At 41.6% G+C, this 922746-nt stretch carries 752 protein-coding genes, 15 tRNA genes, 3 other RNA genes, 7 pseudogenes and 2 riboswitches (2 of these 779 only partly in view); of the genes and pseudogenes, 297 read left to right on the top strand and 480 right to left on the bottom strand.

Annotated features, from left to right (window positions below):
- The 3 genes in view from recC to recD are tightly spaced (each overlapping or abutting the next) and all read left to right on the top strand, a layout consistent with a single transcriptional unit that may run on beyond the window.
- A protein-coding gene (recC, locus tag GUY17_RS07440) for an exodeoxyribonuclease V subunit gamma (RefSeq protein ID WP_162022759.1) crosses the window boundary here: on the top strand, positions 1-542 show its 3' end. 3274 nt of this gene lie to the left of the window's left edge; only the last 542 of its 3816 coding nucleotides appear in the window; its start codon lies beyond the left edge, outside the window; the stop codon is at positions 540-542.
- The gene (locus tag GUY17_RS07435; RefSeq protein ID WP_162022758.1) at positions 542-4405 is read left to right on the top strand and encodes a UvrD-helicase domain-containing protein; all 3864 of its coding nucleotides are present in this window, start codon (positions 542-544) and stop codon (positions 4403-4405) included. Before recC ends, GUY17_RS07435 begins: the two co-directional genes overlap by 1 nt.
- Positions 4399-6462, top strand: coding sequence for an exodeoxyribonuclease V subunit alpha (gene recD, locus GUY17_RS07430; protein WP_162022757.1), 2064 nt, complete (start codon positions 4399-4401; stop codon positions 6460-6462). The genes GUY17_RS07435 and recD overlap by 7 nt, the downstream gene beginning before the upstream one ends.
- 266 nt (positions 6463-6728) lie before the next feature.
- Here the strand turns inward: recD and GUY17_RS07425 are convergent, their stop codons facing one another.
- The 5 genes from GUY17_RS07425 to GUY17_RS07405 all read right to left on the bottom strand — a co-directional run bounded on the left by GUY17_RS07425 (position 6729) and on the right by GUY17_RS07405 (position 11938).
- Positions 6729-7040: a hypothetical protein gene (locus tag GUY17_RS07425; protein ID WP_182745001.1), complete on the bottom strand. Its 312-nt coding sequence runs from the start codon at positions 7038-7040 to the stop codon at positions 6729-6731.
- Between the two features lie 337 nt (positions 7041-7377).
- The gene (locus GUY17_RS07420; RefSeq protein WP_162022755.1) at positions 7378-7713 is read right to left on the bottom strand and encodes a hypothetical protein; all 336 of its coding nucleotides are present in this window, start codon (positions 7711-7713) and stop codon (positions 7378-7380) included.
- Between the two features lie 417 nt (positions 7714-8130).
- The gene (locus tag GUY17_RS07415) at positions 8131-8532 is read right to left on the bottom strand and encodes a hypothetical protein (protein ID WP_162022754.1); all 402 of its coding nucleotides are present in this window, start codon (positions 8530-8532) and stop codon (positions 8131-8133) included.
- A gap of 494 nt (positions 8533-9026) precedes the next feature.
- Positions 9027-9377, bottom strand: coding sequence for a hypothetical protein (locus GUY17_RS07410; RefSeq protein ID WP_162022753.1), 351 nt, complete (start codon positions 9375-9377; stop codon positions 9027-9029).
- Between the two features lie 995 nt (positions 9378-10372).
- Positions 10373-11938 carry a methyl-accepting chemotaxis protein gene (locus tag GUY17_RS07405; protein WP_302476624.1) on the bottom strand — a complete coding sequence of 522 codons (1566 nt, stop codon included), beginning with the start codon at positions 11936-11938 and terminating at the stop codon, positions 10373-10375.
- Positions 11939-12338: 400 nt separating this feature from the next.
- On the opposite strand from GUY17_RS07405, the gene GUY17_RS07400 reads away from it, so the two are divergent.
- Positions 12339-12950, top strand: coding sequence for a Yip1 family protein (locus GUY17_RS07400; RefSeq protein WP_162022751.1), 612 nt, complete (start codon positions 12339-12341; stop codon positions 12948-12950).
- Positions 12951-13599: 649 nt separating this feature from the next.
- On the opposite strand, the gene GUY17_RS07395 is transcribed toward GUY17_RS07400, so the two are convergent.
- The 5 genes from GUY17_RS07395 to GUY17_RS07375 form a co-directional block, all read right to left on the bottom strand.
- The gene (locus GUY17_RS07395) at positions 13600-13959 is read right to left on the bottom strand and encodes a lipocalin family protein (RefSeq protein ID WP_162022750.1); all 360 of its coding nucleotides are present in this window, start codon (positions 13957-13959) and stop codon (positions 13600-13602) included.
- A 251-nt stretch (positions 13960-14210) separates the two neighbouring features.
- Complete coding sequence (locus GUY17_RS07390) at positions 14211-15461, bottom strand: hypothetical protein (RefSeq protein ID WP_162022749.1); 1251 nt, start codon at positions 15459-15461, stop codon at positions 14211-14213.
- A 340-nt stretch (positions 15462-15801) separates the two neighbouring features.
- Positions 15802-16065, bottom strand: coding sequence for a hypothetical protein (locus tag GUY17_RS07385; RefSeq protein ID WP_162022748.1), 264 nt, complete (start codon positions 16063-16065; stop codon positions 15802-15804).
- 197 nt (positions 16066-16262) lie between these two features.
- On the bottom strand, positions 16263-16607 hold the full coding sequence (locus GUY17_RS07380; RefSeq protein ID WP_162022747.1) for a hypothetical protein: 345 nt from the start codon (positions 16605-16607) through the stop codon (positions 16263-16265).
- Between the two features lie 284 nt (positions 16608-16891).
- Positions 16892-17149 carry a penicillin-binding protein gene (locus GUY17_RS07375; protein ID WP_254439883.1) on the bottom strand — a complete coding sequence of 86 codons (258 nt, stop codon included), beginning with the start codon at positions 17147-17149 and terminating at the stop codon, positions 16892-16894.
- Between the two features lie 466 nt (positions 17150-17615).
- Here GUY17_RS07375 and GUY17_RS07370 point away from each other — a divergent pair, with 466 nt between their 5' ends.
- The 4 genes from GUY17_RS07370 to GUY17_RS07355 all read left to right on the top strand — a co-directional run bounded on the left by GUY17_RS07370 (position 17616) and on the right by GUY17_RS07355 (position 22958).
- Positions 17616-19220 carry an alkaline phosphatase gene (locus GUY17_RS07370; RefSeq protein ID WP_101087940.1) on the top strand — a complete coding sequence of 535 codons (1605 nt, stop codon included), beginning with the start codon at positions 17616-17618 and terminating at the stop codon, positions 19218-19220.
- A gap of 16 nt (positions 19221-19236) precedes the next feature.
- Positions 19237-21168 carry an alkaline phosphatase gene (locus GUY17_RS07365; protein WP_162022746.1) on the top strand — a complete coding sequence of 644 codons (1932 nt, stop codon included), beginning with the start codon at positions 19237-19239 and terminating at the stop codon, positions 21166-21168.
- A gap of 127 nt (positions 21169-21295) precedes the next feature.
- Positions 21296-22027: a hypothetical protein gene (locus tag GUY17_RS07360; protein WP_162021952.1), complete on the top strand. Its 732-nt coding sequence runs from the start codon at positions 21296-21298 to the stop codon at positions 22025-22027.
- Between the two features lie 481 nt (positions 22028-22508).
- Complete coding sequence (locus GUY17_RS07355) at positions 22509-22958, top strand: excinuclease (RefSeq protein ID WP_101087936.1); 450 nt, start codon at positions 22509-22511, stop codon at positions 22956-22958.
- A 109-nt stretch (positions 22959-23067) separates the two neighbouring features.
- On the opposite strand, the gene GUY17_RS07350 is transcribed toward GUY17_RS07355, so the two are convergent.
- Both GUY17_RS07350 and GUY17_RS07345 read right to left on the bottom strand, forming a co-directional pair.
- The gene (locus GUY17_RS07350; protein WP_162022745.1) at positions 23068-24975 is read right to left on the bottom strand and encodes a S9 family peptidase; all 1908 of its coding nucleotides are present in this window, start codon (positions 24973-24975) and stop codon (positions 23068-23070) included.
- Entirely contained in the window at positions 24972-25529 is a 558-nt protein-coding gene (locus GUY17_RS07345) for a hypothetical protein (RefSeq protein WP_101087932.1), read from the bottom strand. The genes GUY17_RS07350 and GUY17_RS07345 overlap by 4 nt, the downstream gene beginning before the upstream one ends.
- A 268-nt stretch (positions 25530-25797) precedes the next feature.
- Here GUY17_RS07345 and GUY17_RS07340 point away from each other — a divergent pair, with 268 nt between their 5' ends.
- Positions 25798-26121: a YkgJ family cysteine cluster protein gene (locus tag GUY17_RS07340; RefSeq protein WP_101088210.1), complete on the top strand. Its 324-nt coding sequence runs from the start codon at positions 25798-25800 to the stop codon at positions 26119-26121.
- A 92-nt stretch (positions 26122-26213) separates the two neighbouring features.
- Here the strand turns inward: GUY17_RS07340 and GUY17_RS07335 are convergent, their stop codons facing one another.
- Positions 26214-26690 carry a hypothetical protein gene (locus tag GUY17_RS07335; RefSeq protein WP_101087930.1) on the bottom strand — a complete coding sequence of 159 codons (477 nt, stop codon included), beginning with the start codon at positions 26688-26690 and terminating at the stop codon, positions 26214-26216.
- Entirely contained in the window at positions 26690-27862 is a 1173-nt protein-coding gene (locus tag GUY17_RS07330; protein WP_162022744.1) for a PepSY domain-containing protein, read from the bottom strand. Before GUY17_RS07330 ends, GUY17_RS07335 begins: the two co-directional genes overlap by 1 nt.
- A 260-nt stretch (positions 27863-28122) precedes the next feature.
- Between GUY17_RS07330 and GUY17_RS07325 the strand changes: the two genes are divergently transcribed.
- Both GUY17_RS07325 and GUY17_RS07320 read left to right on the top strand, forming a co-directional pair.
- Entirely contained in the window at positions 28123-30228 is a 2106-nt protein-coding gene (locus GUY17_RS07325; protein WP_162022743.1) for a TonB-dependent siderophore receptor, read from the top strand.
- 535 nt (positions 30229-30763) lie between these two features.
- Complete coding sequence (locus GUY17_RS07320) at positions 30764-31774, top strand: D-alanine--D-alanine ligase (RefSeq protein ID WP_162022742.1); 1011 nt, start codon at positions 30764-30766, stop codon at positions 31772-31774.
- Between the two features lie 80 nt (positions 31775-31854).
- Here the strand turns inward: GUY17_RS07320 and GUY17_RS07315 are convergent, their stop codons facing one another.
- From GUY17_RS07315 to GUY17_RS07285, 7 genes are all read right to left on the bottom strand, one after another.
- Entirely contained in the window at positions 31855-32442 is a 588-nt protein-coding gene (locus GUY17_RS07315; RefSeq protein WP_197708467.1) for a cytochrome c3 family protein, read from the bottom strand.
- A gap of 20 nt (positions 32443-32462) precedes the next feature.
- Positions 32463-32933, bottom strand: coding sequence for a nitrate reductase cytochrome c-type subunit (locus tag GUY17_RS07310; RefSeq protein WP_101087915.1), 471 nt, complete (start codon positions 32931-32933; stop codon positions 32463-32465).
- A gap of 11 nt (positions 32934-32944) precedes the next feature.
- Positions 32945-35434, bottom strand: coding sequence for a nitrate reductase catalytic subunit NapA (gene napA / locus GUY17_RS07305; protein ID WP_101088208.1), 2490 nt, complete (start codon positions 35432-35434; stop codon positions 32945-32947).
- Between the two features lie 2 nt (positions 35435-35436).
- Positions 35437-35694, bottom strand: a complete 258-nt coding sequence (locus tag GUY17_RS07300) for a chaperone NapD (RefSeq protein WP_011638005.1) — start codon at positions 35692-35694, stop codon at positions 35437-35439.
- A 33-nt stretch (positions 35695-35727) separates the two neighbouring features.
- Positions 35728-35886 carry a periplasmic nitrate reductase, NapE protein gene (locus GUY17_RS07295; protein ID WP_011638006.1) on the bottom strand — a complete coding sequence of 53 codons (159 nt, stop codon included), beginning with the start codon at positions 35884-35886 and terminating at the stop codon, positions 35728-35730.
- Positions 35887-36277: 391 nt separating this feature from the next.
- The gene (locus GUY17_RS07290; protein WP_162022741.1) at positions 36278-37186 is read right to left on the bottom strand and encodes a class I SAM-dependent methyltransferase; all 909 of its coding nucleotides are present in this window, start codon (positions 37184-37186) and stop codon (positions 36278-36280) included.
- A 40-nt stretch (positions 37187-37226) separates the two neighbouring features.
- Complete coding sequence (locus GUY17_RS07285) at positions 37227-38441, bottom strand: AI-2E family transporter (RefSeq protein ID WP_162022740.1); 1215 nt, start codon at positions 38439-38441, stop codon at positions 37227-37229.
- 158 nt (positions 38442-38599) lie between these two features.
- Here GUY17_RS07285 and folX (GUY17_RS07280) point away from each other — a divergent pair, with 158 nt between their 5' ends.
- Positions 38600-38965, top strand: a complete 366-nt coding sequence (gene folX / locus GUY17_RS07280) for a dihydroneopterin triphosphate 2'-epimerase (RefSeq protein ID WP_101087907.1) — start codon at positions 38600-38602, stop codon at positions 38963-38965.
- Between the two features lie 84 nt (positions 38966-39049).
- The gene (locus tag GUY17_RS07275; protein WP_162022739.1) at positions 39050-39949 is read left to right on the top strand and encodes a TIGR01777 family oxidoreductase; all 900 of its coding nucleotides are present in this window, start codon (positions 39050-39052) and stop codon (positions 39947-39949) included.
- Between the two features lie 45 nt (positions 39950-39994).
- On the opposite strand, the gene GUY17_RS07270 is transcribed toward GUY17_RS07275, so the two are convergent.
- Entirely contained in the window at positions 39995-40894 is a 900-nt protein-coding gene (locus GUY17_RS07270) for a LysR family transcriptional regulator (RefSeq protein WP_162022738.1), read from the bottom strand.
- A 369-nt stretch (positions 40895-41263) separates the two neighbouring features.
- On the opposite strand from GUY17_RS07270, the gene GUY17_RS07265 reads away from it, so the two are divergent.
- Positions 41264-41713 (top strand): hypothetical protein, encoded by a 450-nt coding sequence (locus GUY17_RS07265; protein WP_101087898.1) that lies wholly within the window; start codon positions 41264-41266, stop codon positions 41711-41713.
- 42 nt (positions 41714-41755) lie between these two features.
- Here GUY17_RS07265 and GUY17_RS07260 read toward each other — a convergent pair whose 3' ends face one another.
- Together GUY17_RS07260 and GUY17_RS07255 are read right to left on the bottom strand one after the other, a co-directional pair.
- Entirely contained in the window at positions 41756-42463 is a 708-nt protein-coding gene (locus tag GUY17_RS07260) for a pseudouridine synthase (RefSeq protein ID WP_162022737.1), read from the bottom strand.
- A 148-nt stretch (positions 42464-42611) separates the two neighbouring features.
- On the bottom strand, positions 42612-43475 hold the full coding sequence (locus tag GUY17_RS07255; protein ID WP_162022736.1) for a DUF4010 domain-containing protein: 864 nt from the start codon (positions 43473-43475) through the stop codon (positions 42612-42614).
- 498 nt (positions 43476-43973) lie between these two features.
- On the opposite strand from GUY17_RS07255, the gene GUY17_RS07250 reads away from it, so the two are divergent.
- Complete coding sequence (locus GUY17_RS07250; RefSeq protein ID WP_101087889.1) at positions 43974-44228, top strand: TIGR03643 family protein; 255 nt, start codon at positions 43974-43976, stop codon at positions 44226-44228.
- Positions 44229-44310: 82 nt separating this feature from the next.
- On the opposite strand, the gene GUY17_RS07245 is transcribed toward GUY17_RS07250, so the two are convergent.
- On the bottom strand, positions 44311-46794 hold the full coding sequence (locus tag GUY17_RS07245; protein WP_162022735.1) for an ABC transporter permease: 2484 nt from the start codon (positions 46792-46794) through the stop codon (positions 44311-44313).
- Positions 46794-47543 (bottom strand): ABC transporter ATP-binding protein, encoded by a 750-nt coding sequence (locus GUY17_RS07240; protein WP_162022734.1) that lies wholly within the window; start codon positions 47541-47543, stop codon positions 46794-46796. The genes GUY17_RS07245 and GUY17_RS07240 overlap by 1 nt, the downstream gene beginning before the upstream one ends.
- Positions 47544-47604: 61 nt before the next feature.
- Between GUY17_RS07240 and GUY17_RS07235 the strand changes: the two genes are divergently transcribed.
- Both GUY17_RS07235 and GUY17_RS07230 read left to right on the top strand, forming a co-directional pair.
- Positions 47605-48162, top strand: a complete 558-nt coding sequence (locus tag GUY17_RS07235; protein WP_162022733.1) for an arylesterase — start codon at positions 47605-47607, stop codon at positions 48160-48162.
- Between the two features lie 175 nt (positions 48163-48337).
- Positions 48338-49405 (top strand): DUF3083 family protein, encoded by a 1068-nt coding sequence (locus GUY17_RS07230; protein WP_101087882.1) that lies wholly within the window; start codon positions 48338-48340, stop codon positions 49403-49405.
- A gap of 87 nt (positions 49406-49492) precedes the next feature.
- Here GUY17_RS07230 and sohB read toward each other — a convergent pair whose 3' ends face one another.
- Together sohB and GUY17_RS07220 are read right to left on the bottom strand one after the other, a co-directional pair.
- Positions 49493-50503 carry a protease SohB gene (gene sohB, locus GUY17_RS07225; RefSeq protein ID WP_162022732.1) on the bottom strand — a complete coding sequence of 337 codons (1011 nt, stop codon included), beginning with the start codon at positions 50501-50503 and terminating at the stop codon, positions 49493-49495.
- Between the two features lie 122 nt (positions 50504-50625).
- Positions 50626-53115: a VolA/Pla-1 family phospholipase gene (locus GUY17_RS07220; RefSeq protein ID WP_162022731.1), complete on the bottom strand. Its 2490-nt coding sequence runs from the start codon at positions 53113-53115 to the stop codon at positions 50626-50628.
- A 259-nt stretch (positions 53116-53374) separates the two neighbouring features.
- Here GUY17_RS07220 and GUY17_RS07215 point away from each other — a divergent pair, with 259 nt between their 5' ends.
- Positions 53375-54112, top strand: a complete 738-nt coding sequence (locus GUY17_RS07215) for a YciK family oxidoreductase (protein ID WP_011638022.1) — start codon at positions 53375-53377, stop codon at positions 54110-54112.
- Positions 54113-54201: 89 nt separating this feature from the next.
- Here the strand turns inward: GUY17_RS07215 and GUY17_RS07210 are convergent, their stop codons facing one another.
- From GUY17_RS07210 to pspA, 6 genes are all read right to left on the bottom strand, one after another.
- The gene (locus tag GUY17_RS07210; protein ID WP_101087875.1) at positions 54202-54537 is read right to left on the bottom strand and encodes a helix-hairpin-helix domain-containing protein; all 336 of its coding nucleotides are present in this window, start codon (positions 54535-54537) and stop codon (positions 54202-54204) included.
- A 141-nt stretch (positions 54538-54678) separates the two neighbouring features.
- Positions 54679-55770 (bottom strand): TIGR01620 family protein, encoded by a 1092-nt coding sequence (locus tag GUY17_RS07205; RefSeq protein WP_101087873.1) that lies wholly within the window; start codon positions 55768-55770, stop codon positions 54679-54681.
- A gap of 35 nt (positions 55771-55805) precedes the next feature.
- Positions 55806-57248 carry a YcjX family protein gene (locus GUY17_RS07200; protein ID WP_162022730.1) on the bottom strand — a complete coding sequence of 481 codons (1443 nt, stop codon included), beginning with the start codon at positions 57246-57248 and terminating at the stop codon, positions 55806-55808.
- Between the two features lie 53 nt (positions 57249-57301).
- Positions 57302-57697: an envelope stress response membrane protein PspC gene (gene pspC, locus GUY17_RS07195; protein WP_101087871.1), complete on the bottom strand. Its 396-nt coding sequence runs from the start codon at positions 57695-57697 to the stop codon at positions 57302-57304.
- Positions 57684-57923: an envelope stress response membrane protein PspB gene (gene pspB / locus GUY17_RS07190; protein WP_174839632.1), complete on the bottom strand. Its 240-nt coding sequence runs from the start codon at positions 57921-57923 to the stop codon at positions 57684-57686. Before pspB ends, pspC begins: the two co-directional genes overlap by 14 nt.
- A 19-nt stretch (positions 57924-57942) precedes the next feature.
- Positions 57943-58626 (bottom strand): phage shock protein PspA, encoded by a 684-nt coding sequence (pspA, locus tag GUY17_RS07185; RefSeq protein WP_162022729.1) that lies wholly within the window; start codon positions 58624-58626, stop codon positions 57943-57945.
- A 192-nt stretch (positions 58627-58818) separates the two neighbouring features.
- On the opposite strand from pspA, the gene pspF reads away from it, so the two are divergent.
- From pspF to fabV, 7 genes are all read left to right on the top strand, one after another.
- Positions 58819-59898 carry a phage shock protein operon transcriptional activator gene (gene pspF, locus GUY17_RS07180; protein WP_101087869.1) on the top strand — a complete coding sequence of 360 codons (1080 nt, stop codon included), beginning with the start codon at positions 58819-58821 and terminating at the stop codon, positions 59896-59898.
- An 83-nt stretch (positions 59899-59981) separates the two neighbouring features.
- Positions 59982-61607, top strand: coding sequence for an ABC transporter substrate-binding protein (locus tag GUY17_RS07175; RefSeq protein ID WP_101087867.1), 1626 nt, complete (start codon positions 59982-59984; stop codon positions 61605-61607).
- The gene (locus GUY17_RS07170; RefSeq protein ID WP_101087865.1) at positions 61608-62639 is read left to right on the top strand and encodes an ABC transporter permease subunit; all 1032 of its coding nucleotides are present in this window, start codon (positions 61608-61610) and stop codon (positions 62637-62639) included.
- The gene (locus tag GUY17_RS07165) at positions 62626-63516 is read left to right on the top strand and encodes an ABC transporter permease subunit (RefSeq protein ID WP_101087863.1); all 891 of its coding nucleotides are present in this window, start codon (positions 62626-62628) and stop codon (positions 63514-63516) included. Before GUY17_RS07170 ends, GUY17_RS07165 begins: the two co-directional genes overlap by 14 nt.
- A gap of 3 nt (positions 63517-63519) precedes the next feature.
- Positions 63520-64527 carry an oligopeptide/dipeptide ABC transporter ATP-binding protein gene (locus GUY17_RS07160; RefSeq protein WP_101087861.1) on the top strand — a complete coding sequence of 336 codons (1008 nt, stop codon included), beginning with the start codon at positions 63520-63522 and terminating at the stop codon, positions 64525-64527.
- Positions 64508-65293 carry an ABC transporter ATP-binding protein gene (locus GUY17_RS07155; RefSeq protein ID WP_011638034.1) on the top strand — a complete coding sequence of 262 codons (786 nt, stop codon included), beginning with the start codon at positions 64508-64510 and terminating at the stop codon, positions 65291-65293. Before GUY17_RS07160 ends, GUY17_RS07155 begins: the two co-directional genes overlap by 20 nt.
- 105 nt (positions 65294-65398) lie before the next feature.
- Positions 65399-66601, top strand: a complete 1203-nt coding sequence (fabV, locus tag GUY17_RS07150) for an enoyl-ACP reductase FabV (protein ID WP_162022728.1) — start codon at positions 65399-65401, stop codon at positions 66599-66601.
- Positions 66602-66880: 279 nt separating this feature from the next.
- Here fabV and GUY17_RS07145 read toward each other — a convergent pair.
- From GUY17_RS07145 to GUY17_RS07090, 12 genes and pseudogenes are all read right to left on the bottom strand, one after another.
- Positions 66881-67246 (bottom strand): annotated as a pseudogene (locus tag GUY17_RS07145) (GyrI-like domain-containing protein); the annotation flags it as partial.
- A 27-nt stretch (positions 67247-67273) separates the two neighbouring features.
- Positions 67274-67786, bottom strand: a complete 513-nt coding sequence (locus GUY17_RS07140; protein ID WP_162022727.1) for a helix-turn-helix domain-containing protein — start codon at positions 67784-67786, stop codon at positions 67274-67276.
- A 122-nt stretch (positions 67787-67908) separates the two neighbouring features.
- Positions 67909-68532 carry a pentapeptide repeat-containing protein gene (locus tag GUY17_RS07135; RefSeq protein WP_162022726.1) on the bottom strand — a complete coding sequence of 208 codons (624 nt, stop codon included), beginning with the start codon at positions 68530-68532 and terminating at the stop codon, positions 67909-67911.
- Positions 68533-68609: 77 nt separating this feature from the next.
- Complete coding sequence (locus tag GUY17_RS07130) at positions 68610-70487, bottom strand: SurA N-terminal domain-containing protein (RefSeq protein WP_162022725.1); 1878 nt, start codon at positions 70485-70487, stop codon at positions 68610-68612.
- A gap of 220 nt (positions 70488-70707) precedes the next feature.
- On the bottom strand, positions 70708-70980 hold the full coding sequence (hupB, locus tag GUY17_RS07125; RefSeq protein ID WP_059745462.1) for a nucleoid-associated protein HU-beta: 273 nt from the start codon (positions 70978-70980) through the stop codon (positions 70708-70710).
- Between the two features lie 261 nt (positions 70981-71241).
- Positions 71242-73593: an endopeptidase La gene (gene lon / locus GUY17_RS07120; RefSeq protein ID WP_101087842.1), complete on the bottom strand. Its 2352-nt coding sequence runs from the start codon at positions 73591-73593 to the stop codon at positions 71242-71244.
- A 131-nt stretch (positions 73594-73724) separates the two neighbouring features.
- The gene (clpX, locus tag GUY17_RS07115) at positions 73725-75005 is read right to left on the bottom strand and encodes an ATP-dependent protease ATP-binding subunit ClpX (RefSeq protein ID WP_101087840.1); all 1281 of its coding nucleotides are present in this window, start codon (positions 75003-75005) and stop codon (positions 73725-73727) included.
- Positions 75006-75136: 131 nt separating this feature from the next.
- A complete protein-coding gene (gene clpP, locus GUY17_RS07110) occupies positions 75137-75748 on the bottom strand; it encodes an ATP-dependent Clp endopeptidase proteolytic subunit ClpP (protein ID WP_101087838.1) in 612 nt (203 codons plus the stop codon).
- 92 nt (positions 75749-75840) lie between these two features.
- Entirely contained in the window at positions 75841-77145 is a 1305-nt protein-coding gene (gene tig, locus GUY17_RS07105) for a trigger factor (protein WP_162022724.1), read from the bottom strand.
- 393 nt (positions 77146-77538) lie between these two features.
- Positions 77539-77614 (bottom strand) — tRNA-His (locus GUY17_RS07100).
- Positions 77615-77622: 8 nt separating this feature from the next.
- Positions 77623-77699: transfer RNA gene (locus GUY17_RS07095), tRNA-Arg, on the bottom strand.
- An 85-nt stretch (positions 77700-77784) separates the two neighbouring features.
- A tRNA-Pro gene (locus GUY17_RS07090) sits at positions 77785-77861 on the bottom strand.
- A gap of 291 nt (positions 77862-78152) precedes the next feature.
- On the opposite strand from GUY17_RS07090, the gene folD reads away from it, so the two are divergent.
- Positions 78153-79007: a bifunctional methylenetetrahydrofolate dehydrogenase/methenyltetrahydrofolate cyclohydrolase FolD gene (gene folD, locus GUY17_RS07085; protein WP_162022723.1), complete on the top strand. Its 855-nt coding sequence runs from the start codon at positions 78153-78155 to the stop codon at positions 79005-79007.
- 98 nt (positions 79008-79105) lie between these two features.
- On the opposite strand, the gene cysS is transcribed toward folD, so the two are convergent.
- The gene (gene cysS / locus GUY17_RS07080) at positions 79106-80488 is read right to left on the bottom strand and encodes a cysteine--tRNA ligase (protein WP_162022722.1); all 1383 of its coding nucleotides are present in this window, start codon (positions 80486-80488) and stop codon (positions 79106-79108) included.
- A 143-nt stretch (positions 80489-80631) separates the two neighbouring features.
- Between cysS and GUY17_RS07075 the strand changes: the two genes are divergently transcribed.
- Entirely contained in the window at positions 80632-81126 is a 495-nt protein-coding gene (locus GUY17_RS07075; protein WP_011638050.1) for a peptidylprolyl isomerase, read from the top strand.
- Positions 81127-81128: 2 nt separating this feature from the next.
- Entirely contained in the window at positions 81129-81854 is a 726-nt protein-coding gene (locus GUY17_RS07070; RefSeq protein ID WP_162022721.1) for a UDP-2,3-diacylglucosamine diphosphatase, read from the top strand.
- 65 nt (positions 81855-81919) lie between these two features.
- On the opposite strand, the gene miaE is transcribed toward GUY17_RS07070, so the two are convergent.
- The gene (miaE, locus tag GUY17_RS07065; RefSeq protein WP_162022720.1) at positions 81920-82687 is read right to left on the bottom strand and encodes a tRNA isopentenyl-2-thiomethyl-A-37 hydroxylase MiaE; all 768 of its coding nucleotides are present in this window, start codon (positions 82685-82687) and stop codon (positions 81920-81922) included.
- Positions 82688-83046: 359 nt separating this feature from the next.
- On the opposite strand from miaE, the gene GUY17_RS07060 reads away from it, so the two are divergent.
- Entirely contained in the window at positions 83047-83643 is a 597-nt protein-coding gene (locus GUY17_RS07060; RefSeq protein WP_011638064.1) for a Yip1 family protein, read from the top strand.
- A gap of 83 nt (positions 83644-83726) precedes the next feature.
- Here GUY17_RS07060 and glnS read toward each other — a convergent pair whose 3' ends face one another.
- From glnS to GUY17_RS06985, 15 genes are all read right to left on the bottom strand, one after another.
- The gene (gene glnS, locus GUY17_RS07055) at positions 83727-85397 is read right to left on the bottom strand and encodes a glutamine--tRNA ligase (protein ID WP_162022719.1); all 1671 of its coding nucleotides are present in this window, start codon (positions 85395-85397) and stop codon (positions 83727-83729) included.
- Positions 85398-85556: 159 nt separating this feature from the next.
- Positions 85557-87869: a Fe(2+) transporter permease subunit FeoB gene (gene feoB / locus GUY17_RS07050; protein ID WP_162022718.1), complete on the bottom strand. Its 2313-nt coding sequence runs from the start codon at positions 87867-87869 to the stop codon at positions 85557-85559.
- Positions 87862-88101 (bottom strand): FeoA family protein, encoded by a 240-nt coding sequence (locus GUY17_RS07045; protein ID WP_011638067.1) that lies wholly within the window; start codon positions 88099-88101, stop codon positions 87862-87864. The genes feoB and GUY17_RS07045 overlap by 8 nt, the downstream gene beginning before the upstream one ends.
- 199 nt (positions 88102-88300) lie before the next feature.
- A complete protein-coding gene (locus GUY17_RS07040; RefSeq protein ID WP_162022717.1) occupies positions 88301-88837 on the bottom strand; it encodes a GNAT family N-acetyltransferase in 537 nt (178 codons plus the stop codon).
- Between the two features lie 70 nt (positions 88838-88907).
- Positions 88908-89186: a peptidylprolyl isomerase gene (locus GUY17_RS07035; protein ID WP_101087820.1), complete on the bottom strand. Its 279-nt coding sequence runs from the start codon at positions 89184-89186 to the stop codon at positions 88908-88910.
- Positions 89187-89281: 95 nt separating this feature from the next.
- Positions 89282-91111 carry a DUF885 family protein gene (locus tag GUY17_RS07030; RefSeq protein WP_162022716.1) on the bottom strand — a complete coding sequence of 610 codons (1830 nt, stop codon included), beginning with the start codon at positions 91109-91111 and terminating at the stop codon, positions 89282-89284.
- Between the two features lie 790 nt (positions 91112-91901).
- Entirely contained in the window at positions 91902-93149 is a 1248-nt protein-coding gene (locus GUY17_RS07025) for a lipopolysaccharide assembly protein LapB (protein ID WP_162022715.1), read from the bottom strand.
- On the bottom strand, positions 93149-93769 hold the full coding sequence (locus tag GUY17_RS07020; RefSeq protein WP_101087814.1) for an energy transducer TonB: 621 nt from the start codon (positions 93767-93769) through the stop codon (positions 93149-93151). The genes GUY17_RS07025 and GUY17_RS07020 overlap by 1 nt, the downstream gene beginning before the upstream one ends.
- Position 93770: 1 nt before the next feature.
- Positions 93771-94175 carry a biopolymer transporter ExbD gene (locus GUY17_RS07015; RefSeq protein WP_011638073.1) on the bottom strand — a complete coding sequence of 135 codons (405 nt, stop codon included), beginning with the start codon at positions 94173-94175 and terminating at the stop codon, positions 93771-93773.
- A 13-nt stretch (positions 94176-94188) separates the two neighbouring features.
- Positions 94189-94716, bottom strand: a complete 528-nt coding sequence (locus GUY17_RS07010; protein ID WP_011638074.1) for a MotA/TolQ/ExbB proton channel family protein — start codon at positions 94714-94716, stop codon at positions 94189-94191.
- A complete protein-coding gene (locus tag GUY17_RS07005) occupies positions 94716-96071 on the bottom strand; it encodes a MotA/TolQ/ExbB proton channel family protein (RefSeq protein ID WP_101087812.1) in 1356 nt (451 codons plus the stop codon). Before GUY17_RS07005 ends, GUY17_RS07010 begins: the two co-directional genes overlap by 1 nt.
- Entirely contained in the window at positions 96071-96853 is a 783-nt protein-coding gene (locus GUY17_RS07000; RefSeq protein ID WP_162022714.1) for a DUF3450 domain-containing protein, read from the bottom strand. Before GUY17_RS07000 ends, GUY17_RS07005 begins: the two co-directional genes overlap by 1 nt.
- 384 nt (positions 96854-97237) lie before the next feature.
- On the bottom strand, positions 97238-98197 hold the full coding sequence (locus GUY17_RS06995) for a class I SAM-dependent methyltransferase (protein WP_162022713.1): 960 nt from the start codon (positions 98195-98197) through the stop codon (positions 97238-97240).
- A 101-nt stretch (positions 98198-98298) separates the two neighbouring features.
- The gene (locus tag GUY17_RS06990; RefSeq protein WP_162022712.1) at positions 98299-100905 is read right to left on the bottom strand and encodes a TonB-dependent receptor; all 2607 of its coding nucleotides are present in this window, start codon (positions 100903-100905) and stop codon (positions 98299-98301) included.
- A gap of 574 nt (positions 100906-101479) precedes the next feature.
- Positions 101480-103900 carry a DNA polymerase II gene (locus tag GUY17_RS06985; protein WP_254439882.1) on the bottom strand — a complete coding sequence of 807 codons (2421 nt, stop codon included), beginning with the start codon at positions 103898-103900 and terminating at the stop codon, positions 101480-101482.
- Positions 103901-103993: 93 nt separating this feature from the next.
- Between GUY17_RS06985 and dinG the strand changes: the two genes are divergently transcribed.
- From dinG to GUY17_RS06955, 6 genes are all read left to right on the top strand, one after another.
- Positions 103994-106069, top strand: a complete 2076-nt coding sequence (dinG, locus tag GUY17_RS06980; RefSeq protein ID WP_162022711.1) for an ATP-dependent DNA helicase DinG — start codon at positions 103994-103996, stop codon at positions 106067-106069.
- A gap of 8 nt (positions 106070-106077) precedes the next feature.
- On the top strand, positions 106078-106851 hold the full coding sequence (locus tag GUY17_RS06975; RefSeq protein WP_162022710.1) for a TSUP family transporter: 774 nt from the start codon (positions 106078-106080) through the stop codon (positions 106849-106851).
- Positions 106848-107510, top strand: coding sequence for a primosomal replication protein (locus GUY17_RS06970; protein ID WP_101087800.1), 663 nt, complete (start codon positions 106848-106850; stop codon positions 107508-107510). The genes GUY17_RS06975 and GUY17_RS06970 overlap by 4 nt, the downstream gene beginning before the upstream one ends.
- Before the next feature lie 9 nt (positions 107511-107519).
- A complete protein-coding gene (locus GUY17_RS06965) occupies positions 107520-108230 on the top strand; it encodes a DUF2057 domain-containing protein (protein ID WP_101087798.1) in 711 nt (236 codons plus the stop codon).
- Positions 108230-109171: a histone deacetylase gene (locus tag GUY17_RS06960; protein WP_162022709.1), complete on the top strand. Its 942-nt coding sequence runs from the start codon at positions 108230-108232 to the stop codon at positions 109169-109171. Before GUY17_RS06965 ends, GUY17_RS06960 begins: the two co-directional genes overlap by 1 nt.
- A gap of 80 nt (positions 109172-109251) precedes the next feature.
- A complete protein-coding gene (locus tag GUY17_RS06955) occupies positions 109252-109554 on the top strand; it encodes a late competence development ComFB family protein (protein WP_101087795.1) in 303 nt (100 codons plus the stop codon).
- 214 nt (positions 109555-109768) lie between these two features.
- Here the strand turns inward: GUY17_RS06955 and ffs are convergent.
- Positions 109769-109865, bottom strand: an RNA gene (ffs, locus tag GUY17_RS06950) — signal recognition particle sRNA small type.
- A gap of 607 nt (positions 109866-110472) precedes the next feature.
- On the opposite strand from ffs, the gene GUY17_RS06945 reads away from it, so the two are divergent.
- The 8 genes from GUY17_RS06945 (at position 110473) to panP (ending at position 124161) form a co-directional block, all read left to right on the top strand.
- The gene (locus tag GUY17_RS06945; RefSeq protein ID WP_162022708.1) at positions 110473-112647 is read left to right on the top strand and encodes an OmcA/MtrC family decaheme c-type cytochrome; all 2175 of its coding nucleotides are present in this window, start codon (positions 110473-110475) and stop codon (positions 112645-112647) included.
- 287 nt (positions 112648-112934) lie between these two features.
- Positions 112935-114896, top strand: coding sequence for an OmcA/MtrC family decaheme c-type cytochrome (locus GUY17_RS06940; RefSeq protein WP_162022707.1), 1962 nt, complete (start codon positions 112935-112937; stop codon positions 114894-114896).
- Positions 114897-114993: 97 nt separating this feature from the next.
- Positions 114994-115983: a DmsE family decaheme c-type cytochrome gene (locus GUY17_RS06935; protein ID WP_162022706.1), complete on the top strand. Its 990-nt coding sequence runs from the start codon at positions 114994-114996 to the stop codon at positions 115981-115983.
- A 12-nt stretch (positions 115984-115995) separates the two neighbouring features.
- Positions 115996-118083, top strand: coding sequence for an MtrB/PioB family decaheme-associated outer membrane protein (locus GUY17_RS06930; protein ID WP_162022705.1), 2088 nt, complete (start codon positions 115996-115998; stop codon positions 118081-118083).
- Positions 118084-118453: 370 nt separating this feature from the next.
- A complete protein-coding gene (locus tag GUY17_RS06925; RefSeq protein WP_101087786.1) occupies positions 118454-119611 on the top strand; it encodes a sugar diacid recognition domain-containing protein in 1158 nt (385 codons plus the stop codon).
- A 130-nt stretch (positions 119612-119741) separates the two neighbouring features.
- A complete protein-coding gene (locus GUY17_RS06920; RefSeq protein WP_162022704.1) occupies positions 119742-121100 on the top strand; it encodes a GntP family permease in 1359 nt (452 codons plus the stop codon).
- Between the two features lie 20 nt (positions 121101-121120).
- Complete coding sequence (locus GUY17_RS06915; protein ID WP_162022703.1) at positions 121121-122290, top strand: glycerate kinase; 1170 nt, start codon at positions 121121-121123, stop codon at positions 122288-122290.
- A gap of 230 nt (positions 122291-122520) precedes the next feature.
- Complete coding sequence (gene panP / locus GUY17_RS06910; protein WP_162022702.1) at positions 122521-124161, top strand: pyridoxal-dependent aspartate 1-decarboxylase PanP; 1641 nt, start codon at positions 122521-122523, stop codon at positions 124159-124161.
- A 264-nt stretch (positions 124162-124425) separates the two neighbouring features.
- Here the strand turns inward: panP and GUY17_RS06905 are convergent.
- From GUY17_RS06905 to GUY17_RS06865, 9 genes are all read right to left on the bottom strand, one after another.
- Positions 124426-124511: transfer RNA gene (locus GUY17_RS06905), tRNA-Leu, on the bottom strand.
- Positions 124512-124560: 49 nt separating this feature from the next.
- Positions 124561-124634: transfer RNA gene (locus tag GUY17_RS06900), tRNA-Cys, on the bottom strand.
- 41 nt (positions 124635-124675) lie between these two features.
- Positions 124676-124751, bottom strand: a tRNA-Gly gene (locus GUY17_RS06895).
- Between the two features lie 316 nt (positions 124752-125067).
- Entirely contained in the window at positions 125068-125616 is a 549-nt protein-coding gene (pgsA, locus tag GUY17_RS06890; protein ID WP_011638096.1) for a CDP-diacylglycerol--glycerol-3-phosphate 3-phosphatidyltransferase, read from the bottom strand.
- Between the two features lie 44 nt (positions 125617-125660).
- Positions 125661-127493, bottom strand: coding sequence for an excinuclease ABC subunit UvrC (uvrC, locus tag GUY17_RS06885; protein WP_101087778.1), 1833 nt, complete (start codon positions 127491-127493; stop codon positions 125661-125663).
- Positions 127494-127537: 44 nt separating this feature from the next.
- Positions 127538-128182 (bottom strand): UvrY/SirA/GacA family response regulator transcription factor, encoded by a 645-nt coding sequence (gene uvrY, locus GUY17_RS06880; protein WP_011638098.1) that lies wholly within the window; start codon positions 128180-128182, stop codon positions 127538-127540.
- A 250-nt stretch (positions 128183-128432) separates the two neighbouring features.
- Positions 128433-128852 (bottom strand): secondary thiamine-phosphate synthase enzyme YjbQ, encoded by a 420-nt coding sequence (locus GUY17_RS06875; RefSeq protein WP_162022701.1) that lies wholly within the window; start codon positions 128850-128852, stop codon positions 128433-128435.
- Between the two features lie 1154 nt (positions 128853-130006).
- Positions 130007-130315: a DUF962 domain-containing protein gene (locus tag GUY17_RS06870; protein ID WP_059747951.1), complete on the bottom strand. Its 309-nt coding sequence runs from the start codon at positions 130313-130315 to the stop codon at positions 130007-130009.
- Positions 130316-130384: 69 nt separating this feature from the next.
- A complete protein-coding gene (locus tag GUY17_RS06865; RefSeq protein WP_101087773.1) occupies positions 130385-131014 on the bottom strand; it encodes a GNAT family N-acetyltransferase in 630 nt (209 codons plus the stop codon).
- Positions 131015-131187: 173 nt separating this feature from the next.
- On the opposite strand from GUY17_RS06865, the gene GUY17_RS06860 reads away from it, so the two are divergent.
- A complete protein-coding gene (locus GUY17_RS06860) occupies positions 131188-131424 on the top strand; it encodes a DUF2789 domain-containing protein (protein ID WP_101087772.1) in 237 nt (78 codons plus the stop codon).
- A gap of 34 nt (positions 131425-131458) precedes the next feature.
- Here GUY17_RS06860 and GUY17_RS06855 read toward each other — a convergent pair whose 3' ends face one another.
- Entirely contained in the window at positions 131459-131842 is a 384-nt protein-coding gene (locus tag GUY17_RS06855) for a DUF3192 domain-containing protein (RefSeq protein ID WP_162022700.1), read from the bottom strand.
- A 160-nt stretch (positions 131843-132002) separates the two neighbouring features.
- On the opposite strand from GUY17_RS06855, the gene GUY17_RS06850 reads away from it, so the two are divergent.
- From GUY17_RS06850 to GUY17_RS06840, 3 genes are all read left to right on the top strand, one after another.
- Complete coding sequence (locus GUY17_RS06850) at positions 132003-132368, top strand: hypothetical protein (RefSeq protein ID WP_162022699.1); 366 nt, start codon at positions 132003-132005, stop codon at positions 132366-132368.
- Complete coding sequence (locus GUY17_RS06845; protein WP_162022698.1) at positions 132369-133142, top strand: Zn-ribbon-containing protein; 774 nt, start codon at positions 132369-132371, stop codon at positions 133140-133142.
- A gap of 89 nt (positions 133143-133231) precedes the next feature.
- Positions 133232-135871, top strand: a complete 2640-nt coding sequence (locus GUY17_RS06840; RefSeq protein ID WP_254439881.1) for a DEAD/DEAH box helicase — start codon at positions 133232-133234, stop codon at positions 135869-135871.
- Positions 135872-135973: 102 nt separating this feature from the next.
- On the opposite strand, the gene syd is transcribed toward GUY17_RS06840, so the two are convergent.
- Positions 135974-136624, bottom strand: a complete 651-nt coding sequence (syd, locus tag GUY17_RS06835; RefSeq protein ID WP_101087767.1) for a SecY-interacting protein — start codon at positions 136622-136624, stop codon at positions 135974-135976.
- A 54-nt stretch (positions 136625-136678) separates the two neighbouring features.
- Here syd and queF point away from each other — a divergent pair, with 54 nt between their 5' ends.
- Complete coding sequence (gene queF, locus GUY17_RS06830) at positions 136679-137536, top strand: NADPH-dependent 7-cyano-7-deazaguanine reductase QueF (protein WP_162022696.1); 858 nt, start codon at positions 136679-136681, stop codon at positions 137534-137536.
- Between the two features lie 74 nt (positions 137537-137610).
- On the opposite strand, the gene GUY17_RS06825 is transcribed toward queF, so the two are convergent.
- Positions 137611-138546, bottom strand: coding sequence for a LysR family transcriptional regulator (locus GUY17_RS06825; RefSeq protein ID WP_162022695.1), 936 nt, complete (start codon positions 138544-138546; stop codon positions 137611-137613).
- Positions 138547-138685: 139 nt separating this feature from the next.
- Here GUY17_RS06825 and GUY17_RS06820 point away from each other — a divergent pair, with 139 nt between their 5' ends.
- A complete protein-coding gene (locus GUY17_RS06820) occupies positions 138686-140677 on the top strand; it encodes an alkyl/aryl-sulfatase (protein ID WP_162022694.1) in 1992 nt (663 codons plus the stop codon).
- Positions 140678-140762: 85 nt separating this feature from the next.
- Here GUY17_RS06820 and GUY17_RS21280 read toward each other — a convergent pair whose 3' ends face one another.
- Positions 140763-141755, bottom strand: coding sequence for a 4'-phosphopantetheinyl transferase superfamily protein (locus GUY17_RS21280; protein ID WP_302476623.1), 993 nt, complete (start codon positions 141753-141755; stop codon positions 140763-140765).
- Between the two features lie 215 nt (positions 141756-141970).
- Between GUY17_RS21280 and GUY17_RS06810 the strand changes: the two genes are divergently transcribed.
- Both GUY17_RS06810 and GUY17_RS06805 read left to right on the top strand, forming a co-directional pair.
- The gene (locus tag GUY17_RS06810; RefSeq protein ID WP_162022693.1) at positions 141971-142954 is read left to right on the top strand and encodes an FAD:protein FMN transferase; all 984 of its coding nucleotides are present in this window, start codon (positions 141971-141973) and stop codon (positions 142952-142954) included.
- Between the two features lie 142 nt (positions 142955-143096).
- Positions 143097-143504 carry a GFA family protein gene (locus tag GUY17_RS06805; protein ID WP_101087761.1) on the top strand — a complete coding sequence of 136 codons (408 nt, stop codon included), beginning with the start codon at positions 143097-143099 and terminating at the stop codon, positions 143502-143504.
- Positions 143505-143615: 111 nt separating this feature from the next.
- Here GUY17_RS06805 and GUY17_RS06800 read toward each other — a convergent pair whose 3' ends face one another.
- From GUY17_RS06800 to GUY17_RS06785, 4 genes are read right to left on the bottom strand one after another with little or no spacing between them, the layout of a single operon-like run.
- A complete protein-coding gene (locus GUY17_RS06800; RefSeq protein ID WP_162022692.1) occupies positions 143616-145193 on the bottom strand; it encodes a general secretion pathway protein GspF in 1578 nt (525 codons plus the stop codon).
- Positions 145186-145326 (bottom strand): hypothetical protein, encoded by a 141-nt coding sequence (locus tag GUY17_RS06795; protein WP_162022691.1) that lies wholly within the window; start codon positions 145324-145326, stop codon positions 145186-145188. Before GUY17_RS06795 ends, GUY17_RS06800 begins: the two co-directional genes overlap by 8 nt.
- Positions 145327-145336: 10 nt before the next feature.
- Positions 145337-147775 carry a LamG domain-containing protein gene (locus GUY17_RS06790; protein WP_254439880.1) on the bottom strand — a complete coding sequence of 813 codons (2439 nt, stop codon included), beginning with the start codon at positions 147773-147775 and terminating at the stop codon, positions 145337-145339.
- Positions 147776-147777: 2 nt separating this feature from the next.
- Entirely contained in the window at positions 147778-149046 is a 1269-nt protein-coding gene (locus tag GUY17_RS06785) for a hypothetical protein (RefSeq protein WP_101087759.1), read from the bottom strand.
- A gap of 304 nt (positions 149047-149350) precedes the next feature.
- Here GUY17_RS06785 and GUY17_RS06780 point away from each other — a divergent pair, with 304 nt between their 5' ends.
- From GUY17_RS06780 to GUY17_RS06680, 21 genes are all read left to right on the top strand, one after another.
- Complete coding sequence (locus GUY17_RS06780) at positions 149351-152017, top strand: PD40 domain-containing protein (protein WP_162022690.1); 2667 nt, start codon at positions 149351-149353, stop codon at positions 152015-152017.
- Between the two features lie 57 nt (positions 152018-152074).
- Entirely contained in the window at positions 152075-152815 is a 741-nt protein-coding gene (locus tag GUY17_RS06775; RefSeq protein WP_162022689.1) for an outer membrane beta-barrel protein, read from the top strand.
- Entirely contained in the window at positions 152785-153447 is a 663-nt protein-coding gene (locus GUY17_RS06770) for an outer membrane beta-barrel domain-containing protein (RefSeq protein ID WP_254439879.1), read from the top strand. The genes GUY17_RS06775 and GUY17_RS06770 overlap by 31 nt, the downstream gene beginning before the upstream one ends.
- 77 nt (positions 153448-153524) lie before the next feature.
- Positions 153525-154028, top strand: coding sequence for a TlpA disulfide reductase family protein (locus tag GUY17_RS06765; RefSeq protein WP_162022688.1), 504 nt, complete (start codon positions 153525-153527; stop codon positions 154026-154028).
- A 4-nt stretch (positions 154029-154032) separates the two neighbouring features.
- The gene (locus GUY17_RS06760) at positions 154033-154293 is read left to right on the top strand and encodes a DUF4266 domain-containing protein (RefSeq protein WP_101087755.1); all 261 of its coding nucleotides are present in this window, start codon (positions 154033-154035) and stop codon (positions 154291-154293) included.
- Positions 154280-155434, top strand: coding sequence for a DUF3570 domain-containing protein (locus tag GUY17_RS06755; RefSeq protein WP_254439878.1), 1155 nt, complete (start codon positions 154280-154282; stop codon positions 155432-155434). Before GUY17_RS06760 ends, GUY17_RS06755 begins: the two co-directional genes overlap by 14 nt.
- A 54-nt stretch (positions 155435-155488) precedes the next feature.
- Positions 155489-156049, top strand: coding sequence for an AraC family transcriptional regulator (locus GUY17_RS06750; protein WP_162022686.1), 561 nt, complete (start codon positions 155489-155491; stop codon positions 156047-156049).
- Between the two features lie 6 nt (positions 156050-156055).
- Positions 156056-158302 carry a tol-pal system YbgF family protein gene (locus GUY17_RS06745; RefSeq protein ID WP_162022685.1) on the top strand — a complete coding sequence of 749 codons (2247 nt, stop codon included), beginning with the start codon at positions 156056-156058 and terminating at the stop codon, positions 158300-158302.
- Entirely contained in the window at positions 158302-161367 is a 3066-nt protein-coding gene (locus GUY17_RS06740) for a hypothetical protein (RefSeq protein ID WP_162022684.1), read from the top strand. Before GUY17_RS06745 ends, GUY17_RS06740 begins: the two co-directional genes overlap by 1 nt.
- Positions 161354-162148 carry a tetratricopeptide repeat protein gene (locus GUY17_RS06735; protein WP_162022683.1) on the top strand — a complete coding sequence of 265 codons (795 nt, stop codon included), beginning with the start codon at positions 161354-161356 and terminating at the stop codon, positions 162146-162148. The genes GUY17_RS06740 and GUY17_RS06735 overlap by 14 nt, the downstream gene beginning before the upstream one ends.
- A 1-nt stretch (position 162149) precedes the next feature.
- The gene (locus GUY17_RS06730; protein ID WP_162022682.1) at positions 162150-162503 is read left to right on the top strand and encodes a hypothetical protein; all 354 of its coding nucleotides are present in this window, start codon (positions 162150-162152) and stop codon (positions 162501-162503) included.
- A gap of 141 nt (positions 162504-162644) precedes the next feature.
- Entirely contained in the window at positions 162645-163298 is a 654-nt protein-coding gene (locus GUY17_RS06725; RefSeq protein ID WP_162022681.1) for a MotA/TolQ/ExbB proton channel family protein, read from the top strand.
- Positions 163298-163870, top strand: a complete 573-nt coding sequence (locus tag GUY17_RS06720) for a biopolymer transporter ExbD (protein WP_254439877.1) — start codon at positions 163298-163300, stop codon at positions 163868-163870. The genes GUY17_RS06725 and GUY17_RS06720 overlap by 1 nt, the downstream gene beginning before the upstream one ends.
- Complete coding sequence (locus GUY17_RS06715) at positions 163867-164400, top strand: biopolymer transporter ExbD (protein WP_101087747.1); 534 nt, start codon at positions 163867-163869, stop codon at positions 164398-164400. The genes GUY17_RS06720 and GUY17_RS06715 overlap by 4 nt, the downstream gene beginning before the upstream one ends.
- Position 164401: 1 nt before the next feature.
- Positions 164402-165388, top strand: coding sequence for an AgmX/PglI C-terminal domain-containing protein (locus tag GUY17_RS06710; protein WP_162022680.1), 987 nt, complete (start codon positions 164402-164404; stop codon positions 165386-165388).
- A gap of 377 nt (positions 165389-165765) precedes the next feature.
- Positions 165766-166647 carry a helix-turn-helix domain-containing protein gene (locus tag GUY17_RS06705; RefSeq protein ID WP_101087745.1) on the top strand — a complete coding sequence of 294 codons (882 nt, stop codon included), beginning with the start codon at positions 165766-165768 and terminating at the stop codon, positions 166645-166647.
- Complete coding sequence (locus GUY17_RS06700; protein ID WP_162022679.1) at positions 166631-174547, top strand: type I polyketide synthase; 7917 nt, start codon at positions 166631-166633, stop codon at positions 174545-174547. Before GUY17_RS06705 ends, GUY17_RS06700 begins: the two co-directional genes overlap by 17 nt.
- Positions 174544-176637: a PfaB family protein gene (locus GUY17_RS06695; RefSeq protein WP_162022678.1), complete on the top strand. Its 2094-nt coding sequence runs from the start codon at positions 174544-174546 to the stop codon at positions 176635-176637. Before GUY17_RS06700 ends, GUY17_RS06695 begins: the two co-directional genes overlap by 4 nt.
- Complete coding sequence (locus GUY17_RS06690; RefSeq protein ID WP_174839631.1) at positions 176634-182561, top strand: beta-ketoacyl synthase N-terminal-like domain-containing protein; 5928 nt, start codon at positions 176634-176636, stop codon at positions 182559-182561. The genes GUY17_RS06695 and GUY17_RS06690 overlap by 4 nt, the downstream gene beginning before the upstream one ends.
- 17 nt (positions 182562-182578) lie before the next feature.
- Entirely contained in the window at positions 182579-184207 is a 1629-nt protein-coding gene (gene pfaD, locus GUY17_RS06685) for an eicosapentaenoate synthase subunit PfaD (RefSeq protein WP_162022677.1), read from the top strand.
- Between the two features lie 63 nt (positions 184208-184270).
- The gene (locus GUY17_RS06680) at positions 184271-184528 is read left to right on the top strand and encodes a hypothetical protein (protein ID WP_162022676.1); all 258 of its coding nucleotides are present in this window, start codon (positions 184271-184273) and stop codon (positions 184526-184528) included.
- Between the two features lie 92 nt (positions 184529-184620).
- On the opposite strand, the gene GUY17_RS06675 is transcribed toward GUY17_RS06680, so the two are convergent.
- Entirely contained in the window at positions 184621-185313 is a 693-nt protein-coding gene (locus tag GUY17_RS06675) for a fumarylacetoacetate hydrolase family protein (protein ID WP_162022675.1), read from the bottom strand.
- 372 nt (positions 185314-185685) lie between these two features.
- Here GUY17_RS06675 and GUY17_RS06670 point away from each other — a divergent pair, with 372 nt between their 5' ends.
- Positions 185686-187722 (top strand): methyl-accepting chemotaxis protein, encoded by a 2037-nt coding sequence (locus tag GUY17_RS06670; RefSeq protein WP_254439876.1) that lies wholly within the window; start codon positions 185686-185688, stop codon positions 187720-187722.
- 106 nt (positions 187723-187828) lie between these two features.
- Here the strand turns inward: GUY17_RS06670 and GUY17_RS06665 are convergent, their stop codons facing one another.
- The 4 genes from GUY17_RS06665 to GUY17_RS06650 form a co-directional block, all read right to left on the bottom strand.
- The gene (locus GUY17_RS06665) at positions 187829-189412 is read right to left on the bottom strand and encodes a PAS domain-containing methyl-accepting chemotaxis protein (protein WP_162022674.1); all 1584 of its coding nucleotides are present in this window, start codon (positions 189410-189412) and stop codon (positions 187829-187831) included.
- Between the two features lie 491 nt (positions 189413-189903).
- Positions 189904-190917 (bottom strand): succinylglutamate desuccinylase/aspartoacylase family protein, encoded by a 1014-nt coding sequence (locus GUY17_RS06660; protein WP_101087738.1) that lies wholly within the window; start codon positions 190915-190917, stop codon positions 189904-189906.
- Positions 190917-191822 (bottom strand): 30S ribosomal protein S6--L-glutamate ligase, encoded by a 906-nt coding sequence (gene rimK / locus GUY17_RS06655; protein ID WP_101087737.1) that lies wholly within the window; start codon positions 191820-191822, stop codon positions 190917-190919. Before rimK ends, GUY17_RS06660 begins: the two co-directional genes overlap by 1 nt.
- Before the next feature lie 3 nt (positions 191823-191825).
- The gene (locus GUY17_RS06650; protein ID WP_011636685.1) at positions 191826-192257 is read right to left on the bottom strand and encodes a RimK/LysX family protein; all 432 of its coding nucleotides are present in this window, start codon (positions 192255-192257) and stop codon (positions 191826-191828) included.
- Between the two features lie 470 nt (positions 192258-192727).
- On the opposite strand from GUY17_RS06650, the gene GUY17_RS06645 reads away from it, so the two are divergent.
- Both GUY17_RS06645 and GUY17_RS06640 read left to right on the top strand, forming a co-directional pair.
- The gene (locus GUY17_RS06645; protein ID WP_101087736.1) at positions 192728-193399 is read left to right on the top strand and encodes a DUF2461 domain-containing protein; all 672 of its coding nucleotides are present in this window, start codon (positions 192728-192730) and stop codon (positions 193397-193399) included.
- Positions 193400-193842: 443 nt separating this feature from the next.
- Complete coding sequence (locus GUY17_RS06640; RefSeq protein WP_162022673.1) at positions 193843-195219, top strand: RsmB/NOP family class I SAM-dependent RNA methyltransferase; 1377 nt, start codon at positions 193843-193845, stop codon at positions 195217-195219.
- An 87-nt stretch (positions 195220-195306) separates the two neighbouring features.
- On the opposite strand, the gene GUY17_RS06635 is transcribed toward GUY17_RS06640, so the two are convergent.
- From GUY17_RS06635 to GUY17_RS06390, 50 genes are all read right to left on the bottom strand, one after another.
- On the bottom strand, positions 195307-195705 hold the full coding sequence (locus GUY17_RS06635) for a DUF2802 domain-containing protein (protein WP_059747932.1): 399 nt from the start codon (positions 195703-195705) through the stop codon (positions 195307-195309).
- Positions 195706-195799: 94 nt separating this feature from the next.
- Positions 195800-196294 carry a chemotaxis protein CheW gene (locus GUY17_RS06630; RefSeq protein ID WP_011636681.1) on the bottom strand — a complete coding sequence of 165 codons (495 nt, stop codon included), beginning with the start codon at positions 196292-196294 and terminating at the stop codon, positions 195800-195802.
- Positions 196295-196296: 2 nt separating this feature from the next.
- Positions 196297-197379 (bottom strand): chemotaxis protein CheW, encoded by a 1083-nt coding sequence (locus GUY17_RS06625; protein ID WP_162022672.1) that lies wholly within the window; start codon positions 197377-197379, stop codon positions 196297-196299.
- Positions 197363-198157 (bottom strand): ParA family protein, encoded by a 795-nt coding sequence (locus tag GUY17_RS06620; protein ID WP_162022671.1) that lies wholly within the window; start codon positions 198155-198157, stop codon positions 197363-197365. The genes GUY17_RS06625 and GUY17_RS06620 overlap by 17 nt, the downstream gene beginning before the upstream one ends.
- A gap of 45 nt (positions 198158-198202) precedes the next feature.
- Positions 198203-198667 carry a membrane anchored protein in chemotaxis locus gene (locus tag GUY17_RS06615; RefSeq protein ID WP_162022670.1) on the bottom strand — a complete coding sequence of 155 codons (465 nt, stop codon included), beginning with the start codon at positions 198665-198667 and terminating at the stop codon, positions 198203-198205.
- Complete coding sequence (locus tag GUY17_RS06610) at positions 198660-199856, bottom strand: chemotaxis response regulator protein-glutamate methylesterase (RefSeq protein WP_162022669.1); 1197 nt, start codon at positions 199854-199856, stop codon at positions 198660-198662. The genes GUY17_RS06615 and GUY17_RS06610 overlap by 8 nt, the downstream gene beginning before the upstream one ends.
- A gap of 30 nt (positions 199857-199886) precedes the next feature.
- Positions 199887-202100, bottom strand: a complete 2214-nt coding sequence (locus GUY17_RS06605; protein ID WP_162022668.1) for a chemotaxis protein CheA — start codon at positions 202098-202100, stop codon at positions 199887-199889.
- Between the two features lie 15 nt (positions 202101-202115).
- Entirely contained in the window at positions 202116-202853 is a 738-nt protein-coding gene (locus GUY17_RS06600) for a protein phosphatase CheZ (protein ID WP_101085377.1), read from the bottom strand.
- A 13-nt stretch (positions 202854-202866) separates the two neighbouring features.
- Entirely contained in the window at positions 202867-203250 is a 384-nt protein-coding gene (cheY, locus tag GUY17_RS06595) for a chemotaxis response regulator CheY (protein ID WP_011919599.1), read from the bottom strand.
- A gap of 44 nt (positions 203251-203294) precedes the next feature.
- Complete coding sequence (locus GUY17_RS06590) at positions 203295-204014, bottom strand: RNA polymerase sigma factor FliA (RefSeq protein ID WP_101085378.1); 720 nt, start codon at positions 204012-204014, stop codon at positions 203295-203297.
- Entirely contained in the window at positions 204007-204888 is an 882-nt protein-coding gene (locus GUY17_RS06585; protein ID WP_011636672.1) for a MinD/ParA family protein, read from the bottom strand. The genes GUY17_RS06590 and GUY17_RS06585 overlap by 8 nt, the downstream gene beginning before the upstream one ends.
- Positions 204889-204892: 4 nt before the next feature.
- Positions 204893-206278 carry a flagellar biosynthesis protein FlhF gene (flhF, locus tag GUY17_RS06580; protein ID WP_162022667.1) on the bottom strand — a complete coding sequence of 462 codons (1386 nt, stop codon included), beginning with the start codon at positions 206276-206278 and terminating at the stop codon, positions 204893-204895.
- Positions 206279-206307: 29 nt separating this feature from the next.
- Positions 206308-208407, bottom strand: coding sequence for a flagellar biosynthesis protein FlhA (flhA, locus tag GUY17_RS06575; protein WP_011636670.1), 2100 nt, complete (start codon positions 208405-208407; stop codon positions 206308-206310).
- Positions 208408-208523: 116 nt separating this feature from the next.
- On the bottom strand, positions 208524-209657 hold the full coding sequence (gene flhB / locus GUY17_RS06570; RefSeq protein WP_162022666.1) for a flagellar biosynthesis protein FlhB: 1134 nt from the start codon (positions 209655-209657) through the stop codon (positions 208524-208526).
- A 9-nt stretch (positions 209658-209666) separates the two neighbouring features.
- On the bottom strand, positions 209667-210470 hold the full coding sequence (fliR, locus tag GUY17_RS06565; RefSeq protein ID WP_162022665.1) for a flagellar biosynthetic protein FliR: 804 nt from the start codon (positions 210468-210470) through the stop codon (positions 209667-209669).
- A gap of 3 nt (positions 210471-210473) precedes the next feature.
- Entirely contained in the window at positions 210474-210743 is a 270-nt protein-coding gene (fliQ, locus tag GUY17_RS06560) for a flagellar biosynthesis protein FliQ (RefSeq protein ID WP_011636667.1), read from the bottom strand.
- Between the two features lie 12 nt (positions 210744-210755).
- The gene (fliP, locus tag GUY17_RS06555; protein WP_162022664.1) at positions 210756-211517 is read right to left on the bottom strand and encodes a flagellar type III secretion system pore protein FliP; all 762 of its coding nucleotides are present in this window, start codon (positions 211515-211517) and stop codon (positions 210756-210758) included.
- Positions 211517-211897: a flagellar biosynthetic protein FliO gene (gene fliO / locus GUY17_RS06550; protein WP_254439914.1), complete on the bottom strand. Its 381-nt coding sequence runs from the start codon at positions 211895-211897 to the stop codon at positions 211517-211519. Before fliO ends, fliP begins: the two co-directional genes overlap by 1 nt.
- Before the next feature lie 114 nt (positions 211898-212011).
- Complete coding sequence (gene fliN / locus GUY17_RS06545) at positions 212012-212395, bottom strand: flagellar motor switch protein FliN (protein ID WP_101085382.1); 384 nt, start codon at positions 212393-212395, stop codon at positions 212012-212014.
- Positions 212396-212406: 11 nt separating this feature from the next.
- A complete protein-coding gene (gene fliM / locus GUY17_RS06540) occupies positions 212407-213435 on the bottom strand; it encodes a flagellar motor switch protein FliM (protein ID WP_011636663.1) in 1029 nt (342 codons plus the stop codon).
- A 29-nt stretch (positions 213436-213464) separates the two neighbouring features.
- Positions 213465-213986 carry a flagellar basal body-associated protein FliL gene (gene fliL, locus GUY17_RS06535; protein WP_162022663.1) on the bottom strand — a complete coding sequence of 174 codons (522 nt, stop codon included), beginning with the start codon at positions 213984-213986 and terminating at the stop codon, positions 213465-213467.
- A 93-nt stretch (positions 213987-214079) separates the two neighbouring features.
- Positions 214080-215573, bottom strand: a complete 1494-nt coding sequence (locus GUY17_RS06530) for a flagellar hook-length control protein FliK (protein WP_162022662.1) — start codon at positions 215571-215573, stop codon at positions 214080-214082.
- A gap of 307 nt (positions 215574-215880) precedes the next feature.
- Positions 215881-216327, bottom strand: coding sequence for a flagellar export protein FliJ (fliJ, locus tag GUY17_RS06525; protein WP_011636660.1), 447 nt, complete (start codon positions 216325-216327; stop codon positions 215881-215883).
- Positions 216328-216332: 5 nt separating this feature from the next.
- Complete coding sequence (gene fliI / locus GUY17_RS06520) at positions 216333-217673, bottom strand: flagellar protein export ATPase FliI (RefSeq protein WP_162022661.1); 1341 nt, start codon at positions 217671-217673, stop codon at positions 216333-216335.
- The gene (fliH, locus tag GUY17_RS06515) at positions 217654-218865 is read right to left on the bottom strand and encodes a flagellar assembly protein FliH (protein WP_162022660.1); all 1212 of its coding nucleotides are present in this window, start codon (positions 218863-218865) and stop codon (positions 217654-217656) included. The genes fliI and fliH overlap by 20 nt, the downstream gene beginning before the upstream one ends.
- Positions 218866-219027: 162 nt before the next feature.
- A complete protein-coding gene (gene fliG / locus GUY17_RS06510) occupies positions 219028-220083 on the bottom strand; it encodes a flagellar motor switch protein FliG (RefSeq protein ID WP_101085394.1) in 1056 nt (351 codons plus the stop codon).
- Positions 220076-221755: a flagellar basal-body MS-ring/collar protein FliF gene (gene fliF, locus GUY17_RS06505; protein ID WP_162024302.1), complete on the bottom strand. Its 1680-nt coding sequence runs from the start codon at positions 221753-221755 to the stop codon at positions 220076-220078. Before fliF ends, fliG begins: the two co-directional genes overlap by 8 nt.
- A gap of 71 nt (positions 221756-221826) precedes the next feature.
- On the bottom strand, positions 221827-222168 hold the full coding sequence (gene fliE, locus GUY17_RS06500) for a flagellar hook-basal body complex protein FliE (RefSeq protein WP_162022659.1): 342 nt from the start codon (positions 222166-222168) through the stop codon (positions 221827-221829).
- Between the two features lie 242 nt (positions 222169-222410).
- Entirely contained in the window at positions 222411-223760 is a 1350-nt protein-coding gene (locus tag GUY17_RS06495) for a sigma-54 dependent transcriptional regulator (protein WP_162022658.1), read from the bottom strand.
- Positions 223753-225054 (bottom strand): PAS domain-containing sensor histidine kinase, encoded by a 1302-nt coding sequence (locus GUY17_RS06490; protein WP_254439875.1) that lies wholly within the window; start codon positions 225052-225054, stop codon positions 223753-223755. The genes GUY17_RS06495 and GUY17_RS06490 overlap by 8 nt, the downstream gene beginning before the upstream one ends.
- Before the next feature lie 383 nt (positions 225055-225437).
- Complete coding sequence (locus GUY17_RS06485; RefSeq protein WP_162022657.1) at positions 225438-226868, bottom strand: sigma-54 dependent transcriptional regulator; 1431 nt, start codon at positions 226866-226868, stop codon at positions 225438-225440.
- A gap of 726 nt (positions 226869-227594) precedes the next feature.
- Positions 227595-227999: a flagellar export chaperone FliS gene (gene fliS, locus GUY17_RS06480; RefSeq protein WP_162022656.1), complete on the bottom strand. Its 405-nt coding sequence runs from the start codon at positions 227997-227999 to the stop codon at positions 227595-227597.
- A gap of 6 nt (positions 228000-228005) precedes the next feature.
- A complete protein-coding gene (locus tag GUY17_RS06475) occupies positions 228006-228332 on the bottom strand; it encodes a hypothetical protein (protein WP_162022655.1) in 327 nt (108 codons plus the stop codon).
- Between the two features lie 14 nt (positions 228333-228346).
- Positions 228347-229711 carry a flagellar filament capping protein FliD gene (gene fliD, locus GUY17_RS06470; protein WP_162022654.1) on the bottom strand — a complete coding sequence of 455 codons (1365 nt, stop codon included), beginning with the start codon at positions 229709-229711 and terminating at the stop codon, positions 228347-228349.
- Positions 229712-229779: 68 nt separating this feature from the next.
- Positions 229780-230187, bottom strand: a complete 408-nt coding sequence (locus GUY17_RS06465) for a flagellar protein FlaG (protein ID WP_162022653.1) — start codon at positions 230185-230187, stop codon at positions 229780-229782.
- 124 nt (positions 230188-230311) lie between these two features.
- A complete protein-coding gene (locus GUY17_RS06460; RefSeq protein WP_162022652.1) occupies positions 230312-231130 on the bottom strand; it encodes a flagellin in 819 nt (272 codons plus the stop codon).
- A 224-nt stretch (positions 231131-231354) separates the two neighbouring features.
- The gene (locus GUY17_RS06455; RefSeq protein WP_162022651.1) at positions 231355-232176 is read right to left on the bottom strand and encodes a flagellin; all 822 of its coding nucleotides are present in this window, start codon (positions 232174-232176) and stop codon (positions 231355-231357) included.
- Positions 232177-232256: 80 nt separating this feature from the next.
- Entirely contained in the window at positions 232257-233459 is a 1203-nt protein-coding gene (gene flgL, locus GUY17_RS06450) for a flagellar hook-associated protein FlgL (protein WP_162022650.1), read from the bottom strand.
- Positions 233460-233469: 10 nt separating this feature from the next.
- On the bottom strand, positions 233470-235377 hold the full coding sequence (flgK, locus tag GUY17_RS06445) for a flagellar hook-associated protein FlgK (protein WP_162022649.1): 1908 nt from the start codon (positions 235375-235377) through the stop codon (positions 233470-233472).
- Positions 235377-236519: a flagellar assembly peptidoglycan hydrolase FlgJ gene (flgJ, locus tag GUY17_RS06440; RefSeq protein WP_162022648.1), complete on the bottom strand. Its 1143-nt coding sequence runs from the start codon at positions 236517-236519 to the stop codon at positions 235377-235379. Before flgJ ends, flgK begins: the two co-directional genes overlap by 1 nt.
- 17 nt (positions 236520-236536) lie before the next feature.
- Complete coding sequence (locus GUY17_RS06435) at positions 236537-237643, bottom strand: flagellar basal body P-ring protein FlgI (protein ID WP_101085423.1); 1107 nt, start codon at positions 237641-237643, stop codon at positions 236537-236539.
- 10 nt (positions 237644-237653) lie between these two features.
- Entirely contained in the window at positions 237654-238328 is a 675-nt protein-coding gene (flgH, locus tag GUY17_RS06430) for a flagellar basal body L-ring protein FlgH (protein ID WP_101085425.1), read from the bottom strand.
- A 9-nt stretch (positions 238329-238337) separates the two neighbouring features.
- Positions 238338-239126 carry a flagellar basal-body rod protein FlgG gene (gene flgG, locus GUY17_RS06425; RefSeq protein ID WP_123777077.1) on the bottom strand — a complete coding sequence of 263 codons (789 nt, stop codon included), beginning with the start codon at positions 239124-239126 and terminating at the stop codon, positions 238338-238340.
- An 11-nt stretch (positions 239127-239137) separates the two neighbouring features.
- On the bottom strand, positions 239138-239881 hold the full coding sequence (gene flgF / locus GUY17_RS06420) for a flagellar basal-body rod protein FlgF (RefSeq protein WP_101085429.1): 744 nt from the start codon (positions 239879-239881) through the stop codon (positions 239138-239140).
- A 282-nt stretch (positions 239882-240163) separates the two neighbouring features.
- A complete protein-coding gene (gene flgE, locus GUY17_RS06415; RefSeq protein WP_162022647.1) occupies positions 240164-241549 on the bottom strand; it encodes a flagellar hook protein FlgE in 1386 nt (461 codons plus the stop codon).
- A 60-nt stretch (positions 241550-241609) separates the two neighbouring features.
- Positions 241610-242395, bottom strand: coding sequence for a flagellar hook assembly protein FlgD (gene flgD, locus GUY17_RS06410; RefSeq protein WP_162022646.1), 786 nt, complete (start codon positions 242393-242395; stop codon positions 241610-241612).
- A 23-nt stretch (positions 242396-242418) separates the two neighbouring features.
- Positions 242419-242835 carry a flagellar basal body rod protein FlgC gene (gene flgC / locus GUY17_RS06405; RefSeq protein ID WP_101085435.1) on the bottom strand — a complete coding sequence of 139 codons (417 nt, stop codon included), beginning with the start codon at positions 242833-242835 and terminating at the stop codon, positions 242419-242421.
- A 2-nt stretch (positions 242836-242837) separates the two neighbouring features.
- Positions 242838-243236 carry a flagellar basal body rod protein FlgB gene (flgB, locus tag GUY17_RS06400; protein WP_162022645.1) on the bottom strand — a complete coding sequence of 133 codons (399 nt, stop codon included), beginning with the start codon at positions 243234-243236 and terminating at the stop codon, positions 242838-242840.
- A 136-nt stretch (positions 243237-243372) separates the two neighbouring features.
- Positions 243373-244206: a protein-glutamate O-methyltransferase CheR gene (locus tag GUY17_RS06395; protein WP_101085440.1), complete on the bottom strand. Its 834-nt coding sequence runs from the start codon at positions 244204-244206 to the stop codon at positions 243373-243375.
- A 72-nt stretch (positions 244207-244278) separates the two neighbouring features.
- Entirely contained in the window at positions 244279-245199 is a 921-nt protein-coding gene (locus GUY17_RS06390) for a chemotaxis protein CheV (protein ID WP_162022644.1), read from the bottom strand.
- Between the two features lie 369 nt (positions 245200-245568).
- Here GUY17_RS06390 and flgA point away from each other — a divergent pair, with 369 nt between their 5' ends.
- The 3 genes from flgA (at position 245569) to GUY17_RS06375 (ending at position 247255) form a co-directional block, all read left to right on the top strand.
- Positions 245569-246276, top strand: coding sequence for a flagellar basal body P-ring formation chaperone FlgA (gene flgA / locus GUY17_RS06385; RefSeq protein WP_101085442.1), 708 nt, complete (start codon positions 245569-245571; stop codon positions 246274-246276).
- Positions 246277-246350: 74 nt separating this feature from the next.
- Complete coding sequence (gene flgM / locus GUY17_RS06380; protein WP_162022643.1) at positions 246351-246680, top strand: flagellar biosynthesis anti-sigma factor FlgM; 330 nt, start codon at positions 246351-246353, stop codon at positions 246678-246680.
- A 101-nt stretch (positions 246681-246781) separates the two neighbouring features.
- The gene (locus GUY17_RS06375; RefSeq protein ID WP_162022642.1) at positions 246782-247255 is read left to right on the top strand and encodes a flagella synthesis protein FlgN; all 474 of its coding nucleotides are present in this window, start codon (positions 246782-246784) and stop codon (positions 247253-247255) included.
- A 219-nt stretch (positions 247256-247474) separates the two neighbouring features.
- Here GUY17_RS06375 and GUY17_RS06370 read toward each other — a convergent pair whose 3' ends face one another.
- The 3 genes from GUY17_RS06370 to GUY17_RS06360 all read right to left on the bottom strand — a co-directional run bounded on the left by GUY17_RS06370 (position 247475) and on the right by GUY17_RS06360 (position 251171).
- The gene (locus GUY17_RS06370) at positions 247475-248035 is read right to left on the bottom strand and encodes a chalcone isomerase family protein (protein ID WP_162022641.1); all 561 of its coding nucleotides are present in this window, start codon (positions 248033-248035) and stop codon (positions 247475-247477) included.
- Between the two features lie 80 nt (positions 248036-248115).
- Positions 248116-248595: a DUF2947 domain-containing protein gene (locus tag GUY17_RS06365; RefSeq protein WP_162022640.1), complete on the bottom strand. Its 480-nt coding sequence runs from the start codon at positions 248593-248595 to the stop codon at positions 248116-248118.
- Between the two features lie 116 nt (positions 248596-248711).
- On the bottom strand, positions 248712-251171 hold the full coding sequence (locus GUY17_RS06360) for a 6-hydroxymethylpterin diphosphokinase MptE-like protein (protein WP_162022639.1): 2460 nt from the start codon (positions 251169-251171) through the stop codon (positions 248712-248714).
- A 534-nt stretch (positions 251172-251705) separates the two neighbouring features.
- Here GUY17_RS06360 and pseB point away from each other — a divergent pair.
- Positions 251706-252707, top strand: a complete 1002-nt coding sequence (pseB, locus tag GUY17_RS06355; RefSeq protein ID WP_162022638.1) for a UDP-N-acetylglucosamine 4,6-dehydratase (inverting) — start codon at positions 251706-251708, stop codon at positions 252705-252707.
- Entirely contained in the window at positions 252704-253843 is a 1140-nt protein-coding gene (gene pseC / locus GUY17_RS06350) for a UDP-4-amino-4,6-dideoxy-N-acetyl-beta-L-altrosamine transaminase (protein ID WP_162022637.1), read from the top strand. The genes pseB and pseC overlap by 4 nt, the downstream gene beginning before the upstream one ends.
- A gap of 79 nt (positions 253844-253922) precedes the next feature.
- On the opposite strand, the gene GUY17_RS06345 is transcribed toward pseC, so the two are convergent.
- Together GUY17_RS06345 and GUY17_RS06340 are read right to left on the bottom strand one after the other, a co-directional pair.
- Positions 253923-255632, bottom strand: coding sequence for an acylneuraminate cytidylyltransferase (locus GUY17_RS06345; protein WP_162022636.1), 1710 nt, complete (start codon positions 255630-255632; stop codon positions 253923-253925).
- Positions 255629-257548, bottom strand: a complete 1920-nt coding sequence (locus GUY17_RS06340) for a glycoside hydrolase (RefSeq protein WP_162022635.1) — start codon at positions 257546-257548, stop codon at positions 255629-255631. The genes GUY17_RS06345 and GUY17_RS06340 overlap by 4 nt, the downstream gene beginning before the upstream one ends.
- 428 nt (positions 257549-257976) lie before the next feature.
- On the opposite strand from GUY17_RS06340, the gene GUY17_RS06335 reads away from it, so the two are divergent.
- The 5 genes from GUY17_RS06335 to GUY17_RS06315 are packed head-to-tail and all read left to right on the top strand — an operon-like array spanning position 257977 to position 263917.
- A complete protein-coding gene (locus GUY17_RS06335; protein ID WP_162022634.1) occupies positions 257977-258900 on the top strand; it encodes a bifunctional 2-polyprenyl-6-hydroxyphenol methylase/3-demethylubiquinol 3-O-methyltransferase UbiG in 924 nt (307 codons plus the stop codon).
- Positions 258901-258933: 33 nt separating this feature from the next.
- Complete coding sequence (locus tag GUY17_RS06330; RefSeq protein WP_162022633.1) at positions 258934-260145, top strand: methyltransferase domain-containing protein; 1212 nt, start codon at positions 258934-258936, stop codon at positions 260143-260145.
- A gap of 2 nt (positions 260146-260147) precedes the next feature.
- On the top strand, positions 260148-261926 hold the full coding sequence (locus tag GUY17_RS06325; RefSeq protein WP_162022632.1) for a 1-deoxy-D-xylulose-5-phosphate synthase: 1779 nt from the start codon (positions 260148-260150) through the stop codon (positions 261924-261926).
- Positions 261926-262678: an SDR family NAD(P)-dependent oxidoreductase gene (locus GUY17_RS06320; protein WP_254439913.1), complete on the top strand. Its 753-nt coding sequence runs from the start codon at positions 261926-261928 to the stop codon at positions 262676-262678. Before GUY17_RS06325 ends, GUY17_RS06320 begins: the two co-directional genes overlap by 1 nt.
- 3 nt (positions 262679-262681) lie before the next feature.
- Entirely contained in the window at positions 262682-263917 is a 1236-nt protein-coding gene (locus tag GUY17_RS06315; protein ID WP_162022630.1) for an ATP-grasp domain-containing protein, read from the top strand.
- Between the two features lie 90 nt (positions 263918-264007).
- Here the strand turns inward: GUY17_RS06315 and GUY17_RS06310 are convergent, their stop codons facing one another.
- Positions 264008-264874, bottom strand: coding sequence for an N-acetylneuraminate synthase family protein (locus tag GUY17_RS06310; protein ID WP_162022629.1), 867 nt, complete (start codon positions 264872-264874; stop codon positions 264008-264010).
- 537 nt (positions 264875-265411) lie between these two features.
- On the opposite strand from GUY17_RS06310, the gene GUY17_RS06300 reads away from it, so the two are divergent.
- Positions 265412-266589, top strand: a protein-coding gene (locus tag GUY17_RS06300) for an IS3-like element ISShfr6 family transposase (protein WP_162022464.1) whose coding sequence is annotated in 2 segments (ribosomal slippage) — positions 265412-265670 and positions 265670-266589 — 1179 coding nt in all. Because the reading frame shifts where the segments join, the coding sequence is not laid out codon by codon here.
- A 254-nt stretch (positions 266590-266843) separates the two neighbouring features.
- On the opposite strand, the gene GUY17_RS06295 is transcribed toward GUY17_RS06300, so the two are convergent.
- Together GUY17_RS06295 and GUY17_RS06290 are read right to left on the bottom strand one after the other, a co-directional pair.
- A tRNA-Arg gene (locus GUY17_RS06295) sits at positions 266844-266919 on the bottom strand.
- A gap of 175 nt (positions 266920-267094) precedes the next feature.
- Positions 267095-268303, bottom strand: a complete 1209-nt coding sequence (locus GUY17_RS06290; RefSeq protein ID WP_254439874.1) for a flagellar assembly protein FlgT — start codon at positions 268301-268303, stop codon at positions 267095-267097.
- Positions 268304-268572: 269 nt separating this feature from the next.
- Between GUY17_RS06290 and GUY17_RS06285 the strand changes: the two genes are divergently transcribed.
- Positions 268573-269283 (top strand): FlgO family outer membrane protein, encoded by a 711-nt coding sequence (locus GUY17_RS06285; RefSeq protein WP_162022628.1) that lies wholly within the window; start codon positions 268573-268575, stop codon positions 269281-269283.
- Positions 269280-269726, top strand: coding sequence for an LPP20 family lipoprotein (locus tag GUY17_RS06280; protein ID WP_011636625.1), 447 nt, complete (start codon positions 269280-269282; stop codon positions 269724-269726). Before GUY17_RS06285 ends, GUY17_RS06280 begins: the two co-directional genes overlap by 4 nt.
- A 162-nt stretch (positions 269727-269888) precedes the next feature.
- On the opposite strand, the gene GUY17_RS06275 is transcribed toward GUY17_RS06280, so the two are convergent.
- Together GUY17_RS06275 and GUY17_RS06270 are read right to left on the bottom strand one after the other, a co-directional pair.
- Positions 269889-270821 (bottom strand): DUF6268 family outer membrane beta-barrel protein, encoded by a 933-nt coding sequence (locus GUY17_RS06275; RefSeq protein ID WP_162022627.1) that lies wholly within the window; start codon positions 270819-270821, stop codon positions 269889-269891.
- 149 nt (positions 270822-270970) lie between these two features.
- The gene (locus GUY17_RS06270; protein WP_162022626.1) at positions 270971-271621 is read right to left on the bottom strand and encodes a TetR/AcrR family transcriptional regulator; all 651 of its coding nucleotides are present in this window, start codon (positions 271619-271621) and stop codon (positions 270971-270973) included.
- 244 nt (positions 271622-271865) lie between these two features.
- On the opposite strand from GUY17_RS06270, the gene GUY17_RS06265 reads away from it, so the two are divergent.
- The 3 genes from GUY17_RS06265 to GUY17_RS06255 all read left to right on the top strand — a co-directional run bounded on the left by GUY17_RS06265 (position 271866) and on the right by GUY17_RS06255 (position 278200).
- Positions 271866-272987 (top strand): efflux RND transporter periplasmic adaptor subunit, encoded by a 1122-nt coding sequence (locus tag GUY17_RS06265; RefSeq protein WP_162022625.1) that lies wholly within the window; start codon positions 271866-271868, stop codon positions 272985-272987.
- On the top strand, positions 272984-276049 hold the full coding sequence (locus GUY17_RS06260) for an efflux RND transporter permease subunit (RefSeq protein ID WP_162022624.1): 3066 nt from the start codon (positions 272984-272986) through the stop codon (positions 276047-276049). Before GUY17_RS06265 ends, GUY17_RS06260 begins: the two co-directional genes overlap by 4 nt.
- A 144-nt stretch (positions 276050-276193) precedes the next feature.
- Positions 276194-278200: a methyl-accepting chemotaxis protein gene (locus GUY17_RS06255; RefSeq protein ID WP_162022623.1), complete on the top strand. Its 2007-nt coding sequence runs from the start codon at positions 276194-276196 to the stop codon at positions 278198-278200.
- 245 nt (positions 278201-278445) lie between these two features.
- Here the strand turns inward: GUY17_RS06255 and GUY17_RS06250 are convergent, their stop codons facing one another.
- From GUY17_RS06250 to purL, 5 genes are all read right to left on the bottom strand, one after another.
- A complete protein-coding gene (locus GUY17_RS06250) occupies positions 278446-278895 on the bottom strand; it encodes a host attachment protein (protein ID WP_162022622.1) in 450 nt (149 codons plus the stop codon).
- Between the two features lie 363 nt (positions 278896-279258).
- Positions 279259-279369, bottom strand: coding sequence for a cytochrome bd-I oxidase subunit CydX (gene cydX, locus GUY17_RS06245; protein WP_011636618.1), 111 nt, complete (start codon positions 279367-279369; stop codon positions 279259-279261).
- Between the two features lie 17 nt (positions 279370-279386).
- Entirely contained in the window at positions 279387-280526 is a 1140-nt protein-coding gene (gene cydB, locus GUY17_RS06240; protein ID WP_162022621.1) for a cytochrome d ubiquinol oxidase subunit II, read from the bottom strand.
- 15 nt (positions 280527-280541) lie between these two features.
- Positions 280542-282098 (bottom strand): cytochrome ubiquinol oxidase subunit I, encoded by a 1557-nt coding sequence (locus GUY17_RS06235; RefSeq protein ID WP_162022620.1) that lies wholly within the window; start codon positions 282096-282098, stop codon positions 280542-280544.
- A gap of 1139 nt (positions 282099-283237) precedes the next feature.
- Entirely contained in the window at positions 283238-287119 is a 3882-nt protein-coding gene (gene purL, locus GUY17_RS06230; protein ID WP_162022619.1) for a phosphoribosylformylglycinamidine synthase, read from the bottom strand.
- Positions 287120-287474: 355 nt separating this feature from the next.
- Here purL and mltF point away from each other — a divergent pair, with 355 nt between their 5' ends.
- A complete protein-coding gene (mltF, locus tag GUY17_RS06225) occupies positions 287475-288905 on the top strand; it encodes a membrane-bound lytic murein transglycosylase MltF (protein WP_162022618.1) in 1431 nt (476 codons plus the stop codon).
- A gap of 315 nt (positions 288906-289220) precedes the next feature.
- Here the strand turns inward: mltF and tadA are convergent, their stop codons facing one another.
- The 3 genes from tadA to guaB all read right to left on the bottom strand — a co-directional run bounded on the left by tadA (position 289221) and on the right by guaB (position 293037).
- The gene (gene tadA, locus GUY17_RS06220; RefSeq protein WP_206780909.1) at positions 289221-289700 is read right to left on the bottom strand and encodes a tRNA adenosine(34) deaminase TadA; all 480 of its coding nucleotides are present in this window, start codon (positions 289698-289700) and stop codon (positions 289221-289223) included.
- Positions 289701-289888: 188 nt separating this feature from the next.
- On the bottom strand, positions 289889-291466 hold the full coding sequence (guaA, locus tag GUY17_RS06215; protein ID WP_162022616.1) for a glutamine-hydrolyzing GMP synthase: 1578 nt from the start codon (positions 291464-291466) through the stop codon (positions 289889-289891).
- Between the two features lie 104 nt (positions 291467-291570).
- Entirely contained in the window at positions 291571-293037 is a 1467-nt protein-coding gene (gene guaB / locus GUY17_RS06210; RefSeq protein WP_101085482.1) for an IMP dehydrogenase, read from the bottom strand.
- Between the two features lie 118 nt (positions 293038-293155).
- On the opposite strand from guaB, the gene xseA reads away from it, so the two are divergent.
- The gene (gene xseA, locus GUY17_RS06205) at positions 293156-294496 is read left to right on the top strand and encodes an exodeoxyribonuclease VII large subunit (RefSeq protein ID WP_101085484.1); all 1341 of its coding nucleotides are present in this window, start codon (positions 293156-293158) and stop codon (positions 294494-294496) included.
- Positions 294497-294748: 252 nt separating this feature from the next.
- On the opposite strand, the gene GUY17_RS06200 is transcribed toward xseA, so the two are convergent.
- Complete coding sequence (locus GUY17_RS06200) at positions 294749-295426, bottom strand: OmpA family protein (protein WP_162022615.1); 678 nt, start codon at positions 295424-295426, stop codon at positions 294749-294751.
- Positions 295427-295528: 102 nt separating this feature from the next.
- Positions 295529-296410, bottom strand: a complete 882-nt coding sequence (locus GUY17_RS06195; RefSeq protein WP_162022614.1) for a choice-of-anchor H family protein — start codon at positions 296408-296410, stop codon at positions 295529-295531.
- Between the two features lie 341 nt (positions 296411-296751).
- On the opposite strand from GUY17_RS06195, the gene GUY17_RS06190 reads away from it, so the two are divergent.
- From GUY17_RS06190 to GUY17_RS06175, 4 genes are all read left to right on the top strand, one after another.
- The gene (locus GUY17_RS06190) at positions 296752-297108 is read left to right on the top strand and encodes a PepSY domain-containing protein (RefSeq protein ID WP_254439873.1); all 357 of its coding nucleotides are present in this window, start codon (positions 296752-296754) and stop codon (positions 297106-297108) included.
- A 3-nt stretch (positions 297109-297111) separates the two neighbouring features.
- A complete protein-coding gene (locus GUY17_RS06185) occupies positions 297112-297795 on the top strand; it encodes a response regulator transcription factor (RefSeq protein ID WP_059747866.1) in 684 nt (227 codons plus the stop codon).
- Positions 297788-299116 carry an ATP-binding protein gene (locus GUY17_RS06180; RefSeq protein WP_101085491.1) on the top strand — a complete coding sequence of 443 codons (1329 nt, stop codon included), beginning with the start codon at positions 297788-297790 and terminating at the stop codon, positions 299114-299116. The genes GUY17_RS06185 and GUY17_RS06180 overlap by 8 nt, the downstream gene beginning before the upstream one ends.
- Before the next feature lie 179 nt (positions 299117-299295).
- Positions 299296-300816, top strand: coding sequence for a DUF3300 domain-containing protein (locus tag GUY17_RS06175; RefSeq protein WP_162022613.1), 1521 nt, complete (start codon positions 299296-299298; stop codon positions 300814-300816).
- A gap of 106 nt (positions 300817-300922) precedes the next feature.
- Here GUY17_RS06175 and GUY17_RS06170 read toward each other — a convergent pair whose 3' ends face one another.
- From GUY17_RS06170 to GUY17_RS06140, 7 genes are all read right to left on the bottom strand, one after another.
- The gene (locus GUY17_RS06170; RefSeq protein WP_162022612.1) at positions 300923-302326 is read right to left on the bottom strand and encodes an ATP-binding protein; all 1404 of its coding nucleotides are present in this window, start codon (positions 302324-302326) and stop codon (positions 300923-300925) included.
- 86 nt (positions 302327-302412) lie between these two features.
- Positions 302413-303072, bottom strand: a complete 660-nt coding sequence (locus GUY17_RS06165; RefSeq protein ID WP_162022611.1) for a response regulator transcription factor — start codon at positions 303070-303072, stop codon at positions 302413-302415.
- A 16-nt stretch (positions 303073-303088) separates the two neighbouring features.
- Positions 303089-303985 (bottom strand): FAD:protein FMN transferase, encoded by an 897-nt coding sequence (locus tag GUY17_RS06160; RefSeq protein ID WP_162022610.1) that lies wholly within the window; start codon positions 303983-303985, stop codon positions 303089-303091.
- A gap of 56 nt (positions 303986-304041) precedes the next feature.
- Positions 304042-305340 (bottom strand): DUF3570 domain-containing protein, encoded by a 1299-nt coding sequence (locus GUY17_RS06155; protein WP_162022609.1) that lies wholly within the window; start codon positions 305338-305340, stop codon positions 304042-304044.
- Complete coding sequence (locus tag GUY17_RS06150; protein WP_162022608.1) at positions 305331-305570, bottom strand: DUF4266 domain-containing protein; 240 nt, start codon at positions 305568-305570, stop codon at positions 305331-305333. Before GUY17_RS06150 ends, GUY17_RS06155 begins: the two co-directional genes overlap by 10 nt.
- Positions 305571-305574: 4 nt before the next feature.
- Positions 305575-306087, bottom strand: a complete 513-nt coding sequence (locus GUY17_RS06145) for a TlpA disulfide reductase family protein (protein WP_254439872.1) — start codon at positions 306085-306087, stop codon at positions 305575-305577.
- 116 nt (positions 306088-306203) lie between these two features.
- Positions 306204-306770 (bottom strand): cytochrome b/b6 domain-containing protein, encoded by a 567-nt coding sequence (locus GUY17_RS06140; RefSeq protein ID WP_101085505.1) that lies wholly within the window; start codon positions 306768-306770, stop codon positions 306204-306206.
- Between the two features lie 136 nt (positions 306771-306906).
- Here GUY17_RS06140 and GUY17_RS06135 point away from each other — a divergent pair, with 136 nt between their 5' ends.
- Positions 306907-307308 carry a hypothetical protein gene (locus GUY17_RS06135; RefSeq protein WP_162022607.1) on the top strand — a complete coding sequence of 134 codons (402 nt, stop codon included), beginning with the start codon at positions 306907-306909 and terminating at the stop codon, positions 307306-307308.
- Positions 307309-307324: 16 nt separating this feature from the next.
- Here GUY17_RS06135 and GUY17_RS06130 read toward each other — a convergent pair whose 3' ends face one another.
- From GUY17_RS06130 to GUY17_RS06090, 9 genes are all read right to left on the bottom strand, one after another.
- The gene (locus GUY17_RS06130) at positions 307325-307534 is read right to left on the bottom strand and encodes a DUF3565 domain-containing protein (RefSeq protein WP_162022606.1); all 210 of its coding nucleotides are present in this window, start codon (positions 307532-307534) and stop codon (positions 307325-307327) included.
- A gap of 109 nt (positions 307535-307643) precedes the next feature.
- Positions 307644-309110, bottom strand: a complete 1467-nt coding sequence (gene der / locus GUY17_RS06125; RefSeq protein WP_101085510.1) for a ribosome biogenesis GTPase Der — start codon at positions 309108-309110, stop codon at positions 307644-307646.
- Between the two features lie 103 nt (positions 309111-309213).
- Positions 309214-310449 carry an outer membrane protein assembly factor BamB gene (gene bamB / locus GUY17_RS06120; protein ID WP_101085512.1) on the bottom strand — a complete coding sequence of 412 codons (1236 nt, stop codon included), beginning with the start codon at positions 310447-310449 and terminating at the stop codon, positions 309214-309216.
- 12 nt (positions 310450-310461) lie between these two features.
- The gene (locus tag GUY17_RS06115) at positions 310462-311082 is read right to left on the bottom strand and encodes a tetratricopeptide repeat protein (protein ID WP_162022605.1); all 621 of its coding nucleotides are present in this window, start codon (positions 311080-311082) and stop codon (positions 310462-310464) included.
- A gap of 26 nt (positions 311083-311108) precedes the next feature.
- The gene (gene hisS / locus GUY17_RS06110; RefSeq protein ID WP_162022604.1) at positions 311109-312383 is read right to left on the bottom strand and encodes a histidine--tRNA ligase; all 1275 of its coding nucleotides are present in this window, start codon (positions 312381-312383) and stop codon (positions 311109-311111) included.
- A 95-nt stretch (positions 312384-312478) separates the two neighbouring features.
- Positions 312479-313594, bottom strand: coding sequence for a flavodoxin-dependent (E)-4-hydroxy-3-methylbut-2-enyl-diphosphate synthase (gene ispG / locus GUY17_RS06105; protein ID WP_101085518.1), 1116 nt, complete (start codon positions 313592-313594; stop codon positions 312479-312481).
- A 31-nt stretch (positions 313595-313625) separates the two neighbouring features.
- Positions 313626-314603 (bottom strand): RodZ domain-containing protein, encoded by a 978-nt coding sequence (locus GUY17_RS06100; protein WP_101085520.1) that lies wholly within the window; start codon positions 314601-314603, stop codon positions 313626-313628.
- Positions 314603-315388, bottom strand: a complete 786-nt coding sequence (gene pilW, locus GUY17_RS06095; RefSeq protein WP_101085522.1) for a type IV pilus biogenesis/stability protein PilW — start codon at positions 315386-315388, stop codon at positions 314603-314605. Before pilW ends, GUY17_RS06100 begins: the two co-directional genes overlap by 1 nt.
- Positions 315389-315419: 31 nt before the next feature.
- Positions 315420-316541 carry a bifunctional tRNA (adenosine(37)-C2)-methyltransferase TrmG/ribosomal RNA large subunit methyltransferase RlmN gene (locus GUY17_RS06090; protein WP_011636587.1) on the bottom strand — a complete coding sequence of 374 codons (1122 nt, stop codon included), beginning with the start codon at positions 316539-316541 and terminating at the stop codon, positions 315420-315422.
- 147 nt (positions 316542-316688) lie between these two features.
- Between GUY17_RS06090 and GUY17_RS06085 the strand changes: the two genes are divergently transcribed.
- The 4 genes from GUY17_RS06085 (at position 316689) to GUY17_RS06070 (ending at position 320752) form a co-directional block, all read left to right on the top strand.
- Positions 316689-317738: a CNNM domain-containing protein gene (locus GUY17_RS06085; protein ID WP_162024297.1), complete on the top strand. Its 1050-nt coding sequence runs from the start codon at positions 316689-316691 to the stop codon at positions 317736-317738.
- 221 nt (positions 317739-317959) lie between these two features.
- Positions 317960-319696 (top strand): bifunctional UDP-sugar hydrolase/5'-nucleotidase, encoded by a 1737-nt coding sequence (locus tag GUY17_RS06080; RefSeq protein ID WP_101085525.1) that lies wholly within the window; start codon positions 317960-317962, stop codon positions 319694-319696.
- A 174-nt stretch (positions 319697-319870) separates the two neighbouring features.
- Positions 319871-320173 carry a hypothetical protein gene (locus GUY17_RS06075; RefSeq protein WP_059747853.1) on the top strand — a complete coding sequence of 101 codons (303 nt, stop codon included), beginning with the start codon at positions 319871-319873 and terminating at the stop codon, positions 320171-320173.
- 57 nt (positions 320174-320230) lie between these two features.
- On the top strand, positions 320231-320752 hold the full coding sequence (locus GUY17_RS06070; RefSeq protein ID WP_162022603.1) for a GNAT family N-acetyltransferase: 522 nt from the start codon (positions 320231-320233) through the stop codon (positions 320750-320752).
- Positions 320753-320985: 233 nt separating this feature from the next.
- Here GUY17_RS06070 and GUY17_RS06065 read toward each other — a convergent pair whose 3' ends face one another.
- A complete protein-coding gene (locus tag GUY17_RS06065; protein WP_041413444.1) occupies positions 320986-321198 on the bottom strand; it encodes a DUF3820 family protein in 213 nt (70 codons plus the stop codon).
- Between the two features lie 748 nt (positions 321199-321946).
- On the opposite strand from GUY17_RS06065, the gene GUY17_RS06060 reads away from it, so the two are divergent.
- The 4 genes from GUY17_RS06060 (at position 321947) to GUY17_RS06045 (ending at position 324915) form a co-directional block, all read left to right on the top strand.
- Complete coding sequence (locus tag GUY17_RS06060; protein WP_162022602.1) at positions 321947-322693, top strand: AAA family ATPase; 747 nt, start codon at positions 321947-321949, stop codon at positions 322691-322693.
- Positions 322653-323075, top strand: a complete 423-nt coding sequence (locus GUY17_RS06055; protein ID WP_162022601.1) for a hypothetical protein — start codon at positions 322653-322655, stop codon at positions 323073-323075. Before GUY17_RS06060 ends, GUY17_RS06055 begins: the two co-directional genes overlap by 41 nt.
- Positions 323076-323435: 360 nt before the next feature.
- Positions 323436-324260, top strand: coding sequence for a M90 family metallopeptidase (locus GUY17_RS06050; RefSeq protein WP_162022600.1), 825 nt, complete (start codon positions 323436-323438; stop codon positions 324258-324260).
- 49 nt (positions 324261-324309) lie between these two features.
- Positions 324310-324915, top strand: a complete 606-nt coding sequence (locus GUY17_RS06045; protein ID WP_162022599.1) for a nuclear transport factor 2 family protein — start codon at positions 324310-324312, stop codon at positions 324913-324915.
- A gap of 173 nt (positions 324916-325088) precedes the next feature.
- Here GUY17_RS06045 and GUY17_RS06040 read toward each other — a convergent pair whose 3' ends face one another.
- The 6 genes from GUY17_RS06040 to GUY17_RS06015 form a co-directional block, all read right to left on the bottom strand.
- On the bottom strand, positions 325089-326543 hold the full coding sequence (locus GUY17_RS06040) for an HDOD domain-containing protein (RefSeq protein WP_162024296.1): 1455 nt from the start codon (positions 326541-326543) through the stop codon (positions 325089-325091).
- A gap of 523 nt (positions 326544-327066) precedes the next feature.
- Positions 327067-328383: an isocitrate lyase gene (aceA, locus tag GUY17_RS06035; protein ID WP_011636576.1), complete on the bottom strand. Its 1317-nt coding sequence runs from the start codon at positions 328381-328383 to the stop codon at positions 327067-327069.
- A gap of 90 nt (positions 328384-328473) precedes the next feature.
- Positions 328474-330126 carry a malate synthase A gene (gene aceB, locus GUY17_RS06030; RefSeq protein WP_162022598.1) on the bottom strand — a complete coding sequence of 551 codons (1653 nt, stop codon included), beginning with the start codon at positions 330124-330126 and terminating at the stop codon, positions 328474-328476.
- Between the two features lie 1333 nt (positions 330127-331459).
- Positions 331460-333205, bottom strand: a complete 1746-nt coding sequence (locus tag GUY17_RS06025; RefSeq protein WP_162022597.1) for a GGDEF domain-containing protein — start codon at positions 333203-333205, stop codon at positions 331460-331462.
- Between the two features lie 7 nt (positions 333206-333212).
- Entirely contained in the window at positions 333213-333425 is a 213-nt protein-coding gene (locus GUY17_RS06020; RefSeq protein ID WP_101085543.1) for a hypothetical protein, read from the bottom strand.
- A 313-nt stretch (positions 333426-333738) separates the two neighbouring features.
- Positions 333739-334575, bottom strand: coding sequence for an SAM-dependent methyltransferase (locus GUY17_RS06015; RefSeq protein WP_162022596.1), 837 nt, complete (start codon positions 334573-334575; stop codon positions 333739-333741).
- Positions 334576-334893: 318 nt separating this feature from the next.
- Between GUY17_RS06015 and GUY17_RS06010 the strand changes: the two genes are divergently transcribed.
- A complete protein-coding gene (locus GUY17_RS06010; RefSeq protein WP_101085547.1) occupies positions 334894-335403 on the top strand; it encodes an outer membrane protein assembly factor BamE in 510 nt (169 codons plus the stop codon).
- 115 nt (positions 335404-335518) lie between these two features.
- On the opposite strand, the gene GUY17_RS06005 is transcribed toward GUY17_RS06010, so the two are convergent.
- Positions 335519-335854, bottom strand: coding sequence for an RnfH family protein (locus tag GUY17_RS06005; RefSeq protein WP_101085549.1), 336 nt, complete (start codon positions 335852-335854; stop codon positions 335519-335521).
- Complete coding sequence (locus GUY17_RS06000) at positions 335847-336281, bottom strand: SRPBCC family protein (RefSeq protein WP_162022595.1); 435 nt, start codon at positions 336279-336281, stop codon at positions 335847-335849. The genes GUY17_RS06005 and GUY17_RS06000 overlap by 8 nt, the downstream gene beginning before the upstream one ends.
- Before the next feature lie 252 nt (positions 336282-336533).
- Between GUY17_RS06000 and smpB the strand changes: the two genes are divergently transcribed.
- The 6 genes from smpB (at position 336534) to GUY17_RS05970 (ending at position 340898) form a co-directional block, all read left to right on the top strand.
- Positions 336534-337022: an SsrA-binding protein SmpB gene (gene smpB, locus GUY17_RS05995; RefSeq protein ID WP_011636568.1), complete on the top strand. Its 489-nt coding sequence runs from the start codon at positions 336534-336536 to the stop codon at positions 337020-337022.
- Between the two features lie 145 nt (positions 337023-337167).
- Positions 337168-337523, top strand: a transfer-messenger RNA (tmRNA) gene (gene ssrA / locus GUY17_RS05990).
- 278 nt (positions 337524-337801) lie between these two features.
- Positions 337802-339040: an integrase domain-containing protein gene (locus GUY17_RS05985; protein ID WP_162022594.1), complete on the top strand. Its 1239-nt coding sequence runs from the start codon at positions 337802-337804 to the stop codon at positions 339038-339040.
- 8 nt (positions 339041-339048) lie between these two features.
- Positions 339049-339666, top strand: a complete 618-nt coding sequence (locus GUY17_RS05980; protein ID WP_162022593.1) for a hypothetical protein — start codon at positions 339049-339051, stop codon at positions 339664-339666.
- A 113-nt stretch (positions 339667-339779) separates the two neighbouring features.
- Entirely contained in the window at positions 339780-340049 is a 270-nt protein-coding gene (locus GUY17_RS05975; protein ID WP_162022592.1) for an AlpA family transcriptional regulator, read from the top strand.
- 252 nt (positions 340050-340301) lie between these two features.
- Positions 340302-340898 carry an inovirus-type Gp2 protein gene (locus tag GUY17_RS05970; protein ID WP_162022591.1) on the top strand — a complete coding sequence of 199 codons (597 nt, stop codon included), beginning with the start codon at positions 340302-340304 and terminating at the stop codon, positions 340896-340898.
- 38 nt (positions 340899-340936) lie between these two features.
- Here GUY17_RS05970 and GUY17_RS05965 read toward each other — a convergent pair whose 3' ends face one another.
- The 13 genes from GUY17_RS05965 to hsdR form a co-directional block, all read right to left on the bottom strand.
- Positions 340937-341293 (bottom strand): hypothetical protein, encoded by a 357-nt coding sequence (locus tag GUY17_RS05965; RefSeq protein WP_254439871.1) that lies wholly within the window; start codon positions 341291-341293, stop codon positions 340937-340939.
- 6 nt (positions 341294-341299) lie between these two features.
- Complete coding sequence (locus GUY17_RS05960) at positions 341300-342220, bottom strand: viperin family antiviral radical SAM protein (protein WP_162022590.1); 921 nt, start codon at positions 342218-342220, stop codon at positions 341300-341302.
- Between the two features lie 427 nt (positions 342221-342647).
- Positions 342648-343220, bottom strand: a complete 573-nt coding sequence (locus tag GUY17_RS05955) for a hypothetical protein (RefSeq protein ID WP_162022589.1) — start codon at positions 343218-343220, stop codon at positions 342648-342650.
- On the bottom strand, positions 343217-344146 hold the full coding sequence (locus GUY17_RS05950) for a hypothetical protein (protein WP_162022588.1): 930 nt from the start codon (positions 344144-344146) through the stop codon (positions 343217-343219). The genes GUY17_RS05955 and GUY17_RS05950 overlap by 4 nt, the downstream gene beginning before the upstream one ends.
- The gene (locus tag GUY17_RS05945) at positions 344136-346853 is read right to left on the bottom strand and encodes a CHAT domain-containing protein (RefSeq protein WP_162022587.1); all 2718 of its coding nucleotides are present in this window, start codon (positions 346851-346853) and stop codon (positions 344136-344138) included. The genes GUY17_RS05950 and GUY17_RS05945 overlap by 11 nt, the downstream gene beginning before the upstream one ends.
- A 113-nt stretch (positions 346854-346966) precedes the next feature.
- Positions 346967-348280, bottom strand: coding sequence for an McrC family protein (locus GUY17_RS05940; RefSeq protein ID WP_162022586.1), 1314 nt, complete (start codon positions 348278-348280; stop codon positions 346967-346969).
- The gene (locus tag GUY17_RS05935; protein WP_254439912.1) at positions 348261-350477 is read right to left on the bottom strand and encodes an McrB family protein; all 2217 of its coding nucleotides are present in this window, start codon (positions 350475-350477) and stop codon (positions 348261-348263) included. Before GUY17_RS05935 ends, GUY17_RS05940 begins: the two co-directional genes overlap by 20 nt.
- A gap of 61 nt (positions 350478-350538) precedes the next feature.
- On the bottom strand, positions 350539-351426 hold the full coding sequence (locus tag GUY17_RS05930; protein WP_162022585.1) for a TIGR02391 family protein: 888 nt from the start codon (positions 351424-351426) through the stop codon (positions 350539-350541).
- Between the two features lie 6 nt (positions 351427-351432).
- Complete coding sequence (locus GUY17_RS05925; RefSeq protein ID WP_162022584.1) at positions 351433-352500, bottom strand: hypothetical protein; 1068 nt, start codon at positions 352498-352500, stop codon at positions 351433-351435.
- Between the two features lies 1 nt (position 352501).
- Complete coding sequence (locus GUY17_RS05920; protein WP_162022583.1) at positions 352502-354001, bottom strand: AAA family ATPase; 1500 nt, start codon at positions 353999-354001, stop codon at positions 352502-352504.
- A complete protein-coding gene (locus GUY17_RS05915) occupies positions 353998-355770 on the bottom strand; it encodes a restriction endonuclease subunit S (RefSeq protein WP_162022582.1) in 1773 nt (590 codons plus the stop codon). The genes GUY17_RS05920 and GUY17_RS05915 overlap by 4 nt, the downstream gene beginning before the upstream one ends.
- Entirely contained in the window at positions 355767-357275 is a 1509-nt protein-coding gene (locus GUY17_RS05910) for an N-6 DNA methylase (RefSeq protein WP_162022581.1), read from the bottom strand. Before GUY17_RS05910 ends, GUY17_RS05915 begins: the two co-directional genes overlap by 4 nt.
- A gap of 53 nt (positions 357276-357328) precedes the next feature.
- The gene (gene hsdR / locus GUY17_RS05905; protein WP_162022580.1) at positions 357329-360745 is read right to left on the bottom strand and encodes a type I restriction-modification system endonuclease; all 3417 of its coding nucleotides are present in this window, start codon (positions 360743-360745) and stop codon (positions 357329-357331) included.
- 1044 nt (positions 360746-361789) lie between these two features.
- Between hsdR and prpD the strand changes: the two genes are divergently transcribed.
- The gene (gene prpD / locus GUY17_RS05900) at positions 361790-363280 is read left to right on the top strand and encodes a 2-methylcitrate dehydratase (RefSeq protein WP_162022579.1); all 1491 of its coding nucleotides are present in this window, start codon (positions 361790-361792) and stop codon (positions 363278-363280) included.
- Positions 363281-363770: 490 nt separating this feature from the next.
- Here prpD and GUY17_RS05895 read toward each other — a convergent pair.
- The 3 genes and pseudogenes from GUY17_RS05895 to GUY17_RS05890 all read right to left on the bottom strand — a co-directional run bounded on the left by GUY17_RS05895 (position 363771) and on the right by GUY17_RS05890 (position 366466).
- Positions 363771-364912, bottom strand: a protein-coding gene (locus GUY17_RS05895; RefSeq protein ID WP_162022578.1) for an IS3 family transposase whose coding sequence is annotated in 2 segments (ribosomal slippage) — positions 363771-364660 and positions 364660-364912 — 1143 coding nt in all. Because the reading frame shifts where the segments join, the coding sequence is not laid out codon by codon here.
- Between the two features lie 38 nt (positions 364913-364950).
- Positions 364951-365261, bottom strand: a pseudogene (locus GUY17_RS21185) (transposase); the annotation flags it as partial.
- A 320-nt stretch (positions 365262-365581) separates the two neighbouring features.
- The gene (locus tag GUY17_RS05890; protein ID WP_162022577.1) at positions 365582-366466 is read right to left on the bottom strand and encodes a LysR family transcriptional regulator; all 885 of its coding nucleotides are present in this window, start codon (positions 366464-366466) and stop codon (positions 365582-365584) included.
- Between the two features lie 174 nt (positions 366467-366640).
- Here GUY17_RS05890 and GUY17_RS05885 point away from each other — a divergent pair, with 174 nt between their 5' ends.
- The 3 genes from GUY17_RS05885 (at position 366641) to GUY17_RS21275 (ending at position 368878) form a co-directional block, all read left to right on the top strand.
- Positions 366641-367318, top strand: a complete 678-nt coding sequence (locus GUY17_RS05885) for a pirin family protein (RefSeq protein ID WP_162022576.1) — start codon at positions 366641-366643, stop codon at positions 367316-367318.
- Positions 367319-367473: 155 nt separating this feature from the next.
- Positions 367474-368013, top strand: coding sequence for an NADPH-dependent FMN reductase (locus tag GUY17_RS05880; RefSeq protein WP_162022575.1), 540 nt, complete (start codon positions 367474-367476; stop codon positions 368011-368013).
- A 736-nt stretch (positions 368014-368749) separates the two neighbouring features.
- Positions 368750-368878, top strand: a complete 129-nt coding sequence (locus tag GUY17_RS21275; RefSeq protein WP_302476622.1) for a hypothetical protein — start codon at positions 368750-368752, stop codon at positions 368876-368878.
- A 50-nt stretch (positions 368879-368928) separates the two neighbouring features.
- On the opposite strand, the gene GUY17_RS05875 is transcribed toward GUY17_RS21275, so the two are convergent.
- The 4 genes from GUY17_RS05875 to GUY17_RS05860 form a co-directional block, all read right to left on the bottom strand.
- Complete coding sequence (locus tag GUY17_RS05875) at positions 368929-369273, bottom strand: zinc ribbon domain-containing protein YjdM (protein ID WP_011636566.1); 345 nt, start codon at positions 369271-369273, stop codon at positions 368929-368931.
- 285 nt (positions 369274-369558) lie between these two features.
- Positions 369559-369750 carry a ribbon-helix-helix domain-containing protein gene (locus tag GUY17_RS05870; RefSeq protein ID WP_011636565.1) on the bottom strand — a complete coding sequence of 64 codons (192 nt, stop codon included), beginning with the start codon at positions 369748-369750 and terminating at the stop codon, positions 369559-369561.
- Positions 369751-369959: 209 nt separating this feature from the next.
- Positions 369960-371282: a leucine-rich repeat-containing protein kinase family protein gene (locus GUY17_RS05865; protein ID WP_254439911.1), complete on the bottom strand. Its 1323-nt coding sequence runs from the start codon at positions 371280-371282 to the stop codon at positions 369960-369962.
- Positions 371283-371522: 240 nt separating this feature from the next.
- Entirely contained in the window at positions 371523-372566 is a 1044-nt protein-coding gene (locus tag GUY17_RS05860) for an alkene reductase (RefSeq protein ID WP_162022573.1), read from the bottom strand.
- A gap of 145 nt (positions 372567-372711) precedes the next feature.
- Here GUY17_RS05860 and GUY17_RS05855 point away from each other — a divergent pair, with 145 nt between their 5' ends.
- Positions 372712-373308 (top strand): TetR/AcrR family transcriptional regulator, encoded by a 597-nt coding sequence (locus GUY17_RS05855; protein WP_101085568.1) that lies wholly within the window; start codon positions 372712-372714, stop codon positions 373306-373308.
- 101 nt (positions 373309-373409) lie between these two features.
- Here the strand turns inward: GUY17_RS05855 and GUY17_RS05850 are convergent, their stop codons facing one another.
- Positions 373410-373667 carry a TIGR02922 family protein gene (locus GUY17_RS05850; protein ID WP_101085570.1) on the bottom strand — a complete coding sequence of 86 codons (258 nt, stop codon included), beginning with the start codon at positions 373665-373667 and terminating at the stop codon, positions 373410-373412.
- 607 nt (positions 373668-374274) lie between these two features.
- Between GUY17_RS05850 and GUY17_RS05845 the strand changes: the two genes are divergently transcribed.
- A complete protein-coding gene (locus GUY17_RS05845) occupies positions 374275-375000 on the top strand; it encodes a YebC/PmpR family DNA-binding transcriptional regulator (protein ID WP_059746407.1) in 726 nt (241 codons plus the stop codon).
- A gap of 524 nt (positions 375001-375524) precedes the next feature.
- On the top strand, positions 375525-376577 hold the full coding sequence (locus GUY17_RS05840; RefSeq protein WP_162022572.1) for a GGDEF domain-containing protein: 1053 nt from the start codon (positions 375525-375527) through the stop codon (positions 376575-376577).
- Between the two features lie 332 nt (positions 376578-376909).
- Here the strand turns inward: GUY17_RS05840 and raiA are convergent, their stop codons facing one another.
- Positions 376910-377266 (bottom strand): ribosome-associated translation inhibitor RaiA, encoded by a 357-nt coding sequence (gene raiA / locus GUY17_RS05835; RefSeq protein ID WP_011636558.1) that lies wholly within the window; start codon positions 377264-377266, stop codon positions 376910-376912.
- A gap of 425 nt (positions 377267-377691) precedes the next feature.
- Here raiA and GUY17_RS05830 point away from each other — a divergent pair, with 425 nt between their 5' ends.
- Positions 377692-378342, top strand: coding sequence for a DsbA family oxidoreductase (locus GUY17_RS05830; protein ID WP_162022571.1), 651 nt, complete (start codon positions 377692-377694; stop codon positions 378340-378342).
- Positions 378343-378497: 155 nt separating this feature from the next.
- Here the strand turns inward: GUY17_RS05830 and GUY17_RS05825 are convergent, their stop codons facing one another.
- Positions 378498-378689: a hypothetical protein gene (locus GUY17_RS05825; protein ID WP_162022570.1), complete on the bottom strand. Its 192-nt coding sequence runs from the start codon at positions 378687-378689 to the stop codon at positions 378498-378500.
- Positions 378690-378995: 306 nt separating this feature from the next.
- Here GUY17_RS05825 and GUY17_RS05820 point away from each other — a divergent pair, with 306 nt between their 5' ends.
- Positions 378996-379433: an OsmC family protein gene (locus GUY17_RS05820; protein WP_162022569.1), complete on the top strand. Its 438-nt coding sequence runs from the start codon at positions 378996-378998 to the stop codon at positions 379431-379433.
- 124 nt (positions 379434-379557) lie between these two features.
- Here the strand turns inward: GUY17_RS05820 and GUY17_RS05815 are convergent, their stop codons facing one another.
- The 4 genes from GUY17_RS05815 to GUY17_RS05800 all read right to left on the bottom strand — a co-directional run bounded on the left by GUY17_RS05815 (position 379558) and on the right by GUY17_RS05800 (position 386398).
- On the bottom strand, positions 379558-382854 hold the full coding sequence (locus GUY17_RS05815; RefSeq protein ID WP_162022568.1) for a S41 family peptidase: 3297 nt from the start codon (positions 382852-382854) through the stop codon (positions 379558-379560).
- A gap of 203 nt (positions 382855-383057) precedes the next feature.
- Positions 383058-383906 carry a hypothetical protein gene (locus tag GUY17_RS05810; protein WP_162022567.1) on the bottom strand — a complete coding sequence of 283 codons (849 nt, stop codon included), beginning with the start codon at positions 383904-383906 and terminating at the stop codon, positions 383058-383060.
- Positions 383903-384520: a sigma-70 family RNA polymerase sigma factor gene (locus GUY17_RS05805; RefSeq protein WP_162024293.1), complete on the bottom strand. Its 618-nt coding sequence runs from the start codon at positions 384518-384520 to the stop codon at positions 383903-383905. The genes GUY17_RS05810 and GUY17_RS05805 overlap by 4 nt, the downstream gene beginning before the upstream one ends.
- A gap of 21 nt (positions 384521-384541) precedes the next feature.
- Positions 384542-386398 (bottom strand): VWA domain-containing protein, encoded by a 1857-nt coding sequence (locus GUY17_RS05800; RefSeq protein ID WP_162022566.1) that lies wholly within the window; start codon positions 386396-386398, stop codon positions 384542-384544.
- A gap of 304 nt (positions 386399-386702) precedes the next feature.
- Between GUY17_RS05800 and purE the strand changes: the two genes are divergently transcribed.
- Together purE and purK are read left to right on the top strand one after the other, a co-directional pair.
- Complete coding sequence (gene purE, locus GUY17_RS05795) at positions 386703-387194, top strand: 5-(carboxyamino)imidazole ribonucleotide mutase (protein ID WP_101085588.1); 492 nt, start codon at positions 386703-386705, stop codon at positions 387192-387194.
- Positions 387194-388279: a 5-(carboxyamino)imidazole ribonucleotide synthase gene (gene purK / locus GUY17_RS05790; RefSeq protein WP_162022565.1), complete on the top strand. Its 1086-nt coding sequence runs from the start codon at positions 387194-387196 to the stop codon at positions 388277-388279. The genes purE and purK overlap by 1 nt, the downstream gene beginning before the upstream one ends.
- A 280-nt stretch (positions 388280-388559) precedes the next feature.
- Here purK and GUY17_RS05785 read toward each other — a convergent pair whose 3' ends face one another.
- The 5 genes from GUY17_RS05785 to GUY17_RS05765 all read right to left on the bottom strand — a co-directional run bounded on the left by GUY17_RS05785 (position 388560) and on the right by GUY17_RS05765 (position 395104).
- On the bottom strand, positions 388560-389177 hold the full coding sequence (locus GUY17_RS05785; protein ID WP_162022564.1) for a hypothetical protein: 618 nt from the start codon (positions 389175-389177) through the stop codon (positions 388560-388562).
- 186 nt (positions 389178-389363) lie between these two features.
- Complete coding sequence (locus tag GUY17_RS05780; RefSeq protein ID WP_162022563.1) at positions 389364-389798, bottom strand: hypothetical protein; 435 nt, start codon at positions 389796-389798, stop codon at positions 389364-389366.
- Between the two features lie 2 nt (positions 389799-389800).
- Positions 389801-391420, bottom strand: a complete 1620-nt coding sequence (gene gshA, locus GUY17_RS05775; RefSeq protein WP_162022562.1) for a glutamate--cysteine ligase — start codon at positions 391418-391420, stop codon at positions 389801-389803.
- A gap of 345 nt (positions 391421-391765) precedes the next feature.
- On the bottom strand, positions 391766-394609 hold the full coding sequence (locus tag GUY17_RS05770) for a pitrilysin family protein (protein WP_162024292.1): 2844 nt from the start codon (positions 394607-394609) through the stop codon (positions 391766-391768).
- A gap of 66 nt (positions 394610-394675) precedes the next feature.
- Positions 394676-395104, bottom strand: a complete 429-nt coding sequence (locus tag GUY17_RS05765; RefSeq protein WP_101085598.1) for a YqaA family protein — start codon at positions 395102-395104, stop codon at positions 394676-394678.
- Between the two features lie 568 nt (positions 395105-395672).
- Here GUY17_RS05765 and GUY17_RS05760 point away from each other — a divergent pair.
- Positions 395673-396920 carry a dicarboxylate/amino acid:cation symporter gene (locus GUY17_RS05760; protein ID WP_162022561.1) on the top strand — a complete coding sequence of 416 codons (1248 nt, stop codon included), beginning with the start codon at positions 395673-395675 and terminating at the stop codon, positions 396918-396920.
- Between the two features lie 213 nt (positions 396921-397133).
- Here the strand turns inward: GUY17_RS05760 and sugE are convergent, their stop codons facing one another.
- From sugE to recA, 18 genes are all read right to left on the bottom strand, one after another.
- A complete protein-coding gene (gene sugE / locus GUY17_RS05755; protein ID WP_101085602.1) occupies positions 397134-397454 on the bottom strand; it encodes a quaternary ammonium compound efflux SMR transporter SugE in 321 nt (106 codons plus the stop codon).
- Positions 397455-397599: 145 nt separating this feature from the next.
- The gene (locus GUY17_RS05750; RefSeq protein WP_162022560.1) at positions 397600-398082 is read right to left on the bottom strand and encodes a DUF3465 domain-containing protein; all 483 of its coding nucleotides are present in this window, start codon (positions 398080-398082) and stop codon (positions 397600-397602) included.
- A 358-nt stretch (positions 398083-398440) separates the two neighbouring features.
- Complete coding sequence (locus GUY17_RS05745; protein ID WP_243756157.1) at positions 398441-399712, bottom strand: alginate export family protein; 1272 nt, start codon at positions 399710-399712, stop codon at positions 398441-398443.
- A 71-nt stretch (positions 399713-399783) separates the two neighbouring features.
- A complete protein-coding gene (locus tag GUY17_RS05740; RefSeq protein WP_162022559.1) occupies positions 399784-400656 on the bottom strand; it encodes an ABC transporter ATP-binding protein in 873 nt (290 codons plus the stop codon).
- A gap of 10 nt (positions 400657-400666) precedes the next feature.
- Complete coding sequence (locus GUY17_RS05735; RefSeq protein ID WP_197708419.1) at positions 400667-401599, bottom strand: ABC transporter permease; 933 nt, start codon at positions 401597-401599, stop codon at positions 400667-400669.
- A gap of 72 nt (positions 401600-401671) precedes the next feature.
- Positions 401672-403069 carry a CmpA/NrtA family ABC transporter substrate-binding protein gene (locus GUY17_RS05730; protein ID WP_217351072.1) on the bottom strand — a complete coding sequence of 466 codons (1398 nt, stop codon included), beginning with the start codon at positions 403067-403069 and terminating at the stop codon, positions 401672-401674.
- Between the two features lie 380 nt (positions 403070-403449).
- The gene (locus tag GUY17_RS05725; protein WP_162022558.1) at positions 403450-404580 is read right to left on the bottom strand and encodes a sodium ion-translocating decarboxylase subunit beta; all 1131 of its coding nucleotides are present in this window, start codon (positions 404578-404580) and stop codon (positions 403450-403452) included.
- Between the two features lie 9 nt (positions 404581-404589).
- Positions 404590-406368, bottom strand: a complete 1779-nt coding sequence (gene oadA / locus GUY17_RS05720; protein WP_101085614.1) for a sodium-extruding oxaloacetate decarboxylase subunit alpha — start codon at positions 406366-406368, stop codon at positions 404590-404592.
- A gap of 13 nt (positions 406369-406381) precedes the next feature.
- Positions 406382-406624 (bottom strand): OadG family transporter subunit, encoded by a 243-nt coding sequence (locus GUY17_RS05715; RefSeq protein ID WP_101085616.1) that lies wholly within the window; start codon positions 406622-406624, stop codon positions 406382-406384.
- A gap of 602 nt (positions 406625-407226) precedes the next feature.
- A tRNA-Arg gene (locus GUY17_RS05710) sits at positions 407227-407303 on the bottom strand.
- 73 nt (positions 407304-407376) lie between these two features.
- Positions 407377-407468, bottom strand: a tRNA-Ser gene (locus GUY17_RS05705).
- An 8-nt stretch (positions 407469-407476) separates the two neighbouring features.
- Positions 407477-407553 (bottom strand) — tRNA-Arg (locus GUY17_RS05700).
- Between the two features lie 29 nt (positions 407554-407582).
- Positions 407583-407659, bottom strand: a tRNA-Arg gene (locus tag GUY17_RS05695).
- A 27-nt stretch (positions 407660-407686) separates the two neighbouring features.
- Positions 407687-407763 (bottom strand) — tRNA-Arg (locus GUY17_RS05690).
- 22 nt (positions 407764-407785) lie between these two features.
- Positions 407786-407877 (bottom strand) — tRNA-Ser (locus tag GUY17_RS05685).
- Positions 407878-408920: 1043 nt separating this feature from the next.
- Positions 408921-409118 (bottom strand): carbon storage regulator CsrA, encoded by a 198-nt coding sequence (gene csrA / locus GUY17_RS05680; protein ID WP_011636538.1) that lies wholly within the window; start codon positions 409116-409118, stop codon positions 408921-408923.
- Between the two features lie 460 nt (positions 409119-409578).
- Entirely contained in the window at positions 409579-412203 is a 2625-nt protein-coding gene (alaS, locus tag GUY17_RS05675) for an alanine--tRNA ligase (RefSeq protein ID WP_162022557.1), read from the bottom strand.
- A gap of 809 nt (positions 412204-413012) precedes the next feature.
- Complete coding sequence (gene recA, locus GUY17_RS05670) at positions 413013-414077, bottom strand: recombinase RecA (RefSeq protein ID WP_059746422.1); 1065 nt, start codon at positions 414075-414077, stop codon at positions 413013-413015.
- A gap of 285 nt (positions 414078-414362) precedes the next feature.
- Here recA and mutS point away from each other — a divergent pair, with 285 nt between their 5' ends.
- Complete coding sequence (gene mutS, locus GUY17_RS05665) at positions 414363-416960, top strand: DNA mismatch repair protein MutS (protein ID WP_162022556.1); 2598 nt, start codon at positions 414363-414365, stop codon at positions 416958-416960.
- 358 nt (positions 416961-417318) lie between these two features.
- On the opposite strand, the gene rpoS is transcribed toward mutS, so the two are convergent.
- The 13 genes from rpoS to rlmD form a co-directional block, all read right to left on the bottom strand.
- Positions 417319-418290: an RNA polymerase sigma factor RpoS gene (gene rpoS / locus GUY17_RS05660; protein ID WP_101085622.1), complete on the bottom strand. Its 972-nt coding sequence runs from the start codon at positions 418288-418290 to the stop codon at positions 417319-417321.
- 78 nt (positions 418291-418368) lie between these two features.
- Positions 418369-419298, bottom strand: coding sequence for a peptidoglycan DD-metalloendopeptidase family protein (locus GUY17_RS05655; RefSeq protein ID WP_162022555.1), 930 nt, complete (start codon positions 419296-419298; stop codon positions 418369-418371).
- 102 nt (positions 419299-419400) lie between these two features.
- Positions 419401-420036, bottom strand: a complete 636-nt coding sequence (locus tag GUY17_RS05650) for a protein-L-isoaspartate(D-aspartate) O-methyltransferase (RefSeq protein ID WP_101086297.1) — start codon at positions 420034-420036, stop codon at positions 419401-419403.
- Entirely contained in the window at positions 420033-420782 is a 750-nt protein-coding gene (gene surE / locus GUY17_RS05645; RefSeq protein ID WP_162022554.1) for a 5'/3'-nucleotidase SurE, read from the bottom strand. Before surE ends, GUY17_RS05650 begins: the two co-directional genes overlap by 4 nt.
- A gap of 3 nt (positions 420783-420785) precedes the next feature.
- A complete protein-coding gene (gene truD, locus GUY17_RS05640; protein ID WP_162022553.1) occupies positions 420786-421859 on the bottom strand; it encodes a tRNA pseudouridine(13) synthase TruD in 1074 nt (357 codons plus the stop codon).
- Between the two features lie 27 nt (positions 421860-421886).
- A complete protein-coding gene (gene ispF / locus GUY17_RS05635) occupies positions 421887-422366 on the bottom strand; it encodes a 2-C-methyl-D-erythritol 2,4-cyclodiphosphate synthase (RefSeq protein WP_101085630.1) in 480 nt (159 codons plus the stop codon).
- A 61-nt stretch (positions 422367-422427) separates the two neighbouring features.
- Complete coding sequence (ispD, locus tag GUY17_RS05630; RefSeq protein ID WP_162024290.1) at positions 422428-423126, bottom strand: 2-C-methyl-D-erythritol 4-phosphate cytidylyltransferase; 699 nt, start codon at positions 423124-423126, stop codon at positions 422428-422430.
- A 61-nt stretch (positions 423127-423187) separates the two neighbouring features.
- Complete coding sequence (ftsB, locus tag GUY17_RS05625) at positions 423188-423490, bottom strand: cell division protein FtsB (RefSeq protein WP_101085633.1); 303 nt, start codon at positions 423488-423490, stop codon at positions 423188-423190.
- A gap of 100 nt (positions 423491-423590) precedes the next feature.
- Entirely contained in the window at positions 423591-424892 is a 1302-nt protein-coding gene (eno, locus tag GUY17_RS05620; protein WP_101085635.1) for a phosphopyruvate hydratase, read from the bottom strand.
- Positions 424893-425166: 274 nt separating this feature from the next.
- A complete protein-coding gene (locus tag GUY17_RS05615; protein WP_101085637.1) occupies positions 425167-426804 on the bottom strand; it encodes a CTP synthase in 1638 nt (545 codons plus the stop codon).
- 114 nt (positions 426805-426918) lie between these two features.
- Positions 426919-427740, bottom strand: a complete 822-nt coding sequence (gene mazG, locus GUY17_RS05610; protein WP_162022552.1) for a nucleoside triphosphate pyrophosphohydrolase — start codon at positions 427738-427740, stop codon at positions 426919-426921.
- Positions 427741-427831: 91 nt separating this feature from the next.
- A complete protein-coding gene (relA, locus tag GUY17_RS05605; protein WP_101085641.1) occupies positions 427832-430039 on the bottom strand; it encodes a GTP diphosphokinase in 2208 nt (735 codons plus the stop codon).
- Positions 430040-430223: 184 nt separating this feature from the next.
- Positions 430224-431603: a 23S rRNA (uracil(1939)-C(5))-methyltransferase RlmD gene (gene rlmD / locus GUY17_RS05600; RefSeq protein ID WP_162022551.1), complete on the bottom strand. Its 1380-nt coding sequence runs from the start codon at positions 431601-431603 to the stop codon at positions 430224-430226.
- Positions 431604-431705: 102 nt separating this feature from the next.
- On the opposite strand from rlmD, the gene barA reads away from it, so the two are divergent.
- The 6 genes from barA (at position 431706) to GUY17_RS05570 (ending at position 439493) form a co-directional block, all read left to right on the top strand.
- Positions 431706-434564: a two-component sensor histidine kinase BarA gene (gene barA / locus GUY17_RS05595; RefSeq protein ID WP_162022550.1), complete on the top strand. Its 2859-nt coding sequence runs from the start codon at positions 431706-431708 to the stop codon at positions 434562-434564.
- The gene (locus tag GUY17_RS05590; protein ID WP_101085646.1) at positions 434554-435150 is read left to right on the top strand and encodes a YjaG family protein; all 597 of its coding nucleotides are present in this window, start codon (positions 434554-434556) and stop codon (positions 435148-435150) included. Before barA ends, GUY17_RS05590 begins: the two co-directional genes overlap by 11 nt.
- An 84-nt stretch (positions 435151-435234) precedes the next feature.
- The gene (locus GUY17_RS05585; protein WP_101085648.1) at positions 435235-435435 is read left to right on the top strand and encodes a DUF3319 domain-containing protein; all 201 of its coding nucleotides are present in this window, start codon (positions 435235-435237) and stop codon (positions 435433-435435) included.
- 88 nt (positions 435436-435523) lie between these two features.
- Positions 435524-436492, top strand: a complete 969-nt coding sequence (locus tag GUY17_RS05580; protein WP_101085650.1) for an AEC family transporter — start codon at positions 435524-435526, stop codon at positions 436490-436492.
- A 128-nt stretch (positions 436493-436620) separates the two neighbouring features.
- Positions 436621-438279 carry a DNA repair protein RecN gene (recN, locus tag GUY17_RS05575; RefSeq protein ID WP_162022549.1) on the top strand — a complete coding sequence of 553 codons (1659 nt, stop codon included), beginning with the start codon at positions 436621-436623 and terminating at the stop codon, positions 438277-438279.
- 71 nt (positions 438280-438350) lie between these two features.
- The gene (locus GUY17_RS05570) at positions 438351-439493 is read left to right on the top strand and encodes a hypothetical protein (protein WP_101085655.1); all 1143 of its coding nucleotides are present in this window, start codon (positions 438351-438353) and stop codon (positions 439491-439493) included.
- 170 nt (positions 439494-439663) lie between these two features.
- Here GUY17_RS05570 and GUY17_RS05565 read toward each other — a convergent pair whose 3' ends face one another.
- The 9 genes from GUY17_RS05565 to glyA all read right to left on the bottom strand — a co-directional run bounded on the left by GUY17_RS05565 (position 439664) and on the right by glyA (position 447194).
- Positions 439664-440155: a phosphatidylglycerophosphatase A gene (locus tag GUY17_RS05565; RefSeq protein WP_162022548.1), complete on the bottom strand. Its 492-nt coding sequence runs from the start codon at positions 440153-440155 to the stop codon at positions 439664-439666.
- A gap of 10 nt (positions 440156-440165) precedes the next feature.
- Positions 440166-441122: a thiamine-phosphate kinase gene (thiL, locus tag GUY17_RS05560; protein WP_162022547.1), complete on the bottom strand. Its 957-nt coding sequence runs from the start codon at positions 441120-441122 to the stop codon at positions 440166-440168.
- 87 nt (positions 441123-441209) lie between these two features.
- Positions 441210-441614 (bottom strand): transcription antitermination factor NusB, encoded by a 405-nt coding sequence (gene nusB, locus GUY17_RS05555; RefSeq protein WP_101085664.1) that lies wholly within the window; start codon positions 441612-441614, stop codon positions 441210-441212.
- Positions 441615-441627: 13 nt separating this feature from the next.
- A complete protein-coding gene (gene ribE, locus GUY17_RS05550; protein WP_011636512.1) occupies positions 441628-442104 on the bottom strand; it encodes a 6,7-dimethyl-8-ribityllumazine synthase in 477 nt (158 codons plus the stop codon).
- 123 nt (positions 442105-442227) lie between these two features.
- Positions 442228-443331 carry a bifunctional 3,4-dihydroxy-2-butanone-4-phosphate synthase/GTP cyclohydrolase II gene (gene ribBA, locus GUY17_RS05545; RefSeq protein WP_162022546.1) on the bottom strand — a complete coding sequence of 368 codons (1104 nt, stop codon included), beginning with the start codon at positions 443329-443331 and terminating at the stop codon, positions 442228-442230.
- Between the two features lie 103 nt (positions 443332-443434).
- Positions 443435-444094, bottom strand: a complete 660-nt coding sequence (locus tag GUY17_RS05540) for a riboflavin synthase (RefSeq protein WP_162022545.1) — start codon at positions 444092-444094, stop codon at positions 443435-443437.
- 63 nt (positions 444095-444157) lie between these two features.
- A complete protein-coding gene (gene ribD / locus GUY17_RS05535; RefSeq protein WP_162022544.1) occupies positions 444158-445303 on the bottom strand; it encodes a bifunctional diaminohydroxyphosphoribosylaminopyrimidine deaminase/5-amino-6-(5-phosphoribosylamino)uracil reductase RibD in 1146 nt (381 codons plus the stop codon).
- A 73-nt stretch (positions 445304-445376) separates the two neighbouring features.
- Entirely contained in the window at positions 445377-445826 is a 450-nt protein-coding gene (gene nrdR / locus GUY17_RS05530) for a transcriptional regulator NrdR (RefSeq protein ID WP_011636508.1), read from the bottom strand.
- Between the two features lie 114 nt (positions 445827-445940).
- The gene (gene glyA, locus GUY17_RS05525) at positions 445941-447194 is read right to left on the bottom strand and encodes a serine hydroxymethyltransferase (RefSeq protein ID WP_162022543.1); all 1254 of its coding nucleotides are present in this window, start codon (positions 447192-447194) and stop codon (positions 445941-445943) included.
- 261 nt (positions 447195-447455) lie between these two features.
- On the opposite strand from glyA, the gene ettA reads away from it, so the two are divergent.
- From ettA to GUY17_RS05485, 8 genes are all read left to right on the top strand, one after another.
- Entirely contained in the window at positions 447456-449123 is a 1668-nt protein-coding gene (gene ettA, locus GUY17_RS05520) for an energy-dependent translational throttle protein EttA (protein ID WP_011636506.1), read from the top strand.
- A 285-nt stretch (positions 449124-449408) separates the two neighbouring features.
- Positions 449409-450641, top strand: coding sequence for a hypothetical protein (locus GUY17_RS05515; RefSeq protein ID WP_162022542.1), 1233 nt, complete (start codon positions 449409-449411; stop codon positions 450639-450641).
- A 323-nt stretch (positions 450642-450964) separates the two neighbouring features.
- Positions 450965-452002, top strand: a complete 1038-nt coding sequence (locus GUY17_RS05510) for an efflux RND transporter periplasmic adaptor subunit (protein ID WP_243756208.1) — start codon at positions 450965-450967, stop codon at positions 452000-452002.
- Positions 452002-455106, top strand: coding sequence for a multidrug efflux RND transporter permease subunit (locus tag GUY17_RS05505; RefSeq protein WP_101085681.1), 3105 nt, complete (start codon positions 452002-452004; stop codon positions 455104-455106). Before GUY17_RS05510 ends, GUY17_RS05505 begins: the two co-directional genes overlap by 1 nt.
- A gap of 17 nt (positions 455107-455123) precedes the next feature.
- Positions 455124-455597, top strand: coding sequence for an NYN domain-containing protein (locus GUY17_RS05500; protein WP_101085683.1), 474 nt, complete (start codon positions 455124-455126; stop codon positions 455595-455597).
- Positions 455598-455907: 310 nt separating this feature from the next.
- Positions 455908-459738, top strand: coding sequence for an EAL domain-containing protein (locus GUY17_RS05495; RefSeq protein WP_162022540.1), 3831 nt, complete (start codon positions 455908-455910; stop codon positions 459736-459738).
- 431 nt (positions 459739-460169) lie between these two features.
- A complete protein-coding gene (locus tag GUY17_RS05490) occupies positions 460170-460892 on the top strand; it encodes an ABC transporter substrate-binding protein (RefSeq protein WP_254439870.1) in 723 nt (240 codons plus the stop codon).
- A gap of 40 nt (positions 460893-460932) precedes the next feature.
- On the top strand, positions 460933-461367 hold the full coding sequence (locus tag GUY17_RS05485; RefSeq protein WP_101085689.1) for a thioesterase family protein: 435 nt from the start codon (positions 460933-460935) through the stop codon (positions 461365-461367).
- A 39-nt stretch (positions 461368-461406) separates the two neighbouring features.
- On the opposite strand, the gene GUY17_RS05480 is transcribed toward GUY17_RS05485, so the two are convergent.
- The gene (locus GUY17_RS05480) at positions 461407-462918 is read right to left on the bottom strand and encodes a bifunctional diguanylate cyclase/phosphodiesterase (protein ID WP_162022539.1); all 1512 of its coding nucleotides are present in this window, start codon (positions 462916-462918) and stop codon (positions 461407-461409) included.
- Between the two features lie 124 nt (positions 462919-463042).
- Positions 463043-463885 carry an HDOD domain-containing protein gene (locus tag GUY17_RS05475; protein ID WP_101085693.1) on the bottom strand — a complete coding sequence of 281 codons (843 nt, stop codon included), beginning with the start codon at positions 463883-463885 and terminating at the stop codon, positions 463043-463045.
- A 247-nt stretch (positions 463886-464132) separates the two neighbouring features.
- Between GUY17_RS05475 and yegQ the strand changes: the two genes are divergently transcribed.
- Entirely contained in the window at positions 464133-465497 is a 1365-nt protein-coding gene (gene yegQ, locus GUY17_RS05470) for a tRNA 5-hydroxyuridine modification protein YegQ (protein WP_101085695.1), read from the top strand.
- Positions 465498-465509: 12 nt separating this feature from the next.
- A complete protein-coding gene (locus GUY17_RS05465) occupies positions 465510-465761 on the top strand; it encodes a YfhL family 4Fe-4S dicluster ferredoxin (protein ID WP_162022538.1) in 252 nt (83 codons plus the stop codon).
- Between the two features lie 167 nt (positions 465762-465928).
- On the opposite strand, the gene GUY17_RS05460 is transcribed toward GUY17_RS05465, so the two are convergent.
- Positions 465929-466426 carry an SCP2 domain-containing protein gene (locus GUY17_RS05460; RefSeq protein ID WP_101085699.1) on the bottom strand — a complete coding sequence of 166 codons (498 nt, stop codon included), beginning with the start codon at positions 466424-466426 and terminating at the stop codon, positions 465929-465931.
- Between the two features lie 140 nt (positions 466427-466566).
- On the opposite strand from GUY17_RS05460, the gene GUY17_RS05455 reads away from it, so the two are divergent.
- From GUY17_RS05455 to GUY17_RS05440, 4 genes are all read left to right on the top strand, one after another.
- Positions 466567-467568, top strand: a complete 1002-nt coding sequence (locus GUY17_RS05455) for a peptidase U32 family protein (protein WP_101085701.1) — start codon at positions 466567-466569, stop codon at positions 467566-467568.
- A 9-nt stretch (positions 467569-467577) separates the two neighbouring features.
- Complete coding sequence (locus GUY17_RS05450) at positions 467578-468519, top strand: U32 family peptidase (RefSeq protein ID WP_162022537.1); 942 nt, start codon at positions 467578-467580, stop codon at positions 468517-468519.
- Positions 468520-468886: 367 nt separating this feature from the next.
- Positions 468887-470239 (top strand): YjiH family protein, encoded by a 1353-nt coding sequence (locus GUY17_RS05445; protein ID WP_101085705.1) that lies wholly within the window; start codon positions 468887-468889, stop codon positions 470237-470239.
- 157 nt (positions 470240-470396) lie between these two features.
- Entirely contained in the window at positions 470397-470762 is a 366-nt protein-coding gene (locus GUY17_RS05440; protein ID WP_101085707.1) for a PilZ domain-containing protein, read from the top strand.
- Positions 470763-470848: 86 nt separating this feature from the next.
- Here GUY17_RS05440 and radA read toward each other — a convergent pair whose 3' ends face one another.
- Positions 470849-472228, bottom strand: a complete 1380-nt coding sequence (gene radA / locus GUY17_RS05435; protein WP_101085709.1) for a DNA repair protein RadA — start codon at positions 472226-472228, stop codon at positions 470849-470851.
- A gap of 428 nt (positions 472229-472656) precedes the next feature.
- Between radA and GUY17_RS05430 the strand changes: the two genes are divergently transcribed.
- Entirely contained in the window at positions 472657-475041 is a 2385-nt protein-coding gene (locus tag GUY17_RS05430) for a PilZ domain-containing protein (protein ID WP_162022536.1), read from the top strand.
- A 150-nt stretch (positions 475042-475191) separates the two neighbouring features.
- On the opposite strand, the gene GUY17_RS05425 is transcribed toward GUY17_RS05430, so the two are convergent.
- Complete coding sequence (locus GUY17_RS05425) at positions 475192-476100, bottom strand: alpha/beta hydrolase (RefSeq protein ID WP_162022535.1); 909 nt, start codon at positions 476098-476100, stop codon at positions 475192-475194.
- A 118-nt stretch (positions 476101-476218) separates the two neighbouring features.
- Complete coding sequence (gene serB, locus GUY17_RS05420; RefSeq protein WP_162022534.1) at positions 476219-477205, bottom strand: phosphoserine phosphatase SerB; 987 nt, start codon at positions 477203-477205, stop codon at positions 476219-476221.
- Positions 477206-477367: 162 nt separating this feature from the next.
- On the opposite strand from serB, the gene GUY17_RS05415 reads away from it, so the two are divergent.
- Entirely contained in the window at positions 477368-478060 is a 693-nt protein-coding gene (locus tag GUY17_RS05415; RefSeq protein WP_162022533.1) for an AhpA/YtjB family protein, read from the top strand.
- A 76-nt stretch (positions 478061-478136) separates the two neighbouring features.
- Here the strand turns inward: GUY17_RS05415 and deoD are convergent, their stop codons facing one another.
- The 10 genes from deoD to pnp all read right to left on the bottom strand — a co-directional run bounded on the left by deoD (position 478137) and on the right by pnp (position 491317).
- Positions 478137-478847 (bottom strand): purine-nucleoside phosphorylase, encoded by a 711-nt coding sequence (gene deoD / locus GUY17_RS05410; protein WP_059746461.1) that lies wholly within the window; start codon positions 478845-478847, stop codon positions 478137-478139.
- Positions 478848-478949: 102 nt separating this feature from the next.
- Positions 478950-480167: a phosphopentomutase gene (locus GUY17_RS05405; protein ID WP_101085719.1), complete on the bottom strand. Its 1218-nt coding sequence runs from the start codon at positions 480165-480167 to the stop codon at positions 478950-478952.
- A gap of 12 nt (positions 480168-480179) precedes the next feature.
- Positions 480180-481511 (bottom strand): thymidine phosphorylase, encoded by a 1332-nt coding sequence (gene deoA, locus GUY17_RS05400; RefSeq protein ID WP_011636477.1) that lies wholly within the window; start codon positions 481509-481511, stop codon positions 480180-480182.
- Positions 481512-481638: 127 nt separating this feature from the next.
- Positions 481639-482412 carry a deoxyribose-phosphate aldolase gene (gene deoC, locus GUY17_RS05395; RefSeq protein ID WP_101085722.1) on the bottom strand — a complete coding sequence of 258 codons (774 nt, stop codon included), beginning with the start codon at positions 482410-482412 and terminating at the stop codon, positions 481639-481641.
- A 378-nt stretch (positions 482413-482790) separates the two neighbouring features.
- Positions 482791-483675: an outer membrane protein OmpK gene (locus tag GUY17_RS05390; protein WP_162022532.1), complete on the bottom strand. Its 885-nt coding sequence runs from the start codon at positions 483673-483675 to the stop codon at positions 482791-482793.
- A gap of 359 nt (positions 483676-484034) precedes the next feature.
- On the bottom strand, positions 484035-485297 hold the full coding sequence (locus GUY17_RS05385) for a NupC/NupG family nucleoside CNT transporter (protein WP_101085726.1): 1263 nt from the start codon (positions 485295-485297) through the stop codon (positions 484035-484037).
- A gap of 177 nt (positions 485298-485474) precedes the next feature.
- Complete coding sequence (locus GUY17_RS05380; RefSeq protein ID WP_162022531.1) at positions 485475-486236, bottom strand: TatD family hydrolase; 762 nt, start codon at positions 486234-486236, stop codon at positions 485475-485477.
- 268 nt (positions 486237-486504) lie between these two features.
- Entirely contained in the window at positions 486505-488085 is a 1581-nt protein-coding gene (prfC, locus tag GUY17_RS05375) for a peptide chain release factor 3 (protein ID WP_162022530.1), read from the bottom strand.
- A 76-nt stretch (positions 488086-488161) separates the two neighbouring features.
- A complete protein-coding gene (gene nlpI, locus GUY17_RS05370) occupies positions 488162-489073 on the bottom strand; it encodes a lipoprotein NlpI (protein WP_101085734.1) in 912 nt (303 codons plus the stop codon).
- 147 nt (positions 489074-489220) lie between these two features.
- Complete coding sequence (gene pnp, locus GUY17_RS05365; protein ID WP_162022529.1) at positions 489221-491317, bottom strand: polyribonucleotide nucleotidyltransferase; 2097 nt, start codon at positions 491315-491317, stop codon at positions 489221-489223.
- 398 nt (positions 491318-491715) lie between these two features.
- Between pnp and GUY17_RS05360 the strand changes: the two genes are divergently transcribed.
- Positions 491716-493752: a bifunctional diguanylate cyclase/phosphodiesterase gene (locus GUY17_RS05360; protein WP_162022528.1), complete on the top strand. Its 2037-nt coding sequence runs from the start codon at positions 491716-491718 to the stop codon at positions 493750-493752.
- 1128 nt (positions 493753-494880) lie between these two features.
- On the opposite strand, the gene rpsO is transcribed toward GUY17_RS05360, so the two are convergent.
- From rpsO to rlmE, 14 genes are all read right to left on the bottom strand, one after another.
- The gene (rpsO, locus tag GUY17_RS05355) at positions 494881-495150 is read right to left on the bottom strand and encodes a 30S ribosomal protein S15 (protein ID WP_011636467.1); all 270 of its coding nucleotides are present in this window, start codon (positions 495148-495150) and stop codon (positions 494881-494883) included.
- Positions 495151-495292: 142 nt separating this feature from the next.
- Entirely contained in the window at positions 495293-496246 is a 954-nt protein-coding gene (truB, locus tag GUY17_RS05350; protein WP_101085740.1) for a tRNA pseudouridine(55) synthase TruB, read from the bottom strand.
- Positions 496246-496677: a 30S ribosome-binding factor RbfA gene (gene rbfA / locus GUY17_RS05345; protein WP_101085742.1), complete on the bottom strand. Its 432-nt coding sequence runs from the start codon at positions 496675-496677 to the stop codon at positions 496246-496248. Before rbfA ends, truB begins: the two co-directional genes overlap by 1 nt.
- Before the next feature lie 66 nt (positions 496678-496743).
- Positions 496744-499389 carry a translation initiation factor IF-2 gene (gene infB, locus GUY17_RS05340; RefSeq protein ID WP_162022527.1) on the bottom strand — a complete coding sequence of 882 codons (2646 nt, stop codon included), beginning with the start codon at positions 499387-499389 and terminating at the stop codon, positions 496744-496746.
- A 25-nt stretch (positions 499390-499414) separates the two neighbouring features.
- Positions 499415-500914: a transcription termination factor NusA gene (nusA, locus tag GUY17_RS05335; protein ID WP_101085745.1), complete on the bottom strand. Its 1500-nt coding sequence runs from the start codon at positions 500912-500914 to the stop codon at positions 499415-499417.
- 31 nt (positions 500915-500945) lie between these two features.
- Positions 500946-501401, bottom strand: a complete 456-nt coding sequence (gene rimP / locus GUY17_RS05330) for a ribosome maturation factor RimP (protein WP_041413431.1) — start codon at positions 501399-501401, stop codon at positions 500946-500948.
- Between the two features lie 169 nt (positions 501402-501570).
- Positions 501571-501646, bottom strand: a tRNA-Met gene (locus GUY17_RS05325).
- 81 nt (positions 501647-501727) lie between these two features.
- Positions 501728-501814: transfer RNA gene (locus GUY17_RS05320), tRNA-Leu, on the bottom strand.
- 13 nt (positions 501815-501827) lie between these two features.
- On the bottom strand, positions 501828-502163 hold the full coding sequence (secG, locus tag GUY17_RS05315) for a preprotein translocase subunit SecG (protein ID WP_162022526.1): 336 nt from the start codon (positions 502161-502163) through the stop codon (positions 501828-501830).
- Between the two features lie 4 nt (positions 502164-502167).
- On the bottom strand, positions 502168-502950 hold the full coding sequence (gene tpiA, locus GUY17_RS05310; protein ID WP_011636460.1) for a triose-phosphate isomerase: 783 nt from the start codon (positions 502948-502950) through the stop codon (positions 502168-502170).
- A gap of 139 nt (positions 502951-503089) precedes the next feature.
- Entirely contained in the window at positions 503090-504427 is a 1338-nt protein-coding gene (gene glmM, locus GUY17_RS05305) for a phosphoglucosamine mutase (RefSeq protein WP_011636459.1), read from the bottom strand.
- 54 nt (positions 504428-504481) lie between these two features.
- Positions 504482-505315 (bottom strand): dihydropteroate synthase, encoded by an 834-nt coding sequence (folP, locus tag GUY17_RS05300; protein ID WP_162022525.1) that lies wholly within the window; start codon positions 505313-505315, stop codon positions 504482-504484.
- A gap of 69 nt (positions 505316-505384) precedes the next feature.
- Positions 505385-507358, bottom strand: coding sequence for an ATP-dependent zinc metalloprotease FtsH (gene ftsH, locus GUY17_RS05295; RefSeq protein WP_101085752.1), 1974 nt, complete (start codon positions 507356-507358; stop codon positions 505385-505387).
- Between the two features lie 45 nt (positions 507359-507403).
- Complete coding sequence (gene rlmE / locus GUY17_RS05290) at positions 507404-508033, bottom strand: 23S rRNA (uridine(2552)-2'-O)-methyltransferase RlmE (RefSeq protein WP_101085754.1); 630 nt, start codon at positions 508031-508033, stop codon at positions 507404-507406.
- 90 nt (positions 508034-508123) lie between these two features.
- Here rlmE and yhbY point away from each other — a divergent pair, with 90 nt between their 5' ends.
- Positions 508124-508423 carry a ribosome assembly RNA-binding protein YhbY gene (gene yhbY / locus GUY17_RS05285; protein ID WP_011636455.1) on the top strand — a complete coding sequence of 100 codons (300 nt, stop codon included), beginning with the start codon at positions 508124-508126 and terminating at the stop codon, positions 508421-508423.
- A 67-nt stretch (positions 508424-508490) separates the two neighbouring features.
- Here the strand turns inward: yhbY and secF are convergent, their stop codons facing one another.
- The 12 genes from secF to dnaK all read right to left on the bottom strand — a co-directional run bounded on the left by secF (position 508491) and on the right by dnaK (position 524783).
- A complete protein-coding gene (secF, locus tag GUY17_RS05280; RefSeq protein ID WP_162022524.1) occupies positions 508491-509414 on the bottom strand; it encodes a protein translocase subunit SecF in 924 nt (307 codons plus the stop codon).
- A gap of 4 nt (positions 509415-509418) precedes the next feature.
- Positions 509419-511230 carry a protein translocase subunit SecD gene (secD, locus tag GUY17_RS05275; RefSeq protein WP_162022523.1) on the bottom strand — a complete coding sequence of 604 codons (1812 nt, stop codon included), beginning with the start codon at positions 511228-511230 and terminating at the stop codon, positions 509419-509421.
- A gap of 136 nt (positions 511231-511366) precedes the next feature.
- The gene (locus tag GUY17_RS05270) at positions 511367-512023 is read right to left on the bottom strand and encodes a hypothetical protein (protein WP_162022522.1); all 657 of its coding nucleotides are present in this window, start codon (positions 512021-512023) and stop codon (positions 511367-511369) included.
- 458 nt (positions 512024-512481) lie between these two features.
- The gene (greA, locus tag GUY17_RS05265; RefSeq protein WP_101085763.1) at positions 512482-512958 is read right to left on the bottom strand and encodes a transcription elongation factor GreA; all 477 of its coding nucleotides are present in this window, start codon (positions 512956-512958) and stop codon (positions 512482-512484) included.
- 231 nt (positions 512959-513189) lie between these two features.
- Positions 513190-516411 carry a carbamoyl-phosphate synthase large subunit gene (carB, locus tag GUY17_RS05260; RefSeq protein WP_059746481.1) on the bottom strand — a complete coding sequence of 1074 codons (3222 nt, stop codon included), beginning with the start codon at positions 516409-516411 and terminating at the stop codon, positions 513190-513192.
- Positions 516412-516434: 23 nt separating this feature from the next.
- A complete protein-coding gene (carA, locus tag GUY17_RS05255) occupies positions 516435-517592 on the bottom strand; it encodes a glutamine-hydrolyzing carbamoyl-phosphate synthase small subunit (RefSeq protein ID WP_101085765.1) in 1158 nt (385 codons plus the stop codon).
- 174 nt (positions 517593-517766) lie between these two features.
- Complete coding sequence (gene dapB / locus GUY17_RS05250; RefSeq protein WP_101085767.1) at positions 517767-518579, bottom strand: 4-hydroxy-tetrahydrodipicolinate reductase; 813 nt, start codon at positions 518577-518579, stop codon at positions 517767-517769.
- 83 nt (positions 518580-518662) lie between these two features.
- Entirely contained in the window at positions 518663-519280 is a 618-nt protein-coding gene (locus GUY17_RS05245) for an FKBP-type peptidyl-prolyl cis-trans isomerase (protein WP_101085769.1), read from the bottom strand.
- Positions 519281-519359: 79 nt separating this feature from the next.
- Positions 519360-520166, bottom strand: a complete 807-nt coding sequence (locus GUY17_RS05240; RefSeq protein WP_162022520.1) for a M48 family metallopeptidase — start codon at positions 520164-520166, stop codon at positions 519360-519362.
- A gap of 122 nt (positions 520167-520288) precedes the next feature.
- Positions 520289-521521 carry a DEAD/DEAH box helicase gene (locus GUY17_RS05235; protein ID WP_162022519.1) on the bottom strand — a complete coding sequence of 411 codons (1233 nt, stop codon included), beginning with the start codon at positions 521519-521521 and terminating at the stop codon, positions 520289-520291.
- A gap of 103 nt (positions 521522-521624) precedes the next feature.
- Complete coding sequence (gene dnaJ / locus GUY17_RS05230) at positions 521625-522755, bottom strand: molecular chaperone DnaJ (RefSeq protein WP_011636444.1); 1131 nt, start codon at positions 522753-522755, stop codon at positions 521625-521627.
- 111 nt (positions 522756-522866) lie between these two features.
- Complete coding sequence (dnaK, locus tag GUY17_RS05225; RefSeq protein ID WP_101085774.1) at positions 522867-524783, bottom strand: molecular chaperone DnaK; 1917 nt, start codon at positions 524781-524783, stop codon at positions 522867-522869.
- A gap of 630 nt (positions 524784-525413) precedes the next feature.
- Between dnaK and GUY17_RS05220 the strand changes: the two genes are divergently transcribed.
- Positions 525414-525749, top strand: coding sequence for a hypothetical protein (locus GUY17_RS05220; RefSeq protein WP_101085776.1), 336 nt, complete (start codon positions 525414-525416; stop codon positions 525747-525749).
- A gap of 82 nt (positions 525750-525831) precedes the next feature.
- On the opposite strand, the gene GUY17_RS05215 is transcribed toward GUY17_RS05220, so the two are convergent.
- From GUY17_RS05215 to GUY17_RS05200, 4 genes are all read right to left on the bottom strand, one after another.
- On the bottom strand, positions 525832-527106 hold the full coding sequence (locus GUY17_RS05215) for a glutamate-5-semialdehyde dehydrogenase (protein ID WP_162022518.1): 1275 nt from the start codon (positions 527104-527106) through the stop codon (positions 525832-525834).
- Positions 527107-527116: 10 nt separating this feature from the next.
- Positions 527117-528226: a glutamate 5-kinase gene (gene proB, locus GUY17_RS05210; RefSeq protein WP_162022517.1), complete on the bottom strand. Its 1110-nt coding sequence runs from the start codon at positions 528224-528226 to the stop codon at positions 527117-527119.
- 281 nt (positions 528227-528507) lie between these two features.
- Positions 528508-529797 carry an NCS2 family permease gene (locus GUY17_RS05205; protein ID WP_101085784.1) on the bottom strand — a complete coding sequence of 430 codons (1290 nt, stop codon included), beginning with the start codon at positions 529795-529797 and terminating at the stop codon, positions 528508-528510.
- A gap of 912 nt (positions 529798-530709) precedes the next feature.
- Positions 530710-532251, bottom strand: a complete 1542-nt coding sequence (locus GUY17_RS05200) for a leucyl aminopeptidase family protein (protein ID WP_162022516.1) — start codon at positions 532249-532251, stop codon at positions 530710-530712.
- 182 nt (positions 532252-532433) lie between these two features.
- Here GUY17_RS05200 and GUY17_RS05195 point away from each other — a divergent pair, with 182 nt between their 5' ends.
- Positions 532434-533897 (top strand): aminoacyl-histidine dipeptidase, encoded by a 1464-nt coding sequence (locus GUY17_RS05195; RefSeq protein WP_101085788.1) that lies wholly within the window; start codon positions 532434-532436, stop codon positions 533895-533897.
- Positions 533898-534006: 109 nt separating this feature from the next.
- On the opposite strand, the gene dinB is transcribed toward GUY17_RS05195, so the two are convergent.
- From dinB to GUY17_RS05100, 19 genes are all read right to left on the bottom strand, one after another.
- Positions 534007-535086 carry a DNA polymerase IV gene (gene dinB, locus GUY17_RS05190; protein ID WP_162022515.1) on the bottom strand — a complete coding sequence of 360 codons (1080 nt, stop codon included), beginning with the start codon at positions 535084-535086 and terminating at the stop codon, positions 534007-534009.
- Between the two features lie 135 nt (positions 535087-535221).
- Positions 535222-535689, bottom strand: a complete 468-nt coding sequence (gene bfr / locus GUY17_RS05185) for a bacterioferritin (RefSeq protein ID WP_059746496.1) — start codon at positions 535687-535689, stop codon at positions 535222-535224.
- A gap of 12 nt (positions 535690-535701) precedes the next feature.
- Positions 535702-536172: a bacterioferritin gene (bfr, locus tag GUY17_RS05180; RefSeq protein WP_101085791.1), complete on the bottom strand. Its 471-nt coding sequence runs from the start codon at positions 536170-536172 to the stop codon at positions 535702-535704.
- 233 nt (positions 536173-536405) lie between these two features.
- Positions 536406-536630, bottom strand: coding sequence for a (Na+)-NQR maturation NqrM (nqrM, locus tag GUY17_RS05175; protein WP_011636430.1), 225 nt, complete (start codon positions 536628-536630; stop codon positions 536406-536408).
- Positions 536631-536700: 70 nt separating this feature from the next.
- Complete coding sequence (locus GUY17_RS05170) at positions 536701-537714, bottom strand: FAD:protein FMN transferase (RefSeq protein ID WP_101085793.1); 1014 nt, start codon at positions 537712-537714, stop codon at positions 536701-536703.
- 122 nt (positions 537715-537836) lie between these two features.
- Positions 537837-539084, bottom strand: coding sequence for an NADH:ubiquinone reductase (Na(+)-transporting) subunit F (gene nqrF, locus GUY17_RS05165; RefSeq protein ID WP_101085795.1), 1248 nt, complete (start codon positions 539082-539084; stop codon positions 537837-537839).
- Positions 539085-539130: 46 nt separating this feature from the next.
- Positions 539131-539739: an NADH:ubiquinone reductase (Na(+)-transporting) subunit E gene (gene nqrE / locus GUY17_RS05160; protein WP_101085796.1), complete on the bottom strand. Its 609-nt coding sequence runs from the start codon at positions 539737-539739 to the stop codon at positions 539131-539133.
- A gap of 5 nt (positions 539740-539744) precedes the next feature.
- Positions 539745-540377, bottom strand: coding sequence for an NADH:ubiquinone reductase (Na(+)-transporting) subunit D (locus GUY17_RS05155; protein ID WP_101085797.1), 633 nt, complete (start codon positions 540375-540377; stop codon positions 539745-539747).
- Entirely contained in the window at positions 540377-541162 is a 786-nt protein-coding gene (locus GUY17_RS05150; protein ID WP_101085798.1) for a Na(+)-translocating NADH-quinone reductase subunit C, read from the bottom strand. The genes GUY17_RS05155 and GUY17_RS05150 overlap by 1 nt, the downstream gene beginning before the upstream one ends.
- Entirely contained in the window at positions 541155-542357 is a 1203-nt protein-coding gene (locus GUY17_RS05145; RefSeq protein ID WP_162022514.1) for an NADH:ubiquinone reductase (Na(+)-transporting) subunit B, read from the bottom strand. The genes GUY17_RS05150 and GUY17_RS05145 overlap by 8 nt, the downstream gene beginning before the upstream one ends.
- Positions 542357-543691: a Na(+)-translocating NADH-quinone reductase subunit A gene (locus GUY17_RS05140; protein ID WP_101086299.1), complete on the bottom strand. Its 1335-nt coding sequence runs from the start codon at positions 543689-543691 to the stop codon at positions 542357-542359. Before GUY17_RS05140 ends, GUY17_RS05145 begins: the two co-directional genes overlap by 1 nt.
- Before the next feature lie 458 nt (positions 543692-544149).
- Positions 544150-546225, bottom strand: coding sequence for a TonB-dependent receptor (locus tag GUY17_RS05135; RefSeq protein WP_162022513.1), 2076 nt, complete (start codon positions 546223-546225; stop codon positions 544150-544152).
- 201 nt (positions 546226-546426) lie between these two features.
- Complete coding sequence (luxS, locus tag GUY17_RS05130; protein ID WP_011636421.1) at positions 546427-546936, bottom strand: S-ribosylhomocysteine lyase; 510 nt, start codon at positions 546934-546936, stop codon at positions 546427-546429.
- Positions 546937-547023: 87 nt separating this feature from the next.
- Positions 547024-548148, bottom strand: a complete 1125-nt coding sequence (locus tag GUY17_RS05125; RefSeq protein ID WP_162022512.1) for a TRAP transporter substrate-binding protein — start codon at positions 548146-548148, stop codon at positions 547024-547026.
- Positions 548149-548311: 163 nt separating this feature from the next.
- A complete protein-coding gene (locus GUY17_RS05120) occupies positions 548312-548611 on the bottom strand; it encodes a BolA family transcriptional regulator (protein ID WP_101085802.1) in 300 nt (99 codons plus the stop codon).
- Between the two features lie 119 nt (positions 548612-548730).
- Complete coding sequence (locus GUY17_RS05115) at positions 548731-550152, bottom strand: DASH family cryptochrome (RefSeq protein ID WP_162022511.1); 1422 nt, start codon at positions 550150-550152, stop codon at positions 548731-548733.
- A gap of 377 nt (positions 550153-550529) precedes the next feature.
- A complete protein-coding gene (locus GUY17_RS05110) occupies positions 550530-551108 on the bottom strand; it encodes an alpha-ketoglutarate-dependent dioxygenase AlkB (RefSeq protein ID WP_194956155.1) in 579 nt (192 codons plus the stop codon).
- Between the two features lie 111 nt (positions 551109-551219).
- Positions 551220-552188 carry a magnesium transporter CorA family protein gene (locus tag GUY17_RS05105; protein ID WP_162022509.1) on the bottom strand — a complete coding sequence of 323 codons (969 nt, stop codon included), beginning with the start codon at positions 552186-552188 and terminating at the stop codon, positions 551220-551222.
- A gap of 38 nt (positions 552189-552226) precedes the next feature.
- Complete coding sequence (locus GUY17_RS05100; RefSeq protein ID WP_101085806.1) at positions 552227-552553, bottom strand: winged helix-turn-helix domain-containing protein; 327 nt, start codon at positions 552551-552553, stop codon at positions 552227-552229.
- A gap of 252 nt (positions 552554-552805) precedes the next feature.
- On the opposite strand from GUY17_RS05100, the gene GUY17_RS05095 reads away from it, so the two are divergent.
- From GUY17_RS05095 to GUY17_RS05085, 3 genes are read left to right on the top strand one after another with little or no spacing between them, the layout of a single operon-like run.
- Positions 552806-553537, top strand: a complete 732-nt coding sequence (locus GUY17_RS05095) for a PH domain-containing protein (protein ID WP_162022508.1) — start codon at positions 552806-552808, stop codon at positions 553535-553537.
- Positions 553530-555212, top strand: coding sequence for a PH domain-containing protein (locus GUY17_RS05090; protein WP_162022507.1), 1683 nt, complete (start codon positions 553530-553532; stop codon positions 555210-555212). The genes GUY17_RS05095 and GUY17_RS05090 overlap by 8 nt, the downstream gene beginning before the upstream one ends.
- A gap of 4 nt (positions 555213-555216) precedes the next feature.
- Positions 555217-555777 carry a DUF924 family protein gene (locus tag GUY17_RS05085; protein ID WP_162022506.1) on the top strand — a complete coding sequence of 187 codons (561 nt, stop codon included), beginning with the start codon at positions 555217-555219 and terminating at the stop codon, positions 555775-555777.
- A 41-nt stretch (positions 555778-555818) separates the two neighbouring features.
- Here GUY17_RS05085 and GUY17_RS05080 read toward each other — a convergent pair whose 3' ends face one another.
- A complete protein-coding gene (locus tag GUY17_RS05080) occupies positions 555819-556250 on the bottom strand; it encodes a universal stress protein (RefSeq protein WP_101085810.1) in 432 nt (143 codons plus the stop codon).
- A gap of 257 nt (positions 556251-556507) precedes the next feature.
- Here GUY17_RS05080 and GUY17_RS05075 point away from each other — a divergent pair, with 257 nt between their 5' ends.
- Both GUY17_RS05075 and GUY17_RS05070 read left to right on the top strand, forming a co-directional pair.
- Positions 556508-557929, top strand: coding sequence for a coniferyl aldehyde dehydrogenase (locus GUY17_RS05075; protein ID WP_162022505.1), 1422 nt, complete (start codon positions 556508-556510; stop codon positions 557927-557929).
- A 179-nt stretch (positions 557930-558108) separates the two neighbouring features.
- Complete coding sequence (locus tag GUY17_RS05070) at positions 558109-558696, top strand: TetR/AcrR family transcriptional regulator (protein WP_162022504.1); 588 nt, start codon at positions 558109-558111, stop codon at positions 558694-558696.
- A 9-nt stretch (positions 558697-558705) separates the two neighbouring features.
- Here GUY17_RS05070 and GUY17_RS05065 read toward each other — a convergent pair whose 3' ends face one another.
- Positions 558706-559017, bottom strand: coding sequence for a DUF1289 domain-containing protein (locus tag GUY17_RS05065; RefSeq protein ID WP_162024289.1), 312 nt, complete (start codon positions 559015-559017; stop codon positions 558706-558708).
- Between the two features lie 238 nt (positions 559018-559255).
- On the opposite strand from GUY17_RS05065, the gene GUY17_RS05060 reads away from it, so the two are divergent.
- From GUY17_RS05060 to GUY17_RS05050, 3 genes are all read left to right on the top strand, one after another.
- Positions 559256-559789 carry a DUF4136 domain-containing protein gene (locus GUY17_RS05060; RefSeq protein ID WP_162024288.1) on the top strand — a complete coding sequence of 178 codons (534 nt, stop codon included), beginning with the start codon at positions 559256-559258 and terminating at the stop codon, positions 559787-559789.
- 157 nt (positions 559790-559946) lie between these two features.
- Entirely contained in the window at positions 559947-560591 is a 645-nt protein-coding gene (locus GUY17_RS05055; protein WP_162022503.1) for a DUF2913 family protein, read from the top strand.
- A gap of 51 nt (positions 560592-560642) precedes the next feature.
- The gene (locus GUY17_RS05050; RefSeq protein WP_162022502.1) at positions 560643-561386 is read left to right on the top strand and encodes an ABC transporter substrate-binding protein; all 744 of its coding nucleotides are present in this window, start codon (positions 560643-560645) and stop codon (positions 561384-561386) included.
- Positions 561387-561404: 18 nt separating this feature from the next.
- On the opposite strand, the gene GUY17_RS05045 is transcribed toward GUY17_RS05050, so the two are convergent.
- The gene (locus GUY17_RS05045; RefSeq protein ID WP_162022501.1) at positions 561405-561977 is read right to left on the bottom strand and encodes a DsrE family protein; all 573 of its coding nucleotides are present in this window, start codon (positions 561975-561977) and stop codon (positions 561405-561407) included.
- A gap of 115 nt (positions 561978-562092) precedes the next feature.
- Between GUY17_RS05045 and GUY17_RS05040 the strand changes: the two genes are divergently transcribed.
- The 4 genes and pseudogenes from GUY17_RS05040 to GUY17_RS05025 all read left to right on the top strand — a co-directional run bounded on the left by GUY17_RS05040 (position 562093) and on the right by GUY17_RS05025 (position 564018).
- Positions 562093-562587 (top strand): GNAT family N-acetyltransferase, encoded by a 495-nt coding sequence (locus tag GUY17_RS05040; protein WP_162022500.1) that lies wholly within the window; start codon positions 562093-562095, stop codon positions 562585-562587.
- A 324-nt stretch (positions 562588-562911) separates the two neighbouring features.
- Positions 562912-563211 (top strand): annotated as a pseudogene (locus tag GUY17_RS05035) (DMT family protein).
- Between the two features lie 15 nt (positions 563212-563226).
- Positions 563227-563481 (top strand): DUF2960 domain-containing protein, encoded by a 255-nt coding sequence (locus GUY17_RS05030; RefSeq protein ID WP_011636402.1) that lies wholly within the window; start codon positions 563227-563229, stop codon positions 563479-563481.
- Positions 563482-563508: 27 nt separating this feature from the next.
- On the top strand, positions 563509-564018 hold the full coding sequence (locus GUY17_RS05025) for an RDD family protein (protein ID WP_101085820.1): 510 nt from the start codon (positions 563509-563511) through the stop codon (positions 564016-564018).
- 145 nt (positions 564019-564163) lie between these two features.
- Here the strand turns inward: GUY17_RS05025 and lptG are convergent, their stop codons facing one another.
- Both lptG and lptF read right to left on the bottom strand, forming a co-directional pair.
- Complete coding sequence (gene lptG, locus GUY17_RS05020) at positions 564164-565222, bottom strand: LPS export ABC transporter permease LptG (protein WP_101085821.1); 1059 nt, start codon at positions 565220-565222, stop codon at positions 564164-564166.
- Positions 565219-566331, bottom strand: a complete 1113-nt coding sequence (gene lptF / locus GUY17_RS05015) for an LPS export ABC transporter permease LptF (RefSeq protein ID WP_162022499.1) — start codon at positions 566329-566331, stop codon at positions 565219-565221. The genes lptG and lptF overlap by 4 nt, the downstream gene beginning before the upstream one ends.
- Before the next feature lie 273 nt (positions 566332-566604).
- Here lptF and pepA point away from each other — a divergent pair, with 273 nt between their 5' ends.
- Positions 566605-568113: a leucyl aminopeptidase gene (pepA, locus tag GUY17_RS05010; RefSeq protein ID WP_011636398.1), complete on the top strand. Its 1509-nt coding sequence runs from the start codon at positions 566605-566607 to the stop codon at positions 568111-568113.
- A 110-nt stretch (positions 568114-568223) separates the two neighbouring features.
- Here the strand turns inward: pepA and punR are convergent, their stop codons facing one another.
- Positions 568224-569126: a DNA-binding transcriptional activator PunR gene (punR, locus tag GUY17_RS05005; RefSeq protein ID WP_162022498.1), complete on the bottom strand. Its 903-nt coding sequence runs from the start codon at positions 569124-569126 to the stop codon at positions 568224-568226.
- 210 nt (positions 569127-569336) lie between these two features.
- Between punR and punC the strand changes: the two genes are divergently transcribed.
- From punC to GUY17_RS04970, 7 genes are all read left to right on the top strand, one after another.
- The gene (punC, locus tag GUY17_RS05000) at positions 569337-570620 is read left to right on the top strand and encodes a purine nucleoside transporter PunC (protein ID WP_162022497.1); all 1284 of its coding nucleotides are present in this window, start codon (positions 569337-569339) and stop codon (positions 570618-570620) included.
- A 266-nt stretch (positions 570621-570886) separates the two neighbouring features.
- Entirely contained in the window at positions 570887-571594 is a 708-nt protein-coding gene (locus tag GUY17_RS04995; RefSeq protein ID WP_162022496.1) for an ABC transporter substrate-binding protein, read from the top strand.
- 234 nt (positions 571595-571828) lie between these two features.
- The gene (locus tag GUY17_RS04990; RefSeq protein ID WP_162022495.1) at positions 571829-572521 is read left to right on the top strand and encodes a hypothetical protein; all 693 of its coding nucleotides are present in this window, start codon (positions 571829-571831) and stop codon (positions 572519-572521) included.
- Positions 572522-572987: 466 nt separating this feature from the next.
- Positions 572988-573437, top strand: coding sequence for a DNA polymerase III subunit chi (locus GUY17_RS04985; protein WP_162022494.1), 450 nt, complete (start codon positions 572988-572990; stop codon positions 573435-573437).
- A 33-nt stretch (positions 573438-573470) separates the two neighbouring features.
- Positions 573471-576377 (top strand): valine--tRNA ligase, encoded by a 2907-nt coding sequence (locus GUY17_RS04980; RefSeq protein WP_101085828.1) that lies wholly within the window; start codon positions 573471-573473, stop codon positions 576375-576377.
- Between the two features lie 219 nt (positions 576378-576596).
- Positions 576597-576935, top strand: a complete 339-nt coding sequence (locus tag GUY17_RS04975) for a PBPRA1643 family SWIM/SEC-C metal-binding motif protein (RefSeq protein WP_011636389.1) — start codon at positions 576597-576599, stop codon at positions 576933-576935.
- A 282-nt stretch (positions 576936-577217) separates the two neighbouring features.
- A complete protein-coding gene (locus GUY17_RS04970; protein ID WP_162022493.1) occupies positions 577218-578753 on the top strand; it encodes an MFS transporter in 1536 nt (511 codons plus the stop codon).
- Between the two features lie 745 nt (positions 578754-579498).
- Here the strand turns inward: GUY17_RS04970 and GUY17_RS04965 are convergent.
- The 3 genes from GUY17_RS04965 to GUY17_RS04955 form a co-directional block, all read right to left on the bottom strand.
- Positions 579499-581895: an OmcA/MtrC family decaheme c-type cytochrome gene (locus tag GUY17_RS04965; protein WP_101085830.1), complete on the bottom strand. Its 2397-nt coding sequence runs from the start codon at positions 581893-581895 to the stop codon at positions 579499-579501.
- A gap of 335 nt (positions 581896-582230) precedes the next feature.
- Entirely contained in the window at positions 582231-583187 is a 957-nt protein-coding gene (locus GUY17_RS04960) for a LysR family transcriptional regulator (protein ID WP_101085831.1), read from the bottom strand.
- A gap of 64 nt (positions 583188-583251) precedes the next feature.
- On the bottom strand, positions 583252-583965 hold the full coding sequence (locus tag GUY17_RS04955; RefSeq protein ID WP_101085832.1) for a 16S rRNA pseudouridine(516) synthase: 714 nt from the start codon (positions 583963-583965) through the stop codon (positions 583252-583254).
- A gap of 81 nt (positions 583966-584046) precedes the next feature.
- Between GUY17_RS04955 and glnD the strand changes: the two genes are divergently transcribed.
- Both glnD and GUY17_RS04945 read left to right on the top strand, forming a co-directional pair.
- Positions 584047-586695, top strand: a complete 2649-nt coding sequence (gene glnD / locus GUY17_RS04950; protein ID WP_162022492.1) for a [protein-PII] uridylyltransferase — start codon at positions 584047-584049, stop codon at positions 586693-586695.
- 147 nt (positions 586696-586842) lie between these two features.
- Entirely contained in the window at positions 586843-587343 is a 501-nt protein-coding gene (locus GUY17_RS04945; RefSeq protein ID WP_162022491.1) for a YcxB family protein, read from the top strand.
- Positions 587344-587434: 91 nt separating this feature from the next.
- Here the strand turns inward: GUY17_RS04945 and GUY17_RS04940 are convergent, their stop codons facing one another.
- Positions 587435-588022: a uracil-DNA glycosylase family protein gene (locus GUY17_RS04940; protein WP_242445096.1), complete on the bottom strand. Its 588-nt coding sequence runs from the start codon at positions 588020-588022 to the stop codon at positions 587435-587437.
- Between the two features lie 120 nt (positions 588023-588142).
- Here GUY17_RS04940 and GUY17_RS04935 point away from each other — a divergent pair, with 120 nt between their 5' ends.
- Entirely contained in the window at positions 588143-588388 is a 246-nt protein-coding gene (locus tag GUY17_RS04935) for a hypothetical protein (protein WP_162022490.1), read from the top strand.
- A gap of 147 nt (positions 588389-588535) precedes the next feature.
- Here the strand turns inward: GUY17_RS04935 and GUY17_RS04930 are convergent, their stop codons facing one another.
- Complete coding sequence (locus tag GUY17_RS04930) at positions 588536-588919, bottom strand: MAPEG family protein (protein ID WP_101085836.1); 384 nt, start codon at positions 588917-588919, stop codon at positions 588536-588538.
- A 394-nt stretch (positions 588920-589313) separates the two neighbouring features.
- Between GUY17_RS04930 and GUY17_RS04925 the strand changes: the two genes are divergently transcribed.
- The 3 genes from GUY17_RS04925 (at position 589314) to GUY17_RS04915 (ending at position 591647) form a co-directional block, all read left to right on the top strand.
- Entirely contained in the window at positions 589314-589772 is a 459-nt protein-coding gene (locus GUY17_RS04925) for a hypothetical protein (protein WP_101085837.1), read from the top strand.
- 124 nt (positions 589773-589896) lie between these two features.
- On the top strand, positions 589897-590835 hold the full coding sequence (locus GUY17_RS04920; protein WP_101085838.1) for a DUF692 domain-containing protein: 939 nt from the start codon (positions 589897-589899) through the stop codon (positions 590833-590835).
- A gap of 2 nt (positions 590836-590837) precedes the next feature.
- The gene (locus GUY17_RS04915; RefSeq protein WP_162022489.1) at positions 590838-591647 is read left to right on the top strand and encodes a DNA-binding domain-containing protein; all 810 of its coding nucleotides are present in this window, start codon (positions 590838-590840) and stop codon (positions 591645-591647) included.
- 496 nt (positions 591648-592143) lie between these two features.
- Here GUY17_RS04915 and GUY17_RS04910 read toward each other — a convergent pair whose 3' ends face one another.
- Together GUY17_RS04910 and GUY17_RS04905 are read right to left on the bottom strand one after the other, a co-directional pair.
- Positions 592144-592464 carry a hypothetical protein gene (locus tag GUY17_RS04910; protein ID WP_254439869.1) on the bottom strand — a complete coding sequence of 107 codons (321 nt, stop codon included), beginning with the start codon at positions 592462-592464 and terminating at the stop codon, positions 592144-592146.
- A gap of 76 nt (positions 592465-592540) precedes the next feature.
- Positions 592541-592990: a hypothetical protein gene (locus GUY17_RS04905; protein ID WP_162022488.1), complete on the bottom strand. Its 450-nt coding sequence runs from the start codon at positions 592988-592990 to the stop codon at positions 592541-592543.
- Between the two features lie 1042 nt (positions 592991-594032).
- On the opposite strand from GUY17_RS04905, the gene ltrA reads away from it, so the two are divergent.
- Together ltrA and GUY17_RS04895 are read left to right on the top strand one after the other, a co-directional pair.
- Complete coding sequence (ltrA, locus tag GUY17_RS04900) at positions 594033-595505, top strand: group II intron reverse transcriptase/maturase (protein WP_101087243.1); 1473 nt, start codon at positions 594033-594035, stop codon at positions 595503-595505.
- Positions 595506-596197: 692 nt separating this feature from the next.
- A protein-coding gene (locus tag GUY17_RS04895) for an IS3 family transposase (RefSeq protein ID WP_162022487.1) occupies positions 596198-597339 on the top strand; the annotation gives its coding sequence in 2 pieces (ribosomal slippage) (positions 596198-596444 and positions 596444-597339; 1143 coding nt in all).
- 359 nt (positions 597340-597698) lie between these two features.
- On the opposite strand, the gene GUY17_RS04890 is transcribed toward GUY17_RS04895, so the two are convergent.
- The 11 genes from GUY17_RS04890 to GUY17_RS04840 form a co-directional block, all read right to left on the bottom strand.
- The gene (locus tag GUY17_RS04890; RefSeq protein ID WP_162024286.1) at positions 597699-599054 is read right to left on the bottom strand and encodes a PAS domain-containing sensor histidine kinase; all 1356 of its coding nucleotides are present in this window, start codon (positions 599052-599054) and stop codon (positions 597699-597701) included.
- Positions 599055-599056: 2 nt separating this feature from the next.
- The gene (locus GUY17_RS04885; RefSeq protein ID WP_162022486.1) at positions 599057-600460 is read right to left on the bottom strand and encodes a sigma-54 dependent transcriptional regulator; all 1404 of its coding nucleotides are present in this window, start codon (positions 600458-600460) and stop codon (positions 599057-599059) included.
- A 184-nt stretch (positions 600461-600644) separates the two neighbouring features.
- Positions 600645-601853, bottom strand: coding sequence for an ABC transporter permease (locus GUY17_RS04880; RefSeq protein ID WP_123777219.1), 1209 nt, complete (start codon positions 601851-601853; stop codon positions 600645-600647).
- A gap of 30 nt (positions 601854-601883) precedes the next feature.
- Entirely contained in the window at positions 601884-603197 is a 1314-nt protein-coding gene (locus GUY17_RS04875) for an ABC transporter permease (RefSeq protein ID WP_162022485.1), read from the bottom strand.
- Positions 603198-603207: 10 nt separating this feature from the next.
- Complete coding sequence (locus GUY17_RS04870) at positions 603208-603906, bottom strand: ABC transporter ATP-binding protein (protein WP_123883845.1); 699 nt, start codon at positions 603904-603906, stop codon at positions 603208-603210.
- Between the two features lie 140 nt (positions 603907-604046).
- The gene (locus GUY17_RS04865; protein WP_101085844.1) at positions 604047-604268 is read right to left on the bottom strand and encodes a hypothetical protein; all 222 of its coding nucleotides are present in this window, start codon (positions 604266-604268) and stop codon (positions 604047-604049) included.
- A 77-nt stretch (positions 604269-604345) separates the two neighbouring features.
- Positions 604346-605605, bottom strand: a complete 1260-nt coding sequence (locus tag GUY17_RS04860) for an efflux RND transporter periplasmic adaptor subunit (protein ID WP_101085845.1) — start codon at positions 605603-605605, stop codon at positions 604346-604348.
- Between the two features lie 1126 nt (positions 605606-606731).
- Positions 606732-607052 carry a hypothetical protein gene (locus GUY17_RS04855; RefSeq protein ID WP_162022484.1) on the bottom strand — a complete coding sequence of 107 codons (321 nt, stop codon included), beginning with the start codon at positions 607050-607052 and terminating at the stop codon, positions 606732-606734.
- 686 nt (positions 607053-607738) lie between these two features.
- Positions 607739-609373: a hypothetical protein gene (locus GUY17_RS04850; protein ID WP_101085849.1), complete on the bottom strand. Its 1635-nt coding sequence runs from the start codon at positions 609371-609373 to the stop codon at positions 607739-607741.
- Between the two features lie 824 nt (positions 609374-610197).
- The gene (locus GUY17_RS04845) at positions 610198-611016 is read right to left on the bottom strand and encodes a cobalamin-binding protein (RefSeq protein WP_277949082.1); all 819 of its coding nucleotides are present in this window, start codon (positions 611014-611016) and stop codon (positions 610198-610200) included.
- A 248-nt stretch (positions 611017-611264) separates the two neighbouring features.
- Positions 611265-612302, bottom strand: a complete 1038-nt coding sequence (locus GUY17_RS04840; protein WP_162022483.1) for a DUF2235 domain-containing protein — start codon at positions 612300-612302, stop codon at positions 611265-611267.
- A 131-nt stretch (positions 612303-612433) separates the two neighbouring features.
- Between GUY17_RS04840 and GUY17_RS04835 the strand changes: the two genes are divergently transcribed.
- The 3 genes from GUY17_RS04835 (at position 612434) to GUY17_RS04825 (ending at position 615371) form a co-directional block, all read left to right on the top strand.
- Positions 612434-612976, top strand: a complete 543-nt coding sequence (locus GUY17_RS04835) for a hydrolase (protein ID WP_059746537.1) — start codon at positions 612434-612436, stop codon at positions 612974-612976.
- Between the two features lie 58 nt (positions 612977-613034).
- Positions 613035-614063: a sulfotransferase gene (locus GUY17_RS04830; RefSeq protein WP_162022482.1), complete on the top strand. Its 1029-nt coding sequence runs from the start codon at positions 613035-613037 to the stop codon at positions 614061-614063.
- Between the two features lie 111 nt (positions 614064-614174).
- The gene (locus tag GUY17_RS04825; protein WP_162022481.1) at positions 614175-615371 is read left to right on the top strand and encodes an aspartyl/asparaginyl beta-hydroxylase domain-containing protein; all 1197 of its coding nucleotides are present in this window, start codon (positions 614175-614177) and stop codon (positions 615369-615371) included.
- 127 nt (positions 615372-615498) lie between these two features.
- Here the strand turns inward: GUY17_RS04825 and GUY17_RS04820 are convergent, their stop codons facing one another.
- Positions 615499-617073, bottom strand: coding sequence for a sulfotransferase (locus tag GUY17_RS04820; RefSeq protein WP_162022480.1), 1575 nt, complete (start codon positions 617071-617073; stop codon positions 615499-615501).
- Between the two features lie 180 nt (positions 617074-617253).
- Between GUY17_RS04820 and GUY17_RS04815 the strand changes: the two genes are divergently transcribed.
- The 4 genes from GUY17_RS04815 to GUY17_RS04800 all read left to right on the top strand — a co-directional run bounded on the left by GUY17_RS04815 (position 617254) and on the right by GUY17_RS04800 (position 621892).
- Positions 617254-618576, top strand: a complete 1323-nt coding sequence (locus tag GUY17_RS04815; protein WP_162022479.1) for an AarF/ABC1/UbiB kinase family protein — start codon at positions 617254-617256, stop codon at positions 618574-618576.
- A 65-nt stretch (positions 618577-618641) separates the two neighbouring features.
- Positions 618642-619025: a VOC family protein gene (locus GUY17_RS04810; RefSeq protein WP_101085857.1), complete on the top strand. Its 384-nt coding sequence runs from the start codon at positions 618642-618644 to the stop codon at positions 619023-619025.
- 266 nt (positions 619026-619291) lie between these two features.
- Complete coding sequence (gene bla / locus GUY17_RS04805) at positions 619292-620077, top strand: subclass B1 metallo-beta-lactamase (protein WP_162022478.1); 786 nt, start codon at positions 619292-619294, stop codon at positions 620075-620077.
- A 90-nt stretch (positions 620078-620167) separates the two neighbouring features.
- Positions 620168-621892, top strand: coding sequence for a pseudouridine synthase (locus GUY17_RS04800; protein ID WP_162022477.1), 1725 nt, complete (start codon positions 620168-620170; stop codon positions 621890-621892).
- A 110-nt stretch (positions 621893-622002) separates the two neighbouring features.
- Here the strand turns inward: GUY17_RS04800 and GUY17_RS04795 are convergent, their stop codons facing one another.
- The 3 genes from GUY17_RS04795 to GUY17_RS04785 all read right to left on the bottom strand — a co-directional run bounded on the left by GUY17_RS04795 (position 622003) and on the right by GUY17_RS04785 (position 625464).
- Positions 622003-622584, bottom strand: a complete 582-nt coding sequence (locus GUY17_RS04795; RefSeq protein WP_162022476.1) for a hypothetical protein — start codon at positions 622582-622584, stop codon at positions 622003-622005.
- Positions 622585-623164: 580 nt separating this feature from the next.
- Positions 623165-623959, bottom strand: coding sequence for a 2OG-Fe(II) oxygenase (locus tag GUY17_RS04790; RefSeq protein WP_162022475.1), 795 nt, complete (start codon positions 623957-623959; stop codon positions 623165-623167).
- A gap of 137 nt (positions 623960-624096) precedes the next feature.
- Positions 624097-625464: an aldehyde dehydrogenase gene (locus GUY17_RS04785; protein WP_162022474.1), complete on the bottom strand. Its 1368-nt coding sequence runs from the start codon at positions 625462-625464 to the stop codon at positions 624097-624099.
- Between the two features lie 110 nt (positions 625465-625574).
- Between GUY17_RS04785 and GUY17_RS04780 the strand changes: the two genes are divergently transcribed.
- Together GUY17_RS04780 and GUY17_RS04775 are read left to right on the top strand one after the other, a co-directional pair.
- Positions 625575-625931 (top strand): helix-turn-helix domain-containing protein, encoded by a 357-nt coding sequence (locus GUY17_RS04780; RefSeq protein WP_101085863.1) that lies wholly within the window; start codon positions 625575-625577, stop codon positions 625929-625931.
- 148 nt (positions 625932-626079) lie between these two features.
- Entirely contained in the window at positions 626080-626850 is a 771-nt protein-coding gene (locus tag GUY17_RS04775; RefSeq protein WP_162022473.1) for an ABC transporter substrate-binding protein, read from the top strand.
- Positions 626851-627006: 156 nt separating this feature from the next.
- On the opposite strand, the gene cobO is transcribed toward GUY17_RS04775, so the two are convergent.
- The 8 genes from cobO to GUY17_RS04735 form a co-directional block, all read right to left on the bottom strand.
- Positions 627007-627645 (bottom strand): cob(I)yrinic acid a,c-diamide adenosyltransferase, encoded by a 639-nt coding sequence (gene cobO / locus GUY17_RS04770; RefSeq protein WP_101085867.1) that lies wholly within the window; start codon positions 627643-627645, stop codon positions 627007-627009.
- Positions 627642-629213: a cobyric acid synthase gene (locus GUY17_RS04765; protein WP_162022472.1), complete on the bottom strand. Its 1572-nt coding sequence runs from the start codon at positions 629211-629213 to the stop codon at positions 627642-627644. Before GUY17_RS04765 ends, cobO begins: the two co-directional genes overlap by 4 nt.
- Positions 629213-629743, bottom strand: coding sequence for a bifunctional adenosylcobinamide kinase/adenosylcobinamide-phosphate guanylyltransferase (gene cobU, locus GUY17_RS04760; protein WP_162022471.1), 531 nt, complete (start codon positions 629741-629743; stop codon positions 629213-629215). The genes GUY17_RS04765 and cobU overlap by 1 nt, the downstream gene beginning before the upstream one ends.
- The gene (locus GUY17_RS04755) at positions 629743-630528 is read right to left on the bottom strand and encodes an adenosylcobinamide-GDP ribazoletransferase (RefSeq protein WP_011636351.1); all 786 of its coding nucleotides are present in this window, start codon (positions 630526-630528) and stop codon (positions 629743-629745) included. Before GUY17_RS04755 ends, cobU begins: the two co-directional genes overlap by 1 nt.
- 9 nt (positions 630529-630537) lie before the next feature.
- The gene (cobT, locus tag GUY17_RS04750) at positions 630538-631593 is read right to left on the bottom strand and encodes a nicotinate-nucleotide--dimethylbenzimidazole phosphoribosyltransferase (RefSeq protein WP_162022470.1); all 1056 of its coding nucleotides are present in this window, start codon (positions 631591-631593) and stop codon (positions 630538-630540) included.
- 142 nt (positions 631594-631735) lie between these two features.
- A complete protein-coding gene (locus tag GUY17_RS04745; protein WP_162022469.1) occupies positions 631736-632842 on the bottom strand; it encodes an iron ABC transporter permease in 1107 nt (368 codons plus the stop codon).
- A complete protein-coding gene (locus GUY17_RS04740; protein WP_162022468.1) occupies positions 632835-633644 on the bottom strand; it encodes an ABC transporter ATP-binding protein in 810 nt (269 codons plus the stop codon). Before GUY17_RS04740 ends, GUY17_RS04745 begins: the two co-directional genes overlap by 8 nt.
- Before the next feature lie 78 nt (positions 633645-633722).
- A riboswitch (cobalamin riboswitch) is annotated at positions 633723-633856 on the bottom strand.
- Between the two features lie 170 nt (positions 633857-634026).
- Entirely contained in the window at positions 634027-634770 is a 744-nt protein-coding gene (locus GUY17_RS04735; RefSeq protein WP_162022467.1) for a histidine phosphatase family protein, read from the bottom strand.
- Positions 634771-635053: 283 nt separating this feature from the next.
- On the opposite strand from GUY17_RS04735, the gene metH reads away from it, so the two are divergent.
- From metH to GUY17_RS04720, 3 genes are all read left to right on the top strand, one after another.
- Positions 635054-638770 (top strand): methionine synthase, encoded by a 3717-nt coding sequence (metH, locus tag GUY17_RS04730; protein WP_162022466.1) that lies wholly within the window; start codon positions 635054-635056, stop codon positions 638768-638770.
- Positions 638771-639324: 554 nt separating this feature from the next.
- The gene (locus GUY17_RS04725) at positions 639325-639834 is read left to right on the top strand and encodes a DUF6795 domain-containing protein (RefSeq protein ID WP_162022465.1); all 510 of its coding nucleotides are present in this window, start codon (positions 639325-639327) and stop codon (positions 639832-639834) included.
- A 362-nt stretch (positions 639835-640196) separates the two neighbouring features.
- Positions 640197-641374 (top strand): IS3-like element ISShfr6 family transposase gene (locus tag GUY17_RS04720; protein ID WP_162022464.1). Its coding sequence is split into 2 segments (ribosomal slippage): positions 640197-640455 and positions 640455-641374, totalling 1179 coding nucleotides; the frame shifts between segments, so codons are not numbered across the junction.
- Here GUY17_RS04720 and GUY17_RS04715 read toward each other — a convergent pair.
- The 8 genes from GUY17_RS04715 to GUY17_RS04680 form a co-directional block, all read right to left on the bottom strand.
- Positions 641367-641645, bottom strand: coding sequence for a hypothetical protein (locus tag GUY17_RS04715; RefSeq protein WP_162022463.1), 279 nt, complete (start codon positions 641643-641645; stop codon positions 641367-641369). The two genes, GUY17_RS04720 and GUY17_RS04715, sit on opposite strands and share 8 nt — an antisense overlap.
- 69 nt (positions 641646-641714) lie before the next feature.
- A complete protein-coding gene (locus tag GUY17_RS04710) occupies positions 641715-642857 on the bottom strand; it encodes a lipase family protein (RefSeq protein ID WP_162022462.1) in 1143 nt (380 codons plus the stop codon).
- Positions 642858-642899: 42 nt separating this feature from the next.
- On the bottom strand, positions 642900-643553 hold the full coding sequence (locus tag GUY17_RS04705) for a DUF6795 domain-containing protein (protein ID WP_162022461.1): 654 nt from the start codon (positions 643551-643553) through the stop codon (positions 642900-642902).
- A 241-nt stretch (positions 643554-643794) separates the two neighbouring features.
- Positions 643795-644217 carry a thioredoxin TrxC gene (gene trxC, locus GUY17_RS04700; protein WP_162022460.1) on the bottom strand — a complete coding sequence of 141 codons (423 nt, stop codon included), beginning with the start codon at positions 644215-644217 and terminating at the stop codon, positions 643795-643797.
- Between the two features lie 326 nt (positions 644218-644543).
- The gene (locus tag GUY17_RS04695; protein WP_162022459.1) at positions 644544-646247 is read right to left on the bottom strand and encodes an amidase; all 1704 of its coding nucleotides are present in this window, start codon (positions 646245-646247) and stop codon (positions 644544-644546) included.
- A 95-nt stretch (positions 646248-646342) separates the two neighbouring features.
- Entirely contained in the window at positions 646343-647455 is a 1113-nt protein-coding gene (gene aguA / locus GUY17_RS04690) for an agmatine deiminase (RefSeq protein ID WP_162022458.1), read from the bottom strand.
- Between the two features lie 732 nt (positions 647456-648187).
- Positions 648188-649474, bottom strand: a complete 1287-nt coding sequence (locus tag GUY17_RS04685) for an acetyl-CoA hydrolase/transferase family protein (RefSeq protein ID WP_101085884.1) — start codon at positions 649472-649474, stop codon at positions 648188-648190.
- A 360-nt stretch (positions 649475-649834) separates the two neighbouring features.
- Positions 649835-651463 carry a methyl-accepting chemotaxis protein gene (locus GUY17_RS04680; RefSeq protein ID WP_162022457.1) on the bottom strand — a complete coding sequence of 543 codons (1629 nt, stop codon included), beginning with the start codon at positions 651461-651463 and terminating at the stop codon, positions 649835-649837.
- A gap of 908 nt (positions 651464-652371) precedes the next feature.
- Here GUY17_RS04680 and GUY17_RS04675 point away from each other — a divergent pair.
- The 3 genes from GUY17_RS04675 to GUY17_RS04665 are packed head-to-tail and all read left to right on the top strand — an operon-like array spanning position 652372 to position 657064.
- A complete protein-coding gene (locus tag GUY17_RS04675; protein ID WP_162022456.1) occupies positions 652372-655245 on the top strand; it encodes a xanthine dehydrogenase family protein molybdopterin-binding subunit in 2874 nt (957 codons plus the stop codon).
- The gene (locus GUY17_RS04670) at positions 655242-655778 is read left to right on the top strand and encodes a (2Fe-2S)-binding protein (RefSeq protein ID WP_101085887.1); all 537 of its coding nucleotides are present in this window, start codon (positions 655242-655244) and stop codon (positions 655776-655778) included. Before GUY17_RS04675 ends, GUY17_RS04670 begins: the two co-directional genes overlap by 4 nt.
- Positions 655775-657064, top strand: a complete 1290-nt coding sequence (locus tag GUY17_RS04665) for a cytochrome c (RefSeq protein ID WP_162022455.1) — start codon at positions 655775-655777, stop codon at positions 657062-657064. Before GUY17_RS04670 ends, GUY17_RS04665 begins: the two co-directional genes overlap by 4 nt.
- A gap of 117 nt (positions 657065-657181) precedes the next feature.
- Here the strand turns inward: GUY17_RS04665 and GUY17_RS04660 are convergent, their stop codons facing one another.
- The 7 genes and pseudogenes from GUY17_RS04660 to pbpG all read right to left on the bottom strand — a co-directional run bounded on the left by GUY17_RS04660 (position 657182) and on the right by pbpG (position 663190).
- Complete coding sequence (locus GUY17_RS04660) at positions 657182-657670, bottom strand: hypothetical protein (protein WP_162022454.1); 489 nt, start codon at positions 657668-657670, stop codon at positions 657182-657184.
- A 380-nt stretch (positions 657671-658050) separates the two neighbouring features.
- Positions 658051-658599: a type II secretion system protein gene (locus GUY17_RS04655; protein ID WP_101085890.1), complete on the bottom strand. Its 549-nt coding sequence runs from the start codon at positions 658597-658599 to the stop codon at positions 658051-658053.
- 170 nt (positions 658600-658769) lie between these two features.
- A complete protein-coding gene (locus GUY17_RS04650) occupies positions 658770-659120 on the bottom strand; it encodes a HopJ type III effector protein (RefSeq protein WP_162022453.1) in 351 nt (116 codons plus the stop codon).
- Positions 659121-659373: 253 nt separating this feature from the next.
- Positions 659374-660672, bottom strand: a complete 1299-nt coding sequence (locus GUY17_RS04645; protein ID WP_162022452.1) for an MFS transporter — start codon at positions 660670-660672, stop codon at positions 659374-659376.
- A gap of 99 nt (positions 660673-660771) precedes the next feature.
- Positions 660772-661355 (bottom strand): annotated as a pseudogene (locus tag GUY17_RS04640) (FMN-binding negative transcriptional regulator).
- A gap of 111 nt (positions 661356-661466) precedes the next feature.
- Positions 661467-662111, bottom strand: a complete 645-nt coding sequence (locus GUY17_RS04635) for a cupin domain-containing protein (RefSeq protein ID WP_162022451.1) — start codon at positions 662109-662111, stop codon at positions 661467-661469.
- A gap of 170 nt (positions 662112-662281) precedes the next feature.
- Entirely contained in the window at positions 662282-663190 is a 909-nt protein-coding gene (gene pbpG, locus GUY17_RS04630; protein WP_101085895.1) for a D-alanyl-D-alanine endopeptidase, read from the bottom strand.
- 346 nt (positions 663191-663536) lie between these two features.
- Here pbpG and GUY17_RS04625 point away from each other — a divergent pair, with 346 nt between their 5' ends.
- The 3 genes from GUY17_RS04625 to rpiA all read left to right on the top strand — a co-directional run bounded on the left by GUY17_RS04625 (position 663537) and on the right by rpiA (position 666449).
- Positions 663537-664901 (top strand): ATP-binding protein, encoded by a 1365-nt coding sequence (locus GUY17_RS04625; RefSeq protein WP_162022450.1) that lies wholly within the window; start codon positions 663537-663539, stop codon positions 664899-664901.
- Between the two features lie 11 nt (positions 664902-664912).
- On the top strand, positions 664913-665725 hold the full coding sequence (locus GUY17_RS04620; RefSeq protein WP_101085897.1) for a mechanosensitive ion channel family protein: 813 nt from the start codon (positions 664913-664915) through the stop codon (positions 665723-665725).
- A 64-nt stretch (positions 665726-665789) separates the two neighbouring features.
- The gene (gene rpiA / locus GUY17_RS04615; RefSeq protein WP_011636324.1) at positions 665790-666449 is read left to right on the top strand and encodes a ribose-5-phosphate isomerase RpiA; all 660 of its coding nucleotides are present in this window, start codon (positions 665790-665792) and stop codon (positions 666447-666449) included.
- A 167-nt stretch (positions 666450-666616) separates the two neighbouring features.
- Here the strand turns inward: rpiA and GUY17_RS04610 are convergent, their stop codons facing one another.
- Positions 666617-668479 (bottom strand): methyl-accepting chemotaxis protein, encoded by a 1863-nt coding sequence (locus GUY17_RS04610; RefSeq protein WP_162022449.1) that lies wholly within the window; start codon positions 668477-668479, stop codon positions 666617-666619.
- Between the two features lie 299 nt (positions 668480-668778).
- Here GUY17_RS04610 and GUY17_RS04605 point away from each other — a divergent pair, with 299 nt between their 5' ends.
- From GUY17_RS04605 to GUY17_RS04595, 3 genes are read left to right on the top strand one after another with little or no spacing between them, the layout of a single operon-like run.
- Complete coding sequence (locus tag GUY17_RS04605; protein ID WP_162022448.1) at positions 668779-669276, top strand: RNA polymerase sigma factor; 498 nt, start codon at positions 668779-668781, stop codon at positions 669274-669276.
- Positions 669273-669899, top strand: a complete 627-nt coding sequence (locus GUY17_RS04600; protein WP_162022447.1) for an anti-sigma factor — start codon at positions 669273-669275, stop codon at positions 669897-669899. The genes GUY17_RS04605 and GUY17_RS04600 overlap by 4 nt, the downstream gene beginning before the upstream one ends.
- Positions 669896-670834 (top strand): DUF4097 family beta strand repeat-containing protein, encoded by a 939-nt coding sequence (locus GUY17_RS04595; protein ID WP_162022446.1) that lies wholly within the window; start codon positions 669896-669898, stop codon positions 670832-670834. Before GUY17_RS04600 ends, GUY17_RS04595 begins: the two co-directional genes overlap by 4 nt.
- A gap of 183 nt (positions 670835-671017) precedes the next feature.
- Here GUY17_RS04595 and rsuA read toward each other — a convergent pair whose 3' ends face one another.
- Positions 671018-671707 (bottom strand): 16S rRNA pseudouridine(516) synthase RsuA, encoded by a 690-nt coding sequence (gene rsuA, locus GUY17_RS04590; RefSeq protein ID WP_101085902.1) that lies wholly within the window; start codon positions 671705-671707, stop codon positions 671018-671020.
- Positions 671708-672000: 293 nt separating this feature from the next.
- Between rsuA and GUY17_RS04585 the strand changes: the two genes are divergently transcribed.
- From GUY17_RS04585 to GUY17_RS04570, 4 genes are all read left to right on the top strand, one after another.
- A complete protein-coding gene (locus GUY17_RS04585) occupies positions 672001-674088 on the top strand; it encodes a M13 family metallopeptidase (RefSeq protein WP_101085903.1) in 2088 nt (695 codons plus the stop codon).
- 214 nt (positions 674089-674302) lie between these two features.
- Positions 674303-675082, top strand: coding sequence for a GTP pyrophosphokinase (locus tag GUY17_RS04580; protein ID WP_162022445.1), 780 nt, complete (start codon positions 674303-674305; stop codon positions 675080-675082).
- Between the two features lie 175 nt (positions 675083-675257).
- On the top strand, positions 675258-675659 hold the full coding sequence (locus tag GUY17_RS04575; RefSeq protein WP_011636316.1) for an SMI1/KNR4 family protein: 402 nt from the start codon (positions 675258-675260) through the stop codon (positions 675657-675659).
- 91 nt (positions 675660-675750) lie between these two features.
- Positions 675751-676251 carry a DUF4447 family protein gene (locus GUY17_RS04570; RefSeq protein WP_162022444.1) on the top strand — a complete coding sequence of 167 codons (501 nt, stop codon included), beginning with the start codon at positions 675751-675753 and terminating at the stop codon, positions 676249-676251.
- Between the two features lie 62 nt (positions 676252-676313).
- On the opposite strand, the gene GUY17_RS04565 is transcribed toward GUY17_RS04570, so the two are convergent.
- Positions 676314-676946 carry a glutathione S-transferase family protein gene (locus GUY17_RS04565; protein ID WP_162022443.1) on the bottom strand — a complete coding sequence of 211 codons (633 nt, stop codon included), beginning with the start codon at positions 676944-676946 and terminating at the stop codon, positions 676314-676316.
- 95 nt (positions 676947-677041) lie between these two features.
- Positions 677042-679609 (bottom strand): TonB-dependent receptor, encoded by a 2568-nt coding sequence (locus GUY17_RS04560; protein ID WP_162022442.1) that lies wholly within the window; start codon positions 679607-679609, stop codon positions 677042-677044.
- A gap of 223 nt (positions 679610-679832) precedes the next feature.
- Here GUY17_RS04560 and GUY17_RS04555 point away from each other — a divergent pair, with 223 nt between their 5' ends.
- The 4 genes from GUY17_RS04555 to GUY17_RS04540 all read left to right on the top strand — a co-directional run bounded on the left by GUY17_RS04555 (position 679833) and on the right by GUY17_RS04540 (position 684517).
- Positions 679833-680372: a PH domain-containing protein gene (locus GUY17_RS04555; RefSeq protein WP_162022441.1), complete on the top strand. Its 540-nt coding sequence runs from the start codon at positions 679833-679835 to the stop codon at positions 680370-680372.
- Positions 680373-680384: 12 nt separating this feature from the next.
- Positions 680385-681650, top strand: a complete 1266-nt coding sequence (locus tag GUY17_RS04550; protein ID WP_162022440.1) for an Nramp family divalent metal transporter — start codon at positions 680385-680387, stop codon at positions 681648-681650.
- A 429-nt stretch (positions 681651-682079) separates the two neighbouring features.
- Positions 682080-682544 (top strand): DUF1456 family protein, encoded by a 465-nt coding sequence (locus GUY17_RS04545; protein ID WP_101086303.1) that lies wholly within the window; start codon positions 682080-682082, stop codon positions 682542-682544.
- Between the two features lie 284 nt (positions 682545-682828).
- A complete protein-coding gene (locus GUY17_RS04540; RefSeq protein ID WP_101085910.1) occupies positions 682829-684517 on the top strand; it encodes an NAD-dependent malic enzyme in 1689 nt (562 codons plus the stop codon).
- 156 nt (positions 684518-684673) lie between these two features.
- On the opposite strand, the gene GUY17_RS04535 is transcribed toward GUY17_RS04540, so the two are convergent.
- Positions 684674-685108, bottom strand: a complete 435-nt coding sequence (locus GUY17_RS04535; RefSeq protein WP_101085911.1) for a DUF3069 domain-containing protein — start codon at positions 685106-685108, stop codon at positions 684674-684676.
- A 422-nt stretch (positions 685109-685530) separates the two neighbouring features.
- On the opposite strand from GUY17_RS04535, the gene GUY17_RS04530 reads away from it, so the two are divergent.
- Together GUY17_RS04530 and queG are read left to right on the top strand one after the other, a co-directional pair.
- Positions 685531-687414: a GGDEF domain-containing protein gene (locus GUY17_RS04530; protein ID WP_162022439.1), complete on the top strand. Its 1884-nt coding sequence runs from the start codon at positions 685531-685533 to the stop codon at positions 687412-687414.
- 40 nt (positions 687415-687454) lie between these two features.
- Positions 687455-688684, top strand: coding sequence for a tRNA epoxyqueuosine(34) reductase QueG (gene queG / locus GUY17_RS04525; RefSeq protein WP_162022438.1), 1230 nt, complete (start codon positions 687455-687457; stop codon positions 688682-688684).
- Between the two features lie 12 nt (positions 688685-688696).
- Here queG and GUY17_RS04520 read toward each other — a convergent pair whose 3' ends face one another.
- On the bottom strand, positions 688697-688909 hold the full coding sequence (locus GUY17_RS04520) for a dodecin (RefSeq protein ID WP_041412796.1): 213 nt from the start codon (positions 688907-688909) through the stop codon (positions 688697-688699).
- Between the two features lie 300 nt (positions 688910-689209).
- On the bottom strand, positions 689210-691501 hold the full coding sequence (metE, locus tag GUY17_RS04515; protein WP_162022437.1) for a 5-methyltetrahydropteroyltriglutamate--homocysteine S-methyltransferase: 2292 nt from the start codon (positions 691499-691501) through the stop codon (positions 689210-689212).
- Between the two features lie 154 nt (positions 691502-691655).
- On the opposite strand from metE, the gene GUY17_RS04510 reads away from it, so the two are divergent.
- Positions 691656-692558 (top strand): LysR family transcriptional regulator, encoded by a 903-nt coding sequence (locus GUY17_RS04510; RefSeq protein ID WP_101085914.1) that lies wholly within the window; start codon positions 691656-691658, stop codon positions 692556-692558.
- Here the strand turns inward: GUY17_RS04510 and GUY17_RS04505 are convergent.
- From GUY17_RS04505 to GUY17_RS04480, 6 genes are all read right to left on the bottom strand, one after another.
- Entirely contained in the window at positions 692541-693281 is a 741-nt protein-coding gene (locus tag GUY17_RS04505) for an HDOD domain-containing protein (protein ID WP_101086305.1), read from the bottom strand. The genes GUY17_RS04510 and GUY17_RS04505 overlap by 18 nt on opposite strands.
- A 120-nt stretch (positions 693282-693401) precedes the next feature.
- On the bottom strand, positions 693402-695381 hold the full coding sequence (locus GUY17_RS04500) for a TonB-dependent receptor (RefSeq protein WP_162022436.1): 1980 nt from the start codon (positions 695379-695381) through the stop codon (positions 693402-693404).
- Positions 695382-695521: 140 nt separating this feature from the next.
- A riboswitch (cobalamin riboswitch) is annotated at positions 695522-695736 on the bottom strand.
- 312 nt (positions 695737-696048) lie between these two features.
- A complete protein-coding gene (locus GUY17_RS04495; protein WP_101085916.1) occupies positions 696049-696714 on the bottom strand; it encodes a hypothetical protein in 666 nt (221 codons plus the stop codon).
- Positions 696715-696840: 126 nt separating this feature from the next.
- A complete protein-coding gene (locus tag GUY17_RS04490) occupies positions 696841-697176 on the bottom strand; it encodes a DUF3622 domain-containing protein (RefSeq protein ID WP_101085917.1) in 336 nt (111 codons plus the stop codon).
- A gap of 194 nt (positions 697177-697370) precedes the next feature.
- A complete protein-coding gene (locus GUY17_RS04485) occupies positions 697371-699284 on the bottom strand; it encodes a U32 family peptidase (RefSeq protein ID WP_101086306.1) in 1914 nt (637 codons plus the stop codon).
- A gap of 175 nt (positions 699285-699459) precedes the next feature.
- Positions 699460-700026, bottom strand: a complete 567-nt coding sequence (locus GUY17_RS04480; RefSeq protein WP_101085918.1) for a phosphoribosyltransferase — start codon at positions 700024-700026, stop codon at positions 699460-699462.
- A 347-nt stretch (positions 700027-700373) separates the two neighbouring features.
- Here GUY17_RS04480 and GUY17_RS04475 point away from each other — a divergent pair, with 347 nt between their 5' ends.
- Positions 700374-701033: a DNA-J related domain-containing protein gene (locus GUY17_RS04475; protein WP_254439868.1), complete on the top strand. Its 660-nt coding sequence runs from the start codon at positions 700374-700376 to the stop codon at positions 701031-701033.
- Positions 701034-701595: 562 nt separating this feature from the next.
- Positions 701596-702252 carry a thiol:disulfide interchange protein DsbA/DsbL gene (locus GUY17_RS04470; RefSeq protein WP_162022435.1) on the top strand — a complete coding sequence of 219 codons (657 nt, stop codon included), beginning with the start codon at positions 701596-701598 and terminating at the stop codon, positions 702250-702252.
- Positions 702253-702310: 58 nt separating this feature from the next.
- On the opposite strand, the gene GUY17_RS04465 is transcribed toward GUY17_RS04470, so the two are convergent.
- Both GUY17_RS04465 and GUY17_RS04460 read right to left on the bottom strand, forming a co-directional pair.
- A complete protein-coding gene (locus GUY17_RS04465; RefSeq protein ID WP_162022434.1) occupies positions 702311-704110 on the bottom strand; it encodes an alpha-amylase family glycosyl hydrolase in 1800 nt (599 codons plus the stop codon).
- Positions 704111-704344: 234 nt separating this feature from the next.
- Positions 704345-705316 carry an aldo/keto reductase family oxidoreductase gene (locus GUY17_RS04460; RefSeq protein ID WP_162022433.1) on the bottom strand — a complete coding sequence of 324 codons (972 nt, stop codon included), beginning with the start codon at positions 705314-705316 and terminating at the stop codon, positions 704345-704347.
- Positions 705317-705460: 144 nt separating this feature from the next.
- Here GUY17_RS04460 and GUY17_RS04455 point away from each other — a divergent pair, with 144 nt between their 5' ends.
- Entirely contained in the window at positions 705461-706348 is an 888-nt protein-coding gene (locus GUY17_RS04455) for a LysR family transcriptional regulator (RefSeq protein WP_162022432.1), read from the top strand.
- 89 nt (positions 706349-706437) lie between these two features.
- Here GUY17_RS04455 and GUY17_RS04450 read toward each other — a convergent pair whose 3' ends face one another.
- From GUY17_RS04450 to GUY17_RS04430, 5 genes are all read right to left on the bottom strand, one after another.
- Positions 706438-706953, bottom strand: coding sequence for a cytochrome b/b6 domain-containing protein (locus GUY17_RS04450; protein WP_162022431.1), 516 nt, complete (start codon positions 706951-706953; stop codon positions 706438-706440).
- A 3-nt stretch (positions 706954-706956) separates the two neighbouring features.
- Entirely contained in the window at positions 706957-707478 is a 522-nt protein-coding gene (gene hemG / locus GUY17_RS04445; protein WP_162022430.1) for a menaquinone-dependent protoporphyrinogen IX dehydrogenase, read from the bottom strand.
- Between the two features lie 464 nt (positions 707479-707942).
- A complete protein-coding gene (locus tag GUY17_RS04440) occupies positions 707943-709571 on the bottom strand; it encodes a di-heme oxidoredictase family protein (protein WP_162022429.1) in 1629 nt (542 codons plus the stop codon).
- 142 nt (positions 709572-709713) lie between these two features.
- Positions 709714-710877, bottom strand: coding sequence for an imelysin family protein (locus GUY17_RS04435; protein WP_162022428.1), 1164 nt, complete (start codon positions 710875-710877; stop codon positions 709714-709716).
- A gap of 56 nt (positions 710878-710933) precedes the next feature.
- Entirely contained in the window at positions 710934-712337 is a 1404-nt protein-coding gene (locus GUY17_RS04430) for a hypothetical protein (protein WP_162022427.1), read from the bottom strand.
- A 196-nt stretch (positions 712338-712533) separates the two neighbouring features.
- On the opposite strand from GUY17_RS04430, the gene GUY17_RS04425 reads away from it, so the two are divergent.
- Positions 712534-713757: an MFS transporter gene (locus GUY17_RS04425; protein WP_162022426.1), complete on the top strand. Its 1224-nt coding sequence runs from the start codon at positions 712534-712536 to the stop codon at positions 713755-713757.
- Positions 713758-713823: 66 nt separating this feature from the next.
- Positions 713824-714657, top strand: coding sequence for a TIGR03899 family protein (locus tag GUY17_RS04420; RefSeq protein WP_101085930.1), 834 nt, complete (start codon positions 713824-713826; stop codon positions 714655-714657).
- Here GUY17_RS04420 and GUY17_RS04415 read toward each other — a convergent pair.
- The 4 genes from GUY17_RS04415 to GUY17_RS04400 form a co-directional block, all read right to left on the bottom strand.
- On the bottom strand, positions 714647-715246 hold the full coding sequence (locus tag GUY17_RS04415) for a hypothetical protein (protein WP_101085931.1): 600 nt from the start codon (positions 715244-715246) through the stop codon (positions 714647-714649). The genes GUY17_RS04420 and GUY17_RS04415 overlap by 11 nt on opposite strands.
- Before the next feature lie 223 nt (positions 715247-715469).
- Positions 715470-716090: a glutathione S-transferase family protein gene (locus GUY17_RS04410; RefSeq protein ID WP_162022425.1), complete on the bottom strand. Its 621-nt coding sequence runs from the start codon at positions 716088-716090 to the stop codon at positions 715470-715472.
- Between the two features lie 130 nt (positions 716091-716220).
- Positions 716221-716898, bottom strand: coding sequence for a type 1 glutamine amidotransferase domain-containing protein (locus GUY17_RS04405; RefSeq protein WP_194956143.1), 678 nt, complete (start codon positions 716896-716898; stop codon positions 716221-716223).
- A gap of 43 nt (positions 716899-716941) precedes the next feature.
- The gene (locus tag GUY17_RS04400; protein ID WP_162022424.1) at positions 716942-717970 is read right to left on the bottom strand and encodes an NADP-dependent oxidoreductase; all 1029 of its coding nucleotides are present in this window, start codon (positions 717968-717970) and stop codon (positions 716942-716944) included.
- A 204-nt stretch (positions 717971-718174) separates the two neighbouring features.
- Here GUY17_RS04400 and GUY17_RS04395 point away from each other — a divergent pair, with 204 nt between their 5' ends.
- The gene (locus GUY17_RS04395; RefSeq protein ID WP_162022423.1) at positions 718175-718621 is read left to right on the top strand and encodes a MarR family winged helix-turn-helix transcriptional regulator; all 447 of its coding nucleotides are present in this window, start codon (positions 718175-718177) and stop codon (positions 718619-718621) included.
- Positions 718622-718824: 203 nt separating this feature from the next.
- Here GUY17_RS04395 and GUY17_RS04390 read toward each other — a convergent pair whose 3' ends face one another.
- Together GUY17_RS04390 and GUY17_RS04385 are read right to left on the bottom strand one after the other, a co-directional pair.
- Positions 718825-719790, bottom strand: a complete 966-nt coding sequence (locus GUY17_RS04390) for a GGDEF domain-containing protein (protein WP_162022422.1) — start codon at positions 719788-719790, stop codon at positions 718825-718827.
- A gap of 385 nt (positions 719791-720175) precedes the next feature.
- Positions 720176-721489, bottom strand: a complete 1314-nt coding sequence (locus GUY17_RS04385; RefSeq protein WP_162022421.1) for an amidohydrolase family protein — start codon at positions 721487-721489, stop codon at positions 720176-720178.
- Between the two features lie 131 nt (positions 721490-721620).
- Here GUY17_RS04385 and GUY17_RS04380 point away from each other — a divergent pair, with 131 nt between their 5' ends.
- From GUY17_RS04380 to GUY17_RS04365, 4 genes are all read left to right on the top strand, one after another.
- Positions 721621-722586: a 2-dehydropantoate 2-reductase gene (locus GUY17_RS04380; RefSeq protein ID WP_162022420.1), complete on the top strand. Its 966-nt coding sequence runs from the start codon at positions 721621-721623 to the stop codon at positions 722584-722586.
- Positions 722587-722790: 204 nt separating this feature from the next.
- Positions 722791-726084, top strand: coding sequence for a winged helix-turn-helix domain-containing protein (locus tag GUY17_RS04375; protein WP_162022419.1), 3294 nt, complete (start codon positions 722791-722793; stop codon positions 726082-726084).
- Positions 726085-726107: 23 nt separating this feature from the next.
- On the top strand, positions 726108-726479 hold the full coding sequence (locus GUY17_RS04370; protein WP_162022418.1) for a DP-EP family protein: 372 nt from the start codon (positions 726108-726110) through the stop codon (positions 726477-726479).
- 539 nt (positions 726480-727018) lie between these two features.
- On the top strand, positions 727019-728164 hold the full coding sequence (locus GUY17_RS04365; RefSeq protein ID WP_174839630.1) for a sensor domain-containing diguanylate cyclase: 1146 nt from the start codon (positions 727019-727021) through the stop codon (positions 728162-728164).
- Positions 728165-728217: 53 nt separating this feature from the next.
- Here GUY17_RS04365 and GUY17_RS04360 read toward each other — a convergent pair whose 3' ends face one another.
- Both GUY17_RS04360 and GUY17_RS04355 read right to left on the bottom strand, forming a co-directional pair.
- Complete coding sequence (locus tag GUY17_RS04360; protein WP_174839629.1) at positions 728218-729375, bottom strand: alkane 1-monooxygenase; 1158 nt, start codon at positions 729373-729375, stop codon at positions 728218-728220.
- 10 nt (positions 729376-729385) lie between these two features.
- Positions 729386-729715 carry a 2Fe-2S iron-sulfur cluster-binding protein gene (locus GUY17_RS04355; RefSeq protein ID WP_162022416.1) on the bottom strand — a complete coding sequence of 110 codons (330 nt, stop codon included), beginning with the start codon at positions 729713-729715 and terminating at the stop codon, positions 729386-729388.
- A 141-nt stretch (positions 729716-729856) separates the two neighbouring features.
- Here GUY17_RS04355 and GUY17_RS04350 point away from each other — a divergent pair, with 141 nt between their 5' ends.
- Positions 729857-730861: an AraC family transcriptional regulator gene (locus GUY17_RS04350; RefSeq protein ID WP_162022415.1), complete on the top strand. Its 1005-nt coding sequence runs from the start codon at positions 729857-729859 to the stop codon at positions 730859-730861.
- A gap of 151 nt (positions 730862-731012) precedes the next feature.
- Here the strand turns inward: GUY17_RS04350 and GUY17_RS04345 are convergent, their stop codons facing one another.
- Positions 731013-731894 (bottom strand): bile acid:sodium symporter family protein, encoded by an 882-nt coding sequence (locus tag GUY17_RS04345; protein ID WP_162022414.1) that lies wholly within the window; start codon positions 731892-731894, stop codon positions 731013-731015.
- Positions 731895-732030: 136 nt separating this feature from the next.
- Entirely contained in the window at positions 732031-732846 is an 816-nt protein-coding gene (locus GUY17_RS04340) for a class II aldolase/adducin family protein (RefSeq protein WP_162022413.1), read from the bottom strand.
- A gap of 91 nt (positions 732847-732937) precedes the next feature.
- On the opposite strand from GUY17_RS04340, the gene GUY17_RS04335 reads away from it, so the two are divergent.
- The 4 genes from GUY17_RS04335 (at position 732938) to GUY17_RS04320 (ending at position 740807) form a co-directional block, all read left to right on the top strand.
- Complete coding sequence (locus GUY17_RS04335; protein ID WP_162022412.1) at positions 732938-733843, top strand: LysR family transcriptional regulator; 906 nt, start codon at positions 732938-732940, stop codon at positions 733841-733843.
- Between the two features lie 164 nt (positions 733844-734007).
- Positions 734008-734724, top strand: coding sequence for an oxidative stress defense protein (locus GUY17_RS04330; protein ID WP_162022411.1), 717 nt, complete (start codon positions 734008-734010; stop codon positions 734722-734724).
- Positions 734725-735180: 456 nt separating this feature from the next.
- Complete coding sequence (gene fdhF / locus GUY17_RS04325) at positions 735181-739407, top strand: formate dehydrogenase subunit alpha (RefSeq protein ID WP_162022410.1); 4227 nt, start codon at positions 735181-735183, stop codon at positions 739405-739407.
- A 240-nt stretch (positions 739408-739647) separates the two neighbouring features.
- Positions 739648-740807 (top strand): IS3 family transposase gene (locus GUY17_RS04320; protein WP_162022409.1). Its coding sequence is split into 2 segments (ribosomal slippage): positions 739648-739906 and positions 739906-740807, totalling 1161 coding nucleotides; the frame shifts between segments, so codons are not numbered across the junction.
- Between the two features lie 231 nt (positions 740808-741038).
- On the opposite strand, the gene GUY17_RS04315 is transcribed toward GUY17_RS04320, so the two are convergent.
- The 3 genes from GUY17_RS04315 to GUY17_RS04305 all read right to left on the bottom strand — a co-directional run bounded on the left by GUY17_RS04315 (position 741039) and on the right by GUY17_RS04305 (position 744319).
- Positions 741039-741893, bottom strand: coding sequence for a universal stress protein (locus GUY17_RS04315; protein ID WP_162024283.1), 855 nt, complete (start codon positions 741891-741893; stop codon positions 741039-741041).
- Positions 741894-741925: 32 nt separating this feature from the next.
- Positions 741926-743416, bottom strand: a complete 1491-nt coding sequence (locus tag GUY17_RS04310) for a SulP family inorganic anion transporter (RefSeq protein WP_101085950.1) — start codon at positions 743414-743416, stop codon at positions 741926-741928.
- 681 nt (positions 743417-744097) lie between these two features.
- Positions 744098-744319, bottom strand: a complete 222-nt coding sequence (locus GUY17_RS04305) for a hypothetical protein (RefSeq protein ID WP_162022408.1) — start codon at positions 744317-744319, stop codon at positions 744098-744100.
- Between the two features lie 310 nt (positions 744320-744629).
- On the opposite strand from GUY17_RS04305, the gene GUY17_RS04300 reads away from it, so the two are divergent.
- Positions 744630-745472 carry a sulfotransferase domain-containing protein gene (locus tag GUY17_RS04300; protein ID WP_162022407.1) on the top strand — a complete coding sequence of 281 codons (843 nt, stop codon included), beginning with the start codon at positions 744630-744632 and terminating at the stop codon, positions 745470-745472.
- A gap of 109 nt (positions 745473-745581) precedes the next feature.
- On the opposite strand, the gene lgt is transcribed toward GUY17_RS04300, so the two are convergent.
- On the bottom strand, positions 745582-746358 hold the full coding sequence (gene lgt, locus GUY17_RS04295) for a prolipoprotein diacylglyceryl transferase (protein WP_101085954.1): 777 nt from the start codon (positions 746356-746358) through the stop codon (positions 745582-745584).
- Positions 746359-746539: 181 nt separating this feature from the next.
- Here lgt and GUY17_RS04290 point away from each other — a divergent pair, with 181 nt between their 5' ends.
- Together GUY17_RS04290 and GUY17_RS04285 are read left to right on the top strand one after the other, a co-directional pair.
- Positions 746540-747385 (top strand): RNA pseudouridine synthase, encoded by an 846-nt coding sequence (locus GUY17_RS04290; RefSeq protein WP_162022406.1) that lies wholly within the window; start codon positions 746540-746542, stop codon positions 747383-747385.
- A 95-nt stretch (positions 747386-747480) separates the two neighbouring features.
- Complete coding sequence (locus GUY17_RS04285) at positions 747481-748191, top strand: DUF2057 domain-containing protein (protein ID WP_162022405.1); 711 nt, start codon at positions 747481-747483, stop codon at positions 748189-748191.
- A gap of 338 nt (positions 748192-748529) precedes the next feature.
- Here the strand turns inward: GUY17_RS04285 and ybaK are convergent, their stop codons facing one another.
- Both ybaK and GUY17_RS04275 read right to left on the bottom strand, forming a co-directional pair.
- On the bottom strand, positions 748530-749003 hold the full coding sequence (ybaK, locus tag GUY17_RS04280) for a Cys-tRNA(Pro) deacylase (RefSeq protein ID WP_162022404.1): 474 nt from the start codon (positions 749001-749003) through the stop codon (positions 748530-748532).
- A 10-nt stretch (positions 749004-749013) separates the two neighbouring features.
- Entirely contained in the window at positions 749014-749982 is a 969-nt protein-coding gene (locus GUY17_RS04275; RefSeq protein ID WP_162022403.1) for a TDT family transporter, read from the bottom strand.
- Between the two features lie 216 nt (positions 749983-750198).
- Between GUY17_RS04275 and GUY17_RS04270 the strand changes: the two are divergent.
- The 3 genes and pseudogenes from GUY17_RS04270 (at position 750199) to GUY17_RS04260 (ending at position 753915) form a co-directional block, all read left to right on the top strand.
- Positions 750199-751101, top strand: a pseudogene (locus tag GUY17_RS04270) (LysR substrate-binding domain-containing protein).
- A 763-nt stretch (positions 751102-751864) separates the two neighbouring features.
- Positions 751865-752614 carry a lysozyme inhibitor LprI family protein gene (locus tag GUY17_RS04265; RefSeq protein WP_162022402.1) on the top strand — a complete coding sequence of 250 codons (750 nt, stop codon included), beginning with the start codon at positions 751865-751867 and terminating at the stop codon, positions 752612-752614.
- A gap of 155 nt (positions 752615-752769) precedes the next feature.
- Positions 752770-753915, top strand: coding sequence for a lysozyme inhibitor LprI family protein (locus GUY17_RS04260; RefSeq protein WP_162022401.1), 1146 nt, complete (start codon positions 752770-752772; stop codon positions 753913-753915).
- A gap of 638 nt (positions 753916-754553) precedes the next feature.
- Here GUY17_RS04260 and GUY17_RS04255 read toward each other — a convergent pair.
- Positions 754554-755192, bottom strand: a complete 639-nt coding sequence (locus tag GUY17_RS04255; protein WP_162022400.1) for an NAD(P)-dependent oxidoreductase — start codon at positions 755190-755192, stop codon at positions 754554-754556.
- 203 nt (positions 755193-755395) lie between these two features.
- On the opposite strand from GUY17_RS04255, the gene GUY17_RS04250 reads away from it, so the two are divergent.
- From GUY17_RS04250 to GUY17_RS04235, 4 genes are read left to right on the top strand one after another with little or no spacing between them, the layout of a single operon-like run.
- On the top strand, positions 755396-756910 hold the full coding sequence (locus tag GUY17_RS04250; RefSeq protein WP_254439866.1) for a cryptochrome/deoxyribodipyrimidine photo-lyase family protein: 1515 nt from the start codon (positions 755396-755398) through the stop codon (positions 756908-756910).
- Positions 756900-757040 carry a DUF2256 domain-containing protein gene (locus GUY17_RS04245; RefSeq protein ID WP_011636257.1) on the top strand — a complete coding sequence of 47 codons (141 nt, stop codon included), beginning with the start codon at positions 756900-756902 and terminating at the stop codon, positions 757038-757040. The genes GUY17_RS04250 and GUY17_RS04245 overlap by 11 nt, the downstream gene beginning before the upstream one ends.
- 11 nt (positions 757041-757051) lie before the next feature.
- Positions 757052-758638: a cryptochrome/photolyase family protein gene (locus GUY17_RS04240; protein ID WP_162022399.1), complete on the top strand. Its 1587-nt coding sequence runs from the start codon at positions 757052-757054 to the stop codon at positions 758636-758638.
- A 28-nt stretch (positions 758639-758666) separates the two neighbouring features.
- A complete protein-coding gene (locus GUY17_RS04235; protein WP_162022398.1) occupies positions 758667-759566 on the top strand; it encodes a LysR family transcriptional regulator in 900 nt (299 codons plus the stop codon).
- Positions 759567-759762: 196 nt separating this feature from the next.
- Here GUY17_RS04235 and GUY17_RS04230 read toward each other — a convergent pair whose 3' ends face one another.
- Entirely contained in the window at positions 759763-760557 is a 795-nt protein-coding gene (locus tag GUY17_RS04230; RefSeq protein ID WP_162022397.1) for an alpha/beta fold hydrolase, read from the bottom strand.
- A 43-nt stretch (positions 760558-760600) separates the two neighbouring features.
- Positions 760601-761620, bottom strand: a complete 1020-nt coding sequence (locus GUY17_RS04225; protein WP_162022396.1) for a DUF2817 domain-containing protein — start codon at positions 761618-761620, stop codon at positions 760601-760603.
- A 245-nt stretch (positions 761621-761865) separates the two neighbouring features.
- Here GUY17_RS04225 and GUY17_RS04220 point away from each other — a divergent pair, with 245 nt between their 5' ends.
- The gene (locus GUY17_RS04220) at positions 761866-763080 is read left to right on the top strand and encodes a 4Fe-4S binding protein (RefSeq protein WP_101085971.1); all 1215 of its coding nucleotides are present in this window, start codon (positions 761866-761868) and stop codon (positions 763078-763080) included.
- A gap of 79 nt (positions 763081-763159) precedes the next feature.
- Here GUY17_RS04220 and GUY17_RS04215 read toward each other — a convergent pair whose 3' ends face one another.
- The 3 genes from GUY17_RS04215 to GUY17_RS04205 form a co-directional block, all read right to left on the bottom strand.
- Positions 763160-764629, bottom strand: a complete 1470-nt coding sequence (locus GUY17_RS04215; protein ID WP_162022395.1) for a carbon starvation protein A — start codon at positions 764627-764629, stop codon at positions 763160-763162.
- Positions 764630-765231: 602 nt separating this feature from the next.
- Positions 765232-767814 carry an acylase gene (locus GUY17_RS04210; protein ID WP_162022394.1) on the bottom strand — a complete coding sequence of 861 codons (2583 nt, stop codon included), beginning with the start codon at positions 767812-767814 and terminating at the stop codon, positions 765232-765234.
- Positions 767815-768358: 544 nt separating this feature from the next.
- Positions 768359-768874 carry a VF530 family protein gene (locus GUY17_RS04205; RefSeq protein WP_011636249.1) on the bottom strand — a complete coding sequence of 172 codons (516 nt, stop codon included), beginning with the start codon at positions 768872-768874 and terminating at the stop codon, positions 768359-768361.
- Between the two features lie 319 nt (positions 768875-769193).
- On the opposite strand from GUY17_RS04205, the gene GUY17_RS04200 reads away from it, so the two are divergent.
- From GUY17_RS04200 to GUY17_RS04190, 3 genes are read left to right on the top strand one after another with little or no spacing between them, the layout of a single operon-like run.
- The gene (locus GUY17_RS04200; RefSeq protein WP_101085974.1) at positions 769194-771257 is read left to right on the top strand and encodes a TonB-dependent siderophore receptor; all 2064 of its coding nucleotides are present in this window, start codon (positions 769194-769196) and stop codon (positions 771255-771257) included.
- A gap of 53 nt (positions 771258-771310) precedes the next feature.
- A complete protein-coding gene (locus tag GUY17_RS04195) occupies positions 771311-771796 on the top strand; it encodes a YfiR family protein (RefSeq protein WP_243756235.1) in 486 nt (161 codons plus the stop codon).
- A gap of 4 nt (positions 771797-771800) precedes the next feature.
- Positions 771801-773846, top strand: coding sequence for a bifunctional diguanylate cyclase/phosphodiesterase (locus GUY17_RS04190; RefSeq protein ID WP_162022392.1), 2046 nt, complete (start codon positions 771801-771803; stop codon positions 773844-773846).
- 223 nt (positions 773847-774069) lie between these two features.
- Here the strand turns inward: GUY17_RS04190 and GUY17_RS04185 are convergent, their stop codons facing one another.
- Together GUY17_RS04185 and GUY17_RS04180 are read right to left on the bottom strand one after the other, a co-directional pair.
- Positions 774070-775053, bottom strand: coding sequence for an MDR family oxidoreductase (locus GUY17_RS04185; RefSeq protein WP_162022391.1), 984 nt, complete (start codon positions 775051-775053; stop codon positions 774070-774072).
- Between the two features lie 46 nt (positions 775054-775099).
- The gene (locus tag GUY17_RS04180) at positions 775100-775744 is read right to left on the bottom strand and encodes a TetR/AcrR family transcriptional regulator (protein ID WP_254439865.1); all 645 of its coding nucleotides are present in this window, start codon (positions 775742-775744) and stop codon (positions 775100-775102) included.
- 1038 nt (positions 775745-776782) lie between these two features.
- Between GUY17_RS04180 and putP the strand changes: the two genes are divergently transcribed.
- The 4 genes from putP (at position 776783) to proC (ending at position 781559) form a co-directional block, all read left to right on the top strand.
- Positions 776783-778279: a sodium/proline symporter PutP gene (gene putP / locus GUY17_RS04175; protein WP_101085979.1), complete on the top strand. Its 1497-nt coding sequence runs from the start codon at positions 776783-776785 to the stop codon at positions 778277-778279.
- Between the two features lie 14 nt (positions 778280-778293).
- On the top strand, positions 778294-779400 hold the full coding sequence (gene proB / locus GUY17_RS04170; protein WP_101085980.1) for a glutamate 5-kinase: 1107 nt from the start codon (positions 778294-778296) through the stop codon (positions 779398-779400).
- On the top strand, positions 779397-780644 hold the full coding sequence (locus tag GUY17_RS04165) for a glutamate-5-semialdehyde dehydrogenase (RefSeq protein ID WP_101085981.1): 1248 nt from the start codon (positions 779397-779399) through the stop codon (positions 780642-780644). The genes proB (GUY17_RS04170) and GUY17_RS04165 overlap by 4 nt, the downstream gene beginning before the upstream one ends.
- A 75-nt stretch (positions 780645-780719) precedes the next feature.
- Positions 780720-781559, top strand: coding sequence for a pyrroline-5-carboxylate reductase (proC, locus tag GUY17_RS04160; RefSeq protein ID WP_101085982.1), 840 nt, complete (start codon positions 780720-780722; stop codon positions 781557-781559).
- Positions 781560-781649: 90 nt separating this feature from the next.
- Here proC and GUY17_RS04155 read toward each other — a convergent pair whose 3' ends face one another.
- Positions 781650-782183, bottom strand: coding sequence for an NUDIX hydrolase (locus GUY17_RS04155; protein WP_101085983.1), 534 nt, complete (start codon positions 782181-782183; stop codon positions 781650-781652).
- Positions 782184-782519: 336 nt separating this feature from the next.
- Between GUY17_RS04155 and GUY17_RS21180 the strand changes: the two are divergent.
- Both GUY17_RS21180 and GUY17_RS04150 read left to right on the top strand, forming a co-directional pair.
- A pseudogene (locus GUY17_RS21180) lies at positions 782520-782702 on the top strand (AGE family epimerase/isomerase); the annotation flags it as partial.
- 163 nt (positions 782703-782865) lie between these two features.
- On the top strand, positions 782866-784059 hold the full coding sequence (locus GUY17_RS04150) for a GGDEF domain-containing protein (protein WP_254439864.1): 1194 nt from the start codon (positions 782866-782868) through the stop codon (positions 784057-784059).
- A gap of 40 nt (positions 784060-784099) precedes the next feature.
- On the opposite strand, the gene GUY17_RS04145 is transcribed toward GUY17_RS04150, so the two are convergent.
- The 7 genes from GUY17_RS04145 to GUY17_RS04115 all read right to left on the bottom strand — a co-directional run bounded on the left by GUY17_RS04145 (position 784100) and on the right by GUY17_RS04115 (position 790204).
- Positions 784100-785329 carry a dicarboxylate/amino acid:cation symporter gene (locus tag GUY17_RS04145; protein ID WP_162022388.1) on the bottom strand — a complete coding sequence of 410 codons (1230 nt, stop codon included), beginning with the start codon at positions 785327-785329 and terminating at the stop codon, positions 784100-784102.
- Positions 785330-785581: 252 nt separating this feature from the next.
- Positions 785582-785986, bottom strand: coding sequence for a VOC family protein (locus tag GUY17_RS04140; protein WP_162022387.1), 405 nt, complete (start codon positions 785984-785986; stop codon positions 785582-785584).
- Positions 785987-786489: 503 nt separating this feature from the next.
- On the bottom strand, positions 786490-787383 hold the full coding sequence (locus tag GUY17_RS04135; protein WP_162022386.1) for a hypothetical protein: 894 nt from the start codon (positions 787381-787383) through the stop codon (positions 786490-786492).
- An 11-nt stretch (positions 787384-787394) separates the two neighbouring features.
- Entirely contained in the window at positions 787395-788150 is a 756-nt protein-coding gene (locus tag GUY17_RS04130) for a hypothetical protein (RefSeq protein ID WP_101085994.1), read from the bottom strand.
- Positions 788147-788674, bottom strand: a complete 528-nt coding sequence (locus tag GUY17_RS04125; protein ID WP_011636233.1) for a hypothetical protein — start codon at positions 788672-788674, stop codon at positions 788147-788149. The genes GUY17_RS04130 and GUY17_RS04125 overlap by 4 nt, the downstream gene beginning before the upstream one ends.
- A 7-nt stretch (positions 788675-788681) precedes the next feature.
- Positions 788682-788966, bottom strand: coding sequence for a J domain-containing protein (locus tag GUY17_RS04120; RefSeq protein ID WP_059745623.1), 285 nt, complete (start codon positions 788964-788966; stop codon positions 788682-788684).
- Positions 788967-789304: 338 nt separating this feature from the next.
- Entirely contained in the window at positions 789305-790204 is a 900-nt protein-coding gene (locus GUY17_RS04115) for a LysR family transcriptional regulator (RefSeq protein ID WP_101085995.1), read from the bottom strand.
- A 134-nt stretch (positions 790205-790338) separates the two neighbouring features.
- Here GUY17_RS04115 and fdhD point away from each other — a divergent pair, with 134 nt between their 5' ends.
- Positions 790339-791154: a formate dehydrogenase accessory sulfurtransferase FdhD gene (fdhD, locus tag GUY17_RS04110; RefSeq protein ID WP_162022385.1), complete on the top strand. Its 816-nt coding sequence runs from the start codon at positions 790339-790341 to the stop codon at positions 791152-791154.
- Complete coding sequence (locus GUY17_RS04105) at positions 791147-793492, top strand: FdhF/YdeP family oxidoreductase (protein ID WP_162022384.1); 2346 nt, start codon at positions 791147-791149, stop codon at positions 793490-793492. Before fdhD ends, GUY17_RS04105 begins: the two co-directional genes overlap by 8 nt.
- 49 nt (positions 793493-793541) lie before the next feature.
- Here GUY17_RS04105 and GUY17_RS04100 read toward each other — a convergent pair whose 3' ends face one another.
- Positions 793542-794189: a DsbA family oxidoreductase gene (locus GUY17_RS04100; RefSeq protein ID WP_123777318.1), complete on the bottom strand. Its 648-nt coding sequence runs from the start codon at positions 794187-794189 to the stop codon at positions 793542-793544.
- A gap of 166 nt (positions 794190-794355) precedes the next feature.
- Complete coding sequence (locus GUY17_RS04095) at positions 794356-794898, bottom strand: carboxymuconolactone decarboxylase family protein (protein ID WP_162022383.1); 543 nt, start codon at positions 794896-794898, stop codon at positions 794356-794358.
- Between the two features lie 523 nt (positions 794899-795421).
- Here GUY17_RS04095 and GUY17_RS04090 point away from each other — a divergent pair.
- The gene (locus GUY17_RS04090; RefSeq protein WP_368039260.1) at positions 795422-796507 is read left to right on the top strand and encodes a PepSY-associated TM helix domain-containing protein; all 1086 of its coding nucleotides are present in this window, start codon (positions 795422-795424) and stop codon (positions 796505-796507) included.
- Between the two features lie 78 nt (positions 796508-796585).
- Here GUY17_RS04090 and GUY17_RS04085 read toward each other — a convergent pair whose 3' ends face one another.
- Positions 796586-797755, bottom strand: coding sequence for a lipid-transfer protein (locus GUY17_RS04085; RefSeq protein WP_162022381.1), 1170 nt, complete (start codon positions 797753-797755; stop codon positions 796586-796588).
- Between the two features lie 414 nt (positions 797756-798169).
- On the opposite strand from GUY17_RS04085, the gene GUY17_RS04080 reads away from it, so the two are divergent.
- The gene (locus GUY17_RS04080; RefSeq protein WP_162022380.1) at positions 798170-799372 is read left to right on the top strand and encodes an ammonium transporter; all 1203 of its coding nucleotides are present in this window, start codon (positions 798170-798172) and stop codon (positions 799370-799372) included.
- Between the two features lie 74 nt (positions 799373-799446).
- On the opposite strand, the gene GUY17_RS04075 is transcribed toward GUY17_RS04080, so the two are convergent.
- Positions 799447-799695 (bottom strand): hypothetical protein, encoded by a 249-nt coding sequence (locus GUY17_RS04075; protein WP_162022379.1) that lies wholly within the window; start codon positions 799693-799695, stop codon positions 799447-799449.
- A 136-nt stretch (positions 799696-799831) separates the two neighbouring features.
- A complete protein-coding gene (locus GUY17_RS04070) occupies positions 799832-801235 on the bottom strand; it encodes a hypothetical protein (protein ID WP_162022378.1) in 1404 nt (467 codons plus the stop codon).
- Positions 801236-801523: 288 nt separating this feature from the next.
- Between GUY17_RS04070 and GUY17_RS04065 the strand changes: the two genes are divergently transcribed.
- Positions 801524-803011, top strand: a complete 1488-nt coding sequence (locus GUY17_RS04065) for a CotH kinase family protein (RefSeq protein ID WP_162022377.1) — start codon at positions 801524-801526, stop codon at positions 803009-803011.
- Positions 803012-803098: 87 nt separating this feature from the next.
- Here GUY17_RS04065 and GUY17_RS04060 read toward each other — a convergent pair whose 3' ends face one another.
- From GUY17_RS04060 to GUY17_RS04045, 4 genes are all read right to left on the bottom strand, one after another.
- On the bottom strand, positions 803099-805285 hold the full coding sequence (locus tag GUY17_RS04060) for an OsmC domain/YcaO domain-containing protein (protein WP_162022376.1): 2187 nt from the start codon (positions 805283-805285) through the stop codon (positions 803099-803101).
- A gap of 712 nt (positions 805286-805997) precedes the next feature.
- The gene (locus tag GUY17_RS04055) at positions 805998-807014 is read right to left on the bottom strand and encodes a hypothetical protein (RefSeq protein WP_101086007.1); all 1017 of its coding nucleotides are present in this window, start codon (positions 807012-807014) and stop codon (positions 805998-806000) included.
- A gap of 546 nt (positions 807015-807560) precedes the next feature.
- Positions 807561-807791 (bottom strand): hypothetical protein, encoded by a 231-nt coding sequence (locus tag GUY17_RS21175; protein ID WP_162022375.1) that lies wholly within the window; start codon positions 807789-807791, stop codon positions 807561-807563.
- A 309-nt stretch (positions 807792-808100) separates the two neighbouring features.
- A complete protein-coding gene (locus GUY17_RS04045; RefSeq protein WP_011636218.1) occupies positions 808101-808313 on the bottom strand; it encodes a cold-shock protein in 213 nt (70 codons plus the stop codon).
- 884 nt (positions 808314-809197) lie between these two features.
- On the opposite strand from GUY17_RS04045, the gene GUY17_RS04040 reads away from it, so the two are divergent.
- Complete coding sequence (locus tag GUY17_RS04040) at positions 809198-809773, top strand: porin family protein (protein ID WP_162022374.1); 576 nt, start codon at positions 809198-809200, stop codon at positions 809771-809773.
- Positions 809774-810125: 352 nt separating this feature from the next.
- Here the strand turns inward: GUY17_RS04040 and GUY17_RS04035 are convergent, their stop codons facing one another.
- Positions 810126-810512 carry a ribosome recycling factor family protein gene (locus tag GUY17_RS04035; protein ID WP_162024281.1) on the bottom strand — a complete coding sequence of 129 codons (387 nt, stop codon included), beginning with the start codon at positions 810510-810512 and terminating at the stop codon, positions 810126-810128.
- A gap of 316 nt (positions 810513-810828) precedes the next feature.
- On the opposite strand from GUY17_RS04035, the gene trmH reads away from it, so the two are divergent.
- Complete coding sequence (trmH, locus tag GUY17_RS04030) at positions 810829-811530, top strand: tRNA (guanosine(18)-2'-O)-methyltransferase TrmH (RefSeq protein ID WP_101086009.1); 702 nt, start codon at positions 810829-810831, stop codon at positions 811528-811530.
- Between the two features lie 218 nt (positions 811531-811748).
- Here trmH and GUY17_RS04025 read toward each other — a convergent pair whose 3' ends face one another.
- Positions 811749-812552, bottom strand: coding sequence for a polysaccharide deacetylase family protein (locus GUY17_RS04025; RefSeq protein ID WP_162022373.1), 804 nt, complete (start codon positions 812550-812552; stop codon positions 811749-811751).
- Positions 812553-812878: 326 nt separating this feature from the next.
- Here GUY17_RS04025 and GUY17_RS04020 point away from each other — a divergent pair, with 326 nt between their 5' ends.
- On the top strand, positions 812879-813505 hold the full coding sequence (locus tag GUY17_RS04020; RefSeq protein ID WP_162022372.1) for a protein-disulfide isomerase: 627 nt from the start codon (positions 812879-812881) through the stop codon (positions 813503-813505).
- 116 nt (positions 813506-813621) lie between these two features.
- Here GUY17_RS04020 and GUY17_RS04015 read toward each other — a convergent pair whose 3' ends face one another.
- Positions 813622-814266, bottom strand: coding sequence for a LysE family translocator (locus GUY17_RS04015; RefSeq protein ID WP_101086012.1), 645 nt, complete (start codon positions 814264-814266; stop codon positions 813622-813624).
- Positions 814267-814609: 343 nt separating this feature from the next.
- Between GUY17_RS04015 and GUY17_RS04010 the strand changes: the two genes are divergently transcribed.
- From GUY17_RS04010 to GUY17_RS04000, 3 genes are all read left to right on the top strand, one after another.
- Positions 814610-815185, top strand: a complete 576-nt coding sequence (locus GUY17_RS04010; RefSeq protein WP_254439863.1) for a hypothetical protein — start codon at positions 814610-814612, stop codon at positions 815183-815185.
- A complete protein-coding gene (locus GUY17_RS04005; protein WP_162022371.1) occupies positions 815182-815775 on the top strand; it encodes a hypothetical protein in 594 nt (197 codons plus the stop codon). The genes GUY17_RS04010 and GUY17_RS04005 overlap by 4 nt, the downstream gene beginning before the upstream one ends.
- Before the next feature lie 146 nt (positions 815776-815921).
- Positions 815922-816254 carry a hypothetical protein gene (locus GUY17_RS04000; RefSeq protein ID WP_123776478.1) on the top strand — a complete coding sequence of 111 codons (333 nt, stop codon included), beginning with the start codon at positions 815922-815924 and terminating at the stop codon, positions 816252-816254.
- A 251-nt stretch (positions 816255-816505) separates the two neighbouring features.
- Here the strand turns inward: GUY17_RS04000 and GUY17_RS03995 are convergent, their stop codons facing one another.
- A complete protein-coding gene (locus tag GUY17_RS03995; RefSeq protein WP_011638562.1) occupies positions 816506-816754 on the bottom strand; it encodes a DUF3297 family protein in 249 nt (82 codons plus the stop codon).
- Between the two features lie 332 nt (positions 816755-817086).
- On the opposite strand from GUY17_RS03995, the gene GUY17_RS03990 reads away from it, so the two are divergent.
- The 3 genes from GUY17_RS03990 to GUY17_RS03980 are packed head-to-tail and all read left to right on the top strand — an operon-like array spanning position 817087 to position 819879.
- Positions 817087-818208, top strand: a complete 1122-nt coding sequence (locus GUY17_RS03990; protein ID WP_162022370.1) for a DUF2157 domain-containing protein — start codon at positions 817087-817089, stop codon at positions 818206-818208.
- Positions 818201-819343: a DUF4401 domain-containing protein gene (locus GUY17_RS03985; RefSeq protein ID WP_162022369.1), complete on the top strand. Its 1143-nt coding sequence runs from the start codon at positions 818201-818203 to the stop codon at positions 819341-819343. The genes GUY17_RS03990 and GUY17_RS03985 overlap by 8 nt, the downstream gene beginning before the upstream one ends.
- Positions 819343-819879 carry a GDYXXLXY domain-containing protein gene (locus GUY17_RS03980; protein WP_254439862.1) on the top strand — a complete coding sequence of 179 codons (537 nt, stop codon included), beginning with the start codon at positions 819343-819345 and terminating at the stop codon, positions 819877-819879. Before GUY17_RS03985 ends, GUY17_RS03980 begins: the two co-directional genes overlap by 1 nt.
- A 73-nt stretch (positions 819880-819952) precedes the next feature.
- Here the strand turns inward: GUY17_RS03980 and GUY17_RS03975 are convergent, their stop codons facing one another.
- From GUY17_RS03975 to GUY17_RS03960, 4 genes are all read right to left on the bottom strand, one after another.
- Positions 819953-820567: a hypothetical protein gene (locus tag GUY17_RS03975; RefSeq protein ID WP_162022368.1), complete on the bottom strand. Its 615-nt coding sequence runs from the start codon at positions 820565-820567 to the stop codon at positions 819953-819955.
- A 295-nt stretch (positions 820568-820862) separates the two neighbouring features.
- On the bottom strand, positions 820863-821195 hold the full coding sequence (locus GUY17_RS03970) for a hypothetical protein (RefSeq protein ID WP_162022367.1): 333 nt from the start codon (positions 821193-821195) through the stop codon (positions 820863-820865).
- Between the two features lie 102 nt (positions 821196-821297).
- Positions 821298-823559, bottom strand: coding sequence for an ATP-binding protein (locus GUY17_RS03965; protein WP_162022366.1), 2262 nt, complete (start codon positions 823557-823559; stop codon positions 821298-821300).
- Positions 823546-824355: a phosphate/phosphite/phosphonate ABC transporter substrate-binding protein gene (locus tag GUY17_RS03960; protein WP_162022365.1), complete on the bottom strand. Its 810-nt coding sequence runs from the start codon at positions 824353-824355 to the stop codon at positions 823546-823548. Before GUY17_RS03960 ends, GUY17_RS03965 begins: the two co-directional genes overlap by 14 nt.
- Before the next feature lie 433 nt (positions 824356-824788).
- On the opposite strand from GUY17_RS03960, the gene katG reads away from it, so the two are divergent.
- Positions 824789-827062 carry a catalase/peroxidase HPI gene (gene katG, locus GUY17_RS03955; RefSeq protein WP_162022364.1) on the top strand — a complete coding sequence of 758 codons (2274 nt, stop codon included), beginning with the start codon at positions 824789-824791 and terminating at the stop codon, positions 827060-827062.
- A 415-nt stretch (positions 827063-827477) separates the two neighbouring features.
- On the opposite strand, the gene GUY17_RS03950 is transcribed toward katG, so the two are convergent.
- A complete protein-coding gene (locus GUY17_RS03950) occupies positions 827478-828227 on the bottom strand; it encodes a putative porin (protein WP_162022363.1) in 750 nt (249 codons plus the stop codon).
- A gap of 582 nt (positions 828228-828809) precedes the next feature.
- Here GUY17_RS03950 and GUY17_RS03945 point away from each other — a divergent pair.
- Positions 828810-830003 carry a serine hydrolase gene (locus GUY17_RS03945; RefSeq protein ID WP_254439861.1) on the top strand — a complete coding sequence of 398 codons (1194 nt, stop codon included), beginning with the start codon at positions 828810-828812 and terminating at the stop codon, positions 830001-830003.
- Positions 830004-830202: 199 nt separating this feature from the next.
- On the opposite strand, the gene GUY17_RS03940 is transcribed toward GUY17_RS03945, so the two are convergent.
- The 3 genes from GUY17_RS03940 to GUY17_RS03930 form a co-directional block, all read right to left on the bottom strand.
- On the bottom strand, positions 830203-830628 hold the full coding sequence (locus GUY17_RS03940) for an HPP family protein (RefSeq protein ID WP_162022362.1): 426 nt from the start codon (positions 830626-830628) through the stop codon (positions 830203-830205).
- Between the two features lie 262 nt (positions 830629-830890).
- On the bottom strand, positions 830891-833092 hold the full coding sequence (locus tag GUY17_RS03935; RefSeq protein WP_162022361.1) for a malate synthase G: 2202 nt from the start codon (positions 833090-833092) through the stop codon (positions 830891-830893).
- Between the two features lie 312 nt (positions 833093-833404).
- The gene (locus GUY17_RS03930; RefSeq protein ID WP_101086026.1) at positions 833405-834355 is read right to left on the bottom strand and encodes a LysR family transcriptional regulator; all 951 of its coding nucleotides are present in this window, start codon (positions 834353-834355) and stop codon (positions 833405-833407) included.
- A gap of 109 nt (positions 834356-834464) precedes the next feature.
- On the opposite strand from GUY17_RS03930, the gene GUY17_RS03925 reads away from it, so the two are divergent.
- The 5 genes from GUY17_RS03925 to GUY17_RS03905 all read left to right on the top strand — a co-directional run bounded on the left by GUY17_RS03925 (position 834465) and on the right by GUY17_RS03905 (position 839712).
- Positions 834465-836045 carry an isocitrate lyase gene (locus tag GUY17_RS03925; protein WP_162022360.1) on the top strand — a complete coding sequence of 527 codons (1581 nt, stop codon included), beginning with the start codon at positions 834465-834467 and terminating at the stop codon, positions 836043-836045.
- Between the two features lie 496 nt (positions 836046-836541).
- The gene (locus GUY17_RS03920) at positions 836542-837444 is read left to right on the top strand and encodes a nuclease-related domain-containing protein (RefSeq protein WP_162022359.1); all 903 of its coding nucleotides are present in this window, start codon (positions 836542-836544) and stop codon (positions 837442-837444) included.
- 135 nt (positions 837445-837579) lie between these two features.
- Positions 837580-839025 carry an SIR2 family protein gene (locus GUY17_RS03915; RefSeq protein ID WP_162022358.1) on the top strand — a complete coding sequence of 482 codons (1446 nt, stop codon included), beginning with the start codon at positions 837580-837582 and terminating at the stop codon, positions 839023-839025.
- A gap of 2 nt (positions 839026-839027) precedes the next feature.
- Positions 839028-839495 (top strand): TIR domain-containing protein, encoded by a 468-nt coding sequence (locus tag GUY17_RS03910; RefSeq protein WP_162022357.1) that lies wholly within the window; start codon positions 839028-839030, stop codon positions 839493-839495.
- Positions 839496-839514: 19 nt separating this feature from the next.
- On the top strand, positions 839515-839712 hold the full coding sequence (locus GUY17_RS03905; protein WP_162022356.1) for a hypothetical protein: 198 nt from the start codon (positions 839515-839517) through the stop codon (positions 839710-839712).
- A gap of 24 nt (positions 839713-839736) precedes the next feature.
- Here GUY17_RS03905 and GUY17_RS03900 read toward each other — a convergent pair.
- A protein-coding gene (locus tag GUY17_RS03900) for an IS3 family transposase (protein ID WP_162021994.1) occupies positions 839737-840896 on the bottom strand; the annotation gives its coding sequence in 2 pieces (ribosomal slippage) (positions 839737-840638 and positions 840638-840896; 1161 coding nt in all).
- A gap of 668 nt (positions 840897-841564) precedes the next feature.
- Between GUY17_RS03900 and GUY17_RS03895 the strand changes: the two genes are divergently transcribed.
- Positions 841565-842008 carry a TIR domain-containing protein gene (locus tag GUY17_RS03895; RefSeq protein ID WP_162022355.1) on the top strand — a complete coding sequence of 148 codons (444 nt, stop codon included), beginning with the start codon at positions 841565-841567 and terminating at the stop codon, positions 842006-842008.
- Between the two features lie 145 nt (positions 842009-842153).
- Here the strand turns inward: GUY17_RS03895 and GUY17_RS03890 are convergent.
- Together GUY17_RS03890 and GUY17_RS03885 are read right to left on the bottom strand one after the other, a co-directional pair.
- A pseudogene (locus tag GUY17_RS03890) lies at positions 842154-842320 on the bottom strand (IS256 family transposase); the annotation flags it as partial.
- Between the two features lie 43 nt (positions 842321-842363).
- Positions 842364-842933 carry a cysteine hydrolase family protein gene (locus GUY17_RS03885; protein WP_162022354.1) on the bottom strand — a complete coding sequence of 190 codons (570 nt, stop codon included), beginning with the start codon at positions 842931-842933 and terminating at the stop codon, positions 842364-842366.
- A gap of 135 nt (positions 842934-843068) precedes the next feature.
- Here GUY17_RS03885 and GUY17_RS03880 point away from each other — a divergent pair, with 135 nt between their 5' ends.
- Entirely contained in the window at positions 843069-843995 is a 927-nt protein-coding gene (locus tag GUY17_RS03880) for a GlxA family transcriptional regulator (RefSeq protein ID WP_217351064.1), read from the top strand.
- Positions 843996-844134: 139 nt separating this feature from the next.
- On the opposite strand, the gene GUY17_RS03875 is transcribed toward GUY17_RS03880, so the two are convergent.
- From GUY17_RS03875 to GUY17_RS03835, 10 genes are all read right to left on the bottom strand, one after another.
- Entirely contained in the window at positions 844135-844548 is a 414-nt protein-coding gene (locus GUY17_RS03875) for a hypothetical protein (protein WP_162022353.1), read from the bottom strand.
- Between the two features lie 200 nt (positions 844549-844748).
- A complete protein-coding gene (locus tag GUY17_RS21090; protein ID WP_174839628.1) occupies positions 844749-844916 on the bottom strand; it encodes a hypothetical protein in 168 nt (55 codons plus the stop codon).
- 382 nt (positions 844917-845298) lie between these two features.
- Positions 845299-846462 carry a hypothetical protein gene (locus GUY17_RS03870; protein ID WP_162022352.1) on the bottom strand — a complete coding sequence of 388 codons (1164 nt, stop codon included), beginning with the start codon at positions 846460-846462 and terminating at the stop codon, positions 845299-845301.
- Positions 846463-846548: 86 nt separating this feature from the next.
- Entirely contained in the window at positions 846549-848060 is a 1512-nt protein-coding gene (locus GUY17_RS03865) for a Fic family protein (protein WP_162022351.1), read from the bottom strand.
- Positions 848061-848524: 464 nt separating this feature from the next.
- Complete coding sequence (gcvP, locus tag GUY17_RS03860; RefSeq protein ID WP_162022350.1) at positions 848525-851413, bottom strand: aminomethyl-transferring glycine dehydrogenase; 2889 nt, start codon at positions 851411-851413, stop codon at positions 848525-848527.
- A gap of 175 nt (positions 851414-851588) precedes the next feature.
- On the bottom strand, positions 851589-851978 hold the full coding sequence (gene gcvH / locus GUY17_RS03855; RefSeq protein ID WP_101086035.1) for a glycine cleavage system protein GcvH: 390 nt from the start codon (positions 851976-851978) through the stop codon (positions 851589-851591).
- An 82-nt stretch (positions 851979-852060) separates the two neighbouring features.
- Complete coding sequence (gcvT, locus tag GUY17_RS03850; RefSeq protein ID WP_162022349.1) at positions 852061-853155, bottom strand: glycine cleavage system aminomethyltransferase GcvT; 1095 nt, start codon at positions 853153-853155, stop codon at positions 852061-852063.
- 235 nt (positions 853156-853390) lie between these two features.
- Complete coding sequence (locus GUY17_RS03845; protein ID WP_162022348.1) at positions 853391-854611, bottom strand: FAD-dependent oxidoreductase; 1221 nt, start codon at positions 854609-854611, stop codon at positions 853391-853393.
- Positions 854612-854635: 24 nt separating this feature from the next.
- A complete protein-coding gene (ubiH, locus tag GUY17_RS03840; RefSeq protein WP_162022347.1) occupies positions 854636-855910 on the bottom strand; it encodes a 2-octaprenyl-6-methoxyphenyl hydroxylase in 1275 nt (424 codons plus the stop codon).
- Positions 855911-855938: 28 nt separating this feature from the next.
- Positions 855939-856514, bottom strand: a complete 576-nt coding sequence (locus tag GUY17_RS03835) for a UPF0149 family protein (RefSeq protein WP_101086039.1) — start codon at positions 856512-856514, stop codon at positions 855939-855941.
- A gap of 212 nt (positions 856515-856726) precedes the next feature.
- Between GUY17_RS03835 and GUY17_RS03830 the strand changes: the two genes are divergently transcribed.
- The 6 genes from GUY17_RS03830 to GUY17_RS03805 all read left to right on the top strand — a co-directional run bounded on the left by GUY17_RS03830 (position 856727) and on the right by GUY17_RS03805 (position 864382).
- Positions 856727-857026, top strand: coding sequence for a cell division protein ZapA (locus tag GUY17_RS03830; protein ID WP_101086040.1), 300 nt, complete (start codon positions 856727-856729; stop codon positions 857024-857026).
- Between the two features lie 52 nt (positions 857027-857078).
- A non-coding RNA gene (gene ssrS / locus GUY17_RS03825) (6S RNA) lies at positions 857079-857260 on the top strand.
- Between the two features lie 331 nt (positions 857261-857591).
- A complete protein-coding gene (locus GUY17_RS03820; RefSeq protein ID WP_162022346.1) occupies positions 857592-859049 on the top strand; it encodes a glycerophosphodiester phosphodiesterase family protein in 1458 nt (485 codons plus the stop codon).
- Positions 859050-859100: 51 nt separating this feature from the next.
- Positions 859101-861563, top strand: a complete 2463-nt coding sequence (locus tag GUY17_RS03815) for a carboxypeptidase-like regulatory domain-containing protein (RefSeq protein ID WP_162022345.1) — start codon at positions 859101-859103, stop codon at positions 861561-861563.
- Between the two features lie 69 nt (positions 861564-861632).
- On the top strand, positions 861633-863525 hold the full coding sequence (locus tag GUY17_RS03810) for a hypothetical protein (protein ID WP_162022344.1): 1893 nt from the start codon (positions 861633-861635) through the stop codon (positions 863523-863525).
- A gap of 161 nt (positions 863526-863686) precedes the next feature.
- Positions 863687-864382 (top strand): 5-formyltetrahydrofolate cyclo-ligase, encoded by a 696-nt coding sequence (locus GUY17_RS03805; protein WP_162022343.1) that lies wholly within the window; start codon positions 863687-863689, stop codon positions 864380-864382.
- A 478-nt stretch (positions 864383-864860) separates the two neighbouring features.
- On the opposite strand, the gene GUY17_RS03800 is transcribed toward GUY17_RS03805, so the two are convergent.
- From GUY17_RS03800 to folX (GUY17_RS03785), 4 genes are all read right to left on the bottom strand, one after another.
- Positions 864861-866153, bottom strand: a complete 1293-nt coding sequence (locus GUY17_RS03800) for an O-acetylhomoserine aminocarboxypropyltransferase/cysteine synthase family protein (RefSeq protein WP_162024276.1) — start codon at positions 866151-866153, stop codon at positions 864861-864863.
- 144 nt (positions 866154-866297) lie between these two features.
- Complete coding sequence (folM, locus tag GUY17_RS03795; RefSeq protein WP_162022342.1) at positions 866298-867026, bottom strand: dihydromonapterin reductase; 729 nt, start codon at positions 867024-867026, stop codon at positions 866298-866300.
- A 274-nt stretch (positions 867027-867300) separates the two neighbouring features.
- Positions 867301-867969 carry a GTP cyclohydrolase I FolE gene (folE, locus tag GUY17_RS03790; protein WP_101086046.1) on the bottom strand — a complete coding sequence of 223 codons (669 nt, stop codon included), beginning with the start codon at positions 867967-867969 and terminating at the stop codon, positions 867301-867303.
- A gap of 21 nt (positions 867970-867990) precedes the next feature.
- On the bottom strand, positions 867991-868353 hold the full coding sequence (gene folX / locus GUY17_RS03785; protein ID WP_101086047.1) for a dihydroneopterin triphosphate 2'-epimerase: 363 nt from the start codon (positions 868351-868353) through the stop codon (positions 867991-867993).
- 179 nt (positions 868354-868532) lie between these two features.
- Between folX (GUY17_RS03785) and GUY17_RS03780 the strand changes: the two genes are divergently transcribed.
- The 3 genes from GUY17_RS03780 (at position 868533) to GUY17_RS03770 (ending at position 870880) form a co-directional block, all read left to right on the top strand.
- The gene (locus tag GUY17_RS03780; protein ID WP_162024275.1) at positions 868533-868922 is read left to right on the top strand and encodes a thiol-disulfide oxidoreductase DCC family protein; all 390 of its coding nucleotides are present in this window, start codon (positions 868533-868535) and stop codon (positions 868920-868922) included.
- Positions 868923-868938: 16 nt separating this feature from the next.
- Entirely contained in the window at positions 868939-869772 is an 834-nt protein-coding gene (locus GUY17_RS03775) for an SDR family NAD(P)-dependent oxidoreductase (protein WP_162022341.1), read from the top strand.
- Positions 869773-870079: 307 nt separating this feature from the next.
- A complete protein-coding gene (locus tag GUY17_RS03770; protein WP_162022340.1) occupies positions 870080-870880 on the top strand; it encodes a 3-hydroxybutyrate dehydrogenase in 801 nt (266 codons plus the stop codon).
- A 114-nt stretch (positions 870881-870994) separates the two neighbouring features.
- On the opposite strand, the gene GUY17_RS03765 is transcribed toward GUY17_RS03770, so the two are convergent.
- Together GUY17_RS03765 and GUY17_RS03760 are read right to left on the bottom strand one after the other, a co-directional pair.
- The gene (locus GUY17_RS03765) at positions 870995-871927 is read right to left on the bottom strand and encodes an alpha/beta hydrolase (protein ID WP_162022339.1); all 933 of its coding nucleotides are present in this window, start codon (positions 871925-871927) and stop codon (positions 870995-870997) included.
- The gene (locus tag GUY17_RS03760) at positions 871927-873099 is read right to left on the bottom strand and encodes a CynX/NimT family MFS transporter (RefSeq protein WP_162022338.1); all 1173 of its coding nucleotides are present in this window, start codon (positions 873097-873099) and stop codon (positions 871927-871929) included. The genes GUY17_RS03765 and GUY17_RS03760 overlap by 1 nt, the downstream gene beginning before the upstream one ends.
- A 168-nt stretch (positions 873100-873267) precedes the next feature.
- On the opposite strand from GUY17_RS03760, the gene GUY17_RS03755 reads away from it, so the two are divergent.
- On the top strand, positions 873268-876774 hold the full coding sequence (locus GUY17_RS03755; protein ID WP_162022337.1) for a PAS domain-containing hybrid sensor histidine kinase/response regulator: 3507 nt from the start codon (positions 873268-873270) through the stop codon (positions 876772-876774).
- A 154-nt stretch (positions 876775-876928) separates the two neighbouring features.
- Here GUY17_RS03755 and GUY17_RS03750 read toward each other — a convergent pair whose 3' ends face one another.
- From GUY17_RS03750 to mdh, 4 genes are all read right to left on the bottom strand, one after another.
- On the bottom strand, positions 876929-877606 hold the full coding sequence (locus tag GUY17_RS03750) for a response regulator transcription factor (RefSeq protein ID WP_162024274.1): 678 nt from the start codon (positions 877604-877606) through the stop codon (positions 876929-876931).
- A gap of 116 nt (positions 877607-877722) precedes the next feature.
- A complete protein-coding gene (locus GUY17_RS03745) occupies positions 877723-880002 on the bottom strand; it encodes a TonB-dependent receptor (protein WP_101086055.1) in 2280 nt (759 codons plus the stop codon).
- A gap of 218 nt (positions 880003-880220) precedes the next feature.
- Positions 880221-881183, bottom strand: coding sequence for a PHB depolymerase family esterase (locus tag GUY17_RS03740; protein ID WP_254439860.1), 963 nt, complete (start codon positions 881181-881183; stop codon positions 880221-880223).
- A 282-nt stretch (positions 881184-881465) separates the two neighbouring features.
- Entirely contained in the window at positions 881466-882401 is a 936-nt protein-coding gene (gene mdh, locus GUY17_RS03735; RefSeq protein ID WP_011638612.1) for a malate dehydrogenase, read from the bottom strand.
- Between the two features lie 531 nt (positions 882402-882932).
- Between mdh and GUY17_RS03730 the strand changes: the two genes are divergently transcribed.
- Positions 882933-883382: a GNAT family N-acetyltransferase gene (locus tag GUY17_RS03730; protein ID WP_101086056.1), complete on the top strand. Its 450-nt coding sequence runs from the start codon at positions 882933-882935 to the stop codon at positions 883380-883382.
- Positions 883383-883476: 94 nt separating this feature from the next.
- Here GUY17_RS03730 and GUY17_RS03725 read toward each other — a convergent pair whose 3' ends face one another.
- Together GUY17_RS03725 and GUY17_RS03720 are read right to left on the bottom strand one after the other, a co-directional pair.
- The gene (locus GUY17_RS03725) at positions 883477-884265 is read right to left on the bottom strand and encodes a ribonuclease H family protein (RefSeq protein WP_162022336.1); all 789 of its coding nucleotides are present in this window, start codon (positions 884263-884265) and stop codon (positions 883477-883479) included.
- 174 nt (positions 884266-884439) lie between these two features.
- Positions 884440-885243, bottom strand: a complete 804-nt coding sequence (locus GUY17_RS03720; protein WP_101086058.1) for a hypothetical protein — start codon at positions 885241-885243, stop codon at positions 884440-884442.
- A 278-nt stretch (positions 885244-885521) separates the two neighbouring features.
- Here GUY17_RS03720 and yjjX point away from each other — a divergent pair, with 278 nt between their 5' ends.
- The 6 genes from yjjX to GUY17_RS03690 all read left to right on the top strand — a co-directional run bounded on the left by yjjX (position 885522) and on the right by GUY17_RS03690 (position 890924).
- Complete coding sequence (gene yjjX, locus GUY17_RS03715) at positions 885522-886094, top strand: inosine/xanthosine triphosphatase (protein WP_162024272.1); 573 nt, start codon at positions 885522-885524, stop codon at positions 886092-886094.
- Positions 886087-886608 carry a GNAT family N-acetyltransferase gene (locus GUY17_RS03710; protein WP_101086060.1) on the top strand — a complete coding sequence of 174 codons (522 nt, stop codon included), beginning with the start codon at positions 886087-886089 and terminating at the stop codon, positions 886606-886608. The genes yjjX and GUY17_RS03710 overlap by 8 nt, the downstream gene beginning before the upstream one ends.
- A gap of 143 nt (positions 886609-886751) precedes the next feature.
- Positions 886752-887792, top strand: coding sequence for an NADP(H)-dependent aldo-keto reductase (locus GUY17_RS03705; protein ID WP_162022335.1), 1041 nt, complete (start codon positions 886752-886754; stop codon positions 887790-887792).
- Positions 887793-887904: 112 nt separating this feature from the next.
- A complete protein-coding gene (locus GUY17_RS03700) occupies positions 887905-889209 on the top strand; it encodes an aminotransferase class V-fold PLP-dependent enzyme (protein ID WP_162022334.1) in 1305 nt (434 codons plus the stop codon).
- 65 nt (positions 889210-889274) lie between these two features.
- Complete coding sequence (locus GUY17_RS03695; RefSeq protein ID WP_162022333.1) at positions 889275-889730, top strand: SufE family protein; 456 nt, start codon at positions 889275-889277, stop codon at positions 889728-889730.
- Between the two features lie 27 nt (positions 889731-889757).
- The gene (locus GUY17_RS03690; protein ID WP_162022332.1) at positions 889758-890924 is read left to right on the top strand and encodes a membrane dipeptidase; all 1167 of its coding nucleotides are present in this window, start codon (positions 889758-889760) and stop codon (positions 890922-890924) included.
- A gap of 275 nt (positions 890925-891199) precedes the next feature.
- On the opposite strand, the gene cysC is transcribed toward GUY17_RS03690, so the two are convergent.
- The 5 genes from cysC to cobA are packed head-to-tail and all read right to left on the bottom strand — an operon-like array spanning position 891200 to position 896895.
- On the bottom strand, positions 891200-891823 hold the full coding sequence (cysC, locus tag GUY17_RS03685; protein WP_101086067.1) for an adenylyl-sulfate kinase: 624 nt from the start codon (positions 891821-891823) through the stop codon (positions 891200-891202).
- Positions 891824-891868: 45 nt separating this feature from the next.
- Positions 891869-893593: an SLC13 family permease gene (locus GUY17_RS03680; RefSeq protein ID WP_101086068.1), complete on the bottom strand. Its 1725-nt coding sequence runs from the start codon at positions 893591-893593 to the stop codon at positions 891869-891871.
- 3 nt (positions 893594-893596) lie between these two features.
- Positions 893597-895039: a sulfate adenylyltransferase subunit CysN gene (cysN, locus tag GUY17_RS03675; RefSeq protein ID WP_101086069.1), complete on the bottom strand. Its 1443-nt coding sequence runs from the start codon at positions 895037-895039 to the stop codon at positions 893597-893599.
- A 60-nt stretch (positions 895040-895099) separates the two neighbouring features.
- Positions 895100-896008, bottom strand: a complete 909-nt coding sequence (gene cysD / locus GUY17_RS03670; protein WP_101086070.1) for a sulfate adenylyltransferase subunit CysD — start codon at positions 896006-896008, stop codon at positions 895100-895102.
- A 53-nt stretch (positions 896009-896061) separates the two neighbouring features.
- Complete coding sequence (gene cobA / locus GUY17_RS03665) at positions 896062-896895, bottom strand: uroporphyrinogen-III C-methyltransferase (RefSeq protein WP_162022331.1); 834 nt, start codon at positions 896893-896895, stop codon at positions 896062-896064.
- 284 nt (positions 896896-897179) lie between these two features.
- On the opposite strand from cobA, the gene GUY17_RS03660 reads away from it, so the two are divergent.
- Complete coding sequence (locus tag GUY17_RS03660) at positions 897180-898070, top strand: phospholipase A (RefSeq protein ID WP_242445105.1); 891 nt, start codon at positions 897180-897182, stop codon at positions 898068-898070.
- A 152-nt stretch (positions 898071-898222) separates the two neighbouring features.
- On the opposite strand, the gene GUY17_RS03655 is transcribed toward GUY17_RS03660, so the two are convergent.
- The 4 genes from GUY17_RS03655 to GUY17_RS03640 all read right to left on the bottom strand — a co-directional run bounded on the left by GUY17_RS03655 (position 898223) and on the right by GUY17_RS03640 (position 905172).
- The gene (locus tag GUY17_RS03655) at positions 898223-899947 is read right to left on the bottom strand and encodes a hypothetical protein (protein WP_162022330.1); all 1725 of its coding nucleotides are present in this window, start codon (positions 899945-899947) and stop codon (positions 898223-898225) included.
- Positions 899948-900826: 879 nt separating this feature from the next.
- Positions 900827-901618 (bottom strand): phosphoadenylyl-sulfate reductase, encoded by a 792-nt coding sequence (locus GUY17_RS03650; RefSeq protein ID WP_101086074.1) that lies wholly within the window; start codon positions 901616-901618, stop codon positions 900827-900829.
- Entirely contained in the window at positions 901611-903302 is a 1692-nt protein-coding gene (gene cysI / locus GUY17_RS03645; protein WP_101086075.1) for an assimilatory sulfite reductase (NADPH) hemoprotein subunit, read from the bottom strand. Before cysI ends, GUY17_RS03650 begins: the two co-directional genes overlap by 8 nt.
- 79 nt (positions 903303-903381) lie before the next feature.
- Entirely contained in the window at positions 903382-905172 is a 1791-nt protein-coding gene (locus GUY17_RS03640) for an assimilatory sulfite reductase (NADPH) flavoprotein subunit (protein WP_101086076.1), read from the bottom strand.
- A 466-nt stretch (positions 905173-905638) separates the two neighbouring features.
- On the opposite strand from GUY17_RS03640, the gene GUY17_RS03635 reads away from it, so the two are divergent.
- From GUY17_RS03635 to GUY17_RS03605, 7 genes are all read left to right on the top strand, one after another.
- Positions 905639-907168: a Re/Si-specific NAD(P)(+) transhydrogenase subunit alpha gene (locus tag GUY17_RS03635; protein ID WP_162022329.1), complete on the top strand. Its 1530-nt coding sequence runs from the start codon at positions 905639-905641 to the stop codon at positions 907166-907168.
- 11 nt (positions 907169-907179) lie between these two features.
- Positions 907180-908664, top strand: a complete 1485-nt coding sequence (pntB, locus tag GUY17_RS03630; RefSeq protein ID WP_101086078.1) for a Re/Si-specific NAD(P)(+) transhydrogenase subunit beta — start codon at positions 907180-907182, stop codon at positions 908662-908664.
- A gap of 103 nt (positions 908665-908767) precedes the next feature.
- A complete protein-coding gene (locus GUY17_RS03625; RefSeq protein ID WP_162022328.1) occupies positions 908768-909784 on the top strand; it encodes a sensor domain-containing diguanylate cyclase in 1017 nt (338 codons plus the stop codon).
- Positions 909785-910130: 346 nt separating this feature from the next.
- A complete protein-coding gene (locus GUY17_RS03620; protein WP_162022327.1) occupies positions 910131-912290 on the top strand; it encodes a TonB-dependent receptor in 2160 nt (719 codons plus the stop codon).
- Between the two features lie 57 nt (positions 912291-912347).
- Positions 912348-914405, top strand: a complete 2058-nt coding sequence (locus GUY17_RS03615; protein WP_162022326.1) for a hydantoinase/oxoprolinase family protein — start codon at positions 912348-912350, stop codon at positions 914403-914405.
- A 17-nt stretch (positions 914406-914422) separates the two neighbouring features.
- The gene (locus tag GUY17_RS03610; RefSeq protein ID WP_162022325.1) at positions 914423-916135 is read left to right on the top strand and encodes a hydantoinase B/oxoprolinase family protein; all 1713 of its coding nucleotides are present in this window, start codon (positions 914423-914425) and stop codon (positions 916133-916135) included.
- A gap of 40 nt (positions 916136-916175) precedes the next feature.
- Positions 916176-917327: an MFS transporter gene (locus GUY17_RS03605; protein ID WP_162022324.1), complete on the top strand. Its 1152-nt coding sequence runs from the start codon at positions 916176-916178 to the stop codon at positions 917325-917327.
- A gap of 30 nt (positions 917328-917357) precedes the next feature.
- Here the strand turns inward: GUY17_RS03605 and GUY17_RS03600 are convergent, their stop codons facing one another.
- Positions 917358-917885, bottom strand: a complete 528-nt coding sequence (locus GUY17_RS03600; RefSeq protein ID WP_162022323.1) for a peptidylprolyl isomerase — start codon at positions 917883-917885, stop codon at positions 917358-917360.
- A 147-nt stretch (positions 917886-918032) separates the two neighbouring features.
- Between GUY17_RS03600 and GUY17_RS03595 the strand changes: the two genes are divergently transcribed.
- Both GUY17_RS03595 and GUY17_RS03590 read left to right on the top strand, forming a co-directional pair.
- On the top strand, positions 918033-918530 hold the full coding sequence (locus tag GUY17_RS03595; RefSeq protein WP_174839627.1) for an Lrp/AsnC family transcriptional regulator: 498 nt from the start codon (positions 918033-918035) through the stop codon (positions 918528-918530).
- Positions 918531-918773: 243 nt separating this feature from the next.
- On the top strand, positions 918774-919472 hold the full coding sequence (locus tag GUY17_RS03590) for a DUF3581 domain-containing protein (RefSeq protein ID WP_162022322.1): 699 nt from the start codon (positions 918774-918776) through the stop codon (positions 919470-919472).
- A gap of 236 nt (positions 919473-919708) precedes the next feature.
- Here the strand turns inward: GUY17_RS03590 and GUY17_RS03585 are convergent, their stop codons facing one another.
- The 3 genes from GUY17_RS03585 to hldE all read right to left on the bottom strand — a co-directional run.
- Positions 919709-920176: a TetR/AcrR family transcriptional regulator gene (locus GUY17_RS03585; protein WP_162022321.1), complete on the bottom strand. Its 468-nt coding sequence runs from the start codon at positions 920174-920176 to the stop codon at positions 919709-919711.
- A 227-nt stretch (positions 920177-920403) separates the two neighbouring features.
- Entirely contained in the window at positions 920404-921390 is a 987-nt protein-coding gene (locus tag GUY17_RS03580; protein WP_254439859.1) for a hypothetical protein, read from the bottom strand.
- A gap of 3 nt (positions 921391-921393) precedes the next feature.
- Positions 921394-922746, bottom strand: the 3' portion of a protein-coding gene (gene hldE, locus GUY17_RS03575; RefSeq protein ID WP_101086086.1) for a bifunctional D-glycero-beta-D-manno-heptose-7-phosphate kinase/D-glycero-beta-D-manno-heptose 1-phosphate adenylyltransferase HldE. Its footprint extends 78 nt past the window's final position; 1353 of the gene's 1431 nt are visible here — the last part of the coding sequence; its start codon lies off the right edge, out of view; its stop codon occupies positions 921394-921396.

The following is a 922746-nucleotide window of genomic DNA, read 5'->3' as shown; positions in this document are numbered from 1 at the left end:
CCGGCACTGCCCACGGACGAGATTTTATTCGGGTGTACTTACGTCATTTATGCATCAACGCCATGGCCAATTCGTCCACCTCGGGCATGGGTAAAAATCAATTCAGTTACTTACTCGACATTGGCCATTTTCATGCATTTTCGCCTATTACTGCTGAACAAGCGCAGGCACAACTCATGCGCTTTATCAGTGGTTTTATTCAGGGGCAAACTCAACCCTTGTGCTTTATGCCTAAAACGGCTTTCGCCTATGTTGAAACCGATGGCGACCATGAAGAAAAGCTGCTTAAAGCCCAGCAAAAATGGGATGACGGCCAAAACCAATTCGGCGAAGGGCACGATCCACATAACCAGCGTTTATTCCATTTCCCAGAAGACTTTAGCGAAGCTCGGTTTGGGGCATTAGCCATCCATTTGCTGCAACCCATGTTAAGCCAGTATCACAAAGATAAATTGGCAGAATTAGACACTTTTGTCAGTGGCACCGCGGTCGATATTCAAGCGCAACTCATCGCCAACGCAGCTAAACTAGGAGCGCATTAATGGACGCTATTACCGTGACACCGCTTAATGCCCTCACCTTACCTTTTAGCGGTTCCAGCTTAATTGAAGCCAGTGCTGGTACAGGGAAAACCTATACTATTTCCGGTTTGTATTTACGTTTATTGTTAGGCCATGGTGGTAAAGCACCGTTAAGTTGTGAGCAAATTTTGGTGGTAACCTTCACCAACGCCGCCACCGAAGAACTCAGAGACCGAATTCGTAAACGGATTAACTTAGCGTTTAAACGCTTTTTAGGTTTAGCCGTAAACGATGAGTTTATTGAACAGCTTTACCAAGACATCTCGGAAGATGAACGTCCTATTGCGTTAAGACGCTTAGACTTAGCGTTAAAGTCGTTAGATGAAGCGGCCATTTTTACTATTCACGCCTTTTGCCAACGCGTGTTGTCAGACATGGCATTTGAGTCGTCATTGCTATTTGAGTCCGAATTTACCCTCGACGACAGTGAGTTTTTACACCATGCAGTGCGCGATTTCTGGCGTGAAGTCTGTTATCCATTACCGCCCTTTTTAGCCCAAGCCATTAGTGATGTGTTTGCCGAACCTGACGTGTTAGCGCAAAAGCTGCGACCGTTATTAGGTGCAAGCCAAGCGGTGTTGTCAAAGCAGCCTCTGGCCTTTGAAACCCTGCAACAACAGCTAAGCCAAAGTATCAGCCGCTTTACCTTATTGTGGCAAAGCCTGCACGACAGCACCCTTGAATTATTGCAATCGCTGCCATTAAACGGTCAACGATTTGGTAAAGGCGCCGACGGCTACCCTAAACTTAGCCAACTGTTTGATAGCATTAGTAACTGGGTGAAATTCGGTCAAGGATTACCGCCAATAAAAGCGCTGGAGCAATTGGCATTATCAGAGCTTAAACTCAATAAAGGGGGCGTTATCCCCAGTGCTGCTGAAGCGCCGTTACTTGAGCATATTGAGCGCTTACTTGAGTTGATTAATCAGCTTATTCCGTCATTTTTAGTGCGCGCCCGTGAGGGAATTCGCCAACGCTTTGCTGGCCAAAAACAGCAACGCAATTTAATGACACCCGATGACCTATTGCTCAGCTTAGCCATGGCGCTCAGCCAAAATCCAATCACCCTAGCCCATGCTATTGCTAAGCGTTTTCCGGTCGCATTAATTGATGAGTTCCAAGACACCGATCCACTGCAATTCACCATTTTTAATCAGGTGTATCAACAGCCGTTAGCATCACAGCTGGACTTAGCCGCTGATACCACTGTGCACAGCCAAAATGATGACAGTAAAAGTAATGACGACATTGGTAATGACAACAACGATGATGATGCTAACAAGGGGCGCTTAAGTTTATTAATGATTGGCGATCCTAAGCAGGCTATTTATGCTTTCCGTGGCGCCGATATTTACACTTATATTGCCGCGCGCCAACAAACACAGGCCCATTATAATCTTGACACCAATTACCGCTCATCGACTCAATTGGTCAATGGTGTTAATCAGCTTTTCAGCCAACACCAAGACCCGTTTATTAGCCAAGCTATCCCCTATGATATTGTTAAAACCCCATCATCGGCAGCCAATAAACACCTGAGTGAAGCCACAACCAATCCAGCGGCGTTGCGGATCCGCTTATTAGCCGAAGACGATGTAAATGGCTTAAACAAAACTACCGCAAGACAACGCCTAGCAGCTGATGCTGCCAGTGAAATAAAGCGCTTACTCACCGAAGCGCAACAGGGATTATGCCGAGTTAATACCAGCCTTGAACAGGAAGCTAAACCGCTCATTGCCAAAGACATTGCCATATTGGTGCGCGACCGTAACGAAGCGGCCGTGATGAAAGCGGAATTATCAGCACGTAAAATTGGTGCGGTATTTTTAAGCCGAGACAGTGTATTTAACACCATTGAAGCCCGTGAAATGGCTATTTTATTGTATGCCTTAGCCACGCCTAAAAATGAACGTGCTATCCGCGCCGCGCTGGCCACTGAGCTTGTTGGTTTTAATGCCCAGCGGATCCATCAATTTAACCAAGATGAAGAACAACGTCAGCAGGTATTAGATCAATTCACTCATTGGCATCAGTTGTGGCAACAACGCGGCGTTATGCCTGCGCTGCTTAACTTTGCCAGCGAAACTAAACTGATCCATCGTTATCTGTCGCAATCTGTCACGGCTGACATCAATAGTGTTGATAAACATAACGCTAATGCTCACCGTGATAGCAGCAATAATGACAACAGTTATAGCAGCAATAGTGACAACAGCTTTAATGATGCTGATGACGACAACGCAGCAGATCTTAAAGCCTCAGGAGAAAGACGCTTAACCGACTTTAGGCATTTAGCCGAATTACTGCAGCAAAAGGCCACTGAGCTAGATGGTAGCAGCGCCCTTATCAATTGGTACGAACAACAACTGATTGGTAACAATGGCGGTGATGAGCAGCAATTGCGCTTAGAAAGCGAACAGAACTTGGTGCAAATTGTCACTATTCATAAAAGTAAGGGCTTAGAATATCCGGTCTGTTTTGTGCCGTTTGTCAGCTTAGCCCGCGGCAATAAAAAACGCCCTGCGCCGATGATGTACCATAAAAATGAGCAGCTCATTTGGGATATCGACGCCACCGACGAAGGCTGGGAACAACTCAAACAAGAAACCCTCGCTGAAGATTTACGCTTACTGTATGTAGCGTTAACACGGCCGGTTTACGTGTGTTATTTGTATATTGCCAACCAAAGCCGCCAATTAAAGGCGGGGATCAGCAGTCAATTGCATGAAACAGGTATCGGTTATCTGTTGGGTATTACCGACAAGAAAACCGACTTTGCTCTTATTCAAGCCAAAGTGAATGCCATTGCCACCTTACCAGCGATGAGTGTGGAATGTTTAAGTAATGATGTTGACGATTCAGTGCTCGCCGATATTAACGACAATAATGACATTCTAGCGGCCAAAAAAGTCACTCGAGTACAGAGCCTTGCGTGGCGAGTGGGCAGTTATTCTGGCTTGGTGAAACATCTGCCTCACGAGAGAGTCGCACCCGGTGCCGACGATGAAGACTTCACCGATGAGTTAATCCAATTACAGTTACAAGATGAACTCACCAGCGAACCCGTACTTGATCGCTTTACCTTCGAGCGCGGTGCCAATGCCGGTAGTTTTATGCATTTAGTGTTAGAACTGTTTGATTTTACCCAAGCAGATACTGAACTGACGCCTGCGCTAACAAAAGCCATGAAACAATATGGGTTTGACGAAGCCCTATGGCAACAACCGCTAATGGACTGGTATCAGCAAATATTGGCCGCGCCGCTGTTTATCAAGCCATCGTCAGAGGACACATCACTGATATTAAGCCAATTAGGCATGAAGCAAAAAATGGTCGAAATGGAGTTTTACTTGCCTATTTCAACCTTACAAGCATCGCAATTAAATCATATTTTGCAGCAGCACGGTTATGTCGCCGGACTCGACTTTGATACCTTAAAAGGCATGTTAAAAGGCTTTATCGATTTAACCTTTGAGCACCAGGGCCAATTTTATATTGCCGATTATAAGTCTAACCATTTGGGCGATAACTATAGCGACTACACTCGCTCAGCCATGGCTAAAGCCATTGATGCTCATCGCTATAATTTACAATACATCTTGTATACCTTGGCGTTGCATCGTTACTTATCGCTTAGATTACCAAACTACAATTATCAGCAACATATTGGCGGCTGCTATTACCTGTTTTTACGCGGCATGCATCCTGAGCATCCTGGCGCGGGGGTGTTTTATGACAAACCACCGCAAGCATTAATCGAACAACTCGACCGCTTATTTTCAGGTAATACAGACAATCGTGCGCCGGAGACGTCATCATGCTAATACTCACCCATCCAATCACTGAGTTATTGCACCTTTGGCAAGAACAGCGGCTCATTACAGCACTCGATCGTCATTTTGCTTTAGAGCTGGCCAGTATTGAAACCATCAATAACGATCCCGCAATAAGCGAACAACAGCCGCAACTGTTCTTGCTTGTTTGCGCCATGCTTAGCCAGCAATTGTCGAATCAGCACAGTTGTTTAGTCATCGAGCAAATTGATTTAGCCAATCCCATGGCAGAAGACAACCGCGGCAACGCTGAAATCAATTGTCGGATTGAGCTTAACCATCAACAATTAATTGAACAAATCGCGCTATTTGATGCCGTCGGCCAGCCTGGTGACAATAAACCGATGATTTTTGAACATGGACGCTTATATTTAAATAAGTACCACTTCTTTGAAACTCAAGTGGCGGCTAAGTTGACCCAATTAGCCAATCAACAGATTGAAATCGACCTAGCTAACAGTAATCTGCCGCAACTCATTGAATGTTTATTTACCGCAGAAGACAGCAATAGCAGCCCGTTTAACTGGCAAAAAATAGCCACTGCAACAGCGTTGGCCAAAGCATTAGCGGTGATCACCGGCGGCCCAGGAACCGGTAAAACCACCACAGTAACTAAACTATTATTGTTACTGTTAACCCAATCGCCGCTAACCATCCGTTTAGTCGCGCCCACAGGTAAAGCTGCAGCAAGGCTGAGTGAATCGATCAAGGCGTCTAAACATCGTTTACTGCAACAGCTAACCCAAGTGAGCGACCCTGCATTGGCGAAAGTATTAACTGATTCGCTAAAACAAATACCTGAAGAAGCCTCAACATTGCATCGATTATTGGGGGTTATCCCAAACTCGTATCAATTTAGGCATCATCAGGATAATCCGTTGCGCTTAGATTTACTGGTGGTTGATGAAGCATCGATGGTCGACTTACCCATGATGTATAAATTACTCAGCGCCCTGCCGTCTCATGGCCGTTTGATATTGTTAGGCGACCAAGATCAACTCGCATCAGTAGAAGCTGGCGCAGTGCTGGCGGATATTTGTGTTGGCTTAAAACAAGCTAATCAGCATGAGGCATCGCCATGGTCAATGCGTTACAGCGCAGCACAGGCAAAGCTCATTGAGCAATTAACCCAACAAGATGTCAGTCAGTTTATTCATCAACAGCCTAAAATTGGTGACAGTTTGTGTATGTTGATGCACAGCCATCGTTTTAAAGGCGATGCCGGTATTGGGTTATTAGCCAATGCGGTTAATCAATCAAATGTGCATGCGATTCGTCAAGTATGGCAACATGATCATGCCGAATTGAATTGGTTTGAACATCAGCATAATGCCCAGGGAGATAACACAGGTAAACAAGCGTTACTGGTATTATCGGTACAGGCTTATGGTGAGTATCTAAGTTTGGTACAAGAAAATCAGCAAAGGATAAATCAACAGACCATTATCGATCAAGCGGATCGACAGGACAGCGCCATAACATTGCCGCATTCTGAACAAACCATCATCGACAGCTTTAACCAATATCGAGTCTTGTGTGCCATGCGTGCTGGAGAGTTTGGGGTTGAGGGCATGAACATCGCCATCACCGACAGCCTTAAACACGCCAAACTGATTAATCCTCAAAATGAGTTCTATTTAGGTCGACCCATCATTATTCAAAGTAACGATTACAACTTAGGCTTATTTAATGGCGACATTGGTTTAATCTTGCAAGACAGCACTAAGCCAAGTCGCTTAATGGCCCACTTTGTTATGGCCGATGGCAGCCTGCTTAAAGTATTACCCGCACGCTTACCAAGCCACGACACTTGCTACGCCATGACAGTACACAAAAGCCAAGGCAGCGAGTTTGATAAAGTCAGCTTTGTATTGCCACATAAACCCAGCTCCGCCCAATGGCAGCTACTCAGTAAAGAACTGCTTTACACCGCCATCACCCGCGCTAAAAACCATTTTTATTGTTTAGGCACGAGCATGATATTTGAAAAAGCCAGCAAACAAGCCACATCGCGCGCATCGGGGCTAGCTTGGAGATTGTGGGGCTGATTGTGAGAGAAGTAATATGAGCGCTATTTCAGGGTAAGCAAGTGCTCAATAACAAACAGATAATGACGACATAATATTGATGAAAACGGGAAACTCATAGTGCCGATGATTAAGCGAGACGCTGGCGGTTGATTTTCAAAATCAGCTTCCATGTGAGCTTAGCCAAAACATCCATGTTTTGGATACTCGCTAACTCATCGGCATCTATCATTTTATTATCTTCGATTTGGCTTTTTGTGACTAACTTAGGTAATTTGTTATGCTCCTTACAAGCTAGTGTAGCTATCATTAACTTCAACGTTGATATACCTCTGCTTATTATCCAATACAATTGAAATAGTAATAGCATGTAAGCTTGAGCTTTCATCTCGAATTATGCCCTGAAATCTATTGGTGTATTTGTCATAAGTGAAAAGGATATTTTGGGCGTTAAGATAATTCTCAATAGCTTTAGCATCACCTCCAACTTTCAAGCTTTGAACAATATTTCTCTCAACCTGTTCCGAAGTTGATTCAGCTTTTTGTCCACATCCAAATAAAGAAGCGATAAAGAATAAGACGATGTAATAATTACGCAAAACTTGAGCCTCTCTTTGGCACATAACGTTTTAGCATTTGTGCGATGCGCACTTTGCATGCCGCAAACAGCTTGGTAGACTTGCCCTATGCCGAGTCAAGGTTAATTGATAAGTTTTATACTAAAGGAGTTTTCTTTTTTGATATCGGCTCTGGGCTGAAGAGCAATTTTGAATTGATTACAAGGCTTGATTTGTACTTATTTCATTGAAATTCCCTTGCCATTGTGGTGTTCCAACACATCTTTTCTAAGTCTAGTTAATTCAATAACTGTAGTTCAATCTATTGAAGTATCATTTTGCTCCGCGCAACAGCTTAGTTCAACACCAAATTATGTTGCTAGTTTGAAGAAACATACATAGCCCAAGATCCAAGAGCAAAAATACTGCCAAAAATAGTTAGTATTGAACAAATTTTAGCTAAAAAAGACCATATTTTTTTCCCTTGATATGTACTCGCAGACTTCCAGACAGCAATACTAATCAAGATAAAATAAACGGACTTTAAACAATCTCCGATAATTAGCGACTCTACCGTTGTTAATTTTGAAACAATTAAACTAATAATTACACTTATTAAAACGAATCCAGCCCAAAAGACATCAACTAATCTAAAACTACCGGAAAATAGTTTTTTAACAAAATGTTGTTTTTCTTCTAATGCAACATCATTCATTTCGAATCTTCCTTTTGCAACAAGGCAAATCTATGCCATTCATTTTTAAGACAATTAACATAACTGCTTTTAGCGTTGATTGCGATAGCTTTCTGACTATTCAAATGTAAAAATTGAACGAAAATCATCAACAAACTGAAGAATAGTGGGAAATGGTGAGCAATGAGGTAAACCCAACGCAGCACTAGCTGTGCTTAATTGATATTAAGCGGGAAAAAATATTATTGTTTTAGTGCTAGATCCAACAATTATGAGTGGCCATTCTTTAGTACTCTTATGTCTAAATACACGACGAATTGACTGCTAACCAGCATACGAAGTAGGTGGATTTGTTGATTGATTTAAATTTGACTGCAAAAGCAGCCAAATAAGCTAAGCTCGCCTATTGAATGGCGGGAGGCTCATATATGTTATATTTTAATTTACTTTAGTTGCATTAATAACGATTGAACTACAATCACCAGTAACATATGGGCCAAGAACAAACTTTAACGATGAAAAATGATACTCTAAATCACAATATTCATATATTGATTCCAGCTGTGAATTTTTTGTATAAAACCGTGCAACAATAAGTTTTTCATTTTGTTGAAGAACTAAAGCTGAATTAGACAATAAAGAACTTTTCACATCTTCTTGTTGTGTCCCAACCTTAGGTTTTGGTGCTTTAACAAAAGTGGCAATTAAAGCATCTTTTACCTTTAAAGGGTTACTTTGCTCAGCTTTCATCACTTCTTTGACTTCAGGCTCGCTGATAGATGAACATGCACTGATTAACAATATCAATATCGTCGCCAATCCAACTCTACTTTTTTTCACTGAACGCTCCTTAAAATATAACGTTTTAGTATTTATGCGTTGCGCTGTTTGCAAGACATAAATCGCTTGTTGGACTTGGCCGATGACTAGTCCAAGTTAATGGGCATGCTTCATGCTATAGGAATTTGCTTTTTTTGATGCTAACTCTGGGCTACAGAGCAGTTTCGAGTCAATTGATATCGAGTAGTAGATAAGTTTTTCATTGAAATTCCTTTTCATCGTATTTTCATACATCTTTAAGCTTGGCTGGTTCAATGAGGGTTATACACTCAATTGAAGGCTCCGCGCAACGGCTTAGTTCAACAGTTTTTTGACAAAAATCAATCAAGCCACCCATTTTTATTGCAAATAATCGGGTGGCTTTTTTTGCTTCCATTCTTGATCTGTTATTTAGTGGATAAAGAGTAATATCCCAAGTATTAAGGCTGGTTCAACACTTGGGATAAGGACGCAGCTTAACGCAGCCGATCCCTATTTGTTAGGTTGTTAGGCTTTTAAAATAACCAACCAGTAGGGTTCTCAATTGGTTTTTCCAGTTCAAGTGCTTTCATGCCCTTGAGTGAGCGAATTATTAGCCAAACCGCCCAGAATAAGAGTACAAACCACCCAATGATAACTAAGGATAAAATTGAGCCTAAGAAGATATAAATAGCACCAATCCAAAAAGTCCTAATTTGAAACTGATAATGGGTTTTTAACCACTCAGGGGCATCACCTTTATTGATGTAAGCCATTACTACACCGATTATACCTGTAATACCAAACAGTAAACCTACCATGTAAAGTAAGTAAACTATTTTGGCTTGTTCCTTAGTCGTTGGAACATTTTCTACTACTTCACTCATCTATTTTATCCTTTAATTGTGATGAGTTTTATAATTGATTCTTCAATATTTGCTGAACAAGAAACTATGCCTCTCATTTTTAAGACAATTAACATAACTGCTTTTAGCGTTGATTGCGATAGCTTTCTGACTATTCAAATGTAAAAATTGAACGAAAATCATCAACAAACTGAGTGGCATATGGAAACTGATGAGCAATACGGTAGAGTTAAAGCATTCGCGGCTTGGTTGATATCAAGCACAAAATGAGGTTATTGTTTCAGTCTGAGCTCTAGTTTTAAAGGTTAAGTCTTAAGCACACAACCCGCGTTGGCAGTTCGATGATCCTTGTGCTCGCTTTCGCTCTAGATGTTCGAAATATTCTGTTAAAGCTGGTAATGCCTCGAAAAAAACTTTAAATAATGAGCCAAACTCAGTGGTGATTTTTAGCCCGTTTTAAGCGGAAATATTAAGTCTATTGAGAATGTCTTGGCTACCTGAGCTAATTGCACTGCGCTTATCCTCTCGAATGATTCGCCCTGTATTATCTACCTGCACAATATAATCGTTAACGCTGAGCACCAATCCTTTAGGCATATCCTGACGTTCATTACTGACACAAGCCAATAAGCCTGCTGGTTGTTTACCTTTTATCGCTGAGTTAATTCGGCGTTAAATACAGGTGTAATAAGATATTTCTACTATGGTAGTCATCTTGAGCCGGATGTGCCTTTCTGTTAGTGAATAGATCTCGACATAAGCCATAAAGCCCACCCTGCCGCTTCATCTAATAACGCTTGGTTTTTTATAAAGGAATAGGTAAATCTGCCCTCCCACAAATTAGTCGGGAACGAGTAAAATCTGCCAGTGCACTTATCTTATTTATTGGCCATTGGGGCAAGCGGCTCATTCAAGAAACGCATAAGCCAACTCATTCCAAGCCCACTCATTAAAGTGGGCTTCTATTATAAGTCTTTTGAACAAATTATAGGCAACTAGAGCGAATTGAGCTCAACTTATTCACTTAAAAAAGAAGCTAACTCATCAACATGAGATTGAGTTTCATTGATGAGTAGGCCAATTTGAACCGCGGCGTCATTTGACGTTTTCGCAAGATTACGAACTTCGTCCGCAACAACGGCAAATCCACGTCCGGCTTCACCCGCTCTTGCTGCTTCGATGGCTGCATTGAGGGCTAATAGGTTTGTTTGATCGGCGACCGCATTAATAGTCGTTACCGTATTTTGAATTTTACTCAACACAGTAGACATCGCATTGTGCGTTTCGGTCACTAACTTATTACGAGAAGAAACATTACTGCCAAAAACAATATACTTAGAAATATTTCCATTCAAATCCGTAATTGAAGAAATAACACAATCTAAAATCACTTCAGTGCCTTGATGAATCAGTTTCATCATGACTGCTGTCGGTTCGCCTCGTTGGATCATCTGCGTACGAGAATGGTCTAAGTGGTCTTTTAAATTTCCCACTACAGTTTGCATTTTTACATCGTCGTGTAAATTTAACTGCTTTTTAGTATAGTCATTAGCTGAAATAAACTGACCACTTTGGTTAAACTCTAACACAGCCGAATGACTGCTTATTGCATCTCTTTGATTAATCTGTTCTAACACAATACGTTTGATTTCACGCACATCAGAGCTCACACCAACAAAGCCTGTGTGCTCACCTTTTTCATTAAAAATCGGATTTACTGCCAATACAATCCAATATGGCACCCCATGTTTATCAAAATTCAATATCTCCTCATAGAAGGCTTGTTTTGCTTTGAGCTTTTGAGATATGCGCTTAATCGTCTCTTTGTCGGTTTGTTCACGTTGCAAAAGTATACCGGGCTTTTTTCCCTTAACCTCTGCAAGGGTCAAGCCTGACAGTTTTTCAAAACCCGGGTTTACATATTCGACTAAACCATATTTATCAGTGATCAATACACTAGTGCTAGTATTACTTACCACCTTTGATAACATTTCGAATTGCTTTATATGCTGGTTTTGCTCTTGATGGGATAATACATAGACTATAAGTTTTTGATTACCAGAATCAATTTTGTGGCGCGCCACACGAAAATAGACCTTATCTTGCTCAGATAAACAAAGTAGTTGATCTTTACTGTTAAGCCCGTTTTGTAACGTTTTCTGTAAATTTATATCTGCTTGATTTAAATAAATAAAATCAGTGTTTACGGGATCCAGATTAGCTGTTACTAACTTTTCATTGTTATCAAATACAACATAGGCCTTGCCACTAAAAGCTAATAACTCTTGCCACACACTTTCATTTAATAACGGTGTTAATACAGCATCAAACGTATAAAGTGAGCAAGACTCTAAGTTTTTATAAGTGAGTGAGATAACTTGCTGACTAATGTGTAAGTTTTCATCACAGCGAATAGTTTTGCTACTACTGTCATAACGAGTAAGTAACAAATTAAAGGTTTGATTATGACCAGCTTGTTTTAAGCGCTGGCTTAATTGGTTAAAAGCATCATTAACGGCAATAATATTCTGCTGAGCATCGACCACAACAGCAGCTGACTGATGCGTGGTAACTAGCTGCAATGCCAGCGCTTTCCTACTAATTTTTGAACTAAACCACATAATAGATCTCTAATAAAAAATTAACAGCGTCAATACGTTAGTCGAGCGCTAATCGATCACTATTTAGGACTCAGTAATTGGGATCATCGCAATAACTGGTTTGGTCTTTAAATTATTAGATTAAATATATAACGGGTAATAAATATTACTCCGCGTTGAGAAAAGAAACCAAGCCAGCCATTTTTATGATAGTTGAGCAGTACACTCTAACTGTAGTTGCCACTCACTACCGGATAACAAAATACCGCCGCACAAAGCAAATATCCGCTTACCTCCTATACTGATATCTAAGACACACAGTCGTGTGCCAGTAACCTTAGGTTTTATAAAAAACTGTCGCTTGAATAAGCGAGGAGGAAGCATGATTAATCACGTTTGGGGACTTGTACATCATCCTGATAAAGAATGGCGCGACATAAGTAATGGACATGAAACAGTCAGTCATTTGTACAAAAATCATGTACTGTGGTTGGCGGCGATTCCAGTGGTCAGTACCTTTATTGGTACCACACAATTTGGTTGGACTTTTGGTGGTGAAGACACAATCAAGGTCTCAATGGAGAGTGGTTTAGGCCTGGGGATTTTATTTTATGCGTTAATTTTAACGGCAGTGACAATAGTCGGTAGTTTGATCCATTGGTTGGCACGTAAATACCCTAACTGCCCAAGCAGAAATGAATGTATTGTCTTTGCTGGTTACATGGCTACACCGATGTTTTTAAGTGGCTTGTTTGCTATATACCCTATGATTTGGTTGTGCACACTCGCCTGTATTATGGGCATCTGTTATACCGGCTATTTACTCTATAGCGGTACACCAAGCTTTTTAGGCATCAGCAATCAACAAGGTTTTATTATATCAAGCACAACGCTAGCCATTGGTGTATTAGTTCTAGAGGTTTTACTGGCCGCCGTTGTGCTGCTGTGGAGTCTAGGTGCAGACAATACCATTATCTGGAACCTGTTCAGATAGGCCATATTTTTTGAGCCCATCGACGGAAAACGCCTTAACAACTTGACCAAAGATACGTGAGCCGTTCAGTATTAAGTCATCAGGAGATGAAAACCTGCTATTCATTTTTATGATGATATAGTTAATAGGGCGAAACAGCTGAGGTTTTAGGCTTGTGCAACACTTGAGATAGGACGCGACTTCGCGCGGCCTATCTTACTTAGCCAAGGAAAGCCCCAAAAAGTGGTTATTATTGCATGCGTCAGTAAAGATGGTAGTCATCCTTAATTAGATGCTAAGAGATGGTTTTATTTTTAGTTTAGAAGTTAAACCTTAAGTACACAACTAGCGCTGGCAGTTTGATGCACCTTGTAGTTGTTTCGCTCTAGATGCTCACAGTATTCTGTTAAGACAGGTAATGCACTGACAACACATTTGAATAATGATCCAAACTCAATTGTGATTTTTAGCCAGTTTTCAGCTGAGATGTTTAGTCTATTTAGAATATAATCTCTCAAAAATGAGCATAGTTTTTTTGATTGCTCAGCATTTATAGTAGATTTGATTTATATCTGGATGCTTGTACAGTCTGAGGTTTAAGGTGTTGAACCTATTCAGGCGCTAAACTCAACATATTGCTCAAAAGTAGTTGACCACTACAACATAGCCTCTAGCGCTTTAATATATAAACACCTATTGGGGTTTTTAGATGCAAATTCAAACTATCTAATGATTGTATTTTCCATTCAATAATTTCATCACCTGAAGTCACATAAAGGATATTATTATCCCTATAATAACTATAAGCTTTACGACTTTGATTTGAGAAAATTTCGATTATTCTAGTATCTTCAATGACGACAACATTACCACCGTCTAAAAAGTTAGAACTATCATCTTCGTACTGCACTTTGGTTAATTGCCATTTGCCATTAATTTCATCTTTATTTGCTGAAGACTTAGGTATACAGCCCAGAGTAAAAATTAAAAACAAAAAAGTAACACTTAACATTTTTAGGATATATTTCATTTTATAAAAAATCCGTTGAAGTTATTTTAGATGGGGCACTTGCAAGCATTCGACCTAAACCATCAGGCAGTTTGAACAATTGATACAATTAATCAGCCATCCATTTTTATGATACTAAGCTGACAATAGTTTGTCTTTATCTAGCCATCTTCATTTTTAGCATGAGCAATTAAAGCGTAGTGGAGTGCCCAATGTTCATTCAGTTAAGATAGTCATATTATTTTTTTCGTTTATGATCACATCTACCGTTACTAATGATTTTTTGTTGGTCCTTTAAAAACTTGTTCTCCGTGTTCATTGAAACCAAATATAATAGATTCATGAGAAGGTAAACGCAGTACGATTTTTTCGTTTGGCTTCTGCTCAATACGTAGTCGATCAAATGGTACAGCGTTCAATTCATTTTCCCTTCTGATTTCAATAATGCATGGATATTTATCTCTACACCATTTGCCTTCAAATGAGATTAAGTCGTAATTTTTAATATACCAATCTGGTCGAGTATTGGTGTATGTCGTTCTCGGCCAAATGACATCAACATCGTGCTGCCCTGGCATGGTTGACCATACGGCCCCCAAATTATCAGTTAAAATGGTTGGATTTATCGGGTTAAATTTGTTTAAAATTTTATTATAAATCGGATTTTCAAATTCTAACGTTTTCGATTCCATTAAATTAGTTTGACTAATGGTAAGCGGATTGACACCGGTAAGATTAGCCAATTCGTTTGCTAGCCAGATTCTTTTGTCTTTAAGATTTTTTTCTAAAATATGACTATAGCCGCAATGAATTATAACTTTGGCATTTTTATTAATAGAAAATGACGCGTTATATATTTTTTTAGCTGCTACCTTCTCTCTTTCATTACCCGAAGAATCATCATACGTTATAATTTGATAACCAAGTTTTTTAGCTGTTCTGATCATTTCGGCATATACGGGTTCGTTAGAATATGTGCCAGAGCGTTCGATAGCATACCCTCGAATATTGATGTCAACATCTCTCTTTGATAGAGTTTCAATTGCTAAGTAACGATACCCACTACTCCATAGCTTTTGCAGTAAAGATTTTGTTAAAGTACGATGAAGAGCGATGTGGTGCGCCTCATTTATCATGACAATTTGAGTTTCTTTGGACATTGTTAGTATTTTGTCTACTGCCGATATTGGAACAAGGCTTTCAATAAGATCTTCGGTAATAAGTGGATCATCAGTAGGAAAACTAATTGCCTTTTCATACTGTCCTACATATGAATATAACGTTGTTAACGGCTGATTTATGGCAAACTGGCTTTGTAGGTCGCCTTTATATTTATCTTTCACTTCAATGACTTTACTGATTGCATCATTATATGATTTATTTTTTGGCGCATCGATGACTTGCTTATACAAAAAACCTAACTCACTAGGTTCATTAGCATATAAGTGATTTGTATAAACCAGCAATACAAAGGCCGACAAGTAGATATTTCGCATTATAAGTAACTTATGTTTTATGCACATGTGAATATATCCTTCTAAAATTTTTAAGTGGTGGTAAAATTTAAAATATGTATATTTACACATGAATCAGTAAAAATTCAATGATAACATTCGAGCTTGGCCGGGATCATATTTTGTTAATGATAAGGGATTATAATCATGGCCATGTTATTGATATGAATGGCGTTGACTAATACCAGTATGAATACTATTTTTTCAATTTAAAAACATGACATCCTTGTACATAATGCAATAATTATCAAGCACTATAACATTTAACTAAAGATTGTAATAACAGAGCAAAGCCAAACATCTTGTAGACTTATTAAATACAATTGTTATCTCACGATTACGAGTGAACCTAAATAACACCTAGAACAAGCCCCACTACAAATATTATCCAGAAAGTAAATGTGTCTCTGAAGCGATCGAGTAACCAAAAATAAATAAATGCTAACACGCCTGAAACTGCCGTACCAATTATTACATCGATAAAACTAACATCAACTATTAAGCTGAAAATGAAAACAATTGCGGCATAAATACCAGCACACAAGCCTGGACGTTCCGTTTTGAGTAAAAGTTGCATCAAGCCAATTAACAACAAGATTTTAAATGCGATCATTTATACTTTCCTTAGTAATATAACGCACCGTTATATGCGTTTAATTCCAACATTCACTGCAGTTTCAGCCACAGATTTTAGTATTTAACAGTTTTCCAAAAATGGCTAAAGCAAATTTCCTGCATTTTAATAGTTAGTATTATATGAGTTAACAACATAAATCCAAACCAACTGTTTTTGTCCTTGTTTATTGATTCTTAGGTTTTTGTCAGTTCATATGCACGGGAGATAACTAAAGGAAAAAGATCTCCTTCCAAAATAACAGCCCATTGACCATCACCAAAACGTTCAACCCTATTAACATCCATTAATACATTACACAGATCATCAGCAGATGCTGTGGTTATGTTGGACATAATATTCTTTATTTGTCGAGGATCGTAATCAATTTTCCCCCATGGAGGGCAACAAAGAGCCCTCATAAATTTAGAGATAACTGCTGGATAGTTGGGATAACCACTAGATCTATCAATATCAGGTAATGCCTGTTTGGCTAGCATATAGCCCTCTTCAAGTTTTTCTACATCATTTTTTAAAAACATACTTACTCCATAAAACCTACACCACAGCAACTGGCTAAGTATTCATAGCTAAAATAGTGAGTAACGAATGCTCGCCAAATGTTACTTGTTAACAGTGTATTGATTAACATAAAATTCAGGTAAAAATGACGCTGTAGCAGCGTCAAATAAAAACGTCGGCATGGTGGATTAAACATATAAAAGCATATCTTTGCAACAAGAGCCGTTTACTGGCCATGAGGTTTTAAAAAGGCAAGTGATCCATTTTTATCACGCCCTAACAGACATTCACTACACTCACTCAATCAATAGGTTGAGTTGGGCGTACTCTCAGGGTTAACTTCACCATAAACTTCTTCAGGATCAACATCATTAATCAGTAATATTTCCCTAACGGTTTCTATGTGATCTAATATTTTTTGGTAGCTGTCGCCATACTCATATTTAGTCACTTCAATTGATTTAGGCATGTAGGTAAACGCGATTTTCAATGCGTTTAAAGCAGACTCACTCATTTTGTCACTGTTTACTTCACTATTTGCTTCACTCATCTCTTTACTCATAACTTCCCCCATACAAACAGTCCTGATTTAATAGTTTTAATTAATAACATCTTACTCAACTATTCTGCCATAAGGTAGGGCTGCGATTGATTGAGTCAATAAACACACGAGCAAGGTAGGAGTACAACGATGCCCCTCTGTTATAGCTAATCAACTTAACCTCTTTCAACTCAGATTACGGTAGGATTTATAATTATTTACTCATAAAATATAATTTAATCATAGTGTTGCTATTAATTACATTCCGAACATTGAGTAGTATAGCGACCAAACAAACTTATTATTCGGTAATAACACCAATACAGAGATCATTATTAAATAACAATAAAATCAGCAGCTTGATTATATACACATAAAACCCAAACGCTCTTGTAATCAAATTGTAATCGCAGTGTTACTTAACGTTCATTGTAAACCTCTATGTTATGGCCAGGTTCTCAAATAACTTAACTACAACATAGGTAATATGAATATGCTCAAACAAGGCTTATCAGTGGTTATCGCTAGTATATTGTCTTCGGCAACATACGCAGGTTCTGCAACCGCAGCGACAACGACTGACACACAACTCAATAATGCTTGGTATAAAGACGGCCAAGCAACCATCACAGAAAAATTACAACAATCAAGATCAACAAGGGCAAAAAATGTCATCTTGTTTGTTGGCGATGGCATGGGGATTTCCACACTTACCGCAGCTCGGATTTTAAAAGGCCAATTAGCCGGTAATTCTGGTGAAGAAGGTTACTTAAGCTTTGAAACATTTCCTTATTCAGCTCTGGTTAAAACTTACAATGTAGATGCACAAACACCAGATTCAGCAGGCACCATGACAGCCATGATGAGCGGCTTAAAATCAGACGCCGGGGTTCTGGGTGTTGATGAAGACGTCGTTCGTGGTACTTGTGCCTCAGTCAAAGGCAATGAAGTAGTAACCGCCTTAGAGTTAGCCGAAATAAAAGGCTTATCGACGGGTGTGCTATCAACCGCACGTATTACTCACGCAACGCCAGCCGCCACTTATGCAAAATCAGCAGACCGTAACTGGGAAGATATCTCAGACATGGATATTGACAATAATGCTGAACGTGCAGATTGCGAAGATATCGCATCACAACTGGTTAACTTTGAAAAAAATCTAGAACAACGTTACACCGGTGTTGATGTAGACGGCATTGATGTTGTGATGGGCGGTGGTCGTCGTCATTTTTTACCTAAAGATGCCGCATTTAATAGTGTCGATGCCGTTAGCGCTATTGAAGGCGACCGTACCGATGGCCGCGATTTGACCGCAGAATGGAGTGCTATGTATCCAAATGGTCAATACGTTATTGACCAAACTGGATTTGATGCCATTGATACAGAATCCACTGAACGTGTTTTTGCTTTATTCAATGAATCGCATATGCAATACGAAGCTGACCGAGCCAATGATATTGCAGGCGAACCCAGCCTGTCTCAAATGACAGAAAAAGCCATTAAAATACTTGATAACAATCCAAAAGGTTACTTCTTAACGGTTGAGTCTGGACGAATTGACCATGGCCACCATGCTGGCAGTGCAAGCACAGCGCTTAATGATGCCATTGAATTTTCAAATGCTGTTCAAGCGGCATTAGACGCAACAAATGATGAAGAAACACTAATCATTGTCACGGCTGATCACAGCCATGTATTTACCATTGCAGGCTATCCAAAACGTGGTAATCCTATTTTGGGTAAAGTGGTTGGTATTGGTGCGACTGAGCCTAGCGAAGATTCAGCTGGTAATCCTTACACCACATTAGGGTATAGCAATGGACTTGGTTTCAGAGACTTAGGGGCTGAAACAGATGGCGATGCATCTTATGCTGCTGCAGCTGTCGCTGGCCGTCAAGACATCACCGCAATCGATACAACAACCTCTGGTTATCACCAAGAAGTGACGGTGCCATTAGATAGCGAAACTCACGCGGGAGAAGATGTGGCTATTCATACATCAGGCCCAGGTGCGCACTTAGTTCAAGGTACAGTTGAACAAAGCGTTGTATTCCATTTAATCAATCGTGCTCTTGGTTTAGTTGGTCAATAGACCCTATAAGGTTTTTATGATGAATAAATTTATATTATCAACATTAACAGTTTCTTTGGTTTTGGCATTATCAGCTTGTGGCGATAACGGTGACAATGGCACCGATGGAACTAACGGCATCAATGGATCTGATGGCTCAAATGGTACTAATGGTACTAATGGTACTAACGGAACCAATGCATTAATTACCCAAACCCCCTTAGCGGTAGGTAATGCAAATTGTCTCAATGGTGGTGTGCAAATCGACTCGGGTATCGATGCAAATGCTGATACCGTTTTAGATGCGTCTGAAATAACATCAACTCAATATGTATGTTCACCTGCTGCGACGGCAGTAAACGATACCGAACTGCTAAGCAGTTTAAATAACTCATGGTTTAAACAAGGCGCTGCCGAAATAGAAACGGCAGACGATGTTTGGAATAAAATTGATAGCCAATTAGCAAACAATGCCAACGTATCGATTGCAACTGCATCTACCGCAGCAGAAATAACCGCACTTAAAGGCTCAGCTAAAAATGTGATTTTATTTGTTGGTGACGGTATGGGTGTTTCAACGGTAACCGCAGCGCGTATTTTAGATGGTCAGAATAAAGGCATGATGGGTGAAGAAAACCAATTAAGCTTTGATAAGTTTCCATTTTCTGGTTTAGCAAAAACCTACAACGTTGATGCACAAACACCAGATTCTGCAGGAACAATGACAGCGATGATGTCGGGCGTTAAAACAGATGCTGGCGTGTTAGGTGTTGACGAAGATGTGGTTCGTGGCAATTGTGCTAGCACTAAAGGTATTGAGATGATCACTGCCTTAGAATTAGCTGAGATTGCAGGTAAATCAACGGGTGTTATCTCTACCGCACGTATTACCCACGCGACACCTGCTGCAACTTATGCAAAGTCAGCAGATCGTAATTGGGAAGATATCTCAGATATGGACATTGCCAACAACCCTGAACGCGCTAATTGTGAAGATATTGCATTACAGTTAGTCAATTTTGAAGCCAACTTAGAAGCTCGATATGCCGGTGTAGATGTTGATGGTATTGAAGTGGTTATGGGTGGTGGTCGCCGTCATTTTTTACCTAAAGATGTAGCATATAACAGCAATGACGCAGTCAGTACCATTGAAGGTGACCGTACTGATGGCCGTGACTTGACCGCCGAATGGCAAGCTCAATACGCAACAAGTGCTTATGTATTTGACCAGACTTCATTTAATGCTATAGACACTGAAACAACACCGCGGGTATTTGGTTTATTTAACGAATCGCACATGCAATACGAAGCTGACCGTAAAAATGATATTGCCGGTGAACCTAGCTTGTCAGAAATGACCGCCACTGCCATTAAGGTGCTTGATAATAACGACAAAGGTTTCTTCTTAACGGTTGAATCTGGTCGAATTGACCATGCTCACCATGCCGGCAATGCTTATAACGCGCTAAATGACGCTATTGAGTTTGCTAAGGCTGTGCAAGTCGCGGTTGATGCAACAAGCCAAGAAGACACCTTAATTATTGTTACTGCTGATCACAGCCATGTATTTACCATTGCAGGCTACCCTAAACGCGGTAACCCAATCTTAGGTAAAGTGGTTGGTATTGGTGCGACTGAACCAAGTTTAGCCTCAGACGACATGCCTTATACCACAGTAGGTTATACCAACGGCCTTGGCTTTAGAGATTTAGGCACACAAACCGATGCCGATGCCAGTTATGCAGCTGCTGCAGTAACAGGCCGCGTTGACTTAACCGATATTGATACATCAACTGCAGGGTTCCACCAAGAGTCGCTAGTGCCACTCGATAGTGAAACGCATGCGGGTGAAGACGTTGGTGTTTTTGCTGTAGGACCTGGCGCTCACTTAATTACAGGAACTAACGAGCAAAGCTTAATATTCCATGTGATGGACTACGCTGGCAATCTTTCTGGTACCCCCCAGTAAAGTCAGCTAAATAACCTGAACGTGAGATAAATAAGTAAAAAGTCATCAATAAAGAATAGGGGCTTGCCCCTATTCTTTAACTTTTAGCTCGCGCCTTGATACTTGACCAGCCAATAAGACAAAACACATGAAAACTCTATTGTTACTAACCGCTATCACTTTCCCGTTATTTGCATCAGCAAGTGACACTTGCCAATCAACTGCTTTCATGGCGACCTATAACATTGAACAAACGACTCACGATGCAGCATCAAACAAACAAAACCAACTGGTATTATTAAGAGCCCAAAATTCTGTATTTCACATCAACAATCAACAAGTCGCAACACAATGGACCACACTGCCACATAATCACATGAAAAAAACCTCATACTTCATCGATGACAAACGCGCCATTGAATATGAAGCAACCAAAACGATATCTAATCAAGCATGGCAATATCATGCACAATTACTCCATCCATTATTTCAAAAGCAGTCAACACTCATTGAAACTACTGGACAAGGTTGCGATAAACTAGAACATTATCAACAACAAAAAAATACAAAAACGGTTGATATATGGTGGTTTCCAGCAAAAAAACTAGTACAACGCATTAGTACTACATTGTCAGATAAAACTGAATCTGCAGATAAAGCCGTAAATTGGCAATTAGCCGAAGTAACATACGACAACAAAATGATTCAACAACAGCTAGATACATTCTCTGCGTACCAATCTACTGACTTTGCTGATATTGGCGATAATGAATCTGACCCGTTTTTTAGAAAAATGATCAACTTAGGTTTTATTGAACACAGCGCTTCAGGATTTTATGACAGCGAAGGAAATTCATTATCGTCAGCACATCAGCATTAACATTGGCCATCGTACTGATGAACTTATGGGCTTCATTTATCTCCGATCTCCCCGCTTCTATATAAGATAAACAAAGCAATAGCCATGTTATTTTGTCTCGCCATCACAGGGAAGTGAAGCGTTACCCTTAATGAAGCTGATTAAGCGTGAGCCATGGCAAAGTGATGAGCTAAGGCTTACTCACTCACATGTTGACCACATTTTCTAGAAGTTGCGATGTTAATGAACAAGCAAATATGACCCCATCACTGTTTGTGTTTGTGCAATGTTTATCACTGCATAGACATTATTTTACCCCAAATATATCAACACACTTGATTGCATCTGCTAATACCTTATGGTTTCTACCCAACTTTATCACCTGCCGAAAAATTGAATATTTCTCATTGATAGGTGTAAAATCAGTGAGTTAATGTTATTTTGCTTCGCACAAAGGATTTTCACCGTAAAAGCCAAACCAATTAAAAGGATGTTTCTTAGTATGAAAAACAATAGTACGAAAAACAAAATCATCGCATTATCTCTGGCACTCGCTATTGCCCCTTCTGTTTCTTATGCCCGCGACGATGTCGGCAGTTATTCGGTAGCAGATGCGCTGAGTACAGAACACGCAAAAAATAAACTTGGCAGCAATGTAGCCTTTTATTTTGGTGATCAAGCTTATTCTGAGCCAGTAAAAATTATCGGTGAATTCAGTGCTAATAAAAAGACTAATGCTTTTAATAAATCTGATATCGAAGCTTGCCATTGGGTATTTCTATCGGCAATGATCGCGCTAAAAGAGCGAGCGATTAAAGAAGGCGGTAATGCTGTTGTTGAAATCAAATCAAATTATAAAAACAATCTTACTAGTAGCAATGACACTTTCCAGTGCGGTGCTGGCAATATTGTTGCAGGCGTTGCACTAACTGGTAAAGTGGTTGAATTGTAAACATCTATTTTTTCGTAAGTTTTTCATTCACAGAGCCAGATAGGGTTTAATACTATTAACTGGCACTCAAAGCCACTGAATTACAGTGGCTTTGATTAACTGTTTAAGATTATAAGGATGAAGCGATTTCACTTTGAGCAAAACTTTTCTGCATGAATTTATCAATACTATTGTATAGCGCTTGTTGTGTAATGATGTAGTTAAATCCATGTACTTCATTTTCAAAAAACATAGACTCATACGACTTGCCTAATTTATCTAACACATATTTCAATCGAAAATAATGTTCCGAATCGACTACGCGGTCCCTCCCGCCTTGAGCAATAAAAATTGGAATAGATAATTCATTCATTCTATACACCGGTGAATACTCAATTAAGGTATCCCAAGATTCATTTGGGTCACCAAGAATATCGATCAAAACTCGCCGAGAATCATCTTTTTCAGAAATATTATGATCAGAAAACAGTAATGGTATGTCTGTCACACCGGCATAAGAGATGGCACATTTATATAAATCTGGTCGTCTTATAGCACTGATTAATGCAGAGTACCCACCATAACTGATCCCAAACAGACACACTTTTTGGCCGTCAATATCATCTCGAGCAATGACTTTGGTAACGGCAGACTCAATGTCATCTTCTATTAGTCGGCCCCATTGACGCTTGCCACTATTAAGAAATTTTTTGCCAAAGCCTGATGATCCGCGATAATTTGGGGTTAATACTGCATAACCTTTTTGAACAAAATAATGTACATCAACTGAAAAGTGTCTCGTATCATTAACACCTAACGGTCCACCATGAGGCATCACAAGCAAGGGGACGTCTTTAGCGGCAGAATTGCTTGGCATCGTTAAATAAGATTCAATTTCAACACCATCGGAAGAAGTCGATTTAATCACTAAACTTTTGCCTAATGAGTATTGATTTAACCAAGGTCGCTCTTCACCTATAAGCTGGCTTTTACCTGTTTCGGCATCGAATAAATAATAAGCAGAAGGTGAATCGATCGATTGGCTAATCGTCACTATTTTTTGGTAATCTTGATCAAAGTGAATAACATAATTGTCTTCTTTATCTCCTTTACCCTCAGATGTACCAGTATATGTTGACAACTTATTGTCATAATTTTGAACTAACACTCCACCGAGCATATAGGTGTAACCTATGATGCTGCTGTCGTAAGGGTTTTGAATAATGCCGACAATATCACGCCCTGGCAGACTGTAAACTTCACCAGTAAAAGTCTTAGACTGAACATCATATCGAGATAAGCTTTGATAACCATTTTGCTGTTCGGATAACACTAATAATTCATTTTTAGCATCATCAAACCATACTGGTATAAATTTAGTTTGATCATCTTGCCGCCAAACTTGTTGCCACTTACGACTGTCAGCTTTTTTAACATGAACCTCTGTTACGCCCCCTTTGCTAATAAAATTAACGTTAGGTTCACCAAAAGGATTAAGTAACCATGCTCCTTCAGGAAATGGGCCTATTGATATACTCTTTTTACTGCGAAACTGCGCTTCAAAAGCATCATCAGTTACATTAATAGTAAATAAATGTGCTTTGCCATTTTTATAGCGCTGGGCGATAAAAATATCGTCAACCGCGAGTAATGGATCAAATAAGTAAGTTTGTTTTAGTAAAGCAACCTGAGTGACGCTATTGGCTGCATCAACTTTGTAAATCAATAACTGGATACCAGAATGGCGATCAAATGTCGTGACACTAAAATACTCTTTACCTAACCAGCCAAAATCACTAATGGACCTTCTAGATTGCTGGCTAAAACTAATCACCTTGGTATCCCAACTAAAATCTGTGCCAGCAAGTATCACTGTATAATTGTTATCGACCAGTTTTTTATATAGTAAATGTTGCCCCTGCGGACTTAACTTCGGTGCAACGACATCTGGATTTCTGAAGAAGTCGTCTTCAAGGCTTGCTGCGACGGTCATCGAGAAAAACGATAATGCAATAAGAATACATTTAATCAGCTTCATAATTGATTCCCTTCAATTGCTTTAGCATATTCAAAAAAGTGGTCTTTTTCTTTGCCGGTGTAGTTCAAATTATATTGAGCCAATACTTCAGGATAGCTAGATTCCATGTATTCCAGGGCTTGGCTGGCTTTGTTATTAAAATAGAACCTAGCACCACCAATCAAGTAATTTAAGCTGCCATTCATCTCGGTATACATTGAAAGATGGCCTGCATAATTGATTTTCCCGGCCTCAACATTAATCACGTACTTCTGATCCGCTAAGTCAATATAAGTCTGTTTTCCTAGGTACACGCGATTCCAAGTGTAGCTGCCTGCATCTACCACTACGAGCCAGTAATTATAGTTTGACTTAAGTTTTTCAAACCTTAAGTCCGACAACCATCCTTCACTGTCTAACGTAATATGACTCGGTACGTAACCTTGCTCAATTTTCATAGCAACAAGAATATATCCCTCATCTTTACTCAGTTCGGTTAGGCAATAACCCAATGTTGAAACGCAACATAAAACCACGCAAAATGCGCTTTGCAGCAATCGTCGATATCCTTTCACACAACAACTCCTTGTTGACTTGTTATTCTTATTAATGAAATGAGTAAACAGCTGATTTCACCATTACTTTCAACCTTTTCACCTCAAAAATATAACAAATAAACTATTGAAATAAAATATAAATTCTGACTACTGGAGTAATTTGGTTGTCATCACAAATTAAATATCACCTCTATTTGAAGTAAATTTATCTTTCATGAACAAATTTACGCTATCCTTAGCCCAAATGTTCAACTGCAGCCCTTAAATGCCCACCAATATCATTACCATGTTCCCTGAGTCGTCCGATAAATCATCGACTCCCGCAACAATAAACTCTGTAGAGCAACCGGCTGTGACCTGTTCAAATTGCCAAGCCTGTTGTTGCCGTTTAGAAGTGATGTTAATAACCGAAACCGGTGTGCCTAAAGTGTATATAGCCAAAGATAATTGGGGCGGAGAAGTCATGCGCCGACTTGATGATGGTTGGTGTGCAGCACTAGACCGAGACACGATGATGTGTTCGATTTATGAAGTTCGGCCACTGATTTGTCGTGAATTTGAAATGGCCGAATACGAATGTGTCTCTGAACGCGAAGCTTTCGGAATATAAACCCTAAGACATTGATGTTAACTGTAATGCCATTACAGTTAACATCAACAAACTGCTCAATGAAATTAAGCCGTCCCAAAAGCTACAATGCTTTAGTTTGATGACTGATAAAATGCATCAGGTAACTTCCAGCTAATGACTTGCTGTTGCCCCTGCCAATTTTCAATGGTTAACCAAGCCTTGTGTTCTGCGGTTAATACTTCTGGCGCAATAGCATGAACTTCTTGTCCATGCTGACTGCCATGCAAGATACCTGCATCGCCCATTTGCAGTGTTTCTAATGGTAGAGGCTCTGTGCCAATGTTTAAATATGCTTGACGGATTTTGTTTACCTGCCCCTGACTAAACAATAATAAAAAATCTTTAGTGTAGGTACCATCGTGAAGATATGGCGGATCAAGATTATACGGCATAGGTGTTATTTCAAAAGCGCCAACCGCTTGAGTTTCCCATGCATCAGGGAATTGCGGGAATAGAGACTGATATAGAAAATAACAAACTAGCACTAACATTAAGCCATTTATTTTATACTTGTAACGATTCCATATGGTATTTTTAATGCGGGCCATTAGTTACCTTCCTGCTCGACTAGCTGTAGATTATGCATTGCCAACGGATCATCCTGGTCGGTTCTGGCGGCTTTTACGGTTCGACTTCCCCACATTAAAAAACCTGTGATAGACATCCCCGTTAGAAAAATGCCGAAGATAAACCAAATCACTTTGGTCCACAAACCACCTATTGTGCCGTAATGCAGTGGATCAGCAATATGCGATAGGGTTTGTAAGGTTGTCATTGCCACTGGCGATCTTTCACTTTCAATGGTGCCACTCCATGGATTCACTGTCACACCATAAGCATACTGGTCGTAGAAAATATGATCTCCTTGGCCATACACTTTATAAGTGTCTCGATTGTGCTCTGGAAGCATAATGTAGGTACTTTTAAAGCCCGGGAATTTTTGCTCGGCTACTTGCAGCGCATTAGATAACGTATATGGTCTAATAGGAGCATCATTTGCTGATGTAGGCACTTGGCTTGCTTCAATTAATGGCGCATGTGGCTCCAAATCTATGTGGTTGTGCCACATAATCGCTTGGGTTAAATACCATAAACCGGTAATGCTCATCAGCATTAAAAACCACATTGACCACACACCGGCCAATCGATGTAAATCGGCTAGCAATGTTTTTTTACCTTGATTGAAACGTAATTTAGGCTGGATAAATGAACGCCAGAACTTTTTATAAATCACCAGTCCAGATATCAACGCCCCCAACATAACGATGGCCATAAAACAGACAATGTAATAGCCGACACTGTAATTAACATGCCATGGAAACAGTAACCAACCGTGTAATGAGCGCATAAAATTAGTGAAGGTCATGCCAAGATTAATTGCTTGTATTTGGCCGGTGTATTGATTGACATAAGCAATGGCAAAAGGCGCATCGCTATCGTTAAAAATAACCGCATTAACCAGATAAGATTCAAAGCTCATCACTGTGGTGATGTTAGCTGTTGGGTGCGCTTGTTGCACAATTTCAACGAGTTCTGACATCGGTTTTTCTGCCAGATTTTGCGGGTTACTTGCACGAGCGTCAGGATTAGTGAGCCAGGTTAATTCATGGCTTATCACTGAAATTGTCCCCGTTAGGCACACAAAACAAAAAATTATCCATACGGGTAATGAAAACCAGCCATGAAGCTTAAACCAAAATCGATTACTACGTTTTGCCATCTGATGTCCAAATTTGTCCGCTGTCTTTATAGATATTAATTTTCCACACATGCTAATACGATTGATAACCAATCTCAACAACTATTGAGTGATAATTATTATCAATTGTAAATTTTGCGTTAATGCTCACATTTTAATCAATCTAGCCTCGATCGTGGTTGCTAATGATAATCATTAGCAATAACATTAGCGTCTGATAAGCGCTATGGTTCGCCGTTAATAATATTCATCATTAGAAAAAGACACAGATAAGGCACAACATGAAACCTAAACATACCTTTGCACTTTCATCATTAGTTTTGGCAATGAGCTTTCTAGTACAGCCCATTGCCCTTGCAGCAGAACAACAACAAAATGCTGACAACAATGATCAAAACATAGAAAAAATTCAAATCTTGGGTGTTCGTTATAAACGCGTTAGCCAAGGCGCTACTGGGTTAACTATGGAGATTGATGAGACACCGCAGTCAATCAGTGTGGTTTCCAACGAGCAGATAACTAATTTTGGGGCCAATAACCTTAACGACGTACTTCGTCTTGCGACAGGTATTAATGTTGAAGAATGGGAAACAAACCGCACACAATATACTTCTCGCGGCTTTGAAATTAAAAGTACCCAAATTGATGGCGTCGGTTTGCCCAATGACTGGGGGATCGTCACTGGTGCAATGGAAGCTTATGGTTATGAAAAAATTGAAGTTATTCGTGGCGCTAACGGGCTACTAACCGGAATAGGTAATTCTGCTGGTACCATTAATTATGTGCGTAAACGCCCGACTAACGAAAATGAAGGTGAAGTAGGCATCTCATATGGCTCAGATGACTTTAAGCGCGTACAAGCTGATTACTCTGCCCTGTTAACAGAAAGCGGTAGTTGGGCTGGTAGAGTTGTTGCGGTAGTAGAAGACAAAGGATCATACTTAGATGGCCTAGAAAACGATCGTGGTTATATTTACGCTGTCGTTGATGGCCAATTAACAGATAACTCAACGCTAACATTAGGGTTTTCATACCAAGATGCCAACACAGACGGTAATACCTGGGGCGGATTAGTATTTAACTATACTGACGGCACCCAAGCAGAATGGGATACCAGCGCTAGCACCACACAAGAGTGGACTATGTGGGACACCATCAATACAACCGCATTTGTTGAGTATACTTACATAATGCCTAACGATTGGGACCTTAAAGTTGCCTATAATCATCAAGGATTAGAAGATGAAAGTAAGTTATTTTATGCTTCTGGAACCATTGATAAGGACACAGGCTTAGGATTAAATGGTTGGCCTGGTCGTTACGACACTGAGTTTTCAGCCGATATTTTGGACATCACCACAATTGGTCATTATGGCTTATTTGGTCAAGATCACGAACTGACCTTAGGGTTAAGCGGTTCTCAAAGTAAAAAATACATGTACCAACACCCATTTGATTTTGCAGCGACTCCTGCATATGGCCCAACCCCAGCCTTCCCTTACGATCTCAATGCGATCCCTGAGCCTGAATGGGGCGATAAAGTGGAGTACTCTGACATCGATGTAAGCTTACTTCGCGCCTATGGTTCGACTAAGTTCAATATTAATGACAGCCTATTCGTAGTTGCAGGCTTTAATGCGATTAAATATACCCGCGAAGGTATTAATAGCGGCGTTGATATCGACAACGACGAAAGCGAGTTTAGCCCTTATGCTGGTGTGGTTTACAGCATCACAGAGGATATCAACACTTACTTCAGTTATTCAGACATTTACCAACCGCAAGAGCAGTATGATTACGATGGGTATTTTTTAGACCCCACTAAAGGCGTCAATTACGAACTTGGGCTTAAAACCCTATGGCTTGATAATGATTTAATGGCTACCTTTGCACTATTTAGTGCTGAGCAAAATAACCTCGCTAGCTACGCCGGCCTTAATGCCAACGGAAATTACTATTATAAAGGTGCCAATGTCGAATCGAAAGGCTTTGAAGTTGAAGTCACTGGACACATAACAGACAACCTCAATGCCGTATTAGCTTACACGCTGCTAGATGTAGAAGATGAAGATGGCGCTGAGGCAAATGAATGGGCAGCCCGAAACGTTGTTAACTTTTCGATGGGTTATACCATCCCACAATTGCCAGAAGTAAGCGTTGGATTAGGCGGCAGATGGCAATCTGAAACCAAAAATGTTGATTCTAATGTAGAACAAGATGCCTATTTAGTCGTTAACGCTTTCGCAAGTTGGAATATTTCTGAAGACCTAAATCTGAGAGCTAACATTAATAACCTCACCGATGAAAAATACATTAACAGCTTGGCCACTATCGGTTATTACGGCGCGCCTGTGAATGGTTCGGTGAACTTAACTTATCGCTTCTAGGTAAGATTAAAATATTACACCGCAGAGACTAAGATTGAAGCAATAAGCTTAAGTATTCTACTGTCATACGTTTGTTAGTACATCAATATAATCAATGTAGTTGACCACGATAGCAGACATTATATTGATTGATTAAAAACCTCTTTTTTATGAAAATAAAAAGAGGTTTTTCTTTTTTACGGCTGATGCAGAAAAGATAACGCTGAGATTGTCGACAACAAAACGACAGAGTATGACTCCACCCAGCATATTATGGCCACTTAGAACGGATGTGACTAACCAAGACGGATGCCACTAACGCTTATGACATTGCCAATTAATACAATCGCTTCGTGAGGTAATGGAGATGTGATAACTGTTTATTATCTCGTTGAGGTTATTTAATCGCATTAACGTCGGAAATAGACATAAATAGCTGAAATATTATTAACTCTTACTTGCACTGTATGGCTGTGGGTCTTTATCATAAGCATTACTTTTTTAGGGCTAATCTAATTCAAATTTAGCCCACTTTTTGGGTCTTTCAGGAGCAACCATGCCAAAGATTAATCTGCTGTTATTGTGCGGCGGTGGCGGTGCAGAACACGATATTTCGTTAATGTCTGCACGTTTTTTTGAGTCATCACTGGCAAAGTCAGATAAATTTTCGGTACTTAAGTTAGTACTCGATAAACACGGTCATTATCACACTGAAGACGGTAAATTATGCGACCTGACTAATCGCCGTGAAATTCGTTTTGAAGATAACAATACGCCAGCATGGTCAGTTGATTATGTGATCCCGTGTATTCATGGATTTCCGGGTGAAACCGGTGATATTCAATCGTACTTTAACTTAATCCAACTGCCCTACTTTGGTTGTGAATCTGAAGCCTCAAGCAATTGCTTTAATAAAATCACCGCTAAAATGTGGTTTTCAGCTTTAGGCGTACCAAACACGCCTTACATCTTTTTGCACCAACTAGATGATGATGCAATCAAGCAAACTGAAACGGCATTTGATCATTGGGGATCTGTTTTTGTAAAAGCGGCATCACAAGGATCGTCTGTGGGATGCTATAAAGTCGATGTTAAAGCCAATATCGCTAACGTACTTAAAGATGCGTTTAGTTATGCTCCATATGTGGTTGTTGAGCAAACCATCCATGCGCGTGAATTAGAAGTCGCCGTATACCAATACCAAGGGGAAGTGGTAGCTACCTTACCGGGCGAAATTATTTGCGACAGCAATACCTTTTATTCATTTGATGAAAAGTACGCTAAAAATAGTAAGGCCCGTACCGACGTTGTTGCTGATAACCTCAGCCCTGAGATCAGTCAGCTGATCCGGGATTACGCAATAAAAGCCTTTAAAGGGATGAAATTACGTCACTTGTCGCGCATTGATTTCTTTTTAACTGATGATAATCAAATCCTCTTGAATGAAATCAATACCTTCCCTGGGTTAACGCCTATTTCAATGTTTCCGAAAATGTTGCAAAACCATGGCCATGATTTCACTAAATATTTAATTGATGTGATTGGGCAACAGGTTGATTTAACATAAACAACTTTAGTTCGAAATGCATAAAACAAAAGGCCAGCAAATTTGCTGGCCTTTTCTATACACTTACAATATTAACCGGTTTAGAACCCTTCTACACCCGCCATATCAGGTAATTGGTGTGCAATACCTTTATGACAATCGATACAGGTTTTTTCGCCGCTAGCCAGTGATGTTGAATGCATTTGTGATGCACGCTTAGACTGACGAGTGAAATCCATATAGTCGAAGTTATGACAGTTACGGCACTCTAACGAATCGTTAGCTTTAAGGCGTTCCCATTCATGTTCCGCCAGCTCGCGACGTTTACCTTCAAACTTTTCTCGCGTGCTAATAGTACCGAATATTTTGCCCCACACTTCCTTAGAAGCTTGCATTTTACGAGCAATTTTATCGGTCCAGTTATGTGGCACATGACAATCAGGACAGGTTGCACGCACACCACTTCGGTTAGTGAAGTGAATAGTCGTTTGCAGTTCCTGATAAACATTGTTTTCCATTTCATGGCAACCAATACAGAATTGCTCGCGGTTAGTCAGTTCCAAGGCGGTGTTAAATCCGCCCCAGAAAATCACCCCAGCGATAAATCCACCAATGGTTAAGAAGCCAAGACTGTAATGGACACTCGGACGACACAGCACTTTCCACACTATTTTTAGTTGCTCAAACAATTTTGCAATCATAGTGACTCCTAGTGCTTAACTGGGGCTTTCGCCTTCATTAAGTGATCAATATCGACAAAGTCATTTTCAACTAATAACTTGGCATCTAACTGCGGTGCATGGCACTGAGTACAAAAATAACGACGTGGTGATAAATCAGCCAAGAAATTATTATCACGGTCCATATAGTGAGTCACGCTCACCATTGGAGCCTGTGAATGACCAGTACTAGTACGGGCATGACACTGAATACACTTGTTCACTTTAAGATCGATTTGGTAACCATCAATCTTGTGCGGGATCACCGGTGGCTGCATTGGGTAATTACGTACCTGCTTAACATCGGTATTGATCACCGCTTGCATCGCAGGCGGTGTCGGTTCTACATTAATTGGCGCTAAACGTAATGTGTCGATTTTGTCTTCAGGTATGCTGGTAGCCATTACACTTACAGAGAAACCTAATAACGCGATAATCGATAATAATTTACCTGTTTTCATGGTCTGTCTCCTTAAGCCTTAACAATCTTTACAGCACATTTTTTATAGTCAGTTTGTTTTGACAAAGGATCTGTCGCATCTAACGTCACTTTATTAATGAGCTGGCTGGCATCAAACCAAGGCACAAACACTAAGCCAACAGGCGGCTTATTACGTCCTCGTGTTTCAACACGGGTTTTAATTTCACCACGACGAGAAACAATTCTAATTTCATCACCACGACGTAAACCACGCTTTTTAGCATCTTCAGGATGCATAAAACACACTGCATCAGGGAAGGCTTTATAAAGTTCAGGTACACGTTGTGTCATTGAACCAGAATGCCAATGTTCAAGCACACGACCTGTTGATAACCAAATATCAAACTCTTCATCTGGTGACTCTGCAGCAGGCTCGTAAGGCAATGCGAAAATAACTGCACGGCCATCTGGCTTACCGTAAAACTCAAATTCTGTACCCGCTTTAACGTAGGGGTCTGACCCTTCACGGAAACGCCATTTGGTTTCTTTGCCATTAACCACCGGCCAACGTAAACCGTGCTCTTTGTGGTATACATCAAAGTCAGCTAAATCATGACCATGACCACGTCCAAAGGTGGCATATTCTTCAAATAAACCTTTTTGAACGTAAAAACCAAAATGCTTAGCTTCATCATTTAAGTATTTTTGATCAGCATCTGCCAATGGAAATTTATCAACATTGCCATTGAGATAAAGCACTTCATATAAGGTTTTACCTTTAAACGAAGGGTTAGCAGCTAACACTTCTGCAGGCCAAACTTCGTCAGTAGTGAAACGCTTAGAGAATTCCATTAACTGCCATAAATCAGACTGTGACTCGCCTGGTGCTTTAACCATTTGATGCCAAAATTGAGTACGACGTTCAGCATTACCGTAGGCACCTTCTTTTTCGACCCACATTGCTGTTGGTAAAATTAAATCGGCGGCTTGGGTGGTAACAGTTGGATATGCATCAGACACTACGATGAAGTTTTCAGGATTACGGTAGCCCGGTAAACCTTCTTCGTTAATATTGGCGCCTGCTTGGATATTGTTGTTCACTTGTACCCAGTAACAATTTAAATCGCCATCTTTTAAGCGACGGTTTTGCTCTACTGCATGGTAACCAGGTTTTGGTGGAATAATACCACTCGGAATATGCCAAATCTCTTCGGCGCGCTTTCTGTGTTCAGGGTTAGTCACTACCATGTCCGCAGGTAAACGATGTGAGAATGTACCCACTTCACGTGCTGTACCACAAGCAGACGGTTGACCCGTTAATGAGAATGGACTGTTACCTGGAGTAGAGATTTTACCGACTAACAAGTGAATGTTATAAATCAGATTATTACACCACACACCACGAGTATGTTGGTTAAAGCCCATGGTCCAGAATGAAGTCACTTTACGATCTGGATCTGCATAAAGCTCTGCCAACTCAATAAGCTTATGTTCTGGTACACCAGACAACTTACTGACAGATTCAACATCATAGTCAGCCACAAATTTAGCAAATTCGTCAAAATCAATCGGGGTAGAGTCACCTGCAGTGGCAACGTTTTTGGCTTTCATTTCTAATGGATGCGTTGGACGTAAACCATAGCCAATGTCTGTGGTTCCCTTGCGGAAATTAACATGCTTTTTGATGAAATCTTTATTCACTTTGCCATTTTGGATAATGTAATTGGCAATAAAGTTAAGCATTGCTAAATCGGTTTGTGGCGTGAATACAATGGGCAAATCAGCAAGGTCGAATGAACGATGTTCAAAGGTAGACAACACGGCGACTTTAACGTGTGGCGCGCTTAAACGGCGATCGGTTACACGAGTCCATAAAATAGGGTGCATTTCTGCCATGTTTGAGCCCCAAAGCACAAACGCGTCAGCCGCTTCCATATCGTCATAACAACCCATTGGCTCATCAATGCCGAAGGTACGCATAAAGCCACCTACCGCAGATGCCATACAATGACGAGCGTTTGGATCGATGTTATTTGAACCAAAGCCAGCTTTCATTAACTTAACCGCTGCATAACCTTCCCATACGGTCCACTGACCAGAACCAAACATACCGACTGCTGTTGGACCTTTGGCTTTAATGGTCGCTTTCCAACGCTCGGCCATAGTGTCGAACGCTTTTTCCCATGTAATAGGAGTGAATTCGCCATGTTTGTCATATTTGCCATCAGTCATACGCAACATTGGCGTTTGCAGACGATCACGACCGTACATAATTTTAGAAAGGAAATAGCCTTTAATACAGTTTAAGCCACGGTTAACTTCGCTGTTGGCATCACCATGAGTCGCAACAACTTTACCGTCACGGGTGGCTACCATCACTGAACAACCTGTTCCGCAAAAACGACAAGGTGCTTTGTTCCATTCTAATTTGGTTTGTTCTGAGCTAGTGATCAGGTTGCTTGCACTTGTAGGTAGTGCTAATCCTGCAACACTTGCCGCTGCGATAGCGGCATTGGCCTTCATAAAATCGCGTCTATTCATTTTCATACTTCACCCTCTTCAAGCTCTTCACTTTGGTGATACACCATGGTGGCAGTCAACACACCCGGAATGGCATTAATAGTTGATATATCATCCATCAACGATCGTTGGCTCGGACCTTCAACGACAACAACTAACTTAACGTCATTATTAGCTGACAACTCAGCATTTTTGATGGCCATAATTTTTTGTCTTACTTCAGCCATTTGCTCAGGGTGTACTTGGACAATTAGGCTGGTTACGTGAAGTTCATTGCTCATACATCGTTCTCACATTGTTTATTATTTTTAGGATTAGCCCGCGCCTGGAGGCCCAGTTAAAATTTGGCTAAACCAGATAGTAAAACCTAGTGCGCTAACCAGTAATACAGATAAAATTGGGGCTAGAAAGACGGTCAAAAAAATAAAAATCTTTAGCTCTAAACCCTTTTTGCTTTCGGTTTCATTACTCATGGACCCTCCAAGAGTGGGGATAAAAACAATAAATCATCATCGCTTTATTGCTTCTTTATTACGACTCGGTGAATTTTATCGTTAATGCAGTAACAATCTATATACTCACAAATTGGTAAAACAAGGTTAATATGATCTAGATCATCAATTTTAATAAATCATTAGCTAGATCAGGGTTATCGGTCATAAATACCGATTAAAAGAAGGATTATTTAACGATTTTTTGAACAGGTATTTCCTTGGTTAGCATTAAGTATAAGCCACTAAAAACAACTTGCGCGGCTAAGATGTCATTAAGGGGTTAATCGTGAGGTATGTCTTGGCATTTTTTACAGGCATAAAAAAACCGACAGCCACATGACTGTCGGTTTATTTGTAACGCGTTAATAAATTAGCTCATGCAGTAACGTAATACTTTTAATGATTTCTGTTCATCTATATCGGCAAAAACGGACGGATTAACAATTCGCTCAACATAAGTTAATTGTGGCGCAGTATTAGCCACTTGTTGCATCAAAAAATCACAACCAAGCTCTGGGGCATTTAAGCACAGCAACACTTCACCTTGTGGTGCAAGTAAGTCAGGCAGACGTTTCAATAAGCGCTCATAATCTTTAGTGGCCACAAAACTGCCACGTTGATTACTCGGTGGATCGGCCACAATCAAATCATACGGTCCAAGCTTGGTTAATTTACCCCATGATTTAAAAATATCGTGGCCTAAATAACGCGCTCCTGCGGGTAAGTCATTTAATACATGGTTTTGCTTACCAATGCTTAACGCACCTTTACTCATGTCCATATTGACCACTTCATCTGCGCCGCCTTGCAAAGCCACTACCGAAAAGCCGCAAGTATAAGCAAATAAATTAAGTACCTTTTTATGTTTTGCGTGTTGTTTCACCCATGCTCGGCCGTTGGCCATATCTAAAAATAAACCGTGGTTTTGTCCGCGTAATAAATGGACTAAAAAGCGCGCACCATTTTCGGTCACAATATGCTGTTCTGGTACTTCACCATGCAATAACTCACTGAATGTTTGGCCACCTTGACGATATTGGTAAACCAAATTAAGTGTTTCAGTTGGTCGTTGTTGCTGCCAAAGTACCTTTACTGCAATCACTAATTCATTCAGTTGCTCGGTTTCAAGCATCTTAAAACTGGTGAGCAATAATACTGGTTTATACCAATCCAAACACAGGTGTTCATCGCCAGCGAATAAGCCGCCACGGCCATGAAATAAACGGCAAACATCATCACCGAACGTCAAATTTGGAACTATTTGTAAAAAACCTTTCATACACTCTCTTAACTCAATAAACTAAATACAATCAATAGGGTTATGCATTTGTGGTTGATGACTTAGCTTTAGTGTCACTGCCCACGCAATGATCATTATCTACGTCGCTACTGACTCCACTATTAACGTCATTATTAACCTGTTCGTCATCGTCGTCTCTGTGGCAATCTTCAGCTGCAATTTCGGCTTCTGCTTTAACATTATTGGCAGATTCATTGGGTGAGTCATCATTATCATCCGACAATAAAATTGCCAGCCAATTGCCCGAGTCGCTCGATTCAAGACCAATTTTAACAATCATGGTTAAGGGTACCGACAGCAACATGCCGACAGAGCCAAGCAGCCAACCCCAAAAAATCAATGATAAAAAAACGACTAAGGTAGACAAGCCTAAACCTCGGCCCATAAAACGCGGTTCAACCATATTACCCATCACCATATTGGTACCCACATACAATAAACCAGTAATACCTGCAGCCCCTGGGCCCATTTGGATAAAAGCCAATAACACAGCAGGAATAGCGGCAATAATAGAACCAATATTAGGAATATAATTAAACAGAAAAGCGATGACTGCCCATAACAAAGCATAATCAACGCCAATGATAGTCAAACCGATACCAACAACCACTGCAGTCGCTAAACTGACAAGGGTTTTAATCACCATATATTGATTAACCGACTGCAAAAATTTGTCGATTTGCTGTAAACGCTTATCTGGAGCATCAAGGGCTAAATGAAACTTTCTTGGCATTGATTGCGCTTCAAATAACATGAATACGATAGTCAAAATAATCAGGAATAAATTAGCCATCACATTACCAACACCAGACAACATATTAGTGGTCATGGATAACGCCATGCCGGGGTCAAAATAATCGAGCACCTTTTGTTTAGAAATCTGAATATTAAAGTCTTGCAGTTTTTCAAGGGTCCACGCAAATTGTTCAATCAATTGCTCCCGATACTTGGGCATTTCTTTCGAAAACTCAGTTACCGAACTGCCCACTAAACTGGCCAGCCATAAGCCCATTAACACAATAAATCCCATCAATAAGATGATCGATAACCATTTAGGAATGCGATAGCGCGTCATCAATACAATGGCTGGATTACAAATTACCGCTAAAAATGCAGATAATACAAAAGGCACCACAATTGGGCTGGCCGTTTTGATTCCCGCTAGAATGATCACCACACAGGCCATCACCACAAAACTACGGACAGCCATAGGCGATTGTTGTAATCCTTTCATAGAACTAAAAATCCTTATTATTGCTTATTAAAATGATTCTGTATGCTAAGCTAAACTCAGTAACATATTGCAAACTAAGTTAAATATTTTTGTCGATTCACATATAAGTTGATGACAATATTGGCTTACAACAACTTTTAGGGATCCACTCACTCAATATGAAACCAGAAACCGCTATTATACGCATTAAAAACTTACGTTTACGCACCTATATCGGCATTAAAGAAGATGAAATCAATAACCAACAAGATGTCATCGTCAATGTGGTGATCCATTATTGTGCCGACAAAGCGCGAAACAGCAACAATGTCACTGATGCGTTGAATTATCGCACCATTACTAAAAATATCATTGCTTTGATTGAAAATAATCGTTTTTCATTACTCGAAAACCTAACCAATCAAACTCTCGCCATTGCCAGCGAACATGATTGGGTTGAATTTGCCAGTGTCGAAATTGATAAACCCCATGCACTTCGCTTTGCAGACTCTGTGTCGATGGAATTATGCTATCAAAAGCCGTAATAACAAGTATGTTGCGTGCAGAATTTGTGATCATTTCTTAAGGTTACCATCGTATATTGTTCTACTGAGTAGAAGGGAGTTTAGATGAGAATATTAATCACTGGTGCAACGGGGTTTGTTGGCAAACGCTTAGTTAAATCGCTTAGCGAACACCAACTGATCATATTGACGCGAAATATTAATAACGCAAAAAATAATCTTGGCAGTCACCATCAATACTGGCAAACCCTTACTGATAAACCACACCTTAACGACATAGATGCCGTAATTAATCTTGCAGGCGAACCGATAGTCAGTAAACGTTGGAGCAACAAACAAAAAAAACTAATATGCGACAGCCGTTGGGACATCACCACGGAATTAACTCAGCTTATTAGTAAAAGTACTACGCCGCCACATACGTTTATTAGCGCCTCAGCGGTGGGTTACTATGGTCGACAAGACCAGAGTCCAGTCGATGAGACAAGTGGATTTCATACTGAATTTAGCCATGATATATGCCAGAAATGGGAAGACCTCGCACTTCAAGCCCAGTCACAACAGACCCGAGTGTGTATTACTCGAATAGGTATTGTGCTCGGGAAGAATGGCGGCGCATTAGCAAAAATGCTACCTCCATTCAAACTTGGTTTAGGCGGCCCAATAGGCAGTGGCGAGCAAGGTATGAGTTGGATTCATGTTGATGATTTAATTGAACTGATTAACTATTTGCTGAACAACACCAACTTACAAGGTATTTACAATGCTACTGCACCTCAGCCTGTTAGCAATGCAACATTTGCTAAAGCATTAGGCAGTGCGTTAAATCGTCCGGCCAAAATAACCACGCCACCATTAGCGCTAAGACTGGCAATGGGTGAAATGTCAGAGTTGCTCACTACCGGCCAATTTGTACTACCCACAAGGACTTTAGCGGCTGGCTTTGAGTTTCAATTCACTGATATCAACAGTGCATTACAACACATTATTAATTCTAAGAGCTAACTCAGAGCACTAAACCACCGAGAAAATTCACCGGGCTAACAGGCATCACTTCACCAACTGTTTAATTTTATTGATTATCGGTCCATAGCGACGCGCAAGTGGCCGATGTTTTTTGTAAATGATAAACAATGGCTCACTGACCACCACATTGTTGGCTTGCTCGGTGGCAAAAGATGCTATGCGGATATGCTGTTGTTGAGCAAAATTATCAACTGCAAATTGTGGTAGCACAGCAAATGCCAGCCCTTTAGCCACGGGAACAAGAATTTGGTTCAATTGGTTAACGTAACTGCGAATAGGCACCTGCAACGCTAACACCTGTTTTTCAATAAAATACTGGCCGACTATTTGCGACCAATAATGCATCGCATCTGGATGGCTCACCATTCCAAGTTCCATGAGTTGTTCAAATGTAACCGATTGATGTGGGTACGACTGCGGTAACACCAGACACAGAGACTGTGCAGCTAATGGGGTCACCACCAGCTCATCCATGTTAATCGGCTGCGTAATGATGCCCACATCAACGGTATTGGCCATAACACTATCAATAATGCGTTTATTAGGCGCCGCTTCCAGATGGATTTGTAATTGACTATATGGCAACTGATAGTCAATAAGGTGAGGATATAAAAGCAACGCCATCGATCCCGAACACGCTAAACGACAAACGCCTACATGCTCATCATCAACCGCTAATTGCGACAAAACTTGTTGCTGTTGCTGCTGCCAAACTAATGCTTGTTGATGTAACACAATTCCAGCTTCAGTTAGCTCAAAGCTTTTTCCTATTCGAATCAGTAAATCAACGCCCACTTGCAGCTCAAGCTTTTTAATGTGTTGACTCACGCCAGGTTGCGTCATAAAAAGCTGCTCTGCCGTGTGAGTAAAATGCCCTACTTCGACAAGTTTAATAAATGTGGTTAACCATTGTTGATTTAACATGCTGCGCCTCTATTATGCACTGAACACTTCATTGCATCGACAATGAACATCTCTTATACGACATCGATTATGGGGATACTAACGTCACCGCCGATAATGGCACAATGATAACAAAAAGTTATTGTTTTATGTGTTTTTAATAACCTTACCCACTAACGTTAGCTAAAAGGACAATATAACCAGAACGGTGTCATTCCAGCTCAAACCCGTGGTTAATACGATTTACTTTTTGCCATCCTCATACACTCCCGTAGAACGGCCAGGTTAACATGCCGCATTGTAGAGTGACTTGACTCTACCTGATTCCTTATTATGATTAAATTGTACAAAAAACGAACAAAATAATTAATTATTAAAAAGGATAATAAAATGAAAAAATTATTAATTACATTAGCTTGCGTTGTATTTAGCTCCGCATTATTTGCCAAAGATAGATTGGAGATTTACCAAGATTACGATCTCGGTACTGAAATAATGGTAATGACTACCGTTAAAGTAGATCCTAATATGGCGGATATATATTTGGCAGGTTTGAGTAATAGCTGGGTTAAAGCGGTTAAAATTGAAAAGGAACTTGGTTATATCAAAGACTGGAAAATCTATGCAAGTGATTTACCAGTGAGTGGTGATTTTAACATGTTATTAGTCGTTACTATGGCTAATGGCGCAGACATGGAGCCTAACAAAAAGAAGTATGAAGCGTTCATGAAAAAGTGGAGCGAGGCTGATAAAAAAATGTCTAATGAAATTTCAGCCAAATACCCTGAAGTAAGGACATTAACGGGTGAATATCGCATGCGTGAGGTCATGATAAAATAATCAATAAAGCGCTTTTTACACAAATACTAAGGGGCGCTGAATTTAAAGCTTATTTAAAAGTATATGACTAAATGAACCAATTTCTACATCGGTTAAATAACGCCATTCACCTATTGCTACATCCAGTTTAACCGCACCAATACTTTCTCGATGCAGCGACACCACTTTATTACCTACGGCAGCAAACATGCGTTTAACTTGATGGAACTTACCTTCAGTTAAGGTCAGTAATACTTCTTGTGGTGTGATAATTTGCAACTGTGCCGGTAATGTCAGCTCTTGCTCCCCTTGCAAAGCAATGCCTTGTAAAAAAGACTCTCCGGCATCTGCTGCTATCGGCTTAGCTAATTTAACCCGGTAAACTTTATGGCATTGTCCAGACGGGGACGTGATAGCAAATGTCCAACGACCATCATCGGTAATAAGCACTAATCCGGTTGTGTCGGCATCTAATCGTCCGGCAATATGCAACTCAGATGGTCGTTCGGCGTCAATTAATGAGAATAGCGACGGATAGACACCATCGACATTCGAACAAAGGGTATTGGCAGGTTTATTGATTAACATATAACGAAACGCTCGAGCAGCAAGATTTTGACCGTTTAAGCTGATGTCATTATTTTCATGAACTTGAACAGCTTCATCCCTGACAACTACACCATTAACGAGCACAGCCCCGTTATGGATATGTTGAATAACCTCATACTTTAATAATTCAGTACTTTTACAAACAAATCGATCAAGACGCATAAATAACCTTAACTTGGGATAATCATTTATTATTGGCTACTTAAGCGGATATTATGCTTTGTCTCGTCAGATATGCAGTCAATGGTGGGGGGTATTATGCCACAGACGTAAAGTGCAGTTTGTATTATTAGAGAGAATAGCAAACACATTACTCAAGCAAAAAAGAGCAAAAAAACGTAGCACCGACACTTAATGCAAACCCCACAAACATCATCGCAATAAAAATCCATTTGTGAGAAAAATTGCTTCCTTTAAACATCAAGTACGATTTACTGATGGTGTTACCGAGTAAAATTAACAACAATAAATTTATTAAATCAATATCCTGTGGATTCATAGACCATTCGCTCATCACCGATACAAGAATGGCATGAGCTTCAAAAAATGATACCAGCAAAGTACTGATCCCTCGCGATAAACCAAGTTCACTGCCGATAAAATGCATGGCATATACAAGTCCGAGGATAAAAATAGATAGCTTAGCAACATTTTTCCAATTTATCGGGTGATCAATTAATAGCTCAATATCAACTGTTGGTTGCCCTGACTGGTTACTTAAAAAAAGTAAATTGGATTGCATCTGCACATATATTATCGCCGTAATAAAAAACAATAATTGCGTGACAAAGGGGATATAAAAAATAAAGGCTAATTGGTCTGCCAAAAAAAAGATAATAAATAGACATTCCAGTAACATAGAACATAAAGCAAACAACAATGTCAGTAGCAAGTCACGTTCACTTGTTGATGCAAATTTTTTATCATTTAATATTTGTAAAAAAACTGCCGTACTGGAAATAAATCCTCCCAGAAAGCCCTGTAACTGGAATCGACTGCGTTTTGCTAGTAAGTGAAAACTAAAAAAGCTGAATAACTCTAGACAGGCAACTAAAGGCACAATTTTTAATAGAGGAACGTAGGCTGCAACAACAAACAATGCTGCAAGCATGGTCATGTCAAACCATATATGTTTGTCTTTAAAATGATATGAGAGTGGTGTTTTATGCTCCATCGACAATATTTGCCTCTATAACTATGTATCCTGGTGGACTAAATCATAAATTATTCAGAACTAACACTTTTCATCACAACATTAACCACTACATTTATCGTGATCGGCACCGAGCACTTTTTAATATAGCTTAATTATACAGCAAGCCAACTTAAAACGATTTAGAGAGTAGACAAATGCTTGTCCAATCTCGTAATCGACAGCTAAGGTGGCTTGATAAATTTTATAGCACGACTTGGCAGGGGGAAATAATATTAAATGTACCGCACTCATCATTGGTAATGAGCACTCACCCTGTGGTGCCGGCATTTAACCGTCCGCCAATAGGATGATCAGATAATTGTTCAGCATCCACTAATGAAAAAAATATAGGCCAATAAAGCTTGTCTCTATATTTTAACGTATTCATCTGCCTTAAACACAAATCCTTAATACACTAATCTAAACGCAGATAACTAACGTATTAGAGCGCAAACCCAATAAACATTATCAAACTCAATGCTATCACCGCACGATACCTCAAGGATCATTGAAATGGCATGGGAAGACCGCACGCCATTTGAAGCTATTGAACACCTTTATGGCTTAAACGAATCAAATGTGATTAAACTCATGCGCTCATCACTCAAACCCAATAGCTTTAAGTCTTGGCGAGCCCGTGTTAGTGGCCGTAAAACCAAGCACCTTAAATTGCGACCTGAAGGTATTGATAGAGCGTATTGTCCAACCCAATATAAAATGCGTCAAAAGTAATCACATCAGTGATCAACTAAGGTAAAAAGGCAACATAAAAAAGGGAGATGACAATGCATCTCCCTTAATATTTGTAAGTACTTTAGCCCTCTTTTAACATGTCACTGCACGACTTATTGAGTAACTGACGACAACGCCAAATCCCTAAGATTGCAACAATTAGCGCGCCTGCGATTGGAGTGATGCCCCACCATGGCCAATGCATGTATACCACTAACTCAAACACTTGAGTTTTTAACATGTATAAAGCAAACTCAGCCACTATCACCGCTAATAAACCAGCAATTGCACCAAGCAAAGCAAACTCAATTCCAGTAGAAGCACGAAGTAACCAACCGGATGCGCCAAAAGTTCGCAACACTGCGAGTTCTCGTTGTCGAGTCGCCATGCCTGCCTCAGTTTGCGCAATCAACACCAAGGCACTGGCCAACAACACTAATGCCAACACTAGTGATAGTGATAATGACACTTGATCGATTATTTGCCGTAGCTGCTCAACCATCGCCCCAACATCAATAATCGATATCGTTGGAAATTGTTGGATCAGTTGCAATACCACTTGATTGGCGCTCAGCAAGCTACCATCCGCCGCTAATTGCGCATCATTAAGGTGAAAACTGGCCATCGAGGTATAGGCAAATGGCGCCAACGCTTCAGGGGTAAAAATCATGAAAAAGTTAGGTTGTAGGGTTTCCCACTGAACCTGTCTAATACTGGCAACCTTCACCGAAAAGGATTGATTATCGATGCTATAAGTGAGCTTGTCGCCAAGTATAACGCCTAGTCTATCTGCGACACCGGACTCAACCGAAACATCATCCGCAGCTTGATTAAACTTGCCCTCAAGCAGCTTATTATTTGGCGGTAAAGTATCTCGATAGGTTAAGTTTAATTCGCGAGAAATCCCCACTCGCCCTTCAGCTCCGTTTTCAGCTTGTTTGCCCGAAATCAACTCCTCGTCGTTAATATGAGTGAGTCGGCCACGCACCACAGGATAAATATCGGTAGCGTTAATATGATTTAGGCTTAAAAAGTCATTTAATGGCTTAGCATCCTCAGGGGCTATATTCACTAGAAAGTAGTTAGGTGCATTTTCAGGTAACTGCTTTTGCCATTCATTAAGTAAATCTTGACGCAAGGCCAAGATGGTGAGCAATAATACCAATGCACTGCTAAATCCAACCAATTGCACAGCATTTTGACGAGCACGACGGCGAAGCCCAGCTAATGCTAGTTGGAAAGGATTGGTGGTTTTCATGCCAATGCCATGACCGAAACGGATCATCACAAAGCCCAGCACACTGAGTAAAAAACCTAACAACAGCACCGCAAGTACCACTGTCATCGTCAATGCTAAACTTCTTGAATACAAATACCCCAACAAGGCCATCGCGGCCAAGCTTAATAGTAAATGGAGCCACATGCCCAGCTGCAGGCCTTCTAATTGGCGCTGCAATACTCTTAACGGCGGAATGGCTAACAGCCGCATTAACGGATAAGCAGAAAACATAAATGCACTGATTAGCCCCGTGCTTACACCTAATAAAATAGGGCGTAAATACGGTGGAGAATAAGCGGCTATCTCTGGTGGTAAAAATGCCGTAATGCCAATGTCGAGCAATAACCCGCCCAATAAACCCAGTGCAATACCCAATAAGGTCACTAACGACAAATGCAGTCCGAATAACACCCGAATTTGCTTGCCTGAAGCGCCAAAGGTTTTCAGCATGGCCACAACATCATAGTGGCGTTGACAGTAACGCTGCGCTGCAATACCAATCGCGGCGCACGCTAATGCAATACCGAGTAAACTGGCTAGCAGCAAAAAGCGCTCCGCACGTTGCACAGCTGAAGCTATCGGGGAATCTCCCGATTGCACATCTACCCAACGCTGGCTGTTATTGAGCAAAGGTTTAGCTTGCAGTTCAAAGGCCGTTAGCTGCTCTGCATCACCAGTAAATTGGTATAAATACGTCACCCGACTACCAGGTTGAATAATACCTGTCGCCGCCACATCATCTAAACGGATGAGTAATACTGGTGAGGACGCAAACGGATTAAACCCTGCATCCGGTAAACGACTAATCTCTTCGGTTAGCGATAACTCACTATTGCCCAACTCAATGCTTTTTGGGTAGCCAAGCAAACCACCTAAACGATTTTCAAACCATGCTTGCCCCTTGCTTGGTAATGCTCGAGTGACACCGTTACTCAGTTCTATATCGCCTTTTAACGGATAGCCATCACCTACCGCTTTAACGGTCACTAATTGAAATTTATCGCCCGAATACACCATCGAGTTAAATTGCATGTTAGTGACGTGGGCAAGGCCTAACTCATTGGCAACAGTAAGGACTTGTGCATCAAGTTCAACCGGTGAGTCGATAATACGGTCGGCGGCAATAAAGTTAGAGGCTTCGCCATTAATGGCCACTTGTAAACGCTCACTAACCCGCGCTAGCCCGGTCACGGATAACACCGCTAACGTAATAGCCAACACGATAAGAATTAATTGTCCTTGAGCGAGTTCACGTTTAAACAATCTCCACGCAATTTGCCACTCCATTAATTAACCTCCGCAACAGGTTCCGCGCTCACATGGGCAGCCTTAAGATTATCTGCGTATGGTTCTGATAAATGGCCATTTTCCATCACTAATTGGCGTGCGCAACGTTTTGCTAAATGTAAATCATGCGTCACTAACACCAACGTGGTGTCACTTTCTTGGTTTAACTCAAACAACATATCAGCAATTTTATCACCATTCACACTGTCTAAGTTGCCTGTTGGTTCATCTGCAAACAGCACTTTGGGTTCACAAATAAAAGCTCTGGCAATAGCCACACGTTGCTGTTCACCACCCGATAATTGTTTAGGCAAATGATTTAATCGATGAGATAAACCAACGCGATTGAGCATGGTTTGGGCTTTCTGCTTGGCATCTTTCACCCCTGCAAGCTCTGCGGGTAGCATAACGTTTTCAAGCGCTGTTAAGGTATCAACCAGCATAAATGACTGAAAGATAAAACTGACTTTTTGCTTACGAAGCGCTGCTTTTTGCTCTTCATTTAATCCGGATAATGCCACCCCATCCAACACTATCTCACCAGAGGTAGGTGTATCTAATGCTGCAAGTAAACCCAATAGTGTCGACTTACCTGAACCTGATGGTCCCAAAATGGCGATACTGTCTCCTTGCTTGACTTCTATATTAATGCCGTTGAGGATAGTCAACTCTCCCTCTTGGGTCACGACAGTTTTATTGAGGTTAGTTACAGTAATGGCACTGGTATTTCGATCGATATTATTAGACATACAATCCTTCTTATATTCGTCACTGAAACGCGTGCTTACCAGCGTGTTTATACTGATAGTTATGAGTGTACCGACCTATGCTGCCACGATTTTGATATTAGGTGATAGCTTAAGTGCAGGCTATGGCATGCCAGAAGATCAGGGATGGGTACAATTATTACGTAACCAGTTGCCTCAGCATCAGATAATTAATGGTTCTGTTAGTGGTGAAACAACGGCGGGAGGATTACGTAGACTCCCGAGTTTACTGGCTTCAAGCCAGCCAGACCTGATTGTCATTGAGCTAGGTGGTAATGATGGGTTGAGAGGTTTTCCACCAAATAAACTGAAATCAAATCTTACAAAAATCATTACCCTATCGCAGCAACAAGGCGCCAAGGTGTTATTAACTGAGATTATGGTACCACCGAATTACGGCCCGAGGTATGCCAAATCTTTTACTCAGATTTATCATCAGTTAGCCGAACAATATACTATTAAGTTAATCCCTTTTTTCATGCAAGATATTGCCACCGACAAAACGCTTATGCAGCGCGATGGCATTCATCCGAATGAACAAGCTCAAGACACTATTACGCAGTTAATGTTACCTTGGATCACACAAGTTTTATCCGAGTAAACACTTAAATTTGAACAATTTTTGTTCGACATGTTAAAAACATTTTAATAAAGTGATCGAAAGTCATTTTAATTTAAGCATCAATGTTTAAAATGGACACTCAGCAAGCGCATTAAATAAGCATAAACATATAACGATAAACTTTAGACAACAACTAAGGCAATAAGGAAATAATATGTCCGTCAGTCGTCAAAAAAAAGTATACTTGCCAACAGCAACACGTAAAAATCAATACATTACCATTGGTTTTCCGTTAACTGATGAATATCTTAATGCATACAGTGATTTAGAAACTTGTTACGATGAATTTAGCAAACTCGTCTATCAACTAGCCGAAAAGCAAGAATTGTACAACGTGCACGTTGTCACTACCGATAAATTGCCTATGGTACGCTTCCACAGTGAAGCTTATTGCTTAACCACAGATGAGCAATTACGTTTTTTCTATAACCCAGCCCACCATGAGGCTAACCGTTTACACAGCGTTGCAGGCTTTAGAGCTAGAAAACTTAGAATTGTATTTTTAGCCACTGGCAATGACCTTCGCAGTAATTCGGCTGAGTTTCACTCTCATGTACAAAAATTTATAGCTGAATTAAAACCATTATTACCCGTTAAAAATGTGCCAATTAAAGTCCGTGACCACCAGCATATTTCTTATGATTTCTTTGCTAAAGCAAAAGGACTAAAAGAAACCTACGGTTATAAATTACGCGCTGTTGATAGTCGCTATCACCGACGTCATTGCGAGCTACCAGAAAATGTCAGCACGCTCAATTATGTCACCATAAACATTCCAGTTGACCGCCGCATCAAAAAGCAGTTACTCGCAAATGATACCACCGACTTTACCAGTGTTTATCAAAAGGTATGTGACAAGTTTATCGAAGCGACTAAAAGCAAACAGCTTAATCGTGTTGCGGTGGTTGCCAACGGCAAAATACCACTTGTACGTAACAGTAAGTATGAGCAATTAACCAGTACTAACGAATTTCAGATGGTTGGGTTTGATCCTCATGCAGAATCACCAGAGCCGATTTGCCACTGGGATGCGAACAAGCTTGTAGACGTTTTCCGATTTGTGATTGTCGCAGGTAAAAGCGATGAAACAGACGAAGGCTATGGTCGTTTTATGAATCAAGTTGAAGAAGCTATACGTGTATTTACCAATGAGTTCGACATTGATAAAGAACACGCCGATGTCATTTTACGTTTCCATCAACACATCAGTTACAAAGCTTAGTCACTCATAAGCTTTACAGTATAAAAAACGACAGCCTAGGCTGTCGTTTTTGTTTTTAATCAATTGCGTTGTAGTGATGTTGCTGTACTACACCGATTGATTACGCTCCGCAAAACGATTCATCATAGTGGTCACTGATAGTGAAACGCCATGAGCAATTTTATCTGCTAGCTTTTTCTTCATTTGATATTGAATTTTAATCACTTGATGGGTGTTAACCAAGTCTAAAATTACATCATCGCTGGTAGAAACCGCATCGATAAGCCCTAAGTCAATTGCTTGCTGGCCATACCAATGTTCGCCAGTGGCAACTTTAGCAATGTCCATATTAGGACGATAACGGCCGACAAACTCTTTAAAAAGCACGTGAGTTTCTTCTAATTCCTGTTGGAACTTAGCTCTGCCTTCATCAGTGTTTTCACCAAAAACGGTTAAAGTACGTTTAAAGTTACCTGCGGTGTGCTGTTCATAATCAATATCATGATTTTTTAACAAACGATTAAAGTTTGGTATTTGCGCAATCACCCCAATTGAGCCCACTATAGCAAACGGTGCGGCGTAAACCTTATTAGCCACACACGCCATCATATAGCCACCACTTGCAGCCACTTTATCCACGCAAATCGATAATGGGATATTAGCTTGACGCAAACGATCTAACTGACTTGACGCTAGGCCATACCCATGAACCATACCGCCACCACTTTCAACATTGACCAATACTTGGTCATCTTTATCTGCGATGGTTATAATAGCAGTCACTTCTTCGCGTAATGACGCGACTTCATTGGCATCTATACTGCCTTTAAAATCAATAACGAATACTTTGCCTTTGGTTAAGTTTTGTTTCTCAGCCGCTTTTTCGGCTGCTTTCACTTGCTTTTCATAGGCTTTAAATTGCTTTTTAGGCAGTAACTCTTCTTTCAACTGATGCTTTAACTGCATAAGCTCATCTGAAATATCAGTCAGTCTTAGCTCACCTTTATCAGATTTGTTTTTCATGCTTGCTGCCAGCACAAATATTACTACCGCTAAAATAGCGACAACAATGGTTACCGCTTTTGCTAAAAACAGGCCGTATTCATATAAAAATTCCAAAACTCGCTCCATACAGGGATGACAATCTTGCGGTATTTTAACAGTAATAACCGACAAGTAGACAATAAAAAACCCAGCTAATTGCTGGGTTTCTTAAGATATTGCGTACTAAATAGTAAACATTAGTTACAGCTTTGGATCACATCGCTGTTACTCACAACAATCGTAGCTTGTCCTAAACCTGCTGTTTTTGCAAAACCAGCAACTTGAGACTGCATTTCAACAGTCGCAGCAAGAGCCATTCCGTCTGTTACACCATCTACTTCACCTGGGCTAACAATCGAACTGTGATGGCCTTTAGAGAAGCGTACAGCACCAGAACCTGGCGTTGTAGTATCAACACATCCTAGCGCTAGCGAGGTAATTAACGGTTCAGTACCCGATAATGGGAAACCTTCAACGCTGTTAGGTAATGTTTGGTCACCTAAGTTGCCTGCCCCATCGCCAACCACTTCAATTAAATGCACTGGTAAACCAGTAGCCGCTAATTTTTCGCCATGGTTAATTGGGTCAGCAGAATCGACAGCTGTTTGCACTGCAAAAGCAAATGTTGGTATAAACTCAGCATACACTGCTTGAACTAAAGCAGCATACTCGGCACTACCGTCCTCATAACCTGCAGTATTTGCAGCAGTAACGAGAGCGGCAAACGTACTAGACGCGGTGACATTGGCGAATAACTGTGGACCAAATGCAGCAGAACCCGCAAATGCACCAGCTAAACCACCAGCAGGCGCCACTAACGATGTTGCATTAATAGCATAAGCGTTAGGTAAAGCATCACCCGTCATAGGATTAACTAATCCAGTACTAGCATAAGTAGAGAATGTAGTGCCAACAATGCCACCTAAACTCAAACCTTGTGCACTGATTTTAGACACATCAAATACTTGAGGTTGATTTGCCGCAGCGAGTTGTTGCGCCATTCCAGTCAATAATAATCTTAACCCTAATTGGTCTAAGGTTGCTTGACGGAAATTGTCACGCACTGTCAATGTGCTGGCGATGTTAACAAACACTAATGGGTTACCATTGGTGAACGCATTAGGCTTACCGACTACAGGACCAAAAGCTGGGGCTGTTGCAGATATCTCATAAGTGCCGTCTTTGTCTAAATCAAATGAACGAGCACCGTGCAATGGCATATCAATCGCAATAGTGGCAACACCAGCTGCAGCGTATGTACCCGCATAAGCTAGTGCCATTTCTTTACCACCACCTAAACCATGCATTGCGATTGTGGTTGGCCAACCACTTGTTGGAGGCACAAAAGTTCCACCTTGAGCAGCGGTAAATGCGGCAAGCTTAGCCGCATTCGGTAAGGTAATTTGAACTGAAACAGTTTCATAACCTTTGATAGCCGGAATAGGGTTAAACTTGGTTAAATGTTTCGTTTTATCTGCAGCAGTACCGTCATCAAGTTTCCACTGTTTACCTGCAAGCAATGCTGGGTTACTTAATGCAGCTTGAGGGTCAACACCATTAACAGATGCTTGAGCAAAAAAGTTAGCTTGGCTTAATGTACCCGCCTGTAAAGCTAGCAATACCGACACAGGACTGTCACCTTGAGCAAACCAACGGCCATTAGGTGCTGTTGGAGCACCATCGACGATTGGGATCACACAGCCAGCTGATGAACAATCACCGTAGATTGGCAGTTTAATTTTGGCTGTATAAAGATCAGCCATATCGGCGACTACATAGGCTGCACCCGATGCTGGCGTTAACCCAGCAGCCTGAGCAACTGTCAATCCAGTTGGCGTAGGAGTTTGCACAAATGAAGGTGTGTAAGCAGGATTAGAAGCCATCAATAATTTAGTGGTTTCATACACATCAGCGACTGACTGAGTGGTGAATAAACCTGAAAAACTAATCGATTCAGGATCAACACCGTGTGTTTCAGCAACACCTTTTTCATAACTGTTGACCAGATACTGCAGCATTTTTTGTTGTTCTGTTTCAAGCTGCTGTGTTTCAAAATCTAACTTTAACAGACCATAAGTTGTTGACGGAGCAATAGCACGGCCTAGCGAGTCTTGAATAAGATCGGTAGTCACATAGATATAAGACTGACCAGCTTTTAATGGTTTAATCGGTACTATGGCAACTTTATTGCCTGATGCTTTTGATACAAAATCAACACCAAATTGAAGCTCTTCACCTACTTTACAAGCTGAAACTGAAGGTGCTGATTTACACTCAGCATCACTTGATAATGCTCCGCCCACCGTCGCTTCAAACATACGCACCGCACCAGGTTGAAACACAGAAGCTGCATCTAACGTTAATGCATTGCCCTGTAAATCATTAGCAAGTTCGACAGTAATTGAAATTGGTGAACTAGTTGACCATCCATCTAATGCACCTAATGCAATTTGAGGATCAGTATAGTTACCGCTGGCTTCGCCAGGGATAGATAATGTGCCATCAGTGGTTCCACTGAAGAGTAAGTCGTTTGGTAATGGTACTTTGCTATTAGCAGGATCAAACTGCATATGTGAAACAGGCACTAACGGCTCAGCATTATCTACTGCTTCGTTAAAACTGTCACCACCACATGCTGTCAAGCCAAGAGCAGATGTTATTGCAACACCCAAAATGAGTCTTTTCATCTTTTTTCCCCAAATCTTGTTTTAATAATTTTGTTTTCCCCAAGAATTGGTCACAATAGTCCTATCATGCGACCATAAGGACTTATGTTAGTCCTTAACTATTCTCAAGTTAACGTAAAATTATTGAGTTAGCTACAAGTTTGTTACATGCAAATGACCTATTCTCATACAATTATTAATCATTTGTTTCAAACGGTCGTTTATTTTTTATCCGGTACTAGATTTGACGGGCGATTGCGCTAAGAGGAAATAATCAATCATGTTGGAATATCAAGCTGCAAAAGATTTACTCAATAACAAAACAATCTTGGTTACGGGCGCTGGAGACGGTATTGGTCGTGCAGCATCAATCGAATTTGCCAAACACGGCGCTACGGTAATTTTGCTCGGTAAGACCGTTAAAAAACTCGAAAACGTATACGATGAAATTGTTAATGCCGGTTATCCAAAGCCAGCCATTGTACCGTTAGATATGAAAGGCGCGACCGAACAGAATTATATTGATATGGCAGACACCATTGCCGAGCAGTTTGGTCATTTAGATGGTTTATTGCATAACGCATCTCAGTTGGGGGCATTAGGTCCATTTGAGCATATCGATTTAACCTCGCTTGAAACCATTTTGAAGGTCAATGTCACGGCTCAAGCCATCATGACCAAGTCATTATTGCCTATTATGCGTAAAGCCGAGCATGCTTCAATTGTGTTTACTTCTAGCGGTGTTGGACGTAAAGGTCGTGCTTATTGGGGACCTTATGCATTTTCTAAATTTGCCACCGAAGGCATGATGCAAGTATTAGCTGATGAATGTGACAATACCTCTGTAAGGGTTAATAGTATTAACCCAGGCGCGACTCGTACAGAAATGCGTGCAAAAGCTTATCCTGCTGAAGATCCACAAACACTAAAAACAGCTGAACAAATTATGCCGACTTATTTATTCTTAATGGGTAATGAATCTATCGACACCAATGGCCAAGCACTTAATGCACAATAGTTAACCTGGATTAGTTAACCTGCATTTGGGTTCGCTGAAATAGAAAACGGAAGCAATTGCTTCCGTTTTTGTATTAATAAGCGTCTCAGTTAGAAACTCATATTCTCGGTATTCTGGCTGACTAACTTTTCACCAATTCCTGTCACCATGGTTAACTGTTTCAGATCGGTAAATTTGCCGTTTTTGGTTCGATAGTCAACAATCGCTTTTGCTTTGGCTTGCCCAATACCTTTCAGCGCTTGTAATTCTTCAGCGCTGGCTTTATTGATATTGACCTTTTGCATAGCCGTTGACTTTTTCTCCATCGATTTTGTGGCTTGTTTTGTGGGCTCTGCCATTGTCTTTACCGTTTCAGCGGCGTAAGAATGACTACTTAACAAACAACATAAACCCATTAATAATGCAGTTAATGACAATGATTTCATTAGATTCTCCTTTCCTTCCTTAGTTTGCTGGTATGCGTCCTTCTCCATTACCAAGCTCGAACGATTCAGAACGCTATACGTTTTCCGAATCGGAGGCTAACTGTAGTCAACAAAACTGAATTGTACAAAAAAAACACTAATTTATTCGCTATTATCAGCTGACTGAGTTTGTTTCTGTTTATTTTTAGACATCATTGACGAAGTAAACTGCTTTAATTCACCGAGTAAATGTTGATGAACGTGGGATAATTTAGGCTTGTTGTGTTTGTTAAATGCAATCGGCCGGCACAAGCTCATGGCTTGATAACCTAACCTTGCGGTAAGTAAACCACCACCAAGTCCTTGTGCAATCCGAGCAGACACCTTGCCGGTCATTTCTACTGATAATAATTGGGTACCTAAATCGGTAATCACCTCGGTACTGCCAGCATAAATAATATTCGTCACAATACTACGAATCAGTTTTATGCGGCTCCAGTAACCCAGCTCCACGGCATAAATGGCAGCGACTTCATTAATCATTTTTTGATTTCGCCACAAGATAATAGCCATATCCAGCGCAGCTAAAGGGCTTGCGGCTAATAATAATGCCGACTCAGCAGCAAAGCGGTTAACGCGTTTCTTGGCCAGTAAATCGCGCTCGGATAACACGATATCTTCGAATAACAACACGATTTCTGCATCATTATGTTCATGGCTACAGGCTTGTAAATATTGTTGTTTAGCCTGATTATTTGGGTATTTGGCTAATATTGGTGCCAAAAACGTTTTGGCTTCGCCCATTTGCATGCTTTGGGATAATCGTTCAGCTGTGCTTTGATGATCACTGACTTGTTTAAGATTAACCAACTTACGCCATTCTTTAATCGTAATGACCGTGGCCCATAAGCTAACAATGGATAACACAGAAGCATAAAAACCAAATAACCACGGACTTTGTTGAAAAGAGTCAAGTAACCCCATCACGGTTTGTACGATAACCAATAACACCAAACCAATTACCGATAATATAGCCAATAACGACCAACGCTTAGCCTTTGCAGGTTTAATGCTGTCTTCCATTGCTGCTGGCAATTCTGTTAGCGATTGCTCACAAATAAAGTCAACTTCTTCAAATGATTTAGTCGGCTTAATTGCTTCTTCAGCCGATTGAATCTCATCTGTCACAATAAGATCTGACTCGGTAAATATTTGCGATTTTTTTATCGGCGAATTACGTGTAGGTTCATTCATAACTAATGCTCACATTTATTCTCAAAATAAAACCATTAAGACAATTTATCGCCTAATAGAAACTCCAAGAGATGGTCGAGACGAATGTGTTCGAATTGCGGATTGTTATCGTGGATATGGCTCAAATTGGGCGGTAGAAAAGCACTAAAGCTAAACCCTTGTTGTTGCCAAAACTCTGCATCGGGTAATGATGTGGGCACATCTCCTGGGTATACGGTGACTTGCTTACCATCAAGCCCAGTGCCTTTTACCACTTCTTGTTGAACACCCTCTATATTAACCATCCCGTGTTGAGTAGCCTTAATCGCACTTATCGCCATGGTTTCAACTTCACTGCCTTCAAAGTTGGCATAATGCTGGCTTTGTTGCAGCATTGCGGTTAACAAACTAAGCACATGGCCTTGCTGATCACGGGTCACTCTGTCTACTTGGCTGGCAGCAAATAACACTTTGTCTATCCGCGGTGAAAATAAACGTTTAATTAAGCTCGACTGGCCAAACTGAAAACTTTCCATAATGCTGTTTAATGCGCGCCCCATGTCATTAAACTGTGCCTGACCATGATTAAGTGCGTTTAAACAATCAACCAACACTAGTTGGCGATCAAATCGAGAAAAGTAGTCGCGGTAAAATGGCTTAACAACTTGTGATACGTACTGCTCATAACGGCGCTTAAGGACATGATAATTTGAATCGCTTGGGCTTGCTGATAATTCTGAGTGCTGAATTGGGCTTAAGGTAAGCAATGGGAAAAATGTCAATAACGGGGTATTTTCGTATTCGCCCGGTAACAACATACGCCCTGGTTGAGCGTGATAAAATCCCTGTTGTCTAACCAAGTCGACCAATAAAGTTTGATACAAGTCAGCAATGTACTTAAGGTGCTGTTCATCAGCTAATTGGCTTAACTCTAATTTCTCTAAAGCTTGATTGAATGCGCTAAATAAGGGCGAGTGACGTAAACATGTCACATTAACCTGTTGTGATAAACACCATTGAGTAAAATCTTGTTTAAGCATCGGTAAATCAAGTAACCACTCACCAGGATAATCAACAATATCTACGTACAAGGTTGCGGTATCTGTTAATTTAGCTAACAAACCTTGTTGAGGCTGATACTTAATGGCTAAACGTAATTCGGTAATGTTTTTGGTTGAAGCAGGCCAATAAGGAGGCGACGAACATAATGCATTCATTGCACCTTGATAATCAAAACTGGCAATGTCTAAATCAGGTTGCATAGCGCGATTGACAGCAATTAACCGACCTTCGCGTGCCACTTGCCATAATGGTAAAGGATTGTGCTTGGCGCCTTTTCCTGCATGCAATAACTGATTTACTAAGCCACTAATAAAAGCGGTTTTACCTGCACCGGATAACCCAGTGACGGCTAATCTGACATGACGATCGGTACTGCGGTTAACAATAGACTGAGCGGTTTGGCTGACTTTAAACAAGGAACGATCTAAAAATCTCATGATGGCTGATGGCTCCCAAAAAAACACGGGCGGATAACCGCCCATTAGAAGGATTAAAGACTATTGATTTGGCGTTTAAGATCAAAGTTGTCTGAGGTGACATGTTCTTCGAGTCGTCTTAAACGGAGTTCTAATCCGTTAAATTGACGATTAACATCAAACAACGCTTGCTTTGCAGGTTCACCTGCTTGCCAAATTTTCTTTTTAATTTCAATATCTTTGTGATTTTCTTTGTTGTCTAAGTTTTGTGGTTTGATGTCTAATATCATCCATAAGGCAATATAAACAACAAACACAATCCCTGTTCCACCGAGTAAGAATATCGACACAGCAATGACTCGCACTAGCCATGTTTCAAAGTTAAAGTAATCTGCAATACCTGAACACACCCCAGCCACTTTACCATTTTTTGGGTTGCGGTATAGAGTACGACCATTAGATGGGACCATGTTTTGCTCTCCATTCTGGTGATTCAGTATCTAAAATCGCTTCTAATGTTTCAATGCGACCGCTCATTTTTTCAGCTTTCGAAATGAGACCATTAAGCTGGTTAAATTCTTCCTCGGTGAGCCCCTGGCTCACTTGTCGCTTACTGCGATAATGAAGAACCAACCAGATAGGTGCCACAACAACCATAAAGATGATAATTGGTGCAATAAGAAGATCCATATCCATAACTCACCTCTGAATAAATTTACGCTTTAGATTTAGGTTGTGCTTTCGCACTCATTTTTGCTTTTAATGCTGCTAATTCATCATTGACAGAATCTTCTGCTTCTAATGCTGCAAACTCGTCAGCTAGAACGTTCTTTTTACCTAAATCATATGATTCTACTTGTGCCTCAAGTCCTTCAACTCGGCGCTCGTATTGTTCAAACTTCATCATTGCATCATCGATTTTGCTTGAATCAAGCTGCTTTTTGACTTCTAAACGTGAAGTGGCAGTTTGCTTACGCATAATGATGGTTTTTTGACGAGCACGAGCATCATTCAATTTTTCTTGAAGTTGAGCGATTTCATCTTTTAAACGAGCGACATGCTCTTCAACAACTTGCAGTTCCATCTCAAGTGCTTGCAATAAACCAACCGTTTTTTGCTTTTCACTCAACGCGGCTTTGGCTAAGTCTTCACGATCTTTGGATAACGCTAACTCAGCTTTATTCTGCCAATCTTGAACTTGCTCTTGAACACGAGCAATCCGGCGAAGTAATTCTTTTTTCTCTGCCAATACTTTAGCGGAGGTTGAACGTACTTCAACAAGTGTGTCTTCCATTTCTTGAATGATAAGACGGACCATTTTTTCTGGATCTTCGGCTTTATCAAGTATTGCGCTGATATTTGAATTAACGATATCTGCGAAGCGAGAGAAAATTCCCATAATGTGTTCCTCAAAATTAACGTGGATGTCGCAGTAGGTATTACACATTACGTGCCAACATTTACAAATGCAACAACATCATATACTTAAACAAATATTTAACTTTTGCTTTCTTTTAACACTCAAGCCATTTATTATGATTTTCACCAATTATTAGTCTAATTCACTAACAATTTTGCGAGTAAGCTAACTGTGAGCAAACAATTCCAGCAAGACAATCTCATCGGCCAATCTAATGCACTGCTTGAAGTATTAGAACATGTGTCTAAAGTCGCGCCATTATCTAAGCCGGTGCTCATTATTGGTGAACGCGGTACGGGTAAAGAATTAATTGCCGAACGACTACATTACTTATCCCCTCGTTGGGATCAAAGCTTTATTAAACTCAATTGTTCTTCATTAAGTGAAAACTTACTCGAAAGTGAACTCTTTGGCCATGAATCTGGTGCATTTACGGGTGCGAAAGGACGACACGAAGGCCGTTTTGAACGCGCCGATGGCGGAACACTGTTTTTAGATGAATTAGCCAACACTTCTGGATTAATCCAAGAAAAGTTATTACGTGTCATCGAATATGGTGAATTTGAACGAGTCGGTGGCAGTAAAACGGTTCAATCTGATGTGCGACTGATTTGTGCCGCCAATGAAGATTTACCTACCTTGGCTGACAATGGTGAATTCCGAGCGGACTTACTCGATCGTTTAGCCTTTGATGTGATCACCTTGCCACCATTAAGACATAGAACCGAAGACATTATGCCATTGGCCGAACATTTTGCTATTAGCATGGCAAGGCAACTATCACTGGAATATTTTAGTGGTTTTAGTCCGTTGGCGGTAGAACAATTAATGATGCACAGCTGGCCAGGAAATATCCGAGAATTAAAGAATGTCGTCGAGCGAAGTGTTTACCGTGAAGGCGCTGATGGCCAAGAGATTGATCATATTATTTTAGATCCTTTTGCATCTCCCTATCGTCCTGTAAATCGTGTCAAAACCCGCGAACGTCAATTAAATCAAATAGAACATGCACCAACACCAGTGACGGAATCGGCTGAGTTAAATATTAAAACGGAAACATCTGTGGTGCTTAATAGCATCGAATTCCCGATAGATTTTAAAGAATACACCGAAAACAGCGAAATAGAACTATTGCAACGAGCATTAGCTGAAGGCCAATATAATCAGAAAAAAACCGCCGATTTATTGGGCTTAAGCTACCATCAGCTTCGAGGTATTTTGAAAAAGTACAATTTACTCGACAAGAGCTGAATCAAGCTTGGATATGCTCATTGCCCCAATGCAATGAACACTGTTAAAATACCCACTCAAAGTCGATAAAAAATGATCACACTATGCCTGTTATAGTAAAACGCTGGTATCAGCAGATGTCTTTATGTCTCTCCAGCATCATGCTGGCTGCATGCGGACAAGTGCAATTGCCTTCTGGCCTTGTGTATTGCAGTGAAGGTAACCCTGAAAGCTTTAACCCTCAGCTTGTTACATCAGGCACCACTATTGATGCAACTTCACATCAAATTTACAGTAGACTCGTCAATTACAGCCAAGAAAAAGCCGAAATCACACCTGGTTTGGCGACATCATGGCAGGTGTCCGATGATGGTTTAAATTATCTATTTACTTTACGTCAACATGTGAGTTTTCATAAGACCCGCCATTTTACTCCTGCAAGAGACTTTAATGCAGATGATGTGTTGTTTTCGTTTAATCGGATTATTGATCCACTGCATCCCTATCACTTAGTCAGTAGAACCGGTTACCCATTTTTTCAAAGCATTGGTTTTGCTGATTTAATTGGCTACATTGAAAAAGTAAACGACTACCAAGTTATGTTTCATTTAACTCGGAAAGACGCTTCTTTTTTATCTAATTTGGCCACTGATTTTGCCGTAGTGTTGTCGGCAGAATATGGTTATCAACTGTTAGCGCAAGGCACACCTGAAGATATCGATTATTACGCGGTAGGCACAGGACCTTTTCAGCTTAGCCAGTATGTGAAAAATGAATATATTCGCTACAAAAAGAATCCAGTTTATTGGGGCCCTAAGGTCGAGCTTGATCAATTAGTGTTTGATATCACCCCCAGAAGCACCGCACGTATTGCTAAATTAATTACCGGAGACTGCAGCGTTTCAGCATTACCTAAAGCTGGTGAACTGGCAGTGCTTGACCAACATAAAGATATTATTATCGATGCAAAACCTGGATTGAACGTCGCATTTTGGGCATTTAACACTCAAAAACCGCCATTAGATGATGTTCGTGTAAGACGCGCACTTGCGCATGCTATCGATAAAAATAATATTCTAGACGTGGTATATAACGATACCGCTGTCGAAGCGACAGGCGTTTTACCTCCGGCATCTTGGGCTTACAGCAAAAACTTATCTCCAAATGAATATAACCCTGAAAAAGCCAAAGTATTACTGCACCAAGCAGGTGTATCTAACTTATCCATTAATGTGTGGGCCATGCCAGTGGCGCGAATTTATAATCCGAGTGCATTGAAAACAGCGGAGCTCATTCAAGCCGATCTAGCCCGTATTGGCGTAAAACTGAATATCATTAGCTATGATTGGAGTGTATTCACTCAGAAGTTAGCCAGTTCCAATTATGATTCAGTGCTTATTGGTTGGAATGCGGATAATAGCGATCCTGATAACTTTTTCACTCCACTATTAAGCTGCGCCGCATTAGCTTCTAATAATAATCGCTCTCGTTGGTGCAACAAAGACTTTGAACATCTGTTAACCCAAGCTCAGAGCGTATCGACTCAACCTGAACGTAAAGCATTTTATCAATCAGCAGAAGCTATTATTAGCGATCAAGTTCCGCTAGTAACAATCGCACATGCCAAAAAAGTGGTATTGAAAAAGAGTAATATTACCGCCATGCAAATTAGGCCTTATGGCGGTATTTCCTTCGCCAAAACAACTCAAGCAATAGAGGGAACTGAATAAATGTGGCGTTATCTTTTTAGTCGCATAACCCTGTTTATGGCCACGTCGCTAGTCATGGTGGCCGTACTCTTTATGGCATCGGGACAGTTTCCTGTCAGTAAAGCATATTCTCTGTCTGGGGTTCAATATCCCACGCTTGAACAACAACAGCAAATAGAGCAAGACTATCAACTAAATGATAACCAATTACTGCAGTTTACCGCCTACTTGCGCCAGCGCTTATCGGGTAACTTTGGTATTTCCAGTAACTCACAGCAAGAGGTATTGGAGGAGCTTGAAGCAGTACTACCTGCGTCTTTTGAATTATCATTATTTTCTGGTTTTATTGCCGTGTTTTTTGGCGTGCCCATTGGCGTGCTAGCCGCATTAGGTAATAACAAAGCACTGCAACGCAGTATTTTAGCCATCACCTTAACAGGCTATTCTATCCCGGTATTTTGGCTCGGCTTGACCTTATCTATGTGGTTTGGGGTTAATCTCGGCTGGCTGCCTATTTCAGGGCAAATCAATTTACTTTATGAAATTGAACCTGTGACAGGTTTTATGCTGGTCGACACTTTATTATCCGATTCTAGTTATCGCATTCCGGCGTTTCATGATGCTTTATTACACTTGATTTTACCGGCGGTCACTTTAGCGGTACTTCCTTTTACATTGGTAGTGAGGATCACCCGGCAAGCCATTTTAAATGTGATGAATCAAACCTATATCCGCGCCGCTGAAGCTCGCGGTTTACACACGGCTAAAATTCTACTCCGTCATGTTTTGCCCAATGCCTTAATTCCGGTAATAAAAAGTATTGGTTTAATGCTGGGATCATTTGCCAGTTATGGCATTGTGGTTGAAGTGATATTTTCGTGGCCAGGGGTTGGCAGTTGGTTAGTGTCGGGCATTTACCAGCGTGACTATACTGTTATTCAAGCGGGTATCTTATCTGTTTCATTATTAATTATTTTCTTAAGCATTTTGATTGATTTACTGCATACCGCAATCAATCCAATGAGCAGAAAGGAATTGTATGCCTCGAATTAAAATATACCAAGAAGACCATATAGCCTCGCCTATGTGGCGAATGTGGCAAACATTTTCTGCTAACCCATTTGCGGTGATCGGTCTATGGGCAGTTATTTTTTTATTAATATTAACTATTTTCGCCCCGTTTATAGCGCCTTATTCAGCAGAGATGCAAGACCAACAAGTATTACTTTTACCGCCATCATGGGATCCAGCAGGTACTGTAGAACACTTCCTTGGAACTGACGATCTAGGACGAGATATTTTTAGTCGAATCTTACACGGGGTACAATTAACCTTTGGCATGTCATTATTAATTGTTACTGCATCGCTGATATTTGGTTTTATTATTGGTTCTCTTTCAGGAATGATGCACGGCATAAAGTCGAGTGTGTTAAGCCACTTGCTAGATGCATTATTGTCTATCCCATCGTTATTAATGGCTATTCTAGTGGTTGCTGTCATGGGACCTGGGCTTAATAATGTGTTTTGGGGCGTTGGGATTGCGATGGTTCCACAATTTGTGCGTGCTATCCATCTAGCGGTTCATGAAGAGCTTCAAAAAGAGTATGTTACCGCAGCCAAATTAGACGGTGCCAACTCGTTACAAGTTTTTTGGTATGTCATCATGCCCAATGTATGGGATGTGGTGATTATTCAGGTCACTATGGCAATATCTGCCGCAATACTCGATATTGCCGCTCTCGGTTTTTTAAACCTTGGTGCACAAGCACCGAGTCCAGAATGGGGTGCAATGGTCGCACAAGGGCTTGATAATTTACTGCTTGCGCCTTGGACCGTTACTATCCCAGGTGTCGCGATTTTGTTTACTGTATTATCGGTCAACTTAGTCGGCGATGGTTTACGTTCTGCGCTTGCACCGATAAGAAATTAACCTATGCCTTTACTCGATATTCGTAATCTCACCATTGAATTAGATACACCTGAGGGCACTGTGAAAGTGCTCGAAAAAGTCAGTTTGACTATTAATCCAGGTGAAATCCATGGACTTGTTGGCGAATCTGGCTCTGGGCGCAGTTTATTGGCCAAAGCGATTCTAGGCGTACTAGGTCCTAATTGGCATATTATTGCTGACCGTATGATGTGGGATGGAAAAAACTTATTAGAAATGAGTTCGAAGCAACGACGCTGCCTGATGGGCAGTGAAATGGCGATGATTTTCCAAGACCCTTCTGGCAGTTTAGATCCGGTTAAAACCATTGGCAGTCAATTGATTGAAGCTATGGTACCCAACAAAAATATTCCTTTTTGGCGACGTGGAAAGGCGACCTATTTAAACGCGCAGAAATGGCTCCACAAAGTCGGTATAAAAAAACCAAAACAACTGATGAAGTGCTATCCATGGGAATTGTCTGAGGGCGAATGCCAAAAAGTGATGATTGCGATGGCTGTGGCGAATCATCCTAAATTGCTGATTGCCGATGAGCCAACCAACTCAATGGAGCTCAACACCCAAGCGCAAATTTTCAGACTATTGTCGCAACTCAATCAACTGCAAAACGTGTCTATTTTATTGGTTAGCCATGAGTTAGAAACCATGGTGCACTGGTGTGATAACTTAACGATTTTGTACAGTGGTCAAGTTATGGAATCAGGCCCTGTTAGCGAAATGGTAGCAATGCCTTATCATCCTTACACACGGGCATTATTAAAAAATCTACCTGACCATACTGAAAAAATGCGTCATAAAGCTAACTTACCCACACTGCAAGGCTCTTCGCCGTCGATGCAGCATTTACCTGCCGGTTGTCGGCTTGGTCCACGTTGCCCAGAAGCCCAACGCCAATGTGTAAAACAGCCTAATCTTGAACATATTAAAGACCGCTATTTTGCCTGCCATTTCCCTTATAAAAGTGAGCAAGAAGATGACGATGCCATTGCTTAAAGTAACCGACTTAAGTAAACAATACTTAACCGGTTATAAGCATTTTAAACCTCAATATTATCAGGCTCTCTCTCCGGTTTCATTTGAACTCGGTCGTGGTGAAACCTTGGCTATTGTGGGGTCGGTTGGTTCGGGTAAAAGTACCCTCGCCCGAATTCTAGTGGGTGCTGAACAACGCAGTGGCGGCGACATATTTTTTGAAGGTGAAGCTTTAGAAACACGTAATTTAAAACAACGGTGTCGGTTGATCCGGATGATTTTCCAAGATCCGACAACCTCGCTTAATCCACGTTTATCGATTGGTAACTTACTTAAAGAACCGTTACGGTTTAATACCCAATTAAGTTCAACTGAACGAAAAACATTGGTGATTGAAACCTTAAGAAAAGTCGGCTTATTACCTGAACACGCAGAGTTTTATCCACACATGATTTCCGAAGGCCAAAAACAGCGTGTCGCGGTTGCACGTGCCTTAATGCTTAACCCTAAAATTATTATTGCAGATGAAGCACTAACGGCTTTAGATTTATCGGTCCGGTCTCAGATTATTAATTTGCTATTAAAGCTGCAAAAAGAGATGGGATTATCGTATATTTTTGTATCACATAATCTGAATATTATTCGTCATGTTAGCGATAAAATTATGGTGTTGCAAAATGGTCATATGGTCGAGAAATCTACTACTGAGGCCTTATTTACTTCACCACAACATGAATACACCCAACGACTCATTCAAGAGCAAAGTCAATTTATGCAAAAGCGCTAAACTGCTCCAACCACTGTGGTTTTGAGGGCGTTTTAGAAAAAATCAGTGCCAATTGGCCGTCGAACTATTTATCCTAGAGCCAATGTTAAAGGAAGAAGCTTAAATATGATTATTAAACCTAAAATTCGTGGCTTTATTTGTACCACTACTCATCCAGTAGGTTGTGAAGCCAACGTTAAAGAACAAATCGAACTCATTAAGGCCAAAGGCAAAATTGCTAATGGGCCTAAAAAAGTATTAGTGGTCGGTTCTTCAAGTGGCTATGGCCTTTCATCTCGTATCACCTCAGCATTTGGTAGCGACGCTGCCACTATTGGTGTGTTTTTCGAAAAACCAAGCTCTGAAACCAAACCCGGTACAGCGGGTTGGTACAACACCGCGGCATTTGATAAGTTTGCTAAAGCAGAAGGCTTGTATTCAAAAAGCATTAACTGTGATGCATTCAGCCATCAAGCAAAACAACAGGTGATTGAGCTTATCAAGCAAGATTTAGGTCAAATCGACATGGTGGTTTACTCACTGGCTTCTCCAGTACGTAAAATGCCTGACACCGGTGAAGTTATCCGTTCATCACTTAAGCCAATTGGCCAAACATATATTGCCACGGCTGTTGATACCAATAAAAACACCATTATCGACACTTCGGTAGAGCCTGCGACTGAGCAAGAAATTGCTGATACCGTCACTGTAATGGGCGGCCAAGATTGGGAATTATGGATGAGTGCGCTAAGCGACGCTGGCGTATTAGCTGACAATTGCAAAACGGTTGCTTATAGTTACATTGGTACCGAATTGACTTGGCCTATTTATTGGCATGGCGCTTTAGGCAAAGCCAAAATGGATTTAGATCGTGCAGCTCACGCCCTTGATAGCAAATTATCAGCTACTGGTGGCTCAGCTAACGTTGCAGTGTTAAAAAGTGTCGTGACTCAAGCGAGCTCAGCAATTCCAGTAATGCCACTTTACATCGCCATGGTATTTAAGAAAATGCGCCAAGAAGGCTTACATGAAGACTGTATTGAACAAATATACCGTTTATTCAGTGAACGCCTATACCGTGTTGATGGCCAAGCACCAGCTGTTGATGGCGAAAATCGCTTACGCCTTGATGACTGGGAACTTCGCGAAGAAATCCAGCAGCATTGTCGTGATTTATGGCCGTTAGTGACCACAGAAAATTTAAGCGAACTCACTGACTATGATGAATACAAACAAGAGTTTTTAAAGCTGTTCGGTTTTGGTATTGATGGTATCGATTACGAAGCAGACGTGAATCCTAGTGTAACGTTTGATGTTATTGAGCTATAAGCCTAATTTCAACAAGTGTTAACGTAAAACCATAATGCACTGCATTATGGTTTTTTTATGAGCGATACATTGTGAAGATTCATATTTATAACAGTAAAGTCTGTAAAAATGCGGCGAGATTAGCTAATTAACATACCGTTATTGCTAAGCCGTGCTAAAACAACCGTCTTATTATCTGAAATCGGGCCTGAAGTATTTCGAGTTGAATTCAGCGACATCATTTTATCATACAAATAAATGTAACTCAGCCATGAGTTCATCAAGGCTTAATAACTTAAGTTAAACAACGGGTAAATAAATGAGTACCTGTTGTGGAGATAACGCTTGTCTTGGCTCATGTTGCGCTAACTTATTATCATTAATGTCGAGTCGTTCTAAAAACAACGGGTAATTTCGTAGTGTAATATCATTTGCATTAACCCAATCGCGATACAGGTAATCTATTGCCGCTGTTAGACCATTGTCATCACCACTGTATTTAATCATCGCACATCGTCCCTGAGGGATTGATTTGAGCTTAATCTGGCTCGACTCAGACACTATAGCTTGTGTCTCGGCATTTAACGATACACCAATATCAATTCGATATTGCGTTTTAACAGATAACTCAGGGGTTGAGTAAAGCAGGTTAAAGGTTCTGCAACTTGTAGGAAATAAGCCAAACTGTCGACGTCATTCAATAAATCTCGCAATGGTTTGAGGTAATAAAGCCGGATCACCATGATGTTCCATCACCGCTAATGCCTGCGCATCAAACGATACAATATCAACAGAGTAAGATTGCTTATCTTGATGATTAGCATCTACTCGAAATGATTTAAGCGGTTGTTGCTTCGCAAAAAAATTGCCCCAATCAGGTGCTTGCTGAAACGATTCAGGGCTTTGACCTATACTGCGAGTAAACGATTCGATAAAGTGCTGTTCGTTACGATACGCTAATTTAGCCGCTATTGTGGCCAGAGAAACTTGCTTGCCAAAACCTAATAAATGGGCAGCTTCTAGGCTTTTGAGCAATTCAGCATAAGCGTCAATAGACATATGGTACAGCGCAGTAAATAATGGGTCGAAATGACATAACGGGATGTGGGCAATATCGGCCAACACTTGTCGATCAAAAGGCTCATTTAAGTGTTGATCTAAATAGGCTAATGCACGTTCAAATGCCTGATCAAGTCTGTGGCTCATGCCCTCTCCTTATGGATTAAATTATTAAAGCCAATTATTTATCATAACTAATATAAATTAACGGGTTATTTAAACACATGCAATAAAACACACTTTTTGCATTAAAAATGTGGCAATGTACGCTAGTCGACTAATTGAATATCCAAACCTTCTAGTAAACTTAAGGCTTCGAACCGACTGAATATGGCTTGCTTAACGTTATTAGCGGTAATATCAATTTGGTAATTCAATGCATCGGTAAAATTGGCACCCGTTAAATTGGTATGACTAAATTGGCTTAAATTAAAATCGGTCATACGCAAATCTGCTTTGCTTAAATTAGCTTCTCTAAAGTCGACATCATGGGCGCGGCAATCAACGAGTGAAAACTCGGGCAAATGCAGCGAATAAAAATTACTGCCATTGAGCATACATCGTTCAAACTTAATCGTGGTTTGAGTCATAAATTGCGGCCACTCAGCTTTAGTCCAATCAATACCTATGGCTTTACAGCCGCTAAAAGTCACATCATCAAACTCTGTAGCAACAACTGACATTACACTTAAATTACATTGACTAAAAACACATTCGATAAAATGGCAATGATAGAAATCACTTTGACTAAAATCACATTGGGTAAAATGGCATCGCTCAAAAGTAATATTTTTGAATTGTAAAGCCACGCCCTTAATCGATTCGAATAAGTCATCGCTGTAGTGCGATAACCCAAACAATTCACTAGATTGTGTATTAGAGATGGTCTTCATGGCTTAATACCTTATAAACAAAAAGACCTAGACGTGAGCCTAGGTCTTTTAGTATTTCATCTGTTGCGACGACTTAACTAGTCGGCAACTGGATACTCAATTTCAGCATCAGCTTTAAGTGAGGCAACCACTGCTCGATAATCAGCTTCGCTGTATTGAGGCGCAATACGTTGTTTAAGCGTATTTATGAGGTTGTCATTAATGCCTTCAGCTTTATTGACTTTATCAACCACAATAACCGCATAACCTGTCGCTAACGCTGCAGTATCAATTGTGACACTATTTTCAGCAGGAGCGGCAATTTTGAAGGCTTTATTGGTGATAGCTTGATCAATATCCTGATTAAAGCGACCTAGTTTAGCTAATGTCGTCAATGAAGCATCTGTTAGCGTGTTATTACCCGCTTTTAACTGTGCCATATATTCCGCAGCTTTGTCACGAGCACCATCATTCGCTTTATCTTGCTGTAAACGTTCAACAATACCAGCTTTTACTTCAGCAAATCCCATAACGCCAGCTGTCTGATGTTTTTTCATGCGAATAACCACTACATGGTTTGGCGCAAGTTCAATCACATCGCTGTTTAAACCACTTGCTAACACTTGGTCAGAAAATGCGGCTTTGATAAATTCAGGATTGTTAAATTTAGCCGGTACGTCATCACGCGAGAATAACTGCGTTGATTGTACTTTTGCATTAACCGCTTGCGCAGTTTCAGCTAAAGTATCAGGGATTTCGTAACTGGTATCAGCCAACTTAGTTTGTAAGCTATAAAACACATCTAAGGCTTTCTTTTCTTGTAGCTGAGCAACAATTTTCGCTTTAACGTTTTCAAAAGCGGTTGCTTGGCTAGCTTGTAAATCAAGCAGCTTAATAATGTGGTAACCAAATTCACTTTTCACAATTGACGAGACTTGATCTTTTTGTAATCCAAAAAGTGCTTCATCAAATGCAGGGTCCATTACGCCTTGTTCAAACCAATCTAACTTACCGCCCTGTTGAGCACTAAGCTGATCGTCAGAATCAGTTTTTGCTAACTCAGCAAAATCTTCACCCGCGGTTAACTTGGCTTCAATAGCATCAGCTTTGGCTTTATCTGCGCTGTCATCGTCAGTTGCGGCGACAAAAATATGCGCAGCAAGACGTTTTTCAGCCGTTTGATATTGCTTTTGATTCTCTTCGTAATAAGTTTTCACTTCTTCATCAGAGGTTTCGCTGTTTTTAGCCATGTCGGCAACATTCAATTCAACATACTCAAGGCTGACTTTTTCAGGGCTCATGTATTGCGAAACATTAGCATCGTAATAAGTTTGAGCTTCTTCATCAGCGACAGAAACAGTTGATAAAAACGGTGTTGAGTCGACGACTAAGTAGCGAATATCACGGGTTTGGCCTTGAACTTCTGCAAGCTGTTTAGCTTCACCGTCCAGCACAAACTCACTACCAACAAGCGCATTTAATAACTGACGACGGGTCATATCTACACGCATCATGTTTCTAAAGCTTGTGGTTTGATAACCTAGTTGACGCAATACTGCTAGGTAGCGTTCGTTATCAAATTGACCGTCGGTTTGAAATGCAGGCTCTTCGATAATCGCTTTCTTGATTTGCTCATCTGATACACGTAAGCCCAACTTGTTGGCAGCTTGATCAATGAGCTTATCGGCAATTAAACGATCCAATACACCTTGCTTAATTCCGTTCATGTAGGAGTCGTCAGCCGCTAATGCAGTAAACATTTCGCCTAGCTGTTGCTCAATACGCGAGCGTTCATTTTGAAAAGCCTGTTCAAGTTCGTTGGCGCCAATTTCGTCACCATTAACAACTGCAGCAGGTACACCCGTGTTTGAGCCTAAATAACTGCTCACACCGGCAAAAGCAAAAGAAAGTATCACAAGTACTAGAATTGTTTTAGCAACAATCCCCTGTGATCCTTCACGAATTTTTTCTAACATCTGAATTCTCGCTTGTTGCGATTAATAAAATAAAAAGGCGCATCACCTTGTGGATGCGCCTTATTGTAAATTATATGGAGTTATCAGACGCTACCACGGGTATGACCCAATACTCCCAATATGTATTATGCTTTGCATAACAATATTGCTTTTCGTAAAAAGCACCGCCTAAGCAGTGCTTGTATTACGAATGCCTTACAAAGGCCACGTTATTAACTATTTAGTTAACAGCGTCTTTTAGCGCTTTGCCAGCTTTGAACGCTGGAATGTTCGCAGCAGCAATTTTAATTTCTTTACCCGTTTGTGGGTTACGGCCAGTACGTTCAGCACGTTGACGTACTTCAAATGTACCAAAACCAACTAGAGAAATCTTATCGCCATCTTTAAGACCTTCCGTTACCGCAGCGATAAAAGAATCTAGTGCGCGGCCAGCAGCAGCTTTAGAAATATCAGCACCAGATGCGATTTTCTCGATTAGTTCAGATTTGTTCATGTCATCCCCTTGAATGTTATTGTCGCGCCGCAACCAAATCTATGTTTAGAGCGGTCTGCGGAGGCTTTATTTTATAAGCTTGATAACACACCAAACTTAGTACGAAAACCAAAAAATGAAATTGGATACTGCTCAACGCCAGATGCCCCAAGGGCTTGGTGCGTCTGACTATCCACAAACCTAGGCTACCACAGGTCAGCGTTTTGTTAAGCCCCTTTTTTCATTTTTTTCATGCTCTACAGCAATTTTTTAACTAACAAGCTATTTTTTAACCACTTCAAAGCCTTCAACTGGTCGCTCAAGCGCCAATTTCAACACTTCATCTATCCAACGCACTGGATGAATGATTAAATCAGCAATCACATTTGCAGGAATTTCTTCCAGATCGCGTTCATTTTCTTGAGGAATTAATACATGCTTAATTCCACCGCGATGGGCTGCTAATAGCTTTTCTTTTAAACCACCAATAGGCAATACTTCGCCACGTAGAGTAATTTCACCTGTCATAGCTACATCACTACGTACAGGGTTACCGGTTAAACTAGACACTAACGCTGTACACATTGCCGCACCCGCAGATGGACCATCTTTTGGCGTCGCACCTTCTGGTACATGCACATGAATATCTCGTTTTTCATAAAAATCATTGTTAATGCCAAGATTTTCAGCACGAGCACGTACTACGGTCATTGCCGCTTGAATCGACTCTTTCATCACATCACCCAGCGAACCGGTATAGGTTAATTTACCTTTACCTGCTACTGAGGTGGCTTCGATTGTTAATAAATCGCCACCAACTTGAGTCCATGCAAGACCGGTTACTTGACCGATTTGGTTATTCGATTCAGCTTTACCGAAGTCAAAACGTTGCACACCAAGGAATGACTTTAAATTTTCCTGGTTAACTTCAACCATTTTGACCGTTTTATCAAGCAAGATATGCTTAACCACTTTGCGACAAATCTTCGACAATTCACGTTCTAATGAACGCACACCCGCTTCACGAGTGTAATAGCGAATAATGCCTAAAATAGCGCTGTCATCAACCTTGATTTCTTTTTCTTTAAGGCCGTTACGCTCAATTTGCTTAGTCAGTAAATGCTTCTTAGCAATATTGAGCTTTTCATCTTCGGTGTAACCCGATAAACGAATAACTTCCATACGGTCAAGTAAAGGGCCAGGAATATCCATTGAGTTTGACGTAGCAACGAACATCACATCTGATAAGTCATAATCAACTTCAAGATAGTGATCGTTAAAGGTCGCATTCTGTTCAGGATCGAGCACTTCTAATAACGCTGACGATGGGTCGCCACGCATATCAGAACTCATCTTATCGATTTCATCGAGTAAGAATAATGGGTTTTTAACCCCTACTTTAGCCATCTTTTGAATGACTTTACCTGGCATAGAACCAATGTAGGTACGACGATGACCACGAATTTCCGCTTCATCACGTACGCCGCCTAAAGCAACACGAACATACTTACGGCCGGTTGCTTTGGCAATCGACTGGCCCAATGAGGTTTTACCCACACCTGGAGGTCCGACTAAACACAAAATAGGCCCTTTAAGCTGCTTAACTCGGCTTTGAACCGCTAAATACTCAAGAATACGTTCTTTGACTTTTTCAAGCCCATGGTGATCGGTATCGAGTACTTCTTGCGCCTTGGCTAAGTCACGCTTTATTTTTGAGCGCTGCTTCCAAGGTACCGCAGTCATCCAGTCAACATAGCTGCGCACAACTGTGGCTTCAGCTGACATAGGTGACATCATTTTGAGTTTGTTTAACTCAGCAGTGGCTTTTTCTTTGGCTTCAACTGGCATGCCAGCTTCTTCAATCTTACGCGCCAATACTTCAAATTCGTCGTGGCTTTCGTCAATATCGCCTAACTCTTTTTGAATGGCTTTCATTTGCTCATTCAAATAGTATTCGCGTTGACTTTTTTCCATCTGTTTTTTAACACGAGTACGGATTCGTTTTTCGACATGAAGCAAGTCAATTTCCGATTCCATCATCGCCATTAAATATTCCAGACGCTCACCGACATTGATCATCTCAAGGACAGATTGTTTGTCTTCAAGCTTCAATGGCATATGTGCAGCCATGGTATCTGCTAAACGAGCGGCTTCATCAATCCCCGACAATGAAGTTAATACTTCAGGTGGGATTTTTTTATTTAACTTGATGTAGCCTTCAAATTGACCGATAGCACTGCGAACTAACACCTCTTCTTCTTTATCACTTAATTCTTCAGACTCGAGGTATTCAGCTGTTGCGGCAAAGAATTCTTCTTCTTGGGTGTATTGCTTGATTTTGGCACGCTGGCCACCTTCAACTAATACTTTTACCGTGCCATCTGGTAATTTAAGCAACTGTAAAATAGAGGCAACAGTACCAATATCGAAAATATCGTCTTTGGTAGGCTCATCAAGATCTGCATCTCGCTGAGCGACTAATAAAATTTGCTTGTCTTGTTCCATTGCCGATTCTAGGCAACGAATAGATTTTTCCCGTCCCACGAATAGCGGAATTACCATATGCGGGTAAACTACCACGTCTCTAAGTGGTAACACGGGGAGTTCGATATGCGCTTCACGCTCTTTAGTCATGGCTCGATTCCGTTTAATGAAATTGACTTATTACTGAGTATATTGGGGTGATGTTATCAGTTTCAATGGCTAATACGAAAAAAGGAGCCCAATGGACTCCTTATTTTTCAACTTCCTGACTATCAGTGCAATTATTGCTCGCCTGAAGCAGCCTGTGTCTCAGTGTTTTCATAAATCAAAATAGGGGCTGACTCGCCTTTCACTACTGATTCATCAACAACGGCTTTAATCACGCCTTGTGTCGACGGAATATCATACATTGTATCGAGCAAGATGCTTTCAACAATAGAACGTAATCCACGTGCACCGGTTTTACGTGACATTGCTTTTTGAGCGATGGCTTGTAATGCATCATCACGGAATTCAAGTTCGACATTTTCCATCTCAAATAATGCACTATATTGTTTAGTTAATGCATTCTTTGGCTCAGACAGAATCTGTACTAATGCAGCTTCATCTAACTCAGTTAGCGTAGCAACAACAGGTAAACGACCAATAAACTCAGGAATTAAACCAAACTTCACTAAATCACCAGGCTCTACTTGGCTAAGGATTTGTGAAATAGTCGCTTTATCCGCTTCGCCTTTTACTTCGGCACCAAAGCCAATTCCGGTTCCGGTGTGTGCACGTTGCTCAATGACTTTTTCAAGTCCAGCAAACGCACCACCACAGATAAACAGAATTTTAGACGTATCCACTTGCAAGAATTCTTGTTGTGGATGCTTACGTCCGCCCTGTGGAGGAACAGAAGCAACGGTGCCTTCAATTAACTTAAGCAACGCTTGCTGAACACCTTCACCCGATACATCACGAGTAATTGAAGGATTGTCAGATTTACGACTGATTTTGTCAATTTCATCAATATAGACGATACCGCGTTCCGCTTTCTCAACGTCGTAATCACATTTTTGCAGTAGCTTCTGAATGATGTTTTCAACATCTTCACCCACATAACCAGCTTCGGTTAATGTGGTTGCATCTGCCATAGCAAAAGGGACATTAAGTGAGCGAGCTAACGTTTCAGCCAATAAAGTTTTACCGCTACCGGTTGGACCTAATAGTAAAATGTTACTTTTACCTAGTTCAACGCCATCTTTAATAGCGCCATTACGTAAACGCTTATAATGATTGTATACCGCTACGGCTAACACTTTCTTAGCCTGATCCTGACCGATTACGTAGTCATCAAGATGTTTGCGCAATTCATGCGGTGTCGGCAATTTGTCTTCATCACGTTTGGGTGAAATCTCTTTGATTTCTTCACGGATAATGTCATTACATAAATCAACACATTCGTCACATACATAAACTGATGGACCAGCAATGAGTTTTCTGACTTCATGCTGACTTTTTCCGCAAAAAGAGCAGTACAGCAGTTTGCCGCTGTCACCGTTATTTTTGTTATCGCCCATTATTCTACCTCTGTTTACAACTTAGGTTGAACCTAAGCTCTGCTTGTAGATACTTATCATAACCACATTGATGACTGAACGCCTTTCAATACAGAATACCTGAAAGTATCTAGAAAATCAGCTACCAGTTTTTAGCCGCGACTCGTGAGTAATGAATCGACAATACCATATTCAACAGCTTGAGTAGCACTCATGAAGTTATCACGGTCGGTATCACGTTCAACAACCTCTAACGGTTGACCAGTATGGTCCGCTAACATTTGGTTTAATTTATTCTTAATACCAAGAATTTCTTGTGCATGAATGGCGATGTCGGATGCTTGACCTTGGAAACCGCCTAATGGCTGATGGATCATCACTCGAGAGTTCGGTAAACAATGACGTTTACCTTTAGCGCCACCGGCTAACAAGAATGCGCCCATACTCGCGGCTTGTCCCATACATACGGTACTCACATTAGGCTTAATGAACTGCATAGTGTCATAAATAGCCATACCTGCTGTGACAGAGCCACCAGGAGAGTTAATGTACAAATAAATATCTTTATCTGGGCTTTCTGACTCAAGGAATAATAATTGAGCAACAATAAGGTTAGCCATGTGTTCTTCAACTTGACCAACTAGAAAGATGACTCGCTCTTTTAATAGACGAGAGTAGATATCATAAGAACGTTCACCTTTAGCTGTTTGTTCAACAACCATAGGTACAAGAGCATTGAGTACTGATTCTGGTGCTTTATGCATTATTCATTTCCCTAAAATAAAAATGGCCCGCATGAGAGGAACCTCATACGAGCCATTATAAATGGCGAACGGCTTGTTAAGTCAAGCTTAGCTTACGCTCGTCCGGTAGCCTTGTTCATAAATTCTTCAAAAGCGACGTCTTTAACGGTTACTTTTGATGATTTTAACAATGCTTCCACCGCTTGCTCTTCAAGCGCTACGTTGCGCATGTTTTGCATGAGTTCTTTGTTTGAGTTGTAGTATGAAACAACTTCAGATGGATCTTCATACGCTGAAGCCATAGATTCGATCAATGTATTAACACGATCATCTTCTGCTTTTAGTTCGTTTGTCTTGATCACTTCGCCTAATAGCAAACCGATTTTAACACGACGTTCAGCTTGTTCAGTGAAAAGTTCAGCCGGAAGTTCAGGCATATTTTCAGTTTGACCACCAAAACGCTGCATAGCTTGTTGACGAAGTACATTCACTTCACCCTCAATAAGCGCTTTAGGAATAGCGATGTCGTTTGCTGCAAGTAAACCAGTAATAACCTGTTCTTTCACATTCGCTTTTAACGCTTGCTCTAGTTCACGAGTCATGTTTTTACGGATTTCAGCTTTAAGTGCATCTAAGCCACCTTCAGCAATACCAAACAATGAAGCAAATTCATCATTCACTTCTGGCAGATTAGCCGCTTGAACTTCAGTTAAAGTAATAACGAACTTAGCCGCTTTACCTTTCAAGTTTTCAGCGTGGTAATCTTCAGGGAAAGTCACTTCGATTTCGAATTCATCACCTGCTTTATGGCCTACGATACCGGTTTCAAAACCAGGGATCATACGGTTGCTGCCTAATTGAAGTTCGAAATCATCAGCTTTTCCGCCTTCGAATTCTTCGCCGTCAATAGAACCGATAAAGTTCATTTTAACTTTATCGTCAGCAACTGCTGCACGTTCAACAGCGGCAAAAGTGGCATGTTGCTTACGTAATGTTTCAATCATAACATCAACGTCAGCATCATTAACTTCAGCTTTAGGCTGTTCAACTGCAATGCTATCTAAACCCGTTAGAACAACTTCTGGGTAGATTTCAAATGTTGCAACGAATTCAAAAGAATCACCTTCAGTTGAACCAGGAGTAAATACTGGTGCACCTGCAGGATTTAACTTTTCAGCTACGATTGCTTCAATAAAGTTGCGTTGCATCACTTCACCAGTGATGTCTTGACGAATGGCTTTGCCATAACGCTTGTTGATTTCGCCGATAGGCACTTTACCTGGGCGGAAACCTGGAAGACGCGCACGCTTAGCTTCGCGCAATACATTGTCTTTAACCAATTTCTCGATTTGCTCAGCAGGTACAGAAATAGTTAGGCGACGCTCTAGGCCTTGAGTTGTTTCAACAGAAACTTGCATTGTTTTACCTCGAAATATGTCTGACGTTCTTTGTAATGGTCGACAACTCAACCATTAGATATTCGTTTCTTGACCATGGATTTAGCTCTGAAACCCAGCACAGCGATATTATTGATGCTGAAGACGCTGTTGGTACAGGTAGCTTATTTTTGATATTTATCAAGACGCGACATTATAGCTACCGTTTTTAACAGAGTCGAGCCTGAAAAGGTCGATTTACATGATAAAAACGCTGACTTATGTTCAATTTTGACGTGTTTGCACGTTTAATGTGCGAAATGAGTTTTTGACTTACGCTCAAAAGGACTAGGAGCAAATAATTATCGTGACCAAATCAAACTTATCTGTACCCGTTAAAAGGGTTATACACGATAGTTTGATTTAATCAGAAAATGGGGTGACTGATGGGGCTCGAACCCACGACAACCGGAATCACAATCCGGGACTCTACCAACTGAGCTACAATCACCATTGAAATGGTACACCCGGCAGGATTCGAACCTGCGACCACCCGCTTAGAAGGCGGGTGCTCTATCCAACTGAGCTACGGGCGCATGGTTACAGTTAGATACTGCATCCTGTCTGGCTGAACAAGTTTACTTGTTCCGTTACTCACTGCAAGAGCAAATAACATTAATTTGGTCGGTGATAGAGGATTCGAACCTCTGACCCTCTCGTCCCAAACGAGATGCGCTACCGGGCTGCGCTAATCACCGAAAATATTGCTTTGTTTTCGAGGCAGAAATTATCTATAAACAATAACGATGTTGTCTCGAGAACGGAGCGCATATTAACGAGTCACCTAGCTATCGTCAACGATTTTTTTAACCCTTATTGCTATATGACGAATTTAGCAGCAAATATCGTGATTAGCATCATAGCGCGAATAGTTTATTCACTGTATTTTCCACGTCTAGCAAATGACACTCTTCAATACGCCTGCTAGAATAACGGCCGATCGACCATTGACTTCAACACCTGTGTCACTCAAAGGAAACTCTATAGCCATGACTGCTCAAATTATTGACGGTAAAGCCATTGCACAATCTATTCGCACCACACTAAAACAAAAAGTAACACAACGTAGACAAGCTGGATTCCGCGCACCAGGACTTGCTGTTATTTTAGTGGGCAGTGATGCCGCATCTCAAGTCTATGTTGGCAGTAAACGCAAAGCTTGTGAGGAAGTCGGTTTTGAATCTCAATCTTTTGACCTTGACACCAATACAACTGAAGCAGAGCTTTTAGCGTTAATCGATGAATGTAATGCCAATCCAAGCATTGATGGGATTCTAGTGCAGCTGCCTTTGCCCGCCCATATTGATGACTCCAAAGTCATTGAACGTATTCGCCCAGATAAAGATGTTGATGGATTTCATCCCTATAATGTCGGCCGTTTAGCTCAACGTATCCCAGTGCTTCGTTCTTGCACGCCGATGGGCATTATGACGTTAATAAAATCAACCGGTATAGATACCTATGGCCTGGATGCAACTGTGGTTGGTGCATCAAACATTGTTGGCCGACCAATGACACTAGAATTATTATTAGCAGGTTGCACAACGACAACCTGTCATCGTTTTACCAAAAACTTAGAACAAAAAGTGCGTCAAGCAGATTTATTAGTCGTTGCCGTTGGCAAACCTGGGTTTATTCCTGGTGACTGGATCAAGCCAGGCGCGATTGTTATTGATGTTGGTATCAATCGTTTGGAGAACGGCAGTTTAGTGGGTGATGTTGAATTTAATGTTGCCGCTGAAAAGGCTGCATTTATTACGCCGGTTCCTGGTGGAGTTGGCCCAATGACGATTGCAAGTTTATTAGAGAACACCCTATACGCATGCGAGCAATATCATAGTTAACTAAATCTCAGATAAGTAAATCTCAGATAAGTAAATTATGCTGATTAATAACAAAAAAGCCTGCTATTGCAGGCTTTTGTTTTTATGCGCTAAATAAACTACTTTTTACGCCATGTGGTGCCGCTTGGGCCGCCATCTTCTAACTCAACGCCTAACTCGTTTAAGCGATCGCGGGCCACATCCGCAGCAGGCCAATCTTTTTCAGTACGGGCGCGGGTACGCTCAACGATAAGCGCTTCAATTTCTGCCACTTCATCGTCACTGCCCTCCCCCTTAAAGAAAGCTTCTGGCGTTTGGCTGATAAGGCCAAGCACATCTGCTAATTGCTTCAAGCTGACACCTAATGCCGATGCCGCTGCCATATCGGTTGTTTTAAGACGATTGATTTCACGTACCATCTCAAATAACACGGAATAGGCTTCAGGAGTATTAAAGTCATCATCCATTGCCGACTTAAACTTGGCTACAAACGGTTCAGCAGGCGCAGCATCAACAGTTAAGTCTAAACCTTTAAGTGCTGTATATAAACGCTCTAGTGCTGCACGAGCTTGCTTTAAATTGTCTTCAGAATAATTTAACTGACTACGATAATGACCGGATAATAAGAAGTAACGTACCGTTTCAGCATCATAATGCTTAAGCACATCTCGGATGGTAAAAAAGTTGTCTAATGATTTAGACATTTTTTCACGGTCAACCATCACCATTCCGGTGTGCATCCAGTAATTCACATACGGAGTATCGTGAGCACAGCAAGACTGCGCAATTTCATTTTCATGATGTGGAAACTGTAAATCAGAGCCGCCACCATGAATATCAAAATGTAAGCCTAAATGCTTGCTGTTCATGGCAGAACATTCAATGTGCCAACCTGGACGACCAGGACCCCAAGGTGATTCCCAGGTTGGTTCACCCGGTTTTGACATTTTCCATAACACAAAGTCCATAGGATTGCGTTTAGCATTATCTATCTCAACGCGAGCACCGGCTTGAAGCTGGTCTAGGTTTTGACCTGACAACTGTCCATACTCAGGGAATGAGGCAACACTGAATAATACATCGCCATTGCTGGCTACATAGGCATGGTCGCGATCGAGTAAACGCTGAACCATATTAATAATTTCTTCAATATGTAACGTTGCTCGAGGCTCAAAATCTGGACGTTTCATGTTCAAGGCATCAAAGTCTTGGTGCATTTCGGCGATCAAACGCTCAGTAAGCGACTCACAAGATTCGTTGTTTTCAGCGGCCCGTTTGATAATTTTGTCATCAACATCGGTAATGTTACGCTGAAAATTCACCTCATAACCGATATAACGTAAATAACGCACTATCATGTCAAACGAAACAAAGGTACGCCCGTGACCAATATGACATAAATCGTAAATGGTCACGCCACAGACGTACATTCCGATTTTACCTGGATTTATTGGTTTAAATTCTTGTTTATCACGGCTAATACTATTGTAAATCTTTAACATCGATTGTTCTCTTTTACACTAATTTATAACGGGAAATGTTAATGCTGAGTTTAGCATGATGTCACCTGTTTTGAACACTGCACTTTATGCGGCAGTTAAGATAAGTTAGAATCGCGCAAATTATTATTTTCAAGTGAGACAACATGATTACTTTACATACCAATATGGGCGATATTACTTTACAGCTAAATGAAGAAAAAGCGCCAATTACCGCGGCTAACTTTATGCAGTATGTTGAAGATGGTTTTTTTGAAGGTACTATTTTTCACCGTGTTATTGACGGCTTTATGATCCAAGGTGGTGGTTTCACTGAAGATATGAGCCAAAAAAGTGTTAAAGCATCAATCAAAAATGAAGCCAACAATGGTTTATCTAACCGTAAAGGCACTGTTGCCATGGCACGTACTTCTGATCCGCATTCAGCGACAGCACAGTTTTTTGTTAACGTGAAAGACAATACTTTCCTTGATTTTAAATCAGAAACTTCACAGGGCTGGGGTTACTGTGTATTTGGTGAAGTGGTTGAAGGTTTAGACATTATTGAAACAATCAAAAATGTTGCCACTGGTAATAATGGTATGCATCAAGATGTACCATTAGAAGCCATTGTGATCAAAAGCGTTAGCGTTAAAGCGTAATTTTGAAGAAAACAATCTTCGTAGGCGATTTGCACTTAAGTGCAGATCGCCCAGATATTACACAAGCCTTCATCTATTTTCTAAACCATGGTTTAGACAATACTGAAGCGCTTTATATCATCGGTGATCTATTCGAAGTTTGGATGGGTGATGATATTGCAGAACCCTTTACCATTGCCATTGCTGAAGCAATCAAAACAGTATCGAACTCAATACCTGTATATTTTATTCATGGTAATCGTGATTTTATGGTTGGCAAACAATTTTGCCTACGAGCAGGCATGAAAATATTACCTGAAGTCTATTGTATCAACTTGTACGGTGTTAATACTGTGATTTTACACGGTGATAGCCTTTGTACCCTTGATATTGCTTACCAGCGATTCAGGCGCTTTAGAAGTCTTGATTTAGTTCGTTGGGTTTACTCTCACCTACCTAAAAAGACACGCTTAAACATTGCCGCAAAAATTCGTCAAAAAAGTGTTCAAGGTAATCAGCAAAAACATTATGAAATCATGGATGTTGAGTCAAGTGCGGTAACCGCGCTACTGGCTCGTACTGATTGTCAAAGAATGATCCATGGTCATACTCATCGCCCTGCTATACATCAACTCACTGCACAAGAACAACGTGTTGTGGTCGGTGATTGGTATACTCAAGGCAGCGTGCTAAACGTCAGCGAGAACGGTTGCGAGTTAGTAACATTACCCTTTTCCGAAACAAACTAGGCTCACTAAACAGTATCAAAGTTGATATCATCAGTGAGTCTTGGTTTATATCTCGCAATTGTTGGCTATTGTGGCGGTAAACCACTGTGAAAACGAAACTCGCTATCTTCTGTCAAAATTAATTCCATTTCTTTTTCGCGAAAATAATCAATGCGTTCACTGATATCTTCACCGGCAATATCCTCAGCAAGAGCCAAATAATCTTGAAAATGCCGCGCTTCTGATCGAAGTAATGAAGTATAAAACTTAGCGAGTTCATCATCTAAATGCGGCGCAAGTTTGGCAAATCGTTCACATGACCGCGCTTCAATAAACGCGCCAATTATTAACTTATCAATTAACGTAAGTGGCTCATGAGTCCGCATATGAATAATTAACTGTTTGGCGTAACGACCGGCACGAATATTACTGTAATCAATACCACGCGCAGTCATAATCTGTAAAACTTGTTCGAAATGATGAAACTCTTCTTTAATCAAACGAACCATTTTACTCATTAAATCAGTGCTGTTAGTGAGGTTTTTATTGGCTATTAATTCACTAGTGATGTCGTTCTTTTTACTGTCGCGGGCTAAAAACTCGAGGGCATTACGGTCTTGTTGATAAACAAAATCTTCATAAGGCTTGGCCCAGGTCTTCAATAGATGTGAACTACTCTTGTCAATCGCATATTTGCGGATTATTAACATTGCAGTTTGCGCAGCTTTAAGCTCACAGTTGCAATGGTCAATCAGCAACGCGGTGAGTTGTTCGGGTTGTTTAGCTTGTTCGACCCAACGGTTTGGTGTCTCACAACCTAAAAAGTCGTAAATAGGGACAAGTAATTGCTGCATAAAATGGATAATCCTCTCAAAAATCTATGTTCATTTTACCTTTAGAGCGATCTTTTCTGAAACCAAAAACGTAATACAACTTGACGAAAGTCTATTTATGTTCAATAAATAAGCTGAGCATCTAATTTAACGATTTAATAACAGATGCCATCGATCACCTTAACTGATGATTCTAAATTGGGATAGAGTCATAACTTAACAACATAGATGTTGGCAATAGAACGATCTCAGTGTTATGCCAACACCATTCCCCTGTTGATAAGTAGATGTGGACTGATTAAGGCGATTGGTAAAAAGCTGTAGTCAGTTCGTCGTTGTTTGGCGAGCTAGGTCAAAAATGCTAAACAAGGATAACTATAATGGTATTGAATCACTTAATGGGACTTTACACTCATCCAAAAAAAGAGTGGCACACAATTGAAAAGAATCACGAAGCGCTAAAGAGCAGCTTGAGTCATGTATTGCTTATCGCGCTGATCCCTGCAATTTGTGCTTATTTTGCAACCGCACACATTGGTTGGCATCCCGGAGCTGGAGAACTTCTATTCCTAACCTCAAAAAGCGCACTATTCATGTCAGTTGGGATGTATTTCGGCTTAATTATTGGTGTTATGGCTCTCGCGTATTTAGCATATTGGATGGGCAAAACATTTGATGCGGATCCAACTTATACTCAAGCTCTCGAATTAGCGTCTTATACTGCAACCCCATTATTTATGGTTGGTTTGGCAGCACTCTACCCCGTGTTATGGTTCATTATGATCGTCGGCTTGATTGGCTTGTCTTATTCGGTTTACCTGCTGTATGCCGGTGTCCCTATTATTATGAATATCCCGGAAGAAAAGGGTTTCATTTACGCTAGCTCAGTGGTTACTGCGGGACTTGTTTTATTAGTTGCGCTGATGGCCAGTAGTGTTATTTTATGGAGCATTGGTTTTGGGCCAATGATGCAATAATTTATTGATTATTGATTATTGATTATTGAAAAAATAAAACAAAAAAGGCGCATTCAGCGCCTTTTTGTTATTCATAATGCTGATTACGCAAAGGTATCTCTTAACGGTACCGTTAAGTTAAACACTAAATGTTCAGCGCTTGAATCTTTACTGTCTGCACAGAAATAACCTTCTCGCTCAAATTGAAACGCTTTCTCAGCCGGCGCATTGACTAAGCCAGGTTCAACGAGTCCCTTCACTACTGTGAGTGAATTGGGATTTAGCACTTCATCAACAGTTTCAAAAGCTGCAGGATTTTCACTGGTAAATAAACGATCGTACAAGCGAAACTCAGCAGGTTTCGCTGTTGAGGCTTCAACCCAATGAATCACCCCTTTAACTTTACGTCCATCTGCAGGGTTTTTACCTAATGTATCAGCATCGTAAGTACAATAGACGGTGGTAATATTACCATCTGCATCTTTGTCACAACGTTCAGCTTTGATGATATAGGCATTACGTAAACGGACTTCTTTACCTAAAACAAGTCGTTTAAAATGCTTATTAGCTTCTTCTTTAAAATCTTCAACATCAATGAATAACTCACGTCCAAATGTCAGCTCACGAGTGCCCATGGCTTCATTGTTTGGATGAGCTGCAGCAATAATGGTTTCGGTTTCAGTATCTGAATAGTTCTCAATGATAACTTTTATAGGTCTTAACACGGCCATCGCACGAGGTGCATGTTCGTTTAATTCTTCACGAATACACGCATCTAACATGCCGACTTCAATTAAGTTTTCTTGCTTGGTAACACCAATACGTAAGCAGAACTCGCGAATAGAAGCTGATGTGTAACCACGACGACGTAACCCAGCGATAGTTGGCATACGGGGATCGTCCCAGCCATCAACCAGTTTGCGTGTGACTAAATCGTTTAGTTTACGCTTAGACATCAAGGTGTATTCAAGATTTAAGCGTGAAAACTCATATTGACGAGTGCGATTTGGTGCTTGGAAATCATTTAAATGATCTAATACCCAGTCATATAAACGACGGTTATCTTGAAACTCTAAAGTACAAATCGAATGAGTGATATTCTCAATAGCATCAGAGATACAATGAGTAAAATCGTACATTGGGTAAATGCACCACTTGTCGCCTGTTTGATGATGATGAGCAAATCGAATACGATAAATAATAGGATCGCGCATACACATGAAAGGTGATGCCATATCAATTTTGGCACGCAGTGCACACTCACCTTCTTTGAACTCACCTTTACGCATTTTCTCAAATAACGCGAGGTTTTCCTCAACACTGGTGTCACGGTATGGGCTGTTTTTACCTGGCTCTTTTAATGAACCTCGGTACTCTCTGGTTTGTTCGCCATTTAAGAAACAAACGTACGCCAACCCTTTGGTAATGAGCTCAACTGCATATTGATGTAGTTGATCAAAATAGTTTGATGAATAACGGATATCGCCAGACCATTCAAAGCCTAACCAACGCACGTCTTCCTGAATAGACTTAACATAATTGATGTCTTCTTTTTCAGGGTTTGTATCATCAAAACGTAAGTTACATTGACCTTGATAATCTTTTGCAATACCAAAATTTAAGCAAATAGATTTAGCATGGCCAATATGTAAATACCCGTTAGGTTCTGGTGGAAAACGTGTATGTACTTGGCTGTGCTTACCGCTTTTTAGGTCTTCGTCTATGATATTACGAATGAAGTTACTTGGACGTACTTCGGTGTCCACATGACTCATGGAATTCCTCTTGGCGCACAATGGCAATATGAATAAAAATAGATGATCCTACAGATCTTAAGTAGTTACAACTGCTAGCACTGAAAAAGTTAGCTTGTTAAAGCAAATAAACCCAGCAAAGCCGGGTTTATTGTTTAAATCAATCATCAATACGGTTAACTATTCCGTGACAATACGTATTCCAGGAATAATTTGTTGTGCTTTGCGACCTTTCTTATTCAACCAGAAATAAAACACAACCAAGGCCGCGGCAAAGAAACAGATCCAACCAGCAGACTGCACCGGATGCTGAGTAAATGTAGCCCCCTGATAAACCACCGTTGCAGAACCATAGGCTAATGAAAATGTCCAAATAGCAGCAAAACGGGCCCACTTAGCACCAAACTCATGTACCAAAGCTCCCATTGCTGCCACACAAGGCGTATAAAGCAAGATGAACAACAAGTATGAGAATGCGGCGATCTGGCTTTTAAAGCCTGTTTGAAGCGCACTGAAGGTAGAGGTATCAACAGATAACTCCATTGCTGCTTCATCTAAATCTGTGATACCTGCTATCGCAATTGATAATGGGTCACCAGGTTCAATACCTAATAAGTTTGTTGGAATTGTCGCTAAGCCGACTTTAACACTGTCCCAAATAGACAATAACTCTTCATCATCACCTGCTGAGGTGCTGTATAAACTGTTTAATGTACCGACTACGGCTTCTTTAGCAAAAATGCCGGTAATAATACCAACCGTTGCAGCCCAATTGTCTTGTTCTATTCCCATAGGAGAAAACAGCGGTGTGATTTGTTGGCTAGCAACACTGAGCAAAGACTCTTTACTGTCTTCATGACCGAAAGATCCATCTGTGCCAATAGCATTAACAAAGTTAAGCAGTGTCACCACAATAATGATGGTTTTACCGGCGCCCATAATAAAGCTTTTAGTTCGTTTAGTCGTACGAGACAACACAGCTTTAGACTTAGGCATTTCGTAGCTTGGCAATTCCATAACAACGGCACTGCTTGTGCCCGGCAATACCGTTTTGCGCAGTAGCAAACCGGTGCCAATAGCGGCAAAAATACCAATGATGTACAGTAAAAACACCAAATTCTGGCCTGATTGAGGGAAAAAGGCCGCTGCAAATAAGGCATAAACAGGCAATCGAGCACTACAAGACATGAAAGGCGCCATCATACCGGTAACGATACGTTCACGCTCACTGCCTAATGTTCTGGTTGCCATAATGGCAGGAACCGAACAACCAAAACCAACAATCATTGGCACAAAGGCTTTACCTGGTAAGCCAATACGGCGCATCAAGCCATCAACCACAAATGCTGCACGAGCCATGTATCCAGATGCTTCTAATACTGAAAGGGCCAGAAATAATGCAGCGACAACAGGAATAAAGGTCGCGACAGTTTGGATGCCCTGTCCAACACCGCCAGCTAAAATAGTCACCAGCCAATCAGGCGCTCCAATTGATGACAACAAGGCGCCAAAATGGTCAACAAAAATAGCTCCAGCGGTAATATCGAAGAAATCGATAAAAGAATTACCCACGTTAATACTGAATAAAAACATTAGGTACATAACAAATAAGAAAATAGGAATACCCAACACCGGGTGTAACACTACTTTATCAAGCCTATCTGTGGCGCTTATGTGTTTACCTTGATTTACTGATGCCTCAAACACCTTTTGCACAAAATCGTATCGGGTTGTGGCGATCATAATATCGATGTCTTCGCCGGCTTGCTCTACTCGTAAAGTGCACTGCTTTACTGTGTCGTGTAATTGTACTTCACTTGTTCCACAGCCATCTCCATGGCTATTGGCTAAAATAGCAAGTGCCTGCCCACGGCTCAGCTCAGTAAGACCTTGGCTATCATTTTGCATCTGCAGTGCAGTTACACTTGCTTCAATATCAGTGTGGTACTGCAACATTAATGATTGTACAGAGTCACCTTTTTCCAACAGTGACATTAATTCAGCTTGTAGTTGTTCTACATCGGCTTGATTTCGTGAGCAAATTGCAACAACAGGACAACCTAAACGTACTGACATGTCGTCAACATTAATGTTGATCCCCAGCTTTTTAGCTGCATCAATTTTATTAATAACAACAATAATCGGAATACCTAACTCACGTAATTGGGTGGTTAAATACAGATGACGTTCAACATTTGTGGCATCAACTAGGTTGATGATTGCATCGACTTGTTGATTAGAAAGATAAGCTTGAGCAATTTGTTCGTCTAATGAACAATCGCAGCTATTGCCTGCGGGAAGTAAATCGTAAATGCCAGGGAGATCGGTAAGAAAAATATCCGTCCCTGAATAATTTATCTTACCCGTTTTTTTTTCGACGGTAACACCCGACCAATTGCCAACCTGCTGGCTTGCACCAGTAAGTGCATTAAAAAGAGTCGATTTACCAGCATTGGGATTACCAACGGTGACACAATGAAATTGTTTAGTCATTTTTGAGCACTACCTCGATGATATCGGCTAAATCACAACGCATACATAATTTACTGCCACGTAAATCTAATTCAACACCCGAGCCCATAGGGGCTCTTCGTATAAAATGAAAACGAGTATTGGGTGTAATGCCCATGGATAACAATTTACGTTTAACAGTTTGCGGTAACGTTAATTGACCTATTTCAGAGATAATCGCCTGATCACCAGGCTTAAGTTCACTCAGCTTCATGTAACACTACCTTCAACAACATTAATAACGTTAAAAATTTTATCGGAACTAAACAAGTTAAACTCAAATCTAGATCAAAGTTTCACTTGTTAACGAGAATAGTTTTCAGTTGTATTACGTATTATGTGACAAATGCCCGTTAGAATATAGTGCGACAAAGATTTTATTTTGTTTTGAGGCTAAACGGACTAAAAATTGGTCACGTTCTCTGTGCGGTCAACAACCCCATGTAACAATCATCGGTCCATTTACCATCTATACAGTTATTCTGTTTTAGCACCCCTTCCAAAACAAACCCCACCTTCTCTAATACATTACGTGAAGCAATGTTTTCTTGAGCACAAAGGCCAATGTATTTATGCATACTGAATTGTAGAGCACCCCAATCAGTTACCGCGCGTAAGCTTTCACTAGCGAACCCTAATCCTTGCTGTTCTGGCGCAATGAGATAGCCTACTTCTGCCCGCCTTAGCTGTGCATCATCACATCTAAAACCAATAAGTCCCACGGCCTGACTATTATCAATTCGCTCAATAACAAGCGTTAACCAATCTCCTGACTCAAAAAGCCATACCGCTTTACGCTGTTCAAATTTAGCAACAATATCTGATTCAGATTCAATGTTTCTAATATGCTGATTAACACCTTTATCAAGATGTAAACGTAAAAAAAATGCCCAATCTCTACTGTGCAAATTTCGTAATTTCAGCCGATCACTATAAAGATTTATGTCCATATACCCTCTAGTTTTTTTCAATAAAAATGGCAGCCTAAGCTGCCATTATTTATCACGGACTCAATAATGACTAGCCGCGACTGGTCACTTCAAGTAAATGAAAACCAAATTGAGTTTTTACTGGGCCTTGAACAACATTTAATGGTGCACTAAATACCACTTCGTCAAATTCTTTAACCATCATGCCTGGTCCAAAAGAACCTAACTCGCCACCCTGCGCACCAGATGGGCAAGAAGAATTTGCCTTGGCTACGTCAGCAAAATCAGCACCAGCTTCGATCTGTTGCTTGAGTGATTCGCATTGTTCCTGAGTGCTTACGAGTAAGTGTCTAGCAGTTGCTTGTACCATAATTTGGCTCCTAAAATATAATATAAAATAAAAATGTAACACTAACATAATGACAGAACGATGACATACATAAGTCACCGTCCTTTTTACGGCATTTATTTGGCTAGTTCAGCTTTTATCCAATCAGCAATTTTGTTTTCCATCACCGCCATTGGTAATGATCCTGACGTGAGTAATTGATCATGAAAACCTTTTAAATCAAATTTTTCACCCAGGGCCTTTTCTGCATCCGCTCGTAAGCGCAAAATAGTTAACTGACCGACTTTGTAAGATAGTGCTTGGCCTGGTATGGCCATGTAACGCTCCACTTCTGCAACAATATCAGACTCCGCCATTGGAGAATTGTCTTTCATGTATTGAATAGCTTGTTCACGACTCCAGCCTTTCGCATGAAGTCCTGTATCTACGACTAAGCGCATTGCTCTTAACATTTCATCAGATAACTTGCCGAAATACTGATATGGGTCGTTAAATACGCCCATCTCAATCCCTAAGTACTCTGCATACAACGCCCAACCTTCTTCAAATGCAGTGTAACCCTGGAAGCGCTGAAACTGTGGAACATCAGTTAACTCTTGCTTAATGGCAATCTGAAAATGATGACCGGGAGCAGCTTCGTGCAATGACAAGGTTGTCATACCCCATTTGGGTTGTGCTTTTAAGTTGTAAGTATTGATATAAAAAACACCTGGGCGTGAACCGTCAACTGCTGGTGATTCATACGATGCGCCAGCGGCAGATTTCTCACGAAAACTCTCTACAGGCTTAACAATATAATCAGCTTTGGGCATCACATTAAAATACTGAGGCAATACTTGATTTATATGTTCTTTAATCGTCATATAGCCATCAATTAAATCTTGTCGGTCAGTAAAAAAGTACTGCGGCTCTGAAGATAAAGAAGCAAAAAATGCAGTTAAATCACCTTTAAAACCAACTTGTTCTCTGACCTTGTCCATCTCAGATAGAATGCGTGCAACCTCAGAAAGACCAATTTGATGAATTTCATCCACTGACAAAGTTGTTGTTGTATGGCTATTAGCTAAATGTTGATACCAATCTTTACCATTTGGCAGTCCCCACCAACCATCTGAAGCACGAGAATTGGGTAAATATACATCTTTTACATAGTCTCGTAACTGAGTCAATGCAGGTAATAGTTCAGAATCAATAAGTTGCGAGTATTCAGTGGTTAATTGTGTTTTTTGCTCAGCAGTAAAGCTTTCTGGCAGTAAATTAATTGGGGAATAAAACAAACTACTCTGTGCATCTGTAACAAGTTGAGCGTCTAACTGAGGAATAATCCGCTCGACAAGCACTCGAGGTAGTACAACTTTACTTGCTATACCTTCATCCATACGTTGCTGTGCAAGTTTAGTCCAGTTAATAAACCCACGTAAGCGGCCTAACCAATTTTGATAATCTTCAACAGTCTTAAATGGTTGAGCACTTTCACCACTGCCCAACTGGACCATAGTAAATACTGTGCTATAAAACTGATTAATAGGTAAGAAGTACTCTGGATAAGTTTCGCCAATAAGCTCCATATTACGATCATAAATAAACATGTCGTAACTCAACTTAAGTGATGCAGGAAGCTTATCAACATCAATCGTTTTTGCTTGACTAAAGTAACGGCTATTTAAATTATGACGAGCCTTTAAATACTCTTCAGTTAATGCTCCACCGAATTGGTCGTTATAGTCATTAACTCCCACAAAGGTGGCGTAAATCGGCTCAAGCTTTAATTGATCATTAAAAAAATTATCAACCATTGTCAAATACTGCTCTGAGGCAGATTGAGGCATAACGGCAGCACTAGGTTCGGCGGGGGTTTCAGGCGTAGATGAGACAGTAGTCGCTTCAGAACAACCTTGAGCGACCAATAATAAGGACACAGTCAATGCCAGCAATGTTTTATTCATTTTTATTATTCCTTAACACAATTTAACTCACGCCTTATTAGCGTGTCGATTTATCTCGATGTAACTCACCTGAGCTCAGGATAAAAAACAGTTATCAAACGCTCCTTGTCTGGCTAACTGTTTTATATCGACTTGCAATAGGCTAGCTATTGACGCGTCAATACGCCTTGTTAGCAAAACAAATGACCAGTTTGATATGACATAGGATAAATGTTGTCATTCTGCCTTACTTATCCAATCTCTTAACCCGAGTCGAGGTTAACTATTTAATCTCGATAAAAATATGATTTAGTTATTACGCTTAAAAAAACCAGGGTATGGGGGTTTCATTACCACGTATGAGTATCCTAATTAGAAGTGAATTTATCTCACGCCCAATCACCACTACTCTACACCTGAGAATATTATTAGATAGCACAACATAAGCTCTCACTAACAATGCACGACCTTGTCTACTTAAGTGTATAAAATACACTTACAATCAGGCTTACTCGTTCTGGATAACGTATTTCTAATATGTAATATCGTTACTATATGCCATACATGACTAAGCAGACATCATCATTTCACTTATTGTATCTTTGCATGGCGGTACATGAAACTAAACTTCATCAAATACACACTATCTAACAATTTATTGATTTCGAATATCAGTCAATACGTTAATTGAACAAGATTCGAGCCATTAATACAGCAAAATTAATAACCTAAATACAATAAGAATGATGAGAGCATTTTCATGAGAAAATAAAAAAGCCCCTAAAAAGGGGCTTTTTAAATCAAGCTTAGATTAAAGCGTTACGTTGTGAATCCGAGCTTTTTCTTTGATATAAGAAATATAGCTCTTAGCACTGCGTTCAGTCTTTTTATCATTAGCGGCAAGAACTGCACGGTTATAAGCAGACTTATACTTTTTAAGGCTCAAGTATGCTAAAGCTAGCTCAAATTGAGCTTCACCCGGGTTATCAATACCAGCATCAAGTGCTTTTTTAAGCACCGGAATAGCTTCATTGTATTTTTGTTCTAAAGCAAGAATACGACCTTGTTTTAAATACAGTTCACCCTTATTACTAACTGCAGCAGCTTTGCCATAATAGTAAGCAGCTTCTTTTAGCTCTTTAGCATTATGATAAAAACCAGCGAGTGTAGTTAAACTCTTCTCGCTTTCAACAACTAAACCAGACTTCATGTGCTTTTCAAAAATGGTAGCAGCTTTATAAGGCGAACCTTTTTGCGCTAACAATTGAGCCAAACGAGTAATATTACTGTCCGTCTCTAAAAAGCCATTTTTATATGCTAAATCATATGTTGCTAGTGATTTATCATAGTCTTCAGTCATCAAGTAAAACTGAGCTAACTGAACCCAGAGACGTTTATCGTCTTGGAACAAAGGCACCATAGTTTCTAACACTTTTACGGCTTCTTTGTACTTTTTCTGGTTGAAGAAAGCGGTTAACTTCATTTGATACAAGCCTTTATCAGGCGATTCAGCTAAAGTTAAACCTTTGTCAGCAACTTGCAGTACTTTATTCCAATCTTTTAACTCAGTGTAGGCAATACCAATTCGACGATACATTTGCGCATCAGCCTTACAGGTAAAATCCATCCACTTGTAATAATATGGAATCGCTTCTTTAAACTGTTTCTCTTGTAATAACAAATCAGCATACAAACGCATTGTTGCAGCATGATCTGTACCACCAAGAATGTCAGCATCAACAGCAGTCTTTAAATATTTGATTGCTGTCTTCATCTGACCTTTTTCAGCATAGAAGTTACCTAACATACGATCGACATACGCTTTGTCGAAATCGTTTTTAGCATTAGCCTCAAGCAAAATTGCAATCGCTTGGTCTAAATTCCCTTCGGTATATGCTTCAAAAGATTTTTGAACTTTTTTTGCAGCGCTTTCGCCAACAGCACGAGATTGACGTTTGTCAATCTCACACTTTTCCGCAGCAACTACAGAGCTAGACAATAATGCACTTCCGCAGACTGAAAGTAATAACGCTGTAGCGATACTAGTAACTTTACGCATTATCTACCTCCCTTCTCTAGTGTGAAGTCCAGTTGTACTGTCATACCACTTTGTCTTAATGGCTTGCCATCGACAATCTTTGGTTTGTATTTCCATTTTTTCAATGCGCGAATCGCTTCACGATCGAATAAACGCTTAGGTTCAGCTTTGATAACAGAAACGTCATCAACACCACCTAGTTCGTTAATTGTAAAGGTAAGTTGAACCCAACCCTCTTTACCATCACGAGCAGCAGCAATTGGATACTGGGGCTCAATACGAACGATAGGGGTAGCATCACCATCACGGGTCATCATGTTACCAAGCTTGAAACCAGTACTTGGTCCACCAGATTCGATTCCACCCATATTGAACGCCATATTAGTGTCAATATTAGATGATGAATCAGGCGGAGTAGTATCCGGCTTCGGTGGCTGCTCCGGTGGTGGAGGTGGCTTAGGTGTAACCCTTGGTTTTTTCTGTGCCTTCGAATCCTGTTTATCCATCGTAATTTCAATAACAGGGGATTCCACTGAGTCGCCGTTGCGTTGTGCGCCGCCGCCGACCAGGAAAGCCATGAAAGCAAACAGCCCAAAAGTCACTGCAGCACCAATGATTATTGATACGAGTGCTCTTAGCATATTACTCATTCCCCGCTGATACTGAAATTTTATCGATACCTGCAGCTTTAACGTTATCAAGCACTTTAACGACTAAACCATGTAAAGCGTCTTTGTCTGCTTGAATCAGTACGGCTGCTTCAGGTGCTTCCGCCAACATACGTTCTACGTTTGCAGTTACACGTTCGATATCAACCTGACGGTTTTCCATCATAATGACACCAGTTTTACTGATACCAATAAAGATGTTCGCCGAAGGTTTAGACGTAGCCTGTGACGCTTTAGGCTTGTTATAGTCTAAGCCTGATGGCTTAACAAACGATGTTGTTACAATAAAGAAGATCAGCATGATAAACACGATGTCTAGCATCGGGGTCATATCAATTTGCGCTTCCTCTTCCATAGTGGAATGCTTCTTACGTGCCATGTTCAATCTCTCTCTAGTGGTGAGGCATGCTGTCTTTTAGCTTTTCTAAACTGATTCTCATTTTTGAGTCTAAACGTGTGCTAAAGAAAACACCCGATAGAGCTGCAACCATTCCTGCCATTGTCGGCATTGTGGCCATAGAGATACCAGCGGCCATTAAACGAGCATTACTCGTCCCCTGAACTGCCATCACATCGAATACTGAAATCATACCGGTTACAGTACCTAATAGACCAATCATTGGACAAATGGCTACTAGGGTTTTGATTAACAGCATACGTGCATTCAAATCTTGCTTCGCTTGGGATACCCAAGCTTCACGGATACGGTGAGCATGCCAAGAAGTTGTTTCTTCTCTTGCTTCCCATGAGGCGATAACGGCTTGATGTTGTTTTGGAGATATCCAATTTAGATACCAATAACGTTCAAGCATTAACACCCACATTAGGAATAGCACAGCTGCAACCAGCCAGAGGACATCGCCTCCGGAGGCCATGAAGCCCCTGACGGAATCCCATACGTCCATCAGGATTAGCATCATTAGTCAGCCCTCTTCTCAGCATGTTCTGCAATGATACCGGCACTTTGTTCTTCAAGAACTTGAACAATAGACTTACTACGAGCAACTACGATTGCATGTAATAACATTAGAGGCAATGCAGCGATAAGACCTTGAACAGTCGTAATAAGCGCCATAGAAATACCGCCAGCCATCAATTTAGGGTCACCAGTACCGAATAATTGAATAGATTGGAAGGTTGCGATCATACCGGTAACCGTACCCAATAGACCCATCATAGGAGCGATAGCTGCAATAACTTTGATGATTGAAATACGAGCTTCTAAAGCTGGTGTTTCTTTTAAGATAGCTTCATCAAGTTTTAGCTCAAGCGTTTCAACATCAACATCTTTATTTGACTGGTATACTTTAAGAATACGACCTAAAGCGTTGTTACCAGGGTTTTCGATGTTTTTACGTTGGCTATTAACTTTAGTACCAATGATAGTCAGAGTCACTAAACGCTCAACCGCAATCAACATACCTAATGCTAACAATGCAAGAATGATGTAACCAATCGTTCCACCGGCTTCTAAACGATCTTCTAAACTAGCTTTGTTAGTAAAGATGTTTAGTAACACGCCACGAGCTGGATCGATATAGAAAGGAGCAACACCTGAAGTAGTATTTTCCCACGTATCAACGGCACTAACCTGGTAGCCTTCTGGTTGCTGTGATAATTGTTGAATTAAACCAAGTTCAGGTTTGTAAACAACATATTTACCTTCAGCAGTTAAGTTGAAAGGACCTACACGGTGAATTGCAGTATTTACTACATTGCCATCGATAGCAGTAACATCACCATCAAATTTAACAACTTTACCTGACTCAACCATTTCAAATAACTGTGCTTCCCAAAATTGTTCTAACTCTTCAATTTTAGGCAGTGATTTACGTGCACCCAATTCAGCAATAAAGGTGTCACGACCAGGAAACTGAGCACTGATGTTAGACGCAGCTAACTTACCAGCGAAATCACCGGCTTCACCTTTAACAACACCAAACATTTCACCCAAGTCACCTTGAGCAGTTTTTAAGTCTTCTTCTAACTGAGCAATTTTACGCTCGTTGTCCAAGAATGCTTGGTTCAAATCTTTGCCACGTTGCTTTTCAGCAGACAGGGCATTTTTTTCACGCTTAAGTAATTCAGCTTTATCGCCACGTTCCGCTTGAAACTCTCTTTCACGCTTAGCGTTTGTCTTACCTTCGTTAGCTCGGTCGGCTTTAACTTGCTGTAACAGTTGACCGATAGTTTTTGGTGCATCTGCAGCAGAAACCATACCAGCTGTTAAAGAGAAAGTTGCAGCTACTAGCACTGATGTAATTAACTTCTTCATTATTGTGCAGTCTCCGCAGCAGGAATTGGTAATGCGAATAGGTCTAGAGCGCCTTGCTTACGAGCAATGCGGATACCTTTAGTAATATCACGTAGGTAGCTATCGTCTAACTTATTCCAAGACTTCGCATCTGCGTCGTACATCCATGCTATTTTCTGATCCAAGCTCTGTGCATAAAGTGCAACGCGGCCTAAATTGAAGAAATCAACTAGCACTTCTTTACCGTCTAGATTTAACTTACCGGTATGAACTGCTACAAAGCTACCATACTCACGCTCAATGCTATAAGCATCAAGGATTAGACGGTATTTTTCTGCCAATGTAACTTCCGCAGTATCAAGGATATCTTTTAAATTCTTAACACGATTCTGACGAGTCTCAATGTTAAATGGTAAATCTAAATTTACGAACTGCTCTAAAGCGTCAACCATTTTAAACATTAATGGCACAACACCCTGACGAAGTTTATCCACGCCGTTGATATCAGTTTGAATTAAATCAAGTGAATTTTGTTGATCAGCTACCAAGCCTGCAACGTAATCATTATATGCTTTCAATGACTCACGCTCATCAGCTACGCTGCCATACTCAAAAAGCATGTCTTGTGCTTGGTCAAAATATTTGTCGACTTTCTGTTGTGACGCAGCTGAAGCAGCATTAAGGCTGCTATCTGCTTTTTGAACGTCAGCTAGAGGATCTGCAACAACGAAGTTGCTACCAGCTAAAGCCAGAGCGCCAACAAGTGCAGTAGCGATTTTTGTTCTATTGCTTACCTTGGACATAGTTCCCAACCAATTTGAAGTGAATTAAAAAGTTCAACTTTGCAAAATAACGATGATCTAAAATTGTTAATCAATGTTACTTCAACTAAGCACGTCTTTTTCTTGTGATTGTTAGTTTTTCTTCCCTTTTCTACACCTATTAAAGCGTAGACCCGTTGGCATCATTTCACAAAATGTTGACCTATGTCAACATTTGCAAAGTTTAAAAACTTGTGGAAAGAGCTGTTAGAGGCGTTAATGTTGTCGAAAGGTTAATAAATAAACGTCTTCAACATAAATGTGTCGTAATTTAATGCTAAGAGAAAAATATTACTTGTTTTTATTCAATTAGTTATAAAACGCTGTCAATTCAATAATACAATGTATTTAGCCTTTTCCTCATTACTAAATAAATTTTGAACCATGTAAATACCAGCCTAAGACTTCATTTTGTTCATTATTTAATACTTTGAGTTCATTTAATATCATATTATTTTGGTGAAATTTAGCTATAAATGTTGCCAATTTAGTTTCATCAAATGAAGCGTTCACTAACTCAGCTAACCGTAGTCTTAACGTATCCATTTGTATTGTAATAAATTCAATAAATTCTAACTTTTTTGCAACAGACCAAAATAATCCAGCTTTAAAAAACTGAGCCACGAAACGCATTAAATCACAATCCTGAGCGGCCGACTCATCAAACATGACTAATAATTTAATCAAGCGATTAATTTCTGCTCTAATTTGCTCACATTGAAGGTCTTTCTTAATTCGCTCAACATCTTCTTGATTGCTGATATTGCCCATGGCATTTGCCATTTTAGCTAAACAATTAATTAATAAATTGACTTCTTCTTTATCAATTAACGTCAAAATCCTTCTATTACGGTTAAGGATCATTGAACGTTTATGATGACAAACAATAACAAATTGGCCATCGTCCTTTAATACTCTAGCCGCTTCTTCAAGTGACTGCTCGACATTTGAATACTCAAAACCAAATTGAGATATATAAAGGTCAACAGAGTTGGGTTCAAAAGGAAGTTGTTCGCAGCGAGTATTAGACATTAAGGCTATGTCTATATTTTGATTGTTGTTACTTACTGAGTTGGCTAAAGTAACCTCTGCTAAATCAACACCAATAACCTTACCCGTTAACTCACCTTTTGATAACCCATCTCGTAATAACAGCGGTAACGAGCCATTACCCGTGCCAACATCAACTACCAAAAAGCCTTCTGTCAGAGCGCTAAATACCGGTTCCCATATACTTTTTAATACTCCTTCGTAATTACCAGATAAAGCCTCACCGAATGAAGTTGTGTGTCCTTGCTGCCAATATTCACTCCAGTGACTATTCATTTACACTCCCCTCTTAACCACAACATATTGCTACATAATATACCAAGTAAAAAGGCTCCCGAGGGAGCCTTTCTTATATCTAATTAATAACTAATCAGAATTTAGAACTTAAGTGTATAACTTGCACGATATTCACGACCGTAGTTGTTATACAACTCTGGATTCGTATAGTCACCAGAAGATGTTAACACTGGGTCTTCATCTGTCAAATTGTTAATGCCTAGTAATATTGAACCGAAATCACCTGCATCATAAACATAACTTAAGTTATGAATTAACCAAGAATCTAAATTACCAGTTTCTTTGTCTTCATATGTAGAGTCAGTGTAGTTCATGTTCCAAGAAAGTGAGTGGTCTGAAACACGATAAGTTGTTGTTAGGACTGATTTCAATTCAGGTTGACCATTCCAACCTGAAGTATCAACACCATTTCCACCACCTTCAACTTCTTCAATATAATCCAATACGAAACTGTTATTCCAGTTTATACCAAAATCACCAATTGAAGTTTCAAACTTAGCGTTTAAAGCAACGTCAATACCAGTAATTTCAAGTTTATCACCGTTACCATAGCCGGTACCTACTTCGTACGCTTGACCTAAAGAACCACCAGTACCAGGAGCACGCTTGACATAGAAAGTATTCGAAGTGGCTAAGCTGCCAGAAGCAATACCTTCCATTACGTTGCTAATAGTCCTACGAGAAATTACATTGTCAATGTTTAAGTTAAAGTAATCAACTTTAACACCGAAATCATCAGTAATATCCCATGCAACACCAAAGTTAAGATACTCGGAAGTTTCTGGACCTAAATCTTTGTTAGCAGTGATATATGTATCATATTGAGTTTCTAAACAGCTAACTTCATCAATTCCATTTGATGCACAGTAAGCATAGTCAGTACCATCGTCGGCACTAAATGTTGTTGCTGCGTATAACTGGTCTAAAGAAGGTGCGCGGAATGCTTCTGAGTATGATGCACGTACTACTACGTTCTCAAGTGCTTGCCAGCGAATAGAAGCTTTTGGCGCTACGTTGTCACCAAAATCACTGTAATCATCGTAACGAGCCGCAAGGTTTAATTCAATGTCATCTGTTAACGGTAAAACCGCTTCATAGAACATTGCCCATACTTGACGATCACCAGCTGCAGAGTTACCGGCACTACCACCAACTAAACCAGCTTCTGATTGTGCGTCATACACTTCGCTAAACTGTTGGTCGAAATATTCCATACCTACGTAATGCGCAACTGCACCACCTGGTAATTCGAATGCATCAAAACCAATACCTGCACTATATTGATCAAATGTTGCACGACCTTGAGTTAAGGTTGTGGCTTTCATGTTATTGATACCGGCTTCAGAGCCTAAATCAATACCATTTGCTTGGTTATAAGCAAGACCAGAATAGCTTAGGTAGTACTCACCGATAGACTTGTTATCGGCGATATTGTGATGGTAGTAAACTTCCCACTCAGCATCGTTCAGCGCGCTAATATTACCGCGTAAACCAGTTAAGTAATCTTGGTTGTAGTCATCAACGTTGCCGTCACGGGTACCAATACCAACCCAACGCATAAAGCCTGTCGCGCCATCTTCACCATATGGATTATGTGGGTTGTCCGCGCTCATATTTGACCAAGCAGCAGCAGGAGGTGCATAACGACCGAATGAATTGTTTTGTGTAATCATTGTACGGCCAAACCATACTAAATCTTCAGCAATTTCATAGTTAGCGTCAACATAGACAGTATTTCGATCTACTGAAGCTTTGTTGTATGAAACGTTAGCATATGCATAACCACAATATGTATGCCCTGCACCAGATACGTTATCAGCTTTGATTGTTTGAAAAACATCTGATCCATATTCAGCTTCTAAATCATCACACAACAATGATGCCATTTTTGTTGTTTTGTCTGGGCTGCGAATTGTTGCGCCATATTGACTCCAACCAATAGCCTCTTCGAACTGGATCTCGCCATCACCATTTTGGTCATTTAAACTAGCTGCAGTATAATCTCTATCTGCATCAGAAATACCTTTGCGGTCTTGGTGGTCAAATGCGAAGGTGATGTTACCTTTGTCCATTTGATAACCAGCGACAACCGAGAATTCTTTACTTGTTAAACCGCCATCACGGTCGCGAGAACCACCACCAACGTTAAATTGAATACCTTGATAGTTCTTCTTCATGATGATGTTAACAACACCAGCAATTGCATCAGAACCATAAGTAGAAGATGCGCCGTCAGTAAGAATGTCGATACGTTCTACTGCAGCCATAGGAATAGCGTTCAAGTTAGCAGATGCACCACCTAGTGTTGGTGAACCTGGGAAACGCTTACCATCAATAAGTACTAAAGTTCGGCTTGAGCCTGCACCACGTAAATTGATAGTCGCTTGAGATTGTGCAGAACTACCTGAACGCTCAGAGAATGAACCAAAAGAGTTCAAGTTACTGTTACGAAGTGCGTCAGCAACTGTAAAGTTACCTTCCATCTTCATGTCTTCAGTAGTAATAGTCGTAACAGGTGAAGCGCCTTCAAGGTCAGAACGCTTAATACGCGAACCAGTAACCTCAATACGTTCTACTTTTGCGCCATCTTCATCAGCAGCAAAAACTGCTGGCGAAGCAAATGCAGCTGCTGCTGCACCACTGATCAGTGCTAAACGCACCGACTTAGCTAATACGTTCTTATGCATTGTCTATCTCCCTGGACTTTTTTATGTCTTTCTTATAATGCTAACAACCTTTTTAGGTGTTAGTTCAATGAGGGGATGCAACAAAAAACAATCACAACCTCTCAACTACAGGTGCAATAAAATCACATTTGAAACAACTAATCAACATTTGAAGTGTCGTAAGCGCAAAAGTTAATCAAATGTAACAACTTTAACTGTTAAGAAATATGAACAGGTAATTTTTTTTAACTTTATAAACAATAAGTTAAAGTTGTTTAGTTATTGTCGAAATAACATACCAAGTCTAAAGTTAAAAAATTAACCTATTGTTTTAAATAACTATTAATCTGGAGAAGGTAGTTTTTTATTACTTCTGGTAAACATAAAAATGTTAAGTGTTAATAAATAAGGCTATGTAAGTAATTGCTTAACATTAATCGTCTGGATAAATCTTCGTAGATTGGGTTTGCGAGGTTTGTGCGTCATCAAATAATGCTTGATTGCCTTTACTGAATTAAGAACGTAAGGACACGAAGAAAAACAAGCAATGTTAATTAACATTGAAAACTTAAGATTGGGGTGTTGGTAAGTTAACTTATAACAATAGAAGTTGATTATTCACCAGTGAGTCAAAGCTATGGCCACACAGTTGCAGAATGGGCTCCGCGATAGGTTGAATTTGTTTACAAATATAGTATTCATAATCAATATTTTGTGGTTTTGCTTCTATGGCTTGTGCACCAGTGAGTGTCATTATATATCGAATCTGTTGTCCTTTTCGGGTAACACTTACGTCACCGAGTAGTTCGGCAAGCTGTTTTGCGGCTTTAACATGGGGTGACGACTTTGCGGTATAATCTTCAACATTGCGTCTTAATCGCTTTTTAAAAATAAGTTCATTATCTCGAGCACCGCACTTAATTGCTGCGATCTCATTACTCAAAAAATCAATAACATCCTCGCCCTTGAAAAACAATTCATATAAATGGTACTGCATCCTTCTTGCAATAGGGCTCCAGTCACTCCTCACCTGCTCCATACCTTTAAAGGTTAGAGTTAATTGTTGCTGATCATTTGACACCGCGCCGACATAACGCTTTTTACTGCCTTCATCCGACCCCCTCAAGGTAGGCATAATAAATTGTTCAAAGTGGGTTTCAAACTCCAGCTCAAGATAACTGTCTAATTGATATTCTTCTGCACACCATTGAAGCCAACGTTCGGTTATTGATACTGATAGTTGTTTACCAACCGCTTGAATATCTTTAATCCCATGATTATCTCCTAACCAGACAAAGGTAGAATCGGTGTCACCATAAATCACTTGATAACCGCACTCTTCTATCCATTGCTTAGTGAGTTTCATAATTTGATGACCGCGCATGGTAATCGAACTGGCTAACTTAGCATCATGAAATACACAACCTCGAGAGCCTAATACGCCATACAATGAGTTCATAATAATTTTTATCGCTTGCGATAACGGCGCATTTTTATCTCGTTTGGCCAGTTCTCTTTGCTCTGCAAGGCTGGCAACTAATGCAGGTAAAATAGGCGATTGCCGACTAAATTGAGCACCTAAATATCCAGCCACTGTCGTTGCATCATCTTTTACTTCACTCGCGTAGAGTCCTTCAACTAAGCCTTTAGGATCGATAAGAAATGTCCTAATAATCGACGGATATAGACTTTTAAAATCTAATACTAAAACATCTTTATAATAACCCGGTATAGAGGACATAACATATCCGCCTGGGCTTTCTAAACCTTGGCTCGCGGGTTGTGCGGGGGCGACAAAGCCACTTCGATGTAAGTGAGGTAAATACAAATGATAAAATGCCGCAATCGATGCACCCACGCGGCCGAACTCCAAGCCCGTTAACTTGGCGCGTTCAAGAGCAAAATCTAACAACTGTGTTTTTTCAAAAATATCCCACACTAGTCGGCAGTCGGTAATATTATAAAAAGCCAATGCATTTTTATCTTGTTCAAATAAATGAGTAATTTCTTGGCCACGATTTTCAACATGATCAATGGCTTTACCTTCGGCTAATAACTGTCGCGATACCGATTCTAACGAAAAACTATCAAACTGATAAAACGCCGCTTTAAGCCAATCAATACCATCCAAAACCACACGCCCAGGTAAAGATAATGTTTCCGGCCGATATTTGTCAGCCACTTTCCAGCTCAGTTCGCTATCACCTCTACCAATTAATAATGGAATTTGATGTAAAACACAGCGTTTGAACAACAAGGCTAAATCAAAGGTCACTACTGCCCAGCCAATAATAATATCGGGGTCATAGTCGCTAAACCACGCTATTAAATGATGTATCAGTTCAATCTCATTTTTTACCCAAACAATGAAGTCATGACATTCTGCTTGCGGTTCGCCCACCATATACACACATTGATAATCGGTACCATATAAACCAACCGAATAAAGTTCACCCGTAAAACTGCACTCAAAATCCAGTGAAACCATCTTCAAAGGGATATCAACAAGTTCGTTGGCGGGCATTTTTCTAGCCCGATTAATCGATAACAAAGGAATCGTTGAAGTTGAATTACGCTGTTGATAATGCCCTGAACACTCAATATCTAAGGCAATAAAACGTTCTATAAGGTAGCGTTGCTCAGACCTAATATCGGCTTCAAATAAAGTAATACCGATATCATTAGCTATGCGACTGAGTAATTTCAATTGGGTATTTGATTTAAGATACAAGGCACTGATAGGTTCATGTGCAAAGCTCATCAATGATATCGACTCAGCCTTAAGGGTAAAGCCGACTTTTTGACTTAATTGATTAACATCTTGCTGACGGCAGAAACAGATCACTTCACTGTGATACAGCTCTGCTAATACAGGTCCTTGAGCGGTTTTAATATAATATTGAAGGACTAATTGTCCATGCCGATAAATAGCATGACGAGTTAATACTCGTCCCTTTACATGATTATTGGTCGTTGGATTATCTGTCGGCGTCACAACGGGTTTGAATTCCGGCACAAGTTTACTCAATTTGATTTATTACTTCGTGGCATGCTAATTCACTGTTATTATGTACAGCATAATTCAGTCTATGTAGAAATCATACTTCCTATGCTACCGGATAACATAAAAAGTCAAATTCGCACCATTTATAAAGAAATTGCCGCATCTATGCCGCAATTTCGTTCTCGTCGCGAACAAAACTATATGGTAGCGGAAATATCAAAAACCTTAGCAGGCGAGTATGACAAAGACCGTCGTATCATTGTGGTTGAAGCGGGTACCGGCATTGGTAAATCTTTGTCTTATATCTTAGGGGCAATCCCTTTAGCCATCTCGAGTAAAAAGAAAGTCTGTATTGCCACCGCAACCGTGGCACTTCAAGAACAATTACTCCACAAAGATCTACCTCATTTTTTACAACAGTCTGGTATTGATTTTAAATTTGGTTTGGTAAAAGGTCGTCAGCGTTACGTATGTTTAGCCAAACTTGAAGCCATGATAGGGGCACAAGACAGCTCACAAATAGCCATATGGCAAACTAAACCCGACCAAAGTCAAATTAACGAATTACAAAAATTGCATCAAGATTTTCATCAAAAACGCTGGAATGGTGAAATTGATACTTTAAAACACCCTATTCCTGATTTCTTGTGGCAACAAATTTACTGTGATAAACACAGCTGTCATCGTCAAGTATCGGCACACCATAATTGCCCGTTTCATAAAGCTCGTGAAGATGTGGACACTTGGGATGTACTCATTGTTAACCACAGTCTGTTATTTGCCGATTTAGAACTTGGCGGCGGCGTCATTTTACCAGAACCAGAAGACATGTTTTATGTTATCGACGAAGCTCATCACTTACCGATAGTTGCCAGAGATTTCTCCAGTGCTCAAGCCACACTTCGAGGAGCATGTGATTGGTTAGAAAAAGCATCGAAAACCTGTTCTAAGTTACAAAATCAACTCAAAACCACTCATATCATTGCCCCTGTACAGGCAATGCTTGACCACACCACAGAGTTAACCAATTTACTGACCCAGGTTGCTCACTTTTGTGATACCCAACCACAGTTATTCGCTAACCCTGAATCCAGACTTCGTTTTGAACATGGCCAATTACCACAATCGTTATTAATACAGGCAGAAAATCTGGCCACTGCATCAGGTTCCGCGGTAAAGCAATTTAATAAAGTGGTATCAGTGTTAAATGAAGCAATCAAAGATGGTGAAGTGCCTAAACATCAGTCGGAAGGGTTGTTATCAGAAACAGGTTTTATTTTACAGCGGCTAGATAACTTACATAAGTTATGGAAGATGATGGCCAAAGAAGACAGTAAAAAAGGCGCACCCATGGCGCGTTGGGCTGAATTAATTACCGGTAAACAACAAGATTATTTATTTTGCTCATCGCCTATAGAAGTTGGCTTTATGCTTGAATCTATGTTGTGGCAAAAAGCCGCTGGCGTGGTGTTGTGCAGTGCAACGCTTCGAGCCTTAAACAGCTTCAACCATTTTGCTCATCAAGTAGGCCTGTCAATGAATGATGGCAGCCGATTTTTAGCATTATTATCCCCTTTCGATTACGAAAATAATGCGACCTTATTTATACCTCAAATGGTTTGCGAACCTACGGACGAAAATTACACCACCGAACTTGCACAACATATTGTGACACTTATCGATGGTGAAATGGCCACATTAGTGCTGTTTGCCTCATATTGGCAAATGGATAAAGTGGTTGAGCTCGTCGAAGGTAAAATTCCCAAAGACCAGCTTTTTGTTCAAGGCGCTATTCCACGTCAACAAATATTAGAACAGCACAAAAAACGCTGTGATGAAGGTCTACCCAGTGTCATTTTCGGTACTGGTAGCTTTTCTGAAGGCCTCGATTTACCGGGCGATTACTTAACAAACTTAATCATTACCAAACTTCCGTTTGCTGTCCCGACCTCACCAGTAGAACAAGCTCACGCGGAATACTTAAAAGTAAAAGGCGGTAATCCATTTTTACAGCTGACAATTCCTGATGCTTCACGTAAATTAGTCCAAAGTTGTGGCCGACTGTTACGAAAAGAGCAAGATTATGGCCGAGTGACCATTTTAGACCGTCGTTTGGTCACTAAACGTTATGGCAAATCATTAATTGATGCCCTTCCTCCTTTTAGACGTGTTATTGAATAGGTATTGAGTTGGATTTATTATTAGACCCTAGCCATTGGGCTATATTAGCGGTCATAGGTATATTTGCGGGTTTTATTGATGCCATAGTTGGCGGTGGTGGGCTTCTGTCTATTCCAGCATTACTCACCGTTGGTATTCCGCCACATTTAGCATTAGGAACCAATAAATTAGCAGCTTGTTTTGGTTCTCTTACTTCGAGTTACACCTTTTATAAACAGCATTTATTTAACCCTGCATTATGGAAAACGTGTTTTTTTGCCACCTTGGTTGGGTCGATTGCAGGTTGTGGTTTAGTATTTCTGATTGACCCACAATGGTTAGACAAAATATTACCACTACTCATAATTAGTATCGCTGTTTATACCTTATTTAGCCCCAAAGCGATGGGTGACAAAAATATAATGGCCCCAAAATATCGTTCACCAAAATACAAACAAATTAGCCAAGGATTTGTTTTAGGTGGATACGATGGTTTTGCAGGACCAGGTATTGGTGCTTTTTGGACGGTATCGTCTATCTCGCTGTATAAACTCCCTCTGTTGCACAGCTGTGGATTAGCGAGAGTCATGACCGCGGTGAGTAACATCACCGCACTCATTATCTTTGCATCCATGGGTCAAGTACAATGGATGCTCGGCTTGTGGATGGGGGTATGCATGATGGCAGGTTCATTTATCGGCGCCAGAAGTGCGATTCGATTTGGGATACCTTTTATTAAACCAATATTCATTATTATGGTATTGTCGATTGCAGTCCATCTTACGTGGAGTGCATGGGTATGAACACCCAACAATTGCTATCAATGTTAAAACAACAGCTCGCTAAACTGGAGCAAGACGCATTAATACACGACCAGAATTTGGCGCCTTCGCAACGACAGTCTTTACAAGAAATTGAACGATTTAACAGTCAGCTATTTGCCCAACAAGGAGCCCAACTAAGCCCTTGTATCACTCAGTTACGTCAAGATATTAAACAACTCGAAAAACAACTTTACCTTAAGTTGGGCAGTAACGTTATCCAACTCAGTTGCGATCGTATTCAAGACCGATTTAGTGCATTACGCAGAGCATTGCTAACCACTCACATCAACCTTAAATCCGAACAACAGCGCAAAGCCAGTAATCGAGCCCGATATGCAAAAAAACAACAACAAGCAATACAAGACAGCGGATTTGGTTGGATAGCCAGCAATGTGATGCAAAATAGCCATCAACTCTACGCTGAACTCAATAAACATTTAAATTGGGCAAAAAAAATAGAGCAAAAAATACAACAAATGGAAGCAACTCTTGAATTCTGTCATAGTGATGACAAAATAAAACTGCAAAATGATATTCTGTCTATGCATCGCCGTTTAGGAAAGTGCAAACAAGCAACCAGTTATATTGAAGAGCGTATTCAACTTTTTGAAAGACCTCGCCAAAGTTACCCACGTTAAGGAGCAACAATGAAATCTTTATTTACCACAAGTGCGCTTTTGGCATTTTTAACATCATCATCAGTCTTAGCAGCGAATTTAACCATTCCAATGTCTTTTGAGTACCTAGCGCTTGATGGTGCAGAAGTTGAAACCAGTATGTTCAATCATCAATCGGATTTAGCGTTAACCAATGGCACCCATAAAATTGCAGTCCGTTATCATGATGTGGTTGATGATTCCTTTAGTGACAGTCAATCTTTTGTAAAATCGACACCTTTAATTGTGACGTTAACGGTTGATGGCGATCATCAATATCTATTACAACCCGCTGACGGTGACGTTATCAAGAATCCAAAAGCATTCGCTAAAAAACCACAAATCAACATTAAACGCCAAGATAATGCAGCGGTAACTTACAGTGTAGAACAAACTAATTTTACTGAAGAGTCATTTATTACTAGCCTGTTTAACAATAAAAACCAACATGATATTGAAACCTTATCGGCTTCAGCTACAGGTAACGGCAGTCAACCAATACAAGCATTAGCAGTCAAATCAGATATTGAATCTGCTACGATGAGTGCACCAGTTATTGCAACTGTACCAGTAACGGTGCCAGCAACAACGGCGCAAAAACCGACTCCAGCACAAGCAGAACAAATGCTGCAATATTGGTGGTTACAAGCCGATGACAAAACGCGTAAAGAATTTATGGGTTGGGCAATAAAGCAACTTTAATGTCCGTGTCGATCCCTTTTGTTTACCACGCCAGCTATTCACAGCTGGCGTTACCTAGCACCCATCGTTTTCCAACCACTAAATATCACAATTTATACCAGCACGCGCTCAAACAACAATTGTTGTTTGAGCAATATCGCCATACGCCTACGCCAATATCGAAAGATTCGCTCTATACAGTGCATTGCCCGCAGTATGTCGAGCAATTTATCAATGGCACCTTAGACCATAAAGCCCAAAGACGTATTGGTTTCCCATGGAGCACAGCGCTAGTCACCCGCACCTTACACGCCGTAAATGGTACCCGTTTATGTGCTGAATTAGCGCTTAAACATGGAATTGCAGTTCACTTAACCGGTGGTTATCATCATGCGCACTATGATTTTGGCAGTGGTTTTTGCATTTTCAATGATTTAGTTATCGCGGCGAGATCAGCCATTGACTCAGGTAAAGCGGATAAGGTACTCATTTTTGATTGTGATGTTCATCAAGGTGATGGAACCGCGACACTCACTCAAGGCAGCCCAGATATTATTAGTTGCTCGATCCACTGTGCACAGAATTTCCCGTCCAGAAAGCAACAATCTGATCACGATATCGCTCTGGATAAAGGGTGTACCGATAAACAATATCTTGAATACATACAACAAATATTACCTTACTTGATACGCATCCATCAGCCAGATCTGATCATCTATGATGCTGGGGTCGATATTCATCAACATGATGACCTTGGATATTTCGCCATTTCGAATCAAGGTATTCTCGCTAGAGATAAACAGGTAATATCGATAGCACAAATGCATAGCATCCCACTTGCAGCAGTAATAGGGGGAGGCTATAGTCGTAATGAAGCAGAATTAACCATTCGACATAGCCAATTGTTAATTGCTGCCAATGAAATCTGGTCACCACAGTGTCAGGCAATGCAAAACCAATAACACTGCGTCACTAAATTAAACAAACATCTCGACATTGAAGCATATGTCGATAAAACAAACTGTCTCAATGGAGCGTAATAATGCAATTAGAGATCCGAAACTATTATGAAGTTCTATTAATGGAAATGCTGCGAGATGAAGGTCTAATGGAAGAGTTGCCAGAAGAATACTTAGCGGATTTATGCTGCGTCACGCTGAATCAGTTACCCGTCAGGTACATTCGCCATTTAGTTGATACGTATTTCTTCGAAAATTATCAAGAATTAAAACAGATGAAAACAGAGATAAGCGAAGCACTAGAACGTTCGAGACAATTCCTCAAAGCAAATTTGCAAAAACGCTTAAAAGAAGAAGCTGAAATCGCAGCAGAACAACAACAGTAATTTCACCGGCATTAGCTGATGCTTGCCATTAACTGATGTTTTGCCGGATATTGAATGAATATATTCTAGTAAGCACTGGTTATGGTAATTCCATGAATAATTTATTCATACAATACGGCTGTTTTTTGATTGGAATTTTTTGGTTAAAATATTTTGGTTGCAATACTTTGTTGGAATTAATGCGGTGAAAATCATACGGGGAATATTGGAGGTTCCCCTAGAGCCACACCCCGGCACACGAGTCACTTGCTGCGGTTGCTCCCTTCCAGGCCTGGCCGAGTTCACAAGTTATCGTTGCGGGGGGACCCTAGGGTCACCATTGACTTCTGAACCATATAATACAAAGCTTATGTCTCAGAACGGGGCGATTATCCCCTAACCCATTGGCTGGATCAAGCCTTTATCCTAATAAGTTTTCAATCCTCTACCTAACTGCGCAATACTTAACCTTAACAGGGAATACTAGATGGGATAAGGGATGGGTTAACCGACATAAATCGATCTATTCACAAGCCAAGTATGCCAAACACACTATTTATGTTGCCCATAATACGAATTCAGACGTGAATCATTAATCTATTGAACATAAATACATAGCCAGATGAAATAGAAAAACAGTGGTGAGATAATCGTTTATGACGTCGAGCACAAGTCACTGATGCAGGTTCACATCACTTAGCGTATTCAAGAATATGCTAATAACGGTATTAACACTTTGGAACTATCCTATTTATTTCAGTAATACCGGCAAATCTTCATCAAACAACGTTACCCATAAAGGAATAGTCAGATCTCAGTCACAACTCTAGACATAATTCAATGAGTAAGTGGCCAAGGTTAGCTAACATTAGATTTGAATAAAATCCGCACACTTATAACCAGTAGTGAATGCGAGATAACAAAAAATGCAGGGAATACATGATGAAGACAATAACAGTTAGTCCCGCTGCAAAAGCGGTATTGAGTGCAGGGCTTATTGCTCTAGCGCTATCGGGTTGTGGAGGCAGTGATGGTACTAATGGCGAAGATGGGCCAGATGGTATTATTGGTGTAAACATAGATGCGACATCAACCCTAAAAGCGACCTTTACCGATGCAACCGTAGTCGATGGAAAAGTCAGTGTTGACTTTATTCTTAAAAATGCCAATGGTGTTGCGGTATTGGGACTAACAAAAGATCATGACCTTCGTTTTGGTATCGCTCAATTAACCCCGGTTACTGAAATGGTCGGTGCCGATGGCGCTAAAGTCGAAGTCGACCGTGGTTATCAATGGCAGTCTTATATCAATACAACCAAGCAACCTAATGCAAGTTGGATCCCTGCTGATGAAACAAATATTGCTCCTTCAGCACAATTTCAGGCTGACGTTGAGGCTGCTTCAAAATGTACCGATTGCTTAGTTGATAATTTAGATGGCTCATACTCATACACATTTCAAACCAATATTGCTCAAGTCATAGAGCCGTTAAGCATCACTTACCAAGCTGATGACACCCAGCGCATTACATTGGAATTAAAACAGCCGTTAATTACAGCTAATGCTCATTACGATTTTCAACCGTCTACTGGCTTAACCGAAGATATTGCATCACGCGACGTTGTCTCGATTAATGCTTGTTATACCTGCCATCAACCAGAAAGCTTAGCATTGCACGGCGGTCGTCGAATCGATCTTGAAAACTGTGCATCATGTCATACCGCAACATCTGGCGATCCTGAAACCGGTAACAGTGTTGATTTCACCTACATGATCCATGCCATCCATAAAGGCCAAGACCGCGTAACCAGCACTGTTGATGGCGATGTAGCCGCACCTTATAAAGTGATTGGCTATGGTGGTGGAGTACATAATTACGGTAACGTGATGTATCCGCAAAAACCTGCTGCCGATTGTAGTGCATGTCACGTCGAGGGCACAAACGCTCCCAAAGATGCCGCGCTGTTTAATGCCAATAAAAGTGATACCGCTTGTATTGCGTGTCACACAGAGTTAGCGTCTCAACAACATGTTGGTGTCGGCACAAATTGTACGTCATGCCATGTTGAAGAAGGCTATGGTCGCAGTGCAAAAGAAGCGCATGGCGATGTGATGAAAGCCTATAACGAAACCCAAGCGATGAACGCCGTATTCAGCGACGTAATAGTTACTGCTGATGGGAAATTCAGTACTACGATTAAATTTACCGATGCTTCAGCTAATGTTATTGCAGCAGAATTTATCGACCAAGGTAGCCGTATCGTTATGGCATGGGACAGCGACAAAAACTACCCAACGTATCAAGATGCCAGTTACAGTAATCGTCGTCTTAAATTAAGTGAAGGTACCGCCAACGCAGATAATAGCTGGACCTTAGTTTGGGATAAGATCACCTTACCAACAGATTATGTGGGTAAAACATTTGAACTATGGTCAGCAGTCACAGCCTGTTTTAATCATGGTGGCTACGGCAGACCGGAAGTTAAACTAACGGCTTGTAGTACTGATGATGTCCAGAAAGTGGAAATTAAAAGTAGTCCATACCATTTTGTTATGGCTGCAAGTGCAATAGACACTAGCCAAACCACTGCTACACGTAGAAACATTATCAACACAGAAAGCTGTCAAGGTTGCCATAACCAAGAAGTGTATCACTATGACAATGGTGTCAATTGCCAAACCTGTCATACCGCTGATAAGACACTTAAAAATGACGATACTTACCCTGGTGGCAAAAAATCGACTAGCTTTGCCTTTAAAGCACACAGCGCTGAAGGTCATTACCTCAAATATGCCGGTGTTGAATCTGGAACCGTGTTGAAAACCGATTGTAAAACCTGTCATACCGCTGATGGGATCCAACTTGGTAGAGCCACTGACAGAGTATGGCGTTATGGCGATATCGATACTGGAGCCGATGTATGGATGTCATCAGATACTGGAGCATGTTTAAGCTGTCATCAAAAGTATCGTACTGATGCCACCGTGTCGCATATTGAATCTAATGGCGGTATTGTTGATGGGATCAGTGAGGACGATGCTCGTAATCGTGCATCAGAAATATGTTCTACCTGTCATACCGTAGACCGCGTCACTAAAACACATGGTTTTTAAACAGTAAAAAGAAACAACCTTGGCGTTTTATCCATCAAAGACCTTAGTTTATAACTAAGGTCTTTTTGTTATCCGAACAATCCTCCCCCGTTAAACTGCGCATTTTACATACCTCTTTATTAATAGGCTGATCATCATCACACAATTACGTTCGTTTTAAAGACGAGTTGCTGTTTGTAACGTAATCTTAGTGTTGGGAAAATTAATTCCAACATCAACTTAACTGAATAAGATAATTGCAGAACATACTGCCAGTGAGTTAGATGGATGACCTTTGCAGGGAAAATATGATGAATAAAAAATACACAAAAATGGCATTGTTACTTGCTATGTCAGCATCAATGACACTGGTCGGTTGTGGCGGAGGCGATGATGGTGAAGCTGGTAATCCAGGAAACCCTGGTGGCGAGCCTGCTGAAGCAATTAAAACGCTAAACTTAGATATCACTAAAGTCACTTATCAAGATAGCAAACCGACTATTGAAGTATTTGCGACCAATGAAAAAGATCTCCCTGTAGCGGGTCTTAAAGACTTTGAAATTAAAAAAGTCGTCCAACTCATTCCAGCTGGCGCAAGTGGTGCAGGTAATTCAGCCCAATGGCAATTTATTGGTTCCGAAAAAGCCTTTACCGACCATGGTAACGGTAATTACAGTTTTACCGTCAATGTTGAAGGCTTTAACCCAGAGCTAACCCAACGTTACAATGTGATTGCAAGTGCATCAACCTTGCAAGACGGCGTTACCGGAGTGCCGCGTACTGAAATTACCAAAGATTTTGACGGTGAAGGATTTGAAGCTAAATACACTAAAAACATCGTCAGTGGCGCTACTTGTAATACCTGCCATGCAAAGGGTGAAAGTATTTATCATAGCTACACTGATTTAGAAACCTGTACATCTTGCCATACCAACGAAATGGCCATTGAAAAAGACAAGGTTCAAGTTGAGTTCAGTCACTTAATTCATAATGTTCATAACAATGCCAAAATGTATGGCCGCAACTTGGACAAGAGTGCAGAAGCAGCGCATGCGATAGTGCAAGATAATTGCACCACTTGTCATGTTGATTCTGAACAACTGAGCGAATCGAACAACTGGTCTCGAATTCCAACCATGGAAGCCTGTTCAAGTTGCCATACCGATATTGACTTTAAAACGGGTCAAGGTCATCCGCAACAAGTGGATAATTCAAATTGTATAGCTTGTCATAATGCAAGTTGGACAGAAGAATTACACACAACTTCGTATACTCAGAAAAAAGCATTTATCGATTTATACGGCATGACAGCAACACTAACGGCTAATAAATCAAGCACTGAAGACAAGTCAGCTACCCTATCGGTAACGATTTTAGATGCTAATGGTACGGCCATTGATGCTGCAAGCTTAGTCAGCAAAATTCAACGAATTGAAACCATCACTAACGTCGGACCTAACTTCCCAATTATGGGATATAACCCTAGCCCAGGAAGCGGTTTAGCCAAAATCAGCAAGGACTTTATCAAAGCGGGTCTGTTACAAGCCGATGTAGTCATTGAATCAGGTAACTTAGTCTATAACATTGCATCACTGCCATTTGGCGCAGGCGACACAGATACCGCCTTTAGCTTTATTGGTCTTGAAATGTGTAACGATGGTATTCAAGCCATTGATTGTGTCGACGGCGTAGCAACTACCAGCATGAAAGCCGAGTTCACAGTAGGCACTTTCTCTGGTAATGCGCCTAGCTATCGTCACACTGACTCGGTCAATTTTGGTTCATGTGATAATTGCCATGGAGATACTTTTGAGTTGCATAAAGGCCACCATGCTGGTTTTGTGATGTCAGAACAATTAGCTCGTGAGCTTAATGGCGAAGTCACCATAGGTTTGGATGGTTGTGTAGCTTGTCATACGCCAGATGGCACTTATGCTTCTGGTGCTAATCAAGGCGCCATTGAAATGAAATTGCACAGTGTTCATAGTGAGCAAGGCATTATCAAAGACTGTACTCAGTGTCACAACGACTTTAATCTTGATACATTCAAAGTTAAAGGTGCACTTGCTACGTCGCAAGGCCTTTATACAACACCTATCACTGCAACGTGCGCATCTTGTCATGGCTTTGACACGATTTCGCAGCATGCACAAAGTCAAGGTGCGGTTGTTAATGGTAGCTATCAAGAAGCCAATGATGCTGCGCAGTTAGAAACCTGTTTCTTCTGCCATGCACCCACCATTGAAAACCACACACAAGTGAAGCTTTAATTTGTCCATTGAGAGAGAAGCCCTGCTTCTCTCTCATGCTATGGCTTACGTAATCAACTTGTTGATCATCAAAATGGACAAATTAGGAAGTCTACTTATGAAGACCACACATTCAATAAATACCTTATTTTTAGCCCTGCTCTGCCTTACTGCATCGACGCTGTTTATGTCGAGTCATGTACAGGCGGCAAAGTGGGATGCCAGCATGACACGGGCAGAAGTTGAAGCAACACTCGATAAAAAATTCGCCGAAGGAAAATACTCACCAAAGGGTGCCGACACTTGTTTGATGTGTCATAAAAAAACAGAAAAGGTCATGGATTTATTCAAAGGTGCTCATGGCGCAATTGATTCATCAAAAAGTCCAATGGCTGGATTACAGTGCGAAGCGTGTCACGGCCCACTAGGTTCACATAATCGTGGTGGTAAAGAGCCAATGATTACCTTTGGCCCAACTTCAACACTCGCTGCAGACAAGCAAAACAGTGTGTGTATGAGCTGTCATCTCGACGACAAACGCGTGGCATGGGACAGTAGTCATCACGCCAATGCCGATGTGGCATGTGCATCTTGTCATAGCATACATGCTGAACATGACCCAATACTGTCAAAGCAAACAGAAGTCGAAGTATGTACCACTTGTCACACCAGACAAAAAGCTGACATGAACAAGCGCACCAGTCATCCAATGAAATGGAATCAAATGACCTGTAGCGACTGTCATAATCCACATGGCAGTTTGAGCGATTCAGATCTTGTTCAGCCAACAGTCAATGAAACGTGTTATTCATGTCACGCTGAGAAACGCGGCCCAAAGCTGTGGGAGCATGCACCCGTCACCGAAAATTGCGTCAATTGCCATAATCCACACGGTTCTGTGAACGATGCAATGCTCAAAACTCGTGCGCCACAACTGTGTCAGCAATGTCATGCGAGTGACAATCACACAAGCAACGCTTATCTAGGTAACACTGATATGGGTTCAACAGTAAATGGTAATGCCTTTACTGGTGGTCGCAGCTGCTTAAATTGTCATAGTCAGGTGCATGGTTCAAACCATCCGTCTGGTAAGTTACTGCAGCGCTAAGGAGATTATATTATGAATACCAAATTGAACCTCATTACCTTAGCGTTACTCACTAGTACCAGCTTTAGCCTGATGGCTGATGGTTATGGCCTAGCCAATGCTAAAACCGACAAAATTAAATATGATGCTTGGAATTGTAAGGCTTGTGCTGTCGAAACAGGTACCACAGGAACTGTCGGGGTTGGTATTGGTTACAACAGCGAAGACGATATTCAATCAGCCAACGCATTTAATAGCAGTAATCAAACAGCGGGCAAAGTGGATGCCGATATAAAGTATCGAGGTGACAATGGCTACCAAGCAAAAGTCGTCGCAAATAATATGGGCATGGACAATGGCCGTATGGAAATAGATGTCGGTAAACTTGGATTGTATCGCCTCAATCTAGGTTATCGCTCCATCGCTACGTATCAGAGCAATAATGCCTTAAGTCCTTACCAGAATATCGGCAGCGATAATCTTACTTTAGCGGATAATTGGGTAACGGCAGGTTCAAGCTCAGACATGCCAATGCTTTATAGCAGTTTAACCCCATTTGAATTGTCGCTTAAACGTGAACGTGCCGGTCTAGGATTTGAATATCAAACAGAATCACTGTTCACAACCTACGTTAATTTTCAGCGTGAAGAGAAAACCGGAACCAAAGTTGCCTCTGGCAGTTTTTTCAACCAGTCAATGATGTTAGCGGAGCCGGTTGATTACACCACCGACATCTTAAACGCTGGGATTAAACTCCGTGGTGATCACTGGTTTACCAGCATAAACTACAATGGTTCAGTGTTTAGCAATAACCACCAGCAGCTTGGTTTTGACAGCGCCTTTAACCCTACGTTTGGGGCGCAAAGTCGTGGTTATATGGCGCTAGACCCAGATAACGAGGCCCATACTATTTCGCTAATGGGCCAATATAACGATTCCATTACCAGCTTAAGTGGCCGTTTACTCATGGGCCAAATGACCCAAGATCAGCAATTAACTAGCATAGGTTATGGCTATTCATTACCGGCAGATTCTATTGATGCAAAAGTTGATATCACCGGCATGACACTTAAAGCGGTGACTAAGCTCAGCCGAGCATGGCGTCTCACTGGCAGTTATGATTATAACGACAGAGAAAACAACACCCAAATCGAACAATGGACTCAAATTAGCATTAACGATGTTACCGGCAAAGTGCGGTATAACACGCCATACGATCTCACTACCCATAGCGCTAAATTATCCACTGACTATCGTATCAACCATGGTTTAAAACTAGATGCGGGTTATGATTTCAAACGAGATGAACGCAGTAATCAAGGCAGAGAAACCACTGACGATAATAACGTCTGGGCACGTTTACGCGTCAATAGTTTTGACATGTGGGATATGTGGCTTAAAGGTAGTTTGAGCAAGAGAGATGGTTCAGAATATAAAGCATCAGAATCGTCATCTGCAGAACAAAATCCGTTGCTACGTCGATACTATTTGGCCGACCGTGACCGCACTCAAATAGAGGCGCGTGTTAATCATAGCCCTATTGATAACTTAAACGTCGATTTTGGGGTTCGCTATGCATATGATGACTATACAAATACGCAAATAGGTTTAACTGAATCAAAAGACACAAACTACGATATTAATCTGAGCTACATGATTAATGACGATATGAATGTTAATACATTTTATAACCATCAAATCATCAAATCTGCTCAATCTGGCAGCGCCAATTTAAGTATAGCGACTTGGCAAGCCGATATTGAAGACACTGTCGATGTTGTTGGCGCAGGCTTAAGCTACAACAATTTAATGGACAGTCGTTTGCGCTTAGGTTTGGATTATACCTACTCAGACTCAGACAGTAACACCCAAGTAAGACAAGGTATTAGTGGCGATTACGGTGACTATTTTGCCAAAGTGCATAACATTAATGTGTATGCACAATATCAAGCCACCGAAAAAATGGCCTTGCGTATAGACTACAAAATGGAAAAATACCTTGATAATGATGACGCCAATGATATTGAGCCAGATACCATTTGGAATGTCATGAGTTTAGGTAATTTACAGCATGACTACACTGCACACATGATCATGCTCAACGTGAGTTATAGTCTGTAAGTGATATCACGGTAATATAACCAAGTCGATCACATTAAAAATGACGCCAACCTTATCTAGGTTGGCGTTTTTATATCATTTGATTTAATGACCTTTAGACACAAAAACGGTCGCTAGCATCCTATTGTATAAAAAACTTGCAATTACACCGGATTTAACATTATATTAACAAGGTGAATAGCTTGTGATTGAAGTTTGGGCAAATGGATGTGCCCCCCATTTTATGTTGCTCATCTTTCCTCCCCTATTGCTTGTTAAAGACCATTGCTTGTTTTTTAAATTTCCAATGCATTTAAGCACCAACCTCCTCCCAATACTTAGCTAACATCAGGTATCATTCAGTACCGATATTGATTGCCCAGAGAAATTCATGTTTCAAATTGATACACTAATTGCCACTAAAATTGTCGACCGAACCATGAAAATTATTGGTCATAATATCAATGTTATGAATGCTCAAGCAGTGATATTAGGTTCAGGCGATATAGATCGGATTGGCACTGTACATGAGGGGGCACTATTAGCTATCAGCCAAAATCGCAATGTTGAAATAAGCCAAGCCATCGCTTCAAATTTACATGGCGTCAAACCTGGGCTAAATTTGCCATTGCATTACCAAGGTCAAGTGGTTGGCGTTATCGGTATCACTGGCGAGCCAGACACATTAAGCCATTATGGTGAACTGCTTAAGATGACAGCAGAGATGATTGTCGAGCAAGCAAATTTGCAAGAGCAATTACAGTGGCAGAATCGTCAAAAAGAGGAGTTTATTTCGCAACTCATTCATGCCAATGAGCAAGACTTGCCTTCTTTACAACAATGGGCATTGCAATTAGGTGTCGATTTAAGCGTACCGCGAGTGGCCGCCATTATCGAACTTGATAACAAAAACCCATTATATCAACAAGACAATCAAGCATTAAAACAAGTACTGTATTTATTACAAAATCCTGTACGCGATAACTTAATTGCGATGACCTCACTAACTCAATTAGTTATTTTAAAGCCGGCTTTTTTAGATGGTAAGCAATTTGACCCTGAGCTTGAAAACCAACGCATCAACAAATTACTCAAACGCTTACCCGCCAATATGCAACTTAGCCTGCATATTTCATTGGGGCATTATTTCAGTGGTGAATTAGGCATTAGTTACTCCTATCGCACCGCCAAAGAAACGTTAGATATTGGAAAAAGATTACATCCAACAAAAACCAAATATTTATACCAAGACTACAGCTTACAAGTACTGTTATCAGGGTTACGGCACCACTGGCGAGGTAATGCGCTTGCTGGGCCTTACATGAAACTGATTGCAGTTGACAATAACCAACAATTGCAAAAAACACTTGCCGCTTATCTAGAACACATGGGAGACATCCAAGCCTGTGCTAACAGTTTGTTTATCCATCGAAACACACTGCGTTACCGATTAGATAAAATTCAAACTATCACCAATATTGATTTACACAGTTTTAATGGATTACTGAGTTTATATTTAGGTCAGTTAATCCACCAACCTAGCACTTAATTGTGCGTCAGCACAAAAATAGTATTAACTCGTAGATTTATTAGTGCAAGCGCACAAAGTAATTTATAGGTAATGGTTTACTATGATGAATACTAAACCACCCCCTACAATAATAAATAACGAGTACTCTATGGGACTAATATTGATCTTAATCGGCGTGATAGCCTTTATCGTCATCGCCACCTCTAAATTTAAACTGCACCCTTTTTTAACCCTCATTTTAGCCTCATTTCTCACCGCATTTGCCTATGGTTTACCCAGCAATGAAATTGCCAAAACCATCACTGGCGGTTTCGGTGGTATTTTAGGTTACATCGGCTTAGTCATTGTGCTCGGTACGATTATCGGCACCATTCTCGAAAAAAGTGGTGCAGCCATAACTATGGCAGATGTGGTCATTAAACTGTTTGGCCAACGATTCCCAACGTTAACTATGTCAATGATTGGCTACTTAGTGTCGATCCCTGTTTTTTGTGATTCAGGTTTTGTCATTTTAAATTCATTAAAACAGTCAATGGCAAACCGGATGAAAGTGTCTCAAGTTGCCATGAGCGTCGCCCTAGCAACTGGGTTATACGCAACTCATACCTTTGTGCCGCCAACCCCAGGCCCTATCGCTGCGGCGGGTAATCTTGGCCTTGAATCACAGCTTGGACTCGTGATAGCTGTCGGTGTGTTTGTTGCTGCCATTGCCGCTTTTGCCGGTATGTTGTGGGCCAATCGTTTTGCCAATGAGCAGCCAGACGGCGAAGGCGCCGAAGAACTGAATCTGCAGCAAGAAGATTTTGATGATCTAAAGAAAACCTATGGCGAATTACCTAGCCCTACCAAAGCATTTGCGCCTATTTTTGTACCTATCATTTTAATCTGCTTAGGCTCGGTGGCTAACTTCCCTTCAAAACCATTAGGTGAACAAGGCTTATTCGATTTATTAGTGTTCTTGGGCCAACCTGTTAACGCCTTAATGATCGGCCTATTTCTGTCGTTATCGCTGTTAAAAAGCAACCAAAAAATCAAAGAGTTTAGCGATCGTATCAGCCAAGGTTTAGTGGTATCAGCGCCTATTTTATTGATCACCGGTGCTGGCGGTGCATTTGGCGCGGTATTAAAAGCCACTGAGATTGGTGCATTTCTGGGTAGTAGCTTGTCCGCTTTAGGTGTGGGTATTTTTATGCCGTTTATCGTGGCCGCGGCACTCAAATCAGCACAAGGTTCATCTACGGTGGCATTAGTCGCTACCTCAGCATTAGTGGCACCATTACTAGGCGATATTGGTTTAGCCTCAGAAATGGGCCGAGTGTTAACCGTAATGGCAATTGGTGCGGGTGCGATGACAGTCTCACATGCAAACGATAGCTTCTTCTGGGTGGTGACTCAATTTAGCCGCATGAGCGTCAAACAAGCGTATCGGGCCCAAACAATGGCCACCTTAATCCAGGGAGTCACGGCGATGATTACCGTTTATCTACTAAGCTTATTTTTACTGTAAATTATTAATTAGAGTCTTATATGAAAATTGTTATTGCACCAGATTCATTTAAAGAAAGCCTAAGCGCCCTAGAAGTGGCTAATGCCATTGAGAATGGATTTAAACAGGTATTCCCAAACGCGCAATATTGTAAGGTGCCAATGGCCGACGGCGGTGAAGGTACAGTACAAGCGATGGTCGATGCCACCCAAGGACAGATTATTAATCTCACTGTCACAGGGCCTTTAGGTTTACCTGTTAACGCATTTTATGGCGTGCTTGGACAACTTGATGAGGATGGAAACCAAACGGCAATAATCGAAATGGCTGCCGCATCAGGTTTACATCTGGTGCCATCCACTCAACGTAATCCATTATTAACCACCAGTTTTGGTACTGGTGAGTTGATTGCCGATGCATTAGACAGAGGCATAAGACACATCATTTTAGGCCTAGGTGGCAGTGCAACTAATGATGCAGGCGCAGGCATGATGCAGGCCTTAGGAGTCCAACTAAGTGATATAAACAATACTCCATTACCTTTTGGTGGAGCTGCCCTCGCCGAATTACATTACATCGACATGCAATCATGCCATCCAGCCATTAAGGAGTGCGTAATTGAAGTTGCGTGCGATGTCGATAATCCATTATGCGGGCCACGAGGCGCCAGTGCTATTTTTGGTCCACAAAAAGGGGCTACTACTGAGATGGTTGAGCAACTTGATCTCGCTTTGGGGCATTTTGCTCATATCATTAACCAACACCTTAACCAGCCAATTGATGGACACTGGCAATTACACCCTGGGGCTGGGGCTGCTGGCGGTATGGGATTTGGCGTAATGACAATGTTAAATGCAACCTTAAAACCTGGGGTCGATATTGTCACTAAAAGCGTTAAGTTGGCACAACATTGTCTCAATGCTGATCTGGTTATTACCGGTGAAGGTCGAATAGACGGTCAAACCGTGTTTGGTAAAACCCCTATGGGAGTATTGAATGTCGCCAAACAACTTAATATTCCGGTTATCGGTATTTCAGGATGCCTTGGTGAAAATGCAGATGCTATTCTAGCCGAAGGCATGCATGCTATTTTCCCTATCATTCCTGCGTTGCAGCCCTTAGAGCAAGTATTGTCTGAAGCTCAGGTTAATCTAACCAATACCGCACGCAACATTGCGGCAATGATGTCACTTTCATTTGCAGACAAATAATCTAATCCAGCACAAATACCTTACCGCATTTGTGCTGGATTATTCATATCAACATCATTCATATTCTGAATTAACGCAGCTAATCCGCAGTAATAACACGATAAATACTTGAAGCGAAACCAGCCATACAGTAAAGTTAGCACCCTCATTTCATCCTGAAGGTGTAGCGTTAATCGTAAAGCACCCGTCAATGCTATCAGGATGAAGTTTTCATCATTACGGCAAGCAAAATGACCTCGAAAATCACCCGTCAAGCAAACGCTTCAGAAGACAGCTTACTGCGAATTTTTACCGCCCCTGAAGATTCAACCTCGACGTTGAGCATTATTGAGCAAAAGCTGTCTCAAGACCTCGCAGGTTTTTTAGGTAACAGCATCGCCGCACTGGAAAAACCACTGTCAGAAATAGAAACTGACTTTAGCACCTATCAGATACCGACCGATCCCAAGTTCGTTTCTGATTATGCCGACGAAATCATGCAAAACCTAGTCGCTCATTCAGTCCATACTTCAGCACCCAGTTTTATTGGACACATGACCTCGGCCTTGCCTTATTTTGTGTTACCACTGTCAAAAATGATGGTCGGGCTAAACCAAAATTTAGTCAAAATTGAAACATCGAAAGCTTTTACCCCATTAGAGCGCCAAGTGTTAGGCATGATGCATCATTTGGTGTATCAGCAATCTGATGATTTCTATCACCAATGGATGCACAGTGCTAACCACTCACTCGGGGCATTTTGCTCAGGTGGCACCGTTGCCAATATCACCGCGCTGTGGATTGCCCGAAACCGGCTGTTACAACCTTGCGGCGAATTTAAAGGCGTCACCCGCGAAGGAATGACGAAAGCATTGCGTTTTTATGGCTATGATGACCTTGCTATTTTAGTGTCCGATCGCGGTCATTACTCTTTGGGCAAAACCGCCGACTTGTTGGGTATTGGCCGAGATAACATCATTAGCATCCCAACAGATGAGCATCATAAAGTCGATGTTGCAGCCATGCGTGATGCAGCAGAAAAGCTGGCACAACAAAATATTAAAGTCATGGCCATTGTAGGTATCGCCGGTACAACTGAAACAGGCAATGTGGATCCCTTAACTGAATTAGCAGTGTTAGCCAGCGAGCTAAATTGTCATTTCCATGTCGATGCGGCATGGGGCGGCGCAAGTTTATTGTCCAAAAAATATAGCCATTTACTAAAAGGCATCGAGTTAGCTGACTCCGTTACTATCGATGCCCATAAGCAAATGTATGTTCCAATGGGCGCCGGTATGGTGTTATTTAAAGACCCTGAACTGGCGCAAGCCATAGTGCATCATGCTGAATATATTCTACGGGTGGGTTCAAAAGACCTAGGCAGTCAAACGCTGGAAGGTTCGCGACCTGGAATGGCAATGCTCGTGCATGCTTGTCTTCAAATTATTGGCCGTGATGGCTATGAAATCCTCATTAATAACAGCCTAGAAAAAGCCCGTTACTTTGCCTCAATCATCGACCAACATCCTGATTTTGAGTTAGTCACTGAGCCTGAGTTATGTTTGCTGACCTATCGTTATGTACCAAAAACGGTGCAAGCCATACTTACTACAGCTCTAGCCAACCAAGATAGCGTTTTAGTTGCATCAATCAATGAACTACTCGATGGACTGACGCAATTTATTCAAAAGCATCAACGCGAACAAGGCAAATCGTTTGTGTCACGCACACGTATTAAGCCAGCAAAATACTTACGTCAACAAACGACAGTATTTCGCGTGGTACTCGCCAATCCGTTGACCAGTCATCAAATATTGCATGATGTGCTCACCGAACAAATCGATATTGCAGCTTTAGACAGCGAATATTTACCGCAGCTGTTGGCGTTGTAGAGCACAGACTCATCAATAACTTCGATGTTTATAGCTTGTTAGCTACCTTCTCGTCATCCCGGCAGTGTTTTTAAGCCGGGATCCAGGTGTTTTCTTTGTACTTTTGTACTCATGGCCGTAGGCCATATCCACAAAAATGCCACGTCTGATGTTCAACAACAGCGTCAGGGATTTCATCTTTATTCTTTATCATTAAATTTCAGATATAAAAAAGCCCCAACTAATGTTGAGGCTTTTTTACACCATACTTACGTATGTAAATAATGGTACCCGAGGCCGGACTTGAACCGGCACGCTTATTCAGCGAGGGATTTTAAATCCCTTGTGTCTACCGATTCCACCACTCGGGCAAAGTGTTGTTTTAACCGTTACTTAACGTAACCATTAAACGCAATTTTGTGGAGGCGCGACCCGGAGTCGAACCGAGATAGACGGATTTGCAATCCGTAGCATAGCCATTCTGCCATCGCGCCATCTTTAACCAAATTCGAATCCATCGGATAAGATAAGAAATTGGAGCGACATATCGGGTTCGAACCGATGACCTATACCTTGGCAAGGTATCGCTCTACCAACTGAGCTAATGTCGCTTATTCAATCGTTTCAACGCTTTATTAAATCTGCGAGAAAGGTATCGTCTTTCAACCTATCCAACTGAGCTAATGTCGCGTATTCAATCATTTTAATGCTTTATTATATCAGCAAGAAAGGTATCGTCTTTCAACCTATCAAACTAAACTAATGTCACATTAATCGTGTTAGTTAACATAAAACCCTAAGGCTTGTTGTTGACTCATCACTTGTCTACGGGGAGGCATTCTACCGAATTAACCTCGTGTGTCAATTATTGATTTACGCAATTTTGACTGTTTGCGCACTAAATAATCTTATTGAACTATTATTACGCTATTCTGCCGTTAAATCTTTCCAAGCTGCTGAAATGTAACTCATCATCGACCAGAACGTCAGTGCAGCTGCAATATAAAACAAGCCGTAAGCGACATCAGTTAGCCAAGGTGTGGGTTTCCAAATCAATCCAATAATTGCGATCATTTGCGTGGCAGTTTTATATTTACCAATCCAAGACACGGCAACTACGCCACGTTTGCCTATTTCGGCCATCCATTCACGCAAAGCTGAAATAACAATTTCGCGACCAATCATAAATAACGCTGCTAAGGTTAAGTACACATTGTCATTTTGTTGAACCAACAGCACTAATGCGGTCGACACCATGACTTTATCTGCAACTGGATCCAAAAAAGCGCCAAATCGGGTTAGTTGACCAAGTTTACGCGCAGCATAACCGTCTAACCAATCGGTCAAAGCGGCCAACCAGAAAATAAATGCCGAAACAAATGGTGCCCATGGATATGGTAAATAAAATACCGCTATAAATACGGGTAACAAAGCAATACGGAATAATGTCAGTGCAATAGGTAAGTTAAACGGCATAAAAAGACCAATTTGTCAGAAGCAGCGCCAATCTTGCCTTAATTTTAGCCCCCTCGCAATGCATCATGAATTGTTTGTGCCATTTCTAAGCTAATTCCGGGTACTTTTGTCAATTCAGCCACGCTAGCGCCCTTCACTTCTTGAATTCCGCCTAAATGTTGCAACAAAGCCTTACGCCTTTTAGGGCCCACACCTGCGATGGATTCTAAGGTAGAAGTATTGCGAGTTTTCTGACGTTTATTACGGTGTCCGGTAATCGCAAAGCGATGTGACTCATCGCGAATGTGCAACATTAAGTGAAATGCAGGCGAATCACTGGGAATATCGAAAGCTTGTTCACTGCCACCAACAATAAAGGTTTCAAGGCCTGCTTTGCGACCCTCACCTTTAGTCACGCAAATGAGTAATGGTGGATTATCAATATTGACACACTTTTCATCGACAATCGTTTGCGCCACTCTTAACTGGCCAATACCACCATCAATGAAGACTAAATCAGGCACTTTGCCATTGTTGTCGATTTTATCAAATCGACGGCTTATTGCCTGTTCCATCGCGGCATAATCATCACCACCGGTAATACCGGTAATATTGTAACGGCGATAATCGGCTTTATGCGGCCCTTCTCGATTAAACACCACACACGATGCCACAGTGCTTTCGCCCATAGTGTGACTGATATCAAAACATTCCATCCGCTTAATCGGTTCATTAAGTTCAAGTGCTTCTTCAAGTAATTGAAAACGTTGTTCAACAGTATTCTTATGTGACAGTCTGGTCGCGACGGCATTACTGGCGTTAGTCATGGCAAGACGTAAAAAATTAGCTCTGTCGCCTCTTACTTGCGTTTTTAACTCAAACTTTTTATCTAATGCGTGTTCTATCGACGCTTCTAATTCTTTTATACCGTCAAAGTGATGGCTGAGAATGACTTCTTTTGGAATGGTGCGCTGAATATCGGCATTAAGGTAAAACTGGCCCAAGAATGATGACAACACTTCTTCAATTTCAGTTTCTGCGGGTACTGAAGGATAATAGCTGCGACTACCAAAAATTTTACCATCGCGAATAAACAATAGATGAAAACAGGCAATACCAGAGGCGTAATCGACGCCGATGACATCCATATCGCCTTTATGATTTGACACTTCCTGCTGTTCTGCCACGCGCCTTAATGCGGTAATTTGGTCACGATACTGTGCCGCACGCTCGTATTCCATATCAATTGCAGCGGTCTCCATTTTGGCCACCAGCTGTGATATGACTTGTTTGTCTTTGCCGCGTAAAAATAAACCGGCTAATTTGACCTGTTCGCTGTATTCCTCATCACTGACAATCCCCACACAAGGCGCACTACAACGATCTAATTGATACTGTAAACAAGGCCGAGATCTGGATTTATAATATAAGTCATCGCATTGGCGGATTGGAAACAGCTTTTGCATTAAATGCAAACTCTCACGGACTGCACCACCATTAGGGTATGGGCCAAAATAATGACCTTTTTCACGTTTTGGACCACGATGATAAGCAAGTCGAGGGTGCTTATGGCCGCTCAACAGAATATACGGATAAGATTTATCATCACGCAGCAGCACGTTGTATTTGGGCATGTACTGTTTGATGTAATCGTTTTCGAGCAATAGCGCATCTGTTTCGCTGTGCGTAACGGTCACGTCAATATGATCGATATGCGAAACCAGCGCCTGAGTTTTAACATTGGCGATATTGACTCTAAAATACGAGCTTAAGCGTTTTTTGAGATCTTTGGCTTTACCAACATAAATAACCTGTTGGTGTTTATCGTACATTCGATAAACACCAGGCGCTGAGGTGACATGTTTTAAAAAAGATTTGGCGTTAAAACCACTTGGCATGATTAAAGCTACTTAATGCGTTGCGAGGAATACATTATTCCTGACTAGAATGAACCTGTATCGAGCATTTTGTAACGGATAGCTAAACGGGTCAACTCAACGTCACCGCCGATCCCCAGTTTGGCAAATAGTCGATAACGATAGCTATTGACAGTTTTAGGGCTTAAATTTAATTTTTCAGAAATATCATTAACCTTTTCACCATTGGTTATCATCATCATAATTTGCAATTCTCGCTCAGACAAACTGCTAAATGGATTCTCGTCAGAGTGGTTGAATTGGCTTAGTGCCATTTGCTGGGCAATTTCTGGTGACAGATAACGTTGACCACGAGCCACTTGAGTAATGGCACGCAATACTTCTGGCGATGTGGAACCTTTAGTCAAGTAGCCAGAAGCACCAGCCTGCATCACTTTGGTCGGAAAAGGGTCTTCTGTTTGTACGGTTAACACAATAATTTTAGCGTCTGGCTGATAGCGTAAAATCTTACGGGTGGCTTCTAATCCCCCCATACCAGGCATATTCATGTCCATTAAAATGACATCCGCTTCATTTTGTCGAGACCACTGTACGGCTGTTTCTCCATCAGGTGCTTCACCGATGACTTTAATACCGCGTTCATCTTCCAAAATGCGACGAATACCCGTTCTCACGAGTTCATGGTCGTCAACCAAATATACAGATATCACGTAAACCCACCTATTATTATGCGTAATTCATTTTTGAATTTTAGGGCCGTTTTTATATATAAAACATTTATATGTAAAATCTTATCGTAAAAAAACACCAGTAACATTGCATATTTTACACATCTCATTTATCTGCTTGAATTTAGCATCTTTACATTTACTGACACAAGCAAAGTCAATTATTAACGTGAGAAATGAATGTAAAATAGGCAATTTTGTTACCTTAGTATTGCAATTTAACCTTTTTAAATCATTCACCCTGCAAGGTGATAATAATTGTGCGCGCCGAAGCATGGTCCCGATGCTCACATAAATATAAACCTTGCCAAATACCCAAGTTCAAACGCCCATGGGTAATCGGAATTGACTGACTAGAACCAATCAGGGTCGACTTGATATGCGCAGGCATATCATCGGCACCTTCATAAGTATGCTGGAAGTATGGCGCACCTTCTGGTGCGAGTACATTAAAATGCCGTTCCAAATCGCCACGAACAGTAGGATCAGCATTTTCGTTTATCGCCAGCGATGCTGAAGTATGCTGAATAAACACATGCAATAAGCCAACATTGATACCTCCTAGCTCTGGCAGCCGTGCTATCACTTCATCAGTAATTAAATGAAATCCTCGTCTTTTAGAGTTAAGTGTCATCTCTCGTTGTAACCACATCAAATAAATCCCTCTTCAAGCGACACGCACAGATGAATAAACCATTAAGCAACAACATGCAGAACGAAATACAAAGCATACATCAGAGCAGTGTTAAGACTGAAAAAAATGAGGCTATTGTCACACAATTTACTCACTATTTACCGAACAATTAACCGATTAATATCAATTTCACTGTTCATAGAGTAGTTACATCCTTAGCAATATAAGAACATCTAAAAGAATATCCAAAAGAACATCATTAGATTTAACAATTATTACTTTACAAACAATAATATAGGGAAATTTATTTTTGTATACTTTTGGATTGATTATGAAATGTAGATAATAAAGGCTAGGTTTGCAAAGATTTAAACGGTCTATATATATTCACCATTAATGCTAACTAAACAGAAAAATGATCATAAATTGGCATCTGCATAACTTTAAGCACTGTGCTTTAAGGGTAACGAAGCATACATCATCGTAACCAATACATTATTCTAAGGCTGGATAATTTCCGCCAGAAAGCAAAAAGGCACAACCTTAAGTTATAAGGTTGTGCCCGTTAACACTTTTGTCAGCAATCCGGCTGAAATTTGCTCCCTGCACCATCCATGTAAACATGCTTCCTGCAGTCCTTTTCCCTGTTCTCATTTCCTTGTCTATTTGTGTAACACAAACAAACGCATGAGTTTCATTCCGTTGAACAGCCTATCCGTTGACTGAGCGGTAAATCTATTCAATCCGTTGAATTATCCCAGCTGCATCCTGCAGCCCTATCCTTTTTTTCCTTGTGTCGACTATTTACTGTCTTCACCCATCCTTGATTCGGCTATCCATTTGCCGAGCTTATGCCCTAATCCGTGAGCGTGTCCTAGTATCATCCTTAATATTCTTAAGCATCATTAGTCTTATTTCTCATCCTAAGAAAACCAACTGATGACCCGCCTTCGATAACTACATTCTAGCCAAAATAAACGCCGATAAAAGTCACTCAACTCCATTTAAATACACATCCCACATGTCAGTAAATCGTTAGAAAAATGTAATTACCTGATTTTAAAAGATTAACAATAATTTATAACGTTAAACACTGACAACTTTAGATAAGATCCCTTACACACTTGTAGGATATTGCTTACAAAAGCGTGAGCAAGTTAATACTTCCAGGGTTATTTGCGCCATAAACGCCTTATCATTTGACCAAACATGACCCAATCTGCCCATAAGCTGTATAGCGGATAAGTGAATGTTGCGGGGCGATTTTTTTCAAATATAAAATGCCCTAACCATGCAAAACCATAACCGACTACCGGCAACCACAATAACTGCCACCAATGTTGGTTAATCAAAGTGTTAATAATGATCACTAAAATAATGCTACTGCCAATGTAATGCAGTCTTCGACAAACGGGATCTTGATGTTGCGACAGATAAAATGGATAAAACTCTGCAAATGAAGAATAACGCTTAGGTTCCATTACTCACTCCTTATTAACAACTCGCTAATGGTATGCTCTGTTAGTATTAGATTATTTTCATTTTAGACACTATGCCTTACTGTAAAACAATATTTCACCTTCAATATTGCCAATACTCACAGTGGCAATGCTGACAAATTCTTGTTTCACGAATGCTTGATGGTGCGAAGAGTTACTCACAAATACCCCAATGCCATCAAGCCCAGGTTGCTCATCACACCAACTCAATACCGCTTGAATTAACTTGGCACCATAACCTTTTTGCTGCTCATTGGGGGATAAGGCAATAAATTGCAAAACCCCGCATTTTTGCGAAGGAAGATGTTCTAAAATGCAGGTCTCTTTTTGCATTAACCCTTGAGTTGATTTCCATCCTGTACCCAACATCATTTTAAAACGCCAATGCCAATAACGCCCCTCACCCAAAGGTACTTGTTGCGTAATCACACAGGCAACTCCAATTAAACGGTCACCGTCAAATAAGCCAATTAAAGGTTGTTCTTGTTGCCACAGTTCATTTAACTCTTCACGAATCGCCGCGCGAAGTTTCTGTTCGTATTGTTGATTGTCATCTTGCCCAAGTACCTCGATAAAATAGGGATCATCATGATAAGCGTTATAAAGAATAGAAGCTGCGACTCGTAAGTCTTCTGCCGTCAAATATACTGCACGTAAAGTTTCCAAGGTGTTATTGTCCATTATTATTCCTTGTTGGTTAACTCGCTAAACTTAACTTAACAAGTTTGAAACATTGTACAAGTTTTGTTTACCCATTTTGCCTGTTAGCGATTGTGAGTGTCAGTTGTTTGCAATTTATCTCATCAAGACGGATACTAAAATTGTTTATCTAACCATCATAAGGAATGCGCCAAATGGACACTACATCAAATGATTTAAGTCACTTATTTAAGCAATTAGGTTTGCCTCACGATCAAGAGGGAATCGACGACTTTGTTATCCAAAACAAACTGGATAAACACACATTAATTACTGATGCCGATTGCTGGAATTCAGGTCAAAAAGCATTTTTAAAAGAGGCATTATTACAAGACGCCCAATGGTCAGAAGTGATTGACCAATTGGACGTGATGATGCGAGCTAAATTGTAATTAACACTTAATGTCGGATAACCTCACTCGGCAATTAGTGCTGTCTGTAGGCGGTATCACCCCAGCCCACTAAAACGTCATCTTTGAACACAATTGGCGTGCATTCATCTTTGGTTGTTTTACCATCGCCTTCTGCCCATTGGGTACGATAAAACAACACTTTGATGGATTGCTCTGCATTATTTTGAGCCGACTTGGTATAAGCTTCACTAAAATCAGCCGTTCCCATTAAGGTTGTGACTTGATCACTGCTCATTCCCATAGACAATTTGCTCAACAGATCACGATTTTTATCTTGTTGCACTTGCCAATAATCAGCACTTTTACCCGATTCATGGTCTCCGACACTAATAACACAACCACTTAATCCTAGTGATGTAGCGCCAATTAATGCCGCTGCGATAAGTTTTAATTTCATGTTGCATCCTTTTTGTTAAAATAAAATCCGCATTGTATTTACAGATCCTTTAAGCCAAAATCGTGCCATAAAATAATATACTGATTTATATAGCTTTATGTTTTAACTCAACAAGAAATTAGTTAATCTCACTATATGGAATTAAGGAATTAAACCAACAATGAGTCCAATTGAACAAGTACTTGCCGCAGCAAAATCAATTGCTAACAATGGGCATACGCCCAGCTTGGCCCTGATAAAAAGTCGTTTAGGCAATAGCATTCCGATGCCTACCCTTATCCAAGGTTTACAACAATTTAAGGCGCTGCCTAAATCTGAGTGGCAACATTTACCGGAATTAGCAGACATTCCATCAATAGCCGATGTCCCATCACATGATCAACCCGATCTTACTCAAGTGATTCAACAGGTTATGACCCTACAACAACATATTAGTCAGCTAACCCAACGAGTTACTGAGTTAGAAAACCAATTACAAAATAATATGGCTCAAAGCAACATAATCAATAATAAGGCTGACCAATAGATGTTTGTCACCGAACTACGCTTTGAATGTTTTGCCGATACGACTATTGAGACGGTAGAGAAAGCCATTAACGCTTTTCTTGAAGCCTTACGAGCTAATGGACAAATTTTAGGACGTGAATTTGCGGTCGCCTTTAATGATGGTGAATTTAGAGTTCGTCTGCTGCTACCTGAAAAAACCAGCTTAGCAAACCGTCACAGTAGCCCATGGGTAAAAGTGACCTTAGCAGGCTTAACCGCAGCCAAACTATTGGCCCCTAGAGAAAAGTTTATCGGCCAAGACATTAATTCAGAAGCTAGTAATACCGACACGCCTTCATGGCAACTGCTGTATACCAGTTATGTGCACATGTGTTCGCCACTGCGTAATGGCGATAACCTGTTACCAATACCTCTTTATCAACTGCCTGCTACTTTTAATGGCGATCACAAACGCATCATAAAATGGCAAACAGAGTGGCAAGCATGCGATGAACTGCAAATGGCCGCAGCCACTAAAGCAGAGTATGCAGCTTTGGATGAGATCACTCGAGCGGACAGTGACTTATTTAGACGCGGTTGGGATTTACGTGGCCGGATAGAATATTTAACTAATATCCCCACCTATTATTACTTATACCGTGTGGGCGGCGAATCATTGCAAGCAGAGCTAGCTCGCCCCTGCCCACGCTGTGGATCTAAAGATTGGAAGCTAGATGAGCCACTTTTAGACATGTTTCATTTTCGCTGCGAGCCTTGCCGTATTGTGTCTAATTTGTCTTGGGATCATCAATAAATGGAATTGTGCCATTGAGTTATCAGCAGATTATTTCCTATTACAAAGATTGTTATAAGGAAGATAGCGCCTCCATCAATCTTTGGAATGTGAACAAGTTTAAACAAGAAGATCGTCTCATTCTTGAAGGGCAAGATGAGCTAGGGACAGGTTTTTTACCTCGTTTTCCTATCCCGCAAGAATTTGCTGAGCCAATGCTTAAGCGAGTGGCAATGTACCAAAGAGAAAGAATACTGCTGTACGCACGATATCTATTTGTCGGTAAAGTCACTATAAAAGGTGAGCTCAAAACGGTTGTCTCACCGCTGCTGTTTAATGAAGCCACCATTGAACAACAAAACAATAATTTCTATTTTTCAGCCCAAACAGAAGACACTGAAATCAATGAAGCCCTGCTGCAACAATTGCTACCAGAAGATAATGAGCTTTCAGAAGATCTCATCAATGAAGATATACATTCACCATCTTTTTGGACCTCATACTTTAGCAGTAATCAAATTGACATAAACTCACTAGAGTTATTGCAATATCCCAAGCTTGCTGGGCACCAAGATATTAAAAAAGCATTAACCCAAGAAACACCCCGCTTATTACCTATTTCGATGCTACTTTTTGTCGAGAGGTCATCGAGCAGTCGCGGTGTACTTCACGAATTAGAAAGTATCATTAGCGCTAACGAACAATCAGCTCCTATTTGTAAACTGTTTAACCAAACGTTTGAAAAACGTGCTGTAAGACTCAGAGCCCCAACACTTAAATATGACTTTTTACCGGGGTTATTATCGACGCCACAAAAGAAAGTTATTCATATCTCTGCCAATGCCGATTTAGGCTGCGTATCTGGTCCGCCAGGAACGGGCAAGAGCTACACCATTGCTGCTGTTGCTGCCGAACATATGGCGCGCGGTGAGTCGGTGCTTATTGTGGCAAATAATGACGTAGCCCTTGATGTGATTGCAGATAAATTGGCGAGTAATTTTAACTTGGGCGACGTGTCTATTCGCGCAGGACAAAAAGCATTTTTAAAACAATTAAAAGACTATACCGCCGACTTACTCGCAGGATACTTTAGCGATGACTTAAGCCAAAACCCACAAGCATGTGAAGACGAACTGAATAAGCTGCAACGATTACTGATAAAACTGGAAAAACGTTTCCTGGCGTTCAGTCGCAGGTCTATTCGCCGTGGTTTGCACCTACATAAACTTCAAGCACAACAATCAACATGGCTAAAACGGGTTTATTTGTTTTTTACCCAAGGGTCAATAAACCAATGGCATCATCAATGGGATGCGTTAAACACCATTAATAAACACACTGTTACGCGGGAAACACTGGCAGCTGAATATCTTAATGCACTAAAAAAGAATAACTTAAACACATTAGTTAATCAGCACCGTAAATCGCTACAGGCTTTTAACCAAGCGATTCGCAGTAGAACGTCCAGTAAACAACTCGCGCTATTTGAAAAAATAGAATACGCCACATTATTTGCCGCATTTCCCATCTGGCTAGCAAGCTTAAACAGCCTACACAGGGTATTGCCACTTAATCGTGAAATGTTTGATTTAGTGATTATTGACGAGGCAACACAATGTAACATTAGCAGTTGCTTACCTGCGCTATACCGTGCAAAACGTGTATTGATTGTTGGCGACACGAAGCAATTAAAACATTATTCCTTTTTAGCCAGAAGCAAACAAACTCAATTGCTTGCCAAAAATAATGTGCCCGAAAACAGCCCAGGAGCCATCAGTTATCGAGATAACTCCATCTTAGATTTAGCGTTAAAAACATTAGCTAGCGGGCAAGAGTTGGCCTTTTTAGATGAACACTTTAGAAGTAAGCCTGAGCTTATTCATTTTAGTAACCAGTCTTTTTATCAATCTAAATTAAAAATCATGCAACACCGACCCTGCACCAGTTCAGGCCATTTGCACCTTCATCGTATCGCCGGTACTCGTGATACATCGGGCGTTAACCAGCAAGAAGCCCTAAGTCTATTAGCAGAGATCCAACATCAAATAACACAAGATGTCCAAACAGGCATCACTCATAGTATTGGGATTATCTCGCCTTTTAGCGCACAGGCTGAATATATCGCCACATTGATTGAGCAGAAGATCCCTCAAACAGATGTCATTAAACACAGCATACGTGCAGCCACGCCGTTTGGGTTTCAAGGCGAAGAGCGAGATATCATGCTGATTTCGTTTGCGATTGATAACGACAGTAAACGTGCGGCTGCTTATTTAAATAAAGCGGATGTGTTTAACGTCACCATTACCAGGGCACGTCAAAAGCAGTTGATATATTTGTCTATGGACGACTCGTTATTACCAGAACACAACCTGTTACGCCAATATGTTACTTCTATAACAACCTTTAATGCCAAACACAGCGTGACCTCAGAGATAGACACATTTCAGCAAGAGCTTATTGAGGCGTTAACACAGTACAATATTGATACTTGGCCTGGGTATACCATTGCCGGCACCGAAATAGACCTATTGTGTCGTTATGCAGACAAATACCTTGCGGTTGACCTTATTGGTTTTCCTGGGCCTTGGGCTAACTTTTTTGAGCTAACAACCTACAAATTATTTAAACGGGCTGGCGTTGAAGTATTACCCATAAGCTACGGATTGTGGATTGTTGATAAACAAGCGTGCATAGACAAAATAACTCAAACACTAAAGTGTAGGGTCAATAACCTAAGCGAAGCATAAAAGAGGCAGTTGTTACGAGGTAAATGAGTGTTTGAATGCTCGTGTTTGAATGCAATGAACGCATTAAAGCACCATAAAATGGCACTTCAATGCTTGATGCGGTTACTTTTTGCGTAACAAATAATCCCACATGGTTTTAATGCGTTGCCAAATACCTGGATGGTCTACCGTATGAGGTAATTCCTCGACGGGTTTTGATGGCGGTTTGATCATCGGCGATATTTGCTCTAAAAACGCCGTTAATGATTCGGCTAATTTAGTGCGCTGTTTTTCACCTGGAATTTCAATCCACACGCTGCCATCATCATTGTTTACCGTTAGCATTTCGTCGTCATCACCTAGCACACCGATAAACCAAGTTGCTGGTTGTTTGAGCTTTTTCTTCATGATCAAATGACCAATTACATTTTGTTGCAAATTTTCGAAGTCATCTTGATTCCATGCTTGGAGTAATTCACCGTCGCCAAATGATGCAGTAAACGGTAATGGCGCGGAAAAATACTGGCCATAAAATGCATGAATATCTTGGTGTAATTGAATATTTAATGCATGCTCCACGTTACTAAAGTCAGCGACATTGTCACGTTTAATGGGCTGCCAGAACACAGTATCATCAGTGTCCGCATTAAAGGTGCCTTGAATACATATTGAGTCTTCGCCCAAAGGATAATAGCGCGGAAATTCAGATAGCGTATCTTGATAAGATTTAAGATAGTTTTTTATAAAGCAATCTAATGCAGATGAACAAGACACTTAAGCCACTCGTAGTTTATAATAAAACCATATTTTGACACGGAAACCGATTAGATGACACACAATCACGACCCTTATAGTGATGCAGCAGCATTAAAAGGCCTAACATTAGGCCAAGCAACTGCTTATCAAGCTGAGTATGACGCGTCACTGCTGCAAGGGGTTCCACGTAAACTTAACCGAGATGCTATTGAATTAAGTGGTCAACTCCCTTTTCACGGTACCGATATTTGGACCGGATATGAATTGTCTTGGCTTAATGCTAAAGGCAAGCCTGTTGTTGCCATTTTGGAAGTTCAGTTAGATATCAACAGTGTCAATTTGATTGAATCTAAATCTTTTAAACTGTACTTAAATAGTTTTAACCAAACTAAGTTTGACAGTGTCGAAGCCGTACAAGAAACGTTAAGCCGCGATTTAATCGCTTGTGCCCAAGGTGACCTGACCGTCAAAGTCATCGAACCAAAGCATTTTAATCTTGAACGTATTATTGATTTACCGGGTACTTGTATTGATGACTTGGATATTGAAGTCGACGAATACGCATTTAATCCCGATCATTTAATCGGTGGTACAGATCCTGACAAAAACGTGGCTGAAACACTGAATTCAAATTTATTGAAGTCTAATTGTTTAATCACCTCTCAGCCAGACTGGGGCAGCGTGATGATCCGTTATCAAGGCCCTAAAATTGATCGTGAAAAACTGCTGCGCTATTTAATCTCTTTCCGCCAGCATAACGAGTTTCACGAACAGTGCGTTGAGCGTATTTTTGTCGACTTAAAAAAATACTGCCAGTGCACTAAGTTAACCGTTTACGCACGTTATACGCGTCGTGGTGGCTTAGACATCAACCCGTACCGCAGCGACTTTGAAAACCCACCGGAATCAAATCGCCTCGCGAGACAATAATTGCCATCACATATAGCGATATTAACAAAAAGCCAATCTCTCTAAGATTGGCTTTTTGATTAATGTTCCCTGCATTATGAACAACCATATGCATCATGCATCAGTTTTTCAATTATTTCCCTTAACCAAATACATGACTTATCTAATGCATGTTTTGTCGGCCAAATGCTGTATAAATTTATTGGCCGAGTCTTAAAAGGTAATTCAAGCAAGGTTAGTTTAAACAGTTGCGCATAGCTTTGGGTAAAAGTATATGGCGCTATGCCTATGGCATTCGACTTACTGATTAACGACAACATACTCAAAATAGACGACTGCTCACTGTATAAAGTGCGCTGCGGTAATGGATCATTAGAAATGATATCTGCAACACGCATATTATCGCGATGTAGACGATACATAACGTGCTCGGCGGCAAAAAAATCATCGCTGCTGACATGGTTTTTTATCACTGGATGATGTTGACGTACCACACAAATAATCCGCTCTTGGGCGACCTTTTTAAAACTAAACATTTTTAGTTTTGGCGGCATAATATCCACTACCAAATCTACTTTTTGCATTTGTAAGTCTTGAAACTGTTCCGCCTCTAATACTGGTGAATTACGTAGCACCACTCTGACAGACAAATTAGCTAATGCTGTATCTAATTGCGGTTGTAATAAATCGATAACTGCTTCATTGGCATAAATGGTAAAAACTCTTCTAGAGGTACTGGGATCGAACGCTTTAACTCCCATCAAAGTTTGTTCAATGGTATCTAGCATTGGCTGAACAGTATTAAATATATGTAACCCTGTTGCTGTAGGTTCAATACCACGACCAACACGAATAAATAATTCACAACCCAGTGTGTTTTTAAGACGGCTAATCGCATTGCTCACAGACGACTGCGTCAACCCTAACTGTTCTGCTGCGCGGGTGATTGATGATTGCTGGCATACAGTACAAAAAACTCGCAGTAAATTTAAATCCAATGCTGGCAATTTATTGGCAAACGCATCGCTCATACTCATTCCTTTTAGGTCAAATACATTCATAGAAAAAATGTTTTATCACCATTTCACTATAGTTATTTTTTGGTATTTAACCACTAAGATAGTTTCATCAACGTTAAAACATTTATCTTTAACTATATGAGGACTTACCATGAAAAAATCTATCATCGCACTATCAATGATTTCGACCCTGTCACTCAATGCTTTAGCCGCTCAGCATGAACACGACCACTTAAGTGTCGATTACCAGGGAAAAGAAGCGACTCCAGCAACGGCAGCCCACAATGCCGAGGTAGCCAAAACGCTTAACTTTAATGACAAAAATGCGTTCACCCGTTTCAACCAAAATAGAATTGCCGAGTTTGATCAAGCCACCGCAGATATTCTGCGTGCAGAATTTAGCTTTATCAGTGATAAATATCCTGACTCCGTTAACCCGTCGCTATACCGCCAAGCACAGCTTAATATGGTCTCGAACGGATTATATAAAGTCACTGATGGCATATATCAAATTCGTGGTACTGACTTGTCAAATATGACCTTAATTCGCGGTAAAACCGGTTGGATTGTTTATGATGTGTTATTAACCAAAGAAGCGGCGCAGCAATCTATCAAATTTGCTTTTGAACACCTTCCTGAAGGGAATACATTACCGATTGTTGCAATGATTTATTCACATAGCCATGCTGACCACTTTGGCGGAGCCCGAGGGATTCAAGAGCTATATCCTGATGTAAAAGTGTACGGGTCAAACAATATTACAACCGAAGTGGTTGCCGAAAACGTACTCGCAGGCAACGCTATGAGCCGTCGAGCCAGCTACCAATATGGAGCAACTTTGGGCAAACATGATCATGGTATCGTTGACGCTGCGCTTGCTAAAGGTTTATCCAAAGGTGAAATTACCTACGTAAAACCCGACTACGAACTTAATCAAAAAGATAAATGGGAAACCTTAACTGTCGATGGACTTGAAATGGTGTTTATGGATGCCTCAGGAACAGAAGCAGCCAGCGAAATGGTCACTTATATTCCTTCAATGAAAGCCTTATGGAGCGGGGAATTAACCTACGATGGTATGCACAATATCTATACTTTACGCGGCGCAAAAGTACGCGATGCATTAAAATGGTCAAAAGACATTAACCAGATGATCAATTCATTTGGTCAAGATGTTGAAGTGCTATTCGCATCGCATTCAGCACCCGTATGGGGTAACAATGAAGTTAATCAATACCTTAAAATGCAACGCGACAATTATGGTTTAGTTCATAACCAATCACTGCGATTAGCTAATCAAGGCGTAGTATTACAAGATATTGGTGACGCCATTATGGACACCATCCCACAGCAAGTAAAAGATCAATGGTACACCAATGGTTATCATGGCACTTACAGTCATAATGCTAAAGCTGTTTACAACATGTATTTAGGCTACTTTGACATGAACCCAGCTAACTTAAACCCATTGCCAACGCAACAAGAAGCGACAAAATTTGTCGAGTACATGGGCGGTGCCAACAACGTTGTCGCAAAGGCCAAAGCAGACTTTAGCCAAGGTGAATACCGTTTTGTAGCTACAGCGCTTAACAAAGTGGTTATGGCAGATCCAAGTAACCAAAGTGCTCGAGATCTACTAGCCGACACCTACGAGCAACTAGGTTATCAAGCTGAAGGGGCTGGTTGGAGAAACATCTATTTAACCGGTACTCAAGAGTTAAGAATAGGAATTCAGCCAGGTACACCTAAATCAGCCTCTGCAGATGTATTGAGCGAAATGGATATGCCGACTTTATTTGACTTTTTAGCCGTAAAAATAGATAGCATTGCCGCAGATAAACTGGGCGATATTAGTTTAAATGTGGTGACTAAAGCCGATAAGACGGAAGTTGAAAGCACCATATTTGTAGAGCTTAGTCATGGTAATTTGAACAATATTGTTGTTAATAAACTTCAAAAAGCTGATGCAACGTTAACCATTGCCAAAGCGGATGTTGTCAGTATTTTATTAGGTCAAACCACGTTAACGCAATTAATTGAACAAGGTGATGCCAGTATGACTGGCGACAAACAAGCCTTTGGGAAAATTGCCTCGACCTTAGTACAATTCAATGACAAATTTGAAATTGTACCGTTAAAATAATTACCAGATCGTACCATCTCTTGGTCTTGATCTTGGCTTTAGTCTTAGCCGAAGCATTGCTTCGGCTAAGTCATCAACGGTTCCATCAACCCAACAAATCATCAAAGCTTAATCGGGCACACGATAAGGTGTTGTAAATGGAATAAGGCTCAATTACCACGTTAGAAACAGCTGAGTTAGCCAACCCCAAAGTCACCGCAAAACGGTATTCATTATCGAGTCTTCCCATCACCGTTTGCCAACTAAAATCGGTTGCGACAGGCTGTTTGCTATCGGTAAAATTCAGTTTTACCGGCTTAAGTAACTCAATTGACTGACTGTGATTATCAGCCCGTTGCAACGGGGTATTGCATTGCTCTGCCTGGCTAAAATCAACACTAAATGACTTGAGTGATAACGCTAATCCCAGTCCGCGTGCTTTTATGTAGGATTCTTTTACAGCCCATAAATCAAAAAATCGTTGTCGTTGTAATGCCTCGGGCAATTGCAATAAGGTGTTGGTTTCTGTTTGAGTAAAATAGTGATTCAAAATGGGCACTATGTCGGTACTGCTTCGCTGTCGTTCAATATCGACACCAAAGCAAATATCTTGCTCAGGATTGTATACCCACTCGTTAATCGCTCCATCAATCGTTGGCTCATTTTTTTCTTCAGCATTGGGTGCTATCAATACTCCAATCATTAGCCATTGACCACTGTGGCTTAAATTGAAATGCAGCCCAGTTTGCGCCAACAAATCTTGTGTCAGTGCAGGCTTACCTTTAGCGCCGTAAATAAAACGCCATTGTTGAGGCGTTAATGCACTGTGCAGCGATAATACAGCCCGAAGCGCAATACGAACTTGCAACGCATTATGACGCGCCGACACGCTTATATAACGACCAACTTTGGCCAGTTCATCATCACTTAACCAACCTAAGGCTAAACCCACTTCATAATCAGCAGGTGATAACGCCCCATTAAGTGGCACAAAATAAACATAAGGCTGAGAAAGCCCAGTTGATCGAGTGGCTGGTCGAGTGGCTGGTCGAGTAGCTGAATGATTAGTGAGTTGAGTTATTGAAGACATGACCGACATAAAAAACACATAACACTCTGTTAAACGATAATACGGCTAAACTACCTCAATAAGCTCGATGCCGCGAGAATTTTGTCAAATATCACCCATGTAGCGAGTGATGCAAATAAGCATTTTCAGCATCAAAAAAGTTATTTTCGCTTTTACTGTTGATGATTGGCACTAATTCATCAACAATCACCGCTATCACCACAACATAGAAAGCTTATACATTCATGCGCACAGTCAGCCTAGTTATCATATTATTGTTATCGGTACTCAGTTCAAATGCTGCGTTTGCTCAATGGCACCAAAAGAGTTTTGATGTCATGGGAACGCTGGCACATGTTGAGTTTTGGCTACCTGACAATGCCGAAGCATCAACGGCAGATAGCTTAATTGCCGCGGTAGAGCAAGAAATGCAGCGCATTGATCAAACCATGAGTCCTTATATCGCCGCCAGCGAACTCAGTATCATTAACCGCGATGCAGCCAAAAAACCCGTGACCATCAGCCCAGAGCTATTTGATTTACTCGCCGACGCGCAAGACATTGCCAAATTAACCAATGGCATGTTTGATATCACCTACGCCTCAGTAGGTTACCAATACGATTATCGTAAGCATCAAAAGCCCGACCAAGCAGCCATTAACACCGCATTAAAAGCAATAAACTACCAAGCAGTAATACTCGATAAGTCCACCTCTTCAGTTCGTTTTGCTAATGCTGATGTCAAAATTGATTTAGGCGGCATAGCCAAAGGGCATGCGGTTAAAAATTGCATTGCTATATTGAAAGATTCAGGCATAGAACATGCTCTTATCAGCGCTGGCGGCGACACCACATTACTCGGCGATCGCATCGGACGCCCTTGGTTTGTCGGCATAAAACACCCTCGCGCAGACGATAAAACCGCGGTGCAATTACCACTTAGTAATGAGTCGATTTCAACCTCGGGCGATTACGAACGCTACTTTATCGAAGACGGCGTGCGCTATCATCACATTATTAATCCCAAAACCGGCGACTCAGCACGCAATGTTGTCAGCGTGTCAATTATCGGCAAAAATCCAACTTTTGTGGATGCCCTGTCCACCGCCATCTTTGTCATGGGATTACAACAAGGCATGTCGTTAATCAATGAGTTACCAGAATACGAAGCGATCATAATAGACAATCAACAAACGTTACATGTATCGACGGGATTACAGCAAGACTAAATTTATTGGTTCTTGGTTATTGGTTATTGGATTATTAGCTGCGAGACTTAGAGAGCTTAAAAAGTCTTTACGCTTCAGCATTTATAAAATATATACTGTTATGAATCATGAATTTTTTGATACAAAAATAGGATGTTAACGGATGAAAGATAAACTAATAGGCAGCTGTTTTTGTGGTGAAGTTACATTCGAAGTTGTTGATAGTTTTAAAGCCTTTTATCAATGCCATTGCCATCAATGTCAAAAACTAACAGGGACTGCTTTTGCGTCAAACTTAATTACCGATACTGTAAATATAAAATGGATTACAGGGCTCGATTTTATTTCGACTTACGAACATCCTCAAAGATCATTCTCTAAAGCATTTTGCAAATCTTGCGGCGCAGCAGTGCCATTTATTAATAAAAGCAAAACGTCATTGATTGTGCCCGCAGGCTCATTAGATACAAGCATAACGATGGCGCTTGAAGCCAATATTTTTGTATCTGAAAAAGCATGTTGGTCAACTGCAGAGTCTGCTATAAAACATTACTCGCACTACCCTGAGTAATCATTTATTAGTCTAGGCAGTTGTTTGCAAATAGATTCCCCCCTTTAAAGCAATTAGGTTTTCTCGTAAGCAACAAGAAAACCTAATTATCAACGCTAGCAACAACAAGATCTACACTATTGGTTGAAACGCAGTTAACGAATCAAGCATAGTGGCATTACCTAATCCTTGTTCTGGGGCAACTGAGGTAAATTGGCTTTGTTCGCCATGTAGAGCCATATAATTTAGCAATACGGTTTCTACCAACAAGTTAACGTTATTGGCCGACGGGGCTGACGCGGTATCAACGGATGCATCAGATCGCATAAAACCAATTTGTTGTTTTCTGGCCATTTGGTCGGCGCTGCCTCCCATTAATTGTGGTTTGCCAGACGGATTGTAAACCAAAAAGAATGACGCGCCTGTTGATGAGTTATCGCCAGTCCATTCGCCTTTACCACGCCCTTCCATGGAGTCATCGATACGGCCATTACTGGCAACAGAGCCATCACTGAATACGTATAACATTAACGGCATATTACGACGTGAAGCATATTCTAAACACGCGCCCATGCAGCGACCAGCTCGTAAGTCTCTTAACTCACCTGTGGCACGCTCGCCTGTGTGATAGTCAAACCCACCCATGGTGACCGTGCCCGCACCAGAAAAGCCATTAACCACTAACTTCATAATGGACGCGGTTTTTTGGAACTCAGACTCAGAGTCAAATTCATTAATCCCAAAAATGCCACCAGGACCGACAATATCAGGGTCTAACAATGGGTTTAATGTTGATGGGTCGCCAAAACGGTCGGCAAGGTCAGCACTTTTAACATAACCACAATTAACCAAATCTTTAATCACATCACCGCGGGTAACTTGCGTGTTCACTGCCGCCATTTTTTGCGCGCTAATACGTTGAATACTTTCCATCACGGCCACAGCATCACGTTGCGACAATAAACTGAATAAATCACCTACATCCACTAAACCCGTTACGTCTGAAGGGCGATCAATTTTAGTGGGACGTTTGCTTAAATCGATAAAGTTGGTGGGCGCCATTGAATTGCCGCCGGAATCTGAATTACGCGACCCCACTAACGGCATTAACGAACCGTTCGCCCCTGCTGCCGCGATGGCATACATAGGATTGTGTGGATTATTACCCGTGTCATTATCTGAGCGATTGGGGATCACAGCACCGTTGATACGTGATGCGGTATCAGATGATACTTTCTCTAAAATTCCGCGTAAAAAAGCCGAGTCAGAGTGAAATGCCAATCCTAAATCAGTATTAATAAAATCAGACATTCCCGCATTGGGATTAGCAATTGACGGAGCCATATCACCAGGTAAACCCAGCTTGTTATAACCGGCCGTAGATAAGAAATCTTGCTGGCCACCTGCGCCGCCAACCAACACATTAGAACCCGCAATATTGGCACCACCGGCTAAATCGAAACTAATAAACGGAATTTTGCCCGCCCCTTGTACGCTTATGCCGCAAGAGTCTCTTAGTGCTTCAAGAGCGGGTGATAGCGCCGCATGAGCATTGTTAGGGTTAGCAAACAGGCTAAATAACGATAAACCAGCAACTGCGGCGCCGCCTTTGTACAAGCCTGTCGAAATAAAATCTCGCCTAGTCATCGGCTTACTATGGTCAGCAAATAACAATGGACTGTCTGGATGAAGGTGCTTAGGTCTAGTCATTGTTGAATCCCTTTTGTGCCCGTATTACGGCTATATCAGTTGCATGGGTTAATCGCGAAATAGTCAGTCCAACAACCGTTTGCCTAAGCTGCTGCGCGGTTAATGCTATCAATCGCTGTAAATATCGTTTCATACTGTCGCCCCTATTGCACTAGCATCACGGCACTGGCCAATACGGCAGCACAACTAGACTTAGCGATAGTACGGGTGCGCTCTGCAGTACAGGTGCCACTACAAACCGACAGACCGCTCACTAAGCTATCAAGTTCATTGTAAACCGAACTTTGACTTGGCTGACTGGCTAACGATAACGGCATAAGTTGGTTAATTAACGGGTTCAATAAATTGGCGCGTTCAGTGGTATTTAACGCCACACTAGGTACGGCAGTAAAGTCCACATCTGGGAACCAATTACTGCGAATCGTGTTGTCTTCAATCGCAGTATCACAATAGGCAATGGCAAGCTGGGTAATGCCCATTTGCTGCGCAGAGATAAAGGTTTCGATATTTTCAAGACTCGGTAATTGACGTTTAACTAACTGATAGGTGTTAAATACTTTAGTCGATTGTTGGTCAACGCCCGTGAGCATACTCATACTGTGATTGATTTCAGCAAAGTTACGCACACCGACTTGAGCCGATTGAGTGGTTGCTGGCACCTCGGCAGGGGTAACAAATACCCCAGGTAACACTACATTGGTGTGTTCGCCTAATTGTTCAAAGGTTAAGAAAAACTCATCCAGATTAGCGCCTTTTTCAAGGGCGATAATAGTACCCAATGCTGAGATAGAAAACGGCTCTGCAATCGCTTGAGCTGCCGATACTGATAAATCGAGATTCGCGTATGACTGGCCTTGAGCACTTTCTTTACCGTTAATACCGATACGTAAGCCTTTTAACGCAAAGCTGTCTGCTACTGGCGTACCGTCAATGTTGACAATAGCAGCATTACTAAACAAATAGCTGTAGTTATCAAACTGACTGACTTCAAACATGACGTAGGTATTGGGAAGGTCAATTAAATGACTTATCGAGAATAGTAAAAAGAATTTTTCACCCACTCCAACATTATAATTTTGCTGTACTTGCTCAGGTGCGAGTACCCGATTATAAATGGCTAATAAGCGAATATCGCCTTGCCATACATGCTGGTTTGACGCTTCTCTACCCAAAATAAGCGCGAAGCTGTCGTCCCAATTGGCAAGTGGCGCAATGTCTTCATCGACCACATCAATCAATTGACCATTAACGTAAATACTGCGGCCAGTGGTGGCATTGTAAGTCATCACTACATGCTGCAATGTGGCTTGTAATACCTCATCCGCGTCTGGTGTACTTAATGCTGGCTCGCCATTGGTACTAGATGCTTGAGTGCGCAGCATAAAGTCATAGTTATATTGAGTTTGGCCTAAGGTAAAATTACGTGCGCTATCTCCCGCAGAATAGGTCACTATTCTGGCTGGACCTTCTTGAGTTACATTATTAGGTGTCACCCAAGCCTCAACAGAAAACTCACCTGTTGCGGTAATTAAATCATGCAGTTTTTTGCTGTTAGCGGTACTCGCCTGCGCTTTACCGTTAGTAAACGACAAGCCCCAACTGCCCAACCAATCTACATCACCGGTTAAGGTCAAATTAGCGGCTGGAGATATGCCTGAGGTGTCATAAGCAATGCTGCCCTCACCTGTTTTAAATTGATATAAAGCAATTACGTCAGTTTCAAAACGGCCACCACTTGAGGCGGTAATGCCATCGGTTAAACGTAATGACTTTGACACCACCATGTCTGGTGAAATCTCATCAAGTTCAATGCCATCACTGAGCGCCATAATGGCATCGCGCATTTCAATGCTGTCGTCTGCACAATTGCTCCAGCAGTTATGAAACTCCGAACCTAAACGCACCACAAGCCTTGATTGCGCTGGGTCGTCTAAGTTAATGACTCCTTTGGCGGCTTCATAAGCTTGGCTCACATCGGTGCTGGCAAAAAATGGCGACTGGGGAGATTGTGCTGCTTCATTATGGCAAGACACACAATATTGATTCACGATGGGATAAACGTGCTGACTGAATAAACTGCTGTCATCAGGGAAGTTTTTACTAGAACCTGGATCACGAATAACCGGTGCAGTCAGCTCAATAGTATTGACCGTACTAACACGCTCATCGGCCCATAACTTGATCCATTGGGTCATGGTTTCACCACAAGCTGAATCACTTGCGAGCCAACAATTGTGTCCACCAGCGACTTTACTGACTAAACGTGAAGCTTTAGGGTCGGTTAAGTCAACCAATGGATTCGTGGCAGCATAAGCATCGTTAACGTTATTTCGACTGGCAAAATAAGGCGCTTGATTACCTTCTGTATGGCATGCACCGCATTTGTCTTGGGTTGAGATGTTATCCCACAACGATGCTTTGTATTTTTGAATATCAGCCGTTGCTGCTGCAGGGCCGGTATACACGTCAGATTGTGGCGTTTGTTGCGCAGGCGGATTCTTTTCAACATCCCCGCCACCACAAGCAGAAAGCCCGATGATTAATGAGGCAATAACAAGGCCTTTAGCCATTAAATATTTCACGGTTATTCTCCCATACAGTAGTTGCCAACTTCAGCAAAAACGCGCTTAAGTTGGTAAGAGTGCTGTTTAAAAGAAGCCGTAGTAGCACTAATTTGTGCAATATCAGCTTGGCTTTCTGCATCTCGTAAACACACAGTTTTAAACACCTTTTTAACTTGGCATTGGGCGAAGGCATTACTGTTTGCCAGCTCTTGGCCTAAGGATTTAGCCCCACTACCTTGACCAGACAAACTGTTATCCCAACCCAATTTTTGATTAGGGCCTTCGCGCCAGTAATTGTTCCATCTATCGTTTGGTGTGGCATAGCCAAAAGGAAAACTGGTTGAATTGATATGATACTTACCTTGCACTCGTGTGCCGGTGGCGGGGTCGGTTTGACCGCTGGTGTTGTAAGCTATTGCTCCAGCTTCACCCGTTGGATCTTGGTCACGATTAAACTCATATTCATAAAAAGCAAACGCTTGCGCCAGTGGATCCATACCACTGTGACAACTTGAGCAGTTATTGATAAATAAACGGCTGTCTCCACCAGGGCTGCGGCTGACATCTTGTCGAATACGATCGGTTGGGCGGGTGTTGTCTTTTAATGGCTCTAAATCGGTACACAAATGATTCATTAAGGTAAAACGAAACATCGCGCGGTTAGTGCCTAAATAGAAAAACTCTTTCGCAGCGGCGCGGCTAGTTAACACCCCTGCAGTTGCATCTGCAGGTAATCCATTCACACTCGATTGAGTGGTGCGCTCTAAGCCATCTTTTAAATCAATAAATTGGTCTTCTAATGCCTGATAATGGTCATTATTGTTGCGATTGTAGCCGGGTAAATTTAAACTATTCTTACCCACATATACCATGTCTGCTTGCAGAATATCTCTAAAATCAACATCGTCTCTAACCGCACCAATCACAGTGGCTGAATAGTCATTTAACGGCGCAAAAATGTCTTGATCAATATTGGTCCACGGCGTGGCGAATAATTTCAACGTCGTAGAATAAAATGCCGGTGTTTCCATTGCGAGGTATGCCGCTTCGATGGGTTTGCCGTCATCAAGTAATGCTGCCATATTTTGCAATGTGGTTTCGGAAGCTGGAACCCCAGCTATACGGTCATGCAGTTGTTTTGCTTGCTCTAAGCTGGCAGCAACCACATTGGCCGATAAAAGGCTCAATACACCAAGTGCTAATACACTCATAAACGGCTTAAAATGCATCGTTTTTCCATAATAAGATAATAAGCTGAAGCTTTTTACCGTACGAAGTCGTTGCTTCATACTGTCTCCTTGTTAGCACTTGACTGCCTGGTATTGAGCTGAAATTGATATTTGGACATGATAAAAATCGAATGGTGCTGATTAAATCATTCAACGGCTCACATTAAAAGTTTTTATTTTGTTAATTTTTTTGACACTTGCAGCCAATAACTTGGCGCCAAAAAAGCGTCTTGCCGTGTCAAAATAAAGTATTCAAATATTTAATAAAAAATGTTGAAACACTGGGCCTAGAAAGCAATAATGTCAGCCGCAATAGGGTTTTTCTATGATACTCACAAAAATAATAAATCGTTAAGGAAAACAAATGAGGCCGACTTTGGGCTATAACATTATGATGTTTACGGTAATTACATTGTTATTGGGATGTAACACCGAAACAGCAATTAAAGATCAACAGCCTGATCCCGTTCTTGTTGAATATCCTGTGGCTTATATTGAGCGTAATTTAACTGCGGTCGATCAAAATCCTGCACAACCTGCACAATTTGAAGCTCTTAATCCAGGCCATTTTAATCCTGGCGCGCAACTGCTCATTAAACGCAATGCCTTCGCTGATTCACCTGCGACGAATTTAACAGCCTCCTTATTTGCTGAAGATCAGTTGATTGATATTCGCGATTTGTCGGTGTCAGATGATGGCCAACAACTGCTTATGGCCATTCGCGCACCTGAAATCGACGGTGTTGACGACGATGAACAACCTAAATGGAACATCTGGCGTTATACGGTAGCAAGCCAAATCTTAGAACGAATCATCAGCAGTGACATAACGGCAGAGCAAGGCGATGATTTAATGCCGGCGTTTTTGCCCGATGGCAGAATTATATTTGCCTCAACCAGGCAGCGTTTATCTCGGGCAATTTTGCTTGATGAAGGTAAACCACAATACACAGCATTAGATGAAAGCCGTGCTAATGAAACCTTTAACATCCATGTAATGGACCCAGACGGCAGCGCCATTAAGCAGTTAACCTTTAACTTAAGCCATGACTTTTACCCATTGGTTCTGCAAAGCGGAAAGATTTTATACAGCCGCTGGGATCGAATGGGCGGCGACCACGGAATTAACCTGTACCGTATGAATCCAGACGGAACAGAAAACGAATTAGTATTTGGCTGGCATTCGCATCAATTGACCCTTGACGGCCAAACCGAAGCGATTGATTTTATCAAGCCACAACAATTAGCTAGCGGCGAAATATTGATGTTGCTTTCATCACAGGACGACACCAGGATTCAAAAACGTCCGGTGCTGATTAATATTGACGACTACATTGATGCCCAGCAAGCCACTGCCAATTCTGGCGCGCAAGGAGTAGCGATTACAGACGCCACGTTATCAGAATTTAACTTCTCATTTTCTGCCGCATTATCAGAAACAGGTAGAATCAATCATTTATACCCACTACCCGATAACAGCCAGCGCTTTTTAATGAGTTGGGATTTGTGTCGTGTTGTTGTAAATGACATCGTCCGCGCCTGCGGTCAACTCACCGCGGAGCAACTCGCTGACGATAATCTGATTCAAGCCGATCCCTTATACGAGCTATGGCTACTCAACAATGCCAACAACACCCAACAATTGGTGGCCACAACAGCTCAAGGGACGGTGCTAACCGAATCGGTGGTGATGCAACCTAGCGCACAACCAAAAACCTTTATCGCGGACAAGGTCGTCGGCAACGAACTTGATTCACAGCTAAGTCAAGAATTGGCTGGTTCTATCCACATTCGCAGCGTATATGACTTTGATGGTATCGACACCACTGCCAACGTAGGTGGTATTAGCCGTTTAAGTGACCCATCGCAAACACCCGCAGCCAACTTACCGGCTCGCTTTTTACGGATTGTGCATGGTGTTCCCATGCCACCCGACGATGTTAGAGACATTGCCAATACCGATTTTGGCCGCAGTAATAACCAACTCATGCGCGAAATTGTCGGTTATAGCCCAATTCAACCCGATGGTTCAGTCAAAATAAAAGTGCCTGCTAATGTCCCATTGGCCATCAGTGTGTTAGATATCAATGGTCAGCGTATTGGCGGACGCCACAATCAATGGATCACCTTAACGCCGGGTGAAACCCTAGAATGTACCGGCTGTCATACTGCTAACAGTCAACTGCCTCATGGCCGACTCGACGCCCAAGCCCCTAGCATTAATACCGGAGCCGCGGGTGGTTCTGCCTACCCTAATGCCACGAGTAATATCATTCCTGCGCAAGGACAAACCATGGCCGAAGCCAATGAAATGGTCAATGGCCTTGCCGAGCTTAGCGACAGTATTAAATATCAAGATATTTGGACTAACCCAGTATTGTCTGCCGTTAATCCAAATGTTGAATACAGTTACAGTAATTTGGCCACACCGGCGCCTAATGGCAGCGAATGCTTTGACAATTGGACTCCCTATTGCCGCATTCAAATCAATTATGTTGAACATATTCAACCGCTGTGGGACTTAGCTCGACCCGTTATAGACGCAACAACTCAAATAATCGTTGCCGATAACACTTGTACCAATTGCCATAATATCGTCGATGCCGATGGCGCGGTGCAAGTGCCTGCGGGACAGTTGTCGTTAATCAATTCACCTTCAAGCGATCAAGCTGCACACTTAACCTCATACCGTGAACTGTTTTTTAACGATGTTGAGCAAGAAGAAGTCGATGGTATTTTAATCGACAAATTAGTTGAAGTGCTTGATGCCGATGGCAACGTAGTTTATCAAGTAGACAGTAATGGTGAGCTTATTCTTGACGCTGACGGTAACCCTATCCCGGTGTTAACCACAGTCAATGTGCCGGCAATTTTATCGACTAATGGCGCGCATTCAAGTAACACATTTTTTGAGGTGATGAATAACACCACCCATCAAAATATGCTGTCGGCCGATGAGCTCAAATTACTTAACGAATGGTTAGACATTGGCGCGCAATATTACAACACGCCATTTTACTCACAGGACTAACAAAGCATGCCACAAGCAAAACCATAGGTTTGCTTCATGACTTTGCGATAGGGAATTATGCAAACATATTTACGAAACACCTTTTTGCTACTGACAATACTGTGTTTAAGCCCCGTATTACAGGCCGACGACAACCCAAGTTTGCGGATCGATGTGCCCTTTATTGAGCTGCATTCAGGGCCAAGTGATGGCTATCCGGTGGTTTCAGTTATCGAGCAAAACGAAATGGTAACTGTGTTGCTTAAGCGAACGTCTTGGTTAAAAGTACTAAACAAACGTGGAGTTGAAGGCTGGTTTCATGAAGATAACCTAAAGGGTTTATCCCAAGATGGCCAAGCTATAAATGCTAACTTGATAACAGAACAAGACGTCATCAATCGCCAAATTGAAGCCGGTGTCATGTACGGCGATTTAGAAGGTGCCAACTTCTACAATATTTATGCGGGCTATGCATTTACCCCAGTATTTAGCGCTGAAATATCAGCAGGTAAAGCACTGGGGAGTATTTCAGACAGTGACGTATTTGAAGTCATGCTGTTTAGCCAACTTTTACCCGAGTTAATTGTCGTGCCATACATTGGCGTTGGCGCGGGGATCATTAATACCGAACCCCATAGTGTGTTAGCCGACACCGAAGCGCGCCGCAGCACCATAATGAGTGCGGCAGCTGGCATTAAATATCACCTTGCACGTAACTTTTTATTACGGGCCGAATATAAACTCTCGTTAGCCTTAACCGACCGAGATGAAAATGAAGAGATCCAAACATGGAAAATAGGATTCAGCGTATTTTTTTAGTGCCTTTGTTCACTGCTAGTACTTTAGCGTTGACCGCATTAATGCCAAGCTCAGCAGCATTTGCCGCAGACGATGCCCCTAATACCGTCAAAGCCGATGTAGAACGTCGCACTGTGCTTGATGATGTTATCGATACTGAAAACGTTGAAGTGGGTATTCAAGGCGGTATTTTGTCGATTGAAGATTTTGAATCAAACCCTTGGATAAGTGCGCATGTGGGTTACCACATCAGCGAACATTTTTATGTCAAAGCGCGTTATGCCCAAGCCAAAGCGGGTGAAACCAGTTTTGAAAAATTGTCTAATGCGGCGCCATTGTTAACTGATGCTGAGCGCGAGTTAACTTATTACGGCTTAAACATTGGTTATAACCTACTGCCTGGTGAGATCTTTTTCAGCAAAGACACAGTGTTTAACAGTGTCTTTTCGGTTGAATTAGGTGGCGGCAGTACCGAGTTTGCCGGTGACGAGCAATTTACCGTCAACCTCACAGCAAACTACCGAGTATTTTTAACCGACTGGATAGCATGGGATTTAAGCATGAGTGATTACCTGTTTAATACCGAGGTTACTGGCGCGTCTAAAACAACCCATAATCTGAATTTTGCCACGGGTGTGTCGTTCTATTTTTAATCCACCTCGATAGTGGTCGTTAAAAGAGACCATAGAATATTCGAGTAGCAAAAGTGAAAAACCAATAAGGAAATACAATGTTGTTCAGTCGATTTAGTGGTAAATGTCTTATTGCATTAGGTGCAATATTGTTATCGATGCAGGTACAGGCGCTCACGCTTGGCCAAGCTGCACCCGACTTCACCTTAAAAAACCAGCAAGGGACTAACCTCAATTTAGCCGAGCAACGTGGCGAGATTATCTTGATCAATTTTTGGGCATCTTGGTGTGGACCATGTCGTAAAGAAATGCCGGTTTTGCAAAAATTACAAGACAAGTATCAAGACCTCGGCGTTCAAGTCTGGGGCATAAATGTTGAACAAGAAAACCAAGCAGGCAAAGACTTTTTAGCCGACCTTGATTTACGTTTCCCAATATTTTTCGACCAAACCAATTCTTTGTCTAAGACCTATCAAGTTGAAGCCATGCCAACCACAGTGATTATTGATCGCGATGGTAATGTGCGCTTTGTATTTCAAGGCTATAAAGACGGCTTTGATAAAAAGTATGCTGCCGCTATTAAACAGCTGATTAGGGAGTAAATTGATGAAAAAAACCTTATCTCCTCGTATCACTGCTTTATCGCTTAATTGCATTGCGCTATTAAGCTTAATTAGTTTGAGTGGCTGCACGAGTATGGGCATTGAGCCTTGGGTTAAACCTTACGAGCGTCAAAATTTAGCCGACCCTATCATGCGCTTAAATCGCCATCCAAGTGCCAGCATGCATATGGCTCACGTACTTGAAGGTCGTGAATCGGCCCGTGGCGCTGAAGGAACCGGAGGTGGTGGTTGTGGCTGTAACTAATTTGCTCAATAAAAGCATTAAGCTATTCACGGCATTACTTGTCAGTATGACGTGCCTGTCTGCCCAAGCTGCAGTGCTCGATCCTGATCGCGCTGACGTGTTGTATCACAGCTACGAAGGCGGCGGCATGACCATTGATGGCCCGTCAGTATTACTCAGGAAAAAGACTTCTGAATCGGTCGCATTTACCGCATATTATTATTTAGACAGTATTTCATCCGCATCGGTAGATGTTATCAGCACTGCCAGTGCGTACACAGAAAAGCGTAACGAAGGACAATTGGGGGTTGAATACCTGCATGACAAAACCTTGATGTCGTTTAACCTGCGTCAAAGTGATGAAGACGATTATTTAGCCCAATCATTTAGCATCAATGTGTCACAAGACACCTTTGGCGATTTAACCAATTTAAATCTGGGTTTGTCTTATGGCGATAATGAGATTCGCCGCAATGGTGACGACCAGTTTGAAGAGCAAAGCGAGCAATATCGGATTCGCGCTGGCATCAATCAAGTGTTAACCCGCAACCTTACAGCCAGCTTTAACGTTGAAGCTATAGCAGACAGCGGCTATTTAAATAACCCATACCGCACAGTGAGATACATAGACAACAGCGTTCCATCTGGTGTGGCTTATCAGGCAGAAGTGTACCCAGAAACCCGCAACTCGTTTGCAGCAAAGTTCTCGGCCAGTTACTTTTTACCTTATCGCGCAGCCTTGTTTTTTCATTACCGCCACTTTAACGACAGCTGGGAAATCACCGCCAGTGATGTAGAGCTTGGATATCGACATCCACTAGGCGACAGTATCGAATTAGAATTTAAAGTGCGTTATTACCAGCAAACTCAAGCTGAATTTTACAGTGACTTGTTTCCTTATCGCGACGCGCAAAACTACCTTGCACGCGACAAAGAACTCAGTGACTTTAGCGACATCACTTACGGGATAGGCATTACCTATCAATTACCCGCCTCGGTATCGTTTGGCGACACGCGTTCAGAAGCATCGCTGCAATGGGATTATATTGACTTTCAATACAATAACTTTAGAGACCCTACCGCAGATGGCGGAGTGGGCAACGAACCGTTTTATGGGTTCTCTGCCAATGTCATCCGCGCTTTTGTCAGCGTATATTTTTAATTGATCGCCCTAAATATTGATACTTTTAACAACGTAATTGCCAAGGCCATAACTATGACTACCGACCGTAAATGGGGTTCTTTTTTAACGCGGTTATTCGCAGCAACGTTACTGATTGCTGGTTTATTTGCATTACCAGCCCAAGCTGAAGATACCAAACAAGGCAATGGTGCATTAGCCAGCGAGCTTGAAGACATTAAAAGCCAAGTACTAAAACTCAATCGCGATCTATTTATTTTAGAAGAAGATTTATTGTTTCCTGCCAGCACCCAAATCGCGGTTTTTGTGTCGGTTGATGTGGGCCGATTTCTCAAACTCGACAGTGTTGAGTTAAAAATTGACGACAATAATGTTAGCGGCTTTTTATATACCGAACGTCAACGTAAAGCATTAGAACAAGGCGGAATTCAGCGTATTTACCTGGGTAATCTTAAAATGGGCCCTCACCTGCTAACCGCAATATTTACTGGCAATGATGCCGAAGGTCGTACAGTGCAACGGGCCATTAGCCATAATTTTGATAAAACCGATGAAACAGTAATGATAGAACTCAAAGTCGAAGACAGTGAATCAAGCTATCGGGCTGATATCAAAGTCGAACAGTGGGTATTGTAAACAACAATGGCCGTTAACACTCAATCATTTAGCCTTATGCTAGCTCACATCGGTAACCAACTTACACGAGTTTTGGGCTGTGCAGCCATGCTATGCAGTTGCTTAACCCTCTTGCACACTACCGAGCTTCAAGCGGCAGAAAAATCAATAAAAAACTCTGTAAGTGTATCTGCGCCTAAAACCGATCTAGAAGATAAATTTTACCGCCAAGCATTGTACTTTTATTTTGCTGGCGATTATGGCGCAGCATTGAGGCAAATTAGCCTCAACCGTCAACGCAAAGAGATCTATTCTGATCGCAGCCAATTGTTCGAAGCCGGACTACAAGTGTCGATTGGCTTGCACGAGCAAGCCACCCAAACCTTGGCACAATTTGAACAACAACAAGCAAATACTTCGACCCAAACCACAGCGAATAACAGTACTAATACCAATAGCAGCAAAACAAAGTCAGCCACATCGCCAACTGAATTATTATTAATCGCTTTGTTACAGCTCAGCGAACAACAAATTGAACACGGCGACATTGATACAGCCAAACTTACGCTAGGCAGAATTACCACATTACTGACCGATTATGTCGAGCAGTATCATGTGTTAAATCAATTAGCTTATTGGCCAGATGCGCCGCCGTTAACCGCGCAAGTACAGCAACAATCAATATCAGAAGATGACCAGTCACCAACAAGTTCATCTGCCGCTTACATCGCATTAAACCAGGCGTTGTTGCACATGAAGCAGCAGCAATACAGTGCGGCACAACCTATATTAATTGAGCTTAAAAGCCAACAATGGCAGCCACCCAAAATTAATTTTTGGCAGCAATTGTTTAACCCTTTTGTAGAGCCCGACATTTTTGACGATAACGATGAGTTATTGCCAGAAGTTAAAGACGCCTTGTTGCAACAACAAGCCATCAATGATTATGCAAAGTTACTGTTGGCACAGTTGTATGTCGCCAATAAACAATACGATTTAGCCTATAACGAACTGAGCGATTTTCCTGAGCAAAGTCCTTATGCTGAATCCGCTTTGTTTTTATTTGCCTACTCGGCCCAGCAACAACAGCACTATGACATGTCGTTTAAGTTGCTATCGCTATTGCAGCAGCAATACCCCTACTCAAATTTAGCCTGGCAAGCCGCGTTGTTAACTGCAAAACAAGTCAGTGAGCAGCAATCTTTAGCACAAGGATTAACCTTGTATCAGCAAGCTGAACAACTGTATTTACAAAAAATTGTCGAGATAAAAGGATTTGCAGAAACAGTTAGCACCATTAGCAATGTTACCGACTTTGCCAGTAAGACAGTAGATCAACAAACACCTTCCTTGGCAACCAAGTCTGACGCGTTAGAGCTTATCCTTACCGAGCGTTTTAGCACTGATTCGCCTTGGCTAAAAAAAGCCTTAAATGACCCGCAATTAGCGACCGATTATCAAACCCTATTAAGCCTAGATTTACTTAGCGACAATGTGCAAAAACAACAGATTAACAGTCAATGGTTAAAGGACACTTTAGCCCTCAACACCCAGCGCCAAGCCCGCGTCATTGAACAACAAAAACAGCTCGCCTACACAGAGATGATTAACGCTCTCACAGAGCAAAAACAACGTATTGCCAAGATTATTGATCAAGCAGAAGCTGAACAAAATGCCCAAGTGTTTGCCGACCCAAGTCAGCAACAATGGATAGACCGTATTGATGCCAGCCAAGCCAGGTTAACTACATTGGCGACTCAACGTAATATCGACGACGAACAACAACGACTTGATAGGATTAAAGGGGTGTTGCAGTGGCAATTACAGCAAACATTGCCACAACGACTTTGGCAGCATAAAAAAAGCCTGAAGCAATTAACAACACAACTTGAACAGCTTGAACGACAAGCCAATCGATTTAGTGCATTGTCGAGTAACACCCGCTTGTTATCTGACTTTGAGTTACGTCAACAACAAACCCAAACCGACATTAACAGCACGAACGTTAATATTACCGGACTGCGTGATAAAACCGACCGAGATATTCGTGGCAAAATGAGCATTTTTATCCAGCAACAACAATATACGTTACAGCAACTACTGCTCACCACTCGCCACCAAATGGCCAATGTATTAGAACAAATGTCACAAGCAGACACTGCGCCAATCAATCCCTTCTCAGCAAACGAATCGGCGGTAAATGAATCGCCGGTAAACAAATCGGCTGAAAGTGATTCCACTGTAGTTGAGTCAGCTGCACAAGGAGCGCGCTAATGTCAGTATCGGCTTATTTATCAGGCGCATTAATCTTAATCAGTGGTATTGCATTATCGGGGTGCTTTAGCAGTGGGCAGGCTGATTATGCTCAACAAGCTAAACGCACTAGCTTAGGCGATTTGGCCAACAAACGCAGCAGCGAAACGGTAGCGAGTGTTGAAATGAGCCAAACTCAACGCAGTGCCAAGTTGGCTAATATTTATCAGCAATTGCTGACACTTGAACCCGATCCTGAAATCCGGACGCACGTTGAATATCGCTTAGCGCAAATCAATACCGAATCATTTGAAGCCCAGTCTTATGCAGACCTCGATGATGAGTCGCAACCAGACAGTCAAGTGCTAGCTCAGTTGACTCAAAACGATGCGGCACTGCAAAAATTAGTTAACGAATATCAACAATTATTGCAGCGTTATCCGCAACGACCTGAAAACGAACACATACAATATCAATTAGCTAAAGCGCTCGATTTACAGGGTAAATTGGATGCGAGTTTGGCTGAAGTTGAATCATTACTGCGACACTATCCGCAGACAATGTATCTTGCCGAGCTTAACTTTAGACGCGGTGAAATCTATTACAACTTACAGAATTACTCGGCAGCCATTACAGCATATCAGCAAGTATTAACCGCTAATGATAATCAAAAATACCAACTGAACAGTTTATATATGCTCGGCTGGTCCGAATTTAAACTCAATCGACTTGCCAATGCCGACAAAGCATTCTTGCAAGTGTTTGAAGCCTTAGTGGCCGGCCAGCAAAGTAATCGTGATATTGCAAACTTAACCTCCGACAACTTTGCTTTTGAAAAGCTCGGCAGCCGCGCGCAAAATTTGGCGATTGATACCCAAAGAGTCTTGAGTATTTCACTAAGCCAGCAGCTTCAATCTCAGTCGTTGGTGTCTTTGGTTAAAGACAATCAATCGCTGCCTTATCTTGATTTGTATCAGCATGTATTATTTGCCAATTTGGCCCAATTTTTACTCGACAAAAAACTCGACTACGATGCAGAACTAACTTATCAGGCATACATCGATTTGGCGCCAGACAATATCTGGGCAGCTCGCTATTCGCTAGATTTGCTCGACCTTTATCAGCGTCAAGGCAAGTTTGCAGCCATGCATCAGCTGAAAAATGACTATGTTAATCAATATGGTCTTAGCAGCACTTTTTGGGTAAATGCCAGCACAGCGCAGCAAGCAGAGTTATTACCACAACTGCTTAGCTTTAGTGACGAGCATAGCCGCCGTTTGTATGCCGATGCACAAACTCAGCAAGGTGCACAACGAATTAGCGCTTTCGCACAGGCTGCCAGCGCATTAAAGACCTATTTACAATTGGCCAAATTACCTCAAGCCAGCACGTTACTCACTAAAGATATTCTTAATGACGAGTACTTGTTTGCTGACGCCAATTTTGAAGCCAAACAATATCAGCAAGCGCTTGCCAGTTATTACGCCATTGCCTATGACACCACAGCAACGTCGGCAGCCTTGCGTAAGATACAACAGCAATCGGCTTACGCAACAACCGTCACCATACGCGAAATCATTTCGCAACATGATCAAAGCCAACAAGGTCAGAACCAACAAAAACAAAGTGGTCAAAGTAATACTGATGATTACAATAAACTCATTTCACAACGTAATCAGCTAGATAAAGACTTTATCAATCAGTATCCATCTGACGAGCGTGCCTTACAGCTCGCCAGTAACGCCGCCCAATATTCGTTTGATGCTAAAAACTACATCGACCTTAAATACTTTACTGATTTTGTATTACAAGCCCACGGCATTCACACGATCAATAATGCGGCAAGCTCAGTGCAAACCGCTACGCCGTTGTCAGACTCTGCCCGTAAGCAAGTGCAGTTTGTTAGCCAGCTTTATGCCAATAGCTTGTATCAGCAAGAGCAATACGCACAGGCTGAAGAGGGTTACATTTTAGCGCTGCAATACACAGACAAGAGCACAGACTCATGGTCTGAAATGCGTAATCTGTTAGCTTCTAGCATTTACTCCCAAGCTCAAGCGGTTAAACAAACACAACCAGAATTAGCCGTAAGCCAGTTATTACGCGTTGCTCAGGCAGTGCCTGAATCAAAATACGCGGTTAATGCCGAACTCGACGCTGCAAACTTATTGCTTGAACAACAACGCTGGCAAGAAGCGGTCGACGTATTAAAACCGTTTCAGCAACGTTATCCAAACCATGAGTTTAGCGCGGTCATTCCAGCTAAATTAGCTCAATCCTATGAAGCTCTAGCCCAATGGGATTTAGCCGCCGAGCAGCTTTTGATCATTGTCGCCAATGAAAAGCCCGGCGCATTAAAGCGTGAAGCTCAATACACTGCGGCGGAGTATTATTTAAAAGCAGGCGATAACAGTAGCGCACTCAGCACCTTTAGAACTTATGCTAAAACCTACCCACAACCGTTTGATGTAGCACAAGAGGTTCGCTTTAAAATGAGTGAGTTTTACCGCCAAAGCGGTGAAGCTAATAAGCAATATTACTGGTTTAGACAAATCCTTAGCTATGATCACGAACAATTACAGCAAGATGCAAATGCTATTCAAGCTCGCCAAATTGAACTCGCCTCTATCGCAGCATTTTCCTTGGGTGAAGCTGAACAACGCAGTTTTGCGGCAATTAAACTCAACGCACCTTTGCAAAAAAGCTTGAAGCGCAAACAAGATACGATGAAAAAAGCCATTGGTTATTATCAACAAGTGCTCGACTTTCAATTAGCCAAATACGTTCCCCATGCAACATACAACCTTGCAGAAATGTATCGCCAACTTGCGAGCGACATGATGAGTTCACAACGCCCTGGCGATTTAGATGAATTAGCCTTGGAAGAGTACGAGATTTTACTCGAAGAGCTGGCTTATCCATTTGAAGAGAAAGCCATCGAAATTCACATCAGCAATACCCAAAGAGCATGGGATGATATTGTTGATCAATGGATTGAAAAAAGCTTTGAACGCTTGGCACAAATGTCCCCTGCCCTTTATCAAAAACAAGAGTTAACGCATGAGGTTATCGATGCTATCCATTAAGTCATTATTTACCTCATCGACACCGAAACTGGCACTATTCGCGCTAGTAAGCCTTATGCTGTTACCCGGTTGTAGTACATCACCTAGCGGCACTAACGCCAACAAGCAAACCACTACGGACCCAAGCCTAAAGGGCATGGACAAAGACATTGTCGACTTAGTTAGCCTCAATACAAAAAGTGTCAATAACAGCACCAGTATCAGTGCTGGCTCAACAGATAACCGTAATATGTATCTTGAACAAGCCTCACAGCGGTTAGCCGATGTGCCCACATCGGTATTGAGTCAATATCAGCAAGCCATTAGCCAAATGAAAAACCAGCAATGGCAAGCGGCGAATAGTTTGTTTGATAAAGTGATTGTTGCAGAGCCTCAATTGTCGGGCGCCTATGTCAATAAAGCCATCATAGCGATAAATCAGCAGCAATTAGATCAAGCCGATGCACTGCTCGCAAAAGCTATTGCGGTTAATAACAGCAATCCTTATGCGCACCAAATTAAAGCTAATATAGCAAGGGTACAAGGCCAGTATGCTCAGGCTGAGCAAGGTTATTTAACGGCGCTAACTCTGTGGCCACAATACCCGCTAGCGCAATTAAATTTGGCGATATTATTAGAGTTATATCGCGGTAAGCTGTTGCAAGCCCGCCAATACTACCTGGCGTATTTGGCTAACCAGCCAAATGATGAACAAGCCAAGCGTTGGCTCGCTGGCGTAGAAATAAAAATTCAACGCGCAGGATTAACATTACCACCCGACAATGCTAATGGAGCAGGCTAAGATGACCATGCTAAAAGTGTTTCAAACAACGCGTTGTCTTGGCATATTGCCGCTGTTTTTAGCCACTTGTTTACTGAGTGTCTCAGCTCAGGCTACGGCCAATGATGACACTGAAAAGCAACAAGCGGTGAAACCTGCGAGCAACAAACCTGTCGTCATTCAAAGCCAAGTGACGGGCTCACAAGAGCAACCCAAAGTGCTTTATATTATGCCATGGCAAGGGATCAATAATCCGATAGACATTAACAACGAAGGCATGCGACTGACGCTGCCTGAGTTTAGGCCTATCAATCCAAAAGTATTTCGACAACAAGTCAGGGATTTTGCCAACGGCACACCAGAAAATAATCAATAAACACCCTGTAATAAGCTTTTAAATAAGCCATTAAATAAACAACATGCTAGCCAAAAACTGAGTAATACCTAACAAAAACAATTGAACACCTGTAGCCATTAACGCCAGTGTTCAATACGACAATAAGAGAAGGAACATCACATGAGTTTTACCGACCATATCATTGCGTTTTTACAAAATGGCGGCCCATTTATCTACCCTATCGCCTTAGTGTTAGTGGTCGGTTTGGCCATTACCATTGAGCGCTGGTTATATTTAAGCTCTGCACATCGTAGTAACCAGCAAGCTTTTGCGCTGATTAAAAATGCCTTAAAAACAGGTGACATCAATACCATTAGTCAGCATGCACAAAACCATAAAGCGCCTGTGTTTGACGTGTTGCAGTCTGGTATTGCCCGAATATCAAGTGCAAGTCGCCGTGAAGACGTAGAATACGCCATGGAAGAAACCGTGATGGAATACATGTTACGCCTTGAAAAACGCACCCCCTTTATTGCTACGCTCGCTAACATTGCCACCTTATTGGGTCTATTAGGTACCATTATGGGCTTAATAGCAGCATTCTCGGCAGTGGCTAGCGCCGATCCAGCTGAAAAAGCCAACTTATTGTCTTCTAGTATTTCGGTTGCGATGAACACCACCGCATTTGGTTTGATCACTGCCATTCCGCTGATTTTATTTCATTCAAGCCTACAAACTAAAACGGCAACCATCGTTGACTCTATTGAAATGGCAGGCATTAAACTGCTCAATTCATTGTCATTTAACAAGCAAACGGATAACAACCGAGGCTAATGAGTATGAGACGCCGTCGTCGCCCTAATACCCAAGACGCAGAACTGGATATCACCTCATTCATGAATTTGATGATTGTGTTAGTGCCAGTACTTCTGCTGAGCTTGGTGTTCTCACAAGTGCGTATTTTGAATCTGCAATTGCCAGTATTGTCTGAAGCAGAACAAGCACAAGATGATCAAGAGCCCAAAATACTCGAACTAGTGATTACCCCTGCGCGCTTAGCACTAAACTACCCAGCAGGCATGTCACTTAAACATTTTGAACTGACTGATAAAGGTTATGATTTCGCCGCGTTGTCTGTTTATCTACAAGACTTAAAGCTGACATTTCAACAACAAGGTATTGAAAAAAATGACATCGTATTGTTACTCGACCCAGCGGTTGACTATCAAACCATCGTGTCTGCCATGGACACGGTGCGATCATTTAAAGCGGTAGTGGCAGCCAATTTAGTTGATGCTGAATTGTTTCCGATGATCTCATTAGGTGATGCGCCTGCCGTTAATGATGCAGACATCGCCACACCGGCGCAGACCACTATTGGAAAACCAGTAGGAGCTAAGCCATGATGAAGCAATCGGCAAGAAGCCGCAGATTAGCTAAACACCACAAACGCTTAAAAGCTGGCAGTAAGCTCAACCTTGTTGCATTAATGGATATTTTTACCATTTTGGTGTTTTTCTTAATTGTGAATCAATCTGAAGTGCGAGTACTGCAAAATATCGAAAAAATCAGTTTGCCCGTGTCTGTTGCAGATGTACTGCCAGTTGAAAACCTGGTGATTACAGTGTTTACCGACACCGTATTAGTGCAAGAGCGCCCTATATGGCAAAAAGGTACTGATGAAATAGGCTTAACCGAACAACAAAATCCTGAGTTTATTAATGCCTTAACCAACGAACTGACCTATCAAGCCAGTAAACGCAGCGAGCTTAGCGAAACCGAGCAACAAAATGGCCGGGCAGTAACCATTATTGGTGATGCATCCACGCCTTATGTTGTTCTTAAGCAAATTATGGCTGCTTGTGCTGCAACCGGTTACCGAGATATTTCGTTGGCGGTTGAACAACAAGCAAAACAAGCTAATGGTGAGGGCTAATATGACAACAGCAACCTTACACCATCACCAAACCAATCAGAGCTTTAATGATTTAGGCGACTTATTTAAACCCAGTAAACAAGACAAACTGTTTAAACAGATTTTGTGGTTGTTGCTGTTAGTTTATGTCGTCTTTGCGGTCGTAGTGCCCATGCTTGAACAAATTGAACTTCCACGTGAAGTAAAAGAGCAAGTACCACCGCAATTAGCCAAAATCATCTTGCAAGAAAAGCAATTACCTCCACCAGTCAAACCTGAGGTGAAACCGCCTGAACCATTGCCTGAACCGGAGCCTGCACCACCAGAAGAAAAGGCACCCGAAAAACCTGTTGAACAAGCTGTAAAACCTCAAGTTGTTCAACCAGTAACACGTGACGCTGCAAAAGAGAAAGCCAGCACATCAGGCTTAGCGGCGATGAAAGATGAGCTTTTTTCAATGCGCGAAGCCTTTGATATTAAACCTACAGCGCAACGCAAACTTGACCAAACCACGTCTCAAGAAGTCAAAGTAAAACGTGATTTATTAGCTGGTGCGGCCAATAAACAAACTGACAGCTTGGCAAAATCAACTATCAGTAAAACTGTTGCTGCTGGGTCGTTAACAGGCAACGAAACCCAACAAATTCGCTTAGCAAAAGAGGAAGTATTGGCAAGCCAAGGGGCCGTTTCTGAAAAAGCCAGCCAAGCGAGCCAAAATGGACAACGTTCAGAAGCAGCATTAAGACGAACATTAGAGGCCAATAAATCGCGGCTTTATTCGTTATACAATCGTGCACTTCGAAAAGATCCGTTTTTAAAAGGCAAAGTGATGTTTGAAATTGTCATACTACCCAATGGCAATATCAGCAAGGTAACGATTAAATCAAGCGAACTCAATAACCCCAAGTTAGAGCGTCAATTAACCTTGGTATTACGTTCAATCAGCTTCCCAGCAGAAAAAGTCGCGCTAATGACTACTATCTGGGCTATCGACTTCTTCCCGAGTTGATGGGCATAAACCTTAGCATGTCGATTGATCAAAAAAAGCAGGTAATGAGAAAACTCGTTACCTGCTTTTTATTTGGGGGCAATATATCAAATGATTAACTGACAAAATAATCGCCAAAACAAGGTAAATTCAGTGCAATTTTAGATCTAGAGATGCCTTGACATATTTCTCAGATAATCATTTTTTACACCTCATATCTTGTTTTCAGTCTCGGGTGATTGTATCGGAGTGAAACCTCAGGTAATCTGCTTTGTGTTAAAAAAAGCATAAATGGATATTTAGACTAATTTTTTATCTTCTTTAAGTATGACTTAAGTAAGTATCGGTAAGTTTAAATGCGCTAAAGTCCCAATAGATTATTTGGAATCCCGGTCTAGATGACAAAAAAGATAACCACACATTTAGAATCTGGTCTATTTAAGGGTAAGCCTCGCCCAAAAACGGTCCAACACCGTAATGCGACGACAACACCTGAAATGCGTCAATTTATTCAGCAATCCGATTACAGCGTCAGTCAATTATCCAAAATCCTCAATATCAGCGAAGCTACAGTACGTAAGTGGCGTAAACGTGACTCAATCGATAACACCCCAAATACCCCGCACAAACTCAACACCACACTATCTCCGATGGAAGAGTACGTGATGCTGGGTTTGCGTTATCAATTAAAAATGCCTTTAGATAGGCTATTAAAAGTCACCCAAGAATTTATCAACCCCAATGTCTCTCGCTCCGGTCTTGCCCGCTGCTTAAAGCGTTTTGGGGTCTCTAAACTAGACGAATTTGACAGCCCTTTTGTGCCAGAAAAATTCTTCAATCAGCTGCCTATTACTCAAGGCGCCGATATTCAAACCTATACCGTTAACCCGCAGACATTAGCCGACACTTTAGCCCTGCCGAGTCCAGATCCAGACAACGTAGTGCAAGTAGTGTCGTTAAGTATTCCGCCTCAATTAACGAAGCAGCAAGCCTATTCTGTTTTGCTTGGAGTCGATTTTAAGTCTGACTGGGTTTACCTCGATATTTATCAAGACAGCCATACCCAAGCGAGTAATCGCTATATAACGCATGTCTTAAAGCACGGACCATTTCATTTACGTAAGTTATTGGTTCGCAATTATCACACTTTTCTTGCTCGATTTCCTGGAGCAGGTCAACCAGCCGCAGTATCCACTAGCACCATTGATGCAGCTGGATCCCAACACCAGATAACTGAACCTCAGTTATCAAACGGAGACTCATATGAGCCAATCCAGTAATAAAGATAAGCGTTTAAACAAACGCTTAAAAGACATGCCTGTCGCGATTGTCGGCATGGCGAGTATTTTTGCTAACTCACGTTACCTAAACAAGTTTTGGGATTTAATCAGCGAAAAAATTGATGCGATTATCGACGTTCCAGAAAGCCATTGGAATGCTGAAGATTACTACAATGCCGATAAATCAATGGCCGACAAAAGTTACTGTAAACGCGGTGGTTTTTTACCTGAAGTCGATTTCAATCCAATGGAATTTGGCTTGCCCCCTAATATCCTCGAACTAACAGACACCTCACAACTTTTATCGTTAGTGGTCGCCAAAGAAGTGCTAGCTGATGCAGGTATTGATGCACAGTACGATACCGATCGCATCGGTATTACACTAGGCGTCGGCGGTGGTCAAAAAATTAATCACAGTCTCAGCGGTCGCTTGCAGTACCCAATACTCAAAAAAGTATTTAAAAATAGTGGTCTAAGTGATGAAGACACTGAGATGTTGATCAAAAAGTTTCAGGATCAATATATTCACTGGGAAGAGAACTCATTTCCAGGTTCACTCGGCAATGTGATTGCTGGGCGTATCGCTAACCGCTTTGATCTAGGCGGCATGAATTGCGTGGTTGACGCAGCTTGTGCAGGTTCTTTAGCGGCAATGCGCATGGCGATTACAGAGTTAGTTGAAGGCCGCAGTGACATGATGCTCACTGGTGGTGTGTGTACCGATAACTCGCCATCTATGTACATGAGCTTTTCAAAAACACCGGCATTTACCACTAATGACACCATTCAACCTTTCGATATCGATTCTAAAGGTATGATGATTGGTGAAGGTATTGGCATGATGGCGCTTAAACGTCTTGATGATGCTGAGCGTGATGGTGACCGAATTTATGCTGTTATCAAAGGTATTGGCTCATCATCAGACGGTAAGTTTAAAAGTATCTACGCACCGCGCCCAGAAGGCCAGGCAAAAGCATTAAGACGCGCTTATGACGACGCAGGTTTTGCGCCGCACACTGTTGGCTTAATTGAAGCCCATGGTACTGGTACTGCAGCTGGTGATGTCGCAGAGTTCAATGGTTTAAAATCAGTGTTTGCCGACGGTAATGACACTCAACAGCACATTGCTCTTGGGTCAGTTAAATCACAAGTTGGCCACACTAAATCAACAGCAGGAACCGCTGGTGTGATTAAAGCAGCTCTGGCTTTGCATCATAAAGTGTTGCCACCGACCATTAACGTCAGTAAGCCGAATCCTAAATTAAACATTCAGGACTCGCCATTTTATTTAAATACCGAAACCCGTCCATGGTTGCCAAGAGCAGACAATACACCGCGCCGCGCGGGTATTAGTGCCTTTGGTTTTGGTGGCACCAACTTCCACATTGTGTTGGAAGAATATCGTCAAGAACATGTTCGAGGCGATAAGTATCGTCAACGTTCAGTGCCACAAAGTCTATTGATCTATGCTGAAAACAAAGCCGCATTACAGGCTCAATTAACCGCACTGCAAACTGAAATTAATGCTGTTGATACCACACAGCAAAATCGCCAAGAAATTGTATTAGCCGATTTTGGTAAACGTTTTGCCTTAAATACTATTGCCCCTAACGCGGCACGCATAGGCTTAGTCGTTGCTTCATTAGCAGACTTAACCATTCAGCTGACTCAGGCGCTGGCGCAGTTAAGCTCAAATACTGCCGACAGCTGGCAGTTGCCTTCTGGCACCAGTTATCGCGCGGCTGCATTGATTCATCCTGAAGCGGCAAGCCATAAAGTGGCAGCACTATTTGCCGGACAAGGGGCGCAATATCTGAACATGGGCGCCGATTTAGCCTGTTTGTATCCAGAAATGCGTCAGCAACTGATGCAAGCAGATAAGGTGTTTGCCCAACATAAACAAACACCACTATCGCAAATTATGTACCCAAATCCTGCTTTTGAAGCCGAAGATATTGCCGCGCAACAGGCAGCATTAACCAATACCGCCAATGCCCAAAGTGCTATTGGTGCGGTGAGCATGGGCCAATATGCATTATTGACTCAAGCAGGTTTTAAAGCTGATATGGTTGCCGGCCATAGTTTTGGTGAACTGTCAGCATTATGTGCGGCAGGCGTTATTAGCCAAGCTGATTATTATCAATTGGCCTTTGCTCGTGGCCAAGCAATGGCGGCGACACCTAAAGATCAAGACGCTGGGGTAATGTACGCCATTATTATCCCCGCTCAATCTGTTGACAACGGTGTTGAAAAGCTTGAACAGTGCATTAGTGCATTTGAAGGCGTCAAGGTGGCTAATTACAATGCACCAACCCAATTGGTTATTGCAGGGCCAACAGCGTCATGTACCTTAGCGGCACAAGCAATCACTACTGAACTTGGTTTTAAAGCAATCGCCCTGCCGGTTTCTGGCGCGTTCCACACTCTATTAGTAGCCCATGCTCAACAACCTTTTGCTGCGGCAATCAATAAGATTAAATTTGCTAAGCCAAAACTAAGCCTTTATGCCAATGGCACAGGTAAAGCACATCCTAATGATCCAAAAGCAATCCAAGCAGCATTTAGTGAACATATGTTGCAATCGGTTCGTTTTAGCGAGCAACTAAACGCCATGTATGATGCGGGTGCTCGAGTATTTGTTGAGTTTGGCCCTAAAAACATCCTCCAAAAATTGGTGGAGGCTACCCTAGGCAATAAAGCAGAATCAGTCAGTGTAGTGAGCTTGAACCCAAATCCTAAAGGCAATAGTGACACTCAACTGCGCCAAGCAGCGTGTCAGCTTGCGGTATTAGGGGTGGCATTAACTGAGGTTGATCCTTACCAAGCGCCTATCGCTGAGCTTGCCAAAGTGTCACCGATGAACGTTAAGTTAACCGCGAGTAATTATATTAGTCCGGCCACTCAAGCCAAAATGCAAAAGTCATTGCAAACCGGCACCGTTACCAGCCAGACAGTGGAAGTGCCTGTCGAGAAAGTTGTGGAAAGAATTGTGGAAAAAGAAGTCATTAAAACTGAATATATTGAAGTGCCAGCAACATCCGCACCAGCTCAAGCGCCAGCATCTGCAACAGCGGCACCTTTAACGGCAACAGCTCCTATCGCTAAAGCTCAACCGGTTAGCTCAAGTGTGTCAGCGTCGACCGATAGTATCGGTGCATTTTTTGCTGCGCAACAACAAACCGCTGAATTACATCAGCAGTTTTTAGCCATACCACAGCAATATGGCGACACGTTTGCTCACCTGATGACAGCCCAAGCGCAAATGGCGTCATCGGGATTAGCCATTCCAGAAAGCTTGCAACGTTCGATGGAGATGTTCCACCAGCATCAAGCACAAACATTGCAAAGTCATACTCAATTCTTAACGTTGCAAGCACAAGCAAGCCAAACTGCGTTAGCCATGTTGCAAGGGCAAACACCAATGCCAATGGCGGCTTCTGCACCTGTATCGCTACCTGCTGCATCAGTACAGCCTGCGTTTGTGCAGTCAAACCACATAACTCAAGCAGCAATACCTTCGCCAGTGGTAGCTCCCGTTGCTCCAGCTCAGGTTCAAACAGCTCAAACCGCTCAAACAGCTCAAGCGGTTCAACCTCAACCGACAGCCAGTATACCTGTTCAAGCTCCTGTGGCTCAGCAAGTTAGCTCAGCAGCGGTTTCTGCACCAACAGCCGGACTAACACAGCAACAAGTGTTAGACACTATGCTCAATGTGGTCGCAGACAAAACCGGTTACCCAACAGAAATGCTTGAACTTGGCATGGACATGGAAGCAGACCTTGGTATTGACTCAATCAAGCGGGTAGAAATTCTCGGCACAGTCCAAGATGAGCTTCCAGGTTTACCAGAACTGAGCCCAGAAGATTTAGCCGAGTGTCGCACCCTGGGCGAAATCGTTAGCTACATGCAAACTAAACTGCCTGCGGCAAACACAACTACTATAGCGTCAACAGGATCAACATCGGTAGTTACTGCAGCACCAGCATCAACGGGCTTAACCGCTGAAAACGTTCAGCGCACCATGCTCGCTGTGGTTGCCGACAAAACCGGTTACCCAACTGAAATGCTTGAACTTGGCATGGACATGGAAGCAGACCTTGGTATTGACTCAATCAAACGTGTAGAAATTTTAGGCACAGTACAAGATGAGCTTCCAGGCTTACCTGAACTGAGCCCTGAAGATTTAGCTGAGTGTCGCACCTTGGGCGAAATCGTTAGCTACATGCAAACCAAATTACCAGCGGCCAACTCGGTTGCTGTAGCGTCAACGGGATCAACATCGGCAAATGCTGCTGCACCGGCAGCAACGGGCTTAACCGCTGAAAACGTCCAACGCACCATGTTAGCTGTAGTTGCCGATAAAACTGGTTACCCAACGGAAATGCTTGAACTGGGCATGGACATGGAAGCAGACCTTGGTATCGACTCAATTAAACGCGTTGAAATTCTCGGCACAGTGCAAGACGAGCTACCAGGTTTACCTGAACTGAACCCAGAAGATTTAGCCGAGTGTCGTACCTTGGGCGAAATCGTCAGCTACATGCAGACTAAACTGCCAGCAGTCAGCACTGCGGCTCCAGTAGCAACTGTATCTGCAACGTCAACAACGGGCTTGAGTGCTGATACAGTATTAAGCACCATGATGTCAGTAGTAGCCGACAAAACCGGTTACCCTGCAGAAATGCTTGAACTGAGCATGGACATGGAAGCCGACCTTGGTATCGACTCAATCAAACGTGTTGAAATTCTAGGCACAGTGCAAGACGAACTACCCAGTTTGCCTGAACTGAACCCAGAAGATTTAGCCGAGTGTCGTACCTTGGGCGAAATCGTCAGTTATATGCAAACAAAATTGCCTGCAACTAACACTGTGGCTCCAGTATCTGCACCTGCAACAACTGGCTTAAGTGCTGATACCGTATTAAGCACCATGATGTCAGTGGTAGCCAACAAAACCGGTTACCCTGCTGAAATGCTTGAACTGAGCATGGACATGGAAGCCGATTTAGGTATCGACTCAATCAAACGCGTTGAAATTCTAGGTACAGTGCAAGACGAACTACCAGGCTTACCTGAGCTGAACCCAGAAGATTTAGCCGAATGTCGCACCTTAGGTGAAATCGTCAGCTACATGCAAACCAAATTGCCTGCAGCAACCGCTATTGCGTCGGTCGCACCAGCATCAACTGCAAACAAGGCTGACGTTAACACCGCGGCATTACCGCCACACAGCGAGGTAGCGCTAAAAAAGTTACCAGCGGCGGATAAACTCGTAGATTGCTTTTCAACAGACTCTTGTATTGTCATCACAGACGATGGCCACAATGCAGGTTTACTGGCTGAAAAGCTAAATGCAAAGGGATTAACCGTCGCCGTTATTCGTAACCCACAAACCATTAGCGTGGCACATTCACCATTAAGCAGCGATATTAAAAGCTATACGTTGAGCAGCATTGATGATGCCCAAATTGCACAAGTCATTGCCGATATTAAAGCCGATTTGGGCGCTGAACATGCCATTGCAGGCTTTATTCATTTACAGCCTCAAGCTACCGCTAACAGCAGCGAATTAATGTCGTGCACTGTTGCAGCAAAAGCCGCTGTCGACAACGCGTTTTTATGGGCTAAGCATCTTCATGCTGAATTTGCTAAACCAGCTCAAGGTTCGCGCTTATGCTACTTTACCGTGAGCCGTTTAGACGGCGGATTTGGTTATCTTGATAATACTCAGCTAGCAACAGCAGAGCTTAACCAAGCAGCCTTATCTGGTCTAAGCAAAACCCTAAGCCATGAATGGCCTCAGGTGTTTTGCCGCGCATTAGACATTGCCAACAACATTGATACAGCAAACTTTGCCGATGCCATCGTTGCTGAGTTATTTGATATCAATGGTGCCAATGCTAGCGCGGACCGCATTAATGAAGTGGGGATCAGTAATCAAGGTCGAGTAACCTTAGTTGCCGGCAACGCTAGCGAACAGTTTGCACCAGCAAGCCTAAACAAAAATGACACTATTTTGGTCACCGGCGGTGCAAAAGGCGTAACGTTTGAATGCGCCCTCACCTTAGCCAGTCAATGCCAATCACATTTTGTGTTAGCAGGTCGTAGCCAACATTTTGGTAGCGACTTACCGGCATGGGCACAAGGCAAACAAGCTTCAGAATTAAAAGTCGCCGCCATCGCTTATATTCAATCTCAAGGCAATAAACCAACGCCAAAACAGATTGATGCACTCGTGTGGCCAATCAGCAGTAGCCTAGAAATCGATGCTGCGTTAAGCGCTTTCAGTAAAGTTGGTGCCAGTGCTCAGTATGTCTCGATGGATGTCAGCGACGCCAAAGCAGTAGCTGCCAGTCTTAAAAGTCTGACTAATGCCAAGGGTGGCTCATTAACCATTAATGGGGTTATTCACGGTGCTGGCGTATTAGCCGATAAGCACATTCAAGATAAAACCTTGGATGAACTTAACCGCGTATACCACACTAAAGTAACTGGGCTTGCCAGCATTATTAATGCACTCGACCCACAACAGATTAAGCTGATTGCACTGTTTTCATCGGCGGCCGGTTTTTACGGTAATACCGGACAGAGTGATTACGCTATGTCGAATGAAATCCTTAATAAAACCGCACTGAAACTAGCGCACACCTTACCGCAAGCTAAAGTAATGAGTTTTAATTGGGGCCCTTGGGATGGCGGTATGGTCAGTTCAGCATTAAAGAAAATGTTTGTTGAACGTGGCGTTTACGTTATTCCGCTACAAGCGGGTGCCGAGCTATTTGCTCACAGTTTATTAAGCCCACAAGGAGCACAACTGCTTATTGGCTCTGATATGCAAGGTTCATCAGAGCAGGACAACGCTGTAAAAAAGCTTAATGCGGACGCTTTGCTTATTGCCAAGGGTTCGCTGACATTTGCTACTAATACACTTGTGACTAAAGCATTTACGGCTAACGCAGTTACGACTAAGACAGTTACGACTAAGACATCGGCTGCTGATATTATCAGTCAGACGGTGACTCGAGTATTAACCCCGGCTGAAATGCCTTTTGTCAGCGACCATTGCATTGCTGGTAATCCGGTATTACCGACGGTATGCGCCATGCAATGGATGCGTGATGCGGCAGAAACCTTATGTCATGTGCCTGTCAGTATTGCTGAATACAAATTGCTTAAAGGGGTTATTTTTGACACCAATGAGCCACATTTGTTGCAACTGGCACTAACGCAAACTGACGCAGGGCTCAGCGCGCTGATCTCCTCTCGTTTGGTAAACGATCCAAGCGCAGCCATGAAACCGCAATACCAAGCTCAATTGGTGATCAATCATGTGATATTGGCAGCTGATGTTGCTAAACCGACTGTTAGCGACAGTAGTTTGGCTCATTGGGCTAACATGACGCCATTGTTCTCAGGGGCCGAGCTATACCAAAACGGAACCTTATTTCATGGCCCACGTTTGCAAGGTATTGCTCAAGTGTTGGCATTTGATGATGCTCAGCTACTGTGCCGAGTGCAATTGCCGCAGATTAATGCCGCAGACTGCCAAGGTTTTATCCCGTCATCGGTATTAGGTGGTAGCCAAGTTTTCGCTGAAGATTTGCTACTACAAGCCATGCTGGTATGGGCAAGACTGAAATACGATGCCGCAAGTTTACCGGCATCAACCGGTGAGTGTGTTACTGCTTGGCCATTTGCAAATGGTGATAAAGGTTATATTCAACTTGATGTAGTTAAGCACAGCGGCAGAATGCTCGTGGCTAACGTGAGTTTATATCATCAAGACGGCCGCCTGAGTTGCCAAATGCTCAATGCTAAAGTAACCATTAGTAAGAGTTTGAATGGGGCATTTATTCCACATCAAGCTTCTGCAGAACTATCACACAAGGACACAGTGTGACAGCCACAGATAACATGCCGCTAAAATCCATTAGTGAGCGTATTTTGCAGCAACAAACCAAGCCAATGCGCTTGGCTTTGTTGCTCAGCAAACCCAATATCAACTCGGTTAATGAGCACAAGGTTGCAATTGATACTCAGCATAGCGACGGTTTTGAACTGGCGTTATTACACAGCATAGAGCGGCTATCATCCACTGCAGATGAAATGATCAATCTTGCCGATCGGTTGTGGATAATGCCGGGGCTACTTGCTGCGAAACATGGCGTTCATGCGCACGCTTATCTCAATGGTGTTGCACTTGGTAGCAATCAGGCTGAAGCAATAACACTGGCGCTAAGCCATGCAAAACGTTTACATACTCAACCGCAGATTGTCGCGCTAGATAGCAATGCAAAAACCAATACGGCTAACAATGCACAAAACGCATTAGCAGCAATGGTTACCCTAGTAGAGTCTATCGCCAGTCGTTGTATACCAACACAGGACAAGGTCAACAGTCAGTATTGGTTTAGCCCACTTCACCAAAGTCGGGTTGCAGCCTTATGTTACCAAACTGGCGACGATGTTCAGGCAATGATCTTGACCCAAGGACGTGCATTAGTCGCCTCAAAGCAACTGGTTAATCCCCAACGTTTATGGCTGCCACTGTGTGCCACTTCATTGGCACAATTGCACACTAAGCTAATGGCTTTTTCTGCACAGGTCAATTCAGCGACAGACGATTTAAGCTTACTTACACTTATCAAAAGTACATTGGCCGATTATCAAACTGATGCACCCCTAGCCTTAGTGTTAATGGCGCAGGATCGTAGCGGATTAATCGTAGAAGTTAGTGCGATGTTGGCAATGATGTCGACTCATCTAGAGCCTGACGTTAGCGATAAGCCGCCGATAGAATATAAAACCCCAGCTGGCAGTTGCTTCTATTCTGCACCGCTTGGTGATCATGGCTTGAGTTTTGTCTATCCCGGCGTCGGTACTGTGTATCCAAACATGCTCAGTCAAATGGGATTAGTGTTCCCCAATGTGTATGCCGAACTCGAAAGCCAAGGTGACATGCAGTCGATGTTACAAACAGAGTTTATTTACGCGGCAGATAAAAACCGTGCCACACAGATGAGCTTAAGCCAATTAGCCATTGCCGGTGTTGGCGCCAGTTATATTTTAACCAAGCTGTTGCAGCAAGAGTTTGCCATTGAGCCCAGGTTTGCCTTAGGTTACTCCATGGGTGAGGCGGCCATGTGGGCGAGTTTAGATGTATGGCAAGCGCCACACACTATGATTGAAGCAACCCAAAACAGCAGTATCTTTACCCAAGATATTTCTGGAGAGCTTCGCTGTGTTCGCCAGCAATGGCAATTAACCGATGACGAACCCATTGTCTGGAACAGCTTTGTGACTCGAGCCAGTATTGATGAACTCACGCCCCATTTAACGGATTATCCACGCGTTTATATTGCCATTATTCAAGGTGATACCTGTGTTATCGCAGGTTGTGAATCCAGTTGTAAAGCATTGTTAAAGCAAGCAGGTAAACGTGGTATTACAGCCAATCGAATTACCGCAATGCATACGCCAGCCGCGCTAAATATTGTCGACGATGTACGCCAGTTTTATCAGCAACCGCTGCTGGAAAATTTACCCAAGCAATTGCAGTTTATCTCGGCGGCTCAAACAGCACCTGTCACGCTAGACTCGCACGCTATTGCACAATCGATTGCCGATACTTTCTGTCATCAGTTGGATTTTACTCAGTTAATCCACAATGCTCGAGAGCAAGGCTGCCGATTATTTGTAGAAGTCGGAGCCGATAGGCAAACCACCACCTTAATAGACAAAATCAATGCTCAGAGTGGTAACACGTCCCCAGCGATGGCGATTGCTGTTAATGCCAAGGGCGGCGACGATGTCAGCAGTTTACTCAAGTGTTTGGGACAATTAATGGCGCATCGCGTGCCGATGTCATTAACGCCCTTTTTTCGCAGCCTTGACGATGCAATTAACTCATTATCTCAGCAGACGGCAATAGCCGGCGGCTCACCACTGTCTCGTTGCAGTGAAACATCATTAGAAGGAGAACCTCATTGAGTTCTCAAGCCACCCCTAAAATCGCCATTGTCGGTTTAGCCAATCAGTATCCCGACGCGGATACTCCGGCTAAATTTTGGCAAAACTTATTAGACAAAAAAGATTCGCGCAGCCAAATCAGTGCGAGCAAACTCAATGCTTCACCGAGTGACTACTTGGGTGTACAAGGCGAATCAGACCGTTTTTATTGTGATAAAGGCGGCTACATTCAAGACTTTCAATTTAACCCTCAAGGGTATCGTATTGAGCCCGACGCATTTACTGGTTTGGATGACAGTTTCTTGTGGGCAACCGACACCGCGCGAAATGCGTTAACCGACGCGGGTATAGACCTTAGCAATAACGTGCTGCAACGCACCGGCATTGTCATGGGCACTTTATCGTTCCCTACAGCCAAGTCTAACGAGTTATTTGTACCGCTCTATCACAGCGCGGTCGAAAAAGCCTTACAGATTAAACTCCAGCAGCCAAACTTTAATCTGCAATCGTTTAATCAAGCATCGCAAAACAATACCGCAGAAAATGCCAATAACAATAATAATGTAGCGCCTAAAACGGTTAACTTACGTAATGGTGCCATTGCCCATAACGCCTCTAAAATTGTTGCAGATGCTTTGGGATTAGGTGGTACGCAGCTAAGTTTAGATGCCGCCTGTGCCAGTTCGGTTTACGCATTAAAATTGGCCTGCGACTACTTGCATACCGGCAAAGCAGACATGATGCTGGCTGGCGCGGTGTCGGGAGCAGATCCGTTTTTTATCAATATGGGCTTTTCGATATTTCATGCTTACCCAGACCACGGTATTTCCGCCCCATTTGATAGTAACAGTAAAGGTTTGTTCGCTGGTGAAGGTGCAGGGGTATTAGTGCTCAAACGCCTTGAAGATGCCGAGCGTGATGGCGACCATATTTACGCTTTGGTCAGTGGCATTGGCTTGTCGAACGATGGTAAAGGCCAGTTTGTGTTAAGCCCAAACAGCAAAGGCCAAGTGCAAGCATTCGAGCGCGCTTATCGTGATGCCGCCGCAATCGACCCAAGCATAACCCCTGCCAGCATTGAAGTGATTGAATGTCATGCTACGGGGACACCATTAGGCGACAAAGTTGAATTAACCTCGATGGAACGTTTTTTTGAAGATAAACTTCAAGGTAGCGCCACGCCATTAATTGGTTCCGCAAAATCCAATTTAGGCCATTTACTCACCGCAGCAGGCATGCCTGGGATCATGAAAATGATTTTTGCGATGCGTGAAGGCGTGTTGCCACCGAGTATTAATATCAGTGCCCCTATCGCCTCACCTAATGGCTTATTTGGCCAAGCGACTTTGCCAAATGCTGTGCTACCTTGGCCCGATAAAGTAGGCAATAAAGCCCGCCATGCTGGCGTATCAGTATTTGGTTTTGGCGGTTGTAACGCCCATTTATTACTCGAGTCGTACCAAGCTAAAGCTAAAACAGTGACACACAGCCCTCTGAATAATACTCAAAACAATAACGCCCAAACTCGCAGCACAGCGTTAGTTGATGCAGAAACGCCGATGCACATTACCGGCATGGCTGCGCATTTTGGTCAATGCAGCAGTATTGATGCACTGGCGAAAAAAATCATCGCCAAACAAGCCATCTTTAGCCCGCTACCCACTCAGCGCTGGAAAGGCTTAGACAAACATCCTGAACTATTAGCCCAATATGGCATCACTGAAGTACCACAAGGCGCGTATATCGATCAATTCGATTTTGATTTCTTGCGGTTTAAAGTGCCACCCAATGAAGATGATCGCTTAATATCGCAACAACTACTGTTGATCAAAGTTGCCGATGAAGCTATCGCCGATGCCAAGCTAACACCAGGCAGTAAAGTCGCGGTATTAGTCGCCATGGAAACCGAACTCGAACTTCATCAATTCCGCGGTCGAGTTAACTTACATAGCCAAATAGCTCAAAGCCTTAACGCTCAAGGTATTCAATTATCTACAGCGGAATATGACAGCCTTGAAACCATTGCGATGGACAGTGTGCTCGACGCCGCTAAGCTTAACCAGTACACCAGCTTTATTGGTAATATTATGGCGTCACGGATAGCCTCATTATGGGATTTCAACGGCCCGGCATTTACCATTTCTGCAGGCGAGCAATCAGTTAACCGCTGTATCGATGTGGCGCAAAACTTGTTTGCGTTAGGCTCGTTACAAGAGCCATTAGATGCAATCATTATTGCCGCTGTAGACCTGTCTGGCAGCATTGAAAATATGTTGTTCAATACCGCAAAACTTAACGCCAAAGGATTAAGTTCAACAGATTGGTTAGTGGGTGAAGGGGCTGGCGCACTCGTGCTGCAACAAACCAATGCAGCACACACTCAGCTTGACAGCTATGCCAGTATCGACAGCGTTAACTTTACGCCATTGTCACAATTACCAACACAATTACCAGCCGAATTATCAGCAGATGTTGTTGAGTTAAACCAATCACCTGAATGTATATTAACAACTCAAGGCCAACAGTTTGCCCAAGAATTAACTGATGCTGCAATCGCGGTCAGCTCAGCGCCGTTATTGAGTAAAGCTCATGATATTCTCGGTCATACATTTGCTGCTTCTGGCATGGCCAGTTTGCTGCACGGTTTAGTGCAAACTCGTCACATCGATAAACCGTCTATCAATGCCAGTGTATTCACCAGCAGCGACAATCAATACTCACAAGTTAATCTGTCTGTTTCTGCGGCGCAACAACACGCATTGCACGCTAGACTGGGCAATAATTTAACTCAACAACTGGCTACGGGCAGTAAGTTAAGCTTAATTAAACAAGTCAGTTTAGGTGGTCGCGATATTTACCAACACATTATCGACAGCCCACTTGATGCGCTCGACAGTATTATCAATCAATGTGCTGATATCGCCCCAACGGTGGTCAACACCATTGAAAGTAAGCAACCAACTATTCGTGATAATAGCCCTCTTAGCGTCAATAATAGCGAGAATATCGCCGAGCCTCTTATGTCAGAAAATATCCCCGATAAAACAATTCCAAAGCAACCAAGGGTTGCCAGTATGACAAATCATGCTATTCCACCTGCACATTTAACGGCATTTCAACAAAATCAGTGGTTAGCACAACAAGCGCATTTAGCTTATTTGGCCAGCCGAGATGCAGGCTTGAAAGTAGCCGACAGTTTATTACGATCTCAATTGGCTGGTTTTAGCCATCAGACAACTGCGACTCAAGTCGCGTCTCCGGCTGCTAATACTTATGCGGTTCATGCTGCAGTACAAACCGCGGTTAAGAGTGAAACCATTAGCCCTGCCAGGTTAATCCAACCTAATCATGCTTGTGTGCCCGCTTACACTGCACCTATTCCAGCGAATAAACCGTGTATTTGGAATTACGCTGATTTAGTTGAATATGCCGAAGGCGATATCGCTAAAGTATTTGGCTCAGATTACGCCATTATCGACAGTTACTCGCGCCGAGTTCGCTTACCGACCACAGATTATTTATTGGTGTCACGCGTCACTAAACTCGATGCCACCATGAATCAATACAAACCGTGTTCAATGACTACAGAATACGACATCCCCGTCGATGCCCCGTATTTAGTGGATGGTCAAATCCCTTGGGCTGTCGCGGTAGAATCGGGCCAGTGCGATTTAATGTTGATCAGTTATTTAGGTATCGATTTTGAAAACAAAGGCGAGCGGGTTTATCGCTTATTAGATTGTACTTTAACCTTCTTAGAAGATTTACCCCGTGGCGGCGACACTCTGCGTTACGACATTAAAATCAATAACTTTGCCAGCAATGGCGACACGTTATTATTCTTTTTCTCTTACGAATGTTTCGTAGGCGACAAGATGATCCTAAAAATGGATGGCGGTTGTGCAGGCTTCTTTACCGACCAAGAACTGGCCGATGGTAAAGGCGTTATTCAAACTGAAGATGAAATAAAACATCGTCAACAAGTGCTCAACAATCCGAATAAACCAACCTTTACCCCATTACTCCATTGCAGCCAAACGGCATTTGATTATGGTCAAATTCATCATTTACTGACCGGTGATATTGGCAGCTGTTTTGGTGGCGACCATGTCGCGCATCAGCTACAAACTGGGGTGCAAAAATCGCTTTGTTTTGCCTCTGAAAAGTTCTTAATGATTGAGCGAGTGAGTCAATTACAAACACAAGGTGGTACGTGGGGCTTAGGCTTACTCGAAGGTCATAAACACATTGCGCCAGACCATTGGTATTTCCCTTGTCATTTCCAAGGCGACCAAGTGATGGCAGGCTCGCTAATGGCAGAAGGTTGTGGCCAGCTATTACAGTTCTTTATGATCCACATTGGTATGCATACTCTAGTAGAAAATGGTCGATTCCAACCATTGGAAAATGCTTCGCAAAAAGTTCGCTGTCGTGGCCAAGTGTTACCACAAACGGCTGAGCTGACTTATCGCATGGAAGTGACTGAAATCGGTATTCATCCTCGCCCTTACGCTAAAGCCAATATTGATATTTTACTCAATGGTAAAGTCGTGGTCGATTTCCAAAACTTGGGTGTGATGATTAAAGAAGATGCCGAATGTGCTCGTTATCCGCTTATCTCGTTAAACACAGCCAACACTAGCCCTACCGTTGATTCAAACGCTAGCAGTAAAGTGATTACCAACAAAGCCCCGTTAATGGCGCAAGTTCCAGATTTAAACGCCCCGAGTAACAAGGGCGTTATTCCACTAAAACACGTTGAAGCGCCCATAGTCAGTGCCGATTCAAAGTACGCTAATCGCGTGCCTGATACCGTGCCATTTACCCCATACCATATGTTTGAATTTGCTACTGGCGATATCGAAAAATGCTTTGGTCCTGACTTTAGTATTTACCGCGGACTTATCCCACCGCGCACACCTTGTGGCGACTTACAGTTAACCACTCGCGTGGTTGAAATTAACGGTAAACGCGGCGAATTGAAAAAGCCATCATCATGTATAGCAGAATACGAAGTGCCAGCAGATGCTTGGTACTTTGCAAAAAACAGCCACCAAGCGGTAATGCCTTATTCGGTGTTAATGGAAATTTCATTACAACCCAATGGCTTTATTTCTGGCTACATGGGCACCACCTTAGGCTTTCCTGGGCAAGAGCTATTTTTCCGTAACTTAGACGGTGGCGGAAAATTATTACGTCATGTCGATTTACGCGGCAAAACTATCGTCAATGATTCAAAGCTATTATCAACCGTCATTGCTGGCAGTAACATTATTCAAAGCTTCACCTTTGAGTTAAGTGTCGATAACGAGCCGTTTTACACGGGTAGTGCGGTATTTGGTTACTTTAAAGGTGATGCGCTCAAAAACCAGCTCGGCATAGATAATGGCAAAATTACTCAGCCATGGCATATTGATAATAACGTCGCGGCAGACATCAGCGTTAATTTATTGGATAAACAGTCACGGGTGTTTAATCCGCCAACTAGCCAACCGCATTATTGTTTAGCGGGCGGCCAGCTTAACTTTATCGACCAAGCCGAAATTATTGAAGCAGGCGGCAAATACGGTAAAGGCTATCTTGCTGCGTCACGCACTATTGACCCAAGTGATTGGTTCTTCCAATTCCACTTCCATCAAGATCCGGTTATGCCCGGCTCATTAGGTGTTGAAGCCGTGATCGAGTTGATGCAAACTTACGCCATCAGTACAGACCTAGGTAAAGGTTTCACTAATCCAAAATTTGGCCAAATATTGTCGGATATTAAATGGAAATATCGCGGTCAAATTAACCCACTTAACAAACAAATGTCACTTGATGTACATATCAGTGCAGTAAAAGATGAAGACGGTAAACGCATCATAATAGGCGACGCAAACCTCAGTAAAGATGGTCTGCGCATTTATGAAGTCAAAGATATCGCCATCTGTATTGAAGAAGCTTAGGCCAAAAAGGAATAATAATGACAACTCAAGTGCATAACGAAAAGCTTTCTCCTTGGCCATGGCAAGTTAGCCAGCAACACGTCAGTTTTGACCCTGTAGGCATGGATAAGAAGCTTAAAGATTTATCACAAGCGTGTTATGTGGTTAACGACACACAACAAGGCTTAGGGGTTGCTCAGCAAGCCCAAGTCGTAACCGATGCTATTACTGCAGCAAATGCTCTGCCAGTCAGCGCATTTGCCCCTGCCCTTGGCACCCAAAGCTTAGGTGACAGTAATTTCCGCCGCGTGCATGGAGTAAAATTCGCCTATCATGCTGGCGCAATGGCCAATGGTATTTCTTCTGAAGAACTGGTTATTGCGTTAGGTCAGGCGGGTATTTTATGTTCATTTGGCGCAGCAGGGTTAATTCCATCTCGAGTTGAGCAAGCGATTAACCGCATTCAAGCCGCGCTGCCAAACGGGCCTTATGCGTTTAATTTAATCCACAGCCCAAGTGAACCCGCACTTGAACGTGGCAGTGTCGAGCTATTTTTAAAACACAAAGTGCGTACTGTTGAGGCATCTGCCTTTTTAGGCTTAACCCCACAAATTGTCTATTACCGCGCAGCAGGCTTAAGCCGTGATGCACACGGTGATGTGCAAATAGACAATAAAGTAATTGCGAAAATCAGCCGTACTGAAGTGGCGATTAAGTTTATGCAACCTGCGCCCGTTAAAATACTGCAACAGTTGGTGGATGAAGGACTTATTAGCGCAGAACAAATGGAACTGGCTCAATTAGTGCCTATGGCTGATGATATTACTGCTGAAGCAGACTCTGGCGGTCATACAGACAATCGACCATTAGTCACTTTACTGCCGACTATTTTGGCATTAAAAGATGAAGTACAAGCACAGTACAAGTATAAAACCCCTATTCGGGTTGGTGCCGGTGGTGGTGTTGGCACGCCTGACGCAGCACTGGCGACTTTTCATATGGGCGCAGCCTACATTGTTACCGGTTCAATCAACCAGGCTTGTGTAGAAGCGGGAGCCAGCGAGCATACTCGTAAATTACTGGCCACCACAGAAATGGCTGATGTGACGATGGCACCTGCTGCCGATATGTTCGAAATGGGCGTTAAGCTGCAAGTAGTAAAACGTGGCACCTTATTTCCAATGCGCGCCAACAAGTTATACGAAATTTATACCCGCTATGATTCGATTGAAGCCATTCCAAGCGACGAGCGTGAAAAACTTGAAAAACAAGTATTCCGCTCAAGCCTGGATGATATTTGGGCTGGCACGGTAGCGCATTTTAATGAGCGCGACCCAAAGCAAATCGAGCGTGCTAAAGATAATCCTAAACGTAAAATGGCGCTGATTTTCCGTTGGTATTTAGGTCTGTCTAGCCGTTGGTCAAACACTGGTGAGCTTGGTCGCGAGATGGATTATCAAATCTGGGCTGGTCCGGCACTCGGCGCATTTAACGCATGGGCTAAAGGCAGTTATTTAGATGACTACACCCAGCGTCATGCAGTAGACTTAGCCAAACACTTAATGCATGGCGCAGCTTATTTGGCCCGAGTTAATTTATTAACAGCACAAGGTGTTAGCCTTCCGGTAGCATTACAACGCTGGCGCCCAGTTGATCAAGTAAAGTGATCGACCAAGTGAATAGATTGATCTCGCTTTATTGCGAGCTCAACGAGATAGACAGGAACCGACATGAGCGATACACAGAAACTCGATTTTTCAGCGATTAATGAACCGACATTGGCATCCTTTAATCAACAAAAAAATCTGATAAAACGCATGCTCAAAGGCAACAGCGCAACTTGCAGCGACTGTAATAAACCACTAACACTGCAATTACCGCCTAATACTAAAAAGGCACCAAAAAACGCTAAAGCCCCAGGGATTTATTGCGCTAAAGGTTGCACTGATATCGAGCTAGACATGGAAGCCGTAGCGTTAATGCAATAGCATTAATACCCATTTAATGTCTTCATAAAAAAATGACCCTCTTTAGTAAGAGGGTCATTTTTTTCGAGTATTCTTTATTGCACGGCCTAACGTTATTTAGCCAGCCATTGCTTAACGATCTTTGGGTTACCACAAAGCTGTTCAATCGGTTTTTCCCCCGACAGCGCAGCCTCAAATACAGTAAATGGTACATTTGCCCATAAGCTCAACTCAAAGGTAGTATTTTCCGTCACCACGCCTACGCCTTTGGGTGTCCCTGTCATCACAATGTCACCATCATTTAAGCTCATAAACTCACTGACGGCGTTATAAATAGCGTGTGGCTGGTACATCATTAATTGCTGATGACCTAATTGCGTCACGGCATTATCAATGGTTAATTGAAAGCACCAATCTTTGATGTCTGGCGTTATAGCAATAAATTCGCTGAATAACGCCGAACCATCAAAAGCTTTAGAACGCTCCCACGGTAAGCCTTTAGTTTTTAAATTGGTTTGCAGCTCACGCTTAGTCATATCAAGCCCAACACCAACTGCACTAAACTGACCATTATTTACCATAAAGCATAATTCGGCTTCATAATGTAAAGGCTCACCTAAGTGACTACACAAAGTAGTGGTAATGGCTGAGTTTGGTTTAAGGAACACTACCATATCATCAGGAATTTCGTTACCGAGCTCGTCAATATGCTCAGCATAATTACGCCCAATACAAATGATTTTTGATGGCGAGACGAGGCGTACTTGGCCATTTGATTGCGTTAGCGAAACGGATTGTAAACTCACATTAACCTCGAATAATTGAAATAGTGATAAGAGTAATCCTTCTAACAATAAAGCGAATTATTTCAAAATAGAACAACGACTCTTTTTAAATCATACCCAAAGCATTATCGTTTGCCTATTAGATTGTGAATGGTTCAATGATATTGCTCATTAATCATAATCAATTGGCACACATGCTCAATACCTATTTGGATTGAAAAAGTAAAATATAACTATAAAAACAAAGGTATATTTCTATTTTCACACAATGCCATTTACATTATTTTAACAACCAACTACTCTAGAGTTTGTCACTATTAGACAAAAATCATGCTTGATTAAGTATTAATACAGTAAGAATGACGTCAAAAAAATAACAATATGAGAGACTAAATGACAATATTCGAATTGACAATCAAACAAAAAATAGCATTAGGATTTGCCTCAATTGGCTTATTACTGCTTGCTGGAAGTAGTTTTTTTTATCATTCCTTGAGTAAAATTCAAACAGCCAATATTAATATCGAAACGTTAGCAGTACCGGTACAAAACCAGTCAAATGCCTTACAAATTACCTTATTAAAAATGGCTAAAACCGGCAGTTTAGCTTATTCACAAATCGATAATGACAATATTGACCTCAGTTATAAGCAGTTCAAGCAATTGCAACTAGAGTTCAGAGAGGTATTAAAGACATTATCTGCAAAAGTTGCTGATCAACCCACAATGCTTCAGTCATTAACGCAAGCTCAAAAATCATACCAGCAGTACGAACAGCAATCGCACATCATGTTCAGCGCTAAACTTGAAATAGGACAAAACCGCGACAGCTTCAGCGCGTTAAAACAACAATTTGATAATGTTCGAATTAATGCCAGTAACAATATGATTGATTTAGAACTGATAGAAGCCCCGTCGGGCGAGCAGCAGTTATTAAACGAAGTCATTGGCGGCGGAGTACGCATCGACGACATGCTGTTTACTCTGGGCAATACCATGACAGAACTTGGCCGATTAACCTCTGTTGATGCCGTTAATATTCATAAACAAGATGTGGCCATGTTATTAGGTAATATTACGGTTAATGGCAACTACTTAACCCAACAAGCAGAGCCATTGGGTGCAACTACGCTTTTTGTCGACTTTGGCACTAACTTGCAAGCCATTAAACAGTTCACCGACACCCCTGGGACCTTATACCTCGCACAAGCAAATGTCGTCAATCAGCAGCGCTTAGCCGAAAATAGTAACCAGCAAGCTAACACCTTTTTTGATGCCACCAACACTCAGTTAGATCAATTGGTCAAACTTGCCAATGAAAGATTCCATCAATTACAAATGGTTGCGATTGATGAAGTAAGTACCGCACAAACTTTTGCTATTACAATGGCAGTGGTGTTTGTGTTAATGGCGATGTTTATCTATTACTTTACCTCAAAAGCCATGTTAGGCCCTCTACAAGCCATTAACAGTGCATTATCGCGCATTGCCAGCGGTGATTTATCTCGGAGATTAACCAAACGAAATAATGATGAGTTTGGCGAGCTGATGGATAACATCAATAAACTGTCTGACGATCTAACTAATTTATTGCAAGCCATTAGTCGTGATGCACACTTGCTAGATGAATCCGCTCTTCGCTCGCAAGCGCAAAGCGAGACAATATCTCATTCGGCCGCCGGACAAATTAACAATATTAATCAAGCTAAGCAGCTTGCAGAGCAAATACATCACAGTTCAAATCAAGTCAATGAGCAAGCTTCAGAATCTGAACAACATGTTAAATTAGCCTCTTCGCAAGGAGTACAAATAAAAACCATTGCTAATGATAACCGTTTCCGTATTGAAGCCTTATCAACCAGCTTGCGCGACTCAGTCGAGACCATGGCAAAGCTCAGTCAACACAGTGATAATATTGGTGGGATTTTAACCACCATCAGTGCGATTGCCGATCAAACTAATTTGTTGGCCTTAAATGCTGCTATTGAAGCCGCTAGGGCCGGTGAGCATGGGCGTGGATTTGCCGTTGTTGCTGATGAGGTGCGTTCATTAGCCTCTAGAACGCAATTAGCAACCGCCGAAATTCAAACCATGATTAGTGCCTTACAACAAGAAACAACCTATGCCGTGACAGCCATCTCACAAGGGCAAAGACAAGCCAGTGAATGTGTAGAACAAAGCCAGTCGTTGCATGATGCAATCGAACAAATAGAGGCGGCGCTTAGCACCATTAATGGCATGAGCCAAAGCATTACTCATGCAGCCAATGAACAAGTAAGCCATAGCCAACAAATAGAGCAAACGATGACTCAAACAGCCGATTCAGCAGAACAAAATGCCCATGAGTCAGCTTCAATGACACAGCAAAGCCAGCAATTAAATCAATTAGCTCACTCACTTACCACCTCTGTTGAACGCTTTAAACTCTAATCAGTAGCGTAATAAAATCTTTAATAAGAGACACAATAAAATAGGCCAGTAATCGCAATGATTTCTGGCCTATTTTGACGCTGAAAAAGATGCTGTGGTATATCGTCTATTTCTTACCTAAGGTCCCTACAGCAAAGCGCCTGATAATAGATCGAACCATTAACACTGACTGGCCCAATTCACTACTGTTATGTAGCGATTTTTCTGATGAAGCTTTAGTAATTTCTGCAGAATCAGCAATATCAATAATTTGCTGATTAATATGCTCAGCAACAGCACTCTGCTGCTCTACCGCCGCGGACATATCTAAAGTAAGTTGGGTGATTTGTTCAACGGATTGGTTAATCGACGCTAATGCATTACGTGTTTTATCAACAATTTCAACACCTTTACTGGCCGCTTGTTCACCACTAACCGACACTTGAACGGCATTACTGGCTCGCTTCGTTAATACGCTCACAATGCTGTGAATTCTGTCGGTGGATTCGCGGGTTTTCAGTGCTAGGGAGCGCACTTCATCTGCAACAACGCTAAAGCCACGACCTTGTTCTCCCGCCCTTGCTGCTTCAATCGCGGCATTTAAGGCCAACAAATTGGTTTGGTCGGCAATACTCGAAATCAGGCTGGCGGCTTGTCCTATCTCACTTGTAGATTCAGATAACTCGCGTACTGTTTTGGCGATATCCGCGACAGAGAGATTTAACTCATCAATAGATTGCTTAGCTTCATTAGCCAGTTGAGCCCCTGCATTAACATTGTCTAACGCTTCTTTTGCGCTATAAGCATTACGTTCAACGTTCGCGGACACTTCTTGGATAGCAGTGGACATTTGGGTAATTGCCGAGGCAATTTGTTGTGTTGCTCCACTTTGTAAGCTCACCGCTTTAGCCGTTGACTCAGCCTCTATTTGGGTGTGTTCGACAATGCCATCTAATGATTTTGCAGCATCTTCAATCCGCGTCATCGCAGTACGACAACGGGCAACTTCGCAACCCAACGCTAATTTTGCCTGCGCTTTGGCGCCAAAGTCAGCAAAATAGGTTTCTGCAACAATGAGATCTGTAAACGAATTAGGATTTAGTTGGACCACTTCATACCAATCTTGTTGCTGTTTATAGCCCAACCATGCCGTTGATACTACAAGCGTGAATAACCCTATTGCACCAGGGAGAACACCCCAAAATTCAGTTAATACAAGGGACAAAATAAACATGGGTAACCAAGCCGGTAATAATTTAATGACTTGATGTTTTATTTTTGCATGAAGTGGTCTTGGTGACTTTTTAGCTTTTATTCTGGCATAAGCCGCTTCAGCACGGGCAATTTCGCTTGATAATGCAGTCACCCTAACGGACTCGTAACCGGCGACTTTATTATTATCAAATACTGGCGTAACAAATGCACTAACCCAATAATAATCACCATTTTTACGGCGATTCTTAACCAGCCCCATCCACACTTTACCACTAGAGATACATGCCCACATATCCTTAAATACTTCACCTGGCATATCAGGATGACGCACAAGATTATGTGGCTTACCAATCAATTCATTTTTGTCGAAGCCGCTGACGTCAACAAAAGCATCATTGCAGTAGATAATATGACCGCGCAGATCGGTTCCTGAAATTAAACGAACATCATCATCGAAGTGGTATTGATTAAGGGTAATGGGTTGATTATTGCGCATAGGCACTGACATCCTTGTCTCGGTATAGTGAATAAGAACACTCATTAATGCTATCTGTTACACCAAAGGTGCATAGACAGAACTTCCATTTAATAAGGGGGTGGAGAAATGTCATCACTATTGTGAGTGTGCCATATCCCTATTTATTATAAGTCATTATAGTTTGATATGTATTTGAAAATTGTCAATTAAATAATTAATTTTACCCTAATACTTACCACTCGCACAGTGATATAGATAAATTCTGCTAAGACGTTTCTATCGATTTACCCAAGCGACTACCCAGGGCAGAACTTAACAGGTTAACTGCAAAAGTGAGTTATTTCTTAAGGGGATATAGTGGTGAAGGCTTAATATGTGAGGCAATGTATTGCCCCACATATTAATTTGACGCTCAAATGATCCAAGTTGTGCTCTCAATCAGCTAACAATATTCAATTTGAGCAGCAACAGGGCCATTTACACAAAACAAACATCAATGTACAAATGTATTAAGCGTATTCTTGCATAAAATCGTCAAGGTTATCGTTGATGATTTCTATCTCGTCACCGCTAAATTGCGCAATATGAAACAAGGCTTCGCCTTCATTGGTCACGGGAATATTACTGTTGCCAATAATAATTCCGTCTGTCGGCGCTAGCAATGGCAATGGTTCACCACCCAAAGGGTTAACGATATTGGCTAACACCTGCCCTTTAGAGACGCGCTCACCCAATTTAAGCTTAATATTTACTAATCCATCAGACTCACTACGGACCCAATAACTGCGGCTGGCATTGACGCTGGTACTTTTAGTTTTAATTTTGCCTTTAGTCATACTTAAACAGCGCATCACATTGATAACACCATTAACGCCAGATTTAATCGACATATCACTAAAGCGCAGTGCTTCACCTGCTTCATATAAAATACAAGGAATATTCAGGCTGTTGGCATAACCACGCATTGAACCCTCACGTGCTTTTGATGACATTATCACCGGAGCACCAAAGGCATTTGCCATGTCGAGCATCACTTCATCGTCGGTGTCACAACGGATCTGCGGTAAATTATCGCGATGGATAGCACCAGTATGCAAATCGACAATGTGGGTTGCACGTTTCACTAAAATACTGCTGAATAAATGGGCTAAACGACTCGCTAGCGCACCTTTAGCAGAGCCCGGAAAACAGCGATTTAAATCGCGACGATCCGGTAAATAACGAGATTGTTGAATAAAACCAAACACGTTAACGATGGGAACAATTAATAGGGTTCCCGTTAAGGTTTTAGCATTAACACGACCGAGCAAACGTCGACATATTTCAATGCCATTTAACTCATCACCATGGATTGCTGCACAAACCAATAAAACAGGTCCCGCTTTAGTGCCGTGAAACACTTCAACGTGCAAATCCATCGGTGTATCGTTATACAGTTTTGCTGCGGGCAATTTGACACTTTGTTGAGTGCCTGCCGCTACGCTAACATCACCGATAACAAACGGTTCATGCTTTTTTACCATTAACCAACACCTTTCGTTTTTGAACTTGTGGATTTAACGTTTTTCTCAATAAACTGAATGATTTTTTCAGCAACATCAATGCCGGTAGCTTTTTCGATACCTTCAAGACCAGGAGATGAGTTAACTTCCATCACTAATGGACCGTGTTTAGAACGTAAAATATCTACGCCAGCAACATTTAAACCCATTGTTTTAGCGGCACGTAACGCGGTTGAGCGCTCTTCAGGCGTTAATTTAACAATGCTAGCAGAACCACCACGGTGTAAATTAGAACGGAACTCGCCAGGTAATGCTTGGCGTTTCATCGCGGCAATCACTTTATCACCAATAACAAAACAACGAATATCTGCACCACCGGCTTCTGCGATATATTCTTGCACCATGATATTAGCTTTTAGGCCCATAAAGGCTTCAATAACAGATTCAGCCGCTTTGCGAGTTTCAGCTAAGACAACACCAATACCTTGGGTTCCTTCAAGTAGCTTAATCACACAAGGGGCGCCACCGACCATGTCTAATAAATCGGGGATGTCTGCCGGTTTATTGGCAAAACCTGTTACTGGTAAACCAATATTTTTACGTGATAATAGTTGCAATGAACGTAACTTGTCACGTGAGCGAGTAATCGCGACCGACTCATTTAATGGATGTGTTCCCATCATCTCAAACTGGCGCAATACCGCGGTGCCATAAAAGGTGACAGATGCGCCAATACGCGGAATAACCGCATCAAATTTTGGCAGTTCTTCACCGCGAACATGGATGCTAGGCGCATTCATGTTGATGTTCATATAACACTTTAATGGGTCAACAATATTGACAATATGACCACGAGCTTCAGCAGCTTCTTTTAACCGACTTGTCGAGTATAAATTCTTATTTCTCGACATTATTGCAATATGCATTTGTTATTCTCCTGCTAGAAATGATTCTGCTGAATTAACCAAAAAACGCCCTTCTAATGCGCGGCGTCCCAATAACATTCTAAATTTCATGTGATCTCTATTGGTTAACGTCAGTTCGATGTCAAAAAGTTGATCACCGATTAAGATCGGCGTTTTTATCACGTAGCGTTTCGTTACATGACCACCAGAGTCACTAACATCTCGGCGATCAAATACATGAAATTCACAGACGACTTCACGATCTGAACCTTGGTCAGGATGAAGCCAGACTCGAACCCATTTTTGGTTTTCTTTTTGAAACGGTTTTATTTTGAACGCATGTAAACAAGATGTTTTTGCGCCAGTATCCACTTTGATTTTGACTCTTTCGTTGCCAATATCAGGAAAAGTGCCCCATTCACGCCAACCCACAATACCGAGGGAATGTTCAGTCATGGTCAATCCTTTCTTGTAGAGGAATTATTCATTCCAAAGTGTTATCTTTCTATAAATTCAATATTTGAGCAGACGCCACAATTAAGTTTTTGATTGCACTGCTCAACGTATACGCTTTGTTAACCAAACGTTAACCGACAAAGTTTTTGTCAAAAATATAGCCTTCAAAACAATTTTAACACCAACACTTTATTTATATCAAACTAACATTAACAACATATCTAAAAAAAATTTCTATGTCAGTAAGTTACAACAACAACACGACCATACCTAAAGCGCCAAAAACTAACGTTTACCTTGTTTTTTAATACAAAAAATACAGAGTTAACATTTAAATGTTCAAATAACGTGCACAATATTAATGGCTTAAATCAACCCTAGCTATTTCACTCAGAGTAGACATTGTTTAACATGATAGCCAAATTATAACATTAATATCTGCATCGCTATTGTAAAAAAAAGGTACCGTCATGTTCAGTCAGCATAGTTTCGATTTTTTAAACAGTCTAGCAGTTAACAACGATAGAGAATGGTTTAAAGCCAACCAACAGCAATACGAAGATCAAGTGAGAACGCCAGCTTTACAGTTTATAGAAGCCATGCAAGGGCCTATTTTAGGTTTGTCGCCACGATTCATCGCCGTGGCTAAAAAAGTTGGCGGCAGTCTAATGCGCCCACAACGCGACAGTCGCTTTAGCAAAGATAAAACGCCTTATAAAACCAATGTCGGCATTCAGTTTAAACACTTTCAAGCCAAAGATGTCCATGCTCCGGGGTTTTATGTTCACATCGCTAATGATGAATGCTTCATTGCCGCGGGTATTTGGCACCCAGAATCAAAAGATCTCAATGCCATTCGTCATTGTATTGATGAAAACCCTAATGCTTATCAAAAAGCATTAACTCAACTATCACAAGCAGGATTTGAATTAACGGGAGATAGTTTAATTAGACCTCCACGAGGATTTGATAAACATCACCCAATGATTGCCGAGCTCAGGCGAAAAGACTTTATTGCCATCAAACCAATTAGTTCAGAACAAGTATGTCAGGCTGATTTTGTTGAATTTTGTGCACAAGAATATCAACATACCCGCGCGCTAATGGCCTATCTATGTTTTGCATTAGATTTAGACTTTTAGTGAGAGTGAATCATAACATCATCATAGAAGCGTCGTTTCGACGACGTGAATAAGCGTATTGAACCTGAACTCGGGATAAGGAATTAACTTAGCTATTTAAAATCAGCATGTTAACCAAGCTCACTTTCAAGCTTGTCATTTGTTATGCTAACAAGGCGAATTGACGCGTCAATAGCTAGCCTATAGTAAGTCGATTCAACACAGTTAGCAGGACAAAGGGCTGCTTGAAAGGCGTTTATTATCCCGAGCTCAGGTTATTTAACACAGAACGCGGGTGATAACCTTTGAGAATTATTTATTATTACAAGATTGTCGCTAAGGTATGATGTCATTTTGGCCAACATAGTTTTAGCTCATCATTTAGATAAGCCGTGTTAAACTAGCAAGAAATAGTCCCCTGTACAGCATCGGTTATGTGCTGTGCGGCAATATCAGGTCAATTCATGAGTCATAATATTCCCGCCATGTCTAACGCAACCACATCAGACGAGACACATGCGCAAGAAATAGCTGCGACGACACCAGCACAAAAGCGAGCCCTAAGTTATTCAACCACTATTGAGACACTGTTTAATCAGGTTATGAGTACCAACATGCCTGCCGATCGAATCATTGGCCAATATTTTCGTGAACATAAAAAACATGGGTCAAAAGATAGGCGAGTGATCCGCGAAAGTTTGTTTGGTCTATTTCGCTGGTGGGGCTGGTTAAAGCAATTAAATTCAAGCCAAAAACACACTACATGGTTTCAACAGCTAAGCACATGCGCGATGTTGGAACAACATGAATGGAATGACGTTACTACTGCCTGGAATGACTTCGCAAGTTGGCCTCAAACCCGCCCGGACCAGGTTGAACTGATAAATACCCCTTCATTAAATGACAAATTAACCGCCTTTATTAATGTAAGTGGCATTGATACCTGTCAACTAACCCAGTTGTTACCACAATGGTTTTGGCAACTTTGCCCTATTGATGATGTTAATCAATATGCTGTTGTTAATGCAATGAGCAGTCGACCTCCGATCTGGGCTCGTGCACAAACATTATCAACAGAAAAAGTGATCGAATCTCTTCGACAAGCGGGCGTTGAAGCAAAAGCGAATAGTTACTTTTCTGATGCCATAAATTTAGGTCATAAAAGCATTAATCTAAATGAAATAAATGTTTATAAACAAGGTTATCTTGAAATCCAAGATTTAGCCTCGCAAGTAATTGGTCAAATTTGTCAACCAAGTAACCATGAAAAATGGTGGGATGCTTGTAGTGGTGCTGGCGGCAAAACACTGCAATTATATTCATTAATGTTGCAGCAAAGCTCTGCCTTAACGGGCAGTATTATTGCATCTGATATTCGAACTAAACCGTTGGAAGAGCTACGCAAACGTGCCAAACGTGCAGGTTTTGATAATATTAGTGTTGCACCTTGGAAAGGCGAGGTATTGCCCGTAGATGCGAATACCTTTGACGGAGTGTTAGTCGATGCACCCTGTAGCTGCACAGGTACTTGGCGTAGAAATCCAGATATGCGATGGCTTGATGATGCCAGTGCAGTAACAGATAAACCGATGCTACAGCTAGCCATTTTACGACGCAGCGCAGTGGCAGTAAAAGTAGGCGGTAAATTGGTTTATGCTACGTGCTCTTTATCACCTAGTGAAAATGAACAAATTGTAAAAGACTTTTTATCAGAAACAGCCGAGTTTGAACTTGAACCGGTCATCCATCCTTTTACTGGGCAACCGTGTAATATGCTGACAATTTGGCCTCAGCAAGCCAATAGTGATGGCATGTTTGTCGCAAAAATGCGCCGCAAATAGTACGCCTAGCCGAAAGAGAATTAAAATTCCCCACTAAAAAGCCATCATATCGATGGCTTTTATTATTGCGAGCTTATGGGTAACGGGCTATTTTCGATGTAGGCGTAATATTAATTCAGCTTCTGCTTTAGGTAACTCACACTCTTGCATTAACTCTTCAATACCGGCCCCCAAACCCACCATTTTTACTGCCCTAGAATATAATTTGGCTTGAGGGTCTTGCTGGCTAGCTTCTTCCAACATGTCAAATTGCTTGGAGAGTTTTTTCTCTAATTCGACAACTCGCCTTCCTACACCAATAGTACCACTGCGCAATTCGTGTAGTTCACGTTTAACAGCTTCCCGCTGACGGTCGCTTTCTTTTACTAGCACTGTTAGGGCATTAACTTTAGTTTTTAATTTACTCGACTGTTTTTGTAAGTAAAGTACCAAACCAAGACATGCAATAACGTACACTAAAGCTGCAATTAGAAATTCATCACCCATTAACATACCTTTGTTGCTTCAACCAAAAAAACAAAATTAAAGCCAAAACAAAAAGCCAACAGTAATTCGGTTGGCTTTTTTCATCAGATTACGATTAAATTTGTGTTAACTCTACCCACTCATCATCAGATAATAATTTATCCAAGTCGACTAGAATCAATAATTCGTTATCGCGGTTGCTCACGCCTTGAATATATTTAGCGCTTTCTTCAGTGCCCACATTCGGCGCGTTATCAATTTCTGAGCGACGTAAATAAACCACTTCAGCTACACTATCAACTAAAATCCCGATCACTTGTTTTTCAGCTTCAATAATAACCACTCGAGTAGAATCATCCAGTTCGGCTGATGGCAAACCAAAACGTGAACGAGTATCGATAACCGTTACCACGTTTCCGCGTAAGTTAATAATACCTAAAACATAATCTGGTGCACCTGGTACAGGAGCAATTTCGGTGTAACGTAATATTTCTTGAACTTGCATTACGTTAATACCGTAGGTTTCATTATCTAGCTTAAATATAACCCATTGTAATACTAAATCGTCTTTAGCTGCAGTAGCCGCTGCTACACTTCTAGAATTGCTCATAGTTAACCTCGGTCAATCGAATCCTGACAACCTAAACCTGCATCAAGCATTTTGATTAATGCTTGAACATGTAAAATGCCACACATTTGTTGTTTTACTACCCCAGCAAGCCAAGGACGCTTACCCGGTTTCTCACGCCAATTGACGTGTGATTTATCTATTTTAACGGCGTTAACTAACGATTCGCACGTTAATCCCCACTGACTATCTTCAAGCATAACAAGATATTGATAATTTACTGTCTGTGCTAATTCTGGAGTATATTTTTCAGGCATCACCCACGCGCACGTATCAACCACATTTATTTTAGTATCTCGGTGGGTTTGCACCCCTTTAAACCAAGATGGCCTACCGATAAGATGGCTTATCTTCTCTATTTTTATAATCCCACCCAAACTCACTAATGGCACAGCGAGTGTTAACCCTGCTACATTGAAGAATAACACCTGAAATTCATCTTCAAGTAACTCTTGCAAATCATGAGTAATACTGGGCGGTTGGTGTCCAATCTGAGTCTGTGGCGCATTGTGCTCTTGCGTCGGCGAATTCTCTACCAACTGTTCATGCTTAATAATAGCGTCTTTTATATCAGCATGTGAACTTTCGTTATTGTTTATATCGACTAACGGCTTGATTTCTTTATTCGTTAATTCTGTTTGTTGTATTTTTGCACGACTAATGCCAACTTCAGGCTCAATATGAGTGATAGCCTGACGAACTCGTTCTGCACTGGCTTTAATCTGTTGCGTTAAATCGGTTTCTACTCTGGGTTTAGACACAGCAGATAATAATTTTTCAAGTGCCTGTTTATCGACACTGGTAGTTGGCTCTGCATATTGCCTAGCAATGACAGGAGAGGCTTTAGATGATGTTAGTTGTGAATAATGTGCCGATAACGTCATTTCAGCCGACATACGAGTCGGTTTGTCGTCGTTAATAATGGACACTTTATCGGTGATGTCATTAACGGAATTAACAGAAAGACTTGGTTTTACCTCAAGGCTTTGCTCAGTAATCGGTTTAGGCGATTCCTGTAATAAAAGACTGAAATAATCAAAAACAGTTTCATCAACCGATTTTGACATGAGTAAACTCCTGAGAAAATAAAAAATCCAGCAAACGATTATATGCTTTTACACCCCGGCTACTGGCTGAATAATGTGATGCGGGTAAATGAGCCAAACTTGCATCTCTAAATTTTGTATCTACAGGTATTACATCATTGGGCCACAGTGTTGAAGCATATTTATCCTGCAAAAATTGTAACGCTATTGGGGACGCTTTAGTGCGCTTGTCATACATTGTAGGTAATACGGTATAGCTATAACGGGTTTTCTTAGAACGCCCCATTATTTCCATGGTTTTCACCATACGTTCGAGTCCTTTTATCGCCAAAAACTCAGTCTGAACAGGAATAATAATGTGATGACTTGCTGCTAATGCATTAACCATTAACACCCCTAATACTGGCGGACAATCGATAATAGCAACATCATATTTATCTTCAAGCAATGACAATAAGTTACGTAACACCAACCCCATTCCTTCTTGATGACCTAGTGACCTATCAAGTGTCGCTAACGCCATATTAGCCGGAATGATATCAAGCCCTTCAATTTGAGTTGGAAGCACATTTTGTAAAATAAAATCTTGGGTCAGTGTTTGATGATTCAAAAAAACATCATAAAGCGAGCAAGGCACTTCGTCTGAATCAATACCTAAGTAATAGCCCAATGAAGCATGAGGATCGGTATCGATTATCAACACTCGTTGTCCACGTTTAACCAATGCTCCGGCTAAACTGGCTACTGTGGTGGTTTTACCTACCCCACCTTTTTGGTTAGCTACCGTCCATACTTTCAAAGAAGCCTCTCAACTCATTATAATGATATTGTTATGGTAAATTGACTACTGCTTGTGTTGTTTATCATCGCGGGTTGTTACACGGATGCCACCATTAGGTAAACGGATCACTTTAACCCCCTGAGCATCTTCTGACACTATGACTTCTTGATCATTTTGTTCAGCAGAAACATCAGTATCGTGCTCTACCTTATCAATATCAGTAAGCGGTGCATCATCTAAAGAACCCGGACCAAACAGCACACTTTGTGCTTGTTTTTTTCCTGCTGACGCTATGATTGCTTGAGTTTGTTCAGGATGTTGAGTTAACCAATTAGCAATATTAGCGGCCTGATCATCGGGTACCATCAATAACACTTGAGACGCCGTTAATCGTGCTACATCCTGCTCTAATAAAGTCACTTTTTGATCAGCGTCAATATACAAACCCGCTAATACTACTATGGCAATAAAGGACAAAAAAAATCCCAGTTTTTGCTTGGTCTGCAATGAGTATTCTGGCTTAGCCACGACTAGACTCTTTTAAAATAGCTTCAGCCATATTATCTAATGAAATAGAGTGAGTTGCGATACCGGTTGATGCTACAGCTTGAGGCATACCATATACCACGCAGCTTGCTTCATCCTGCGCCCAAATAGTGGCACCGACAGACTTTAACATTCTGGCACCTTCTCTACCGTCTGCGCCCATTCCCGTTAATACAACCGCTAAAACATCACCGCCAAAAGCTTTGGATGCTGATGCAAAAGTAATATCAACACACGGCTTATAGTTCATTTCTTGGGTTCCGGAAATGACTTTAAGTCTTCCAGAAATACCGCTTCGCTCAATCATGAGCTGCATGCCTCCGGGCGCCAAATAGGCACAACCAGGGCGCATGGCATCACCATTTTCGGCTTCTTTTACCTCAATTTTACACAAGGTATTTAAACGAGCTGCAAAGGCTGGAGTAAACGCCGCAGGCATATGCTGTATCAACACTATGGGATGAGGATAATTTGCAGGAAATGCAGTTAATACTTTCTGTAATGCTACTGGCCCACCGGTTGAAGTCCCGATGAGTAACAATTTATAGTGCTTACCACTGGCCCGAATAGACGATATTGTAGACGTTGTCGGATTAGCGCTCTGACGATCTGCTAAGGTTGTGGATAAACTGGAACGAGTCGCTACAGGCGTTGTTGTGGAAGCTAAACGACTGCTTAGCGGACGACGAGGCGTGTTGATATCTGGAGCCGCAATCGTTGAACGACGAGATTCTGGTAATGAAGTAGGTGTTAACGAACTTGGCCGATATATCCTACGTCGACCTAATGCTTTAATTCGTTGCTGTAACAAAAGAATCGCATCGTCTTTATTGGTTGCTATATCTTCAAAACGTTTTGGCAAAAAATCTAATGCACCTGCTTCTAACGCATCAAGTGTCGCTTTAGCACCATCATGAGTTAACGATGAAAACATTAAAATGGGAGTAGGATTATTAGCCATAATTTCACGGACAGCAGTTATACCGTCCATCACAGGCATTTCAATATCCATCGTAATGACTTGAGGCTTTAACTTTGCAGCCATATCAACAGCTTCTTTGCCATTAACAGCAACGGCAACGACTTCGAGATCAGGATCTTGATTGACAATCTCACTGACTCGACGTCGAAAAAAGCTAGAATCATCTACAACTAGTACTTTTATGGCCATTTAATTCCTTAAATAATGGAACTTTTATTCTTATTTTATTTTTTTGCTTTTAGCGTAATGTTTTAGCAGTCCTGGCACATCTAAAATCAGTGCAATACCACCATCGGATGTAATTGTCGCACCCGCCATACCTGGAGTACCTTGTAACATACTGCCAAGCGGTTTAATTACCACTTCTTCTTGTCCAATCAATGCATCTACAACAAAACCAATTTGCATAGTGCCAAGCTGAACAATAACCACATGACCATGCTTCTTATCACCATGTTTAAATGTTGATTTTTTACTGTGCAGCCAATGTTCTAGGTAAAATAATGGCACGGCCTTATTACGGAAAATCACCGTCAATTGACCATCGACTATATTGGTTTTTGTTAAATCTAAATTAAAGATTTCATTCACACTTGATAATGGTAGTGCAAAAACTTGATTAGACACATCAACCATCAATGTCGGCATAATAGCCAAGGTTAATGGCACTTTAATTTCGAGAACAGTACCCTTACCTTTCATTGAGTCAATATAAACAGTACCGTTAAGTTGGTTGATGCGGGTTTTCACCACATCCATGCCCACTCCACGGCCTGAAATATCTGAAATTTCAACTTTGGTTGAAAACCCTGGGGCAAAAATCAAATTGTAAGCTTCGTTATCGGTCATTCTCGAGGCGGTATCTTCATCAAGCACACCACGACTTATCGCAATTTGTTTTAGCTTCTCAGGGTCCATTCCCGCGCCATCATCCTCAATTTTAAGCAGGATGTGGTCACCTTCTTGGCTAGCCGATAAGGTAATGGTACCGGTTCGAGATTTACCGCTAGCTTCACGAGTTATCGGCATTTCGATACCGTGATCGACTGAGTTTCGAACCAAATGGACTAAAGGATCGGCTAACGCTTCGACTAAGTTTTTGTCAAGATCGGTTTCTTCACCAATCATGATTAAATCAATTTCTTTATTTAAGGTACGTGCTAAATCACGAACAACACGCGGGAAGCGACCAAAAACTTTCTTAATCGGTTGCATGCGGGTTTTCATCACCGCACCTTGTAAATCAGCCGTAACCAAATCCAGGTTTGCTAGCGCTTTGGACATCTCCTCGTCTTCACGATTAATGCCTAAACTAACCAATCGGTTACGCACTAACACTAACTCACCAACCATATTCATGATTTGATCTAAACGAGCAGTATCAACACGAACCGTTGTTTCACCTTGTGGGACAGACGCCGCTTTAGCAGGTGTTTTGTCTTTTACAGGTTCAACCTTTGGAGCAACTACAGGGACTGATGTCGCTACTGGTTTAACAACAGGAGCTGGGCTAACTTTTGCTGCTTGCGGAGGGGCAACGGCTTTAGTAGGTTGAGCTGGAGGAGGCGTTTGCGATTTAGCAACTGGCGCAGTACCTTTTCCGTGTAATTCATCTAAAAGACGCTCAAATTCATCGTCAGTTATTTCATCAGAATCAACAAGGGGTTCAACAATAGGCGTTGCAGCAGGCTTAGTTGGAGCTGCAGGTTTGGTTTTAGCTTCAAATGAACCTGAGCCATGTAACTCATCTAATAATGCTTCAAACTCATCATCAGTGATTTCATCGCTACTACTTGCGGCAGGCTTTGAATCAATATTGTCTTTTTTTACTTCAGAAGGTTTAGCTGCAACAGGACTTTTACCCGGACCATGTAAGGCATCAAGCAACGCCTCAAATTCTGACTCATCAATGTCATCAATACTGCCAGTGTCAGATACTTCCGCTGAGGGAATGCTAATATCTTCGACATATTCAGGATCACTGAATTCAACAATATTTTCAATTGGTTCTGGCTCATCTGCCGACATTTCTGAAGGTAATGGCGCTCCTGAACTTAATAATTTGAGTTTAGCAAGTAATGCAGAATCAGCAGGGTCTTGTGATTCTCCCTGTTGAGTTTGAGCAAACATGGAATTAATCGCGTCGACCGCTTGCAAAATAATATCCATTAATTCTGCATTTACGCCACGTTTACCGGTGCGTAATAAATCGAACGTGTTTTCAGCTTCATGACACACGTCAACCATCGGTTTTAGACTTAAAAAACCAGCCCCACCTTTAACAGTATGGAATCCACGGAAAATAGCATTGAGTAAATCACTGTCATCAGGATTATTTTCAAGAGCAACTAGCTGCTCCTGTAGAAGCTCTAAAATCTCGCCAGCTTCAATTAAAAAGTCCTGGAGTATCTCTTCATCAACATCAAAAGACATTAAATTGACTCCTAATTAGAAACCCAGACTTGATAGCAGATCGTCTACTTCATCTTGACCTGTCACCACATCTTCACGCAGTTCAGCATGCATGATGGGACCTTCTGCTTCTATTTTATTTTCGTTTATAGTTGGCAATGATTCGGTAGTATGATCTCCGAATACCGTTAGCATTGAGACCAGATTACTTTCTACTTCACGAACTAAATCAATCACTCGACGGATCATTTGCCCCGTCAAATCTTGGAAGTCTTGCGCCATCAAAATTTCATTTAATAACTCGCGAAGACGATTAGAATCATTTTCACTATGTAACATAAACTGCTGAACATCATGACAAAGTGACTTAAACTCACCCATTTCTATGTCACGACGCATCAATTTATCCCACATTGGCGTCACTGATTGTATATTGCTAATGATGGTATCGGCCAAAGGTAGACATTCTTCAACTGCATCCATGGTTTTATTTGCAGCTTGTTCTGTCATGTCGATAACATAGTTCAATCTTTCTTTAGCATCTGGTATTTCGGTATTGGCTAATTCAGATAAACGGTTATCAACTTGAAAATCTTTTAGTGCACTATGGAGTTGTCGAGTTAGCTTACCGACTTCTTCAAAAAGCTCACGCTGCAATGGCGTTGCAAGCTCTCTGATCATTTCATCGGCTTTATCTTGTTGACCCAAGGTAAGCAATTCAACAAGTTCTTGGGCCTGTTCGAGAGTGATTAACCCCGATATTGATGCCTGCATGACTTATCCTTGCTTATGCGAGTCGTTCAAAGATTTTGTCTAACTTTTCTTTTAACGTAGCTGCGGTAAAAGGTTTTACGACATAACCATTTACACCGGCTTGCGCTGCAGCAATAATCTGTTCACGCTTAGCTTCTGCAGTTACCATTAGCACAGGTAAATGCTTTAACGAATCATCTGCACGGATTGCTCTAAGTAAATCAATACCTTGCATTCCAGGCATATTCCAGTCTGTTACCACAAAATCAAAATCGCCTTTTTGTAACATAGGTAGGGCTGTTGAGCCATCATCTGCTTCTTGGGTATTATTAAATCCCAAATCTCGCAACAAGTTCTTAATGATACGCCTCATTGTTGAAAAATCGTCAACAATAAGAATCTTCATATTCTTGTCCAAGGTTTCCTCCGGTGAGCTGACACTCGTTTGCTCTAGATAAGTTATTATTCTTGTGTCCAATGCTTGAGTTTCGCTTTTAATCTGAGCATTGCCTGACTTAATATCTGGCTTACTCGCGATTCGCTAACTTCAAGGATGGCACCGATTTCTTTTAAATTTAATGCTTCGTCGTAATACAACGACAACACTAATGCATCTCTTTCTGGCAATGTCTTAATTGCTTCAACCAATGCAGATTGGAATTGAATTTCAGCAAGCGAGTCAAAGGTTTCATCTGGCGTTTCGTTGTCTGTGATTAACACATCTTGCGACACGCCAAGGTCTTCTATGCCTATGATTTTACCAACAGAAACATCATTTAAGATATGATGGTATTCATCGAGAGACATATCAAGTTTTTCAGCAATTTCTGTATCATTGGCATCTCTTCCAAGCAGTTGCCCCAATTCATCAATTGCATGTGCTACTAGACGATTATTACGATGAACTGAGCGCGGAACCCAGTCACCACGTCGAATTTCATCTATCATTGCACCACGAATTCTGATGCCTGCAAAGGTTTCAAACTTAGCCCCTTTACTGTTATCAAATTTAGATGAGGCCTCAAGTAACCCCATCATCCCAGCTTGTAATAAATCATCAAGTTGCACCGATGCTGGTAATCTTGCCAGCATATGATGAGCAATTCTTTTTACCAACGGTGCATACTGTTCAACAATAGACGTTTTGTTATCGAACTGAGTATACGCGGCGGCTTTATTCACTCGTTCTTCCTTCTTGTATCGGCTTACGTTGTACAAGACGTTCAACAAAAAACTCTAAATGACCACCTGGCTGTTGTGGAACTGGCCAAGTCATAATTTTATTGGCTAATCCATGATAAGCAATAGCTGAAGGCGACTTAGGATACGCTTCAACAACTAACTTTTGCTTACGAACAGCTTTACGTAAATTTTCATCGAATGGTATTGTTGCCACTAATTCTAAAGCAACATCTAAAAATCTATCCGTCACTTTACTGAGTTTAGCAAATAATTCCATACCTTCTCGTAAACTACGTACCATATTTGCCACAATTTTGAAGTGGAACACACCATGTTCACGACTTAAAATTTTAATCAGCGCATAAGCATCAGTAATTGATGTTGGTTCGTCGCAAACGACTATCAATACATCCTGTGATGCACGAGAAAAACTCAGCACCATGTCTGATATACCAGCAGCAGTATCCACAATTAAAATATCGAATTGAGTTCGCATTTCACTAAATGCACGGATAAGTCCAGCATGTTGTGCTGGCGACAACTCAACCATCGCTTGAGAACCCGATGTGGCAGGAACAATACCAATACCTTTAGGTCCACGAACAATGATGTCATCTAATTCGGCATCTCCGGACAAAACATGAGATAAATTTTTCTCAGCACGTATCCCAAGCATGACATCGACGTTGGCTAAACCTAAATCGGCATCAAGCACTAATACGCGTTTGCCTTTTTCAGCTAGTGCTACCGCAGTATTAATTGACACACTGGTTTTACCCACTCCGCCTTTACCACCGGATACGGCAATTACTTTAACTTTATCGTTATTTGGTTGATTCATCATACGTAAACCACTTGCTTGATCCCGAGTCATATCTTTACTCAAATGCATAGGCTGTGTCATTAGACCACACTGTGTCTTGTGACGATTGTTGTTCTGTTTCATTTAACGCCGCGAGAGCCTTTTTAGCCAACTCTAACGTATCTGCTACTTTCATGTCCTCAGGAACACGTTGACCGTCAGTAACATAGCTTAATGGTAACTCATTTTGAATCAATACGCTCAATGCACCTGCAATTGATATCGATTCATCTAACTTTGTTAAAATCGCACCCGCTAATGGAATTCGTTTAAAATGTTCTACAGCATCTTGTAACACACGACGTTGACCAGTCGCAGATAAGACTAAGTAGCTCCGAATTGGGATTCTACTATTTGCTGTTAAATTATCCAGTTGCTGATATAAGCGCATATCTCGCTGTCCCATACCTGCGGTATCAATTAATACTAACTTACGATTTCTAAATTGATATAGAATTTGTTCTAATTCGGTTAAATCATGTGCTTGCTTAACCGGACAGCCCATTATTTTGCCATAAGTCGCTAATTGCTCATAGGCACCAATACGATAATGGTCGGTGGTAATTAATGCTACCTGCTCTGGGCCATGATGGGCTGCAAAGCGAGCGGCTATTTTAGCTAAAGAAGTTGTCTTACCTACACCGGTTGGACCAACAAACGCCACAACACCACCACGTTTAACTATATCGTCGCCTTGATTGTCGAGTAAATTGGCTAAACTTTGTGGTAATGCTCTCACTAAATCGGCTGGGGTGTAGTGTTGACTTAGCCCCGCTAGTTTAGCAGCAACGGCTGGAGAAAACTCTGCTGCAATCAATTTACTTTCTAGCATTGCGCCAACAGGATCGGTACGCTTTTTTTGATCTTTCATCAACGATGAAACTTGATGGGTCAATAAGTTACGCAATGAAGCCATTTCTTCGCGCAGAGCATCCATATCAGCAGATTGATTTTTATTGGTTTTTTTAGCTTGCTCTGGTGCCGCTTGCGATTGAAAAGTTGATGCTGGTTTAGCAGACTTTGCCCCTTGTAATTGGCGGGCCCATTCTGGTAAATCCGGTTCATCTTGGCTGACAGACATTTGTTGTGTCATGCGATTATGTTGTTTTTGAAGTAAGGCTTGTAAAGAGTCGGCCTCAGGAGGTGGGTTCACCTTTGATTGAGCTTTCATCACAGGCTTAGCGCCTAATGACACCCTATCGTCACTAACATCCATAAAACCGGTAGTCGGCGCTTGTGATGCGATGGCGGCTTTAGGTTCATCATAATCTACAGCAGCGACAATTTCGATTCCGCCAGTGACTTTTTTATTTGACATAATGACAGCGTCAGAACCTAAGGTTTCTTTTACTTGAGCCAATGCAGCGCGCATATCTTTGGCAAAAAATCGTTTAATTTTCACTTATGCACCTCTATAAACAGACGTTATCACTATTGGCCTACTGCAGAAACAATTCTAATTTGTTTCTCGTCCGGGATTTCCTGATATGAAATCACTCGTAAATTTGGAATAGTGTATTTAACAAATCTTGACAGCGTTGACCTAAGCATACCCGATGTCAATAAAATGGCTGGTTGTCCTACCATTTCTTGCTTCTGTGCAGCGTCTAATAATGACTGCTGCATACGCTCTGCAAGACCAGGTTCAATATTAGGTCCTTCACCGCCAGTCGCCTGCATAGACTTATGCAACATCTGTTCCAACTCTGGCGCCAATGTTATGACAGGGATTTCGAGTTCTGGTCCAGAGATTTCTTGTACGATCATACGTTTTAACGCTATACGCACTGCTGCCGTTAATACTTCAGTGTCATTGCTCTTAGTACCGTACTCTAATAGTGTCTGCACTATGGTGCGTAAATCTCGTACCGATACCCCTTCGTTAAGTAAGTTCTGCATCACTTTAACAACTGATCCCAGAGGCATGACATCTGGTACAAAACCATCCACTAATTTAGGAGAGTTCTTAGCAAGCATATCCATTAACTGCTGGACTTCTTCGTAACCTAATAACTTAGCAGCATTATTACTCAGTAACTGGCTTATGTGAGTCGCTACAACCGTTGCAGTATCAACGACGGTATAACCTAAAGTTTGTGCATGTTCACGTTGCTCTGGCGCTATCCAAACTGCCTCTAAACCAAAAGCTGGGTCGCGAGTTTCAATACCGTCTAGTTTACCGTAAACTTGGCCAGGATTAATGGCTAATTCACAATCATGCCTAACTTCAGCCTCACCCACTACGACACCCATTAACGAAATTCGATACGCATTGGGTGATAAGTCTAGATTGTCACGAATATGCACCGCTGGCACTAAAAAACCTAATTCTTGTGACAGTTTTTTACGTACGCCTTTGATCCTGCCTAATAATTCACCACCTTGAGACTTATCAACCAGCGGAATTAAGCGATATCCGACTTCAAGACCAATAGTATCAACATGGCGCACATCGTCCCAGCTTAAATCTTTAGGTTCTTTATCCTTGCTCTCAACAGGCCCTTTAGTTGCTAACGTTAGTGCAGCTTGCTTTTTGTCAACGTTACGCTTGTAAATAAAGTACGCAGCACCAGCGGTAATAAATGCAAATGTCAAAAACGCAACATGAGGCATACCAGGCACAATACCCATAATAAAGAGTAACCCAGCTGCAATGGCTAATGATTTATGACTGTCAAACATCTGACTGAACATCATTTGGCCCATATCGCCTGACTCGTTTTGACGCGTCACCATTAAGGCCGCGGCAATAGACAGCAATAAACCGGGAATTTGCGCAACTAAACCATCACCGATGGTCAGTAAGGTATAAATTTCAACCGCGCTAGAAAAGTCTAATCCATGCTGGATCATACCAATCACAAATCCACCAATCATATTGATGACTAGGATCATGATCCCTGCAATGGCATCACCTTTAACAAACTTTGAAGCACCGTCCATCGCACCGTAGAAATCGGCTTCACGAGTTACTTCAGCACGGCGGATCCGCGCCTGATCTTGGGTTAATGTGCCAGCATTTAAATCAGCATCAATGGCCATTTGCTTACCCGGCATTGCATCTAAGGTAAAACGAGCACTCACCTCAGCAATACGCCCCGCACCTTTAGTTACCACTGCAAAGTTAATGATAATAAGGATAATAAACACCACTAAACCAACGGCATAATTGCCGCCAATAACCACAGAACCAAAAGCCTCAATGACTTTACCCGCAGCGGCACCACCATTATGACCTTCAAGCAATACAATACGGGTAGAGGCGACGTTTAGAGCGAGTCTTAGTAACGTTGCAATTAATAATACGGTAGGGAAAGCAGCAAAATCGAGTGGTCTGTCAGCATAAATAGCAACTAAGAGTACAACTAAAGCCAACGCAATATTGAATGAAAACAGAATATCTAGCAAAAAAGCAGGAATAGGTAAAACCACCATTCCTAACGCAGCAAGTACTAATAAAGGCGTTCCGATCCCTTTAAAAGTAGATACTTTCATTTGTTTCATTTGGCCAAAAGCTGCTTTTGCATCCATATTAAGATGAACCCTTTATGTCAGATCACGGCGTCAATGGACTGTTATTTGACGCGAATAAACATACAAAGCAAAAATTAAGCCATAAATGTTATCTATCTAAAATAGATTAATTATTAGTGCTTTAAATCATCTGGTATGGGTTGTTTAAGCGGGATAGGTTTTGGCCTACGACCTTTACCTTTTTGATATTGCCTAAGCTGGAATACATAAGCCAAGACCTGCGCAACAGCAGTAAATAAACCTTCTGGCACTTGTTGATCCACTTTAGTCGTGTGGTAAATAGCACGAGCCAACGGCGGGGCCGATACAATAGCAACGTTATGCTCTCGAGCTATTTCACGTATTCTAAAGGCTACGTCATCGACACCTTTAGCGATTAGAAAAGGGGCTGATGATCGGCTTACATCGTATTTAACTGCTACTGCATAATGTTCTGGGTTAACCACAATAACATCCGCATTAGGCACCTCGGTCATCATGCGTCGTTGCGCCATCTCCTGCTGCATTTGTCTTATGCGGCCTTTAACCTCAGGTTTACCTTCAGTATCTTTATACTCGTCTTTGACTTCCTGCTTGGTCATTTTTAACTGTTTATTGTGATTCCAAATTTGAAATGGCACATCAATAATAACGATTAATAACATCGAGCTGCAAAGTAAGATGAACATCCAAATAAGTAAATCTAGAGCATGGTATACATTACCCGGGAGATGATCACTGGACAGAGTCAAAATATCGTAGAAATAAAATTTTAATAAAAAATAAGCCGATAATGCTACCACCGAAAACTTAGCAATACCCTTAGTAAGCTCAACCAATGCCTGGGTGCCAAACATACGCTTAAAACCGTTCATGGGATTTAACTTACTGCCTTTAGGCATAAACGCTTTGACTGAAAAAGACATGCCACCTAACACAATATTGCCTAGGAAAGACACAAACGCCAGCAAAGCAATAAAGCTAATTAATGGCCCTGCAAGCTCATTGCCGACGACCCCCCATACTCGGAACATGGAGTTAGTATCAAAAATCTGATCGCGCTCCATGGAAAGTATCTGCTCCATAATGGTATAGAGGCTTTTGGCAATAGCCGGACCTGTCATCGAAAACCCAACAGATGCAGCAAGCAAAACCGCTGCGGTACCTAACTCTTTAGAGCGGGCGACTTGACCTTTTTCTCGAGCTTGTTCAAGTCGCCTTCCTGTGGGTTCTTCAGTGCGTTCTTGACCGCTGTCACTTTCTGCCATATGTGCCCCTTAAAATACCACTGAGCCATTAAGTTGACATTGAAGTTGCAAAACGTCACACATAAGTAATTGCGCAGCCATCCATACTTCATCAAAATGCGCCATGATAGGTGCTAACGTTAACCACAAAATCAACAAACCACTAACCATAGTGACAGGGAAGCCAATAGAGAAAATATTCAACTGAGGCGAGGCTCGAGTCATTACACCAAAGGATAAATTGATTAATAACAACGCCACAATGGCCGAAATCGACATTGTTAATGCCGAACCAAACATAAAGCTACCCCAATCAGCAAGCGCACGATAATTGGCGATTGATATACCTTGATTTGAAATGGGAATAGTTTCAAAACTGGCCACCAGCATACGTAACATTAACAAATGGCCATCAACAGCTAAAAAGATAAGTGTTGCCAATAATAGAAAAAAGTTACCCACAACAGGCGTTTGTTCACCAGAACCGGGGTCGACCATGGAGGCAAAACCTAAACTGGTTTGCATACCAATTATTTGCCCTGTTAATACAAAAGTTTGCATCACCATTAAGGTCACAAATCCCATGGTGACGCCAATTAAAATTTGCTGAGCAATGACAAAAACTGAACTCAATGCCAGTAACTCGACATTTTCAATAGGAGGTAAAATAGGCGCAACGGCCATCGTTATCGCCACGGATAACATCAATCGAACTCGAGCGGGAGTCGTATTGGCGCCAAATACTGCCATCACCATGAGCATGGATGAAATACGGAAAAACGGCAAAAGATATGCGGCAATTGTTTGACTGATTTCATCAAACAAAATATCCATGGCTTAACCTATAACCTGTGGGATGAGATTAACCATCTCAAAGAAAAAATCCATCATGGTTTGTACTAGCCAATGGCCTAAAAACATCAACGCGAATAACGTCACCAATAAACGTGGTAAAAAGCTTAAGGTTTGTTCGTTAATAGATGTCGCGGCCTGAAATACCGCCACAATTAAACCGATGAATAAGCCTGGTAAAATAATCGCTGACACAATCAGTACGATAACTGACAGTGCTTCTCGAAAGATATCAATGAGCGATTCTGGAGACATAAATACGCGGCCTTATATTCCGAAACTATTCGCTAATGTGCCCATCACTAAGCCCCAACCATCGACGAGTACAAACAACATAATTTTAAATGGCAGTGACACAATCATCGGTGACAACATCATCATACCCATGGCCATTAGAATACTGGCAACGACCAAATCGAGTACTAAAAAAGGCACAAACAGCATAAAGCCAATTTGGAACGCCGTTTTAAGTTCACTGGTAATAAACGCTGGGATCACCACGCTCATTGGTGCTTGCTCAGGAGATTGAATGTCTTTGTAACCAGAAATTTCAATAAATGTTTGTAAGTCTGTGGTACGCACTTGCGATAGCATAAATGTTTTAATGGGTTCTTTACCAACATCATAAGCTTGCGTTAAGGTCATGGTTTCATTGATATAAGGCTCTACAGCTTCAGCATAAATCTTATCAAAAACCGGTGCCATAATAAAAAACGTCATGAACAAACTGATGCCAATTAATACTTGGTTAGAGGGTGTTTGTTGTAAACCTAACGCTTGTCTTAATATCGATAGCACCACAATGATGCGGGTAAATGAAGTGAGCATTATGACCATTGCAGGAATAAAACTCATTGCTGTCATCAGCAATAAAATCTGCATTGTTACCGAATATTCAGTTGTTCCGTCTGCAGCTGTTGTAACCGTTAACGCAGGTAACACCCCATCTTGAGCCAGTGCTGAAGGCGATAAAACCATTGCCACTAGCGCCATCATCGCCAATACTAATGCTGTTGTGTACTTATTCATTATTGCTGTTCCTTGGCTTGTTTTAGACGGCTAGCAAACGAAGAAATGGGAACGTCGACGGGGGTGGCTAACTTATCAATCAGATTAATCTGTTGCGAGGTTACACCAAGTAGATATTGCTGGCCATTGACCTCCACCAATACCACTTTTTCACGTTGACCGATGGGAGTTACTGCAATCGTTTTAATCACACCGCCATTAGATGGCACTAACTTAAGACGTTTTACAATATAAGCTAACAAAAAAATAAGCGCTAATACGACAATTAATCCACCAACCATGTTGGCTAATGTTGCCACATTAGACACTTCAGCGGGATGAGCAGAGGTATTTTTAGCCAGAGTACTAGACACTTCAGGGACGCTTAACGCCTCACTCATAATGCTCAGCATTAGTATCATATTCGCCACTGCTATTCCTTGTTTGTGCAACCAACTTAGCAAAGCTCAACACACGCCAATCTTTGCTATATTATTGTTTATTATATTTTTTAGTTATTTAAGTTTTTTGATACGTTCTGTTTGGCTAATAACATCCGTTAAGCGGATACCAAATTTGTCATTCACTACCACAACTTCACCATGAGCAATCAGGGTTCCATTAACCATAACGTCTAAAGGCTCACCGGCTACACGATCAAGTTCGACCACCGAACCTTGGTTGAGCTGGAGTAAATTACGGATACTAATAAAACTGCGACCCACTTCCATGGAAATCGTTACCGGAATATCTAGAATACCGTCTAACTTGGCAGCTTCTTCTTTCGTGATAGGTCTGGAATCATCGACTAATTCATCAAGCTCTACTTGTTCTGCTTCTTCTAAAGCCTGCTCCGCCATTGCTGCAGCCCAGTCATCGCCTGTATCTTCTGTGCTCATTCTACTTCACCTTATAAATCTGAAATATCACGCGACTTGCCTTTGCGAGTCACTAATTGCATCTCTGTTTTAACCGTTTCTGGCCGCGGAATTTTCTCACTGATTTTTAATGCTAAATTATCGCGCGATTTACCCATTTTACAACGATAAGTCGGTAAACCTTCAATTCGCATCATAATGTGTTCAGGTAAATCTATCGGGATAATATCCCCAGCTTTAAACCCCATCACATCACGTAATGTCACTTCATGTTCAACAACATTGACATCAAAACCGACCTGCACGTCCATGATTTCATCACGTAATGCTTGCGACCAGCGCATATCAGTATCTTGTTTATCACTTTGAACACCGGCATCGAGTAATTCACGAATGGGCTCAATCATCGAATACGGCATGGTAATGTGGAAATCACCACCGCCGCCATCAACTTCGATATGGAACGAATTAATCACGACCACTTCTGTCGGGCTGACAATATTCGCCATTGCAGGATTCACTTCAGAGTCGAGGTACTCAAACTCCACATCCATTACTGGTGCCCATGCTTCTTTATAATCTTCAAAAATAATTTTAAGCAACAACTGTACAATACGGCGTTCTGTTGGTGTAAATTCACGGCCTTCAATTTTGGCATGAAAACGACCATCACCACCAAAGAAATTGTCTACCAGAATAAAGACTAAACGTGCTTCCATGGTGATTAATGCAGTGCCTTTAAGTGGACTGAAACGCACCATATTTAAACTGGTTGGCACAAATAAAGTATGTACATACTCGCCAAACTTCAGCATTTGTACGCCATTGATCGACACTTCGGCTGCGCGACGCATCATGTTAAACATACTGATGCGTAAATGCCGTGCAAATCGCTCATTTACGATTTCAAGCGTGGGCATACGGCCACGCACAATTCGATCTTGAGAAGAGAAATCATAAGAACGCGCATCAGCGCTGTCCTCTTCTATCTCATCATCATCAACATCATCAACACCATGCAAAAGCGCATCAATTTCATCTTGGCTTAATAAATCACTCACATCATCGCCTTAGCAGTTAATGCTTTTGGTTATTGCATTACAAAACCAGTAAACAAGACTTTTTCAACAACTTTCTTACCTGTTATTGGTTGCAGCGTATTTTGAACATTGAGTAACGCTAACTGACGTAGCTCATCTTTACCGGCTTGGGTACTGAGTTTTTGTACGTCAGCAGCACTAAAAGTAGTTAGTAATGCATCTTCAATCAATGGAATATGTTTTTGTGTAAGCACACTATCATCACCACGCACCATTAATTGAACTTTAATTTCAACCAGTCGAGCTCGGTCAACGCCGGGCAAATTAAATAGGAAAGGTCTCGGCATACCGACATAATTAGCTTCTTCCATCGACATAGGTTTGGCATCTGTAGATGTCTCTGTTTCTGTCTGAGAGTCAGTATTTTCAGGTTCATCAGAGCCCATAAAAAACCACACGCCGCCCCCAATAAGCAAAGCCAACACTAAACCAATGCCACCAAAGATGACTAATTTTTTGCTTTTTTTTCCGCCTTCAGCGGCTTCATTCAATTCTAATTCTTGTTCAGGCATTCTGGTTCCTAATCAACATTGTGATTAATATTGAAACTTAGTTAAGTAGTCAGCTTTTATTGAAAAGTCATATTATTGCTATAGGTTACCTGCTTAAGCATAATAATCTATAGCTGAATGTAAACTCCTTGATGGATTTGTCATCAAGCTGACCTCTTGTGCTGAAATTTCATCCAACTGACTGTCTCCCCCACCTTGATTAGATGATTGTTCATGCGGTTGTTCACTACCACCATCACCTTGGGACACTTGGCTGTCTGTCAGTTGCAATCCTTCTTGAGCCAGCATATCGCGTAATCGAGGCATAGCTTGTTCAACTATATCGCGGGTTTGCGACTGCGCTACATGAAACTGTACTTGAGTTTGATCGCCCTGGATTTGAATTTTAACCGTTAAATGTCCAAGTTCTGGTGGATCAAGACGAATTTCAGCTTGTTGAATACCATTACTGACCATGGTTATTAACTGCTGTTTCATTACAGGAGAAAAACGCTGGATCATCTCTTGCATCTGAGCACCAGGCTCTCCCTGTGGTCTTAACGATAGCTGAAATTGTGGAACATCACTTTTATGAACCGAGGTAAAGCTACTCTGATTTTGTAACGCCTTACTGTCAGTGTCACCGATGTCAGCCAGAGTATCTAATCCAAAACTAGTTTGATTTACAGCGGTTGAAGGATCACCGGAGGCGCGTTTTGCCGCTAAGGAATCTAGGACCACCGAAAAATCAGCTTTTGCGAGTACTTTGGCATTGTCAGTGTCTAATTGGATGTTGCCATCAATACGAGTTTTGTCACCTAAAATGGTCTCAGGGTCAATTGTCATCGCTGATGTAGCTGCAGTTAACGCTGCAGAACTGCTAACGCCAGAAGCAACAGTTTTATCGACTTTAGCGGTTGCTGAACTCTGGTTTGTCGCACTGACTTGGCCTTGAACAGCTACACTTGTGGCAACTGATTTATCAATTTGGCTCTGTTCTTCACTATTAAGCACACTATCAGGCGATTCATTACTGCTAGTCATAACCTGTGCTTGTAAATTGAAGTCACTAAGTAATTTGCTTAAATCTTGATTGTCTAGAGCTTGTAAATCTTGTGCAGATAAATCAGCAAATGCCATTAAGTTGTCGAGTTCTTCTGGACTAAGCTGAGAAAGAACATCTTTAATAGAAGAAACATCAGCTTCAAGCTCAAGAAGATCTACATCTACGGTATTGCTTTTAGATTCTGTGGAAACTGCTGCGTCCAAATAAACGTCGGATTTATCGACATGCGGCAATTCATTTCCGCCAGAGGAATGACGTTTATTAAATGAATCTGCCATATTAAGTTGAGCAAAAATCAATTCCGCATCAGCATTTTCTTCGGTAGACAACTCGTTTGCTAAGGCAACACTGGTTTTGTCCACTTCAGCATCCATTGACACCTGCGCTGTATTACCACTGCGCCGTATAACAAGATCGGATTCACTCGCCTGATTGAAAGCAGATAAGAATGATGTATTTTCAACATCTTGTACATTCCCCTTCGTACTCACATCGGCAGATTTACTGCTATTGCCAAGTAAGATATTGCTCATCTGCTGCATAATCTACTCCACTCAATCAAACAAGGTTAAGTTATTGGTCATCTAAAAAATTGCTCAGTATTCAAACCTTATGCGTCATATAACGGTTTATTTCGCTATATCAATAAGGTCATCATGAAAACCTTATAAATAGGAATTCACTGTCGCTTCGCTGACGATTTTCATTTCAATTATTGATATTAAGCAATTTAAATGCCAACACTCATTAACTGGTTAATTTTTCGGTGGATTAAATAAACAAAAAGAGTAATGAGAAAAGTTAACCGTAAAACGATATTAGGACTAGAGAGTCATTTGGCAGGTAGTGTTATTTAAGATTTCGGCGAAAATATTGCTGCATAGCAAATTCATCCGACATTTTTTGTTCGCGCTTAGCTTCTATCACCATAGCTTTAGTTGCTTTTTGGCTTAATAGCATCTCTACCGCTTTGCGTTTTTGTTGTTTTTCTTGCCAATGAATTTGACGATAACCGACTTGTTTTTCAGCATCTTTAACCGCGGCAACTTGCTGGGTAATAGCGCTATCGACTTGGCGAATAAATTGATGAAATTGATGGTATTGGTTAGCACGTAATGTAGTCCCTGTGTGCCCTTCCATCTGCTTCATATAATCTAAACGATAGTTGTTTAGCGCGTCCAACTGCCCCTGGCGTTTTTGTTTTTCAAATTGCGCAGACTTAAGCTGTAATGCCGCTTGGTCTTCTGCTGCGGTAGCTAACTTCAATACCGTCAGTAGTGGGTCAGTTCGAGTCATTGATATTATCCCTGACACTGTGCGGCAATTTGAGTCAACATGACTCGGCTTTCTTCAAACGTCACCGGGTCTTTAAACCCCTGCCGCAAAAAGGCATTCATTGCAGGTTGTAAGCGTATGGCATTATCAATCCTAGGATCGCTGCCTTGTGAGTAGGCCCCAATTGAAATCAGATCGCGATTTTGCTGATACAGCGAATACATCTGTTTAACTTTACGCATCGCTTCTAAATGTTCTTCACTTATCACCATTGGCGCGACACGGCTAATCGATGCTTCTACATCAATAGCGGGATAATGGCCCGAATCAGCAAGCTGACGAGATAATACAATATGACCATCTAAAATTGCTCGAGAAGCATCGGCGATAGGATCTTGTTGGTCGTCACCTTCGGTTAATACCGTATAAAAAGCGGTAATTGAACCTTGTCCGGCTCCGCCATTACCCGCTCGCTCGACCAGACGAGGTAACTTAGCGAATACTGAAGGTGGATAGCCTTTGGTTGCAGGTGGCTCGCCGACAGCAAGAGCGACTTCTCGTTGTGCTTGTGCGTAACGCGTTAAACTGTCCATCAGCAATAATACATCGTAACCTAAATCTCTAAAATACTCGGCGATACGCGTGGAAGTTTCACAGGCTCGTAAACGCATTAACGGGGACGTATCCGCTGGTGCCGCCACAACGACTGAGCGCGCACGGCCTTCTTTACATAAAATTTCTTCGATAAACTCTTTAACTTCACGACCACGCTCGCCCACTAACCCCACCACAATAATGTCGGCTTTCGATCCTCGTGTCATCATGCCAAGCAGGACACTTTTACCCACACCAGAACCAGCAAACAAGCCCATTCGCTGCCCTTTACCAACCGTTAACATCGAGTTGATGGCACGAACGCCGACATCTAACGGTTCAGTAATCGCTCGTCGAGATAATGGATTAATATAAGGACCATGACGCGATGCATGTTGATCTGTATTAAGCGGGCCTAAACCATCTAACGGCACGCCGCTACCGTCTAATACTCTGCCTAATAATGATAAGCCTACATTTAATCCTGATTGTTCACCTAAAGGCTTTACACGGGCACCTGGTAAAACGCCTCTGAGCTCTTCAATAGGCATTAAATACAGTAATTTGTCATCAAAGCCGACAACCTCAGCAACCAACTCGCCAACCATGGTTTCAATAGAGCATAAACTACCAACAGGCGCGCGGCATCCAGTCGCTTCAAGCGTTAAACCAACTACCCTAACTAACTGGCCGCTTGCAACTGGTCGCAGCGGTAACACGTGTTTATGATGTACCGCGAATTTGTTCAGTAGTTTATGTTGACGAGTGCTCATCGGTATTTCCTTGAGATAGGTCTTTCGTCTGTTGCTGAGCATCAACCATTTTACCAGCTGTTGAGGTATCGGCTTGTGCATTTGAATTAAGAGGCGCACTTGTATTGAACGTCGTGCTTGTATCGAGAGTTACACCGGCATCAGAATCAACAACATCAGAGTCTTCAGCATCGATTGACGCAGCCGAAGAAGTATCAATTTGTTGAACTAACGGTTCAGTAACCGCATCAGCACCCAGCTCTGACTGATGATCTGTAAAATGATCTTGGCCAATATCTGCTTTATCAGCTCGACTAGTACTATCGGTTCTACCAGCAAGTTCAGCTGCTTGCTGATGTTCATTGAAATTATCGACTGCTGTGGTTTGATATTGTGGATGAGTTGATTTTTGCTGCTGCACATTTTTTGCTAACTGATTTGATTGAGCGTCTAATTCACTAAACACTTGGTTAATACGCTGTTCTACACGTAAATCGACAGCAGAACGAACGCTTTCAATCATACAGTCACCATTAGATAACGTCGGATCGATATCGATTTGCCACTGATTTTTTTGCAGTTGCTCGGCACTGTAACATTGGTTTACGAGTTCAGCATCAGCCTGGTTAAAGCGTAGTTTAACTAACTGTTCTTTTAATGGAAGTGCGTCAACGCCTTGGCGTAGCGCCGATAATATATGCTCTGGATGAGTCTTAAGCTCATGGCCGATAACCGATTTGGCTAAACTGATTGTCATGGCCAACAATTCCGCTTCAATTTCATTATCTAAGATGGATAATGGCAACTCGAATTGGGAAATAATGTGGTTAAGTTGTGCTATAAGCTCATTGGCTTTAATTTGCCCAGCGTCTAATCCTTGTTGCTCGCCTTGAGTAAAACCTTGTTGATGACCTTGCTCTAGTCCTTCTAAACGCCCTTGCTCTAATCCTTGTTGATGACCGTTTTGCTTACCCTGTTCAAACCCTTCTTGCTCAGCTGCAGCACGAATCTCTTCAATTTGCGCCATCGTCGGTGGCGCCATAGACTTCTCAGCCCCAGTAACAGGACTAGGTGTGTGAGCTTCAGCGAAATGTCCAAAAAAATTTGAAGGTTCTAGACTGCTATCTTTGGTAATATCAGGTAGCTGCCAATGACTAAATTCAGCCTCGCTATCGGTAGTGAGTGCATCTTTAGGCGGTTTTGATTCAGGCATAATTCATCACTTGTGTTGTTAAAAACATTGGCTCAAAACAAAAATATTAACAGTAGTACACAATATTAAGAGTACTACTAACAACCTAATAATACAGATAGCTGACAGATATCCAAATAGAAATACCCGCCAGTACTGTCACACTAATGAATATGCGCATGGTTACAAGAACTCGTCACCACCGCCGCCGCCTAGCATAATCTCACCACTGTCACTGAGTCGACGGGCAATAGACAGAATTTCTTTTTGTGCCACTTCAACTTCACTAATACGGATGGGTCCCATAGCTTCTAAGTCGTCACGGAGCAATTCAGCTGCACGTTTAGACATATTACCCAAAATTTTCTCTTTCAACGCTTCGTCCGCACCTTTGAGTGCTTTCATCAGCACATCTTGCTGTACTTCTCGTAACAATGCCTGAATACCGCGGTCGTCAACGTCAATGAGGTTTTCAAACACAAACATCATGTCTTGTATTTGCTGCGCCATTTCTTCATCTGACTCACGCATGGTTTCCATGATTTGACTCTCAACACCGGTATCGAGGTAGTTCATGATATTAGCAGCCGCTTTTAGGCCACCCATTTTAGCCGCTTGCGCACCGCCTTGACCCGCAAATTGTTTTTCCATAATGTCGTTTAATTCTTGCAATGCAGCAGGCTGAACTTCTTCAAGATTGGCAATACGCATCATCAAATCTAAACGGGTATTTTCAGGGAACTGACTAAAAATCTCAGCAGCTTGATCGGGTTCTAAATACGATAATACAATTGTTTGAATCTGCGGATGTTCATTTTGAATAATGGTGGCCACTTGACGTGCATCCATCCATTTTAATGAATCCAGACCTTTAGCTCCGCTGCCCATGATAATTTGTTCAATTAAATTACCGGCTTTATCTTCACCCAATGCTGCAGTTAACGCTTTACGGACGAATTCTTCACTGTTAAAACCAATAGAAGAAAACTTTTGAATATCGTCTAAAAATAATTGGTGAACGCCAATGACCTTTTCTTGACCAAAGTCATCCATTGCTGCCATCGCCATACCCACTTTTTGCACTTGCTTAGGCTCTAAGTGTTTTAAAATTGACGCCGCATCTGCTTCACTCAAGCTGAGCAGCAAAATAGCCGTTTTTTCAACACCAGTAATTAACTCAGGGTCAAATGCTGTTGATTTCTCTGCTTTAGCTGCTTTATCTTTTTTTTCATTAGCCATTGTCTTGTAACCAGTTTTTAATCACTTGAGTGGAAAGCTCAGGCTCATTTGCCACTAACGCTCTAATTGCTTTAATCATATCATCATCTTTATGCAAATTAGGTATTTGAATTGACCCATCATCGGCATAACTGTATTCCGCCTCTTTGGTATTAAGCATACCTAAGGTATCTGCGGCATACTGATCTTCAATTTCAGCTAACTCATGTCCTGGACGAATATCGTCAGGCATGTTGATGCCATTGGGATTGGTTAGCTTCTTAAGCATAGGTCGAACTACGGCCAGAATGAGTACTAAAATAACAATTGCACCTAATGCCAATTTAATCGCGCGCCAGAACCAAGGCTGCTCCCACATATCTGGCTCAGGTAACACTTCAATTAACTGGTCCATAAACGGAACCGTTACCACTTCTAGCGCATCACCACGCTGGGTACTAAAACCTACCGCGCCTTCTAATAAGCGGCGAATATTAGTTAATTCTTGTTCTGTTCTCGGCACGCGAGTGACTTGGCCGTTCTCATCGACTTGGCCAGGTTTAAAATTAATCGCAACAGACACACTAACACGACGAACGACCCCAATTTGTTGACGGGTATGGCTAATGGTAGTGTCTAATTCATAATTACGCGTGGCTTCTTTTGATGAGTCACCAGACATGGTTGAGGTTGTTGCTTCACCTGCCACTTGCGGAATATCAGATTCCATCGGCGGTTGATTACTTAGCGCACCTGGAATACCGCCAGAGTTTTGACCAGACGAATTTCTCTCAATGATCATTTCACTGCGAATCGCCGGTAAATCAGGAGAGAAACGCTTCGCGGTTTGCTCTACTGCGGTAAAGTTCATATTCACATCGACTTGAGAAGTAAAATTCTCAGGTCCTAAAATTGGCATTAAGATTGATTCGATTTTTTTACGGTATTCAGCCTCTTGCTGTTGTACGAGCTCTTGCTCGCGACGTGCTCTAGAAGACGCGCCATCTTGACTACCTGAATTGAGTAAGCGCCCATTTGAATCGGTTACCGTCACACGAGTAGGTTCAAGCCCTTGAACAGCAGAGCCTACGATATCAACAATGGCATCAATCTCTTCCTGGCCCAAACCACCACGACGCACATTAACGACCACTGTGGCACTGGGTTTAGATGCATTTCGGGCAAAAACATTTTCTTTTGGTAATGCTAATATCACTTTCGCACGACTAATGCTTTTTAACTCTTCAATGGCTCTGGCTAGGTTTTGTTCTTGGCTTTGTTTTAAGCGTGCTTGTTCCATACGCTGACTGACACCAAAACCACTATCTTGGTTTAAGTAATCATTTGCTTGAGTACTACTTTGAATACCGGCACGGCTGAGCAGTAATTTAACTTCTTGATACTTATCTTCAGGCACTTTAACCACATCGACGTTAATTTGATAATCGATTTGGTTTTTATCAAGCACGTCTAAGACTAGGATCATCTCAGCGGTTTCCATTTTACCAAGTGGGCGATAATCAGGCTCTTGAGCCCACATCATCACAAAAACAGCCATAGCAAGGCATATTGCTAATGCCAGAATCATGATGACTTGACGCATCATATCTGCACCACCAACGCCACCAAGAAGTCCAGATTTGTTCTCTTGTTGGACACCGCCATCGGCTGTTGAACCCGAACCTACCATAATGTCTGTGCTCACAATACGTACCTGCTATATCTAATGTTGTTATGTTATTTAGTGCTCAAAACCGTCTGCGACTAAACAGGCATACTCATAATTTCTTTATAAGCATCGACGAGCTTATTACGTACTTGCACCGTTGCTTCAAAGGCAACGCCGGCTTTCTCTCGCGCAATAACGGTATCAGACAACGTCACCGTGGTGTCGCCCATGTCTAAACGAGTGGCTAAGCTTGATGATGCTTGTTGCAGCTCATTGACGCTACCCACCGCTTGAGACAATAGCTGACTGAAATCAGCTCCAGTGGTGTTATTGACTTGCTGGGTAAGGTTAGGACGAATAGATGAACCAATAGAAGGGGCTATTTCGCCGCGAAGCGATTGCATTTCTTGCATTAATTGATTTGCGCTAATCTGCATGGTGTAACTCCCTTTCGTCGACTTTTTGACGACAACAATAACTGATAAGGAGTTAAAGCAATTTAGGTGCCAGTATTACAATTAGTGGACGATTAGTAGATAACAGGAGAAATAACCTACGCAAAAGTAACCGCTCCATTAAATGAAACAGGTTACTTTTGCGTAGGTTAACAATAAAAAAATAGACTTAATTAAACTATTAAATCATAACGTTAACTAACGAATTGCTGACAACATTTGCTCTAAGCAGGTAATTGAATACCCATATCACGCATTTTGGCCATTTTATAACGTAGCGTACGGGCGCTTATACCAAGCTTTTCAGCGACCATTTTTCGACTGCCCTGACATTGATTTAGAGTTTCTAAAATAATGACATGTTCCTGGGCTTTTAGTTCGTCACCTAAACCGTCAACTTCGGCTGGCTTATCCGCATCAACACATTCAGTTGCAACTAACTTCACATCGGCACAATCTAAAATAATGTCATTGACACCAATATCATCATTAACCCGTAATATTAGCGCTCGTTGAATAACATTATCTAACTCACGCACGTTACCCGGCCAACGATGAGTTAATAAACGCCGAGTGGCAGCATCATCAAGCTTAGGCACAGAAGCCATATTAAATGCTTTAGCATGTTTAATCAGCAAATGGCGCGCTAGCGGTAATATATCTGCAGGACGCTGATGCAATGCAGGCCACGTTAACGGAAACACATTAATTCGATAGTATAAATCTTCCCTAAACTCACCTGATGTTGCCATCGCTTTTAAATCTCTGTTTGAGGTTGCCAACACTCGAACATCAAGTTTAATGGTTTTACGGCCACCTAAACGCTCTACTTCACGCTCTTGTAATACCCTGAGCAATTTAGCTTGTAAGCCAAGTTCCATCTCAGATATTTCATCAAGTAATATAGTGCCGCCTTGAGCCTGTTCAAACTTGCCTGGACATGCTTGATAAGCGCCAGTAAATGCACCCTTTTCGTAACCAAATAAAGTGGCTTCTAACATATTTTCAGGTATTGCTGCGCAGTTAATCGCAATAAAAGGCTGATCATGGCGTTGACTATGTTGATGAATATAACGCGCTAACACTTCTTTACCTGAGCCACTAGGACCCATGATCATTACCGATGCATCTGAAACAGCTACCCGTTGAGCCAGCGACAACAGTGCTAAACTTTTCTCATCTGCTACCACGGGTTTATCATGATTTTGTTTTAAAGGTAAATAGCGTGACACCTGATTCAATAACACTTCAGGCGCAAACGGTTTAGCAAGATAATCCACCGCGCCTAATTTCATCGCACTCACGGCACTGTTAATAGTGGCATAAGCGGTCATTAACAATACTGGCAATTTAGGTTGGTTTTGTTGTAAATAGCTTAACAAGCCCATGCCACCAATACCGTCCATTTGCACATCGCTAATCACCAAATCAAATTGGTTGGCTTTTAGGACCAAAATGGCCTCTTCAGCGCTACCTACATCAATACAGTCGTAATGGGCAAGCATGAGGGTATCAAGCAATGCCTCACGTAAATCAGCATCATCTTCAACTAATAGAATATTTGCTTCAGCCACGCTTCACCTCCTGATGACTTGCTTTGTTCATGTGTGGAAAGCTCAATCTAATATGGCAACCCATACCCGGCTTACACGACAATTGAATTTGTCCACCATGGTTACGCACTACCGACTGCACAACCGCTAAACCTAACCCTGTACCCTGGCTTTTAGTGGTAAAAAAGGGTTCAAGGATTTGTTGTTGCATTGACGGCTCGAGCCCTTTGCCATTGTCGATGACATCTAACAATAGCCCATCAGGTGTCTCGCTGGCACTGACCTTTATTTTTGTGGCGCCCGCTTCAATACTATTCATCACTAGATTATTAACGGCAGAACTAAGTGCATTAGCATTGGCAAGCATCAATGAATGTGAAGTATCTTCAACAACAAGCTGGCAATGTTTTTTATCGGCAATCGGTTCGCAGCTAGCCATCACTTGGTTAATGATTTCATCCATTGAGACTGATTCAGCCATCCCATCTTGACGTCCCCTTGCCATTAGCAACATGTCATTAACTTGACGTTCTAGCTCATTAAGCCGGTCGACCAATTTAGATTGAAACTTAGACCTGGCAGAATCAGATAATTTAGGGCTAGCAAGATTAGAGGCATACAGCAAAGCGGCAGACAATGGGGTGCGCACTTGATGTGCTAATGTCGCCACCATTTTGCCTAATGCCGATAAACGTTGTAAATGAGACAAGTTTTTCTGCAATAAACGGGTTTCAGTGAGATCGGTTAACACAATCAACTGCCCTGGTTCAGGCGCTAATGGCGTAATAGCCAATTTTACCCGTCGACCATTTTTAAGCGACACTTCATGGCCGTCATCATCTTGTGGGGCAAAAGCGCGATGAATAATATCAAACCAACGAGCCCCCTGCAGAGGTCGTCCTAATAGTTCGGTTGCAACTGGATTGGCTAACGTAACCACACCGTCACCATCAAGGATCACCACACCAGATGGCATGGCTTGAAGAATATGCGCCATTTGATTTGACATATTGGCGGCCTTACTAGAATAAGTACTGATAACGGGAGTGGCAGAATTAGTGGCTAAGTTAGTGACTGAGTTAGTAGCTAAGCTGGTAGCAAAGCTGGTAGCAAAGCTGGTAGCAAAGCTGGTAGCAAAGCTGGTAGCAAAGCTGGTAGCAAAGCTGGTAGCAAAATTCACATTACGCTGCTGTACTGAATTAGCCCCAGTAGATGGCGACTTAGCCGCTGTATCAGTTGTAGTGATAGACGAAGCTGACGCAGGTAACTCATAGTCTGAATGATCTGTATGTGTTAACGCTCGTGCTAAATACATGGTCGCTCCGTCAAAAAAATAACATTTGACTAGCTTTATGCATTTACTGTGCCAAGCAATTTCTTATAGTAATAGAAGCGTCGGCAGACCGTTTTTAAGCCAATGATAAAGCAACATACTTATGAGTTTAGTTCATTGGACCTACCACATTTTACAAAACCAATATTTCGGCCAGTTTTCAATAAAACGACTTAATCACACTCCTTAATCACAATATTATCTAGTGGTAACAATATATTACTTCTCAAGTTAAAAACATTTGCTGTGCTAAGCTATTATCTGAAGCACTAGAAACATGAGATCATTAATTTTTCAGTTACTGATAAAACGAAAAAACACACCTGAGGGTGTGTTTTTATAAAATCCAAAATTCAGATAATGGTCTAGTCTTTACTCAAACCATATTTACGCATTTTTTCGACTAATGTTGTACGACGAATACCCAACATTTCAGCGGCTCTTGCTACAACACTATCTTGCTGCTCAAGTGCTTGACGGATCATGTCAATTTCTAATTCAGCGAGTAAATCTTTTAAATTAACCCCTTCTGGCGGCAATTCACTAGGGAAACGCGTTTCAGGTATTTCTACAGGCTCTTCATCACTGAATATTGAAGCTAAAGCATCGCGCTCTAATTGTTCTTCACTGATTTCAACGCAATATTCAGGTACCTCTATATAACGGTACTTATGCGGTAAATCATTAACGTCGACTAATCCACCAGGGAATAAGATGGTTAAACGCTCGACCAAGTTTGATAACTCACGCACATTACCAGACCAAGGGTGTTCTTTTAACGATTCAATCGCGCGTTGAGTGAAACGGACCTTACCGCGGCCTTCATTAAACACTCGGCTAACTAATTCGTGCAACAGTAGCGGCACATCGTCACGACGCTCACTTAAACCTGGCATCTCAATTGGGAACACATTGAGTCGATAATATAAATCTTCACGAAATGTGTTATCCACAATCATGGTTTCAAGGTCACGATGCGTTGCGGCAACAATACGCACATCGGTAGCAATTGTTTTGCTGCCACCGACACGTTCAAATACCTTTTCTTGCAACACACGTAACAACTTAACTTGCATTTGCAGCGGCATATCGCCAATTTCATCTAAAAATAGCGTGCCACCTTCTGCCAATTCAAAACGGCCTTTACGAGATGATATCGCCCCAGTGAAAGAGCCTTTTTCATGGCCAAACAATTCACTTTCAAGTAATTCAGCAGGAATCGCACCACAATTGACCGGAATAAAAGGTCCATCACGTCGTTCAGATAAATAATGAATATTACGCGCTACAACTTCTTTACCGGTACCCGATTGACCCAATACTAATACTGTCGCATCAGAGCTTGATACTTGGTTAATCAAATGGCGGACTTTAGCAATGCCTTCACTGCGCCCGACTAAGCTTCGGAATAGTTTGGTTTGGTTGCCACTGGTTAAAGTGTGTTCTCGCTTGGCCTGGCCAAAAACTTGGCAAAAATGCAGCAGCTCTGTCAATTGCGGATAATTTATCGGCTCTTCAATTGTTCCGAGCATATTGGATAAATTGATATCGGTATCGCCTAATAACAACATCGGTTGCCAAGGCACTATAGCAGCTATGTTTTTGATACTCTCGACGCTAATGTTTTCATCAACAATGACAACAGCGCGATACCGAGATTGCTCGATCAGGGCTAAAAAAGATTCATTAGAGACAATTTCGCACTGCTCGCCTAGGAATTCGAAAATGCAGCACAAACGAGTCACGCGCTCTGATGGGGTACCGACAATTAAAATTCTTTGTTCTATTTGCATCATTCAGAAGGCCAAAAGCTCTTGTTATAGGTATTGATTCGGGATGATTATGCCGCATATCGCCACATAAACCAAAGTACATTGCCGTCATAAAAACTAACAGCACTGCCATTATTCTAGCATTATTCCTAAAACAGGATCGTTAATCCGCTAAATACAGTGAAGAAAAACGAACTCAATGGTAAATAACCTCAGCTAGGGATAATAAATGGTTATCAAACAGCCCTTTGTCTCGCTAACTGTGTTGCATTGACTTGCAATAGGCTAGCTATTGACGCAACTAGTAATAAGAGACTGCGCCTTGTTAGCAAAACAAATGACAAGTTTGATATGAAATAGGCCGCATGCTGTCATTTTGCCTTACATAACCCACATCTTAACCCGAGTTGAGGTTAAATATTGTATTATCAGCCCACTATAAGCAAGCATCAGTTACATTTTATCTACAACAGATAGCATTTTATGTTGAAAATGGTGATTTTTCATTCAAAAATTCTAATGGAGCAAGTTTTGTTTTGATGGTGAGGTTAAATATAGACTTGACCAGGTCAACTCTCAAGAAACTCTCTCACGGAAAATAGATGATGCTAATAAATTAGCTTAAATTAGGTATTTAACATTGATACATGAATTGCAGGTAATAAAATTATTTACAGGCTCAAAAACTAAGCCAGACAGCAAAAAAGACGCTAAGCGTCTTTTTAGTTTAAATACAGTATGCTATAACGATTAATTTACTTCAGATGTTAAATGATGTTTATCTTGCGGAATAGCATCCCATCCTTCTTTGAGTGTTCTTAAAACAGCAACAGCATCATCGATAGCTTGAGTATCATTTTTCAAATTTGCTTCGGTTACTTTCATAATAATAAAATCATACAATTGACTAAGGTTCCCAGCGATTTCACCGCCTTCATCCATATTTAAACTATTATTCAGGCCGTTGACAATGCCTATCGCTTTACCAATAAACAGACCTTTATTATTCATATCTCGGTTCTCAATGGCATAGCGACTTTGAGCAAGCCTCTCGAGACCACCAGCAAACATCATTTGAATAATACGGTGCGGCGAAGCGACTGATATTTCGCTGTCAAGCGAAACCTTACGATATGACTGTAAAGAACTTCTCATAATAACCTACCTGTTAGCATCAATGTTTTGATAAACCTTAATTTGTCGTTGATGAGCGCGCTTTATATTTAATAAATTTTGTCGATGAAACATTACTTTTGAAGCCCTATCTTTAAAACTATTCGTCAATATTAACTGTTCGGATAGTAAAGTAGCGAATGTGTCATCGACAGCACTATTAATCAGTGAAACGATATATAATTGACGCGCGCCTATAGAATCAAGCAATAATGAGACCAACTTGTCTGATTGTTCATTTTCTGCAGGAATTTTCTCAATTTGATTTAACGTATCTTCAATAGTTTCGTTAATCAGTTTAAGTTCAGCATTCAATCAAAGTTTTCCTTTTACTCTCTAACCACGCCAGGTAAGGAAGCCAGACTATTTGTCAGACTAGAGCTTTGTGTATTTAGCTGGGCGACAATTAAATCCATCGCATTAAATTGCTTCAATAAACGAGCCTCCAACTTCTCCATTTTCAAAGTAAATGCTTCTCTTTGATCAGTTATTCGACTAGTTGCTGAAGTATAGGAATTATTACGACTATCAATCACACCACCAGACTTAGTATAACTCTTAACTAAATCATCAAATTGGTAAGCTAACCCTGTGTCGCTTGTTGAAAATATACCTTCAACGAGAGACATATTATTAGTAACAGCTTCACTTAGCTTAGTATCGTCTATTGAAAGTTTTCCTGAACTATCAGTCGAGATGCCAAGTTCATATAAAGCGGACTCAATACCATCAACGCTAACCCTTTCGCTGACCGTTTTTCGAAGTTGCGACTCTAAGGAACGGATAATCGAATCGCCTTGTAAAGCCGATGCAGTCTTTTTATCAACATCAAAAGAGGATAACTTGTCCATTGAAGTTAATAAGGCATTATAAGCACTGACAAAATTCTCAATATTACTCTTTACTGTGTCAGTGTCCTGAGCAATTGTGAGTGTAGACGTGGAGCCAATATCTGCTTTTGTTAGAGATAATGTAACCCCGGTAATCGCGTCATCAATATTATTACTTTGTGATGTTAGTTTTTGCCCATCGACATAAATAATAGAATTTGCAGCACTTTGAAGGGTTTCGATATTCCCTCCGTTAAACATGTCAGATAAACCAGTACCACTAGAATCTGTTGCCGTCATAGTAATTTGGTTATCTGTTCCTGGATTTTTTGCGGTAAAAACGAGTCTGCTCCCAGCATCACTTTTAATGATAGTTGCTGTAACACCAGAGTTGTCTGATGAACTATTAATTTTAGTTGCTATAGCTGAAAGACTATCAGTAGATTCGATGGCAACAGAAAAACTATCACCATCAATAGAGAAATCTAAACTTCCTTGCCCAACGCCTTGTGAAGGGTCAACCACATTTGCCCCAGCTAACTTTTGTGATTGAGCAAGCTGCTCGACCTTGATAACATAACTACCAGGCTGAGCATACTGATCTGCTTTAGCATTAAAAAAAGCACTATCTCCTGTGGTAACCGTACGTAAATTTAATAACTCACCACTTTGGAGTTTTTTGGAAGCATCTTGAAATGTTGATAAACTACTTTTTAATGTTCCGATAGCAGAGACTTTGGCATTTATTTTGGTTTCTTGTTGAGTAAACAGAGCCTCTTTAGGGTTTTTTTCTGCGGCTACTAGCACGCTGACGATATTTGAAATATCTAGCCCAGAACCTATTCCCGTTGCTGTTAATGCCATAACCTTGCTCCTGTATACTAGTAACAATAATCAAAGCAAATATTATGCCGATTAAGTTAATATTAGAATCAAACTTCTATTTTCATTAAAATCCCTGACACTTCACTTAACTTTTCTGCCAACTTTAGTGCTTCTTCACTAGGAATTTGTCTAATTATATCACCAGAACTCACATCTTGAACTTTAATTACCTGCTTACCTGACTCTTCATCAACTGAAAATTTAAGTCCCTTTTGCATGACCGCCATCATTTCAGTAAGTTCATTGGCAACTTGTATTAAATTTTCATTTTTTTTCTGTGTAGCTTGTTGTGTTTCTTCAGCATCTTGAGCGACTTGAATTGAAGACTCTTTATCAAGTACTAACTGATTCGTCTCTGATATATTGTCTGTTACCTGACTCTTGTTCAAATCAACGTTTGTTGATTCAACTTTATTAATAAAGTTAGTACTGCTGGTAATAGTTTGAATGTCCATGATGCACCTCAACTTACCTAATTAGATAGCAATAACAACACGACTATCCACTTTTAATACGATTATCTTTACAACAAAGGGAGATCCGTGCCCGAATCTCCCTTTGTCTAACTCAAAAATAATTCTATAATAATGACAAAGCAATCTGAGGTAACTGGTTCGCCTGAGCTAACATCGCTGAACCCGTTTGTTGTAAAACCTGGTTCTTAGTCATTGTTGCGGTTTCTGAGGCAAAATCAACATCAACAATACGACTTTTCGCATCTGCAACGTTTGCTTGAGTATTGGCGCTGTTGCTTATGTTATAAGCTAAACGATTTTGTTTGGCACCTAAGTCTGCACGTTGACCATCAATTGTTTTTATTGCCTCATCAATAGCGGCTAAAGACGTAGTACGGTCCCCTGCAGAGGCATTTAATAATGCCGCCACGGATAATGAGGTTGCATCTGATTTTTGTACAGAAATGGTAATGTCTTCACCATCTTGATGGCCCACTTGGAAATTTTTCCCAGTAGCAAAAGTACCATCTAATAGCTTCGTGTCACCAAAAGCGGTATTGGTACCAATCTCAGTAATTTCTAATGCTAACTCATCCATTTCAGCTTTAATTGCTATATTGTCTTCAGCACTGTTTGCACCGTTTGCAGATTGTACGGTCAAATCACGCATACGCTGAAGCATATTAGTTTGCTCTTGCATGGCGCCTTCTGAGATTTGTGCGATAGATATCGCATCATTTGCATTGCGCATTCCCACAGCTAAACCATTAACCTGTGAGCTCAAACGGTTAGAGATAGCCAAACCTGCTGCATCATCTTTGGCACTGTTAATACGCAAACCACTTGATAGACGCTCCATAGAAGTTGCAAGAGCACCACTTGACGAATTTAAATTTTTCTGTGCTTTCATTGATGTTACGTTAGTGTTTACTGTGATAGCCATGATTGCTTCCTCATATTGATTCTGACTTGAGATATGCCTGTTTGCTTTATGTCAAGTCAGACAGGTTTTGCTCGTTACAATATATTTAACGGCTGCAATATTCCTAACTTTAGCTTTTTTTATCTTTTTTTATCTTGTATTAAGAAAGTCATCTTTTGTTAGTATATTAAAGAAAACTAAAACGGCTTCTAAATAGAAGCCGTTTTTCATTATAATACGTTGAGTTAGCCTAAAAGTGACAGTGCGACTTGAGGTAACTGATTAGCTTGAGCTAACATCGCTGAACCCGTTTGTTGTAAAACTTGGTTCTTAGTCATTGTTGCGGTTTCTGAGGCAAAATCAACATCAACAATACGACTTTTCGCATCTGCAACGTTTGCTTGAGTATTTGCGCTGTTGCTTATGTTATAAGCTAAACGATTTTGTTTGGCACCTAAGTCTGCACGTTGACCATCAATTGTTTTTATTGCCTCATCAATAGCGGCTAAAGAGGTAGTACGTTGCGTTGCAGTAGAGTTTTCTAATGCTGCCACGGATAATGAGGTTGCATCTGATTTTTGTACAGAAATTGTAATGTCTTCACCATCTTGATGGCCCACTTGGAAACTTTTCCCAGTAGCAAAATCTCCTGTTAATAATTTTGTATCACCAAAAGCGGTATTGGTACCAATCTCGGTAATTTCTAATGCTAACTCATCCATTTCAGCTTTAATCGCTTTATTATCGTCAACACTGTTTGCACCGTTTGCAGATTGGATAGTCAAATCACGCATTCGCTGCAACATGTTGGTTTGCTCTTGCATAGCACCTTCAGAAATTTGTGCGATAGATATCGCATCATTTGCATTTCGCATACCCACTGCTAAACCACCAATTTGCGAGTTCAAGCGGTTTGAAATAGCTAAACCTGCGGCATCGTCTTTAGCACTGTTAATACGTAGACCACTCGATAAGCGCTCCATCGACGTCGATAATGCTTGGCTCGATGTATTTAAATTCTTTTGCGCTTTCATTGACGTAACGTTGGTATTTACTGTAATAGCCATAAATAATTCCTCATTCCTAGTTTTGTTGCCAAGACTGTGGAGCTTGGCTAAATTTTACAATTTAACGAGATTGCTTTTTGTTAGATGTAATCAAACAATGAAAGCGAACCCACTTTACTAAACACACTCGATACAGCATTAAGTGCAAGTTGTTGCTTTTCAAATTCTGTAATAGCTTCGGCATAATCTAAATCTTCGAGAATAGATAGCGTACTGGTATTGATAATTTTTTCTTCCAAATGGTTTGTCGAAATGCTCTCTAAACCTTTCAAATTGTTACCCGCGATTCCTCTTGCCGTACTGACTTGATTTTGACCACTATCGATATCATTCAATAGTTGTGCCAACTGCGACTTTCCTTGAGAGGTATTTGTTCCTTCCGGCGTTTCCAATAAAGCAAGTGCTTTGCTAAATGAATCGAAAATACTAATTGTTTCAATAGGCTCGATAGTAAATGAGTCACCTGCTGTCGGAGTTCCGCTTAATTTAACATCTATGCCGTTAAAGGAAACCGCATTAGTAGGATCAAAGTTAGCAACTGTTTTGACTGTTGCCCCACCCGAACTTAATACTTCAAGATCAACACCAGTGCCATTTGCAACAAAATTAAATCTATATGTATCAGATATATGAGGTATAGAACCTGTTATTTTGGCGCTGGCAACGGTAAAGTCACCTTGCTGACTAGACAAATAATTGACGCCATAATCACCTAAAGGATTAGCAGCATTCATAAAGGCTGTATCACCGGGAATGTTTGTTGCCATAGCAATTCCTGAAGCCACAACACTTTTTCTAACGCCAGAATCACCGCTGTAAACAATTTCACCATTAGTATTAAAAGCAAAGGGTTGAGAATTGGTTTTATTACCCGCAAACATATAATTGCCAGATTCATCCTGGCTATTGGCAATAGACTGTAGCTCTTCTAAACTCGATCTCATTTCATCGGCAATCATTTGCCGTTCAACAGAACTAAGACTGCCGTTTGCCCCTCTAAGCAGTTGTTCACGCATTGATGAAATCAATGTCTCAGCACTGCCAATTTTGCTTTCACTAATGGCTAAACGGTTTGTCGCATAATCAATGTTTTTTACAAATTGGTCCACCAAAGCATTTTTTTGCTTTAAGTTATCAATACCAATAGCAGCAACAGGGTCGTCACCAGCGGTATTAACCCTTTTGCCGCTAGATATTTGCGCCATGATAGTGTTAGTGGCAGATTGCTTTTCTAATATGCTATTAGTGTTTTGCTGAAACATCTGTCCGGTAGAAATTCTCATGATGTATCTCCTAGCGAACCGAGCTTAATAAAGTATCGAAAATGGTTTGCGCTGTAGTCATAATTCTGGCGGCTGCTTGATAAGATTGTTGAAAACGCAATAAGTTTGCAGCTTCTTCATCAAGGTTGACGCCAGATTCGCTTTGCACCCGGGTACTCGCTTGTTGATATATTGCCGTCGCTGAGCCCACGCGCACTTCAGCAGACTTAGTTTGGCTACCGATATCCAATTTAGTATTTTCAAATACGCTGGTTAAGGTACCGGTACCGTTATTCATTAATTTAGTGTCTGATAACTTGGCCATTTCAACTGCGTTGCTGTTGTTGCCTTCGGCAAATGCTAAATCAAACGTGAAGCTATTAGAGGTACCAGAACCAGTAATATCAAAGTCCATACCAAAAGCATTAATATTATTACCTGTGTATGTGGCGCTTGGGCCTAATGAAACACCTGCACTAGTAAATGCTTGATAAGTATTTAATGTAGTGTCGAGCTTGAAAGTAATCGTTGAACCAACCTGGAAACCCGCTACAGTTGAATCCATGCTGTTTAAGCTAACTGAAGTGTTGCCTAAATTAGTTGAGGCCGATGTTAACGTTGGCCCTGCAGCGGCAATGCCTTTAGGGTCGGTCATCACTACTTTTAAACCTGCAGCAGCACCAGCCGTTGGACGAATTTCAAACTTATCACCATCCGCTATTGGGCCGCCGGCAACATTAATGCTAAAACCTGCACTACTTGTTAATTGAGTACCCGATAATGTTAAGTTTGATACTTTTCCGGTTTGATTATCTGTTAATTGATAACCATTCGCTGTGGTAAAACTCAGTTGGTAGGTGCTTCCTGACAATGCGCCAACATCGTCAATATTGACCGACATGGCTGCCGTACCGCTATTAGTAGAATTACTTCCCGCACGGCCAGATGCCATTAATGGGTCGTTAATATCACGAAAAATATCGCTACCAACGTCACCGTTTAAATCAAAACCTTTGGATTGCATATCATTAAAGGTGTCTGCTATGCCTAACGCTAATTGGCCGAGTTCAGTACTGGCCGGTAATAAGGTGTCGTCCCTAAATGAAAATAATGCGCCAAGTTGACCGCCCAATTTAGACGGATCAATGTTAAGGGTTTTATCGCCAATAGAGGCATTAATGCGTGGTTCATTTGGGTAAGGATCGCCGGTACTCATGCCCATCGACATCGACACTTCACCTGACACCAACATTACTGAGCCGCCCAGCATTATTGACTTTGCGCCGGTATCTAACGGAATAACATTAACCTGCGCATACTGGCTGAGCTCTAAAATAAGTGCGTCTTGCTTGTCTAATACTTGGCTATCTTGGTCTTGAGATTTCATCAACTCTAAATTGATGTTGCCTAATTCTTTGCTTATCTCATTTATACGAGTGGTAATGGATTCTATTTGGCTATTGGTTTGTTTCACCTGGCCATCTAGTTGTGATTGCATTTGATTCAGACCAGCGGCTAACTGTTGCGCAGAACTTAAGCTGTTAGTGCGAATACCAAGATCTGTTGGTAAATCGGCCACACTATTGATGCTTGCAAAAAAGTTGTTTAGATTTTCTGGCACCATTTTACCAATTTGAGAATAAATCTGGTCTAGCTCACTTAACTTACTGTAAGACGTTTCAGCCGCACTCATGCTTGTTTGACCGATGCGTAACTCACGCGCAGCAAATTCGTTATAAACACGTTTAACATCGGACACATACGTGCCGGTGCCATAAAAATTATTGCCCAAGCGTTGTGATTCTAATGATGACTGGGTAGCAACTTGTCTGTTGTAACCTTCAGTATTGGCATTGGCAATGTTATTACTGGTCACACCTAACTGAGCTTGAGATGCTTGAACGCCTGTGCGAGCGATATTGAGTAAGTCAATCGACATTATTTAGTCTCCACAGGTAATATAGATTTAAGGCCTTCTTTTACCGACTTCATCACATTGATGACTTTATTGGCATATTGAGGGTCGGTGGCGTAGCCGGCTTTTTGCAATGCTTTAATAAACTGAGTTGGCTCGCTGGCAACTTTACGTGCATCCTGATAACGATCGCCTTGGCTAATAAACGACACAAAGTCATTAAAGCTCTGTTCAAGGTTGTCATACATTCTGAAATCCGCTTTTTGTTGCACCGCAATGCCCTTTTCAAATTCCAATGTATTGACTGAGGTTTTATCACCTTGCCAACGCTTGTCTGCTTTAATATTAAACAGATTATGACTCATAGTACCGTCGTTACGGCGTACCACTTTTTGGCCCCAACCGGTTTCTAATGCCGACTGGGCAATTAATACCTCAGCTGAGGTTCCTAACGATTTAGCCGCTTTTTCAGCATGGGGATACAAGACTGAAATAAAATGTTCTGGGCTAGTAAATTGACTCACTGCAATGCCTTTAGCTTTAGGAACTGCAAAATCTGTTTGCGGCAATACCTTGCCTACTTGTACTGCTTGACTGGCTAATTGCTCACCGCGTAATACGCTGTTTAACTGTTCACCGTCTAGCACATTAGTAAGTTGGGCTGACATTGGTCGCATCGATTCGGCGCTATCTATAACAGAATGTCCGATAATAGAATGCGATGCGGCTATTTGATCTTTTGGCGCAATAATATCGAGAGTGTCTTTATCTAATTCTGTTGCTGGAGCAACAAACATACTTGGGTTAACTTTATAATCACTATTGCCACGCAATACTGAAGCTGGCGTAATGGGGCTATCATCTGGGTCTAGTTGCTGCACCATCATCTCAGCCAAGCCCAACATGCCTTTATTAGATAAATCGACTGACATTTGCTGATCGCGCATTTGTTCAAAAAACGCAGTAGTTTCACTGTTCATTGGATTGTCTGACTTAAACGCAGCATTAGCATCTCGCATGCTTTTCATCAGCATTTGAATAAAAATACCTTCAAATTGCTTTGCTGCTTCTTTAAGTGCCCCCTTCTCGTCTTTCTGGGCTTGGACACGAAGTGAATCTAGTCCTCCTAGATCCAGAAAGTTCGATGAAGCTGACAACTTTTCCATAGTCATTCCGACAATTATTAGATAATGATAAGTTCACCATGCAAAGCGCCTGCCATTTTTAACGCTTCGAGTATGGCAAGTACGTCTGATGGTGCTGCACCCACTAAATTCACGGCTCTTACAAGCTCATCAAGTGTGGTACCAGGATTAAACATAAACATACGACGATCTTTTTCTGACACATCAATCGTACTATTTGTGGTAACAACCGTATCACCACCGGCTAATGCGTTGGGTTGTGATACTTGGGTGGCTTCAGCAATGGTGACGGTTAATCCGCCATGAGTGACAGCAGCGGGTAATAACTTGACGTTTTGGCCAACGACAATGGTGCCAGTACGTGAGTTAACAATCACCTTGGCTGATTCTTCCGCCGGTATGACTTCAATGTTTTCTAATACCGATAAAAACGACACCCGCTGTGATGCATCGCGTGGCGCGCTCACTTGAATAGAAGTGGCATCAATAGCCTTTGCCATATCCGGACCCAGTAAATCGTTAATCGCATCTGCGGTGCGTTTGGCGGTTGAAAAATCTGAGCGACGTAAATTAAACGTAAGGTAATCACCGCTAGCAAACGGACTAATAACACTGCGCTCAACAATGGCACCACCTGGAATGCGGCCAACGGTTGGGGTATTTTGGATCACCAATGAGCCATCAAGTCCTTCGGCACTAAAACCACTGACAATTAAACTGCCTTGAGCAATGGCGTACACATTGCCATCGACCCCTTTTAGGAAGGTTTGCAATAAAGTACCGCCACGTAAACTTTTTGCTTCGCCTAAACTGGACACGGTAATGTCAAGATTTTGACCCGGTTTAATAAAGGCAGGCATTTCGGCATGCACCGCAACGACAGCGACGTTCTTTGAATTAGGACGAACAGAGTCTGGTAAATTAATGCCGAAATTTTTGAGCATGGTTCTGAAGGTTTGTTCGGTATAACGGGTTTTCTCCCCAGTACCTGGCAAACCGACCACCAAGCCATAACCGATTAATTGGTTACTTCGCACCCCTTGAATACTGGCGATGTCTTTAATCCGTTCTGCATGTGCAGGTGCGGTTAGCATTAGTATTGATGCGACTATAGATACAGCCGACGTAATCAGTTTAATTTTCATGCATTACTCCTTAAAAAGGCCACCAGTCACTCATAAAGAATGAACTCAGCCAACCGACTTTTTGGGAGTCAGCAAACGTACCGGTACCGCTATACTGAATACGAGCGTTAGCCACTCGTGTCGAATCGATTGTATTGTCTGGATTAATGTCTTCGCTGCGGATCATTCCGGTGACACGAATAAACTCATCACCGTTGTTAATAGAAATCCATTTTTCACCGCGGATCACCAAGTTACCGTTACTGAGCACTTGGATGATATTGGCCGAAATACTGCCATCTAAACTGTTAGATTGATCGGCGTCAGATTCGCGCTTGGTGTTCATGCTGTCGGAGTAACCCAAATCAATTGGGACACCACTGATGGAAATATTTTTACCGCCGGCATAAATGGGCTCTACACTTAAATCTGAGCCTTTTTTGATTTCGTTATTGGCACTTTTCGACGCTTGAGTAGACTCTTTTAAGGTCACGGTAATAATGTCGCCGACGCGATGCGCACGAATATCGGAATACAAGCTTGATGCTTGGCTATCAAGATAAATAGATCCCGTTGGCGCCACCTGCGTCGGAACGGTATCTGGGTATACCGGCGCATAAAATGGGTCATCAGCAATCGGTTTCTTGGCAGTAGAACTACAGCCAGCCAATAACACTACTGAGGCTAACGCAATGTATTTAATCATGTTAGCTCCTTAGAGATTCTGATTAATATAAGACAACATCTGATCAACTGCTGAGATAACTTTAGAGTTCATCTCGTAAATACGTTGACCTTGAATAAGGTTGACCAACTCTTCTGTTACATTCACGTTAGAGGTTTCTAGTGCTCCTTGGCGAATAGAACCTAAGCCGTCTTGCGACGCAGTACCTTGAATAGGTGTGCCACTTGCACCCGTTTCGGTATACAAGTTTTGTCCTAACGGATCTAAACCTGCCGGATTAATAAAATCGGTCATGGTTAACTGGCCAATAACTTGACTGGCTGCGGTACCAGGGGTTTGCACTGACACTTCGCCCGATGCCGATACCGTAATACTGGTGGAATCATCCGGGATGGTAATTGGCGGTTGCACCACATAACCTGAACCCGGGGTTACAATCTGACCAGTATCATCTAAGCTGAACTGGCCATTACGCGTGTAGGCTGCTGTGCCATCTGGCATTTGCACTTCAAAAAAGCCCGAACCTTCAATCATTAAATCTAATGAGTTATCGGTAGTCAGCATGTTGCCTTGGGTAAACATTTTTTGGGTAGCAACAACTTTAGTACCCGCACCAATGTTTAAACCATTGGGTAACTTGCTGTTGTCTGAGCTAATACCACCGGCTTGATTAACCGTTTGATAAAGTAAGTCTTCAAATACCGCACGACTTTTCTTAAATCCGACAGTACTGGCGTTGGCCACGTTATTTGAAATAACGGCAATGTTAGTTTGCTGGGCATCGACACCGGTTTTACTTATCCATAACGCTGGATGCATAATAATTACTCCTAACTAATTCTCATCAAGGAAGTGGACGCCCGATCAATTTCTTCAGCGTTCTTCATCATTTTGACTTGCATTTCGTATTGACGTTGAATATCAATCATGGCGACCATTTCATGCACTGAGTTCACATTACTGCCTTCAACCGCGCCGCTTTCAACTTGAACGCCGGGGTCGTTTGGTGCATTGCCACCCGCAGTTAAGCGAAACAACCCATCTTCACCGCGCATTAGGTTTTCGTTACCAGGATTAACTAATTTAATCCTCGCGACCTCTTCTATCACTTCAGCGGTTGCTCCTTGCGGACGTACTGAAATAATACCGTTGGCGGAAATTTCTATTTTCTCAACCGGAATGGGTAACACAATAGGACCCGAAGCTCCCATTACCGGACGGTTACTGCTATTTAACAACAAACCTGTACTGTCAATTTTTAAACTGCCCGCACGGGTGTATCCTTCAGAACCATCTGCCGCTTGCACTGCAAGCCAACCATCACCCTTAACCGCAATATCAAGGTCACGACCAGTGGTTTTAATCGGACCACCGTTAAAATTACTGCCAGGGCTTTCCATCATCGAAAATACCCGTGTAGGCAAGCCTTCACCAAATGCCTGCATTGAACGGGCTTGGACCATGTCAGCTTTAAATCCATCAGTATTGGCGTTAGCAAGATTGTTCGCACTCACTGCTAGGGCATTCATCCCCTGCTTTGCGCCACTCATGGCAATATAAAGAAATTTGTCCATTTTTTGCTCCGTCAAACTTTCTGCAAAAACACTATATACACAGAACAAGCAAGCATCATGCCAATGAGATTTAAGTTGTGTTGTAAGGAGGTAACTACATGAATCGGTTAATCAATAAAATTAACGAATAACGCGTGAGTGTCAAAAAAGCATCTATCAACACTAGTGAGGTAATAACAAGGAGTAGCGAGGAGTAACAATAACAAGGATAAAGGCAAGGTGTTGCCGTAAACGGCAACACCTATTATCACGTAAACATAAATTGATAAGGTAAAGGTAAACTTAACGGATTTGTAATATGGTTTGATTTAAGGTGTTGTTGACTTCAAGCGTACGCGAGTTAGCCTGGAAGTTACGCTGAGCCGAGATTAAATCAACCAGCTCTGTGGTTAAATCAACGTTTGATTGCTCAAGGGCAGATGAACGAATACTACCAAATGTACCGCTATTGGCTTCTCCCGCTAATGCAGCACCTGAATCGATACTGGCTTTCCAAGATGTATTACCCACCTGTGTAAGGCCTTGTTCATTAGCAAAGCGTACTAATGCCACGCGCGCTAACGGAACCGTTGAGCCATTACTGTAACTAGCGGTAATTAAACCATCGGAACCAATACCAACATTGGTTAATCGACCGACGGTAATACCATCTTGAGTCAATTCAGTCACTTCAAACGGAGATGCATATTGAGTCGGATTATTAAATTTTATCGTAAGCGCTTGAGTACCATCGGCCCCAGGACCTAAAGCACCTGCACCAGCAGCACCTAAAGCCTCAGTGGTAATAGTGGTAGGGTCACTGATAGTATAAGCACCAACAGAGTTAAACTTAAGCACCGCACCTGACCATGTGCCAACACCACTAGGGTTGGCAGCTGATGCGAGCCCTGTTGCATCCACGAGACCATCACCATCAGTGTCAGTATCGGTATCAGTAATATATTTTCCAGCAGTTGTTACATCGACAGGATCACCATCAACAGCATAAAAAGCCACCCAATTACTTTCGCCAGTATGCGAACCACCAGTGGGTTTAACAAAGTAAGTGGTCATAATATGCGATTCACCTAACGAATCATAAATCGTCACCGAGGTGGAATTATTAAATGTATCAGAATCTGCAGGATTAAAATTAATTGGATCTAGGGCTATTTCACTCACATTGAGATTCATCTGCAAACCAACATTTTCAGTTTGCACTGGGCTACCCGCCGTGTCAGGAATCTTAATCGGTTGGGTTGTGGTTAAACTCACCGAGGTTGAGTTACCGTCTTCATCCACCGGGAAACCTTGTAAAAAATTCCCTGCTGAGTCAACCATATAATTGGCCGAATCAACTTTAAACGCACCCGCACGGGTATATGACTGATCTTGCGAACCTAATTCAGAAGAGGTAACAAAGAAACCACCACCACTGATCGCCATATCCAATGAGTTACTGGTAAATTGCAAGCTACCTTGATGAAACTGCTGCGCAACTTGTGTAGTAGTTGTACCGCCACCCACAGCCGTTTTACTGTTAGAAAAAATTGAATTGGCGTAAACGTCAGCAAATTCAGCTCGAGACTCTTTAAAACCAATAGTATTGACGTTAGCGATGTTATTCGCGGTTGTATTTAAATCTTTTTGCGCGGCAGCGATACCACTCAATGCGATGTTAAATGACATATTACACCTCTCACAATTAATTCATTTATGATGACAACTAACGATTCGTTGTTAGCCGTACTATGTTTCAGATACTGCGAGTACGTCAGATAACTTAATTCCACCTACTCCACGCAAATTCAAAATTGCTCCTGTTGCTACAGTGCCTAATGACACACTGGTAACATGAGCGTAAGTCGATACGGCTAAATCTTGTGACGTTCCATCGACTTTACCACTGGCCTTAATGGCATAATTACCCGCTTTAGCTGGGTTACCACTTTTATCTAGACCATCCCAAGTCACATCAACATTGCCGCCTTTACTGCCGTCAACATTAAAGCTCTTAATAAGCTGACCCGACTCGTCTTCAACCCTTACCGTAATCGTTTCAATTGCTGACGGCGTACTGATCACCCCTTTTATCTCAGAGCTTTCGGTAGAGATAGCGCCGGTATCAGAAGGAATGAGCACTTTGCGGCCAACCAAGCCTGAAGCTTGTAACGCCTGGCTAGAACTCATCACAGTATTAAGGTTAAGGATTTCATCATTAAGATTTGAAATACCATCGACTGTAGAAAACGATGCCATTTGGGCAATCATTTGATCGTTATCAACCGGTTTAAACGGATCTTGCATCGACAATTGCTGACTGAGTAAAGCAAAAAAATCTTCTTGCTTTAACATCTGATCTTTTGATTCAGGGATAGCGCTTTCTTCAGGCAAACGAATTCCGTCAAGGAAAGGATTACCCGTAGTCGTGCTGGTCGTATTTGTCTGTACAGAACTTTTCGTTGTAGCGCTAGTATTAGATGCACTACTGGATTGTTGCGGTAAAGACTGACTGTAAGAATTAACGAGGCTCATTGTTACCTCCTTGAATAATCATACTATTTACCCATCCTTAATGTCTGTTGCAACATAGACTTTGTTGCATCAGCCACCTGAACGTTCATTTGATAAGAACGCGATGCAGAAATCATATCCGCCATTTCTTCCATCACATTGACATTAGGTTTATAGATAAAACCATCACCATCCGCCATGGGATGGTCTGGCGAGTATTCTTTTAATAATGGCTTATTACTTTCGACAATGCCTTTAACGGTTACGCCAGGCGAACTGTTTTGCTGGCTATTGGCTTTTAGCATTTCGGCTTCAAAAACAGGATGACGCGCGCGATAGGTTTTATCGACACTGCTAGACACAGAATCAGCATTGGCAATATTACTGGCGGTGGTATTCAAACGCACTGACTGCGCAGACATACCTGAACCAGAAACATTAAAAATATTAAATAAACTCATAATTAATCACCTCGCAATGCTTTACGCATGCCACTAAATTTACTTTCAAGAAAGCCTAATGACATTTGATATTCGAGCGCATTTTGCATAAATGCTGCTTGCTCTTTCTGCGTATCGACAGTATTACCATCGCCAGTATCAGCTTGATTTGGCATACGATATTGAACATGCTGTTGACTTAACGCCGTTAAATCAAAATGTTTCTCTGTGGTTTGGCTCATACTCAAGCCTTTCTGATGCGAGCTTGCCGCTTGCATAGCAGAAGCAAAATTGACATCTTGAGCTTTATAATGAGGAGTATTGGCATTGGCGATATTACTTGAAATCACTTCTGCTCTTTGAGCTCGAATGCCCAAAGAGTATTGGTGAACACCTAATGCATTATCGAAATTAATCGCCATAAAATTGCCTCCATCAGCTAACTGGTAGAAATAAAGCAAAGGTTATGCCAACAATTTAATTTATGAGGGAATAAAAGATAAAAACAAACATGCCGACGAATGCCGGCATGATAAATAGATTAAGCTATTATATTATCTAGGTTTTCTTTTGATAATAAATTCCAGGATTACAGCGAACCATATTAAATTCTTCGGTTAATCCCGCAAGAGATTCTGACGCACCCAAAAATAAAATACCTTTAGGATTAAGTGCGGCAGCAAATTGCCGCAAAATTTTAGCCTTTGCCTCAGGAGCAAAGTAAATCAACACATTGCGGCAAAAAATAATATCGTATTTACCTAATAGGCTATAACTTTCAAGTAGATTATGGGCTCTAAAGTTAACTAATCGCTTCACATTATCTTTAACTTTCATGTTACCCGAAGGTAAAGCATCAAAAAACTGACGTTTACGTTCTTCAGACAAACCACGAGCAAGTGCTAAACCATCATATTCAGCATTTTTACAACGATCTAGCATAGAAGGTGATAAATCTGTTGCCTGAATTGTCGCGCCTCCTGGTAAAGCACCAGGTTTACGTTGTTGATATTCCAACACCGTCATGGCCAACGAATAAGGTTCTTGACCTGAAGAGCACGCAGCCGACCAAATTTTTAATGGTCTGCCAAGCTTACTGTATTCAGGCAATAGAGTATTGTGCAGTAATTCAAATGGGTAACGGTCTCGAAACCATAACGTTTCATTGGTGGTCATCGCATCTATCACTTCAGCGCGCAGTTGTCGTTCTATCGGTTTCATCGACTTTTTAACTACCTCAGACAAAGAAGGCAAATTATGCTTCCCCATCAAAGGCGCTAAACGACTGCGGACTAAATATTGTTTGTTCTCACCTAACACAATACCGCTATGCTGTTCTAAAAACAGCCTAAATTGATTGTACTCTGCTTCAGCAAGTGATTTATCTGTCACATTATCTTCCTAATAGGTAAGCCTATGAACTCAACCTCCAATATTTTGCAATCTTTTGCAATAATAAAAGGTTTATAAACTTAAATGTTTGTTAACCGCTGCGGCTAACTCATCGGGGTTAAACTTAGCAATAAAGTCGTTAGCCCCTACTTTTTGTACCATCGCTTGGTTAAATACACCACTTAATGATGTGTGCAATACTACTTTGATATTCTTTAATTTTGGATCATTACGAATTTCAGCCGTTAAGGTATAACCATCCATTTCAGGCATTTCAATATCAGAAATGATTAACGGAATTTCAACTGAAACATCATCCATTTCTGCGGCAATACTTTTCAGTTTTTCCAGCGCCTCTCTACCATCTTTAGCGGTATCGATTTGCAGATTTAATGACTCTAACGAACGAATAATTTGTTTACGTGCTACAGCAGAATCATCAATAACCATAATATGATAATGCTGTTCTCTATCAATAGTTAATGCTTCATTAAGCTCTTTACTGATAGAAGTCTTAACCGGTGAAATTTCATCAAGAATTTTTTCAACATCTAGAATCTCTACCAACTCACCTTCAATCTCTGTCACCGCAGTTAAATAAGAAGAGCGGCCAGAACCTTGCGGTGGAGGCATAATCGCTTCCCAATTCATGTTGATAATACGTTCAACTGAACTGACTAAAAAGCCTTGAATACTACGGTTATATTCAGAAATGATAATAAAGCAATTTTCTGTTGATGTCAGTGGGCGTCCACCCGTTGCGGCACTTAAATCGATAACGGAAATGGTTGAGCCACGAATATGAGCAACACCTTTAACAAAACGGTTTAATTTAGGCAATGTAGTCAGTGGTGGGCATTGCAAAACCTCTTTCACTTTAAACACGTTAATGCCAAACCGTTGACGGCCGCTAAGCCTAAACAATAGCAGCTCGAGTCTGTTTTGCCCGACAAGTTGGGTACGTTTATTTACTGAATCTAAAATGCTCGACATAACAAGGCCTTGTAGTTAACTGTCACCCAAAAGGATAAAAATTGTTCTTTGAAATTATAGTAAACCTTGGTTTAGCATAATACGGTTAGTACATATTTTACTGATGGTCACTCAATTTGAGTGTAAACCATCACCAATGTAACAAATACATCTCAATTTAATGAATCAAAAAGTGGGCATGCAACTTGCTTTAATTTTGTATAAATTAGCTCGCACTGTGAACTGACACTTTTTTGACGAAGGGATAATGTTATTCTTATGTCCCCTAGCCCATTTATTTTAGCTTATTGTGTATGCAGAGATTACTCGCATATTTTTCGTTTTTCAAAGTATAGGTGCATTCTGGCAAAACAAGCTAGTATCTTCATTATGAAAGTATTTTTTTTATGTTTTTTGTGTTCAATAACATTTTCTTTGCCTGCAATTGCTAGCGAAGAAATTATCACACCTTCACTATCGACCATTTATGCGTTAGCTAAAGAGGCGGTAGCCAAAAAAATTGATGCTGACTCAAAAGCTAAAGTGCAAATAACCCCACAAAACCTTGAGGGCAGAATCAGTCCACCAGCCTGTTACCCACCGATTAATGTCGAACTTGCCAGTGAACGGGCTATTAGTCGAAATAACATGGTAAAACTCAGTTGTAATAGCCCTGACTATGACTATCCATGGCAAATGTATCTCTCTGTTCGAGTCGAAATCCAATACCCTGTTGTGGTGGCCAACCAACTATTGTCCCCTGACCAAATTATTGGCGAACATCATTTACAAGTCATGTATGTTGACCAATATAGCTTAAAAGGTCAGTTTTTTTCCGACACCACGACATTAATCGGCTCGCGGGTGAAACGTCGGGTAGCGAAAGACTCTCCAGTATTAAGTAATAACCTGTGCTTTGTTTGCAAAGGTGACACTGTTTCTATTTATGCTAAAACCACTAATGTAGAAATAAAAACCCTTGGGGAAGCATTGCGTGATGGCAATATCGATGAGGTTATCAGAGTAAAAAACAGTAACACTAGCAAACAATTCGATGCGGTTGTAATTGGCGTTGGCGAAGTTGAAGTAAGAATGTAAAATAGCGTTAAAGTTTTTTCCTGGGGTGCCGATAGCCTAATTGGAAAACCTGATTCATTACGCTGGAGCCTCCCATGGCAATTGATATTAAGCATAACACTGCTACCAATACACAAATGCGCACTGCACGTGACACGCAGTCTGCTACGCAATCTACAACTACTGCAGCCCCAAAATCAGCTGCACCGGTTAAAACAGATTCCGTTAGCATTACCTCTCAAGCTCACCAGCTTCAGAGCGCGCAAACAAAAATGGCATCGTTACCAGAAGTAGACCAAAAAAAGGTCGCTGAAATTAAGCAAGCAATCTCTGAGGGACGATATAAAGTCGATCCAGAAAAGCTTGCAGCGAATATTGCCAGCTTTGAAGCAGAGCTAGGCGGTTTATCGTTTGACAGAGAGTAACCGTTAAACGTTACTCTTTAACTTGTTTTAACGACACACAGATAATAGGTGCAAACTTGCACCATAGATAAGTGTTAGTTAAAAAAACCTAAGAGTAATTTATGACAGAGTTAAACCAGCCATTACACAAGCAAGCAAGCGAAGATCAACGCAAAGAGCTACACCAACTGCTTGATAGTCAAAATCAGACATTAACGCAGCTGAAATCGCTTATTGTTGAAGAGAAAGCGGCATTATCCAAACAAGATGCCGACAAACTGCTGGCGCTTTCCAAAGATAAAACCCAGTGCTTATTCAATATGAAAGCCACTGACGAAAAACTGGCAAGCCACCCACAACACAATCTGCTCACCACCGATACTGAACTGGCACAACAAGTCTCACGAGCTAAAACTATTCTCGCCGAGTGCAAAGACATCAACAGTCAGAATGCCAGCTTGATTGAGCTCAATATCGCCAGCCTCAATCGATTTGCCCAGGCATTACAAGCCAGCCGCAATGCCTCAAGCTTGACCTACAATGACAAAGGTAAAACCTCTACCATTTCAACACTGGGTAATGACTTTTCAGCCTAATAAAACTTAGCAACAGCCTAGAGCGCTGCGCTGCTAGATCGCTTCGCGGCTAGAGACTATAAAATCTTAGCGACAGCCTAGAGCGCTACGCTGCTAGGACGCTTCGCGGCTAGAGGCTATAAATCTTAGCAGCGAAGCTGTCCCTAGAAGCAAAGCGACCCTAGCAGGACGTAGTCCGCCCTAGAACCTAGTAGTCTGCCCTAGAACCTAGCAGGTGATTTATTGAGCTAGCATAGCTTGGCGTAAACTTTGTTGTACCGGAGTTTCACCTAACCAAATCTTAAGTAAAGCCTGACGAAATGCCTCTCCAGCAATATCTCCCTGAGCATTACCATTTTTGATACTGCTCACGCCCTTGCCTTTTTGGGTGACAAAAGTAAATTGATCACCGTCGACAATTTCATCTGCAAACAATTGGGTAAAATGTTCAATATCTTTGGCAATTGAGTGCGTGTCATTGTCGGTAGCAGCTTCAAAACCTTCAGTAATGGCATCACGCATTTTGTTTGAAGTGATCATCCCAGAAGTAATCGTTAGCTGGATCACCGCTATCGGCTGAGTAAGCACATCTTCTAGAGTGTGCACTTTTGTCGGCAGATATAAACTACCCACATATAAATCCATAAAAAACTTACTGCGTACACCAGCGCCATTCAATATCAATGGCTGCTCTGCTACTGTAATTTGCTCTGCTACTTCAACATCTGCAATCATGCTAGCTTGCGCCAACAACGGCATCATTAACGATAAGCTCAATCCAATTGAAGCTAATAATTTCATATAAACTCTCTAAAAAACTGCAATATCAACGACTACACCATCAGCCGTTTAACCAACAACCGCAACTCAAGTCGGGTAATTTAACCGCGAACGCCTAATTTATATTGGCCATTCTGTAGAAACATCAATGCTTGCTTGTGCTTTGGCGAGATTAAAATTGGACCATCATCAAAAAATAAAAAGCACTTCCAATTACGCACAAACACATCCCAGCGAGTTTCAACTATTTGGTATTTTTCATAGCAAAAGTACACCACCGCATCATCAGGCCATTGAATATGCGCAATAATTGCTTCAGGCATTGCATTATCATTAGAATCCCATGCCGACTGCCAATGCTCCGTTGCCGCCCAAGCATCTTGCTTTATTGGCCAATCACCTTTTTCAAACAGCTCTGCACGACTGCTCTTATTGCTTATCCACTTATCCCACACTTCCATGGCACTTTTATCGGTCAGCGGTTTAATAAAGGCCTTATCATCATCTGATACAGGCAAATCTTTATGGTTAAAAATCCACTTACGGCGGTATGTTTCTAAAGATATATAGGTGTGCGCCAAAAAAATCTCCTAGGATATGTAGATGAGCAATACTGAAACGAGGCTAATTATACGGTCTAAAGGGTAATAGTGAAATCACCGAACATAAATCTTCGAGTTCAGTGATCTTGAGCCAGCTATTGTGGGATATTCATTAATCTTGTAAGTTCAGACAAGTGATCATGTGCCACCTTATTATTAGGTTCAGCATTAATTGCATTAGAAAATGCAGTATACGAAGCTTCTACTTGATTGATTTCAAACATGAATAAGCCAAGCTTAATCCACGTCTTAGTATCTAATGGATACTTTTCTAGGTAATCGAGATAGACATTAACTGATTCTTGAATCTTACCTTGGAGTTTTAAAATATTAGCATACTGAGGTATATACTCATCACTATGAACCAACATTTTGACCAGAGTAGATGAAGCTAGAGAAAGGTCCCCTAGTTTAAGAGCTAGTAAAATAATATGTTTCAACTCAATTTCTGTACTTAGATCTTCAGGCAGAGCAAGTAAAGCATCTAATGCCTGCTGTGGCTCTTGTTCAAGACTGAGTTGGAATGATAATGCGAGGTGATATAGTCTTTTAGCTTCATTGTCAGATTCAATTAAAGGAAGTAAATTTTGGACTGTAAGTGATAATCCATAACTATTTTTATTAGAGTTTAGTACCATAATTTTTTTATAGACGTTTTCCATTTTAGAAGCTTTATTTAGCACATCAATATAAGCTTTTCGTACTTGAGTAATATCTTCTTTAAATTTTTCATTCAACTGTTCAAAGATTTCATTCTCATGCGAGTCCGATAATGGAGCTTTATGGTTTTTACACCATAAGAAAACTCTACCTGGCTGACTATTTTCTAACCACGTAGGTGCAAGCGGTATTAATGAGTTAGCATTAACTTCTAGTATTCTAAATACTATTTTTTCATAGGACTTTATCACTAATTTAAGAATGTTGTAGCAAGTTTGATTAAATGCATCATAGTAACTTATTGTCATTTCATTAATATGTGACTGAGTCCAGCTTTCTGTTTCTCTTGTTGTTAAAAATTTTGAAAACTCAAAATATCCATACATTTTAATTAATCTTGTTAGCTCTGGATACTTTGAATTTATACTTTTTTCGATCTTATTGACTTCGTTAAGTATTACATCAGAACTCAATGAGTTTAAATTTAGTTTCTTAGATAAAGTTAACGCATTTTTTGTTAGCTTTAATAGTTTAGTGAGATCATCTTTAGCTTTTTGACATTCATTTAATGATTGTTCTAAATCTAGCTTTTTATTTTCAGTGTTACACATATCTAAACTAGAGATTATTTTACTACCAAATTCATCAAGAATAATTTTTTCAGTAGAAAAATGAGATACTCCTTCTATTTTTGCAGCACTGTTTGACAAATTTATAAAATCAACATTTGGATATTCTTTCACCTCAGATGCAAGTGATGCCATTGCATGGACAAGCTGTATTGGAGCTTCAGCTTGGTAGCCAGCATAGGTTTCAACCCATTTGTTACTATGTCCTAAACTTGGACCAAGATTGGCTTCAACCGTTCCGTTAGCGTGGGAGTATCCAGTTCTGGAGTAACAATAATCAACACCACTTAATAGTATTCTGTTGAATCCCATTTCAATAGCTAAGCGAACCGAGCTATTAGTAACTGTCGGTCCGATAGTAATAATGTTATCGTGATCATTCTTGCTACTCCATGGATATCGTTGACCTAGATATACACTTTGTCCTTGCCATTGTGAAAGTACTTTTGGACTAATATGGTAAGAGTTTACTAGAAGTGTATTTTCACTCAATGCAAAAATTTCTCGGCTAACATCAAAACTAAACTCTTGTGGATCAACACAAGTGATAATATCAACTGAAATAGACTTTTTAGCTAACTTACCTGCAATACGCGACACTGCGATAATGAAAAGATTGTCATTATTCTTTACTATCCAATCAATTTGCTCATCTAATGAAGGACCACCAGCAACGACCAAGCAAGTCTTTCCTTTAAATTGATTTCTTAAATACTTTGCAGGTGTATGATTATCTGGAACATTCTCTAGCTGAGTCTGAAAGAATACTTTTTGATTCAATGAACTTCTATGGTTAAAGTGTTCATCTTGCACCTTGTCCTCTATTCGGCTAAATAGTGAGCTATAGGCTTCTAGGTGTTGGGATGTGACACCTAGAGAAGCGTAGATTTCATACGCTCCTTTAGCGATATATATTCTTATTTCCTCTTGTTCTAACAGATCTAAAAAATCAGTTTCATTTACAATTTTAAAGTTTTTTTTCTTAGCTAACGGGACATCTATTATTAGTAATGACAGCACTTCATCTAATTCAATAAAAATAAATTTAGACCCTAAAGCAATTTCCTGCTCTAATGCATAACTAGCTAGCAGACCAGAATCCATTCCAATAACAATATTAAGCTTATCTTTAAACGAAAAATCCTTTTTAAACTTATGATTATAAATTGTTTTTGAGTCAATATTTTCAAAAGTATAGCGATTTACGCTAGGTAAATAGTATTCATTAAATCGACTTATTGCGAAGTTATTCAATATATTATTCATTAGTTATACATTCCTATTCGTCGGCAAGTAAGTCAATACAAGCTTTTATCTTACATTACAAAGTAAAGATTTACTCAGGTAGAATGCAATAAATGCACCATGTTATTTTTTGACAGTTTATATTTACATTTAGCTACATGATGTTGCAGGGCGAGATCGTGAACATTTTTCATACAGATTAAGTATTTTTTTAGAACTATATTTGTTCAGTACGTTATCACTTCATGAATGATTGGAAGTGATTCAGTATTGAAATTATTCATAGTGCTCAAAAAACGCACACTCATGCGGTCGCCCTGATGGGATAGCTAGAAAAAGCCGGTTTGATGCAATAAAGCCGAAATTAGTCTATATAATAATATAAACTTTACTAGTAACCACATATACTAATAGAGCTTTATTGTTGAGTAAACTACGTTCAAGCATTGATTTTACGCCTTATTGGCTCAATTTTTGCCTTAAATGATCAATATTACAAGTTGCTAGGTTACATTATATAGATGCAAAGCTAAATTGAGCCACTGGGGAGGCCCTATGTTTGATAACAAAACAATTTTAATTACTGGTGGTACAGGCTCATTCGGTCAAAAATATACTAAGACAATTTTAGCGCGTTATAAACCCAAGCGGTTGATTATTCTCTCTCGTGATGAGTTAAAACAATACGAAATGCAGCAGATATTTAATGCTCCCTGCATGCGTTATTTCATTGGAGATGTTCGTGATGCAGACCGCTTAATGCAAGCATTTCAAGATGTCGATTATGTTATTCATGCTGCGGCTTTAAAACAAGTGCCTGCTGCAGAGTATAATCCAATGGAATGTATCAAGACGAACATTTATGGTGCAGAGAATGTTATCAAGGCCGCTATTGCCAACAAAGTAAAAAAGGTGATCGCCTTATCGACAGATAAAGCTGCGAGTCCTATTAATCTTTATGGCGCGACAAAGTTGGCTTCTGATAAGTTATTTGTTGCAGCAAATAACATCGTTGGCTCAGGAAAAACACGCTTTGCTGCCGTCAGATATGGGAATGTGGTGGGTTCTCGTGGTTCCGTCGTACCTTATTTTAAACAGTTGATTGCTAATGGTGCTTCATCTCTTCCCATTACCCATCCTGATATGACACGCTTTTGGATTACACTCCAAGATGGTGTAGATTTTGTCCTTAAAAATTTCTCTAGAATGCAAGGTGGAGAAATTTTCGTACCTAAAATCCCTTCAATACACATTACTGAACTAGCGGATGCTTATGGTAAAGGCTTACCACACGAAATCGTGGGTATTCGTCCTGGAGAAAAAATGCATGAAGTTATGTGTCCAGGTGATGATTCTCATCATACGATAGAATTCGATGATCATTTTGTTATCACACCATCAATAAAGTTTTTTGGTCGTGAAAGCGATTTTACTGTTAATGCTTTAAATGAAACTGGCACTTTAGTTAATTCGGGCTTCGAATATAACTCCGGTAGCAATTCTCATTTTTTAACAGTTGAAGAAATATTAAAACTAGATGAGGAATCATGTTTATGATCCCATATGGAAAGCATGATATTGTCGCTGATGATATTGCAGCCGTTGTTGAAGTGTTACAATCCGACTTTTTAACTCAAGGCCCTAAAGTTCCAGAGTTTGAAAAGGCCATTTGTGATTATACGGGAGCCGCATTCTCTGTAGTTGTTAATAGTGCAACTTCTGCCCTACATATTGCTTGCCTTGCTTTGGGTGTTGGTCCTAGAGATTTAGTATGGACATCACCTATTACCTTTGTTGCATCGGCAAATTGTGCTTTGTATTGCGGTGCTGAAATTGACTTTGTCGATGTCAACTCAGAAACTGGTAATATGTGTCCTATTGCCCTTGCCGATAAATTACGTAATGCTAAGCATTTACCTAAAGTAATTATTCCTGTTCATTTAGCTGGCCATAGCTGCGATATGCAAGCAATTGGTGATTTAGCTAAACAATATGCTGTGAGTGTTATAGAGGATGCTTCTCATGCTATAGGAGGAAGCTATCAAGACCAAAAGATAGGCGCATGTCAGCATTCCGATATTTGTGTATTTAGTTTTCATCCGGTAAAAATAATCACTAGTGCAGAAGGAGGTGTTGTTACTACACAACAATTCGACTTAGCTAAACGTATGGCTCAATTTCGTAGCCATGGAATAGTTAAAGATCCTGCTGTCATGCTCAGGACGGATGAAGGTGATTGGTATTATGAACAACACGAATTGGGATTTAACTATCGCATGACAGATCTGCATGCGGCGCTGGGATTATCACAGTTAAATAGGCTCGACCAATTTGTTGCAGAGCGTAATCGTTTAGCTGTCATCTATGATAAGCAGTTAAATGGTCTATCGTTAACTCCTGTAGATCCATTAACTAAGTCTGTCAGCGCTCGCCATCTTTACATGATACGTTTACACCAGAGTGATCAGCGGCGTAGGATATTCGATTGCATGCGCGCTAAGGGGATTCAAGTGCATGTGCATTATTTTCCGGTGCATTTGCAGCCTTATTATCTTGACCTTGGCTTTAAAAAGGGTGACTTTGTTAATGCTGAGTCATTTTATCAACATATTTTAACCCTCCCTCTTTATCCTTCCTTAAGTGATAATGGCCAACAACAGGTTATCGACGAGCTATATTCTTACCTTGCCTAGCTTAACTCGGTATCGTTAGGCGCAGGCCAATTAGATCGTTATATTGACTTTTTATTGGATATAAATTTAGCTATAAAGATTAAATTTGACTATCTTTCATCAGTTGTGTGATGTCGTCAATAAGCTGTGTTATCCCTTTATGATCCGCAAATACCTTTTTAGCCTTTTTTTTCAAAGTGTTTCTTGCTGTTTCGCTAGCAACTAGATCAACCAATTGAGTGCAGGCATCGGCTAGAGACTTACTTATTAGGCAACATTTCTCTTCCGAAAGATTTTGTAATTCTTCATCATCACAAAGATGCTGTGGCGGTAATAATAAAGTGGCAGCGTTAGAAAAGATCGATTCAAATAGGGATAGACCATAACAAGATAAAACTATTTCTGATTCAGCGATGAGTCCGTAAAGGTTTTGTGGATCTTTTAAAACCTTTATGTTTGCACCCTGTCGGATTATTGGAGGCTTAGCCAAGGGGCCTTGAATCCAGATTATAGGCCAATTTAACTGCAAATTTTCCAGCATGGAGGGGAATTCATCGCCATAGTGTAAAGCGTCACTGCCACCAGTTAGTACCAAAATTTGATGTTGTTTATCTCGTTTAGGCATGGTCTTAAATAAGTAGTTTTTCCAGCCTGTAGATATTTTTTCACCTCTTAAGGTTGTATTAAAACTTGGAATGAATAACCAATCTAGCGTAGGAAGCAATGAAGCTAATTTATCTATGCCAATAAGCTTTGCTCCTCTTTGTTTAGGGGGTAATAAGGCCTGAGTGAGTTCGACAAGAGATATAAACTTTGGATGAAAGTCGAGGAGTAATAGTGGATTACTATCTGATGTAATGACTTTTAGCAGTTGAGCTTCAGTTTGATACCATTTTATCTTAGAATCGCCATTTGCCAATGACTTACCATCGTGTAGAACATGAATAGTGCAACCGATGCTAAGATATTCCTGCAGTGCATCGGCGATTAATTTTATACGTCTAAAATGTCCTAAGCCAATATTTTCGCCTAGGTGGCAATATAGGCTAGCTTTAGCATATTGCTTATCGGCGGCTTTTTGAGCGACATGAGTGTTGATATTGGCCAGTAGAGAATCAGTAATAAGCTGTTGTTGTACCCAGGCTAAACTCACAATGGAATTGGTAGGATGGCAATCATACCAACGTTGATATACCTCAGCCATAAAGAGATAGTCGGCTTGGGTATCTACCGATATTCTGTGGTCAATTTTAGAAAAATCGCTACTGTCATTGATGCTCTCTTTATTTAACACTGGTGTCAGTGTGTCAGCGTATCCTACGTGTTCGCGCGACATTATACACTGGCTTGCCGTCATCAATTTTTCCCATCCATGGCGGCTATAAAAAGATATTCCTTCATGCAGTGTCTTAACCCCCTCCCGCAATGTGATGCTATCCTTACCTGAAGCCTTTAAGGTGCTGAGGCCGTGGTCGATAAAGCCCGGATCAATCAAGGGGCAATCACCGCATATATAGAGAATATAGGCCGGTGCTTCTCTTTGAATGATCTTATCTAGTCTAGCCATAAGGTCGTTAACATCACCATAGAAGGGATGACAGTTTATCTGATGAATGTTAGCCCAATCGATCAGCGGTTGGTTAAAACTGTCGGCTGTGGTGGCAAGCTCCGTGCTGTCTACTTGGCTACACAATTTTAGACGACGCCAAATATGCCCAATCATGGGTTCGTCGGCAAGTGAAAGCAGGTGCTTCTTCGCGAGACGGCTTGAATTAAGCCGTGCACCCACAATAGCAAGCGTCTTAGTCATACTAGAGACTCCCTTGGGGTAATACAAAATTCAAAATCAAGCAGGCTACCGCCAGATTTTAAGGTCTCATCGGCTTCGGCGAGTGAGAACCAGAGACGATTTAAATACTGAGAGCCTATTTGTTTAGAAGATATCATAGGTAAGGCAGCACAGAGGGCTGGATCCCAGCTAACTTGTACGCCCCTATTTTTATTACCAAAACTGATTGAACCGTCTGTAGCCCCAAGTGCACTAGTACTAGATACGATAGAGGAAATTGGTGCTCCTTGGTCCATATCTTGACTAATTTGAAAAGATTCCGCGTCTATACCGCCCAAATGTGTCTGATACCAAGCTCTTGCTTCACAATCTAGCAGCGTTAAGAAACCTAGCCTTATTGAGGCCTCTGGTCTAAGCGTATCTTCAAAATGGAATCCAGTGTGCAAAATTTCACCATTGAGACGATACCATTTTAGTAACAATCCACTTTTAAGCGACTGACGACAGTAGATGATTAGTCCACCATCTTGCTGTGCAAGTTCATAATTTACTCTGTTGAGATCGGTAACTCTATCGCGGTTTAGAAATCGCTCAATTAATAGGTGGTTAGTATAAAAGTCGACGCCATGATTAATATGATCAAAGTATCCCTGAGGTAAAGTGCCAGTTATTGGAACAAAATCATGGCTAGAAAAAGCCAGTGAGTCAATCGCCAAACCCCGGTTACAGTTGAGAGTCAATGCTATCTCTTGGGTATTTATCTGTAGCCTTCGGCGCTCATTGTCATATTGAATCCTAATCTCGGCTTTATGCTCCCATGGTGTAAAGATTGGCTCATTACTCCTATGTGATTTTATATGTAGTGCTTCATATCGGATTTGTGTTAAATGCGTCCTTAAATCGCTAGCCCAAAGACGGCACAGGTTGCGCCATTCTTCATCGCCACTTTTCTGGTCATTTAGTTCCTTGAATCTTTGATAGCATAGGGTGTTGAGTAATAAGTCATTGCGACCACTTAGCCCCCAGCGACATATATTATACTTTGCCTGCTTTTTTACTGCTACAGGGTGTTCAGCATTGGTTAGCTTTAGAGGGGAATCTTGACGCCACAAAGATAAAAGTTTGGATATTTTTATCCAATTATATTTCTTGTTTGTCTCTAGTGCTTTAAACAACTGCGTTATGCGTTCCCACTCGCCTCTTATTTGAACCTCTTCTGTATGGTAACGCCCAGGACGAAAATCAAAGACTTCAGCGTCGCTACCATACACTGGAAATGCAAGGGTATCAGGTTGTATAGCCTGTTCTAAATAGTCGCTATAGTCACCTATAGTAAGCTCACTGTGAACATAACGCTGAAACCTCTGGAAGGCAGTAGCATGGTTCCAAATCACCTTAATTTGTCTGCCACTCGCACTCAATAAAGATTGCGGTCTATTAAGCATCTTTAGTTGCCAGTCAGGACTGTTCGAGTATGGGTTATCCCACTCAATTACAACTGCTTCAAATCCTGCATCGATATAAATATCTAAAATGCTCGCTGAAACAGTTTGTTCATTCAGATAGGCAATCCGAGGGGTCGCACCTAGGAGATTTTGGTAAGATTGTTGTCCTAGTCTGAGATTCTCTTGATTAACTGTAGCTGGAATTAGTGGGCCAATGATCTGACTATAGCCACTAGCAATAAGATCGCAGCGATCATCTTTCAGTAAAAACTTAAGCTTGCTAACCCAATTAGGGTCTATAGCTTGAATACATTCTAAAGTATAACCAGTTAACTCAATACCTATAGGTATACCTTCGTTTACGATGGTTTGCAGTATAGGCCAATAGCAATCCTCTATGACTCTTCTATGATCGCTACTATCTATAGAGGAAAAAGCGAGATTTAAATGAAAAATAGCATAAATATTATGGCTTTGGGTATAAATAGGCATAAGCACTCTTAGCGAGAATTAACTTTGTGTTGTTATGAAAGCATCTGTCAATCTGCTTTAAATATTTAAGTTTAAGTATAAATCAAGGGATACTCAATCAATAGTCTATTTAATATATTAAGATGGAGTTTATTGAGAGTTATCGTATCTCAGATATGTGCATAATAATGAACAAAATTAGGTTTACGCACGTAGCAGCAACTCAATTGTATAGAAAGTTTAATTAATCAATTGGTCTTTCGCAAAAGGTTATCAACATGCCATAATCACATGTGTTCATCCATTTATTTGTTCAGTCCGATGCTTTTACTCATATTATTATAATTAACTGAAGTAAAACTATTTATTTTAAGAGTATCCTTAACGTCAAAAATATAACGGCATATATTTTGCTTTACATTTGCGAGTTATGTATAGGAGAAGTTAATATGGCTGACATAAACAGCGGATTCCATTTGCACAGTGGTAAAGTCATCGATTCTCGTCATGGTTATGATGTTATCGATTGCAAAGAGTGTGGTTTTAAACATGTGATGCCTATGCCGACTCCAGAAGAGTTAGAGCAAGTTTATCGCGAAGAGTATTATACTAAAGATAAACCACTATTTTTGAGCCAAAGTAATGAAGATGCAGCATGGTGGGAACGAGTTTTCTCCGACCGATTCGACACTTTTGAAGCCAATTTGCCTCAGAAAAGTAGAAGAGTATTTGATGTCGGCGCAGGCCCTGGTTTTTTCCTTCACCATGGGTTGCAGCGTGGTTGGACAACACAAGGCATTGAGCCATCAAAGCAAGCAAGTGAGCATGCTAAAGAACTTGGCGTTGATGTCGTCACCGACTTTTTAAGCCCAACCAGCGTTGCTAATTTTGAGCCCTTCGATGTGGTTCATGCTTGTAATGTATTGGAGCATATCCCCAATCCTATTGAGCTATTAGGTTGTATAAGCGAGCTGATAAAGGATGAAGGGCTTTTGTGTATTTCGGTACCCAATGATTATAACCCTTTTCAAAAGACAGTAAGAGAGCTTGATGGCCTTGAGCCATGGTGGTTAGCGCCGCCACATCATCTTAATTACTTTGATGTAAGTTCATTGACACAATTGCTCAATAATTCTGGATTCGACGTCTTTTTAAAGGAATCTAGCTTTCCTATCGATATGTTTTTATTGATGGGGGATAACTACGTCGGTAATGACGAGTTAGGCAGAGCTTGCCATAAGAAAAGAATGAAGTTTGAAATGAGCCTAATTGAATCTGGCCAAAACGATTTAAAAAGGGCGTGGTATCAATCGATGGCTGAAGTAGGGATTGGTCGAGAGATCTGCCTATATGCTCGTAAGCGCAGCAAATAAAGCAAAGTAAACCCGCTCTAATAGGAATAGAAAATGATAAAAACAAAAGTACTAGTACAAGCCAGTTCGCGTTCATGGGCGGGTGGTGTCGATATCTGCATGGGCATGGTTGAAGACGAAATAGCCGTTGTTCGTACTATTCGACGCGTTTTGTGCCACTTTGCTGGTTTTGATGTAGTGTTAGTTGCGCCTGAATTTGATCGTGGCGGCGAGCTGGATGATATAGTTAAACTTATTGATGACCAACGTTTGTCTCTTTATTACGGTCATAATGCCAGTCCGCTTAACCGAATGATCGAAGCGAGCCATGACCTAAGTGACACCGACTTCGTGGTCCGCGTTGATGGTATTCATTTTTGCTTCGACCCACAAGCGAGCTTGAGTATGCTCGATATAGCCATCAGTAAGCAGCTAGACTGCATAAAACTACCGGATGATTTTCCGGTGCATTTCACTTCAGAAATCTTCCGTGTGGGCGCGCTTAAAGCGATAGACGCTGAACTAACACAAGCTGAAGATGCAAAGTATCGTGTGCACCCTAAGTACTATTTCTCAATGAATGCCCAGCGTTTTAGCGTCGAGTTTTTAGCTGACTTACCTTGCTATAGTGATGAATACCTAGCCGAGTGTCGCCGCTTGGCAACACAAATTTATGCTATTCCGCGCCAAGAGGTAAACGAGCATCGAATCGTTTCAGGTGACAGGCTTGGATTCCATTACGAGCTCGCACTGCAACACCTTAAGCCTGATATGAAGATTATCGACATTGCCTGCGCCGATGGCTACGGCGTGAATATAATGTCTAGTCACCTGAAAGAGGTGCACGGAGCCGATTTAGACGAACTCAGTGTTGAATTTGCAAAGCAGAACAACAGTGCGGCTAATACCGAATATTTTGTCGAAGACATTACTAAGTTGTCATTTAGCGATGAGTCTTACGATGCGGTCACCAGCTTTGAAACCTTAGAGCATGTGCCTGAACATGAGTGCTTAAGTGAAATTAAGCGCGTACTGAAACCCGGCGGTGTATTAGTGCTAAGCACTCCTCAAAACAGCATTGGTCATATCCCTGTTAACTCATGTCATTTAATCGAATACTCACTAAACGAGTTACTGGCATTAGTGAATCAATACTTTATTGTCGTTAAAGTGATCGGTATTAAAGCTGGCATTATTTATGATGAAACAGACCCTTACGGCACCAATACTGTGCTTATCTGCGTAAAGCCTAATAACAAGGATTGATTATGAATACCCATCAATTAATTGTGCCGACCCTTGATGCGCTCAAGCAACAATCTAGCGCACAATTAACGCAACTAGCCGAAGATATTAGACAATTTTTGATCTGTAATATTTCGGCGACAGGTGGCCATATTGGCGCTAACTTATCAGTGGTTGAACTTACCATAGCGATTCATGCAGTGTTTAATTCACCTACAGATAAGATTATTTTCGACACTGGCCATCAAGGCTATACCCATAAGATTTTAACCGGCCGAGTTGATAACTTTGCTACTTTGAATCAATACCGCGGCATGAATCGTTTTGTGGCCCGTAATGAAAGTGAGCACGATGCTATTGACGCCTCACATGCAGGTACTTCTTTATCTATCGCATCGGGTTACGCTAAAGCACTTAAGCTCACATCGCCCGCTAACTATGTGGTATCAATGATTGGTGATGGTTCACTGGTTGAAGGTATGGCATTTGAAGGGCTGAACTATTGCGCCGAAGATAAAGACAACAAACTTATTATTGTGATTAATGATAACGAGATGGCGATTGCTAAATCTGTTGGCGGTATGCGTAACCTGACTTCAGGTGAAAACTGGCAGCAAAATAGCCGCGCATTTTTTGAAGGCATGGGGTTTGGTTATTTACTCGTAGAAGATGGTCACGATATCGCCTGCTTACTTAAGCAGTTGGCAACAGCTAAACAGTTAGCTCGCCCTGTTATTGTGCATGTTAAAACAGAGAAAGGTAAAGGCTTAGCTTGCGCTAAAGATCATCCATACAAGATGCACTTTTCTATGCCTTTTGATGCTCAAACTGGTAAAGGAGCCGCCGCAACTGTTGTTGGCCGCACTTATGCTGTGGTTGCGGCAGAAGCATTAAAGCAAAAGATGGCGACCGATGAGGATGTGTTTGCCATGACACCTGCAACGCCTTATGCATCATCAATGGATGAATGTCTAGCACTGTATCCAGATCGTGCTCTTGATGTGGGCATGGCCGAGCAACAAGCGGTTGGCATGGCTTGCGGTTTAGCATTAGGCGGTAAAAAACCCGTAGTATGCATGCAAACTACGTTTATGCAGCGCGCATATGATCAGCTTATTCATGATGCTTGTTACATGGACTTACCTGTAACGATATTTGGTGTCAGAGCTGGTTTTTCAGGCTATGACGGTGCCACTCATCACGGTATTTATGATATCCCTTACTTACGCTCATTCCCTAACATGCAAGTGATGTATCCCGTCAGTTCTGACGACTTAACGGCATTAATTGAGAAACGCCTTGCTAACCCGCAAGGGCCGATGGTGATTTTGTATCCGTATGAGCCTATCCCAAGCCCAGAACCTGACGCTGGTGTTGTTGAGCCTTGTGGCTTATCTGTGGCGGCAAAGGGAAGTGATGGCTACTTGGTGTGTTTGGGTAATCGTTTAGCGGCAGCATATGAGCTTAAAGCATTACTCAAAGTACAGGGAAAAGACTGCGGTATCATCTGTGTTCAGTCGATAAAGCCATTCCCAGCAGCACGATTTATTGAGCTAATTGAACACACTAAGCATCTAATCACACTAGAAGAAAGCGTGCTTAATGGCGGCTTTGGCTCTCTGATCCTTGAAACACTGGCTGACGCAAACATGTCAATCCAAGTACTTAGAAGTGGCGTCAATGATAAGTTTGTGCTCCCAGGAAACAAAGATGAGTGCAGCACTGAATGCGATATGATGCCCGTGCAGATCATTGAGCGATTAGCACTGCAATGGCCAGATTACTTAGGAGTAAACAAGTGATGCGTTTAGCGGGGAAAGTTGCCGTTATTACGGGGTCTTCCAGAGGTATTGGGGCTGCGATTGCACAAGAATATTGCGCTCAAGGGGCCAAAGTCGTAATTAACTATGTTCATAGCACTGAGCAAGCTCAGGCGTTAACCGATAAGCTTAACCTCCATGGGAAAAATGCTATAGCGGTCAAAGCCGACGTATCAGTGCGTTCAGAAATAAAGCAGCTGTTTGAGCAAGCTGTTTCGGCCTTTGGCAAAATAGATATCTTGGTTAATAATGCGGGGATCAACAAACGCGGCTGGTTTGATGAAGTCACCGATGAAGCTTGGGATGAAATAATGGGGGTTAATCTGAAAGGTCCCTTTATTTGCTGCCAAGAAGTTTTTCCGTATATGCAAGCGCAACAAGGCGGCCGCATTATTAATATTTCATCGGTGGCGGGACAATATCATGGGCCTAAAACTGTTCACTATGCAGTGTCTAAAGCAGGACTAAACAGCTTAACAAAAGTGATTGCAAGATACGGTGCAGAACACAATATTTTAGTCAATGCCGTTGCTCCAGGCATAGTACGTACTGACCAAACTGCCGACGAGATAGATAGCCCAGCCGGTCAAAAGGTGATTGATATGACGTTACTAAAAAAAGCAGCTCGCATGGAGGATATTACCAGTGCCTGCGTCATGCTGGCCTCTGAAGAGCAGCAATATATGACAGCTCAAGTATTAGCTGTGAGCGGCGGCGCCATTTTAGGAACTTAATGCATGTCGGTAATACAAAATCAAAAAACGGTATTGTTACTCGGTGGCAGTCGCGATCAGTTATTTCTGATTAAAACGGCCAATCAAATGGGCTTATACACAGTCGTTGTGGATGGCAATCCAGCATCAGCTGGGTTTGACCTTGCAGACGATTATAGGGTTGTCAGCACCATGGATCTCGATGCGCTAAAGGCCTTTGTCGATGAGTATCGAAGCCAGCAGCGTAAAATTGATGCGGTATGCGTGATGGGCAGTGATATATCGCAATATGTGGCGCAACTGGCAGCCTATATCAACGTGCCACACATACCGATTGAAGCTGCAAATATTGCCACCAATAAGCTTAAAATGAAGCAATGCTTTCAACAAAGTGGGGTTGCTATTCCATGGTTTAGCTTATTAGCATCAGCCAACCATTTGGCTGATATCGTTGCACAAAGGGGCCTGCCACTCATCATCAAGCCTCTTGATCGTTCTGGGGCTAGAGGCGTGTTTCTACTAACTGAAACGTCAGATTTAAACGCCTTATATAATAAAGCCAAATCGGAGTCTTTTTGTGGCGAGGTGATGGTAGAAGAGTATTTAGCGGGGCCACAAATTAGTACTGAAACTATCATGTATCAAGGGTGCGCTTATACTCCTGGGTATGTCGATCGCAATTATGAAATGCTCAGCCGCTTTGCACCGAATATTATTGAGAACGGTGGTTGGCAGCCTAGCTTAATCCAAGGTGAACAGAGGAAAAAAGTCGAAACCTTAATTAAACAAGCGGCACTCGCGTTAGGGGTAACCAATGGCGTGATTAAAGGCGATATTGTTTACACGAAATCGGGCCCTAAGGTTATTGAGGTTGCAACCCGCTTAAGTGGCGGTGACTTTTCAGAAAGCCTAGTGCCACTAGGTTTGGGCATTAACTACGTGGAGGCAGCACTAAAAATAGCCCTTGGTGAGCAGCCTGAACTCGATAAATTAACCCCTGTTATTAATACCGCTGTCGCCAATCGCTACTTTTTCCCTGCACCAGGTAAGATTATTTCAATCTCTGGTATTGAGACGGTTCGCGCAATGGATTTTGTTAAAAAGCTCGACATTTGGTATCAAGTGGGTGATATCGTGCCAGAGACCACAAGTCATGCTAATAGATTCGGCGTGTTTATTGTCACGGCGGATAATCGACAACAGCTAGAGCAAAGAGTGAAATGGGTATACGATACGCTTAAGATTGAAACTAGCGTTTAATTAGTTTTGAGCGGCCTAAAGTGAAAGCCCTTTAAAATGAATTAAAAGGGCTTTTTTGTTTGTGTCGAATGATGGCAATTAATACTAAGACTATCCTTGAAAGCTTGCTCTAATCTTCTTTAAAGGTCGAAGGCCATCAATCGGATCAGCTCGCCACTCTCTATCTGACGTTTCACAGGGTACAAACTGTTTAATCGGATTACCATCGATAGACTCAATTATCTTAGCACCACGGATCACTGGCGCAATCTGTTGTGGCAACCAACAATGTCCAGAAGCATATTCATCGCCCTTCTCATCTAAATCTAAATGAAACTCTATAACATCGGCTTGCCATTTGTGGACAGCTCGGTTGAGTACGGCACTCGAAACGGTATGATCAGACCAGCCAACATTAACTTGATAGCGATTTCTAAAGCTTTCTAATACCGCAAGATTACATTCATTCTCAGGTGTTGGGTATGCAGATACACAATGGAGTAAGGTTATATCTTTAGCACCATTTTCTTTTAATGTGAGTACTGCTTTATCTATCTCTTCTAAAGTGGCCATGCCAGTTGAAAGAACAACCGGCAATCCAGTTTTTGCACAGGCTACCAGTAGATCAGTCCATAGCAATTCGTAGGAGGCTATCTTATAAAAATCAACATATGGAGCAAGTTCTGCCACTGCATCTAAATAGAAGGGGGTGCAAGAAAACTGAATACTATACTCATCACAACTTTGTTTTAATTCAGGCAAAAAACTGACAGGGAGTTCCCAATCTTTGCGCTTTCGATGCGTTTCACTTTTAGCCAGAATCTCGGGAGCGAAAAGTTGCTCTATTTGAAAAAGCTGAAACTTTACGGCATCACAACCAATGTCTGCAGCGGTTTTAATAAACTCAATACAACGCTGTAAGTCTCTATGATGGTTACTAGAGACTTCAGCGATAAAAATAGGTGAATGTGTAGTCATAGTTACTCGCAAATGGCTGTGTATAATCTATTAACGGCAAGTTCCTAGGAACCTTGATGCTCTAGTATTTTTGCCTTGTTCAGACTAATTCTATTAGTTCATATTCTAAATAATTGGCAAGGCTTAACCAATCGTGTTGCTCTTGTGCCTGCAGCATAGAAGGTAATATTTGCTGAAAAGTCGTATTAAGGACAAGTTCTGGGCAGTTTTATCTATTGTATCAAGACATAACCGTAAATCAACTGAGGCCTTTGCTTCTTTAGCAAGTCTAAATAAAGATGCCGTTATTCGCAGTGAATCTTGTAGACTTATACTCATTATATAAGGTCCTTATACTGAGAACCGCGAATTTTAGCGCCTGATAAACTCGCTTGGTAAAACTTTACTTCTGGATGCTTAGCCATGTAAAGTTCTAAGTGTCTGAGATATGCTCTTAGGTTGAGATCCGTCGCAACCCTCTGACTGTAGTGGCATAGTTATTTTGGCCACCTAAATAGAGGTGATATTATTACCTCGTAAATTACTTTAGGTGAACACATGAGATCGACAACCCGAAAAACATTTAGTGCTGAATTCAAACTTGAAGCAGCCCAATTAGTTCTAGATAAAAACCATAGCATCATCGAAGCTGCAAAGGCGATGAACGTGGGTAAATCAACCATGGATAAATGGGTGAGACAGTTAAAACTAGAACGCCAGGGTGGCACGCCAAAAGCCTCTCCCATTACCCCTGAACAAATTGAAATCCGTGAACTGAAGAAACAGGTAGCCCGTCTTGAGGAGCATAATCTTATTCTAAAAAAGGCTACCGCTCTCTTGATGTCAGACTCGATGAACAATTTACGCTGATCAGCGCACTCAAGCAGAGCCACTCTATTCTCACAATTTGTAATGCATTCAAAGTGCATCGAAGTAGCTATAAATATTGGCTAAAAAGAAAAGAACATATCGATGCTGATTTTACAATTTTATGCAGTGAAGTGAAGGCCGCGCATCGTATTAGTAATGGCTCTGCCGGTGCTCGAACGATAGCGCAATTAGTGACTAACAAAGGGATTAATCTCAGTCGTTATCGAGCCCGTAATCTAATGAGAAAGCTTGGATTATTAAGCTGTCAGCAACCTAAGCATTCTTATAGGAAAGCTGCACAAGAGCATGTAGCGATCCCAAACACGCTTAATCGACAGTTTGCAGTAACTCAACCAGATCAAGTGTGGTGTGGTGATGTGACGTATGTTTGGGTCGGTAATCGTTGGGCATATTTAGCCGTTGTTTTAGACTTATTTTCCCGCAAACCTGTTGGGTGGGCTTTGTCATTATCGCCTGACAGCGAGCTGACCTCTAAAGCCTTGAAAATGGCATTTGAGTTAAGGGGGAAACCTGAGAATGTGATATATCACAGCGACCAAGGTTCACATTACACAAGCTTGAAATTCAGACAGTTATTATGGCGTCTTCAGATTGAGCAAAGCATGAGTCGTCGCGGGAATTGTTGGGATAATGCACCAATGGAGCGTTTCTTTAGAAGTTTGAAATCTGAATGGGTACCCGCAAGTGGCTATGGGAATTTTACAGAAGCAGACAAAGCGATCACAAATTACATCACTGGATATTACAGTGAAACTAGACCCCATCAATATAATGGTGGGTTAACGCCAAATGAGTCAGAACGTTTATATTGGAATGACTCTAAAACCGTGGCCAATATTACTTGACCACCACAATTGGTAGGGGAAAAGATGGATTTTCTTGGCTCATTACAGACGACGTCTATTTAATCTATAAATATGGAAATCTATTATAAATAGAGCGAAAAGTCTACAACTGAGGTTAACTGAGTGAAATGGGCATTATTCGAAATGGTTATAACAAAAAGTGCTAAAAAAGCACATTCCTGTGGTGGCACAGGGGCGGCACAGGATTTCAGCAAACCCGTAACCCATTGAATTAAAATCACAAATAGCTCTATTGGTCTCCCCACAGGGACTCGAACCCCGATCGGCCGCTTAGGAGGCGGCTGCTCTATCCTGTTGAGCTATAGAGAGACCCAGTGATTATACTGAGTTTATAATCGAATTAAACCTTTTATATTTAATTGCTTGATTAACAACCAACTAATTCATAATCGACTTACTCTTATCGACTTACTCTTATCGATTAGCACTTAGCTCTTAGCTCTTAGCTCTTGAGTCTGAATTATTAATTTCTTAGAGCTAATCATTAGTTCTTAATCGCAATATCATTTACTTGAATATTATCTGCACTGTCGATGCCGTCAAATATTGCGGTTGAGCTGTCTTCGGTAACTTGTTCGATAACCACATTGGCACGACTTTTAGTGGCGATGGCACGCATGGAATTAAATCTGTCTGGGATATTTTTTTGTAATACGATTTGAAACTTATCACCCATTTTAACGCCATTTTTACGGCCTAAATTGATGATAATACGATCCCCTTGCCTGGCAACAATTTGGCCTAGTAATGGACGACAGTTTAACTGCTTATCCAGCGACATAACGCTTTGCTGTAAAATATCGCTGATCGCCTGACCATAAGATGATCGCCAAAACCGCTGGTTAGCAGGTGAGACGATTTCTTGTCTTTCAAATTCCCAAGGCGCTGAGGTGGCGAACGATTCTGACCACACCACTTCACCGCTGATCCCGTGGTAAAGGGTTAATTTAAATATAAACTGTCTTAACGGATCATCCTCGACAAAGCCCATATAACTACTTTGAGCAGGTTCGGTCGAAATATCAATGATTTCAGGTTGCAGCAGATATTGGCTGTCGGTAATTTCGCCTAACCAACTGGGAATACGATATCCTTTAAAGTTGACCAGTTGATTGGTGTTATCAATTTTTTCATCTGCATGTAGTCGTGCAAAACTGTATCGCGACTGCGCATTGATAGCTTTACCTAATTGCTCGGTGATTCGCTCTTCAAAGTGAGCTAATTGGCCATAACGCAACTGTTCGCGTTCTTGTAAATAGGCTTGTGGCAACATAATCGCGGCCTTGAGAGACTGGCTTTTACATTGAGCGTTAGGTTCTTGTTCGCTGAGTTCAAGCTGTAACACCACGGTAATGGTGTGTTGGCTGATCATTTCACTCATTAATTCAACGTTATTGGCCGATCCCATCCGCTGAATTTGAAAGGTATCTTGAGTAAGCCGACCTTGGTTGATTTGTTGTTCGCTGGAAAAGTTAACCCCGGCTTTTAAGCTGGCATAATTTAACGCTTGGCTTATGGCGTCTTCACGGGCTTTATCTATATCGCCATTAACGATTTTAGCCTTACCAGTCACTTCAATTTGTTCAGCCAATACCGACGGAGTAACACACCATGCACTTACACATAGCATTGCCATTACAGCAAGGTGATTGAAGGTTTTAGTTCGGTTAGCAGGGCTGTGTCGGATCAACATACAATGTCCTAATGTCAAAAAATCGTCTATTTTTCACAATTTTGTAAATTCAATTTACTCTATTTTAATCAAAGCAAAAATTGTGCCGACTCACTATATTAGTGGTTATTTTCTATGTTGCACTATTACAGTAAAGCTTTTAACGCATTTGCCGATATAAAGACACCAACAATAAAGAGTACATAATTGGCCTTAGTTATCGATGTACATGGCGATTAAATGACTCATTTATACCAAGACTAGCGGCATTATATGTTAGAGGAATTATTATGATTAACAGGCTTTTTATCTCCACGGTCATGCTTGCGTCGTTATCGCTAGCTGCATGCACCCAAACGCCTAATGCTGCTAATAACCTTGCCTTTAGTAATAACGGTAAATTTGTCAAAATCGTCGACGAAGATGAGGTTTATCACGATAAGCTGGCTTATGATATTCAGGCTGCGGGAATATCACCTAAAGGCCAAGTGAATGTGTGGGCAGAAAAGTTAGTCAACGAGTTAGTGTTACAAAATGACGCCTTGCGCCCAGATCAACCACTGCTAATTTCTACGCCAGTGATGACCAGCAATTTTAATGCGACCAATGAATTAGCATTGCAGTTACAACAAGGGTTACTCGCAGCGTTCCACGCTCATGAATTTAATTTAGTCGATTTAAATGTGGCGACAAATTTGCGCGCCACAGAACAAGGCGAGTTTATGTTGAGCCGCAACTGGGAACTGTTGCGTGCAGATTTGCCGGTATCGCATGTATTAGTGTCAACCATGACCCTCACCCCTGAAGGTATTGTGTTTAACGGCCGAGTGATTAATGTGACCAATAATCGCGTCCTTTCAGCGGTGCAATCATTTGTGGCAGCATCGAGCTTATCAGGTTATTTACAGCATTCTGAAATGGTTGAGTCACGCAATGGTTTACTGTATCGCCACGAGAATAAGGGCGACAGTCGTTACACCGTATTAGGAGATAAGCTATGAAGTCGTTGATGTTAATTATGCTATTGTTGCTCACTGGCTGTGTGAGCAAAGATAAATATGTTCAGTGGGAAACCGAAGCGCCAGCCTCGTTCCCAACGCTAACGGCAATTGGTTATGCCCCGTTGGCGACCCAGCCCAGTAAAGAGCCATCACATCGTATTTTAATGGCGATGCAAGCTTCAAAAATTGCCGCTTACCGTGAGTTGGCTGAACAGGTATATGGACAAAAAATTTCGGCTAATAGCGACGTAAGTGAATGGTTACTAACTGACGACAACGTTAAATCTAGCGTGAGTGGTATTATTCGCGGCGCTAAAGTGGTTAAGACCTATCCTTCTGGTGAATTTTATGTCACGGAGCTAGCTCTGGACTTTAAACAAGTATGGCAGTTGTACGAACAACAAAATCGCCCTAAACGAGTAAAAGAAGTTACTTACTTTTAATTGAACGTTTACGAGATCTTGTGGCTAAATTGGAACATGTCGATTGATCGTTATTAATTACCGATTATTGATTGCTGGTTAACAGTTAACGCTACCTTGTTGATATAAAAAATGCCGCTGACATCAGCGGCATTTTTTATTGTATGACATTAACTCTTATCATTAAAACGTCAATTTGAACACTAAACCGAATGCGGCTTGGTTTTCCATGTCTTCAGTAACGTCTGGATAACTTAACTCCATTTCGCCACCAAAATAATAACCAGCATATGCATTAAGACTAACATTAGTCGTTGCTTGCCAGCCTGCGCGAGCAAAGCCTACCCATTCTTCTACTTCAATGGTTTTGTCATCGTCTGCAATTAAAAAACGTTCAGTTCGCTTTGAACTCCCCACACCGAAACTCCAGTCACGGTTATACTGATAACTTAACTCTAATCCTGCAGGACCACTAAAACCAGCTTGGAACGGGTTAGCAAGTACCCACTTATCGTTTATCTGCCAACGTACGGCTAAATAAGGTACGGTGCGCACTTCTGAAATATCATTTAAGTATGCAACACCAAAGCCCAGCATATTGCCGGAATCAAAGCGGTACATGCCCGAGGCAACTACACCATAACTTTGCGCATTTGAAGATGATGCTGTATCGGCATAGGCGTATTGCAGTTTGGGGGCTATAAGAAACATCCAATGATTATCAAGACGGTAAGACAACGATAAACCAGCACTGTACTGATGTATGGTTGACCAAGGTTCAGTACTGCTGCGTAACAGGGTGTTTTGGTTCATATCCCAGTCGTAATCGAGATTATCGTAGCCTAGATTTGCCCCAATTGACCACTGACGATTGAGTGGCATGCTGGCCGAAAAACTGGTCTTCCAAGCATCACGCTGTAACTGATTAGGATTATTGCTATCAGCCCCAACATTAGCGGTACCCGTTGATGTACGAGCCACAGTGAGCGAAAATGGTGAACGTTCTGGCGCTGCTAAAGCATGCTGACTTAACAACAGTCCCGATGCTAGCAAAATTGAAAAAGCTGATGTACTCAATGATTTTGGCTGAATTACGTTAACGTTATAAAGCGTCATATCAATCTGCTTCCCTTCAAATAATGAGATAAGTTAGCTATTATCTTGGCTTAACTGCACCTTGGCTTAATAGCACGTTGGGTTAATAGCACCTTAGTTTAATTACGATAATACTGTTATCGCGCCAATTAAGTTCAAGTTTTATTGGTTTATTTTACGTCAACTTGATGAGCTCGCAAAAACATCTCGGCAGTATCTTGCAAGTATTGTTGTCTGGTTGTCAGTAAATCACCTATCTCTAAGCCTAACTCTAGGCGTAATTTTAGTTCGCCAAATAACATTAAACACAATCTAACTGCGCTTTCGTGCGGATTTTCAAAAAAGTATTCGCCATGCTCATTAACCTTTTTTAAGTAATTTCTAATCAGTCCGAGCACATGCTTGGGGCCTGCGTCATAAAACAATCTAGACACTTCTGGGTGAGTGTCGGCTTGAGCTACGCAAGTTTTAAATACTGTCATGGTTTCTTTGCTAACAATCATTTCACCAAATTGCAGAGCAAACTGCAAAATAACCCGTTGTGGATTTGCAGCATCAATTAAAGCTTCGCCAGTGAGTTGATGCACCACACATTTAGACTCAATCGCAGAAACAAACAAATCATCTTTGGAACCAAAGTGAGAGTAAACGGTTTGTTTTGATACACCGGCATGTTTTGCCACTTCGTCCATGCTGGTATTAGGAAAACCCTGATGGCAAAAAAGGTCAATCGCAGACTCAAGTACTTGAGCCCGCTTTTGCTCACTGCGGCTCAAACTAACCTGTTCAATGTTATTAAGCGATGTGTGTGTTTTTGTCATGTTGGTTCCGTAAATTAACCCATTAAGCACAATCGAGTGTCAGCGTTACTACTCATTATTTAGCGTTATAGTAACTAAAAATAGACTGGACAGTCTAGTTTTATAAAACTAGACTACTGAGTCTAGTTAACATCTAATTTACAAGTCACAATTTGCGGTTAATGAGTTCGCTTATTGTTATTAACACTGGTTTTTAAGATAAATCAACATTGGCACAATATATTGCTTTGCAAGGAATAAACTTATGTACGCGTCAAAGACATTCACCCCAATCATTCGATACTGGGCGCTAGGTTTAAGCTTAATCTCATTAGGCGGTTGTGGCTCTGAGGTAAAAGAGCATTCACAAACAACTGAGTATCAAACGGTATTGTCACAGCCTTTATCATTAAGCGACCGTTATCAACACATGCAAACTTATACGGGTACGATTCGCTCGGCCAATACCACCGGAATTGGCTTTGAGCTTGCGGGTAAACTCAATAATATCCTGGTTGATAGTGGCGATACGGTGAGTAAAGGACAAATATTAGCGCAGCTGGATACCGATTTATTAACTGCAGAAAAGCAGCAATTACAAGCCAGTTTATTACAAACTCAAGCGGATATAGATTTAGCAAAAAGCACCTTAGTTCGTACTCAGAAATTGAAAAAACAAAACTATGTGTCTGAACAGCAACTCGATGAAACCCAACAACAAGTTATCAGCTTACAAGCTAACCAAAAGCGTATAGAAGCCAGCTTAAGTGCGACTAATTTGAAAATTGAAAAATCAACCTTACTGGCCCCATTCAATGGAAAAATCAGTCAACGTTTTCATAATGTCGGTGAAGTGATTGCGCTAGGAAGTCCGGTTTTCACCTTAGTTGGTAACAGTCAGCCTGTGGCTTATATCGGTGTACCCATAGACATCGCACGGCAGTTAACCGCCGAGCAGATGGTAGATGTCCGTGTAGGTAAGCAAACCTTTATCGCTAAAATTGCCGGTATTAGTGCCGAGGTCAATACCATTAGTCGCACGGTTCAGTTGCGTATTCATTTGCCCGACTCAGCCAGAGTGATCAATGGCGAAATAGCTTATTTGGCGTATCAACAAGACGTGCAAGCACCTGGTTATTGGGTGCCTATGTCGGCATTAACCGATGGAGTGCGCGGATTATGGAACGTGTTTGCCTTAGTTGAGGCTGAGCAAGGTTTTTATACCATTGAGCGCCGCGATGTAGAGATTATCTATACCAATGAACAACAAGCGTATATTCAAGGTGCCATAAAACCAAGCGATTTAATTGTATCGCAAGGATTACATAAATTGGTCGTTAACCAGAAAGTCACTCTCGCTCAAGCTGAGAAAGCGGGGGCATTATGATTAAAGCATTTTTAGAAAATGGCCGCTTAACCAGTTTATTTATCGCATTATTAATTGTTGCCGGATTAGGGGCGATTTCAAGCCTACCGCGCACCGAAGATCCACATATTACGAACCGATTTTCATCTGTTATCACTCAATATCCTGGTGCATCTGCAGAGCGGGTTGAAGCACTCGTGACCGAGGTGTTAGAGAATCAATTACGCCGTTTAGAAGATTTAAAGCTAGTCCAGTCGACTTCTCGCCCCGGGATTTCGGTTATCCAGCTAGAATTAAAAGACACAGTCACAGAGACGGATCCGGTGTGGTCACGCGCTCGCGATCTTATCGCCGACAGTAAATCATTGTTGCCAGTAGAAGCACAAAATAGTGTATTAGATGATCAACTAGGTTATGCCAATACCGCCATTTTAGGACTTGTTTGGGCTGACGATAGCCCTGTAAGAACCGATATTCTTAATCGTTATGCCAAAGAATTACAAAGCCGTCTAAGACTGCTCAATGGTACTGATTTTGTTAAACTTTATGGCGCACCACAAGAAGAGATTTTAGTTGAGCTAGATGGCAATAAAATCAGTCAATTGCATTTAACCCCCGCCAGTATTGCTGCTATTTTAAATAATGCCGACAGCAAAATTTCAGCCGGTGAAGTTAATAACAGCCAATTTAGAGCCTTAGTTGAAGTCTCTGGTGAATTAGATTCGCAGAATCGTATCCGCCAAGTGCCGTTAAAAGTAGACGACTATGGTCAAATTATTCGCTTAGGGGATGTGGCCAATATTAGCCGCCAAGCCAAGACTCCGGCATCGAGTATCGCTTTAATCGACAGTCAGCAAGGCGTATTAGTCTCTGCACGCATGCTCAACAATAATCGAGTAGATGTGTGGCAACAGCATGTAAGCAGCGCCATAGATGATTTTTCAGTTAATTTACCGACCAATATTAAGGTGCAATGGTTATTCGACCAACAAAGCTATACCAGTGACCGATTAGGTGACTTGGTGATTAATCTGCTACAAGGATTTGTGATTATTTTAGTGGTTCTGATGCTGACATTAGGACTGAGAAATGCAGTGATTGTGGCGATATCATTACCATTAACCGCATTATTTACCCTCACCTGCATGAAATATACTGGACTACCGATCCACCAAATGTCAGTAACAGGTTTAGTGGTTGCGCTGGGGATTATGGTCGATAACGCGATTGTGATTGTTGATGCCATTGCGCAACGCCGTCAACAAGGTATGAGCAAACTTGAGGCAGTTTCAAAAACCTTACACCATTTATGGCTACCACTAGCAGGGTCGACTATTACTACCATGCTAGCCTTTGCACCTATTGTATTAATGCCTGGAGCTGCGGGTGAGTTTGTGGGTGGCATTGCCATTTCGGTCATGTTCGCCTTACTTGGCTCATATATTATTTCTCATACCATTATTGCTGGCCTTGCGGGTCGATTCAGTCGTAGTGAAAAACCAACGGCTTGGTATCAACAAGGGATGGCATTCCCAAGAATTAGCCAAGCATTTACCGCCAGTTTACAGTTTGCGTTATCTCGGCCAATACTGACCGCCATCGTAATTGGAATATTACCGATAGCTGGCTTTTTTGCCGCGGGCAAAATGACTGAACAATTTTTCCCTCCGTCTGATCGCGACATGTTCCAAATTGAAGTCTACCTGGCACCTCATGTCAGTATCGATAACACTCTCGAGCAGGTCAAACTGATTGATAAAAAGCTGCAACAGATTGACGATATTATCGCAGCTACATGGGTTGTTGGCGGTAATACGCCCTCTTTCTATTACAACTTAACTCAACGGCAACAAGGGGCAACCAATTACGCCCAAGCGATGATTAAAGTGACCGATTATGCCGCCGCCAATCGGTTAATTTTACAATTACAAAAAGAGTTTGATGCCCAATTTCCACAAGCACAGATTTTAGTGCGAAAACTGGAACAAGGGCCTCCCTTTAACGCTCCGGTTGAGCTGCGAATTTATGGCCCTAATCTTGATACTCTGAAAACATTAGGTGAGCAAGTACGCGGCATTTTAGTCGCCACACCAGATGTGATTCATACTCGTGCAACCCTCAGTTCTGGCGCTCCAAAAGTGTGGTTACAGGTGAATGAAGACGCCAGCTTAATGAGCGGCCTAAGTTTGAGCGACATTGCTAATCAAATTCAAATGGCGACTACCGGGATCATTGGTGGCAGTATTTTAGAGCAAACAGAATCACTGCCAATACGGGTTCGCTTAGGCGACAACAGCCGCGAACAAGCCACTCGTTTAGCCGAGATTAATCTGGTGTCACCATCGGGGTCAGGCATTCCACTATCGGCATTATCTTATAACGAAATAAACGTAAGTCGTGGTGCAATACCGCGCAGAAATGGCGAACGCGTTAATACTATCGAAGCTTATATCACCAGTGGAGTATTACCAGCACAAGTACTCAACGAGGTTAAAGATACTATTGCTAATTTGTCTATTCCTGCGGGATATCATCTCGAAATAGGTGGTGAAAGCGCAAAGCGTAATGAAGCAGTAGGGAATTTACTGTCTAATATTGTGTTGGTTGTAACCTTACTATTAGCAACGGTAGTGCTGTCTTTCAACTCGTTTAGATTAACCGCCATCATTTTACTCAGTGCTTTTCAATCGGCCGGTTTAGGCTTGTTATCCGTGTATGTATTTGGCTATCCGTTTGGGTTTACCGTCATCATCGGTTTATTGGGGTTAATGGGTTTAGCCATTAATGCAGCCATTGTTATTTTGGCAGAACTTGAGGATATTCCCGAGGCGCGCGATGGCAATTTAGCACTCATTATTAGCACGGTGAGCTGTTGCGGGCGTCATATTGGCTCAACCACTATTACCACAATAGGTGGCTTTTTACCGCTAATTATCGCCGGTGGTGGCTTTTGGCCGCCCTTTGCTATCGCTATTGCCGGCGGTACGCTATTAGCCACCATGTTGTCACTGATTTGGGTGCCGGTAATGTATACCTTGTTGATGAAGCCGAAAGGTATACTGGCTAATCACTCAGTCGCGTAAAGATATAAATTTCATCAGAATTTATCATTACTTATCACTTTTTCGTACTAAATAACGGGTAATTAATAGTCCTTAGATGTACATTTAAACTCGTATACCTACCTATTGAAAATTAATTGTCATAATAATTATGGAATAGTGCATATGAATTATAAAAATTGGCCTATAGCAAAACAAATTGGCTCACTTGCCATATTGTCTTCTATCGTTATCTTTACCGCTATGTCTTGGTTTTCCTATCAATCGGCATCCACTGTATTGCATGACAAAGCAATTCAAGCGATTAAATCACAAATGCACAGTAATACTCATTTAATTGAACTGCAGTTCAACAGTATGCTGGACTTAGCTAAACGAAATGCCGATGTTCTGCGTACCTTATATCCAGGACAATTCTTGATAGAAGATCGCACCGTTGAGGTGTTAGGAATTAAGACCCCTGTACTAGTCCATGATAATGAGCAAATTAACAATTCAAATAATAACGTAGATCACTTTTCGAAGCTTACAGGCGGAGTCGCTACGATATTTGCTCGCGATAATGATGATTTTGTTCGTGTATCAACATCACTTAAAAAAGCAGATGGTAATCGTGCATTAGGGACGTATTTAGGTATTACACATCCCGGTTATCAGCGTTTGGTTAAAGGCGAAGAGTATGAAGGCTACGCCAAGCTTTTTGGTAAAGACTACATGACAATTTATCGCCCAGTAAAAGATCCCAATGGCAAAGTTATCGCTATTCTTTTTATCGGTTTTGATATCACCCGATCTGTTGCACAAATCCAAAACTCACTTAAACAACTGACTCTTGAAGAATCAGGTTCGTATGTCATCATCCGAAACTCTGATCAACAGATTATCTCTCATCGTGAGTTAACATCAGAAGAACCATATAATGAAACATTGCTCGATGGCCTATCGCTTGAACAGGCACTCACAGATAAAGGGAGTTGGGTTTACAGGTCCTTGTCTAATCAAGAAATGTATTCCTATTCCGTATATATTCCCGGTTGGAATTGGACTTTGGTCGGTTTCGTTCCTGAAAAGGAATTGAGTGATGAAAGCTTAGGCATGTTAAAAATTAACGCCATATTGGCATTGCTAGGCGTAGTTATTATTTCCGTTTTACTTTTTAATGTCATTAATCGTGCAATTAAGCCATTAAAGAACCTACAGAGGCAAATAGCTAAATTAGGCCAAGGGGATCTTTCACAAACTTTCGAACAATGCCCTCAAGACAGCCACAATGAAGTTGATCACATCACCATAAGTGTGGCCCAAACGGCTGCAAGTTTAGCAGGATTAATTGAGTCGTTAAAACAATCTGTCAGCAGCTTAGAAAGCCAAGCAATTCTTAGCCAACAAACATCAAAATTGAATGGTAATGAGGCAAAATCACTGTTAAACCAAACAGAACAGATTGCGACAGCTATCGAAGAAATGTCTTCTTCTATTAAAGATGTAGCGCAGAATTCGAGTCAAGTTGCCCAGCAGGCGCAAGAAATTGATGGCGCATCAAACCAAGGACATACACAGTTAACTCAGGCGGTTACAGAACTACAATCCTTGCGTGAACAACTTATTCAAAGTCAAAAAAATATTGAAAGCGTCAACAATGAAACTCAAGCCATCAGTCAGGTTACTGAAGTCATTAACGGCATTGCAGACCAAACTAATTTACTCGCCTTAAATGCCGCAATTGAAGCAGCCAGAGCGGGTGACCAAGGTCGTGGCTTTGCTGTTGTTGCTGATGAAGTTCGCTCATTAGCACAAAGAACACAACGTTCAATTAGTGAGATAGGTACGACTATTAACAAATTACAACAGCAGGTAGAACACACAGCAACACAAATGATCCAGTGTCAGCAACTGGGTGAGTCCTCAGCGGTACAAGCTGATACAGTTAATAATCAACTCACACTGATTAATCATAATATCGGCGAAATGGCAATATTCTCATCTAGTATTGCCAGTGCCACCAAACAGCAAAGTACAGTCGCAGATGAAGTGTCACGCAGCTTACATACTATTTCTACACTTGCACAAAATAGTGATGAACGGGCAACAAAAGCGGTAAGTGATTCAGAGCAATTAACCAAACTTGCGCACAGTATCAAACAACAAATAGGTGTATTTAAAGTGGTTTAACTAAGTGGGATTTTAGCAGACCAGTACTCAATCTACTGAGTGCTGGTTAATTATCTTAATCGCTTAGTTGAGCAACGATAATCGTCACAACGAGGATTTGCGACTTAGGTAATACAGGTTCATGCTTAATGTTATTTCACGACAGTAGTTTACGACAAAAAAACAAAAATACCCCATTAAGCTGCCGACATACGAGTAATGATGATGACAGCTTAATAAACGAACCTAATTATCTAAATTTCAGCTTATGTGGCTAAGCTAGGTAAGATAATTGGCAGCTGACCTCTAATCGAGTCGATGTCCTGCTTTACAATATCTTTGTCTATTTCCAGCGTAACAACTTTAGTGACGTTAGTGCTCATTTCTTTGCGTAAGTTACCTAGAAAATGAGGCGCGGCAACAACAATCAATTGGCTAAATTTGTGCGCATTATATTCAGTCTCAAGGTATCGACAAATCTCCCTGGCAAATTCGACAGCCTCATTCTTTTTAGGCTCTGTTTTCCCCCCGACAGAATGATGACTATTGGTTGCTCCTCCAGCCTGACGGCCTGGTAGATCTGAGGTTAGTTCCTGTTCATGCTGCTGTGCTTCGGGATGGATCATGCTCTTAATCTCAATTAATGTAGATTTTGCTGTTTCTGCATTAAATAGACGTGCATGTGCGCTATCCGCGACTAAAATCCAACTGCTCATTATATATCTCCCGTTAAGTGCATTATTAACAAATTACCATGTTCAAAAAACAAACAATTAGCGTTAATTAATTATAGACAATATTTCTGTTAACACTTGGGAATTGAGCTGTATTTCCTGGTATCTTTGAATAAAAATCTTACTTAGCAGTGGCGAGTGTACTACATATTTTTTGGGCTTTTTAAAAGGCGGCGACTGAGCATAAAATTGGCTTTGTTAACAGCCACTAAGTAACAAGCTAATGAGTGCTAGATTGAGTCATAAGTTAAAACCGGTCGATTTTAGTTTTGTAAACAAGATGAGTAGCCAATAAAAAACCGCTTTATTACTAAAGCGGTTTTTTTATATCAAACGATATAACGTTTATAGTTCGTTGTTACGATCCATATTTTCAGTATTCTCAAGCCATAACGCGTTGATGATACCGAATGAACACGCTAACAATACCCCTAAAATCCACGCAAAATACCACATAGACGTTGCTCCTTAATTTAGTAAAGTGAGCTTTTGTTGTTTTCAACATACTCACGATTTAAGCGGCCGTACATCTTGTAGTAAGTCCAAATGGTGTAACTTAATACTGTAGGTACGAAGATAATAGCAGCAAAGGTCATCACTTTAAGTGACATTTGGCTGGCTGTAGCATCCCACATTGTTAAGCTGACATTAGGTTCTAATGATGAAGGCATAACAAATGGGAACATTGCTGCACCACAGGTTAAAATGACACTAGCAACCGCAAGCGAACTGAAAAAGAACGCAAATCCACTACGATTTAAACGACTGGCAAAAATCACCAATATTGGCATTAATAATCCTAACACCGGGAATAACATGGTAAGAGGATATTTATCATAGTTGGTTAACCAAGCACCCGCTTCAACCGCCACTGTCTTAGTAGTTGGATTTGACGGGCCAGCAAGGTCGAGGGCTGAGGTAATAACATAACCATCAATACCGTTTACAAGCCAAACCCCAGCAGCACCAAACAGAACCACTAATAGACCACCACAAATTTGCGATGCTTTAGCGCTTCTAACGCGCAGCTCTCCGTCGGTCTTCATTTGTAACCATGTAGAGCCTTGCATTATCACCATAGTGACACTCACAAGACCGGCTAATAAGCCAAACGGATTCAATAAACCCAACAGACCGCCATGATAAGTGGCCCGTAAATATTCATCAAAGTTAAATGGTACGCCTTGAAGCAAGTTACCAAATGCCACACCAATGATTAACGGTGGTACAAAACTGCCGACAAATAATGCTCTATCCCATGACTTACGCCATCTTGGATCTTCAATTTTAGAGCGATAATCAAAACCGACTGGACGTAAAAACAATGCAAATAGTACTAGCATCATTGCCACATAAAAGCCCGAAAACGATACCGCGTAGACCATAGGCCAAGCAGCAAATAATGCACCACCCGCCGTCACTAGCCATACTTGGTTACCGTCCCAATGTGGTGCGATAGTGTTAATCATAATACGGCGTTCAGTATCATCTTTACCAATAACGGGTAACAATATACCTACGCCCATATCAAAGCCATCTGTCACGGTAAAACCAATAAACAGCACGCCGATTAACGCCCACCAAATAAATCTTAATACTTCATAATCAAACATAATCAGGTCCTCAGATTAAGCATCTTGGGTTTCGAAATGGTAACGGCCGGTCTTTAAGCTGCTTGGACCAAGACGAGCAAACTTATACATCAAGTAAGCCTCTATCACCAACAGGATGGTATAGAACACCGTAATCGAAATAATACTGAACCAAAGATCCGCCGTCGTTAAACTAGACGCCGACATGAATGTTGGCAGCACTTCAGAAATGGTCCAAGGTTGGCGACCAAACTCTGACACAAACCAACCAGCTTCAATGGCTACCCATGGAAGTGGCAAACTGTAAAGAGCAGCACGAAGTACCCACTTTTTCTCGGCGATTTGATGACGAGTGCTTTGCCAGAAGGCCGCAGCAAACACCAATAGCATTATCATCCCAGAGCCAACCATTAAGCGGAAACTCCAGAACATAGGCGCCACGGTAGGAATTGAGTCATAAGACGCTGCAATAATTTGCTCTTCAGTCGCATCCACCACTTTGTCGGTATAACGCTTAAGCAAGAAACCATAACCTAGATCGATTTTAGTTGCTTCAAATTGCTCTCTAACCTCAACCGATTTATCACCAGCACGTAATTTTTCAAGTAAAGCATACGCAACCATACCGTTACGAATTCGTACTTCGTGATCTTTAATAAGATCCTTAATACCGGTTACTTCTCCATCTAAAGAACGTGTCGCAATGATACCCATCGCATATGGGATCTTAACGGCGTAATCCGTGTGCATAGTTTCTTGGTTAGGGAAACCAAATGCAGTAAAGGCTGCTGGTGCAGGTTCCGTGTGCCATTCAGCTTCAATTGCGGCTAATTTAACACGTTGGACTTCACCGACTTCATAACCTGATTCATCGCCTAACACGATGACCGATAAAATAGATGCCATACCAAAACTTGCTGCAATAGCAAATGAACGACGAGCAAAAGGTAAATCTCGGCCTTTCAATATGTAATATGAGCTAATGGCAAGTACAAACATGGCACCGGCAACATAACCAGATGCGACGGTATGAACAAACTTAACTTGCGCGACGGGGTTAAATACCACTTCGGCAAAATTGGTCATTTCCATACGCATGGTTTCGTAGTTAAACACCGAGCCCACTGGATTTTGCATCCAACCATTGGCGATCAAAATCCATAAAGCTGACATATTAGAGCCAAGAGCGACAAGCCAAGTGACGACTAAATGTTGGCGTTTGCTGAAGCGATCCCAACCAAAAAAGAACATCCCGACTAACGTAGACTCAAGGAAGAACGCCATTAAGCCTTCAATCGCCAGAGGCGCGCCAAAAATGTCACCTACGTAATGAGAATAGTAGGACCAGTTAGTACCAAACTGGAACTCCATCGCTAAACCCGTTGTTACGCCTAAGGCAAAGTTAATCCCAAACAACTTACCCCAAAATTTAGTCATGTCTTTATAAACTTGCTTATTGGTCATCACATACAGTGATTCCATAATCGCAAGAATAAAGGCTAAACCTAGGGTGAGTGGAACAAATAAAAAATGATACATGGCTGTCAGCGCAAATTGAAAACGCGATAGCTCAACGACCTCTTCGATAATCATTGGCGACTCCTTACTTCAGTACAACCAAATACGACATAGCAACACTCGGTTACCATAATGATGATGTTATACCTGAAAACGGTAATATTGAAGCAGTGGACAACTCACCAAAGAGTGAAAAATGATAAATTAACCTGTTTGCCTATGTTTTCAAGCCCAATCCTAAACGCCCTATATCTTACGGCAAATTCACTTTGTAGATCATATTTTTTAGTCAATTATGTGACCAGTATTAGATTTGGTGCATGAAGAATGTTTTATTTCTGTGAATCAGTTCTTTAGCGTAAAAGGTGTCACATATCTCTGTGTATATTTGCCGTCAGGTTGATCACAATCATAAATGAACTTGCGATATTCAGAGAGATAACATTTGAACTCTAATTTGCAACCCTCTTGAGGTATTGACAAAAAATGGATAATTGCTAGGAATAAAGAGCAAGTATGTATTATTTTTGACAAAACACCCTACTCATTCAGATTGTTAATAAAAAGTAGTTAAATACACAAAAAATTAATATTAGATAAATATTTCTATAATTAACAATGTAACACGAAATAGATAAGACACTGTTTATATTTATTATATTTAAATTTATTTAAATAATTAAATTTAAATAACACAATGATTCATTAAATAAACTAATGTCAAACATCATTTTTTCTCGTTTGAGCATACATTAGTTCAATTGTATAATTTGCGCACAATTAAGAAGGCGAACACTAAGTAGTGCAATGAGTCGTTGTCTTAATACCAGTGACCTAACCTAGAGAGAATGTGCTATGACTCAATTATTCGAACATATTGCCAACTTGTACAAACGTGTTTTTACTGAAATGTTTACTGCTAAAGAAGTGAAATAAGCAAGCTCACGTTTTTATCTATACCGTGTTTAGTGAATGTTTTTGTTAGCGCAGAAATAATATTAAGCGGTAATCGTTATGATCCAAGGATAACGAATCAGAAAACCCCATAGAATAAATCTATGGGGTTTTTCTTTATCACGACAACATGAAATCAGCAGCGCTAAACAAATTGAAACCAGTAAAAAAGGCGACTCAAAGGAGTCGCCTTTTGCTTTATAAATTAAGTGTTTTAGCTAAATCAAGTGCTTTAGCTAAACTAAAAATTTAATTTGCGATTAGCCGATTTTCACTCGTGCATTACGGAACATGCGCATCCATGGGCTATCTTCACCCCAGTTATCTGGATGCCATGAATTAGCAACAGTTCTAAATACTCGTTCAGGATGCGGCATCATAATGGTTACGCGACCATCAGTGGTACAAATACCCGTTAAGCCATTGGCTGAACCATTTGGATTTTCTGGGTACTGGGTCGCAATTTGACCATGGCCATCAACATAGCGCAGTGCAATAGTGCCCGATGCTTCTGCATTTGCTAACGCTTGAGCATTAGCAAATTCCACTAAGCCTTCACCATGCGATACAGCTATAGGCATACGAGAGCCAACCATACCGTCAAAAAATACCGATGGATTTTGCTGCACTTCAACCAAACTGAATCGAGCTTCAAAACGCTCTGAGCGGTTACGCACAAAACGCGGCCAATGCTCACTTCCTGGAATAATTTCTTTCAGATTAGATAACATCTGACAACCATTACACACGCCAAGGGCAATGCTTGAATCACGTTCGAAGAAACGGCTAAACTCATCGCGAGCACGGTCATTAAACAGAATCGACTTAGCCCAACCTTCACCAGCACCTAACACGTCACCATATGAGAATCCGCCACAAGCCACTAGGCCTTGGAATTCTTCAAGGCTAATACGGCCAGATAAAATGTCCGACATGTGCACGTCGCGGCTTTCAAAACCGGCACGATCGAAAGCGGCTGCCATCTCAACATGAGAGTTAACGCCTTGCTCACGTAAAATAGCCATTTTAGGGGCGGCGCCTTTAAGAATATAAGGTGCAGCCACATCTTCACTTGGATTAAAGCCTAATTTAACCGTTAATCCTGGCGCATCAGCTTGTTGTTTAAGATCATACTCTTCACGCGCGCATTCTGGGTTGTCACGTAGCGCTTGCATGCGATAGGTCGTTTCTGACCACAAAGTGCGCAGTGCTGTACGACTATCAGCAAATATCACTCGCTCGCCATCGTTAATGCTAATCTTGTCTGCCGCTTGTAAGCCACCAATGTGATGACACGTGACACCTTTAGCCTCAAATTGTGCGGCAATGGCTTTGGCATCAACAGCACTGACTTGAATTACAGCACCAATTTCTTCGTTAAATAAACGTTCTAAATCAGTACCATTCAAGCTGGCTAAATCAATCATTAACCCGGTATTACCGGCAAAGGCCATTTCCACTAAGGTGGTAAATAAACCGCCGTCGCTACGGTCGTGATAAGCCATAACCGCTTGCTCGGCGACTAACTGCTGCATCACTTCAAAAAAGCCCGCTAAGTTGGCGGTTTTATCTAATGTGGGTGCAATATCGCCTAACTCACTGTAAACCTGCGCTAAACAAGAACCGCCTAAACGATTTTGGCCATTGCTTAAATCCAGCATTAATAATGCACTGTCACCTTTATCATCACGAAGTTGTGGGGTTACCGTTTTACGAATATCTTGCACCACACCAAAAGCGGTGATGACTAACGACATAGGCGATGTGACAGTTTTCTGAGTACCATTTTCTTCCCACGCGGTTTTCATCGACATGGAGTCTTTGCCAACAGGAATCGTGATACCGAGTTCAGGACAAAGGTCTTCACCAATCGCTTTAACCGCTTGGTATAAACCCGCATCTTCACCAGGGTGACCCGCTGGAGACATCCAGTTAGCAGAAAGTTTAATACGCTTGAACGAGCCAATGTCAGTACCAGCAATGTTCATAATCGATTCGGCAACCGCCATACGGGCTGAGGCGTCAAAATCGAGTAATGCTAACGGAGTACGCTCACCCATCGACATCGCTTCACCGCAGTAGCTGTCATAACTTGATGCGGTTACTGCACAGTCGGCAACAGGAACCTGCCATGGACCCACCATTTGGTCGCGATTAACTAAACCAGTGACGGAGCGATCACCTATGGTGATAAGGAAGGTTTTGTCAGCCACGGTTGGCAAGGTTAAAATGCGCTTAACTGCATCGTTTAGCTCAATTTTAGTTTGATCTAACGCTGGCGATACTGCTTTGGCTGTCACCACATCACGGCTCATTTTAGGCGCTTTACCTAATAAAACTTCAAGCGGTAAATCAATCGGCTTGTTATTAAAGTGACTGTCGGCAAGCGTTAAATGCATCTCTGCAGTCGCTTCACCAACCACCGAAAATGGTGCACGTTCACGGGCACAAATATCAGCAAATTGTTGTAAGTTCTCTGGTGCAACCGATAACACATAACGCTCTTGAGATTCATTACACCAAATTTCAAGCGGGCTCATGCCTGGCTCGTCAGAAGGAACATTACGTAAATTGAATACCCCACCGCGATCAGCATCATTCACTAACTCAGGGAACGCATTAGATAATCCACCTGCGCCCACATCGTGAATAAATTGAATTGGGTTGGTGTCACCTAACTGCCAGCAGCGGTCGATAACTTCCTGACAACGACGTTCCATTTCTGGGTTTTCACGTTGTACAGAGGCAAAATCTAAATCTTCGCTAGACTGACCAGACGCCATAGAAGATGCGGCGCCGCCACCTAAGCCAATGTTCATTGCCGGTCCACCAAGCACAATAAGCTTAGCGCCAACGGTAATCTCACCTTTTTGAACGTGTTCTTCTCGGATATTGCCTAAGCCACCGGCAATCATAATCGGCTTATGATAACCACGCACTTCAACGCCATTGTGGCTAGAGACTAATTGCTCGTAGGTGCGGAAATAACCGGTAATGGCAGGACGACCAAATTCATTGTTAAATGCTGCGCCGCCTAGAGGGCCTTCGAGCATGATTTCTAACGGAGTGACGATACGATCAGGCTTACCGTAATCCCCTTCCCATGGTTGTACAAAACCAGGAATTTTCAAGTTAGAAACAGTAAAACCAGATAAACCCGCTTTAGGTTTAGAACCTCGGCCAGTAGCACCCTCATCGCGAATTTCACCACCAGAACCAGTAGCAGCGCCAGGATATGGGCTAATAGCGGTAGGATGATTGTGAGTTTCTACTTTCATCAATATATGCATTGGTTCGGTGTGATAGTTATAAACACCATCGGGATCAGGGAAAAAACGACCCGCTACCGGACCCGTCATCACTGCGGCATTATCTTTGTAGGCTGATAACACGTAATCTGGCGTGACTTCAAAAGTGTTTTTAATCATTTTGAACAATGATTTTGGCTGTACTTCGCCATCGATTGTCCAATCTGCATTGAAAATTTTGTGGCGACAATGTTCCGAGTTTGCTTGAGCAAACATCATTAGTTCGATGTCGTTAGGGTTACGCTTCAAACGAACAAAATTTTCAATTAAATAGTCAATTTCATCATCGGCAAGGGCCAAGCCTAGCTTAATATTGGCCACTTCTAAGGCGCGGCGGCCTTCAGCAAGAATATTCACACTGCTAAATTTTGCTGGTTCTGTACGAGCAAATAATATTTCAGCAGCTTCAAACGCCGGCAGCATGACTTCGACCATGCGGTCATGCAATAAACCTTGCAGTAGTTTTTGCTGCTCGGCTGTTAATACTGACGCTTCAACATAATAAGCAATACCACGCTCAAGACGGTTAACTTTGCCTAAGCCACAGTTGTGGGCAATATCAGTTGCTTTAGAAGACCAAGGAGAAATAGTGCCAGGACGAGGAGTAACAAACAGTAAAGTGCCTTGTGGGGCATGAGACTCAATAGCTGGGCCATAAGTAAGAATAGTTTCTAACTGTAGACGTTCATTATCATCTAGTGGTTCACTCAAATTGGCTAAATGTACATATTCAGCATAAATTTGCGATACAGGAAGCGCTGCGTTTTCGCAAGCCTCCATGAGTTTTTGAACTCTAAATGCAGATAGTGCTGGGGCTCCGCGAATGATTTCCATCACGTCTATTCACCTTTATAATATAGGAGGATCAGAATTGGCGCTATTATAGGGAATTGCACACTACAAATCACCTTCAAGCGCAGGTGAAAACAGTGTTTCCTGATAGGGAAAATATCCCATTCAAGTAATGCTAAAATGAATAACATAAACACTTTACCTTTTAACAAAAAACAACCACTAAATGCTGCTTATTTACTCAACTATAGGCGTTTAGGAAAACTACTGATAAAGTAAGCAAAAAATAAGCTAACTCCCCTACATATTTAAAGGCTATTCAACCGGTATTTCATTCGTTTTTACACATCACTCTGATGACATTAACGAAACAACTTAAGATAACCAATTAATAAATATGATCAAAACCTTATTCATAATCTTACTTTGCGGGATATTATCCGCCTGTCAACCTGTTGATATTCAAAATGTTGATATTGCTGCCCCCGCACCTAAGCGTACCGTATTAAAGGTAGGGACATTATATGGCCCGCAGATTTATCTTAATTCAGAACAGGGTGAAAGCGGATTCGACTTCGAAATGGCGCAGCGCTTTGCTGACTATTTAGCCGTTCCTTTAGAAATGATCCCGTACACCAATCGCAAGCAATTATTCGCGGCATTAAAAGAAAACAAGATTGATATTATTGCGGCTGGCATCGCTAAAACCCCTAACCGTAGTCAACAATTTAAGCTCGGACCCACCTTATATAAAGTCAACCAAGTGTTGGTCTATAAGGAGGGTACTCCGGAACCCAAAGATATTAGTACTCTGTCAGGTGAAATTACTGTCATGGCTAACTCATCTTCAGTCAATACCTTAACCAAATTACAAAAAGACTATCCTGAGTTGATGTGGAATCAAGTCAACGACAAAGACAATGAAGAACTGTTTGCATTAATTGCCAACGGTGAATTGAACTACACCATTTCAGATTCAAATAGTTTATTGATCAATCAGCGTTTTTTACCTGAACTACGCGCGGGGATGATTTTAGAAGAAAAGGTCGAAGTGGTGTGGCTATTACCGCCGAATAACAGCGACCGTTTAATGAGTAAACTATTGGCTTTTTGGCATAAAGAAAGACGTGCGGGTACGCTGGAGCATTTAAACGAGAAGTATTTTGGCCATGTTAAGCGTTTTGATTACGTTGATACTCGTGCCTTTATCCGCGCAATTGATAACATTCTGCCCGAATATCGTAGTTTTTTCGAGCAGTATTCTGGAGAGTTAGATTGGCGTAAATTAGCGGCTGCTAGTTATCAAGAATCACACTGGAACCCGAGTGCTCGCTCACCTACTGGGGTGAGAGGTATGATGATGCTAACCCAACCTACAGCGGCTTATGTTGGTGTAGATGATCGCTTAGATGCAGAACAAAGCATACGTGGTGGGGCATTTTATTTAAAAGACATGATGGAGAGATTGCCTGACACCATCTCTGAAGCTCAACGGATCTGGTTCGCACTGGCTTCCTATAATATCGGTTTAGGTCATGTTGAAGATGCACGACGATTAACTGAATCAATGGGAATGGATCCTAGCGCATGGCGTGATGTCAAAAAAGTATTACCTTTGCTGCAACAATCTAAATATTATAAACAAACTCGATATGGTTATGCCCGTGGTAGCGAAGCTGTTCATTATGTTGACAGTATTCGTCGTTATTACGACACCTTAGTGTGGATCGATAATCAAACCCAAAAGTTGGAGATTATTGAAGAACCTCAACAAATTGAAATCATTGCTGAAGACGCTTCAAAAAATATCCATGAAGCAGCACACTAATTTTTGTGCTGACACGATTATCGTCATAAACCTGACCGATAATTGTCACGAATATAAGGTACTATGGTGCTGAATTTATCGTAAGAAAGCATTCTGCTAAAGTATGCGGTTTATCAGTAACCTCGATGAGGTTAGCCAATATTAAGGGATCACGGTATGAGAAGAAGAGCTATAAGCAACACCATGTCACGTCGTCGCGTCATGCTTAAAGTACATAAAAGCCGCATTCAAAATCGTCAACGAGCTCATTTTTTATTGGTACAAACTGAAAATTAATCTTCCGTTAACCACATAAAAACCAGTCACTCAATCAGTCTATTTTATAGCTAACTGTTTGAGTGCTTTTTTTTCTGCTCTACGTCGTTGAAAAAATGCACTTAGCTGCGCACCACACTCTGCTGCCAACACACCTGAACTGACTTCAAGCTGATGATTAAAAACTGGATGTTGTAATAAATTAATCACGCTACCTGCCGCGCCAGTTTTTAAATCATCTGCACCATAAACAACCCGCGCAATACGACTGTGCACCATGGCACCTGCGCACATAGTGCAGGGTTCTAACGTGACATATAAAGTCGTGTCGAGCATACGATAATTCTCTAACACCTTGCCGGCTTGACGAATACATTCCATCTCGGCATGAGCGGTTGGATCGTGATTCACAATACTTAAATTACAACCACTAGCAATCAATACATCGTCTTTAACCAATACGGCACCCACTGGCACTTCGCCTTTTAGCTCGGCTTGCTCGGCAAGTTGCATCGCTAATCGCATCCACTTTTCATCAATGGCGCGCTGAAGCTGATTCGATTTCTCATTGTGCGCATTAGAAAGTGAGCAAGTATCGCTGGAAACGTGTTTTTGTGTGGTATCTGTCACTCTATAAAACCTAGGTAATTGTCATACGCGGCTATTCTAGCAAATAAAAAAGACGCCGCAGCGTCTTTTTATTTAAAGTAAGGAGTCACGCTACAGCGTTATTCCCATTCAATTGTTGCAGGTGGCTTACCTGAAATATCATAAACCACACGTGAAATACCATCGACTTCATTGATAATACGGTTTGAAACGCGACCCAAGAAATCATACGGTAAATGTGCCCAATGCGCAGTCATAAAGTCGATAGTTTCTACCGCGCGTAACGATACAACCCAATCATACTTACGACCATCACCCATTACGCCTACCGAACGAACAGGTAAGAAAACGGTAAATGCTTGGCTGACTTTATTATACAAATCAGCTTTATGCAGTTCTTCAATAAAGATAGCATCGGCACTGCGCAATAAATCACAATACTCTTTTTTGACTTCGCCAAGTACACGAACACCTAGACCAGGTCCTGGAAACGGATGACGATAAAGCATGTTGTAAGGCAAGCCTAACTCTAAACCGATTTTACGCACTTCATCTTTAAATAATTCACGTAATGGCTCAACTAAACCCATCTTCATATTGGCAGGTAAACCGCCAACATTGTGATGCGATTTAATCACATGCGCTTTACCTGTAGCACTGCCCGCTGATTCAATTACGTCAGGATAAATGGTGCCTTGAGCTAACCATTTAGCATTAGCGCATTTCTTTGATTCTTCGTCGAAAATCTCAACAAACACACGGCCAATGATTTTACGTTTGGCTTCTGGTTCTGCTTCGCCAGCCATCGCATCTAAGAAACGGTTTTCAGCATCGACGTGAACAATTTTGAGTCCAAAATGATCGCCAAACATTTCTAATACTTGATCCGCTTCATTCAAACGCAGCAAACCGTTATCAACAAACACACACGTTAGTTTATCGCCAATCGCACGATGTAATAACATCGCCACAACCGATGAATCTACCCCGCCAGATAAACCCAGAATAACTTCGTCATCACCAATTTGCTTTTTTAAACGCTCAATAGCATCTTCAATAATTGATGATGGCTTCCAATTGGCTTTACAGCCACAAATGTCTAGCGCGAAATGCTCTAGCATACGCTGACCTTGGCGAGTATGCGTCACTTCTGGGTGAAACTGTACGCCGTAAAAACCTTTCTCTTCATTGGCCATAGCGGCAAACGGACAAGTTGCCGTTTTCGCTACGGTCACAAAACCTTCAGGGATAGCAGACACTTTATCGCCGTGGCTCATCCACACATCAAGCAAAGGTTTGCCTTCTTCGCTAACGGCATCTTCAATGCTTTTAAACAAAGCTGATGTGGTTTGCAATTCAATTTGTGCGTAACCAAACTCACCTTCGCCAACGCCTTGAATCACTTTGCCACCCAGCTGCTCTGACATGGTTTGCATGCCGTAACAAATACCCAATACCGGTACACCAGCAGTAAACACATATTCAGGGGCACGCGGTGAATTGTCTGCTGTGACACTTTCAGGGCCACCGGCTAAAATAATACCATTTGGGGCAAACTCACGAATTTGCGCTTCGCTCACATCCCACGCCCATAACTCACAATACACACCAATTTCACGGATACGACGCGCAATAAGTTGAGTGTACTGAGAACCAAAATCGAGGATTAGAATCTTATGATCGTGAATATTACTCATGAATAACCTTTACATATTAATTAAGTGTAATAACTCGCATCCAATTGATGCGGTCAAATTAACGCTAATAAAACGAGGGCGACATAACGTCGCCCTTATCATAATTATGAACGATAGTTTGGTGCTTCTTTGGTAATGGTCACGTCATGAACGTGTGACTCACCCATACCTGCTGAAGTCACTCTTACAAACTGTGCTTTTTCATTTAACTCTTTAATCGTGGCACAACCGGTTAAGCCCATGCATGAACGCAAGCCGCCCATGTGTTGGTGAATGATCTCTTTCAACTTACCTTTGTACGGCACGCGACCTTCAACACCTTCAGGTACGAGTTTGTCTGCTGCGTTGTCACTTTGGAAGTAACGGTCAGATGAACCTTGAGTTTGGCCCATAGCGCCCAGAGATCCCATACCACGGTATGACTTATAAGCACGACCTTGGTAAAGTTCAGTTTCACCCGGCGCTTCTTCAGTACCAGCAAACATAGAACCCGCCATGATGCATGATGCACCTGCAGCTAATGCTTTAGCTAAGTCGCCAGAAAAACGAATACCGCCATCAGCAATAACAGGAATGCCTAAGGCGAGTACTGCTTCAGCAGCATCAGATACCGCAGTGATTTGTGGTACACCGACACCCGTTACAATACGAGTGGTACAAATTGAACCAGGGCCAATACCGACTTTAACGGCGTTAACGCCCGCTTCAACTAGCGCAATTGCACCAGATGCGGTGGCAACGTTGCCGCCAACAATTTGTAAATCAGGGTATTTGGCTCTAGTGTCACGAATACGCTGCAATACGCCTTCTGAGTGACCATGTGATGAGTCAATCAATAACACGTCAACACCGGCTTTTACGAGCGCGTCAACACGCTCTTCATTGCCAGGACCCGCGCCAACTGCAGCGCCCACACGTAAACGACCTAATTCGTCTTTACATGCGTTTGGTTTGCGTTCAGCTTTTTCGAAATCTTTAACGGTGACTAAGCCTTTAAGTTTAAAGTTTTTATCAACCACTAAGACTTTCTCAATACGATGAGAATGCATTAGTTTTTGTACTTCATCTAACTTAGTACCTTCAGTTACTGTGACTAGACGATCTTTAGGGGTCATCATGTCGGCAACGGTTTTGCTCCAATCAGTCACAAAACGCACGTCACGACCTGTAATAATGCCCACTAGTTCGTGTGCATCATTGACTACAGGGTAACCAGCAAAACCATTATGTTCAGTTAATAAACGTAAATCAGTTAAGCTTGTGGTAGGTGTAACAGTAACGGGATCTTGAACAATACCGGCTTCATAACTTTTAACTTTACGGACTTCTTCGGCTTGTTGCTCAATACTCATGTTTTTATGAATAAATCCTAAACCACCTTCTTGCGCCATCGCGATCGCAAGACGAGATTCAGTCACAGTGTCCATAGCAGCAGACACAAGTGGAATATTTAATTCGATTTTAGTCGTTAAACGAGTTTTAAGAACAGCGGTATTAGGGAGTACGGTCGAGTGGGCAGGAACCAACAACACATCATCAAAGGTTAGTGCATCTTTCAGTAAACGTAGCATGGCAACATCTCCCTAGTAAGTAGGATTTGAGGTGAAATATTGCGGCGAGATTATACCTTGCATATTGCAGTTGGTAAATGGAAAATGGATTTTTATTAACGTTAGAATGAGAACTCTCATGAGTGCCACAAAAAACAATGTTTATAGTGTTTCGCAATTAAATAGCGAAGTGAGGCATATTCTTGAAGGTCAAATCGGCAAAATTTGGCTAAATGGTGAAATATCAAACTTTTCGGCCCCAAGTTCAGGGCACTGGTATCTCACCTTAAAAGACGCTCATTCACAAGTTCGCTGTGCCATGTTTAAGGGCCGTAATCAATCTGTGCGCTTTAAACCCGTCAATGGTCAACAAGTGTTGATTAAAGGCGCCATCAGTGTTTACGAGCCTCGTGGCGATTATCAGCTGCTACTTGAGTCAATGTTGCCAGCAGGTGATGGACTACTCGCACAAGAATTTGAAGCATTAAAACTAAAATTGGCCGCTGAAGGCCTATTTTCCCTAGAAACCAAACGCCCTATTCCAACTAATATCCAACGAATTGGTGTCATCACATCGGCAACGGGAGCGGCGTTGCGAGACATCTTGCATGTATTAGCACGCCGAGATCCCTCAATCGAAGTGGTTGTGTACCCCACTCAAGTTCAAGGTGCTACAGCCAGTCAATTAATCTGCCAAGCCATTGTTACTGCCAATCAACGCATGGAAGTTGATGTACTGTTGCTTACACGTGGTGGTGGCTCGTTAGAAGATTTATGGTGCTTCAACAGCGAACATTTAGCCCATGCGATTTACAACAGTGCACTGCCTGTTGTGAGCGCTGTTGGCCATGAAATAGATACCACTATCAGTGATTATGTTGCCGATGTACGCGCCCCTACGCCGTCAGCCGGTGCTGAATTATTATCGAAAGACAAAGGCAATAAAGCTGAAAAGTTGGCGCTATTGCTATCGCGTTTACAGCAAGGGATGAAACATTACCAATTGCAGCAGTATGGACGATTAACTCAGTTATCTCACCAACTCCAACGCCATGAGCCGCAACATAAACTGCAGCAATTTGAACAACGATTTGACGAAATGCAAATGCGCTTAGAAAATGCCTTACAGCATAAACTCAGTCGCCTAACCTTACGCCACCAGCAATTACATAATCGCTTGCAACAACGTTCACCAATTAATACCTTAACCATAGAAAAACAACGGCTTGGGTATTTAATTGAACGCTTTAACGACGCCAGTAAAGATTATTTTAAACAGGCTGAATCACGAGTTTCACAGGCCGCCCATAAACTTGATACCGTCAGCCCGCTGGCAACCTTGAGCCGAGGTTACTCAATCACAAGTACCAATGAGCATGTTATCGAAAATGCCAATCAATTAAGCAATGGTGATGTAATTCATACTCGGTTAAAGCAAGGAAGTGTCACCTCCACCGTGACAGATGTTTCAACTAAATAACAAGCATGATTTCGATGATAGAAATGTGGCAAAAGGACGTAACGTGAAACGGATAGATTATCGATTATATATGCTTGTTATTTAGATCACTTACCATCCATATATACCAAATTATCTGTGCCAAATACATGTAGTCATCTAGATTATTGTTCACTAACTCCGTTATCGGTTAAGCAAAAAAAGCCATCTTTCGATGGCTTTTTTATTTACAGATCAACAAGCATTGCTTGTTAACCACACTCACGGCTAAAACTATTTACCCATTGGTGTTAATACAATTTCTACACGACGATTTTGCGAACGACCTTGCTCGGTAGAGTTGCTGGCAATTGGGCTTGACTCGCCCATACCAGTTGAAGATACCCGTGAACCGCTAACCTTCTGGCTCGTCATATATTGCGCAACTTCACTCGCTCGTACTTGTGACAAACGCAGGTTATAAGAATCTGAACCCGAACTGTCGGTATAACCAATCACATTTAAGCGAGTGTCATCATATTCTTTAGCCACTAATACAACACTGTTTAACACTGATTTAGCGCGTGAACTTAAGACAGTTTGATCAACCGCAAAAGTCACTTCATTAGGCATGTTCAGTACAATATTGTCACCGTTGCGCGTCACACTCACGCCAGTTGATTTTAACTGTTTACGCAATTCTGCTTCTTGCACATCCATGTAATAACCAATACCACCACCAAGAGCCGCACCAGATGCTGCACCAATTAATGCACCTTTACCGCGGTCGCTTTTGCTTGATGAAAGTACACCAATGGCTGCGCCTGAAAGACCACCGATAATAGCGCCATTTGTGGCTTTAGCATTTTCTGATTCGCCCGTATAAGGATTAGGTAATTGGCAACCAGACAACAACAGCGCCGAACCGATTAATGAACTGCATAACAATGATGCATTTAACTTTACTGACATACACACTCCTAACTACTTATCCCATATGGATAAGTAAAAACTGACAAAATCAAAAATCGTCATTCTAACGTAGATCTAAGGTACATAAGCATAAATTTTACGTTATATTTTATTAATCAAACGTCGACGAAACCCAATCACTCCGGCGAGTAAGCCAATACTTAACCAAGATAACGCCCCGCCTGAATGTTCAGTTTCAATATAAATTTCTTCCACATAAACCGCATCACGGTCGCTACTTTCAAGTGGCAACGCGTACAAGGCATTCGACTCATCACTACTTATTGTCGCAACCGGATCGGCATAACCTAGCTCATATAAATCGATCAACACATCATAGTGATCGGCTTGATAACCACTGGCTAACGTAGTGAGCACTTCGTAATCATCATTACTAGAATCTGCGTGGAGGGTGAATACGTCTGTTGAGTAATAATGGATCCACGGCCCACCATCTTGGCTTAAATATAACTCGGCAAATACATCAGCCTGAATGTCGCCCGCACTGCTGGTAATATCAGCATCAAAGGTCACACTAAAGGTTTGATAAAAACCATCATAATCATAGTCATCAAATAAACTTGAATCTGCACCGTAGAAAGAAAAGTCGTAATAAACAACTTGATTTTGCTGCGCCAACGCTCGTTGTTGCTGGTTGGCCGTTGTCGCAGCAGCTTTTTGATTTTTAGCCATCACTTGTTCACGGGTGACTTTTTTATTCAGGGTTGCTACAGTACTTTGCAACTTAGCTTGCTCATGTAAAGCGATCACCCTAGCCTGCTTATTCGCTTCAGTTTCTGGCGTTTGCGGATTGATGACTCTTGCTTGACTGTATGTACCAAAAGCTTGTTCAGAGATCCGCTCGGCGCCTTGTACTGTTGGCGAACTTAACCAGAGTGCACTGGCAACACATAAACTTACGCCCCATTTTAGCTGGGTATTAATTGTCGATAGATTGGCTGTCTTGGCAGTATTATGTTTCATGTTAGTTCCTCACAGTCTTGATATTGAGGCCATTTAACCCTAATCAAAATGAACGTAAGCTGAACATAGTAATAAGGTAGACTTCCGATATCGCTAACCTTTAGTGCCACTGTTATAAATCAATACCGCGAAAACGTCCCATAGACGTAAACCATTCAGTTAATGTTCATCTGCTACCCCTTATACTGCCAAGTCAAATCATCGATACATTGGCATTTACTGATATCTTACGGGCGTTTATGTTTCGCTTACGGCAATTTACTCAATAAGATTAAGTAGATGTTTCTATATAGAAAGGGATCTTTTACACTGGCAATAATGAGGTTATTAGGGAACACAATATGCAGCGTATGCTCAACGTAAATGCCACCATGTTAGGCCTGATGTTAGCGGTACTTTCACTAGCGTGCTCGGTGCCGTCCTATGCTACTGCATTACATTCATCAGCAGGTGCTCAGTTCTCCCCTGGCCCCAATAATAATCGTCAAAACAATAACCAGCAGAACAGTAATCTGGTGGTTAATAGCGCTCAACAAGCTGTACAAATGGCACAACGAAGTTATTCAGGTAAAGTATTAAAAGTGCAATCAGCTAACGTCAATGGACATCCTGGTTATCGAATTAAATTACTCACCAATGATGGAGTCATTTTTTATGTGTTAGTCGATGCCACCAATGGCTCGGTTACAAGGAACTAGCTCATGAGATTATTACTGGTCGAAGACGATTTAGCCCTACAAGCAAACATCAAACAGCACCTTATCGACGCGCAATATACTGTTGATGTCGCCAGCGATGGTGAAGAAGGCTTATTTCAAGCTCAAGAATATCAATACGATGTCGCCATTATCGACGTCGGTTTGCCTAAGCTTGATGGCTTATCATTAATCAGTAAGTTACGTGAGCAAGACATTAGCTACCCGATCATTATTTTAACCGCTCGAGACAGTTGGCAAGATAAAGTGGTCGGTTTAGATGCCGGCGCAGACGATTACTTGAGTAAGCCGTTTCAGCTTGAAGAACTTGTCGCACGAATTAATGCATTAATTCGCCGCTCCGCAGGTAAAGCCAGTCCAGTGATTCAAAATGGTCCCTTTAGCATTAATACCCGCAGTTTAGAAATTAAAAAGAGCCTGCAAATAATTAACCTTAGTGGTTCTGAGTACAAACTATTTGAATACCTGATGCTGCACCCAGGGTCGGTACATTCCAAAAGCAGTTTAATTGAACACATTTATGATCAGGATTTTGATTTAGACTCCAACGTGATTGAAGTGTTTATCCGTCGTTTACGTAAAAAACTCGACCCCGACAATCAATATCAATTAATTGAAACACTGCGTGGTCAGGGCTACCGACTGCGTCAATTAGACCCTGATGCGTAAACTACTCAGCTCGCTTAAAGTCCGCATTGTGATCAGTGCGTTATTACTGATTTTGGTATTATTGCCCATTATCGGCATAACCGTTAATAACGCCTTTGAAACCCAAATTAATGTCGCGGCAAAAAACCAGTTAAAAGCCTATGTTTACTCTGTTTTAGCCATGGCAGAAGTGGAAGATAACCAATTACAAATGCCGTCTCATTTACTTGAAAACCAATTCAATGTGATTGGTTCAGGGCTTTATGCGTTAATCACCACCAAAGATAATCAGCTACTGTGGACCTCAAACTCATTTCTCGGCCTCAACACCCCGATTAACTTACCCAAGCCCGTAACCGGTAGAAGTACCTTCGACTCGATATTGATTAATGACAAGCCACAGTTGATATACAGTTTTAGCGTGAGTTTTGCCACCAGCGAACAGCCTTTTACCATGACGCTGCACATTATAAAAAACCAACAAGAATACCTACAACAAATCCAAAAGTTTTCTAACACCTTATGGACTTGGTTGCTAGTGTTAACCGCCTTATTGGTTATTGTACAGCTCAGCTGGTTGCTATGGACCCTAAAACCTTTAGGCCAATTTAGCCAAGAACTCAGTGCGGTAGAACAAGGCACATCAATGCAACTCAGTACCCGCTACCCTGTGGAATTGCAAAAAGTAGCGCAACAGTTAAACACCTTATTACAAACCGAACAAAATCAACGTAAACGCTACCGTAATGCGTTAGCCGATTTAGCCCACAGTTTAAAAACACCTTTAGCGGTAATCCAAACTCAAGCTGATTTAAGCGACGCCTCGATGGAACAAATTAACCGTATAAACCAAATTATTGCTTACCAACTAAAGCGGGCACAAAGCGCGGCTGGCAGTGCTTGGCACTTAGGGGTTAATGTTGACAGTATTGCCGTTAAATTAGTCAGAACCTTAAGTAAGATATACCAACATCAAAACCTCACCATTGAGTATCACCCCAACGAACAAGCCCGCTTTAAAGGCGATGAAGCAGACTTAACAGAAATGCTTGGTAATGTGCTCGACAATGCCTGCAAAGCCGCGAAAACAAAAGTGACATTAACCCTTACACAGCAAGATAGTCAGCTGTGCATGACAATTGAAGATGATGGAGAAGGTATTCCGAAAGATAAACAGCAACATATTTTTGAACGGGGGATCCGTGCAGACACTTACACTCAAGGCCACGGGATCGGACTGGCAATCGTTAGAGACCTTGTCGACAGTTATCACGGTAAACTTACTGTTGGCCAATCGGCATCATTGGGTGGCGCTCAATTTGAGTTTACTTTCCAACAATAAACGCCTGCTTTAGATTGCCGTTATATACTATTTGTTTAGTTTATCTATCTAGCTTATTGCTCTTGCTTACTCCTCTCGCATAGTTCTAGCTTATTAACTTCCGTTATGAGCTTTCAGCTTATGTTCATCTTCGGCCCGTTATGATGAACCTAACAGTCATCAATGACGCTGGAGATAACATGAAAAAAGCCATTCACGTACCCGCTAAGGCATTGCTCGCCTTAGCCTTGGTCTGTATGCCATTAACCAATGTACACGCGGCGCAACCAACTAATTCATACACTTATACAGCAGAAGATGATGTGGTGAGTGATGCTGAGTTGGCACAAATGCTCGCGCCAATAGCGCTATATCCAGACAGTTTATTAACCCACATATTAATTGCGTCAACGTACCCATTAGAAATTGTCCAAGCCAAACGCTGGTTATCAAACCAAGGTAACCGCGACACCAACCAAATTATGACCGAGGTAGAGTCGCAAGACTGGGACCCAAGCGTGAAAGCATTGGTAGCATTTCCCAATGTATTGCAGCGTTTAAATGATGATTTAGCGTGGACTCAAAGCGTAGGCGATGCCTTTTTGCAAGATGAAGGCCGCATGCTAGACACCATTCAATCATTAAGACAACAAGCTGATGAAGCCAACAACTTAGCCGACCTTGAGCAAGTAAAAGTGTCGCGGGTTGAGCGCCGGATTATTATTGAATCAGTTCGCCCAGAAATTGTTTACGTGCCTTATTACGACAGCCGTATCGTTTATGGCAACTGGCGCTGGAATCGTTATCCACCGGTTTATTGGAATGCACCTGCTTATGTACATTATCGCCCTAACCACAGTGCTATTTACTGGGATAGCGGAGTACGTATTAGCTTTAACTTCTTTTTTAGTGGTTTTCATTGGCATGATCGCCGTGTAATTGCGGTACCAGTACGTCAAAACTACCGTTACTACACACCACGAAAAATAAGCTACAGCCATGGTGCCCAACATTGGCAACATAAACCTAAGCATCGCAAAGGTGTGGCTTACCACAGCCAAGTGATCAGCAAACGTTATAATGGCCATTATGAGAAACGTAACAAGCAGGTAAGTTATTCACGCGAAGCCAAACGCCAGCAAGCCAATGAACCTCGTCATTATTCCACCAAGGTGAATGATCAGCGTAAAGACATAAACCATAGCAGCAAGCAGGATAAGCGTAGTGACAAATCAACGTTAAGAAGTGTAGGCCGCAATGAGCCGATTGAGCACAAAAGTAGCCAGCTAAAACGCGAGTTAAGCCAGCAACGTCAACCAGCAGCACAAGTAAAATCATTTGAGCGCAAAGGTGAGCCGATGAAGTCAAACTACAGTCGCCAACGCGATGTGGCCCAAACTAAGCCTAAGTATGAGACAAAACCAGTGGCGAACATAACAAGCAAGCCGCGCAATCAAGAATTACAACAAGCTCAACGTAACACTCGAGTTGAAACATCGCGCCAGCCGCAAGTTAACGCGATGCGCAATCCACAACAGCAAGTGAAACAAATACGCAGGAGTGAACCACAAAAGCAGCAAGTTCGCGAAACAACTCGATCCACGCCTCAGCAAGCTTCGCGATCAATGAGTCAGCAACGTGATAATGCATCATCACGCCGTGCAAGCCAATCGAGAGACACCGGGCCTTCAAGAGAAAAACCGTCAAGAGAAAGACAGTAAACAGTAAAAAAAAGCCGCGAACTACAACAAAAAACAACATGAGTAGGTCTTGTCTCTCATGTTGTTTTTTGTCTATATAAAATCAATAAAATTGCCAGTATTCACGCTAAACCTGAGCATGGGGTAATACAATACAGACATTTAAGCCATGAGGTTCTACTCGGCTAAAAGTCAATTCACCATGATGTAAACTGATAATATGCTGACAAATTGATAAGCCTAAACCCGCACCATGTGAAGCGTTTTCATCAACACGATAAAAGCGGTTTTTGGCTAAGCTGATTTCCTCATCTGACATACCCCGGCCTTGATCAAGCACATAAATTTTTGTCTGTTGCTCGTCCTGAGTAACCTTAATGGTTATTAAGGATTCTTTAGGACTGTATTTACAGGCATTTTCGATAATATTTTTCAGTACTAATTCGATGTAAAACGGATCGGCATTAATGTTCATATCTTTAGGAACAACGATATACCACTCGTAATCGGCAATGACGTGTACTAGCTGATTTATCACATTCTCAATAATATCTTGTAGCTTACAATCGGTTTTATTTAACGCCTCTATCGCATCCACTCGTGATAACAACAACAGCTGCTCCACTGTATGGCTAATGCGGTTTACACCCTCGCCTATGGCTTCTATATATGGCAACGTTGCCTGCTGAATTTGTGGCATTTGGCTAGACAATACATCGCTTAAGCCATCGCTGTGTAACTTAATAATCGCTAATGGCGTTTTAAGTTCATGGGCGGCATCGGCACTAAAACGACGTTCACGGATCATCGTCTCGCTAATGCGCAGCAAGAAGCCGTTAAGGGCTTTTTGCGTTGATGCTAACTCCTTCGGTAAAGTGAAATTGATAGGAGTTAGGTCTTGGGCTGAGCGGTTATCTAAATGACGTTCTAATAACTTAACCGGTTTAAATAAGTAATAAGTTAACAACAACATGAAAAACATCATAATGGGAGTAATGATTAACGGCGAGCGCCAAGTGTTGCTGATAATTAATGACACGATCTCTCGTCGAACATCATCACGCTGTGCGGTTACAATCCATACCTGATGCGACGATGAGAAAAAGCTGTACACATGCCATAACTCATTATCGATGCTACGAGTGTCATAGCCTTGGATGAAATTGGTTAGTTGTTGCTCGCCAGAACTATCAGAATACGCGAGTAACTGCCCCGAGCGGGACAGTAATTGAAATGATAATTTATGCTCATAAGACAAGGTGACAGGATTAGATTGATCAGCAAAGGTTTCTATTTTTGAATCCGCAACATGGAACAAACTTGGCTGCTGGAGCAATTGTGCCAGTTGAGCTTCTGTTAAATGTTCGACATAAAACTGTTCCAACATTTTGGCGGTTTGCACCATCTGCGCATCAAACAATTCTTCGACTTCATGCATAGCATCACGCGTACTGAGTATGCTCGAAAAAGTTACCGTAAGAACAATCCCCACCAGCATAATCAAACTTAATAATAATCGTAATGAAAACATAATATCCTTATTGTATTAAGTGTAATTAAGTCGCTGTTTGGCTGCCCAGCATTTACTTCATCTACCCTATCTAGCTCATAATAAAGCTATACCGTTTCAGTTAAAATATAGCCTATACCGCGCACGGTTTTGATCAGCTCAGTGGCCGTTTTTTTACGTAGATGATGAATATGCACTTCAATCGAGTTGCTGCCCACTTCATCCCAGCCATAAGTTAGCTGTTCAAGTTGATTACGGGTTAATACGCGACCTGCTGATTGAGCAAATTCGAGTAACAATTGATATTCACGGCGTGAAAGCGACACTAACACATCGCGAAAATGCACTTCACAACGGGCAAAGTCGATGTTGAGAGCACCATAGCTAAATTGGTTATTATCTAGGCCATGTTGGCGTCGAATAATCGCCTTAAGCCTAGCAATTAATTCCCTCACATCAAAAGGCTTACTTAAATAATCATCGGCACCAATATCTAAACACATTAAGCGGGTGTCGAAATCAGTGTTGGCTGTTAATACAATAATAGGTAATGAGATACCATTTTTACGCCACTGTTTTAATAAGTCTGCACCATTGCCGTCGGGTAAACTTAAATCGAGAATAATGGCGCTAAAATCTTCATTTCCTAAGGCGATTTGGGCTTGATTATATGATGCTAAATGATCGACCTGAATACCTGATTTAGCTAAGCTCATTACGATGCCTTGTGCTAACAACTTATTATCTTCTACTAATAACACCCGCATTCAGTACCCTTATTCATTAACGAAACACCTTAAAATCGACACCTTGTTGCTGTAAAAAACCTTCAGCATCAGCTCCTTTTAGCATCGACATTGTGGCCAACATTCCTGCCATAACACAATTGGGCGCCAGCACAGTGACCGATAATGGCGCTTGCTCTACAGGGTAACCCTTTTTAGGATTAATAATATGCCCATAACGTTTACCGTCCACCTCTATATAGCGCCGAGTAGTGCCGCTAGTGGCTAACGCCCCCTGGCGAATGGTTAACAGTGCCGCAGCGTTATCAAGCTTATGAGGGTTTTCAATCCCCACCTGCCAGCCATCGCTTTTGGTGATCGGGCAAGCAATATCACCACCAAAGTTGACTAATACCGATTGCTTTGGCCAACGACTCGCTAATATTTGTGCAGTGCGATCCACCGCATATTCCTTACCGATACCGCCAAAGTCGACACTCATGTCTGCAGGCATACAGACGGTCTTATCCGTCAATGCAATGCGATCAAAACCCACCTTAAGCAAAGCGGCATCAATATCCGTTTGTAACGGCACACGATGGTTACCATCAAAACGCCATAACGCCATTAATGGACAGGCACTGATATCAAATGCTGATTCACTTAATTGAAAACATTGTTGAGCAAATTGCAATAAATGCACTGTCTCGGCATCAATTGGGGTCGTTTCACCTTGGGCATGATTTAACTGCCACACCACGTTAGCTTCAATAAAACGGCTGAATTTATGTTCTATACGCTTTGCTTCGTCATAAGCAATAGTCAGCATTTGCCTCGCAATATACTCGTCATCAACTGCCATTAATAATTCACATGGGCTAGCCATAGCATTAAATGAACCTAAAAAGCCCCAAGGACGAGGCTGTAAGCTCATCACTTTTGGGGCTTTTGACATTGTTGTTAGTGGTTCAAGCAAGTTAAACTACTCTGTTTATTGATGATACATTCATCTTAAAACGAATAACTCACTTGAGCTACTATCGCTTTCACCGCTGGGAATAAATCGTAGTTTTGTAGCTGACCAGGTATCTCAGTACCATTATTTTCAGGATTTTGCTGATAATACTCAATACGATAACTTAATTCATGGCCACCCGATAAACGCTGGCCAAATTTAAGTCCTATGGTGTAAGCCGTCATATCACCAATGCGATAATCGGCGCTGGCATACTCAGGTATTGCATCGCCACTCATCAAGAATGGTTGATAAAACTCAGCGGCTTGCTGCTGGTAATAACGTAAGTGCAATTGTGCGTACATAGTTGGACTGAAATTATATCGGTAATGCGTTTCTAAAGTATGCGATTGAATATCCCAATCATCAGTACTATAGCGATATGAAAAATCGACTACGCCAGAATCCAATGCACCTTTGGTGAGTAAAAACACACTGTGCTTAAGGCGTGAGTCTGGACGATTTTCGTAACGGTAAGCTTGTGTTTGACCGTTAACATCGACCTCACTAAGGATCTTATACGGGTCGGTCATGTAACCTGACACACTTGATAAACCATAGTTAGCTTGCATCAACCAATTACGATTAATAATCTGAGTCACACCAAACATGATATCACTGGTTTGTTTAGTATCATCACCCGCTAAACGCGTTTGATCAAAGGCTGCTTGATAATCGGCATCACTGGCATAATCGCCACGAAACACCATTTCTGACATTGCCACAGGACGACCGCCAACAGGGTCAACCACATCATTGGTAAATGCCCCCGATAACGACAACGTAGTGTTATTTTTATTAAAACTACGTTCAAGACCCGCGTTAATGCCCATCGAAAGATAATCAAACTCTTTTGAACCGTACACACCTACGTTACCGGTCCAATCTTGATTAAGCACTTCTTGCCAGTTAGCGCTAAGCTGAACACGAGTATCATGAAAGGTATCATCCAGCGGTGTTTCGCCAGCACTGACAGTATATTGGCCATCACCTGACGGACGCGTGAAAGTTTGACTGTCACTTTGTGCCACTGCACCAGAAGCTGATGCACCGGTTAAACTGTCGACCACAATTTTAAGGTCCAATAACGAACTGTCACCAAAGGCTTTTTGTACATTACCAATCGCTTCTGCAGCTTGAACACGGTCTTGCTCGCCATAATACATAATGGCAGCATCGACCTTCCAATCATCATTGGCAGGAATCGGTTCTGCTGCACTGGCCTGTTGGCTTAATAAACTACAGCTTGCTAATGCCAACGCACTGGCAATACTTTGCTTAGATGTTAGTTGCATCCACAACCTCCGCCCGCTAATGAGCGACCACCACTAGTACCTTCTTTACTAAAATAAATATGGTCATCTAACGCGAGATCAAGTTTTTCGCTGTTCAACGCCATATCAGCACGAGCTAATTGATCTTTTTCCCAAGGTTGTACACCTAAGTTCGAACAGCCAACCAAACTACTGACAATGGCTAATGCCACCACAGCTTTGGCAAAGGGTTGATAAAATGCTTTTGTCATCAATTTACTCCTGTAACAACATTTGGATTTCTTGTTCATAGGCGGGAATGTTTTCGGTAAAAAAACCCATGTGAGTTTGCACTAATTCACCTTTACGATTGAACAAAAAGCTACTTGGCATACCTTGTAACTCAAAGGCTTGGGCAATATCACCTTCAGGGTCAAAACGAAGATTAAATTTTGCCGGCAGTTTGCTCAAAAACTCATGGGCTAATGCGGTATCAACATCAAGGTTAATTGCGACTACCTCTAAACCTTGTTGTTGATATTTAGCCTGGATGGCATTCATCCACGGAAATGATTTACGGCATGGAGCACACCAAGACGCCCAAAAATCGACATAAACCACTTTGCCAGCAAATTGTTGCAGACTGACACTTGCACCTTGTTGATCTAACACATCATGTTCTAATGACGGAGCAGCTTGAGCTTGGGCATTAACACCTAACCCTATCGCTAAACTTAACGCTATAAACTTAATGTTACGAAAATGACCAAATAACCCAATTGACATCATATTTTCACCTAATAAACATATTGCAAACAACATAGTCCACCAATCTTAAGATTCACTTAAGCATTGTAAAGATATCGTAAAGACAATTTATGCCATTAAAAAAAAAGAAAATAACATTAGCCTCCAATCATTTTCGACACGATGCCTTTATCGTTACCAGACTCGGCCACTAAAATCCCTGCTAAATGTAAACTTATAAAAGGGATGAAATACCACAGTGCCAACTTATGAATTGTTTCAGCCTGTTCTTCTATTGCCTCTGGACCAAACTTGAGTAACAAACCTGTTATTACAGAGAACGCTATGCCAGCATAAAATACCCAATACACCCATGCCTGAAACTTTTGCTTTGTCGTAGCTTGGCGCGAAAAAGGCGACGGATAATGCAGACCAAATTTAGCCATATAAACAAACCGAGCAAAAACAAATACGCCTACCGCATAGCCAAAATAAATATGCCACTGGAACATAACGCCACGAATACTTTTAGCAATGCTCACCGCTTGTTTATCGGTAATAATGACATCTAATTTCGCTAAGCCTTGGTGAATTATGGCGGCCATATGGTTTTTTTCCATCCACCCAAGCCTTAGTAATACGGTTAATAACATCACCATCATGGTCAAGGCCAACCCCCAATGAATAAGACGATGGAATAATGGATAAGTTGTCTGTGTTTGCATATAAACCTCGGTAGGATTGCGATGATGGGGCCATTATCACGCCGGAATCTTAACAATCACTTATGGATAACAATAATCGAAAAAGAATCTAAAACATGACACTATGGCGATAAAATAACTTTGAACGAACTCACACATGACTCATTTTCTGCACAATACCCGACAAATGGCGTTATTCCTTGCAGGTTTAGGAACTTCATTGGGCGGACTTTATACTTTATTCCCACAGTGGGCTGTCGAAAACCTTAACCAGTTAACCTATCACTCCAGTGACACAATATTTATTCAGCATTGGGGATTTATGGTATTAATGGTTGGATGCAGTTTTTTTATTGCGATGGTCCGTTCAACTTGGATACAACCACTGTTTTGCATTGCGCTAATTGAAAAGCTATTTTTTATTAGCCTAGTATTGAGCAATGCCAATCAATCTTTTGTCGATGGCTTTTGGCTATCAATGGTAATGGACAGTATTATATGTGCTTACATCGCCGTTTATTTATGGTTTTGTCGAACCACTTCAGATTTAACGTCTTGAGCTAAGCAAACGTAATCTAGCCAAGACTATCTGGCAGTGCCGCGACATCGCATTTTTTACAAATAAGGATCATCCCTAATTGCTGTTGCCGACCTTCTACTGTTATTACCCAAGGGCGAACAGTCCAAGGTGGATTATGCCGAACATGTTGAAAATGGCCGCAACCTAATTCTGCCACCCAATGATGTTCTTCATCCAAATGATAACCGGTAATTTTTTGCTGCATCCTAGTTCACCCAATCTTTAATACCAATTCTAATAGACGGTAAACACCTACAAAAAAGCCTGAACAAGTCAGGCTTTTTGAGTAATAAGTAACTTAAATAACAACGAGGTTACTTAGTACGATCGCGAATGTGGCTCATTGCACGCTTACGACGACGCTCTTGACCCACGGTCAACTTCTCAGTTCTACCTTCAAACGGGTTAGAACCTTCATGAAAACGTAACTGAATTGGCGTACCGACTACTTTTAATGAACGACGGAAATAGTTCATCATATAGCGCTTATACGAATCAGGTAGTTTCTTAACTTGGTTACCATGAATAACCACGATTGGTGGATTATAACCGCCAGCGTGAGCATATTTAAGCTTCACACGACGACCATTCACCAATGGTGGTTGGTGATCATCTTGCGACATTTGCATAACGCGCGTTAGCATTGATGTACTTACGCGACGTGTCGCACTGTCGTAGGCTTCTTCAATTGACTCATATAAATGACCAACGCCAGTGCCATGTAATGCCGAAATAAAGTGAATACGAGCAAAATCGATAAAGCCTAAACGGCGATCAAGTTCGCTTTTAACACGGTCTTTGACTTTTTGATCAATACCGTCCCACTTGTTTATCGCAATCACCAATGCACGGCCTGCGTTTAAGGTAAAACCTAATAAACCAAGATCTTGCTCTGCAATACCTTCGCGTGCATCGATAACTAATAATACTACGTTAGCATCTTCAACCGCTTTCAAGGTTTTAATTACCGAGAATTTCTCGATAACTTCATTTACTTTACTGCGACGTCGAACACCAGCAGTATCAATTAACACGTACTCTCTACCTTCGCGTGACATTGGAATGTAAATACTGTCACGAGTGGTACCTGGCTCGTCATAAACGACGACACGTTCTTCGCCGAGGATACGGTTAATCAGTGTTGATTTACCCACGTTAGGCTTACCAATAATGGCGAGCTTAATCGGTAAGTTTTGTAGGCGTTCTTGTTCTGCTTCCGCTTCTTCTTCAGTATATTCACGTTCAACTTGCTCGCCTTCTTCGTCGAGTTCGCGAACAATACCCATAGCTTCGGCATAAGGCGTTAGTGCGTAGTCAATCATGTTGGTTACACCACGACCTTGCGCGGCAGCCATTTGATAGACTTCACCTAAACCTAGAGACCAAAATTCACCACAAGCTGAATCGGCATCAATACCATCAACTTTGTTGGCAACCACAAAAGTGACTTTATCACGGCTACGTAAATGCTGAGCAATCGCTAAATCGGCAGCGGTCATACCAGCACGAGCATCGGTCATAAATAATACGACGTCAGCTTCTTCAATCGCGGCCAATGACTGTTCAGCCATTTTGGTTTCGATCCCTTCTTCGCTGCCATCAATACCGCCAGTATCAACAACGATAAACTCGTAGCCAGCTAAAAATGCACGGCCGTACTTACGGTCACGTGTTAAACCTGGGAAATCAGCGACTAACGCATCACGAGTACGAGTAAGACGGTTAAATAATGTCGATTTGCCGACATTCGGTCGCCCTACAAGGGCCACAACAGGGATCATGATTTTGCCTCTAAAAAACTTTTCAATAAAAAGCCCCCGGAACGCTTCCAGGGGCTCTAGTAAGGACATTATACCTTAATTAACGCAAAAATAGTGCTATGACTTATTCCGCATCAGTTTCAGTATCTTCCTCAACATTCATTTGCTCTTCTTTGTTCAACGTAACAATCGCGACTTTGCCGCTACGGCCTTGAACATAGATTTTGTCACCCACCACTAAAGGTTGGGCATATAATCCATCACTATCAACTTGAACTCGGCCAACTATATCGCCGCTGTTACGGTCAATAAAATGCAAGTAACCTTCAAAGTCACCGACAACAATATAATTATCAATTACTGCAGGGGCTGTTAACTCACGGTTTTTAAGGACTGAAGTGCTCCATAACTCTAAACCATTACGGCGATCGACAGAGTAAATACGGCTATGATCATCGACCAAATACAGGCTAATACCTGCAGCGGCTAAATCATTAAAGCTTGAATATTTACGCGACCAAACTACGCGACCGCTACGAAGTTCCATAGAGACTAAGTTACCATTGTAACTAGCAACATACAGATTTTCGCCCAGTATTAATGGCGTCATATCAATATCAGCCATCCGGGTAAACTCATTTGCACCGGTTGGACTAAAAACGGCTTGTTCCCAAGCAGCTTGGCCATTACTTTTAACGACAACTGCGACTTTACCGTCAGCTGTTCCCAAAAAGAAACCGCCCGCTTCATACGCAGCAGAACCTGTACCTCTTAAGGTAAGATTTGGCAGTTGCATTTCATAGGTCCATAACTTTTTACCGTTATCGATATCAAATGCTTCAAATGCGCCTTTACTGGTATTTACCGCGACAACATCTTCTGCCACTGTTGGTGCCGATAATAACTCGCCATTTGCTTGCGCAGACCACACAACGTCACCCGTTGCTTCGTCAAGCGCAACCAATAAACCGGTTTCGCCACCAACAAACACTTTATTACGTGCAGCGGTAACACCTGCAGCTAAAAGAATACCCTTGGTTTTGGTTTCAAGCTTATCTTCAAAGACATCATTGAAGTCTTTTTTCCAAAGCTCATCACCGGTTGTTTCATCAAAGGCAACCACAATACCGCTACGATCGGCGACAAACACCTTGCCGTAACGAACAGTAGGACGAAGTTGAGAGTAATAATCCCCTACACCGTCGCCGACACTGGTATCCCAAGTAATCTCAGGAAACACGGTTGCTTGTATATCAACTAATTCACTCACTGGCTCTTCTTCAACATCACTTGAAGAACAAGCAGACATAAGAGCAACACTTAACCCAACGGCAAGTAGATTTTTACACCACGACTTCATCGGCTAAATTCCTTATGCCTTGTTTAGATTGTCTAATTTCATGGTCAGCGCTGGACTGGCTAATGCGCCACCATTATCCACTGCTGTTTGATAAGCTGATTTGGCTTTATCCAAATCACCTTGACGCACTAAAAAGTCGCCTTTCAATTCTTCACGTTGTGAAGCAAATGCTTTATCAGTCACTTGATCTAACGTCGCTAACGCCATGCCTATATTGTTTTGTTCTGCTTGAATACGTGCTAAACGAATCATCGCTACCATACCCAAACCAGAACCTGGTTGGGCAGCAATTATCTTAGTAAATGAGGCTTCAGCTTTAGCTAAATCACCCGCTTCAACCGCTGACTTTGCTACCATCAATTCAAGCAATGCTTGATAACCTTGCTGATCATGTTCTGATGCAAAGCTTTCTGCCTGAACCAATAACGCAGCAGGGTTAGCCGACTGTGTCACGATAGACTGAAACGACTCTGAAGCTTCTTCAGCCGCCGTCACTTTCATGTCTGAATATTCGTTCCAACCATATAGACCGCCAAGGCCTACTACGGCACCCACAATAATTGAGGTACCATAATCTTTCCAGAACTGCTTGATAGCATCTACTTGTTGTTCTTCTGTGCTATAAATTTCCACTTGCACTTCCCCTTTAAAATCTGTTCTTAAATCAGTTCTGCAATTTTAGCTACGAGTTCACTACGCGTAACCAATTGTTGTTCATCGTTTGTTCTTAGCGGTTTAATAGCGACTTGGCTATTAGCCATTTCGTTTTCACCAATAATTAACGCAAACTGAGCACCACTTTTATCGGCACGTTTCATTTGCTTTTTAAAGTTGCCACCACCGCAATGGCTCATGACTTTAAGTGTTGGTAACTGTTGACGCAACTCTTGAGCCACTTTAATGGCTTCAACGACGCAATTTTCACCCATTGCAGTGACATAAACGTCAACTTCTGGGGCAATATCACTGGTTAACTCAAGTGTTTCAAGCAATAGTACAATACGCTCAAGGCCCATTGCAAAACCAACAGCTGGGGTATCTTTACCACCAAGTTGGCCGACTAAGCCGTCATAGCGCCCACCCGCCAATACTGTACCTTGAGAGCCCAGGCTAGTGGTAACCCATTCAAATACAGTGCGGTTATAATAATCTAAACCACGGACTAAACGCGGATTAATGGTGTATTGGATACCAACAGCGTCTAAGAGTTCACATAAAGTTGAAAAATGTGTCTTGGTCTCTTCACCAAGATAGTCCATCAATGCGGGAGCATCAGCTAAAAGAGCCTGCACTTGCTGATCTTTACTGTCTAGCACTCGCAATGGATTGGAATACATGCGACGTTGACTATCTTCATCTAACTTGTCTTTGTGCTGCTCTAAGAATGCAATTAAGGCATCACGGTAAGCTGCACGTTCAGCCGGATCGCCTAAAGTATTAAGCTCAAGTGCCACGTGTTCTTTAATGCCTAACAAGTCCCATAAACGGGCAGATAACATTAATACTTCAGCATCAATATCGGCGCTAGCAATGCCGTAAACTTCAACGCCAAACTGGTGGAATTGACGGTAACGACCTTTTTGCGGGCGCTCATGGCGAAACATGGGTCCCATATACCATAAACGTTGTTCTTGATTGTAAAGCAGACCATGTTCGTTACCCGCACGCACTGTTGAGGCTGTGCCTTCAGGGCGTAAGGTTAAGCTGTCACTGTTACGATCTTCAAAGGTGTACATTTCCTTTTCAACAATATCGGTCACTTCACCAATAGAGCGTTTAAAAAGATCGGTACTTTCTACAATAGGAGTACGAATTTCACTGTATCCAAATGCACTAACTGATGAGCGCAATACAGCTTCGACTTTTTGCCATAAAGGACTTTGAGTAGGCAGAATATCATTCATTCCACGAATAGCTTGGATTTGCTTTGCCACTGTTAACGTGTCCACTTCTTGATTAGCTTGCGCTAATAAAATGTAAATATACCCTCAACATCGGCAACTCTTGGTTGCCATGCACAGGATTAAGATTATTCAGTTTTATCGATTATCGCGATGCGATTAGCCATCATGCTGGCTTTAGCGCGGATTTTTGCTTCTAAACCATCGACAATATTTTTATTGTCAAAGCGCTCTTTTTGACGCACTCCGTCATCATAATAACCGCTCTTAGCATGGCCGCCAGTTAAGCCGATATCAGCCACTAACGCTTCACCTGGACCGTTGACTACGCAACCAATAATAGACACATCCATTGCAGTGGTAATGTCCTCAAGACGACGTTCGAGTTCATTGACGGTACTAATCACATCAAACTCTTGGCGCGAACAAGAAGGACAAGCAATAAAGTTAATGCCACGGCTACGAATACGTAGCGACTTTAAAATATCAAAACCAACTTTAATTTCTTCAACCGGATCGGCCGCTAACGAAATACGTAAAGTATCACCAATGCCTTCAGCTAATAACATGCCTAAACCGACAGCTGATTTAACTGAACCCGCACGCATCCCACCGGCTTCGGTAATACCTAAATGTAACGGTTGACGAATTTGTTTAGCCAGCAGACGGTATGATGCGACAGCCAGGAATACATCTGACGCTTTAACGCTGACTTTAAATTGATCAAAATTCAAACGGTCCAAAATATCCACATGACGCATCGCTGATTCAAATAATGCTTCAGGCGTTGGTTCACGATATTTGTCCATTAAGTCTTTTTCAAGCGAGCCACCATTCACTCCGATACGGATGGGAATGTTTTTATCGCGGGCGCACTCAACCACACTGCGAATGCGTTCTTCATTACCAATATTACCTGGGTTAATACGCAGGCAATCTGCACCGTATTCGGCCACTTTAAGCGCGATACGATAATCGAAATGAATATCGGCCACTAATGGCACATTGACAGACTGTTTGATAATTTTAAAGGCTTCAGCATCATCCATTGTCGGTACTGAAATACGTACAATATCAGCGCCCACTTTTTCTAATGCTAGAATTTGCGCCACGGTGGCCGCAACATCGGTAGTTTTAGTATTCGTCATCGATTGAACAGCAATCGGTGCACCATCACCAATAGGGACATTGCCCACATAGATACGTGTTGATGGTCTGCGAATAATTGGGGATTCGTTATACATGCAAATATGCTCTACTGCTGTTGCTAAAGCATTATGACGCTTTAGGCAGGGTTAATCTTGCAACTCGACCGTTGGCAAACTCAGCTAAACTGACATTATTGCCATCGAGGCTGATGCTGGCTACTTGAGGAGCACCCAGAATCACTTTAAAAGGTTTTATTCCACGAACTTCAATTCGTTGTGCCGAATTCTTCACGCCATCAACCATCACTTTGCCGTTTGCATCAGTCACGTTAACCCAGCAATCACCGGTAAGCTCAATGGTTAACACACTTTCGCCACTGGCTAAACTGGTGTCGGTTGTTGATGAAGATTCAGTACTAGCAGTTGTAACACTGCTGCTAGCCGCTAATTGTTGTGCAGTACTGGCTGCATCTTGTGCCGTTTGAATCAGCTTATCTTCGGCTTCTATTGCTGCCTTGTTAGCCGAATCTGTTGCACTATCATTGCCTTCGTTACCTACATCATTAGCAGTAGATTGCACTGAGCCACTTCGAATGATCTGTTGCGGTTCAGGCATGTTGCTTTCAGCAGCAATCTCTTCAACGGTAGGCTGCGATAAATCAACATTGGTTAGTAACGATGATTTCTGTACCCACCACAACACTAACATGGCAATCAATACGGCAACGATAAGATAAGTCACTAAATTAAGACGACTATTACGAGCTTGATGAGTCGTTTTACGTGAAAAACTTTGCATTGCAGGCGCAACAATTTCAGGCAACTGATGGCTTAAGCATTGTTGAATTTGGTTAATGTCAGCACTCACAACACGGGCATAATTTTTAATATAACCTCTAACATATGTGGTGGAGGCAATATTAACAAAAATGTCATTTTCAAGATCATTGATAATCTTGGGACGTAAATGCAATTGGGTTGCTACGGTCTCAATTGAGAGTCCCTTTGCTTCGCGAGCCGCTTTTAAAATGGCGCCAGCAGTAACAACATCCTTTAACAATGACGTTTCTTCTACGTCTTGTTCTACTTCGAATTCTTTAGTCATTAATTCAAGTTAGCTCTATAATTTTTGGCTTGTGGAGATGCAGGAAACTTAGCAATAAGTAAAATGCCAAATCGTTTTACGGCTTCTATATCATTCGCCGCCCGCTCAATCTTAATCCCTAAGGCTAAACTTTCTGCTGATTCGCTAGCAACTCGATGGTATCTTGCGAGTTGTTCGCGCGCATTGCCGTAGTCAGCATCTTCCATGGCTAACTCGGTTAATTCTAATAACGTTACTTTACGTCTTTGATCATACTTTAACGCCATATTAAAATACTGTCGCGCTTTTTCTTTATCACCGGCTTTACGGCTGCATACGCCTAAGTTTTCATAACTCGATGCGGTACGGGTATATTTAGGTGTTTCAATCGCCGCAAGAAACATTTTCTCAGACTCAACAAAATTATTTTGCTGACACAAAAACACCCCAAAGTTATTCCGTGCATCACCAGTAACATCACTCAAGCTAATGGCTTTTTTATATGACTCTTCTGTTCGCTCTATATCACCAACTGTTTGATAATAATAAGCCATTGCCATATGAACTTCACTGATATTCGGTGCATATTCAACAGCTTTATTTAAATTGTACTTGGCTTGTTCACTATTTCCACGATTTAGATAAGTTAACCCAAGTTGCATTCGTTCTCTAGCGGCCCCCTGCTTATCAAACCGACGCTCTGCTACAGGGGTATCAGTACCACTGTAAGTACGCTCAGTAACACAAGCAGTGACGGACAAAGCCACTAAAGTAATCAGAACAACCTTTTGCATTCCGTGCTTCATTTATAAGCCTATTATCTATGCAAACAACGAGTTATTCCATTGTGACTGAAATCTGATTCTGTTGCATTTGTTTTTTTGCTAAACGCTTTGTTCTATCACGAATATCGCCAGCTAGTTGGCCACAAGCAGCATCAATATCATCACCACGAGTTTTACGAACAATCACAGTTAGGCCGTGTTCCATCAACACTTTAGAAAAACGATCTATGCGTGAGTTAGATGAACGACCGTAAGGAGAACCAGGGTACGGGTTAAACGGAATTAAGTTAATCTTACATGGAGTATCTTTCATTAGAATCGCAAGTTCATGCGCTTGGTCTGTGCTGTCATTAATATGATCAAGCATGACATATTCAACCGTCACGCGGCCGCGATTTGCATTAGACTTTTCTAAATAACGACGAATACCCGCTAAAAATTCTTGTAATGGATATTTTTTATTAACTGGAACCAACACATCGCGCAGTTCATCATTTGGTGCGTGAATACTTACCGCTAATGCGACATCAATGGCGTCACCTAATTTATCAAGTGCAGGTACTACACCAGAGGTTGATAACGTCACTCGACGTTTAGATAAACTAAAGCCAAAATCATCCAGCATAATATCCATCGCAGGGATCACGTTAGCAAGGTTCAGCAAAGGCTCACCCATCCCCATCATCACTACGTTAGAAATTGGTCGATCGCCAGTGTCTTTATGGAAACCTAAAAATTGCGATACACGCCAAACTTGGCCAATAATTTCAGATACCGTTAAATTACGGTTAAAACCTTGTTGGCCCGTTGAGCAGAAGGTACATTCTAAAGCGCAGCCGACTTGTGACGATACACACAAGGTCGCGCGGTCTTCTTCAGGAATATATACGGTTTCAACTTCTTGGCCTTGGCCAACATTGATAGCAAATTTAATAGTGCCATCATTCGACTTTTGAAAACTCGCAATTTCAGGCGCAACAATTTCACACTTCGCTGCAAGTTTGGTACGCAACACTTTGTTTATGTTGTTCATTTCTTCAAAGTCAGTAACACCAAAGTGATAAACCCACTTCATTAACTGATCGGCACGAAACGGTTTTTCGCCCATCTCACTGAACAACGCCCGTAGTCCTTTACGATCAAGATCTAATAAATTGATTTTCTTTACACTCATTCGCCTAACCTCAAAACACCAAAACCTGTAACAGGGCGGCGAATTATACAGTTAGCATCACGTTTTAGCCAGTATATCTGCATCTAGTGATATGTTAGTATTACTGCAGGCTATATGGCCTTCTACGAGGAAGTTTTTACTCACACTATGTTAACCCTTTTATTGATTGTTTCTTTTGCTATTTTGATTTCCTTTTTGTGTAGTATTTTTGAAGCAGTTCTCTTATCTGTCACTCCAAGTTATATCGCAACCCTAAAAGAAACTAACCCCTTTATTGCTGCGCAGCTCGATAAGCAAAAGCAAAATATTGACTCTCCTTTAGTGTCTATCCTAACGCTAAATACCATCTCACATACCATGGGTGCTTCTATTGCTGGCGCACAGGCGGCTATTGTGTTTGGTAGTCAAATGCTTGGGGTATTCTCTGCTGTTCTAACTTTTTTAATTTTGTTCCTCTCAGAAATCATACCTAAAACATTAGGGGCTAATCATTGGCGTAAATTGGCGCCATCGGTATCGGTATGCCTATTCTGGATGGAAAAAATGACCATGCCTTTAATTTGGATGTCTCAAAAAGTCACCAATCTGTTAGGCAAAGGTAATAACGGTCAATACATTCGTCAAGAGCTCGGCGCGATGAGTAAAATGGGTAAAGACAGTGGTGAGTTAAGTGAACAAGAATCACAAATTTTAACCCAAATGTTATCGATGAAAGACATGCACGTCAGCGACATCATGACCCCCAGAACGGTAATATTTAAATTATCGACTCACATCACTCATGCGCAATTTATCGACCAATATTTGTCGAGCCCGTTTACTCGTTTTCCGATTTACCAAGGTGACCGAGATAATGTGATTGGTTATGTCAATCGTAATGACATTATCCTTCAGTCTCGACAAGCACCAGATACCGAAATTGGTACTCATTTAAAAACGTTACTTGTAGTCCCCTCTTCCGTAAGAGTATTGCCACTGTTTCAATTAATGATAAAACGTAATGCTAAAATGGCATTAGTAGTTGATGAATATGGCTCAAGTGAAGGGATAGTGACAATTGAAGATATCATCGAAACCTTAATTGGTTTAGAAATCGTTGATTCAAAGGATTTAGCTCCCAACATGCAAGCTCTGGCGCGTAAGCTGTGGCAACGACGAATCAAGAATAAAGGGTTAGTTATATACGATGATAATTAACTTGGTTAATTAAGCCACTTGCGCACGGATACATAATCAAAAAATCAATTATTAACATTCTGTTGGTCGCATTTTTTAATACAAACTGTATTGGCTATATCCAGCCAATTAGTACCATCATTTCCGTTGTTTGAGCTGCAATATAAAGATCACAACAACGCGCAGTGATGACATGTTTAGCTAAATTAGTATAAGATGGTGACATTATATTGAGGAAAAAAATGTCACATATTTATCGTTTATCTATAGCTCATATTAATGACACTCATTCTAACTTCGAACCTAGTCCAGTCCAGTTTAGCCTGACAGCCCAGCAACGCACTTATACACTTGAAGGCCATTCAGGTGGCTATGCGCGTTTAGGTTACCAAATTGAACAAACAAGGCAGCAAGCCGCAGCCGAGCAAACTCCATTTCTATTTTTACATGGCGGCGATAGCTTTCAGGGCACTTTATATTTTAGAGAGTTTCAAGGTGCCGCCAATGCACACCTTCTTAACTTACTCAAACCTGATGCCATGGTGTTGGGTAATCACGAAATCGATGCAGGTAATAGCCCTGTGCAGGCCTTTTTAAACCGTATCGACTTTCCGGTATTAGCCGGAAATATGGATTTAAGCGCAGAAGATAGGCAGAAAACAGGTCGATTATACGGCCACCCGATGTTGTACGACTTTGATGACAGTACCGGGACAGCAAAAGTATTGATAAAGCCATTTCACGATATTCAAATGGCTATTATTGGTATTACCTTAGATCAAATGCATTTAATTGCTAGGCCGGATCCCGATACCCACTTTGTTAATGCTATCGACACTACCCGTAAAACAGTTCAAAAACTGAAACAGCAAGGCATTAATCATATTATTGTACTAAGCCACCTAGGTTTAGACCAAGACCAAGAACTTGCTGCCTGTGTCGACGGCATAAGTCTAATTGTCGGCGGACATTCTCATACTCTCCAAGGTAATATGAGCAACATTGGCTTAAGCGATATTCCTTACGCAGAAACCATAAACTCAACGCCTATTTTGCATGCCGGAAAATATGCAGAAACGCTGGGTATTGCTCAAATCAATTTTGATTCAAATGGCAAAGTAACCGAACTTATCGGTAATAACTATTTTATGCTTGATGACAATATTCATGTCAGCACTAAAGACGGACAGCCTGCCGATAGTGCTATTGCCGCAGATTTAATCGAGCAGTTGTTCAATCACCCAAGCATAAAAGACGCTAAGCATGATGATGCTATTCATCAGGTGATTCACAGCCAATACCGCCCATCATTAGATGCGCTAGAAAACCAAATACTGGCTCATATACCTCGAAACTTTGTCCACACTAGGTTGCCCAGCAAACAGCTGCCTCATGGCAGTGAAATAGCCCCTTGGGTGAGTCGTAGCATGTATAAAGCGGCTAAATATATTGAGCCAAATATCGATTTTGCACTCCATAATGCGGGAGGTGTAAGGCAATCACTCAATAAAGGGCAATTATCACTTGCCGATGTTATTGGCCGCATTTTGCCATTCGAATTACCCCTAACCTTGTATCAAATTATGGGTAAACATATTATTGAAGCTTTAGAATCGTCCATCAATAGCGCGACCAATAATGGTATTGTCGGCACAGGTGCGGGCAGTTTCCCCTACCCCTATGGATTACGCTACTTCTATGATGGTAAGCGAGTTAAAGGCCAGCGGATCACTCAAATTGATATCTACAAGCAGGATCAATGGCAAACTCTTGAATCTAATAAGTTGTATATTGGCGTATCAAGTTCTTATACCGCAGCGGGTAAGGAAGGTTATGATGCGTTATTGCATGCCCACTGGCAGCAACCGATGAGCAATCAAACGCTGCCAGAAGCCTTCATCGATTTTGTTAGTCAACATGGCCATCTCATTACGGGACAACTGTTTACAAATGTACATTACATTAGCCATCGCGATTAAACGGCAACTTCATATATTTAGAAGACAATACCTAAAAGAAACCACCTAACAGCAGATAGAAGACAATAATTCGCGGTAGATCACAGACCATAATGAGCAGAGATGGTTAAATAGTTCAAAGGTTGAATTAAAATCCTCATTAATTATCATTTTTGGCAAAATAGGAATACATACATGAAAGCTAAATTAATTGCATTTGCTGCCGCTGCCACTTTGGCTATGGGTGTTTCTTCTGTATGGGCACAAGGTGCTTTGCATCAAGGCGAAGTACTCGACACCATGAATGGTGGCGGTTATACCTACGTTCAACTAAAAGAAGCTGACAAAACATATTGGGCTGCGGGTCCGCAAACTGAAGTGGCTAAAGGCGATAAGGTAGAAGTGTCTGAACAAATGTGGATGAGCGACTTTAAAAGCTCAAGCCTAAACAGAACCTTTGATAAAATCATGTTTGTTGGCAATATTAATAAAAAATAGTACGTTTTATCGTAAAAAACTTACATAATTGGCCAATCTTATCGATTGGTCTTTTTTATGAAAAACTCAATAAATCAACCTCATCAAATCGTTGATTTTTCTGCATCCTATGCAACTCAAATAAGTGAATTATACCATACGGCTGTACAAGGCATTATTCATCCAAGATACCCGACCTTAAAACTCAATGCGTGGTCATCAGCGCCCCGTTCGGCTAAATTTTGGCAACTACGATACAAACGAAATAAAGCCTGGTTAGCACTTGATAACCAACAGGTCACTGGTTTTATTAGTCTAGAAACTCATTTTAAACACCAGGGGTATATTGACTGCTTATACGTTCACCCCGACTATCAGCAGCAAGGCATCGCCCGCGCACTCTATAAACACTTACAACATTGGGCTCTTCAGCAACCATATCCTTATCTCAGTGTTGATGCGTCATACTTATCTAAACCGTTGTTTGAAGCTATGGGATTTGTTTTGCAACAAACAAGCTATCAACAAAAGTGTGGCCAAACGTTTACCGGCTTTTACATGAAAAAACGGTTAATAGACTCGCTACTAGGGCGGGCTTAGTCCTGCGAGAACGCTATAAAAGCGATAACGAGCGTTAAAAGCCTAGGTGCTAGGACGATAACGAGCGAACGCTTTGACCGCTTTATTTAACAGCGTAGCGATCTAGCAGGACGCAGTCCGCGCTAGCCTCTAGGCTGTTACGTTCGTCACCGCTTGTCATCGCTTGTTACCAGCTTCATCGCTTGTTACCAGCTTCATCGCTTGTTACCAGCTTCATCGCTTACTACCTAGCTTCACCGCTTTAACAGAGGTTGTAGCATTTCTTCCAATCCATTGAGCTTCACTTCATACATTAATGCTAGTTGCTCACCAAGTTTGCCTTCAGGAAAACCTTTAGAGTGAAACCAAACCAAGTAAGGTTCTGGTAACTGCAGTAATTTACGACCAGCATATTTACCAAATGGCATGGTTTGATTAATCGCTTCTAACAATTGCTGCTCATTCATCACTTATGGCTCCACGCCTTTGTTTATCGATTAGGTTAATGTAATACCGATTACATTAACTATTTTATCAGTTCAAAGCCTTTATCAAAACTGCTTTAAGTTAAGCAAAGTGAACTGACAATGCACGCGATTGACATTACGGGCCATCAAAAAAGTACAACGAGTGAAATGCACAATGAATTGATACTGGGTTAATTAATGAGAGGTTAGCTACTCATTAATCAACCAACCCTGAGTAAACTCATGCTGAATGAATCGTCGCCTCGATTCAAAATCGCCCCAGGCTCAGTTCAAAAGCGATTGTAACTGACTATATCGGACAATAATAAGACCACTGGTTAGCGTAAAATAACCGATTGAATCAAATTTAAGCTTAAAATAACTCGTTTTGCTGCATCCCTAAAATATATCAATTAGCTATATCAAAATAGATTTATAGTCATTTAATGCATATGAAACACGTATTCATATTTTATATACATTGAAAACACCTCATAAAACAATGATGTTATTTGCACATAACAGCTGCAAGTCATTATTAAATTTAACCTTTCACTAACATTGGCGGATGCAAACCTTTGCTGTCAATTTTCCGCCTTTATGGTCAAAACAGTCAAATTATCGCCTCAAAGACATTAATAAAAAACCGTCAAAAATCAGCTAATTGACTAAATCTATAACCATAATTACAGTGTAGTATCAATTACATTTAACGGTGTAAGTTAGTCATATTGAGAGGGCAATATCCATGATCATATTAGTTGGTGGTGAAAAAGGGGGGAGTGGTAAAAGCTGCCTTGCGCAAAATATTGCAGTCTTCCTAACCAATGAAGTTCAAGCCAGCGTGATTATGGTCGACTGCGATCCGCAAAGAACCACATCAGACTGGATCCAAGCTCGGAACAACAACCCAAAACTGCCGGCCATTAACTGCGTGCAACTGTATGGCAAAATTCGTAATGACTTGCTCAGCTTAGAGCAACATTATGACTATGTTATTGTCGATTGTGGTGGCCAAGATAATCTAGCGCTTAGAGCAACCATGTCAGTTGCATCCTATGTATTAATGCCATTGCGCCCAAAACGACGAGATTTAAAAACCGTCAGCCATATGGACGATATCGTCTCAACTTGTTTGATGATAAACCCAAAAATGAAAGCATCATTTGTGATCACTCAATGCCCAAGTTTACCGAACCAGGCAAGCAGAATTACTGAAGCAAAAGATGTCTGTCGTACCTATGACATTAATGTATTAGATGCCGTTAACTACAGTCGCAATATTTACGACGACAGTGAAGAATCTGGCTTATCAGTATTTGAGTTAGAACCCCAAGGTAAAGCTGCAGAAGAAATGCGCAGTATTGCCTGTGAATTACTCGACATTACTGATGCAAAGCAACTCATTGAACAGCGCAATACTGCATCGAACGTGACCACGATGAGAGGAAATTATGGGACTAGCCGATCTCAAGAAAAACGCTTCGTTATGTAAAAGCACCAATAACATTGCAGTATCAATTGATGACTTTATTGCAGCAGCCGATTTATATGCTGCTGGCCAAGACCGCCCTCAACATGAGGAAAAGCAAACGCTAATGACAAGCGATGCAGGTAAGCAAAACAATATAATCGATTTTTTACAACGAAAATATCCACAGCATGTAGAGCCAATAAAATCGGTCAACAAAAGTAAACAGCAACCTTTTAGACGTTGTACCTATACCTTAAGTGAAACGGCAATAAGCCAGCTCGCATTACTCAGTCAGCAAGGAGGAATAGCAAAATCAAAACTTATCAGGCAGTTGATTTCACAATATTTTAGTCTATCTCCACAACAACAAAAACGGTTAGATGTTAACTTTACAGACCAATAGTTAATTTTGCAGACAAATAGTTAATTGAACATAAATTTAACCAAACACAACGACGACCACTTTATCCCCGCCCTTTCACTGGCAGTAAATATGAGACTAATATTTGCTAGCCAGTGCTTTTATTTAACCAAAATCCCAACCTACACGTTAAGCAAACTACGTTATCACTTATGGCTCCCACTGCTATTTAGTTTTTCCTAAAGCTTGAATTTGCTAACAAACTGCCCCATTAAATACTCATGGAATTAAACAGCGACTAGCGAATGAAATAAATGAGCCATGCTAAAAATTGCAAGCTCAGATAATACATAAGCTTAAGATAACAATCTTAACGCCCTCTTCGACTACCAGGACACTTCTATGATCGCGATTGTAATATTACTCGTTATATCAATAACAGCTGTGGCATGGATTGTCAGTAGCCAATGGCGCCTCAACCGTCAACGTAGCATTGTCGCCAGCAAACCATTTCCCACTCAATGGCGTCATATATTAAAAAAGCGTTTTCCTTATTTCAAAGCCATGCCGACGGATTTGCAACTTCAACTCAAAAAGCATATTCAGATATTTATTGATGAGAAACAATTTATCGGTTGTGACGGATTCGAAATCAATGACGAAGTAAAAGTGACGATTGCAGCCCAAGCGTGTTTATTATTACTCAACCGTAAAACTGACTATTACCCAAAACTTAAACAAATCTTAGTCTATCCAAGCGCGTTTATCGTTGAGAAAAACCGCACGGATCTCGCAGGGGTACAATCAAGCCAACGCAATGTGTTGCTGGGAGAGTCTTGGGAATATGGCAAAGTCGTATTGTCATGGAACAGCACTATAGAAGGCGCTGCCGATCCGTTTGATGGTAGCAATGTTGTTATACACGAATTCGCTCACCAGCTTGATCAAGAAGATGGAACAGCTAATGGTGCACCACCACTGCGCGATATCACTTCATATCGCTCATGGTCTAGCACATTGGGGCAAGAATTTAAGCAACTTCAGTATTGCGCTCAACACCATATCCCGTCATTATTTAACTATTACGGCGCGACCAACCCGGCGGAGTTTTTTGCGGTGATAAGTGAAACGTTTTTTGAACGACCCGTGGAGTTTTACCAACAGCATCAACAATTGTATAAAGAATTGAGCCAGTTTTATCAACTAGATCCAATAAATTGGCATTAAAAAAGTATTAAAACACATAATAATAATTTACTAGGTTAACAGGAATACTATGCAATCAATCATTCACCGACTCGGTTTTATTGCCGTGTTAATGACGACAGTGGCAGCCTTCGATTTACATGCAACTGAAGCCGAAGAATCAACACTTGAACAGAGCCAAACTGAGCCTAAAAACAAACAAGTTAGTCAGCAAGTGAGCTCCGAAAGTGAAGCTGTTATAAAAGACATTAGCCAAAAAAATGAGTTAATTGATAGCCAAGGCTTATCAGAAAAAGACAACCAAGAAGTCAGCGCCTTGTTAAATTTATTACATGAAAGTGCAGCTGCTGCTGACTGGACCACTTATTTTAGTCTTTATCATCCACAAGCGGTGTTTATTGGTACCGATGATTCAGAGCGTTGGAATATGGTTGAATTTGAGCATTATGCCAAACCCACTAAAGGCTGGCGTTACGATTTAAAGTCACGTCACTTGTTACAAATTGACGATACCATTGTATTTGACGAGCAGCTCTATAGCCCGGCGTATGGTATCAGCCGGGGTACAGGTGCGTTGGTACAAACTTCTGAAGGATGGAAGATAGCGCAATATCATTTGAGTTTTCCAATTCCAAACGATAAAGCCAAACGTATTACCAGCTTAATTATGCAATAGCCATTAAACAATATGGTGGCCATTGTCGAGTATGATGACCGCCATAATAGTGAATAGTTAACGCTTCACTATTCACTATTCACTATTCACTATTCACTAGACACTAGACACTAGACACTAGACACTAGACACTAGACAGATTGTAGCTAATTGGAAACTATTCAATAGCCACCTTATGTCATCGACACCCCAAAACACACGTTAGCGAGTTCACTAAAGTGAGTAAAACTGTCGAAATCCTCTTGCTCAAAACAACGTCCAGATCCCTGCCTATCCGCATAAAATAATCCCAACACTTTATGGCCAACAAAGAGTGGTGCTAATAAAAAGCCATTTTGAGAAAAGCGTTCAACTAGCACATCATCAATTTGTACTTTGCATTCTTTACTGGTGGGAGCATTGACCCACACACTCTTTTTTTGCCCAATACATTGAGTGAAAACCGATCGAGGATCGTCTAGTTCAATCACAAAGGCTTGTTTCAACAATTCAGCGCCATCCCCCATCATCACCCTAGGTTGTAATAATTTACGGCTTGGAGAGAGTAACAGTACACCACAACGGTCTAGGCCAACTCCGGTTAACATCCCTTCTAATGTGGTTTGCATTATTTGATTAAAATCAGTTTTAACCACTGCATAGTGGGTTAATTGTCTCAATTTACTTAACTGATAACCTTGATTGGTTAGCCGAATTTCAGTGGGCTCAACAGGAGAATCGACATGTTCTAATACGTCTGCGGTATTCGGTAAATAAGACACTATGGCTTTGGCACCATATTCAATGGCTAATTTATGGGTTATTTTACTGCAATCGATAAATTTTTCAGTAAATTCATCCACACTGATGTCTAACATTTCTGCGGCTTGAGATAGGCGCTTATGCAGTTCTTCAGGGTTAACTTTAGGCTGCGACACAATTTCTGATAACTTATCGGCTAAAAAAATACAACGGATCTCAGGCATGCGCTCATCGGGTTGTGCTAAAGACTTAATCAGCACTTCACCTAAGCCCCAGCTTCTGGCAATACTTTGGGTCAGCTGGGTAAAAGAGGTGCCTAGTTCAGCTCGAATCAATGAGTTTTGTTCAATTTTATTGTCAATGGCTAACAACTTATTATCAAGCTGTTCGGTCAATTCACCGCCCATACTCCAAAAAGCGCTTTCGCCTATTCGATACAATAACGAGGCAATAAACACCTCTTCACGTAGCGATTCTCCACGGTCGCTCATCATCATTCTGGCGAGCATCGCCGCTTGAAAAGATTGCGCCATCAGTTTTAATAAACGTTGATAGACACCTTCACTCAGGTGCTTATTTTCAAGTAAACTGGTGAGTAGTTTTGCGGTAATGCATATATTGCGGATAGTATCAAAACCTAATACTACCGCTGCACGGCTAACGGTCGAAACAGGATTAATACCTTTATTGTAAGTGGCGCTGTTTGCCACTCGTAAAATACGCGAGGTGAGTGCATTGTCGTGCATGACACTTCGACCTAACAAAGATAACGAAGACACATCGTCTTTTGCCAACTTTTCTAAATCACGCACAGTTGAACATAATGCAGGCATTTCTTGATCACTAATCCGCTTGGTCCAGTAATCTGCCCCTTTTTGCTGAGTCATCGCCTTCAAAAATTAACCTAAATATAACAAACATTGTTTTCAGTATACTCAATTTCATCACAGTGTCTTGTAGATATTGCTATTCGCTCAAGCTAGCTCACGTATCAAAGCAAAACAACAATACTCATATCCTAGCGCCTACTGGTTAATGAATTAATCTCACTGATGCTAGTACAATAAGTAAGCGACATGTTACATCGCTATTACATCACTTTATTCAGGAATAGCGATTTTTGAGCAAGTGTGGTTCGAGATAAATGGGATTCATCTGGGCGCAAAAGTGACATCTACATAAACGATAAATATTGGGCAAAAAAAAACGGCTCACAAGAGCCGCAATCACAATAATGTGGTTGGAAAAAACTTACGGGTAGGAAGTATCCAAACAATCAGGTTTAACAACTAAGCATTCGCTTATAAACCATCATATGAGGATAAAAATCCCGTACGACCTGTAGGTGAGCCGCACGGGGTTACAACAGTCACAAAGTGACCAAACTTGTAAAACGGTTGGGACTAACGATTAAAACTGTTCTTCTTCAGTAGAGCCCGTTAGCGCTGTTACTGACGATTTACCGCCTTGAATACACGTTGTCACTTGATCAAAGTAACCTGTACCCACTTCTTGCTGGTGCGATACGAAGGTATAACCTTTCTTAGCAGCAGCAAATTCAAGCTCTTGTACTTTTTCAACATAATGCTTCATGCCTTCACCACGTGCATAGTCATAGGCTAAATCGAACATGTTGTACCACATGTTATGAATGCCTGCTAACGTGATGAACTGGTACTTGTAGCCCATGTTAGACAACTCTTGCTGGAACTTAGCAATAGTGACGTCATCTAAATTCTTCTTCCAGTTGAACGAAGGTGAACAGTTATAAGCAAGTAGTTGATCTGGGTACTGTGCATGAATGGCATCAGCAAATTTCTTCGCTTCTTCAAGACAAGGTTTAGCTGTTTCACACCAAATTAAATCAGCATAAGGAGCATAAGCAAGACCACGTGAAATAGCTTGGTCTAAACCAGCTCTAACGCGGTAAAAACCTTCGTTAGTACGTTCACCAGTAACAAACTCACGGTCATATTCATCACAATCTGAAGTCATCAAATCTGCAGCATTGGCATCAGTGCGTGCAATAACCAAAGTATCAACACCACTAACATCTGCCGCTAAACGTGCAGCAACTAACTTTTGCACCGCTTCTTGGGTTGGCACTAAAACTTTACCGCCCATGTGACCACACTTCTTAACAGACGCTAATTGGTCTTCAAAGTGAACACCTGCAGCACCAGCATCAATCATCGACTTCATTAGTTCAAATGCATTCAATACACCACCAAAACCGGCTTCTGCATCAGCAACAATAGGTAGGAAATAGTCAGTGTAATTGTCATCACCAGGATTTACTTCTTTGCCCCATTGAATCTGGTCAGCACGGCGAAATGAGTTATTAATACGGCTCACAACAGCAGGTACTGAGTTTGCTGGGTAAAGTGATTGGTCTGGATACATAGTGCCCGCTAAGTTAGCGTCAGCAGCAACTTGCCAGCCTGATAAGTAAATCGCTTCTATTCCCGCTTTTGCTTGCTGTACCGCTTGACCACCAGTAAGTGCGCCCAGTGAGTTTACGTAGCCTTTTTTAGCGCCGCCGTTAACCAGTTCCCACAATTTTGCAGCACCCATTTTAGCAATGGTATTTTCTGGCACAACAGAGCCACGTAATGCAACAACTTCTTCAGCAGTGAAAGGACGCTTAACCGATTTCCAACGTGGATTTTCAGCCCAATCTTTCTTAATTGCATCAACCTGTTGCTGACGAGTTAGTTGTGTAGTCATAGTGTCGCCCCTTCCTGTATGAGGGTGGCAAAGTGAATCATTCAACTTTGCCTAATTCAGTAGTGTTGTAATTAATATCGTTATCCGACATTACGCCGTTAACAGTTCATATCCTGGTAATGTTAAGAAATCGACTAGCTCATCAGAGGTAGTAATTTGTTCAAATAATGTTGCCGCTTTGACGAACTCACCTGCTTTAAAGCGCTCTGCACCAAGTTCCTCTTTCACGTTGGCCATTTCTTCTTTCAACATGTCTTTAAACAATGCTTTAGTGACCAGTTTGCCGTTGGATAAACTTTTACCATGCTGGATCCATTGCCAAATAGAAGTGCGCGATATTTCAGCCGTGGCAGCATCTTCCATCAAACCGTAAATCGGTACGCAACCATTGCCCTGGATCCACGCTTCGATGTACTGCAACGCAATACGAATGTTCAAACGCATGCCTGCTTCAGTTCGCTCGCCTTGACAAGGCTCAAGTAACTCGCTGGCTAAAATGGGTGCATCGACATCACGAGTAATGTGTAATTGATTGGTTCTATCGCCACCGATGTAATCATTGAAAATTTTCATTGCGGTGTCGGCTAAACCAGGATGTGCGACCCAAGTACCGTCATGGCCATTGCGAGCCTCTAACTCTTTATCGCCACGCACTTTTTGCAGTACCAGTTCGTTAGTCGCTTCATCTTTAGCAGGAATAAATGCTGCCATACCGCCCATGGCTAATGCGCCACGTTTATGGCAAGTTTTTATCAATAGACGTGAATAAGCACTTAAAAATTTAGTATCCATCGTTACCGCTTGACGGTCGGGTAGTACACGGTCCGGATAGTTCTTTAAGGTTTTGATGTAGCTGAATATATAATCCCAACGACCACAATTCAGCGCGACAATGTTTGAACGAAGTTCATAAAGAATCTCCTCCATTTCAAATACCGCAGGTAATGTTTCAATTAAACAAGTACATTTAATCGTGCCAGGCTGTAAGCAAAAACGCTCTTCTACAAAGGCAAACATTTTTGCCCACCAACGCGCTTCTATATGGCTTTCTAACTTAGGAATATAAAAGTAAGGTCCAGAGTTTTTAGCTAACAGCTGACGATAATTATGATAAAAGTACATAGCAAAATCGACTAACCCACCAGGAATAGGTTTGCCTTTGTATTCAATGTGCTTTTCAATAAGATGCAAACCACGTACACGAGCAATTAACACTGCAGGGTCAGGGTTTAACGAATAATGCTTACCGGTTTCAGGAACGGTTAGTTCAATATCGCCACGAACGGCATCACGAAGGTTAATTTGTCCTTCGACAATTTTTTGCCAACTCGGTGCTAATGAATCCTCAAAGTCGGCCATAAACACTTTTACATTGGCGTTTAAAGCATTGATGATCATTTTACGGTCAACGGGGCCAGTAATTTCAACACGTCTGTCGGTGAGATCATCAGGCATGCCACGGATAGTCCAATCACCACCACGTATTGCACGAGTTTCAGGTAAAAAATCAGGCAACTCACCATTATCAATACGAGCTTGTTTTTGTTTACGCTTAGCTAATAGCTCAGGTACTTCATCAACAAATTTTGCACATAACGAATCAAGGAAAGCCACAGCGCCAGAGTTAAAAACGTCTTCTTGACCGTTGACAGTGGGACCAATAAACGTGAGATCGGTTTTAATCGAATCATCAGCATTTGCTGTGGACTTACTGTATTGAGCTACTAATTGTTCTGCCGTCATAATAATGGCTCCCTAAATGCTGTCTGTTTTGATATCGGTTGTCATGCTTCACTGTGTAGTGACGTTATCTACTGTCTACTTATCACGCTTATCTATACCAACTCATCGGCGTATATATTCGCGTTCAAATAAACCATTTCTAATAACATTTAACTGAAGCTGACTGTTTACCAAAAACTTTCAAATGTCTGTTTCGTACTAAAAACTAACCAAAAACGTTTGTAATTGCAACAGTCTTCACTTTACCAAAACGACTTAAAAACCAGTGTTACAGATCATATAAAATGGTCTTACCAACCGAGAAAAACAGACTTAAACAATTGATATTAAACGCAATAATAAGATAGAGCTTATACTTTAAATTGGCCATCTGAAATTCATCTTACCAATTTACCGGTAAATGATTATGGTAAAAAAGGATGTAATATAATTACTTGATGTAAAATTATGTTTACTAAACTTTAGTCTATGCCATTGAATTAAACAATTTTGTAACGTTTCTAGCTTACCTACACGTAACAAGGTTTTAATCTTTAAAAACAGATAGTTAAAACTAGGTAATCAACTACCAAATTTAAACAACTGTTTTAAATTTACGTTTACGTAAACGAAATAAAATAAGCCGCCGCAACGGCTTAAAATGTGAGTTACGTCACCCGATCAACAAGCTCAAGTAGATTGGTTTTTTTTAAATAAAATTCAATTTTTTTAAAAATAATTGAAAGAACTTCATAAATGGGGCAATAGAGAACCAAAATGGTGCAGCAACAAGTAACAAACGGTGATCTGCTCTGGGCGGAATATGCCAATAATAACCAAGCTTCGCTCACAGTATGTTAATTGTCGTTTATTGATAAATAGTTAATGATTCAGCTCTAGCTCAAATAGAGTGGCCAACAAGGTAACGCAAACGGTGATGAGTATATGGAGTTAACACATGTTGTAAGTGATAAATGAGACGGACATAGCGTTAGCATTTGTAGCGGAGGATTTTACCTTGAAGCAATTTGGTACAGACCATAAATGCATAATATTAACTCAGAATAAAAGATGGGGTTGCGCGATAAAAAGAGATTGTTTCAAATCTGCACTATCCAACTTACTCGTTGCTCGACTAACAAGGCGCACTTATAGCGTGTCTGTGATAAATTAATAGCGCAAATTACGCTGATAAAAAAGCTTTGATTAACTTTCCTTGTCCAGTGCACTGTAACGTTCACAACTGCCGTAGTGTCAGCGTTTAGCTGCTATCACAAGCTGGTTTAGCATATGTTGATTTACTTTACTCAAGGTAATACACGGGAGGGATATACAGTCAGCTAGAGGGTTATCGTTATTTGATGGCGTCGTTATAACAGATGACGCAATTTCGACCGTTATGTTTAGCCTTATAAAGCGCTAAATCGGCACGGCGAATTAACGGGTCGAGGCTTAGGTCATCCTTATCGACGCTACTCACACCACAACTCACTGTGACAGTAAAATCGTGCCCTGAGAAACGGGTGTTAATATTGGCAACGGCATGGCGAACCTGTTCGGCAAATTCAACCGCGATATCTTCAGTTTGCTTTGGCATAAAAATAGCAAACTCTTCCCCACCCATTCGGGTAAATATATGGGTCGGCTTTAACATTTCACCAATCACATGTGTGACCTTTTTTAATACCCAATCGCCCGTAGCATGACCATATTGATCATTAATATTTTTAAATAAGTCTAAATCCATCAACAGCACAGAAAATGACTCGCCAAGCATTTGAGCTTGAATAAATTCATTTTCTGCCATTTCTTGCCCTGTACGGCGATTAAAGATACCTGTTAATCCATCTCGCTGCGCTTGCTTCATAAATTGATTACGCTGCATCCAAGCAGATATTAATAACAATAATAAACCAACAGAAAGCCCAACTAATAATGTTGAAAACATAATCGATGAACTTTTCTCTTTCATGAATAAATCTTTTTGTTTCATCAAAAGTTCATGGTCTTGAATTAAGCTGGTATTCTCACGATTTTTTTCAACGCTATCAAAGCGGGCCATTTGGTAGGCATTTTCTTTTACTTTCTGTTCATCAAGTAATTGCTGACCAAGTGCAGAAGCAACAACTTGATATTGGTATGCTTTATCGAACTGACCACGTTTACCCGCAATTAAAGACAGTATTTCGCTAACACGTTTTTTTACCTGCATATTACTGGGCTTATTGGGTAAAGCATTAACTAACTGCGCAAACATATCGGCTTGCTGATAATCACCCAAATGGAAATATATCGAGCTCAAATAAGACTGTATTTCGTTAATCTCAATTTGAAATTTAAACTTCTGGTAGCGCTCTAAAGCCACTAGATAAAATGGTTCTGCTTCAGCATATAAGCCCTTATCAAACAAAACATTACCTTGCCCCTTAATTGACATAATCTCAATCAATGGAAAACCATGATTTTTACAATAAAGTTGAGTGTCTTTAAAGAACGTCTCGGCTTGATCAAAGTGGGCTAGCTTTAAATGAGCAACTGAGTGATATAACATCGAAAAACATTCACTTTTTGGGTCTTTACCTTGGTTTAGACTCAGTGCTAATTGCGCGATACGTAGCATTTCCTCATAAGCGTTAAGCTGTAAATACACATTCATCAAGCGAATATAGGACATTATTTTGATACTTTGATCTTGATAACTGTCGATACGAGAAAGGTTATCCTCTAAAAGAGCAAAAGCTTTTTGATAATTACTCAAGCCGATATTTGCAGTGATTTTCAATAAATAAATATTGGTGAGTTCTTCACCAAGTGGTCCGTATGTCAGTGCTTTATCGAAAGCTTTATCTGCTTCGACAAAATGACCTAAATAAAGATCTTTTGTACCTAGCAACATATACAGACGGCTATGCTGTGGTGAGGTGAGTAACGATTCAGAGGATAACGCGGTATCAATCTTTTCAATGGCATAACCAATATCAGTCTTCAAAGATTGTTCAATAGTGTCGAGTTCTTTATCATAATCGATGTTGTCAGCTATCGCCGCGCGGCTAAAAAGCAACACGATGATAATAAAAAAATACATCAATATTTGAGGCAAAAAATAATTACTCTGTCGGATTACTTATAATCATATACATGGCCATTTCTTTATCACCAGACAACTGACTAACACGTGCTTTATCTCCTGACATCACAGCTTCAATCTCTTCTTGTGTTAATCCATTTGATTTCATTACACCACGTGGATCAAGCTTATATGCTTCCAATAAAGCGGCGTCCGTTCCAAGCTTAGTAAAAAATGTATTCATGTTAGACATATCGTAACCTTATATTCTAGATTATATTTGTAATTAGCGACTTAAATTTACATCTATGTGATTATCATTTGTAACAACTTTAACTTTACTGGGTCGTTCCGTCGACAAAAAACGTCGTAACCAATTGTTTTATTGCAAATCTCTACACAAAATTGCCCATTAACATCTTTTTATCAATAAAAACTATATCAATTTCGCTAAGATTGAATCATTTACATCCAATAATCACCATTAATAGCTTGTCGATAAAAGTACGGCGGTTTAAAACATACTATTACTTTATTACCTCATTTGTGAACAGCCATAAAAATACTTAGCCAATATCTGCTTCGGCGATACCTAATTTGGCTAACATCTCATGGTTAAGCGTCATTGGACGCGCTGGAGGAATTAACAATGTGCTAATCGTCGTTAGTTTAGCCTCTGGCAATACATATAACGGCATGCGCTCTATAACAGGTGATTGAAATGGCAAATTTGCTGCTTCATATATAATCACTTCATGATTCAGCGGATACCACTGATTTAAGTGTTCAACCAAAATCTGTAATTTATCTTTAGTGCTACTAAATTGAGTTAAGGTATGTTCACCCGCAAGAGCAATCTGCCAAAGTAAAAGATGCGTTGTAGGATCCGGAACGTGGTGATAAAGCATGAACTGAGTCGCTTCAAAGCTTTGATGACCACTATTGCCTGGGTCAATGCCTAAATCAGCCCACAAACAAGCTTCAGCTGAAATACCCGGTAACATGCTAGCGTCCAAACCTTCACTACGGGCCTGTTTAATCGACCAATGCGCTACGCAAGCAAATACCCCAGGATGGCCATATAAGGCACATACAACTAACTTGCCTAAGCGAACTTCGTCTAAGATAGCATCAACCATTTCGGCATAAGTATCACGACGATTTTTTACCTCATCGTGTTGAGCATAATAAGGTTGAAGCGAGCGAACATCTGAATTAAGCGACATTAACCAACGTTCAGAAAAACCATCGGGCACTAACGAAAAGACCACATCAGCATGCTCTATATAACTCAAACTTAATGCACCTATTTGCCCTGCAAGCTGTAATCCCGTGCCAACACAAACAAGGTTACCTTTCTTTGCACTGGTTAATGTTGCTATCGGTGATTGTTGTCTCGTCATCGTGGTTTCTTATTTTGAAATAATTACAACGCAAAATAAAAGCATAAAATAAAATTATCAATAACTTATGCATTAATAGCACTTGACATTATTAAACGTTAACTAGGGCATCTAAATCATAAATTGAGCAACATCCTACCAACATTTTTTGTACAATGTTAAATAAAAATGAAAATTTACTCTAAATTTATTTATCGAAGAAAATGGAACTTCAACCGCTAAATTGACTCAAAACCACAACATCTTCTAATAGACCCTTGTCAGCATAGGGACTGCTTGGGTATGATGACCGACAGAATTTAGGAAGTAGCGCAGACAATGATAAACAAAAAACAAAGTCTTACCCTTGTAAGCGCAGTAGCGCTTTCATTATCTCTTAGCGGATGCAGTGTGTTTGATTGGTTGATTTACAAGCCAGATGTGCCACAAGGCAACTACATGGAAACACAGCAAGTTGAAAAACTTCGTGTCGACATGACTAAAGAGCAAGCAGAATATATTTTAGGTCGTCCAGTATTGCGCGACAGCTTCTCCGATGACACTTGGTATTATGTGTACCATTTTAAAAGTGGTCGAGATGCTAGTATTACTCATAAAGAGTTGATCATTCACTTTAATGGCGACAAGATTTCAAGTGTTGCTGGTGATTATGACCTAAGTGCAGAATTTAATACTCCACTTGATGAAAGCTCGTTGCCGTCAGTTAACGAACAGGATCTTAAGCCTTTATTACCAGAAGTTCGTCCAGATGCGAAACCTTTAGTTGAAGAGCTACGTCCTGCGTTAAAAAACCAGGCCGAAAATGATAATGATAATGCACCAACATAAGCCACACGATAACATGTGATTTATGCCAATAAAAAAGCAGGACCTCTAACGAGAGTCCTGCTTTTTTATTATATAACCACCTAAAAACTTAATCCATCACCTTACTAATGGTAAGTTAATTGACTTTAGCACCGGTGATTTTATTAATACGACCTTCATCTTTGGCTTTTTCGGCACGTTTGCGACGAACATCTTTAGGATCTGCAATTAACGGGCGATATATTTCAACACGTTGCCCAGGAACGAGTACCTCATCATGTTTGGCCTGGCGACTAAACACCCCAAGCTTAACCTCTTCAAGGTTAATCTCCGGAAAAAATTTAACAATATCACTTTGCTTAACGGCTTCAATGAATGTAGTGCCTGGCGACACCATCACCGAAATAATTTTCTGCTGTTTTGGCAATGCATAAATAACATCTACCGAGAACTTTTCTGTTTCATTAATCACGATAAATCACCTTTGCCCTGTCAGTAAATGCCATTACCATCGACGACATCAAATCTTTAAACACTTTGCCAAACGCCATATCAACCAGCATGTTTGAAAATTCGAAGTCTAAATCAAATTCAACTTTACAGGCATCTTCGGTAAGCTCAGTAAATTTCCACAAGCCATGCATATACTTAAACGGGCCATTTTCCAATTCAAGTGAAATCGATTTAGCTTGGATCACTTGATTGCGGGTGGTAAATGTTTTACTGATCCCCGCCTTACTAACATCAACCGACGCCACCATGGTTTGACCATCAAACTCAAGCACCTTACCACCGACACATCCCGGTAGAAAAGCATGATACGATTCAACATCATTGACTAAATCATACATCTGTAAGGCACTAAATCTAACCAGCATACTTTTGGAAATCTTGGGCATCTGACATCACTATCGTTAATACAATAGTGCGATTTTATCACGTTAAATAAAAAAGGCATCTCCGAGAGCGTTAAATCACGTTGGAAATAACACAATCACCAAGAAACTGGGTATAATCGTTGAAATATCAAAAATCTCCCCCATATCTATTAGTTAATAGTATTAGCATAATAGAGTTTATCAAATGGGCTCACTGCGGGTTGTCCAGCACCATCCTTCAGGTCAATAACGGCAATCAGAACGGTAATAATAATGGTAAAAAAGAAATCAGCAAACGCCTCAGCGAGCATCGCACGCAATAAACGCGCGACCTTTGAATACCGCATAGAAGACAAAATCGAAGCGGGATTACAACTTATGGGCTGGGAAGTTAAGTCCATTCGCATGGGTAAAGTAAATTTATCTGATTGTTATGTCTATATTAAAGAGGGTGAAGCCTTTATGCATGGTTGTACTATTCAACCACTTAATACCGCTTCAACCCATGTAATATGTGATCCAATCAGAACCAAAAAACTGCTATTAAAGCGCAGTGAAATTGATAAACTTGCCGGCCTAATTGAGCGTCAAGGCTACACCCTGGTACCATTATCAATGTACTGGCGCAAAGGTGCCTGGGTAAAAGTCGAAATTGGCTTAGGTAAAGGTAAAAAAGATCACGATAAACGTGAAGATACCAAAGAACGTGAGTGGAAAATTGAAAAAGCTCGCGTAATGAAAAAAGACAAAGAAAACGCTTAATCTCGTTAGTAGGCCACTGAAACGATTAAAATTGATAAGTTGTTATTGAACATAGGCCTATAACGAACAGATAGTGAACAAACGATTATATTTTGTTAATGGATACTAGGTATTCATCTAACAAAGCGTTATAGTTAACTCAATTGGGGGCGATTCTGGATTCGACAGGATTCACGAAACCCAAGGAGCATGTCGAGGGGCGGTTGGCCTCGTAAAAAGCCGCACCGTTATAGTTGCAAACGACTCTAACTACTCTCTAGCAGCTTAGGCTAGCTAGCCATCAACCACACGTTTCGCACGTGGACAGTGGATCCTGATGGTCATATTACAGTGTGCTAGCGAGGGAACTCCGTCCGGGGGTGAACCGCGAAACAGTACCGGACTCACCAAGTAGCATCCTGTCTTTCGGAGACTGCTTGGTTAAATAAAAGAGAGACTAAACATGTAGTGCCGAGGATGTAGGCTTTCTGGACGCGGGTTCAAGTCCCGCCGCCTCCACCAATTAAAGGAACGAAGACGTCTTAGGACGTCTTTTTTTCTGTCTGTAAAATACATAAATCAATGACTTACGTTAAATCCAGCTCCATTTGTGTACGATAACGTTTGTTGAAAACCGGAACTTTTAGTAACATCAGAAGTAACATCGGCAAATACATAGCCGTTTCGATGTTACTAAAACCACAATTTAGGCCTATAACTGTCAATAATTTATAGGTTTACATTTATTTAGTAACATCGCTTTAATCACTCAGGTCAGTGTTACTAAGGATGGTGTTACTATGGCAAGACTCGCAAAGCCCCTTTCAGATACAGAAATCAAAAGTGCTAAAGCAAAAGACAAAGAATATAACCTGGCAGACGGTGCGGGGTTGCAGTTAAGGGTAAAGCCTAACGGTTCTAAGCTTTGGCTTCTCAATTACGTCAATCCAATTACCAAGAAAAGACAAAACCTAAGTTTTGGCTCATATCCTGATATTTCTCTTGCTGATGCACGTAAACTCGCACAAGAAGCTAGAACGCTCATCGCGTTAGATACTGACCCCAAGCAACATAAAGCTGATGAGCTAGCTGCAAAAGCGGCACTCACTGAACATACTTTTGAGATAGTCGCTCTGCAATGGTTTGAAGCTAAGAAAGAATCCATAACTCTGGACCATGCTGATTCAACATGGCGCTCTTTCAAGCTGCACTTACTCCCTGCTTTAGCTAAAACGCCAATCAGCCATATCACTGCGCCGATGGTTATTAAAGTATTAAGGCCTGTTGAAGCAAAAGGTAATCTCGAAACTGTTAAGCGATTAAGCCAACGCATAAACGAAGTCATGATATACGCCGTCAATACGGGCCTTATTCATGCAAATCCTTTATCCGGTATTAAGTCGGTATTCAAAAAACCACGCAAAGAACACCTTGCAGCATTAAAACCAAATGAATTGCCTGAGTTAATGCAGGCTATCGCGAACGCCAGTATAAAAAAAGTCACCCGCTTTTTAATTGAATGGCAATTGCATACCATGACTCGGCCAAATGAAGCCGCAGCAGCACGATGGGATGAAATTAATTTTGATGACCGGTTATGGTCAATTCCGGCAGATAAAATGAAAATGCGCCGTGATCATGTTATCCCCCTTACCGAGCAAACGATTGTGCTACTTGAAACGATTAAGCATTTCAGCGGTCACAGAGAGTACATTTTCCCTGCAGAAAGAAACCCTAAAACACATTGCAATGTGCAAACAGCAAACGCTGCATTAAATCGAATGGGGTTAAAGGGCCGTACCACCGCACATGGCCTCCGTTCGCTAGCAAGTACAACACTCAATGAGCAAGGGTTTGATGCAGATCTTATTGAAACAGCATTAGCACATATTGATAAAAATCAGATACGTAGTGCTTATAACAGAACCGACTACTTAGAACGCCGTAGAGTAATGATGATCTGGTGGAGTGACTACATTATCCAAGCTGCTAATGGTAACGTTAGCTTAATTGGTATGAAAAATCTCAGAGTAGTTTAGGAATTAATATGATTCTAGATAATAAAAAGTGGCTGAACTCAAAAGGTTTTAGCGATACTGACATCGATTCAATAATTAAATATTGCCAGAACTATCCAGCAGGTGAGAAAACATATAACGAACAACTTAAACGTCTCAGAACAGCAAAAAAACACTTTCAAGATGGCCTTACTCAAATTAAGGCTGTTGCAAACTCATTTCCAATCATAATGTCTGATATTGATGTGATTTATACTCAATTAGCTAACGGTAATAATAAAAATAATCTCAGAGTAAACGCCCCATTAATACTTGATGACACTAAAAATGATGAATTACAAAGCTTGATTGTTAAATTAGAGCAAGTCATACAATCCATATCTATTGCAGCAACGCCACCGAAGAGTGCTTTAATCGGCAACTGTACTGAGCCACCAATAGAGCTAAAACTAACAACAGGAAAAGGCCAACTAATTAATCAATTACACAATGTATGGCTTCAAAAAAATAATAAGATAACCATTAGTGATACATCAGATTTTGTGACTTTTCTGGCCATAGTTTTTGACGACAAGATGGAAAATGCATCAAAATGGAAAAGTGCCTTCGACAGAATATGCTTAAATAAATTTCCAAAGTTAGAATAACTCAAGTTTGAATTGACTAGATAAAAGCGATCAATTCAAACCTCTAATTTACCACTAGAACTTCCAATATAGCCCTGTAATAACCAATTAACACTTTTACAGGAATCTATATTATGAACACATCAAAAAATATGCGTATCATTCGCAAACCGGAAGCCCTCTCTATCTTAGCAATCAGCAAAAGTACGCTTCATGAAAGGATCAATGAAGGGCTACTTCCACCACCAATCAAGCTCGGGAGTAGAGCTGTTGGATGGTTTGAGTACGAAATACATCAAACTCTCAAAGCAATGGCTGCTGGTATACAAGATGATTTACTTGCTGACTATATTGACACACTAGTAAAGGCTCGAAAAGAGGCTTGGGATGAGCTGAGAAGATAGATAATAGGTATCTATTTAAGTGGTGAGGGTGCTCCCCTCAACCACTTGAATATATTACTAAAAAATTATAACAGACAATACTGGAAAATATTGATAGGTTTTTAACCCCCTAAAATGAAAATAATATGAGCAGAAAAGTCAGGCCGCATATGTTGTTGCAGCTAAACTGGCCCTGAATATTAGGGGGGGATCTTAATAATATCTGTCTTTCTTTTTAATTAAGAAATTGAATCAAGCCTCTGGTAAAAACATATGCACATATCTATAGCAGACTTTTACTCATACAAAGGAAATCAATGGAAAGTAAATAATCGACCATCAGGCTGTTATACACCAATACTTAAATCATCATTTGAACAAATCTTTAACTTTCAAAGTCATCATTTAAAATTAATGGCCATTCGCTATGATCTTCACCAACCAAGCTATGTCCTGCTTAATAAACAAATTACTGTTTTCTTCAGACGATTATCAAAGCAACTCAAAGCAAAGTACAAAATACACCGTTTAGGTTATATATGGGTACGCGAGCAAGAAAAAGCAAAGTCACCTCACTATCACATCGTGCTACTTTTAGATGGTAAAAACATCATGTACCCAGGCTGGGTTAATATTATCAGCAAACGTATTTGGTCTGAACTTGGTGGTTTTATTTATTATCCAAGACATCAATATTACAAAATACAACGTGGTGATAATAAAAATATGGCAAAACTATTGTATAGGGTTAGCTATTTCGCAAAAGCGAGAGGAAAAGGAAAAAAGCCCGCACAAACCAAAAACTATGCGGCAAGCCGCATAGTTTTTAATCCTAAACCCACCAGCAAAGAGTTTACAGGCTATTACTAGACTTTCACTAAGGTGTACTAGCTCATTACCTGTACCATCTAAAACTGACTCTTCGTCAAGTGCCATCCAAAACCATACTTACATTTATAGACTCGTAAGCTAATACCTTGTTCATCATAGATAATATCAGCTCTTAAACGTGCCTCGAGTTTGGAGCGATATGATTCTTTTTCAACGCCATAGCCCCCAGTGCAACGATTACATTTTTGACTGGGAGTTTGTCTACTCTTAGGTGACAAATGCCATAAATCACATTTACTGCAATGATACGGACTTAAATCATCACCATAAAATTCTTTGGAGTAATCAGCGGCTCCTTGAGCCTCTTCTTCATCATAATATTGTGTTAATGGTTTACCTGAGGTTTTTCCAAAACAAGTTTCACTTTTCATCATTTCCCCCTAAGACTCGATAACATCGATATCAATTTGACGATATCTTGATAAAAATGTTTTAGGGTTAAACGCTATCTGAGCAAGTGCGCTTTCCACACCACACTGATTGATACTGTCACTGTACTTGTAACCAATAGAACTTACAGAGTTTTGATAGAAGCGGCCTAACGGGTCAATCATCAAATATGACTCTGTCATCGTTGAGTTCGACTCAGAAAATAGTGGGAGTCCTAAGCCACTATGACGCACTACAAACTGGTTAAACTTTTCTTTTGAGATCAGTAAATCATCAGCACCATACGGCATTACTTGTAAGACTTTCCATTTATAAGGCTTTAACTCACAAATCAGTGATGAAAAGTCCTCTTCATTATTTAAGCTATTCACAACTGTATTGATCTTGGTTTTGATGCCTTTTTGAGTTTCTATTAACCCCTCTAATGCGATTTTTAAATCCTCAGCGCTCAGCGAATTGCCTTTACGATCAACTCTGCCTATTTTTTCTCGAGTACTTAAATCTTGGCTATCAAAGCTAATACCAACCATATCCAACACATTCTTAGGGAAATCCAAGCGGCTATTTACTAGGTAATGCCCATTAGTAATGATTGAGGTTTTAAAGCCTTTTTGTTTCGCCAGCATCAGTACGATAAAAAATGTACTGCCAAGCATCATTGGTTCTCCGCCAGCTAAATTAAGACGAACGGTTTCGTAACCGAGCTCACTCTTTAACGTTGAATTACCTTTGATAAAATATGAAGCTAAGTAATCAAGCAACTTTTCAATTTCCTCAAGAGAACGATGTAGTTCTTTAGGTCGTCCCCATTTTGCAAAGCAGTACTTGCAGTCATAATTGCACACTTCAGTGATGTGCCAGTTGATGACTAATTCTTTAATATTTTTATGTTCTACATGGATAAATTTCATGACTCAGCCTCCTTAACATTCAACAGTTAATGAACTGAACTTTTTATTAAAGTTTCGCTCATAATTTTGACGGTTAAATAGTTGAAAAACGAAATTCGTTGAAGTGCGGTTCAAGATAAGCCGATGATTTCGGCCTATGCGAAAACGAACAAGGGAGTTGTTACATTTGACTTTTCGACCGCCTAAAAACGGATAAGGTTTACCTGATGTAATCTCATTTATCAGGTTTATAGTTTGGATCTGTTGATTGGAAGATAGACTTTGCCAAACTCTAGAGTTAATACGACACATTAGCGATGAAATCGTATTCGCTTGTGTAGACTGATCTGTGAAGGGGAAAACATATTGTAATGTTGACATTTTGAAGCACCTTTTTTGTTATTGGTGCTTCTATACGCTGGTGAATTTACTTTTTTTCGCTTTTTATTTATGAAGGTAGCAGTACAACACTCCCAACTGATTTGGCATGGTTTAAAATAGATTCAAAATCATTGCTTAAACACTCACCTTCAACAAAAGTGAGCAATACAGCACCTTCGTCAAGCTTAAAGGCCCACGAGTCATCTATACCAATGACCCCATCACCACCAATAAAAGAATAATAAACATTAATATCTCTGTCCGCATTGAAGTTAATGAGAATATCTTTATCTAGCTCCACTATCTGGTGTTTCCCCCATTTAACCTCAATTAAAAAGGCTTGTTCTTCATCTGATATACTACTCAAAGCAGCACTAAATGGTTGGTGGCTAGGACTAAAAAGATTAATTTGTGGGGCGTTGATACTTTTTTTAGTAAAAGATTTTAATTTTTTATATTGAAGAACTATCGCAGGCCATCTTGCCGCTAGACGGCAAAACGCATTCAAACTTTCCCGACGCTTAACGGCTTCAGACCAAACCCTTTCAGCGTCAGGATGCTGTAACAGCTGAACCCAGTTTTCATCAGCACTCTCTACACCTTGGACCATTTCATCAAGCAATAACTTATCAAGTGTCATGATACTTGCTCCAATAATGTAGATGGTTTAGCTTTTAGTTGTATTATTTTTTGAGTGTAATCAGAATAATATGGCTCATTTTTGCTTATCTCATACACATCAAGCACTGCTTTTTTGGCAATAGATTTAAACAATGCACGAATAAGAACATCATTATCACCAGTCTCTGTAAAAATTGCATGAAATCGATTGATTATTTGTTTAATTGTCTGCCTAACTTGATGCTTAGTTTGATGAGTTTCTGAATTACCTGCGACATATTGAGGACGATTAAGGCCTTTCACAAAATATTTATTTTCATAACGTTCAACAGTATCTATGTGTTCTGCAATATTGAGGAACAGATACAAGTACCTAAAAGAAGCATCCACCTTATAGCGAGTTTTTTGAGTATCAGACACATCATTTTCTATTTCGACAACCTGCGAGAAATCTTCAAATGTAGGTAATTCATTTAGCAGTTTTTTATTAGCTTGCAACCAATATCCAATCAAATCAGGTGCAACATGTTGATTGAGTTTTTTTAGATTCTTTGATAATACTTGCAAATCCAAATCGATATTTGCCACTTTAGATTCGGACAGGCCCTGCTCACTTTCAACTAAAGCCTGCTTACGGGACTCACTCCCGACATGTACATGTCCAGCGGTTTTATACCTAACCCAGAATGCCAGCTGACTGAAAAGTTTGATATCTTTGGGTATAGCTGTAGGCAAGCGATCAACACAAAAATGACTAAGCAAAAATAGGTCTATAATCTTGGCGACCGAGCTAGCTTGACGACCAAATGCTACAGATATGGTTTTCTCATCAAAATCCTCAAGCGCTTGCTCAATGACCAATTCAATAACTAATCGATTTTTATCAACATACTTTTGCCTTCCAATAAAAGACCAATCGGTAATGGGTAAGTAGTTATCTCGCATTTTTTACAAAGCCTGCCTGTAAATCCATTTGTAAAATTAAAGTACTCAATTGCTGTAGTTGAGCTGATGACAACTCGACTCTAGGAATAAAAATATTTTGCTGTTCGCTTATACCGCAAAAACGCATGCCTGACCATGCTGAAGGGTGCTTAAATGAACTCTCCAATACACTTACATCAAACTTGGATTTATTAGCACTACTTGCAAGTACAGGCCCCATCAGTGATTCCATCGCTTGATTTTTTGTATAATGGCAACCAAGCGTCCTTAGGTACTCTTTTTCACCAATGGTAGTGATTTTACTTAACTCCTCATCAGCACCTCTTTCAACCCACCAACGTTGAGCACTAAGCAGTGCTTCAGATGCCCCTAAACCGCTTGTAACAAGCTTATCGTATTTTGCTTTTATATGTGCCGTAACTAACTCAGGAACAGCCCACAGAGAACCTATAGCGGTTTTAGCACCGTACTCTAGCATTCTCATATCCATACCGAAGGCTTCATTCACCTGGCTAGGCAAAAAATGTAGAGGAATATTCGAACCACTTTGACACGCCCACAATTCGATGCGTTCAGCTCCTCGTACGCCAAGACGCATCTCAACATCTCGAATAACATAATCTTTAAATAATAATGAAGGTCTGTCTGGATGTTTATGTTCACAATGACCATAAAAACTAAAAACGCTAGAGTGGGTTAACTGATTAACAACTTCATCCATAGATTGAGTAACACTAGCTTCTGTACAGGCTTGTACCGCGAGTTTTTCAAATAAAGTATCACCACCACATAGGCTAGTCAGCTGGCTTTTTTCATCTGAGTATTTAACTTGTTCGTATAAATACATTAGTGAAGGTAGCCAATTTATCTCGCTGACTAATTGATACAGCTTTTCTCCCGCTTTACCGGTTGCAGTCCAAGGTATATGCGAAGCAAAAAATGAAGGTAGTATCGAAATTTTACCTAAGTGACTTGGAAGCATCCTTTTCCAATCGATAAAATCAAAATCCCACTCGGTAGTGGCCTCTTTGTTGTTAGCCACAAATGCTGCAACATCGTTGATAAGATTTTTAGGTAAGTTGAAAGAATAACCGTTAGCAATTATTTCGTTATTTTGCAGATAAGCAACGATAATCAAAGCATCATCATAGTGATCTTCAATGTCTATCTTAACGAGTACTTGCTCGGGATGAGCATGAACGGCCTCGGTTAAATTATCAAAAGTAATTTGTTGAGTTCGGAACCTAGCCTTAAGGTAATCAGGGTCTAATCTGTCTGTATATTCACCTAGGGTTTTGAAATCATCTAAACATAGGTTTGCCTGTTCGTGTAAATAACTGATAGGGTCTCTGGCTCGACTCGCCATTTCGACAATTTTGGCATATTGATTATCATTGAATATATTTTCATCAAAATTGGTTATTTTTAAGGGAGCTTGTGACTTAAGTAACTTAGCACTCTCAGCAAGAGATTGATCTAATTTACTCTTATCCACAACTGTTAACATCAATGCAAGTTCATTCAACCCATAATATGCACCACCTAACTTTCTTTTAGTCTCGAATATCATTTGTACCACTGGATTTTTAGCATAAAACCAGCACAAACTCGCATTCTCACAAAAACGCATTCCACTGGTATTTTCAAGCGTGATGAATGCTTGTAGATATTCTTCTTTCTTCACTAATATACGAGCTAAGCCTGAACTTGCCTGTTGAATTAGCACACTGACCCTATCAGACTCTTGGTCCGTCTCTGTAGACTGTCTACTCACCATTAATGAGTGAACTTTAGCTGATAACTTTTCAATATTAGCAGCAGTGCTGTTTCTCTCAGCCCCATTTACAAGTTGCTTAATTTCATCAATAGGGTTTGATATATCTGCGAATGGATTAACTCTCATAAAATCTAAAGGGTCGAGGCCAAACGACGGTGCTATTTCTCCAATAAAATTACAAAGCTGTTTGTGCTCTTTATTATTGGAAAAGTGGCTCAATCGAGCAACAGTAAGAGGCAATATTTGATCTGGTTTCAAGGACATATAGCCCTCTAAACCTTTGTTAGGAAAATTAGACTGAGCCCACTCAATAGCATCAATAAAACACTGAAACGCTTTCGCTTGAGCATCGCAAGCTTCAACAATTTTGTTAGCGTCGAGCAGAGTAGCAGCTAAATTAAAAGATATGATGGATTGGCTGTTTAAACGAATAAAAATAGGAATATCGCCATCTAACACTCTTAACGCCGCCTCGTGCAGCTGCTGAGACTTTGATAGACAATCCTGCCGACTTAAGGGAAATAAATGCTCATTGGCTGCCCTTCGATATGTTGCCCCTAACTGCGACAAACTTGATGCATGTTTATCTGGAAATTGTTGTCGTTGCTTGCTTTCAATTGCACGAGAAAAGAATGAAACCGCTTTATTCAAATTTGATTGTGGCGCACCAAGTAGGTGAGCAAAGTGAGTAAAATAAAACACCCCTAACTCATGGTATGCAGAAGCTCTGGTATATTCATTTTTAGATGCTAACGCCAAAGCCTTTTCAAAGCACCGTAACGCTTTTTTCAATGAATCCTTGTCATCATAATCCGTAAGCCTTCTGCCTTCGGTATTGTATTTGTGATAATTTGGTTTTACATTTTTGGTAGTTACTTCGTTTTGTAATCGAGCATAATTAGCAAAATCCATTTGAGCTTTAACATCCATTTTTAATTTACCTTAACAACATAAACAACATAAACAACACTCACTTTGCCATGGGCTTCTATATCACCTAATCCAACCATGGATAATTATCCTCTCTAAATATTTAAAGCTGTTTAACAGGCCTTATTTGGGAGTGAATAACTCAAATCAAACTCAGGCAAATAACAAAGGTCAGTTTCAAGATCATAAGGCACCACATTCAGCCTTAACCCTGGTTTAAATTCGAAGTTTGCCAGAGGTTCAATAAAGCCAATATGTTTGGGATAAATCAAATAAAGCTCACCTTTGCCTTGCAGGTATTTTTCACCGTAAGCAAACAACTGGTACAAATCTGACTGACTCAAGTTGTACTTATGCTTTGTCGTATTAAGTGAAGCATCAAGAAGCTTCCACTTGGTATCCATCACAGTAACCACTTTTGATTTATCATAAACCACAATGTCAGGTTTTAGCCTAAACCAATCATTGCCGTTATGGTGGGTTAAGCAGTGGCTAGACACCTGCTCTCTTAACTTTAAATGTGTAGGTAACTGACGTTTTAGCTGCTTGGCTACATAGCGTTCAAACAATTGTTCCATCGGAAATAAAAAAGATAAACCATTATTATTTCCAACCATAGCCACTGGTGATTGATAGCTCAAAATAAGCTCGCACCATGGTTTAAGGGGCCGATAATGTGCAAGGCTTCTGTTATCTGTCCAAAGCCTAAAGTCATGAACAAAATCTGCAGACTCTTTAATGTCGCTAAATACCAATAGTAATTCTCTTGCTAGACGTTGATTTGTACTCGTTCTGGCCCACTTAAAAACTTGTTTCAAAGATGAGTGTAATAAACGGTTTTCTGCGCGATTAGCGTGATATATGTCGTGAGATACTTGAAAGTAATGCTGACGCCCTGGTCGCTGTCTTAGTTGCTTAGCAACAAGTAACTGGCCTTTTAAAAATGAGGACTCGCGTTCTATACGCTGGTACTCACTTCTTATACCTTGCTTTACCAACTTAGCGACAGACTTTAAAAAGTAAGCAATCAACACTTCATAGAGAGGTTGTTTTAATAACTGTAAATGTGACTGTTGAAAATCCTCTAATTTAAGTTTATCTACGCTAGCCAGCATTTTAAGCAAAATTTTACGCGCTATTTCAGGATTGCATTCATCTGTCGTTGTCTTAGGTAAAATCTCTATGCGAGTTCTACATGGCGTTTCAAGCACACCAACAAAGTTAACTACCTGCAACGCAATTGATTTACCGTAACGTTTAACCTTAACTAGCTCCCGCTGCTTTTCACCACTGCTTACTCCATTAGCAAGCAGCCACTCAAACGCAGACTTGGGTATTGAGTGACAATCAATACTCCTGTCATCACCCTCATTAGTTAAAAGAGCAAACTCTCTAACGGTAACATCACTACTTTTGAGGCGAGTCATAAATACCTATGTACGCTTCTGAGTTCGTAAATACAGCAATATTGCGCTTATATGGGCGAATACCATCTTGCGCCCAGTCTTTCCCCATCAGCTCTGATACTGAAGGTTCAGTATCAGTACCAGTAAACTTCTCTTTAATAAACTTTAACTCTGGATTAGCCTTCTTAAAATGATCCCCAAGCACTTGGCCAACACGCTCCCAATCTTCGAAGAAGTACTCCTCTAGCAAAGGTAATATTTCTAGCTCAAAGATACGTGCCAAACGTCCAATGGATTTATCATCTTTTAACGGTAAAAAGAAGCTATGACCAATAGTATGTTCACGGTCATATAGCAGCTCAATGCGCTGATTGATGGTTTTAAGCATCTTCGCAACATCAATGCCATCGATCACAATACCTTCAAGCAACTCATGTTTAGGCATCATTTCTACAAATTCAAAACGACGACGCAGCGCAATATCCACTTGAGCCAATGATTTATCCGCAGTATTCATAGTGCCAATAATATGCAGATTAGAAGGAACGGAAAACGGTTCTTTCGAGTAAGGTAATTTGACTGTCAGCGACTCAATACCACCAGCACGCTTACTTCGTTCAATCAGCGTAATCAACTCACCGAAAATGTTTGAAATATTGCCACGATTAATTTCATCAATAATAAGTACGAACGGCTTAACGGGTGAATGGGGTGATTGAGATAGATAATTTTTTAAACCACAATCGCTTTTTAAATAACGAAGAACACCATCAACATAAGATGGATTATATATCCCTTTCTTACTGCCTGTTCGATATAACTGTCTTACAAGAGTCAGACTGGCAGAATAGCCCTGTTTTAGTAATTTATTGCTTTTGGGATAAACTAATAGCGTGCTTCCACCACTATACTCCACCTCAAATTCTTTTCCTGTAATCGTCTTTAATGTCATTAAGCCATCGTGACTGGCTAAAGCATCTGTAAAAATAGTTAGCGCTTGATCAAAAGGATCATCGGTCTCGGTTACGCCTTCATTGGCACGTTCACATATCTGTTTAAAAATCCCAGACTCGACCTTATAATTTAACTGGCCATTTTCAGATTCTGCCCTCAATCCCTCAACAAAATCTTCATAGCTAAAGCTTTGATGAAAAGTTGTAAAAACGATCTGTCCTGATAACACAAATAGGTCAAATTTAGATTTCAATTCGGCTCTAGACAAATTACCCTGCAACGATTCTGGATCTACAATTGCCAACGCTTCGTTAATGGTGTGGTAAGTTTTACCAGTACCTGGTGGGCCATAAAGGATTTGATTTAAGCTGATGGCTGATTGTTTGCTCACAATGTAATCCTCTTTAGACTCCTTTACATGACTAACAGCATCAGTGCCTGCATTCTTCCAAATTGTGCTTAATGGTTCCGCATAGTAATCAATTTCAGCAGTATCAAACTTCTGCTCAAACTTTTGACGCAACGTTAACAGCGCGGCATCTCTTTCACGGCATTTCATTTTGTTATATTGGCTTTTGGTGATGTCAGTAAGGCTAACTAAAATTGAGCATCTGTCTGTATTGCCAAAAATACGTTCGTTAAAATCAGGGAAGAATAAAAATAGGAGCATATGGCGCAATTGGCGACTTTCATTTTCAGGCAATTGTTCTAGCCATTCTGAAAAACGAAGATGATCACTCAGTAAATCTATTTTTTCTTGTTTATTTAACTTCAAGAATGCTGCTGTGAAACGCATTAAATAAACTAACTCACGCCAACGACCAGTATTATAAGCCGTTCCTGCACTACCAATACCTGTTAATGAATGATCTGAGAGATATTCATCTTTTAATGCTGGAGTCATTTGTAACCCACTCCAAGCAAATACTCTCTCGATACTTACTCGTTTTGATTCTGGTCCAGTGTTACTAGGACATAGGAACATCAACCACAGCATTTCTGCCGCGAGTACTTTAGCATTAGCTGATGTGGTAACTAGCTGAGTTTCTAATTTTTCAAAAAAATCACCATTACCAGCATCAGGCTTATTAACAAAATTAATGATAAGTTCATTACAGTTTTCACCGGTCCAAACCACCTCGTTCGTAAATAGTGATTTACCTTGAACTAAGCACGTTTCTTTAAACCTTCTTGCATTTGCAATAAGTAATTCTGAGTTTCTGTCACCACAATACCTAGCCATTAGTACCTCATTAACCCACATCAAACCTAAAGGACTTTAAAATCTTAAACTTTAAGTTAGAGCAGATTTAAACTTCCTGTGTTTAATTAGATTCTAAGATTTCTTGTTTTTGAGCTTCGAATTCAAGAATAAACAATTGGTTTATCATTAAAAACTCTCTGATAGCATCATCGATCGTTGTTAAGTTTTCTTTGTGTGCACGGCTATTTCGATAGGCCATATAAACACCAGTAAAAAGCGCGGCTCGACCTTTTGCCTCTGCTTCAGGTAACTCAGGCCAATACAGTGGTGCATTACTGCTAAGAAATGCCTGAGAAAATAACTTGGAGCCACTTTCACCATCCAAACCTGTCCTCTTTCTGATAATGTCTTCTAAGCGTCGATAGCATGTCATTAGATTGGCATCTGGATTGTTTTGCAGATCAATGGCCAGATCCATGATGCGGTTATCAATAAGCGAGAATGGGACGTTTTTTACAAAGAGCGATTTGACCAAATTGTCATCGTACGAACGTAAATCATCTCTAAGCAAAATGTAATCGTAATAACGAATGGGCCTAATTGGTCGCAGTTTCTCGATAAACACCAGATCGGATTGTGTCAAACATGAGCTATCTGCTCTTTGGATAAAACTTGCATCGACAGCATATTCTTCAATATCGATATTGTGACGAATAAGGATCTGCATCGCACTGGATAGTCCTCTTGGACCTTCACCAGGATAACCTGAAGCAAAACCAGATTTAATAACTATTGGGTCGCTAGATTCTGGCCACAGTAAAAAACAATGCGTTCCGCACTTCGAGCTGCTATCAACGTCTGAAAGCAAAAAGGCTCTTAATATGGCGTCATCACCAGCTTGAATCGCCATTGTCAACGCAGTTAAACAACGGGCAGTAATCCCTGCGCTTCCGTAGTATTCAATTCCGGCGAGGTCTGCTATTTTCAGTTTTTTTATATTAATAACCATACTCCTTTAAAGGCCTGCGTTGAATGGAAGCATGTACTTACCGATGAATGCATCATCTGCATAGCGGGCAACAAATACAAAAAAAGAGGTTTTCAAAAATGACTTAGGAGCAAGTTTTTTTTCAAAAAGCTTTTTGTGCACACGAGCTCTTGATATCATGAAGCGTCTAAAGCCATTTGTGTCTACAAATACGGTCCCCCTTTCTAACAATTCTGTCATTATCCAATTATCATGTTCCGCCGCGATCTCATTTTTATATCTCCGAGTTATCCCATAGATCCGAACCCAGTTTTCGACCTGTTTTAATTCTGCCGCAATTTTAGGAGTAATATGAATATTCCAGGCATCTGGCGTTTTATTATCAAAACCAATATTCAAATTAACCTTTAAATTAACTCCTCCAATCTTCCTATAAGGGTAATAAGCCTCGGTTCTTACTCCAGCATCAAACAAGACATCTTTAGTTTTCTTGTAATCCTGATTACATTCAGAGCAAGTAGGTACTAAATTCCACATGTTTGCTGCAGCAAATGGATATTTCCCTTTGAACAAGTAATGATCCAAATCCTCACGCCTTGACCCGAATACATTTTTATAAGCATTTAGGCCACAAAAAGGGCATATACCGCCATTCTTTATTATAAATTCCTGATAAAAACTATGCGTAGGTTTGAGACTACTGTCAGGCCTTTTGAAAGGTGAAAGATCTAGCTTTGTCTCGTAACAATTTAATAAAAAACCATTGAGTCTTACGCCTATAATATCAGTCCATCGAATATAGCTTTCTGGTATAAATCCTTTTTCTAAGCATAAAGCTTCGATTGAGTTATTGTTTACGAATTGGCTATATAGTTTTTGCTTCTTAGCTTTATTAGTTGGCAGGCTGTGAACCAAGTCATCCAATGACTTTTTAAATGCCTTCCCATGTCCATTAATATATTTTTTGGAAAAAATGTTACGAAAAACAACATCAGAGAAATCTTTATCTGATACATATTCAAAGAACAAATTCTCCAACAAATCGTGCATCTTGAAGCATGGATGGTCTTCAATAGCTTTTAGTCCATACAGCATTCTAGGCGTCCTTTCGAAGTTCTAAACTTTCACCTTGACGTAGAATTGCTTCGTATAAATCTCTTTTATCTGGCGATTCTGCAAAAAAAGCCAAAGCTAGCTTCATTTTCTCAACATCATCAGATTTTATAATTTTTTCTATTGACGCTTTTGAGTGTTCTGAGATTGGGGTGATTACCTCAAATAATTCTTTAAGCAAGCTATCGAATGTGCCACCATATGTTTCTTTTTTGGGTTGAGAGCATAATATTTTTCCATTGTCTCTTTTGAATATCGTTACGTTTTTACTTTTACATGCTGAGACAAGGTATGGCGAATGGGTTGATATTAAAAACTCGGAACTCTTTTGCTTGGCAGTAAGCAAATCCTCCATTACGAGGACAAATTTGGCTCTCCAAGCAGGGTTGAAATGGCTTTCAGGCTCATCTAATAAGAAAATAGAATCTTGCTTTGCAAAATATGCTAATGATGTAAACACTTGAATAAATTGATGTTCGCCATCACTTAGATTCAAATATTCCGTTTCTGCATCAGGGCTCTTAATTAATACTTTCAATTCACGTTCAGGGATACTAAACACTTGGTGAGTTTTGTTCTTGCTACTAGAAATTAGATTTAAACTATAAAGCTCATAAAGTTGCTCAAAGAAATCTTGAGCCGTCCCAAACTCTTTAACAAATGCCTTTTTGCTTTGCTCACACAGTAAGAAATCCATTTCGTAAATTCGATCTTTCCCTTTTTCATTACTATTAATCATTAACGCGCATCGCTTCAGCCTTTCTAACACTTGTTCCATAGGCTGTGAAAGAATTATTCGTCCTGAATCTGTATCAATAACTATTTGGAACGACGTCAATTGCTTTAATCGGATAAAATCGGCAAAAGTTTTTAATAATTTATTTGATGACTGAACACTCGGAAGACCATCGCGACCATTTTTACCAGAAAAAATATACGCTGTAAGTAAAAGTAGCTTGGTCGAATCGCGGTCAAGAAACAATGTGCGAGAAAGCTTCCTGCGGCCTTTATCCCCCTCATTAACTTCCTTAAGCACTCGGCCAAACTCCCGTTCGCGAAGTTCGTGAAACAGTGTGCTAATCGTCTCGTTATGACCTGATGAGTAGCCAACAATATTTGATGGCATCACAGACTCCAGAGCTTCCGATTCTAATACATTACCATCTGCCCTAACTATCAGAGGTTTACCAACACGCCCTTCGATTATTACCTCTTTGTATTTTCGTGATGGTAATAGATGATACTCAAAACGGAAATTTGCACTTACCGTAGGCTTCGTTTTGTTGGTGTTGCGCCACAGTTTATCCAGCTCAAAAAAAATCTTTGCTAATATTTCCAGCAACTTGGACTTACCAGAACCGTTTAACCCAACAAAACACAGAGGCTCGAGCGCATTTGATTCGTGACGATCATTGTCAAAATTAAAATCATAAGCCTGCAATGAATTTGCTGGGTCACTGTACTGTAGGCTGATTAGCTTCATTTTTGATCAACCAAGCGCATCAAATAATCACCACTTTTTTCGTCCCAACTCTCAATCTCTAGGATAGGTTCACTTATACCTGAGATACCTTTTAACAAATTCATGATCAACGCCTTTAAAGCCTCGTAGTCACCCTTAAATTCAGTCACTGAGCGAAATTGCTCAACACTGAACTTTGCATCAAGTAGTGAATCTTGTGCTTTTCTAATCTCAGACTGATAACGGGTTCGCAAACTATCGGTTGCTTCATGCTTTTCAGCATCCAAATCAACATTAAAAGTTTCTTCAAACTGTTCGGATAACTTAGTAGCAACTTGTTTAGTGATTTTGGGTTCAGTTGTTGTAGCGGCTATTCGTTTTGGTGAAGCTTTTTTCTTTGGTTTACTCTCAACTTCTGAAAACTTAATACGTTTCAGTAATTCACTCGCTGGTTCATCATTTGAATCTTGTGGCACCAATTCGCCTCGAAAAGCTTTCGCCAGTACCGATTGGGTTAAGCGATCAACCCTTGATTTCATTTCTTGATAGTTTTTTTCAACATTTGCCGCATAAGAAAATAACACCTCAACACGGCGTACAATTTCTTTTTGTTCATCTAAAGGTGGTAGTGGAACAGGCAAAGTATTTATTCTTTTTAATGCAAGTTTTCCTTGAGCGCCGGATTTAATCTCTAATTGAATTAATTGTTGCAACTTTTCACTTCTAAGCCAAAGTGATAAAAAACTAGTGTTAATCAAGCTTTTTAAATCAGTAATTTTCGCAGCATTTTCTGTCAAATTAGCTAAGTGTAGAGCTTTAGGTATAATGCCCGCATCGCCAATAGATGCACCGACAATGGTCAAATACGCATCACCTTCATTTACTGTATATCTTTTTATCTGCGCCTGAGTTTCGGGCTGTAGGAACATTTGTTTGTTCCTGGCATTATCGCCTTGGATAACGGTTCCATTTTTTAATTGCCCTGCTCTTATATATGGAAGGCCGGTATCAACTTCTGTTAGCACTTCTCCCTTTGGGAGTCTCTTGCCTCCCTTAACAACACCAATCTCTTCAATATTTGAATATTTCCATTCAATTGGGATGAAAAAATCTGGTATCTCCGTTTCAAAACTCTCATCTTTCCCACGCCACTCTCTAGTTAACTCACCCGACGTGGCGGCGGCGAGGACGGATTGGCGGAAACGTTTTAGGATATGGGGGATTTTTTCAAGGCGCGCTTGGGCTTGATCGACTTTGGCTAAAATCGAATCGAGTTTGTCAGCAATGCGAATTTGTTCGTTTAAAGGAGGTATAGGAAAATTGAATAAAGCCAGTTTCTTTCTGGTTATTCTACGACGTGTAGAACCAGATGCCTGCATATCAATTAAATTACGTATCTGGGGCGAATTCACCCAGTACATAAATAATTTATTTATCAATGCTGACTGTTCTGTAAAGCGAACTAAACATACATCAACGACTGTGACAGCGTCATTTGCTAAACAGGGGAAAAGACAAGCACGTCCAAGTGGATCTGGCATTCGTGCGATTAGCACATCTCCCTCCCTTAAAAAGGTACAACGAAGCCTCGTAGTCTGTTCATCATTCATAAAACGATCAGATTTATTTAGGAAAATACCGTCGCCAATATCAGCAAGCTGTATTAATCTCACCTCACCGTTAGTGTCCTGATCTTTTGATTCGACCCAATCACCATCAGATATAATTCCATCTTCAGAAAGAATTTCAGACAAATTAGCTAAAGACCATCCCTTAGGAAGCTCACTCACAGCATCACCTCATCTGATTCATCAGCAGAACCAAGCTCAACCAAAATGGCTTGCAGCTCGCGCATGGCACCAGCCATCTCTTCTAAGGCTTGGTTAATCAGCACATCAGGCTCAGGAAGGTTAGCGCTATCCTCTGAACTGTCGTCACGGATCCAGGCTAAATCAAGCGAGTCATCTTTTTTGGCAATTTCTTCACGGCTAAAGCAACGCAAGCGGCAGGTATCTACATTGCCAATTTCACTGCCATGTTTATGATTTTTAATAAAGGCATGGCGTGCTGCGTCATCGACTTGAGTCAGGTCGCTACCCACGGCTTGATAAAACTCATCAAAATGGGCTTTGGTTAATACCGTACGTTTACCAAATTGCGGCATGTTCGAGCGTAAGTCATACACCCATACATTTTTGGTTTGGCCTTTATCTTTCTTTAGGTCCTTTGATTTGGAGAAAAACAGCACATTGGTTTTAACCCCTGCGGCGTAAAAAATCCCTGTTGGCAAGCGCAGAATAGTGTGCAAGTTACACTTTTCCATTAAGTCTTTGCGGATAGTTTGTCCGGTAGAGCCTTCAAATAATACGTTGTCTGGCAACACGACAGCGGCACGTCCACCTGGTTCAAGCATTCGAAGATACATTAAGTGCAAAAAGGCTAATTGCTTGTTACTGGTGTAAGTGATTAAGTCGTCGCGGGTTGGGATACCACCGCCCTGCTTAGTACCAAAAGGTGGGTTCGCTAAAATCAGGCTTGCAGGTGGTAGCACTTTACCTTCGTTAGATAGGGTATCACCAAATAAAATGCCGGAGTTTACATCATCAACCGCTAAGTCGTGCAGCATCAAGTTCATCATTGCTAAGCGACGAGTGTCTGGCACTAACTCCATGCCGAAAAAAGTTTCATGTTGATACTTGTCGTAGGCGCCTGGCTCTAAAGCTTGTACGTCGTGATGCTCTTTTAGGTAATGATGCGCACTAATTAAGAAACCGCCAGTGCCTGCTGTTGGGTCAACAATCACGTCATCAAGGTTTGGCTTCATTAATTCGACCATGGCATTGATGAGCACACGCGGCGTAAAATACTGGCCTGCACCAGACTTTTTCTCACCTGCGTTGATTTCTAGTAAACCTTCATACATATCGCCCAAACCTTCGGTTTTAGCGCTGTACCAATCAAGTTTATCTATCTCGCTGACTAGCTTGCTTAAAGTGGCAGGTTTACGGATAACGGTGCTGGCATTAGCATAAATTGCATTGGTGATTTGTGAACCATGCGTACCTAAATGAATGAGCAGCTTTTTATATTCTTCAAGGCGAGTGGCCGAATCGTACTTTTCTAAATCAGCCCAACGGTAACCAACGGGAATATGCTCTTCTCGGCCAGTTTCTTCTACCATTTTAAGAAAGACCAAATAGGTCAACTCATTTATGTATTCATGGTAAGTGACGCCGTCATCACGAAGAAGGTTACACAGGTTCCATAGTTTGGCGACCAGATCTTGAGTGCTCATGTTTTTACCTAATTTTGCTCATTGTTTAAAATGAATTGCTTATAAAAATATACTTATGCAGATTTACTCATATCAGCTTGCCAAAGGGCCTTATTAAACATGAGTAGTACATTGGATACGGGTTGTTCAAATAATTTGTTCGCGCGCTTTGTTCCGCCTTGGTGTAAAAATATACCCTGGTCTAGCGCGGCTTCGTCAACAATGGTGGTAGCCTTCATTTGTTTGGCTATAGTATTGAGCCACTGTATTTGCGGTGTTTTCCAGTCTTGACTTGCTAGTATTCGCTTAAGAGCTTGATCAACTCTTTGTTCAAATGGAATTAACGCTTCACCAATAGCGGCTTGTCGAATAAAGCCGATGATACGCGCAGCAATGTCTTCACTTTTAACTTCTTTCCAAGCGACCTGCAGATCTTGTTCTCTAAACTTGTTTTGTTCAAGCACTAATGCCAGTTCTTTTAAGCTTTGACGGGTTAATTCCCATGGCGCTTGCACGACTGTTTGAATTGCGAGCATACGATTGCTGTTGGCATTAACAAAGTCGTTAAAAGAGCTTAAATAATCCTCAGGTTTTTGGCCATCGCCATAACCTGTGGTGGTTTTAGTAAATTCATCTTCATGGTCTGAAATATATTGTGTGTTACCGCCACCAGCACCTTTAACTTTTTCGTCTAGCAGCTCACCTAGACCAGGGTGCCGAGTAAACCATTCGGCTATCTTTTCAACAGGCATTGCTTTCAAGTCTTTAATAAATTCAGCTGGTGGCTGACCAGTCAGCGTTTCAAACTTATCTTGTTGTTCTGGTGAAAGGTGACGTCGTTTTACTTGTAACTTAGCGATAAACTGATTTTTAGCCAGAGATTGTAGATCTTCGTTCGCAGCATCTGCCATTTCACGCTCTAACTCTGTAAAGCTGATATCAACATTAGTGACTACCGGCTTCATGGTATTGACGTTTTCTAGCTGCTTATAAATATCAACCGCATCGTAGATTTTAAATGGCCCTTTACCAATTTCAGGGCATAACCTAGTTGCACGCCCTAACATTTGCTCGAATAAGATTCGGCTGTTCACTCGACGTAAAAAGACTAAATTACAAATTTTGGGCACATCAATACCCGTTGTAAGTAAATCAACGGTAACAGCAACATTTGGAAGGCGGTCATTTTTGTATAAGCGAATTTTTTCTAGCGGTTTATCTGTAGCGCCTGTGATTTTTTGAATAGCATCGTCTTCAACTTCACCGTGATAATCTTCACAGGCTTGTTTTAGCGCTTCCACTACTTCATCAGCATGCTTATCCGTTACGCAAAAAATGAGTGTTTTAGCTTCTGAATAAGGATTAATTGAATCGCTTTCGATTAACCACTTAGTGACGACTTTGGTAAAGCTAGGAGCAATAACTTTTTTGTTAAACTCTGATACATCAAAATCGAGCTCATCTGGGGTGTTATAAATTTTGATGTCATTATTCTCGACATCATATACTTTCACTTCCTCATTCACTTCGTAATGTATGCCTTGCTCTGAAAGTTTGGTATGAATACGAACAGGCGGCAGATGATCATTTAAATAACCATCAAGCACGGCTTCAGTGTAGCTATAGCTATATACGGGCTCTCCAAAAATATCAACGGTGTGAAGTGCTGGCGTTGCGGTTAGACCTATTTTAAATGCATCAAAGTAATCTATTACTGACCGGTACTTTGATTGGTAATCCTTTTGGTCGCGAAATAGGATTTCAGTATCGCTAAGCTCTCTATCCAGCAAATAACCGCGATGACATTCGTCAACCACAATACAATCATACTGGCCAACACCAGGTTTAATATCGTTATCACTCGGATATAAAATACGTTGCACGAGCCCTTGAACCGTTGCCACATGGACCTTGGTACTGTCATCAGGTCTTTTATCATCTAAATCCATTAGGTCAAAGGTATCGGCAAAGGTTTGCAAATTCTCTAACCGCACTTCTTTAAAGTCGTTAGCCGCTTGCTCACCTAGCGCTGAGCGGTCAACTAAAAAGAGTATTCGCCTAAAACGTTCAGATTTAAGTAAACGATATACTAACGCGATACAGGTTTTTGTTTTACCTGTGCCTGTTGCCATAGCGACTAAAGCTCGGTCTTTGCCATCTTTAATGGTTTGCTCTACGGCCTTAATTGCATCAACTTGGTAGTCACGCAATTTGAGGTCGTAATTAAAATCCATTGCATCGAGTTTTTGTTCTGCTTGCTGTGGAGTTTGCTTCAGCAATAATTTTATTTCAGTTGGCGTATACCAACCTTTTAATGCTTTACGCCTATTTGCGTTATCTCTTACATCAAGAAACCAAATGCCACTTTCTTGCTCGAGTTGCTTAAGATATGGGCGGCCATTAGTTGCAAATGTTAACGGAACTTTGTACTCGCCCCATACGGTATCAATAGTAAATGAATTTTTGGGTTTGAGTCCTTTTGCATACCGCTTTGCTTGATCTATTGAGCTATAAACGTTCTTGGCAGTCTTTTTAGCTTCAACAACAGCAACAGGTATAAGGCCCATAAATAATACATAATCTGCTGGGCCTGATTCTGTTGGCCATTCAGCTATAGCACGATTTTCATTGGGTACTGGGCGAACATTCTTGGAGAATCTGAGGTTAACACTATCGGCTTTCCAACCAGCGTCATTCAGTTGCTTATCAATAATGATGCGTGTTTCAGCCTCATCCATATGAAATGGCAGTTTCTCAATACGTTTGATTTCTGTCGTTTTGCTTTTCTGATCTTTAGCCTGGAAGTTAATCAGTAATTCTTGATTAGCCGCTTCCATCTTCGCTCTATATTCGTTTAGCTGCGCTTCTTGTTCAATTGCAACCTCTTCCCATACTTTGCTTTCGGCAAGCATTTTTTCAGAGCGTTTTCGCTCGGCTTCAGCTTTTTCGGTGGCTAATTGATTAATAGATTCAGCAACAGCTAATCGTTCTGTCGTCCGTTGCTGTTTGCGTTCAAGCTCAAGCATTTTCTCTTCGAGCATTCGAACTTCATCAGAAGGGTCTTTGGGTTTGATATAGGGCCCAGGCTTAAATCCTTTTGCTTTTTCTCCACCATAAAGCTGGTGGTACCAAACACTTAGAGCATAACCAATTTGCAGAGACTGCAAGGCATCTCTATGACTATTGGAAGTAATATCGTGGTTAGCGTTATTGCCTAGTTTTCTAATGGTATGAAATGCATCTTTGATTCGTTGATCAAGCCTTAAGGAGTAATCAAGATTTTTGAGTAAATCGATCTGCTTAATATCTTTGCCGGAATCAACACCTACACGAGCCGCAATGTTCTTGGCTAACTCTTCACCTAACTGACGCATCTTTAAAAGCGTAGTGTTAGGATCTGGCGCAAAGCATGACTCAGCTGTTAGCGCTAAACGAAATAACAACTCGTCGTGGTGCTTAAGAAAATCGAAGTTATTAAAACTGCTTCCCATCAGTGATCCCTTCCATAGATAACTATCAACTTCTAACCCAAACAATTAAATCATAAAAGTTTAAACTCGAGTTTGCCACAAAGTCTTTAACTAGCATAGAGTTAAGAACTAGAATGTAGATAAACGTTTATGATTATTAACTCTAGCCCTTTGAAGCCCCTTTGAAGCCCCTTTGAAGCCTCTTTGAAGCCTCTTTGAAGCCTCTTTGAAGCCTCTTTGAAGCCTCTTTGAAGCCTAGTAAGTAAAAACCAAGCTCTATTAATGGCAAGATAATTTTATCACTGAGCACTCAAGACATACCGGTCGATGTAGTAATGCGCATACATTGAGTGATCACTGTTGATTCAGTGAATGCTCAGTGAAAGCTCAGTGAGTAATCATTGTTTATGACACCCAGGGTTAGTTAACTTAGTTACTGGTTTACAATAAGCTTCAAGCGAGCTTAAAATTATGATGAACTCGATTCACAAAAAACAGTGCTGGTTTACGCTGGATTAGCGCGGATATGGTCGGAGCTTATTTTGTAAATATTTCAACTAGAGATAACTTTAGTTGTAGGCGTGGAAATTATTTTTAGTAACACCAGAAGTAACATCGATAACAATCAACTTAACAATAATCATTTATAAACAAGATATTGAAGCACCAATTCAGGTGACGCCGCCACATCTGAACCGGTTATTGTTGTTCCAAAAGTATATTTTTTAGTAATGCCCGAACGCATGCTTACCCAGTTGTGCTCCCCAAGTGCAATCACTTCCGCGACACGCTGTTAACCCATCAATCCATGCTATTGATTTTATAGCCTCCAGTCTCCAGTCTCAGAGCGTCTTAGCAACGCAGCGCTCTAGGCTCTTAGTTTGTCATCGCTGGTATAGGGGCAGCTTCGCTGCTAAGATTTTATAGCCTCTAGCCGCGTAGCGTCCTAGCAGCGCAGCGTTCTAGGCTATTGATTTTATAGCCTTCTAGCAGCGCAGCGTTCTAGGCTATTGATTTTATAGCCTTCTAGCAGCAAATAACAAATCAAACGAATAAGGATTCAAAATGAGTAGTAATGTAGATATTAACAATCGTCCCGATTACGACCATGTCATCCAAGATATCGCTGATTATGTATTAACGTTTGAAGTCTGCAGCGAAGAAGCTCTCGACACCGCTCGTAACTGTTTAATGGACACAATAGGTTGTGGGCTGCTCGCGCTGCGCTTTCCTGAGTGCACCAAACACCTCGGACCTATCGTACAAGGCACATTGGTGCCAAATGGCGCCCGAGTGCCAGGAACATCGCTGACTCTCGATCCGGTAAAAGCCGCGTGGGACATTGGTTGTATCATTCGCTGGCTCGATTACAACGACACTTGGTTAGCAGCTGAATGGGGGCATCCATCGGATAATTTAGGCGCCATTCTGGCCGTGGCGGATCATTTATCTCAAGTTAGACTGTCAAATGGCGAGCCGCCTCTCATGATGCGAGAAGTACTTGAAGCGATGGTCATGGCACATGAAATTCAAGGCGTGATTGCGCTAGAAAACTCGTTTAATCGGGTTGGTTTATGCCACGTATTATTAGTACGAGTGGCCTCCACTGCGGTTGTTACTAAAATGATGGGCGGCAACAGAGAGCAAATCATGGCGGCAATATCTCAAGCTTGGGCCGACGGTGGTGCACTGCGCACCTATCGTCACGCACCAAATGCTGGCTCTCGTAAATCTTGGGCTGCGGGCGATGCCACCTCACGAGCGGTTTGTTTGGCCAACATGTCAATGCGCGGTGAAATGGGTATACCAAGCGTGTTAACCGCGCCACAATGGGGATTTTACGATGTCTCCTTCTCGAAAACCAATAAAGACCAAGCGCTCAAACCCCAGGCTGAACGTCAGTTTTCATTTTCCCAAGATTATGGCTCTTATGTGATGGAAAACATCTTGTTTAAGATTTCCTTTCCTGCCGAGTTTCACGCGCAAACCGCCGCAGAAGCGTCGGTTATACTACATCCTCAGGTAAAATCTCGTTTGGCGGAGATTAACAAGATTGTGATCCGCACCCACGAGTCAGCCATTCGAATTATTTCAAAAACGGGTTCGCTTGCCAACGCTGCGGACCGCGACCATTGCTTGCAATACATGATTGCGGTTCCGTTGGTGTTCGGCAGTTTGACCGCCGACCATTATGAAGACGAATTTCACGGCGCACATCCCATCATCGATGAGCTGCGTGACAAAATGGAGATTGTCGAAGATAAGCGCTTTACGGCAGAGTATTTAGAAGCGGATAAACGCTCTATCGCCAATGCGATTAAGGTTTTCTTTAACGATGGCAGCAGTACAGAAGAAGTGGTTGTAGAATACCCAGTGGGTCATCGCCGCCGTCGTAAGGAAGGAATGCCGCTATTGGAGCTGAAATTCAAAGCGAACTTAGCATCACGTTTCCCAAACCAGCAGTGCCAAACGATCTTCACTGTGTGTAAAGATCAAACCACGCTAGAGGCCACGCCAGTAAACCGCTTTATGGACTTATTTGTTATCGGGTTCTAGGTGCTAGATTCTAGGAAATCGCAGGCTCGCCAGAGGGCGTGACTTCGTCACTGCTAGAGCGGACTTCGTCCTGCTAGGATCGCTGCGCGACTAGGCTGTTGCTATTGATTGTATAGCATCTAGTCGCGTAGAGTCCTAGGCTCTTAGATTGTCATCGCTTGATATCGCCCGCCACCGCTTGCCATCTAGCCGAAATTAACCATGCCACCCATTTTATGATAATTAACATAACTGCTTTTAGCTTTAGTTGCGATAACCTTCTGGACTATTCAAATGTATAAATTATATGGGAATTATCAATAAACTGAGCGCTAGATGGAGAATGGTGAGCAATGCGGTAGATCAAACACAGCACTAGTGGCTTGATTGATATCAAGCTGGAAATCAGGTTTTAGTTTTAGTTTTAGTTTTAGTTTTAGTTTTAGAGATTAAGCCTTAAGCGCACAGTGATGTGGTCAACTAAATCTGTACACCAACAGGAGTTGCGTCTTTACGCTGCCATTTCGGCTGCTGTTGGCGTCATATAATTGTTATAACTATGACCCCGTTTTATATTGTAGTGCTTCAATATATAATTCAGCACATCATGCTTTGCTTCATCAAAACTGTTGTAGCCATACTTAGGCATCCATTCTGTTTTAAAGCTTCTAAAAAAACGTTCCATTACCGCATTATCCCAGCAGTTTCCTCGTCGGCTCATGCTTTGAGTTATCTGATATTTCCAAAGCATTTGTCGATACTGAAGGCTACTGTAGTGACAACCCTGATCAGAGTGAAACACTACGTTTCTTGGACGCCCACGGCTTTCAAATGCCATTCTTAATGCTGCACAAGTCAAATCAGTATTCGGACTGTCAGAGCATGCCCAACCCACAATCTTTCTCGCGTATAAATCCATTACCACCGCTAAATAGAGCCATTTGGTTCCAGACCAAACATAGGTCACGTCACCACACCAAACCTGATTTATTGCTTCAACGTTAAACTGCCGCTTTAACAAATTAGGGGCTATTTTAGATTCATCATTTGCTATCTTGTAACGATGCTTTCTGGGTTGGTTACTGATTAGCCCTGCATCTCTCATTAAACTCGCGGCCTTATAACGGCCAACATTTTCACCTAATTGATTAAGCTGGCCTGCTATCGTTCTTGCCCCTGCAGAGCCACGACTATCACGGTGGATTGCAATCGCTTGCTGGCGCAGTTTTCCTAGTTCAGGCTTCACTAATCCACGATGTTTGAGATGATAATGGTAGCTGCTTCGCGGTATTTCAAATAAATGGCAAAGCTGTTTGACGATGTTCTGCTCTCTCGATAACGATTCAATTAACGCTATCGTTTGATGTTGTCTTGCATTAAGAGAGCGGTAGCCTTTTTTAGGATGTCTTTCTCCCATTCAATCTTCTTAATTTGCGCTTCAAGCTCTTGAATTCGTTTTTGCTCAGGAGTGATGGCATGAGATGATGGGGTAATACCTTCAAATTCTTGCCTAAGTTGAGTCACCCAACGTCTAATCGCTGTTGGACCTGCCCCCGTAGCCTTGGAAGCTTCACTCGTAGTGTAACCTTGTTTAATAACGAGGTTTGCAGCATCTATTTTAAATTCTGTTGAGTAAGTTGGTTGAGTTTTCATTACTTTTTTACACCGTTTTATCTTAAAGGAAGTTTACCTCAATCGGTGTACAGATTCATTAAGCCACAATACAGCCAGCGCTGGCAGTTTGAAGCGCTTTGCGTCGTTTTCGCTCTTGATGCTCACAATCTTCTGTTAAGGCAGGTAACGCCCCGACTGCACCTTTAAATAAGGCACCAAACTCTGTGGTGATTTTTAACCAGTTTTCAGCGGGTATATTCAGTCTATTGAGAATATCTTGGTTACTTTAACTCATTGCCCATCGCTTATCTTGACGAATAATTCGCCCGGTATCTTTAACCAGCACTATGTAGTCTTTTACACAGAACATTAAACCATTAGGTATGTTTACACCTGTCTTGGACTAGCCATCATTCATTACCTGCAAGTAAATATAGATAACTAAAGACTAGAGTGATGGTTAAATATTCGCCAATAATTTGGAGTGGCCTTGTTATTAAGGTTCAATCTCGCCGTAAATAATTCAAAGGTTTACGGCAGGAAATCCGATATTGCAGCCATTAACCTTTTAGATAATTTAAATGAAATAGAATCTTATTCTTAACTAAAAGCAGTCTAGTGAAGTGGATGAAATGCATGATTTTTAGGCTACTGACCACTTAATTTAGCCTAAAAAAGTTATGAATTTACTTCTTTAATATGTGCGTGTTATTTATTACATTCACGAAATTTATCGATGAACCATCTTATTGCCCTGCCTTTGTTATTTGTTCTCCAGCCAATGAACAGAGGAGTTAATGGTGCATCTTTAGCGATCTTAAGGGAAACCAGCTCCCCAGTTTCAAGGTGATTAGTAATACGATGCGTTGGTAAAAAACCAACTCCTAGCCCTCTAATTTGAGCTGATATCTTTTGCTCCATCGAGGCAACTCGTAACACTGTTTGCTTCTCAAATATCCTATGAGTCATGGCGGGGGACCTTTTTGAAGAATCTTTAATGATAATTGAATGAAATGGCTTGATATCATCTTCTGATAAAGGGAGATCGTATTCGAGTAAAGGGTGATTTCTCCCTACCACAAATTGCCAATCTGCTACTTTAATTTCTTCAAACTTAATTCCTTGAGTGTTTATTTCTGGGTGGGGTGCACCGATGACTAAGTCAGCTCTATTTTCAATAATTGCATCCCAACTCCCTGCTAATACTTCTTCAGTGATATTAACTTCAACACGGGTTTGAAGTTTATAAAACTCTTCAACGACATTATATAACTCTTCAATATCATAAATAGTATCGAGTGCTATAGTGATATGAGATTCCCAGCCACTGTCTACTTGTTTTGCTGTTTCTACAATACTTTGAGCTGCTTTTAGTAACTCTCGACCTTGATCAAGTAGCACTTTACCCGCAGGCGTTAAGATTGATCTTCGACCTTCTCGTCGATAAATCATAATCCCTAAATCTTCTTCTAATTTCTGTACCGTATAAGTAATTGTGGACGGTACGCGATATAGAGCGGCTGCGGCTGCGGCAAAGCTGCCTTTTCTGTCTATCGCATCCAACACCTCACAAGCTTCTAAAGATAATTTCACTAGCCACCTATTGATACTTTGATACTGATATTAATGTACAGTCAATTCGAACATATTTGTCAGTATTACTTTATTTTAATCAAATATTTTAAATATATAATAGCTTTACAGTTCGAAAAGACCAAACAGTAAGTTGATTTTTGTTATCAGCTAGTAATGAAAGAGGAAATTAAAATGCAGTTATTAAGTAAAGATTCATTACACAGAGGTGGATTTGCAGGATTAAAAGAAACCCGTCTTGTTGTTGATAACAAAATTGGCGGACAAAACGATACATGGAATGGACTTGGCAACTTTATATATTTAGCTGATGCGCGTTTTACGCCTAAAGGTCAAACGGGCATGCACCCACATAAAGAATTGGATGTCATTTCGGTTATGCTTGAAGGAAGTATAGAGCACCAAGGCTCTATGGAAAACGGCAAGTCAATGCAAGCCAATCAAGTGCAAGCACAACGTGCTGGTGGTGAAGGTTTTGTACACAATGAAATTAACCCTGATAATGTAGAAAACAGAATGCTCCAATTATGGGTCTTACCTGAAGCGGCCGGTGAGCCTGCAAGTTATAAATTTCATGATCTTAAAAAAGACCAAATGATACGTGTTTATGGTGGCAATAAATCACAAAGTGTCACACTTGATAGCGAAACTGTTATTGAAGTTGGTTTGCTCAGCAAAAATAAGAATGTCACCCAGGAGGGCGAGTTTATTGCTTATGTCACTGGTGGTGAAGGTGTTCTTAATGGTGTTGAAGTAAAAGATGGTGATTTGGTACGTGATGAAAAATTAGATTTTACTGCGCTCAGCGAACAAGTTCATCTAACACTTATTTATTTAAATAAGGCGAATTAAATATGTTATTACTTAAGGTTATCACTGCTGAGAGAACGGCTGGAGATTACGCTTTATTAGTACTAAATTAGCTATAACTAAAAAATTAATTTAAAAACCAAAAGGATTAATTGTTAATTCAACAATCAATCTTTCATAATATAGGAAATTTAATCTTGACAAAAATACTCACCGTATCAGCAAGTAACAGTAAAAACTCTATCAATAGAATGCTACTAGAGTTAGCGTCGAGCAAAATTGAAGGGCATGACGTTGCCATGCTAGATATTCGAGATTATCCAATGCCTTTCTTTAGTTTAGATAGAGAAGAAAGCGAAGGCCATCCTGAAACGGCTCAACAAGTACGTGCGTTATTTGCTGAATATGATGCTTTCATCATTGCTTCTCCAGAGCACAATGGTGGAATACCTGCAGAATTTAAAAATTTAATCGACTGGGTTTCTCGTTTAGGCGATTTACAAAATCCAATGTTTGCAACGAAGAAACCAGTATTGTTACTTAGCACTTCTCCAGGCCCTAATGGTGGTGCTACTAACCTTCAAACATTATCGCAATTAATGCCGTGGTGGGGAGCCGATATTAAAGGTACGTATAGCTTAGGTCGTTTTTATGATTACTTTGTTGATGGTAAATTAAATGCTGAAAAAGATCAGGAGCTTACAAACGTTGTAACAGCTTTTGTCAGCGCAGTTTAATATCCTTTCAGGTCTAGGCATTATTTTGTGATACTCAACTCTTTTTTGTAGTCCAAACGTCAACAATAAGGGGTTCTGGTAAGGCCTGGGAACGCTAGAAACATTTGGATTAGAGTTAAGTAGGTCATTCCATCTTCAATTCCTCGAAACTGGCGAGTCTAAGCAAAATGAAATGGGGAGAAAATGATTTGCATACCTTGCTTGCAATTGGCGTGATTCAACTCTGAACTTGATGACGTTGAAGACTCTTTACAACAGAATGCATGAGCTGATCCATAGTTTCAGGCTTAATAACAATTGAGGCCGTTGAAGACTCTTTACAACAGAATTCGTGAGTCTGACAGGCCTTTCTCGCACATCTGATCTATATGGATATTGGAAATGTCATTATGATGTCGGGAACATCATTGACCATGTGCTATAAGGCATCCTACCTATTAGATGCCTATCGGAAACGTTAGCATTTTCACTTTTTACTGCAAGATGGGCCGAAGCAAGATTCAAACGAAGTTAAAAGCTGGATCTATCCCCATGACGACCTTTTCGCAGCTGTTGTTTAATCCATTTGGAAAATGTTGTGGGACGGCTTGTAATGGCCAATTCTTGAGCAAAGAGCAAAGAGCAAAGAGCCAAGAGGGAATAGCCGTTGATTTCCTCTTGGCCGGGTGTGGGCAAAGCGCCACGACGTTGATGTTAGTTTAAAAATGAAGTTAATGTATAAAGTTACCATGCAAAAATGGACAAAGAAAAAGGGCTTAGCATTGCTGCTAAGCCCTTCTATAAATTGGTGGAGGCGGCGGGACTTGAACCGGTGACCATAAAAAAATCCCCGCTGGCATTGCTGCCTGCGGGGATTTTTTGTTAATCAGCCTAAAGCTGATTAATGGTCACTTATAACGACTAGTTCAATCGTTATTAGCTTTGTTTTTTAACAAACTTCGATTTCAGCATCATTTGGCCGTTGCCATCGACTTTACAATCGATGTCGTGGTCGCCGTCGACAAAGTGGTTGATCACTGCTTTAGTGCCGACTTTAAGCACGAGTGATGAACCTTTTACTTTAAGGTCTTTGATTAAGGTGACTTTGTCGCCTTCTGCTAATAAGTTGCCGTTGGCATCTTTTAAAATGATGGCGTCTGGATCAACCACTTCTTCATTTGGGTTCCATTCATTGGCGCATTCTGGGCAAATTAACAATGTGCCGTCTGAATAAGCGTACGGAGACTCACATTTTGGGCATGGCGGGATTACATCACTCATATCTTTACTCTCTGTGTTCTTGGCAGTTGTCGAACACGTTAACAGCGCTAATACGCAGTTCGACAGGCTTTATCGATTGGCGTGAGATAGAAAAGTATCTATCCTGCCGAATATTGTAATGACATTATAATGCCATTATCACAAATTGACTACCCTAGGGTGGTAAACCAGTTGATCCACTTGCCCGCTAATGTAACGGCTAGCGTAACGACTAACGTAACAATTTGCATAGCCACTAGGTGACTAATAGTGTCACCAATAGCCTAACAATTGGTGAATTAAAGCTTAGCTTTTTACCTGTGGATTAGGGCGACTTTGATTGTCACCAAAACTCACATCATGCTTTTCGAGGTATTCGCGAATAAGCTGACGGGTGACTTGTGATGGGGTGAGATCTTGCGCAGCACACAGTTGTTCAAATGCCTGCTTTTTTAGCGGGTCCATTAATACAGTAAAACGTGCAGTTTTATTTTCCACAGTGGCTAGCCTTTCATTACAACATGATAATTTGATTATAATCCAGTGTGTGGCTAAAGACCATATTCTGGATTTTTTATTCGCCGTACTATTATTGCTAGCCTTTCACTCGAACTATTCACTCAGGTCATTAAATAGAGCTATTCACTCGAGCTAAACAACTAGGCTGGTTAAACCTAATGATGCCTTAGCCCGAGTGTGTTTATCTGTTAAGCAATGCTCGCTAAACGTGGTAACAGCGCTTTAAAACTCGGTCTTGTTGATGAACTATGCTGCAAGCAATCTTGCACTAACTGGCGCAACATTGCCGCTTGTGGTGTGTTTGGGTTATCGATGAGGTTTAGCATGTCATCGACCAAATAACCAAACGCCCTAACCTCAATCGCTTGCATTAATTGCAAATGCTGTGGGGTAAACTGCTTTAAATTTGAGGCGGCACCAAAGTCACCAAACAACACGTTATCGTGGGTATTTATCATGATGTTGTGGGCATAAATATCACCATGGCTAATCCCATTTTGGTGTAAATGAGCCAAAATATCAGCCATTTGGCTGGCAATATGAGTAATGCGCGCCCAGGTAAATACCGTTTGTGCTTCAAAAGTGTCACGGCTACAGGTTTGCAACGACGGCGGTAAACCTAAATTACCGTAGCTTGGTGGAATAAGTTGCATCACTAAACCCAGTTGTTCTGGTTTATTAATTTGTGCCACCACATTAATCAGATTAGGGTGCTCGCCAGCGGTTAAGCAACAATCAAGCTCATCTGCTGGATAACCATCACTGGTCACCATGCCCTTAAACAACTTAATTGCGACATCAGCGTCGCAGCTAAAGTTTGCCTCAACTGAGTTTTCTGTATGGTGAGTCGCTTGATAAATCAATCCTGATGCACCCTGCCCGAGTAACTGACCTAAGGTAAACTGGGTTAATGGCACGATAGGTACGCGAGTATTATCGCAATGTTCTACATGACTAAACGCGTTACCTGCAAAAGCCAACCAGGCTAAGTTAGGTAGCTCAAATAACCAATGTGGTAAGGCGGTAAGCTGGTTAGCCGATAAACGGATAAGAGCCAATTGATGACAATTAGCCATGCTATTAGGCAGTGCGGTTAATCGGTTACCCGCTAACGCGAGTTTTTCCAGACGATGACATTGGCCTAAACTGTCTGGCAACTGCTCAATGTGGTTATCGGTTAATATTAACCAACGAGTTTGCTTTGGAATGGATGCTTCGGGTACGGTGCGAATTTGATTAGCTTTAAAACCTATCATTTCGAGCTTTGGACACTGGCCTAATACTGCTGGCAGATGATCAAATAGGTTATTCGACACAAACAAGATTTTAAGTTGATGCAAGTCAGCAAAGTTATCGGGCAATGACGATAATTGGTTATTGCCAAGATCGAGCACTTCTAGGGTATCGGCTAACTCAAACAGTTTTACAGGAAATTCCGTGAGTTGTTCTGCGATACTGACCCGTTGATAACCCAGTAACAAACCATCATTTAATTGTTGCAGTGTTTGCATCATGTTTCTCTTTGCCGAAAATTGTCGACATAGTAATAGAGTGCACTCACTGAGACAAATTTCTGCCAAAAAAAAGACCACAGCAAAAGCTGTGGCCAAGACGGATGCTAAAAAATACAAATTGGGGTTGATAGTTTTAGCGCCATTTCTAGCATAGAAAATACTGCTTAGAAATGGATTCCTACAAACTACGTTTTACTAACCTCTGCTGAAATCAGTAACGTAAAACAACAAACTAGGTTAAATCAATTCCGTTAACATGGTGTCGGCGTATGCCACTAATTCGCCGCCATCACGCACTTTTGCCACATAATCTGGATTAGCAATAAATGGACGGCCAATCGCCAACAAATCAAACTTATTGTCGCTAATGGCTGCACTGCCCGTTTCGGCGGTATAGCTACCCACACCCACTAACGTGCCAGTGTAAACACTGCGTAGGTAGGTCGATATGCTGCCACCTAAGTAATCAAACTGCATTGAGTCGTCAAAAATACCGCCATGTAAAAATGCTAAATTGCGTTTAGCCAACTCAGGTAATAAATAGTCAAACACGCCACGGTCGCGAGGATCGGCTGCCATATTAAAATAGGCACCAGGAGATACTCGAATAGCGGTGCGATCTGCGCCAATTCTAGCCACAATAGCGTCAACCACTTCTAAGGCAAAGCGTGACATATTTTCAGGAGTTTGGCCGTATTCGTCTTCACGACGGTTACTGTCATGATGTAAGAATTGGTCAATCAAATAACCATTTGCAGCATGAATTTCGACGCCATCAAAACCAGCATCAATCGCATTTGCAGCGGCTTGAGCATAGTCAATCACTAACTGCTTGATATCATCTAACGTGGCAGCCTTTGGCGTTTGGTAAACTAATTCGCGCATTCTAGGCACAGTACCTTCTACAGCTTGAGCAGAAGCAGATAACACGTCGCCACCATCAAAAAAGTGTGAGTGTGCTACACGGCCAGTGTGCCAAAGCTGAGAAAAAATTTTGCCATCATTTTTGTGCACTGCATCGGTCACTACGCGCCAGCCGTCGATTTGAGCTGGAGTAAATAAACCAGGGGTATTTGGGTAGCCTTGCGCATCTGGACGGATAATTGTCGCTTCACTGATTATTAAGCCTGCTTCAGCACGGCGAGCATAATAGTCTGCAATAGCTTGAGTAGGAACAAGATCATCATCCGCCATACAACGCGTTAATGGTGCCATTAAAATCTTGTTTGATAATGTTAGGGTGTCATTGAGTTTGTATGGTGTAAATAAACTTGCCGTCATGTGACGATCTCCTTTCTTGAATATACATTCAAGATTAATCTTAATTGAATACACATTCAAGTATTTTTTGAATAATCGATCAAATTTAGTTAGACTCGAGCGTTATGAGTTATCACGCTTTGATGTTGACCAGAAGTGACCAGATATGAGACACGCTGAATTTAATAGAGAAACGGTTTTACGTGCTGCCATGAGCACCTTTTTAGTGAATGGATACGCTAAAACCAGCATGCAAGATCTCACTAAAGCAACGGGGCTACATCCGGGGTCAATTTATTGCGCTTTTGACAATAAAAAAGGCTTGTATATTGCGGCTATTGAGCAGTACCAACAAGATCGCAATGAACAGTTTCAGCAATTGTTTGCTAATGACCGTTCAGCAGTAGACAACTTAGGGGCTTATTTAGCCTTAATTGTACAAGAATGCTTAAGTTGTGATGCTACTCAGGCGTGTTTACTGACCAAGTCACTCAGTGAGATGGGCGAGCAAGATGAGCAAATTAAACAAATGACTTGTCAGTTTTTGCAGCTATGGCAGCAGTCATTAGTAATGGTGTTCGATACAGCAAAAGCGCAGAAGCTAATAGCTCAAGACTGTGACAGCCAATTTTTAGCACAGTATTTAGTGATGGGAATTTACGGTTTACGAACGGTAGCTCACACCCAGCCTCATGAGCAAGTATTACAGCCTTTAGCAGATAAACTGTTGGCCGACTTATTACGCTGCGAGTCGCTAAACTAGCATGCCTAACTCTTGCCGTTAGCTCATGCGTGAAAGGCAACACATACAAAAATTACAAAAAAAAAGACACTTTACGTGTCTTTTTTTTACATAAGGTTCATTTAATTGTCTATTTTGCTCATAACTCGTTGCGAATACACTCGCTCACCCAGTGAGTTAAGTATTTTGCACTCGCCTTCTAATACCGCAATAATAGATTTACCTCGACGAAATGATTCAGGGATCATTACACGCCCAGTTTGGCTGATTTGCAGATCGGTCATCACAGCATTATGCATTTCTAAACCCACAGGGGCTTCGTAATACAAAATAGTCACCGTCGCATTTGACGTTTGACCTTCAGCAGATTCAGATTTCATATTTGGACTCTCATTTCTAGCATACTAATTAAGTGTAGAAATGATATTGATCATCTAACTCATCAATTCATCTCAGGATAAAATGGATCAAACTATGGACTTTCAATATTGAGTTAACCCAATATTGAAATCCTTTTTCTTATTTTTATATTTAGGCTTTATACGCTAATACTCTACTAAATTGTATTATCGATTGAAGCTTCATGATACATAAACTTAACACATCTGATGTGTAAATATGAATACTTATGTCCTGTAAGTGCGAAGCACTAGCGCTTTATTTTACCGTATTTACAATGTAAACAAACCGACTAAACCTCATCTCGGGATGATAAATAGGCCCGTTCAAAAAGTCAGATGATTTCAAGTAGATCATCGACATCGTTTTTGTTGTCTTACAAACAGTGCAAATTTACTTGGCAAAGGCAGGTCTATGGTAAGTGAATCCAACTAGTGACTAGGGCAAAGGACTGTTTGATAACCTTTTATTATTTTGCTAAAAGATTATTTATGCAAAATTTAGAACCAGCACCTAAACAGCACAACTTATTCCTGCTAGAATCGATGACAATTTTTAGCCTTAAACATTTAATAAAACGAGATTAAGATGGGCAGAGCATATCAAAATAAAAAAGAGTCCATGGCGAAAACCGCTGGCCAAAAGACACGAATTTACTCACGTTACGGTAAAGAGATTTATATTTGCGCTAAAGGTGGCGTCGACCCAGACGGCAACCTAGCACTACGTAGCTTGATTGCCCGCGCGAAGAAAGATCAAGTTCCGGCACACGTTATTGAACGTGCCATTGAAAAAGCTCGTGGTGGTGGTGGTGAAGATTATGATACCGCCCGCTATGAAGGTTTTGGTCCTGGCGGCTGCATGGTGATTGTTGACTGCTTAACAGACAACGGTAACCGTACCTTTACTCAGGTTCGCCAAGCATTTGTTAAAAATGATGCCAAGTTAGGTAGCCCTGGTACTGTTGGCCATATGTTCGAACATCAAGCCGTTTTTGTGTTTGAAGGCGAAGACGATGAAGCTATTCTTGAATTGCTTATGATGGCTGATGTCGACGTTGCCGATGTAGAGCTAGAAGATGGCATCATCAGTGTATTTGCACCCGTATCAGAGTTTAACAATGCGCGCACTGTGTTAACTGAAGCCTTTCCAGAGATTGATTTTAAGGTAGAGAATTTAGCATTTGTGCCTCAAACCATGACTGAACTTACTGGTGAAGATATTGAAAGTTTTGAAAAGTTCTTAGCCGCTCTTGATGATTGTGATGACGTTCAGAACGTTTACCACAATGCAGATATTAACGACGACGAATAACTCAAACTTAGGCTGTTAAAGTGTTCTAAGCCTACGTACTAGAACACTTTTCAGCTTGTTTCTATTAAAGCCGTCACGTCTTTTTTTCACTCTCAAGATCCACAACCTAAACGCCTCAATGTTAAAATGCCAAGACGCTTCGCTGATAAATTCTATAAAAACGATAATGCTGAAACGCTAAAAGTTCAACAGTCTAAAACAATCCCCTTCCCGCTTTATGTTGCTATAGCTTTATGTTGCTATAACTTTTTAGTGATCGACGTATAAGTGAAGCATGCGCTTTTCATCGTTGTTATCTGCCTAATAATGCACCGAACACTTTATTAGCAATGCATTAGGGGTTATCACCCTTACCGATGTTACCGCTTTGATTACTTTAAGCATGATCAAAAAAGATCATTGGATAATAGCTCATTTCATGTCACTCTAAATAATACTCTTTATACATGTTATTTTTGAATAGCTAACATCGCTAAAATCAATTCAAATGTCATATCGGCACCAAACATTTAAAGGATGACCCATTGCTAACATTCATTAAAAATGAAAGTAAAAGTAACGGAGAACTTCAGCAAACTCACGTTATATCCCTGTTTTCATTGGTCGGAATGTTGATGACTTTTGTGATGGGAGTAATAAGCTTATTTAACAGTAATTATGTATTAACCATCACTCTATTTGTCTCCAGCATTATTTATTGTTTGGCTTACGTGGCGCTAAAAAAATACAACAAGCTTAACCTGAGCTCTTTTATTATCATTTACTCGTTATATTTACTGATGTTCTATTTGGTCTTTACTGGCGGGGTGGAACAAACCGGTCCACTGTGGATATTTATTGTGGCGCCAGTTTCCGTTTATGTACTGGGGTTAAGTTATGGTCTGATTAACCTGCTATTTTTCATAAGTGTTGTCGCTATTATTATGTTTTCACCGATAGAGATGCCTCAATATGCAACCTATTCAACTGAGTTTAAAGTCCGGTTACTATTGTCATTTTTAACCACCACCTTTCTCTCTGCGTTATATGAATACTCAAGAATGTTATCCTACAATAGTGCGCTGAAGCTCAGTAAAAAATATCAACAACTCGCGTTATCAGATCCATTAACGACACTGGCTAACCGACGTAATGCGTTAACTATTTTACAGCAGGAAAAATCAAGAGTATCAAGAAACAACGAATCATTATCCGTTTTGCTGTGCGATCTTGATCATTTTAAAATGGTCAATGACAAATACGGTCATAATTGCGGAGATATCGTGCTTACCGAGCTAGCGCAAGTGTTTAAACAAAGTGTGAGGCAACAAGATTGCGTTGCACGCTGGGGTGGCGAAGAGTTTCTGTTTATTCTGCCGCAAACCTCGGCGGAACAAGCTTTTATCATTGCTGAAAAAATTCGTACTAATGTACAACATCATAAGGTGCTTTTTCATAAGCAAGAGATTAGCCTAACCATCAGTATGGGTATTTCACAGTTAACCGATAACCAAACTATTGATGAGCTTATCAACAATGCCGACAGATATTTGTATCAAGCGAAAAAGAATGGCAGAAACCAAGTATATCCTCAGTAAGCAGGCTCTATCGACCTATGAGCCGATTGGAGTGTTTTCCATCACATAAATGTTGTACTGTTTTATATCCAACAATAAATGCTAAATGCTAGAACGCTTCGCGGCTAGATTCTATAAAAGCGATAGCGCAGATGCTTTACAAACTTAACAAGCTGCAACGAATGTATTGATACTTTACTGCGCTTAGCTTTTTAGCAATGCAGCGTTCTAGCAAGTTGAAGTTAGCTTTAGTTGCTAGGTTGTTATGACTGGACAAGGTTAGTTTTTATGATGCTTTAACAAAAAACGCAGCCTAGGCTGCGTTTTGGATATCGTTGAATAAACGACTAGGGTTAACGTAAGTCCATTTCTTGAACTTTTTCGTAAGCGATTTCAGGTGCAGTTACATCTGGTTTTTCATGTAAATCTGCTTTTAATTGGCCTTTACGATGCTTTAGTGCCGCATCTAATTTTTTAGCGGCGCTCGTGATAGCGGGATACATGACTAAGTCAGTACCTTTGGCAGCAATGCGAGTTCCTTCATAGTTAGTTCTAATTTCAACATCATATTCACCATGCTCTTTAGCTATGATGATATCTAGCGAGATAAGCGTCGGGAAATGGCTAGCTATTTTAGCGAATTTTTCATCTACGTGTTGTTTGACAGTATCAGTAACATCAACATGGTGACCAGAAAGATTTATTTTCATAGATTATCCTTAAAAGAATTTACTTGCCAAATGTATTGCGTATTACAATTGCATGCTGACATAAATAGTGTTGTTGTACAAATGCAGGCTGACATATTTAGACATGGAACGTGTGCTTTGTATCACAAGTACTCAAGCCTATAATGTGTTTTATATCTACTTGTATACTTTAACAGCGACAACATTGATAAACGTGCATGGGGTATATCTAATTGACCTAACCCTTACATTGATTAAACATCAGATTACTGATTAAGTATAGACACAATTTAGTCCCAAAGGTTGCAACTTTTGTGTTGTTTACACAAGTGATGGTAAACCAATCAATTAACCGCTAAAAACAGTTAATTTATAAGCAACTATACTCATTTTATTTTTGTAGACTTAGCTAAATTAAGTCGAATTAATCATTAACAGGAACATTTATGACGACTAATCAGCTCCAAATTGACATTATTTCCGACGTAATGTGTCCGTGGTGCATTGTCGGTTATCGCCGACTTGAACAAGCATTGAGCAAATTTGATGATTTAGAAGTTACATTGCAGTGGCATCCGTTTGAGTTAAATCCAGCAATGGGGCCTGAAGGGCAACATTTAGGCGAGCACATTGCTGAAAAATACGGTTCAACACCTGAGCAAAGTGCTCAAAATCGTCAACGGTTAACCCAAATGGGTGCCGATTTAGGCTTTGAGTTTAACTTTTCCGACTCATCACGTATTTACAACACGTTACTGGCCCACCAGCTACTGTATTGGGCTGCCGAGTCTGGTAAGCAAACTGACTTGAAATTGGCGCTGTTTAGCAGCTATTTTACTGAGCAGAAAAACCCAGATGACATTGAAGTACTCATTGAAGCTGCAACAAAGGTAGGGTTAAATGCTGATGAGGCTCGTGCTGTGCTCACCGACAAACGCTTTGAAGCTGCTGTAAAAGAGGAAGAGCAACTGTGGATCAGCCGCGGAATTCAAGCCGTACCTGCCATTGTGTTTAATCAACAATATTTAGTCTCTGGCGCACAAGATCCCGACACTATTGCTGAGTTGATTACCAAACTGACTACAGAAGAAGCTTAAGCCGTTTTCATTAAACAAACAAAACCCAGCTTTAGCTGGGTTTTGTTTTTTACGAGGCAATCACTTAAGCCTAGTTCAACTTGGTAACTAATAAGGTTGGCGATTCAGTGCTTGAACCTGTCACCGTATAGCAATAGGTACCGGCGCTTGTGGCATTAAAGCATGTTGGCGCCTTTTTCCACTAAGGTTTTCAACACCCCTTCAGTCACAGCGTCATCACCAACTATTGCGCCAAAGTCAATTGTCGACCAATCTGCTGTCGCTATTTTAAATTCATTATCATCGGTAGCTAACGCAATATCGACGTGGTAGATGGCATAACACAGCGCATATGCATTGATTACCAATAGATAGTCTTTCGTTGTTTTAAAACAGATAGTTAAATAGCAATAAATCCATCTAAAAAGCTGATTTAAATGGTATTTAAATCGCTTCAATGGAAAAGGCTTTATCAATTTTGTTTGTATCGATTTCGCCACATGTAGTGGTCGTTTCGGTTTGACTATTTAGCTCAAATTAATGGACATTAAGGTACGCCTAGTGTTGAATCAATAGAGATGTGTTACCGTTTGGTGAGTGACCGCTTTTCAGGGTAATACACGCTAAATTAAGTTGTTATAAACACCACTTTCATGTGGTTTGGGGAGTACAAAATGGGCTTTAAATTAACGGTAAATTGGCAGTCCTCACCAAGTGAGGAAGGTGAGTTTAATCGCGACCATGAGGTTAAGTTTGGTACAGGGCAAACGATTCAAGCGTCATCAGCCCCTGAATACAAAGGCAATGCCGATAAAGTGAATCCAGAAGAAAGCTTACTGGCTGCTTTGTCTTCTTGCCACATGTTGACCTTTTTAGCGATTGCCCATTTAAAGCGACTGCCTGTTGCCAATTATGTTGATAATGCTACTGCTGATTTAGGTAAAAATGAAGCAGGTAAAGTCGCCGTGGTTAAAATGACATTAGTGCCTAAAGTGACGTTTGCAGAAGGGATTGAAGTTGACGCAGAAACGTTAGCGAAGATACATGAAAAAGCCCATGCAAATTGCTTTATTGCTAACTCGTTAGCATGCGAAGTTGAAATAAAGCACTAAGCTGTTTTACTGTTTTACTGTTTTACTGTTTTAAAGTATTAAAATTTTTAAGTTTTAATAATAACCCTCTCAACATGACGCTGAGAGGGTTATTTTTTATTGGTTTACTGAAGCCAATTTAAAGTTATTTGGCTTTTATGTCAGCTGCTTTACCTATTTTTGGCATTGGCAAGCCTTGTAATGGCGCAATAGGTTGTTGTACTAGTTCATCTTTCAAATAACTGATAGCAGCATCAAGTTGTGCATCTTTACCGCTAAAAGTGGCATAAGGTAAGTTATCGACTTCAATGTCTGGCTCAACCCCGTGACCTTCAACAACCCAACGCCCATCGATGGCATATTGTGGGTATTCTGCCACTCGTGCCATGCCTTTATCGGTCACCGAATTGCGACCCGATAACCACACTCCAGCGCCCGCAGTTTGCTTACCGATAATAGGCGCAATGTTTAGCGCTCTAATTCCGGCAGAAAAAGTCTCACCATCTGAGTAGGTCATTTGATCGGCTAATATCACTAAATGGCCTCTAAAGGTTTGCTGCATGTTTGCGTTGGTGCTGCCATGAGTTGGCTGCCAAAATGCCCATGCACGGCGTAACAGTTTTTCGATAATCCAACTGTCGATATTGCCACCACGATTGCGACGAACATCGATGATTAAGCCATCTTTGTCGTAATTGGTATAAAACTCGCGAGCAAAGCTTTCGACATCACCGCTGCCCATGGCATACAAGTGTAAATAACCAATATTCCCTTTAGAGGCTTTGGCCACTTTGTCGCCGTTATGCTCAACCCAATCAAGGTAACGTAGCTTGGCATCGGTACCAATATCATGGGGAGTGACTATGGTATTGATGACTGTTTTACCACGGACTAAACCGAGCAACACCTGCTTGTTGCCTTGGTTTCGCAGTAGTTGAGTCACATCGGCAATGTTAGTGATTTTCTTACCATTGATACTCGCAATCACATCACCTTCTTTCGCATCAACCTCAATGCGTGCCAATGGGGATGCCGACAACGGCAACTCAGGGTCGGTTTGATAAATATGGCTTATCACCACACCTCTATCGGTTTGTGTCAGCCTTGCCCCTAATGCAGCGGCTTTGGCTGCATCGGCATCTTGGGCAATATCGCCACCTCGTACTTGTGAATGTAATGAGTTCAGTTCACCCATCATTTGGGTGAAAATATCATTCAGCTCATTACGATCGGTCAGTCTGTCTACCAAAGGTTGATATTTAGCTTTAGCTGCTTGCCAATCTACGCCGCGCATTTTTGGATCAAAAAACGAATCGCGATGCATTAACCACGCATCTTCAAAAATTTGTTGCCATTCTTGCTGCGGAGAAATACTTAATTGCCATTGGTCGGTGCTGACTTTGGCGCGCGATACATCGCTGGGCAGTTTGTCACCGGCATCGACAATCATAAGGCTTTTAGGATCAGACTGTTTGCGCAGCATGATTTTACTGCCATCTTTTGATAACGAATATTGGCCGACATCTTCACCAAAGGTGTCGACTTTAATATTGAGCGGGTCAAACTTAATCAGTTTTAGCTCGCTTTTATCTTGGCTGCCATCTAATAAATACAGCTTATCTTTGGTTGCGGTTAAGCTATTGTAGTTACCTGCATCAACTGGCACTTGCCATAAGCGTTGGTTTAATCCGTCCCACTCTACTTTGACTTTTGCTGGGGTGTCTTGGTCTTTACTGTCAGCTTTTTTAGCGTCTTTGTTAACGGTAAGCTCGGTTGGTTTGGCAAACGGAAATGATGCTTTAGCATCTAATGCTAAGGCAAACACTTGAGTGCGTTTATCAAATATCGGCCCCATGTTACGGTCGCCCCAAGGCGAACCAGGGTTGGCTTTAAATTCGCGGTTAGACAAGAAATACAACCATTTACCGTCGTGGCTAAAACTAGGCGAAAAAGACTCGTATTTGTCTGTAGTCAAGGTTTGTGATTTTGACTCGTTAATGGAATACAACACAATTTGCGGACGTTGTTTGCCAATCTCAGCCTTGGTTAGCGCAATAAATTGACTGTCGCCAGACCATTTTATGTCTTGGTAAGGGCCTAAACCTTCGCCATTTTTAATGATTTTTTGGTTATTGTTGCGGCTTAAATCAAGTAACCACACATTACCCATGTAATCGTCATGCACTAAATAACGGCCATTTGGTGATAACGATAAACTGGTGCGTAAAGTGCTGCCATCTTTAGTAAGTTGCTTAGCACCGGCAGAACCGTCGGCAGGATATTGCCAAATTTCTTGTTCGCCAGACGCATCGCTAATGCCATAAACCCATTTGCCGTCATCACTTAATAGTGCATCACGTACACGACTATCGGCGGGTGAATCTATTTGCACTAAACGACGACCGTCTTTGCTGGCAATAGCTACATGGCTACGGGCCGTTATGACGACGTTATCGCCTTGATGAGAAAATACTGTCGAGGTGGCGTAATCCATTGGGTCGTTAACCCACTGCTCGCGGCGATGAGTAAAGTCGCTGGTAAGCTCTATGGCTACTGTTGATTCCGCAAGATCGGCTAGATTAAGTAACTTAATGTCGGCGCCCTGCTGAAACACAATACGGCCATTATTAAGCTGGGCGTCACGCACTTGCCAGTCGGAATATTGAGTGTGTTGCTTAATGTCTTTGCCATCTAGGGTCATTGACCAAATGTTGTCATTGCCTGATTGGTCACTGACAAAGTAAACACGTTGGTTCCATAGCATTGGCTGTTTAACCGAGCCTTCGTGGGCGTTGGTTAACTGTTGTGCTTCTTGTTTACTGCCTAACTTATAACGCCAAATTTCGCCTTTAGCGCCGCCGCGATACACTTTGACATTGTCGCCGCTAACTTGCAGACCAAATTGGGTAAAATAAACATATTCACCTTTATCATCAATGGTGCCTTCGACTGCGTCAGCTAACGGTAAATCGGTAATGGTTAAGGATTGTGGGTCAACGGTTTTAAGCACCCAAAAGTTAGCCGGACCAAAGGCGTTGTCGGTTGAATACAATACTTCGCCAGATGCCGTCCAACCTTGCAGACGTACTCGGCTGTTTTCAAAGCTCACCCGTTTAGCTACGCCGCCTTGAATCGGCATAACATACACTTCGGTAGCGCCTTCATAATTGGCAGTATATGCCACCCATTTACCGTCTTTAGAAATGGTTGCGTCCAACTCTTCAGCAGCTAAACTGGTTAAGCGGCTGGCTTTAGTTTGGTTATTGTTTTGACTGAGTTCAGTGGTCCAAAGATCGCCTTCGGCAGTAAACACTAAGGTTTGATCGTGTAATGCAGGAGCGCGGTAATAGCCTTGATTAGAGGCGTTGGCGAATATCAATGATGAACACGCTAAAGTGCCTAGTGCCAACATACAATGCGCAACGGAGCGACGAAGTTTCATGGTGAGGAGCTTCCTTATAAAGTCGATAATTAGAGATAACGCGTTATCGAGTAGGCTATTTTTATTGATTGATTCACGTTATCAGAGTTATGCCAATTGTTGCAGTACAAAAATGTAACGAACCTCTACAGGGAACAAAAAACGGCTAAGCAATAATTGCTTAGCCGTGGGTATTTTACCGTCTTAGTATTCTGGTATTTTGCTTACTGCGAAGTCAGTTGCAGTACAATTTTATGGTATTGCTCATAAAGTGGATGCGACGGATCTGATAACTCAGGAAAGCGTTGATCTATGGTGATCATATAACGCTCAGCTTGAATCAGTTTATTGTCGACCATTAATACTTTTAAACGAGCCAAGGCAACATCAGCAGTATCTAACTCAATGTCCCCTTTTAACGAACCATTAAATGACTGTTTCACTTGCTGTACCTCCTTGGCATTACTGCGTGATTGCAGCTCTAATGCTTTCTTTTGTGCTTCTGTATTTACTTTGGCAGGTGCTGGCGCGGCACTCATTACCGCGGACGATGTATCTGCCATTTGAGATTCAATAGATCCATTGCTATCAGACCGATTGTTATCAGATGCTTCACTGACTACATCGCGATTTCTTGACTGATTATTTACAGGTGCCGATTTCATCGACAATCCCTGCACTGCAACGGATTCTGCTGCTGCGGCATCTTCAACTGGTGATTCAGTTAGTTTAGGTACATCCGATGTCGATTTGGCCTGCTTAAATGGTGGCTGCTGAGCAGGTACGCTTTGCTCCGAGTCAGTACCAAGGTTTTTTTGCAAACTTGGATTTAATATAAATAATCCCGCCACCAGCAACACTGAGGCAGCACTTGAGTACACCCATGCATTGCGTTGCCAGATTGATTTTTTAGCTGAACTGCCTTTAGATACATTAGCCTCCGAACGCGCCTTGGTTAATATGGCTTCATCAAGTTCTGCAGAAGGTTGCTCTAATGGTTGTTGATGATAAGCATCTTTGATTTCAGTTTGTAATGCAGTGAACTCTGCATCATGATCTTGTTGCTGACTCATAATGTTGTCTCCTGCCTTTGATTAGCAACACATTGCTTAATACTATGATATGCATAACGAATACGACTTTTAGTTGCTTCTAAAGTCACATTAGCAATGTCGCTTATCATGGCGGCGGTCATGCCCATTTCAATGTTGAGCAAAAAAGCTTCTTTTTGCACTGGCGGCAACTTGGCAATGCAGCTTTTCATCATATCGGCTTGTTGCTGTTGCTCAACTTGTGGCTCGGGCGAAGCTTGATCGTCGGCTTGTAAGCAGTCCATGGTTTGATCTTCGCCAAGCGGGGTCACTTTATCGAGAGGCTTAACGGCTCGCACATGGTCAATCAATAAGTTATGGGCAATTTTATATAACCAAGTGGTGAATTTGGCGGTGACTTGATATTGCCTCGCCGCATTAATCACCTTACCCCAGGTGTCTTGATACAAATCTTCGGCGAGCTGCTGGTCATGTAATTGACGCACAAAATAACGATATAAAGGGCCTTTGTGTTTAAGGTATAAGGCCTCGAACGCGCGGACGTCGCCCGCTTGGTAGTCGAGCATCAGTTGCTCGTCACTTCCCACTTGGGGAATTAACGACTCATCCTTAGGGTATATTGATGTTTGCACCATTTTATCCTTTTTGTGACGCATTTATTGGCTAACCCAACGAGTATCAGGTTCAGTCATCAAAACCTGCTTATCAAGTACACTTGCAGTTTTTAACATTTGCACAAACTCATGACGATAGCCAAATCGGTCATGACCCATTGCAGACTCAGCAAGTGTAATTAACTTAGCATAATCAGTATCGTGGACATAATTATTCTGGTTAAGCAGCTGACCAAATCCAGCGACTGCCGCGGCAAACCTAAAGTCATCGCTGGCTTGATGCAAATGAGTCAGCTGCTGCTCACGACTAATAGGATAGGCGATTAATTGACTGGTTTGTTCGCCAATCGCTTTATAACGCAGCTTTAAATAAGCCACTTCATTTACAGTGTGTTGATGAACTTTAGCATCATCTATTTGCGTTGATTCCGTGGCGGTATAACGCAGCGGATCAACTAGGCGATTATGGCTGTCGTTATAACGGATTTCGTACAGTGCAGTCACAGTATGACCCGCACCAATCTCGCCTGCATCAACGGCGTCGTTATTAAAGTCACTACGATTTAACAAGCGATTTTCGTAACCAATCAATCGATACTCAGACACCACTGCGGGGTTAAATTCAATTTGCACTTTAACATCGTGGGCAATAGTTAACAGTGTGGCACTGAGTTGATCAACTAGCACTTTTCGTGCTTCATTTAAGGTGTCGATAAAGGCATATTGACCGTTAGCTTTATTCGATAATTGCTCCAACAAATGGTCGTTGTAACTTGCAGTACCCGAACCTAGACCAAAACCAAGCGTTGATAAGCCAATACCCTTTTTGCTTTGACTGGCAACGAAATCGACCAATTGCTGATGATCTGTTATTCCCAAGTTAAAGTCACCGTCGGTAGCTAATATGACTCGGTTACTGCCGTTTTCGATAAAGTGTTTTTGCGCTAATTGATACGCTAACTGAATACCTTGGCTGCCGTTAGTGCCACCTTGCGCATTTAACTGACTTAGGGCTGTTTTAATGGCAGTAAAGTCATTACCTGCGACACCGTCAAGCACTACACCGCTGGCACCGGCGTACACCACAATCGATACTTTATCTTGCGCCGATAACTGCTGACTCAACATCAGCATGGCTTGTTTCAATAATGGCAATTTATCAGCAGATGACATAGAGCCTGACACATCAAGCAGTAACACCAAATTACTCGCACCAAGCTTATCAGGCGCAACATCAAAGCCTTTAATACCAATGCGTAATAACTGAGTATCAGCATTATACGGTGATGGTGCTAATTCAGTATTAACCCTAAATGGCTGCTCAGTGGTTGTCGGTGCTGGGTAGTCATAACTAAAGTAGTTCACTAACTCCTCTACCCTAACGCTATTCTTTGCCGGCAGTTGGCCTTGACTGATTAATCTGCGCGTAGTGCTGTAACTGCCAGTATCAACATCAATTGAAAACGTCGATACCGGTGTTTCGCCTGCTACCATATTGCCGTTTTGTACTAGCGACTCAAATTTGTCATTAACATTAGGTGCTAATAACAAGCTGCGATCGCTTGCGCTGACATGCTGAGGACTCACAATACGCTGCGCCATTGACGATGCCATGACTTTAGCGCTGAGATGCACCTCCTTTGAGCCTTGGTATAAATCAGCTTGTGGCTCAGATGCCATCACTAAACCTGCTACCTCATGCAACTCGGGATTTTGTTGTCGAGTTGAATGAGTTTCACTAGTGGATTGAGTTTTAGAAGTGGACTGAATTGTAGAGATAGATTGTGGCTGACTTTGTTTCGCACTGTCTTTGGATTCTTGCGCACAACCACCGATAATAATCGCACTAATCACGATGGCTAATACACTGCGAGTGAGTTGCTTATGGGTATTGTTCATGGTTATTTTCCTCATCTATCGACTGATTCTTCATTTTGGTCACGTCAACAAAGTGACTTTGCATACAGCTAATAACGAGCGCGATGAGCAAAAGGGTTATTGATATAAAATGTGTTTAAGTAGTTTTCGTATTTAGAAACTGAGTGTTAGCCTCAAGAAACACTGAAATGAAGCCAACAGAGCATGGCTTATGCTATTATCTAGCACCTTTTTTATCGCCTTAATATTGACGTTAACCGCCGCTGTACTCTAGTGAGCAAATTAACTAAATATACTAATAGAATAAGTACGTTAAGGAGTTAACATGCAAGCCCTAGTTGCTGTTGTAATGGGTTCGAAAAGTGATTGGCCTACAATGGAAGCCGCCGCTGAAATTATGGATAAGTTACAAGTGCCTTATCATGTTGAAGTTGTTTCAGCTCACAGAACACCAGACAAGCTAATGGAATTTGCAAGTTCTGCTGCAGATAAAGGCTATAAAGTCATTATTGGTGGCGCAGGCGGAGCAGCCCATTTACCAGGCATGATCGCCTCTAAAACGCGTTTACCAGTGTTGGGTGTCCCAGTACAAAGCAAGGCGCTATCTGGTATGGACAGTCTATTGTCTATTGTACAAATGCCTAAAGGGATTGCTGTTGGCACCTTAGCCATTGGTACTGCCGGCGCGTTTAACGCAGGTTTATTAGCCAGCCAAATTTTGGCGATTAGCGATGCCGCTTTGGCTGAGCGTTTAGAAGCATTTCGTGATGAGCAAACTCGCTCGATCCTTGATAATCCCGATCCGAGAGAAGACTAATGACGTTGCCAAAAAATCTTTGGGTATTGGGTGACGGTCAATTAGGTGCCATGCTCAGTCATGCTGGTCAGCCGTTAGGCATTAATGTGCGCCCAGTCGATATTATGACGCCATCAGATGCACAATTACCGCTAGAAGCTGACGACATCATTACCGCTGAACGTGAACAATGGCCTGAGTCGCAGTTAAGTTTACAACTCAGCCAACACCCACATTTTATTAATGGTCCTGTGTTTGGCCGTTTAGCGGATCGTTTTAGCCAAAAAAGTCTACTCGATGAATTAGCGGTCGCCACATCACCATGGCAATTAGTTGATGACAATACCAGCACTGAAGCGTTACATAAGGCTTATGGTGAACGGGTATTGTTAAAACGTCGCACCGGTGGTTATGACGGTAAAGGTCAACACTGGCTTAAACAGGCTGAAGCAACAACCATCCCTGCCGATTGGCGCAACGAAGCCATTGCAGAACAAGCGATTAACTTTGATGAAGAAGTGTCGTTAGTCGGCGTGCGCACCCAAAATGGCCGCTGCTTATTTTACCCACTAGCACTTAACCTGCATCAAGACGGTATTTTAATGGCCTCTATCGCGCCATTAAGCCGCTTGGCACCTTTGCAAGCTGAAGCTGAAGACATGTTAAGCAAGGTCATGCATGGCCTTGAATACGTGGGTGTGATGGCAATGGAATGTTTCCGTGTTGGTGAACACTTAATGGTAAATGAGTTAGCGCCACGGGTGCATAATTCTGGCCATTGGACTCAAGCAGGTTGCCACATTAACCAGTTTGAATTGCACTTACGTGCCTTATGCAATTTACCTTTGCATCAACCACAAGTGAACTTTCAATGTGTGATGGTTAACCTAATTGGTGTTGATAAAGACGACCGTTGGTTAAGCCTGCCAAATGCTGAACTGTTTTGGTACAACAAAGACGTTCGTGTTGGTCGCAAAGTGGGTCACTTGAACCTGTCAGTGCATAATAAAACGATGTTAGATGACAGTATTAGCCAACTAAAAGCGTGGATGCCACAGCAATATCAAGCACCATTAGATTGGATTTTGGCAGAGTTTGCCCAATAGCTGGGTTAAACAGGCTGATTAAATTAGTTTGTAAAATCAATTAAACAAGTCATCAAATCTGTTTATTCGGACGTTACCTAAAGACACACGAAAAAAGGAGCCTAGGCTCCTTTTTTGTTATTGAGTTTTTGTGATTTATTTTTTGTGATTGAATACTTTCTTGTGACTGAATACTTTCTTGTCATTGAATAGCTAGGGCTTTCGCTTAAAAATCGCTAACCACGTCAAATGTGTTCGCAGTGGTCAGTAAGCCGCTGCACAAAGCGACTTATACTTAAGCTTAATCAAAGAATACTCGCCATAACCAAGACGAATCTAAATCTTCTTTACATTGATGATATTGCGCAGCGTAGCGTTTTGAACGTTTGTCGACTTTATTGGCTACAGGCGTTAACCATTTTTTGGCTTTATAGCTGCCACGTTTATAACCGCCCCAGCCTTCGTGATAATTTAAGTATTGGTTTTTAGCATCCCACTTAGACACACCATTAATTTTATGGGTTTTGTAAATAAACCAGCCCATAAAGTCCATCGCATCATCAAAATCACTGCGGCTAGACCAATTGTTACCGGTTTCGCGAACGTAATCGTCCCACGTCATGGTTTTAGCTTGTGCGTAGCCATAAGCATCGCTGGCTCGTCCGGTGGGGATAAAACCTAAAAAGTATTCCATTGGTGGTGCGGCATTGTGTTTGAATGAACTTTCTTGGTACATCATCGCTAAAGGGACATGTACTGGAACGCCCCATTTTTCACGGGTATCTACTGCGGCTTCATACCAAGAACGGTGTTCTTTAAAAATAGCACACAGATTATCAGGCTCTTTCGGAGGCGAGGTGGCACAACCTGCTAATGACAGTAATACAATTGCGCTAACGACACCTAAAAAAAACTTCATAACACCTCTACCAGCACCTAAGATATTGATTCTGGGCTCAGTTTTACATCAATTAAAAACCAATGCAATTATCGTTACATTTTTTATTGCATTGTTTTATAAAGGAACACCCATTATTTCAACAATGCGCCTCAAACTGAAAAGACTGAGTGACTCTGATTGAGCACATAATGAATGGAGTTGGTATTATCGTTTCATTTCACATTGATGAGATTCTGTTTGCCAAATGATTGGCTGCCAGTAGTCCTGATTCTGACCAATATAGATTTTATCGGTGTTGAATTGAGCTGCTATATGATAACGCTGATCGAGTTCAACATTAACAGTCAACACTTTCACTTTACGGGCCGATAATGACACTTTTAATTCTGGTGAGTTAATCAGTTCTGCCACTGTAAATGCATGCTCACCTGGCGATAATAGGTAATTGGGTCTTGAAATAACCGCCACGCCATCTAAGTGAGTGACCACGACACGGTATAAGTTGGCACTGTTATCAGGTGCTAAATAACTCGACACAGTACCGCACTCTACCATTTCATCTGGCGATGAAGCACAGCCATGTAAAGCTAATGCCGCTACCGCTACAAGCAGTGCTCGCCAAGATGAATAAGCTTGCATGATTACTTCGCCTCGAAAGTGCCTGCAGGAACAAGATCATTAAAATAGTGAGCGAGGAAAGTCGCAAAATTATCTTGTGGTTGAGCCTCTAAACTGTACTGCTCAAGCAAAGATTTTTTAGCCTCGTTTTCATAGCTTTGCTCGACTTCATCACTTAATGGGTAATGGCTTAAAAATTCATGATAATCATTTGCCAGTTGTTTAACCCACACGCTATGGTCGGTGCCTTTAACCACGACTTCGTTGATCACTCGCCCTGATAAGGTTTTATCTGGATCATCGATAGCTTCAGACCAAGTGCTTAAGGCTGTTTGGTAAGCATGGCTGTCATCACCGTCGAGTAGCTTCGCGATTGTGTTTAATTGTCCAAATAACTCGTGCATCCATTGCGTTAAGCTAATGGTCTTACCGTTACGTTGTAATTCAAGCCCAGGTTTACGGCCTTCTAATACGACGGCTTTCAAGTTAGCGGCAATCTCTGCGTCGCCGACGGCATCGGTATCTTCAGATGGCGATAATAAGCAGTACAATAAAAATAGGTCTAGGAAACGTACTTGAGTTGCATCTATCCCAACAGGGCTAAATGGATTAACGTCTAAGGCACGTACTTCAATATACTCAACACCTGCACGTGCTAAAGCTTGTGAAGGTTTCTCGCCTTTTTGGGTGACACGTTTTGCACGGATTGGCGCGTAAAATTCATTTTCAATTTGCAAAATATTACTATTGAGTTGGCGGTATTCACCGTCCACATTGATACCAATTTCTTCAAACTTTTTCGATGGCATTTTAATTGCCGCGCCAACGCCTTCAAGATAATCAGGCAATGAGTTATAGCTAATATTAAGCGTGTCTTGTTCTTTGTTGGTATAGCCTAGATCACTCATGCGCAATGAGGTTGCATAAGGAAGGTATAAGGTCCCTTTACCGGTTTTTTTAAATTCGAAATCAACGTCTTGATCTTTTATAAATGAACTGCATAATGCTGGCGTTGAACCAAATAAATACGGTAACACCCACACTAAACGACGGTAGTTACGGATCAGTCCAAAATAAGATTCTGAGATAAAGTCTTCAAAGCTGATATTTTTACTGCAACAAGCGGCACCGTTGGTCATCTTGTCATCATACAAACGTTGCCATAAATCTTGCGACACCGAAAAGTTAAAATGAACCCCAGAAATGATCTGCATTAATGCACCATAACGATGGGTTAACCCTTTACGATATAAGGTTTTCATTTTACCGTTATTGGAGCTGCCATATCGTGCGACAGGAATATCACTGACTTCACCTACGTAACATGGCATGCTGACAGGCCACAATTTTTGGCCGTTAAGGTTACGCACACTGTAAGCGTGGGTTTGCGTTAACCCCTCGAGCAAATCATCAATACTGTGACAGACTGGCGTAATAAATTCTAATAAGGCTTCGCTGTAATCAGTGGTAATGCGCGAATGGGTCAGAGCAGAACCGAGCGCTTCTGGGTGTCCGTCTTGTGCTAAATGGCCGTTTTCATCAATACGCAATGCTTCACGTTCAATACCACGTAACATGCCCAATAAAGCCTCACGGCCTTGAGTGTCGCTTAAGTGTTCGACTTTTTCATTGAAAGACTTCAATTTACTACTCTCTTTTATGGATTCGCATTGCGAGTAAACAGCTAGACCTGATAATAAACGAGATTATTACTGAAAACGCGAAAAAAAATGTAACTCAGTATAATTAGCGTGTTTATGGGTGTTAAATTAAAAAACGGCAACACAAGTTGTCACCGTTGATAGAGCCTTAAACATTATCTTTTATTTGCAAAAATAACCAACACCGTATGGTATTACGATTAAAGCACATAATTTAGCTCAACCTATATTTATAATAGACTGAGCTAAGTATACATCTCATGTATATGAGGTTAACACTAGCTTATTTCAAGGCTAGTGTTAACCCTTGTAGTAACAAGTGTTCAACTAGTCGGCAAGTGTCATCATTTCAATCTGATACCCAAGGGCTTTTAATTGAGGTACAACGGTGGTTTTATCACCCACCACCAGCATTACCATATCATTGATATTTAATAACTTACTGGCAAGTTTATTTAACTCATCTGTCGAAATGTTTTTCACAATTTTGTCTTGCTTAGCCGTAAAGTTTTTATCGAGCTGATAACGTTGGATCATTCTTAGAAAACCGGCTTTTTGATACGGGGTTTCATATTCTAATGCCTGGCTTTGCGCAATCGAACTGCGCATAAAGGCACTTTCTTCGTCGGTCATACCCGACGCTTGGTATGCATTAATTTCGTTAACAAACTCAGCTAATGCTAACCCTGTTACATCGCTTCTTACGCTAGCATACGCCATAAACTGACCGGTATCTTCTGCGCCACCAAACTGAGTACGCGCACCATAGGTGTAACCTTTATCTTCACGCAGATTAAGATTAATACGGCTATTAAACGCATCTCCTAATGGGTAGTTCATCAAATAAGCTTTAAAGTAATCGCCTGTTGCATCATACGGTAACGACACTTGGCCGATATTAATCACCGACTGTGCTGCACCAGGTTTATCAATCAAATAAATGGTGTTTTTAAGGTGTGTTGGTAATGCAGGCAGTGCTGCAAACTGAGTCGCCTCACCTTGCCATTCATTAAATATCGACAACTTAGGCATTATTTGTTGTTGATTTAAGTCTGATACCACAACCATCTGAGCATTACCTGCACGGTATTGCTGTTGGTAAAATTGCTTTACGTCATCTAGCGTTAATGCCGATATTGATTTAATCGTACCATCACTGCTGATCCCTAATGGACTATTGTTGCCATATAACAAGGCAGCAAAACCACTACGGGCTAGATAGTTAGCATCGGACATTTGATGTTGCAAACCTTGCAACTGCTGTTGCTTGACTCGTTCAAAGTCTGCAGCAACAAAACCGGGACTGAATAAACGCTCTTTAACGATAGCAAGCGTGGCATCTAGGTTTGCCGTTAAACTGGACACTTTAAGGTAGCTTTGTGAATCGCTGGCGCCAAAACTAATCGACGAGCCCAGCATATCAAGCGCTCCAGCTAAATCTTCGCTGCTGCGTTGCGCACTCGACTCATTAAGCATAGATGCGGTTAACTCAGCAAGACCCGCCTTATTATTGGGCGTTAAACGATGGCCGCCATCCAAATAAATAAGCAATTCAACCGTTGGTGTTTCGTCACTTTCAGTGCCCATCACTTTAATGCCATTTACCAGCTTGCTGTCCCATAATTGCGGCACTGTCAGTATCGGCGCCGCGGCTGATGCCGGTATTTTATTGCGATCAAATGAAGATTTAGCGAAAGTGATATCAGATAATCCGGTTACCGCTTCTTGCGCGATAGGCAAAGTAGTCGGTTCAAAATTATCCGCATGGGCGATTAACTGTGTTTGTCCTTCTGGCACAATACTCATCACCACCATTGGCTTATTTTTAATGTAGGTATTAAATACCCGCATTACATCGGCTTTGGTGACATTAGCATAACGGGCTAAATCCGCTGCCACCATGTCTGGCTTACCAAAAAAGGTTTGATTAGCGGCAAGTGTAGAGACTTTACCGGCGACACTTTGCATGCCAAAAATAGTGTTGGCTTCGAACTGTACTTTGACTTTTTGCAAGTCATCGTCGGTTACGCCACGTTGTTCAAACTCACTGATAGTTTGATTTATTTTAGTTTCAAGATCAGCAAGACTGCCACCTTTACTCGGGTTCGCGACAGCGTAAAGAGATAACTGACAAGTAAGCTCTTGGCATGGATGACTCACCGCAGCTTGGACCGCATAACCATCTTTGACCAAATTTTTATAGATAAGTGACGTTTTACCGCCACCGAGAATATTAGCGAGCAAATCGAGTGCAGCTTCGTCTTTATGTTGCGCGTAAACAGTGGGGAATCCCATGTAAATTAGCGGTAAATGTACTTTGTCTTCCATCGATATATAACGGGTTTTATCCAATGTCACCATGGTTTTAGCTTCAGGCTTAACCGTAGGCCCGGCTGGAATTTCACCAAAGTATTTATTTACCCATGCCAGCGTTTGCATCTCATCAAAGTCGCCACCAATGGTTAAGGTCGCATTATTAGGCCCATACCAACGTTGAAAGAAATGTTTCACATCATCAACTGTGGCGCGGTTTAAATCATCTGGCCAACCAATAACAGGCCAAGAATATGGATGACCCGCTGGATAAAATGCTTGGTTAAAACGTTCATTTAAACGGCCATAAGGACGATTATCAATCCGTTGTGCACGTTCATTTTTAACGGTTTCACGTTGTACTTCGAATTTTTCACTCGTGAGGGCGGGCAGTAAAAAGCCCATACGGTCAGACTCTAACCAGAGCATCTTCTCTAATTGATTACTTGGCACGGTTTCAAAATAATTGGTTCTGTCGGTATTGGTGGTGCCGTTTAATGTTCCGCCCGCTTCAGTAACCACTTTAAAATGCTGTTCATCACCAACGTGTTGTGAGCCTTGGAACATCATGTGTTCAAATAAATGTGCAAAGCCACTGCGACCGGCTAATTCACGGGCTGAACCGACATGATAGGTCACATCGACATGAGCTAATGGATCTGACTTATCTTGATGCAAAATCACGGTTAAGCCGTTGGCTAACTGATATTTTTTATAAGGAATGCTAACTTGATTTTCTGTCGGGGCCGCGGTTTCAATTAAGGTAACGCCTTGGGGCAAACTCGACGACTGATACGCGTCATAGGCGCAACCACTTAATACAGCACTGATGGCCGCTGCTAACATCCATTTATTCAAATTTAGTTTCAAAATCGACTCCTTCCTTAAAACAAAAATAACCATCGTTGCAAGAGCAACGCGGTATCAATACTCAAACGTATACGTCATCAGCAATACAATGACGCTATAACGTAATAATTTACCCATAAACATAAATAATGAGGCTGGTAAGATAGGTATTTTTAACCATCCAGCCAGTAAACATAGCAAATCACCGATTATCGGTAACCAAGATAATAATAGGGCCCACATACCATATTTTTCTATCCATGCGAGTGCATAGCGGTATTGTCGACGTTGAATATCTTGTGGATTTTTGGCTAACCGCCCTGCTCGACCAAGACCATAACTGGTTATCGCACCAAGCGTATTACCAATAGTGGCCAGTATCAATAATTCGAACCATAAAGATGGCGTTTGATTAAGTAATGCCACCAGTAACACTTCTGAGCCGCCAGGCAACAGTGTTGCAGCGAAAAAGGCGCCGCTGAACATTAACCATAAACTCGTCATCGATAGATCTTAATGTGCACTAGCATATTCATTCCAATGACTATTCATTTTATTTTTATCGTACCTTCACAATGAATATCTGCACAGCACAATATGAAGATATTGAACGCGGTAACCCCTAAAGACCACTCACGATTATCTCAATCGCAACTTAGACATAATGTCGATACAGTTCATTGTTACGTAAATATGCAAGGTTACCCCAACTCAATATACAAAAATTGAGCAACAACAGCGCGAATTCGTTAATAAATAGTAAAAAAATTTAAAGTTATAATAACAAACTCAGTTATTCATATAAGTTATAATAAAATAACGTTGTTTGTCATTCGCTCACTTCATACAATGCGATTAATATTTATTAACCTCAGCGGGTTTATTAAGGCATTATTTAGCGTAAATACCACGCATAGCCATAAGAAACTAAACCGAAATACCGCAACACATCGCCATTGTAGGGTTTAGCTTTTAAGTAATTAATCACTCATTAATGAACATAATGAGTTACGTACAACGATGTTGCCTAATCAGATTTAGCGACGTCACAATGACATAATTTGGAACTTTCATGATATTGCAAACGCTCAAACGCATCCCTTTTTGGCAGAAAGTCATTGCAGGTTTTGTTTTAGGAACGCTCACCGGCGTCGGATTAGGCGAGTCAGCCGTGATGTTAAAGCCTCTTGGCGATCTGTTTATCAGTGCCATTAAAATGCTGGTTGCCCCTTTGGTATTTTGTGCCATTGTGGTGAGCATTACCTCGCTGGGCTCACAAGGTAATTTAAAGCGCTTAAGTTTTAAAACTTTAGCCATGTTTATGTTTACCGGCACCATTGCTTCATTTATTGGTTTAACTGTCGGCAGCCTTATCGACATGGGCGGTAACCTAGCCTTAGCCACATCGGAAGTTCGCGAACGTGATATTCCAGGCTTTGCTCAGGTATTACTCAATATGATCCCGGTGAATCCGTTTGCCTCATTAGCCGACGGCAATGTGCTTCAAATTATTGTCTTTGCCGCGTTAATTGGCATTGCCATTAATGCTGTGGGCGAGAAAGCAGCACCGCTTAAAAACGTGATTGAAGCTGGCGCTGAAGTGATGTTTCAACTAACGCGTATGGTATTAAAACTGACACCTATTGGTGTATTTGGTTTAATGGCTTGGGTTGTGGGCGAGTATGGCTTAAGTACATTATTACCATTGGGTAAGTTTATTATTGCGATTTATATTGCCGCGTTAATTCATATTATCTTTGTGTATGGCGGTTTAGTTAAATTTGCTGCGGGTTTAAGTCCACTGCAATTTTTCCGTAAAGCCATGCCGGCTCAAATTGTGGCCTTTAGTACCGCATCAAGCTTTGGTACTTTACCTGCCAGCACACGTAGTACTGAAGCAATGGGCGTATCGAAACGTTACAGTGCTTTTGTACTGCCACTCGGCGCAACTATGAACATGGACGGTTGTGGCGGTATTTATCCTGCTATTGCGGCCATTTTTATTGCGCAAATTTACGGTATTCCGCTTGATATGACGGACTACATGTTGATTGCGGTAACGGCAACGGTAGCGTCTGTCGGCACAGCAGGAGTTCCTGGTAGTGCGATGGTGATGTTAACCGTGACTTTGGGCGTGATAGGCTTACCACTAGAAGGTATTGCCTTTATCGCAGCCATTGACCGTATTATTGATATGATCCGCACGGCAACTAACGTGACTGGCGATATGATGACTGCGGTTGTGATTGGAAAATCGGAAGGCCAATTGGACGTAGAGCAATTTTACTCAGATGAAAAACCGGTTGAGCAAACCGCTTAACAATATTTTCATTGTATGGTTTGACCTAAAATACCTTGATCATTTTTAAACAAGCCAGCACTTTTTAGTGCTGGCTTTTTAGTGTCAATCGTCAAAAAAGATAAACGCCCATAAATGAGTGAAGGCTATTGAGCTAACGCTGGAATGACTTAAATTGGAAAAGTGTTCCACATCCAAAAATCTAGGTCAACAGTCGTCTACATCAGAAACGATCTACGTTGAACCCGACAGTTTCAATCCGATAATGCCAATAACAATTAACAGTAGACTCACTAATCGAATCAATGTGACTGACTCATTAAACAATACCATTCCTAGTATTGCAGTCCCTACCATTCCCACTCCAACCCAAATAGCATAAGCCGTTCCAACGGGCAACGATTTCATCGCAATGCCCAGTAGCCCAACACTAATCAACATGGCGACAATAGTACCGACGCTTGGCCATAAACGAGTAAAACCTTCGCTATATTTAAGTCCTATCGCCCATACAATTTCAAATAATCCCGCTACCACCAAAATAAACCAAGACATACACACCTCTGTGTTACGGGGCCGTCCCCGGATGAAATAGAGAGGTAAGGTCGTCCTCACGTCACATAAACAGATATCAGTATCACAAAAACAACCTAAGCCATTATCTTGTGATTAGGGCATTCACTGAGTAGGTTGCGATCTACTATTGGTACGTTTTACCCTGATGCATCAACCAACCATTAAGGTGGCGGCCATTAGGATCGTCATGAGTCCAATGCACTACGCCGCCTTTGTTATTCCATTCATACACACCGTAAAATTGTATCTCATCACCGACCGATATCGCATCAATCCGTGGCGCCAAATCAATATTATGTGCAATTAATACGGTGATCGAAGAAGATATCTTAACAATTAATCTTTGATGTCTAGCGCCTTTATTGTCATCTGGTAGCAGTTTAACCACGGTTCCCAGACCTTGTACCTGAACATTTTCCTGTTGGTGATCAAATGCTTGCTGGATGAGTGCATTGTTATTTTGGGCTACAGAATATTGCACTGTGGAGTTAGATTTGAGTGCGGTGGTTGATGTATCGGTGAATGATTCAGCCACACTATATTGCGGTAAAACGAACCATTGATATGACGAAAAAATTATAACGAGTAACGCGAGCCATTTTTTCATGTGTTGTGCTTTCCTTAGCCTAATTAACAAGATAGTTAAACAGATATTATACGATAACAACCCAAAAGGAACACAAGATAATGATGATGACGAGTATACAGGATGACTACAAATCTTTAGATTACAAATTGATTATGCAGGCAGTGAATTTTATCTAATCCAGTCTAATTTAGCACCGTTAGAGACCACGGATTAGCAGCAATTTTAGGCTCTACATAAGATAGTAGCAGGAATAGTTAACTGACTTGGTTGAGCTTAGGAGGGTAAATAGATTTCAAAACTGGACACAAAAACGCAATGTAAAAAAAGATTAAAGCGAGTATCAATTGATACTCGCTTTTTTCACTAGCTTGCCAAATTAGAACTTCGCGTTTGCCCAAAGCCACACTTTATCAGTATCAACTTTACCGGCTCCAGCATCGCCTGCTGAATAAGCGGCGTATTTAACACCTACGGTATAATTTTTATCAATTGGTAAACTGAATACGGCGTCAATTTCGTCGCCTAAATCGTTTACCGTAGCGCTAGATTCGTCAGCTTCAAAATCATGGTAAACCAACGCCCAATTACCACCAACAATACTACCACCAATAGACACATAGGTATCGGCTAGCCCTTGGGCTGGCGTCCCTAAAAATTGATCAGACCAACCATTAAATGCGTGTAAAGTGGCAAGCGGTGTTGCAAAACCATATTCACCATTATCAGACCCAAGCAGCTCGTATCCTAACTTGACGGTCAGCCCGCTAAAACCTACGCCAACTTCGCCCAATAAATAATCAGCAGAATAAGATGTGGTTGCGGTATCGGCATCTTGTGTGGCGTATTCTACCGTATAAAGTAGTTTGATTTTGTCGATATCTTTAGCACCAGCAAAGCGCACGCCATAAGTGTCAACGCCGTTATCAAGGTTGGTATCTTCCTCAAGCAGATAGCCGTAAGCACTTAGCTTACCCAAGCCTAAATTATATGATGCATTGATGATGTGATCTTTTGAATCTATGTCTTTTATTTCTGCAAAAATACGGTTGCGCTTGTAGATATAGCCATAGTCAACGCTAAAGTCATTCATTGCATATTGCATAGTAACGGCATCGAATGTTTGGCGATCTTGACGCCAGCCAACATGGCCGATAAAACGTTGGTTATCGATAGCAATAACTTGACGCCCAGCTTTAGCAGTAAAACCATTACGCTTGTATTGTAAGAAAGCCTGGTCTAATTCAGTTGTTTCAGGGTCTGCAATCACAGAGTAATCAGCATTGTTGCCAATCGCGTCATTATAATCATTAACCCCTGCTAAGCTGCGTGAATCCTCAAACTCAACTAAAGCTGTTAAGCCGTAATATTCAGCGGTAGCAAAGGTTAAACGAGTCCGAAGTGTCAATGCATCAGCATCTTTTAACGCATTGTCTTGATCGACAGATTCATAACGCAAATTCAAATCTACATTTGCTGTTCCCTGAGTCACTGCATCAGCGATTGATGTGACTTTAACATCCGCTGCAGAAGCATTTCCCATAGCCAGTAATAGTGAACAACTAAGTACCGATAAGGCACATTTTTTTGTAAAGGCAGAATTTAGGCAAGCCTTATCCGCAACTTGACTCGCAAGCAGTTTTTTATTCATCTTACATCCCAAATAGTTATTTTAAGTTAAGTTATCAACACGCTGTAAAGCGTAACAGTGCGACTAGCAAACTAACTGTTGCTTACTTTAACGGCTTCATTAATTGGTGTCTGTGATTTATCTTGCATTTTAAATACTTGTTTTGTTGCTGACAGTGATTCTATCTTGCGTTGTTTTTCATACAGGAATTTAAGTACCTCAGAACGCAGTCGGTTGTACTCAGTATCTTGAGCTAACGCTAGGCGGTTTCTTGGCCTTTGAAGGTCGACTGTTAAAATTTCACCCACTGTGGCTTCTGGACCATTGGTCATCATGACAATTTTGTCAGACAACAACACCGCTTCGTCTACATCGTGGGTAATCATAATCACGGTATTATTTAACTGACTTTGGATCTCCATTAACGAGTCCTGCATGTGTCCTCGTGTTAACGCATCTAATGCTCCAAATGGCTCATCCATCAGCAACACTTCCGGTTGCATAGCAAGCGCCCTTGCAATACCGACTCGTTGTTTCATTCCACCAGAAATCTCTCCTGGACGTTTATGCATAGCATGATCCATCTGCACTAATTGCAGGTTATGTTCAATCCACTGTTTCATTTCTGTTTTGCTCATCTTGCCAGCAAACACTTGTTTTACAGCAAGCTCAACGTTTTGATAGGCACTTAACCAAGGGAGTAACGAATGATTTTGAAATACCACCGCCCGTTCAGGTCCTGGCGCTTTAACTTCAGTACTTTTTAAAATGACCCCACCAGAGCTGGCTTGGTATAAACCTGCAACAATATTCAGTACGGTCGATTTGCCACAACCAGAGTGACCAATCAAAGAGATAAACTCGCCTCTATTTATCTTCAAATTCACGTCTTTAAGCGCTGTAAAAGATCCTGTAGGCGTGGGAAAAACCATATCAACGCCGCTAATCTCTAAAAATGTGCTCATGTTGTTACCCTCATTGATCCCAAGATACCCAATGCTGTAAGGCCAGAATGCCTCGGTCTAATAAAAAGCCAATAAAGCCAATAACAACCACCGCGGCCATAATTCGCGCTAATGAATCAGAACTACCATTTTGAAATTCATCCCAAACAAATTTTCCAAGCCCCGGATTTTGCGCCAGCATTTCCGCGGCAATCAATACCATCCACGCGACCCCTAGGGATAAGCGCATACCGGTAAAAATCATTGGGATAGATGCTGGTAAGACGATTTTTTGCACATGGGTTATTGCCGATAACCGCAATACTTTGCTGACATTGATGAGGTCGCTGTCGATACTCGTCACGCCGATTGTAGTGTTGATAATCATTGGCCAAACACTGCACAAGGTGACCGTGAGCATGGAGTTAATAAATGATTTAGACACTAGCGGATCCGGCGAGACATACAGCGCACTGACCACCATGGTAACTAAAGGCAACCAAGCGAGTGGCGATACGGGTTTAAAAATTTGAATAATGGGGTTAATTGCTGCCTGCAAACTGCGACTTAACCCCATCCAAATCCCCAATGGAATAGCAATAATGGCCGCTAAGATAAAACCACTCATGACGGTAATTAGACTAGTGACAATTTGATCCCAAAAAGTTTCTTTACCTGTGTAAGCACGTACTTTGGCGACATAACTTGGATCGTTAGCAACACGCGCCTCATTTCGTGTTTCTTGACGTTGATAAAAAGCCTCGGCCTTTTCGCGCTCAGTTATATGCTCCTGATACAAATTGTCAAATTGCGACACGACAGCAACCGGTCCCGGAAACTTACCTAGAGAGGTTTCAATACTATTAGCTGTCACCGCCCACAGAGCTAAAAATATCGCAATGCCGATAAACGGTAATAGTATCGCCCTACTTAACTCGGCTATTTTCAGCATAACAACTGCCATGTTGCCTCGTTCAATTAAGCGATTTTGTGCAATAGAATAAAGACTGTTCATCCAAGACTCCTTAACGGGTTGTTACAGCTTGTCGCCTTGCTTTAATCCAATTACAAATGAATTAATGTAAGCATTAGGCTTGCTGCCGTCATAAACTAAGTTATCAATAAAGTGAGTTTGCGGTGCTTTGAAACCGGTTTCTTTACTGAAATCTGGAAAGTCAGCTGCGGGGATGAGCTTATCGTCGATGAGTGATTGCGCGGCTTTAGCATAAATATCTGGACGATAGACTTTTGCGGCGATGTCTTTATACCAATCGTCAGATTTATCTTGTTCAATTTGGCCCCAACGGCGCATTTGAGTTAAATACCAAATCGCATCTGAGTAATATGGATAAGTTGCGTGATGCCTAAAAAATACATTGAAGTCTGGAACCGCGCGCTTATCGCCTTTTTCATATTCGAACGTACCCGTCATACTATTAGCAATCACCTCATAGTCAGCACCAACATAATTAGATTGAGACAGTATTTTTACCGCTTCTGGGCGGTTAGCATTGTTATTGTCGTCTAACCATTTAGCGGCGCGGATCAACGCACGAGTAAGGCGTATAGTGGTATTTGGATATTTTTCGGCAAACTCGGCTGTAATACCAAACACTTTTTCAGGATTATCTTTCCAAATTTCATAATCGGTCACCACAGGTACACCAATGCCTTTAAACACAGCTTGCTGATTCCAGGGCTCACCAACGCAATAGCCATTAATTGTGCCCGCTTCCAGTGTCGAGGGCATTTGTGGGGGCGGAGTTACCGACAGCAAAGCTTGTGCATCAATCTGCCCTGATGTATCTCCTTTATGAGGTGCGTAAAACCCAGGATGAATCCCACCAGCGGCTAACCAGTAACGCAATTCATAGTTATGTGTAGAAACCGGAAACACCATACCCATATTAAATGGCTTACCAGCCGCTTTAAATTCTTCTACTACGGGCTTTAATGCATCAGCTTTAATGGGATGAACGGGAAAACCGTCTGCCTGTTTAGCAATGTGCGGCTTCATTTTGGCCCAAACGTCGTTTGATACCGTAATTGCGTTACCATTTAAATCCATCGAAAATGGGGTAATAATGTGCGCTTTAGTACCGTAACCAATTGTTGCAGCAATAGGTTGACCCGCTAACATGTGGGCCCCATCTAATCGACCATCAATCACACCATCGAGTAACACTTTCCAATTTGCCTGCGCTTCAATCGTGACGTATAAACCTTCTTCTTCGAAATAACCTTTTTCATAAGCAACCGCAATAGGTGCCATATCAGTTAATTTGATAAAACCAAACCTGAGCTCTTCTTTTTCAGGAAAGCCCACTTCGGCACTTACAGTGTTGATACACAAACTTGCCCCAATACTGACCCCCAGTAATAAAGACTTAATCTGCTGAGTTAACGATATTTTCCAGTTCATATTTTTCCCCATTATGAAAATTGACAATAAAAAAAGGCGCTTCGGATATCCATTTAGGAATATCTCGATAGCGCCTTTGCTAAAATTGAATTTATTAAATATTATTTATCAGTCAGTTAGTTGTAAAATTGATAACCTGTACTGTCTAAAAAGACTTGATATGGCTCATCAAATATACAACCTTTGCTATCCATTTTTCATGCCAAAACATTAACAGGTTGATTTTAAATAACTTTAATTTTAACAATTAAGTAACGTAATGCTACGACAGTGCAATAAAACAGTTTAAGTGCACCAATATGCATCAAAAGAGGTATAAGTAATTTTGTACCAGTAGATAAAAACAAAAAAGCCAACGCAAAGGCATTGGCTTTTGAATCATCTGGTAAGTTTTAGCCTAGTACTGCCAGCAAAACACCTGCAGCAACAGCACTGCCTAGCACACCTGCTACGTTAGGTCCCATAGCATGCATGAGTAAGAAGTTTTGGTTGTTAGCCTCTAAACCTACCTTATTCACTACTCGTGCAGCCATTGGCACAGCAGAAACGCCTGCTGCACCGATAAGTGGGTTAATTTTTCCGCCAGAGAGCTTACTCATTAATTTAGCCATCAATACCCCAGAAGCAGTACCAATACTAAACGCAACCGCGCCAAGGATTAAAATACCTAGCGTTTCGATACGCAGAAATTGATCTGCTGATAGCTTAGACCCAACAGCAAGACCTAAAAAGATAGTCACTATGTTGATTAACTCGTTTTGCGCCGTTTTCGATAAACGATCCACTACGCCCGATTCGCGCATTAAATTGCCCAAACAGAACATGCCAATTAATGGGGTTGCTGCAGGTAAAAATAAAATGGTTAATCCTAGCACCATCAGTGGAAAGATAATCTTCTCTTTCTTACTGACTTCACGCAATTGTTCCATTTTAATTTCACGTTCGGCTTTAGTGGTTAGCAGTTTCATGATCGGCGGCTGAATTAATGGCACTAACGCCATGTATGAATATGCAGCAACAGCAATCGCCCCTAACAATTCAGGCGCTAGTTTAGAGGCTAAGAAAATTGCCGTTGGACCATCTGCTCCACCAATAATGGCAATAGCTGCAGCATCTTGCATACTAAACTCAAACCCAGGTACCCAATTTAAGGCAATAGCACCAAGTAAAGTGGCAAAAATCCCAAATTGCGCCGCAGCCCCTAACAATAGTGTTTTAGGGTTAGCAATTAGCGCACCAAAATCAGTTAATGCACCCACCCCCATGAAGATGAGCAATGGGAATACCCCAGTCTCAATCCCGACATGGTAAGCGTAATACAGTAAGCCACCTTCATCGGTAAAACCTGCATTAGGAATGTTGGCTAATATGGCGCCAAATCCGATAGGTAATAACAATAACGGTTCAAATCCTTTAATTACCGCTAGAAATAACAATAAACAACCAACAGCCATCATTAGCAGTTGGCCACCAGTAAAGTTAGCGACACCCGTTTCAGCCCAAAAAGCCAATAATCCTTCCATTTCGACCTCTTATGCTAATGACAACAATGTTGAACCTACAGTTACACTGTCACCCTGCTTAACCGCTAACTGAGTTACAACACCATCTTGTTGAGCACGAATTTCGGTTTCCATTTTCATCGCCTCCAGGATAATGATCACTTCACCGGTTTTAACCGCTTGACCATTACTGACTAACACTTTGAAAATATTTCCCGATAACGGCGCGGCCATGGTGCACTTAATCTCACCCGTAGGCGCTGAGGCGACCGTTGCAGACGCTGCCGTAATAGGTGCAGCTGATGCTGGCGCGATGTGACCAATCTCACCACCTTCACTCACTTCGACCACAAAATGTTGACCATCGACATCGACGGTATAGGTTTGTGGGCCTTTATCGGCTTTCACTTGTAAATCATCTGCACTTGGGACAGGTTCAAACGCATCCGGATTGCCGCGATTTTTAAGAAACTTAAGACCAATTTGATTGAACAACGCATAAGTCATTACATCGTCATCTGATTCTGCAGCTAAACTAAAGCCCTGCTCTTTGGCGGCTTCGGCAAGCTCGACACGTAATTTATCTAATTCTGGTGCAATTAAATCGGCTGGGCGACACGTAATTGGCTGTTCGCCTTTTAGCACTCTGGCTTGTAGTTCTGCATTAACTGGCGCTGGCGTCGCACCATATTCACCTTTTAGTACACCTTCGGTCTCTTTGGTCATCGACTTGTAACGCTCACCCATCAGCACATTGATCACCGACTGTGAGCCAACAATTTGCGATGTTGGGGTAACGAGAGGTAAGAAACCAAGATCTTCACGTACCCGCGGGATCTCTTCAAGCACGGCATCCATTTTGTCTGCTGCGCCCTGCTCTTTTAATTGATTTTCCATATTGGTTAGCATGCCGCCAGGTACTTGAGCACGTAAAATACGTGAATCAATGCCTTTTAGTGCACCTTCAAAACGGACGTATTTTTTACGCACTTCACGAAAATAGGCTGCTATCTCTTCTAGCAACACCATATCGTAACCGGTTGCCCTGTCGGTATCTTCAACCATTGCCACTAACGTTTCGGTAGCGCTGTGGCCGTAGGTTTGGCTCATTGAAGATATTGCGGTATCAAGCACATCAACGCCCGCTTCAATCGCTTTTTGATATGTAGCGCTGCTTAGGCCCGTTGTAGCATGACAATGCATCGACACCATTAAGTCCGTTTGTGATTTTAAGCGGCTAATGAGGTCATAAGCTTGCATTGGCTTAAGTAAACCCGCCATATCTTTAATACATAAAGAATCTGCGCCCATGTCTTCTAGGCGTTTAGCCATATCAACCCAAGTATCAATGTTGTGAACAGGGCTAGTGGTAAATGAAATGGTGCCTTGGGCATGGCCGCCCACGTTTTTAACCGCTTTAACCGCGGTTTCAAGATTACGGACATCATTCATTGCGTCGAAGATACGAAATACATCAACGCCATTGGTATGAGCTCGTTCTACAAAACGCGTAACGACATCATCAGCATAATGTCGATAACCTAATAAATTTTGGCCTCGAAGCAACATTTGTTGCGGGGTATTAGGCATGGATTTTTTCAATTCGCGAATACGATCCCATGGATCTTCGCCTAAATAACGAATGCATGAATCAAAAGTTGCGCCGCCCCAAGACTCAAGTGACCAGAAGCCTACTTTATCTAATAACGGTGCTATAGGTAACATATCGTCAATACGTAAACGTGTTGCCAATAATGATTGGTGTGCGTCACGCAGGACGACATCGGTTAATGCTAATGGCTTGCTCATAATGACTCCAAATTTATTTCGCGCGGTATTGATGTATCGCAGAGGTAATAGCGGCAACCAACTTAGGGTCTAAGACGGTATGTTTAGGCACATTAGCACTTACCGTTGCTAGCGTAGGAACCTCTACTGGGGCCGGAAAAAGCTTGGCAACAATGCCAATACCGATGATTAAGATACTCAAAAAAATAAATACTAAGCCCATGCCCATTACCATAATGCCTAGCGCATCGGATAACTGCTCAGATATCGATGTCATGTGTCCTCACTTTATCTGTTAAACATCAAACCAATACGTTGACTATTCTGTACCGTCCCTCAATGTGCTATCACGGTGCAATGTCACAAAACGTGCACCAAGACAACAACATCCTTAACGACTACAGACATAACTTGACTACTCAAGAAGCATAAATATTCAAACTCAACACTTATTCAATGAAGTTGTATTTCATGGTAAAAACCGCAAACTGAGTTTGTAAACCTAAAATCCTGTCACAAAATATAAACAATTTACACCAACAATGCTATCTTTTTGTAAATTGGTCTTACCAAAATAGAGAGAGCCAATTAAAAAAAATCAATAAAATATAAAAAAAATGATAATAACCTGATGAATCATCAATAAAATCACTATATTCACTTTAAAATTAACAAATTCATAATTCAATGATAAAAATCACTCACACTTTATTGGTTTAACAAATTGATGAAATAGATGATTAAACATGACATGAGTAATAAGTGAATAAAGATGTGAAAATCAAATTTTTATGAGATAAAGCGGTTGCAGTAAGATGAGAAAGACAATGAAAATTAAGCAAAAAAAAAGCCCTGCATTGATGCAGGGCCTTTTTATTATGGTGCGCGTGGGAGGAGTCGAACCTCCGACCGCCTGGTTCGTAGCCAGGTACTCTATCCAGCTGAGCTACACGCGCAAAATCGGTAAAACAAGCCATTCATAAATAATGCTATCGTCTGCACTTCATGTGCGTGACGTTATTTAATGAATGGCGGAGAAGGAGGGATTCGAACCCTCGATGGGATTTAAAGCCCATACTCCCTTAGCAGGGGAGCGCCTTCGGCCACTCGGCCACCTCTCCGCAATATATGGTGCGCGTGGGAGGAGTCGAACCTCCGACCGCCTGGTTCGTAGCCAGGTACTCTATCCAGCTGAGCTACACGCGCATAAATTGGGTTTTTAGTGAAACATGAAATGGTGCGCGTGGGAGGATTCGAACCTCCGACCGCCTGGTTCGTAGCCAGGTACTCTATCCAGCTGAGCTACACGCGCATTCATGTTTAACACTTTAATAAATAATGGTGCGGATGGGAGGAGTCGAACCTCCGACCGCCTGGTTCGTAGCCAGGTACTCTATCCAGCTGAGCTACATCCGCATCGTATATCTATTGTAAGAAATGGCGGAGAAGGAGGGATTCGAACCCTCGATGGGATTTAAAGCCCATACTCCCTTAGCAGGGGAGCGCCTTCGGCCACTCGGCCACCTCTCCGTTTCTTGGCGCACATATTACTGTTTGATGAAAATAAGTCAAACCCTTTTTAGGAAACCTAACTTCATTTGGAGTGTTTTTAAGCACATTGGAGATAATAGACTCAAATCCTGATGAAAACAGTCGTTTTTTGATGAATATTCTTTTTAATTTACAGACATAATCTCATTAAACCTCTGTTCGTCCGACAAGCATTTTAAGGTTTTTAACCAAAGATATAATTAAACACATCGTTGATTTAAACAACCTAGCCTAGTCATTGGGTGATTTATACTCACTATTACAATTCAACATCATATTAACCAATATCGACAATAGCCGCATAATGCCATTTAGGAAGGTTAATTTGCTATAGCTTGCACGAGATTACGATGGGATTTGTATTGATCAACGATTCCCATTACAACGCTATAATCAAGATGAATTAAGCACATTTAAATAATGACTCGTTAAAAAAAATGGTTTGATACCAATTGTTAGCTACAAATAGCATCCAGTGATAATTCAACACGAGTAAAATAAATACGTTAGTCAGATGGTAAATAAATGACGACTCATTTATGGATGCGTTTAACAAACTGAATCAGTGTGTTAAAAAGTGCTTTGTGAGAGCCTCATTCATTCCACTTCAGTCTTGTATCAACTTAAGGGGAAATTGTCCTGCTTACACCAACAACCTTAAATTGGAGCTGTGAGGTACTCTACGCTAGAGCTAATGTAACCTCAACGCAGAATAACAGATGGGTAAATTGATAAGCGTAGAATGTTTACTGGTCACTCATATTTAAATTGACTCGTTATTATTTGAATTTGGTTCTAAATTTAGCTCTGTATTTGGGTTAACCCAGCGAAATGACACGTAACTAGCGGGTCTTTTAATTGAAGCAATCGCATAAACAAATGACCGTTTGATGACAGTGAAAATTCCGAGCAGAGGTTAACGAATAAGGGCTGATTAAACTAAAGCGGTAATGCCACTGCAATACAAAAACAAAAAAGCCAGCAAATGCTGGCTTTAATGATATCGACATCATCTGTCGAAATTAGTAATTACCACCTTCAGAAGGGGTACCTGACTTCTCAGACTGAATACGTTGGTAGATCTCTTCACGGTGAACAGATACTTCTTTAGGTGCGTTAACACCAATACGTACCTGATTACCTTTAACACCTAACACAGTAACGGTGACTTCATCACCAATCATTAATGTTTCGCCTACTCGACGAGTCAAAATTAGCATTCGATTGCTCCTTTAAGTTCAATCTGCATAACACGCTTTGTCCGTAATATGCGCTCATTATAAGGTCTGCTTTACATAAAATCATAGTATCAATTGGTGAATACATCAGTTTATAAAGCAAATTCTCTTAGGAAATCATAAAACTTGACGATTAGTCGTCTTTTAAAAACGAGATCAACCGTAAATTATTCATATTCACGATATAAGACTCCGTTACTAAACAATCCAATACGGCAAACCAATAACAAAAACGATAGGAATTGAAAACCAATACAACATTAGAGTACTACATATAAGTACAATAATAAGCATTGCCCAACGCTAGCAACCCTTTTAAACGCTTTTACTGTTAGCAAGTTAGTTCACTATGCCAAATCTATTCATAGCACTCAAGTCATAAAGTCGCATATCTTAGACTTTATGACTCAATTGCCAAAAAAACGCTAATCTACAGATTTTATTAACTTAAACGTTCGTTTACCCAGGGCTCTACAAGGGCTAATGCTGCGGCTAGATTCTCAGGTTGAGTACCGCCAGCTTGTGCCATATCAGGACGACCACCGCCCTTACCGCCAACATGCTGTGCAACCATTGCGACTAACTCACCCGCTTTGACCTTCTTGGTTAAATCGTTGCTGACTCCAGCAATTAAATTAACTTTACCGTCTTTAGCAGTACCTAGCACAATAATCGCAGACTTTAGCTTTTGCTTCAGCTCATCCTGTAAACCACGAAGTGAACCTGGGTCAATACCATCAAGTTGTTTAACTAAAAGTTTAACGCCATTGATTTCTACTGCATCACCGGCCATATCAGCACTGGCCGCAGCAGCTAACTTATCTTTTAATTGAGATAAATCTTTTTCTAATTGCTTCACTTTATCTAGCTGAGCTTTTAACTTAGCGACTACCGAAGCACTATCTGATTTTAGTAGTTGTGCAGCCTCATCTAACATGGCTTGTTGATCAGCAATATAAGCCATTGCAGCAATACCTGTTACAGCTTCAATACGACGCACACCGGCAGCAATACCATTCTCAGAAGTGATTTTAAATAAACCGATATCTCCAGTGCGGCCAACGTGAGTACCACCACACAGTTCGATAGAGAAATCACCCATAGTGACAACACGTACTTGGTCATCGTATTTCTCACCAAATAGTGCCATTGCACCTTTTTCTTTGGCTTCATCAATGCCCATTTCAGTGGTACAAAGTTCATGGTTACGACGAATTTGGGTATTAACTAAATCTTCGACAGCCTTCAATTCTGATGGCTTAACCGCTTCAAAATGAGCAAAGTCAAAACGTAAACGTTCAGGATTAACAAGTGAACCTTTTTGAGACACATGTGAGCCTAACACTTGACGTAATGCAGCATGCAATAAGTGAGTAACAGAATGATTTAATTGCGTACGATGACGTAAGTTTTTATCCACTTTTGCGGTTAACTGCTGGCCTATGACTAACTGACCTTGAGCTAATTGACCTTGGTGACCGGTAGCTGGACCAAACTTTTGAGTATCGGCAACGGCAAATACTACGCCTTCAGCTGTCAACTGGCCTTTATCACCAACCTGCCCACCAGATTCAGCATAAAATGGTGTGTTGTCTAATACTACGACAGCATCCTGACCCGCTATCACGGTATCAACCGCTTTACCGTCAACATATAAAGCAATCACGTTTGGCTGACCAGTTAACTCGGTATAACCGCTAAATGAGGTTTCTGCATCGATAATTAATTGGCTATTATAATCAGCGCCAAAGTTGCCTGCAGCTTGTGCACGGCTTCTTTGTTCAGCCATTGCTGACTCAAAGCCAGCTTCATCAACGTTAATATCACGTTCACGACAAACATCTGCAGTTAAATCGACAGGAAAACCATAGGTGTCATACAGTTTAAATAAGGTGTCACCATCTAAAGTATCACCTTGCAAGCTATTCAACGCGCCGTCTAAAATAACTAAACCGCGCTCAAGAGTGCGAGCAAACTGCTCTTCTTCCGCTTTTAAGGCTTTTTCAACAATAGCTTGAGTTTGTTTTAAACCAATGGCGGCATCGCCCATTACGCTTATAAGCGTTGGCACAAGTTTGTAGAAGAATGCGTCATTAGCACCCAGCTTGTTACCATGACGAACTGCACGACGAATAATACGACGCAACACATAACCACGACCTTCATTTGATGGCATAACACCATCAGCAATTAAAAATGCACATGAACGAATATGGTCAGCAATAACACGCAGAGATTTATTTTCTAAATCGGTTACACCGATAATTTCAGCTGTTTTGGCAATAAGTTGTTTAAAAATATCGATTTCGTAGTTTGAATGCACGCCTTGCATAATCGCAGCAATACGCTCAATACCCATACCAGTATCAACAGAAGGTTTTGGCAATGGCAACATTTCACCGTCGGCCTGACGGTTGTACTGCATAAATACAATGTTCCAAATTTCAATAAAGCGGTCACCGTCTTCTTCAGGCGTGCCAGGACGGCCACCCCAAATATGATCACCATGATCGTAGAAAATTTCACTACAAGGACCACAAGGACCAGTGTCACCCATCTGCCAGAAGTTATCTGACGCAAAATCCCCGCCTTTGTTATCACCTATGCGGATCATATTTTCCGCTGGCACGCCTATTTTTTGAGTCCAAAGATCATATGCTTCATCATCGGTTTCATAAATAGTGACACATAAGCGTTCTTTTGGCAGTTTGAGTGTTTCGGTTAGGAAGGTCCATGCAAAACGAATTGCATCTTCTTTGAAATAATCGCCGAAACTAAAGTTGCCTAACATTTCAAAAAAAGTATGGTGACGAGCGGTATAACCCACGTTATCTAAATCGTTATGTTTGCCACCTGCGCGCACACAACGTTGTGAAGTTGTCGCTCGGGTGTAATTGCGTTTATCCATGCCGAGAAACACATCTTTAAACTGGTTCATACCCGCATTGGTGAATAACAGTGTTGGGTCATTTGTGGGAACAAGCGAGCTGCTATCAACAACCTGATGTCCGTTATCTTCAAAGTACTTTAAAAAAGCGCTTCTTAACTCTGCTGTAGTCTGAAACATGAAATGGCCCTGAATATAGAAAATACGAAAGTAACGAGCTTGGCATGCAAGCCTGTAAATGTAAGCATTATATACTGAATTTAGGTCAACATGCGAGATGAGTGGCTCGATTATCCTCTGAGCATAAACCGATAATAATAGTTATTGATAAGCGATCTCACCGACTAAGGTTAACTAAGCTCAACTCGAGGTAATAAACACCTCCCGAACAGCCCGTTACCCAACTAACGACGTTAAATTCACAGGCAATTGGCTCGTTGCTGGCGGTAAGACTGCCTTGTGAGTAAGCAAATGGTCAGCTTGAGATTGCAGATTAATAACAAACCTTTGTTGTCGAGTGTTCGGTCTGTTATCCACATTTGAAGTGAGCTCAATGCCCTCTAATTTAACCAGATAAACCTCCGCTATCACGATAAAAAGAGCGTGGTTAGGAGTAACACATTAGCTTTTAAACCAATTGAAGAAGGTAACTGCAGAACTAATAGATTTTTTGGCAAATAGTGTGATTTAAAATGCTAAATAATTCAGAACTAAATCATTAAAAGTATGGGCATTAAAGCTATGTGGGATTATTCAAAGTAACGCAGAGTAGCGGATATGACTCAATAACCCTGAGATTGACAATAATCGAGTACTTGAGATTTTTCACATATCAACGTTTTTAACGTTGCAGTTTTTAGAGTTATAATTTTTAGCGTTATCGTTTTTAGGGTTATCGTTTTTAGGGTATAACAACAGGGGCTTTTAGCGGGGGAATATTCGCGGCGCGCAAGATGCGCTACCGCGATAGATGTAACTGACTGACTAGCTTAGAATACTTCACCCGTTTCAAGGTCAATATTCTCATCACTTTCTGTTTTAGAATCTGATGCATTAGCACCACCATTCAATAACATCGCACGTAAAGTGGTATTAATTTCACTGGCAATGACGGGGTTTTCAGTCAAGAATTTACCTGCATTAGCACGGCCTTGACCAATTTTCTCGCCTTTGTAGCTATACCAAGCACCCGCTTTATCAACTAACTTGTGCGCAACACCTAGATCGACTAACTCACCAGTACGGTTAATACCTTGTCCATAAAGGATTTGGAATTCAGCTTGCTTAAATGGAGCCGCAATTTTGTTTTTAACCACTTTAACGCGGGTTTCATTACCGACAACTTCGTCGCCGTCTTTAATGGCACCGGTACGACGAATATCTAAACGTACTGAAGCGTAGAACTTTAGTGCATTACCACCGGTAGTTGTTTCTGGGCTACCAAACATCACACCAATTTTCATACGAATTTGGTTAATAAAAATAAGCAAAGTATTTGATTGCTTAAGATTACCAGCCAGCTTACGCATAGCTTGGCTCATCATACGAGCGGCAAGGCCCATATGTGAATCACCAATTTCACCTTCAATTTCAGCTTTTGGCGTTAACGCTGCAACAGAATCGACCACAATAACGTCTACAGCACCAGAACGAGTTAACGCATCACAAATTTCTAGCGCTTGTTCGCCAGTATCTGGCTGTGAACAAAGTAAGTTATCAATATCTACGCCTAACTTTTTCGCATAAATTGGGTCAAGAGCATGTTCAGCATCAATAAACGCACAAGTTTTACCTTCGCGTTGCGCTGCGGCAATCACTTCAAGAGTTAACGTCGTTTTACCTGATGATTCTGGACCGTAAATTTCAACGATACGTCCCATTGGCAAACCGCCCGCACCGAGTGCGATATCCAATGAAAGCGAACCGGTAGAGATAGTTTCAACATCCATTGTGCGATCTTCGCCCAACTTCATAATTGAGCCTTTACCAAATTGCTTTTCAATTTGGCTTAAAACGGCGGCTAGTGCTTTCTCTTTATTTGGATCAACCTTCATTATAAAACCCTCTTAAGGCATTCAATACGTTTAGTAAAATGCTATTTCGACTTAGGTGAAGTGACGTGAATCATTTCAATATGTTCATCAGTATACTGTATAGTCATACAGTATCAAGTGCTGAGCTGATTTTTTTTTAAACCTTTGAGAATTGATCATTTACATCAATATTTTATCCTCATAAAATTTTTTGTTTGAATCTATTTATACGCTGGGGGCAAATATTGTTAAGATTAGCCTCATAAGATTTACGTCCTACGATTGATTAATAGTGAAGTGTTCATAATGACAGTGATTGATACCAGCGATTTAGAAAAACACACCCCGATGATGCGCCAGTATTTGGGCTTAAAAGCGGCCCATCCTGATATGTTATTGTTTTATCGAATGGGTGATTTTTATGAGCTGTTTTACGATGATGCTAAACGCGCTTCTGAAATGCTGGGTATTTCACTGACGGCTCGTGGAAAAAGCGGCGGTGACCCGATTCCCATGGCAGGCATTCCATATCACGCTGTCGAAGGCTATTTAGCAAAATTAGTTAACATTGGTCAGTCTGTAGCCATTTGTGAGCAAATTGGTGATCCAGCCACATCAAAAGGCCCTGTTGAGCGCCAAGTGGTGCGCATTGTTACCCCTGGCACCTTAACTGACGAAGCTCTACTGCAAGAAAAACAAGACAATTTATTGGCAGCACTGTATCAGGGTAAAAGCGGTTTTGGTTACGCGACTTTAGACATTTCGTCTGGTCGTTTTGTTGTTGCAGAATTACCCACTCGTGAAGCTTTAGAAGCCGAATTACAGCGGACTAATCCAGCAGAGTTACTTTACAGTGAAGATTTTGCTGACATGTTATTAATCAATAACATGAAAGGCATCCGTCGTCGCCCAGAGTGGGAGTTTGATTACGACACGTGTATTAATTTACTGCTCAATCAATTTGGTACCAAAGATTTGCACGGTTTTGGTATTACTGATGCACGATTGGCGTTACAAGCTGCAGGTTGTTTAATGCAGTATGTAAAAGATACCCAAAAGATGGCGTTACCACATATCAACTCGATTGTGCGCTTTAATCAATCTGAATCTATTATTTTAGATGCCGCAACTAGACGTAATTTAGAGTTAACTCAAAATTTATCTGGCGGGCGAGAAAATACCCTCTCATGGGTGTTAGATAATACCGCAACCCCTATGGGTAGCCGTATGTTACAACGCTGGATCCATGAACCATTACGCAATCGTCAAACTATTCAATATCGCCATAGCGCAGTCAGTGAACTCATTGAACAAGACTTATATCAAACCTTACATGAGCAACTAAAAAGCTTAGGTGATATCGAACGTATTATGGCTCGTTTAGCACTACGCAGTGCCAGACCACGTGACTTTTCACGTTTAAAGCAAGCACTAACGCTTCTGCCTGAAATCCAACAAACATTAGCAACATGCCAACAACCTCGATTAAATACGTTAGTGCAATTACTGGGTGAATTCCCTGAACAACATGATTTATTAGAACGCGCTATTGTAGACAACCCTCCCATGTTAATTCGTGATGGTGGCGTTATCCGTACTGGCTATAATAATGAGTTAGATGAATGGCGTAAGTTGAGTGAAGGCGCCAGTGATTATTTAGTCGAACTTGAAGCTCGTGAGAAACAACAAACGGGGATTAACACCTTAAAAGTCGGCTATAACCGAGTTCATGGTTACTATATTGAAGTTAGCCGTTTACAGTCAGATAGAGTGCCACTGAGCTATCAGCGTCGTCAAACACTCAAAGGCACCGAACGATATATCACCCCAGAATTGAAAGAATACGAAGAGAAAGTACTGTCTAGCCAGGGCAAAGCACTCGCGCTTGAAAAACAACTGTGGGAGCAACTGTTTGACTTGTTGTTACCTAAACTACAAGAATTACAGCAGTTTGCAACGGCTGCTGCCGAGTTAGATATATTAAGTAACTTTGCCGAACGAGCACAATTATTTAATTATCAATGCCCACAAATGACCCACGACATTGGCATTAATATTGAAGCGGGCCGCCATCCTGTCGTTGAGCGAGTTAGCCAAGCAGCGTTTATTGCTAACCCAGTTGCATTAACGCCACAGCGCCAAATGCTTATTGTCACAGGCCCAAATATGGGCGGTAAATCAACCTATATGCGCCAAGTAGCATTGATTACATTAATGGCACATATCGGCTGTTTCGTTCCAGCAGACCATGCTCAAATTGGTGAAATCGACCGGATTTTTACCCGTATTGGTGCATCAGATGATTTGGCATCAGGCCGGTCAACTTTCATGGTTGAAATGACCGAAACAGCTAATATTTTACATAATGCTACTGCAAACAGTTTAGTGTTAATGGACGAAATAGGTCGCGGCACCTCAACCTATGATGGTTTAGCACTCGCTTGGTCTGCTGCTGAATATCTAGCCAAAAACGTCAGTGCCCTGACATTATTTGCTACTCATTATTTTGAATTAACTCAATTGCCCGAGCTGTTACCGTCAGTGATTAATGTGCATTTAGATGCAATAGAACACGACGACACAATTGCCTTTATGCATTCGGTACAAGAAGGTGCGGCAAGTAAAAGTTATGGTCTACAAGTTGCGGCCCTAGCGGGTGTGCCGGCCTCCGTCATTAAAGCGGCAAAACATAAGCTTCATCAACTAGAAAACCGAGATATGACATTATCTCAACAGAATCCAACTCAAGTGAGTATGAACTTATTACCTCCAATTCCAGAGCCATCACTAGCACTGAAAAAGTTAGCCCAAATTAATCCAGACGAATTGACACCTAAACAGGCGTTAGATTATTTATATGAGTTGAAGCGATTAAGTCACACGAACACCGAGCTACGAAAATAACTGGCCAAGTGAATTTTTGAACTGTGGAAGCCTGCAAAGGCTTCCATTTCAATGACGTATTAGGTGTTACATCAAACGAGTAACGCCCCTGAAATACGATGAAATGAACCAACAGTATTAAAACACCAGCAGTAATACCTAGGTTATATCGTCAAGTTGCCACTACACAACGCTTAAATTAAGTTGGCGATTAGTAGGATAAACCTAAGCGCATGAGCAAAATTAAAATGCTCATATAGGTCTTAACCCTAATATCGCAATACCTTAATTGACCTTATTGACACATTAATGATGACATATCATTTGTGTGTTGATCATAGTCAACCGCCTAATATTCACAATAAACGTTCACTGTCCATTAATCTCTGAATAATGCTTCAACCGACAGTCCTTGCGCCCCAAGTAAGTCTTTTAAGCGTTTAAGCGCTTCGACTTGAATTTGACGTACACGCTCACGTGTTAAACCAATTTCGGCACCGACATTCTCTAATGTTGAAGGTTCATATCCGAGTAAACCAAAACGTCTTGCTAACACTTCGCGTTGTTTAGTGTTTAATTCGTTTAACCAGCCCACTATCGAATTAGATAAATCTTCATTTTGTACCCGATAATCAGGGCCAACGGAATCATCATCAGCAATAACATCTAATAATGCCTTCTCATTATCGCCACTCAGAGGCGAGTCTACCGAAGTAATTCTTTCGTTTAACTTCAGCATACGGCTAACATCACCGGTCGACACATCTAACTTTTCGGCGATTTCTTCTGCGGTCGGTTCGTGATCAAGTTTTTGGGCAAGCTGTCTTGCTGTACGCAAGTACACATTTAATTCTTTTACAATATGAATTGGTAGACGGATAGTGCGAGTCTGGTTCATGATCGCCCGTTCAATGGTTTGTCTGATCCACCACGTTGCATAAGTGGAAAAACGGAAACCACGCTCAGGATCAAACTTTTCAACCGCTCGAATTAAGCCTAAATTGCCTTCTTCGATCAGATCGAGCAGCGCTAAACCACGATTGTTATATCTTCTGGAAATTTTAACAACAAGACGGAGGTTACTTTCTATCATGCGGTTGCGAGACTTTTCGCAGCCTTTGAGGGATTTACGTGAAAAAAACACTTCTTCCTCTGCTGTCAGTAGCGGAGAAAAACCTATTTCACCTAAATATAATTGAGTAGCGTCTAAATTTTTTTGTAAGTCATCTTGGACTTTTTCTTCAATATCAAGTTGTTGCACCAAATCGCGTTTACCGGTTGCAACTTCTGGTGGTTGTTTAGCTAGATCGACAAGATATTCTGCTGAAGCAGTATTATTTTTGCGGCTCATAATTGCTCTCCCAAACCTAATTTGTGGTATTTAATCTACTTCACTTGCTTATCCTCCGTTATTTATGTTGCTAAACAATTACTGTTTAGGTAGATATCGTAATGGGTTGACAGACTTACCATGAAATCGTACTTCAAAGTGAAGCATAACTTGGTGTGTCCCGGTACTGCCCATTTTTGCAACTGTTTGTCCTGCACTCACATATTGCTTTTCTTTAACCAATATCGTGTCGGCATGCGCATAAGCACTTAAAAAATCATCATTGTGTTTGATAATAACTAAGTTGCCATACCCGCGCAGTGCATTACCGGCATACACGACTCTCCCATCTGCTGCGGCTTTAATAATATCGCCGCGATTACCAGCAATCTTTATACCTTGATTGCCTTGTTCTGATGCCGAAAAATATCCAACTATTCGGCCTCTAACTGGCCAGTGCCATTGCTGAACTTGCTGTGGCAAATTAGCGACAGAACCACTCGCACTTTGGTTAATTGTTTGTTGGGTAGTTGTTACAGAATACGCAGGCTTCACTTTGTGATCAAGATCTTTTTTCGTTCTGACTGAAACGACTGCTGGGACTGGGTTTGGCGCAACCGTAGGTTTGATTGTTTTTAATATAGAACTATTCGAACTCGAAATATAGGGTTTAGTAACGGCTTGGGTTTGTACTGAATTAACAGAAGGTTGGGATGCTCGAGCAGGTGCCGATTGACTATTATTTGTAGTGGCTAAATTAAGCGTTTGCCCAGGATAAATAGTATAAGGAGCCGATAAACGATTCAAACGGGCAACTTCGACAAAATTACGTCCAGCCCCCCAAGCTATTGAATAAAGTGTGTCACCTTTCTGTACTTTATATTTATCGGTTTTTAATGAGCCTTTATGATACCGAGGACCATGATTTTTTGACGATAAGCTGTCTACCGGTGCGGGACGATCAGCTTGAAAGCTGCATCCAGTGAGCATGATTGCTAAGACCACAAAGTTGGGCCAACCGGTATTCATCAAACAAAGTCCTTAACGGGGAAATAGGTGATTGTTAAGCTAAATAAGCTTACTCCAAACGAAAATATCAATAATGGATAAAAATCATTTGTATCGTGTTAACTAAGCCAAATCTCCATTAATGAGAGGAACAAATTTAACGGCCTCTATTATCTCAGATTTGAATGTCTGTCCGATGCGGGTAATTTTGAGTAATTGCTGGGTGTCTTCTCCTACCGGAATAATCAATACTCCATGTTCGGATAATTGTTCAAGCAATGCTTGAGGTACTGTCGCAGCAGCAGCGGTCACCATTATGCCATCAAATGGTCCACGGTTTGACCACCCTTGCCAACCATCACCATATTTGAATGCGACATTATGTAAATCTAGACGTTTTAGTCTTTGACGAGCTTGTATTTGTAATGCTTTTATACGCTCAATTGTGAATAACTCTGGAATTAACGATGCTAAAACAGCGGCTTGGTAACCTGAACCAGTGCCAATTTCTAACACTTTTTGAGGATTATGTTGCAGCAACAGTTCAGTCATTCGAGCCACAATATAAGGCTGCGAAATTGTCTGTCCCTGCCCGATAGGTAATGCCGTATTCTCATACGCCTTATGAGCTAATGCACCATCAAGGAACAATTCACGTGGTGTTGTTGCTACAGCATGCAATACCGCAGGATGTCGAATCCCTGCCTCGGCCAGTTTTTTGGCCAAATTCATTGCTGATGTAGAAGCTACACGAGTCATATTTTTATTATCCAATCGGCTAATCCATCAAGTTGATTGTATGCCGTTAAGTCTACCGTGAGTGGCGTTATAGATACATATCCCGCAGCTACAGCACCAAAGTCAGTCCCTTCACCGGAATCTTGTTCACTGCCAACAGGACCAAGCCAGTATATATCTTTACCCGCTGGATCTTGGGTTTTTATCATACCTTCGGCTTTATGTCGCGCTCCTAAACGGGTAACTTTAATCCCTTTAATTTGTGCTAAAGGTAAATCTGGAACATTAACATTCAAAATTTGATCACGACTAATAGGATGTTGCAGCAACCCTTTTACAATTTTGGCTGCGTAAACAGCTGCTGTATCGTAATGGATTAATGATTTTCCAACCAGTGACACAGCAATGGCAGGTAAACCTAAAAAACGTCCCTCCATTGCCGCTGCAACAGTGCCTGAATATAAAGTGTCATCCCCCATATTCGCCCCGGCATTAATACCAGAAACGACAATATCAGGTTCGGTTTGACACAATTGCCTAATCGCGAGATGCACACAATCTGTCGGTGTACCATTAACCGAAACATAGCCATTTTCTAAGTTATTAATTCTTAATGGATTAGTCAAGGTTAATGAATTGCTCGCACCAGAGCAATTACGATCCGGTGCGACAGTTAATACTTGCGCAAACTCACTCAATGCGTGGGTTAATGCAATGATGCCGGGGGCTCTCACGCCATCATCATTACTGACTAAAATATTAATCATTAATTAACACTCTTCATTTTTTTGTGCTTGTTGCTCGGCAACCATGACTTTTCGTTGCGACTCTTGGACATCTTGGTAATCAGCGAGCTCGCGTAGCACCGAGGTGGCATAACTCCCTGCAGGCAACACAAATTCAAGTGTGAGCGTATCAGCATCAAACTGCCATTTCATTCCTTGAGGCTCAAGTAATAATGGCCGTCTCTCTTGCGATAAACCCGCTTCTTCGAGTCCCTGTAAATCGGCCGATAATTCAGCTAATGGCGTTAACTCTAAAGCTAATGCCTCACCTTGTGCTAATGGTGTTCCCCGTCCCCAAAGAGGAGCTGAAAGTTGAATATCTTTTTCAGCTAAGCGGCTGTTGAGAACATCATCCCATACTTCGGCGGTAAAATAGCTTTTACTGCCAGCTAACATCACGCAATCGCCAGCGACGGTATCGACCTGATGATTAGCTAAACGAAATGACACTACCTGATTGAATATATTGGAACGCACGGCCGATAAATACATGCTGCGCTTATGGCGATCTTTTATGTTTCGACCACCACTGAGCATTTGTCGACCTAAGATCAGGTTTTTACCATCATGGCCAAAGCGTTGCTCACCAAAATAATTGGGGACACCGAGTTTGGCTATCTGCTGTAAACGAGATTCGACATCGGCAGTATCATTGATATTACGCAATGTCAGTACAAATCGATTTCCAAGTAAAGCGCCAATACGCAATTTTTTACTGTGACGACTGCTCGACAGAATGGTTAATTTATCGTCATTTAGCTCTGTCCACTCTGGCGTTTCTTTACCAGGAATACGTATGCCGAACCATTGTTCAGTAATAGCATTTTTGTCTTTCTGACCGGCATAGGTCACTTCTTTGGGATGCACTTTAGCAAATTTAGCTAATATTTCAGCAACATATACGGTATTCATGCCATTTTTACGTACATGAAGCATATGATGCTCGCCTTCCCCTGTTGGGGTAAAAGGCAAAATTTCTTTAACAATAAAGTCGCTGTTATTGGTACGTAAATCAGCTTGGCTTATTGGTTTACCAAATAGATAATGTAATTCTTTCATGTGACAGAACTCTCTATATTTTGTAGGTTATTGGCTCTTCATCAACACAACAGCTTCAACAGCAATGCCTTCTTTACGTCCAGTAAAACCGAGATTTTCGGTAGTCGTCGCTTTAACATTAATATTATCGATATCTGTTTGTAAGTCAGCACTTAAGCACTGACGTATGGCTTCAATATGGGGTGCCATCTTAGGTGCTTGAGCAATAATGGTGACATCTAGATTACCTAAAACAAACTGCTTTTGCAGTGCAAGTTGATAACAGTGTCTTAATAGCACTCGACTATCAGCACCAGCAAAATTAGCATCAGTATCAGGGAAATGTTTACCTATATCACCTAACGCCATCGCCCCTAATATCGCATCACTAATGGCATGCAGTACAACATCACCGTCAGAATGGGCAATCAGTCCACAGTCATAAGGAACAGTAACACCACCTAAAATCAATGGGCTATCACCGCCAAATTTATGTACATCAAAACCATGACCGATACGAATATTCATTTAAAAACCTTATCTTAACTTGCTTTGAACTAATATTAACGAGTGTGGTTATTTCAGTTAATTATTGTTGCGCCAGAAACAGAGTTGCCAACTGTAAATCATCTGGATGAGTCACTTTGATATTATCCATTCGGCCATTAACCAATCCCGGCATAATACCAGCCCATTCCATGGCACTGGCTTCATCAGTAATAGGTACCTGCGCCGCTAATGCTGCCGATAAGTGGGTTCGTAAAATCGAGACCGGGAAATACTGCGGCGTTAATGCATGCCATAGCAACGAGCGGTCGACAGTATGAACAATATGACCACTGGCGTTACTGCGCTTCATGGTGTCGCGAACGGGTGCAGCAAGAATGGCACCCTGAGGATGAATAGCTACCGACTCAATCAATTGGGTAATATCTTGGTGGGTTACACAAGGTCTTGCCGCGTCATGAACAAGAGCCCACGCATCTGGATTATGACTATGCGCATAGTCTAACGCAGCTAAAACAGAATCAGCACGCTCTCCACCACCAACAACTTGGGTTAACTTAGGATGTTTAGATTGTGGCAATTGGCTAAAATAATTATCTTGTGGATGCAATGCAACAATAACCTGAGCTATATCAGGGTGAGCTAACAATGTATCTAATGTATGGCCGAGAATGCTTTGTTGGCCAAGCATTAAATATTGCTTAGGTTTGTCAGCCCCCATGCGACTGCCAACACCTGCAGCAGGCACAATTGCAATAATGGAACGAGGATTGTTTGACATATATGCAGTACCAATATTTAAAGTAATATGACTGAGGGTTAAACCTGCTGTGCAACCTGCGTTAACGATTAAATGGGTTCCGTTCACGTAGTTCGCTACCCACGACCCGATAAAACGTTTCGCCGTCTTTCACCATACCTAATTCGTTACGGGCACGTTCTTCAATGGCTTCTGTGCCACTTTTCAAATCGATAATTTCTTCTTTAAGAATTTGATTTCGAGCGACAAGCTTGCCATTACTTTGTTCTTGGCCTGCTATTTGGGTTTGCAATAAGACATATTCTGACAAATTGTTATCGCCCAACCAAAGCCGGTACTGTAAAAGTGACAATAAACAAATCAGTAAAAATATTAGTTGCTTCATAATATTAACTTATGTCGAAGTAATCCTTAGAAAATATGTCCGTTATAGTACAACAAAAAAGGCCACCGAGTGGTGGCCTTTTTAAGCTAAAGCAAAAATATTATCCTTGGCCTTTCACTTCTTTAAGACCGTTGTATGGTGCTTTTGAACCTAGAGCTTCTTCGATACGTAGCAATTGGTTATATTTGGCAACACGGTCACTACGGCTTAGTGAACCCGTTTTGATTTGGCCAGCCGCGGTACCAACAGCTAAATCAGCAATCGTTGAATCTTCTGTCTCGCCACTACGATGAGAGATAACAACAGTAAAACCTGCATCTTTAGCCATTTTAATTGCAGCCAATGTTTCGGTTAAAGTACCGATTTGGTTGAATTTAATCAAAATAGAGTTAGCGATGCCGTTGTCGATACCACGCTTAAGGATTTTAGTGTTTGTTACGAATAGATCGTCACCCACTAATTGGATTTTATCGCCCATTAGTTTAGTTTGGTGAGCAAAACCATCCCAGTCAGACTCGTCCAGACCATCTTCGATAGAAACAATTGGGTAGCGTTCAGTAAGACCTTGTAAGAAGAAGTTAAATTCTTCAGAAGTAAACTTCTTGCCTTCACCTTTAAGATCGTAGATGTTGGCTTCTTTGTCGTAAAATTCAGAAGCAGCACAATCCATCGCTAACGTGATGTCTTTACCTAGCTCGTAACCGGCGTTGGCAACAGCAACTTTGATTGCAGCAAGTGCAGCTTCGTTAGATGCTAAGTTTGGAGCAAAACCACCTTCATCACCAACCGCAGTTGAGTGACCGTCAGCTTTAAGTACTTTAGCAAGGCTGTGGAATACTTCCGCGCCCATACGTAGGCCTTCACGGAAAGTTTTAGCGCCAACAGGTTGGATCATAAACTCTTGAATATCAACGCTGTTATCGGCGTGCTCGCCACCATTGATGATGTTCATCATTGGAAGAGGCATAGAGTAAACACCTGGTGTACCGTTTAGATCAGCAATATGAGCATATAAAGGGACGTGTTTAGCAGCAGCGGCAGCTTTTGCAACTGCTAGAGAAACAGCAAGAATGGCGTTAGCGCCAAATTTTGCTTTGTTTTCGGTACCGTCTAAGTCAATCATGATTTGGTCAAGTTCAGCTTGAGCCAATGCATCTTTACCTTTAAGTGCTTCAGCAATTGGGCCATTAACAGCAGCAACCGCTTTAAGAACCCCTTTACCTAAGTAACGTGCTTTGTCGCCATCACGCAGTTCTAATGCTTCGCGACTACCGGTTGATGCGCCAGATGGTGCCGCAGCCATACCAATAAAACCGCCTTCTAAATGCACTTCTGCTTCTACAGTTGGGTTACCGCGCGAATCCATAATCTCGCGACCAATCACTTTAATGATGTTAGCCATAATTCCCTCGTACTTTGTGTAAGTAAATTAAAAAATTAAAAGAAATAAAAAGTTAATACCAATAAAAATACATAACAGACTTAAAAAAGCAGATTTATTGGTATATAACTTTCAATTTAGTAATTTTAAATCGGTTAGTGCTTAGGATAAATCGAATTAGACTTTGCATCAACTTAGTTTTCACTGCAGTTACACGCCATCAATGCGATTATATGATCTAACGCAAGTATCTTGAATAAAAAAGCCGCTAATGGATACATTAGCGGCTGATTCATTAATCGATATCGCGTTTTTGATACGCATAAGAAGCGGCTATGAACCCTTCAAATAATGCATGACCGTCGCGCGGTGTTGAGGTGAATTCCGGGTGGAATTGACTCGCAACGAACCATGGGTGATTAGGCAATTCAATCATCTCAATCAGTTTACGATCAGATGATAAACCACTAAACACTAAGCCGGCCTTTTCTAGGCGATCGATGTAGTTGTTATTCACTTCGTAACGGTGACGATGACGTTCAACACAGGTTGCAGAATCATAGGCTAATGCCGCTTTTGTGCCTTCTTTTAAATGACATAGCTGAGCGCCTAAACGCATAGTGCCACCTAAATCTGAAGACTCATGACGCGTTTCGACATCCCCTTCTTCATTAATCCACTCAGTAATTAAACCCACTACCGGATAAGGTGTCTGTGGATTAAACTCAGTTGAGTGCGCACCTTCTAAACCTGCTACATGGCGAGCAAATTCAATTAATGCTACTTGCATACCTAAACAGATACCAAAGTACGGAAGATTGTTTTCACGAGCAAATTTGGCAGCAAAAATCTTGCCTTCTACGCCACGTTCGCCAAAGCCGCCTGGTACTAAAATACCGTCTAGGCCTTGCAATACTTCTTCGCCTTTAGCTTCAACTGTTTGTGAATCAATGTACTTAATGTTCACTGTTACACGGTTTTTTAAGCCTGCATGCTTTAATGCTTCATTCACCGACTTGTATGCATCAGGGAGTTCAATGTACTTACCTACCATACCAATAGTGACTTCACCATTTGGATTGGCTTCTTGATAAATAACGTTTTCCCACTCAGACAAATCAGCTTCGTTACACGCTAAATTAAAACGTTTGATGACTAAATCATCTAATCCTTGCGAGCGTAATAACGCTGGGATTTTGTAGATGCTATCAACGTCTTTTAATGAAATAACCGCACGTTCTTCTACGTTGCAGAATAACGAAATTTTAGCTTTTTCATTGGCAGGAATTGCACGGTCGCCACGACAAACCAGTACATCCGGTGCAATACCAATTGAACGCAACTCTTTAACAGAGTGTTGCGTCGGCTTGGTTTTAATTTCGCCTGCAGCGCCTAAGAACGGCACTAAGGTTAAATGCATAAATAGTGTACGTTCGCGTCCTAATTCAGAACCTAACTGACGAATAGATTCAAGAAACGGCAATGATTCAATGTCACCTACCGTGCCACCGATTTCTACAATCGCGACATCATGGCCTTCACCACCAGCTAACACTTTTTCTTTAATCGCGTTAGTAATGTGTGGAATAACCTGAATGGTTGCGCCTAAATAATCACCACGACGTTCTTTACTAATCACTTCTTCGTAAATACGACCAGTAGTAAAGTTATTGCGACGATTCATTTTAGTACGAATGAAACGTTCGTAATGACCTAAATCGAGATCGGTTTCAGCACCATCTTCAGTCACGAAAACTTCACCGTGCTGAGTTGGGCTCATGGTACCCGGATCGACGTTAATATAGGGGTCAAGTTTCATAATGGTTACATTGAGGCCACGCGCCTCTAAAATTGCCGCGAGCGAAGCTGCTGCAATGCCTTTACCTAGTGATGAAACAACGCCACCAGTAACGAAGATATACCTTGTAGTCATGCTGAACCTGAGAAAATGTGTTGGAAAAAACGTGCTTGTAAGAAAGCACTAGGACGGGGCGATATTATAGCAAAGCCACCTCGTTTCGACAAACTTAAACGCGCTAATTTTAGCTTAATTTATGTTTTCGTGTTGTTTTACCACATTCCAGTAGTGGTCTAATTCTTCCAAGCTATGCTGTTGTATCGGTTTTCCACTATTGTCTACACATTGCTCAACCCCTCTAAATCTACGTTCAAATTTATGATTGGCTTGACGTAGTGCTTGTTCAGGATCAACGTTTAAATGACGAGCAAGGTTCACTACAGCAAACAATAAATCGCCCATTTCATCAACAATTCTCGGTTGATAAAATTCAGGGTCTTGATGTCGTAGATTAACTTCTACCAGTACTTCATTCATTTCTTCATGTATTTTGGCAACAATAGGCTCAAGCTCGGCCCAATCAAAGCCAACTTTAGCCACTCGATGTTGAATTTTTCGTGCTCTAGATAACGCGGGTAATGCTTGAGGGATATCATCTAACGCTGAGTGCAATTTTTTTTGCTGACGTTCATTGGCTTTTAACACATCCCACGCTTGGCTTAAATCGCGTGTATTGGTGATGGCACCAACAACGTTGTTTTCTGACTGAGCAAATACATGTGGATGACGGCGAATAAGCTTATCGCTAATTCGCGCCACTACCGTCGAAAAATCGAACTTACCTTGCTCTTGCCCTAATTGGCAATAAAACACTATCTGAAACAATAAGTCGCCCAGTTCATCAGGTAACTCTTCCCATGCTTGTCGCTCAATAGTATCAACAACCTCATAAGCTTCTTCTAAGGTAAAGGGCACAATACTGGCAAAATCTTGCGCTTGATCCCAAGGACAACCAGACTCGGGGTTGCGCAATTGCTGCATGATGGTCAGTAACGATTGAATATCTGCCACAGAAACGGTCCTCTATTGTAAAGATAAAATCTAATGAAAAAGGCACCTAACAAGTAGATGCCTTCAAGATAAGTCCATGATGTTAATTACGTTATAATCGACGCGACTCAATCACACCATCAACAAGCGACAGTTTACCGAGAATCCGTGATAAACCATCTAAATTATACAATTCAAGTTCAAGCTCTACGGTGGCCGTTTGGCTTTTAACATCAGAAGATGAACTCATGGCCATCACATTGGATTTCTCTGCCGCTAGCACTGTGGTTAAATCTCGTAATAAGCCACTGCGATCATGGGCAAGTACTCTAACGCGAATACGATAACCACCAGAGTAGTTTTCACCCCAAATCACATCGACACTGCGTTCTGGGTGGGCACGCATTAATTCTTTCACTTGCTCGCAATCACTACGGTGCACAGAAATACCCCGTCCCATAGTAATATAACCAAAAATTTCATCGCCGGGAACGGGTTGGCAACAACGCGCAATGTGGCTCATTAAATTACCAACACCATTAACTTCGACTTGGCCTTTACTCGACTTTTTAGGCTTATGCGACGCTTTCTTTATAATGTCTTCAAGTAAGTTTTCGTCAGTGTCTTCTACTTTGCGAATTTTGGTATCGGTAAAATTAACCACTTGATTTAAGCGTAAATCGCCGCCACCGATAGCCGCCAGCATGTCATCCATAGAGTTTAAATTAAAGCGCTCTACCGCCACTGCCGCATCTTTAACTTTAAGACCCACTCGGGCTAATTCAGACTCAAGCATTTCTTTACCCGCGGCAATATTTTTATCGCGGTCTTGTTGCTTAAACCAATGTTGAATTTTTGAACGCGAACGTGACGACTTGATATAACCTAAATTAAGATTGAGCCAGTCACGTTTTGGATTGGGTGTTTTTGACGTGATAATTTCAATGCGCTCACCCGTTTCAACTTGGTAAGTGAATGGCACAATGCGGCCGTCGACTTTTGCACCAATACACTTATGACCCACTTGAGAGTGAATATAATAAGCAAAGTCGAGTACGGTAGAACCTAAAGGTAAGTCAACGACCTCACCACTTGGGGTAAATACATAGACTCGGTCTTCAAATACTTGGCTACGGACTTCGTCAACCAAATTACCACTTTCAGCGACATCTTCTTGCCACTGTAAAATTTTACGCAACCAGTTAATTTTTTCTTCGTAACCGGTTTGTTTGGTATTGCTGGCACCTTCTTTGTATTTCCAGTGCGCGGCAACCCCAAGTTCAGAATCTTGATGCATCGCCTCGGTACGAATTTGAATTTCTACGGTTTTGCCTTCAGGACCAACAACTACGGTATGAATAGATTGATAGCCGTTCGGTTTTGGATTTGCAACGTAATCGTCAAACTCACGCGGAATGTGGTGCCAAAGGTCATGCACAACCCCTAACGCACCATAGCAATCTTGTAATCTTTCGGTGACAATACGTACAGCTCGGACGTCAAAAAGCTCATCAAACTTGAGATCTTTGCCCTTCATTTTTCGCCAAATACTGTAAATGTGCTTAGGTCGGCCGTACACTTTGGCGCGAATATCATCGCTATCTAAACGCTGCTGCAACTGAGTCACAAACTTGTCGATAAACACTTCGCGGTCGACACGTTTACCATCAAGCTGTTTGGCAATGTCTTTGTAAACAGTTGGATGCAAGTAGCGAAAAGAAATATCTTCAAGCTCCCACTTTAATTGACCAATGCCTAAGCGATTTGCTAATGGCGCATAAATATCAGCAATTTCTCGTGCTAATAATACCCGAGTTTCTTCATCGGCGTTTTTTACCGCACGCAGTAAGCATACGCGTTCGGCTAATTTGATCACTACGGCACGAACATCTTCAACCATGGCCAATAACATTTTTCGGATGTTATCTATTTGAGGTTCGGCATCGCGCGAATTTTGACTGACTTTTAATGCGCCAATGGCATTCATGGTCACAACGCTGGCAACTAACCTTGCAAGGTTTTCACCGTATTGCTCTAGGATTTGTTCGTCATTGAGAACGCCAGCATCGAATAGCAAAAATAATACTGCGGCTTGTAGCGTTTCGATGTCCATATTCAGCGGCGCTAAGATTTCGATCATTTCGCGAGCACGCGCAAGCAGCTCAGTATGGGCCAGTTTGTTTTTAACCGGTAAGGCCTCAACTTGCTGGATCAATACCAATAACTTCTGAGCATCATCTTTGTCGTCGAGATAACGAGCGACCCACTCATCTAATTGGAATACTTGCGTATTAAAATGTGCTTCGCGAACAGATACCATGAACCCTTCCTTAGCCGCATGACCGACTGACATCCAACCATATGCACATGGCATAGTGTGCATATATGGTGTTAACACCAACTGAACAACCTATCTTGAAGCGCAATATTATTTTGTCAATTCAATAGCGTTCAGTTGGCCAAATTTTTAGCATACCTATCGTAAGCGGCTAAAAAATCGTTGTTTAAATATTTAATTCAAATAACACCATGGCTTCAATATGATGCGTCTGCGGAAACATATCGACTAATCCTACTTGGGCAATTCGATATCCACTGGCTAATAATACACTACTGTCACGCGCTAAACTTGCCGGATTACATGAAACATACACCACTTTTTTAGGTTGCATTTTCTGTAACCATTGTAAACTTTCAAAAGCACCTGCTCGAGCAGGGTCCAGCAACAGTTTATCAATTTTGCCTAACCATGTTTGTGTCGATAGATCAGCACTTAAATCCGCATGATAGAAAGTCACATTATCCAATTGGTTGTCGACAGCGTTTTGCTTGGCTTGTTGCACCATTTCAGGCACACCTTCAACACCAATGACTTCTGCTGCCTTTAATGCCAACGGTAAACTGAAATTACCCACACCGCAGAATAGGTCTAAAATACGCTCACCTGGTTGAGGGTCTAACCATTGGATGGCTTGATCGACCATGGCCTGATTAATAGCACCATTAACTTGGACAAAATTACCAGGAGTGAATGAACAACGAACAACCTCCTGTGCAAGATGATAATAAGGTAACGCGACAGCTTCATCACCCGCGGCATCAACAACAGGCAGCAAGGGGAACAATTGGGTTAATTGACCAGCATCATCTTGCAATAATAAGTTAAGCTGGTGTTTTTCGGCAAAGCCCGTTAACCAGCGAATATCGGAAGCCGGTAATACTTTAGTCACTCTTAGTACCGCAAAATTACCGTTATCAGCTTGGGTGAGTTCAACGTGCCCTAAACTGGCCTTAGCTTTAAGTTGATTTAAATTAGCCGCTAATGGAGTAATCAAAGCAGACAATGACTCAGATAACACTGGGCACTGCTGAATGGAAACAATTTTATTGCTATTTCCGGCGCGAAACCCAAGTTGTAACCGCTGAGTATTTTTATCAAATAATGTGGCCAATCTTGCTCTTCGGCGATAATGCCAGGCCTCACCCACTATAGGGTCAGCGATAATATCAGCATCAATGGCTTTAGCAGTCGACAGCTTGCTGATTAAATCAACCAAGGCGGTTTGCTTATGCTCGCGTTGCGCATTAGTGTCCATGTGCTGCAAATCACAACCGCCACATTGTTGATAATGTGGACAATGAGGTTTGATTCGATTAGCCGATGCAGACTCAATAGTGATGAGCTTGGCTTTAGCGTAGCTTTTCTTTTGTTCGACAAATTGCACCGTAGCGGTCTCTCCCGGTAACACTCCCGGAATAAACACTATTTTGCCTTGATGTTGCGCTATGCCTGCACCTAAATGGTCAAGTTGAGTGACACTGAGGCTTAACTTTGCTGATAATTGCTTAGATTTGTTCGGTTTTGCTTGGAAAAATTGTGCCATTTCGGCCTCAGGTATTGAATAAAAAACTAGTCAAGAGTGCGCCATATCTGGCAGTCTAGACGGAATAACAGCGATTTAGTAACAGGGATATACCTAACAGCCATGAAAAGTGCCAACAATATGACCAAATACAGCCTACGCTCTTGGGTTCTGGTACTTGCGTTAGCGCCCACTATTGTAGTGGGTATTCTACTTGGAAGTTATTTCACGATAAACCGCTTTTATGAATTGGAACAAACCTTAATTGAAAAGGGCAGCAACATTGTTGAGCCATTAGCCATTGCCAGTGAATTTGGTATTATCACTCAAGACCGTGAATCAACTAAACTTTTACTCGCCGCCTCACAGATAAACAATGCATCGCTAATCTTATCTATTGCTGTTTTTGATGCCGAAAACCAACTCTTTGTCACTTCGCACTACCACAAAGATTTTGAAACGATGCGTTACAAACAAACGCTGGCAAACTTAATCGGTACAGAACATGAAACGATTGGCGATACCTTAGTCATTCGTGTGCCAATAATATCCCATACTGGGTTAGAACAAAAACATGTTGCCAGTATAAATCGTCAAAGTAACAGCGACATCGATAATAATGCCTCTACCAATGGTGTCGTTGCGCCAATTTACAATAATCAACAAGAGCGAATATTAGGCTACATATCAGTATTACTAAATAAAGAGAACGCCTTGCTCGAACAACATCGAGCGGCTATAGCGGCGTTTATTATCGTATTAATCGGCGTGCAATTTAACCTATTTTTTACCTTCCGCTTAGTCAAACACGTGAACTACCCCATTACCGAAATGGTGCGAGTGGTAGCCAAAATTCGTGAAGGTAAACTCGACACTCGCCTAGAAGGCAACTTGATTGGGGAACTGGATCTACTCAAACGAGGGATCAACGCAATGGCAAGTTCATTGTCAGAATATCACGATGAAATGCAGCAAAATATTGATCAAGCAACCTCTGATTTACGCGAAACCCTCGAGCAGATTGAAATTCAAAACGTTGAGCTCGATATCGCCAAAAAACGCGCGCTTGAAGCGAGTCGGATAAAATCAGAATTCTTAGCCAACATGTCACACGAGTTACGTACGCCACTCAATGGTGTCATAGGATTTGCAAGACAGTTATTAAAAACACCACTGCATACTAGCCAGCTCGACTACATAAAAACCATTGAACGCAGTGCCAGTAACCTACTGGGTATTATTAACGATATTCTCGACTTCTCTAAACTGGAAGCCGGTAAAATGATATTAGAAAAAATGCCATTTGCACTGCGAGAAACGCTGACTGAAACCCTGACTATTATAGCCGGTAGTGCGCAAGAGAAAGGCCTAGAACTGGTTATCGACATTGATGCTAATGTGCCAGAAAGTGTCAGTGGCGACGCGATGAGAGTCAGCCAGATTATTACTAACTTAGTTGGTAACGCTATTAAATTTACCGACAAAGGCAGTGTCATACTTAAAATACACTTAGTGGGTCAGGACGAAGATAACATTACCCTGCGCTGCGAAGTTATTGATACCGGTATTGGTATTGATGAGAGTCAGCAAGAATATTTATTCCAAGCATTTGGTCAAGCCGACTCATCCATTTCACGTCGCTTTGGAGGCACAGGATTGGGCTTAGTGATTACTAAACGCTTAATCAACCAGATGGGTGGCCAGATAGGCTTTACCTCGGCCCCCAATAAAGGCTCAAATTTCTGGTTTATTCTGCCACTTGGGATCAGTCAATTTGAAATTGGCGAAGTGTTGCCGGTTGATGCATTGCAACATAAATCAGTCTTATTATATGAACCACGGGAATTAACCCGCGATACATTAAATCGCCGCTTAGTGTCGTGGCAATTAATTATCACTAATGTGGCCAATCCAGAAAATCTCACCTCCGTGTTACAAACTAAAAACAGCAAATTTGATTACATCATCATGAGCTGCCATGGTTTTGCCGACAATGCGTCTTTTATCCATTTATTACAGCAAGCCAAACAACATACCGACTGTCTGATTTTATTACATGACTGTCTAGACCAAGACATGATAATCAATGTGCTAAAAGTCAACGCAGATGTATTGCTCAGCACCCCAGTGAGCGATTTTACCCTAGCGCATCATTTAATATATCCACCAGTACCTTCTACTTTTGTCAGTTTACCTGAGCAAATAAATCTTGATGTAACACAACGCCTCAATGCATCAGTATTAGCCGTTGACGACAACATGGCCAATCTAAAGTTAATTGATACTTTGCTCAAAGAACTAGTCGACAATGTGGTGACCGTTAATAATGGCGCGGATGCGATTCAACAAGCTAAAAAACAAGCATTTGATCTAATCTTCATGGATATTCAAATGCCAGGAACCGACGGCATAACCGCAACCCAGCAAATACGTTCAGAATCACTCAACCGTAATACGCCGATTATTGCAGTAACGGCACATGCTATAGCAGAAGAGCGTGAGAATATTTTAGCTAGCGGTATGGATGGTTTCCTACCTAAACCGATTGATGAATTATCACTAAAAAGCGTTATCAGCCGCTGGATAATTAAACCTCAATTTACTCATTTCGACACCCATGTTCTCAATTGGGATTTATGTTTAACCCAAGCAAACCAGAAAACCGATTTAGCCTTAGACATGTTAAAGATGTTAGTTAATTCATTACCTGAAACAACCGCAACTATCGATAAAGCATTAATAGCCAGAGATGCTGAGACACTGTTGCAGGCAGTGCATAAACTGCATGGTGCAACATGTTATTGCGGTGTACCGACAACACAAAAGCTCTGCCGGGATATTGAGTCAGCATTAAAGCATAAAATTGACATCGATGACCTAGAACCTGAAATACTAGAGTTACTTGATGAGTTAACTAAGGTAGAATCAGCTGCAAATCAAGTGATAAACCAGCTATCAGTGGATGTTCCCAATGACCAGTAAAACCGGTTTTTTTAAACGCCTAAAGGCATTGTCGTTACCTCAGAAGCAACTTTTTGCACTCGCACTGTGTCAAAGAATGCTCCCAAACTATCAATTATTTTCTGAAGTATGTGAATTTGGCCAACCGCAGGTATTAAGTACTGCGCTAGAGTTATTATGGCAAAGCCAATATGACAAAAAGCTTAAGTTCAATATTGATGTGCATTTACAGCGCCTCGATGAAAACACCCCTGATCCTAGCGAGTTTGAAGCCTATGGTGCTTATCCCGCCATGGATGCGGCTGTAGCCATTGCCACCTTAATGGGTGCGATAGATGGAAAAATTGAAGAAGATATTACTAACATCAGTAAGTTATCATCAAGTACTGTCGCCAATTATATTGAAGCTATTAGCGATGAGTCATTAATGGATGAAGAACTCGATGAGTTTGTTTTTTCGCATCCAGTAATGGAACAAGAAAAAGAATTACAAGGCATGTTACTCGACATTGTCGAAGCTAATCCAGACATAACCAGCGAACTGGTTAAAGGTTTACGTAAAGATATTATCGAAGCCGGTGTGTCTAATATTGGTATTAGCCTGTAGCAAAAACTTGTAGCACGGATCGGTTACTGCCAATAAACGTCATTTAGCCTGAAATTATTCAGGCTTTTTATTAGGTGTCGCGCCATGAGAAGAATTTTTTATCAAGGTTTCACTTTCAGTAACACCAATGGTAAAACTGATAACTGGACGCTAGTGATTGGCAATCAAGTACGAGTGGGTTCGTTATTTGAGTTAAGGCGGCAAGTGCATTTTTTTTCTGAACTTGGAATATTACCTCCACCGAAAATATCAAAAGCAAATTTAGCCTTAAAATCTGACAAATAATCACTCGTTTAACTTTAGCCTAATTGCATCCGCCTATCGAAAAGCAGTAAAGTGACCTTATTATCATTTTGCTAAGGAATTGCGAGGGATGTCCAGTATTCTTACCCCGCTAATCGCTGTATTTATTATTATGCTGCTCGGCAGTATTGTTCAAAAAATGCGACTGTTGCCAGCAGACACCGATTTGATCCTCAATCAGTTTGTTTATTACATTGCTTTCCCCGCTATATTACTGATTGTGCTAGCTGAAACGCGCATTGAAGACATTATTCAATGGGGCTTTATCGGTGGGTTTAGTCTGGCGATGATCATCACTTATGCTTTAGTGATTGTTGTATCACTAATTCGCACACCTAAAAAACAAGCAGTTGCCGCCATGCGCGCATTAAATGCTACGTTTGGTAATACCGCATTTATTGGCATTCCATTGCTGAGTTTATTATTCCCAGGTCATAAAATGGCATTAGTCGCTGCAGCGATTGCCAGCTTGTTGTCGGTGTTCATGTTTGCTTTTGCTTTAGTATCAATTGAGCTAGCCAGCCGTGATAAACAATCAACTGACCATGCCATCGTCATCATGGCTAATGCCCTGTATAAAAACCCAATCGTGGTTGGCAGTGTTATTGGCATCGGTTTATCAGCACTGCATATTACCTTACCGGATAGTTTGGCCTTAATGCTACATCAGGTGGGAAATACCTCTAGCCCATGTGCACTGTTTGCTATAGGAATGGTACTTGCCAAAGCATTAAGACATCAATCTGGCACAAAAATGTTCAGTGTTGGTTTGATTGCGGAACTGAATTTAATCAATTTACTCAAGCTAATTATTCAACCTTTAATTGCCTTTGGTTTACTCAAACTGTTCGGCGTAGAAAAGGAATTACTGACCATGGGAGTCATTTTGGCAGCGTTACCGACAGCAGCAAGTGTGTACCTTTTGGCCGACCGCTACCAAATTAACGCCAATGTCAGCGCCCAAGGTATTTTATATGGCACATTAATCACTTTTATCAGTTTGCCGATAATAGAAACACTTTTAAAATCCATTGCTTAATGATCAATCAAATCTAGATGATAAAATAGTCAGCGATAATTATTCCTCAACCACTTTACTGTATATAAAATCAGTATATACTGTTTATCAATACAGTGGTTTGGTAGTTTCATTGACAGGAATTTATTATGCTTTGCCAACTCAGCATCAACAATTTTGCTATCGTGCGTTTTTTAGAGCTCGACTTTAAAGCCGGTATGACAAGCATCACCGGCGAAACAGGTGCAGGCAAATCGATTGCTATCGATGCGCTTGGGTTATGCCTTGGTAATCGAAGTGATGCCAACACTGTCAGGCCTGGAGCCTCCAAAACCGAAGTGAGTGCAAGGTTTACCCTTCATGATGTACCTTTAGCCAAACGCTGGCTTGAAGATAGCGATCTTGATGCTGAAGATGAGTGCATATTACGTCGAACCATTAACAGTGATGGCCGCTCAAGAGCCTACATTAATGGTAATCCTGTGCCCGTGACGCAATTAAAAGCCATCGGTCACTTATTGATTGGTATTCACGGCCAGCATGCTCATCACGCAATGCTTAAAAGCGAGCATCAATTAAACCTACTCGACCACTATGCTAACCACAAAATACTGCTCGATAGCGTTAGCGCTAGCTATCAACGCTGCAAACAAGTGGAAAACGAGCTAAAGCATCTTGAACAAGCTCAGCACGAACGTATTTCGCGTCAACAGCTACTGCAATATCAAGTAGAAGAGCTTAATGAGTTCAACTTAGGCTTGGAAGAATTTGATGAAATAGAACAAGAACACAAACGCTTAGCCAATGGCACAGATTTAATTGAACGTTGCCAAGCAGGTTTGCATTTATTGACCGAAAGTGATGAAGGCAATATAGAATCTCTGCTTAATAAAGTGGCCAGTATTGCTGATACGCTTCAAGGCTATGATGAATCCCTTGCTCCTATCAGCACTATGATCAGCGATGCGTTAATTCAAGTACAAGAAAGCGCTAGCGAAATTGAAAGTTATTTAAGCAGTTTAGAGCTTGATCCAGAACATTTTGCCTATTTAGAAAAACGTCTTTCAACGGCAATGCAATTGGCGCGCAAACATCATGTGAGTGCTGATAAGCTGGCGCTACATCATCAAGCATTGATGAGTGAATTAGCCGAACTTGCTGACGACGAAACTAAATTAGATGGTATAAGACAACAACTTGAAGCCACCAGAAATGCCTACTTAACCAATGCACAAAAACTGAGTCAAAGTCGTAGCCGTTATGCTAAAGAATTGGACAAGCTAGTCACCCAGTCTATCCATGAGCTCAATATGCCTAAGGGTAAATTTACCATTCAGATTAATCATAATCCGGACAACATTTCAGTTAATGGCTGCGATAGCATTGAATTTATGGTGACCACAAACCCTGGGCAACCATTACAACCGATTTCTAAAGTTGCCTCTGGCGGTGAGTTATCGCGTATTGGATTAGGGATTCAAGTGATCACGGCTAAAAAAGTCGCCACTCCGACACTGATATTTGATGAAGTTGATGTGGGTATTTCTGGACCAACAGCATCGGTAGTCGGTCGTATGTTACGCTGCCTTGGCGAATCAACTCAAGTATTGTGTGTCACCCATTTGCCGCAAGTTGCAGGTAATGGTCATCAACATATGTTTGTGAATAAATTTAATAAAGGTGGCAACACCGAAACGACCATGCAGACGTTGGATAAAGATCAACGGGTGAATGAACTTGCGCGCTTATTAGGTGGTGATGTCATTACCGAAAATACCTTGGCGAATGCCCGTGAGTTGTTGCAATAATCGTTATGCACTTATAAAAAGCAAATCAATATGTTAACGTAAAGTTAAAATAGATTTACGGATAAATCATAATGATGAAAGTAATAAAGGGCTTGGGTATTTTTGTCGGGCTAATATGTAGCTTACTGGTATTTACCGTTGTCTGTTTAGTGGCCATTAATGCAACAGACAGAACAAAGTCACCTAACACTCTTTTAGTTGAAAACTGGCTAAAACAGCAACCTATCGACCCTAGCGAAAATGGCTATGAGTATGCAATTACTATCGTAGGCACAATAGGAGACGATAAAACAAATGATAAAAAGCCATTAATCAGCTTCAGCGAGCAAGAAGTTGAGTTAACTGACAACTTTAAAACGGCTTGTTATCAAACGGATTTGATAATATGCAGTCAATTTATTAGCGATAATAGCGATAGTATTAGAAATGTCATTGGCGCTCATAATGCCAATATACAACAATATAATACATTATTAGATATGCCTTATTGGCAAGAAGAACCACAGTCTTTAACCCCAAACAATCAAGCTCATTGGGGTCTGCTTTTTAAGTTAAGAGATGTTCGTCAGCTTGCTGCGATAATAAGTGTAGATACATCTGACAACAAACTTGACCAACAAGCTACAGTGGCATTTTTAAACAAAGATGCACATTTTTGGAATATGGTTTATCACTCATCTCGCACAACACTCAATCATATGATTGCCGTTAACATGATCAAATATCAGCTTAATTTAGCTAGCACCTTAGCTAAAACCACTGATGCAGCTGTTGCAACCAAAGTCACAGCTTGGCAAACATCTTTCGAATTAACTGATAGTGATTTTGAACGGATATTTTCTGGAGAATGGCTTTTTGCCCATAACGTTACAGAACAAATGTTAATTGAAGTGCAGTCTGATAGCGTGGCTTTTTATGAGAAATGGTTAGCCTATGCGTTGCTTAAGCCAACAGACAGTGACAATCTTATGGCTGAGTATATTGTCAGCTTAGTAAAGGAACCAGTTTCAACGACCTCGATGCACACGCTCAAAGAACCAAATTATTGTGCTAACGACAATTATTTTCAGCAATTATGGATGTTACGCTACAATCCGATTGGTAAACTATTTAATTGCACTGTTTATGGAACAGATTACAAACAACGTTTAACCAATATGAATACAGAGTTAGAGCAATTGCGGACGAATCTACTTACCGCAAAATCATCCTAGTAAGTAGCTGCAACTGATTTAGTATGAGTATTATCGACAAAAAAGAGCACAAATGTGCTCTTTTTATGTATTTAGGTACCATTTATAAGTGCATTTATAATTCTTTGCTAATCGTTGATTATGATCAGCTACTTATAATCAGGTATTGATAATCAGTTATAGATAATCAGTTATAGATAATAGACCACAAGCTGCACACCTATTAACGAGAAGATTCCCGCCAATACATCATCAATCATAATCCCAAAACCGCCATGCACTTTGGCATCAAGCCAGCGAATAGGCCATGGTTTGACGATATCAAAAAAGCGAAATAGTACAAAACCAAGTGCTAACCACATAAAACCTAAAGGCGCTGCAATCATGGTGATCATCAACCCAACCACTTCATCCCACACAATAGCACCATGATCATGTACGCCCATATCTTTAGCTGCTTTGCCACAAATATAAAAGCCAGCGAGCATGCAAATACAGGTAATGGTCAGGTAATGAGTTAAGCTTAACTGTTGCATGAGTAACACTATGGGCACCGCGGCTAAGGTACCAAAGGTACCCGGTGCTTTTGCCGCTTTACCGCTGCCAAAGCCTAATGCCAAAAAATGAATTGGATGGGCTAAAGACAGCTTTTTTACGAATTTATCTTGGGTTAATAATCTCATAGTACTTCAATTAAAAATGCACAAAGCCACGTGAAATCGGGTTAAATTCCAACCCATTTTCGACTAGTTTTAATTTATCACCTGCACAGATTTGACCAATTTTTACAAATTTGACACCAGCATGAATTAACGCGGTATCAATTGCGCCGCGTTGTGATTCTGGAACCGTAAACAATAACTCGTAGTCTTCACCACCCGTGAGTGCATAGCTTAATGCATCTTCATGACTAAGATTGGCTTTAATTGAGTTTGATAACGGAATTTGATTCACATCGATGATGGCACCCACTTTCGATGCCGTTAATATATGTCCAATATCAGACATTAAGCCATCAGATAAATCGATAGCACTGGTGGCAAGTGTACGCAGAGCTTGGCCAGCTAAAACACGAGGCGTTGGATAATAATGACGATTAATCAGATATTCTTTATCTTCAGTGTTAACCGTTTTAACGCCTCTGAGGATATCAAGACCTAAAGCTGAGTCACCTAAAGTGCCGGTGACATAGACCCAATCACCAATTTTTGCACCATCACGAGTTAATGCAGTACCTTTAGGAACTTGGCCATTAATCGTAATACTGATACTGCGAGGTCCACGGGTAGTATCACCACCAATTAAGGCAATACCATAATATTCTGCAATCTCGAACAGGCCTTCACTAAAATGTGCTAACCAAGGCTGGTCAACATTGGGGAGCGTCAGTGCTAAGGTAAACCAGGCTGGTTCAGCTCCCATGGCGGCGAGGTCAGAAAGGTTAACCGCTAACGATTTATAACCTAAAGCATGAGCAGGAATGCTTGCTAAAAAGTGGACATTTTCAACGAGGGTATCACAAGAAATCGCTATCGATTTATTGTCGGCAGGATTCACTAACGCACAGTCATCGCCGATGCTTAACTCTACATCGCGCCTTTTTAGGCCTTTATTGCGGAAGTAATGTTCAATGAGTTGGAATTCTTTCACATTCAGTCTGGTACGGTAAACCGTCCACCTCAATTTTGAAACAATTAATAACAAATGAAAACGGTATCCGAAGATACCGTTCTGGTGTTACTTATGCTTCACTAACTTATCAAGCAAGCCGTTGACAAATTTGTGACTATCTTCAGCACCAAACGCTTTCGCTAACTCGATACCTTCGTTAATCGCCACTTTAAACGGCACATCTTTACGGAAGGTCAACTCATAAGTTGCCAGACGCACAATGGCTTTTTCTACTGGTGACACTTCTTCAAAATTACGATCAAGATGCGGCTTTAACAGCTCATCAATTTGCGATGTTTTTGATGCTACACCAGTTAACAACTCACGAAAATAAGCGACATCAACACCGTCAGTGTTCTGTTCAGTTAAAAACTCATGTTCTACGTCAGCAACTTTGTTTTTACTTAACTGCCATGAATAAATGGCTTGAACGGCTAAACGGCGGGCCTTACGGCGCTCTGAAGGTTTCATACTTTTCCTACTATTACAGCTGTTGTTCTAGTTGTTGCAGTACATTAACCATTTCAAGCAAACTAAGGGCTGCTTCGCCACCTTTATTGCCTGCTTTAGTACCCGAGCGCTCAATAGCTTGCTCAATGGTATCAGTAGTTAATACACCGAATGAAACAGGAAGATCATACTCTAATGCAACTTGTGCAAGACCTTTGTTACATTCACCAGCAACAAATTCAAAATGAGGTGTACCGCCACGAATGACAGCACCTAATGCAATGATACCGTCAAACTTTCCACTTGCTGCAACACGTTTTGCTGCAAGCGGTAATTCAACTGCACCAGGTACGCGAACAACAGTAATGTTGTCGTCACTGACCTGGCCGAAACGCTTTAATGTGTCTATTGCACCATCAAGCAGACTTTCAACTAAAAAGCTATTGAATCGCGATATTACGATCGCCACTTTGGCATTTTTCGCTTCGATATTACCTTGAACTACGTTCATTCTATCTTACCTAAATTAGCTAAAGCACCCAGCTCGGGGCAAAAAGAGGCGTTATGATATCACAGCCAAAAGCCCTGAGCGCTATGCAATTAATGAATTTGTTAAATTTACCACAAGCCAAAATTATTCAGCTATATAATCAGTCACTTCTAAACCAAAACCAGACAGTGAATGATAACGTTTTGGCGAACTGAGTAAACGCATAGTGCTGACACCTAAACTCGACAGAATTTGTGAGCCTACGCCAACACGACGAGATGTTCCTTGCCACATTGCTGGCGCAGGAGATTGACCATTATCTTCAGCTTCAAAGGCTTTTACTTTGGCCAATAAATTACTTGTATGTTCATCATTACCCAGTAGTACTAAAACGCCACCTTCGGAAGCAATCCGCTCCATGGCTTTTTCTAATGGCCAACTGCGCTTTTGATCACGTTCAGAATGCAGCAAATCATTAAAGGTGTTTTGCAAATGCACACGCACCAAACAATTCGGTTTTACTTCATCTTTAACCAAGGCGTAGTGTAATTGATTATCGATAGTGTCTCTAAACGTCACCATAGTAAATTCACCAAAACGAGTGGGTAATTTACACTGAGCTTCACGTACAACAGTAGTTTCGTTAGTGTTACGGTATTCGATTAAATCGGCAATAGTACCGATTTTAATCCCATGTTTTTCACTGAATTTTTCTAAGTCTGGACAGCGCGCCATGGTGCCATCTTCGTTTAAAATCTCAACAATGACGCCTGAAGGTTCACAGCCAGCTAAGCGCGCTAAATCGCAACCCGCTTCAGTGTGGCCAGCGCGGGTTAATACTCCGCCCTCTTGTGCCATCAACGGAAAAATATGTCCAGGTTGCACTAAATCAGAGGCTTTGGCGTCTTTGGCAACGGCAGCTTGTACGGTCACTGCACGGTCATGAGCAGAAATACCTGTTGTGACTCCGGTCGCTGCTTCAATTGATACGGTAAAATTAGTCGAAAACTGGGCATTATTATTGGTAACCATTAAAGGCAAATTAAGCTGCTGACAACGCTCTTTGGTCATTGTTTGGCAAATTAATCCACGGCCATAGGTTGCCATGAAATTGATTGCTGCTGGCGTCACTTTATCAGCGGCCATGATCAAATCACCTTCATTCTCTCTGTCTTCATCATCCATCAAGATAACCATCTTACCTTGACGAATATCTTCAATGATTTCTTCTATGCTATGTAGCGCCATTGTCAGACCTTTATTTAGTAAGTGTTTGATTTAAACCTTAGGCATTAAATCTATTGGTATTGCATATTATGTATAGGGTACAAATGGTATTTTACTGTCGCGATTAACGTAAAAAACCTGATTTAGCGAGTAACTCCATGGTCACGCCCGATGCAGGCTGCACATGGTTAGTTTCCGGTTGCATTAAACGTTCTAAATAACGCGCGATTAAATCGACTTCGATATTGACACTATCGCCTACTTTTAAATCCACCAGCGTGGTTTCACCTGCAGTGTGAGGTACAATCGTTAATCTAAAACGAGCACCATCGACTTCATTAACAGTCAGGCTCACACCATCGATGGTGATCGAACCTTTGTGAGCAATATAGCGACTTAATTGGGCCGGTACCGATAACCAAAACTCTAGTGATTTACCTCTGTAAGCGCATTGCTCAACTTTTGCAATGCCGTCGACGTGTCCACTTACCATGTGTCCACCTAATCGAGTGGTTGCCGTAACCGCTTTCTCAAGATTAACCTTTTGACCGACCTGATAACGACTAAAGCCAGTTAAGTCAACGGTTTCAGCTGATATATCAGCAACGTAACCATCACCTAAACGCTCAACAACGGTCAAACACACGCCATTGGTTGCTATACTGTCACCTAGCTTTACATCCGTTAAATCCAGCTTACCGCTGGCAACTGTTAAGCGGATATCGTTACCTTTGCGATCAATTTTACGTAATGTGCCAAGGGCTTCGATTATTCCAGTAAACATAATACTCACTTTTTGCAGTTAAACTTTGCTGTTGTTCAGGTTTTGGACTGAACAACACGCACATTAATAGGGTTGATTATATCTGAGGATATAACGCTTATCTTGTCCAACGTTGCGTTCATCAATTAATTGCAGTGCCGGCGTTTGCTCCATTGTACTGTAATTAGGTAACTGCAACATATTACGTCCGTGGCTACCTAATAGTTTAGGCGCCTGGTAAAGCACAATATCATCAACGAGCCCTTGGGCGACAAATGCTCCGGCTAAGGTAGCACCGGCTTCAACTAAAACAGAATTAGTATGCTGACCTAAATATGTTAGCAAAGCTAACAATGGGATTCTGCCTGACGAGTCACACGTTAACTGAAGAAATGATACGTGATCTGGAAATGCAGCTTTGGTGCTTTCGGGATAATGACAGCCAGAAACCAGTAAAATAGGACTTTGAATTGAAAATAATTGCTGTGTTGCTGTTAATCTTGCGCGACTGTCGAGCACAACCCTTAGAGGTTGGAAGATTTCATCTTTTGTATGGCGAGTGGTTAACTCACCTAACGCCTCATAGCGCACATTAAGGCTTGGGTCATCGACAAGAATGGTTTCAACACCAGTGATTAATGCACAATGGCTAGCGCGGTATTTTTGCACATCAGCTCTTGCTGCACTGCCAGTAATCCACTTCGACACGCCATTAGACAGAGCCGTTTTACCATCTAAACTGGCTGCTATCTTTACCGTTATCCAAGGAAGTCCTGTTTTCATCCGCTTCATAAAACCCAGATTAAGGTCATAGGCTTGTTCGCTGAGCAATCCAACATCAACGTTAATACCAGCCTCACGTAACAGGGTTATACCGCGACCAGACACTTGTGGATTTGCATCGGTCACCGATACCACAACTCTGGCAACTTTGGCATTAATTAAGCCTAAAGCACAAGGTGGTGTGCGGCCATAATGACTGCAAGGTTCAAGAGTGACATACGCCGTGGCACCTTCAGCAGACAAGCCATTATCATGCACCATTTTCAGCGCATTAACTTCGGCATGTCCTTGGCCAGCACGTTGATGATAACCCTCACCAATAATCTTATTCTGATAAACAATGACACAACCGACACAAGGATTTGGCCGAGTGGTATAACGGCCTTTCTCGGCAAGCGCGATGGCACGGCTCATCATTTGGGTGTCAAAGGTGGACCAGTTAGACATGGGAGATAATCTCTTATTGCTTAAATGCCATTAAAACCATTAAAACCATTAAAACAGATATTATTAAGCAGCATTACTTTTGCAATTTAGCAATGGCTTCACCAAATTGGGATACATCTTCAAATGCGCGATAAACCGATGCAAAGCGGATATATGCCACTTTATCAAGGCTCATCAATTGTTCCATCATCAGATTACCAATCATTTCAGAATTCACCTCACGCTCACCTGTCGCGCGCAGTGTTGATTTGATTTTAGTCAATGCTTGTTCAATTTCATCAATTGAGACCGGGCGTTTTTCGACCGCACGTAGCATGCCGCCACGCAATTTTTCTTCATCGAATGGTTGTCGAGTGCCGTCACGTTTGATGACTCTAGGCATGACTAACTCTGCGCCTTCAAACGTGGTGAAACGTTCATGACATTCGGTACATTCCCGGCGGCGACGTACTTGGTGACCATCAGCCACTAATCGAGAATCTATAACTTTGGTATCGGTCGCGCTACAAAAAGGGCAATGCATTGAACCTCCTGCAGAAAAAAACAAAATGGCCGCTAACAATTAGCGGCCATTAAAGTTTATCCTATTTGTTGAGCAAGGTTAACCTAAACCTTTTCAACAGGCATCAAGTGACGATTAACCGTATACAGGGAATCGGGCACATAATGCCAACACTTGACCTTTCACTCGTTCAGCCACTTCGGCGTTAGATGCATCATCAAGAATGTCACAAATCCAACCGGTCAATTCTTTCGCTTCTGCTTCTTTAAAACCACGACGAGTAATTGCTGGCGTTCCAATACGAACACCAGAGGTGACAAACGGTGAACGTGGATCATCAGGTACTGAGTTTTTGTTGACGGTAATGTTGGCATTGCCCAATGCAGCATCAGCTTCTTTACCGGTTAAATCACGACCAATTAAATCAACCAACATTAAATGGTTTTCTGTACCGCCAGAAACAATTTTGTAACCGCGAGCTAAAAACACTTCAACCATAGCTTTAGCGTTTTTAACAACTTGCTGCTGGTATACCTTAAACTCTGGCTCTAATGCCTCTTTAAATGCAACCGCTTTACCTGCGATTACATGCATTAAAGGGCCACCTTGGCCACCAGGGAATACCGCTGAGTTCAACTTTTTATACAACACTTCATCATCGGCAGCAGAGATAATAATCCCGCCACGTGGACCCGCTAATGTTTTATGAGTTGTTGAGGTGACCACATGTGCATGTGGGACAGGGGTTGGATAAACACCTGCAGCCACTAAGCCTGCAACGTGAGCCATATCAACAAGCAAATAAGCACCAACTTTATCGGCAATCTCACGCATTTTAGCCCAATCGACTATGCCTGAAAATGCCGAAAAACCGCCGATCATCATCTTAGGCTTGTGCTCAATGGCTAAACGTTCCATTTCGTCATAATCAATTTTGCCAGCTTCATCGATACCGTAAGGAATGATGTTGTAAAGCTTGCCTGAAAAATTCACTGGTGAACCATGGGTCAAATGACCACCATGAGCAAGGTTCATCCCTAAAACAGTATCACCAGGTTGTAACAACGCCATAAACACTGCGCTGTTTGCTTGTGAGCCTGAATGAGGCTGTACGTTGGCATAAGTTGCACCAAATAATTCTTTTGCGCGTTCAATAGCCAATGTTTCAACAACATCAACGTATTCGCACCCACCATAATAACGCTTGCCTGGATAACCTTCAGCATACTTGTTAGTTAACTGAGAACCTTGCGCTTCCATCACACGTGGACTGGTATAGTTTTCAGATGCAATCAATTCAATGTGTTCTTCTTGACGACAAGTTTCATCTTCAATGGCTTTAAATAATTCTGGATCATAATCCGCAATATTCATCGCTTTCTTCAACATGGTAGCTCCAACATCATTATCTATATAGTAGGGTTGCGCGGTATTCTACTCTGCAACGATAATGATTTACAGTACAAACAACATGAAATTCACTGTGTTCTGAATACAAAACGATTCATGTTGATAACACCAAGCTAGCAGATTGTTTAGCGAATTGAGTCTAAAAAGCACGCTAGATAAAATCACACAATTGCCTGTTGAGTTCAGCACATAATACAGTAGAATTATCACCATCTTTGTTGACAATTAGACAGTATAATTATGGCTCAATTTGTATACAGCATGCTTCGTGTGGGTAAAATTGTCCCACCCAAAAAGCAAATATTAAAAGACATTTCATTAAGCTTCTTTCCTGGCGCTAAGATTGGTGTGCTCGGGTTAAACGGTTCGGGTAAATCAACATTGCTGCGCATCATGGCGGGAATAGATACCGAAATTGAAGGTGAAGCACGCCCAATGCCTGGGTTAAAAATTGGCTACTTACCGCAGGAGCCGCGCTTAAACGAACAACAAACTGTGCGCGAAGCCGTCGAAGAAGCCCTAAGCGAAGCTAAAAATGCACTAATACGCTTAGACGAGGTCTATTCTGCTTATGCTGAGCCCGATGCAGACTTCGACGCACTTGCAAAAGAGCAAGGCGAATTAGAAGCCATCATCCAATCTCAAGATGCGCATAATCTTGATCATATTCTTGAACGTGCAGCTAACGCATTACGTCTGCCCGATTGGGATGAGAAAATTGCCGTACTCTCTGGTGGTGAACGACGCCGAGTGGCCATTTGTCGCTTATTGCTTGAAAAACCGGAAATGCTATTACTCGACGAACCAACCAACCATTTGGATGCAGAGTCAGTGGCGTGGTTAGAGCACTTTTTACAAGAATATAACGGCACCGTGGTGGCGATTACCCACGATCGTTACTTCTTAGATAATGCTGCTGGCTGGATTTTAGAACTTGACCGCGGTGAAGGTATTCCATGGGAAGGTAACTATTCATCTTGGCTTGAACAAAAAGATGCGCGCTTGTCCCAAGAATCGTCCACAGAAAGCGCCCGCCAAAAAACCATTGCTAAAGAATTAGAGTGGGTACGCCAAGGTGCTAAAGGTCGTCAATCAAAAGGTAAAGCCCGTATGGCTCGCTTTGAAGAATTGAACACCAACGATTACCAAAAGCGTAACGAGACCAATGAACTGTTTATTCCACCAGGGCCTCGTTTAGGCGACAAAGTCATTGAAGTGACTAATTTAACCAAGTCATATGGTGACCGCGTACTGATTGATGATTTGACATTCACGGTTCCTAAGGGCGCTATCGTCGGCATTATTGGTGCTAACGGTGCGGGTAAGTCAACCTTATTCAAAATGATCTCAGGCGAGGAACAACCAGACAGTGGCTCTATTTCTGTCGGTGATTCGGTTCAAATTGCGTCGGTTGATCAGTTCCGTGATTCGATGAATGACAAAAACACCGTGTGGCAAGAAATTTCAGGCGGCCAAGATATTATGCGCATCAACAACACTGAAATTTCTAGCCGTGCTTACGTAGGCCGCTTTAACTTCCGTGGTGGCGATCAGCAGAAAATAATTGGTTCATTATCGGGGGGTGAGCGCAACCGAGTTCACTTAGCTAAGTTATTACAAGCCGGTGGCAACGTATTATTACTCGACGAACCCACCAACGACTTGGACGTTGAAACTTTACGAGCGTTAGAGGAAGCGTTATTAGAGTTCCCTGGTTGTGCAATGGTTATTTCCCATGACCGTTGGTTCCTTGACCGTATTGCGACCCATATTTTGGATTACCGTGATGAAGGTAAAGTGAGCTTCTATGAAGGTAACTATACTGAGTACTCAACTTGGTTAAAAGCCACCTTAGGCACCGATGTAGTAGAACCGCATCGATTAAAATACAAGCGTTTAAATAAATAATTCGTCTGCAATAAAGTGTTGAATAATAAAGCAGAGCCTCAGCGCTCTGCTTTATTATATTAGCCATTATTTAAAAGGTTATTACAAAACTAACGATCGAAATCTCGACAAGTGTCAAAAATTTGTCAATTTATTGTGAGCAATGCACCACAATCTGTTTGTAAAGCCAAAATAACTTCAGTATTATAAATTATTAACGGATTATTTTACTCTTTGCTGATTACACTCAGCGCAATACAGAGTGTCGATGGTTCCAGCTTGTAGAGAAATTTAATGGAGATATCAGTGAGATACGGTTCAATTAGCCTTGCTTTATTGTGCTTATACGCAAGCAACTCATTTGCGGCACTCGAAGTCATTACCACATCAGAAAAGCAGACTCTCAATAAAATTGAAAATCAATACGATATCGATTCTCTGCTAATCACTGTTAATGACAAATTCTCACAGCTTAATAAAAAAGCCTATGACGTTGAAGGTCTGAAAAAAACAATTGTTTCAGAACAGCAGCGCTACGATGAGCTTATTACAGAATTACCTAAGGTTATTCGGGCTAAAACAGGGCTTCCAGAAACCTATAAACAAATTGAAGAGTCTGTCAATTTAGTCGATGAATTAACCCTAAAGGCAGAAGAAGACAGTAAACGCCTTGAAACTGAAAAAGTTGAAATATTAACTGAATATGAGGCGATAAATAAAAAACGTGCCGCTAAAAGTCAGCAACTATTTAAACTCAAAACTGATATTACTAATCGTTTAATTGCAGATTTATCTAAATCAAGCAGCACACTGCCAGTCAATATTAATGGTTCGACTGAGTGTTCAAAATATCAAACTATCGCAGATTGTTTGAAAGAGTCTAAAAGCAGCATTTTATCCAATACTCGTAATGAGTCGCCGTTTTTAAATGACAAAAGTGTTTTATTGTCATATGAAGTTATCGACGCCAATATGAATATGAGAGGCGATTTGCATTATAAAGTGGCAATGAACTTTAAGCCTTCTTATAACGATAAAATTGACTCAATGTTAAATGAAGAATTAGGCCTTAAGTCGGCGATGGTTACCTTAATCAGTAACGTACCAGCAGATTGGTATATCAATGGCACCAAAGTAGGCACGGGTAAAAAACTTTTTCACGAGATCCCTTTAGGGAAACACGGCATTTTAGCGTCTTACCAAAATCAAGATAAATCAAGCGTCGAAAATGTTGAAGGCAATGGTGTATTTAATTATAAATTTGCCAATGTTGCTTCGTCTAACAAAGCCAGCAACCAAGCTAAAGCAGTGACAGCAGAAGTCCCAAAAGGCATTCTTAAACCATCAGCTAAACCGCAGCCTGTAGTCCAAAAAACTAAGGCTAAATACACCTTATTTTCAGACCAAACCAGTATTAAGTTAAGTGATGATGATGCCAAAAAGAAATCATCAGATAAAGGTTATGAATACTTTATGGGTGTTACACCTGTCAATAAAAAGCAAAACATTGAATTTACTAACGAGCCTATCGAGAAGTAATGTTTCAACCAGTGTTTTAACATAACTATTTGTTCAGCCTGGCTGACATAAATCAAAGCCATATCTTCGGATATGGCTTTTTTGTTGCTATAGCATCATCAAAACCCACTATTGATATGCGCCTTGTTACAAAGAAAATTAAAAGATTTACATTACTTTACGCTTGGTTAAGCAAATATAATTACAATAAGCTTGCATCAATCACGGGCTAGTCGTTAGCCAATGTCGTCTTGTAACGACATCATCAATTATTGCTTATAGAGATGTGTACTTAAATGATCAAAAAACTTAGCCAATGTCTTTTTTCGACTACCGTATTGATGATGGGATATGTTGGGTTTATTTCCAATGGTGTTGCCGCGCCCACACCTCCTCGCGCTGAAAAAGTGGTTCCTGTCGTCACCGCCACCGTTGAACAACATGAGCTTTCGCAATCAATTACCTTAATAGGAAAACTGGCGGCAACTCACTCGGTAATGATCGCGCCACAAGTCGCAGGAAAAATAGACAGCATAGCAGTCACATCTAACCAATACGTCAATAAAGGCCAAGCACTACTGACACTTGATAACCGCAAAGCAAAAGCCAGCGTAACCGAAGCGCAAGCCTATTATCAAGATGAAGTGCGTAAGCTTAATGAGTTTAACAAGTTGATTCACGTTAACGCCATCACTCAAACAGAAATAGAAGCTCAAAAGTCCAGTGTTGATATTGCTTTCGCTCGCCTTGAATCAGCCAAAACAGATCTGGATTACCATACTCTAGCCGCGCCATTTTCCGGAAACACTGGTTTGGTTAACTTCAGTCGCGGCAAGATGGTCAGTATCAATGAGTCACTATTATCACTTGATGATTTATCCGTGTTACAGCTCGATTTACAAGTGCCGGAGCATTATCTCTCTTTGTTAAGTACAGGAATGTCGGTAAACGCTTCCAGCAGAGCATGGAATAAAACCATTTTTACTGGCAAGATTATCGCTATTGATCCACGCGTCAATTCACAAACACTCAATCTCAATATTCGCAGTCAGTTTGATAATCAAAAGGGTCAATTAAAGCCCGGTATGATGATGTCAGCGACACTGGTATTTCCAAGCGTGTCTTCCCCTATTGTTCCGGTACAAGCACTTGAATATTCTGGTACCAAACGTTATGTCTACGTAATCAACCAGGACAATATCGCCACACGCACCGAAGTGATGTTAGGCGCCAGAATTGACGATCAAGTGTTACTGGAATCTGGCATAAACATCGGCGACCACATCGTCGTTCAAGGGCTGGTAAATATGCGTGATGGTGTCAAAGTAAAAGACTTAGCTAAGCAAGCTCAAACAAGCCCTGTTAAACAGGAGCAACAATAATGTGGCTAAGTGATACGGCGGTAAAGCGCCCTGTAGTTGCGATTGTATTAAGTTTATTACTGTGTGTTTTTGGCTTAGTGTCGTTCTCTAAACTGTCGGTTAGAGAAATGCCCGACGTACAAAATCCGGTAGTGACCGTCATGACCACTTATAGCGGTGCATCTGCCACTATTATGGAAAGTAAAATCACTAAGAGCCTTGAAGATGAATTAACTGGCATCAGCGGTATTGATGAAATTACCTCAACCACTCGAAATGGCATGTCACGTATTTCAATCGAATTCGAACTAGGTTGGGACTTAACCGAAGGCGTCAGTGACGTACGAGATGCCGTTGCCAAAGCACAACGTCGCTTACCCGATGAAGCTGATGATCCGATTGTATCTAAAGATAATGGTACTGGTGAGCCGTCGATTTACGTCAACTTAAGCTCTGAAAATATGGATCGTACTCAACTCACTGATTACGCCCAGCGGGTATTAGAGGACAGATTTAGCTTAATTACTGGGGTGAGCTCAGTCAATATTTCTGGTGGCTTATACAAAGTCATGTATGTACAACTAAAACCGCAATTAATGGCCGGTAGAAATGTAACTACCAACGACATTATTAGTGCGTTAAATACCGAAAATCTTGAAACACCCGGTGGCGAAGTCCGTAACGACACCACCGTCATGTCAGTCAGAACAAAACGGCTATATTACAGCCCAGAAGACTTCAACTATTTAGTTGTCCACACTGCTGACGATGGCACGCCTATTTATCTTAAAGATGTCGCTAGCGTGTTCATTGGGGCAGAAAATGAAAACTCGACCTTTAAAAGTAACGGCATCGTTAACCTAAGCCTAGGCATAGTGCCGCAATCTGATGCCAATCCATTAGACATATCACTGCAAGTACAACAAGAAGTCGACAAAGTGCAGAGTTTTCTGCCAAAAGGAACGCAGTTGGTTGTCGATTATGATGCCAATGTGTTTATTGCGCGCTCGATTAATGAGGTTTACAACACCCTATTCATTACTGGGGTATTGGTTATTCTTGTGCTGTACATTTTTATCGGTCAAGTACGGGCAACACTCATTCCTGCAGTCACAGTACCAGTATCATTAATTGCCGCATTTATGGCGGCATACAGCTTAGGTTACTCCATTAACTTATTAACCCTAATGGCGCTTATTCTCGCCATTGGTCTAGTGGTTGATGACGCCATCGTTGTGGTTGAGAATATCTTCCACCATATTGAACAAGGTGAAAAACCGATACTTGCGGCCTACAAAGGGACTCGCGAAGTCGGTTTTGCTGTGATATCAACTACCCTAGTACTGGTGATGGTATTTTTACCTATTTCATTTATGGATGGCATGGTCGGGTTATTGTTTACTGAGTTCTCCGTGATGCTGGCAATGTCGGTGCTGTTTTCATCCCTTATCGCCCTTACCCTTACCCCAGTGATGAGCAGTAAACTATTAAAAGCCAATGTGAAGAAAAATCGTTTTAACATTGCGATCGATAATGGCTTTAATCGTTTAGAGCAACGGTATCGTAGTATGGTCAAATGGGCATTGCACTGGCGCATGGCAGCACCATTCATTATTATCGCCTGCATCGGTGGTAGCTATTTACTCTTGCAACAAGTCCCTTCTCAACTCTCACCACAAGAAGACCGCGGGGTATTATTTGCGTTTATTAAAGGCGCCGAAGGCACCAGTTATAATCGCATGGTTGCCAATATGGACATTGTTGAAAACCGATTAATGCCACTATTGGGTCAAGGAGTAGTGAAATCATTTAGCGTTGAAGCGCCAGCATTTGGCGGTCGAGCGGGAGATCAAACCGGATTTGCGATTATCCAGTTAGAAGACTGGCAAGATCGTGATACCGATATTAAACAAGCGTTAGCGTTAATCAGCCAAACGTTAAAAGACATTCCCGATGTAATGGTACGGCCAATGTTGCCAGGATTTAGAGGCCAATCAAGTGAACCGGTTCAATTTGTACTGGGCGGCTCTGACTATGCTGAGTTATTTAAATGGGCTCAAGTACTACAACAAGAAGCCGATGCAAGCCCTATGCTGGACGGGGCTGATTTAGATTACGCAGAGACCACACCAGAACTTGTTGTGACGGTAGACAAGCAACGAGCTGCAGAGTTAGGCATTAGCGTTGCAGAAATAGCGACAACCTTAGAAATCATGTTGGGCGGCCGCAGTGAAACAACCTTTGTTGAACGTGGCGAAGAATATGATGTGTACCTTCGCGGTGATGAAAACAGCTTTAACAGCGTCACAGACCTCAGTAAGATTTACTTTAGAAGCAGCAAAGGCGAATTAATCACCCTTGATACCGTCACTAAAGTTGAAGAAGTTGCCTCGCCGCAACGATTAAGTCATACCAATAAGCAAAAATCGATCACCATCAAGGCAAATTTAGGCGAAGGTTATACCCTTGGCGAAGCCCTCGACTTTTTAGAACAACGCGCAATAACATTACTGCCAAACGATATTTCAATTGCCTACACGGGTGAGTCAAAAGACTTTAAAGAGAACCAAGCTGGGGTGCTCATTGTATTTGCTTTAGCACTGCTGATTGCTTATCTGGTATTGGCGGCTCAATTTGAAAGTTTTATCAACCCTGCAGTGGTGATGTTTACCGTTCCCATGGGGATTTTTGGTGGCTTTATTGGCTTAGTGCTCACTCATCAAGGGATGAATATTTACAGCCAAATTGGCATGATCATGTTAATTGGTATGGTAACTAAAAATGGTATTTTAATCGTTGAGTTTGCTAATCAGCTACGCGACAGAGGCTTATCGCTCGACAATGCCATTATTGACGCATCGGCTCGTCGCTTAAGACCCATTTTAATGACAGCCTTTACCACGCTTATTGGTGCCATTCCATTAATCGTATCAACCGGCGCGGGGAGTGAAAGCCGTATTGCGGTAGGAACTGTGATATTCTTCGGCATGGCATTTGCGACCGTTGTCACCCTATTGGTGATACCCGCAATGTACCGACTTATTTCTTCGTCAACTCACTCTCCAGGGTTTGTTGAAGCACAACTTAATGACGCCATTGCCGCTCAAAAAGCGCAACAGCCTTAATCTTCACAGGTGTAATAATGACAACGCTTGCCGTATTTGTAGATGTGCAAAATATTTATTACACCTGTAAGCAAGGTTTTGGCCGTTCATTCAATTACCGAGCTTTATACAAACATTTGTCGGCACAGGGCACTATTAGCCACGCAATAGCTTACGCTATAGCACCAGCCGATGACGGTCAGGTTAAATTTCAAGATGCACTAAAACATATTGGTTTTACGGTTAAAACCAAACCTTATATCCAGCGCAGTGATGGTTCCGCCAAGGGAGATTGGGATGTTGGGATTACCATCGACATGCTAGAGATAGCGCCCACGGTAGATGAGGTTATTTTACTGTCTGGTGATGGTGATTTCGATTTATTACTCAAAAAAATCAACCAAACGACCACATGCTATACCCATGTACTAAGTGTTGAGCGCCTCACTGCAAAATCATTAACCGATCAAGCCCAGCAATTCACTGCCATCGATACTTCTCTTCTTATTTAAATACAAACAATGACAATAATCACCCACTTTAAGCACAAGCGACAAAGCTAACACATACGACAAAAACATCGCTAAGATAGATACCAACAGAAATTAGTTTGATTTATTCCTCAGCCATTCAGCCTTCATTTACACAAGTTTCTTCTCATCAATACGGTTTAAATTTGATGAGAGGAAGATGAGTAGATCCCAAATTCACAAACAATGTTATTATTTTGTTGTGTAAAATAGTGACTGTATTTACAATATATCATCCTGTTATTATAGGTATCAAAATCAGTTTTTTATAAAAATAATAATAAGGTCTCTGATGGTGTTCTTTTTCCAAAGATGGTTATGCTCGCTGTTATGCTTACTTCTTTCAGTTGCCTTTATTTCAGCCACAAACGCAGAACAGTTTCAAATAGATAGGCTCAATATTGCTGACGGTTTACCGTCAACCATGATCACCTCTATCTATCAGCAAAAAAATGGATTTTTATGGTTTGCAACCGATGCTGGTGTGAGCCGCTATGATGGCCAAGAGTTTATAAATTTTCAGTTTTCACCGGGATCCAAAAGACATATATCGAATAACTTTGTGACAGATATTATCGAAGACGCTCAAGGCAATATCTGGTTTGCTACTGAAGACGGTCTTAATCAACTCACCGTCGATGATGAACTTAACACCTACCCCACCTCACAACAGCCTTTCGCTCAAAACACCAATTGGATAATGCGTTTATACTTGGATTCAAAACGCCAGCTATGGATAGGTACTGGCAGTGGGTTACAATATAAAACAGAGCATGGAACCGATTTCATCTCGGTTCCATTATATTTAAACCAACAAGATACTCCTGTAGAAACATCTATTTACAGCATAGTAGAAGACACTCAACACCGTATTTGGGTAGGGACCGACCATGGTCTCGCATTATTAGAACCCAACAGTACAACAATGCAGCTATATCAATCAGATAAAGCACAAGCAATATCCACTACAGGTTCAGCCGTTACTACGGCAGATTTATTTAATGATTACATTCTGACGAGTCAAATAGATAATCATGGTCAACTTTGGTTTGGTAGCCAACATTTTGGCTTAATTAAATTTATGCCTAACGACAACACATTCCAGCATTTTTTTAGTCCAAAACAACCAAAGGTTGGACAAATTCCCAGTAACTACATCTCCAGCATAGCGATTGAAGACGATCAACATATCTGGATTAGTACCGATAAAGGTGCGGCAAATTTAACTGTCGCATCCGAACATTTTGACTGGTTAACCTCACAAACGTTTAATCAACAATCATTACCGACCAATGATGTTGATGATGTATTTATCGACCATTCAGGAGTCATTTGGTTTGCGACTAACCAAGGTGTGGCCTTTTACACGCCATTGAAAAAATCAAGTCGACTGTATAAACCCCTTGCCAGCCAATCAGAGCTATCAGGAGGCAATGTTTACGCAATAGCCTTAACGCAATCAGGTGATGCCTGGGTAGCAACAAATAAGGGTATCGATAAGATAAACATCGATAATAAAACGGTTGAATTAGGACCTTTAAAAGATAAAACCACTCCATCATTAATAAACAATATTTGGAACGTAACAACAGACAAAGATAATAATCTGTGGTTTTCTGACGCTGAAGGCCTGAGTTTTTATGATCAACGCTCCGACACTGTGCAACACTTTAGTAATAAAGTGAATAATCCCTATGGCTTTCCTAATACTGATTTCTATACTGTTAACCCAGACCAAGAAGGCAATGTGTGGATCACTGGCTATTTAGACGCTGGCGTAATGCTATTTAACCCGCAAAAAGGTTTAATAAAACATTATTTTAACGATGCGGATAATCTTTATACTTCAGGTGGGAATTTCACCTTCGACAGTTTAATCGCTACCCAAGGTGAGTTATGGTTAGCCACTACCAATGGTATTTTCATTATCGATCCTAAAACGGATATCACCTCACACTTAAGCTTAGGTAATGAAAGAGAGAACATCCGAATAGGCGGTATTTACCAAGATAAACAAGGCATTATATGGGCAGCAACCCAAGGTCTCGGGTTAGCAAAAATAATTCCAACATCAAATGTACCTCAGGGATTTACCATTGAATACATTACACGTCAGCAAGGCCTACCAGATAACCGTTTAAAAGCCGTCATTGGTGATGACCAAGGTAATTTATGGCTAACGAGCCAGCATACGTTGATCAAATATACCCCCCAAACCGCTAAAATAAGTGTTTATCCCAGCGTGATTAACACCGACAACTTAACCTTTAATGAAGCCGCAATAGCCATTTATCAACACCAGTTACTATTAGGTACTAATAAAGGGGTGATACAGATAGATATCGACACTATTAGCCAAAATGATTTTGCGCCTCCGGTGCATATCACTTCGGCAAAAATAGCCAATAAATCGTATATTAATATTAACAGCCATAACCCTCCCCCGAAGCCGATACTTGATTACGACAACAACATGATCCAGTTTTCATTTGCATCATTAGACTATACCGCCCCTGAACGGAATCAATATCGATATATGTTAGCCGGGTTCGATCAGGATTGGCTGACCACATTACTACCTCGGGCGATGTACACTAATTTAGCCGCTGGTGATTATGTGTTTAAAGTACAAAGCACCAATAGCGACGGTATATGGAGCAACCAACAGGCAGAATTTGCATTTAACATTAAAAAAGCCTGGTGGTATTACGCATTAATTGCTTCGGGCACCATGATTATATTGATTATGATTTTGTTTGCGTTATCTCGAATCAAACAAATGAGAGAGCTCAGTCGCCGGGCTAACTTTGACAGCTTAACGGGATTGGCAAACCGGTTTCATTTTAATCAACAACTGTCATTACTTATGTCTAATCCATACAACACCGCCGCTGTGGTGTTTATCGATTTAGATCACTTTAAAGAAGTTAACGATTCTATGGGCCATGACGTAGGCGATGAGCTCATTATCCAAGTTGGTAAACGGCTTCAGCATTGTTTAAGCCAACAAGATGTATTGGCTCGACTCGGCGGAGATGAATTTGCCTTAATCATTCCATACGAGCAAGTTGCGGCCGACGTGAACCGAGATTTAGTTAATATCATTGAACGAGTTCGTCAAACGCTCAACAAAGGCTATCAAATTAATCAATATTGGCTAAACAGTTCTGCCAGTATTGGTGTGGCATGCTTCCCGGAAGATGGTAAAGATGCCAAAACATTATTAAAACATGCTGATACCGCCATGTACGCAGCTAAACAGAATGGGCGAAACGGAAGTTACTTTTTTAACGAAACATTATCCACGGCACTATTAGAAAGATTATTGATTAAAGATCAGCTAAATAATGCCATGTCAGATGCGCAACTTGAAGTGCATTACCAGCCAAAATGTTGCGTTGATACACATGAGATTGTCGGTTTAGAGGCGTTGCTTCGTTGGAATCACCCTCAACACGGGATGATTTCTCCTAGCCGCTTTATTGATCAAGCTGAAGACAGTGGCTTAATTATCGATATTGGATTATGGGTACTTGAACAAGCCTGTCAGCAAGGATATCGCTGGCTTCAACAAGGGATACTGAGAGGTAATATTTCGGTTAATATTTCACCGGTACAATTATCACAACCGACTATTGTTGATGACATTGCTGCCATTTTAGAACGAACCGCCTTCCCGGCTCATTATCTTGAACTTGAAATAACCGAGTCATTACTCATTAAAGATTTAAAAACAGCACAAGACGTTCTATTAGCACTCAAACAATTACGCGTACGTATTGCCCTAGATGATTTTGGCAAAGGTTATTCGTCATTAAACTATTTGACCCAGTTCCCCATTGATACTTTAAAAATTGATAAGGGGTTTTTAAGCAGTATTTTGCCTGAAGAAACCAGCAATATAGTATTACGAAACATCATTACCTTAGGTAATGAGCTGAAATTAGATGTCATTGCAGAAGGCGTCGAAACTCATGCTCAGCTGCTTAAATTGAAACAGTATAATTGTAAAATAGTTCAAGGTTTTTTATTCAGTCATGCCCTTGATGTCACTCAATTAGAAGTATGTCTTCTACATAACAAGTTAACCTTATGTGAATATGTTGAAGTTGAAAACGAATAATGAGAGCGGCAACTTATTAGCGATTCATGCATAAGCAGCACCCAAACTGTTAACGACTTACTGCGACGTCTGCAAACACACATAACCTTCACTAACGATGCTGTTACCTATCAATCTGTATTCTAAACTAACCCTAATAAGGTGCCTTAAACTCTCGTTATTGATGCGAAGACACATTCATTTCAAGGCAGATAATTACCTGTGAAATGCTTATTCATATCGCATTACATTGTTATTATTTAAATCAATAATGAGAGGGCTCACATGATTGGGAATATCACTTTATTTGCAAAAGTGTTATTCTTGCTGGGCCGTAGCAGGACACTTCTATAAAGGATTATATGTCGTTAATACGTTACAAAAAACTAATTTTTGATTACATTCCCATGCCCAAACGAGCTCGTTTATTCATCCAATTGATATTCATATCAGTGGGAGTTTTATATACATTTAACTCGACCATCGCCGTGGCGGAACCACTAAAAATCACTTTAGCGGCAGAAGATAGTTGGCCTCCTTTTGCCGATGAAGTGGGTAATGGTATTTCCCATAACCTTATTAGACAGGCTTTTAAGCAAGTTGATGTTGACGTTTCTACTATTGTCGTACCCTATACTCGTGGTTTGATTATGACCGAGCGAGGTTCGGTTGATGGCGTTTTTAATGTGACAAAAGAGCAAAGCACTATTAACCGATTTATATTCGGTAATGAACCTTTGTTTACAGTAACAGCTTCTTTTTTCTTTGCCAAAGAACACCCTACCATTGCGGATAATAAATGGCAGATCCCAATAAAAAGCACGATTGGTATTGTGAGTGGTTATGAGTACGGCGACGAATTTACGACGCTTGTTGAACAGCTGCAGTTACACGTCATCACGGTAAATAGCCAGCGCCAATTAATCAATTTATTATTAGTAGGCAGAATTGATACCGCCATTATGTATGACCTTGTTGCTGATGTTTACATCGAACAGATGGGTGTTAGCCGTAATATAAAAGCTAAGTTTAATAATCATACCAGTAAAATTTTCGTCGCATTTTCTAAACTTAACCCTCAAGCAGAGCACATTAGCCAATTACTCGACAAAGGGCTGCTAACGTTACAAAGACAAGGTAAGTACCAACAGCTGCTTCTGCCTTCAAATGATTAACGACATAACCACAATATCAATAACATAAGGTCATAGTGTAATGAGTCACCCCTCTGTAGAGCACAAGTACAGCCCAGTTCACTCTTTTTCTGTACAAATTTATTATGAGGACACCGACTTTTCTGGTGTGGTATATCATCCTAACTTCTTAAAATATTTCGAGCGTGCGCGTGAACATGTCATCGGCGCAGATGTACTCAGCCAACTTTGGCAGCAACAACAATTGGGTTTTGCCGTTTATCGCAGCGATATGTTATGTCACGATGGGGTTGAGTTTGCAGATATTATTGATGTGCGCACACAATTTTATTTTGAAAGTAAATATCGTACCGTATGGAAACAACAAATATGGCGGCCTAATGCTAAAAAACCTGCAGTAACCGCTACAATTGAAATGGTCTGCATGAACCAGAAGCGTCAACTTGCACCTATGCCTGTAGAATTAATCGCTCATTTATCAGCAGGATTTAAGTAATTAACCACCAGACACAACGACATTTAACGTTGAAGAGAGTTAACTTTTAGGATCACTAAAGTGTGGATTATTAATTTTTTGATAATTAAGTTGCGGATAAAGATGTTCAAACTCACTGGCAGTCAATGGTTTAGCAAAGTAATCACCTTGAATAGTGTCTACTCCAAAAAGATGTAATGCATCTAAAACAGACTTAGATTCAACCCCTTCAACCGTCACTTCAAAACCTAAATTTTTAGCCAGCTCGATACTGGTCTTAACAATTTGTTTCGCCGCTTGAGATGTTTCAAATTCATCTAAAAAGGCTTTATCAATTTTCACTTCATCAACGGGTAAATGACGCAAATAAGCTAAAGAAGAATGACCAGTACCAAAATCGTCAATCGCAAGTTTGACTCCAATATCACGTAATTGATTTAAGGTAACAATCGTTTGCTCGAGCGATTTCATTAACACACTTTCAGTAATTTCAATGGTAATGGTTTCGGCAGGAACCAGATACTGGGATAGTTTGGTGGCGACATCGGCAGCAAGGTTTGGATTATCTAAATCAGTAGATGACAAATTAATGGCTACATTAACGTAAACCCCCATATTTCGCCATTTGGCTTGTTGAGCCAATACGTTATCTAACACCCAACTACTCAGAATATCGATCATTCCGGTCTGTTCCGCTAATGGAATAAATTCATTTGGAGAAATTAATCCTAAGCCTTCATGTTGCCAACGAATTAACGCTTCAACCTGCTTACATCGGCCGCTTTTTATGTCTAGCTTTGGTTGAAATACCATAAATAATTGACCTTGCTTTAACCCTTTAGGCAAGCCATTAATAATCAACAATTCTCGGTATTGTGCTTTATCATCATCTTGATCGTAAAAAGCAATCGGCTGTTTTAATGCTTTGGCTTTCTTCAGTGCTAAATCTAAACGGCGCAGCATCAAACTGACATCGGCATGATGCTCATTGAGCGACAATACTCCGAGCTGCATTTTGATACTGATTGGCTGTTGTTCTATTTCAAATGGACTTTGTAAATCATTTTTTATCGTTTGCAACTGCTCGACAGTCAACGGTTGCTGGAAAAACAACAAAAATTCATTACCGTTCATACGTGCGATGAACTGTGCTTTACAGTTCAGGTTATCTATCCGCTTGGCAAAAGCTTTCAGCAATTTGTCACCAAATAAAAAACCAAATAAATCATTCACAAAACGAAATTGTCGAATATCCACCAGCACTAACATACCTTCTGAAATAGGCATTTTTGACAACATTTTACGTTTAAAGCCGACACGATTAGCTAATCCGGTTAACTTATCTCGTTCGGTGCTAAATAAGCTTGATTGATGTAAATGATGAAGGACATTAATGAGCGGTTTTAACGATTTGGCAGGAGAATCTATGTTAAATGAATCTTGATTGAGTAATTGTAATTCTAACGAGTGAGTTAATTGTTTAATAAAACGATGCTGACGCCAATGGAGAAATGCAATGGTGCACAGCATAATCACAATCATAAATAACACTGTTATTAGCAAATAATTCATTAAGTATTCATCATGTTACAGTTTTAGTCATCGGTTATTTAAACATCAAAAAAATCTCACTTAGATATTAATCATTTAATGTTAACTCATTGATTAATATCCGTGAAACTCACTTAACATAGCATTATTCGTAACTTTGCTTAATTGAATGGTACATATCAATAAACTCATCACTAGCAAGATCTTCTGGTGTTACAGGTAAACCTCGTAGGACAAAGACACCTAACCTTTCTTCTAACTCTTCACCGGCTCTAAGTTCACCAGTATAAAATGCCGCAGAACGAATAAAGTCGAGATAAGTCACTTTTTCAGGCATATAATGAAGATCAGCCCAACGCTCAACCACTTCCATAACTTCTGGGGCAAAGTCCCAGGTTTTTAATACCGCACGACCAATCGGCCCCTGCATTTTACGTACGAGACTTCGTAAGTCATCAATTCGGCTAAACAATTCTGGGTGAACTTCTGCTTCGGTTAATACTGGTAATGCACCAATATTATGTACCAATCCCGCAAGGGTAAGCGTATCACGGTCTAGTTTTTTAGTGGGATGACGTTTGTTATACATTTCAAGCATCGCACAAGATGAAGCTGTCACTTCAATAGAGGTCTTCCATACCTCATCCATCACCTCCCACACCATTTCGTTGGTTGAGATAAAGAGCTGTTCCATGGCAACTGACGTGGTAATGGATTTAATTTGCACTAAACCAATACGATTAACGGCGGCATTGATGCTTTCTGCTTTATTACCACGAGAATATAAAGCGCTGTTTGCCACTTTAATAATACGGGCTGAAATAGCCGCATCTTGTCCAATAATATCTGCTACTTGTTTAAGGCTCGAATCTTGACGAGATACCACTTCTTGAACACGCATGGCCACTTCAGGTAATGTTGGTAAAACTAAAGCATCATCTTTGAGCTTTTTTAATAGTCCAACCAAGAGTTGATGTTCCGTAGACATGGGTTCTCCATAAATAAATAGTCTCTAATGTTGGATTATATACCCAAAACGATAACGTTTGCGATTACTCAACTGACGACAACTCAATTATTTATATCTTTCTGTGCTGATTTAACAGTTATAAATTCCTTCGATACAATAAAAATACAACCAACCTCACAAATACCAAGGCTATATTTGTCCTCGCTAATATCCTTAAGTAAGCTTCGACCCTTTCATCACACAATGTTCAATTAGGTCAAAAAACATGTTTAAACCTGAATTATTATCTCCTGCTGGTACGCTTAAAAATATGCGTTACGCCTTTGCTTATGGTGCTGATGCTGTTTACGCAGGCCAACCTCGTTATAGCTTACGAGTTAGAAATAATGATTTCAAAATGGAGACACTTGCCAGCGGTATTGAAGAGGCTCACGCCCTCGGTAAAAAATTGTATGTGGTGAGTAATATTGCCCCACATAATGCCAAGCTAAAAACCTATATTAAAGACATGCAACCGGTGATCGCGATGAAACCTGATGCGGTGATCATGTCTGACCCTGGGCTTATCATGATGGTCCGCGAAGCGTTTCCTGAACAAGTGGTTCACTTATCGGTTCAAGCAAATGCGATTAACTGGGCATCGGTTAAATTCTGGCAACAACAAGGCATCAAGCGAGTAATTTTATCGCGTGAATTATCATTGGATGAAATTGAAGAAATTCGCCAACGTTGTCCAGATATTGAATTAGAAGTGTTTGTGCATGGCGCACTTTGCATGGCGTACTCTGGCCGTTGCTTGCTCTCTGGTTACATGAATAAACGCGATCCTAATCAAGGAACCTGTACCAACTCATGCCGTTGGAAATACGATGTGCACCCAGCACAGCAAACAGAGACTGGCGATATCATCCCTGTGGCTCCAACCGTACAGTTTGAGAGCCCTACATTAGGTTCGGGCCAACCTAGTAGCGACATAGTGCTACTGCAAGAAGCTGGTCGTCCTGGCGAGTATATGCCTGCGTTTGAAGATGAACATGGCACCTACATTATGAACTCAAAAGATTTACGGGCTATTCAACATGTGGATCGTTTAACCAGAATGGGGATTGATTCATTAAAAATTGAAGGTCGTACCAAATCTTTTTACTATGTCGCGCGCACCGCACAATTATATCGCCAAGCAATTGAAGATGCCGCTACAGGCAAAGACTTTGATCGCACATTAATGAACAACCTTGAAGGTTTGGCGCATCGTGGCTATACCGAAGGGTTTTTACGTCGTCACGTTCATGACGAATATCAAAACTATCAATATGGCCATTCTGTGAGTGATAGCCAGCAATTTGTTGGTGAATTCACCGGTAAACGAAATGCTGAGGGTTTGGCTGAAATTGATGTAAAAAATAAATTTTCAGTCGGTGACAGTGTTGAAATAATGACAACTGAAGGTAATTTTGTTATCACTATTGAATGGTTAATAAATCGCAAAGGCGAATCGATTGACTCTGCTTTAGGCTCAGGCCATTTTGTGTTTCTAGCGCTTCCAGCAGCTATTAATATCGACAAAGCCATGTTAATGCGTAATTTACCTGAGGGAATGGATACCCGAAACCCTCATCAACCAGCTTAAATTAAGGTTTTTATGGCACTAATCATCGACGATAGCTGTATCAATTGTGATATGTGCGAACCCGAATGTCCTAATGAGGCCATTACTATGGGTGAAGAGGTGTATGAAATCGATCCCGCGTTGTGCACCGAATGTGTCGGTCATTACGACAAGCCAACTTGCGTGTCTGTTTGTCCTATAGATTGTATCGATCCCGACCCAAAAAATGTCGAGTCACATGATGCGCTATTACTAAAATACGCTGCTCTCACGGGCAATGTGTAACCTCAGGATTGAGCAACTAAGAGCTAATATATAGTGCCTAGGTACCTAGTATCTAGTATCTAGTATCTAGTATCTAGTATCTAGTATCTAGTATCTAGTATCTAGCATCTAGTATCTGCAAAAACGGCGCTTAATGCGCCGATTTTTATAGTCAAATAACACCATCACTATTCACTGGCTGTTAATGTTTGTAATACTTTTGCCAGTTGCTCAATGCCGATCCGAGCGGGTTTGGGTAAGTTATCTAACTCTATAGACAACAATAAATTTTTAACCTCTAACCCCAACTCTGTATCCCCTTCTATACGTAATTTACGCTGAAAAAATAGCGTGTCGGGATCTTCTTTGCCTGCTGCAACCAAAATTAACTCAGGCACATTGGCACTTAATGTCACATCAGGCTGAGTAAAAGCACGCACTCGTAGTTGTTGTTCGACACCCACCTCAAAACGCAAACCAATATCATCAACACAAATGCCTACCCACTTTTGTTTGAGAAAATGGAGTTCATCTGCCTTCAATTGTTCCGCTAACACTAAATTAAGCAGCTTATTAATGACGATTATTTTTAACGCTTCAGGCATCAAGTTCAGCGAGCGACGGCTTACTTGAGGCGCGAAATGTAACAAGTGCGCCGATAATTGTTGTGTAAATGCTTGAGCCATCGAGAGTACCTACTTGTAAATTGAACCAATAATCAAGTCAGTTTACTGGCAATTTATCTAACGAAACCTGTTTTAAATCAAATCATGTTAACTCAATCACATTTACACTCCTGTTCTTTGAAAAAAATGAGAACACCAACATGGAACTCTTATGCCCTGCAGGTAATTTAGCGTCGCTCAAAGCCGCTCTGAACGCTGGCGCTGATGCGGTTTACCTCGGACTAAAAGATGACACTAATGCGCGCTCGTTTGCAGGTCTAAACTTTTCTGCAGTACAACTGGCACAAGCGACAAAACTGGCCCAAAGCCAAGGGCGAAAGGTATTTTTAACCCTAAACACTTTTCCGAAACCCGGCGAAGAACAGCGCTGGTATCAGGCCGTTGATTTAGCCGCACAATTAGAAATGGATGCCCTCATCGTAGCTGACTTATCATTACTCGATTATGCCCACCAGCATTATCCGCACCTTCCGCTACATTTATCGGTACAAGCCAGCGCCACAAACTTAGGGGCTCTGTCATTTTATCAACAAGCTTTTAATATCGAACGAGCAGTATTGCCACGAGTGTTGTCGATTAAACAGGTTAGAGATTTAGCTAAAGTGAGCCCTGTTGAGCTTGAAGTATTTGCTTTTGGTAGTTTATGTATCATGGCTGAAGGACGCTGCCATTTATCATCATATGTAACAGGACAATCACCTAATACCGGCGGCTCATGTTCCCCGGCTAATCATGTGCGCTGGCAAGATTCTGGCAGCGATAAATTGACCCGACTCAATAATGTATTAATCGATAAAGCTGATGCGAACCAACAACTGGGTTATCCAGTGGTCTGTAAAGGCCGTTATGTTGCTGAGTACGATCATGATGCAAAGTATTTACTGGAGTCACCTACCAGTTTAAACACCTTAAGCTTGTTACCCGAGCTCGCCCAAGCGGGAATTAAATCACTTAAAATAGAAGGACGTCAGCGAAGCCCTGCTTACGTCAGCCAAGTCACCCACGTTTGGCGTAGCGCTATCGACACTTATTTAGCCAACCCCGAGTCTTTTTGCGAGCAACCACAATGGTCGCAAGCGTTAGCAAAAGTATCCGAAGGACAAATCACTACATTGGGCGCTTATGAGCGTCAATGGCAATAAGGTTTTACAATGAAAATATCTCTCGCTCCAATTAGTTACTGCTGGTCAAAATCTGACGTTGAGCACTTTTATCAGCAAGTAGCATTGAGTAACATCGATACCGTTTATTTAGGTGAAACCGTATGTAGCCGCCGCCGTGAACTGAAGTTTAACGACTACCTAGATCTCGCCAATATGCTTAAGTCTCATGGCAAACATGTGGTGTTATCAACCATGGCTTTGATAGAAGCGCAATCTGAGCTTAATGAACTGAAACGAGCTATTAATAATGGTGATTTTAGTATCGAAGCGAATGATATGGCTGCAGTACATTATGCGCACCAAGCGAAAGTCCCCTTTGTGTGTGGGCCAACAATCAATAATTACAATCGGACCAGTCTTGATTTATTGCACCAAAAAGGGATGTACCGTTTTGTCATGCCTTGTGAATTATCACAGCAGTGGTTAAACACCGTCATTAATCAAGGCGATAAACCCGCTTTTGAAATAGAGGTGCTCGGTCACGGCTATTTACCCTTGGCACATTCTGCACGCTGTTTTACCGCCAAACATTACCAATTGCCAAAAGATAAGTGTCAAACTATTTGCCAACGCCATAGCAAAGGCTTACTGGCTCAAACTCAAGAGTCACAACCGTTACTCCGCTTAAATGGCATTCAAACTCAATCTGCGGCGCAGGTAAACCTGATTAACCAAATTCCACAAATGATAGACATGGGGATTGATTATTGGCGTATATCCCCCAATAAATTAGCCGATATAACGATGGGTTCAGAACTTGCTGATGTATTAACACAAATAACAGAAGAGCCGCTTAATAGTAAATCGCTAATTAATAAACAGTTTAACGACAATAAACAGGCATCGATTATCAATCATCATTGCAATGGCTATTGGTTAGGGTTACCGGGCATGGACTATTCCCTTGAGCCCAATACTCCAGCGCGTTAACCTTATAAACGCTACTTGATAGCCATTAATAAAAGTGGTCATGAACCGTCATCATATCCATGTTTATTAATGGCATACAAACCATAAAAAAGTGCTAGATCCAAAGATAACACACACCCGCAACAAAGTTTCAACAGGCTGATTAAATTAGATTTTAACCATATACCCCGACACTTTCTTAAAGTAAATATCTACTCACATTTAACTAATATCTATTCGATTAAGTTATCATTTTACATAAAGCAAATAAGGGGGTAACCTTGCCTACCCAAAAAAACAACTGAATGGACATTCAATTTTGGTCCATAATAAACAGTTGGGTAGCACAGCTGGCCAACTTAGAACACATAAGTAAGGTGTATTTAACGTGACACATAAAAAACATAACATTAAAACAATTCTCACCTTTATTATTCCGTCACTGATTGGCTTGTTACTGTTTATGACGCCTATCAATGTCGAAGGTTCGATTACCATTCCGATTGCAATCATCTCAAAAGCGTTGCAAAGCCAAATGGGCAGTTCGATTCAGCTTATTGTTACCTGCATTGTAGTATTAATGGCATTGGCCTCGTTACTCACACAGCTCATTAATCCTAAATTCGTGCGTAAAAGTACTTTTTTACGCACTTTACTGAAAGTGAATTTATTTTGGTTAGCGGTGCGCATTCTAGGCGCAATTTTTATCGTCATGGTTTATTTGCAAGTGGGTCCCGAAGCGATTATTTCATCGGCCACGGGTGGCTTAGTTCTGAATGATTTAGTACCTGTACTATTTTCAGTATTTATTTTTGCTGGCATGTTATTACCGCTATTGCTCAATTTTGGTTTATTGGAGTTTTTTGGCACATTATTAACCAAAGTAATGCGCCCAATATTCAATTTACCTGGTCGCAGTGCTATTGACTGCATGGCATCTTGGTTAGGCGATGGCAGTGTGGGCATTTTAATGACCACTAAACAATACGAAACCCGTTTCTATACTGCACGCGAAGCTGCTGTTATTGGTACAACCTTTTCTGCCGTGTCGATAACCTTTAGCTTAGTGGTGATATCACAGGTCAAACTTGAGCACTTGTTTGTGCCGTTCTATCTGACAGTGTGCTTAGCTGGTTTTGTTGCTGCAATAATAGTCCCTAAATTACCGCCGCTATCATGGAAGAAAGATCTGTATATTGATAATACCCCTCGCCATGAAGATGACGAAACGATCCCAGCCAATCATGGTGTGTTTTCGTGGGGATTTGATCAAGCAATGCAACGCGCATCTTCTGCAGGCGGCATTAAGCATGTGCTAACTGAAGGGATTAAAAACGTTGTCGATATGATATTCGGGGTTATCCCTGTTGTTATGGCTATTGGTACCGTTGCATTAGTGTTGGCTGAGCATACGCCTATTTTTAATTACTTAGGTATGCCATTTATTCCGCTGTTAGAACTGCTGCATATTCCCGAAGCTACCGAAGCCTCGAAAACGATTGTGGTAGGGTTTGCCGATATGTTTATCCCATCCATTTTGGCCAGCTCTATAGAATCAGATTTGACCCGTTTTGTTATTGCTGCTTTATCGGTTACTCAGCTTATTTATATGAGCGAGGTAGGTGCTCTTTTAATTGGTAGTAAAATACCGGTTAACTTTTTTGAGCTATTCGTTATCTTTATTCTACGAACCTTAGTAACACTACCGATTATTGCATTAATGGGTCATTTACTCATTTAGTTAAAGTCAGTATATATAACCACTCAAAATAACCAGGGAGCGCAATGCGCTCCTTTTTTAAACTAAATATTCTCAGCGTAATCGAGATAAATCGAGTATGCTTAAACAATAAACACTGACTATGTGTCTTTGCGATATTGATTACTAAGGGCAAACTATGGACGACAGACGTAAATTTTCTCGTATTTTTTTTGCAGCCAGTGCTCATCTCGCGCAAACAGAACAAACTTGGCGCACTAAAATTTTAGATTTAAGTCTTAACGGTGCATTAGTAGAATTACCATCTGGGTATACAGGTCAACTCAATAGCATTTTAACCTTAGAGTTTGTGTTACCCGACTCTGATATTGAACTCAAAATGGAAGCGGCAATTGTCCATAAAACCCCAGAACACCTGGGCTTAAAGTGTACTCACATTGACGTTGACAGCATTACCCACCTGCGCCGAATTATTGAACTCAACATAGGCGATGCTGAGTTATTAGATCGTGAGCTTACGTCGTTAATCACTCCAGCGCCTTAAGCTTTCAGATATACCGAAAAATGCAAAAAAGGTAAGTCAATGACTTACCTTTTTTATGCTCAAGTTTTGCTTTTAGCAACCGAGGGTTAATTAATTAACTCAAGCAGCTCATGGATAGTTTTCACTGGAATAATTTTTGCCCCAAGCCCTTCCATGGTTTTGTGATAATTACGAAATGGGATAAAAATCTCTGTAAAACCATGTTGTGCAGCTTCTTTGACTCTCGGCACACCACTATCAATTGGGCGCACATCGCCATTCAAACTCAACTCGCCCATAATACAAGTGGTTCTTGGCACGACAAAGTCATTTAAACTGCTCAGTAATGCCGTAACAAGCGCTAGATCGATGCAGGTTTCTGACTCATCAATTTTTAAACCGCCCACTATATTAAAAAATGTATCATGAAAAATTTTGGTTTTAGTATGCTTACGTAAAATACCGGTTAACATTTTAATCCGATTCATGTTTAAGCCCACACACACTCGTTGTGGAAACTCAGATTCAGTCTCGGTGGTTAAACATTGTATTTCCAATAGTAAATTACGGTTACCTTTACGAATACAAGTGATGGTCGAGCCCGGCGATTCGGTGGTTGAACCCGATAAAAATATTTCACTTGGGTTATCAACACTGATCATACCGCGTTCACTCATGCGGAATATCCCCACGGTATCAACATCACCAAAACGGTTTTTATTGGCGCGCAAGGTACGAATTTGCCCGTCGTTGGTGTCGATATGTAGCAATGAATCTACGATATGAACCAAGGTTTGCGGGCCTGCTATTTCGTTATTTTTATTTACGTGAGCAATAATGAACATGGTGACATTATTTTTTTTACAATATTGAGTAAATGCTTGAGCCGCCGTTTTAACTTGTGAAGGCGACCCCGGACTGCCATTGGCCGCATCAGTGACAACCGCTTGAATAGAGTCAATGACAGCAAACTTGATTTGCTTGGCTTCTAATTCTTCAATAATGGCTTCTACACTGGTTTCAGACAGCAGAAACAAGTTATCTTCGTTATAATTAAGCTTTAAACGATTAACACGGTTTTTGAACTGAGATAATGATTCTTCTGCAGTACAGTACAGTGAAGCCATAGATTGTGACATCCGAGCGACCAAATCAGACAGTAATGTTGTTTTACCAGCTCCTGGGTCACCGGAAATAATATTCACCGATCCCGTCGTTAAACCACCACTGAGCACTCTATCTAATTCACCGATTTCAGTCAGTCTTTTTTCGGCATCTTGTGATTCAACTTCACTGAGTTTTTTAGAGCCCCCCCCCACAGCACCAGCGTATCCCAATACCGATGAACGTGAAGTTGAACTCTTTGAGGCCGACAGTTTCATTTCCACCAAAGAATTCCACGCACCACAACGACACTGTCCCTGCCAACGCGGATAATCCAGGCCACAATCGTCACAAACAAATGCCATTTTTGGAGCTTTCGCCATGTTAGTTCCTAGGTTGCAAATCAATTAGTACTTTTATGACCCATGTCACTCAGTCTACGAATCAATAAAGCATCATTGTTAGAAATTTCTTTACTGCCTAAACCTCACATCGAACGAATCAAATATGACGGTTTAGGCAACTCATAAGTATAATAATAACAACGATCTTTAGTCAGAGTCTTGCCAATGATTAAAATATTGTCCACACTCATGTAAACAAACTGTAAAAATCAATAAACAAACGTTACATCAATACAGCATTACCATTAATACGCTATGTTAGTCTTCGTTTCAGAGTAATTAACAACGATATCATTTGTGCATACCTATCGAACAACATTGAAATGTATATTACTATAAAGATCAGCACTTTCTTGCCGATAAAATTATCAGCCAGGCTCACAATAAGCATTTAAAACGATAAAATAATGAGTTTAGATAACCACAGGGCATTAATCGAACAACTAAAACCACTGATCATGGAACCTGATTTTCAGGACGTATTTGAACAGTTAACTGTTGACGAATCTAATTCAACCCGTTTTCTATTGAAAATGGAGCTAAACCGTATCTCATCTTTATGTACACGAATTATAGATTTACGAGATAAAACGGAACTGCCATGCGAAGAAGTTGTCATCGCTAACCAAAGATATTTTCTAGACGAACCCGCTAAAGAAGCACTGCTACAAGCACTACCATTATACCGCAACAAATATACCTTAGGTGTATACGAGCACGTTATAAAAGCGCATAAACTGCGACGCCTGAAACTCAGAGAAAATGTTTCAATTGAGGTTGTCGACGAGGAAAATCCATTTTTAGTGCCTGGTGTTGTACTTGGCAGCTACTTTAATCGCTGTGAAGAACGAATGAATTATAGCATTCGAATTATGGTTTCTCAGCAAGGCATAACCGAAGTCAATGGCGCAACGCTAGATTTATCTGTCGGCGGCGCTCGCATTAAGTTGCCATTAAAACATCATTTAGACCAAGATAAACCTTTGCGAGTAAAACTACTTGAACTCAGCGATGAATTTTATCTAGATGATCTAAAGCATGGTGTTGAATATCAAATAGTGGATATTCAAAACAAAGATGATAGTGCTATTTTTAGATTGAAAAGATTGGGTGGTGGAGAAGCATTAGACACTTTGTTATCACAGCTTATCCGAGGTTATAAGTTCCGTTATAAAGTCGATGTCAACGACGTCATCGTTACTGCTACCGGATTAGGTTATGAACGTCATTACTTACCACTATTAACGCATCTTCCTTTATTTGTTTCGATTGTCGATGGTAAACCACTCGTAAACTACGAATTATTGGGTAGAGGCAACAAACCAATCCAACATTACTTTCAAGATGAAAATGAAATAAGTCAGTTACCGAGTTTTATTAATACCCGTCGCTTAACCCAAATGATTAAAAACACAGATAATAATGAACATTGTTATTTATTCAGTTTTACACACAATGCTAATGGTAAATTACATTTTTATTCTGCTACCTTAGCAGAGCTTAAAGCAACCAAAAATATACATCTCTTTTTAGGTTTTGCGTCGACAAAAACCAGCTGGCGCGTATTTAAAATTGTAATGCAGCCTATTGATCATAGCAAAAACTATAAAACATCCACCTTACCGGGGGATGATGCACGTTATGCGGCCCTCACTGAGCAACAATTAGCTCAATTTAGTCATACTTTACAACTTATTGATTTAACCAACGAGGAAGCTCGTAAAGACTATCAATGCTGGTTTGATCAATCTGATGTGAATGGCTTAAAGATTTTCTCTCAAGCAAAAATAAAACAACACAGCATCAAAAAAGTATCAATGCCATTTAGTGAGCGGCGCCATGAGGCTCGATTCGTCTTTAAAACCTTAGTCACAATTCAACAAGGTGATAAACAGGCCACTGGTATTACTCATGATATATCGAGTCGAGGTTTACAACTGACTCTAGATAAATCAGCTAATTTCAACGAACCGGGTCCGGTTACATTATCATTTCCACGCCTGCAAGCCGCTGCTGGAAAAACTAATTTATCGAATTTACCTTATCAGCTAATTCGCAGCCGGATGAATGGTGCAACTTTGCATTTGAGTGCCATCATTGGCCACTCCCCGCATGAAGGCGTTGAGTTTTTAAGTAAATTAATTGCTCACAATAAACAAAAACTCGAGCAATTATCAGATAATGAAGGCCAGAAAAAAGAACTGGCTGATGGTATGAAAAATCTCGTGATGCGCCAATTGCCAGGAGTGCCATATTTTATCGAAAAAACAGTAAAAGCGGCACAAATGGCTTACATAGGTATTGGTACCACGACTGATGAAATAAGCCATTTATTTGCTCAAGACAGCGATAAGGTACTGCAATACAATTTAAAGCCACTACTAGACAACAATGTATTAAAACAACATATTATAGACCCTATCAAGTTAATGAAACCCACTCATGATATGGCCTTTTTTGAAGTGTTTATGCAACTCACCCGCCACCCTAGAGGTACAGTACAGATCCAATGTAAACTTAAATCAGAACTGGGTAATAGAGAACAACAAATTCAATTTATTACCCAAAGTAAAAAAGTGGGTCGCTTCATGGCGTTAAGGGTGTATATAGGAGCAACTGAAAAGCCCGATATGAGTTATATTCGACGCGAGCTAGAATATATCCACATTCATGCTAATCACCGTGCAAAGCAATTAGAAGAACAATTATGGAGAGTTATCGGTTCGGGTGAGCTATTAGATATTACTACTGAAGTTGAAATCCGTTTTCCAAGCTTAATGATACTAGCCTAAGCAATCTTTCAGAAACCGCTACTCGTAATAAGCTATGGCATAAATCGATAAGAAGGATTTAGTTCAAATCTGCATTTTTTGCTAGTCAAAGATTAAATAACCAGAGAATAGGTTAATAACCACTTACTATTCCCATACAGCTAACTTGGCTCACATTGATAAATACCACTGTTTAATTTGTACAAAGTGATCTTGCTCGGCTTGTCGTTCAGTCAACATACCAGCATGATTATAATCCAGTAAATTGCCCTTTTCTTTGGCGAGTAAAGTGTACTTAACCTGGCTAAAACCACATTCATCAATCATATCGCGTACATCTGACGGATTGCCTAATACGTGATCATTTTTACCAGCGATAAACCATGCCGGTGGCCATACCGCTTTAGTTGCGGCTTCTGCATAGTGAAAATTATCATCATGATCAACCCAATCACCTCGCACCCAATCAATCGTTTGTAATAATGATGCACTGCTCTCATTATCCATACCAACACGGAGTCGACAGGCATCAAAGTAGCCTTGTCTGCCAATATAAAAAGGCGCAAAACGATTCCAGAAAAAATCGACCATAAGCCATTTTTTAAATGACTTCACTTTGATAGTACGTTTGGAACCAAAGGTTAATAACGATGCAACACTAGACTGTAAATGACTATAACGAGCCAAACTACTGGCCATTAACACCCCGCCCCATGAATGGGCACACCAATGTACTTTATTAACCAAAGGATGACGCTGTAGAATAAACTGCTGCACTAGTGGCAATTGTTCACGGATGACTTCTCCTTGTCCCAACGTAAAGTCACGGTGAATTTTAGGCTCGCTTAAGCCTCGTCCTGCGGTATCCATCACATAAACATCAAAACCAGCGTTAGCTAAAAAACAGCCTAAACCACGGCCAGAACTGCTATAAAACACTCTTCCATTAGACATAGCCCCATGCAACATCAAAATAGGAATACCTAGGGCTGTCGGCAATGAAGGACGAATATGCCGAAGGTGCAATTGACCATCTCTGTATGGTATAAAAAGTGAATCTTGGAGGAGTTCGATAGTCAAAATAGGCAGTTATGTTAGTGATTATAAATATAAAACTAACATTACTACCATGAAATACAACTAGAATAGAGTAATAATTCTATATTTAGCCTTGTTCATAAAGGTAAACATCAAAACGTTATAGTTGTAGGCAAAACACTAATGCTCGTAAATCGACATTTTGTATCGATGCATCAGCAGCAGCAATTAATTTAGGTTTAGCATGAAATGCCACACCTAAATCTGCAGCTTGGATCATCGGAATATCATTAGCGCCGTCACCAATTGCCACTCGCTGACCTGATGGAATGCCCCACTGTTCAGCACATTGACTAATCACATTAGCTTTGTATTGAGCATCTACTACTTCACCTGTCACTTCGCCACTTAGCTTACCATCAACAATAACCAGCTCATTGGCAAACGCCGCATCAAGATTAAGTAATGTTTTTAAATGGCCCACAAATGGTGTGAATCCACCAGAAGCGACAACCAGTTTCCATTGATGCGTTTTTAACTCGGCTAACATCACTTCAAGACCAGGCATTAAAGGCAAGGTATCGCACAACTGCTGAATAATAGAGGCATCAGCACCAGCAAGTTTACTGACTCGTTGTCTTAAAGACTGTTCAAAATCCAATTCACCACGCATAGCACTTGCCGTAACTGCTGCGACCTCCTCACCCACGCCAGCCATAGCGGCGAGTTCGTCGATACATTCAATTTGAATGGCAGTAGAATCCATATCCATCACTAATAAACCGGGTTGGTTTAACCGTGCTAATGGCTGTTGAATGAGTACAATTTCTGCGGGTATATTTTGAGGAAATGACGCGACCCACCCATCATTAGCAGTTTGAGCCGACAGTTCAAAACCAAATAAATCGTTTTGCCTGTCAAGCCTTGCGATATGAGTATCACTTGATATTGAAGATAACCAGGCTTCTATCTCTGTTGAGCATTGCGCACTAAAAATAACTCGACAACGATACGGTAAGTGAGATTGTAAGTTACGTAAATAATCTGACTCTTGATAACGATATAACACACAGCCTAAATGTTGATATGTCTCACAAGTATCTGAAAATAAAAAATTTAGTAAAACATTATCACGTTGTTCAAGCATCAATACGGCCTCTTAGTATGTTACGACTATCTACTGACAAATTTTTCGATTAGTATAGCTTTTTGATAATTCTCTGTAATTGGGTTAGCACAGAATGGTTGCTCGGTAAAAGAACTCCCTAAAACAGCCTCCAATTAAATAGAAAAAACACTGAGGATTAAAGTGATTTTTGTTAAAGGTCTTAAGAAAAGGCAAAAAATTAGCAGAATTGTGCAAATCATTGTGGCAATAGCACTGATCTTCGGCCTAATGTACTTGTGGCAATCAAGTTTACGTAATGGTCAAAAATTATTAAATTCACAAACAAAAGTGATGGCAAGGCTATTAGCACAGCAAGCCGCTAATGGTGCGGCTCCAGCAATGTTTTTACAAAATGATGAGCAACTGCAATGGTTAGCATCAGCACTTGCTGCTGATCCTAAAGTGATGTCGGTGAATATCTATAATTCACAAGGTGTAAGGCTAGCCTTTGCCCAAAGTGTGTCTTATGAAAACTTAGAAGCCGACTCTGAAATATTAAAAGGCTTATTAAAACCATATCCCCCCCTGATTGAGAACGTTGTTCAAGACGACAACAATTTAGGTTACGTTGAAGTACGTTTAAATCTTGATATATTTTTCGACGAAATAAAAATATTGCATGAACAGAACATGCAATTACAGCAGATGATGTTAATTGTAGCTGGCTTTATTGGTTTACTATTATCACGGGCACTTTCATTTAAACGTGCCGATTTTGACCGCCGAAAAGCCCAAGCTAAATTACGTAAAAAACCTAAAAAATCGGCCTTGCTCGCTTCAAACGAAACGCAAGCAGACGAGTCAGAAGATGTAAAACAAGATCCTCCTGCCTAGAGAGATTGCTGACAGAAATGACAAACATAAAAAATGGGCACTCAATGAGTGCCCATTTTTATGACTAACGATTAAATTACAGTGTTAACGCTGCATCTAAAGTCATGATGATCATGTCGCTGAATGTTGTTTGACGCTCATCAGAGGTCGTCTTCTCACCGGTACGAATGTGGTCTGATACCGTTACAACACATAACGCTTTGGCGCCTAATTCATGTGCTACACCGTATAAACCAGCTGCTTCCATTTCGACGCCAAGAATACCCATTTTTTCCATAACATCAAACATTTGAGGATCTGGAGTATAAAATAGGTCGGCAGAGAAAACGTTACCTACACGGATTTTAGTGCCGTGCGCTTTCGCTGAATCAACAACAGCACTTAGCAAGCTGTAGTCTGCAATTGCAGCAAAATCGTTATCTTTAAAACGTAAACGGTTCACTTTAGAATCAGTACATGCACCCATACCGATAATCACATCACGTACTTTTACGTCAGTGCTGATTGCGCCACAAGTACCAACACGGATTAAGTTCTTAACACCGTAGTCTTTGATAAGTTCGTGTGCATAGATTGAACAAGATGGGATACCCATACCTGAACCCATAACAGAAATACGCTTACCTTTATATGTACCGGTAAAACCTAGCATGTTACGTACATCAGTCACTTGCTCAACATTTTCTAAAAATGTCTCAGCAATATATTTTGCACGTAACGGATCGCCTGGAAAAAGTACCGTTTCAGCAAAAGCACCTTCAACAGCATTAATATGTGGTGTAGCCATGTTATAACCCCTATGTTTCTATTTTATTTTGTATTGCTTAGTCATGTTTACAGTTTAGCAAAGCCATTAAACTTTATATAGAACCGTCGTTTGAAAATGTGACTAATTAATAAAAGATTCACCATAATTCATCGGTTCTAACTCAAAATAACTCGCAATAGACTGGCCAATATCAGCAAAAGACTTACGACGGCCTAGCGAGCCTGCAGATAAACCTGCACCATAAGCGAGTACCGGCACACGTTCACGAGTATGTTCAGTGCCAACCCAAGTAGGATCACAACCATGATCAGCAGTGAAAACCACTAAATCTTCAGGCTGTAAAATCGCTAATAATTCCGGTAAACGAGAATCAAAGTACTCAAGTGCTTTAGCATAACCGGCAGTGTCACGGCGATGACCATAATGAGAGTCAAAATCAACAAAATTGGTAAACACAATCGTGTTATCGCCAGCACGTTTAATTTGCGCTAAGGTTTCGTCAAATAACTCTTCAAGACCAGTCGCTTTAAATTGTTGAGTAATACCGCTGTGCGCATATATATCAGAAATTTTACCGATACTAACCACTTCACCGCCAGCATCTTTAAGCTTATCTAATACCGTAGGCGCTGGTGGTAATACCGCATAATCATGACGGTTACCAGTACGAGCGAAATCAGCAGCGCCAGTGCCAACAAACGGACGAGCAATTACGCGACCAATGTTATAAGGCTCTAACTCTTCACGCGCTATTTTGCACAAGTTGTATAGATTTTCTACACCAAAACTTTCTTCATGACATGCTATTTGGAATACAGAGTCAGCAGAGGTATAGAAAATAGGCTTGCCTGTTTTCATGTGCTCTTCGCCTAACTCTTCAAGAATTTGAGTCCCTGACGCATGGCAGTTACCTAAAAACCCATCTAAACCAGCGCGTTCAAGGATTTTATCTGTGAGTTCTTTCGGAAATGAATTGGTTAGGTCACTAAAATAACCCCACTCATAAAGGACAGGAACACCCGCCATTTCCCAGTGACCACTTGGAGTGTCTTTGCCTGAACTTAATTCGTCAGCATGGCCATAAGCACCGATGAGTTCGACATTATCAGCAAATCCAGCAGCAAATTTACCCGTACTTTCAAAACCAGCATGGCCTAGACCAAAGCGAGCAAGATTAGGTAATTTCAATGGACCTTGACGGCCGATATCCGCTTTGCCGTCAGCACAAGCTTGCGCGATGTGACCAAAAGTATCAGAGCCAACGTCACCAAACTTATCGGCGTCGGTAGCAGCACCAACACCAAAAGAGTCGAGCATTAAGATAAAAGTACGTTTCATTATTTGTTTCCTTTATAAATCTGAAGCGCGAATATAACGATATATTTCAGGCGTTTTCTCAGGCGCGCTATCACCAATAATAATGGCTTGCTGAATAGCAGCGGCAGCTTCGGCGAAAGCATCTTCAGATTGAGCATGGATCATCGCTAACGGAACATCTTTGTTAACTTCCTGACCCAATGCGCATACTTGAGTTAATCCAACACTGTAATCCAGTGCATCACCTGGTTTGCGACGTCCACCACCTAAGGTCACTACGGCTAAACCAAGTTCTCGTGTATCCATTTTGTAAGCAAAGCCAGATGTATTGGCATATACAGGTCGTACAATTTTCGCATGAGGTAAATACTTATCATATGCCTCAACAAAATCTGTTGGGCCACCTAAGCCAGACACCATTTTAGCAAATGCCTCTGCTGCTTTACCATTATCTAATACAGTATTTAGTTTATGACGAGCTTCTGCTTCATTCTGTGCAATACCACCCAAAATTAGCATTTCTGCACATAATCCCATGGTGACAGCATATAAACGTGGATTACGATATTGACCAGTCAAAAAGTTTATCGCCTCACGAACCTCAACCGCATTACCTGCACACGAAGCCAATACTTGGTTCATGTCAGTTAACAATGCCGTTGTTTTAGTTCCTGCGCCATTAGCAACAGCAGTAATGCTGCGAGCTAATTCTTCAGATGCTTCGTAAGTAGGCATAAATGCACCGCTGCCGACTTTGACATCCATTGCAAGAGCATCAAGCCCCGCGGCTAACTTTTTAGATAAAATAGATGCGGTGATAAGTGAGATAGATTCAACGGTGGCGGTATTATCACGAATCGAATAGAAACGCTTATCAGCAGGGACTAAGTCACCGGTTTGACCAATAATGGCAACACCAGCATCTTTAACCACTTTGCGGAATAATTCACTTGAAGGCTCAGTTTGATAGCCAGGAATAGCATCAAATTTATCTAACGTACCACCGGTGTGACCTAAGCCACGACCTGAAATCATTGGTACATAACCGCCACAAGCTGCAGCCATAGGGCCAAGCATTAGGCTGATTACATCGCCAACACCACCAGTGCTATGCTTATCGATAATCGGGCCATTGAGGCCGAGAGAATCCCAATTTAGTACGGTTCCGGAATCGCGCATTGCAATCGTTAATGCAATCCGTTCGTCCATATTCATATCTTTGAAATACACTGCCATGCCGAACGCAGCAATTTGGCCTTCTGAAACCGTGTTATGAGTAATGCCATCAACAAAGAATTGAATTTCTGCAGTGCTTAATACATCGCCATTACGTTTTTTGCGTATAATTTCTTGAGCTAAAAACATGTTACGTCTCCCTTTAGGCAACCCATCACCTTTAGGGTCGCCTTTAATAATAGGATGCTATCAAGTGATAGCGCCTCAGTACGACAATGATCCAAGGCCATACTGAGATTTTTGACTATCTATGCGATTAGTAACCTGAAGTAGGCTTAGGGGTATCAACTAATTCTAATGTATGTAATAAGCTATTTAATAAGCTAGATGCACCAAAACGGAAAGTTTGTGGGGTAACCCAATCAGCACCCAAAATGCGCGCAGCCAAGTCTAAAAACTCTGCTGTTTGTGCTGCATCACGAACACCGCCGGCAGGCTTAAAGCCTACATTGCGATTTTTCTCACTGATTACAGTTAGCATAATTTCAGCCGCTTCAAGTGTGGCGTTCACCGGTACTTTACCCGTTGATGTTTTAATAAAATCAGCACCGGCATCGATAGCTAATTCTGATGCTTTACGGATCAAAGCTGGATCTTTCAACACACCAGATTCGATGATAACTTTTAAAATCGCATCATCGCCGCACTCTTCCTTACAGGCTTTAACCAATTCAAAACCGACGGTTTCGTTACCTTCCATTAATGCACGGTATGGAAACACAACATCGACTTCATCAGCACCATAGGCAACTGCGGCACGAGTTTCTAGTACTGCGATGGCAATATCATCATTACCGTGTGGAAAATTAGTTACGGTTGCAATTTTAATGTCTTCACAATCAAGTTCATTTAGTGTTTTACGTGCAATAGGAATAAAACGAGGATAAATACAAATTGCGGCAGTATTACCTGCTGGAGACTTGGCTTTATGGCACAAATCGATGACCTTTTGATCAGTATCATCGTCATTTAAAGTGGTTAAATCCATTAATTCAATACCACGTTGTGCCGCTTTTTTTAAATCAGTCATAATTGCTCTCCGAAACGATAAATCAAAGTTGATAAATTTTTTTCAGGCAACACTATGTAGCTGGCATATGATTATAATTATGGCCGGGCCTTCAGTATTGCCAGTAAATCTTACTACTATTTACTAACCTAAGTATTCAATCTGATAACGAGTACCACGACTTGAATCCTTGAAGACCGGAAAAGATAAAACAAAGATAATTGTTTCAACTGTTCCGCGAAAAATCCATTTTAGCGCGTAAAAATAAAACTTTGTAGGGTACAAACTTTTATATAAAAACACTCTTATTAGACAATGATTTTAAATGAAAGTTCGATATTTTTTTATTGTAAAATTTGGAGCCGCTAATGCGGCTCCAACAACTCATATACAAAAAAACTAGATTTTGTAAGTTGCGGTTAGGAAGTGAGTCCAACCTGTTGTATTCAAACCATCAAAGAACTGATTCTTAAATGCATTGTCATTTAAGCCGTATGAGTGGTAGAAGTATTTAGCACCATAACCTAAAGCAAAACGGTCTGTATGGTAGTAAAGACCTAAGAAACCAGCGCCACCGTGTTCAGTGTTGTTATAGTTACCATCACTGTTTTGGCCTGAATATTCTTCGTCCATGTCAAATTGGTAATCAACATAACCTTGGAAAGATAAAAAGCTCTTGTCATCGAAGAAAACAAATGGCTTGAACCAGTTAGCTGAGAATTGGTAACCATTCCAGTCTTTACGGTTAATATCATAACTAGCGAACATGTTCATGCCAGTTTTACCTAACCATGGAACCATTACATCCGCACCAACACCCCAGAAAGACATGTTAACATCGCCAGCACCATTACCATCGGTATTGATAGCGCCGCCACCCCAGTTAAATAGAGTAGATAAATATACTTCTTGAACTGGGCCGAAAGATAAATCTTTACCAGTAATAGCATCAAGAGAAAAACGAGGAGCTAACTTCATGAACATTTTGCTCGCGCCGTCAGCTTTATCGCCTGAATCACTGTTGCCTAAGTTGAAAACATCAACATAACCATATAGGTCAACAAAACCAGAACGTCCACCAAACTCCATCTCTAAATAGTTATGGGTAGCTTCATCTTCGTTTGCAATTGGATGCTCATCGATTGCGTACATAATGTTAAACTGCATCCACTTATAATCATTAGCGTGAATGTCACCAGTTTGTTCAGCAGCAGAAACAGTAAATGCAGAGCCCGCTAGTGCAACGGTACTTGCTAATACTAAAGTATTTAATTTTTTCATCATCAACCCCATGTATATTATTTAACTATCTTCTTGGATAGCACTTCTTTTTAATCATTCGTATTTTACCGTTACTGATATAAATCTCAATATTTAATCGATAAAAAACGAATACAAAATTCTTTTTTGTGAACAATGTCGCGACTTTTTGTCCACACATCATTAACAATTTGACATTTCAATCTTGACTAGAGAATTTAATGCATCCTCTTTTGCAATCACTAAAACAGCATAACTTCGTATTGGGAAACGGTGGATTAACACAAAAATCAATAACAACTTTATTACAAAACTGGGTCTCTAATAATTATTAAAGTAAAGACCCAGCTGTAGGAGGTATTCCCCCTGGAATTACTCTTAACTTAGATAGCTAAGAATAAACCGGCTAATGTCGCGCTCATTAAGTTAGCTAATGAACCAGCGATAACAGCACGGATACCTAGTTTTGCAAGGTCATGGCGACGTGAAGGAGCCATAGCACCTAAACCACCAAGTAAGATTGCAATAGAAGATAAGTTAGCGAATCCACACAATGCGAAAGAGATAATCGCTTTAGTACGGTCTGACATCATTGCGCCAGTTTCAGCTACTACTTTAAAGCCTTCAGCAGATGCATCAAGTAGATACGGAGCGAAGTTTAAGTAAGCAACAAATTCGTTAACAACAATCTTTTGACCGATGAAAGAACCAGCAACAAGCGCTTCGTTCCAAGGTACACCGATTAAGAAAGCTAGAGGCATAAAGATATAACCAAGGATAAGTTCTAGCGTAATACCCTCTAAACCGAACCAACCTGTTACGCCACCGATAATACCGTTGACCATTGCAATTAATCCAACGAATGCGATCAACATAGCACCAACGTTCAATGCAAGGTGCATACCTGATGCAGCACCTGAAGCAGCAGCATCTAACACGTTTGCTGGCTTATCAGGATCATCTGGTAAATCGTCCATTTCATTGATAGCCGCTTCTGTTTCTGGGTGCATCAGTTTAGCCATTAATAGGCCACCTGGTGCCGCCATGAATGACGCTGCAACTAAGTATGCAATTGGAACACCCATTTGCGCGTAACCCGCTAATACAGAACCAGCGATTGATGCTAAACCACCCACCATGATGGCGAATAACTCTGATTGAGTCATAGTAGCAATAAACGGACGCACAACTAGCGGTGCTTCAGTTTGACCAACGAAAATGTTCGCTGTTGCTGACATTGATTCAGTGCGGCTTGTGCCTAATGCTTTTTGTAGACCGCCACCAATAATGCGGATGATCCACTGCATAATGCCTAAATAGTAAAGCACTGCAATTAAAGAAGAGAAGAATATAATGACAGGTAATACGTTGATGGCGAAAATAAAACCAACTTTAAAGTTAGCTAAATCACCAAATAAGAAGCTAGTACCTGCTTGTGCATAACTAATCACACTTGATACTGCGTCAGAAACACCTTTCAGAATATCTTTACCGATTGGAACATATAATACGAAACCAGCGAAGAATGCTTGAATTGCTAAAGCACCACCAACGGTACGTACACTAATTGCTTTTCTATTATTTGATAGTGCAAAACCTATCAATAGTAAGGTGACCACCCCTACTAAACTCATTACTATATCCATTAATCATCACCCTTTTGTTAACAGTTTTTTTGAATGTTGTTAACTCACCTAATTTCCGCTGATGATTATAACTGAGCGTGAAACGAAAAGCGTCGTTTTGATCAAGTTTTTAAAGTTTAATTTCAAACCCTTACGACATTAAAAACAATTTATGTCTCTATGTTCATTAAAAAACAATTAAAGCTCAAACAGTTGCAATGCATTTTTATTCAACTGTTCTAATATACAAACAGTCGGCTTTTTCTTTAAAAATGCGATTTCGGACACAATTCGAGGAATAATAAGAGGGGTATTACGTGATTTAGGATGATCAAAAGGAGGCATACTTGGTGAATCAGTTTCCAATAAAAAGTGTTCCAAAGGTAAATTAACCACTGTTTCTCGAAGCTTTTTCGCACTTGGATTGAGTATTAAAGCACCAACACCTAATTTAAAACCGAGTGAAATATAACGTTTCGCAATTTCACTATTGCCATAGAACCCATGCACTACGCCGCCTTTAGGCAGTCTAATATGTGCCAACATTGACAATAATTCTTGGTGAGCTTTAACGGCATGTAAAATGACGGGTAATTGGTAAACTTGAGCAAGCGATAACTGTTTCTCAAGTAACAACAATTGTTTATCCGACCAATGGTGCAATTTATCCAGCCCACACTCCCCAACAGCAACCAAACGCCTATTCTTGCTATATTGTTGTATCGTTGCTTCAAGCTTAATAATGGCAGCATCAATGTCCTCAGGCACGTACCACGGATGAATACCAAGGGAGAAATAACAATTAAACTGCTGTGCTATTAGAATTTGCTTTTGCCATTTATCAACCGACACACCAGGTAAAATAGCAGAGCTAATACCATGGCGATGCATGGCATCAAATAATTGTGTTCTATCATCATCGAACTCTGACATGTCGAGATGGGCATGAGTATCAATCATAAGGTTGCTCTTTTTTATTGCCATTCTGATTTATGACGGGCTCAGATGTCGATGCCTCATTTGTAGGTTCGCTCAATCGTGGTACACAGCTGCGTTTATTTTCTAGGGTTAACCCCATCTCATCACACCATAAAATGTACCTTTGCCAGGGTTTTACAATAAATAGCCTAAAAATAGCCTTAATCATCTTAATTCCCTGTTAAAAATAATAATAAAAAAGGCGGCACAGCCACCTTTTTTAACATATCTGTAAAAAACTTCTTAACATTTAATGTTCGCGTGTTTTGGCAAACTCAACATCAGGGTAGCGTTCCATCGATAAGTTTAGATTCACCATAGTAGGAGCAATATAGGTCAAGTTATTACCGCCATCTAGGGCTAAATTTTGACTACATTTACGTCGAAACTCTTCTAATTTACGCTCATCTTTGCAATACACCCAACGTGCGGTACTCACACTGATACCTTCGTAAATAGCTTCTACGTTATATTCACTTTTTAAGCGTCCAACAACTACTTCAAACTGTAGCACACCAACCGCACCTACGATTAAATCGTTAGAATCAATTGGTCTGAAGACCTGAACAGCTCCCTCTTCAGATAATTGCACTAACCCTTTAAGCAGCTGCTTTTGTTTTAGTGGATCTTTTAAACGAATACGACGGAACATTTCAGGTGCAAAGTTTGGCACCCCAGTAAAGCGAAGTTTTTCGCCTTGAGTAAATGTATCACCAATTCGCATGGTGCCATGATTATGCAATCCAATAATATCGCCTGGGTACGCCACTTCAGCACGACTTCGATCACCAGCCATAAAGGTCAAAGCATCACTGACATTGACATCTTTACCGATGCGAACATGGTGCATTTTCATACCTTGTTCATATCTACCCGAGCAAACACGCATAAAAGCAACACGGTCTCGATGTTTTGGATCCATATTGGCTTGTATCTTAAAAATAAAACCAGAAAACTTTTCTTCATCAGGCGTGACATTTCGTACATCACTTTCACGGGGAAGCGGCTTTGGAGCCCATTCCACGATACCATCCAAAATATGATCCACACCAAAGTTACCTAAGGCTGTACCAAAATATACTGGCGTAAGCTCGCCATTTAGAAAAGCTTCTTGATTGAATTCATTTGAAGCGCCAGCGACCAGTTCCATTTCATCACGTATTTCAGAGGCATACGATCCAAGAACTTTATCTAATTCAGGATTATGTAATCCTTTGATAATACGCTCATCTTGAATTGTATGACCCATACCGCTCTGGTATAAAATGATTTCATCACGCAGAATATGATACACACCTTTAAATTCCTTACCTGAACCAATTGGCCAAGTAATCGGTGCACAAGCTATTTTTAAGATGTCTTCTACTTCATCCATCAATTCAATGGGATCACGAATATCGCGGTCACATTTGTTCATGAATGTCACAATAGGTGTGTCACGCAAGCGCGTCACTTCCATAAGCTTAATAGTACGATCTTCGACACCTTTAGCGGAGTCGATAACCATTAAACATGAATCTACTGCGGTTAGTGTACGGTAGGTGTCTTCCGAAAAGTCTTCGTGACCAGGCGTATCAAGTAAATTGATGAGCGCGCCACCGTAAGGGAATTGCATCACAGAGGTGGTAATCGAAATACCACGATCTTTTTCCATTTCCATCCAATCAGATTTAGCATGTTGACCAGACTTTTTGCCTTTTACCGTGCCAGCCTTTTGTAAGGCATTTCCGAATAAAAGCACTTTTTCGGTGATGGTGGTTTTACCCGCATCGGGGTGCGAAATGATGGCGAAGGTACGACGCTTGTCGACCTCAACTTTATTGCCTGACATGTTAACCTTGCACTAGCCGCTAAAAAAGGCGCAAATTATAGCGCCTATCGATAGAATTGGCTAGGCAAAGTGTTTTTTAGCTCTTAGATGACAATTCGTTAGATTGTTGAATCATATTTTTCATTCTGGCTAATTCAATTCTCGCATAACGATGCTCAACAAAATCATAAATATTGGTGGCTAACGTTAAACGATAGAAATTAGCCGCTTGCTGATATTGACCATTTTCAGCAGCATGTTTCGCTAAGTAAAAATAGGCTTCACATAAACGTTCTGCATATTCTTTAGGCTGAGACAAACCTTCTTTTGCGGCAGCAAATACTTGTTCTTGATTTATCTTACCTAAGTAAAAATCGACTAACACACTAGACCAGTCTTTATCCTTTAACTGCTGACGCTGTATCGCAAGGTCTGCCAAAGCAGGCTTACTATCGATTGAGGAAGACATCAAATACAACCATAAAGCTCGATAACCGTCACTTGGGTCACGATCATAGAATGCTTTCATATCATCAACGGCTAATTCGTAACGTTCGCCATAATATAATGCAATACCACGATTTAAAAAGGCATAGTCATAGTTTGGTGACAGTTCGAGTACACCATCAAATGCTTCATAAGCACTATCAAACTCGCCTTCTTGAGTGTAATAAATACCAAGAAAGTTATATGCATCGGCTAGATCAGGTTGTAATTTTAATGCTTGATGAAAATCGATTCTGCCAAGTAGACGTAATCCGACACTGTCATAAATGACCCCTCGATCGTAATGAAAACGTGCACGTTGTTCGTCAGTTAACTCCATGGTAGCTAAAATTTCATTTAGCTTTGCGAGTGTCACTTCTAATTTATAATCAGGCATAACCGGCGCGACAATCATCTGCCCTGCAATATTATCATTTGAACCTAACGTTGCAGCACACCCTGACAACAACATACTTGCACCGACAACAACGGCAACGATTGTGGTGCGTAGTTTACATTCCATCCGCTTTACCTTATCAGGTTCTATTAATATTCAATATCATAGCAATCTGGCAATCTAAGAGCCATGCACATTACAGATTATTTTTTTATAGATAAAAAAAAGGAGATCAAATGATCTCCTTTTGTGTCGTTAAGCCTTTAAATTACATTACTCAGCAGTTTCTTTCGCTTGAGCTTCTTTAATTGATAGTCTTACACGACCTTGACGATCCACTTCCATTACTTTAACAGCAACTTCTTGGTTCATCTCTAAATGGTCTGACACGTTAGCAACACGCTCATCGCTAATTTGCGAGATGTGAACTAAACCGTCTTTACCAGGAAGAATGTTAACGAACGCACCAAAATCAACGATACGAATAACTTTACCGTTGTAGATACGGCCCACTTCAACTTCTGCAGTGATTTCTTCAATACGACGGATTGCTTCTTTAGTCGCTTCACCGTTTGAAGAGGCAATCTTCACAGTACCATTATCATCAAGCTCAATCGTAGTACCCGTTTCTTCGGTAAGCGCACGAATTACCGCACCGCCTTTACCAATAACGTCACGGATCTTCTCAGGGTTAATCTTGATGGTAGTGATTCGTGGAGCATGGGCAGAAATATCGTCACGATGTGAACCAATAGCTTGATCCATAACGTTTAGAATATGAACACGAGCACCATAAGCCTGTTGCAGTGCGATATCCATGATTTCTTTAGTGATACCTTCGATTTTGATATCCATCTGCAATGCAGTAATACCATCACGAGTACCGGCTACTTTAAAGTCCATATCGCCTAAGTGATCTTCATCGCCTAAGATGTCAGAAAGCACAACGAAATCGTCGCCTTCTTTAACTAGACCCATTGCAATACCCGCAACAGAAGTCTTGATTGGTACACCTGCATCCATCAATGCTAATGAAGTACCACATACTGAAGCCATTGAGCTTGAACCGTTAGATTCAGTAATTTCAGATACAACACGAATGCTGTACGGGAATTCTTCAGCTGAAGGCATCACGGCATTCATACCACGCCATGCTAACTTACCATGACCGATTTCGCGGCGCTTAGGTGAGCCAACCATACCTGTTTCACCAACAGAATACGGAGGGAAGTTATAATGAAGCATAAAGCGATTAGTACGTTCGCCCATGATGCTATCAATCTTCTGCGCATCACGTTCAGTACCTAAAGTACAGGTTACTAATGCTTGAGTTTCACCACGTGTAAATAATGAACTACCGTGAGTACGTGGAAGTACACCCGCTAAAACACTTAACGCGCGGATCATATCTGGTTCACGACCATCGATACGAGGCTTACCACTGATAATACGGCCGCGAACAACGCTTTTCTCTAAACTACCGAGTAAGTTGTCTACTTCACGAGTATCAACATCTGGATTCTCTGCAACTAGTGCAGCTTTAGCAGTAGATTTAACAATACCGACTTGTACATAGCGGTCTTGTTTAACTTCAATTTGGTAAGCTTCTGTCATGCCAGCTTCTGCAAGATCTTTGATTTTAGCAACTAACACTTGATCTTGAACTGGTGCAATCCAATCCCATGTTGGTTTGCCAGCTTCAGCCTTGAACTCGGCAATAGCATCAACAACAACTTGTTGTTGATCATGTCCGTAAGTTACCGCACCTAACATGATTTCTTCTGCAAGCGCTTTAGCTTCAGATTCAACCATAAGTACAGCAGCTTTAGTACCCGCAACCACTAGGTTTAGTGAACTTGTTGCAAGCTGATCAACTGTTGGGTTAAGTACATATTCATCGTTGATATAACCAACACGCGCAGCACCTAGTGGGCCACTGAAAGGAATACCAGAAATAGCTAACGCTGCTGAGGTACCAATCATCGAAACAATATCTGGCTCGATTTGTGGATCAACAGAAACCACAGTGATGATAACTTGAACTTCGTTTTTAAAACCGTTAGGGAATAAAGGACGAATAGGACGGTCAATTAGACGCGCAATCAGAGTTTCATCTTCTGATGGACGGCCTTCACGCTTGAAGAAACCACCAGGAATTTTACCTGCAGCATAGGTTTTTTCTTGATAGTTAACAGTTAGCGGGAAGAAGTCACGGCTTAAATCCGCTACTTTTTTACCAACTACAGTAACTAATACTGTGGTATCGCCCATGCTTGCTAAAACTGCAGCATCAGCTTGACGTGCAATAACACCTGTTTCTAAGGTGACTGTATGTTGACCATACTCAAAACTCTTTACAATTGGATTCACGTGACCCATTCCTTAATTTAATGACCTTTAATTACGCGCACAAGTATACTTCAATTAGACCGAATAGTTAAATAGACGCGAGTTACAGAATGTGAAAATCTTTAAAATAATCATTTTCCTACATGAGATCATCGTATTAACAAATGATTTAGACGTTATTAAGCAAAAAACTTTACGATTAAGTGACCTGAGGTTTGCTATTTGATTTGATTATTGATGACAAGACAGATGAATTTGACTAAAGTTGTAGCTAATAGTGTCAATTTTTGTAAGGGTTAACTAATTAATTAGCCACGTTAAGATTGATTTAATAGAACCTATAAATCATGAGTAACTTTAGCATTTTAAAATGCTAAAACCAACGTAGAATTAGTCACTTATATGACATGGAATAATACATGACTGCCCGTTTTAAGTCTCTTACATGGAAACAAACTAACTTAGTGGTATTTACTGCTTTGTTTTTTGCAATTGCCATCTTTATCGTAGAAATTGCGTTAGTTGTTATAACGACTAAACAACAGCTTACAGCAGCACAGCAAGAACTACTCAATTCCGTCGAGCAAACCACTACGAATGCGGTATGGTCGTTAGATGACAAACTTGCTAGTCAAACACTCGAAGGCATCATCAAAGTAGATAACGTCGGTTCAGCGGTCATTGAGCTTGATGATGGTTCGCTATTTGTATCTGTGGCCAATGAATCTGATGAGTTTTCCAATAACTACATATCGTTAAGTAATCGTCTTTTTGGTAATTTGAAAGAAATTTCCCGTTCGCTGTATCGTCCGTTCTACTTTGAAGGCAACAAACAACAGCAACTCATTGGCACATTGACCATTTTTTACGACACCCAAAAACTGACGACTAAACTCTTCAGTCAGCTACAACTTGGGCTAATAGCGACATTGGCTCGCGCACTATTGCTCACTTTAGTATTAACAGTGGTGTTTCATCGTTTTTTAACACAACCCATCGCACGTATTAGTGAAGCTATTGATAAAATTGATCCAGACTATCCTGATGAAAACTTGTTGCCGATGTCTCAAGCCCATAAAGATGATGAATTAGGCCTAGTGACCAGTAAATTTAATCAAATCTTATTACAATTCAGCCAAACTCAAAATAAACTGCGAAAAATGGCGACACGTGACCCATTAACAGGGCTACCGAATCGAACCTTATTGTTAGAAACACTCAATGTGACAATTCAACGTTCACGTGTTCATAAGCGAAATTTTGCACTACTTTTTATAGACTTAGATCGTTTTAAAAACGTCAATGACTCTTTAGGTCATGCATTAGGAGATCAATTCCTCGCCCGAATCGCACGTATTTTAGAAAGAGTGGTAGGTGATCGAGGTAGCGTAGCGCGCTTAGGCGGCGATGAATTTGTAATTTTAGCCGATGAAATTCAAACCCCATCACAAGCAGCTGATTTTGTTGATAAGTTGCTGATCCAATTAAATACTCCAATTCAGCTAAACGAACATGCTATTCACCCAGCGGCGTCTATCGGTATATCGATATATCCCGAAGATGGTAACACCGCAGAGGATTTAATTCGTCATGCAGATATTGCCATGTACAGCGCTAAAGCCGCTGGTTCTAATCAATGGTCGTTCTTTAAACAACAAATGACCGAACGTGCTGCAGTGAGATTACGTACAGAAGCCTCGTTACACGATGCTTTGAAAAACAACGAGTTTTTATTATATTTTCAACCTAAATTTGACTTAAATACCAATAAAGTCGTCGGATGTGAAGCTCTTATTCGCTGGCAAAAAGACGGCCGATTAATAAGTCCTATGTCATTTATCCCTGTAGCCGAAGAAACCGGTATTATCATCCCTATTGGACGTTGGGTTATCGAGCAAAGCTGTAAAGTCATCAGGGAATGGCAACGTAAATATAATTATGCTATCCCTATTGCTGTGAATGTGGCCTCGCAACAATTTGCAGATGCCAGTTTAGTACCTGATATTAAGCAACTGGCGATCCGTTATCAAATACGTCCGGAATTACTTGAAATAGAAATTACAGAAACGTCACTGATGAATGATGTTGAACAAGCAATTACCAAATTAGAACAACTCAAATCAGCGGGTTTTGGTATTGCGGTCGATGATTTTGGCACAGGATATTCTTCATTATCATATCTACGTCATTTGCCGATTACCACAATGAAAATTGACCGTGCATTTGTTAGCGATCTTCCAGAAGATAGCGCAATTGCGTCAACTATTTTAATGCTCGGGCGCCAGCTTGATTTGACCATTGTTGCTGAAGGTATTGAAAACATTCAACAACTTGAATGGTTAAAAGAAAATCAATGTGAAATCGGTCAAGGTTTTTACTTCAGCCAGCCATTACCCATAGAAGAATTTGAAGAAAAATATATTGCCTGCAATACCGCGAAAATAATGCATGTTTAACGGCAACAAACGCAAGCCTAAATCAGACATGCCAAAGAATTCATTAGCGGCCAATTATGAATAAAGCTTGATCGTAAGAGTTGGGTTGGTCTGTGGCGAGTTCGTCACAATAAAGCGGTATTATCTAAAGGTGGCTGTCTTAACCTTCGGCAGGTTATATATTACCTCATCTAAAGAGCTTAATTGTTTCGGCAAAATTGTAAGCATTCTCTATTCTCTATTCTCTATTCTCTATTCTCTATTCTCTAAACAATCCTAGCAGCACTCTATTGCAATATGGTCATCAAACTTAGTACATTGCCGTAATTGTTTGAGACAAATGTAGGGTTCAAATTGTTGTTTTATTTACTCACTCACTAGAAGTTGCCGATGGCAGGATATTATGTTGTCAAAGCCCATGCATTGACTATTAAGTCCCTGAGCAAGTGATTAGCACTTTCTTGGCTACTGCATAATTGTTGGTGTGATTGTACTAGATAACGACTCCTGCGAGCCCTAACGCCTTTAATCCTGCAATCTCTAGTCTACATTCAATGTTAAATCATATAAGAGTGCTCACACCTATGTTTATGGAACAACTTAAGTATTCAATTTACTGTGTTGGGTATGATGTTAAAAGATGTTGCAGATGAATAATAACCTGAAGATTATGCTGAAACATAAATGCTTAGACAAATAAATAGCTTATATCTTTAATCAAATGGCCATATAGTTTCTGAATCAAGATCTTCTGAAATAATGAAATAAAATATTCAGAAATCATGATGACTATGAAAGATCGAACCGTAAATTAGTCATAGTCAATTAAACGATAAATATCGATGAAATTAGCTAGCAGGGTGGGATTAAGCGAGTATAAACAATGCAAGAACAAAAACAGCGGTTCTTGTCCAGCAAAACATCGTACAACAACTTAGATTGGGATATTTAGCCATTAGAATAGCCTGAAGATATAAAAGACTACCAAGATGATACTCCCATATATTGGGGAGATAACGCCAAGACAACTGGTAGGTACGAGATTGGCAATATTTTGAGGCGAGTTCATTATTTTAGGCAATAAAAAAAGGAGGCTTATGGCCTCCCTCTTTACGGTTAAACTACTTACAAAAGTAAGCAGATGTCGAATTAACGACGTAAACCTAACTTCTGGATCATAGCAGTATAACGAGCTACGTCAGTACGCTTTAAGTAAGCTGAAAGCTTACGGCGTGCACTAACCATACGTAATAAACCACGACGAGAGTGGTGATCATGGATGTGCTCTTTAAAGTGACCTTGAAGGTGATTAATTTGAGCAGTTAACAAAGCTACTTGAACTTCAGTTGAACCAGTATCGTTTTCGCAGCGACCAAAATCAGCCAAAATTTTTGCTTTTGTTTCAGCACTTAGTGACATGTGTATCTCCAAAAAAAGTAAATGTATCTCTAGCCGATCACTAACTCAGCCAGAGTGAGCGCGATATTCTAACCAGATTGTTAGTTAACCGCAATAAAATTCGATTATTTATCTGAAAAAGCCAACGACGAAACCGACTCGACTACTCAGCAGTATCATTATCGTGGATTACAATCAAACGTTTTGGCGCTAATAAACCATCATCATTCATGATACCCATACCAACAAATCGACGTTCATCGCCAATAGTGATACGAACTAACTCATCAGGCTTAAGTCCCGCAGCTTGAATTGCTTGTCCTTGCATGACGTAATATAACATCGCCTCAGGCAAGTTAATTTCAGCGAATTTAGCCACTGCAGTGTCCATTGGTAACAATAACGGATCCATTAGGGTCTGAGGAGCAACATCTTGTCTATGAGCTTGTTCAAGTAGTGCTTCTAATTGCGCTAAGGTAACCATTTTTTCATAAGGATATTCGGCAACTTGAGTACGACGCAACATAATAACATGTGCTCCACATCCAAGCATTTCACCTAAATCATCAATAATGGTACGTATGTAAGTCCCTTTAGAACAATGAATGTCTAGGGTTAGTTCATCACCTTCAAGCTTAATAAAATTTAGCTCAAATACGGTAATTGGGCGTGACTCACGTGGAACTTCAATCCCCTCACGGGCATATTTATACAAAGGTTGACCTTGGTATTTTAATGCCGAATACATTGACGGTATTTGCTGAGTGGTTCCTCGAAAAAACGCGAGCTTTTCATCTAGTAATGCTTGAGTCACATTCACAGGGCGCGTTTGCACGACTTCCCCATCAGAGTCACTCGTATCAGTACGTTGACCCAATTTAGCGGTCACCAGGTAGCGTTTATCCGAATCTAATAGATGCTGAGAGAACTTAGTCGCTTCTCCGAGGCAAATAGGCAACATACCTGTTGCTAACGGGTCTAAAGCACCTGTATGGCCAGCTTTATTGGCATTAAAAAAACGCTTCACTCTTTGCAGGGCAAAATTAGAGCTCATGCCAGTATCTTTATCGAGTAATACGATTCCGTCGATGAAGCGACCTTTAGGGCGACGAGCCATTAATCTTGCTCCTTTTCACCATCAACAGACTCGCTGTTATCAGGTGCGTCAGGCGTAAATTGCTGCTGTTTGGCTTTATCTTTATTTATGACTTGTGTGACTAGGTTAGACATACGCATGCCTTCTACTAGCGAACTATCATAAATAAAACGTAATTCAGGCATAACACGTAATTTCATACGTCCAGCAACTAAAGTACGTACATAAGGCGCGGCTACAGTCAGCGCATCAATTTTTTGTTGAACAAGTTCAGTGTCTTCTTCAAAAAAAGTCACATAAACTTTTGCATAACTTAAATCACGAGAGACGTCGACGTCATTTACTGTGACAAAACCAATGCGAGGATCTTTCATATCGCGTTGCAACACCATTGCCAGTTCTTGCTGGAGTTGTTGTGCAATACGGCGGGTACGACTAAATTCTTTTGCCATGATGATATGCCATATCGTTAGGTCTACAATCAAAAAGGGCGGCTAAAGCCGCCCTTCCATTGGTACTTATAAGCTGCGAGCAATTTCGACTATTTCGAAGACTTCAATTTGATCGCCCACTCGGACGTCATTGTAATTCTTCACACCGATACCACATTCCATACCATTACGGACTTCTTGTGCATCGTCTTTAAAGCGGCGTAATGACTCAAGTTCACCTTCGAAGATAACCACGTTATCACGTAGTACACGAATTGGTGCGCTACGTTTAACAATACCTTCGGTAACCATACAACCAGCGATAGCGCCGATTTTAGGTGACTTAAACACATCACGAACTTCTGCAAGGCCGATAATTTCTTGTCTAAATTCAGGCGCTAACATACCTGTCATTGCAGCACGAACTTCATCAATTAGATTGTAGATGATGCTGTAATAACGTAAATCAACACTTTCTGAATCAATGGTCTTACGAGCCTGTGCATCAGCACGGACGTTGAAACCAACAAGAATCGCATTTGAAGCTGCTGCTAATGTTGCGTCGGTTTCGGTTAATGCACCTACACCACGAGCAATAATATTCACTTTAACTTCATCTGTAGACAGTTTAGCTAAAGATTCGCAAATCGCTTCAAGAGAACCTTGAACATCAGCTTTAAGTACGATATTCAGCTCTTGTACTTCGCCTTCTTCCATGTTCGCAAACATGTTTTCTAGCTTAGACTTCTGCTGACGCGCTAACTTAATGTCACGGAATTTACCTTGGCGATACAATGCAACTTCTCGAGCTTTACGTTCATCACGTACAACTGTCGCTTCATCACCAGCTAAAGGCACACCAGAAAGACCTAAAATCTCTACTGGAATAGATGGACCAGCTTCGGTAATAGCGTGACCGTTTTCGTCTTTCATCGCACGGATTTTACCGTACTCTAAACCACATAAAACGATATCACCTTGGCGTAACGTACCTTCTTGAACCAAGACAGTAGCCACTGGGCCACGACCTTTATCAAGTTTTGATTCGATAACAACACCCGCTGCCATACCATCACGTATTGCTTTAAGTTCTAATACTTCAGATTGAAGTAAGATACCTTCTAACAATTCGTCAACGCCCATACCAGTTTTGGCTGAAACGTGAACGAACATGTTATCTCCGCCCCAATCATCTGACATGATGCCATGTTGAGACAGTTCGCTCTTAACGCGCTCTGGATCAGCATCTGGCTTATCCATTTTGTTAACAGCTACGATTAACGGTACGTTACCCGCTTTAGCATGTTGAATCGCTTCAATCGTTTGTGGCATTACGCCATCATCGGCAGCAACAACCAAAATAACAATATCAGTCGCCTTAGCACCACGAGCACGCATTGACGTAAACGCCGCGTGACCAGGAGTATCAAGGAAAGTGATCATGCCGTTTTCAGTTTCAACGTGGTATGCACCAATATGCTGAGTAATACCACCGGCTTCGCCAGCAGCAACTTTCGCACGACGGATATAATCAAGTAATGACGTTTTACCATGGTCAACGTGACCCATGATAGTCACAACTGGAGCACGAGACTCTAGTTGGATATTGTCATCGCGATCTTTCAGTACTTGATGCTCAAGTTCGTTTTCACGAATAAGCACCACTTTATGACCTAATTCTTCAGCAACCATTTGGGCTGTTTCTTGGTCAAGTACTTGGTTAATCGTTACCATAGTGCCCATTTTCATCATTTGCTTGATGATAACAGTGGCTTTAATTGCCATTAAATGCGCTAATTCTGATACGGTTACGGTTTCACCGATACGCACATCACGACTAACAGCTGCAGCAGGTTTATTAAAACCGTGTGCCATAGATTCAGGTGCTGTACTGCGGTTACGCATGTGTTTTTCACGACCGTCACGAGCATCTTTTCCGCCACGTTTTTTATTGGCGTTTTTGTTGCGCGCACGACGACCACGTTTTTCATCATCAGCATCTGAACTGTCTTCTGCTGCACGAGCAACTTTAGAGGTTGTGATGTGGTGATCGCCATTCTTTTCAGCATCTAAACGTTGGCGTTCTTCTTCAGCCCAACGCTTTGAGTTTACTTCAGCAAGGAGACGTGCAGTTTCAGCTGCTTTAGCGGCTTCATCTTTTTGCTTTTGAGTAAGCACTGCTTCTTGAGTCGCTTTTAAACGATCTGCTTCAACTTTTGCTGCTGCAGTTTCTGGGTCAGCAACTTTAGTTACTTTAGGTTCAGACTTTACTTTTTCTGATTTCAATTTGGCTTCTGCTTCCGCTTTTTTCTTCGCTTCTGCATTAGCTTTCGCTTCTGCAGCTGCTTTTGCTTCAGCTTCCACTTTTGCTTGGGCTTCAGCTTCTGCTTTGGCTTTTGCTTGAGTTTCTAATTCAGCTTGTTTTGCTAATTCTGCATCATCGCGCTTAACAAAAGTACGTTTTTTACGTACTTCTACCTTCACGTCTTTCGACTGACCGCCAGTGCTTGCAACACTTAACGTAGACACCGTTTTACGTTGCAATGTCATTTTAGTCGGAACTGAATCTGCACCATGCTGTTTTTTTAGATAATCAAGAAGTTGTTGCTTCTCTTTTTCTGAAACAGTATCGAGTTGTTTTTTGTTCATACCAGCTTGTGAGAATTGCTCGATTAATCGATCAACCGATTTACCCACTTCCGCTGCTAATTTTTCTACGCTTGTATCTGCCATCAATTAGATCCCCCTGTTGATCGACTTATGCTTCTTCGCCAAACCAACAGATATTGCGGGCAGCCATGATGAGCTCGCCTGCTTTTTCTTCTGTTAATTCTTCAATATCAATTAAATCGTCAATACCTTGCTCGGCCAAGTCTTCTAAAGTCACTACGCCTTTGCTCGCAAGAACATAAGCTAAATGTCTTTCTAATCCTTCCAATGCTAGTAAATCATCACTTGGCTCTGCACCATCTAACGCTTCTTCCGACGCTAATGCTCTTGTAGAGATTGCCGCCTTTGCACGTTCACGTAATGCTTCAACGATTCCTTCGTCGAAACCTTCTACTGCTAATAGTTCAGATTCTGGGACATAAGCAATCTCTTCTAGCGAAGTGAATCCCTCATCAGCCAATACGGCTGCAAAATCTTTATCTACATCCAGATAAGCTACAAACAAATCAATCACTTTTGCACTTTCGGCTTGGTGTTTTTTGTTCATGTCTTCAACTGTCATTACGTTTAGTTCCCAACCAGTAAGTTGAGTGGCTAAACGTACGTTTTGGCCATTACGACCAATAGCCTGTGCCAAACTGTCAGCTTCTACAGCAATATCCATCGAGTGGTTGTCTTCATCCACAATGATAGATGCAACATCAGCTGGCGCCATGGCATTGATCACATATTGTGCAGGATTATCATCCCACAACACGATATCGACTCGCTCGCCACCTAATTCGTTTGATACGGCTTGTACACGTGCGCCACGCATACCAACACAAGCACCAATAGGGTCAATGCGACGATCATTTGATTTCACAGCGATTTTAGCACGAGCGCCTGGATCACGAGCGGCACCCATTACTTCGATTAATTCGTCGTAAATTTCTGGTACTTCAACCCGAAACAGTTCAATTAACATTTCAGATTTACTGCGGGTTAAAAATAACTGCGCACCACGTGCCTCTGGACGTACAGAGTACAATAATGCACGCACACGGTCACCAGGACGGAAAGATTCACGGCTGATTAAATCTTCTTTAAATAACACGCCATCAGCATTGTTACCTAAATCAACAACTACGCTTTCACGGGTGCTTTTCTTAACAACACCAGTAACAATCTCACCTTCACGTTCAATAAATTGTTCAACAATTTGTGCACGTTCAGCTTCACGTACTTTTTGTACGATAACTTGTTTCGCGGTTTGTGTGGTGATACGGTCAAATGCAACTGAGTCGATTTGATCTTCAATAAACTCACCCACTTGAATCTCTGGTTCTTCATAACGAGCGGCTTCAAACGTAATTTCGCTGTATGGATTTTCCAAAGCTTCGCCTTTATCGTCAACTACCATCCAACGACGGAAAGTGTCGTAATGGCCTGTTTTACGATCAATAGCAACGCGAACTTCGATATCGCCTTCATATTTTTTCTTTGTTGCGGTAGCCAGTGCAATTTCTAGCGCTTCGAAAATTTTCTCGCGCGGAAGGCCTTTCTCATTGGAAACCGCTTCTGCGACTAGCAGGATCTCTTTATTCATTTGGTCTTGCCTCGTTCTTCACCTGAAACTATCAAAACTTAGCTATAACGTTGCCTTTACGGATATTATCCAAAGCAACAATCAAGTCTTTACCATCAACGGTGATAGTGAGCATTTGCCCATCAACACTACTGATGACGCCTTTTAAATTACGACTACCGGCAACAGGCATAGTCAATTGTACTTTTGTTTCTTCACCTATATAAGCTCTATATTGCTCGGCGGTAAATAACGGTCTATCTACGCCAGGTGAAGATACTTCTAATGTGTATTCTGTAGAAATAGGGTCTTCAACATCCATAACTGCGCTAACTTGACGACTGGCTTCTGCACAATCTTCAATATTGATGCCATTCTCGTGATCAATAAACACACGAAGAATTGAGTGACGACCAGCTTGAATATACTCAATGCCCCATAGTTTAAAGCCTAGAGCTTCAACAGGTACTGTTAACATTTCAACTAGCTTGGATTCTATTGTTGCCAAAAATGACCCCCAAAAAAACAAAAAAAGGGCTAATAGCCCCATTGCAACCCGCCTCTAACACGGATATTTAAAAGTTCATATAACAAAAAACCCCGTAATCACGAGGTTATTTTATTATAAAACCTGTAAATTGTGATTTATTTTCTTACGAAATTAAATCACAAGGAGCTGGTTGCGGGGGCCGGATTTGAACCGACGACCTTCGGGTTATGAGCCCGACGAGCTACCAACTGCTCCACCCCGCGTCAACTGATGCAAGTATATTGATTTACACTATATCTTGCAATAACTAATCAAACTCAATCCATGATTTGTTAGTTTAAATCTGGTGCCGAGAGCGGGACTTGAACCCGCACGTCCGTTAAGACACAGCCACCTCAAGGCTGCGCGTCTACCAATTCCACCACCTCGGCGACACCTGGTATACTAGTCAGGAATTTTCGTTTCTGACTGTTCGATCTGAACAGGCGCATCATCAATGATTTGCTCTGCTGCTGGACCTAAATCTTTCCACTGATCATTTTGCTCAGTGTGATTAGCACTTAAATTACCAATCACTAAACTTAATGCAAAAAAGCCAATGGCTAATACTGCAGTACTGCGAGTCAGGAAATTACCTGATCCACTTGAGCCAAATAAAGTGCCTGAGGCACCGGCTCCGAAAGATGCGCCCATATCGGCACCCTTTCCTTGTTGAATTAAAATTAAGCCAATAAGACCTAAAGCTACCACCAAGTATACAACTATCAGAACTTCGTACATATAATTACGCGCTCATTGCTATGGTACATAAACTTAAAAACTCACTTGAGTTCAAACTTGCACCGCCAATCAGACCACCATCAACATCAGGCTGGGCAAATATATCTGCCGCATTGCTTGGGGTGACGCTACCACCGTATAGAATTCTGATATTCTCACCAATAAAGGGAGATACTTCAGAGAGGCGACTGCGAATAAACGCATGTACTTCTTGTGCCTGTTCTGGTGTTGCGCTTTTACCTGTCCCTACAGCCCATAAAGGTTCGTAGGCGATAATTGCGTTATCAAAAGCCATGGTACCGTTTTTTTCAATTACTATATCAAGCTCTTCCGCAATCACCTCAAAGGTACGTCTTGCTTCACGAGCTGGCCCTGATTCACCTACGCATAAAATCGGTGTCAGACCATATTTTTGTGCTGCGGCAAACTTCTCTGCCACGATATTACTCGTCTCTCCGTACATACGGCGACGTTCGGAATGGCCGATAATAACATATCGACATCCAGAATCTTTTAGCATCTGCCCGGATATTTCGCCGGTATATGCACCAAAATCATGTTGACTAAGATTTTGTGCACCCATTCTAACAAGCGCACCATCTAAGGTTTGCTTATTGGCTTCAAGCAGCTGCCTAACACTTTCAAGATAAATTGAAGGCGGGCATAAAACCACTTCAGCGGAATCATTTTGGAGCTTTGTAGCAAACTTCTTAAATAGTTCTTCTGCTAGTGCTGAATTACCATTCATTTTCCAGTTGCCAGCGACCATAGGACGTCTGAGTGCCATTCACTGTCTCCTCTGAAAGCGGCGTGAATAATAGCGAACCACTTATCAAGTTACAAGAGCTAAAAGGGGAATATTTCACATAAAGTGTCGAAGCGTCTACTTTTTAAGCGAGCAACAACATATCTGAATATTCAAATGATTAACATGCTGCCTTTACCGCGTCAGCAATACGATTTGCATGTGCAAGCACTTGCGGATGATCATCACCTTCAACCATCACTCTGATTAACGGTTCGGTACCCGACTTTCGTAATAAAACCCGTCCGCGAGCACCTAATTGCAACTCAACATCGGCTTGCGCAGATTTCACCGCATCGGTATCTAACGGATTAGAGTCCCCTTCAAAGCGGACATTAACCAATACTTGAGGCAACATCTTCATCGGCTCTGTTAATTGTTCAAGCGACGCATTTTGACGACGCATCGCTGCTAACACTAAAATACCTGCAACAATACCATCACCGGTAGTACCATGATCTAGGTTGAGAATATGACCAGAGTTTTCACCACCTATACGCCATTCATTCTCCCTCAGCATTTCCATGACATATCTGTCACCGACTTTAGAGCGAACAAAAGGAATATCAAGTGCTTGCAACGCTAAATCTAAACCTAAATTAGACATTAAGGTGCCGACCACTCCACCTTTTAAAATACCACGTTTTTGAGCATCTACCGCTAAAATATACAGGATCTGATCGCCATCGACTACTTCACCATGACGATTAACCATCATAATACGATCACCGTCACCATCTAATGCAATCCCTAAATCAGCTTTTTCAGCCAATACAGTCTCACAAATCTTAGCCATTGACGTTGCGCCAACTTTATCATTGATATTGAGTCCATCGGGTTTATCGCCAATAGCAATCACGTCAGCACCTAATTCACGGAATACATTAGGGGCAATATGATACGTTGCACCATGAGCACAATCGACGACAATTTTTAAGCCCTCAAGAGTTTGGTCGGCAGGAAAGTTCCCTTTACAATATTCGATGTAACGCCCTGCAGCATCTTCAATTCGACGAGCTTTGCCTAATAAGTGGGACTCTACACACACTAACGGCTTTTCAAGTTCAGCCTCAATTTCTAATTCAATTGCATCATCAAGCTTACTGCCATCGGTAGAGAAGAACTTGATACCGTTGTCATAGTAAGGATTATGCGAAGCACTAATTACCACACCAGCTTCTGCACGAAAAGTACGAGTTAAATAAGCCACTGCAGGGGTCGGCATTGGGCCAAGTAATAACACGTTTAATCCAGCAGCTGATAATCCAGCTTCTAACGCCGATTCAAATAGGTAACCTGAAATACGGGTATCCTTACCAATAATCACTTTTTGAGTGCCATTTCGAGACAATACTCGTCCAGCAGCCCAACCGAGCTTCAATGCCAGTTCAGGGGTCATTTTACCCGCCCCGACTCTGCCGCGAATACCATCGGTTCCAAAAAATTTTCTTTGTTTCACAGATCCCTACTTAAGTGATTTCACTGTACTTATAACGTTATTGTGCCGCTGCCACTACAAGTAGGCCATTGTTTCTGACATCACTTTAAGTACATCGACAGTTTCGGGTACATCATGGACACGTATAATATGCGCACCTTGCTGAGCAGCAATCAATGCCCCTGCGAGACTACCCGCAAGACGTTGATCGGTATCACGCGCTAACAGGTCACCCATCATGCTTTTACGTGATAAGCCCACCAGTAAAGGTAAGTGAAACTCATGCAATTTTGGCAACGCAGCTAACAGGCGGTAATTATGCGCTAAAGTTTTGCCAAAGCCAAAACCTGGATCAAGAATTAAACGTTCGCGCTCAATTCCGGCTGCTTCGCAGTAAGCAATACGCAATTCAAAAAAAGCGGCAACCTCATCAATCACATCCTGATACTCAGGTTTATTTTGCATTGTTTTTGGCTCGCCCTGCATGTGCATCAAGCAAATTGGCACATCTAACGTCGCAGCCATTGCTAAAGCCCCAGGCATTTGTAATGCGCGCACATCATTAATCAAATTAGCACCGGCATTTACCGCCAGTTCCATCACTTCAGGTTTGCTAGTGTCTATCGAAATCCATACGTCGTGTGTTTTTGCAGTATATTCAATAATAGGAATAACCCGTGCGAGCTCTTGCTCAACAGAAACCTCTGCTGCCCCAGGGCGAGTAGACTCACCGCCGACGTCTATAATTAATGCACCTTGTTCAACCATATAATCAACATGTCGACAAGCTTGTTCGAAATCGATGTATTCGCCACCATCAGAAAACGAATCTGGTGTCACGTTTACAATTCCCATTACTACAGGGGCTGACAAGTCGAGCGTTTTATTGGCATGAGTTAATTGAAACAATGGTATTTTCCTACAGTAGATTAAAAACAAGAAAACCCCTTGCGGGGTTTTCTTTATTCACTAAATTATTTATTTAGCTGGTGATTCATCCGCATCATTAGTATCGGCTTTATTATCGACTTTAGCGTCGGTTTTAGCGTCATCCACTGGCGTTTCAATTTCAGATTTAGGCGTGGTATTGCCATTATCTTTATCGTCAGATGATTCATCTTTTTGCCATTCAGCTGGCATACGCACTTCACGGCGATGCATTAAATCGTCAATTTGCAACGAATCAATCGTTTCGTACTTCATCAGTGCGTCTTTCATCGCATGTAAGATATCCATATTTTCTGTCAACATGGTTTGTGCACGTTGATAGTTTTTATCGATAAACATTTTGATTTCTGAATCAATTAATGACGCTGTATCACCTGACATAGCCTTTGATTTACCCATACTGCGACCTAAGAAAACTTCGTTTTCTTCTTCTGCATAGAGTAAAGGACCCAACTTGTCAGAGAAACCCCATTGCGTAACCATGTTACGTGCAATTGATGTCGCGTATTTAATGTCTTGCGAAGCGCCGGTAGAGACTTGTTCGCTTCCGTAAATAAGCTCTTCGGCTAAACGTCCACCGTAAGCAACTGAAATCTGTGATTCTAATTTGCGACGGCTTTGACTAACAGCATCAGCTTCAGGTAAGAAGAACGTCACACCTAATGCACGACCGCGCGGAATAATGGTCACTTTATGTACAGGGTCATGTTCTGGCACTAAGCAACCAACAATAGCATGTCCGGCTTCATGATAAGCCGTCATCTCTTTGTCCGATTCAGACATCACCATAGAACGGCGCTCAGCACCCATCATGATTTTGTCTTTAGCACGCTCGAACTCTTCCATACCGACTACACGACGATTACCACGAGCAGCAAACAACGCAGCTTCGTTAACAAGGTTTGCTAAGTCTGCACCAGAAAATCCTGGGGTACCACGGGCAATAACACTTGCTTTAACATCGTCTGACAAAGGTACTTTACGCATGTGTACTTTAAGGATTTGTTCACGACCACGCACGTCTGGTAAACCGACGACGACTTGGCGGTCAAATCGACCTGGACGAAGTAATGCAGAATCGAGTACGTCTGGACGGTTAGTTGCCGCAATGACAATAACGCCTTCATTACCTTCGAAACCATCCATCTCAACCAGTAACTGGTTTAATGTTTGCTCACGCTCATCGTGACCACCACCAACACCAGCGCCACGTTGGCGGCCTACAGCATCAATTTCATCGATAAAGATGATACAAGGAGAAGATTTTTTAGCTTGTTCAAACATGTCACGCACACGAGATGCACCAACACCGACAAACATTTCGACAAAATCAGAACCTGAAATAGTAAAGAATGGCACCTTAGATTCACCAGCAATAGCCTTCGCTAGCAAGGTTTTACCTGTACCTGGTTGCCCAACCATTAACACGCCCGTAGGAATACGGCCGCCTAATTTTTGGAACTTAGTTGGGTCACGCAAATAATCAACCAGTTCTTTCACTTCTTCTTTTGCTTCATCACAACCAGCGACGTCTGCAAAAGTGGTTTTAATTTGATCTTCGCTCATCAATTTGGCTTTACTCTTACCAAATGACATTGCGCCCTTACCGCCACCACCTTGCATTTGACGCATGAAGAATATCCATACTCCAATTAGCAGTAACATTGGGAACCATGAAATAAAGATTTGAGTTAAGAAACCAGATTCTTCAGCTTCTTGGCCTTTATAGTCAATACCTTTAGTTTGAAGATCATTGATTAAATCTTGATCATATATAGGCATAATTGTGGTGAACTTCTCGCCGGTACGTTTAGTCCCTTCAATAGTTCGTTGATCGCTTTTTATTTCGACCTTGTTAACTTGACCATTTCGAACATTGTCCAAAAAGGCGGAATAATCCATCTTCTGCGAATTCGAAGAAGAGGGGGAATAACCCTGGAAAACTGACATCAGCACAACAGCGATGACAACCCAGAGTATTAAATTTTTAGCCATGTCACTCAAATTACTCGACCTCTTAACAGTCCTGCGATTATTAACTTTAGACTACTACAACTTGTAACCAGTCGCCACTAGATAGACTTCTCGAGAGCGCGCTCTAGAGGAGTCTGGTTTACGGGTTTTTACTACTTTGAATGCCTGTTTGACTGTTTTTATGTAGTCGTCAAAGCCCTCCCCCTGAAAGACTTTAACAGCAAAACAGCCGTTAGGCGTCAACACTTGATGACACATATCTAGCGCCAATTCAACTAAATACATAGCTCTTGGCTGATCTACAGCACCCGAACCACTCATGTTCGGAGCCATATCTGATAGTACCACATCCACTTTATCTTGACCTACTCGCTCAAGCAATGCCTGCAGTACTTTATCCTCTCTAAAATCACCTTGAAGAAAATCAACGCCAACAATAGGATCCATCGGTAAAATGTCACAAGCAATCACTTTACCTTTGTCGCCAGTAAGTTTAACAGCCACTTGTGACCAACCACCGGGAGCAGCACCTAAGTCAACTACTGTCATACCCTGTTTTATTAAGTGATCTTTTTGTTGGATCTCTTCTAACTTGAATGCTGCTCGTGAACGTAAGCCTCGTTTTTGGGCTAATTTCACATAGTGATCATCAAAGTGTTCTTGCATCCAGCGAGTTGAGCTCGCCGTACGTTTTTTGGTTGTCATTTAAATTCCGCAACGATTCAGAGTTACATAAGCTCTATATAAGGGTAGAATACCCGTTTTTCAACAGTAACTCAGCAAAAGTTGGTACAAATGAACTTAACAACCAAACAAAAACAGCATTTAAAAGGTCTGGCGCACAGTCTAAAACCAGTGGTGCTGCTTGGTGGCAATGGACTAACTGAAGGTGTTCTGGCTGAAATTGATAGCGCTCTTACACATCATGAATTGATTAAAGTGAAAGTAGCCTCTGCAGACAGAGAGCTAAAAAATGCCATCGTTGACGCCATTGTACGTGAAACCCAGTCTACGAAAGTGCAACTTATCGGTCATGTGTTAGTTATTTTCCGTCATTCGGCTGAAATGAAAATTGCTTTGCCTAAAGCCAAATAATTTCGCACCCTTTTATAAAAAGCCGCTGAATACAGCGGCTTTTTTATTGGAGATGAATTATCGTTAATCAGGGATGATCAGGTATTGGGATAACTTGATAATGCTCTGCCTTTAAGCCTAGAAACTCAGGCAAGGTAGCACCAATTGAAATCGATGACCAAGTACCGGTTAAAATACCAATAAACATCGCGATAGAAAAACCTTCAAGCGGTGCCCCACCCAGAATCCATAAAGCCACAACCGTTATCAATGTAGTTCCTGAAGTGACCATAGTTCTGGAAAAGGTTGATTTAATTGCTAAGTTGTTAATGTCAGTTATATTCCACTGTGGTTTAGCCACTAACTGCTCCCGGATCCTGTCCGCAATAATAATTGAATCATTGAGTGAATACCCCAAAATCGCCATTATTGCGGCTAATACAGTTAAATTAAATTCCATTTGGCTTAACGCAAAAAAAGCCAACACAAATACCACATCATGTACCAAAGCAAACAGTGCACCTGACGCTAAACGCCATTCAAAGCGAAAACTTAGATACCCCATAATACATAGCATGGCGACTAATAAAGCTAAACTGCCTTGTTCAACCAACTCTTGGCCTACTTGTGGTCCGACGATACTGCTATTTAACACGTTGATGTCAGTCTTTAATGGCGCCAATACTTCACCCAGTTCTGGGCGTTGATTCTCATCAGGTATATTGGCATATCGTAATACCCAACGGCCTGGTTCACTGGCTGAAATAACACTGACCTCTTGTTGATATGCTGCAGTCATTAATGGCTGTATTTCACTGGCAGTGATGTGATGATCCACTTGAATCTCTGTGACCACACCGCCGGTAAAATCTAAGCCCCAATTAAACCCTTTTATTCCTATCGCGGTTAACGATAACAGCATTAATACAATCGAAATCAGACTCGATGCATAACGCCACTTAGTTAAGTATTTGAGCTTGTCTGTTGAATAATTTGTTTGAGTTGAGTTCATAAAATTACACCTTAATAGCGCGACGAGTGTCACGACCATAAACTAAGTTGATTAATGCGCGTGAAGCAAAAATACCGGTAAACATACTGGTTAATAACCCCAAACCTAAGGTCAACGCAAAGCCTTGAATAGGGCCATTACCAATCGAAAATAACACCACTGCGGTGATCATCGTGGTGAAGTTAGCATCAAAAATGGTTGAAAACGCACTATCAAATCCCACATCAATCGCATTGGCAAAGCTACGACCTTCCGCAAGCTTTTCTTTTATTCGCTCAAAAATAAGTACGTTAGTATCGACTGCCATACCGACAGTAAGCACTAACCCGGCAATACCTGGTAAGGTCAATACCGCTCCAGGAATGAGCGCTAACAATCCAAATAACATCACCAAATTGGCGATTAATGCCACATTTGCAACCCAACCTAAACGGCGATACCAACAAGCCATAAACAGTAATGTAGCCGATAAACCTAAGGCTAGAGCAGCAAAACCATTAACAATATTCTCGGCCCCTAAACTAGGCCCAATAGTACGTTCTTCCACTATGGTTACAGGTGCAGTCATAGAGCCAGCTCTTAATAACAAAGCTAATTGCTGCGCCTCTTGATGGCTACCTGCTCCAGTGATTTCAAAGCGGTTACCGAGTTGACTCTGAATGGTTGCAACACTGATAATTTTAGTGGTTTGTTTGGCTTTACCTTGTTCATCACGGCTGTATTCGCTATAAGCTGTTGCCATAGGTTTACCGATATTATCTCGCGAAAAATCTGACATTAACTTGCCACCTGCCGCATCAAGACTGATATTGACTTTCGCCATACCAAAATCGCCAGTAGTGGCTCGAGCATCAATAATGTGATCACCACCAAGTACTGGTTTTTTTGACACATAGACAGGCTTATTCTGCTCATCATTCATCACAACAGCATAAAGAGAGTCAGCTTGCACCACTGGATAAAATGCCAAACTAGCGGTTGCACCGATAACATTTTTAGCGGTGGCAGGATCTTGCACTCCTGGTAACTCAATCCTAATCCGGTTCTCTCCTTGACGTTGAACTAGCGCTTCGGTAATACCAAGTTCTTCAATACGGCTGCGCATAATTTGCAAGTTTTGCTGTACAGTTAAGTTGGTTAATTTGAGCTGTTCACTTTGGGAAAGATTGATACTCAAAGTTTGTTGATGGCCTGTGACTTGCCATTGAGGGTACTGCTGACCAATAAATTGTCTTATTTGACCACGAGCATCATCACTGGCGCTGTTAACCGTCAGTTCCGCTCCAGTGCCAAAACGCACCATTACACCACTGATATGTTGTTCTCTGACAAATTGCTTTACAGCATCACTCACTAATACTGCTTGGTTTTGAAACACTAAATCAAGATCCACATCCAGTAGAAACTGCACTCCACCGCGTAAATCTAAACCAAGTTTAATCGGTTTAACGCCTAAATTTAATAACCAATCTGGGGCCGCTGGAGCTAACGCTAAGGTCACTTGAGCCTGATGTTCAAACTCTTGTACTAAGGTCTTTTTAGCTTGGGTTTGCATATCGGGATCATCTAACACCACAAGTAAATTATCTTGTTGCTGCTCGATACGCTTACTATTTATGCCCGCTTGTTGTAGCACATGGTGAATTTGTTCCACTGTTAGTGATTGAGTCGGTTTAACGGCAAGTTGTACGGCAGGGTCTTCACCATACCAAGATGGCAAAGCACTCATAAATAAGATTATGAGTGTGCTAATTAATAGCCAGTATTTCCACTGAGCATATTGATTTAACGGTTTGGTATTCGATTTTGATTTCATAACACTTGATCTCACTACATCGGGGTAAAACCTCGATAAAAATGTACGTGAGTGATGATAGGTATTGACCCCATTCATCTACCCACAGCAAAACTCATTAGCAAGGCTAATGACATTTTTAATCAATATAATGTAGTTAACAGGTGTGAGTGTGAACGAAAAGTAGATTAGAGTCTTTCCAAGCGGAAAGTCTTGAAGGGGCTGAAGCCGTTGATAATACCCAGTCCAATTGCGGACTAAAGTTAATTTGATAGCCTATGGTTAAACTTGGTACTGGCGGAGAAACAAATTCATAGGCCAATAGATAATTAGGTTTTGATTCATCCGATTGATATTGAACAATACTGAGGTAACGCGCTGAATAGGTAGGAACAAAATGAATATCGTTTGAACTAGAATTCTCAGAAACAGAACGTTCAGAGACAGATTTTTCAGAGACTGGGTTTGTTGATGAAGGTTCGCCGACGTAGCCCAACAATGTGCTATTAACATCAATAAGCGTATTGGTTAACGCAGTTAGTTGATTTGAATCTACTGGACTGTTAACTAATGTGTCTTTTGAGCTGTCTACTGATTTAACTGACGCCAAGGTGATATCAATAGGGGTTGAACTTATTGGTTGTTCACAAATTCGATCATCTGTCAGCGAATCCACATTATATGAACAAGAATAAGAAGTAGACGCAGCAAATGGCATCGATGCTAAAACTAACACACGGCTATTGAGGAGGAAGATTGAACACAACCCCACAATTACCAGCATTAGTAGTATACGAGCCCATGGAAACGTCATAATGACCTTATTTAATCAAGCTACACAATTTCTAAAATTCAAAATTCTAAAATTAACATGTCAAAAACACTATCTAATAAAATCATCTAACAACACTGTCTAATAAAGTAATCTAACAAATTAGTTTTTAAACGATTTTCTAACAGATTGTTCAAAGAATATTGTTGCTCATACGGTAAAATGTAACAACAATGTAAACTTAAACGATAATATCTATTGCACCTTTAATCTGCAAATGAATTTTTTTACATGTTCTATCATATCTAGCACATGCATTAACTCTACGATGGATATAAAAAAGCACTAAACAGTATTCTATTTAGTGCTATATCTGGCTAGTGGCCATCATATCGGTATTGGGTTGTGCATAAAAGTATGATAAATGCTTAAGCAGTTAGTTTAATACAATAACTAAAACAAATGGTTAAGAAAAAGGCACACTCGATTATTCACAATACTTAAAGATATTTAACCGTTATGATTTCATAATCAGTCAATCCACCTGGAGTGGTAATCGATACTTCATCGCCCTCACTTTTACCAATTAATCCACGTGCAATAGGTGAATTAACAGAAATTAAATTTTGCTTAATATCCGCCTCGTCATCACCGACTATGCGATACGTTACTTCAGCATCTGTATCTATGTTCAAAATAGTTACTGTTGTACCAAAAATGACTCGGCCAGTATTTTCTAACTTTGTGACGTCAATAATTTGAGCGTTAGATAACTTGCCTTCGATGTCACGAATACGTGCTTCACAAATGCCTTGATCTTCACGGGCTGCATGATATTCAGCATTTTCTTTTAAATCGCCTAATTCGCGTGCTGAAGCAATTGCTTCAGTAATTTTTGGACGGCGATCGAACTTTAACAATTCAAGTTCTTTACGTAATTGATCAGCGCCAACTACAGTCATTGGGACCTTACTCATAATGTCTTTGTCTCCTTTAAAAACAAAAGCATCCCGTGCTGACGATAAGTCAACACAGTAAAAATTCAGTTGGAAGTACGCAATCGACTTAGCGTGCGTATCTAGGATGCATCTTTTCGATGATGGCAGACAGCTTACCTAAGCTTTTACAGACTTGCTAGTCATCCATCATCAAAATGTCATAAAAAAGGTCGCCAAAAGGCGACCTTAATCGTTAACGCACCATAAAAATTAGCTTTTGATACGTTTGTGTAACTCTTGTAAAGACGTCACCTTGATACGATCATCTGCAGAATGCGCTAAACACGTCGCAAAGGCAGCATTTAATGTCGTAGTGTAATTCACTTTATAGCGCAATGCTCCACGACGGATCTGACGTGAGTCTTCAATTGCTTGACGACCTTCAGTGGTGTTAACAATGTAGGTATATTCACCATTTTTAATACGATCAAGAATGTGTGGACGACCTTCATGTACTTTGTTAACTAAGCGAGGATTAATCCCTGCTTCACCTAAAATAATCGCGGTACCATGAGTGGCATCAATTTCATAACCTAGCTCAATCAACTTAGAAGCTAAATCGGCAACGCGTTTTTTATCACTGTTACGCACAGATAATAACGCACGGCCCGATTTAGGCACTTCAGATGTAGCACCAAGCTGTGCTTTGGCATAGGCTTCAGCAAAAGTATCACCCACGCCCATGACTTCACCGGTTGAGCGCATTTCTGGGCCTAATAGCGGGTCAACACCTGGGAACTTATTAAACGGTAATACCACTTCTTTTACCGAGAAATATGGTGGAATCACTTCTTTAGTAAAGTTTTGCGAAATTAAGCTTTGGCCAGCCATCACTCGAGCTGCAATTTTAGCTAACGGCACGCCTGTCGCTTTAGACACAAATGGTACTGTACGAGCGGCACGCGGGTTAACTTCAATCATATAGATTTCGTTATCTTTTACCGCAAACTGCACGTTCATTAAACCGATCACGCCTAATTCAAAAGCCAGTTTAGACACTTGGTCACGCATTCTGGCCTGAATATCAGCACTCAAGGTGTAAGGTGGTAATGAACAACCTGAGTCACCAGAGTGAACTCCTGCTTGTTCAATATGCTCCATAATGGCGCCAACCACCACAGTTTCACCGTCACACACTGCATCGATATCCACTTCAATCGCATCATCTAAGAAGTGATCAAGTAATACTGGTGATGCATTAGATACTTTAACCGCTTCATTGAAGTAGCGTAGTAAATCTTGCTTGTCGTATACGATTTCCATCGCACGTCCACCCAACACATAAGACGGGCGTACAACCAACGGATAACCTATTTTTTCAGCTTCTATCACAGCACTTTCAACTGTTGTCACTGTCGCATTTTCTGGCTGCTTCATGTTCAAACGTTGAATGGCTTGTTGGAAACGTTCGCGGTCTTCTGCACGGTCAATCGCATCAGGGCTGGTACCAATAATCGGTACGCCTGCGGCTTCTAATTCGCGCGCGAGTTTAAGCGGAGTTTGGCCACCGTATTGGACGATTACACCTTTTGGCTTTTCGATACGCACAATCTCGAGTACGTCTTCTAGCGTTACAGGTTCAAAGTATAAGCGGTCAGATGTATCGTAGTCGGTTGATACCGTTTCAGGGTTACAGTTAACCATGATGGTTTCATAACCGTCTTCACGTAATGCTAATGCAGCATGGACACAGCAATAATCGAACTCAATACCCTGGCCAATTCGGTTAGGGCCACCACCCAAAATCATGATTTTGTCACGGTTCGATGGGTTAGATTCACATTCTTCTTCGTACGTTGAGTACATGTAAGCCGTGTCAGTTGAGAATTCAGCAGCACATGTATCTACACGCTTGTATACCGGATGAATTTCATGGCGATGACGTAGTTTACGAATTTCGCCTTCACTCACACCTAACACATCAGCTAAACGTAAATCAGAGAAACCTTTACGCTTTAATTGGCGTAAGTAGTTTTGCTCTAAACCTGACATACCAAGCTCAGCGACTTTCGCTTCTTGGGTAACCAAATCTTCGATTTGAACGAGGAACCAGTGATCAACGTTAGTCAGAGTGAAGATATCATCACGACTTAAACCAGCACGGAATGCATCGGCTATATACCAAATACGGTCACAACCTGGCTCTTTTAATTCATGACGGATACGTTGCATCGCTTCTGGTGATTGTAAATCAACCAGAGAATCAAAACCGTTACGACCCACTTCAAGGCCACGTAACGCTTTTTGTAATGACTCTTGGAAAGTACGGCCAATGGCCATTACTTCACCCACAGATTTCATTTGGGTTGTTAGACGGTCATTTGCACCGGCAAACTTTTCAAAGTTAAAACGAGGGATTTTAGTCACAACGTAATCGATTGCAGGCTCGAACGACGCTGGTGTTTTACCGCCAGTAATGTCGTTGCTAAGCTCATCAAGCGTAAAACCAACCGCTAACTTAGCAGCAATTTTAGCTATCGGGAAACCGGTTGCTTTAGAGGCTAAAGCAGATGAACGTGATACACGTGGGTTCATCTCAATAATAACCATACGGCCAGTATTAGGACAAATACCAAATTGTACGTTTGAGCCACCGGTTTCAACGCCAATTTCACGCAGTACCGCTAAAGAAGCGTTACGCATTAATTGATATTCTTTATCGGTTAGCGTTTGTGCCGGTGCAACGGTAATTGAGTCACCGGTGTGAACACCCATCGCATCGAAGTTTTCGATAGTACACACGATAATACAGTTATCGTTGCGATCACGAACCACTTCCATTTCATATTCTTTCCAACCAATTAATGATTCATCGATCAATAATTCGTTAGTTGGCGACAAGTCCAAGCCTTGAGAACAAATCTCTTCAAACTCTTCTTTGTTGTAGGCAATACCACCGCCGCTGCCACCCATGGTGAAAGACGGACGAATGATACAGGGAAAGCCCACCATATCTAATACGCCATACGCTTCATCCATGTTATGAGCAATACCCGCACGCGGGCAGTCTAAACCAATGGATTTCATCGCTTTGTCGAAACGACTACGGTCTTCAGCTTTATCAATCGCATCCGCTGTCGCACCAATCATTTCAACATTAAACTCTTTTAGTACGCCTTGTGCTTCAAGCTGAAGCGCGCAGTTCAGTGCAGTTTGTCCACCCATCGTCGGTAGAATGGCATCTGGACGTTCTTTGGCGATGATGTTGCGTACCACTTCCCAATGAATAGGCTCGATATAGGTTGCATCGGCCATTTCAGGGTCGGTCATAATCGTTGCTGGATTAGAGTTGACCAGAATAACGCGATAGCCTTCTTCACGAAGTGCTTTACAAGCTTGCGCACCTGAATAATCAAACTCACACGCCTGACCAATAACAATTGGACCGGCACCTAGGATAAGAATACTTTTTATATCTGTACGTTTTGGCATTGCTTCTGTCTTCTCCCAGATAACTACTTGGCGTGCTGACGGTATTGTTCAATTAGCTCGATGAAATGATCGAACAGCGGTGCGGCATCGGTTGGCCCAGGACTCGCTTCAGGGTGTCCCTGGAAGCTAAATGCTGGCTTATCCGTTAGGTGAATACCTTGTAACGAACCATCAAATAACGACTTATGCGTCACCTTGATGTTTGCTGGCAATGTGGTTTCATCAGCAGCAAAACCGTGGTTTTGACTGGTGATCATCACGCGACCATTTTCAACATTGCTCACTGGATGGTTTGCACCATGGTGACCAAACTTCATTTTTAAGGTTTTCGCACCAGAGGCTAATGCAAGTAACTGGTGGCCTAAACAAATACCAAACACTGGAATATCAGTTGTTAATATTTGCTGGATAGCAGTAATAGCATAATCACATGGCTCAGGGTCGCCAGGACCATTTGATAGGAAGACCCCATCAGGGTTCATGGCAAGGACATCTGCAGCAGATGTTTGAGCAGGCACTACCGTCACATCACAACCACGGTCAACCAACATACGTAAAATATTACGTTTCACACCGTAATCGTACGCGACAATTTTATATTTGAGTTCCGCTGCTGGTGTTTCAGACGGTAAACCACCGACTAATTTCCAGCTACCGTTACGCCATGTATAAGCTTTATCGGTGGTCACTTCTTTGGCTAAATCCATGCCTTTTAGACCTGGGAACGCTTTCGCAGCTGCCAGAGCTTTCGCTTCATCTAGGTCGCCGACCATAATACAACCGGCTTGGGCGCCTTTTTCACGCAAAATTCGAGTTAGTTTGCGGGTATCAATATCAGCAATACCAACCACATTATTCGCTTTTAAATAATCGCTTAATGATTGTTGGTTGCGGAAATTACTCGCCATAAGCGGTAAGTCACGAATAATTAAGCCACATGCATGAACCGAATCCGATTCTGTGTCTTCATCATTAGTACCTGTGTTACCGATGTGAGGATAGGTTAATGTTACTATTTGGCGTGAATATGAAGGATCTGTAAGGATCTCTTGATAACCTGTCATTGAAGTATTAAATACCACTTCACCAACAGAGATACCGGTAGCACCAATTGCGGTGCCAGAGAATACTGATCCATCTTCGAGTACGAGTAAGGCAGACTGTGTCAACGCGACCTCCAGAAAAGAGCCAAGCCACTTAAAATTATGTGTTTTTATTTTGCACTAAAATACCAATTTTCGATAAATTACGAAATTTTGACAAATTCCAGCGATTGTATAAGAAATTCGTTTTTACGTCTATATTTTGTAGGATTGTTTTCAAAAAAAAACACCAACGAATGGTGTTTTTATTATCTAGTTCAATCCTAATACTTGTTGCATGTCATACAGACCTGCATTTTGATCGGAGAGCCAAAAAGCCGCCCTCATAGCTCCATTAGCAAAGGTCATTCTACTCGATGCTTTATGGGTTATTTCCAGCCGTTCGCCTATGTCAGCGAACATTGCGGTGTGTTCACCGACAATGTCACCAGCACGAACCGTTGCAAAACCTATGGTATTAGGATCACGCTCACCGGTAATGCCTTCACGCCCAAATACCGCACATTGGTCTAAATCACGACCTAATGTTTGGGCTATAATTTCACCCATTTTAAGTGCAGTACCTGACGGTGCATCCTTTTTATGCCGATGATGCGCTTCGATTATTTCGATATCGGTATAATCACCCATCACCTCTGTAGCCAGTGCGAGCAACTTCCACATCACGTTAACACCGACAGACATATTAGGCGCTAATACCACTGGCACTTGTTCTGAATAGGCACCAATTTGCTCTTTTTGAGCATGATTAAAACCTGTGGTACCAATGACAATAGCTTTGTGATTTTTTGCGCACCAATCGAGATGAATAATGGAAGATTCAGGTGACGTAAAATCAATTAATACGTCAAAGTCGTCAACCACTTTATCCAGTGAATCGGTAATGGCAACATTCATCGCGCCAACACCAGCAAGTACACCAGCATCAATACCGATTAAACTTGAACCTGTACGTTCAATAGCTGCGCCAAGTATTATAACTTGTTGCTGTTTAGCAGATTCAATCAGTGTACGGCCCATACGGCCACTGGCACCAACTACAGCAATTCTCACTTTTGCAGTCATTTATTTCTCCCAGTGTTAACTAAAGGTAAACACACAAACAGCATATACAAAAACGCCTAAGTTAACTTAGGCGTTTTTAACAACTAGATAATTTCTAACAATTCAACTTCGAAGACCAAAGCTGAATAAGGCGGGATTGAAGCACCCGCGCCACGCTCACCGTAAGCCAAGTGATGCGGGACATATAATTTTAGCTTAGTGCCAACTGGCATTAACTGTAATGCTTCAGTCCAACCGGCGATAACACCAGATACTGGGAATTCAGCAGGTTGGCCACGAGCAACAGAGCTGTCGAACACATCACCACTGATGAAAGTACCATGGTAATGAGTACGTACAGTTGAATCATACGTTGGTGTTTCACCGTCGCCTTGTACAAGCACTTCGTATTGAAGACCAGACTCAGTTATCGTAATACCGTCACGCTTAGCATTTTCAGCTAGGAATGTATCACCTTCAGCGGCAGCAGCTTCTGCAGCAGCTTCTTGTGCTTCTTGTAAACGACGACTAATTTCAGTAAATGCAACTTGAAGCTCTTCCATTGATACTGCGCTTTCTTTACCGGCAAATGCATCAGCAAGACCAGCTTGAACAGCAGGGATATCAATACCTTCAAAAGAGTTTGCTGCTAGTTGCTCGCCCATTTGACGACCTACACCGTAGCTAGCATGCTGTTCCATAGTGCTGAACAAATCTGACATAATAATTTTCTCTCAATAAACATAAAAAATTCGCACAAGAGTTTATCACAATAAACCCCGTAAATGTTGGCAAAAAACGCTATTTAACTTGAGCAATTTTACACTCAGCCAAAGACTGTTTTCTTGCCTGTGTATAAAGCGGCATCACTTGATTCTGTGCCGCTTGCAAGTCTTCAATTCGGTGACTGTGTGACGGGTGAGTCGATAGCAGTTCAGGGCCTTGGGCTCCGCCCGCTTTAGCCATGTTTTGCCACAAATTAACACTTTGAGCTGGATTAAAACCTGCTTTGGCCATTAGCTCAAGACCAACAATATCAGCTTCAGATTCCTGACTGCGGCCAAAAGGTAAAATAATGCCCACATTCGCCCCTAGCCCCAGTCCGGCCATGTACAAATCTTTATTGGCAATACCCGATGCTCCTAATGCGGCATCCGCAGCTTGCATGCCAAGACCCGTTATCTGCGCTCGAGATACTTGCTCGTTTCCATGTTGTGCTAAAACGTGCGCCACTTCATGTCCCATAACTGTAGCCAACTGATCTTGATTCGTCGCCACATTTAGTAAACCGGTATAAACACCAATATGGCCACCAGGTAGCGCAAACGCATTGACTTGATCTGATTCAAACAACACGACATCCCATTGCTGCGATTGGTCGGGTAACACCGCAGTGATACGTTTGGCAACACAGTTCACATATTGAGTTTGCGCTTGGTTTTGACTTATTTTTTCACTTTGCTTCATGGTCTCAAACGACTGAGCACCCATTTGCTGCATCTGGGTATCAGAAAACAACAAGGTTTGCCCTCGCCCTGTTGGCGATTGACTATTAACACAGCCAACTAATAAAGCAGAAACGAGTAGGGTTAGCGCGAGAGGTTTCATGTTGTCATCCCTTAAAATTCATTTAGCCAAAAAGCTAATCGATCATTCATTTATTTTATACCAATAAACTGGACCAATGCACCATTTGCGATATTAAACATCAGCCAGCATTCATGTGTTAATTAACGTGTTGATTTACGTTTAGCGAAATCACTAATACTGCGTTTATTGGCGGTACGACGATTGGCTTGCTTATCACGCGGCGCTCGCTTACTGTTTTCGCTAATCGGTTTGTCTGTTACCGCAAAACCAGCTAATTCATCTAATGGTAATGTCTGTCCGGTTAATTCTCGAATAGCCTCTAAACTGAGTAATTCAGAATGACCGACTAATGATAATGCCACGCCGCTTAATCCCGCCCGTGCAGTACGTCCAATACGATGAACATATACTGCTGCTTGGGCAGGCAAATCAACATTAATGACTACTGGCAATGCGTCGACATGAATACCGCGCGCTAATACATCGGTTGCGACTAATACAGTAAGTTGTGCCGTTTTGAATTGCTCTAAGGTCTTACTTCGCAGCGCTTGTTCTTTATCGCCATGAAGCGCCGCAGCGTTAATACCCGCTTTAATTAACTTTTTACACAATGCATCAGCATCATCTTTAGCATTCACAAACACCAATACTTGCGACCATTGATGTAAAGCAATTAAATGAATCAGCGCTTTGGCTTTGCTGCCTTTATTGACGTGATAGAGAGTTTGATCAATATCAGCCACGGTACTATTTAAAGCATGCGCTTCAATTCGTACGCAAGATGCAGACTGTACTTTTTGAGCTAATGCGACCAAAGATTCGGGTAACGTCGCCGAAAATAATAACCGTTGGCCACCTGGCATTAATGTAATCAACGCATTAATATCGGCGATAAATCCCATGTCCAGTAATCGGTCTGCTTCATCAAGGACCAAACTCTGCAGATGTTCAAAATCAATAACACCTTGTTGTGCTAATGCGAGTAAGCGGCCCGGTGTAGCAACGACGATGTTAACCGGTTGAGCTAAGCGCTCAATTTGAAGCTCTATTGCTTCACCGCCACACAGTACCTCTACGCGCAAATTAAGCGATTGTGCCAGCGGCACTAAGTTTTGCGATACTTGTGATGCTAACTCTCTGGTCGGTACGATGATCACGGCAGACAAATGAGCCGTTGGAAGCAGACTAATGCGTTGCAATACAGGCAAACCATAAGCATAGGTTTTACCGCTGCCGGTTTGGGCTAATGCCAACACATCTTGCCCCGCCAATATAGTTGGAATAGCCAGTTGCTGAATACGACTCGGCTGATTCACTGTCGGCGGTAATGCGGCTAATAAACTTGAATCGAGTGATAACGCTGAAAATGACATGTTAACGCCTAATGTTAATAGGATAAATTGACGATATTCGCCAATAAAAAAGGCTGCTTACCCAAAGTAAACAGCCTTTAACGAGGTCGCTAGATCATCGCGATTAACTGTTTAAATCCTGAAAGAACTTTTTAACGCCATCAAAGAAGCCTTCAGCTTTAGGGCTGTGCTTTTTTGATTCGCCAGTTAACGTTGCTTCAAACTCACGCAATAACTCTTTTTGTTTTTCATTCAAGTTAACCGGTGTTTCCATTACCACTTTACACAGTAAGTCACCTACTGCATGGCTACGGACCGACTTAACCCCTTTGCCGCGTAGGCGGAACATGCGCCCTGTTTGGGTTTCTGTTGGGATTTTAAGGCTAACTTTACCGTCTAATGTCGGTACTTCAATCTCGCCGCCTAATGCTGCTTTACTGAATGAAATAGGTACTTCACAGTAAAGGTTATTGGCGTCACGGGTAAAGATAGCGTGTTCTCGCACACTAACTTGAACGTATAAATCACCTGGTGGAGCACCAAACTCGCCCGCTTCACCTTCGCCAGTAAGACGAATACGATCGCCTGTATCGACACCGGCAGGAATTTTAACTGATAAGGTTTTGCTTTTCTCAACTCGACCTTCACCATGGCACTTGCCGCAAGGATCTTTAATGATTTTACCGCGACCATGACAAGTAGGACACGCTTGCTGAACAGCAAAGAAACCTTGGCGCATTTGCACTTGGCCTTGGCCATGACACGTACCACATGTGGTTGCAGATGTGCCTTTTTTAGCGCCACTCCCGTCACATAAATCACAGGCAGCTAAAGTAGGAATTCGCAGTTCTTTGGTTAAGCCGCGTACGGCTTCTTCTAAAGACAATTCAAGGTTGTATCGTAAGTCACTACCGCGCGCAGCTTGACGTTGACCACCACCACGGCGACCACCACCAAAAATATCACCGAATACATCACCAAAGATATCGCCAAAATCACCTTGGCCACCACCGTGCCCACCACGATTAGGGTCGACGCCAGCATGACCAAATTGATCGTAAGCCGCTTTTTTGTCGCTGTCGGTTAAAATTTCGTACGCTTCTTTAATTTCTTTAAAGCTAGCTTCTGCGGCTTTGTCACCCGGATTACGGTCTGGGTGAAACTTCATCGCTAAGCGTTTGTACGCTTTTTTAATTTCGCGTTCACTGGTGTCACGTCCAACACCGAGAACTTCGTAATAATCACGCTTTGACATAGTGTTCTGTTTCTCGAAGGTGTGAGTAAATTGTTAAACTTAAATTATACAAACGGGCGTTTGAGGATAACCCCAACGCCCGCTTTAACGGTAACTAGCTGAAATTGCTAATTACTTTTTGTCGTCTTTAACTTCTTCGAACTCAGCATCAACAACATCATCAGCAGGCTTTTCTTGGCCAGCATCGTGCGCTTGACCTTCTGCTTCACCTTGAGCTTTAGCTTGAGCAATTTCCATTAACTTAGCAGACGCTTCGATTAGCGCTTGAGTTGCTGTATCAATGGCTTCTTTATCTTTGCCTTTTATGGCAGTTTCTAAAGTTGCGATTGCTGCTTCAATCTTTTCTTTTTCGTCACTAGCTAGTGCATCGCCAGCTTCTTCAACTTGTTTTTTAGTTGAATGAGCTAAACCATCTGCTTGATTACGCGCTTTAACTAACTCTTCAAATTTAGCATCTTCATCAGCATGAGCTTCAGCATCACGTACCATTTGTTCAACTTCTTCATCAGATAAACCTGAAGAGGCTTTGATAGTAATGTTTTGTTTCTTACCTGTTTTCTTGTCTGTTGCAGACACATGTAAGATACCATCAGCATCAATGTCGAACATCACTTCAACCTGTGGTTGGCCACGTGGTGCTGGCTCAATACCTTCAAGGTTAAATTGACCTAATGACTTGTTAGCACTCGCTTGCTTACGTTCACCCTGAAGTACGTGAATAGTCACGGCACTTTGGTTGTCGTCAGCTGTTGAGAATACTTGCTGAGCTTTAGTCGGGATAGTGGTGTTCTTCTCGATAAGCTTTGTCATCACACTGCCCATGGTTTCAATACCAAGAGATAGTGGGGTAACGTCAAGTAGAAGTACGTCTTTCACTTCACCAGAAAGTACGCCAGCCTGAATCGCCGCGCCAACAGCAACCGCTTCATCAGGGTTAACATCTTTACGAGGCTCTTTGCCAAAGAAGTTAGTGACTGCTTCTTGTACTTTAGGCATACGAGTCTGGCCACCCACAAGAATCACTTCATTGATATCTGATATTGATAAATCAGCATCAGCTAGTGCAACTTTAAGCGGCTCTAGAGTACGTTGAATTAAATCTTCAACTAATGACTCTAACTTAGCACGAGTAATTTTAACCACTAAATGCTTAGGACCTGATGCATCAGCAGTGATGTAAGGCAAGTTAACTTCAGTGTGGTTAGTGCTTGAAAGCTCGATTTTTGCTTTTTCAGCGGCTTCTTTCAAACGTTGCATTGCTAAAGGATCTCTACGAAGATCTAAGCCTTGGTCTTTTTTGAATTCATCAGCTAAATAGTTAATCATACGGTTATCAAAGTCTTCACCACCTAAGTGAGTATCACCATTGGTTGCTAGTACTTCAAATGTTTGGTCGCCATCGTTGCTGTCAATTTCGATGATAGAGATATCGAATGTACCACCACCTAAATCGTATACAGCAACAATGTTGTCGCCTTGTTTCTTGTCGATACCGTATGCAAGTGCAGCAGCAGTAGGTTCGTTGATAATACGCTTAACATCAAGACCTGCGATACGACCAGCATCTTTAGTGGCTTGACGTTGTGAATCGTTAAAGTAAGCAGGAACGGTAATAACCGCTTCAGTCACTTCTTCACCTAAAAAGTCTTCAGCAGTCTTTTTCATCTTTTTCAAGATTTCAGCTGAAACTTGTGGTGGTGCCATTTTGTTACCACGTGACTCAACCCATGCATCACCATTATCAGCTGCGATAATTTTGAATGGCATGATGTTCACATCACGTTGAACTTCGTCATCTTTAAAACGACGACCGATTAAACGCTTGATGGCAAAGAATGTGTTTGTTGGGTTGGTTACAGCCTGACGCTTTGCTGGCTGGCCTACAATAATTTCATCATCGGTATAAGCGATAATTGATGGGGTTGTGCGATCACCCTCTGCGTTTTCAATTACGCGTGCTTTGCCGCCATCAAGGACTGCTACACACGAGTTTGTTGTGCCTAAATCGATACCAATAATTTTGCCCATGGGGTCCTCCGAAATTGACGTTAGTCGTCACAAATATGTTATTTGATGTTGATATGGGGATGAATAACAAGTATTTCAAGCATTTTGTTGCTTAACTTGAGATTCAAAATTAACCACTCATATCAGCCTTGATACCTATATTGGGACAACAAAGTGAATTACAAGGGGATAAGTAAATATTTATCCTGTTTTATGGGTTTTTTTATGCGGGCCATACCAATAAGGTAAGATGGATGAACAATAAATCACAACCACTGCCGAAATAAGCGAAATAGTGAAAAAAACAGTAAAACCAGCCGGAATAGTGCAGTAACAAAGCGTAGACACGTTAATACTTTACCGAAAGTCACCCACTCTAATGATGAGTTAGATTGTAATAGCGATATAATCGTTACTCATACCAGTATTGAACTTATTAAGCACATCGTTCATTTTCAATCGACATTGGTTTATATCATATTAACCTGCTTGGCATTTCAGCGGTGTTAGTCGTATTTTGCTGTCACACTGCAAACAAAAGCATTAAATAACGCTAATCATTTGATAAAAAATACAACTAGCGTTATAAAAGTATATATAGATGTTTAAAAAAGTACTAAAAATTCAAATGATTGTAGAGGAAGTAAGGCAATGGGACTGCCAAGATGGAATTTCAGTGATAATACCGAACGTAAGATACGCATTGTTACCTTAGCAATTGTTATGGTAATTCTAGTTTATGAAAAGTTTTATGGCGTAAGTACCACACAATATCCAGCTATGTATTTGTGTGTATTTTCACTTATCGCCACTTTTATGACCAATGCAGTACAGCGTCGATATTTCACTTATGTGATGGAATACGCGCAAGCATTTAGAATTGTGGCGATATTAATGACTTGTGCCTTTTTTGCAATTTGGTTATTAACCACCTATGAACGTTTGGTTGAGCCAGTAACGCCCAGTCATCTTATTTATAATTTATAGCGCTCTGTTATAGCGTCTCTCAGCACAAACAATAAAGGGCGCTTATTTGCGCCCTTTATTATTATAAGTACAACAAAATGCATTATTGCCTACAGGTGTAATCACCCCAAGCTAGCCACTTGTATGTGGTCAGTGCATCTAACGCCATTGGACCACGGGCATGTAATTTCTGGGTGCTCACGGCAACTTCAGCGCCAAGACCAAATTGTGAACCATCGGTGAAACGAGTACTGGCATTCACATACACTGCGGCGGAATCAACTTGATTCATAAAGTCACTCGCTGTGTGAATGTTATCCGTTAAAATGGCTTCAGAATGTCCTGTAGAATAATGACGGATATGCTCCACGGCTTCGTCAATATCGTTAACCACTTTGATCCCTAACGTGAGCGATAACCACTCTGTTGAAAACGATTCATCATGTGCAGGTGTAACATCAAAACCTAACCCATCAAGATAAGGTAAAGTCATTGCACAAGCATGGAAATGAACCCCAAGTGAGTGTAAATGTGAGGCAATATTAGGAATAAATTCGGCAGCAACCTGTTGATGTATTAATAATGTATCTAAGGCATTACACACAGTCGGGCGTTGAACTTTAGCGTTGGCAATCACATCGATTGCACGCACTAAATCGGCTTGTTTATCGACAAATAAATGACAGATGCCAATGCCGCCTAAAATGACAGGAATACTCGATTGCTCAGCACACAATCGCTGCAGGTTTTGTCCACCACGAGGGATAATCATATCAACATATTTGTCGAGTCTTAGTAAGCCACTGACAAGACTCCTCTCTGGTGAATCAATCAGCTGCACGGCATCTTTAGGTAAATCTAAACTCACCAGTGCATCACGGATAACTTCACTTAGCACTTTATTTGAGGTTAGGGTTTCTTTACCTCCACGCAAAATCACTGCATTACCGGTCTTTAACGCCAACACGGCAATATCAACGGTGACATTTGGCCGAGCCTCATAAATAACCCCCACCACACCTAATGGGACACTGCGACGAGTTAAGCGTAAGCCGTTATCCAATACCCGACTGTCAGCTTCTTTGCCGACAGGGTCGGCTAGTGCGATGACATTATCAATGTCAGCTATAATTCCGCCTAGCCGCCCTTCGTCCAGCATCAACCTATCTATCATGGCTTCGGTTAAACCACTTTGCTTCGCTGCAATGATATCTTGTGCATTCGCTTGTAAAATATCATTTTTCCGCTGCGCTAAGTGGTCTGCAATCGTAGCTAACAATACGTTTTTTTGTTTCGCTGTTAAACTCGCTAAAATAAAACTTGCAGCCTTAGCACGTTGCCCTAATTGAGTTAAATATTCTGTTTCTGTGGCTGACATATGTTTATCCTTAATTATCAAGTACGACCATATCATTGCGATGAACCACGGCATCGCCGTAGTTATAGCCCAGTAGACTTTCTATATCATCAGAATGTTTACCGCTAATTTTGGTTAAATCATTGGCGCAATATCGGCTAATGCCTTTAGCCAAAATCTTACCGGTTTGATTCACAATCAGTAAGGTCGCCCCGCGCTCAAAATTGCCTTCAACATCGACAATGCCTTTAGATAATAAACTACGACCATTAGCAACAACGGCAACCGATGCTCCAGCATCTACAACTAATTTACCTTGTGAAGCAGGACCAGCCAAGATCCATTGTTTGCGACTTTCTAATGGATTTTCGATTGCACTAAAATGAGTGCCGACAGACTCCCTCGCCGCCACTTTGGCAATAACATCAGGGTGATGACCGGAAGCGATGACAACTTCTATGCCCGCTCGTCGAGCCACATCCGCCGCTTCAAGTTTAGTCGCCATTCCGCCCGTTCCAAGTCCTGACACTGAACCGCCAGCCAATAAACGTAAACTGTCGTCAATATTGACAACTTGTTTAATTAACTGTGCGTCGGGATGGGTGCGTGGGTCGGCATCAAATAAGCCTTTTTGGTCGGTCAGTAAGATAAGTAAATCAGCATCGCAAAGTAAGGCTGCACGGGCTGATAAATTATCATTATCACCCACTTTAATCTCATTGGTTGCAACTGCATCATTTTCATTAATTATCGGGATAATATTATGAGCTAATAATGCATTTAAGGTGTCGCGCGCATTAAGGTAACGTTCACGATCTTGTAAATCAGCACGAGTTAACAATAACTGGCCAACATGCAACCCGTAAATACTGAACAATTGTGACCAAGCCAAAATTAACTGACTTTGACCCACAGCTGCAAGTAACTGTTTATTGGCCATAGTGTCTGGCAACACTGGATATTGTAAATGCTCTCGCCCAGCAGCTATAGCGCCTGATGTACACAATACGACTTCAACGCCTGAACGCATAAGCGAGGCCATTTGCCTGGCTAATTCAACCATATGTGCTTTATCAAGCTTTTTACTGCCCGATGTCAGCACGCTGGTGCCTAACTTAACTACTACGCGGCGATAACCCATTTGTATTACTCAGCTTACAAAAAATATTCAGTTCATTTTTATACCCAATTCACTCGATAATTCATAGTGAAAGCCGCTAATACTGGAATATTTGTCTAGATTAACCATTTTCAGGTTAATAAATAGTTATCAAACAGTCCTTAATTCTGCTAGCTCAGTTGCATTGAGCTGCAATAGGGTAGTTATTGGCGCCTTATTAGAAAAACAAAAAAAGGGCTAATAGCCCTTTTTTATATTGGCTTTAGCCAATTTATTAACTCACTGTACTCATGGACAGCTAATTAACCGTAAATAAACTTGGCAATAAACAATGCGGCCACCACTAAAATACCTGGATTTAAATCTTTAAAACGCCCTGTCATCAATTTGATCGCAGCATAAGAAATAAACCCAAGCCCAATAGCATTGGCAATAGAAAAGGTTAACGGCATTAATAAGCAAGTCACGACAACAGGAGCGGCTTCAGTTAAGTCTTCCCAATCAACATTGACTAGGCCAGACATCATTAAAATAGCAACATAAAACAAGGTTCCAGTTGTGGCATACGCTGGCACCATACCCGCTAATGGCGACACAAATAACGCCGCTAAAAACAGTAATCCAACTACAACGGCAGTTAAACCTGTGCGACCACCTGCACTCACCCCTGCGATACTTTCAATATAGCTAGTGGTAGTTGATGTACCCAATGCAGCACCAGTGATCGTGGCGACGCTGTCTGCGGTTAAGGCACGTTTTACTCGAGGTAAACGGCCTTTTTCATCAAGCAGTCCGCCACGTTGAGCAACAGCGACTAAGGTACCTGATGTATCAAATAAATCGACAAACAAGAAGGCAAAAACCACCGATAACATGCTCACTTCTAATACACTAGACAAGTCCATCTTCATAAATGTCGGTGCAATAGACGGTGGCATTGAAATTAAGCCTTGGTATTGCACATCGCCAAATATCATTCCCAGAACGGTCACAATTAGGATACTGAAAATAACAGCACCCTTTAAGCCACGTTGAACCATAGCAATAATTAAGAAGAAACCTAACGCAGCCATCAATGCAGGAAATGAGGTGATATCGCCCATAGTCACTAATGTTGCAGGGCTAGCCACTACAATACCGGCATTTTTTAAGCCAATTAAGGCTAAAAATAATCCAATACCAGCTGCGATACCAAAACGTAACGACATTGGAATACTGTTGACTATCCACTCGCGGATCCTAACTAAGGATAAAATTAAGAAGCACACTCCTGACATAAAGACCGCGCCAAGTGCTGTTTCCCAGCTGTAACCCATTTCACCAACAACGGTGTAAGTAAAAAAAGCATTCAGTCCCATACCCGGAGCCAATGCAATCGGGTAATTAGCTAATAACCCCATAACTAAGCAACCGATGGCAGCAGCTAAACATGTGGCAACAAATACTGCACCATGATCCATCCCTGCATCAGCAAGCATCATAGGGTTAACAAAAATGATGTAGGCCATCGTTAAAAAAGTAGTCAGACCGGCCACAGCCTCTTGCTTAAGACTGGTGTTGTTCTGTTTAAGTTTAAATAGTTTTTCTAACATGGAACGGGGTTCCTTGGGCAAAGGTTAACATTGGATTAATGGTTAAATTGCTACAGATGAGGATGCGGTAAGCCTTGTGCTACTGACCATACTCGCTGAGTCGACATCATTACAGAGGGCTTACTTTATTGCGGGGAATTATAAATACTTACGACCTTGATAGCTATCAATAGCCTTTTTGTTGAAAGATTTCAGTTTTTTATATAGCGCACTAATCAATTAGCGACTAACCAATTAGCTACTAACCAATTAGCTTGAATCTAACTAAAAGCTAGCTGAATTTAAGACAAAAAAAAGCCTACTCAATAGAGTAGGCAGACATGTTACAAGCATCCCATATGGGGAAAGGAAAGCTAGCACCACTTAACGTGATGTGGCGATAAATTAATTAATTTACCACCCTGTCTAAAACCGTCAAACGAGACGAACAAAAGGTTGATGGATATTAAAACTACGTAAAGAGGGTCAATTCTTAACGTTTCATGGCGAATATACCGCCACGTAAAACTGTTACGTCGGCAAACCAAGTGTTCTGCCAATAAAATTTGCTGTTACCTGTATAAGACATAGTCATGCTCCTGATTAAAGTAAAGTTGTATAAACCTAGTAAAGCTTGGCTCGGTTCCCTGGAACGTACATTTCTCAAATCCATTGAGACAACTTGTCACTCAGATCCTTGGAGGTTATATCCATCCTGGATTAACTAGAGTCGACAAACACATTGCTTGTCGACGAAGTGAATTATACAAAACTGTAATTTAATTACAAGTATTATTTGCTTTAATTCACAAAAACATCATTAAAAGTGATTTAATTACAATTACTTCGTATTAAAACTATGTATAACTATTGTTATCAACATGTAAACTACAAATAAAATCATTATAAAACAAATAATTAGATATGATATGACTACAACCTTGAAAACTGTAATAAAGCAACCAAAGGGCTTGCAGTTGGCTTTCCATACAGAGGATCGCCCTCCACCGCACTACCTGCAATATCAATATGGGTAAATGCCAGCTCTGTTTGAGCTAATCCAGAGGCTTTTATCAAGAAAGCGGCAGGATATTGATGCCCACGAGCCGTAATTGAAGACGGACCATTATTCGATGACACCACATCTGCAGCGCCATTTTTATCGGCAACTTTATCAAAGTCTTCTGGACGTAATCGTGAAACCTCAAATGGTTCACCCCATAACTGACCCACTTCAGCGAGTGTTGCTGCAACCCCTTGTTTTTTAGCCGCGCTATTTTCAACTAATGCAGGGTAACCACCGTAGGCTCGCACAACATGACCGGTTAACGTCGCCACCGAAAATAATTGTGGATTCACTGCGGTTTGAGCCTGTATTCGCAAATGCGATAATAAGTCAGCCAATACTAAGCGACCTTCTGCATCAGTATTACCAATACGGACTCGCACACCTGCGTGGCTAGTAATGATCTCATCGGTGACAAATGCATCACTGCCAATACTGTTTCTTACTAATCCGAGTTCAGCAATGACTTTAATACCTTTAGGTTTCAGTATTGATAGTGCTTTCATTAAACCGGCAACTGCTGCCGCGCCACCTTTATCACGGCTCATACCAGCCATAGAACCTGCAACTTTAATATCAGCGCCGCCTGTGTCGTAAACAACACCTTTGCCAGCAAAGAATAAGGTTTTTGTAATAGGGCCTTCACCAACATATTCAAGCTTTACCACTCGAGGATGATGACGTGCAACATCAAAAGAGCTTCTGCCCACCGCACTGAGTAATGGGTATTGCGCTTTTAACTGCTCGACTTGATCAACCACAGATACAGCCAAACCGCTATCAGCAAAAGCATCAACACAATATTGTGCAAACCCAATAGCCGACATACGCTCAGGTTCTGTACCACAAAGATCGCGCGCCAATACTCGTCCAGATTCTGCCGCATTAATTAACCTATTGTGCGCGGCGGTATTCAATAATCCAATAGCCTCTAAACTCGGTTGCAAAGACTTTGCTTCTCGCGCCTCTAACGGTTGCCAAAGCTCTTGTCCACACGCCAGTGCGGCAACTTGTTCTGCATTGGCAAAGCGATTGTCAGTTACCCTTGGAACAACAAGTAAAGGTTTAGTGGCACCTGCGGCTTTAGCAATGGCAATACCTTCTCGAGCGGCTTTGGCAAAAATCCTGACATCGCTATACTGATTGTCGCTATCTGTCACTGGGGAGATAATCAAACGACCACCGGCTAACCCTGGCGCAAAAAGGAGCGTGGCACTTTTACCGACACGGAAATCTATTTGACTAGCGTGTGCAGCAAGCAAACTCACTTCATCTTGTTTGATCTCAGCTAAACTCGTCGCTATCACAACAACAGCGTCCCAACCTTCGCCTTCAAAAATAGCCTCATCACTTGAGACATCAATAATTGGCACTTGGTACGCGGTAACCGCTTTATTCACTTGGGTCATACAAGATCCTTACTCTTTAGGAATATAGATAAATTAGTGGGTTCATAATTATTTACAGATTTGTGGACTAAACCTTGGCAAATCGCTATCGCAATATCAAGTAACTGCGCAGAATATGTTAAAATAATGGCAGTAATATTTTGTGTCGTATATCGACTTGATTTCATCTTAGAGGGCGTTTCGTGACTGCATTAACTCAATTATATCCTCAGCCTCTATGGCAATGGTTTGAACAAATTTGTGCTATTCCACATCCATCAAAACATGAACATGCGTTATCACAACATATTCAACAATGGGCAAAAGCTCAAGGCCTTGCGGTTGTTGAAGACAAAGTGGGTAATTTAATCATCCGTAAGCCTGCTACTGCAGGAATGGAAAACTGCAAAATAGTGGTGTTACAAGCGCACATTGATATGGTGCCGCAAAAAAATGCCGACAAAGTACATAACTTTGAAACCGATCCGATAGAAGCCTATGTAGACGGTGATTGGGTTAAAGCCAAAGGCACAACCTTAGGTTCAGATAACGGTATTGGTATGTCTTCGGCGCTGGCCGTTTTAGGCAGTAAAGACATTAAGCACGGGCCACTCGAAGTGCTGCTCACCATTGATGAAGAAGCCGGCATGACTGGCGCCTTTGGTTTAGAAGCCGGTTACCTTGATGCTGAAATTTTAATTAATACTGATTCAGAGCAAGAAGGTGAAATCTACATGGGTTGCGCCGGCGGTGTTGATGCACAGATAAGTATACCAATGTCTTGGCAAGCACCAGAACAAAGCAACGCCAGCTTTTCACTGACTATGTCGGGTTTAAAAGGCGGCCATTCTGGTGTCAATATTCATCTTGGTCGTGGTAACGCTAACAAGTTATTAGCGCGATTTTTGTTTAAATACAGTGACGAATTAGCCCTAGAGCTGGTCAGCTTTAGTGGTGGTTCGCTGCGTAATGCGATTCCACGTGAAGCTAACGTTCAATTGATGTTGCCAGCTGAAAATGTTGAAGCATTAAAACAAGCTATTGAGTCATTCCAAGCGTTAGTGCGTGAAGAGTTAGCCGTAGCTGACCCATCGATGTTACTCACATTGGCCGCTATTGATGCACCAACAAAAGTCATGGGCGAAGAAGCGCAAAATACCTTAATCGACTTATTACATGCTTGCCCTAACGGCGTAATGCGCATGAGTGATGAAGTGGAGGGTGTGACTGAAACATCACTAAATATAGGCGTGATCAGTACTGAAGATGAAAGCGTAGAAATATTATGCCTTATTCGTTCATTAATCGATTCGGGGCGTGAAGAAGTCACCGGTATGCTAACCGCACTATCAAATCTATCGGGTGCTAGCATTGATTTAAGCGGTGCTTATCCAGGTTGGAAACCAGACACTAGCTCATCTGTTATGGCAATTGTGCGTGACACCTATAACGATATTTATAAAAAAGATCCTACTGTGATGGTTATTCATGCGGGTCTTGAATGTGGTTTATTTAAAGAACCTTATCCACATATGGACATGGTATCGATTGGGCCGACGATTCGCTATCCGCACAGCCCAGATGAAATGGTTAACATCACCACTGTTGGTCAATATTGGGAATTACTGCTTGCTGTATTAGAGCGTATTCCTGCTAAAGAGGCGTAATCAATCAAGTGATTATGGCCAAGATTATAATTGGCGGATAAGCTATAAATCAAAGGCGACAGCAATGTCGCCTTTTTGCTCTCTATGATTTCCGTTATAAAATGGGCGCCTAAAATTGTAAATCGAGTTGAGTAATTTGAGCGGCACTATTCTCGGAAGAAACCAACGTCACATCCGCTAGGCCAACGCTCACACCGAGTAACCGAATCCCTCGCCCTTGGCTTCGTTGTAATGCTTGCAGCAATAATTCATGAAACAGGTTAATTGAAATCTCATCACTGCGATGCTCGATGGTGGTCTGCTTAAAATCATTAAATTTCAGTTTCACAACCTGCTTATGGATCTGTCTATCTTTCGCACTCCGATGAACCCGAGCACTCAGCTCTTGAATAAGCTGTGGTAATACTTGATGACATTGCTCTAACGTAAAAATGTCTTTAGCTAACGTGGTTTCAACCCCTACTGACTTACGCACTCGGTGCGGGCTAATTTGCCTTGAATCGATACCTTGTGCACGCTCAGACAACACATGGCCAAACTTACCAAAGGCCTCAATTAATTGCACTTTAGGGTATTGTTGCACGTCATAACAAGTGGTTAAGCCAATATCGGCTAACTTTTTTGAAGTGACTTTACCGACGCCAGGAATTTTACTCAGAGGTAGGTCTTTTACAAAATCAGCAATTTGATTTGGGGTGATAACATATTGTCCATTAGGCTTATTTAAATCGGATGCAATTTTGGCTAAAAACTTAATGGGTGCAATACCTGCTGAAGCCGTTAATCCAGTGACCTCATAAATGTCATCACGTATCGCTTTGGCAATTAATGTCGCACTGCCTTGATGAGCATCGCAATCTGTGACATCAAGATAAGCTTCGTCTAAAGACAATGGTTCGACAAGATCAGTGTATCGATGAAAAATCTCACGTATTTGGAGTGACACAGATTTATACACCTCCATGCGTCCAGGCACTAAAATCAACTGCGGACATAACTGCAACGCATGATAACTGGACATAGCACTTCGCACCCCAAATTTGCGGGCTTCATAACTGCAAGTACTTATCACACCACGGCGATCACTTCTACCGCCAACAGCAATGGGCTTTCCTCTTAACTCAGGAAAATCACGCATTTCTACCGCAGCAAAATAACAATCCATATCGATGTGAATGATTTTACGCATTCTATAACCATCATCATTATCTCAATTAAAACTATGATACTGTACATATAAACAGTATTCAATCATTCTCTTAAGGATACAAAAAAGCCCAAACGCAGTTGGGCTTTATTAACATGTAACATAGCAATTAAGACATTACATTTTGGTCTGTAAATAGTTTTGTAAACCAATACGTTCGATTAGACCGAGTTGCTTTTCTAACCAGTACATGTGGTCAGATTCAGTGTCATCTAATAACACTTCTAAAATTTCACGGCTTTGGTAATCAGCTTTTTCTTCACATAGCGCGATAACTTTACGCAAATGATCAGCTACATGATATTCGTATGCAAGATCATTTCTCAGCATTTCTTGCACATCTTTACCAATATTCAGCGCTTCACGGCTGCCAACATCTGGAGTGCCTTCTAAAAACAAAATGCGTTGAACTAATTTAGCTGCATGCAACTTCTCGTCGTCTGACTCATGCAGAATACGGGTATACAGTTCATTGAACCCCCAGTCTTCATACATGTGAGCATGGACAAAATATTGATCCATGGCAGACAATTCGCCGGTTAATAAACTATTTAAAGCGTCGATGACTTCTGGATGGCCTTTCATGATAATTTCCTATTAGTCGTTAATTTGTGATTGAAGATAATTTTGAATACCGGTTTGATTGATTAGCTCTTGCTGCGACTCAATCCAATCTAGATGTTCTTCTTCGTCTTCGAGTAAATCTTCAAATAAATCGCGGCTAACATAATCTTGCTGAGTTTCGCATACCTTAATGGCTTCACGCAAAATGGCAATTTGTTCCGTAATTGCAGTTAGATCACAGCTAAGCATTTCTTCAGCATGTTCACCAATGCGCAATTTATCTAACTGTTGTAGGTTAGGTAAACCTTCAAGAAACAATACACGTTCAATCAGCTTGTCAGCATGCTTCATGTCTTCAATCGATTTTTTATACTCTTTCTCATTAAGCTTTTCCAATCCCCAATGCTTAAACATGCGAGCATGTAAAAAGTATTGGTTAATGGCGGTCAGCTCACAGGTAAGTACACGATTGAGTTGGCTGATGACTTTAGGATGACCTTTCATAGTAATGTCCCTCGATAAATAATGTGATCTCGATCAATTACAAACAGGATAAAACACTATAGGGGCAATTGCAAATTTTCCTTTATTTTCACACACTTACAATTGATAACCATTATCATTATAACTAAGCTTTGTAACTCGTTAGCAATACATAAACATAAAAAAAGCCTTCAAAATGAAGGCTCTTTACAAAGCATCAGTTTATTAACTTAAGCTTTAGGCAATTAACGGTGTTAAATAATTCGATTTTGATTTAGCAACTCATTGCGAGCTTGCTCTTTTTCCATACGGCGTTTACGTTTGTCACATGGATCATCACAGTCACACGCTTTTTCAATTCCTAAAACACCTAAACCACCACAACTACCTTCTACCGCTTTCTTCTTTACGATATAGCCGATAGACATTAACAAAAAGAACAATAATAACACTACAAATGCTGCTATAAATGTACTCATTACAAACTCCAATTACTCATTCAGATAAGGGTATAATACTTTTTTAATCAATCAGTTTAAAATAAAGAACCTACTTAACATACGATTTAAACGCATCGCTGTAATAGACCTGATAACCCTGTTCTTGCTTCTCAATCAACATTATTGCTAAATTTTTCTCTTTAGCAAGTGCCAATGAAGCCTCAGTACCTAACACCATCATAGCGGTGGCATATCCATCTGCGGTCATACAACTAGAGTGTAACACGGTTGCAGAGGCAAGTTGATGCTTAATAGGATAACCGTTACGAGGATCGATTAAATGTGAAAAACGTTCGCCATTCTCTTGATAAAAGTTACGGTAATCACCCGATGTTGCTAATGACATGGTGCCGGGTTCAATCACTTGCTGAACGGCTTGTCCTTCACTCGTAGGTTGCTCAACAGCCACTCGCCATGGAGTTTTATCGGCTTTAGTACCTTTAACATTAAGCTCACCACCTATTTCGACTAAATAACCAGACACATGATATTTGTCTAATAGCGCGGCAATTTTATCGACACCAAAACCTTTTGCTATTGAAGATAAATCAACATACAGGTCTGCATTATGCTTAGTTAATGTTAAGCCTTTTATCGACAGTTCCTTGATGCCCATTTTAGCTTTAGCGTTATCGATTTGAGCTTGCGTCGGGATGGTTGTAGGTCGTTTATCGGGACCAAAGCCCCACAAATTAACTACTGGTCCTAAGGTGATATCTAACGCCCCATCAGTCTCTTGATAAAGACGCATACCTTCTTCGATAACCTTAATGGTATCAGCGGATACTTTAACGCTTTGTTGAACTTGTAATTGATTGAACTTAGACAGTTCTGAGTCCGAACGATAAGTCGACATTTGATCGTTTACCACTTCCAATGCCATATCAATTTCAGCTTGCAGTAACTGCGGTTCTGGCAAGCGGTCATTGTTGACTACTTTAATATGATAAGTGGTCCCCATCGTACTACCAGATAATGAAATAATGGGCTCTGGTGAACTGCAAGCACTCACCAATAGCAATAACGCCGGCAATAGCAATAACTTGATTGAATTTACAGTCATGTCAAATTTACACTTGTAATAAATAAACAAAAAAAATTGCAGCGTGCAAGACCAGTGTTTAACCACCCTGTCTGCACTGCTGCAATCTCATGACTTACATGTCGATGTTATGGATTAACTCATTAACCACCGAAATCATCTAGTAAGATGTTTTCGTCTTCGACACCTAAATCTTTTAGCATACCAATAACTGCTGCGTTCATCATTGGAGGTCCACACATGTAGAACTCACAATCTTCTGGCGCATCATGGTCACGTAAGTAGTTTTCATACAATACGTTATGAATGAAACCGGTATAACCAGTCCAGTTATCTTCAGCTTGCGGATCTGATAACGCCACGTGCCATTTGAAGTTTTCATTTTCAGCCGCTAAGCCGTCAAAATCTTCAACATAGAACATTTCACGTTGCGAACGCGCACCGTACCAGAAGCTCATTTTACGCTTAGATTTAAGACGTTTTAATTGGTCAAAAATGTGTGAGCGCATTGGAGCCATACCAGCACCACCACCAATGAATACCATTTCTGCTTCAGTGTCTTTAGCAAAAAACTCACCAAATGGACCAGAAATCGTCACTTTATCACCGGCTTTTAAGCTCCAAATGTACGAAGACATTTTACCGCAAGGCAAGGTTAAATTACGTGGCGGTGGCGTAGCAATACGCACATTCAACATAATAATGCCGAACTCTTCTGGGTAGTTAGCCATTGAGTAGGCACGAATGGTTTCTTCGTCTACTTTTGACTCTAACTTGAAGAAACCAAAGTGTTCCCAGTCGCCACGGTATTTATCAGGCACTTCAAACTCAGCATATTTAACATGATGAGCAGGAGCTTCAATCTGAATATAACCACCAGCACGGAAAGGCACAGATTCGCCGTCAGGAATTTGCAGCTTAAGTTCTTTAATGAACGTCGCTTTGTTATCGTTAGATAGAACCGCACATTCCCATTTCTTGATGCCGAAAATTTCTTCATCAAGTTCGATTTCCATGTCAGTTTTTACATTTACCTGACAAGATAAACGACAACCCTGACGTGCTTCGCCTTTACTAATGTGATCAAGCTCAGTAGGTAGAATATCACCACCACCAGACTTAATGTGTACACGACACTGGCCACATGAGCCACCACCGCCACACGCACTCGATACAAAGATACCGTTGTCAGCTAAAACACTAAGTAGTTTGCCACCAGCACCTGTTTTAATTGCTTTATCTGCGTCGCCGTTAATACCAATCATGATATCACCGCTTGCCACTAGTTTTGATTTAGCAAATAAAATCACTAACACCAAAACCAAGACAATCACAGTAAACATACTCACACCTAGATAGACATCTAGCGGAGTAGATTCAAGAATACCCATTCACTTATCCTTAAAGGTTCAAATTAATGCGTCTTCTCAAGGTCTCTTAAAGAGAAACACCTGAGAATGACATGAAACCTAGAGCCATAAGACCTGCAGAAACAAAGGTAATACCTAAGCCACGTAAGCCATTTGGCACGTCAGAATACTTCATCTTTTCGCGGATACCGGCTAACAATACAATTGCTAACGCCCAACCAATACCAGAGCCAATACCAAATACTACGCTCTCGCCAAGGTTATAATCACGCTCAACCATGAAAGATACTGCACCAAAAATCGCACAGTTCACAGTAATCAAAGGTAAGAAAATACCCAACGCGTTGTACAAAGGTGGAAAGTACTTGTCTAAAGCCATTTCCAAAATTTGTACAAGTGCTGCAATCACACCGATAAAGGTGATGAACTTCAAGAAGCTCAAATCAGCATCAGGAAAACCAGCCCAAGCTAATGCGCCTGGAGCTAATAAACCTTGATAAATAATTTGGTTAGCAGGAACCGAAATAGCCAGTACCACGATAACTGCAACACCTAGGCCCATTGCAGTAGTGATTTTCTTTGATACAGCTAAGAAAGTACACATACCCAAGAAGAACGCTAGCGCCATGTTTTCAATGAAAACGGAGCGAATTAATAAACTAATATAATGTTCCATTGCGTTTACCCTTTTGCTTCAACTTGCTCTGGCTTATACGTACGGATCAACCAGATCAGACCACCGATCAAGAAGAATGCACTCGGTGGCAGTAGTAATAAACCGTTAGGCTGATACCAACCGCCGTCAGAGATTTTGCTGAGGATTTCTACGCCAAATAATGAACCATTACCAAATAGTTCACGCACAACGCCAACAGACAATAGAATTGCACCGTAACCTAAACCGTTACCGATACCATCCATAAAGCTCATCATTGGAGGGGTTTTCATTGCGTAAGCTTCAGCACGACCCATTACAATACAGTTAGTAATAATCAAGCCTACGAATACCGATAACTGTTTAGAAATGGCATAAGCATAAGCTTGTAATACTTGGTCAACTACAATCACTAATGAAGCGATAATAGTCATCTGTACAATAATACGCACACTGCTTGGAATGTGGTTACGAATAAGTGAGATAAACAGGTTAGAAAACGCTGTTACCGCAGTTAATGCAATCGTCATTACTAATGCTGTTTCTAATTTACTAGTAACAGCAAGAGCACTACACACACCCAAAATTTGCAATGCAATTGGGTTATTATTGATAATCGGTCCGGTCAGAACCTGTTTAAGTTCTTTAACGTCAGCCATTAGCTTAACCCTCCGTTGCGTGCTTTAGCGATAAAGTTTGCGAAGCCTTCTTTACCTAACCAAAACGTCAATGAGTGTTGCACACCGTTACTGGTAAGTGTTGCACCTGAAAGAGCATCGACACCATGAACAGAACTAGCCACTGTAGGGTTTTTAGTTACACTAATGGCCAAGTTACCTTGCTCATCAAATAACTTTTTACCTTTCCACAATGCTTTCCATTTTGGATTTTCAACTTCGCCACCCAAACCAGGTGTTTCACCTTGGTCATAGTAAACAAGTCCTTGAACTGTGTTTAAGTCAGCCTCAAGTGCCAAAAGTGCATACATCGTTGACCACAAACCATAGCCGTGAATAGGAAGAATGACGCTAGTCAGTTTACCTTCATCATTATGAACAAGGTATACAACGGCGGTATCTGCAACACGTTTGATCGAAGCAATATCGTTTTCTGGCACTGACGAAGTGTCAGTATCACGAGACGCTTTGCGTTGATCGTAGAGGTTAGCATTACCCTCAACAAACTCACCGGTTTTAAGGTCAACTAAGCGAGCATCAACATATTGCTCATACTTGCTTAGAATTTCTTTCTTTGTGACTTTGCCTTCTTTGGTGTTTATCAGGCTCGCCGCTTCAAGAATATACTTTTGCTTATCGAGTAACTTATTTTCTTGCTGAATAGGCTTTAACACCACGGCAGCAGTCGAAACCAGTACTGAACAAACAAGACATAAGCCGACAACAACAAATAGCGTTCTACCGAACGAATCTTTATTACTAGCCACGAGCAATCCTCCGCTTGATATTTGACTGTACGACAAAGTGGTCAAATAATGGAGCAAATAGGTTAGCAAACAAAATAGCTAACATAATACCTTCTGGGAATGCAGGGTTAACCACACGGATAAACACCACCATTGCACCAATGAGGAAACCGTATGCCCACTTTGCAGTATTGGTAAACGACGCAGAAACCGGGTCTGTCGCCATAAACATCATACCGAATGCAAATCCACCTAACACTAAGTGCCAATACCAAGGCATTGCAAACATCGGGTTGGTGTCGCTACCTATCATATTAAGCAACGTCGCAATAGCGACCATACCTAAGAAAACACCACTAACGATTCGCCAAGAGGCAATACGGGCGTAAATGATAACTAGACCACCTAGCAAGATAGCAAAGGTAGACACTTCACCAACAGAACCTGGAATGAAGCCCATAAATGAGTCAATCCAGTTAGCCGTTGAGGCGTAGTCAAATGTACCTTGCGCTGCTTGGCTTAAGGCCGTTGCCCCAGAATAACCGTCAGCAACAACCCACGTGGTATCGCCAGACATGCTTAATGGGTAAGCAAAGTACAAGAAAGCTCGACCAGCTAATGCAGGGTTTAAGAAGTTACGCCCTGTGCCACCGAAGATTTCTTTTGCTACAACCACACCAAAGGTAATACCTAAAGCGACCATCCATAAAGGAATTGTTGGCGGTAGAGTTAATGCAAATAGCACTGAAGTAACGAAGAAACCTTCGTTAATTTCATGGCCACGCACTGACGCAAAGAGTACTTCCCAAAAACCACCAACAATGAAAGTCACTGCATAGATAGGTAAGAAGAAACACGCACCATAGAACATCAGAGACGTAATGCCAGAGTCTGCAGAGAGTTGAGCACCAAATAATTCAAATAAGCCTACTTGCCAAACATCTGGTGTACCGAAACCACCGGCCACCATCGCTATTTGAGCCTGTAAACCTACGTTGTACATACCAAAAAACATTGCTGGGAATGTACATGCCCAAACCGTAATCATAATACGTTTTAGGTCGACATTATCGCGAACGTGGGTTGCCCCTTTGTTCACTTTACCTGGAGTATAAAATACTGTGGCTGCCGCTTCGTAAAGGGCATACCACTTTTCGTACTTGCCGCCTTTTTCAAATTGCGGCTCAATACGTTCGATAAAATCTTTCAAACTCATTAGCCTTCCCTCTCGATCGTATCTAAACAATCACGTAAATATGAACCATAGTCATACTTACCTGGACATACGAACGTACACAATGCCAAATCTTCTTCATCTAACTCTAATGCGCCTAAACGGACTGCGCCATCAAAGTCGCCAGAGAGTAAATCACGAAGTAGCATAGTAGGTAGAATGTCTAGAGGCATCACGCGTTCATAGTTACCAATAGGTACCATTGCACGGTCTGAACCGCCAGTACTAGTGGTCATATTAAATAGGCGCGATGGGCTTAAATGGCCTAGGAATGCACGTGTAATAGAGAATTTGTCAGCACCAGGCATAGCCCAACCAAATAATTCTTTTTCATCACCTTCTTCCAGTACACTCACCTGCTGATGATAACGCCCCAAATAAGCTTGAGGTCCTACCGCAGTACGGCCGCTTAACACTGAACCTGAAATCACACGAACACCATCACCAACTGTTTCATCAGCAGTCAGTTCAGTCATGCTAGCACCTAAAACGGTACGAACTAGACGAGGGTTTTTCGCTTTAGGACCACCAATAGCAACCACACGTTCAGTGTTTAACACACCTTGAGTGAACAGTTGACCAAAAGCAATCACATCCTGATAGCCAATATGCCAAACAGTACGTGTTGCAGAAGCTGGTAGAACGTTGTGAATATGCGTACCTGCAAGACCTGCTGGGTGTTTACCCGCAAACTCTTGAACTTGGGCATTAGCTGCAGGGATATCGGCACCTTGAGCTTTACATAGGTAAACTTTACCTTCAGTTAATCGTGCTAGGACCTTTAGGCCATTTGCAAAATCTTCTTTATGTTGAGCTATGACTACCACAGGATCGGCAGCAAGAGGTTGAGTATCAATTGCAGTCACAAAAATACCCGCAGCAGTAGCATCTACAGCTGGCACTTTACTGAAAGGGCGTGTACGCAAAGCAGTCCATAAACCTGAATCAATCAGATTATCACGAACAACTTGTGCGTCTAACGTGTCTAACTTATCAGCATCGTATTGAGCAAAAGCAACGCTATCGTCACCTTCCACAGCAATAACAACTGACTGAAGTACACGTCTTGCACCTCGGTTGATTTCTAAAATAGTACCACTGGCTAAAGCCGTATATTTAACGCCTAAATTCTTTTTATCTTCAAAAAGAACTTGGCCTTTTTGTACTTTGTCGCCCACTTTGATTTTCATCGTTGGACGTAAGCCAATATACTCTTCACCCAAAGTCGCTACGTGTCTAATGGCTGGGCCATTATGGATAACTTGCTCTGGTCCGCCTGCTATAGGCAGTTCCAATCCTTTCTTAATTGTAATCATATCCACAAGCACTACGTTTGAAGGAAAGACAATGCGCCACGTTCCGCTACAAAAACAAAGTGTTAACAAACACTTGCCATTTGAGCTAGCGCAGATTTAACTCGAAAATGCGATCATAATCACGCTGGTCGCGCGCATTTTACCGCAAATATGAGACTATCGCCACGAAAATTATAGGTGTTTTCAAACCAATACCTAACACAATCGGTGGCTTTTAGATCAGACTAATTAAATTAGAACCTAGGAGTGAATGTTATCTGCTGAATTCTGATTTAAAAAAAATATAGCATTAATTTTTAAAGAAATAATTTTAGTTGTTTGTTTACAAGAACAGTTGCGCCTCAAATAACACCGCCCAAATGAGTCATCACTTGAGCAGTATTAGTATTTGGGAATAAAAGGCACAGCAAGCAGCGTTCAAATTGTGTTCAACACTGCCTATGTCTGGAAAAAACCACTTAGAAATGGCCTTGATAACCAAAGTACGTAGTCATTTCAGACTGTCCTTGAAATCCCATTGCGGTGCTATTTGCCACTAACTCTTCGTCTAACAAATTCTCTACACGTAAATACAACTCGTGCTGCTCAGTCAAGCGGTAAGTTGCAGCGATATCCACCTTCCACTGACTATCAATAGCACGTTCATTGGTGAACCCACCTTGATAACCTAACTCAGATTGATACAAAGCTTGCGCCATAACGGACATATCACCATAAACAACACCAGAACTTAACGCCAGTTGCTGTTCTGGCACCCAAGGTAGTTGGCTATTGGCAGCAAAACATGCCATCAATTCATTGCAATTAGCACTGTCTGTTTCAGCTTGGGTATATTGGTATTTGGCTTTGAATGGAATTGAAAAGTGATCAAATGTTAGTCCATACGCTATGCTCAAATCTGCGCCGACAACAGAGACATCCTTAATATTCTCTTGTAATGATATTTGTTCATAATCACATATCATGCCCTGCATACAGCTTACATGTTGGTTATCGTAATCATGCATATAAGCCGTCATGGCAATCGATAAAGCATCTTGTTGGTAGCTTAATGCTAATTGATATTGCAGCGCTTCTTGCGCCGTTTGCTCAATATTGCCGGCTGAAGCGGCTGTCCAAGCTTGCTTAGCTTGTAACGCGGCTAACCACGGCCCACTCTGATAAGCTACTTCAATAGAAGGCGACCAGCCATCATCAGAAAAGTCTGCCGCATTAAGGCTCGTATTTACATCACCAAGCTCACGAGAAACGCTGACATGCTCATAACCTAAACCGAGATTAATAGACCACTGACCATAATTTAATTTAGTGTCTACCGCTGATGAAAATGCCGAAGCATCATCAGTATACGTCAGTGCATATTCATCATCTGTTGTCGGCGTCAGTGATAAATCATTGTTCCAAGACCAATCACGTTGACCTAAACGCATTTCAGCTTTATCTGTATGGTAGCGCGCACTATAAGTCACCTGATGCTGACCGTACATGCTGACACCTTTAGTTTGCATACCAAACCCAGCAAAATCGTTATTTTGGGTTAACGATCCTAAGTTCATCCCATTGGCGGTAGGTGTTGCTTCAAACATGGCAATACGAGACAGCAACGCACTATTAATTTGTTCGCCATCAACAAATCGCATTGCTTGAGATTGTTGTGAATAGGTTTGATAATAAAAGTCGGTAGCCATCGTCGAAGTGGATGACATGATTAGCTTATGTGCTAACACGTAGCGTTGACGCTCGCCTTCAGTATTGTCGGTGCTGGCTGCTGAATATAATTGAGTCGGATTTACCGAAAAATCAACACTGGTTAACCCCAACGTTCCGCGGTCAGCTTCTTGCGATGAGTACTGATAACTAAATTCGGTCATTTGTTCATTGCGCGCTCCGGGTAAACTATCGGCAGCGATTTTGAACAGAATATCTTTTTGTGTCGTGTCGGCATCTCGAGCGACACGATAACCCACATCGTCAGCTGCAGATTGATAATCCACGGCTAATAACATGCCATTTTGCTTCGAAGTACCACTTAGCACAACCCCACCATTGATGGCATTATTGTTACTGCCTTCAACGTTGATATCGGTTGCATATTTTTGCGGACTAATTTGTACAGACTGATAATCAAGCTTACCAAAAGCAGCTTGTGAACTTTCAGTCACACTGGTCATGCTTGAAAAAGACACTTTTTGCTGGTGCAATAAATTGGGCTGCAATACTAAATGTTGTCCAGAATACGGCGCTGGAGAAAAGAATATACCATCTTGTAAAATGGCAACACCGTCAGTGGCACCTGCATGTGTGATCGTCACATCCTGATGTGGTCCGGTAGGTAACACTGTCGCGCCCGTCAACCCTAGTGCAATATCACTTTGGCGATAATGAAATTGGCTTATCGATAACTGTTGTAAATCGAGTTGATTATTAAGGTTATCAATAGACTCGGTCACCGTTTCTGCAACGGCATTGGTAGAATGGCAAACATAAAGCACTGCGGCTGCTATCACTGACAGGCTAAATGGGTGGTTAGACATATTAATCTCCGTATATGTGTCTGTTCACGCAAAAAATCGCTAAAATGGCGAATCACTTAGTAAAAATAGTTCATTACAATAACGGTTTCAGTTACATAAAAATAGCGTACTGTTAACGTTTACTCGACATATTAATCGTTGCTTCGCAAAAAAAAGCGGCTAAAGCCGCTTTTTTATCAAGATATCAGTTAATCGATTAGATTAAAGATTCCCTAAAATTTCGTCACTCAGTTTCAAATCATCGTTTTGGTTGACGCTCACGCCTGCAGCAATGATCATCCGAGCAATATCTTGCGCTTGTTCTAATGAATGCATTTCGTAAGTACCACATTGATATTCATTTAACTCAGGAATATCTTTCTGATCAATCACATTGGTTACATCAACCATTGCCGCTAGCCAGGAATCTGCAACTTTACTTTCTGTCGGTTGACCAATTAAGCTCATGTAAAAACCGGTACGGCATCCCATCGGAGAAATATCAATAATCTCTATACCATCACCGTTTAGATGTTCACGCATAAAACCTGCAAACAAATGTTCAAGTGTATGGATGCCACGTTCGCTGAGGATATCTTTATTGGGTGCACAGAAACGTAAATCGAATACCGTAATGGCATCGCCACTAGGGGTGCTCATGTGCTTGGCAACGCGAACCGCTGGAGCATTCATACGTGTATGATCTACGGTAAAACTGTCTAATAAAGGCATTGCTTTCTCCAAAGTAAATAATAATCTGATAATATAAAGCCTAATAACACGATAATATCACTATTTATGCATGGTCACAGTGAGAGTTTACGGTTGATGTTTGCCATCTAACTCAAAGCGACTTAAGGCGTCTTCTGTGTAACTAAAGTAGCGCTTTACTGACTTCTCGTTTGCCATGTAAGACTTCAGTACTTTATTAAATAACGGGTCTTTAGCCGCTTCACTGTTAAGCACATCATCTTTTGCATATTTTAATGCGCGTATCACAGTGTCGGGAAAAGGTTTAACTTGCACATTATGCTCGTTAAGCAATACGTCCATTGCAGCAATATGGCCTTGAGTATAATCATCTAACATATCTTGATTAATGGCTCTGGCTGCAACTTTAACAATCATTTTCAAATCATTGGGCAGAGTGGAAAATGCCTGTTTGTTAATCAAAAATTCCATCGTCGAACCCGGCTCGTGCCAGCCAGGGTAATAATAATATTTAGCCACCTGATCCAACCCGAGCGGCAAATCATTATAAGGCCCTACCCACTCAGCAGCATCAATCGCACCAGTTTGCAGTGCGCCATATAATTCTCTGCCAGCGAGTGCATCAACGGGAACGCCGCCGAGCTTCTTGAGCACTTCACCTCCTATGCCTGGTAAGCGCATCTTGAGGCCTTTAAAATCTTCTGGGGTTGCAATGATTTTATTAAACCAGCCGCCCATTTGCATGCCAGTATTTCCACCAGCAAGCGGCAATACGCCAAAAGGCTGATAAACTTCCTCCCATAATTCCATGCCACCGCCATAATGAAGCCACGCATTCATTTGCTGTGCATTTAATCCAAATGGTATAGATGAAAAAAACTGAGCGGCAGGCGCTTTACCTTTCCAATAATATGACGCGCTATGAGCCATTTCAATCGTGCCATTACTCACACCGTCAAAAACCGACAACGCTGGCATTAATTCGCCGGCACCATAAACGGAAATCACTAAGCGACCGTTAGACATTTGCTCGACCAATTGAGCAAATCTTTCTGGAGCCATGCCTAAACCGGGCAAGTTTTTTGGCCATGAGGTGGCTAAACGCCATTCAATCACTTGATGAGGAATATAATCATTTTGCGCAACAGAACTTGTCTTCGAAGGCGTATCTTGTTGACAGCCTAACAATAACGTTAAGCCCAGCAACCAGCAGGTTTGTATCACCTTGCTCATGTAAATATCCTATCTCAATCGCACGCTTATTTTCATAACTGTAACATAATCATAACCAGTGACAAACATCACCTCACTACAATACAAAATAAAAAACCTCACAGGACATGTGAGGTTTTTTGTATAGTTCTGTCAGCAAGTTAATAACAATTAACCTTTATCGTTATCCCTTACAATTAGGAGTCCTAGGCACTTCATCCAAAGCTTGCCATTCTGGCTGGCTATAAGCATTTATGGAAAGCGCATGAACGCCATTGGCTAATTCATCTGCTAGCGCTTGGTTTACCAACCGGTGACGGGCAAGTAAGCGCTGTTCGCTAAATTGATCGCTAACTACAACCACTTTAAAATGGGTTTCTGAGTTAGGCGGCACATGATGACGATTACTCTCATTAATCACTTCAAGATGCAAAGGCGAAAAGGCGTGATTCAATTTATCGGTAATGATTTGTTCGACAGACATAGTGGTACTCTTATTAATCCATATCGATTAAATCAAAGGGTACTGGTTTGCCGAATAAAGGTCAAACAAGCAGGGTAAAAGTTAACGTTTGAGCACAACTTTCTCAAGTCGATCTGAAATTAACTCCTTGGCCAATCGGTTATATCAACACTATCGATACAATATGACGCATGACTCTCATTGTGTTGCTGTAATGCCTCACGTCCCAACCATGCATTAATAAATAATCCTTGTGGGTCGTATGTCTGCTGCTGTTTTTGCAGATTAAAACGTCTCGAACCGCGTGGATCAGCACCAACACCGGCTAGATACTGCCAATTACCCCAATTCACAGCTGAATCATAATCAATTAATTGCTGTTGAAAATACGCCGCCCCATAACGCCAATCACATTGCAGTTCATTGACCAAGCAACTTGCTACAATTTGCCTGCCGCGGTTTGACATATAGCCAGTGTCATTTAACTGCTTCATCAATGCATTCACAAACGGATAAGGTGTAGTGGCGGTTTTCCAAGCTCGAATGCGTTGGGCGTAAAAACTGGTTAATGGTTTACGTCCATTAATGCCTGAAAATCTAAACACCAACGTATTGAATTTATGCGCGTAAAAATGGAAATACTCACGCCAAAGCAGCTCATACAAAATACACTCGGTCGATTCGTTAGCACCTTGTTGTAACTCAAATTGCTTTAATGCTGCGACGACTTGCCTTGCCGATAGACAACCATTGGCTAACCAAGGCGAAAACTTTGTTGAACATTCCCAGCCATCAAGTTCGTTTCGTACAGCTTTATAGTTATGGGCTAAATTTGACGAAAAGTAACTGTCTAGTTGCAATTTCCCTTGTGCTTCACCACCGCAAAAGACATTACTCATCGTTTGAGTTTGTGGCAACCAGCTAGGATAAGCCAGCCAAGACTGAAGTTGTTTGTCTTGTGGCTTAAGTGCGACCATAGACGGGAGCCAAGATACTGCATCAATGGCAGGGCTGATATTAACGTTGTCGACCTTTTTACGGAACTGACTAAATGTCGGAGCTAGATCGGCTAATTCAAAAGGCAGTTGCTGCAGATCAAACAGAGTTTGGGTGGTAATAGTCGAATATTCAACATTGGGGCACTGCTGCTGAATGACTTGCCAAGCCGATTGCTCATCAGCACCACTATGGTTACTACGATATACCCTTGAAATATTATGGGCTTGGATTATATAGGGTAACGATTTTTGCGCTGAGGCATAAACAATATGCACTTGTTGACCATATTGATTAAGCGTTTCATCTAAAGCCCGCAATGATTCTAATAAAAACCGCAGTCGGTACTTACCGACATACTCAGCCTGATATTGAGCTTGGCGAAACCAGTTAGGGTCGATGCAGTACACCACCATCAACTGTTGTGCATGCAGGGCTATATCTGCAAAGATGGCATTATCTGCTACCCGCAGATCATCACCTAACCAATAAAGTGCATTGACAGTAGAGTGTGATGTCGATTGTAAATTCGTTTCTTCGAAAGTTTGCCCATCAGCATTATTCATCTATTCATTACCACAGCTTGTACTAATGCTAATGAGTACGTATACATAGCGGTTAACGGTTCAATAATGATCCATTTTAGCGATATCCCCAAACTAGCTAGACCTTCGGTCTTCGAGGTCCTAGAGTCGCTTCGCTGCTAGTTCGCTACGCGGATAGAGCGCTTCGCTTCTAGGAACAGCTTCGCTGCTAAGATTTTATAGCACCTAATCGCGCAGCATCCTAGGTGCTTAGCTTTTCGCTTATTATCGCTTGTCATTTATAGGATAGGAACCGCTTGGCTGCTAAGGTTTTATAGCATCTAGCCGCGCAGCGTCCTAGCCTCTAGGCCTTTCGCTTTTAGCTTTTAGCTTTTAGCTATGGCCATTAACGAGATTTGTTAACCATAGTAATTAGGGATAATGTGTCGAAAAGTAAAATTAATACGCGGTTCAGTTACCTTAAGACGCTTAGGTAACGCATGTTGCCAGTGTTGCTGCATACCGGGATGCATAATCAGTAAGTCGCCGGATGCCAAGGGAAAAGTAACTTTGGTTTGCGTCGGTTTATGGCGCACAACAAAATCTCTACAGGCGCCTAACGTGATAGACGCAATCGCCGAACCCGTGACGATTTCAGGTTCATCGTCACTGTGCCAGCCCATACAGTCACGGCCATCGGCATAGCGATTAACTAACACTGAATTACTGTCTATTTGATGATCGTTACGTAATTTTGCACGTAATCGACTTAATACTTTTGGCCAAGCTAGCGCGGTGATGTGCAATTTGGAATAGTGATAATCGCAACCCAGATCGCCAAACCAAGCTTGGGTGCGAGGAATAAAATGCTGCTTGCCATAGACTTCAATCGCCACGCGATCTAATGGGTATTGTTCTACTTCCATCATTAACAACTGTTGCTGCTTGGGTGACAAAAAACCTTTAATCCAAGTAACTGGTGGACTGATTTGGTTCATCGCTGTTGGCACAACAACGGTATCTTGAGTGAAGCCGCTTTGTGGCTCACCAAAATCTAATCCATGTTGAAATCCTGTCACCCGATCACCCTTTTATCTCGTTTACCTTAATTAATACCAACGTTTGATTCTCGCAATCCATAAACCTGAAACCACAATGACTGCCATTAAGATTAATACCGAAAAATAGCCAAAATGCCATTTTAACTCAGGCATATTGTCAAAGTTCATTCCGTAAATGCCGGCGACTAATGTTAATGGTAAAAAAATCGCGGTGACCATTGTTAATGTCATCATCACCCGGTTAGTTTTATGGGCACTCACCGAAATATAACCATTGATTAAACTGTCCACTAAACCTTGGTAAAGGCTGGCGCGACTCGATAGGCGTTCAAACTGATTATATAAATAGCTCAACTGTTCATAGTCCATCTTAATATGCAGATGGGTGTCATCGCCTAATAATTGTTGCAAGATTTCTTCGTGGTAACTAAACGAACGTTTGGCTTTTTGTAGCTTACTGCTATAAGCGATTAGCTCTGCTAATAAATCATCTGTAGACACATCAAAAATTTCATCTTCTATTTCCCCTAAACGCTCTTCTAATGCCAACATCACCGCCAGATAATCAATCACAATTTGGCGCATCAATTCAAAACTGACTCGGCTCATCTCTGAACTTTCGAGGCTACCTTGTGCACTAATGCGTTGGATAACTTTGTTCACACTGATAGAAGGTTTCAGGTGCTGAGTGACTAAAAAACGGTCATTTACATGCAATAACAACTGGCTGCGCTCGAGCAGAAGATACTCATCTCTAGCCATAAGCTCGTGGGTTAACAAATATGAATGTGAATCATATTCTTCAAACTGAGGGGGATGACGCTCCCGTTGTGCTTCTTCAAAATCGAGGTGGTCAATCCCAAACAAAGGATATTGCTTGAAAAACGCTTGGCTGTGCTGGCCTGAAATATCGACCCATATTAGCTGCTGTTGCGGGTCATACTGGCTCATGAGAGTCTCATCACCTTGTGATATCAACTGACCTTGCCCATTAAATAATAGTATTTGTATCGCCATTAAAACCCTTTCAACAACCCATTATTACTCTATATGGCCTAACTGATCATCTCTGACTCGCCAGCCGTTTCAATGTGTTGTTTAATCTGCTCAAAATGACTATTGACCCAAGCACTACTGATTGGGCCCCAAGTTGAAATGCGATAATAACCTTCATTATGACGCTGACCTTGCTGCACAAAATCCACTTCAATACCAATATCAGCAAATGCAGCTATCGCATCTTGCAATGTCCTTCTTGGCATAAGAGTCAGTTTATGTAAGCTTAATAAGTTGTGTTGTTCTTCATCCAGCAGGTGCGCTAAATACAATTTTCGTAAAAATGCTTTTTGCGATTTATTGATCACGTAATTATTCGAAAACATCCTTCACACGCCCTATTACCTCTTCATCACTTAATAGAAATTACTGCATCTGTAGCCAATCACGCAAGCACTATTGCCAGTGTCAGTTGATTGTGACTGAATTAATCGCAGCATTGCGACTGAATTAATCATGGTTCAAAGGATAATTGATTGATTTATCAATAACCCATTATGATTAACGCTACCTAAGTAGAGACAATCTGGTTATAGTTTTTAACAATCGATAGCATCAAAGATGGAAAACCAATAGACATGGATACCCCGCCGCAGTCAAAGAGCCCAATAGCACAACCGCAATCAACTGATCCGTCAGCGGTAAGTGATACCAACTCAGCTACGTCCTCTGCAGGAGACACATTAGCGCACGTTTATGACCATGGGCCACGTTTATCCCAAGATGAGTATATTCAACTTACCGAGTTACCACTGAGCAATATTGATCCTAATTACCCTAAACTATTATTGATCATTAGCAGTGTCGTGGCGGTGATAATCATAACGGTTTTAAGCGCATTTCTATTAATCACTAAACCGTTGCCATTGATAATCGCCTCAGTTGGTTTGGTTTCAGCCATGTTATTGGCCGTTGTGATGATTAAACTTATCCACCTTAAAGCACATAAAATTGCTTACGGATTGTTTAAACATGAAATGGTGTTTCGTGAAGGTTTATTTTGGGTATCAACAACGGCACTACCTTACACTCGGCTGCAACATGTTAATTTGTCTCAAGGGCCGCTCGAGCGAAAATACAACTTAGTCACCTTAAAATGCTTCAGTGCCGGCAGCGGATTAGCTGAGATAGATCTGCCAGGTCTTAATGCCGATTTAGCTGAACATTTACGTCAACATTTATTGAGCCAAGCAGCAGCAAGTCATCAATTAATCCGCACCGAAACAGAAATTGTTGATCCAACGCCATCTGACGCTGAAACGGATCCGTTATCCATTCAACCTCCTCAACAGGATAATCACAATGGATAAGTCATCAACATCATCAGATGATGCCCAGCCTGTTGATACCAATGGCATCGCAACGAATAGTTCATCCGATGCCAATATTGCCGAGGTGGCCAATACCCTTGATACGACAATAGAAAACAATAGCGCCGATACAAGGGAGCAGAACAGCAATTCAATAAGTGATTTACAACAATGGCAAGCACTGTCGGCTTGGTCCATTGTCAGCAATATTTTCAGTACCTTGAAAAACATTCTTAGTAATGGTTTCGCTATCGTGCCAATTGCCTATACCGGATGGCAGCAAGGTTTTGATATGCAGTGGGGCATATTGGCGTCGAGTGTTTTATTATTACTGGTGACAATTTTCGCGATAATAGAATGGCGTAAATTTCGTTTTCGTCTTCATAACCATCAGCTTGAAGTTAAACGTGGTTTAATATTTATCAAAAAGGATGAAATACCGCTAAGCCGAATACAAAATATTCGTTATGAACAGCCGTTTTACTTTAAGCCGCTGTCACTCGGCACTCTAGTGATTGAAACCGCTGGTTCTAAAAAAGACGAAGCTCATTTAGCAGCCTTAGATACATTACAGGCACAAACGTTAAAACGTTTACTGTTAAATTTAAGCCATACAAAAGCAACCTCGACAGATGAGCTTCCAAACGTAAACAGTCAACAAAACGTTGATAACACCCAACCCATTGTGCGTAAAAGTTTAGCTGATTTAGTCTTATTTGGTTTTTATCAAAACAATTTTATTTGGTTTGCGGTTATCGCTGGTCCCATTGCTGGCCAAATAGATTGGGATAAAATATTCGACTCACCGCTCGCGCAGCAGTTTTGGTTATGGGTCCAGCAGCAAACCCATCAAAACATTGGTTTACAAACCATCATGGTCATCGTGGGGTTATTTGCGATTTACAGCTTGTTTTCGTTAATTTCAATTGTGGCAGCCATTTTAAAATATCATCCATATCAGCTCGACAAACATGATGAAACCCTACAGCGAAGTGGCGGTGTCATTTCACATCAACAAGATGCGTTGGCCATAAAACGCATTCAACTAATCCAGGTTCAACAACCTGCTATTGCACGTTTATTTAACCGCTGGACCTTATACTTTAAACAAGTCAAAGGCCATGAGGTTGAACAAAAAACCAAGCAGCACATGCTAGTTCCTAGTGTAAAGTCAGCTGAAATAGCATCACTATTGGCTAGCATTCCAAATATTAGTGGCGGTGCAAGTGCATTACCCAGTAGTTATAAGCCTATCCATATTAATTGGCTCACAAAGCGAATCGTTTTACCGCTGTTTGTAGCCATCGTACTTACCATTGTGGGTTACAGTGGTCATCATAGCCATGAGTTTTTTGAGTTTACTTGGTTTGCTACAACAATGATGATGTTAGCGATTTATATTCGTTATAAACAATGGGGATATGTATTAGCAGATAAGGTTATTTGGCAGCATAGCGGCTTTTTCGGTCAACAATGGAAACGGGTCGCATTTGACAAAGTTCAACATGTTAAAATTACCCAAACTAAAGGCCAAAAACATGCTCAGCTAGCCTATGTTGAAATCGGATTAGCCAGTGGCAGTGTGATATTCCCGTATATTCCCATATCGGTTGCACAACAAATAGTGGCCCAGTCGCTCAATGTCACGGTCCATAATAATCACAATTGGATTTAATATAATGAATGAAATACACACAACAAATGTCAGCGTCGACGACATTATCGATTTTTGGTTTGTTCAAATATCCCCTAAACAATGGTGGGTAAAAGATATCGAGTTAGATTTGCACATAAAAAACACATATGGCGCCACGCTACAGGCGGCCATCAAGGGTGAGTTACAACATTGGCGTAAAGATGCCCAAGGTCGATTGGCCGAAATAATCGTATTAGACCAATTTTCGCGAAACATTTATCGCGATACTCCAACCGCGTTTGCCGCTGACAATATCGCGTTAGAGCTTGCGCAACAAGCCGTTGCACTAGGTTGTTTAGCAGAGTTACCCATTCAACAGGCTGCATTTTTAATCATGCCCTACATGCATAGCGAATCAATAGTGATCCACCAGCAAGCGTTGCCTTTATTTGAACAATATGCACCCGACAATTTACGCAGCCAGCGACAACACCAAGCGATTATTGCTCAATTTAATCGCTATCCACACCACAATGCCTTATTAGGCCGCGAGTCTACGGCTGCCGAACTCACATTTTTAACTCAACCCGGTTCTCGCTTTTAAGCAGACGAAAATCACCACGACATAAACGATAAATGTCGATTTTATTTAACCACTAACACCGGGCAATCAGCTTTATTGGCAATCGCTTCAGCCACATTATCATGCAAAAAATGAGACAGTCCGCTTCGACCATGGCTGGCAATAACCACCATACCAATGTCACCGCTGTTGGCCTCGGCCAAAATTTCATCAATGGCATCACCACGTCGAATAACCGTTTCAATCTTTAAATTAGTATTCAACTGACCTAATAACTCGTGCATTTTACTCGCCGCTGCATCCTCCATACTTTTAGCCAATTCTTCGGGCGTTATCGCAAGAATCATGTAATTCTCATCACCGAAAGGTTGATCTACAACGTGTAAAATACGAATGCCCACTTGATATAAATTCGCCATTTCAATGGCATATCGTAAAGCATGTGCCGCTGTATCAGAAAAATCGGTAGGCCATAAAATATTACGTGTTCGCATATTATTCTCCTCCACAATGCAAAGTGTGCTTTTGCAACGACATGACACCCTTTACTAGAACACACTCGGATCCATCTCAACAAATTAAGTATAGTCAGTATTAAAAACTTACTTAGTGATCAAAATCAAATCAAATGCGAAAACTTGCTTTGGATCATAAACAAGCATAATATCAGACCGACTAATCAGTCGGTTTGTTAGCTCGATTCATGTAGGGTTTATCAAATCAACATCGTTATTTTTGCTGGAGCTTTAATATGAATATGGCCGTTGATAATAATCAAACTCAATTACGACAGTTACTGACTGATCAACGAGTACGTTTTCAGTCCAATCCGGCACCTGATTACCAATCACGGGTAGATAAATTAACCAAGCTAAAACAAGCTTTACTTGATTACCAACAACCCATCATCGATGCATTAATTAGTGATTACGGTCACCGATCGCCAAACGACACCATCATTTCGGATATTATGCCTTGTGTAAATAACATCAATTACACTATCAAGCATCTTAAAACATGGATGAAACCCAGTCGTCGTCATGCCGGTTTATTACTCTCCCCTGCCAAAGTGTCGGTGCAATATCAGCCCCTGGGCGTAATCGGTATTATTGTGCCGTGGAACTTCCCGGTAATGTTATCTATGGGTCCGTTAACCACCGCCATTGCTGCTGGTAACGGGGCAATGTTGAAAATGTCAGAATTTACGCCGGCGACCAACACCGTATTACGCAAAATGTTAACAACTATTTTTGCCCCTACTGAAGTCGAGCTAGTGGAAGGTGAAGCTGATGTAGCCGCTGCATTTTCAGCATTACCGTTTGACCATATTCTGTTTACCGGCTCAACCGTTGTTGGCCGCCATGTTATGCGTGCAGCAGCTGATAACCTGACACCTGTAACATTAGAATTAGGTGGTAAATCTCCAGCCATCATCGCTCCCGACATGCCAATCGACACCGCTGTAGAACGACTTATTTTTGGTAAATGTTTAAATGCTGGCCAAATTTGTGTCGCGCCTGACTATGTGTTGTGCCCTGCGGAAAAAGTTGACGCGTTTATTGCTGCTTATCAACGTCGCTTTAATAAAATGTACCCTAAATTCGACACCAACCAAGATTACGGCAATATCATTAATGATCGCCAATACCAGCGTCTGCTAGCGGTGCTAGAAGATGCCAAAGCCAAAGGTGCAACAGTCACCTCCGCAATTGATGGTCCAATATCGACAACTCAGCGAAAAATAGCCACTCAACTAGTCACACATACCACAGACGATATGCTCATTATGCAGGATGAAATTTTTGGCCCTTTATTACCCATTATTAGCTATCAGTCGATAGATGAAGCAATAGGTTATATCAACCGAAATGACCGACCATTAGCCTTGTATCTCATGAGTTTTGAACAACAAACGCAGCAACAAGTATTGCAGCAAACTCATTCTGGTGGCGTTTGTATTAATGACACAGTATTCCATGTGGCCGCGGATGACGCGCCCTTTGGCGGTATTGGTCCGTCTGGCATGGGGCACTATCATGGCAAGGAAGGTTTCTTAACCTTTAGTCATGCTAAGACCATATTGAACAGTGGCAAAATCAATACCGGCATTTTTGTTCACCCTCCTTATGGCGGCGTGATTCAAAAATTATTGATGAAGTTTTTCTTACGTTAACTCTCTCATAGTCGCGACTGCAAGTATTGCTGTTGTTAGCGATACTTGCTGAGCAAAGTTTGTCATAAAATATGACTAGATAAATTATCCATAGCCTAATAGATCCATAGATAAATAGATAAATAGATAAATAGACCAAAGATTAATAGCTCCATAGATAAAGTAGGTATGTTGACTCCATGAGCAGTAAATCGATTGTGAACACCGATAAAAAACAAGCCATTTTAAACGCGGCTTTACAGCTGTTTGTTAACAAAGGCTTCAATGCGACATCGACGGCATCGATAGCAAAAGCAGCTGGCGTGGCAACAGGCACGTTGTTTCATCATTTCCCGACAAAAAAAGACATCATGAATCAGCTTTTTTTATCGATTAAACAAGAGTTTGCTACCAACATGGTGAGCAGTACCGATTTTAGTGGCGATATCGAACAAGATGCCAATACGTTATGGCAAAAAGCCATCGACTGGGCCATTGCACAACCCTTAAAGCAACTTTTTTTTCTACAATACTCGATGTCAGCAGACATTGATGCTGAGGTCAGAAAGCAAGCAATGAACAGCATTCTTGGATTTGTCGTCGAATTGATTACTCAAGGTAAACAACAGCAAATTATCGCTGACATTCCCAACGCCTTATTGCTCGAAAATTGCCATGGTCAATACCTAGCTGCCATCCGCTTTTTTACTGACAACCCGCATTTAGGTGATGACGAAATATACAGACACGCCAGTTTCAGACTATTTTGGCAGGCAATGAAAGCGTGATAGAAAGTATTAATCTAAACTAAAGTTGGTTAAATCAACATCATCAGCAGGTGTTGACGCACTATCAAAATCTAATTGTGAAGTGTGTGACGTTTGCTGGGTTTGTAACTCCAGCTGCTTAGCTTTATGTAAGGCATATTGACGGCGACGTTTGCGCTGTGTGCACAAACGGATCACATCTTGTTTTTGCAATTCGCTGTAACTCATCCAGTTAAAACGTTCATCACGGCTTCGAAGACAGCCCATACAATACCCACGACTGTCTGACTGACAAACGCCGATACATGGACTGGGCACCGCAAAAAAACTTAACTGTTCCATCATTAGAATACTTAACCTCAGCTAATATTGAATTTGGTACTTAACATTTAAATACACGATATAGTTATTTGTAACTGAGATAGAAAGCAATCGCTTGCCATATCAACCAAAGCCAGCATTAAACATTGTTATATTAAGGTTATACTAATTGAGCTAATTTTGTACATTATTGCAAGTTAATAAGGAGGGTCTCATGATAAATTTAAGACGTTCAGGGCAAGATTCAACACGTAAACCAATGTGGATTAAAACTATTTTACTGTTAAGTGGCTTAGTACTACTTGCATCTTGTGCAACAAAACCAAAGCAAGATTATGATGTTAATTATGATTTTTCAACACTCAAAACATTCAACCAACTCACTGTAAAGCAAACAGATGATCCGTTAACTGCAGATCGCATTAATGATGATATTAAACAATCATTACTTAGCCAAGGTTATGTATTTAAAGCCGATAATGCCGACTTTGTAGTGAACTATGCTTTTGTGACTGAAAACAAAGAAAAAGATTCAGGATTATCTATTGGCTTAGGTTCGGGTACTTGGGGGTCTGGTGGCGGTATTAGTCTTGGCACCAGTATTGGTATCCCGCTAGGCAGTGACACCGCTAAAACTCAAACCATTCAAATTGATATTATCGATCCCACAGATAAACGCCTCATTTGGCGTGGTAATGGTCAGTACCACTTTGACGAGGGCGGTGAAGATAAAGCCAAAGGTATTAATCAAACGGTTGCTGCTATTTTGGCGCAATTTCCACCCAAAAAATAATCTACCATCGATTTAGCCGCAACTTACTCATAAGTGAATTGCGGCTTATTCAAATAGAGACTACCGCTCAGCTAAGCGACTAAACACAAATATCTATTTAGCAATTTGCCACTACACGGTAAACTAGCCATCACACTACTTTATTGACCCAGTTGAAATGACGACAGAAACATATAACCAAGCTTTATTAACACTTGCACTAGCTGGAATAGAAGCCATAAACACCTCCGCGTCACAGCACAAAGCGGTCAGAACGCCAGCACAAGAAAGCCATTTTTTATGTAACTGGATGGTTGAGTCGTTAAAAACAAAACGTTTTTCAAAACTAATGGCCGACGACTTAACGGCCTGGATCCGTCAAGCGCGTAGTCAAGGAGCTGGGGCTCAACTAAAACGATTATTAATCTGTATTGCCGATCAATACCAACAGGCTAACAACAGTGACATCGCTACAGGTGTTGGTCTTAAGGACATGTTAGCGGGGCTCACAGCACAAGAATGGGTAGTGATCACCGATACCGATATTGATGCAAAACTGAAACTCGACAGTGATGGTAAATCCAGTTTAATTATCTCAGTAAAAGATTTTAATCAACACATTGTAGATGACAAAATAGTAAAACCCATCTCAATGTACATTCGGGGAGATGAAAAGCTGGTGGCTCGTTTAGCGCTTGAGCAAGGTATATTACTCAGTCCAGGCAATAAAAAAACCTCATTAATCAAACACCATAAAACTTATGTATTAATGCCAAGCAATTTACACCAGAGTTTATGCTTACTGTGTCTTGATCTATATTAAGTATTAAAAGTTGGTGTAGTATTCATACAACGGTAAGAATAAGGAAACACCATGAAAAAATGCTTTATTGCACTCACCTGCCTTGTGATGTTTTTTTGTGGTCCCACCGTTCAAGCGAACACAGCGCTGAAGTACAACGTCAACGCTTCAAGCAGTTGGGTGCCCTACTACATTACAGAATCGCCAAAAGAGCCTGGAATATTAGGGGAGTTGGTTCCGTTATTGCTTGCCAAAGCTAATATTGAAATTGAAAAACACAATTTTCCGCCGAAAAGAACAAACTATGCACTCGATAATGGCTTATTAGACTTTGACTTTGTGAGCCCTGGTTGGTTTCCTAATCAAGAATTAGGCACACTTTTTGTCCAGTCAAACCCAATTATCGCTATCCAAGAAAACATTATTACCTTAGAAGAAAAAGCCAACGATTGGCAAAGTATTGATAACATTAAAGGTAAAGAAATAGGCACAGTACGTGGTTATTTGTACCATGATGATGCTGAATTTATTCGAGTCGATTTTACTTCTGAACGCGACCTCATAAGAGCACTTTATAAAAATCGCGTTGGTGCTGCTATATCTGGTGATTTACCGGCGTTGTATTGGGCCAAAAAACTCAACAACCCAATTACCCTCGCTGCTATTCATTCAAAAGGCCACTTAGTTATGCGCCTTCGTAAAGAGCATGCGGCCTTACTGCCACAAATTAATGCCGCTATAGCAGAACTTGAACTAAATGGTACAACTCAAAGCATTATCGACAAATACACCAAGCAAGATATATTTAATCGATAATTCAATAAGACAATTACGCTAAAACGGGTTTACGCTGTAGCCTTCGTGGGCTAATACTGCATGTGCAGTTAACGCGGATAATGCCATGGTAACGCCTGGTAATAAGTCTTGTGGTGTAATGCCGTAATATGCAGCTGTTTGACCACACACATAAAACCTAACTTGATTATTAATCAGCTGCGCAATTAAATCTTTATTAGCATTCTTTTGCCCTGCATTAAGTTGCTGATAAAAACTGTCCTTAGTCATATCATTAGCCGCTTTACCGTGCACCACCATCGCAACAGAAATGTCCTCAAGCTTAACCCCAGCAGCGACGTGCATATTAATAAAGCGCGCCAGGGTATCGATACCACGGTTTAATTCTGCTGGTTTAGATGCACTACTTAAATCAAAAGCGACTTTAAACTTCATACCGGCTGGTATGACTAAGCCGCTATTTACGTCAGCCACTTTGCCATAGTCTTTAATCACAGAACCCGATTTAAATGCATCAATACCCGCTGTTGCCGTAAATGATGAACATGCAATTAACGTCACTATTGTCGATGTAAACAGGTTTTTACTCATTGAACGTAAACCGAGTTTCATTATGTTGATATTCCTTATATCTATTTTTTATACTTACTCTAGCACAGATTAACGCTTAGGTTTTAGGCTGTTTCTGAGTATAATTGTCACTTAAATAATATGAACACTGAGTGATATGTCAATCCGCCCAATTACCGCTACAGACTGGCCCGCTATTATGGCGATACAAGCACAATGCTATGTCGAACTCACGCCAGAATCGCTATCTGTCATGCAGAGTAAATGGCGATCTTCGCCCGCTAGCTGTGTGGTGTTTGAACAACAAGGTAACATGCTAGCCTACGCGCTTGTTCATCCTTGGTTGCAAGGCGATGCCCCATCGCTGGATACCGAGATCAGTGGCCAGATTAATGCCGATAGCTGGTATTTACATGACATGGCAATCTCACCCAACGCTCAAGGCTTAGGCATAGGTAAAAAGCTGTTTAATCATATGGTCAATCAGGCTAAATCAGCGGCGGTTAATGGCATTGGGCTAGTGGCTGTGCAAGGTGCACAAACTTATTGGCAGCAACAAGGGTTTACACCAAGCACCACCTCAGCAAAACTGACAAAATCACTCGACAGTTATCCTGCTGGTGCATGTTACCTGTATTTATCCTTATCATAAGGTCTATCTCATGCCCATCTGTCATCACCATTGGTTTATTGTGTTATACCAATCCTATTAAATATGTGCTCTTTCAGCGGGAGTTCAAAGTGTTGTAGGCAAGGCAGATGATTGAAGCGAATAGTGATTCTATTTTGAAAACATCTAACGCAGCATAAAGTACTTTGAAACCCGCCAGAATGGAGTCTCTCAGGTATTCCACTTCTGTGTTGCATCGATTTAAAAGGGAACAACCATTTCTACATCAATGCGCCTTGAATTGAAAAACCTGAGAGACTCTGAACTGAGCAGATATTTAATGAGATTGGTATTAGTTATATCTTCATGACTTTTGCTTGATATGGTCATTTAAAAACCTTAAATAGCAAACTCTGGATTATCGCGGCTTTAGTGAGCAGAGGTATCGTCTTATTCGAATATTTATTGCAAGTTCCTGCGAATCGTCTTGGTTATACCGTGATTAACGTGGGACAATTAAAGATTGTGCAAGAGGTCATCACCTTATGTGTATTTATCCCTTTTGCCGTTAGGTATCTCAAACACCCCTTAAAGCTTAACTGTTTATTGGCTGGGTTATGCCTTTTAGGTGCCGTATTATTTATATTTAAAAGTGAATTACATTAATTTCAGGAGTTCTCCATGGCGCGCCAAGTGATCTATACCTTTAAAGGCCAAACCAAAACTATCGCCTTTAGCTATGACGTACATCATGATCTTTATGAAGCAGCAGCTGAAGCTGAAGGGATTGATTTAAAAAAGTTTCTAATCTTAGAAAAGCAAATTGCGTTAACGTCCAAAAAAGGCGCTAAAGCAGAGAAAGAATTTCGTAAAACCGAGTTTGCACGTTTTGGTTTTACGAGTATCAAATTTGTTCGTGAAGATGATGAGATTTAATCATTTTGGTTTACGTAAGGGCTAACTATGTTGAATTCAGATCATGCTAATTTCCCACGAGCGAGTTTTGTTCGACGTTTAGGTGCAATGGCGTATGACTCAATGCTTGCTATTGCCGTTTATATGTTTGCTGGTGCGTTAGGTTTTGGGTTTTTCTTTGGTCTGCAGAGCACCGGACTTATCGCGATGGGTGAGTACGAGCATGTGTCAGACTTGCTCAACAACACCCCGCTTTACCATGGTATTTATCAATTTTGGATAGCCATTTGTGTTGGTGGGTTTTACGCCATGTTTTGGAGCAGAGGTGGACAAACTTTAGGTATGCGAGCTTGGCGACTTAAGGTTCAGCACCCTAATGGTCAGAACTTAAGTTTTATTACGGCCTGTGCTCGCGTCATTTGGTCTTTATTAGGTGTTGGTAATCTGTGGATTATCATCAATGCTGATAAGTTAGCACTACAAGACATGATGACTCGTTCTGAGGTTGTCGTGTTATCAGTAGAAGCCAATCAAATGCGTAACTGGCGTGGTGCATAAATAAGTCACATACCAAACTAACTTACCTGCAAAACGAATAAACACGCATCAAACAAGTAATAAAAATGGCAACCCTTGGGTTGCCATTTTTATATACATTTTCACTTTCACTTTCACTTTCAATATAGACTAAACAACCAATTGATTATTTACGAATATAATACAAAGCTAAGCCAGTAAATAACATGCTAGGCGCAATTGCACCCACCGCCGCTGGCAATTCATATACTATGCTCATCGGGCCAAATATCTCATTACTGATATAAAAGCTAAATCCTGCCACAACACCCAGTAGTACACGAGCTCCCATGGTCACCGTGCGTAACGGTCCAAACACAAACGATAATGCCACCAGCATCATCACAGCTACCGTTACCGGCTGCATAACCTTGCGCCATAAAGCCAGTTCATAACGACTAGGATCTTGTTGGTTAACCTTCAAATAATCGAGGTAGTCAATTAAGCCGCTAATGGATAATGCCTCAGGCTTAACCGACACTACACTCAACTTATCTGGTGTTAACGAAGATTGCCACACATCGGTATCAAGGTGATCACGAATAACCCGATCATCTTTAACCGTGGTATTTTCAACCACAGATAACTGCCAAGCATCGTCAATAAATACCGCGGTATTCGCATGGGTCACTCGGGTTAATTCTTGTTGATCGTTAAACTCATATAAACTGATGTTACTGAGCGTATTAACGTCTTGAACCTCACCAATATTAACGAATAAATCACCATCTTTTGCCCAAATACCACGATGAGACTTAATCAAACTGCCACCGGATATTTTAGTCGCTTGAAGCTCTTTTGCGCTTTTCTCCGCAATGGGTGCGCCCCACTCTCCCAGCGCCATGACCATAATCATCAACGGAATAGCCGTTTTCATCGCAGATTGAGTGATTTGTAAACGTGACATGCCAGAAACTTGCATCACCACTAATTCAGAGTTTGATGCCAGCATGCCCATACCAATTAACGCACCAAGCAGTACCGCCATTGGGAAAAACATTTCAATATCACGTGGCACTAAAAACAGCACGTAAATACCGGCATCTAGCATGGTATAAGCACCGCGCCCGACCAAACGTAATTGATCAACCCACTTAATGATGCCTGATAGCCCAGTCAAAATAAGTAAACACAAGCCTGATGTACTCACGATCATACGTGCGATATAAAGGTCTAATATTTTCATGCCGTCACCTGCTTACGTTTAAATAAGCCTAAGAACTTCATCCCTGTCGGGCGCTCTTTAATAAGTAACAACAATCCTAATAACAGCGCAAAGCCATGGATCCACCACATGCCTAAATACTGCGGCACCACCTCATCTTGCAGGGCTTTTCGGCCTGCAATCATTAATCCAAAGTAACCTAAATACAGCAAAATAGCGGGACCCATTTTAGCAAACTTACCCTGGCGAACATTAACACGCGCTAACGGCACCGCAATCAAGGTCAATAATGGGATCGCGATAGGGATAGCTAAGCGCCATTGAAATTCAGCTGCAGCTTCAGGTCCTGGAGTATCCAATAATTGATCAACTGGCATTGCAGATAATTTACGTCGCCGCTCATCCACTTCCTGTTCTTTAATCTCCATTTTATAACCACCAAACTCAATCACTTGCAGTTCGAGTGATTTAGGACTGCCCTGATAACGGAAGCCTTTTTCAAGTTGTAACTGCTGACTGCCAATATTATCTTCAATCACACGACCTTTATTGGCAACTACAATATTTGTAAGGCCATTTTCGTCTTCCGGATCAGGGAGTTGCGCTACAAAGACTTTATCTAAGGTATTGTCTTTATTTATTTTTTCAACAAACAAAACGGCTCGACCATTTGGGCTAGCTTGAAAACGGCCTTGCGTTAAGGCTGCTAATCCAGCTTCGGATTGCGCTTTCTCTAATACCTGATTCTGACGTTCTTCTGCCCACGGTCCGACATAAACCGACAAATAAGCCGTGAATAATAAATTGGCAAAAGCAAGCAATAACGTTACGCGAGTGACATACCATTCACTCACACCGACGCCATGCAATACCACCATTTCATTTTCAGCATACATTCGCCCATGAGCCAACAATATTGCTAAAAAGAAACTCAGCGGTAACACTAATACCGTCAATTGAGGCAGGTTTAACCCTAATAATGTCATCACTAAAGAAGCGGGGAATTCGCCATCAGATGCATCGGCTAACACGCGCACGAATTGTTGACTAATAAAAATAGTTAGCAGCACCAAAAGTACCGCAAATTGTGCTTTTAAAACTTCACTAATAAGATATCTAAATACAATCACAAGTAGGATCCGGTGGCTAAACTTATCTTTTTACTGGTATCAGAGCAACTTTCATGTAAACTGTCTACTTTCAGCAGTTTTGCTAGTTTTCTGACCAGCGCGGAAGGTGCTTTGGGGTCATGGTTAACATCTATTTTGGCTGTCAATTTACGCCTCTTTTTCGTTAATAATCCCAAACAGTTATCACCTTTTCGTTGATTATATGCCAGATGGCCTAATGCAAACATTATCTAATAAATATAAAAATTTGTCTTTAAGAATCTAGGAGTGCTCATGGAGTTTAGCGTAAAGAGCGGCAGCCCCGAAAAGCAACGTTCAGCCTGTATCGTTGTCGGCGTGTACGAACCTCGCCGTCTGTCTGGTATCGCAGAGCAATTGGATAAAATCAGTGAAGGTTACATTAGTAACCTACTTCGTCGTGGTGACCTAGAAGGTAAACCAGGACAAATGTTGCTATTGCATCATGTACCAAACGTACTAAGCGAACGTGTTTTACTGGTTGGTTGTGGCAAAGAGCGTGAGTTAGACGAGCGCCAATACAAACAAATTATCACAAAAACCATCAGTACCCTAAATGAAACCGGTTCAATGGAAGCAGTGTGCTTCTTAACTGAACTGCATGTCAAAGGCCGCGACACCTATTGGAAAGTTCGCCAAGCCATTGAGAGCACTCAAAATAGCCTGTATTCATTTGATGCATTAAAAACCCGTAAAGGCGAAACTCGTCGTCCATTACGTAAAATGGTATTCAACGTGCCTACACGCCGTGAACTCACCATTGGTGAGCGCGCAATTGAACACGGAACAGCCGTATCTGCAGGTATGCATTTATGTCGTGACGTGGCCAACATGCCGCCTAACATTTGTAACCCTGCGTATTTGGCATCTCAAGCGCGTCAAATGGCTGAAGTGTACGAAAACCTTAACGTTACGACTATTGGCGAAGAGCAAATGGCCAAATTGGGCATGAACTCTTATCTTGCTGTAGGTCGTGCTAGTGCCAATGAATCTATTATGACTGTGATGGAATATCAGGGCGCCGTTGACAGTACTGAAAAGCCAATTGTCCTTGTCGGTAAAGGGTTAACCTTTGACTCTGGCGGGATTTCATTAAAACCTGGCGAAGCCATGGATGAAATGAAATATGACATGGGTGGCGCTGCTGGTGTTATTGGTACCATGAAAGCATTGTGTGAAATGAAATTACCTATCAACGTTATTGGTATATTAGCTGGCTGTGAAAACATGCCTGCTGGTAACGCATATCGTCCAGGCGACATTTTAACCACTATGTCAGGCCAAACGGTTGAAGTGCTAAATACCGATGCCGAAGGTCGTTTAGTGTTATGTGATGTATTAACCTACGTTGAACGCTTTGACCCTGAATTAGTGATTGATACCGCTACCTTAACTGGTGCTTGTGTTATTGCATTAGGTAAGCATGCTTCTGGTTTATTCAGTTCGCATAACCCGCTTGCACACGAAATGCTAAATGCTGGTGAGCAAAGTGGTGACCGCGCATGGCGCATGCCGTTATGGGATGAATACCAAGACATGCTAGACAGCCCATTTGCCGACATGACTAACTTAGGTGGTCGTCCGGCTGGTTCGATTACTGCAGCGTGTTTCTTGTCTCGTTTTACTAAGAAGTATAACTGGGCACATTTAGATGTCGCAGGTACGGCTTGGAACAGTGGTGCAAACAAAGGTTCTACCGGTCGTCCGGTACCGATTTTAAGCCAGTTCTTAATTAATCGTGCTGGTGTTGAAATCAGCGAATAAGTATTATCTTTAACGTATATTAAAGGGTAAAGCCTAAGGCTTTACCCTTTTTTTATTGTCGAAGACGTCAATACATTAACCTGTAAAGTAAACCCTCAAAACCATCTGTACTAGGCTAACCATTGACGATGTAACTGCTCTTCATCGCCTAAATAATCCAATACCCAAGCTAGTGCGGGTGACATTTGTTCATCATTCCACGCCAAACAGCAGGCGCTAGGTTGTTTAACTCTATGGAGCGTTTTACAGACTAACTTACCTGACTCAATTAACGGTCCAGCCAAATGCTGCGGCATGTAGCCTATCCCTAAACCTTCGACAAAACAGTTAATAGCACTGTGCCAGTCGGGCACCACTAAGCGTCGTTGACTGTTTAACAACCACGTAATCCGTTTAGGAATATCACGAGAGGTATCTTCAAGACAAATAGACGGAAAAACACGCAACTCATCATCATGAAGTGGACCCATAATATTTGCCAATGGATGATCAGGGCTGACCACAAACAGCCAATCAATATTGCCCATATTAGTGAATTTAAATGCCCCACCGACTGGATTTGCGGTTGTCGCACCAATGGCAATATCACTTCTTCCTGTGGCAAGCGCTTCCCATACGCCATTAAATACTTCAATCCGAATAATCAGCTCAACATCTTGAAACTGTCTATAAAAATCTGCAATTAACGCATGAACGCTATCCGTTCTCACAATATTATCCAATGCAATAGAGAGCATAGGCTTCCAGCCATTAGCCACTCGTTGAGTGTCTCGTTTCATTAACTCCATTTCGTTAAGAAACTGACGAGCTTTGACAGCGAAATGCCTTCCTGCTGGGGTTAAGCTGACACTGCGATGATGGCGAGTAAATAACTCGACCCCCAGTTCAGTTTCAATTTGTTTGACTGAATAACTTATCGCTGACGGTACTTTGTGCAATTTTTTCGCAGCTGCGGTAAAACTGCCCGTTTGGGCGACAACGTCTATTAGCTCAAAAACTTGCTGTGAAAGCATATCAATTTAACTCGTTAGAAAATGTACGGTAACAGCACAAGATGAATAACGCATTCGAGGTTTCATATTGAACTTAAGCCATACCCCCTAGGATCCTTTAATTACATCTTGGTATCAATACTTTTGATAGCAGCTGTCAAAAATAAACGTTTCCAGCTAATTTAGTAAACCATTAAGCTAGCGGCCTTTATTGAACTGACGAAAATAGATATGCCTAATTTGAACAATAACAATATATTAATCAACACAAAACAAACAAATATAACATTCTATTTGTTTCTGTTTTATTTAGCCTTACTGAGTATGTTAGGTTTTGTAGCTACCGACATGTACCTGCCATCATTCAAATCTATTGAAGGGACTTTTAATGCAAGTACCTCAGAAGTGGCCATCTCGTTAACCAGCTTTTTGGCTGGCCTCGCTATCGGACAGTTATTGTATGGGCCGTTAGTGCATAAAATAGGTAAACGGAATTCACTGTTTGCGGGTCTAAGCCTGTTTATGCTGGCAAGTGCACTCATTGCGTTCAGTGACAGCATGTTGATGATGAATATTGCCCGCTTCTTCCAAGCCATTGGCGCTTGCAGTGCAGCCGTTATTTGGCAAGCGATTGTGATAGAACAATACCCAGCCGATAAAGCTCAAAATATTTTCTCTAATATCATGCCTTTAGTTGCATTATCTCCAGCATTAGCGCCCATTGCTGGCGCACTAATACTGAATAGTTTTGGTTGGCGTGCGGTGTTTATTAGCTTATGTATCATTGCAGTATTACTCATTGCCATGACGTATTTTTTTGTGCCAAAAGAAAAAGCTAGCGTACACAAAAGCAAAACTCATATCCGCTATAAGCAACTACTGGCCAATACCCTATATCTAGGTAATGTAGTAATTTTTGGTGCGTGTTCTGGGGCTTTTTTTGCTTACTTAACGTTGTGGCCTGCAGTGATGGAGCAGTATGGTTACGCCGCGACAGAAATTGGCTTAAGTTTTATTCCCCAAACCATCATGTTTATTGTCGGTGGCTACTCAAGTAAATTACTGATCCGCAAATTTGGCACCAAAGTCAGCCTAAACTGTTTACTGATATTGTTTGGTTTGTGTGTTGCGGCCATTTTCACCTCCAGTGTGATCCTCGATACAGAAACAATATTGCCACTGCTCATTGCATTCTCTTTGCTAGCAGGAAGCAATGGCGCAATTTATCCTATTGTGGTCAATAATGCTCTGCAAGAGTTCAGCAATAACGCGGCTAAAGCTGCAGGATTACAAAACTTTTTGCAGATTACTATCTCTTTTGGGGCATCAAGTCTGGTGGCAATTTGGGCAAGTGCGGGTGATAACGCTATTGGTTGGGGAATTCTGGCCTGTTCAGTATTGGTTGCCGTTGGCCACATAATTAAAAGCCATGATTCATGGGCAAAAATACATCAGAATTTTACCTTTCCTGATCCAGCAAGATTATCTCAAGCCTCAACTAAAAAAGACCAGTAACTGAGGTCTGGCGATAAAATAACGCCTTATATGATGAGGTTATAAATTTGTCTATAACTTCATCATATGCTAGGTTATTTATTGAACAATTTAATGTTCCAATTAATCATAAAATTAACAATCATAAGGAATGGGTTGAATGACGCAACACAACCGCTTGGTAATGTCATTAGCGTTGGCAAACCAATAAATGAAACGCTTGCCTTTAACGCTTTATATCATCTTCCTCAGCGTTTGCTTTGCACTCACGCCAACGGGCGATCTATTTGCAAAAGACCATCCGCAAGTTCGATTTATCACCCATCCTTTACCCCCCATTTAGTTATCTTGACAATGATCTTTTAAGCGGTTTTTCTATCGATATTGTTCAAGCGATGATGCAACATACCCAGCACACAGCCAACATTGAAATGTATCCCTTTAATAGAGCATTTCAGATATTGAAATCACAACCAAACACTGCGTTGTTTGTCATTGCTAAAAGGCCAGAAAGAGAAGTAAACATGAAATGGGTAGGTCCCATTATTAGCAGCGGAGTGTATTTTTACCAAAAACGTAATTCCGGACTCTCATTAGCATATTTAGAAGACTTAAAACGTGTCCGAAATGTTGGTGTAGTACTGGGTAATGCTGATCACACCTATTTGGATTCCCAAGGATTCACTAACCTCAGTACTGATAAATCCCAATTACAATCGCTCAAAATGCTCAGTTATGGCCGAGTTGATGTTGCGCCAATGAGCGAACTAGTGATGCCATTTTTGGCAAAAGCAGCCGATATCGATATCAACTCAATAGAACGTACCCCGATTAAGTTATACGACTCTACCTTGTATATCGCATTTTCAAACGACACTTCTGATGAGGTTATTGCACTATGGCAGCAAGCATTTGATGAGTTAAAATCATCAGGTATGTACCAGACCATTTATCAAGATTATTTTCCAACTGATACCGATATTGCTAAGCGATAACGGATCATTAATTTCCAATACATAACAACTGCAATAGATAATTTTTACTATCGAATTTTCGTTATCCGCTAAATATGCTTAATGCAATATCCCCAAAAGATCCTCTCTAAACCAAACTGACTAAGAATAAACAATGATTAACTTGTTACATGTAAGTAACAAATTTAATATAAAACCCAAAATAGCTTAAATGTCTAATTTAATGAAATAAAACTCACTGAAAGGAATGTTCAGATGAAGGCGATGAAAGTCATACTCATTTCAATAGTCAGCGCGTTGGCGCTTTTTGGGTTAATGGCTATTTTATTGGGCTGGCTACTCAGTTCCATGTGCGGTAATAATGTTTACACCGAATCACTTTCATTAGATAAAATGTACAAGGCTGTTATCTTTGAAAGAAGTTGCGGCGGCGCTTCTGGCTACTCAACTCAAATATCAATCATAAAAGCTGACGAGCAACTGTGTGACAATTGTGCTGGCGACGTGTTCGTTGCCAATGACCATCCTAACGATAATAAACTCAACTTAGTCTGGTTAGGACAACAAGATTCTGACGACCAACAACTGCAAATTCATATTCCAGCTGATATCCTCATTGAGACTCAAGAAACGACTTGGTCCTCTTGGTTTGACAGTATCGATATTTCCTACCCTGTATTTGACCATTACCCATTAGCCTGTGAACAAACGCCGCAACCTAAAGCGTGTCAGTTTGTGACAAATGATCAGAAACTTATTGATGTGTTAATCAAGTATGAAGGCTTTAAAAACCATAAAGCACTGGCTGTATCGGTTAACGATATGGGTAATGTTAGATATGGATACGGTTATGGTTATGACTCAATGTTAAAAGCACAACGCAGAGCTTTAAAAGAGTGCACCAAAGGGACTAATCCTACTCATGTAAAATGTGAGTTAATCCGTTAAGGCAAACCAATGCGATTTGAACTCAAACAACACAAAACACATTTAATTGATAATCAGAAAATAGATGTCTATTACAACCGTGTCACCACCCGTTTTAGCTTATCCATAAATCAGCAACAGGTTTATAGTCGACTACTAGTGTTAAGCCCATGGCGAAAGCAACAAATCCTTATAAACAACACGCCATACAACTTAACCATCATTTGTTTTTTATTGTGGCGATCCAGTTTAACCCCAACTCAGCAGTCAGACCGCCATCCTACAATTATAGAACTGCTGCCTGAACGGCGCAGAAAATCCATTATGATCGCGATATATTTCGGATTAATTAGTAGTATAAAACTGACGCTAGGGATATTAATCTATTCCAACATCATATGAATATCGCATCACGAGGCCATTAACCCGCAGACGATTTTAGTGTAAACTCGAGCCCAACTTATTAACCTGTTAAAAGCATCACCACATGACTCAAGCCTTGTTTTACCTTATGCCTGATAATCATAATCAAATGAGTGCATTAGATGCGCTCTATTTAGCTGCTTGCAGGTTAGCTGAACAACAATATCGTCAACAAAAAACCGTTTACATTCACTGCAAAGACAAACAGCAAGCTTATGCCATTGACGAATTACTGTGGCAATTTGAGCCAAACGCCTTTGTACCACACAACTTAAAAGGTGAAGGCCCAGTAACAGGTGCACCTTTGGAAATAGGTTTTGATACCTTAGGGCCAAATAAAAGTCGCCAAGTTCTGATTAATCTTGCAGACCAAATGCCCAGTTTTGCGGTAAACTTGCCCCATATTATCGATTTTGTCGCTAATGATGACGAACTCAAGCGCATTGCTCGCAATCGCTACCGTCAATATCAGAATGTAGGCATTACGCCCAGCACTCAAGCATTAGCTGAATAAACACTTAATTTAGATAGAGAACATAACGCTCCTATGGAAAAAACATACAACCCAAAGTCTATCGAACAAGCCCTTTACCAAAACTGGGAAGAGCAAGGTTACTTCAAGCCGCATGGTGATGAATCAAAAGGCAATTACTGCATCATGATCCCGCCACCGAATGTAACCGGTAGCTTGCACATGGGTCATGCCTTCCAAGACACCATCATGGATACCCTTACCCGCTTTGAGCGCATGAAAGGTAAAAATACCTTATGGCAAGTCGGCACCGACCACGCGGGTATTGCGACTCAAATGTTGGTTGAGCGGAAGCTTGAAGCCGAAGAAGGTAAAACTCGCCATGATTTAGGCCGTGACGCCTTTATTGATAAAGTGTGGGACTGGAAAGAACAGTCTGGTGGCACGATTACCAAACAGCTTCGCCGTATGGGCGCATCGGTTGATTGGGATCGCGAACGTTTCACTATGGATGAAGGCTTATCAAAAGCGGTTCAAGAAGTGTTTGTTCGTCTATACGATGATGAACTTATTTATCGTGGTAAGCGCCTAGTTAACTGGGATCCAAAGCTACACACCGCCATTTCAGATTTAGAAGTTGAAAACAAAGAGAAGCAAGGCCACATGTGGCACTTCCGCTATCCTTTGGCCCAAGGCGCATTAACAGCCGACGGTAAAGATTACCTAGAAGTGGCCACTACGCGCCCAGAAACCATGTTGGGTGACAGCGCAGTAGCCGTACATCCAGATGATGAACGTTACCAGTCATTAATTGGTAAATTCATTCTATTGCCTATCGTTAACCGTTTAGTGCCGATTGTTGCCGACGATTATGTCGACATGGAATTTGGAACCGGTTGTGTAAAAATCACTCCAGCCCATGACTTTAACGACTATGAAGTCGGTAAACGTCATCAACTGCCTATGTACAACATCTTCACCTTAGATGCCGCCGTACGCAGTTTTGTTGAAGTGATTAATACTGATGGCACCCCAAACAAAGGCGTCGAGATGGCCTTGCCAGAGCGTTATGTTGGCCTCGATCGCTTTAAAGCCCGTGATGCTATCGTGGCTGAATTTGACAGCTTAGGTCTACTTGAAAAGGTCGCTCCGCACGGCTTAAAAGTACCTTATGGCGATCGCTCTGGTGTGGTGATTGAACCATTACTAACCGACCAATGGTACGTGGCTGTGCAGTCAATGGCTAAAACAGCCATTGAAGCAGTAGAAACTGGCGAAATTAAGTTTGTGCCGCAACAATACGAGAACATGTACTTCTCATGGATGCGCGATATTAAAGACTGGTGTATTTCACGCCAGTTATGGTGGGGACACCGTATTCCAGCTTGGTACGACGAAAACGGTAAAGTCTACGTTGGCCGTAACGAAGCAGAAGTGCGCGCTAAACATCAATTTGCTGACTCTGTGGTATTACGTCAAGACGACGACGTATTAGACACCTGGTTCAGTTCAGCATTATGGACATTCTCAACCTTAGGTTGGCCAGACAATTTAGAAGATTTAAAAACCTTCCACCCAACCGACGTGTTGGTTACCGGTTTTGACATCATCTTCTTCTGGGTTGCCCGCATGATCATGATGACCATGCACTTTATTAAAGATGAAGATGGCAAGCCACAAGTGCCTTTTAAAACCGTTTACGTTACCGGTCTTATCCGTGACGAAGTCGGCAATAAAATGTCAAAGTCTAAAGGTAACGTCCTTGATCCATTAGACATGATTGACGGTATCGAGCTTGAAACCTTAGTTGAAAAGCGCACTGGCAACATGATGCAACCGCAACTTGCCGCGAAGATTGAAAAGAGTACCCGTAAAGAATTTGCCGACGGCATTGAAGCTCATGGTACTGATGCACTGCGCTTTACCTTAGCAGCAATGGCATCAACTGGCCGCGACATCAACTGGGACATGAAACGTCTTGATGGTTACCGCAGTTTCTGTAACAAGTTATGGAATGCGTCACGTTACGTGTTAATGAACACTGAAGTGCAGACGGATCCTGATAGCGATGAAGCGGGCGAGCCTTTAGATTGCGGTCAACTGTTAGTAGATGGCAAACCGGGTGAGATGGAATTGTCGTTAGCCGATCGTTGGATCATTGGTTTGTTTAATCAAACCGTGAAAACCGTTGAAGACCACATGGCCGCTTTCCGTTTCGACTTAGCCGCTAACACCTTATACGAGTTCACTTGGAATCAATTCTGTGACTGGTATTTGGAATTAACCAAGCCTGTTATGCAAAATGGCACTGAAGCGCAAATGCGCGGCACTCGCCACACTTTAGTCAATGTGCTTGAAAAAATGCAGCGTCTAATGCATCCATTTATGCCGTACATTACTGAAACGATTTGGCAACGTGTCAAACCGTTAGCAGGCGTAACTGGCGATACCATCATGCTAGCATCATTCCCAACTTATCAAGCAGATCAAGTTGATGCGACCGCGATGGCCGATCTTGAATGGGTTAAGCAAGTGATTGTGGCTGTACGTAATATTCGTGCTGAACTTAATATTGCCCCATCAAAGCCGCTTAATGCGTTACTGCGTGGTGTGAGCTACGAAGATCGTATTCGTCTTGAAGCAAACCAAACATTCTTTGCAAGTTTGGCTAAACTCGAAACGATGACCATTTTATCTGAAGGTGAAACGGCGCCAATGTCGAGCACTCAGTTAGTTGGCAATATGGAGCTATTAATCCCAATGGCAGGTTTGATCGATGTAGGCGCAGAAATGGCCCGTATCGATAAACAGTTAGAAAAGCTTGCTCAAGAGATTGCCCGTATTGAAGGTAAATTATCTAATCAAGGTTTTGTGGCTAAAGCCCCTGCTGCGGTAATTGATAAAGAACGCGCTAAAATGACCGATTTAACTCGTGACATTGAAAAGTTAAACGAACAAAAAGTCGAATTAGCTAAGATTTAACGGCAACCATAAGTTGTTGTCTTAAGGTTTACTTTGTTTAACAAAGCACTCTTCAAAAAAACCAGCGAATAACTCGCTGGTTTTTTATATTCGTTGATGTGACCCATGGCGATAATATTAGGTTTATTTGGTTCAAAATTGAAACTTTGATATCTCAACTTACATTTTTGGTGTATAAGCTTCGGCCAATATCATCATTCTATCTAATGGGTCAAAACCATGTCTGATAAATACTTTTTTAAAGGTCGTAGAACCCCTAAGCCAGCTTATGGTGAAAGTGGTTATAACACCAAACGTGCCGCCAAACTGGGCACGGAAGCGTTACCGTTAATATTGTCAGTTCAAACCGAAGCTCGCCAACATGAAGTGGCTGCTATGGTCGCTGAACAGCAACTCTTTGCTAATATCACTATTGATGCAGATAAGCCTGAAAACATTGTTGATTTAACTGGTTTATTGAATAAACCCAAAGCGGTTACTTCTGAAGCTAAGCCAAACCGCAATGATGCTTGCCCTTGCGGCAGTGGTAAAAAGTACAAAAAGTGTTGCGGTGCTTAAACCAAAATACCAACGTTAGGCTCGTTGGTCACTAACGGACCAATGATTAAATATTGAAGCGGATCTTACGATCCGCTTTTTTATTGCCTTTAGATTGTTAACGTTAACGTTGTATACACTTAACAATCGAGGCTTACCTATGTAACCACATCACAAATTCACAAATGAGCGGCACTCTTGGCGGATCACTTATGGATAGGGTTTGGTATTAATCACGAACTTAGGTAAAGTGTCAGCCTTTGTTATAAAAATGAAACAGACCATAAAATAAAAGGGTGACTTATGAGCACTAATTCGCACTCAGACAATGATTTGAGTGAAGTAAAACAGTTAGGCATGTGGGCCGCGATCACCAGTTTAGGCTATATATTTTGGCTTGTCGGTGGTATGGAGCTAATAGAACGCATTGCCTATTATGGTGTCAAAGCCAGTGCTGGCTTATACGCTAAAGCGCCAGTATCACAAGGCGGACTGGGCATTAATTTAAGCGATTACGGTATTATTATATCCGTGTGGGCGTTGCTACAAACCTTCGTACCAGTGCTAACTGGCGGAATTTCTGACCGTGTCGGTTACAAAGAAACCATTTTCGTTTCTACCATCATCAAAATCTGTGGCTATTTAACCATGGCATTCTTCCCTAGCTTCTGGGGTTTTCTCGCTGGCGCCATGTTGCTAGCCATGGGTACAGGGGTATTCAAACCTGGTATTCAAGGCACTTTAGTACTGTCAACCAACCGAAATAATACTTCAATGGCTTGGGGCATTTTTTACCAAGTGGTTAACATCGGTGGATTTTTAGGTCCATTGGTGGCGGTACATATGCGTCAATTATCTTGGGATAACGTGTTTTACGCCTGTGCAGCCATTATTTCGTTTAACTTTTTATTCTTATTGGCTTACAAAGAGCCCGGCAAAGCTGAGCGCTTAGAGCGCGCACGCCAAGTGAAAAATGGTGAAATCACACAAGAAGCACTGTGGAAGGATGCCTTAAGAGAACTAAAGAAACCTGTGGTGATTTACTACATGCTGGTGTTTGCCGGTTTTTGGTTTTTATACAACTCATTATTTGATGTATTGCCTATTCACATTGCGGAATGGGTTGATACCAGCGTCATTGTCACCTCTTTATTTGGCCCAGAAGGCACCAGCAGCGGCATATTGCAGTTCTGGCTAGGGTTGAATAATGACGGCACCAAAGTGATGCCAGAGGGTATGCTTAACCTCAACGCGGGGATGATCATGACCACTTGCTTTATTGTTGCTGCGCTTACGGCTAAATATCGCATTACCACCACCATGTTTGTCGGTTGCTTATTGAGTATTTTAGCCATTGCCTTGGTCGGTGCATTTAATGCGGCTTGGATGATTGTATTGGCTATTGCCATGTTCTCTGTCGGCGAAATGATGATCAGCCCAAAGAAAAACGAGTTTATGGGTAACATCGCACCTGAAGGTAAAAAAGCCATGTATTTAGGCTTTGTCATGCTTCCTCAAGGCATAGGTTGGACGTTAGAAGGTTATTTCGGCCCTAAGCTTTATGACATGTACGCGTCAAAAGAACGCATCGCCCGTGAAGCGCTATCTGAACATGGTATGAACTTAACCGATATTGCTAACATCCCTCAAGGTGAAGCATTTAGTCGCTTAGTCAGTACCACAGGTCAAGACCCACAGGCATTAACCCAAGCTTTATATCAAGCCAACAATATCGGCATGGCTTGGTATATTATAGCCGCCATTGGGATTATTTCTGCAGTAGGTATTTTCATCTACGGAAAATGGCTATTAAGGATGCAGCGCCAACAAGTGGCTTAGTTGAGCTGACTGTAGAGTACTTTCCATATTTGATATAAGGGAAGCAGCAATGCTTCCCTTTTGTTTTTCTCGCCCAAAATAGGTTGATAGATTATTAATGAAGCAATAATACAGTCCCTCGTTAACGTCCCTCTCGTCAACTTACTTCCCATTAACTTATAACGCATTAACTCCGTTGTTATTACCGACTATGGTTTATTACCTACTCTATTTATTACCTACTCTATTTATTACCTACTCTATTTATTACCTACTCTATTTATTACCTACTCTATTTATTACCTACTCTATTTATTATCTACACAGTCCACTGCCAATTGGTAGCCCATATACATCAAATGACGCACATCAAATAACAGACGTAATGTGTCAATAATCTCAACGATTTACATGCCGAACTGTCTGGCCCATTAAGTCATTATCAGTTTAGATAAAGCGCCACTAGGTTAGATGATTCAGTTGACGTTGAAATGTCATTAACCTCTTCAATGGTCGATTAAATAGCGATAACTAAAGCTATTGGCATTGGTTGGATTGAGCAGATTTGATTAGGTTGGTTTGGTTTAAGTCGGATTAGATTGGGTAATAAATGATACTGAACGATATCTTCTTGAGAAGAAATATTAATACCGGCTGGCCATTAAGTGCTTATACACTGATGGATAAAATGAATAAAAAAAGGGAGGCATTGCTGCCTCCCTCTTACTTACTTTCTTAAGTGATGATTAAGAAGTTATCTAGATATTTAGTGCGCTGCACCAGAGTGAACTTTATCAAGACCGTAAGTTTTACCTTCAGCATGACAAGTTGCGCAAGACTCAATTGGTACACCGGCAGCAGACATTACGCTATCACCAGCAACTGTCGCACCATTACTCTTGAAGTGAGCTAGAGCAGCAGCACCAGAGTGAGCGTGACAACTACGACATGCTTCAGCGACAGGAGAAATAAATTCGCCACCACTGATTGCAATTGCAGTTCTGCCAGATGTTAACGTACCAGTGCCAGAGAAGAATGGCATAGCATCCCCTGCAGCATTCGCATCTTTATGACAAGCTTGGCAATTTGTTTTAGTTGCAGGATAGTTAACCCAAGTTTCACCATCTGTACCTAAGTAAATGCCAGCACCTGTGCTACCTGCAAACAAACCACTGTGGAAGCGATGTGCTACGGTCACTAGATCACGGTTGTTATAAGTTAACCCTTCAACAACTTCAAACGTAGGTTCGCCATCAGCATCTACACCAGCTTGCTTGTAAACATCTGCATGGTAAGAACCTGCATAGTTGTTGTTATGACAATCAGCACATTGTGTAAAGTTAGTCACACCATGGTTAGGTGATTTAACGTGAGACAAGTTGTCATGACAAGCATTACATTTAGCTTCGTCAGCTGTTGTACGGTCGTTACCAGCCTGTGTAGGTGAGGTATAGGCTGTCAACTCAGGACTAACAAAACGTAGATTGTCCTCAGTTAATACGCCTTTAGCCGCAACTGCATCAAACATAAAGTACTTAGTGACGATGTTAGCTGGAACAGGTACATCACAAGCACCAGTATCGGTTCCTGCACCTTCAGCTAGTTTGGTATTAACAACAACCATATCGGTCGTTGTATTACCACACATGTTCATTTCAGAAGTAACTGAAAGTATTTGGCCGTCTAACTGATTAGGTGTAAGTGCTTTAGTTAAGGTTAACTTGCCACTTTGAACCACAAACATTTCTGGATTAGAAGCTGTATTGATACTTAAACCACGCACATAATCGCCATTGCCATCAAGTGTACCGATTAAAATATCATCACCTGATTTAGCTTTGTTTAAGTACTGAGTTAAATCAGTACCATCAGCCGCAACCACACCATTTAATTTAACATCAATGATGACAGTTAATACGTCTGACGCGACTTCAGCAGAAGCAACCTCTAGTACCAAACCATTTTCAAAGGCGGCACGGCGATCAACACTGTGAGCTTCGATTGGGCTTAAACTACCTGCGCCATGACAACCAGAACAAACAGCGTCACTAGCAGGAACGATACCTCTATGGTTAACACCCGTCGTTAAATCAACATCAACGTGACATGATAAACAGGCTTCAGCATAGACATTGTCGTTCCACTGTGTGCCATTATCATGACAAACAGTACATTCATTTAACTCAGCAGGAAATCCAACTCCACCAAACATTTCTTTGGCTTCACCAGTCAACTTGTCAGCAATATGATGACCAGCATGAATGGTATGGATCATGGCATTGAAGTTAACGTTAAAACCAACTTCAGGATCGTCTTGTCCACCAGCATAAGCAGGATTATGACAAGCTACACAATTTTCAACTTTTTGGTAATTATGATGAGCACCAATGTTGGCAATACGCATATCAGTATCAGCGTAACCTTCCATTGGGCTATGACATCTAATACATGCTGCACTAGACACAGCATCTTTTGCAGAAACAGCAAGTTCGCCAGTAGCAGGAATAAAATCTACTGGAGTTGATAAAATCTTATCACTTACTGCTGTACCATCAGCCATCGTAACGTCATAGGCACGAATAAACACACGGACTAAATCGTTTGCATCACCACTTGCTAATACCACAGGCGCATTACCATCATGTGCCCAAGAACCAGTATAAGTACCAGGATTAGCTTCATCTTCAACTAATGTACAAGCATCGACTACAGCGCCGCCTCGAGCTGCGGCAGTACCGGTTAAGGTACAATACATGCTGCTACCAAAATCATTGGCAAGTGCATGGTTTGTCCACAACATTGGTGCGCCAGTGTCAGTAGCATTAGCTGATTGACTGGTCACGTATAACGCAACTTTATCAAGCCCAGTGTATGGAACGTCCGCTCCGCCACTTCCTTTACCTGTTACAGTAAATTTAACGTTAAATGGATCAGCACCTACTACGACGATATCCGTAGGAGCCAGTGTTAAGGTAAAGTCATAGGCATTTTCAACTGTTGTAACAACCGAACCAGCTGGAGTACCAGGCGTGCCAGGTGTTCCATCTGTACCCGCGGCACCAGCAGCTCCGTCAGCACCATCACTGCCGTCAGAACCACAACCGGTCACACCTAACGCTGCAATAAACGCTGCAGCAAGTAATGTTCTATTATATTTCTTCATTTTAAATCCCCCGATTTAAATTTGTAGGTTTTACGCATCTAAAATATAAGGAAATAGAACAAAACACCCGTCTGCAGTGGTAAACCTGTGAGGTTTGGTTACAAATTCGTTAACAGTAATCGATAGTTTTAGTTTTAGGTATACGCAAAAATGAAACCGTCAGTTTCAGATTAAGTAACCCTAAAGAGGTATTAAATGTATTTTGATAATGTAAAAAATAGTGGGTGACCAATAAAAAACCATAAAATCAGCGATTTACATAAATAATGGCTATAAAAAAGATTCAGACCACAAACTTAAGTGTTCTGAATCTCATCAAAAAATGTTACCAATCTTCACACTAGCAATGACTTAATGATATTGATTATCACTTCCTTAACATTTGACGAATAACGGCGGTAGTGTTCTGCTCGCTCAATTAAACAATAACTTGGCATAGCCATCACGCTATTGAGCTTATTAAATTCATCATGTGGAAGTTTTTCTACTCGTAATTGAGGAATTTGTTGCGCAAACGAACCTTCATTACAAATCGTAATGGCTAAGCTGTCCATGGTCAGTATGTGCCAATACCAATCTTCGAGTTTTCTTGCGCACTCAATATCTTCTAGTAGCAAACCATGGGTTTGACAATATAACTCTAAAGGATCAATACGATTGTTAAAGCCTTTACAGCGTAAATACACCACAGGGTGTTGAATAATATCTTCTAACTTGATGTTCTCAACACTACCCCAAAATGAATGGTTAATATTACCTACAACGCATAAAGACGTCACATTGGCAATAGGATAAGCCTCTAAACCATGAGCATCTTGAGTTTCAAAGCCAATACCAAAATCGAGTTCGCCATTGTAAATCAACTCTTCCGTGTCAGCTTGCCAACTGTGAAGTTTAACTTTGCCGATAACATCACGCGGAAGCTTACTTAACGCAATGGCTACACTGGTAATAATGCTCGGCGATACTGCAATATGTAAAATCGGTGTTTGATGGTGATTTAAGCGGTCGTCTGCCACTCGCTCAATTTGGCTCACCATGTCACACAATTGGCATACAGGCTGATATAAACGTTCAGCTAATGGGGTCGGTTTTAGCCCTTGTTGGCGACGAAAAAATAATTCGTCATTAAAAATAGCCCTTAATGATGTTAAACATCGACTAATTTTTGGCGCGGATACAGCAAGCTCTTTGGCTGCAAAATTAGCAAAGCCGGTTTCGTAAATGAGCTTAAACACCAACAAACTAAATACATCTAATTCGCTGACTTTTTTCAGTGCTTGAATATCCACATATCACCTAATCTGCTGTAATGAGGCGATTAAATTAACATGTATCCAAATAAAAAAAATTGATCTAGTGCTGAAAAATGCTATCAACTTCAGCTTTTGTTAATGAACGAAATTCACCCAACGCTAACTGGCTATCAAGCACGATTTCACCAATAGATTCACGATGCAGCGCCACCACCGGATTTCTAAAACGACCAAACATTCGCTTAATTTGATGGTACTTACCTTCACGCAACACCACCCGAGCTTGATGACTTGATAATACCGTGAGTTGTGCCGGTAATGTGGTGATGTCTTCAAATTCAAAATACATCCCTTTGGCGAATGCCTCTACATACCCTTGTTCTAGCGGATTAGCTAAGGTTACCAGATACTGTTTGTCGACTTTATGCTGCGGCGACATTAATGCTTCGGACCATTTAGCGTCGTTGGTTAATAATAATAACCCGGTAGAATGTAAATCTAATCTACCGGCAATATGCAACATTTCAGTGTTAACCCCGGTCATTAATCCTAATGCTGTTGCATGTTTATCATCAATGGTTGCACTTACTACCCCATCAGGTTTATTAAGCATATAGTACTGTTTTTGATATTGACGCAGCACCACACCATTACATTCAATATGAGTAAACTCATCAATTTGTAAGTCTGGTGACTTAGCAAACTGGCCATCAACAAGCACTTTATTGGTGACTAACAATAGCCGAACCGCTTTTTTGGGGATTTGTAACGTACCAGCAATAAATTGGTCCAGTCGACCTCGTTTAGACACCATAAAACTTCACCAATATAGAATGATACCAATTTGTTTAAGAATACCTTATTCTGTTAAAAGGCAAAAACATTAAGGAGTAACATGCTTTCGCAACCTGCTAGTACAGATTTGCGCCCAGATATGACCAGCGCTGAATTAAAACAGGCGATTAAGTCACTGGATCAATATTTACAAGATAACATTTTTCAAAGTGCAATTAATGACACCTTGAATAAGCGATCACATTTTTTCGATGCGCTATTATGCCAACTTTGGCAACCCTTCGAATTAGATCCCGCGCGTATCTCGCTCAATGCAGTTGGGGGTTACGGCCGGCAAACCTTACATCCTTTCTCTGATATCGACATCTGCGTTATTCACGATGGTCCATTAACGCCTACGGAAGCTGCTTCTGTAAGCCAATTTCTGACTCAACTTTGGGATCTTAATCTCGATTTAGGTCACGCTGTACGCAGTTTAACTGACACATTCCAAGCGTGTAAGGATGACGTAACCATTGCAACCAGTTTACTGGAAATTCGTCATTTATTCGGTAATAGTCAGCACCAACAGCAAGTGTTGAATGCACTGTACGGCCAGGATTTATGGCAAAGCCAAGCGTTTTTTAATGCCAAACTCAGCGAACAACAAGAACGCCATGCCAAAGCACAAGGCACCTCATACAGTATTGAACCCAATCTTAAAACCAGCCCAGGTGGTATGCGTGATATTCAAACCCTTACCTGGGTTGCTCGCAAACATTTCGGCGTTGCCAATATGCAATCACTACGTCGCTTTGGTTTTTTAACTAATGACGAATATGCTGAATTAATGGAGTGCCAACACTTTTTATTTAGAGTGCGCTTTGCCTTACATCAAGCAGCCCAACGTTCTGAAAATCGTTTATTACTGCAATACCAAGCTGAAGTGGCTAAATTAATGGGTTTTGGTGATGGTATGCCCATCGGTGAAAGCGGCAATATTGCTATTGAAAAAATGATGCGCCAATTATTTCGCGCCATGAAGCGCATCAGCGAGTTAAACAAAATTTTAATGGCGTATTTCCAACGAGAAATTATTCCAGAGCTCAATCCACAAATAATCGCGATTAACGATAATTTTGAAATTGTTGATAAGTACATTCACGTTCGCGACGAAACCGTATTTATCGATCGCACCCAAATTATGGCGTTATTTGAGTTTATCGCGATTCATCACGACAAAATAATCGGTATTACCGCAGAAACCTTACGATCTTTACGCCAAGTAAGACGTCGTTTAATGGGTGATTTACAAGATTTTCAGCGTTGTCGAGAGCAATTTAAAGCGATATTTGTTCACCCTCAAGGCATGGGACTCGCCATCACCTTGATGCATCAACACGGTATTTTAGCCTCTTATTTACCGCAATGGCGTGAAGTTGTTGGCCAGATGCAGTTTGACTTATTCCATGCCTATACAGTCGATGAGCACACCCACAAGGTGCTTAAAAATATATATCTCTACGGAAACGACATCAAAACGTTGGATAAAGATCTGGCATTAGCCGCTGATATTTATCAAAAAATGTCTAATAAGTCGACGCTGTTATTTGCTGCATTGTTTCATGATTTAGCCAAAGGCCGTGGCGGTGACCATAGTAAACTCGGTGCTGTTGATGCCAATTTATTTGCTAAGTTTCATGGCTTAAAAGTGTCACAAGAGAAACTGATTTGCTGGCTAGTAGAAAATCATTTGTTAATGTCTATTACCTCACAACGCATGGATATTTATGATCCTGATGTCGTGAATGCTTTTGCCAAAAAAGTAGGTACCTTAACCCGTTTAGACGCCCTGTACTGCCTGACCATTGCCGACATTCAGGCAACCAATGATGATCTGTGGAATGACTGGAAAGCGTCACTATTAAAAGATTTGTATTTTGTTACTCGTAAAGCACTGCGCAATGGTTTTGAAAATATTCTGCAACTGCGTACTTTGGTACGGGAACACAAGCAAGAAGCACTGAATTTATTAGCCACAGATGACGATCGCAGTGACGATATCAAAAAATTATGGCGTCGTTTACCTATCGCCTTTTTCAGTAATGCCGAAGCGGATGATATCGCCAGATACACCCAAGCGATGATTAACCACGATCTTACGCCTGTAACAGACAATCAATACAACACGCTAATTTTACTCGACGATGTCGTGGTAAAAGGTTGCAGTGACGTGTTTGTTTACACCAAAGACAGACACGGATTGTTTGTAAAATTATTCAATACATTAGCGACATTACGTATTTCGGTGAAACAGGCACAAATAGCCCGAACTAAAGACGGTTATGTGGTTGAGTCATTTAAAGTACTCGATTTTGATGAAAAGCCAATTACCAGTGCACAGCGTCGTGAACAAGTCATCAACAAGTTACATCAGGTGCTGGATAAAGGTATTAATTTACCGAAAAAACGCCAGTCGAGGCGACATCAGAGTTTCGATAATCAGCCCAATATCGAATTTTTGCATTCACGTAAATCGACCCGTAGCTTAGTCAATGTATCAGCATTAGACACCAGTGAGTTTATGGAACAAATTGCCAGTGCATTCAGGGAATTGGATTTGAATATTCATTCGGCCACCATCAGTACGGTCGGCGAACGCGCAGACAATGTATTTTTATTATCCAATAAAGACGATCAGCAGTTAACCCCTGAACAACAGCAGCAATTGTCGGCAACATTAATGCAAGCTATCACCACAGACGAATAACGACCTTAATCAGTCAGTGTTGTTGATACAAATGAGCCATGTGTGAATGAATCACCATGGCGCTTTTATTTCACCACTAAGCAGGCTTTGAGCAAACTGATGACTATGCGATAATCATGCCCATCAACTGCCGTAAATTAGGTCATCATGTCACAAGCCTTTAGTTATACTGCTGAATATGTACTAGACAAGTCGTACTTTGAAGAATGCTATCTGCAATCAATTCATCCCAGCACATCACCAAAACGTTTTATTAAAACCGCCATTTTTGCACTGGTTGGTTTGGCTATTTTAATGCTCGACACTCTAAGCCCAACATCAATGAGCACCAAAGAAACCTACTATTTAGGTTACTTTTTTATTGGCTTAGCCGTGGTAGAGTTTTTGAGTATTCGTTTTAATAAAACCTGGTGGTTATGGCGTCAAATGATGAGTAAAGCGGCAGGTGAGCATGTCAATCTTACAATAGATGATAATGGTATCAGTAGTCAGTCGCTGCATGTTAATCAACAGATTTTGTGGACTGATATTTATCGAATTACTGAAACCGATGCGGGCTTGTTAATTAAACTGCAAAAAACCACGACTTATTTGTCTAAACGCTGCTTAGATAAAAGCGCTATCGACTTTATTAATCAAAAACAATAACTTAAAAATAACTGAGTACTAATTCAAGACAGTATTTAAATATAGTAGTTCAAGACAGTAGATAAATACAGTAGATCAAAAAACACCACGTTTAGGCTAACGCATTCGCAATGCGTGGACGAATGTCGCTAAGTAACTCATCTTCAAACCATGGATTACGACTAAGCCAAATATTATTGCGCGGACTGGGGTGTGGGATTGGGATATAACGAGGCCCAAACCTGCGCCATTGCTGCACTGTTTCGGTTAATGTTTTCGGCTTATCGGTTAAATAATACTGTTGTGCATATTGCCCCACCAGCAAGACCAACTTGACGTTAACTAACTGCTGCAGCAATAAACCATGCCATTTAGGCGCGCATTCTGGCCGAGGAGGTAAGTCGCCAGACTTTCCTTTACCAGAACCGGCATAACTGCCCGGATAACAAAAGCCCATCGGCATAATAGCAATCTGTTTGGCATCGTAAAAAACGTCTCTCGTTACCCCTAACCACAGACGCAATCGGTCGCCACTGGCGTCATCAAATGGAATACCCGACAAATGTACTTTACGTCCAGGGGCCTGACCGATGATCAACACTTTTGCTTGCGGATCAATTTGCACTACTGGGCGTACACCATCTACCAGGCTTGATACGCAAAGTTGACAACTTTTTACTTGAGTGAGCAACGAAACCATATTCAATACCTTACTTTTTGTATATAAAATCATAAAAAGCGCGTTAATCGCTATATCTAACGGAACTAAGCTGCAGTAGTATTTGTCAAAATAACAAAGTTCTCCCAAGAAGGAACAACCATGCAACATTCACGTTTAGCCCTTACGACTTTAGCTGCTATGTTAATTAGCGGTACAGCGATGAGTTTTAGTGCTGCTGCACTTCCCCAAGCACCCGTTAGCGATGTAGTTTCATTAAAAGAAGCCTGCCAGCAAATTGCACTTGAAGACCAACTGCCAGAAAGTGAAGTCGGCGCATTTTTGCTTGATTGCGTTAACGACCAATTAACCGAAATGGGCTACGAACGTGTTGCGAGTCTAGATTAAGCCAATACTAAACCCAATGCGAAGCCAATACTAAACCAATACTAAGCCTAGACTACCCTCATGATGACGAGTATCAACTGACTCCCATAAAAAAACGCCATTAAGGCGTTTTTTTATGGGAGTCACCGTTGTTTGAGTAACATAAGCTTAAAACGCTTGGCAAAATATTCCAATCGATGCACCGATGGCAACAAACCAAGACAATGAACGTAATGTTCCAAAATTCAATAAATACAGCGCATGGTAAACCAGCCGTGCGACCACATGTACTATGGCTAAAAGCGCAACAATATCGGTAACATTATTGGTCAGTAATGCTGTTAATACTGCAATCCCAAATACGATTAGCGATTCAAATGCATTTTGATGCCCTGCTAATGCTCGCGCCCCAAAACCGGTTAATTGAGCTTGCTGGGCTCTTGGATGGTCATTGTCATATCGGCCTAATTTAGCCATTGCCATCGCTAATGGAACTTTTGCCGCATACGGCAACAGCATGGCAATCAATAAACATATCAGTATCGTCTGCATAATCTATCCTTAGTTATTAATATTCTTATTATGTATAGCTGTGTTTTAGTTGTATTCGTTGTATTCGTTACGATTGAACGCGTTGTGTTAACCACTAGTGTAATCAGAACAAAATAACATAATCTACCGGCCTTAATAACAACCTAATTCATATAATGCTTAAGCACTCATCTGCAAAATCGTAAATTATTGTTTCACCTTATAAATCAATCACAAGTTAACACATCAACAACATTTTAGTGACTAGTCTACACTTTAACTTGAAAGATCTTTCGCAGCACCACGGTCATTACTAATACCTCCTAACAAGAATAATGGCTGTACCCAGTCAATCTTGTCATGGGTAAACATGAATAGCAGTAAACATAATAACCACAAATGCAAGGAATACATCATGAATATGAAAGCACAAAGCAGCTTAACCGGCGCAGCATTAGCACTCGCAATGGCAAGCTTATCAGGTCAGGCTATGGCCGCTGAAACAAGCACGGCACCTTTGGCAGCAGGCGAAACAGATTTAGTCCATTGTTACGGCGTTAACACCTGCAAAGGCCATAACGATTGTAAAACAGCCGACAATGCCTGTGGCGGTCAAGCAAGTTGTAAAGGCACTGGTTTTGTTGGCATGCCTTCAAAAGCCTGTGCTGATGTAGGCGGCACGCAAAAAGATGATTGGGTTGGTAAAGTCACTAAAGCAGACCTAGTGCATTGTTACGGTGTTAACGTCTGTAAAGGCCATAACGATTGTAAAGGTGCTGATAACGCTTGTGGCGGTATGGCAAGTTGTAAAGGCACTGGTTTTGTTAGCACTACAGCAAAATCTTGTGCTGATATTGGCGGTAAAACAAGCTAATTAAGCTTCGTTTGATGACGCTGTCACCTACTATTGTGACAGGGTCATCAGCTTACTATCTCAATGATTAACGCAAGTTTTGCCTAAATCAAGCTAGAACATTTGCATTAAAATAGGATTCACCATGCCAGATACGCGCATTACAGAAGACTTTCTCGGATTTGGCTTGGGCTTACGAACCGACCATTTTGAATACATTTTGCAACACCAGCCAGATATTGACTGGTTTGAAGTGCTATCTGAAAACTACTTAGTCGCTGGTGGTAAACCCCGATATTATTTAGAAGCCATTGCCGAACAATATCCTGTAGTGATGCATGGCGTATCGATGTCGATAGGCAGTACCGATCCTTTAGACATGGATTACTTAAAAGCCCTTAAAAAGCTCAGTAACGACATTCAACCTAAATGGATATCTGATCATATTTGCTGGACCTCAATTCACGGCGTCAATAGCCATGACTTACTACCATTGCCTTATACCGAAGAAACCGTTAATCATGTCGCGCAGCGAGTTCGGCAAGTACAAGACGTACTCGGTCGTCGAATTTTACTGGAAAACGTATCGAGCTATTTGTCATACCAAGACTCGACCATGGATGAATGGGATTTTTTAAGCCAAGTAGCAGAAGCCGCAGATTGCTTAATATTACTCGACATCAATAATATTTATGTCAGCGCCCGTAATCATCATTTTAATCCACTCGATTACCTTAAAAAAATCGACCCACGCCGGGTACAACAGTTTCACTTAGCTGGCCACAGCGATTTTGGTGATTATGTCATTGATACCCACGACCACGATATTCCGCCGTCAGTGTGGACCTTATACCAAGCGGCACTAGAGCGCTTTGGCGCGGTTAGCACCATGATTGAGCGCGACGCTAATATTCCCGAGTTCCCAGCGTTATACCAAGAATTACTCGAAGCGAAAAACATTGCTCAGTTAACCTTGCCCGACGACCCTGCCCTAGCACGCTCACAGTTTGGCACTCGTTCACTTGATGACGTCAGCAAATTCATCAGCGCTAATCATGCTTCATCGCAAAAAGTCAGGGCATAAACATGAGTCGTTTAGCTGAAATTCAACAACAATTTATGCAATATTTACTGTCTGATGGTTCGGATACACAGCACGGACAGGTTCAGTCGGTGATGAAAGCAAACGTGTCTGAACAAGCGGGGATCAGCGCCGATGATCGCCTACAAATTTATGCAAATGCTTACCGAATTCGATTAAAAGAAACCATTGAAACCGACCACCAGCTGCTAGGTTTGTATTTGGGTGACGATTTATTCGATAAAATGGCAGCCGACTATACTCGTCAATATCCATCAAGTAATAAGTCATTGCGCCAGTTTTGTGATGGTTTACCGGAGTTTTTACAGCAAGATGCATTTTTTAAACAGCATCCGATTATCGCCGATTTAGCCCGATTCGAGCGCCGGTTACTCAATGCATTTGATGCTGCAGACTGCGCCCGTGCAAGCTTTAGTGACTTACAGGCCATATCACCAGAATTGTGGCCCGATTGCTGTTTACGCTTTCATCCCAGTGTACAAATATTCACTTGTAACAGTAATGCAGTCGAAGCTTGGCAAGCCTTGAAAATAGATACCGCACCACCGACGCCAGACTATGAGTCGCCTAGAGCGTGGTTATTATGGCGGGGAGAGTCTCGCTTAACCGAGTTTGTGTCGTTATCGACAGAGCAACATGCGTTGTTACTTGGGTTTATTCAGGGCAACAACTTTGCCGACCAGTGCGAACAAATGTTGCAATGGCACGACGAGCAATCTGCGCCAATGATGGTACTGCAAACCATGCAAACCTGGTTTCAACGCGGCTTAATTCGAGCAGTTGTGAGTAGTTAGATGATGATGTCAAAAGCGTTATAAGAACAAGAGTTAACTCATTTATCAGGACTGATATTGAGTAAAGCTGAAACTCTGCCATACAGGTTAACCATGGCATTTACTCACCGACACGCGCAAGTATATCCCTATAGCTCTACCGCCCCGTCCATGGGGCGGACGGTCGTCTCGCAAACACTCATGGCTTGCCTTTAAAGTATTTACGTAACCTGCGGGCTTTAAAAAGCCAAACAAATATTTAGCGTTCAAGACCTCATTGACATGCCGAGTTTCACATTTTCTGTGTCAAAGTTATATAAGTATAAGAGATAACTTATTTCTGGACATTTCCGAGTTAGAACATTAATTCTAATTCGTGAGTTTCAGGTTAAAATTTCTATGGGTAACGCTCCCATAAGGGGCGACTGAACGCTGGCTAAACTTAGGAACGCAGTGACGCCAGCCAGCGAGAAGGCGTCCCAGTGAGCCTGCGAACGAATTCATGGGCTTGTTATGTTTACTCTAACTCTTCTATTTGCCAGTTACTATTTTCCAAATAAGCTGAATGGTTAGGCTTAAGGTCTTTAAATTTAGAAATCCAAGGAAACTTTTTATATAAACACCCCATGCAAACAACCAATCCATCATCGGCGTCGTCAGTTGTATTACACATAAATTGCCAACCACCATCATCCCAATGTAACACCTCGACGATTGGTTGTTCACCATTCATAACAAATTTAGTTGTGACGGCACCTGTATTGGCTGGAAATGGAAAAGGCCAATTATTTGGAGAAGCACAATGTTCGGAACATTCAATAGTATTCATTGTAAACATAACGCCCCCTCTAATAAGTGAACCATGTGCTGGCGGGCGATTTGCTCAGCAAATAGCATGACAGACATGGTAAATCTTAATTTAGAGTCTTGTTATGCATTTTAAGTGCAACCCACTTTATGGGGGTTCGAATAAATACCCAGCAGAGCGGTGCTAATAGTAGGCCAGAAAAGTAAGCACTAAGTGCTAACTGCTCATGATAGCTAGCACCATCGACCTCAATCTTTTTCAACAGGTTATTACCTTTAAGGTACTCCCCCTTTATTGATTTACCACGTATTTCATCTCTGTACAATTCGCAAAAATTGTATTTTTTAGTCATGAAATAGTCTGTGCCATTTTTTGAAAATCGAACTGAATAGGTACTAAACTTTCCATTTAGTTCACATGAGATAGCGCTATTACTTAAATCTATTTCTTCGATATTTTCATCTGACCAGACATGAAAAATCCAAACCGATATACTTAAAAGTATTACAGCTAAAATGACAATATCGATTTTATGATTAATCCAAAATTTGGTCATTTACCCACTTTGCATAACAGCGTATTAGCGAGAATTCCGATAAACATCCTGAGAAGCTCACCAAAACTCAACATCCATACTGCTTTAATTATTAATAATTTTAGTAACTTATCAGCTTAAATAACCCAAATCAATAACCTTTTAGTCTAGGCAAAAGCGAGAATTTAGATAATCGAGAATAATACAAACTCGTTATGTAGAGCAGATATATTAACAAAAATAAGCTAATTCAATTGGATAGCATTGTCTTTTAGGTGAAACCGAGAATTTTCGCAATTACATAACGAGAAACAACACTGTTGTTCTAACACAAATGAATTATAACTGTGTAAAAACACAGTATGCTGTCGCAAAGATTTTATGATGTTAATCGTAGATAAATTTATATCAAAATGGTGCTTTCATAAATTAGCGATAACTAAGTTCAAGCAAAGTTTAAATTGGATGTTTTCTAACAAGGAACGGGGCGTGCGACGTGAGGTCGTATGAAGCGCTGTTCACCGCTTTTGAGTGAACCATCTGTATCACCAGATGAACCTAGGAGCCTGAATAAAGTAGCGGCTCTGACAATGTAATGAAGATTGGTTATAGACCAATCGGGATCTGAATCGTGAGAGAACGATCCTCCTGATAACCACAAATTGGGTGAGTGCTAGGTAGTCAGTATGATGAACATATGTAAATCCGCGTAAGGTGCGTTATACGATGAAACAGCGGAAGTGGTTTATACGCTGTGGCCAAAAGGCAATGAGAGTTGGAAAGAGATTGCCCCATGCTCTTTCGTGGTCAATATAACTCTTCGCACTATAGCGGGCATCTACCCTGACATTGCGCGACATACGGAACACGGTAAGCCTGTATTGCTCCCTTTGGGAAAGCCGATATGGCCGATAGCGGTGCAGGTATAGGAGGTTGGAAAAAGCAAAGGCTGCATTGTAACGATGCAGATACAGACTTGTGTCTGGTCACGAAAGTGAGCCCACTTCCGACTGGTCTCCCGTTGCAAGATAATTTGAAGAACTTTATTCAAGGAGAAACGCAAATGATGATTTCAACAGAGATTAGTGCCTCTCCTGACGGCGAACAATGGCAGTCCATAGACTGGAAATCCGTTGAACCGCATGTATTAAAGCTTCAGATGCGTATTGCAAAGGCAACACGAGAAGGTAAACACGGTAAGGCGAAAGCGTTGCAATGGATACTGACTCACTCGCGTTCAGCAAAACTTCTTGCTGTTAAACGAGTATCAAAAAACAAAGGCAGTAGAACGCCTGGAATAGATGGTGTCATCTGGAACACGGATGCACGCCGCATGAAAGCAGTAAATCAATTGAGCAGGAAGGCATATCAAGCCAAACCACTCAAGCGTATCTATATCCCCAAAAAGAATGGCAAACTTAGACCTCTTGGTATCCCATGCATGATAGACAGAGCACAACAAGCGCTCCACCTTCTTGCATTAGAGCCTATATCGGAGACGCTTGCTGACCCAAACAGCTATGGATTTAGACCAAATCGTAGCACTGCCGACGCAGTCGATCAGTGCTTCAAATGCTTGGCTCTAAAGAGATCAGCGCAATGGGTTCTTGAGGGAGATATCAAATCCTGCTTCGACAAAATCGGGCATCAATGGCTTGTTGATAACATCGCCATAGATAAACGAATGTTGGAACAATGGTTAAAGTCTGGTTTTATGGATAAAGGGTTGTTTTATCGTACTGATGAGGGCACGCCACAAGGAGGGGTTATATCCCCAACCTTGATGCTAATGACTCTTGCTGGACTTGAACAGCGCATAAAGTCTACAGCACTCAAAAAGGGTGCTAGAGCCAACTTTATTGGATACGCCGACGATTTCGTCGTCACCTGCGCTTCAAAGGAAGTGCTCGAGAACGATATCAAACCGTTGATCGCTGACTTCTTGGCGGAAAGAGGCTTAACACTCTCCGAAGAGAAAACGCACATTACCCACATCAACAAGGGTTTTGACTTCTTAGGGTTCAATCATAGGAAGTACAAAGGAAAATTGCTCATCAAACCGAGCAAGTCCAATACCTTGTTGTTCTTGAGTAACCTGCGCGAACTCATCAAAAAGCACGCAACCATCCCTGTTAACGATCTTATCAAACTGATAAATCCAAAACTAAGGGGTTGGGCGAATTATTATCGTCATTGCGTTGCTAAGCAAGTATTCGGGTATGTTGGGCACAAACTATTCTATACGTTATGGCACTGGGCAGTAAGGCGCCATCCAACAAAATCTAAGACTTGGATAGCCCTTAAATACTTCATCAACCGAAAAGGCCAATGGCAATTTCACGGTTGGCAGAAGGTCAAGGATATGGATTGCCAATTTAATCTATTCCAAATAGCCAAGGTGCCTATTGAGAGACACGTGAAAATCCGAAGTGCGGCTATACCATTCGACCCTCAGTACCTAGAATACTTGGTTAGGAGAAAATCGAAAAGGCAAGCTCGTAACTCTTGGAATGAATCAGCTCTCACTGCTTTATAAGTTGCTGGGTATCTAACGATACCTTTGTGGAGGCTTGAGCCTAGTGCAGTGAAAGTTGCACGCTGGGTTCTTAGGAGGGCGGCACTTGGTAACAAGTGTCGTCTATCCGACATAAACGTGTCAGATATACTGACTTTAAAAGGGACAAATTCAACTCTGAACTTGAGGACGTTGAAGAAAATAGCGTGAATCCTGACATGGATGTCAGGCTAGCTTTCGGGGTACAGGATGTACCATCGGAAGCGTTAGCATTTTCGAATAAGTCCGAGGCGGAATAACAATAAAGTCAAAAGCTGGATCAACCCCATGGCGACCTTTTCGCTGTTTGAAAATGTTGCGGGGCGGCTGGGTGATCCAAGAGGGAACAGCCGTTGGTTTCCTTTTGGTCTGGTGTGGGTGAAGCGCCACGACGTTAGTGGCCGCAGGCCATAATCTAAAAACATAATGGGGCATAAATGAGTTACGTATATTGCTTGCAACGGTCCAAATTCAACTCTGAACTTGAAGCCGTTGAAGAAAATGACGTGAGCCCAGACATGGATGTCTGGTTAGCTTTAGAGGGGAAGGGACGCCCCATCTGAAGCGTTAGCATTTTCGAATAAGGCCGAAGCAGGCTTCAAATTATTGTGGCTTAATGAATCTGTACACCGATTGAGGTAAAATCCCCTTAAGATAAAACGGTGTAAAAAGTAATGAAGACTCAACCAACTTACTCAACAGAATTTAGAATAGATACCGCTAACCTTGTGATTAAACAAGGTTACACCATCCGAGAAGCTTGTGATGCAACCGGCGTAGGCCCGACAGCGATTAGACGTTGGGTAACCCAGCTAAGACAAGAATTTGAAGGTATTACTCCATCAGCTAATGCCATCACTCCCGAACAAAAACGAATTCAAGAGCTTGAAGCGCAAATTAAGAAAATTGAATGGGAGAAAGATATCTTAAAAAAGGCTACCGCTCTCTTAATGCAAGACAACATCAAACGATAGCATTAATTGAATTGTTATCGAGAGAGCAGAACATCGTCAAACAGCTTTGTCATTTGTTTAAAATACCGCGTAGCAGCTACCATTATCATCTCAAACATCGTGGATTAGTGAAGCCTGAACGTGAGAAACTGCGCCAGCAAGCGATTGCAATCCACCGTGATAGTCGTGGCTCTGCAGGGGCAAGAACGATAGCAGGCCAGCTTAATCAACTGGGTGAAAATGTTGGCCGTTATAAGGCCGCGAGTTTAATGAGAGATGCAGGGCTAATCAGTAACCAACCCAGAAAGCATCGTTACAAGATAGCAAATGATGAATCTAAAATAGCCCCTAATTTGTTAAAGCGGCAGTTTAACGTTGAAGCAATAAATCAGGTTTGGTGTGGTGACGTGACCTATGTTTGGTCAGGAACCAAATGGCTCTATTTAGCCGTGGTAATGGATTTGTATGCGAGAAAAGTGGTGGGTTGGGCTTGCTCTGACAGCCCGAATACCGATTTGACTTGTGCAGCATTAAGAATGGCATTTGAAAGTCGTGGACGGCCCCAAAACCTGATGTTTCATTCTGACCAGGGTTGCCATTACAGTAGTCTTCAATATCGACAAATGCTGTGGAAATATCAAATAACGCAGAGTATGAGTCGACGAGGAAACTGCTGGGATAACGCGGTAATGGAACGTTTTTTTAGAAGTTTTAAAACAGAATGGATGCCGAAGTATGGTTACAACAATTTTGATGAAGCGAAGCTGGATGCGTTGAATTACATACTAAATCACTACAATACAAAACGTGGTCATAGTTATAACAATTATATGACGCCAGCGGCTGCCGAAATGGCTGCATAAAACACCCCCTGTTTGTGTACAGTTTTACTTGACCACATCAAATGCAGTCAAAAGCTGGATTGATCCACGTCGCGAAATTATCGCTTTTCAGATAATTTTGATGTGGCGGCTGGGAGTTCCAAGAGGGAACAGCCGTTGGTTTCCTCTTGGTCTGGTGTGGGTGAAGCGCCACGACGTTAGTGGCCGCAGGCCATATTTCTAAACAAACCTTGGGGCAAAAACGTTTTACGGCTTCAACTCACTTGGAAAACATTGATCGAAATGATCAAACGTTATTATCAATAATCAGACATTATTATTTATTAAACGCTGATATCAACGCACAATTAATAGCCTTAGTTAGGGCTAAAAATCACATATTAACCCTCCTGTGAAGGCAACCATACTTTGACGCTTAAGCCGCCTTCTGGGCGGTTTTGCATACTAATACGGCCACCATGCGCTTCAATAATCTCGCGACATAATGGCAAACCAATCCCTGTACCAGATTGTTTAGTTGAGTAAAACGGTAACAAGGCTTGCGACAATACCTCGCTAGACATCCCGCAACCTTGGTCATCTACTTTGATTAATAACCCGTTAATTGGATGAGTCACTTCCTCAAACGTTATCGACACAGTGTCTGCCTCCGCGCCAGACTCGTGAGCGTTTTTAAGCAGATTAATAAAGACTTGTTCTAATTGCACTGCATCGAGTTTTATCGGCTTAATCGGTAAAGGTGACAACAATTTAAATGGGTATTGCTGCGCTAATTGCTGGGTCATCTTAGCCCAATCAATTGAGGCTTTTTGTGGCAGTGGTAACTTAGCAAACTGAGCATAATGGGAAATAAATTGGCTCAGGTGTGTGGTGCGATTTTCGATGGTATCAAAAATTAATTGCAACTTGCTGTCGTCTAAATGCTGGGTTAAAAACTTACCGGAGTTGACCATAGAAGCAATGGGCGCGACCGAGTTATTAAGCTCGTGGCTAATAATTCGAATCACCTTTTTCCACACAGCCACTTCTTGGCGGTTAAGTTCTTTGGTGAGCTGTTTAAGCAAAATTAAATGGTGCTGCTGATTGTTTTGAGTGAAGCGGCCACGAGAGATATGCCAGGTTTCAACGTCGCTACTGTCAGCATCAGTATTAGAATGACTATCAACACCATCGGCCCCGCTACCGCCCATCGAAAACAGTCCTTCTTGCTCACTGCTTAACGCCGCTTTAAGCGTGTCGGGTAACATCACCACAAGATCAGGTAACAACATGCCTTCTACTTTGACACCCTGATTAAACAAATGTCTTGCTGCGCCATTGGCGTAAATGACTCGCTGGGAATTATCGATTAATAGCATGACATTAGGTGAGTTCTGAATCACTTTATCGAGCATTAACTCGCGCTGATAAATAAACTGTCGCTCACTACGCAATTTTGCCGATGCTTGGTTATATAAGCTCACTAGCGCATCTAATTGTGGTTCGCCGTAGGGATGCAGCGACACACTAAAATCATTATCTTTAAAGTTAAGTAGACCGATTTCCAATGCTTGCAGACTTTCACTTAATCGTCTTGTTAGCCACATACTGCAAAAATAACACACCGCCAGCATCACAATAATAGCCAACCATAAGGTGTCATCACCCAATGTAAGCCACACTAAAGCGCCTGACATCGCTCCCAAAAGGCAGCTCAACATGTTACTGATCAGCAATTTAGTGCGCAGTGATAACATCATTATCTAGTCACCCTAAGGCCATATTTCTCCATACGGCGATAAAGGGCTTGTCTACTCAAGCCAAACGATTTTGCTACTCTGGCAATGACGCCATTATATTGCGCTAAAGCGTCTTCTAGCTGTTGCTTATCGGGTTCGCAAATCGACTGTGTGTCATCAATGCCCTGATCTTGTTGGCCAAGATGATGTTCAACAACAAGCGCATGCTGGGTAGCTGCACCGCCATTAGCTATCGCCATCAAGCCAAAGTCATCAATCGTTAATTGTGGTGACTTAGCTAACAGCGCCGCCCTTTTGCAGGCATTTTCTAATTCACGCACATTACCCGACCAACTGTGATTAATTAACGCCTGCTGGGTCGACTTATCAAGGCTATAATGAGCACCAATAAAGTGTTTCACTAACGGTAAAATATCATCCTGGCGTTGATTCAATGGTGATATGGCTAGCTCAATGACATTTAAACGATAAAATAAATCTTCACGAAAACGCCCATGAGCAATGTCGTCGGCTAAATCCGCGTTGGTTGCGCTAATCACTCGCACATTCACTTTACGGGTTTGATGACTGCCTAAACGTTCAAACTCACCGGTTTGCAACACGCGCAATAGTTTCACTTGGCCAGATAATGGCAAATTACCAATTTCATCTAAAAATAATGTGCCACCATCGGCAGCTTCAAAACGGCCCATACGGGTTTTATTGGCGCCCGTAAAAGCACCCGCTTCGGCGCCAAACAATTCGGCCTCTAATAAATCCATTGGTAAAGCACCAATATTGACCTTAATAAACGGTTTATCTTTTAATGGCGAGTTGGCCTGTAAAATATCGGCTATTTTGTCTTTGCCCGCACCATTGGGGCCAGTGATCATCACCGACACATCGGATCGCGCAACTTGCAATGCCAAATCAACACAGCGCTGCATGGCACCACTACCAAAAATTAAGCCACATAAATCGGCGCCATTAATGGCCGACATGCGTTCACTGTCTATCCGGGTTAATTGGCTATTTTGCTGAGACAGTCGATAAATTGATAATAGGTTGCTAATACTATTAAGCAGCTTAGCGTCATCCCACGGTTTCCCCATGTAATCAGCTGCCCCCGCTTTAACCAACTCGACAGCGGTTTCTAATTGGGTCCACGCAGTCATTAAAATAATCGGTAAATTAGGCTGTAACTGACGCAATGCGTAAAACAGTTGCTTGCCTTCTTCACCCGAGGTGGTATCACGGCTAAAGTTCATGTCTTGAATGACTAAGCTGATCTCTTTATTAGTCACAATCTCAATAGCCGCTTCTGGTGAATGACAAAAAATTGCCTGATAGCCATGCAGTTCAATCATTAACGCAAGCGCTTGGCAAATGGCGTGATTGTCATCAACAATTAAAATATTATCCATTACGATGATGTTGTTCTCATTGAGTTATATCCAAATATCTGTATTTATTAGTCACGTTTATAAGCCTAGCACGCTAGGGCAAAATTCAATACATTAGCAATGACTGTCTCGCATAGAGTCTCAAGCTGAGTACCAAGCTGAGTACCAAGCTGAGTACCAAGCTGAGCCTCTAATGGTATGCGGTCTACACACTGCGCGTTGCCATGGCGGGTGAAATATTAGCCGCCTTAGCTGCGGGCACTATTACCGCTAGCGTAGTTACAACCAGCAAACCAATAACAGAGATAATCGGATAAATCACCGGTACCATAGGTAAGCTATACAGTGACATTAATTGCTGCCCAAGTACCAACGATAGCATGCCACCGATGACCCCACCGACAATACAAATTAGGTAATTTTCCACCATAAAGTATTCAATAATGTCACGTTTACGTGCACCCAGCGCGCGGCGAGTGCCTATTTGTTTGGTGCGGCGTTGAATATTAAACATCACCATACCGGTTAATCCCAACGCTGTAATTAATAACAATAACACCACCATAATACTTAACACTGTCGCCATTAAACGGTGGTTACTGTAAGTTAAATTTTTAATCGTGGTGAGTGTTTGGAAGTTTTCCACTACACGGTTTGGGTTTTCTGCATACAAGGCTTTACTAATGGCTTCTTCTAACGCTGGAATATGTTCAGGTAATGCCCGCACCATGTATGATTTATTACTACTACTGCCACCAAAATCGATATTCTGGATCACGCTGTATTCAAAGTTTTCGTGGTCAACCCAAGCACCTTGCAGCTTATCCACTACGCCTATAATGGTCACGGCTTGCTCACCTTGATACATGGTTTTACCTAAAGGTGACTCATCGCCCCAAAAGGCTTTGGCTAACGGTTGCGACACTAACGCCATCATGCCGCTGTCATCTAAGCTGGTATTAATTTCATCGGCGGTAAAATTTCGCCCGGCAATTAACTTCGCTCCCATCACATTGAGTAAGTGCTCATTACCCAAATAAAAGGCAAACCCAGGGGTGCTTTTAGCGGTATCGGCATCTGGGCCGTCAACATAGCGATCCATCCATCCGCTGCCGCTTAACGGCAACATATTGCTGTAACTGGCATCAATTACATTGGGCAGCGAACGCAAAATTTGTTGGTCAACTTGGTTTTGTTTCATGTTGTCGATAGCAGGATCGAAATTATACAGGTTAAAGGTCAGGATCTGATCTTCGGCATAGCCAGATTCTCGCTGCATTAGCGACAAACGTTCGTTAATAATAAAGCTCGCATTGGCGACTATCGCAACCGACAAAATAATCTGCAATAGCAATAAAACCGGCGCACTTTTACTGCGCATTAAACTGGATAAAATCGGTTTGATATGTAACATGGTGATGTCCTTTCTTAAGCTTAACTGGAGTTATTGGGCTTTTAAATACACACTGGGTTTAGTGCGGCACACCACCCAAGCAGGGTAAACCCCAGCCAATACCGCGGTAGAGATAGCAATTAATGGCGTGATAATCCACATACTGGCATCAAGCCCAGTAACACTTTGGTCCATTGAAAAATAGCTATGCAGCGCCGTTAACGACCCCCAAGCCCATAACAAACCCACTACGCCACCGATAAAACCAATCATACCCACTTCGACCATATACTGACTAAAAATCTGTCCACGACTGGCACCAATAGCACGACGAACACCCACCTCTGGCGCACGCTTTAAAAACTTGGTTAGCAACAGCCCGAGAATATTCACCAAGCACACGCTTAAAAACAGCAAGCTTAAACCGACGAGTATTTTGTTATCTTTGGGCACCACATCGTTATCTTCAAGCCATTTCGCGATGTCGCTAATTTGCACTGACTCGCTAGGGATTTTAGCGGTATCAGTAAAGCGGCCGAGCGCTCTTTGCTGCTCAACATAACGCGTTAACCAGCCTAAAAAGCTTTGTTTCTGCTCATCGGTGTTCAGTTCAGTCCAAAATTGAATCCATACTTTTTCTGACGCTAAGCGGTCGCTGTATGTGATCATGGGTTCGAACTTCCAACCGCTGGTGTTACCCCATACATCAAATTCTTCTTGGCCTGTTAACGAAAACGGAATGAATATCTCTTCAGCATCATTAAACGCACCATTTAGTGGATCGTAGTATTTAGGTTGCGGATTCCAGTCATCAATCACCCCAACAATTTGATAAGGTTTACGGTCTAAAAAGAGTGTTTTGCCTACGCTATTTTTACCTTCAAAAAAGCGTAAATTTAATTTTTGACTAATCACTACTTGGTAAGCTGGGCGTAAATCAACACTGGTATCCCAGTAACTGCCATAAATAAAGGGTACCGAAAAAATCCTAAAAAAGTCTCTGTCGGTTAACCGAACGCTGTTCAACACGGGTTCAATTTTAGGATTGTCAGATTGTAATGCTAAGCCGGTTCGATAAGTCGCTGCTTTGAGGCTTAATTCTTTGTTATTGCGCAAGTTCATCGCATCCATATAGGTGATGCTTGGAATAAACTCATCCCAGGTATCCAAGCCTTGGCTCCACAACTGCACTGAATTAATCACCTCACTGCGATCGCCCGCCGGATTATAAGACATAGTTTTATAGACATTGAGCGTAGTGATAGTAATGCCGATACCAATCGAAATCGCTAATACCATCAACATCGATAACATCGGTGTTTTACGGATACTTCGCCACGCTAAATCACAATAGTAAAAAAACATAGTGTTCCCCTTAGCGAGTGCCGGTAGCAGCTGGTTGGTACATCGAAAAATCACACACTTGACCATCAACAATTTGAATATTGCGCTGGGCACGACGCGCAAGCTCTGAGTCATGGGTCACCATAATAATAGTGGTGCCTTGTTGATTGATATTTTCAAGTAATTCCATCACCTGGCGCGCCATTAAGCTGTCTAAATTACCGGTTGGTTCATCGGCTAATAAAAACCGTGGTTCGCCTGCTAATGCACGCGCAATAGCGACACGTTGTTGTTGTCCGCCAGACAATTGCGTCGGTAAGTGTTTCATCCGCGCACCTAAGCCGACTTGTTCTAATGCGGACTCGACTCGGCGCTTACGCTCACTGGCATTCATACCGCGATAACGCAGCGGCACTTCAACATTTTCGGCCAGATTAAGATCGGGAATAAGGTTGAACCCCTGAAAGATAAAGCCAATTTTTTCATTACGGACTTTAGCGCTTTTGTTGTCACTTAAATTCGACACATTAACGCCATCAAGGCTGAACTCGCCAGAGGTAAAGCCTTCGAGCAAACCCGCAATATTCAAAAAGGTGGTTTTACCTGAACCAGACGGGCCTGTCACCGCAACAAACTCACCTTCTTTCACTTCAAGGTTAAAGTCGCGTAGCGCATGGGTTTCAACTAAGTCAGTTTTGAATACTTTACTGATATTTTTCATGGATAACATAATGGCTTCCTTGGTTAATTCGGTTGTCGCATCCCAGCGCCTAGGGCTGATAATGTCAATCTTGCAAATCTGAATACGGCTTTGTTAAATACTTTTGTTTTTAATGCTATTGGCGTCAGTGCCGTTAGTATTAGTCATGGCTAAAACAGCAGCTTAATCTTGACCATGTCGCTAATATCAATATGCAAACTAACGGTAGGACTAATATCTCTTAATCGATTCGAAACCTGGCTACTCATGTCAATTAATTGCAAACTAACCGATAACCAATCTGTATGATTATCAATGCGATAACTCACCGCTATTGCGAGAATAAATAACGCCAGTAGCGCGATAAGCTGTCTACGTTGAATAAAAGTCATAGAATGTCCTTACTCAGTTGAGTGTTTGGTTATTTGATTCGTTATTGATTTAGCTATCGACTTAATTATCAACTTAGCTATCGGATTTGAATTGTTGGATCATTTTTAAAGGTTTCGGTACCGGATATCACCCATACATCACCGGCTTCACCGCCTTCAAGCACTTCAACCTGGCTCATACTGCGTGCGCCCAATTTAACGACTTTCTTATGAGCAACAGCGTCACTCACTTGATACGCCACTTCGCCGCCCATATTGAGAAAATCACCGCGTTTCACTATCAATACATTGGGCCTGTTTTCCAGTAAGACTCGGGCAGACAAACGCTGATTTTGACGTAACGATAAGGTGTTACTGTCAGCAAAACGCACTCGGGCGGTCACTTCACGATTACGTACTTCGGGTGAAATTGACGATAATTGGCCTACCACATTAACGTTACCAAAACTCAGCTCGACATCCATCCCTAAACCCAGTTCATCGGCATAAGACTCTGGCACAGCTAACTCAGCTTCAAAGGCAGTTAAATCGACCACAGTTAATATTGGTTGGCTGGCGGCAATACGGGCTTTTTGTTCCACCAGCCAGTTACCAATAATGCCGCTAACCGGCGCGATAATACTCAAGGCGTTGGCTTGACGAGTTAACTCTCTCACGACTAAAGCCTGGCGTTGTACTTCAAGGGTGCGGTTTTTAATTTCAAAACTGAGGGTATCGCGCATAAGCTCGACTTCTTGCTGGGCATGCTTATGTAATAATTTGGCTTTGTGTAAATCATCTTTGCTTTTTTCAAAATCGATTTTGCTGATCAAACTCGACTCAATCAATTGATCGCCACGACGACTTTCACGATCTGCGGCTTCTAAATCCACTTTCGCCATGTCTAAAATCTGGCTAACACGCAATTGCTCACGGCGGGCATCTAACTTGGCGCGCTCTAAACTGCCCTGCATGCCTTCAAGCATCGACTGCTGTTGTTGCAATTCACTTTGTAAACGCGGACTTTCAATCTTGGCTACCACTTGCCCCAGCTCAACTTCATCACCAGGCTGACTTAATAGCGTCACCACACCTTCTTCCGTGCTATATAAAATGGGCGCATTGGCCGCCACAATTTTACCGGTAGTGGCAATATCACGCACCAAAGTGCCACGGGTTAAGGTTGCCAAACGTAAATCAGCACCATCAACCGAACGTTGATTACTGTCATGACTTAAACTCGCCCACACCAACGCGCTCATCAAAATTGCACCGCAACCTATCATCAAGGGTAAGCGCAATTTACGGCCTAACTTAGGCGCAATAACAGTATCTTGGCTACTTGTGTCTTTAATCATCTCAGGTCCTTAGGTAACGCGCTGACCGCACCCACCTCTTCACATTTATACCAAGATAAAGCACAAGCCATGCCAATAGTTATTTATTGTTATTTTTCAGAATGATAATGATTTATAAAGATAACCGAACACCCTAAAAGTGTCCGCGGACAGGTGTGAAAACTGTCCGGTCATAGAGAAAGTGTCCGAGCGGACACTTATGGTTTGCTTTGTACTTATGGCCTACGGCCACGAATGAATAAGATAGTCAGATTGCCCTACACAGGCCAAATACCGCGTCATTCCGGCAATGTTTTTGAGCCGGAATCCAGGTGTTATTTTTGCTTTGCACTTTTGTGCTTTTGTACTTTATGGCCTGCGGCCACTAACGCTTAAGATCGCAAGGTTCCACCTGCACGGGCCAAATACTACGTCATTCCGACAATGATTTTGAGCCGGAATCCAGGTGTTTGTTTATGCTTTGTACTTATGGCCTACGGCCACTAACGTCGTGGCGCTTCACCCACACCAGACCAAGAGGAAATTAACGGCTATTCCCTCTTGGAACTCCCAGCCACCACATCAAAATTATCTGAAAAGCGATAATTTCGCGACGTGGTTGAATCCAGCTTTTAACTTCGTCTGTGTGTTCTTCGGCCTTATTCAAAAATGCTAACGCTTCCGATGGGGCGTCCCTTCCCCTCGAAAGCTAGCTGGCCGTCCATGGCCAGCTCACGTCATTTTCTTCAACGGCCTCAAGTTCAGAGTTGAATTTGCACATTTCTAACCTAGGCATCTAACTAATTTAGGTACGAAAATTGGTTAGAGCAAAATAAAAATGGGTATCTTAGTTATTCTAAATGTGCAGATGATTAAGCGAGACGCCGCGAGCACATCCATGTGGGCTTAACCAAAACATCCCTGTTTTGGATACTCGCTGACTCATCTACACCAGTAATTTAATTCTCTTCGATATAGCCTTTTGTGTATCTAGTAGTAAGACTTAAACAAAAATTAAAACTATTTCAGCTAGTTAAGTAAAGCGAGGATGTTGATAACCGGGGGATGTTTCCTTTTCATCATGACGTAAATTAAACAGCAATATTTTCAAAAACTTATGTTTTGCAGAAATTTAAACCATGAATGACTATGAATGATCTTTTTGGCTGGCTTGTATTTTATTTAACTCTTGAGACAAAACACTTTCCACTGTGTCGTGTTGCGGTAGTTGTTTTTCAAGTATATCAACTAGTTCATTATATTTAGGTGAAGCACCAAGTTGTGGCAACAATATCGTTAAAATAACTAAGGGAATAGCCAAATAGGCAAACTGTTCTTCAGGTAAAACGCCAAACAACATGGCGATTAAAAGGCCAACTAATATCGCAAATAACACTGGCTGGAACAGTTTACTTTTGTTTCGTGATTTAATGGCAGCTTTAACAACTGCAACTTCTTTTTGAGTCATATCCATTATCAAATATCCATAAAAAATAATGTTTTAGTATTTGTGCTTAACACGGTTTACAAAGCATAAATCACTTGTTGGACTTGGTCGATACCATATATACATTTTAGGTAACTTTTACTTAACATGATGCTGTAAGCATTTTCTTCAACAGATCCAAGTTCAAGGTTGAATTTATACATTTGTAAGCTGAGGCTAACTCGTTTTTTAGACAAACGTTGGTTTAAGATATGGCCTGCGGCCACTAACGCTTAAGATCGCAAGGTTCCACCCTGCACGGGCCAAAAGGGGATCAACAGCAATCCCCTCTTGGATCACCCCTGCCGTTCCGGCAACATTTTCGCTATTTAACCAAACAACAGCAGCGAAAAAATTGCGACGGAAATTGAGCCAGCTTTAAACCGTATTTGAATCCTGCCTCGGCCCTTTTTACAATAAAGAGTGAAAATGCTAACGCTTCCGATGGGGCGTCCCTTCCCCTCGAAAGCTAGCCAGACATCCATGTCTGGACTCACGCTATTTTCTTCAACGGCCTCAAGTTCAGAGTTGAATTTGTACATTTTTAAACAAGACTTCTAAGTCATTTATGAACAAAATCTTGATATGGGCTTAGCTAAATTAGAAGTTCGAGAATCAGTTAGGATATGAAAAAGTTGCATACTCATGCGACCAGCATTAATGCTTTACTAGTTTCGAAATTTACACATTCTGTCTTTATTTAATTCACTGATACTTGCAATTTTATCAAGGGCTTCATTAACCTTAGTGGCCAAATCTTGGCTGCTCCCTGAAAGTAGCATAAAGACTCGAATATAATCCGTTAGCTCTTCACCTTCAAAGCTCATGAATAAATCATAAATCTCTTCTGTCTTGAGCCTTGCTAATATTTCAGCTTCAGACGAGTTGTAAGAATTTGAACCACTCCTCAAGTCCAATATATCTTTCACTGTCGGCTCTGGCTTTAACTCTAAGTAAGCTTTACGCAATCTTTCAATAAACCGCTCGTCTTTAATCTCAAATGAGAAAACACTATCTACATCAAAATCTTCGGGACTCCCACGCTTCGAGTCAATGAAAAACTCAATCAACTCATCCGCTTTTTCATCCTTTCCAATCGTACGTAACACCTTCAAACCAGAGCTATATTGAGAAGCAGAAGTACTAGACGCTATATCTCGCATTCCCTCTTCAAATGCTAAAGTAATATCTTTTTCGTTACTATTAAATGATCCATGGAAAAGCTTCCAAGCCTCATCCCATTTAGCACTAGCATTTTGAATTTCAAACTCTTTCTGTTTATGTATACATAGAGGAATTAACTTTTCTTTATCAAGAAACCCCTGCTCAATACCACGAGCAACAGCCAAATCTATCTCATCGGTATATCCGTAACCATATCGATTTAACGTAATATTCCAACGAACGGTTATTTCTTTCGTCCATCCCACCTGTTCATTTTCCTTCCTAATCCCAGATTGGTTTACAAACGCAAATTCTGGAATGCATTTTTCATCAGCACCATGGCAGTAGTAACACCAACTAAGCACTATAGTAGAGTGAATCACTTGCCTCTTGATGCTTTCATCGAAGCCGTTGACCAACTCTAAGAATTCCTTCGTGTGCTCAACTATCTTTCTGATTACTCGTTTATTTTTAATATCTAGTCCAACACAGCAATCACGAACGTAATGCCTGAACTCGAAGTCTTCAGCAAACATAGTGTCAAAGCACTGTCCTGCGGTAGGTTCGAAGTGGAGTTGTCTATCGACTATTTTCTCTTTGTACTTCCTGTAATCTTCGAAAGTTGCGTCCCCAGCTTGCTCATTAAGCAATAAGACAACCTTGCACCCTTTTTGCTCCTTGAAGAAAGAAACTAATCCCATAAAGTCTTTGATACTGATACCGTTACTATGGCGCTCTAAGTCATCAAAACAGACTATCGTTTTGTTCATTGCTAATTGAGAAAGTGAATTAATAAGGCTACCGATACCTCCGACATACTTACTCACATAGGGTATTTTTGTATCCTTAATCAGATCAGCAACTTTTTTTGAATAGCCTTTGATGTTAGGCGATTCTCCAATTTGCTTGGTATCAATCGTGTTTAGGAACGTAGTTTGTTTTAGCTCAGCAATAGAATTAATCCCAAACAGTGAAACGTAGGAGTATGATTTCAAAACGCATTCATGTTTGAATTCTTCTATGTACCGCTCCCAGCTATAAGTCTTACCGACCCCCCAATCACCTTTAATAGCCAGCACTTCAGGAGTATCTGAGGAAAGGAACCTTCGAATTTGTTCTTTAACTAATTCAATTGACATATTTGTAAATTCCCTACAGAACAGAATGGTATCGAGACCAATATAAACTAATTAATCAATATGTTGTACAAAATAAAGCACCTGTGTAAGCATCCATAAAAAAGCCAATGGCTTTGCTTTTGTCATGACTATTTGTATGAGGCACGTTATAATTCTAAATCACTTTGGGTCAAAAACGAGTTAGTTCTCTTGTCTTTAAAAAGGACAGATTCAACTCTGAACTTGAGGCCGTTGAAGAAAATAGCGTGATGCTCACATGGATGTGAGCTTAGCTTTCGCGGTACAGGATGTACCATCGGAAGCGTTAGCATTTTCGAATAAGGCCGAAGAAGATTTCAAACGAAGTCAAAAGCTGGATCTATCCCCATGGCGACCTTTTCGCTGTTTGAAAATGTTGCGGGGCGGCTGGGAGTTCCAAGAGGGAACAGCCGTTGGTTTCCTCTTGGTCTGGTGTGGGTGAAGCGCCACGACGTTAGTGGCCACAGGCCATAATTACATATTATTTGGCCCGTGCAGGGTGGAACCTTGCGATGTTAATTCAAACGAAGTTTGAAAAATCCGGTGTGGGTGAAGCGCCACGACGTTAGTGGCCGCAGGCCATAAAAGCAACAAGCAAACACCTGGATTCCGGCTCAAAAGCATTACCGGAATGACAAAGTATTTGGCCCGTGCAGGGTGGAACCTTGCGATGTTAATTAAAACGAAGTTTGAACAAAAAAGCTGGATCCCGGCTCACAATCATTACCGGGATGACGGAATAAGTAATCGAATATACCGCCACGACGAAATAAGAAATCGATTATGCTGCACGACGAAATAAAGTCTTACTTTCTTACTTTATCCAACGCCTCACAAACCGCATTAACGCCTTGAATTGCCCTTGGGGTTGCCCGATGCAGTAAATCGGCATCAAACTGATATATATGCTGGTTTTTTACCGCGGGTAGCTCAGGCCAGTCAGACCAATTAATACCTAAAATATTGCCTTCATCTTGGCTTTGTAAAATCACTTGTGCGCCAGTTAGTAACACATTTTCGATGCTAATTTGTGGATACTCACTTGCTGCATCATAAAACACATTTTCACCATGGCACACTTCAATAAGGTTTTGGATCCAACTGCCCTTAGCAACTGTCATCAACGGTGTTGACCATAATTGATAAAACACTTTTACCGCAGGCTTCGTTTGGTTTTGCAACGTAATATCAGCCAATTGCTGACGATAGTCATCGGCCACTTGCTTGGCTTTAACCGAATGTCCGGTGAGTTTACCCAGCAGTTCAATATCCGTCGCAACATCAGCTAAGCTTTTAGGATCACTATTCACAACGGTAAAACCTAAATCACGTAACTGATTAATGTCTTCCATTTTATTACCGCTTTGCCACACCAGCACCAAATCGGGATTCAGTTCAATCACTCGCTCGATTTGAATACCGTAATAACCACCAATACTCGGAATATTCTTAGCTGCTGCAGGGAAATCGGCATAATCGGTGGTGGCAACAATTGAGTCGCCGGCACCAATAGCAAACAGCATTTCAACTCCATGAGGCGATAAAGCAATAATCCGTTTTGCCGGCGGCTTATCTTGTAAATCATCTGAAGCCGTCGATTCAGCCGCGGGTAAAATGAGTGATATAGACGAGAGCCCAATCACTGTGATGAGCGATAAAAATACACGTAGCAAAATACTGTCCTTAATCGAAATGTTTTTAGTAATGAATAGTAATAGTGGTGACTATTAGTGGTGACTATTAGTGGTGACTATTAGTGGTGACTATTAGTTGTGACTATTAGTTGTGACTATTAGTAGTACTAATGGTTGCTATTAGTGGTTGCTATTAGTGATTGCTAGCACTCGTTATTTAATGATGGTGTTAACACAGATTATTGCACCAGTTTATCGGGCCAACCATGGTTATCAATGTAATTTACCAAATTTTTCGGTCGATAATTACTGTCATTCAGCCAGCGCGTTTTAACCGACTGATGCAATAATATCGTCGCTTGCTCGGGGTCAAGCTCGCGTATAAAGCGTTTTTTAACCCGATAAAAGCTGCGATATGAATCTTGAATATCCGCCATAGGATTAGGCAATAAAGCATCGGCTAAATGTAACTCGACCGTTAAGTTAACTGCTCGCGCTTGGCTTATCATCCACTGCAACGCTATATCAGACAAGGTGCTACCGTCATCATTGGGGGCAACGCTACCACCAATATTACTGTGGGCGCCAATAAACCAAACCTGCTGTATGTCTATGCTGGTACGAGGTGCCCAAATGGTTGGTTCAAAATCGCTGCGATGCTCATCTAACGCGAGTGCATGGCGAGCCACTTTGACATTTCGGCCTAACTTGGCGTCATAAAACTCATCTTTATCTTCAAACATGCCTAAAAAAGACAGCGGGATCCCCATCGCCCCTACGGTGTCCCACACGCCAACAAAAGCCACTTCACGTGAAGGATGCGAATGTTGCTGACGAAACGCCACAGAGCGATCACCATCTGGTGAAAAAGGTTGAGTTTTCATTTTATAGTGGTCAAACGCTTGCTGAATAAGCTTGGCATCTGGCCGAGTGACAATACCGCAATTATTGATGAGGCCACACAAACAACGCACTGTGTATGCACCACGGCTAAAACCAAACAGGTATATCTCGTCGCCAGGAGAGTAGTTTTGCACTATGTAGCGATAAGCATCCATAATGTTTTTATGTAAGCCGCGCCCAGTTGCCCCACCAATCATGGAGTCATAGTACGAACCAATTCCCCAATCGTAAAACACCTGTTGCGGTACACCATCATCAGTAATGGGTTTGATGGCTCTGGCGAGTTTAAGTACATTAGTGGCGTGATCTTTTTCAAGATCTTTTTCTGGCCGATTCCAGGTTCCATCGGCACAAATGACAATACGTTTATTCATATCAATCCCTGACATTCTCTGAGCGAACATTCATAAAAATTATCATAGCCATAATAGACTAAATGCTTATTTGCACCACGGTAAAAATAACCAATACTCGACAGCTCACTTAATCATTCGAGTAACTGACCATGATAACAGCAGAACAAAGTGTATTAATGATTGTAGACGTACAAGGCAAGCTAGCCCAGGTTATGCAGCAATCAGCTCAACTACACCAAAAACTTGCAGTATTAATTCAAGGTGCACAACTATTTGATATTCCGATTATTTGGTTAGAACAATTACCCAATAAATTAGGCCATACCAGCGACGAACTCGCACAAATATTATCGCAAACAACTAAACCTATCGCTAAAGAGCACTTTAGTGGCTGGCATTGTGAAGAAGCAAAACAACAACTTAAAGCATTAAACCGCAATAATGTCATTCTTGCGGGTATCGAAACCCATGTTTGCGTTTACCAAACGTGCAAAGATTTACTGGCCAACGACTATCAAGTGCATCTTGTTGCCGATGCTGTTGCATCAAGGGGTACAGACAATAAAGTACTTGGGGTGCAAATGATGCTTAATGATGGTGCCAATCTCACCAATGTTGAATCACTACTGTTTGAGCTACAACATGTTGCCCAAGGTGACCGCTTTAAGGCTCTACTGAAATTGATAAAGTAGCCATATGATATCGGTGTGGGTATGATGTTAAAAAATATAACAATAACATCATACCGCTATGCATCAATTTGATCGGCCCATTATTATTTTATCCGCGCCTCGTTCAGGCAGCACTTTGTTGTTCGAAGTTCTATCAAAAAGCCAGTCTATATGGACCATTGGCGGCGAAAGTCATGCGCTAATTGAAACCATACCCAAGCTGAATATCGCCTATCGTCAATTTAGTTCTAATGCGTTAACGGAACAAGATATCGATGACGAATTACACCAGCAATTACTGCTACGTTTTAGCGATGCGCTGCAAGATAATCAGGGTAATAAACCCGATAGTATTGATACGACTAATATCCGCTTTTTAGAAAAAACCCCAAAAAACAGTTTGCGGGTCGACTTTTTTAATGCGCTGTTTCCCGACGCTTTATTTATCTATTTAGTGAGGGAGCCTAAAGAAAACATCAGCAGTATTATGCAAGCGTGGCGGTCGAATAAGTTTGTCACTTACCCAAATCTACCGGGATGGGATAAGCGTAATTGGTCGCTACTGCTACCAGAAAAATGGCAGCAACTTAATCGCCAGCCATTACAGGCTATTGCCGCGTTTCAATGGCAATCTGCTAATGAAGCGATTATGGATTCATTGCAAAAGATCGACAGTAATCGCTGGTGCATGGTGTCTTATGATCAATTAATTGCAGATCCTGCGAAAACCGTTAAGCAACTATGCCAATTTACCGGTACGGATTTTGACCCTGCTTTAGCGCAATTATGCAGTAAGCCATTAGCGCATTCTCGCTACACCATCTCGACACCTAAAGCCAATAAGTGGCTCGAAAATTATCATGACATCGCCAAAATTTGGCCGAGTACGGCTGCAACACTGAACAAAATCAATCGTCATTTACGCCAGCGCGGTCATCCAATCTATGACACTCAATGGCAGCAACACGACATTGCAGAGCCTGTAGCACTGACACCCGAACCAACTGAAAAACTCGCTACGCCAAGCGAGCAAAATGTATCTCGTAACAGTCCCTGCCCTTGTGGGTCTGGCAAACGATTTAAGCAATGCCATGGCCAGTTGCGTTAGCCGTTTGATTTAGTCATTTGAGTAAGTCATTTGTAAATAGTCAGTAGAACGGGTAAAAATACCGGTTCAGAAAATCATAACGTTAAGCGCCGCATTACAGAGAGCCCAATTATGAAGTTACCCCATGAGTTTTATCAGTTACCTTTTCGCTTTGATGTTGGTCAATTAACCAAAGAGATCGGACAATTTACCGAAGCAGATTGGGTAACTCATCATGAAGGTTTTCAGGGTAATTCGGCTATTCCGTTAATATCAGTCAATGGCGAATTTAATAATGATTTTAAAGGGCCAATGTTGCCCACTGCGGCGTTAGCAAAAAGCCCTTACATCAAGCAAATACTCGCCTCATTTGGTGAGGTGCTCAGCCGATCAAGGTTAATGCGCTTAGCGCCAGGTGCACAAGTGCCACTGCATTCAGACATTAATTATCATTGGTATAAACGGGTTCGAGTGCATATTCCGATTACTACCACCGAACAAGTACAGTTTTTTTGCCATGACAAACAAGTGCATATGGGCGCCGGAGAGTGTTGGATTTTCGACTCGTGGAAGTTTCACAAAGTGGAGAATAACAGCGACCAATACCGAGTTCATTTAGTGGTTGATTTAGCAGGTTCTAGTCAATTTTGGCGCACGGTGTTTCAACACTCGCGTTCAATCGCAGATGATCAATCAACAGCATTAAACAGTCAGTTAATCGGCTTTAACCCAAGCTCATCTACAACCTTCATCACCGAGCAATTTAATGCCCCAGTGATCATGCCTGTTGCTGAGGTTGAATACTTAACTAATGAGTTGTTAGCTGAGGTTAAACACAACCCTGTAAATCAGATTGCCGAAGTGAATGCATTTTCAGTAGTCATCGCAGAGTTTGTGGCCGATTGGCGGATGTTATGGCTGCAATATGAGTGCACTAAAGCAGGTTGGCCACATTATCATGCGCTACGTGAACAAACCATGATAAAAGCACTACAGTGCGCTAAATCACTGCAACTGACCCATTCTGGTTCAGCGGTAAAGGCGTTCGAACAATTGGTTATCGTGGCGTGTATGAATGTTGAACTTAGTGAGCAATTAGCAACACGCAAACAGGTTATTACTTCGCCAAAAAACTCACCAAAAAGTGCAAATTTAGCATCCGTAAAATCTGCATCAGCAACATCAACATCAACATCAACATCAACAATAATACCAAAAACAGCAGCTAAAAATAACGCCCGCACTATTGCTGCACCGCCATCTCGCAATAGTCCTTGCCCCTGCGGCAGTGGCGAGCGCTATAAAGCCTGTCACGGTAAAGTGAATTAGTGAGAAGAATACCTGCATAGGTTTATCTGAGAATATATACAAAAATGGCGCCCTGAGGCGCCATTTCTATAAAGTCAGCCAAACTAGGTTGTTTTGGCTTATAGCAAATTCTTATTCCAAGTTCTGCTTAACTAAAGAATTGCAGTGCTGCTTTTTTCGCAATGGCATCCAACTCGGCTATTTGCTCAGGTATAAAAGCTTGATATTTGTCTGCCTGACCAATTGCCTTAGGATTCATAGGCTGCCTAACTTGACTAGCGCTAGGCGTTAATACGGCTCGGTCAGACTCATAAAAGGTAAAACATTGCGCTTGAGTCGTTAACTCACAGTAATCTAATATGCGTTGAATTTGTGACTCTGGTTCACGCACTAATTGCTCAAAACAAACATGTAAAATCTCATTAGGGTACAACCTATCCCAATGTTGCATGATGTCTAAATAATGTTGCCAGTAACTTGAAATACCCGTAAACGAATACGAATAGTCATGGCCAAAACTGAAAAACTGCTTAAATACACTCAAGCCATTGTCGACGGTATTACGTACCACATTAATGATTTTTGCTTGAGGAAATAAGGTTTTAATTAGCCCTATGTGTAAAAAGTTATTTGGGTTTTTATCGATTACATAGGTTGGTGCATCGCTAAAGTAATGATTCACTTCAGCTAAATACCGTTGGCGGAATTGATCGATATGACTGGCAGAAAGCTGGCTTAGTCTTGCATTATAGCCACCCGACATGTCCATTTGCAGCGCAAAGCGTTCCATAAACGGTAACTCATCGGTAGCACCAACGTCGCTGTGACAAGCCAAAATCTGCTCTACTAATGTGGTACCAGAACGAGGCATACCAACAATAAAAATTGGTGTTTGACTCGCGGTCGGCAAGCTATCAATATGTGGCGATGGTGTATGCCCAAGTAGTGACAACACAATATTGGCAAACTGGGCTTGTTTAAACGGTCTGTGCTGCGCCATTATTTGATTGGCTAATAACATCGACTCACAGGCTTTATCGATTTGCTGTGTTTGCTCGTAAGCTTTACACAAAGCAAAATACACCAATGCCTGATTTTGTTTGCTTAACGACTCATCGGTTGCAAAACCTTGCAATAAGGTTACATCAGCCGTGCTGAATCGATACTGCTTTAAATCTGCCAAACTCCAATAGCCTACACCCACTTGCTTTGGGCTTAATTGAATATATTGCTGATAAAAATCTGCCGCTCGTAACGTGTCGCCTTTGGCTTTATATATATGACCTAAATTAAGCTGCACAGCGGGTTCAGAAAAATCATTTGCTACACACCATTCAAAACATTGTTCAGCTAAGGCCATATCACCGACTTTAGTGGCGACTAATCCGAGTTTGTATTGATTTTTCCCTAGGTTACTTTGGGTATTAATTAATTGTAATAAATACGTTTTCGCCAAGAAAAAGTCTTGTTTCACTTCAGCAATAGCCAATAAGCCAGTCAACACTGAAACCGCATGGGGATCAATAGTTGCTGCACTGACAAAATAGTTTTCGGCCTCATTATATTGTTGTTGCTGTAAATGAATCTGACCTAATAAGCTCAATGCCCCAAGGTGTTTATCATCACGCTTAACCACTTTTCGTGCGTACATTCTGGCCGATGAATAGTTTTTAGACTGAAACAGCGCTTCAGCTTGACTTAAATATTGTTCAATAATACTCAAACTAGGGTCCTTATTATTGTTTTGCTCACCCAAAGAATGGCTTAAATGCCTCTAAAATCAGAGTAACATAGAAAATAGTAAATTTTGACCACGCTATTGGCTCATATTGAACGAAATAATCAACTTCAGCGTACAATTATTTATATTCGCTACGAGTTCATGCGACACAAGTGAGATCTGATGAAAAATAATGAAGCTAAAGTGCCAACCAGTCGATTGTCCCGATTATCAAAAATGGGCGGACTGGCTTCTCGCCTTGCGGGTAATGTGCTGTTAGAAGGGGCAAAGCAGCTTAGCCAGGGTAAATCGCCGTCAATGCAACAACTGATGATGACCCCTAAAAACATTGGTCATGTGGCAGATAAGCTGTCGCAACTGCGCGGCGCTGCCATGAAAGTGGGCCAAATGTTGTCAATGGATGCCGGTGACTTAGTGCCTCCTGAATTGGCTGAAATATTGGCGAAGCTGCGTTCTGACGCTAAAGCCATGCCGCACAAACAATTAACTCAATTATTAGTTCAGCACTGGGGCCATGACTGGCTAGCACCTTTTGCCCAATTTGAACTGCGCCCGTTTGCCGCAGCATCTATCGGCCAAGTACATTTAGCCTATTTGGATACTGGCGAAAAGCTGGCGATAAAGATTCAATATCCAGGGATCCGCGACAGCATCGACAGCGACATAGATAACGTTGCCAGCCTATTAAAAGTCTCGCGGTTAATCCCCGCTAACGTAAAACTCGATACTTTATTGGCCGAAGCTAAAGCGCAGTTACATAACGAAGCAGACTATCACTTTGAAGCACAGCAAATCGCACTCTATCAGCAACAGTTAGGCGACAGTCCTCACTTCGTCGTGCCTAAGGTGTATCCGAAATTGAGCAACGACAGCATTTTGTGTATGCAATATGTTGAAGGCTCCGCAATTGAATCGGTCGAACAGTATCCGCAAGACATTCGTGACAAGGTTGCAAGTGCCTTGATGGAGCTGTGTTTTAAAGAGCTGTTTTGTTTTCAACTGGTGCAAAGCGATCCTAATTTTGCCAATTTCCAGTATCAAGCCGACAGCCAGAAAATTGTATTACTCGACTTTGGCGCCACTCGCACCATTAGCGACACATTATCGCAAGGTTATATGCAATTGATGCAAGGTGCGATTGCCGATGATAAACAACAAATGATACAAGCGGCACAACAGATCGGCTTTTTTCAAGACGCCATCGACCCACAACAAAAACAACTGATTATTGATATTTTTTACCAAGCTTGTGAGCCATTACGTACTCAAGGAACGTATGATTTTGGTGCAAGTAATTTGGCTAAAAGGATCACTCAGGCAGGTAAAGCCATGAGCACTCAACAAAATGAATGGCACACACCACCAACCGATGCTATTTTCATACATCGCAAGTTAGCAGGCATGTATTTATTAGCCGCTAAACTTAACGCCAATATTAATGTACACGCCCTGTTTAATCAGGTAGTTAATAGTAAAAACGAATAAGTTAACAAATAAGTAAAATAGATAAATAAAATTGGTGTTTATTCACCCCAACAAGGAGAGTCACAATGTTCAGCCACATCATGCTTGGTGCTAATGATATCGACAAATCAAAAACCTTTTACGACGCCACACTTGGCGCACTAGGCATTAAACCTGGGATGATTGATCCTAAAGGCCGTTGTTTTTATGTTACTAGCGCAGGTGTATTTGCCCTCACTAAACCACTTAATGGTGAACCCGCTTGTAATGGTAATGGCAGCACCATAGGTTTTCATGCCGATAGCGCAGAGCAAGCCAATGCTTGGCATGCTGCTGGTGTGGCAAGTGGTGGCGAAGCTTGCGAAGATGCTCCTGGTGTTCGCGACAGTCCAAATGGTCCATTATATCTAGCTTACTTGCGCGACCCTTCTGGTAACAAAGTCTGTGTATTGCACAGACCAAAGGCATAATCGTCGTTATTTATAGTAACGTCTCTTATCAATAACTATGTCCAAATATAGATGAAACCAGTACGGTTTCATCTATTATTGATAGCTTAAGAATTCATAGCTTAAGACTATTGCCCATCGATTCGTTCAACACTATCCGCTTCAAACAACCAATGTCATCAGGCATGACTTCCCTCTATGTTATCCATTACTCACAAATTCAGTGATACACTTTGACGCCTATTCTTTTCGACTGAACTTTGACTGAACGTTAATTGAGTACCATTATGTTTTCACGAATATTGATATTACTAGTTGGTTTTATTTGCTGTGTACCGCTTGCGATGAGCGCTGAGTCATCAGGCCAACTGACTATTACACCGCTCAGTAGCAATGCTTTGGTTACGGCTAACCAAGCTCAAGCGACACAAATCCAACTATTTGAATATCAGTCATATTTCAAAACTGAAAACTTTGGTTTGGTCGATGCTAATGGCTTAGTGGTTGTTGAAGGCAAAGAGGCTTATTTAATCGATACTCCATGGAGCGAGAAAGACACTATTGCGTTAGTCGAGTGGATAAAGCAGCAAGGGTTTGTACTCAAAGCCAGTATTTCGACTCATTCTCATGCCGACCGCACGGCTGGGATAGGTTATTTAAACAGTATTGGGGTTAGCACTCATGTGTCTGCAATGACTCAGAAAATATTGACCACACAACATCAAACTCTCGCAAACCAGCCGTTTGATGGTGACTCATTTATCCTAGCTAATGGTTTACTCGAAGCTCGCTATTTAGGCGCTGGCCATACGCTAGATAACATTGTGGTATGGCTCCCTAAGGCGCAATTACTGTTTGGCGGCTGCCTGGTAAAAAGCGCTCACAGTAAGAGTATGGGCTACATTGCAGAGGCATCGTTAACCGATTGGCCAGTAACGATTAGTAAGGTTAAAGCGACATATCCTGACGCTGAGGTTATTGTGCCAGGGCATGGCGCCATTGGTAATGCTCAGTTGCTTGATCATACTCAAGGGTTGGTTAACGATTTCCTTGCCAAACTACGTTTAGATTAACATTCCAAAACAACCGAGCTCAGTAAATAATGCATCTGCTAGTTTGAAAGGGTAAAATAGCCGCCCTTTAGTGTAGTGAGTGTGTTTTTGATGTCTGTTAACGACCCGTGCTTTATTCCTTTTAATGATGCGATAGCTTTCAATAACACGCTTGCCGAACAAGGGTTACCTGAATCTTTTACCTTCCCGTTTTATTATCAACCTCATCCATTGACGATACTGGCAGCACAGCAGTTGCAGCAGGTGTTACTTGAGACGAATCCCTGGGGACATAATTTTGGCTTAGACAGCGAACATGACCTTGGCATGGTGATTGGTAAGATGTTTGGTGTGTTGGTGGTTAAAGACACGCACGGGCAACTTGGTTTTTTAGCCGCATTTTCAGGTAAGTTAGCCGACCAAAATATCTTGCCGCCGTTTGTGCCGCCGGTGTTTGATATGCTGACCCAAGACAGTTTTTTCAGTCATGAAAATAAACAGATTAACCAAATTAATCTGTCGATTAGTCAGCAAGAAGCCAATCCAGTACTGGCAACATTAACCGCGACGTTAACTGCGCAACAACACCAAGCGGAAAGTGAACTTGAGCAGCAACGTAACGCAATAGTTGAAGGTCGTAAAATGCGTAAGCTGCAACGTGAGCAAGCAGATGATGCATTAGCGCAAGCAAGCCTTAACGACGATAGCCATAAAACATTGTCTATCGAGTTAAGCCGTCAAAGTGTGCAACAAAAGCATCAGCTGAACGCGTTAAAGCAACAGTGGCAGACTCAAATTGAAGTCACTAAACTGGCCTTAGATGCACTTGCGCAGCAAATCAAACAGCTTAAACGTCAGCGCAAACAACTTTCAAATGGATTACAAAACAAACTTTTTGCTCAATATCAGTTTTTGAATGTCTTGGGTGAAGCGCGAGATTTAAACGATATATTCAATGACGCACCTAACCATTTGCCACCTGCAGGTGCGGGTGAATGTGCTGCACCTAAGTTATTACAATACGCGTTTACACATCAATTGACCCCGATTGCCATGGCAGAGTTTTGGTGGGGTTCATCGCCTAAATCTGAGATAAAACAGCACAAAAACTTCTACCCCGCTTGTCACGGAAAATGCCGACCTATTTTGACCCACATGCTAAAAGGCATGCAAGTTGATAACGATCCACTGTTGATTAATCCGGGTAAAGATCAGCACATTGATATTATTTATCAAGATGATGCGATGGTAATTATTAATAAACCTGCGGAACTATTATCGGTACCTGGCAAAAATATCACCGACTCGGTGTTTAGCCGTATGCAGCAGCTGTTCCCCAATGCGACGGGGCCGCTGATAGTCCATCGCCTAGACATGTCGACATCAGGCTTAATGGTGATTGCTCTCACCAAAGAAGCCAACAAAGCCCTACAACAACAGTTTATTCAACGCAGCGTGACCAAACGTTATATCGCGTTAATTGAGGGGGTGCCTAGCCAAGATGAGGGTGATATTAGTTTGCCATTGCGGGTAGATTTAGACGACCGTCCTAAGCAGCTAGTGTGTTATGAACATGGCAAGCATGCCGAAACGCATTGGCAAGTGTATCAACGTCAACAACATCAAACCTTAGTTCACTTGTATCCTAAAACGGGGCGAACCCATCAGTTACGCATGCATTGTGCTCATCATGACGGATTGCACATGCCAATAGTAGGTGATGATTTATACGGTGTTGCGACCAACAGATTGCATTTACACGCCCAATATTTAGGCTTAAATCATCCAGTGACCGGCGAAGATATGGTGTTTGAAATCAAAGCCGATTTTGAATAGAGCTGTCGTATAATATAATCGCTTTTTGCTGAAAGTAGATCCGCTAGAAACGATAAAACCGATATTGAATTAACAATATCGGTTTATTTGATTAGTCTCAGTTCTATTGATTAGAAGTTACTAGGTTGCTCTTCTAAATGCATTTGCTCGACTAAACCTTTACCAGTACGTTGTTGGTAGGTAGATTCCGCTTGTTGCATTCTACTACGGCCGCTCGTCACCATGTTTTGGCCTTGTTCAATTGAACTCTCGCCTTCAGCAACATTGGTATTGCCGTCTTCAATCAGCTCTTTACCATCTGCATACTTATCTTCAGCATCTTCCCAAGCATCGGCTACATCATCTAACCTGTCGACTAACACTACTGCACGGGCACCATTTTGAGCGCCGTTTAATGTATTCGCCATCGACTGAAATAGTTGACGTTGTTGCTGCGCAGCTTGTTTGGCTTGTGCTATTAACGCTTCACCTTCACGAATTTGGTTTTTACCTTTACCGATTAACTCACGCCCATCGATTAATAAACTGTTACCTTTTCTGAGGTCTTTTTGTCCTTGTTCCCACTGTTGAGACAAGTCGAGGTGTTGCTCACCTTCGGCTTTCACTTTAGACGCGAAATTATTCTGCGGTGCAGCACATCCAGATAGGCTAATAACACTGACAACAAACAAACTACACAGTACTGATTTCATGTAAACGTCTCTATATATGTGGTTAGGAAAGCGGCGCAATTAGATAGTTTAGTCAGTCAAATAGCAAGTACTGCGGCACATTAAATCGCGTTAATGAATATAGTGTACTCGGGGGGCAATAGTGCCGATTGATAAACTCAATAGTAAAAAACTCATCGACTTTTTATCTGTTTACTTAATTGATTTATTGCACCGTATCACCTCTGGCTATCAGTATGTTTTTGTCACTGCTAATGGGTAAAAATACTAGCCATATCATTGGCTATTTACGCTGATAATTTTATTTGACGAGCATTCGCCATCATAATAGTGCCCTCGAAGAGTAAGCTTATTTGATCAGCTTTATAGCAGTTTATTCTTGAAAGAGATAAGCGAGTAAATTTGATAGCAGCGTGCTTATATGGAGCAGAAAATACATGGCGGATTACCAACATCGACTTAATTCACGAGGATTAAGCAAGGAGGAAAAGTACAACAACGGCTCTAAAAAAGCGAACCTGGTGCTTTATTTAGTTAAAAAATACAGTGATTAACTAATGGGTTAGCTTATCAATAAGCTAACCCATATTGATGAATAATGTTACAACTCAAACAACACATCGGTGCGGATAATGTATTTAACCCCAGAGAAAATAGGCTCTGAGCTATGAATACAATGCAGCGGATGCATGCCATGTGGGAAACACAACACACTCCCCGCAGGCGTTCGCACATCAACTTGGCGCATATTATCGCCGTGTTTTGCTGGTAAGCTTGGGTTGTCGGCATTGACTAAAAAGCGCGTTGCACCGCCTTCAAAGTCTTCTGTCAGTAAGATTAAAAATGTCAGCAGACTGTAGCGATCACCAAAGGCATCTCGCACTAACTGACCATCTACAACTTGGCTTCCAGGCCACGAACCATCTGAATGTGGCTTAAAGAAATCGCCTTCGTTATAGCGATAAAAACGAAAACGATTATTTAATCCTAAAGCAGCTTTACCACCAAAAATGCCCAAGTTATAATCCATAAGATGCTTAACTCTACTCCAAATCACTTGCTCTGTGGTGTTATCAACCACCCAGGTTAAGCTGTCGTTATGGCGTACATTGCGTGGTAATGACACCGCGGCGTCGGGTAAAAAGCCCATCGACTCACTGACCGAAATTAACCGTTTGCACTCATCTGGCGTCAATACATTCATTAATTGGAACGCACCTGGTACTTCGGCTAACATTTTTTTACTCACGTTAGCCCGCTCAGCATCCGTCAGCTCTGCTTCATTAAGCTCAGCCACATTAGCTTGATGATTAGCCCATGTTGGCAAAGCCGGATGTTCAGCGCCGGGTTCTAGTGCCACCACAAAATAATCTGAATTTACACTTGTTGTGTTCATTTGTTTATACCTTTAACCATAAAATGGGCTAGCAATGCTTTACTAAAAAGTGTGCTAATGACTGTTTACTAATGATGTTCTACAAATAAAAGCTTACTAATGACGGCTTACTCATCAATATGGGTTAAACCCAGAAATTAATAACTCATCACTCGCACTTGGGCAAATTGGCGATGCCCTGCAGCAGTACCATGAAAACCAAAACCACTATGCTTTGCTCCTACCCATGGAGCATTGCCCGCACCAGCACCTTGATTAACCCCAACCATGCCAGCTTCAAGTTGTTCAGCAACGGCTTTGGCACCTTGACCACCAAACACGACTGCAGCTAAGCCATAGTGACTGTTATTAGCACGACGAATGGCTTCATCAATATCACTAAAACGGCTGATAGCCACCACAGGGCCAAAGGTTTCTTCACGTTCTAGGAGCATGTCAGGGGTAATACCTGAGATCACAGTAGGCTGAATAAACGGTAATGGATACTCATCACTACCGAGTAAAAAGCTCGCTCCTTTGGCTTTGGCATCTTGCAACTGTTCAAGCACTTTTTGGTGTTGGGTTGGATTCACTATAGGGCCAATATTCACATTAGCGTCGTCCCATTTACCGACACGGTAACGACTGGCTAAAGCCAACACCTTTTGTTCAAACTCATCAGCAATACGTTCATCCACGTAAACGCGCTCTGTTGAAGTGCACATCTGTCCGGCATTTTCAAACGAACTAGCGACTGCAAATCTAACCGCGGAATCGATATTAGCGCTAGCCATCACAATCAAGGGGTCATTACCGCCAAGCTCCATCACTAACCTTTTTAAGCCAGACGCAGCATTGGCCATAATGTGTTTACCTGCGGCCATCGACCCAGTAAACGCCACCATATTAATGTCTGCTGCCACTAATGCTTGGCCAAGGGCTTTATCACCTTGAACCACTTGCAACACATGTTCTGGCAGCACCTTATTAAGGGTATTAATGAATAACTCGGCCACCAGCGGAGTTTGTTCAGACGGCTTTAATATCACACTGTTACCCGCAATTAAGGCAGGCATTAGTAAGTTGTTAGCCATGGCTATCGGATAGTTCCACGGCGAAATCACTGCCACTACACCTAATGGTCGATATTGTAATTCGGTGCGATTATCAACTTGTTCAGTGGTTAGTGCATCGCTTATTTCACCTGCAAAATAAGGTGCATTTTGCACTGTACCGCCAACTTCATAGGTGGCACGGCGATAATCTTTACCCATTTCTTGGCCAATTAATGTTGCCAGTTCATCTTGCACTGCCACAAGCTGCTGATATGCTTTAACCACATATTGTTGGCGTTCAATTAATGACAAACGAGCCCACGCCTTTTGTGCAACTTGAGCGTTGGCGACAACTTGTGGTAACTGAGATATCGCTAAGGTTTCAACACTGCCAACCGCAGTGGCTTCAATATGCTCTCCGCCATCGACTTTGTGATAACTAGCGGGATCGTAAGAGGTTAATACTGCCATGGAGAAACATTCCTTAATGGTACTAGTCTAATTAATGTCTATTTTGCTACAATGGAATACAAAAGCAACCAGTATACTTTTAGTAACCTAGAATAACTTAAGTTAAATTAATGAAAACTAAAATTGAAACAATGACTAACGGTCAAAAAAAAGTTATTAATGCTTGTGCTGAACCCTGCTCGGTCGAGCGTGGAATGCGGGTATTAGGCGGTAAATGGAAAGCATCGATATTATGGCACTTGCAAGATGGTCCAGTGCGATTTAATGATTTATCGCGCATGTTAGGCGGGGCGAGTAAAAAAATGGTCGATCAGCGCCTTAAAGAATTAGAAGCCCAAGGACTGGTGACTCGACATGTGATTAGTGACCGTCCTATTGCTGTGTCTTATAGCATTACCGAACTTGGCCGAACTGCATTGGATATTTTAGAACGTTTAAAAGATTGGGCTGATGAATATATTGTTTAACAAGGTACGATGGCCTGTTGATCATCACAGATGACTAATTATCTGACAACACAACGGGTTAATGATCACAAAATAATAACACTATGTTAGACTTGTTATAAAACGGATATGAAGTGCATGGAAGCCTTAAATTAAGGTGTTGTTATTTATGTTCCGCTACTTATCTGTGGTGATTTTCATCATTACATTTTTCAGTTCGCCAGTTTCAAATGCTAGACCTGCAGTCACTTTTTACACAGAAAGCTATCCTCCATTTCAGTCGCTAAATTCTCAAGGAGAATTGGTAGGCTTTTCGATCGATATTTTACATGCTACCCAGCAATATCTTGATTTTGATATCAATATTAAAATCATGCCTTGGAGCCGCGCTTATTATAATGCGCAGAAGTACCCGAATACGTTCATTTTTTCAATTGCCAATACCAACAAACGCTTAGCCTATTTCAAATGGATAGGCGACTTTTATACTGTGCAAGATATGATCTATCGAAAAAGTAATCGTCCCGACATTCAGCTTAAAACCATAGATGATATTAATCGTTACTCTATGGCATTATCGCGAAACGATGCCTCACTAGATCGGCTTAAACTCGATGGAATACATCCCAATGTATACCTAGTAAGAAGCCAACTAGCGGCGCTAAGAATGCTTAATTTTGACCGCGTAGATTTGATTTACAATAACGAAGTGGGTTTTCGCGAAGACGTTAAAAAAATGGGCTTTAAACTAAGCGATTTTACCGCTGTATTGCCTGTGGTAAACATGCCCATTGGTATTGCCACCCATAAAGATACAGATGAAGCATTAGCCAAAAGCATGCGCCAAGCATTAAACACCCTAACTCAAAGTGGCCAACTTGAAAGTATAACTGCTCGCTGGTTCACCCCAACAAACATCCTCCCTACGGCAACAGAGTAATAATCGGCGTAAGTATCCGAAATATGCCTTGCGAGCAGAGCAAGTGAGTTGATTAACTTGTTAAGTGTGAGTAGCTTAAAACCGTTATGTTTAAAGCATTCAGCAGCATCAACAAACATCGTAGTCGCAGGCCATAATTAAAAATAAAAAATAACTTTAATAATCAAAGCCTAACTGGGCTTTAATACCTTCGTTAAACGCATGTTTAATCGGCTGTACTTCGCTGACCGTATCGGCCAACTCAATGATATCACGGTGACAAGCGCGGCCAGTAATAATCACATGCTGCATCGCTGGGCGATTTCTCAAAGCGGTTAATACTCGCTCAAGTTCGATATAGTGGTAACTGACCATGTAAGTCAGCTCATCAAGCAGCACCATATTTATCGATTCGTCTTTAAGCAGTTTTTCTGCCTCAAGCCAGGCTTCCATTGCTGCTTGGGTGTCTTTTTCTTTGTCTTGAGTTTCCCAGGTAAAGCCGGTACCCATTACATGGAATGGCACTCCAGCACCTTCGAGTAAATTACGTTCACCACAAGCCCAAGTGCCTTTAATAAATTGCACCACTGCGGCTTTATGACCATGGCCCACAGCGCGGGTAATCGAACCAAAACCAGATGTCGATTTGCCTTTTCCGTTACCGGTTAGTACCAGCAAAATACCTTTTTCGTCTTGCGCTGCGGCAATTTTGGCATCAACGCCCACTTTGACTTTCTGCTGGCGGGCTTTATGACGTTCAGCTTTGCTTGCATCAATAGTGTTAGCTTGTTCATTTTCGTGGTTATCAGTTGTCATGAGATTATTCCTTTCAATGTATTCATGTCCAAATGCGCTTCTAATACGCCGGCAAGACGATTTAGTTGCTGCTCGCGAATTTGGTTAATATCGATAGTATGGCGACTGTCTAAGCCAGCCCATTGCAAAATAAGTTGGCATGCAGCGGGATGGTCAAATAATCCATGCACATAGGTCGCTAAAATTTGTTGATCATTACTCACCATGCCATCAAGCTTGGCCATCGCCATTGGCTGCTGGGCGTATTGTTCAATCGATAGCGGCTGGATAACGTCGCTTTGAGTGAGTGAAGACTCACCACAATGGATCTCGTAACCACTAAACTCTGCCTGCTGGTCTTGTAAGCGTAAGTGACCCCTTACTTGAGTTAAGGTTTTGCTTGCAGTTAATACGGTCGTAATCGGTAATAAGCCCAATCCGTCACTGCAACCAGCATTATCTTCAATACCTAAAGGATCATCAATAAGCTCACCGAGCATTTGGTAACCGCCACAAATGCCGATGACTTTACCGCCATAACGTAAATGTTTTGTTAAGGCGATGTCCCAACCTTGCTCACGCACAAAAGCTAAATCTGCACGAACATTCTTACTGCCAGGTAATATGACTAAATCTGCAGCGGGCCAATGGGATGATTGAGCTATGCTCTGCATACTCACATAATGAAAATCAATATGCGGGTGTAAACGCAGCGGATCAAAGTCGGTATGATTACTGATCCTTGGGTACACTAACACCAAAACAGACATACGCTGGTTGGCAGATAATGCTGTCGGTAATGAGCTTTGAGGGGTATCAATTAACGCATCTTCAGCGTCTAGATGTAGATCGTGCAAATATGGTAATACGCCTAATACAGGTTTGTTGGTATAGGCTTCAAGCCAATCAATTCCTGGCTGCAACAAGCTGATATCACCGCGAAAACGATTTATCACAAAGCCTTTTACTCGCGCTTGCTCAGACGGGCTTAATAATGCCAACGTACCAACTAAATGGGCGAACACACCGCCTTTATCAATATCAGCAATAATGATCACTGGGCAATCTGCCTCTTCGGCAAAGCCCATATTGGCAATATCACCTTCACGTAAATTGATTTCTGCCGGACTGCCCGCCCCTTCAATCACCACTAACGAGTATTGTTGCTGCAAGCGCCTGTAAGATTGCATCACTGCCGCTAAGGCTAAGGTTTTATAACCATAACTCTCGGGTCCGAAAAAGGCCTTGGCTTCTAATGTAGTTAACGCTTTACCGTGAATAATGACTTGGGCGCCAGTGTCTGAACTTGGCTTTAACAACACCGGATTAAAATCTGTATGGGGCGCTAAACCACAAGCAATAGCTTGCAATGCTTGGGCTCGGCCAATTTCACCACCATCAATAGTCACGGCACTGTTTAGCGCCATATTTTGTGGTTTAAAAGGCGCGACATTAATGTTTTGACGGGAAAATAAACGACATAAACCTGCTACAAGCGTACTTTTACCTGCATCAGAGGTGGTACCTTGCACCATTAATGCGCCACGTAATGTTGGAGCTTTTGGAGATTGATCGTCAACCAATGACATTATGCTTTTAAGGCCAACGGTAGGCCTGCGACCACCAAAGTGACTTGATCAGATATTGCGGCTATTTCTTGGTTGAGCCAGCCCGCTTCATCAACAAAACGACGATTTAACTCACCCATGGGAACTATGCCCGAGCCCACTTCATTACTGACTAACACCACATCGCTTTGCAAAGCAGACAAACTGTCGATGAGTAATGACTTTTGCGTGGCCCACGAGGCGCCGTCATTTAACAATAAGTGATTGGTTAATAATAACGTCAGGCAATCGAGCAATATGACTTGTTGTGGTTTATCTATCGCCAACAATGTTTGGCCAACGTCATAAGCTTGCTCGTGCAATGTCCAGCTATGGACGCTGGACATACGGTCTTGTTGGTGTTGATTAATGCGCGCAGACATTTCATGGTCTAACGCTGTGGCTGTGGCTAAGTAAACACATGAATAACCAATAGCAGCGTATTCCGCCACACATTGCTCTGCATATCGACTTTTACCGCTACGCGCACCGCCTAACACCAAATGAATCATTAGCTTAATCCAACCGCTAAAATAACTAAGTAACAACACACTTCGCTGATTTGCTGCGCAGCGCCTAGTGTGTCACCGGTGTAGCCACCAATTTGTTTACGGAAAAAGCCGCCTAACAAAATGCGAACTAGCCACAAGGTAATAAACAGCACAAATGCCGCGACACCATTAAGCCATAACAACACAAAAATACCGCTGGCGATTAAAATAAATAAATCATTTAATTGCTGATCTTGGGCAATCGGCTTTGACTTGCTGGTGTCGTCATCACGGACATATTGCTCACTAAAAATCAAGCTTGATGCCACAACGCGGCTGAGTGTATGGCCTGCTACAAGCGCACTTACCGCCGCCATTGGGCTATATAAAGCCAGCTCAACTAGCAATTGCCATTTTAGCAATAACACTAATCCCAACGACAAGGCACCATAACTGCCCAAACGCGAATCTTTCATGATACGCAGCTTGTCTTCTACCGTCCAACCACCACCAAAACCATCTGCGGTATCGGCTAAGCCGTCTTCATGGAAGGCGCCGGTCACTAATACACCCGCGACCATGGCTAATAAAATGGCAATGCTTGCCGGTAAAATCAGCTGTGCAAGCCAAAATACCAACGCACAAATTAAGCCAATGAGTAAGCCCACTAAACCAAAATAACGGCTAGCTTTGTTGAGTTTATCGCTATCAATCACCACCCACGATGGAACGGGGATCCGAGTAAAAAAACTCATCGCCACAAAAAATAAATTTAACTGCCGCAACCATTTTATCTCGCCAGACATGTTGTTCCCTTAAACCACATTATTAACGCCAGCATCATCGAAACTGGCCATTTGATTGTAAAAATTCACCGCAGCTTGAATTAACGGTAACGCTAACGCAGCGCCAGTGCCTTCTCCAAGTCTTAATCCCAGCGACAACAATGGTGTTGCTTGTAGCTGTTGTAACAGAAGCTTATGTCCTTGCTCTTGCGACTCATGAGCAAAAACTAAATAGTCTCTTGATTGTGGAGATAATTTTACCGCAACTAATGCTGCAGCAGTAGCGATAAAACCATCAATCACCACTAATATTTTTTGTTCCGCAGCTGTAAGTATCGCCCCGGTCATTTGCACTATTTCAAAACCGCCAACGTGAGCCAAAATAGCTTCAGGAGAAACTAACTCATGTTGATGTAAATCAAGTGCTTGGTTAATGAGTTTTGTTTTAATAACTAAGGTAGCATCATCAATTCCCGTGCCTCTACCAACACATTGCTCAACATCAATATTGAGCATAGCTGACATTACCGCAGTCGCAGCAGAAGTATTGCCGATACCCATTTCACCTAAAGCAATTAAATTACAACCGGCATCAACATGGCGAGCAACCAACTGTCGAGCAAATTCAAACCCTTGGGCGACTTTTTCAAGTGGCATAGCCGCAGCTAAATGCATAGCCTTAGTGCCTGCGCCTAAGCGTTGGTCGATAACATTGGCTTGGCCTGTAAGCGGTTGTAATATTCCGCAATCGATAATTTCAAGCTCAAACCCGACTTGGCGACAAAACACATTAATTGCCGCGCCGCCTTGGACAAAATTATGTACCATTTGAGTGGTCACTTCGCTTGGCGCAATCGACACGCCGTAAGCGGCAATACCATGGTCGGCAGCAAACACTAACATCGTTGGTTTAGTGATTTGCAGCGGTGTGCTTAACGACTGTTTATCGCCGCGGTACTGCACCCGAGCAATCTGTAGCGCCAAGGTTTCTAGCTGCCCTAACGCCCCTAATGGTTTGGTTTTTTGATTAATCTTATGTTGAATATTGGCATCAACATCTGACTTAACGGCTTCTATAACAAACATGGCGACTCCAACAATTCGGGCAGATAAAATTCAATATGATGTATTGCAGCACTCATCCAGTGCTTATCAAAGAGCTTATCTATGTGCTTATCTAATTCTTAGCTATGTGCTTAGCTATGTGCTTATAAAAAGAGCTCAGCGTTTAACGGCGTTGACGCAAAATAAACAAGAAAAACACGCTGCCCAGTGCAGCAGTAATAATGCCGACTGGCAATTCTTGGTTAAATAAAATGCATCGTGCTATCACGTCAATCCACACCATAAATAAGCCACCTAACATCGCGGTTAAGATCATCGGCTGACGTCCGGAAAATAATAGCCTAACCGTATGCGGGATCATCAAACCAACAAATCCAATGCCACCACAAGTTGCCACCAACATTGCCGTAATAAGCGAACACAGTAACAGCATACTTAAGCGCAATTTAGCGACATTTATTCCTAACGTATGAGCCGTTTCATCACCCGCTTGCAGCGCCATAATTTGCCGTCTAAATGCCAACATAATCAATAAACTCACCCCTACCGTCACACTGGGTAAGAGTAGATTAGACCAACTGGCTTTAGCAAAACTGCCTAAACTCCAAAACAGTACTGACGCCGCAGCTTGAGGGGTTGAAAAATACAACAGCAAGCTAGTCAATGCCCCAAACAGAAACGACGTTGCTACACCAGACAGCAACATACGTTCAACTTGGCTACTTCGACCAGGTCCCGACAAAATAAACACCACCAACACCGATAAACTGGCGCCGATGAATGCTCCTATCGGTATGCTTAATGTCGACCAAGACCACCAAGGTTGCGCGGTAAAGCTTGGCGCTATAGTCAATACACCAGAAAACATTTCGGCAAACAAACCGGTTTGACTGAATAACGACACCACCAGCACTGCACCAAATGACGCCCCGGAGCTAATGCCAAACAAATACGGGTCGGCCAACGGGTTGCGGGTCACGGTTTGTAATACACTGCCTGCTATAGACAACCCTGCGCCAGCCACAAAGGCCAACAAAATTCTCGGTAAGCGTAATTCAAGCACAATACGTTGGGTTATCGTCACCGCATGTTCACTGCCTTCAATCGCACTCGGCATGTTGCCGCCTAATAAGGTATTAAATATCATTAATACGTCATTAAGATGAATGTTAGCCGCCCCAAAACTGGCGGCAAATATCGGGGTAAGCAGTGTAGCCAATACCAACAGACTGAAACAAACGTAATACCGACGTTGCGATGCATCAATCATGATCGGGGCATCCTTTATGGCTGGGTTGGTAACCATAAAAATAACTGATCAGCGGCTTACCGTGTTGTGGGTGAAGATTAATGTCGCAGCACACACCAAACACGTCACTAATTTGTCGCTCGGTTAGCACTTCTGTTGGGGTACCTTTAGCAATTAATCGTCCTTGGTCGAGTAGCAGTAATTTATCGCACATTGCACTGGCTAAATTCAGATCGTGTATAGAAGCAATAACACTGATGCCTAAAGATGCAACAAGTTCAAGAATTTGAATTTGATAACGAATATCTAAGTGATTGGTCGGTTCATCTAAAATAAGAATATGCGGCTGTTGCACAATGGCGCGGGCAATTAGGGCACGTTGTTTTTCACCGCCAGATAACAGTTCATATTGTTGCTGAGCTTTTTGCTGTAATCCAACTTTGGTTAAGGCACTCACCACACGTTCACGGTCTTGGGCTGTGTTAGAGTCAAACAAGCCTTTATGCGGAGTAAGCCCCATCAACACTAATTGCTCGGTGGTCATGTCAAAATAATGCGGGGTATCTTGTTGCACCACAGCAATATTCTGCGCTAACAACTTAGAGGAATACTCACTGATGGGTTTAGAAAATATCTCAATATCGCCGCTGGTCGGCACAATATAGCGATATAAGCAGCGTAACAGGCTCGACTTGCCTGCGCCATTGGGACCAATTAGTCCTAGCATCTGGCCTTTAGGCAAACTGAAATGAATGTCCGCCAGAATCGTTTTATTATCGACTTGCCAAAAAAGATGATTTACATCTAATACAGATTCAGACATGAACGTTAGCCCGCCATGTCCAATTAATTAACACAAACATCTATTTAATAACTCCCCTAAGTCACCCGCTTAGGCATGGATATTGAGGCGATTCAAAGCTGGTATCTGACTTATGTCCCCATATTCGATGGGTACATCTACAGTTGCGGGTACAGTTTGGGCTTATCCCAATTCCCAATACCTTGAAAGGCACTATGGTTTCGACGCAGATTATTACGACAATTATGACGCAAATAACTATTCAAATTACGGCGCTGATAACTTTGCAAATAACTATGCAAATTGTGACACTAATGACTACGCAAATTACGACGAACATTATTACGCAAATTATGGCGCAAAAATAATGACACTATGGTTATAACGCTCAGCCAATGAAGTGTTACGGCCAATGTAATGTAAAGCTCACTTCAGCGGTATTGCTATTCATTGCTGTCGCTTGAAAAGCGTCAACCTTATCAACATCATCAGGCCAATAGACATCGAGCACCATAATAGCAGCATAGGGGATCGCTAGGTTAGCGAATAATCCGCTAGATTGGCCAACCTTAAGCACATAGCCCATTAAACAGCGCATCACCCCACCGTGAGTAACCACTAACGCATGGGGACAATCGACAGCTTGAGCAGTTTGCGGCAAGCTTTGCCCTTGTTGTTCGTCGATAGACAGTAAACAAGAGTGCTGCTGATGACGTGAGCGCCACAGTTCATTAACCACGCTCATAAGCCCGGCTTCTACTCGCGCAGCAAAATCGCTTACCGACTCGGCTTTATCAGGCGTGCTATCAGCCAACCATGGGTTATGCCAGTAAGCATCAAATTTACCTGGATTTTGCTGATAAATTGCATCAAACGATTGCCCATCCCAGACACCAAAATCAATTTCTTGCAGTGCTGGTATCGTGGTTAATGGCAGCGTTAATCGCTGTGCTAAAGGGCGACTGAATTGCTGGCACCGTTGCAATGGCGAACTAAACACATGGCTAATTGGATATTGCAGTTCAGCAAACGCTTGCTGCATTTGGGTCATCCCAGTGTCGGTGAGCTTTACATCGGTTTGGCCGCGAAATATTGCCCCACCTTCGCATTCTCCATGGCGCATTAATATTATCTTGGCTTGTTTCATTTAATTCAGCCTTGCTCTAGTGATAAAAATTCGCGTACTATGGACGTCTATACGTTTATATGTCTAAAATACTATCTTAAAAGATAATCATTTAGAAGATAATCATTGTACGCAGTAATTGTCCAAGGCAATTGCCTGCAACGGTTAATGCAACCGTTGTGTATAACTGTTATTTACAACACTTGTGCACAGCAATGATGTTATCGCCCTACTATTGTAAAAATAAGGGTATGCTTATCTCAATCAAGGTATCAAGCAACATAGTGATAAAAAGGTAACTGTTATGGCGAAATCGACTTCTTACAGTCAAACACTTAAACAACTTAATGCATTGTTAGCGCAGCGTATTGTGATTTTAGATGGCGCCATGGGCACCATGATCCAAGACTATAAGTTGGAAGAAGAAGATTATCGTGGCGAGCGTTTTAAAGATTGGCATTGCGATGTTAAAGGCAACAACGACTTATTAGTACTCAGCCAACCGCAAATCATTAAAGATATTCATACTCAGTACCTGCTAAACGGTGCCGACATTATTGAAACTAACACCTTTAACGCCACCACCATTGCCATGGCCGACTACGACATGCAGTCGCTGGCCGCTGAAATTAACCTTGCTGGCGCCCGAGTCGCCCGCCAAGCTGCCGACGAAGTGGCAGCGCAAACTGGTTCGCCACGTTATGTTGCTGGTGTATTAGGCCCAACCAACCGTACCTGTTCTATCAGTCCAGACGTTAACGACCCAGCGTTTCGTAATGTCAGTTTCGATCAATTAGTCGACGCTTATGTCGAATCAACCACGGCTTTAATTGAAGGTGGCGCCGATATCATTATGGTTGAAACCATTTTTGATACTTTAAACGCCAAAGCTGCCCTATTTGCGATTGAAAAAGTATTCGACCAACTTGGCGATCGCCTACCCGTTATGATCTCTGGCACTATTACTGACGCCTCTGGTCGTACATTAACCGGCCAAACCACCGAAGCCTTTTATAACTCTTTACGCCACATCAAGCCGTTATCGATTGGCCTTAACTGCGCCCTCGGACCAAAAGAGCTGCGCCCGTACGTTGAAGAATTGTCACGTATTGCCGAATGTTATGTCTCTGCCCACCCAAATGCTGGCTTACCCAACGAATTTGGTGGCTACGATGAAACCCCAGAAGAAATGGCCGAAGTCATTAATCAATGGGCGCAAGAAGGCATGCTCAATATTGTCGGCGGTTGTTGTGGTAGTACACCCGCACACATTAGTGCTATTCGTGAAGCGGTACTCAGACACGAACCAAGACAGATACCAGATATACCTGTGGCGTGTCGTTTATCGGGCCTAGAGCCACTCACCATCGACAAAAACTCGTTATTTGTTAACGTCGGTGAGCGCGCTAACGTGACCGGTTCGGCTAAGTTTTTACGCTTAATTAAAGAAGAAAAGTTTGAAGAAGCCTTAGATGTCGTGCGCGAGCAGGTTGAAAATGGCGCACAAATTATCGACGTCAACATGGACGAAGGTATGCTTGATGGCGTGGCGTCAATGGCGAAGTTTTTAAACTTAATCGCCTCTGAGCCCGACATCTCCCGCGTGCCCATCATGATTGACTCATCAAAATGGGAAGTGATTGAAGCTGGGCTTAAATGCGTTCAAGGCAAGTCGATTGTTAACTCTATTTCGATGAAAGAAGGCGAAGCCAAATTTATTGAACAAGCGACCTTAGTAAAACGCTATGGTGCGGCAGCCATTATAATGGCCTTTGACGAAAACGGCCAAGCCGATACACGTGAGCGTAAAACCCAAATCTGTACCCGTGCTTATCGCATTTTGGTTGATGTTGTTGGCTTTCCACCAGAAGACATTATTTTTGACCCTAACATTTTCGCCATTGCCACCGGTATTGATGAACACGACAACTATGCAGTCGACTTTATCGAATCGATAAAAGACATCAAAGCCACCTTGCCACACGCAATGATCTCAGGCGGCGTGTCTAACGTGTCATTCTCGTTCCGCGGTAACAACCCAGTACGCGAAGCTATTCACGCGGTGTTTTTATACCATGCCATTCAAGCCGGCATGGACATGGGTATTGTTAACGCTGGTCAGTTAGCCATATACGATGATATTGAACCAGAGCTGAAAAAACGGGTTGAAAACGTAGTTCAAAACTTACCATGTCCGGTAGCCGACTCAAACAACACCGAGCAGCTACTCGACATCGCAGAAAGCTTTAGAGGCGATGGCTCACAAGTGGCCAAAAAAGAAGATTTAGCTTGGCGCAGCTGGCCGGTATCCAAACGTTTATCGCACGCATTGGTTAAAGGCATTACCGAATTTATTGATGAAGACACCGAAGCTGCTCGTCAAGAAGCCGTGCGCCCGCTCGATGTTATTGAAGGACCGCTGATGGACGGCATGAACGTGGTCGGCGACTTATTTGGTGCTGGCAAAATGTTCTTACCGCAAGTGGTCAAATCGGCACGAGTAATGAAAAAAGCCGTCGCTTACCTAAACCCATATATTGAGCTTGAAAAGGTTGCTGGCCAGTCAAACGGCCGAATTTTAATGGTCACCGTAAAAGGTGATGTGCATGACATCGGTAAAAATATTGTTGGAGTAGTACTTGCCTGTAACGGCTACGAAGTGGTCGATCTTGGGGTCATGGTATCTGTCGATAAAATTCTCGATGCAGTAAAAGAGCATAATATCGACATCATCGGCATGTCAGGTTTAATCACGCCAAGCTTGGATGAAATGGTTCACAACGTGAAAACCTTCCACCGTGAAGGCTTAACCATCCCTGCTATTATCGGTGGTGCAACCTGCTCTAAAATTCATACTGCAGTAAAAATAGCACCGCATTACCCACACGGCGCAATTTACATTGCCGATGCATCTCGCGCTGTACCTATGGTGTCTAAGCTGATTAATAACGCCACTCGCCAAGCAACCATCGACGAAGCCTACGCAGAATACGACATGATGCGTGAAAAACGTTTGTCGCAAACCAAGCGTAAAACCATCGTGTCGATTGAAGCCGCGCGTGACAATCGCTGTAAACACGACTGGGAAAACTACACCCCATTCACGCCTAATGTATTAGGTCGCCAGGTGTTTGATGACTATCCATTAGAAGACCTAGTCGAACGTATCGATTGGACACCGTTCTTTAGAAGCTGGGAACTGCACGGTCATTACCCTGAAATTTTAAAAGACAAAGTCGTTGGTGAAGAAGCGGTTAAATTGTTTGCCGATGGCCAAGCCATGCTGAAACAAATTATTGCTGAAAAATGGCTTACCGCCAAAGCCGTAATCGGTTTATTCCCAGCCAATACCGTCAACCATGACGACATTGAACTGTATACCGATGAAAGCCGCACCACATTGGAAATGACCACTCATCATCTTCGTATGCAGCTTGAACGCGTCGGTAACGACAACTTCTGTTTATCAGACTTTGTTGCTCCAAAAGATTCAGGCGTTGCTGATTATATGGGCGGTTTTGCGGTAACGACGGGACACGGGATTGATGAACATGTTGCCCGTTTTGAAGCCAATCACGATGACTACAACGCGATTATGCTTAAATGCTTAGCAGACCGTTTAGCCGAAGCTTTTGCCGAGCGCATGCACGAACGTGTTCGTAAAGAGTTTTGGGGTTATGCCGCAGATGAAGTGCTCGATAACGAAGCGCTAATTCGCGAACGTTATAAAGGCATTCGCCCAGCGCCAGGTTATCCAGCATGCCCAGACCACACAGAAAAAGGCTTGTTATGGGATTTACTCAAACCCGATGAAACGATTGATTTGAATATCACCGAAAGCTTTGCCATGTACCCAACGGCTGCTGTTTCAGGCTGGTACTTTGCCCATCCAAAATCTCGCTATTTTGGCGTGACCAATATTGGTAAAGATCAGGTAGAAGATTATGCCCAGCGTAAAGGCATGACGTTGGCAGAAGCAGAGAAGTGGTTGTCACCGATATTGGACTATGATCCCGAATAGATTTATTTCGAATAGAATGAGATCAAGAGTAGAAAGAGATCCTGAATAGAGAGAGACCCAGAGTAGATAGTGCTTCTGAATAAAGAGTGCTTCTGAATAAAAAGTGAACCTGAAAAAAGAGTAACCTTGAGTCATCACGGTTACTCTTTTTTATGTCCAAACTTGGTTTGGATTTTGGTCAAAAGGCTCCATACTGCACGGGTCAAATCAAGCGTTATTCCGGCAATGCTTTTTAGCCGCGATCCAGCTTCGTCGTTTTTACAATAAATAACTTAAAACGTCTTTGATCTTCTCAATTTAATTTACTGCTGGATAAAATAAAAATATCTCAATTGGACATACCCTTTTCATCATTACACTATAAAAAATAGTCATTTATAATAATAGATACCCTTAAAGAATCACTCTACAATAACTTCGTTTAAAAAATAATCATCTGAATTACAAAGCAGGGAGTTGCTTCATCTATGGCCTATAGAGCATATATTGGGATTTTTGCATTCCTGTGTCTGATTGTCGCCGTTAGTTGCTACTCGGAGGAGTCAATGTTTAGCATGTTTAAAAAAGTCGATGTCGAAGTATTTCCTGAAGTGATAGGTAGCTTAACCCATGAGGGAAAACCTCTAGCCGGTATTAAGCTAAAAAGAGGTTATCAATACTCTGGTGTCATGGAAGAAAAAGAATGGGACTACACCACTACAGACGCTGATGGAAAATTTAGCTTTCCTGAAATCATTTACAGCACAGCACATCCAAATAAGCCTTTTGCAGAAACACGTGTATCTCAAACTATTAAAGTGGATGAAAATGAAGAGTCAGACATCATTGAAGCTGCTAAAGATGAGTATTCTGAAGTAATACTTTGGGCATCGATATCTAGGGGCGAGAAACATATATCTTATCTCTCTGAGAGGCTAGCCAAATTAGATTGCGACTTATCGAATGAAGCCATCAGGAATGAAATCATTGATGAAGGGTTCCCTAGTGGGGTAGTGCGCTATAAGGTATTTAGTATTTGTCGCTGGCCAGAATTAGAACGATTGGAAGTACAGAAAAGAGTTTAGATAACGTTAAGGTTGATCAATCAAGTGAATCTTTGTTGGTGAGCTATCCAATCAAATGCAATAACGAATGCACGCCTATCGGCTAAATAGAACATACCCATTTTCATTATTACACTATAAAAAATAGTCATTTATAATAATAGATACCCTTAAAGAATCACTCTACAATAACTTCGTTTAAAAAATAATCATCTGAATTAAAAAGCAGGGAGTTGCTTCATCTATGGCCTATAGAGCATATATTAGGATTTTTGCATTCCTGTGTCTGATTGTCGCCGTTAGTTGCTATGTAGTGGCATAGTTATTTTGGCCACCTAAATAGAGGTGATATTATTACCTCGTAAATTACTTTAGGTGAACACATGAGATCGACAACCCGAAAAACATTTAGTGCTGAATTCAAACTTGAAGCAGCCCAATTAGTTCTAGATAAAAACCATAGCATCATCGAAGCTGCAAAGGCGATGAACGTGGGTAAATCAACCATGGATAAATGGGTGAGACAGTTAAAACTAGAACGCCAGGGTGGCACGCCAAAAGCCTCTCCCATTACCCCTGAACAAATTGAAATCCGTGAACTGAAGAAACAGGTAGCCCGTCTTGAGGAGCATAATCTTATTCTAAAAAAGGCTACCGCTCTCTTGATGTCAGACTCGATGAACAATTTACGCTGATCAGCGCACTCAAGCAGAGCCACTCTATTCTCACAATTTGTAATGCATTCAAAGTGCATCGAAGTAGCTATAAATATTGGCTAAAAAGAAAAGAACATATCGATGCTGATTTTACAATTTTATGCAGTGAAGTGAAGGCCGCGCATCGTATTAGTAATGGCTCTGCCGGTGCTCGAACGATAGCGCAATTAGTGACTAACAAAGGGATTAATCTCAGTCGTTATCGAGCCCGTAATCTAATGAGAAAGCTTGGATTATTAAGCTGTCAGCAACCTAAGCATTCTTATAGGAAAGCTGCACAAGAGCATGTAGCGATCCCAAACACGCTTAATCGACAGTTTGCAGTAACTCAACCAGATCAAGTGTGGTGTGGTGATGTGACGTATGTTTGGGTCGGTAATCGTTGGGCATATTTAGCCGTTGTTTTAGACTTATTTTCCCGCAAACCTGTTGGGTGGGCTTTGTCATTATCGCCTGACAGCGAGCTGACCTCTAAAGCCTTGAAAATGGCATTTGAGTTAAGGGGGAAACCTGAGAATGTGATATATCACAGCGACCAAGGTTCACATTACACAAGCTTGAAATTCAGACAGTTATTATGGCGTCTTCAGATTGAGCAAAGCATGAGTCGTCGCGGGAATTGTTGGGATAATGCACCAATGGAGCGTTTCTTTAGAAGTTTGAAATCTGAATGGGTACCCGCAAGTGGCTATGGGAATTTTACAGAAGCAGACAAAGCGATCACAAATTACATCACTGGATATTACAGTGAAACTAGACCCCATCAATATAATGGTGGGTTAACGCCAAATGAGTCAGAACGTTTATATTGGAATGACTCTAAAACCGTGGCCAATATTACTTGACCACCACAAGTATCGCCGCTAAAAAGCACATAAATGCAAACTTATTTGCAAAATACATAAGTGGTATCTCAAATGCGCCAAGTGTTTTTTTCTTCTTAAGAAATTCAAGTGGGAGTACGAAATAAAAATTAACCGAAAGCAATGTCACAAAGCCTATTATAATCCCACTAGGAAAAAAGGAATAATAGCTAAAAACATCATACCCAATGGATAATGAATAGATTCCAACTAAAATCCAAAATAATATCAATGGCCCTACAATTAATCCCATACTCTCCCCCCAGCTAAATACAACTATTCAGATTAATTGTTGATATGTGCTAAAATCATTAAAGGCATATTACACATTTTTCATTGCATTTCTTGCTTGGTTATTAAGACGATCAAGAGTAATGTTAAAAACCCATTTTATGAATGAAAAAGTATACTTAATCACGGTAATAGCAGGTTTTCCTGCAAAAACAATCATATGCCCTAACAAGCCTTTTAACTGTTCTTCAAAGCCAACTGTATTGGCAAGATCACAAACAAATCTTGCCATAAGATCATAAGCAGTGGCAATTGTTGTCCCACCAGCTTGTATTGCCGCAATCAAACCGGTACCACCACCATCAATGATAAGTGTCATTAAAGCAGCTGCAATTTTATCAGCCCAATGTGAAGAATATGTCGTTTGTAATCTATTTTCGTAATTAAGAACGACTCGCTGATACATAGAACCAGCAACTTGGCTGTACATATCATCCCATTGTTCATAGTTAGTAGTATGAACATAACCGGGTGCTGTTTCCATACTATGGGCTTTAGGGCTTAAGCCCTGCTCTCTCACAGGCACATACTCACTGCCATTAATATGTACATGGCAGAAAGGCCAAACAGGAACTTTAGGGACAGGGTCAGAGCCATGAACACAGCGATATACTTTGTCAATGCGAGCGCTACTTTTAATCGCAAAGTCTTTATACCCAACTCGAGGACAGCCAAAAGTGTATAAGTAAACGGTTTTGTTATATGTAGTTTTTACCCAATTCGCGACTAAAGTTGCTAATGCACCGCCTAAACTATGACCAACACAATGGATAATACCTGTACTATTTAACACTTCAGGTTTATCTAAATAGTCAGCTAACCCATCTCTAAAAGATTCAAATGTTGTTTGAAAACCGGTATGAACTAAGCTACCTGAATCATTACTTTTTGAGTGGGCGGTTATATCGGTTACCGCATCAGCTAAAGTATTTGTTCCTCGTATTGCGATTACGTGGTCGCCTTTATGTTGCTGACTATGTCCTTGGCCAATAAGCAAAAAGCCTGTCGTTTCACGCCAAAAGAAACCACCTGACGATGCTTGCTGAACATCATCTGTACTAAATTTGAAATGCTTCTTGACTCTTCTATCTGGAAGTATTTTTCCAGAGGGATTCTTAATATCATAAGCTAGCAACGCTAGCAAAGAAGCTATATTTGGGGCTATAACACTCATATTTCATCCTTAAAATAAGTAGGCGAGACTAAATTAATAAATTTAGTCTTTTAAATCATCAAAACTCTTAATTTCTTCTAAATTTTCCCCATAATAAACAGAAAACAATTCACCTTCCCAATAACAAATAGAAGCTATCGGTTGGCTTGACCTCAAACCAAACTGAGTTAAATCGACTTCATATTGTAATTCTTTGTTTTGTAAGTCTGCATTTAATTGCATTAAATACTGATTTAAATAAGGTACTGAAGTCCAATTTTTACTTATAAACCAAAGCCAGTAATACTTATCTTCCCCATCTTTTATCTCGTCAAGATCTTTCTTAATGTAAATTTCTTGCCTAAGACGAGCATCTTGCCCAAAAATATTACCTGGGGCATTTGATTTAACTTTAACCTCTTTAAATGAAAACTCACCATTTGTATCGGTTAATGCATAGTCAATAACCGGTTCGCCTTTATCATAGCCACCATAGGAGAGCTCTCTAACAATCTCCATACCCGAAATTGGAATGCCATTCTTGATAATACGCCCTTTCACAGGAGCCGATAACTCAACCTCATATCGCTTCAAAAATCCAAACACAGCTTCATCTCCTTCGGGGTAAGCATATGAAATAAAAACGACCACAAATAAAAATAATGAAACAGTAAGCAATAGAAGATAACGATATTTATCAATAATATTTTTTAACATCCTCCCAACCTCTTGCTCAGCGATACATATCCATATCCATATCCATATCCATATCCGTTAGTAAAATAGAGATAGAACTGGTCTTTACTACTTATTGAGAACCTAATTTTAGCCAAAAAACCTTTCGTGATCTATAGCCCTATATGGTGTAACAAACGCACCAAAAACATCAAATTTACTAATCCATCATTCTATTTTTACATATGAATTAACAATATAAAAAGTATGCACTAATAAAAATTTACTTAATCGATTCAAGCCATTGGTTGAATGATGATGCAGGCAAGGCACCTGATTGCTGAGCGATAACCTTGCCTTGCTTAAATACCATCAGGGTTGGAATTGATCGAATATTAAATTGGGCAGCCAGGGCTTGCTGCTCTTCGGTGTTGAGCTTGCCAAAACGGAATTTGGGCTCCCACTTTTTAGCTGCTTGAGTAAATACTGGAGCAAAGTTTTTACACGGACCGCACCAGCTAGCCCAAAAGTCGACCACCAGCGGTAATTCTGATTTATTAGCATGGTGGCTAAAATTCGCTACAGTTAACTCTATCGATTCACCAACAAATAGGCTTTGTTTACACTTTCCACAGGTTGGTTGTTGTTCAAGACGTTCTTCAGGTACGCGATTTAAGGTATCGCAATGGGGGCAAGCTATTATCATGATGAGACCTCATCAACTTCATTATCGAGACTCTTTAATCATAAACCTTGTTGATGTGTTAAACGAATAATCGTTTTAATTTTTTATCATATTATGGCCTGCGGCCACCAACGTCGTGGCCGCTGGCCATAAAAACGGATTCAATTGAGGTTTAAAGCTGGATTAATTTCAACGGCAAGCTTTTCGCTGCGCGCTGACAATTGTGTATGATCCGCCCACTGGATATATAGAAAATAAGTTAAAGATGTATCTACATTTGAGTTAAAAAAACGGGATTGGCGCGCAGTAACCAATCCCGTTTTTCAATTTATAGTGCTTAGTGCTTATCAGCTAAGCGCTGGTGTGCGTGTAGGGATCAGGCGCTTGCTGCCTGTCGCTTCAAATGCACCCGCAAACTTGAGTAGGTTGTTGTCGTCATAAGCACGGCCTGCGAAAGTTAACCCTACTGGCATGCCAATATCGGCCATTGTCCCCATCGGCACAGTAACCGTTGGTACACCTAAGTGGCGAATAGCAAGATTGCCGTTAGCGACCCAAATACCATTGCTCCAAGCGATATCAGCAGAAGCTGGATTTAAATGCGCATCAGCTGGGCCAACATCAGCCATGGTTGGGAACAGCACGGCATCAAGTTTGAGCTCGTCCATCCAGTCTTCCAGATCCAATTTTCGCGTTTTTTCTAAACCACGCAGACCATCCGGTATGCTATCGATTTGGTTATACGACTTGAGACCTCTTTTGGCCATATTGACGTACTCATCCATGCCAGCTGCGAGGTCACCCTCACGGTTTGGCAAAGTGCCTAAGTCATGCGGGAAAATCAAATGCCCATTAACGTCAGCTAATTTGTTGAGTTTAGGGTCATTGTTAGCACGTAAAAATTCATCTAAAGCCCAGCCCGATAGTGCCCACAGCTCATCCTCGAGAAACTCAGGCGTGACGATGCCGCGATTGAACACGGTCGGCGCACCAGGTCGGTCACCTTCACAGTTGGAAACCAGCGGGAAGTCCACTTCAATGACCTCAGCTCCGGCAGATTCCAGCGCTTTGCGTGCAGCTTGCCAAAGGTCGATAACCGACGCTCGAGTATTAATGCGCTGACCAGTCGGGCCGCCAATGCCCGGGTTTTCGCTGGTGCCAGCCAATTCGTCTTTATTAATGTACATGCGCGGCACCCCAAAACGCTTGCCTTTAAGCGTGTCGGCTTGAGCTGCAAGATCCAGATACGATGCTGGACGCACGGTTGATGCTTTTGGGATATCAACCCAAGGTTGTAGACGCCATAAATCTCCGCGAGTGATAGGGTCGTCTGCCACAATAACGTCAAGTACTTCAAGCATATCCGCCATAGTACGAGTATAAGGCACCACAACATCCATCGTCGGTGTTAACGGCCAGTTACCGCGCACAGAAATAACACCGCGTGATGGAGTATATGCACACAGGCCGTTGTTTGATGCAGGACCACGACCGCTCGACCATGTCTCCTCAGCTAGGCCGAAAGCAGAATAACTTGCGGCGGTACCAGTACCCGCGCCATTGGAAGAACCTGAGGCAAAGGGAGCTGTAAGATAATTAGCATTGTATGGACTTTCGGCACGGCCATAATGACCGCGCTGCATACCACCATTGGCCATAGGTGGCATGTTGGTTTTGCCCAAGCAAATGGCACCCGCTTCGCGCAGGCGCTCAACGGCAAATGCATCGTATTGAGCAATTAAGTCCTTAAACGCTGGACTACCAGAAGCCGCAGTGAGCCCTTTAACTAAGTAGCTGTCCTTCGTAGTGTAAGGAATACCATCGAGTGGACTCAGCGTTTCACCACGCGCTCGGCGTGCATCAGAAGCTTCAGCTTCCTTAATCGCATCTTGATTGTGAACCACCAGCGCATTTAGCTTGGTCTGTGTCGCTGGGCCGTCGTAAACCTCAACCCGAGCTAAATAAGACTTCACTAACTCAACCGCTGTGGTGCGACCGGATTCGAGGGCTGCACGCAGCTCGGCAATAGAAACCTCAGTGACTTCGAACATGTTACGACCTCTTCTTAAAAGCCAAAAGTATTGACAGTCAATTTTATTAAAACAATAGTGACATTAATGGTCATTGTGTTCTCGTTGGTTTTTACTTACTGTCCAGAGGGGATCTGTTGGGTGATGCAATGGATGTTACCGCCACCTAATAAAATCTCACGGGCAGGCACACCGACAATGTCATACTCAGGGAAAATTTCTTGCAATTTTTGAGCTGCAATATCGTCAGTTGCTGGGTCGAGTAGTGGGAACACAATGCGATTGTTGGTAATCAAAAAGTTCGCATAAGAACCCGCTAAGCGTTCACCCGCGGTGCGTGGAACACCTGTACCCTCCACTACGCCTTGCGCTTCTTCTTCAGTGCAATACAAAGGACCAGGCTGTGGTATTAGATGAACGGTTAACTTACGGCCTTGTGCATCAACGGTATTTTGCAAAATATCCAAAGCGGCTTTTGAGCGAGGATACTGCGGATCACTTTGATCATCAGTCCAGTGTAAAACCACTTCGCCTGGACGAGCAAAACAGCATATATTATCAATGTGTCCGTCGGTCTCATCCATGAATACGCCGTCTGGCAACCAGATAAACTGCTGCACATTTAAATATTCAGCCAGTAATGCTTCTATCTGTTCACGAGTCAAATCTGGGTTGCGGTTGCTGTTAAGTAAACATTCAGCCGTGGTCATGCAGGTGCCTTCACCATCGACATGAATTGAACCACCTTCAAGAATAAGCGGAGCCTGATAACGCTCAAAACCATGCTGAGTTAGCATCTTTTGCGCGACTTTCTCGTCCTTATCCCATGGTGAATACAAACCACCGTTATCGCCGCCCCAGGCATTAAAGCCCCAGTCAACACCACGGCATTCGCCCTTAGCATTGACCACTACAGTAGGACCGGTATCACGAGCCCAGCAATCGTTGCTATCTATTTCGACCAACGTAACGTGAGAAGGCATAACCGTTTTGGCCTCTGCCAAAAACGCCTTAGGTACCCCCATATAAACAGGGGTAACAGCACCAATGGCATCGGCCACTTTAGCAAAGGTTGCCTGAGCATAAGCCCCTGCAGAGCGCCAGTTGTCAGGACGATATGGCCAAATCATCCACACAGCTTGCTGCGCCGCCCATTCGGCGGGCATGCTAAAACCATCTTGAGATGGTTTAGTGGTTAACTGCGTGGCATCCACATTCACGTTTGTCATGAATTTTATCTCCAGTAATGCTTAAAAACGATAAGGGTGAGCGCCCTAACATAGGACGACAGAATAGAAATACACCTAACATTAATCAAATAAACAAATAAACAAATAAACAAATCGAAATAGCGTATTCATCACGCGGATAGCTAGGCCGAAATTGCCACGTCCTACTAGGTGAGTTTTAGCTTCGTTGAAATATGACTGTATATCATATCATTTAAGACTGCTTGCGCTAAATAGTTGTATGCATAGGATAAGAATTTATATGATAAAATGCTTGTAAGTTTATTGCACATTAGATGAGTGAAATTACTTTAGGGCAGAAACGGAGTTAGTTTTCTCGACCAGGAAATGGACAAATTCAACTTTGAACTTTGAACTTTGAACTTTGAACTTGAGGACGTTGAAGACTCTTTAAAAAGAATCCATCAACCTGACAGGCCTTTCATGCATATCTGACCTATATGGATATTGGAAATGTCATAGTGATGTCGGCAACATCATTGACCATGTGCTTCAAGGCATCCTGCCTATCAAATTACTAATTCTTTTATAAACAGTAAAGAAGGGATGGCTGTTGATCCCCTCTTGGCCAGTGCAGGGTGGAACCTTGCGATCGACTCTTGTTTCTAAAATTGATGTGGCCGCAGGCCATAAAATCTAAACAATAAAAGAAGAACTGGATTCCGGCTGATAAGCATTACCGGAATGACAAGATTCATAAATCAACAATGATTAAACCTTAAGTCGCCACATATCAAAAGCTTCTTGGCAAAGCTGTTCTCTAAACTTAGGGTGGGCAATGTCGATAAGCGCACGGGCTCGTTCTCGTAACGATTTACCGCGTAAATAAGCGGTTCCATACTCAGTAACAATATAGTGTACATGCGCACGGGTGGTTACCACGCCAGCGCCTGGCGATAAAACGGTGGCAATCCGCGACACGGTGCCATTAGCCGCAGTACTGGGTAATGCGATAACAGAACGACCACCTTCAGAAAGCCCCGCGCCGCGTATAAAGTCCATCTGACCGCCTACACCGGAATATATTTGAGTACCCAATGAATCAGCACAAACTTGCCCTGAAATATCGACCTGCAGTGCTGAGTTTATCGACATCACATTAGGGTTTTTACGGATAATAGCCGTGTCATTAACCTGCTCAATATCCATGAATATTACCGATGGGTTGTCATCAACAAAATCATAAAGTCGTTGGCTACCTAATGCAAAGCCTGTCACTGTCTTGCCGGGATGGACTTTCTTACGGCTATTATTGATCACGCCAAGCTCGACCAAATTAAGCACGCCATCAGAAAATAACTCAGTGTGAACGCCTAAATCTTTATGTTCGGTTAAGCACGCCAGCACGGCATCTGGAATAGCGCCAATGCCCATTTGTAAGCAAGCGCCATCAAGTACCAATTTGGCCACATTCTGGCCGATAGCCAAGCTTATCGCATCACTTGGGGCGAATAGGTGTTGTGGTAGCGGCATGCTCTGCTCATACACTGCAGCGAACTTATTGTAATGAATAAAACCGTCACCATGGGTGCGAGGCATCATGGGGTTAATGTGAGCAATGATTTTTCCCGCCATTTGGCAGGCTGCTAAGGTTGCCTCTACCGATATGCCTAAAGAACAGATACCATGTTTATCTGGCGGGGAAACTTGAACGATGGCGGTGTCGATATGCTGTTCGCCGGAACGAAACAACTTGGGCACCTCAGAGAGAAAAATTGGCACATAATCGGCATCACCTTGTTGTAGCAGTGACCTTGTGGGTGAACCAGTAAAAAAGCAACGATGGCGAAGATGATCCCTTAAACGGGGATCACTTAGCGACTCAGCGCCCTCGGTATGCAACTGCAATAATGTTAAACCATGCTTTGTTAACGCATGTTGGGCTAATGCATCTAGCAGTAATTTTGGCGTTGCCCCCATCGAATGAGTCCACAAGGTTTCACCGTTTTCAATTAAGGATACGGCCTCTAAAGCACTGCTACAAATAATTGGTTTCATTAATATTACTCAAGGTAATTAAGCTATTTGTAGTGTAAGCGGTAAATTACCCCTTTAATAGTGTTGACGATGGTAACGTTGAACTAGCACAAAATAGTGGAGAAATTGAGACATATAGGACGTTAATTGATAATAAGTGATGTCTAACTTACGGCAGCTTCAGTTAATCAAAACGACTCTTTAACGCCAATCACAATATCGCCGCCGTTATGCTCAAAAGGATAAAAAACCAACATAATTAAAGGGAATTATATAACACTGCCCTCGCTAGCTTTTTAGCCATACAGGTTGTACGGATAAATTAACTGAGAGATTGCGAGGAAGGGCTGAAGTTTAACTCAGCCCTCATCAATAAAAACGTTAGGCTATTTTAAATGTCGCCACTTGACGTTGCATTGAACGAGCCAGTGATTGTAAGTCGTTGACAGAATGGGTGAGTTTTTCAGTCGCCGCTGATGAGGCTTTAGTAATATCATTTATTGCGATGATACTTTTATTGATGCTCTCTGCCACATAGGATTGTTCTTCTGCAGCGGTAGCTATTTGGGTATTAAGCTCATTGATACTGTCGACCGAAGTGACAATTTCACTTAGCACAACACCTGCACTACTCGTTTTATCGTTGGCATTATTAACTAGAACCAAGCCCTCATCCATTGAAGAAACCGCAAGCACGACACTTTTTTGTAACCCACCAATCATGGTTTCAATTTGCAGTGTTGAGTCTTGAGTACGCTTAGCTAAAGTACGAACTTCATCAGCAACAACAGCAAATCCTCGCCCTTGTTCACCGGCTCTTGCTGCTTCAATGGCGGCGTTTAGGGCTAAAAGGTTAGTCTGCTCGGCAATACCTTTAATGACACTTAACACTTGACCAATGTTTTGACTTTCTTTAGCGAGATGAGATATCACTTCCGCCGTGGTGCCAATTTGATTAGATAACTGCGATATACTGTCGATTGAATTTCGAACAATAACATTACCATTTTCAGCATGATCATTAGCTTGTTTCGCCTGTTCAGCAGCAAAATTGGTACTTTGAACGACTTCAGCCACTGTTGCGGTCATTTCATTCATAGCCGTTGCGGTTTGTTCTGACTCATCTTGCTGCTGTATCATTCTATGGTTAGTGTCTTCTGTAAAACGCTGCAACTCTTCTGATGAAATGTTGATGGTATTAGCGGCATCTGAAATTGATTCGATAATGCTTCTTAGATGAGTGATAACGCCTGTAAGGCTCGTTGAAATCATGCCTAATTCATCATCATTATAAGGAGTAAACACTTGGGTTAAATCTGAGTTTTGCTTGATGAGCTTTAGTTTCATCAAAATATCAGTCACAGGCCTCATCACACTGCGCAGCACCCAAATGGTTAACACGACACTGATAATGACGGCGCAAAACGTAAAGAAAATAAATAACTGAACTGATGATTGGTATATATCTTGAGTTAATCGCCATTCATCGCCTGCTACTTTTATTTGCAATGACACTAATTCGGCTATTTTACCGCTAATGGGATCAATTACGCCGTATAAAGGCATAATATCATCGGTCAGTTGACCTGAAATATTCCCCGACATGTTTTGCAGTTTACTGATTAAAAAATCAATTCTCTCATCCGCGGGACCAAACATATCATTGGCTTCAATACTAAGTTGGCTCTCTTTGGGTGTTAACGTAGTGGCTAAATATTTTTTCCACAGGGTATCAATATTACTTTTTGCACTCATTAATGTCTCAGCAGCATCTTGAGCGGTTGAGCCGCCAGCATTGGCTTTGTTTATTGCATCAATGACTAAGACAGCATAGTCATCACCAATGATTTTTAAATCTTCTAATGGCACCACCCGATCAGAATAGATCCTCATCACTCCATCTTCGATTTTCCCCATCATATTCACCGCAATTCCACAAATTATGATGAGAATGGCTAATGGAATTAACGAACTAATGAGCATTTTTTGTTTAATTTTAAAATTCAGCATAAATCTACCACCAAGTAAAAATGAACTAACTACAAAAGCTCGATCAATCCTTGGAGGAACTTTACGATGAAAAACAATAATCAATGCAAATGTTACAGCTATGTTACTCTAGGTGTTAATGTAATATAAAATATAACTCCAATCAAATATATAAATCACATTTTTATGCCTATCCTCATCGATATATATGATTTTTTTTCAGGGTATTAAAAATCTGTAAACTAAATCTTTTAAATAATGATAAAACGATTCAACACGACAAAAATAAGTTGGAGAACTTAGAATCTTGGTCTTATAAAAAACACTTTGCAGATATGTGCAGCTAAATCAGCAACAAGCAGTTTACGTTAAAGTTAACTAGCAACCAAAAGCAACGATAAACACAAACAACTCGATAACTTTAAGCTTACAATTCAATATATTAGCTAAAATAAATAAAAAATATAATTATCGTGATCGAGAATTTACTTTAACTGACTAAAATTAAATAATTACTTTGGATCGAGTCCAAGATATACAGTTAACGAGATCACCGATCGTTTACTATATAATTGATTAAATAGTAAAAATATATCAGCACCTCTAAATGAATAAAATATTACTCGTGATGACTTTTTAATAATTTAAGTATAAACGAAACGGTTTTTATGAGACGTTCAATTACTCAATCATTTTATTCGCAGATTAAATCATCAAAAAGATGAATAATTCAACTTCACGGCAAGCAACCGAGAAACCCTATCACAATCGTAAATATGCATTCCTAAATCAGTATGTTACCGTACATACTGCTAATTTAGATTCAGCGCAATCAAAAATTATACAATGACAATCAAGTGAATAAGCCTAAATCGGGCGACAATGAATAGGCCGTCTGATTTTCCCCTTTAGAATAACTGAGGTGAGATATGGATGTATCTAACGCGTCGAGACGGACCTTTATAAAACAATGTGTTATTGGCGGGGTCGCGGTATATTCCGCGCCTTTACTGTGGGAAATGAGTCGGGCCAATGCGTCCATCATTTCGCCTGAACTGGCTGCACAATGGCAAACTCAGGTTAGCGGCCAATCTAAACCCAAATTTCGTAACGACGGTATTGCTAAAGTCACCGGTCAAAAAGTTTATGGTCGTGACTACCGGGCAATGGACATGGCAGGCTGGCCAAAACAACAAGGCTACGCGTTTATCTTACGCGCTGCAGATGCATCCCATGTCTATCAAGGGTTCTCCCTCGACCACCTCCCAGCTTCAGCTAAGCCTTATAAAGTCATTACTGCAGCAGACCTTGCCCGCGACAAAGTTAAATTGCCTGAGTTTTACGGTGACAATATGTTATTGCCCGAGGGACAAACCGCAGATTATCTTGGTCATGCGGTAGCCATATTATTATTTGATAGTTTTCCTGCATTTAAACAAGCTAAGTCATTGTTGCAGTTCGACAATACCTTATTGCGCTTTGGTGAAAAAACGCCCTTTGTGTCAGACACTAAAGACCCTTATGCCAGCTGGCGTCTTATTCGGGTTGAAGGCGAAAATGGTGCTCGTGAAGATACTTATAGCCCACTACACGATGGACTATTTTTCCCCAGCGTTAAGCACCACAAACCGGTATGGTCAGGTGATGCTAATGCTCAAGGCTCGGTTTCTGAGCGCGGGCTGTATTATGCTGGCGAGATAGAAAAACAGATTGCGAGTGCCAAAGCAGATCAACAGTGGCAAGTATTAGAGCGCGAATATCGCACTCAAATCATCGATCCTATGATGATGGAGCCTGAGGCCTTTAATGGCTGGTTTGATGCCAGCAGCCAAACCTTTCATACCGTTATTACTTCTCAGTCGCCGCAAGACTTTCAAGAGATGGCCGTACACATGCTGTCATCTGGGCCATTGGCTGACAAAGTCAAAAATCTAGTAGTGCATTCTCCTTATATTGGTGGCGGTTTTGGCGCTAAAGATCACTCAATATTCCCGTATTATGGCGTGTTGGCAACCATTTACGCCAACGGTCCGGTTCGGTTAGCTAACGACCGCTTCGAGCAATTTCAATCCGGTCTTAAGCGTCATCCTTTCATCATGAAAAGTCGTTTAGCCGTTGATAAAGCAACCTTGAAAATTCAAGCGTTAACCTCACAGATGACAGTTGATGGCGGTGGTCGAGTTAATTTCAGCCCATCGGTCACCTCTGTTGGGGCGACGGCAATGCAAAGCATTTACTACACCCCACGTAACGATATTATCGCCACATCTTATGCGTCACGTAACCCTGATGCAGGCTCGATGCGCGGTTACGGTACATTGCAATCGATGACCGCAATGGAAGGCATGATCCACGAGATGGCCGCTGAGTTAAAGGTTGATCCCTTTAAGTTACGCGCGGCTAACGTGATGGAATCAGGACAGCGTAATACTCAAGGTGCTATCCCTAATGGCACGCTTAGATACCGTGAAATGCTCGACATGGCCGAACTAGACCCTGTGTGGCAAAACCGTGCAGATAATAAAGCGCGTTATGAGGCTAAAAACCCAGGCATGCTTTACGGCGTTGGTTTTGGTATTGCGACGAAAGATTATGGTACCGGTGCTGCAGCACCAAGTGCGGCGGTTAGATTATCTAAAGACGGTAAAATAACCTTAGAAATTGGTTTTATCGAAATGGGTACTGGTACTCAAACGTCACAAGCCGTGGTAGTCAGCGAGTCATTAGGTAGTTTTGCTCATGAAGTGAAACTTGCTGAGATAGATATTTGGGATGCAATGCAATTAGTGCAAACCGACAATCCATACATTATTTCGCAACAGCGCCAAGATGAAATGACGGCAAATCCACGTTGGACACCGGTTAAAGCCATGGCATCGTCGGCATCTATGTCGGCATATTATCAAAGCCATGTCACTCGTATTGCCGCCGATATTATTTATCGTCACGGACTCTGGCCTGCTGCGGTGTCGATTTGGAACGAGTTGTATTTCAACACCCCAATGGGCAAAACTAATCTCAATCACTCTCGTGACGGCCGCTGGACTGATGGCAAGCTTACCGCTATGGGATTCCCGCCGCTTTCAATCGACATTCTCGCTAAACGAGCCCACGATTTAGGCTTAGTGGTTGGCGTAATGGGTCATGCCTTTAACCGTTGGGCTTGGGCCGAAGCTGATTTTGAGATTTTCGGTACCAAAGAACGCATTGCACTGGATGCATTGGCACTGCAATACGGCGAGGGTGACAAGTATCATGGCAGCGCGGATCGCAAAGCCCGCATGAGTTCAAACGGCTATCACTTAATCGATCGTCAAGCGATGAGCTATCCTAAAGCCGAGCTGAATAACGCCATGGTGACTTACTACGCTCCATGCGCCACTTTAGTAGAAGTAGCCGTTAATGAAGGTAATGGCGAAGTCAGTTTATTGAGCTCTCATACCTGGTTAGAAGCCGGTAAAGTGATTGTGAATGAGTTAGTTGAAGGCCAAATTCAAGGCGGTCTTGCTATGGGAATTGGCCATGCATTGCATGAAGAATTACCCCCATTTGAAGCCGGAGCTGGTAATGGCACCTGGAATATCAATCGTTATAAGGTGCCGTTAGCGCGACATGTTAGTGTTTGGAGCCAGCGACATACTATTTTACCGCAGTTGTCCGAAACCGATCCTAGCCGCGGCATCGCCGAAGTGGTGATGATACCTGTTGTTTCCGCGCTGGTTGAAGCCGTTTACCAAGCTACCGCAGTGCGTTTTTACGAATTACCAATGACAGCGAAAAAAATCAAGGAGGCCATGGCATGAGCCAGTCAATTAAGTTAACCATAAATAACCAAGCTGTGGGCCCGATTGACGTTGGCGATGGCATCATGATGATTGAGTTTTTGCATGAGTATTTAAATCTCACCGGGACTAAATTTGGTTGCGGCGCGGGTGTATGTCATGCCTGCACGGTAATCGTCGATGACGAACAAGGTATGAGCGAATCGGTTCGTACTTGCATCAATGGCGTCGAGCGTTTCAATGGCAAATCGATTCGCACTATTGAAGGTCATGCTAAGCAAAATGCCCAAGGTGAAATCACTGCACTTAGCCCTGTACAGCAAACATTTTTAGAACATTTCTCGTTTCAATGTGGTTGGTGTACTTCAGGCTTTGTCAATGAATCGACTGCACTGATTGAACGACTAGAGCGTAAACCTATAGCCAAAGATCAAGTTGAGCAAGTCATTGAAGATGCTTTGGGCGAACACGTCTGTCGTTGTACGGGTTATGTAAAATACTATGCGGCGATCAAAGATTTGATCCTCAAGACAGAGGGGCTAACCCTGTCATGAAGCCATTATATCAATGTAACTTAAGCCGTTTAATAAAGGCGCAAAAACATCTCCGCCAAAATATTTTACTCAGCTTAGGCCTAAGTTTAGGTTTGGGTTTGTTCGCCTGTTCCAGCAGCGCGGCTGATAAGGCGAGCAATAACAGTAGCGATATCGAACGTGGGGCTTATCTGATGAAGATAGGCGACTGTGTGGCTTGTCATACCGCGGTAGGCGGACGAGAGTTAACCGGTGGACTGCCGTTCGAAACCCCGTTTGGGGCGGTATTCTCAACCAATATCACCTCAGATAAAGATACCGGAATTGGCAAATACAGTTATGACGAATTTTTTGATGCCATGCATCACGGTGTCGGTATTAACGGTAATTTGTACCCCGCTATGCCCTACACGTCTTATAGCCTATTGACCGATGAAGATACCAAAGCGATTTATGCCTACTTGATGAGCACCAAACCCATCAAGCAAGCTAATCTCGACAATGATGTCTCCTTCCCTTTTAACGTTCGATTTGGTCTCAAGGCGTGGAACTTAATCGCTCATGATGCTGAAAAGTTTGCCCCCAAGAAAGACAAAAGTGAGCCTTGGAACCGAGGTAATTACTTAGTCAATGCGCTAGGCCATTGTGGTGAATGCCATACTCCTAGAGACAGCTTATTTGCCATGGAGCAGGATAAGCATTTTCAAGGCGCCGTTATCGAGGGCTTAGAAGCATCAGATATTACCCCTGCTGAACTTAACCGACAAAACTGGACTCATGACGATTTAAAGTCTCTGTTTACTGAAGGTTATTCTCGTAAAGGTACAGTATTTGGTGGCATGTATCCTGTGGTATACCACAGCTTTAGTCACTTAACCGATGCCGACATGCATGCAGTAAGCAGTTACTTACTTGATACTGACGAGACTGTAGAAGCCAAACCACTGACCTTTAACGGCCACCAGCGTGAATTACCAGGATATAACCTATACATGGGATATTGCGCTGGATGTCATGGTCAAAATGGTGAAGGTCGACCTAATGTTGCTCCGGCAATGGCCGGTAACGCCACATTAGATAAAGCCAGCCCGCACAATATTGTTGCGGTAATGCTTAAAGGTATAAAGAGCCAACATTACAATACCACCACCAGCTTTTATGCCATGCCTGGTTATGCCGATGAGTTAAGTGATGAACAGCTTAAAGACTTAAGCAATTATCTGCGCGTCACATGGAGTAATCAGCCAGGTGATGTAGATTTGAATACAATTAATGATTTAAAAGAAGTGATATTCGAACGCGATTAACCATTGTAGTCCGTTGTAGAATATCCGTTTATGTAAAAGCCGACATTTGGTCGGCTTTTTCGTTTCACTAACAATTAATGGCAAAACTAACGCCATAACAAGGTTTACCCAACGAGGTTACAACACATCGTTAAGGTCTTGTATTGCATCAATCACCATACCCGTACCAATGCTAATCAACAGCAAATCAGTACCAACACGGACAATCTTTTGTCCTTCTGGCGTACGACCTAGCTGAACAGTAAGCGCTGATGGTACATCGTAGTAAACAACATCAGCAGGTAACGAGTAGCCTTTTCGCCATTGCTTAGCACTGCCCGGTGGTTGGCAACGATTGTGTTTTTTGGCTAATCCTGGTGGACAATGCTTAGCATCACGGTTGGTATAATAGTAATTATTAACGATGACTTGGCGATCGTTACTAAAATAGGTCTGATAAGTTTCTTCCTGTTCGTGATCATGCTTCTTGTCATGCTTTTTTTCATGTTTTTCAGATTTATGTTTACCGCTATTACCATGCGAGTCGTTGTCTTTAGCAACGCTGTAACCGGAAGCACACACCATTAAGGTGCTGATAATGATGAGAGGTAGTATATGTCGATTCATAAAATGGATTCCTTTGCGATTAAATAGGCGCTTGTCATAATAGTTAACCAGCAATATGCCTGACCGTTAAAAAAACCAATACTATTAATATTACGGTTGATATGGGTGCAAAGGTAGTTGTATTGCGCTCTAATGTCGACACTAATCTATATTATTGTTAATTAATGTTCGCGTAGAATCGTTACTTTTGTTTCAATACCAATTGTGAAAACAACACCTTATTCGTTCCGCATAACCCCAGCAATATTTGATGTTTTAATCCTTATGACGTTACTCGTTAAGACTTTTTTATCGATGATAAAGGGACACAGAAAAGCAGCGAATATACAAAAAATTGATAAACAAGAGTGCGTTTGCCCCTTTAGATTTTAATAATACCGTTAACACCCAACGATTACCGTTGTGATGACAGGCTCTCCAGTACTCTGCCAGTGATACTGAAAGTAACAACTGGTTGCAATAACTTCGGCTGCAGTCGGCTCTGCAAGGGCAAGTGCACTTTTGGGGGCTGCAACAACAGCATAGCTGCTATTAGATGTAAAAATGCGATATGACCAATCATTCATTTCTAACCCAGCCGCTTTAAAGATTTCTGACGACGTTGTATAACCGGCATTAAAACCGCTACCACTAGTATTGGCCGCTGCGGCCCAAGGTTGGTAATGACTGCCTTTAACACCCGAGAATTCAACCGTATCTGTAAGCGCATTGCCAGAGGTTAATGTTTTTGTTTTAAATAACATCACTGCTGTTTTAATTGAGCCTGTGGCACCTTTGATTGCTGCAATATGTGCATCTGTTTTTAAATTAATAAACTTAGGCGCTGCGACAACAGCCAATACGCCAAGAATAATAATGACAACGACAAGCTCTATAAGGGTGAAACCGGATTGACGAGAGGAAACGATACTGCGGTTAAGTTTGATCATATGATGAATGCCTCCTGATACAGTAAACAAACTGCTCAGCTAGAAAGAGTTTACTTAAAACAATTACATGAGACGTTATTTTAACCTAAACACGAGCGTAAGTTATAGAGGCTTTCATCATAGTTTTGCGTATTGAGCCTTGTTGTATTAAGCCTTGTTTAGCACCTAGGTTATTTAGCCTTTAATGCCTGTTGCGAAAATAAAATACCATCCCAGCCATGTTGCATAAACTGACGAATATTTTGATGATCCGTCCCTTGCGGCGTCGCCACAACATCTCGGTAATGTTGGCCAAACATAGCCAAGGTTTGTTGCACCGTTAACTGATGAATTTGCCCAAACGCAAACACCTTACAAGAACCAGAATTTTCTCCAGCTTCATTAAGCTGATCACCATTTTTAAATGCACTTATCGTGAAGTCATACTGGCCATCAATGACAGCCATAGTCTCTTCAAAACGGATAGTATCTGCTTGCGATGTTAGCGATGAAATAAACGGGTTAATAGCCGTTGATGGCATAAAATTGGCCCTGCCTTAATTTAAAGTTAAAGTTAAAGTTAAAGTTAAAATAAAATTGAATTAAAAGAAAAATAAACAGTAAAACTCCCGACACTATAGTTCGAGACCTTATCAAAATGATCACATTTACTATAGTGAAAAAGACTCAAGCAAACGATTAAAAAGTTCAAAAGCAAAACGAGGCCCAGACCCTCTGTAACTGCCTACTACAATGTTAAATTCAATAAAGTTTGCAAGCATAGACCATCGACACTTAATCCAACTTTAGTGCAGTAAAATCTGGCCGTGGTAACCTTTCCAACTTACTGTATAAATACATCACCACCAACGACAATAATGCGCCGATGATAAACAACCAATATCCACCAAGATGATCCAGTATAATCCCGCCGCCCAGCGGCGCAAATGCAAACCCCAAATCATAAAATGAAGCTGCGCCAAAGTACGCTCCACGTAAATGTTTAGGGGCTAGCCTGTCAATGTGCACGTTCATCGTTGGGAATAAAATGGTTTCTGCTAGGCTCATAACAACAACAGCGCCAATCCAGCCCCAAAAAAAATCAATGGGGTTATACGCTAACCAAACTTGTGAACAAACCAACAGCATCAATCCAAACTGAATCCGATGCACCAAACTGTAACCAGCCATTAATCTTAACAATAAAAATTGGGTCGAGATAATGACTAAGGCATTGGTAAAAATCATTGCCGAAATCAGTGTTAATAAATCGGGGGCATTTGAACGAGTAAGATATTGGATCAGCGAACTGTCCATTTGCGCGTAAATAAACATACACAAAATGTTTGCAAAAATAAGACCTTGCAGTAATTTATCTTGCCATAAAATCGACATTATTTGCTTTCGATTCATCATAGCAGGTTTACGCTTAACAGCAGCTGTTGCATCGCCCATAACTGGAATGAGTCCATCTGCAACCAGCTCTGGAGCCGATGAATGAGTCTGGCGAGCTTGATGCCTAAAACCCCAAAATAATAACCCCAATAAAGCAGCAAAAGCCGCAGCGGTAATGTAAAAACTCGATTGTTTTCCGGTTAAGCCCAACCATATTCCTAACATTGGCCCTACGGCGCAACCTACGTTAACGATAAAATACAGTGATTGCATCGCCAACTCACGGGTTTTAGGATCGTCAATAATGTCGCCAATGGTGGCAGACGTTAGTGGCCGCCATATTGCAGTCGCAATAGAACACAGTGTCATGACGACCACATAGCCTTTGACGGAATCGACTTGCGCCAGTAATGAAAACGAGATGATATAAAGCACACCGGTAAAGTACATTAGCTTGTGGCGGCCGATTCGGTCTGACAGTGCACTACCAATAAAGCTGGTAAATACCGATATAATCGCCGCACTCGACAGTACTAAACCCACTTCTGTGGCGCTTAAAGCAAATTTTTCATACAAAATGACAGCCAAAAATGGCCACACCATGTAATAACTACCGCGAGTAATAAACGAGCCAAATAACAGTATCCACATTAATCGTGGAAATTGCTTAAACCGCGCTACAGAAATATCGCTATGCACTTTTTATCCTTAAAGAGTGATGCTGAAATAGATTATGACAGACTAAATTGATGGGGTTGTTATAGAGCTAATCCTAACGGCATTTGCGCGGATGAACCACTATTTATTGCCTAATCCTATGTTATTACTGATCATATAAGCTAATAGCTGTTTTTCATCAGCTCTATTTGACAGCGATAATCCTTGAACCACACCTTGTTGATCACTTTGGTTACGGTGCTGCCCTAATTTTTGCTTACCTTGTAACTCATCGATGACAATCTTAAAACCAACAATGCCCTTGGCTAGTTGTTGTTGGTAATCATCGGCAATAAAGCCACCACTTTGTAGTAATGAAGGTTCATATTGTTGGATGGTAGATTCGAGTACTTGTGCGGTGGTCGCATCATCAGTTAATTCAATAATGCCTTTTGCATGTACTACGCTGTAATTCCAAGTCGGAACCGCTGGATAGGAGTCATACCAAGATAGGCATGTGGACCACTGAAAACACAAAGGACTCTAGTACCCGCAACACTTTTCCAATGCGGATTATTACGAGCAAAATGGCCATACAAGGTACCATTTTCGCCCTCTGAGGCAATGAGTAATAACGGTAAGTGCGAGCCCTCTAAATCAATAGACACAACAGTCGCAAAACCATATCGGTTGATAAACAGATGTATTAACTCTCTGGCTCCCATATCCCACTTATCAGGCACTTGCATCATTCACTCTTTACTAAAATAGTCTATAAAGTCTTTATAGTGAATCTGACGAATAAATGCCATCGTTTTATGGGTTTGTAGCGATTATTACAAATGGCCTACTTTGACCAAAATCACCGTGTCTTGCTCCACATACGGATTATGCTGACTTAAATGCGGACTGCGGATCCACGTACCTGCAGGATAGCGACCCAGTTCATCGATAAACTCTCCGCTAATGACATAGATTTCTTCGCCGCCAAAATGACGGTGTGGTTGAAAATGTGTCCCCGCAGGCCACTTCACTAATGCAGTCGACTCAGTACCATGTTGGTGTAGCGGCATAACCTGCAACTGACCATGACCCGGCAACCATTCTGTCTCATTGGTATTAATGGCCACTTGTTGTGAGTCTGTAGGTTGAAACTGGTGCAGCTTAACCAACAACGTACAACCTTCAACGCTAAATGGCGCATGGACAAAACCTTCAGGATTACGCAAATACGTGCCTGCAGGATAGTCACCGGTTTCATCAGAAAACACCCCGTCGAGCACTAAAATCTCTTCGCCTAACGGATGAGGGTGTGAGTTAAATTTAGCACCAGCTTGATAGTTTACAATGCTGGTCGCATGGCCACGCTCAGCCTCTTCGCGCGCTAGGCGTTTACGTAATACGCCCGCTGCGGGGCTATTTTGCCATTCAAGATCGGCAGTGTTAATCACCACTCGTTGGCTAAAATCCATGTTTAACATATTGCTACCTTACAACCGTTTAATTGCCATTAGTGTAAGGCTTTAACAATCGATAAAACAGCAGGTACTTTATGGTACCTATAGATATTAATAAGCCAATATTAAAAGTGTATTGATAAAAAAAGCCCATTCAACAAAGTGAATGGGCGTTAATTGTGGTCATTCAGCAGTTAAATACTGTTATTCAGAATCGCTTGGCGTTGTTTTTTATAGGCTTTAGCCGATGCAGGGATCGGTGTTGTACGCCCGGTTTCTAGCCAGTTCTTTAATCGGTTGGCATCTGCCATGTGGGTGTATTTACCAAATGAGTCCAGTACCACAAATGCCACTTTACGCTTGTTCATTTCAGTTAACATCACTAAACAATGGCCCGCTTTATTGGTAAAGCCCGTTTTGGTTAATGCAATATTCCAATTGTTTTTAAATACCAGTTTATTGGTGTTTTGAAAATCTAAGGCATAACGTGGTGATTCAAAGTTAACGTGCTTTTTAGTGGTCGAGCTCAGCTTGCCTAATAACGGATACGTTTGACTGGCTTTAAGCAATAATATGAGATCGTTAGCGCTAGATACATTGTCAGGTGACAAGCCTGTTGGTTCAACATAACGGGTTTGGCTCATGCCCAGTGCGGTCGCTTTGTCGTTCATTGCACGCACAAAAGCCTTAAATCCACCTGGATAATTATGTGCAAGTGAGGTCGCAGCACGATTTTCTGACGACATTAATGTTAATAACAACATTGTTTCACGAGTCACCACGCTGCCTAAACGCACTCGTGAATAAATATTGCGCATCACAGGTGAGTCAGTAATTTTTACTGAGATTTTTTCATCTAATGCAAGCTTGGCATCCAATGTCACCATGGCAGCCATTAACTTGGTAACTGACGCAATAGGCACAGGTTGATTTGGATTACTTGAATATAAAACTTCATTGGTGGCTAAGTCGACCAACATAGCACTACCAGAGGCTAACTCTTGTTGAGGTTTGATTTGCACAACTTGTGCTGCAAAAGACATTGGGCTGCTCAACGAAGTTGAACATAATAAAGCGCAGGCAAAAAAGAAACGAAGTTTCATTAACATCACTTGAAAAATAAACCTAATAAGTCCACTGAGTATACGATAAAGGATTAGACCGACAATAGATAAATAATCACTATTAGTAAGTTTTTAGTGTATTTGGCGCAGTTTGAGTCAAAAGCATTCGCAATGACTCATCTCAATCCGGCTCAAGTTAAGTGATAAACAGCTAAACGGTAACCCTGCATTCGCCAAGCGAGCTATTTTAGTCATAGTGTTGGCAATCGATTAGTGAGGTCTTTGTTATTGAATAAAGGGCACAAGAAGATGAGCTTCTGCACAGATAACGCTTTTTGTTGTCTTCATGTTAAGATTGAATAAGTCGTTTAAAAAGAGAGTATAGATGGACATTAACTTGCGTTTTTTTAGTCGATTAAACCCATGGCTCAATAGCTTATTGACCTCGAAAGCTACCCTAAAAACAGAGGCTGATGAAGCGCAAAAAGGGCAGATGTCGCTCAAGACTATCGCCAACCAATATCCGCTTCAAGCTCGTCGGGGTCCAATTACTCAGGTGATGCTATATCAGTCACTTTATGCCAGTGATGATTTCGTTGGCCGAGAAAAACAACTCAAGCAAATTACCGATGTGATAAACCAATGGCGTAATCATCACGGCGAAATCAGTGCCATTGTCTCGCCTGCTGGAGCTGGAGGATCATCTTTTTTAGGCCAACTGCCGCCTTTACTGCAAACCATTATCGCCGAAGACACTAAAAAAGCACCGATGCCTGACGTAAAACCGTTGCCGTCCAAGTGGCTATTGATGAGTTTTTATCAAGCGCCATTAGGCGCAAATGACGCGATAGCCCATGTTTGTTATTGTTTTGGTATTACGCCACCAAACACCATCACCGAAACGATTGCCGCCATCAACCAGCAACCACCACAGCTAATTATGATAGATGATATGCACAAGCTGATGTTGAGAGTGATGGGAAATAATCGAGCCTTGGTAACCTTTGCAACTATCGTGATGGAAACGCGTAAACATCATTGTTGGATCATAAGCTGTGAAATATTTGCATGGCAACGATTAAGCGCACAGTACCAAATTCATCACTTTATTAAGCATGTTTTTCAGCTCGATTATTTCAGTGAAACCGAATTAGCCACAATACAAACAAAGCATCTGCTTGATTTAGGGTTAATCAGTAACGACGTGATGACCAAAGAAACCGCTACTGCAGCCGATAAAAACACCAAAAAAAGCACTGCACAGCAAGCTGAGCAAACCAATAATAATCAAGCGGATATTGTTAATCCTTATAAAGACCAGCTAAAACAGCTGTACACTATCAGCCAAGGGCACCCCAAATTAGCATCATTGTTGCTACAGTATTCTCTCGCGCACCAAGTCGATATCGGTTCGGATAATAGTTCAAATAGTCGTTCAAATAGTCGTTCAAATAATGGCATTGATATTTGCCGCATTAACTCATCTGTATTGCAACAATGCCAAGACAATGACCTATTTTCATTAGCAGAGATTTATGTTCATGGTGGCTTACGAGTGAGTCAGCATGCACATATTTTTGTCATTACGATTGAACAAAGCAGCTTGCAGTTAGAATATTTAGCTCGCCAAGGACTTATTATTGCGCAATATTCACAACAAGATTTTGCCGAGCATTTCTACTTTATTACTCCAACACTCAGTAAAATTGTCGCCAGCCATTTGGTGAATCACAATAAGTTGTTTAATTAAACGAGGCGACTATGGAAGATTCCCGTAAAGCATTACAAGCATTTTTAGAGATCATTTCGTTTGACCGAATAATCAGTATTTTACTGCTGTGTCTAATGGCGTGGCTGTTATTGGTACTGATCCAATTTTGCTTAAATCAACTGAATAAAGCCTTGCCTAAATACCGCTTAATTTGGAATCGGTCATACCCTTTTGTGCGTTTATTTGTGTGGCTGAGTGTGATTGTTTATTCGATCGTTGGCATTATCGATCCACATGAGAACTTAATCCTTGCAGTGGTAGGTTCAATCAGTATTGTGGTGGGTTTAGCTACCCAAGAACCGGCCAAAAACATGATTGCTGGGTTTATTATTATGATCAACCCGCCTTATCGCGTTGGTGATATGGTAACGTTATCTGGACATTATGGTGAAGTCATTAAACTGGAATGGAGCGTAACTTGGCTGCGTACCTTTGATGATAATACCGTGATGGTGCCTAATGCTGAGGCGTTAAAAACTGCAGTATCCAATGCAAATAGCGGCGCTTTAGATGAAATGGTGGTAGTGAGTTTTACCATTCCAATGAATGCCGATCACAACAAAGCCATCGCGCTGGCCAGAGAAGCGACGCAATGCTCACCATATACCTTTTTAAATAAGCCCATTATTGTCAACTTAGGTAACGAGCACGACTTTGGCCAGTTTTTACAAACCATCACAGTCAAAGCGTATGTGATGGACGTAAGATTAGAGAAAAAGTTTATCAGTGACATCAATATCAGGGTATTAAGCGCATTTAAAAATGCCCAATTTTATGATGTACAACAAACGGTATTTCAGTAATTTACGCTATAATCGACTCAATTGTTAGATAACACTTTTTGATTGTTAAAATGGAGAATTTGCTATGACTCAAGATGAAATGAAGAAAGCGGCAGGTTGGGCAGCGCTGCAGTATGTCAAAAAAGACACCATCGTCGGTGTAGGTACAGGCTCTACAGTCAATCACTTCATTGATGCACTTGCCACCATGAAAGATGATATTGAAGGTGCGGTATCAAGCTCTGAAGCATCAACGAAAAAACTCATCGAACTCGGAATTGAAGTATTTGATTTAAACAGTGTTGATTTGATTGATGTCTATGTTGATGGCGCGGATGAGATTAACGACCGCATGGATATGATTAAAGGTGGCGGAGCTGCATTAACGCGCGAGAAGATTGTCGCGGCGGTAGCTAAACGGTTTATTTGTATTGTAGATAATACTAAACAAGTGCCCATTTTAGGTGAGTTTCCGTTGCCTGTTGAAGTCATCCCGATGGCACGATCTTATGTGGCGCGTGAGCTGGTAAAATTAGGTGGCGACCCCGTTTACCGTCAAGGCGTAATAACCGATAACGGCAACGTTATTTTAGATGTCTACAATATGAAAATTTTAGACCCTAAAGTAATGGAAACTAAAATCAACGCCATTGTCGGCGTAGTGACTAACGGTTTATTTGCTAACCGCGGTGCCGATGTACTACTCGTAGGCACCCCTGATGGCGTTAACACCATCACACTATAAAAACTAAACCATTCGCTTGATTAACTTGAATGTTTAGCAACAGCACAAAAAAATGGCCTAGCATTACTGCTAGGCCATTTTTTTATCTGTTTTAGTATCTATTTTAGTATCTATTTTAGTACCTGTTTTAGTACCTGTTTTAGTACCTGTTCTGCAATGACAACGACTTACACTCTAAACTGGCTCACCGCTTCATGCAGTGCTTTGGCTCGTACTCTCACATCTTCAGAAGCCGCGGCATTCTCTTCCGCTGCTTGCGATGATTCATCGGCAATATCACGGATAACCACCACGTTTTTACCCACTTCTGCGGCAACCATGCTTTGCTCCTCAATTGCCGCAGCAATTTGAGTACTCATGTCCATAATATTGGTCACGTCATTGGTAATGGTTCGTAAAACATCACCCGCGATGGCGGCTTGTTCAGCACTCTCTCGCCCTTGCTGCTGGCTTTCTTGCATAAGCTCAACAATAGAATGAGTACGCGCTTGTAAGGTTGAAATAATGCTAGTAATTTCTTGGGTCGACGTTTGTGTTCGCAGGGCTAGCGTGCGCACCTCATCGGCAACAACCGCAAAACCACGACCTTGTTCACCTGCTCTTGCTGCTTCAATCGCCGCGTTTAATGCCAATAAGTTTGTTTGATCAGCAATGCCTCTAATCACATCAAGCACACTGCCAATAGTGACACTGTCTCGCTCAAGTTCGGTAACTACAGCGGCTGAATCGGCTAATTGCTTCGCTAGCAAGGTGATTTTTTGAACGGTGAGTTCTACGCCCTGTTGACCAGATTGAGCATTCTCATGAGTTTGGCTGGCTTTACTGGCCGCCAATTCAGTATTCTTGGCAATTTCGTCAATGGTAGCCCCCATTTCGGTAACGGCTGTAGCGACCATGTCGGTTTCATTAAGCTGGCGTAATACGCCTTTAGAAGCTGTCATAGCATTTCGAGACAGCTCTTGGCACGACTCATTCATTGCAGTAACCGACTCGTCCACTTGTTGAATCAATTCTTGAAAAGTCATGACCATTTGGTTGAAGTGATAGGCGATTTTCGATATTTCATCATTACCAGACTCATCACAACGCATTGATAAATCTTTACTTTTTTCAATTGAAGAAATTACATAGGTAATATCTTGCACCGGCTTAATAATGCTACGAATAATTAAATAGGTGAAAATACACAGTACTGCAGCGATTAACAAAAATATGCTTAAGCCAATAATGAAAGCCTGATTTTTACCATGTTCAATTTCGGCCAAGGTTTCCTCTCGCAGGGTAACGGTATCATTATCGGTTTGATGAATTTTATCCCGCAACTCAGCCATTTTACCGTCTTGCTCCGACAAACCAAATAGCACTTCTTTATTGACTAAATTGTTAAAATTCACTCGATAATCTTTAATATCTGCGCTCAATTGCTCCTTGTCAGAGAAAGACAAAGTAGACTGTTGTACTTGAGCTAAAAAACGGCCAATTCCGTCATCAAAAGCTTGTACATATTTAGGATCACGACGGAGCATGAAGTCTTTCTCACTGCGACGCAGTTGTAGCATTGCCACTAGCAGAGCATCCTCAGCATTATCACTCAGCACAGTTTCAACTTTTTTAACTGCCGAACGCAAATCGCCATATAAACCTGACTCGGGAGTTAGGCCTATCTCAATTTTTAGTGCAGTAATTTCATTGAATATTGTTTTATAATCATTGAGGTTGTTTTCAAAATCATCTAAAGCATCAACATCCATTCCTTGGTGCTCTAGCGCAACACGTACTTCAGCCATATAAGCCAAAATATCATTCATGCTATGTTTAAATTTTTCAATATAAACAGTATCTGCACGATGGAGAAAATCCTTTTCTTCAGTACGTAATTCAAGCACTTTTTTTTCAATTTCAACAATACTGCTCGATGCGGTTGATAATTCCAACAGGACTGATTCAGAATAATTTTGTAACCCGAACATCGCGAGTACTGAGGAGATTGAAATGATCGAACTTAAAATAAGTTTCGAACGAATAAGCATATTTTCTACCACCTAAAAGTAAGATTTAACGTTACTGTTATTATTGTATGATCTGATAAGGATTTTTAGATCAATCTAGCAACATAAGTATAGCAACTAGTTATCGGCTAATATAAAAAAATCTTAAACATATTACAGAAAAGTGATTATTTATAACCACTCATATAAACCTTTTGCCGACTTGAGGCTGTCAAATAACTACACCATCATATTGGACATGTTGTGACATTAAGGATGCCACTATTAATCAGTCAGAAACCGAGCAATTAAGCCACTTAGCGGCACTTGACGACAGTCAGTTGGTCGCAATAGCGGTTACTGGTTGCAAACAGGCATTCCAGCAACTCTATCGGCGCCATCATAAGCGGGTTTACGCCATTTGCTTTAGATTGAGTGGCCAAGCTCATCTTGCTGACGATATGACCCAAGCTTGTTTTATACGCTTATGGAATAAATTGGACCAATTCAGAGGCGACAGCCAATTTACCACCTGGTTGCATCGCTTGTGCGTCCGCCAAGCGATTAACGAACTAAAGGTACAACAATCGTGGTGGCGACGCTTTATACCGACAGAGCAACTTGAGCCGCAGGACATACCCACGGTTGCCTTTGATGAATATCACCAATTGGATAAGTGTATTGCCAAATTACCTCAACGGACTCGTATGGTATTTGTACTGTGTGCAATTGAAGGTTATCAACATAAAGAAATTGCCGCCCTACTCAACATTGCCGAGGGCACGAGTAAAGCGCAGTACCATAATGCTAAACAATTTTTACAGGAGATGCTTGCATGAACCCGTCACCGCAAGACCTCGATAGCCTAATCAAGTCATTGCCGCTAGAGATGCAACCGACAACCGATTTGTGGCCAGCGATTGCAGCTAAGTTACCACTTCAATCTCAGCAAAAAAAACATCTGACTCGGCCTTGGCTTATCGCCGCTAGCGTTGCAGTTTTTTGTATGCTGACCATCCTGCTTTGGCAACGCCCAGAGGGTAATTCATTGCTGCCGCAAACTGCCGCACTAACGACAACCACCCCACAAGCCACAGTGAATACCGAGGTAAGCCTAACGACATCTTCAACCCAAACCGAGGCAACATTAGCTGAGCTAGTCGATCAAATAGCCATGACTCATCAGACCCAACTGGATGTTTTTAATCAAAACCAATACACCGTGAGTTGGCAATTATCATCAACTGATGCTCCACAACAGATACAGAGCGATATTAGCCAAGCATTAGCCGAGCTGGATACCGCCTCAAAACAAGTACAAGCCGCATTGAAACAACAACCGACTAATCAACAAATGTGGCAATTATGGCGCTGGATCATGCAACGTCAAATCACCTTATTACAGCAAGGCCAAAAGCTCCCATTTACGTCTAAACAGACACAACAAGGAAATACAATATGAGCATTCTTAAATACGTGTTAATCGTGCCGTTAATCGGTATCAGTTTTATCTCAATGGCCAAAGAAGCCGTTGACCAACAATTAACGGTCACAGATAACCCTTCGGTCAGCATGAAAATACAACGGGGTAACGTTGAGCTAGTCAGTTGGGATAAAAATAGCATTCAGATTAAAGGTGAACTTGATGAGTTAAGCCAAGGCTTAATATTTGAGGTTAAAGGCAATAGCGTTATTGTAGAAGATAAATTACCCCGCAGTTATCAGGGCAGTAATAAACAAGGGTCACAACTGACCATTTACCTGCCTAAACAGCTAGGTTTAGATGCCGAGGGAGTATCAGCCAGTTATCAATTATCACAGCTAAATGGCCAAATATCGTTAGCGTTAGTCAGCGGCAACATTAACGCCCAACAACTTAGTGGCAATACTAAACTCACCACGGTGTCAGGCAATATTAATACCTCTGAGCTAGCAGGAAAAATTAACCTCGAAACAGTATCGGGCGATATCACTGATAGCAATAGCCAAGGCGAGGCTGAGCTGCGCTTAGTCAGTGGCGAACTAAAAAGCCAAAGCGCTTTTACACATTTGTCTGTCGACCAAGTGTCTGGTGACATAACCGCAATCGTTAACCAAGTCACTGAGTTGAATATTGTTACCATCAGTGGCGATGCACAATTAACCTTAGGAGCCGATTTAAACAAAGCTCAACTCGAAACCATAAGTGGAGATATGGCACTAACGTTTGCTGGTATGCCTAACATCAATTTTATGATTGATGGCGGCCCTGGTGGAAAAATCGACAATCAATTAACCGATGATAAACCGCTAAAACAAAAGTACTCACCAGCCAAAACGTTGCAGTTCAAAACTCAAGCTGGCACAGGTCAAGTCAACATCAATACCATTAGTGGCAAAATTAGCCTGACTCAATAAGTGTAAAATAACATTAGCTCGGGGTAAGCGATGCTTATAAAAGAGCGCTTTGCTCGCAATTGATTCTGTATTGAAAAAGTGATTTTGTATTGAGTAGAAATTGATTTGCAATGAGCAGATAAAGAAATGCCCGGTAATCATTATATGGTGACAACCGGGCACTTTTATATATTCAAATAATGACTACACAGATTTCATTTCAGCATCGGTTAAAAAGCGCCATTCACCTGCGGCTAAGTCCGTGTTTAACTCGATATCACCTACCGCTTCACGGTGTAAATTAACCACTCTATTACCCACCGCGGCAAACATACGCTTAACTTGATGGTACTTACCTTCGCTAATCGTCAATCGCACATGAGTTGAGTCAATAATATCGAGCAAAGCAGGCTTGGTCAGCTCATCTTCATTGCGCAGCTCAACACCATCGGCAAATACCTGGATTAAACTGTCATCAATAGGTTCGGCTAATTCAACCAAATAGCGTTTACCACAATCTTTCTTTGGCGAAGTGATTTTATGCGACCACTGACCATCGCTGGTAATTAACACTAAGCCTGTGGTGTCGACATCTAATCGACCAGCAATGTGCAAAGTGTCCATTTTCTCAATATCAATCAAACTCAATACGGATGGATATTCTTCATCAATGGTTGAACAAATGGTGTCTACCGGTTTGTTTAACATGATGTAACGCTCGCCAATCACGCTAATTAATATGCCGTCTAAATGCACCGACATTTGTGGTAGTACTTTAAAACCTGAGTTTTTGACCACAACACCATCACAGGTAACGTCACCACGATGCAAGGCTCTCTTGGCCAATGACCGAGTCAGTTCGGTACTTTCACAGATAAATTTGTCTAAACGCACAATGATTACTCAATCTAAAAATATTGACGCTATTATGCTGCTTACACGCTTAAATAGAAATCAATCACCGATATTTTTCACCGCTAAGGTAATTTTTGGTTACACATCCTCACAAAAAACACGCTAAAAAGGCCTCCTTGCGGCTTGTTTTATAGGCGGATAAGGCCTTAACATACAATTCACAATAAAAAGTAATAGCTTTTCCCTTTGGATAAAGGGGTTATTACTGAATTAAGCGACACTGATCGCAATGCCCCATTGAAGGGCTTTTTACATCAAGCAAAGGAAACAACATGAGAAAATTGGTTATTGGCGGTCTATGCGCCTCATTAATTGCAGGCTTGAGTGCTTGTAGTGATGACAAGGCAGTCGTTACGCCTGCTGCAGATGTCGCAAAAACAGCTACTGCTGCTGCAGTAGAAAAAGCACTTACGTCTGGCATCACGTTTGACAACATCGACAAGTCAGTGCGCCCACAAGACGATTTTTATATGTATGTTAACGGCGCATGGATGAAAAATGCAGAAATCCCTAGCGACCGTACCAACATTGGCGCATTTTACGACTTACGTGAAAATGCACGTGATGACGTTAAAGCCATTATTGAAGATTTAAGCGCGACGCCAAATCTAGCCGATGGCACAGATGAACAGAAAGTGGCTGATTTATATCGCTCATTCATGGATGTTGAAACGCTTGATAAATTAGGTATTGCACCAATCCAAGCTGATTTGGATAAAATTGCAGCCCTGAAAGATAAAAAAGAATTAACCGCATTTTTTGGTGAAAACCAAGCAAACGGTGGCGGTACACCGCTAGCATTCTATGTTGAAATTGATGCTAAAGATTCAAGCCGTTATGCCACACACATTTGGCAATATGGTTTAAGCCTGCCAGAGAAAGATTACTACTTTAATCAAGAAGAACGCTTCGTCAACATCCGTAAAGCCTACGTTGAACATATTGAGAAAATGTACAACCTTGCTGGCTTACCAAATGCAAAAGCCAACGCTGAAGCCATTCTTGCACTTGAAACTCAAATTGCAGAAAAGCATTGGGACGTAGTTGAGACGCGTGACAGTACTAAAACATACAACCTATACCAAGTTAAGAATTTGCCAGAATTGGCTTCAGAAATTAACTGGGATGGTTATTTAGCGGCGCTTGGCGGCGACAAGCAAACAGATATCATTATCAACCAACCAAGTTATATCCAAGGCTTAAACGAGGTGCTTAAAAATAACGACCTTGATACTTGGAAAAACTACATGACTTGGATGGCATTAACTCATAATGCCAGCAATTTATCTGAAGCATTAGATAACGAAAACTTTGAGTTTTTCTCTAAGACGCTTAATGGTCAAGAAGAACAAGAACCTCGTTGGAAGCGTGGCGTGAGCACTGTGAGTGACACGCTAGGCGAGGTAGTGGGTAAAGTGTATGTGAAACGTCACTTTGCACCAGAAGCTAAAACCCGCATGGAACAGTTAGTTGAAAACCTACGTGGCGCTTATAGTTCAAGCATTGATTCATTAGATTGGATGAGTGCTGATACTAAAGTTGCTGCAAAAGATAAATTGGCTAAGTTTAATCCTAAAATTGGTTACCCGAACAAGTGGGATGACTACAGCAAACTAACCATTAAAGCAGATGATTTAGTCGGTAACGCCAAGCGTGCAGCGATTGTTGAGCATAACAAAAGTCTTGCTAAGTTAGGCCAACCAATTGACAAAGACGAGTGGCACATGACGCCACAAACCGTTAACGCTTACTACAACCCAACCATGAACGAAATCGTGTTCCCTGCTGCGATTTTACAACCGCCTTTCTTCAACTTAGAAGCTGATGATGCGGTTAACTATGGTGGTATTGGTGCTGTTATTGGCCACGAAATGGGCCATGGCTTTGATGACCAAGGTGCTAAATTTGATGGCGAAGGTAACATGCGTGACTGGTGGACCGAAGCTGACTTAAAAGCATTCGAGTCAAAAGGCAATGCATTAATCGCTCAGTACAATGGTTATCAAGTGTTTGACGACCTACACGTGAATGGCAGCTTAACATTAGGCGAGAACATTGGTGACTTATCAGGTGTGACTATCGCCTATAAAGCTTACAAAATGTCACTTGACGGTAAAGAAGCACCAGTTATTGATGGCTTAACAGGCGATCAACGTTTCTTCATGGGCTTCACTCAAATTTGGCGTGTGAAGATGAAAGAAGAAGCCATGCGTAACCGCGTAGCAACTGATCCGCATTCACCTGGTCATTTCCGTGCATTAGGTGCGTTATCTAACATGCCTGAGTTCTACAGCACTTATGACGTGAAAGAAGGCGACAAAATGTACATTGAGCCTGCTAGTCGCGTAAAAATTTGGTAATCACCAAGACGAATGACTGACTTAGGTCACATTTACACACAAAAAAGGGCATCGAAAGATGCCCTTTTTTTATAAAAAAAACTAACCAATTGATAATAAAAACAAATACAACACAAAGCCACGTTAATATATATCATTAAACCTTGTTCATTCAGCCCCTATTCAGCCAAAAAGCGGTACATTGGGTTAACAGACATTATGCTGGAGCTATTCAATGAATAAGCTGTTTCGTACCTTCTTTATATTCTTAATTTTACTGTCTACACGTGGTGCTATTGCCCAGCCTAACGAGCTTAAATACACCAAGCTAGCTCAGCCATCTGACTTCAGCCAAAAATCATCTAATGATATTGAGCAGCTAATGGCGCTTTATGATCACAACAGCGACTTGGTGACACAAGATACCGATAACTTACATACTCTGATGTCTCGGGCACCGGCGGCGCAGCAAGAACTGATTGACCTACTTCACTTCATTGACCAATCAAGTAATACTAAAACCATTATTCCTGCGACCAAAAGTTATCAGCGTGCCTCTCAAAAAGTGCAAACAAAATTTAATGGCGACGCCAGCCAACTAACCGACATAGCACGGGCAAGTGTGGTGGCCTATGACGTAAAAAGCTTGCTATCAAGTTACCAACAGTTGAGCCAATACACCGAAATTGTGCAATTAAAAAATCGTTTTTCTCATCCTAAAGTGTCAGGTTATCGTGATTTAAATGTATTAGTGAAATTACCCGTTAGCCAAATGGTGGTTGAAGTACAATTTCATTTAAATGATATTGCCGACATAAAAAGTGGCCCTGAACATCATGTTTATGAGCAAATCCAACAGATAGAGTCTCAGGCGAAAGCCACATCTAGACACTTAAATGACATTGAGCAAGCCATGATAGCCAAGCTTCGTCAAGACTCGCACAAGCAGTATCATAAAGCGTGGTTAAGCTATAAACGTCAAAGTTTATATAGTTCACAACAACAAGTAGCATAAATACTGATAACTATCTTTATTATGAATAACTCACAACCCCTAACGTTTTTCTAATCACAGTAAGTTTCCACCCTTTTAGCGCTCATATGAGCGCTTTTTTTTTGCCAAACAAGATCCGCAACAATCACTTCTGCTATACTCGCGCCCATTACAAAACGATCTGCTGGACAATGCGATGAATGACATTATTGAACAACTACAAGAATTAAGCGAAACCGTACCGGTGCCGTTAGAATTGCCAACTTTTGAGCAACTTGTAGAAGTTGAAGAACAGATCTTAATTGGTTTACCCAACGATCTAAAAGAATTCTTACTGTATGGCAGCGATGTTATTTATGGCACGCTTGAACCTGTTACCGCTGCCGATCCATCTTCACATACCTACTTACCTGAAGTGGCTTGTTATGCTTGGTCTATTGGATTACCTCGCGAACAAATTGCCATTTGCCAAATCGGTGATAGCTTTTATTGTATTGATGAAGAAAGCCAAGTGTTGTTTTGGAAAAAAGGCCGATTTAGCGACAAAGTATGGGAATCATTTTGGCATTGGGCCGAAGACGTATGGCTTAATCGATAATCTTATTTATTAGCCTCGGTTGGAGTTAACTAACCCAACGCGAGATAATAAACGGTTATCAAACAAATTATCACTAACAATGAGAACGATCATGTCGAAAAATACCGGTTTAAATGCAATTGAAATTCAATGTTTACGTCAGTCTTTAGGCCTAACAACTGAACAGGTTGCTAGCATCACTAAAGCCAGTAATGAAGACGTGATGGCATGGGAATCTGGCGAGAAAGAAGCACCGATTCCGGCTCAAAAAAAGTTACTAGAAATCGATGATATTATCGAAATGCAAGTGCTCAACACCTCTGACGGTATTGAAGAGCTATTTAAAAAAGAGCCTAAGCGTCGGTTAGCCTTTGTGGTGTATCCGACTCAAGCGCTATATACCCAATACAATCCAGAATTTTTAAGCACTTTACCATTAACTGAATTGTACAATGCCGCAGCTTGGCGTATTAAAAAAGAATGTAAACTCGTACTTGAAGTGGATGTAAGCTTAGTCGCGCTCGATGCCGAAGCCTATAAAGCTTATCGTGCTGATAACGGCATGAGCGAAAGCCGAGAAAGCCGTGCAAAATGGGCCGCTACTCAGTTATAAAAAACCTCTATTTTGACAGTCAATCACTAAAAGGAAGCTTCGGGCTTCCTTTTTAATAACGGTTATTTAGCGACATCGGCAAGTGCTACTGTTTTGGCGAGCGCAGCAGCCAAAGCAGGACGTTGCTTTAGCCTATCACGATACGCTGACAACTTTGGCGGAATGTCTTGCTTGAATCCCAAAGCCCACCCTAATGTTTGGCTTAATAGTATATCGGCGACCATTGGCTCGCTGCCACATACAAACCCAGACTCCGGTATCCAAGTTTCAGCAATAGCTGTCGCCTGATCAAACTCCCATTTAGCTACAGTAAACATAGTGTCTACACGCAGTTCTTTTGGCAACGCAAAACGATGCTTTGCAATACTCCAAATCGGTTGTTCAAGCTCACTAATGACAAAACTCATCCAGCGTTCATGGATAGCAGACTCTTGAGTACCCGGTTTTGGCAACCATTTACCTTGGCCGTACTTTTCCGCTAAATAACGCATAATGGCCGCAGATTCGCTTAACACAAAATCACCCTCTGTGAGTACTGGCATTTTGCCACTAGGGTTAAGGGCTAAAAATGCGTCACTTTTATGTTCACCATTAGCAAAATCGATAGCATAAAACTGCCATGCAATACCTAACTCTTCTAAAAGCCAAGATACGCGTAGCGCACGACTTTTTTGGGTTCCGTATAACGTAATCATTTTGGCTCCATTTTGTATGATGAGGTTAATGAGAATAAAAAAAGCCACATTGCACCTTAAGTGAATGTGGCTGTTGTTATCTTATGACGTTGTCATTAGAACTTCATTGTGACTTTAGTATAAATATAACGGCCTAATGGGTTATGTACACCCATTGCGTAACCATATAGGTCAGCATCACCATCACCAATCGCAAATGATGGCTCTTCATCAAACACGTTATTAACACCTACAGATAGCTTAACCGTGTCATTGAAACGATATGAACCAGACATATCAACTAACAGCTGTGCATCAACGGTACGGGTTTCGTTGAAATCTTCAAACTCGCCGATGTAACTTAAGTTAACGTTAGCGGCAAAGTCATCCATGTTCCAGTTAGTTGTAGCTAACCAGCGGTGTTGTGGATACTCATACTCACCAGTGTAATCAATGATCTCGCCATCAATTTCTTTTTCAAAGCTAATTAAGTAACTGTATTCTAGACCAAACTTAACGTCACCATAGCGGTTTAATTCAAGACCATAATGAGTTGATAAATCCACACCTTGAACTTCTTGTGAACCAATATTGACGAATCCAGATTTAATCACATCAAGCGGACCAAATGTCTGACCTGCTTGCGGTGCATTTCGCAAACAGACCGTACTGTTTTGATCATTACAATTTTCATTATAAAGAACCTGGTTTTGCAGTGAATCAATCTTGTGATCTTGGAGGATATTGTACATATCAACACCAATATCAAACTGCTGACTTGGAGCCCAAATCATACCGACGTTCCAAGTCTCTGACTCTTCAGCTTTAAGGTTAGGGTTACCGGCAAATATAAAGTTGTAATCCAATAACTCACAATCTACGTTATCAGCTTCACAACGATAGCTATCAATTAAAAAGTCACTTTTTTCAGATGGGCCTAAGCCTATTTGCGCTAACGATGGTGCACGGAAACCAGTTGACCAAGAACCACGTGCAGTTATCTCGTCACTAATGCCCCATTGGAAGGCAATTTTAGGGTTAGTGGTTGAACCAAAGTCACTGTAGCTGTCATAACGACCCGCTAACTGCAGTTCAAAGTTATCTGCAATAGGAATTGATAATTCTACATAGGCAGCATGTTGATCACGTGAACCAAATGCAGACACCGCTTCAGTACCAAAAATCAGACCGCGCTGGAACTGCTCATCTGGCACGTCACTAACGCTTTCTTCGCGATACTCTGCACCTGCAGCCATCATGATATCGCGATCTGCGATGGTAAATGCATGGCCCGAAATACTCGCATCATAAGCTGTGATGCTCGACTTACCTTGTCTTACTAGACTTGTGGTGATGCGATCTATTACATCTGCTGAGTTAATCGTGCCGCCAAAAGGATTGTAGTTACCGGCATCAATTTCGGCTTGTAAGTAATCGGTTCTTACCCAACCTTGTGAACGATCGCCTGTTTGAGTTGATTCACTGCGACCACGTTGCGCTGACACTTCCCAGTCCCAATCGTTTATTACACCGCGAAGACCGGCAACAATACGCATAGTATCTGATTCGATATCCCAACGACGAGCGCCAGCATCAACTGTACGGTAACGGCCGATATCAATGTCTTGTCCAAATGGGTTGTTAGGATGAGAACCAGGCACGGTTAAACCAGCATCTTCATCTAATGGCGTTGGTGCACCACCCGCTTCAGAGGTGTTATGTTGTACAGATAACTCTAAAAATGCAGTTAAATCTTCACCGAGCATGTAATCAAATTGGCCAATAGCACCAACACGCTCAGACGTTGGAATGGTTAAATTGTATGGACCGTAATCAAACAAACAACTGCCACTTGCTGTGGCATTCTCAGCGGGGCAATCAGGATCGATAGTTTTCACACCATTAACATAAAAATACCCTGGAAAGCCTCGTGATGAACGGTAATCTTCACCGCCGTAAGGTGATTGGTTAGCGGTGCCAAAACGCCCCATATCGCTTGCTGACAAGGTGCCATTGGTAAAGTAATCAAGAATAATTGACGCACTGCCTTTGTCGGCTTTTACGCCCCACACTAAGCTGGCTGTGGTTTCGTCATAACCCGTACCGCTGTCATCACCATAACCTAGGTTAATTTCAAGCCCTTCGATATCTTTTCTTAATATGATGTTAACCACACCAGCGATAGCATCAGAACCATAAATGGCTGAAGCACCGTCTTTAAGAATATCAATGCGCTCAATCGCTGATACTGGGATATTGTTGATATCAACAAATGAATTCGAAATACCTTCAGCAAAGGCACTCGATCCCACTCGGCGACCATTGATAAGTACCAAAGTGGCATCTGGCCCTAAGCCACGTAAACTGATTGATGCACCACCGTTAGCGGTAGAGTCTTGGCTGTTTCCACGAGTAGAAAATGCACCAGAACCGTTTGCAGGCATACGCTCAAGCAATTGTTGTAGGTTATCGAAACCCATGTTGGCGATATCGTCTTTATTCAACGATTGTACTGGCGAAGGTCCTTCAATATCAGTTCGTTTGATACGAGAACCGGTCACTTCAATTCGTTCAACTTTTGATTCAGCACCGGCTTCGGCAGCTTGAGAAACGAATGCGATAGGGGCAAGGGACAGTGATATAGCGATAGCGCAAGCACTACGCAGTAGGTTAGTTTTTTTCATGATCATCCTTAACGTTAATTTATTGTTTTACATCCTTGACTGTTGCACACTGCCGTTAAAGCTATAACGACGCGCAACTCGTGCGGATTTATACTTACGCAACTAAGTTAAGTCATTTCTTAACAAAGTCAACACAAGCCCGTAATGTAAATGTAACCAGCTACTTAAACAAGAATAAATACTTAAAAAAAGTGAATTTAAATGCTTTTGATATGGAGGTCAGATGAGTGAAAAAACGCTAGTTAGTGCCCACTTTCATGCAAACCTAGGTCTGTACTGGTTATTGTCTGGCGGCTTAGTCTTTTGCCTAAGTGTTGTTGGTATTCCATTGTTATTATTATGGTTTCCCCTAGGATTACTGGCGACAAAGCGTTACATCAATAACATGAGTGCTGAATTAACCGAGCAAAAACTCATCGTCCGCAAAGGGTTGTTTACTCGAACAGAAAATACCGTTCCATTGGATAAAATCACCGATATGGCGCTTATCCAAGGCCCCATCATGCGCATGTTTAGCATACATAAACTTACCGTAGAAACCGCCGGGCAATCTGGTGCTGGGGCGTTAATTAACTTAACGGGCGTCATAAATGTAGTCGATTTTAGAGCACAAGTACTGGCACAAAAAACACAACTCACTGAACGGAAAGACCACACATCGGCCCGCTCCAATACCGATGCATTAATCCTCGACAATCTACAACAAATGAACGCTACTCTTTTGCGTATTGAACAATCATTAACCGCTAAACAATCAAACTAGGTCTTTTTTAACATGCTTAATCAACAAACTGCATCAGCCTTACCGTGGGTATCTCGTGTTAACACACTGTTTAAAGCCACAGGACCTGGGATCTTAATGGCCGCCGCCGCGATTGGTGCTTCTCACTTAGTCGCCTCAACTCGAGCGGGTGCCGAATTTGGTTGGCAACTGGCGTGGCTCATTTTATTAGTCAATATCGTTAAGTATCCTTTCTTCGCCGCTGGCGCTCGCTACACAGCAGCAACTGATGAGAGTTTATTGCACGGTTATCAAAAGCAAGGCCGCGGGTATTTGATGCTGTTTACGGGGCTTAATGTTATTGCCGCCATTGCCAGTACGGCGGGGGTATGTATGTTAACGGCGGCCATGCTAACCCAGTTTATTCCGCTATCGATTGATGTATTAGCGCTAATTGTATTGGTCAGCTCATTAGCATTATTAATTTTCGGCCACTACAAACTACTTGATAAAATGACCAAAATTATCATGTTGGCTCTTACGTTAACCACCTTAGTCGCCGTGGCATTGGCTTTTAATCGTCATAGCGGATTCGGCATTCCAGTGGTTGGCGAATCTCCTTGGCAATGGGCGTATGTCGGTTTTTTAGTGGCGATGATGGGTTGGATGCCTGCTCCGATAGAGGTCAGTACTTGGAACTCATTATGGTTAATAGAAAAACGTAAAACTCAAACGGTAACCGCCAAGCAGGCTATTTTTGATTTTAATCTAGGCTATGTCACCACGGCATTACTGGCGATTATATTTTTAGCGTTAGGCGCATTAGTGATGCACGGCAGTGGCGAGCGTTTTTCTGACTCTGGCGCGGTATTTGCGTCGCAATTGATCACCCTCTATAGCCAAGTTATGGGCAATGAAAGCCGCTATCTCATTGGGATAGTCGCGTTTTTATGTATTTTTAGCACCACAGTGACGGTAATTGATGGTTATAGCCGCACACTTGATATGGGCTGGCGATTACTGTCTAACAACACGTCCACACGCAGTTATTTAACCCAGGTGATGCTCGGGATCAGCGCGCTGGGTTTATTACTCATTTTATTCTTTAAAGGCGCCTTATTACCGCTGCTTGAATTTGTGATGATCCTTGCCTTTATGACTACCGTTATTTTTGCTTGGCTTAACTTCCGTTTAATGACCAGTGACACCTTGGCTAAAAAACATCGTTATGGCCGGGTGATGGTTGGATTGTCTTGGATTGGTTTATTGTATTTAGTTAGCTTCGCTATTTTGTTTATTTATTGGTATCTCACAAAATAATCTCACTAAAAGCCTAGGTGCTAGACCCTTCTATCCGTAAGCGCAGCGTTCGCTTGTTATCATTTTTTAAGCTGTTCCTGAGATGACAAGCGGTGACGAGCGATGACAAGCAAGAGCCTAGAGGCTAGACCCTTCTATCCGTAAGCGCTGCCTTCGCTTGTTATCATGTCTTAAGCTGTTCCTGAGATGACAAGCGGTGACGAGCGATATCAAGCGATGACAAGCAGAGCCTAGAGGCTAGACCCTTCTATCCGTAAGCGCAGCGTTCGCTTGTTATCGCTTGTTATCATTTTTTAAGCAGTCCCTAGCAGTGTTAGAAATCGATTGCAGCTCAAGCAGGATTAATCTGACTAATCAATGATTACCCGTTATACTAGTGTTTCGTCAATTGACCTAAACCATTTATGCGCATCCGCGCCAGAGAACCTTATGATTAACAATGATATTCTTCGCCGTATTCGCTTTGTGTTTGACTATTCAAATGCCAAAATGATTAACATTTTCAGCCAAGCCAAAGTAGACATGTCTTCAGAGCAAATTATTGCGCTGTTGAAAAAAGAGGAAGAAGAAGGTTATCAAGCGTGTAATGACACATTAATGTGTCAATTCTTAGATGGTTTGATCATTCAAAATCGTGGATTAAAGCCAGGAGCTGAAGTACCAGCACCTTTAAAGCAATTGACTAACAACCTTATGTTCAAAAAATTACGCGTTGCGCTTGAAATGCGTGAAGAAGATATTATTGCCGCATTAGCTTTAGCAGATTTTTCAATGACTAAATCTGAGCTAGGTGCGCTATTCCGTAACCCTGATCATAAAAACTATAAACCTTGTGGCGACCAGGTATTAAGAAATTTCGTTAAAGGTTTATCAATCAAACATCGCGGTAAGTAAAACCTGCCAAGTTGTTGAGATAATGCTTTATAAATGCGTAGCTTAGGCTGCGCATTTTTGTTTGTGAGATTTACATTTAAACAATAATAATTTTGCATTTACACCATACGATTGTTCACATAGCAATGACACAATAGTGAGAGGTGAGTAAAAGTACCTAACAATTATGTGATTTTACTCACTTAACAGACCACAAAAAAGATCAGACGTGATAATCTACAAGCACAAAAAACCAGCCCAATTCTAATAACGATCTAACTGGATCTCACACATTAAGGTTCCCCATGGACGATAACAAACGCCCCCTCTATCTTCCTTTTGCCGGCCCAGCGATTCTTGAATCACCCCTGCTTAATAAAGGCAGTGCATTTAGTGAAGAAGAACGAATTTATTTCAACCTCGAAGGCCTCATTCCTTGGGTCATTGAAACCATTGATGAGCAAGCCGCTCGTGCTTACGCACAGTTTAAAAACTTCACCAATGATCTCGATAAGCACATTTATTTGCGCAACATTCAAGATACTAACGAAACCTTATTTTATCGTTTAGTGCGTAATAACATCAGTGAAATGATGCCAATTATCTACACGCCTACGGTTGGTTTAGCCTGTGAACGTTTCTCAAAAAACTATCGTCGTAACCGCGGTTTATTTATTTCGTATCCTAACAAAGATCGCATTGATGATATTTTAAATAACTCAACCCGCCATAAAGTCAAAGTCATCGTGGTGACGGACGGAGAACGTATTCTCGGTTTAGGCGACCAAGGCATAGGCGGTATGGGGATCCCAATTGGTAAATTATCGCTATACACCAGTTGTGGCGGCATAAGCCCGGCGTATTGTCTTGCGGTGACCTTAGATGTTGGTACTGATAACCCACAACTTCTTGAAGACCCTATGTATATGGGCTGGCGTCATCAACGTATTGGCGGTGATGAATATGCTGAATTTGTTGAAGAGTTTATGCAAGCTGTCAGCCGTCGCTGGCCAGATGCCTTAATTCAGTTCGAAGATTTTGCACAAAAAAATGCCATGCCATTACTTGAACGATATAAAGATCAATATTGCAGTTTCAATGATGATATTCAAGGCACTGCAGCCGTTACGGTAGGCTCACTACTGGCAGCTTGTAAAGCCGCTAACAGTAAACTTAGCGAACAACGTATTACCTTCTTGGGTGCGGGTAGCGCTGGTTGTGGTATTGCCGAAGCGATTGTGGCGACAATGGTGTCTGAGGGCATTAGCGATCAACAAGCTCGCTCACAAGTGTTTATGGTCGATCGTTGGGGCTTATTACTCGATAACATGCCTAACCTACTTCCATTCCAACAGAAGCTAGCGCAACCCTGTGCCACGATAGAAGCATGGGACAATTACAGTGACAATATTTCGTTACTTGATGTGGTTAACAATGCCAAACCAACGGTACTTATTGGAGTATCAGGCTCTCCTGGTTTATTTACTGAAGAAATCATTAGAGCAATGCACAGCCATTGTAAACGCCCAATTGTATTCCCATTATCGAATCCAACGAGCCGTGTAGAAGCGACCCCGAAGGACATTCTTAATTGGACATCGGGCCAAGCACTCGTGGCAACGGGTAGCCCATTTGAACCTGTGGTCGTCAATGGCGAAACTTTTGAGATAGCACAATGTAATAATAGCTTTATCTTCCCAGGTATTGGCTTAGGCGTATTATCTTGTGGTGCAAGGCGTGTATCGGATGAAATGTTAATGGCTTCAAGTCGTGCTTTAGCGGAGTGTTCGCCATTAGGCAAAGAGGGTGTTGGCTCGCTATTACCTCGTCTAGAAGATATTCAAGCTGTCAGTAAATATATTGCTTTTGCTGTTGCTAAAGCTGCCATTGATCAAGGTTTAGCATTACCTTGTACCGATGAATTATTGCAACAATCAATTGAAGCTAACTTCTGGGAACCTGAATATCGTCGTTACAAACGTACCTCATTCTAACAATGATTAAGTACGACTCAGCGCTTTAGAATTGTAAAGCGCTGATTGTCATTAGTGTGATAGTGAAACTCATTGATTGAAAAGGTTATGCGCTTTTTAACCATAAAAAAATCCCAACCTAAGTTGGGATTTTTTATGTCTGTAATAACAGTAAATTTATGCCGACATCACTAGCTTAAAACTATTCAACAATGGGCGGTCGGTGCGCGCTTTTTTAAGCTTACGTAAACACTCTTTCAACGACTGCTCAGCTAAGCGTCCGAAGACACCATCATATTCGTTATTATTCATCTCTTCTTCAGAGTCAGCACTATCAGCAATTTCTTGCGCAACACGGCTTAACTGCATCCACGCATTGGCAATATAAAAGCCATGAAACTCTGCTTTGGTCATTAACTTTTGCGCACTCGCAGGTAATGCATCCCAAGCATGAGTAAATGTATTGGCTTTATCTTCAATAAGTTCGCTAAACAAGCCTTCATAGGCCTCAAGTAATGTTTCAGGTAACTTGTCCATCGGCAGTACTTTGTTTGCTACGTTATACGAAATTTGTTTTGCTACGTCTTGATACTGCGGGTCAACTTTGGTCATGGTTATCTCTCAATTAACATTCTCCACATGGATTGGCATCAGAATGTTTGATGGCATAATAATCAAATTATTTATTGAAATTAGGCCAGAACAAACGCACTCTTAATGCCATATCTATGCAGTGATATGTCTTTTACTCATGTAAATGAAAACAAGCTAATCCAATTATGACATGATTTTTTACTGTTTGTATTATCAGTTTTTAAAGTAATACTCCGCCGATATATTAACTTAATGAGCAGATCAGCCTCTAAATATGGACTTTAATCTGCAGGTCACATCAATTTATCATTGATAAAACACCCATTGTGCACAATAATTGCTCATCGATAGTAAAGATGTATATAAAAGTGCTATAACTACGCCTACACAATGATTATTGTTGCCAACAAAAACTATAAATAAAAAAGCAGCTTATTATTTTGAATAAATCACTAAATTTTCACTTTTTTATTGCCATTTTTATCGCAATATATTTTTTACCTACTTCAGTCTTTGCCGCTTATTACGACAACGACAAAGCTGATGCTATCTATAAAAAAATAGATTTAGCTGATTATATTGATCAGATCGCTGGCGAAAAGCTACTCAACGAATATAAGCGGATCATTGCCTCTGACGATGAGATCCGTCAAAAACTCTATGTCCGTTTAAACTGCTGGAACCAGCCTTCTACTACAGAGAGTGAACTTACCAACGCCATTAAATATGCAGAGCAGCAACTGCTGATATATTCAGAACCCTATCCATCCGCAATTCATACCGATTTATTATTATGTTTGGGCTATTACAAACAGTTTTCAGGGCAATTAGACGAAGCTCTGGACGATCTTTCTAATGCAATAAATAATGCATACGAACTTGAAGATCCTCGACTTATCGCTGACGGCCGCAGCATTCGAGGGGCAATGCTGTCCTATCAAGGCAACTATTCATCTGCATTAGAAGATTTAATTACATCGCAACAATTGTATGAAAATCTTAATTTAACTTATTGGGCAAATGATAACTTGAGTGAACTTGCTGCAAGTTATCGGCGTTTTGGTGATGCTGAAACCGCTCTTAAATACCAAATAAAACTAGAACAAGTTTACCTTAAGGCCAATCAACAAATAGAAGCTGATAACATCAATAATCAGATCGCATTTTCACTTTTAGAGCTTGGACGTATCGATGAGTCTACAGCTCGATTTAAGCAGTCGCTCACCTTCTGGAAAACCCAAAAAGATAACGTTGCGATTGCAGATGCCAAAACTAATGTTGCAGGAAATCTGATTAAACTAGATAAAATAGATGAAGCATTAGTGCTGTTAAAGGAAGCAGAAAAAGAAATCCCAGTCAGTCATGATGGGCCGCATAGTTCATTAATGTTATACCTAGCACAAGCATATTTAGCGACAAATGAATTAGATAAGGCACTTGAATATAGTCAGCTTGCATCTATTGATTTTAACCGTGGTGGCAATCAACGCGGTGAAAGTGAAAACATCTATCTCAAAAGCGATATCTACCAAGCTAAAGGTGATATTGAAAATGCATTAAAAACTTTGCAAAAATTTATCAAAATGCATATGGCTCTTGATAAGCAGAATATGTCTGATCGCAACTCAGAAATGCAAGCGCGCTTTAATACCAACAAAATTCAAACCGAAAACGAATGGTTAATACAACGCGACAAAGATAAAGAGCAACAGTTACAAATTTTACAGCGTAACGAAAGCATGCAAATCATCATTATTATCTTAGTTGCGATTATTTTAATTATCGTATCAATGTTTGCTTATAAACAAGTCATTCGAAAACAACTCTTTAGGCGTTTAGCCCTAACCGATGAGCTGACTAAATTGGCCAATAGACGTGACACCTATTCTCAGGGGCATTACTTCTTAAAATCATCCAAACTATCAGGCAAGCCGTTTTCCATTATCTCTTTTGATGCTGATCATTTTAAAATAGTAAATGATACATTAGGCCACGACATGGGCGATAAAGTACTGATAAAACTAGCATCAATTAGCACAAGCATGATGCGTGATACCGATGTTGTTGGACGTGTTGGCGGTGAAGAATTTTTGATTTTACTGCCTAATATCGACAAAACTAAAGCCATTGAAATCGCTAATCGGTTAATTGAGACCATTGCTGATTATGACTGGACTCAGATTGCGCCGAACTTACATCAAACCGTCAGTGCCGGGGTTGCCAGCTATAGTAATGAAGAAGACTTGTCACCATTGTTACTAAAAGCGGACAAAGCGCTCTATTCTGCCAAAGCTGCTGGTCGAAATTGTGTCAAAGCTGAGTAAAACGCGTATAATTTTAGCGTGTTTACTCAATGATAGTGTTATGACAACAACGACCGCAGCATTAACTCCAAATCCTACTCCTGATCTAGGAACCGATCTAACAACTGAGCCCTGTCCATTGACCGCGGTTCAACTTGATGTGCTCAATAGGCAAATCAAGCTTTGGGGTAAAGAACTTGGCTTTGCTCATATTGGTGTTGCTGATGTCGACTTAACTCAGCATGAGGCAGCATTACAAGACTGGTTAGATAAAGGTTATCACGGTGAGATGGCTTACATGGCTAATCACGGAATGATGCGTGCTAGACCCGCTGAGTTACATCCCGGAACCATTAGAGTGATTTGTGCTCGGATGGACTATTTACCGCCTGACGCTGGCTTTGCCAGTAATTTAACCGACCCAAATCTTGGTTATATCTCTCGTTATGCGGGTGGACGTGATTACCATAAACTCATCCGACAACGGCTTAAAAAGCTCGGCGATAAAATTAACCAGTATTGCCAACAGCTCGACTTTGATACGACTGATTTTAGACCTTTTGTGGATTCTGCACCTATTTTAGAACGTCCATTAGCCGATAAAGCCGGACTAGGCTGGACAGGCAAACACTCGTTAATTTTACACCCAGATGCAGGCAGCTGGTTTTTTCTTGGCGAGTTACTCATTAACTTACCGTTACCGTTAGATATCCCGATTGAAGAAGGCTGCAACACTTGCGTAGCCTGCATAAAGTCATGCCCAACTGATGCGATTGTCGAGCCCTATGTTGTCGATGCAAGACGTTGTATTTCTTACTTGACCATTGAATTACAGGGCGCTATCCCAGAAGAGTTTCGCCCGCTTATAGGCAATCGTATTTATGGCTGTGATGACTGCCAGCTAGTGTGCCCAGTCAATGCTAAAGCACCACTGACAAAAGAAACTGATTTTCATACTCGCAGTGCGCTTATTCAACCCGATTTACTGACTCTATTTGCTTGGTCTGAAACTTATTTTCTCAGCCAAACAGAAGGCAGTGCGATTCGACGAATTGGTCATAAACGTTGGTTACGTAATATCGCGATTGCATTAGGTAATGCCCCTGCTAATCCGGCCATTATTAATGCGTTAGAGCAACGTAAACACAGTGAAGAAGTGGATGATATGGTACTTGAGCATATTGAATGGGCATTAGTTCAACAAATACAAAAAGCGCCACAGTCGGCGCTTTCACGTAAAACTCAACGAGTGATCAGATCAATACAAAAGGGTTTACCAAGAGACGCATAAACAAAATAAGCATTAGGCATTAGAGTCTAAGGTAAAACCCACTTTAATGGTCACTTGCCAATGAGCAATTAGGCCTTCTTCTAAATGACCACGAGTTTCGATAACTTGAAACCAACGCAAATGTAGTAAACTTTTATTGGCTTCTGCAATCGCATTTTTGACCGCCTCATCTGAACTTATTGGTGATGATCCCACGAGTTCAATGACTTTATAAGTGTGACTCATAATAGCTCCTATTGTTAACTGCACATCTTTAGTTTCAGTGTAGTAAACAATAGCGCTATTCACCGCAGTATCGTTGAATAATAAACAGATAACGGTCAGCCGTTGAATCCGGGGGGGGCTCACACCGTTTTTCCCTAAGATAAGTTTTTTTCAACTACTCTCAACAGAGAACAACCAAATTCAACTTCATACAACTACATACAATTGCCAAGTCTACATTTGGCTTCGCCATGTCTGCGAGCTAATATAGATAAATTATTTTCATTTAAATCAATGTTATCTATAACGAGTTCATCCCAATTAGAACCGACGTCGAAGCACTTTAGTCGCTTCAATCATATTCCGCAGCGCGGGCTCAACTTCATCCCAGGTACGGGTTTTTAAACCACAATCAGGATTAACCCATAACTGTTTCACCGGCACTTTTTGCGACGCTTTAGTTATTAAGTCGACCATTTCATCAACGGTTGGAATATTTGGCGAATGAATGTCATACACACCGGGACCAATTTCATTAGGATAATGAAAATCTTCAAAGGCACTCAGTAGCTCCATACGCGAACGTGACGTCTCAATGGTGATAACATCAGCATCCATGGCCGCTATGGCATTAATGGTGTCATTGAACTCGCTGTAACACATGTGTGTATGGATTTGAGTTGCATCTTCAACACCTGCAGCCGATAACTTAAACGCATCCACCGCCCAGGTTAAATAATCTGCCCATTGGCTTTGTTTAATCGGTAAACCTTCACGAAATGCAGGTTCATCAATTTGAATAATGCCAATACCTGCACTTTCTAAATCGACCACTTCGTCACGTACTGCTAATGCAAGTTGGTTAGCAATATCTTTACGTGGAATATCTTCACGAGCGAACGACCAATGTAAAATGGTCACCGGACCCGTTAGCATGCCCTTAACAGGCTTGTCGGTTAAGCTTTGCGCATAGGTAGCCCAGTCGACCGTCATTGGTTTGGGGCGAGACACATCGCCATAAATTAACGGCGGCTTAACGCAACGAGAACCATAACTTTGCACCCAACCAAATTGAGTAAACCCAACGCCCTCTAATTGTTCACCAAAATACTCCACCATGTCATTACGCTCAGCTTCGCCGTGAACTAGCACGTCGATACCCAATTTAAGTTGACGAGAAATGGTGTCTTGAGTGACTTGCTCAAGCTGTGAACGGTAATCATTGTCATTGATTTCGCCTTTACGCCAGCGACTGCGTAACCCCCGAATAGCTGGCGTTTGCGGGAATGAACCTATGGTGGTTGTGGGTAATAATGGCAGCGCTAACTTTTGTTGTTGGGCAATGATACGGCGGGCAAATGGACTGTTACGTTCAAAATCATCAGCGGTTAGCTGCGACACACGTTCTACAACCTGTTGATTAGCTGCGGCAGCTTTTGCCAAGCGGCGTTGCTGGCAACGATCAATAATCGCTCGGCTAGTTGCTGAACCTTGCTCAACGATTAATTGATGAATTTCGTTAAGTTCAAATAATTTTTGTTTCGCAAAAGCTAATTGGCCAAGTAATGGCGTAATTAATTGGCTTTCAACCTCGACATCCACAGGACAATGCAACAATGAACATGAAGGTGCAATCCATAAACAATCGCCTAACGTGGTCGCTAACTCGGTTACCTTCTGTGCAATCACATCAACATCAGCAGCCCACACATTACGGCCATTAACCACCCCAACAGAAAGTACCTGCTGAACGCCTAAAGCATTAACAAACACATCAAGCTGTTCTGGCGCGGTGACTAAATCAAGATGTAGCCCCTCAACCGGTAATGCACTCACCAATGCTTGATGATGGGCAATAGAACCGTAATAACTGGCGAGTAAAACCTTTAATGATGCTGGCTTTTGTTGCGCTAACGTTTGATAACTGTGGCTAATGGCTTGCTGCCACTCATCGGTTAAGTCTGCCGCTAATACCGGTTCATCAAGCTGTACCCAACTCACACCTTGGGCAGCAAAACGAGACAAAATTTGTTGATAGGCAACCAATAACGGCGGTAACAACGTCAACTTATTAAACTCAGAAAGGCTTTTAGATAAGTATAAATACGTCACCGGACCGAGCAGCACAGGTTTTGCTTGATGACCTAATTGCTGTGCTTCTGTGACTTCATCAAACAATTGTTCAAAGGCAATCTCAAATGTTTGATCAGCGCTTAGTTCTGGCACTTGGTAATGGTAGTTAGTATTAAAAAACTTGGTCATTTCTGCCGCACACGCATGTTGGCCGCTTTGCGAACGGCCACGAGCCACGCGAAATAAGGTGTCAATATCGACAGCGGCTGGGCTGCCATCAGCTTGAGTGGCCCGATGACGATCGGGGATCACATTTAAGGTCGCGCTCAGGGTTAGCACCTGGTCATAATAAGCAAAATCCCCTACTGGCAGTAATTCAACACCCGCATCTGCTTGCCACTGCCAATGAGTGCGCTTTAATTCACTGGCAACGTTTTTCAGCTCCGTTAATGTTGCTTCACCACGCCAATAACGTTCTAAAACAAACTTCAATTCACGCTGACGTCCTATGCGGGGAAATCCTAAACTTGAAATTTTCATACTGCTTTCCTTTTCGTTGAGCAAAAATTTATAGCCATTTATGTAGAAAAGCTACATAGGCGTCTGGACGTCTAGAAGTTTATTGTGTTACTCTGCTGTCAAGCAATCGAATTGATTTCATCAGCTAGTTGAGCAAGATTCATGTGGAGAGAAAATGATAGAGCTTAGACACCTTCGCACCTTGATGGCGTTAAAGGAAAGTGGCAGTTTAGCGGGTGCAGCTAAAAAACGGTTTGTAACCCAGTCGGCGCTTTCTCATCAAATAAAAGAGTTAGAGACACGAATTAACTCAACTATTTTTGTTCGTAAAAGTAAACCGTTAACGTTTACTCACGAAGGTTCACGTCTGCTGAATTTAGCGGAAGAAATCTTACCGAAAGTGATTGCAACCGAGTCAGATCTTAAACGCGGTTTAGAAGGTGAAAGCCAACAGCTTAAGCTCGGCATTGAATGCCACAGTTGTTTTCGTTGGTTAATGCCCGTTATTGAGCAATTTAAACAGCATGCGCCAGCAGCTCAAATTGACATTTCGAGCCGTCATTTATTTGATTCACTCAATGCGTTGGAGACAGGGAGTTTAGATATAGTGCTAACATCTGATCCTGTGCCAGGACATAGCGTCGCATATCAGCATCTATTTGATTTTGAAGTAAAGTTAGTCGTTGCTAGTGATCACGCATTAGCGGCACAAGCGTTTGTCACGCCAGCGCAATTGGCAAAGCAAACCTTAATTAGTTACCCCGTGCCTTTAGCGCGTTTAGACATATACAAACACTTTTTAGAGCCCGCGGGTATTGAACCTGGCGAGCAAAAGCAATGCGATTTAACCTCTATGCTGTTACAAAGAGTAGCCTGTAATGATGGCGTAGCAACCCTACCAACTTGGTCTATCCGAGAGAGTCAGGGGCTAAGCCTTACTGCGGTAAAATTAGGAGCAGAAGGACTAAAACGTCCTTTGTTTGGGGCCTATCGTCGCGATGCCACTAATGCAAATTTAATCCAAAAGTGGCTCGAACTGGTAGCAAGTGAAGGCATAAATCTACAACGGGTTGATTAATAAACCTCGTTTAGACAGTACGCGTCGAAGCACAAGTCCTGGAGAATCAGGGTTTTGTGTTTGGCGTAAGTTATGTGCAATCAAAAATTCTTCGCGTAAATCATCATCTAGCCCTAATGACGCAAATGCTTCGAGCGATAACTGCTGTTGTTGTTTATCAATAAGCGACTTCAATACTTTTAACGATACTGGTCGAGACAACTCAGCATTTAAATAAGCAAAAGCGGTTAACGCAATCACCTGCCCAAACACACTAAACAACGCTAATGTTTGCATTTCATCCGCATCGATTTTAGTGCCTACACCAATGTCGTTGTCTTCACGTAACAGTTGTATGCAATCCACCGCAATGGTTTCATTTAATGCCCAATAGCCTTGAACCAGTTTTTTGTAAGGCTCAGAAAGTTCATCAAGCCTTTCTTTAAGGTAAAACGAAAACGCGTAGCGATAAATGTTCACTTGGCCCAAACGGATTAAGGCATCTTTTACACTACGGCTTTTTGTTGATATGACACCTGCTGTTTGCGCGGTATTACTGCGTAACAATAAATGTGCTGCCAAAGCAGGATCCGCTGAAATGATATCGATAACGACTCGAATATCTGCTTCGTTAATCAGAGATTTTTTTAATGGAATTAATATGCCACGACGACCAATGACTTGCTCTTCATTGCCAATAATAGCTTGAACTTGAGTAAGGACTTGTTGCTCAAGATTAGTCATATTCATCAATTACCTTTTCTTAGAATAAATCACTTTATTCATTAATTTAACGATATATTAAAACGAAAGCCAGTAATAGTTTACTGGCTTTCGAAAGGTTATTCGCTAAAAAAAGATAATCTAGAAACGATAACCCGCAGTCAGTCTAATTGAGCGACCAGTACCAGAATAATAACCACTGCCATAAGCCGAGTAATAACCAGTGCCAACATAATCTTCATCAAGCAAGTTATCTACACGTAAGCTACCATTCCAACCTGAATAGGTATAGTTAAGCGCAAGGTTTGTTAGCACGTAACTGTCTAACTTATCACCGGTATTGCTGTTGTCGCCTTCCATGTAACGCTCACCAGTGTAAACACCTTCAACAAACGCTTGCCAATTATCAGCAAAATCATAGCTTACGAAGGCTTTACCTGAATGTTTTGCCACCCAAGATAACGCTTTACCGTCGTTCTCACCTTGAGTGAACTCTGCATCAATATAGTCGTACGAAGCACCTAGCAGCCAGTCATTTGATAACTGCACATCATAAGCAGTGCTCACACCAAAGCGGCGAGATTCATCGGCGTTTACGTTAGCACCACCTCCATAAGGCCCATCTGTACGACCGCCTTCGTAAACAATCTCATCTTCTAACTCAAGTTGATAAGCATTGATTTTTAATGTTTGAGTTGTAGTGGTAAAGTCCCAACCTGCTTCGTAAGAACGGCCTGTTTGTGGATTTAAACCTTGTACATCAAGCGGGGTGTAAGCTTGTTCATCGACTTTGGCAAAACGGAAGTTATCATTTGCACGGACATAAAAACGATGTTCACTGCTTGGGCGAAAATTTAACCCTAACTCCAACGCATGGGCGTCATTATCGATTTCAATACGGTTCGGATAAAGTAATTGGTCATATAAATCGTCAGTCACTTCAGAATAACGACCACCAACAACATAAGATAACGTCGGCGTTATCGGTACCGATGCTTGCACATAAGCGCTCTTTTGTGTTTGTTCATTATTTCGTTGCGTATAAAGTGTATCGAAATCAGCTTCACCTTTACTCACATCAATACCAGCAACAAAATTTAAATCACCATGTTCTAAATGATAGTTAGCAGTAGCTTTAGGTGAGAAACTTAATAAGTCGCGCTCAATACGCCCTGCTCCACCAAATAACAGACTCGTGGTTGATGTATCCGAGTAGGTTAAATCAGCACCTAAGGCCCAAATATTATTCAGCTGGTATTGATAACCGCTGCGCAATGCTGTGGTTATTTCATGAGAGAATTCACCTTCAGAAAATGATGCTACTTGGCGAGGATCTGCTTCGTACTGCGCCAGCGTTAGCGCGCCTGGTGCTTGGCGATCGTTATCAAAATGATTAACTTCAACATAGAAGTCTTCGGTATCTGTTTGATATTGTAAGCGACCTAGAATAGAACTAGTTTCATTGTCATTATTATCGCGGTAATTATCACTTTCGTTATAGCTGGCCGCTAAAAAGTAACGCCATGCATCGTTGATAGCCCCTGAAATATCGCCCTTAGCTTCATAGGTATCAAAACTGCCACCACTAACCTGTAAACCACCACCCGTTTCTGTCGGTGCTTTGGTAATGATATTGATCACGCCGCCAACAGCTTGGTCACCATATAGTACCCCTGCACTGCCTGATAAAATCTCAATACGCTCAACTAAGTTAATCGGGATCGACTCAATGCTCGGTGCCGCAATATCAATATTATTCAGTCTGCGTCCATCGACTAAGATCAGCGTGTTATTAGCGGCTTGTGATGCAGAAAACCCACGCATAGAAAATACACTGCCCGAGTTATTATCCGACACCTGAATACCAGATTGTCCACGTAATAAATCGGTTAAATTGGTGGCGCCGCTCATTTGAATATCAGCAGCATCAATGACATTAACATTGGCAGCAATATTTAATGGCTTGGCAGCATTACGGCCAATAACCACAATGGTTTCATCCATGCTGATAGCCGAAGACGAGGGGGATGTAACAACTGATTCAATCGCAACAGCATTAACACTTGCGACACTGAAGACAGCACTTAATAACAATGCAATTTTTGTTGGTTTAGTACCCATTTACCTTTAACTCCTGAAAGGAAAAATGGGGCAATAACGCCGCAATATAAAACTCCTCTTGGGCCTTATTCTACAGAAAGGTTCTATAAATAAGCACACAAGCGGTATCACATTACATTTCGAGATCTGCCCACCGAAATCATCGAAATCACCTTTAAGGCCGGTCTCCGGACTAAGGTTATGGCGTTACACTAAAGGTAAACGCACGCGAGTCGAGATGATTAACGCAAGGTTATTGCGCACCTGACTCTCACCAATCACCGTTGCGGGGGCAGTACCAGATTTACACTGGTTTCCCGATTATCCTGCTTTGGTCTATCGTTTCAAAGCAAGCACCGTAAAGATTGACTATTAAATTATCATAAGTTGATATTCAACTCATGATTGAAAAATATCTGTTGTTATGTCTGCGTTAACATTGAGTACCATAGTACTGTCTGACTAATGAGTGACATCCCAAAATATTAGCGCGGCGATTATAACGGATCCTAAGGTGAACTTGATACTAACAAAAGCTTAACTCACAGATTATTCAACTTGTCGGGCATTCAACATGTTACGAGAGTGACACTAGAAATAGCCAACAACGCTATCAACACGGCACTAATTATATCAACACAGCGCTAATATATGAATATGTCGTCAATGTTAGCGATAAATGTCGACGTTAAGGTTGGCTCATGAAGTTACGATAATTATCGATAGTGATAGGAGCTGTCTCTGTGGTAAAAATGGCTGTACGAATGGATTTATGGATTAAGTAGACATTTTCGTCATCACTTATCACCGTAAAATAGCCCATCTCACCTTGCGGGCTGGAAACATAAGACGCTTCAACCACTGTGGAAGAATGATGAATATTAGGCATACTGGTGCAGCCTAATAAACCATGTACAGCCTCGAGCCCATCGACTTTAGAACTGCCTAGCTGTTGATAAACAATTTTGCCTTCACAATGTTCTTGATATGTCGCCGCCATCGAATCTAAAAACTGGTCGGGTTCAACGTCATTTGCTAAGCCTTTAAACCCCTGCATACAGACTAAACGAGACCAATCATTTAATGATTCATTGGATGGAATAAACTCAGCCATTGTCATATCGCCACGTTTATCGCTGAATGCAAGCTTCCAATCTAATGGCGGTAAAAAGCCAAATTTTTCAGATAGAGCCGTGAGTTTTTGAACATCCTCAGACATCACCATAGCACCTGATGAGTTGTCATCTTCGCCAAATGCCATCAGTGCTGGAAGTGTCGCAGATGCACTACTCGGGAACAGGAACATAATTCCTAGACAGCCCGAGCAGCCGATAATTGCAGCAATCTTGTTCATCCAAATGAATCCTTATTTGGTCAAGAAAGAGATAAGTTGACTAAAAATCATTCTAATTAGGTATATCCTATCCTGAACATACAAAAATTGACACTTATCGATAACATTTACATCGTTGGTAAGATGTTAGTTTAGTTCTTCGTCATCTTCGTCTTCAGCATCGTCTTCATCTTCAGCATCGAATAACTCTTCTTCATCGACGGCAGATTCTGCAGCTATAGCCGCTGCTAAACTTTTAGCTTTAAGGTGCTTTTCAGTTTTACGCTTGTTACGATCAACTTGCTTAGATAAAAAACCTTGCAGTGATTGCTCGCCCCATGCAGTAGCTTCTGCTTCTGACGCAAAACCATCTTGGCTTTTTGATACTATGGTTTTAGTCGATGTCATACGACGAGTGATTTCGGTTTTCCACGTGTTTTCAATTTGAATAACACGTAAAGCATACTTTTTGCTATCGCTCATAATCTATTCTTTCCTACTTAAGGTATCACAGGCTAAAACCCATGAAATTTCAGCCGCGCAGTGTACTCGAAACGCACGAGTTTGGGCAGCTATTTAATGGTTATTTTTGCAGCTTATTTGAAAAATTAACTCAGTGGCAAGCGTAATGCTGCCACTGGAGAAAATATGATGAATAAAATCTCGCTGCGATGCGGTTATTGTTTCACTAATTGGTTAGAACCAACAATCATCATTTCACATTTATGGCAGTCAAACACCAACTTCAATTTATCTTTACCGACATCTAAAAACATTGGGTCGGCTTTAATACCTTCAACTTCTTTCGGGCATAAGTTAAAGCTGTAACGCAAACAATGTTTGGTCACCATTAACGGTGCATCATGCAACACGTTATTTTTCTCATAGGTATCTTCAATTTGAATCACCCCATGCTGATGATAAAACGATTTCGCTTTTTCGTTAGCCACGTTAGATAAAAAGCTCAATGCTTTTTGTGGAAAACGCGCCGTTTTATCGTGCACCCAACGCTCTGGTCGTTGGTAACTCGTCACCCTTGTGGCCATTAATGCACTCACAGCATCGCGGCGTAGCTCGTTTACCACCGAGGCAGGTAAAAACCACATTTGCTCAGTCAGTAAATTAACCTTATTCAATACAAAATCACTGCTGCCAAGTTTGCTAAGTTGCTTTTTCAGATTTTCTGCCGTTTTAGCTTGATCATTCGCAGGAGCTTTATCACAGGCTAAGGTAACGGTTGCACTTATACCGTGTACATCGGTGATGGTTAATCCGACGCCGTCATCGGTATCAAAAAATTGCATATCAACAGCTATTTTACGGGTGGCAGAATCTTTATTTAAGATAGCTTCAAACTTATGATCGAAGTTACGGAACATCATCACGCCAATTTTAAGATCTTTAGGCACCTCAGTTAAATACAAGGTATTACCGTCGGCGCGGTTAATGCGCACACCGGAGAGCTTATCGTCAGACAACCGCTGGGTTTCATAATGTTCAACAAAGAAACATAAGCCATCACCATTGTTAAAATGAATGTCTTTGCCACTTTCACTGGTATCGATTTTAATAAAGTCTTTACCTACTTGGGTGATACGGCCCACTTTTTCACCGATAAACTTAGGCGAACTAAAATGTTCAATTGCCTCAGTGCGTTCATTGACAAAATAATCTGTTTTACCGCGGTTAAAACTTTTATCAGGATCGGGGGTAAAATTAAACTCACAACGACCATGAGAAATAGATTCTACATCATTGCGTTTAGCAATAATGGCATCCAGTTGTTGACGGTAATGTGCGGTAACATTCTTGAGGTAAGTAATGTCTTTTAAGCGGCCTTCAATTTTAAATGAGCTAATGCCCGCATCAATTAAGGCTTCTAAATTATCCGTTTGGTTATTATCTTTTAGTGATAATAAATGCTTATTTTCAGCTAATACTTCACCTTCACGCGTAGTTAAATTACACGGCAATCGACACATCTGTGAACATTCACCGCGATTAGCACTGCGATTAGAATACGCATGGCTTAAATTACATAAACCGCTATAACTGACACATAACGCACCATGAATAAAGAACTCTAACTTCATCTTTGTGCTAGCAGCAATGTCGCGAATTTGTGGAATATTCAACTCACGAGCTAACACGACTTGTGAAAAACCGACTTGTTCGAAAAAAACCGTTTTTTCTGGGCTACGGTTATCAGTTTGGGTACTCGCATGTAACGCGATAGGTGGAAGATCTAATTGTAAAACCCCCATATCTTGAACAATCAAGGCATCGACACCGGCTTCATAAAGTTGCCAAATAAGCTTTTGCGCTTTATCAATCTCGTCATCCATTAAAATGGTATTGAGCGCCACAAACACTTGGGCATGGTAACGATGAGCAAATTCAGCTAAGCGAGCGATGTCTTTAACGCTGTTGCCAGCATTATGACGCGCGCCAAATGCAGGGCCGCCAATATAAACCGCATCAGCACCATGACGAATAGCTTCAATGCCATAATCAGCATTTTTAGCCGGTGCTAACAGTTCAAGTTGGCGCTTTACAGGCGCCTCAGGGGTGAACAATTCTACAGAAACCATAATGTTAATTAAATTTCGCATTGATTCGGATAAAAAAGTGCGCCAGCATACTAATATTGTCGCATTGACATAAGTATGTTGACGCACTCACATAGCTTTATACTTTAGCAAACTTTGAACAAAGTTCTAAGTAAATTCGTTGCTAATTACCGCTTAAACAACTGCTGAATATAGCTTATAAAAACAACTCTTGGATGTTTTTAAAGTCAGCTTTGCCTTCAGCAATTTCTTGCGGATTAAGCCCAGACACTTCATGGGGAAACACTAACCAATCTTCAGATGAATGAATAAAATATTCAGGTTTTAAGTCTACTTTAGTGTTTTTTGGCTTGTAATAAGGGCATGCGATACGGATATCGGTTGGCATGTTCAAACGCATGAACTTTCTTAATTTACCAATAAGTGCATCAATACTGCGGCCAGAGTCAAATACGTCATCAACGATCAACAAACCATCGCTAGCATTGGCATTTTCAATAATGTAATGCAAACCGTGTACTTTGATATTCTTATCTTGTTTGTCAGTGCCAATACCATAATAAGAAGACGTTCTAACGGCTATATGGTCAGTTTCAACTTTCTTGAAATCAAAATACTCTTGGACTGCAATACCAATTGGAGCACCACCGCGCCAAATACCCACGATAAACTGAGGTCGAAAGCCACTATCATATACTTGTGCAGCGAGTCTAAATGAATCTTCCAGTAGTTGTTGCGCACTAATAAAGTGTTTATCTGTCATTGGTTAAGCCCCCGATTATTTTATTGCGGAGAATTTTATACCAAATAAAGCTTTCTTGCCTGTAAGAATAGGAATTAATTGATCAAACCCATAAAAATAAAAATGTTGATCAAATCATAATATGACTCAATATTGATTGTTACCTATTTGAAGCATGCTCGTATCGGCTATCATGTCACGCGGAACCAATCTGTCATCAGTAAGCATACTATCAAGTTAACGTATTCGCTGAGTGGCCAAATAGGCTTATTGGTGGAGATAAATCTACTTGTCATTAAAAACGACTATGGCATAGTGGGTTTTAATGACAAGTAGATTAATCGCCAATTCAGGATGAATACGCCACTATGCTGCTCAATAAAACCTTACACAATACTGACGGTACTGGACTGGCAAACACCACGGACAGCAACGAACTCAATGTGCCCAAAGGTGACAACCCGCTCATATGGCCTGTGCTGAGTTTATTGCAATCATCAAATCAAAGTTGGAAAGTGCATCATTTAGCCAGTGAATTACAAACTAAAGGTTTAATGCATAACCTTGACCCATTACCCGAAAAAGACCTATTCAAACGCAATTTTCTCCTGATGAACGCCTTGTATGAATTACAAGACATACTGATGCCCAAGCAGTGGTTGCAAGTGAAGGCGATGGAAATCCAAATATTTCGGATCATTCCAGCCAGTGCTGATATACAACATATTCGCGATGGTGCATTACGTGACTATTATCTCGATTGGAACAATTATGATTCCAGCGTAAACGTTGTACGGGAAATGCTTGAGTCATTCTGGTCTAGCTTTCAAGAGTATATTGGCGTTAACACACAGTTGATGCACAAAGGTCATGCGTTAAAAGTGTTTGAACTTGATGAAACTGCAACCGACAGGGACATTCGTAAACAGTGGCGTAAGTTAGCATTAAAATGGCATCCCGATCGTGAACAAGGTAATGCTGAACGCTTTCGAGAAGTGTGCGAAGCATGGCAAACACTCAGAGATTAGCGTTGATCGGTAAACTACCGTGGTTGAACACTCTTCATCCACAGCCGTTATCGTTGTCAGCACTAAAATGTTCAGGGTGACTGTTCTACATTCATCCTTCCACATCAGCCCTGCTAATTCAGCATGCCATATCGGCCTTGCCACATAACCCAACAACAATGAACCGCTTATGACCACTCTTCATCCACAGCCATTATCGTTGTCAGCATTTAGATTACTGTTCTACATCCATCCTTCTATATTATCCCTGCTAATTCAGCATGCCATATCGGCCTTGCCACATAACCCATCAACAATGAACCGCTCATGACCACGCAATAGTGACATTGGCACAGATCATTAACCTCACAGCAATATCTGAACTTTATTAAAGGATTATCCTCATAAAGCACGCATCGATCACGAAATTAGCGTCTTTTTGATTGATGATTTAAGCCATAATTCAGCTAACAAACTTACCCTAATTAGCTCAAGCAGATTAATCGAATCCTAGTGACTATTTACTACTAACATCGATTTACTACTTACATTGATTCGCTATTAACATAGATTTGAGGTTTACATGATTAAATATTTTGCCATAGTACTAACGCTCATCACCGCCTCGTTTAGCACATTTGCTACGCCATTTGTTGAGGGCAAACATTACACCCAAATATCAAACAACATGGTTCCGAGTGAACCTAAAGTCACTGAATTCTTCTCGTTCTATTGCCATAACTGTTTCAATATGGAAAGCCAGTATCTACCTGAAATCAAGGCGGGTTTAGACAAAAAAATCGCTTTCGACAGCAAACATGTCGACTTTATGAATAGCGACTTGGGCACTGAAGTCATGCGCGCATTAGCGGTTATTCATGAACTAGATAATAAAGAAGCGTTAAAAATAGCCATGTTTGGCGCGATCCAAGGCAAAGATAATACCGGCGGTCACGACCACGCTGCAGCTGGACATGAACACCAATCACAAATTAATAATCGTGATGATATTAAAAATGTTTTTGCTCAGTTTGGTGTCGATGCAGAGCAATATGACACGGTAGCAGACAGTGCAGACACCAATAAAAAGTTAACCATGTGGCGTCAACAGCAAGTGTCGTATGCAGTACAAAGTGTACCGGCATTTATTGTTAACGATAAATACGCTATCAATTTAAATGAAATGCGTAGCTTGGACGATATCATTGGGGTCATTAACTACTTAGCATTAAAGCAGTAGTGGTTAACCGATACAAAAATGGCTATCCACTGGATAGCAATTTTTTTATCTTTATTGCTTAACTTGCTGTGGTATAAATTGCATAACTTAATCGCGGTAAGGTCACCGTTAACTCTGCTGATACGGCCTGTGCGGCATCTTCAATTGGTGGCACTACAACATCTGGCCATGTGGTCATTAAGCGATAACGCTTGCCCTCTTGGGTGACATTAATCGTCTGCGCTTGCTCACCGCTATTAAACACCATCAAAAACTCTGCCCCTGTTTCAGGGTCTACCCGAGCAAATGCAAACATGTCTTTGTCTGCTTGATAAAAGCGGTCTTGATATTGACCACGACGCAAAATAGGATATTGCTTACGCAGTTCACTCAGTTTTGCTATTGCTTGATACAAAGGGTGTTTAGGGTCAAAGTTATCATCTGCGGTCGTCGCGTTCGTGCCCAGTAAAATATTGTCATTGTAGCTAGCAACGTGAGATGCAAACATATCTTCTCGTGCGTCAATGTCATTGCCATCGCCCGTAAATCCTTGCTCATCACCATAATAAATCACTGGAATACCGCGAGATAAAAACATAAACGCATGCGACAAAATACTGCGTTGCAGTTTATCGGCTGAGCTTACATCAGGATTGGCTTGATTGACGAAATAGCCAGTGCGGCCCATGTCATGATTACCTAAAAAAGTCATCAATAAATCAGCCTGGCTGTCGTCATCTTGATATAACGAATCTTGGGCAAATAATTGCTGGGCTAATACAGGACTCTTGCCGCGATAAAAAATATCTGCCGCAGTTTGTTGAAACGCAAAGTCCAATACCGAAGGTAACTTGCCTTGGGTAGTAAAAACGCTGAGGTTGTTAGGGTTGGTATCGTACACTTCACCAAACACATGAAACTGAGGAATGCCTTGCGCCTTGGCAAAGTTAACGATTTCAGGGCTAAACGTTTGCCAAAATGACAAGTCCACATGTTTAACCGTGTCGATCCTAAATCCATCTGGCTTAAATTCTTTAATCAGGTTTTGGTAAATATCAACCATGCCAGATACCACTTGAGGATCTGCGGTATTAAGATCATCTAAGCCACTAAAGTCGCCATTTAATGAGCTCTCACCTTTGAATGTGCTATCACCTTGGTTGTGATAAAAACGCGGGTCATTTAACCAATCAGGCACTTTTACACTCGCTTGATCTTGCGGCACAAACGGCGTGTAACTGTCGCCCTTTTCAACTTGAGCTAACGACTTGTATTCGCAATGGGTTTGCGGCGCAATAAACTCTCCCGACGATTGATGACACTCTTGGTACTTGATGACATCGGCCGTGTGGTTAGTAATAATATCAAAAAAGACTTTTATACCGCGTTGGTGTGCCGAGTCTATTAGCTGTTTTAAGTCTGCGTTAGATCCAAAATGCGGGTCTATTTCGGTAAAGTCGACAATCCAATAACCATGATGCGCAATGCCATCTGATTGAATGGCCTTATTTCGCAATAATGGCGTCATCCAAATCGCGGTAATACCAAGGTTTTGGAGATAATCTAACTTTTGTTCAATGCCTAAAATATCACCGCCATGAAAACCGCGACTGCTGCTAGTATCAAAACCACCCGCTGAAATTGGTTTAGAGATTGAGCCGTTATCATTACTGCTATCGCCGTTATAAAAACGGTCTGGTAATAAAAAATAGAAAATATCGTCCCGAACATCACGATGTAAGTAATCTTGGTATATATCAGCTTGTACGCTTGGTTGTGGCAAAGGCTGAACCGCCGACGCGACCACTTCTGTTTCTGCTTGCTGACATCCACTTAACACCAATGCTGCACTCAATAGTGCCCATGTTGTCTTGTTCATATTGTCTTAGAATCCTTTAATTGAATGGCATGGATAAATGCTCGGGTATTGCTCAAACATGCTGTAGTGATGATTAAGGTAACTCATGTCCTTTAGCGTTGACATACAATGCATACCAACACCAATGCTGCACTCAATAGTGCCCATGTTGTCTTGTTCATATTGTCTTAGAATCCTTTAATTGAATGGCATCGAGAAATGCTCGGGTATTGCTCAAACATGCTGTAGTGATGATTAAGGTAACTCATGTCCTTTAGCGCTGACATACAATGCATACCAGTGCTCGCGACTTAACGAGACGTTAGTGGCTTTTGCACAAGCCTTAATACGCTCAAGGTTGGTGGTGCCAATAACAGGTTGAATTTGGCTAGGATGCTGCATTAACCAACTTAATAACACGGCTTCTGGGCTAGTGTGATATTCAGCGGCTAACGTAGCAACAAGCTGGCTGGTTTGCTGCACGGCTGTCGACAGCTCCGCTGTTGCTATGCCACTGTAAATCCCTTGACATAAGCTGCCCCACGCCTGAATTTGTATATTATGTTGATTGCAGTACTCTAACGTACCAGGGGTAAAGTTGATGTCTTTGCCGTCTTGATTACCCGCATAAATGGTTTCGTCTACCCATGCGTGTTTTTGCAAACTCATTTCAATTTGGTTTACCACTAATGGCTCACCAAGCATACGCTGCAGCGCGCTAATTTGATGTTGCTGCATATTCGAAACACCCAGAAAGCGTACCTTACCAGCAGACTTTAGCTGTTGAAACGTTTCGGCAATTTCTGCTGGTCGCATTAACGGGTCTGGGCGATGAAGCACTAATACATCAAGGTATTCGGCATTGAGCTGCTTGAGGCTGTTATCAACAGAATACTTAATCCACTCAGCTGATAAGTCGTAACGCTTAGGGCCCTTGCTGTCTTCAAATCGAATACCGCACTTGGTTTGCAGGTATATTTTTTCACGCAACTCAGGACGCTGAGCTAATATCTTGCCAAAAACGGACTCTGCTTTACCAAAAGTATAAATATCAGCGTGATCAAAATAGTTTATTTGGTTATCCAGCGCAGTATCAATAACTTCATGGGCTTGCTGAATATCCGCTCGAGTAATGGCATTGTTATTCCAACCGCCACCCAGCCCCATACAGCCATACACGATAGGGCTAACATTGGGTAAAAATTCTGTTAAGGGTAAAGCTGTCATATTGATACTCTTTTTATAATTATGATGAATATGAGTGTATGGGATTCAGCGTAAAAATGAACCGCAAAAACCAAAATCATTATTTGGTATATCTACCAATAAAAGATTACAGTTCTCTATAAAATATTATTGATGGTGATAATCATGAGCCGTGAACACAAAAAATTTGAGCGATTATTCTTATTCAGTGAAGTCGCCAAACAACTTAGCTTTACCGAAGCGGCGGCCTCATTAGGGATATCGAGAGGCTATTTATCTGAGCAGATTAGGCAACTCGAAAAAGAAGTAGGCCGACCATTACTCATACGTACAACACGCAGTGTAAGGCTAACGCCACAAGGTGAGATGATTTTATCGAGCATGGGACAAGTAAAAGCCGACTTACTCATGCTAGACAAAAGAATTCGTCACGACAACGACGATATCTCAGGGCGGATCCGCATTACAGCGCCCAGCCAACTCACTCAACGCCATTTGCTTAATATTTGCCATGAGTTTACGCAATTGCATCCGCAGGTACATTTTAGTATTGATTGCAGCTATACCCTGCACGACTTAACCCGTAACGATTTTGATCTCGCATTTAGGGCTACCGCAACACCACCGCAAAACATGGTCGCTAAAAAATTATTTGATTATCAGCAAATCTGTTGTGCGGCCCCAGCTTATCTTCAACAACACGGAACGCCCAATTCGATTGAGGATTTGCAACATCACCAATGCCTAACGGCAACAGAACAAACTCACTGGACCTTCAATGCTCAGCCGATATTAATCAATAGCTGCTTGAGTGTTAACGATAATCATATGCTTAAACAGTTGGCATTATTGGGTCGAGGGATTATTGTCGGGCCAGAGTATTTAGTCGATAAAGAAATACAAGCAGGCACATTACAAGCCATCTTAACCACAGAAACCATGAACGCATCGACCGCCTATTTAATTCACCCACAGTTGGTACAACAATCCGCAAGGTTAAGCAGTTTTATTCAGTTTACGTTAAATTGGTTTCAGCAATTGAATACCCAATAATGAGTCGATTTGAACTAAGCCATTCTTCTGGTGGCAATGTTGATGACAATGCTGATGACAATGCCGATTTGCCAGCGACTCAGACACAGTTAATTAAAAAAATCGCGAAGATGTAAAAGAGCCAATAAACAATGAAGCACAATAAAGCCAATAAAACCCTGAGCAAACACAATATGATAACCGCGCCATGCTAAAGCATTACTAGGATCTGCTATGTACCAACCAGCTCCGCTACACACCACCAGCAGTAACAAAATAACCCCAATGCCTTCAATGACACTGATTAGGCCTTTGCCACCAGAATGTGGCAATTGACCGTGCACTAACCCTCGCACATCTGCAAGCAATGGCGTTAACTCAAAGGTAAGCCAAGGAAAAAACTGCCGCCACTGCCCGGCCGCACACACTTTATAAGTAAACATCAATGCTAACAATGCGGTAAACAAGCCACCATAAACATGAAATACATCCCAAACACTGGCGCGAGGACTTAATTGGCGTCCAATTAATATCCATGGGCTGGTGCAAACTAATAACAACGACATCAATATCATCAATGGATGCAATACTGCTTCAATACGCTGCCATAACGGCTTTAATACCATTAATTATGCCTCTATTATTTGCTGAGCAAACTCATCAACTTTTTGCCAATTGGTAAACTCAACTTTGGTATTAGGGTCTGTCGGCCCTTTGGTTAGCCACATAATAAACCGAATAATATTCCGGTCCATGGCACCATAACCTTGGTAATCTAAATTACCGCCAAACACCTGTAATAACCTTGGCTGCCAAGGGCTTTGACTTAAAAACTGTTGCATATAGCTGTTAGTTTGCGGCGTATTTTTATTGGGTTTGCGCGCCACTAAACTCACCGAGAAAAAACCACTGGGTTTGCTGTCCAATTCCGCACGATGATCTTCAATAAATTGATACAGGGCTGGGCGATGTTTGCCATGACGAATACTGGCGCCAATGTACACTTTATCAAATAGGGCTAAATCGGGAGCTTCCGCTAAGGATGCGACCGTGACCAGCTCGCCTTGCTCAACCAGTTGACGCTGTAAATATTCACATATTTTTTGAGTGTAACCATGGACACTTGAATGGATCAGTAAAATTTGGCTCATGCTGACCTCGAATGAAATCATTTAAAAGTAATACAGTATCTTAGACCACTGGCGCGAAAATTTACATGAAACAGATCACGTCATCATCATCCACAATTACCTCAATATGAACTACCGTAATGCAATGTGAACTGCCGCGCAAAAAAATACCCTAGGCATAAATGTCTAGGGTCTGCTGAACGTTTCTGGTTAAATTTTGTTCGAGATAAAAACATTTTAATCGAGGCGAGTGGATTGCTGCCTAGCAATCTAAGCAAAATTCGCTCAACAAAGAGTAAAACGTTTTTAGCCGAACCCTTCGGGCAGCGTTTGTTGGTCATTTCTACTGCGTTATCAGCTCTTAATGTAGAATAACTACAAAGCCTCTGCCTTGTAGTTCATGTTTAAGTAATGACCAACAATTCGCTGCAAAAAAAACCTTGAAAGATCTACAGACCCTAAGGTATTTGAGCTTTACAGCAAATTTACAACGACTGTAAAAAGGCGATAACCTGATCACGCTCTGCTTGCGTTAAGGCCATAAAGTCTTGTTTAGACGTTTTAGATTCTCCGTCATGCCACAAAATGGCTTCTTCCAAGGTTGCTGCGCGGCCGTCATGTAAAAATCCGGCTTGTGGATTAACCGTTTGGGTTAAGCCTATGCCCCACAATGGTCGAGTACGCCATTCATTACCGTCGGCTAAAAAGTCTGGACGACCATCTGCCAATCCCTCACCCATATCGTGCAACAACAGGTCACTAAAGGGATAAATAGTTTGGCCTTTTAAGCTGTCGCTCATCGGTAATCCGCCAATATCACCTGAGGTTTTGGTCACAAACGACGGCGTATGACAACTGCTGCAATTAAGTTGCTCAAATAACCTAGCGCCTTCGCGCACTGCCGTTTTATCAACGTTACGTCTTGCTGGCACCGCTAAAGTTTCGGCATAAAACACCACTGAATCACTGAACTCTGCACTGGCCTCAGGCGCACCGTTAACATCTTCACCAGTATCAACAAACCCAGTTCGTGTTAAATATGAATCATGTAAACTAGTGCCAACAATGCTTTCATCAGGAAATAACGGATTAGTAATACCAATATCACCACGTAATGCACCTAACGATTGTACTCGCACACTTGGAGTGTTGGCTTTCCAACCAAAGCGACCTAAAGACACGGGAGTACTGTCACCATTTTGTGCTTTTATGGCATCAAATACCCAATTAGCCCGTCCAGAAATGTCATCCTTATTGCTGTCATCAGCATCAACATTGGCGAGAATGCTTGCCTCAGGTATTGCTTCTAGCAACCCTAAACCAAACACAGGCATGCCGTTACGCCAACCCATTAACACATCATCTTGTAATAGATTTGAAGTTACATTAGCACTTTGTTTGGTTTCGCCTGGTGCATCATATGGATTTTCGACCGCAAAAATAGGCTTCTTCAAACTAATGGTGCGTCCATCGGCATACACTTCATCATGTCGCTCATAAGACAAATACACATCTGCTTGACCAACAAATGCATTGTCTTGCCAATCAGGGCGCGCTTTTAATACTCCGCGATGAAATAGCTGGTCACCAAAATCTGGCACTTTAATCGGCGCACAGTAATTATTATCTGCAGTTCCTACACTACAAGGCTCAGCGGGAGCTTTACTGATACGTAAGAAAATACCCGCTGCCGAACCCAGTTTTACCCGAGTTTCATCTGCGGCCAAAAAGGGAGTGGAATTTCGACCGTCGCGTTGATGGCAAGAATTACAGTCAGCATTATTAAATACAGGGCCTAAACCATCAAGCTCAGGGTGTTGATCATTCGGCGCTGTAGTAAACGAAACTTCAAAGTTGGTATCACCTTGTAAATGTAATGCGAGTTCATCTGCCGTTAAATTTAACGATGGCGTTGAAAAACCATGGCCAGAGTTACTGGCATCGAATGTTGTGGTGTCACCGCCTAAAGCAACAATTGAGGTATAGCTAGGATAAGTCACTACCGGATCAATGGGGTCTGGCGAGATTTCATCGTCGCCGCTGCCACCACAAGCACTTAGGCTAAGCCCCAGTAATGCTACAAACCAATAAGGTTGTCGTAATAATTTGTTCATCTTTGTCTCACACATTCACACTAAAATTGAGTTTATGTAGCAGTAATGCGACCTTGTTATGAGTTGAGTCTCTATTTTTTTGGTCACACTTACCCTCTCAATAAGGTCGTTCCATGGCCTTATTGAGACGGTAACAGCTAAATTATGAGTTCCAATCAGATAATAAAGGCAGCACATCTGACTGCAGCGTCGCTTGTAACTTTGTTAATGCATCCACAGCGACCTGGGTTCTAGCTCGGCCATCAGCATCGAGAATCGCTTGGCGGAACGGCATGCTAGTGCTACCCGAAATGGCTTGAATTTTTAAAATGGCATCATCAATTTCGCTGGCGACACGCGTAGCTAAAGTCGCATCAGCTGCTGTTACAAAATCAATTAAACCTTGCTTATCGGCACCACCCGTAAACTCACCTTGATAAACGTTACGTACACCAATGATGTTATTTGAAAAGTCAGTTAGTGAGTTCCATGAATACTGCGACTCCACCTTAGAGGTGTCTGCCGTAGTTAATGACTCTCCGAATGGATCGGCAATTTTACCGTTACCGACTTCATCGACAATACCAATCATGCCGTTGATCAATTCTTCAATAACTGCCAACTGCGATGAGTAAATAGTGTTAGTGGCATCGCCAGGAGTTTTAAGCAACTCGGCATAAGGTTTGGCGTTAGCATCTTGTGGGTTATGGCTCACTTGCCAAGCATCGTCTAATTGCGCGGTGTAATCGCGGAACACTTCCGCTAAGGCGATTAAATACTCACGTTCTTTGGTGCTAAGATCTGCAATCAACTTTGTGTTGCTGTTAACACCATCGCCAAACAACAGATATTCCATGGTATGAAAACCTTGAACATCATCATTCCAACCTTTAATGGTGTCGGCATCAAAACCATTACTGTTGGCTAACTGGGTTTGTAAGTCAGTGGTGTTTAACGGCCAGCTGTCTAAATGCGGGTCGATACTCAATGAGTCGACTGGGCCAAAGATATGCGACTCCCCTTGCTCCCAAGGTTGACGAGCCGACTTCCACGCATTTTGTGCAGCCACTAAATCGGCTTGTACCGTTGAGGTAAGTAAGGTTTGGGTTGCCAATAATAAGGCATCCCCTTTTGCCGCTAAATCAGCATAACCAGCCACAATCACATCATCGGTTAAGTTAGTGATCATTTCTGTCGCGACAAAACTAAAACCGGTTGTAGGTGTAGTTGGGGTTGTCGGGGTGCTAGTGTCATCCGAGCCTGAACCGCCACACGCGGATAATGTTGCCACGAGTGCTAGTGAGATTGCAGTGTAGTTAAAACGCATAATAAAACTCCATGTAAAAAAACAGATCAAAAAATAGGTCGAAAAATTAAATTTGCTTATAGCGAGAACTGATATCCCACACCTAAAGCAAAGAAATTGGTGTCAGGAATACTGGCAACAGCCACTTGATGAAGACCACCTTCGGCTTTAATCACAATTTCAGGTATCGGGAAATAGTTAATACCCACACTGCTCCAAGTATTTTCATAACGCTTGGTTGCGGTGCCCGTTTCAACGGCCATAAGTGGATTGGAATAATCGATATTGGCAAACACGGTCATCGGAATATCAAACCATTCATCAAGTTTGACGCCCGCCTCAACAAAGAACGACTGCGACTCTGAACCCAGTTGGGCAAAATTACCTGGACGTAAACCTGGGGTGGTTTTGTTAGCTTGGGTAATAGCGTCAGCATTGTCTAACGAGCCATATAAATATTGACCGCGGAGGATCCATGGACCTTCAACAAAGGCTCCGGCAACAGACACAATGCTAAGAGCACCATCAACATCGAGTTTGTTACTCTTATGGCGATTACCACTGGTATTACCGTAGTAATAAGCCACGCCGACTGCACTGCCTGTTTTGAAATTGCCATAATCAATACGGCCAGCAAATGCCAAGTCGTCAGCATTCACCTCTTCAAAGCGTTTTTGATGCCCTGATGCCACCCAATCATAAGTGCGAAAATACTCAGAGTTTAACCCACTGACAACTTGTGCCTGATAATGAAAATCGGCAACCTCTCCGTAAACACCAATACCATTTTCGTTCCAAACGGTTGGCATCATCGCAGCTTCACTCTTGTGACGTTGCACTGTAAGATATTGATTAGGTTTGTGTAACATGCTCGATAAGCCAATAGGCAAGTGAATGTTACCGAATTTCACCCCAAAGGCTTTTGATGTACGGTAACGAATTTCCGCTTTTTCAACGACAACTTCGCCACCCGCTTCAACTTCGGATTCAAACTCACCAAATTCATCAAAGCCGTCATATTCTAGTGAGGTGCCAGTGCCACCATGCTCATATTCAATTTCAACTTCCATACTCCAATCATCAGTGAACTGATAACCAAACTCGGTCACAATCCGCTCTAAATCAGTACGACTACGTCGCTCTGCGGATGTATCTTGTACGTTATCGAAATATTCATCACTGGTGTAAACAGCGCTGCCATATGAGTTAAAGCTAAAACGGCTCAATCGGTCTTGCGCTTTAGTGGCCTGTTGCACCACAGTGTCAACTTGAGTCGCCACTTGTTTGTTTTGCTGCTGTTGTTGTTTTTGTTCGGCTGCTAATGTAGCAAGCTGCTGTTTCAATATCGTAATTTCAGCTTCTTGCTTGGCAATGGCTTTGGCTAATGTTTCGGTATTCGTTGCAGCTTGAGCATTAGGCATCCCACTCAAACCCAATACACTTGCCACAGATACTGCCAACAAGGTTAACTTTTTATTCATCTGTTTCTCCGACACGTCACGTTAATACTCCCTCAAAAAACGCAACAACCATACATCAAACGATAACCATTCGCATTATAATTTACATTAAGATTAGCAATTTTATTTACACTAAATTACATTTCACTTAACAAACTGTTTTATGTCACTATGGAAAACAACAATCAAAAAACCTCCTATAAACCGAGTACTTTCAATGTCAAACATCAGTAATACTGCCCTCTTTAGTGGTAAATCGGCCCGTATTGAGCGCACTAATCCACAACATTTGCTGCTATGGATGACCTTTGTAATGTCCATGGTGTTTGCAGTTTGGCAGGCTTTGTTAAATAACTTTGTTATTGAACGCGCCGCATTCACTGGCGCTGAGATTGGATTACTGCAGAGTTTAAGAGAGGTACCTGGATTTTTAGCTTTTACCGCGGTGTTTGTATTGCTGCTGATCAAAGAGCAAACTTTTGCCTTATCATCCTTGGCACTATTGTGCATTGGAGTGGGAATTACCGGCTGGTTTCCTGATGTCATCGGGTTGTATTTAACAACGATACTCATGTCGATTGGATTTCATTATTTTGAGACAATAAATCAATCGCTTACGTTACAGTGGGTAGATAAAGCCGATGCACCTGGCTTTATGGGCAAAGCGTTAGCGTGGCGCTCCGCTGCAGCACTTGTCGGCTATGGGTCAATTTGGTTAATAATGAACTGGCTGAGTCTAGATTACATCTGGATGTATAGCATTATTGGCGGATGTGGATTAGTTATGGTGTTCATTATGGCAGTGTATTTTCCTCGTTTTGCCATAGGCTCCATTCAACACAAACACTTAATACTGAGAAAACGCTACTGGCTTTATTACTTACTAACCTTTTTCTCTGGAGCGCGCAGGCAAATTTTTATGGTGTTTGCTGGCTTCATGATGGTTGAAAAATTTGGCTATTCTGTGTCTGAAATCACCGCTTTATTCTTAATTAACTATGTCGTTAACTTACTCTTTGCCCCCACCATTGGTCGCTTTATTGGAAAAATGGGTGAACGTAACGCGTTAATTATCGAATACGTTGGCTTAGTGATTATTTTCAGTAGTTACGCTTATGTCAGCGATGCCAATATTGCGGCTGGATTGTATGTGATTGATCACCTGCTTTTTGCTATGGCGATTGCGATGAAAACCTATTTTCAAAAAATTGCCGATAAACAAGATATTGCTTCAACCATGTCGGTCAGCTTTACCATTAACCATATTGCCGCGGTAATTATCCCTGTTTTATTAGGCATTTTATGGCTCAGTTCGCCTAAAGCAGTATTCTTCATAGGCACTGGGTTTGCCGTATGCTCACTCGCACTAGCATTCAATGTGCCGCGTCATCCGGAGCCTGGTAAAGAAGCCTTATGGTCACCGTTAATGACAAAACACTAAAAGATTTAGCACAGATGTCATACCATACAAACATGGCGAAAGTGTAATGCATAAAGGGAGTTAATGATGACTGATATTGATGTGACGGCAACACAAGATGACAATACTCAAGTGTCCGCACGCAAAAAAACCTTATTACTCGGGCGCATTATCGGCTTAGCCAGCGAGGAAGATTATCGCCCTTCAACAGCCTCCGTTGCCGAGCGTGCTGAGCACCGTCAACGCAAGCAACTCAGCCAGCATCAGACCAACCTTGAAAGCATTTTTGCCTTAGCACTCAATTACACACCATCCGATGTAACAGGAGTCGAATTAGATCCAGATTGGCGCTATCAATTTTTTCAAATGGCTGAACAAATTCATAACCGTAAAATGCAGGATTTGTGGGCCAGAATTTTAGCCAGTGAAGTCGTTAACCCAGGTAACTTTAGCCTTAGAACTTTAGCGGTATTACTGCAACTGACGTTTCGAGAAGCACTGATATTTGAAAAAGCCTTAGGCATGTCAGTTAAAATTAATACCGAGCCCAGATTTAAATTACTCAGTAGTTATCGTATTAATGGTGGGATGAAACAATATTTTCGTAAGCATACTCACACTAACTTCGGCCTGTCCCAATTCGGCTTACCTTATTCGAGTATTCTTACCTTAGTCGATGCGGGAATTTTACATAAAAGCGAGTTTGAAACCGGACTATTAAGCAGTAGTGAACATATTCAGTTAACTATGTGTAATGCCACTTTGTCGCTCAAACCTAAGCATCAGCACTTACTATTTACGTATTATCGATTTACCACTGTAGGTGATGAGTTGTGCCAATTAATTCAGGCAAAAAGTGATGATGAATTTATCAATGCCGTTAAAACCATGTTAGCCAAAGATTTTATGGTTAGCGGTTAATATTTTTGTAAAGGTGCGAATACTTAGCCTTATGTTCGCTAAACAAAAATTGACGCAATATTTCACGGGATTCACCTTCAGCACTAATTTTTGCTGCCATTACCCCATTTTCAGTTCGTACCGGTTCAAACACCATATCGAGGTGCACACCATTAGGTAAAATTAGCTGTGTTAAGCGTGGCACTTTATCGTTAAGCTCTTGCGGCACTTTAATGGTCATGCCTGAACTCGATAAAGAGAGTACCTCAACAAATTTAGCCGTATCGTTATCAATGACTTTTATATTTTTGACATTATTGAGCCGCCAGCTACGTTCACCGCCGCGCATATCAATCACTTCAGGAATACCCAACTCAGGCAAAAATTGCCCAAGCTCATCTTGCTTTAAGGTTAATGGAAACCATAAACGGTAATAACTAATTTCTGCCAATAAGGTTAATTTGGCATTCCCCAAAATATGAGCAAGCACTTGCGGTATTTCAGTCGCAACACTTAATGAATGTCTCGATAAAGCATTATCGGTACTGTCATCTTCCGGCGAAAATACACCGCTAAAATAAGCGAGCTCTTCATCAGATAAAGTCGACATAATCTAGCCTTTTTTTACACACGAACACGACCCCTATACTAACACCTTAGTATGATAGCGAACAAACTTTAACCAAAATATGCCACCACTTATAATGCACAAGGCTTGCCTGACAGCGCAAAAAACATCACAAAGGATAAGACGATGTGAATGAACAGTACTCACACCTAAATGAAAAAAGACGAACTCAGTTCGTCTTTTTAGTGCCGATACAATCTAATCATTATCGATCGTGTTCAGCTTCTATTTGCATCGCTTTTTTAAACGATGCATGGCTCATTAGTTGTTGATAGTACTTAGCAATATTAGGATACTTGTCAAACTCACCGTTTTGGCCAACAAGCTCTGCAATAAACGACATCATAATATCTGCACCGCTAAGACGGTTACCGACTAGGTATGACTTACCTTCTAAGCGGTCGTTAACATAGCTGATGACTTTTGCCGTTTCTGCATCGGCATAGCCACCGATAAAACGGGTTTCTGCGCCATCCATTTTAACAAAAATTCTCAGCAATAGTGGCAAAGCAGCCGAGCTTTCAGCAAAATGCATCCATTGTAAGTAATCGATATAATCTGCTGTGCCGAGTGCTGGCATCAGTTTATCAGCGCCATAGGTTTGAATTAAATACTCGGTAATCGCGCCCGACTCAGCAATGGTATAACCGCTCGCTTCTAATACTGGTGATTTACCTAATGGATGAACCGCTTTTAACGACTCTGGCGCTAAAAATGTGGTTGCATCACGCTGGTAAGCAACCAGCTCATAGTCCACTCCCAATTCTTCTAATAACCAAATAATGCGTTTTGAACGTGATTTATTTAAATGATGTAGTTTAATCATTAAGCCATCCTTGTATTGTTAGTGATAAAAAATAAACCCAATGAACAACTCACTGGATTTGCTTCTATCAATCTACGTATTCTGTTATTTCGAGTTACAGTTAACTGTAACCACTAAACTAAACAGCAGATTAGCTTAGTAAAGCTAACATTTTCTCTGCCACTAGTTCAGACGATGCAGGGTTCTGACCGGTAACGAGTTTACCGTCAACTACTGCATATGGATGCCAGTCGTCACCCTTAGAATAAGTCGCGCCATTTTGCTGCAACATATCTTCAACTAAAAACGGTACAACGTTAGTTAACTGTACAGCTTCTTCTTCACCATTAGTAAAACCAGTGACATTTTTACCGGCAACGAGTGGCGTTCCGTCTGGCTTTTTAGGGTACTTAAGTGCAGCCGGTGCATGACATACTAAACCTAAAAGTTTATCTGTTTTGTAGCACTGTTCAATTAATGCAATAGAGTCTTTGTCATTGGTTAAATCCCATAATGGACCATGACCGCCTGGATAAAATACCGCGTCATAATCTGCTACGTCAATTGATGCCAATGTGAGTGTATTGGCTAGTAATGCTTGCGCTTTAGTATCGGCTGTAAAACGACGCGTAGAGTCAGTTTGAAAATCAACTTTATCACTTGTAGGATCCAATGGCGGTAAACCACCTTTAGGAGATGTTAGCACTACCTCAACACCTTTATCGGTAAATGCGTAGTATGGAGCCGCTAATTCTTCTAACCAAAAACCGGTTTTCTCGCCAGTGTCGCCTAATTTATCGTGCGAAGTTAATACCATTAATACTTTCATAGTGATTCCTTAAATACTGTATGTTTAGTTGTAATCACTTAGATTACAGAGGATTGTTTACTTTAATGACAACCTTGCCGAAGTTTTCGCCTTTTAATAGCCCGATAAAGGCTGTAGTCATATTTTCAAGACCATCGACAATTTGTTCACGATATTGAATCTTACCTTCACCAAGCCATTGGCCCATATCTTTGGCAAACTCTGGATAGCGGTCGCCATAATCGTCAAAAATAATAAAGCCTTGCATCTTAATGCGCTTAACCAGCAATGTGCCCATCAGTAATGACAAACGATCAGGTCCCTCGGGTAATGAAGTTGCGTTGTACTGAGAAATTAAGCCACACACTGGCACTCGAGCACCAGTGTTGAGTAATGGCATTACCGCATCAAACACCTTGCCGCCAACGTTTTCAAAATACACATCAATGCCGTTATCACAATGGGCTGTCAGTTGCTGCGCAAAATCAGCCGCTTTATGGTCAATACATTCATCAAAGCCTAATACTTCTTTTGCGTAGCGACATTTTTCTGCGCCACCGGCGATACCAACAACTCGACAGCCTTTCAACTTAGCAATTTGGCCAACCGTTGCGCCAACAGGCCCAGTAGCTGCGGCAACCACAACGGTTTCGCCCGCTTTAGGCGCGCCAATGTCTAATAGCCCCATATACGCAGTAAAGCCTGGCATGCCCATAATACCCAACGCATAAGAAGGATGGCTTGGGTTATCGCCCAATTTCATCAGTCCTTCACCATTAGAGACTAAATAATCTTGCCAACCACCAAACGCTAACACCCACTCACCCACTTTATAATCAGGATGATTAGACTCTTCCACTTGTGATACCGCAGCGCCCACCATCACATCGTCAATTGCTACTGGATCTGCATATGATTTGGCGTCATTCATACGGCCACGCATGTAAGGATCAAGCGATAAATACACCGCGCGCAATAACACCTCACCTTCTGCTGGTACAGGTTTGTTGACGGTTTCTAAACGGAAATTATTAGCCACTGGCTCACCTTGTGGACGGCTGGCAAGTACTATACGACGATTTTGAGTGTTCATCTTGTGTCCTTTAAATAACATAAGCACCATAAAGTGGTACTTGAGAAGACAATATGACCTCGGTTGCTAAAAGTTGATTACCGCTGTAATACTGATATCAACTAAACACTGGTACAATAAACAACCGAGGCCAAATAATACGATCTTTTACTTAAGTTGATCAATTCAAATATGGTCAACAACTTTGCGAGCTAAGCGATTGATATGAATAAAAACAAACATCTATTACTCGAAAATCAGTTGTGTTTTGCTGTTTATTCAACGTCATTGGCTATTACCCAACTGTACAAACCGTTACTAGACTCTATTGGGCTAACTTACACTCAATATTTGGTGATGTTAGTCCTCTGGGAGCAAGATGGTCTAAGTTTAAAAACCTTGGCCAGCAAACTCGGGCAGCAATCGGGTGCATTAACACCGGTCATAAAACGTCTCGAAACTGATGGCCTGCTAAAGCGCATTCGCGAGCCCTTAGATGAACGGACCTTGTGCATGCAATTAACTGAAAAAGGTCATCAACTGCAGCCCCAAGCAGAACAAATCCACCTATGTATTCTTGAACAATGCGGTATCGAAATGTCTGAAATCACCGATCTAAAACGACAACTGGATCAATTTAGGCTAAAACTGCCTAGTCATATTGAGTTCTAACGCACAAAATGACTCAAAATTTTGAGTTTAATTTGTTTTGCTTAGCTATATGATAATCACGATAACTAATTGCGCGCAACTTAAATTAACAATTTTTAAGGTCTATAAACGATTACGTGATGCCGCCGCATTGTTTGAAGAGAATAAAACGCGATTAAATCTCACTTTGCCATCTGACTGAAATGGTTATCAAGCACTTGCCATTACGCGACATTGACACTATTGCGACCGATATTTTTTGATGAGTACAACGCTTTATCTGCCCGCTTAAATATCTCTAAAAATGCTTTATCCTGAGAACGTAAGGTTGCAACGCCAATACTAATGGTTATCGAAGGAGCTTTTTGTTCGTCGTACTGTTGTTGAGCTTCTCTTAACCGTTCAGCCAAGATATAAGCAGAGTCAATATCAGTATCGGGTAATAAAATAGCAAACTCTTCACCGCCAATTCGAGCCAATACATCGGCCTCCCTAATATATTCATTGCATATATTGGCAACGCGCTTAATCACTTCATCACCCACTAAATGGCCATAGGTATCATTCACATTTTTGAATAAATCAATATCAATGATCATTAACGAGAATGGTTGAAAATAGCGAGTAGCACGAAAAAACTCATGTTCGCAAAAAGACGTAAATGAACGACGATTAAACAAACCCGTTAACGGATCGGTATTAGCAAGTCGCTCTAGTTTTGAACGTAAATGATAAGCAGCGGTAATATCGGTAGAAATACCGATGAGGCCAATTAATGTGCCTTTATGGTTATATAAGGGTTGTTTAACTTCGTGATATACAATGAGCGAGGCTGGGGTATCAACAATAATATCGTCAGAGAGTTTACTTTGCGAGTTAAGCACTTTAGTGTCATTCACGTGCAAAATATCTACAACATTCGCGGGAAAGTAATCGCTATCGGAAGTGCCCTTTAGCTTTTCAAGCGTCACACCAAAGTAGTCAAGCGTCAGTTGATTCGCATAAACATATTTGCATTGAGTGTCTTTTAAATAAATATAAGCATCAACTTGATCAAGGATAAGCTCATAGGTATCTAATATCATCTTTTTGGCTTGTTGCTGACGGTATCGGTTTAGGTTAAAAAACAGTAAAAAAGCAATGATTAACAATAAGATGAAAATCAATAATCCAACGATTTCAAGCGACATGAGCATTCCTTAGCTACCATCTATATCCATATACGTCATTGATGATGTTAATGACGCAGATCCAACAATATACTCTTATTACTTACGGTTAACCATACCGTATAGTAAACAGGGTCAAGTATAAAAAGATCTATTGTGACAATCAAATAATGAATGCCTGGATTCAACGCCGAAATGCGTTGCATATTATTGAAATATCGCAATATAGATTCTGATTATCGTGTTGAAATCGACAATATTGGGGCTCAAGTCAAGTTAACCTTAGCTCCCGCTAATAAACGGTGATTAAACTGTCTACTGTTTTGCTAACTAACCTCAACTCAACTCAAAACAAGCGTTAAGGTTAGTTATTGTCGATACTACTGACCTACAATAATAAATAACATTAACGCTTATAAATAACTCCGCTCTTCATCACAAATGACACATCTAATAACGCTTCAATTTGCTCAAGAGGACTTTTATGCGTTGCGATGATGTCGGCATATTTGCCAACCTCCAAAGTGCCAAGTTTATCTGACATATCAATCAGTTTTGCCGAATTAATCGTCGCACTAATTATAATATCCTCATTACTCATACCCGCTTTGCTCATCAATACAGCTTCTTTAGCATTATCACCATGATGTGACACCCCACTGTCGGTGCCATAAGCAATATTAACCCCAGCTTTATAAGCCGCACTAAAGTTTTGCATCATGTCGCCACCAACACGTATTGCCTTGGCTTTTATGGCAGGAGACATAAAGTCAGCCCCTGCGGTATTGGCCATTTTGACTACCGTGTCGCCCGCCAACAATGTTGGCACTAAAAACGCGCCGCTTTTTTTCATTAATTTAATACTTTCTTTATCGGCGTAACTGCCATGTTCAATACTGTCGACACCGGCGCGCAACGCTGCATTAATACCTTGAGCAGCATGGGCATGGCTGGCCACTTTACGACCTAAGGCATGCGCAGTATCAATCACCTCTTTAAGCTCATCATCATCCATTTGCTGACCCGTACCAGTGTTAGTGTCCGATAACACCCCTCCGGTAGAGGTGATTTTAATCACATCAGCGCCAAACTTTATCGCCCGACGAGTGGCGCGGCGGCAATCATAAGGCCCATCACAAATGGTTTTAGAGGTAAACTTATCAAGTAAATCAGGGCTCATACCATCAACATCACCATGGCCTCCCGTTACCGACACGCCACCAGATGCAATAATTCTCGGGCCATCAACCCAGCCTTTATTAATGCCGTCGCGTAAGGCATAAATCTGTTCCGGTTTCGCGCCTAAGTCTCGTACCGTTGTGAAGCCTGCCAACAAGGTTTTCTTGGCAAAATAAGCACTGTGCATCGCCACGTCAGCATCCGACATTCGCAAAGCGTCACGATCATTATTCGGCCCTAACTCACCCTGTAAATGAACATGCATATCCATCATCCCAGGCATAACAAAGCTGTTTTTTAAATCAATCATCTCAACATTGTCATTATCGTCCACCACCGGTGCAGACTGATAACCTGAAGTGATAGAAGTGATTACCCCATCTTTTATCACCACAGTTTGCTGAGTTAAAGGTGACTCGCCTGGCGTAGTTAATAATGTGCCAGCATAAATAACGTTAATATCGGCAGCCTCAACCACCGTCGATGCCATCGTTAATCCGAACACCGCTAAGGCGATGGTGGTAATAGTATTATTATTCATGAACGCTCACTGTTGATAACGAGAAAGAGGTTAAGTTTCTACACTGCCAAAAATGCTGTTATGTTACAAGAGAGTAAAATATTGTATTAGAAAAATCGTTTCGTCATTAACAAACAGTGAATGAATAAAAAATGAATATTGCAATTTTTGGCGCGGGTTCAACAGGCTGTTATTTAGCGGGTCAGTTGTGTATCTCAGGGTTACAGGCCAGCTTAATTTGTCGCCCAGCAATTAAGCAAAAAATCATCGCCAATAACGGCATTACATTGACCGATTATAACGGCTTAAAACAAACGATTATGCCGCAAGCGTTGATCACCGATATCAACCAAGAGTCGTCAATCAATGGCAAATTTGATGTAGTATTTGTCACCTTAAAATGTCATCAAGTTAGCAGTATTGCCAATCAATTAATGGCGATTACTCACGACAACAGCAGCATTATATTTATGCAAAATGGCTTAGGCAGTTTTGACAGCATTAAAGACTCGCTCGATCATTACCGCTTACTCCAAGGGATCACGCCATTTAATGTGCTGCAACTGCCCAATGCTGTGTTTCACAAAGGCACAGAGGGTGTGTTTACCTTGCAAGCAAACCCTCATACCATCGCAATTCAATCCGCACTGGTTAGCCACGGATTTGGTTGCGACATTGAAGCAGACTTTACCCCAATGATTTACGGTAAATTATTATTAAATCTCAATAATGCGTTAAATGCGGTCACCGACCTACCGATTAAACAGCAATTAAGTGACTACAAAAATCGCCGAGTTTTAGCCAAAGCAATGAAAGAATGGCTAGCAGTATGCGAAGCGGCAAACATTACATTGCATCAATACACCAAGGTCAAACCCGCTTGGTTACCCACCATTTTATCGCTACCAAATGGGTTGTTTAATCTGGTCGCTAAACAAATGCTCGACATCGATCCCAAAGCACGCTCATCAATGTGGGAAGACATTCAAGCAAAACGAAAAACAGAAGTCGATTACATCAATGGCGCGGTGGTCAGTATGGGGAAAAAATACGGTATAAAAACACCGGTGAATCAATCGATAGTAGAAAAAATAAAGCAACTAGAACAACGACATTAACCAAATGCCGTACGCGATATCGTTGTCGAGAAAAAAGTAAATTTATTTTAAAATATTGCAAAAAAATACCATTAACGTAGTCGCACGATACAATCAAACAAGCAGAAGTAGTACGCCTAAAGATGACTCTCAATAAGAGTCATCGTGACGTAATCTTTATTGCTTATAACTTAACGCGATTAACCAATCGGAAATTAATTACAGATGAATGACAGCACTTTCTTTTTTGGCGATTGGCAAATTAATCCTCACAGCAATAGCATTCAGTCTGGCGATGTTATTCGCAGTCTTGAACCCAAAGCCATGGATGTATTGCGTTTACTGTGCCAACACCAAGGGGAAGTACTGGCAGCAGACGATATTATTAATCACTGCTGGAACAACATCGCCATTGGCGATAATCCGCTGCATAAAGTCATTACCCAGCTGCGTAAAGCATTAGGCGATCAAGCATCTAATCCGCAGTACATAGAAACCATCCGCAAACGCGGTTATCGCACCATCGCCAGTGTTGAATTCCCTATTGGTCATCATGCCAAAGTCACTACCCAACAATGGCAAGGCGCCTCGCCGTTTCCGGGGTTACGCGCATTTGACACCAACGACTCCAATGTATTTTTTGGCCGAAGTGAGCAAGTTGACACCTTATTAAATCGCATCACTAAACAAGTTGAATTTGGCCGAGCCTTCTGTTTAATCCTCGGCCCCAGCGGTACAGGTAAATCATCGTTAATTAATGCCGGTATCATGCCGAATTTAATGTCAAAAAATGGCTTTAACGGGGTTGGCGTAATCGATAATGCCAACCTAGATTTAGCCGATGTCACTAAAGGCAGGTTAATTATCGATATCGCCAGTGCTATGCTCGACTGGGAAATCAATGACCAAGCGGTGTTTACCGACTGTAGTGCCGATATGTTGGCAAACAAACTGCAAAACGACATCAAAACCGTTATTGAATATTGTCAGCTAGCTTTAGCCAAATACTCATCAATCGATGATGACAATGCCCCAAAATACAGTCGGCCCCATTTTTCATTGTTTATCGACCGTTTAGAAATCTTATTAGCGTCGCCATTATTTACCGAATCCGAACGCAACAATGTATTAGATATCCTCGAAACCCTTGCGGTTTCAGGGGTAGTATTAATTATCAGTGCTTGCCGCAATGACTTTTACCCTCAGGTCGTTAGCCACCCAAGCCTAATGGCAGGCAAAGCCAATGGCTCACATTTCGATTTATCGGCCCCAACCCGATCAGAGCTGATGCAAATGATCCGCTTGCCGGCCAATGCAGCTAACCTCACATGGACACTCGATCCCGATACGGCAATGCCGTTGGACGAAATACTTTGCAGTGAAGCCGCCTCAAACCCCGATGCTCTGCCCATGTTGCAATACACCTTGCAATCACTGTATTTAAACAAAGATGACAACAACCAATTATTGGTGTCGGTATACCATTCGCTTGGGGGGATTGAAGGCGCCATCGGTAAAAATGCCGAAGAAGTGCTCAACCAATTAAACAACAGCGAACGCGCCGCACTGCCTAAAATACTGTCGATGTTAGTCACCCTAACCGAAGATGAAAAATCGATCACCAGCAGCACCGCCCGCTGGAGCGATCTCAGTAGTGATGCCGAAATAAACCTCGTCAAAGCCATGGTCGATAACCGTTTGTTTGTTTCCCATCTGCAACAAGATCAAGCCTGCTTTAGTATTGCCCACGAAGCGCTATTAAGGCGCTGGCCCCGCGCGACCCAATGGATAACCGAACACAAGGACAGTTTAGCTATTAAAAGCCGTTTACAGCATCAATCTAACCGCTGGCTGGCGGAGTCAAAAAGTAGTGCTTATTTACTAGCAGAAGGTAAACCATTGGCAGAAGCAAGCACATTGCTCAATAACCAATTGTTTAACCTGGAGCCTCAAGAGCTCGCACTCATTCAAGCGTCTAGCAAACAAGCCAACATCGGACGCTGGCGCCGCCGTGCAGTCATGCTAGCCCTTGTGACACTGACATTGATTTCTGTCGCCATGAGTGTTCGCAGCATTGAGGCCGAAACCCAGGCACAACAAAAACGCCTAGCGGCAGAAAACTTACTCGGTTTTATGGTGGGTGAATTCGCCGACAAAATGCGCGGTATTGGCCGCATGGACTTGCTCGATGGTATCAGCAATAAAGCATTGGAATATTTCAGCGATTTTTCTGCCGACGATGCCAGCTATTTAAGCTTTGAAGCCCAGTTTCAACACAGCCAAACCTTAGAGGCCATGGGCGAAGTGGCCTATTCTCGCGGCAATACCGACGAAGCCCGCAGCGCCTTAATCGCCGCCCGTGAGCGCATGCAGCCGTTACTCGAAATACAACCTCAAAACCTTAGTTTACTTAAAACCTTAGGCGCTAATGCCTATTGGATCGGTCTGCTTGAGTACGATAAAAGTGATTGGCTTGCCACTCAACCTTGGTTTGAACAATATTTAACATACAGCCAAGCCATGTATCAATACGCGCCAGACGATGACGATGCGTTAATGGAGTTGTCGTACGCGCAAAACTCTCTTGGCTCGATACATATGAAGCAGCAAAACTTTGCTGCTGCACGAGAGGCATTTGAGCAATCATTACAGTTAAAACAAAAAGTACTAGTTCAAGACCCAAGTAATAGCAAAATGATTGCTGATGTGGCCAATGCACAATCATGGATTGCCAGTGCAGCCACCGCCCAAGGCGACATTACCGCTGCGATACAAATACACCAACAAATTCAACAGCAGTTGGCCAATCAAGCTTTAGAAAAGCAGCCTTATTTACTTGAACGATTATCGAGTAGTTATGGTCTGCTGGCTAAATTATTAAACTATCAAGGCAAACATCAGGAAGTATTTTCAACTGCCGAACTCCGTTTAGCTACTATTACCAAGGCCTTTAAACAAGACCCTCAAAATGATATTTTGAAAATCCAACAATATTATGCTTACTTTGATATGTTGACATATAGTTCGATACCTATTGAAAACACTATGGGTCAGAGTATTAACTCTTTGGCGGCTATGCTTGAAACCGATGCGACTTTAACAACTTCTAGTAAAAAGAACGAGTTATGGGCTAAATATCAGCTGGCAGCTGCAAATTATTTAGCATCACAAGGACAGTTACAAAAAAGCCTACTTTTTGCGCGTCAGGCAATAACCTCGTTTAATCAATTAATCACCGAGTTTCACCAAAATACGGCTTACACTGCCGATTTAGCTGAAAGTACCATTCTTACAGCCATTTTGATGAAATCTATAGAACCATCACAGCAAGTTAATGTTCAGTGTAAACAGACTAAAAACCAACTGGCACTGATTATAGATAACAACAGCGACCCTAAGTATACGATTCCCTATGCTAAAGCACTCGACTGCTTAGGCGAATTGAATAAGTATCCTGACTTGTTACAACTGTTAGATAAATCGGCAATAACCAATTATAGATTTACCCCTAAACCCTAAACCAACAAAAAATGGAAAATATAATGTCAACAACTCAAGATACAACATTTTTTAATCTCACCGTCACCCTAGAAAACGGCGAGCCGTTTTTCAGTTATACCAATCACGATGGCACCCCTAAAAGCGGTGATGTTATTATTACTAAAAACTGTACCATCACGTACCAACTTATTGATCAAACGGGCAAAGGACTTAGATTTGTTGGCGCGGCTTTTATTACCCCATTTGACGGCATTATTGATGCCGTAAGCATCTGCAACAATGGCAGCTTGATACACTTAACCGATTTAGATGAAGTAGCAGGCAATACCAGTTTTCAGTTTGTGTTGTCGAACACCAGCAATACCTTATTGGTACTCAGCCCAGATCCTGAAGTTGTTAATCACCCAGACTAAATATTCGATGAGTTGAATATGACGAAAGCTCAGGCTTGCCCTGAGCTTTTATGCTGAACCACAGAGCAACTTAATCAATAACATAACCATTGCTAAAACGACTTGTGTTATCCAGTAGCATAACCCGAGGTTGGAGTTACCTTTTACCCGTTAACCGAACTCAAAAACCAATCATTTCTCAATAGACCGATGAACAAACGCCTGTCAAATAGCGGTCTCGCTACCTCCCTGTAACGGCTTACTATCTGTCAAAGATGCAATCAAATATAGCCGCAAAAAAGGCTATTTAAGCTAAGAACACTATCGATTTTAGTGAGACAAATCCTAAAAACCAGCAACAAAATCAGCTTGTATCCAAGGTACATGCAATAGAGTCAACTCAATCACAACAAATTCACACAATAAATAGCAACTTTAAACAGTTTAAAATCAACAACTTAAAAGCAGAAGGTTACCGAAAGGTAAATAAGCCTTATTCCTAATAAAGTGTTTGACATCAACAAGGGGTTACCAATACCAAACGCTTAAGGGAATGCACCATGTTTACCAATGATAAATTAACTGAACTCAATGACACTATTTCTCGTGTGACTAAATTAACAAACTCATTCGCTAAATTTCCCAGCGCGATAAAAATACCATTGCGAGTTGAGGCTGAACCACAATCCAACTCATCAGCAACAGATGTCATTTTTGATACCACTTTTAATGCAACTTTTGATGCCACCTCAGCAAGCCATAATGGCAAAATGGCAGTAGCAGATAACCTACAAATTAGCACCTTGCTCAATGTGATCACCGCGATTTCAGAAGCGATTTTTGTGATTAATTCTGCTGGCGTCATTGAGATGATCAATCCGTTAGGCGCTAAATTATTCGGTGCCCCAGCCGAAATGTTAATCGGTCAAACCTGGACCGATTATCTACAAAGCCCTTTTAAAGATGAGTATCTATCTTTATTTACCTTGTGGAACAGCGCCAGCGATCAAAGCAACAAAGTAACTCAGTTTAATCATGGCCCTAAAGAAATTATCATTAATCGCGCCGACAGCACGTTACTCGAAGCAGACTTATCATTGTCATGTTTACCGTCGATGCAGATAGGTTCTGAGCCGTTATTTATTGGCATTATGCATAACCTGACTTCGCATAAAGCCGAATACAATAAACTGCGCCACTTAGCCCATACTGACAAATTAACCGGTCTTGCCAATCGACATGCTTTTGATGATGCCCTGCAAACCAACTGGAACGACAGCATTAACCACGATCAACCGCTGTGTTTAATCATTATCGATGTCGATTATTTTAAAATGTTTAATGACCAGTATGGTCATGTTAACGGTGATAAATGTTTGCAAAAAATTGCCCAAGTACTGGCAGAGGTGCTCCCGTCTAACAATGCGATGGCTGCCCGTTATGGTGGTGAAGAGTTTGTGGTCATTTTGCCCAACAGTAATCCGTTAACTGCAGAATACATTGCCAAAAATATTCAACGTCGTATTAACCAGTTAAGCTTTACCGATATAGGGTTACCTGCACAAACCAAAATCAGTGTCAGCCAGGGCATTGCCTGTGAACGCAGTGGTCAATACCGCACGCCAACCGCACTGGTTTGCGCCGCAGACACAGCACTTTACCGCGCCAAATCAACAGGCCGTAACCGCATTAATATGAGTAGCTAATATCTATTAGCTACTAAACAATCAAACAATCAAACAATCAAACAATCAAAGGGTTAACAACACGCTTGATAAGTTGCAATGCCACTTTGTTGATTTGCCTGCTGGGCCATATTATATTCAGCTGGCGTGGCAAAATGTGCATCCCAATGTTGTAATTTGGGCAGCATAAGTCGATGCCATAAAGGCGGAATGAGGGTCAATACAAAGGTACTAAGGTAACCGCCAATCATTTGCGGTGCATCGGGATAAGGCGATAACTGATGGTAAGGTAACTGCCCTTGAGCGTGATGATGTGAATGTCGGGTTAAGTTAAACATTGCCCACGAGCTTACCCGCTTATTGGTATTCCAAGAATGATGAGGTTTTACTGGCGAGTTAAGTTCGCGAACCAAACCATAATGCTCCATGTAATTGACTATCTCTAAAGTCGCTTTAGCCCATAACGCCATTAATACAAAAAAGCTTAACCCCTGCCAACCAGCAAGCCAAAATACCCACACCATAATAGCGACACTCATAGCGTAACCTCGTAACGCTTTATTGTGCCAACTCCATACCGCTAACTGTTTACGCACCAGCCTTTGTTGCTCAATGTGCCACGCACTAATATTGCCCTTAATGGTCGAAATAATAATGTGTGCATAAACACCACGACCACGAGGGGCGGTAGCAGGATCGTTCAAGGTACTAACGTATTTATGGTGGCCATATACATGTTCAATGGCAAAGTTAGCATCAAAGCTAAATGCCAATAACCAGCGTCCAATCAATAATGACACCGGCTGCCAAGTACGATGCGTTAGCTCATGGCCTGTAATCGTCGCCATTACGCCAACCACTAAGCCCAAATAAATCACCATCACCCCATATTGAATCATGCTGGTGTTTTGCCTTGCTAACAGAGTGTCATACCCCGTAAAACGAGTGACCCATGCGCCATATTGGCCAATATCTTGGCTGGCAAATTGCCAGCAACACACAAACACTAATATCACAGTCAATGGCAGCGCCAACCACAATTGCCACGTAAGCAAAGCCGGATAGCGATATTGTGGCGTCGCGGTATCATCACCAAACACGATGTCACCCCCCAAATACACCGCAACCCAAATAGCAAAGCCAATGCTGATATAGGTTCCACCCAAAGTGATGCTGATAATAGCGAGCACCGCCATAAGATGAAACGACATAAATTTAAGGTATTTAAACATGGCCACGTCCTTATGCTTGCGGTTCGTCAGCTAAAGGACGCTGGCGTAAATTAACGTGAATGTTCACATCAGTTTTAGGCAGACTCTGACAGGCCAAAATCATTCCTTGAGCGATGGCTTCAGCCGATAAAACATATGCGCTGTCGGTTAATTGTTTCACTTCGCCAGCAATCAACTTGCATCGACAAGCACCGCAACTGCCTACTCGGCAATGATGCGGAAAGGCAATGTTGGCGGCCAACGCGGCGGTTAAAATAGAGTGTTTAACGCTAGTTTTCGCTATCACTATTTCATCATTAATGGTTAGGCTAACCGGTTTGGCAGTAAACATAGACAACATACACATTCCTTGGTGATTAAAGGTTTACTGTACGCCAACCAGAAATATAACAAAGAGGGAAGAATGGACATTAAGGGGTCATTAATAGACAAGCACAGCAAAATCCGTTACAACTAACTCAAAGCCATTAATAAGATTGCTATGCAGCTGCTTCCTGTATTTTACTTAAACCAAGTGTATCAACAGCTGCGCCTGTGGGAATGCAATGTCGATATATGGCTAGCCCATAACGGCCTTATGCTTGAACAACTACAAGACCCACACTTTCAAGTGAGTTTTGATGATTATCAACGACTGATAACGTCTGCAATTCATCTATCGGCACGGCCAGACTTAGGTTTACATGTCGGCAGCCGAATAGGCATTAACACCCATGGCATGATGGGATTTGCCATCCTTAATAGCAGTACCCTTAAACAAGCTATTGATACATTGAAGCAATTTATCAATACACGCACACCATTAGTTAATGTTAATACCCATGAAACCGCCAGCAGTATGGTTATCACACTGCAAGCGATACAACCATTGGGCGTGATTCAACAACCGTTTATGGATGCTTTGCTCGTCACCATTGCCAACTTGTTACAACAAACCACCCCGTTATCACCTGCAATAAGCCAGGTTAATTTGGGGTTCGCAGCACCAGCCTATTGGCAACAATACTCTGCATTACTCAAAGTCCCAGTGCATTTTAACCAAGCCAGTACCCAGCTAATATTAACTCAAGCATCATTAAATCAACGCTTGGATATGGCCGATCCCAGCTCGTTTGTTCAAGCTAAACAATGGTGTATTAACGAACTGAAAAAACTTAATTTACAGCAAAGCCTTAGCGATAGGTTGTATCAGTATTTACTACAAAGTCCGATGCCACTGCCAAGCTTAAGCGATACAGCCACGCATTTTAATATGACCCCACGGACTCTTCATCGCCATTTAACCCAACAACAAACAAGCTATAAAAACATTGTCGCGTCGGTGAATCACCATATTGCGAAGCAATACTTATCGCAATCTAATGGCAGTATTAAGCAATTGGCATATCAATTAGGTTATGTAGATGTGGCTAACTTTCGGCGGGCTTTTAAACGCTGGCAAGGCACCACACCCAGTGAATACCGCCAGCAAAAAAGAGTAACATAACATTCGATTTAGGAACATAAGTGTCTAAGCACTAACTAACGAAGTAACTAAACACTATGTAACTAAAGACTAAGTGATTAACTAAGCCCTAAGTAAATAACTAAGCTATTAACTAACCGACAAAATCCGTTGATTAATAGCACTTATGTAATTAGCTAGATTGAACTGTATGTTTTTGGTTTCTAGCATAACGGGCATACGCGATTAACAAGCCAGCCCCTAAATACATCGTTAAACTATACACTCCAGCTACCACAGCATAACTGGGCATATGCAGTAAACTGATGCAAATAAGCATTGCCATAGTGGAGTTTTGCAAACCTATTTCAATGGCCAACGTTAGACTATCTTTATGGCTTAATTTGAATAGTTTGGCAGTAATTACGCCCACCATCATGGCAAGCAAATTTAACAACATGCACGCAATAAACACCTCGTTAAAAGCATCGCTGATAATGTCACTTTCTTGAATCACCACCCCAGTAATCATCAACAATAAAAACACTAACGCAAAGCGCCTAAAATACACCTCAACCTTCACAGCCCAATCGCGATAATAACGCCGCACAATCATGCCAAACATAATCGGTAGCAAGGTAATCACCAATAACCCTAATGAAATACTACTTAATGACACTTCAATATCATGGCTATCACTAAAATAGCTAACCGCAAATTGGATGATAAACGGCGCGGTAAAAACACATACAATGCTACTCAGTGCAGTCAAACTCACCGACAAAGCCAAATTAGCCTTAGCAAGATGACTTACAACATTTGAGGTTGTGCCACCGGGGCAGGCAGCCAAAATCATTAACCCTATCGACATCGCTGGCGATAAGTCCATCAACAAACAAAGCGTAAAAGCCAACAAAGGCAACACGATAATTTGGCCAATAAAGCCGCCAATAATCGGCATTGGAGTTTGCCATAAACGTAAAAAATCAAATTGAGTTAAACTTAAGCCCATGCCAAACATAATGAAGGCGAGCGACAATGGCAGCAGTATTTCGGTAATAATCGAACCTGTCATAGGGAATTGCATCCTTGCTCGCTAAGCAGACTTAGCGAGTATCATAAGCATCAGTACAGAATACGTTCTTGCGAAATATAGCTGCATGAATACGGTTTTATCAAAATCAAACCGCCCTTTGGCGTCGTTAACAGGCTTAATCTAAAAAGCTGTTATCTTGCGCCAACATGACCTGATACAAAGGTTGAAAATTACCCCATGTCACTAAGTCTGAGCCATTAATTTGGCGAGTTTTAGTCGCAATTTCATGGCCAATCAATTTAAGTTCACCCGCCGCCTGTGCCAATAACTGGCTGTGGCAGCAACTGTCTAACATGACAAAATTAGCCGTTGCCGCATCAACAGACTTGCCTACGGTAAGCAAACCATGATTTTGCAATATCACCGCAGCATGGCCTTGTAGCGCCTCTGCGATCATGTCGCCTTCAGATAAATCGGCGACCACGCCGGTAAAAGTGTCAAACACACTGTGGTTTTCATAAAACATGCATGCGTCTTGAGAAATAGGTTTAAGTAACTCACCTAGTGATGAAAATGCACGCCCATAAGTAGTATGGGCGTGAGCCACTGCGTTGACATCGGGGCGAGCATGGTGAATACGCGAATGAATCGCAAATGCGGCATTATTGATTGGATGCTTACCCTCCAAAATATTGCCTTTATGGTCAACTCGCACTAAATCAGAAGCCCTAATTTTAGAAAAATGCACCGCTAATGGATTAACCCAAAACGACTCAGGATCAATACAATCACGCAAGGTGATATGCCCTGCTAAACCCTCATCAAATCGGTAATGGGAAAATACTCTAAATGCCGCCGCTAGACGCTGTTTTTCATATTGTTGTTGCTGCTGTTTATTATCAAATTTTGGCGGTAACGGCATTGGATATTTATCTGTGCCAATGGTCATCTTTTGAATTTGCTGTGCTTGAGTGTCATTTATAGCGGTCATGTTGAGTCTACTTTTATTGGTTTAGTTTGACTTTAATTTAACCAAGCCTAAAATAAATTCAAATGATACTAAATCATAGATAACTATTAATATGCTGCATAGTAAGATTGATTTGAACCTATTCCTCATTATGAGCACTGTATATCAGCAAGGCAGTATTACTGCTGCGGCCAGTAAGCTACACCTAACACAACCGGCTGTGAGCCATGCTATTGCTCGGTTGCGCGACAAATTTAACGATCCTTTATTTGTCCGTCATGGTCGTAAAATGGTGCCAACCGCCTTATGCCAAAAAATGATTCCCGACGTGCAACAAGCGCTGCTGTTACTCAATAATACTGTTAGCCAGCCCGCTACATTTGACATACAGCAACACAAACGCGAGATAAAACTGGGCTTAAGAGACATATTAGAGTCAATGTTCTTTCCTATTCTTATGCCCGATTTACTCAATAACACCCCCAACATCACCTTAAACAGTCGTCAAATTAAACGCACTGAACTTGAGCCGTCACTGGCGCAGCAAAGTTTAGATATTGTTATCGATGTACTGATGCCAACCCATAAAGATATTTGCAACACTCTAATATGCAGCGAACGATTTTCATTAGTGTGTCGCCAAAACCATCCGATTTTACAGCAGCTCACCCTCGCTAATTATGCCGCCGCATCTCATGCATTAGTGAGCTTAAAAGACTTCAGCATCGACACCGTCGACATGGCACTCGCCCATCAAGGCGTTAACCGCAATATTGCATTACGCTGCGAGCATTACTTTGCCGCCATCAGCGTCATCTGCCAATCAGATTTGATCATGACCATGCCAAACACCTACGCCATGTTGTTACAACAAACCATGCCAATTGTAGTGTCGCCACTCCCCTTTGAGGTGCCAGAACTGGCGGTACACATGTATTGGCATCAACAAGCCCAAGACGATCCGGTAAATCAATGGATCAGAAATAAATTGCTTAATATCTCGGCCCAGTTGTTTTAGTTTCTGTTAAGTAGTTAGTAAGTCATAAATAAACCGTAAGAAATAAATCGCAGAAAATAGTCAAAAATAAAAACCCTTTTTTATATTTGCACCGTTTACACTCATAACAGACCCACTTTACCTGTGTGAAAACAGTATTTAGCTAACCATTAGCGGAGTTATCAATGAACAAAATATTACTCACAAGCATCATTTCTGCTTCATTATTTACCTTAACCGCCACCAGCAGTTTATCGCCAGTGCAAGCAGCCGAGCTCAGTTTTGCTCATATTGAAACAGTGGGAACAAGCACCATTGAAGCTGCAGCAGACATGGCTATTATCAATGTTCAAGTATCTATAGAAGCCGATAGCGCTAAAGCGGCTAAAGACAAAGCCGACGAAGCCGTTAGCCAATTTATGCAACGATTACTCAAAGCTGGAGTCGACAAAAAACACATCCAAAGTGCTAACTTACAACTTAATCCGCAATATATGTATGTGCAAAATGAACCGCGTAAACTCACGGGTTATAACGCTAGCCGTCAAATGACCATTACCGTAATTGACCTTAACAGCTTAAATGAATTACTCGACAGCGCTTTGGTTGAAGGGATTAATAACGTTAATAATATCGAACTAAAGTCGAGCCAAGAAGCCAAAATCATTGCGCAAGCTCGCCAAGCCGCGATTGATGATGCCAAGCAAAAAGCTCAATCTTTAGCCAAAGGCTTTGGTGAACAAATTGCAGGGGTTTGGCAAGTAAGATACTTTCCGCAACAAGCTAATCAGCCAGAAATGTACCGCGCCAGCATGAAAATGAATGCCGATGTAGCGCAAACCTATCAACAAGGCCAAGTCGCGATTAGCGACAGAGTTGAAGTGGTTTTTAGATTGAAGTAACAATAAACAAGCGGGTTGAATATCATTTACTCAACCTGCTTTCTTGTGACAGCCATTGTTGTAACAGCAATGGCTATAACTGCAATGGTTGCAACAGCGATGAATCCTCTCATCACAACCAACTGTCCACAATTGTGAACAATGACAACAAATCATCACTCTCCTAGCAATAATTACGACGTAAAACCACAAGTAGTTAATTGTTTATTATAACATTAATATAAAATACATATTTAATCGCAATAAAAATGATCTAAGTCACATCTGAAAATCACTCCTCAAATTAAACTTGATGCATAGACTGTAGATGCGAGCGCAAGGTTATCAGCTTAATCTGCCATTGCTGACATTAATCCCATTTTAGGTTTAGTTTTTTATCCCTATTGACGCCCTACTCGTCCCATCCTCAAAGGCATTAGACTTTGCCCGTGACTCAAAAAATGAAAAGGCTTTGCAATGATTGATATCACTATCGACGGAACAACACTTTCGCTTCCTAAAGCAGACAGCTTGTTACAGGCAGCAAAAAACGCCGGTATTAACATCCCTAGCTTATGTGATTATTCTCATCGCCAAGAGAGACAACACTGCAATTTGTGCCAAGTACAAATCAAAAACCAAGATGGCAGTTTACGATGTGTTCGCGCCTGTGAAACACCGCTAGAAACGGGTTTAGAGGTCATTACTCAGTCGAGCCACTTAAGCCATCTTCGTCAACAAGCACTCAAAGATATTCTGAGTGATCACTTTGCTGATTGTGAAGCACCTTGCCAAACCGCCTGTCCTGCCGGCGTTGACGTGCAGTCGTACCTGTATCATATCGGCAGAGGTGATCATAAAGAAGCCGTCAAAGTCATCAAGCAAACCTTACCTTTACCCTTGTCTATTGGCCGTGTTTGCCCGGCTTTTTGTGAAGCCCAGTGTCGCCGCGGACTGGTAGATGAACCTGTGGCAATTCGCCAATTAAAACGTCATGCAGCAGACTTAGATTTACACGATGCAGAGTCTTATGTTCCGCCAAAAGCACCCACTACCAACAAGCGCATTGCGATTATCGGCAGTGGCCCAGCAGGACTCACCGCGGGTTATTATTTGTCTAATAATGGTCACGATGTCACCATTATGGAGTCGGCCCCTAAAGCAGGTGGCTGGTTACGTTACGGCATCCCAGAGTACCGCTTACCTAAAGATATACTGGATAAAGAGATTGAACTGCTCACCCGCAATGGACTTAAGATTGAAACTGGAGTTGAACTGGGTCGTGATACCAATTTAACCGAGTTAGTGGCCAATTATGATGCGGTTTGCCTCGCGATTGGTGCGCAAAAAGCCGTGCCAATGAATTACCCTGGCAGTGATTTAATCGGTTGTTATTTAGGTGTGGACTATTTACGCGATTATTGCACCGACAAAAAATTCATTACAGGCAAAAAAGTGGCCGTCATTGGTGGCGGTAACACTGCGATTGATTGCGCCCGTACCGCTGTGCGCGATGGCGCTGATGTGACCTTAATCTATCGCCGTAGCCGTGATGAAATGCCAGCGGAGCCCTATGAAATACATGAAGCAGAAGAGGAAGGGGTTAAATTTCATTTCCTCACCAATCCTCTGGAAAACCACAGCGATGACCAAGGCCGGGTTAAATCCGTCACCTTTGCTAAAATGGCGCTCGGCGAGCCCGATGAATCTGGTCGCCGCTCTCCCAAAGCGACTGGAGAAACCTTTGAAGAAGCATTCGACACCGTAATTCCTGCGGTATCTCAACAAGTGGATTTAGCCTTTTTAGACCAGCCAGAAAATCAAATAGACACTGGTCATATTGCCCTCACCCGCTGGCATACCTTCCTTGGCTGCGAGCAAACCATGTCTGCAGGGGTAGAAAAACTATTTGTTATCGGTGACTCCCGCACTGGCCCTGGTACTGCTGTTGGTGCGGTAGCAGATGGCCGAAAAGCCGCTGAAGCCATTGAAGGATTGTTAACTGAAGGCTTAACTTGTCATTTAGAACCTGGACTGTTTAACTCACGAAAGGCCAACAAAACAGCCTCGTTATCTGCAGCGCTATATCCCAACGCTTACCCTAACTTATACCCAGAGACAGCCAAGCGTCGCCGCTTAAAAATGCCAGAGCTAAACCAGCTCAATCGAGCGCTTAACTTTGCCGAGGTAGAACTAGGATTCATTCCCGATGAGGCAATGAAAGAAGCGATGCGCTGTTTGGAGTGCGCTTGCCAAGCCAATACCGATTGTAAATTACGCGATTATGCCACCGAATATAAAGTCGACGGAAAAACACTGGATCAAACTCAGGCGCGTAAATTTAAAGTCGATAACAGTGCGCCTTTTATTACTTTCGATGCTAATCGCTGTATCAGTTGCGCCGCTTGTATTGATGCTTGCCATCAACAAAGTGGTCATAACGTTATCAGCTTTGAAGCCAATAGTTATCAAGCACTACCCGATGCTACAACAGCAGGCATTAGCCGCAACGCCCCTCGAGTTGGCTTTACTGCGTCGATGAATGACAGCGATTGTGTGCAATGCGGTAACTGTGTTCAAGTTTGCCCTACTGGCGCTTTGGTTGATGCCCGCGATAAAACCCAAGGTAGCGACAGAGCGTTAATCAAAACCTCAACCGTGTGCACATATTGTGGCGTTGGTTGCCGGGTTGAACTGCATGTCGACCAGGACAAAAATCATGTAATGCGAGTATCTGGCGATACTCAATCAGTGGTCAATGAAGGCATGTTATGTGTTAAAGGGCGCTCTGGTTTTGACTTTTTAAACAGTCCTAAACGCCTTACAACGCCATTAATTCGCAAAAATGGTCAGCTGCAACCCGCCTCTTGGTCTGAAGCCATTAATTATATAGCACAGCAACTGCAACCGATTAAAGATGCTGCTGGGCCAAGCAAGTTTGCTGCATTGTCTTCTGCTAAATGCACCAATGAAGAAAACTATTTAATGCAAAAGTTCACCCGTAGCATTATGGGCACCAACAGCATTGATCACTGCGCACGATTATGTCATTCATCGTCTGTCGCAGGGCTATCCGATACCATTGGCGGCGGGGCCATGACCAATGATATTCCCAGCATTAAAGACTCAGATGTAATTTTTATCATTGGCTCCGATACCACCAGCGCCCACCCTATTATCGCCTCTCACATTAAAAGAGCGGTCAGCCAACACGGCGCGCGCTTAATTGTCGCGGACCCAAAGAGAACGGCTATTGCAGACAGTGCCCATTTATATGTGTCACATAAACCGGGCACAGATGTGATGTTACTCAATGCCATCATGCAGCAAATTATCATCAATAACTGGCAAGACATGCACTACATCAATAGCCGTATTGAAGACTATGAATTGCTCAAGCAAGAAGTGATGAAGCCAGATTACAACTTAGCCAATGCAGCGTTAATAACTGGCGTGAGTGCCGAAGATATTGCCACTATGGCAAAAATGATCGGCACCGCCAGCAAAACCGCCTTGTATTATGCCATGGGGATTACTCAACATACCTCAGGTTACGACAACGTTGTGTCCACCTCCAACTTGCAATTGCTGTGTGGCAATATTGGCGTAACAGGCGCCGGACTAAACCCACTGCGCGGCCAAAGTAATGTTCAAGGCGCTTGTGATATGGGCGCGTTACCCAATTATTATCCCGGTTACCAAAAAATCAATCCGACTAATAACGCTAAATTTGCCAAAGCTTGGGGCAATACATCGCTAAATTCAGAGATAGGATTAGCAGCAACTGAAATCATGCAGGCGATTGTGAAAGGTAAACTCGATGCTCTGTATGTTTTGGGAGAAAACCCAGTGCTAAGCGATCCGGACCAAGCTCACGTCATCGCTGCACTATCTAAAATTAAATTTATGCTGGTGCAAGATATCTTTTTAACCGAAACCGCACAGATGGCTCATGTGGTATTACCCGCAACCGCCTTTGCCGAAAAAGATGGCCATTTCACCAATACAGAACGTCGGGTACAACAATTACGTGTCGCGTTAACCCCTCCGGGGGATGCGATTGTAGACTGGAAAATTATCCAAATGATTGCCAACAGCCTTGATGCTAATTGGCATTACCACAGCACCAAAGATATTTGGCAAGAAATTAACCACGTCACCCCGCAATATCAAGGCCTTACCTGGCAACGACTTGAACACAAGGTAGATGGTATACAGTGGCCATGCTTTGATGAAAACCATCCTGGCACACCGATTTTGCATACCGAAACATTTTTACGCGGTAAAGGCAGAATGATGCCAGTGAGTTATCGACTACCTGCCGAAATGCCCGATAGCGAATATCCATTAACCCTTTCAACAGGCCGTTTACTGGAACAATTCCATACTGGCACTATGACGCGTAAAACCCCGGAATTGGATATTAAAGGCGCGCCCAGAGTAATGATTTCAGTTTTTGATGCCGAGCAATTGGGAGTCAATAACGGTGATATGTTGAAACTGAGTACTCGCCGCGGAGAAATAGACATAGCCGCCTTTGTGACTAAGCGGGCTCAGGTAGGAGTATTATTTTTACCGTTCCACTTTGCCGAAGCCGCAGCCAATAAACTGACCATTAATGCATTGGATCCCATTGCAAAAATTCCAGAATATAAGGTGTGTGCCGTTAAAGCAGAAAAGTCACTGCTGCCAAGTGTTGAATGACAAGCGGTAACGAGCGATATCAAGCGATGACAAGCGATGACAAGCGATGACAAGCGATGACAAGCCTAGCGCCTAGGTGATAGAACCTTCTATCCGTAAGCGCAGCGTTCGCTTGTCATCGTTTGTTGTCATTTTTTAAACTATCCCTATCCCAGAGATAATGAGCGGTATTATGTAATGGTCTAATGAAACTGTAGAGATTTATAGCTTAAAATAAGCAAAATCTTAAAGGTATTTATCATGATTAGAAAAACGAAAATCACTGTTAGCCCTCTTCAAAAATTAGAATATGCCAAGCTGATGGTCGAACAGGGTTACACGAACAAGCAAATTGAAGATATGTCAGGTGCGGGTAAATCTGCTGTGTCTCGATGGAAAGTGCAGTACCAAGCTGAATTAGCCGGTAAAACACCAGAAAATGCCAAAGCATTAACTGAAGACCAACGAAGAATTCAACTCCTAGAAGCCCAACTAAAACAAGCAATGAGGGATAATGATATCTTAAAAAAGGCTGCAGCTTTCTTCATTCGAGACAATCAAAACTTAAAATGATGCGCGAAGTAAAGAAAGCAAACCCAGGCTTTAGAATGAGTGAGTTGTGCCGCGTATTCGAGGTCAGTTGCAGTAGTTTTTATTACAAACCGATACCACAAAGCGTTGAAAAACAGACTCTGATACAATTTGTAGAGCAAGCCTTCTCTGATTCAAATGCGACGTATGGCAAACGTCGAATACAGGCCGACTTATTAGATTTAGAGTGTAAAGTCGGGGTTTACGCCATTGCTACAGTAATGAAAAATTTGGGATTAAAAGCGATTAGGCCAAAGAAAAAGCATTACTATCCTAACACTGGTGACGAACATGTTTACGCACCCAATTTGCTTAAACGGCAGTTTAACCCTACGACTTATAACACTCATTGGGTGGGTGACATTACCTACATAAAATCACATCAAGGATGGAGTTATTTAGCCTGTGTACTTGATTTAGGAACGAAAGAAATCGTTGGGTATGCCTTATCAAGCCAACCCAATACCGCGTTAGCGACAGCGGCATTAAATAACGCGATACAACGTCAGAGGCCAAATACACAGGAGTTGATGTTTCACTCAGACCAGGGTTGCCAGTACTCTGCTAACGTGTTCAGAGAAAAGCTAAAGCACTTAAGCATTAAACAAAGTATGAGTCGTAGAGGAAATTGTTGGGATAATGCCGTGATGGAACGATTCTTTAGGAGTTTAAAGACTGAAAGATTGAACCATTTAGCCTTTATCAATCACAGTTCTGTAGTCAGTGTGGTTGAGCAATATATCCAGTTCTACAATTACAAACGCAGACATTCAGCAATAGATTATAAGACGCCACATCAAAAATATAATGAGTTAAAAAAAGCGGCTTAAAATCTCTCCAGAAATACTTGACCATTACAAAGCGCAGCGTTCGCGTGTTATCGTTTGTTATCATTTCTTAAACTATCCCTATCCCAGAGATAATGAGCGGTATCAAGCGATAACAAGCCAAGCGCCTAGGTGCTAGATCCTTCTATCCGTAAGCGCAGCGTTCGCTTGTCATCGCTTGTTATCATTTTTTTAAGCTATCCCTAGCAGCGAAGCGACGCTAGTCTTTTTTGCTTAGCGCAACAATAACAACGGGATGTGGCTTTTACTGATCATCCGTGTCGTATTACTACCAACAAAAAATTCACGAATACGTGAATGACCGTAAGCACCCATTACCATTAAATCAATTTGGTGTGCTAGCTGGTAAGCCTCTAGAGCCGTTTGCACCTCGCCCTGACAAACCGCAGTTGTTACCTCAAAACCAGCCTCGGTAAGAGAGTCTGCAACTGAAGTCAATTCGGTCAGCGCTTGAGACTGATTGTCAGACACCATCACTAAATGGCATGCGAGCCCTTTAAGTAGTGGGCTGTTTATCACTCGTTCAAGCACGGTTTTCGAGGTGGCGCTGCCATCATAAGCGATCATAAAACGGCTTGGCATTGTAAAATCAGCCATCACCACTAAAATCGGCTGTTTAAGCGTGCGTATAACACTTTCTAAATGACTGCCAATCGCTTGCGCTTGATCTTGATGTTGCTCACCTTGACGACCAATAACCACCAGTCTGGCATCAGCTTCCTGCTCAAGTAGCGTTTCAACTAAATCGCCATGGCGCTGCAGTGTTTGCACAGTCACAGAAGGTTGCGCCGCCACAATGCTCGTTTGCGCATCTTGTAGCATATATTTACCTTCTTCGAGCGCGAGTTTGCTCATGCGCCCTTCAAGTTCAACCATTTCAGCAAGCAGATGCTCTCGGCTACCAAGGCCAATATTTCCCGACAGATTTAACTCTGTAGGATAGGCAGACTTATCCAATACATGTAGTAACGTCACAGGGGCATTCAACTGCATAGCCGCCCAGCCACTAGCATCAGATACCGCGCGTGTTGCTTTTGAACCATCGATACAGGCAATCACATTTGTCATCATTATTATCCTTTTATAGTGTGGCTATGGGCTTAGTGACCTGACATCATTTTTTCAACGTCTTCGGGTTTATCATGCACACCAAATTTATCCACAATGGTAGCGCTGGCTTCATTAAGACCAATTAACTCAACTTCAGTGCCCTCACGGCGGAATTTAATCACCACTTTATCGAGCGCCGATACCGCAGTAATATCCCAAAAATGTGCCAAAGATAAATCAATAGTCACCTTATCAACCACTTCTCTGAAATCAAATGAGTTGCTGAACTTATCTGCTGAGGCAAAAAAGACTTGGCCAATAATTTGATAATGACGGCCAGTGTCTGCTGAAGTGTCGGTGTTTTTAACCACCATAAAACGGCCCACTTTATTGGCAAAAAATAACGAGGCAAGTAACACACCTACAAATACCCCAATCGCTAAATTATGGGTAGCGACAACCACAACAACTGTGGCAACCATCACAAGATTGGTCGATAAAGGATGATGTTTAAGATTACGAATAGAATCCCAAGAGAAGGTTCCAATAGACACCATGATCATCACGGCAACGAGTGCAGCCATAGGGATCATTTTTAACCAATCACCTAAAAACACGATCAAGATTAGCAAAAACAAACCGGCAGAAAATGTCGACAAACGCCCACGCCCGCCTGATTTAACGTTGATAATTGATTGACCAATCATGGCACAACCTGCCATGCCGCCCAATAAACCAGCACCGATATTCGCAATACCTTGGCCCTTGCATTCGCGGTTTTTATCGCTTGGCGTATCGGTTAAATCATCAACAATGGTCGCTGTCATCATCGATTCCAATAAACCCACAACAGCAAGACCAGCAGAGTAAGGGAAGATAATCATTAACGTTTCAAGGGTTAATGGCACTTCTGGCCAAAGGAAGATTGGTAACGTATCAGGAAGTTGTCCCATATCGCCTACGGTACGGATATCTAATCCCATGTAAACCGCAAAAATGGTTAAGCCGACAATACAGATCAAAGGTGACGGCAACGATTTACCAATAACTGGGATGAGTGGGAATAAGTAAATAATACCCAGTCCAGCGGCGGTCATAGCGTATACATGCCACGTCACATCAGTGAGCTCTGGCAACTGCGCCATAAAGATCAGAATGGCGAGTGCGTTCACAAAGCCGGTCACCACCGAACGCGAGACAAAACGCATCAAACTACCAAGCTTTAAGTAACCTGCTGCAATTTGAAATATGCCGGTCAATAACGTTGCTGCTAATAAATACTCAAGACCATGTTCTTTAACTAAGGTCACCATCAATAGCGCCATAGCACCAGTAGCCGCAGAGATCATTCCAGGACGTCCACCCGTAAACGCGATAACCACAGCGATACAGAATGAAGCGTACAAACCCACTTTTGGATCAACCCCAGCAATAATAGAAAAGGCAATCGCCTCAGGAATTAACGCTAGCGCGACGACTATACCTGCTAACAGATCTCCACGGATGTTGGAAAACCATTCTTTTTTCATGTTTTGTATCATGTATTTTACTCTGTTTTAATGTTAGCCAATATGCCAATAACATATGTTAACGCCTGAGATATCAGCGTGCGTCAGCGGTGAAATTAACTCATTAATGCGACAAAATGATATTGGATAGTGATATACAACAAAAACTACCAACATGGCAGCAATTACGGACGGATCTTAACGATCCAAATAGGGAGGGAAAACTAATGCGGCTTAATATTCATTATGGAAAAACGACCTCGGCAATATGTGTAAATTAGGCTTAAAATTTATTAAACGCGCAGTGCATAAAAATGCAGCGGCAAGTATAAAGGGTTGCATAAGTAAAATCAAAGCGTTTAAACAGTAACACCGCGGACACGTTTACTGGTTTAGAGCCTTGTCAGAGCAGTTAAAGTGGATACAACACTCAGCTATCCCCTTTTAATGCTCAACTGAACAAAGCCCAACGTTATGATGAAGAGATAACCGCAATTTTTTCTGAGGTAAATTTGTTGTACGCAACGATTAAGCCGTAAGCCATTAATACTGAAACACACTCTGAAATAGAACCCAATAACCGGAATGCTTCATAAGCAGAGCGAGGAATTAACGTTGCATAAGTTGACCCGAAACTTATTATCACTAGCAGAAAAAATGGTAACTGCATCAAAACAGCAGCCTTAACATTAAAAGGAGACCTAGGAACAACCTTTAATTGCTTGCGGTTTCAGCGCCTAAATTAACATCATTTTTGAGCATCAACACCACTAAATAGATCAAACCAAATAGCGGTACAATTGATAATACAGCGCCAAGCACGCCCGCCATAATCGGTGATTTTGTTTTACGACGACCAAGAAAATAACTGATAACACCCACTAGCAATGCGAAAATAACAATTAACTGGCCAACCAGCGTTGCATTAATATTCATCAAAACTCTCCTTGTTGTTTTATACATAATACAGCCTAAAATACCTCTACCAAACGGTCGCAAGGCATTTATTAACAAGCATGCTACATTTGCTAGCAATTTGATGCAAAGCAATTAATGTCAGCTCTTAACAATAAACCATGCACTATGAAGCTTGAAATTCATTACAGCGTTTACATTTAGCGACATTATCGTCGTTATAATCACAGTTTAATCCCTATACAAACACCCCAGTAAACTTGCCATTTTGCACAATTATCGGTAGTTTTACTGCATTGAAAGACGTAAAAATAATAACAAAGGATTACGGATGGGAAACATACTTTGGGTGGCCTCTTACCCTAAATCGGGTAACACTTGGGTACGCGCATTTTTAGAAAACTATATTCAAAATCAAGATCAACCGATTGATATTAATACCATGCACACAATTTCGACGGCAGAGTCGGCCGCGCATCGTTACCAGCATTATTTACCAAAAGACAAAGCTGCCACCACTGAGCTGACGTTAGAAGAGGTGAGTGTATTGCGGCCACAGGTTCAGGCTGATATTGCGCATCAAGCTAATGGCACCACATTTGTAAAAACCCACAACTACCTAGGCGAATACAACGGTCATCCACTGCATAATTCCTCAGTCACATCTGGGGCAATTTATGTGGTTCGTAACCCGCTAGATGTGGCAATCTCAATGGCCAATTACTTTGGTTACAGCATCGATGAAGCCATAGCTTATATGGCAGAAGAAATGACTGGCACGCCAAATGAAGCACCGCATGTGCCACAAATTATTACCTCTTGGTCTATGCATGTGTCTAGCTGGACTGCCGATGATGCCTCAAAGCTGATTTTACGCTATGAGGATATGCTAGATGATCCTAAAAAGATCTTCCGTAAAGTAGAATCCTTTTTAGGTTTGAAAAAAGATCCTGTCCGCCTGAAAAATGCCATTAAGCACTCTTCTTTTGCTCAATTGAAAGCCCAAGAAACTAAACTCGGCTTTGTTGAAAAACATGAAAATGCTAATGCCTTCTTTAGAAATGGTGGCAAGCATCAGTGGAAAACCAAACTGACACCAGAACAAGTACAAAAAATTGTTGATACCCATTACGAACAAATGAAGCGATTTAAGTATTTACCAGCAGGTATGTAATGCCAAGTAAAAGGCATTAAATCCTGACTCAGATTACTCATAAAAAAACGTCCTATCGCATTAGCCATAGGACGTTTTTATTGGATATCACTTTCAGTTTGTAAGCATATTAGCTGCGTTTACGGTAAGCCATAACCAGCAACACAATACCCGCGAATAGAAACGGTAAACTTAACCACTGGCCGGCACTGAGCATTGACTCATGATATGCCGCCTGGCTGACTTTCACGCTTTCAATCGCGATACGCGCAGTAAAGACCAATACCAAAAACAAACCAAAGATAGCGCCGTGTTTTTGCTTCATATTGGTGTATTTATAAATGGCGAATAAGCCGATAAATATTAATAAATAGGCAAACGATTCATACAACTGCGCAGGATGGCGCGGCAACATATCAATACGTTTAAAAATAATGCCCCATGGCTGATTAGTGGGTTCGCCCAAAATTTCTGAATTAGCAAAGTTCGCCATACGCACAAAAAATCCAAATATGGCTGTCGCAATAGCTAAACGATCGAGTAAAAACAAAAACGGTAACTTCACTTTACGTTGGTAAAAATACAGACCCAATATCGCTCCTAACCCGCCGCCATGGCTAGCAAGGCCGCCTTCCCAGATCGCAAATATTTTCAGCGGATGAGCAAAGTAATACCCAGGGTCATAAAAAATACAATGAGCTAAACGAGCCCCAACAATAATGCCAATAACGCAATACACTAATAGGTTATCAAGAGACTCAACATCTAAGCCTTCTTTTTTGTAAAAGTGCTTCATCACCTGAAAACCAGTGGCTATAGCCAACGCAAAAAGCGCGCCGTACCAATGTACGGTTAATCCCATAAACGAGACTAATATAGGATCAAAATCCCAAACGATGTGTTCCAAGTTACCTACTCCAGATTGATATGGTGTTTTGTCGCGTTATGCTAAAACAACTTTACGACAGATGATACATAGATACTTAAGCGAAGAGAAAGTTTCATTAACTAATCAACATTGAAGCGCTAAATAAGGTAACATTTAGCGTTATTTACTGCTGATAAACTGCATTGTTAGAGTTAACCAAATGATGGCCGATAAAACCGAATACCATATTGATATTACCGAGCACAGTACTGACGCTATTGAGCTTTTGGCGCAAGCCAGTAGCCTGAGCAAGCAAGTATTGAAAGATGCTATGCAAAAAGGTGCTATCTGGCACAGCCATGGTAAACAAACTAATCGTATTCGCCGTGCAAAAAAGCCTTTGCAACCTGGTGACAAACTGCATCTCTATTACAATCAATACATTTTAGACGAACAAGTCACACCGGCAGAGTTATTGTTTGATGAAGGCGACTACAGCATTTGGTACAAGCCCTATGGTATGCGTTGCCAGGGCTCAAAGTGGAGCGATCACACCACCATTAATCGCTACGCTGAATTAAATATGCAGCCGCAGCGCAATGCCTTTATTATTCATCGTCTAGATCGTGCTGCTACCGGTTTATTAGTATTGGGACACAGTAAAAAAGCCGCTGCCGCTATTGCTAAGCTGTTTGAAACTCGCGAATTGGAAAAGTACTATCAAGTGATTGTTGAAGGTGAGTTTCCGAGCAATCCCGTTACCATTAATACTCCAGTCGATAATAAGCCAGCACTATCCCACGCCACCTTACTGACCTACAACTCAGAACTGAATCAATCCAAAGTACAGGTGAAAATAGACACCGGCCGTAAACATCAAATTAGGATTCATATGGCTAGCCTAGGCCACCCCGTTGTAGGCGATCGTTTGCATGGCAATGGCAACGAGCACTCGCCCGACCTTGCACTGACATCGTGTTTTTTCCGTTTTGTTTGCCCATTAAGCAACATGCTAAAAACCTTTGAACTGCCAGAGCATTACCGACCAGCATTTATCACCACTTAAGCTATTAGGAAATTAAGCAATTAAGCAATTAAGCAATTATTGTGCTTACACATAACAAGCAATATTGTTTATCAACAACAATGGAACCACACACTATGCGTCATATCATCGCGTTACTTTGTCTTACTCTTAGCCCTATGGGAATCGCCGCCAGTTTACAACTGCCAGACAGAGTCGAAACGGTATTAGTTAACGGTAAAGCATCACAACAGCAATCTAGTGTAAAACTGGACTTAAGCATGCCCGATAACATGCAACAAATCGCTTTTCGCTATCAAGCCCGTTATCGCGATAATGGCAGCCAAAATAATTTTGTTTCTGATGTTGTTATCTTGCGTTTTCAAGCCAGCGAGCAAAACTACCAACTCACATTGCCGACCATTAACTCTGCCTCACGCGCCAATCAATTTAATGATCAACCCACTATAACGTTAACCGACCATGCAGGTAAAAGCATTGTATTTACTCAAGATAAACTGATGAAATCAGGCTTACAAATTGGCCGTGATTTTGCTCAAGAGATCGCACAATATAATGAATCTGGCGCCATAGCTGCAATGGCATCAGCTAAACCTATCAACAAAAAAACAGCTACTGCAGCGCCAGTAGCGCCAGTAACAATTATGCCAGTAGCCATAGTACCAGTCACAAAAACGGCAGAGGTTACAGCAAGTAACAATACCGCTAACACTCAGGTTAATAAAACTGAAGATATCACCCAAGCAGAAATCAGTAGAATGCTCGATTATTGGTATCAAAAAGCTAATCTCAATACCCAAGCAGAGTTTAAAGCCAAAATAAATTGATAATGAAGGGTGTTATTGAACGAAGGTAAAACCTAGAGTTTGAACTTGAATAGTTCAACACTCATTCTTTTGAAACTAATGATTTGAGACTCACTCTTTTGAGACGAACTTGTTTAAGAGCAGATATTTTACGATAAAATGTTTGAGATGAATTGTTTGAGGTGAATTGTTTACGGCAAATGTTTACGGCAAATGTTTACGGCGATCTCTTTATAGCTAACCTTTTATAGCAAACTCTTTGTAGAAAATTATTGGCTGCGAAATGTTGGCTGCGTATTGCTTGCTGACAATGGTCATTAAGCTAACAATCTCATCGGCCAGTTAACGGCAAATAGACATTAACGTTGGGCACAAATATCAGCAAACGTGGCGTTCAATAACCGTTGTAAATCAGCAGGGCTTAACGAAATATCTACGCCTCTTTTGCCGGCGCTAATGTAGATACGTTGATGCTGCTGTGCAGAAATATCGATAACTGTCGGCAGAGGTTTTTTTTGCCCTAATGGGCTCACTCCACCCAGTACATAACCGCTAGAACGCTCAACGACTAATGCCTCTGCCATGCGGGCTTTTTTTGCGCCTGCGGCTTTCGCGATTAACTTCATACTCAACATCGACGACACTGGCACAACCCCAACCACCAGCGCTTGATTATCTAAACTCACCACCAAGGTTTTAAACACTTGTTCCGTTGGCACGCCCAGTTTTTGCGCTGCTTCTAAACCATAAGATTCACTATTAGTATCATGGTGGTATTCATGTACTTCAAAATCTATTTTATGCTTTTTTGCTATCTCAATTGCTGGGGTCATATACGCTCATTTATGGATTAGCCACCAAGACTCTATTCGGTTGATAAAAATGCAGATATCGCAGACAAACATAACTGACAACCACGGTAGCGACAAGCAATTCAAACTCAGCTAATGCATTAATTTGCTGTACATATTCCGCAGCCATGCCAACACTTTCCATCCAAACAGACATCTTAAATAATGCCGTTGCCCCAATCACCATCGGAAACGTAAACGCGGCATAACCAGGACTAAAAGGTAAACGCATCAGTTTGAAAAAACACAAATAGATAATTGAGGTCATTAACACCCCAATACCAAATAATAGCCCAACAATAACCGGCGATGGCTGTTCAATTACCGTTAAATAGCCCGCCAAAGATAAACTGGCTGGCGCCGCTAAAATCGCTAAAGTAGGTTTGGCTGCATCTGGGATTTGTTCTGTAAATATAAGACGATAAATCATCATCGGTAACATTATGGCATAACTCAACATGCCAAAGATTAGCGCAGCATGAGCAACCCACGCTAAATGAATATTGCCTGAAAACGACACATCGGCCACCACAATACCAATAGGCGGTATAAACCAGCTAGGCACCATATGATGCAGTGAAAATTGTTTACTGCGATGATAAATAAACCCGACCAAAAAGCTGATGTGCAGCAATACTGCAAATGACCATAATAAATCACCTGCGAGTGCAGAGGCATAACTCAGCGAATTCGACACCACCATTAACGCCATTGCAAAAGTAGGTACCACGCTGCCGACCACTGGATGAGCAAGATCCTGGCGTAATAAATCCGAATGTAATAAAAATTTAGCACTTAAAATCAGCAATAATACACTTGCGATGGCAGCCCCAACCCACTGACTATAATGATGTAAATCAACGAGGGTTTCCCAACTCCAACCTAAACTTGCAATTCCCAACGCTAATCCAGCCATAGGGGTTGGAACTGCCGTTAGTGTTTGTTTTACTGCTCGAATCATTACAACCTCAAAACAACCCATCAGAGAATAAGCTTATATTACGCTTGCACTTTGTTTATATATATCCAATTATATGAAACATACGTTCATAAAAATTGAACGAAATATTAATCATACCAATAACGATGAAAATAAAAATGAAACAGTTCACATTAACTTTATAACCATCAAACTAATGCTATTTCAAACTCACTCTATATCAAACTAAGCGGCGCTATGCACATTTCATTAAAGCAGCTCAACGTGTTTACCAGTGTTACCCAACATAAAACCTTAACCGCTGCAGCCGAGGCACTGTATTTGTCTAAAGCCGCGGTGAGCATGGCACTGGCAGAACTCGAAAAACAATTGGGTCACCCGCTATTTGATCGGGTCAATAATCGCTTGGTACTTAATCAAGAAGGACACAAGTTATTACCTCTGGCCGATGAGCTGCTTAGTAGAGCAAATAATATCAGTCAATTGTTTGATGCAGACCACGCTTTTACGGGTCAATTGAAAATAGGTGCCAGTGACACCTTAGGTAATCATGTTGTACCGGGGTTATTGAGCCAATTTAGGCAGCAACATCAACATTTCTCACAAAGCGTGGTGATTTCAAATTCACGCTTAATCTGCCAAAAACTGCTGGATTACGAGTTAGACATTGGCTTGATAGAGGGTAAAAGTCATCACCCAGAACTCATCGCCACTCAGTTTAGCCATGATGAAATGTGTATTATCGCTGCGCCTCATTCACCCATAAGTCAGCAGACACAATGGACGTTTAACGATTTAGAGCAAAGTGAGTGAATATTACGTGAAGCAGGTTCTGGCTCGAGAGAGTTTTTTTTGCGTACTATTGCGCCGCAAATAGAGGCGTGGCATGAAGTGTTTGAACTGAATACCACTGAGGCATTAATTAACAGTGTCGCCGCCGGACTTGGCTTAGGGTGTTTATCTGCTTTGGCGGCACAATATGCGATTAATGATGGCCGTGTGACTCAGCTCGACTCCCAAATTAAGGGGAATCATATTAATATGCAACGACCGTTTTGGTTGGTGGTTCACAAAGATAAGTATCACAGCCCGCTGTTGAAAAGCTTTATTGAGTTTTGTCATCAATGGGATAATTCATAAAGCGATTCTTGGTTGAGTATGGCCTTCGGCCACTAACGTCGTGGCGCTTCACCATACCTATTTTTCAAACTTCGTTTGAATTAAGATTGCAAGGTTCCACCCTGCACGGGCTAATACATTATGGCCTGCGGCCACCAACGTCGTGGCGCTTCACCCACACCAGACCAAGAGGAAATCAACGGCTATTCCCTCTTGGAACTCCCAGCCGCCCCGCAACATTTTCGCTATTTACAAAACAAGAGCTGCGAAAAGTCGCCATGGGGATTGATCCAGCTTTTAACTTCATCTGTAACCGTCTTCGGCCCATCTTATTGTAAAGAGAGAAAATGCTAACGCTTCCGATGGTACATCCTGTACCGCGAAAGCTAGCCTGACGTCCTGTCAGGCTCACGCTATTTTCTTCAACGACCTCAAGTTCAGGGTTGACGCTGACCCATTACAAGCAAGGCATGTAACTTACTTATACTCCTTTCGGTGTTAGAGTTGATACTTTTAGCGTTAATTCAACTCTTTCTTTCACCTAATTAACCTAATAACAACATGGCCATCTGCAATATTTTTTATACAAAACAACTACTTTTACAAATCAAATAGCTATAGTATTCTGTTAACAAGTGCGCCTGCATGAACATAGATGGGAGCCTAATAGTAGCTGTTTACATGAGTGTGACATTGGACCTGCAAGCCGTGCGTCATTTAAAGCTTTGCAAACAAAACCTCAAGAAAAAATGAACTATGGAACAAATAATATAAGGATGTATTGATGTTCAACGCGATTGAAATTGTCTTAATACTCATTATGTCACCAGTACTATGCTCTGCTACTGAGCATCTAGGTGATTCAACAACACAAAGCGAACGTTTAGATAAAGCCTATGACGATGTAATTAATTTACTAGCTAACACGCAAAAAAAGACACTTAAAAAAGCGCAGTTGAATTGGCTAGCGTACCGAGACATGACTTGTGCGTTTGAGGGCGGATTTTTAAGTCACAACCACTGGTTTGAAGATGATCCAGCTCAAACTTCATTACAGCAATGTTTATCAAGATTGATTGACGCTAGAATCATTGAGCTAACCCAATATACGACGTTAATAAAAAGGAGTAATGCACAGCAAACGATTGAATATACCAACGCAATTCAGCTCATTGATCAAATTGAACTCGAGGTAAAAAAGGCAGCTTATGGTCAAGCTGGATTTAAAGGCTCATTCACGTTTCTAATTAATAAAAGTGAAAGACGCAGTGATGGGTCCGTCACGTTTCATACTCAAGCCAATCCTAATGACGAAAGAAATATTCAAATTGATTTATTAACCAAGGCCGCGAGTGATTTTAAAGCGACATATGGTACATCAGCAGAATACTATTTACTGGGTAAAACAGTGGTACTCAAAGCGACAGCGAGTCGGGTAGAGAGCATAAAACGAGATCAAATAGGGCGACAAAGCTCAAAAACTATAACAAGAGTGCCGATAGGCTCGTTGTCTGAACTGACGATTCACGATTAAATAATACTTTACACAGTACTATTTAATTATGTCCGTTCAAGTTAAATTGTTATCTCTCAACCTGGCTCTTAACATTTTATTTTGAAATCGAAAATAAAGAAATAGCCAACGGATTTACTTAAGAGTTTTAGCGTGATTTTTACAAGGATGTCAGTGTGTATTTGTCTAAAAATATGGTTGGTTTACTACTGTTAGTACCGTTTTTTTGCTCAGCAAATGAATTGCTAGAAAATACGATTGAGTATGATGAAAAGTTGAATATCGCATACCATAAAGTGGTAAAACGATTATATGAACCCCACAAATCAGCTATCCAAAAAGCGCAACGGTTATGGGTAAAATACAGAAATACCACTTGTGAGTTTGAAGTCGATTTGCCCCGCAAAGGGCATTGGATTGAGCAAGGTTATTCTAACTCACAGTCATTAACATGTATATCTAAGCTCACCCTAGCTAGAACAAATGAGCTGAATGCCTATCTAGAGTCCACTCAAAAGCAACAGGTTTTAGGTTATCAACTCACTATCAATCAAGATGCGCAACAAAACAAAGCTGAAGACCCGGCAGCAGAGGTTTTGAGCAGTAGCATCCAAAAACTGAACCTAAAGGGTGAGTCGTTATATGCGAACAAACAATATTATAAGGCTTTTGATGTGTTTGAGGCGGCAATCGAGCTAGCACCAGATAATATTAGAGCCTTAAATAACTTATCCATCGTGTCAATAAAGTTAGCCACAGCCAACGAAGTAATAAATGCCTTATCAATTGCACCATTAAAGGTTAATTATACCAATGAAGCTGTAATAGCCGCTGGTCGCGTTATTTTCTCATTACCTGCAACAGCACAGCAAAAATCCGCTGCGTTATTCAACATGGGATTAGCTTGTGAGGGTAAACAGCGCCGATGGATAGCCACTGAGCGTAAGGCGTTTTGCAGCCAACATTCGATCGAGTTCTATGCACATTCATTTATTACTTATCCAACTAAGCATCGGGCTGAATTTTTGGTCGATAAACTCACTAATGCCAAAGCTACCGGGGACAATTGTATATTCAAAAACGGATTGTATAAGAGTCACTTTAAGCGAAAAAACCAATATGTTTTCATCCATGAACTCGCAAATATGGATAAATTAAGCGGCACAGTTGTAGGTAATGCGAACGTTAAAATCAACTTAACAAGAACGGCGACGGCTAGACTAAACAATAAGATTAATATATCCACCTATTGGGCTAATACCAGTCAGGACATCGTGCTTAATGAATTATCGTGCGAACGAATGACAGGCACAATTAATTGAGTTTACAATTGTAGTGGCTCACGAATTAGGCCACTTACTTGATTAGAGGTCAACGACTACCTAGTTCCCGTTTTTCACCATACTTAATCATCATGCGAATATTAAGTTTAACTGCGATTCGATTAATCATGCCACCCATTTTTATAATAAGCTTTCGCGATACAGGATGTACCATCGAAAGCGTTAGGATTTTCGAATAAGGCCGAGGCTGACTAAAAATAAAGTTAAAAGCTGGATCTACCCCATGGCGACCTTTTCACATCTGTTGTTTAAGTAGATAGGAAAATGTCGCGGGGCGGCTGGGCTAATTTTTTTAAAAAGAGGAAGAGGGAACAGCCGTTGGTTTCCTTTTGCTCTGGTGTGGGCGAAGCGCCACGACGTTAGTGGCCGCAGGCCATATCTTAAATTCACTTTTAGCCAAAAACGTTTTAAAACAGACTCAAATCACATAGCCTGTAACTGATAACCCAATATAATTTTTTGAGTAAAATGCGCTCAAATCTTACCGAGTGACGGCTATGGCCTAATACAAATTCAACCATTGTTTGCCTAATCGATATAACTACTTATACACCGGATAAAGCATAAAAAAACAGGCCATTTAGGCCTGTTTCGATTAATCACCTACCTAATATGACTTAGTAAGCAACGCTAATACGTTGATTAATATGCTGAGCATTTTCGGCTTCATCAAGCATAGCTTTGGCATAATCCACTACTGATACTCGGCTTTGGCCTAGTGCATCGGTAAAAAATTCGTTGCCGCCTAAACGGTATTGGCCTTCTGACTCACCAGGGAAAATAATCGCTGCAGGGCTAACGTAAGTCCACTCGATAGCAGAATCTGTATCACGGAACACGGCTAGTGCTTCACTTTGGGCGATGGCTTCGGCTTTATAATCTTCAGGAAACTCTGGTGCTGACACTAACGTCACGCCTGGTGCGACTTCTAAACTACCTGCACCGCCAACCCATAACAAACGCGGTGTGCCAGCTTTAGGCAAGTGTTGCAGTAATTGCTTAGCGGTTTGCGCTACTACTTGATGGTTTTGTGCGGCACGGCCACCGATTGACGCTATAACAACATCAACATCGGCAAATGCGCTAGCTATGGCATCGCTTGTCATAGTGGTTAAATCAAGCGTACGTACGGCCACATCTTGAGTGACTTTGCTGGCGTCGCGCACTACGGCAACCACTTCATGGCCTCGGCTTATCGCTTGTTGCATGATAGTGCCACCAATCCAACCTGTTGCGCCTAATACTGCTAATTTCATTTTGTGTCTCGCTCTATTAATTATCAATAGAGCTAGTGTAGTGGGTAATCTTTTAGAGATAAATATCGATAATTGCGCTTAATTGTTTCATTTAAAGATACAAAGTAAGATGTAAAATCATTACGTAATTGTGTCCTTAAAAGCAATCTAAACCGCAGGCTAGTGCGTATCTAATGGCTCATTCATCATGAGATTTTGGCGCCATGCCCGACACAATCAAACAAGCTATTAATATTGTCTGGTTTAAACGCGACTTGCGCTTGTCTGATCATCAACCGCTCGTCGATGCATTTAACCACAATTTACCCTGCTTGCTCATTTACACCTTTGAGCCATTTATGCTGGCTGACTCGCATTATAATGAACGCCATTGGCGCTTTGTGTGGCAGTCGCTGCAAGATATGAATCAACAACTGCTCCGATTTAACGGACAGGTGTATATGTTCAGTATGCCGATGATTGACTTACTGGATGAGATATCCCAAACATTTGAAATTAAAAATATTTATAGTCATCAAGAGATAGGTTTACACAACAGCTTTGAACGCGATAAAACGGTTGCTCGCTGGTGTAATCAACAGCAAGTTAATTGGCAGCAGTCGCCTACTGGAGCTGTAGTTCGTGGCCGAAAAAATCGTCAGTCATGGGATCTGCACTGGCAACAAGTAATGAACAGCCCTATTGCCATCCCCAACTGGCAACAATGTCAGTTGCAAAAACTCGATAATCATCAAGACCCGACTCTTGATCATGCCATCATGGCACACAATGATCAGTTTCAAATAGGTGGCCCCAAAGCAGCCAGAACAATACTGAGCAGTTTTTTAACCCATCGGGGTAAAGACTATCAACGCAGTATTTCTAGCCCGAGCTTAAGTCGGACCCATTGTTCACGCTTATCGCCTTATTTAGCGTGGGGAAACATCAGTCTAAAGCAGGTATATCAAGCAACATTAACACGTTATAACGAGGTGCAAACCAGCAATAAAGCGTGGAAAAAACCGTTATTGGCGATGATGTCTCGTTTACATTGGCATTGCCATTTTATGCAAAAATTTGAAAGCCAATGCAGCATGGAATTTACCCCGGTTAACCCTGGGTATGTTGATTATCCCTACCGTACCGACGACAAAGTGCAGCAAGATATTCAACGCTGGGCTGACGGCCAAACGGGGATCCCCATTATCGATGCCTGTATGCGTTGTTTAAAAAAAACCGGCTATATCAACTTTAGAATGCGCGCCATGCTAGTCAGCTTTGTGACTCACCATCTCAATATTGCCTGGCAGCATGCCAGCTTACCGCTAGCCAATTATTTTCTCGATTTCGAACCCGGGATCCATTATCCGCAACTGCAAATGCAAGCCTCGGTCACAGGTATTAACACCATAAGGTTATATAACCCCGTAAAGCAGTCACAGGACCAAGACCCACGCGGTGAGTTTATTCGATTGTGGTGCCCAGAGCTCACCAATTTACCCAATGAGTATATTCATCAACCTTGGCAACAACCGCCTATGGAAGCGATTTTTAACGACATTATTTTAGGTCGTGACTATCCAGAGCCAATGATTGATTTAACTCAAGCATCACAAACTGCCCGCGATCGTTTATGGTCGTATCGCGAACAACCTCAAGTTAAACAGCATATTGTTGCGGTATTAACTCGTCATGTACGCCCAAAGCCCAAACAGAATAAGGCTCGCCATGACACATAAAAAACCACATTTAGCCCATAAAATCTGTTTGGTATGCCAACGCCCTTTTGCATGGCGTAAAAAATGGGCCAAAGATTGGGACAACGTTAAATATTGTTCTGAACGCTGTCGCCGACATAAATCTGAATAAAGGTAATCACCATGACGACGCTTTACACCCATGCTTCACCGACACTATTGCCAGAAACCAGCACATTGAGACTCATCTTGGGCGATCAACTTAATGCGTCACACTCCTGGTTTAAACAAGTCGATCCTAATGTGGTGTATTTGATTGCCGAGTTGGGACAAGAAGCAAACTACGTCACTCATCATGTGCAAAAGGTCTGCGCCTTTTTTGCCTCTATGGCGCAATTTGCACAGGCCTTAGCCAAGAGTGGTCATCAAGTGATGTACCTAACATTAGATGACACCCAGCACTATGCAGATCTCCCTGCATTACTTGAAAATATCACCACAACCCAGCAACTGACGATATTTGAATATCAACAGCCTGATGAATATCGCTTAGCGCAACAATTGAGTGAACTCGCACTGCCAAAGGTAAGTAAAAACAGCTATGACACAGAACATTTCTTACTGCCATTTGACGATATTCAGCGCGAATTTACACCGAATAAACATGTGAAAATGGAGTTTTTTTATCGACGCATGCGCAAACGCTTTAATGTATTAATGCAAGAGGGTGAACCATTAGGTGGCCAATGGAATTTTGACCAGCAAAACCGTGCGAGCTTTAAAAAGAATGACCTTGCTGATGTTCCTGCGCCCTTGGTATTTGCTAACGATGTCAGTGATATTTTAGCCCGCCTTAAGCGCCATAACATCAACACCATAGGTAAGGCAGAAAGCCAATTATTATGGCCAGTAAATCGACGCCAATCGCGTGAGTTACTCGACTTTTTTTGCCAGCATTTATTGATCCGCTTTGGTCATTTCCAAGATGCGATGACCGAAAATAGCCGTGCGGATTGGAGCTTATATCATTCAAGGCTATCGTTTGCGCTTAACGCTAAAATTATTTCCCCCAGTGAAGTGATTAATAAAGTCATCGCGCATTGGCAAGCGCATCAACATGATATTTCACTGGCTCAAGTTGAAGGTTTTGTTAGGCAAATACTTGGCTGGCGTGAATATGTCCGCGGTATTTATTGGTGCAATATGCCCAACTACGCCACTAAAAATGCCTTACAAGCACAGCGGCCGCTGCCAGGGTATTTTTGGACCGCCAACACCAAGATGAATTGCATGCACCACGCCATAAAACAGTCGCTCGATTATGCCTATGCCCACCATATTCAAAGATTGATGGTGACTGGCTGCTTTAGTTTACTCGCGGGTATCAATCCAGATGAAGTCGACCACTGGTATTTAGGCATTTACATTGATGCCATCGAGTGGGTCGAAATGCCCAATACGCGCGGAATGACCCAATTTGCCGACGGCGGAATTGTGGCCACAAAACCCTATGCCGCCAGCGGTAACTATTTGAATAAAATGAGCGACTATTGCAAAACCTGCCATTACAATGTCAAACTTAAGACAGAACATAACGCCTGCCCATTCAACAGTTTATATTGGCATTTTATTCAACGCCATCAAGACCAATTTAAACGTAACCCTCGCATGGCAATGGTATATAAAAACTGGCAAAAAATGGACAGTCAAACGCAACAAGCCATTATTAACAAAGCCGATAATTTATTGGAAAATATAGAAAGCTTATAACCTTTAACTGTCGCGATAGGATAATCTTATGGACAAAATATCTGCTATGCGCAGCTTTGTTGAAGTGGCCAGTTGTGGCAGCTTTACCCAAGCCGCTGAGCAACTCGGTTTAAGCCGTTTACAAGTATCACGGCACATTAAAGAAGTTGAACAGTGGTTAGCGTTACGATTATTACACCGCACCACTCGCCGAGTAAGCCTAACCTTACAGGGCGAAGAAGCACTTAATTACTGCCAGCGTATTTTAAGTGAAGTCACCGCCATGGAAAGCCGTGCAATTAGTCATAATAACGAACTAGTGGGCACTATCCGTATCGCTTCGCCCATTGGCCTTGGGCAACAAAAACTGTATGACGTGGTTGAGGCTTTTTGCCAACAACATCCGCAAGTGAATATTCAATTGTTACTGTCGGATAATGTCTCGCAACTGGTGAATGACAGAGTCGATATCGCCCTGCGTTACACCCACCAGCCTGATGAAAGCTTAATCGCCAGACGCTTAATGCATATCGACAGTGTCATTTGCGCCTCCCCTGACTATCTCGCCAAAAATACGGCCATTGTGTCGGCTAACGACTTATTGCAACACAACTGTTTGCGCCACTCTAGTCAGCAACACTGGGAAATTATTGCCGATTCACAGCCTTATTTATTGGATGTGAGCGGCAATTTACAAGCCAACGACATGGGCGTATTGATCAATGCGGCACTTCGTGGCAACGGTATAGTGTGTTTGCCAACCGATTTAGCCAACCATTATCTTAAACGAGGTGAGTTAACCGAAGTGCTGCCCAATACTACCGCGCCAGGAAAAACCTTATGGGCGGTCTATTTGTCACGCAGTTATCAGCAAACGGTCGTCAGAGCCTTTATCGACTTTACCGCCAATGCTTGGCAGCAAGACATTAAAAAATGGCAAGCAAGCTAGAGTGACGGAATCAATGAATGACTAATCGCTACTAAGTAATTTCTATTTTGCACTCTCAATTTAGTACTCTCGACTCAGTACTTTCTATTCGAGAAGCAATATTCTATGACCCCTGATGGAACCGTCCTAATGAATAAGCTCTAGCGAATAAGCTCTAATGAATATGCCCTAATGAATAATCCCTAACGAATAATCCCTAACGAATAATATCCAGCAATAGTTGTTGTAATTGTTGTGGTTGATCAAGGCTGGCATCGTGGCCGCAATCATCTATTTTATGTAGTTGTGTTTGATAAAATACCGCTAACTGTTCGCTACATTTTGGATGAGCTAACTTATCTTGATTAGCGACAATCACGCTAACCGGTATGTCATTCAATATAGGACTGTGAAAACGGGCTGAGGCGTACAATTGGCGTAATCCATTAATAAATGATGTATGGCATTGCAATCTCAGTATGCTCCAGGCATTAATCACTTCAAGACTTTGACCCAAATGCCTGCTGGTAAAATCTAATACTGTTGCCTCGAGCCAATAGCTTTTGTCATTATCCACTTGATTCGACAAGCTGGCGCGTAAAGCCCTAGCGAACACAACGACCAATGACGTCATTAACCCAAAACATTGGAACCGTTTATACCAAGCTGACAAGTTGGCCGCACTGCTGTTAATTAACACCACATGCTGCACTCGCGAGCGACACTGCGCCGCCATCGCTAGCGCCAGCATACCTCCCATAGACAACCCCACTAATACCAATTTAACTTGGCTTGGCAGCATGCCCTGCTTTAGTAATGCGGCATCGATTTGTTGCCACACAGCATCACAATAGTCTTGCATTTTATCTGGGCTAGGCTGATTGACTAACAGACCATTACCCGGTAAATCGACGCTAATAACATTGACCGAGTGTTGAGCTAAACGCTGATCAAAACCATACCAATGGCGGCTGTCGCGCATTAATCCTCTAAGCAAAACTAAGGTGGTCATTGCTTATCCTCATTTATCCTCATTTATCCTCACATAATCTCGTTTAGCCTTTTTTAGACCAAAAGCGATTGGCTTGTTGAGTTAATTGTGTCAGCTGTTTAGGTTTGATTTGTTCAATAATTTGCGCATAAGCCGCATCGATAAGGAACTGCATTAATACCACGTGACGTCGTAAAATGCGTTGATGTCGGTGTGTTTTCTGGGGATTAAAATAACCGGGAAAATTAAATAGCTGACGCGGATTTTTACGCACCCAAGCCCACGAGCCCATTTCTAACGTTAATGGAATAAACGGTTTTTCGCTGATATTACTCGCCACTAAGTAATCCCAAATATCGCCATGAGTCCGATAAAAATGACTTTGTGGCGCTAACCGATAATGGCCGTGGTGAGGGTAACCCTTTTCGAATAATTGCATTAAATGATAAATATAACCTATGCCGGAAAACGGTTGCCGAGTATGCGCATGAGGAAACCACAGATGGTCTAGCAAACCAAAACCAGAATGAGCATCTAAGGCAATAACACTGCTACTTTGTTGCTGTAATTGTTGCACATAGTTTACTAATGCTTGGGTTTCTAGCTCCATGCCATTTTGACCACGGTACCAAGGCAAGCGCGGCGAGAGTCGATGACCGCCAACAAGAAAGGTCACGTCTTCGTCTGAATCAATCGGTGCATTACGCATTAAATCAACATTGTTGCCATTGCCTCGGCTACCACGCAAAAAGCCTACCGGATTCACCACAGGTACAAAAGCTAGACGCACGTGTTTGAGTAATTGCTGTAAATGAGTATCCCAAGGTAGTCGATTGAGTAAGCTGTCTAAAAAGGCCAACACCACTTGTGCACCAATACGCTCCACACCATGCACCCCACCAACAAATAACACCGTAGGGCAAGGTTGCTGTTGTTGCCCAAGCTCAATGGCGGTTACCGATAATTTTTCACCACGATAATATAAATTCGCCAGGGACTTATGCCTAAATTGATGCTGATGCTGGGCAATTAAGCGCTTTAAGGTGTCGATCTCGAAAGAATGCTCAAAAGAAAACTTAGCCATTAGCCACTTTTTACGGTCACAAAAATGATCTTAATAAGGTAACCAGTAATTAAGACAAGTTAATGACAACAGAGTGAAAACACTTAGTTCACACACTGCTTAACAATGTTTACATAAAGTAAACAAATCAATGTAGATCATATATTTAGAAATCAATTATTGGCTTTGGTGACTCCTCTCACATTAGCCCTTAAGCAGAACTTTTATCATTATTGATAGAAAATAAAACACTGTAGGCATCCTCTATGAGTACAATTGAATCAATCACTTTAATGCTAGCCTTGGTATATAGCACCAGCTTACTGTATTGGGGTGGCAAAAAATGGGGCGCATTGGTCAGCGGGGCATTATTGCTCGGCGCGACTCTTGCTAGCTTTTTCTGGCCACTTTTACTTATATTGTTGGGCGCGGTATTAGTTGTTACCGCAATAGGGCAATATCAACCTGCGTTTGCCAATGCAGAAGGCAGACCCAATGCTGTACGTGAGATTTGCCAACATTTCTTTGCCCTTTCGATGTTATTGGTTGGCGTGCAATATGCCATCAATGCAGGATTATTGTATGCCGGAGAAACCCCCTGGTTAATGAGACCGGATGTCGGTGATGCATTTTTACCTATTGCGGGCGGCATAGAGCTCAAAGCTATTTTAACTCTCGGACTGTGGGATCAAAACCACCCTGCTGCGGTAGTGATGTTATGTGTCGTATTGATCACTGGTGTAGTGTGTAAACGAGCATTTTGTGGTTGGGCTTGTCCGTTAGGATTAGCCGGTGAGTATCTTTATAAACTGAGAAAACGTGTTATTCACGCAGAGTTATTACCGCCTGCGTGGGTAGACTGGCCACTCAGAATGGTTAAATACCTATTATTAGCGGCACTGCTTTATTTGGTTATTTCTATGCCATCTGCAAGCATTCCACACTACCTATCAGGTAATTACCACAAAGTGGCTGACTTAAAAATGGCAGTATTTTTTATGATGCCATCAATGGTTGCCTTAATCGGTTTTGGAATGATCTTTGCCTTAGCAGCATGGCGTCGCCAAGGTTTTTGCCGTTACATTTGCCCTTATGGCGCATTGCTAGGTATTGTAAGTTTTCTAAGTCCGTTTAAAATTCGCCGTAATACTCAGCATTGTTTAATTGAAACTAAAGGCATGAGTTGTGATAAGTGCACCCGTGCTTGTCCTGCCAATATATCGGTGCATACTCAAAAAAATATCCACTCAGACGAATGCCAAGCTTGCATGCGTTGTGTGTCTGCTTGCCCTAAAAAACAGGCGTTGCAATTTAGCACTCGTAATGGCATTCCGCTTTCTGCCAGAGGGTTACTCATTGTGTTACTGACTATTATGTTTATGTTACCGCTGTTTGCTTACGTAAGTGGCTACTGGCACAGTCAAACACCTAACGATATAAAAATAGAACTGATTCAGAAACTGGACCGTATTGGTCATTAGTTTACGGTTTCAAATAGGCAACAAAAAGGGCTGCACAATGCAGCCCTTTAATTAACTAACAATTACCACAATCATTAACTTACTGAGTAGTAATCACTTTGCGTTTATTGTGCGCAATAATCAGCGCAATAAGACATATTACACCTACAACAATACCCACTGGCTGGCTCAGCTGTTGCGGCAAACCAAAACCAATACCTGCGGTCATGATGTACGACACAGTCACACAAGTACCAATAATCGCTGGAATGCTGACAATCCAATGGAAGGTACCACGATCAAACAAATACTTAGTCGCAAGCCACAATACGCTAGTTGAGAGCAACATATTTGAGAATGCGAAATAACGCCAGATTAGGGTGAAGTCAATCTTAGTCATAAAATAAGCAATAATCAGAATCGGAATGGCAACCAGTAAACGGTTTCTGACACTTTGCGGAATTTTAAACGCATCGATAATAGTTAAACGTAATGCTCTAAACGCAGTGTCACCAGAGGTAATAGGGAAAACCGCAACCGCGATAATCGCCATAACACCACCTGCTACACCTAGGTAAGTGGTCGCCACTTGGTTAACAACCATACCAGGACCGCCTATATCGAGAACACTCTTAAGTTCGATATAACCACCAGGGAAAGCTGCGATACCTGCAGTAGCCCACACACATGCCACGACACCTTCTGCTACCATGGCACCATAGTAAACTGGACGAATGTATTTTTCGTTAGTTAAACAACGCGCCATAATCGGTGCTTGAGTTGAATGGAATCCACTGATTGCGCCACAGGTAATAGTGACAAACAATAATGGCCATACAGGTAGCCCACTTGGGTTCGGCTCTAATAAGTCATTGTTATAATGGCTATGATCAAAATAAGCAAAGATACTGTCAATAGTCGGTAGTTGCGGCGCATGGATTAGCAATGCAACAGCAATAGAGGTTGTCATCACAATCATTAATAAACCAAATGCTGGATACAGTTTGGTAATGATTTTATCGATTGGTAACAAAGTCGCGAGAAAGTAATAACCCAAAATCAGTAATACCCAAAAGGTATTATTACTCAAAAAAGTGTCTTTAAAATAATCTAAGTTACTTAACAACCCTGCTGGGCTCATGATAAATACTACACCAACGAAGAAGAGTAGCATGGCAGTAAATATCAACATGGCACCTTTAAAGTACACATTGAAATAATGGCCAGCAATTTCAGGTAAACTTTTACCGTCTTCTTTTATACTCATTACACCAGAGAAGTAATCGTGAACTGCGCCACCGAGTACATTACCAATCACAATCCAAACCAGTGCTATCGGGCCATATAATGCACCTAAAATTGGCCCAAATATCGGTCCGACACCGGCGATATTAAGAAATTGAATTAAGAACGCTTTAACTGGATGAACGGGTACATAGTCAACGCCATCATTAAATCGTTCTTGAGGGGTTTTAACTTTAGGGTCAATACCTGCTTGTCGCTCAACGAACGGGCTGTAAAACTTGTACCCGAGCAATAGTAGCCCGATACAAATGAGGAAAATCAGCATATTATTGTCATCCAATTATTTATAGGAATATATTCAATGTCGAGTTTGTTTCAGTTAGCTTTCTAGGTCAAGCAACCGGGTGTTATACCAAAGTAGGGATTGCTACCAGTTACTTTCCGTGCATATATACTCACTTTAGCGATAAACTATAACCCTGTTAATGGCTTACCCCAACTTCACTATAATTAGCTATTTAATTACCCATATCCACACATCAAAAAAATTCAAACATAATCACTTTTAACTCACCAGTGGCTTGTAAACTTACACATCCCTATATACTAAAAATGGTTAATTACCCTTTGTAACACCTAAGATAATTACACCGTCACCAATATATCACCTCAAACACATCTTTATAGGTGGGAAGTTAAGTAGCCTGAAATTGAGGTAACAAACACGATTGAATCACCATGTGAACAACCCAAACATCCGCTTACTGGTTCATCTGTTTATTCGTCTATTCGTCTATTCGTCTATTCGTCTATTCGTCTATTCGTCTATTCGTCTATTCGTCTATTCGTCTATAAAATGATAAAACCTCACCGATAAATATCAGTGAGGTTTTAGTTTCATTCACTCAAACAGAATAAACCATTAGTTTATTTTTGCAGCGTTAGCTCGATGCTAGATTCAACTGATGCTTGGATTTCTGCCTCAGTAAATAGCAATGGACGTAATTGTTTTGCCGAGGAATACAATTCACTTTGATCGGAAAAACTTGGACTCAACACATTGCTAGATTCTGAATAAGTCAAAATACCCTTTGCCTTAGGACCGTCATCAGTAAAGCTCACGGTCATCATCCAACTTGAACCATAACGCACTTGGTAACCTTCAGAAGTTAATCCTGATGCTGTAGCATTACCAGAAACAACATCCATAACAGGGCTATATTGATGCTGAGGTATTAAGGTGTCATCGCCCGATAAACTGGTCGAGAATACGTTGAATCCACCTTCCGCATTATGACTCCCAGGCCAAGGTAACTTCACCCCAGATGCAGAGCCATCAGCAAGTGACTTTTCAACAAACTGCACATCCCCCAACGCAACATCAACCGCAAAACCTGCCGCTTCAAGATTCAAAGCTGCATGAGCTAAAGCCACTAATGCACTGCCGTCAGTATTGAGCTTATTGGGCGTAGTTGCTGCACTCATATAATCAAATGCTTCGGTTAGCATGGTGTTTTGATTGAACTGATGGGCAAACTCACGAAGTAACGCCCCACCTTTACTGTCGTTATCTTGTTTACCGTTCCACGATTTTAGCGCGGCACATGATGCCGAGACATCTTTAGACAATGTTGCGCTAACCATCACCGGCGTAGACCCTTGTTGCTCGCACTGGCTGATTAAGTCGGGTAACACCAATTCAGCAAGATAAGCCCGATTGGATAATAAAGCCGCCTCTAGCTCCTCAATAGTAAATTTACCGTCATCACCCGCGGCGTCATCCATTAAGGTTAAGCCCATACGAGTACGTAACGATAATTGGCCTCGCTCTGGACCGTATAAAGGAGAGTAGTTTTCGAGCGGTGCCGCTAAGTTAGTTGACCAAAAGGAGTTGTTGGAGTTTTGTACAAAGTCAGTACGTTCAAGCTTAGGTGCACGGTCGTAAGGCATTGGCGAGTCATAACTAAATACCGAGGTATTACCGGGTAAAATAGTAAATCCAGCTTGAGCTCTAGCCGCTTGTATCGCTGGGGTCGTCTTAATAATATCGACCACTAAGTCAGAAAATCCCGGTACGGTTGAGTCGTCAATATAAAACGCATTACCTTCTTTATCCGCATACATGGTGTTATTAAAAATAACCCCATCATAATTTTTAAACGCTTGTTGAAACTCATCTTTATTGGATGCAAGATTCATGGCTAACCAATGATCGAGCGGATCTTTATTGGCCATATTGGCATCTTGAATAAAGAAAGCCTGGCCATCGTCCCATCCAAATGGTGCTAATGCCGGTGGTGCTTCAACCATCGGACCTTTGGCTGTAGTGTAAATATCCTTCTCCGCCACCAACATGCCAGCGGGGCCTGCATTAACTAATACCGAAACCGTTTCTTTGGTGATTGGCATCGGCGAATTATCGTACATATATTGCAATCTATCACCGGCAACTAACTCAAGGTTATACATTACAAAATGTTCTGCGGTTGAAAAGGTATGCGTCCAAGCAACATCTTTGTTAAAACCAATGTTAACCAATCCAGGCATACCAACCAACGAGCCGCCCATCACATCCATTTGTCCTGGTATGGTCAAATGCGACTGCCAAAAGCGTAAATTACCGGTATGCGGAAAATGTGGATTACCCAATACCATACCTTTACCATTTTCAGTTTTATCCTTACCTAAACCCCAACCATTAGAACCCAAATTTCGCGGATTAGTTTCCGGTGTGGTAATGGTTGCAGACCGTGCGATTAATTTGTTGTTCATATCCTGCACAAACGCGGTTTGTGCAGTGGATGGTGCAGGCCCAATAATTCGCGGTAAATACTCTTGAGCATCGCCAGGGTTGGCGTAAAAAATTAAATCTAAAAAGTTTGCCGCCCCAGGTAATAGCGCGATGGAAAATAGATAGCTTGCTACATCGACACCGCTAATAGGTTTAACCCACGGTTGACCAGCACAAAATGGCTCGCCTGTTTGAGTTCCAGCTTCTACATCGGCAAGATATTGATTATAACCCGCACTGAAACCCTCCATTAATGCACGCGAATTATAACTAAACTGTGGGTATTGGTTTTCAGCAAGCTGCCTGATTTTCAATGCTTTGTAGGCAAAGTCAGAAATTAAGTTACCGTTATCTTCACTGGTTGGAAGGCCAGTAGTAAAGTCAATCGAAGCATGGGGACCAAAATACATCGACCGTTCAGAATTGGCTTTAATAAAGCCATCTGCAATTACACATAAATTATCTTGTGCTTGGGCATAACCATTACCGAAACCAAGACTCTCTAAATTGTCGGCGGTAATGTGTGGTACACCATATTGAGTTCGGCGAATTTGGACTTTTAAGCTGCCATTAGGGGCAAAGGCTTGTAATAGAGGAGTAACGACTTCGGGTTCTGGATCTGGTTGAGGGGTTTTACCGTATTGGGTGTCATCACCGCAACCTACTATCGCAACGCTAGAAGCCATGCCGATAGCGAGCAAAATTTTATTCAGTTTCATTATTATTATCCTTGTTGTATCCCAATGCTAAGCAGCAAAATGGATGAGGTACTTAATCCTTTACGCCTCAATTTAAGCTAACAGCACCGCCAAAGTAATCCCAGTTACCTTGAAACGAATGCGCTGTTGTTAAATACAACAAAGACATGCATTACTATTTAAGCAATCATTCTCTCGTGTGTCTACATCTTGATAAAAATAGCCAAAACGTGCTTAACAAAAACAATTAACCTTATTCAGCTAACCTCAGTCCTGGATAATAAACGATTATAAAATAGCGACGTCTTTGGATATTTGTTAGGGCGGACTGCGTCCTGCGAGTATCGCTTCGCTGCTAGGGCGGACTGCGTCCTGCGAGTATCGCTTCGCTGCTAGGGCGGACTGCGTCCTGCGATATCGCTTCGCTGCTAAGATTGTATAGCATCTAGCAGCGTAGCGTCCTAGCATCTAGGCTTTTGGCCTGTATAGCATCTAGCAGCGCAGCGTCCTAGCATCTAGGCTTTTCCCTTTTATAGCGTCCTTTGACATGAGATCAGTCTAGTGGTTATTTATTCCACGGATTGTTTGGATCAAATGTAGGCTGCGGCTTATTTTGATTACTACGCTGTGTCGCTGCATCGCTGTCATTTGAACGACTCGATGAGGAATATGAAGGTGATGACGAAGAAGCATATGAACGACTTTGATTATGTTTCATTTGTTCATAATCAGCCGTTGCTTTGGCTTTCATTTCGGCAACTAACTCAACCGTTAAAGGCTGCGGCTTACGCGGTAAAATACCGTCAGCAAAACCACGTTCACGAGGTTTTAATTCAAATTGTGCAGAGTTACCTTTTGGCATACGCTTGAAACGGTACAAATAAAAATTTTCAACACGCTCTCTCGCCCATTCCGTCTTTTTTAGGAACTTAACACAAGCGTCCATATTGGGGTTGGTATTGAAGCACTCTAAACGCAAAGCTGCGTAGAGAATTTTCCAATCATAAAATGCCACTAACTCAGATATCATCGTTTCTGATTTTAAACCGTGAAGTGGATTATTTTGCTGCAGTTCTACCATGCTATCTCATGACCTCAAAAAGCTGTCTCTATAATGTGTATAGTTTACCGTTAAAATGCCCCATCGTCTTTATGCATATTTCACACGAGAGGTAATGAGTTAACTAAAACTCATTACCTCTAGTGTGGCGGTTAACATCGTTTTCTGATTTATTTATGACGATACTCACAGATGTGAACCAAAAAATAACGACTTAGTCGTTAACAGAAGGTAAATTAATCCGTATATTGAAAGGGATGCACTGATATTTAGTTAATAGCGTGTGTTAAAATAGTTCCATTATAGTTGACCATCATCAAAGATTATCGAGGACATTGGTTTGAAGTTATCACCAAAATGCTTGTACTTATTTATTTTAATTTCGCCTCATGTCATAGCAGAAGAAATCTTAAACAATCTCGATTTAGATTTAGATTCGCTGATGGCGATGGATGTACAAGTGACTTCGGCGATGAAAAGAACCCAATCAGCCTTTGAAACCGCTTCATCTATATACGTATTAACCAAAGAACAAATCACTCGTTCAGGCGTGACTTCTGTTCCAGAAGCCCTGAAAATGGTACCTGGATTAGCCGTTAGACAACTTGATAATAATCAATGGGCAATTTCTTCTCGTGGTGTTGCATCGCGATTTTCAAGCAAATTACTCGTTATGGTAGACGGTCAAAGTTTGTATACCCCTAAATTTGCCGCCGTGTATTGGGAAACCCTAAACGTACCGTTATACGATATAGAACGTATCGAAATTATCCGCGGTCAAGGTGGGTTACTGTGGGGCAGCAATGCCACTAATGGCGTCATTAATATCATTACTAAAAACAGCATTGATACTCGGGGCCTATATGCTGATGTCAGCAGTGGTAGCCAGCTTAATGTCGATACCAATCTTCGTTATGGTGGCGATATTGGTAATAATGGCAGTTTCAGAATATATGGCCACGTTAAAGATGGCCAGAAGTCTGACAAAGGGATTGAAATGGAGCCGGCTGACTTTTCAGAGCAACAATCTGTAGGCACCCGGTTTGACTTTACCCCAAACGATCAATGGTCAGGACTTATTCAAGGTGATATGACTCAATCTACATTAGGCCAAAATTTTCGCGGCGTCGTGGATGAAAGCAACCGTAATATCTCATTTACTGACAGCTTAGATCGTACCGATGTTCGAGTCATGGCGAGGTTGGAAAATCGTATTTCACCCAAAGCTAACCAAATGCTGCAAACATCTTGGTTAAAACAAAGTGGTAGCCAAACCCATTTACAAGAAAATTTTGAATCTTTTGATGTTGATTATCAGATGAATTTCCTGCACCAAGACTTACAGTTCGATTGGGGGCTAAACTACCGTTACAATTCTATTTCTTTTGCAGACAGTACCTTTGTGCAAAGCGATGGAGGTTTTGAAAGCCTACATCAATATGGTGGATTAGCGCAGGCTCAATATAACGTGATTGCGGACAAATTAGACTTAATTGTGGGTGTCAAAGTTGATCATAACGATTTGACTGGTTGGGAAAACCAACCACTAGCAAGGCTGGTATGGAAACCACTAAATAATCAAGTCTTGTGGGCCTCTGTATCAAAAAGTGTTCGGGTTCCCTCTTTACTTGAATTTAACGACAACTTTCTTATCGATGGACAAAGAGTCGAAGAAGTATCGCCTATCACCACCGGAATACCCGAGATTGATCGTTATTATATCCGCACTTACCTCAATGGTAATGACAACGTAAAGTCAGAAAAATCTGTATCTTATGAAATGGGCTATCGTTTATCTGATACCACATGGGCACTTGACCTATCGGTTTATCATACTGATACCGATGATGTAGCCGTGATCCAAATCGATCCGAATATCGATCAGTTCCTCCCCGTGTTTGCATTGTTACAGGCTGGACAGATTGATGCCGCAGTACAAGCATTGACGACAACATCGATTAATTTTGACTTAGTCTCTAATGCAGGGCTGACCACTGAAGGTGGTGATGTGGTGTTGTCATGGCAACCGTCTGACAACTTTACTGCCGAGGTAGGTTACAGCTATAACACCTTTAATTACGACTTAGCAGACAACACGTTCCCAGCGATTGGCTTTGACTCAACGAGTCGTCAACTGTTTACTAAAGCTGATATACATTTTTTTGAACAGCATAATATTTTTGCCTCACTCAGAGTTGAAAATAGTGATGCCTATCAAACAGAAAATTATACCGCACTCGATTTAACTTGGAATTGGGCTTTTCACCCTAACTGGGCATTCGCCATTATGGGTAAAAACCTGTTTGCAGGTTCACATCTTGAGTATGGCAATGATAGTGAAACGTATACACGATCAAATTATATAGACGAAAGTGTCACTTTTAAAATTACGGCGAAATTCTAACTGACTTAATGTTAACTATTAAACGTATTCTGTTTGGATCATTTATAACGCTTTTGCTTACTATAAGCCAAGGCGCGATTGCTGACGAAAAAGAGTATGCACTTAAAGCTGGTTTTTTATTTAACTTTGCCCGTTACGGCGAATGGAGTCATCACACGAATACAGCCAGCTCTTTTACACTGTGCAGCCCTGATACTAGCTTTATTAGTGTCTCGCGCTCAATCCTCAATGGTCGTAAAGTCAATAATTTACCAATAGAAAATGTCGAAGTGAGTCTCACAGAAAAAAACTTAGAACAATGTAATATCTTGTTTATCACAACCGACACCCTTGAATCTTGGCAACAATTGGATAATAAACATCTTGCTGATGTCATGATCGTGGGTGAAACAGACAACTTTATAGAGCAAGGTGGGCATATTCGTTTCTTTTTATCCGGTGGTAAAATTCGTTTTGAAGTCTCACCCGAAAAATTAAAATTATCGGGGATAACAATGAGTTCAAAAGTATTACGCCTAGGTCGAGTAGTGAATAATTAATGCTATGAAACAATTTTTCGTGCTAAATACTATCAGTAAAAAATTGCAATTCATTTTAATGAGCGTTGCGCTCATTTCGACACTCACTGTGACATCAATATTCAGCGCCTTCGAGCTGTCTTCCGCTAAAAGAGAACAAGTTGAAAGCCTACACAGCTTGTCGCAAATGTTGTCGCCCAATATCACTGCGGCCTTATTATTTGATGATCAAGACGCCATTCAAGAACTGATTAATCCTATCTTGTTAAGATCAGATGTATTATCTGTCAGCGTCACTAATATTGAAGGTGTTGTGTTAGCTCAGGCATTATCAAAGCGCCCTTCTATGACCCAGATTGATGACGACCTTAATGACATCACTCAAGTGATGACACCATTGACACTCGACAAGCAACAATATGGTGATTTACACATATCAGTAGATGACAGCATTATCACTGATAGAATTACATTTTACGGCCAATTTATTGTGCTATTACTATTATCATCTCTTTGTGCCAGCTTTTTTCTCTCATTATTCTTACGTCGTAAATTTTTAAGTCCAATGTTATATCTCGCTAAAATTTCGCAAAAAATCACCGTGTCACAAGATTACAGCTTGCGTGCTCAAGTACAGTCTGAAGATGAAATTGGTCAGTTAACCACTTGTTTTAATAGTATGTTAGATAATATTGAACAGCGTGAAAGCTCGCTTGAAAGTGAAGTACAACTGCGTACTAGAGAACTAGAGAATGCCAATATTCAATTGCACGAATATGCTTATCAAGATGGCTTAACCCTGCTACCCAATCGACGTTTTTTCTATGAAAAACTGCAGTCGCTTATTGATACAGATGACATGTTTTTTGCGTTAATTTTTATCGATCTCGATGGCTTTAAAGAGATCAACGATTCCTTAGGCCATGAATATGGTGATCTGTTACTGCATCAAGTGGCTAAACGTTTACGTGGATGTGTTCGAGATCATGATACGGTTGCGCGTCTAGGCGGAGACGAGTTCACCTTAATTCTTGAAGATGTGAGTGACTTAGAACACGCTGCAACCATTGCTGAAAAAGTGAAAAATAGCCTGATGCAATGTATTAGCATTAAAGAAGTGCAAGTGAACGTGACAGGTAGCATCGGGCTTACTTTCTACCCTGCCGATGGTCAAAATGTTGAAGCGTTAGTCAAACATGCTGATCAAGCCATGTACTTGTCTAAAAGCAAAGGGCGTAATCGTTATGAATTTTTCTCTCATGCTATCGAAGAACAAGCAATTGAGAAACGTCGTCTTATCGAAGAAATCCGCATAGCACTTAAACTCGGTCAATTTGTATTGTTTTACCAACCCATTTTTGACCAATCTGGCGTTAATGCTACCAAGGCAGAAGCACTCATCCGTTGGAATCATCCACAGCGCGGCCTTATTGGTCCAAATGAATTTATTCCGGTGGCTGAACAAAATGGTTTAATAGAAGAAATTGGTAACTGGGTAAGAGACCAAGCGATTGAAGATGCTGCTCATTTTTATCAATTGTCGGGCAACAAAATGCAAGTGAGCGTCAACACCTCACCGTTGCAAATTGATCAGGAGGGTTTGTGGGTCGATGAATGGATATTAGCGTGTAATAAATTCAATTTACCTCGCGATACCATGATTATCGAAGTGACAGAAAACACCTTGATGGACCCAGACTCTCCCATTCAACAGCAAATGCTACGACTCAATAATTATGGTATTGATATCGCCATTGATGATTTTGGAGTCGGGTATTCATCATTAGCCTATTTGCAACGACTCGATATTGATATTCTAAAAATTGACCGATCGTTTATTCAGCACATGGAAACCAATGAAAGTAGCATTGCGTTGGTACGAGCTATTATCACCATGGCACATCATTTGAAAGTTAAAGTCGTAGCCGAGGGTGTTGAAACTGAGGGACAACACCAGTTACTTCAACAACTGTCATGCGATTACTTACAAGGTTATTTATTTGCCAGACCTATGCCAACACAACATTTTATTGACCGTTATATCTTACCGTTCCCACTTGCCGCAGAGTAATAAAAAACTCATACATCGTCATGTAAAAATAGTATGTTGAGTCTTTGATATTGGCGTTAAATCTTCGAATTAAGGCATTCACAAACACTTGTAGCGGTAGAATATTTTCATAACAGTTTGCTGTCATGAAAGTAAGAGGGAGCGGTAAAACAGCTAACAAATTCATCGACCTGCTACACAGGCCGACAACATTATCCAACTAAAAACTATCCAAATTAATTCATTAACGATTTACATCAACAACCACACGGCCACGAACCTTACCAGCTAACAAATCACTTGCCACATCAATCGCTTCAGTCAAGCTGATTTCATGAACAATGTCATCGAACACACCAACATCCAAGATTTCGCCTAGACGTTGCCATGCCTCAATACGGTCAGCTAAAGGTCGCATTACACTGTCGACGCCCGCTAGGGTCACGCAACGTAAAATAAATGGCGCTACGCTGGCAGGAAAATCCATTCCCTGTGCCAAACCACAAGCAGCAACCGTTCCGCCATACTTGGTACTAGCACACACATTGGCTAAGGTATGGCTGCCGACAGAATCAACAGCACCAGCCCAACGCTCTTTAGCCAATGGACGACCAGCTTCTGACAATGTTGCGCGATCGATAATGTCTTTGGCACCTAACTTTCTTAGGTAGTCACTTTCATCCATTCGGCCAGTCGAGGCGACGACGTGATAGCCTAACTTGGCTAAAATAGCGATAGCAAAACTGCCGACTCCGCCATTAGCACCAGTAACTAGCACCTCACCTTTGTCTGGCGTTACGCCATTTTTCTCAAGAGCCATCACACATAACATTGCGGTATAACCTGCAGTGCCAATCGCCATAGCTTGTTGTGGTGAAAATGCCTTTGGTAATGGAATAAGCCATTCACTTTTTAAACGCGCTTTTGTAGCCAAGCCACCACAATGATTTTCACCTACCCCAAAACCATTCAATAATACTGTATCACCTGTGGCAAATTTATCATTATCGCTATGTTCCACAATGCCTACTAGATCAATGCCTGGCACCATAGGGAAAGTTCTCACTACAGGTGCTTTACCGGTAATCGCTAGCGCATCTTTGTAATTAAGCGTGCTATAGAGCACTTTTACCGTCACATCACCTTCAGGCAACACGCTTTCATCGATGCTTTTTACTGTGGTGCGGTAACCTTGGTCGTCTTTTTCGATCAACATGCCATTAAACATTTCGCTCTCCTAATTTAGACTGATCGTCTATTAATGGTTAAAAATTTTATTTTGCTAACGCTGCCATAAAATGATCATAGTAGTTATCAAGTGGGCGTTCATCTTGAACTAACTTTGCACGGCTTACCGCTCCTTCCCAGCCAACCCAAAAACTTTCAGCTAGGGCATCACAATCTGCCGTTGCAGCTATTTGTCCGAGTGATTGTGCAGCTTTGAGGCAACGAGCTAAACAATCTTGCCAACTCAGAAAAATCGCAATAATTTGCGGTCTAAAGCTGTCTGGCAAAACGCCAATTTCTTGACCCAAATTACCCACTAAACAACCGCGTTTAAATTGGTATCGAATCATTCCGGCCTTAGCATCATCAACGAAGTGCCTAATCCGCGTTAATGGTAAATAAGCTTCATCAAGCAAATGAATTTCAAGTTTATGTAAAAAATATTCAGCATAGTTCTGCAATACCGCTTGGCCAAAGACTTCTTTACTCGCAAAATAATGATAAAAAGAGCCTTTCGGAACGCCCACCTTTTTCAAAATGGGTTCAATACCCGATGAGGCAAAACCTTGCTCTGTCAGTTGCTCAAGACCACTACGAATAAGCTCTGCCCGAGTATCTGGATTATCTCGCGATACTTTGGGAGGTCTGCCTCTACGAGGTTTAGGGCTTGGGCTAGTATGCGGACTTGTCATTATATCTACACTTAAATTATTCATACCCCTATATTAGACCGAGCGTCTAATTAAATGCAATAACATTATATTAAATCCTAATTGAAGCCAGTTACCCAGTAATATCAAGGTCGCGACAACATTAACATGAGCTAGTAAAGCTCTATCTCACAGCAATGTTGCCACCGAATAGCATGCCGACTTAATCCACTGCTACTCCTGAATCCGACAATAGATAACCCACTACATCCATGGATTTATGTATAAGTAATTTGAAATAGTTAGCTTAGCAATGGCAGAAAACGCAGTGGCCATTCAACACATATCACGCGATAAAACCAAATCTTTTGACATAGCGACTCGAACCAAAACCATTTGAATTCAAATCATTCGATCTGTAACCACTTATTTAAAAACACCTTATTAATAGCTAAAAAGTGCACCAAATCCACTTGCGAATAGCATCATATCTGTAACGTTTATACTGCATAATAAACAATCTATAGCATCAACATTAGGCAAATACCCAGTGAAACCGATGACGTTCACACTCAACTTTAAATATATAAAACTTTAAATACAGCAACTTAAGACAATCTCCGTCGAAAATCAAAAAGATGAACAGCACATAGCTAAAAAGTACTCACAACTTAATCAGCCAGTGTGACATCGTTATATTTCATGCCGCTGACAGCATATCGATATAAAGTTAAATAGTTGTTAAAAAACATTTATTGCTGCCGTAAATGAGATTGGATTGGAAATTTTACCTAAAATGATGTTAATATAGTTAGACCACTAACTAGTTTGGTGGTTTTTTATTGTTGAATGAAAAATGAATTAACAATAATCCGATTAGCCCGCACCCAGGAGGACATTATGTCAACGGACACGTCAAACGAAGAAAATCTCACTACCACTATCTTGAACACCGCTAAATTAAAGCTGAAAGAGGCTTCACAATTATTTTGTTTATGTGCCCTTTTAAGTACCTATCTCTTTGTTATGTTGAAACCTAGCGGGATTCAAAATCACAAAGCGTTAGGAGGAAAATAATTCATGCATTACTTAACCTATGTCTCATTAGCAATATATTTCCTGGTAATGCTAGGCATTGGATTGTTCGCGTATAAACAATCAACAAGCGATGTATCTGGTTACATTTTGGGTGGCCGTAAAGTCAGCCCGCAAGTTACTGCACTGTCAGCTGGAGCCTCCGATATGAGTGGCTGGATGCTAATGGGCTTACCTGGCGCCATGTTCTTAGTAGGCTTCGAAACCATCTACATTGCGATCGGCCTATTAGCAGGGGCATTGATTAATTATCTGATCGTGGCACCTAAATTACGGGTTTATACTGAAGTCGCGGGTGACTCCCTAACAATCCCTGAGTTTTTTGCTAAACGCTTCCACGCACCTAACAGTAATGTGCGGATTATCGCGGCAGTGATCATTGTGATCTTCTTTACCTTATATACCTCGGCAGGATTAGTCGCTGGCGGGAAATTATTTGTCTCTGCATTTGATTTAAATTATGAGCTCGGGCTCGTGATCACCCTAGGTGTAGTAGTGTCTTATACCCTACTCGGTGGCTTTTTAGCCGTCAGTATGACTGACTTTGTACAAGGCTGTATCATGTTTGTTGCCTTGATTCTGGTACCCGTTGTGGCATATCAAGAGTTTAGCAGTGCTGATAAAATGATGGGCTTTGCTTATGAGTCGATCCCACATTTTTCTGATGCGATGCAAAATGTCACTATGCTCGGGTTAATTTCCAGTCTTTCTTGGGGATTAGGTTATTTTGGTCAGCCACATATTATTGTGCGCTTTATGGCTATTCGCTCGGTTTCTGATATCAAAGCGGCACGAAGAATTGGCATGAGTTGGATGACGGTCACCATTACTGGTGCGCTGGCAACAGGTCTAGTGGGTATTGCCTACGCCAATAAATTCGATATGACAATAAGCGATCCTGAAACCATCTTTATTGTATTTTCTGAATTGTTGTTCCATCCACTGATCAGTGGTTTCCTCTTAGCAGCCATTTTAGCCGCTATTATGAGCACGATTTCTTCACAGTTATTAGTGTCGTCAAGTTCATTGACCGAAGACATTTATCGAGTCATTTCGAAAAAAGAGTCAACTGAGAAAGAAATGGTCAGAATGGGACGTTATGGTGTAGCCGGTGTCGGTATTGTCGCCAGCTTACTGGCGCTCGATCGCTCAAATAGCATCTTATCGATAGTCAGCAATGCATGGGCTGGATTTGGTGCGGCCTTTGGTCCACTGGTACTGTGTTGCCTATATAAAAAGAACCTGACCCATAAAGCCGCTGTTGCGGGTATTATTTCGGGTGCAGTGACCGTATTGTTTTGGATTTACGCGCCAGTTCTGGCAGATGGAAAAGCGTTAACCACCGTAATGTACGAAATGATCCCCGGCTTTATTGTTAGTAGTGTAGTGATTTGGATTACCAGCGCTCTTGACTCGGATCCTTGTAATAAAACAGTTGATACCTTCCATGAAGCGAATCGTGTTTTAACCGAGCAACAGTAATGGAGAACAAAACTATGTCAACTTCACATTGGAAACGGATTGTCGTTAAAGTGGGAAGCGCATTAATTGCGCCCCATCAACAAGGTTGTAGCAGCCATTATTTATTAGGTATTGCACAGTTTATCGCTACCTGTCGCGCTCAAGGATGCCAAGTTGTATTGGTATCTTCAGGGTCAGTCGCCGCGGGTAAACATAGATTCCCAGATACGGCAGAACCAAGTATTTCGCTTAAAAAAGCCATGGCAGCTGCAGGCCAGGCCGATATGATGGCCACCTGGGATAAATTGTTCGATTTCCCATCGGCGCAGCTATTACTTACCCATGGTGATTTACGCGATCGTGACCGTTATATCAGTATTAAAAATACTATTTTTACCCTGTTAGACAATGGCTTACTTCCCATTATCAACGAAAATGATGCTGTTACCGCAGCCAAGTTACGTGTTGGGGATAATGACAATTTATCAGCTATGGTTGCCGCAGCAGCGGATGCAGATGCGTTAATTATCTGCTCTGACGTAAAAGGGCTTTATACTAAAAACCCTAATTTACATGAAGATGCCACGCTAATTAAGCAAGTCAGTGAAATCAATGCTGAGATTTATGCTATGGCTGGCGGTGCTACGAGCAGCGTAGGTACTGGCGGCATGTTAACCAAGATTGAAGCCGCTGAGAAAGCAATTTCACACGGAATTGAAACCATGATTGTCGATGGTTTTGACGCGGACACATTCAATCAACTTTTAAAGGGCCAAAATCCAGGCACTTTATTCACCCCGTATGATGTACCGATGCAAGAACACTTGCATTGGATGATGCATACCTCACAAGTTCAGGGTGAGTTAATTGTCGAAAATGACTTTAGCGCTGACCTTGAAGAGCATGATACCCAACTAACCACTGACGATGTAGTGGCCGTAAGAGGCAACTTTTCCGTCGGCGATACTGTTTTAGTGCGCAAAGGCGATGGCACTAAATTGGCAAAAGCCAAATCAAACTACAGTAGTTGTTTATTACATTTTATTGCAGACCAAGAAGATCGTGAATTTGCCAACAATGCCCAGCAAAAAACGGGCCCACTGATCTCTGACAAAAACATCGCCATTTTGGAGCAACTATGAGTTTAATTAAAGATTTATCGCAAGCAGCAGCCACAGCGGCACAAACTCTAGCCCTATTAGATGAGAAAGTTAAAAACACTATTTTACTTGATATGGCCCGTGCACTTAGAGCACACAGCGACGATATTATTAAAGCGAATTTATTGGATCTTAACCATGCCGAAAAAGCCGATTTAGGCGCGGCAATGATAGATCGATTGACACTGACACCTGAACGTATTGAATCTATGGCTGCGGGCATTGAAACCGTTGCATCATTACCCGATCCTGTCGGCATGGTACGTGAAATATGTGAGCGACCAAATGGTCTAAACATTCAAAAAATGCGCGTACCTTTAGGCGTTGTTTGTATGATTTATGAAGCACGCCCTAATGTTACCGCTGATGCAGGTGCATTGTGCTTTAAATCAGGTAATGCAGTGATATTGCGTGGCGGTAAAGAAGCAATACATTCAAGCAAAATCATTGCTTCTATTTTACAAAATGTATTGCAAGCATATCAATTACCACCAGCACTGATCACCGTAATACCCGATCCAGATCGCGCTTTATTACTAGAGCTTATGCAGCAACGTGACTTTATTGATGTCATTATTCCACGCGGTGGCGAAGGCTTAATCAATTTTGTTACAGATAACAGTAAAATACCTGTTATTCAACATTTTAAAGGTGTTTGTCATTTGTATGTTGATAAAGATGCCGATCTTGATATTGCGATGTCTTTATTGCTCAATGGTAAAACCCAACGTACTGGAGTATGTAATGCTCTAGAGGGATTACTGGTACATCAAGACGTAGCGGCAGCCTTTTTACCTAAAGTGGCAGCCCAACTTGCTGCACATAAAGTACGTATAAATGTCAGCAAAAATGCCCAACAATACTTTGAGCATGCCAACGTTATTAGCGATGATGATTTCGGCCAAGAATATTTAGATTTAGAAATTGCCATTCGCCAAGTCACTGATTTTGATCATGCTATTAATCATATTCGCCGCTTTGGTAGCCATCATACTGAAGTGATTTGTACCCAAAATGAATTAACGGCTACGCGTTTTCAACGCACCGTGGATGCCTCGGTAGTGATGGTTAATGCATCGTCACGTTTTTCTGATGGTAGCGAGCTCGGTCTAGGTGCTGAAATTGGTATTGCCACCAGTAAATTGCATGCCTACGGACCTATGGGCCTTGAGTCACTTACCACTGAGAAATACTTAGTCAGCGGTGTAGGTCAAGTTCGCGCATAATCAAATAGGCTCCACAATTCAAAGGCCAAGCGAAAGCGTGGCCTTTTCTTTTTAGCGACATTTTCGGAGGTTGTCATCTCTCAACATGAATCATTAGACCCCAATACCTGTATCGCCTTTATTGGTGGTGGCAACATGGCAAGAGCCATAATCAGCGGCCTACTTAAACAAGGTCATAACAGTGCCAATATTCTAGTGTGCACCCCCAGCCAAACTACTCGACACGACTTAATCGATAAGTTCAATGTTAAAGTACATCAAGACAATACCGCCGCAGTTGCGTTTGCTGATGTCATCATTGTTGCCGTTAAGCCTTTTGTAGTACCTGTAGTGTGTGAGCAGTTGAGTGAAGTTATGCAGTACGATAACCGAAAACTCGTTATCTCGATTGCCGCGGGAGTCAAACATGCCACACTCCGCCAAAAACTACATTTCTCACCCAAAGTCATTTGCGCCATGCCAAACTTGCCTACCGCCATTGGTGAAGGGTTAACGGGTTTATATGCGGGACCAGACACTCACGCTAATGACATTGCGCTAGCAGAAAGACTCATGCGTGCTGTGGGTGAAACAGTATGGCTAAAAGAAGAAAGCCAAATGTCGACCATCGTGGCTGCAGCAGGCAGCTCGCCGGCGTATTTATTCTTATTTTTAGAAGCCATGGAGAAAGCTGCCATTGAACAAGGGCTGCCGCAAGAAACAGCCACTAAAGCTGTGTTGCAGAGTGCTATGGGAGCAATATCAATGGCGATGAATAGTCAGCATAACTTGGCGAGTCTACGTCACCAGGTGACCTCACCTAAAGGCACAACGGAACAGGCAATATTGGCATTTCAGGATGGTGATCTTGACGAGCTAGTTGCCAGCGCAATGGCGTGTGCAGCGACAAGAGCAAAAGAACTGTCTATAGGCTAACGGGGCTATGAACCTGAGCTGACGGTTAATACCATCCGCTTGGCTATGTGATAGCCATATAGCGCTTTGCTAAGCCACAATGGCTTAAGCTTAGCGCAGTAACTCTTGTTTAATCAATTTCAGTAGAAAGGTTTCTCGTTCAATCGATAAGCCTTTTTTGCTGCTGTTGGCGATAGTGTCAAGGTTATGCCTAATAGCCTCATCGATATCAATCCATACTGGTATCATGCCGTTATTAATTTCGTGAGCTTCAAATTGGGTTTCCCCCAGCTGGCTGTCAATATCACAAGTGAAACAATAAGACAGCATATTAACCGACGTATAACCATCTCGTTGCCAAGGACGATATTCTTCATATAAGCCAAATGGATTAATATTGCGAATTTGTTGGGCGCCAGTTTCTTCTTGTAACTCACGGATAAGCCCTTGCTCTATCTCCTCGCCAGCATCAACGCCACCACCAGGCAATGAATAGTCATGATAACGTTGGGTGTAAAGCATTAATATTTGATTATTACGCATGACAATTGCGCGAGCAGCAAGCCGCGTTAGCATTGTTTGGTGATTCGCAGCAATAAAATCTGCTGGAGTGTCGGAATGATAACGAGTGGTTAAGTGGCGCATTATAGAAGGGCTCATCGCAATAAAAAGCGCATGATACGTTGCCAAACTATATGCTTCAAGTTTGCCTATAAGTTAAAACTACTTGCAGGGCGGCATATCAGTGCTTGTAATGACAACTTGAGTGCAAATAATAACAATCAATTATGAAGCTGATTATTCACAACAAGCGACTTTGGTACTCTTACCTCAATACTTATAGCCCAATACTTATAGCGCAAAACGTCTCATTCAATACTGCTAGCTCAATGCTTCCAGTCAAATACTCTTTGCTAGGTACTTTCAGTTAAATAACCAACGTTAGAAAACCACATTTTAAAAGCCACAGTTAAATACCCATTTGACCAAATTGGGCACTGCTCATGGCAACACATGGTCGCTCATCAATACGGTGCTGGGTTTAGCATGTGAACTCAAGACAACCAAAAGATAGATGACCAAAAAAGTCCTATCGGCAAAACCGATTATCACACTATGGGCGCCTGTTTTGACATTCTTAAGCTAATTGAAACAAAACCATAAATTTTAATCGTCCTTTAATACCAATATCTTAAAATAACCGCCTAAATAGACGGTTATTTTTTAAATTTTACCTATGCTTAGTTATCACTTATCAAGGATTGAATGATACGGTTATCAAGATACAAAGATTAACGTTCACTGAATGTCACCTCGGAAGTTGCTTATGATTAAATTTTGGTACAAACAATTCCCTCAGTATCCGCCTGATCACCCAGATTATTGGCGCATTCGCTTAATCGAACATTCGTTGCTCATTACCACGAGTTACTTTCTCATTCTTACCCTGATCAACCTATTCTATTTTGAAGGTTATCAATATGCCTTGCTCGACGGTTCAGGCTTAGTTATCTCATTGGGTATTTACTGTCGTTTTCGTCGCACGGGTCATGTAAAGATAACCGCATGGGCTGTCACTCTCATGGTAGCCAGTTTAATTATGCTATTTGTGATATCAGCCAAAGGGTATTCTCATTCACTGTTTTGGGCGACGCTTATTCCGCCTTTTTCATTTTTTCTTATCGGTCGAACATGGGGCACATTTATTTCATGCATCTGCTTTAGTGTGTGTGCTTTTATTGTTTACCTGCAAACGCAAGACCCTCAGCCAGTGGCCTTTAGCACCGGCTCATTATTTAACGTTATTGAAGTGTGTATTGCACAAATTTTACTGTTTAGATTTTACGAAAAAACCCGTTTTTCAGCTTATAAAAAACTGGCTCTGCGTAATTTAGAAATCCAAAAAATGGCTGAAACAGATAAACTCACCGGACTGTATAACCGTGAAAAACTCGATTTTGCGCTTGATACTCTACTGACCACACCAGCAGCCAATGCGCCCATGGCAACAGAAAGCGCTAACGCGACAAAACGAACAGACGAAGCACCGATTATTTACCAACCTTATGCGGATGACCATCCGCTGAAAAACCATCAAACAACTCAAGATTTACTCAGTAAACAAGCTGCCACTCAATACCCTATTTCGGTAGCAATTATCGACATCGATCATTTTAAACAAATTAATGATAATCACGGCCATTTATTCGGAGACAAAGTGCTATGCCAACTCGCGCAATTATTACAAAACCAAATGCGTAGCGACGATTTATTAGCACGCTGGGGCGGCGAAGAATTTGTGGTGGTTTTACCCAACACGACATTGGCAGATGCTGTTGAGTTAACCGAAAGGTTAAGGCTGTATATTGCCATGCAAAATATTCAAGCAATGGAACTGACAATTAGCTTAGGTGTCGCCCAGTATAGAGTAGAAGACACGGCTCACAGCTTGCTTGACCGCGCAGACAAAGCCTTATATTCAGCAAAATCTGGCGGGCGAAACTGTGTAGCAGCGGCTTAGTAGGATAAAGAACAATTAACAATTAACAGAATATTGAATCTTACTCTTGTAAGCGACTCGCTGGCGCATCCACAATATAATGCTTACCATTAATGCGCTCAATAATTTGCGTTGCGGTTAAATCATGTACCACATTAACCACCGTTGAAGCCGCATCGGTAATGGCCCCTATGACCACTAAAATAGGGATCACTTCCATCGGTAAACCTAAGGTGGTCACAATAAAGATTTCACCTAAAAATGCCCCGCCCGGTACTCCGCCAATGATAAATGCCGATAATACCGAAATCAAAATCGTCAGCATAAATACATCGGTCGTAAAATCGAGACCTAATAACGAATAAATAAACACGATTTTTAGTGCGGTAATAGCCGCTGCACCGCCTTTATTGAGATTCACTAGTAACGGTAAGCTAATCTCGGCAATTTGCTCATTTAGGCCCATTTTAGCCGCACTGCGAATAGTCACAGGTAACGTTGCTAACGACGAGCTAGTGCCTAATGCCGTCACAGCAGGTTCAAGCATATGTTGCCAAAAACGTTTCACACCTTGTGCACCACCGCCAATCCACGCATATAACGTCGAACCTAACGTTAGGTAAATAGCCATCGCCACAAAAAACAACCCCACCGCTCGAGCAAATGTCCCCATTAATTCAGTATCTTGACTAGCCATAGTCGCGGCAAAATAAGCACCTAGCCCAATTGGAGCCACATACATTAATATCGAAATCACTTTCATGATCACGGTATTTAAACTGTCGAGCATGCGCCCCACTCTCTGGCCATCTTCACCGGATTGACCAATGGCCACACCGCCAATCACCGACATAATAATCAATGCTAATATGTTTGATTTAGAGAGTAGTCCGACAAAATCGTTAGTTGTGAGTAAGCTGACAAAGTCCATGCTACCCGAGGCAGAATCAACGGTATTGGCTAAGTCTAATGTCACCCCTTGCGCGGGATCATATGCTAATGCCAACAACACCACGCCCACTGACGGAATAATCGCCATGACAATCGACACAGCCATAATAGACACCAGTATCGCGCCTAATTTCTTTAAATCGGTCATGTGAGCAATAGATGACATCACACTCACAGCAACCAAAGGTACGATGATCATAAACAGTAGATTGAGAAATATTTGTCCAATAGGCTTAAGCTTGATAGCCCATTCAGGAAATAACCCACCAAACAATCCGCCCAGCAGTAAGGCACTCAGTAAAATAATGGACGAACGATAAGCACGTAAGCTACTCAGCATATTGGATCCTAAGAACAATTAAACAAAGATGGAATAGGCAGCAGACTCGGCCCAAAGAACAGTTAACGCGTTAACAACTAACAGAAAATGCAGATGTACAATTAACCCTATCAAGACGCTAGCAATTTTCACTATCGACAATGATTATCAACAATCAATATCGATTTTCACTGTCGATCATCACTCTCTACAATGACGTACTAACAACATAACTTAATGATAAATATGACACAAAACCAATACTATACACAACTACAAACCGCACTCGCCGTTCGGCAAGGCTTGGATTTCAATAATGAGCCCTTCAGGGCCGCGAACAAAAATTTGTTTAACCGACGTTCCCGGCACTTCACTCATAGAATAACGCAGGCCCAGTTTGGCAATTCTTGCCATGACATCTTGATAGTCATCACTGAAAAAACTCACATGATGAACAATATTTTGCTGTTGCTCATTTTGCGACAGTTGATAGCTTACCTCTGCCTGCTGGTTAGCAAAAATATGTATCACATCTTTGTCACCGGCAAATAAAAAATAACCAGAAAACTCAAGATTAGGCCGATCACCAACGGTTAAATCTAATAGCTCCACCAGAAAATCGCTCATTTTTTGCGGATTTCTAGCACTTAGTGACAAATGATCAAAGCGAATATTCATACCACGCCCTTTTAGAATATAGCCGACTTTAACGATCTTTATCAGCAAAGCCTTATATTACTGGGATTATGACTACCAATGAACCACCACAAAAGGTAAACATTATCAAAAATCATTTGATAATCCATAACCGAGTCGTTTCATCAGTGGACGTTAATACCATTGGCTCCACACTATCCACACCTCTGTATCGATCGGATAGCAGAAGATGCACTCACATATGTTGTGCTATATGAATAAGTTAACCATTAAGTCAGTGTTGAATAGGGAGGTAACAGTATTTGTAACAAATGCAATATGAAATGATTGAGTTGAAAAAAGTAATTTTAAATAGGTATTAGATAGGATTAAAACGTTGTTAACTCAAAGCAGAGTATAAATATAATGTACAACATCACGGTAACGAGAGATTTTATGGTGCTGCGCAATAGGGAAGTAAATAATGGCAGACATAATCAGTAAATGAAGGAAGCTTGCTCACTCGCAAGCTTCCTAAAGCTAAACTACATGTCGATATAGATTGGCCAACCAAGTAGACCAATTAAGCCTTCTTTGTATTCCAGGCGCTCCAATCGTTCAGGAGAGGCATTTTGAATGGCCAACTCTTGATAACTTCGAGAGAAATGCAGGGTCCGCAACAATGCTGCGTTAAAATGCTTACCTAAATCTAAACGAATTGCATCAGCAAGCTCGTTAGGTAACTCGGCCAAAGCCACCTTAGTTTGTAGCTCGATAAATTCGAGGTTAAACCATTCATCTTTAAGTTCTATACGAGCCATGCGGCGTTTAAGATCTTGACGGACTTTTTTACCGTCAAAAAATATCCGATATAACACGGCTTCTGCCAGAGTACTTTCTAGATTGATATAATCCATTGGATCAAAAGTGCCGACAATGTAGAACTGAGCCAATAAGGCATTAATAGATTGCTGGCGATTATGCTCAGCTAATGCTTCTTGGTAGTAAGCCCAGCCTTGCCATTCGTCACAATCAGGTGGACTCGACACTTGATCAAGCAACACTTTATCTACGTCACCATAAACAGATTTACCATGAAGCCTGTGTTGGCTAACTTTAGTTAGCATTCCCCAGCCCTTCTGGAACGACTTAACTACGCCGTCATCAGTCAGTAGCAACCGTATAGCATTAGCCTGACTTTGGTCCGATAATGCCATTAAGCCAATGCTAACAATGCCGATAACATCTTGCGCAGCTTCTTCAAGCAAATGCATTTTATACTTGTTATAAAACTTATCAGCGAACTTAAGGCTCATCAAAATGGCTTTCGCTTTGATCTGTCCCAATTGCTCATTACTGAGCAATTCTTCGGTTCGGCCATAAGCCAACACCCGACTCAGATAGGGACCCTGATTTTCGTCACGTAATACCAATTGCATTTGCAGAACCCTTAATCAAGAAAGCTAAACATGTCATCAACTTCAGCATACTCGTCGGTGACTTGGTTCTTTTCTTTCGCCTGTATCACTAACTCACTGGCAAACTGGCTAATAATTAACTGCCAATCAGAGCCGGTGTTACGCAGCATGTTCTTAATCGCCTTTTCAACATTAGGCGCTCGATCGCGGATCAATGCTAATAAACTGCGCGGGTCATCGATGCTAAGACTGTGTGCCTCTTCGTCGGCTTGCCAATCGGAGTAACCCACGGTTTCTTCATCCGCTTCATCATCAAAAGTGTCGTTGATCTCATCGTCATCACTGCTGGTACCGCCTAAAATAAGCTCGATAAACGGAATCGATAGATAAAACAGCGCAGCAGGATCTTCAGCCAAACACTCTAAAATAGCAGTTTGTTTCTCTTCATTGTCTTGGATTCGAATCAGATAAGTCATAAAGTCAAAAGTATGCTGCATTAACTCTTCGGCATTACTCTTGATTTTTTCTTCCCAATAAAGTGGCTGCTGGCAGACAATGTCGCGGATCTGTTCTGGGGTCATTAACTCAGACATAATCGATGGACACGAAATATCATGCTGACTGTTAATTTGTGTCAACGTAACGATATCCATTTTCTCGATAACTTCAACCAACTGATCATCTGACATCGACGATGCAATCAATTCAAATCTCTTGCTGGCCTGTTTAGGCTCAACATTAGCCAGCTCTTGTATTTCAGCTGCGGTTATTTCAATGAGACTGTTCATTCGATATCCTCGTCATATTGGTCATAATAACCTTCTTCATCGCTATCATAGTCCGTGTCGTCATCATCGTTTTCATCACGTTCATGCTCATGAAGACCATCAGAATCATCTTCCTCAGGCTTGGGCGCTGTATCTCCCTGAGTCTCTAACAGATACACCACGGCACAACTTTCAATGAGCAAATCTTCGTTATATTTGCGTACCGCAAGCGCCAGAGGTAGATCGGCGTTGTTAAACGCAATCGTCGTTTTAAATTCATCCCAGCTTGGGTGAATATTCAAGCTAATCCAATGTGCCCATTGGCGCTTTGACTCAGGCGAGAACTTAACTCTTTCATAAAGTGCAACAGGTAAATATTCAGGGACTGAATCTAGCATCCCAGGATCGGCCAACAATATCTCTCTGATTTGGCTGGTAAACTTTGCCAGTGCATTTGGCGTATCAGGGTCGTTGTAAGATTCTATATTGTCATTGGCATTATTTTTTAGCTCATTAATGCGTGAGATATTAAGATGTTTAGCCATGGGATACTCAGGAATAATATTCGTCCCACAACTCGCGCATAGCGGCTGTGGGATCGGTAACAATTACGTTGTTAAAATCATTGATAAAAGCATTTCTCTGCTTTTTATCTGACAACACTTCGTAAGCTTTTTTGACTCGTTGGAGCTGGACAGATGCTTGTTGCTTTTCATCATCAGACGCCCCAAGTAATTTGTCAGGATGGTACTTATTCGATAAACGTTTATAGGCTTTTTTTATGTCATCTTCTTTGGCATTGGCTCTGACGCCCAGTACGCTAAAGTGGTTAATCATAGTTATTCCTGCAGGCGATGTGGCAGTGATTGCGAGATAAAAAAGTCTGTAAATAGATAAATTTTTTAGCCCGCTATTATATCAACAATCACAGGCTTGCAGCAAACATAAACCCAAGTTAAGTTGCAATCATTTAAGACATCAATTTTAGGACATCAATTTCAGGACAGTAATTTTAGGACAGCTATGACACCCAAAAAGCAGCGTTGTCATTAACAGGTGTTATCTTTGCTGCCGTTAAGATGCCACCAGCCAAGTTGAATGATGCGATATTAACAATATCCACGCCTATCTGAGTTTGCTAGCATGATGCTTTAACGGCAAAACACCTGCAAAAATTACCCCATTTCAATCAGACTCACAAATTCGCGCATCGCAGGTGAAACACTGTATTTGCGGGTAATAAACACCGTATTACCCGATTCAATACCTTGCAGTTGTCGGTAATGCAGATTGAATAACTGCTGAGCTGATTTTGCAATACCGCTGCTGACAATCGCGTAGCCAATATTGTGTTTTACCGCGCTGACTAGATGAAATAACGAATCGGTTTCTAACACCACATTAAAGCGTAAATCCGTTTCTGCCATCGCATTATCAATGTATTGCCTAAACTGCATATTTTGGCTCAACAACACCAATGGTAAACGTTGCAAATTATTAAGGGTTAATCGGTTATCACTTAGCGCAGTAGTGTCGAGTTGATTAACAAGTGCTTGGGTTGATAATACCGCCATATCATTATCAATCTGCGGATAAAAATGAAACGTGCGACGATTCGCCTCAGTAAGGTTTTCATCAAACCCTAAACCGATATCAATTTGATGCAAAGTCAGTTGCTCAATCAGCTTTTCATTGGTGGTCACCAAGAGCGTTACGGCAATATTAGAATGCAGCTCGTTGAATGCTTTAATTATCGGCATAATATCGACACTCGACTGCGGCACAATGCCAATCCGTAAAGAGCCGATTAATGGCCCACTAAACACACTCAATTCTTGTTTTAGCGCCGCTTGATCTAACAGCATTTTTTCTGCATAGCGCAATACAATCTGTCCAGCATCGGTTAACGCAACAAACTGACTGCCGCGCACCACTAGCTCGGTACCAAAGCTTTTTTCCAACGCAGTAATACTGGCTGACAAAGTCGGCTGGGTAATATGGCAAGCTTTGGCTGCTTTAGCAAAATGCTTAAACTGCGCTAATTCATAAAAATAATGTAACTGTCTCAGGTTCATACGCCCTTCAAAGTCTGCCTATCAATTTCACTATATTAATAGATAAAAACTATCACCGCATAAATTTGTTTGATTGGCTTTGTGTATTAGCGCCCCCTAAACTGTGATCCACGTCCGGTTTTGAGTCTGTACACATGAATGCTTCATATAAATGGTTGCCCCCCATTGAACATCTGGTAGAGGAAGCGGCTGCCGCCATTAATATTAACGGGATTAACTATGCTGTGATGATGGTCACCCCTGATGATATTGAAGATTTTGCGATTGGTTTTTTATTTGCCGAAGCCATTATCCAACACGATCATGACATACATGACATTCAAATAACGCCATCAGATAGCGGCTTTATGGTTGAAGTGACTATCGCCAATCGTTGTCTGTCGGCCTTAAACAGTAAAAAACGTCGGCTCGTGGGTGCAACAGGTTGCGGTATCTGCGGTGTTGAAGCAATAGAACATGCACTGCCTCAATTAGCTATTCTTCCGGTCACACGCCCCATTGACATTAATAACCTTGAAACCTTAAAACAACGTATTGCCGACAGCCAAATAAAAGCTCAACAAAGTGGTGCGATACATGCGGCTTTAGCGTTAACAGCACAAGGCGACATTATCGCCTGTCGTGAAGACATCGGCCGTCATAATGCACTCGATAAACTTATCGGCATGTTAATAAGGCAAACAACCGCGACGCAAAAAACATCATGTAATACCTTATTAATCACCAGTCGTTGTAGCAGTGAATTGATCCATAAAGCGGTTCTTTTTGGCGCTAACAATCTTATTAGTCTAGCTTCGCCAAGCCAACTGGCAGTCAAGCTGGCACTAAAATACAACCTCAATATTATTCACATACCCAAGTTTTCAGCGCCTATTTATTATTCCAGTTACGATTGTCATTTTAATGTTAACCGTCTATCGCTGAGCCCTATCGGAGAAATTCATGTCTAGTCATCACCAAAAACCAACCAAAGCCGGCGGATTTCCTTCACTGCAAGCCACATTTACTCATGTACTTCGCAGCCAGCACACCAAGCAAAACCTTAAAAACTTACTCCGTGTTAATCAAACTGATGGCTTCGATTGCCCGGGTTGTGCATGGGGCGATAACAAACAAGGTGCATTTCAGTTTTGCGAAAATGGTGCTAAAGCCGTGGCATGGGAATCAACAGGTAAAGGCGTTGGTCGCGATTTTTTTGCTCAGCATTCGGTACGCCAACTAACAAAACAGACCGACTACTGGTTAGAGTATCAGGGGCGTTTAACCGAACCAATGCGCTTTAATGCGATAACAGATCACTATGAACCAGTAAGCTGGTCTGAGGCATTTTCGATTATCGCCACCAAGCTCAACAGTTTAAGTAGCCCTGACCAAGTTGAATTTTACACTTCTGGACGCGCCAGTAACGAAGCCTCCTATCTCTACCAACTGTTTGGCCGGCTTTATGGCACCAATAACTTTCCCGATTGCTCTAACATGTGCCACGAAGCTAGTGGTGTCGCATTAATTAGCGCCATTGGAATAGGTAAAGGCACGGTAGTATTAGAAGATTTTGATGCCGCCGAAGCCATTTTTGTGTTTGGCCAAAACCCTGGCACCAACCATCCAAGAATGATGAATACTCTGCGCAAAGCCGCCAAACAAGGGGGTAAAATTGTCACTTTCAATAACCTTAAAGAAGTTGCCTTAGAAAAGTTCGCCAGTCCACAAAGCCCTATAGAATTGCTCACTCCAGCAGCCACTACCATCAGCCATTTGTATTTAACCCCTAAATTAGGCGGCGATATGGCCGCTGCGCGAGGCATGGCTAAATTTATTATTGAACAACGTCCAGATAAAATAGACCATGAGTTTATACAGCAGCACAGTGCATTTTTTGAAGATTATCAACACAGTGTTACACACACTAGCTGGGATAAAATAGAACAACAATCTGGACTGACAAAAGCAGAGATTATTCAAGCTGCGACCGTGTTCAGTGACAGCAAAACCGTGATCAGTTGCTGGGCAATGGGCTTAACTCAACATAAGCATTCGGTCGACATTATTCGTGAAGTCGTTAATCTGCATCTGCTATGTGGTCAAATAGGTAAAAAAGGCGCCGGATTATGCCCTGTTCGCGGCCACAGTAATGTGCAAGGCAACCGCACTATGGGCATTAATGAAAAGCCGTCTGCCGCTTTTATTACCCGCTTAGAACAGCATTTATCTACCACCTTACCGCGGCAAGCGGGCCACAATGTGGTCGAAGCCCTTAAAGCCCTACACCGTAAACAGAGTAAGGTGCTAATTTGTTTAGGTGGAAACCTTGCGGCTGCGGCGCCCGATACTGATTTTACATATCAAGCAATGCGCAATGCTGAACTGAATGTTCAAATCAGCACTAAGCTTAATCGCAGCCACTTACAAGTAACACACGACGCTTTAATTTTACCTTGTTTAGGCCGCACTGAATTAGACAAGCAGCAAAGCGGCATTCAAAAAATCACCGTTGAAGATACCTTTAGCATGGTTCATGCTTCAACAGGCATGACCGAACCCGCCTCAGAACAATGTTTATCTGAAATTGATATTGTCGCTCAAATGGCTCATGCAACATTTAACCATTCCGGCTCGACTCTGCTCAACTCAACAAACCATGCCGCAAATAAACTAGATTGGCTGGCATTACGTGATGACTATGCACTAATCCGTCAGCTTATCGAAAGAACCATCGACGGCTTTAGTGACTTTAATCAACGTATCGAGCAACCTGCCGGGTTTTATCTGGGGAATAGCGCTGCTGAGCTTATTTGGAATACCACTAACCAGTTAGCTCAATTTAATCCTAGTCAGTTGCCAAATTCAGTTATTGCAGATTGTTCAAGCAACGCACAAACAACTGCGTCATCCGCCGAACAACAAGCTATTTTTTTACTGCAAAGTTTGCGATCTCACGACCAATACAACACCACTATTTATGGCATGGACGACCGGTACCGCGGTATTAAAGGCAAGCGGAATGTATTGTTTATGAACCAACAAGATGCTGTTCAACTTAATCTGCTTGAAGACCAACTTGTTGATATACAGTCTATTGCCAACGATAATATCGTCCGCAAAGTCTGTGGTTTTAGCGTGGTTTATTACGATATTCCACGCGGTAACATTGCCGCATATTACCCAGAGACGAATCCACTGGTGTCAATCAACAGCGTCGGAATTGGCTCTTACACCCCAACCTCAAAATCAATCCCAGTGGTTATTACTGCATCAACCAAACAGGTGATTAGCGTGGCTCAGGTATAAGTAACCTAAACTCGGAATAACAATACTCAAACGATGTTGCCCTAGCGCATTAGCGCTGGGCGACTAAATCAGCCAAAACTTGTTTATACGCTTCAACTGGATGCGCGCCAGTTAATGCACTCGATTGGTTAAAAATGACCGTGGGTACACCCGAAATACCAAGTTGCTGCCAATGAGCCTCTTTGGCGCGAACCTGTTCTGCCACTGCAGCGTTATCAAGTAAACTCATGGCTTCTGCGGCATTAATACCCACTGCGGTGAGCTCAGCGGTCAACACCTCACGGTTTGAAATATCTTTATGTTCGCTAAAAAAGGCGCTGAATAAACGCAATTTAAGCTCCGTTTGCTTACCGACCTCTTTCGCGTATTCCAACAACACATGAGCGTCTAAAGTGTTAACCATTTTCATCTGTTCAAAATAGTCAAAAATAAAGCCATGTTCAGCCCCCTGTTGAGCAATATTGGCCCGTGCACGAACGCTACCTTCTGGGGTTGTGCCGTATTTTCTGGCTGAATGCTCACGCAGATTTTCACCTTCAGCAGGCATGTTAGGGTTAAGTTCAAATGGTTGCCACTCAATCTCAACTTGATCTTGCAGCCCAAGTTCATTTATCGCTGCTTCTAAGTGTTTATAACCGACGATGCACCAAGGGCACACTACATCTGAAATAATATCGAGCTTAATCTTTGCTGTCATTTGGCTGTCCTCATCTCTTCAAGTACGCTTTTTCACTGTAACGTGATAAAAAAATACCAATGCCATTTGCGATAACGCGGCATTGGTATTATGAAGTCATACATGAATCGACTTATCGTGAATGATAATCTTTGATAAAAATGTCGGTAACAATGTTAGTAAAGAATTACCAAGTAAACTTTTTGAATGCATCATCAACCGGTGTTTTTGCTACATGGTTGGTGTAATTACTGATCACTTTTTGTGACAGACCTAAAATGATTTCTAATACCTGCTGTTGGCCATAACCTGCGGCATAGAATGCTGCTAGTTCTGCTTCAGAAATATTGCCGCGGTTACGTACAATACTTAGTGTAGCATCTTGTAACGCTTGTAATTTAGCGTTTGGCATCGCCGCTTTATTACGTAGTGCTTCAGTTAACGCTGGGTCTACTTTCATTGAATGTGCAATACCTGTATGTGCTGGTACACAATAGCCACATTCGTGTTCAACGTTAATAGTTTGCCATACAACCGTTAGCTCTTCAGGGTTAAATGATGTGTCTAAAAAGGCCTGATGTAACTGTTGGTAAGCTTGCAACGTGCTTGGAGACTCTGCTAAAACGCCAAATAGATTGGGAACCATACCCATTTGTTTTTTAGCACCCTCTAACATAGCTTTGCTGCCTTCTGGTGCGGTGTCTACTGTATGAATAGTAAATGCAGTCATAATATTCTCTCTTCTAGATAAATAAATTTAGGAGCGTTTCGAATTGAGTCCACTATAAACCAATTTGAACAATCGCTCAAGTTTATTTTGAGTGATTGCTCAAATTGATTGTTGTTATTCACATTTACACTAGAGAATATTGCTTATTATCAAAATAGTATGAGTTTTAAAAAATATAAAATAATCACTAAACTCAGTCGTTAATGCTAATTCTACTAGCCACTTGAACATTTAGATTGTCAATTATTGAGGCATCTAGAAATGCGTAGCGACAGCTCTAATAGGGTGAAGTACGATCTAATTAATAACAATCCCAGAATAAAGCACTTACGCCAAAACGATATTTAGACGATAAATGGGTTTATCCCCCACATCTTTACACTTCTTTAATTGAACAAATAATTGAGATTAATTATCATTACCGCAAGTTTGTGGATTTGTATTAACGTTTATAAAAAATAATAAAATCAGCAGGTTTAACACTCTATTGCAATACTGCATGGCATAATTTGAGCAAACAAAAATGAACATGGTTTCGACATTAAAATGGTTTCACAACTGGGTAGGTTTTTTTATTAGCATCACCATGTTAATAGTACTTACCACTGGGGTATATCTCGGTAGCGTTGATTTGCTCAAACGCCTAGACAGTAAAGATCAAACATACTCTCCAATCACACTTGAACAAAAAGCCGATACTGTTGCGAGTGTATTTGAGCGCTATCCCGACATGAGTACTGTTCGCTTTCCAACAGAACATACGCCATATATTCAAGCTAGCACTCGTGGTAAATCAATTGCATTGGACAAAGAGTTAAATGAACTGTCGAGTAGCTCCTCTTTCGATTTACCTGGATATAGCACGGTATTTTGGTTGCATCGAAATTTTCTCATCGACAATGGTGGTAAATACATTAATGCATGGGCATCGCTTGCGGGGGGCATCGTAACCTTAATTGGCATTTACCTGTGGTGGCGAGTGCGTAATGGATTTAGATTAAAACAAAGTATTCCTAAAAATACCCGCTCAAGCAGTTTACTTAAAAGCCACATTCAACTGGGATTATTTATTTCAGTACCATTGTTTATATTGTGTATCAGCGGATTTTTAATCACTTACAACAGCTTATGGACAGGTGTTCTTAAGCAAGATTCCACCAACGAACAGACACTAACTTATTCTGTCAGCCAACCAAGTCATTGGTTGAGCCAGCTAAGCAATGCACAACAAATTTGGCCAGACGCAGAGCTTGTATCAGTAAGTAAACCACGCTCTAAACCCAATAAAGACCTGCAAGCAGAAACAGATAAACCACAAGACCTTGTGTACAGTATTCAATTCGATGAACATCAGGGCGTGTGGTTAAGAGAAGCTGATCGCATCAACATGAATTATCAACAAGGAACGATTGAGTCAGTAATCAAACACAGTGACCGACCTTTATTAGCTAAAATTGCCAGTTTTGTTCGGCCTCTACACGATGGACTGTACATGCCAGCAAGCTATGTAATGTTGATTACCTTGGTGTCACTCATTGGCACATTGATTTTATCATTCAGTGTGGTGACCTTTTACCGACGTACTTTTAGTCGCAAAAAAGCCAGTTAACGAACAGCCCACCTTGTTGCGCTACATTGCCTTCATACATCGACGACACTGTAGCGCAGCATGAAATCAAACCGTTAGCTAAACGCCATATAACGTCACCACCACCGCGCCACCTAAACCTACATTATGTTGCAGCGCTAATGTGGCATTGTCGACTTGCCGGTTGCCAGCTTGACCACGTAAGTGCCATGTCAGCTCGGTACATTGTGCCAGCCCAGTGGCACCAATTGGATGTCCTTTCGACATTAATCCACCCGATGGCCCAATAACAAATTTGCCACCATAAGTGTTGTCACCATTGGCAATCAATTCAGCTGCGCCGCCTTCAGGACATAAGCCTAATGCTTCATAAGTGATCACCTCATTTGGGGTAAAACAATCATGCAGTTCTATTACATCGATATCGTTGGGGTCGATACCAGCATCATCATAAACCTGCTGCGCCGCTTGTTGGCTCATTCCCTTACCGACGGCATAAATTGGGTCTTGCCACGACTGCTCGGTATCAGTTGCCATTGCCTGCGCAATAATCTTTACCTTGGATGTAATGCCGTTTTGACGGGCAAACTGTTCGCTGCAAACGATGGTCGCTGCGGCACCACAAGTGGGAGGACAAGCCATAAGCCGAGTTAAATAATTATCGTAAATTAACTTATCATCAAGCACTTGCTGATACGTTAATGGCGTTGAAAACATCGAGTATGGATTTTGTAGCGCATGACGACGTGACTTTTCGGCCACCTTGGCAAAAATATCGGCACCGACATGATACTTATCCATATAATAACGACCTGCAGCACCAAAAGCCCGTAATGCAATTGGACCTTGCGGGGCATTAAACTGCTTTAATACTGGCTCAACCCGCTCAAAAGGGCTTTCTCTGTCGGTCCAATGCGATCCCAATGCACCTGGTTGCATTTCTTCAAACCCAAACGCTAACGCACAATCTACTTGTCCAGATAACACCGCCTGACGCGCAAGAAATAACGCAGTCGAGCCACTAGAACAATTATTATTAACATTGATAATTGGAATGCCGCTTTGGATTACATCGTAGAATGCATGCTGAGCGCAGGTGCTGTCGCCATAAATATAGGCACCATATGCTTGGCCAACTGACTTGGCGTCAAGCCCTGCATCGGTTAATGCTAACTTAATCGCTTTAGCCGCCATGACACGATAGGGTTCATGCTTACCTGGTTTGCAAAATGGGATCATTCCCACTCCTGCCACTCTTACTGCTGTCATATTGCTCCCGTAATGCTGTTTCTAGTGAGATGTTATTGGGGATCAGTTATTGATAATTTGGAATAGGGATCTTTACAACCGATGTATTTAAGCCCTCGTTATTGGACAATATTAGCTTAATGACAACTGTTAACATAAAGTTAATTCACCTGTAGTACAACGCACCAAATGAAAGCGATAGCGCACCAAAATGAAACATTACCAGTCCAAGCATCAATCATTACTGACACTATTGAGCATTGAACCGACATAAAAACGCACCGAAGTAGAACATTTAACGGATCATTTCAGCAACATTTTCAGCCATTTGCACCATATGGGTTCATGAATATGCCAGTCAAGTAACGGTTTAGGAATGACTTTTGCTTTATAAAATTATGAATTTCAACAGAGAATCGTTTTGTGGGAACTGAAATGAATAATATTAGTGATGCTATTGGCGTCATTGCACAAAGTGCAGACACCTTGTTTATCTTACTTGGTGCAATTATGGTGTTAGCCATGCACGCAGGCTTTGCATTTTTAGAAATGGGCACAGTGAGACATAAAAACCAAGTCAATGCCTTGGTGAAAATTCTAACTGACTTTGCTTTTTCCGCTATTGCCTACTTTGTCATTGGTTATCAAATTGCTTACGGCAATCACTTTTTTGTCAGCGCAGAAAGCTTAACCACTGATAATGGTTACCAACTGGTTAAATTTTTCTTCTTACTCACATTTGCAGCAGCCATTCCCGCGATTGTATCTGGCGGTATTGCTGAACGCGGCAGTTTTAGGCCTTTTTTACTGGCTTCAGCTTTGATTGTTGCCTTCGTATACCCGTTATTTGAAGGGATTATGTGGAACGGTAATTATGGCTTCCAAGCTTGGTTAGAAAGCCAATTCGGCGCCCAATTCCATGACTTTGCAGGTTCCGTTGTGGTACATGCCATGGGCGGTTGGTTAGCCTTAGTCGCCATCTATTTATTAGGTGCCCGACGCGGCCGCAAACCCGGTATCGCTTTTGCACCATCAAATATTCCCTTCTTAGCGCTAGGCTCTTGGGTGCTGATTGTCGGTTGGTTTGGCTTTAACGTTATGTCAGCGCAAACCCTCGATGGAATTAGTGGCTTAGTAGCGGTAAACAGTTTAATGGCTATGGTTGGCGGTACGGTTGTGGCACTTGTGGTGGGTAAGAATGACCCTGGTTTTATTCATAACGGACCACTAGCAGGCTTAGTGGCTGTGTGTGCCGGTTCTGACTTAATGCATCCTGTTGGCGCATTTGTGGTTGGCGGTGTCGCTGGCGGCTTGTTTGTTCTCGTATACACCAAATTACAACGCAGCAACAGAATAGACGACGTTCTAGGTGTATGGCCACTACACGGTTTATGCGGTGTGTGGGGCGGTATTGCAGCGGGTATTTTTGGCCAGCAAGCTTTCGGAGGCCTTGGCGGAGTCAGCTTTATGTCACAACTTATCGGTAGTATTGCTGGCGTTGTGGTGGCAATTGTTGGCGGTATGATTGTGTATGGCGTAGTTAACAAGCTATCGAGTTTACGCTTAAGCCAAGAAGATGAATTTATTGGGGCGGATTTAGCGATTCACAAAATTGGTTCAACCAATTCAGATAAGTGATGATGCTAAGTCACTAATAGTAAAAAGGGGCAGAAATGAATTTCTGCCCCTTTTAATCAAAATAGAGTCTACAATCAGTGCTTAGATTTAAGCCCATTTTTAACCATATCTTGACCACTTTCGAAGATTTCTGCGGTAATCCAACGGCCAAGTAATAGCTTGTGGTTATCACCAAATACCGCAACAAAATGACGACCGTCGGCATGACTAGTTGCCATACCCACACCAGCAACACCTTCCAAACCTAAACCGCCCTTTTCCACCGACAGTAAAAAGCGTTCTAATTCGGCTAAATTATCAATCACATCATTTTCAATATTCATTTGTATTCCCAACAACTTTAGATCAAAACTTGGGTGCTACTTTACCCCATTGAACCTCAATAAGGTATATTGTATGCCATCTGTGCCTATAGCGCTGGTAACTGTACCACTCACTCAGGTCTAGTCGCTAAGATGATTAAAAACGTAACGTAAAATCAATCAGCTGCGCATCGTCATCGTATGAATCAAAATTAATCGACAACATCACCGTCCCTTTTGTCAGCATAATGTTATCAAAATTATCTTCTGCGTTTGGGTATCGCTCCAACAATTGAGATTTGATAGTAGGCAACTGATAATTAGCAAGCACAGCATTAAATTCACTCATCGTTTGCGTGCCAAACATCGACTCGGTAATTTTAATTGAATTAACGACTCCTTGGCGATCAAAACCCAATAATACATTGCTATTCACCAGCACTTTTGGACCGTTGTCTGTCAATTGGATTTGGTTGATGAGCTGTTGTGGTTGCAAGGTATAAGCTTGCTTAAATGCTAATGTCAACAATGTTGCGATGTCGATATTATCAAAGTTACCGAACTTAACGTGATGATCATCAGTGACTGTTAATGGCATAATTGCAAAGCTGTTAAGTCGAGAAACAGCAGCATTATCTAGACTTTCATTATAGTCTTCAAAAGTTAATATCAATCGGCTATTTTTATCTCCCACACTGTAAACATCACCTTGCTTTTTAAGCGCTAAATGCGCTTTCACGCTAGCAAGCCCATCACCTTGACGCACTTGGTTAGCAATCACCCAATGATCACCATCATAGTTTTCACTTAAGGCAATTTGGTTTTGACCATGGCCATTTAACAATCCTAAATCCTGGGTAATCATTTCGATACGATTGTCTTTAACAACAAACCATAGACTGCGCCCATAACCATAAACGGTTGCACCATTGTCGAGTTGCAACTGAATACTGTGAGGACCTAATGCTTGTTGTAAAACATCAACCGAGTCACCAATGTGTATGCCATAGGCGCTGTCGGTTGTAATAAGCGCATCAGGTGCTTGGTGTTTTTGCGCTTGCTTTAATACATTCCTCTCGTTTGGCATCGTCAACTTTACTGTGGTTTGGGTATACGAAACCGATTTACCTTCACTGTTATAAGGTGTGGGATCTTTGCTCAGTTGTGTATCGTCACAAAAGGTAACGTATTGCGCAGTGGTAATCACATGGATTTGCTTGGTGATCGATTTAACTCGGCTACTGTCATCTTGCAAGTCAATACTTCGCTCAATTCCGCCAACACTTAATTTATCAATAATAATCGCATCCGCTCCTGCTGCTGCAGCTTTGCGCTGTATTTCCACAAAGGCTTGTTGTATATAAGCATCACGATGGGACAACACGCCATCACTAGACGATTCCGGCATGTCTGAGTCAATATCGTAGACGATTTTATCATTGGCTGTATCGATAGTGTGTGGACTACAAAGTGGGTGAAAATCTAAAATTGGCGGTAATTCATTGGCGTTTATAGCAGGGCTTAACATTGCACAGCTGAGCAAAAAAAGTGAAGGTTTCATTTATCGTCCTTGAATATTAATTATTAAGAATGTGTTTTTTTACAAGACGTTAACATTATCATTGTTCACTAACCTAAAGATAAACCTCTTCACTGTAAACTTATTTATCTTATCGAATACCGGTGGCGACGGCTATTAGCACGCAAATATATCACAGTGAACAAGATCGCACTTTTATCGACTTGCTATTTTGTTCCACACTCACTGTGCAGTTTCTGCACTTTTACTCTCTAACATACGTGTAACGACTTCATATAAATAATCTTACCCAAGTACTAGGAGAGCCCGATGTTTTCCCTTAATAACTTACACCTCAAAAAGCGGTTAATTAACCAGCCAATGACACTATTACTTATCATGACACTCAGTTGTGCTTTTATACTCACAGGTTGTGGTAGCGACAGTGATAGCAACAGCGAAATAGCCGAAACGGTCATTAGCGCTGATACTGACACAAGCACTGATACTGAAACAGAGGTCACTGACGCAGATTTTGAAGCGAGCGATTGGACAGACGAAACCCACAGCAAAAATGTCGACCCTAACTTTGATGAAGTGTTTAGTGATACCGAAGTTAAACGGCTTGATATCGTTGTCACACAAGCGCGCTGGCAAAGCATGTTAGATGACATGACGACACTCTATGGTGAATTTGGTAGAAGCTCATCAAATAGCTTAAGTGATACCGATGAAGATCCTATTTTTGTTCCAGCTGAAGTATTTTATAACGGCACGCAATGGTATCGCGTCGGCATCCGCTTTAAAGGTAATTCATCACTGCAAACTAGCTGGCAACAAGGCATTCTTAAACTGGCACTTAAACTTGATTTCGACGAGTATGAAGACGATTACCCGCAAATTAAAAACCAACGTTTTTATGGCTTTAAAAAGTTTAGTTTAAAAAATAACTTTGATGATGAGTCAATGTTACGTGAAAAAGTCGCAGCGGATGTGTTTAAAGACGCTGGGCTTGCTGTATCTCACACAGGGTTTTACACCTTATACGTTGACCATGGAGACGGCCCAGAATATTTTGGTTTATATACTCTTGTAGAAGAAATTGATGACACTGTAATCGACACGCAATTTTCTAGCGACAAAGGTAACTTGTACAAACCCGAAGATGATGGCGCAATGTTTGTTGATGGGTCATTTAATCAAGAAGACTTTGAGAAAAAAACTAACGAAGACGACGAAGATTGGTCTGACATACAAGCCCTGTTTACCGCCCTACACGACGACACTCGCAGCACAGATCCTGAAACATGGCGAGCCAATCTAGAAACGGTATTTGATGTTGATGTATTTTTAAAATACTTAGCCGTTAATGGCATCATTCAAAACTGGGACACTTACGGCTTAATGCCACACAACTACTATTTATATAACAATCCAGACAATTCAAAACTGACCTGGATACCTTGGGACAACAACGAAGCATTGCAAGACGGGAAACAAGGTGGCGCATTGTCGTTAGACTTCTCAGACCTCAACTCAAGCAGCTGGCCACTCATATCAAAACTGTACGCAGATGATGTATACCGTGACCGCTACAACCAGTTTTTACTTGAGGTTATCAGCGATGCATTCGAAACCAATAAAATGCAAGCAAGCTACAATGCTTACTCTGCACTTGTTGCCCCTTATGCGACCACTGAAGTCTCTGGGTATAGCTTTTTAGAAAGTAGCAGCGATTTTTACCGTGCTATCGATGAGCTAATAGAGCATGCAGAAGATAGAGCCACTGCTGTAGAAAGCTATTTAGACAAACAGTAAGCAGACCACTCCTTCACAATATAGCGCAACAAAAAAGCCCGCCACATAAATGGCGGGCTTTTTGCTATGCAAAACAGAACCAATAAACTAGATACTAAGGTTTGCTTTACGCGCTTGATGCAGTTTTTTGTAGCTTTCGATCAAACGTAAATGCGGTTCAATGCCTTCGAGATTCATGCTGGTTTTGCTCAGGCCATAAAAGCGTACTGTGCCATTAACCGAACCGACGACATTGTCCATCACTTCTTTACCGAACATGCGGTTAAAGTTACCGATAAAGTGCTCAAGTTCTAAGTCTTCATCTAAGGTCACTTCCAATACTGCATTCACAGCTTGATAAAACAGACTTCGTTGGACGGTATTGTCGTTAAACTGTAAGAACTCACCTACCAATTCAATCGCATCTTCGTGCGAGCCTAATGCAAGATAAATCAAAATCTTCAGTTCGATAATGGTTAACTGGCCCCAAACCGTATTTTCATCAAACACAATACCAATTAAGGTACGAATATCGGTATGGTTATCTAGCTGGCTTTCTTCTAAGCGATTAACTAACTTACCTAACGCTTTAGTGCTTAATGAATGCAGATTTAAGATATCTTCACGGTAGTTTAAAGACTTATTGGTGTTGTCCCAAATCAAGTCATCTACTGGATACACTTCTGAATATTCCGGCACTAAAATACGACACGCAGATGCGCCTAAATCTGTAAACTCGGCAATATACACTTCTTTGCCCATGGCCTCTAAAATACCGAATAAACCGCTGGCTTCTTCTTCACTAGTACCGCTAAAGTCCCATTCACAGAATTCGTAATCAAACTTACTGCTAAAGAAACGCCAAGAGATAACCCCTGTTGAATCAATAAAGTGTTCAACAAAGTTTTCTGGCTCAGTCACTGCCATGCTATTAAAAGTAGGCTTTGGCACATCGTTTAAGCCTTCAAAGCTGCGACCTTGTAATAACTCGGTTAAGCTGCGCTCTAATGCCACTTCAAAGCTAGGGTGTGCACCAAACGAGGCAAATACACCACCAGTACGTGGGTTCATTAAGGTCACGCACATAACAGGAAATTGACCGCCTAAAGAAGCGTCTTTCACAACAATAGGGAAGCCTTGCTCTTCAAGCCCTTTAATGCCCGCTAAAATACTTGGGAATTTCTCTAGTACTGCCATTGGCACATCGGGTAGTACAATTTCTTGTTCGATAATTTGACGTTTAACTGCACGTTCAAAAATTTCAGATAAACACTGCACATGGGCTTCTTGCAGGTTATTACCCGCACTCATGCCATTGCTTAAAAATAAGTTTTCAATAAGGTTAGACGGGAAATAGACCGTTTCCCCATCTGACTGACGCGTGTATGGAATAGCACAAATGCCACGATCTTTATTGCCTGAGTTAGTATCAATTAAATGTGAGCCACATAACTCTTCATCGGGGTTATAAATGTCTAAACAGTACTCATCTAAAATGCCAGTAGGCAGAGCATCATCGTCTTCTAGTGCAAACCATTTCTCATTTGGGTAATGCACAAATTCGCTATTGGCGATTTCAGTACCAAAGAATTGATCGTTATAAAAAAAGTTATTATTAAGACGCTCTATAAACTCGCCTAAAGCAGAACATAACGCGCTCTCTTTAGTGGCACCTTTTCCGTTGGTGAAACACATAGGTGATGCTGCATCACGAATATGTAAAGACCACACATTAGGCACAATGTTACGCCATGACGAAATCTCAATCTTCATCCCAAGGTCGGCTAACAACCCCGTCATGTTTTTAATAGTCTGCTCAAGCGGTAAGTCTTTACCTAAGATAAAAGTACTCGCATCGGCTTCAGTTTGGCCCATCAGCATCGCATTGGCGTCGGCGTCTAAGTTTTCAACGGTTTCGATTTTAAACTCTGGCCCAGTCTGAACCACTTTTTTAACGGTACAACGATCGATTGAACGTAAAATACCTTGACGATCTTTATCCGAAATATCATCCGGTAACTCAACTTGAATTTGGAAAATTTGGTTATAACGATCTTCCGGGTCAACGATATTGTTTTGCGACAATTTGATATTTTCAGTCGAAATATCACGAGCTTTACAATACACCTTAATGAAGTAAGCGGCGCAAAGTGCTGAAGATGCTAAGAAATAATCAAAAGGACTAGGAGCAGAACCATCACCTTTGTAACGGATCGGCTGATCGGCGGTGACGGTAAAGTCGTCAAACTTAGCTTCGAGTCTCAAATTATCGAGAAAATTTACTTTGATTTCCATTGAATATATCCACAGTCTTGCGCAACCAAACGGCCAGCTTGTCTAAATTAGGGTGAATTATCGGTGTTTTTGACCCAATAGTCTTGGGTTAATTGCCAAAATGATAGCTTTAAGGTGATTTTGCAGGATAAACACTATTGATTCGCTAGCAGCAGAACAGTGCTAGCTAATCAATAGTGTTTATAAAAATGACTAAATTGATGAACACGCTCATTTCAATAAAAATAAACAGATATCACTGTAGAGCCAATCGTCACAGATCGTATTATGAATGTATTAACGGCAAAGGTTAAAGCCAGTCTTGGTAAAGGCAAAACCCAATGTATAAATGATGAAAGGTTATCCCCCTCATTCATCTGCCACTAAGTCCGGTAAGACCTAGAAACACTAGGTCCTGTTGATCTTTCAAGGTTGTTTTTGCAGCGAATTGCTGGCCATTACTTAAACATGAGCTACAAGGCAGAGACTTTGCGGTGTAGTTATTCTACATAAAAAGTCGATAACACAGTAAAAATGACCTACAAACGCTGCCCGAAAGGTTCGGCTAAAAACGTTTTACTCTTTGTTGAATGCATTTTGCTTAGATGACTAGGCAGCAATTCATTAGCCTCGATTAAAACGTTTTCACTCGAACAAAATTCAACCAACAAAGATCAACAGACACTAATCATCTGTAAAATATAAACAGCAAGTTCAATGTTAAATAGATCGACTAGCGAATAGTTACGTTTCGGCCAAAATATTCTTCAGACTCATACTTTGCGATTACTTTTTCAAGTGTATCGCCGTGATTATCCATCACCAATTTATGCGAAATTGCACTAAGTGAAATCAAAATATCTTTACACTCAATTCTGGCTTTCATCACCGATCCCGAAGCGGTTCTCAAGACTTGAGAAATTAGCTCATGATTTTTACCAATTAAGGCTAAAATAAAATGAACCATTACTTCAGAGCAAAGCTCTTTATCTTCAATTTTACTTGGTCTGACAACCTTTTCTAAATAATCTTCTTCTCTTCCTGCAGGAACAAAACGTTGTACCCAATAGAAATAATCTTCATCGTAAATGATAGATTGTATTGGTTTCATAAACGTTTCATCTGTCGATATCTTTTGAAAAAGCTCTTTTTTGACTTCATCAGATACGTCAATAAGCTCATCACCAAACTGTTTGTTGAGCATTGAAATAACGGCTTCCAGCTCTTTTAACAGAGATACATTTCCTGATGTCACTTGGTTATAAGCATCACCGACTTCGTCGATGTTTTGTTGGAATACACCAATATACTTATCACCTTCTTCAATAGCATCAAGTAAAGGTATCAAGCTATAACGTCTAACCTGAATCAATTCATAAAATTGGCCTAATTCTTCGCGAATCGCTTGGAGACGATCAATCGCTTTAATCAGAAATTGATCATCTCGTTTTATCGCTAAATTCAACCGAGAAAAATCGAGTTGATCATTTACTTTGCGAACACGATTATCGATCATATTTTCATAGGTCTGTGTCTCATTGATCAACACTGAAAATTTATCTTCCATCTCAAAAAGTACATCTTGTACTTTTTTTAGACTTGTAGATCGAACTTGTTGATTAATTCCGCGCACTTTTTCAGCTTCAGCCTGCTTCTTTTCACGAATAACCCAAGTCACTGCGGCACCAACAATTGTCAGACTTGTCGCCATATCAAAACCAAGCTGAACATTATCAAACCATGAAGGCATTATTTTTCCTTAAATGTTATTTTCCTGTTTGTATAAATAGTAATAACTGATCCAACTACTAATGTCACCACGAAAAAGGCTAAAAGATAATAAAAGTCACACATATACCCTCAAATTAAATCATTTTTTAGCGATTAAACAATTTATTTCAATATACTTAATAGCTCTAAAATCAATGTAATAAGTATTTTTAACCTCAAATATGCTATCACTCAATATAAAATGAACCAACAGCGTTATAGCCACAATAAACTAACCATCATTCGGCTCTGAATTTATATATAATCTTTAATAATCAACCACTAAAAAACATCATCATTAAGTATTAAATTGTTATTGAAACCGCGAAAAATTTCTTTTTATGCCCGTTAATTTATGTATTATGACAACCGATTTTCTAATAGAAAATGAAGAGAATTAGACTGTTTTAGTCATTAAAAAGCGACTTGCTGTAGTGTTCTAGGAGGGAATAACATTCTATGTGAAATGAAATATCGTTAGTGTAAACATTAACGCTCATCTTGTAACGAACTGACCACGATGAGATTATGACGCTTTATCTGCTTCACGCTTAACCAGCATAAAAGTCAGGTACATTTTTGTCGGTAGCGACAATGCCATGCCAAAGGCCACGCACATCGAACTAATAATAATTCCATTAACTCCCATCATCTCAATCGTATCACTGAAATTATGACAATAAATGCCTAACAAAATTAGGCTGAACCCTATCGAGATACAGATTTTTAAGATCAATATGAGTTTGTTATCCGGCATTATGGCCTCGCTATCATCAACATGATGTACAGCTAATATAATGAAACTATTTGCGATCAATAGCCTTGATTCAGATCAAAGTAGAAATAGGATTATGGAGAAATAAGAAAATTAGATCACAGTTAGATTCCGCTCATATTGAGGATGGTGATTAACAAGCAGAGGAGACATAGTTAAAATAATAATTTGAAATGATGACACTACAAAAATAAACCGTTTATACCCGTTACGAATACAAGTTGTTAAATCGCAGACATAAAAAAACGCAAACAGTCGTTAAACCGTTTGCGTTATTCTTATAACGTCGAGTTACACAGCTACTACGTTAGCAGCTTGTGGGCCTTTTTGGCCTTGCTCAACATCAAAAGAAACTTTCTGGCCTTCAGCAAGAGTCTTGAAACCCTCTGAAGTGATTGAACGGAAATGAACGAACACGTCAGCGCCGCCGTTATCAGGAGTGATAAAACCAAAACCTTTATCTTCGTTAAACCATTTTACTAAACCAGTTGTTTTGTTAGACATGATGTGTCCCTTATATATTAAAATTAATCAATCTGTCGCGAAAATGCGATGCGCTCAAGCTTGAATTATTGAATGTCACGATGAAGCTAAGGGAAACACAGAGGATAACAACGATAACGAAGAGATTCTAAGGCTTTTCTTTTACTTGATGTTCATTAATAACTCTGAATGTCAGAGCAAGACATATAATACACGAATATCTAAGCTTGTAAATATTTTTATTGAATAAATATAAACAACACCTAAAACCACTTGATTAGCAGCATTGCCACTTGCAACCTTAATCCACTAGATTAGCCACTAGATTAGCCACTAAGCCTGCCATAGCGCCTGCCATAGCCGTTAACCAAAAACAGATATGAAATTAGCTTCATAATTCAATTAGGCAAGTCATCCAACCCAATTTACAATCTAGGTTTTCGATCCTACCGTGTTGATAATCCGGTTATTCGGCTTATGACTGTATAGTCATTATCTTTCTTTAATGGTTGTACTTTAACGCTATCGGACAAGCCTACACTTTAAACGCTAAATCAACATAGCAAGTTTATGACTAAGATTTTATCTTTTCTAGAAAATAGGCAACAACAAATAAAACCACAACATCTTGATAACATTATGTTTTAAAGATGAAAAAATTACAATTCAATCAGAAAAAAATACCGTTTTACATTATTACTGGCTCATTGAGCGGGTGAAAAAATAAGCCATTTCGCTTGAGATATCATCACCTACACCTTCCCTTACCAAAAACACTAAACATAAGCTGTTGATATTAATTGTTAAATTTAAATATCGATAATTAACTCTCTGTTACTTTTATAAAGTTGGCATCTGTTTTGTATTTAGTTAGATGTATTTACGTAATTAACTAGGAGTACCTTATGAAAAATACGATTCTTACTTTAGCTGGACTTATTTCGTTAGCCTCTTTTAGTACTTATTCTCACGCTGATGACTTCAAGAAAGACGCAGCAGAAAATGGCGTTTATGTCGGCGCTAATTATGGTTACCTAAAAGTCGATGGCGAAGATGACTTTGACGACGACAATGATGTACTCCAGGGCCTAGTAGGTTATCGCTTCAACAAATACTTAGCTCTAGAAGGTAGCTATATTGATTTTGGTAGTTACGGCAACAACTTATCTAGCGCTGAAACAGATGGTTATACCGCTGGTCTAAAAGTGACTTTGCCCATTGCTGAGCGAATAGAGTTGTATGCCAAAGGTGGTCAGTTATGGTACTCAACAGATTATGACGTGGTTGGGTTTTCTGGCAATAAAGATGATGAAGGTGTATTTGCCGGTGCTGGTGTCGCGTTTAAAGTAACAGATCGTTTTTTAATTAATGCGGAGTACACTTGGTATGATGCAGAAATTAACTTAGATAATGTCTCTAACGGTTCCGACACAGAAACAGACTTTAAGCAGGCTAGTATCGGTGTTGAATATCGTTTCTAGAGATTCTAGTGATTAAGTAGAGTGCTTAAATTAACTACTTAATAATAAAATTCAGAAGGGTGTAATGCAAATTGTGTTACACCTTTATTTTATACCTATCATTCTAAGATCCGCATTAAAGCGATTAACCTTCTACCCAAAACAAGTTATATGAGCATCGCTCTTGTGTCTGCGATTTACGTCAATAAAACAATTGATGATTTAGGTTGCTTATCTTTAACTCTGTTTATTCACTGCGATGCAAAATTTACATACTGAGCTTGGGGCTCAAAACAACAAGCGCTGTATTTTTATCGCCACGGAGTATTGCGATCCTGCAGCATAAAAAAGTAAGAATCACACGTTGAAATAATCAAAAATCGACTTTAAAACGAGCCACTCGCGCCTCAGTTAATGTACATTGGGTAAGCTGCATAAGTTCCCCCAAGGTGATACCTGGAGTTTGTTTAATTAAGCGGACAAGTTTTGCATCTAATGGCTCTAACTTATCTGCATGGCCAAGAAGCGCGGTCTCAATCTTTTGAATAAGATAACGAAAATTATCATCATTTTGTGCTTTTAACTGTTCAGTAAACGACTGAATATTAACCGCCTCACCGATAACGCCCCAATTCCGAGACCGACGTACACGCTTCAGCTCGCAGTTAAATTGCAGCGCAATGACTTTGGCTTGCTTGGCTTTCTCCCCACCAATTCGATGAATAAGTGATGGAAGTGGGATGGTAATATCTTCAATCATAATATTTTGTGGCAAACCTACTTTGTTGAAATGAGTTCTGGCTAAAACACTTTTATCGGTAAAAACTACTAACTTCAACGTTATCTATAACTTACTAGCATATCTTTAAAATCAACATAGTAATAAAAATCAGAATTATGTAGTAACCAATCTCTTGTCACGATTGATGACGTTTTAGCGTTCGCATTTTAACGCTATAATGCCACTCGAAATAATCACCTGCTATCAATATTAACCGCTTACCAGCGCATTTAGCGCCCTTTCTGTTGAAAGCTAATGTTAAAATATGTTGAATAAAATTAAGTAGAAATACCTCATGAGTCCAGAACGTTTTGCCCGAATAAATCAAATGCTTGATAACCGCCAAGTCGACTTAACGGTTTGCCTTGATAAAGTGCATATGACCAATAATATTGCTGCGGTTCTTCGCTCTGCTGACTGTGTGGGCATACATCAAATTCATGCTGTGTGGCCCGATGATGATATGCGGGTATCGGGTAATACCGCTTCTGGCAGCCAACAATGGGTTGATACCGTTAAACATTACACTTTTGAAGAAGCTCACCAGGCCTTTAAAAAACAGAAAATGCAGATATTAACCACTACGTTTTCGGACTCTGCGGTTGATTTTCGTGAGATTGATTATACTCAACCCACTGCCATTGTAATGGGTAATGAGCGTGACGGCGTCAGCGCAGAAGCCATTGCTGCAGCAGACCAACATATCATTATTCCCATGCGTGGCATGGTGCAATCGCTTAACGTGTCGGTTGCCGCAGCACTAGTGATGTATGAAGCTCAGCGCCAGCGCGAAGTAGCCAAGATGTACGGCACACGTAGACTGGATCACAGCTACTGCCAGACTATGTTATTTGAACAAGGTCATCCGGTTTATGCCAAAGCGTGTCGCCGCAAACAGATCCCCTACCCCGCCATTGATGATCAAGGCCAAATTGTAGCTGACAAAGAGTGGTGGGATAGAATGCGCGCACCAAATCCACAAACGTTGGTGGATTGATGCATCAACTCAGTACATCTACTAATAACTAAGAACTAAGAACTCATAATTGAGGCCAGTATTCGGCCTCAATTATTCTGCACCACTGTTTGATAAGTATTCTGAACGACTTAATAGAGTTTTGATTCATTTGAAATAACCGCTGAGTTATAAGAAAACTACGAGGTTTATCAACCTGCCATCTACACTCCCTTGCCTACCATCAAATGATTGAACACTTACAGCTTACTGTCAGCATATTTCATCAAGTTGATGTATGAATCAACATAATAAGCATCCCGGTTTCTGGCTAAAAACGTTAATAATTCAGCGTGTGCCTCAGATGACACCGATAAATAATCTCCTCCAACCCCATGAAATATTACGTTTACCAGTAAAGTATCTGCGGGAATATGGCGAATATAATCGATAAGCTCTTTGCCACTTTGGCCTTCTGGATATAATATTAGTGAAAATCGAGAATCTTTCCCTTGCCCTTTCACCGCGGTAAATAACTCATTGAGCTGACTCAGGTATTGTTGGTGACTCAACACATCAGCGCCAATCACCATATCGCCACAAGGCACCGTATAAGTCCGTTCTGATTGACCATCAATGGCCTTTAAAAAAGTATTGGCTACTTTTAGCTCTTCAATCATCTGCGCCACGCTGTAATGATCAAGATCATGATGCGCCTCTACCCAATCTTTGTTCGGCAAAGAGGCTCGACAAGGATGATAAACACTGTGATTGCCAAGCTCATGGCCACGGTTAGCTGCTGCACGCCATTCATCTAGTCGGACATTCATAACCGGAGAGTTTACTACCACATAAAAAGACGCCTTGAAATTATGTTTATCCAGCGCGGGTATCACATTATCTAACTGACTATTAAGCGCATCATCATAAGACAGACTAACGGCTAACTTGCTCCCGCCTGGCCAAGTGAACGTATCACCTAGTGTGTTAACCGTACTTGGCGTTTCTGCATAACTTGATAATGAAAGTAGTAGTGCAGCAAAAAAACAAATTGGTTTAATCATAATAATCTAGTGTCCATAAAGTCACTTGAACTAATTCCTTGTCATTAATCCACATGCGCTTAATCTACATCAGCATGGTTGAGTGTTATGTAATCAAAAGCTCAATCGTCTATTGGACTTGGCCGACGCCATGCATATTAGTCGCTAGTGTTAATCCTATAGGCAATTGCTTTTATACGGTAGCCGTTTTTTATACAGTATTGAAAGCTATCGTTTATTCAACGCCTCTGGCAACTTCAGCTCAATTGGTGCAGATTCAATGATTGTATAATACTCATAAACTATTTAGGATCAGCACATCTGACTCGCAAACAAGAATTCACTTAATGACCACTGAGCTTTATTTTATCTACGACTCACATTGCCCTTGGAGCTATGCCACCACACCGTTGGTGAATGCATTGCAGCAAGCCTATCCCGAAATGAATGTACATTTACTGCATAGCGCACATTACATTGGCAAAGACAGTGCTGGCGAAGAGCAAATGGAAGCGGCTGCAAAAATGAGTGGACTGAAATTTGGCCGCGATCATATTCGTTACGTAAACAGTCCTAAAAGCTCAATCAAAACCGCAAACTTTATGGCCTGGTTGCAGGGCAAACAAGCTGACAAGCAATTAGATGTGCTCAATGCGCTACAAAGAGCCCATTTTATTGAAGGCAACCCGCTTAGCAACAAGCACGACTTTAATGACATTGTAGAAAAATTTAAGCTGTCACCATCAAATAAAGTGTTTAAAGATGAGCTCAGTATGGACGCAGAATACGTACTGGAAGGCATAGAGGAGATTCAACAAGTCATTGGTACTACCGGCTTTCCCGCTTTAGTCATGACCGTTAATGATAACGCCATTTTTATCGATCACTCACAATACCTGAGCAGCCCTCATGCTGTGGTTGCTGCGGTTGAAAAAGAGATAACAGCGATTAAACTCGCTAAAACTGAAGCATAACGATAACTCGTCACTCGCCAAATACATCATCGATGTGAATGCGCCAGCAGTAAGATCAAAAAAACCACGGCTAATGACCGTGGTTTTTAGTTAACCGCCTCTTTCAACCTTAAAGGTTAAGCAATGCTTTGAACTTGCGATGCGAGTAACCAAATGGCTAATGCAAAAAATATTACACCCATAAATTTATGTTGATATGTGCGGAATTTTTCGTTTTTGAGCAAAGATTTACCCAAACTACCCACTAATGCTACCAACAGCAAATTGAACGTCAATCCCATCACATTCAGCAACAAACCTAGCGCCAGCATTTGTTCACCTGAACTGGCACTCAACTGAGTAGACACAAACTGAGGCAAAAATAACACAAAAAAGATCAACGCTTTAGGATTCAGTAAATTGCTCAGTACCGCACGACGATAGAGTAATTTTGCAACATTACCTTGTTGGGTAATCTCGGGCGCGTCGCTTGTACCACTGCGCATGCAATCCCAACCCATTTTCAATAAATACGCCCCGCCCAATACCCGTAATAGCTCTAACGCCATTGGATTCATTGCCACAAGTGCAGAAACACCCATAGCAGCAAGCAAGGTTAACACCAGTCCAGAGGTAGCATTACCAAAACAGGCATACACACCCACTTTGCGGCCATAACTCAAGCTGGAACTGGCGATCAACAGCATGTCAGGTCCAGGAATTAATAATAACGCGACAACAGTGGTTAAATATAAAGGAAGTAAAGCCAGATCAATCATCATAAATACACAAACAACAGCTATTAAGACGGGAAAATAAGGCGCGGATTCTACAGCTATTCAACATGAATGAAAGTCATGTTGGCCTTCATGTTGTGTTTAAGCAGGATGACGACTGGCAGAGTTTGTTTACGGAAGAAGTGATGAAATAAGAGGTGAACAAACTTTACCCTCAAACTAGCTATTCTGGTTACTACAGACTAGTTATTTATAATAACAAAATATCAATAAACTATTATATTTCATATATATATAGTTAATAATTATTCAGTTAAGTCAATATCAGTTATAGTATGAGAAATGGTAAGGCAATGATTCAAATAGAATAAATTAAAAGGAATTAAATATGACATCTGGCGATTTGGCGATTACCGCTCAAGAACGAACAAATGTGCTTAATGGCAACTTAGAAGCTTTCTGGAGAAGTCGACTAAGCAAAAAAGATCCTGTAGCTCGGATTGGATATGCTCTATGGGTAACCGATACCGCAAAATTAAAACATGCTATTCAAAGCGGTGATACTAATTTTTGGAATAACAAAGGGTTTACTTACTGGGAGTTTATGGCTCGTTCGACTGTTGTTAATTTGGCAACCGGACTTGAACGTGGCGGTTTTCGGGGTACATTTTCACAAATGAGAGCGAAAATTAAAGACGTCGGTATTGAAGTAGCAAATCAACATATATCCTTCGTTACACATGACTATGACAATGGCAATATTGGCGAAGTAAAAGGTTTGCTTAGCCTTAAGCAAATGGCTGACTACCATCACATCGCATTTAAATTGTTCAATATCCCTAACCATTTTTATGGTGGTACTTGGCTTAATAATGTTCCTGATGAAGCGGAATTTACATTGTATGGTGAACTTTACTGCCATGACTGTGATTCTGCTGTTGGATATAAAGGAGCTAACCAATGAATCAATTAATCATATTCACTCCACTATTATTAATCGCGGCATGCAGCCCGAGTACCAGTACAATAAAATGGAATAAATACTGTTTACCGAAGGCATATTTAACGCCAGCGTCACTATCTACCGCACCAAGTAACGATTCAAATTTTGATAAAAATACAGGTTATGGACCTTCAATTTTTTTTGAAGGTAAAGAGCTACACAAACATATTTCTTCTTTTAAAGTAACATCACCTAGCCATTCAACAGGTCATATCTATCACCATATTCAAGTTAACCTTTCTAACAATAAAATTATTAAACATGTTTTGAATATTGAAAATTTAAGACGTTCTGATATGGAAAACATCAAATTTGAAGATCAAAGCCCATATCATTGGGTGGCATATGATAAGGCTGGAAGCGATTACCTATATTGGGGGGATTGTATGTTAGATGGTCATGGCGAAACAGATCCGAGTTATCGATGTACACATCAATTCAACATCGGAGACACTGTTGGAACTTATACTATTAAAGATGAAAATATACTTTTACATCAAAAAATTGATGAATTCATACTCAATAAACTTAATACATGGCAATGCAAGTAAACTCATACCAGATTGGGACTAATAATATGTGCTCACTTAAGCACATGAATTAACATAAATCGTTGAACTTGAACTACCTAATACTTCTGAATTCCGTTGTAGTATCAATTTTAATACAAGACCAGACTAAATAGGATCATAAATAAATGGAATTAACAGAAATAATAGGAAGTTATATATTAATTTTTTTTCTAAGTATTGTCTTTTCTTCATCTAAAGATAATGAGGTAGCATACATCTTAGGACCGGCATTATGCTACATACTCCCTTTTTTTACAGGTGATTTTTGGTCTCAGTTACTCGTGAGTATAATAGTTGCATTCCTAACATCTATATCGATAGGACAAGCAAAACTAGCAGGCGATGTAACAGGTACTGGAGCAGTCATGCTTATCTGTATAATAAGTCATTTTGTTTTATTCGTTATCAGTATCGCCGCATATTTCATTTTGACATTTTCAGGCTTCGTGATCGATTAATAACAAGTCCACAAGGGCGAGTGTAGCATTGCTAAGAATTAGTATAATCAATTTATATATATTGTTTTCAATATTATTATGGATTTTTTAACTGCAATAAAACATCACATGCGCTGCCATGAGCGAAACTTAATGAGTAATGCTTGATAAGTAAATTTAGCGTTAATTGTTTATCTAAACTCTCACAAAAGCAAAAGGCCAGCGCTGACGGCTAGCCTTTCGTTTTAACAATAAATAACCGGTAATCAGTCTTACTTATAGAACGCTTCAACCTTGCCTTTTACTGTCATCGTAAGCGGTTGGCCACGACGATCTAATGCTTTGTGCGAGGCGACTTTTACCCAACCTTCACTGATGCAATATTCTTCAACATCAGCACGCTCTTTGCCATTAAACAAAATGCCAATCTCGTGTTCGAAAATTGCAGCCACATGGTGTGGGCTACGTGGATTAACGCTAAGGCGATCTGGTAAAGCGGGTTTAGCAGTAGTGTCGTTCATTGTCGTATGCTGTAGTTAATAAAACGTGCGCTATTGTAGGCAATACCGGCCTGATGCTCAATAGCGGCTGTCATAAATGTGAGTCGCACCGAAAAGATACTGTCAGCCAGGGAAGAAGTACTAATAATAAACGCTAAGCATCAGTGTTAAGCTGAGTGTTAAGCTGAGTGTTAAGCTAAGTGTCTGTATTTAAAATCCCGTATGACATTTTCAATGCATTTTAATTGCATATGATTTTTAATTGCATATCGGTAGCGTTAGTTTACATTTAGCGTAGTGAGCGAAAGAGTATTGACTGCCACGGGTTTAATCAAAGGGATAATGGGCAAGGGATGATGACGCAAAAACGATCAACTATATGGCATTGGTTTTTAGACGGCAAGATTGCCCCCGCTAACCTTAAAGCCGCAATGTTAGAGGTCTATCCCCATCCAAACGCAAAAAATTGGCAATTATTAATCGCCAATATCTTACTGTATCTCGGAGTGTTGTTATTTGGCGCTGGGGTGATTTTTTTCATGGCCTTCAACTGGGATGCGCTATCACACCTCAATAAATTTGCCATAGTCGAAACCATATTTGCGTTGTTTATTGGCGGATTCTATCTCACTAACCGCGCGCAAAAAAAGCAATATTTACAGCAAAAATCCCAACATGATCAATATCATTTGCAAGCTCAACACAACCAACAGACTTATGGCTGGAGCTTAGCCAATGCAATGTTACTCGGGGCCAGTATTATGCTCGGGGCATTGCTGGCGTTAGTTGGGCAAACCTATCAAACTGGCGCCGATCCATGGCAACTATTCGCCATTTGGGCAGTATTAATTTTACCTTTTGCTTACATCGCAGGTTTTGATCTGTTGTGGTTACTGGTAGTGGTATTACTCAACGTCAGCCTAGGGTTATATCTTCAATCCTTTGCTTCTGTATTTAGTTTTCTACTCGAAGACATTCAACAAATTGCTATTTTTGGCTTAGTTAACTTAGCCATTCACCTACTATTTACCCTTGCGAAAAGCTGTCAGTGGCGCGGACAATTACGCTTTAACTGCCCCATGGTAGAAGCAACCAGTTTACTGGCTAGTCTGAGTGCATTTACCTGGCTAATAGTGTGGATCATTTTTGACTTCAGCTATGACTTCGACTCGAGCGAACATATTACCTATTATGCGCTGCTTTACCTCGCCATCCTGACTAGCTTATTTGTTTGGTATCGTTATCGTTCGCCCGCTTTGTATCCGCTCACACTGGTGTTAACCAGCATAAGTACCGCGATTGTTTCGCTACTTTCAAAGGAGCTATTTGATAGCCACTACACCATTGGAGGCTTTTTTCTGATAGCGATGGTGGTCATAGGCTTAACCAGTGGCAGTTTATATTGGTTAAAAAAATTACAAACAGAGTTTGATCAAACGGCAATGCTTAACAGTGAGGAAGCCGCTCATGAGTAACATTAAATCATACAACGCATTATGGCTGTCACTGCAAAATAAAGGCTGGGTAAATACTGATACCGCACCAGAATCCTTGTTAGCCAGCCCTTGGTATATCATTGCTGCACAAATGCTTGGTGGTTGGGTTGCTGCGCTATTTTTATTAGCGTTTGTGATGCTGGGGCTGTCATCTGCGAGTGATATAACAGAATCGTTTATCGGCTTTGGTGGCGTACTGAGTCTAGGATGCTTAGCGTATTACCGACTGGGTGAGAATCGCCAAGAATTTATTCTACAAATGGTATTTGCGTTTAGTTTATGTGGACAAACAATGCTGCTTTTTGGCACCTTCGAAAGCCTAGAATCTAGCAACGAAACACTCATCGCAGTCATTTATGTGGTCACGTTTGCCATACACTGGATAGCCATCCCCCACAAAGCCAACCAATTTGTCGCGGCATTAGCCATGGTTCCCAGCTTATTAGCCATCTTAGTGATTAACCATTTATCGCTACTCATATTGCCATTATTGGTGCTGAGTTTAGTGGTTATATGGACTCAGCTTTACCGATGGCCACAACATTATCAACGCATCAGAATGCTAGGTTACGCCGTTGCTATCAGTTTACTACTCGCCAATTTAATGTTGTCAGAAATTAGCGACACCATGGAACTGCCAAACGTACTCATGGCATTAAGCTCTAGCCTCAGTGACTACTTAGCTATCATAATCAGCCTATTATCTGCGCTATGGCTGATTAATCACATTTTTAACCAGTGCAATTCTAATATCAATCAATTTGTTACAGTGCGTCCTCGCAACAAGTTGATGGTGATTCTTGCAGCAATATTAATCGGCCTACTTTCTATCGTCATGAGCGGATTAAGCGCCGCACTACTAATGCTACTGCTAGGCTATTTTTATAACGAGCGTAAATTAGTCATCATTTCGGTATGCGCCCTGCTCGCCTTTATCGGCATGTATTATTACTCACTCCACATCGACTTGTTTGATAAATCACTGTGGTTAATGGCCAGCGGCATAGTGCTACTACTGCTCAGATTTGCCATGAGCATAAATACGAACAAGACAGCTGAAGCAGAAATGACAATGAATACCGCGACAACGGCACACAATAAGGAGCAACCATAATGCAATTAAATACTATGGCGGCGCTCAACTCACGCCAACTCAGTAAGCGGTCGCTTTGGGCTATTATCGCGGCAGTATTGATACTTGCTGGTATTAACTACAAGATTTATCAACAAGAACACTTGTTGGCTAATGGCGAAATCATCCTGTTTGAACTGGCTCCCGTCGACCCTCGCTCGTTAATGCAAGGTGATTACATGGCGTTAAATTACGATATCGCGAGAACAGTTAGCCGGTCAGTCGATCAACTATCAAACACGTCAAATAACCATGATGGCTTTTTTATTGTCACACTCGACCAAAATCGTATTGCCCAATTTGACAGTCTCTACAACGGTGTCGCGCTAACACCAGCACAGCGACTGATCCAGTACCGCGTTCGTGACGGCAGAGTCAAACTGGCCAGCAACGCTTTTTTCTTTCAAGAAGGCCGAGCTGAAGAGTTTGAACACGCAAGATATGGCGAGTTTAGAGTTAACCAGGCAGGACAATTGTTACTCAGTAACATGATAAACAAAGATTTTAAGCGGATCTAAGCAGATTACTGAAGAAATAGATTAATAATGAGGTATGTTAAAAGTTAATACAACCTTAATGGAACGAAACAAATTAACCTACATCTTTAAGTGATTCGATCTGACATTGATCAATTGTTTTATTGACGATATCGATTGCTATGTCAGTGGGTAATCGAGCATATTGATCAGAATTTAGTGCCAACGGTGATACTAGTAATGTAATAGTGAATAATTCTTCATCGGTCGCCATTGACCAAAAACCGACTAAAGCCTGACTATTGGGTACACTTGGAAATTCTGCCGTCCAAAAGGTTAATTTGGTATTATTTTGGTTCCAAGAGCCATTTTGAGCATGTATTAACCTAACATCGTAGAAAAGCTCTTCTTCCCATATTATTCCGTATTCGATATGAGCATTTTCCATAACTTCAGATCTGGAGATTTCTTTTGCAGGTTTATTTAGCAATAGGGAGTTATGTTCGGGTCTAATCACACCAACCGTAGCACTTATAATCTGGTTTTTATGTTCAAATTGAAAATCATACTTAATATCTTGACCGTACTTTGATTGATTACTGATAATTTCAGTCTCTGCAATCGCCGTTATCTGGCAAGTCATCGTAGATAGGTTACTAGCATAAGCATTGGCCGAAACCAATGAGACCATAAAATAAATAAATTTATATTTCAAAATATTATGTACCAAAACCTATCCCTTACCGCTCTTCTGAAAGCGACATTGCAAACAACATTACCATGAATAGAGGTATCCCACTCAAGGTGACTATAGCAACTTTGAATATAGAACCAATATTCAGAAAATCTAAAGATATTATCGAAAAGACTGAAATGGAAAAAAGATTCAAACACAAGGTGAAGCAAAAAATAGATTTATCAAAAAAATTAATTTTCAGTTTCAATTTTAATTTCTTTATTATAGAAATAGAATGAACACAAACTAAAAATAAAGAAAATAAATAAGCTATTATCCAAAATATCAATTAAAGATCCTCAACATTCAGTAAACCTCTACGTAAGAGCTCTTTTTTAGCTAACTTCATATCACTATCACTTAGCATTTTCATTGTACTTGATAGAATCATTACAATGATTGTGCTTCTGCCAACTGCTCTAACAGAGCTTTTTGTAATATTTAAACCTGTTTTTTTAGATAACGACGATACCATAGATTCAGTAACTGCACCTCCAGAAGCCTCTAGAGCAAAACCGCTTACGCCCAATGCCGCCACGGAAAAAATACTACTAGCTAAAAAGCTCACCTCTAGTTTAGGTTCAACGGTGAAGAACCAATGAATTAGATTATTAAATGCCATGAATGCTTTTCAAAATTTTATCTATTTTATCTATTTTATTATTTTTGTTTTTCTTTTTATGATGATTCGTCAGGAGCGGATTCAAATAAATCCCATTTTTATCTACTCTTCATGTTTCTCACAATAACGACTTAGCTGAGTCACAACTTGATTGAAACATAATTCAAGCTCGATGATAGACTCATTCTTGACAATACGCCTCTCCGCAAGTGTTTCAACTTGCTGACAAATATCGGCTAACGTTAATGCCGAAACCGATTTTGATGACGATTTTAAGCCATGGGCTTGAAACGATAAATCGGCGTAGTTTGCGCTAGTCGCATAAGCACTGATTAACTTAACTTGCTCACCTGCCGTTTGTAAAAAGGCATTAAACACCATGCAATGCACCGTGGGATCATCACCTAACATCGCATTTAACAATGCTATATCTAATTGATCGAATGAATCAGTCTCAACCTCTGACACTTTATTACCGTCAATATGAGTATTAACCATGGTTGTTGAGTACTCCATTAAAAGCGATTTAAGCTTAGCCAACTCAACCGGTTTAGTTAAAAAATCATTCATACCGGCATCGTAACAAGCATCGATATTGTCTTTAATAATGTTAGCTGTAATCGCAACAATGGCTAAATCTTTAAAGCGGTTATCTGCTCGAATCCTTTTCGCCAGGCCTAAACCATCTAAAATTGGCATTTGAATATCGGTTAACAGTATATCAAAACGTTTATCTTGCAGAGTTTGCCAGGCTTGCTCGCCATTACTCACAAACATTGAATGTACCCCAAGCAAGGTTAATTGTTGCTTTAACACTAGCTGATTAGTCACTTGATCTTCAGCAACCAGTACTTCTAATATAGGAAAAGTCTCTGCTGAAACGAGTTGTTCGTTGATGTCTGCTATATCAGATTGAGTTGTAAAGTCTGTTTTAGCCAGTATGTCAGTTTTAGTGGATACATCGGCTTGCTTAAAAGCATTAAAAATTAAACTAAAACACGAACCCTTGTTTAGTTCACTTTGTACTCTTATCTCGCCTTGCATTCGCTCAACTAACTCTCGGGTAATAACCAATCCAATACCCGTGCCATTAATGTTGCTGGTTTCGGCACCTAAGCGATCAAATGGCTTAAACAACCGCGAAACGTCATCAGCAGCAAAGCCATAACCGGTATCTGCTACGCTAATTGTGCATTGGTTATTGCTCGATACGCTGCAGCTAATAAAAATATCGCCATGGGGTTTATTATATTTAATGGCATTAGAGAGTAAATTTAACATTACCTGTTTAAAGCGGCGCTCATCGACATAAAAGCACAGCCCTTCGAGTTCATTAAATCCCTCGATATGAATCGTCATCGACTGTGCATTGATAAGTTCACTTACAAACTCAACTGAATCCTCAACAACATGCTTGATTGGCACATAATCAAAACTGAACTGCATATTACCTGACTCAATCGCCGTTAAATCAAGCACATCATTTATTAATAACAGTAAATGTTCACCAGCCCGATATATGCCCTTGGCATTGTCTTTTTGGACTTTATTAGCAAGATCATCATATTCATATAACTGTGCTAATCCTAAAATAGCATTTAATGGCGTACGCAATTCGTGGCTCATGCTGGCCATAAAATCTGACTTTGCTTTACTTGCCGACTCAGCCTGTATTCGCAGGGTATTTAATTTTTGATGATTACTCGCGACCTCGGTTGCCATGTGATTAAACGCATTAATCACACTGCCCACTTCGTTATTTTGGTGCTTATCGACATGACAATCAAAATCACCTTTTGCCAGCCGTGCAAATGCAAATTCCAATGAGCGTAATGGTTTAGTAATTCTATAATCGACCAACCAAGCTAGCGCCATAAAAAATAAAACTAAAATCATAAATTGAATGTATATCAGCGTGTAATGCAGCTTTGATGATTCATTAATTTCATTGGTAAAGTTAACCACTAGCGTAATGCTTGCTAATGGTTTTTCTAAAAACATAATTTGTTGGCTAAGCAGCATGTCACCGCTTTGGGTTGCCCCGTTCCACACATCAAGCGGATACAATTGGTTACCGGTTGCCGTATCAACTATTTTAATGGCCTTCCAATTAGGCTGAATGTCTAATTGGTTATCTATTTGCTCGTAAAGCTCAGCGTATTGGCGGGTAAGCAAAGGCGTTGTGACAGAGGTTGAGAGTTGTTGTAATGATCGCTGTGCCGTTTTAGACAATCCATCATTAACCCAACGGGCTTGCTCTGGTAGCGCATAAAAAATAAATAAACAGGCAAGTAAAAAACCAAACGCCATTACGGCAATAAAACTCTGTGCCCGTAAACTACGCCAGCCATTAATTTTCAACATAAAATGAACGTAACCCCCATTGAGTTAATTGCTGATATTCAGCTAAAGTCGCAATACTGGGTTTAATAATGGGAATACCTGCAAGCAAGTGCTTGTGCTCTTCGCTTTGGCCTATATCTAAAATAGCTTGTTGCACTTTTTGCTGAATGGCAGGATCAACTCTTGGATGAGCCACAATAGGATGACGGCTTATTTTACGGGTTTTATAAATAATTTTAAGCTTGTCTTGTAGGTTTTGCGGTTGCTGTTTTAACGTGCCTAACACGCCACCGCCAGCCTTAGTAGAGTTTAATGCCACATTTAAATAAACCGAAGAGTGGGTTTGCACATAAACCGGCTTTATTGTTAGCCCATACAACTGCGCTAAATCAGCACGCATTAATAATGACGCCCCCAATGCATTAGGCGCCGGAAAAGCAATTTCGGCACCTTCTAACTGGCTAATATCGTCTATGCCGCTGTTTTTATTCACTACTAGCACACCTTGCAGCTGGCGCCCTGCATCTTTTATTAACGGCAAATAACCTTGTTTCTCGTTAGCGATGACACTGTGCCAAGGGTTCATGTAAGCAAAATCATACTCGCCATTAGCAAAGGCTTGTTCAAATACAGGTATAGACTCAACAGTGACTAACTTAATCGTCACCCCCGTCTGTTCACTGACCTGATCAAGTAAAGGCTGCCAAATTGCATTCAACTTTTGCGGCTCGTATTGCGGCACAACCCCAAACGTATACTCTTGAGCCAATAACCACGAGCTTTGAATTAAACATAATATTGCCACTACATACTTCATTAGCGCTCCAGAAAATAGCGTGTCATTTTTACTAGCTTAGTTAAATACAGCTCAAGTCACCATAAAAATATTATTTGAATTCAGGTCTATTGCATAATAAATGCTTTGATTTGCTACTACTTGCCAATAAATATAATGCGATATAAGTCAGCAAATAATCAGTGTGTCCCCCCACTTATTTATGATCTTCCCTCTTATTTTTATTCTTCATTAGCATCAGCTTTTCAGATTAGAACAATCGTTTTTATTCGCACCTACCATTTAGATACTTTCCTATACTCTGTTTTCGCTTAGTCATTTAAGCCCTGATTTTAATCCTCGAGTACATCAAGTAGATAGTTAATAGCTTGAGTGGTTAATTAGGTTTTGTATTTTAGCGTAACCATACATCTTCACATGAAGCGGAGATGCGTTAACTTTAAGGAAGCTAACAATGAAACATCCATTATTTAATCAGAAAGTACTCGCGGGTTTTGTCAGCATGCTGCTTATATCCGGCTCAGCTTTCGCCAACAACCACGAAAAGTCAGAAATGACTAAGCCCAAAGGAGCGGTTGGAACTGGGATAGCATTAGAAAACCAGGCTAAAACAAATCAATTTTGGTGGCCTGATCAACTCAATCTATCTGCGCTACGAGATCACGATAAGCGCTCTAATCCTTATGGCGAAAACTTTGATTACGCCAAGGCATTTAACAGCCTTGACCTTGATAAAGTAAAACTAGACATTAATGCGTTACTGACCACATCTCAAGATTGGTGGCCGTCAGACTATGGCAACTATGGTCCCTTTTTTATCCGCATGACATGGCACAGCGCAGGTACTTATCGCACCCTTGATGGCCGCGGCGGCGCAGGTGGTGGCCAGCAACGTTTTGAACCACTCAACAGTTGGCCCGATAATGCGAGTTTAGACAAAGCACGACGTTTACTCTGGCCAATCAAAATGAAGTATGGAGAAGCCATTTCTTGGTCTGATTTGATAGTGTTAGCGGGTAATGTGTCACTTGAAAATATGGGCTTTAAAACCTACGGTTTTGCCGGTGGACGTAATGATGATTGGGAACCAGACATGGTGTACTGGGGACCAGAAGTTGAAATGCTTGCTAGCGACCGTGAAGATAGCAGCGGCAAGTTACAGCGCCCGCTTGGTGCCACTCACATGGGCTTAATATACGTAAACCCAGAGGGCCCAAAAGGCGTACCAGACCCATTGGGCTCAGCCAAAAATATTCGTGTGGCCTTTGAACGTATGGCGATGAACGATGAAGAAACCCTAGCCCTAATTGCGGGTGGACACACATTTGGTAAAATGCACGGTGCACACAAGTCTAAAGATTGTTTAGGTGCTGAACCTGCTGCAGCGGGTATCGAAGAGCAAGGCCTTGGCTGGAAAAACAAATGCGGTAAAGGCCACTCAGAAGACACTATCACCAGTGGTTTAGAAGGTGCTTGGACTCAAGCCCCAACACAATGGACCTCTTTGTATCTAAGCAATTTACTTACCTTTGAGTGGAAACAAACTCATAGCCCTGCTGGCGCTATTCAATGGATCCCAACAGACGAGTCTTTGCATAAAGCCGTTCCTGATGCGCATGTTAAAGGCAAGTTTCACGCTCCTGTCATGACAACAGCTGACTTAGCATTAAAGTATGATCCTGAGTATCGAAAAATTGCTGAACGCTTTTTAGCCGATCCAGAAGAATACCGCTTAGCTTTCGCTAAAGCTTGGTACAAACTGACGCACAGAGATATGGGCCCATCACGTAATTTCTTAGGCAAAGAAGTCCCTAAAGAAAGTCTAATTTGGCAAGATCCTATAGATGATAAAACACAATCAAATATAGATGCCGATGGCGTGCAAGCACTTAAAGCACAAATTCTAAAGTCTGACTTAACCGTGTCAGAGTTAGTGCGTGTAGCTTGGGCATCTGCGGCAAGTTACCGTCATTCAGACATGCGCGGTGGTGCAAACGGTGCTCGTATTGCACTAGCACCTCAAAAAGACTGGTCAGTAAATAATCCGGCTGAAACCGCTAAAGTGATTAAAACACTAAAAGCGATTCAAGCGGACTACAACGACAGCTTGTTTAGTAAAAGCAAAGTATCACTGGCCGACTTAATCGTTCTAGGGGGCACGGCTGCAATAGAAAAGGCCGCTAAAAATGCAGGTTTTACTATATCGGTGCCATTTAATGCCGGTCGTGGTGATGCCACACAAGCGATGACCGATATCAATGCCTTTAGTTTACTTGAGCTAACATCTGATGGTTTTAGAAATTACTTTGACGCAGAGCAAAGCTACAAGTCGCCGGTGGACATGTTAGTTGATAAAGCAGACCAACTTGACCTATCAGTGCCAGAAATGACCGTTTTAGTGGGTGGGTTACGCGCACTTGATGCTAATTACAAAGGTCTGAAACATGGGGTACTCACAAGCACTCCGGGCACCTTAAGTAATGACTTTTTCGTCAATTTACTTGATATGTCTACGGTTTGGAAAAAATCGTCAACCGATGGTATTTATGAAGGATTTGATCGTCAGTCAGGTCACAAAAAATGGACTGCCACCTCAGTCGATTTAGTCTTTGGTTCAAACTCGGAGCTTCGTGCAGTGTCTGAAGTGTATGCGTTTGATACATCGAAGCAAAAGTTTGTCGAAGACTTTACTACAGCCTGGACTAAGGTAATGAACTTAGACCGTTAAGATTAAGCCTCGTGACCAAGCGCAGCAACACTTAACAGCTGAAGCGCAACAGACACAACAGGACTTGAATCTTTAACATTCAAAAGCGAATCAATCGATTCGCTTTTTTTTATCTATAACACTCAAATAACCTTCGCTAAGCACACGACTATCAGATAATTACGTCTTATTCCAAGTGTGTAAGTAGAAGCTTTAGCCACCAAGTTGGCTACTAAAAACGGTTAATGTCGAGCAGTGCATGCAGTGATTTACACGGTAACGTTTCAGACGATATTTATAACTGAATTATTTTGCCACTATTACAGACACAATATGGATACACAGACAAAAAAGGAGCCTGGTTAAGGCTCCTTTTTTTGGGGTAAATGATCGATATCAATAAGCTTTAGATAAGCTACTCTTGATAGCTTTTAGCTTAGAAACGGCCAACAACACCAATTGCAGCACCGAAACCGTCTACGTCTGAATCAAGATCTTTAGACAATTCAAATGTTGCAGAAAAAGCGTCAGAGATGCGTAACCAGTAAGCTGTTTTAGCAATGAAAAAATCATCAGAACCGATGTCTGCGTAACCTAAACCCACAGACCATGCTTTAGTCACGTACCAGTCAGCGTTTACATTAAAGAGATCGTCAGCATCAGTATGAGTCCACATAGCGCCTAAATCGATACCAGTAGTGCTTTTAAGATCGATAAAGCTACGAGCTTCAAGACCATAGCTTGAGTCAATATCACTACCATCAACATAGAATGCCGCTACTTTTGAGCTGTCGTTGAAGTAATAACCTACATCAAGTTGGTAAATATCAGTATCGAAAACACCAGCGTCAAAACGCTCTACTTTAGCGCCAACAAACCACTTTGAATCAAAAACATAAGTGCCATCAACAGAGAAAACATCAATGTCAGCATCATCAATCATTGAATAGCTAGCGCCAACATTGGTAGCTTGTGCTAAAAAGCCATTTAATGCATATGGGCCTTTTTCTTGTGACACAGAATCGAAATAGAAACGGTAGTTTAGATCCCATTGACCATCACCGAACTCTTCAGTATTAGCAGAGTATTGCAAACCCGCTTCGTGTTGAAATGGTGCATCTTGTGCAGCTACAGCTGGTAGTGCAGCAAAACCTAATACTAGTGCTAATGCAGTAACGTTTTTCATCAATCATTCCTTTATTTGATTATTTTACGCTAGGAGATTCAAGCAGATATAAAGAATGGATAAATCATAAAAAGGGGGTTTATCCATTAACTCAAATGTAGCCTAACCTTACCGTCGGGCTAACGCGCTTTCCTAGCGGCGCATACTCTAAAGTAATGAAATGCTAAAATAAACCAAAAATGTAAAATTAATGATATTTTTCAATGCAATACATTAGATGTAATGTGTAGCGCATCACTATTACCTACTTTAGCAATAGATAAACCTGTAACCACCCAGTTAAATAAATGTTAATTAAAACAACTGATATAACAGATTAGCCAATGGCAGCAAGGTGAATAACAGTAAACATAAACACTACCGCGGTGTTTGCATTCACAAAAGTGACCACATATAAGCGGTAAATCTAACGGCGATGTTTGAATAAAACCAGCTTTATCGCATGGGGATATTGTGAGTATTTCAACACAAGGTGCATAACGTCCAAGGTCGGCAATAACAAGCAGGTTAACTATTTGATTTATGTTGATGATGACTATAGGTTATTGTCATTACATCAATTTTATCTACCTGGAAACGTCAATGTCGACTTTGTTTAAGTTCATCAAAGCTGCCTTACTCAGCATCTTTATTATTGTCATCGTTCTTGTTGCGTTTAATTGGCAAAGCGTTAATCGCTTATACAGCGTAGTCACCTTATTTGATGAATCCCTCGTGGTAAATAATTTCTCCAATATGAAGGATGTCTTTTTTAACAAAAAAATCGTTAAACAAGGCGAGCCTTATGTGTTCGACGTCGCCTTAACGCCTTTGCCTGAATCGTTTACCTATCGAAACAGCTCAACTAATACCGAAGCGTTTCTTAAACGCAGAGCAACAACCGCATTACTGGTGCTTAAAAATGACAAAGTAACCTACGAGCAATATTTTCTAGGCACTAAAAGTGATGACAAACGTATCTCGTGGTCAATGGCCAAATCATTTGTGTCGATATTGTTCGGCATGCAGGTGGATGCTGGCAACATTGATATTGAAAAAACCGTCGGCTTCTATTTGCCAGAGCTTGCCAAGTCTGGTTATGGCGACGTCAAAGTAAAACACGTATTGCAAATGTCGTCTGGGGTTAAGTGGAACGAAGACTATCTAGATTTTTATTCTGACATTAACAAAATGGGCCGTGTACTGGCCATTGGCGGCTCGTTAGATCAAATGACCAGTGAACTGGTTAATGAGTCAGCCCCAGGCAAAGCATTTCATTATGTCAGCATGGACACCCACGTTATTGGCATGATTCTAAGACGAGTAACTAATAAATCATTAGTCGAACTTTTACAGCAAAACATTTGGAACACCATCGGTATGGAAAGTGATGCCTACTGGCTTACTGACTCCCAAGGTAGCGCATTTGCATTAGGCGGCTTAAATGTTACTACCCGCGACTACGCCCGCTTTGGCCGCTTATTACTCAATAATGGCGCATTTAATGGCAAACAAATCGTGTCAGCCGCTTGGATAAAAGCCGCCACTACACCGCAAGCAGATTACCTACAACCGCAAGTCGGAAAATTAGGATATGGCTATCAAATTTGGTTACCGCCAGAAGCACAGCAAGGTGAATTTTTCTGTGTCGGTGTATACGGACAATATATTTATGTAAACCAAAAAAACAATGTGGTGATCGTTAAAAACAGTGCCGATTTAGGCTTTCTTGATGAACTGAATTCAAAACAAGAAACCATCGAATTTTTCCGTGAAATTGTGGTGTCATTACAATAAACATCATCATTGATTTAACGACTGGTGATTTGTGTCGTTAACGCTAACCCTGCATTTTTCAGCCAATAAAAAGCGACCTTCAGGTCGCTTTTTTTGTTTTACATTGATTTAAATTTTCTAGGCCGTCAGAGGGTAAATACTCTGGCTGGACTTATTAATGCCCCACTTCATCCGAATACCATAAAGACTAAGTCAATGGTTACTTTTGCGTTAGTAGTAGGCGCTGGCAAAGTTTGACAAAATCTGACGATGTCACAATTCCTAGTACCTTATTGTGTTCATCAACCACAGGTAAACAACCCAGTTTATTGTCGATAAAATATTGCACTACAACCGTCAGCGGCTCGTCCAAACCGAGCTTCTGCACTTGGGTATCCATAACCTCGGCAATAGGCGTAAAGCGCTCCTTTCTATCTAACGCCCCTTGGCCATATTTATTGAGCATGGTTAATACAACAGCGATCATCTTTTTATGGGTTAGCATGCCAATAAACTGCCCTGTTGATTCACTGAGCACCGGTAAATGACGCACATTACGGCTTTGCATTAATTGATGCGCATCTTTAAGGCTAGCCTCATGGCTAATACACACCGGATTAGGGGTCATAATATCGCGCACATTCATGGTCTATCTCCTTAACTGAAATAAGCTAAATAACCTGATCTCGGGATTAGAAATGGAAACAAAATGCTTAATATCAAAGTATTATTGTTCAACTATTTCAAACTTGTCATTTGTTTTGCTAACAAGGCGAATGAACGCCTCAATAGCTAGCCTATTGCAAGTTCATTCAACGCAGTTAGCAGGGCAAAGGACTGCTTGAAAGGCGTTTATTATCCCGAGTTGAGGTTATTTAGTCACTCAGTGCCAGTATTAACGGTAAAGATTAACCTGCTTTAGCTTGAATTCGATAAGCATGTAGCAAAGGCTCTGTGTAACCAGATGGTTGAGATTTGCCTTTAAAAATCAGATCGCATGCCGCTTTAAAGGCGATGCCGTCAAAGTGAGGCGCCATATTAGTGTACAACGGATCACCTGCATTTTGAGTATCGACCACAGCGGCCATTTTTTTCAACGCGGCCATCACTTGTGCTTCACTGCATATGCCATGCTCAAGCCAATTGGTTAAATATTGCGATGAAATTCGCAAGGTTGCTCTGTCTTCCATCAAGCCGACATTATTAATATCTGGCACTTTTGAACAACCCACACCTTGATCAATCCAGCGCACAACATAGCCCAAAATACCCTGGGCATTATTTTCTAGTTCAAAAGCAATTTGCTCATTGGTGAGTGTAACCCCTTCAGCAAGTAAAGGAATGGTTAACAAACTGTCAATGCTAGCACGTGGGCGTTGCTTAATGTGTTGCTGAACGTCTGCCACATTAATTTGGTGATAATGAGTAGAATGCAGCACAGCACCATTTGGCGACGGCACCCACGCTGTATTTGCGCCCGCTTTAGGATGAGCCACTTTTTGCTCAAGCATCGCTGCCATTTCATCTGGCATTGGCCACATGCCTTTACCGATTTGAGCGCGACCTTGTAAGCCACATTCAAGCCCAATATCGACATTCCAATCTTCGTAAGCACTAATCCACTTTTGCTGCTTCATCACCGATTTAGGCACAAACGCGCCCGCTAGCATTGAGGTATGCAACTCATCACCCGTACGGTCAAGAAAGCCGGTATTAATAAACACGACGCGATCTTTCGCAGCCCTAATGCACTCTTTTAAATTCAGTGTCGTTCTGCGCTCTTCATCCATAATGCCTACCTTAATAGTATTACGCGGAAGCTTGAGCGCATCTTCTATCTTAGTAAACAGATCACAGGTAAATTGCACTTCTTCAGGACCATGCATTTTAGGTTTTACAATATTCACCGAACCTTTGCGGCTATTACTACGACCATTATTGTTACCTTTAAGGTCGTGCATCGCAGCAAGCACAGTGATCATGCCATCAAGTATCCCTTCAGGCACTTCGTTGCCATTTTTATCCAGCACAGCATCAATGGTCATCAAGTGACCCACATTACGCACAAATAGCAAACTTCTGCCGGGTAAAGTGACTGTTTTTACTTCTGCACTCTGGTTGGTACTCTGGTTGACATTAGCTGCGGTATAGACGCGATCGTCATTGAGCTCTCTTACAATCTCTTTGCCATTTTTAGTCAGCGAAGCAGATAAATTACCTTGCATCAAACCTAACCAATTACGATAAATTTCAACCTTGTCTTCAGCATCCACTGCGGCGACAGAGTCCTCACAGTCCATAATGGTGGTAACAGCGGCTTCAACCAGTAAGTCTTTAACACCAGCGCGATCACTGCCACCAATAACACTGCTTGGATCGATTTGAATTTCGATATGCAGACCATTATTAACTAACAAAATAGCACTTGGTGCATCGGCACTACCTTGGTAACCCACACATTTATCGGTTTGGGCTAAGGTTGTGGTAGAGCCGTCAGTTAATTGCACCCGTAACACACCCGCGTCGAGGTAATAACGGGTCACATCGGCATGGCTGCCTTGTGCTAAGGGCGAAGCGGTATCTAAGTGTTGTTTGGCAAAAGCGATAACTTTGTTGCCGCGTACCGGGTTGTATTGTTTAGTGAGCTCCGCGCCACCTTCTTCAGATATCGCGTCAGTGCCATATAGCGCATCATACAAGCTGCCCCAGCGAGCATTGGCAGCGTTAAGCGCAAAGCGAGCATTTTTAACCGGCACTACAAGTTGTGGTCCCGCTTGCGCGGCAATTTCATGGTCGACATTTTCAGTGCTAATTTGAAAAGCTTCACCCTCAGGCACCAGGTAACCTATTTCAAATAGAAAAGCTTTATATTTTGCAGGGTCAAAATCTTTGGTGGGATGGTCAATATGCCATTGATCAATTTGCTGTTGTAGTTGTTGTCTTTTTTCTAACAGCTTCACATTAATGGGCGAAAATTCGCTAATAATGTCCTCAAATTTTGCCCAAAAGGTTGCTGAATCAATGCCAGTACCTGGGCAAATGTCACTGTCGACCAATTGCCACAATGCTTGCGCTATGTGTAATCCACCTACTTGAATACGTGCTGTCATTTTATATCCCTACCTTAATTCCTGTGCGTTGACTGTAAACTCAGTACTAAATCATATGCCTTAAATCATTGGCCCTAAATCATTAGCCACAAACCATCAGTCATAAACATTAGCCATAAATAACTCGCGCAAACTCATTCCACTGTTAACAGCTTACTGTTCATACGCAGTAATACTTTACTCTATATCAAAGCTATCTTATTTATCCAATTTATACTTACTATCACCACTATTCACCAAAGATATGGCAAAATGGTGTTTCTTGGTTAATTTGCAACATATACGTAACTAAAAATCACAATAACAATAAGGTTAAACATCCCCTCTATTTATCTCTTCTGCGGTTTTAGTGATAAGTTGACGCATCCACTGATGCGCGGGATTATGCTGAAGCAAAGGGCTCCAGGCCATAGTCAAGGCGATGGGTTGAATAATAAAAGGCGGCGGAACAATGCTCACCCGTTCATTATTGATGTGATGACGTGCCATCTTACTTGGTATGGTTGCGATCAAATCTTGTTGCTCAGCCAACAAACAGGCGGTTTGATAATGGCGTGTAAAAACGGTGATCTGGCGTTTCACACCAATTCGCGTTAATGCTTCATCTACCCAGCCCAAACGCTGAACATCATCTGGGTTCATCCCTACCCCAACACCCATCCCTGTTTTACTCACCCACACATGCTTAGCTTTTAAATAACTGTCTAAAGAAAACTTCTTTAAAACGGGATTACCCTTACTAATCAGGCAGCTAAAATCATCACTCCACAATATTTTTTGATGGAATGATTGCGGAATACTGTCAAAACGGTTGATCACCATATCGACTCTTCCTTGTTCTACATCAGGGAAACTGACATCACTTGGGGTCATGATATCTAAAATAATGTTGGGTGCTTGAGTACGAAGCTTAGCAATGAGCGGTGGAATTAACGTCGCTTCAGCATAATCACTTGCCATAACACGGAAGACTTTATCACTTTCCAGTGGATCAAAATTGGCACGCGGTTGTACGGCTTTTTCCAGCCCAATAATCAGCTCACTGATAATGGGTTGTAATTCATTTGCACGTTCGGTCGGTGTCATGCCCTGACTCGTGCGAATAAGTAAGGGATCATCAAACAAGTTTCGTAAGCGTTTTAAGCCGTTACTCATTGCAGGCTGGCTGATCCCAAGCTGGTCTGCCGCTTTAGTAACATTTCTTTCACGTAGTAAAACATCTAAATAAACAAGGAGGTTCAAGTCAATACGAGATACATTCATATGGTGAATACCGAAGATAGTAAGCATAAATTAGGTTTATTTAACCAAATCTAGCTATTATTTTCAACGTAATCAATTGCCGCTAATCTATTTGTTAAGGAATAAACACATGACTCACTACAAAAATAATATCGATGAAGCTGCCACCTTGATTAATTCTGAAGGTAGTGCATGGAATGCCATCAATCCAGAGTCAGTCGCTCGTATGCGTCTACAAAATCGTTTTAAGACTGGGTTAGACATCGCAAAGTACACTGCCAAGATCATGCGTGAAGACATGGACAACTACGACAAGGACTCATCGCAGTACACTCAGTCTTTAGGTTGCTGGCATGGTTTTATCGCCCAACAAAAAATGATTTCGATTAAAAAACACCTTTTAACCACCAAGCGTCGTTACTTATATCTTTCAGGTTGGATGGTCGCTGCACTGCGTAGTGAGTTTGGTCCATTACCTGACCAATCTATGCATGAAAAAACCTCTGTTGCTGCGTTGATTAAAGAGTTATACACCTTTCTACGTCAAGCTGATGCTCGTGAACTAGGTGGTCTTTTCCGCGAATTAGATAGTGCCAAAGAGTCAGATAAAGCCGCTATTCAACACAAAATTGAAAACTTCGAAACCCACGTTGTACCTATTATTGCCGACATTGATGCCGGTTTTGGTAACGAAGAAGCCACTTACTTGATGGCAAAACAAATGATTGAAGCCGGTGCTTGTTGTATTCAATTAGAAAACCAAGTGTCAGACGTAAAACAGTGTGGCCACCAAGACGGTAAAGTCACCGTGCCACATGTTGAGTTTTTAGCAAAAATTAATGCGGTTCGTTATGCATTTTTAGAACTCGGTATCGATGACGGCGTAATTGTTGCGCGTACCGATTCATTAGGTGCAGGCTTAACTCAAAAAATTGCTGTCACTAAAGAAGCTGGCGATCTAGGCGATTTATACAATAGCTTCCTTGAAGTTGAAGCCGTTGATGCTGCAAAACTTGAAAATGGTGATGTGGTATTCAAGCAAGGTGGCAAACTGGTCAAACCGGCTCGTCTACCAAATGGCTTATTTAAGTTCCGTGCTGGTACGGGTGAAGAACGTTGTGTACTTGACTGTATTACCTCATTGCAAAATGGCGCTGATTTATTGTGGATTGAAACTGAAAAGCCTCATGTATCTCAAATCGGTGGCATGGTTAACGAAATCCGTAAAGTTGTTCCTAATGCCAAGCTTGTGTATAACAACTCGCCATCGTTTAACTGGACGCTTAACTTCCGTCAGCAAATATTTGATGCGATGCAAAAAGCAGGACAAGACGTGTCAGCTTACGACCGCCCTCAATTAATGAGTGTTGATTACGATGGCACTGAGCTTGCAATCCAAGCTGATGAAAAGATTCGTACTTTCCAATCTGACTCGGCCCGTGAAGCAGGTATTTTCCATCACCTTATTACACTACCGACTTACCATACAGCAGCATTATCTACCGATAACTTGGCTAAAGAATACTTCGGTGACCAAGGCATGTTGGGTTATGTTGCCAATGTTCAACGTAAGGAAATCCGTCAAGGTATCGCCTGTGTTAAACATCAAAACATGGCTGGTTCAGATATGGGTGATGCACATAAAGAGTACTTCTCTGGTGACCAAGCGCTTAAAGCGTCTGGTAAAGACAACACAATGAACCAGTTCTAAGACCGATTTTATAGTCTGATTTTATAGCCTGCTTTTATAACTGCTTTTATAAACAGATTTATAGACTGATTTTGTAAACTGCTTGTGTAGAAAGTGACTTACCCAAATAGTGACTAGCTTAAGCGATGTTTTTGAAGTGAACATGACTAACAGCGAAAACTAAACCCAAAAGGCCTGCTTAAAATAAGCAGGCCTTTTTATGTGTCACACTCAGGTAAACGTTAGGGTAAATTGGTCACAGTGGCGCTAACTCACTAACGAAGCAGACTCTGCGCCTCCTTTACGGCTACCCATTAAGATACACACTGATACAAGTCATTATTCTGCAATGATATTTTTGACTACTGCAACAGCCCATTTCGCCAAGTGCGACGCATAACGATTGATGAAAATTTCCACTTACAATATTGCCAAACTCGGAGTATATTAATCCAGCAGATTCATGGATTTAGAATTGCGACCAATTACTTAGGTCACACCACGCGCAAGGACGACAATGACAAGCTTCATCTCCAGTTTATTATCAGTAGGCATTCTTCTTTCTAGTATGTTTGTCACCCTTGGGGTGATGTTTGTATTGCTCAAACATCGCGACAGAACTGTTAAATTACCCGTCGATCGCGACCAACTTCAACGAATTCCCGCTTTTGGCTTACAGCAAGAGATACAAGACCTCCAAATCAATTTAATCGCCAGTATGCTAATGGGCGTATTGGTTGTGTGTCTGCCATTTGCCGTTAACAGCATTCAAGCACACATTACCGTCGGCAAATTCCCTTGGATGTTTGCCATAACCTCAATGATCGGATTATCTTATTGTGGTTATAAAACGTGGAAAAACTTTTCCAAACTCACCAAATTACGCCTAGGCCACACCGCAGAAATTGCCACTGCCAATGAGCTAATCGGCTTACAAGCTTTGGGCTATCAAGTGTTTCACGACATACAAGCCGACGGCTTTAACATTGACCATTTAGCCATAGGTAAAAATGGCGTATTCGCCATCGAAACCAAAGGCCGCCACAAGCGCAAACGCGACAGTAAATCGACTAGCGCAACCCAAGGTAAAGACTACCAACTATTTTATAAAGACGGCCGCTTATGCTTTCCATCGTGGACTGAAACCAAGCCAATAGAACAAGCAACTCGACAAGCAACGTGGGTCAGCCAGTGGCTCACCAAAGCTACCGGCCAACAGGTCTTCTCCAGCCCAGTACTGGTATTCCCCGGCTGGTATGTCACCAGCCAAACTAGGCCACCGTTCCCCATCTTAAATCACAAACAGCTGGTCAAAACCATACCAGCCGTCCGCACTCAAACACTCAGCCAACAACAAGTCGACGCGATTGTGTATCAAGTGGCACAGCGTTGTTTGAGTAAGAGTGAGGTAGGGAAATGATGAGGAAAGATGAAAAAGTCTAACCTGCTCGCATCTATCAAGGCTAATAAAAGTTATTTCGAAATTTTTATAAATCGTTGATAAAAAATTTATTTTTATATCAACCAACTAATTTTATAGGGAAATAATAAAGTTATGAGTATTCAATTTTCTCCAGAAATTGAGGCGTTTATAAAGACGTATGTTAAAGATCTTGAAGAAGGCGCGGCTGCCGTTTTTGCTGGTGCGGGCCTATCTAGGACCTGCGGCTTCGTTAATTGGAGCGAGTTACTACGTGAGATCGCAGAAGAGTTGGGGCTATCTGTTGAGGTAGAGCACGATCTGATTTCGGTTGCTCAATACCATGTCAACAAGAAGAACAGTGCAACTGGTCTAGCTCGAAAAATCTTAGAAGAGTTTTCGGAACAAGCAGAACCCTCCGAAGCCCATAGAATTCTCGCACGCCTTCCCATCAGAACGTATTGGACAACCAACTATGACACTCTCATTGAGGATAGTCTCAAAGAGAATTATCGTGTCGCAGATATCAAGCGTAAAACTGACGATCTTATTATGACCCGCCCTAAACGAGATGCTGTCGTTTACAAAATGCACGGCGACGTGGATTCGCCAGGTGCCGCGGTGCTCTACAAAGCACAATATGAACAGTACTACAAGACCCACGAAGGATTTATAACCGCACTGAGTGGAGATCTGATTTCCAAAACATTCCTCTTTATTGGCTTCAGTTTCACGGATCCAAATCTTGATTACATACTGAGTCGATTACATGTGCCAGACATGCATAGACGCACTCACTACTGCTTTCTTCGCAAGGAGCCTGCTATGCAGCAAGGGAAGGAAGATGAAGCCAGCGCAATGTATCGGCAGCGCCGGCAAGAGCACCATATTCGCGACCTACTAAGGTTTGGCATCCAGGCGGTACTCGTCAATGACTACGAAGATATTCCGATCATCTTGAAGGAGATCGAGAGCCGCTTCCGCAAGAAGACCATCTTTATATCCGGTAGTGCAGAAGAGTATGGTGCTTGGGACAAGCAGGAGGCGTTAAGCTTTGTACACACACTCTCTGCGTCCTTAATAAAAGCTGGCTATCGAGTTGTCAATGGTTTCGGATGGGGCATTGGCAGCGCAGTCATCAATGGTGCTCTCGATGCCATCTACGCCAAGCCTGATAAATACTCCGAGGATCAACTTATCATGCGGCCATTCCCACAACATCCATCAAACGGTAAAGAACTGGCCGAGTTGTGGAATGAGTATCGGCACCGCATGATTGGCCTTTCTGGTATATCTCTGTTTCTCTTTGGTAACAAGCTCAATGATGGACACATCGTCAATGCTGGCGGAGTGCGCAAAGAATTCCAAATTGCTCAGGATACAGGGGTTGCTGTACTTCCACTTGGTATCACTGGCTACATGGCCAAGGAGCTGGCAGACGAGATGCTGAGTGAGCCGAGTAAGCATTTTGCTCAGTACCCTTGGTTGGAAACTGAAGTAGCCCAACTTGCAGATCTCTCACTTGACCGGACAAAGGTCGAGGAGAAAGTTCTATTCGTTTTAAAAAAACTTGGGGGTTAGATATGAAACGTAAAGTCTTTTACAGCTTTCACTTTGATAACGATGTTATGCGAATACAGCAGATCCGCAATATGGGGTTGCTGGAGGGTGACGAACCAGTCAGTCCTAATACTTGGGAACAAATTAAGCGCACAGAGCAGGGAGTGAAGAATTGGATCGACCAGAATCTAAATGGTAAATCCTGCCTAGTAGTACTGATCGGCAGTCATACAGCTAACCGTCCATGGGTCAACTACGAGATCCAGAGAGCTTGGCAGCAGGGAAAGGCCGTGGTAGGTGTTCATATACATCGACTGAATTGTCCACGTCACGGCTTTGGAACAAAGGGAGCAAATCCTTTCGCCCAATTCACCTTTAAGCGAGGTGATAAAGTCATTGTGCCGCTCGTATATGAACCCAGCACTAATAATGCGTATAACGACATCAAAAATAATTTGTCGACTTGGATTGAAAACGCTATCAATCAATAACTTAAATAGGAGAATCTAATTGGCATTTTTTACCAAAAGCGAAGCACGTGCAGCTGCCGCAGGGGCGCGCGGCTCTCGTACTGCTCAAACTGTTCTAAGGGAAGGGATGGAGAATTATAAGCAACATGAAAAGTTCGATATATTTCTTTCTCACTCGATTGATGATTCAGACCTTGTATTGGGGGTAATGACTCTATTGCAAAAGCAAGGTTTGTAATGGTCAAGTATTTCTGGAGAGATTTTAAGCCGCTTTTTTTAACTCATTATATTTTTGATGTGGCGTCTTATAATCTATTGCTGAATGTCTGCGTTTGTAATTGTAGAACTGGATATATTGCTCAACCACACTGACTACAGAACTGTGATTGATAAAGGCTAAATGGTTCAATCTTTCAGTCTTTAAACTCCTAAAGAATCGTTCCATCACGGCATTATCCCAACAATTTCCTCTACGACTCATACTTTGTTTAATGCTTAAGTGCTTTAGCTTTTCTCTGAACACGTTAGCAGAGTACTGGCAACCCTGGTCTGAGTGAAACATCAACTCCTGTGTATTTGGCCTCTGACGTTGTATCGCGTTATTTAATGCCGCTGTCGCTAACGCGGTATTGGGTTGGCTTGATAAGGCATACCCAACGATTTCTTTCGTTCCTAAATCAAGTACACAGGCTAAATAACTCCATCCTTGATGTGATTTTATGTAGGTAATGTCACCCACCCAATGAGTGTTATAAGTCGTAGGGTTAAACTGCCGTTTAAGCAAATTGGGTGCGTAAACATGTTCGTCACCAGTGTTAGGATAGTAATGCTTTTTCTTTGGCCTAATCGCTTTTAATCCCAAATTTTTCATTACTGTAGCAATGGCGTAAACCCCGACTTTACACTCTAAATCTAATAAGTCGGCCTGTATTCGACGTTTGCCATACGTCGCATTTGAATCAGAGAAGGCTTGCTCTACAAATTGTATCAGAGTCTGTTTTTCAACACTTTGTGGTATCGGTTTGTAATAAAAACTACTGCAACTGATCTCGAATACGCGGCACAACTCACTCATTCTAAAGCCTGGGTTTGCTTTCTTTACTTCGCGCATCATTTTAAGTTTTGATTGTCTCGAATGAAGAAAGCTGCAGCCTTTTTTAAGATATCATTATCCCTCATTGCTTGTTTTAGTTGGGCTTCTAGGAGTTGAATTCTTCGTTGGTCTTCAGTTAATGCTTTGGTATTTTCTGGTGTTTTACCGGCTAATTCAGCTTGGTACTGCACTTTCCATCGAGACACAGCAGATTTACCCGCACCTGACATATCTTCAATTTGCTTGTTCGTGTAACCCTGTTCGACCATCAGCTTGGCATATTCTAATTTTTGAAGAGGGCTGACAGTGATTTTCGTTTTTCTAATCATGATAAATACCTTTAAGATTTTGCTTATTTTAAGCTATAAATCTCTACAGTTTCATTAGACCATTACAGTTTGCGTGTCTATGTTGATTGGGTTGTCGATCGCCAACTAAATCGCAATTCGGTGGACAAGGAGACTGCAGCAGTCCTCCGGGCACGAATGAAATCCTCTAGTTCTATGATGTATATCGCCACCGACAATTCGACTAACTCGAAATGGATGCCATGGGAGCTAGGCTTCTTTGATGGACACAAACCTAACCAAGTCGCTATTCTCCCACTGCTGGATTCAGACAATCAAAGTTTCGAAGGACAAGAATATCTTGGTCTTTATCCGCTAGTAACCAAGTACCTCCAGAACAATTCTATGAACTATTACGTCGAAGAACGTGGCCACAGCTGGAGTAATCTTAAGCACTTTGCTAATGGAACGCCATCGTGGAATAACTATAAGTCATGAAAAAAGTGAACCAATTGGTTCGCTTTTTGCGTGATCATAATTGCGTTGTTGGCGAAGCTAATCCGAGGTGGATTGAAAGCCTTCACGTAGCTTACTCACCCCGAGTCAAAGTAAGGACTGGCATATCTCTTCTAGGGACTAGTATTGAGAAGCCTGATCAGTTGATCTCAAAAATAGTAAATATAATAGACCTAATGTCTAAGGAGTAAGAAATGGCTAGACGAGTTTTTTTCAGTTTCCACTATAAGCATGTTTGGAAAGTTAATCAGATCAGAAGTATGCCTAACATTACAGGTACAGCAGCTGCAGGCTTTCAAGATGCTTCTCTTTGGGAGGAGTCTAAAAAGAAAAGTGACAAGGCAATTAAAGCTTTGATTGATGAGGGATTAAAAAATACCTCAGTAACTGTAGTTTGTGTTACTTATGGTACGGTGAATCGTGATTATATCAATTATGAAATAGATCAATCTCTTGCGAAAGGGAACGGTCTTGTGGCAGTACAAATTCATCATTTAAAAGATTCGAATGATGAAGAAGGAGCCCCTGGTGCTATACCTGCAAAAATCGAAGCTAATGGCTTTAAAGCTTATAAATATTCTAATAAAGAAGACTTAGCCAAGTGGATTGAGGAAGCGGCAGAGCTGGCTGGAAAATAACATAATTCCACTTTCAACTGTTACACCAGAACTGGCATTGTTGCACCAGTGACCTTCTAAAACATGGTTGTTTTAGAAGAGCCTACAAGGATGTATCCACGGCGTGTCACTGGGAGGGTATTCATGATTCTGTGACAGGTTAGTTTCACAGATCGATATATTCATCCAAACGGCCTTCGAAGTGGATTGATAACTGCGATAGCGTCAAATTCCAATTCTGTACGGGGGAGTCCAGCGCTCGGAGGCCTTCAATATACCCGCATAGAGCAGCTTAAGTAAACTGTTCTCGTTGGCAAATCCACCCTTGGTTTTCAATAAGTGGGGTCACAATAAGTGGCTGACGAATCCCCACTTATCACAACTCCGCAATCACATCATCAGCACTTGCCACCTTGGCATAAGCAAAACTCAACGCCGACATAAACGCGGCATGAACCTGGGCTGCTGGCACCGTCATCCCGTTAAATTCTAAATCCAACGTTGCGCACGCATCATGAGCTACCGCGCACTCATAACCAAAATCTTCCGCTGCACGGGTTACTGCATCGATGCACATGTGCGTCATAGCACCAACGATCACCAATTTTGTAATGCCCGCATCATCCAATACTTTTTTCAGATCGGTATCACGAAAACTATTGATCTGATGCTTCAATATAATCGCTTCACCAGCTTGTGCAGCAACCGATGAATGAATCTGAGCGCCATCAGAACCTGGCAAAAAGAACGGCGCTTCATCAGTCGGAAATTCATGACGCACATGCACAACCGGCAAACCTAGCTGGCGAAATGCTGCCAACAACTTCGCACCTTGCTCGGCTGCTGCTTCAGTACCGACTAACGGATTTTTAGCACCGCTATACGTTGGGAAATAATCGTTTTGAAAATCGATTAATAATAGGGCTGTCGTATTTTCAGTGTTCATAATTTTGCCTTACTTATATTTTAAAGAGATCGGTTTATTACCGTGACGCTATTATTGCTAATCATCACGCAATACACTAAAGTCAAAACGGGCATAAAACAGGCAAAAACAGACAAGTTCAAGAAAGAGCTAAAAATGACAACCAGAGAGATGAAAATACAAATAATTAACTACCCAGGCGCAATGCAAACTGCAACGCTGGGCCTGTATGAAATGTTTTTGCTCGCCAACCGCTTCGCAGAAGAGCACGCGCTCGCAGCCCGCTTCGAAGTAGAAATAACCGACGTCGCAAAATTAGCCGCCCAAAAACGCAAAAACAACATCGTCATCTTGCCGCCCAACATCGTCGACGAATACTTTCTTGCGCCCGAAACCGTGCTCAGCCAATGGATAATAAAACAACATAAGCAAGGCGCAGTAATTTGCGCGGTGTGTGCAGGCACCTTCATTTTAGCGGAAACCGGATTACTCAATAACCGCCCAGCAACAACCCACTGGGGACTGGCGGCACAACTCGAAACGCTCTACTCCGAAGTCAACATAAACAGCGAAAAAATCATTATCAACGACGGCGATCTAATTACCGCGGGTGGCTTAATGTCTTGGATGGACTTAGGCCTAGAGCTGGTAGCGCAGTTTTTTAACCCCGCGATCATGCGCCAATTAGGCAAGCACTTAATTATCGACACCGCACCGCGAGAGCAGCGTTACTACCAAAGCTTCAACCCAAGATTCGATCATGGTGACGACGTAATACATAAAATTCAAACACACATACAAGCGAAGTTTCATACGCGCCTAACCGTGGCATCGCTGGCAGAAAAGAGTCATCTATCGGAACGGACTTTTGCACGCCACTTTATACAAGCAACAGGGTTTAACACGAATGAATACCTACAGCGCCTTAGAATCCAAAAAGCGTGTGAGTTATTAGAATCAACCAAGAAAACCTTTAAAGTGATTGCTTATGACGTGGGTTATGAAGACGTGAGCGCGTGTCGTAAAGCGTTTGTGAAGATAATTGGCTTAACGCCGAAGGAGTTTCGGAGGCGGTTTGTGTGAATGTTGTCTGGGCTGTGTTTCGGGTTATTCGGCAATAAATGGGGGCTGAGTTGGACCCCATTTATCAAGGTTTAATCAAAGATCCACAAGCATGATATTAAATCAGTGGGGATCCCTCAGACTCAGCTCCCACTTCTCTTTATACGTCAGTGGTAAGAGAACTTTTCAATTGAGTATCGAATGTGCCACCTAATGCTTTACAGTCAATATCATTTGGTGAATCCCATGTCACAGCCGTGCCACGCACAACAGGTCTGATAAATTGCCATGGCCAGAAACCGAAACGATGGCCACCGTTGTAGTCAATGATTGCATCAGCACCTAAGGATTGTGCTTGTTTCACTATTATTGGCAGGACGCTATTAATATTTCCATACCCATTTTTTGCATACTTTAACTGAGTAATAACGGTGTATTTTATATCTGATGAAGGCACTCCTGATATCAGGCAGATGGGATTGCTGTGGGATGTAGATTGATTGGCAACGATACTTGTGTTCGAAGCACATGATGTCAGCAGCGCCAGACCGATTAAAAGTATTAGCTTATGCATTAATTGAAATCCTTTCATTTAATTTAATTTGAAGCGCGCTAGTCTATCTGTTTTTCGTATGAATGACATCATAGACAGAGGTCAATGAAATAAGTGGGGTAGAGTTTGAGGGATCTCCCACGAATTTAATAATGCTTTACACACGAGCTGAAGATAGCCAGTTCGTGCACCTTGCTGCGGCTATACTACAACTTGATATTTTAGCACTTGCCTTTTTTGGCTTGGCCAGGAGGACAATGGGTTCCATTGCTATTTGAGCTGTCATCAACGATAACTTTAGGTCCAGATACTCTTACTGAAGGTCCTATTAATTCGCACCCAGCGAGAAAAACGAGTAATACTAGAGGGAGTAATTTAACTATTTTCATTATTTGTTCCAATTTGAATATGCTGCTTGGGGGGGGATGAGCGACTTCATTTAAAGTCCATTCGTCTTTTAGTTCGCCTTTTAGTTTGGCACACTCTTTGTCGCTGCCAACTTCCGAATCACAATCAGTTCAAAGTCGCAGATGTGGTAATGCTAAAAGTATACCTGCTAAAACCAAGCAGCTTATGCTAAGAATTAAAATCAAGCCAGCCATTTTGAATAAATGGGGGTTAGAGTCTGAGGGGTCTCCACGAATTTAATAGCATGCTTGCGGCTCCTTGGTTAACGACTTTAGCATCTTAATTCCTGCTAGCCAGTGAGACTTCAGTAATAAGTGAGGGCTGAGTCTGACCGAGTAATTCCCCCCCAAAAACTTATAACAATCAATGCCAACGGCCTGAAGTTTGCATCCTTTCTATTAATGCAAACTCCCAAGCACAGTATTCCATGCTTAAACTTGTCATATAGTCAGTCAAATCTTGGACAGCTTTTTGCTGACCGTCATACTTAGCATATAAAAGTAAACTCAGAGTTAACGAGCATTGCTCTTCAGGATATTCTATCGATGATAAATAAGGAATAACGGTTGATAGTTCTTTGTCCTGCTTAATAACCTCCAACACTTGCTTTTCGCTATCCTCGGCCATTAACTTAATAGCTAAATCGAGTGTTGCGATATTGTCTTCAGATAAGCGATGTTGCAATACGAAGTCTCTCGCGTAGTGAACACCTAACTGGCAAATATTTTCATCGTGGCCTTTGTTAATTAGATCGTCAAGTAACAAGTCTCTTTTCTCAAGCCATTGTGTCCAATTACCTCCAGTATCTAGCTCTGAATAAAAATGGGCGAGTTCTCCTAGAGCAATAGCTGAAAATACCCCAGCACAAATATATTCTGTACCCGTTTTATACACTTGTTGATGCCAATAAATAGACTGTTCGACATCCACTGCTAAGCCATTTTCTCCGGTAAATCGATGGGCTGCTAAAATATTCATGCAACCGGCATGTCCCGATTCTGCACATTGCTGCCAGTACTGATATGCTTGAACCGGATAATCAAGTAAATGCATCGAAATATGACCAGCAGCATAAAGCAAATCCACCGAGTCGCTCTTCTTGCTAACAAAATCGATATCAGCTATCGCTAATTCAGCTTGAGCAAGATCGACTTTTTGTAGCGAATTTAACCTCAGCATATTGATGTTTTTTAAACTTAAAGCACGGACAGTACGAAGTAATATTTGGTCATGTAGCTCAAGCTCATAGCCATCCAAAACTTGGCTCAACTCACCAATAACTCGTTCAGAAGCAGGAATGTCAATAAGTCCTTTTTCGGGTTGATTAATCACCTGTTGTCTTAAATAATCCAAATTACTATTTGTTCTTTCAAGAAGGTCATCGGCGTAAGTAGGCGCAGAAAGCAAAAGCAACAAGCCTAGATGAAAGCCTTTTTTACTAATTAAAAACTGGTCCCTAAACCTTAAAAAAACTGCCATAAACGTGTTACCAACATCATTCCCTAATATCATTTTATCCTTCTCCATAAAAATTCAACTTAACTTTCTATTCCGAGTCTAAAGTACTTAGCGATTAGACATTAACAATGCCAGCCATTGTTACCCCTTCACTTTTACATTAGTGAAGCCAGAAACTGAGTAAAAGGCACAACATTCTGTTTGACGCTGGCTTCTTCCAATGCCTGCATATATTCAGTGCGTCGTTCGACCGGCACAACCGTCCAAGGGTAACTACCTGAGGCCATCATCAAATTCATAACGAACCTCCCCATTCTGCCGTTACCATCAAAATATGGATGAATATACACAAAGATAAAGTGCCCCAGCACAACCCTTACTGCCGCATTATCCTCTGCTGCCAATAATTCAAACAATGTCGGCATCATATCCCTAACAGCATCTCGGCTAGGAGGCGTATGCATAGACTGACGAATATAAACTGGCCCCGTTCGATAACCCGCTAGGTCCGATTGCTTAACAATACCTGCTGCAACGCTTGGGCTGAATAAAGCCAAATACCAATCACTGTGTGAGTGCTCTAACACATCACCCGAATTATTGTCCTCTAACACCACCCGAACGGCTTTTTTCACTTCTTGAAATGCATCCCAGTAACCTTTAGCGGCCATTGCATCTAGGTGTTTTTTACTATCGACAGAGTCTTCAGTCTGCCAATGGCCAAACCGAACAAGTTCTATAAGCTCATGAGTGACACGATAGCCTTCGATGGATAATGAGTGATAGGCGTCTGTGACATATTTATCTTCCACTTCGGCCATATAATTGTCGATAGTCATTGTCTGGTGACTTGGCTGAGGAAAATGGGCTATAACGTCATCGCGCATCTGTGCCCACATCAGTCGTATTCGATTAACATAAGGCGAGACATCACGGCGACCGAAGCTTATCTGCACCTTTTCTTTAAAGGGGTCTTCTTCTTGCACGACTAAGTCGGCGGCGATCATGCCTTTAAGTATGTTGCTTGCAATAAGATCGCGGCCAATGTTTCTAAAAGCCCCCACTAACCTGCCTGCAATAACACTGTGATTACCCGCCAGCAAAATGGATAACACATCAGATGCATCAGTCACCATTGATAAGGCCGTGCGCATTTGAACAGGTGCATTAACAAACTGGCTCGCAGAACAATACACTAACGCTGCGGGTAAACTATACACATTAAGCCCATCAAGACTTTCAATATGTTTTACATCAGGCAAATTTAGTCTGACATCAAAAATAGAAGTGTTATGCAAGAAGGCGGTAGGCTTATTATTTCCCTTTGGAGAACGCACAAGTAGCTGCTGACAAACGGTCCTGTCACCAATATGTAGATTTATCGACTGCTCAGGTGATAAGCACCAAGATTGATCGAATCGCGCTGACAAATAGGCTCCGCAGAAGTCCCAAAAAGAAGTATACCAAGACGTGCTGTCACCTGGTTTTTCATCAGGCATTGCAGGAATATACCAACCTCGGATGACTTCCCGAATAAAGCCATACTTAATTAAACGCTCACGATGCACCCGGCTTAATTGATTCGATTGTATCGCAACGAAACCAGACTCTTGGAGCGTCTTTAATTGCGCGAGAGAATCCGCTAATTTTTGTGACACATCATTCATTTGAGTTCCTAATAACTACACAAGATGTTTATTAAACCAAGGTTTTGTCGCCATGCCTTTTATAGGTTTTAACGCTTTTGGTTTATAGGTTTTACTGTTGTATCATTTATAGGTTTTAATGTCATACCATTTATAGGTTTTAATGCTTTTCAATTTATAGGTTTTAGTGTTTATCTCAAGTATCGTAGTAGCTGTTAACTATAGTTAAATAAACTGTATGACACTAAATACATAGGCCAACACCTGGATTCCGGCTCAAAAGCATTGCCGGAATGACAGACATAAAAAAGCGACCTTCCGGTCGCTTTTAAATTCTAAAACTTCAAACGAAGCCTACTACTATCATAATTGCGTCGCTGGCGAAGCTAGTACAAGGCGAACCGAAGGCTCTAGCGCGGAGTTGACTGGTGTCAATGAGCACTGGAGCCGAGGTTCAACGCCGTAATAGCGAGACTAAGCAGTAATTATTCGTAGTCTGATAGTGGTACGCAACTACACATCAAATTGCGATCCCCATAAACATCATCAATACGGTTAACCGTTGGCCAGAACTTATTCGCCTTAACCGCTGCCGTTGGGAACACGGCCACTTCACGACTGTACGGACGTGAATCGAACTCTGGGTCCATAATATCCGCTAGGGTGTGAGGTGCATTATGCAGCGGGTTATTGTCCACTGGCCACTCGCCTGCTTCTACCTTGGTAATTTCACCGCGAATAGAAATCATCGCTTCGATGAAACGGTCTAGCTCAACCTTAGACTCTGATTCAGTTGGCTCAATCATCAAGGTTCCCGCTACCGGGAAGCTCATGGTTGGTGAATGGAAACCATAGTCGTTTAGACGCTTAGCGATATCCATTTCGGTCACGCCAGAGGTTTCTTTTAATGGGCGTAAATCGATAATACATTCATGGGCAACACGGTCGTTACGGCCAGTAAATAATACTGGGTAATGAGGCAGTAGCTTTTTCATGATGTAGTTAGCGTTTAAAAGCGCCGTTTGGGTTGATTGCTTAACCCCTTTAGTGCCCAACAACTTAATGTACATCCAGCTGATTGGCAAAATGCTGGCGCTGCCATAAGGTGCAGCAGATACGGCGCCATTATGGTCGCTTTCGCGGCCTGGCTTAATCACTACGTGGCCTGCTACAAATGGCGCAAGGTGTGCTTTAACACCAATTGGGCCCATACCAGGACCACCACCGCCGTGCGGGATAGCAAAGGTTTTGTGTAAGTTAAGGTGCGATACGTCTGCGCCGATAAAGCCTGGTGATGTTAAACCAACCTGTGCGTTCATGTTTGCGCCGTCTAGGTAAACTTGACCGCCATATTGATGGACGATTTCACATACTTCGCGGATTGATTCTTCGTACACACCGTGAGTCGATGGGTACGTGATCATGATGCACGATAGGCTGTCTGCAAGCTCCGCAGCTTTAGTGCGTAAGTCTTCTAAATCAACGTTACCTTGCTTGTCGCAAGCAGTAACCACTACCTTCATACCAGCAAGTTGTGCCGATGCTGGGTTGGTGCCGTGAGCCGATTGTGGAATTAAGCAAATGTTACGGTGCGCGTCGCCGCGAGACTCGTGGTATTTCTTAATCGCTAATAAGCCAGCGTACTCGCCTTGTGCACCAGAGTTTGGCTGAATACACACCGCATCGTAACCGGTGATTTTAACTAAAAACTCAGACAGTTCGTTAATTAACTGGGTATAACCTTGTGCCTGATCTAGCGGGCAGAATGGGTGCATGTTAGCAAATTCTGGCCAGCTTACTGGTAGCATTTCCACTGCGGCGTTGAGTTTCATGGTGCATGAACCTAACGAGATCATTGAGTGGTTTAAGGCTAAATCTTTGTTTTCGAGACGCTTGATGTAACGCATCATCTCGGTTTCGCTTTGGTAGCGATTAAACGTTGGATGAGTTAATACCGCATCTTGACGTACTAGCGCATCTGGAATTGACTGGCTGCCATTAGCAACGATGTCGGCATCAAGTGCTGCAACATCTAAGCCGTGGCCTGCGCCTAGGATAACGTCAAATAAGTCTGCGATGTCTGTACGGATAGTGGTTTCATCTAAGCTGATACCAAACACGCCGTCTACATCTATACGTAAGTTCACTTGCGCAGCTATGGCGCGGGCATTAATGGCGGCAACGTCGGCACCTTTAACACTGATGGTGTCGAACCAAGTGGTGTTAGCTAAGGTTAAGCCTTTTGCTGTTAAGCCTGCCGCTAAAATGTCGGCTAAACGGTTAATGCGTGATGCTATGGTTTTTAAGCCTTGTGGGCCGTGGAATACCGCATAAAACGACGCCATGTTGGCTAATAAAATTTGCGCGGTACAAATGTTTGAGTTGGCTTTTTCGCGGCGAATATGTTGCTCGCGCGTTTGCATGGCCATACGTAATGCACTGTTGCCGCGGGTGTCTTTTGACACACCAATGATACGGCCTGGCATTGAACGCTTGTGTTCGTCACGGGCAACAAAGAATGCTGCGTGTGGTCCGCCGTATCCCATTGGTACGCCAAAACGTTGCGCGCTACCAAATACGACATCTGCGCCCATGGCGCCCGGTGATTTAAGTAACATTAACGACATGATGTCGGCTGCTACTGTAACAATAACTTTGTTGTCGCGAAGCGTAGCAAATAGCTCAGTGTAATCGGTAATTTGGCCAATACGGTTGGTGTACTGGAACAAGGCACCAAATAATTCGTAATTTACCGCTTCACTTGCTGGGCCAACGACTACTTCAAAACCAAAACATTCTGCGCGGGTTTTAACGACGTCTAATGTTTGTGGGAATACGTCGTCGGCAACAAAGAAGATGTTGGCTTTTTTGGCTTTAGATACGCGCTTGGCAAGGGCCATGGCTTCTGCCGCGGCGGTTGCTTCGTCCAGCAATGAGGCTGATGCAAGGTCAAGACCGGTTAGGTCCATTGACACTTGTTGGAAGTTTAAGATTGCTTCTAAACGGCCCTGGGCGATTTCTGGCTGATATGGAGTATAAGCAGTGTACCAACCTGGATTTTCGAACACGTTACGCAAAATAACATTTGGCACTTGCACGCCGTAGTAACCCATACCGATATAGCTTTTAAAGACTTTGTTTTTGTCTGCTATGTTGCGGATATAGGCGATACCTTCGGCTTCGCCACACGAGTCACCGATGGTGAGGTCTTGTGGTAAACGGATTTTGCCAGGAACGGTTTGCGCGGTTAAGTCTTCTAACGACTCTGCACCAATGAAGTTGAGCATTTCTTGTTGCTGCTCAGCACTTGGGCCAATGTGGCGTGTTAAAAATAACTCGTGTTGTTCTAGTTGTGTCAGGGTTTGCTTGGTCATGTTAAACCTTGTTCCAAATCGACCAGTTATGGCGGTAGGGCACAGAACTGGATTAGGGTGAAAATGGGTAATACGTGAATAACCTGTTTAGGGTTTATTATGTTGCGCGCTCGTCATTTTTTTTAGCTGCACATAACAAAGAAGCTCCCGAGGGAGCTTCCTGCGTCATTGGCGCTTATTCTTGGTCAATCACTTCTTGGTAACCGTCTGCATCTAATAATGCATCAACTTCTGATTCGTCAGAAGGCATAACACGGAAGAACCAACCGTCACCAAATGCGTCGCTGTTAACACGCTCTGGCGAATCTTCTAAAGATTCGTTTACGGCAATCACTTCACCAGAAATAGGTGCATAGATGTCTGATGCCGCTTTAACTGATTCAGCCACTGCGCAGTCTTCACCGGCTGTGACTGTGTCGCCAACTTCTGGCAATTCTACGAATACCATGTCGCCTAATAGCTCTTGAGCATGCTCAGTGATACCTACTGTGTAGCTACCGTCTGATTCTTTACGGATCCATTCGTGTGAAGATGCATATTTCAAGTCTGCTGGAATAGTGCTCATTATCGTTGTTCCTTAATCTGATGTTCTAATACTTAACAAATAAATTCTTTTTAGGTAAAGCACAACTCATTTTATTGAGTCGTTAGAAAGCTTGCTTACCGTTACGTACAAAACTTGGAGCGATGACTTTTACGTTAACACGCTTTTTACGCATTTCAACTTCAGCTACAGCACCAATACCATTAGGCACACGGGCCATGGCAATAGAATAGCCTAATGTTGGCGAAAACGAACCGCTAGTGATCACACCTTGATGCTCAACACCGTTTGCGTCGGTAAAAAATACTGCCATATCGTGGCGTAATACGCCCTTTTCTTCCATGACTAAGCCGACTAATTTGTCTGTGCCAGCCACTTTAATGGCGGTAAGTACATCACGGCCAATAAAGTCACGTTCGCTTGGCTCCCACGCTACAGTCCAGCCCATATTAGCGGCTAATGGATTAATTGACTCGTCCATGTCTTGACCGTATAGGTTCATGCCCGCTTCTAAGCGTAATGTGTCACGTGCACCTAAACCACATGGCTTAACGCCTGCATCTAGTAGTGCTTGCCATAAGGCTTCGGCTTCGGCTTCTGGAACAATAATTTCGTAGCCCGCTTCGCCGGTGTAACCGGTTGTAGCAATAAATAAGCTGGCTGATTGCACACCAAAGAATGGCTTCATGCCTTCAACGGCAGCATTTTGCTCGGTGCTAAATACTGTAGCCGCTTTGGCTTTAGCATTAGGACCTTGCACGGCAATCATCGCAAGCTCTGGACGTTCAGTCACAACAACATCAAATGCTGCGGCTTGTTTGTTGATCCAGGCGAGGTCTTTGTCGCGAGTAGCGGAGTTAACCACCACGCGGTAATGGGTGTCGGTTAAGTAGTAGGTAATAAGGTCGTCGATGATGCCAGCGTTTTCGTCTAGCATTCCGCCGTAAAGGGCTTTACCAGGTACGGTAAGTTTGGCGACATCGTTAGCAAGTAACTTACGTAAGAAGGCACAAGCATCGCTGCCGGTAACGTCAACTACGGTCATGTGCGACACGTCGAACATGCCTGCGTCTTGACGTACTGCGTGATGTTCTTCGATTTGAGAGCCGTAGTTAATCGGCATTTCCCAACCGTGGAAATCAACCATTTTGGCTTTAGATTCTAAATGCTTGTTAAAAAGTACAGTCTTGCTAGCCATTATTATCCCTTTTTTTGGGCCTTTAATTAGGTCTTAATCTAATGTAGGTATTTGATAAAATGCGAACAAAATTATACTCCGCAGACCTAATTTGTATACAAAAAATTTTTCTAATCCGAGCCCGGTCGCATTAGTTTAGCTAATCTATTGTTGTAATTTTTTTACATAATCTTTTACAATAAAAACGCCGATTTAGCTGTGTAGACTGATATTAAACAAGTTTCTACATTAGCTATTATGAAATTGGCTCACGACAAAGTTTAGGTAATGTCATTTTGTTACCCATAGCCTGTTTGATGAACACTGTTTTCAGCCCAGCGACATTATCAACTAGGGTTAGGCCTATGTCGCGCATGGCTTTTTTAAGCGGATTGCTGCCGGCAAACAGTCTTTTAAAGCCTTCCATGGTGGCAATCATCTCCATAGCCTCTGCTTTACGCCAACGTTCAAGGGCTCGTAAGTGGCTATATTCGCCTAAATCTTTGCCTTGCTCATGCAGTTCGGTAAAGGTTTCGATGATACTGGCGGCGTCTAAAAAGCCTAAGTTAACCCCTTGGCCAGCTAACGGATGAATAGTGTGAGCTGCATCACCTGCCAGTACTAATCGATGGCGGGCAAAGTGGCGCGCATAGCGCATACGTAGCGGAAATGATTGACGCTCGCTGATCACCTGGCACATGCCTAAACGGCCATCTAGCGCGGCAGTTAACGCTTTGCCAAATTCTATATCGTCTAATGCTAACAATTGTTCGGCTTGGTCGGGCGGTACCGACCAGACGATGGAACATAAATTGTCGTCATACAATGGCAACATGGCTAATGGACCACCGGGTAAAAAGGCTTGTCTGGCGGTGGCGTCGTGAGCGAGTTCGGTGCGCACGGTCGCGACAATAGCATGGTGGCCGTAGTCCCAAAATGTTAGCGGAATACTGCATTGTTGGCGCACCCAAGAGTTGGCTCCGTCGGCGGCAACCACTACGGCGGCACTGACATTGTCGCCATTGGCTAGGGTTAGCCAAGCTTCGCGCTCGCCAAAGGCTACGCGCTCAAGACGTTGGTTTTCAATATAGGTAATGTTGCTTATTTCGCTGGCACGTTTGGCAAGGGCATAACTGATGGCATCGTTTTCTATGATCGAGCCTAAATAGGCTTCGCTGATGCTGTGAGCGTCGAACTCAATTTTGCCTAGGCCGTCTTTGTCCCACACCGACATTTTTTGGTAAGGGCTAACACGGCTGTCGTCGAGGTATTGCCACGCGCCGAGGTTTTCAAGTAATTGCTGACTGGCTTTGTTAATCGCACTAACGCGTAATTTAGGATCGCCACTGACCGCTTGGGTTGTGCCAGCATCGATAACCACCACATTAAGGTCGGCATTGGCTAAACCGATTGCGGTTGCAAGCCCAACCATACCACCGCCGACGATGGCAACATCATAAGTTTTAGTTGAAAACATGGTCAATCCTTACCTTAAAATGAGTTAACGCCAGCCCATGGCGGTTTGCACTACGGGGCGTTTTAACGGCGGTAGCCAAGACAATAAACGCAAACCGATATTGCGTCCGGCAACTAACGGCCAATATTGATTGGAAAAGCCACGCACTAAAAATTCGATGTTGTTGAGTGTGCTGTCGCGATCGGCTTGGCGAGCGGCTAAATATTGATGCACGATAGCGCTGCTGCCGAGGTCGACTTCGGTTGCGGTGTTGCTGCTAAAGGCGTGTTCAAGCACCTTGAGTAGCCCGACTACATCACGTAAACCTAGGTTAAAGCCTTGTCCAGCGATAGGGTGTAGCGTTTGCGCGGCGTTACCGATAAATATACAACGATGGTAAATCGGCCTTGGCATGTACGATAACGAGAGTGGATAACTGACCCGCTGCCCCACATCGATAAAGCGGCCGACACGATGGCCAAATGCTTGTTGCAATTCCACTAAAAACTCAGCTTTATCTGCATTTTTTAATGCATCAGCTTTGGCTGGCGGTAATGCCCATACCAGTGAATATCGCGCTTGAGTGGAAGGTGTTGATGGCACTGACGTCATCGGTAACAGTGCTAATGGGCCGGTTTGGGTAAAGCGCTCATAAGCCCAGTGTTGATGCGGTTGGTCGGTAATGACATTGGCAACGACCGCCGTTTGATCAAAATTAACTTGCTCAGTAGGCTGCTGTAAATGTTGACGCACAACCGAGTTAGCGCCATCTGCGGCCACCAGCAACTGACAATGCAGCTGAGTGCCATTATCTAATGTTAATAAGTGACCGTCTGTTTGGGCTTGTAAATCAGTGACTTTGGCAGGACAAAACACGCTGACAGATGATTTAGCCAGTTCGTCGAATAACACGTTACCCACTCGAGCTAATTCAACCACCTGCCCTAATGCATCTAAGCCTAATGGTTTAGCGTTAAGTTCGGTCATGCCAAAGTGGCCGCGATCAGACACATGAATATTTTCGATCGCGGTGCCAAGATGCTGCAACTTAGGCCAAATGCCTAAACGAGTCAGTTCGAAAATAGAACCGTGCGCAATGGCGATAGAGCGGGCATCAAAACCGGGGTGATTGTTGTTGGCAACATGGGCTTCGATTAATGCAATACGCAGCGGACGCGCTAAAGTGGCAGATGATAACGTAGCAGATAATGTGGCAGATAACTGAGCTAACCCTAAAGCTAACGTGGCACCTGCCATGGCGCCACCCACTATGGCAATATCAACGACGAGTGGCTCGGTAGAAGTGTGTGCTGTGGTCATACGCTGCGTTGCTGCCTATACCAAAATGTTAGTGAAAAGTAGAATGCTCATCGGTGTCATTCAAAGGCATGTCTAAGCCAAACTCTGAATAACATAAAATAGCTGACATTCTGACAAACTCTTGCAGTTCTTCGTAGGCAACTTCTGATTCTTCGTCATCACCGACATCAAATTCTACTTGAGCGATATCGGCAAGGTCTTTAATTACCTCACGCACATCGGTTGACGCTTTGTTTAGCTCTGGTTGAATAATGGCAATGCCCGTTAAAAAACTTTGGGTCCACAAGGCTAACGCTTCAACGCGATCGCTCAGTGGCGCTTCTTCTTCTGGTAATAAAAGAGTAAAGCCAAATTCGAAATCGACTAAGCGGGTCACGGTGTCTTGATACAAATCGCTGATCAGCTGTTGTAAGTTTGGTTCTAGCGGTTGACCGTCGTTCATTAACTCAACTAACGGCTTGAGCCAGGCTAAATTTTCTTGCTTTACACCACCACAAATAATCCCAACAAGCGCCCCGTGCACTTCTACTGGATGCTGGCCGACTTCAGCGTAATCTAAGGCCTGTTTTAGTTTTTCGATACATAATGAAGGTGGGATTGCCATGGTAAATTCCTAAAAGCGCTATATCTGCTTCAATGCTAGCAGAGTTACTATGATGCTCCAAATGCTAGTGTGTATTGTGCCCAAATAATGCCTAGACTGAAGCGGATTTGTTCACACAAACAGCAAATAGTTAAAAAGGGATGCTGTTGCCTTGCTCTTTTAAATTCAGCCCTATATAGTTCGCGAACTGACTAAGGATCTGAGGCAACATTATGAGTAACAGTGCTGTTGACATTACCCTATTAGGGCGCACCTACTCTATCGCATGTCCAAAAGGACGCGAAGATGCATTGCGGACTGTTGCCAGAGAAGTTGAAAACCAACTGACAACCTTAAAGTCGCGTACTAATAATTTAAGCCGTGAAGAGTTAGCCATTATGGCGGCGCTGAACATTGGCAATGAATTGTATGAAGAAAAACAAAAAAACAAACAATATATGGCGCAAATGGATGAGCGTATTTCTTTGTTACAGTCAACGTTGGAAACATCGTTGGTTGAACGAAGCCGCTAGGAAGGCTAAACTAAGATTTCAGAACTAAGCATTGCTTAATTCTACCCTGTTTTGCTCCCTGGGATATTTGCTCGTTGGTTAAGTCCCTGTGCCGATAATTACAAACCCAGGGTGAATGCTTTCGTTAACATTGTGCATGCTCGGATTATACCGAGAAGCCTTAGGAGATGAACATTTACCCGCCTTGAACCTACGGTTCAAGGGCTGCGCCGGCAGCGGTATTTTGGGGAGCATTCTAATTTTATGATGAACACTCTTTAAGAAGTGTTCATCATACCTCTGTAATATTCCATTATTTGTTACCTTGATTTAGCCATAAACATTTATGTCTGCTCATATATCAGTCTCATTGATATAAAAGATAACAACCATTTGCTGCGTTAATGAGCCTTAAATTGAAAAATCTGAATGGTGCTGGACTGAATCTGAAACTAATCAGGTTTTGATAAGTCATCCTCGTTCACATTTTGATGTTTGAATTAAGTTTACTTTAATCCATAAGGTTGTTTTACCGGGTTCATTAATGTATAAAACATTAAATATTAATAACTTGTAAATATGGATTATGACAAGTCGTGTCGTCGCCCCCTATTTTTACAGCATCATTATGGCTGTACTACTGCTGATTTTAGCAGGCTGTAAATCCATCCCAACGCCTTCACCTAAGCCTGTTAATATTGTTCCCACTGAGTTATCTCATTTACCAACTGATGCAGCTACCCAAGGCTTGAATATTATTGATACTCAGCTGAGCCTGGGCGACCGTAATTTATATCTGGCCAATAATGGCAATATCAAAATGCTGTCTACTGCCGAATGTCGATTAGACATATCAGCTCATCGGGGCGATTTTCGGCAGCCAGAAAGCAGTGCCAATGCCATTGCAGCGGCGTTAAATGATAATTTTAACAGTGTTGAAATTGACGTAATGCTACTCAAAGATGGTACTTGGGTTAATCATCACGATAGTCAGACCGGTCGCGCGACGGTGTATTACACCGGTGAACGCTTCAAACTAAACCGTATGAACTTTCAAGAGTTTGCTAATCTCAAACTGCGAGACAAGCAAAGTAACCATTTACTGGATCAACGCCCTATTGCTGCGGTTGAAGCCTTTAAAACCTTTGCGGCATATCGCAATCACAATCAACAACTGAATGTAGAAGTTAAGTCTGACACCAACGGCCAAAAACTCGTTGAACTCGATAATATGCTCAGAAAATATATTGGTTTAGGTGGCTTTTATTACTCTGCAACAAGTCAAGACACACTCTATAAACTCCGAGGTATTAACCCTTCAGTTTATTTAGGCTTTATTCAAGGTGGACACCCAACAAGCATTGAAAAATTAACGGCTGATTTGCGTAAAGGCGTAAAAAACGATACTTATTATTTAGATAATAAAAATAAGCTTGAGCTAGTGGGTCGATACGGTACTAAGCGTTATCGTTCACGTTATAAAGATTATACGGCAAAATCCTCACTTTCTGAATTACAGAGAAAACTGGGTAAAAACTCTGGGCTCCACCTAGATATCCGTAGCTTTATGCAACATACCAACGTTAAATATCATGCACATCAACTCGGAATGAAAGTGTATACCTATTCGCTCAATGGTAGCGAGTATCATCAATCACAGCTCATCAAATTAACCACAGATCAACTTCCTGATGGCGCCATTGTCGATGCGACACCTTACAAAATTTGCCAACGTCTATTCAATGCTGCTTTGCCAGTTAAACGTTATCAGCCATTGAGCCATCTTGGTCGCTATATTGCGTCTTTACCGCAAGATGCTGACTTTGATCGTTTTGCCGAAATGCGTGGCTATCAAAACGAAGGTTACTATCTATCATTAGACTCTGGCCTTGCTGCCATCAACGCGACTCCCGTTAAAGTAGTGCCAAACACTATTCCTACTCCGTTGTTAGAACATGGTTTTCCTACTATCACTGATGAAAAAATTGATAACAATACAGGTGATACAATCATTTTAAGGTTGCCTGCACGCCAAGCTAAATAGCGATTAAATAACGACATAAAGATAAAAAGACGATGGTTGATAAAGATTAATATGACTGAAAATAACAAAAGTCCATTTGCAACAAATCTGCTTAACAGCGCTCCTACACAAAAAAAAATGCAATCCGCGGTAAAAGAGCTGGAAAAAGTACAAAAAAGTCAGCAATCAACCGCTAAAAAAGTAGAAAAGCAGCAAGCAGTTGAAGCCCAGATAAATAAAACGGGTACCCCCTTCTGGTGGATGTTGTTGATGTTCATTTGCTCACTAGTGTATTTGTTCCCTGAAGCGGTATTTAATGCAGCGTTGACCGATGTTGCTGGAGGACGAAACTCCAGCATAGAAGACTTACGAACAGTAGAGCTATTTGGCCGAACAATCAGTGGAATAGGCGTTACGTTACTGTTAGCTGATTTATTATTAAAGGGTAAAAAAGTCGCTAACGTTACGCGCGCTTTAGGTTACTTTGCACTCATTGCGGTACTTGTGTGGCCAACGGTATTTTTTGGACAAAAATGGTTAGTCGATCATTTTATTATTGACGCTTCAACGCCTGAAGAACGCCAGCAAGCTTATTTATCGCAGTTACTCCGTAGTGCGTTAATTGAAAACTCAATCACATTCGAAGGTATTGAGTATGATCCCAATAAAGAACACAGTGCTATCGAAAAAACCTTTTTATCGGTATTTGGTGGATTAGTTTACGCTGACGACAAATTAGTCGACGATTTAAAGGACAAAAAGCGTTTGATAATGGAAAAGTTTGTTCGCGATCGAGCCATGTCTCGGTTTGACGAACACTATGGCCATTATGATAATTTCCGCCAAACACTGCGCAATAAATACACTGAGTATGCCTCGGGTTCAAATCAATATAACCAAGCCTTAGCCAGTGTACAAACTCGGTCGGATTCGTACTGGTTAGACACCCAAAATCAAGTTAAGCAAGGGTGGGAACAATACCAAAAAGGCACCAAAGCTTATGAAGCTAGGGTGGAATCGCGAGCTCAAAAAATTGCTCCAAAACTATATGACTATTTTGAACGTCGTAATAAATGCGCAGAAAAGAAAAGTGGTAGTAGTAAGGATAGATGTTTTGAGCGATTACAAAATGGCTATGACAAAGAAATAGCCAAGTACGGTATTCCTTATATTCCTCCAGATGATTGGTTAATTCGCGAAGAGATCTCAACCTCAGAAAACGTCGGCAATTCTATTATTTCAGGCATTATGAGCTTAGGCTTATTCACGGCGATGCAGGCTGCAGATGCTATCACTGGTGGCGATGCTGGCTTTAAAGATCATCGAATGGTGTACACCAACGATGTAAATCATTATAAAAAAGTATTGATGATAAAAATGGCACCTGATTTTGTTAAGGAGTCGGGGGGCTACTCTCTAGGCATTAACTCAATCCATCAATTTAGAGTTCATGAACTTACCAGTATAAAAGTTAATAAGAAGCTAAAGCAAAAAGGCTTAACCTTATCCCCTTCTTGGTCAATCACCGATCGCAACAGCTTTGATATCGCTGTCGCTAAAAAAGTGCGTCAACAGGCTGATGCCGAGTGGCGTTCAAAAATGAAAGCTAAGGGTAGCGATATGCCACCGAATTTGAGCTGGCAAACCTTTCAACAGCAAAGCGATATTCAACAGCGTATAAAACAAGAAATGAAAGAGTTGTACGTTAATCCTACGCTAGCCGATTGGAATAATCGCGAGTTTAAGCAACATATTATTGAGCCCAATATAAAACGTAAAACCACTGAATACCTCAATGTGCTCGAAGCTCAACTAGTTGAGTTTGCCGATGGTGGTGCGTTTGAATCAACAGGTAAATCGGCATTACGTTCAACTATTATTCCGCCAATTTCTATGGCGATTAGCTTAGCATTAGTGTTACTTACCGTATTAAAGCTACCGATGAAAGCGGTCGAACTAGTACAAGCTAAACGTGCGTCCTCTGCGCCAAGAGTTAAGCCTAATCGCTTGATAAAACCGGTGATATCAACGGTGTTATTAGCGTCAATATTTGTGGTTCCGTTATCGATGGGCGGCAACCAATACACTATGCCAGGCTCATCACTGCATTACTTTTTTGATCAAATGGAAAAGAACGATTCTGCCACGGTGTCATATACGCTTAAATGGTTACTTGTGACCTTGCCGATTGTACAACCTGTCGGCTCTTCAATAGACCAGCGCTTACTAATTACCCAAGGCTTTAATGCCATTAGCGACCCCATTAATCGCTTTGATTTAGCGGTAATGCCAGCACATAAGGCCACTCAACCGGCTAAATCATCACCTACCAATACCGCCCTATTACCCCTAACGATTAAGAGTAATATCGCAAATGCCAACGTGTCTGTGATGAATATTAAGCCCAAATATCAAGCCGGCATGATGCTACCTGCTGGCAATTATGACATTAAAGTCTCTGCTTCAGGACAAGAGCCCATTAGACAATGGATATATTTGAAAGCTGGCCAAACGAGTTTCGACATTAATTTTTAATGAGCTGATGCTGTTCGCTGGTGACAGAAACAGCAAAATGAATCACGCATTGTTTATAGGAAGTATTACGTGAGTAAATTAGAACAATTCCAACGATTTATCCGCAGCAACGGTAAAGATCTAACTGGTGTAGACGTACCAGTAATATTAAGCAACGAACAAACAAAACTGCCTCAACTTAAGTTTACTTTTGGGTGGACGATTGAAGTTGGGGTCAGTCAACACGAACATGGCGCCTATTGTCCGAATGGCATTAAATCTGGCAGTGCATCGAATGCGAGGGATTACGCCCACGACAAAGCAAAAGAGTATGCTAGCGGACAAAACTCGTTATTTAACGATCGCTTTTTAAACATTCTTGGGCCTGATATTTCTAGTAATTTTTTGATCCGAAATAGAGACTTAAAATCTGCACCAGAAACCTATGTAGGCAGCAAAGTGTGTTACAACTGCAGTGGTTCGGGGTCACAAAGCTGTTCTAATTGCCATGGCTCTGGCAAGAATTCTTGTACCGGTTGTAGTGGCAGCGGCCGCATTAGTGTGTCGCGTTACGACAGCCACAATAATCGCACTGTTTATACGACAGAATCATGCACATCCTGCTGGGGAAGTGGTAAAAAAACCTGTAATACCTGCAGCGGCTCAGGTTCTGTAACCTGTAATACTTGTAATGGTGGTGGTTATCTCTATTACAGTTACACCATTGATGGTGATGCCAAACGTAGCACTAAATGGGCTTATAATAGTAACGACTATCACGAATGGACCTCTGAATTCGTTAAAAATAATGGTTTAGACTTAGTTTATCATTTGACCGAGATAACTGAAGTTGACGTTGAGGGTACCCTTGATGGTTGTACTTTTATTTATGCTTTTACCGCTAAACTGCCGACGTTACAATTTACTGCTACGGTAGATAAAGTCGATACAACAATGTGTTTTGCAGGTAAGAATGACACTACCCATAATGCCGGTGGTGTTTACGATCCTGCAGTATGGCTTGTGGCGCAGAAATTGACAGGCAATGACCAAGAAACCGACAAAGATGTATTAGCAACACCTGCCATAAAAGACATTATTGAAGCGAACACCACCAATACTCAAATTGCGTTATTAACAGAAAATTGGGTATCAAATGAGATTAACGATGCTGTTATCTCTAACTATCAACACTTAGTCACTACGTTAAAAAAGCAGAGCGTTAAGGGCATTGCCCCAAACATGTTTTTAAGCTTAGTGAAGTACACTTATTTGTTCTTCACGTTAGGGATGTTGATCGCGCTGTTATTTCCTTTATTTGCCGCTGAAACGGGTCACCGCATGAGTGTGACACAAGTGCCAGAATGGATAATGGCATTATTGATGATGAAATTTGGTTTATTTGGACTCCCCGCTTATGTGAATTATGCGTTTGTCTTTGGACTGCTGTGGTTAAGCTATAAGAGCGTAAAGAAGTGGTATTGGAAAAATATCGGTAAAACCAAAATCTGGTTATTGGCGATTAGCATCACACTATTATTACCACACATCGGCCTTTCATCTTATTACAATACGTTAGAGCTACTTAGACACTCACCCACCATCGCTAGCACCTTAGTGAGTGGCTCGCTATTAGTCGGTGTTTACTTACTTATTTTTGGGGTGAAAAAACCTAAAAGATGGTACGGCAAACTGTTTGGTTTATTGGCTGGGCTGGGTATTTACTGCGCCATTCAATATGGGCTTTACGTGATAAATCCAACGTATGGTTTTGTGGTAGATCATACTCATTATGCCCGTGAGGTGACGAAACTATTAACATCGGCCTTGGATTTTATGAAGCACAATGTATTTGAGTGGGGCTTGTTATCGATTAGCTTTACTTACTTTTTAACCCGTAGACGTTTTTGGTTAAAAGCAAAAACAATGGTGGCGGATTACGATAGCCCAGTGCTACTAAAATCAATGAATATGGATAAATAGTGTTACGTATTTAGGTTCGATATGCAGAGCATAGGCTAAATTTTGTAGCAACATTAGCAGAAGATTAACCTGTGCTTTCATATCGACTCAGAAAGCGATAATCTACTTTCATACTGTGTTTTGGTGTTTTTAATTTGTAAGTGATGGAGTACTCCTAATATATGAGTATCACGCGTTTTATGGCTAACAAGGACAATCGTCCTGTTACGTCAACCTCTTCGGCACGCATCAGCTATTTTGCCACGCCAACCGAACTCGAAGACCCCGTATTTGAAAGTGTCGACATGAGTCGCGATAATATTCGTCGCCATGTAAGACAAGAACGTAATAGCCTCAGCGCTGAAGAACAAAATCAATTAGCCTTAATTGCCAGCCGTCATATGTTAGCTGAAATTCAGGCACAGTCGGCTCAGCATGTTGCCTTGTATGTCACTCACGATGGTGAACTTGCTACTCAAAAACTGATTGAAGCGTTATGGGATGTCGACATTAATCTCTATTTGCCGCGTATTCATCCGTTTAGTAAGGGCAATTTGTTGTTTGTGCGCTACGATCGCGACTCGGTGATGGTTAACAACCAATATGGTATCAGCGAGCCACAGCTCAATGTGCAGCATGTCATTACCGTTGATAAGCTCGATATGATCATTACTCCGCTAGTCGCCTTTGATGAACACGGCAATCGCATGGGCATGGGCGGCGGATATTATGACCGCACCTTGGCACAAGTGGTCGATAACAAGCCGTTAGCCGTAGGCTTTGCCCACGACTGTCAGCAAGTCAGCCAAGTGCCTACTGATTTTTGGGATATCCCTTTGCCCGTGATTATTACCCCAACGAGAAAATTGGCTATTTAAAATAGCTTAATACTATTAAGGTCGTGGCGCTTCGCCCACACCAGACCAAGAAGGGGAAAACGGCTTCCCCCTCTTGGATCACCCCGGCAGCTCCGGCAAAGTGTTCGTCCTCATAGCATAATAAAAATCACCTAACGACTCAGATGGTACATCTGATGTGAATGGACTGACGAATGTCGTGATGACATGGATGTCAAAAAACGACCATGTACCCCCGAGCCTGTTACATATCTGCAAGACAGGAGTCTACATGCCTTGAAACACAGGGATGTGTGATAAAGGCCATGATGTCACTACGGCATTTTCATCACGCTATTTCGGACACTTTGGACGGAGACACGTTGATACTGCTGATTCCTCTTACATACCAACTAGACTTTGTAGAAGGTCAAAATCAAACATAACAGAATGGAAAAAGCCCCATCAATAAACGCTATTGATGGGGCTTTTTAGTTAACTGATTAGACTAAAAATGGACTTACACAATTGCTTTCTCTAATGCTTGGCTGACATCGGCAATGATGTCGTCGATGTGCTCAATTCCCACCGATATGCGTACTAGATCTTCTGATACACCGGCTTTGGCTAATTCGGCACTGTCTAACTGGCGATGGGTGGTACTGGCGGGATGACAAGCTAACGATTTAGCGTCACCAATATTGACCAAACGTAGCACCATTTGCAGCGCATCAATAAACTTACCACCAGCTACTTTACCCGCTTCTGCATTAGCAGCTTTAATGCCAAAACTAATAATACCAGAGGCTTTACCACCAGTGATTTTTTGACAAGTTGCATGGTGTGGGCTGTCTGGTAGTGCTGCGTAATTAACCCAGCTAATACTAGGGTGTTGCTGGAGATATTCGGCTAGCGTAAGCGCATTACTGCAGTGACGTTCCATGCGTAAACTTAAGGTTTCTAAGCCTTGTAGTAATAAGAATGAACTGTGCGGTGATAACGCTGCACCAGTATTACGCAGTGGTACTACTCGGCAACGGCCAATATAAGCGGCTGGACCAAAGGCGTCGGTATACACCACGCCGTGATAAGACGGATCTGGCTGATTAAGTATCGCAAAACGTTTTTTGTTGGCGACCCAGTCAAATTTACCCGAGTCAATAATCACCCCGCCAATGGTTGTGCCGTGGCCGCCAATGTATTTAGTGAGCGAATGGATAACAATGTCGGCACCATGATCAAATGCGCGGCACAATACTGGCGTCGCTACAGTGTTATCGACAATTAATGGTACCCCATGTTTGTGAGCAATATCAGCTAACCGCTGTAAGTCGACAATATTACCGGCCGGGTTACCAATTGATTCGCAAAATAGGGCTTTGGTGTTGTCGTCAATTAACGCGTCGAGGCCATCAAAGTCATCAAACGCCGACATACGGACTTCAACGCCCTGGCGTGGCAGCGTATGGGCAAATAAGTTATACGTGCCGCCGTACAACTGGCTGGTACTGACAATATTGTCGCCCACTTGGGTTAACGCTTGGATAGCATAAGTAATGGCGGCCATGCCTGATGCCACTGCAAGCGCACCGATGCCGCCTTCAATGGCGGCTAAGCGTTGCTCTAACACACTAGTAGTAGGATTCATTATGCGGGTGTATATATTGCCAGCCACTTTTAAATCGAACAGGTCCGCACCGTGCTGGGTATCATCGAAGGTATATGAGGTGGTTTGGTATATCGGCACCGCGGCGGCTTTGGTGGTAGCTTCAGACTCGTAGCCATAATGTAACGCCAATGATTCCAGCTTCATGTTTTCTGCAGACATAGTGACTTCCTTTCGATAATAGCGAGTGTGGATACTGATTAATATCCACACTACCAATTAGCCATCTAGAAGTCTATAACAAATTGACGTCAACATTGCAGCGCACATTAGCGCTTGGCGTTTTATGGATTATTTTAAATGCCTGCCGCCATCAACAGCATAGCTGCGGCCGGTAACATAATGGCTGGCCTGCAAATAATCGACTAAGGAAATGATTTCTGCATTACCGGCTTCTTTAGGCAATATGGCTTTAGCCAATGCTTTGACTTTATAGGCATCATCGTCATCTTGGTTAAATAAAATCATCGCGGGAGCAATGGCGTTTACTTTAACATGCGGTGCTAACAAGCTAGCAAATGACAGTGTCATGTTATGCAGTGCTGCTTTACTGGCGGCATAGGCGATGTGCTTTTTACTGCCCTTTTCGGCGACGTAATCTGTCATGTGAATAATGTTGCTGGCACCAATGCTGTCGTCATTAGTTTTAGCTGCGCTAATCAGTAATGGCGCTAAGGCAAGATTGATTTGATACGGCGCTGATACGTGAATTTGCATCATTCGCGTCATAGTGTCTGCCGGGCTTAAGCCGTTGTTGTCGGGTAACCAGTCTGACGCATTATGAATAATGGTATCGAGGCGATCATGATGCTCATTGATGTGAGTAATTAATCCATCAATAGATGCCGCATCGGTTAAGTCGCATGAATGTAAACTCGCGCCCAACTTACCGAGCTGTTCAATGCTGTCATAATGAGTACGATAAGTGCCAATGACATGATGACCTTGTGCCAAATAATATTTGGCCAGTGCATAACCTATGCGTTTACCTACGCCAGTGATCAGTATTGTACGTTCCATAATGCTCTCTTAATTTTAGCTCTGATACATTGAGCCTTTATCATAATTAAATTAGATGGTTATCTAAGAATAAACCATCCTAGCGCGTAATAATGACAATCGATAGTGTAATGGGTGATAAAAAAATGACTTCATTATGTGAAGTCATTTTTTAAAAGGCATGCTGTGGCGCAAGCGATTCCGAGTTCAGGCTGGTTATGTCTAAACATTATGCTAGCTGGTTATGTCTAAACGTTATGCTAGCTGGTTATATGTCTAAACGTTACGCTAAAAGCTATGCTAGAAACTCTGCTCGGCTAGCGGGATTGGCCTTAAAGCAACCACCAAGTGCAGTGGTTTGCGTGCTTGATGAGGTATCCATAATGCCACGAGATTTTACGCAGTAGTGGGTAGCGTTAATGCTCACAGCGACATCATCGGTCGCCAATAACGTTTGCAGCGCCACTAGAATCTGCTGAGTTAAGCGCTCTTGTACTTGTGGGCGCTGGGCAAAAAATCGCACGATGCGGTTAATTTTCGATAAGCCGATAATGTTATCTTTAGGAATATAAGCCACTTTGGCGAAACCATCGATGGTAATAAAGTGATGTTCGCAAGTACTCACCACACTGATATTGCTAATTTTTACCATTTCTTCTACACCCATCTTATTATCGATTTGAGTGATTTTTGGGAAATTAGCATAATCGAGGCCCGAGAAAATCTCATTAACGTACATTTTGGCAATGCGGTGCGGTGTTTCAGCTAAGCTGTCGTCGGTTAAATCCAGCCCTAAGGTTGACACAACTTCGGTCATTAAGCCTTTAATACGCTGATATTTTTGCTCGCTGGTCATATCATTTGGCACTAATGGCGTTTCAAGGCCATGAGCAACCAATGCTTGTTGTACTTTTAATGCTTCTGCAGACAACTCTGCGCGCGTTATGTCATTAATGGTCGTCATAATAACATCCTTAAATAGTGGTTAGGCTTGATACTCTAAAGATAACGATACTGAATCGGCGAAGCGCAGTGCATGGGGCTTATCAATAGTGACTCTGGCCAGGGTAACAGTTGGGTGCTCCCGACAAATATCTAATACGTCGGCAACCAATTTTTCCAGTAATAAAAAACGGCCTTCTTCTACATGCTGGATCACTTTTTTGGTGATCACTTTGTAGTTTAGCGCATCAGCAACGTCGTCGGTTTGAAACGATCGATCGGCTGGATAATGGATCTCGATATTGATCACCACGTCTTGCTGCTTTTCGCGTTCGTCTTGGTTAAATCCAATAAACGTACGTAAGCGTAAATTGGTGACCTTAATAATGGCTTGGCTTAATGGCATTATTGAGCCCTTGTGAATTGTTTTGGATATATACGCCGAAGTGAAATAGAAAGATCATAAACCTCGGTAATTTGTGTGTAATCTCGATCATGGAAACAAATGTAATCTGGCTTGATGTTTGAGGCGTACAATAGTCAGTATAGGTGTTCAAGCAAGCAATAACATAAATGAGGTAAATGATGGAACTGACTATTTTTTACGATGGCACTTGCCCGCTGTGCCTCAATGAAATGAAGCAATTAAAGCGATATGACCGTTTAAACCACATCGGCCTTGAAGACATTAACGCCGATGATATTAATCTGCGTTTCCCTGATTTAGATGTATTAAAAGCCAATACCGTGCTTCATGGGTTACAAGCTGATGGCAGCTGGCTATATGGTTTAGATGTAACAGCCAAAGCATGGGGCTTAACTGGTAAGCATGGTTGGATAAAATTATTACGGTTACCGCTGATTAAACCTGTTGCTGACCTTGCGTATTTGGCCTTTGCCCGTAATCGCTACCGTATATCTTATTTGCTTACAGGTCAAAAACGCTGTGATAACGGTAACTGTAAAATAAAGTAAAGTAAGGGTAAACAGCATGAGCGATTCAACGACAACAGAAACCATTATTGTGATTGGCGCTTCATCGCTTATAGCACAAGCTTTTATTAGCCAAGCCATCGCGGAAAAAGAGCCTGATTTAGCGTTAACCATTATCTCCGTGAGCCGTCAATCTTCACTGACACTGCCTGTAATGACACTGCCTGCCCTGGCCAATAATGTCACTCACCATCATGTTAGCTGCGATTATCAACAAGCCTCAATTTCTCGTTGTATTGCAGACATGTCATCGATGGTTGGCACCATTAAAAAAATCATCATCTGTAATGGTATTTTGCACTCTAAAACGACTAATGAACGCACAGATAATGAAACCACAGACAAAACTCATTTAATGCCTGAAAAACGCATTGAAGACATTAACAGTGATGCCTTACAGCAACTGTTTTACGCTAACAGTATTGTGCCGATGTTGTGGTTAAGCGCCTTAACCGAGTTACTGCTACAGCAACCTCATAAGATAGACAGCCCAAAGTGTGTGATCAGTTTATTGAGTGCCCGAGTTGGCAGTATTTCAGATAACCGTTTAGGCGGCTGGTATGGCTATCGCGCTTCAAAAGCCGCGTTAAACATGCTGATTAAAACCACTGCAGTGGAATATGCAAGGCGGCTTAAACGAGTCAAACTCATCGCGTTTCATCCTGGCACTACTGACACACCATTATCAAAACCTTTTCAGGCTAATGTGCCTGCAGGCAAGCTTTTTACCCCAGAATTTGTTGCCAGCCAGCTGTATAACATCATGGCCGATATTGAGCCCAACGGCCAAGCCAGTTACTTAGATTGGCAAGGCAAAGAGATTAGTTGGTAATGTTCCCGCCTATTCACTAAGAATTTTTTGACCAAGAACTCAATAATCAAAAAATGTAGACCCTGTTGATGACCCTGTCGATGTTGTTTAATAAACCATCGACTCCCCTTCAATGTATCGACAACTATTTCCCTGTTCTTATGGTACTAAGGTGCCAATTAAATAGTGCTGTAATTGCTTTATTCTGAAAGTACTAAATCAGATGTTAGTGAGAATATGCACTAGACATGATCTCGCAATGAAACATGACACATAGGTTGATGGCATACCTTGTCATTGCCGCTATTGAATTAAGGGAACCGATACTATGTCGACGTTACAAACTGGACTCAAAGGGAAAGTGGCACTTATTACCGGCTCCACTAGCGGCATTGGCCTGGCGACCGCGCATGTACTTGCCGAACAAGGTTGTCATATCGTATTGCATGGCTTAATGGCGCAAGATGAAGGGCAGACTTTAGCGGCTGAGTTTGCAACCCAATACCAAATAAAGACCTTTTTCAGCAATGCAGACTTGAGAGACGCTAACTGCATACATGCGTTTATGGACAGTGCGATGAGTGCATTAGGCAGTATTGATATTTTGGTTAACAATGCTGGGATTCAGCACACCCAGGATGTAGCGAACTTTCCGGTCGAAAAGTGGAATGACATCATTGCGATTAACTTGTCTTCCGCTTTCCATACGATTCAACAAGTCGTGCCTGCAATGGCTGAAAAAAAGTGGGGACGAATTATCAATATTGCCTCAGTACATGGCTTAGTCGCCTCGGCCAATAAGGTAGCCTATTGTGCAGCAAAACATGGAATTATTGGCTTAACCAAGGTGGTCGCGATTGAATGCGCTGAACAAGGAATTACCGTCAACGCAATTTGCCCTGGATGGGTGGATACGCCGCTTATCGGCAAACAAATTGACAGCATAGCAAGCGATAAAAATTTGAGTTATGAAGACGCTAAATATCAACTCGTGACAGCCAAGCAGCCGTTACCAGAAATGCTGGCACCGAGACAAATCGGTGAGTTTGTTTTATTTCTTTGTGGTGGTGCCGCAAGAGGCATTACCGGTGCAGCTTTACCAATGGATGGTGCGTGGACAGCGCAATAAGCTTGGCGTTATTGTTCTATAAAATGGTAGCGTTATATTCAATGTTAGCCCTTATTCACATCGATAAGGGCTTTTTAATGCCTAACAGGCAAGGCTTCAATTAATGATGACAAACTAGGCCATGAATTTAGCAATGTGTTGATAGGTTGCCATGCATTCATCTTTCACTACATCGTGCAGCAACATATAGGCGTGGATCATGCCGTCGAACGAATGATGTTCAACATCAACACCAGCAGCAGTTAAGGCCTTCGCATAGGCTATGCCCTCATCCCGAAGCGGATCGCAGCCTGCAGTAAAAATAAGGGTTTTAGGCAATTTAACAGACATAGCCCCAAACAAAGGTGAAGCCTGTTTAATGACATCTACATCGGTAGATTGAAAGTACTGCTCGAAATACCACTTTATACGGGTTGTTTCGAGTAAGAACCCAGTGCCATTACTGTCTAATGATGGGCTGTTTAAGGTGTAATCGACACTCGGGTAAATAAGAATTTGTTGGTCGATGTTAATCCGCTTATCGGTCAAACTTTTCATGCTTAAACTGGTGCAAATGGCGCCACCAGCACTGTCACCAATAATAGTGACATTGTGTTGATGGTTAACATCACCCAGTAACTCAGCGTAACGTATTAATACCTGTTCGCAGTCATCAATCCCTGCAGGATATGGATATTCAGGCGCGAGCCGGTATTCGACAGATATCACTACACACTGCGCTACGCTAGCAAGATGACGACAAATAGGATCGTAAAGCACCACACTGCCACACATGTGCCCACCACCATGAAAATGCAATAACACTGGCAAAGGTTTATCTGGCGCAGGGCTATAAATCCTAACGGGAATAGTACGGTCGGGTAACGTTAGCATTTTATCTGCAATGTAGCTCATCGCTGGCGAATCACTCATTAGTGCGCCGAGTTTATCTAGATTTTGGCGCAAAATGGTCGGTGTAAATTGGACATTATTCTGTTTAGCCAAGGCGATATTGCTGTTGGCTAACGCCAGAAAATCAGTGAGTTTTGGGGAAACGGTTCCTCGCATTAGGTTAACTCCTTTGGTTTTCCTGTTTCAGGTAGAAAATAGCTGCCAACAAACACTGTGCCGCTGAGTATCGTGATCATCACAAATGAACTGACATAACTGCCATCGTTTAAATCAACCAATTTACCAAACACCCACAACACAATAGTCGAAACCAGATAGCTGATTGACCAAAACAGGCTAAACACCACGGTGATTTTTTGCCCCGTCATGTCAGGGAGTTCGTGAGGAATAGACACTAATGCAGTCACAGGGAAAAAGATAAAAAAGCCCAATACAATAGCGCATGTTATCTGCAACCAAGGCTCGGTACTAAAAGATAAGCCTAAAACGGTAATAAAAATAATCAAACCACTTAAGCGAAGAATAGGAAGACGTAACGGATTTTTGCGGCTATACAACATTCCCGCAATCGTACCGACAATACCAAAACCAATCACCCATTTGCTTTGGCTTATGCCCGCTTGAGGATAGAAAGTAAATAGACAAATATAAAACGAAAGCAGCCCAGAGTAGGTAAAAGCATAAGCCCAATTAAATGTATCTTTTAAGCCCTCAAGATAACCATAAATGGCAGGCTCTACCCCAGAGGCATTATTTGCAGATTGTGGAGCATCAAACTTAACCAGTAACCACACAATGGCCAGTATCAAGCTCGCGCCTGAAAACAACACTAAGCTATTTTGCCAGCTACCGGTGAGGGTGTTAATACTGGTCATGCCCCATAAAATAATCGCTGTGCCTACGTTAAATGCCACCGCATTCAAACCATTAACTACCGGACGGTCTTCAGGTGCAAACCACAGCATCACAATAGGGTTAAAGTACACAATCATAAAGGCTCCGCCCAAGCCCATTAAAAATCGGCTCACCAGTAGTAACTCATAACTCGTCGCTAAAGGCGTTACTATCCCGACAACAATTAATAACGCGGCTAACAAAAAGGCGTACTTTATTCCAAACTTTACCGCCACATATGCAGCACTAAACGTACCGACTATTTTAGCGAGCGTGACTGCACCACTGATAAAACTTGCCGACGCTAAACTCTCAATGTGCATCGATGCCATAATGTTGTTCATGCTGGCAGTGCCGCCAACCCATGCCATGGCAAAAAGCACATAACTCGTAAAGACTAAACCTTCGACCAAATATCTATGGGTTATTTTCATAGGCGTTATCGGAACCTTAAATGACACTAATGGAGTTAAATCATGTTATCTGATGGGTATGGATAAATAAGTACTACCTTAGTGCACCGCATCGTTAAAAATCTTTATCAAACAGGGCGTCTAGTGTAGTTTCGCAAGGATAAACAATAAAAATAATTGGGGAATAACTTGCAGGCTTGGTTATCTATTGATACTTGGTTAATTAGTTCAATTTCGATTGCTTATCTTGCAATGCTGTTTGTGGTTGCACAGTGGGGGCAAAATCGTTCCATAAAAAAATTAACCCAAAAGCCGTGGGTCTATAGCCTGTCGTTAGGGGTATGCTGCACATCATGGGCGTTTTATGGCACCGTTGGACAAGCAGCAACAACTGGCGCATGGCTGGCCCCCATTTATATTGGTTCGATCATTTGTTTGGTGCTTGCTTGGCCTATGCTAATGCGCACGCTGCAAATAATTAAAAGCCAAAACTTGACCTCTATTGCCGACTTTATTGCGTGCCGTTTTGACCGTTCGCCTAAAATTGCTGCCAGCGTTGCCATCGTGTCACTACTTGGCACCATTCCTTATATCGCATTGCAGCTAAGAGCGATTAGTACCAGCTTTGATTTACTAACCGGTACGTTTCAGTCCGGTATTAGCACCGCATTTGTGGTAACGATTGTATTAATTATCTTTAGTATTTTATTCGGCACCCGCCAGCTGTCTGCCAGTAAACATAATCAAGGCTTAGTGCTGGCCATTGCGTTTAGCTCTATCGTGAAGTTATTTGCCCTGACCGCCGTGGGTATTTTTGCCACCTTCTTTATATTCGATGGCTTTGGTGATTTACTGACTCAAGGCCAACATATTAAACAAACCAGCCAATCAGACTCGACTTACCTTGTGGTTTCTCAGGTTATTTTGGGTGCGATTACTATCTATGCGTTACCGCAACAATTTCATATGATGATGATTGAAAACAATCATGACAAAGAGCTCAAATCAGCACGTTGGATGGTGCCGTTATACCTGCTATTAATTAATATTTTTGTGTTGCCGATTGCATTAGCCGGACAGCTTAGCTTCCCGGGTGGCAGTGTTGGTGCAGATACCTATGTGCTGACATTACCGCTTTTTTATCAACAAGCATGGTTAGGAATATTGGTTTATGTCGGTGGACTGGCTGCCGCAACCGCAATGGTGATTGTGGCAGCTATTGTACTAAGCACGATGATTTCGACAGAAGTGTTAACGCCATTGCTATTACGATTACCGAAATTTGGTTCTCAGCAAACCCCGCAATTATCCGGCATTTTATTAAATTTACGCAGATTCTCAATCGCAGTCATTCTTTTGTCAGCTTTCGCCTTTGAACGTTTCATCGATCAGCAAAATCATCTAGCCAGTATTGGCTTGCTGTCATTTGTACTGTTATCTCAATTTGCCCCCGCCGCAGTAGGCGCCTTATATTGGAGAAGTGCCACCACTCAAGGCGCGTTTGTGGGGCTAATAATGGGCAGTGTTGTCTGGCTTTATACCTTACTGTTACCGGTTACCTTTCCCGATGCTCATTGGGTTAAATTTGGCTTATTTGATATCACATGGCTAACGCCGACAGCCTTGTTTGGCTTAACCGGTTTGGACAATATTAGCCACGGCGTATTTTACAGTTTAGTGGCTAACATTGGTTGCTTTGTGATGATATCTCTGCTTAAAGAGCAAAGCGTTGGCGAGGTTTTACAAGCTGATTTATTTGTAAATAGAAAACATGTGCAACTAGAACGGCACTTATCTATAGAAGATTTAGCCAGTTTATTAAATCGTTTTATCAACAAAGATGAAGCCGATGCTCTTATTGCAGAGTCAAAAAAACTCGCAGGCAAAAATCAGCAACAACTGCTTGTTGATTATACTCGCTTAAAACTGTCTGGCGTACTCGGTTCAGCCTCTACCCGAATGGTGATGAATGCCGCATCACGCAGCCAGCAGGTGCCACTAGAAGATGTAGTTAGCATTGTCGATGAAGCCAGCCAAATCTTTGAATTTAACCGAGAACTGCTGCAATCTGGCGTGGAGAATATTGAGCAAGGCATCAGTGTTGTCGATGCCGATATGCGCTTAGTGGCTTGGAATCAACGCTATATTGAACTGCTTGATTACCCTAAAGATTACGTCAAAGCAGGACTGCAAATTGAACAGCTGATTAGATTTAATATCGACAGAGGTATTATTGTCGGTGACGAGGCTCACCAGCTAGTTGAAAAGCGCTTAGCTCATATGCGCAGTGGTAGCCCTCATCATTTCCAACGCACGATGTTAGATGGAAAAGTACTGGAGATTCGCGGCCAAGCCATGCCAGGCGGCGGCTTTGTGAGTACTTTTGCTGATATTACTGCCCACATTGAAGCAGAAAAAGCCTTACAACTGGCCAATGAAACACTCGAAAAACGGGTTGAAAGCCGCACTCAGGAACTTGAAAAAGCCAAAGCTGAAGCGGAAGCTGCTAATAGCAGTAAAACCCGCTTTTTGGCCGCGGCCAGCCATGACTTAATGCAACCGTTTAATGCCTTAACCTTATTCACTGAAATGTTGAAGCAAAGGGTTAAATCAACGGAACTGTATGACTTGGCAACCAATATTGAAGACTCCTTAAACGTGGTGGAAAGCTTACTATCAGATCTGGTTGAGATATCTCGCTTAGACAGTAACTCGCTAAAAACTGAAACAAGCCAATTTGCGATTGATGATTTACTGTCAACGTTAGTTAATGAATTTAAAGCGTTATCGGTTCAACAAGGTATTGATTTTAATTACCAAGTCTCTTCTTGTTTTGTAGAAAGCGACCAAAGGCTACTGCGGCGTATTATTCAGAACTTTTTGTCTAATGCGTTTCATTATTCACCTTCAGGCAAACGCAATCAGCAAGTAATATCCCAAACCTCTACGCCTGACAATAAAGTAAACGGGCAGACTAACAATACTGAGTTTGTCCCTAAAGTGTTATTAGGCGTCAGGCGACTTGAGCACGCTTTATTAATCCAAGTTTGGGACAATGGCCCAGGTATTCCGCTGGATAAACAGCAAGCCATTTTTTGTGAATTTGAACGCTTAGAGCTCACTCGTGAAATTCCGGGATTAGGGCTAGGTTTGGCGATATGTGAACGAATTTCCAAGTTGTTGGATATCAACATATCGCTGTATTCTGAAGTAGGCAAAGGGACGTGTTTTAGTGTTGAAATACCCCGAGTATTACAGCAGAAAAAGCCGCTTAAAGTGATTGAAACAGCCGAAGATGACATAAGCAGTGACAGCGCTAATATCACTGTAATGGTGATCGACAATGACGACCTGATGCTAAAAGCGATTTCTACATTACTCAGCGATTGGGGATGTAATGTCATTACCGCAAAAGACCAACCCAGTGCCATACTGCAATTGGCCAATAACCCACAACCCAAACTGATTATTGCTGACTATCACTTAGAAGATGATAAAAATGGTGTGGACTTAGTACAGTATTTATTAGCCAATCACCTGACGATAAGCCGTAACCAACCCACCTGTGTTATCTGCTCTGCGGACCCTTCGGAAGCCGTTAGGCAACACACCAGCAGTGCTCAATTTAGCTTTGTGCGTAAACCACTTAAGGCAATAGCCTTAAAGCGGATCATTAAACAACTGACGCCTGAATAACTAATATTTTCAATAGATTAATGACCACAAAAATGCCTCACATGGAGGCATTTGGGTTAACTCTTTTTATCGCTATTCTTATTATCGATCAGTAACCGCAATCAATGGCGATAACTATTCATTGCGACAATAACCGTTCGTTAGGGCAATCGATTTATGCTTGTACATCCACCTGCTGGTTTTCAGTTGAAGTAATCATTAATTGTTGAAACACCAGCCCAGCTTGCGTGCGATTATTGATTTCGAGTTTGAGTAAAATCGCTGAGACATGTTTTTTTACTGTGGTTTCTTTAATGTTTAAATCATACGCTATTTGTTTGTTGAGCCTACCATTGGCAATATTGGCCAGCACAGTGTACTGCTGCGGTGTGAGTTGAGCTAATTGCTTTGCTAAACGTTGATGTTCTGCGGCGGTGTGTTGATCGGCACTGATATTGGTGTGCTCTGGAAGCCAAACACCTCCTTCAAGCACAGTATCAATCGCCGTCGATATTTGGGTTAGATTGGCTGATTTTGGAATGAAAGCACTGGCGCCAAAATTGATCGCCTTACGGATAATCTCCGGCTGGTCGTCAGAGGACACCATGATAACCACAATGTCGGGAAAATGATTTTGCAATAACGTCAGTCCAGTAAAACCATCGTTTCCCGGCATATGCAAATCAATAAAGATAAGCTCAATATCTGAGTGCTGCTCCACAATAGCGATTAACTCCTGAAAGTTTTCCGCCTCTAGCACTTGTGCATTGTTAACACTTTTAAGCACGGCTTGGGTTAACGCCGCACGAAATAGTGGATGGTCATCTGCAATGGCCACTTTAATTTGAGACATCATTGGCTCCCTAACATTGCGTTGATATTGTTATGGTTCACTCTTTATAAGCAATAAAAAGAATAACCGGTTCTAAAGAGACCGGCTATCCTTATCTACATCAATTAAACAAGGTTTTAGAAGACATAGCCAACGGTTAATGAAATGGTCTCTGGGTCGCCATAATATCCAATTAAGGTGTTATCGCCGCCTAGCCCTGGCGTAAAATCGCCATTGCCTGTTGGCGTGACAAAGGCGTAGTTACCCACTAAATACTCTTCATCAGTGACGTTTTTCCAATGTAATCCAGCATTCCAATGGCCATCATTGCTATACCAATTCACACCAAAATTCAGCAATCCGTATCCATCTTGACTCAATAGATTGTCCACTACCGCTAAGTCATAATCGCTGCGGTAGTAGTAATTACCATTAATGATAAAGCTGCCTACATCAGCTTCAATGCTGTAACTAAACCCTAGGTTTGCAGTGGTATCTGGGGTATTGGTAATGGTATAAGTGTCGCTAATATCAATTTTATTACCCAGCTCGTCATATGAAATCACCTCGTCAAAAGTGGCGTCAATTAAGCCAAGATTAGCAAATAAGTTAAGTGAATCCGTCGCAGCGTATTCAACTTCAAGCTCTAGGCCTGTCGCTGTAGACTTACCGATGTTTCCTAAACGCTGATTAAGGTCTGAACTGTCCTCTCCTGGTAACACCGTGACAAACTGCCTGTCTTTATGATCGAGGTAAAATAGCGTGGCATTGACGCGAAGATTATCGTTCCATTCGCTCTTCATACCAATTTCATATGAATTAACCGTTTCTGGATCAACCGCGGGTTCAGCACCTGTTGCTCGTGGATTAAACGTACCCGATTTGAAGCCTTGTGAGTAGCTGGTAAACACCATCATGTCATCACTCACTTGGTATTCTAAACCGACTCGCGGATTGAATTTAGACCATGTTTCTTCATCATCGAGCACTTTAGGTATTTGAGATTCAATTAACGCGTCATCGCGCACAAATCCAGGATACCAGCCCGTTTCAGGATAAATACTATCGAATATCACGCCATTATAAACCGTGGCTTCTTTTGATTCGCGGGTGTAACGGCCGCCTAATGTCATCGATAGCTTTTCAGTAAAGTCGTATGAACCTTGCACATAAGCAGCGTAGCTTTCGCTATTATTACAACCACTCACCTCACGAGTTAGCCCACCATATGCTTTAAAGGCTTCTTCTAAAATAGCATCGAAAACACCACAAGAATCACCGTCAAAATAGTAAATCCCCGACACTAAGTTGAGATTGTCACCAACATAGTTCACCTGAAACTCTTGGCTAAATTGCTCATCTTCGTAGATAGCTGGCACGTCGAAAATACGTAAGCTGGTATTATCAAAGTCGATGTTGGTTAGCGACTCGCCTTCACGCTTGGCTGTGACCGACTTTACGCTCCAGTTTTCATTGAGGTTATATTCGACCGTCGCGCTCCACCCTTCTGTTTCTACTTTGTTCCATGTAGGCATACTGGTGTAAGAATCATATTTGCTATCAGGTACTGGTGCATCAGTTAATAAGCTAGGAAGTAGGCGATAGCCGCCTTTTGAGTTGGAGTCATCCTGGGTTTTATCATACGTAAAACGCATAAACAGATCGTCGTTAGGTGTGTATTCAACGCTTAAGCGACCCGCCATTACATCTTTATTATAGTTTTCGGTATCTTGGCCATCTAATGCCGAGGTTTTAAATTCACCAAAACCGTCACGGTTTAAACTCGCAAAGGCAAAACCGACATAGAGCTTGTCATCAACAATAGGTAACTGCCCTGCCACTTTGACATCTTTTTGGCCATAACTGCCGACGGTACCTTTAAGACTTAATTCACTATCGCCAGACATCTTTTTGGTAACATACTTAATTGCGCCACCAATGGTATTTTTGCCGTACAACGTGCCTTGTGGCCCCCGAAGTACCTCAATACGTTGTACATCAAGAATGTCTAACACTGCACCTTGCGGACGCGCAATATAGACGTCATCAATGTAAATGCCAACCCCAGGCTCGTAACCCCAAAGTGGATCTTCTTGACCCACACCACGAATAAAAGCGGTAAGCGTAGAGTTAGTGCCTCGGCTAGATTGTAATGTGGTATTGGGCGAAAACTGCTGAATTTCAGTCATCACACTGATGCCGTTTTCTGCCAACTCGGTAGCACTGACCGATGTCACTGCCACAGGTACATTTTGCAAGCTTTCAACTGTTTTGCGTGCTGTCACTTCAATACGCTCTAACACAGGTTGTTTGTCGCCGCTGTTATTTTGTTCTTCTGCGGCAACGGCATATTGCGCGCTTAACACTGACGAAATGGCTAAGGCAATACAGCTCATTTTAATAGTATTCTGTTTCATACAGATCCCCGTTGTAATATTTATTATTAATGGTTTTACTTACTACTAATTCTGATTTACGACTGATTTCGATTTATTACTATCTGTTCACATATTGACTGTATAGCATTTTTAACAACATTGAATCGGTACTATAGTAGTATGTGTTTTGGTCTAGATATTAAAAAAACAAACGATTAATTAATAACAAAAACATAATGTTATAAATTTAACCTTGATTAAAGCCCCCAAAGCTTAATCACTTCAGTCACACTGCTTATGGGTGCCCTAAGCAGATAGTCACTTTCTTCACCTCCATGTTTTATGTCTGGATTGACGGCAATGCCGTGACCAAAATCGTTAATAGTGACGAGTTCGATTGACGCGTTATTTTGAGCATCTTTCCAGCGTGAAATACTGTATCCAGATTCATTTGACACCGTTGGCTTAGCGTTAGATTGAGTTAACACTTGCCATTGAGATGCGAGCATTTGCGCATTGTTAGCATTGACCACATTGTCGCTGTCACCCGTCCAGATACTCAACGAAGGCCAACGAGTTTGTTGAGGGTGTATTGCTTTGGCAAATTGAGCTAATTCTTCAACCGATAGCGCTGGTCCTTGCTTCATACAAGAGATGGCTTTGATCAAATTATCGGCACAGGGATATGGCAAGCCAGCGATGATCGCACCGCTTTGAAATAGATTTGGATAATTGACGATTGCCGCACTCGCCATGGCGCCACCAGCAGATAACCCGATGATATAAACATGCTTGGCAGCTAGTTTTTCTTGAGTAGTTACTATCATGTTTTTTATCGATAACATTTCACCACTGTCTATCTGCGTATCTTGACTTGCAAACCAGTTGAAACAACCCTTTACGTTATTGTCATAGCTTTGTTGTGGCACTAAAACCGCAAAATGATGCTCTAACGCCAATGACGTTAGGCCACTTTTGTTAGCCAATTCGACACCGTCTTGAATACAACCATGCAGTAACACCACCAAAGATAAATCCCCAGCAGGAGAAGCATTTGAGCCTTGCGTCACAGGAAGATAAAAGCTTGTCAGCGCACCAGGATTATCACCAAAATCGGTGAGTGGGATATAAGGCGTATCGGTTGCTTGAGCCGGTAGCATCGAAAAAATCCAACCCAGTAAAAGCAGCGGCATGGTTAAGCTGTATTTTTTATTTCTCATTTCAGCGGTTTCCAAATTTAACATATTAGTAACTTGCAGAATTTTGCTCCAAACAGCAATGGCACTTTAGATCCACATGGAAAACTAATGTCGGTAAGGCGATGAAAGATTAGATGATGAGCCTGTAGCAATGAAGAATTGTGGGTGTAAACAATGTGAATAATCGAATAGCAATAAACCGAGATGCTAGATGCTAGATGCTAGATGCTAGATGCTAGGCATTTTAAACCAAAAAAAACGCGAAGCCTTGGCTTCGCGTTTTTTAGACCATCGACTTGTTAATTACTTAACAAATTCAACGCCTAATTTAATGTCACCTTTAAGGGTGTCTAACATTGCATCGCGAGCGTTAGCTTCGAATGCGCTGATTTCACCGTAAGGTAATACTTTTTCTACGCCGTTTTTGCCAAGTAGGATTGGCTGTGCGAAGAATGTAGCGTGCTCACTGCCGCCGTCAACATAGGCACATTCAACAACGTTAGCTTCGCCTTGTAGACCACGTACCAATGATAAACCAAAGCGACATGCTGCTTGGCCCATTGATAATGTTGCGCTACCGCCACCGGCTTTAGCTTCAACAACTTCAGTACCTGCGTTTTGAATGCGAGTTGTCATTGCTGCTACTTCTTCATCAGTGAAAGTAACACCTTCAACTTGAGAAAGTAGTGGAAGAATAGTCACACCGCTGTGTCCGCCGATCACGTTAACTTTAACGTCAGCAACGTTTAAGCCTTTAAGCTCAGCGATGAAGGTTTCGCTACGGATAACGTCAAGTGTTGTGATACCGAATAAACGGTTTTTGTCATAAACACCGGCATTTTTTAATACTTCAGCAGCAATCGCTACAGTCGTGTTAACTGGGTTAGTAATAATACCCACTAATGCTTTAGGGCAAGTTACAGCCACTTTTTCCATTAGGTTACGCACGATACCAGCGTTGATGTTGAATAGATCTGAACGATCCATACCAGGCTTACGCGCAACACCAGCAGACATTAACACTACGTCTGCGCCAACTAATGCATCTGTAGGATCTTGACCAGCAAAACCTTTTACTTCTACATCTGTTGGGATGTGACTTAAGTCAACCGCAACACCAGGAGTAACAGGAGCGATGTCATATAGAGACAACTTTGAGCCCGCAGGCAGTTGAGTTTTTAACAGTAAAGCTAGAGCCTGGCCAATACCACCAGCAGCACCCAATACAGCAACTTTCATAATTATCTCCATCAATTTATGCAGTTTGTGACATAGATCTAAATCGTCGTGGCGTCACATTACTGCATCGTCACAATAATTTCAATTATACGTTAGTGGAGGACCGTAAATAAGTAAGCCCTGATCCACGCACAGACTGGCGTAACGCCGAGTATTAGCAGCATGAATCCGTGTAAAAATACGGCAAAAAACATCGATAATATGATTATTTTTCATCTTCGTTATACCGAAAAAAACCAACATTTGAGAGTTTTTATATTGAACAAATATAACTCAGCTGTTTTATTGTCAAGTTGTAATCACCCTATCAAGCGGGTTAAGCAATATCGATATGTTTGTTTTAGGCATTAAAATGTTGATTTTGTATTGATGAGTTTTACCGTTATTGAACTGGGTCTTTCATCCTGTTTAAAGCCATAAATATTGGAGCCTTAACTCATTTCGTACACATTTTCTGACGCAACAAGCCAATACTTTTATTGAGTGTCACGTTATGATGGCTGCAGATCATCCTATAAAAACGAGAAAAACATGACAATAAGAATAGGCCAACATGCCGACCTGCACGCCCTAGTTCAGTTTAACCAAGCCATGGCAATGGAAACCGAAAACCTATCATTAGACACTGAACAATTGACTCGCGGTGTTGAAGGACTGCTTACCCATCCTGAACGTGGGGTATATTTAGTCGCCGAAGTTGACGGCGAAATTACCGGATCGTTAATGGTCACCTATGAGTGGAGTGACTGGCGCGCAAGTAATTATTACTGGATCCAGAGTGTGTATATACGTCCACAGAATCGTCGTCAGGGTATTTATGGCAAGCTTTATCAAGCGGTAAAAGACTTAGCAGCAGAAAACGGTGGCACCGCCAGTTTCCGTTTGTATGTTGAGCATGACAATAAAGTAGCCCAAAAAACCTATGAATCATTAGGGATGGAGCAAAGCCATTATTTAATGTACGAAGAAAATACTAAGTAATCGTAAGTCACACATGCAAAAGCCGGAATAATCCGGCTCTTTTGTGTTTATCGTTTAAAGAATTTAACGCGTTCAGCAGAGATTACGACAATAACTAGCCTGTTCGCAACGCGAGAATTTTACTGATATCCAGTGGCGCAGTAAATTGACTAAACCCTTTGTGCTGTTGATCAATCGCATGAATCGACATTCTGTCTGCCAACTCATTACCTTCAATACCAATATGGGCAGCGACATGCTGAAGTACTAAATCGGCTTTCATTGCATCATATAGCCCATGTGCTTGCTTGATAATCTCCAGATTGGCGATTTCACCGGTTTTTCGGGTCCAGCTTTTGGCTTTCCAACCATATGCCCACTCACAAACACATTTAATCGAATACTGTGAGTCACTCATGATTTGCACGGTTTCGCCCGCGTCTAGGACCTTTTTAGCCACAATTAATGCTTGGTGCAGCGCATTGAGCTCGGCAGTATTATTGGTGCCATTAGGATTAAACAAACCAAACCATAATTCGGCTAACTCGCCTTTGCGGTATATCGCCATCCCAGAACCCGCTTTACCAGGGTTGGGTTCGCAACCTCCGTCGGTGTAAATAACCACATCAAATTGGCTTAACACTGCTTGATTAGCGCTAAGAGTTTTGGTTGATGTTCCAGCCCCTGCAGCCTCTGTCGATGAACGACCTGCCGCTTTTACTGGCACACTTTTGCCTATACTGCTTGCAGGAGATTTAGCAAATGCAGCTTTGGCTTCTGCTTCTGTAGCAAAGGATTTGTACTTGGCTTGTGGATATTTATCTACTGAGCGCTTAGTCACATCCCAACTGGTAAAAATGCCCGTTTCTCGACCGGCCCATACTACGTAAAACTTCTTTGCCATGATTAACTCTTACTTCAACAATGCTAACTTCACTAATAACGTGCTTGCATCATGCCATGATTAAACTTGGCTTTGAAACAAAAATACATGATGCGTGCCGCAGTTGCAGTTAACTTGAACATCTTGACCAAATAAGCTTAAGTTTGATTTACCTGAGCTTAATGTGGCAGAGCATCAGTCTAGGGTTAGTGGGCCATCGATATTTTGATAATCGACACTACCAGAACCCGAATTAACAATGGTCAAACCTTTGGTGTTAGCCACATCAATGCCACCGGAACCATCATTTATCTTAACTAATCCGGAGACTTGATTAACCTTGATTGAACCCGAACCATCTTCAATACTCACATCACCAATAACATGGTTAATGCGAATAGATCCCGAGCCATCTTGCAACTCAATCGCGCCTTTCGCCTCGGAAATATTAATAGAGCCTGAGCCATCAACTAAAACCAATTTGCCAATGTGGTTCATCACAATACTGCCAGAACCATCTATTAACTCAATATCCGCACTGACATCATCTATTTGGATGGGCCCGGAACCGTCTTTAATATTCAATGCGAGCACAGTTGGCACTTCTACCAATAAATCAATATAAGGCGACTCACCGAAATATTGGTCACTGTGTATTTCTGATAATAAATAGCCCTTATCACCTTTTCGGGTCAAGCTGAGCTTAATTTCGATGTCATCTTGATCCAATGACTGGGTGTAGATATCAGCATGTACGGTGACTTCTTTTAGGCCTTCAACGCCGACAATCGTTAACTTGCCGGCGCCAGTATTAGCGACTAACTCAGTTAATGATCCAGCATCAAGATTCAATTGCTGCTGTACTAAGTTAAGATTTGTATGGTTTTGCTCTGATGATGACGAAAATACTGACTCTGCTTCACTTTGCGAAGCACCAAATAGGGTGGCGCCCAGAATAAGCCCGACTGTGACACTAATGGTTGCGATACGAATAGACATAAGATTAATTCCCTTTATGAGGATAACAATAAGCTTAGGCCGCCAAACAAATACTCTTAATATGAGTAAACTGTGGTTAGTGCGCGTTAGCGGCAATTAACAGTCATTTAGCAGGTTTCATACCAACTAAACAAAAGTAATATTTACAACAAGTTACAATTAACGGTAATAAAAGTAACTTCGTCATCAAACCCAAAATGGTTAAAATCCCATACAATGTGGTTAACTTCACCACTGTGATCATCATGGTTAACTCAAACAAAAAAGAACATAACCCTATGCCGACTTCTCCTGCGATACCACAAACGCTAACTATCATTGTTGGTTCAACCAACCCAGTTAAAATCAATGCAGCAAAACAAGCTATTGGACAATATTTCCCTGATGTTCATATTGATTGCACTGGCATGCATGCGCCATCACTGGTCGCAGACCAACCAATGACCGAAGCAGAAACTAAATTAGGTGCCATCAACCGTGCTCAATTTTGCCAAGCCAATGCAAAAATAGTCGATCAACATGCTGACTTTTATGTGGCAATGGAAGGCGGAGTAGATCAGTTTGATCAAAGCCCTGCCACCTTTGCTTACATGGCCATTATCCATAACGACACATTATCTGTTGGTCGAAGCGCTAATTTGCCGTTGCCACTATCAATTTTTAACGCTTTACAAGCAGGTGAAGAACTTGGCAAAGTAATGGACCGAGTATTTAACACTCATAATATTAAACAAAAAGGTGGCGCGATTGGCTTGCTAACTCGAGGTTTAGCCACCCGCGAAAGCATTTATACCCAAGCATTAGTGCTGGCAATGGCTCCCTTTATCAATGCGGAATTATTTAATGACTGAAAATCAGCAAGCAAATACAACCAAGGACGGCTTGCAAGCGCCCTTGATTAGAATGTTACAACCCCATGACGATGCTGCATTGGCCGCGGTGATCCGTGAAGTGTCTGCAGAATATGGTTTAACCCCAGATAAAGGTTTTAGCGTGGCCGATAAAACCCTCGACTGTTTAAGTGAGGTGTATCAAGCTGAAGGTTCACAATACTGGGTGATTGAATATCAAGGCAAAGTGGTTGGCGGCGCAGGTATTGCGCCATTAGTAAAAAATGGCGGCGTATGTGAATTACAAAAAATGTACTTTTCTCGCGCTATACGTGGTCAAGGTATGGCAAAGCCATTAACCCGTCAGTGTATTGAGTTCGCCAAACAACAAGGCTATCAATCGATGTATTTAGAAACCACGGCAGTGCTAGTTGAAGCACTAGCACTCTATGAAAAACTGGGCTTTAGCCACTGCCAGCATTTAGGCGAAACCGGCCATGATGCCTGTGAAATTGCGATGATAATGAGCTTATAACGTGTAAAACACTCCATTATTATCAGATATCAGCGGTATTAGATTGTTTTTTAAACAGTTTTACTACGACTTTATTATAGCGCTTTGCAATCACCCAAAAGCTTGGTAGCCTCAGATTAAGCACATTCCATAGGAGGATGATCATGGAATATCAACGTATCGCGCATTCTAACCTTGAGGTGAGTAAAATCTGCCTCGGCACCATGACTTGGGGAGAACAAAATACTCAAGCAGAAGCTTTTGCTCAACTCGATTATGCTATTGGTCAAGGCATTAACTTTATCGATACCGCTGAAATGTACCCTGTACCACCTAAAGCCGAAACCCAGGGCGAAACCGAACGCATTATTGGTAACTACCTTAAAGCACAAGGTAATCGCGACAATTTAGTGATTGCCACTAAAGTTGCTGCGCCTGGTGGTAAAGGTGATTACATCCGTAAAGATATGGCTCTTGACTGGCGCAACATTCATCAAGCCGTTGATGACTCATTAGCACGCTTACAAATCGACACTATCGATTTGTATCAAGTGCATTGGCCGGATAGAAATACTAATTTCTTCGGCGAAATGATGTATGAACACGACGAAGAAGAGCACTACACCCCTATTTTGGACACGCTTGAAGCCTTAGCGGAAATCATTAAGCAAGGTAAAGTGCGTTATATCGGCATTTCTAATGAAACCCCTTGGGGCTTTATGAAATACCTAAAATTAGCCGAAAAGCACGATTTGCCACGTATTATCAGTGTGCAAAATCCTTACAACTTGCTTAATCGCAGCTACGAAATCGCCATGTCTGAAATCAGTTATCGTGAAGATGTGCCGTTATTAGCTTATTCGCCGTTAGCCTTTGGTGCCTTAACCGGTAAATACGAAAATAATCAGTGGCCTGAAGGCGCACGTTTAACGGTATTTAAACGCTTTGCCCGCTACAACAGTACACCAATGGCACTGCAAGCGACGCAAGCTTATATCGATTTGGCCCGCGAGTTTAGTTTGTCACCCACCGAAATGGCCTTAGCCTTTGTCAATAGCCGCAAATTTGTTGCCGCTAACATTATAGGCGCCACTAACTTGCATCAGCTAAAGCAAAATATCGACAGCCACAAGGTCAGCTTATCTGACGAACTGATGATAAGAATTAACGAGCTATCAGCGCTATATCGTTTCCCTTGTCCGTAGGAAAACAATAACCGCCAGACAAATTGAGCTTATCGCCACAAAACCTTGCAATGGGCATCAAGATCACTGAAGATCTTGATGCCTTTTCTTTTCAATACAGAAACCCTTATTTATGAAGCCTGCATCGTCATCATCGTCTGCCGTTTTATTTGATCATCAAGCATTGCGCGATCAATTCCCGGCACTTAAACAGACTATTGGCGATCATCCTTTGTGCTACTTAGACACCGCAGCCACTAGCCAAAAACCGCAAGCGGTGATTGATGCGATGACCGAGTACTACCAACTCAACAACGCCAATGTGCACCGTGCGGCGCATCAATTGTCTGCGCGGGCAACTCAGCAATATGAAGCTGTTCGGCAACAAGTGGCTGAATTTATTCATGCCCCGCGTCAAGACGAAATCATTTTTACCCATGGCACCACAGAGTCGATCAATATGGTGGCCTACGGACTGACTTCGCAGATTAAAGCGAATGATGTGATATTAATCGATACCGCAGCCCACCACGCCAATATTGTTCCTTGGCAGGAACTGGCAAAGCGCACTGGCGCTGTGATCAAACCGATCCCGCTGACAATAGATGCGCAACTGGATATAGCCGCTTTTGATCAACTATTAAAGCTTAAGCCTAAACTAGTTGCCCTATGCCATGTGTCAAATGCACTAGGCACATTAAACCCAGTCAATGAGCTAGTCGCAAAAGCCAAAGCAGTGGGCGCGTTAACCTTAGTTGATGGCGCTCAGGCCATTGCCCATTTACCTGTTGATGTACAACAAATTGATTGTGACTTTTATGCGTTTTCAGGTCATAAAATGTATGGGCCAACGGGCGTGGGAATTTTATATGGTCGATATACTGAGCTCGATCAATTAACCCCAATGCTCACTGGCGGCGAGATGATCAAAACCGTGAGTTTTGAGCATACTGAGTTTGGTGCGCTACCAAATCGCCTTGAAGCTGGCACGCCCGCTATCGCAGAAGTCATTGGCCTAGGGGCTGCCATTCGTTTTTTACAACAATTGCCTCGCGAACAAATACTCGCACATGAACAACAATTGCTGCACTACTTACAGCAACAACTGCAACAGCTTGGCGCTATTGAGTTGTATGGTATTGCCAATAATAGTCACCCTGGTGATAGCCGATCTGATGATAAGCACTGCGCTGATGGTCAACGCCATAATATTGGTGCGGTGGCGTTTAATCTGCAAGGTGAACATCACCAAGATGTGGGGATTTTACTCGACCAACAAGCTGTGGCTGTTCGCTGTGGTCATCATTGCGCTATGCCATTGATGGCCAGCCTTAATTTAAGTGGCTGTTGCCGTGCTTCTATTGGCATCTATACTAATAAGCAAGATGTTGATCAATTTATTCATGCACTTAATACTGTAAAAGAGTTATTGTTATAGTATTAAGGTACAACACGCGGCTCCTGATGTATCTTTTCTCTACAACCGAGGTTATTTGAATTACCATGTTAAGTCCAAGCACCACACCTTCACCGCAGTTATTTTCGCCTTTATCGGATGAATTAGTTGAAGCCGTTAACCTCATTGAGCAAGCCAATAACTGGCAAGATAAATACCGTCAGATAATGTTATTGGGAAAATTATTACCACCACTCGCGCCGAAATTTAAACAGGCAGACGCACAAGTTAAAGGCTGTGAAAGCCAAGCATGGCTGTACCATTACACGCTAAATGGCCAGCATTTTTATCTAGCCGATAGTGACGCCCGTATTGTAAAAGGCTTAATTGGATTGTTACTGGTCGCCTGCCAAGGTAAAACCACCGGGCAAATACAGCAATTTGATGTAAAACAGTATTTTGATCGTCTCGGATTAAGCGGCCAATTAAGTCCATCTCGTACCAATGGTTTAACTGCGTTAGCGCAAGCCATCGGTGCCTATACACAAGATGTTGGTACCTGAAACACCTGCCAACCCTAAGGAATAATAATGACCCAAAAAGTCTGTAACCAAGCTCGCCGTCATATCTTAAAAGGCCTTGGAGCAGCCACATTATTAAGCCCTTTAAGCTCATTTCCTGCATGGGCAGCTAAACCACGTCGTTTATACATTGATGGTTTATCATTTTTACCGACCGACATCAATGACGTTAAAGCCTCAAAACTCGACGCTTTTATCGCCGATATCTCGGCGATTGAAACCATTGAACAAGCTGATGGCACTAAAAATTACAAACGCACTTATGAAGCCTGCATCAACAGTATTACCCAAGCGGCTAATTCAGTAAAAGCCAATCCAGACGTGTATCTGCAAGGGCTTACAGGAACTGACATTAGTAAAGCTAAAACGCAGCAACAAACCGCAGTGTTTTTTCAAATTCAAGGCGCTGATTGTGTTGAAAATGACGGTTTAAGTAATGAATGGCAACAACTAGATAATTTGCATCAACAGGGTTTACGGGTACTGCAGCTGACACACCATTATGGTAATCGTTATGCCGGTGGTGCATTCGATAATAATGGCTTAAATAGTTTAAATACCCCATTAACCGCCGCTGGGCGAGAGCTCATAACAGAGCTTAATCGGAAAAACATTCTTATCGATGTGAGTCACTCAAGCGCCCAAACGGCCCTTGATGCAGTAAAAGCCAGCCAGTCTCCGGTAGTGCTAAGTCATGGTGCTGCGCGCGCTATTGTCAACAATGCCCGTTGTTCACCCGATGAAGTTATCCGTGCCATTGCCGATAACGGCGGAGTATTTGGGGTGTTCATGATGAGTTTTTGGCTCACCAACAAGCCAATTCCAACGATAGAAGACTACATAAAGCAACTTGCTTATATTTCTAAAGTGGGCGGCTTTGATTGCGTAGCCATCGCCAATGATTTCCCACTTCGTGGTCAAGAAAACCTATTAGCGTTAGATAACAATAATAGCGAAGGGATAAAAGAATATCTCCAATGGTGGCACACCTTAGAAGACAAAAATGTATTAGGTTTTGACGTTGAACCCAAGCATGTAGTGATCCCAGAATTAAACAGTATCGACCGCATGAGCCGCATCGACGATGCCTTGAAAAAAGCCCGTTTCAAATCTACCGATCGCGATCGTTTTATGGGTGAAAACTGGCAAAGAGTGCTCAAACAGGTGTTAGTTTAATGCACCATATGCCCAAACGACCTTCGGTCTGCTAAAGAAAAGATAACAAGCAAACGCTGGCTTGTTATCTCAGGGATAGGGGAAGCTTCGCTGCTAAGATTTTATAGCATCTAGCCGCGAAGCGTCCTAGTACCTGGCTGCGCAGCGATCTAGTATCTAGAAGGAGCGAAGCACCGCCCTCTGGCGAGCTTGCGAGTTCCTAGAACCTATCTCTTAATCTGGCTAAGGTATTGATAAAATAATCAACCCTTTTTATGTAGTCGACTTAGGGAAGTTTAAATCCCTGCACCAGCAATTTCTCTTGGCGGATTAAGCACATCAATCGCTTTTAAGTAAGCTAATAAACCATGTACCTGAGTATCAAGATCGCCTTTGCTGGTATCAATGGTTAACTCTGCTGATTCTGGCACTTCGTAAGGTGATGAAATACCGGTAAAGTTAGTAATCTCTCCCTTGCGGGCTTTAGCGTACAAGCCTTTCGGGTCTCGCGATTCACACACACTCAATGGTGTAGACACATGGACTTCAACAAACTGACCTTGTGGGAATAATGCCCGGACGCGATCACGTTCTTCACGGGTTGGCGAGATAAATGCCGACAGCACCACTAAGCCAGAATCAACCATTAACTTAGCCACTTCGCCAACACGACGTAAGTTCTCATCGCGATCGTCAAGGCTAAAGCCTAAGTCTTTACATAGACCATGTCGAACGTTATCACCATCAAGTAAATAGGTATGAAAACCATGCTCAAATAACGCCCGTTCTAATGCACCGGCAAGGGTTGATTTACCCGAGCCTGATAATCCCGTAAACCATAACAATACTGGGTTTTGGCCTTTTTGGGCGCCACGGGCAGCTTGGTCAATGGCATGTTGATGCCAAACAATATTACTCATCACTACTCCTATCGAATGGTTATTACACCACACTAAAATTCTTTGTTAAAACGGGAAGAAATACGGGATCGAAAAAATAACCACTAATGAATATACGATGGATAACGGTAAACCTAAGCGGATAAAATCGCTTAATTTATAGTTACCTGCATTAAATACCATGAGATTAGTTTGATAGCCGTAAGGCGAAATAAAACTCGCGCTTGCGCCAAATACCACCGCCATAATAAACGGCCGAGGATCGACGCCAAAACTGGTCGCGACCGCATAAGCGACCGGGAAGGCAAGTGCTGCAGCGGCGTTGTTGGTTATCAGCTCAGTGACAATTAACGTAATCAGGTAAATTCCAACAAAGGCGGCAAACACACCATAACCATTAAACACACTCAATAAAGTTTGTGCCATGACGTCTGCTAAGCCGGTTGCGACCATTAAGTTAGCTAAGCCTAAGGCACTGCCTACAATCACCACTAGTTCTAGCGGGAAGCGACGTTTAAGCTCACTTAAGGTTATCGCGCCAATCGCCACGTAGCTGAGTAATAATAAAACTAAGCCTTTGGCTAATGGTAATAGCTCAAAAATGCTCGCCAAAATGGTTAGTGCAAACCCAACAAGTACCCAGTTACCGCGTTTTTCATCTAAACGCACGCTTAAGTCTAAGCCGCTAACGGCAGCAAAGTCGCTGGTTAAATTAGGGCACTTAGAAAAACGATCGCCTGGCGTGAGCAGTAACACATCACCGGGTTGTAAAACCACATCGCCGAGTCCACCTTTTAACGGTATATGACCACGACGAATAGCCATCACGGCTGCATCAAAGACTTCACGAAAGCGCGAATCTTTTAAGGTTGTGCCAACCAAACTTGATGATGGCGCTAATACCGCTTCAACCAAATTTTGGCCTTTAGCATGCTGCTTACCAAACCACTCTAAACCATCAAACTGATGCAATAGCTCAACCGACTCAACAGCGCCACTAAAACGCAAAACGTCATCGGCTTGCAGTACCATTTGTGGTGGCACAGGGCAAATACGTATACCGCTGCGTTCTAATTCAACCAAGTAGAGTTTTTTAAGTGCGCGCAAACGGTTATCAATGACACTTTTACCCACTAAAGTAGAGGTTTTAGCAACATGAGCTTCCAATAGATAAGGCAATGCTTCATCTTCGGACTCTTCACGCCTATCGGGTAAAAAATTAGCCATAATGGTCAACACCACTAGACCACTTATGACAACTAATGCACCAACTTGTGAGAACTCAAAAAATCCCAGAGGTTCAAGGCCAGCATTTTCAACAAATGAGTTAACAATCAAATTGGTAGAAGTACCAATGAGCGTAAGCGTGCCACCGAGGATTGCAGCATAGTTTAATGGCAGTAATAACTTAGAAGGAGCATGCGCTTGATTACGGCGCACAACACCAATTAACGATGCTACAACAGCTGTATTATTGGTAAACGACGACAACAGTGCCGTTGATATACCTAATTTAGCCAGGGTAGAAAATAACGAGCCTTTCCCTATCACTTGGCTTAATTTGCCCAGTAATGAGGTTTTCTCGAGTGCTGTGGCAGCCAGCACCAACAGCACTAAAGTAATTAGTCCGTTATTAGTAAAGCTGCCAAGCGCTACATTTAAGTCAACTAGTCCGAGGATATAACAAAGTAATGAAGCGAAAAAAAACATGGCGGCCGGTTTTGCAAGCCCAGCAAGAAGCCCACCGACCAGTGCTAACAAGATAATCGCTAACAACCATATTTCGCTCATTATTTATTTTCCAAGTACGCTAATATCACGAGCATTCCAATGCGGAAAATGCTTACGCACTAACGTATTAAACTCGACTTCAAATGCACTAAACTCAGTATTGGTTTGCTTATCGCCTTGATGTCCACTGACAACCATAGCCGCTGCTACGGTAGCATTAGATAATCTGTCGATTAAAATCATGCCGCCAGTATCACGCACCAAGCTGTAAGCGTCTAACACAATCGATTCAGTTAAATCTAACTTAACTCGGGCAATGGTATTTAAACTTAATGAGCTTGCTGCACTGCGCTCAAGCGTGTTCACGTCAGTAATGTATTCAATTTCGCTCACGACGGCTTGAGTTTTCTTACCCGCGACTTTCACATCATATAATTGACCGATCTGTAATGGCTTTTCATCCATCCACACCATATCGGCAACAATATGGTTAGCAACTTCTGGTGCAGTTATAGGGTGAGCCAATAAATCACCACGTGAAATATCAATCTCATCTTCAAGGGTAATCGTAATAGCTTGGCCTGCTACAGCTTCTTGCAAATCACCATCAAATGTCACAATACGCTCGATTTTACTGCGTTTGCCTGATGGCAATGCAACTAATTCATCGCCCACTTTAATGATACCTGACGCTAATGTGCCAGAGAAACCACGAAAATCTAAGTTAGGACGTAATACGTATTGCACTGGGAAACGAACGGGTAGATCGCTCAGTTCACGCTGGGTATCGATAGTTTCAAGTAACTCAAGTAATGTGCCACCTTGATACCAATCACACTGCGTACTGCGGTTAACCACGTTGTCGCCATTTAAAGCAGATAACGGTACATAGTGAATATCTAAATCACCAAAATCTTTAACAAATTCAGTGAAGTCAGCTTGAATTTTTTCAAATACAGTTTGATCAAAACCGACCAAATCCATTTTATTCACAGCAACAACAAAGTGACGTAAACCTAGTAACGATGCGATAAAGGCATGGCGTTTAGTTTGGGTTTGGACACCATAACGTGCATCAACCAAAATAACCGCTAAGTCACAGGTAGATGCGCCAGTTGCCATGTTACGAGTATATTGTTCATGACCTGGAGTATCAGCAATGATGAACTTACGTTTTTCACTGGAGAAATAACGATACGCCACGTCGATAGTAATACCTTGCTCACGTTCAGCTTGTAAACCATCGACCAATAACGCGAGATCAATGGCTTCACCAGTAGTGCCCATCTTCGCGCTGTCACTTTTTAGACTCGCTAACTGATCTTCATAAATTTGCGCACTGTCATGCAGTAAACGACCAATTAAGGTACTTTTACCATCATCAACACTGCCACAAGTTAAAAAACGCAGTAAGCCTTTGTTTTGTTGTAAGGCTAAATATTCTTTTACACCGTGCAGCTGGATCTCTGCTGCCATACGGTCGGTATTGATTTTTGCTTGGTCCATAATCTTTCTCACTCAAATTCATTCGCATGCTGGGTTGATAAAACAACCATGTTCAATTGTTTAGAAATAGCCTTGACGCTTTTTCTGCTCCATTGACGCACTTTGGTCAGAATCAATTAAGCGACCTTGACGTTCACTTGAACGAGTTAATAGCATCTCTTCAATAATTTTTTCTAAGGTGTCAGCTTCTGAAGGCATCGCCGCAGTTAGCGGATAACAACCTAAGGTTCTGAAACGAACCCGTTCAACCGATTCAACATCACCTTCTTCAATAGGCATACGGTCATCATCTTTCATGATGAGCTGACCACCTTTGTTTACTACGGTGCGTTGTGCAGCAAAATATAACGGCACAATCTCAATACTTTCTTGATAGATGTACTGCCAAATATCGAGCTCAGTCCAGTTAGATAAAGGGAACACTCGAATGCTCTCGCCTTTATTGACCGCGCCATTATAAGTGCGCCACAACTCTGGACGTTGGTTTTTAGGATCCCAACGGTGGTGTTTATCACGGAACGAATATACCCGTTCTTTGGCACGAGACTTTTCTTCGTCACGTCGCGCACCACCAAAAGCAGCATCAAAACCATATTGATTTAAGGCTTGCTTTAAACTTTGTGTTTTCATAATGTCAGTGTGCTTGGCACTGCCATGAGTGAATGGGCCAACACCTTGTTCAACACCTTCCTGATTGGTATGAGTCAGTAACTCAAAACCAAACGCTTTAGCTTGCGCATCACGAAAGGCTATCATCTCTTTAAATTTCCAACCCGTATCGACATGTAATAACGGAAATGGAATTTTACCCGGGTAAAAAGCTTTGCGCGCTAGATGCAGCATCACCGATGAATCTTTACCTATCGAATACATCATGACAGGATTACCAAACTCAGCTGCTACTTCACGGATAATCTGGATGCTTTCGGCTTCCAGTTGTTGTAAATGGCTTAACGAACGGCCTGCCATGATGATTCTCCATTACCTAATATTGCTGCAGAGCAGCGGGTTAAATTATTCGACTACAGCGCTTTCGCGACTGTGTCTAAATCTGTTTTTTGTTGCGCAGTTTTTTGTTGCGCAGTGACGGGATCAAACCAATTTAAGCTGTCAGCTAATTCAACAACCTCACCAATAATCATCAGCGCAGGCATCTGTAAAGCAGGATCTGCGGCTAATTGAGCCAGCTCACCTAACTTACCCATAAACCGCTGTTGTGATGAGGTAGTCGCGTTAGACACAATGGCCACTGGCGTATCAGCACTTCGGCCGGCGTTGATTAAACCATCACTAATAATATTGGCATTTAATATGCCCATATACACCACTAAAGTATTGTTGGAATTAGCATAACCCTGCCAATCCATAGGGCGACTCGCTAACTGGCAATGACCAGTAATAAACGTGACACCTTGAGCATAATCACGATGCGTTAGCGGGATACCAGCATAAGCGGAAGTGCCACTGGCAGCGGTAATGCCTGGTACTACTTCAAAAGCAATACCGGCAGCAACTAAGGTTTGTAGCTCTTCGCCGCCGCGGCCAAAAATAAACGGATCGCCGCCTTTTAAACGCACCACATTTTTACGGGTAAATGCTTTAGTCACTAATAGCTGATTAATTTCATCTTGAGCAGCGCTGTGTTTACCTGCGCGCTTACCCACAGCAATTTTTTCAGCGTTGCTGGGGATCAAATCTAAAATATCTTGGCTGACTAATGCGTCATATAACACCGCATCAGCATGCTTAAGAATGCGATAGGCTTTTAGTGTTAGCAGCTCAACGTCGCCTGGACCGGCGCCGACTAACCACACTTTGCCTTTGGCTTTTTGCCCTGGCATAGAGACTAACTCCATCACATTTACCTCAAGATATTTGACCATGTTCAAATATAGCGTTTTCTATATTCCATATACAATAGTTAATAGTTAGTTTTTATAACTAAATAGAATATGAGGCGGTTTGTTCGCAATTTAATCTATTTGACATGCTAATACGTATAGAATCCGCCGTTGAAATGAAAAGAATTGTTAACTTAATTCGACAAAGCTCTGCCAATTGATAACAATGAGCACTGAAAAATACTGAAACTAAGAATTACACTAAAATTAAACCTATAATTATGCTTATGGATGATGCAATGATAAAAAGCACTCAATATCTTGGACTCTCGTTATTATTACTTGGCTATAGTACCCTCGCCCTTGCAGAAGACTCCTTAGTCGATGAACGTGTAAAAGGAGAACTCGCAACATCTGAAAAGCCGTTTGTGATCACGCCACACAAAGCTAATTATCTGCTTCCAGTAACCTATCAAACCAGAACCAACGCATTACCCTTTGAAGTTAAATACCCAGACGAAGATTTCGCAATCGATAATCTAGAAGCAAAATTCCAAATCAGTTTTAAGTTTCCAGTTTGGTACAATGTTTTTGGTGATAATGGCCATTTGTTCTTTGCCTACACCAACCAATCGTATTGGCAAGTCTACAACGAAGAAGCTTCATCTCCTTTTCGTGAAACCACTCATGAACCTGAAGTGTTTATGTTATTCAATAATGATTGGAAAATTGGTGGTTTTACCAACTCATTTTTAGGGTTTGGTGCTGTGCATCAGTCTAATGGTCAAACCAACCAATTATCACGCAGTTGGAACCGAATATACGGCAGTGCAGTATTCGACCGAGGCCCTTTCGCACTCGGACTTAGAGTGTGGTGGCGTATCCCTGAAGATGAAAAAGAAGATATTAATTCAGCTAAAGGCGATGACAATCCAGATATCGACAGTTACATGGGTAACTTCGAACTGACTGGAGTGTACGGTTTAAATGAGCATCGCTTTACTATGCTACTGCGTAACAACTTACGCGATACCAATCGCGGTGCAGTTGAATTTACCTGGAGCTACCCGATTATTGGTACTTTACGTGTTTATACTCAATATTTTAATGGTTACGGTGAAAGCTTAATTGATTATGACCATCATAATCAGCGTATTGGTATTGGTATTGCGTTAAATGACATTCTGTAAGCTAGATAATTAATGTCTTTAATTCATTAACATCTACAATTAGCTGTAATCGATTAACGCAACAATAGAATGTACGAGACATAAAAAAGGTGACCATTTGGTCACCTTTTTAGTTTCATTAATGTCGTATTAGCACAGTAACGTTAATGAAATTATTTAGCACTCGCTTTAGAATTTACTTTAGAACCAATTACTAAGCCCTTATCTGTAAAGTCTACCGACATCTGTAAACGCATGTCGTAGTCTTTTAACATCAGCAATTCTTCTGGCATTGGTTCGCCACTCATTTCTGCCATATCGACTAATGGAGCAAACATTTTTTGGTAATCAACAGACAAGTCAAAGAAACCATTAGATTCAAGTGGTTGCTTATACATCAAATCAGCTAACTCAGTACCCCTGTCGCCAGTATAAGCAACTAAATGACTACCTTTGATGGCTAATTTTGCACTAACCCCAAATTCAGGTGGCAACATTAACATTGGAGTTATATCGACTGGATCGCCATTATCTTTCAAGTCCACTTCTGCAAGCGGTGGATAAAACGGCTTCATCATATCCACTAACATCATCGGTTTTTCAGCCGACACGCTTATTAATGCATCTAGTTTTTCGAAACTAGCTTGGCCATTCTTCTCTGTTAACTTGTAATCCGCTAGTGTCACGCTAATGCCTTTAACGCCATTAGCCATCCCCGTCATCATGCCAAGCATTGCTGGATTTAACTCGCTTAATTCTGATTGCATTTGAGCCAATGCAGCACATTGATATTGCGGTGTTTGTAAATCTTTCCACACTTCGTTCAATGCTGGTGCGAGTTGATTAACATCAATACCGAGTGAAAGTGATAAAATATTATCATGACCATTACTGGCAAATGATGGCACAAAGCCACGCATTTTATTCAATGCAGACAAAATCACCTGGTTATTACTTTCAAGCACAACAGCAGCATCAATGGTACTTTCTTCACGAGTGATAGAGTATGAATTTAACCCCATTACACTGCGCGGCCAGTTAGCAGCAATGGCACTTAATTCAGTTTGACACACGGGTGTTTTCATTTCAGCAAAAGGATCTTCACCCTGAATCTCAATCATTTTGGTCATTTGCTTGGCCAGCATATTACCGTCAGTCGACGTTAACCCTTTAACCAATTCAACATGATTAATAAAGCTAATACTGTCTTGCATAAAACCATGAGTATTAGCGATGTCTTGCAACAGGGTGGTTTCGCTAATTGGATGCTCAACTTTCTTTTCACCCAAGGCGGTTTCAAGCAATTCAGGTTGATTAAATGACGTATTCAAGGTCACAGTTAACCAGCCATCTTTAACAGAAAATACGATCTCAGCGTGTTCTTTCTCATCAACATCAGTCAATGTATAACCGCGATATTCAACAGATCCAGATTTGCCCATTGTATGAGTTAAGCCACTTTCCTGCTCGGCGCGATCTAATTCCGCCCAAAATGCTGCAGGATTGCTGATCTCAACTTTCATGACCGGCAATGCACCCAAGGTATAAAAATAACTCTTGATTGAATCAGGTAAGCCGTAGGTGGATAGTAAGGTTTCAGGCTCAGGCAACACGGTCATGTATTGCTTGTATAAACTGATAAAAAAGCGCTCTTGAGCTGATGAACTATCATCTAGCGACAGCATTTTATCCAGATCATAAGCTTGATAATTACCTGCAATGCTATACAGATAATCTTTTAACGGAAATGGAACTAACTGCCCAGAAAATGCTAATGTATCAGCTGGAATATAGTCCAACATAGGATCATTTTTAACGACTGACGTCCCTTGTTGCGACAGAAAATATCCACCAGCACCAACAGCTAATACCACAGCAGCAATTGCCATCTTATTCATCTATAAACTCCAATTTATATTATTGTTAACTCTTCCTTGAAATGAGTTAGCGTTTAAACATTTATCATCTTTTTGGGATAAGCATTATCGATTACACCGATAAACTGCGGATTAATTTAGCATTAAATGTTAATAAGCGCATTAGATGTTACCTTTTGGGGGGATATTTATCCTGAAAACTGCACTTGTAAAAAACCAATACGCCAAAAAGACAGCTTATTATCTAACGAATTTTGAGAGGGAATTTGACGAGAATAAAGTGAAAATCAAAAAGCATTAAGCTGGAAATAATTCAAACATCTGATCTCCCGATAACTCAAACCGCTGAGTTATCGGGAACAATCAAACAGATTGCTTATACGCTAACAAGTCAATCAATGTGCTCGAGGATGCGAGCGAAGCTTTTGAAGGTACGTGGATTGCAAAAACAATCCCAAAACGTCAACAAAAACCGTCTACGGGAACTTCTAAATCTAGACTATTATCGGCACTGATGCATGAAAATTTAAATAAAATTTAATTATTTTCAATTTACACATAAAACCAGTAGCTCAATTCAATGCACAACTAATTATTTAGGAGGACAAACCAACCTCAACCTGCCCTTGTTAATTATAACGTTGCAATGTCTGACAACATGCTAACAAACAGGCTTAGTGATAATTTGGCTGCATGATATTACAAACCGATGAGATAAAAGCAGTTTATCTCATCATTCAAACTTATGAATGACAAGAATAAAACAAATTAATGAAAAAGAACAACGTCGAATTTAAGACAAAATAGAGGCTGATACGGTAGATAATGAAAGCCTTAAAATGCATTCATCCGCAATAAATTGCGGATGAATGGAGTACATTATCTAACACCACTTCACAACTAGATATCGAAGTGCAAACCACATTCTCGTTGTAAGCCATTAAAACGGGTTTCTTCTTCAGACATACCTAACTCAAGTGGTTTGCTTGAGTGAGTATCACCTACCGACACATAACCTTGTTCCCATAATGGGTGATAGGGCAAGTCATGTTCCGTTAAGTACATGTGCACGTCTTTGTTGCTCCACTCAATGATGGGTAACAATTTAAAACGTTTGCCACTAATGGCTAAAATCGGCAATGCTTCACGGGTACTAGACTGACTGCGACGCAAGCCTGCAAACCAAGTACCGACATTCAATTCAGCTAATGCACGCTGCATAGGCTCAACTTTATTGATGCGGTTATACTTTTCTAAGCCATCAATCCCCTGCTCCCACAGCTTACCAAAACGGGCTTCTTGCCACGCTTGGGTTTGACCCGCTTGGTACACTTTAAGATTCAGGCTTAAACGCTCGGTTAACTGATCAATAAATTGATAGGTCTCAGCAAACAAATAGCCAGTGTCGGTTAAAATAACCGGAATATCGCTTTGCGCTTGAGTCACCATGTGCAACATCACCGCACCTTGAATACCAAAGCTAGACGATAACGCATGATCGCCCGGTAAATATGCTAGACCCCATGCCACTCGTTGTTGCGCCGTTAAGCCTGCTAAAAACAGGTTAATGTTTTCAAGCGCTGCGATTTGCTCAGCTTTAGGCGCTAATAATAACGCCTGCAGTTGAGCCGGAGTAACTGAATGATCGACGGCCGCGTCAGTTGACGCAGTCGTTACCACTTCATTAGGCATGAAAATCCTTAGCGGCGTCTATAACCGCCTTCACTACGCCAATGCGTACAGTGAAGTTACCAAAGGTTTCGCCCGCATCGCGCTCTGTGGCGTAGCGACCAAATAAGGTATCCAATTCAGCTAAAATTTCAGCTTCTTGAATGTTTTCTTTATGCATTTTATTTAAACGCGTGCCTTCAAAGCTGGCGCCTAAATACAAGTTATAACGCCCAGGTGCTTTACCCACTAAACCAATTTCAGCTGCAAATGGACGAGCGCAACCGTTTGGACAACCGGTCATACGCACTACAATTGATTGCTCGCTAATGCCGTGTTTAGCCTGTAATGCATCGATGTGATCAATAAACTCAGGGAAGTAACGCTCAGCTTCAGCCATCGCTAATGGGCACGTTGGTAATGCCACACAGGCAATTGAATGACCGCGAGTACCGCTTAGCACTTGGCCTAATAAGCCGTGCTTACGGGCTAAACCTTCGATCTCAGCTTTATCTTGTGCAGCAACACCGGCAATAATCATATTCTGATTAGATGTCATACGGAAATCGCCTTTATGGATTTTGGCAATTTCACGTAGACCAGTTTGCAAGGTTTGACCTGGCATATCTTTAATACGGCCACTTTCAATAAATAGCGTTAAGTGGAACTTATTGTCGATACCTTCAACCCAACCATAACGGTCGCCGCGATCGCCAATGATCACCTCACGCTTAGGTGCAAATTTAACCCCAGCACGTTTTTCAACTTCGGCTTTAAATGCATCAAGACCATGGTCAACAATGGTGTACTTTAAACGCGCACGTTTACGCACAACACGATTACCCCAGTCACGTTGAACCGTCATTACCGCTTCGGCAAACTTGGTGACGTCATCCGTTTTAATAAAGCCCAAGTCGTCAGCTAAACGTGGGAAAGTTTCAACTTCACCGTGGGTAGAACCCATACCGCCACCAGCAACCAGGTTAAAGCCAATTAACTCGCCAGCTTCTGCTACCGCAATAAAACCAAGGTCGTTGGTATACACGTCTACATCGTTATGTGGCGGAACCGCAACAGCCATTTTAAATTTACGTGGCAAATAGGTTTTGCCGTAAACAGGTTCAACCGTTTCGGTGCCTAATAGCTTTTCTTCATCTAACCAAATCTCAGCATAAGCGCGAGTGTGTGGTAATAGATGATCAGATAAATGCTTTGCTACCGCATAAGCCTGCGCATGTAACTTAGATTCAACCGGGTTTGGATTACACATCACGTTACGGTTTACGTCACCACAAGCGGCAATAGAATCAAGGGCGGCGCGATCAAGACCTTGGATCAAGGTTTTTAGATTACGCTTAGGAATGCCGTGGTACTGAAACGTTTGACGCGTGGTTAAACGAATGCTGTTTGATGTGGTCAGCGTAGATGAAATTTTATCCACTTCTAACCACTGCTCAGGAGTACAAATACCACCAGGTACACGGGCTCGTAGCATGAAGCTATGCAGTGGCTCTAGCTTTTGCTCTTTACGCTCATTACGTAAATCACGATCGTCTTGCTGATAAAAACCGTGGAACTTGATCAACTGCTGATCGCCATCGCTAAACGATCCTGTCACTTGGGTATCTAAACCCTCTTTGATATCGCCGCGCAAATAATCACTGTCGATTTTTAAGTATTCGTTTAACGCTAACTTTTGCTCACTCATGGCCTGGGCCTCTCTTAATTCTGTTCAATTCATTAGTGCGATTGGGTTGCTAGATTTGGCCTAACAACCGAGGTCGAATTTAGTACACGTCTTTTTGGTAGCGTTTTTCACTACGTAGTGTTTCAAAGTAAGCTTCTGCGTCATCAGCGCTTAAGCCACCTTGTTCAACCGCAATATTCACTAATGCTTGGTGTACATCTTTTGCCATGCGTTCTGCATCACCACAGATATACACATGTGCGCCATTTTGTAGCCACTGCCACAACGCTTCGGCTTGCTCTGCAATGCGATGCTGAACATACACTTTATGAGCTTGATCGCGCGAGAAAGCTACATCTAAACGCGATAAATCGCCATTTTTAAGATATTGCTGCCACTCAACTTGGTATAAGAAATCTTGTTCAAAATGCGGGTTACCAAAGAATAACCAGCTGTCACCTGACACTCCGTCAACAACACGTTGCTGCATAAAGGCACGGAAAGGCGCAACACCTGTACCAGGACCCACCATAATGACCGGTGTGTTTGGATTTTCGGGTAAACGGAAATGGTTATTAGACTCAACATACACATTAACTTGTTGGCCTTCTTCAGCCGAGGCTAAGAAATGCGATGCCCCACCAAAACGTGCTTGGCCTTGACGTTCATCTTCAACTAACGCCACCGTCAAGTGTACTTCAGCTTCCACTTCGGCCTGGCTAGAGGCTATTGAATATAAGCGTGGCGTCAATGGACGTAACATATCAACCAATTGCACCGCGCTAACCTTGGCTGGATATGCTGCGACTAAATCAGCTAACTGATGCTTAAGAATAAATTGTCTGGTTTGTTCTTTGTCTTCACAAATGGCTGCAAGTTCAGCACTTCCACTTAACTCAGCCCATGTTTTCACTAGGCCTGGGTATAACTGAGTTAATTCTTTCTTGTCAGTTAACGCCGCTTTTAATGATAGTGACTGTTTCGACACGGTGACGTTGTCGTCTGCAGCTAAACCGAGCGCGGCGATAACTTCATCAACAAGCACTTCATTATTACTAAACCACACACCTAGCGCATCACCGACCTGATAAGTTAATCCTGACTCGCCTAAATCAATTTCAACATGGCGGACGTCACGATCAGAACCTCGACCAGTAATTTTTTGGCTTACCAGTACTTCTGCTGTATAGGGGTTTTGCTTGGTATATTCACTTTCACCCGCAACAGATGCCGTACCAATAGAGACCACACTGGCGCTTGAGGCTTGAATGTACGGCTTAACAGCCTCTACAACACTGTCCTGCCATTGTTGTGAAATATCTTCATAGTCAACATCACATTCTACCAACGGTAATAATGATGTTGCCCCTAATGCACTTAAACGCGCATCAAAGTCTTTACCTGTTTGGCAGAAGAACTCATAACTTGAATCACCTAGTGCTAGCACAGAATAATGTAGCTTATCTAATTTAGGTGCACGCTTTGAGGCTAAAAACTTGTGTAGTTCAATCGCATCATCAGGCGCTTCGCCTTCACCATGAGTACTAACAAGCAATAACAAGATGGTTTCTTGTTTTAACTGGCGGACATTATATTCGCCCATAGAAGCTAAATTTACTGCGTAACCTTGCGCCTGCGCCTTAGCGGCTAGCTCTTTGGCTACGCCACGGCCATTGCCCGTTTGGCTACCGTATAAAATCGTAACTGTTGGTGCGGCACTTGTCTCTGCTGTCGTCTCGACACCGCTTTGACCTTGGTTAGCACTCGCAGCGAGATAACCACTGACCCATGCAAGTTGAACTGAAGATAATTCTGATGTGAGTTGCTTTAACTTATCGACTTGTCCTTGAGACAATGGTGATGCTAAAGCTGAAAGTTCTTTTAACAACATAAGACGGCCTTATAACAGTGTAATGTGGACTAGCTTACTCCTACGGACAAAAACCAAAAAAGAATAAAAGATGATTTTTTATTCCATTTAGGAATATGCAAAGATGTTTTTTTAAGCTACAAAAGTGTGGCGCAGTTAAAAGTTTTTAAATTACCTTAATTTAAAACCCTTTAATTAGCCTAAAGGCACTTGTACCGAACATGCCTCATGTCGCAAGCTAGGAGCGCCAATTAACTGATGAATAATTATCAGGTTGATTGTTCTCTGAGTAAAACGACATGCAAATATAATGTAACTGTGTCAACGTAATGCCATTGGCTAAATAGTTTACCCGACTTCAATGGTCATATGCTGCTCTTTTTCTATCTTCAAAGTGCAGCATGTGAGGCAGAAATACTCAAACGGAATGGTCTATTGATGGGGAACAACAATAGACGGTCTTTTTATTAACCATCAGGAAACAGTCATGCAGATTGGAATACCGAGAGAAAGTATCGAAGGTGAAACTCGAGTCGCCGCGACTCCAGCCACTGTGGTACAGCTAATAAAACTCGGCTTTAGTGTGGCAATTGAAGCACAGGCAGGTGTGAAGTCGAGCTTTGATAATGCTGCATTTGAAGCCGCTGGGGCGGATGTGGTCGACAATGTGTACGACGCTGACTTTATTTTTAAAGTGAATGCACCGTCCGATGACGAAATTGCCAAAATGAAACCAGGCACAACGTTGGTGAGTTTTATTTGGCCAGCCCAAAACCCTGAGCTTGTTGAAAAGCTATCAAGTCACAATATTACCGTGATGGCGATGGACATGGTGCCACGCATCTCACGCGCCCAATCACTCGATGCCTTATCATCGATGGCCAACATTGGTGGTTATCGCGCAGTGATCGAAGCCGCCCACGAATTTGGTCGTTTCTTTACCGGGCAAATTACTGCAGCAGGTAAAGTGCCACCAGCCAAAGTGTTGGTTATTGGCGCAGGTGTAGCCGGACTTGCCGCTATTGGCACTGCGGGCTCGCTAGGGGCCATAGTGCGCGCATTTGATACTCGCCTTGAAGTGGCTGAGCAAATTGAGTCAATGGGCGGTAGCTTCTTAAAGCTTGAATTTGAAAACAATGAAGGCGGATCGTCTGACGGCTACGCTAAAACCATGAGCGATGAGTTTATTGCCGCTGAAATGGCACTCTTTGCTGAACAAGCCAAAGACGTCGATATCATCATTACCACCGCATTAATTCCTGGTCGTCCTGCGCCAAAGCTGATCACCAAAGACATGGTCGATACCATGAAACCGGGCTCTGTGATTGTCGATTTAGCAGCGGCAACTGGCGGTAACTGTGAATACACCGTCACTGGCGAACGCTTTATTACCGATAACGGCGTCAAAGTGTTGGGTTATACCGACTTACCAGGTCGTTTACCGGCGCAATCGTCACAACTTTATGGCACCAACTTAGTCAACTTGATGAAGTTAATGTGTAAAGCCAAAGACGGCAATGCAGTGCTCGATTTTGATGATGTGGTTATGCGCAACATGACCGTGACTCGTGGCGGCGAAATTACTTTCCCACCACCGGCAATTTCAGTGTCTGCGGCACCGCAAAAACCAGCAGCGAGTATCGAGCCTAAAGCAGCCAAAGTTGACAAAGTGCCGTCAAAACTTAAATACATTTTAGCTGTGTTAGGTCTAGCCGGTTTTGCTGCAGTGGCGTCAGTTGCGCCCGCTGAGTTCTTATCGCATTTCACCGTGTTCATCCTATCGTGTGTGGTGGGTTATTACGTGGTGTGGAATGTGTCGCACTCATTGCATACGCCGTTAATGTCGGTCACTAATGCTATTTCAGGCATTATTGTGGTCGGGGCGTTATTGCAAATAGGCCAGGGTTCAGCATTAGTCACGGCGCTTGCGTTTGTCGCGGTGCTTATTGCCAGTATTAACATCTTTGGCGGGTTTACCGTCACTCAGCGCATGCTGAAGATGTTCCGTAAAGATTAAGGAGTCATATCGTGTCTCAAGGACTGGTTACAGCATCTTATATCATTGCCGCGGTGTTTTTTATTCTCAGTTTAGCTGGGTTATCAAAACAAGAAACTGCTAAAAATGGTAATTTATTTGGCATTATTGGTATGGCGATTGCGCTTATTGCAACCATACTCAATCCTGCTACAAGCGGCGTAGAATGGATTATTCTCGCCATGGTCATTGGTGGATCGATTGGTATTCGCTTAGCATTAAAAGTCGAAATGACTGAAATGCCAGAGCTCGTCGCGATTTTGCACAGCTTTGTGGGTCTAGCTGCGGTATTAGTGGGCTTTAATAGCTTTATTGATATACAACCACACGAAGTGTCTGAAATTGTCGTGGTCATGGGGCAAGACCTCAACACCACCCTAGAAACCGCAAAAGCTGCATTTGCTGAAGCAAGCAAAGCCCAACAAACTGAGCATCTAACCGGTGCCATGCTTAACATTCACTTAGTGGAAGTATTTTTAGGCATCTTTATTGGTGCAGTCACCTTCACAGGCTCTATTGTGGCGTTTGCTAAGCTACGTGGTTTGGTTTCATCAAAAGCATTAATGCTACCTCATCGTCATAAATTAAATTTATTGGCCGTTGTGGTGTCGTTTATTCTAATGGTGATATTCGTTCAGGCGGGTGGTGCAGTGACACCAATCATCTTGATGACCTTAATCGCGTTTGCATTTGGTTGGCATTTAGTCGCATCAATTGGCGGCGCAGACATGCCAGTTGTGGTTTCAATGCTGAACTCATATTCAGGCTGGGCAGCGGCAGCAGCAGGTTTCATGTTATCTAATGACCTTCTAATTGTTGTTGGTGCGCTTGTGGGCTCATCGGGTGCGATTCTGTCTTACATTATGTGTAAAGCCATGAACCGCTCGTTCATTTCTGTTATTGCCGGTGGTTTTGGTAACGATGCTGCAGTATCAACTGGCGATGACACTGTGGGCGAATACCGCGAAACAACCGCAGAAGATGTCGCTGATATGCTAAAAGCATCAGACTCAGTCATCATCACCCCAGGTTATGGTATGGCGGTTGCTCAAGCGCAATATCCAGTAGCTGAAATCACTAAAAAGCTGCGCGCGTTGGGGATAAAAGTTCGCTTTGGTATTCACCCTGTTGCAGGGCGTTTACCTGGCCACATGAACGTACTATTGGCAGAAGCTAAAGTGCCTTACGATATCGTGTTAGAAATGGACGAAATCAACGAAGACTTTAGCAGTACTGATACCGTGCTCGTCATTGGCGCTAACGATACGGTTAACCCAGCGGCGATGGAAGATCCAACGAGCCCTATTGCTGGCATGCCGGTGTTAGAAGTGTGGAAAGCGCAAAACGTGATTGGCTTTAAACGTTCAATGAACACAGGTTATGCCGGTGTACAAAATCCATTGTTCTTTAAAGACAATACCCAAATGTTGTTTGGCGATGCGAAGGACAGTGTAGAAGCAATCCTTAAAGCCTTATAAATCAACTTGTGGCAAACAAAACACCAGCAATCAATGCTGGTGTTTTTTTGTTTAATAACCCGCTAAACTGGGTCCATTGGACTTAAAGGATTATCAGTTATTCATGGAACAGCAGGATATTATTGCTCAATTACAGCTTGAACTAGAGCAGCATAAGCAGAAAATCAAGCGACTAGAATACGAGAATAATCGGCTTACATTGCTCAATAAACGAGTAAACGAGCAACTCAACGCTACGCTTGATGGCACTGGTTTATGTCTATGGGAGCAACATATTCCCAGCGGAAACCTGACTATTTTTAATCAACAGTGGGGCCATCTGCTCGGTTTTACCCGTGAAGAATTACCGGCCCATATCAGCAGCTGGAAAAATAATCTCCACCCGGAAGATAAAGACTGGGTGATACAAGCCTTTGAAAGTCATGTAGCCGGTAATGCTGAAATTTATCAAGCCGTGCATCGCATGGTGCACAAAGATGGCACTGTTGCATGGGTGTCTGACCGTGGGCGTATTATTGAATATGGTATTAACGGTGAACCGCTTCGTATTATGGGCACTCATATTGATGTCACCCAAGAAAAGCGCTACGAACAAGATTTAGCCAAACTCGCTCATCGTGATCCGTTAACTAATTTACTCAATCGAAATGCACTCATTGCTGCCTTTGAACAAGGAAAAAGCACTCACAGTACACATCAAGGCGCGCTGTGCTTTATCGATTTGGACGGTTTTAAGATAATTAATGACCACTTAGGCCATCGATATGGCGATAGTTTATTAATCCATATTGCCAACGATATTGCGCAAATATGCGATCAACTGTTTAGCACTGCAGACTCAACACAAAACCCACTTCATCATGTGGCACGTTTTGGTGGTGATGAGTTTGTCATTTTAGTTCATTGCAATGATGTGGAACGATTAACCGCATTGGCTAAAACCTTGCTGTCACACTATCAACATCCTATCGAATTGGAGGGTGAAAGCATTAAAGTAGGCCTCAGTATTGGCATCAGCTTATTTGATGAATTAGACGAGTTCACTAATGTTTGTGAGCAAGCCGATAAAGCCATGTACAGCATTAAAAAACACGGTAAACATAATTTCTTATTTTGGTAAAATTTGCCTTGCCCCCTCAGATAAGACGATATTAATAATCGACAAATCATTCCCGCCGACAGAATTTGACATAATCAAATTGATGTTAATTTACTGTTCGACCTTACTGTTGTCAGCTTGAATTTTAATTAACGTTATCAAAGTCAAAATCCAACTCAACAGTTTGTATTCACGATAAATTCAATAACACACCCTGAATGTTCAAAACATATAATTCGTTTTCAATACAAAATTAAGCAATTATTTTTGTTTCAACTACTTAATCATCGTAATTTTTTTGTTAAAAACACGTTAGGTTATAGTTAACGAAAATTAGAAAGCGATAATAATATTACAGGGGAAAGGTATGAGCAGAAGTAAGCTTTTTTTTCAGACGACACTCGCACTCGCCATTGCAAATTCATTGGTTGTCACAAACCATGCTTATGCGCAGGAGGCAGAGAATGCCGAAATGGAAAAGATCGTTGTGACTTCTCGCGGGCGAGTGGAAACACTGCAACAAATCCCAGACTCAGTCACTGTCATAAATGCTTCTGAAGTTGCCCAAGCAAGAATAGAAACAATCAAAGACTTTGCCGCCCTGACACCTAATCTTGATGTATCTAAAAACTTTCGATCTGGTTTAAATTTCATCACCGTTCGTGGCCTAATAACTCCTCAAGTAGGCGAAGCTCCAATTGCCTATGTGGTTGATGGAGTGACCGTACCCAATTTAGAATTTATAAACCAGGGATTGCATAACATTGAACGCATTGAAGTCTTAAGAGGCCCTCAAGGGGCACTCTATGGAAAAAATGCTATCGGTGGAGCGGTTAATATCATCACTAAAGCCCCAACCGATGAAACTGAAGGTTCAGTACAGGCATCATATGCCGAAGGGAATGAAGTTAAGCTAAATTCAGCCTTGAGTGGCGCTGTCATTGAAGACAAACTTTATTACCGTATATCTGCAAACTATCGCGACAGTGATGGGCAAATAGATAATGCTCACTTCAACGAAGATGTCGACTTTGTTGACAGCGCATATGGCTTCCAAGGAATGCTTCACTATTTGATGACTGACGATACAGATATCACTTTTCGAGGTAACTACTCCAACAGTAGACAGGGTAGTAATTATATGGCGAGGATTTCCGCCGACGAGTTAGAAGATTTTAGTATTGAAAACGATAGCAATGCAATCGGTGAAGATATTTCAGAAATGTGGTTTTTATCCTCTAAACTGGAAAGTCAATTTGACCTAGGTAAATTGGTAGTAGTGCTTTCTGCAAATGATTCAGATATTGAGTTTTTTGCTGATGGTGATTTTACTCACTCCGACGCAAGCGAGGAAAACTTTTATTTCCCAATAACACAAATCAACCCGATAAAAGAAAGTTCAGAGAATCTCGAAGTGAGATTTGTCTCAGAGAGCAACGATGGATTTAGTTGGGCCTTAGGCAGTTTTGCAGAAACAAAAGACAGGTATGTTTCATATGACCAGGTTATTGATGTCACACCAACAGAACTTGTGACCTACAATGATGTAAAAGCACTAATGGCTTCAGATCCTTCTCTGGTATTAGAAGGTGAAAAAACAGTCCTAGACAGTTACGCCTATGCCTTTTTTGGGCAAGGTAATTATGATATTACCGATGATTTAGAGTTAACATTTGCATTAAGGTATGACTCAGAAACACGCGAAGCATATGATGAACGCGATAAAGCGGCATCAAAAGCCGAACAAACCTATAGCCAACTCCAACCTAAAGCCTCACTTGCTTGGCAATATACGCCCGATGTTTTACTTTACACCACCTATTCAAAAGGCTTCAGAAGTGGTGGTTTTAATGAATACTCACCTACCGTCAATCGTCAATATGATAAAGAAGTGTCCGACACAATTGAAATTGGCTCTAAAACAACTTGGCTTGATGACACCATTTGGTTAAATCTAGCGGCCTTTAGAATTGTTCAGCAAGATGCTCAGTTTACGCGTTTAAACCCGTCTACTTTCACCCTAGAAAACTTAAATATCGATGAAGTGATCATTAATGGATTAGAACTAGAGTTATCTGCCAATGTGACTGAAGACATTAAAGTGTCTTTTGGGGCTGGTTATATTGATAACGAAATAACTGAAAATAAAGGAACTGACATCTTATCAGGGCGTGATTTACAAGAAACTGAAGGTGGTACAATGCCTTACGTCTCTAAGTTTAACTTTAATGGCTCTATTACTCATTACACTGAATTACATAAAGACTGGTTACTAAGCTCACGCTTAGCATTTAACACTGTCGGGCCAAGAAGCTTTGATATCTACAATGATGATACCGGAGAAACAGACTCTCACACCTACCTCAACGCTAATTTCACCGTCAATAATGAGTCGTGGTCAGTTTCATTGTTTGCCAACAATATCTTAGATGAGCAATCTCCAGAAACAGTATTCCTATACAACCCATTAATTCGCATGCAAAACAGCCCTCGACAAGTTGGGGTTCAAGCTAAGTATTCATTCTAGGTTTTAGGGTCGCCCATGTATATGGCGACCCTTTCTGATTTATTTAAAGAGATTATTATGACGATTAGAGTTGCGACTGATGTCGGTGGTACGTTTACTGATCTTGTTTACATTGAACAAGGCACAGTAAAAGCGGTTAAAAGTGATACTACCCCACCTAATTTTGAGCAAGGGGTGATCAATACTGTTGATAAAGCAAATATATCGTTAGCCGATGTCGACTTTTTTGCACACGGTTCAACCGTGGTTATCAACGCGATTACCGAGCGTAAAGGCGTGAAAACAGCGTTAATTACCACTCAAGGATTTCGCGATGTGTTAGAAATAGCCCGGGGTAACACCCCTGATATTTTTAACAATTGCTATCAAAAACCAACGCCTTTTGTTGAGCGCCATTTACGCAGAGAACTCCCCGGACGCTTAGACCATTTAGGCCGAGAAATAACGCCGCTTGATCTCTCATTATTACCAGAGATCTTAACGTACTTTAAATCCCTAGATATTCAGGCTATTGCGGTGTGTTTTTTACATTCTTATTTGAATAATGAGCATGAAAAAGCAGCCGTAATAGCGATCCAAAAATACTGGCCTGAAGTGGATGTTATTGCCTCTTATGAAATTTCATCGGAGTGGAGAGAATATGAGCGAACGAACACCACAGTATTATCAGCATATGTGCTCCCACCCGCTCAGCAATACTTAAATAAACTGAATGAAAAACTCGCCGAAAAGGGATTAAAAAATGCACCTTACATCATGCAGTCAAATGGCGGTATTGCAACCTTAAAGGCCGCCTGTAAAAACCCTATTACACTTGTAGAGTCAGGCCCTGTAGGCGGGATTTTAGGCGCGGTAGCATACGGTAAAGTTATCGGTGACGAAAACCTGCTAGCTTTAGATATTGGAGGTACAACAGCAAAATGCTCACTCATTAACCAAGGTGAGACGCGGATCACCACCGAATATATGCTCGAGAAAACACAGAGCACAGCAGGTTATCCCATAAAAACCCCCGTAATTGATATCGTTGAAATAGGTAATGGTGGGGGCAGTATTGCCTGGATAGATGCTGCAGGTAGTTTACATGTAGGGCCAAAAAGTGCCGGTTCAACGCCAGGACCTGTGGCTTATGGTCGTAATGGTACAGAACCTACGACAACAGATGCCAATCTTTATACGGGACGAATTAATCCCGAAAACTTTGCGGGTGGCGAAATCAAACCTGCTCAACAAGCTGTGCATAACGCCTTCAAAAAGCTCGGTGATACGCTTGGTGTCACCGCCATGGAAATTGCACATGGTGTATTGAAAATTGCAAATTCAAACATGGTTAATGCTCTTAAGCTTATTTCGGTAAACAGAGGTTTTGATCCACGCGACTTTTCACTGATGGCATTCGGCGGCGGCGGGGCTTTACACGCCACTGCGCTAGCAAAAGAACTTAATGTTCGAAAGGTCATTATTCCGCCCTTTGCTGGGGTGTTTTCAGCATGGGGAATGCTGATGCTTGATTTACGTCGAGATTATATTCACACCCATAAAATCAGTATTACCCATGATAGCAAAACAGACATTGGTAAAGCTTTTGATGGCGTGATAACCAATGCATTAGCAGACTACAAAGAAGATGGTTTTAGTGAAGATAAAGTGATGTTAGAGCTTTATGTTGATGCTCGTTATCATGGCCAAGAACATACCGTAAAAATACCTGTTCCAGGGTTAACGCTCGAAAATAAAGAATTTATTGATACTTTATCCCAACGTTTCCATCAAGCTCACGAGCAAGAATATACCTTCAATCTTGAAGATTCAGCGATAGAAATTGTCAACATTCATTTGGTTGCATTTGGTCTATTAGATAAAGCTGAAATTACCCCAGTAGCAAAAAGCGAAAGTGCAGATGCCTCTACTGCGATTATTGGCCAACGCGATGTCGATTTCGATGAATTGGGAACCCACAACACCCCTCTTTATAATCGTGAATTATTGACTCACGGTATGAAATTCTCAGGGCCAGCCATTATTGAAGAACCAACGACTACGACAGTCATTCTGCCCGACAACAAAGTAGAAATAGATGCTTTTGGTGGCATACATATCCACTTAACGTATTAAGTTAAAGGACTTTAAACATGACAATAATTCAAGCCAACAAGGAACCTCAGCAGCTTAAATCTGTTGATATTTTTACTATAGAAATCATTAAAAATGCCTTAATAGCGATTGGCGAAGAAATGTTTTTAGCGTTGAAGCGCAGCAGTAAAAGTCCCATTATTTATGAATCATTAGATTATGGTATTGGGGTAACAGATGCCCAAGGGCGATTAATATCACAAGGTAACGGTATTCCGGGTTTTATAGGAACACTCGACGCTGCAGTGCAGCGCATCATTGAAAAGTTTGATGCCAATAATATTTATGCCGATGATGTATTCATCTTAAATGACCCATACTCAGGCGGAGGCACTCATTTATCCGATGTGTGTATGATCCGTCCTATATTTTATCAGCATACATTGGTTGCATGGACGGCAAATAAAGCGCATTGGACTGAGGTTGGCGGCAAAGACCCTGGAAGCTACAGTGCTGATGCAACCTCTATTTACCAAGAAGGCCTTCAGTTCCCGGGTATCAAAGTGTATGAAAAAGGCATTGCAAATCAATCGCTGTTAGATTTGATTGAAGCAAATGTGCGCTTACCGGAAATGACCTTGGGTGATTTAAAAGCCTGTGCGGCATCATTAAAAGTAGGTGAGCAGCGCTTTTTATCTTTGATAGAAAAATATGGACAAGAAACAACATTAACAGCAATTGATAAACTATTAGATCACGGCGATACCATGGTGTTTGAAAAGTTTAAAACGTTACCCAAAGGCGACTTTTATGCTGAAGACATTATCGACGAAGATGGTATGGGACACGGCCCCTTTGTCATTAAAGTCAAAGTCACTATCACTGATGAAGAGTTTATTTGTGATTTTACAGGTTCGTCAAAACAAGCACTTGGGCCAATTAATTGCACTATGGGTGTGCTTGTTTCGGCAGCGAGAGAAGTATTTATGGGCGTTGTAAAGCCCAATGCAGCGGCTACTGACGGTTGCTTTAGACGTCTTAGAGTAGAGTGTCCAGAGGGCACAATATTAACAGCCCAGCGCCCTGCTCCTGTTTCATCCTATTTTGAGTCAATGGTTTGTGCGGCGGATGTGATCCGTAAAGCACTCTCCTCTGCCATTCCAGAAGTATTAACTGCTGGTCAATTTGGCTCTGTGTGCACAATAAGCTTATCGGGAATTAATCCTCTGACAAAAGAACCATTTTTGTTGGTTGAACCATTAGTCGGTGGTTGGGGAGCAAATATCATCAAAGATGGTGAGTCTGGTCAGTTCTGTGTTGGCAATGGCGAAACGAGCAATATACCCATAGAGATCACTGAAGAGCGTTATGGTGTTCGCGTTGAGCGCTATGAATTTAATCCAGATAGTGCTGGTTGTGGTGAATTTCGCGGTGGTAAAGGGGTTATTCTCGAGTATCGCATATTAGGTGATGGAGCTGATATTTCGAGCTTTTTTGGTCGAGGGATCACACCAACATGGGGAACCAATGGTGGCCAGAACGGTTCTTGTAACTATATCGCGATTATTGATAGTGATGGCAATGAAAAAGCTAGATTCAGTCGAAAAAGCCGATATCCTTTAGAGAAAGGTGACTTAATACGCTTAGTCACTGGCAATGGTGGCGGTTGGGGAGACCCATTAAAACGTTCAGCACAATCTATCACTAAAGATATTGTTAATGGATTTATTTCCGAACAGGAAGCTATAGAAATATACCAATATAATCAGTAACTTTATTGAATGTTAAGACTTCTAAAAACAAAAGGATTATATGTCTACATTACCAATTCATAAAACCAAAGATTTTGCATTTGGTTTAGCAGGCTTATTAACCGCTCCAATTGGTTACTTAGTACTATTATTTTTGCCTGTATATTTAGAAGTTATTGCATTAACAATGAAGCTGACAAATGTGCAAGTGGGGTATTTAGCCGCTACCGATGCGATGGGCATCGTGGTGGCTACCCTCGTATTTTCAACATTTGTTGCAAAGCTTAATTTCAGGAATATCGTCATTGCCGGAGTATTACTGAGTTGCTGTGCAAATTTGGCATCAGCCTATACCGGTGATTTTTTGGTGTTGTGCCTCATTCGAGTTATAGCAGGCATTGGTGAAGGTTTACTCGTGGCCGTTGGCATCACTTCAATCGGGATGACGACTAACCCGAATCGTTGGTTTGGGTTTTATACCGCGGTGGTCGTTGCCGTTCAAGCACTCGGTCTGGTAGCTGTTACACCTATTTATCAATTTGCTGGGCTACAGGGGGTATTTGTCGCCATGGCAATATTTTATTTAACACCATTATTTGTCATCAATAATTTACCCAAAAACAGCCAAAGCTACAAAGATAAGCTTACAAATGATGACGTTATAAACACAATTCCCACGCGATACTTTCTTATCGCACTTGCTGGTTTATTTTGTTTTTACATCGGTATAGGCGGTACGTGGAGTTACATTTCCTTTGTAGGTACGGATGCAGGATTGTCGTTAGATTATGTTTCTCAAGCACTCGCCCTTGCTATGATAGCGGGCTTATTGGGGGCGCTATTTTTTGCTTGGTTAAATATTAAAGGCAAGAGCACCTTGTTGTTACTGCTCTCTATTGTGTTGATGAGTGCTTGTTTGATTGTTGTGTCTTTTGACGTCAGTGAATTTAAATATTTAGCTTTGTTAAGTATATTCAGCTTCTTTTGGAGTATTGTTGGCGCAAGAACTTTTGCGATTATTTCAGATGCCGACCACTCAGGAAAATATATTACTGCAGCCCAAACCTGGGTTGGTGTTGGTTACATTGTTGGTCCGATTGTGGCAAGTAAAATTATGTTAGACTTTAGCTACTTAGGGGTAAATGTAATGGGATCTATCTGTTTTGTTGCGTGTTTTATATTAATGATCCCTCTAGCTTACCAATCAAAATAAGGCTATCCCATAAACGAAATAGCCTTGAAATCAAATCAAGGCTATTGATTTTATAGTGATTTCATTCTTAAGATACTCTTGTGGCTCTGCCTGTTCAAAAATACTTGTTAACGCGTCTATCCCGTCAGTAATTCGGCCAAAAGCAGCGAAACCAAGGCCGTCACTATAACGTTTACCACCATAATCAAGTTCTAATTGATCGCCAATACAGAAAAAGAAGCTACCATCAGCACTACCCGGTTCAAATCTCGCCATCGAGATGGTGCCATGAGTGTGTGAAAGCCCAGAATCTTTTGTTGACTCATGGATTATCGGCGGTAAAAGTAAGGGATGTTCGGGCGGTAATCCTGCTTGGATCACTTGAATTTTTGTATTGGCATCTTCAGGCTGCTCAGCATTACTTTCAGTGACAATTCGAAATATCGTCGAGTCATTAAATCGTTTTTGCTGGACATAATTTAAGAAGTTACTGACTGTTACTGGTGCTTTATCAGCGTATAGAGTAACGATGAGGTCGCCAATGTCAGTGTGTATTTTTACTTTTGGGTTATGTATCACCTATACTCTCCAGAAAATCATAATTTAATAATTATCATATATTTATTAAAAATTTTAATCGGAAATATGTTAACTATTTTGAGTTATTTGGTGAATAATGCCTACAAATCAGGTTATTCTTTTGCAAGGCATAAAAGGACAAGATGAATGATAAAAAAACCTGTCAAACTGGATAAAATAAATCGAAATATTCTTATTGAACTACAGAATAACTCTCGAATTAGTAATAACGAATTATCTGAACGGGTAGGTTTGTCACCCAGCGCATGCCTGCAACGAGTAAAAGCGATGGAAGATTGTGGCTATATATTACAGTATGTTATGGCGTTAGATATCAATAAACTCTGCGTTAATGTAAAAGCCTATATCAATATCAAGCTAAAGAGTAACACCTACCAAAACTGCTCAATTTTCGAGCGTTCTGCAAAAAAATACCCTCAAATAGTCGACTGCTTAAGAGTGAATGGTGGAATTGATTATATCGCTTTTGTCATTTGCACTTCTATTGAAGAATTTAATGACTTTTGTGATGAGCTTTTACAAGCAGATTTAGGCATCGAAAATATCACCTCTCATTTCGTACTCGATGAGCCAAAGTGGTTTGGTGGATACCCCTTGAATAATTTGCAATGGAAAGGTATGTAATTAGAGTCTAGGTCTGTTGTTCTTTACTGATTAATTTTCGTTCAAGTCAAATACGTTTTAATTGAAGCGAAAGATGTACAGCCTAGTCATCGGGTGAGTTTAATTGATGTTTTAAAGTACACTCTGGCTCAATTAACTATTTTATTAATATATTGTTGTCCAAAAGCATGTTTATTGCTGCATAATCAGTAACAAACCGCTGCTGTGCGATAGCAGACAACTGACTAATAAGAATTATTCTTTATGTTTTTATCACCTTATTTTACTAAGCAAGATCAAAGCGTGTTTATTTCGGCTCAACAAGCCAGTGACTTCGCCAAAAAAATCGCTGGAGATTTCAACCCTATACACGATGTGGGCGCTAAACGCTTTTGTGTCCCTGGCGATTTATTATTTGCACTAGTGCTGACCCAATACGGCTTAAGCCAAAACATGCAGTTTAAGTTTGCCGGCATGGTCGGTGATAACGTTGAGCTGCACATCGATAAAAATGTGGTCAATAAATTCAGCATTAGCGACACCAAAGGCAAAGAATATCTGCATATTGAGCGTCAAGGTGAAGTGTGCCAATGTGATATTCAAACAGCGGCATTTATTAAAAGTTATGTTGCTTTTTCAGGATTGAACTTTATCCACGTACTTGTGCCGATGATGAAGCAATACAAGGTCATGATTAACCCTGATCGCCCATTAGTGATTTATGAAAGCATGTCATTTCATTTAGACCATTTTGATTTCAGCACCATCAGTTTGCACCTTATCAAACAAGACTTAGCGATTGATGGTAAGCGTGGCGATGTCACCCTCACCTTTGAACTGCAAAGCGAAGGAAAAGTGATTGGTAGCGGAGTCAAAACATTAGTATTAAGCGGCTTACGTGCTTTTGATGACGAGCAAGCGCAGCAAATGTGCGACAGATATGAAAGTAGAAAGCTGGCGTAAACCAAGATACGTGAGCGATGTTCATCGTTCACGAAATACCATTCCATAACGATACCTGCGTAATTCAACTTATTGAATGCTCAGATACCAATATGGAATAGTCTCTTCGATATCGTATTGATCATAATGTCAATTTTAATACCGATTTGTTACTTACAGGGTAAAACTTAAATAGCCAAAATTTTTAGTGCTTACAACAAATTGGTACATGTAACAAACTCGTGAATTTTGATCAGTTACTTTGGCACGTCTTGTAATAATGCCAAGGCACTATTACCGATAAGTTGCTCAACACATTTACGCCCAGCATCAGCAAAATGACTAACCGCAGCCTCGATGACAATATTAAGCGATTTGAGTATTTTCATGCTTTCGTCACTACTGCCACATAAACTAAAAAACAGTTGTAATACTGCTTTACGTTCAGGTTGTTTCATAACTTCAGCCCATGATTGCTCTAGTGCCGATATTGAAGAAAAATCTAATCCTTCAATAAAAAACTGTCCGATACGCTGATCTAAACGCACTAAAAATTCTGTTTTACGCGGAAAGTGATGACTGATACCCGTTCGGCTGACTCCAGTGGCGGCAGACAGCGTGGTATAAGACATCGCCTCAAAACCAATCGTGAGGATCTGTTTAAAGGCTTCATCTAAAATTTGGTTAACGGTTAACTCAGTTTCAACTCGTGAACGCTTGGCCATAAACTTGGTCTCTCTAATTATTTTGGTGCCAGAGCTTACCAGACCAAACTAGAAAATTCTGCTAAGAATTAGCAAATTTACAACATTTTTAACCGTACAATATCCAGAAAGACAGGATAAAACAGAACATTATCGCGATAACTATTTATTTACCCTTTAAAATCAAAGGTTATAAAAAATCACCATTTAATGAGCAGTAAGAAGTGATAAAAACACGTAACAAAAATTTACATATTATTTTCGGTTAAGAATTGATTCTTCAGCCAACGTTGTGTTTCAGCCTTACCCATTAACCTTTCTAATGTCGGCGACAACACTTGAATTAGCTCCGATTGACGCCAAAACATGTACCCTGGCAAAGATTGAACCGCACTAAAAGTACGCTGCACTAAGCTAGAAAATTCTCCCATGTCACGCGGCGACCACGTCGGCATTAATGGATAAACTGCGGATAGAAAATCCTCATAGTGAGTAAAATGCTGCAATTGTTGGGCATTATAATGATTGAGCACAATTTGAAGTTGAGGCGCGCTCCAATGCGACAAATTACCACTGTCGTTAATAAGGGCCAGATTTCGGCGATGAAATTGTTGCCACGCTAAATCGAGCTGCTGATAATGCTGCGCAATACGCCATAACAGATACAAATCCGCTAGCCACTCATGCTGATACTCAGTTAAAGATGAGGGTAAAATACTGCCTTGTAGTGCAATGTTATATAAATGGCCTATTTCATGCCACAAGGTTAATTGTATTTGGTTGGCTAATGGCAACTGATAAGTTTTTAAACCAATTGCGCCACTCTGTTCAGCCATATTGTTAGCAGGATTGACAACAATAACCCCTGCTATTATGTGATGTTCAGCAACCAGCACCATCGCACTTTTACGCCCAACGGCGCGGCGAATATTGGCAACAGAAAAAGCGGTTTGTTGTTGTAATGAAGCAGGGAGTAACGCAATACACCTTTCCAGTGAAGATAAAGAACATACTAGCGCTTGTTTGGTTGCTATTGGGATAAAATAAGCTTGGCGAATGTCATCACTCGCCAAACCATTTTCAACCATAACTGTTGTGGTTTTTAGTTGATTTGTGGTCATAGATTGAGGCGTAATAAGCTGGCCGGCATTAACAAAGTGACCAACCAATAACGGCGCGCAAGCAACGCTACAGCTTAATAACTTGAGTAATGACCGTTGCCAGTATCTAAGCATCAACTATTTTTGTGACATAATATTTTGAATAATAGCGGTAGTGGATACACCATCTTCAAATCCAAGCACTTCAACCTTGCCACCTGCAGCCATCACTTCAGCACCACCAGCAATATCTTCCACTTTGTAATCGCCGCCTTTGACTAAAGAATCTGGCAATAATCGCGTAATAATACGTTGTGGGGTGTCTTCAGTGAAAGGGACTACCCAGTCTACCGATGCTAGACCCGCTAAAACTGCCATACGGCGATCAACAGGATTAACCGGACGTCCAGGGCCTTTTAAGCGCGTCACCGAGCTATCATCATTTACAGCAACAATAAGGCGATCACCTAAGGCTTTAGCTTGCTGTAAATAGCTCACATGGCCAGCATGTAAAATATCAAAACAACCGTTGGTCATGACAATGCGCTCACCGCGTAAACGGGCCTGATCCATTGCATAAGCTAATTGATCTTCGGTCATTACGCCAAAACCAGACTCGCCATGGTTAAGGGCTAATGCTTGAATCAGCTCAATGCGGCTAACCGTTGAAGTGCCAAGTTTACCTACAACCACGCCCGCGGCGGTATTGGCTATCGCACAAGCTTGCGCTAACGAAGCACCGGCAGCAATTGAGGTCGCCAAAGCAGAAATCACCGTATCACCTGCTCCCGTAACATCGTGAACTTCACGTGCAACCGTTGGAATGTGCAGTTCGGGTTGGCTTTGCGACACTAACGTCATGCCCTTTTCTGAACGGGTCACTAAAATGGCGTCAAAGTCGTGCAACTTAATCAGTTTCTGTGCTTTTTCGATTAAATCATCTTCGCTGGTTACCGTACCGACAACCGCTTCAAATTCGCTCATGTTTGGCGTGATTAATGAAGCTCCGTGATAACGAGCAAAATCATGCCCTTTCGGATCAACTAATACCTTTACCCCTTTAGCTCGTGCTTTAGCAATAAAGTCCTTAGGTTCATCAATGGCGCCTTTGGCATAATCAGACAATACCAATACATCGACATTGTCTAAAATGGCTTCGCTTTGCGCGAATAATGCTTGGCTAGTCGCTTTATCAAATTGCTCTTCAAAATCTAAGCGGATTAACTGTTGATTACGCGACAATACTCGTAATTTAGTAATTGTCGGCTTGTCTGCTACCGTTAACCATTGCGGCTCAACGCCAAACACTTTTACCCCTTGGGTTAATGCTTGTGCGGTTTCATCTTGGCCTACTATGCCCGCTAACTGGACATGTCCACCTAATGTTGCAATGTTTAATGCCACGTTGGCGGCGCCGCCGGGTCTATCTTCAATTTGATTAATTTTAACAACAGGTACAGGGGCTTCGGGTGAAATGCGTCCCGTAGGGCC

Source organism: Shewanella sp. Arc9-LZ (assembly GCF_010092445.1).
Lineage (GTDB): Bacteria > Pseudomonadota > Gammaproteobacteria > Enterobacterales > Shewanellaceae > Shewanella.
Note: the sequence above shows the minus strand (reverse complement) of the source record. Positions and strands in the feature narration are given on the sequence as shown.

What these genes read in the sequence shown, in the direction of transcription:
- GUY17_RS05585 (WP_101085648.1), top strand. Translation starts at nt 435,235, where the DNA reads ATGAGAAGAATTTTTTATCAAGGTTTCACTTTCAGTAACACCAATGGT.
- GUY17_RS04725 (WP_162022465.1), top strand. Translation starts at nt 639,325, where the DNA reads ATGTTTAAAAAAGTCGATGTCGAAGTATTTCCTGAAGTGATAGGTAGC.
- fliJ (WP_011636660.1), bottom strand. Translation starts at nt 216,327, where the DNA reads ATGACTCGAACTGACCCACTACTGACGGTATTGAAGTTAGCTACCGCA.
- GUY17_RS05050 (WP_162022502.1), top strand. Translation starts at nt 560,643, where the DNA reads ATGAAAAAATGCTTTATTGCACTCACCTGCCTTGTGATGTTTTTTTGT.
- GUY17_RS03720 (WP_101086058.1), bottom strand. Translation starts at nt 885,243, where the DNA reads ATGTCTATTCGTATCGCAACCATTAGTGTCACAGTCGGGCTTATTCTG.
- GUY17_RS03650 (WP_101086074.1), bottom strand. Translation starts at nt 901,618, where the DNA reads ATGCCTAATGAAGTGGTAACGACTGCGTCAACTGACGCGGCCGTCGAT.
- nqrM (WP_011636430.1), bottom strand. Translation starts at nt 536,630, where the DNA reads ATGAGTACATTTATAGCAGCATTTGTAGTGTTATTATTGTTCTTTTTG.
- GUY17_RS04350 (WP_162022415.1), top strand. Translation starts at nt 729,857, where the DNA reads ATGCAGCTGCTTCCTGTATTTTACTTAAACCAAGTGTATCAACAGCTG.
- GUY17_RS04360 (WP_174839629.1), bottom strand. Translation starts at nt 729,375, where the DNA reads ATGTTTAAATACCTTAAATTTATGTCGTTTCATCTTATGGCGGTGCTC.
- GUY17_RS07365 (WP_162022746.1), top strand. Translation starts at nt 19,237, where the DNA reads ATGATGAATAAATTTATATTATCAACATTAACAGTTTCTTTGGTTTTG.
- GUY17_RS05925 (WP_162022584.1), bottom strand. Translation starts at nt 352,500, where the DNA reads ATGCTGTATGGACTAAAAGCTATTGAAGACCATCCATGCTTCAAGATG.
- GUY17_RS05785 (WP_162022564.1), bottom strand. Translation starts at nt 389,177, where the DNA reads ATGAAGTTTTTTTTAGGTGTCGTTAGCGCAATTGTATTACTGTCATTA.
- uvrC (WP_101087778.1), bottom strand. Translation starts at nt 127,493, where the DNA reads ATGCCAAGTGGTTTTAACGCCAAATCTTTTTTAAAACATGTCACCTCA.
- GUY17_RS06370 (WP_162022641.1), bottom strand. Translation starts at nt 248,035, where the DNA reads ATGAAATTATTAGCTTCAATTGGATTGAGCTTATCGTTAATGATGCCG.
- GUY17_RS04535 (WP_101085911.1), bottom strand. Translation starts at nt 685,108, where the DNA reads ATGACCAAAGTTGACCCGCAGTATCAAGACGTAGCAAAACAAATTTCG.
- GUY17_RS06855 (WP_162022700.1), bottom strand. Translation starts at nt 131,842, where the DNA reads ATGAAATTAAAACTTATCGCAGCGGCATTAATTGGCGCTACATCACTA.
- oadA (WP_101085614.1), bottom strand. Translation starts at nt 406,368, where the DNA reads ATGAGCAAGCCATTAGCATTAACCGATGTCGTCCTGCGTGACGCACAC.
- GUY17_RS05060 (WP_162024288.1), top strand. Translation starts at nt 559,256, where the DNA reads ATGTGGATTAAAACTATTTTACTGTTAAGTGGCTTAGTACTACTTGCA.
- ubiH (WP_162022347.1), bottom strand. Translation starts at nt 855,910, where the DNA reads ATGACCACAGCACACACTTCTACCGAGCCACTCGTCGTTGATATTGCC.
- GUY17_RS07325 (WP_162022743.1), top strand. Translation starts at nt 28,123, where the DNA reads ATGAAACCTAAACATACCTTTGCACTTTCATCATTAGTTTTGGCAATG.
- GUY17_RS05090 (WP_162022507.1), top strand. Translation starts at nt 553,530, where the DNA reads ATGGATAAGTCATCAACATCATCAGATGATGCCCAGCCTGTTGATACC.
- GUY17_RS06280 (WP_011636625.1), top strand. Translation starts at nt 269,280, where the DNA reads ATGAAGTCGTTGATGTTAATTATGCTATTGTTGCTCACTGGCTGTGTG.
- GUY17_RS06390 (WP_162022644.1), bottom strand. Translation starts at nt 245,199, where the DNA reads ATGTCGAGCATTTTAGATTCAGTAAATAAACGTACCCAACTTGTCGGG.
- GUY17_RS07330 (WP_162022744.1), bottom strand. Translation starts at nt 27,862, where the DNA reads ATGGCAAAACGTAGTAATCGATTTTGGTTTAAGCTTCATGGCTGGTTT.
- miaE (WP_162022720.1), bottom strand. Translation starts at nt 82,687, where the DNA reads ATGCAGCAATTACTTGTCCCTATTTACGACTTTTTAGGTTGTGAGACA.
- GUY17_RS06800 (WP_162022692.1), bottom strand. Translation starts at nt 145,193, where the DNA reads ATGACTAGACCTAAGCACCTTCATCCAGACAGTCCATTGTTATTTGCT.
- GUY17_RS06530 (WP_162022662.1), bottom strand. Translation starts at nt 215,573, where the DNA reads ATGCAGCAGATGAGCAATATCTTACTTGGCAATAGCAGTAAATCTGCC.
- GUY17_RS05735 (WP_197708419.1), bottom strand. Translation starts at nt 401,599, where the DNA reads ATGGCAGTTGTTATGCTGAAAATAGCCGAGTTAAGTAGGGCGATACTA.
- GUY17_RS04020 (WP_162022372.1), top strand. Translation starts at nt 812,879, where the DNA reads ATGACCACTGAGCTTTATTTTATCTACGACTCACATTGCCCTTGGAGC.
- GUY17_RS07215 (WP_011638022.1), top strand. Translation starts at nt 53,375, where the DNA reads ATGTTGGAATATCAAGCTGCAAAAGATTTACTCAATAACAAAACAATC.
- GUY17_RS05080 (WP_101085810.1), bottom strand. Translation starts at nt 556,250, where the DNA reads ATGCGAACACGTAATATTTTATGGCCTACCGATTTTTCTGATACAGCG.
- GUY17_RS05360 (WP_162022528.1), top strand. Translation starts at nt 491,716, where the DNA reads ATGACTGCCCGTTTTAAGTCTCTTACATGGAAACAAACTAACTTAGTG.
- GUY17_RS06075 (WP_059747853.1), top strand. Translation starts at nt 319,871, where the DNA reads ATGAAAGCTAAATTAATTGCATTTGCTGCCGCTGCCACTTTGGCTATG.
- GUY17_RS04505 (WP_101086305.1), bottom strand. Translation starts at nt 693,281, where the DNA reads ATGACTAATCTTGAGCAACAAGTCCTTACTCAAGTTCAAGCTATTATT.
- GUY17_RS04930 (WP_101085836.1), bottom strand. Translation starts at nt 588,919, where the DNA reads ATGCAGACGATACTGATATGTTTATTGATTGCCATGCTGTTGCCGTAT.
- nlpI (WP_101085734.1), bottom strand. Translation starts at nt 489,073, where the DNA reads ATGGAATGTAAACTACGCACCACAATCGTTGCCGTTGTTGTCGGTGCA.
- GUY17_RS05845 (WP_059746407.1), top strand. Translation starts at nt 374,275, where the DNA reads ATGGGCAGAGCATATCAAAATAAAAAAGAGTCCATGGCGAAAACCGCT.
- GUY17_RS05820 (WP_162022569.1), top strand. Translation starts at nt 378,996, where the DNA reads ATGGGCTTTAAATTAACGGTAAATTGGCAGTCCTCACCAAGTGAGGAA.
- GUY17_RS04625 (WP_162022450.1), top strand. Translation starts at nt 663,537, where the DNA reads ATGGACATTAACTTGCGTTTTTTTAGTCGATTAAACCCATGGCTCAAT.
- GUY17_RS05945 (WP_162022587.1), bottom strand. Translation starts at nt 346,853, where the DNA reads ATGGATGTTAAAGCTCAAATGGATTTTGCTAATTATGCTCGATTACAA.
- clpP (WP_101087838.1), bottom strand. Translation starts at nt 75,748, where the DNA reads ATGCATAAAGCACCAGAATCAGTACTCAATGCTCTTGTACCTATGGTT.
- GUY17_RS05215 (WP_162022518.1), bottom strand. Translation starts at nt 527,106, where the DNA reads ATGTCAGCCACAGAAACAGAATATTTAACTCAATTAGGGCAACGTGCT.
- folD (WP_162022723.1), top strand. Translation starts at nt 78,153, where the DNA reads ATGACTGCTCAAATTATTGACGGTAAAGCCATTGCACAATCTATTCGC.
- ribE (WP_011636512.1), bottom strand. Translation starts at nt 442,104, where the DNA reads ATGAACGTAGTTCAAGGTAATATCGAAGCGAAAAATGCCAAAGTGGCG.
- GUY17_RS04670 (WP_101085887.1), top strand. Translation starts at nt 655,242, where the DNA reads ATGAGCCAGTCAATTAAGTTAACCATAAATAACCAAGCTGTGGGCCCG.
- GUY17_RS04965 (WP_101085830.1), bottom strand. Translation starts at nt 581,895, where the DNA reads ATGAAGAAATATAATAGAACATTACTTGCTGCAGCGTTTATTGCAGCG.
- pilW (WP_101085522.1), bottom strand. Translation starts at nt 315,388, where the DNA reads ATGAAGCACGGAATGCAAAAGGTTGTTCTGATTACTTTAGTGGCTTTG.
- ybaK (WP_162022404.1), bottom strand. Translation starts at nt 749,003, where the DNA reads ATGACCCCAGCAATTGAGATAGCAAAAAAGCATAAAATAGATTTTGAA.
- GUY17_RS07320 (WP_162022742.1), top strand. Translation starts at nt 30,764, where the DNA reads ATGCCAAAGATTAATCTGCTGTTATTGTGCGGCGGTGGCGGTGCAGAA.
- GUY17_RS06875 (WP_162022701.1), bottom strand. Translation starts at nt 128,852, where the DNA reads ATGTGGTTACAACGAGAGATGACACTTAACTCTAAAAGACGAGGATTT.
- flhA (WP_011636670.1), bottom strand. Translation starts at nt 208,407, where the DNA reads ATGGATGCAAAAGCAGCTTTTGGCCAAATGAAACAAATGAAAGTATCT.
- GUY17_RS06925 (WP_101087786.1), top strand. Translation starts at nt 118,454, where the DNA reads ATGTTTCAAATTGATACACTAATTGCCACTAAAATTGTCGACCGAACC.
- GUY17_RS03805 (WP_162022343.1), top strand. Translation starts at nt 863,687, where the DNA reads ATGAGTATCACGCGTTTTATGGCTAACAAGGACAATCGTCCTGTTACG.
- GUY17_RS06680 (WP_162022676.1), top strand. Translation starts at nt 184,271, where the DNA reads ATGAGCGATACACAGAAACTCGATTTTTCAGCGATTAATGAACCGACA.
- GUY17_RS06600 (WP_101085377.1), bottom strand. Translation starts at nt 202,853, where the DNA reads ATGCAGGCATCAATATCGGGGTTAATCACTCTCGAACAGGCCCAAGAA.
- GUY17_RS04450 (WP_162022431.1), bottom strand. Translation starts at nt 706,953, where the DNA reads ATGGTATTAAAGCCGTTATGGCAGCGTATTGAAGCAGTATTGCATCCA.
- GUY17_RS06660 (WP_101087738.1), bottom strand. Translation starts at nt 190,917, where the DNA reads ATGGTAAAAAAGCATGAACCGTTTGTTATCGGTGATGTTAGCGTAGCG.
- csrA (WP_011636538.1), bottom strand. Translation starts at nt 409,118, where the DNA reads ATGCTAATTTTGACTCGTCGAGTAGGCGAAACATTAATGATTGGTGAT.
- GUY17_RS07255 (WP_162022736.1), bottom strand. Translation starts at nt 43,475, where the DNA reads ATGGAGCATAAAACACCACTCTCATATCATTTTAAAGACAAACATATA.
- deoC (WP_101085722.1), bottom strand. Translation starts at nt 482,412, where the DNA reads ATGACTGATTTAAAAAAAGCGGCACAACGTGGTATTGAATTAATGGAT.
- tig (WP_162022724.1), bottom strand. Translation starts at nt 77,145, where the DNA reads ATGCAAGTTTCTGTTGAAACAACTCAAGGCCTAGAGCGTCGCCTAACT.
- GUY17_RS06865 (WP_101087773.1), bottom strand. Translation starts at nt 131,014, where the DNA reads ATGGACAATAACACCTTGGAAACTTTACGTGCAGTATATTTGACGGCA.
- GUY17_RS04555 (WP_162022441.1), top strand. Translation starts at nt 679,833, where the DNA reads ATGAGTGAAAAAACGCTAGTTAGTGCCCACTTTCATGCAAACCTAGGT.
- GUY17_RS04440 (WP_162022429.1), bottom strand. Translation starts at nt 709,571, where the DNA reads ATGAACAAATTATTACGACAACCTTATTGGTTTGTAGCATTACTGGGG.
- GUY17_RS04135 (WP_162022386.1), bottom strand. Translation starts at nt 787,383, where the DNA reads ATGCAATTGGTATTACGTGACGAAAATCAGGGTCCCTATCTGAGTCGG.
- GUY17_RS03610 (WP_162022325.1), top strand. Translation starts at nt 914,423, where the DNA reads ATGACAATAATTCAAGCCAACAAGGAACCTCAGCAGCTTAAATCTGTT.
- flgB (WP_162022645.1), bottom strand. Translation starts at nt 243,236, where the DNA reads ATGGCGATTAATTTCGATAATGCATTAGGTGTTCACCAATACTCTTTG.
- GUY17_RS06870 (WP_059747951.1), bottom strand. Translation starts at nt 130,315, where the DNA reads ATGGAACCTAAGCGTTATTCTTCATTTGCAGAGTTTTATCCATTTTAT.
- ftsB (WP_101085633.1), bottom strand. Translation starts at nt 423,490, where the DNA reads ATGAAGCAACTAATATTTTTACTGATTTGTTTATTGTCACTTTTACAG.
- flgE (WP_162022647.1), bottom strand. Translation starts at nt 241,549, where the DNA reads ATGTCATTTAACATCGCATTGAGTGGTATCGCTGCCGCGCAAAAAGAT.
- GUY17_RS07250 (WP_101087889.1), top strand. Translation starts at nt 43,974, where the DNA reads ATGCTATCACCGCACGATACCTCAAGGATCATTGAAATGGCATGGGAA.
- GUY17_RS07020 (WP_101087814.1), bottom strand. Translation starts at nt 93,769, where the DNA reads ATGCTAAGAGCACTCGTATCAATAATCATTGGTGCTGCAGTGACTTTT.
- GUY17_RS05935 (WP_254439912.1), bottom strand. Translation starts at nt 350,477, where the DNA reads ATGTGGGTTAATGAGGTACTAATGGCTAGGTATTGTGGTGACAGAAAC.
- GUY17_RS06040 (WP_162024296.1), bottom strand. Translation starts at nt 326,543, where the DNA reads ATGACTCAGCAAAAAGGGGCAGATTACTGGACCAAGCGGATTAGTGAT.
- aceA (WP_011636576.1), bottom strand. Translation starts at nt 328,383, where the DNA reads ATGACTACACAACTAACTCGTCAGCAACAGGTTGATGCAATTAAGAAA.
- GUY17_RS03945 (WP_254439861.1), top strand. Translation starts at nt 828,810, where the DNA reads ATGTCGACTTTGTTTAAGTTCATCAAAGCTGCCTTACTCAGCATCTTT.
- GUY17_RS04780 (WP_101085863.1), top strand. Translation starts at nt 625,575, where the DNA reads ATGAAAACTAAAATTGAAACAATGACTAACGGTCAAAAAAAAGTTATT.
- GUY17_RS04705 (WP_162022461.1), bottom strand. Translation starts at nt 643,553, where the DNA reads ATGTTAAAAAATATTATTGATAAATATCGTTATCTTCTATTGCTTACT.
- dapB (WP_101085767.1), bottom strand. Translation starts at nt 518,579, where the DNA reads ATGACTGCAAAAGTGAGAATTGCTGTAGTTGGTGCCAGTGGCCGTATG.
- guaB (WP_101085482.1), bottom strand. Translation starts at nt 293,037, where the DNA reads ATGCTACGTTTACTGAAAGATGCACTAACCTTTGATGATGTGTTGTTG.
- GUY17_RS06585 (WP_011636672.1), bottom strand. Translation starts at nt 204,888, where the DNA reads ATGACTCGGGATCAAGCAAGTGGTTTACGTATGATGAATCAACCAAAT.
- GUY17_RS04105 (WP_162022384.1), top strand. Translation starts at nt 791,147, where the DNA reads ATGTCTAGTCATCACCAAAAACCAACCAAAGCCGGCGGATTTCCTTCA.
- ispG (WP_101085518.1), bottom strand. Translation starts at nt 313,594, where the DNA reads ATGTATAACGAATCCCCAATTATTCGCAGACCATCAACACGTATCTAT.
- dinG (WP_162022711.1), top strand. Translation starts at nt 103,994, where the DNA reads ATGCTACCGGATAACATAAAAAGTCAAATTCGCACCATTTATAAAGAA.
- GUY17_RS04985 (WP_162022494.1), top strand. Translation starts at nt 572,988, where the DNA reads ATGACTCAAGCCTTGTTTTACCTTATGCCTGATAATCATAATCAAATG.
- GUY17_RS05170 (WP_101085793.1), bottom strand. Translation starts at nt 537,714, where the DNA reads ATGACTGTAAATTCAATCAAGTTATTGCTATTGCCGGCGTTATTGCTA.
- GUY17_RS03595 (WP_174839627.1), top strand. Translation starts at nt 918,033, where the DNA reads ATGATAAAAAAACCTGTCAAACTGGATAAAATAAATCGAAATATTCTT.
- GUY17_RS05760 (WP_162022561.1), top strand. Translation starts at nt 395,673, where the DNA reads ATGATATTGCAAACGCTCAAACGCATCCCTTTTTGGCAGAAAGTCATT.
- GUY17_RS04340 (WP_162022413.1), bottom strand. Translation starts at nt 732,846, where the DNA reads ATGACCGCTATAAATGACACTCAAGCACAGCAAATTCAAAAGATGACC.
- barA (WP_162022550.1), top strand. Translation starts at nt 431,706, where the DNA reads ATGAAAAGTGCCAACAATATGACCAAATACAGCCTACGCTCTTGGGTT.
- GUY17_RS04380 (WP_162022420.1), top strand. Translation starts at nt 721,621, where the DNA reads ATGAATATTGCAATTTTTGGCGCGGGTTCAACAGGCTGTTATTTAGCG.
- GUY17_RS03815 (WP_162022345.1), top strand. Translation starts at nt 859,101, where the DNA reads ATGACTGAAAATAACAAAAGTCCATTTGCAACAAATCTGCTTAACAGC.
- GUY17_RS04290 (WP_162022406.1), top strand. Translation starts at nt 746,540, where the DNA reads ATGATGGCCGATAAAACCGAATACCATATTGATATTACCGAGCACAGT.
- flgG (WP_123777077.1), bottom strand. Translation starts at nt 239,126, where the DNA reads ATGCATCCAGCGTTATGGATAAGTAAAACCGGTGTCGATGCCCAGCAA.
- recA (WP_059746422.1), bottom strand. Translation starts at nt 414,077, where the DNA reads ATGAAGGTTGATCCAAATAAAGAGAAAGCACTAGCCGCCGTTTTAAGC.
- bfr (WP_059746496.1), bottom strand. Translation starts at nt 535,689, where the DNA reads ATGAAAGGCCATCCAGAAGTCATCGACGCTTTAAATAGTTTATTAACC.
- GUY17_RS04685 (WP_101085884.1), bottom strand. Translation starts at nt 649,474, where the DNA reads ATGAAACCAATTATTTGTAGCAGTGCTTTAGAGGCCGTATCCTTAATT.
- secD (WP_162022523.1), bottom strand. Translation starts at nt 511,230, where the DNA reads ATGAAATCAAAATCGAATACCAAACCGTTAAATCAATATGCTCAGTGG.
- GUY17_RS05240 (WP_162022520.1), bottom strand. Translation starts at nt 520,166, where the DNA reads ATGAAACCTCTCGCGCTAACCCTACTCGTTTCTGCTTTATTAGTTGGC.
- GUY17_RS04220 (WP_101085971.1), top strand. Translation starts at nt 761,866, where the DNA reads ATGAGTACAATTGAATCAATCACTTTAATGCTAGCCTTGGTATATAGC.
- GUY17_RS05860 (WP_162022573.1), bottom strand. Translation starts at nt 372,566, where the DNA reads ATGACGGCAAGTTTATTTACACCATACAAACTCAATGACACCCTAACA.
- GUY17_RS04420 (WP_101085930.1), top strand. Translation starts at nt 713,824, where the DNA reads ATGACTGATATTGATGTGACGGCAACACAAGATGACAATACTCAAGTG.
- GUY17_RS05855 (WP_101085568.1), top strand. Translation starts at nt 372,712, where the DNA reads ATGAGACACGCTGAATTTAATAGAGAAACGGTTTTACGTGCTGCCATG.
- GUY17_RS03895 (WP_162022355.1), top strand. Translation starts at nt 841,565, where the DNA reads ATGGCTAGACGAGTTTTTTTCAGTTTCCACTATAAGCATGTTTGGAAA.
- GUY17_RS07045 (WP_011638067.1), bottom strand. Translation starts at nt 88,101, where the DNA reads ATGAAGCTGAGTGAACTTAAGCCTGGTGATCAGGCGATTATCTCTGAA.
- GUY17_RS03820 (WP_162022346.1), top strand. Translation starts at nt 857,592, where the DNA reads ATGACAAGTCGTGTCGTCGCCCCCTATTTTTACAGCATCATTATGGCT.
- GUY17_RS04795 (WP_162022476.1), bottom strand. Translation starts at nt 622,584, where the DNA reads ATGAAATCAGTACTGTGTAGTTTGTTTGTTGTCAGTGTTATTAGCCTA.
- GUY17_RS04880 (WP_123777219.1), bottom strand. Translation starts at nt 601,853, where the DNA reads ATGTTACATATCAAACCGATTTTATCCAGTTTAATGCGCAGTAAAAGT.
- dinB (WP_162022515.1), bottom strand. Translation starts at nt 535,086, where the DNA reads ATGCGTAAAATCATTCACATCGATATGGATTGTTATTTTGCTGCGGTA.
- GUY17_RS03990 (WP_162022370.1), top strand. Translation starts at nt 817,087, where the DNA reads ATGATGACGCAAAAACGATCAACTATATGGCATTGGTTTTTAGACGGC.
- GUY17_RS05750 (WP_162022560.1), bottom strand. Translation starts at nt 398,082, where the DNA reads ATGAAAAAATGGCTCGCGTTACTCGTTATAATTTTTTCGTCATATCAA.
- GUY17_RS04330 (WP_162022411.1), top strand. Translation starts at nt 734,008, where the DNA reads ATGAACAAAATATTACTCACAAGCATCATTTCTGCTTCATTATTTACC.
- GUY17_RS07000 (WP_162022714.1), bottom strand. Translation starts at nt 96,853, where the DNA reads ATGTCCAAGGTAAGCAATAGAACAAAAATCGCTACTGCACTTGTTGGC.
- GUY17_RS04370 (WP_162022418.1), top strand. Translation starts at nt 726,108, where the DNA reads ATGTCAACAACTCAAGATACAACATTTTTTAATCTCACCGTCACCCTA.
- GUY17_RS04375 (WP_162022419.1), top strand. Translation starts at nt 722,791, where the DNA reads ATGAATGACAGCACTTTCTTTTTTGGCGATTGGCAAATTAATCCTCAC.
- GUY17_RS07435 (WP_162022758.1), top strand. Translation starts at nt 542, where the DNA reads ATGGACGCTATTACCGTGACACCGCTTAATGCCCTCACCTTACCTTTT.
- GUY17_RS04125 (WP_011636233.1), bottom strand. Translation starts at nt 788,674, where the DNA reads ATGGCTAAACATCTTAATATCTCACGCATTAATGAGCTAAAAAATAAT.
- GUY17_RS05140 (WP_101086299.1), bottom strand. Translation starts at nt 543,691, where the DNA reads ATGATTACAATTAAGAAAGGATTGGAACTGCCTATAGCAGGCGGACCA.
- cysD (WP_101086070.1), bottom strand. Translation starts at nt 896,008, where the DNA reads ATGGCAGGCCGTTCGTTAAGCCATTTACAACAACTGGAAGCCGAAAGC.
- serB (WP_162022534.1), bottom strand. Translation starts at nt 477,205, where the DNA reads ATGCTTGAACAACGTGATAATGTTTTACTAAATTTTTTATTTTCAGAT.
- GUY17_RS05865 (WP_254439911.1), bottom strand. Translation starts at nt 371,282, where the DNA reads ATGCAAACACTGCAACAATTAAATGATGGTTTGTTACTGGGTTATCAA.
- GUY17_RS07360 (WP_162021952.1), top strand. Translation starts at nt 21,296, where the DNA reads ATGAAAACTCTATTGTTACTAACCGCTATCACTTTCCCGTTATTTGCA.
- GUY17_RS06650 (WP_011636685.1), bottom strand. Translation starts at nt 192,257, where the DNA reads ATGACTGAACATTCCCTCGGTATTGTGGGTTGGCGTGAATGGGGCACT.
- GUY17_RS06290 (WP_254439874.1), bottom strand. Translation starts at nt 268,303, where the DNA reads ATGTTGATCCGACACAGCCCTGCTAACCGAACTAAAACCTTCAATCAC.
- GUY17_RS05650 (WP_101086297.1), bottom strand. Translation starts at nt 420,036, where the DNA reads ATGACTCGTGTAGCTTCTACATCAGCAATGAATTTGGCCAAAAAACTG.
- GUY17_RS04390 (WP_162022422.1), bottom strand. Translation starts at nt 719,790, where the DNA reads ATGTCGCTTGAAATCGTTGGATTATTGATTTTCATCTTATTGTTAATC.
- GUY17_RS05715 (WP_101085616.1), bottom strand. Translation starts at nt 406,624, where the DNA reads ATGACATCGATATCTGAGCAGTTATCCGATGCGCTAGGCATTATGGTA.
- GUY17_RS04035 (WP_162024281.1), bottom strand. Translation starts at nt 810,512, where the DNA reads ATGATTGAAGATATTACCATCCCACTTCCATCACTTATTCATCGAATT.
- GUY17_RS05570 (WP_101085655.1), top strand. Translation starts at nt 438,351, where the DNA reads ATGATGAAAGTAATAAAGGGCTTGGGTATTTTTGTCGGGCTAATATGT.
- ispF (WP_101085630.1), bottom strand. Translation starts at nt 422,366, where the DNA reads ATGAATATTCGTATCGGTCATGGTTTTGATGTACATAAATTTGGCGGT.
- GUY17_RS06700 (WP_162022679.1), top strand. Translation starts at nt 166,631, where the DNA reads ATGAGCCAATCCAGTAATAAAGATAAGCGTTTAAACAAACGCTTAAAA.
- GUY17_RS05095 (WP_162022508.1), top strand. Translation starts at nt 552,806, where the DNA reads ATGGATACCCCGCCGCAGTCAAAGAGCCCAATAGCACAACCGCAATCA.
- yegQ (WP_101085695.1), top strand. Translation starts at nt 464,133, where the DNA reads ATGTTTAAACCTGAATTATTATCTCCTGCTGGTACGCTTAAAAATATG.
- GUY17_RS03700 (WP_162022334.1), top strand. Translation starts at nt 887,905, where the DNA reads ATGAAGCCTGCATCGTCATCATCGTCTGCCGTTTTATTTGATCATCAA.
- GUY17_RS06270 (WP_162022626.1), bottom strand. Translation starts at nt 271,621, where the DNA reads ATGACAAAAACACACACATCGCTTAATAACATTGAACAGGTTAGTTTG.
- GUY17_RS06960 (WP_162022709.1), top strand. Translation starts at nt 108,230, where the DNA reads ATGTCCGTGTCGATCCCTTTTGTTTACCACGCCAGCTATTCACAGCTG.
- GUY17_RS04065 (WP_162022377.1), top strand. Translation starts at nt 801,524, where the DNA reads ATGTTTTCCCTTAATAACTTACACCTCAAAAAGCGGTTAATTAACCAG.
- relA (WP_101085641.1), bottom strand. Translation starts at nt 430,039, where the DNA reads ATGGTATCTGTTCGCGAAGCACATTTTAATACGCAAGTATTCCAATTA.
- GUY17_RS04600 (WP_162022447.1), top strand. Translation starts at nt 669,273, where the DNA reads ATGAACCCGTCACCGCAAGACCTCGATAGCCTAATCAAGTCATTGCCG.
- nqrF (WP_101085795.1), bottom strand. Translation starts at nt 539,084, where the DNA reads ATGGGTATTCTTGAATCTACTCCGCTAGATGTCTATCTAGGTGTGAGT.
- GUY17_RS05045 (WP_162022501.1), bottom strand. Translation starts at nt 561,977, where the DNA reads ATGAAACTCGGTTTACGTTCAATGAGTAAAAACCTGTTTACATCGACA.
- GUY17_RS21090 (WP_174839628.1), bottom strand. Translation starts at nt 844,916, where the DNA reads ATGAAAATAGTTAAATTACTCCCTCTAGTATTACTCGTTTTTCTCGCT.
- GUY17_RS04840 (WP_162022483.1), bottom strand. Translation starts at nt 612,302, where the DNA reads ATGAATAAACGTATTGTCATTTGTGCCGATGGAACCTGGAATCGGCCA.
- GUY17_RS07210 (WP_101087875.1), bottom strand. Translation starts at nt 54,537, where the DNA reads ATGAAATCATTGTCATTAACTGCATTATTAATGGGTTTATGTTGTTTG.
- infB (WP_162022527.1), bottom strand. Translation starts at nt 499,389, where the DNA reads ATGGCAGATACAAGCGTAGAAAAATTAGCAGCGGAAGTGGGTAAATCG.
- GUY17_RS04230 (WP_162022397.1), bottom strand. Translation starts at nt 760,557, where the DNA reads ATGACCACCTTAGTTTTGCTTAGAGGATTAATGCGCGACAGCCGCCAT.
- pbpG (WP_101085895.1), bottom strand. Translation starts at nt 663,190, where the DNA reads ATGAAACTTCGTTTCTTTTTTGCCTGCGCTTTATTATGTTCAACTTCG.
- GUY17_RS06275 (WP_162022627.1), bottom strand. Translation starts at nt 270,821, where the DNA reads ATGACGCTTTATAACGTTAACGTAATTCAGCCAAAATCATTGAGTACA.
- GUY17_RS06375 (WP_162022642.1), top strand. Translation starts at nt 246,782, where the DNA reads ATGACAGAGTTAAACCAGCCATTACACAAGCAAGCAAGCGAAGATCAA.
- GUY17_RS05200 (WP_162022516.1), bottom strand. Translation starts at nt 532,251, where the DNA reads ATGACCCAAGTGAATAAAGCGGTTACCGCGTACCAAGTGCCAATTATT.
- GUY17_RS06175 (WP_162022613.1), top strand. Translation starts at nt 299,296, where the DNA reads ATGAAAAAAGCCATTCACGTACCCGCTAAGGCATTGCTCGCCTTAGCC.
- carB (WP_059746481.1), bottom strand. Translation starts at nt 516,411, where the DNA reads ATGCCAAAACGTACAGATATAAAAAGTATTCTTATCCTAGGTGCCGGT.
- GUY17_RS06140 (WP_101085505.1), bottom strand. Translation starts at nt 306,770, where the DNA reads ATGCAAACACAGACAACTTATCCATTATTCCATCGTCTTATTCATTGG.
- metE (WP_162022437.1), bottom strand. Translation starts at nt 691,501, where the DNA reads ATGAAAATTTCAAGTTTAGGATTTCCCCGCATAGGACGTCAGCGTGAA.
- GUY17_RS05850 (WP_101085570.1), bottom strand. Translation starts at nt 373,667, where the DNA reads ATGAAATCTGAATCTGCTGAAGGTCAAACGTCAAATGCGACGGTGACT.
- GUY17_RS05960 (WP_162022590.1), bottom strand. Translation starts at nt 342,220, where the DNA reads ATGAAATTTATCCATGTAGAACATAAAAATATTAAAGAATTAGTCATC.
- GUY17_RS06670 (WP_254439876.1), top strand. Translation starts at nt 185,686, where the DNA reads ATGACAATATTCGAATTGACAATCAAACAAAAAATAGCATTAGGATTT.
- rlmE (WP_101085754.1), bottom strand. Translation starts at nt 508,033, where the DNA reads ATGACAACCAAAAAACGTACGGCGAGCTCAACTCGCTGGATGCAAGAA.
- GUY17_RS07400 (WP_162022751.1), top strand. Translation starts at nt 12,339, where the DNA reads ATGATTAATCACGTTTGGGGACTTGTACATCATCCTGATAAAGAATGG.
- cysI (WP_101086075.1), bottom strand. Translation starts at nt 903,302, where the DNA reads ATGAGTGAGCAAAAGTTAGCGTTAAACGAATACTTAAAAATCGACAGT.
- GUY17_RS04425 (WP_162022426.1), top strand. Translation starts at nt 712,534, where the DNA reads ATGTCAAACATCAGTAATACTGCCCTCTTTAGTGGTAAATCGGCCCGT.
- flgF (WP_101085429.1), bottom strand. Translation starts at nt 239,881, where the DNA reads ATGGACAAATTTCTTTATATTGCCATGAGTGGCGCAAAGCAGGGGATG.
- recN (WP_162022549.1), top strand. Translation starts at nt 436,621, where the DNA reads ATGCTTTGCCAACTCAGCATCAACAATTTTGCTATCGTGCGTTTTTTA.
- greA (WP_101085763.1), bottom strand. Translation starts at nt 512,958, where the DNA reads ATGAGTAAGGTCCCAATGACTGTAGTTGGCGCTGATCAATTACGTAAA.
- GUY17_RS06315 (WP_162022630.1), top strand. Translation starts at nt 262,682, where the DNA reads ATGTCGGTAATACAAAATCAAAAAACGGTATTGTTACTCGGTGGCAGT.
- GUY17_RS04405 (WP_194956143.1), bottom strand. Translation starts at nt 716,898, where the DNA reads ATGAAAGTATTAATGGTATTAACTTCGCACGATAAATTAGGCGACACT.
- prpD (WP_162022579.1), top strand. Translation starts at nt 361,790, where the DNA reads ATGAGTAGTAATGTAGATATTAACAATCGTCCCGATTACGACCATGTC.
- GUY17_RS05655 (WP_162022555.1), bottom strand. Translation starts at nt 419,298, where the DNA reads ATGAATACCGGTTGGCCCAACTTTGTGGTCTTAGCAATCATGCTCACT.
- GUY17_RS05875 (WP_011636566.1), bottom strand. Translation starts at nt 369,273, where the DNA reads ATGAGTGATGTAATCCCGCCATGCCCAAAATGTGAGTCTCCGTACGCT.
- GUY17_RS03740 (WP_254439860.1), bottom strand. Translation starts at nt 881,183, where the DNA reads ATGAGAAATAAAAAATACAGCTTAACCATGCCGCTGCTTTTACTGGGT.
- GUY17_RS04580 (WP_162022445.1), top strand. Translation starts at nt 674,303, where the DNA reads ATGAATAAGCTGTTTCGTACCTTCTTTATATTCTTAATTTTACTGTCT.
- GUY17_RS03745 (WP_101086055.1), bottom strand. Translation starts at nt 880,002, where the DNA reads ATGAAACAGAATACTATTAAAATGAGCTGTATTGCCTTAGCCATTTCG.
- GUY17_RS03925 (WP_162022360.1), top strand. Translation starts at nt 834,465, where the DNA reads ATGACTCACTACAAAAATAATATCGATGAAGCTGCCACCTTGATTAAT.
- GUY17_RS04210 (WP_162022394.1), bottom strand. Translation starts at nt 767,814, where the DNA reads ATGAAACTGAATAAAATTTTGCTCGCTATCGGCATGGCTTCTAGCGTT.
- rbfA (WP_101085742.1), bottom strand. Translation starts at nt 496,677, where the DNA reads ATGGCAAAAGAATTTAGTCGTACCCGCCGTATTGCACAACAACTCCAG.
- GUY17_RS04085 (WP_162022381.1), bottom strand. Translation starts at nt 797,755, where the DNA reads ATGACAGCAGTAAGAGTGGCAGGAGTGGGAATGATCCCATTTTGCAAA.
- GUY17_RS06170 (WP_162022612.1), bottom strand. Translation starts at nt 302,326, where the DNA reads ATGTTTTCATTACGATTATTATTAAGTTTGATTATGCTGGTGGGGATT.
- GUY17_RS04595 (WP_162022446.1), top strand. Translation starts at nt 669,896, where the DNA reads ATGAGCATTCTTAAATACGTGTTAATCGTGCCGTTAATCGGTATCAGT.
- GUY17_RS04830 (WP_162022482.1), top strand. Translation starts at nt 613,035, where the DNA reads ATGCATCAATTTGATCGGCCCATTATTATTTTATCCGCGCCTCGTTCA.
- GUY17_RS05430 (WP_162022536.1), top strand. Translation starts at nt 472,657, where the DNA reads ATGAGTTTAGATAACCACAGGGCATTAATCGAACAACTAAAACCACTG.
- GUY17_RS05235 (WP_162022519.1), bottom strand. Translation starts at nt 521,521, where the DNA reads ATGTCATTTTCAGCGTTATCACTCGATTCAAGTTTATTAGCCGCATTA.
- GUY17_RS04070 (WP_162022378.1), bottom strand. Translation starts at nt 801,235, where the DNA reads ATGAAACCTTCACTTTTTTTGCTCAGCTGTGCAATGTTAAGCCCTGCT.
- GUY17_RS06460 (WP_162022652.1), bottom strand. Translation starts at nt 231,130, where the DNA reads ATGGCTATCACAGTAAACACTAACGTAACATCAATGAAAGCACAGAAA.
- GUY17_RS03690 (WP_162022332.1), top strand. Translation starts at nt 889,758, where the DNA reads ATGACCCAAAAAGTCTGTAACCAAGCTCGCCGTCATATCTTAAAAGGC.
- cobA (WP_162022331.1), bottom strand. Translation starts at nt 896,895, where the DNA reads ATGGAGTTAGTCTCTATGCCAGGGCAAAAAGCCAAAGGCAAAGTGTGG.
- GUY17_RS04575 (WP_011636316.1), top strand. Translation starts at nt 675,258, where the DNA reads ATGAATGACATTATTGAACAACTACAAGAATTAAGCGAAACCGTACCG.
- GUY17_RS04665 (WP_162022455.1), top strand. Translation starts at nt 655,775, where the DNA reads ATGAAGCCATTATATCAATGTAACTTAAGCCGTTTAATAAAGGCGCAA.
- GUY17_RS06760 (WP_101087755.1), top strand. Translation starts at nt 154,033, where the DNA reads ATGAAAAAAACCTTATCTCCTCGTATCACTGCTTTATCGCTTAATTGC.
- GUY17_RS03965 (WP_162022366.1), bottom strand. Translation starts at nt 823,559, where the DNA reads ATGTTGAAAATTAATGGCTGGCGTAGTTTACGGGCACAGAGTTTTATT.
- GUY17_RS04755 (WP_011636351.1), bottom strand. Translation starts at nt 630,528, where the DNA reads ATGTCTGGCGAGATAAAATGGTTGCGGCAGTTAAATTTATTTTTTGTG.
- GUY17_RS04215 (WP_162022395.1), bottom strand. Translation starts at nt 764,629, where the DNA reads ATGCTGATTTTCCTCATTTGTATCGGGCTACTATTGCTCGGGTACAAG.
- secF (WP_162022524.1), bottom strand. Translation starts at nt 509,414, where the DNA reads ATGAACTCAACTCAAACAAATTATTCAACAGACAAGCTCAAATACTTA.
- GUY17_RS05115 (WP_162022511.1), bottom strand. Translation starts at nt 550,152, where the DNA reads ATGAATAATGCTGATGGGCAAACTTTCGAAGAAACGAATTTACAATCG.
- GUY17_RS06190 (WP_254439873.1), top strand. Translation starts at nt 296,752, where the DNA reads ATGCAGCGTATGCTCAACGTAAATGCCACCATGTTAGGCCTGATGTTA.
- bla (WP_162022478.1), top strand. Translation starts at nt 619,292, where the DNA reads ATGTTTTCACGAATATTGATATTACTAGTTGGTTTTATTTGCTGTGTA.
- GUY17_RS03865 (WP_162022351.1), bottom strand. Translation starts at nt 848,060, where the DNA reads ATGAATGATGTGTCACAAAAATTAGCGGATTCTCTCGCGCAATTAAAG.
- GUY17_RS06940 (WP_162022707.1), top strand. Translation starts at nt 112,935, where the DNA reads ATGATGAATAAAAAATACACAAAAATGGCATTGTTACTTGCTATGTCA.
- GUY17_RS06090 (WP_011636587.1), bottom strand. Translation starts at nt 316,541, where the DNA reads ATGAGTGTAAAGAAAATCAATTTATTAGATCTTGATCGTAAAGGACTA.
- GUY17_RS03620 (WP_162022327.1), top strand. Translation starts at nt 910,131, where the DNA reads ATGAGCAGAAGTAAGCTTTTTTTTCAGACGACACTCGCACTCGCCATT.
- GUY17_RS04400 (WP_162022424.1), bottom strand. Translation starts at nt 717,970, where the DNA reads ATGAACACTCAAAATCGTCGTATAGTACTTGCCAGCCGTCCACAAGGT.
- GUY17_RS03625 (WP_162022328.1), top strand. Translation starts at nt 908,768, where the DNA reads ATGGAACAGCAGGATATTATTGCTCAATTACAGCTTGAACTAGAGCAG.
- GUY17_RS07075 (WP_011638050.1), top strand. Translation starts at nt 80,632, where the DNA reads ATGATTACTTTACATACCAATATGGGCGATATTACTTTACAGCTAAAT.
- GUY17_RS03885 (WP_162022354.1), bottom strand. Translation starts at nt 842,933, where the DNA reads ATGAACACTGAAAATACGACAGCCCTATTATTAATCGATTTTCAAAAC.
- metH (WP_162022466.1), top strand. Translation starts at nt 635,054, where the DNA reads ATGGCGAAATCGACTTCTTACAGTCAAACACTTAAACAACTTAATGCA.
- nusA (WP_101085745.1), bottom strand. Translation starts at nt 500,914, where the DNA reads ATGAATAAAGAGATCCTGCTAGTCGCAGAAGCGGTTTCCAATGAGAAA.
- GUY17_RS04090 (WP_368039260.1), top strand. Translation starts at nt 795,422, where the DNA reads ATGAACATGGTTTCGACATTAAAATGGTTTCACAACTGGGTAGGTTTT.
- GUY17_RS07235 (WP_162022733.1), top strand. Translation starts at nt 47,605, where the DNA reads ATGAGTGTACCGACCTATGCTGCCACGATTTTGATATTAGGTGATAGC.
- GUY17_RS04435 (WP_162022428.1), bottom strand. Translation starts at nt 710,877, where the DNA reads ATGCGTTTTAACTACACTGCAATCTCACTAGCACTCGTGGCAACATTA.
- GUY17_RS04875 (WP_162022485.1), bottom strand. Translation starts at nt 603,197, where the DNA reads ATGTTTTTTTACTATTGTGATTTAGCGTGGCGAAGTATCCGTAAAACA.
- GUY17_RS04850 (WP_101085849.1), bottom strand. Translation starts at nt 609,373, where the DNA reads ATGTCAATTGAATTAGTTAAAGAACAAATTCGAAGGTTCCTTTCCTCA.
- gcvT (WP_162022349.1), bottom strand. Translation starts at nt 853,155, where the DNA reads ATGGCTAGCAAGACTGTACTTTTTAACAAGCATTTAGAATCTAAAGCC.
- GUY17_RS04915 (WP_162022489.1), top strand. Translation starts at nt 590,838, where the DNA reads ATGAGTCGTTTAGCTGAAATTCAACAACAATTTATGCAATATTTACTG.
- GUY17_RS06085 (WP_162024297.1), top strand. Translation starts at nt 316,689, where the DNA reads ATGTTAACCCTTTTATTGATTGTTTCTTTTGCTATTTTGATTTCCTTT.
- GUY17_RS05475 (WP_101085693.1), bottom strand. Translation starts at nt 463,885, where the DNA reads ATGTCTACGGAACATCAACTCTTGGTTGGACTATTAAAAAAGCTCAAA.
- GUY17_RS04470 (WP_162022435.1), top strand. Translation starts at nt 701,596, where the DNA reads ATGATTAAATATTTTGCCATAGTACTAACGCTCATCACCGCCTCGTTT.
- GUY17_RS06485 (WP_162022657.1), bottom strand. Translation starts at nt 226,868, where the DNA reads ATGATGCAAATAGAACAAAGAATTTTAATTGTCGGTACCCCATCAGAG.
- rpiA (WP_011636324.1), top strand. Translation starts at nt 665,790, where the DNA reads ATGACTCAAGATGAAATGAAGAAAGCGGCAGGTTGGGCAGCGCTGCAG.
- GUY17_RS05385 (WP_101085726.1), bottom strand. Translation starts at nt 485,297, where the DNA reads ATGGATATAGTAATGAGTTTAGTAGGGGTGGTCACCTTACTATTGATA.
- GUY17_RS04940 (WP_242445096.1), bottom strand. Translation starts at nt 588,022, where the DNA reads ATGGTTTCGTTGCTCACTCAAGTAAAAAGTTGTCAACTTTGCGTATCA.
- GUY17_RS05725 (WP_162022558.1), bottom strand. Translation starts at nt 404,580, where the DNA reads ATGGAAGGATTATTGGCTTTTTGGGCTGAAACGGGTGTCGCTAACTTT.
- mltF (WP_162022618.1), top strand. Translation starts at nt 287,475, where the DNA reads ATGATCAAAACCTTATTCATAATCTTACTTTGCGGGATATTATCCGCC.
- GUY17_RS04055 (WP_101086007.1), bottom strand. Translation starts at nt 807,014, where the DNA reads ATGCCTTCATGGTTTGATAATGTTCAGCTTGGTTTTGATATGGCGACA.
- GUY17_RS06130 (WP_162022606.1), bottom strand. Translation starts at nt 307,534, where the DNA reads ATGCAGCAAAAAATTACCGGTTATCATTTGGATGAAGAACATCATTGG.
- folX (WP_101086047.1), bottom strand. Translation starts at nt 868,353, where the DNA reads ATGCCATTAAGCCAAGCCATTATTAAGGTCACCAATTTACGCTTACGT.
- GUY17_RS04300 (WP_162022407.1), top strand. Translation starts at nt 744,630, where the DNA reads ATGGGAAACATACTTTGGGTGGCCTCTTACCCTAAATCGGGTAACACT.
- GUY17_RS07385 (WP_162022748.1), bottom strand. Translation starts at nt 16,065, where the DNA reads ATGATCGCATTTAAAATCTTGTTGTTAATTGGCTTGATGCAACTTTTA.
- GUY17_RS06310 (WP_162022629.1), bottom strand. Translation starts at nt 264,874, where the DNA reads ATGACTACACATTCACCTATTTTTATCGCTGAAGTCTCTAGTAACCAT.
- rpoS (WP_101085622.1), bottom strand. Translation starts at nt 418,290, where the DNA reads ATGAGCCGCAAAAATAATACTGCTTCAGCAGAATATCTTGTCGATCTA.
- hemG (WP_162022430.1), bottom strand. Translation starts at nt 707,478, where the DNA reads ATGAGCCAAATTTTACTGATCCATTCAAGTGTCCATGGTTACACTCAA.
- GUY17_RS05120 (WP_101085802.1), bottom strand. Translation starts at nt 548,611, where the DNA reads ATGTCTGTCGAACAAATCATTACCGATAAATTGAATCACGCCTTTTCG.
- GUY17_RS06710 (WP_162022680.1), top strand. Translation starts at nt 164,402, where the DNA reads ATGACAACAGCAACCTTACACCATCACCAAACCAATCAGAGCTTTAAT.
- GUY17_RS05885 (WP_162022576.1), top strand. Translation starts at nt 366,641, where the DNA reads ATGCAGTTATTAAGTAAAGATTCATTACACAGAGGTGGATTTGCAGGA.
- GUY17_RS04385 (WP_162022421.1), bottom strand. Translation starts at nt 721,489, where the DNA reads ATGAATAATAATACTATTACCACCATCGCCTTAGCGGTGTTCGGATTA.
- GUY17_RS05110 (WP_194956155.1), bottom strand. Translation starts at nt 551,108, where the DNA reads ATGAACCAAATCAGTCCACCAGTTACTTGGATTAAAGGTTTTTTGTCA.
- GUY17_RS04265 (WP_162022402.1), top strand. Translation starts at nt 751,865, where the DNA reads ATGTTCAACGCGATTGAAATTGTCTTAATACTCATTATGTCACCAGTA.
- GUY17_RS05030 (WP_011636402.1), top strand. Translation starts at nt 563,227, where the DNA reads ATGGCGCGCCAAGTGATCTATACCTTTAAAGGCCAAACCAAAACTATC.
- GUY17_RS04765 (WP_162022472.1), bottom strand. Translation starts at nt 629,213, where the DNA reads ATGTCATTGGTTGACGATCAATCTCCAAAAGCTCCAACATTACGTGGC.
- GUY17_RS04140 (WP_162022387.1), bottom strand. Translation starts at nt 785,986, where the DNA reads ATGAATATTCGCTTTGATCATTTGTCACTAAGTGCTAGAAATCCGCAA.
- GUY17_RS04060 (WP_162022376.1), bottom strand. Translation starts at nt 805,285, where the DNA reads ATGGAAATCAAAGTAAATTTTCTCGATAATTTGAGACTCGAAGCTAAG.
- GUY17_RS06750 (WP_162022686.1), top strand. Translation starts at nt 155,489, where the DNA reads ATGACTACCGACCGTAAATGGGGTTCTTTTTTAACGCGGTTATTCGCA.
- GUY17_RS03635 (WP_162022329.1), top strand. Translation starts at nt 905,639, where the DNA reads ATGCAGATTGGAATACCGAGAGAAAGTATCGAAGGTGAAACTCGAGTC.
- GUY17_RS04945 (WP_162022491.1), top strand. Translation starts at nt 586,843, where the DNA reads ATGTCACAAGCCTTTAGTTATACTGCTGAATATGTACTAGACAAGTCG.
- fliS (WP_162022656.1), bottom strand. Translation starts at nt 227,999, where the DNA reads ATGAGAAGTTCTTTACAGTCATATCGTAAGGTTTCGCTTGACAGCGAA.
- GUY17_RS04480 (WP_101085918.1), bottom strand. Translation starts at nt 700,026, where the DNA reads ATGACAGATAAACACTTTATTAGTGCGCAACAACTACTGGAAGATTCA.
- GUY17_RS06745 (WP_162022685.1), top strand. Translation starts at nt 156,056, where the DNA reads ATGGCCGTTAACACTCAATCATTTAGCCTTATGCTAGCTCACATCGGT.
- GUY17_RS06235 (WP_162022620.1), bottom strand. Translation starts at nt 282,098, where the DNA reads ATGATTATCGAAGAGGTCGTTGAGCTATCGCGTTTTCAATTTGCGCTG.
- GUY17_RS04740 (WP_162022468.1), bottom strand. Translation starts at nt 633,644, where the DNA reads ATGTCTGAATCTGTATTAGATGTAAATCATCTTTTTTGGCAAGTCGAT.
- GUY17_RS03765 (WP_162022339.1), bottom strand. Translation starts at nt 871,927, where the DNA reads ATGCGAGGAACCGTTTCCCCAAAACTCACTGATTTTCTGGCGTTAGCC.
- GUY17_RS03695 (WP_162022333.1), top strand. Translation starts at nt 889,275, where the DNA reads ATGTTAAGTCCAAGCACCACACCTTCACCGCAGTTATTTTCGCCTTTA.
- GUY17_RS06770 (WP_254439879.1), top strand. Translation starts at nt 152,785, where the DNA reads ATGGAAAATAGGATTCAGCGTATTTTTTTAGTGCCTTTGTTCACTGCT.
- punC (WP_162022497.1), top strand. Translation starts at nt 569,337, where the DNA reads ATGCCTAATTTGAACAATAACAATATATTAATCAACACAAAACAAACA.
- ispD (WP_162024290.1), bottom strand. Translation starts at nt 423,126, where the DNA reads ATGTCAAACAATCCTCGTTCCATTATTGCAATTGTGCCTGCTGCAGGT.
- GUY17_RS04860 (WP_101085845.1), bottom strand. Translation starts at nt 605,605, where the DNA reads ATGATTAAAGACACAAGTAGCCAAGATACTGTTATTGCGCCTAAGTTA.
- GUY17_RS04025 (WP_162022373.1), bottom strand. Translation starts at nt 812,552, where the DNA reads ATGATTAAACCAATTTGTTTTTTTGCTGCACTACTACTTTCATTATCA.
- GUY17_RS06920 (WP_162022704.1), top strand. Translation starts at nt 119,742, where the DNA reads ATGGGACTAATATTGATCTTAATCGGCGTGATAGCCTTTATCGTCATC.
- mdh (WP_011638612.1), bottom strand. Translation starts at nt 882,401, where the DNA reads ATGAAAGTTGCTGTATTGGGTGCTGCTGGTGGTATTGGCCAGGCTCTA.
- GUY17_RS06155 (WP_162022609.1), bottom strand. Translation starts at nt 305,340, where the DNA reads ATGCAACTAACATCTAAGCAAAGTATTGCCAGTGCGTTGGCATTAGCA.
- pseB (WP_162022638.1), top strand. Translation starts at nt 251,706, where the DNA reads ATGTTTGATAACAAAACAATTTTAATTACTGGTGGTACAGGCTCATTC.
- GUY17_RS04910 (WP_254439869.1), bottom strand. Translation starts at nt 592,464, where the DNA reads ATGTTTACAATGAATACTATTGAATGTTCCGAACATTGTGCTTCTCCA.
- GUY17_RS04460 (WP_162022433.1), bottom strand. Translation starts at nt 705,316, where the DNA reads ATGACAGCTTTACCCTTAACAGAATTTTTACCCAATGTTAGCCCTATC.
- GUY17_RS06010 (WP_101085547.1), top strand. Translation starts at nt 334,894, where the DNA reads ATGATAAACAAAAAACAAAGTCTTACCCTTGTAAGCGCAGTAGCGCTT.
- GUY17_RS03985 (WP_162022369.1), top strand. Translation starts at nt 818,201, where the DNA reads ATGAGTAACATTAAATCATACAACGCATTATGGCTGTCACTGCAAAAT.
- GUY17_RS05025 (WP_101085820.1), top strand. Translation starts at nt 563,509, where the DNA reads ATGTTGAATTCAGATCATGCTAATTTCCCACGAGCGAGTTTTGTTCGA.
- GUY17_RS07060 (WP_011638064.1), top strand. Translation starts at nt 83,047, where the DNA reads ATGGTATTGAATCACTTAATGGGACTTTACACTCATCCAAAAAAAGAG.
- GUY17_RS04925 (WP_101085837.1), top strand. Translation starts at nt 589,314, where the DNA reads ATGAATATGAAAGCACAAAGCAGCTTAACCGGCGCAGCATTAGCACTC.
- GUY17_RS06915 (WP_162022703.1), top strand. Translation starts at nt 121,121, where the DNA reads ATGAAAATTGTTATTGCACCAGATTCATTTAAAGAAAGCCTAAGCGCC.
- GUY17_RS06255 (WP_162022623.1), top strand. Translation starts at nt 276,194, where the DNA reads ATGAATTATAAAAATTGGCCTATAGCAAAACAAATTGGCTCACTTGCC.
- GUY17_RS06820 (WP_162022694.1), top strand. Translation starts at nt 138,686, where the DNA reads ATGAAAAAATCTATCATCGCACTATCAATGATTTCGACCCTGTCACTC.
- GUY17_RS06995 (WP_162022713.1), bottom strand. Translation starts at nt 98,197, where the DNA reads ATGAATAGTCACTGGAGTGAATATTGGCAGCAAGGACACACAACTTCA.
- GUY17_RS04675 (WP_162022456.1), top strand. Translation starts at nt 652,372, where the DNA reads ATGGATGTATCTAACGCGTCGAGACGGACCTTTATAAAACAATGTGTT.
- GUY17_RS04970 (WP_162022493.1), top strand. Translation starts at nt 577,218, where the DNA reads ATGAGCACTAATTCGCACTCAGACAATGATTTGAGTGAAGTAAAACAG.
- fliR (WP_162022665.1), bottom strand. Translation starts at nt 210,470, where the DNA reads ATGGATATTTTGTTTGATGAAATCAGTCAAACAATTGCCGCATATCTT.
- GUY17_RS06810 (WP_162022693.1), top strand. Translation starts at nt 141,971, where the DNA reads ATGCGCACAGTCAGCCTAGTTATCATATTATTGTTATCGGTACTCAGT.
- GUY17_RS03705 (WP_162022335.1), top strand. Translation starts at nt 886,752, where the DNA reads ATGGAATATCAACGTATCGCGCATTCTAACCTTGAGGTGAGTAAAATC.
- folX (WP_101087907.1), top strand. Translation starts at nt 38,600, where the DNA reads ATGAAACCAGAAACCGCTATTATACGCATTAAAAACTTACGTTTACGC.
- GUY17_RS07230 (WP_101087882.1), top strand. Translation starts at nt 48,338, where the DNA reads ATGTCCGTCAGTCGTCAAAAAAAAGTATACTTGCCAACAGCAACACGT.
- GUY17_RS03660 (WP_242445105.1), top strand. Translation starts at nt 897,180, where the DNA reads ATGATAAAAAGCACTCAATATCTTGGACTCTCGTTATTATTACTTGGC.
- alaS (WP_162022557.1), bottom strand. Translation starts at nt 412,203, where the DNA reads ATGTTTCAGACTACAGCAGAGTTAAGAAGCGCTTTTTTAAAGTACTTT.
- GUY17_RS04825 (WP_162022481.1), top strand. Translation starts at nt 614,175, where the DNA reads ATGAAGTTACCCCATGAGTTTTATCAGTTACCTTTTCGCTTTGATGTT.
- GUY17_RS04305 (WP_162022408.1), bottom strand. Translation starts at nt 744,319, where the DNA reads ATGAATATTAATGCAACGCTGGTTGGCCAGTTAATTGTTATTTTCGCA.
- GUY17_RS06055 (WP_162022601.1), top strand. Translation starts at nt 322,653, where the DNA reads ATGGGACTAGCCGATCTCAAGAAAAACGCTTCGTTATGTAAAAGCACC.
- GUY17_RS05950 (WP_162022588.1), bottom strand. Translation starts at nt 344,146, where the DNA reads ATGCGAGATAACTACTTACCCATTACCGATTGGTCTTTTATTGGAAGG.
- GUY17_RS05070 (WP_162022504.1), top strand. Translation starts at nt 558,109, where the DNA reads ATGAGCAGTAAATCGATTGTGAACACCGATAAAAAACAAGCCATTTTA.
- GUY17_RS05830 (WP_162022571.1), top strand. Translation starts at nt 377,692, where the DNA reads ATGACGACTAATCAGCTCCAAATTGACATTATTTCCGACGTAATGTGT.
- GUY17_RS07390 (WP_162022749.1), bottom strand. Translation starts at nt 15,461, where the DNA reads ATGTGCATAAAACATAAGTTACTTATAATGCGAAATATCTACTTGTCG.
- GUY17_RS04620 (WP_101085897.1), top strand. Translation starts at nt 664,913, where the DNA reads ATGGAAGATTCCCGTAAAGCATTACAAGCATTTTTAGAGATCATTTCG.
- katG (WP_162022364.1), top strand. Translation starts at nt 824,789, where the DNA reads ATGAAACATCCATTATTTAATCAGAAAGTACTCGCGGGTTTTGTCAGC.
- GUY17_RS06785 (WP_101087759.1), bottom strand. Translation starts at nt 149,046, where the DNA reads ATGAAGCAACGACTTCGTACGGTAAAAAGCTTCAGCTTATTATCTTAT.
- GUY17_RS05615 (WP_101085637.1), bottom strand. Translation starts at nt 426,804, where the DNA reads ATGACTACAAGGTATATCTTCGTTACTGGTGGCGTTGTTTCATCACTA.
- GUY17_RS07205 (WP_101087873.1), bottom strand. Translation starts at nt 55,770, where the DNA reads ATGAATGAACCTACACGTAATTCGCCGATAAAAAAATCGCAAATATTT.
- secG (WP_162022526.1), bottom strand. Translation starts at nt 502,163, where the DNA reads ATGTACGAAGTTCTGATAGTTGTATACTTGGTGGTAGCTTTAGGTCTT.
- GUY17_RS05100 (WP_101085806.1), bottom strand. Translation starts at nt 552,553, where the DNA reads ATGTTTTCGAATAATTACGTGATCAATAAATCGCAAAAAGCATTTTTA.
- GUY17_RS06965 (WP_101087798.1), top strand. Translation starts at nt 107,520, where the DNA reads ATGAAATCTTTATTTACCACAAGTGCGCTTTTGGCATTTTTAACATCA.
- GUY17_RS03930 (WP_101086026.1), bottom strand. Translation starts at nt 834,355, where the DNA reads ATGAATGTATCTCGTATTGACTTGAACCTCCTTGTTTATTTAGATGTT.
- GUY17_RS07420 (WP_162022755.1), bottom strand. Translation starts at nt 7,713, where the DNA reads ATGAATGATGTTGCATTAGAAGAAAAACAACATTTTGTTAAAAAACTA.
- GUY17_RS05040 (WP_162022500.1), top strand. Translation starts at nt 562,093, where the DNA reads ATGTCAATCCGCCCAATTACCGCTACAGACTGGCCCGCTATTATGGCG.
- GUY17_RS05450 (WP_162022537.1), top strand. Translation starts at nt 467,578, where the DNA reads ATGAAAATATCTCTCGCTCCAATTAGTTACTGCTGGTCAAAATCTGAC.
- GUY17_RS04745 (WP_162022469.1), bottom strand. Translation starts at nt 632,842, where the DNA reads ATGATTGATGCATCGCAACGTCGGTATTACGTTTGTTTCAGTCTGTTG.
- deoD (WP_059746461.1), bottom strand. Translation starts at nt 478,847, where the DNA reads ATGGCTACACCACATATTAATGCTGTTGAAGGTGCTTTTGCTGAAACG.
- GUY17_RS03940 (WP_162022362.1), bottom strand. Translation starts at nt 830,628, where the DNA reads ATGAATGTGCGCGATATTATGACCCCTAATCCGGTGTGTATTAGCCAT.
- GUY17_RS06935 (WP_162022706.1), top strand. Translation starts at nt 114,994, where the DNA reads ATGAAGACCACACATTCAATAAATACCTTATTTTTAGCCCTGCTCTGC.
- GUY17_RS04550 (WP_162022440.1), top strand. Translation starts at nt 680,385, where the DNA reads ATGCTTAATCAACAAACTGCATCAGCCTTACCGTGGGTATCTCGTGTT.
- GUY17_RS03845 (WP_162022348.1), bottom strand. Translation starts at nt 854,611, where the DNA reads ATGTTTTCAACTAAAACTTATGATGTTGCCATCGTCGGCGGTGGTATG.
- GUY17_RS05985 (WP_162022594.1), top strand. Translation starts at nt 337,802, where the DNA reads ATGGCAAGACTCGCAAAGCCCCTTTCAGATACAGAAATCAAAAGTGCT.
- GUY17_RS04465 (WP_162022434.1), bottom strand. Translation starts at nt 704,110, where the DNA reads ATGAACAAGACAACATGGGCACTATTGAGTGCAGCATTGGTGTTAAGT.
- GUY17_RS04095 (WP_162022383.1), bottom strand. Translation starts at nt 794,898, where the DNA reads ATGACTGCATTTACTATTCATACAGTAGACACCGCACCAGAAGGCAGC.
- GUY17_RS05125 (WP_162022512.1), bottom strand. Translation starts at nt 548,148, where the DNA reads ATGAGCAAGGTGATACAAACCTGCTGGTTGCTGGGCTTAACGTTATTG.
- xseA (WP_101085484.1), top strand. Translation starts at nt 293,156, where the DNA reads ATGAGTGCCACAAAAAACAATGTTTATAGTGTTTCGCAATTAAATAGC.
- fliI (WP_162022661.1), bottom strand. Translation starts at nt 217,673, where the DNA reads ATGAGCACTCGTCAACATAAACTACTGAACAAATTCGCGGTACATCAT.
- GUY17_RS04255 (WP_162022400.1), bottom strand. Translation starts at nt 755,192, where the DNA reads ATGAAATTAGCAGTATTAGGCGCAACAGGTTGGATTGGTGGCACTATC.
- GUY17_RS04855 (WP_162022484.1), bottom strand. Translation starts at nt 607,052, where the DNA reads ATGACTCAAAAAGAAGTTGCAGTTGTTAAAGCTGCCATTAAATCACGA.
- GUY17_RS07290 (WP_162022741.1), bottom strand. Translation starts at nt 37,186, where the DNA reads ATGAAAGGTTTTTTACAAATAGTTCCAAATTTGACGTTCGGTGATGAT.
- GUY17_RS04715 (WP_162022463.1), bottom strand. Translation starts at nt 641,645, where the DNA reads ATGGGATTAATTGTAGGGCCATTGATATTATTTTGGATTTTAGTTGGA.
- GUY17_RS06335 (WP_162022634.1), top strand. Translation starts at nt 257,977, where the DNA reads ATGGCTGACATAAACAGCGGATTCCATTTGCACAGTGGTAAAGTCATC.
- GUY17_RS03980 (WP_254439862.1), top strand. Translation starts at nt 819,343, where the DNA reads ATGCAATTAAATACTATGGCGGCGCTCAACTCACGCCAACTCAGTAAG.
- GUY17_RS03970 (WP_162022367.1), bottom strand. Translation starts at nt 821,195, where the DNA reads ATGGCATTTAATAATCTAATTCATTGGTTCTTCACCGTTGAACCTAAA.
- GUY17_RS06725 (WP_162022681.1), top strand. Translation starts at nt 162,645, where the DNA reads ATGAGTTTTACCGACCATATCATTGCGTTTTTACAAAATGGCGGCCCA.
- GUY17_RS07240 (WP_162022734.1), bottom strand. Translation starts at nt 47,543, where the DNA reads ATGTCTAATAATATCGATCGAAATACCAGTGCCATTACTGTAACTAAC.
- GUY17_RS05145 (WP_162022514.1), bottom strand. Translation starts at nt 542,357, where the DNA reads ATGAGTTTGAAAGATTTTATCGAACGTATTGAGCCGCAATTTGAAAAA.
- cobU (WP_162022471.1), bottom strand. Translation starts at nt 629,743, where the DNA reads ATGATTCATTTGGTGTTAGGCGGTGCGCGTAGCGGTAAAAGTCGATAT.
- fliE (WP_162022659.1), bottom strand. Translation starts at nt 222,168, where the DNA reads ATGCAGATTAGCGCAAATCAATTAATGCAAGAAATGCAATCGCTTCGC.
- pspA (WP_162022729.1), bottom strand. Translation starts at nt 58,626, where the DNA reads ATGGGAATTTTCTCTCGCTTCGCAGATATCGTTAATTCAAATATCAGC.
- flgM (WP_162022643.1), top strand. Translation starts at nt 246,351, where the DNA reads ATGGCAATTGATATTAAGCATAACACTGCTACCAATACACAAATGCGC.
- GUY17_RS06635 (WP_059747932.1), bottom strand. Translation starts at nt 195,705, where the DNA reads ATGGGTGATGAATTTCTAATTGCAGCTTTAGTGTACGTTATTGCATGT.
- GUY17_RS04585 (WP_101085903.1), top strand. Translation starts at nt 672,001, where the DNA reads ATGAGAAAATTGGTTATTGGCGGTCTATGCGCCTCATTAATTGCAGGC.
- feoB (WP_162022718.1), bottom strand. Translation starts at nt 87,869, where the DNA reads ATGACTAAACAATTTCATTGTGTCACCGTTGGTAATCCCAATGCTGGT.
- GUY17_RS05085 (WP_162022506.1), top strand. Translation starts at nt 555,217, where the DNA reads ATGAATGAAATACACACAACAAATGTCAGCGTCGACGACATTATCGAT.
- GUY17_RS07010 (WP_011638074.1), bottom strand. Translation starts at nt 94,716, where the DNA reads ATGATGCTAATCCTGATGGACGTATGGGATTCCGTCAGGGGCTTCATG.
- GUY17_RS06045 (WP_162022599.1), top strand. Translation starts at nt 324,310, where the DNA reads ATGCAATCAATCATTCACCGACTCGGTTTTATTGCCGTGTTAATGACG.
- GUY17_RS07350 (WP_162022745.1), bottom strand. Translation starts at nt 24,975, where the DNA reads ATGAAGCTGATTAAATGTATTCTTATTGCATTATCGTTTTTCTCGATG.
- GUY17_RS05510 (WP_243756208.1), top strand. Translation starts at nt 450,965, where the DNA reads ATGGGATATGTTGGGTTTATTTCCAATGGTGTTGCCGCGCCCACACCT.
- GUY17_RS04510 (WP_101085914.1), top strand. Translation starts at nt 691,656, where the DNA reads ATGATAGAGCTTAGACACCTTCGCACCTTGATGGCGTTAAAGGAAAGT.
- GUY17_RS03875 (WP_162022353.1), bottom strand. Translation starts at nt 844,548, where the DNA reads ATGCATAAGCTAATACTTTTAATCGGTCTGGCGCTGCTGACATCATGT.
- truD (WP_162022553.1), bottom strand. Translation starts at nt 421,859, where the DNA reads ATGAAAGAATTACATTATCTATTTGGTAAACCAATAAGCCAAGCTGAT.
- GUY17_RS03920 (WP_162022359.1), top strand. Translation starts at nt 836,542, where the DNA reads ATGACAAGCTTCATCTCCAGTTTATTATCAGTAGGCATTCTTCTTTCT.
- GUY17_RS21175 (WP_162022375.1), bottom strand. Translation starts at nt 807,791, where the DNA reads ATGCCGGATAACAAACTCATATTGATCTTAAAAATCTGTATCTCGATA.
- fabV (WP_162022728.1), top strand. Translation starts at nt 65,399, where the DNA reads ATGATTATTAAACCTAAAATTCGTGGCTTTATTTGTACCACTACTCAT.
- flgJ (WP_162022648.1), bottom strand. Translation starts at nt 236,519, where the DNA reads ATGGAAAAGTTGTCAGCTTCATCGAACTTTCTGGATCTAGGAGGACTA.
- GUY17_RS06020 (WP_101085543.1), bottom strand. Translation starts at nt 333,425, where the DNA reads ATGTCTAACATGAATACATTTTTTACTAAGCTTGGAACGGACGCCGCT.
- GUY17_RS04800 (WP_162022477.1), top strand. Translation starts at nt 620,168, where the DNA reads ATGTCTGTTAACGACCCGTGCTTTATTCCTTTTAATGATGCGATAGCT.
- flgL (WP_162022650.1), bottom strand. Translation starts at nt 233,459, where the DNA reads ATGAGAATTTCTACCGGACAGATGTTTCAGCAAAACACTAATAGCATA.
- GUY17_RS04990 (WP_162022495.1), top strand. Translation starts at nt 571,829, where the DNA reads ATGAAGGCGATGAAAGTCATACTCATTTCAATAGTCAGCGCGTTGGCG.
- GUY17_RS04205 (WP_011636249.1), bottom strand. Translation starts at nt 768,874, where the DNA reads ATGGTAGAACTGCAGCAAAATAATCCACTTCACGGTTTAAAATCAGAA.
- GUY17_RS07395 (WP_162022750.1), bottom strand. Translation starts at nt 13,959, where the DNA reads ATGAAATATATCCTAAAAATGTTAAGTGTTACTTTTTTGTTTTTAATT.
- GUY17_RS04165 (WP_101085981.1), top strand. Translation starts at nt 779,397, where the DNA reads ATGAGTTTAATTAAAGATTTATCGCAAGCAGCAGCCACAGCGGCACAA.
- GUY17_RS04310 (WP_101085950.1), bottom strand. Translation starts at nt 743,416, where the DNA reads ATGATACAAAACATGAAAAAAGAATGGTTTTCCAACATCCGTGGAGAT.
- GUY17_RS07370 (WP_101087940.1), top strand. Translation starts at nt 17,616, where the DNA reads ATGAATATGCTCAAACAAGGCTTATCAGTGGTTATCGCTAGTATATTG.
- smpB (WP_011636568.1), top strand. Translation starts at nt 336,534, where the DNA reads ATGGTAAAAAAGAAATCAGCAAACGCCTCAGCGAGCATCGCACGCAAT.
- purE (WP_101085588.1), top strand. Translation starts at nt 386,703, where the DNA reads ATGCAAGCCCTAGTTGCTGTTGTAATGGGTTCGAAAAGTGATTGGCCT.
- GUY17_RS05975 (WP_162022592.1), top strand. Translation starts at nt 339,780, where the DNA reads ATGAACACATCAAAAAATATGCGTATCATTCGCAAACCGGAAGCCCTC.
- pseC (WP_162022637.1), top strand. Translation starts at nt 252,704, where the DNA reads ATGATCCCATATGGAAAGCATGATATTGTCGCTGATGATATTGCAGCC.
- yhbY (WP_011636455.1), top strand. Translation starts at nt 508,124, where the DNA reads ATGAACTTAACAACCAAACAAAAACAGCATTTAAAAGGTCTGGCGCAC.
- fliN (WP_101085382.1), bottom strand. Translation starts at nt 212,395, where the DNA reads ATGAGCACAGAAGATACAGGCGATGACTGGGCTGCAGCAATGGCGGAG.
- GUY17_RS07035 (WP_101087820.1), bottom strand. Translation starts at nt 89,186, where the DNA reads ATGGTACAAGCAACTGCTAGACACTTACTCGTAAGCACTCAGGAACAA.
- GUY17_RS03960 (WP_162022365.1), bottom strand. Translation starts at nt 824,355, where the DNA reads ATGAAGTATGTAGTGGCAATATTATGTTTAATTCAAAGCTCGTGGTTA.
- cobO (WP_101085867.1), bottom strand. Translation starts at nt 627,645, where the DNA reads ATGACAACTGATAACCACGAAAATGAACAAGCTAACACTATTGATGCA.
- GUY17_RS07265 (WP_101087898.1), top strand. Translation starts at nt 41,264, where the DNA reads ATGAAAAAATTATTAATTACATTAGCTTGCGTTGTATTTAGCTCCGCA.
- GUY17_RS04335 (WP_162022412.1), top strand. Translation starts at nt 732,938, where the DNA reads ATGCTGCATAGTAAGATTGATTTGAACCTATTCCTCATTATGAGCACT.
- flgH (WP_101085425.1), bottom strand. Translation starts at nt 238,328, where the DNA reads ATGATTAAATACATTGCGTTAGCCTCAGTAGTGTTATTGGCTGGCTGT.
- GUY17_RS07200 (WP_162022730.1), bottom strand. Translation starts at nt 57,248, where the DNA reads ATGAGATTTTTAGATCGTTCCTTGTTTAAAGTCAGCCAAACCGCTCAG.
- GUY17_RS03680 (WP_101086068.1), bottom strand. Translation starts at nt 893,593, where the DNA reads ATGAGCGAAATATGGTTGTTAGCGATTATCTTGTTAGCACTGGTCGGT.
- GUY17_RS05135 (WP_162022513.1), bottom strand. Translation starts at nt 546,225, where the DNA reads ATGTCTAACCACCCATTTAGCCTGTCAGTGATAGCAGCCGCAGTGCTT.
- fliL (WP_162022663.1), bottom strand. Translation starts at nt 213,986, where the DNA reads ATGCCTGAACAAGAATTAGAATTGAATGAAGCCGCTGAAGGCGGAAAA.
- GUY17_RS04410 (WP_162022425.1), bottom strand. Translation starts at nt 716,090, where the DNA reads ATGATTAAACTACATCATTTAAATAAATCACGTTCAAAACGCATTATT.
- GUY17_RS04185 (WP_162022391.1), bottom strand. Translation starts at nt 775,053, where the DNA reads ATGTTTAATGGCATGTTGATCGAAAAAGACGACCAAGGTTACCGCACC.
- GUY17_RS07295 (WP_011638006.1), bottom strand. Translation starts at nt 35,886, where the DNA reads ATGAGTAATGAAACCGAAAGCAAAAAGGGTTTAGAGCTAAAGATTTTT.
- GUY17_RS06060 (WP_162022602.1), top strand. Translation starts at nt 321,947, where the DNA reads ATGATCATATTAGTTGGTGGTGAAAAAGGGGGGAGTGGTAAAAGCTGC.
- GUY17_RS05205 (WP_101085784.1), bottom strand. Translation starts at nt 529,797, where the DNA reads ATGTTAGAAAAACTATTTAAACTTAAACAGAACAACACCAGTCTTAAG.
- GUY17_RS06185 (WP_059747866.1), top strand. Translation starts at nt 297,112, where the DNA reads ATGAGATTATTACTGGTCGAAGACGATTTAGCCCTACAAGCAAACATC.
- nusB (WP_101085664.1), bottom strand. Translation starts at nt 441,614, where the DNA reads ATGAAACCTTCAGAGCGCCGTAAGGCCCGCCGTTTAGCCGTTCAAGCC.
- clpX (WP_101087840.1), bottom strand. Translation starts at nt 75,005, where the DNA reads ATGGGCGATAACAAAAATAACGGTGACAGCGGCAAACTGCTGTACTGC.
- ribD (WP_162022544.1), bottom strand. Translation starts at nt 445,303, where the DNA reads ATGTCTAACTGGTCCACCTTTGACACCCAAATGATGAGCCGTGCCATC.
- GUY17_RS04345 (WP_162022414.1), bottom strand. Translation starts at nt 731,894, where the DNA reads ATGACAGGTTCGATTATTACCGAAATACTGCTGCCATTGTCGCTCGCC.
- GUY17_RS03995 (WP_011638562.1), bottom strand. Translation starts at nt 816,754, where the DNA reads ATGAACGACACTACTGCTAAACCCGCTTTACCAGATCGCCTTAGCGTT.
- surE (WP_162022554.1), bottom strand. Translation starts at nt 420,782, where the DNA reads ATGATTAATATTTTAGTCAGTAATGATGATGGCGTGAGAGCCCCCGGC.
- GUY17_RS04100 (WP_123777318.1), bottom strand. Translation starts at nt 794,189, where the DNA reads ATGACAGCAAAGATTAAGCTCGATATTATTTCAGATGTAGTGTGCCCT.
- GUY17_RS04130 (WP_101085994.1), bottom strand. Translation starts at nt 788,150, where the DNA reads ATGAACAGTCTCATTGAAATAACCGCAGCTGAAATACAAGAGCTGGCT.
- GUY17_RS04365 (WP_174839630.1), top strand. Translation starts at nt 727,019, where the DNA reads ATGTTTACCAATGATAAATTAACTGAACTCAATGACACTATTTCTCGT.
- prfC (WP_162022530.1), bottom strand. Translation starts at nt 488,085, where the DNA reads ATGTCAGGCAATAAAGTTGAGGTCGACAAGCGTCGTACCTTCGCCATC.
- GUY17_RS04905 (WP_162022488.1), bottom strand. Translation starts at nt 592,990, where the DNA reads ATGACCAAATTTTGGATTAATCATAAAATCGATATTGTCATTTTAGCT.
- GUY17_RS06100 (WP_101085520.1), bottom strand. Translation starts at nt 314,603, where the DNA reads ATGACTAAAGAATTCGAAGTAGAACAAGACGTAGAAGAAACGTCATTG.
- GUY17_RS06825 (WP_162022695.1), bottom strand. Translation starts at nt 138,546, where the DNA reads ATGAGCGATGCGTTTGCCAATAAATTGCCAGCATTGGATTTAAATTTA.
- GUY17_RS04240 (WP_162022399.1), top strand. Translation starts at nt 757,052, where the DNA reads ATGACGACGCTTTACACCCATGCTTCACCGACACTATTGCCAGAAACC.
- GUY17_RS06805 (WP_101087761.1), top strand. Translation starts at nt 143,097, where the DNA reads ATGAAAGATAAACTAATAGGCAGCTGTTTTTGTGGTGAAGTTACATTC.
- GUY17_RS06665 (WP_162022674.1), bottom strand. Translation starts at nt 189,412, where the DNA reads ATGCGCAATAATCAACCCATTACCCTTAATCAATACCACTTCGATGAT.
- GUY17_RS06970 (WP_101087800.1), top strand. Translation starts at nt 106,848, where the DNA reads ATGAACACCCAACAATTGCTATCAATGTTAAAACAACAGCTCGCTAAA.
- GUY17_RS04975 (WP_011636389.1), top strand. Translation starts at nt 576,597, where the DNA reads ATGTCTGATAAATACTTTTTTAAAGGTCGTAGAACCCCTAAGCCAGCT.
- GUY17_RS06320 (WP_254439913.1), top strand. Translation starts at nt 261,926, where the DNA reads ATGCGTTTAGCGGGGAAAGTTGCCGTTATTACGGGGTCTTCCAGAGGT.
- GUY17_RS05500 (WP_101085683.1), top strand. Translation starts at nt 455,124, where the DNA reads ATGACAACGCTTGCCGTATTTGTAGATGTGCAAAATATTTATTACACC.
- GUY17_RS06735 (WP_162022683.1), top strand. Translation starts at nt 161,354, where the DNA reads ATGCTATCCATTAAGTCATTATTTACCTCATCGACACCGAAACTGGCA.
- GUY17_RS06850 (WP_162022699.1), top strand. Translation starts at nt 132,003, where the DNA reads ATGAGTCCAATTGAACAAGTACTTGCCGCAGCAAAATCAATTGCTAAC.
- GUY17_RS04155 (WP_101085983.1), bottom strand. Translation starts at nt 782,183, where the DNA reads ATGCGCCACTTAACCACTCGTTATCATTCCGACACTCCAGCAGATTTT.
- GUY17_RS07245 (WP_162022735.1), bottom strand. Translation starts at nt 46,794, where the DNA reads ATGGAGTGGCAAATTGCGTGGAGATTGTTTAAACGTGAACTCGCTCAA.
- GUY17_RS05580 (WP_101085650.1), top strand. Translation starts at nt 435,524, where the DNA reads ATGTCCAGTATTCTTACCCCGCTAATCGCTGTATTTATTATTATGCTG.
- GUY17_RS06730 (WP_162022682.1), top strand. Translation starts at nt 162,150, where the DNA reads ATGACCATGCTAAAAGTGTTTCAAACAACGCGTTGTCTTGGCATATTG.
- GUY17_RS05505 (WP_101085681.1), top strand. Translation starts at nt 452,002, where the DNA reads ATGTGGCTAAGTGATACGGCGGTAAAGCGCCCTGTAGTTGCGATTGTA.
- GUY17_RS06135 (WP_162022607.1), top strand. Translation starts at nt 306,907, where the DNA reads ATGACTCATTTTCTGCACAATACCCGACAAATGGCGTTATTCCTTGCA.
- rlmD (WP_162022551.1), bottom strand. Translation starts at nt 431,603, where the DNA reads ATGGCACAATTTTTCCAAGCAAAACCGAACAAATCTAAGCAATTATCA.
- GUY17_RS04490 (WP_101085917.1), bottom strand. Translation starts at nt 697,176, where the DNA reads ATGAGCGATAGCAAAAAGTATGCTTTACGTGTTATTCAAATTGAAAAC.
- purL (WP_162022619.1), bottom strand. Translation starts at nt 287,119, where the DNA reads ATGGAAATCATTCGCGGAGCCCCAGCACTATCTGCATTTAGAGTTCAA.
- GUY17_RS06070 (WP_162022603.1), top strand. Translation starts at nt 320,231, where the DNA reads ATGAAAAACTCAATAAATCAACCTCATCAAATCGTTGATTTTTCTGCA.
- GUY17_RS05810 (WP_162022567.1), bottom strand. Translation starts at nt 383,906, where the DNA reads ATGAGTCAGCAACAAGATCATGATGCAGAGTTCACTGCATTACAAACT.
- GUY17_RS04695 (WP_162022459.1), bottom strand. Translation starts at nt 646,247, where the DNA reads ATGTTCGAAGTCACTGAGGTTTCTATTGCCGAGCTGCGTGCAGCCCTC.
- aguA (WP_162022458.1), bottom strand. Translation starts at nt 647,455, where the DNA reads ATGACAAACGTGAATGTGGATGCCACGCAGTTAACCACTAAACCATCT.
- GUY17_RS07170 (WP_101087865.1), top strand. Translation starts at nt 61,608, where the DNA reads ATGTGGCGTTATCTTTTTAGTCGCATAACCCTGTTTATGGCCACGTCG.
- flgD (WP_162022646.1), bottom strand. Translation starts at nt 242,395, where the DNA reads ATGAGCCTCGTTAATTCTTACAGTCAGTCTTTACCGCAACAATCCAGT.
- GUY17_RS06610 (WP_162022669.1), bottom strand. Translation starts at nt 199,856, where the DNA reads ATGGCCATAAAAGTACTAGTTGTAGATGATTCTAGCTTTTTTCGACGT.
- GUY17_RS05980 (WP_162022593.1), top strand. Translation starts at nt 339,049, where the DNA reads ATGATTCTAGATAATAAAAAGTGGCTGAACTCAAAAGGTTTTAGCGAT.
- GUY17_RS06265 (WP_162022625.1), top strand. Translation starts at nt 271,866, where the DNA reads ATGTACGCGTCAAAGACATTCACCCCAATCATTCGATACTGGGCGCTA.
- GUY17_RS03780 (WP_162024275.1), top strand. Translation starts at nt 868,533, where the DNA reads ATGGAACTGACTATTTTTTACGATGGCACTTGCCCGCTGTGCCTCAAT.
- GUY17_RS04245 (WP_011636257.1), top strand. Translation starts at nt 756,900, where the DNA reads ATGACACATAAAAAACCACATTTAGCCCATAAAATCTGTTTGGTATGC.
- GUY17_RS03725 (WP_162022336.1), bottom strand. Translation starts at nt 884,265, where the DNA reads ATGGCAAAGAAGTTTTACGTAGTATGGGCCGGTCGAGAAACGGGCATT.
- GUY17_RS03655 (WP_162022330.1), bottom strand. Translation starts at nt 899,947, where the DNA reads ATGAATAAGATGGCAATTGCTGCTGTGGTATTAGCTGTTGGTGCTGGT.
- nrdR (WP_011636508.1), bottom strand. Translation starts at nt 445,826, where the DNA reads ATGCATTGCCCTTTTTGTAGCGCGACCGATACCAAAGTTATAGATTCT.
- GUY17_RS06930 (WP_162022705.1), top strand. Translation starts at nt 115,996, where the DNA reads ATGAATACCAAATTGAACCTCATTACCTTAGCGTTACTCACTAGTACC.
- proB (WP_162022517.1), bottom strand. Translation starts at nt 528,226, where the DNA reads ATGGGTTATCGCCGCGTAGTAGTTAAGTTAGGCACCAGCGTGCTGACA.
- GUY17_RS05390 (WP_162022532.1), bottom strand. Translation starts at nt 483,675, where the DNA reads ATGATGAAAAAATTAAATACTTTAGTATTAGCAAGTACCGTTGCACTA.
- GUY17_RS04920 (WP_101085838.1), top strand. Translation starts at nt 589,897, where the DNA reads ATGCCAGATACGCGCATTACAGAAGACTTTCTCGGATTTGGCTTGGGC.
- GUY17_RS05245 (WP_101085769.1), bottom strand. Translation starts at nt 519,280, where the DNA reads ATGTCAGATTTGTTCAGCACTATGGAACAGCATGCTAGCTACGGTGTA.
- GUY17_RS04890 (WP_162024286.1), bottom strand. Translation starts at nt 599,054, where the DNA reads ATGTTATCACTGCGCACTAAATTGCTGATCAGTAACATGTTGAGCTGC.
- GUY17_RS04650 (WP_162022453.1), bottom strand. Translation starts at nt 659,120, where the DNA reads ATGCCATCAACGGCTATTAACCCGTTTATTTCATCGCTAACATCGCAA.
- purK (WP_162022565.1), top strand. Translation starts at nt 387,194, where the DNA reads ATGACGTTGCCAAAAAATCTTTGGGTATTGGGTGACGGTCAATTAGGT.
- GUY17_RS06490 (WP_254439875.1), bottom strand. Translation starts at nt 225,054, where the DNA reads ATGTATTTAGCACGAGCGTTAACACATACAGATCATTCAGACTATGAG.
- flgK (WP_162022649.1), bottom strand. Translation starts at nt 235,377, where the DNA reads ATGTCGATTGACTTACTCAATATCGCTCGCACAGGCGTTCAAGCATCT.
- fdhD (WP_162022385.1), top strand. Translation starts at nt 790,339, where the DNA reads ATGAATGCTTCATATAAATGGTTGCCCCCCATTGAACATCTGGTAGAG.
- der (WP_101085510.1), bottom strand. Translation starts at nt 309,110, where the DNA reads ATGATCCCTGTTGTGGCCCTTGTAGGGCGACCGAATGTCGGCAAATCG.
- GUY17_RS04610 (WP_162022449.1), bottom strand. Translation starts at nt 668,479, where the DNA reads ATGCTTATTCGTTCGAAACTTATTTTAAGTTCGATCATTTCAATCTCC.
- pspC (WP_101087871.1), bottom strand. Translation starts at nt 57,697, where the DNA reads ATGGTCCCATCTAATGGTCGTACTCTATACCGCAACCCAAAAAATGGT.
- guaA (WP_162022616.1), bottom strand. Translation starts at nt 291,466, where the DNA reads ATGAGTAATATTCACGATCATAAGATTCTAATCCTCGATTTTGGTTCT.
- GUY17_RS04655 (WP_101085890.1), bottom strand. Translation starts at nt 658,599, where the DNA reads ATGATCAAACTTAACCGCAGTATCGTTTCCTCTCGTCAATCCGGTTTC.
- trmH (WP_101086009.1), top strand. Translation starts at nt 810,829, where the DNA reads ATGAGTCCAGAACGTTTTGCCCGAATAAATCAAATGCTTGATAACCGC.
- GUY17_RS04835 (WP_059746537.1), top strand. Translation starts at nt 612,434, where the DNA reads ATGATAACAGCAGAACAAAGTGTATTAATGATTGTAGACGTACAAGGC.
- GUY17_RS05075 (WP_162022505.1), top strand. Translation starts at nt 556,508, where the DNA reads ATGAATATGGCCGTTGATAATAATCAAACTCAATTACGACAGTTACTG.
- bamB (WP_101085512.1), bottom strand. Translation starts at nt 310,449, where the DNA reads ATGAAGTCGTGGTGTAAAAATCTACTTGCCGTTGGGTTAAGTGTTGCT.
- GUY17_RS06775 (WP_162022689.1), top strand. Translation starts at nt 152,075, where the DNA reads ATGCAAACATATTTACGAAACACCTTTTTGCTACTGACAATACTGTGT.
- GUY17_RS05065 (WP_162024289.1), bottom strand. Translation starts at nt 559,017, where the DNA reads ATGGAACAGTTAAGTTTTTTTGCGGTGCCCAGTCCATGTATCGGCGTT.
- GUY17_RS04540 (WP_101085910.1), top strand. Translation starts at nt 682,829, where the DNA reads ATGGACGATAACAAACGCCCCCTCTATCTTCCTTTTGCCGGCCCAGCG.
- GUY17_RS05930 (WP_162022585.1), bottom strand. Translation starts at nt 351,426, where the DNA reads ATGGTTATTAATATAAAAAAACTGAAAATAGCAGACCTCGCCGGAATT.
- GUY17_RS21275 (WP_302476622.1), top strand. Translation starts at nt 368,750, where the DNA reads ATGGACAAAGAAAAAGGGCTTAGCATTGCTGCTAAGCCCTTCTATAAA.
- GUY17_RS05270 (WP_162022522.1), bottom strand. Translation starts at nt 512,023, where the DNA reads ATGACGTTTCCATGGGCTCGTATACTACTAATGCTGGTAATTGTGGGG.
- GUY17_RS06015 (WP_162022596.1), bottom strand. Translation starts at nt 334,575, where the DNA reads ATGACGAGACAACAATCACCGATAGCAACATTAACCAGTGCAAAGAAA.
- GUY17_RS03870 (WP_162022352.1), bottom strand. Translation starts at nt 846,462, where the DNA reads ATGGAGAAGGATAAAATGATATTAGGGAATGATGTTGGTAACACGTTT.
- GUY17_RS07410 (WP_162022753.1), bottom strand. Translation starts at nt 9,377, where the DNA reads ATGAGTGAAGTAGTAGAAAATGTTCCAACGACTAAGGAACAAGCCAAA.
- GUY17_RS03710 (WP_101086060.1), top strand. Translation starts at nt 886,087, where the DNA reads ATGACTGAAAATCAGCAAGCAAATACAACCAAGGACGGCTTGCAAGCG.
- GUY17_RS04635 (WP_162022451.1), bottom strand. Translation starts at nt 662,111, where the DNA reads ATGTTAAACATGGATTTTAGCCAACGAGTGGTGATTAACACTGCCGAT.
- GUY17_RS04235 (WP_162022398.1), top strand. Translation starts at nt 758,667, where the DNA reads ATGGACAAAATATCTGCTATGCGCAGCTTTGTTGAAGTGGCCAGTTGT.
- GUY17_RS21280 (WP_302476623.1), bottom strand. Translation starts at nt 141,755, where the DNA reads ATGTCGGTCATGTCTTCAATAACTCAACTCACTAATCATTCAGCTACT.
- GUY17_RS04955 (WP_101085832.1), bottom strand. Translation starts at nt 583,965, where the DNA reads ATGGTGTCTAAACGAGGTCGACTGGACCAATTTATTGCTGGTACGTTA.
- GUY17_RS06195 (WP_162022614.1), bottom strand. Translation starts at nt 296,410, where the DNA reads ATGAAACATAATACTGCCAAGACAGCCAATCTATCGACAATTAATACC.
- gcvH (WP_101086035.1), bottom strand. Translation starts at nt 851,978, where the DNA reads ATGAGCACTATTCCAGCAGACTTGAAATATGCATCTTCACACGAATGG.
- GUY17_RS07340 (WP_101088210.1), top strand. Translation starts at nt 25,798, where the DNA reads ATGTTCCCTGAGTCGTCCGATAAATCATCGACTCCCGCAACAATAAAC.
- punR (WP_162022498.1), bottom strand. Translation starts at nt 569,126, where the DNA reads ATGCTTTCACAGCAAGTTTTTGAGCTAATAGACGTTGTCGCCCAAACG.
- GUY17_RS06160 (WP_162022610.1), bottom strand. Translation starts at nt 303,985, where the DNA reads ATGTCAAAAGCCCCAAAAGTGATGAGCTTACAGCCTCGTCCTTGGGGC.
- GUY17_RS07275 (WP_162022739.1), top strand. Translation starts at nt 39,050, where the DNA reads ATGAGAATATTAATCACTGGTGCAACGGGGTTTGTTGGCAAACGCTTA.
- GUY17_RS03880 (WP_217351064.1), top strand. Translation starts at nt 843,069, where the DNA reads ATGACAACCAGAGAGATGAAAATACAAATAATTAACTACCCAGGCGCA.
- GUY17_RS04815 (WP_162022479.1), top strand. Translation starts at nt 617,254, where the DNA reads ATGAAAAATAATGAAGCTAAAGTGCCAACCAGTCGATTGTCCCGATTA.
- GUY17_RS06345 (WP_162022636.1), bottom strand. Translation starts at nt 255,632, where the DNA reads ATGACTAAGACGCTTGCTATTGTGGGTGCACGGCTTAATTCAAGCCGT.
- GUY17_RS06455 (WP_162022651.1), bottom strand. Translation starts at nt 232,176, where the DNA reads ATGGCTATTACAGTAAATACCAACGTTACGTCAATGAAAGCGCAAAAG.
- GUY17_RS03590 (WP_162022322.1), top strand. Translation starts at nt 918,774, where the DNA reads ATGTTTTTATCACCTTATTTTACTAAGCAAGATCAAAGCGTGTTTATT.
- GUY17_RS04355 (WP_162022416.1), bottom strand. Translation starts at nt 729,715, where the DNA reads ATGTTGTCTATGTTTACTGCCAAACCGGTTAGCCTAACCATTAATGAT.
- cydX (WP_011636618.1), bottom strand. Translation starts at nt 279,369, where the DNA reads ATGTGGTATTTTGCGTGGATTTTAGGGGTATTGTTAGCGTGTTCATTC.
- flhB (WP_162022666.1), bottom strand. Translation starts at nt 209,657, where the DNA reads ATGGCAGAAAGTGACAGCGGTCAAGAACGCACTGAAGAACCCACAGGA.
- GUY17_RS04430 (WP_162022427.1), bottom strand. Translation starts at nt 712,337, where the DNA reads ATGAATAAAAAGTTAACCTTGTTGGCAGTATCTGTGGCAAGTGTATTG.
- GUY17_RS06330 (WP_162022633.1), top strand. Translation starts at nt 258,934, where the DNA reads ATGATAAAAACAAAAGTACTAGTACAAGCCAGTTCGCGTTCATGGGCG.
- GUY17_RS04005 (WP_162022371.1), top strand. Translation starts at nt 815,182, where the DNA reads ATGAATCAATTAATCATATTCACTCCACTATTATTAATCGCGGCATGC.
- GUY17_RS05745 (WP_243756157.1), bottom strand. Translation starts at nt 399,712, where the DNA reads ATGAATAAAAAACTGCTTGCGAGTCAAGTTGCGGATAAGGCTTGCCTA.
- GUY17_RS05105 (WP_162022509.1), bottom strand. Translation starts at nt 552,188, where the DNA reads ATGGCGATACAAATACTATTATTTAATGGGCAAGGTCAGTTGATATCA.
- GUY17_RS05540 (WP_162022545.1), bottom strand. Translation starts at nt 444,094, where the DNA reads ATGTTTACTGGAATAATCGAAGCCCTTGGCACATTACGTAAAATTGAT.
- GUY17_RS04980 (WP_101085828.1), top strand. Translation starts at nt 573,471, where the DNA reads ATGGAAAAAACATACAACCCAAAGTCTATCGAACAAGCCCTTTACCAA.
- GUY17_RS04885 (WP_162022486.1), bottom strand. Translation starts at nt 600,460, where the DNA reads ATGGATAATATTTTAATTGTTGATGACAATCACGCCATTTGCCAAGCG.
- GUY17_RS05380 (WP_162022531.1), bottom strand. Translation starts at nt 486,236, where the DNA reads ATGATTGATACTCATGCCCATCTCGACATGTCAGAGTTCGATGATGAT.
- hsdR (WP_162022580.1), bottom strand. Translation starts at nt 360,745, where the DNA reads ATGGGAAGCAGTTTTAATAACTTCGATTTTCTTAAGCACCACGACGAG.
- GUY17_RS03585 (WP_162022321.1), bottom strand. Translation starts at nt 920,176, where the DNA reads ATGGCCAAGCGTTCACGAGTTGAAACTGAGTTAACCGTTAACCAAATT.
- trxC (WP_162022460.1), bottom strand. Translation starts at nt 644,217, where the DNA reads ATGATAATAGCTTGCCCCCATTGCGATACCTTAAATCGCGTACCTGAA.
- ltrA (WP_101087243.1), top strand. Translation starts at nt 594,033, where the DNA reads ATGATGATTTCAACAGAGATTAGTGCCTCTCCTGACGGCGAACAATGG.
- GUY17_RS04785 (WP_162022474.1), bottom strand. Translation starts at nt 625,464, where the DNA reads ATGGCAGTATTAACCTCTTACGATCCCGCTAGTTATCACAAAGTCGAT.
- GUY17_RS05730 (WP_217351072.1), bottom strand. Translation starts at nt 403,069, where the DNA reads ATGGGGAAAAATATGAACTGGAAAATATCGTTAACTCAGCAGATTAAG.
- nqrE (WP_101085796.1), bottom strand. Translation starts at nt 539,739, where the DNA reads ATGGAACATTATATTAGTTTATTAATTCGCTCCGTTTTCATTGAAAAC.
- GUY17_RS06340 (WP_162022635.1), bottom strand. Translation starts at nt 257,548, where the DNA reads ATGCCTATTTATACCCAAAGCCATAATATTTATGCTATTTTTCATTTA.
- tpiA (WP_011636460.1), bottom strand. Translation starts at nt 502,950, where the DNA reads ATGGCACTCAGACGTCCTATGGTCGCTGGCAACTGGAAAATGAATGGT.
- GUY17_RS07380 (WP_162022747.1), bottom strand. Translation starts at nt 16,607, where the DNA reads ATGTTTTTAAAAAATGATGTAGAAAAACTTGAAGAGGGCTATATGCTA.
- GUY17_RS04000 (WP_123776478.1), top strand. Translation starts at nt 815,922, where the DNA reads ATGGAATTAACAGAAATAATAGGAAGTTATATATTAATTTTTTTTCTA.
- cysN (WP_101086069.1), bottom strand. Translation starts at nt 895,039, where the DNA reads ATGGACCAAGCAAAAATCAATACCGACCGTATGGCAGCAGAGATCCAG.
- GUY17_RS07040 (WP_162022717.1), bottom strand. Translation starts at nt 88,837, where the DNA reads ATGGACATAAATCTTTATAGTGATCGGCTGAAATTACGAAATTTGCAC.
- GUY17_RS07130 (WP_162022725.1), bottom strand. Translation starts at nt 70,487, where the DNA reads ATGTTAGAAAAAATTCGTGAAGGATCACAGGGGATTGTTGCTAAAACA.
- recD (WP_162022757.1), top strand. Translation starts at nt 4,399, where the DNA reads ATGCTAATACTCACCCATCCAATCACTGAGTTATTGCACCTTTGGCAA.
- GUY17_RS05940 (WP_162022586.1), bottom strand. Translation starts at nt 348,280, where the DNA reads ATGACTCGCCTCAAAAGTAGTGATGTTACCGTTAGAGAGTTTGCTCTT.
- GUY17_RS04495 (WP_101085916.1), bottom strand. Translation starts at nt 696,714, where the DNA reads ATGAACAAGATTGCTGCAATTATCGGCTGCTCGGGCTGTCTAGGAATT.
- GUY17_RS07165 (WP_101087863.1), top strand. Translation starts at nt 62,626, where the DNA reads ATGCCTCGAATTAAAATATACCAAGAAGACCATATAGCCTCGCCTATG.
- GUY17_RS07355 (WP_101087936.1), top strand. Translation starts at nt 22,509, where the DNA reads ATGAAAAACAATAGTACGAAAAACAAAATCATCGCATTATCTCTGGCA.
- GUY17_RS07375 (WP_254439883.1), bottom strand. Translation starts at nt 17,149, where the DNA reads ATGAGTAAAGAGATGAGTGAAGCAAATAGTGAAGTAAACAGTGACAAA.
- GUY17_RS07220 (WP_162022731.1), bottom strand. Translation starts at nt 53,115, where the DNA reads ATGAAAAGACTCATTTTGGGTGTTGCAATAACATCTGCTCTTGGCTTG.
- GUY17_RS04395 (WP_162022423.1), top strand. Translation starts at nt 718,175, where the DNA reads ATGAATAAAAACAAACATCTATTACTCGAAAATCAGTTGTGTTTTGCT.
- GUY17_RS04120 (WP_059745623.1), bottom strand. Translation starts at nt 788,966, where the DNA reads ATGATTAACCACTTTAGCGTACTGGGCGTCAGAGCCAATGCCAAAGAA.
- glnD (WP_162022492.1), top strand. Translation starts at nt 584,047, where the DNA reads ATGCTTTCGCAACCTGCTAGTACAGATTTGCGCCCAGATATGACCAGC.
- folM (WP_162022342.1), bottom strand. Translation starts at nt 867,026, where the DNA reads ATGGAACGTACAATACTGATCACTGGCGTAGGTAAACGCATAGGTTAT.
- GUY17_RS07005 (WP_101087812.1), bottom strand. Translation starts at nt 96,071, where the DNA reads ATGAAGAAGTTAATTACATCAGTGCTAGTAGCTGCAACTTTCTCTTTA.
- GUY17_RS03770 (WP_162022340.1), top strand. Translation starts at nt 870,080, where the DNA reads ATGTCGACGTTACAAACTGGACTCAAAGGGAAAGTGGCACTTATTACC.
- GUY17_RS06180 (WP_101085491.1), top strand. Translation starts at nt 297,788, where the DNA reads ATGCGTAAACTACTCAGCTCGCTTAAAGTCCGCATTGTGATCAGTGCG.
- GUY17_RS04485 (WP_101086306.1), bottom strand. Translation starts at nt 699,284, where the DNA reads ATGGTTTCTGTAGAATTGTTCACCCCTGAGGCGCCTGTAAAGCGCCAA.
- rpsO (WP_011636467.1), bottom strand. Translation starts at nt 495,150, where the DNA reads ATGTCACTAAGTGCTGAAACAAAAGCAAAAATTTTGGCTGATTTTGGT.
- GUY17_RS04150 (WP_254439864.1), top strand. Translation starts at nt 782,866, where the DNA reads ATGATTAAATTTTGGTACAAACAATTCCCTCAGTATCCGCCTGATCAC.
- fdhF (WP_162022410.1), top strand. Translation starts at nt 735,181, where the DNA reads ATGATTGATATCACTATCGACGGAACAACACTTTCGCTTCCTAAAGCA.
- queG (WP_162022438.1), top strand. Translation starts at nt 687,455, where the DNA reads ATGACAACAACGACCGCAGCATTAACTCCAAATCCTACTCCTGATCTA.
- GUY17_RS06945 (WP_162022708.1), top strand. Translation starts at nt 110,473, where the DNA reads ATGATGAAGACAATAACAGTTAGTCCCGCTGCAAAAGCGGTATTGAGT.
- queF (WP_162022696.1), top strand. Translation starts at nt 136,679, where the DNA reads ATGACACACAATCACGACCCTTATAGTGATGCAGCAGCATTAAAAGGC.
- GUY17_RS06050 (WP_162022600.1), top strand. Translation starts at nt 323,436, where the DNA reads ATGATCGCGATTGTAATATTACTCGTTATATCAATAACAGCTGTGGCA.
- GUY17_RS05955 (WP_162022589.1), bottom strand. Translation starts at nt 343,220, where the DNA reads ATGACACTTGATAAGTTATTGCTTGATGAAATGGTCCAAGGTGTAGAG.
- GUY17_RS03750 (WP_162024274.1), bottom strand. Translation starts at nt 877,606, where the DNA reads ATGTCTCAAATTAAAGTGGCCATTGCAGATGACCATCCACTATTTCGT.
- napA (WP_101088208.1), bottom strand. Translation starts at nt 35,434, where the DNA reads ATGAATAGACGCGATTTTATGAAGGCCAATGCCGCTATCGCAGCGGCA.
- GUY17_RS04660 (WP_162022454.1), bottom strand. Translation starts at nt 657,670, where the DNA reads ATGAATCGACATATACTACCTCTCATCATTATCAGCACCTTAATGGTG.
- GUY17_RS05485 (WP_101085689.1), top strand. Translation starts at nt 460,933, where the DNA reads ATGAGTCACCCCTCTGTAGAGCACAAGTACAGCCCAGTTCACTCTTTT.
- sugE (WP_101085602.1), bottom strand. Translation starts at nt 397,454, where the DNA reads ATGTCTTGGTTTATTTTGGTGGTAGCGGGATTATTTGAAATTGTATGG.
- GUY17_RS04225 (WP_162022396.1), bottom strand. Translation starts at nt 761,620, where the DNA reads ATGGCTAAGTTTTCTTTTGAGCATTCTTTCGAGATCGACACCTTAAAG.
- GUY17_RS04455 (WP_162022432.1), top strand. Translation starts at nt 705,461, where the DNA reads ATGAGCCGTGAACACAAAAAATTTGAGCGATTATTCTTATTCAGTGAA.
- fliG (WP_101085394.1), bottom strand. Translation starts at nt 220,083, where the DNA reads ATGGCTAATGAAAAAAAAGATAAAGCAGCTAAAGCAGAGAAATCAACA.
- GUY17_RS06860 (WP_101087772.1), top strand. Translation starts at nt 131,188, where the DNA reads ATGGACACTACATCAAATGATTTAAGTCACTTATTTAAGCAATTAGGT.
- GUY17_RS07025 (WP_162022715.1), bottom strand. Translation starts at nt 93,149, where the DNA reads ATGCGTAAAGTTACTAGTATCGCTACAGCGTTATTACTTTCAGTCTGC.
- GUY17_RS06630 (WP_011636681.1), bottom strand. Translation starts at nt 196,294, where the DNA reads ATGAGCAATTCTAGAAGTGTAGCAGCGGCTACTGCAGCTAAAGACGAT.
- GUY17_RS06625 (WP_162022672.1), bottom strand. Translation starts at nt 197,379, where the DNA reads ATGTCAAAATCGGTTGATGAAACTGTTTTTGATTATTTCAGTCTTTTA.
- GUY17_RS04935 (WP_162022490.1), top strand. Translation starts at nt 588,143, where the DNA reads ATGCAACATTCACGTTTAGCCCTTACGACTTTAGCTGCTATGTTAATT.
- GUY17_RS05055 (WP_162022503.1), top strand. Translation starts at nt 559,947, where the DNA reads ATGACGACAGAAACATATAACCAAGCTTTATTAACACTTGCACTAGCT.
- GUY17_RS05155 (WP_101085797.1), bottom strand. Translation starts at nt 540,377, where the DNA reads ATGGCTGACGTTAAAGAACTTAAACAGGTTCTGACCGGACCGATTATC.
- GUY17_RS05495 (WP_162022540.1), top strand. Translation starts at nt 455,908, where the DNA reads ATGGTGTTCTTTTTCCAAAGATGGTTATGCTCGCTGTTATGCTTACTT.
- GUY17_RS03835 (WP_101086039.1), bottom strand. Translation starts at nt 856,514, where the DNA reads ATGGCAATCCCACCTTCATTATGTATCGAAAAACTAAAACAGGCCTTA.
- cysC (WP_101086067.1), bottom strand. Translation starts at nt 891,823, where the DNA reads ATGAGTAATATTGTTTGGCATCAACATGCCATTGACCAAGCTGCCCGT.
- GUY17_RS05480 (WP_162022539.1), bottom strand. Translation starts at nt 462,918, where the DNA reads ATGAATTATTTGCTAATAACAGTGTTATTTATGATTGTGATTATGCTG.
- fliD (WP_162022654.1), bottom strand. Translation starts at nt 229,711, where the DNA reads ATGGCATTAACAGCAACGGGAATAGGTTCTGGGCTAGATATTTCAAAT.
- GUY17_RS06165 (WP_162022611.1), bottom strand. Translation starts at nt 303,072, where the DNA reads ATGCGGGTGTTATTAGTAGAAGATAATAAGTTGTTAGCACAAGGCATC.
- GUY17_RS05765 (WP_101085598.1), bottom strand. Translation starts at nt 395,104, where the DNA reads ATGACGAGTTTATGGTTAATGTTCAGCGGCGCCTTTTTCGCTGCAACA.
- GUY17_RS05970 (WP_162022591.1), top strand. Translation starts at nt 340,302, where the DNA reads ATGCACATATCTATAGCAGACTTTTACTCATACAAAGGAAATCAATGG.
- GUY17_RS04180 (WP_254439865.1), bottom strand. Translation starts at nt 775,744, where the DNA reads ATGACAAGTCCGCATACTAGCCCAAGCCCTAAACCTCGTAGAGGCAGA.
- GUY17_RS07015 (WP_011638073.1), bottom strand. Translation starts at nt 94,175, where the DNA reads ATGGCACGTAAGAAGCATTCCACTATGGAAGAGGAAGCGCAAATTGAT.
- GUY17_RS07300 (WP_011638005.1), bottom strand. Translation starts at nt 35,694, where the DNA reads ATGAGCAATGAACTTCACGTAACCAGCCTAATTGTCCAAGTACACCCT.
- GUY17_RS05965 (WP_254439871.1), bottom strand. Translation starts at nt 341,293, where the DNA reads ATGATGAAAAGTGAAACTTGTTTTGGAAAAACCTCAGGTAAACCATTA.
- GUY17_RS03730 (WP_101086056.1), top strand. Translation starts at nt 882,933, where the DNA reads ATGACAATAAGAATAGGCCAACATGCCGACCTGCACGCCCTAGTTCAG.
- fliH (WP_162022660.1), bottom strand. Translation starts at nt 218,865, where the DNA reads ATGCCTGAATCAAAACCGCCTAAAGATGCACTCACTACCGATAGCGAG.
- GUY17_RS03915 (WP_162022358.1), top strand. Translation starts at nt 837,580, where the DNA reads ATGAGTATTCAATTTTCTCCAGAAATTGAGGCGTTTATAAAGACGTAT.
- GUY17_RS05800 (WP_162022566.1), bottom strand. Translation starts at nt 386,398, where the DNA reads ATGAACAATACCCATAAGCAACTCACTCGCAGTGTATTAGCCATCGTG.
- eno (WP_101085635.1), bottom strand. Translation starts at nt 424,892, where the DNA reads ATGGCTAACATCATTAAAGTGATTGGTCGCGAGATTATGGATTCGCGC.
- GUY17_RS06150 (WP_162022608.1), bottom strand. Translation starts at nt 305,570, where the DNA reads ATGACAAAAGCATTTTATCAACCCTTTGCCAAAGCTGTGGTGGCATTA.
- GUY17_RS06000 (WP_162022595.1), bottom strand. Translation starts at nt 336,281, where the DNA reads ATGCCCAAGATTTCCAAAAGTATGCTGGTTAGATTTAGTGCCTTACAG.
- panP (WP_162022702.1), top strand. Translation starts at nt 122,521, where the DNA reads ATGACCTCGAAAATCACCCGTCAAGCAAACGCTTCAGAAGACAGCTTA.
- GUY17_RS04520 (WP_041412796.1), bottom strand. Translation starts at nt 688,909, where the DNA reads ATGAGTCACACTTATAAAGTCATTGAACTCGTGGGATCATCACCAATA.
- ribBA (WP_162022546.1), bottom strand. Translation starts at nt 443,331, where the DNA reads ATGGCGCTACATAGCATAGAAGAAATCATTGAAGATATTCGTCAAGGT.
- GUY17_RS05740 (WP_162022559.1), bottom strand. Translation starts at nt 400,656, where the DNA reads ATGAGCACATTTTTAGAGATTAGCGGCGTTGATATGGTTTTTCCCACG.
- GUY17_RS04870 (WP_123883845.1), bottom strand. Translation starts at nt 603,906, where the DNA reads ATGTTATCCATGAAAAATATCAGTAAAGTATTCAAAACTGACTTAGTT.
- bfr (WP_101085791.1), bottom strand. Translation starts at nt 536,172, where the DNA reads ATGAAAGGTCATCCTAAAGTCATCAGCCAACTCAATCGTGTACTTACC.
- putP (WP_101085979.1), top strand. Translation starts at nt 776,783, where the DNA reads ATGCATTACTTAACCTATGTCTCATTAGCAATATATTTCCTGGTAATG.
- GUY17_RS07155 (WP_011638034.1), top strand. Translation starts at nt 64,508, where the DNA reads ATGACGATGCCATTGCTTAAAGTAACCGACTTAAGTAAACAATACTTA.
- GUY17_RS04285 (WP_162022405.1), top strand. Translation starts at nt 747,481, where the DNA reads ATGCGTCATATCATCGCGTTACTTTGTCTTACTCTTAGCCCTATGGGA.
- fliP (WP_162022664.1), bottom strand. Translation starts at nt 211,517, where the DNA reads ATGAATAAGTACACAACAGCATTAGTATTGGCGATGATGGCGCTAGTG.
- GUY17_RS05590 (WP_101085646.1), top strand. Translation starts at nt 434,554, where the DNA reads ATGACCAGTAAAACCGGTTTTTTTAAACGCCTAAAGGCATTGTCGTTA.
- GUY17_RS06955 (WP_101087795.1), top strand. Translation starts at nt 109,252, where the DNA reads ATGCAATTAGAGATCCGAAACTATTATGAAGTTCTATTAATGGAAATG.
- dnaJ (WP_011636444.1), bottom strand. Translation starts at nt 522,755, where the DNA reads ATGTCAAAGCGTGATTATTACGAAGTTCTCGGTGTTGGACGTGACACC.
- GUY17_RS04710 (WP_162022462.1), bottom strand. Translation starts at nt 642,857, where the DNA reads ATGAGTGTTATAGCCCCAAATATAGCTTCTTTGCTAGCGTTGCTAGCT.
- GUY17_RS07270 (WP_162022738.1), bottom strand. Translation starts at nt 40,894, where the DNA reads ATGTTAAATCAACAATGGTTAACCACATTTATTAAACTTGTCGAAGTA.
- gcvP (WP_162022350.1), bottom strand. Translation starts at nt 851,413, where the DNA reads ATGACCAAGCAAACCCTGACACAACTAGAACAACACGAGTTATTTTTA.
- GUY17_RS06845 (WP_162022698.1), top strand. Translation starts at nt 132,369, where the DNA reads ATGTTTGTCACCGAACTACGCTTTGAATGTTTTGCCGATACGACTATT.
- GUY17_RS03830 (WP_101086040.1), top strand. Translation starts at nt 856,727, where the DNA reads ATGAGTAACAGTGCTGTTGACATTACCCTATTAGGGCGCACCTACTCT.
- GUY17_RS03950 (WP_162022363.1), bottom strand. Translation starts at nt 828,227, where the DNA reads ATGAAAAACGTTACTGCATTAGCACTAGTATTAGGTTTTGCTGCACTA.
- GUY17_RS04045 (WP_011636218.1), bottom strand. Translation starts at nt 808,313, where the DNA reads ATGTCTAACAAAACAACTGGTTTAGTAAAATGGTTTAACGAAGATAAA.
- GUY17_RS07030 (WP_162022716.1), bottom strand. Translation starts at nt 91,111, where the DNA reads ATGAATAAAACATTGCTGGCATTGACTGTGTCCTTATTATTGGTCGCT.
- GUY17_RS07285 (WP_162022740.1), bottom strand. Translation starts at nt 38,441, where the DNA reads ATGAAAGGATTACAACAATCGCCTATGGCTGTCCGTAGTTTTGTGGTG.
- glnS (WP_162022719.1), bottom strand. Translation starts at nt 85,397, where the DNA reads ATGAGTCATGTGGACACCGAAGTACGTCCAAGTAACTTCATTCGTAAT.
- GUY17_RS04190 (WP_162022392.1), top strand. Translation starts at nt 771,801, where the DNA reads ATGAAACAATTTTTCGTGCTAAATACTATCAGTAAAAAATTGCAATTC.
- GUY17_RS03775 (WP_162022341.1), top strand. Translation starts at nt 868,939, where the DNA reads ATGAGCGATTCAACGACAACAGAAACCATTATTGTGATTGGCGCTTCA.
- GUY17_RS03910 (WP_162022357.1), top strand. Translation starts at nt 839,028, where the DNA reads ATGAAACGTAAAGTCTTTTACAGCTTTCACTTTGATAACGATGTTATG.
- lptG (WP_101085821.1), bottom strand. Translation starts at nt 565,222, where the DNA reads ATGAAAATATTAGACCTTTATATCGCACGTATGATCGTGAGTACATCA.
- GUY17_RS03580 (WP_254439859.1), bottom strand. Translation starts at nt 921,390, where the DNA reads ATGCTTAGATACTGGCAACGGTCATTACTCAAGTTATTAAGCTGTAGC.
- GUY17_RS06145 (WP_254439872.1), bottom strand. Translation starts at nt 306,087, where the DNA reads ATGATGTCAATTGGGTTATTTGGTCATTTTCGTAACATTAAGTTTATA.
- GUY17_RS06795 (WP_162022691.1), bottom strand. Translation starts at nt 145,326, where the DNA reads ATGAAACGATATTTACAGCGATTGATAGCATTAACCGCGCAGCAGCTT.
- truB (WP_101085740.1), bottom strand. Translation starts at nt 496,246, where the DNA reads ATGGCTCGTCGCCCTAAAGGTCGCTTCATCGACGGAATCGTATTACTC.
- aceB (WP_162022598.1), bottom strand. Translation starts at nt 330,126, where the DNA reads ATGACGGCAGAACAATTAGTAGCTCAATACAGTAAGTCCACAGCAAAT.
- proB (WP_101085980.1), top strand. Translation starts at nt 778,294, where the DNA reads ATGTCAACTTCACATTGGAAACGGATTGTCGTTAAAGTGGGAAGCGCA.
- fliQ (WP_011636667.1), bottom strand. Translation starts at nt 210,743, where the DNA reads ATGTCTCCAGAATCGCTCATTGATATCTTTCGAGAAGCACTGTCAGTT.
- flgC (WP_101085435.1), bottom strand. Translation starts at nt 242,835, where the DNA reads ATGAGTTTATTTAATATTTTTAATGTTTCTGGTTCAGGTATGTCTGCG.
- ettA (WP_011636506.1), top strand. Translation starts at nt 447,456, where the DNA reads ATGGCTCAATTTGTATACAGCATGCTTCGTGTGGGTAAAATTGTCCCA.
- GUY17_RS05815 (WP_162022568.1), bottom strand. Translation starts at nt 382,854, where the DNA reads ATGAAACTTCGTCGCTCCGTTGCGCATTGTATGTTGGCACTAGGCACT.
- GUY17_RS06260 (WP_162022624.1), top strand. Translation starts at nt 272,984, where the DNA reads ATGATTAAAGCATTTTTAGAAAATGGCCGCTTAACCAGTTTATTTATC.
- GUY17_RS05780 (WP_162022563.1), bottom strand. Translation starts at nt 389,798, where the DNA reads ATGCAAGCTTATTCATCTTGGCGAGCACTGCTTGTAGCGGTAGCGGCA.
- GUY17_RS06360 (WP_162022639.1), bottom strand. Translation starts at nt 251,171, where the DNA reads ATGAATAATATATTGAATAACTTCGCAATAAGTCGATTTAATGAATAC.
- pgsA (WP_011638096.1), bottom strand. Translation starts at nt 125,616, where the DNA reads ATGCCGTTTAACTTACCTATTGCACTGACATTATTCCGTATTGCTTTG.
- GUY17_RS04010 (WP_254439863.1), top strand. Translation starts at nt 814,610, where the DNA reads ATGACATCTGGCGATTTGGCGATTACCGCTCAAGAACGAACAAATGTG.
- GUY17_RS04275 (WP_162022403.1), bottom strand. Translation starts at nt 749,982, where the DNA reads ATGATTCGAGCAGTAAAACAAACACTAACGGCAGTTCCAACCCCTATG.
- GUY17_RS04145 (WP_162022388.1), bottom strand. Translation starts at nt 785,329, where the DNA reads ATGCTGAGTAGCTTACGTGCTTATCGTTCGTCCATTATTTTACTGAGT.
- GUY17_RS05405 (WP_101085719.1), bottom strand. Translation starts at nt 480,167, where the DNA reads ATGAAACGTACTTTTATCTTAATGCTCGACTCTTTTGGTGTTGGTGCT.
- lon (WP_101087842.1), bottom strand. Translation starts at nt 73,593, where the DNA reads ATGACTAAAGAGCGTGAAGCGCATATCGAACTCCCCGTGTTACCACTT.
- mutS (WP_162022556.1), top strand. Translation starts at nt 414,363, where the DNA reads ATGACAGTGATTGATACCAGCGATTTAGAAAAACACACCCCGATGATG.
- luxS (WP_011636421.1), bottom strand. Translation starts at nt 546,936, where the DNA reads ATGCCTTTATTAGACAGTTTTACCGTAGATCATACACGTATGAATGCT.
- GUY17_RS04565 (WP_162022443.1), bottom strand. Translation starts at nt 676,946, where the DNA reads ATGATTACGTTATACGGAACCCAAAAAAGTCGTGCGCTACGCGTATCT.
- GUY17_RS07135 (WP_162022726.1), bottom strand. Translation starts at nt 68,532, where the DNA reads ATGAAGACCATCTCTAATACACAATCTAGTGAATTGTTTGGGTTATCG.
- GUY17_RS06990 (WP_162022712.1), bottom strand. Translation starts at nt 100,905, where the DNA reads ATGCATAAGAACGTATTAGCTAAGTCGGTGCGTTTAGCACTGATCAGT.
- GUY17_RS04680 (WP_162022457.1), bottom strand. Translation starts at nt 651,463, where the DNA reads ATGCTGAATTTTAAAATTAAACAAAAAATGCTCATTAGTTCGTTAATT.
- GUY17_RS06640 (WP_162022673.1), top strand. Translation starts at nt 193,843, where the DNA reads ATGAGTCATAATATTCCCGCCATGTCTAACGCAACCACATCAGACGAG.
- GUY17_RS04775 (WP_162022473.1), top strand. Translation starts at nt 626,080, where the DNA reads ATGTTCCGCTACTTATCTGTGGTGATTTTCATCATTACATTTTTCAGT.
- GUY17_RS07140 (WP_162022727.1), bottom strand. Translation starts at nt 67,786, where the DNA reads ATGAGCCACAGACTTGATCAGGCATTTGAACGTGCATTAGCCTATTTA.
- GUY17_RS06250 (WP_162022622.1), bottom strand. Translation starts at nt 278,895, where the DNA reads ATGAGCAGTTGGATTTTAGTCGCGGATAGCGCACATGCACGTCTATTT.
- deoA (WP_011636477.1), bottom strand. Translation starts at nt 481,511, where the DNA reads ATGTTTTTAGCTCAAGAAATTATACGCAAAAAACGTAATGGCGATGTA.
- GUY17_RS06065 (WP_041413444.1), bottom strand. Translation starts at nt 321,198, where the DNA reads ATGAATGAGCAGCAATTGTTAGAAGCGATTAATCAAACCATGCCATTT.
- GUY17_RS04560 (WP_162022442.1), bottom strand. Translation starts at nt 679,609, where the DNA reads ATGAAAAAAACTAACCTACTGCGTAGTGCTTGCGCTATCGCTATATCA.
- GUY17_RS04315 (WP_162024283.1), bottom strand. Translation starts at nt 741,893, where the DNA reads ATGACAAATGTGATTGCCTGTATCGATGGTTCAAAAGCAACACGCGCG.
- pfaD (WP_162022677.1), top strand. Translation starts at nt 182,579, where the DNA reads ATGACAACTCAAGTGCATAACGAAAAGCTTTCTCCTTGGCCATGGCAA.
- GUY17_RS07310 (WP_101087915.1), bottom strand. Translation starts at nt 32,933, where the DNA reads ATGAAAACAGGTAAATTATTATCGATTATCGCGTTATTAGGTTTCTCT.
- GUY17_RS03605 (WP_162022324.1), top strand. Translation starts at nt 916,176, where the DNA reads ATGTCTACATTACCAATTCATAAAACCAAAGATTTTGCATTTGGTTTA.
- GUY17_RS04115 (WP_101085995.1), bottom strand. Translation starts at nt 790,204, where the DNA reads ATGAACCTGAGACAGTTACATTATTTTTATGAATTAGCGCAGTTTAAG.
- pepA (WP_011636398.1), top strand. Translation starts at nt 566,605, where the DNA reads ATGGAGTTTAGCGTAAAGAGCGGCAGCCCCGAAAAGCAACGTTCAGCC.
- GUY17_RS03615 (WP_162022326.1), top strand. Translation starts at nt 912,348, where the DNA reads ATGACGATTAGAGTTGCGACTGATGTCGGTGGTACGTTTACTGATCTT.
- yjjX (WP_162024272.1), top strand. Translation starts at nt 885,522, where the DNA reads ATGCCGACTTCTCCTGCGATACCACAAACGCTAACTATCATTGTTGGT.
- radA (WP_101085709.1), bottom strand. Translation starts at nt 472,228, where the DNA reads ATGGCGAAAGCTCCAAAAATGGCATTTGTTTGTGACGATTGTGGCCTG.
- GUY17_RS04735 (WP_162022467.1), bottom strand. Translation starts at nt 634,770, where the DNA reads ATGAAACAAGCCAAGATAATATTAATGCGCCATGGAGAATGCGAAGGT.
- GUY17_RS04500 (WP_162022436.1), bottom strand. Translation starts at nt 695,381, where the DNA reads ATGGGTACTAAACCAACAAAAATTGCATTGTTATTAAGTGCTGTCTTC.
- GUY17_RS04040 (WP_162022374.1), top strand. Translation starts at nt 809,198, where the DNA reads ATGAAAAATACGATTCTTACTTTAGCTGGACTTATTTCGTTAGCCTCT.
- GUY17_RS04080 (WP_162022380.1), top strand. Translation starts at nt 798,170, where the DNA reads ATGAATAATATTAGTGATGCTATTGGCGTCATTGCACAAAGTGCAGAC.
- GUY17_RS06720 (WP_254439877.1), top strand. Translation starts at nt 163,298, where the DNA reads ATGAGTATGAGACGCCGTCGTCGCCCTAATACCCAAGACGCAGAACTG.
- GUY17_RS04415 (WP_101085931.1), bottom strand. Translation starts at nt 715,246, where the DNA reads ATGTCGACTTTATCTGATGAAGAGCTCGCTTATTTTAGCGGTGTATTT.
- GUY17_RS06705 (WP_101087745.1), top strand. Translation starts at nt 165,766, where the DNA reads ATGACAAAAAAGATAACCACACATTTAGAATCTGGTCTATTTAAGGGT.
- cysS (WP_162022722.1), bottom strand. Translation starts at nt 80,488, where the DNA reads ATGTTAAAGATTTACAATAGTATTAGCCGTGATAAACAAGAATTTAAA.
- GUY17_RS04250 (WP_254439866.1), top strand. Translation starts at nt 755,396, where the DNA reads ATGCCCGACACAATCAAACAAGCTATTAATATTGTCTGGTTTAAACGC.
- GUY17_RS06200 (WP_162022615.1), bottom strand. Translation starts at nt 295,426, where the DNA reads ATGTCAGTAAAGTTAAATGCATCATTGTTATGCAGTTCATTAATCGGT.
- GUY17_RS04475 (WP_254439868.1), top strand. Translation starts at nt 700,374, where the DNA reads ATGCTGCTCAATAAAACCTTACACAATACTGACGGTACTGGACTGGCA.
- GUY17_RS06780 (WP_162022690.1), top strand. Translation starts at nt 149,351, where the DNA reads ATGAGGCCGACTTTGGGCTATAACATTATGATGTTTACGGTAATTACA.
- GUY17_RS04810 (WP_101085857.1), top strand. Translation starts at nt 618,642, where the DNA reads ATGTTCAGCCACATCATGCTTGGTGCTAATGATATCGACAAATCAAAA.
- GUY17_RS06715 (WP_101087747.1), top strand. Translation starts at nt 163,867, where the DNA reads ATGATGAAGCAATCGGCAAGAAGCCGCAGATTAGCTAAACACCACAAA.
- GUY17_RS03800 (WP_162024276.1), bottom strand. Translation starts at nt 866,153, where the DNA reads ATGAAGCTGGAATCATTGGCGTTACATTATGGCTACGAGTCTGAAGCT.
- GUY17_RS07260 (WP_162022737.1), bottom strand. Translation starts at nt 42,463, where the DNA reads ATGCGTCTTGATCGATTTGTTTGTAAAAGTACTGAATTATTAAAGTAT.
- GUY17_RS05910 (WP_162022581.1), bottom strand. Translation starts at nt 357,275, where the DNA reads ATGAGCACTCAAGATCTGGTCGCCAAACTATGGAACCTGTGTAACCTT.
- GUY17_RS05440 (WP_101085707.1), top strand. Translation starts at nt 470,397, where the DNA reads ATGGACGACAGACGTAAATTTTCTCGTATTTTTTTTGCAGCCAGTGCT.
- pspB (WP_174839632.1), bottom strand. Translation starts at nt 57,923, where the DNA reads ATGGATATGGATCTTCTTATTGCACCAATTATCATCTTTATGGTTGTT.
- GUY17_RS05460 (WP_101085699.1), bottom strand. Translation starts at nt 466,426, where the DNA reads ATGGCTCAAGCATTTACACAACAATTATCGGCGCACTTGTTACATTTC.
- GUY17_RS05465 (WP_162022538.1), top strand. Translation starts at nt 465,510, where the DNA reads ATGGCACTAATCATCGACGATAGCTGTATCAATTGTGATATGTGCGAA.
- GUY17_RS04545 (WP_101086303.1), top strand. Translation starts at nt 682,080, where the DNA reads ATGATTAACAATGATATTCTTCGCCGTATTCGCTTTGTGTTTGACTAT.
- GUY17_RS03640 (WP_101086076.1), bottom strand. Translation starts at nt 905,172, where the DNA reads ATGTTGTTAAAAGAACTTTCAGCTTTAGCATCACCATTGTCTCAAGGA.
- GUY17_RS06740 (WP_162022684.1), top strand. Translation starts at nt 158,302, where the DNA reads ATGTCAGTATCGGCTTATTTATCAGGCGCATTAATCTTAATCAGTGGT.
- rimK (WP_101087737.1), bottom strand. Translation starts at nt 191,822, where the DNA reads ATGCATATTGCAATAATGTCGAGAAATAAGAATTTATACTCGACAAGT.
- GUY17_RS06285 (WP_162022628.1), top strand. Translation starts at nt 268,573, where the DNA reads ATGATTAACAGGCTTTTTATCTCCACGGTCATGCTTGCGTCGTTATCG.
- hupB (WP_059745462.1), bottom strand. Translation starts at nt 70,980, where the DNA reads ATGAACAAATCTGAACTAATCGAGAAAATCGCATCTGGTGCTGATATT.
- GUY17_RS06645 (WP_101087736.1), top strand. Translation starts at nt 192,728, where the DNA reads ATGTTCAGTCAGCATAGTTTCGATTTTTTAAACAGTCTAGCAGTTAAC.
- GUY17_RS06765 (WP_162022688.1), top strand. Translation starts at nt 153,525, where the DNA reads ATGTTGTTCAGTCGATTTAGTGGTAAATGTCTTATTGCATTAGGTGCA.
- GUY17_RS06435 (WP_101085423.1), bottom strand. Translation starts at nt 237,643, where the DNA reads ATGAAAATTAAACTGATTACGTCGGCTGTATCTATAGTCGCATCAATA.
- GUY17_RS05220 (WP_101085776.1), top strand. Translation starts at nt 525,414, where the DNA reads ATGGGACTGCCAAGATGGAATTTCAGTGATAATACCGAACGTAAGATA.
- GUY17_RS04015 (WP_101086012.1), bottom strand. Translation starts at nt 814,266, where the DNA reads ATGATGATTGATCTGGCTTTACTTCCTTTATATTTAACCACTGTTGTC.
- cobT (WP_162022470.1), bottom strand. Translation starts at nt 631,593, where the DNA reads ATGTTTGTTATAGAAGCCGTTAAGTCAGATGTTGATGCCAATATTCAA.
- GUY17_RS05455 (WP_101085701.1), top strand. Translation starts at nt 466,567, where the DNA reads ATGGAACTCTTATGCCCTGCAGGTAATTTAGCGTCGCTCAAAGCCGCT.
- GUY17_RS05920 (WP_162022583.1), bottom strand. Translation starts at nt 354,001, where the DNA reads ATGAAGCTAATCAGCCTACAGTACAGTGACCCAGCAAATTCATTGCAG.
- GUY17_RS07335 (WP_101087930.1), bottom strand. Translation starts at nt 26,690, where the DNA reads ATGGCCCGCATTAAAAATACCATATGGAATCGTTACAAGTATAAAATA.
- GUY17_RS04075 (WP_162022379.1), bottom strand. Translation starts at nt 799,695, where the DNA reads ATGAATATTGAAAATGATGTGATTGATAATTTAGCCGAATTAGAACGC.
- GUY17_RS07160 (WP_101087861.1), top strand. Translation starts at nt 63,520, where the DNA reads ATGCCTTTACTCGATATTCGTAATCTCACCATTGAATTAGATACACCT.
- flgA (WP_101085442.1), top strand. Translation starts at nt 245,569, where the DNA reads ATGAAAGTATTTTTTTTATGTTTTTTGTGTTCAATAACATTTTCTTTG.
- GUY17_RS04790 (WP_162022475.1), bottom strand. Translation starts at nt 623,959, where the DNA reads ATGAACACAACAAGTGTAAATTCAGATTATTTTGTGGTGGCACTAGAA.
- folE (WP_101086046.1), bottom strand. Translation starts at nt 867,969, where the DNA reads ATGACGACCATTAATGACATAACGCGCGCAGAGTTGTCTGCAGAAGCA.
- GUY17_RS03760 (WP_162022338.1), bottom strand. Translation starts at nt 873,099, where the DNA reads ATGAAAATAACCCATAGATATTTGGTCGAAGGTTTAGTCTTTACGAGT.
- GUY17_RS05805 (WP_162024293.1), bottom strand. Translation starts at nt 384,520, where the DNA reads ATGGTGCAAACATCAATATACCCTAAGGATGAGTCGTTAATTCCCCAA.
- GUY17_RS06465 (WP_162022653.1), bottom strand. Translation starts at nt 230,187, where the DNA reads ATGGACATTCAAACTATTACCAGCAGTACTAACTTTATTAATAAAGTT.
- GUY17_RS03935 (WP_162022361.1), bottom strand. Translation starts at nt 833,092, where the DNA reads ATGACAGCACGTATTCAAGTAGGTGGATTACACATAGCGCAAGCATTG.
- cydB (WP_162022621.1), bottom strand. Translation starts at nt 280,526, where the DNA reads ATGTTTGATTATGAAGTATTAAGATTTATTTGGTGGGCGTTAATCGGC.
- GUY17_RS06325 (WP_162022632.1), top strand. Translation starts at nt 260,148, where the DNA reads ATGAATACCCATCAATTAATTGTGCCGACCCTTGATGCGCTCAAGCAA.
- GUY17_RS04865 (WP_101085844.1), bottom strand. Translation starts at nt 604,268, where the DNA reads ATGACTTTTATTCAACGTAGACAGCTTATCGCGCTACTGGCGTTATTT.
- GUY17_RS05565 (WP_162022548.1), bottom strand. Translation starts at nt 440,155, where the DNA reads ATGAGATTATTAACCCAAGATAAATTCGTAAAAAAGCTGTCTTTAGCC.
- GUY17_RS04570 (WP_162022444.1), top strand. Translation starts at nt 675,751, where the DNA reads ATGTCGAAAAATACCGGTTTAAATGCAATTGAAATTCAATGTTTACGT.
- glyA (WP_162022543.1), bottom strand. Translation starts at nt 447,194, where the DNA reads ATGTTGAAGAAAGCGATGAATATTGCGGATTATGATCCAGAATTATTT.
- GUY17_RS06605 (WP_162022668.1), bottom strand. Translation starts at nt 202,100, where the DNA reads ATGTCTTTTGATGTTGATGAAGAGATACTCCAGGACTTTTTAATTGAA.
- GUY17_RS06080 (WP_101085525.1), top strand. Translation starts at nt 317,960, where the DNA reads ATGTCACATATTTATCGTTTATCTATAGCTCATATTAATGACACTCAT.
- raiA (WP_011636558.1), bottom strand. Translation starts at nt 377,266, where the DNA reads ATGAAAATAAATCTTTCTGGTCACCATGTTGATGTTACTGATACTGTC.
- GUY17_RS07175 (WP_101087867.1), top strand. Translation starts at nt 59,982, where the DNA reads ATGCCTGTTATAGTAAAACGCTGGTATCAGCAGATGTCTTTATGTCTC.
- fliO (WP_254439914.1), bottom strand. Translation starts at nt 211,897, where the DNA reads ATGAGTGAGGCGTTAAGCGTCCCTGAAGTGTCTAGTACTCTGGCTAAA.
- dnaK (WP_101085774.1), bottom strand. Translation starts at nt 524,783, where the DNA reads ATGGGCAAAATTATTGGTATCGATTTAGGCACAACAAACTCGTGTGTA.